The 740115-nt window shown below is 49.2% G+C and carries 699 protein-coding genes, 15 tRNA genes, 3 rRNA genes, 8 pseudogenes and 2 riboswitches (1 of these 727 running past the window's edge); of the genes and pseudogenes, 347 read left to right on the top strand and 378 right to left on the bottom strand.

What is annotated here, in order from left to right; translation table 11 throughout:
* Position 1: 1 nt before the first annotated feature.
* From UM181_17335 to UM181_17310, 6 genes are all read right to left on the bottom strand, one after another.
* The gene (locus UM181_17335) at positions 2–268 is read right to left on the bottom strand and encodes a hypothetical protein (protein WQC63034.1); all 267 of its coding nucleotides are present in this window, start codon (positions 266–268) and stop codon (positions 2–4) included.
* Between the two features lie 1284 nt (positions 269–1552).
* Complete coding sequence (locus UM181_17330) at positions 1553–1900, bottom strand: hypothetical protein (GenBank protein ID WQC63033.1); 348 nt, start codon at positions 1898–1900, stop codon at positions 1553–1555.
* A 90-nt stretch (positions 1901–1990) separates the two neighbouring features.
* The gene (locus tag UM181_17325; GenBank protein WQC63032.1) at positions 1991–2182 is read right to left on the bottom strand and encodes a hypothetical protein; all 192 of its coding nucleotides are present in this window, start codon (positions 2180–2182) and stop codon (positions 1991–1993) included.
* Positions 2183–3219: 1037 nt separating this feature from the next.
* Positions 3220–3420, bottom strand: coding sequence for a hypothetical protein (locus tag UM181_17320; protein WQC63031.1), 201 nt, complete (start codon positions 3418–3420; stop codon positions 3220–3222).
* 5 nt (positions 3421–3425) lie between these two features.
* Positions 3426–3926, bottom strand: coding sequence for a hypothetical protein (locus UM181_17315; protein ID WQC63030.1), 501 nt, complete (start codon positions 3924–3926; stop codon positions 3426–3428).
* 457 nt (positions 3927–4383) lie between these two features.
* Entirely contained in the window at positions 4384–4644 is a 261-nt protein-coding gene (locus tag UM181_17310) for a DUF4389 domain-containing protein (GenBank protein WQC63029.1), read from the bottom strand.
* 471 nt (positions 4645–5115) lie between these two features.
* Here UM181_17310 and UM181_17305 point away from each other — a divergent pair, with 471 nt between their 5' ends.
* Positions 5116–5433: a polymer-forming cytoskeletal protein gene (locus UM181_17305; GenBank protein ID WQC63028.1), complete on the top strand. Its 318-nt coding sequence runs from the start codon at positions 5116–5118 to the stop codon at positions 5431–5433.
* 695 nt (positions 5434–6128) lie between these two features.
* Here the strand turns inward: UM181_17305 and UM181_17300 are convergent.
* Positions 6129–6202 (bottom strand) — tRNA-Gly (locus UM181_17300).
* A gap of 62 nt (positions 6203–6264) precedes the next feature.
* Between UM181_17300 and UM181_17295 the strand changes: the two genes are divergently transcribed.
* The 4 genes from UM181_17295 to UM181_17280 all read left to right on the top strand — a co-directional run bounded on the left by UM181_17295 (position 6265) and on the right by UM181_17280 (position 9751).
* The gene (locus UM181_17295) at positions 6265–6441 is read left to right on the top strand and encodes a hypothetical protein (protein WQC63027.1); all 177 of its coding nucleotides are present in this window, start codon (positions 6265–6267) and stop codon (positions 6439–6441) included.
* A gap of 9 nt (positions 6442–6450) precedes the next feature.
* Complete coding sequence (locus UM181_17290) at positions 6451–7206, top strand: alpha/beta fold hydrolase (GenBank protein WQC63026.1); 756 nt, start codon at positions 6451–6453, stop codon at positions 7204–7206.
* A gap of 83 nt (positions 7207–7289) precedes the next feature.
* Positions 7290–9089 (top strand): translation elongation factor 4, encoded by a 1800-nt coding sequence (gene lepA / locus UM181_17285; protein WQC63025.1) that lies wholly within the window; start codon positions 7290–7292, stop codon positions 9087–9089.
* Positions 9090–9271: 182 nt separating this feature from the next.
* On the top strand, positions 9272–9751 hold the full coding sequence (locus UM181_17280; protein ID WQC63024.1) for a cytochrome b/b6 domain-containing protein: 480 nt from the start codon (positions 9272–9274) through the stop codon (positions 9749–9751).
* 71 nt (positions 9752–9822) lie between these two features.
* Here the strand turns inward: UM181_17280 and UM181_17275 are convergent.
* A tRNA-His gene (locus UM181_17275) sits at positions 9823–9899 on the bottom strand.
* A 147-nt stretch (positions 9900–10046) separates the two neighbouring features.
* Here UM181_17275 and UM181_17270 point away from each other — a divergent pair.
* A complete protein-coding gene (locus UM181_17270) occupies positions 10047–10244 on the top strand; it encodes a DUF6324 family protein (protein WQC63023.1) in 198 nt (65 codons plus the stop codon).
* 4 nt (positions 10245–10248) lie between these two features.
* Here the strand turns inward: UM181_17270 and UM181_17265 are convergent, their stop codons facing one another.
* The gene (locus tag UM181_17265) at positions 10249–10698 is read right to left on the bottom strand and encodes an MmcB family DNA repair protein (protein WQC63022.1); all 450 of its coding nucleotides are present in this window, start codon (positions 10696–10698) and stop codon (positions 10249–10251) included.
* A gap of 819 nt (positions 10699–11517) precedes the next feature.
* Between UM181_17265 and UM181_17260 the strand changes: the two genes are divergently transcribed.
* Together UM181_17260 and UM181_17255 are read left to right on the top strand one after the other, a co-directional pair.
* Positions 11518–11604 (top strand) — tRNA-Leu (locus tag UM181_17260).
* A gap of 332 nt (positions 11605–11936) precedes the next feature.
* Positions 11937–12437 carry a hypothetical protein gene (locus tag UM181_17255; protein WQC63021.1) on the top strand — a complete coding sequence of 167 codons (501 nt, stop codon included), beginning with the start codon at positions 11937–11939 and terminating at the stop codon, positions 12435–12437.
* Between the two features lie 84 nt (positions 12438–12521).
* On the opposite strand, the gene UM181_17250 is transcribed toward UM181_17255, so the two are convergent.
* The gene (locus UM181_17250; protein WQC63020.1) at positions 12522–13856 is read right to left on the bottom strand and encodes an adenylate/guanylate cyclase domain-containing protein; all 1335 of its coding nucleotides are present in this window, start codon (positions 13854–13856) and stop codon (positions 12522–12524) included.
* A 172-nt stretch (positions 13857–14028) separates the two neighbouring features.
* On the opposite strand from UM181_17250, the gene UM181_17245 reads away from it, so the two are divergent.
* Together UM181_17245 and UM181_17240 are read left to right on the top strand one after the other, a co-directional pair.
* On the top strand, positions 14029–14397 hold the full coding sequence (locus UM181_17245; protein WQC63019.1) for a cupin domain-containing protein: 369 nt from the start codon (positions 14029–14031) through the stop codon (positions 14395–14397).
* A gap of 94 nt (positions 14398–14491) precedes the next feature.
* Positions 14492–15292 (top strand): class I SAM-dependent methyltransferase, encoded by an 801-nt coding sequence (locus tag UM181_17240; protein WQC63018.1) that lies wholly within the window; start codon positions 14492–14494, stop codon positions 15290–15292.
* 229 nt (positions 15293–15521) lie between these two features.
* On the opposite strand, the gene UM181_17235 is transcribed toward UM181_17240, so the two are convergent.
* The gene (locus UM181_17235) at positions 15522–16652 is read right to left on the bottom strand and encodes a PQQ-dependent sugar dehydrogenase (protein ID WQC63017.1); all 1131 of its coding nucleotides are present in this window, start codon (positions 16650–16652) and stop codon (positions 15522–15524) included.
* Between the two features lie 274 nt (positions 16653–16926).
* On the opposite strand from UM181_17235, the gene UM181_17230 reads away from it, so the two are divergent.
* Entirely contained in the window at positions 16927–17556 is a 630-nt protein-coding gene (locus UM181_17230) for a hypothetical protein (GenBank protein ID WQC63016.1), read from the top strand.
* 1146 nt (positions 17557–18702) lie between these two features.
* Here UM181_17230 and UM181_17225 read toward each other — a convergent pair.
* From UM181_17225 to UM181_17195, 7 genes are all read right to left on the bottom strand, one after another.
* A tRNA-Pro gene (locus UM181_17225) sits at positions 18703–18779 on the bottom strand.
* A gap of 56 nt (positions 18780–18835) precedes the next feature.
* Positions 18836–19597, bottom strand: a complete 762-nt coding sequence (locus tag UM181_17220; protein ID WQC63015.1) for a MerR family transcriptional regulator — start codon at positions 19595–19597, stop codon at positions 18836–18838.
* A gap of 14 nt (positions 19598–19611) precedes the next feature.
* Positions 19612–19914: an integration host factor subunit alpha gene (gene ihfA, locus UM181_17215; GenBank protein ID WQC63014.1), complete on the bottom strand. Its 303-nt coding sequence runs from the start codon at positions 19912–19914 to the stop codon at positions 19612–19614.
* Between the two features lie 119 nt (positions 19915–20033).
* Positions 20034–21005: a beta-ketoacyl-ACP synthase III gene (locus UM181_17210; GenBank protein ID WQC63013.1), complete on the bottom strand. Its 972-nt coding sequence runs from the start codon at positions 21003–21005 to the stop codon at positions 20034–20036.
* A 2-nt stretch (positions 21006–21007) separates the two neighbouring features.
* Complete coding sequence (plsX, locus tag UM181_17205; protein WQC63012.1) at positions 21008–22105, bottom strand: phosphate acyltransferase PlsX; 1098 nt, start codon at positions 22103–22105, stop codon at positions 21008–21010.
* Positions 22106–22125: 20 nt separating this feature from the next.
* The gene (rpmF, locus tag UM181_17200; protein ID WQC63011.1) at positions 22126–22332 is read right to left on the bottom strand and encodes a 50S ribosomal protein L32; all 207 of its coding nucleotides are present in this window, start codon (positions 22330–22332) and stop codon (positions 22126–22128) included.
* 154 nt (positions 22333–22486) lie between these two features.
* On the bottom strand, positions 22487–23050 hold the full coding sequence (locus UM181_17195) for a DUF177 domain-containing protein (GenBank protein WQC63010.1): 564 nt from the start codon (positions 23048–23050) through the stop codon (positions 22487–22489).
* Positions 23051–23145: 95 nt separating this feature from the next.
* Between UM181_17195 and bamE the strand changes: the two genes are divergently transcribed.
* The 12 genes from bamE to recN all read left to right on the top strand — a co-directional run bounded on the left by bamE (position 23146) and on the right by recN (position 35979).
* Entirely contained in the window at positions 23146–23595 is a 450-nt protein-coding gene (gene bamE / locus UM181_17190; GenBank protein WQC63009.1) for an outer membrane protein assembly factor BamE, read from the top strand.
* Between the two features lie 108 nt (positions 23596–23703).
* Complete coding sequence (locus UM181_17185; GenBank protein ID WQC63008.1) at positions 23704–24432, top strand: GNAT family N-acyltransferase; 729 nt, start codon at positions 23704–23706, stop codon at positions 24430–24432.
* Between the two features lie 32 nt (positions 24433–24464).
* Entirely contained in the window at positions 24465–25772 is a 1308-nt protein-coding gene (locus UM181_17180; protein ID WQC63007.1) for an ABC-F family ATP-binding cassette domain-containing protein, read from the top strand.
* A complete protein-coding gene (locus UM181_17175) occupies positions 25738–26274 on the top strand; it encodes a hypothetical protein (GenBank protein ID WQC63006.1) in 537 nt (178 codons plus the stop codon). The genes UM181_17180 and UM181_17175 overlap by 35 nt, the downstream gene beginning before the upstream one ends.
* A 144-nt stretch (positions 26275–26418) precedes the next feature.
* Positions 26419–27345, top strand: a complete 927-nt coding sequence (murB, locus tag UM181_17170; protein ID WQC63005.1) for a UDP-N-acetylmuramate dehydrogenase — start codon at positions 26419–26421, stop codon at positions 27343–27345.
* A gap of 58 nt (positions 27346–27403) precedes the next feature.
* Positions 27404–28318, top strand: coding sequence for a D-alanine--D-alanine ligase (locus UM181_17165; protein WQC63004.1), 915 nt, complete (start codon positions 27404–27406; stop codon positions 28316–28318).
* Positions 28306–29184, top strand: coding sequence for a cell division protein FtsQ/DivIB (locus tag UM181_17160; GenBank protein ID WQC63003.1), 879 nt, complete (start codon positions 28306–28308; stop codon positions 29182–29184). Before UM181_17165 ends, UM181_17160 begins: the two co-directional genes overlap by 13 nt.
* 2 nt (positions 29185–29186) lie before the next feature.
* On the top strand, positions 29187–30521 hold the full coding sequence (gene ftsA / locus UM181_17155) for a cell division protein FtsA (protein ID WQC63002.1): 1335 nt from the start codon (positions 29187–29189) through the stop codon (positions 30519–30521).
* A gap of 165 nt (positions 30522–30686) precedes the next feature.
* Complete coding sequence (ftsZ, locus tag UM181_17150) at positions 30687–32255, top strand: cell division protein FtsZ (GenBank protein ID WQC64792.1); 1569 nt, start codon at positions 30687–30689, stop codon at positions 32253–32255.
* Positions 32256–32440: 185 nt separating this feature from the next.
* Positions 32441–33361, top strand: coding sequence for a UDP-3-O-acyl-N-acetylglucosamine deacetylase (lpxC, locus tag UM181_17145; protein WQC63001.1), 921 nt, complete (start codon positions 32441–32443; stop codon positions 33359–33361).
* A gap of 98 nt (positions 33362–33459) precedes the next feature.
* Positions 33460–34305, top strand: a complete 846-nt coding sequence (locus tag UM181_17140; protein WQC63000.1) for an outer membrane protein assembly factor BamD — start codon at positions 33460–33462, stop codon at positions 34303–34305.
* Between the two features lie 21 nt (positions 34306–34326).
* Positions 34327–35979 (top strand): DNA repair protein RecN, encoded by a 1653-nt coding sequence (gene recN, locus UM181_17135; GenBank protein ID WQC62999.1) that lies wholly within the window; start codon positions 34327–34329, stop codon positions 35977–35979.
* Positions 35980–36000: 21 nt separating this feature from the next.
* On the opposite strand, the gene UM181_17130 is transcribed toward recN, so the two are convergent.
* From UM181_17130 to UM181_17115, 4 genes are all read right to left on the bottom strand, one after another.
* Positions 36001–37374, bottom strand: coding sequence for an FAD-linked oxidase C-terminal domain-containing protein (locus UM181_17130; protein WQC62998.1), 1374 nt, complete (start codon positions 37372–37374; stop codon positions 36001–36003).
* A 123-nt stretch (positions 37375–37497) separates the two neighbouring features.
* Complete coding sequence (locus UM181_17125) at positions 37498–38652, bottom strand: hypothetical protein (protein WQC62997.1); 1155 nt, start codon at positions 38650–38652, stop codon at positions 37498–37500.
* Positions 38649–39434 (bottom strand): outer membrane lipoprotein-sorting protein, encoded by a 786-nt coding sequence (locus UM181_17120; protein WQC62996.1) that lies wholly within the window; start codon positions 39432–39434, stop codon positions 38649–38651. Before UM181_17120 ends, UM181_17125 begins: the two co-directional genes overlap by 4 nt.
* Positions 39435–39444: 10 nt before the next feature.
* Entirely contained in the window at positions 39445–41793 is a 2349-nt protein-coding gene (locus UM181_17115) for an MMPL family transporter (GenBank protein WQC62995.1), read from the bottom strand.
* A gap of 185 nt (positions 41794–41978) precedes the next feature.
* Here UM181_17115 and UM181_17110 point away from each other — a divergent pair, with 185 nt between their 5' ends.
* From UM181_17110 to UM181_17095, 4 genes are all read left to right on the top strand, one after another.
* The gene (locus UM181_17110; GenBank protein ID WQC62994.1) at positions 41979–42323 is read left to right on the top strand and encodes a helix-turn-helix domain-containing protein; all 345 of its coding nucleotides are present in this window, start codon (positions 41979–41981) and stop codon (positions 42321–42323) included.
* Positions 42324–42414: 91 nt separating this feature from the next.
* The gene (locus UM181_17105) at positions 42415–43086 is read left to right on the top strand and encodes a nitroreductase family protein (protein WQC62993.1); all 672 of its coding nucleotides are present in this window, start codon (positions 42415–42417) and stop codon (positions 43084–43086) included.
* A 277-nt stretch (positions 43087–43363) separates the two neighbouring features.
* The gene (locus UM181_17100; protein WQC62992.1) at positions 43364–43576 is read left to right on the top strand and encodes a hypothetical protein; all 213 of its coding nucleotides are present in this window, start codon (positions 43364–43366) and stop codon (positions 43574–43576) included.
* A 176-nt stretch (positions 43577–43752) separates the two neighbouring features.
* The gene (locus UM181_17095) at positions 43753–44391 is read left to right on the top strand and encodes a class I SAM-dependent methyltransferase (GenBank protein ID WQC62991.1); all 639 of its coding nucleotides are present in this window, start codon (positions 43753–43755) and stop codon (positions 44389–44391) included.
* Between the two features lie 202 nt (positions 44392–44593).
* On the opposite strand, the gene UM181_17090 is transcribed toward UM181_17095, so the two are convergent.
* Entirely contained in the window at positions 44594–44896 is a 303-nt protein-coding gene (locus UM181_17090; protein WQC62990.1) for a hypothetical protein, read from the bottom strand.
* A gap of 313 nt (positions 44897–45209) precedes the next feature.
* Between UM181_17090 and UM181_17085 the strand changes: the two genes are divergently transcribed.
* The 6 genes from UM181_17085 (at position 45210) to UM181_17060 (ending at position 52889) form a co-directional block, all read left to right on the top strand.
* Entirely contained in the window at positions 45210–45701 is a 492-nt protein-coding gene (locus tag UM181_17085; protein WQC62989.1) for a CoA-binding protein, read from the top strand.
* 207 nt (positions 45702–45908) lie between these two features.
* A complete protein-coding gene (gene uxaC / locus UM181_17080; GenBank protein WQC62988.1) occupies positions 45909–47312 on the top strand; it encodes a glucuronate isomerase in 1404 nt (467 codons plus the stop codon).
* Positions 47309–48754 carry a mannitol dehydrogenase family protein gene (locus tag UM181_17075; protein ID WQC62987.1) on the top strand — a complete coding sequence of 482 codons (1446 nt, stop codon included), beginning with the start codon at positions 47309–47311 and terminating at the stop codon, positions 48752–48754. The genes uxaC and UM181_17075 overlap by 4 nt, the downstream gene beginning before the upstream one ends.
* A 124-nt stretch (positions 48755–48878) precedes the next feature.
* The gene (locus tag UM181_17070) at positions 48879–50075 is read left to right on the top strand and encodes an MFS transporter (GenBank protein WQC62986.1); all 1197 of its coding nucleotides are present in this window, start codon (positions 48879–48881) and stop codon (positions 50073–50075) included.
* Between the two features lie 199 nt (positions 50076–50274).
* Entirely contained in the window at positions 50275–50940 is a 666-nt protein-coding gene (locus UM181_17065; protein WQC62985.1) for a hypothetical protein, read from the top strand.
* A gap of 11 nt (positions 50941–50951) precedes the next feature.
* Positions 50952–52889 carry a flagellin gene (locus UM181_17060; protein ID WQC62984.1) on the top strand — a complete coding sequence of 646 codons (1938 nt, stop codon included), beginning with the start codon at positions 50952–50954 and terminating at the stop codon, positions 52887–52889.
* Between the two features lie 84 nt (positions 52890–52973).
* On the opposite strand, the gene UM181_17055 is transcribed toward UM181_17060, so the two are convergent.
* On the bottom strand, positions 52974–53750 hold the full coding sequence (locus UM181_17055; GenBank protein WQC62983.1) for an FKBP-type peptidyl-prolyl cis-trans isomerase: 777 nt from the start codon (positions 53748–53750) through the stop codon (positions 52974–52976).
* Between the two features lie 197 nt (positions 53751–53947).
* On the opposite strand from UM181_17055, the gene UM181_17050 reads away from it, so the two are divergent.
* Positions 53948–54238, top strand: coding sequence for a DUF1330 domain-containing protein (locus UM181_17050; GenBank protein ID WQC62982.1), 291 nt, complete (start codon positions 53948–53950; stop codon positions 54236–54238).
* 478 nt (positions 54239–54716) lie between these two features.
* Here the strand turns inward: UM181_17050 and UM181_17045 are convergent, their stop codons facing one another.
* The 5 genes from UM181_17045 to UM181_17025 form a co-directional block, all read right to left on the bottom strand.
* Positions 54717–56522, bottom strand: coding sequence for an aminopeptidase P family protein (locus tag UM181_17045; protein ID WQC62981.1), 1806 nt, complete (start codon positions 56520–56522; stop codon positions 54717–54719).
* A 5-nt stretch (positions 56523–56527) separates the two neighbouring features.
* Positions 56528–58405 carry a cobaltochelatase subunit CobT gene (cobT, locus tag UM181_17040; protein ID WQC62980.1) on the bottom strand — a complete coding sequence of 626 codons (1878 nt, stop codon included), beginning with the start codon at positions 58403–58405 and terminating at the stop codon, positions 56528–56530.
* 127 nt (positions 58406–58532) lie between these two features.
* Positions 58533–59519, bottom strand: coding sequence for a cobaltochelatase subunit CobS (gene cobS, locus UM181_17035; protein WQC62979.1), 987 nt, complete (start codon positions 59517–59519; stop codon positions 58533–58535).
* Positions 59520–59689: 170 nt separating this feature from the next.
* Positions 59690–60433, bottom strand: a complete 744-nt coding sequence (locus tag UM181_17030) for a glutathione S-transferase (GenBank protein ID WQC62978.1) — start codon at positions 60431–60433, stop codon at positions 59690–59692.
* 74 nt (positions 60434–60507) lie between these two features.
* Positions 60508–61140, bottom strand: a complete 633-nt coding sequence (locus UM181_17025) for a J domain-containing protein (GenBank protein WQC62977.1) — start codon at positions 61138–61140, stop codon at positions 60508–60510.
* A gap of 74 nt (positions 61141–61214) precedes the next feature.
* Between UM181_17025 and UM181_17020 the strand changes: the two genes are divergently transcribed.
* The gene (locus UM181_17020) at positions 61215–61475 is read left to right on the top strand and encodes a BolA family transcriptional regulator (protein WQC62976.1); all 261 of its coding nucleotides are present in this window, start codon (positions 61215–61217) and stop codon (positions 61473–61475) included.
* 83 nt (positions 61476–61558) lie between these two features.
* Here UM181_17020 and gatB read toward each other — a convergent pair whose 3' ends face one another.
* Together gatB and pepN are read right to left on the bottom strand one after the other, a co-directional pair.
* Positions 61559–63070, bottom strand: coding sequence for an Asp-tRNA(Asn)/Glu-tRNA(Gln) amidotransferase subunit GatB (gene gatB, locus UM181_17015; GenBank protein ID WQC62975.1), 1512 nt, complete (start codon positions 63068–63070; stop codon positions 61559–61561).
* Between the two features lie 146 nt (positions 63071–63216).
* Positions 63217–65766, bottom strand: coding sequence for an aminopeptidase N (gene pepN, locus UM181_17010; protein ID WQC62974.1), 2550 nt, complete (start codon positions 65764–65766; stop codon positions 63217–63219).
* 235 nt (positions 65767–66001) lie between these two features.
* Here pepN and UM181_17005 point away from each other — a divergent pair, with 235 nt between their 5' ends.
* The 5 genes from UM181_17005 (at position 66002) to chrA (ending at position 71397) form a co-directional block, all read left to right on the top strand.
* On the top strand, positions 66002–66163 hold the full coding sequence (locus tag UM181_17005; GenBank protein ID WQC62973.1) for a DUF2256 domain-containing protein: 162 nt from the start codon (positions 66002–66004) through the stop codon (positions 66161–66163).
* A gap of 96 nt (positions 66164–66259) precedes the next feature.
* The gene (locus UM181_17000; protein WQC62972.1) at positions 66260–68434 is read left to right on the top strand and encodes a malate synthase G; all 2175 of its coding nucleotides are present in this window, start codon (positions 66260–66262) and stop codon (positions 68432–68434) included.
* Positions 68435–68476: 42 nt separating this feature from the next.
* Entirely contained in the window at positions 68477–68905 is a 429-nt protein-coding gene (locus UM181_16995; protein ID WQC62971.1) for a heme-binding protein, read from the top strand.
* Positions 68906–68967: 62 nt separating this feature from the next.
* Entirely contained in the window at positions 68968–69741 is a 774-nt protein-coding gene (locus UM181_16990) for a gamma-glutamyl-gamma-aminobutyrate hydrolase family protein (GenBank protein WQC62970.1), read from the top strand.
* A 321-nt stretch (positions 69742–70062) separates the two neighbouring features.
* Positions 70063–71397 (top strand): chromate efflux transporter, encoded by a 1335-nt coding sequence (gene chrA / locus UM181_16985; protein ID WQC62969.1) that lies wholly within the window; start codon positions 70063–70065, stop codon positions 71395–71397.
* Positions 71398–71436: 39 nt separating this feature from the next.
* Here chrA and kynU read toward each other — a convergent pair whose 3' ends face one another.
* Positions 71437–72633 carry a kynureninase gene (kynU, locus tag UM181_16980; protein WQC62968.1) on the bottom strand — a complete coding sequence of 399 codons (1197 nt, stop codon included), beginning with the start codon at positions 72631–72633 and terminating at the stop codon, positions 71437–71439.
* A 2-nt stretch (positions 72634–72635) separates the two neighbouring features.
* Positions 72636–73379 carry an SDR family NAD(P)-dependent oxidoreductase gene (locus UM181_16975; protein ID WQC62967.1) on the bottom strand — a complete coding sequence of 248 codons (744 nt, stop codon included), beginning with the start codon at positions 73377–73379 and terminating at the stop codon, positions 72636–72638.
* A 543-nt stretch (positions 73380–73922) separates the two neighbouring features.
* Here UM181_16975 and UM181_16970 point away from each other — a divergent pair.
* The 3 genes from UM181_16970 to UM181_16960 all read left to right on the top strand — a co-directional run bounded on the left by UM181_16970 (position 73923) and on the right by UM181_16960 (position 78393).
* Positions 73923–75494, top strand: coding sequence for a Re/Si-specific NAD(P)(+) transhydrogenase subunit alpha (locus UM181_16970; protein WQC62966.1), 1572 nt, complete (start codon positions 73923–73925; stop codon positions 75492–75494).
* Between the two features lie 13 nt (positions 75495–75507).
* On the top strand, positions 75508–76941 hold the full coding sequence (locus tag UM181_16965) for an NAD(P)(+) transhydrogenase (Re/Si-specific) subunit beta (GenBank protein WQC62965.1): 1434 nt from the start codon (positions 75508–75510) through the stop codon (positions 76939–76941).
* Positions 76942–77112: 171 nt separating this feature from the next.
* Entirely contained in the window at positions 77113–78393 is a 1281-nt protein-coding gene (locus tag UM181_16960) for a DUF3422 domain-containing protein (GenBank protein WQC64791.1), read from the top strand.
* Positions 78394–78457: 64 nt separating this feature from the next.
* Here the strand turns inward: UM181_16960 and UM181_16955 are convergent, their stop codons facing one another.
* From UM181_16955 to UM181_16945, 3 genes are all read right to left on the bottom strand, one after another.
* Positions 78458–79369 carry an ABC transporter permease gene (locus UM181_16955; protein WQC62964.1) on the bottom strand — a complete coding sequence of 304 codons (912 nt, stop codon included), beginning with the start codon at positions 79367–79369 and terminating at the stop codon, positions 78458–78460.
* Positions 79362–80369 (bottom strand): ABC transporter permease, encoded by a 1008-nt coding sequence (locus UM181_16950; protein ID WQC62963.1) that lies wholly within the window; start codon positions 80367–80369, stop codon positions 79362–79364. The genes UM181_16955 and UM181_16950 overlap by 8 nt, the downstream gene beginning before the upstream one ends.
* Positions 80370–80443: 74 nt before the next feature.
* Positions 80444–82144: a peptide ABC transporter substrate-binding protein gene (locus tag UM181_16945; GenBank protein ID WQC62962.1), complete on the bottom strand. Its 1701-nt coding sequence runs from the start codon at positions 82142–82144 to the stop codon at positions 80444–80446.
* 263 nt (positions 82145–82407) lie between these two features.
* Here UM181_16945 and UM181_16940 point away from each other — a divergent pair, with 263 nt between their 5' ends.
* From UM181_16940 to UM181_16925, 4 genes are all read left to right on the top strand, one after another.
* Entirely contained in the window at positions 82408–84237 is a 1830-nt protein-coding gene (locus UM181_16940; protein ID WQC62961.1) for an ABC transporter ATP-binding protein, read from the top strand.
* Between the two features lie 3 nt (positions 84238–84240).
* Positions 84241–85410, top strand: coding sequence for an acetylornithine deacetylase (gene argE, locus UM181_16935; protein ID WQC62960.1), 1170 nt, complete (start codon positions 84241–84243; stop codon positions 85408–85410).
* A gap of 3 nt (positions 85411–85413) precedes the next feature.
* Positions 85414–86577, top strand: a complete 1164-nt coding sequence (locus tag UM181_16930; protein ID WQC62959.1) for a M20 aminoacylase family protein — start codon at positions 85414–85416, stop codon at positions 86575–86577.
* Positions 86578–86645: 68 nt separating this feature from the next.
* On the top strand, positions 86646–87446 hold the full coding sequence (locus UM181_16925) for a glycosyl transferase (GenBank protein WQC62958.1): 801 nt from the start codon (positions 86646–86648) through the stop codon (positions 87444–87446).
* A 113-nt stretch (positions 87447–87559) separates the two neighbouring features.
* Here the strand turns inward: UM181_16925 and moaA are convergent, their stop codons facing one another.
* The gene (moaA, locus tag UM181_16920; protein ID WQC62957.1) at positions 87560–88567 is read right to left on the bottom strand and encodes a GTP 3',8-cyclase MoaA; all 1008 of its coding nucleotides are present in this window, start codon (positions 88565–88567) and stop codon (positions 87560–87562) included.
* Positions 88568–88702: 135 nt separating this feature from the next.
* Positions 88703–88888: a hypothetical protein gene (locus UM181_16915; GenBank protein WQC62956.1), complete on the bottom strand. Its 186-nt coding sequence runs from the start codon at positions 88886–88888 to the stop codon at positions 88703–88705.
* Positions 88889–89420: 532 nt separating this feature from the next.
* Here UM181_16915 and UM181_16910 point away from each other — a divergent pair.
* The 6 genes from UM181_16910 (at position 89421) to rrf (ending at position 96047) form a co-directional block, all read left to right on the top strand.
* Positions 89421–90218 carry a hypothetical protein gene (locus UM181_16910; protein ID WQC62955.1) on the top strand — a complete coding sequence of 266 codons (798 nt, stop codon included), beginning with the start codon at positions 89421–89423 and terminating at the stop codon, positions 90216–90218.
* A 633-nt stretch (positions 90219–90851) separates the two neighbouring features.
* Positions 90852–92313, top strand: a 16S ribosomal RNA gene (locus tag UM181_16905).
* Positions 92314–92449: 136 nt separating this feature from the next.
* Positions 92450–92526 (top strand) — tRNA-Ile (locus UM181_16900).
* A gap of 32 nt (positions 92527–92558) precedes the next feature.
* Positions 92559–92634: transfer RNA gene (locus UM181_16895), tRNA-Ala, on the top strand.
* Between the two features lie 387 nt (positions 92635–93021).
* A 23S ribosomal RNA gene (locus UM181_16890) occupies positions 93022–95853 on the top strand.
* A 79-nt stretch (positions 95854–95932) separates the two neighbouring features.
* Positions 95933–96047, top strand: a 5S ribosomal RNA gene (gene rrf, locus UM181_16885).
* Together the 16S, 23S and 5S rRNA genes with 2 tRNA genes alongside form the textbook arrangement of a ribosomal RNA operon.
* Before the next feature lie 674 nt (positions 96048–96721).
* Here the strand turns inward: rrf and UM181_16880 are convergent.
* Together UM181_16880 and UM181_16875 are read right to left on the bottom strand one after the other, a co-directional pair.
* The gene (locus UM181_16880; GenBank protein ID WQC62954.1) at positions 96722–97114 is read right to left on the bottom strand and encodes a DUF2147 domain-containing protein; all 393 of its coding nucleotides are present in this window, start codon (positions 97112–97114) and stop codon (positions 96722–96724) included.
* A 142-nt stretch (positions 97115–97256) separates the two neighbouring features.
* Positions 97257–98234, bottom strand: a complete 978-nt coding sequence (locus UM181_16875; GenBank protein ID WQC62953.1) for an NADPH:quinone oxidoreductase family protein — start codon at positions 98232–98234, stop codon at positions 97257–97259.
* Between the two features lie 191 nt (positions 98235–98425).
* Here UM181_16875 and UM181_16870 point away from each other — a divergent pair, with 191 nt between their 5' ends.
* Together UM181_16870 and UM181_16865 are read left to right on the top strand one after the other, a co-directional pair.
* Positions 98426–99544 (top strand): hypothetical protein, encoded by a 1119-nt coding sequence (locus UM181_16870; GenBank protein ID WQC62952.1) that lies wholly within the window; start codon positions 98426–98428, stop codon positions 99542–99544.
* A 795-nt stretch (positions 99545–100339) separates the two neighbouring features.
* Positions 100340–101401: a fatty acid desaturase gene (locus tag UM181_16865; GenBank protein ID WQC62951.1), complete on the top strand. Its 1062-nt coding sequence runs from the start codon at positions 100340–100342 to the stop codon at positions 101399–101401.
* 86 nt (positions 101402–101487) lie between these two features.
* On the opposite strand, the gene UM181_16860 is transcribed toward UM181_16865, so the two are convergent.
* Positions 101488–102408, bottom strand: a complete 921-nt coding sequence (locus UM181_16860) for an SMP-30/gluconolactonase/LRE family protein (protein ID WQC62950.1) — start codon at positions 102406–102408, stop codon at positions 101488–101490.
* Positions 102409–102633: 225 nt separating this feature from the next.
* On the opposite strand from UM181_16860, the gene UM181_16855 reads away from it, so the two are divergent.
* Together UM181_16855 and UM181_16850 are read left to right on the top strand one after the other, a co-directional pair.
* Entirely contained in the window at positions 102634–103620 is a 987-nt protein-coding gene (locus UM181_16855; GenBank protein ID WQC62949.1) for a TIM barrel protein, read from the top strand.
* The gene (locus UM181_16850; protein WQC62948.1) at positions 103617–104492 is read left to right on the top strand and encodes a PfkB family carbohydrate kinase; all 876 of its coding nucleotides are present in this window, start codon (positions 103617–103619) and stop codon (positions 104490–104492) included. The genes UM181_16855 and UM181_16850 overlap by 4 nt, the downstream gene beginning before the upstream one ends.
* Positions 104493–104498: 6 nt before the next feature.
* Here the strand turns inward: UM181_16850 and UM181_16845 are convergent, their stop codons facing one another.
* Both UM181_16845 and UM181_16840 read right to left on the bottom strand, forming a co-directional pair.
* Complete coding sequence (locus UM181_16845) at positions 104499–105341, bottom strand: amidohydrolase family protein (GenBank protein WQC62947.1); 843 nt, start codon at positions 105339–105341, stop codon at positions 104499–104501.
* Positions 105338–106375: an aldo/keto reductase gene (locus tag UM181_16840; protein WQC62946.1), complete on the bottom strand. Its 1038-nt coding sequence runs from the start codon at positions 106373–106375 to the stop codon at positions 105338–105340. The genes UM181_16845 and UM181_16840 overlap by 4 nt, the downstream gene beginning before the upstream one ends.
* Before the next feature lie 104 nt (positions 106376–106479).
* Here UM181_16840 and UM181_16835 point away from each other — a divergent pair, with 104 nt between their 5' ends.
* The 4 genes from UM181_16835 (at position 106480) to UM181_16820 (ending at position 110757) form a co-directional block, all read left to right on the top strand.
* On the top strand, positions 106480–107292 hold the full coding sequence (locus UM181_16835) for a BtpA/SgcQ family protein (GenBank protein WQC62945.1): 813 nt from the start codon (positions 106480–106482) through the stop codon (positions 107290–107292).
* Positions 107289–108377, top strand: coding sequence for a M20/M25/M40 family metallo-hydrolase (locus UM181_16830; GenBank protein WQC62944.1), 1089 nt, complete (start codon positions 107289–107291; stop codon positions 108375–108377). The genes UM181_16835 and UM181_16830 overlap by 4 nt, the downstream gene beginning before the upstream one ends.
* Before the next feature lie 4 nt (positions 108378–108381).
* Entirely contained in the window at positions 108382–109866 is a 1485-nt protein-coding gene (locus UM181_16825) for an FGGY-family carbohydrate kinase (GenBank protein ID WQC62943.1), read from the top strand.
* 213 nt (positions 109867–110079) lie between these two features.
* On the top strand, positions 110080–110757 hold the full coding sequence (locus UM181_16820; protein WQC62942.1) for a GntR family transcriptional regulator: 678 nt from the start codon (positions 110080–110082) through the stop codon (positions 110755–110757).
* Positions 110758–110816: 59 nt separating this feature from the next.
* Here the strand turns inward: UM181_16820 and UM181_16815 are convergent, their stop codons facing one another.
* From UM181_16815 to UM181_16805, 3 genes are all read right to left on the bottom strand, one after another.
* Entirely contained in the window at positions 110817–111734 is a 918-nt protein-coding gene (locus tag UM181_16815; protein WQC62941.1) for a carbohydrate ABC transporter permease, read from the bottom strand.
* Between the two features lie 3 nt (positions 111735–111737).
* Positions 111738–112847, bottom strand: coding sequence for a sugar ABC transporter permease (locus UM181_16810; GenBank protein ID WQC62940.1), 1110 nt, complete (start codon positions 112845–112847; stop codon positions 111738–111740).
* Positions 112848–112920: 73 nt separating this feature from the next.
* Positions 112921–114555 (bottom strand): extracellular solute-binding protein, encoded by a 1635-nt coding sequence (locus tag UM181_16805; protein ID WQC62939.1) that lies wholly within the window; start codon positions 114553–114555, stop codon positions 112921–112923.
* 240 nt (positions 114556–114795) lie between these two features.
* On the opposite strand from UM181_16805, the gene ugpC (UM181_16800) reads away from it, so the two are divergent.
* The 3 genes from ugpC (UM181_16800) to rbsK all read left to right on the top strand — a co-directional run bounded on the left by ugpC (UM181_16800) (position 114796) and on the right by rbsK (position 117419).
* Entirely contained in the window at positions 114796–115872 is a 1077-nt protein-coding gene (gene ugpC, locus UM181_16800; protein ID WQC62938.1) for a sn-glycerol-3-phosphate ABC transporter ATP-binding protein UgpC, read from the top strand.
* Between the two features lie 191 nt (positions 115873–116063).
* Positions 116064–116513: an RbsD/FucU domain-containing protein gene (locus UM181_16795; GenBank protein ID WQC62937.1), complete on the top strand. Its 450-nt coding sequence runs from the start codon at positions 116064–116066 to the stop codon at positions 116511–116513.
* A 3-nt stretch (positions 116514–116516) separates the two neighbouring features.
* Positions 116517–117419, top strand: a complete 903-nt coding sequence (gene rbsK / locus UM181_16790) for a ribokinase (GenBank protein WQC62936.1) — start codon at positions 116517–116519, stop codon at positions 117417–117419.
* A gap of 76 nt (positions 117420–117495) precedes the next feature.
* On the opposite strand, the gene UM181_16785 is transcribed toward rbsK, so the two are convergent.
* Both UM181_16785 and UM181_16780 read right to left on the bottom strand, forming a co-directional pair.
* Positions 117496–118770 (bottom strand): amidase, encoded by a 1275-nt coding sequence (locus UM181_16785; GenBank protein ID WQC62935.1) that lies wholly within the window; start codon positions 118768–118770, stop codon positions 117496–117498.
* Between the two features lie 44 nt (positions 118771–118814).
* Positions 118815–119948, bottom strand: a complete 1134-nt coding sequence (locus UM181_16780) for a hypothetical protein (protein WQC62934.1) — start codon at positions 119946–119948, stop codon at positions 118815–118817.
* A 523-nt stretch (positions 119949–120471) separates the two neighbouring features.
* Here UM181_16780 and UM181_16775 point away from each other — a divergent pair.
* The 3 genes from UM181_16775 (at position 120472) to UM181_16765 (ending at position 122775) form a co-directional block, all read left to right on the top strand.
* Positions 120472–120912, top strand: coding sequence for a hypothetical protein (locus UM181_16775; protein WQC62933.1), 441 nt, complete (start codon positions 120472–120474; stop codon positions 120910–120912).
* 520 nt (positions 120913–121432) lie between these two features.
* Positions 121433–122068, top strand: a complete 636-nt coding sequence (locus UM181_16770; protein WQC62932.1) for an SH3 domain-containing protein — start codon at positions 121433–121435, stop codon at positions 122066–122068.
* A gap of 254 nt (positions 122069–122322) precedes the next feature.
* Entirely contained in the window at positions 122323–122775 is a 453-nt protein-coding gene (locus tag UM181_16765; GenBank protein ID WQC62931.1) for a tRNA (cytidine(34)-2'-O)-methyltransferase, read from the top strand.
* 323 nt (positions 122776–123098) lie between these two features.
* Here the strand turns inward: UM181_16765 and UM181_16760 are convergent, their stop codons facing one another.
* The 5 genes from UM181_16760 to UM181_16740 all read right to left on the bottom strand — a co-directional run bounded on the left by UM181_16760 (position 123099) and on the right by UM181_16740 (position 125701).
* Complete coding sequence (locus UM181_16760) at positions 123099–123305, bottom strand: hypothetical protein (GenBank protein ID WQC62930.1); 207 nt, start codon at positions 123303–123305, stop codon at positions 123099–123101.
* 345 nt (positions 123306–123650) lie between these two features.
* Positions 123651–123923 carry a nuclear transport factor 2 family protein gene (locus UM181_16755; GenBank protein WQC62929.1) on the bottom strand — a complete coding sequence of 91 codons (273 nt, stop codon included), beginning with the start codon at positions 123921–123923 and terminating at the stop codon, positions 123651–123653.
* A gap of 126 nt (positions 123924–124049) precedes the next feature.
* Entirely contained in the window at positions 124050–124706 is a 657-nt protein-coding gene (locus UM181_16750) for a DUF938 domain-containing protein (GenBank protein ID WQC62928.1), read from the bottom strand.
* Between the two features lie 62 nt (positions 124707–124768).
* The gene (locus tag UM181_16745) at positions 124769–125140 is read right to left on the bottom strand and encodes a cupin domain-containing protein (protein ID WQC62927.1); all 372 of its coding nucleotides are present in this window, start codon (positions 125138–125140) and stop codon (positions 124769–124771) included.
* A 120-nt stretch (positions 125141–125260) separates the two neighbouring features.
* Positions 125261–125701: a DMT family transporter gene (locus UM181_16740; GenBank protein ID WQC62926.1), complete on the bottom strand. Its 441-nt coding sequence runs from the start codon at positions 125699–125701 to the stop codon at positions 125261–125263.
* Positions 125702–125852: 151 nt separating this feature from the next.
* Between UM181_16740 and UM181_16735 the strand changes: the two genes are divergently transcribed.
* Positions 125853–126059, top strand: a complete 207-nt coding sequence (locus UM181_16735) for a TIGR03643 family protein (GenBank protein ID WQC62925.1) — start codon at positions 125853–125855, stop codon at positions 126057–126059.
* Positions 126060–126210: 151 nt separating this feature from the next.
* Entirely contained in the window at positions 126211–126735 is a 525-nt protein-coding gene (locus UM181_16730) for a 2,4'-dihydroxyacetophenone dioxygenase family protein (protein ID WQC64790.1), read from the top strand.
* A 474-nt stretch (positions 126736–127209) separates the two neighbouring features.
* Here the strand turns inward: UM181_16730 and UM181_16725 are convergent.
* Positions 127210–127286 (bottom strand) — tRNA-Ile (locus tag UM181_16725).
* A 105-nt stretch (positions 127287–127391) separates the two neighbouring features.
* Between UM181_16725 and purM the strand changes: the two genes are divergently transcribed.
* From purM to UM181_16705, 4 genes are all read left to right on the top strand, one after another.
* On the top strand, positions 127392–128438 hold the full coding sequence (gene purM / locus UM181_16720) for a phosphoribosylformylglycinamidine cyclo-ligase (GenBank protein WQC62924.1): 1047 nt from the start codon (positions 127392–127394) through the stop codon (positions 128436–128438).
* A complete protein-coding gene (gene purN, locus UM181_16715) occupies positions 128435–129034 on the top strand; it encodes a phosphoribosylglycinamide formyltransferase (GenBank protein ID WQC62923.1) in 600 nt (199 codons plus the stop codon). The genes purM and purN overlap by 4 nt, the downstream gene beginning before the upstream one ends.
* Before the next feature lie 70 nt (positions 129035–129104).
* The gene (gene rnd, locus UM181_16710; protein ID WQC62922.1) at positions 129105–130268 is read left to right on the top strand and encodes a ribonuclease D; all 1164 of its coding nucleotides are present in this window, start codon (positions 129105–129107) and stop codon (positions 130266–130268) included.
* Between the two features lie 87 nt (positions 130269–130355).
* The gene (locus UM181_16705; protein ID WQC62921.1) at positions 130356–130772 is read left to right on the top strand and encodes a SufE family protein; all 417 of its coding nucleotides are present in this window, start codon (positions 130356–130358) and stop codon (positions 130770–130772) included.
* Here the strand turns inward: UM181_16705 and UM181_16700 are convergent.
* The 3 genes from UM181_16700 to bmt all read right to left on the bottom strand — a co-directional run bounded on the left by UM181_16700 (position 130763) and on the right by bmt (position 133616).
* Positions 130763–131395, bottom strand: coding sequence for a DUF1638 domain-containing protein (locus UM181_16700; GenBank protein WQC62920.1), 633 nt, complete (start codon positions 131393–131395; stop codon positions 130763–130765). The genes UM181_16705 and UM181_16700 overlap by 10 nt on opposite strands.
* An 82-nt stretch (positions 131396–131477) precedes the next feature.
* Positions 131478–132179, bottom strand: coding sequence for a B12-binding domain-containing protein (locus UM181_16695; protein WQC62919.1), 702 nt, complete (start codon positions 132177–132179; stop codon positions 131478–131480).
* Between the two features lie 423 nt (positions 132180–132602).
* Entirely contained in the window at positions 132603–133616 is a 1014-nt protein-coding gene (gene bmt / locus UM181_16690) for a betaine--homocysteine S-methyltransferase (GenBank protein WQC62918.1), read from the bottom strand.
* Between the two features lie 219 nt (positions 133617–133835).
* On the opposite strand from bmt, the gene purC reads away from it, so the two are divergent.
* Genes purC through UM181_16665 form a run of 5 tightly spaced genes read left to right on the top strand, consistent with a single transcriptional unit; the run spans position 133836 to position 138711 of the window.
* Complete coding sequence (purC, locus tag UM181_16685; GenBank protein WQC62917.1) at positions 133836–134597, top strand: phosphoribosylaminoimidazolesuccinocarboxamide synthase; 762 nt, start codon at positions 133836–133838, stop codon at positions 134595–134597.
* Positions 134598–134633: 36 nt separating this feature from the next.
* Complete coding sequence (gene purS, locus UM181_16680; GenBank protein ID WQC62916.1) at positions 134634–134876, top strand: phosphoribosylformylglycinamidine synthase subunit PurS; 243 nt, start codon at positions 134634–134636, stop codon at positions 134874–134876.
* Complete coding sequence (purQ, locus tag UM181_16675) at positions 134873–135541, top strand: phosphoribosylformylglycinamidine synthase subunit PurQ (protein ID WQC62915.1); 669 nt, start codon at positions 134873–134875, stop codon at positions 135539–135541. Before purS ends, purQ begins: the two co-directional genes overlap by 4 nt.
* A gap of 34 nt (positions 135542–135575) precedes the next feature.
* Entirely contained in the window at positions 135576–137372 is a 1797-nt protein-coding gene (locus tag UM181_16670; protein WQC62914.1) for an ATP-binding protein, read from the top strand.
* Between the two features lie 4 nt (positions 137373–137376).
* Positions 137377–138711 (top strand): sigma-54 dependent transcriptional regulator, encoded by a 1335-nt coding sequence (locus UM181_16665; GenBank protein ID WQC62913.1) that lies wholly within the window; start codon positions 137377–137379, stop codon positions 138709–138711.
* Here UM181_16665 and UM181_16660 read toward each other — a convergent pair.
* From UM181_16660 to UM181_16650, 3 genes are all read right to left on the bottom strand, one after another.
* Positions 138706–139203 (bottom strand): disulfide bond formation protein B, encoded by a 498-nt coding sequence (locus UM181_16660; protein WQC62912.1) that lies wholly within the window; start codon positions 139201–139203, stop codon positions 138706–138708. The two genes, UM181_16665 and UM181_16660, sit on opposite strands and share 6 nt — an antisense overlap.
* Complete coding sequence (locus UM181_16655) at positions 139194–139772, bottom strand: YqaA family protein (protein ID WQC62911.1); 579 nt, start codon at positions 139770–139772, stop codon at positions 139194–139196. Before UM181_16655 ends, UM181_16660 begins: the two co-directional genes overlap by 10 nt.
* 111 nt (positions 139773–139883) lie before the next feature.
* Complete coding sequence (locus tag UM181_16650) at positions 139884–140339, bottom strand: hypothetical protein (protein WQC62910.1); 456 nt, start codon at positions 140337–140339, stop codon at positions 139884–139886.
* Between the two features lie 574 nt (positions 140340–140913).
* On the opposite strand from UM181_16650, the gene UM181_16645 reads away from it, so the two are divergent.
* Positions 140914–141210: a DUF1330 domain-containing protein gene (locus UM181_16645; protein ID WQC62909.1), complete on the top strand. Its 297-nt coding sequence runs from the start codon at positions 140914–140916 to the stop codon at positions 141208–141210.
* A 116-nt stretch (positions 141211–141326) separates the two neighbouring features.
* Here the strand turns inward: UM181_16645 and UM181_16640 are convergent, their stop codons facing one another.
* The 3 genes from UM181_16640 to UM181_16630 form a co-directional block, all read right to left on the bottom strand.
* Positions 141327–141737, bottom strand: coding sequence for a cupin domain-containing protein (locus tag UM181_16640; GenBank protein ID WQC62908.1), 411 nt, complete (start codon positions 141735–141737; stop codon positions 141327–141329).
* A gap of 54 nt (positions 141738–141791) precedes the next feature.
* A complete protein-coding gene (locus UM181_16635; protein WQC62907.1) occupies positions 141792–142796 on the bottom strand; it encodes an aldo/keto reductase in 1005 nt (334 codons plus the stop codon).
* Positions 142797–143021: 225 nt separating this feature from the next.
* On the bottom strand, positions 143022–143423 hold the full coding sequence (locus tag UM181_16630) for a hypothetical protein (GenBank protein WQC62906.1): 402 nt from the start codon (positions 143421–143423) through the stop codon (positions 143022–143024).
* Between the two features lie 246 nt (positions 143424–143669).
* Here UM181_16630 and UM181_16625 point away from each other — a divergent pair.
* The 3 genes from UM181_16625 to UM181_16615 all read left to right on the top strand — a co-directional run bounded on the left by UM181_16625 (position 143670) and on the right by UM181_16615 (position 145749).
* Positions 143670–143755: transfer RNA gene (locus UM181_16625), tRNA-Leu, on the top strand.
* A 503-nt stretch (positions 143756–144258) separates the two neighbouring features.
* Positions 144259–144594: a hypothetical protein gene (locus UM181_16620; protein ID WQC62905.1), complete on the top strand. Its 336-nt coding sequence runs from the start codon at positions 144259–144261 to the stop codon at positions 144592–144594.
* A gap of 1079 nt (positions 144595–145673) precedes the next feature.
* A tRNA-Thr gene (locus tag UM181_16615) sits at positions 145674–145749 on the top strand.
* A gap of 159 nt (positions 145750–145908) precedes the next feature.
* Here the strand turns inward: UM181_16615 and UM181_16610 are convergent.
* Positions 145909–146130 carry a hypothetical protein gene (locus tag UM181_16610; GenBank protein WQC62904.1) on the bottom strand — a complete coding sequence of 74 codons (222 nt, stop codon included), beginning with the start codon at positions 146128–146130 and terminating at the stop codon, positions 145909–145911.
* Positions 146131–146536: 406 nt separating this feature from the next.
* On the opposite strand from UM181_16610, the gene UM181_16605 reads away from it, so the two are divergent.
* Together UM181_16605 and UM181_16600 are read left to right on the top strand one after the other, a co-directional pair.
* A complete protein-coding gene (locus UM181_16605; protein ID WQC62903.1) occupies positions 146537–146872 on the top strand; it encodes a hypothetical protein in 336 nt (111 codons plus the stop codon).
* Between the two features lie 839 nt (positions 146873–147711).
* Positions 147712–150942, top strand: a complete 3231-nt coding sequence (locus UM181_16600; protein WQC62902.1) for a putative Ig domain-containing protein — start codon at positions 147712–147714, stop codon at positions 150940–150942.
* Between the two features lie 147 nt (positions 150943–151089).
* On the opposite strand, the pseudogene UM181_16595 reads toward UM181_16600, so the two are convergent.
* A pseudogene (locus UM181_16595) lies at positions 151090–152222 on the bottom strand (IS3 family transposase).
* Positions 152223–152517: 295 nt separating this feature from the next.
* A pseudogene (locus UM181_16590) lies at positions 152518–152613 on the bottom strand (VOC family protein).
* 188 nt (positions 152614–152801) lie between these two features.
* On the opposite strand from UM181_16590, the gene UM181_16585 reads away from it, so the two are divergent.
* From UM181_16585 to UM181_16575, 3 genes are all read left to right on the top strand, one after another.
* Positions 152802–153095, top strand: a complete 294-nt coding sequence (locus UM181_16585; protein ID WQC62901.1) for a hypothetical protein — start codon at positions 152802–152804, stop codon at positions 153093–153095.
* A gap of 397 nt (positions 153096–153492) precedes the next feature.
* On the top strand, positions 153493–153816 hold the full coding sequence (locus UM181_16580; GenBank protein ID WQC62900.1) for a GYD domain-containing protein: 324 nt from the start codon (positions 153493–153495) through the stop codon (positions 153814–153816).
* 54 nt (positions 153817–153870) lie between these two features.
* Positions 153871–154290: a hypothetical protein gene (locus UM181_16575; protein WQC62899.1), complete on the top strand. Its 420-nt coding sequence runs from the start codon at positions 153871–153873 to the stop codon at positions 154288–154290.
* A gap of 9 nt (positions 154291–154299) precedes the next feature.
* Here UM181_16575 and UM181_16570 read toward each other — a convergent pair whose 3' ends face one another.
* Complete coding sequence (locus UM181_16570) at positions 154300–154521, bottom strand: hypothetical protein (protein WQC62898.1); 222 nt, start codon at positions 154519–154521, stop codon at positions 154300–154302.
* 76 nt (positions 154522–154597) lie between these two features.
* Here UM181_16570 and UM181_16565 point away from each other — a divergent pair, with 76 nt between their 5' ends.
* On the top strand, positions 154598–154852 hold the full coding sequence (locus UM181_16565; GenBank protein ID WQC62897.1) for a hypothetical protein: 255 nt from the start codon (positions 154598–154600) through the stop codon (positions 154850–154852).
* Between the two features lie 127 nt (positions 154853–154979).
* Positions 154980–155201, top strand: a complete 222-nt coding sequence (locus UM181_16560; GenBank protein WQC62896.1) for a hypothetical protein — start codon at positions 154980–154982, stop codon at positions 155199–155201.
* Between the two features lie 137 nt (positions 155202–155338).
* Here the strand turns inward: UM181_16560 and UM181_16555 are convergent, their stop codons facing one another.
* The 4 genes and pseudogenes from UM181_16555 to UM181_16540 form a co-directional block, all read right to left on the bottom strand.
* Positions 155339–155713: a hypothetical protein gene (locus UM181_16555; protein WQC62895.1), complete on the bottom strand. Its 375-nt coding sequence runs from the start codon at positions 155711–155713 to the stop codon at positions 155339–155341.
* A gap of 547 nt (positions 155714–156260) precedes the next feature.
* A complete protein-coding gene (locus UM181_16550; protein ID WQC62894.1) occupies positions 156261–156545 on the bottom strand; it encodes a hypothetical protein in 285 nt (94 codons plus the stop codon).
* Positions 156546–156943: 398 nt separating this feature from the next.
* Complete coding sequence (locus tag UM181_16545) at positions 156944–157288, bottom strand: hypothetical protein (protein ID WQC62893.1); 345 nt, start codon at positions 157286–157288, stop codon at positions 156944–156946.
* Between the two features lie 255 nt (positions 157289–157543).
* Positions 157544–158676 (bottom strand): annotated as a pseudogene (locus tag UM181_16540) (IS3 family transposase).
* 84 nt (positions 158677–158760) lie between these two features.
* Between UM181_16540 and UM181_16535 the strand changes: the two are divergent.
* The 3 genes and pseudogenes from UM181_16535 to UM181_16525 all read left to right on the top strand — a co-directional run bounded on the left by UM181_16535 (position 158761) and on the right by UM181_16525 (position 163065).
* Positions 158761–158856: pseudogene (locus tag UM181_16535) on the top strand (IS6 family transposase).
* Positions 158857–159306: 450 nt separating this feature from the next.
* Complete coding sequence (locus tag UM181_16530; protein ID WQC62892.1) at positions 159307–159870, top strand: LemA family protein; 564 nt, start codon at positions 159307–159309, stop codon at positions 159868–159870.
* 1839 nt (positions 159871–161709) lie between these two features.
* Positions 161710–163065, top strand: a complete 1356-nt coding sequence (locus tag UM181_16525; GenBank protein ID WQC62891.1) for an MATE family efflux transporter — start codon at positions 161710–161712, stop codon at positions 163063–163065.
* 55 nt (positions 163066–163120) lie between these two features.
* Here the strand turns inward: UM181_16525 and UM181_16520 are convergent, their stop codons facing one another.
* The 4 genes from UM181_16520 to UM181_16505 all read right to left on the bottom strand — a co-directional run bounded on the left by UM181_16520 (position 163121) and on the right by UM181_16505 (position 166245).
* Entirely contained in the window at positions 163121–163990 is an 870-nt protein-coding gene (locus tag UM181_16520; protein ID WQC62890.1) for an NAD(P)-dependent oxidoreductase, read from the bottom strand.
* A 162-nt stretch (positions 163991–164152) separates the two neighbouring features.
* Positions 164153–164944, bottom strand: a complete 792-nt coding sequence (locus tag UM181_16515; protein WQC62889.1) for an aldolase/citrate lyase family protein — start codon at positions 164942–164944, stop codon at positions 164153–164155.
* 304 nt (positions 164945–165248) lie between these two features.
* Positions 165249–165641, bottom strand: coding sequence for a dihydroneopterin aldolase (locus tag UM181_16510; GenBank protein WQC62888.1), 393 nt, complete (start codon positions 165639–165641; stop codon positions 165249–165251).
* A 247-nt stretch (positions 165642–165888) separates the two neighbouring features.
* Positions 165889–166245 (bottom strand): hypothetical protein, encoded by a 357-nt coding sequence (locus tag UM181_16505; protein ID WQC62887.1) that lies wholly within the window; start codon positions 166243–166245, stop codon positions 165889–165891.
* A gap of 150 nt (positions 166246–166395) precedes the next feature.
* On the opposite strand from UM181_16505, the gene UM181_16500 reads away from it, so the two are divergent.
* A complete protein-coding gene (locus UM181_16500; GenBank protein ID WQC62886.1) occupies positions 166396–167634 on the top strand; it encodes an FAD-binding domain-containing protein in 1239 nt (412 codons plus the stop codon).
* Positions 167635–168143: 509 nt separating this feature from the next.
* On the opposite strand, the gene UM181_16495 is transcribed toward UM181_16500, so the two are convergent.
* Complete coding sequence (locus UM181_16495) at positions 168144–169202, bottom strand: LacI family DNA-binding transcriptional regulator (protein ID WQC62885.1); 1059 nt, start codon at positions 169200–169202, stop codon at positions 168144–168146.
* Between the two features lie 182 nt (positions 169203–169384).
* Between UM181_16495 and UM181_16490 the strand changes: the two genes are divergently transcribed.
* The 8 genes from UM181_16490 (at position 169385) to UM181_16455 (ending at position 178854) form a co-directional block, all read left to right on the top strand.
* Positions 169385–170707: an extracellular solute-binding protein gene (locus UM181_16490; protein ID WQC62884.1), complete on the top strand. Its 1323-nt coding sequence runs from the start codon at positions 169385–169387 to the stop codon at positions 170705–170707.
* A 128-nt stretch (positions 170708–170835) separates the two neighbouring features.
* The gene (locus UM181_16485; GenBank protein WQC62883.1) at positions 170836–171783 is read left to right on the top strand and encodes a sugar ABC transporter permease; all 948 of its coding nucleotides are present in this window, start codon (positions 170836–170838) and stop codon (positions 171781–171783) included.
* Positions 171780–172718: a carbohydrate ABC transporter permease gene (locus UM181_16480; GenBank protein WQC62882.1), complete on the top strand. Its 939-nt coding sequence runs from the start codon at positions 171780–171782 to the stop codon at positions 172716–172718. The genes UM181_16485 and UM181_16480 overlap by 4 nt, the downstream gene beginning before the upstream one ends.
* Entirely contained in the window at positions 172715–172903 is a 189-nt protein-coding gene (locus UM181_16475; protein WQC62881.1) for a hypothetical protein, read from the top strand. The genes UM181_16480 and UM181_16475 overlap by 4 nt, the downstream gene beginning before the upstream one ends.
* Positions 172904–172907: 4 nt before the next feature.
* Positions 172908–174005, top strand: a complete 1098-nt coding sequence (locus UM181_16470) for an ABC transporter ATP-binding protein (GenBank protein WQC62880.1) — start codon at positions 172908–172910, stop codon at positions 174003–174005.
* Positions 173998–174993, top strand: coding sequence for an ABC transporter ATP-binding protein (locus UM181_16465; protein WQC64789.1), 996 nt, complete (start codon positions 173998–174000; stop codon positions 174991–174993). Before UM181_16470 ends, UM181_16465 begins: the two co-directional genes overlap by 8 nt.
* Before the next feature lie 11 nt (positions 174994–175004).
* Positions 175005–176636, top strand: a complete 1632-nt coding sequence (locus UM181_16460) for a dihydroxyacetone kinase subunit DhaK (GenBank protein ID WQC62879.1) — start codon at positions 175005–175007, stop codon at positions 176634–176636.
* 316 nt (positions 176637–176952) lie between these two features.
* Positions 176953–178854: a hypothetical protein gene (locus UM181_16455; protein WQC62878.1), complete on the top strand. Its 1902-nt coding sequence runs from the start codon at positions 176953–176955 to the stop codon at positions 178852–178854.
* Between the two features lie 112 nt (positions 178855–178966).
* On the opposite strand, the gene UM181_16450 is transcribed toward UM181_16455, so the two are convergent.
* The 5 genes from UM181_16450 to UM181_16430 all read right to left on the bottom strand — a co-directional run bounded on the left by UM181_16450 (position 178967) and on the right by UM181_16430 (position 187729).
* Positions 178967–180016, bottom strand: a complete 1050-nt coding sequence (locus tag UM181_16450; protein ID WQC62877.1) for an AAA family ATPase — start codon at positions 180014–180016, stop codon at positions 178967–178969.
* A gap of 301 nt (positions 180017–180317) precedes the next feature.
* A complete protein-coding gene (locus UM181_16445) occupies positions 180318–181646 on the bottom strand; it encodes an aspartate aminotransferase family protein (protein ID WQC64788.1) in 1329 nt (442 codons plus the stop codon).
* A gap of 1083 nt (positions 181647–182729) precedes the next feature.
* Positions 182730–182804: transfer RNA gene (locus UM181_16440), tRNA-Gly, on the bottom strand.
* A 157-nt stretch (positions 182805–182961) separates the two neighbouring features.
* Complete coding sequence (locus tag UM181_16435) at positions 182962–186414, bottom strand: pyruvate carboxylase (protein ID WQC62876.1); 3453 nt, start codon at positions 186412–186414, stop codon at positions 182962–182964.
* Between the two features lie 169 nt (positions 186415–186583).
* The gene (locus tag UM181_16430) at positions 186584–187729 is read right to left on the bottom strand and encodes an alpha-hydroxy acid oxidase (protein ID WQC62875.1); all 1146 of its coding nucleotides are present in this window, start codon (positions 187727–187729) and stop codon (positions 186584–186586) included.
* Between the two features lie 179 nt (positions 187730–187908).
* Here UM181_16430 and UM181_16425 point away from each other — a divergent pair, with 179 nt between their 5' ends.
* The 4 genes from UM181_16425 to UM181_16410 all read left to right on the top strand — a co-directional run bounded on the left by UM181_16425 (position 187909) and on the right by UM181_16410 (position 192022).
* Positions 187909–190254 carry a UvrD-helicase domain-containing protein gene (locus UM181_16425; protein WQC62874.1) on the top strand — a complete coding sequence of 782 codons (2346 nt, stop codon included), beginning with the start codon at positions 187909–187911 and terminating at the stop codon, positions 190252–190254.
* A 41-nt stretch (positions 190255–190295) separates the two neighbouring features.
* Positions 190296–191042, top strand: coding sequence for an SDR family NAD(P)-dependent oxidoreductase (locus UM181_16420; protein WQC62873.1), 747 nt, complete (start codon positions 190296–190298; stop codon positions 191040–191042).
* A 295-nt stretch (positions 191043–191337) separates the two neighbouring features.
* Complete coding sequence (locus tag UM181_16415; GenBank protein ID WQC62872.1) at positions 191338–191490, top strand: hypothetical protein; 153 nt, start codon at positions 191338–191340, stop codon at positions 191488–191490.
* A 352-nt stretch (positions 191491–191842) separates the two neighbouring features.
* Positions 191843–192022 (top strand): hypothetical protein, encoded by a 180-nt coding sequence (locus UM181_16410; GenBank protein ID WQC62871.1) that lies wholly within the window; start codon positions 191843–191845, stop codon positions 192020–192022.
* A 618-nt stretch (positions 192023–192640) separates the two neighbouring features.
* Here UM181_16410 and UM181_16405 read toward each other — a convergent pair.
* The 5 genes from UM181_16405 to UM181_16385 all read right to left on the bottom strand — a co-directional run bounded on the left by UM181_16405 (position 192641) and on the right by UM181_16385 (position 195635).
* The gene (locus UM181_16405; protein WQC62870.1) at positions 192641–192901 is read right to left on the bottom strand and encodes a hypothetical protein; all 261 of its coding nucleotides are present in this window, start codon (positions 192899–192901) and stop codon (positions 192641–192643) included.
* A 572-nt stretch (positions 192902–193473) separates the two neighbouring features.
* Positions 193474–193917 (bottom strand): DUF6691 family protein, encoded by a 444-nt coding sequence (locus UM181_16400; GenBank protein WQC62869.1) that lies wholly within the window; start codon positions 193915–193917, stop codon positions 193474–193476.
* Entirely contained in the window at positions 193917–194342 is a 426-nt protein-coding gene (locus tag UM181_16395) for a YeeE/YedE thiosulfate transporter family protein (GenBank protein WQC62868.1), read from the bottom strand. The genes UM181_16400 and UM181_16395 overlap by 1 nt, the downstream gene beginning before the upstream one ends.
* 49 nt (positions 194343–194391) lie before the next feature.
* Positions 194392–195255, bottom strand: a complete 864-nt coding sequence (locus tag UM181_16390; protein WQC62867.1) for an MBL fold metallo-hydrolase — start codon at positions 195253–195255, stop codon at positions 194392–194394.
* Positions 195256–195419: 164 nt separating this feature from the next.
* A complete protein-coding gene (locus UM181_16385) occupies positions 195420–195635 on the bottom strand; it encodes a hypothetical protein (GenBank protein WQC62866.1) in 216 nt (71 codons plus the stop codon).
* Between the two features lie 129 nt (positions 195636–195764).
* Between UM181_16385 and UM181_16380 the strand changes: the two genes are divergently transcribed.
* Positions 195765–196019 (top strand): DUF2312 domain-containing protein, encoded by a 255-nt coding sequence (locus UM181_16380; GenBank protein WQC62865.1) that lies wholly within the window; start codon positions 195765–195767, stop codon positions 196017–196019.
* A gap of 185 nt (positions 196020–196204) precedes the next feature.
* Positions 196205–197863, top strand: coding sequence for an iron ABC transporter permease (locus UM181_16375; GenBank protein ID WQC62864.1), 1659 nt, complete (start codon positions 196205–196207; stop codon positions 197861–197863).
* A gap of 950 nt (positions 197864–198813) precedes the next feature.
* On the opposite strand, the gene UM181_16370 is transcribed toward UM181_16375, so the two are convergent.
* The 6 genes from UM181_16370 to UM181_16345 all read right to left on the bottom strand — a co-directional run bounded on the left by UM181_16370 (position 198814) and on the right by UM181_16345 (position 202864).
* The gene (locus UM181_16370) at positions 198814–198939 is read right to left on the bottom strand and encodes a hypothetical protein (GenBank protein WQC62863.1); all 126 of its coding nucleotides are present in this window, start codon (positions 198937–198939) and stop codon (positions 198814–198816) included.
* 515 nt (positions 198940–199454) lie between these two features.
* The gene (locus UM181_16365; protein ID WQC62862.1) at positions 199455–199763 is read right to left on the bottom strand and encodes a DUF3764 family protein; all 309 of its coding nucleotides are present in this window, start codon (positions 199761–199763) and stop codon (positions 199455–199457) included.
* A 275-nt stretch (positions 199764–200038) separates the two neighbouring features.
* Positions 200039–200437, bottom strand: coding sequence for a hypothetical protein (locus UM181_16360; protein ID WQC62861.1), 399 nt, complete (start codon positions 200435–200437; stop codon positions 200039–200041).
* A gap of 277 nt (positions 200438–200714) precedes the next feature.
* Positions 200715–201077 carry a hypothetical protein gene (locus UM181_16355; protein ID WQC62860.1) on the bottom strand — a complete coding sequence of 121 codons (363 nt, stop codon included), beginning with the start codon at positions 201075–201077 and terminating at the stop codon, positions 200715–200717.
* Positions 201078–201361: 284 nt separating this feature from the next.
* The gene (locus UM181_16350; GenBank protein ID WQC62859.1) at positions 201362–202102 is read right to left on the bottom strand and encodes an amino acid ABC transporter permease; all 741 of its coding nucleotides are present in this window, start codon (positions 202100–202102) and stop codon (positions 201362–201364) included.
* A gap of 9 nt (positions 202103–202111) precedes the next feature.
* Positions 202112–202864: an amino acid ABC transporter ATP-binding protein gene (locus UM181_16345; GenBank protein WQC62858.1), complete on the bottom strand. Its 753-nt coding sequence runs from the start codon at positions 202862–202864 to the stop codon at positions 202112–202114.
* A gap of 171 nt (positions 202865–203035) precedes the next feature.
* Here UM181_16345 and UM181_16340 point away from each other — a divergent pair, with 171 nt between their 5' ends.
* The 6 genes from UM181_16340 (at position 203036) to UM181_16315 (ending at position 208359) form a co-directional block, all read left to right on the top strand.
* Positions 203036–203776: a transporter substrate-binding domain-containing protein gene (locus UM181_16340; protein WQC64787.1), complete on the top strand. Its 741-nt coding sequence runs from the start codon at positions 203036–203038 to the stop codon at positions 203774–203776.
* An 89-nt stretch (positions 203777–203865) separates the two neighbouring features.
* Entirely contained in the window at positions 203866–204600 is a 735-nt protein-coding gene (locus UM181_16335; GenBank protein WQC62857.1) for a creatininase family protein, read from the top strand.
* A gap of 101 nt (positions 204601–204701) precedes the next feature.
* Positions 204702–205037 (top strand): carboxymuconolactone decarboxylase family protein, encoded by a 336-nt coding sequence (locus tag UM181_16330; protein ID WQC62856.1) that lies wholly within the window; start codon positions 204702–204704, stop codon positions 205035–205037.
* 154 nt (positions 205038–205191) lie between these two features.
* Positions 205192–206301, top strand: coding sequence for a hypothetical protein (locus UM181_16325; GenBank protein WQC62855.1), 1110 nt, complete (start codon positions 205192–205194; stop codon positions 206299–206301).
* Positions 206302–206656: 355 nt separating this feature from the next.
* Positions 206657–207697, top strand: a complete 1041-nt coding sequence (locus UM181_16320; GenBank protein ID WQC62854.1) for an aromatic ring-hydroxylating dioxygenase subunit alpha — start codon at positions 206657–206659, stop codon at positions 207695–207697.
* Positions 207698–207780: 83 nt separating this feature from the next.
* Positions 207781–208359, top strand: a complete 579-nt coding sequence (locus UM181_16315) for a peroxidase-related enzyme (protein ID WQC62853.1) — start codon at positions 207781–207783, stop codon at positions 208357–208359.
* A gap of 648 nt (positions 208360–209007) precedes the next feature.
* Here the strand turns inward: UM181_16315 and UM181_16310 are convergent.
* The 3 genes from UM181_16310 to UM181_16300 all read right to left on the bottom strand — a co-directional run bounded on the left by UM181_16310 (position 209008) and on the right by UM181_16300 (position 211900).
* Complete coding sequence (locus UM181_16310) at positions 209008–209211, bottom strand: hypothetical protein (GenBank protein WQC62852.1); 204 nt, start codon at positions 209209–209211, stop codon at positions 209008–209010.
* Positions 209212–209650: 439 nt separating this feature from the next.
* Positions 209651–209839 (bottom strand): hypothetical protein, encoded by a 189-nt coding sequence (locus UM181_16305; protein WQC62851.1) that lies wholly within the window; start codon positions 209837–209839, stop codon positions 209651–209653.
* A gap of 798 nt (positions 209840–210637) precedes the next feature.
* Positions 210638–211900, bottom strand: a complete 1263-nt coding sequence (locus UM181_16300) for a cytochrome c peroxidase (protein WQC62850.1) — start codon at positions 211898–211900, stop codon at positions 210638–210640.
* A 66-nt stretch (positions 211901–211966) separates the two neighbouring features.
* Between UM181_16300 and UM181_16295 the strand changes: the two genes are divergently transcribed.
* Positions 211967–212443: a tetratricopeptide repeat protein gene (locus UM181_16295; protein ID WQC64786.1), complete on the top strand. Its 477-nt coding sequence runs from the start codon at positions 211967–211969 to the stop codon at positions 212441–212443.
* Between the two features lie 102 nt (positions 212444–212545).
* On the opposite strand, the gene dctP is transcribed toward UM181_16295, so the two are convergent.
* The 3 genes from dctP to UM181_16280 are packed head-to-tail and all read right to left on the bottom strand — an operon-like array spanning position 212546 to position 215512.
* A complete protein-coding gene (dctP, locus tag UM181_16290) occupies positions 212546–213604 on the bottom strand; it encodes a TRAP transporter substrate-binding protein DctP (GenBank protein ID WQC62849.1) in 1059 nt (352 codons plus the stop codon).
* A gap of 31 nt (positions 213605–213635) precedes the next feature.
* On the bottom strand, positions 213636–214925 hold the full coding sequence (locus UM181_16285) for a TRAP transporter large permease (GenBank protein WQC62848.1): 1290 nt from the start codon (positions 214923–214925) through the stop codon (positions 213636–213638).
* Positions 214925–215512, bottom strand: a complete 588-nt coding sequence (locus UM181_16280) for a TRAP transporter small permease (protein WQC62847.1) — start codon at positions 215510–215512, stop codon at positions 214925–214927. The genes UM181_16285 and UM181_16280 overlap by 1 nt, the downstream gene beginning before the upstream one ends.
* Before the next feature lie 711 nt (positions 215513–216223).
* Here UM181_16280 and UM181_16275 point away from each other — a divergent pair.
* A complete protein-coding gene (locus UM181_16275; protein WQC62846.1) occupies positions 216224–216817 on the top strand; it encodes a hypothetical protein in 594 nt (197 codons plus the stop codon).
* A 980-nt stretch (positions 216818–217797) separates the two neighbouring features.
* Here the strand turns inward: UM181_16275 and UM181_16270 are convergent.
* Positions 217798–218469 (bottom strand): hypothetical protein, encoded by a 672-nt coding sequence (locus UM181_16270; protein WQC62845.1) that lies wholly within the window; start codon positions 218467–218469, stop codon positions 217798–217800.
* Positions 218470–219369: 900 nt separating this feature from the next.
* On the opposite strand from UM181_16270, the gene UM181_16265 reads away from it, so the two are divergent.
* The 4 genes from UM181_16265 to UM181_16250 all read left to right on the top strand — a co-directional run bounded on the left by UM181_16265 (position 219370) and on the right by UM181_16250 (position 222144).
* A complete protein-coding gene (locus UM181_16265; protein WQC62844.1) occupies positions 219370–220008 on the top strand; it encodes a TIGR02594 family protein in 639 nt (212 codons plus the stop codon).
* A complete protein-coding gene (locus UM181_16260) occupies positions 219987–220241 on the top strand; it encodes a hypothetical protein (protein WQC62843.1) in 255 nt (84 codons plus the stop codon). The genes UM181_16265 and UM181_16260 overlap by 22 nt, the downstream gene beginning before the upstream one ends.
* A gap of 758 nt (positions 220242–220999) precedes the next feature.
* On the top strand, positions 221000–221200 hold the full coding sequence (gene rpsU, locus UM181_16255; GenBank protein ID WQC64785.1) for a 30S ribosomal protein S21: 201 nt from the start codon (positions 221000–221002) through the stop codon (positions 221198–221200).
* 809 nt (positions 221201–222009) lie between these two features.
* Positions 222010–222144, top strand: coding sequence for a hypothetical protein (locus tag UM181_16250; GenBank protein ID WQC62842.1), 135 nt, complete (start codon positions 222010–222012; stop codon positions 222142–222144).
* Between the two features lie 622 nt (positions 222145–222766).
* Here the strand turns inward: UM181_16250 and UM181_16245 are convergent.
* The 5 genes from UM181_16245 to UM181_16225 all read right to left on the bottom strand — a co-directional run bounded on the left by UM181_16245 (position 222767) and on the right by UM181_16225 (position 226506).
* Complete coding sequence (locus UM181_16245) at positions 222767–223162, bottom strand: hypothetical protein (protein ID WQC62841.1); 396 nt, start codon at positions 223160–223162, stop codon at positions 222767–222769.
* A 231-nt stretch (positions 223163–223393) separates the two neighbouring features.
* A complete protein-coding gene (locus UM181_16240; protein WQC62840.1) occupies positions 223394–223852 on the bottom strand; it encodes a tripartite tricarboxylate transporter TctB family protein in 459 nt (152 codons plus the stop codon).
* Entirely contained in the window at positions 223849–225354 is a 1506-nt protein-coding gene (locus UM181_16235) for a tripartite tricarboxylate transporter permease (protein WQC62839.1), read from the bottom strand. Before UM181_16235 ends, UM181_16240 begins: the two co-directional genes overlap by 4 nt.
* 32 nt (positions 225355–225386) lie before the next feature.
* A complete protein-coding gene (locus tag UM181_16230; GenBank protein WQC62838.1) occupies positions 225387–226340 on the bottom strand; it encodes a tripartite tricarboxylate transporter substrate binding protein in 954 nt (317 codons plus the stop codon).
* Positions 226318–226506: a hypothetical protein gene (locus UM181_16225; GenBank protein WQC62837.1), complete on the bottom strand. Its 189-nt coding sequence runs from the start codon at positions 226504–226506 to the stop codon at positions 226318–226320. Before UM181_16225 ends, UM181_16230 begins: the two co-directional genes overlap by 23 nt.
* Before the next feature lie 143 nt (positions 226507–226649).
* On the opposite strand from UM181_16225, the gene UM181_16220 reads away from it, so the two are divergent.
* The 10 genes from UM181_16220 to UM181_16175 all read left to right on the top strand — a co-directional run bounded on the left by UM181_16220 (position 226650) and on the right by UM181_16175 (position 238322).
* Complete coding sequence (locus UM181_16220; GenBank protein ID WQC62836.1) at positions 226650–227531, top strand: LysR family transcriptional regulator; 882 nt, start codon at positions 226650–226652, stop codon at positions 227529–227531.
* A 107-nt stretch (positions 227532–227638) separates the two neighbouring features.
* A complete protein-coding gene (locus tag UM181_16215; protein ID WQC62835.1) occupies positions 227639–229072 on the top strand; it encodes an FAD-binding oxidoreductase in 1434 nt (477 codons plus the stop codon).
* 769 nt (positions 229073–229841) lie between these two features.
* Complete coding sequence (locus tag UM181_16210; GenBank protein ID WQC62834.1) at positions 229842–230849, top strand: ABC transporter substrate-binding protein; 1008 nt, start codon at positions 229842–229844, stop codon at positions 230847–230849.
* A 99-nt stretch (positions 230850–230948) separates the two neighbouring features.
* Complete coding sequence (locus UM181_16205; GenBank protein WQC62833.1) at positions 230949–231755, top strand: ABC transporter ATP-binding protein; 807 nt, start codon at positions 230949–230951, stop codon at positions 231753–231755.
* 62 nt (positions 231756–231817) lie between these two features.
* Positions 231818–233089, top strand: a complete 1272-nt coding sequence (locus UM181_16200) for an ABC transporter permease subunit (protein ID WQC64784.1) — start codon at positions 231818–231820, stop codon at positions 233087–233089.
* A 1083-nt stretch (positions 233090–234172) separates the two neighbouring features.
* Complete coding sequence (locus UM181_16195; GenBank protein WQC62832.1) at positions 234173–234385, top strand: hypothetical protein; 213 nt, start codon at positions 234173–234175, stop codon at positions 234383–234385.
* Positions 234382–235854, top strand: a complete 1473-nt coding sequence (locus UM181_16190) for an aldehyde dehydrogenase (protein WQC62831.1) — start codon at positions 234382–234384, stop codon at positions 235852–235854. The genes UM181_16195 and UM181_16190 overlap by 4 nt, the downstream gene beginning before the upstream one ends.
* Before the next feature lie 16 nt (positions 235855–235870).
* The gene (locus UM181_16185) at positions 235871–236932 is read left to right on the top strand and encodes an LLM class flavin-dependent oxidoreductase (protein WQC62830.1); all 1062 of its coding nucleotides are present in this window, start codon (positions 235871–235873) and stop codon (positions 236930–236932) included.
* A complete protein-coding gene (locus UM181_16180; protein WQC62829.1) occupies positions 236922–237518 on the top strand; it encodes an amino acid synthesis family protein in 597 nt (198 codons plus the stop codon). The genes UM181_16185 and UM181_16180 overlap by 11 nt, the downstream gene beginning before the upstream one ends.
* Positions 237519–238322: an alpha/beta fold hydrolase gene (locus UM181_16175; GenBank protein WQC62828.1), complete on the top strand. Its 804-nt coding sequence runs from the start codon at positions 237519–237521 to the stop codon at positions 238320–238322.
* A gap of 576 nt (positions 238323–238898) precedes the next feature.
* Here UM181_16175 and UM181_16170 read toward each other — a convergent pair.
* The 6 genes from UM181_16170 to UM181_16145 all read right to left on the bottom strand — a co-directional run bounded on the left by UM181_16170 (position 238899) and on the right by UM181_16145 (position 244289).
* A complete protein-coding gene (locus UM181_16170; GenBank protein ID WQC62827.1) occupies positions 238899–239660 on the bottom strand; it encodes an SDR family oxidoreductase in 762 nt (253 codons plus the stop codon).
* Positions 239653–240960 carry a histidinol dehydrogenase gene (gene hisD / locus UM181_16165; GenBank protein WQC62826.1) on the bottom strand — a complete coding sequence of 436 codons (1308 nt, stop codon included), beginning with the start codon at positions 240958–240960 and terminating at the stop codon, positions 239653–239655. The genes UM181_16170 and hisD overlap by 8 nt, the downstream gene beginning before the upstream one ends.
* A 12-nt stretch (positions 240961–240972) precedes the next feature.
* Positions 240973–242301, bottom strand: a complete 1329-nt coding sequence (locus UM181_16160) for a TRAP transporter large permease (protein ID WQC62825.1) — start codon at positions 242299–242301, stop codon at positions 240973–240975.
* A gap of 11 nt (positions 242302–242312) precedes the next feature.
* Entirely contained in the window at positions 242313–242825 is a 513-nt protein-coding gene (locus tag UM181_16155; GenBank protein WQC62824.1) for a TRAP transporter small permease, read from the bottom strand.
* Positions 242826–242933: 108 nt separating this feature from the next.
* Positions 242934–244088, bottom strand: a complete 1155-nt coding sequence (locus tag UM181_16150) for a TRAP transporter substrate-binding protein (GenBank protein WQC62823.1) — start codon at positions 244086–244088, stop codon at positions 242934–242936.
* Positions 244089–244115: 27 nt separating this feature from the next.
* On the bottom strand, positions 244116–244289 hold the full coding sequence (locus tag UM181_16145; GenBank protein ID WQC62822.1) for a hypothetical protein: 174 nt from the start codon (positions 244287–244289) through the stop codon (positions 244116–244118).
* Positions 244290–244433: 144 nt separating this feature from the next.
* Between UM181_16145 and UM181_16140 the strand changes: the two genes are divergently transcribed.
* The 5 genes from UM181_16140 to UM181_16120 all read left to right on the top strand — a co-directional run bounded on the left by UM181_16140 (position 244434) and on the right by UM181_16120 (position 251951).
* Positions 244434–245456, top strand: coding sequence for a LacI family DNA-binding transcriptional regulator (locus UM181_16140; protein ID WQC62821.1), 1023 nt, complete (start codon positions 244434–244436; stop codon positions 245454–245456).
* A 493-nt stretch (positions 245457–245949) separates the two neighbouring features.
* Positions 245950–248040 (top strand): hydantoinase/oxoprolinase family protein, encoded by a 2091-nt coding sequence (locus tag UM181_16135; protein WQC62820.1) that lies wholly within the window; start codon positions 245950–245952, stop codon positions 248038–248040.
* Positions 248033–249736, top strand: a complete 1704-nt coding sequence (locus tag UM181_16130; GenBank protein ID WQC62819.1) for a hydantoinase B/oxoprolinase family protein — start codon at positions 248033–248035, stop codon at positions 249734–249736. Before UM181_16135 ends, UM181_16130 begins: the two co-directional genes overlap by 8 nt.
* Positions 249733–250947 (top strand): FAD-binding oxidoreductase, encoded by a 1215-nt coding sequence (locus tag UM181_16125; GenBank protein WQC62818.1) that lies wholly within the window; start codon positions 249733–249735, stop codon positions 250945–250947. The genes UM181_16130 and UM181_16125 overlap by 4 nt, the downstream gene beginning before the upstream one ends.
* Positions 250948–251114: 167 nt before the next feature.
* The gene (locus UM181_16120; GenBank protein WQC62817.1) at positions 251115–251951 is read left to right on the top strand and encodes an NAD(P)-dependent oxidoreductase; all 837 of its coding nucleotides are present in this window, start codon (positions 251115–251117) and stop codon (positions 251949–251951) included.
* A 177-nt stretch (positions 251952–252128) separates the two neighbouring features.
* On the opposite strand, the gene UM181_16115 is transcribed toward UM181_16120, so the two are convergent.
* Both UM181_16115 and UM181_16110 read right to left on the bottom strand, forming a co-directional pair.
* A complete protein-coding gene (locus UM181_16115) occupies positions 252129–253007 on the bottom strand; it encodes a DMT family transporter (protein WQC62816.1) in 879 nt (292 codons plus the stop codon).
* Between the two features lie 191 nt (positions 253008–253198).
* A complete protein-coding gene (locus tag UM181_16110) occupies positions 253199–253657 on the bottom strand; it encodes a thioesterase family protein (GenBank protein WQC62815.1) in 459 nt (152 codons plus the stop codon).
* A gap of 357 nt (positions 253658–254014) precedes the next feature.
* Between UM181_16110 and UM181_16105 the strand changes: the two genes are divergently transcribed.
* The 9 genes from UM181_16105 (at position 254015) to UM181_16065 (ending at position 263228) form a co-directional block, all read left to right on the top strand.
* Entirely contained in the window at positions 254015–254815 is an 801-nt protein-coding gene (locus UM181_16105) for a TIGR03084 family metal-binding protein (protein WQC62814.1), read from the top strand.
* Between the two features lie 283 nt (positions 254816–255098).
* Positions 255099–256076 carry a phosphate/phosphite/phosphonate ABC transporter substrate-binding protein gene (phnD, locus tag UM181_16100; protein WQC62813.1) on the top strand — a complete coding sequence of 326 codons (978 nt, stop codon included), beginning with the start codon at positions 255099–255101 and terminating at the stop codon, positions 256074–256076.
* Between the two features lie 70 nt (positions 256077–256146).
* Entirely contained in the window at positions 256147–256950 is an 804-nt protein-coding gene (phnC, locus tag UM181_16095; GenBank protein ID WQC62812.1) for a phosphonate ABC transporter ATP-binding protein, read from the top strand.
* Between the two features lie 2 nt (positions 256951–256952).
* Positions 256953–257768: a phosphonate ABC transporter, permease protein PhnE gene (gene phnE / locus UM181_16090; GenBank protein ID WQC62811.1), complete on the top strand. Its 816-nt coding sequence runs from the start codon at positions 256953–256955 to the stop codon at positions 257766–257768.
* Entirely contained in the window at positions 257768–258580 is an 813-nt protein-coding gene (phnE, locus tag UM181_16085; protein WQC62810.1) for a phosphonate ABC transporter, permease protein PhnE, read from the top strand. The genes phnE (UM181_16090) and phnE (UM181_16085) overlap by 1 nt, the downstream gene beginning before the upstream one ends.
* Positions 258581–259066: 486 nt before the next feature.
* Positions 259067–260035 (top strand): tripartite tricarboxylate transporter substrate binding protein, encoded by a 969-nt coding sequence (locus UM181_16080; GenBank protein ID WQC62809.1) that lies wholly within the window; start codon positions 259067–259069, stop codon positions 260033–260035.
* A 74-nt stretch (positions 260036–260109) separates the two neighbouring features.
* Positions 260110–260601, top strand: a complete 492-nt coding sequence (locus UM181_16075) for a tripartite tricarboxylate transporter TctB family protein (GenBank protein WQC62808.1) — start codon at positions 260110–260112, stop codon at positions 260599–260601.
* Positions 260602–260612: 11 nt separating this feature from the next.
* The gene (locus UM181_16070; protein ID WQC62807.1) at positions 260613–262133 is read left to right on the top strand and encodes a tripartite tricarboxylate transporter permease; all 1521 of its coding nucleotides are present in this window, start codon (positions 260613–260615) and stop codon (positions 262131–262133) included.
* A 261-nt stretch (positions 262134–262394) separates the two neighbouring features.
* Entirely contained in the window at positions 262395–263228 is an 834-nt protein-coding gene (locus UM181_16065) for a universal stress protein (protein ID WQC62806.1), read from the top strand.
* An 84-nt stretch (positions 263229–263312) separates the two neighbouring features.
* Here UM181_16065 and UM181_16060 read toward each other — a convergent pair whose 3' ends face one another.
* Positions 263313–263885 (bottom strand): heme-binding protein, encoded by a 573-nt coding sequence (locus tag UM181_16060; GenBank protein WQC62805.1) that lies wholly within the window; start codon positions 263883–263885, stop codon positions 263313–263315.
* Between the two features lie 220 nt (positions 263886–264105).
* Between UM181_16060 and UM181_16055 the strand changes: the two genes are divergently transcribed.
* From UM181_16055 to UM181_16040, 4 genes are all read left to right on the top strand, one after another.
* Entirely contained in the window at positions 264106–265110 is a 1005-nt protein-coding gene (locus UM181_16055; GenBank protein WQC62804.1) for a Fe(3+) ABC transporter substrate-binding protein, read from the top strand.
* Positions 265111–265344: 234 nt separating this feature from the next.
* A complete protein-coding gene (locus UM181_16050) occupies positions 265345–265824 on the top strand; it encodes a hypothetical protein (protein ID WQC62803.1) in 480 nt (159 codons plus the stop codon).
* A 425-nt stretch (positions 265825–266249) separates the two neighbouring features.
* Entirely contained in the window at positions 266250–268364 is a 2115-nt protein-coding gene (locus tag UM181_16045; protein WQC62802.1) for an ATP-binding cassette domain-containing protein, read from the top strand.
* Between the two features lie 13 nt (positions 268365–268377).
* The gene (locus UM181_16040) at positions 268378–269679 is read left to right on the top strand and encodes an HlyD family type I secretion periplasmic adaptor subunit (GenBank protein ID WQC64783.1); all 1302 of its coding nucleotides are present in this window, start codon (positions 268378–268380) and stop codon (positions 269677–269679) included.
* 98 nt (positions 269680–269777) lie between these two features.
* Here UM181_16040 and UM181_16035 read toward each other — a convergent pair whose 3' ends face one another.
* A complete protein-coding gene (locus UM181_16035; GenBank protein WQC62801.1) occupies positions 269778–271145 on the bottom strand; it encodes a hypothetical protein in 1368 nt (455 codons plus the stop codon).
* Positions 271146–271332: 187 nt separating this feature from the next.
* Entirely contained in the window at positions 271333–271905 is a 573-nt protein-coding gene (locus UM181_16030) for a DUF882 domain-containing protein (GenBank protein WQC62800.1), read from the bottom strand.
* Positions 271906–272250: 345 nt separating this feature from the next.
* On the opposite strand from UM181_16030, the gene UM181_16025 reads away from it, so the two are divergent.
* Genes UM181_16025 through UM181_16010 form a run of 4 tightly spaced genes read left to right on the top strand, consistent with a single transcriptional unit; the run spans position 272251 to position 276424 of the window.
* On the top strand, positions 272251–273816 hold the full coding sequence (locus tag UM181_16025; GenBank protein ID WQC62799.1) for a L,D-transpeptidase family protein: 1566 nt from the start codon (positions 272251–272253) through the stop codon (positions 273814–273816).
* Positions 273817–273827: 11 nt separating this feature from the next.
* Positions 273828–274949 carry a UDP-3-O-(3-hydroxymyristoyl)glucosamine N-acyltransferase gene (gene lpxD, locus UM181_16020; protein ID WQC62798.1) on the top strand — a complete coding sequence of 374 codons (1122 nt, stop codon included), beginning with the start codon at positions 273828–273830 and terminating at the stop codon, positions 274947–274949.
* A 12-nt stretch (positions 274950–274961) separates the two neighbouring features.
* Positions 274962–275219, top strand: coding sequence for a phosphopantetheine-binding protein (locus UM181_16015; GenBank protein ID WQC62797.1), 258 nt, complete (start codon positions 274962–274964; stop codon positions 275217–275219).
* A complete protein-coding gene (locus UM181_16010) occupies positions 275216–276424 on the top strand; it encodes a beta-ketoacyl-[acyl-carrier-protein] synthase family protein (GenBank protein ID WQC62796.1) in 1209 nt (402 codons plus the stop codon). The genes UM181_16015 and UM181_16010 overlap by 4 nt, the downstream gene beginning before the upstream one ends.
* Before the next feature lie 57 nt (positions 276425–276481).
* On the opposite strand, the gene UM181_16005 is transcribed toward UM181_16010, so the two are convergent.
* Positions 276482–276655: a hypothetical protein gene (locus UM181_16005; protein ID WQC62795.1), complete on the bottom strand. Its 174-nt coding sequence runs from the start codon at positions 276653–276655 to the stop codon at positions 276482–276484.
* Between the two features lie 45 nt (positions 276656–276700).
* Entirely contained in the window at positions 276701–277837 is a 1137-nt protein-coding gene (gene mnmA, locus UM181_16000) for a tRNA 2-thiouridine(34) synthase MnmA (protein WQC62794.1), read from the bottom strand.
* A gap of 118 nt (positions 277838–277955) precedes the next feature.
* On the opposite strand from mnmA, the gene UM181_15995 reads away from it, so the two are divergent.
* The 6 genes and pseudogenes from UM181_15995 to UM181_15970 all read left to right on the top strand — a co-directional run bounded on the left by UM181_15995 (position 277956) and on the right by UM181_15970 (position 282728).
* Positions 277956–278237 carry a DUF1153 domain-containing protein gene (locus tag UM181_15995; protein ID WQC62793.1) on the top strand — a complete coding sequence of 94 codons (282 nt, stop codon included), beginning with the start codon at positions 277956–277958 and terminating at the stop codon, positions 278235–278237.
* Between the two features lie 83 nt (positions 278238–278320).
* Positions 278321–278860: pseudogene (locus tag UM181_15990) on the top strand (DNA-binding response regulator).
* Between the two features lie 320 nt (positions 278861–279180).
* A complete protein-coding gene (locus UM181_15985; GenBank protein WQC62792.1) occupies positions 279181–280017 on the top strand; it encodes a site-specific integrase in 837 nt (278 codons plus the stop codon).
* 5 nt (positions 280018–280022) lie between these two features.
* A complete protein-coding gene (locus UM181_15980; protein WQC62791.1) occupies positions 280023–280514 on the top strand; it encodes a hypothetical protein in 492 nt (163 codons plus the stop codon).
* Positions 280515–280582: 68 nt separating this feature from the next.
* Positions 280583–280840 carry a hypothetical protein gene (locus UM181_15975; GenBank protein ID WQC62790.1) on the top strand — a complete coding sequence of 86 codons (258 nt, stop codon included), beginning with the start codon at positions 280583–280585 and terminating at the stop codon, positions 280838–280840.
* Positions 280841–280943: 103 nt separating this feature from the next.
* Complete coding sequence (locus tag UM181_15970; protein ID WQC62789.1) at positions 280944–282728, top strand: AAA family ATPase; 1785 nt, start codon at positions 280944–280946, stop codon at positions 282726–282728.
* A 262-nt stretch (positions 282729–282990) separates the two neighbouring features.
* On the opposite strand, the gene UM181_15965 is transcribed toward UM181_15970, so the two are convergent.
* On the bottom strand, positions 282991–283380 hold the full coding sequence (locus UM181_15965; protein ID WQC62788.1) for a hypothetical protein: 390 nt from the start codon (positions 283378–283380) through the stop codon (positions 282991–282993).
* 300 nt (positions 283381–283680) lie between these two features.
* Positions 283681–284325 carry an HIRAN domain-containing protein gene (locus UM181_15960; protein ID WQC62787.1) on the bottom strand — a complete coding sequence of 215 codons (645 nt, stop codon included), beginning with the start codon at positions 284323–284325 and terminating at the stop codon, positions 283681–283683.
* Between the two features lie 297 nt (positions 284326–284622).
* Between UM181_15960 and UM181_15955 the strand changes: the two genes are divergently transcribed.
* The 8 genes and pseudogenes from UM181_15955 (at position 284623) to UM181_15920 (ending at position 292594) form a co-directional block, all read left to right on the top strand.
* Positions 284623–285063 (top strand): hypothetical protein, encoded by a 441-nt coding sequence (locus tag UM181_15955; protein WQC62786.1) that lies wholly within the window; start codon positions 284623–284625, stop codon positions 285061–285063.
* Entirely contained in the window at positions 285063–285431 is a 369-nt protein-coding gene (locus UM181_15950) for a hypothetical protein (GenBank protein WQC62785.1), read from the top strand. Before UM181_15955 ends, UM181_15950 begins: the two co-directional genes overlap by 1 nt.
* Complete coding sequence (locus UM181_15945) at positions 285424–287031, top strand: phage major capsid protein (GenBank protein ID WQC62784.1); 1608 nt, start codon at positions 285424–285426, stop codon at positions 287029–287031. Before UM181_15950 ends, UM181_15945 begins: the two co-directional genes overlap by 8 nt.
* A 133-nt stretch (positions 287032–287164) precedes the next feature.
* Positions 287165–287578 carry a hypothetical protein gene (locus tag UM181_15940; protein ID WQC62783.1) on the top strand — a complete coding sequence of 138 codons (414 nt, stop codon included), beginning with the start codon at positions 287165–287167 and terminating at the stop codon, positions 287576–287578.
* Between the two features lie 314 nt (positions 287579–287892).
* Positions 287893–288081: pseudogene (locus UM181_15935) on the top strand (helix-turn-helix domain-containing protein).
* 78 nt (positions 288082–288159) lie between these two features.
* Entirely contained in the window at positions 288160–290289 is a 2130-nt protein-coding gene (ligA, locus tag UM181_15930; protein ID WQC62782.1) for an NAD-dependent DNA ligase LigA, read from the top strand.
* The gene (gene recG / locus UM181_15925) at positions 290286–292376 is read left to right on the top strand and encodes an ATP-dependent DNA helicase RecG (protein ID WQC62781.1); all 2091 of its coding nucleotides are present in this window, start codon (positions 290286–290288) and stop codon (positions 292374–292376) included. Before ligA ends, recG begins: the two co-directional genes overlap by 4 nt.
* Positions 292377–292456: 80 nt before the next feature.
* Positions 292457–292594, top strand: a complete 138-nt coding sequence (locus UM181_15920) for a hypothetical protein (GenBank protein WQC62780.1) — start codon at positions 292457–292459, stop codon at positions 292592–292594.
* Positions 292595–292820: 226 nt separating this feature from the next.
* On the opposite strand, the gene UM181_15915 is transcribed toward UM181_15920, so the two are convergent.
* From UM181_15915 to UM181_15885, 7 genes are read right to left on the bottom strand one after another with little or no spacing between them, the layout of a single operon-like run.
* Positions 292821–293966, bottom strand: a complete 1146-nt coding sequence (locus UM181_15915) for an iron-containing alcohol dehydrogenase (GenBank protein WQC62779.1) — start codon at positions 293964–293966, stop codon at positions 292821–292823.
* Between the two features lie 4 nt (positions 293967–293970).
* Complete coding sequence (locus UM181_15910) at positions 293971–295344, bottom strand: aldehyde dehydrogenase family protein (GenBank protein ID WQC62778.1); 1374 nt, start codon at positions 295342–295344, stop codon at positions 293971–293973.
* 4 nt (positions 295345–295348) lie between these two features.
* Positions 295349–296713 (bottom strand): glutamine synthetase family protein, encoded by a 1365-nt coding sequence (locus UM181_15905; protein ID WQC64782.1) that lies wholly within the window; start codon positions 296711–296713, stop codon positions 295349–295351.
* Between the two features lie 56 nt (positions 296714–296769).
* Positions 296770–297801 carry a TRAP transporter substrate-binding protein gene (locus UM181_15900; GenBank protein WQC62777.1) on the bottom strand — a complete coding sequence of 344 codons (1032 nt, stop codon included), beginning with the start codon at positions 297799–297801 and terminating at the stop codon, positions 296770–296772.
* A 45-nt stretch (positions 297802–297846) separates the two neighbouring features.
* Complete coding sequence (locus UM181_15895) at positions 297847–299175, bottom strand: TRAP transporter large permease subunit (protein ID WQC62776.1); 1329 nt, start codon at positions 299173–299175, stop codon at positions 297847–297849.
* Positions 299175–299744 (bottom strand): TRAP transporter small permease subunit, encoded by a 570-nt coding sequence (locus tag UM181_15890; GenBank protein ID WQC62775.1) that lies wholly within the window; start codon positions 299742–299744, stop codon positions 299175–299177. Before UM181_15890 ends, UM181_15895 begins: the two co-directional genes overlap by 1 nt.
* Positions 299732–300511 carry an N-formylglutamate amidohydrolase gene (locus UM181_15885; protein WQC62774.1) on the bottom strand — a complete coding sequence of 260 codons (780 nt, stop codon included), beginning with the start codon at positions 300509–300511 and terminating at the stop codon, positions 299732–299734. The genes UM181_15890 and UM181_15885 overlap by 13 nt, the downstream gene beginning before the upstream one ends.
* Before the next feature lie 120 nt (positions 300512–300631).
* On the opposite strand from UM181_15885, the gene UM181_15880 reads away from it, so the two are divergent.
* The 7 genes from UM181_15880 (at position 300632) to UM181_15850 (ending at position 308284) form a co-directional block, all read left to right on the top strand.
* Complete coding sequence (locus tag UM181_15880) at positions 300632–301504, top strand: MurR/RpiR family transcriptional regulator (GenBank protein WQC62773.1); 873 nt, start codon at positions 300632–300634, stop codon at positions 301502–301504.
* 300 nt (positions 301505–301804) lie between these two features.
* Positions 301805–302797 carry a BMP family protein gene (locus tag UM181_15875; GenBank protein WQC62772.1) on the top strand — a complete coding sequence of 331 codons (993 nt, stop codon included), beginning with the start codon at positions 301805–301807 and terminating at the stop codon, positions 302795–302797.
* 41 nt (positions 302798–302838) lie between these two features.
* A complete protein-coding gene (locus tag UM181_15870; protein ID WQC62771.1) occupies positions 302839–304356 on the top strand; it encodes an ABC transporter ATP-binding protein in 1518 nt (505 codons plus the stop codon).
* Complete coding sequence (locus UM181_15865; GenBank protein WQC62770.1) at positions 304353–305426, top strand: ABC transporter permease; 1074 nt, start codon at positions 304353–304355, stop codon at positions 305424–305426. The genes UM181_15870 and UM181_15865 overlap by 4 nt, the downstream gene beginning before the upstream one ends.
* Before the next feature lie 2 nt (positions 305427–305428).
* On the top strand, positions 305429–306370 hold the full coding sequence (locus UM181_15860) for an ABC transporter permease (GenBank protein WQC62769.1): 942 nt from the start codon (positions 305429–305431) through the stop codon (positions 306368–306370).
* A gap of 8 nt (positions 306371–306378) precedes the next feature.
* On the top strand, positions 306379–307665 hold the full coding sequence (locus tag UM181_15855; protein WQC62768.1) for an amidohydrolase family protein: 1287 nt from the start codon (positions 306379–306381) through the stop codon (positions 307663–307665).
* Between the two features lie 157 nt (positions 307666–307822).
* Positions 307823–308284: a hypothetical protein gene (locus UM181_15850; protein WQC62767.1), complete on the top strand. Its 462-nt coding sequence runs from the start codon at positions 307823–307825 to the stop codon at positions 308282–308284.
* Positions 308285–308681: 397 nt separating this feature from the next.
* Here UM181_15850 and putA read toward each other — a convergent pair whose 3' ends face one another.
* The 3 genes from putA to rocF are packed head-to-tail and all read right to left on the bottom strand — an operon-like array spanning position 308682 to position 314048.
* The gene (gene putA / locus UM181_15845) at positions 308682–312047 is read right to left on the bottom strand and encodes a bifunctional proline dehydrogenase/L-glutamate gamma-semialdehyde dehydrogenase PutA (protein ID WQC62766.1); all 3366 of its coding nucleotides are present in this window, start codon (positions 312045–312047) and stop codon (positions 308682–308684) included.
* Positions 312035–313105, bottom strand: a complete 1071-nt coding sequence (locus tag UM181_15840) for an ornithine cyclodeaminase (GenBank protein ID WQC62765.1) — start codon at positions 313103–313105, stop codon at positions 312035–312037. Before UM181_15840 ends, putA begins: the two co-directional genes overlap by 13 nt.
* Position 313106: 1 nt before the next feature.
* Positions 313107–314048, bottom strand: coding sequence for an arginase (rocF, locus tag UM181_15835; protein WQC62764.1), 942 nt, complete (start codon positions 314046–314048; stop codon positions 313107–313109).
* A gap of 106 nt (positions 314049–314154) precedes the next feature.
* Here rocF and UM181_15830 point away from each other — a divergent pair, with 106 nt between their 5' ends.
* Complete coding sequence (locus UM181_15830) at positions 314155–314583, top strand: Lrp/AsnC family transcriptional regulator (GenBank protein ID WQC62763.1); 429 nt, start codon at positions 314155–314157, stop codon at positions 314581–314583.
* Between the two features lie 326 nt (positions 314584–314909).
* On the opposite strand, the gene UM181_15825 is transcribed toward UM181_15830, so the two are convergent.
* The 6 genes from UM181_15825 to UM181_15800 all read right to left on the bottom strand — a co-directional run bounded on the left by UM181_15825 (position 314910) and on the right by UM181_15800 (position 323048).
* Complete coding sequence (locus UM181_15825; protein WQC62762.1) at positions 314910–315719, bottom strand: ATP-binding cassette domain-containing protein; 810 nt, start codon at positions 315717–315719, stop codon at positions 314910–314912.
* Complete coding sequence (locus tag UM181_15820; protein WQC62761.1) at positions 315716–316675, bottom strand: ABC transporter ATP-binding protein; 960 nt, start codon at positions 316673–316675, stop codon at positions 315716–315718. Before UM181_15820 ends, UM181_15825 begins: the two co-directional genes overlap by 4 nt.
* Positions 316675–317580 (bottom strand): ABC transporter permease, encoded by a 906-nt coding sequence (locus UM181_15815; protein WQC62760.1) that lies wholly within the window; start codon positions 317578–317580, stop codon positions 316675–316677. Before UM181_15815 ends, UM181_15820 begins: the two co-directional genes overlap by 1 nt.
* A gap of 3 nt (positions 317581–317583) precedes the next feature.
* Positions 317584–318567 (bottom strand): ABC transporter permease, encoded by a 984-nt coding sequence (locus tag UM181_15810; GenBank protein WQC62759.1) that lies wholly within the window; start codon positions 318565–318567, stop codon positions 317584–317586.
* A gap of 147 nt (positions 318568–318714) precedes the next feature.
* On the bottom strand, positions 318715–320259 hold the full coding sequence (locus UM181_15805; protein ID WQC62758.1) for an ABC transporter substrate-binding protein: 1545 nt from the start codon (positions 320257–320259) through the stop codon (positions 318715–318717).
* Positions 320260–320843: 584 nt separating this feature from the next.
* A complete protein-coding gene (locus UM181_15800; GenBank protein WQC62757.1) occupies positions 320844–323048 on the bottom strand; it encodes a methyl-accepting chemotaxis protein in 2205 nt (734 codons plus the stop codon).
* Positions 323049–323465: 417 nt separating this feature from the next.
* On the opposite strand from UM181_15800, the gene UM181_15795 reads away from it, so the two are divergent.
* Both UM181_15795 and UM181_15790 read left to right on the top strand, forming a co-directional pair.
* Positions 323466–323888, top strand: coding sequence for a hypothetical protein (locus UM181_15795; GenBank protein WQC62756.1), 423 nt, complete (start codon positions 323466–323468; stop codon positions 323886–323888).
* A gap of 147 nt (positions 323889–324035) precedes the next feature.
* Positions 324036–324992 carry an NAD(P)H-binding protein gene (locus tag UM181_15790; protein ID WQC62755.1) on the top strand — a complete coding sequence of 319 codons (957 nt, stop codon included), beginning with the start codon at positions 324036–324038 and terminating at the stop codon, positions 324990–324992.
* A 305-nt stretch (positions 324993–325297) separates the two neighbouring features.
* On the opposite strand, the pseudogene UM181_15785 reads toward UM181_15790, so the two are convergent.
* Positions 325298–326430 (bottom strand): annotated as a pseudogene (locus UM181_15785) (IS3 family transposase).
* A gap of 339 nt (positions 326431–326769) precedes the next feature.
* On the opposite strand from UM181_15785, the gene UM181_15780 reads away from it, so the two are divergent.
* The 5 genes from UM181_15780 to UM181_15760 all read left to right on the top strand — a co-directional run bounded on the left by UM181_15780 (position 326770) and on the right by UM181_15760 (position 332203).
* On the top strand, positions 326770–327324 hold the full coding sequence (locus UM181_15780) for an invasion associated locus B family protein (protein WQC62754.1): 555 nt from the start codon (positions 326770–326772) through the stop codon (positions 327322–327324).
* Between the two features lie 426 nt (positions 327325–327750).
* A complete protein-coding gene (locus UM181_15775) occupies positions 327751–328965 on the top strand; it encodes an alpha-hydroxy acid oxidase (protein ID WQC62753.1) in 1215 nt (404 codons plus the stop codon).
* A 32-nt stretch (positions 328966–328997) separates the two neighbouring features.
* On the top strand, positions 328998–330737 hold the full coding sequence (locus UM181_15770; protein ID WQC62752.1) for a thiamine pyrophosphate-binding protein: 1740 nt from the start codon (positions 328998–329000) through the stop codon (positions 330735–330737).
* Positions 330737–331087 carry a hydroxyisourate hydrolase gene (locus UM181_15765; GenBank protein WQC62751.1) on the top strand — a complete coding sequence of 117 codons (351 nt, stop codon included), beginning with the start codon at positions 330737–330739 and terminating at the stop codon, positions 331085–331087. Before UM181_15770 ends, UM181_15765 begins: the two co-directional genes overlap by 1 nt.
* A 3-nt stretch (positions 331088–331090) precedes the next feature.
* Positions 331091–332203, top strand: coding sequence for a dimethylsulfoniopropionate demethylase (locus tag UM181_15760; GenBank protein WQC62750.1), 1113 nt, complete (start codon positions 331091–331093; stop codon positions 332201–332203).
* Here UM181_15760 and UM181_15755 read toward each other — a convergent pair.
* The 8 genes from UM181_15755 to UM181_15720 form a co-directional block, all read right to left on the bottom strand.
* Positions 332200–333099, bottom strand: coding sequence for a LysR family transcriptional regulator (locus tag UM181_15755; protein WQC62749.1), 900 nt, complete (start codon positions 333097–333099; stop codon positions 332200–332202). The two genes, UM181_15760 and UM181_15755, sit on opposite strands and share 4 nt — an antisense overlap.
* Before the next feature lie 148 nt (positions 333100–333247).
* On the bottom strand, positions 333248–333808 hold the full coding sequence (locus UM181_15750; protein ID WQC62748.1) for a tetratricopeptide repeat protein: 561 nt from the start codon (positions 333806–333808) through the stop codon (positions 333248–333250).
* A gap of 51 nt (positions 333809–333859) precedes the next feature.
* Positions 333860–334177 carry a hypothetical protein gene (locus tag UM181_15745; GenBank protein ID WQC62747.1) on the bottom strand — a complete coding sequence of 106 codons (318 nt, stop codon included), beginning with the start codon at positions 334175–334177 and terminating at the stop codon, positions 333860–333862.
* Positions 334178–334830: 653 nt separating this feature from the next.
* A complete protein-coding gene (locus UM181_15740; GenBank protein WQC62746.1) occupies positions 334831–335721 on the bottom strand; it encodes a DMT family transporter in 891 nt (296 codons plus the stop codon).
* Between the two features lie 57 nt (positions 335722–335778).
* Positions 335779–336246: a TspO/MBR family protein gene (locus UM181_15735; protein ID WQC62745.1), complete on the bottom strand. Its 468-nt coding sequence runs from the start codon at positions 336244–336246 to the stop codon at positions 335779–335781.
* A 100-nt stretch (positions 336247–336346) separates the two neighbouring features.
* Positions 336347–336820, bottom strand: a complete 474-nt coding sequence (locus UM181_15730) for a tetratricopeptide repeat protein (GenBank protein WQC62744.1) — start codon at positions 336818–336820, stop codon at positions 336347–336349.
* A gap of 2263 nt (positions 336821–339083) precedes the next feature.
* On the bottom strand, positions 339084–339845 hold the full coding sequence (locus tag UM181_15725) for a hypothetical protein (GenBank protein WQC62743.1): 762 nt from the start codon (positions 339843–339845) through the stop codon (positions 339084–339086).
* A gap of 371 nt (positions 339846–340216) precedes the next feature.
* On the bottom strand, positions 340217–340696 hold the full coding sequence (locus UM181_15720) for an Lrp/AsnC family transcriptional regulator (protein ID WQC62742.1): 480 nt from the start codon (positions 340694–340696) through the stop codon (positions 340217–340219).
* A gap of 157 nt (positions 340697–340853) precedes the next feature.
* On the opposite strand from UM181_15720, the gene UM181_15715 reads away from it, so the two are divergent.
* The 6 genes from UM181_15715 to UM181_15690 all read left to right on the top strand — a co-directional run bounded on the left by UM181_15715 (position 340854) and on the right by UM181_15690 (position 345515).
* Positions 340854–341699, top strand: coding sequence for a transporter substrate-binding domain-containing protein (locus UM181_15715; protein WQC62741.1), 846 nt, complete (start codon positions 340854–340856; stop codon positions 341697–341699).
* 69 nt (positions 341700–341768) lie between these two features.
* Complete coding sequence (ehuC, locus tag UM181_15710) at positions 341769–342440, top strand: ectoine/hydroxyectoine ABC transporter permease subunit EhuC (protein WQC62740.1); 672 nt, start codon at positions 341769–341771, stop codon at positions 342438–342440.
* A 3-nt stretch (positions 342441–342443) separates the two neighbouring features.
* A complete protein-coding gene (gene ehuD, locus UM181_15705) occupies positions 342444–343121 on the top strand; it encodes an ectoine/hydroxyectoine ABC transporter permease subunit EhuD (protein ID WQC62739.1) in 678 nt (225 codons plus the stop codon).
* Positions 343122–343139: 18 nt separating this feature from the next.
* Complete coding sequence (gene ehuA, locus UM181_15700; protein ID WQC62738.1) at positions 343140–343925, top strand: ectoine/hydroxyectoine ABC transporter ATP-binding protein EhuA; 786 nt, start codon at positions 343140–343142, stop codon at positions 343923–343925.
* 189 nt (positions 343926–344114) lie between these two features.
* On the top strand, positions 344115–344861 hold the full coding sequence (locus tag UM181_15695; GenBank protein ID WQC62737.1) for a Sir2 family NAD-dependent protein deacetylase: 747 nt from the start codon (positions 344115–344117) through the stop codon (positions 344859–344861).
* A 72-nt stretch (positions 344862–344933) separates the two neighbouring features.
* Positions 344934–345515, top strand: a complete 582-nt coding sequence (locus tag UM181_15690; protein WQC62736.1) for an MOSC domain-containing protein — start codon at positions 344934–344936, stop codon at positions 345513–345515.
* Between the two features lie 532 nt (positions 345516–346047).
* Here UM181_15690 and glmS read toward each other — a convergent pair.
* Complete coding sequence (glmS, locus tag UM181_15685; GenBank protein WQC62735.1) at positions 346048–347868, bottom strand: glutamine--fructose-6-phosphate transaminase (isomerizing); 1821 nt, start codon at positions 347866–347868, stop codon at positions 346048–346050.
* A complete protein-coding gene (glmU, locus tag UM181_15680; GenBank protein ID WQC62734.1) occupies positions 347868–349223 on the bottom strand; it encodes a bifunctional UDP-N-acetylglucosamine diphosphorylase/glucosamine-1-phosphate N-acetyltransferase GlmU in 1356 nt (451 codons plus the stop codon). Before glmU ends, glmS begins: the two co-directional genes overlap by 1 nt.
* A gap of 139 nt (positions 349224–349362) precedes the next feature.
* Between glmU and UM181_15675 the strand changes: the two genes are divergently transcribed.
* Both UM181_15675 and UM181_15670 read left to right on the top strand, forming a co-directional pair.
* Positions 349363–350040 (top strand): HAD-IA family hydrolase, encoded by a 678-nt coding sequence (locus UM181_15675; protein ID WQC62733.1) that lies wholly within the window; start codon positions 349363–349365, stop codon positions 350038–350040.
* Between the two features lie 104 nt (positions 350041–350144).
* Positions 350145–351362, top strand: coding sequence for a DegT/DnrJ/EryC1/StrS family aminotransferase (locus UM181_15670; protein ID WQC62732.1), 1218 nt, complete (start codon positions 350145–350147; stop codon positions 351360–351362).
* A gap of 11 nt (positions 351363–351373) precedes the next feature.
* On the opposite strand, the gene UM181_15665 is transcribed toward UM181_15670, so the two are convergent.
* Positions 351374–352162 carry a delta-class carbonic anhydrase gene (locus UM181_15665; GenBank protein ID WQC62731.1) on the bottom strand — a complete coding sequence of 263 codons (789 nt, stop codon included), beginning with the start codon at positions 352160–352162 and terminating at the stop codon, positions 351374–351376.
* 356 nt (positions 352163–352518) lie between these two features.
* Here UM181_15665 and UM181_15660 point away from each other — a divergent pair, with 356 nt between their 5' ends.
* The 24 genes from UM181_15660 to UM181_15545 all read left to right on the top strand — a co-directional run bounded on the left by UM181_15660 (position 352519) and on the right by UM181_15545 (position 377427).
* On the top strand, positions 352519–353682 hold the full coding sequence (locus tag UM181_15660) for an acyl-CoA dehydrogenase family protein (GenBank protein WQC62730.1): 1164 nt from the start codon (positions 352519–352521) through the stop codon (positions 353680–353682).
* 46 nt (positions 353683–353728) lie between these two features.
* A complete protein-coding gene (locus tag UM181_15655) occupies positions 353729–354100 on the top strand; it encodes a hypothetical protein (GenBank protein ID WQC62729.1) in 372 nt (123 codons plus the stop codon).
* The gene (locus tag UM181_15650) at positions 354084–355688 is read left to right on the top strand and encodes a carboxyl transferase domain-containing protein (GenBank protein WQC62728.1); all 1605 of its coding nucleotides are present in this window, start codon (positions 354084–354086) and stop codon (positions 355686–355688) included. The genes UM181_15655 and UM181_15650 overlap by 17 nt, the downstream gene beginning before the upstream one ends.
* A 95-nt stretch (positions 355689–355783) precedes the next feature.
* Positions 355784–357718 carry a biotin carboxylase N-terminal domain-containing protein gene (locus UM181_15645; GenBank protein WQC62727.1) on the top strand — a complete coding sequence of 645 codons (1935 nt, stop codon included), beginning with the start codon at positions 355784–355786 and terminating at the stop codon, positions 357716–357718.
* A gap of 202 nt (positions 357719–357920) precedes the next feature.
* Entirely contained in the window at positions 357921–358286 is a 366-nt protein-coding gene (locus UM181_15640) for an NADH-quinone oxidoreductase subunit A (protein ID WQC62726.1), read from the top strand.
* A complete protein-coding gene (locus tag UM181_15635; protein ID WQC64781.1) occupies positions 358286–358810 on the top strand; it encodes an NADH-quinone oxidoreductase subunit B family protein in 525 nt (174 codons plus the stop codon). The genes UM181_15640 and UM181_15635 overlap by 1 nt, the downstream gene beginning before the upstream one ends.
* Positions 358807–359424 carry an NADH-quinone oxidoreductase subunit C gene (locus UM181_15630; protein WQC62725.1) on the top strand — a complete coding sequence of 206 codons (618 nt, stop codon included), beginning with the start codon at positions 358807–358809 and terminating at the stop codon, positions 359422–359424. Before UM181_15635 ends, UM181_15630 begins: the two co-directional genes overlap by 4 nt.
* On the top strand, positions 359424–360638 hold the full coding sequence (locus UM181_15625; protein WQC64780.1) for an NADH-quinone oxidoreductase subunit D: 1215 nt from the start codon (positions 359424–359426) through the stop codon (positions 360636–360638). Before UM181_15630 ends, UM181_15625 begins: the two co-directional genes overlap by 1 nt.
* The gene (gene nuoE, locus UM181_15620; GenBank protein WQC62724.1) at positions 360638–361684 is read left to right on the top strand and encodes an NADH-quinone oxidoreductase subunit NuoE; all 1047 of its coding nucleotides are present in this window, start codon (positions 360638–360640) and stop codon (positions 361682–361684) included. Before UM181_15625 ends, nuoE begins: the two co-directional genes overlap by 1 nt.
* 39 nt (positions 361685–361723) lie before the next feature.
* A complete protein-coding gene (locus UM181_15615) occupies positions 361724–362341 on the top strand; it encodes an NADH:ubiquinone oxidoreductase (protein ID WQC62723.1) in 618 nt (205 codons plus the stop codon).
* 48 nt (positions 362342–362389) lie between these two features.
* Positions 362390–362614, top strand: a complete 225-nt coding sequence (locus UM181_15610) for a DUF5337 domain-containing protein (protein ID WQC62722.1) — start codon at positions 362390–362392, stop codon at positions 362612–362614.
* Positions 362615–362621: 7 nt separating this feature from the next.
* A complete protein-coding gene (nuoF, locus tag UM181_15605; GenBank protein WQC62721.1) occupies positions 362622–363917 on the top strand; it encodes an NADH-quinone oxidoreductase subunit NuoF in 1296 nt (431 codons plus the stop codon).
* A complete protein-coding gene (locus tag UM181_15600; GenBank protein ID WQC62720.1) occupies positions 363898–364248 on the top strand; it encodes a hypothetical protein in 351 nt (116 codons plus the stop codon). Before nuoF ends, UM181_15600 begins: the two co-directional genes overlap by 20 nt.
* A gap of 139 nt (positions 364249–364387) precedes the next feature.
* The gene (nuoG, locus tag UM181_15595) at positions 364388–366397 is read left to right on the top strand and encodes an NADH-quinone oxidoreductase subunit NuoG (GenBank protein ID WQC62719.1); all 2010 of its coding nucleotides are present in this window, start codon (positions 364388–364390) and stop codon (positions 366395–366397) included.
* Between the two features lie 81 nt (positions 366398–366478).
* Entirely contained in the window at positions 366479–367516 is a 1038-nt protein-coding gene (nuoH, locus tag UM181_15590; protein WQC62718.1) for an NADH-quinone oxidoreductase subunit NuoH, read from the top strand.
* Position 367517: 1 nt separating this feature from the next.
* Positions 367518–368012, top strand: coding sequence for an NADH-quinone oxidoreductase subunit NuoI (gene nuoI / locus UM181_15585; protein ID WQC62717.1), 495 nt, complete (start codon positions 367518–367520; stop codon positions 368010–368012).
* Positions 368013–368133: 121 nt separating this feature from the next.
* Complete coding sequence (locus UM181_15580; protein ID WQC62716.1) at positions 368134–368742, top strand: NADH-quinone oxidoreductase subunit J; 609 nt, start codon at positions 368134–368136, stop codon at positions 368740–368742.
* 39 nt (positions 368743–368781) lie between these two features.
* On the top strand, positions 368782–369087 hold the full coding sequence (nuoK, locus tag UM181_15575; GenBank protein WQC62715.1) for an NADH-quinone oxidoreductase subunit NuoK: 306 nt from the start codon (positions 368782–368784) through the stop codon (positions 369085–369087).
* A 6-nt stretch (positions 369088–369093) separates the two neighbouring features.
* A complete protein-coding gene (gene nuoL / locus UM181_15570; protein ID WQC62714.1) occupies positions 369094–371220 on the top strand; it encodes an NADH-quinone oxidoreductase subunit L in 2127 nt (708 codons plus the stop codon).
* Position 371221: 1 nt separating this feature from the next.
* Positions 371222–372769 (top strand): NADH-quinone oxidoreductase subunit M, encoded by a 1548-nt coding sequence (locus tag UM181_15565; protein ID WQC62713.1) that lies wholly within the window; start codon positions 371222–371224, stop codon positions 372767–372769.
* A 14-nt stretch (positions 372770–372783) separates the two neighbouring features.
* Complete coding sequence (nuoN, locus tag UM181_15560; protein ID WQC62712.1) at positions 372784–374229, top strand: NADH-quinone oxidoreductase subunit NuoN; 1446 nt, start codon at positions 372784–372786, stop codon at positions 374227–374229.
* Entirely contained in the window at positions 374219–374980 is a 762-nt protein-coding gene (locus UM181_15555; GenBank protein ID WQC62711.1) for a biotin--[acetyl-CoA-carboxylase] ligase, read from the top strand. The genes nuoN and UM181_15555 overlap by 11 nt, the downstream gene beginning before the upstream one ends.
* A gap of 3 nt (positions 374981–374983) precedes the next feature.
* Entirely contained in the window at positions 374984–375754 is a 771-nt protein-coding gene (locus tag UM181_15550) for a type III pantothenate kinase (GenBank protein WQC62710.1), read from the top strand.
* A 5-nt stretch (positions 375755–375759) separates the two neighbouring features.
* A complete protein-coding gene (locus UM181_15545) occupies positions 375760–377427 on the top strand; it encodes a ribonuclease J (GenBank protein WQC62709.1) in 1668 nt (555 codons plus the stop codon).
* A 52-nt stretch (positions 377428–377479) separates the two neighbouring features.
* Here UM181_15545 and UM181_15540 read toward each other — a convergent pair whose 3' ends face one another.
* From UM181_15540 to UM181_15530, 3 genes are all read right to left on the bottom strand, one after another.
* The gene (locus UM181_15540; GenBank protein WQC62708.1) at positions 377480–378892 is read right to left on the bottom strand and encodes a DEAD/DEAH box helicase; all 1413 of its coding nucleotides are present in this window, start codon (positions 378890–378892) and stop codon (positions 377480–377482) included.
* Entirely contained in the window at positions 378876–379067 is a 192-nt protein-coding gene (locus UM181_15535) for a hypothetical protein (protein WQC62707.1), read from the bottom strand. Before UM181_15535 ends, UM181_15540 begins: the two co-directional genes overlap by 17 nt.
* Before the next feature lie 782 nt (positions 379068–379849).
* Complete coding sequence (locus tag UM181_15530; GenBank protein WQC62706.1) at positions 379850–381457, bottom strand: peptide chain release factor 3; 1608 nt, start codon at positions 381455–381457, stop codon at positions 379850–379852.
* A 118-nt stretch (positions 381458–381575) separates the two neighbouring features.
* Between UM181_15530 and UM181_15525 the strand changes: the two genes are divergently transcribed.
* The 6 genes from UM181_15525 to UM181_15500 all read left to right on the top strand — a co-directional run bounded on the left by UM181_15525 (position 381576) and on the right by UM181_15500 (position 386261).
* Positions 381576–382355: an SDR family oxidoreductase gene (locus UM181_15525; protein ID WQC62705.1), complete on the top strand. Its 780-nt coding sequence runs from the start codon at positions 381576–381578 to the stop codon at positions 382353–382355.
* 136 nt (positions 382356–382491) lie between these two features.
* Positions 382492–383580: an ABC transporter ATP-binding protein gene (locus UM181_15520; protein WQC62704.1), complete on the top strand. Its 1089-nt coding sequence runs from the start codon at positions 382492–382494 to the stop codon at positions 383578–383580.
* Between the two features lie 275 nt (positions 383581–383855).
* Positions 383856–384071, top strand: coding sequence for a twin-arginine translocase TatA/TatE family subunit (locus UM181_15515; GenBank protein WQC64779.1), 216 nt, complete (start codon positions 383856–383858; stop codon positions 384069–384071).
* A 3-nt stretch (positions 384072–384074) separates the two neighbouring features.
* The gene (gene tatB, locus UM181_15510) at positions 384075–384542 is read left to right on the top strand and encodes a Sec-independent protein translocase protein TatB (GenBank protein ID WQC62703.1); all 468 of its coding nucleotides are present in this window, start codon (positions 384075–384077) and stop codon (positions 384540–384542) included.
* Positions 384539–385426: a twin-arginine translocase subunit TatC gene (gene tatC / locus UM181_15505; GenBank protein ID WQC62702.1), complete on the top strand. Its 888-nt coding sequence runs from the start codon at positions 384539–384541 to the stop codon at positions 385424–385426. Before tatB ends, tatC begins: the two co-directional genes overlap by 4 nt.
* The gene (locus tag UM181_15500) at positions 385419–386261 is read left to right on the top strand and encodes an ATP-binding protein (GenBank protein WQC62701.1); all 843 of its coding nucleotides are present in this window, start codon (positions 385419–385421) and stop codon (positions 386259–386261) included. The genes tatC and UM181_15500 overlap by 8 nt, the downstream gene beginning before the upstream one ends.
* Positions 386262–386268: 7 nt before the next feature.
* Here the strand turns inward: UM181_15500 and UM181_15495 are convergent, their stop codons facing one another.
* The 13 genes from UM181_15495 to pyrC all read right to left on the bottom strand — a co-directional run bounded on the left by UM181_15495 (position 386269) and on the right by pyrC (position 399596).
* A complete protein-coding gene (locus UM181_15495; GenBank protein ID WQC62700.1) occupies positions 386269–387393 on the bottom strand; it encodes a peptidoglycan DD-metalloendopeptidase family protein in 1125 nt (374 codons plus the stop codon).
* Between the two features lie 74 nt (positions 387394–387467).
* Entirely contained in the window at positions 387468–388109 is a 642-nt protein-coding gene (locus UM181_15490; GenBank protein WQC62699.1) for a protein-L-isoaspartate(D-aspartate) O-methyltransferase, read from the bottom strand.
* Positions 388109–388891, bottom strand: coding sequence for a 5'/3'-nucleotidase SurE (gene surE, locus UM181_15485; protein ID WQC62698.1), 783 nt, complete (start codon positions 388889–388891; stop codon positions 388109–388111). The genes UM181_15490 and surE overlap by 1 nt, the downstream gene beginning before the upstream one ends.
* A gap of 175 nt (positions 388892–389066) precedes the next feature.
* Positions 389067–389714, bottom strand: a complete 648-nt coding sequence (locus UM181_15480; protein ID WQC62697.1) for an SDR family NAD(P)-dependent oxidoreductase — start codon at positions 389712–389714, stop codon at positions 389067–389069.
* Positions 389715–389793: 79 nt separating this feature from the next.
* Complete coding sequence (gene purF, locus UM181_15475; GenBank protein ID WQC62696.1) at positions 389794–391245, bottom strand: amidophosphoribosyltransferase; 1452 nt, start codon at positions 391243–391245, stop codon at positions 389794–389796.
* 149 nt (positions 391246–391394) lie between these two features.
* Complete coding sequence (locus UM181_15470) at positions 391395–391946, bottom strand: CvpA family protein (protein ID WQC62695.1); 552 nt, start codon at positions 391944–391946, stop codon at positions 391395–391397.
* A 26-nt stretch (positions 391947–391972) separates the two neighbouring features.
* Entirely contained in the window at positions 391973–393337 is a 1365-nt protein-coding gene (gene radA, locus UM181_15465; protein WQC62694.1) for a DNA repair protein RadA, read from the bottom strand.
* A gap of 100 nt (positions 393338–393437) precedes the next feature.
* Positions 393438–394184 (bottom strand): ATP-binding cassette domain-containing protein, encoded by a 747-nt coding sequence (locus UM181_15460; protein WQC62693.1) that lies wholly within the window; start codon positions 394182–394184, stop codon positions 393438–393440.
* Entirely contained in the window at positions 394181–394966 is a 786-nt protein-coding gene (locus UM181_15455; protein ID WQC62692.1) for an ABC transporter permease, read from the bottom strand. The genes UM181_15460 and UM181_15455 overlap by 4 nt, the downstream gene beginning before the upstream one ends.
* Positions 394963–395997 (bottom strand): alanine racemase, encoded by a 1035-nt coding sequence (gene alr / locus UM181_15450; protein WQC62691.1) that lies wholly within the window; start codon positions 395995–395997, stop codon positions 394963–394965. Before alr ends, UM181_15455 begins: the two co-directional genes overlap by 4 nt.
* A 144-nt stretch (positions 395998–396141) precedes the next feature.
* On the bottom strand, positions 396142–397632 hold the full coding sequence (locus tag UM181_15445; protein ID WQC62690.1) for a replicative DNA helicase: 1491 nt from the start codon (positions 397630–397632) through the stop codon (positions 396142–396144).
* Between the two features lie 166 nt (positions 397633–397798).
* Positions 397799–398479 carry an orotate phosphoribosyltransferase gene (locus UM181_15440; GenBank protein WQC62689.1) on the bottom strand — a complete coding sequence of 227 codons (681 nt, stop codon included), beginning with the start codon at positions 398477–398479 and terminating at the stop codon, positions 397799–397801.
* A 73-nt stretch (positions 398480–398552) separates the two neighbouring features.
* Positions 398553–399596: a dihydroorotase gene (pyrC, locus tag UM181_15435; protein ID WQC62688.1), complete on the bottom strand. Its 1044-nt coding sequence runs from the start codon at positions 399594–399596 to the stop codon at positions 398553–398555.
* A 217-nt stretch (positions 399597–399813) separates the two neighbouring features.
* Here pyrC and UM181_15430 point away from each other — a divergent pair, with 217 nt between their 5' ends.
* The 4 genes from UM181_15430 to UM181_15415 all read left to right on the top strand — a co-directional run bounded on the left by UM181_15430 (position 399814) and on the right by UM181_15415 (position 404077).
* Positions 399814–400713: a MoxR family ATPase gene (locus UM181_15430; protein WQC62687.1), complete on the top strand. Its 900-nt coding sequence runs from the start codon at positions 399814–399816 to the stop codon at positions 400711–400713.
* Between the two features lie 100 nt (positions 400714–400813).
* Positions 400814–402073: a VWA domain-containing protein gene (locus UM181_15425; GenBank protein ID WQC62686.1), complete on the top strand. Its 1260-nt coding sequence runs from the start codon at positions 400814–400816 to the stop codon at positions 402071–402073.
* A gap of 22 nt (positions 402074–402095) precedes the next feature.
* Complete coding sequence (locus tag UM181_15420) at positions 402096–403079, top strand: XdhC family protein (GenBank protein ID WQC62685.1); 984 nt, start codon at positions 402096–402098, stop codon at positions 403077–403079.
* Positions 403079–404077, top strand: a complete 999-nt coding sequence (locus tag UM181_15415) for a molybdopterin-binding protein (protein WQC62684.1) — start codon at positions 403079–403081, stop codon at positions 404075–404077. Before UM181_15420 ends, UM181_15415 begins: the two co-directional genes overlap by 1 nt.
* Before the next feature lie 95 nt (positions 404078–404172).
* On the opposite strand, the gene infC is transcribed toward UM181_15415, so the two are convergent.
* The 6 genes from infC to cysG form a co-directional block, all read right to left on the bottom strand.
* Entirely contained in the window at positions 404173–404718 is a 546-nt protein-coding gene (gene infC / locus UM181_15410; protein ID WQC64778.1) for a translation initiation factor IF-3, read from the bottom strand.
* A gap of 164 nt (positions 404719–404882) precedes the next feature.
* Positions 404883–405683 (bottom strand): ferredoxin--NADP reductase, encoded by an 801-nt coding sequence (locus UM181_15405; GenBank protein WQC62683.1) that lies wholly within the window; start codon positions 405681–405683, stop codon positions 404883–404885.
* Positions 405684–405749: 66 nt separating this feature from the next.
* On the bottom strand, positions 405750–406127 hold the full coding sequence (locus UM181_15400) for a DUF934 domain-containing protein (protein ID WQC62682.1): 378 nt from the start codon (positions 406125–406127) through the stop codon (positions 405750–405752).
* A 64-nt stretch (positions 406128–406191) separates the two neighbouring features.
* Positions 406192–407862, bottom strand: coding sequence for a nitrite/sulfite reductase (locus UM181_15395; GenBank protein ID WQC62681.1), 1671 nt, complete (start codon positions 407860–407862; stop codon positions 406192–406194).
* On the bottom strand, positions 407849–408163 hold the full coding sequence (locus UM181_15390) for a DUF2849 domain-containing protein (protein ID WQC62680.1): 315 nt from the start codon (positions 408161–408163) through the stop codon (positions 407849–407851). Before UM181_15390 ends, UM181_15395 begins: the two co-directional genes overlap by 14 nt.
* Positions 408163–409560 carry a siroheme synthase CysG gene (cysG, locus tag UM181_15385; protein ID WQC62679.1) on the bottom strand — a complete coding sequence of 466 codons (1398 nt, stop codon included), beginning with the start codon at positions 409558–409560 and terminating at the stop codon, positions 408163–408165. The genes UM181_15390 and cysG overlap by 1 nt, the downstream gene beginning before the upstream one ends.
* 141 nt (positions 409561–409701) lie before the next feature.
* Here cysG and UM181_15380 point away from each other — a divergent pair, with 141 nt between their 5' ends.
* The gene (locus UM181_15380; GenBank protein ID WQC64777.1) at positions 409702–410163 is read left to right on the top strand and encodes an Lrp/AsnC family transcriptional regulator; all 462 of its coding nucleotides are present in this window, start codon (positions 409702–409704) and stop codon (positions 410161–410163) included.
* On the opposite strand, the gene UM181_15375 is transcribed toward UM181_15380, so the two are convergent.
* Positions 410160–411347 (bottom strand): cytochrome P450, encoded by a 1188-nt coding sequence (locus UM181_15375; GenBank protein WQC62678.1) that lies wholly within the window; start codon positions 411345–411347, stop codon positions 410160–410162. The genes UM181_15380 and UM181_15375 overlap by 4 nt on opposite strands.
* A 467-nt stretch (positions 411348–411814) precedes the next feature.
* On the opposite strand from UM181_15375, the gene UM181_15370 reads away from it, so the two are divergent.
* The 3 genes from UM181_15370 (at position 411815) to UM181_15360 (ending at position 414960) form a co-directional block, all read left to right on the top strand.
* The gene (locus UM181_15370) at positions 411815–412816 is read left to right on the top strand and encodes a DctP family TRAP transporter solute-binding subunit (GenBank protein ID WQC62677.1); all 1002 of its coding nucleotides are present in this window, start codon (positions 411815–411817) and stop codon (positions 412814–412816) included.
* Positions 412817–412896: 80 nt separating this feature from the next.
* Entirely contained in the window at positions 412897–413580 is a 684-nt protein-coding gene (locus tag UM181_15365) for a TRAP transporter small permease (GenBank protein ID WQC62676.1), read from the top strand.
* Positions 413581–413583: 3 nt separating this feature from the next.
* Positions 413584–414960, top strand: a complete 1377-nt coding sequence (locus tag UM181_15360) for a TRAP transporter large permease (GenBank protein WQC62675.1) — start codon at positions 413584–413586, stop codon at positions 414958–414960.
* Between the two features lie 65 nt (positions 414961–415025).
* On the opposite strand, the gene tpiA is transcribed toward UM181_15360, so the two are convergent.
* Positions 415026–415766, bottom strand: coding sequence for a triose-phosphate isomerase (gene tpiA, locus UM181_15355; protein WQC62674.1), 741 nt, complete (start codon positions 415764–415766; stop codon positions 415026–415028).
* A gap of 149 nt (positions 415767–415915) precedes the next feature.
* On the opposite strand from tpiA, the gene UM181_15350 reads away from it, so the two are divergent.
* Complete coding sequence (locus tag UM181_15350; protein WQC62673.1) at positions 415916–416821, top strand: 2-oxoglutarate and iron-dependent oxygenase domain-containing protein; 906 nt, start codon at positions 415916–415918, stop codon at positions 416819–416821.
* Here UM181_15350 and UM181_15345 read toward each other — a convergent pair whose 3' ends face one another.
* The 3 genes from UM181_15345 to UM181_15335 all read right to left on the bottom strand — a co-directional run bounded on the left by UM181_15345 (position 416822) and on the right by UM181_15335 (position 418448).
* On the bottom strand, positions 416822–417172 hold the full coding sequence (locus UM181_15345) for an iron-sulfur cluster assembly accessory protein (GenBank protein ID WQC62672.1): 351 nt from the start codon (positions 417170–417172) through the stop codon (positions 416822–416824).
* Between the two features lie 21 nt (positions 417173–417193).
* Positions 417194–417556: an SUF system Fe-S cluster assembly protein gene (locus UM181_15340; protein ID WQC62671.1), complete on the bottom strand. Its 363-nt coding sequence runs from the start codon at positions 417554–417556 to the stop codon at positions 417194–417196.
* 76 nt (positions 417557–417632) lie between these two features.
* Entirely contained in the window at positions 417633–418448 is an 816-nt protein-coding gene (locus UM181_15335) for an arginyltransferase (protein WQC62670.1), read from the bottom strand.
* Positions 418449–418560: 112 nt separating this feature from the next.
* Here UM181_15335 and UM181_15330 point away from each other — a divergent pair, with 112 nt between their 5' ends.
* Together UM181_15330 and UM181_15325 are read left to right on the top strand one after the other, a co-directional pair.
* Complete coding sequence (locus UM181_15330; protein ID WQC62669.1) at positions 418561–421347, top strand: glutamine-synthetase adenylyltransferase; 2787 nt, start codon at positions 418561–418563, stop codon at positions 421345–421347.
* Positions 421337–421615, top strand: a complete 279-nt coding sequence (locus UM181_15325; protein WQC62668.1) for a hypothetical protein — start codon at positions 421337–421339, stop codon at positions 421613–421615. Before UM181_15330 ends, UM181_15325 begins: the two co-directional genes overlap by 11 nt.
* A gap of 76 nt (positions 421616–421691) precedes the next feature.
* Here the strand turns inward: UM181_15325 and eda are convergent, their stop codons facing one another.
* Positions 421692–422330 carry a bifunctional 4-hydroxy-2-oxoglutarate aldolase/2-dehydro-3-deoxy-phosphogluconate aldolase gene (gene eda, locus UM181_15320; GenBank protein ID WQC62667.1) on the bottom strand — a complete coding sequence of 213 codons (639 nt, stop codon included), beginning with the start codon at positions 422328–422330 and terminating at the stop codon, positions 421692–421694.
* Between the two features lie 20 nt (positions 422331–422350).
* Entirely contained in the window at positions 422351–424156 is a 1806-nt protein-coding gene (gene edd, locus UM181_15315) for a phosphogluconate dehydratase (protein ID WQC62666.1), read from the bottom strand.
* Positions 424157–424283: 127 nt separating this feature from the next.
* Between edd and UM181_15310 the strand changes: the two genes are divergently transcribed.
* Positions 424284–425480, top strand: a complete 1197-nt coding sequence (locus UM181_15310) for a class I SAM-dependent rRNA methyltransferase (protein WQC62665.1) — start codon at positions 424284–424286, stop codon at positions 425478–425480.
* Entirely contained in the window at positions 425477–426037 is a 561-nt protein-coding gene (locus UM181_15305) for a PIN domain-containing protein (protein WQC62664.1), read from the top strand. The genes UM181_15310 and UM181_15305 overlap by 4 nt, the downstream gene beginning before the upstream one ends.
* 34 nt (positions 426038–426071) lie before the next feature.
* Here the strand turns inward: UM181_15305 and eno are convergent, their stop codons facing one another.
* The 3 genes from eno to UM181_15290 form a co-directional block, all read right to left on the bottom strand.
* On the bottom strand, positions 426072–427349 hold the full coding sequence (gene eno / locus UM181_15300) for a phosphopyruvate hydratase (protein WQC62663.1): 1278 nt from the start codon (positions 427347–427349) through the stop codon (positions 426072–426074).
* Between the two features lie 155 nt (positions 427350–427504).
* On the bottom strand, positions 427505–428374 hold the full coding sequence (locus tag UM181_15295; protein WQC62662.1) for a DMT family transporter: 870 nt from the start codon (positions 428372–428374) through the stop codon (positions 427505–427507).
* Between the two features lie 95 nt (positions 428375–428469).
* A complete protein-coding gene (locus UM181_15290) occupies positions 428470–428886 on the bottom strand; it encodes a Fur family transcriptional regulator (GenBank protein ID WQC62661.1) in 417 nt (138 codons plus the stop codon).
* Positions 428887–429008: 122 nt separating this feature from the next.
* Here UM181_15290 and UM181_15285 point away from each other — a divergent pair, with 122 nt between their 5' ends.
* The 3 genes from UM181_15285 (at position 429009) to UM181_15275 (ending at position 431517) form a co-directional block, all read left to right on the top strand.
* On the top strand, positions 429009–429131 hold the full coding sequence (locus UM181_15285; protein ID WQC62660.1) for a hypothetical protein: 123 nt from the start codon (positions 429009–429011) through the stop codon (positions 429129–429131).
* 130 nt (positions 429132–429261) lie between these two features.
* Entirely contained in the window at positions 429262–430563 is a 1302-nt protein-coding gene (locus UM181_15280) for a DEAD/DEAH box helicase (protein WQC62659.1), read from the top strand.
* 75 nt (positions 430564–430638) lie between these two features.
* Complete coding sequence (locus UM181_15275; GenBank protein ID WQC62658.1) at positions 430639–431517, top strand: DMT family transporter; 879 nt, start codon at positions 430639–430641, stop codon at positions 431515–431517.
* Positions 431518–431556: 39 nt separating this feature from the next.
* On the opposite strand, the gene UM181_15270 is transcribed toward UM181_15275, so the two are convergent.
* The 3 genes from UM181_15270 to mazG form a co-directional block, all read right to left on the bottom strand.
* Positions 431557–432981 (bottom strand): YdiU family protein, encoded by a 1425-nt coding sequence (locus UM181_15270; protein ID WQC62657.1) that lies wholly within the window; start codon positions 432979–432981, stop codon positions 431557–431559.
* Positions 432982–433045: 64 nt separating this feature from the next.
* Positions 433046–433987 (bottom strand): nucleoside hydrolase, encoded by a 942-nt coding sequence (locus UM181_15265; GenBank protein ID WQC62656.1) that lies wholly within the window; start codon positions 433985–433987, stop codon positions 433046–433048.
* Positions 433988–434195: 208 nt separating this feature from the next.
* Entirely contained in the window at positions 434196–435023 is an 828-nt protein-coding gene (gene mazG, locus UM181_15260; protein ID WQC62655.1) for a nucleoside triphosphate pyrophosphohydrolase, read from the bottom strand.
* A 62-nt stretch (positions 435024–435085) separates the two neighbouring features.
* Here mazG and UM181_15255 point away from each other — a divergent pair, with 62 nt between their 5' ends.
* The 5 genes from UM181_15255 (at position 435086) to UM181_15235 (ending at position 439988) form a co-directional block, all read left to right on the top strand.
* Positions 435086–436249, top strand: a complete 1164-nt coding sequence (locus UM181_15255) for a M20 aminoacylase family protein (GenBank protein ID WQC62654.1) — start codon at positions 435086–435088, stop codon at positions 436247–436249.
* Between the two features lie 40 nt (positions 436250–436289).
* Entirely contained in the window at positions 436290–437249 is a 960-nt protein-coding gene (gene speB / locus UM181_15250; protein WQC62653.1) for an agmatinase, read from the top strand.
* Between the two features lie 74 nt (positions 437250–437323).
* Positions 437324–438379 (top strand): peptide chain release factor 1, encoded by a 1056-nt coding sequence (gene prfA, locus UM181_15245; GenBank protein ID WQC62652.1) that lies wholly within the window; start codon positions 437324–437326, stop codon positions 438377–438379.
* Positions 438376–439215, top strand: coding sequence for a peptide chain release factor N(5)-glutamine methyltransferase (gene prmC, locus UM181_15240; protein ID WQC62651.1), 840 nt, complete (start codon positions 438376–438378; stop codon positions 439213–439215). Before prfA ends, prmC begins: the two co-directional genes overlap by 4 nt.
* 203 nt (positions 439216–439418) lie before the next feature.
* A complete protein-coding gene (locus UM181_15235; protein WQC62650.1) occupies positions 439419–439988 on the top strand; it encodes a DUF4167 domain-containing protein in 570 nt (189 codons plus the stop codon).
* A gap of 23 nt (positions 439989–440011) precedes the next feature.
* Here the strand turns inward: UM181_15235 and rsmA are convergent, their stop codons facing one another.
* The 6 genes from rsmA to lptF are packed head-to-tail and all read right to left on the bottom strand — an operon-like array spanning position 440012 to position 447387.
* Complete coding sequence (rsmA, locus tag UM181_15230) at positions 440012–440881, bottom strand: 16S rRNA (adenine(1518)-N(6)/adenine(1519)-N(6))-dimethyltransferase RsmA (GenBank protein WQC62649.1); 870 nt, start codon at positions 440879–440881, stop codon at positions 440012–440014.
* Positions 440878–441846, bottom strand: coding sequence for a 4-hydroxythreonine-4-phosphate dehydrogenase PdxA (gene pdxA / locus UM181_15225; protein WQC62648.1), 969 nt, complete (start codon positions 441844–441846; stop codon positions 440878–440880). Before pdxA ends, rsmA begins: the two co-directional genes overlap by 4 nt.
* Positions 441843–443042: a peptidylprolyl isomerase gene (locus tag UM181_15220; GenBank protein ID WQC62647.1), complete on the bottom strand. Its 1200-nt coding sequence runs from the start codon at positions 443040–443042 to the stop codon at positions 441843–441845. Before UM181_15220 ends, pdxA begins: the two co-directional genes overlap by 4 nt.
* Before the next feature lie 3 nt (positions 443043–443045).
* Positions 443046–445166: an LPS assembly protein LptD gene (gene lptD / locus UM181_15215; GenBank protein WQC62646.1), complete on the bottom strand. Its 2121-nt coding sequence runs from the start codon at positions 445164–445166 to the stop codon at positions 443046–443048.
* Entirely contained in the window at positions 445163–446260 is a 1098-nt protein-coding gene (lptG, locus tag UM181_15210; protein WQC62645.1) for an LPS export ABC transporter permease LptG, read from the bottom strand. The genes lptD and lptG overlap by 4 nt, the downstream gene beginning before the upstream one ends.
* Entirely contained in the window at positions 446257–447387 is a 1131-nt protein-coding gene (lptF, locus tag UM181_15205) for an LPS export ABC transporter permease LptF (GenBank protein WQC62644.1), read from the bottom strand. The genes lptG and lptF overlap by 4 nt, the downstream gene beginning before the upstream one ends.
* A gap of 124 nt (positions 447388–447511) precedes the next feature.
* On the opposite strand from lptF, the gene UM181_15200 reads away from it, so the two are divergent.
* A complete protein-coding gene (locus UM181_15200; GenBank protein ID WQC62643.1) occupies positions 447512–448984 on the top strand; it encodes a leucyl aminopeptidase in 1473 nt (490 codons plus the stop codon).
* Between the two features lie 3 nt (positions 448985–448987).
* Positions 448988–449440, top strand: a complete 453-nt coding sequence (locus UM181_15195) for a DNA polymerase III subunit chi (GenBank protein ID WQC62642.1) — start codon at positions 448988–448990, stop codon at positions 449438–449440.
* Here the strand turns inward: UM181_15195 and UM181_15190 are convergent.
* The 3 genes from UM181_15190 to UM181_15180 form a co-directional block, all read right to left on the bottom strand.
* On the bottom strand, positions 449437–450015 hold the full coding sequence (locus UM181_15190; protein ID WQC62641.1) for a TIGR02281 family clan AA aspartic protease: 579 nt from the start codon (positions 450013–450015) through the stop codon (positions 449437–449439). The two genes, UM181_15195 and UM181_15190, sit on opposite strands and share 4 nt — an antisense overlap.
* Before the next feature lie 4 nt (positions 450016–450019).
* The gene (locus UM181_15185; protein WQC64776.1) at positions 450020–450658 is read right to left on the bottom strand and encodes a MarC family protein; all 639 of its coding nucleotides are present in this window, start codon (positions 450656–450658) and stop codon (positions 450020–450022) included.
* 125 nt (positions 450659–450783) lie between these two features.
* Positions 450784–452637 carry an ABC-F family ATP-binding cassette domain-containing protein gene (locus tag UM181_15180; GenBank protein ID WQC62640.1) on the bottom strand — a complete coding sequence of 618 codons (1854 nt, stop codon included), beginning with the start codon at positions 452635–452637 and terminating at the stop codon, positions 450784–450786.
* 205 nt (positions 452638–452842) lie between these two features.
* Between UM181_15180 and ndk the strand changes: the two genes are divergently transcribed.
* Positions 452843–453265 carry a nucleoside-diphosphate kinase gene (gene ndk / locus UM181_15175; GenBank protein WQC62639.1) on the top strand — a complete coding sequence of 141 codons (423 nt, stop codon included), beginning with the start codon at positions 452843–452845 and terminating at the stop codon, positions 453263–453265.
* 61 nt (positions 453266–453326) lie between these two features.
* On the opposite strand, the gene UM181_15170 is transcribed toward ndk, so the two are convergent.
* Both UM181_15170 and UM181_15165 read right to left on the bottom strand, forming a co-directional pair.
* A complete protein-coding gene (locus UM181_15170) occupies positions 453327–453608 on the bottom strand; it encodes a hypothetical protein (GenBank protein WQC62638.1) in 282 nt (93 codons plus the stop codon).
* A gap of 96 nt (positions 453609–453704) precedes the next feature.
* A complete protein-coding gene (locus tag UM181_15165) occupies positions 453705–454883 on the bottom strand; it encodes a pyridoxal phosphate-dependent aminotransferase (protein ID WQC62637.1) in 1179 nt (392 codons plus the stop codon).
* Positions 454884–455101: 218 nt separating this feature from the next.
* Here UM181_15165 and cysS point away from each other — a divergent pair, with 218 nt between their 5' ends.
* From cysS to UM181_15150, 3 genes are all read left to right on the top strand, one after another.
* Positions 455102–456466, top strand: a complete 1365-nt coding sequence (gene cysS / locus UM181_15160) for a cysteine--tRNA ligase (protein WQC64775.1) — start codon at positions 455102–455104, stop codon at positions 456464–456466.
* 75 nt (positions 456467–456541) lie between these two features.
* Positions 456542–458173, top strand: coding sequence for a citramalate synthase (gene cimA / locus UM181_15155; protein ID WQC62636.1), 1632 nt, complete (start codon positions 456542–456544; stop codon positions 458171–458173).
* A 4-nt stretch (positions 458174–458177) separates the two neighbouring features.
* Entirely contained in the window at positions 458178–458960 is a 783-nt protein-coding gene (locus UM181_15150; protein WQC62635.1) for a squalene/phytoene synthase family protein, read from the top strand.
* A 5-nt stretch (positions 458961–458965) separates the two neighbouring features.
* Here UM181_15150 and UM181_15145 read toward each other — a convergent pair whose 3' ends face one another.
* Complete coding sequence (locus tag UM181_15145; protein ID WQC62634.1) at positions 458966–460186, bottom strand: MFS transporter; 1221 nt, start codon at positions 460184–460186, stop codon at positions 458966–458968.
* A gap of 201 nt (positions 460187–460387) precedes the next feature.
* Here UM181_15145 and UM181_15140 point away from each other — a divergent pair, with 201 nt between their 5' ends.
* The 7 genes from UM181_15140 (at position 460388) to UM181_15110 (ending at position 465844) form a co-directional block, all read left to right on the top strand.
* Positions 460388–461014, top strand: coding sequence for a DNA-3-methyladenine glycosylase 2 family protein (locus tag UM181_15140; protein WQC62633.1), 627 nt, complete (start codon positions 460388–460390; stop codon positions 461012–461014).
* Complete coding sequence (locus tag UM181_15135; GenBank protein WQC62632.1) at positions 461011–461676, top strand: prolyl oligopeptidase family serine peptidase; 666 nt, start codon at positions 461011–461013, stop codon at positions 461674–461676. The genes UM181_15140 and UM181_15135 overlap by 4 nt, the downstream gene beginning before the upstream one ends.
* Positions 461677–461838: 162 nt before the next feature.
* Positions 461839–462423, top strand: coding sequence for an HNH endonuclease (locus UM181_15130; GenBank protein WQC62631.1), 585 nt, complete (start codon positions 461839–461841; stop codon positions 462421–462423).
* A gap of 232 nt (positions 462424–462655) precedes the next feature.
* Positions 462656–463117: a 50S ribosomal protein L13 gene (rplM, locus tag UM181_15125; GenBank protein WQC62630.1), complete on the top strand. Its 462-nt coding sequence runs from the start codon at positions 462656–462658 to the stop codon at positions 463115–463117.
* Positions 463118–463119: 2 nt separating this feature from the next.
* Positions 463120–463608 (top strand): 30S ribosomal protein S9, encoded by a 489-nt coding sequence (gene rpsI / locus UM181_15120; GenBank protein ID WQC62629.1) that lies wholly within the window; start codon positions 463120–463122, stop codon positions 463606–463608.
* 203 nt (positions 463609–463811) lie between these two features.
* Positions 463812–465251 (top strand): tyrosine-type recombinase/integrase, encoded by a 1440-nt coding sequence (locus UM181_15115; protein ID WQC62628.1) that lies wholly within the window; start codon positions 463812–463814, stop codon positions 465249–465251.
* 62 nt (positions 465252–465313) lie between these two features.
* Positions 465314–465844, top strand: coding sequence for a GNAT family N-acetyltransferase (locus UM181_15110; GenBank protein ID WQC64774.1), 531 nt, complete (start codon positions 465314–465316; stop codon positions 465842–465844).
* A gap of 3 nt (positions 465845–465847) precedes the next feature.
* Here the strand turns inward: UM181_15110 and UM181_15105 are convergent, their stop codons facing one another.
* Together UM181_15105 and UM181_15100 are read right to left on the bottom strand one after the other, a co-directional pair.
* The gene (locus UM181_15105) at positions 465848–466411 is read right to left on the bottom strand and encodes a site-specific integrase (GenBank protein WQC62627.1); all 564 of its coding nucleotides are present in this window, start codon (positions 466409–466411) and stop codon (positions 465848–465850) included.
* 297 nt (positions 466412–466708) lie between these two features.
* Entirely contained in the window at positions 466709–467260 is a 552-nt protein-coding gene (locus UM181_15100; GenBank protein ID WQC62626.1) for a hypothetical protein, read from the bottom strand.
* Positions 467261–467336: 76 nt separating this feature from the next.
* Between UM181_15100 and UM181_15095 the strand changes: the two genes are divergently transcribed.
* From UM181_15095 to UM181_15065, 7 genes are all read left to right on the top strand, one after another.
* Entirely contained in the window at positions 467337–467666 is a 330-nt protein-coding gene (locus tag UM181_15095; protein WQC62625.1) for a DUF6626 family protein, read from the top strand.
* 96 nt (positions 467667–467762) lie between these two features.
* Positions 467763–468065, top strand: coding sequence for a hypothetical protein (locus UM181_15090; GenBank protein WQC62624.1), 303 nt, complete (start codon positions 467763–467765; stop codon positions 468063–468065).
* A gap of 124 nt (positions 468066–468189) precedes the next feature.
* A complete protein-coding gene (locus UM181_15085; protein WQC62623.1) occupies positions 468190–468690 on the top strand; it encodes a hypothetical protein in 501 nt (166 codons plus the stop codon).
* A gap of 526 nt (positions 468691–469216) precedes the next feature.
* Positions 469217–469678 (top strand): winged helix-turn-helix domain-containing protein, encoded by a 462-nt coding sequence (locus tag UM181_15080; GenBank protein WQC62622.1) that lies wholly within the window; start codon positions 469217–469219, stop codon positions 469676–469678.
* A gap of 409 nt (positions 469679–470087) precedes the next feature.
* Positions 470088–470444 (top strand): hypothetical protein, encoded by a 357-nt coding sequence (locus UM181_15075; GenBank protein WQC62621.1) that lies wholly within the window; start codon positions 470088–470090, stop codon positions 470442–470444.
* On the top strand, positions 470441–470698 hold the full coding sequence (locus UM181_15070) for a hypothetical protein (GenBank protein WQC62620.1): 258 nt from the start codon (positions 470441–470443) through the stop codon (positions 470696–470698). Before UM181_15075 ends, UM181_15070 begins: the two co-directional genes overlap by 4 nt.
* Positions 470691–470996 (top strand): hypothetical protein, encoded by a 306-nt coding sequence (locus UM181_15065; GenBank protein WQC62619.1) that lies wholly within the window; start codon positions 470691–470693, stop codon positions 470994–470996. Before UM181_15070 ends, UM181_15065 begins: the two co-directional genes overlap by 8 nt.
* Positions 470997–471020: 24 nt before the next feature.
* Here the strand turns inward: UM181_15065 and UM181_15060 are convergent, their stop codons facing one another.
* From UM181_15060 to UM181_14800, 53 genes are all read right to left on the bottom strand, one after another.
* Complete coding sequence (locus UM181_15060) at positions 471021–471557, bottom strand: glycosyl hydrolase 108 family protein (protein ID WQC62618.1); 537 nt, start codon at positions 471555–471557, stop codon at positions 471021–471023.
* Between the two features lies 1 nt (position 471558).
* Positions 471559–471945, bottom strand: coding sequence for a hypothetical protein (locus UM181_15055; protein WQC62617.1), 387 nt, complete (start codon positions 471943–471945; stop codon positions 471559–471561).
* A complete protein-coding gene (locus tag UM181_15050) occupies positions 471942–472139 on the bottom strand; it encodes a hypothetical protein (GenBank protein ID WQC62616.1) in 198 nt (65 codons plus the stop codon). The genes UM181_15055 and UM181_15050 overlap by 4 nt, the downstream gene beginning before the upstream one ends.
* Before the next feature lies 1 nt (position 472140).
* Positions 472141–472395 (bottom strand): hypothetical protein, encoded by a 255-nt coding sequence (locus UM181_15045; protein ID WQC62615.1) that lies wholly within the window; start codon positions 472393–472395, stop codon positions 472141–472143.
* Positions 472388–472855 (bottom strand): hypothetical protein, encoded by a 468-nt coding sequence (locus tag UM181_15040; protein WQC62614.1) that lies wholly within the window; start codon positions 472853–472855, stop codon positions 472388–472390. Before UM181_15040 ends, UM181_15045 begins: the two co-directional genes overlap by 8 nt.
* Before the next feature lie 169 nt (positions 472856–473024).
* Positions 473025–473252: a hypothetical protein gene (locus UM181_15035; protein ID WQC62613.1), complete on the bottom strand. Its 228-nt coding sequence runs from the start codon at positions 473250–473252 to the stop codon at positions 473025–473027.
* A gap of 17 nt (positions 473253–473269) precedes the next feature.
* On the bottom strand, positions 473270–473596 hold the full coding sequence (locus UM181_15030; GenBank protein WQC62612.1) for a BppU family phage baseplate upper protein: 327 nt from the start codon (positions 473594–473596) through the stop codon (positions 473270–473272).
* Positions 473596–475461 (bottom strand): hypothetical protein, encoded by a 1866-nt coding sequence (locus UM181_15025; GenBank protein ID WQC62611.1) that lies wholly within the window; start codon positions 475459–475461, stop codon positions 473596–473598. Before UM181_15025 ends, UM181_15030 begins: the two co-directional genes overlap by 1 nt.
* Positions 475461–475643, bottom strand: coding sequence for a hypothetical protein (locus UM181_15020; GenBank protein ID WQC62610.1), 183 nt, complete (start codon positions 475641–475643; stop codon positions 475461–475463). Before UM181_15020 ends, UM181_15025 begins: the two co-directional genes overlap by 1 nt.
* Positions 475644–475645: 2 nt before the next feature.
* Positions 475646–476734 (bottom strand): hypothetical protein, encoded by a 1089-nt coding sequence (locus UM181_15015; GenBank protein ID WQC62609.1) that lies wholly within the window; start codon positions 476732–476734, stop codon positions 475646–475648.
* 1 nt (position 476735) lies between these two features.
* The gene (locus tag UM181_15010) at positions 476736–477083 is read right to left on the bottom strand and encodes a hypothetical protein (protein WQC62608.1); all 348 of its coding nucleotides are present in this window, start codon (positions 477081–477083) and stop codon (positions 476736–476738) included.
* On the bottom strand, positions 477080–477493 hold the full coding sequence (locus tag UM181_15005) for a hypothetical protein (protein WQC62607.1): 414 nt from the start codon (positions 477491–477493) through the stop codon (positions 477080–477082). Before UM181_15005 ends, UM181_15010 begins: the two co-directional genes overlap by 4 nt.
* The gene (locus tag UM181_15000) at positions 477490–477870 is read right to left on the bottom strand and encodes a hypothetical protein (protein ID WQC62606.1); all 381 of its coding nucleotides are present in this window, start codon (positions 477868–477870) and stop codon (positions 477490–477492) included. Before UM181_15000 ends, UM181_15005 begins: the two co-directional genes overlap by 4 nt.
* Entirely contained in the window at positions 477867–478235 is a 369-nt protein-coding gene (locus tag UM181_14995) for a hypothetical protein (protein WQC62605.1), read from the bottom strand. The genes UM181_15000 and UM181_14995 overlap by 4 nt, the downstream gene beginning before the upstream one ends.
* Positions 478232–478609 carry a hypothetical protein gene (locus tag UM181_14990; GenBank protein WQC62604.1) on the bottom strand — a complete coding sequence of 126 codons (378 nt, stop codon included), beginning with the start codon at positions 478607–478609 and terminating at the stop codon, positions 478232–478234. The genes UM181_14995 and UM181_14990 overlap by 4 nt, the downstream gene beginning before the upstream one ends.
* Positions 478602–479066 carry a hypothetical protein gene (locus UM181_14985; protein ID WQC62603.1) on the bottom strand — a complete coding sequence of 155 codons (465 nt, stop codon included), beginning with the start codon at positions 479064–479066 and terminating at the stop codon, positions 478602–478604. The genes UM181_14990 and UM181_14985 overlap by 8 nt, the downstream gene beginning before the upstream one ends.
* Complete coding sequence (locus UM181_14980; protein WQC62602.1) at positions 479066–480265, bottom strand: tail fiber domain-containing protein; 1200 nt, start codon at positions 480263–480265, stop codon at positions 479066–479068. Before UM181_14980 ends, UM181_14985 begins: the two co-directional genes overlap by 1 nt.
* The gene (locus UM181_14975; GenBank protein ID WQC62601.1) at positions 480265–480573 is read right to left on the bottom strand and encodes a hypothetical protein; all 309 of its coding nucleotides are present in this window, start codon (positions 480571–480573) and stop codon (positions 480265–480267) included. Before UM181_14975 ends, UM181_14980 begins: the two co-directional genes overlap by 1 nt.
* Before the next feature lie 3 nt (positions 480574–480576).
* Positions 480577–480909 carry a hypothetical protein gene (locus tag UM181_14970; GenBank protein ID WQC62600.1) on the bottom strand — a complete coding sequence of 111 codons (333 nt, stop codon included), beginning with the start codon at positions 480907–480909 and terminating at the stop codon, positions 480577–480579.
* A gap of 12 nt (positions 480910–480921) precedes the next feature.
* The gene (locus UM181_14965) at positions 480922–481359 is read right to left on the bottom strand and encodes a hypothetical protein (GenBank protein ID WQC62599.1); all 438 of its coding nucleotides are present in this window, start codon (positions 481357–481359) and stop codon (positions 480922–480924) included.
* Between the two features lie 148 nt (positions 481360–481507).
* Entirely contained in the window at positions 481508–484624 is a 3117-nt protein-coding gene (locus UM181_14960) for a phage tail protein (GenBank protein ID WQC62598.1), read from the bottom strand.
* The gene (locus UM181_14955; protein ID WQC62597.1) at positions 484614–485033 is read right to left on the bottom strand and encodes a hypothetical protein; all 420 of its coding nucleotides are present in this window, start codon (positions 485031–485033) and stop codon (positions 484614–484616) included. The genes UM181_14960 and UM181_14955 overlap by 11 nt, the downstream gene beginning before the upstream one ends.
* Positions 485012–485563 (bottom strand): hypothetical protein, encoded by a 552-nt coding sequence (locus UM181_14950; GenBank protein ID WQC62596.1) that lies wholly within the window; start codon positions 485561–485563, stop codon positions 485012–485014. The genes UM181_14955 and UM181_14950 overlap by 22 nt, the downstream gene beginning before the upstream one ends.
* Positions 485560–486186, bottom strand: a complete 627-nt coding sequence (locus UM181_14945; GenBank protein ID WQC62595.1) for a hypothetical protein — start codon at positions 486184–486186, stop codon at positions 485560–485562. Before UM181_14945 ends, UM181_14950 begins: the two co-directional genes overlap by 4 nt.
* Positions 486186–488069 carry a hypothetical protein gene (locus tag UM181_14940; GenBank protein WQC62594.1) on the bottom strand — a complete coding sequence of 628 codons (1884 nt, stop codon included), beginning with the start codon at positions 488067–488069 and terminating at the stop codon, positions 486186–486188. The genes UM181_14945 and UM181_14940 overlap by 1 nt, the downstream gene beginning before the upstream one ends.
* A complete protein-coding gene (locus UM181_14935) occupies positions 488044–488238 on the bottom strand; it encodes a hypothetical protein (protein ID WQC62593.1) in 195 nt (64 codons plus the stop codon). Before UM181_14935 ends, UM181_14940 begins: the two co-directional genes overlap by 26 nt.
* Before the next feature lie 11 nt (positions 488239–488249).
* On the bottom strand, positions 488250–488627 hold the full coding sequence (locus tag UM181_14930) for a GTA-gp10 family protein (protein WQC62592.1): 378 nt from the start codon (positions 488625–488627) through the stop codon (positions 488250–488252).
* Entirely contained in the window at positions 488627–489046 is a 420-nt protein-coding gene (locus UM181_14925; GenBank protein ID WQC62591.1) for a phage major tail protein, TP901-1 family, read from the bottom strand. Before UM181_14925 ends, UM181_14930 begins: the two co-directional genes overlap by 1 nt.
* Before the next feature lie 41 nt (positions 489047–489087).
* Positions 489088–489504 (bottom strand): DUF3168 domain-containing protein, encoded by a 417-nt coding sequence (locus UM181_14920; protein ID WQC62590.1) that lies wholly within the window; start codon positions 489502–489504, stop codon positions 489088–489090.
* Positions 489497–489889, bottom strand: a complete 393-nt coding sequence (locus UM181_14915; GenBank protein ID WQC62589.1) for an HK97 gp10 family phage protein — start codon at positions 489887–489889, stop codon at positions 489497–489499. Before UM181_14915 ends, UM181_14920 begins: the two co-directional genes overlap by 8 nt.
* Positions 489886–490224: a head-tail adaptor protein gene (locus tag UM181_14910; GenBank protein ID WQC62588.1), complete on the bottom strand. Its 339-nt coding sequence runs from the start codon at positions 490222–490224 to the stop codon at positions 489886–489888. Before UM181_14910 ends, UM181_14915 begins: the two co-directional genes overlap by 4 nt.
* Positions 490217–490822: a head-tail connector protein gene (locus UM181_14905; GenBank protein WQC62587.1), complete on the bottom strand. Its 606-nt coding sequence runs from the start codon at positions 490820–490822 to the stop codon at positions 490217–490219. The genes UM181_14910 and UM181_14905 overlap by 8 nt, the downstream gene beginning before the upstream one ends.
* A 2-nt stretch (positions 490823–490824) precedes the next feature.
* Positions 490825–491013, bottom strand: a complete 189-nt coding sequence (locus UM181_14900; GenBank protein ID WQC62586.1) for a hypothetical protein — start codon at positions 491011–491013, stop codon at positions 490825–490827.
* Between the two features lie 51 nt (positions 491014–491064).
* Entirely contained in the window at positions 491065–492306 is a 1242-nt protein-coding gene (locus tag UM181_14895) for a phage major capsid protein (GenBank protein WQC62585.1), read from the bottom strand.
* 97 nt (positions 492307–492403) lie between these two features.
* On the bottom strand, positions 492404–493426 hold the full coding sequence (locus UM181_14890) for an HK97 family phage prohead protease (protein WQC62584.1): 1023 nt from the start codon (positions 493424–493426) through the stop codon (positions 492404–492406).
* Positions 493413–494639, bottom strand: a complete 1227-nt coding sequence (locus UM181_14885; protein ID WQC62583.1) for a phage portal protein — start codon at positions 494637–494639, stop codon at positions 493413–493415. Before UM181_14885 ends, UM181_14890 begins: the two co-directional genes overlap by 14 nt.
* Before the next feature lie 12 nt (positions 494640–494651).
* Positions 494652–496163: a terminase TerL endonuclease subunit gene (locus UM181_14880; protein WQC62582.1), complete on the bottom strand. Its 1512-nt coding sequence runs from the start codon at positions 496161–496163 to the stop codon at positions 494652–494654.
* Positions 496160–496369 carry a hypothetical protein gene (locus tag UM181_14875; protein ID WQC62581.1) on the bottom strand — a complete coding sequence of 70 codons (210 nt, stop codon included), beginning with the start codon at positions 496367–496369 and terminating at the stop codon, positions 496160–496162. Before UM181_14875 ends, UM181_14880 begins: the two co-directional genes overlap by 4 nt.
* A complete protein-coding gene (locus UM181_14870) occupies positions 496354–497544 on the bottom strand; it encodes a DNA methyltransferase (GenBank protein WQC62580.1) in 1191 nt (396 codons plus the stop codon). Before UM181_14870 ends, UM181_14875 begins: the two co-directional genes overlap by 16 nt.
* A gap of 2 nt (positions 497545–497546) precedes the next feature.
* On the bottom strand, positions 497547–498020 hold the full coding sequence (locus UM181_14865) for a hypothetical protein (GenBank protein WQC62579.1): 474 nt from the start codon (positions 498018–498020) through the stop codon (positions 497547–497549).
* Positions 498021–498114: 94 nt separating this feature from the next.
* Positions 498115–498462: an HNH endonuclease signature motif containing protein gene (locus tag UM181_14860; protein WQC62578.1), complete on the bottom strand. Its 348-nt coding sequence runs from the start codon at positions 498460–498462 to the stop codon at positions 498115–498117.
* Positions 498463–498604: 142 nt separating this feature from the next.
* Positions 498605–499147: a hypothetical protein gene (locus UM181_14855; GenBank protein ID WQC62577.1), complete on the bottom strand. Its 543-nt coding sequence runs from the start codon at positions 499145–499147 to the stop codon at positions 498605–498607.
* Positions 499148–499270: 123 nt separating this feature from the next.
* Positions 499271–499558 carry a DUF6378 domain-containing protein gene (locus tag UM181_14850; protein WQC62576.1) on the bottom strand — a complete coding sequence of 96 codons (288 nt, stop codon included), beginning with the start codon at positions 499556–499558 and terminating at the stop codon, positions 499271–499273.
* 19 nt (positions 499559–499577) lie between these two features.
* Complete coding sequence (locus UM181_14845) at positions 499578–499907, bottom strand: hypothetical protein (protein WQC62575.1); 330 nt, start codon at positions 499905–499907, stop codon at positions 499578–499580.
* Positions 499908–500094: 187 nt separating this feature from the next.
* The gene (locus UM181_14840; protein ID WQC62574.1) at positions 500095–501225 is read right to left on the bottom strand and encodes an AAA family ATPase; all 1131 of its coding nucleotides are present in this window, start codon (positions 501223–501225) and stop codon (positions 500095–500097) included.
* On the bottom strand, positions 501222–501623 hold the full coding sequence (locus UM181_14835) for a hypothetical protein (protein WQC62573.1): 402 nt from the start codon (positions 501621–501623) through the stop codon (positions 501222–501224). The genes UM181_14840 and UM181_14835 overlap by 4 nt, the downstream gene beginning before the upstream one ends.
* A 3-nt stretch (positions 501624–501626) precedes the next feature.
* Positions 501627–501935 (bottom strand): hypothetical protein, encoded by a 309-nt coding sequence (locus tag UM181_14830; GenBank protein WQC62572.1) that lies wholly within the window; start codon positions 501933–501935, stop codon positions 501627–501629.
* Positions 501936–501947: 12 nt separating this feature from the next.
* Positions 501948–502571, bottom strand: coding sequence for a hypothetical protein (locus UM181_14825; GenBank protein ID WQC62571.1), 624 nt, complete (start codon positions 502569–502571; stop codon positions 501948–501950).
* A 13-nt stretch (positions 502572–502584) separates the two neighbouring features.
* Positions 502585–503379: a PD-(D/E)XK nuclease-like domain-containing protein gene (locus UM181_14820; GenBank protein ID WQC62570.1), complete on the bottom strand. Its 795-nt coding sequence runs from the start codon at positions 503377–503379 to the stop codon at positions 502585–502587.
* Positions 503380–503553: 174 nt separating this feature from the next.
* The gene (locus UM181_14815; protein ID WQC62569.1) at positions 503554–503730 is read right to left on the bottom strand and encodes a hypothetical protein; all 177 of its coding nucleotides are present in this window, start codon (positions 503728–503730) and stop codon (positions 503554–503556) included.
* The gene (locus UM181_14810; protein ID WQC62568.1) at positions 503714–503875 is read right to left on the bottom strand and encodes a hypothetical protein; all 162 of its coding nucleotides are present in this window, start codon (positions 503873–503875) and stop codon (positions 503714–503716) included. The genes UM181_14815 and UM181_14810 overlap by 17 nt, the downstream gene beginning before the upstream one ends.
* A complete protein-coding gene (locus tag UM181_14805) occupies positions 503872–504297 on the bottom strand; it encodes a hypothetical protein (protein WQC62567.1) in 426 nt (141 codons plus the stop codon). The genes UM181_14810 and UM181_14805 overlap by 4 nt, the downstream gene beginning before the upstream one ends.
* Positions 504290–504463 (bottom strand): hypothetical protein, encoded by a 174-nt coding sequence (locus UM181_14800; GenBank protein WQC62566.1) that lies wholly within the window; start codon positions 504461–504463, stop codon positions 504290–504292. The genes UM181_14805 and UM181_14800 overlap by 8 nt, the downstream gene beginning before the upstream one ends.
* A 113-nt stretch (positions 504464–504576) precedes the next feature.
* On the opposite strand from UM181_14800, the gene UM181_14795 reads away from it, so the two are divergent.
* From UM181_14795 to UM181_14780, 4 genes are all read left to right on the top strand, one after another.
* Positions 504577–505281 (top strand): recombinase family protein, encoded by a 705-nt coding sequence (locus tag UM181_14795; protein WQC62565.1) that lies wholly within the window; start codon positions 504577–504579, stop codon positions 505279–505281.
* The gene (locus UM181_14790) at positions 505274–505786 is read left to right on the top strand and encodes a winged helix-turn-helix domain-containing protein (protein WQC62564.1); all 513 of its coding nucleotides are present in this window, start codon (positions 505274–505276) and stop codon (positions 505784–505786) included. The genes UM181_14795 and UM181_14790 overlap by 8 nt, the downstream gene beginning before the upstream one ends.
* Positions 505761–506165, top strand: a complete 405-nt coding sequence (locus tag UM181_14785) for a hypothetical protein (GenBank protein ID WQC62563.1) — start codon at positions 505761–505763, stop codon at positions 506163–506165. Before UM181_14790 ends, UM181_14785 begins: the two co-directional genes overlap by 26 nt.
* A gap of 212 nt (positions 506166–506377) precedes the next feature.
* Entirely contained in the window at positions 506378–507139 is a 762-nt protein-coding gene (locus UM181_14780) for an autoinducer binding domain-containing protein (protein WQC62562.1), read from the top strand.
* 87 nt (positions 507140–507226) lie between these two features.
* Here the strand turns inward: UM181_14780 and tsf are convergent, their stop codons facing one another.
* From tsf to UM181_14765, 3 genes are all read right to left on the bottom strand, one after another.
* Positions 507227–508102 carry a translation elongation factor Ts gene (gene tsf, locus UM181_14775; GenBank protein WQC62561.1) on the bottom strand — a complete coding sequence of 292 codons (876 nt, stop codon included), beginning with the start codon at positions 508100–508102 and terminating at the stop codon, positions 507227–507229.
* A 75-nt stretch (positions 508103–508177) separates the two neighbouring features.
* The gene (gene rpsB / locus UM181_14770; GenBank protein ID WQC62560.1) at positions 508178–508996 is read right to left on the bottom strand and encodes a 30S ribosomal protein S2; all 819 of its coding nucleotides are present in this window, start codon (positions 508994–508996) and stop codon (positions 508178–508180) included.
* A 170-nt stretch (positions 508997–509166) separates the two neighbouring features.
* The gene (locus tag UM181_14765; GenBank protein WQC62559.1) at positions 509167–510312 is read right to left on the bottom strand and encodes a HupE/UreJ family protein; all 1146 of its coding nucleotides are present in this window, start codon (positions 510310–510312) and stop codon (positions 509167–509169) included.
* A gap of 46 nt (positions 510313–510358) precedes the next feature.
* On the opposite strand from UM181_14765, the gene UM181_14760 reads away from it, so the two are divergent.
* The 4 genes from UM181_14760 (at position 510359) to UM181_14745 (ending at position 513698) form a co-directional block, all read left to right on the top strand.
* Entirely contained in the window at positions 510359–511117 is a 759-nt protein-coding gene (locus tag UM181_14760) for a DUF4198 domain-containing protein (GenBank protein WQC62558.1), read from the top strand.
* A gap of 6 nt (positions 511118–511123) precedes the next feature.
* Entirely contained in the window at positions 511124–512008 is an 885-nt protein-coding gene (locus UM181_14755) for a PfkB family carbohydrate kinase (protein ID WQC62557.1), read from the top strand.
* A gap of 1 nt (position 512009) precedes the next feature.
* Positions 512010–512909 carry a pseudouridine-5'-phosphate glycosidase gene (locus UM181_14750; GenBank protein ID WQC64773.1) on the top strand — a complete coding sequence of 300 codons (900 nt, stop codon included), beginning with the start codon at positions 512010–512012 and terminating at the stop codon, positions 512907–512909.
* A gap of 90 nt (positions 512910–512999) precedes the next feature.
* The gene (locus UM181_14745; GenBank protein WQC62556.1) at positions 513000–513698 is read left to right on the top strand and encodes a DUF502 domain-containing protein; all 699 of its coding nucleotides are present in this window, start codon (positions 513000–513002) and stop codon (positions 513696–513698) included.
* A gap of 580 nt (positions 513699–514278) precedes the next feature.
* On the opposite strand, the gene UM181_14740 is transcribed toward UM181_14745, so the two are convergent.
* Positions 514279–515052: a 3-hydroxybutyrate dehydrogenase gene (locus UM181_14740; protein ID WQC62555.1), complete on the bottom strand. Its 774-nt coding sequence runs from the start codon at positions 515050–515052 to the stop codon at positions 514279–514281.
* Positions 515053–515339: 287 nt separating this feature from the next.
* Here UM181_14740 and UM181_14735 point away from each other — a divergent pair, with 287 nt between their 5' ends.
* Positions 515340–517145, top strand: coding sequence for an extracellular solute-binding protein (locus UM181_14735; GenBank protein WQC62554.1), 1806 nt, complete (start codon positions 515340–515342; stop codon positions 517143–517145).
* Positions 517146–517174: 29 nt separating this feature from the next.
* Here the strand turns inward: UM181_14735 and UM181_14730 are convergent, their stop codons facing one another.
* The gene (locus tag UM181_14730; GenBank protein WQC62553.1) at positions 517175–517798 is read right to left on the bottom strand and encodes an XRE family transcriptional regulator; all 624 of its coding nucleotides are present in this window, start codon (positions 517796–517798) and stop codon (positions 517175–517177) included.
* Between the two features lie 66 nt (positions 517799–517864).
* Between UM181_14730 and UM181_14725 the strand changes: the two genes are divergently transcribed.
* Together UM181_14725 and UM181_14720 are read left to right on the top strand one after the other, a co-directional pair.
* Positions 517865–519400 (top strand): class I adenylate-forming enzyme family protein, encoded by a 1536-nt coding sequence (locus UM181_14725; GenBank protein WQC62552.1) that lies wholly within the window; start codon positions 517865–517867, stop codon positions 519398–519400.
* Complete coding sequence (locus UM181_14720; protein WQC62551.1) at positions 519393–520037, top strand: DsbA family oxidoreductase; 645 nt, start codon at positions 519393–519395, stop codon at positions 520035–520037. Before UM181_14725 ends, UM181_14720 begins: the two co-directional genes overlap by 8 nt.
* 501 nt (positions 520038–520538) lie before the next feature.
* Here the strand turns inward: UM181_14720 and UM181_14715 are convergent.
* Positions 520539–524174 carry a vitamin B12-dependent ribonucleotide reductase gene (locus UM181_14715; protein ID WQC62550.1) on the bottom strand — a complete coding sequence of 1212 codons (3636 nt, stop codon included), beginning with the start codon at positions 524172–524174 and terminating at the stop codon, positions 520539–520541.
* 883 nt (positions 524175–525057) lie between these two features.
* Positions 525058–526647: a GMC family oxidoreductase N-terminal domain-containing protein gene (locus tag UM181_14710; GenBank protein WQC62549.1), complete on the bottom strand. Its 1590-nt coding sequence runs from the start codon at positions 526645–526647 to the stop codon at positions 525058–525060.
* A gap of 497 nt (positions 526648–527144) precedes the next feature.
* Between UM181_14710 and UM181_14705 the strand changes: the two genes are divergently transcribed.
* Together UM181_14705 and UM181_14700 are read left to right on the top strand one after the other, a co-directional pair.
* Positions 527145–528776 (top strand): FAD-dependent oxidoreductase, encoded by a 1632-nt coding sequence (locus UM181_14705; protein ID WQC62548.1) that lies wholly within the window; start codon positions 527145–527147, stop codon positions 528774–528776.
* 283 nt (positions 528777–529059) lie between these two features.
* Positions 529060–529818 (top strand): SDR family oxidoreductase, encoded by a 759-nt coding sequence (locus UM181_14700; GenBank protein WQC62547.1) that lies wholly within the window; start codon positions 529060–529062, stop codon positions 529816–529818.
* 48 nt (positions 529819–529866) lie between these two features.
* Here UM181_14700 and mltG read toward each other — a convergent pair whose 3' ends face one another.
* The 10 genes from mltG to UM181_14650 form a co-directional block, all read right to left on the bottom strand.
* The gene (mltG, locus tag UM181_14695; protein WQC62546.1) at positions 529867–531015 is read right to left on the bottom strand and encodes an endolytic transglycosylase MltG; all 1149 of its coding nucleotides are present in this window, start codon (positions 531013–531015) and stop codon (positions 529867–529869) included.
* The gene (gene fabF / locus UM181_14690; protein ID WQC62545.1) at positions 531015–532274 is read right to left on the bottom strand and encodes a beta-ketoacyl-ACP synthase II; all 1260 of its coding nucleotides are present in this window, start codon (positions 532272–532274) and stop codon (positions 531015–531017) included. Before fabF ends, mltG begins: the two co-directional genes overlap by 1 nt.
* A 158-nt stretch (positions 532275–532432) precedes the next feature.
* Entirely contained in the window at positions 532433–532666 is a 234-nt protein-coding gene (locus UM181_14685; protein WQC62544.1) for an acyl carrier protein, read from the bottom strand.
* A gap of 261 nt (positions 532667–532927) precedes the next feature.
* Entirely contained in the window at positions 532928–533665 is a 738-nt protein-coding gene (fabG, locus tag UM181_14680) for a 3-oxoacyl-[acyl-carrier-protein] reductase (protein WQC62543.1), read from the bottom strand.
* Positions 533666–533679: 14 nt separating this feature from the next.
* Entirely contained in the window at positions 533680–534612 is a 933-nt protein-coding gene (fabD, locus tag UM181_14675; protein ID WQC62542.1) for an ACP S-malonyltransferase, read from the bottom strand.
* 97 nt (positions 534613–534709) lie between these two features.
* Complete coding sequence (locus UM181_14670; GenBank protein ID WQC62541.1) at positions 534710–536119, bottom strand: amidase; 1410 nt, start codon at positions 536117–536119, stop codon at positions 534710–534712.
* Between the two features lie 150 nt (positions 536120–536269).
* The gene (prfB, locus tag UM181_14665) at positions 536270–537397 is read right to left on the bottom strand and encodes a peptide chain release factor 2 (protein ID WQC62540.1); all 1128 of its coding nucleotides are present in this window, start codon (positions 537395–537397) and stop codon (positions 536270–536272) included.
* Between the two features lie 96 nt (positions 537398–537493).
* Positions 537494–540043, bottom strand: a complete 2550-nt coding sequence (locus UM181_14660; protein WQC62539.1) for a PBP1A family penicillin-binding protein — start codon at positions 540041–540043, stop codon at positions 537494–537496.
* Positions 540044–540121: 78 nt separating this feature from the next.
* Positions 540122–541387, bottom strand: coding sequence for an N-acetylmuramoyl-L-alanine amidase (locus UM181_14655; GenBank protein WQC62538.1), 1266 nt, complete (start codon positions 541385–541387; stop codon positions 540122–540124).
* A complete protein-coding gene (locus tag UM181_14650) occupies positions 541384–542538 on the bottom strand; it encodes an aminotransferase class I/II-fold pyridoxal phosphate-dependent enzyme (protein ID WQC62537.1) in 1155 nt (384 codons plus the stop codon). Before UM181_14650 ends, UM181_14655 begins: the two co-directional genes overlap by 4 nt.
* A 57-nt stretch (positions 542539–542595) precedes the next feature.
* On the opposite strand from UM181_14650, the gene UM181_14645 reads away from it, so the two are divergent.
* Both UM181_14645 and UM181_14640 read left to right on the top strand, forming a co-directional pair.
* Positions 542596–543900: a M48 family metalloprotease gene (locus UM181_14645; protein WQC62536.1), complete on the top strand. Its 1305-nt coding sequence runs from the start codon at positions 542596–542598 to the stop codon at positions 543898–543900.
* 20 nt (positions 543901–543920) lie between these two features.
* Positions 543921–544664 carry a DsbA family protein gene (locus tag UM181_14640; protein WQC62535.1) on the top strand — a complete coding sequence of 248 codons (744 nt, stop codon included), beginning with the start codon at positions 543921–543923 and terminating at the stop codon, positions 544662–544664.
* Between the two features lie 15 nt (positions 544665–544679).
* On the opposite strand, the gene UM181_14635 is transcribed toward UM181_14640, so the two are convergent.
* Together UM181_14635 and UM181_14630 are read right to left on the bottom strand one after the other, a co-directional pair.
* Positions 544680–545567 (bottom strand): alpha/beta hydrolase, encoded by an 888-nt coding sequence (locus UM181_14635; GenBank protein ID WQC62534.1) that lies wholly within the window; start codon positions 545565–545567, stop codon positions 544680–544682.
* Positions 545567–546982 (bottom strand): M20/M25/M40 family metallo-hydrolase, encoded by a 1416-nt coding sequence (locus UM181_14630; GenBank protein ID WQC62533.1) that lies wholly within the window; start codon positions 546980–546982, stop codon positions 545567–545569. Before UM181_14630 ends, UM181_14635 begins: the two co-directional genes overlap by 1 nt.
* A gap of 160 nt (positions 546983–547142) precedes the next feature.
* Between UM181_14630 and hemA the strand changes: the two genes are divergently transcribed.
* Genes hemA through ispG form a run of 3 tightly spaced genes read left to right on the top strand, consistent with a single transcriptional unit; the run spans position 547143 to position 550918 of the window.
* On the top strand, positions 547143–548366 hold the full coding sequence (gene hemA / locus UM181_14625) for a 5-aminolevulinate synthase (protein ID WQC62532.1): 1224 nt from the start codon (positions 547143–547145) through the stop codon (positions 548364–548366).
* A gap of 51 nt (positions 548367–548417) precedes the next feature.
* A complete protein-coding gene (locus tag UM181_14620; protein ID WQC62531.1) occupies positions 548418–549731 on the top strand; it encodes a helix-turn-helix domain-containing protein in 1314 nt (437 codons plus the stop codon).
* A gap of 56 nt (positions 549732–549787) precedes the next feature.
* On the top strand, positions 549788–550918 hold the full coding sequence (gene ispG / locus UM181_14615; protein ID WQC62530.1) for a flavodoxin-dependent (E)-4-hydroxy-3-methylbut-2-enyl-diphosphate synthase: 1131 nt from the start codon (positions 549788–549790) through the stop codon (positions 550916–550918).
* 80 nt (positions 550919–550998) lie between these two features.
* On the opposite strand, the gene UM181_14610 is transcribed toward ispG, so the two are convergent.
* Together UM181_14610 and UM181_14605 are read right to left on the bottom strand one after the other, a co-directional pair.
* A tRNA-Asp gene (locus UM181_14610) sits at positions 550999–551075 on the bottom strand.
* Positions 551076–551103: 28 nt separating this feature from the next.
* A tRNA-Asp gene (locus UM181_14605) sits at positions 551104–551180 on the bottom strand.
* Between the two features lie 393 nt (positions 551181–551573).
* On the opposite strand from UM181_14605, the gene lon reads away from it, so the two are divergent.
* Both lon and UM181_14595 read left to right on the top strand, forming a co-directional pair.
* Positions 551574–553982, top strand: a complete 2409-nt coding sequence (gene lon / locus UM181_14600; GenBank protein WQC62529.1) for an endopeptidase La — start codon at positions 551574–551576, stop codon at positions 553980–553982.
* Positions 553983–554161: 179 nt separating this feature from the next.
* Positions 554162–554237, top strand: a tRNA-Val gene (locus UM181_14595).
* Between the two features lie 240 nt (positions 554238–554477).
* On the opposite strand, the gene UM181_14590 is transcribed toward UM181_14595, so the two are convergent.
* Positions 554478–554852 (bottom strand): rhodanese-like domain-containing protein, encoded by a 375-nt coding sequence (locus UM181_14590; GenBank protein WQC62528.1) that lies wholly within the window; start codon positions 554850–554852, stop codon positions 554478–554480.
* Positions 554853–555209: 357 nt separating this feature from the next.
* Between UM181_14590 and UM181_14585 the strand changes: the two genes are divergently transcribed.
* Together UM181_14585 and UM181_14580 are read left to right on the top strand one after the other, a co-directional pair.
* Complete coding sequence (locus tag UM181_14585; protein WQC62527.1) at positions 555210–555809, top strand: 2-hydroxychromene-2-carboxylate isomerase; 600 nt, start codon at positions 555210–555212, stop codon at positions 555807–555809.
* Positions 555810–556013: 204 nt separating this feature from the next.
* On the top strand, positions 556014–557180 hold the full coding sequence (locus UM181_14580) for a serine hydrolase domain-containing protein (GenBank protein WQC62526.1): 1167 nt from the start codon (positions 556014–556016) through the stop codon (positions 557178–557180).
* 12 nt (positions 557181–557192) lie between these two features.
* Here UM181_14580 and UM181_14575 read toward each other — a convergent pair whose 3' ends face one another.
* Positions 557193–558638 (bottom strand): cobyric acid synthase, encoded by a 1446-nt coding sequence (locus tag UM181_14575; protein ID WQC62525.1) that lies wholly within the window; start codon positions 558636–558638, stop codon positions 557193–557195.
* A 1-nt stretch (position 558639) separates the two neighbouring features.
* Positions 558640–559248, bottom strand: a complete 609-nt coding sequence (gene cobO / locus UM181_14570; protein ID WQC62524.1) for a cob(I)yrinic acid a,c-diamide adenosyltransferase — start codon at positions 559246–559248, stop codon at positions 558640–558642.
* 37 nt (positions 559249–559285) lie between these two features.
* Positions 559286–559509: riboswitch (cobalamin riboswitch) on the top strand.
* A gap of 97 nt (positions 559510–559606) precedes the next feature.
* Between cobO and UM181_14565 the strand changes: the two genes are divergently transcribed.
* Genes UM181_14565 through cobJ form a run of 7 tightly spaced genes read left to right on the top strand, consistent with a single transcriptional unit; the run spans position 559607 to position 567580 of the window.
* Entirely contained in the window at positions 559607–559984 is a 378-nt protein-coding gene (locus UM181_14565; GenBank protein WQC62523.1) for a DUF1636 domain-containing protein, read from the top strand.
* A complete protein-coding gene (gene cobW / locus UM181_14560) occupies positions 559981–561018 on the top strand; it encodes a cobalamin biosynthesis protein CobW (GenBank protein WQC62522.1) in 1038 nt (345 codons plus the stop codon). Before UM181_14565 ends, cobW begins: the two co-directional genes overlap by 4 nt.
* A gap of 8 nt (positions 561019–561026) precedes the next feature.
* On the top strand, positions 561027–564317 hold the full coding sequence (gene cobN, locus UM181_14555; GenBank protein WQC62521.1) for a cobaltochelatase subunit CobN: 3291 nt from the start codon (positions 561027–561029) through the stop codon (positions 564315–564317).
* The gene (locus UM181_14550) at positions 564314–565477 is read left to right on the top strand and encodes a cobalamin biosynthesis protein CobG (protein ID WQC62520.1); all 1164 of its coding nucleotides are present in this window, start codon (positions 564314–564316) and stop codon (positions 565475–565477) included. The genes cobN and UM181_14550 overlap by 4 nt, the downstream gene beginning before the upstream one ends.
* A complete protein-coding gene (locus UM181_14545; GenBank protein WQC62519.1) occupies positions 565477–566106 on the top strand; it encodes a precorrin-8X methylmutase in 630 nt (209 codons plus the stop codon). The genes UM181_14550 and UM181_14545 overlap by 1 nt, the downstream gene beginning before the upstream one ends.
* Positions 566103–566831 carry a precorrin-2 C(20)-methyltransferase gene (locus UM181_14540; GenBank protein ID WQC62518.1) on the top strand — a complete coding sequence of 243 codons (729 nt, stop codon included), beginning with the start codon at positions 566103–566105 and terminating at the stop codon, positions 566829–566831. Before UM181_14545 ends, UM181_14540 begins: the two co-directional genes overlap by 4 nt.
* Positions 566828–567580, top strand: coding sequence for a precorrin-3B C(17)-methyltransferase (gene cobJ, locus UM181_14535; GenBank protein ID WQC62517.1), 753 nt, complete (start codon positions 566828–566830; stop codon positions 567578–567580). The genes UM181_14540 and cobJ overlap by 4 nt, the downstream gene beginning before the upstream one ends.
* Here the strand turns inward: cobJ and UM181_14530 are convergent.
* Complete coding sequence (locus tag UM181_14530; GenBank protein WQC62516.1) at positions 567577–568317, bottom strand: cobalt-precorrin-6A reductase; 741 nt, start codon at positions 568315–568317, stop codon at positions 567577–567579. The two genes, cobJ and UM181_14530, sit on opposite strands and share 4 nt — an antisense overlap.
* Here UM181_14530 and UM181_14525 point away from each other — a divergent pair.
* From UM181_14525 to cobF, 7 genes are all read left to right on the top strand, one after another.
* On the top strand, positions 568316–569515 hold the full coding sequence (locus UM181_14525; GenBank protein WQC62515.1) for a bifunctional cobalt-precorrin-7 (C(5))-methyltransferase/cobalt-precorrin-6B (C(15))-methyltransferase: 1200 nt from the start codon (positions 568316–568318) through the stop codon (positions 569513–569515). The genes UM181_14530 and UM181_14525 overlap by 2 nt on opposite strands.
* Positions 569512–569892 (top strand): cobalamin biosynthesis protein, encoded by a 381-nt coding sequence (locus UM181_14520; protein ID WQC62514.1) that lies wholly within the window; start codon positions 569512–569514, stop codon positions 569890–569892. The genes UM181_14525 and UM181_14520 overlap by 4 nt, the downstream gene beginning before the upstream one ends.
* On the top strand, positions 569889–570674 hold the full coding sequence (gene cobM / locus UM181_14515; protein ID WQC62513.1) for a precorrin-4 C(11)-methyltransferase: 786 nt from the start codon (positions 569889–569891) through the stop codon (positions 570672–570674). Before UM181_14520 ends, cobM begins: the two co-directional genes overlap by 4 nt.
* Complete coding sequence (locus UM181_14510; GenBank protein WQC64772.1) at positions 570674–571981, top strand: cobyrinate a,c-diamide synthase; 1308 nt, start codon at positions 570674–570676, stop codon at positions 571979–571981. The genes cobM and UM181_14510 overlap by 1 nt, the downstream gene beginning before the upstream one ends.
* On the top strand, positions 571978–572733 hold the full coding sequence (cobA, locus tag UM181_14505) for a uroporphyrinogen-III C-methyltransferase (protein ID WQC62512.1): 756 nt from the start codon (positions 571978–571980) through the stop codon (positions 572731–572733). The genes UM181_14510 and cobA overlap by 4 nt, the downstream gene beginning before the upstream one ends.
* 28 nt (positions 572734–572761) lie before the next feature.
* Positions 572762–572982, top strand: a riboswitch (cobalamin riboswitch).
* Positions 572983–573048: 66 nt separating this feature from the next.
* A complete protein-coding gene (locus UM181_14500) occupies positions 573049–573723 on the top strand; it encodes an energy-coupling factor ABC transporter permease (protein ID WQC62511.1) in 675 nt (224 codons plus the stop codon).
* A gap of 65 nt (positions 573724–573788) precedes the next feature.
* On the top strand, positions 573789–574544 hold the full coding sequence (cobF, locus tag UM181_14495) for a precorrin-6A synthase (deacetylating) (protein WQC62510.1): 756 nt from the start codon (positions 573789–573791) through the stop codon (positions 574542–574544).
* A gap of 3 nt (positions 574545–574547) precedes the next feature.
* Here cobF and UM181_14490 read toward each other — a convergent pair whose 3' ends face one another.
* Genes UM181_14490 through UM181_14445 form a run of 10 tightly spaced genes read right to left on the bottom strand, consistent with a single transcriptional unit; the run spans position 574548 to position 585119 of the window.
* Positions 574548–575519 carry an aldose epimerase family protein gene (locus tag UM181_14490; GenBank protein WQC62509.1) on the bottom strand — a complete coding sequence of 324 codons (972 nt, stop codon included), beginning with the start codon at positions 575517–575519 and terminating at the stop codon, positions 574548–574550.
* Between the two features lie 35 nt (positions 575520–575554).
* Positions 575555–577480, bottom strand: a complete 1926-nt coding sequence (locus UM181_14485) for a beta-galactosidase (GenBank protein WQC62508.1) — start codon at positions 577478–577480, stop codon at positions 575555–575557.
* A 7-nt stretch (positions 577481–577487) separates the two neighbouring features.
* On the bottom strand, positions 577488–578330 hold the full coding sequence (locus tag UM181_14480; protein ID WQC62507.1) for an SMP-30/gluconolactonase/LRE family protein: 843 nt from the start codon (positions 578328–578330) through the stop codon (positions 577488–577490).
* Complete coding sequence (locus tag UM181_14475; GenBank protein ID WQC62506.1) at positions 578327–578935, bottom strand: 2-dehydro-3-deoxy-6-phosphogalactonate aldolase; 609 nt, start codon at positions 578933–578935, stop codon at positions 578327–578329. Before UM181_14475 ends, UM181_14480 begins: the two co-directional genes overlap by 4 nt.
* Positions 578925–579860 (bottom strand): 2-dehydro-3-deoxygalactonokinase, encoded by a 936-nt coding sequence (locus UM181_14470; GenBank protein WQC62505.1) that lies wholly within the window; start codon positions 579858–579860, stop codon positions 578925–578927. Before UM181_14470 ends, UM181_14475 begins: the two co-directional genes overlap by 11 nt.
* Complete coding sequence (locus tag UM181_14465) at positions 579857–580627, bottom strand: SDR family oxidoreductase (protein ID WQC62504.1); 771 nt, start codon at positions 580625–580627, stop codon at positions 579857–579859. The genes UM181_14470 and UM181_14465 overlap by 4 nt, the downstream gene beginning before the upstream one ends.
* A complete protein-coding gene (locus UM181_14460) occupies positions 580624–581982 on the bottom strand; it encodes an alpha-glucosidase/alpha-galactosidase (protein WQC62503.1) in 1359 nt (452 codons plus the stop codon). The genes UM181_14465 and UM181_14460 overlap by 4 nt, the downstream gene beginning before the upstream one ends.
* 15 nt (positions 581983–581997) lie before the next feature.
* Positions 581998–582846 (bottom strand): carbohydrate ABC transporter permease, encoded by an 849-nt coding sequence (locus tag UM181_14455; GenBank protein WQC62502.1) that lies wholly within the window; start codon positions 582844–582846, stop codon positions 581998–582000.
* Positions 582847–583827: a sugar ABC transporter permease gene (locus UM181_14450; protein ID WQC62501.1), complete on the bottom strand. Its 981-nt coding sequence runs from the start codon at positions 583825–583827 to the stop codon at positions 582847–582849. It lies immediately after the preceding gene.
* Between the two features lie 56 nt (positions 583828–583883).
* Entirely contained in the window at positions 583884–585119 is a 1236-nt protein-coding gene (locus tag UM181_14445) for an extracellular solute-binding protein (protein WQC62500.1), read from the bottom strand.
* 117 nt (positions 585120–585236) lie between these two features.
* On the opposite strand from UM181_14445, the gene UM181_14440 reads away from it, so the two are divergent.
* Together UM181_14440 and ugpC (UM181_14435) are read left to right on the top strand one after the other, a co-directional pair.
* The gene (locus tag UM181_14440; protein ID WQC62499.1) at positions 585237–586028 is read left to right on the top strand and encodes an IclR family transcriptional regulator; all 792 of its coding nucleotides are present in this window, start codon (positions 585237–585239) and stop codon (positions 586026–586028) included.
* Between the two features lie 10 nt (positions 586029–586038).
* The gene (gene ugpC, locus UM181_14435) at positions 586039–587100 is read left to right on the top strand and encodes a sn-glycerol-3-phosphate ABC transporter ATP-binding protein UgpC (protein ID WQC62498.1); all 1062 of its coding nucleotides are present in this window, start codon (positions 586039–586041) and stop codon (positions 587098–587100) included.
* Positions 587101–587188: 88 nt separating this feature from the next.
* Here the strand turns inward: ugpC (UM181_14435) and lipA are convergent, their stop codons facing one another.
* From lipA to UM181_14420, 3 genes are all read right to left on the bottom strand, one after another.
* Positions 587189–588145 carry a lipoyl synthase gene (lipA, locus tag UM181_14430; GenBank protein ID WQC64771.1) on the bottom strand — a complete coding sequence of 319 codons (957 nt, stop codon included), beginning with the start codon at positions 588143–588145 and terminating at the stop codon, positions 587189–587191.
* A gap of 144 nt (positions 588146–588289) precedes the next feature.
* Complete coding sequence (locus UM181_14425) at positions 588290–588874, bottom strand: DUF6456 domain-containing protein (protein ID WQC62497.1); 585 nt, start codon at positions 588872–588874, stop codon at positions 588290–588292.
* Positions 588875–589791: 917 nt separating this feature from the next.
* Complete coding sequence (locus UM181_14420) at positions 589792–591336, bottom strand: trimethylamine methyltransferase family protein (GenBank protein ID WQC62496.1); 1545 nt, start codon at positions 591334–591336, stop codon at positions 589792–589794.
* A gap of 202 nt (positions 591337–591538) precedes the next feature.
* Here UM181_14420 and guaA point away from each other — a divergent pair, with 202 nt between their 5' ends.
* Positions 591539–593101, top strand: a complete 1563-nt coding sequence (gene guaA, locus UM181_14415; protein WQC64770.1) for a glutamine-hydrolyzing GMP synthase — start codon at positions 591539–591541, stop codon at positions 593099–593101.
* Between the two features lie 756 nt (positions 593102–593857).
* Positions 593858–594352: a DUF1772 domain-containing protein gene (locus tag UM181_14410; GenBank protein ID WQC62495.1), complete on the top strand. Its 495-nt coding sequence runs from the start codon at positions 593858–593860 to the stop codon at positions 594350–594352.
* Between the two features lie 166 nt (positions 594353–594518).
* On the opposite strand, the gene UM181_14405 is transcribed toward UM181_14410, so the two are convergent.
* From UM181_14405 to UM181_14365, 9 genes are all read right to left on the bottom strand, one after another.
* A complete protein-coding gene (locus tag UM181_14405; GenBank protein ID WQC62494.1) occupies positions 594519–595265 on the bottom strand; it encodes an SDR family oxidoreductase in 747 nt (248 codons plus the stop codon).
* Positions 595266–595403: 138 nt separating this feature from the next.
* Positions 595404–596180, bottom strand: coding sequence for an enoyl-CoA hydratase-related protein (locus UM181_14400; GenBank protein ID WQC62493.1), 777 nt, complete (start codon positions 596178–596180; stop codon positions 595404–595406).
* Between the two features lie 49 nt (positions 596181–596229).
* Positions 596230–596703, bottom strand: coding sequence for a cytochrome c-type biogenesis protein (locus UM181_14395; protein ID WQC62492.1), 474 nt, complete (start codon positions 596701–596703; stop codon positions 596230–596232).
* Entirely contained in the window at positions 596700–598673 is a 1974-nt protein-coding gene (locus UM181_14390) for a heme lyase CcmF/NrfE family subunit (GenBank protein WQC62491.1), read from the bottom strand. The genes UM181_14395 and UM181_14390 overlap by 4 nt, the downstream gene beginning before the upstream one ends.
* 470 nt (positions 598674–599143) lie before the next feature.
* Entirely contained in the window at positions 599144–599587 is a 444-nt protein-coding gene (gene ccmE / locus UM181_14385; GenBank protein ID WQC62490.1) for a cytochrome c maturation protein CcmE, read from the bottom strand.
* Positions 599588–599602: 15 nt separating this feature from the next.
* Positions 599603–600631 carry an N-acetyl-gamma-glutamyl-phosphate reductase gene (gene argC / locus UM181_14380; protein WQC62489.1) on the bottom strand — a complete coding sequence of 343 codons (1029 nt, stop codon included), beginning with the start codon at positions 600629–600631 and terminating at the stop codon, positions 599603–599605.
* Positions 600632–600665: 34 nt separating this feature from the next.
* Positions 600666–601478 (bottom strand): glutamate racemase, encoded by an 813-nt coding sequence (gene murI, locus UM181_14375; GenBank protein WQC62488.1) that lies wholly within the window; start codon positions 601476–601478, stop codon positions 600666–600668.
* A 14-nt stretch (positions 601479–601492) separates the two neighbouring features.
* On the bottom strand, positions 601493–602371 hold the full coding sequence (locus UM181_14370) for a lysophospholipid acyltransferase family protein (protein WQC62487.1): 879 nt from the start codon (positions 602369–602371) through the stop codon (positions 601493–601495).
* Positions 602372–602431: 60 nt separating this feature from the next.
* Positions 602432–605839 (bottom strand): indolepyruvate ferredoxin oxidoreductase family protein, encoded by a 3408-nt coding sequence (locus tag UM181_14365; GenBank protein ID WQC62486.1) that lies wholly within the window; start codon positions 605837–605839, stop codon positions 602432–602434.
* 163 nt (positions 605840–606002) lie between these two features.
* Between UM181_14365 and UM181_14360 the strand changes: the two genes are divergently transcribed.
* Positions 606003–606905, top strand: a complete 903-nt coding sequence (locus UM181_14360) for a LysR family transcriptional regulator (GenBank protein ID WQC62485.1) — start codon at positions 606003–606005, stop codon at positions 606903–606905.
* A 253-nt stretch (positions 606906–607158) separates the two neighbouring features.
* Here UM181_14360 and UM181_14355 read toward each other — a convergent pair whose 3' ends face one another.
* From UM181_14355 to UM181_14345, 3 genes are read right to left on the bottom strand one after another with little or no spacing between them, the layout of a single operon-like run.
* Positions 607159–607908 (bottom strand): Asp/Glu racemase, encoded by a 750-nt coding sequence (locus UM181_14355; protein ID WQC62484.1) that lies wholly within the window; start codon positions 607906–607908, stop codon positions 607159–607161.
* A complete protein-coding gene (locus UM181_14350) occupies positions 607908–609068 on the bottom strand; it encodes a Xaa-Pro peptidase family protein (GenBank protein ID WQC62483.1) in 1161 nt (386 codons plus the stop codon). Before UM181_14350 ends, UM181_14355 begins: the two co-directional genes overlap by 1 nt.
* Entirely contained in the window at positions 609058–610077 is a 1020-nt protein-coding gene (locus UM181_14345; protein WQC62482.1) for a pyridoxal-phosphate dependent enzyme, read from the bottom strand. The genes UM181_14350 and UM181_14345 overlap by 11 nt, the downstream gene beginning before the upstream one ends.
* Before the next feature lie 219 nt (positions 610078–610296).
* On the opposite strand from UM181_14345, the gene purL reads away from it, so the two are divergent.
* From purL to grxD, 3 genes are all read left to right on the top strand, one after another.
* Positions 610297–612456, top strand: a complete 2160-nt coding sequence (gene purL / locus UM181_14340) for a phosphoribosylformylglycinamidine synthase subunit PurL (protein WQC62481.1) — start codon at positions 610297–610299, stop codon at positions 612454–612456.
* 102 nt (positions 612457–612558) lie between these two features.
* On the top strand, positions 612559–612810 hold the full coding sequence (locus UM181_14335; GenBank protein ID WQC62480.1) for a BolA family transcriptional regulator: 252 nt from the start codon (positions 612559–612561) through the stop codon (positions 612808–612810).
* Positions 612811–612896: 86 nt separating this feature from the next.
* On the top strand, positions 612897–613259 hold the full coding sequence (gene grxD, locus UM181_14330; protein ID WQC62479.1) for a Grx4 family monothiol glutaredoxin: 363 nt from the start codon (positions 612897–612899) through the stop codon (positions 613257–613259).
* Positions 613260–613307: 48 nt separating this feature from the next.
* Here the strand turns inward: grxD and UM181_14325 are convergent, their stop codons facing one another.
* Both UM181_14325 and UM181_14320 read right to left on the bottom strand, forming a co-directional pair.
* The gene (locus tag UM181_14325; GenBank protein ID WQC62478.1) at positions 613308–613655 is read right to left on the bottom strand and encodes a cell division protein ZapA; all 348 of its coding nucleotides are present in this window, start codon (positions 613653–613655) and stop codon (positions 613308–613310) included.
* On the bottom strand, positions 613656–614015 hold the full coding sequence (locus UM181_14320) for a hypothetical protein (GenBank protein WQC62477.1): 360 nt from the start codon (positions 614013–614015) through the stop codon (positions 613656–613658).
* Positions 614016–614234: 219 nt separating this feature from the next.
* Between UM181_14320 and tkt the strand changes: the two genes are divergently transcribed.
* The 3 genes from tkt to gap (UM181_14305) all read left to right on the top strand — a co-directional run bounded on the left by tkt (position 614235) and on the right by gap (UM181_14305) (position 618718).
* Positions 614235–616253 (top strand): transketolase, encoded by a 2019-nt coding sequence (gene tkt / locus UM181_14315; GenBank protein ID WQC62476.1) that lies wholly within the window; start codon positions 614235–614237, stop codon positions 616251–616253.
* A gap of 211 nt (positions 616254–616464) precedes the next feature.
* Positions 616465–617469, top strand: a complete 1005-nt coding sequence (gene gap, locus UM181_14310) for a type I glyceraldehyde-3-phosphate dehydrogenase (GenBank protein WQC62475.1) — start codon at positions 616465–616467, stop codon at positions 617467–617469.
* 244 nt (positions 617470–617713) lie between these two features.
* Positions 617714–618718, top strand: a complete 1005-nt coding sequence (gene gap / locus UM181_14305; GenBank protein ID WQC62474.1) for a type I glyceraldehyde-3-phosphate dehydrogenase — start codon at positions 617714–617716, stop codon at positions 618716–618718.
* Positions 618719–618733: 15 nt separating this feature from the next.
* On the opposite strand, the gene coaD is transcribed toward gap (UM181_14305), so the two are convergent.
* The 3 genes from coaD to UM181_14290 all read right to left on the bottom strand — a co-directional run bounded on the left by coaD (position 618734) and on the right by UM181_14290 (position 620688).
* Positions 618734–619228 carry a pantetheine-phosphate adenylyltransferase gene (gene coaD, locus UM181_14300; protein WQC64769.1) on the bottom strand — a complete coding sequence of 165 codons (495 nt, stop codon included), beginning with the start codon at positions 619226–619228 and terminating at the stop codon, positions 618734–618736.
* Between the two features lie 64 nt (positions 619229–619292).
* Positions 619293–619727: a CBS domain-containing protein gene (locus tag UM181_14295; protein WQC62473.1), complete on the bottom strand. Its 435-nt coding sequence runs from the start codon at positions 619725–619727 to the stop codon at positions 619293–619295.
* Between the two features lie 64 nt (positions 619728–619791).
* Positions 619792–620688 carry a LysR family transcriptional regulator gene (locus UM181_14290; protein ID WQC62472.1) on the bottom strand — a complete coding sequence of 299 codons (897 nt, stop codon included), beginning with the start codon at positions 620686–620688 and terminating at the stop codon, positions 619792–619794.
* A 102-nt stretch (positions 620689–620790) separates the two neighbouring features.
* Here UM181_14290 and UM181_14285 point away from each other — a divergent pair, with 102 nt between their 5' ends.
* From UM181_14285 to UM181_14265, 5 genes are all read left to right on the top strand, one after another.
* Positions 620791–622290 (top strand): CoA-acylating methylmalonate-semialdehyde dehydrogenase, encoded by a 1500-nt coding sequence (locus tag UM181_14285; protein ID WQC62471.1) that lies wholly within the window; start codon positions 620791–620793, stop codon positions 622288–622290.
* 191 nt (positions 622291–622481) lie between these two features.
* Positions 622482–623624 carry an acyl-CoA dehydrogenase family protein gene (locus tag UM181_14280; GenBank protein WQC62470.1) on the top strand — a complete coding sequence of 381 codons (1143 nt, stop codon included), beginning with the start codon at positions 622482–622484 and terminating at the stop codon, positions 623622–623624.
* Positions 623621–624661, top strand: a complete 1041-nt coding sequence (locus UM181_14275; GenBank protein ID WQC62469.1) for an enoyl-CoA hydratase/isomerase family protein — start codon at positions 623621–623623, stop codon at positions 624659–624661. Before UM181_14280 ends, UM181_14275 begins: the two co-directional genes overlap by 4 nt.
* Positions 624662–625534: a 3-hydroxyisobutyrate dehydrogenase gene (mmsB, locus tag UM181_14270; protein WQC62468.1), complete on the top strand. Its 873-nt coding sequence runs from the start codon at positions 624662–624664 to the stop codon at positions 625532–625534.
* Between the two features lie 314 nt (positions 625535–625848).
* Positions 625849–626430: an invasion associated locus B family protein gene (locus UM181_14265; GenBank protein WQC62467.1), complete on the top strand. Its 582-nt coding sequence runs from the start codon at positions 625849–625851 to the stop codon at positions 626428–626430.
* 2 nt (positions 626431–626432) lie between these two features.
* Here UM181_14265 and lpxB read toward each other — a convergent pair whose 3' ends face one another.
* The 12 genes from lpxB to pyrH form a co-directional block, all read right to left on the bottom strand.
* On the bottom strand, positions 626433–627590 hold the full coding sequence (gene lpxB, locus UM181_14260; GenBank protein WQC62466.1) for a lipid-A-disaccharide synthase: 1158 nt from the start codon (positions 627588–627590) through the stop codon (positions 626433–626435).
* Positions 627587–628399: a UDP-2,3-diacylglucosamine diphosphatase LpxI gene (gene lpxI, locus UM181_14255; protein ID WQC62465.1), complete on the bottom strand. Its 813-nt coding sequence runs from the start codon at positions 628397–628399 to the stop codon at positions 627587–627589. The genes lpxB and lpxI overlap by 4 nt, the downstream gene beginning before the upstream one ends.
* 1 nt (position 628400) lies before the next feature.
* Entirely contained in the window at positions 628401–629192 is a 792-nt protein-coding gene (gene lpxA, locus UM181_14250; GenBank protein WQC62464.1) for an acyl-ACP--UDP-N-acetylglucosamine O-acyltransferase, read from the bottom strand.
* Positions 629189–629662, bottom strand: a complete 474-nt coding sequence (gene fabZ, locus UM181_14245; GenBank protein ID WQC62463.1) for a 3-hydroxyacyl-ACP dehydratase FabZ — start codon at positions 629660–629662, stop codon at positions 629189–629191. Before fabZ ends, lpxA begins: the two co-directional genes overlap by 4 nt.
* A gap of 156 nt (positions 629663–629818) precedes the next feature.
* A complete protein-coding gene (locus UM181_14240; GenBank protein ID WQC62462.1) occupies positions 629819–630361 on the bottom strand; it encodes an OmpH family outer membrane protein in 543 nt (180 codons plus the stop codon).
* Positions 630361–632655 carry an outer membrane protein assembly factor BamA gene (gene bamA / locus UM181_14235; GenBank protein ID WQC62461.1) on the bottom strand — a complete coding sequence of 765 codons (2295 nt, stop codon included), beginning with the start codon at positions 632653–632655 and terminating at the stop codon, positions 630361–630363. The genes UM181_14240 and bamA overlap by 1 nt, the downstream gene beginning before the upstream one ends.
* Before the next feature lie 142 nt (positions 632656–632797).
* A complete protein-coding gene (rseP, locus tag UM181_14230) occupies positions 632798–634141 on the bottom strand; it encodes an RIP metalloprotease RseP (protein WQC62460.1) in 1344 nt (447 codons plus the stop codon).
* An 18-nt stretch (positions 634142–634159) separates the two neighbouring features.
* A complete protein-coding gene (dxr, locus tag UM181_14225; protein ID WQC62459.1) occupies positions 634160–635329 on the bottom strand; it encodes a 1-deoxy-D-xylulose-5-phosphate reductoisomerase in 1170 nt (389 codons plus the stop codon).
* A complete protein-coding gene (locus UM181_14220) occupies positions 635326–636117 on the bottom strand; it encodes a phosphatidate cytidylyltransferase (GenBank protein WQC62458.1) in 792 nt (263 codons plus the stop codon). Before UM181_14220 ends, dxr begins: the two co-directional genes overlap by 4 nt.
* A complete protein-coding gene (uppS, locus tag UM181_14215) occupies positions 636114–636839 on the bottom strand; it encodes a polyprenyl diphosphate synthase (GenBank protein WQC62457.1) in 726 nt (241 codons plus the stop codon). Before uppS ends, UM181_14220 begins: the two co-directional genes overlap by 4 nt.
* A gap of 10 nt (positions 636840–636849) precedes the next feature.
* Positions 636850–637413 (bottom strand): ribosome recycling factor, encoded by a 564-nt coding sequence (gene frr, locus UM181_14210; GenBank protein ID WQC62456.1) that lies wholly within the window; start codon positions 637411–637413, stop codon positions 636850–636852.
* 66 nt (positions 637414–637479) lie between these two features.
* Positions 637480–638211 carry a UMP kinase gene (gene pyrH / locus UM181_14205; protein ID WQC62455.1) on the bottom strand — a complete coding sequence of 244 codons (732 nt, stop codon included), beginning with the start codon at positions 638209–638211 and terminating at the stop codon, positions 637480–637482.
* 131 nt (positions 638212–638342) lie between these two features.
* Here pyrH and miaA point away from each other — a divergent pair, with 131 nt between their 5' ends.
* Both miaA and ssb read left to right on the top strand, forming a co-directional pair.
* Positions 638343–639239 carry a tRNA (adenosine(37)-N6)-dimethylallyltransferase MiaA gene (miaA, locus tag UM181_14200; GenBank protein ID WQC62454.1) on the top strand — a complete coding sequence of 299 codons (897 nt, stop codon included), beginning with the start codon at positions 638343–638345 and terminating at the stop codon, positions 639237–639239.
* Between the two features lie 163 nt (positions 639240–639402).
* The gene (gene ssb / locus UM181_14195) at positions 639403–639906 is read left to right on the top strand and encodes a single-stranded DNA-binding protein (GenBank protein WQC62453.1); all 504 of its coding nucleotides are present in this window, start codon (positions 639403–639405) and stop codon (positions 639904–639906) included.
* 24 nt (positions 639907–639930) lie between these two features.
* Here the strand turns inward: ssb and aroB are convergent, their stop codons facing one another.
* On the bottom strand, positions 639931–641046 hold the full coding sequence (gene aroB, locus UM181_14190; GenBank protein WQC62452.1) for a 3-dehydroquinate synthase: 1116 nt from the start codon (positions 641044–641046) through the stop codon (positions 639931–639933).
* Entirely contained in the window at positions 641039–641590 is a 552-nt protein-coding gene (locus tag UM181_14185; GenBank protein ID WQC62451.1) for a shikimate kinase, read from the bottom strand. The genes aroB and UM181_14185 overlap by 8 nt, the downstream gene beginning before the upstream one ends.
* 256 nt (positions 641591–641846) lie before the next feature.
* Between UM181_14185 and UM181_14180 the strand changes: the two genes are divergently transcribed.
* The 4 genes from UM181_14180 to UM181_14165 all read left to right on the top strand — a co-directional run bounded on the left by UM181_14180 (position 641847) and on the right by UM181_14165 (position 646447).
* Positions 641847–643376, top strand: a complete 1530-nt coding sequence (locus UM181_14180) for a hypothetical protein (GenBank protein WQC62450.1) — start codon at positions 641847–641849, stop codon at positions 643374–643376.
* Complete coding sequence (locus UM181_14175; GenBank protein ID WQC62449.1) at positions 643376–644320, top strand: tyrosine recombinase; 945 nt, start codon at positions 643376–643378, stop codon at positions 644318–644320. The genes UM181_14180 and UM181_14175 overlap by 1 nt, the downstream gene beginning before the upstream one ends.
* A 96-nt stretch (positions 644321–644416) precedes the next feature.
* Positions 644417–645703, top strand: a complete 1287-nt coding sequence (locus tag UM181_14170; GenBank protein ID WQC62448.1) for an HlyC/CorC family transporter — start codon at positions 644417–644419, stop codon at positions 645701–645703.
* A 141-nt stretch (positions 645704–645844) separates the two neighbouring features.
* A complete protein-coding gene (locus UM181_14165; protein ID WQC62447.1) occupies positions 645845–646447 on the top strand; it encodes a nucleotidyltransferase family protein in 603 nt (200 codons plus the stop codon).
* A gap of 47 nt (positions 646448–646494) precedes the next feature.
* Here the strand turns inward: UM181_14165 and UM181_14160 are convergent, their stop codons facing one another.
* The 6 genes and pseudogenes from UM181_14160 to UM181_14135 form a co-directional block, all read right to left on the bottom strand.
* A complete protein-coding gene (locus tag UM181_14160) occupies positions 646495–646803 on the bottom strand; it encodes a polymer-forming cytoskeletal protein (protein ID WQC62446.1) in 309 nt (102 codons plus the stop codon).
* 688 nt (positions 646804–647491) lie between these two features.
* Positions 647492–648091: a hypothetical protein gene (locus tag UM181_14155; protein WQC62445.1), complete on the bottom strand. Its 600-nt coding sequence runs from the start codon at positions 648089–648091 to the stop codon at positions 647492–647494.
* A gap of 148 nt (positions 648092–648239) precedes the next feature.
* On the bottom strand, positions 648240–648773 hold the full coding sequence (locus tag UM181_14150; protein WQC62444.1) for a YecA family protein: 534 nt from the start codon (positions 648771–648773) through the stop codon (positions 648240–648242).
* A 108-nt stretch (positions 648774–648881) separates the two neighbouring features.
* Complete coding sequence (locus UM181_14145) at positions 648882–649763, bottom strand: NAD(P)-dependent oxidoreductase (protein WQC62443.1); 882 nt, start codon at positions 649761–649763, stop codon at positions 648882–648884.
* A 226-nt stretch (positions 649764–649989) separates the two neighbouring features.
* Positions 649990–650517: a DUF3833 domain-containing protein gene (locus UM181_14140; protein ID WQC62442.1), complete on the bottom strand. Its 528-nt coding sequence runs from the start codon at positions 650515–650517 to the stop codon at positions 649990–649992.
* Between the two features lie 200 nt (positions 650518–650717).
* A pseudogene (locus UM181_14135) lies at positions 650718–651850 on the bottom strand (IS3 family transposase).
* Positions 651851–651906: 56 nt separating this feature from the next.
* On the opposite strand from UM181_14135, the gene UM181_14130 reads away from it, so the two are divergent.
* A complete protein-coding gene (locus UM181_14130) occupies positions 651907–652593 on the top strand; it encodes a glutathione S-transferase family protein (GenBank protein ID WQC62441.1) in 687 nt (228 codons plus the stop codon).
* Positions 652594–652599: 6 nt separating this feature from the next.
* Here the strand turns inward: UM181_14130 and UM181_14125 are convergent, their stop codons facing one another.
* From UM181_14125 to UM181_14100, 6 genes are all read right to left on the bottom strand, one after another.
* Positions 652600–652899 carry a nuclear transport factor 2 family protein gene (locus UM181_14125; GenBank protein WQC62440.1) on the bottom strand — a complete coding sequence of 100 codons (300 nt, stop codon included), beginning with the start codon at positions 652897–652899 and terminating at the stop codon, positions 652600–652602.
* A gap of 637 nt (positions 652900–653536) precedes the next feature.
* Positions 653537–654694 (bottom strand): tyrosine-type recombinase/integrase, encoded by a 1158-nt coding sequence (locus UM181_14120; GenBank protein ID WQC62439.1) that lies wholly within the window; start codon positions 654692–654694, stop codon positions 653537–653539.
* 77 nt (positions 654695–654771) lie between these two features.
* A tRNA-Arg gene (locus UM181_14115) sits at positions 654772–654848 on the bottom strand.
* Positions 654849–655092: 244 nt separating this feature from the next.
* Positions 655093–655839, bottom strand: coding sequence for a peroxiredoxin (locus UM181_14110; protein WQC62438.1), 747 nt, complete (start codon positions 655837–655839; stop codon positions 655093–655095).
* A gap of 995 nt (positions 655840–656834) precedes the next feature.
* Positions 656835–657143, bottom strand: a complete 309-nt coding sequence (locus UM181_14105; protein WQC62437.1) for a hypothetical protein — start codon at positions 657141–657143, stop codon at positions 656835–656837.
* A gap of 100 nt (positions 657144–657243) precedes the next feature.
* Positions 657244–657468 (bottom strand): hypothetical protein, encoded by a 225-nt coding sequence (locus UM181_14100; GenBank protein ID WQC62436.1) that lies wholly within the window; start codon positions 657466–657468, stop codon positions 657244–657246.
* Positions 657469–658128: 660 nt separating this feature from the next.
* On the opposite strand from UM181_14100, the gene UM181_14095 reads away from it, so the two are divergent.
* On the top strand, positions 658129–658407 hold the full coding sequence (locus tag UM181_14095) for a hypothetical protein (protein WQC62435.1): 279 nt from the start codon (positions 658129–658131) through the stop codon (positions 658405–658407).
* Between the two features lie 82 nt (positions 658408–658489).
* On the opposite strand, the gene UM181_14090 is transcribed toward UM181_14095, so the two are convergent.
* Together UM181_14090 and UM181_14085 are read right to left on the bottom strand one after the other, a co-directional pair.
* The gene (locus UM181_14090) at positions 658490–658831 is read right to left on the bottom strand and encodes a hypothetical protein (protein ID WQC62434.1); all 342 of its coding nucleotides are present in this window, start codon (positions 658829–658831) and stop codon (positions 658490–658492) included.
* 50 nt (positions 658832–658881) lie between these two features.
* Positions 658882–659331 (bottom strand): hypothetical protein, encoded by a 450-nt coding sequence (locus UM181_14085; GenBank protein ID WQC62433.1) that lies wholly within the window; start codon positions 659329–659331, stop codon positions 658882–658884.
* A 1232-nt stretch (positions 659332–660563) separates the two neighbouring features.
* On the opposite strand from UM181_14085, the gene UM181_14080 reads away from it, so the two are divergent.
* Positions 660564–661226: a tetratricopeptide repeat protein gene (locus tag UM181_14080; protein WQC62432.1), complete on the top strand. Its 663-nt coding sequence runs from the start codon at positions 660564–660566 to the stop codon at positions 661224–661226.
* Positions 661227–661528: 302 nt separating this feature from the next.
* Here UM181_14080 and UM181_14075 read toward each other — a convergent pair whose 3' ends face one another.
* From UM181_14075 to UM181_14060, 4 genes are all read right to left on the bottom strand, one after another.
* Positions 661529–662596, bottom strand: coding sequence for an ABC transporter ATP-binding protein (locus tag UM181_14075; protein WQC62431.1), 1068 nt, complete (start codon positions 662594–662596; stop codon positions 661529–661531).
* 3 nt (positions 662597–662599) lie between these two features.
* Positions 662600–664807, bottom strand: a complete 2208-nt coding sequence (locus UM181_14070) for an iron ABC transporter permease (GenBank protein WQC62430.1) — start codon at positions 664805–664807, stop codon at positions 662600–662602.
* Positions 664808–664810: 3 nt separating this feature from the next.
* A complete protein-coding gene (locus UM181_14065) occupies positions 664811–665833 on the bottom strand; it encodes an ABC transporter substrate-binding protein (GenBank protein WQC62429.1) in 1023 nt (340 codons plus the stop codon).
* Between the two features lie 205 nt (positions 665834–666038).
* Positions 666039–666422 carry a nuclear transport factor 2 family protein gene (locus UM181_14060; GenBank protein WQC62428.1) on the bottom strand — a complete coding sequence of 128 codons (384 nt, stop codon included), beginning with the start codon at positions 666420–666422 and terminating at the stop codon, positions 666039–666041.
* A 461-nt stretch (positions 666423–666883) separates the two neighbouring features.
* On the opposite strand from UM181_14060, the gene UM181_14055 reads away from it, so the two are divergent.
* On the top strand, positions 666884–667801 hold the full coding sequence (locus UM181_14055; GenBank protein ID WQC62427.1) for an aminotransferase class IV: 918 nt from the start codon (positions 666884–666886) through the stop codon (positions 667799–667801).
* Between the two features lie 300 nt (positions 667802–668101).
* Here the strand turns inward: UM181_14055 and UM181_14050 are convergent, their stop codons facing one another.
* Positions 668102–669064: a hydroxymethylglutaryl-CoA lyase gene (locus UM181_14050; protein ID WQC64768.1), complete on the bottom strand. Its 963-nt coding sequence runs from the start codon at positions 669062–669064 to the stop codon at positions 668102–668104.
* A gap of 233 nt (positions 669065–669297) precedes the next feature.
* Between UM181_14050 and UM181_14045 the strand changes: the two genes are divergently transcribed.
* From UM181_14045 to UM181_14030, 4 genes are all read left to right on the top strand, one after another.
* A complete protein-coding gene (locus tag UM181_14045) occupies positions 669298–670476 on the top strand; it encodes a CaiB/BaiF CoA-transferase family protein (protein ID WQC62426.1) in 1179 nt (392 codons plus the stop codon).
* Positions 670477–670842: 366 nt separating this feature from the next.
* Entirely contained in the window at positions 670843–671847 is a 1005-nt protein-coding gene (locus UM181_14040; GenBank protein WQC62425.1) for a TAXI family TRAP transporter solute-binding subunit, read from the top strand.
* Between the two features lie 115 nt (positions 671848–671962).
* Positions 671963–674005, top strand: a complete 2043-nt coding sequence (locus UM181_14035; GenBank protein WQC64767.1) for a TRAP transporter permease — start codon at positions 671963–671965, stop codon at positions 674003–674005.
* A 221-nt stretch (positions 674006–674226) separates the two neighbouring features.
* On the top strand, positions 674227–674409 hold the full coding sequence (locus UM181_14030; protein ID WQC62424.1) for a hypothetical protein: 183 nt from the start codon (positions 674227–674229) through the stop codon (positions 674407–674409).
* Positions 674410–674463: 54 nt separating this feature from the next.
* Here the strand turns inward: UM181_14030 and UM181_14025 are convergent, their stop codons facing one another.
* The 6 genes from UM181_14025 to UM181_14000 form a co-directional block, all read right to left on the bottom strand.
* Positions 674464–674784, bottom strand: a complete 321-nt coding sequence (locus UM181_14025; protein WQC62423.1) for a hypothetical protein — start codon at positions 674782–674784, stop codon at positions 674464–674466.
* 146 nt (positions 674785–674930) lie between these two features.
* A complete protein-coding gene (locus UM181_14020) occupies positions 674931–675713 on the bottom strand; it encodes an SDR family oxidoreductase (GenBank protein WQC62422.1) in 783 nt (260 codons plus the stop codon).
* A gap of 213 nt (positions 675714–675926) precedes the next feature.
* A complete protein-coding gene (locus UM181_14015) occupies positions 675927–676247 on the bottom strand; it encodes a hypothetical protein (protein WQC62421.1) in 321 nt (106 codons plus the stop codon).
* 252 nt (positions 676248–676499) lie between these two features.
* On the bottom strand, positions 676500–676838 hold the full coding sequence (locus tag UM181_14010; GenBank protein ID WQC62420.1) for a hypothetical protein: 339 nt from the start codon (positions 676836–676838) through the stop codon (positions 676500–676502).
* Between the two features lie 146 nt (positions 676839–676984).
* Positions 676985–677395, bottom strand: a complete 411-nt coding sequence (locus tag UM181_14005; GenBank protein WQC62419.1) for a DoxX family protein — start codon at positions 677393–677395, stop codon at positions 676985–676987.
* Between the two features lie 16 nt (positions 677396–677411).
* Entirely contained in the window at positions 677412–677540 is a 129-nt protein-coding gene (locus UM181_14000; protein ID WQC62418.1) for a hypothetical protein, read from the bottom strand.
* A gap of 685 nt (positions 677541–678225) precedes the next feature.
* Between UM181_14000 and UM181_13995 the strand changes: the two genes are divergently transcribed.
* Positions 678226–678453 (top strand): hypothetical protein, encoded by a 228-nt coding sequence (locus UM181_13995; protein WQC62417.1) that lies wholly within the window; start codon positions 678226–678228, stop codon positions 678451–678453.
* A gap of 180 nt (positions 678454–678633) precedes the next feature.
* Here the strand turns inward: UM181_13995 and UM181_13990 are convergent, their stop codons facing one another.
* The gene (locus tag UM181_13990) at positions 678634–679191 is read right to left on the bottom strand and encodes a VOC family protein (protein ID WQC62416.1); all 558 of its coding nucleotides are present in this window, start codon (positions 679189–679191) and stop codon (positions 678634–678636) included.
* A 384-nt stretch (positions 679192–679575) separates the two neighbouring features.
* Here UM181_13990 and UM181_13985 point away from each other — a divergent pair, with 384 nt between their 5' ends.
* Together UM181_13985 and UM181_13980 are read left to right on the top strand one after the other, a co-directional pair.
* A complete protein-coding gene (locus UM181_13985) occupies positions 679576–680007 on the top strand; it encodes a hypothetical protein (GenBank protein ID WQC62415.1) in 432 nt (143 codons plus the stop codon).
* A gap of 129 nt (positions 680008–680136) precedes the next feature.
* On the top strand, positions 680137–680523 hold the full coding sequence (locus UM181_13980) for a hypothetical protein (protein ID WQC62414.1): 387 nt from the start codon (positions 680137–680139) through the stop codon (positions 680521–680523).
* Positions 680524–680532: 9 nt separating this feature from the next.
* Here UM181_13980 and UM181_13975 read toward each other — a convergent pair whose 3' ends face one another.
* Complete coding sequence (locus UM181_13975; GenBank protein ID WQC62413.1) at positions 680533–680835, bottom strand: hypothetical protein; 303 nt, start codon at positions 680833–680835, stop codon at positions 680533–680535.
* A 311-nt stretch (positions 680836–681146) separates the two neighbouring features.
* Between UM181_13975 and UM181_13970 the strand changes: the two genes are divergently transcribed.
* On the top strand, positions 681147–681488 hold the full coding sequence (locus tag UM181_13970; GenBank protein ID WQC62412.1) for a hypothetical protein: 342 nt from the start codon (positions 681147–681149) through the stop codon (positions 681486–681488).
* Positions 681489–681974: 486 nt separating this feature from the next.
* Here the strand turns inward: UM181_13970 and UM181_13965 are convergent, their stop codons facing one another.
* The 12 genes from UM181_13965 to UM181_13910 all read right to left on the bottom strand — a co-directional run bounded on the left by UM181_13965 (position 681975) and on the right by UM181_13910 (position 697900).
* A complete protein-coding gene (locus UM181_13965; protein ID WQC62411.1) occupies positions 681975–682460 on the bottom strand; it encodes a phosphate-starvation-inducible PsiE family protein in 486 nt (161 codons plus the stop codon).
* Positions 682461–684231: 1771 nt separating this feature from the next.
* Complete coding sequence (locus UM181_13960; GenBank protein WQC62410.1) at positions 684232–684906, bottom strand: 2-oxo acid dehydrogenase subunit E2; 675 nt, start codon at positions 684904–684906, stop codon at positions 684232–684234.
* 240 nt (positions 684907–685146) lie between these two features.
* The gene (locus tag UM181_13955) at positions 685147–686574 is read right to left on the bottom strand and encodes an NAD-dependent succinate-semialdehyde dehydrogenase (GenBank protein WQC62409.1); all 1428 of its coding nucleotides are present in this window, start codon (positions 686572–686574) and stop codon (positions 685147–685149) included.
* Between the two features lie 19 nt (positions 686575–686593).
* Positions 686594–687946 (bottom strand): biotin/lipoyl-containing protein, encoded by a 1353-nt coding sequence (locus tag UM181_13950; protein ID WQC62408.1) that lies wholly within the window; start codon positions 687944–687946, stop codon positions 686594–686596.
* The gene (locus UM181_13945) at positions 687936–688931 is read right to left on the bottom strand and encodes an alpha-ketoacid dehydrogenase subunit beta (protein WQC62407.1); all 996 of its coding nucleotides are present in this window, start codon (positions 688929–688931) and stop codon (positions 687936–687938) included. Before UM181_13945 ends, UM181_13950 begins: the two co-directional genes overlap by 11 nt.
* On the bottom strand, positions 688924–689931 hold the full coding sequence (locus UM181_13940; protein ID WQC62406.1) for a thiamine pyrophosphate-dependent dehydrogenase E1 component subunit alpha: 1008 nt from the start codon (positions 689929–689931) through the stop codon (positions 688924–688926). Before UM181_13940 ends, UM181_13945 begins: the two co-directional genes overlap by 8 nt.
* Before the next feature lie 58 nt (positions 689932–689989).
* On the bottom strand, positions 689990–691294 hold the full coding sequence (locus tag UM181_13935) for a Xaa-Pro peptidase family protein (GenBank protein WQC62405.1): 1305 nt from the start codon (positions 691292–691294) through the stop codon (positions 689990–689992).
* A 42-nt stretch (positions 691295–691336) separates the two neighbouring features.
* Positions 691337–693145 carry an extracellular solute-binding protein gene (locus tag UM181_13930; GenBank protein WQC62404.1) on the bottom strand — a complete coding sequence of 603 codons (1809 nt, stop codon included), beginning with the start codon at positions 693143–693145 and terminating at the stop codon, positions 691337–691339.
* 83 nt (positions 693146–693228) lie between these two features.
* The gene (locus tag UM181_13925; protein WQC62403.1) at positions 693229–694266 is read right to left on the bottom strand and encodes an ABC transporter permease; all 1038 of its coding nucleotides are present in this window, start codon (positions 694264–694266) and stop codon (positions 693229–693231) included.
* A 9-nt stretch (positions 694267–694275) separates the two neighbouring features.
* Positions 694276–695286 (bottom strand): ABC transporter permease, encoded by a 1011-nt coding sequence (locus tag UM181_13920; GenBank protein ID WQC62402.1) that lies wholly within the window; start codon positions 695284–695286, stop codon positions 694276–694278.
* Positions 695286–696806 carry a sugar ABC transporter ATP-binding protein gene (locus tag UM181_13915; protein WQC62401.1) on the bottom strand — a complete coding sequence of 507 codons (1521 nt, stop codon included), beginning with the start codon at positions 696804–696806 and terminating at the stop codon, positions 695286–695288. The genes UM181_13920 and UM181_13915 overlap by 1 nt, the downstream gene beginning before the upstream one ends.
* Positions 696807–696874: 68 nt before the next feature.
* Positions 696875–697900, bottom strand: a complete 1026-nt coding sequence (locus UM181_13910; GenBank protein WQC62400.1) for a substrate-binding domain-containing protein — start codon at positions 697898–697900, stop codon at positions 696875–696877.
* Between the two features lie 211 nt (positions 697901–698111).
* Here UM181_13910 and UM181_13905 point away from each other — a divergent pair, with 211 nt between their 5' ends.
* The 3 genes from UM181_13905 to UM181_13895 are packed head-to-tail and all read left to right on the top strand — an operon-like array spanning position 698112 to position 700528.
* Entirely contained in the window at positions 698112–698918 is an 807-nt protein-coding gene (locus tag UM181_13905) for an SDR family oxidoreductase (GenBank protein WQC62399.1), read from the top strand.
* Between the two features lie 36 nt (positions 698919–698954).
* Positions 698955–699821, top strand: a complete 867-nt coding sequence (locus UM181_13900; GenBank protein ID WQC62398.1) for an NAD(P)-dependent oxidoreductase — start codon at positions 698955–698957, stop codon at positions 699819–699821.
* A complete protein-coding gene (locus tag UM181_13895; protein ID WQC62397.1) occupies positions 699818–700528 on the top strand; it encodes a ThuA domain-containing protein in 711 nt (236 codons plus the stop codon). Before UM181_13900 ends, UM181_13895 begins: the two co-directional genes overlap by 4 nt.
* A gap of 333 nt (positions 700529–700861) precedes the next feature.
* On the opposite strand, the gene UM181_13890 is transcribed toward UM181_13895, so the two are convergent.
* Complete coding sequence (locus UM181_13890) at positions 700862–701098, bottom strand: DUF1127 domain-containing protein (protein WQC62396.1); 237 nt, start codon at positions 701096–701098, stop codon at positions 700862–700864.
* A 1092-nt stretch (positions 701099–702190) separates the two neighbouring features.
* Here UM181_13890 and UM181_13885 point away from each other — a divergent pair.
* The 5 genes from UM181_13885 to UM181_13865 all read left to right on the top strand — a co-directional run bounded on the left by UM181_13885 (position 702191) and on the right by UM181_13865 (position 707424).
* Positions 702191–703423: an integrase arm-type DNA-binding domain-containing protein gene (locus UM181_13885; protein WQC62395.1), complete on the top strand. Its 1233-nt coding sequence runs from the start codon at positions 702191–702193 to the stop codon at positions 703421–703423.
* A gap of 234 nt (positions 703424–703657) precedes the next feature.
* The gene (locus tag UM181_13880; protein WQC62394.1) at positions 703658–703897 is read left to right on the top strand and encodes an AlpA family phage regulatory protein; all 240 of its coding nucleotides are present in this window, start codon (positions 703658–703660) and stop codon (positions 703895–703897) included.
* A 90-nt stretch (positions 703898–703987) separates the two neighbouring features.
* Positions 703988–706423: a DUF5906 domain-containing protein gene (locus tag UM181_13875; GenBank protein WQC62393.1), complete on the top strand. Its 2436-nt coding sequence runs from the start codon at positions 703988–703990 to the stop codon at positions 706421–706423.
* A gap of 277 nt (positions 706424–706700) precedes the next feature.
* A complete protein-coding gene (locus UM181_13870; protein ID WQC62392.1) occupies positions 706701–707096 on the top strand; it encodes a hypothetical protein in 396 nt (131 codons plus the stop codon).
* A gap of 34 nt (positions 707097–707130) precedes the next feature.
* Positions 707131–707424, top strand: a complete 294-nt coding sequence (locus UM181_13865) for a hypothetical protein (protein WQC62391.1) — start codon at positions 707131–707133, stop codon at positions 707422–707424.
* A 254-nt stretch (positions 707425–707678) separates the two neighbouring features.
* Here the strand turns inward: UM181_13865 and UM181_13860 are convergent, their stop codons facing one another.
* The 6 genes from UM181_13860 to UM181_13835 all read right to left on the bottom strand — a co-directional run bounded on the left by UM181_13860 (position 707679) and on the right by UM181_13835 (position 713647).
* Complete coding sequence (locus UM181_13860; GenBank protein WQC62390.1) at positions 707679–708620, bottom strand: formylglycine-generating enzyme family protein; 942 nt, start codon at positions 708618–708620, stop codon at positions 707679–707681.
* Positions 708621–708699: 79 nt separating this feature from the next.
* A complete protein-coding gene (gene ugpC / locus UM181_13855; GenBank protein ID WQC62389.1) occupies positions 708700–709779 on the bottom strand; it encodes a sn-glycerol-3-phosphate ABC transporter ATP-binding protein UgpC in 1080 nt (359 codons plus the stop codon).
* A gap of 10 nt (positions 709780–709789) precedes the next feature.
* The gene (locus UM181_13850) at positions 709790–710614 is read right to left on the bottom strand and encodes a carbohydrate ABC transporter permease (protein ID WQC62388.1); all 825 of its coding nucleotides are present in this window, start codon (positions 710612–710614) and stop codon (positions 709790–709792) included.
* A 4-nt stretch (positions 710615–710618) separates the two neighbouring features.
* Positions 710619–711512, bottom strand: coding sequence for a sugar ABC transporter permease (locus UM181_13845; GenBank protein ID WQC62387.1), 894 nt, complete (start codon positions 711510–711512; stop codon positions 710619–710621).
* 83 nt (positions 711513–711595) lie between these two features.
* On the bottom strand, positions 711596–712852 hold the full coding sequence (locus tag UM181_13840; protein WQC62386.1) for an ABC transporter substrate-binding protein: 1257 nt from the start codon (positions 712850–712852) through the stop codon (positions 711596–711598).
* Between the two features lie 27 nt (positions 712853–712879).
* Complete coding sequence (locus UM181_13835) at positions 712880–713647, bottom strand: helix-turn-helix domain-containing protein (protein WQC62385.1); 768 nt, start codon at positions 713645–713647, stop codon at positions 712880–712882.
* Positions 713648–713735: 88 nt separating this feature from the next.
* On the opposite strand from UM181_13835, the gene UM181_13830 reads away from it, so the two are divergent.
* Positions 713736–715271, top strand: a complete 1536-nt coding sequence (locus tag UM181_13830) for a sulfatase (GenBank protein ID WQC62384.1) — start codon at positions 713736–713738, stop codon at positions 715269–715271.
* A 334-nt stretch (positions 715272–715605) separates the two neighbouring features.
* A complete protein-coding gene (locus UM181_13825) occupies positions 715606–715800 on the top strand; it encodes a hypothetical protein (protein ID WQC62383.1) in 195 nt (64 codons plus the stop codon).
* 655 nt (positions 715801–716455) lie between these two features.
* On the opposite strand, the gene UM181_13820 is transcribed toward UM181_13825, so the two are convergent.
* The 8 genes from UM181_13820 to UM181_13785 form a co-directional block, all read right to left on the bottom strand.
* On the bottom strand, positions 716456–717382 hold the full coding sequence (locus UM181_13820) for a carbohydrate kinase (GenBank protein ID WQC62382.1): 927 nt from the start codon (positions 717380–717382) through the stop codon (positions 716456–716458).
* Positions 717383–717395: 13 nt separating this feature from the next.
* Positions 717396–718094: a hypothetical protein gene (locus UM181_13815; protein WQC62381.1), complete on the bottom strand. Its 699-nt coding sequence runs from the start codon at positions 718092–718094 to the stop codon at positions 717396–717398.
* Positions 718091–719356, bottom strand: a complete 1266-nt coding sequence (locus tag UM181_13810) for an AGE family epimerase/isomerase (GenBank protein WQC62380.1) — start codon at positions 719354–719356, stop codon at positions 718091–718093. Before UM181_13810 ends, UM181_13815 begins: the two co-directional genes overlap by 4 nt.
* Before the next feature lie 276 nt (positions 719357–719632).
* A complete protein-coding gene (locus UM181_13805; protein WQC62379.1) occupies positions 719633–722059 on the bottom strand; it encodes a glycoside hydrolase family 2 protein in 2427 nt (808 codons plus the stop codon).
* Entirely contained in the window at positions 722059–723141 is a 1083-nt protein-coding gene (locus tag UM181_13800; protein WQC62378.1) for an ABC transporter ATP-binding protein, read from the bottom strand. Before UM181_13800 ends, UM181_13805 begins: the two co-directional genes overlap by 1 nt.
* A gap of 5 nt (positions 723142–723146) precedes the next feature.
* Positions 723147–724106 carry a carbohydrate ABC transporter permease gene (locus UM181_13795; protein WQC62377.1) on the bottom strand — a complete coding sequence of 320 codons (960 nt, stop codon included), beginning with the start codon at positions 724104–724106 and terminating at the stop codon, positions 723147–723149.
* Positions 724099–725022, bottom strand: a complete 924-nt coding sequence (locus UM181_13790; GenBank protein WQC62376.1) for a sugar ABC transporter permease — start codon at positions 725020–725022, stop codon at positions 724099–724101. The genes UM181_13795 and UM181_13790 overlap by 8 nt, the downstream gene beginning before the upstream one ends.
* A gap of 136 nt (positions 725023–725158) precedes the next feature.
* Positions 725159–726403 carry an ABC transporter substrate-binding protein gene (locus UM181_13785; GenBank protein WQC64766.1) on the bottom strand — a complete coding sequence of 415 codons (1245 nt, stop codon included), beginning with the start codon at positions 726401–726403 and terminating at the stop codon, positions 725159–725161.
* A 161-nt stretch (positions 726404–726564) separates the two neighbouring features.
* Between UM181_13785 and UM181_13780 the strand changes: the two genes are divergently transcribed.
* Positions 726565–727557 carry a LacI family DNA-binding transcriptional regulator gene (locus UM181_13780; GenBank protein WQC62375.1) on the top strand — a complete coding sequence of 331 codons (993 nt, stop codon included), beginning with the start codon at positions 726565–726567 and terminating at the stop codon, positions 727555–727557.
* Between the two features lie 851 nt (positions 727558–728408).
* Here the strand turns inward: UM181_13780 and UM181_13775 are convergent.
* Positions 728409–728498 (bottom strand) — tRNA-Ser (locus UM181_13775).
* Between the two features lie 322 nt (positions 728499–728820).
* On the opposite strand from UM181_13775, the gene UM181_13770 reads away from it, so the two are divergent.
* The 7 genes from UM181_13770 (at position 728821) to UM181_13740 (ending at position 734811) form a co-directional block, all read left to right on the top strand.
* Entirely contained in the window at positions 728821–729960 is a 1140-nt protein-coding gene (locus UM181_13770) for a D-alanyl-D-alanine carboxypeptidase family protein (GenBank protein ID WQC62374.1), read from the top strand.
* On the top strand, positions 729957–730583 hold the full coding sequence (tmk, locus tag UM181_13765; protein WQC62373.1) for a dTMP kinase: 627 nt from the start codon (positions 729957–729959) through the stop codon (positions 730581–730583). The genes UM181_13770 and tmk overlap by 4 nt, the downstream gene beginning before the upstream one ends.
* Positions 730580–731716, top strand: a complete 1137-nt coding sequence (locus UM181_13760; GenBank protein ID WQC62372.1) for a DNA polymerase III subunit delta' — start codon at positions 730580–730582, stop codon at positions 731714–731716. The genes tmk and UM181_13760 overlap by 4 nt, the downstream gene beginning before the upstream one ends.
* 16 nt (positions 731717–731732) lie before the next feature.
* On the top strand, positions 731733–732539 hold the full coding sequence (locus tag UM181_13755; protein WQC62371.1) for a TatD family hydrolase: 807 nt from the start codon (positions 731733–731735) through the stop codon (positions 732537–732539).
* A complete protein-coding gene (locus UM181_13750) occupies positions 732536–733336 on the top strand; it encodes an MBL fold metallo-hydrolase (protein WQC62370.1) in 801 nt (266 codons plus the stop codon). The genes UM181_13755 and UM181_13750 overlap by 4 nt, the downstream gene beginning before the upstream one ends.
* Positions 733337–733354: 18 nt before the next feature.
* Positions 733355–734284, top strand: coding sequence for an AEC family transporter (locus UM181_13745; GenBank protein WQC62369.1), 930 nt, complete (start codon positions 733355–733357; stop codon positions 734282–734284).
* Positions 734285–734391: 107 nt separating this feature from the next.
* Entirely contained in the window at positions 734392–734811 is a 420-nt protein-coding gene (locus UM181_13740; GenBank protein ID WQC62368.1) for a TIGR01244 family sulfur transferase, read from the top strand.
* Positions 734812–734899: 88 nt separating this feature from the next.
* Here the strand turns inward: UM181_13740 and UM181_13735 are convergent, their stop codons facing one another.
* The 5 genes from UM181_13735 to UM181_13715 all read right to left on the bottom strand — a co-directional run.
* Entirely contained in the window at positions 734900–735886 is a 987-nt protein-coding gene (locus UM181_13735) for a hypothetical protein (protein ID WQC62367.1), read from the bottom strand.
* A 57-nt stretch (positions 735887–735943) separates the two neighbouring features.
* Positions 735944–738634: a sensor histidine kinase gene (locus UM181_13730; protein ID WQC62366.1), complete on the bottom strand. Its 2691-nt coding sequence runs from the start codon at positions 738632–738634 to the stop codon at positions 735944–735946.
* Complete coding sequence (locus tag UM181_13725) at positions 738634–738921, bottom strand: hypothetical protein (GenBank protein WQC62365.1); 288 nt, start codon at positions 738919–738921, stop codon at positions 738634–738636. Before UM181_13725 ends, UM181_13730 begins: the two co-directional genes overlap by 1 nt.
* Before the next feature lie 2 nt (positions 738922–738923).
* Entirely contained in the window at positions 738924–739292 is a 369-nt protein-coding gene (locus UM181_13720; GenBank protein ID WQC62364.1) for a response regulator, read from the bottom strand.
* Between the two features lie 72 nt (positions 739293–739364).
* Positions 739365–740115, bottom strand: partial view of a helix-turn-helix domain-containing protein gene (locus UM181_13715; protein ID WQC62363.1) — the 3' portion only. The gene runs 578 nt beyond the window's last position; 751 of the gene's 1329 nt are visible here — the last part of the coding sequence; the start codon falls outside the window, past its right edge — the gene reads right to left on this strand; the stop codon is at positions 739365–739367.

The following is a 740115-nucleotide window of genomic DNA, read 5'->3' as shown; positions in this document are numbered from 1 at the left end:
GCTAGACAGACAATAGCAGTTCCTTTCCATCGAAGTAAAATTCTTTACCGGGTTCGACAAGCAGCAGGGTTTTATCTTCCAGCTTATTGAAAAGGTAAGAGGCATAGTCAGCGTCCTCAAAGCTCGCAATAAGCTCAAGCCCATTAATATTTTGCTGCTCGTGTTCGGGCCAGAATAAACGCTTTAAGTTCACCTCTGCTAAGGCCCTAAGGGGCATCAAGGCGACGAGTGCCGCAACAACGACGAATATGGGTATTCTTATTGACATGTTGTTAAAGCTTGAGACGCTCCGTAATTTAGAATTGATTTTGACCTTATTAAAGATCTTCTTGTAATCAAACCACTTCTATAGCGCTATGCATAAACTTATCGGTTCAAATCAAGCCTTCACATAGCTGGAGGTTTCAGACAAGTTTTATTATCGTGCAAGCAGTTTCTGCGAACGTTCTTTTTCGCCAGGGTCTGACGTGAAGGTATCTGTGCTGCTGAATATCCCGGTCAAATGAATGATCACGACCGCCTAAAGTATAGAAGTAAATGAAATCAACATTTAATATATTTCAAGCAACTTTTTTCGCATGATTGAAGTATAGTATTCTCATTGAAATGCAGATGCCCGCGATGCCGATACGTTCAATTTAACGTATAAGTACCTACCTGCGGACCCGACTTCAGGGATAACCGCCAAAGATAAGCTGAATTATATATTAATGGCAGTAGATTGCTCGGATAGGGCAGTCTCACAAGAAGCTGGTTTGCTCGCAAAAGGCTTGGTAATTAGCCATGCTGATATCTCTAATACAGTTTCAGATCGCTAATTCAAAACCAACCCTAGATCGATGCAGCTTACATGAATTATTTATATAGAATGTCACTTTATCTGAAAAATTATTACATCTGCTTACCAAGAGGCGAGTGGAAGTAAGATTTAGAAACTATTGGATGATGGTGGCATAGGTTTGGCTTTAAGGGCGCTTGTAAGACTCAAAAGTGATGGGCAGGGGGCATCAAGTTTTGCAGCTTAATGGGGACCTATGATAAAGTTTTGTAAAGACAAACGGAAAAACAGTATTTCCTTTGGTCTGCATTTTATCATGAGCGCGAAGTTTAGAAAACTATGCTCGGGAGAAAAGCGAAGCGCCGGTATGGATCGCCGAATGAGATCGTTAAAGATAGGCTTTTATTTTGAGGTCCAGCAGCCAAAGAGCTAGGCTTTGCGGATAAACAAGTTGCACAGCAATGGCTGAATAACACAGCTGAGAATTCACACTTAACCTCTCGAGGATGAGAACGGGCGATGAAGCGTTTCCGGCGCATGCACAGTCTACAAAGGGGCCTAAATTCCGGCCTTATTTCAAAATAACTTCAATTTCCAAAGTTCCCTAGCAACGTGTATCAACACCAAGCTAAACTGCGAAGTTGCTCTGATCGAGTGGTACTGCCTCATTATTCCGTAAATTGGATGCTTCCGTCACTTGTGATGCTTGAGTCGTTCGGTTTCATGGCATTTTTTGCTATCGCTGGGTATGTTGATTAAAATCGAAGCATAAGGTCAGCTACGTTCATCACGAGCAGCGGCCGTTAACGTGTTTGAATTCTGCTTTTGAACGCGTTCATACTCTTCTAATCCCTGCTCCATCATTGCCTGATGCCCTTTAGCTTGCCGGATCAAAGCCAATCCTAAGATCCAACCGATCGCCAAAGAACCTATGCCAAAAAGTATCATATTGCGCACAATCCAAAAAGGCTGCCCATTGATGTGATCTGCATAGGCCCCAAAGAAAAATAGCGAAGAAGTTAGCGACAAACCAATTATAAGTAACACCCCATAACCAATCTTAAATTTTGGAAACATGGCGGCTAATGCAACTATCGATAGGCGAATTATTAGCTTAATCATTATACGTTCCTTTAAGGGGTGGCATTATCCTGCTTCTTTGGGCGCAGGGTCGTTTATTTTTAATTGATATTGTACTTATTTGGACTTTTCTTATTCAAAGGCCTCACCCTCGGCGATATAGTTTGGCGCAGGAATACATGCAAAATTTCCCGTAATTCCCACAGTTCCGACCTCTTCCATTTGAGCAGCTGCGTTTAAACATTCTTCTTTTGTATCCATTTCACCAACGGTAAGCAGGCCATTTATCGCTGTGAAAACTAATATCCAGGAATATTGAAACAATCTAATTTTCCTTCTAAGGGGTCAACGTCTTGCCGCTTTTGGCAGTCCCGACTATTGATTAGGTACAACTATGTCTTGAACCTGCGAAACCTAAGCGCAGCCAACGAGGACAGGCATATCCTACACAAACAAAGAACAATAGAAATGACAAATATATTTAATTAAATGTTGCATAGATAAACATTATTCTCCGACCGCCATATTGTGGTTATACGATAAAGCAGAGTCTCCCTGTATCAAACTGGTTCTGGTTCGGCGGTGGATCTCTTAGGTTCAACACCAGCGGCTCAAACGCTTAAGGGCCTTACCTGGAACTTTTGTTACCCTTTAAACACTCAACTTGCTCGGCCCAACATCTCCGGCTTTCTTATTAACGCCATCACCCCGTAAACCTTTGCATAACCAAGCGTATCTGAGCGGCGGTATAGCTAGGCTTTCTACCCTTGCAGCTTTCCGGTTTGTTAGCTTTAGCATGCGCAATACCTTCTAACGGGGCTTTCTTCATCGCTAACTCTTATGGCTTTGCGATTGGTGACATAAAGGTAAGCATTGCATCGCGTGAGGTTGTGGCCAGCGCATCAGATGGCTTGGTCTCAAACGCTAGAAGGTTGAAGATCGCCTTAATGGTAACGCTATAATCCAAGAATAACCGGATATTCTTTTTGGTGTCATCGTCGCTACGACCAAACTGGTCTGCTTTTTCTGGTTATAAAAGCGTCTTCCTCTCGGGGCGAATAAGAGAGATGCCATCGGTTTGGACGTTCAGCTTGGAAAGTGTAAAAAAAACTGACATTCGCGCATCTGCAATAACCTCTTTTTTTATCAAACCTGACTGTTTTTATTGAGGTGGCTAATGCTTGATGGATTGCGTTGATATGCTGGCTCTCAGATATAAAAACGTCTAACTCATCTGTTAGATCAAATTAATGAATGGGGTGTCCTGTGCGTTTTGTAGCCTTTGGTGTCCAGTCAATCCCAATTCTAGGGGGTGTTCGTGAGTTGGCTTACCATAATCGGGTATAGCTTTTAGCCACAAATTACTCGCATTCAGCGATGGCTGCAGCCATGCCCATGCCAGTTGCTACATTCACCAACGGCAAAGAAGCCGCTGCAGCCGTACACTCAACTTCACCCCGTATGAGAGGTTTATCGTCTGGCGCTTTAAAGTTGTAATACGCCATAGAGCCGCCGAGCGCTGCTATGATCACGACCAGTGTTATGATTTGGCTAGTGTTCATTAAGTTTATTTTTTCTGCTGCTTTTTCTGCTCTTTACGTTTTTTACGCTTAGAGTCCCGTAGTTTTTCTTTGGCTTCCGTACTTAGCATAATGGCTACTGCCCGCAGATCTGTTTGCTCTAAGCGTTGCGTTTGCGTGTCACTATTCGTTCGAACTTGCTGTAGTGGATCGTTTCCTGACTTCTGCTTCAGCATCAAGGCATCATTGAAGGCTTTTAGCATTTGGCCCGAGTTTTTATTCAGTTTGGCATCCATACAATAATGATAGCAGAAGAAGCCTGGTTGGTTAAGCAAAGCTTTCATTCGGGTCAGTTGACGCCTGCGCAAAAAAAACATTGATCTGATAGTCTCTGAAGGACGTATTTCTTTCATGATTAAAAACAATAACCGCCCCGCTAAAACCCCGATCAGGGCAAAGGCCGCCAAATTTGCTTTTACGGTAAGCCAATCTGATCGATTGATGTTTGGCATAACGATATACGCGGCTTTGGCGTTTTTACTGATCACGCACAGCTGATTAAGTGTTTTCCTCGCTAATCAGCCAGAGCAAGCAATGATTACAATGCCCCCTGAGCTAAAGATACTCTTGATATATTGCTTGCTGGTAATGCTGATGCTGGTGGTACAATCAATCTTGGCGGTACACCAGCATGGGCTAAGGCCATTGGTTGGTTCAAGAGATGGCATAGAATATACGGGCTTAGCTGACCGAGCCATACGAGCGTTAAACAACACGCTCATCTCGCTTGTATTGATTATTCCCCCGGTTTTCACACTTGCTCTGCTGTCTGTTTCTACCAATATAACCACAGCCGTTTTGCAGGCATTCGTTGTGGTGAGAGTAGGGCACTTTATTGTGTATCTACTTGGGATTTCTTGGATAAGAAGCTGCCTGTGGTGGACAGGTCTTATATGCACCGTTTATTTGTATGTGATCTGTTTAGGTCTTTAGCGAGACGTAAGGTTATATCTTTTGCCATGGAAACGGCTTCTCTTCACTCGCGCCAAGCAGAAATGCGAAGGCCTTATCATACCAACTCCTAAAGTTTGAGGCCAGTTCGGTGATAAAGACGTTTTTCTCCTTCGAGATAACAATCCACAGAAATTGCACGAATGCCAAAAATCCGATGATTGTTATGCCAATGTTCATCATTATGCCGATGACAAGCATCTGAAAGCCTCTCATGACAATCTGTTTACGCTCTGATGTTACAAGTTGTGACACTCTGCCCTCCTTTACCAAGGGTGTATATAAGAAGACCATGCTGCGGCTTCAACACCAAGCATCCCCCCCCCTTAGCGGGGGTCTGTGGAGGGATGCTCAATAGTGGCGTTTTTGCGCTTAAATATGCGGGGGTGTAGGCATGCAGCCTATCGCGTTTAACTTTTGGTCGTGATCTTGATTAAGATTCGCACGCGCAGTGGCTTTTCTCCAAAATCAGCGTTGAACAGCCCATCCTTGAGCCCGGAACGCATAAGATAAAACTTTCTGCAGAGAATTCTGGTGCCTTCATCGCAGCCCGCAGTATTTACTATTCTATCTGTTCTTGGGCTACTCAGGTTGCGATCTAGTCGTTGTCCTGCCTATGCCCATTGTTGTATTTACGACATAAGCAGTTGAGGGGGTAGCAGAGCCATTGAATTTTTGGCGCACTTTTTGCTCTTTAGGAAGATAAAGCAATAAAGGATCGAAAAAATGTCAGGCTCCCTAATAAGTGCAGATTTAATTATTGAAGGTGACATAAAGAGTGATGGAAACTTGACTGTCGATGGAAGAGTGGTCGGGAATGTCAGCTGCATAAATGTGACGATAAATTCGGGTGGGTTTATTCAAGGAAACATAAAAGCACATCATCTTGTCAGCCTTGGAAGTATTTCAGGGGATATTCACGCCAAAAGCGTTGATCTGAAAGAAGGCTCGACAACTAAGACCAATTTGGAAAGCGATAATCTGCAAGTCAGCTCTGGGGCAGTTCTTCAAGGACAAGTAAATATCAGCGGAGCATCGACTTAACCCTGAAGGGCATAAAATAAAATTACACCTCAAGTCAAAGCGCATATCAGGCGTGGTTTCTATCACAGAGACACCGCTTGCAGATGGTTTGGTTGCCGGGGCGGGTTTGAATTTGGCCTGATGTTTTGTGGTCCGGATCTAGCGTTTGAGAGCAAATATTTTTTAAAGGAACCTTATGGTCCACTATTGGGGGCTAAGCTGCTTACCTCTGATAAACGCCACTGGCGCGAGATAGCGGCTCACGGACCTTTACCTGCTATTATTGGTATCTGTTCTTGATCAAGCGCCTTGGCTAATCTGCCCAACAACAAAGAGCCGTCAGAATAAAACCTTTCCAATATTGGGTTTTAAGAAGTCTGGCTATTTTAAGGTGAGCCTTCTCTATGCGCTTATCTATGCGTGTCTGATTTTTTTCACCTTCTACATAGCCGATGAAGCCGCCCAATTTCACGCCGTTAGAGTTTGCAGCAGCTAATGAAGCATTCGCTCTTGAACTGATTGCTTGGGCTTCTTTTGGGCTCTAAGGGCGTGTGGTTCCACGGGCATAATCAACCCCGGCACGATGAAGGATATATGAAACTTTTGGCGCCGGTAATCTGATCAAAACTCTTCTAAGCCTGGTCTCGTGAGGGGCTATTTACAGTAACTTTATCAGTAGGTTATCTATCGGTAGGCTGCTTTAGTCTGGTGATATCTGGAGCGGGTAGCGGGAATCGAACCCGCACCTTAAGCTTGGAAGGCTCTTATGATACCATTTCACCATACCCGCACTCTGATAGCGCGTGATAGAACATGGTCCATGGGGCGTCAAGCGCGAAGATAGTCCTTTCGATGGCGAACATTACAATTCATGTGCACAGGTCTGAAATCGCGGATCGAGAAGGCAGTTTAAAGCGCCATATTCCTCGCAAAAGCTGGCTTGGGCGGTGGTTTACCCTTTGCGCCGTACCGCACCCGGGTGTTTCAACAAGCGGGCAACCTCTGGTCAATATGATCGCGCTCGGCTAGGAACCTTTTATGTTAAACTGCCTAACCTATCCTTGCGCGCAGAACGCTGCCTCGCTGCTTATCGTACATGGGTTATACGGGTCTGCGCGCAATTGGGGCGTGATCAGCAAGCGGCTTTCGGATCAATTTAATGTTTATGCCGTTGACCTGCGCAACCATGGCGATAGCCCCTGGTATGACAGCCAATCTTATCACGATATGGCGCAGGACTTGGCCCAGATCATTCAGCATATTGGCCACCCGATGCATGTTATTGGCCATTCAATGGGCGGTAAAGCGGCGATGGTTTTGGGCCTAACGGAGCCTAATCTGGTTGAGAGATTGCTGATCGCCGATATCGCCCCCGTCGCCTATGGCCATGACCAAAGCCAGTATATTGAAGCGATGCAGCGGCTGGATCTTTCGCAAATAAGCACCCGCGCCGAGGCGCTCCAAGCTTTGGCTGCCGATGTTCCCGATCTCGCTTTGCGAAATTTCTTCCTGAGATCACTGGATTTGAAAGAAAAGCGCTGGAAGCTGAACTTAAAAATTTTGCAGCAAGAGATGCCTCAAATTCTGGGCTTTCCCGAGCTTACCGAAATTTTTCAAAAGCCTTGTTTGATGTTGGCGGGCGCAGAAAGCACCTATGTTGCAAAAGAAATGCGCCCGCGCATCAAGGATCTGTTTCCAAATGCAAAATTTGCCAAAATACCCAGAGCTGGCCATTGGCTGCACGCGGATCGCCCGCGCGCTTTTGAGGCAGCAGCGCGGTTGTTTTTTGCCTGACAGTCTGCCGTTGCTATCATTGAAGAAGTCCGCGGCGGTTTCACACCTTGACCAATCTTTCATTTCAACTCATATCCTCAGTCATGACAGAGCTTAATAAAATTCGAAATTTTTCCATTGTTGCGCATATTGACCATGGAAAATCCACTTTGGCAGACCGGTTGATCCAAGAAACCGGAACCGTCAAAGACCGCGATATGAAAGAGCAACTGCTTGACGCGATGGATATCGAACGCGAACGCGGCATCACCATCAAAGCCAATACGGTGCGCATTGATTATCAGGCAAATGATGGCGAAACTTATGTGCTTAATTTGATTGACACCCCCGGCCATGTTGATTTTGCCTATGAGGTCAGCCGGTCTATGCGCGCGGTTGAAGGATCCTTGTTGGTGGTTGACAGCACGCAAGGGGTTGAAGCGCAGACCCTAGCCAATGTGTATCAAGCGCTTGATGCAGATCACGAGATTGTGCCCGTTTTGAACAAAATAGACCTGCCGGCAAGCGATTGTGATCGGGTGGCCGATCAGATCGAAGACGTGATTGGGATTGACGCCTCCGAGGCGATCCAAGTCAGCGCCAAAACGGGTGTAGGAATTAAAGAGACATTAGAGGCAATCGTAAGCCATCTACCCGCGCCGACCGGTGAGCGGGAGGCCCCTTTAAAAGCGATGCTGGTCGACAGTTGGTATGACAGCTATTTGGGCGTTGTTGTGCTTGTGCGCGTGATGGATGGCACGCTGAAAAAAGGCGAGCGGATTAAAATGTTATCCAACGGGTCAACGCATCATGTTGATCGTATTGGGGTTTTTCGGCCTCAAATGGAGCAGGTCGACGCGTTGGAGCCGGGTGAAATTGGCTTTATCACGGCATCGATCAAACAAGTGCGGGACACGCGCGTGGGTGATACGATCACGCATGAGAAAAAAGGTACAGAAGACGCGTTACCCGGCTTTAAGCCCAGCCAACCCGTGGTGTTTTGCGGGCTGTTTCCGGTCGATAGCGCAGAATTTGAAGATTTGCGCGACGCCATCGAAAAGCTTTCTTTGAATGATGCCTCTTTTAGCTCAGAAATGGAAACATCTGCGGCCTTGGGCTTCGGGTTTCGCTGCGGGTTTTTAGGCTTGCTACATCTGGAAGTAATCCGTGATCGGATCGAACGCGAATATAATATCGAGCTTATCACAACGGCACCTTCGGTGATTTATCACATATATATGCGCGATGAGACGATGGTTGAATTGCACAATCCGGCCGATATGCCCGATCTCAGCAAGGTTGATCATTTAGAAGAACCCCGTATCAAAGCCACCATTTTGGTGCCGGATGAGTATCTGGGAGATGTGCTGAAACTCTGCCAAGATCGTCGCGGCATTCAAGAAGATCTTACCTATGCTGGAAGCCGCGCAATGGTGGTCTATGACCTGCCGCTGAATGAGGTGGTGTTTGATTTTTATGATAGGCTTAAATCTGTATCTAAGGGCTATGCGAGCTTTGATTATACGCTGACGGGCTACCGCGAAGACAGCTTGGTTAAAATGTCAATTTTGGTGAATGACGAGCCCGTCGATGCGCTGTCGATTATGGTGCATCGTGACCGCGCTGAAACCCGTGGGCGGGCCATGTGCGAGAAGCTGAAAGATCTTATCCCGCGCCATATGTTCAAAATACCGATACAAGCGGCAATTGGTGGCAAGGTGATCGCGCGTGAAACGCTTGCGGCACTGCGCAAAGACGTTACGGCCAAATGCTACGGCGGAGATGCCACGCGAAAGCGCAAACTTTTGGATAAACAAAAAGCGGGTAAGAAAAAGATGCGTCAGTTTGGAAGGGTTGATATCCCTCAAGAGGCCTTTATCTCAGCGCTCAAAATGGATGGTTAAACCTGTTTAAGGCCGTCCAAATTTCACATTGCAAGCAACCTGAAATCGGGCAGATGGCTGCGCGGTGCCAAACAGCGTTTCGCAACCGAGAAAAGGTTGACACAAAATTCCACTTGCGTCGGCCTGATCCGGGCGACACTCTGTAAATTGTATATAGTTTTGCGATAAACAGGTTGGCTTGCATGGCGAAAAAATATCTTCCCGCTCAAATCCTGCTGCATTGGTTGGTTCTGGGCTTTGTGGCGCTGCAATATCTATTGCATGAGCCAATTTCAGAAAGCTTTGAGAAACGCCTCGAAGGCGCTGAGGGGGCAACTTCGGGCCTCGTAGCATTACATATTTTTGGAGGAACCTTGATTTTGGTGTTGATGATGGTGCGTTTACTGCTGCGCTTGTCAAACGAGTTGCCAGCTTATCCGAAAGAAAACGCGCCTCTTCAAAAGTTGCTATCCCAAATCGTCCATTGGTCATTTTACGGGCTTTTATTCTTATTGCCGCTGACCGGGGCCGTTGCTTGGTTTCGGCTGTCTGAGGCAGCGGGTGATCTGCACGAGGCGCTACGGGGGGGGCTTTTGCTTGTGATTGCGCTGCATGTTGGGGCCGCGCTGTTCCATGAATACCTTCAGAAGACACCGATATTACAACGCATGTGGTGGGGTTAGCAGGGCAGGCTTGCAGCTTATAGCCGGGTGCCGCCTGAGCGCCTGTGTTTAAAGCAAGGATCTGGATTGTATGGTACCGTCTCCCCGGTTTGAACGGGGGACCTCTGGATCCACAATCCAGCGCTCTAACCAACTGAGCTAAGACGGCACGTGCAGGCGATGTAACTTTGCTGATGCGCGAATGCAAGCTTTAATCCGATCTCGAAGCGGCAAAAGTCAAAAATTCCAATCGCGATCGGCTTGCATAAAATAAGGAGCGCAGGTAAAAAATGATCCGCATATAAGGAGAGGCCACATGGGCATCAACAAGCAATCCGATCTCGAAGCCAATTTGCAGATCGGGCCCACGGATCGCGGTATGGTTCGCATTTATGTTGTTGGCGACGGCATCGAGATGCCCATGGATTTTGATCCGAGCGATGCGGAAGAAATCGCTGAGGAAATTATGGTGGCGGCAAAGGCCGCGCGCGGGCTTTCTGGTTCATCAAACTGACATCTTAATATTGCGCCGCAGGATCGCGAAGAAGTGCCAGGCGCCGCGCTGCGCGCCGCGCAAACCGGTGAATGATAGATTTTCTACGCGCCGGGCTTAAGGTGCTTATGGGCGCGTCGCGCATCAGTTCAGCATCATAGCCATCTGCCCAAAACACGCCTGTCTGCTCAGGCAAAATATCCACCGGAAAATCTGTTGGAACCGCCCAAAAATATTGGTCACACCAGGGCAAGTAATTCTGCCATTTCCCGTCAGACATAAAATCTTCTCGGCTCGATTTACACTCAATAATCCAAATTTCGCTTTTGGTGCCCAAAGCCAGAAGATCCACGCGCAAGCCCTTTATTGGGGGGAATTCTTCAAGGCTTACAAAGCCGAGCCCGCTTAAATGCCGCGCCATTCCCCTTGCCAGCAATTGACCCGTTTTAAATGTTTTCGCAGGTTGTAAATCCATCTTGTGAAAGTGCGGTATCGGGTTTGACTAAGCAAGGTTTGATTGGTTTTATGGGCGAAATATTCACCAAATTTTCGGGAAGCCTTGCCATTTTAAAGCGCAAGCACTACGTGACAGTGAGGCGGGTTCTGTTCTTCGCGTCTACGGTTGCATTCCGGTGGCCTTAAGCAATTCCGAGGGAACTGGCTCTGTTTGAACCCTGGTTCATTTATCTGGTGCCCACCTGTACATACAGGTCCTCGGGAATGAGAGAACCCCACGGTTGCTACGGGCCCGCCACTTACTTTCTGTGTTGCAGCGTAAATCTGAAACCGCATCACGTCAAATAAGCACTGTCGTTATAGAGCCTTTTACAGCTTCAAACTGAGCCCGCGCGGAAAAGTAAGATGTTTGGGCGACGGCTCAAAAATGCCTGGGTTAGCTGTCCAACTAGGCCCTTATCGCAATCTGCATCTCTGGCTTAGCGTGAGCTCAAGCGCCATTAATCCAGGGCTAAAGTCAGCGTTGAGCAGATAACTGATAAAAACGCTCCATTAGGCGCTTAACCTTATGGGGTATTTAGAGTTCGGACGCGCGTTCCCTCTGATCTTTTGAGCGATTATTACTGGCCTAATAGTTTTCAGAATCCTTAATCATGCTTTGGATAGATTGTTAAGTTTTATAAGTGGCGCTGAGCAGATTATGCGCTCTATCTTTTGCATATGTCTCAATTCCTGAAAAGGAATGCGCGCTTGCGGTTCCGGCAGTAGAGAAATGAAAAACGTAGATATTTCTGCTTCACATTCGCGAAAGACTTGTCTATTGCACGTGCGTATAAGTGCGGTCGTGGCGGAATTGGTAGACGCGCAGCGTTGAGGTCGCTGTTCTTTAACCGGAGTGGAAGTTCGAGTCTTCTCGACCGCACCATATTTTCAGTATAACTTATTGTAATTCCTTCGAGTTTAATCATCGAGGGAGACCGTTGGGTTGCACATTCCGTACATAATATGCCGTTCAGGCACCTATTATTATAACCGCCATGTGCCTAAGCATGCAGTGAACGCCTATGGTTCATTCATCAGGTAAGCCTTATCCAAATGCCCTGAAGAAGCTGAAGCTTATGCAAAACGTCTGGGTAATGTATTGGAGGGATCTTGGAGTAATACGACCTCAATACAGCCTGTTGATATCCAACTATTCTTTTCAGCTTCAAACCAAGATCCTTTGTTCTGTCAGGGATAGCTGAAGAATATTTGTCATTGAGGGTTATCGATGAGAAGCCACCTCGAGTGGCTCTGTCAGGCTTTATCTCTCTTGCTGGTGATAGAGATGTCAGCCAGTACCCTCGAGAGGGTGCCAAGCTGTTTGTCCGTCATCTGGAAATCAAAGGGAATAAGACCGCCACGATTAGAAGACGTATCAACGGCCTGTCTGCTATTCTGAACTATGCCTATGCAGAGCTGGACTTGGATAAGCGCAATCCATTCTCAAGGCTCTTTATCAAAGAAGAAGGCGGAGACAGCCATAAGCGAGGCACCTTTGCCAATGATCAACTGAAGTGGGGATACGACAAGGCTTTAACTTCAGGAAGTCAGATCAAATTGCTTATGCCACTTTTAGGAGAAACAGGCTGTCGGCTGGCAGAGATCGTGGGGTTGAAGCTGGAAGACATCGATTTTGCGAATGACATAATCCATGCACGACCTAGTTCAGCAAGGCGTTTGAAGACCAGGAGCAGCCAGAGAATGAAAAGAATGTGAACGAAGGTAACGATAGGAGCGTCTTCTTCTAGAGGGTGCCACCCTACACACCCGACACCGAGGTTGCTTGCCGCACAAATGTTGTTAGTTTTTGGCCACCCAAATGTTACCTTCGTAATCTATTGCATTAAACGTATTGAGCGGTACCTGCTTCATCGACTTCATCATCTGAACGTTCTCTGGAGGCATATCCTCTGGAAGCCCATCACACCATTTTTGAACACCACCGTCCTTGGTGCAATATGACGTGCCATGGAACGGGCAGGTTATGTGGCCATTTTCGTCTATTTCCCCACCAGATAGGGGTAAATTCATATGAGTACAGGTATTTTGAACGGCCCTTACATCACCGTTGAATCTAAACAACAATACGTCATCACCGTCCAATTCGAATTCAATTTTATTTTCTTTTGACAGATCTTTGCTGGCACCTGCACGTGTCCATTTTATTCCATCCTTCACCAGTGCATCATGCTTTTTAGCGACTAGGCTTTCGCCTTTTACCGACTTAATTTCATACAAAGTAATTCTCTCACTAGTACCTTTAAGTTTCGTTCTAATGAAATCTTCTACCTCAACTCTATCTTGGATTTGGTTATAGGCGTTTTCTGTAATAAGCATTGTCGTATCTGCTTCTTTGTTGGCACTTTCTGCTCTAGCAGCCATATTCACGGTATCACCAATGACGCTTAATCTTTCCGTGCCCCTGCACCCTAGCATTCCGATTATGGCTTCTCCAAAATGAATTCCAATTCGAATTTTGAATTCTTCATCAAAGTTTTCTTCGACGGTACTGGCAAAGTTTTTCAGGTCTGACTGCAATTCTAATCCAGCTTTTACAGCCCGAAATGTTTCATCGCCTTCACCATCAAGCCCAAATATTGCCAGAAATGCATCACCAATATAATTATTAATTTCACCGCCATTTTTCATGACGATATTACCCGCAAAATCAAAATATTTGTTTAATAGATACATCACGTCAAACGACGCTAGTCTCTCACTTAGTGGCGTAAAGTCCTCAATATCCGCAAATAAAATCGCAACTTGTTTGTTAGATCCAATTGAGCCAGATGATTGCATTGCTGCCTGTGCAAACTTTATATCTGCTTGGTTCTTAAATAACTTCCGTATTTTTGCGTCCCCACTTAATAGCGTTTGGCAAGCCAGGCGTACATCATCTGGGAAATCAAGCTTGTCAGCTATAAGCTGTTCTTTCTGAGACCGCTCGGAACAATTTTCTAAGCCATTCAGGATTTGTACTCGACAGGTAGAGCATCGTCCGAGACCGCCGCAGACATGCAAGTGTTCAACTTGGTTTTCATTTGAAATTTCAAGAATGCTTTGGGCCTCTGAAAATTCAACTTCACGTTTTTCATCGGCATAAGTTAACTTTGGCATATTTTTCAAAGGCTCCATTTTTTATTATTATGGAACGCTCAGAAAGCATCGTAAAGACAAACTAACGTTTAACCTGTGCTCAACTCCGCCGAATGCTTACCGGAAATTTAATATTTTCATTAATTCTTACGATTTTCAAAAACTCATGTTAATCTTTCTGAGTTGTTAACCAGAAATAGGAGAGAGTAACATGTCGTCAATTGAGACAAAAGCATGGTCAAACCCTGATGAAGCGATGACACCCGACAAAACACATGCTGCAACTATTAAATTTGGACCAGTTAATATCACGAAAGCAAATATGCAGCCGGGATGGAAATGGTCTGAGTGCATTAAACCTCATGTTGGAACTGACTCCTGTCAGGCCGGCCATATCGGCGTGCTTATGCAGGGGAAAATTCACGTAGTTTGCGACGATGGTTCCGAAGAGACAATCTCTGCGGGTAGCGCTTATAGAATTGCACCAGGTCATGATGCATGGGTTATGGGCGATGAGCCTGCTCTCGGCATTGAATTTTCAACTACAGAAAAAGAGTTTGCAGCTTGGACAAAGGGCTGAAGCAGTAAGATGCTATTTAATCAAGTGATGCTCAGCGCTTACAAATGCTGAGCATTAATAAAATTCTATCAAAAACAAAAGGAGGGAAAATACGATGAATGATTTTGCCGAATTGAAAGAGAAAGCAAAAAAAACATGGTCTGATTTTGCCTCTATGGAGAATTTCACCGGTGTCGCTGCACCGAAGCTCGTGCGGTTTGCAGGAGTTTTATCAGATAGCCGAGTTCTAGATGTTGCCTGCGGTACCGGAGTAGTGGCTCTAACCGCAGCAAGGTCAGGCGCAAAAGTGACGGGAGCTGACTTAACGCCTGACTTGATAGCCCGAGCAAATGAAAACAACAAAACCCTAGGGCTAGATATAGATTTTCATGAGGCAGACGTAGAAGACTTACCATTCCAAAATGAAAGCTTCGATATTGTTCTTAGTCAGTTTGGGCATATGTTTGCGCCTCGACCCAATGTCGCAATAAAAGAAATGTTACGAGTGCTGAGGCCTGGCGGAACAATAGCATTTTCAAGCTGGCCTCCAGAGTTGTTCATGGGGCAATTCTTTCAGATTAATGCTAAATATGGACCGCCGTTACCCGATGGTGCTGCAGCGCCAGTACAATGGGGGTCTGTCGAAACAATCAAAGAGAGACTTCAAAATTTGGTTCATGATTTAACATTTGATCGTGATAAGCTTGAGATGCCGGGACTAAGCGTTGCACATATTCGTGCTAATTTTGAAAAGGGCGCAGGTCCTCTTAAGAGAATGGTAGAAGCTTTTGCTGAGGAACCAGAGAAGCTTTCAAGTCTACGAAATGAGATCGATGAGGCCATTTCTGAATATTTTGAAGATAACCTTTTACGCATGGACTTTCTAATGGCGAAGGGCAAAAAATTTAACCAGTAAATATTTGACGAAGAACAAATCTGGTTACACACACAGCTCCCCTCACTGTCAAAGTTTAAGTATATATAATGGCCACAAGGGCGTGGGCCATGCGGCGCCAACTACTGTTGACCAGTGAGGGCGTCACCTGCGTAGCCTGAAAACAAAGTTTTTATAAATTTTTTTGTAAAAACGTTTGGTTTTACCTGACACACCCGACACCGATTACCCAACTTCTTATATGATTCATTTACTCTTGTGCTTTGATAAACTTTATCAAGCGACCTGACCTGCCATCCTCCAAGGCCCAAATGGCACCATCGCTTCCAAGCTCCACGTCACGTACTCGTTGCGACCAACTGAATCGCTCCGCTTCAACTGGTAGATCATTTTTGAACTCTATCCTTACGAGTGCTCTGCCCTTTAATCCTCCAAGGAAAGCATTCCCGTTCCAATCCGGGAATTCATCCCCTTGATAAAAAAATAGGCCAGAAGGAGCTACTGTTGGAACCCAAAATAATTTTGGCTTTTGAAATTCTGGTCGAGTATCGTGCGTTGGGATAACTGCACCACTATAGTGGTTACCTTCCGACACTATCGGCCACCCATAGTTTGCTCCAGGAAGGATTAGATTCAGCTCATCGCCATGCTTCGGCCCCATTTCATGAGCCCAAAGTTCATTCTTATGATTAAATGCAATTCCTAACGAATTTCTGTGACCAATCGACCAAAATGTTTTTGCTAATTCTCCCTTGTCTTGGAAAGGATTATCGCCGGGTACGGATCCATCATCATTTAAACGAATAATCTTTCCTAATGCTTTATCCCAGTGTTGAGCGGGCGTTTGCTCTTGCCTATCGCCGGAAGTTATGAAGATTTTGCCTTCATGTTTACTTCCCTGTTGTCCCAAGGTGATTTTATGTGAGAAGTGACCTTTTCCAGATCTCGCCGGGGTTTGGTTCCAAACTGTTGTAATGTTTTCTAACTTTGGTGAATGTTTTATATTTAATTCTGCCCTAACCACAGTGGCGTATCGTGTATCGCCTGCGGTATCTGAGGAAATATAAGATATATAAATAAATTTATTTTGTTTGAAATTTGGGTGAGGAACAACGTCGCCTAAACCGCCTTGACCACCATAAAAGACTTTGGGAACGCTGGCGACTAAAGACTTTTCACCATTTGTATTAACCAGCCAAAGATCACCAGATTTTGTCGTAACTAGTAGTCGGTCAGGCGAAATAAAGGACATGGCCCAGGGGTTTTGAAACCGTTCAACTACACTCCCCTTTATTTTTGAGCCCTGATTTCCTTCAATAATGTTATTCGCCAGCGCATGTGTGGCTAAGCTCATCAAAGCAACATAAATTAGCAGCCGCATTTGTACTCCAATTTCAATATATCTACTTTAATTTGAAACTTAGATGCTTTTACGATCAACCCTAAATCCAAAAAGAATTAATATGAAACTCAAATGAAAATCCCTATTGATTAATATTTTTATTATGCTTCGTTTAAAAAAGGCGATTTGAAGAGTTTTGTCGGTCTCATTTATTTAACTTTGATGAAATGACTTTGAGGTCTAGCCTAGTGATGTAGAATTTTGTGACCCAAAGTGTCACAAAGTGACCATACACAAAAAGGGAGGAAACGTTATGAGTGAACCAAATTTTATTGTGATAACCGGAGCGACAAGCGACACCAACGATAGAGCAGGCTTAATGGGTGCAATGGGTGATTTCGCCCAAGAATGCAAAGACAATGGCGCCATGCGTATTACATACGGCAGCGTTCTAAGTGGCAAGCATCCAAATGCCTTAATATTTATTCAATTCTTTGAAAGCCTAGCAGGGTTTGAGAATGTTATGAAAGCCATTCCAAACTCAAAACCGTATGGGAGCATGATTAAGGATCATGCAACAAAACCCTTTGTTCGCAATGTTATGCAGAGCAAAGCAATACCTTTTGAACCTACGCTATCACCAATGCCAAATTATTTAGTTCTTACTCGGGCAAGGCCAAAGACTTTAAATGAGGCCGAGTTGATAAACTTATTATCGTCCACCACTTCAACGTTTAAAGACCATGGGGCTCAAACATTTAGGTTTGGGCATACCGTGACAGGAAACGATATTGGGACTTATCTACTGGGCGTCACATATCCTTCAATGGCTGCAATTGAAGCAACATACACTGAGCTTGCAACCAATCAGGCCTTTGCCAAACTTTCTGCAGGTATTGATGTTGATATGAGATCGATAGTGAAAATTGCCGGTATTCTTTAAAAAAACCTAGGTTAAGCACTTACTGTACAAATGGTTAACACACCCCCAGCTCACCTCACTGTCAAAGCTCAAGGATATATAACGGGCATAGAGGGGGTGTGGCGTATGCGTACCCCCTTTGTGGTAACCACTTATTGTAGCGAAACAGGCTGCTTACCATTTGGAGTGAGTTTTACGAAATCGCGACATTGAAGGGTCTTCTATCGTCCCACCTCTTGAACATCTTTTGTCACACATTTGGTCCACATTGGCATGTCATTATGGTTGGATCATGTGTTGACAGGCTGTCCTCACCGTGTGACACCATATGCAGGAATTGATTTAGGTATCTGAAATTAAATAAGTACTTCTTTAGCGTTTTTTATTGCGGCCGGTTTTTATATCTCGGCATTTGTGAAAACCTACAGACGAAATCGGCCTCCTCTTCACGAATGCCCAAAAGCTTCCAGGCTCCAGTTATCTTTTACTGCAAAAATTACGGACGACATTTTTGTAAATAACGCGGCCATAGCAATTTCCTTAACAGGCTGTTGAACAGATCAGTGACCAAAATTTGCTAAAAGGGTAAACCGGGCAGGAGATTACTCGTTCTCAGCGCGCGCCGCCGCCGATCTTTTGAACCATTATTATAATTTTGTGTTGTTCGAAGGCTTAGGTGAGGTCTACGCAGATTACTAAGATGACGCGGGTTTGATGCCATTTTAGAGCGGGTCAAGCTGATCTTTTTGGCCACAATGTGTTTGCATTGAGCACCAGCCAAAGCTCACAGAGGCTGAACCTCTGTACGCCTCACATATGCGATTTATTTTCACAGATGCGTCTTAGTAAAATGCATTTTTGATAGCGGCGCTTACAAGTTTAAGAAGTTTAGGGCTGCGACTAAGACGGCCTGCTTATGATTAAAATACATATCCTTTCACCTCGAGCTTAACCGCTGAAAAATCACAAACCGGGCCCTTTTAACAGTAAACCACATTTTGTTCTAAGGCGCGCAATGCGCCTTAACGGCATAATTTACGCTCTGGATTGAGACATGCGAAATTTTGCAAAGTTCTGACGGTTTTCGATAGGTCAGATGAAATACCTAGGCTCGCTTACTCCCGTTAAGAGCAATATGCGTTCTAAAATTGCTTTATTTTTTGAATTTGGTCGGGCTAGCAGGACTTGAACCTGCGACCTTCCGTCCCCCAGACGGACGCGCTACCAGACTGCGCCATAGCCCGCCAATACCGTTCTTCTTAGTGATTTTCTTCGGCAGGGCAAGCGAAAAAGACGAGATTTAAGGGGTGTTGTGCCTTTTACTATAGCTGCCCCATATCGCCGCCATGCGCTGCATCAATGGCGCTAAATCTGTTTTTTGCGTTTTGCTTAAAGGGGGCATCTGCCGGATGTGATGTTTTATAGCGCCAAAATTGGGTGCGATATTAAACGGCGCTGTCACTGGCTCAGATCTCGGTGGATTGTCAGCTTCTGTATCCGCCCAAAAGTTTGAGCTTGGTTCATAATCATCGAAAAGCGAAGCCTGTCTCGCATCGCCGCTGGGGAAGGGGGGCGTTTTGCGCCCCACAGATTTCTTTTGCGGTGGGGATAGCGGCGAAGGCTCGATTTCTGGCGAGGGCTCAGTTTTTGGCAAGGGCAATGGGATCACTTTTGTGCTGGTATCGATCAAACGTTCGGCAGAGACGTTCACATCTTCAATCGCGGCAATATTGGGCGCGTCATCACTTGGACGGGCAGCCGCCTGATCGTTTCGATCTTTCATAAAACTAGGGGTCTCAGATAATGCGGCAACATATTTCACCCCGCGTTTGTTCAGAATTTTTTTTGCTGCTTTGATGCTTTCGCCATCTTCATGTAGTAGTTTTTTTATGCCGCCGATCAGCAGCATATCTTTGGGGCGATAATACCGGCGCCCGCCTGCGCGTTTCACGGGTTTGATTTGACTGAACTGGCTTTCCCAAAACCGCAATACATGCGTGGGTACTTCAAGCCAATCCGCAACTTCGCTAATCGTCCTGAACGCTTCGGCGGTTTTTTCCATTGCCCAGCGCCGCCTTAACTTTTATTTCCCAATGCGACTTTTTCTTTCATCAGATGCGACGGACGGAACGTGAGCACGCGCCTTGGTGTTATCGGAACTTCCTCCCCGGTTTTCGGGTTGCGCCCAACCCGCGCGGTTTTATCGCGCACGCTGAACGTTCCAAAAGATGAGATTTTGACCTGTTCGCCTTTTGTCAAAGCGTCGGACATGTGGTTGAGCAAGCTTTCTACAAGCTCAGCGCTTTCATTTCTGGACAGGCCCACTTCTTTAAAAACAGCTTCGCTCAGATCCATTCTGGTCAATGTTTTATCGCTCATTGTCGCTCCCAGTTTTTACGTGAGTGTAAAGGCGAGTGAATTTGCGAGTCAATATCACAGCTTCAACAGATCACCGATTTACGTGGTTTTTTAACGTTTTGGGGCTCGGGTGCTCAACTCTACCACCTTAAGGCGACCGCACCCCAAGCCAGTCCACCTCCGATGGCTTCGGTGACGATCACATCATTCTTTTTGATTTGACCGCGTTCTTTGGCAACCGAGAGCGCCAGGGGAATCGATGCTGCAGAAGTATTGCCATGGTCTTGAACGGTTGTCACAACGCGCTCGGGGTCGATCCCCATTTTCTTAGCAGTCCCTTGGATAATGCGAATGTTGGCCTGATGTGGAACAACCCAGTCGATCTCATCGGCAATAAGCTGGGCTTTTTTCATGGCCGCTTCGGCGGTTTGGGCCAGCTTTTCCACAGCGTGTCGGAACACTTCTTTGCCATGCATTCTCAAATGTCCGGTCGTTTGATGCGAAACACCGCCATCAACGTACAGAATATCGCGGTAAGCGCCATCAGAGTTCAAATCAACAGCAAGCACTCCGCGATCGCCTTTATCGCCCCTGCCGTCTTCGGCCTCAAGAACCAACGCGCCTGCGCCATCGCCAAATAAGACGCATGTGCCGCGATCCGTCCAATCCATTAATTTGCTGAAACTTTCGGCGCCAATCACCAAGATGCGTTTGGCCTGCCCGGCGATGATTTGCGCATTGGCATTTGCCAATGCATAGATAAATCCGGCGCATACCGCCTGCACATCATAGGCAAAGCCGGTTTTCATTCCGAGACCTGCTTGCACCATGGTTGCCACGGAAGGAAAGGTAAGGTCTGCGGTTGAAGTTGCCACGATTACCGCGTCGATATCATTGCTTTGCAAATCGCTGTCTTTAAGGGCGGCTTTGGCGGCTGCAATCGCCATATCAGATGTGGTTTGTCCATCTGCCACGAAATGCCGCTGTTTGATCCCAGAGCGCGCTTGTATCCAGGCGTCGCTGGTGTCCAATTGCGCTTCAAATTCTGAGTTCGGCACCACTCTTTCGGGCAGGTAATGGCCAACGCCCCGCACAACGGCTCTTACTGTCATTCTTATTCCGTTTCTTGCTCTGTGGTTGGGACATCGTGGGGTATTGTGTCAACAGATGCAAGCCGCGCGGCCAGATTTTGAGAAAACTGCGATTGCGCGAGATCTACAGCCAGTTTCACAGCGGCAGATATCCCCAGCGCATCTGCGGATCCATGCGATTTTACAACCGTACCGTTCAGACCAAGAAACACGCCGCCATTTACCTGTCTTGGATCAATGCGTTTTCGCAGCCGTTGCAGTGAGGTGATGGCCAATATTTGGGCCAACCGAGATAGGGGCGAAAACTTAAACGCCTCGCGCAGCAGTAAACCGATCAGGCTGGCCGTGCCTTCGCCGGTTTTTAAGGCGACATTGCCGGTGAACCCGTCGGTTATAATCACATCCGCTTTGATGCCAGGAATATCACCGCCTTCGACAAAACCCACGAAGCTAAAATCGTGATCCTCGGCATTTCGGCTGATCAGCGCATGCGCTTCGCGCAGCTCTGGGCGGCCTTTATTATCTTCGGTACCAACGTTTAAAAGGCCAACGCGCGGGCGCGCGAGAGCCAAACCGGTGCGGGCGTAAGAGGCGCCCATAAGCGCGTATTGCAAAAGATCCCGAGCATCGGCCCGGATATCGGCGCCAACATCCAGCATAACGTTAAATCCTTGCGGGTTGTTGGACGGCCATAGGATCGCGATCGCGGGGCGGTTCACGCCTGGCAACTTGCGCAAACGGATCACGCTGAGCGCCATTAACGCACCGGTATTGCCACAGGAAACGCAGACCTCTGCTTCGCCGTTGCGCACCGAATCGATGGCAGACCACATCGAGGTATTTTTTCCCGACCTTAATACCTGGCTAGGTTTATCATCCATTGAGACAACATCGCTGGTGTCGCGTATGTCAACGCGGCCCCACAGAGCCCGGCGCTTGGCTACTTGCAGGTCCAGCACCGATTTCTTGCCGTGAATGATGAAATGCAGATGCGCATTCTGTTTTGCGGCTCGGGCAACGCCTGCCACAACCGCGGCAGGGCCTCGATCGCCCCCCATCGCATCAATGCTGAGTACAATTTTGTCGGCCGCCCCCTTCGTATTTTCAATCGAAGTGGTCATTTGCGCCCGCCTTCGGCCGTTTAGGCCGCGTCTTCGTCCAGATCGATCTCATCTACCAGAGCAATGACTTCACGCTCTGCGTAATGCCCGCATGATGCGCAGACGTGATGCGGCCGCTTGAGTTCGCCGCAATTTGGGCACTCATTTGGATTGGCCGCAGAAAGGGCGTCATGGGCGCGACGATTGTTCCGGCGCGATTTGGATACTTTATTCTGTTGGACGGCCATGCCTGAACCTCGTTTGCTCGGAACCCAGTCCCGCGTTAGTGTAAAATTATCCGCCGCGCATACATCTAATTGTGGGTGCGTTACAACCTTCTTTTTGCAACTATCGACAAAAAACCCGGCTAATTCGCAGTTTATCCGGCTTGGATATCCATAATTATTGCTCTTTGTCCATTTTCGCACGCAGGGCAGCCAGCCCCGCGAAAGGTTTAGGAGGGTCTTCTGGAAAGGCTGTTGTGCCGGCAGGGGCAGCTTTCACGCTGCCTAATTCAGCGCCCGCAGCGCGTGGGTATTCCGGAACCTCTAAAGCCAAGGCTTCTTGCAATATCTCCATCAGCTCAAAGCTTTCTGGCAGCGGCTCAAGCGAATCGTCAGGATTCGAGATCAGTTCGGCCTCTTCGCTCTCTTCCAAGGGTATAAGTTGATCTTGTGGAACAAAATGGCGCAAAACTTTTGTATCGATACGGGTCACCACAGGGGCAAGCGTCACGACACATTCCTGCTGTATGGTTGCCCCTAGAGCGCCCTGAAGCACCCATTCAAGCGCTCCGGTTGCGCTGAGCGTGCCCGTTAGCCGTAGTTTTTTGAGGCCTTTAACCGATAAGGTCGCAGCCATGAGCGCGCAATCCGTTTCATTCGGGCGTAGATCGAAAGCCTGCGGTTTTTGACCATTCAGCTCGCTTCGGCGGATTATTGCGTCTGGTGTAGTGAATTCGGGCATGTTTATAACAACATCCTTTAGAGAAACATTTACTTGCGCTAGGGTTTGGGCATAAAGATCAAATCACAGCGAAACAAGAGGCGAGATATCATTCGATGCGTAGGGCAGGGTTTCAGATCATATCCGCACTGGTTTTGGTGACGTTGAGCGCCTGCGCCGGACAAATCCGCAATCACGGTTACATGCCGGCACCCGATCAAGTGGCCGATGTTTTGGTCGGCGTCGATACGCGCGCCAGCGTAGAAGAGCAATTGGGGCTGCCCACCACAGAAGGTTTGATCGAACAAGACGCATATTTTTATGTGCGCAGTCGATTGCAAAATAAAGGCTTACGGGGCGCTGAAGAAATTGAACGGAATATTTTGGTGGTCAGCTTTGACAAAAATGATGTGGTGAAAAACATCCAACGATTCAGCTTGTCGGATGGTCAAATCGTGGCGTTGCAACCGCGCGTCACGCTTCCTCCAAGGGAAGAGAAGGGGATGTTCAGCCGTATCCTTTTATCGATAGGATCCCCGGATGCCGCTTCGGTCATCAACGAATAAACCCGATTGCAAGGAAAAGGCCAGCACTGTGGCAGAGACCGAGCGGTTTTTGCTGTGCTGCGCGCGCGCGAATGATCCACGATTTGTCAGGCATGTGGCTGGGCTATCATGTTGAAAAAAGCTAAATATGCCGCCAGACTTGCTGAAAACCTTCAAGATGTTCACTCTGCACAAGCGTTGCGGTGTTTGGCGTTTAATTTGCGATCTGAAACTGGTCTTGATCAAGACCGGTTCGATGATATTTGCGCGCATATGCTGATCGAAGAGGTTGCAACAGGTGCGCTTGTATGTTGTTTCAGGCTGCTCCATCTAAATGGCGGCAGCGATATCGAAAAAAGCTATTCTGCGCAGTTTTATGAGCTATCAGCTTTGCAAAGCTTTGACGGAAAACTGGTTGAAATGGGGCGTTTTTGCATCCATCCGCAAAATCAAGACCCCGATATCCTGCGGGTGGCTTGGGGTGCGTTAACCCAGTTTGTTGATACGCAAAAGGTAGATTTTCTGTTTGGATGCACGTCGTTTCGCGGTACTGACACGAAAGCCTATCTGGATGCGTTTGCGATGCTGCGCGACAAGCATCTGGCGCCAAAGCGGTGGTTGCCGCGGGTGAAGGCGCCCAATGTGTTTGAATTTGCGGCGCGCTTGCGGCGAAAGCCTGATGTTCGGTTGGCGATGCGTCATATGCCGCCTTTGCTGCGCAGCTATTTGTTAATGGGCGGTTGGGTCAGCGATCATGCTGTTGTAGATAAACATATGAACACGCTCCATGTATTTACCGGGGTTGAGGTCGGCCGAATCCCGCCAGCGCGCAAACGGCTTTTGCGGGCGCTCTCTTGACCTTTTAGAGTAAGCCGCATAGCTGGCGGGCTATGGCACGTACTCCGCTTTTGCAGTTAAAAGATATTTCCCTGACCTTTGGGGGCAATCCGATTTTTGACGGGATGGATCTGATCGTTCAACCGGGCGACCGTGTGGCGCTTGTGGGGCGCAATGGATCTGGAAAATCGACCTTGATGAAAGTGATGAGCGGTCTGGTCGATGCCGATCGAGGCAACCGTGTTTTGGCGCCGGCAAGCTCGGTGGGCTATATGGAACAAGATCCGCAAATGACTGGGTTTGACACTTTGGGCGATTTTGCGATGAGCGGTTTGGAGCCGGGTGATTATTATCGCGTGGAGCGCGCCGCAGAGGGGCTTAAGTTTCAACCGGACCGCCCGGTAGCGACGGCGTCAGGTGGCGAGCGTCGACGCGCAGCGCTGGCCAAGCTGATGGCAGAAGCGCCCGAATTGATGCTGCTCGATGAACCGACCAACCATTTGGATATTGAGGCGATCTCATGGCTTGAAGAAGAGCTGCGCAGCACCCGCGCGGCGTTTGTTCTGATCAGCCATGACCGGCGGTTTCTCGAGCGTCTGACGCGGGCAATCCTATGGATTGACCGTGGCGCGGTGCGCCGCAATGAAGTTGGCTTTTCTGGGTTTGAGGCCTGGCGCGATAAATTGTGGGAAGAAGAAGACATCCAGCGCCATAAATTGGATCGGAAGATTAAATCGGAAGCGCGCTGGGCTGTTGAGGGCATCAGCGCGCGGCGTAAGCGCAACCAGGGCAGGGTGCGCGCCCTACAAGATTTGCGCAGCGAGCGATCGTCAATGATCAAACGGCAGGATCGCGCGGCGATGGCACTGGAGGCGGGGCGCAAATCGGGCCGCAAAGTGATCGAAGCAGAAGCAATCGGCAAGCGTTTCGGGGATCAAGAGCTGTTCAAAGATTTTTCCATCAAAATTCAACGGGGTGATCGTGTTGCTTTTGTTGGCCCTAATGGGGTGGGAAAAACAACGCTTCTGAAAATTTTATTGGGTGAATTACCCGCCGATAAAGGCAGCGTCGTCTTGGGAACCAATCTGCTGGTCTCTGTGTTTGATCAAACCCGCGCGCAGTTAGACCCTGAGATGAGTCTTTGGGACAGTCTGACCGGCGATCCAGAGATGCGCGTCTCAGGAAAAGCCGACCAAATTCTGGTACGCGGTCAACCCAAACATGTGGTGGGATATCTCAAAGAGTTTTTATTTGATGAAGCGCGCGCGCGCGCCCGTGAAATCGCTTTCTGGGGGCGAAAAAGCCCGCTTGCTCTTGGCCAAAATCATGGCGCGGCAAAGCAATCTTTTGGTGTTGGATGAACCGACCAATGATTTGGACGTGGAAACGTTGGATTTGCTGCAGGAGCTCTTGGCGGATTATGACGGGACCGTCTTGCTGGTCAGTCACGATCGCGATTTTTTGGATCGCACGGTCAATATGACGGTTGCGCTGGAAGGGGATGGCCAGGCAACGCTTTATGCAGGGGGCTGGTCGGATTATCAATCACAGCGCAAGCCGCAAACCGAGCCTCTCGAGATCGCTGAAAAAAGAAAGATGAAAGATACAGCGCAAGACGTTGATAAAAATCATGAAAATTCTTTATCGTTTACCGAGAAACACCGCTTAAAAAGTCTTCCAGACTTGATCGCCCGCCTTGAGGCCGAGATTGTAAAGCTTGAAACGTATCTATCAGAGCCTGATCTGTACTCGGCTGCGCCGTTAAAGTTTGAAAAGGCAACGCAAGCATTGCTCGAGCGTCAAAACGCCCTTTCTGAGGCTGAAGAAGACTGGCTAATGCTCGAAGAGCGCTCACAGGGGTGACTTGCCGCGTTTGCGTTCATCTTAGAAGGCGCGCGGCGCCCAATAAGCGCGTTTGAGCTTGACCTTTATTGCTTTGCCGCTGCAGAACAAACCATCCATGCGCGGATATCACGGATGATGCGAAGAAATTGCAAGGAGCCTGCAATGGTGAATATGCCCGCCCCCAAAGGCCAGTTGACGGCCAATCGTCCTTTGGCCGATTTAACTTGGATGCGCGTTGGTGGCCCCGCCGATTACTTTTTTCTTCCAGAAAGCAAAGAAGATTTATCGCATTTTATCAAAGATTTATGCAGCCATATTGATGTTTTTCCGATGGGGGTTGGAAGCAATGTGATTGTGCGTGATGGTGGGGTGCGCGCTGTTGTCATACGGTTGGGGCGCGCGTTTAATCACATTGAAATTTCGGGCAATCAAATCAGGGTTGGCGCGGCCGTTCTGGATGCGCATCTTGCCAAACAGGCGGCACAAGCTGGGCTAGATCTGACGTTCTTGCGCACCATACCCGGTGCGGTTGGCGGCGCTGTGAAAATGAATGCGGGCTGTTATGGCACCTATGTGGCCGATGTTTTGGAAACCGTTGAGGTGGTGTTGCGCTCTGGTGCGTCCAAAACCTTACCCGCTAAAGATCTTAATTTGCGGTATCGCGCTAGCGATCTTCCCGCGGGTTGCGTTATTACGGCCGCCACGTTTCGCGCCAAGGCAGGTCATCCAAAGGATTTGGCCGCGCGCATGCAAGATCAGCTGCTCAGGCGGGATCAATCGCAACCGACAAAGCTGCGCAGCGCGGGCAGCACGTTTCGCAATCCGGCCGGGTTCTCCAGCACGGGGCAGCCTGATGATGATCACAGCTTAAAGGCATGGAAAGTGATTGATGAGGCGGGCTTGCGCGGCGCGCGCATCGGCGGCGCGCAAATCAGCCCGCAGCACGCAAATTTTATGATCAATACCGGAGATGCCAGTGCCAAAGATTTAGAAGATTTGGGCGAAATGGTGCGAAAAAAGGTTTTCCAATCCAGCGGAATACAGCTAGAGTGGGAGATTATGCGGGTTGGTGATCATCAACCGGAATGACGCCTGAAAACAGGCGCGAACAAATCGGCTCACAGGGCCGGGTAAAGGCGAAGCGGGTATGTCGAGCAGGGCAACCCAAAAAGTGGCAATGTTAATGGGGGGGCTTTCCGCCGAGCGCGAAGTCTCTCTTGTCAGCGGGCGCGAATGCGCTGCCGCTTTGCGGGGCGAAGGATTTGAGGTAATTGAGCTGGACGCTGGCGCAGATCTTGCCCAGCGGCTTGAGGATCTGCGCCCCGATGTTGCGTTCAATGCGCTGCATGGTCGCTGGGGTGAGGATGGCGCGGTTCAAGGCCTTCTTGAATGGTTGAAAATCCCCTACACGCATTCGGGTGTTTTGGCCTCTGCTTTGGGAATGGATAAGCAGCGCTCAAAAAAAGCGTTTGTTGAGGCGGGGCTGCCCGTGGTCGACAGTAAAATCGTAGCAAAATCAGATGCCGCCAGCCAGTTTTTGCTGCCCGCTCCTTACGTGATCAAGCCCAATAATGAAGGCTCGTCTGTTGGGATATATTTCGTTCAAGACGGGGCTAACGTTTTGCCGGATCTTGGCGATGACTTGCCCGATCTAGTTATGATAGAGCGGTTCGTGCCGGGGCGTGAATTAACCACCACCGTGCTAGATGATCAAGCCTTGGCTGTCACGGATATTATCACCGAAAAATGGTATGATTATGCCGCCAAATATCATCCGGGGGGGTCCCGCCATGTGGTGCCAGCGGATGTGCCGGCTGAGATCACTGCTGCCTGTTTGGAGTATGCGCTTCGCGCGCATCAAGCGTTGGGGTGCCGCGGTTTGAGCCGAACCGATTTTCGCTGGGATGAAACGAAAGGGCTAGAAGGGTTGATCTTGCTCGAAACAAATACGCAACCGGGCATGACCCCCACCTCGCTAAGCCCCGAACAAGCTGCCAGCGTTGGCATTGGCTTTGGGGCGCTGTGTCGGCGTATCGTGGAGGATGCTGGATGCGATCGCTGATTGGCAGGCCGAAGCGGCAAGAGGATCCTGCACCCTCGCGGCTGGCCTATCGTCTGCACAGGATTATGCTGCGGCCGGTCTTAAGATTTGCAGTGATTTACGGGCTGCCCGTCGGTCTAATGCTGGCCGCGCTTGGGGTTTATTTTGGCGATCAGCAGCGCCGGGATGCGGTGCGTTTGATTTACAATCAGGCGGCTACGCTGTTTGTCGAGCGACCCGAATTCATGATTGATTTAATGTCGATCAGCGGCGCCAGCGATGATGTGGCGCAAGATATTCGCGAGGTTTTGAATATTGATTTTCCGATCAGTTCTTTTGATTTGGACTCTGCGCAGATGCGCGAAACGATCTTGGGCCTCGATCCTGTAAAAGAAGCACGGGTGAATGTACACTGGGGCGAGATGGTCCAGATCGAGATAGAAGAGCGGCGTCCGGCTATTATTTGGCGCCGCCGCGAGGCGCTTGAATTGCTGGATGAAACTGGCGCCTATGTTCGCACTGCGTCTTCGCGGCTGGATTACCCGCAGCTGAATTTGATCGCGGGCGCCGGGGCGGATCAACATGTGGCCCAAGCCTTGGCACTTTACGCTGCGGCGCGCCCCTTAGCCGAGCGGTTGCGGGGTATGGTTTACGTGGGGCAGAGACGCTGGGATGTTGCCTTGGATCGCGATCAACGCTTGATGTTGCCCGAACGCGATCCTGTGCAAGCCTTAGAGCGCATCATTGGCTTGGATCAGGCGCAAGATCTTTTGGCCCGCGATATTGAAGTGGTGGATATGCGCCTTGAAAGCCGAATGACCTTGCGCCTTGGAGAAGAGGCGCTTTTGGGATCTCAGGACGTGATACAGATGAAGACTGGAGACTAAAGATGGCAGGGCTGTATGAATCTCAACGTGCTATGCGGGCGATGCGCAAAGCAGCATTGCAGCGTGGAGTGATCGCTGTTTTGGATATGGGCACTGCGAAAATTGGATGTTTTATCCTGCGCTTTGAAGGCAGCGGGGCCTCTGAGGGCTTTGATGGGGTCGGCTCGTTGGCGGGGCAATCCGAGTTTCGCGTGGTGGGCGCGGCAACCACCCAGTCTCGCGGTGTGGAATTTGGCGAGATTATATCGATGCCGCAAGCCGAGCGCGCCATTCGCACTGTTTTACAATCCGCGCAGAAAATGGCGCGGTTGCATGTGGATCACGTGATTGCCTGCTTTTCAGGCGGCGCCCCGCGGTCTTATGGCGTGACGGGCGAGGTCAACGTGGAAAGTCAAATCGTTCAAGATCAAGATGTGGCCCGCGTTTTAGCAGCGTGTGATATCCCTGAATTTGGAGAGGGGCGCGAGGTTTTGCACGCGCAGCCGGTGAATTTCGTTTTGGATCAACGCAGCGGCCTGTCAGATCCGCGCGATCAAATTGGCAACGTGTTGGGCGCGGATATGCATATGCTGACCGTTTCTGAAAAAGCCATTCATGATTTGGCCTATTGCGTGAAGCGCTGCGACCTTGAATTGGCGGGCGTCGCTTCTTCTGCTTATGTGTCTGGGGTTTCGTCTTTGGTCGAAGATGAGCAAGAGCTTGGCGGGGCCTGTATTGATATCGGCGGCGGGACGTCAAGCGTATCGATTTTTATGAAAAAGCACATGATTTACGCCGATACGGTCAGGCTAGGCGGTGACCATATTACGCGGGATATCTCGATGGGCTTGCAAGTTCCTATGGCGCTGGCAGAGCGGATTAAAACCATGCATGGAGGGCTGATTGCCACCGGTATGGATGACCGGGATATGATCGAAATGGGCGGCGATACCGGCGATTGGGAACGGGATCGACGGATGGTCAGCCGCGCCGAGTTGATCGGTATTATACGGCCAAGAATGGAAGAAATTTTTGAAGATATAAGAGCCTGCTTGGATGCTGCCGGGTTTGATCATCTGCCCGCGCAGCAAATCGTGCTGACGGGCGGTGGCAGCCAGATCCCGGGTATAGATGATTTAGCCAGCCGGTTGTTGGGCCAACAAGTGCGCTTGGGCAGACCGTTGCGCATCCACGGATTGCCGCCAGCATACGCGGGCGCCAATTGCGCCGGTTTGGTCGGATTAAGTCTTTTTGCCGCCCATCCGCAAGATGAATGGTGGGATTTTGAGATGACAACCGCGCGCTATCCGACTCGCTCTTTGAAACGAGCAATGCGCTGGTTTAAAGATAATTGGTAGAGCTTAGCGGAAGGCTGGCGCCTAGATCGGGTGTTATGGGCACAAAATCGCCCATATTTAGCGGGTAGATCGTAATTTTGCGTGACCTTTTGAATTTATTTAGCTACCATTCACGTAATAATTAAAAATGTTCCCAAAATGGGACAAATCACAGGCGGATTAACCATGACATTGAAACTTTCAGTGCCCCAATATGATGAACTAAAACCCAGAATTACCGTTTTTGGCGTTGGTGGCGCTGGCGGTAATGCGGTGAATAACATGATCAGCAAAGAGCTGGATGGCGTTGAATTTGTCGTTGCGAACACCGATGCACAGGCGCTGCAGCAAAGCCAATCAAGCACGCGTATCCAGTTGGGTGTGAAAGTGACCGAGGGTTTGGGCGCGGGCGCACGGGCGTCGGTTGGATCTGCCGCTGCCGAAGAAAGCATCGAACAAATCGTCGATAATTTGGCGGGATCGCATATGTGTTTTATCACGGCCGGAATGGGGGGCGGAACGGGCACGGGCGCGGCACCGATCATCGCGCAAGCCGCGCGCGAACTTGGGGTGCTTACAGTTGGGGTTGTTACCAAGCCGTTTCAGTTCGAAGGTGCCAAGCGGATGCGTCAGGCTGAAGAGGGCGTCGAGGCACTGCAAAAGATGGTTGATACGCTGATCATCATCCCGAACCAGAATTTATTCCGTCTGGCGAATGAAAAAACCACCTTTACAGATGCGTTCAGCATGGCGGATGACGTCTTGTATCAGGGCGTCAAAGGCGTCACCGATCTGATGGTGCGCCCCGGCTTGATCAATTTGGACTTTGCCGATGTCCGCGCCGTAATGGATGAAATGGGCAAGGCGATGATGGGCACAGGCGAAGCGGAGGGCGAAGACCGCGCTATTCAGGCGGCTGAAAAAGCAATTGCCAATCCACTGCTCGATGAAATCAGTCTGAACGGCGCACGCGGCGTTTTGATCAACATCACCGGTGGCCAAGATTTAACCTTGTTTGAGTTGGATGAGGCGGCCAATCGGGTGCGCGAGGAAGTGGATGCGGATGCCAATATCATCGTCGGTTCAACGTTGGACACGGAGATGGCGGGTAAAATGCGGGTTTCAGTCGTTGCCACTGGCATTGACGTGAGCGAAAGCAGCAATGAAATTCCCCAACCACGCCGGAGAATGGCTGAGCCCTTGGTCGCTGCTGAGCAGGCTGCCGAGCTTACTTTGGCGCAAGAGCGCGAGCCAGAGCTGACGGTGCCTGCTGCGCCCGAGGCGGATTTATTCGCGGATGCCGGAAGCGCACATGATGTGGATGAGGCGCTTGCGCCGCATGACGAGAGATTGGGGGGACAGGATGACAGCCTGCCGCCTCCTGCCTATCAAGGGCAACCGGCCGCGCCGCTTCAATTGGGCGAAGATACGGCGGTGCGCGTCTCTGCGGCCGGTGTGCCAACCGATGAAGCGATGGCGCGCCTTCGGGCTGCGGTGAAAACCACCCCCGCCTCGGCGCAACCTCAAAGTCAGGTTGAAGAAGAACCTGCGGCTTCCGAGCGTCCGCGGTTTGGAATTGGATCTCTTATCAACCGCATGTCGGGTGCAGAAAGTGATCGTTCGAGCGTGGCCACAGCCCCTGCAGCGCCGCAAGAAACACCCGTTTCGCGCGCTCCAACAGCAGAAGCGGCAGAGCCGCCTTTAGAACAAGAGCGGATCGAAGTGCCCGCCTTTTTGCGCCGTCAGGCGAACTAAATCCATCGATATGTCAAGCATTGCATCCCCTCTTTTGATGGGGATGCGCTCGCGCAATAAATAATTGGGCAAATTCGTGCTGGTTTTGAGCGACCATGTTTCAGTGCGTAACAAAGTTTGAATTGTGATTGTTGGCCCATTTAAGGTAGAAGCGTTGCAAATCATAAAAGAGTTTTGGGGTTAAATTGCAAACCACTGTTTCTAAGGTTCTGGTCTTTCGCGGCATTGGGTTGCATTCCGGTGAGGAGGTCGAGCTTAAACTTTGCCCGGCCCCCGCGAATTTCGGCCTCTGTTTTTTCCGCAGCGATGTAGAAATTGGGGATTGCGCTATTCCGGCCCGCTGGGACAGGGTTGAGCAATCTCCATTATGCACAAAGCTGGTGAATGAAGCGGGTATATCTGTTTCAACCGTAGAGCATCTGCTCTCGGCGCTGGCGGGCTGCGGTGTGCATAACGCACGGATTGAAATTAACGGCCCTGAAGTGCCCATTCTTGATGGCAGCGCGGTTCCGTTTGTGCGCCAGATATTGGCAGACCCGCTGACGCAATTGGATCAGCCTGTCGAGGCGATCCGGATTTTGAAAGACATTGAATTTAAAACCGATCAGGGTTGGGCGCGTTTGGTTCCCAGTGATGTTCCCAAGATGAGCTTTCATATCGATTTTAAAGACGCTGCGATCGGCGTGCAAAGCAAATCGATTAATATGTCAAACGGTTCTTTTGTGCGCGAGTTATGCGACAGCCGTACCTTTTGCCGCAGCGTGGATGTTGAGACGATGCGCGCGAATGGGTTGGCGCGGGGCGGCAGTTTGGAAAATGCCGTGGTGGTTGACGGCGCAAAAGTGCTAAGCCCCGGTGGTTTACGGCACGCCGATGAAGCCGTGCGGCATAAAATGCTTGATGCTTTGGGTGATTTAACCTTAAGCGGTGCTCCGATCATTGGGCATTATATCGGGCATCGTGCCGGGCATGCGATCACCAATAACCTCTTATGCGTTTTGTTCGCCACGCCTGGAAGTTTTGAACGCGTGTCTTGCAGCGATGATGTGTTGCAAATATTGCCCGGTATCGGGGCTTGTTTAGAAGAATATCGCGCAGCGTCTTAAAGATCGCTCTTTTTGATCCCCTTGTTTTTATGTTACAACAACGCCATGAGGCCAAGTAGGATGCGGCTTTGTGATTTGTACAAAAGGGATGTTCGCGAATGAAGGCATATGGGTTTCGCCACGGGATCGCCGCAGCGCTGTTGGGCGTTTTTTTATTGGCCGGATGTGAGGATGCTTTTAAAAGCCAAGAGCCTGAAAATCTTGAAAATTTCAGCCCTGAAGAGATTTTTAAGAAGGCTGAAATAGAGCTGAACAAGAAACGCTATGATCAAGGCGCGCAATATTTCAGTGAAATAGAGCGGCTCTATCCCTATTCTGAATGGGCCAAACGCGGCTTGATCATGCAAGCATTCGTTTATCATCAAGGCAAGAAATATGATGAAAGCCGCGCCGCAGCCCAGCGATATGTCGATTTTTTCCCAGCAGATGAAGATGCCGCTTATGCGCAATATCTTTTGGCGTTAAGCTATTACGATCAAATTTCGGATATTGGCCGCGATCAGGGGCTGACATTGCAGGCGCTTGAAGCGTTCCGCGTTGTGATTGAGCAATATCCCGAAAGCGATTATGCTGAACCCTCAAAATTGAAATTTGATCTGGCGTTTAGCCATTTGGCCGCCAAGGAAATGGAAGTTGGGCGCTATTATTTGAAATCTGGGCATTATGGCGCGGCGGTGAATAGGTTTAGAGTGGTCGTTGAAGATTTTCAAACCACATCGCAAACCCCCGAGGCTTTGCATCGATTGGTGGAGGCCTATCTCTCGCTTGGTTTGGTGGATGAGGCCCAATCTGCGGCGGCGATTTTAGGGCATAATTATCAGTCAAGCGAATGGTATCGCGCCAGTTTCGCGCTGCTTAAATCGAAGGGCTATTCTCCAAAAGTATCGGGTACGGGATGGCTGAGCAAAGTCTACCGACAAGTTGTAAAAGGCGAATGGCTGTGATGAAGCAGACGGGCTAAGGCGATGCTCAAAGGATTAGATATTCGCGATATTTTGATTATTGATCATCTTGAGCTTTCGTTGAGGGCTGGCTTGAACGTGCTGACTGGAGAAACCGGGGCGGGAAAGTCTATTTTGCTTGATAGTTTGGGCTTCGTACTTGGCTGGCGCGGACCATCTGATTTGGTGCGCCAAGGGGCCGAGCAAGGCGAAGTAAGCGCGTGGTTTGATTTGCCCGATGACCACCCGGTTTTGGATTTACTCGAGCAGCATGGATTGCCTGTTTCGCAAGAGTTGATATTGCGGCGTATCAACGGGCGAGAGGGGCGTAAAACTGCCTGGATCAATGACCGCCGGGTGTCAGGTGAATTGCTGCGCAAACTGTCCGAGCATTTGGTTGAACTACATGGCCAGCATGATGATCGGGGCTTGTTAAACGCCAAAGGGCACCGCAATTTATTAGACGAATATGGCCAATATGGCGCTTTGAAAACGGCGGTCGCCAAAGCTTGGGGCGAAAAAGAGCGCGCTCGCAAAGCGGTTGAACTGGAAAGCGAAGCGGTCACAGAGTTGCGCCGCGAAGAAGAGTTTCTGCGCCATGCGGTGGCTGAATTAAGCGCGCTGGATCCAAAACCTGGCGAGGCGGATGCGTTGGATGCGAAGCGGCGGTTGATGCAGGCCTCGACGCGGGTGCGCGCAGATGTGTCTAAAGCCCATCACGCACTGGGGCGCGAGGGCGCCGAAGCTTTGCTGGATGATGCCCAGCGCTGGCTGCAAGAGGCTGCTGCACAGTTAAACGATGAATTAGACGCGCCGCTCGACAGTTTGTCGCGCGTGATGAATGACTTGCAAGATACGCTGAATGAGGTTGAAGCCTGTTTAGACGCAATCGGGTTTAACCCACATGAGCTTGAAACGCTTGAAGAGCGCTTGTTTGCGATGCGCGGCTTGGCGCGTAAGCATGATGTCCATGCCGATGCATTGGCTGACTTAGCCGGCGATTTAGAAGCGCGTTTGCTGCGTTTGGACGCCGGCGCAGACAATTTGAACGCCCTGCGGGCAGCGCAAGCCGAAGCTGAAAACGTCTATGCTGCGCAGGCAGCAGAGTTGCAGCTTGCGCGCAGCGCTGCCGCCGAAAAGCTGGATCAAGCGATGGCCTTAGAATTGGCACCGCTGAAAATGGAGCGGGCAGTGTTTGAAACCAGACTGACCGCGGCCGCCGCAGGCCCTGAGGGGATTGATCAAATCGATTTTTGCGTGGCCACCAATCCAGGCGCGCCGGCGGGGCCTTTGGGGAAAATTGCCTCTGGTGGTGAATTAAGCCGATTTTTATTGGCGCTGAAAGTGTGCCTCAATGCGGGTAATTCGCACGCAACTTTGATTTTTGATGAGATTGACCGCGGGGTCGGGGGGGCCACTGCCGATGCGGTGGGCCGACGTTTGGCAGAGCTGGCGCAATCCGGGCAAGTGCTGGTGGTCACGCATTCTGCACAGGTTGCCGCATTAGGTGATGCACAATTCCAAGTCAGCAAACATCAAACAGATAGCCATACTGTCTCGCGGATCAAACAGCTTGATCGCGAAGAGCGCGTGGATGAGATTGCGCGTATGATTTCAGGAACGCAGGTTACGGATGCCGCGCGTGTGGCGGCTCAGACTCTGATCGCAGGGCGTTGATCTGTACTGCGATCCGGCGCCTTAATTCTGCCTTAACAATTTACCTGGATTTAAGATGTTCAAGGGATCCATTTGGCGTTTCAAGCCGCGCATAACCTCCCAGGCTAGACCATGCTCTTGCTCCATAAATTTCAGCTTGCCCATGCCAATCCCATGCTCGCCGGTACAGGTGCCGCCCAAGGCCAGTGCGCGTTCGGCCATACGGTCGGAAATCTGCATTGCAGCTCTGTATTCGGATGCATTGTCAGGATCGATCAGCAGAATCGCGTGGAAATTTCCATCCCCCATATGCCCTAAAATAGGCCCGCTGATCGCGCTTCGGGCAATATCTGCATGGGTTTCTTCTACCGCGTGCGCCAGAGCAGAGATTGGCACACAAATATCAGTTACGATTGCACGCGCGCCAGGGCGGCTTGCAAGAACGGCGTAATAGCCATTATGGCGCATCGTCCAAAGCGCGGTTCTTTCTTCGGGCAGCGCGGACCATTGGAACCCGGCACCGCCATATTCTTGACAGATATCACAAAATAATTCGGCATTTTCAGCAACGCTGGCATCGCTGCCATGCAGCTCAAACAACAGATGTGGTTGAATGCGCATTTCAGCGCCAGCATATTCGTTAAAGGCTTGAGCGGTTGCGCCATCAACGAATTCTATACGCGCCATGGGCAAGCCCATTTGTATTGTTGCGATCACGGCCTTTACCGCTTGCTGCATGCTGTCAAAAGCTACGATGCCGGCGCTTATGGCTTCTGGCTGTGGATGCAGCTGCAAGGTAAGCTTTGTGATCAGCCCCAGCGTGCCTTCGGATCCCACCAAAAGCGACGTGAGATCGTAGCCGGCAGAAGATTTACGCGCCCGGTTGCCCGTCTGTATCACTTGGCCATCCGCAAGAACAACTTCTAATGCTTTTACATTTTCCCGCATGCCACCATAGCGCACCGTGGTTGTACCGCTGGCGCGCGTTGCGGCCATGCCGCCCAATGAGGCATTGGCCCCTGGGTCAACGGGGAAGAACAGCCCGCTGGCCCGCAATTCGATATTCAGCGCTTCGCGGGTGAGCCCGGGCTGCACAAGAACATCCATATCTTCAGCATTAAGTTGTAATAGTTTGTTCATCCGCGAAAAATCGACGCTGATCCCACCACGTGGAGCCGAGGTATGCCCCTCGAGCGATGTGCCGGTGCCCCATCCAATCACGGGGCATTCAAATTGCGAACAAATCTTGAGCAGGTTTTGAACCTCTTGCGTGGTTTCCACATAGGCCACAGCGTCCGGCGGCATGAGATCAAAATAACTTTCTGAGCGGCCATGAAGGTTGCGATCCGACTTTGATGTGCTAAGGCGGCCGGGCAAAAGCTGCGACAGGGCTTCTAGGGTTTTGGCATGGCGCATAGCGCTGCCTCCTTACTGGGTTCGCCTTAGCTTAGCCCAAAGTTCCATTCTCCGAAAAGACTGCCAGCGATCAAAGTTAACAAAATTTCAGAACGCTGTGGTTCAGCCCCATAGCCTGCGGTTTTAGAAAAACATATTTATGGTGAGGGAAATCACATCATCATCGGCAATGCCCGAGAAAGCCAAACCGCTTTTTTTGGCGTCATAGAATTGGCTGCGCAGTTCCAAACTGGACCAATCGTTCAGCCGCCGCGATGCTTCAAAAGCAATCAAAGATTGCTCTTGCTTTTGGTCCTGTGACATCAATGCCAAGAAGCTTGTATCTTTGGCATCATTCAAAACAAGGCGTAAGCCTGCACTGTAAAAGCGTTCGGCCGCTGCTTGTGGACGGGTGTCATATTGGCCCTCAGCGATAAGTCCAAGATCCCAGACCTGCCCGAAGGCGCCATAAAGCGTATATTCCAAACCGGCAACCGCGGCGTCGAAGCCTGCCCCCGATTGTGTTCCATGCAGGCTTTCCCATTTCAAAAGCGTTGGATCGCCGGTAAATTGCGCTTCAAACCCGATTGTTTCCTGCAACATGTAGGTCGCGTTCAGCGCGCTACTGTCTTGGGTTGGTGTTATAAGTGGCTCGCGGGCTGTGCCTTGGAAACCGCTAACTGCAAAATCCCAATCGCCCGAAAAGGTAGAAAACCGCGCCGCAATATCATCTGCCTCTTTGCCTTCAGAGCGTTCATAGAGGCTTGTGGTAACATTTAAGCCACTGCTTGGATGGCCGTTGCCGTCGTTGAATGTGCGCTCACGAAAACGCGAAATATACCATAATTGCAGATCACCGAAATCGAAATAGCCATCAAGCGACAGCGATGGGGCGCCTAATTTTGCCTCGCTCCCCTGATTTGCAGCCGCGTCGCTTTGGTTGATAACATCAACAACGTTTCTGCTTTCTGCTTTGCCCCAAAAGGTTTGGCGCTGCCCGATATAAAGATCAAAATTGCTAAAGGACCGGCGCAGATAGGCTTGGCGCGCCTCAACCAATCTACGACCCTTATCATCGGCATCTGCGCGCGCGATCAATTCAAGCTCTGCGCGATAGGCGTCAAAATCATGATACGCGTCGAGCTTTAATTCAACCGATTTACCATATTCAATCGTTCCTTCAGCATGGCTTGGGAAATAGCTGACTTGGGGGGATATGGTCAGGTTGACTTCACCCGAGACGGCGGGCCCACAGGTCAGTAATATGGCTGTGGGCCAAGATAAACTAAGCGGCTTCATTTGATACGTTTAAGCGCGTTTTTCTGAAAATCTTTTTCGGTCATGCCGGTTTGAAAGGCCCAGTCCGAAAATTGTAATTGGGTTTTCTTGCCCGTCTGATGATTTTCCATACTCAGGGTATCTGCCCGCCAATATTTTCCGAGAAACTTATTATAATCTGCGTAGGAGAGTGTTTTTAATAGGCTGTTTTTCCGATCGTAAAATTCGATCTTTTGCAGCCGGTATTCTTTTTTATCGATCCATACCAATTGGCGGGAATAGCCGCTTTTCCGGTCAACCGGATCATATTCCACCAAAAAGCAATCGAGCCCATTTACCTTTTCATCGCGCAGATAATTATAGGTGTATTTCTCGATTTCTTGGCTCGAAATATCCTCATAGGCAAATTCGCTGCCCATGAAAGGCCCAGCTTTGTTCGATGAGGCAATGCGTTTCACCCGCTTTAACGCAGGCAAAAACAGCCATTGATCATCCGAGCCTGCCTTTTTTGTATGTGATAAAAAGGCGGTTCCGCGCACGTCCCCGGGCGAGTCAAATATAACCAGCGATAAATCGCCCTCGCTGGACCCTTCTAAAGTTCGGTTTCTGATCGCGCGTTGGGTGGATTGGCCATGTTGGTCAGATAGAACCATAACCATTGTAGAGGTTGAATCTTTGAAACCCGTGTCACGTTTGTCAAGTTCTGTGGCAATCTCCAATCCCTTTTCAGGAGAGGCGGCCGCGGTTGAGGGAAGGCTAAGGCCTGTTAGGCCTGCAATCAAAATCAGGGGTAAAAATTTCATCTCTTTCTCCTTAAGATGTTGGCTGCATTGCCGGTGTTTCTGGGCCATCATGGGCTGCGTGCTCTGCAGCTTCTGAAGGTGTGTCTTTATCTAAAGCAATCAACAGCGCCGGCAGCAAAGTCAAGTCTGCGATCAGCGCCATGATCAACGCGATGGCGGTGAGACTGGCCATATAGCTGTTTAAACCAAAGCTGGATTGCGCCAGAATAAAAAAGCCCGCCGCTAAAATGATGGTCGTAACCAAAAGCGCGGTTCCAACCCCCGTAAACGCAAAGATAACCGCGTCTTTAGGTGAAAGCTTTTCATCGCGCCGCGCAATTTGATATTTGCTTAAAAAATGCACGCTATCATCGACCACAACGCCCAAAGCCATTCCCGCAACCACGGCAACAGCCATGTTGACCTGCCCGACAAGTAAGCCCCAAAGGCCGAATGCAAGGCCCGCTGGCAAGAGATTTGGCACGAGGCTGATGACGCCGAGGCGCACGTTTTTAAGCGCAATCAAAATCACACCGCTGATCAGCAATACCGCAAAGAAAGTACCCGATAGCATGCTTTTGATATTGCGCTCGGCGATATAGGCAAACATCACCGTGGGACCGACCGCATAGGTGTTGATGCCCAGATCATTGGCGAGGAAATCTTCAGCGCGTTGCAACCAGGCCCTGACTTCATTCGTGGTCATATCTTCAATTGTAATCACAATCTGCGTTGACGATTTATTGATGTCCAATTGGTTGTTCAAATCCAGCCCATAGGGCAGGGACAGTTCATATAGCAGCAAATATTGCGCTGCCAATTCGCGGCTTTCGGGTATTTTGTAAAAAGCCGGATCGCCGCCGTTTAGATCACGGTTCAAACGTTTGAACGTGTCAGAGATCGATTGCACGTGGGTAACGGGTTCTTCATTCATCGCCCAATCGGTAAAGGCTGCGATTTTCTTGATGAAATCGGGCGAGCTGATCCCGTTTGGTTCACCGGAACTTAGATCAAACTGAATTTGATTGATGCCAGTTAAATTCTGTCCAATCCATTCCGAATCTTCTCGGAACTGGATTGATTCATCGAAATATTTCAAGAAGTCATCATTGATTTCATTCAAAGGGATCAAGGCTAATAATCCAAGTGACGCCGCGATGCTGAGCGTCATCACGGTTTTATAGCGAGCGGCAATGAATACGCCCAATTTGCCCATAACACCGTCGAGCTTCTCGATCGTGGCTTTGGGCTTTAATGTAACAAAACTGATCAAAATTGGCAGCAAGGTGACCGCGTAGATCCAAGCGGCAATCACGCCAACCGCTGTGATATTTCCCAAATCGTGGAAGGGGGGCGAGTCTGAAAAGTTAAGAGACAGGAACCCTAAAGCAGTGGTTACACTGGTCAGGAAAATGGGTTTTCCGTTTACTTTCAAACTGTAGATGATGCTATCGCGTTGGTTATGGCCGGCGCGCATTCGGTTCATTAATGTAACCAAAAAGTGGATCGAATCTGCCACCGCCAAGGTGGTGATGATGGTCGGCGCGCTTGCTGAGGGCGGCGTTAATCCAACCCCCATCCAGCCACCAATACCCATCGCAACCAGAATACTTGGGACGATGATCACCAAAACCATTGCCGTGGCATAGAGCGAGCGGAGCAATATGTAAGACACCGCTAGAATGACCAAATACATCGCCGGGATCAGCGAGGCCATATCATTCATCGAGGCTTCTAGAAACGCATTATTGAAGAAAATAATGCCCCCGGTACGGATTTTAACATCATGCTTTGCTTCGATTTCGGCAACTATTTCACGCGCAACAACGGCAACTTCTGCCACTTCATCGGCGTTTTTGCCGGGCAATTGGATCGTAACGTTTACGGATGTGCTGCGATGCTGTGCATCGTGAATTTTACCCGCCAGCGTTGGCTCGGTTGAGCTGATTTGATCAACGAGTTTCTGTTCATCAGCGCTCATATTCGCGGCGTCAAAATACAAATCTCTCACGATCAGATCATCGCCCTCGACTTCGGTGTGCTGATAGTTCGAAAGGCTGTCAACGCGAATGGAATAGGGAATTTGCCATGACATATCCGTCAGATCTTCAATGGCGGCCAACACTTTGGGAGAGTTCGCTTTCCCCGATTGAGGATCAATCGCGAATTGAACGTTGTCAATTTTTGTATAGGTGCGTTGGAGTTTTTCAAAGGCTTCCAATTGGGGATTGGTTTCACCAAAAAAACTGCGGTAATCATTGTCAAAATACAGGTTTTTCGCCCCAAAAGTGCCAGCAAGCGTGAGGGTCAACAAGGCAACCAGAACGATAAGCCGATTGTTTAGGAGGAACTCTCCATAGGATGTTTTTTGGGGTGCCATTTTGAATATACCTTTGAAATCGCAAGCAAGATCACTGCAGGGTTTAATGTCATATCTATTGATGCAAGCATTATCTAAACCACTTGCAAAATGCAAGCTATCTGATTATAAAGCGACCTGCAATGCTTTTAATCTCATTGTCATACAATTTTACGAAAACGTAAGTTTTCAAGCGTGTTAAGGCCATGAAGCGAAAAAACTGTTGTCCAATTGCACAAGCATTAGGCGTTTTAGGGGATAAATGGTCCTTAATCGTGTTGCGGGATGTAATCTTTGGCAAAAAGCGGCATTTTAATGACCTGCTCGCCTCTCCAGAAAAAATTTCGACCAATATATTGTCAAATCGGTTGAAAACCCTGCAACAGGAAAGCCTGCTCTGTTGTTCTGTGGATTTAGAGAATAGACGGTCAAAAATTTATACACCTACAGAAAAAGCTCAAGATTTAGTGCCGGTTCTGGTCGAATTGTATAAATGGGGCGAAAAATACAATGATAGGGCCGATACGGCAGAAAATCCGCTGCAGGAATAGCCTTTTTAAGCGTTCTGGCTGGGCTTTTGGCTTGGCAAAGACTGATATCGCGGCAACACTGATGCGGTGAAATTGCAAAAAAGATGACATTATGACCTACCGCCCAATCCCGCTTCCAGACCGAAGCCTTTTGACGGCGCAAGAAGCCGAAGAGGTGTCGGCTACATATTTAGCGCAGATGCGCCGGCGGCATTCTGTACGGCATTTTGACACCGCCCCTATCTCAGACGTTTTACTGTCTAACGCGATTTCTGTTGCCGCATCTGCGCCCTCTGGTGCCAATCAACAACCTTGGCATTTCGTGATTGTCAAAAACCCGGCCATGAAAATGAAAATCCGCTTGGCCGCCGAAGCAGAAGAACAAAAATTCTATGCCGGAATGGCAGGAGATGCTTGGATTTCTGCCTTAGAACCGATTGGCACGCATTCTGTAAAAGCTCATTTATCCGAGGCCCCTGCGCTGATTGTTGTGTTCGCGCAGCGCTATGGGCTAACCGAAGATGGCGCGCGTTTTAAGCATTATTATGTGACTGAGAGCGTTGGTATCGCAATTGGGTTTTTAATTTCAGCGCTGCACCAAAGTGGGTTGGTTTGTTTGGAGCATACTCCTAATCCAATGGCTTTTTTAAATCAGCTCTGTAATCGCCCGGCGAATGAAAAACCAATGATGATCTTACCGGTCGGCTATGCTGCAAAAAACGCTGAAATCCCTGCTGCCGCCAAGGTTAAAAAGCCCCTTGGTGAGGTGTTATCAGTTTTTTAAAATCGCAAACGCGAAATTTTACGTTAGGGCATTTTTAGCAGTGGCCAGTGTGCTCGGGCGCAGCGCCCCTTATGCTGACATTTGATTTTATTATCACGGATGGATGCTGTTTTAGGTGTTAGTCAATAAGTGCTGTCTTCGTACAGCCAGCGCAGCTTGTGCCGATTGTCTTCAAGCCTTGCGCTTAAAGGCCCCTTTTTACCAGCGCCGCTTCCTTAAACAAATTGCCAAATGCGCCGTATTCATTTGTGAAGCGATCAGCGAGCGGAGGGTTAGAATGCAGGTTACTCATCCATCTTCCACCTTTCAATGGGCGGCTTATCAAGCCGCTATTGCACGACCAGCACCGCTTAAAACGCGCCGCATTTCAAAACAAAGCCGCGATGCGCAGAAAAAAACACCCGCTCGGATGGGAAATACGGATTGCCAACGCTCGGGCAAAGATTTTTCGATATCCTTAAATCAAAAGCTAACCAGCGAAGCCTTCTAAGTTTTATAAAGCCAGATTGGGTGGCATGGCGCTGGAAAATTAGGGCTAATTGCTACTGCATCCTTATGCTAAGTTTGAGACTTAAGCGCGTGATTTCGCTGGGTGAAGCTGGATTTTTGGTGGCTGGCATTCGGCGCTTTGGCTGATATGCTGGCACTGGAGAAAGCACCCGGCGTATGAACTCAACCTTTGAAAACACACTCAGTCAGATCTATTGGAAGCGTTTTCAACAATTTGGGTCCACGCCACAAGGCAGCTTTTGGGCGACAGAGGCGCGGCAAGCCCTTCGGTTTGAAATCATTCTGTGCGAAATTGACAAGCTGTCGGGGGCAGAGGGGTTTAGCTTGGCGGATATTGGCTGCGGCTATGGCGCCTTGGTTGATCATCTTCTCAAACGGCCTGCTAGCTTTGTTACATCGTATATTGGCTATGATATTTCAGATCAATTGATTACGGCCTGTAAGCGCAGATTTGAACAAAGGTGGGCGAGCTTCATATGCAGCCCCGCGCCGCGTCAAGAACAAGACTTCTCCGTCATGTCCGGACCTTTTAATTTGGCCGCTACCCGCGATGTCGTGCTCTGGCAAAACTATGTGTTCGATGCTTTACAGGCCTGTTGGTCGCACACCCGGGTGGCAATGATTTTCAATCTTCAAGTGGCCCCGAGCGCGCGAATTTCGCCGCAGAGCCATATTTATTATGCAAATTCAGATCAGGTTTTAGAGCATTGCGTGGCGCGGTTTGGCCCGACGAAAAGGCTTGTTCACCCTGATCTGCCGCAGGATGCAACTTTCGTGGTTTTAAAGCCGCTCTGATCCGAAATCTACCGCGAGTGCTTTGGGGCTGCGCGGCCATGATGCAGAGCAAATACCTGTCTTTTATACAGCGCTACGCAAATATTTACTGGCCGGTTTGCTTTTTGTTTTCGGGGCTGGGTTGGCTAAACCGTGAAGAGATCAGCCGCAGGGTTTGTCTGATCACATTTTGCGGTAGGTTGCTGGAGACACCGCAGGGGGGTTAGGCTTGACTGTGCTGGGCAAGGATTGCCCCCGAATAGGCGCGGCAAACATTTTCTTCATCGTATCGCAGGCAGAGATGTTCAATCAATTCGATCATATTATGCGGCCCATTCACGTAATCCATAAACGCATCCAACGAGGCCCATTGATTTACAATAACCAACTCGTCGTCTCGGGTGTGGACAATGCTATAGACGTCTAAACCGGCGACGCCGTCCTTGCGACTTTCTGTGATCAGCGCTGCAATTTCATCTATGGCGTCTTCTTTGGGTGTCACCGCGACGATACTCATCATTTTCATTTTATTGGTCCTTTGGGCTTTGTTCTGGGGTTGAATAAAGGCCTAATTTTTCCAGAAAAGACAATCAAGTTAAATTTCACGCTGGTGTGATTTGGGTCTATGAAGAATTATCGAGGGCTAGTGCTTTGCGCAAGCTGCGCAGTGTTTGCGCGGTAAGATAGAGCCTGCCAGGTTTATTGCGTTACCCTTGGCCTTGGTGATGAGGCCGGTTTTTGGTTGCAATTGCATGCAAACTGGAAGATGCAACATTCATTACCCTATGCTGCATCTGCCCTGTTAGATGCTGGAAGCACGGCCACTGAGTGAGAGCATCATGAACAGCAAACACGCCTATTCTGATTCATTTCTGCGCAAGATTTTGGCGCGCAACAAGGTCATCGTTTCGGTAGGCGTCAGTCTTAACGCCATTCGCCCTAGCTATTTCGTGGCCCGTTATTTAAGCCGGCGTGGTTACACGATTATCCCGGTCAATCCTGGATATGAGGGCGAGCTGCTGTTTGGGCAACGGGTGTATGCGCGCATGGATCAAATTGAGCAACCGATCGATATGGTACAGGTTTTTCGAAAATCGGATGCGGTGCCTGCCATTTATGAAGATGCGTTGACCTGCTGGCCCGCGTTCAAAACCATTTGGATGCAAATTGGCGTGAAACATGAAGCAACTGCTTGCAAAGCGCAGGCAAGCGGCATTGACGTGGTTCAGGATCTCTGCCCAAAAATGGAGCACCAAAGGTTAAGCGGCGAATTGGGCAAATATGGCGTGAATACAGGGCTGGTGCGCGCGCGCTTGGCGGATGTGATCTAAGCCTCAAAAGAACGGATGAGCGTCGTTTAGAAAGCGATGGCACGGTTAGAATGAGAAAACCGGGTTGCGCCTATTGCAGTGCGGCATTGGCCGCTCTGATCCGCCTGCGCAGGGCGCCGGCCGAGCGGAAGTGAAAAGGCGCAACTGGGGCTTGCTCTGGTTTTGGAACAATCGCAATATAGCATTGAAACAATTGCGGTAGCTGTGATGCCTTTACATGATCCCAATATTCTGCTTCCCGCTGATCCTACGCGTCGTGCCATTGCCCGCGCGCTTTATGATGGCGTGCGTGATCTGCCGATCATTAGCCCGCACGGCCATGTTGATCCCGCCTGGTTTGCAAAGAATGAACCTTTTAAAAATCCAACTGATCTTTTTGTAAGCCCGGATCATTATGTGCTGCGGATGCTGGTCTCGCAAGGTACTTCGCTGGCGGAGTTGGGGCTTGTCGATCAGGACGGGCATCAACACGCGGATAAGCGGGCGATTTGGCGCCGGTTTTGCGCCGGCTATCACTTGTTTCGCGCGACGCCAAGCCGCGTATGGTTAGAATATGCATTCGAAAAACTGTTCGACCTGACCGAACGCCCATCGGCTGAAAATGCCGATGCGCTTTATGATGCAATTTCTCAGAAGCTGGCTGAGCCGGCGTTTTTGCCGCGGGCGTTGTTTGATCGCTTTAATATTGAGGTTTTGGCCACCACAGAGGATCCGCTGGATGATCTGTCGTATCATCAGAGCATTCATAGCAGCGGTTGGACGGGCCGCGTTATCACCACCTACCGCCCCGATAATGTGATTGATCCAGAACATAAGGGATTTGTCCAAAATGTAGAGCGTCTGGGCATTTTAACCGAATGTGACACCCGGAATTGGCAGGGATATTTGCAAGCCCATCGCCTGCGCCGCGCTTATTTCCGCGGTTTTGGGGCAACGGCAACCGATCATGGGCATCCGTCCGCGCGCACCGAAAATCTTTCTTGCCAGGATGCTGCAGATTTGTTTGATAAAGTTGTGCGGGGCCAGGCTTCATCGCAAGAGGCCGAGCGCTTCCGTGGGCAAATGCTGACGGAGATGGCGCGGATGAGCCTAGAAGATGGTATGGTGATGCAGTTGCACCCGGGATCATGGCGCAACCATTCTCCGACTGTTTTCAGCGCTTACGGGCGTGATAAAGGGTTTGATATTCCCAAACCAGCCGATTTTGTGGGGGGGCTAAAGCCTTTGCTGGATCGCTTTGGCCATGAAAAAAACTTCACGCTTATCCTTTTCACCTTGGATGAAACCACGCTGTCGCGCGAACTGGCGCCTTTGGCTGGGGCCTATCCATGCTTAAAATTGGGGCCGGCTTGGTGGTTTTATGACAGCCCGGAAGGAATGCGGCGCTATCGCGAATTGGTTACGGAAACGGCAGGGTTTTACAACACGGTTGGATTTAACGATGATACCCGGGCTTTATGCACGATCCCGGCGCGCCATGATATGGCACGTCGGATCGATTGCGGTTTCCTAGCCGGCCTGGTTGCCACGCATATGCTGGAGGAAGACGAAGCGCATCAGGTGGCCTATGACCTGGCGTATTCTTTGGCCCAGAAGGCCTATCGTTTATGAGTGATCTTACCAAGGATTTTGATCGCGTTGGCGTCGTTCATCTTGGGCTGGGCGCGTTTTTTCGCGCTTTTGGGCTGCCGCAACTGCAAAGGATGCAGGCGCAACTTGGCGCAGATCACGCGATTGGTTGGGATGTGATTGGTATCAGTTTGCGCAGCGCAGGGGTGCGCGATCTCTTGGCGCAAAACGGGTTTCGATATCACGCGGTTGAGATGGATGCAGCGCGCCGTTTGGTTGAAGAAATCACCATTTTAAAAGCTGTCTATTTTCTTGAAGATGAACGCCGCGAGGTGTTGAACGCGCTGCTGCTGCCGCATTTGAATATGGTGACGCTGACGATTACGGAAAAAGGATATTGTTATTCACCGGCGCTAAGCGGGCTTGACTGGGAGCACCCTCAAATTCGGCAGGATCTAATCACGCCTGAAACGCCGTCTTCCGTTCCTGGTTTGTTGGTTCAGGCATTGCGACACAGGCGTGCATTAGGTCTAAACGCCTTTACCTGCCTGAGCTGCGATAATCTGTCTGAAAACGGGCGCGTTTTGCAAACAGTTGTGCTGGAATTTGCACAAAAAATTGACTCGGATCTTGCGCAATGGATCAAAGAAAACGTACGATTTCCTGCCACCATGGTGGATCGTATCGTTCCGGCCGTGACGGCGCAGGATGTTGAAGATATTGCGGCATTGACTTGCTGGCCCGATCCCGCACCGGTCTTGCATGAGCCGTTTTGGCAATGGGTGATTGAAGAGGATTTTGCCGACCTGCCGCGCCCGCCCCTTGAACTGGTTGGGGTAGAGTTTACCAGTTCGGTTCGCTCTTTTGAAGAAATGAAACTGCGTTTGCTAAATGCAACCCATTCTTCCATTGCGTATCTTGGTGTTTTGACAGGGCATGAAACCGTTTTTGATGCGATGCAAAACACGGCATTGGCGGCGTTTATTAAGCGCTTATGGGAGCATGAATTGCGGCCCAGTTTTACGCCGCCCCCGGACCAAGATTTAAAAGCCTATACGCAGGCGCTCGAGCGACGGTATCGTAATTCAGCCATTGCGCATGCGACTTTACAAATTGCCATGGATGGATCCCAAAAGCTGCCGCAGCGCGTGCTGGCGCCGCTGCGCACTAATTTAGCTGCCAACCGGCGGATTGACGGGCTTTGTTTGGTTGTTGCGGCTTGGATATTGTTTTTGAACGGGCAGAGCGAGGCAGGCGTGCATTATGTGATAAACGATCCTTTGCAGCCCCGCCTGAGCAGCGCCTGCGCGCAAAAGCAGGATCCTGTCGGGGCGGTTCTTTCAATTGCTGAAATATTTGGCTCTGATTTGAAGCAAGATGCCCGATTTGAACAGGGGGTGCGTCAGGCCTATGCCCGGCTTCGCATTTCTGGTGTGCTGGCAAGCGTTGAGCTGGCCTGCCAGCACGCGGGCAAAGCCAATTGAGAGGGGCAGAGGAAGCACAAAAATACGCCGGCGCGCTCGGTGAACACGATATTAAACGCACTCTCGAAAGGCAGACGCGCCTTCTGCACTGGGCTTTTATCCCCCTAAAAACGCGCTGTGCGATATGATGGCGCGGCCTTTGAAATATTACATGCCGGTTTGCGGCTTGGGCCTCACCCAGATTATGGGTTATGGCACGTTGCTTTATTCTTATGCCGTGCTCTTGCCCATAATGGCGGATGAGCTTGGCCTTGGCCTGTCGGATGTGTTCGGGCTGCTCTCGATTGGCTTTTTTTTTGGTGGCCTGAGCGCGATACTGGCCGGGTTTGCTGTGGATCGCATCGGCGGGCGTTGGGTGATGAGCCTTGGCTCGGTGGCCTCGGCTGGCGGGCTTTGGGGGTTAAGCCAAGTGACAGGGCCGATTGGATTAACCGTTGCGATATTGCTCACCCAAATGGCGGCAATGTTTGTGCTTTACGATGTGGCTTTTGCATCAATTGCAAAACTTCGCCCCGGGCCGGCGGCGCAATCGGCAATTTCGGGGATCACGCTGTTTGGAGGTGTGGCATCAACCATTTACTGGCCACTGACTCTGGCGCTTTCAAATCTTTATGGGTGGCAAGTGACATGGCAAATCCATGCTGCCAGCGTATTGCTTATTTGCGTGCCGGCGCATTGGTTCAGCCTAAGAACGGAAAATGGAACCTGCGCGCCCCCAGAGAAGCGCAAAGAAGGGTCAGAGACTTGGCCGCCATTACAAGGCCCGGCCCGCCGTCAGGCAATGATTTGGATGGTGCTGTCTTTTACCTTTTCGGGATATATTATGGGGGCTTTGATGTCGCTTTGGGTGAGCAATGTGGAAGCATTGGGGCACAGCGCTGCCGTCGCCGTGAGCGCGGGCGCGTTGATTGGGCCAGCCAAAACGGCGGGGCGGTTTTTTGAATTGATCTTTGGCCGCGCGCTGCATCCTTTGATTACAAGTTTTATTTCTTTGGGTTTGATGATGATCGGATTTTCTATCTTATTGGGCTTTGGCGCGACCTTTGCCGGTTTGATGGTTTTTGCTGTGCTTTACGGGATGGGCGATGGAATTAAAACGATCACCATGGGCACGTTGCCTTTGGCGCTATTTGGCCCAGAAGGGTTTGGGGCAAGATTGGGGTGGATAGCGTTTATCCGTATGTCCGTGAATTCCTCAAGCCCTTTTCTATTCGCTTGGATCACTGAGGCCTATGGCGGTTGGACATCATTTTCGGCCATGGCATTGTTTATACTCATGGGGCTTGGTGCGCTGTTCTTTATAAAGCGGCATTCTCAGTAACCGGGCTTCGCGCCATCCGATTATCAGAACTTAAAGCGCAAAATTTTTTTTTACCACTTAGATATTTATTTAGAAGGTATTAGGTTTTCCTGTGGTTTGGGCCTTTTAGAAAAGTATTTGAGTGAAGCAAAATGCAATCTCATTGTGGCATATAATTTGCTGTATATCCTCCAGCACTAAGATATTTGCGAGGAAGATTATGAAGCAAGACGTCGAAATTGTACGCCCCAAAGAGTGGTTGGAAGAGGCTTTGATCACGCTTGAGAAGATCAAAGCAGGCGCAAAATCTTCGGAAGAAGCTATCACCTTCAATAAGTTTGTGTTCACACATTATGTCGTTGAGGCGTTTGAAGCTATTTTGGCTGCAAAAGCAATCACGACCGAGCAGGCTGAACTGGTCCATAAAGTTGTAACAGAGTATTTAAGCGATGAATTGCTTGCTGCCCTGAGCGATTATGATCAGGAAGTCATTCAAAACCTTCTTGTGCCGTTTTCTCAAACTGAGGCTGCGCCTCAGGAAGATCCGACAGAAGCCGTTACATTGGTCAATCCTGTTGAATGGATGCATGAGGCGATTGAAACGCTTTATCGCGTAGATCGCAGCTGTAAAGACCCCTTGAAAGCCGCGAAATTGAAGCATTTCACCTTTTCCACTTATGTTGCTGAAGCTTTTCTGGCGATTGTTTACCGCAAGGCAATTTTTGAATCTGAAGTCGTTTTGGTCAATGAGATCATGAGTAAATATTTTGATCAAAACGTATATGACCTTATGTCCGAGCAAGAGAAGCTGATTTTAGAACATTTGATGATGCCGTTCGCAACGGAGCACGGCGTCGACGAAACATTCTATAAGCTCGTCGCTTAAGGGAGTTTGAAATGGCCTTAAATATCGCAACCGATACAGCTTTTCTACTGGCGTCTAAAAGTTCTGAAAGAAATACCGTTACGCTCAATCAGTCTATGGAGCGTCTGACCTCTGGATTGCGCATCAATTCAGCCTCTGATGATGCGGCTGGCGTGGCTGTGGCAACAAGAATTAATTCTGACGTTCAAGGTATGCGTATGGCCATTCGTAACGCCACGGATGGGCAGTCGATGATCAATACGGCTGAGGGGGCTATGGTTGAGATCACCAATATCCTTCAGCGCATGCGCGAATTGGCAATTCAAGCGGCGAATGGCACCAATAGTCCAACAGACAGAGATATGATTCAGTTGGAAATTGATCAATTGACGATGGAAGTCGACCGGATTGCCCAAAGTACACAATGGGCAGGGCAAAGCATTTTCAACGGCGCCCGGGGTGCCAATGAATTGGCAACATCGCATACCGAGGCGTATACAACCAACTTTCAAATTGGCTCGACGCCAAATGATGGCGATAACATCACGGTGAATTTCTATGCGATCACCTCAGAGGCTTTGGATATTGAGGGCACTGGAACGGTGCCAACAATCGCAACCACATATGCTACAGGTGGCAGTGGCGCCGTTGCGATAAACCCAACCGATGGAAAAGTAACTTTAAGTGGTGCTTTTGCCGCGGATGATAAAATCACCATGACGATTAATGGTCAGTCGATACAAACAACGCTGACAGATACCGATATTATTGATACGGGCGCGATTGCGGTTAACGGCTCATCTGCGCTCAGCGCGGGTGAATACTATATCACGTCGATGGGTACGACTGATTTTACAACCTCAAATTCCGGTATCAGCGCGTCGGTTAACTCTCCGATCGCGGATTCTAACGATGGAGCCAATGGCCTTGGCTCGATAATCACAGTTGCATCGAATACAACATCTTTAACAGGCACGGGCCGCGTCAAGGCGATCAAAACCGATGCGGATGTTAATGCGGCTGCGGATGGTACGCAATTTAAGGTGGTCAATGACTCATCTGTTTTTTACGATGCCAGCCTTGGCTCCACTTCAGTCGCGAGCGGAGATACGACTGCTATTACAGAGGACAAAACCTATCTCGTCACTGAGGGCGCATTTGTATACGGAAGCGATACATTTACAGCGGGCCAGTCATTTTTGGCGGCTTCTACAACTACCGTTACAGCTTCTGGTTCTAGTGCTCTGGTAGAGATTACTGCAGTTTCTAATACGAATGAAACTTCGCCTACCGACAGCCGTATCAATAATATTACTAGTGGTGAAGATGTTGCGATAACAAGCGGAAAGTCATACTTAGTTACAGCGGGTTCCTTGACCTATGGATCAACCACTTTCACTGCTGGCGAGTCATTTGTAGGTTCTTCAACTGCAATGGCAACAGCTTCTGGGGCCACTGCCGTCTTCAGCACAGCTTCGGATTTTGAAGCAGGTTCGGTAATTGAAAAAGCAAATGGCTTGTACATCTCCACAAACGCTAAGCTCGTAACTTATGACTCTCCTGCTGCCGCCGCACAGCAAATAGTAGCGAAGCTACAAGCAGAAGGAATCACCGGCTTAAACTTGACTGACAATATCGATGGTACTTTTGATATTGTTTTGGGCGGCAATTTAAGCGTCGCCTCTGCAACTGATTCCCATAAAGCCATTAATTCGATCGACCTCGCCATGCAGATGGTAAGTGCAGACCGGGCTATGTTTGGTGCCTTAAGCAATCGATTTGATATGTCGATTTCGAACCTATCGAATGTGGCGGCGAATTCAGAAATGAGTCTTGGGCGCTTGCAGGATGCTGATTTTGCAGCGGAAACGTCAAGAATGACCACAAGCAGAATTTTGGAACAAGCTTCGATCGCGATGATGGCGCAGGCCAATGCGGCGAAACAAAACGTGCTGCAATTGCTCGGTTAACTCCACGTCATCAAATCCAAAAGAGCGCGCCGGCGGGTAAACCCGGCGCGCTTTTTTTAATTAAAAAACCGATTTTCGCCGGTTTTATTGCGAAGCCTTATAAGATTGCACCGGCTTTTGGGCTTTCTGCCAGCCTGTGATGCCTTTTGACAGATGGCTGACATTGGCAAAGCCCAATTGATCCACCAAAGCCTTGCCCAAATTCGTGGTCCGGTTGCCGGTGCGGCAATAGAGCATGATCGGGGTATCGCGATCGGTGATCACCGACATGAATTTCTGTTGAAACTCTGGGTGAAGCTGGCCCGATTTTGTAAATGCTGTGATCAATTCGGCCCCTTCGATAATACCCGTTTTCGCCCATTCCTCGGGGCGACGAATATCGATGATCAGCGTACCGTTTTTCTGAGCCTTTTGCATATCTTGATTGCTGGCTTGCTGTAATTTTGGCGGCCAAGCTGTTTTCAGCAGTTCCACTTCAAAGCGCAAGGTGGCGTTTGGCGGAATTTTCGCGCCAGCACCGCGCGCGCCATATCCCAATTGTGGCGGAATGGTTAATATTCGGCGCTCGCCTTCCTTCATTCCCAAAATACCCTGCTCCCACCCTTGGATGACTTGTCCGGCGCCAAGCACAAAGCGAAACGCCTGGCCGCGCGGACGCGAGGCGTCAAACACGGTGCCATCGCTCAGGCGGCCTTCATAATGCACGCTGACTTGCATGCCGTTTTGCGCGGTTGCTCCACTGCCTTTCTGCGTGATGTCTATGCCCAGTTCGGCCGCAGACAGCGGCGCGCTTACACCGAAAGCCAGAAAAAGATAAAAAAACCTGCGCATACCTGCGATGATACGGGTGATTTGGGGCATAATGATCCTTTCTATGACCAACAGGGGTAAGCCTAGAGCGGTTTTTGGATTTGTCTATTGCCAAGCGCCAGATATCACAGCGTGTTGACCTGCGCGGTGTAGCCAGGATTTTGTAATTTTCTAACGATTGGCGCTGTTCAGCCGGGCGTGATTTGATAAGCTGTGGTCAAACGCACAATTAGAAAAGGATGCTCAAGATGGCAAAGGTTTTACAGGTGGTTATTTACACCGCGATTTCAGATGACGCGAAATTGGCGGCTTATGCCAAGCTTGCCGGGCCTGCGATGCAAGCCGCCGGTGGGGTATTTTTGGCGCGCGGCGTGCCGGTTGCGGTGGCAGAAGACGGTCAGATGACGCGGACAGTGGTGGTTGAATGGGCAAGCCTTGAAGCGGCGCAAGCCGGCTATAACAGCCCCGCCTATCAAGAGGCGCTTGCCGCGTTGGGCGATGGGGCAACGCGCGAATTTAGATATGTTGAGGCGGTGTAGCGCGCATTTATTGTACAAGGTGTGAAGGGTAAGTGGCCGGAGCGTTTGCGCCCAGAAAGGCGCATAACTTGCCTTTGCTTTCAGCCAATGCGTGCCTTAGAGCAAACTTTTTATGCACCGCTCTCGGCGCTGTAAGGCAGGGCGTAAATCAGGCGTGATCTTTATTTGGATAAAACGCGTCTGGCGCTTTCATCAAAGCGGTCATTGCGGGGCTTAAAGATCATCGAATAGCCCAGTAACCCCACCAAGAAAACGAAGATAATTGCCGGAACAATAATGTTTTTACCCAATGTAATGACCTCGCTTTGTTGCGGGCCATCTGCTTTGCATGACCCAAATGAGCTGCTCAGATATTACAGCCATTTGCCATATCTGACAAGTTTGGTTGTGAGGCGCAAATTTCACGCCGCGCCCTTTAAGCTTTGAGGGGGGGATATCGCCGTTTTAGCGGCCTTAACGTGAGCTTTGGCGGCGCATGTTAGAGCGATTTTGTGGCTTGGCCCAGCCATTGCGTGGCGCTGCTGCTCAGCTGATCCTGATGCAGATCCCAACATTTTTTGTGATAGGCGTTTATCCAAGCTTTTTCTGTTGGGTCCAGCCAATCAGAGATGACCATGCGAAGATCAATCGGCACATAGGTAAGCGTTTCAAATTCCAAAAGTCGTGTTAAATTGGCAGCTTCGGGCAGATCTGCCTCGCCAACGCTGAGCAAGTTTTCAATCCGAATTCCAAACGCACCTTCTTTGTAAAAGCCGGGCTCGTTCGATAGGATCATGCCTGGTTCCAACACCACTGTAGAGGCACGCGACAATCGCTGCGGGCCTTCATGCACGTTTAAAAAATGCCCAACGCCATGGCCGGTGCCATGATTGAAATCCTGCCCCGAAGCCCAAAGTGGCGCGCGGGCAAACGCGTCCAGATCGCGCCCGGAAATGCCATAAGGAAATTTCAGGCGAGAAATCGCAATCATCCCTTGCAAAACCCGCGTGAAGGCGGCGCAAACCTCGTGCGGTTGCGCGCCAATCGCGATGGTTCGCGTAATATCGGTCGTACCATCCAGATATTGGCCACCGCTATCCACCAGCATGACCTCTCCGGCTTGAAGCTGCCGGTTTGACGCTTCATTCACCCGATAATGGGGCAGGGCAGCGTTCGGGCCGCTGGCTGAAATAGTGTCAAAGCTGATGTCCAAAAGCTCTGAATTTGCGCGCCGAAAGCTTTCGAGCGCAATGACCACATCAATTTCTGTTGTGGTGCCAATTGGCGCGTTATCAAGCCAAGCCAAAAACTCGCACATTGCGGCGCCATCGCGTTGATGCGACACGCGGGCATGTTGTAATTCTATAATGTTTTTGCAGGCTTTTGGAAGGATGACGGGGTCTGCTTCAAACGCGATTTCAACCTGTGCTTTTTGAAGAATATCGACAACGGCATAGGGAATATGCCCGGCATCAACGCGTACTCTGCCGTGTAATTGCGACAGTTGCGCGTCGAATTGATCTTGTGAGAAGAGGCGTATCCCGGCGCCAAAATGCCCCGATAGCTGTTCGGCTTTTCCAGGCGCAATGAACAGGTCCACTGAAGCATCGGCGTGCAAAAATGCAAAGCTATGAACCAAGGGCACATGGGTGACATCGCTGCCGCGCATATTTAGCAACCAAACGATGCTGTCTGGCAGCGTTAGGATCGCTGTGTCTTGCGCGTTGTCGCGCAGCATTTTGGCAAGGCGTTTGCGCTTATCACTGTGGGTTTCACCGGCATAATCATCGGGGTAGGCATAGGCCTGCGCGTTGGGGGGATCTGGTCTATCGGTCCAGATTTGATCGATAAGGTTGGTATTTGGCCGCAGCTGAATGCCGTTTTCGCCCAGCGCGGCGCGATGCGCTTTTATCTCGCCCCAACTGTGCAACCATGGGTCAAAACCGATCGTGCCCGTTTGTAAGTTTTTTTGGAGCCATGTGGGCAGGCTCGTTTCGGGCCAGTCAACGGGTGTGAAGATGGCGTTTGTTTGCACTTTCACTTGAACCCGGTAGCGCCCATCTACGAATACACCCGCAACATCAGGTAAAACGGCGCAAAACCCGGCCGAACCCGTAAAGCCGGTTAACCAAGCCAAGCGTTCATCGCGTTTCGCAACATATTCCCCTTGATGCACATCGCTGCGCGGGACCAAAAAGCCGTTTAGCTGTGCCCCAGAGATGGCCTTGCGAAGCGCGGTTAGGCGCGCGGGGCCCGCATCGGGTTCAGAGTCGTCAATAAAGCTTTGGAAATGGGCTGTTTTCATCGGGCTCAATTCACTTTTCTCATACCTGTCGAGCGTGCGCGCGCGCGCGGATCATTGTCAAATAACGCCGCCAATTGTTCGGTCATGGCGCCCGCAAGCTGTTCAATATCCGTGATCGTGACGGCGCGTTCATAATAGCGGGTGACATCATGGCCAATGCCAATTGCCAGTAATTCTACCGCTTTGCGCTTTTCAACCATCGCAATCACGTCGCGCAGATGCTTTTCAAGATAATTGGCTTGGTTCACCGATAAAGTGCTGTCATCAACCGGTGCGCCATCTGATATCACCATAAGAATTTTGCGGGCCTCGGGGCGCCCAGCCATGCGACGATGCGCCCATTCCAACGCTTCACCATCAATATTTTCTTTCAGCAAACCCTCTTTCATCATCAAGCCCAAATTGGATCTTACGCGCCGCCAAGGCGCATCGGCGCCCTTATAGATGATATGGCGTAAATCGTTCAGCCGCCCAGGCTGTTGCGGACGCCCTTCATTCAGCCAATCTTCCCGGCTTTGCCCGCCTTTCCACGCACGGGTGGTGAACCCAAGAATTTCCACTTTGACATTACACCGCTCTAAGGTACGCGCCAAAACATCCGCACAAATCGCCGCGATGGAAATGGGCCGTCCGCGCATAGAGCCGGAATTGTCAAGCAAGAGCGTGACCACGGTATCGCGAAATTCGGTGTCTTTTTCCCTTTTAAAGCTAAGCGCGGTAGTGGGGTTCGCGACGATGCGCGCCAAACGCCCTGCGTCCAAAATGCCTTCTTCTAAATCGAACAGCCAAGAACGGTTTTGCTGGGCTTGCAGGCGGCGTTGCAGCTTATTGGCCAGCCGGCTTACGGCCCCCTTTAATGGCTCTAATTGCTGATCCAAATAGGCCCGCAGACGCTCTAGTTCAACGGCATCGGCAAGCTCTTCTGCCTTGATCTCTTCATCATATTTGGTTTCATAGACGTTGTAATTCGGATCAGCATCCGAAATTGGTTGCGGAGCAGGGGGCTCCATTGGAGCATCGCCATCGGGCAGTTCAGTCTCTTCCGACATCTCATCTTCAGCGCTTTCATCGCTGCTGACTTGTGCTGCTGAAGGATCTTGCTGTTCTTCTTGGCTTTGTTCAGGCGTGCTTTCCGTATCATCTTCATTGCTGTCATCTTGGCCCGTACTGTCGGGATCTTGATCTTCTTCCGTACCTTCATCCTGATCTTCGTCAGACTGATCTTCAAGATCATCAGGATCGTCGCCCAGCTGGTCACCATAGCCTAGATCCGAAATGATTTGGCGGGCAAATTTCGCAAACGCGCTTTGATCTTTCAATTTGCTCTGAAGATCTGCCAAAGTGCCACCGGCTTGCTCTTCGATGAACCCCTGCCAAAGCTGCATAATGTTTTGCGCGGCGGGCGGCATATCGCGCCCCGTGGCCAAATGCCGGATCAGGTATCCAGCGGCGGTCGATAAAGGTGCATCAGAGCGGTCGGTGATATTAAGATAGCCAAGCCGGGCTGCATCCGCGCCAATTTTCGCATCAATATTTCCCGCCGTACCCGGCATATCTTGTGCGCCAACGGCTTCGCAGCGGGCCACTTCCATCGCCTCATAAAGTTCGCGCGCCATATTGCCCTGGGGGGCGTATTTTGTATGCGTTCCATCATCGTGATATTTGCGGTGCAGGGCCAAAGCATCCGCTGTCCCTCTTGCCACCAAAACTTCATCATGGGTCATTCTACGGCTGATTTGGGGCAAGCGCATGACATCGCCGGATACGCCAGCCGGATCCACGGAATAGGTGATCGACAGATCGGCATCATTGGCCATCACTTTGGTGGCTTCAGCCAAAGCTTTTTTAAATGGATCGGCCGGGTTATCTGAATTTGGTCCCATAACGCAAGTCTCGCTGAACGTTTGAATAATGCAAGCTCTGTTTACAATGCCGCAACCTGAGTTTTAGCGCGCGCTTTCCTGTAGGGTTGGAAAATTCAAAAATGCGCGCGCGCTGTGGCTTAAAACTTTAGCCCAAGCTGACGCTGGCAGCGCTTTCTGGCAGTTCTTCGTCAAAACAGCGCTGGTAGAATTCTGCCACGGTCTGACGCTCAAGCTCATCGCATTTGTTCAGGAAAGACAAACGAAACGCGTAGCCTATATTGCGGAAAATTTCTGCATTTTGCGCCCAATTGATCACGGTGCGCGGGCTCATTACGGTTGACAGGTCGCCATTCATAAACGCGGTACGGGTTAGATCTGCAACCGTTACCATTTGCTTTACCGTTTTGCGCCCGTTTTCCGTGTTATAATGGGGGGCTTTTGCCAAAATTATTGCGGTTTCGGCATCGATGGACAGATAATTCAAGGTAGCGACAAGCGACCAACGGTCCATTTGGGCTTGGTTTATTTGTTGGGTGCCATGATAGAGGCCGGTGGTATCGCCCAGACCGACAGTATTGGCGGTTGCAAACAGCCGGAACTGCGGATGCGGTGTGATAATTTCGTTTTGATCCATCAGGGTAAGTTTGCCATCATGTTCGAGCACGCGCTGGATCACAAACATCACATCGGCGCGCCCGGCATCATATTCGTCAAAAACAATCGCCACCGGGTTGCGCAGCGCCCATGGCAAGATGCCTTCGTGGAATTCGGTGACCTGAACGCCATCGCGCAATTTGATCGCATCTTTTCCGATTAAATCGATACGGCTGATATGGCTGTCCAGATTAACGCGCACGGCGGGCCAGTTCAGGCGGGCTGCCACTTGCTCAATATGTGTTGATTTGCCCGTTCCGTGATAGCCTTGGATCATCACCCGTCGATTATGCGAAAACCCTGCTAGAATAGCCATGGTTGTATCGGGATCAAACTTATAGGTCGTGTCAATTTCGGGAACCCGCTCAGAGCGATCTGCAAAGCCTTTCACAACCATATCTGTGTCAAGCCCGAACATTTCACGCACTGAAATATCCTCAGTCGGTTTTACATCCATTGTATTGCCGCCGTCAGCCATACTTGCGTTTCCTTTAATTGCCAATTTTAACCTCTGCTCTGGTGCAACATAAAGCGGTTAAGGGCAAGGGGAAGGGCAAAAATAGTCAAAATAGAGTTCTATCCGCTCTTTTATGGCGGCGGCGTATTTCGATCTTGAGGTCACGCAAAAAAACCGGACTTTTTGCTTTCTTAAACCAAAAACTCTGCTGGATCAGGTATATCCTTCGAGTTGAACCGATAGAGTTCTTCAAAATCGCGAAAAACTGCGTTTTCGATTGCGTCTTTACTGGATTTTTTTACCGATACGTGCTGTCTGATACGCTGCATATAAGGGGCTGTATCTTCTGAAACAGGCAGTTCGTAAGTCTGAATACGTGTGATAATGGGCGCGTAAAACGCATTTAAAGCGCTGAATTCTCCAGCCAAGAATGGACCTTTAGAAAGTGTTAGAATAATGCGCCATGCAGTCTTGAGACGGTCTATATCTTTGCGGACCAAAAGTTTGTCTCGCCAGATCAATCGGCCAATCTGGAGAAGATCTGCGTCAATATTCGTTGGGCAATGTCTGCGCAGCGCAAAAAAGCAACTCTGCATTTCAGCGCAAAGGCTGCGCGCTTGAGCGTGCAAGGCGACGTTTCGGGGCCAAATCTTAAACTGAGGGTTTTGCTCTACACGATATTCTATGATCGGCAGCGGTTCCCATATGATCAAAGGGTCAGCTTGCGGGCTGGCGCTGTTTGAGCATTGCAGAAAGGGATCCTTACCCGCTGGCGAATATTTGGCAACGGTTTGTTTGAACTGCGAGCTTTCAGAAAATCCGTCGAAGGGAATGAGCTTTTCGGTGAATCGAATGCCGAAAGCGTGCAACACCAACCACGGCCGCATTGACCAGCTTGAATATTTTTTATCGCCAATAAACAGCGTGATTGCCACAGGCTAGCCCACTTTTGTGAGTTTCACAGAGCAGCCCGCCATAACAATGTGTAGATTTTAGGGTGCAGACCTGATTATTTGAAGTTTCGGCTGTCTTTTAATTGATCCCAAGCCCAAACCACTTCTTGTAGCTGTTCTTCTTGGCTGCGATCGCCGCCATTCATATCTGGGTGTAAGACTTTGATCAACGCTTTATACGCGCCGCGCACTTCTGCTTTGCTCCAATTGTCTTTGCCTTCTAAGATTTCCAAAGCGCGGCGCTCGGTTGGCGGTAGACGTCGGCCACTGCCAGCCGAGCCTCCAGATTTGCCTGGGTTCTTGGTGGCATTTTCGCCCAAAACCTGATGCGGATCCTCAATCCCAAGCCGCGCCCAAGCACGGGCTTCTGTGTCGCGGAAATCTTTGGTTTCTCTTTCCCAGACTTTGTCTTTCGAGCGCTGGGCATTGATTTCGGCCTCTGTGGTGCCGTTAAAGAAATTCCATTTTAAATTATACTCGCGCACATGATCTTTGCAGAACCAGAAAAAATCATCCAACACATCGGGGGCTTTTGGCGCGCGGAATTTTCCAGCCTCTTGGCAGCCATCATGTTCGCACAGTCGGGTCGAGGTGTCCGAGGCTCCAGACATGCTGCGCCGCCCGCGCGGATTTTTCTTCTTCGAAGAAGACACAGACATATCAAAACCAAATGGGTCGGAGGCAGCCATAAATTCACCTTTTCTGTTCAAGGCAGATAGCATAGGCTTTCCTCAGGTAATTTGAAGAGGCGAAAACAAAAAATATGACCCGAGTGGAACAAATTCGCAAAAATCTTGAGAATTCTTTTCAATCAAGCTTTTTGGAGGTCGTAGATGAGAGCGATCAGCACCGTGGGCATGCCGGCGCGCCAGAAGGCGGGCAAAGCCATTTTCGCGTCCGCCTGAAATCTGAGCAGTTTAAAGGGCAATCGCGAATCGCGCGGCATCGTGCGGTGCATGCAGCGCTGGGGCCAGAGTTGATCGGCGCGATTCACGCTTTGGCTTTAGAACTTGATACCCCTTAAGCCTTAACCTCTAACCGCTTGAAAGGGCCCGCACCTGTTGCTGAAACCCAACTGGTGCCACGCGCTGGGCCTTGCCATCGTATTTATTGGGCCAATTTTGTGGCAACCAGTTCATTCACCACTTTTGGATTGGCTTTGCCGCCTGTGGCTTTCATCACTTGTCCGACGAACCAGCCTGCCAGCTTGGGGTTGGCCTTGGCTTTTTCAACTTGTGCTGGATTATCTGCGATCACTTGATCCACCGCCGCTTCGATCGCTCCTGTATCCGTTACTTGTTTTAAGCCGCGCGAGTCCACGATCTGCGCCGGCTCACCGCCCTCGCTATAAACAATTTCAAACACATCCTTGGCGATTTTCCCGCTGATCTCGCCTTTGGAAATCAGATCGATAATACCGCCCAGTTGCGCCGGGGTGACCGGGCTTTCACTTATATCACAATCATCTTTTTTGAGGCGTCCAAAAAGTTCGTTAATCACCCAATTTGCGGCCAATTTGCCATCTCGCCCCTTGGCCACTTCTTCAAAATAACCCGCCGAGTCAAGCTCTGCCGTTAGGACATTGGCATCATATTCCGAGAGGCTGAAATCTGTAACGAAGCGGGCTTTTTTCTGATCGGGCAGCTCTGGCAGATTGGCTGCAATCTCATCCACCCAGTCTTGTTCGATTTCTAAAGGTAAAAGATCCGGATCGGGGAAGTAGCGATAATCATGCGCCTCTTCTTTGGAGCGCATAGAGCGCGTTTCGCCTTTGTCGGGATCATAAAGCCGGGTTTCTTGATCGACGCTTCCGCCGCTTTCTACGATCGCAATTTGCCGCCGTGCTTCCACGTCAATAGCTTGCTGAATAAATCGCATTGAGTTCATATTCTTGATTTCACAGCGCGTGCCAAGATGCGAAAAATCTCCGCTTTCGAGATATTTTTCATATTGCCCTGGCTGGCAAATCGAGACGTTGACATCGGCGCGCAGATTCCCGTTTTGCATATTCCCGTCACAGGTGCCCAAATAGCGCAGGATCTGACGCAATTTCACGATATATGCGGCGGCCTCTTCTGGGCCCCGAATATCGGGGCGGCTGACGATCTCCATCAGCGCCACTCCGGTGCGGTTCAGATCAACAAATGACATATTTGGATCCATGTCATGGATCGATTTTCCGGCATCTTGTTCGATATGAATGCGTTCAATACGGACCCGGCGCGCAACGCCCGGCGCCATATCAACGATCACTTCACCCTCGCCAACGATCGGATGATAGAGCTGGCTGATCTGATATCCTTGAGGAAGGTCTGGATAAAAATAATTCTTTCGATCAAAGGCAGAGAATAAATTAATTTCGGCCTGCAAACCCAGCCCAGTTCTGACCGCCTGCTCAACGCAAAATTCATTTATTACCGGCAGCATGCCCGGCATTGCAGCATCCACGAACGCAACATTGGAATTTGGTTCATTTCCAAACTTTGTGGATGCGCCAGAAAATAACTTTGCTTTTGATGCAATTTGGGCGTGCACTTCCATACCGATCACCAATTCCCAGTCATATTTAGCACCGGCGATGGTTTTGATCTTGGGCGGTTCAAATGTCAGATCCAGCATGGTGCATGTCCTTTAAGGCGTGGTTTCTTTGCGCCGGTTTAGCCAATGCGGCTGCGGGTTTCAATCTCTTTGCGCCTCATTCGCGTTCTCGTTGCAGTGCGCTCTGCGCACCAGCAGGGCGACTGCTTGGCCGTTTGCGCGGCGCGTCAGTCGTGTACAATCCTTGAAAGCATCTCGCGCGAGTCTCGGCTGAGCCCATCCATCTCTAACATGTTTTGCAAAAGCGGCTTCAATAGGGCTTGCCGACCTTTATCAAATTGGCGCCAAGTTTTGAACGCTCCGCACATGCGGGCGGCGGTTTGCGGATTGATTTGATCAAGCCGTGAAAGCCACTGCACCATTAATTCATAGCCTTGGCCCGATAGGTGATGGAACCCTGCCATATTGCCCGCCAGTGATCCAAAAACCGCTCGAAAACGATTGGGGTTTTTCCAATTGAAATCTTCATGTTGCGTAAGAGATTTTGCAACAATTGCAGCTTTTTCCGGCGGCGCGAAAGCCACCTGCAAGGCAAACCACTTATCGATTACCAGCCGATCTTCTTTCCATTGACGATAGAATGCCTGCGCCTGTTCGGCGCCCTTTTCAACCGATAAAAGCGCGCTGAGCGCGGCTTGCTGCTGGGTCATGTTATTGGCGGTGTCGAATTGTTTTTTTGCGGCCTCGCCGGCATCAATCCGCGTTAGATAAACCAAAGCCCTATTGGCCAGCGCGCGCGCATTAGATTGCTGCGCGTTTGGTGCATAAGGCTCTTGTATCTGATGCGCGGCATGCAATTGCGGCCAGATATCTTGCAAATGCTGGGCAAGCGTTTGATGTAGGGTTTCAAGCGCGTCGAAAATGCGCTGTGGCTCGGGGGTTAGGCCATCTGCGTAGAGCGACCGGGCTATTTCATCTTGCGATGGCAGGCCAAGCACCAAGGCGCGAAACGCCGGATCAAGCGCGTCATCGCTGGCCACAGCCTGCAGCGCATCCAAAAACGCAAGCGCAGGAGCCTGATTGTGTTGCGCCAATTCTTTCAAACTTTCAACGGCCAGCGTGCGGGCGGCCTGCCATTTGTTGAAAGGATCGGAGTCATGCGCAAGCAGAAAGGCTTTGGTAGCGTCGTTCTGGGTGTGTTTGAGCAGGATGGGGGCTGAAAATTCGCGTAAAATCGAGGCGATAGGGCGTTCAGAGCTTGCAAATGTAAAGCTTTGTTGGGGTTGGTTAAGCTCGAAGATCTGCGTGGTCAAAAGCTCTTGTCCGCAAGGCGATAATAAGCCCAGGGCAATTGGTATGACTTTGGGATCTTTTTCTATTTGTCCTGGCGTTGCCGGGGTTTTTTGCGAAAAAGTAAGTTGGAATTCACCCTGTGCATAGGTTTCTGTTACGCTCACTTCGGGGGTGCCGGCTTGCGTGTACCAGTTTTTGAATTGGCTCAAATCGCGCCCGGTGCTGTCTTCAAAAACCTGTAGCCAATCTTCGATAGTGGCGGCATCGCCATCATGACGCTGAAAATAAAGCGCCAAAGCTTTGTAATAGGCCTGATCGCCGACAAGCGTTTTCAGCATGCCAATTAATTCAGCGCCTTTTTCATAAACCGTGGCCGTGTAAAAATTATTAATCTCGATAAAGCTGTCAGGGCGCACGGGATGCGCAAGCGGGCCAGCATCCTCGCTAAATTGGATCGCACGGAGCCGGATCACATCTTCGATCCGCTTTACCGCGGCGCTGCGCAGGTCTGATGTGAATTGGGCGTCGCGAAAAACGGTTAGCCCCTCTTTCAGACAAAGTTGAAACCAATCGCGGCAGGTAATGCGGTTGCCGGTCCAATTGTGAAAATACTCATGCGCGATGATCGCCTCGACGCGTTCAAAATCTTTATCTGTGCTGGTGGTTGGGCTGGCCAAGACGCAGGCACTGTTAAAGATATTTAAGCCCTTATTTTCCATTGCGCCCATGTTGAAATCATCAACGGCCACGATGTTGAAGACATCTAAATCATATTCGCGCTGATAGATATTCTGATCCCAGTGCATCGAGGCTTTTAACGCCTCCATGCCGAAGCCGCATTTGTGTTCGTCGCCAGGGCGCACCCAAATATTCAGCGCAACATGATTTCCAGATGCGGTGGTGAAAGTATCGCGATGGGCAACCAACCTGCCGGCCACCAGCGCGAATAAATAGGCAGGTTTGGGCCAAGGGTCTTGCCATTCAGCCCAGTTTTCACCCTGCGCCTTTGGATTGCCGTTTGATAGTAAAATGGGCAAATCGCCCTCAATCCGAACGTGAAACTGCGCCATCACATCGGGGCGGTCGGGATAATAGGTTATCTTTCGAAAGCCTTCCGCCTCGCATTGCGTGCAATACATGCCGTTTGACATATATAACCCCTCAAGCGATGTGTTGTTTTGTGGGTCAATCTCAACCTCACATTCCCAAACAAAGCTAGCGCTGGGAACCCGAACGGATAAGCCGCCTTTTGTTATCTGTGGAGATACAGCCGCGCCATCAATTTTTGCCCAGATAAGGCGTAGATCTTCACCATGTAGGAACAAATCACGTTGCGATGAACCTGCAATCGGCTCAAATTCAACCAAAGAAATGACTCTGGTTTTGAGGGGGTCTAATTGAAACGTCAGATGTACATTTTTGACGCGAAACGGGAAAGGCGCGTAATCCTTGAGATAAATGGTAGTTGGGCTGGCATCTTTCACGGCATATCCTCAAAGCATCGTTTCTTTTGATAAATTTAGGTCTAAACCACGGCTTGCAAAGTGCAAGGGCGCTTTGCCTTTTTGGGAGGGATAAACCGCCCATAGGTTCATGTGCGGGCTGGCGATCTGCTGCTCTGCGCCTATATCACACCCAGCGCCCGGTTGTGCTTCGTAAAAAAAGCACCACAGAGCTGCATAAGTCTGCAACCGTTCAGATCAGGGCTTGAAAATGAAAATGCGAAAAAAAATCGATTTGCCGCAAAAGCTCTGCAAAACCTGCGGACGTCCCTTTCTATGGCGTAAAAAATGGGAAAAAGACTGGGAGCATGTTCAATATTGCAGCGAGAAATGCCGACGAAATAAGAATATTGCGCAGGAACCATCTGGAAAAATCTAGCTTTGGTAAAATAGTTTTACCAAAATAATTGCATATAGGAAACTTTTTCCCTAAAGCAGATGATATCTGAGTTGGAATCAAGCGAAGGGGTGTTCTGTGTCGGAGCGGGTATCACGAGAAGGTTTAAGCGTCGCGCATCAACTGGCGGCATTCATCGAAATAGACGCCTTGCCGGGCACCGGCATAACGGCGACCCAATTTTGGGCAGGGCTCGCGGCGCTTGTTGCAGAATTAGGGCCTAAAAATCGCGATCTTTTACAGACGCGCGAGGAGATCCAGACGCAGCTAGACAATTGGTACATCTCGCATCGGGGCGTTGATTATAGCTTCGAAACCTATCAGGACTTTTTGAAAGAGACCGGCTATTTGGTGGATGAAGGGCCGGATTTTAAGATTGAAACGCAGGGCATTGATCCTGAAATCGCGCAGATTGCAGGGCCGCAGCTTGTGGTTCCGGTAATGAACGCACGCTTTGCGTTAAACGCAGCCAATGCGCGCTGGGGCAGCTTGTATGATGCATTATACGGCACCGACGCGATGGGGGATTTACCGCCAGCGGGGGCGTATGACCAAGCGCGTGGCGACCGCGTGGTTGCTTGGGGGCGGGCATTTTTGGACGACAGCCTGCCTTTGGCGAAGGGGTCTTGGTCGGACGTGTCTTGTATGTCTCAAACCAAAGACGGCTTCTGCGCGGATGATATCGGGTTGACGCATCCAGAGCAATTCATCGGGCGGGTTGGCGACGGCGATAGTTTGGGTGGATATATTTTTAAGAACAATGACTTGCACATCATTGTTGATGTCGATTCTGCCAGTGTGATTGGGGCTGCGGATCGGGCCGGAATTTCTGATATTCGGATGGAGTCGGCGATTTCAACCATTATGGATTGCGAAGACAGCGTGGCCGCGGTGGATGGCGCAGACAAGACCCTAGCCTATCGCAATTGGCTGGGGTTGATGAAGCGGGATTTGAGCGAAGCAATCGTAAAGGGCTCTGAGACCTTTACCCGCAGATTAAACGCGGACATCGCCTACACCACTGCGCAAGGTTTGCCAGCGCATTTAAAGGGGCGCAGCTTGATGCTGGTGCGCAATGTGGGGCATTTGATGACCACACCGGCAGTGCTGGATCAAGATGGCGCAGAGATAGGGGAAGGCTTACTTGACGCTCTGTGCACCACGATGATTGCGATGCATGATCTTAATTCAGACCAAGGCAACGCGATGCATGGCTCGGTCTATGTGGTGAAGCCGAAGATGCATGGCCCCGCAGAAGTGGCTTTTGCGGATGAAATCTTCAGCCGTGTAGAGGATATTCTGGGCCTGCCGCATCATACGGTGAAATTGGGCATTATGGATGAAGAACGCCGTACCTCTGCCAATCTGAAAGAATGCATTCGCGCTGCAAAAAACCGCGTGGCGTTTATAAATACGGGGTTTTTAGACCGCACGGGTGACGAAATTCATGCAAGTATGGAAATGGGTGCATTTCTTCCCAAGGGCGATATGAAAACCACGCCTTGGATAAAATCTTACGAAGATCGCAATGTTGATATTGGGCTGAAGTGTGGCTTGCAGGGAAAGGCCCAGATTGGAAAAGGCATGTGGGCTATGCCGGACCGTATGGGCGACATGCTTGCGGCGAAAATGGGCCATCCAGAGGCCGGAGCCAATTGTGCTTGGGTGCCATCTCCCACGGCGGCCACCCTGCACGCCACGCATTATCATAAGTTGAACGTGAAGCAGCGCCAAAACGAGCTCGCCGCAGCCGGCCCCCGTGGGACACTAAAGGATCTGTTGACAGTGCCGGTTCTGCGCGGCCGCAATCTCTCGGATCAAGAAATACAAACCGAGATTGAGAATAACGCACAGGGCATTTTAGGCTATGTGGTGCGCTGGGTGGATCAAGGTGTGGGGTGCTCAAAAGTGCCCGATATCAATGATGTTGGATTGATGGAAGATCGGGCAACCTGCCGGATTTCTTCGCAAGCCTTGGCCAATTGGCTGCATCATGGGGTTGTAAGCCACGCGCAGGTCATGGCCGCATTGCACAAAATGGCAGCAGTTGTGGATCGCCAGAATGCAGGGGATGCTGCCTATAGGCCGATGGCGCCCGAGTTTACGGGGTTGGCGTTTCAAGCCGCGTGCGATTTGGTGTTTAAAGGGCGGATACAGCCCTCGGGCTACACAGAGCCAGTGCTGCATACGCGCCGCCTTGAAGTGAAAGCTGCGCAAGCTGCCGCGGCGGTTGACGCAGCATCTGCCGCATAGGCGAAAAAAACCAAAGAAAATAAGACAGTTTAGGATCAAAGAATGAACGATTTAACCTTGCGTAAGGCCAAGATGATCATCCGTAAAGCCTTGGAAAAAGGCAAAGAACTTGGTTTCAAGCCTTTGAGCGTGGCAGTATTGGACGCGGGCGGGCATTTGATCGCCTTTGAGCGCAGCGATGGCGCCGCGCCAGGACGGGTCGCGATTGCGACAGGCAAGGCCTATGGTGCGGTTATGTTGGGTATGGCGGGGCGCGCGCAGATGGCGCGCGCTGAGCAGCAGGCTTATTTCATGCAGGCGGTGAATGGTGCCTTGCAAGGGCAGGTCGTGCCGGTTCCGGGTGGCGTTTTAATCCGCGATGCTAAACTAAACGTCGTTGGAGCTGTTGGTGTGACGGGCGATTTATCTGATAATGATGAAATTTGTGCCATCGCCGGTGTAGAAGCGACCAACCTGACTGCAGAAGCATAAGCGATTATTGTCAATCTTTGAGTTTCGCCCCTATACTGCGTCTATCAATCACGGGGTAAGCGATGGTACGTCCAATAGTTGGGGTGATATGTAATCACTATATGATCAATGATGAATATCCGGCGCACGCATCGGGTATCATCAATGGTGAGGCGATATCGCAAGTTGCTCAGTGCCTTCCTATGCTTATTCCAGCAGACCCGCAGCAGGTGTCGGTGCAAGACCTGCAAGCGTGCTGCGATGGGTTTTTATTCACTGGAGGCCGGCCCAATATTCACCCCGCAGAATATGGCCATGCTGAAACCCCCGCGCATGGCAGTTTTGATCGGGCGCGGGATGCATTGGTGCTGCCGCTTATTCGGGCGTGTATTGCCTCGGGTCAGCCAATTTTTGGCATTTGTCGGGGCTTTCAAGAGGTGGCGGTTGCGATGGGCAGCACGCTGCACCCCGAAATACGCGATTTGCCGGGCCGGATGAATCATAGAATGCCCCCAGAGGGATCGCTCGATGAAAAATTTGCCCATCGGCATAGCGTTAAACTGACCTCAAATGGCCCGTTCCACCGCCTTTTAGGGGCGCGCGAGGTCTCTACAAATACGCTGCACGGGCAGGGGATTGACCAAGCCGGGCCGCGCGTTGTGATCGATGGGGTTGCCAAAGATGGCACGCCCGAAGCGCTTTATATTAAGGATGCTCCGGGGTTCACTTTATCCGTGCAGTGGCATCCTGAATGGCAAGCCGCTCAAGATGATGTCTCGCGCCCTTTGTTTCAGGCTTTCGGTCAGGCGGTCTATCACTGGGCGGGTCGGTCTTTGCAGGTTGAGCGTGCAGGATGAGGCCAGCGCGATATGCAGGTCTAAACGTTCAAAGGTATTTGCCGGTTAATTGATGTCAGCGATGCTTTCGGTTGAGGCCGCGTTTCTTTGAGCAAGAGGTTGAGCTTTCGGATCGTTTTTTGGTTACCAATTGACAATCTCAGGCGTCGGTTTGATTTGCGGGCAGCTCGGCTTGCCCAGCCCTGATAATTTTTTTGATGCCCCCAGCGCTGCGCTTGCAAAGCCTTGACGTAGCATGGGCTGCCTGCGACGTAGGGATGTCACGCAACGGGTCGCAATGTTTAAGACAGATAAGGATGACTTTGAAAGGTGCCTGAGAAAATGGCTGTTTCAGCAACCGATGAGGCAAAGATATCCACCGCATCCAAGCCCGCGCGGCTAAGGGATATATTTTGGGTTTTTGTCAAAATCGGCTTGTTGTCCTTTGGGGGACCAGCTGGCCAAATTGCATTGATGCATCGCATTCTTGTTGAAGAAAAAGAATGGCTGGATGAGCAGTCGTTTCTGAATGCACTGAATTTTTGTATGTTGCTTCCTGGCCCGGAGGCGATGCAATTGGCAACCTTCGCCGGCTGGCGCCTGCGCGGCGTTTCCGGTGGCTTAATCGCTGGCAGCCTATTCGTAATACCCGGCGCCGTGGTGATGCTGGCTTTATCGATCAGTTACGTGGCCTTTTCTGGAGCGCCGGTGTTATCTGGAATTTTTTTGGGGGTAAAAGCCGCGATCTTAGTGGTGGTGGTGCATGCCTTAATAACTTTATCCCGCCGTGCTTTGACGCAGATCCAGCATTATGTGATTTCCGGAGCTGCTTTTGTCGGTTTGTTTTTTCTCAATCTGCCTTATCCGGTTATTGTGATTGCCTCTGGGGTGTATGGCGCTTTTTTCTTAAGCGCATATCACAAACGCCCGCAAATTCTATCGCCAGAAGATGCTCAGATTTCCGAGTTGTCTGCGTTTTCTTTCGGGCGATTTGCGATAACGCTTGGGGTGGGGCTTTGTCTCTGGCTGTGCCCACTGGTCATCGTGTTTTGGGGTGTTGGCGTTCCATTTCTGGCTGAGCTTGGTTGGTTTTTCAGCAAACTTGCCTTGGTCACCTTTGGCGGGGCCTATGCCGTTTTGGCGTATATGGCGCAGGATGTGGTAGGGGCGTATGGATGGCTTAATCCGGCGCAAGTTCTAGACGGTTTGGGATTAGCCGAAACCACGCCCGGGCCGCTTATTTTGGTCACGCAATTCGTGGCCTTTGTCGCCGGTTTCCAGCAAGGTGGCTATGCCTTGGCTTTGATGGCCGTCTCGCTTGGGCTTTGGGTGACCTTTGTGCCTTGCTTTTTATGGATTTTTCTCGGCGCGCCATATTTTCAACGCCTGTCAAGCCAGCCAAGGTTATGGGGCGCGCTGGGTGCGGTGACGGCGGCGGTTGTTGGGGTCATCTTGAACCTGTCGGTTTGGTTTGCGCTTCAGGTAAGCTTCGGAACGGTTTTAGAGTTGCGCATGGGGCTTTTAACGTTTTGGTTGCCGCAACTCGCCTCGGTCGATTTAAGAGTGATCGTTATCGCAACGCTTAGTGCCATTTTAATCTGGCGCTTTAAGCTTGCGCTGGGCTGGGTGCTGATGGGCGCTGCCGGGTTCGGCTTGCTGTTTGACTTACTGGTTTGAAATCCAGATCGGCCACGCTTTTAAGCTTGATTGGCCTCTTCAGGTTACGGCGGCGCGAATTTTATAGGCGTCAGCGTCCCACAGGCGGTTTTGCATTACATCGGCAATGATATCGGTGGCCGCTCTTACGTCTTGTTGATCGATGTAAAGCGGCGTGAATCCAAAGCGCATTGTGTCAGGCGCACGAAAATCCCCAATTACCCCGCGCTCGATCAGCGCTTGCATTGCGGCATAGCCTTCTTGAAAATGAAACGCCACTTGAGAGCCGCGTTTATTTGGATCCCGCGGAGAGCCCAATTTTAACATCGGGCATTTATTTTCAATTTCAGCAATGAACAATTGGCTGAGCGCAATAGACTGCGCCCGCAACTCGGCCATATCGACCATATCCCAAACATCAAGTGCGGCTTCGAGGCTGGCCAGCGCCAGAACCGGCGGCGTTCCCACCCGCATGCGGTCAATGCCGTTTCCTGGCTCATAGCCTTGCGCGAAGGCAAATGGCGCGGCATGGCCCAGCCAACCTGATAAGGTTGGTTCAATATTATCAATAAGATGCGGCGCTACATAGATAAAGCCGGGCGATCCTGGCCCGCCATTGAGGTATTTATAAGTACAGCCGACGGCAAAATCTGCTTTGGCTTTGGCAAGCTCTACTTCTATGGCGCCTGCAGAATGGGCAAGGTCCCAGATGCATAAGGCGCCGTTTTGATGCGCCGTTTCGGTAATACTGCACATATCATGCAGGCGGCCAGTACGATAATCGACTTGCGTGATCAGCGTCACAGCGACTTCTTCTGTGATGTGATTGTGCAGATCTTCGGGGGCAACAAGGCGCAACTCATGGCCTTGATTAAGCGCTTGGATCAACCCTTGCGCGATATAAAGATCGGATGGGAAATTTCCGCTATCAGACAAGATCACTTTGCGATCCGGGCGCAATTGCAGCGCAGCATCTAGCGCTTGATAGACTTTAATCGATAAGGTGTCTCCGACAACAACATGCCCGCTTTGTGCCCCAATCAGGCGCGCCAAACGGTCGCCAACCGCATTGGGTTGCGCCATCCAACCGGCTTTGTTCCAACCCGTGATCAACATCTGGCCCCATTCGGCCTTCATCACGGCCTCAACCCGCGCCGCCGCTGCTTTGGGCAGAGGCCCGAGGGAATTGCCATCAAGATAAAGAATGCCGTCGGGCAGGTCGAAGAGAGATTTGGTTTTTTGAAAAATATCGCTCACTTTTAGCCACCTGAAATTTCGATTGCCTGTCCGTTTACACTTCCTGAGGCAGAATTACAGAGCCAAATAGCCGTTTCTGCGATTTCATTAACCTCAATCAGCCGTTTATGGGGGTTGGCGCTGACCATCATTTCCAGCGCCTGCTCTTGGGTGAATCCGCGCTTTTGGATGGCTTCTAGGTTTTGATCGATAATCGGCGTTTGCACATAGCCGGGGCAGATCGCATTGAAGGTAATCGGCCCGCCCAAATGTTCAGCCGCATAAGAGCGGATCAAACCGATCACACCATGTTTGCTTGCCGCATAGGCGCCGCCCCCCTTCAAGCCGCGCAAGCCCGCGATCGAGGAAATCGCGATCACCCGCCCCCAATCTGTGCTTGTCATTGAAGACATCGCTTCGCGAATGGTGATGAAGGCGCCATCAAGATTGGTTGCCATTATTTTGCGCCACAACTCCATTTGTGTTTTTTGCAAGGTTCGTCCTTCTGCTATACCGGCATTCGCCACGCATATTTGCACGGGCCCGTGTTGTTTTACCGCGTTTGCGATCACCTCTTTTTGCGCGGCTTCATCGGTCACATCCATTTCTGCTGGAAATATGCCTTTGCCCGCAGCGGCCTGCAGCACGGCTTTGCGCCGCCCAGTGATCGTGACCTGCGCGCCCTGCGCGGCTAACTTTTGCGCGATCGCCAGCCCAATGCCGCTGCCCCCGCCGGTGATCAATGCGTGCTTTCCCTGCAAATTCATGGCGGTTATCCTTGCTCCTTCGGCCGTGCTCGTTGCCAATCTAGGCATTATTCCGGGTTAAGCCAAGCTGAGTGTGCATTTTACCTCTGCGGCAAACCGATCCTAGATCTGCTTTGTTCCGCCGCATCTGGGCCTAGGGGTTTCGGTTTGTTCTCACCGCAGAACATCGGATATGCCGCAATTATTTTTGCGCGATGAAACGGATTTTTATCGCTCGTTCCTTCGCGCTATTTTCGCCTTTTGGTTCAATTTATCGAAGGGAAGTGGCTGAAAACCTTATTTTCAGCGCTGTTACCGCTTTCAAAAGGAAGTTTTTGGACGGCTTAGCGCAGAAAAGCGCATTTTAGGGTAGACGTCAGGAAAACAGTCGGTAAACCAACGGCATCGCTTTCACGTGTTTCTGCTTCGGCTACTGGACGGTGCTTTTTGGGGCGCTACGTTTGGCTAGCCAGCCCAAATGCTTTTTGGCTTCACCGTGAAGGGCGCATCCTATGCTCGAAATATCTTCGAGCTTCAAAATAAAGAGTTAGAGGAGTGTGAGACGTGAAAATCGGAACACCCAAAGAGGTAAGCGCGGGCGAGGCCCGTGTAGCAATGACACCAGACAGCGCTTTGCAATTGCAAAAGCTTGGCTATGAATGCGTTGTTGAAAGCGGCGCCGGAGTGGCGGCGGGTTTTGCGGATGCGCTGTATCGAGAGGCCGGCGTTGAGGTGGTAAAAACGGCCGCAGCTTTATGGAAAGCCGCAGATATTATCACCAAAGTGCGCCCACCCAATGCAACCGAAGCGAAACGCTTGACCGATGAGAAGCTTTTGATTTCGTTTTTCTATCCGGCGCAAAATACCGAGCAGATGGAATTACTAGCAGGCAAAGGTGCCAGCGTAATTGCGATGGATATGGTGCCGCGTATCAGCCGGGCGCAAAAGATGGATGCGCTCAGCTCGATGGCGAATATCGCAGGATATCGCGCTGTGATCGAAGCGGGCAATAATTTTGGGCGCTTTTTTACGGGACAGATCACGGCTGCAGGCAAAGTTCCGCCGGCGAAAGTGCTGGTGGTTGGGGCCGGAGTGGCCGGACTTGCTGCCATTGGCACAGCAACATCATTGGGCGCGATAACCTACGCGTTTGACGTGCGCCCCGAAGTGGCAGAGCAGATCGAATCCATGGGTGCGGAATTTGTGTATCTTGATTTTGAAGAAGCTCAACAAGATGGTGCAGCGACGGGGGGCTATGCTGCGCCGTCAAGCCCAGAGTTTCGCGAAAAGCAGCTGGCTAAGTTTCGTGAATTGGCTCCGGATGTGGATATTGTGATCACCACCGCTTTAATTCCGGGGCGCGATGCGCCAAAATTATGGCTTGCCGATATGGTCGCTGCCATGAAACCGGGCTCTGTTGTGGTTGATCTGGCCGCTGAACGCGGTGGCAATTGTGATTTAACCGTCCCAGACGAAAAAATAGTGAGCGAGAACGGCGTAACGGTTGTGGGATATTCAGATTTCCCAAGCCGGATGGCGGCGCAATCTTCAACGCTTTATGCAACGAATATCCGCCATATGATGACGGATCTGACGCCGGAAAAAGACGGGCAGGTCAATCATAATATGGAAGATGACGTGATCCGTGGTGCCACGGTTGCGCATGAGGGCGCGGTAACGTTCCCACCGCCACCGCCAAAAGTGCAGGCGATCGCAGCAAAGCCAAAAGAAACGGTTCCGGAAAAAACACCCGAAGAACGCCGCGCCGAAGAGGCGGCTGCCTTTCAGCAGCAGACGAAGAACCAAGTCACTTTATTGGCTGTTGGTGGCGCATTGATGCTGCTTGTCGGGGCCTATGCACCGGCCAGTTTCATGCAGCATTTTATCGTGTTTGTGCTTTCAGTATTTGTGGGCTTTCAGGTAATTTGGAATGTCAGCCATTCGCTGCACACGCCGTTGATGGCGGTGACCAATGCCATTTCGTCGATTATTATTCTGGGGGCGGTGCTGCAGATTGGGTCTGGCAGTTTCTTGGTTATCCTCTTGGCTGCGATTTCGGTATTCTTTGCCGGAATTAATATCTTTGGCGGCTTTCTTGTAACACGGCGCATGCTTGCCATGTTCCAGAAATCTTAAGGAGGTCGTGATTATGGAATTGGGTTTTACGACTGCCGCTTACGTTGTTGCGGCTGTGCTTTTTATTCTGTCACTTGGCGGTCTATCTGGGCAGGAAAGCGCTAAGCGCGCCGTTTGGTATGGGATCGTGGGGATGGGCCTTGCCGTCCTCGCCACGTTGATTGGCCCAGGCGCTGGGCTTTGGTGGCTGTCTGCACTGTTGATCGCTGCGGGCGGTTTGATCGGGTATCAACTAGCGTCAAAAGTTGAAATGACGCAGATGCCCGAGCTGGTAGCTGGGATGCATGCTCTGGTTGGGCTTGCGGCCGTATTCGTGGGCTTTAACGCGCATTTCGAGCTGGTCAACGTAATGGCGATGGATGACGCTGCTAAAAAAACGCTTGATGGCTTCGCGGCGCTGCTGGCGAAGAAATCAGGCGTTGAAATCAATATCTTGCGCGTTGAAGCGTCTTTAGGGATCTGGATCGGGGCTGTGACCTTCACCGGATCGGTGATTGCTTATGGAAAATTAGCTGGCAAAGTGACCTCGGCGGCGACCAAACTTCCCGGCGGTCATGCGCTGAATGCCAGCGCTGCCTTGGCCTCGGTGATTTGTTTGATTTGGTATCTAAATTCCGGCGAGTTGCTGCCGCTTTTGATCCTAACGCTGATGGCGCTGTTTATCGGCTATCATTTGATCATGGGGATTGGCGGCGCGGATATGCCCGTGGTGGTGTCGATGCTGAATTCCTATTCGGGTTGGGCGGCTGCAGCGATCGGGTTTAGCCTTGGTAATGATTTGCTAATCGTGGTCGGGGCACTGGTCGGCTCATCCGGTGCAATCCTGTCTTATATCATGTGTAAGGCGATGAACCGTTCATTCGTTAGCGTTATTTTGGGCGGCTTTGGTGGTACATCTGGTCCCCAGATGGAAGTCGAGGGTGAGCAAGTGGCGATCGAGGCAGATGGCGTGGCCGCCGCTTTGGAAGAGGCCGATAGCGTTATTATCATTCCAGGTTACGGGATGGCTGTTGCGCAAGCCCAACAGGCGGTGAGCGAGCTGACAAAACGGTTGATTGCCAAAGGCAAAACGGTGCGGTTCGCGATTCACCCCGTTGCTGGGCGGCTTCCTGGCCATATGAATGTTTTGCTCGCCGAGGCCAAAGTGCCCTATGACATCGTTTTGGAAATGGATGAGATTAACGAAGATTTTCCGGAAACAGATGTGTCTATTGTGATTGGTTCAAATGATATTGTGAACCCAGCGGCGCAAGATGACCCGAACAGCCCGATTGCCGGTATGCCGGTGCTGGAATGTTGGAAGTCAAAGCAGGTTTTCGTGTCTAAGCGTGGCCAGGGTACGGGCTATTCGGGCATTGAAAATCCGCTTTTCTTTAAAGAAAATACGCGGATGTTTTATGGTGATGCAAAAGCGTCTCTTGATAAACTTCTTGGGATGATCGATTAACCCGTCTGGGCAGTGATTTTGGAAAAGGCCCCTGCCACAGGTGCAGGGGCCTTTTTTTTGTTCGATGCCTGCGTTCACCAAGGCGCTTTGAGGTCGCTGTAGGCTTTGCCTTCTTTGAAAACTGATATACATCCCGCCTACAGCACCGTTTCATCTATCCATGAGGGCCGCATGTCTGCTATCCAAGATCACCCGTTGCGTTATGAGCTGGCCAATGAACTGCACGCGCGTCCGTTTCCATCTTTAGACGCGCCGGGTCGTGTGGCCTATCTTGCCTTCACGCAAAATACTGAGGGCGGGGACCACAGCCGCTTAAACGCCCGCGACCAATTGATCGCGTTGTTAGACCGCTTTGGTGAAACCCATCCGCAACCCGATGCAACGCATTATTTTGGCGCTTTGGGCCGGCATCAGCTTAAATGGGAGCAACATACTGAGTTTGTCACCTATAGCTTGTTCAGCACCGGCGGTGCCGAGCGCCCGTTTGATCCGGCCGAATTTGAAGCTTTCCCCGAGGACTGGCTGCAATCGGTAACTGCCGAACGCATCACGTCGATCAATTTACGCGTTGAAACGCGGATTTCAGATGATGAGATCAGCCAATCACTAGCCGAGTGGTTTGTGCCCGAAAGCCTAACGGTCAGCGAAGTTTTGGATAAATCGGCCGTGGTGGCGGGTGATTTTCGTGTAGATGCATCGGGCCATCAGCGTTTTGCGTTATTTGTCGCAGCCGAAACGGGGCCCAGGCGCATAGGCCGCGTTATCCAGCGGATTTGCGAGATCGAAACCTATAAAAGCATGTCGATGTTGGGGTTCTCAACGGCGCGCAGCATATCGCCGCGCATGGCGCAGATTGATGCAGAGCTCAGCGAATTGATGGCTGATATGACTCAGGCACAAAAATCCCCCGAACGCACATTGGACGCGTTGTTGAAAATTTCCGCTGAATTGGAAAACTTATCAGCGCAAGTTGCGTTTCGCTTTGGCGCCACGGGCGCTTATGAGGCGATTGTCAATCAACGTATCCAAGTGTTGCGCGAAGAGCGCTTTACGGGCCGGCAGACGTTTGGCGAATTTATGATGCGGCGATATGATCCAGCGATGCGCACGGTTAAAGCCTCTGAGCGGCGACTGTCAGCGATGGCGGATCGCGCGATGCGGGCGGGGAATTTATTGCGGACCCGCGTAGATGTTGAACGGTCTGCTCAAAACCAATCGCTCTTGGAAAGTATGAATGCGCGCGCCGATCTTCAGTTGCGTTTGCAAAAAACGGTTGAGGGTTTATCGGTGGTGGCGATCAGCTATTATGCCGTGTCTTTGGCCGGATATTTGATGTCACCCTTAGCAAGCCCACTTGCGATCAGCGCAAATTCGTTGAAGGCCACCGTCACGCTGCCGGTGGTGCTGCTGGTTTGGTGGGCCATTCGGCGCATCCGCAAGCGCATTGAGTAGCTAAGCTAGTTGGCATTTTTTAACTGTGAGAGGCTTGCCCCTGTGATAAGGGGCAGGGATGCGGTTATCTTTCACGGCTTCTGGGATCTAATGCATCGCGCAAGCCATCGCCCAGGTAATTGACGCTCAAAACGGTTAGCGAGATCGCCAAGCCGGGCCATATTGCGCGGCCGGGATAAAGCTGTAGATATTCGACTCCATCGTTCAAAAGGCGGCCCCATGTGGGGAAATCGGGGGGAAACCCTAGTCCAAGAAAAGAAAGCGCGCTTTCGGTGATGATCGCGTTGGCGATGCCCAGCGTGGCAGATACCATTATTGGTGAAAAAACATTCGGTAGAATATGGCGCAGAATCAAGGCGGCATCGCCCAATCCAACCGAGCGCGCGGCCAAAATAAATTCGCGCTCTTTGATGGCCAACACATCGGCCCGGACAATGCGCGCGGTTGGCATCCAACTGGTTATACCGATCGCAAAAACGATCAAAATAAACATGCCACGTTCCGGCCCAAAGCTTTGGCTCAGCAGATCGCGAAACAGCAGCATCATAACCAGCAATAAGGGCAGCAATGGCAGCGAGAGAAACATATCGGTCATGCGCATCAATAGCCCATCAAGCCGTTTGTAAAACCCCGCCAAAACGCCAATTAAACTGCCCAAAAAAAGGGATAAAATCATGGCGGTTAAGCCCACAGAAATAGATGTCTGCCCCCCCGCAATCAGCCGCGCGAACGTATCACGGCCCAATTGGTCTGTGCCCAATGGATGCGCCCAGCTGGCACCTTGATTGCGCGCGCGAATATCGATCGTATTGGCTTCAAGATGCCAAAATAATGGCCCAAGCATAACGAGTGCAACAATTAAGATGAATAAGACGCCGCCAAACAACGCGCCTTTATGATGCCTAAACTGCGCCCAGATATCGGCCCATTTGCCATGGGATTGGGTGAAGGCTGTTTGCTCTATGGGCTCAGTCATAGCGAATCCTCGGGTCTAAAACCCCGTAAATCAAGTCTGCAAGCAGATTGAAAAAAATGATTAGAATGGTGAAAATAAACACCAGCGTCTGCACGGTTGGAAGATCATTGGCGTAAATCGCAAGAATAAGCTGTTGGCCGATTCCGTTCACTTTAAAAACCTGTTCGGTGATAATCGCACCGCCGAAAATTGAGGGCACGTTCAAAGCGATCACCGTAACGACCGGGATCATTGAATTACGCAGCACATGCACCATCACCACGGTCCATTCATTCAAGCCTTTCGCCCGTGCGGTGCGTACATAATCTTGATTTAAGTTATCCAGAACTGAGGCCCGCATAAAGCGGCTGAGCTGGGCTGTTGTTTGCAAGGCCAGCACCATAACTGGCAAGACCATTTGTTTAAGCTGAATAATAAAGCTGTCCCAACTGACCACCTCATGCAACGTGTTATAGGTAGAGGGCAACCAGCCCAATTGCACGGCGAATAAAACGATCACCGCGACGCCGCTGAAAAATGGCGGAACTGAATAACCGATCATCGCTACGAAAGTACCAACTTGATCAAAAACGGAATATTGGCGATAGGCAGAATAAATGCCGATTGGCAGCGCGATCAAAATACCCACCAGATAGGCCATACCTACCACCCAAAGCGTTTGCGGAAGCCGCTGAACCACCACATCCATTACGGGGCTGCGGGTTTGCCAGCTGATGACGCGTAGATCGTCTTTTGAAAATTGTGTGTTGAACAGATGGTCGATGAGCACTTGCGGTTCAATCCAGAAAAATTGCACCAACCACTTGAAATATTGAACATGCAGAGGTTGCCCCAAGCCAAGCGCTTCGCGCATTTTCTGTTTCACTTCTGGGGGAACCGTTAAGGGCACCTGCGCCATCGGGTCATTGGGCGCCAAGTTCAGCAACAAAAATACGATGAGCGAAATGAATAAAAGCGTCGGTATGGCGATTGCCAGCCGCCGCATCGCAAAAGTAAACATTTAAAAACCTTTTACTTCGGTAAATTATACCGTGATCTGCGCCGCGATGACCGCGGCACAGACCTGTGCTGCTATTACTTAATGCGATACCAATCGGCAATATTCCAAAGCTCGGAATCCCAGGTGTTCAGGATCACCCCACCTAAAGAATTCGCATGTGCAGACACGCGGCCACGATGGACCAAGGGCACGATCGTATAGCTGTCTTTGGTGAGCATATTGTTCAATGCGATACCGATTTCTCCGCGCCGGGCTAAATCACCGGTTTTGGTCAATTCGGCGTAAAGCGCGTCATAGGCTGGATCGCAAAAGCGGTTGATATTCTCACCTTGCCATTGCGATTCTGGGCGTGGCTCTGTGCCACACAGATATTGCGCCAGATAGGATTGTGGGTCTGTGCCGCTAAAGGTATTCGCGTACATTTCCACATCCGCATAGAATTTCTGGAACGTATCCGGTGAGCCGGGGTCGCCGCCGAAAAACACCGAGGCATTCAAATTGCGCAATTCGGTTTCCACGCCGATTTGGCCCCACCATTCTTTGATTAAGGCTTGGAAATCTTGGCGCACCGCATTGGTTGAGGTTTGATAGAGAATGGACAAACGCATGCCGTCTTTGCTGCGGATCCCGTCGCCACCTGTAACCCAACCGCTTGCATCAAGCAGCGCATTGGCGCCTGCGATATCTTGTGCCACGCAATAATCATTTTTGGCTGCATATAAATCCGGCGCGGGCACCAGATCACAGGTTACTTTGCCGGCCTTGCCATAACCGATTTCTACCAATAAGGGGCGGTCAATCGCCATGGAAAGGGCTTTGCGTACGTTGATATCTGATAAAAACGGATGTGGCGCTTTGCGGGTAGAGCGCGTATCGGCATCCAGCTCGGGCGAAGGATCGGTAAGGTTCATCTCGATCCGTTCGACCAAAGGCCCAAAACCAGCAATCGCTTTGCCTTTACCGGCGCTTTCCATATTCGCGATCACTTCGGGCGCCAGTTGCAGATTCCAAGCGTAATCAAATTCGCCGGTTTCCAGCACGGAGCGTCCGGCGGCGCTGGCATCTCCGCCACCCTTAAATGTAACGGTCGCAAAGGCTGGCTTTGCGGGATCACGATAGTGATCATTTGCCTTCATTTGAATCACATCATTGGGTCGAAAATCGGTTACAACAAAGGGCCCGGTGCCAATCGGGTAGAAATTTTGATCGGTGCATTCGGGGGCTTTGGCGCCCATACAATTTTCAAATTGGGCTTTTTGAATGATCGGGGCTGTATAGCCCATAAAAGGCCCGTAGGGGTTGGGTTTTGGCGCGTCAAAATTTACCGTGACCGTAAGGTCATCTACAATATCTACGCTGGAAACCCCCGCAAAATAGGATAACGAGGCGCAGCCCATATCTGGGTGCAAGCAATAATCAGCTGAAAACTTAACATCTTCGGAGGTCACAGCGCTGCCATCAGACCATAACAGCCCAGGTTTCAGCTTCCACGTGATCGAGGTTAGATCGGCGCTGACACCGCCATTGCCAACCGTCGGAATTTCTTCGGCGAGATAGGCCACCAAAGCGCCCGTATTGTCATAGCGGCCTAAAGGTTCAACGACCAATGAAGAGGATTCCAAATCTTTTGTGCCGCCGGTCAGGTAGGGGTTTAAAATCGAGGGGGCTTGCCAATAAATTATGCTGACATTTCCATCGCCTCCGCGATCAGCAAAGCTTGGCGAAGACAGTCCAAGCGCCGACAAGGCCAGTATTACCAGTGAATGTGTTTGCATTTTACTATTCCTTAATGGTTGGTGGGGAGCAACATTCCCCTCTCTTACTTCACATAGAAACGCAGCGGCGTTTACGCGTCGCGCATTCGCTCTACTCAAATAAAAGACCCAAATGGTATTGGTCATTGGGTTTCGTATGAGCATGGAAACATAGTTTTCGCGAAAAGCAATGTTTTTTAGAAATTTGACCGGTTTATTATGATTGATTTGACAAGCGGCAAAGGGTGCCGCTAGCGTGGACCAGCCGTAAAAGAGTGTTTTTAATGTTAGATGATGCCGTGCAGCCGATTGCTGAGTTTCAGAACTTAAGGGTGACTTTTCAGACCAAAGCTGGCGAAGTTATTGGGGTTGAGGACCTTTCTTTTCAAATCAATCCAGGCGAAACCGTCTGCGTGGTTGGAGAATCCGGCTCAGGAAAATCAGTTTCCGCGCTCTCTATGATGCGGTTGGTGGAATTTGGAGGCGGAGCGCTTGCTGGCGGCCAATTGCGGCTTAGGCCTGAAAAAGGCGGGCAGTTCGATGTGGTGAACGCTCAGCCTGCCACAATGCGCAAAGTGCGCGGCAACGATATAGGCATGATTTTTCAAGAGCCAATGACGGCGCTTAACCCTGTGTTCACGATTGAGCGGCAATTGGTGGAAGGGTTGAAGCTGCATCTTCAGTTGGGGCAGGGGGCTGCCCGCGCGCGCGCGCTCGAGTTGATGAAGCAAGTGCGTATTCCCGAACCCGAGCGGCGCTTGAAACAATATCCGCATGAACTTTCTGGCGGAATGCGCCAGCGCGTGGTGATTGCCATGGCGCTTGCCTGCAGGCCCCGCTTGTTGATTGCGGATGAACCGACAACGGCGCTGGATGTTACCATTCAAGCAGAGATTTTATCGCTGATTGATCGACTGAAGCAGGAAACCGGTGCGGCGGTTATGTTTATCACGCATGATATGGCGGTGGTTGCCCAGATGGCGGACCGGGTCGTGGTGATGTATCGTGGGCGCAAAGTGGAAGAAGGTCCGGTTGACCAAATTTTTCAAGCGCCCCAGCATGAATATACCAAAGCGCTGCTTGCAGCGGTGCCAAGATTGGGCGATATGCGCGGCACATCTTATCCGCAGCCGCTGCCGCTTTTGGGTGCGAAAGCGCAAGCGGTGGAGCCAATTATTGGCAGCGATGCACCTCTGTTAAAAGTGAAAAATTTGGTGACGCGGTTCGATGTGTCGGGTGGATTTTTTCGCCGCACGGTGGCGAGGGTTCACGCCGTAGAAGATGTTTCATTCACGCTTCAAAAGGGTCGTACCTTATCTTTGGTAGGCGAATCAGGGTGCGGCAAATCAACCGTTGGGCGTTCTTTGTTGCGCTTGGTTGAGCCGCATTCCGGGGAAGTTGAGATTGATGGTGAGATTTTAGGCGATATGAGCGCTGCCGATTTGCGCCGCGCGCGCGCCAAAATGCAAATGGTGTTTCAGGATCCCTTTGCCTCGCTCAATCCGCAAATGACGCTGATGGCGCAGGTTGCAGAGCCTTTGCGCAGTTTTGGCACGCATAAAGGGGCTGCGCTTCAAAACCGGGTGTCCGAGCTGTTCGATCAGGTTGAATTGCCCCGCAGCTTTTTAGGACGGTATCCGCATGAGCTATCCGGGGGGCAACGTCAACGCGTGGCGATTGCCCGCGCCTTAGCGTTGAATCCACAGCTGATTGTGGCGGATGAAGCCGTCAGTGCGCTGGATGTGTCTGTGCAAGCGCAGGTTTTAAACCTGATGATGGGGCTGCAGGCTAATCTGGGCCTTTCGTTTCTATTCATTAGCCATGATATGGCGGTTGTTGAACGGGTAAGCCATGATGTGGCGGTGATGTATTTGGGGCGCATTGTTGAAATCGGACCGCGCCAAAAAGTATTTGAAACCCCGCAACACCCTTACACGAAAGCCTTGATGAAAGCGGTTCCGATCGCAGATCCTGCTAAAAAACAACTGGATCGTGATTTGCAATTCAAGGCGATTCCCTCGCCTATTCATGCCTTAGACTACATCCCTGAACCCTCAGTTTACACAGAAATCACGCGCGATCATTTCGTGCTGCAAACCCATTGTGGATATTAAAAAATGACGTCTCAGAGATTATCGCCTTTTGATATTATGTGCCATTTGGTTGCCTTTCCAACAGTAAGCAAAGACAGTAATCTACCCCTGATTGACTGGGTTGAAACATATTTAAAAAGCCATCACATCACTCCCCATCGATGCTATAATGGCGAAAAGGACAAAGCTGCCCTTTTTGCGCATGTCGGGCCTGAAACCGCGGGTGGGGTTGTGTTATCAGGACATAGCGATGTGGTGCCCGTTGCGGGGCAGCTTTGGGAACAAGATCCTTGGACGGTGCTGAAGAAAGACAACCGATATTACGGGCGTGGCACCTGTGATATGAAAGGATTTGTGGCCTTGGCGATTTGGGCGCTTGTCGAGGCGCGCTATGCAGACTTGCAAAAACCTTTGCAGCTTGCGCTCAGCTATGATGAAGAAGTTGGCTGTTTGGGCGCCCCTTCAATGATTGAGGCGATGCGCGCAAGCTTACCCTTTGCCGAGCGGGTGATCGTTGGAGAACCTTCGATGATGCAAACGGTCACGGGGCATAAGGGCGGGATCGGGTTTGAAACGCATGTAAGCGGGTTTGAAGTACATTCTTCTTTGATTGATCAAGGCGTTAGCGCAATTATGTCGGGGGCGAAGCTGATCGATTGGGCAAATGATGTGAATTCTGAGAATAGGGCCAAATCTGCCAGCGAAATCGCTCTGATGTTTGATCCCCCCTATACCACAGCCCATGTGGGAATGATTTCGGGGGGAACCGCGCATAATATTACTGCGAAGGATTGTTGGTTTAGCATGGATTTTCGGGTTGTTGCAGATGAACAGGAAGCGGATTGGACGGCAAAATACAAAGCCACTGCGCGGGCGCTCGAAGCCGAAATGCAGGCAACGCGCCCCGAAGCGGCGATCAGTTTAAAGCAACGGTTTTATGTTCCGGCGCTTCGCCCCGAACCGACTGCTTTGGCTGAAACTTTGGCGCGGCAACTCACGGGCGATAATGAAACGCATGTTGTTTCCTATGGCACCGAGGCGGGGCAATTCCAACAAGCAGGGTATTCTGCGGTCATTTGCGGACCGGGCGATATTGCGCAAGCCCATCAGCCCAACGAATATATCGAGATTGCGCAATTTGACAAAGGCCATCAGTTCATGCGGGACCTTTTGAATATGCTGGAAAAAGGATAGAATATGCCCTTTAAAAATGCTGTCGCTGAGTTGCAGCCAGAAATCGCAGCTTGGCGCCAAGCGCTTCATTCTGACCCCGAATTGCTGTTTGAAACGCACCGAACAGCAGCGTTTGTCGCGCAAAAGCTGCGCGAGTTTGGGGTTGATGAGGTTGTCACAGGTTTGGGGCGCACTGGGGTGGTTGGTGTGATCCGCGGTGCCAGACAAACCTCGGGCCGGGTGATAGGGTTGCGCGCGGATATGGACGCGCTGCCCATTCAAGAAGAGACGGGCCTTGACTATGCGAGCAAAACCGCAGGCGCTATGCATGCGTGCGGGCATGATGGGCATACGGCGATGTTGCTGGGGGCTGCAAAATACCTCGCCGAGACGCGGAATTTTGACGGCACTGCAGTGGTGATTTTTCAGCCCGCAGAAGAAGGCGGCGGTGGTGGCCGAGAAATGTGCGAAGATGGGTTGATGGAGCGTTTTGGGATCCAACAGGTCTATGGCATGCATAATTGGCCGCAAATGCCGACCGGAGAATTCGCCATTCGCTCTGGTGCTTTTTTTGCAGCTACGGATATGTTCGAACTGACCATTAAGGGCCGGGGCGGGCATGCGGCCAAGCCCAATATCACGGTGGATCCCACTTTGGTGGCCAGCCATGTTGTTTTGGCGCTGCAATCCATCGTCAGCCGCAATGCGGATCCGGTTGGGCAACTGGTTGTGTCGGTCACCTCTTTTGAAACATCCTCAACGGCGTTTAACGTTATTCCACAAGACGTACGGTTGCGCGGCACTGTTCGAAGCTTGGCCGCCCCGCTCCAAGATTTGGCCGAAGAGCGGATTGGCGATATTGCAAGGGGAACCGCGGCCGCTTATGGCGCCGAGGCAGAATTGCAATATAAACGCAGCTATCCCGTGATGGCTAATCATGAGGTCGAAACCGAATTTGCAGCCGATATGGCACGCCGAGTTTCCGGGGATTGCGCTCCGGCCGATTTGGTCATGGGAGGCGAGGATTTTTCGTTCATGCTGAATGAGAGACCAGGGGCCTATATCTTGATTGGCAATGGTGACAGCGCGCCGGTGCATCATCCTGAATATAACTTCAATGATGAGGCGATTACAGCCGGATGCAGCTGGTGGGTTGAACTGATCGAGCAGGGTATGCCCGCGGTATAAGTTTAAATCAGCCTTTTCTTCAAAGACCAAAGGCGCTACCAGCACGAAAGCGCAAAAAAGGATAACGGATGGCCGTTGCAAATATCGTTTGTATTAAATGGGGTACGCTCTTCGGCCCTGAATATGTGAACCGGCTCTATTCTGGCGTCAGGCGCAATCTTGATGCGGATATTCGCTTTTTGTGCATGACAGAAAACAGCGCTGGTTTTCATCCTGATATCGAAGTGTTAGACTTGCCGAATGAGCCGTTTTTAGAGCCGATGAACGCGGCATTGGCTGTTGCCAACCGGCAAGGCGCGATGCGCAAAACCTCTTTGTTCAAGCCGGGGTTAATCCGTGATCTTGAGGGCCCCATTTTAGGTTTCGACCTTGATGTTGTTGTCACCGGGTCCTTGAATGAAATTTGGCAAATGCCGGCCGATAAAATTGCCATGCGCCATGATTGGATCGAGGCGCGCAAAGGCCGCCCAACCGGGCATGGCTCGGTTTTTCGATTTGATCCCGCCCGACATGGATATCTATACGAGGATTTGGCGAAAAATCCCTATGCAGAGGTTGAAAAAGCGCGAGGTTCTGAGCAGCGCTATACCTCTCATAAGGCGATGGATAATGATGATTTTGCCTATATCCCAAATGAGCTTGTTCTGAGCTTCAAACATGATTGTTTGGATCTGCCGCCGATGAATTACTTGCGCCAGCCCCGTTTGCCGCAAAATGCCCGCGTTGTCTGCTTTCATGGCCGCCCGAAAATGCCCGAAGTTTTGGCAGGATATCGCGGATCACTGCTGCGCTGGTCTTTGGCATGTGATTGGTTGCAAGAGCATTGGGTTGAGCGCTCTAAAAAAGATTTAGGCGCAGAGTTCGGCTGAAATTATTCTGAGCCATACGGTGAAACAGACCAGTTTCATCACGCATTAATACATCCTCTTGCGCATTGCGAACAAACGCTAAAATATTGTTTCTAATGCTTTAAGTATAATTCTTATCCGCCAGTATGGCTCATGTGGCGGGTCATCTGTCCGGTGATTTCTTGGCGTGAATAATCAAAATCATGGCCCTTTGGTTTACGCCCTATGGCAGAGTGAATGGCGCGAATTAAAGGGCCATTATCGCTAGGATCAGCGCGCAATGGCGCCCTTAGATCCGCGTTATCCTCTTGACCCAAACACATGAACAGCTCCCCTGTGCAGGTCAGTCTGACGCGGTTGCAACTTTCACAAAAATTATGCGTTAATGGTGTGATGAATCCAATTCTTTGCCCTGTCTGGCGCAATTCAACATAGCGGGCTGGTCCTCCGGTGCGCTCGGGCAAGTCGATCAAATCATAGTTTTGCGATAGCTCTTGGCGCAAATCACTCAGCGCCCAATACTGGCCAACTCTGTCGGTTTCCCCCAAATCTCCCATGGGCATCACTTCGATCCATGTCAGGTCGATATCGCGCTGCGCGCACCAATCCGTGATGCTGAATAATTCTTCCTGATTAAAGCCTTTCAGCGCCACTGCGTTGATCTTAACGCGCATTCCGACGCGCTGGGCTGCATCAATTCCGCGCAACACTTGCGGCAACCGCCCCCAACGGGTGACCTTCGCAAATTTTTCGTCGTTTAACGTATCGAGTGAAACGTTTACGCGCCTGACGCCAGCGCCGTAGAGATCTTGTGCAAAGCGCTCTAATTGCGAGCCATTGGTTGTAAGCGTCAGCTCTTTTAACGCCCCGCTGTCCAGATGGCGGGACATGGCGTTGAAGAAAGACATGATATTTCTTCGCACCAAAGGTTCCCCGCCGGTGATGCGCAATTTCTCGACGCCAAGCGCCACAAATGTTGAGCATAAGCGATCCAGCTCTTCCAAGGTAAGCAGCTTTGCCTTGGGCAGGAATTTCATATTTTCGGACATGCAATAGACGCAGCGAAAATCGCAGCGATCGGTCACCGACACCCGCAGGTAATTTATGGCGCGGGCAAAAGGGTCAATTAAAGGCTCTAACATAGACCAACGTTACGCAGTTCGTATGAAGGCCGCAAGTGCGTGAGACTGACGCAAGCTTACTATGGCGTTTGTCGCCTCTTCACTTACCAGACAACGCGCGCATCAGACTGCGCTTTGGGGCGCATAAATGTCTGGTTACGCAGCGCTCAGCCATTTCAAATTGTCGATGGATCGAACGCTGCTGACAATATGCGCGGATGAGAAGGCGCGTAATGTTTGATCTTCAGCATCCTGTGCATTCGAGGCATATACAATCTGATCTGTGGTCTCTTCAAATTGGCAATTCACAAAAGACACTAAAAAGGGGGCTTTTTGCGCCATTGATTCTTTTTCCTCCACTAAGCAGGAGGTTCAGGTAAATCTAATTGTGACTCAATCAAATTTAATTTTTTCTAACGCTGTTAAAGTTTAGCCAAACCGCAAAGCTGATTTGCTGCTAAGCGTTGCGGAACAAGATGTCTGCTTAACGTCACCTTTGGCCAATGCCACGTTTGGCATGAACAAGGCGGTTGGGCGATCAGTAATACAGTCGAAGGCGCCCTTGGTTACAACTTGCCCTTTAAGCTTGCACTTCTGAGCCATCCGCAGCCGATAGAGTGAGGGTGGCGTTATTTTGAAAGCAGAGCGGCAGGTTTTGGCATGTCTTTACCTTTTTCATGGGCAACACTGGGAATGCGCGCGCGGGCACTGCAGACGCGTTTAAACCGCACAGGGCTGCACGCGTGTTACAACGCTAATAGACGGCTAAATTGAGGCAAATTTTAAGTTTGTTTTGCTCGCCCAAGAAAAGGAAACAGTATACCCTAAGCGAGTTTTGAAAAAGTTATTTCCGAAGCTTTTTATAGGTAACATAATGGTAAGCGTTACCGCGATGACCCTCGCCTCCTGCGGCGGTGGCAGTGGCGGCGCAGCGTTGCCTACCGGCACCAGCCCGCCGGATATAGGCCCCGTTTATGATGATCCCAAGATCCTTGCGCTTGAGAGGTTTCAAGATGGCGATCAGCTGGTGTTGTTCTCATCAACAGATGGAACACAAACCTATCTGGGCTTGGTGCAGGGGGCTAAATTGGCCACCGCGCTGGGCCAGCAGCAAGGCTCTGATCTGGTGCCCTCTATGACGCCCGGGCAGCCCGGGCGTTTTAGCGACCAGATAAAATTAACCCTTCACGATGGGGCGTTATTGGAGCTGGTTCGAAGCGGGGTTCTGTTTGAAAACGGGTTTGCTGCTCAAACCTCTGCATCTCTTGGCACTGCGGGTCGTGGATATTTTGTGGCCGGGTCAACTGCAACGCGTCTTCCTTCGGGTGTGATGACCTATAAGGGCGATGTGCAGGTTTCGGCTGTTGAAGCGCGAAATCAGGTGCAAAATGGTGTGTTCGAACTGAATGTAAATTTTGATGAGCCGCGCAATGCGGGAACATTGGTTGGCCAAACTCGGGATTTTATCATTGCGGCACCGAAAATCAGTTTCGATGCAGATGGGTCTGGCTACAGAGCCGATACTGCAGCGATCGGGCGGATCGGCGATGAGCAACCGGCCGTACTTTATGGCCGCTTTTTTGGCGAGCAGGCTTTGGCAACGGGCGGCGTTGTCTTTTCGGATCAAGAAAAGCCCCAGGGTTACTTTGCGCGATTTGTCGGGAATCGGTAATCGCTAATCGTTTGGCAAACCAGGCAAGATGAAACGGATTGAAGAAAATCGGCGTTCTTATTTTATCAAATTCAAATAGTTTGAGGCGTAAATAAAAAGATTTAGTGGGTCCATAACGCAGATAAGCCATATCTAGTGGGCGTTTCGCGTCGGCTCTGGCTGTCTGGAATTGCCCATCATTCCATGAAAGTAAAAAAAGATATAAATAGTTATCGAAAGGGGGTTGCGGATGTTATCTGTTGCTTCTAAAAGCGCCTTCACCGAGGGCGTTACGGCGTTTAAGGTGGTCTTGCTGGATTGAAGATTTGGTGGGAACTTAGAGAATTCTGAGGATATATTGGGCGGGTTGCGCGATTTGAGAGGATGGCGTGATCTGTTAATTTGTCTTCGACGTTATTTGACATTGATAGAAAACTGAAGAGATATGTGGGCAGTTTGGTTCATTTCGATGGATCTGCCTATCATATCGCGCCACTAGGGTTTTTAATCCGATGATGTGGTGTCAGCTTCACTGTTTGTCGGCTTTCGGTATCTTTTGGTACCTTGAGCACAGATAAACAGAAGATGAATAATTTGAACAATTATTCGATGTGCATAGGTTCGAACGTCAAGGACAAGCTGGTAACAGCTTTTCAACTTGAGAGTTTGATCCTGGCTCAGAACGAACGCTGGCGGCAGGCCTAACACATGCAAGTCGAGCGCACCTTCGGGTGAGCGGCGGACGGGTTAGTAACGCGTGGGAACGTACCCTTTTCTACGGAATAGCCTTTGGAAACGAAGAGTAATACCGTATACGCCCTTTGGGGGAAAGATTTATCGGAGAAGGATCGGCCCGCGTTAGATTAGATAGTTGGTGGGGTAACGGCCTACCAAGTCTACGATCTATAGCTGGTTTTAGAGGATGATCAGCAACACTGGGACTGAGACACGGCCCAGACTCCTACGGGAGGCAGCAGTGGGGAATCTTAGACAATGGGCGCAAGCCTGATCTAGCCATGCCGCGTGAGTGATGAAGGCCTTAGGGTCGTAAAGCTCTTTCGCCTGTGATGATAATGACAGTAGCAGGTAAAGAAACCCCGGCTAACTCCGTGCCAGCAGCCGCGGTAATACGGAGGGGGTTAGCGTTGTTCGGAATTACTGGGCGTAAAGCGCACGTAGGCGGATTGGAAAGTTGGGGGTGAAATCCCGGGGCTCAACCCCGGAACTGCCTCCAAAACTATCAGTCTAGAGTTCGAGAGAGGTGAGTGGAATTCCAAGTGTAGAGGTGAAATTCGTAGATATTTGGAGGAACACCAGTGGCGAAGGCGGCTCACTGGCTCGATACTGACGCTGAGGTGCGAAAGTGTGGGGAGCAAACAGGATTAGATACCCTGGTAGTCCACACCGTAAACGATGAATGCCAGTCGTCGGGCAGTATACTGTTCGGTGACACACCTAACGGATTAAGCATTCCGCCTGGGGAGTACGGTCGCAAGATTAAAACTCAAAGGAATTGACGGGGGCCCGCACAAGCGGTGGAGCATGTGGTTTAATTCGAAGCAACGCGCAGAACCTTACCAACCCTTGACATACTCGTCGTCGCTCCAGAGATGGAGCTTTCAGTTCGGCTGGACGAGATACAGGTGCTGCATGGCTGTCGTCAGCTCGTGTCGTGAGATGTTCGGTTAAGTCCGGCAACGAGCGCAACCCACATCCCTAGTTGCCAGCAGTTCGGCTGGGCACTCTATGGAAACTGCCCGTGATAAGCGGGAGGAAGGTGTGGATGACGTCAAGTCCTCATGGCCCTTACGGGTTGGGCTACACACGTGCTACAATGGCAGTGACAATGGGTTAATCCCAAAAAACTGTCTCAGTTCGGATTGGGGTCTGCAACTCGACCCCATGAAGTCGGAATCGCTAGTAATCGCGTAACAGCATGACGCGGTGAATACGTTCCCGGGCCTTGTACACACCGCCCGTCACACCATGGGAGTTGGTTCTACCCGACGACGCTGCGCTAACCTTCGGGGGGCAGGCGGCCACGGTAGGATCAGCGACTGGGGTGAAGTCGTAACAAGGTAGCCCTAGGGGAACCTGGGGCTGGATCACCTCCTTTCTAAGGATGTTTCTAGCAACTTAAGCTTGCTTTTGTTCGTGAAACACTTAGCAGATTGGCAAACAAAGCCGATCATATATCGAACCGGACTGTCCTCATATCTCTTCAGTATACATCAGACCTACCGGTCTGTACTGGGTCGGTAGCTCAGGTGGTTAGAGCGCACGCCTGATAAGCGTGAGGTCGGAGGTTCAAGTCCTCCTCGACCCACCATTAACGCGTCTATTTTAGGATATGGCGTGTAGGGGGCCTTAGCTCAGATGGGAGAGCGCCTGATTTGCATTCAGGAGGTCAGCGGTTCGATCCCGCTAGGCTCCACCATATAACAAGTTTTGATCAGATCGCGAAGCACAATGGTTTGTGTTTCGCCGTCCGATTGGACGCATTGACATCGTTTAGAGAGATACAAATATCAACATTGTTTGATCGCCCGAAGTAGCGGGATGATCTCAATTTGGTGAAGCAAGTTTAGGCTTGTGGAGAGCTTTTGGATCCACCCTTTTCCTCGGGTGCCCTTAAGTATGCTGGGTTGAAACGAACATGTTGTCCAAGTCAAGTACACTAACCCGAGCAGCAGTAATGTTGCTCAACAGTTCAAACACACCGACATGTGTTTGAGCGGGAAAGTATGACTTTTGACCGGAAGATGAGATGCCTGGTGAACCAGCTTGGCATCATTCAGACGCAAGTCTGACTTTTTCTGGATCAAATCAAGCGCGAAAAGGGCGTTTGGTGGATGCCTTGGCAGTAAGAGGCGATGAAAGACGTGATACTCTGCGATAAGCCATGGGGAGCTGAGAATAAGCTTTGATCCATGGATTTCTGAATGGGGCAACCCACCTGAATGTTTGTTATTGTTACCCTTTTGGGTGTCAATAATGAGCATAAACAGGTACTTATTACCTGAATACATAGGGTTTTAAGAGCAAACCCGGGGAACTGAAACATCTAAGTACCCGGAGGAAAGGAAATCAATTAGAGACTCTGTTAGTAGCGGCGAGCGAACGCGGACCAGCCAAGCCTGATAAGTGACCAGAATGACCTGGAAAGGTCAGCCATAGTGGGTGACAGCCCCGTATGGGAAGCTTTGAAGGATGTATTAAGTAGGGCGGGACACGTGAAATCCTGTTTGAAGATCGGGGGACCACCCCCGAAGGCTAAGTACTCCTTACTGACCGATAGCGAACCAGTACCGTGAGGGAAAGGTGAAAAGCACCCCGACGAGGGGAGTGAAACAGTACCTGAAACCGAACGCCTACAATCAGTTGGAGCATCCTTGCGATGTGACAGCGTACCTTTTGTATAATGGGTCATCGACTTGGTCTATCTAGCAAGCTTAAGCCGTTAGGTGTAGGCGCAGCGAAAGCGAGTCTTAATAGGGCGCATGAGTTAGATGGATCAGACCCGAAACCGAGTGATCTAGGCATGGCCAGGTTGAAGATACGGTAACACGTATTGGAGGACCGAACCCACATCCGTTGAAAAGGATCGGGATGAGCTGTGCCTAGGGGTGAAAGGCCAATCAAACTCGGAGATAGCTGGTTCTCCGCGAAATCTATTTAGGTAGAGCGTCATCCGAATACCCCGGGGGGTAGAGCACTGGATGGGTAATGGGGCCCCACAGGCTTACTGATCCTAACCAAACTCCGAATACCCGGGAGTACTAGATGGCAGACACACGGCGGATGCTAACGTCCGTCGTGGAGAGGGAAACAACCCTGACCGACAGTTAAGGCCCCCAATTCATGGCTAAGTGGGAAAGCAGGTGGGACGACCAAAACAACCAGGAGGTTGGCTTAGAAGCAGCCATCCTTTAAAGATAGCGTAACAGCTCACTGGTCTAAATAAGTTGTCCTGCGGCGAAGATGTAACGGGGCTCAAGCCATGAGCCGAAACTTCGGATGCATTTAATGCATGGTAGCGGAGCGTAGTGTGACATAGTTTCCTGTCTCTTTTGATCCCTTTGGGGTCATGGGAGACGCGAAGCTTTCTGTGAAGCCGGGCTGTAAGGCATCCGGTGGAGAGATCACTAGTGAGAATGATGACATGAGTAGCGACAAAGAGTGTGAGAGACACTCTCGCCGAAAGTCCAAGGGTTCCTGCTTAAAGCTAATCTGAGCAGGGTAAGCCGACCCCTAAGTCGAGGCCGAAGGGCGTAGACGATGGGAACCAGGTTAATATTCCTGGGCCAGGAGATGGTGACGGATTGTGAAGGTTGTTCCTCCTTATTGGATTGGAGGGGCCGCTGATCAGTCCCTGGAAATAGCCCTCCATAAGATCGTACCCTAAACCGACACAGGTGGACTGGTAGAGAATACCAAGGCGCTTGAGAGAACTACATTGAAGGAACTCGGCAAAATACCTCCGTAAGTTCGCGAGAAGGAGGCCCAGTTTCTACGCAAGTATTGGCTGGGGGCACAAACCAGGGGGTGGCGACTGTTTACTAAAAACACAGGGCTCTGCGAAGTCGCAAGACGACGTATAGGGTCTGACGCCTGCCCGGTGCCTGAAGGTTAAAAGGAGGGGTGAGAGCTCCGAATTGAAGCCCAGGTAAACGGCGGCCGTAACTATAACGGTCCTAAGGTAGCGAAATTCCTTGTCGGGTAAGTTCCGACCTGCACGAATGGCGTAACGACTTCCCCGCTGTCTCCAATGTAGACTCAGCGAAATTGAATTGCCTGTCAAGATGCAGGCTTCCCGCGGTTAGACGGAAAGACCCCGTGCACCTTTACTACAGCTTCGCACTGGCATCAGAATTGTGATGTGCAGGATAGGTGGTGGGCTTTGAAACCGGAACGCCAGTTTCGGTGGAGCCTCCCTTGAGATACCACCCTTCGCACTTTTGATGTCTAACCGCGGTCCGTTATCCGGATCCGGGACCCTGCGTGGCGGGTAGTTTGACTGGGGCGGTCGCCTCCTAAAGAGTAACGGAGGCGCGCGAAGGTTGGCTCAGAGCGGTCGGAAATCGCTCGTTGAGTGCAATGGCAGAAGCCAGCCTGACTGCGAGACTGACAAGTCGAGCAGAGTCGAAAGACGGCCATAGTGATCCGGTGGTCCCGAGTGGAAGGGCCATCGCTCAACGGATAAAAGGTACGCCGGGGATAACAGGCTGATACTGCCCAAGAGTCCATATCGACGGCAGTGTTTGGCACCTCGATGTCGGCTCATCTCATCCTGGGGCTGGAGCAGGTCCCAAGGGTACGGCTGTTCGCCGTTTAAAGAGGTACGTGAGCTGGGTTTAGAACGTCGTGAGACAGTTCGGTCCCTATCTGCCGTGGGTGTAGGATACTTGAGAGGAGTTGCCCCTAGTACGAGAGGACCGGGGTGAACGATCCACTGGTGGACCTGTTGTTGCGCCAGCAGCAGTGCAGGGTAGCTATGATCGGACAGGATAACCGCTGAAGGCATCTAAGCGGGAAGCCCCCCTCAAAACAAGGTATCCCTGAGAGCCGTGGAAGACCACCACGTCGATAGGCCGGAGATGTAAGCGCAGTAATGCGTTCAGTTGACCGGTACTAATGGCTCGATAGGCTTGATTTGATCCAGTAATAGTCAGATATTACTCACATCAAAAAGCATACACACATACATGCTTGACTTGGATTTGGTATTTCCTCGGTTTGGTGGCCATAGCACGAGCAAAACACCCGGCTCCATTCCGAACCCGGCCGTTAAGTGCCGTTGCGCTGATGGTACTGCGTCTTAAGGCGTGGGAGAGTAAGTCACCGCCAAACCTAGAAAATACCAAATCCGCGTATCTCTCAAAACGATCACAATACTTACCCCAAATTACACCCTGCCCAACGCGTAAGATAAATCTGCATGCGCGAGTGCTAGAACAGGCGTTTAAATCGTACTCATAAGAGCGATAAACATGCATGGCCTCGCACACAGAACCCCAACGCAAACCCACAAAAAGCACCCCTATAAAACAAATAAAACCCGCCCAGCCGCCAGCTGCTCTCGTGATCCCACGCCAAAACCCCTCACAGCGCTAAAAATAAACAACCACAACGCGTGGTGAGTGTTGCCAGAGCGACCCTCCACGGCGCAGACATAATGCAAAACAGCCTTCCAGAAACGCTCTTATATAGGAATAAAGACTTCGCATCCCAGAGGCGAAATAAATACCTTTTAGACAAACCGCGCTGACAATAATACAAAATACAAAGCTTTTGGACAAGGTTAAGCCTAAAGCCAGATCGGCGTATTCTCACAAGCCGATCGAAGGGTTCTTTTATGGATAGCAGGCATAGCCAAATTTCGTGACATTCTTATTGCCTAGATATTTGAAAGGAAAACCCATTGGGATCATCCAATCAACGCCGTTCTGCGACGGTATAATCAAATTGTATTTTACGAATAAATTTAAATCATAAGTTTACACAGGTCTATGCAGAGGCTTGCTTTATTTAACGCGTGTCCATGTCCCGCCATCGCGGCAGATAAACAGCACGCATCCTGACACTTTCAACGCATCCCCTTCTAGAACGAGTTTAGAGGAATATGTTTTGTCGCGATCGGGCGAGTAAATTTTGCCATTGCCATATTTTCCGTCGCCTTGGTTTTGCATGTCCCAGATCAATGTACGGCCAATATTTTCACTGTCTCGTTTTTTCCCATCTGCTCCATAGCTTTGAACCAAAACACCGCATAGGGAAGTTTCGCAGGCCGATATTTCAACATGGCCGAAATTGCCATTGTCATCGGCGACGGTTTGCCATTTTCCAACCAGCGGATCCGCTGCGATAGAGCTGGCTAGAAATGTGGTGAGAAGGGTGGCGGTGCCGAATACGTTCATGAGGATCTCGCTTCTATATCGGATAAATTGTCAAAATTATATAACCTTATGGAAACAGTCGCAGATTGGCGTTCTAAAAGCAACGCTGCGCTGAATCCAAGATTAAGGGTTGAAATGGCCCTTTTGTAAATTTTCCCGACAATTATGTTGTTTTGAGCACAATTTTACCCACGGCTTTGCGGTTCTTTAGATCGTTTAACGCCTGTGCGGCCGCTTCTAATGCATAGATCTTCGAGGCGTAAGGTTTCAGCTTCCCATCTTCATACCATGCAAAAAGCTGTTCAAAATTGTCATTATCTTCTTTGGTGTAATTAAGCCGAAATGCACCCCAGAACACGCCAACGATCGAACAACCTTTCAAGAGCGCAAGATTGACGGGTACTTTGGGGATGTCGCCCGAGGCAAAGCCAACAACAAGAACGCGCCCGCCCCAAGCTGTTGATCTGAGCGCGGCTTCAAACATGTCTCCGCCAACGGGATCATAGACCACGTCAACGCCTTTTTTGCCGACGATCTCCTTCAGCGCGCTGCGCAGATCTTGCTGCGAATAGTCGATTAAGTGATCGGCGCCGGCGTTTTTGGCCGCGTTTAATTTTTCTGCCGAGCTGGCGGCTGCGATGACCGTGGCGTTCATTTGTTTGCCGATTTCAACGGCGGCTAACCCAACGCCGCCGCCGGCGCCCAGGACCAATAGTGTTTCGCCGGCTTGCAATTGCGCGCGCTGTTTCAGCGCGTGCATCGAGGTGCCATAGGTCATGGTAAACCCGGCTGCAACGGTGCTTGGCATAGAGCTGGGGCGTGCAATCAGATCTTCGGCTTTGCATAGCGTTTGCTCTGCAAACCCCCCCGATAAGGTCATACACATCACAGGTTGACCCAGCAGATCTTGCGAGACCCCATCGCCGACGGCATCCACAATCCCGGTGACTTCGCCGCCCGGTGCAAAAGGCAGGTCGGGCTTGAACTGATATTTATTTTCAATGATCAGCGTATCGGGGAAATTTACGCCGCAGGCCTCAGTCGCAATGCGCACCTGACCCGCTAAGGGGGTAAGGTCCGCGACCTCTTTGAGCACCAGATCTTCTGGTGGGCCAAATTTTTCGCAAAGCATGGCTTTCATTTTATTTCCTAAGTTTCTTTACAGTGGAGGAATGGGCTTTGATTTTATGTGTTATAAACCAGCTTTGGCGTGAATCATAGAAGCGGAACGATTTAGAATTCTAAAACTGTTGATTTTGGCAACGCTCATTTTCTTAATTGTAATGCAATGGCTTAACCGTTAGCGTTTCGATTAGAATGGGAGGGTTAACAATGAAAAAATTATGGGCAGTGCCTTTACTACTTGCTGCGTCACATGCAACGGCCGGAGGGTGGGAAGCCAGCACACTCGACACGTCATTTATGTACCAACAGGGCAATTATGCAGAAGTCGGAACCGCATCAATTACCTATGGTGTAAAAGCTACTACGCAAGCAAATACAGCCAAAACAAAAATGGCTAAAAATCAAACGCGAACGGCGTTCGCGTTTAAAACCGATGTTGGCGGTATAACGCTAGGTTTGGCTCGCTACATGTCTGGTGCCATTCAGCTAAGTGGAAGCGATGCAAGTTTGGCTACCTGTGCTACTATCTCAGCAACGTGTTCGGTCGTTCCGGACGCTGACGTAACTGTGAATTCTTTGGCATTGTTAGCTAAATATAAGTTAAACGATGAATTTTCCTTAATAGCTGGAGCTAACCAATATTCTATCGCGTCGGGCGCCACAGTTACGGCCTTGACAGGGCATTATGAGGTTTCAGGTGATGCTACGGTACCAACTTTTGGTGCGGCTTACGAAGTGAGTGATATAGCTTTACGCGTTGAGTTGTTGTCACAATCCAAAACCAAAGTCTCAAATTTCAAAGCCCAATCTAAAGGTGGTGCCGTTACTTCTCTGACGGATGTTACGGGCGAAACTATGAGTATTCCTCAAAGTATAAAGCTTAATTTCCAAAGTGGAATAGCGGCAAATACTCTTTTGTTTGGTTCTATCCATCAGGCTTCATGGAAAAGTGCACAAATAGAAATACCCCAATTAGGTGCTGGAACTCTACTCGGTGGAGTTGATGGAATCAGCAGTGATTTTGCCAATCGGACGACTTATTCAATTGGTGTAGGGCGAAAGTTTACTGAACAAATGTCAGGGCTGATTTCTTATGCTACTGAGGCTGGCGGTGGGAAAACCACAGCCGACCCGTTTACGTTACGAAACGGGTATCAGTCGATAAGTTTGGGTGCACGTTACACCACAGGTAATATGACGATTAGCGGAGGGTACAATTATACTATGCCCGGAGACGTTGACCTTGCTCATGTATCTGGACTTACAGCATCCTACAAAAACAATACCGTTTCGGCGGTTGGCCTTAAGGTTGGATTTTCATTCTAACGATTTTAACAATGTTGTTTCTGGTACTTGTTAAGGCAGCTAAAGCTTTTTAGCTGCCTTAATTTTTAACGGTTTTTTGCCGGGGATATGTTATCCCTATCGTGTGCGGTGGTTCTTTAATGAATATTAACGGTCGTCCAATGCGCACTTCGGACACTAAAATAAGTCTTAATATTTCGAAATACATGTATGCATTTTCTTGTACCAATTGAACTGGCCGAATGGCCGATAGCTTATATTCAAAATTTTAATTTCAAAATGGAAGTTGCAGCCTCGATATAATCCCTGTGTCAATCATGTTAAATGGTGACGCTCTAATATTTGCACACAGAGTTATCCACAGGATCGTTTGGTTTAAAATTGCCGGGCCTTTATGCAGGGGTTATCTTGTAAGGCATTGCTTTATAATGATTTAATATATTTACATGCAGCTTAATGCAATAATTTAATTTATGGCATGATTATTGCTTTCTTTTATTATACACAACATAAAATATTCCACTTAAACGTGCATCTAAATTCGTATATTAAAATTTAATCCATTTAAAATAAGTAAAAATACACGTTTTAAGTGTATATTATTTATGCCTGCGCTCGGTTTTCTTGATTGATGGTTTGCTTGAAAAGGCGTGTCTGCTTCGGCGCGCTGCCATAAAACGCCAGATCTGACTGTCTCAAAAAAGCGATGGGTTATTTTAGAGGCCGGATTGTTTTTTTGAACTGGCTCTCAACAGAATAACGCGTAAGCTACACGCTATACAATCATCTTTAGATGAAAGATTGGGGGGCGACAGGATGCAGCGTGATTATAGCCTTTTGGGAGAAAACGGGCGTAATGCGGTTGAAACGGGGTTGGCTGCAGCAGAGTGGTATCACTCGGATGTGTCTCGAAAAGACATGAAAGCCTTGATGAAGCGCTCGGATGGGCCTGCGCTGCGCGATACAGCCATTCTATATGGCTTGATGTTCTGTTTTGCGCTGGCCGGTATTGCGCTTTGGCCCAGCCTTTGGTCGCTGCCATTTTGGCTCGCCTATGGGGTTTTATACGGATCTGCTTCGGATTCGCGCTGGCATGAATGCGGGCATGGGACCGCCTTCCGAACGCCGTGGATGAACGATGTGGTCTATCATATTTCGAGCTTCATGATGGTGCGCAACCCCTATACGTGGCGGTGGAGCCACGCGCGCCATCATACCGATACGTATATTATTGGTCGCGATCCTGAATTGTTGATGATGCGCCCCCCGGCTTTGGTCAGCATTGTTATCAACTTTTTTGGGCTGATTGACGCCTATAATGGCTGGGCGCGGATGTGCCTTCACGCAAGCGGGAAGCTGCATCCTGAGGAAGCTTGCTATGTGCCTGAGGTCGAAGCCAAAAAGGTTATCCATGTTGCGCGGATTTGGGTGGTGATCTATACAGCAACCGGTGCGCTTGCACTTATTTTGTGGTCCATTCTGCCCTTGATGGTGATTGGATTGCCGCGGCTATATGGCGCGTGGCATCACGTGATGACGGGCGTGTTGCAGCATGGCGGATTGGCAGAAGATGTTTTGGATCACCGTTTAAACACGCGCACGGTCTATATGAACCGGATCAGCCGGTTTATTTATCTGGATATGAATTATCATGTAGAACATCATATGTTTCCGATGGTGCCATATTATCGCTTGGCGCAGCTGCATGCGTTGATAAAGGATGATCTGCCGGTCCCAAGCCCATCAATTTATGCCGCATTTAAAGAGATGTTGCCGGTTCTGAGGCGTCAGGTGACGGATCATAATTTCTTTTTAAAGCGTGAATTGCCGGCGTCTGCGCAACCCTATCGAGACGCGTTTCACACGGTTCTTCCATGACAGCGCGTGGCGCTCATGATCTGGCCCGCATTTCTCAAAAGAATGATTTCTATGCCTTAAATTTAGATTGACCCAAGGCAATTACGTTAGGCGCCGTTGACATTGAGATAGGCCGCATAAAGCGAGGTGGTGCCTGCGATAAACAACCGATTTCGGGCAGCGCCCCCGAAACATAGGTTGGCGACCATTTCGGGAATGAGTATTTTTCCGATCAAAGTGCCATCTGGATCATAGCAATGCACGCCATCCGCCGCAGAGCTCCAAAGCCGGCCCGCATCGTCAAATCGAAATCCATCGAACAAGCCTGCGCTGCATTCGGCGAAGACCGTACTTTCGCTCAGCGTTTGCCCGTTTTCGCCAAGGTTAAATTTGCGAATATGTTTTGGTCCGTTTTCCGCATGCGACGCCCCCGTATCAGAGATGAATAACGCGGTTTCATCTGGGTTAAACGCCAAACCATTGGGTTGCATAAAGTCGCGGGTCACTTGTTTTATATCGGATGTCTCCGGATCAATTCGATATACATGACAGCCGCTTTGTTCGGCCGGTGCCCGGCGGCCCTCATAATCGCTTAAAATGCCGTATGTCGGATCGGTAAACCATACAGATCCATCGGATTTCACCACCACATCATTGGGTGAGTTTAGCTTTTTGCCGTTAAATTCATCTGCCAAAACCCGGATCGATCCATCATGTTCGGTGCGCGTGACGCGCCGCGTGAGATGCTCACAGGTAATCAAGCGCCCCTGTTGGTCAATCGTATTGCCATTGCAATAATTTGAGGGTCTGCGAAATACGGACATGCTGTCATCCGTATCATCCCAACGCAAAAGACGGTTATTGGGAATGTCTGAGATCAAAAGATAGCGTCCAGCGGCAAACCAAACCGGGCCTTCCAGCCAGCGCGCGCCGCTCCAAAGCCGTTCAACGCGCCCATGCCCGGTTAAGCAGGCGTCAAAGCGGAGATCAATCGTTTTAAACCCCGTTCCTTGAACTTCACCATACATCACTATTTCCTTAATTACTCTGTTTTTGCGCCACGTGGTGGCAAATGGCCCGTGGCGCGAGAAAAGTCTCTAAAGATAAGCACAGATTATTTTGCGGATCAAAGCTTTTAGCGCCTGATGGGTTCAGCTAGGGCAATTCGCTGCGTCTTTGTTTGGTCACGGGTTCAGATTGCTAAGTTTCGGGGCCAGTGTTAGCCTTCGCTCAGCAGAAGAAACGGGGGATAAATGAAAACCGGCAGCGATATCAAATTTGCGGGGCGTTTGAACGCTTTTAAAATCGGGGCAGAGGCGTACTGGCCTGGAAAAAACAAAATTACTACGATTGACCTGCTGACGCGCGCGGCAACCGCAGGGCTCAACGCTGCTGATCTCAATTACCCGGATCATTTTGCCGATGTATCGATGCAAGATTTAAAGCATCTGTTTCAAGATCAACAGATCGTGTTGAACGGTTTGGCCATGCGCTATTACACTAATCCGGGTTTCAAGCTGGGCGCGTTTACCAATCCAGACCCAACGGTGCGCCGCGCTGCGATTGATGAAACGAAGGCGGGCTTGGATGCTTTGGCAGAACTTGGCGGGTCTTTGATGACGCTCTGGATGGGGCAAGATGGGTTCGATTATTCCTTTCAGGCCGATTATTCCAAAATCTGGGATGATACGGTTCAAGCGATCGCCGAGGTGGCGGATCATAATCCAGATATTGAAATTGCTTTAGAATATAAACCGAATGAGCCGCGGGCTTTCGCGCTTATGCCGGATGGTGCAACCACGCTTTTGGCGCTTAAAGAGATTGGCCGCGCGAATACCGGCGTAACGTTAGATTTTGCGCATGTGCTTTATGCGGATGAAATGCCGGCCTTTGCGGCCAGTTTGATTGCGCGGCATTCGAAGCTGCTTGGAGTTCATTTAAACGATGGCTATGGCAAATGGGATAATGGGTTGATGGTGGCGGCGGTGCATCCGATCCAAACGGTTGAGCTTTTGGTTGAACTGCAACGTTTAAACTATCACGGCGCGTTGTATTTTGACACATTCCCCGACCATTCCGGCTTGGATCCTGTTGCCGAAGCCCAGAGCAATATTGCCGCAATTCACAAATTACTGCCTATCGCCGCCCGTCTGGCCGATAATGCCGATTTGCAGCGGGCGATTGCCCAGCAAGATGCGCCCAATGCGATGCGCATCGTTCAGGGCAGCCTCTTCGCATGACGCGGCTCTGCGTGCTTGGGGCTTTGCATTGGGATGTTTTGGTGCAAGCACCCAATTTACCGCAGCGCGATGAAACGGTGCGCGGCAGTGAGGTGGCGTATGATTTTGGCGGTAAAGGGGGCAATCAGGCGGTTTCTGCCCAGCGCAATGGCGCCGAAACCTATTTCGTAGGCCGCCTTGGCCAAGATGAGTTTGGCAAGAGTTTATTGCGCGTTTTGCAAGAGTCTGGCTTGGATCTGTCGCAATTGCAGCAAGATGCCGGGGCCAGTGGGATGAGCGTAGCGATCCTGGAGACGGGCGGCGAATACGGCGCGGTGATCGTCTCTGAAGCCAATTTGCGGATTGATGCAGCGCAAGTGTCGCTTGACGCGGAGACTGGCCTGCTTTTGCTGCAAAATGAAATTCCCGAGGCGATCAATTTGGCACTTGCGCAACGCGCGCGCGCAAACGGCAGCGAGGTTTGGCTGAATGCTGCGCCAGCCCGCGAGATTGGGCCGGCGCTGATGGGACAGCTGGATGTGGTGATTATGAACCGTGTCGAAGCGCAGTTCTATCAAGCCTTTTTTTCTAACCCTGCCTATCAGAGATTAACTAAGATCATAACCAAAGGGGCGGATGGGCTTGATTTGATTTTGCCCGATGGCGCCTGCCAAAGCTTTCCTGCTTTTGAGGTGCCGTCTTTGTCTTCGCATGGGGCAGGGGATGTTTTTGTTGGCGCCTTGGCGGCGCAGCGGCTTGCGCAGATCCCTTGGGAATCTGCGCTTAGATATGCCCAAGCGGCGGCGGCGCTGCACGTCGCCACGCCGCGGCACCAGCGTTCGGAGATCACCCCTAGCGACATAAAAGCCTTAATACAGAACAGCGCGCTTTAGGCCGCGTTATCGCAAGTGATAAAAATTTCGGGCATTTTGCGCAAACACCTTCGCTTGCTCGAGCGGCGTTAAATGCGAGGTGAGGCTTTGGGCTGCGCTTAACCAAACGTCATATTCGCCTTGAAGGCGGCAGACCGGCCAGTCTGAGCCCCACATCACGCGATCGGCCCCAAAGCTTTGCAATATGTGATCGGAAAATGGCTTTAAATCGGCTTTTGTCCAGCCCTCGCCCGCTTCGGTGATTAAGCCTGATAATTTGCAATAGCTGCTGCCAATATTGGCCAGAGCGGTGATCCCTTCAGCCCATTTTGTCAACGCGTCTTGTCCGCCCATAGCATCGCGAATTTGCGGCTTCATACAATGGTCATATACCGTTCTCATTTCAGGATACCGCTTCGCCAGCGTTAAAAAATTCGGCAAATGTTGAGGGAATCCAAGCGCATCAAAGCTCAGATCGAGCTGACAGATGCTTTCGAAGGCCCATTGGATATCCGCCCTGAGCATCCAATTGACATCGGGTATATCTTGGATCATCGGGCGCACCCCTACAAACTTTGGATGCTGCGATAATCGCGCGAGCGTTTGGCGTTGGCTGGGGGTTTCAAAATCGACCCAGCCAACAACGCCTAAAATGGCATCGCAGCCATCTGCCAAGCCCAGCATATATTCGGTTTCTTCCACGCTGGGCGCCGCCTGAACAAGGATGGTGCCGCCAATATTGTGCCGCGCCAGGATCGGCAACAGGTCTTTTGGGGCATAGGCTCTGTTCAGCGTTGGATTATCTTCGGGCATCCAGCCGTAATCGCCGCGCAGGGGGTGCCAAAAATGTTGATGTGCATCGATGATCATCTGGGCGGTCCTGTTGGTGCATCTGGGTGCATCAGCCCGGCGGATTTTAAGTTGGTCCAAAGTTCGCTTGGAATGTCACATTGCAAAGCTGCAATGTTCGAGCGCGTTTGCTCTGCGCTTTGCCCGCCTGGAATGACGGCCATATGCGTGCTGTGCAAGAGCGGAAACTGGATCGCCGCAGCGATAAGAGGAACGTTAAATTGCGCGCAAATCACCTCGATTTTGGCAACTTTCTCCATAATATGGGCAGGGGCAGGATCATAGTTGTAAAATGCGCCGGGTACGGCTCCGGTTGCCAAAATACCCGAATTATAAGGCCCCCCTGTAACGATGCCGATTCCGCGCGCTTCGCAGAGCGGTAAAAAGCTTTCCAAGGCCTCCTGCTCTAACAGCGTATAGCGCCCGGCCAACAAGAAGAGATCAAAATCACCCCGCTCGGCCAAGGTTTGGCATACTTCCCATTCATTCACCCCGCCCCCAATGGCTTTAATGACGCCTTGATCGCGCAGTTCAAGCATCGCCGCATAGCCTTTTTCGTCAAAAAAACTATCGATACGTGCATCCGAGGCCTGTTTTGATCCATGGGTGAAAACGCATAAGTCATGGACATATAAAATATCAATGCGGCTAACGCCAAGCCGCTCAAGTGAAAACTCTACCGAGCGCATGACCCCATCATAAGAATAATCATATTGTTCTTGGCGCTGGGGCACGTCGAACCATTTCCCCAGCCCCGTGCGCGCTTCAGGAGCGCAGGGTTTCATGATCCGCCCGACTTTGCTTGACAAAAGATACTGATCCCGCGGTTTATCGCGTAAAAAACCATTCAATCTGGTTTCGCTTAGACCCAGCCCATAAAGGGGGGCTGTATCAAAATAGCGCATTCCGCTTTCCCAGGCTTGATCTAATGTTGCCCGCGCTTCAGCGTCAGAAATCGCTTTGTATAAATTTCCCAATGGCGCGGTGCCAAAGCCTAATTCGGTGAAATTCAGACCGCCCGTTTTATGCCGATCCCAGTGACGCGTGTTAAGCATATTGGTTCTCCTTGTTTGCAAGAAGTTTAGCGAGTTTTCTTTTGCCTGCACAGATTTTAATGGCTAAGCTTTTGGCAATTAGTTCTTTTTGGAAGGCCGCAGGCATGACACGATTTTCTACGCTGTTTCAAAAGCCCAAACCGGTAATTGCAATGGTGCATTTGGGGGCTTTGCCTGGCAGCCCTCTTTATGATGCTGCCGCTGGGCTTGAGGGGCTTTTAAGCGCCGCGCGCGCCGATTTGATGGCGCTGCAAGCGGCTGGTGTTGATGCGGTGATGTTTGGCAATGAAAATGATCGCCCCTATGAGTTTCAGGTTGACCCTGCCTCAACGGCTACGGCGGCCTATGTGATTGGGCAGTTGCGCGCCGAAATTACAGTGCCTTTTGGTGTGAATATGCTGTGGGATCCACGCGCTTCGGTGGCGCTTGGGGCGGCAACCGGCGCGGCCTTTATACGCGAGATCTTCACCGGCACCTATGCGTCTGATATGGGATTTTGGGCGCCAGATGCGGGTGATGCCATGCGTTATCGTGATCGCCTTGGGCGCTCGGATATGCTGATGTTGTTCAATATTTCGGCGGAGTTTGCGCATTCTCTCGATCAGCGGTCTTTGCCCGATCGGGCGCGCAGCGCCGTGTTTTCTTCGATTCCCGATGCGGTTTTGGTCAGCGGCCAAATCACCGGCGAGGCTGCCGCCCTGTCCGATCTTGAGGCTGTGAAAGCAATTTTGCCAGACACCCCTGTTTTGGCCAATACGGGGGTAAAACACGAGACGGTGGCTGATGTGCTTCGGGTCGCGGATGGCTGTATTGTCGGTTCTTCGTTAAAACGCGATGGCGATACTTGGAACAGCGTTGATCCTGCCCGAGCCTTAGATTTTATGGACCGCGTCCGAGTTTTAAGGGGGCGCATGTGAAAAATCGTATAAAACAGGATTTACAGGCCTTGATGCTGGTGCCGGGCTTGTCGGGCTATGAAGAGCGTGTGGCACGCTATCTGAAAAAGCAACTGCAGGGGCTAGGGCTTTCAACGCGCAGTGACCGGTTGGGAAATCTATTGGTTCAGTTTCCAGGAACCGGGCCCAAGGTGATGTTATTCACGCATATGGATCAATTGGGATTCGTGGTGCGTAAAATAGAAGACGATGGATTTTTGCGTGTTGAGCGTTTGGGCGGCGTGCCCGAGCGCGCGCTGGCAGGGCAACCGGTCTTGGTCTGCGTTGGCGAGGGACGCGATGTTGCTGGCGTTTTTGCAAATAAAAGCCATCATGCCACCTTGCCCGAAGAAAAGTATAAAGTTCTCCCATATTCCGAGATGTATATCGATTTAGGTTTTAGCTCGGCCGCTGACGTTAGGGCGGCAGGCATCAATATTGGCAGCCCGGTTGTTTATTTTCCCAAAACGCAGGCGTTAAGCGCCGACCGGGTGGCTGGAACCAGCATTGATGATCGGGCGGGCTGCGCGGTTTTGTTAGAAGTTGCGCGACATTTGGCCGAGCGCACAGCCGGACCACCCGTGGATATTGTGTTCACCGTTCAAGAAGAATTTAACCTGCGCGGGGCTTTGCCCATGGCGCAACAGCTTTGCCCTGATATTGCAATCCAGCTTGATCTTATCTTAGCGACCGACACGCCTGATATGCAGGGGCGCGGCGATGTGGCTTTGGGCGCCGGCCCGGCGATGAGCATGTTTTCCTTTCATGGGCGCGGCACCCTGAACGGGGTTATACCGCACCCAAGCTTGGTGGCGCTTTTTGATCGCGTTGCGCAGGATCTTTCGCTGCCGTTGCAGCGCAGCGCGCATATCGGCGCCTTAACTGACCTGTCTTATGTGCAGCTGGTAGGCGAAGGGGTGGCGGCTTTGGATCTGGGTTTTCCGATGCGATATTCACATTCGCCCTCTGAGCTGTGTGATCTAAATGATTTGGCAGGGTTGAGCAGGCTTTTGATCGCGGGTTTGCAGCGCATTGATCCGGCATTTTCATTGCTGCGGGGAGAATAGCGTAATGCGCTATACATTAGGGATTGATATTGGCACTTATGAAACCAAAGGTGTTTTGGTTGATGAACGCGGGAAGGTGATCGCGCAAGCGGGGCGCGCGCATAAAATGTTGGTGCCGCAACCGGGCTGGGCAGAACATGATCCCGAGCAAGATTGGTGGGGCGATTTTTGTGTCGTTAGCCAAGCCTTGTTGAAACAATCGGGAATTGATCCGGCAAATATTCTTGCGGTTGCTTGCAGCGCGATTGGGCCCTGCATGCTGCCCGTGGATGCGCAGGGAAACCCGTTGATGAACGGGGTGCTTTATGGGGTGGATGCCCGCGCTGAACGCGAGGTGCGCGAGCTGACAGAGCGCATTGGTGAAGAGGTAATCCTGAGCCGCTGCGGAAATGCGTTGACGTCGCAATCTGTGGGACCAAAAATTCTTTGGCTCAAGCGCAATCGAGCTGATCTTTATAATCAAACCGCTCGGATTTTAACTTCAACCAGCTTTTTAGTGCATCGGCTCACAGGGCGCTATGTGATCGATCATTACACCGCCGCCAATTTTTCGCCGCTTTATGATGTGTCAACGCAATCGTGGATTGAGGATCTGGCAGATGATATCGTCGATTTGGAGAAATTGCCCGAGTTGCTCTGGTCAACCGATATTGCGGGTTACGTTACCAAATCTGCCGCGCAGGCAACAGGGCTTGCCGAAGGCACACCGATCACGTCTGGCACCATAGATGCTGCGGCTGAGGCGGTTTCGGTTGGGGTAAATACGCCTGGCGATATGATGGCGATGTATGGTTCAACCATATTTATTATTTTACGTACAGCGCAGCGCGTTTGCGATCCGCGTTTGTGGTATGCGCCTTGGTTGTTTGAAGGCGAACATGCCTCGATGGCAGGGCTGGCCACCAGCGGAACGCTCACGCATTGGTTTCGCGACCAGTTTGCCAAAGATTTGGATCCCGAAGAGGCTTTTCCCTTATTGGCGCTAGAGGCACAAGAATCGCCCCCCGGCGCCAAGGGCCTGCTACTTTTGCCCTATTTCTCGGGTGAAAGGACGCCGATTCATGATGCCAATGCCAAGGGCAGTTTTTTTGGATTAAATCTTACCCATACGCGGGGGGATATGTATCGTGCCTTGATTGAGGGCATTGCCTATGGAACGCGCCATGTCACCGATACATTTTCTGAAATCGGTCACCCTCCACACCGGTTATTGGCGGTTGGCGGGGGGACCAAGAACGCGGTTTGGCTTCAGGCCACCTCTGATATTTGCGGCTTGCGTCAGGAAGTGCGCAAAAATACGGTAGGGGCGAGTTATGGTGATGCGTTTTTGGCAGCTTTGGCCATTGGCCGGGTGAAGCGCACCGATATTGAGCATTGGAACCCAATAGCAGCGGATATCCGCGCGAATGCTGACCCGCGGTATGATCATAACTTTCAAATATTTCGAGATCTTTATGACGCGACAAAAGCCATCATGAAAAGGCTTTAACGTTTCCCAAAACCCTATGCTTTCCTTCTGAATTGATGAATTGGGTTGCGTGTGCGGCCTGGGAACGGTTGTGCCGCCATAGGTGACGTGTTAGGCCCACGCCCAGCGCGATGCCGCGCGGCTGGCTTGACTCATCAGGCTATGGCGCTAACATGTTAGCATATCACATCGTGAGGGCGGGTTTCTGAATTGGCAAAGTCAGAGACGAAAAAGTTGAAAACCATAGAGCCATCGCTAGGCTCTTTAACGCAACGCACCTATTCTACGCTGCGCGATGCGATCATCAATCTGCAATTCAAACCCGGAGAGCTGATCCGTAAAAGTGAATTATGCGCCAGCTTAGGGGTGTCACGCTCACCGATTTCTGAAGCTATAAGCCGGCTTGCTCAAGAGGGGCTTGTGGAGGTGTTTCCACAAGCGGGCACGTATGTGGCGCGTTTTTCGATGGATGAAATCAGGGAAGGGGCCTTTATTCGCGAGGCGTTAGAGCTTGCCGCGATTGAACGGTTGGGGCGTCAAATTTCGCAGGAGCAGATCGTGCTATTGCGACGCAATATCCGGATCCAAGAGGCGTTCGTGGCGGATGAGGATTTTCAAGGTTTTTATGGCTTAGATCGTGAATTTCACCAAATGCTTTTGGCATTTACCGGTTTTAAGAAATTGACATGGTTCGCAGAAACCGCCTGGGTGAATGTGGATCGCGCGCGCCAGCTTGTTCTGCCCGTACCGGGTCGGGTTGCGGAAACATTGACAGAACATCAGGCAATTTTTCAGGCCTTGCAACGGCGTAATCCAGCGGCGGCTCGCGCCGCGATGCAGGAACATTTGGGCAGATTGATGTCCTTTTTGACGCCCTTAGAAAAAGAACATCCTGAATTCTTTTTAGAATAAACGGCCGCGTCTGGTGGCTGTATTTGGGGCGTAGCCCTTAAGAGTACCCGAAGAATTTCTTATTTCACCGCGCCGGCTGCCATGCCTTTAATGATAAACCGCTCAAGCAAAATACCGATCACGATCAAGGGTAAAATCGCTGCGAATGACAGCGCGGCCATTGACCACCAAGAAATGCCTTGAGATCCGGTTTGGCTGGCTACCATTACGGGCAGGGTTTTGGCATGCGAAGAGGTGAGCAATGCTGCAAAGAAATATTCATTCCAAGTCAAAACCAACGCAATGATGAACGAGGCCACCATGCCGGGCAGCGCGATTGGCAGGATAATCGTGACAAACGCGCCCCATATAGAAAGCCCATCCACCAGCGCGGCCTCTTCCAGTTCAACGGGGATTGAGCCAAACTGATCGCGCATGATCCAGATCACGATCGGTAAAACCGTAAGCGTGTAAAGCCCGATTAACCCGATACGCGTATCCAGCAAATCCAATTCTTTGTATAAAACAAGGAAGGGCAGTGCCAACACCACTGGTGGCAAAATCAATTGCGATAGAAAGAAAAACGAAATGTCGGAATTGCGCATAAAACCAAAACGATAATTAAACCGGCTGAGGCCATAGGCGGTGCAGCTGCCTAAAATCACCGCCAGGGCCGAGGATCCGGTTGCTGCGATGGTTGAATTCCAAAATCGTTTTAAGAATTCTTCACGTACAGTGCTTTCTTGGAATATAGTTTCGGGCGATAATCCCAGCGAGCGCATGCCAAGCCATTTTGGTGTGAAATCCCACCAAGGGATTAGATTGCCCTTCATCACATCGGGGGCTGCTTTGAAGCTGGTGGTCAGCGTCCAATAGATCGGAAACAAACAAATCACCGCCCACAGGATCAAAACGCCATAAATCACCGCCCGATTAACCATCCAACTGGGGCGGAAGGCCAAATCTGACTTGCTATCTTTGAAAATTTGCGCGCTCATGTTTTAATATCTCGGCCGCATCCAGCGGTCTGCCAACTTCATTAGGATGGTCATCGCAATCACAATAATCACCAAATAAAAGATCGCCAAAAATGTGCCATAGCCCACATTTGAGCGGTCTCGATATTCGCGAAAGATAAAGCTGGTGACGCTGTCTGTCGCGCCGCCGGGCCCGCCTGAAGTGACATTGATAATCACATCAGCTAGTTTCAATTTGAAAATAATCCGAATTAAAATGGCGGTGATCGACACCGGCAGCATCAGCGGGAAGGTGATTTCCCAGAAGCGTTTCCAGGCCGGCGCGCCATCCACTTCCGCTGCCTCATGCAATTCTCTTGGGATCGCTTGCAAGCCTGCAAGGATCATAATCATCATAAAGGGAATAAACGTCCAAGCGTCCATAATCATAATCATTGCCCGCGCGATTTCCCCCGAACCGAAAAAGGAGGGACTGTCCCAGCCCAATTCGCGCGCAAGCCGTGAAATAGGGCCAAAGCGGATTTCCAGCATTGACTTGCCAATCATCCAGCTGACCGCGACGGGTGACAGCATCAAAGGCAGCAAGAAGGCCACGCGAAAGAATTTTCGACCCCGTATTTCTGAATTCAGCAGCAGCGCAAGCGCGAAAGCGATAATATATTCAGGAATGATGGCCAATGTGTAATAGACCATATTTTTCAAAGCGTTCCAGTAAAATGGATCGCTCCACATCTGCCATACATTCTCAAGCCCGTTAAATTGCCGCCCATTCGGGGAGGCTAGATTCCAACTTGAGAAGGCGATACCAAGCGCAAAGATAAGCGGAAATATCACCATTGAAACCACGAATAGCACCGCGGGCAGGATGAACAAACTGCGCTTTCCTTGCTCGCCCCGTAAGATCACTTGACCCCAGCATAGGCAGGTCGCCCATAGCAAATAGGCATATAGCGTGGGCCGCCATGTTTCAAAGCCGAGGGATAAAATGGCGCGGTGATCCAGCGTTTGAAGCAAAAGAACAACGCCCATCAGCGTCGCAGATCCCCAAATGATCATGCGGCCAAAGCGTTGCCGGCTGGCCGATATTTCATCGGGCATCACAATATGTAAATAATCGCCTTCTGAGTTACTCACTGCTGCCCAAACCTGATTTTAGCTCGTTTATGCGGGAAGGGCGGGTATACCCGCCCTTCCCAATACTATGATATTATAGACCAAGCGACGCTTTATACAGCTTAATCTGGCTATCGCGCCCGATTTGATCGGTGATCTTTTCCCAAGCTGCGGCGATCGCATCAGCGGTTTCTTGCGCCGATCCGTATTGGCCCGCATAGCCTTTTGCCAACTCATCTTCTGCAACAGAGTAATATTGGAAGATGCCCGGAATACGCGGTTCGATGGCGGCGTTTGGATGGTTGTAGCTATCTGCGTTCGATCCCAGATAATCCTCGATAAAGGCGCGGTCATAGCCCGCAGCTTCCCATTCATCATATTGGAAATGCGAGTTCCGATAAGGCTGAAAGCCCGATGGATAGGCAGACATCCAAAGCGAGATATCTTTGCCGCCCAAATGCGCTGCTGCGGACCAGGCCGCTTTGCGCTTTTTCTCATCGCCAGACACCCGCTTGGTGACGTAAACGCCCCAACCAAGATAGGCCATGTTAGGCGCCTCATTATAGGTGTCTTCCCAAGCGCCGCTAATCGAGTTGTAAACGCGATCCGAGCCAGGGTTCATGCCAAAGCCCACAACATCCCCGACAACCGAGGTATCTGAGGTGCGTGCGTTCGATCCAATATCGCCCCACCACATCAACATTGAGCCGGTGCCTGCCAAGAATTGTTGGAAGCCCGTTGTGCCAGGATCTGCGTTAATCTGGTCGGTGGGATAGGCGCCATCTGTGGCGATAAGATCCATCACATCTTGAATCGCCTGCACCCAAGCCGGGTTATTGACGCGCGGCTTCATGGTGTCGGGATCAAACAGCCAAGCTGGGTCATTAGGGTGTTTGGCATAAGCTGCAGCCCGGTTTTCTAAGAAATAGAACCCAAATCCCCCCCAGCCTTTCAGCGGATCAAGATATCCATGCGCTGGTAGACCGGTTAATGGATCTTCTTTGCCGGCCACATCTTTGGAAATCTGGTTGACTTCTTGCCATGTTTTGGGCGGGTTTGCGCGCCCAGTAACAGAGCCTTCGCCAAAGTAATCTTTACGATATGAGAAGGTATGGCAATCGCCATCAATGGTGATTCTGTAGGATTTGCCATCCCATGTGCCGACCGGCGGTTGGAGATACCCCACCAAATCATCAGCTTCAATTTGATCTTTTACCCAATCGGGCATTTCATCAAGAAGGCCTTTGCCAGCTGTGTCACCTTCGAATGGTGCGCCCATTTCGATAATATCAAAGTCAACGGTTCCGGTTGCAATCGCTTGCTGCAATCTGGGATTATAATCGGCTTGCGCCAGATCGATCCAATTGATTTTTGCCCCGGTATAAGCTTCCCATGGTTTTAAGAAACCGCGGAACAAAAAGTTGTGAAGGTTCTGGTTATTCAGGCCCATAAATGTCAGCTCGACACCCTCAAACTCACCCTCTGCAACCCGTTCTTTCGTTGGGCCTAAGCACATTCCGCCAACTTTTTGCCAATCGGCATCCGTGGGAGATCCCATGCCGACGCCAGGCACTTTGAGAATCTCGGCGCGCAGCGATGAATGGCTTCCCGCGAAGGCGGGCACAGCGCCCCCCATTGCCGCCAAGGCGCCCGCGCTTGCGGCCCCTTTTAAAACATTGCGTCGGCTCATTTTGCCGCGCACCATCTGATTATATAATTCGACTTTCACGTTTTCGTCCTCCCAATTTGTTGGCGCCCAACCGAATCTTCGCAACGGTCCAGCGCTTTGCTCAGAAAATAACCTTCCAACATCTCGAGCTGTGCCTCTTACCGGACAATGCTCTTATGAAACCATCTCAATGATCTATGCGTCTGTCAAGCAGCTAACATGTTAGCATGATCAGAGATGGACAGCTGCTTTCTCATGGTCTAGGTTTTTGGAAATATAATTTTATGGGAACCCTTTGAAATGGCAGAGGTCACGATTCGCAACTTGCGAAAATCATACGGAACCACCGAGGTTATTCATGGGTTGGATGTTGATATCAAAAATGGCGAATTCGTAGTGTTGGTTGGCCCCTCTGGCTGCGGTAAATCAACTTTGCTTCGGATGATCGCCGGCCTCGAGGGGATTTCAGAAGGGCAAATTTCAATCGGTGATCGCGTGGTGAATAACCTGCCACCGGCAGAGCGCGACATTGCAATGGTGTTTCAAAATTATGCGCTTTACCCGCATAAGACCGTTGCGTCGAATATGGCGTTTTCTTTGCGCATGAAAGGGATGGACAAATCTGAAATCAAGACGCGGGTTGATCGTGCGGCCGAGGTTTTGGGTTTAACACCCTACCTTCAGCGATATCCAAGGGCGCTTTCAGGCGGGCAACGGCAACGGGTTGCGATGGGCCGCGCGATCGTGCGCGATCCGCAGGTTTTTTTGTTTGATGAGCCGCTGTCAAATTTAGACGCGAAATTGCGCGTACAGATGCGGGCGGAAATTCGCGAATTACACCAGCGCTTAAAATCCACCACGGTGTATGTGACGCATGATCAGATTGAAGCGATGACCATGGCGGATAAGATCGTGGTGATGCAAAATGGCCATATCGAACAGGTCGGCAGCCCGCTTGAGCTTTATGACAGCCCCACGAATACTTTTGTAGCAGGATTTATTGGCTCGCCAGCGATGAATATGATTAAGGCTTCCGTTTCAATTGACCCGATTGCTGGCCCACAAGCGTTGATTGGCAAGGCCTGTTTGAACTTGCCCGCGGTGGCATCGCTCAAAGCCGGTCAAGAGATATTGATCGGTATTCGACCGGAAAATCTTTTGCCGGCGGCTGATGGTCTTGCCGGCGAAATAACCGTTATTGAACCAACAGGGTCGGAAACGCATGTTGTGGTGCGATCCGATGGTCAAGATTTTGTGTCGGTGCTGCGTGAACGCCCCGAGTACCAACCGGGCCAATCGATCAAGCTGTCAGCGGCGGCCGAAGATTTACACGTGTTTGACGCTGAGAGCCTGCTGCGCCTGAATGATCCGCGTTAGCCTGCACTTACGATATGCGCCGGATCGCGCGGTAAAAATTTGCCCGCTTCAGGGCTTGCAGGTGAAATGTAAGCAGTGCCATCATGCACAGAAGAAAATGGGACAAGAACGGTGCCCGCTGAAATAAGACACGCGCCAGATCGCTCGCGCGGGGCGGCGGGTAGGCAAAAGATCAGAGAAAGGATCCTAAAATGCTAATTGGGCTGAACCCACTTTTAAATGCAGATGTGTTATACGCCTTGCGCGCGATGGGGCATGGCGACGATCTCATCATTGCGGATACGAATTTTCCATCGGATAGCGTGGCCCGCGAAACCGTTTTGGGCGAGGTGCTACGCATTGATGCTTCTGCAGCAGAGGTGGTGCGGGCTGTGCTTTCTTTATACCCAATTGACACGTTCGTAGAGGATGCTGCTGCCAGGATGGAAGTGGTTGGTGCGCCGAATGAAATTCTGCCCGTGATGCAAGAAGTGCAGACTGAAGTGAGCGCGGTGAACGGACCGGCAGCCATGATGCCGATAGAGCGGTATGCTTTTTACGCGCGGGCAAAACAAGCCTATGCCGTGATACAAACCGGTGAGCGCCGGTTTTACGGTTGTTTTGCATTGCGTAAGGGCGTTGTGCCGCCAGATCAGGAGTAGATTATGGGAAACGTGGTTGTTTTGGGCGTGTTCGTCGCAGACACAGCTTATCGGGCTGACCGGATGCCGCGCATGGGCGAAACCGTTTTGGGCAATTCCTTTTCGCTTGGCCCCGGCGGGAAGGGATCGAACCAAGCCGTGGCGGCGGGACGCCTTGGCGCGGATGTTGCGATGATTAGCCGTCTTGGCCAGGATGATTTTGCTGAAATGGCGTTGAACACCTGGAAAGCAGCCGGTGTAACCCCTTACGTGACGCAAAGCCCTGATGATTATACGGGGGCAGCGTATATTTTCATTGAACATGCCACGGGTGACAATGCGATTATTATCGCCCCCGGCGCAGCGGCAAACATATCTGCGCAAGATCTTGAGGATCACGCTGACCTTATTGCGGCGGCGGATGTTTTTGTTACTCAGCTGGAACAGCCATTGGGCGCGGCGCAGCGCGGGTTAGAATTGGCCAAGGCTGCTGGTGTGACTACAATTTTGAACCCCGCCCCAGCGGTCGAGCTGCCCGCCGAAATGCTTGCCCTTTGTGATTACGTGACGCCGAATGAAACCGAAACTGAAATTATTACAGGATTGCCGGTGACCAATGAAGCAGAGGCCGCACAAGCCGCGGCCGCTTTGCATCAAATGGGTGTTAAAACGCCGATTATCACCTTGGGTGAAAAAGGTGCGTATTTACACGGCCACGGATTGATACCCGCCTTTTCGGTTGGAGAAGTTGTCGAAACAACCGGCGCGGGTGATGCGTTTAACGGGGGATTCGCCGCGGCTTTATCGGAAGGGTTTACCCCAGTTGAGGCGGTTCGTATTGGTAGCGCGACCGCGGGAATTTCGGTAACACGCGCGGGCACGGCCCCGGCGATGCCATCGCGCGCTGAGGTGGATGCGCTGCTTTGATAGCCGCCCTTTATGCTGCATAATTTTATCGGTTCGGGCCGCTGCGGTGTTCAGAAAACGGCTGGATCTTTTGCGATCAAGCGCTCCACAGGTTCCAAATTTTTTGAGCCTGTTGCAAGAGCTCTTGATCGCGATGCAATGCGCCGATCACTTGGACGCCAATCGGCATAGAGTTGGGGCCTGTTGAAACGGGCAGATGCACCACGGGCAGGCCTAGCAATGTCCAGGGTCCGTTGAAAAGCGAATTGCCGGTGGATCCAAGCCCTTTGGGTGCTTCTCCCAATGTCGATGGCATCAAAAGGCAATCATATTCGTTTAATAAAGCTGAACAAACATCCCGCAAAGCGGTGGTTTCGTTAAGCGCGTCGAAATAGCTGCTGGTTGAGATTGCGGCGCCAGCCTTATGGGCGTTAAGGATATGAGAGCTGAGCCTCTGGGGATGATTTTGCACCAGATTGTTAAATTGATGATGGAGCTCATAATCATTGATTTTGCTGCGCACAGCCGCGCAACGCGCCAGAACATCATCCAAAGTCACATTTGTGATATGCGGTGCACAAGCCGCGCCAATATCACTGCTTAACGTCTTCATGTAGGGGGCCGCTTGCTCTGTAAATCTGCCCTCAATCATCGCGATGCTGAACGGTTTTTTAGCCGGGCGAGGGGCGGCGCTGGGCGTGCAAAATTGTATCACTTGCGCCAAATCCCCAAGCTCATTGGCCATGAACCCAATCGTATCTAAGCTGGGGGATTGGCTGAGAATACCAAAGCGATCGATCAAGCCAAAACTTGGCTTAATGGCAAAGATGCCGCAAAAGGCGGCTGGGCGAATGACCGATCCGCCGGTTTGGGTGCCAATGGCCAATGGCAATAGGTTTGCGGCCACCACTGCTGCTGATCCTGAGGAAGATCCACCGGGGGTAAAGTCAAGCCCGCGGGGGTTGCGCGTGCGGGAGGGTTGGAGAAACGCCAATTCAGTCGTAACCGTTTTGCCAATCACCAGAGCCCCCTGCGCTTTAAGCTGTTTGACAATGCTGGCATCGGTTTGTGCGTTGTAGCCGATTGGCGCGGCACAACCAAACGCGGTAGGCATACCGGCGACATCGATGATGTCTTTTACGGCAAAAGGCAGGCCCGCCAAAGGTAAGGCCTCCCTTTGCTCTTGTGGCAAAGCGTCAAGACGGGCGGCGTCGGACAGGACGGTGGCCTCGTCAATATATTCAAATAACCCCAATTCGGCATTGGCGGTTTTTATATCGGCTAAAACGGTTTTGATGAAAGCTTCAATATTTTGGCCGTTTTGAGCGATGGCGCTACGGCACTGCTGAAAGTCGCTGACAGGCTGTTTCATTGTGACCCCCTTATTTCTGGCGATCAGGCTACGTCAACATGCGGCTAGGGTAAAACGGGAATATGGCCCCGCTTCAAAAAATAGGGCCGCATCATCAGCGCGGACAGCCCCCAGATGACCGAAAGCATATACATACAAGCGGTGATAGAAATATATTCCGCCACCAAACCCACCAAAGGTGGGCCAAATAAGAACCCGGTAAAGGAGACGGTGGTGACATCTGATACAATTTTAGATGCGTTTTCCGGATTACGTCGGGCCGCAAGCCCCATCACTAAGGGAATAAAATTTGCGCTGCAAAACCCCAAAGCTGCGAAGCCAAATACGATTGCGGCCAGCGATTGGCTATAGGTCGCGGCCGCCATCGAAACACAGCCCAACAGCATGGCAGATGTGCCCATACCGCGCTCGCCAAATCGAGCGATCAATGAAGTACCAAACATGCGCGCCACAATTTCAGAGCTGTTAAACGCAAATATACCGACACCACCAAGCGCAAGGGCAAGCCCGATATCGCGGGTTAACCACAAGGCTGACCAGTCCAAAATAATACCGATTGTACCCATTGAGATAGCTGCAACAGGGCCTAAAAACAGCGTGTCGCCGGTTGGAATTCCAAAGCGAAACTTTTGTACGGGCCTTATCTGGCGCTGCGTGTTTGAAAAAAGAAGGCAGGTCAACCCGTAAAGAATGCCCAGCATCATGAGCGCAAAAAACAAAGAGAGGGGCGAAAAGGAGAGGGATGCAAAAAAGCCGCCAATCAGCACGCCAAACAGGCTTCCGATTGAAAAGCACGCGTGATGAAGCGGCAGCAAGCGTTGCCCGGTGGCTTGTTCTGTTTCCACCGTGATCACGATTGCGCAGGGGTTAATCACCCCAAAACTTAACCCCACTGGCAACGCCATCAGCGCAAAGGTGAACGCTGTTTCTGTCGACACCCATAAAAAGATTATTATGCTAAAAGCGATGACGCCAAACGGGAGTAAAAAATGCGGCCCAAGTTTTGGAATAAGAAGCTTATTTGTTGCTTGCATCGAAAAAATCGATCCAATGCCAAACAACAATAGAATATACCCGAAATTCTTTTTCGACAGCCCAATTTCTTCGATTTTCCAAGGAATGAAAACAAACCAATTTCCAATAATCAACATGCAGATGATAATGGCAAATCTAGACATGAAAATGGTTGGAATAAGCTTCTTGATAAAAGGATTTGATATCATATTTGACCTATTCGGACGGCTTAATTTGACTTTGAGAGCGCGATTTTAAAAGGCTGGGCTGTGATTCCAGAAGGAGATAAAAGTATTCATATAATACTTTAATGCAAGGGGTATATAAAATTTAACCATGCACAATAAGTATGTTTTTTATTTTGAAATGTTGAAACGTGAAAACCTGCGGAAAACGCGAGGAACGAAAAGTCAAACTGGGGTTTGGTGTCACATCTTGCGCTGTTGATTGAAATGGATTTGCCCTGTGGTGCAGCTGAATTAAACATTCGAGGTTTTTATTGCGTTTGCCAAATCTTAAATTTTGTGGGGCTGAGCTTTTATTGAAAAAAGTATAAGAAGTTTGATTTATCTAACGGATTTTGGGTGGCTCTGCTTTAATTGGAACCGTTATTTATGTGTTTTGGCCTGTCGGGGTGTTTTCAAAGCGCAGACCTAGCGGTATTCTAACCCTAAGATAGGAGTCGCTATGCGTTGGTTGTTTTTAATTTTCTTCTTATTCCCTTCGATTGCTCTTGCAGGTCAAGCGGAACAAGAAGAAGTGGATCAGGTTTTAGAAGGATTGAAACCTTGTCTGCTTGCCTTCGTGCATTTGAATAAAAGCAATAATGGGGTGATCCAGCGCGAAGCTCGGCTGCAATTGTTTCTGAAAGTTGACGAAGAGCTATTTAGCGTTGAAAATCAGCAAAAGATGGCGGCTAAATTTAAGCAGATTGTCGACCAATCCCTTTATTTATTGATTGGAAAAGCGCAACAAAACGCCAGTAAGGAAGATCAAGAATATATTTTAGATAAGATGCGGCCCATCGTGAAGGAACTTGAAAATCAGGCCACAACGCCTCCGCAAGATCTGCAATCCTGGGGAGGGGAGCTGAAAGGCTGCGTGGAAAAATACGACCTTTTGAAATAGTGTTTAGGCTATTTAGAATGCTTTGATCAGCCGTTGTTTTGGGCTTTTGCGTAATTTAAATGCATATTGCGGGGTTCTTCTGGTTAATTTTGGGTTCTGTTTTTATTGGTGATAGTTGATTTTATATCTGGACTTGTGAAAAACGATTTTGGGTACCTTCTCACCCGTATCACGGTGTGCGCAGCAGCTTATCACAAACAGCCGGTAAATATATTTCAATCGGCATTAAATTCGGAAACTAAATTTTTTGGGTAAATGTCAATAATCTAATCATTTCATCAAGCGGCAAGTAAAGGTCGGTATAGCGTCGCTTTTATTTTATAAGCGGGTTGTAGAACTGCCCCTTATTGTAGGGTTTTTTTATATCCAAATTATGACACTTTTACGGCGTATGCCCGTGCTACTGACGATCTGTTATCTAAAATAATTTATATTTTTATACGATATAAAATTTGATCCAGACGGCTGATGTAGCTATGTTGTATCGAACATCTCGCGCGAAATAAGATTGGAGAATAACATGTCCAGCAAACAATGTTTAAATGTCGTTTGGTTTGTCGTTTGTTTTATTTTAGCTCCGTTCAGCTTAGCGCATGCGAGTGGTCTTGAAGCCGGATCTTGGGGCGGCAAAGTACGCGCGGGGCCTGGCAAGAATTACGATCAAATTGGCAGCTTGCAAAACGGAGATCCAGTGGTCTTGCTGAAACGTTTCGATGTGGCGTCAAGTGAGTACCCTTGGTTTGAATTAACCTTCAAAGGAGGCCAGGTTGGATATCAGTGGGGCGGTATCCTATGCGCTTTTGAAACCGCTGTTGAGGGCGTTTATAAGCAGTGCGAAAAAGATAACCGACCGTTAGTACCCCGATTATTTGCCTGCTCGGAAGAAGCAGGTTTGCGATCAAAAAATAGCAAACGTGAAACGCAAATTAAATTTGTTGCCAACGGGCCTCGAAACACGGACCGGTTTGAGATCTATTGGCTTGATTATGATGGTCAACGCAAAAAATATAAAACTTTGACGCCCGGACAATCTTGGACGGTTAAAACCTATCCTTCACATCCTTGGTTGGTTTTAAGAGTGTCGAACTCTGGAGCAAAATCTTGCTTTGCTTTGGTGCGCGGGCGAAAGCAAAGCTCTGAATTGCAAGTACGATAAGGGTGCTTGGCTGCAAATGTTTGATCGCCCCATCAAAAAAATAGTGATAGAATATTCCATATAATATCAATACTTTACAGCCTAATTTTAAGCTAATTTTGGTGTGTTTGCCGAGATTGATTTTTGAATAGATAGACCAAGTGCGCCGCATATGAATAAAATTGTAACTGAGAATTTGGCCCGTAGCATAATAGACATTGCCCTCAGTCTATTTTTCAGGCACCAAATTTAAATTAAACCTTGTGAATGAAAAAATGAAAATAGTTTTGGTTGCTCCAGAAATTCCGCATAATACTGGCGCAATCGGGCGCACTTGCGTTGCTTTGAATTTAGAGCTTATCCTTATTAAACCCTATGGTTTTTCGCTTTCGGAGAAAACGGTGATACGCGCGGGTACGCGCTATTGGAAACATGTTCGCCTGTGCGAATATGAGGATTGGCAAAGCTTTCTTGAAGATCGGCAGCCCGCGCAAGACGATCTTTATTTGTTTGAAGAACATGGGCAGCAAAGCTTTTACGCACCAGTTTATAAAGAGGACGGGTATTTGGTATTTGGATGTGAATCTGCGGGTCTTCCACCCGAGGTGATGTTGGGCAGAGAGGATCGAATTTTTCATGTGCCTATGCGCAACCCGGTTGTTAAATCGCTTAACCTTTCCAATGTGGCGACCGCTGTGATTTACCAAGCCATGCGGCCTTTTTTATAAGGGTAACGTGATTTGATATCACTCTGACGGGACAGGGGCGGGCAGATTTTAAGGTGCATCGCGATACGGTCTAACGCTTTAATAAGCTTAAGCTGCTCACAGCATTAAAAATGCGCATCATGTTTGTTATTTAGAGGCCAAATTGGCTCAAGCGGTAAAACGATTTATAAACAATTACGCTGGTTTTTTTGACCGATTTTTTCAGTAGATATATGACTTATAAAAATGTTTGCCTTTTAGTTCGTAAGGCCGCACCGTTCTTATTTCGATCAGGTCTTGGCTTGGATGTGCCGCGCAAATAAGCAAGTGAGATATTCATTTATTTACGCCGCAATTCTATTATGTCTGACCTCATCAACCAATAAAATATGCGCCAAGTCCGAACCAGTTTGTGTAAGATGGTTTCGGCTATCAAAAAAACCGGCCGCTTTGCCATAATCTTCGGCGTTTCTATAAAGCTCCGAATTGGCGGAACTTTGACAATGCGCGAGAACGGCTTCGTATTTTTTAAAATCCGAGTATGCAGTCATGGCTCGTCTCCTTTTTTATAGGTGATACGACGTCACATGTTATTTGGATTTAAATACTACCTTAATCGAGCCCAAAAACATTTAAGTCGATGATTTTTCATAAGTGAGGCTGCGCCTGCCCTCGGCATCAACGCGGGTTGGCTTTTTATACGAACATTGCGCTTAATTTTTAACAATAGGTCATTTGTTGATCAAAAATACAGCCCCGTTCCCCCCAAAAAACGATGCGGTTAAGCCTTTTGGGCGTGATTTAAAATTGTGAAACGTGGATTTGGTTTGGGGGCGCCTGTTAGCCTTGAACGGATGTAACGCCCGTTTCAGATCTATATAAGAGCCCGTCTTTTTTTAGGAAACATGCATCGTGGCGTCTTTGGTTCCATTCGGGTAATCTGCGCGTAAATGTTGCACCAATATATCGTCATTTTCATAAATGCAGCGGCGGTTTTTGATATCAGCATTTTCCATGATCGCTTTCATTTGTTCGGCGCTCATGCTGTTTAGATTTGTGACTTTGCCAGTGGAATGCCACGTCATTTCCCAATCGGGGTGAAAGCAGGCCCAGTAAGCCTCTACGTCATGGTTTTCCCAGGCTTCTGTCAGTTTGTTATAAAGCGACAAATTTTTTTCCTTTCACATGATGCCCCCTCAGCGTTTTATCCGTCGTGTTATTTTCTATATCATAGAGAGGATGGGCTTTGTTTCAATTTTTTCAAATGACAGTTTTTTAACACATATCCACAGGCGCTAATTTTTCTGGAAAACAAACGACAAATTATTGGCAGGCATATTTTCAGTTTGCTTGTGCATAAGACCTCTCTGAGCGAATAGACCAAGGATATCCGCGTCATTTTTATATCCCAGTGCTGGATCGGCTTCGATAATGCTTTGATGAAAGTCGATATCGCCTTGGCTGCTCAATTCACCCTGGCGCTTGAAGGGACCATACAGAATGGCCATCCCATCTGGGGCAAGCGCCCTGGAAATTTCTGTGATCAAGATTTCTGCTTCTTCGCGGCTCACCAAATGCAGCAGGTTTGACACGAAAATCAGATCATATTGGTTATTTACCTTTGACCATCCCGTCTCGGTCGCATCTAGCAGGATCGGTGGTTCCACGTTATCTCGCTTTTTCTCATTGATCCAAATCTTGATACTTTTTAAACGAGATGGATCCACATCTGACGGCTGCCAAATGAGCTCTGGAACCGCTGCGGCAAGTGACACGATGTGTTGGCCAGTTCCGCTTGCGATTTCTAAAGCCCACCCGCGGTGTGGCGCAAAGCGTTTCACCAGCGATAAAATGGCCGGCATATTTCGTTCAGCCGATGGCGCGTTCAACCGCCCTTTGCCCTCATCTTGTGCGACGCTTGCCGTCTTTGGAAGGTTTTTTCGATGCACCATTTAGACCTTCGAGCCAACGGGTTTTATGCAAGCTGTGCACCTGCATAAAATACCGATTTGATTTAATGCGCGTGTTTCCAAGGGCCGAAATCTTTTCCGCCTTCAACAATCTCATACATCACGCAGGGCTCATCTCCGATAACCCAACCATCATGGCCCGGCGCGAAGTAATAGGCATCACCGGGCCCCACTTCTATTTTTGAGCCATCATCATGCGAGCAACCGAGCCGTCCAGAAATAACAATACCGATATGCCCAGCTTGGCAGCTATCGCCACCAACGGTGGGTTTGATACATTCTGACCAGACCCAACCTGGCTGTAAAACTAATTTTGAGGCGTTTACATTGCCAAGCTTCACCACCTCTACTTTGGCTTTCGGTGGGTTTTTAACTTCATCTGCATCATTAAAATTCTTTGAGAAAAGAGTTTGCATTCTACCATCCTTTAAGTTTTCTTTTGATATTTGTAACTTTTCACAGACAGATCGTACTTGTCACCAAAAAAATATTAAATTTGGATTGTGAGGTTGATACTACCTTTCTGTTGCATTGTTTTAGGCTTGTTGCGTGATCCAAACGCCCACTCCCATTATTCCAATGCCCAAGGCTCGGATCGTGGAAAGCGGTGTTGGGTTGGCGGCAAAAAATGCAAAATGGTCAATCACAGCTGCGCTTGCCAATTGCCCGATTAAAACGAAAAACACCGCGTTTCCAATTCCAAACTTGGGTGCGATTGTGGTGATGGAAAGAATATAGAAAACCATTAATAAACCTGCCAGAAAAAGATGCTTTGGCGCTGTCATGATCGAAGCGATGGCCAGCTCTGAACTGCACAAGAGCGCCGCCAAGCTTGTGAAGAAGGCAACAAAAAGCAGAGTGGTTACCGCCAATAAGGGTGATCCTAAAAACTTTCCGAGATGCGCGTTTAATGCCGCCAGCACTGGAACGCCAATTCCAGCGGCCAGCATGATGAGTGCAGATGTACTGTAGGACATGATTTTCTTCCTTCCTCTTAAAGACAGTGACGTGATAATTTTTTGTTAGGCCAACTGTGTCTGGCCTGCCCAAAGACAGCAAGAGCCTATCGCAAACCCAAACGTTGGAAGGTTTGGGTTGAATTCGAACAGGCCGTGCTAGTTTACGGCCATGTCAGAGTTGGAACAGCACGAAATCAGCGATATCATTCAGATGGCTCTGTCGGATCACGTGTCCTTTGCCGATATAGAGAGGCAATACGGTTTGAAAGAGAGCCAAGTGAAAACGCTGATGCGACAAAATTTAAAACGTGGAAGCTATCAAGCCTGGCGCAAACGTGTGGCGCGGTTTGCTAGCCGCCGCGCGCATTATAAGTAGGATCGTACGGGCAAGGCAGCGCGCCTATTGTTCAATATTATTGAGTGATTTTGAAATGAATATAGTGAGAGGTTATCCGCTTTGATATCGTTTGAATAAGCGTTAAGGTTTGGAGAGATTCTGAAAAAGACCTGAAAAGAGAGTGACTTATATGCCTATTGAGAACGATGTAGACCCCTTGACACCTTATCAGCTACCGTTTCCGAAAGAAGCTCTTGATGAGATAGTTATCCCAGATGCAATGCCTAAGGATGATCGTTTATGGGTGCCTCAGGCAGAAAATGTTTGGTTTCGGCCTCTGTGTTTAAACCGCTCTCAAGGATATTGGACAACATTACTGAAGGTACGCAAGGCGGGGGTATTGTCTCGTCACCGGCATCCACAGGGTGTTCATGGATTTGTTTTGAAAGGCCACTGGCATTATTTAGAACATGATTGGGTGGCCGAAACAGGTTCATATGTGTTCGAACCTCCTGGAGAGACGCATACATTGGTGGTGCCCGAAGGTGTGGATGAAATGATCACCTTTTTTCAAGTGAACGGCATGATGTTATATGTGGACCCTTGGGGAAAAGTTCAGGGCTATGAGGATGTGTTTTCCAAGATTGATTTGTGTAAAAAACATTTCGCGGCCGTGGGGCTGGGGGAAGATTTTGTGAACCAATTCATCCGATGATGTGACATCCTTTTCAGCGAGTGATTATCAGGGTAGGGCGTTTCGCAGATGACTTCTTCGCGTATGATATGCATGTCATGCGATTGGAATTTGCGGTTACCCCTCTTTTTGTTCACGGGCTTTGCCGATTAAAAACGCCAGTCCGCCGTTCGGGCGTAACGGTGCATTTCGCAGGTTATCGGGGGCGTAAGGGAAAAATCATAGCCTATAGTCAAAGCGCAGGACACGCATCCTAAGTAAGGCCATGGCGAAACGCAGGGCACAAGCAGGAAGGTCGCAACACTAATGAAGGTCGGTGACGTCTCACACGCAACCGCATATCGCTGAGATATAATTTAAGAGAGTCGAGATGCGATTATTGGCTTTTCAGGGGGTGCGCGCTCTTAACGATCCCGACTGATCGGTGTTCCGAGTCGGTTTTTCATGGGAAATTTTGCGTTTAAGTATATATAAATAAACGCAAAATTTATGATTTGGTAGGCCCGGAGGGACTCGAACCCCCAACCAAAGCGTTATGAGCGCTCTGCTCTAACCAGTTGAGCTACAGGCCCCACCTGACCGCCGTGCTATCATATGGAGAATGAAGGTCAAGGGTTTGAGATTGCGGTTGCGATATTTATCGGTTAACCCGCCGGTAAATTTAGGAGAGCGCGAAAATGAGCAAAGCCGCTAAGGAAATCACTTATGCAGATGCTGGCGTGGATATCGACGCAGGAAATGCCTTGGTAGATAAAATCAAGCCTTTGGCAAAGCGCACGATGCGCCCCGGTGTGATGTCGGGCCTCGGCGGCTTTGGCGGATTGTTTGATCTCAAAGCTGCGGGGTATAAAGATCCGGTTTTGGTGGCAGCCACGGATGGCGTGGGCACCAAGCTTCGCATTGCGATAGAGACAGGGCAGCTTGAAACGATTGGTGTTGATTTGGTTGCGATGTGCGTGAACGACTTGGTCTGCCAAGGCGCTGAGCCTTTATTCTTCTTGGATTACTTTGCAACTGGAAAACTTGATGTTACCGAGGCGGCGCGGGTGGTGTCTGGAATTGCAGATGGCTGCGCACAATCAGGCTGTGCATTAATCGGCGGTGAAACTGCCGAAATGCCGGGGATGTATCAAGAGAATGATTTTGATCTGGCTGGGTTTTCTGTCGGCGCGTTAGAACGCGGCAGCTCTTTGCCGGCCAATGTCGCCGAAGGGGATGTGCTGCTTGGATTGATGTCCAGCGGCGTTCATTCGAACGGGTATTCTTTGGTGCGCAAATTGGTCGAGCTGTCTGGCTTGGCTTGGGATGCGCCAAGTCCTTTTGGATCGGGAACTTTAGGGGAAGCTTTGCTGAAACCAACGCGGCTTTACGTAAAGCAGGTGCTTGCGGCTATGGCGCAGGGGGGCTTGCATGGTTTGGCGCATATCACCGGCGGTGGTCTTTCAGAAAATATTCCCCGCGTGTTGAACCCGCAGCAAGGGGTTTTGATCAATCTCGAGAACTTGGCCTTGCCAGAGTTGTTCCAGTGGCTGGCACAGCAAGGTGGCCTGTCGCAAGCGGAAATGTTAAAAACTTTCAACTGCGGTATTGGAATGGTTTTGGTGGTGGCGCCAGAGGCGCAAGCTCAAATCATCGCTCTGCTAAGCGAAATGGGAGAAGGCGTTATTGAACTTGGCCGGGTGACTGATCACCCCGGTGTGCAGTATCAAGGCACGCTTTTGTGAGCAAAAAGAAAGTTGCAATTTTTATATCGGGCGGCGGCTCAAACATGCTGCAACTGCTCGACAGCATGCAGGGGACCCAGGCCGCGTCCCCCGTTTTGGTGGTCTCAAACGATCCAAATGCCGCAGGTTTAGCGCGCGCGGCGCAGCGCGGTGTAGCGACTGGCGCGGTTGATCATAAACCCTTCGGGCAAGATCGCGCCGCGTTTGAAGCGAAAATCAGTGATCTTTTGGCACCATATCAACCAGATATTATTTGTTTGGCTGGCTTCATGCGCATCTTATCTGCCGATTTCGTGGCTGCATGGGCTGGAAAAATCTTGAACATCCATCCGTCTTTGCTCCCCAAATATAAGGGGCTTCATACGCATGCGCGTGCCATTAAGGCCGGAGATGCTGAGGCGGGATGCAGTGTGCATCAAGTGACTGCTGATTTAGATGATGGCCCTATTTTAGGGCAGGCAAAATTATCAATACAACCGGCTGATACGCCGGAAAGCCTATCGCAGCGCGTTCTAAGGCTTGAGCATAAGCTTTACCCTGCGGTGTTGGCTCGGTTTGCGCGCGATGATTTAAGGCCCGTTTTTATCACTGGTTAAGCAGCCTTTCTATTCTGCCCAGACTGGTCTAGGTTGCGCGGGGCAGAGCAGAAAATAAGATTATTAACAGATGAAAACAATTACCAAAACCGATGAATTGATAGCGTTTTGCGAAGCGGCTAAAGCCTTTGACTACGTCACAATAGATACCGAATTTTTGCGAGAGCGCACCTATTATTCCAAGCTCTGCTTGATCCAATTGGCGGTGCCTGGCAAAGGGGATGATCACGCCGTCTTGGTGGACCCTTTGGCGCATGGGCTAAAGCTTGATGCGCTGTATGCTTTGTTTGAAGATGAAACGGTTGTTAAAGTGTTTCATGCGGCACGCCAGGATCTAGAAATTTTTTGCGTTGATGCGGGCGTATTGCCAAAACCGCTTTTTGACACGCAAGTAGCTGCGATGGTCTGTGGGTTTGGCGAACAGGTTGGATATGAAACCTTGGTTCGCAAAATCACCAAAAATTCGATTGATAAGAGCTCTCGTTTTACAGATTGGTCACGCCGCCCCTTAACCGAAGCCCAAAAAAGTTATGCGCTGGCCGATGTCACCCATTTGAGGCAGGTTTACGAGTTTTTGCGCGCAAAAATCGAAAAAACCGGACGTGGCCCATGGGTCGAAGAAGAATTACAAATTCTGACCAATCCAGAAACGTATCGTGTGCGCCCCTCAGAGGCTTGGCGGCGGGTGAAAACCCGCACCAGCTCACCGCGAGTGATTGCCGTGGTGCAAGCCCTTGCCGATTTCCGTGAAGAATACGCGCAAACGCGCAATGTGCCCCGCAGCAGGGTGTTTAAAGATGATGCCCTGATCGAATTGGCCTCGACCAAGCCAACATCTATGGAAGAGTTGGGCCGCGCGCGCTTATTGCTGAGAGAGGCGCGTAAAGGCGATATTGCTTCGGGCATATTGAAGGCAATCAATGCGGCTTTGGCCTTGCCAAAAGAAGACCTGCCGGCTGCGCCCGCGCAGGATACGCAGGCACAAACCAATCCCGCGCTGGCGGATTTGCTGAGGGTTTTGTTAAAGGCGAAAGCCGAAAATATCGGTGTGGCAGCCAAACTGATCGCGGCCACCTCTGAACTGGATGCGCTGGCGATGGGGCGGCGCGATGTCGCCTCTCTTAAAGGGTGGCGGTTAGATGTGTTTGGCGATGAGGCGCTGAAGCTCTGTCAGGGCAAAATTGCATTGGTGGCGGATGGCAGTATGGTGAAGACCATTCCGGTGCTGTCCTGAGGCGTCGTGCCGCGTTGTTCTTGGCTGGTTGATTTTGTACCTCCTCAGCGCGTGCTTGTGGTGTGAAAATAGAGAATTGGACTTTTTATGGCGAACCCGTCCTTTGAGGAAATTGTTGAGGATTTCGAGTTTTTAGAAGATTGGGAAGATCGCTACCGATATGTGATCGAACAGGGAAAAGCCATGCCCCCCCTGAATGATGCTTTAAAAGTACCGGCCACAAAAGTTGATGGATGCGCCAGCCAAGTTTGGCTTCATCCAAAAATCGAAGGCAACCTTTTTTCTTTTGAGGGCGATAGTGATGCTGTGATTGTACGCGGGCTTATTGCGGTCCTGCGGCGTTTGTACAATCATCTCAGTTTAGAAGAGGTGATGGCCATCGACGCTGCGGGTCAATTGGCGCGGCTGGGCTTGGATGAGCATTTGTCTTCGCAGCGCTCAAACGGGGTAAGAGCAATGATAGACCGCATTCGTTTGGTGGCCGGGCAGGCGCGTCAAGCTTGAGCTTGTAAACCAATTTGCAAGTCACCATAGCCGGTAAAGCGGCGCTCAAAGGCCAGGCCCATGCGTTGGGCATGGGCGTGAGCAAGCTGGGTTAATTGGGCATCATCGGTCTGTGCTTGGTAGACCAAAGTTGTATAATTTCCAAAATAAGTCGTTAACAATTCGGGGTGCTGCTCAAGTCCGAGCGGCTTCCAGATGAAGGCATCGAATTGGCGCACCAAAAAATCAGTCAAATAAAATGCTGTAAATTCATCGCGCTGGGCAAACTGACGATTGCCCTCGAAAAACGAATAGCAATGTGGGCCTTCCAGCATCTCAACGCCCTGCGCGGCGCATAAGCGCTGCAAAGCGCCCCCGGTGCCGCAATCTGCATAGACCACAAAGATTTTTTCATAGCCTTGCTTATACTTGCCAATCGCGGCTTCTATGGCAGGCGTTATCTTTTCAGGATGGTTGTGAAAGATTGCGGGCAGGCATTGCAGATCAATATGCAGCCAGTTGTTGATTGTCAGAATATCCAAGATTTCGCGGGCCAACGCCCCGCAGGCCAAAAGCAGGATTTTTCCGCCTTGCTTGGCGTTCATTCCATGCAAGGCCAAGTCTTGGTCATTGGGCGTTTCCATAGCTTTTTCCACGCCGAGCTCGCTTTTGGTTCCGCTTCGTCAAACACGCGTGCCGCGTTTCGCGGCACGTTAAGGTATAAGGTTAACCGGCCAATCGGTTATGCTTGCGGGCCATGAACTCTTTCGCAGTTTCCACGGCAACCGCGGCATCTCTACAATAGGCATCTGCGCCAATCGCGCGGCCAAACTCTTCGTTTAAGGGGGCACCGCCCACTAGCACAACGTAATCGTCGCGCCGGCCCTGTTCGATTAAAGTGTCGATCACCACTTTCATGTAGGGCATTGTGGTGGTTAACAATGCTGACATACCCAGAATATCTGGCTGTTCGGTGTCGAGCGCCTCTAAGTAGTTTTCAACAGGATTGTTGATCCCAAGATCTACAACTTCAAATCCGGCCCCTTCCATCATCATCGATACAAGGTTTTTTCCAATGTCATGGATATCGCCTTTGACGGTGCCAATGACCATTTTGCCAACGCGCGGGGCACCGGTTTCCGCCAGTAAAGGTTTTAAGATGCTCATACCGCCCTTCATCGCGTTTGCCGCCAAGAGCACTTCGGGCACAAATAAGATGCCATCGCGGAAATCTTGCCCAACGATTGTCATCCCGCCCACCAAGGCTTCTGTCAGAACGCGATATGGCTCCCACTTGCGCTCAAGCAGGATATGCACAGCCTCTTCAATTTCCTCTTTCAACCCATCATACAGGTCGTCAAACATCTGTTGAACGAGTTCTTCATCATCCAATTCTGAGAGGATAATTTCATCTTCTTGATCGGTCATTCGCAACATCCTTCGTTACATGATCCAAGCAGTCGGCTGCTCTTTTTTGTCACCTTTTGCGAAAACCTGCGTTTTAGACTTTCCGGTTTACGACACCAAGCGTCGTAAAGCCGACTTAGCGAAGGATAATTCAAATAGCGATGCCCAAATTTTGCATATTTTTTATGAACCACGCCTTTCCTATGCGTCTGCGCATGTCTGTTGGCTTGAAAATACCTAGCGGTTCGGCAAGAACAGCTGGCTTTTAAAAGGGCTTCAGGTTGGTGCGTCAAAACTGATTTTTATTGCGCTTTCATGGGGGTGCCACGCAGGTGACCTGCGCCAATACCAAACCATGGTTTTCAAAATGCGGCGTTAATAACCGTTTATAGCGGCAGCTTTTCTGCCAATTTTAAAGGCTTCTGGGGTGGCGGTGCGGGGTGTTTATTTACGCCGCCCGCGCCGCACCCGTGTCGGTGGAGCGCCGCCGGGTTCTGTGCCATCCGTCTCAGAAGAAAACGCCCCCAAAGCCTTTGTGATGTCTTGATGGCTTGGCTTGTCTGCGCTGGGCCGCGTTTCAAGCGCTTTGCGCATCGCCGAGAGATGGTCTGACATGGTGCCGCAGCACCCGCCGATTATTGTCGCCCCGCTGTCACGCGCCATCACAGCATAATCGGCCATAAGTTCTGGGGTTCCGTCATAGTGAATATGACCGTCGACATATTTTGGAATTCCGGCATTGCCTTTGGCGATCAATGCTTGTGCGGGCGTATGCGCTGCCAAGCCTTGCAGCGTACGCAAAAGATCCGCCGCGCCCGTGCCGCAATTTGCCCCAAATCCAAGCGGAGGGTTGGGCAAGCCACTGGCAAGCTCAACGAAAGCCGATGAGGTGACGCCCATCATCGTGCGCCCCGCAGTGTCAAAGCTCATTGTGCCGCACCACGCCATGTCAGCGCGTGCAAAGGCCTCAGCCGCGGCACGATATTCTTCCGGCGCTGAGATCGTTTCCAGCCACAATACATCGGCACCCCCTTCTTTCAATCCCTCGGCTTGTTCGTGGAAAATTTCTACGGCATCAGAATGGCTAAGTGGTCCCACGGGTTGCATGATATCACCCGTTGGGCCAACAGACCCTGCAACAATAATGTCTCGCTCTGTTTTGTCTGCAACATCGCGTCCAATCTCTGCTGAAATTTTTGAAAGGTGAAACGCGCGATGAGCTTGGTCGTGTAATTTAAGACGGGATGCGTTGCCTCCGAAGCTGTTGGTCAGAAACAGATCGCTGCCGGCGTCAACGGCCATTTGATAGAGTTCTCTGATACGCTCAGGATGTTGTTCATTCCATAATTCTGGGGCATCTCCGGACAGAAGCCCCATATTGAAGAGATTTGTACCGGTTGCGCCATCCGCCAAAATCCAGGGCCGTTCGGATAACATTTTTTCAAGGGGAGTGTTCATTTTTAGGGCCAATGCTTGACAGGTGTATCAAAGACCGATGTCATCCGGGCGCTTTGCCTACAAGGCCATAATTTTCATGATAAACATGAAAAAATCGGCCTATCTTGAGTAAATAACCATATCAAAAGCTGATGCAGACTGCGCGACGCTTGCGGCTCTTGGCTGCATGATTTAAGGGAAGTTCAACCCTGAAGACAGATTCCTTATGAAAGAGAGCCGATGGCGCGCCGTGTGAAGATCTATGAAGGTAAAGCGAAAATTCTTTATGAAGGCCCCGAACCGGGCACTTTAGTTCAGTATTTTAAGGATGATGCGACGGCTTATAATGCAGAAAAGAAAGATGTGATCGACGGCAAAGGTGTTCTGAACAACCGCTTGTCAGAGTTTTTCATGGCTGGGCTGAACGAGATTGGGGTGCCAACCCATTTTATCAAGCGTTTGAACATGCGCGAGCAATTGGTGCGCAATTGCGAAATAATCCCGCTCGAGGTGATTGTCCGCAATTTTGCTGCGGGCAGTATTTGCAAGCGTTTGGGGCTGGAAGAAGGCTCGCGCTTGCCGCGCCCGATTGTTGAATATTGCTATAAAGATGATGCGCTGGGCGACCCTCTGGTCACAGAAGAGCATATCGCAGCTTTTGGGTGGGCCACGCAACAGGATATGGATGATATTTTATCGTTGGCGCTGCGGGTGAATGACTTTATTTCGGGGATTATGCTGGGGGCCGGGATCCGTTTGGCAGATTTTAAAATCGAGATTGGCCGCGTCTATGATGGCGATTTTCAACGGTTGGTGATTGCGGATGAAATTAGCCCGGACAGTTGCCGTTTATGGGATTTTGAAACCGGTCAAAAACTTGATAAAGACGTGTTTCGCCGCGATTTGGGCAGCCTAACCGATGCGTATACAGAGGTTGCGCGCAGGCTCGGTGTTCTGCCGAAAAACGCAACCAATATTACCAAACCAACCTTAATCAACTAGGCGCCTTTTTAAGGGTGATGAAAGAAAGAAAAAACGATGAAAGCCAGAGTACTTGTGATGTTAAAATCCGGCGTTCTTGATCCACAGGGCGATGCGGTTCAGCACGCTTTAGGGGCATTGGGGTTTAACGGGGTAGAGCAAGTGCGGCAGGGCAAAGTGATCGATCTTGAGCTTGCTGATATGGAGGAAGCTGCTGCAAAAAGCGCTGTGACCGAAATGTGTGAGAAGCTTTTGGCCAATACGGTGATCGAAAGCTACACCGTCGAGATTCTACTATGAAAGCGGCGGTTGTCGTTTTTCCTGGTTCCAATTGCGATCGTGATATGGCCGTTGCATTGCGGGCCGCAGGCTTTGAGGTCGCGATGGTCTGGCATAAAGAGGCCAGATTGCCAGAGCGGATTGACCTGGTTGCGATCCCGGGCGGCTTTTCTTTTGGCGATTATCTTCGCTGTGGTGCGATCGCGGCAAAATCACCTATTTGCCAATCAGTGATCGCGCATGCGCAGCGCGGTGGCTTTGTTTTGGGCGTGTGTAATGGGTTTCAAGTGCTTGCAGAAACCGGCCTGTTGCCGGGCGCGCTTATCCGCAACTCGAACTTGAAGTTTCTGTGTAAAGACGTGGATCTTAAGGTCCAATCAACGGCCAGCAGCTTCACCTCAGGTTATCAGCAAGATCAGGTGATTTCTTTGCCGATTGCGCATCATGATGGCAATTACAGGCTTGATGCAGAGGGCGTAAAGCGGCTGCAGGATCAGGATCGGATCGCCTTCACCTATCAAAGTAACCCCAATGGTTCGGTGGATGATATTGCCGGCGTTCTATCTGAAAACAAACGGATTCTGGGGTTGATGCCGCATCCAGAGCGCGCGGTTGAGCCGGCGCATGGTGGCATCGATGGGCAGGCTATGTTTCAAGGATGTCTTAATCAGCTTGCAAGCGCCTGACAGAGCGAAGAATTTAGTTTAAATTGCAGGCAGGATGGCGCAATTTCTAACTGATTCTTTAATATCTTCAAGAACCGCCACAACCCGTGCGCGCCGACCAAGCTGGCAAGTTCGGCTTGTGGTGTTGGCCTTATTGGCTTTTGCGGCGGCAACGTTATGGCTGACCAACCGGGTGTTGACAGACCGCTTTACGTTGTCGATGCGCAACCAGGCTGAACTTCGCTTGGCGCTTTATGGCAGCAACGTTATTAGCGAATTGCAGCGCGCTTCGATTGTGCCGCAAATTCTGGCGCAGGATCCCGAGGTGATCTGGGCGTTACGCGCCTCTGATTTTTCCGATATCACGGCGCGGTTTTCTGGTTTTGTCGAGGAAATTGGCGCCGTCTCGCTGATCTTGGCCGATTTGCAAGGCCGGGTTGTGGCCTCTACGCATGGCGAGGTCATCGGCTTGTCGCATCAGGCGCAAAGCTATTTTACCGCCGCGATGAGTTCTCCTCAAACTGGGTTTACCCTTGTGCAAGCGCCATCGGGCCAGACGCGGTTTTTTTATGCGCGGCGAATACTGTCTTATGATCAGCCGATTGGTGTTATCGCGGTAGAAGTGGACTTACAAAAATTTGAACAAGCTTGGCGGGGTATTTCCGACACCGTATTGGTTGCTGATGCGCAAGGGCAGATTTTGCTCGCGACCGAGCCGCGTTGGCGCGGGATCAATATCGCCGCCGCTTTGATGCGCGAGCCACCAAAAAACGCGATTGAGCGGGCGATGCGCGTCACCAGTGATTGGACCAGCGTGGCGGCAGATACCTATCTGCAAGGCGCGGCGGTTCTGCGCATGGAGAGTAAGATCCCTTTTCAAGATTGGCGCGTCATCTCCTTTACTGCCTATTCTGGAGTGCGCGAAAAAGTGAATGGCTGGCTGGCACTAGAAACGATGAGTTTTGCGTTATTTTTTGCGACCTTATTTTATCTAATCAATCGGCGTATGGCCGGCCGCTTAATATCGTTTCAAAAAGAATCTGATGAGCTAAAGCTGTTAAACCAGCAATTGCATTGGGAAGTGTTGGAACGCAAAAAAATTCAGGAAACGCTGGCGGTGGCCGAACAATCCTTGGCCCAGCATTCAAAGCTTGCGGCTTTGGGGGAAATGTCGGCTGCTGTGAGCCATGAGCTAAATCAACCGCTTGCCGCTATGAAAACATATCTGGCCGGAGCCTCGCTTTTATTGAAGCGCAAGCGGCCGGAGGAAGCCTTGGCGGCGCTTGGCCGTATTGACGGTTTGATCGAACGCATGGGGGCAATCACAAAACAACTTAAAAGTTATGCGCGCAAAGGCGGTGAAAAGCTGCAGCCGGTGGATATGGTTGAGGCTTTGGGCTCTGCCTTGGCCATCATGGAGCCTCAGCTGAGCCATTCTAAAGTGGCGCTTGCCAAGATATTGCCAAAAGAAAGCGCGGTTGTGATGGCGGATCGATTGCGCATCGAACAGGTGTTGATCAATCTTTTGCGCAACGCGATCGACGCGGTGAAAGCGTCAGAAAATCCTGAAATCGTAGTGTCTATTAACAGCAGCGACGATATTGTTCTGAGCGTACGGGATAATGGGATCGGCCTAAGCGATCTTGACACGTTATTTGAGCCGTTTCACACAACAAAGCCTGCCGGTGATGGGGTTGGATTGGGCTTGGCGATCTCATCTGGGATACTGGCCGAGTTGGATGGTAGGCTGACCGCGCGAAACGCCGCTGCGGGCGGGGCTGTGTTTGAAATCACTTTGCCCGCCTTCACTAAAAATACGGTTGATATTTCCGGCGCTGAAGCGGCAGAGTGATATTATGGGACAGGCAATGAAAATCGCGATTGTGGATGACGAAGTTGATATGCGCGAATCGATCGGGCAATGGCTTGCTTTGGCGGGATATGACGCGCAGATCTATGCGAGCGCGCGCGATGCATTAAAGCAGATTGATGCCAATTACCCCGGAATCGTAATCACAGACTTGAAAATGCCAGAGATTGACGGCATGCAGTTTTTAAAAAAACTGTTGGCCCAAGATAGCAGCCTGCCGGTGATTATGATCACCGGGCATGGCGATGTTCCGATGGCAGTTGAGGCCATGCGGTTGGGAGCGTTTGATTTTTTAGAAAAACCGTTTGACCCCCAAAGATTAAGCGCATTGGCGAAAAAAGCCAGTGCAAGCCGTCGTGTGACACTCGACAATCGTCAATTGCGCCGCGAGCTTTCGGATACCACGCAATTATCAAAGAAACTCATCGGTAAATCAAAGCCGATGAACAAGCTGCGTGAAGATATTTTAGATTTTGGTCTGTCGGATGGGCCTGTTTTGATTTCGGGCGAAACCGGAACGGGTAAAACGCTTGTCGCGCATGCGTTGCACGCGGTCGGCAACAGGGCTGGGAAAGCGTGTATTTTGATGTCCTGCAGCGCTTTTGATGAGGCCAGCCTTGCGCGGCGCCTTTTTGGGCCGATCTTGCCCGAGGATGATTTCTTGCCAGCGGTCGAATTGGCGCGGGGTGGCAGCTTGATTTTGGAAGATTTTCACGTTTTGGGCGCAGCGGCCCAATCCCAATTGTTGAACTTTCTTAACAAACAAGGTGATCCAGCTGATGTTAAGATTATCGCGATTAGCAATCTGCAAACCGTGGGGCAGAGCCTTCAGGATTGTTTGCGAAAAGACCTATTTTACAGATTTGATGCGCTGCAAATGACCTTGCCGCCCCTGCGACAGCGCGGGGATGATATCTTGTTGATGTTTAACCAATTTTGTTGTGATTTCGCCGATGAATATGGCAGCAAAATTCGCGGTTTGAAGCCTCAGGAAGCGGCGCAGATTTTACAAGCGCCTTGGCCAGGAAATGTCCGTCAATTGATCAATGTTGCAGAGCAGGCCGTTTTGCAATGGCGCTCTGGCGAGGGGAATATTTCGGCGCTTTTGCTAGATGAAAATGAGGATGCTTCGAGCGTGGTGACCACTGAGGGAAAGCCGTTGAAAGAATATGTTGAGGCGTTTGAAAAAATGCTGATCGACAACACGATGCGGCGGCATAGAGGCTCGGTTTCAAAAGTTATGGAAGAGCTAAGCCTGCCGCGGCGCACGTTGAATGAGAAAATGGCTAAGTATAAACTGCAACGTAGCAGCTACTTATGATCGCAACGAAGCTGAAATGTCTGTCCTGGGCCAAATGCGCCATGCATAGAACCAAAGAGCGGCTAAAAGCAGCGATGCAATTAGGTTCCAGCTGGCCATCGATAAGCCTAAAAAGCTCCAGGCAATTTCGTCGCAGCGGATGATTGGCGCGGCCATAATTTGCGCCAAAAGCTGCTCTGTGCTGAGCCCGTCAATAGAGCCCGACGTGCAGGTATCTGGTCCTGGCCACCATTTTTGTTCAACACCGCTATGATAGGCGGCAATTGCTGCTGTGCTCAGCGATGCAAAGCCGCCAAGCCAAAGCAGTAAGCGGTGTTTTGCGCGCGAAAATATCACCGCTAAAAAGATTGCCACACCATGCGGATATCTTTGCCAGAGGCACAACTTGCAGGGGGCAAGCTCGCCAATATGTTGAAACCCAAAGGCGGCCAGTAAAATGACCAATGATCCGGCGCCGGCCAAAAACGCCAAGCGGCTTGCCGTTACATCCATTTTGTTCCCCAAAATCCCAGAACCAAAAGGCCTAGAAACGCCAGAAATGTCCAGCCCAAATACCGTTCAATGAAATCGCGTATGGGCTCTCCATATACGCGCAACAGCAGCGCAACGGTAAAAAAACGAAGAGTCCGGGCCAGAATGGCCGTGCTAATAAACAGCCCCAAGGGCATTGCGCTGGCGCCTGACATGATTGTTATAACTTTGAACGGAAAAGGTGTGACGCCAGCGCCCAAAACGGCCCAAAACCCCGCATCATTGAAACGCTCGGCATAGGCGGCGATTGCGTCTGCCTTGCCCATAGACAACAAGATTGGCTGGGCGATTTGTTCAAAAGCAAATGCCCCAAGCATATACCCAAACAAACCTCCTGCCACAGAGCTAACCATCGTGACCGCGGCTAGAAAGAATGCCCGCTTGGGCGCCGCAATAATCATCGGGATCAAAATCACATCGGGAGGGATTGGAAAAACCGAGCTTTCAATAAAAGAGATAAACGCCAAAACCAAAACGGCTTTTGGATGTTTTGCTAAACCCATCGTCCAATTGTAAAGTGACCTTAGCATCTGCAGTGATCCGTTATTGCTGTTCGCATTCAGCACGTTCTAGCAGATTGGTCAAGTTGCGCAGCGAGGCTCTGCGTCAAAAACGCCGCCCTCGGAAGACGGGGGGTGGCTTTAAGGTTTGGCGGCTTTGGTCAAGCTTTTTAGGACCTCAATTAAAACTGCCATTTTATTCAGCTCATGCTTGGCAAGATGTGGTTTTAAAGCGCTTTCTACGGCTGAAGCCAGGCGCTGTTTGGCCGCTGGACGATGCCAGCCATAAAACTCAACCGCATGCAGATCTTCGTATAGGCGAAAGCTAATATAGGTGTGGTTTGCATCCAGCGTGAAAAATTGATCATCCTGCTCTGTACCCTTTAATAGCGGAAGAAATTTGCTGCGATCACTTCGCTGGGGCAGCTCAATAAAAAAATATTTACGTTGGCCTTTTGCAAAACGTGCAAATCCCCAACTATTTTCGGGTTGAAAAAACTGAACGGCGCATCCGCTGATATGGCCCAGAGCCAAAGCTGCAATATGCGCCGGTGGCTGGGTTTCGCTGCTTGCCAATTCTATAATAGGAACCAGCATAACTTGTTAACGCTCCTGTTTGTTGCTTGATATATTTTGGGATAAGGCTTTTCGACCAGTCCTGCTACTTTTTATTTTGCGCGCTGTTTTAGTTGTCTGAGCAAGCATTGCGGGCTGGCGCCAAGCCGTAACCCATACAGTTATTTTTAAATTTTAAAGAATACGATTGCTATTCATATTTTTTCATTTATGTAGTATTTTGATACTCTTAATAAAGTAAGAGGCTCACTGTTCCGAAGGTTAAGAGTGCTCTGTCTTGAAAAAATTATCATTTATTATAATATACAATTCCTGCTTTTTTATTTTCTTAAGCGGATGTTTGTCGCAAGTGCATGAAAATAAAGAAGTATCAAAAGTGTTTTTGAGTCCGAGCAAACCTTTGAAGTCTTTCATGCTTGATAAATTTCAAAAATGCCCGTTAACTTATCGCGGATCGGATTTGAGTTATGAGTCTATTGTCGCGCAAAACAAGCTATGCGGTTATAAATAGAGCGGCCTCACCTTTTATTTTATGATGGAAAGCCAGGTCGTGATGCGTGTATATGAACGCGCTCAAGCATAAGGGGTCGCTGATATGTCACAGGCTTATTTGATTGCTGATACAAAAATCCACGATCCAGAGAAATATGAATCGTATAAACGCCTTGCAAAACCAATCGTCGAAGAATTTGGCGGCGAATATATCATAAGAGGAGGGCGTCTTGACGTGGCACAGGCCGATCTATGGTCGCCATCGCGTTTGGTCGTGATACGATTTCCCAATCGAGCTACGGCCTTGACGTTTTTAAGCAGTGAGGCGTATCAACCGGTGAAGGCCATTCGGTTGCAAGCCTCTGAGGCCACCGTCACGGTTGTCGAAGGCTTTTCTTAGGCTGGATCAAAGCAGATATCGCGCGCTGTTCGCTGATCGATTTAGGCTGGGCTTTGAATGCGCTCTGGTCAATCCGCCGCGTGGCTTCAGTGCTGGCTGCGCGCTTTGATCCTAGCCTAAAGCGTGGCAACGCTTTGCTGGTATTCTTCATCTGAAAGCTTATTCAGCCAATTCGCCATCGTTCCATCCAAGCTTTCTTGAATGGCGATATGGATCATCGCATGCGCAGGCATAGCGCCGTGCCAATGTTCTTCGCCCGGTTCTATCCAAACTGTATCGCCGGCGGTTATTTTCTGCGCGGCTTGACCACGCAGTTGAACCAATCCAACGCCTGACAGGACGTGGAGCGTTTGCCCTAAAGGATGCGTGTGCCAGGCCGTTCGGGCGCTGGGTTCAAACGCAACCTTGAGCGCGTGCACCCGCGCTGGGGCAGGGGTTTCGATGATAGGATCCTGCCAGACGGTTCCTGAAAACCAATTGGATGAGGCTTTTTTACTGGGGCGATGTTCCGCGCTATAAATTTTCATATGATAATATTCCTAAATTTAGTCTATGAGCGGGGCGCATATTTGGCCACGTTATTAGCAATACCGCTCGGGGCCAATCCATTGCTGCTGGGAATATCTATCGCCATGGGCCCAGCCCACAGGCAATACGCTTTCGATTTGTGCAATAGCCTCTTTTGACAAGCTAAGGCGTGCACCCGCGCAATGTTCGAGGAAATGCGGCACAGAGCGCGTGCCGGGGATGGCAATAATATGCTCGCTTTGATGTAGCAACCAAGCAATTGATAGGGCCGCCGCCGATGTGCCCATTTCTTCGGCCAATGCGCGAAATTTTGCGGTTGCTTGGATATTCGCACTTAAATTTGGCTCGATAAAGCGCGGATTGTTCTTCAAAAACCCCATCGTTGCGATCTTCTGCGTTGTGTGAGGGCGGTCAGTCAACAAGGATCGCCCCAAAGGGGAAAATGCAACAAGCGCCGTTCCCAATTGTTTGGTGGCTTGAACCAACCCAAGTTCGGGGCTTCGGACCGCTAAGGAATATTCAGATTGAACCGCAGCAACATGATGAATTTCAGCGGCTTTTTTCAAAGAACTGGGCGCGATTTCTGAAAACCCAAAAGATCGAATTTTTCCAGCTTGAACGAAGCTGGCCAGTGTTTGCGTTACCTCTTCTATTGGGCGATTTGCATCGCGTCGATGAACGTAGAAAAGGTCGATTGTTTCGACCTTCAGCCGCTTTAAGCTGTTGTCTAATTCCTCTGCCAGATGCTCTGCGCTGTTGTCAAAAAATCTGTTGCCCGTCTCGGAATCGCGGCGGATGCCCGCTTTTGTGGCAAGCGTGAACTGGCCTGCTGCTGACGCTTTGTTTTGTGTCAAGAAGTTTCCGATTGCTGTTTCTGACACCCCCATTCCATAGACATTTGCGGTATCGATATGGTTTATACCCTGCGCGAGCGCGGCGTGAAGAATGCGATGCGACTGGGTTTCCGTGGTGGCGCCATAAAAATTACTGAATGACATCGCACCGATCCCTATTGGCGAGATGTCTGGACCAAACTTACCAAGTTTTCTTAAATTCATATTTGCCCGAACCTCGCTTAAATTGAGTTTATGCTCTACACATTATCAACGCATAGTTTGGTATTATTAAAGCGTTAGAGCAAGAGCATAAGGATGCGTTTTTTGTGCTGCATCCATCTGCTTTTCTGCGCTATTTAGCCCTGTTCCAGAATGAAAACGGGAAAACGTTTCCGACATGTCGGCGATGTGTTTCAGGTCTAGCTCTCGAAAAGACGTGGTAAAACGCTAATCACCAAGGCTTTCATTCAGGGATTTGAACGTGTCTTGCATCCGTTGGGAGTCTGAGCAGTCAAATTTCAAAACCATAGTCGGTGTTGCTTTTTGGCTTGGAAGGTCAATCCAAACTGCCTTATATTTTGAATTTAGTTGCAGCTGGATTGGGTTATCCTGTTTGGTCATAAGGCGCGCTTTTCCGTTTGAGAATGGCACGGTGCGCCCCGTGCTTAAATCACTCACTTGGAAGGCTGTATCAGGAACTGAACATGCGTTTTCTAAACTAATCATGGAAATGATATCTTGTTTTTCAGGCTCAAAAATCGCCTTGAGGCGCGCATGATTTTCATAGGCGAAATAGGCTGATAAGGGTGCGATTAGCAACGCGGTGAGAAGGGCGGTTATTAATCGCATTGGGTGTTTGTCCTAATGGAGTGCCGCAATTATGCGCATAGAGGTCAGGGTAAATGAACTTCTGGGTTTACGCTAGGCAGAAACTTCGATATCGAAATATCGAGATTCGAGCCAACTATCTACCATAGGTTTGAATTGGTTTGATCGAGCATACGCCATCTGAAGATGGAGAGTTGCAACCGAAACCTAGCGGTTTTGATTGGTGCTCCGGGGCTTTTTTAGCCCCTCGTGTGAAAGGCTGATTGGGCCCAAGTGGCGGAATGGTAGACGCAGGGGATTCAAAATCCCCCGCCTTAACGGGCGTGCCGGTTCGAGTCCGGCCTTGGGTACCACAAAACTCTACTTAATTACTGATTTTATTTAACTAAAACATCTTGAATGTTTGTTTAGTGCCGTTTTTGGTGCAAAGTGCTTTTTTCAGATGATTGAATGCTAATAATCTGGTTGTAGGCGATATCCCTACCGGCAGAGACAGTAAAACGAGGCCTTGGCAGGTTTTATGAGGTGTTTTTTATGCTCTCTTGATAAGTTGGGTTTGATTAGGGTCCAGATTCTTAGGTCTTCACTGGATTAGATATTCTTTGGCGCGAAAAAGAGCAGCTTTATTATCCTTAAATTGACCAAGCGCGTGATTACAGGCAGAGCACAATAAACCCCTTACCTTTCCCGTAGCATGATCATGAGCAATCAATAACGTTTGAACCAGCTTACCTGTTCTTTTATTTTTATGATCAGAAGACCTACAGATTGTGCATTTATTGTTCTGATCTTTTAACCGCTGGGGATATTCTTCTTAGGTTATACCATACCTTCATTTCATAAAGGCTTTAGATTTTTGGATTTCTTTACACGGCTGACATTTGCTTTGCATGGCGATACCTTTAAAGCTGCGACCATCTCGTTTGATATAAAAGTTTTTGCTCGCTTGAATTCACCGCATTCGTTGCAGGTCTGCCCATTAGAAAAAAAGGTGATCATTTGGGAAAACAAGGGGCATTTTCGGATTTGCTTTCCTCTTCTTATATTGCAGTTGATACTCTCGCTCACAATCCATGCAGTGACTAGACATATGTCGTCTATTGGTTGGTTTGATAATGCATGTCATCGAAACCCATCTCTTTTACGCACTTTTTACGTACTGGCATTGATTTTTCTCTCGAAAAAAAAGTAACCTGCCCGCTGTTATAGCGGGCTAAATTTTCTTAATTTGAGCGAAACTTCATTTTTCAGAAGTCTGGGGGTGCATCCCCTCGCCGTTCTTTAAGAACGCAATGGAATTCTGTTATCTCAGGTGTCGTATCTTTTAAGCTATTAAGCAATTTTATGAGACGTTGCTTTTCTAGATATACTTCATCAACACCGTCACCCACGAAAACCTAGTGGATGGTTATTATTGCACGCTTTTTTGTCTTTACTTCACTCACAAGTGATGTCTTTAGGTCAGGATCTGAATTAAGGAGTTGGCCAGCTTTTGAACTGCCGATGAGTTTTGTGGTGTAATTTGTCAAATAATTTAGTCTCGATCTGCGACCAGGAACTATTAGGCCCGAGATGAAATCAGTAACTTACGCTTAAATTATCTGTCATTTTTTACTCTTTTTAGAACCCTTCTATTTTAAAAAAGTTGGTTAAAAGAGGTTTTCAGTTTATTTTGCGTTTGGGCTATTTAGTCTTCAAAAGTAAGCGAATGAATTCATATAGTTTCAAAACGATTGACAGGCATGTCCGTTGTGGGACCGTTATGGGATGCTGCGAGCCGTGTCTATCGGCTACTTAAAGGGCGCTAAAACTTTGTTCGCGGCAATACTTCTGTTGCGTGAGCGACCGCTCAAACCGCTTCACTTGGTCCGGCCAATGAAAACGATCCGTTCCAAACGAAGCAAATGGAATTCCAGCAACTTAAAAAGCGCTGCTGTGGCAACCCGTTTTCGACGCGAGGATATATTTTTAACGATAACCGCGACATTACAAAATGGACTGATAGTTTAGTACGCGTAAAGTCACACAGCAGATCCTATCGGCGTTTGAGCCTAGGGGTTTAGGCCGCGCTGGGCTGTGCAAATTTTTATTTTTAGTCCTGTCGCGAAAGTGAAATTTGCCGTTGAACGTGGAAAAAAATAATTTTGCTTTAAAAAGGCACATTTTGGGGCTTGCGAAACCGTTTTCTTACTATTATCCACGCCGCAATGACGATTATATCTTGGTCTTCGCGGGATCATCCGTGATTACTGTTAAGAGCTTACATCGTTTGCCCCTATAGCTCAGCTGGTAGAGCAACTGATTTGTAATCAGTAGGTCCGCGGTTCGAGTCCGTGTGGGGGCACCATAGTTCATCATAAAAATATTACATATCAACGCGTTAGTTTTTATTGATGAAATTTGTCCCCCCTTTAGTCCCCCCTTTTGTTGACGGTATATCAAAAGTTTGGCACGCGGGCGCGCCTGTGCGTCGGCGCGTTATTTTCTGCGGTAAGGGTGGTTGTCATTACTTTCTGACGATTAAATTCATGCGGCTGAGAAAGCCCATCGTTAGATCTTTAGGCTTTGAGGGTTGTTCAGATTTTAAAGCGCCGCTCTTTATTTGAGGCTTATCGTTCAGTCCATACTGAAACTCTTGATCAAAAAGCTCACGTTCTTGTGCGGTCATTTCGGATACTTTTTTACCTGCCATTGAATTTCTGAGCGCCTGCTTTTCATTATCCGACATGCAAATAACTCTCCATCTATAAAAGTGGTGGCAATGTACCACGTCAAGCAACGAATGGGGTAGCGCAGTAATCTTTAATTCTTATTTTTGTCGGTACATCGATAAACTATCTGATAAGTATTGTTACCCTTCACGCCGCAGTTGTTGCATCTGGCTTTCTGACGTACCTGATGGGCTGTGGCGTCGCCGCCTACTACAGCAATCAGGTTTGCCACCTCTAGAAGCGTATGACGTTTACAGATGCCGCAGGTGATGTTTAGTTGGTGCTGTGGTATGGTGGATAGTTTGGTCATTGATGCGCTTTTATTATCTCGCTCACGAAGGCTTATTATTTTTCACCACCGCTTCGTTTAAGTGCATCTTGAATTTGAGATGCTTACGAATGAACTTCGTAATGCCGAACCAAATGACCTCTGATCCGCGCACGATTAATGGATCGACTAAGGTTGAAGGTGAGGCCAGAGTGGCTTTAAGCGATGTTGGAGTTGAGGGGCTGATCGCTCAGCCCGCTCATTGTCTTTATGCGTTAGGTGCTTCGACGCATCCGCCAGCATTCTCGTCCCAAGTGTACCCTGTTTGGCACGACATTGCTTCTAAGCTTGCTTTGTTATGCTCTGAACAATTCCCCGCGAACACGGAAGACGTTGATAAAATCAGAGCAAATGCTGTTGCTGTTACTGCTTTCATTTCAATTCTCCTTATCGGCTACAGGTCAAAAGTAGGGAGCAGAAAACAAAAATAAAGTTTTTAGACTGAGGTTTAGGCGAAATGACACGCGGCCAAAAGATCTGCGCATTCATTAAAGCTTTTTGCTTGATCCAAAAACTCGCACAGGTCGGTCAGTCGAACAAACTGTTTGCCAGAGTGGTAGAAACTAGATGCGCCACAACAATGAACCGGTGGAAGCGGCGCTAACAATCAGTTAAAAACTACCGTCAGGGTAGATCAAGCGTATGATTTCTTCATGAACTTCCTTGGCTGCAACCTGCGCTTCAACGATCAATTTTTTTGTCTGCCATTCTGAATGAGACAAGTCGCCCCATCCCACGCAGTTATCCGTGAGCGAACGCCCACACGTACATTGGTTTCCCATCAAACTTTTCCTAACTTGGGTGGCTAAACCCATTGTTCCCGATCTGTATCAGATAGGCTTTACAGGCAGCTAATCAATCTTTGGGGGTGCGGCTTAAGCATTAGTCTTTCCAGCCAGACATACAGCCAGACAAATGATAGTCAAACCACGTTACTTAGCGTTATCGCATACTTGTTAGCAGCGCTTTTATTCGGCACGTGCGCGCGCCTGTGCGCGTCGCTGTTAACTAGCGTGATTGGTACGTTTTGGTGTGTTGGTATGCTTTACAGCTCCAAAGTGGGTTATGCGATGCTGCCTTTCCATTAATCGCCTTTCAAGTTGCGGAAGGTTAACAGAGGAACTTTTGCGCAAGTATTACATTCTGTGACCTCCATGTTTTGTTCAGGGTTCGGTGTTTCTTTCACAAGATATTTCGCTCAATTTTATTTTACTTTGAGACCTTGAGGTTTTAGGATTTTGTCGGAATCGTTTGTCTTGGATTTTTTCTTATGTCTCGAAAAAATATAAAGTTTAAAAAACCTACCTTTGTGTTGTCGCCATTAGCTTTACTGACGCTTGCTGCTTGTGGCGGCGGCGGTGGCGGCGGTCAAAGTGGTGGGGGCGGTGGCTCCTTCTCCGTTGGTGGTCACATTGTGAAAGGTCCATTAAGCAATGCCTTGGTAGGCTTGGACTACGATGGCGACGGGATTGTAGACAGCAGTACTGTTCGCACAGGCTCTGATGGTAGCTTCACAATATCTACTAGTAATTCAAACTATACGATCATTGCTGTTACAGATGAAACAACCATTGATACTTCCTCTGGGTCAGTTTTAGCAGGTGCTACCCTTAAGGCGCCTGCGGGAGCTACTGTTGTAACCCCAACAACAACACTTATGGAAGAAGCTGGTCTAACCGCTGCCCAAGTTGCAGCCGTGTTGGAGCTTCCAGATGGGGTCGATCCGTTAAGTTTCAATCCATATGCGGCTGGCGTTGATCCAGATAAAGCGCTTGCTGTGGAACAGGCAGGCCAACAAATTATGAGCGCTGTTACTGCATTTGCCGCTGCTGCTGAGGGTGCTGGAGCAAGTAAAGCGGATGCGTTTGAAGCGGCGTTAACTGCTGTGGCTGATGTCGTGAAAGATAAAGCCACAAAAGTGAATGATCCAAATGCAAGCGCAGCAGACAAATCGCTAGATTTAACCAGCACGGCGGATCTAGCTTTGATTAAGGATAAGGTGGTTGCAGAAGTAAGTACTACTTCTGGCGTTAACACCGCAGCATTTGATGCCTTAGCAGATGACGCAGCCACAGCTGTAAAGAATGTGAATGATGAGATTGCAACCGTTACAGATCTTACGTCTGATGCAGCCAAAAATGTTTTTTCAACCGTCCAAGTTTTAACCGATCAAGTTAAAACGGCCGCAGCTGCAGAGGTAAACACTGCTGGTTCGGGCAGTATTAGCTTTACCGATGCGAACGTTGTAAGCACCGCTGCGAAAAATAAAGCTCCTACGGACATCACCTTAACGTCTAGCTCGATTAGTGAAGGTGCCTCATCTCTAGTAGTTGGAACGTTAAGTACCACCGATAGTGATCAGTCTGATGGTGTGGCGTTTACTTATGAAATTGCTGAAATCTCGGGAACTGATTACGGCGCTTTCACTATCAACCAGTCGACAGGCGAATTATCCCTCAAGGATCAACCTGATTACGAAACAAAAACGTCTTACAGCTTGACAATAATATCAACGGATGAGGGAGGAAAAACATACTCTAAATCTTTTTCAATTAGCGTGACAGATATAAACGAAGCACCAACTCTAACTGTGCCAGCAGGAGGGTCGGTCACTGAAGATGCGTCAACTTTCACCATCACGGGTAGCTTAAGCGGTACAGATCCAGAAAATGCGAGCCTTACCTATTCCGTTGTTGGCTCGTCAGCTACCAATGGCAGCTTCAGCGTTACAGGCACTTATGGCACATTAGCCTTAAACGCGGCGACCGGCGCATACACGTATTCTTTAGATAATGCTAAAACGGCTACGAATGCTCTAAAAGCATCCGACAGCAAAATTGAAAGCTTTTCTGTTCAAGTCACAGATGGTGTAAATACGACAACGGCTCAAACGCTAAGTTTTACTATTCAGGGAGCCAACGATGCTCCCACGGTGGTAAATCCGATAGTGGATACCACTGCGACTGAGGGTATAAACTACGTTTGGCAGATTGATGAGAATGTTTTTGCTGATGTAGATGCCGGTGATAGTTTGACCTACACCGCTTCGCTGGAAGATGGTAGCGACTTGCCGGCTTGGCTTACTTTTAATGCTGAAACTTTAACGGCATTTGGAACACCGCCCAACTCTGCCGTTGGTGTTCTAGTTGGAAAGCTTACCGCTAAGGATACGAGTGGAGCAACTGCGTCTGATATTGTTTCGCTTACTGTTGTCAACACGAACGATGCCCCAACTGTTGCGAATGCGATCTCCGATCAAACGATTGCCGAAGACAGTGCGCTTTCATTTCAATTCGCGTGGGATGTCTTTGTCGATGTGGATGCGGGCGATAGCCTGACCTATACTGCGGCATTATCAAATGATGCAGCCTTACCGTCTTGGCTTGCTTTCGACGCGGCGACTCGTACCTTCAGTGGCACGCCTTTGAATGCGAATGTTGGCGTTATAGCGGTTAAAGTGACGGCAACGGATAGCGGAAACGCAGCTATCACTGACACCTTTAATATTACAGTCACTAATACCAATGATGCGCCAACAGTAGTAAATCCGATGATTGACGGCACTGCGACAGAGGGTGTCAGCTATGTCTGGCAGTTCAATGAAAATATATTTTCTGACGTGGATGTTGGTGACAGCCTTACCTACACAGCTACGCTTGAGGATGGCAGTGACCTTCCTTCTTGGCTAACATTTGATGCGGACACTTTAACGGCGTCTGGAACACCGCCTAACTCTGCTGTTGGTGTGATTGTCGGAAAACTTACGGCGACGGACACTAGTGGTGCTTCTGTTTCCGACGTGGTTGCGCTGACAGTCTCAAATACCAATGACGCGCCCACTGTTGCGAATGCGATTGCGGATCAAACGATTGCAGAAGACAGCGCGCTTTCGTTCCAATTCGCGTCGGATGTCTTTGTCGATGTGGATGCGGGCGATAGCTTTACTTATACGGCTACTCTTTCTGATGGCAGTGCTTTACCGTCTTGGCTTTCCTTTAATGCAGATACGCGAACATTTAGCGGCACACCGGCCAACGCAGATGTTGGCTCAATTGATATTAAGGTAACAGCTACTGATGGCAGTGCAGCTAGTGTCTCTGATGTTTTTGCGTTAGCCGTAACGAATACTGCTTCTGTTGACTCTGAAGGTCCTACTCTGTTGTCATTTTCTACTCGAGATAACACGTTGTCTGCGGGACAAACTCTCTACATCGATTACGACGCCACCGATGTAAGTGGTATCGAAGTTACACAGGTGTTATTTTATGATAAAAATGGGAACCAACATCGGGCCGAAGATCGAAATGACGACGGTGTAGCTGAATTTCTAATTACCGACCAAATGCTGTCGGGAGCATATACGGCTCAGCTTATATCGATGGGTGACACGACTGATCTATTTAATGAGTCTATTTATTACGAGGATGGTCGTGTCTTAGGTGACATGGACTTTTCAACGCACAATTTTGACCTGTCACTTCTGGATTTCACAGTGTTGTAATATATCTTGGCGCACACATAAGAGTGAGAATCGCAAATAGCGGTTTCCGTATTGGATGCAATTAACTTTCAAGAAAACAATTATCAGTAAATTCTCACGGACGCTGCGGATGTAGCGCTAATGTAACCCCTGTCATTGTCTAGCCCCCTATACTCGCCCATTGAGTTTTGGTTTCTCTAATAAGGTTTCTGGGACGGGTGGGCGCATGTTTAATGCGTGATGAGGTCTGATCTGGTTGTATTGCCTGAGCCAAACATTGATAGCGACCTGGGCTTGCCGTGTGGTGTGGAACCATTCAGCGTTTAGCACTTCTTTTCGCAAGGTGCCGTTAAAGCGTTCGTTGTATCCATTTTCCCAAGGGCTGCCTGGATAGATTTGCATTGGTTTGATACCGATCCTCTTCAGCCAGTCCTGTAGATGCGTGGCAATGAACTCGGGTCCGTTGTCAGAGCGAATAAACTCTGGCTTACCATGTTTAATCAGCAGCGGGTGCAGTGTCTCCAAAACGTCGTTCGCATTCATTTTGGATCGCACTGCCACGTAGAGCGCTTCACGGGTATATTCATCTAGAACCGTGAGCATTTTATAGCTGCACCCATTGCTAAGCTTATCGTGCACAAAGTCGATCGCCCAAATATGGTTGGGATGTGTGGGCCGCAGCCTGATGATGGAGCTGTCTTTGTGATAAAGCCGTTTGCGCTTCTTGTGCCGGCGCGGCAGCTGTAAACCTTCTTCGTTCCATAAGCGCTCGATCCTCTTGTGGTTAACACGCCAGCCTTCCATGCGCAGCAGGGCTGTGACTTTCCTATAACCATACCACCCATACTGTTTGGCCAGCCGGATCATCGCCAAGCGTAGTTTGGTATCATCTACTTGTTTGGCTTGATAGCGCAGACTTGAGCGGGCTACATCCAGAACAGCGCAAGCACGCCGCTCAGAAATATCCAGCTTTTGACGCGTATGAATAACAGCCTGACGAAGCTGAGCCCGCGTCAGGCCCGTGGCTTTAGATGATCAAGGCTCTCCTTCAGGATCACCTTGTCTAACTGCAAGTCAGCGACGATCTTCTTCAAGCGCTCGTTTTCTTTCTTGAGCGATTTCATCTCTGAAACCTGTGAACGAGAAAGGCCTCCAAACTTCTTACGCCAGTAATAATAACTCTTATCTGAAATCCCAGCTTTGCGACACGCACTCACAACGTCCAAACCATCGTGCAAATGAACATCAATCTCGCGCAATAACTTCAACACATCTTCATCAGAATAACGCTTCCGAGCCATGTTTCCTTACTCCCTATGCCAAAATATACTGGCACAGTTCTAGGGGGCTAAGACAGCAGGGGGATATGGATAGCGGTCCAGCCAAGCAGCGCCCACAATTCACCAAAACGCCGCGTCTGGTCAGTCTTAGTTATCTTCTATTCTTAGCATACCGGCAGGGGGCTAACTTTTATGGGTTAGTAATTCTCCAAGGTCTACAAGATCAAGCGGTTCATTTTTGTGAACATCGCCATCCTTTTATGCTTGCGCTGGGCTAGATAATTCAAGCGCCATAAGCGCACCTTGTTTTCGCCAGCTCACCGTTTTCCACCCGCAGGCGGTGCGCCTCGGCAAAAACGTCGGCATGCGTTGACCCTTCTGGCGGCGCAAAGCGATAACAGGCCAGCTCAACGCATGTTCAACATTTAGCACAACGCCTGAGCTGGAATTAACATCGCTCGTTCTCGACAGCTGTAGGAAGTTATCGGTTGACACAGAAAGGTTAGGGATTTCGAGTGGCCTAATGTCTACTTTTTAAAGTTGCCAAAAAGACCCAAGCTGTGGTTTTCTAGTCTTATCTTTTACAAAGGAGAGAGCGAAATGGCGAAGTATGCAGTTCACACAAAATGGTCTTGGCCCAACGGCGTTCCAAGCGCAGAAACCATGCGAGAATGGCATCGTGGGCATCGGTCTAACACGAAAGCTCAAGACATTATCTGGTTTAAGATTGACGAAAACACTCATCAATCGGTTATCATTTATTCTTCTGAAACAGACGCTGAAGAAGAGCGCGCGAAACTGCAAGAACAGCGTAAAAAAGATACTGCATCAAATGGTGCTTCATTGGTTGAAGAAACCATGGGACCAATTCTTTCTATTATGTCTGAAGCTTAAATCGCCACCTAAAACTCTGGGTCATCCCATGGGCTCGTTGGCATTGTTATATCTCCTGCGCTCTTTGTTTCAAAAGCCATGGCCAGTGCCACCAGCCCATCCAACTTTGAGTAGATTTTAAACTTGTGCAGACCTGCCGTTCCTTCTCGCAACTGACAGAAAAGCGCGACTGGTGCCATGCGGGTTATCAAACACATCCATAATAAACTTGCGCTAGAACTTCATCAGCTTGATCGGCGGTCCAACTTGAGCGCCTTCTGGGATCAGGCAATAATACGCAAAGAATGCGCTAATCTTTTGGTCATGTGTCATTTTGGTATTAACTTTCGTGGCGTAATATTTGACAGAAACGGATCAATGCTTGTCGATGACTGAAGTCATTACTAGGGAGAGAAAAATGTCAGTCAGAGTTTATTTTATGGCCTCTTATGCCCCCGAGGGGGTAAAAGGTATCATCGGTGGTTCAGATCGAATGGCCGCTGTAGAACAAGTAGTTTCAGCAGCAGGAGGTACTTTAAACCACGTTAGTTTTGTGCGTGGTCCGTATGATATAATAGTGGATATGGAGCTTCCAGACGCTGATACAATGCAAGGTGCAATGGCTGTCGTTTACGCATCGGGCGCTTTCAGCAATTGTATATATTTAGAATGTGTAGATCATCTTACCATCGTGGCGGCTGCGCAAAAGATAGTTGGATCTTACACACCGCCTAACGCCTAAAGTTAATAAGCGGGCTGGATGCCCAGACTCTCAAACATTCAGAAAGAAAATTAAATGAACAGAATTTTAGCGACCGCAGCTGTCTTAATAACTATTGGCACAGCGTGCTTTTCCTCAGACATACCCACAACGAACTGGGGAGCTGTTCTAAAAGTTCCTCTAGATAAAGTAGAAGAGGTAGAAAACCGGTTAATCGAATGGGGTAATTGGATCAAGGAAACCCACCCCATGGGCGATGAAGAAATGGGGCTAGACAGCTTAACAATTACTAAGGGTGACGCTACGAAAACCCATGTTTATTATGTGGTCGTTGAACGATACCGCACGGTTGACGGTTTACGCAATCATCAGAAACAATTTCGTAAAGATTCAAATGGTGATTATGCAAGCTTGCTTGGGAATTTGGGATTTTTCAGTCAATATAGAGTGTACAAATCCGAACAGCGCAAAACGGTTTTTAGCATCATACCGTAAATAATTAATTTAATGAGTGGGCTGATCAATCAGCCCCTCAACACCAACATTTTTAAAAGCCACTCTAGCCTCATCCTCAACCTTAGCCGATCCATTAGTCGCGCGCGGATCAGAGGCCATTTGGTTCAGCGACATTGATCCGACCACCCGCATCGTCATCGAAAGTGATCCAAATTTTGTATGCGGTCGTATTCTATTTGTGTCGCGGCAAAATACGCGCGTGGAAGCCAAGGTCAGTTTCCTTTTCCAAATTTACTTCTCAAGCCAATTTATTGGCTGCTTTCGTTTTATGGAAAGGGATTATCGTATGAACAAAGTGAACGATCTAATGCTGTTTGAAAGCGTGATTTTACATTGCCAAATGACGCATAATATTACTGGTACGAGGGAAGCTTTAGTCGCTGCACAGAAAGACGGCTTGGTAGACTTTTACAATCAGTTAACATCTGCGGGCCGTAACGTGGGTCAAATGATGCTTTCAAATCTTGAAGACTACCAGACTTTGTTCGACGTTAAGTTTAAAAAGCCGCCGGATTTCTTTGATCAACAGGTCACCCATTAGCTCCAATAGTCGTGTCATGTCCCAACGCTTCTTGCGATTGGATTGAGCACAGTAGCAGAGCCAGTACACAATTTATTGCTATACTGAATTGCTAACTATACGGTTTTATAGATGGAGAGTTATTTGGATGACGGATGAGGAAAAGCAGGCACTCAGAAATTCAATGGCAGGTAAAAAAGTATCCGAAATGACCGCACAAGAACGTGAGCTTTTTGATCAAGAGTTTCAGTATGGATTGAACGATACGCCTCAAATAAAGCGCGCCGCTTTAAAATCTAAACCACCCTCAAAGCCTAAAGATCTAACGATGGGCTTTCTAAGCCGCATGAATTTAATCGTCAGAAAGTAATGAGATCAACCTCTACCGCAGAAAATAACCCGCCGATGCGCAGGCGCGACGTTGGTGTCACATACGCCAATTGTAGGCAATCAGGATGAGGTGTTTTGTAAGTCGGTTTTACTAAATGCGTCTTACTGTTTTGCTGTTTAACCAAACAGAATGGAAAATTGGGATGCCGCTAAAACGATTGCCAGACTAAAATTCATAAGTCGCAAAAATCCATAGGGCTGAGCAGAAATATCTGCATGTGCATATGTTTCTGCAGTTTCAGCGGATGCATCTTTGATATTGGCTAATTGGGATTTGAGGCACGCATCGCCCCAGACAATTGTAAAAAGCGCTGTAGCGATGATCGGGATGCTCAAGGCTGCCTCATGACCGTTTGTATCAGCGAATAAGAGGAAAGCATAATTCACGCTATTCGCCATAAAAGCGATTGCGATCCCCGCAATCTGAAAACCGATTGCGTGAAATAGGCCAGTCAGGCTTGGATCGTTTGCTTGCCGTTTTAAATCAGCCATTTCAATTCTCCTCGACACCTAAAACGGTACCTCTGGCATAGCAGCTTGGAAATCGGTCAAATACTGACGTTTCCACTAAAGTGGGCGCCGGTCTCAAGGATGTTGGCGTTGAGGGGCCTATCGCTCAGCCCGCTCATTAGTTTTACGCATTAGGTGCTTCGACGCATCCACCAGCATTTTCGTCCCAAGTGTACCCTGCTTGGCACGACATTGCTTCTAAGTTCGCTTTGTTATGTTCTGAACAATTCCCCGCGAATGCGGAAGATGTTGATAAAATCAGAGCAAATGCGGTTGCTGTTAACGCTTTCATGTCACTTCCCTTTTAAAGTCTACATTTTAAAAATAGGGATCAGAAAGCAAAAATAAAGTTTTTAGTTTGAGGTTGAGGCGAAATGACACGCGGTCACAAGATATGCGCAATCCTTGAGGCTTCTTGGTCGAACCAAGCAGAAACGCATATTGGGTTGTTAGGCTCACGAAGACGAGCCGTGGGTCGTACTTAAAGATGTTGATTTTGAGGGGCTGATTGCTCAGGCCCCTCATTAAATTACATACTTACGAATGCAGAACCTTTAACATCAGAGACCATCCTGATGGGCATCGTTGACGCTGCTTGCCCTCGAATTTCAGCAATCTTTGCAAGAGCGGCCGTTCCAGTAGCTTCATCTTTATATTTGGTTACAACGCACATTGTTTTGTCCCCGGTTTGGACAAAATCGACTGAACTAGCACCAACAGCCATAATCATGGGGCCAAATTTATCTTTAGCAATTGCTTCCATTTCATCTGTCCACTCATCGGCTTCCCAGTGCGAAATTGTATAATATGACATTGTGTTCTCCTCTCATTATGACAGTATGCAACATTAAAGTGCCGCTGCGTGTCAATAATTACGCTACGAAAAGAAACGTCTTATTGATATGCGGTCAAAAGATATCGGCTTTCACTGACGCTTACGCCTTCATCAAAAAAGGCGCTCAGGTTGGGCAGTCGATTAAGCGCTTGAAGCTTCGGCGAAAGCTTATTCTTCTATATGTTCGATAACCAGCTTAGCAGCGGCGGGACCGGTTGTGCAAAGCGATCCTGCGCGCAACCCGCAAGCTGCACAAACTCAAAGCTATTCAAAGATCAATGGCCTGGTGGCGCTGGCAATGGCTCTTGAGCAATGAGCGCAGAAGATATAAGAATTTGACCAAGCCCGTGGGATGGCCCTCAGTTAAAGATGGCGGTTTAATCAACAATTGGCCTTGCGTGGACGTACCACTCTGTAATCTTGCCACCCGTTTTTTTGGCAAAAAAGAAACACTTGCTTCTCCAGTCGCCATCTTCGCTAGTACCCCATGCACTGTGCGTTCCCGCGATGCAATCATTGGTATCTTGAATTATTGTGTAATCTGCACAACCAGCGCAAAAATCAGTTTCCGACCACTCTAGACACTCCTGTCGTGTCATCGTTTCATCAAGACCCGTAAAATGAATCATACAGTTATCTGCCATTATCGCATCAATGAATGATTTATCTTTGTTTACGAAAGAGTTGTTAAAAGCATCTAAACATTCTGTTGCAGTTGTCATCTCATAACTCCTTTTGCGGCCTCTCAGCATAGAAAATCATACAATGAAACTTTTTGATAGGGTTAAACATTAAGAAGTACATTCACTTTCGCGTGGCTCAATGAGCGCAGAAGAGAGAACAATGCCAACAAGCCCGTGGGATCATCCAGAGCTTTAGATGGCGGGTTAATTTAAGTCCGCTTTAAATTCAAAACCGGCTTCTTTTAAAAAGCCAATGTAGTCCCGCATATTCTCATGACCGTGTTGTCTAGCCCCCTATACTCGCCCATTGAGTTTTGGTTTCTCTAATAAGGTTTCTGGGACGGGTGGGCGCATGTTTAATGCGTGATGAGGTCTGATCTGGTTGTATTGCCTGAGCCAAACATTGATAGCGACCTGGGCTTGCCGTGTGGTGTGGAACCATTCAGCGTTTAGCACTTCTTTTCGCAAGGTGCCGTTAAAGCGTTCGTTGTATCCATTTTCCCAAGGGCTGCCCGGATAGATTTGCATTGGTTTGATACCGATCCTCTTCAGCCAGTCCTGTAGATGCGTGGCAATGAACTCGGGTCCGTTGTCAGAGCGAATAAACTCTGGCTTACCATGTTTAATCAGCAGCGGGTGCAGTGTCTCCAAAACGTCGTTCGCATTCATTTTGGATCGCACTGCCACGTAGAGCGCTTCACGGGTATATTCATCTAGAACCGTGAGCATTTTATAGCTGCACCCATTGCTAAGCTTATCGTGCACAAAGTCGATCGCCCAAATATGGTTGGGATGTGTGGGCCGCAGCCTGATGATGGAGCTGTCTTTGTGATAAAGCCGTTTGCGCTTCTTGTGCCGGCGCGGCAGCTGTAAACCTTCTTCGTTCCATAAGCGCTCGATCCTCTTGTGGTTAACACGCCAGCCTTCCATGCGCAGCAGGGCTGTGACTTTCCTATAACCATACCACCCATACTGTTTGGCCAGCCGGATCATCGCCAAGCGTAGTTTGGTATCATCTACTTGTTTGGCTTGATAGCGCAGACTTGAGCGGGCTACATCCAGAACAGCGCAAGCACGCCGCTCAGAAATATCCAGCTTTTGACGCGTATGAATAACAGCCTGACGAAGCTGAGCCCGCGTCAGGCCCGTGGCTTTAGATGATCAAGGCTCTCCTTCAGGATCACCTTGTCTAACTGCAAGTCAGCGACGATCTTCTTCAAGCGCTCGTTTTCTTTCTTGAGCGATTTCATCTCTGAAACCTGTGAACGAGAAAGGCCTCCAAACTTCTTACGCCAGTAATAATAACTCTTATCTGAAATCCCAGCTTTGCGACACGCACTCACAACGTCCAAACCATCGTGCAAATGAACATCAATCTCGCGCAATAACTTCAACACATCTTCATCAGAATAACGCTTCCGAGCCATGTTTCCTTACTCCCTATGCCAAAATATACTGGCACAGTTCTAGGGGGCTAAGACACAATGGGTTCTATAATTAGTAATTTGGCTATGCCTAATCGAATTTCATCCCGCTATTTCAAAACCAGCCCAGAGATTATTGAATTTGCATTTATGCCGTATGTGAGATTTCCACTTTCACTGCGGCTACCACTCAAAAGCGCTCTCGGTTTTTTCTTTCGTACCCCTAAGTAGATCATTACCTAGACTGGGAAGTATAAGAATAAGGTGCATGTAAGCTAGCCTACATACATTACTTAGACGTTTTCGATGAAGCCTTATAAATCAGCAAAAAAATATTGGTTAATAAACCTACATCTCACCTGACTGGCGAAACCCAAGTATATATAAAGGTCACAGAGGGCGTGGCCAAGCAGGACAAAAGACTGTTCACTGAACCTTGTGTAACCGGTGTAAAGTACTTGGGCGTTTACTTTTAACGTAATTATCTCAGTGTAATGTATTGAATTATTAGAAAGAGGCCATAAAAATTTAGAGCGCGTTTAGGAACACTTTTTACAAAGAAAGAAAAATTGTGCTACAGTGCGACGTTCTATTCGTGTAATAAATCTCGACCGCTTTGAGAGAGAATAAAAAATGTCGGACATGTATGCTCCTCTTCTTACGGGAGTTTTCATTTCTTTGCTCGTACTATTGGGGGTTTTCATGATCTCCATATATAATAGTCTGATCACAAGAAATGAAGCTATCAAAGCAAATTGGACAGTACTAGACGGGCATTTGAAGCGACGCTTAAATTTAATCACAGCATTAACGACAATACTTAAACGCTATCCGCTGGAAGAACTTGACGCGCTGACAAAACTTACAAACCTTGATAACATCGAACCGTCAGCTGCCATCGGGCAGAGATCGATACAGGAAAGTAAGGTTTCTTTAGCGCTTCGAAACGTCATTGCCGAAGCGACAAATAATGACGAAGTAAATCACGATGAGAAATTCAGTAGACTTAAACAAGAGATATCTCAAATTGAATATGGGCTCCAACGAGCTCGAAGAGCGTATAACAGCCTCGTTGTGGATCATAATACGTCTATAAAGTGTTTTCCCCAAATAATCATTGCCAGTTGGTACGATCTAAGCGAAGCCAGCCTTTTTGAAGGTGACGATGAATTTATAGAGCAAACGAATGCCGTTTAATTGGAACGTAATTTCATCCATCGAGTTTCGTAGGCCTGCTACTGATACGGCTAAAAAGACATCAAAGAAATTTAACTAGCGTTCAGGCCTCATATATTTGTTCAATAAAGCGGTTTGTAAAATAAATTTTATATATTCCATCACATCCATCTTTCGGATTTCAGCAGAAAATTTTGAAGCTAATTATTTACTTATTAGAAATTTGTGCCCACTGTGTCATTATGTTCAGTCAGGAATTGGGTTTTCAAATTTTTCAGGTCTCAAAAAATGCTACTTTGTGCAGTATAAAGCAACTTTTAAGGTAATTTTATGCGTCTTTGTTGGTTGTTTTTGGTATTGATACCTTGCGGCGTTTTAGCCCATGATAAGGACCTGAAGTGCTTTTGTAGGTGGAGCTATTCTGACGAAGAAGTCGTGATAAATTGCACAGGTTCTGGTCCCACAATCCTCGGTTCAACTCCGATTGCGAAAGTAACGATAAGCTCTGATAGGCGTAAAGATCAAACGTTTGAAACTTATCTTCCGCTGCTCGGTTTTGTAACAGATGAACCGAGTAGAAATTATGGAGCCACCTTAAAAACGGGTCACAAACAAAGAAATTGGATTAAGTATTTTAATTTATTTTCGAAAACTTCATGCGAAATAGTTAATTAAAACCAATATCAGACATACCTAAAAACCTAATCACCAAACCCTCAGCTCACCCTACTGGCCTAGCGGAAGCATATAAAATTGGTACAGAGGGTGTGGGCGAGGCGTGAACGTTGGAATACGGTATCGTGCGCTGAGATAACTGCAACACTATAATGAATGCCTTCCGACACTATTGGCGACCCATAGTGCGCTCTATAAAGGATTGAATTAAGTTCATCGCCATTCTTAGGCCCCATTTCGTGAGCCCAAATTTCACCCTTTTGATTCAGTGCAATTCCTAGCAAATTTCTTTGACTGATCGATCCAAATGATTTTGCCAATTCGCCTTTGTCTCTGAAAGGATTAGCGTCTGGTATGAAGCCATCATCACTAAGCCGAATAATCTTTTCTTAAGCCTTATTCCAATGTTGCGCCAGCGTTTGCTCTGTTCTATCGCCGGAAGTTTTAAATATCTTCTCGAATTGTTCGCTGCCTTGCTGTCACAAGGTGATTTTGTGTGAGAAGTGACCTTTGCCAACTCTTTCGAGGTTTGGTCCAAGCAGTTATAATATTTTCCAACTTTGGTGTATTGTTTATATCAAACGGAGCCCTCGCACGGATGGGGTATCGTGTTTCGCGGGCATCATCTGAAGTGATATTAAAGATATGACGTCCCATTTTATATGACGACGGACAAGGAGTTTTATTGGTTCATCAATCAGGAGAACAAGGCTTAGACTATTCCATTGTTTGGACGCTTGTTGCCTTGGTGGCTTTTTGTTTGAGGGACCTCCTCACTTGACTAACGCCACTGGGTATTACTACAGCAAGCCCTGCTACCATTACTATAGTATTTGCGCGTCCGCTTGCCTTAATTCGGGTTCTTATAATTTTTGCGCTAATATACATGAGGAGATGTATCTTCCTGCTGATTTCAATTGGTTGGTGGTTGCATGCATGGTTGGTTTCGGGTCAGTTGGTTATTTGTTGCTTATTACCTTCCTATGAATAGGGGAGATTTAAGCCATTATGCCATTAAGATATTCTCGCATTGTTATTCTTCTGATTTCAGGCATTCTGGTGACCGAAGAGCGCCCAAGCTAATCAATGTTATTCGGTTCTGCTTTGGTCACATTTTCTGGCCTTTACATAATTTGGCGCGAACAATTATTAGCTAAGCGTCCAGACCGGAAGTAATGTCACCCTATGGGAAAAGATAACCTCACTAATGGCCCAATGGCCCGGCACTTTCGCTCTCTTGCATTGCCAGCAGCCTTTGGAATGCTTTTTGCAACGCTGTATAATATCGTAGACGTTTACTATGCGGGGCTTCTTTCAACAGATGCCCAAGCCGGGCTTGCCATCGGATATCAAGCAATTTTCATTCTGATGGCGTTGGGATTTGGGCTAAGTTCAGCCCTGAGTGCGCTGGTCAGTAACGCCAAAGGCAGTGGGGATAAGCAACAAACGCAGCGCTTCATTGCACAGGGGCTTACATTCAGCGTTATAATCACGGTTACTTCCATGGTTCTCGGCTGGATTTTGGGCCCAAAGCTTATCGAATTGGTATCCGAACCGGGGTCTTACCGAAACGCCGCTTTGGGGTATTTCGAATGGCTAATTTTTGCACTGCCCGGATTTTTAATCGCGTATGGTGGCAATGGTATTTTACAAGCACACGGGGATAGCCGCAGCATGCAACGCGCGCTTATGGTGGCTTTTGTCGCCAATATAGGGCTCAATCCGCTGTTCATGTTTGGTCTACCCACCATCTGGTCAGGAATGGGCTTTAATGGCATCGCAGCTGCAACAATTGTCAGCCAAACCGGCGTCATGGTCTATATCGCACTGCGCATTTTTAAATTGAAAATCATGCAATCTGTTCAACGTTCAGCCTTTAGACCGATAAAGGATAGTTTTAAACAAATCTTAGCTTTGCTTTTACCAGCAAGTTCTGCGCTGATGATCATGTTCGTGTCAGGCTTCGTTGTCCAATTTGCGTTGAAGGCATTTGGGGGGCACGCAGTCGCGGCCTATGGCATTGCGTTGCGTATAGAACAGATTTTATTACTTCCCGTGCTCGGAATGACCGGAGCTTTGCTGCCGATTGCAGGGCAGAACTTTGGGGCCCTTAAATTTGATCGCGTACGCGCTGCTTTGAGGTATTGCTGGACTGCCGGTTTTGTAATGACGGCGGTGGCTGCCCCTCTTTTGATATTTGGTGGCCCTTTTGCGATTTCGCTCTTTAGCAGTGATCCAGACGTAATCGAGGCTGCAAGTAGCTATCTGCGCGTCGACGCCTTTTTATTCCCATTCTATATGATGCTTTTTGCAATAAACTCGTTATTGCAGGCGCTTAAACAGGCCATCTGGACATTGTGGATTAGCATTTATCGACAGGGATTTGGTGTGGCTTTTTTTATCTGGGTTTTTATTTCATACCTAGGTTACGACGTGCAGGGTGTTTGGTTTGGGATTGCATGTGCCGTTCTAACGGGTTGGATATTATCTTTAACTATAGTCACAAGGGTTGCCCGAAAAGAGATCGGTGGCTTGTTGTAAGAAGCACCATCCAGCCGATTTTATTAAAAACTTAATTCAATTACATGTCCAAGAATTATAAATCGCGAGGTTTAAGCCGACTACTTAAAAAGTGTTCGCCGTTACCTTCAGAGTTACTTTGCTGGTAGATATCAAACAACAGTTGAGCCATTTTTCCATAATCTTGCTCGGCTTCAAAAATATCGCGAATGTAAGAAAGATCTTTCAATGTGTTTGCTATGCTAAAAACATAGCTATCATACTCGCCGTTTATCGCTTTGGGAGCAATACGATCAAGGCTCATTGAATGGCCTGACCCCTGAGAGGCTAATTTGTAGAATTTTTCCCAATCCACCTCACAATCGCGGGCTGCTTTCATAGACTCGACAACAAGTGTGGCAGTTCCAAGAGCTAAAAAATTAGATATTAATTTTGCTTTTGCGCCTGACCCAATATCACCAAAACGTTCAATCGTTTGACAGCAGGGGCCCAGAACCGTTTTGATTTCCTCAAAATCTTCGCGCGCACAGCCCACGATTGCGCCCAGCGCGGCGGTTTCTGCTTGGAGCTGCCCGCCGGTTAAGGGTGCTTCTGCATATCTAATCCTACCTGAAACTGCGCGGGCCTGAAACTGGTTTACCGCCTCTACGCTGTTCGTGGTACAATCAATCAGCAAAGTATCATTTTCTAGGTCTGAAATGATTTTTGTCAGAACCACCTTGACGGTCTCTGAATTGGGTAAGCACAAAATTACGATATCCGACTGGCGTGCAATATCCTTTAGGGAATATAGTTCTTTTGCGCCGCTTGAGACCAACCGGTCAATTGGTGCTCTATTTTTATGGGCTAAAATGTTTACGTCATACTCATTTAAAAGAAGATTGTGTACCATGCCCGTTCCCATGATACCCGTTCCAATAAATCCTATTATTTGCCGTTTTTTCAATATAAAGGCCCTTATTTATTAAAAAGACTTTGAATTCCGCACGAAGATTTTTGAATTTCATCATCCATATAAAACATCAACTTTTCAAGATCATTTGCAATAATGCTCGTGTAACCCTTAACCTTTTAGCCGTGTCCGCGTGGGTTAAATACCTTGAGTAAATTAGTTTTTTTCAGCGCTCCTCAGCGCAGAAATTCCCTCAAGCAAAGCTCGTTGGTAGATGGATGTATCGGTTCCATAGCAAATGAAATCATATTCTTTGGCTAAAACCGTTTTCCCTTCTGGGATGGAATTGATGAGTTGCCCCAAAGAGCGATTGTATTTCTTCGTCGCTTCACAAATATGCGTAACGGCCTCAAGGTAAGTAGGATGCTCAAACTGGCCTGGAATACCGAGAGAAGCTGACAAATCAAAGTGCCCAATCCAAAGACAATCAACACCTGGTGTGGCAGCAATTTCTTCAACGTTGTTTAAACCTTCTGATGTCTCAATCATTGCAAAGAAAGTTGTACGATCGTTAGCTTCGTTCAATCTCTTTTCAACTGAGACAGTGCCTAAATTGAAATTATCATGCGCAGCGCCCAAGGCTACACCTCTTTTTCCAAATGGTGGATATTTCATATAGCTTACGATCTTAGCAGCCTCATCAGCACTGCTGATCATTGGCGCCATAATCCCTTCTGCCCCTGCATCACATAGGCGTGCGATACCGTCATAGTCTTTTGTGGGGGTGCGAGCGATGAGGGGTATCTTGGCTGCCTCAAAATAGCGTATCACTTGTTTGCACGTTTCAAATCCAAATCCAGAATGTTCCATATCAAAAAAGACGAAGTCGCAACCTGCAGAAGCCAGCAGATGCCCTATGCCAGGCGTTGCAAATTCACCCACATAATGGCCAAACTTTGGTTTTTTCGTACATATAAATTCTGCAAGTACATTGTTCATCTTTTCCATGCCTCCTTCCCTATTGTTAAATTAACAAAAACTTCCAAGGGCGTTTGATCTTTTGTCGTAATCGAAGCTTTTAGAAATGATATAACCAGTAAAATTAAAATCAATAATATCTAGTCATACGGTTATTAAGGCACCCGCCAGCCGGCTGCTCTGGCTTTTGGCGCTGAACAAAAGCAGCGTTCGCCCGTACCTTTATTAATCTTTGCCTTAGGGTAGCAGTTTGATCCTGCGATGTGGTATTTTTTTGCTGCCACTGATGTTTCATTTTATCAAACATCGTCCGCTCACTTCCGGTTACTTGTTTCTAGCCCTTCATCAATGAACGGACTTCTGCAAGCTCTTCAGCCTTGACATTTAATCTCACCCCAAGTTCGCCGCTGTCCCGCAGGACCGGACGTTTGCTCAGGTAGATTTCAACGGCTTCGATCACTTCATACGCCGCGCAGGCTGCAGTAATCCTTGTCATCAGCCTCTCTTGCGTATGATAATGCCCGTCGCTCGCGAGACGATCGATTTCGGCGATCAGTGGATCGTAATCGAAGACATGGTCCATGCAATCGGTATCGATAAAAACGAACTTTGGATCAATTGTAAGCTTGAGATGTAGGAGGTGAACATCTGGAACGACATCATATGGACCGTATGTTCCCAGAGATAGTTTAAGTTCCAAATTCTTGAGTTCGATTATGCTTTTCATGTTTTCACTCTCACTAATGCAAAATTAATCGTTGGGTTCGTACTCGCCGTCATAAGCCAGGCGCACGAGCTTATCCGTCATTCGTTTTTATATATCGACATTGCCGGCGGTGTGCCTTTGCCGCCGCGGCACGCCACCCCCCACGCTTGTTCTGAACCATGTCGTCGAGATCGTCTGCAGTCTCAACTCGCTTTGTATCCTGTAGCGATGTTCGTTTTGGCATTCAAACACCTTCCCAAAAGGCTGCTCAAGTTCGCATGCGGCTTTTGCCGCGCCAAATCAGAGACTGGTTATTCAGCTGTTGAAGGTCTGCGCGACCCTCGGCGATCTCACGGCACAGATCGACCGCGCGTTGCGCTTGTTCATGCGTTAGGTTTTTGTAAGCAGGACGGTCTAGATATGCGTACCACACACCGCCACAAATAGTGTCCAAAACGATGCGCTGGAAACAGTGATCCTGGCGAACGGGCCAATCCTGCCCACCACTATTAGCTAATGAGGGAAGAACTTCTTTCGTTAGTTGCAGGTATGCGTCTACCAAATTGCGCCTGTCTGTCGTTTCTGATTTCAAGCTCAAACGCGCTCCGTCATTCGTTTGGTTCATTCTTAGACCCTTATCTAGGGCAACGTATTGGAAGCTCAATCTTTCGAAAAGGTGATTGTTGGCCCCCGACCTTAGCTCAATTCATCGCCCTCCAATTGGACAGACCGGCATTTCAGTTTACTTCTCCCTTGTTACGAGGAGATGGAATCTATGCAGCTTGATCATCCCAACACAAAGCTCATGGCGCCAACACGAGCGGCTGGTGAGGCTACCCTTAGGGCATTCGCGCCGCGCATGGGCAAAGGGTATACCAACGGCCGTAATCATGATCGAGGGGCGGGCAAACACCGGGACGTGTCAATGCTCTCTCCATACTTGCGGCGGCGTCTTGTGCTGGAACAAGACGCCGTTGCCACCGCGGTGCTCGAGCATGGAGCTGAAGGCGCTGAGAAGTTCATTCAGGAGGTCATCTGGCGTGGTTACTTCAAAGGGTGGATGGAACGGCGACCAGTTGTGTGGGACCAGTACCGAGAAGGCTTGATGCGGGATCTGATGGCTCTGGATCGCGATCGCGGCCTTCGCAGGCGTGTAGAATCTGCTGAGGCTTATCAAACCGGGCTCGACTATTTTGACAACTGGGCCGAGGAACTAGTAGAGACCGGCTACCTTCATAACCATGCCCGCATGTGGTTCGCCTCGATTTGGATCTTCACGCTTGAACTGCCTTGGCGATTGGGGGCGGACTTTTTTTACAGGCATCTCCTCGACGGCGATCCTGCGTCAAACACACTCGGATGGCGCTGGGTGGCCGGCCTTCACACGCGTGGAAAACCTTATCATGCGCAAGCTTGGAATATCGCAAAGTTCACTGACAAACGCTTTAATCCACGCCCAGCGGAGCTTGCCGAAGTCGTCGAGGGTCTTGAAAGCGAAGAACCTGAAGGCCTGCCAGGCGTCACACCGATCCGGACCGTGCAGGCCCCAGATCCAAACCGTCCAACGGTCCTACTCATCTCTGAAGAAGACTGCCGGCCGGAAGACTTTGACCTCTCCTCTTTGAACTTCGTCGGATGTGCGACACTTGCCGCAAGCCACTTGCGCTCGCCAAGACCCGTTGCTCCATTGGTCGAGGAATTTGAGCGAGGTGCGTTAATCGACACCGCCTCGCGCATCGGTCTGGACGTAACAGAGCTGCGAGCAGGAGTGCCCACTGATCTAGCTCGTTGGGCCTCTCGCTTAGGCGTGACTCAAATCGCGACCTCTTATATTCCTATCGGTCCGCTGCGGGATTGGATATTTGAAGCTATGCCCTCCTTGGAGGAGGCTGGAATAGACTTGGTTGAATGGCGCCGGGATTGGGATAGCGCAATCTGGCCCCATGCCACGGCTGGGTTCTTCAAGGTCAAGAAACAGATCCCCGCCATTATGGAAGGCATCGGGCTGATCTAATCGGCGTTGTTGTTATTGGCGCAGGCATGTCAGGGATCGCCAGCGCTAGAGCTTTGCAGGCAGCAGGCCTACCCGTTCTTTTGATCGATAAGGGCGCTGGTATTTCAGGGCAAAAAGGCATCAAGGCGCGCAGCCATTGCTGGCAAGGGCATAACGTTCGATCACGATGTGCAATCCCTTGATCGACGCCAGCTCGCCGAGAGTGTAACGGCGTTGGGACAAGAAGCTTTGGATACGTGATACTTATCAGATGGAACCAGCCGTACTGTTGGCTTGCCTAGCATGGCGGCGTTGCCAAAGGCCCTAACTCATGATCCAGCTGATGGTGGTCGAAACTGTCACGCTTAGCGCAGAAGGTGCATATAGTGATTTGGCCTGTTTTCTGTCCGAAACGATCCTAACTTATTTTTATTTCAGATCCATCACGTTTTTTATATTTTGCTCCAGTAGAGGCTTCATAGGTTTGTGCAACAAACGTGTCCTATCGTTAGGTTTTCAGGAGAAGCCAATTAAAGATTTGTTCGCAGTAGTATTTCAATACGAATTCTCTCTTGCGCCCCGAACAAATGGTGTTTGTCGATAACACCTTTAAGGCGGCGAATGGCGCTGCGTACCAAATGTCCTGTATCTTGCGCAACAACTCCATTCAGCGCACCGTCACGAAGCGCTTTTTGGGTAAACGGAGTTCGCTCATGCGCGATTTTTATTGTATGAGCTGGGGGTTTAAGTGCCTTTAGAACCTCAAGCGGAATTCGCGCCTCAGAGGACATGACATAAATCGCAACCATGTCAGGATTTGCTTTGAGGCTTAGTTTTATAATGCGTTCCGCACGTTCTTCATTGCCGTAGGTTTCAAGCGAAGGAAGTACACGTAAATTTTTAAAGTTTCGTATCAGCTCTTGATCAAAACCACGGCGGCGCTCCAAGCTATCTCTTGATGACATGCTTTCAGAAATGACCATAACAGATCCGATGCGGCCCCCAACGCATTGACCAAGCAATAATCCGGCCGTTGCGCCTGCTGCACAGTTGTCGACGCCAACTGACTCCTTGTTAAGAAATGGCTGGTTGGATATGAAAGGCAAAGCTGCAATACCCCGTTCTTGAGCGCGGATAATGGCATCACGTACTTGCGGGGTCTCTGGAGCCATGATCGCCAAACCATCGATCTGATTTTGGTCGAGCGATCGTAAAAATGAGGCGATGCTATGGGGATCATTCTCGTCGATACGTTCTACTTCACACCAAACGCGGTCTGCAGCGAAAATATTTCGTGACTCCTCAATCTGTCTTAATATTTCCTGAAGAAATTGATCCCCTGATTTGGGCAGCGCAAAGATAAACCGATAGCTTTGCGATTTAGCAAGATTTGCAGCTTGAAGGTTGCGAACGAATCCCAATTTTTCGATTGCGTGGTTCACGCGTTCTACGGTTCGCTTTGCGACTCCTTCACGGCTATTTAATACGCGATCGACTGTCGCACGACTTACGCCGGCGGCTTTTGCAAGGTCTTTTGTTGTGGGCCGTTCTATTGATTCTTGCAGCGGCACTAATCTCAATTTATCCATTTTTTCAATATTTTAGCATTTTTTAGGTAATTGGTTACTTCGGTTGTTTCATGTGTATTAGCAAATTGTGAGGCACGTGTCTCAAAAAAAGCTTGCGTTGAGACACGTGCCTCATTACTTCTTAACCCCAGAGGGTCGCGGCACGAGGGCTTGGATCCTTGCTTGTTTGGGAGGAGAGAACAATGAAAACTAAATTAATGATGACCGCTGCAGCCGGTGCAATTGCCACCGCGGGGCTTCCATCTATCGCCACAGCTGAAGACCTCACGCTTTGTTGGGCCGCATGGGATCCCGCCAATGCGCTGATAGAGCTTAGTAAAGACTTTGAGCAGCAATCTGGGCACAACATGAGCTTTGAATTTGTTCCATGGACCAGCTTTGCTGACCGTATGTTAAATGAACTGAACTCAGGCGGACAGCTTTGCGATCTAATGATTGGCGATAGCCAATGGATTGGTGGCGGCGCTGAAAATGGTCACTACGTGAAGTTGAACGATTTTTTTGACGCCAATAATATTACGATGGATGATTTCATACCCGCAACCGTGACAGGCTATGCAGAGTGGCCAAAGAATACACCGAATTACTACGCATTGCCCGCGTTTGGCGATGTCGTGGGTTGGACCTACCGCAAGGATTGGTTCGACCGCCCCGAATTACAGGCTGAATTTAAAGGAAAACATGGACGCGATTTAGGGGTGCCCTCATCTCTTGAAGAGTTAAAAGATATCGCTGAATTTTTTCAGGGTCGTGATATTGACGGAACGACCGTCTACGGTGCTGCGATCTACACTGAACGTGGATCTGAAGGTATTACGATGGGGGTGACCAATGCCTTGTATAATTATGGCTTTGAGTATGAAAACCCAGCTAAACCCTATGATATTGATGGCTTTGTAAACTCTGCCGGCGCAGTTGCCGGTCTTGAATTTTACAAAGAGCTTTATGACAATGCAACGCCTCCAGGGTCTTCAAACTGGTATATGGGTGAAAACATTGATGCCTATCGTTCTGGTCAGGTCGCAATGCAGATGAATTTTGCGTTTATTTGGCCCGGGGTCGAAGCAGATGATAATGTAGGCAGCGGTCGTTCTGGTTATTTCCCAAACCCCGCAGGGCCTGCTGGCCAATTCGCTCAGCTAGGGGGGCAAGGAATTTCAGTAGTTGCATATTCTGAGAAACAAGATGCCGCTTTGGAGTATATTCAGTGGTTTTCCAAACCAGACGTGCAAGCCAAATGGTGGGAGCTTGGCGGTTACTCGGCGCTGAAGGCCGTGGTTGAAGACCCGGGTTTTGCGACCAGCCAACCCTATGCACAAACGTTTCTGGATAGTATGGCAATCGTGAAAGACTTCTGGGCAGAGCCTGCATATGCAGATCTTCTGTTGCCGATGCAGGAACGAGTGCACAACTATGTCGTTGCCGGAGAAGGTACAGCTCAAGAAGCTCTTGACGGGCTTGTAAGCGATTGGATCGAAGTTTTCGAAGACGAAGGAAAGCTTTAGAAACTTTTGTCAGGCCAGGGATCCTGGCCTGACACTCCCGATTGACTGAACGTCAAGTGAGATGATAATTTCTTCACTTTATTGATTTGCATGCTTAGCTATTTAGCTTGCGTGAAAGGTATGAACAAATGGCTACAGGCCCCATCGATATCGTTGCCAAAAAGACGCCTTCTGGGATCGTTCATAAGATCAAAGGCTTATCTGACCGCACTATCGCTTGGATTTTTGTTGCACCCACAATCTTCTTGTTGCTTGCCGTTAATATCTTTCCACTCATTTGGACGATTAGGCTGAGCTTCACTAACTATCGCGTTAATCGCCCTAACCGGGATGTAGAGTGGATTGGATTGCGCAATTATGAGCGTATTCTATCGGATTCTGATATCTGGAATACGATGCAGGCAACTGCACATTTTCTGATATGGACGATTATTATTCAAGTGCTGATAGGATTTGCCCTGGCATACCTCATCAATAAGAAATTTAAAGGCAATGATTTATGGACGACGATCATTGTTTTCCCGATGATGCTGTCACCTGCCGTGGTTGGAAACTTTTGGACTTTTCTGTACCAGCCCCAGATTGGGCTGTTCAATTACGTGGTTACTTTTTTCACTCGGGGAAACCCTGCGGACTTTTCGATGATCGGTGATGTTCACCTAGCGCCTTGGGCAATTGTAATTGCTGACACTTGGATGTGGACACCCTTTGTGATGCTGATTTGTTTGGCGGGTTTGCGCTCTATTCCTGATAGTATTTACGAGGCAGCAGAATGTGACCGTGCGAGCAAGTGGCGACAATTCTGGACTATTACAATACCAATGGTATTGCCATTTTTAATGTTGGCGGTTCTATTTCGAGGCATTGAAAACTTCAAGATGTTCGACCTAGTTGTTCAGCTTACGGGCGGTGGGCCAGGAAATACAACCACGCTGACGTCAATCGACCTCAAGCGTGAAGCTTTTGAAAAATGGCGAACCGGCTATTCTTCCGCCTATGCTGTGATCCTTTTTGTGACGGTGTTTGGACTGGCGTCAATTTATGTGAAGGCTCTCAATAAGGTTAAGGAAAGATGAGTTTCTCTGTAACTGACCCCACAAAAAATACTAAATGGTTTGCTGGAATTTTAGTTGTTGCCTATGCGATCCTTACCATAATGCCGCTTTTGTGGATCATTGCCACAGGCTTTAAATCCCCTGCAGACTCCATAGCCTATCCACCAGTCGTAGTGTTTGAGCCCACGCTAGAGGGCTATGTAAACCTGTTTACAGACCGAACCCGCGCCACTGAGAAAATGATCCAAGAGGCAGGTCCACCAAAAACTTGGTATGACATAATTGCGCGTGAGCGCGGCACAGTAATTAGCGGACCCTCTCGCTATGGCGAACGTTTTTTAAATTCGATTATCATCGGGTTTGGCTCAACCGCACTTTGTATGGTGCTTGGAACGATGGCAGCCTACGCCTTTAGCCGGTTCAAAGTCCCATTAAAGGATGATCTTTTGTTCTTCATCCTCTCCACACGCATGATGCCTCCAATTGCCGTGGCTATTCCAATTTTCCTTATGTTTCGAAATCTTGGCCTTAATGATACCCATCTGGGTATGATCCTTCTCTACACAGCGGTAAATCTGTCGCTTTCTGTTTGGTTGCTGAAAGGTTTTATTGACGAAATTCCAATAGAATACGAAGAGGCAGCTTTGATTGATGGATATACGCGCTTTCAGGCCTTCTATAAAGTGGTGCTGCCTCAAGCTGCCACAGGGATCGCATCAACCGCTATCTTTTGCTTGATATTCGCCTGGAATGAATATGCCTTTGCCGTATTGCTGACATCCGGTACCGCGCAAACAGCCCCGCCATTCATTCCAAATATTATTGGTGTAAATGGCAAGGATTGGCCTGCCGTAGCCGCAGGAGCGACAATTTTTCTGGTTCCCGTGATGGTTTTCACTGTGCTGCTGCGCAAACATCTCTTACGGGGCATAACTTTTGGAGCCGTCCGCAAATGAGATCCTTCTTCACCGGCCTGTTGCATCTAAAACGTGGTTCATGGGAGATGGTCGCCTCCATCTTAATCGCGGTGGGCGTTATCATGCTTATGCAACCCTTTTTACTTATCGTTTACACCTATTCATTCATCGTAACTTTGGTTGGCACTGTGATGTTTATCATCGTCAGCCATTTTCCGGAATAAGCCTATGGCCCAGATTAGAATTGAAAATGTGCGCAAAGATTTCGGGGATTTCACCGCGGTCCAATCTTCTTCTTTTACTGTTGAGGATGGAGAATTCTTTATGCTGCTTGGTCCATCTGGTTGTGGTAAAACGACAACCTTGCGCATGATGGCCGGACTCGAACTGCCCACCAAGGGTGAGATTTACATCGACGGCGAAGAGGTTGGTATGAAGCCTGCAAGCCAGCGGGATATTGCATTCGTCTTTCAGATGTTCGCGCTTTACCCACATATGAATGTCGGCAAGAATATCAGTTACCCGCTTAAAAGTCAGGGAATGCCACGGGCTGCCATCAAACAAAAAGTTGGGGAAATCGCTGAAATCTTGGGTATTACCGAAATATTGGATCGACCCGTTGGTGGGCTTTCTGGTGGGGACAGGCAGCGTGTGGCTTTGGGGCGAGCCATCGTTCGAGACCCAAAGGCGTTCTTTATGGATGAACCTTTAGGGGCTTTGGATGCAGAGTTTCGCGAACATATGTCTGAAGAGTTACGTGCATTGCATGACCGGATGAACGCAACCACTGTTTACGTGACCCATGACCAGCTTGAGGCTATGCAAATGGGGGACAAGATTGTTGTGATGAACCATGGCGTTGTCGAACAATTTGGCGTTCCACAAAGTATCTATGATTGGCCTGCAACTAAGTTTGTTGCAGAGTTTATCGGATCGCCGCCAATGAATTTTCTTGATTTTCAGGGCACTGCGGGAAAAGGCGCAACAAATGTAAGCTTTGGTAACGCTACCTTTGAAATCCCGCGCTTGTTGGAGGGGCAAAGCGGTGATCTGACCTTTGGCGTGCGCCCGGAACATATTCGTTTGGATGATAATGCTCATTTCCGAGGCGAAATATCAGCAGTTGAATATCTAGGAACAACCCAAATTATCACGCTGAATACTATGACTGGGATTGTTAAGGTGCGCTCCTCTTCCTCGAACAAGGTCTTAATTGGCGACAAGACCGGCCTTTCCTTTGACCCACGTACGGTAACAATATTCAACGCCCGCAATGGCCAGGCTCTTAAAAGCGAGGCGAATAACGGAGTGCTTCTTAATGGCTGAGGTCGCTTTAAAAAAGGTTTCCAAATCTTTTGGAGAAGACGTAGCGCTTGATGACTTGACGATGACCGTTCCCGACGGATCTTTTGTCGTGCTGTTAGGCCCTACGGGTGCGGGAAAAACCACAACCCTGCGTATGGTGTCTGGCTTGGATAAGCCAGATCAAGGGCAAGTCTTCATTGGCGGTCGCGATATGTCCACGCTGACGCCGGCCCAAAGAGATGTTGCAATGGTGTTCCAGCAATATTCGCTCTACCCGCATTTGACAGTTCGGGAAAATTTGGAATTTCCATTAAAATCGCCGGCATTAAAGACGCCTCAGGCAACGATTAACCTTAAGGTCGGAGAGGTGGCTGAGGTTCTTCAGATAAGCCACAAACTTGACAATAAAGCCACGGCTCTTTCGGGTGGTGAGATGCAACGCGTTTCAATAGGAAGGGCCTTGGTACGCAATCCATCAGTATATCTGATGGATGAACCTCTTAGTTCTCTTGACGCTAAATTACGGGCAGATCTTCGCATTGAGCTGAAAAGAATTCAGGCAACATCTGGGGCTACTTTGCTTTATGTCACACATGATCAGATCGAAGCGATGACGATGGCAACCCATGTAGGTGTTTTGGACAAAGGTAAATTAATCCAGTTTGGCAGCCCACGCGAGATATATGAAGATCCCGTCAATGTTTATTCGGCTGGGCGCCTTGGTTTGCCCCGCATAAATATCCTTCCTGCTGATTTATTTGCTGGCAAGCCCACTAATGCAGAACTGATTGGGTTGAGGCCAGAACATATTTTTCAAGGTGAAGGTGAAGACGCCACGGTCAAGCGTATTGAGCACTTAGGAGATCAAACTCGTTTGCATTTAGACTTCAAGAATCATCGTCTAATCACTGTAACAGAAGCTCATACTCTTCTGAAATCAGGTGACAATATTAAAATTCAACCAAAACAACCATATTATTTCGACGCTGCAGGCGCGCGCATTTTTTGATGGGGGAAGAGATGCAACAGTTTATCAATGATAAAGAAAAAATTGTCACCGACGCTATTGATGGGGCAATCGTTGCGTCCGGCGGCGCGCTGACAAGGCTTGATGGCTATCCACATATTCGCGTGGTCGTTCGAAGCGACTGGGATAAGTCCAAAGTTGCCTTGGTATCCGGTGGAGGCTCTGGGCATGAACCCGCTCATGTTGGATTTGTCGGACGCGGAATGCTCACTGCAGCGGTTTGTGGGGATGTATTTGCCTCTCCTTCGGTAGATGCCGTGCTGGCTGGAATTCTTGCGGTGACAGGTCCTGCGGGGTGCTTGTTGATAGTTAAGAATTATACGGGTGATCGGTTGAATTTTGGGTTGGCTGCTGAGCGGGCGCGGGCCTTTGGGCTAAAAGTCAGTATCGTAATTGTTGATGATGACATTGCTCTTCCTAACCTTCCACAAGCGCGTGGCTTGGCTGGAACACTTTTCGTTCACAAGATCGCTGGTGCGCTGGCCGAAAATGGTGCAACCCTTGAGGAGTGTGTCGCGAGCGCTGACAGAGTTATAAAAGCAAGCTGTAGCATCGGCATGTCGCTTGATACCTGTACAGTTCCAGGATCATTAAAAGAAGAACGCATTCCAAAAGGCATGGTGGAACTGGGGCTTGGCATTCACGGGGAAGCTGGTGTTGAACAGGTACTTTTCAAGGGGGCAAGAAATGCGATTTCCCAAGTGGTTGACCGGTTATCTAATTCAATGCCCAAAACACCTCATGTCGCGCTTATAAATAACCTTGGGGGTTCTTCTGTTCTAGAAATGTCTGTTCTGACGAACGAGCTATTATCCTCTTCTATAGGGGGGCAAATTAAAATTCTGATTGGACCCAATGCTATGATGACGGCTCTAGACATGCACGGGTTTTCTGTTTCTGTTATGGAGCTTTCCGAAGATGATGAAGCTCTTTTCGATCAAATGGTGTCGGTTCCAGGTTGGCCTGGCTGTAAATCAATTTTAGAGACAACTATTTTACCTCTGCCTGACGGGCTTTCTCCGGTACGCACACCTGCATCTCCTCATAACCCTACGAAGGCATTCTTGACCCATTGTTGCCGCGTGCTTATCTCATCGCAAGACGACCTGAATGCCCTAGATGCTAAATCAGGAGATGGTGATACCGGCTCGACGCTGGCGAGCGCCGCGACGGCGCTTATTGGAGCGATGGATACGTTGCCTCTCGCGGATCACACACAATTATTCCGCGCAATCGGGTTGGAGCTCAGTCAAACGATGGGGGGATCATCAGGCGTTTTACTTGCTATTTTCTTTGCCGCGGCTGGGGATGCATCCTCATCTGGGAAGCCTATGCGCGAGGCGCTACAGGAAGGTCTGGATCGAATGCGCGAAATTGGCGGCGCCAATCCCGGAGATCGTACTATGATCGACGCATTGTTGCCTGCGCTGGACGCATTAAAAGATGGTTTAAAACAAGCCGCGTTGGCGGCGCGTAAGGGTGCAGAGTATACAGCCACGCTTACAACCGCTAAAGCCGGGCGTGCAACATACCTAAATCCGGAACAGCTTGAGGGCCATGTTGATCCAGGCGCCGAAGCCGTTGCGCGCCTATTTGAAGCACTTGTTCAAGATTACAACGCATAAGATTGAGCTAGCAAGTGTTCGTGCCCTTGCATTGAAAAAAGCCTTGGAGAGAGGTTCCAAACGTTTAGGGAAATCACACTGCTAAAGGTATGCAATGGCGCGGTGCCTATCCAGTAACCCACCTAAGGACACGTTCGAGCTGTCGCCGGTCAGATCTCAGGGGCTATCTACGGATAATCAGAGGTGTCTCGGCATTTAAAAGCTGGATTAGCGGGAAAGGGTAATCTTTTTATCACGGTTCAATTTTTCAATCTTTAAAATTTATCATAAATTGGACGTAGTATAATTTCAAAGACATTTGAAAGGAAGAGCTTGCATGGTTATCCGCATTTTATCGATTTTATTTCTGATTACTTTTTCAACTGGCGCAGTTGCCGAGGCAGTAAATGAAAAATTCGAAACTCAAGCACTTCTTAACGCGCTTGGCTATAAGGTTGGAAAAGTAGACGGAATTTTAGGGAAAAAATCACAGGCCGCGCTGTCAAAATTCTACGAAGATCACGGTATCAATGCCCTCAAAGGTGTGAATGATTTTTCCATAAACACTTTGCGTGAAAAATATTTTAATATTTATTCTGATACCTTCGATATCGGTTGGAACGGAAATTTTATCGTTCCCACAGACGTTTTACAAAAATTTTCACAAATCGAAAAAGTTAATCTCAGAAAAATTTGTGGTGGTGATCCTAAACGGGCAAAGCAAAGGCTATCAAAAACTTTAAGCTCTGCCGTGCCTATGAAGATTGCAGGCTTTAATAGTCGCATGGACAATATCGACACTGTTCAAAATGCGAAGCTTTTAGATGAATTTATACTCGATTTCTCTCGATTAATGACGAGTTATATGTCGCAAGGCAAAAGCGATGATGGCGAAATCGCATTGCAGGCGTTGTCTTATTGGGCGTCTAACAACGCTTTCCTTGACACCGTGCAATGCACATCAAACGGCAGATTAAATTACAAAAAGTGTACTGAATGGACAGAACCGAGTGGTCAGGATCTATCACTGATTAAGGATCATTCCACGGTTCAGATGCATATTATGCATCTCGCTTACGGTTACAATATGGCCCTTAAATTCTATAAACGTGATGATAATAGGCATTCAGTTATTCAGGCATGGTTTGAAAAGTTTTTTGCGAGAAATAAAGCGCCTGCCGATGTGTATTTTGGATTGGACCACGGGTGGTATTGGCCAAAAATTTTAAAAACTCAACTTGAAGGTAAGTCGAGTGTGAAGATGATCGATAAGCTGCTTCTGCAATTGGATGAAGATATTTTAGAAGATGGGTCGATACGAAATAGGACAACGCGAGGCAATAAAGCGTTATGGTATCATCATGACGGTATGAAAGAGATTATGATCACTCTTGAATTGGCACGCCGGCATGGATTTGAGATTCCGAAAAAACTCGACCTTAAAGTTGAAAAAGCAGGCGAGCTTTTTATAAAAGCGTTTCAAGATCATTCGTACTTAAATAAATGGGCAAAAATTGCACATAATTCAGTTTACACGCCAGATAAGCAAGAATTTAGCGATCACCTTAGTTTTCCGAATGGCAACGCTTGGCTCTACATCTACGCGTACCGCTATCCAGAGAGCTATGTTACAACTGAATTATTAGATCTTTTGAAGAGCGAAGTTAAAAAAGCACCCGCGGCAGTTGACGGTATGGTCGGCTTTGGGCTGGGCTGTATTTATGCTTCACTTTCTGATTTTCCAAATAAAAGTGACCCTCAAGACATAGAAAAAGATCCTTTAAGCTTTGAAATGGCAGAATTTCGCGTTTTGCCCAGAGAAGAAAACTATCAAGGGTTCCAGGTTAGGGTGAAAAATTTAAATCTTGGAAATCAGACAATCGAGGGTCTACGTTTTGAGATAATGCTCGATTTTAAGACTGGCAATTTTGAATCAGCGATACCTGAGCTTTTTAGAATACAAGTCTCAGCTAATAAGGTTTTATTAGATCCGGCTTCAAACGATGTAGATAAATGCAATAAAATCACGTTCAAAAAATCGAACGGTAAAATAGAAAAGCTTCGCCTAGTTGTTGGGGATGGCGCGCGACATAACAAATGCATATTTAGCTCTATGCTGCCTAAGCAACGTCTTGTTGTGGAAAGTTTGATTTCAGTTTTACCGGAGCTGATTGAGAAGGGGTTTGGTCTCAACGAAAAACAAAAAATTTTCCTTCAAGCTACTTTAGAAAATGCCTAAACTTAAATCATCGAATGATAATAGTTATTAGGCTTTACAGCTTACCCCTGTCACGCCTATCATATCTGTCATGTTTAGATGTGAAATATGAAAGATATGACTCGTGTGATAGCTACTGCGCCATGAGCCTACCTTCTTTTTTGACGACCAAACCGACCTCAATGAGCCGATCTATTGCTTTTGCGACTTGGCTCTGATCCTTGCCTGTCGTGTCCACGATGTGCTTTTGCATGCAGCGCGGGCTTTCCCTGATCAGTTCAAGCACGAGTTTCTGCGTTGCGCCGAGCTGCGCCTCACGAACGTCATCGCCCATATCAAAGCTATGACCATTCCAGTTTACATACTTTTCGCACTGTTCGACGTCTTTGCCGGTCACATACTGCTTGCAGTCTTTGGTGCCAGTCTGTTGCTCCATAACAAGGATCGTTTCTGCTGTGCCGGTTATTCCAATGCTGCCGATAACCTTCTCAAGCGGCGCGTTGGACACCTCTGACGTCTTTTTGCAGTGATGCACAACGACAATCGCTATTCCGAGCTTGTGCGCAAGTTTGCGCAGGCCGTCAAATTCTTCGACGGTCTGGTCATAATTTTTATTATTAGCGCTGGGCATCATAATGCTTTGCACCATATCGATGACTATGCAGTGGGCTTTTGTTCCCTTGGCGACCAGTTCAATGTGGGAAAGAGCCGCTGCACCGCGTGATAGCTTTTCTCCTGTCGACATGACGGCATGGTAAGTGAGGTGCTGAACGTAACCGCTGAATACGGCTTGAACACGATCTTTCAGGCGCCGCACATTATCTTCGGCAGCGAGGTAATGAACGGGAATGCCATCAGCGTCTATGTGCTTTGCCAAGTTCAATACAAACCATGATTTACCAACCTTGGGCAGCGCTGCCAAAAGCGTAAGGCCTACAGCTGGTATCAGGCCATCATAGAGAAAGCGCAGAGGCTCAAAATGCATTTCGAACAGCGCGCTCGCCGGTTTGATGCCAAACTTTTCCAAATAAGCTTGTTCCTGCGGCTTTTTATTGGCTAGGTCCACCTCGGCAAGCGAGATGAACGTTTCAATCGTATTGCCCTCAAGCTCTCGCCAGTCGGATAAGCCGCCTTTGTGGGCAGGGCAATTTTTAACGCTGTCTGATGCAAAAATACTCTCCATTTTGTTAAATCAAGCCTAGCCCCAGGTGACTGGGCCATTTTGCGCAGGCCCATGGACCCAGAGCCAAGCATGAGGGGCTATGGACATAAAACCACGCAGCTTGGTCCTGCCCAACGTGTAACCTAAATGGGGCAATTGATAGTGATTTGGTAGTTTGTGGTCTTTGTTATCTTACTACACCTTGGAGTTGCCAAGTTGGCCGGACAATCCAGATGATGCGGTTCTTCAGATTTACTCTGAACAGCTTAAGTAAAAAACCAGCGCACGGCACCGCTGGCACTCTGATCGCAAATAAATTTTTCTAGGCAGTGGCTGCAATCTTCAAAACCGCGCTTTCGACCAGATCTGCCAGTTCGGTGATATTGCTATCGTCCATAATAAAGGGGGGGGCAAGCAGGAGGTGATCGCCAAATTCTCCGTCTCTGGTGCCGCGCATTGGATAACAAATTAGGCCATTTTGAAACGCATCTGCCTTCAGTTGCGCCGCAATATTGCGTTTCGGATGAAAGGGTTTTTTCAGGCCTTTATCTTCCACGATTTCAAGACCAATAAACAAGCCGCGGCCTCTGATATCGCCAATAAAAGGGTGCTGCGCGAAACGCGCGCGTAAGTCTGAAAATAAAAGCTCAGAGCTTCGTTGCACATTGACCAGCAGGTGGCGGTCTAAAATCGCGTTCAGCACGGCCAAGCCAGCCGCGCAGGCCATAGGATGCGCGTTATACGTATGGCCATGTTGAAACAATTTTGAACCCTGTTCCAGAACCGCATAGATGTTCTTGTGGCACAACATTGCTCCGATTGGCTGATAACCGGCCCCAAGGCCCTTCGCTATGCATAATATATCTGGGGTAACCCCATCTGCTTCGCAAGCAAACAGGTGGCCCGTGCGCCCCATTCCACACATTACCTCGTCAAAAATCAGCAAAACACCATAGCGATCGCAGATTTCGCGTATAAGTTTGAAATACCCTTCAACGGCTGGCACAGCGCCCATGGTTGCCCCCACAACCGGTTCGGCTATGAAGGCCATCACTGTGTCAGGGCCTAGGCGCAAGATCTCATCTTCCAATTCTTGTGCGGTGCGCTGGGCATATTGTATAGGCGTTTCAGACGGCTGCTTTTCAGCATATTCATAACAGGGTGCAATATGCGAGGCCGGCGCTAAGATTGGTTCGAATTGCGCGCGCCGCCATTGATTGCCCCCAGCAGCCAATGCACCCAACGTATTGCCGTGATAACTTTGTCGTCTGGCTATTAAGTGGCGCCGCTGCGGCTGCCCATGTTCAACATGAAATTGCCGCGCCAGTTTGATCGCGGCTTCCACTGCCTCAGAGCCGCCCGAGACGAAATAGACTTTCTCAAGGCCGGCGGGAGCATGCGTGCTGAGCAGGCTGGAAAGTTGTTCTGCGGTTGCACTGGTGAAAAACCCCGTATGCGCGAAGGCCAATGTTTCTGCTTGTGTTTTTAGCGCGTCAATAATTTCAGGATCGCCATGCCCAAGGCAGGATACCGCCGCGCCGCCAGATCCATCAAAATATTTTTTTCCGTGTTCATCATATAAATAACAGCCCTGCCCAGCAACAGCAATGGGAGGCGGACTGGCGATATTTCGCGGAAAGACATTACTCATATCGGCTCCAAGCGCACAGATGGGGTGAGATAAGCGTGTCATGCGACGCTCTTTCTCGAACAGATGCAAATTAATTGGGGCCAGAAAAGGCTAGAATAACATAAGAGGTCAAGACTTATATAAAATACCAAAAGTTATTTATTAAAGGGGTGACGAATTTGTTTTGTATCCGTCAATTTGTTTGCTCTTAGATATACAGGATAGGCAGATAACTCATCGCATCGCATCGCTCCGCGCTTTGAGGCGTAATTTTTTCGTAGCGGGCGCGTCCGAGCCGGTTGAGGGTCACCTATAGACCATTCTCATTTTCATATGTTGTGAATAAGATCCCAAAGGTCCACCGCCAAGCGATAGATTGCCGAGCACCTCGCATGTCGGCGAATTGGGTAGTGCGTTGGCAGTTGGAATTATCTTAAGGCATCAAGGTACTGCGCGGCGTTGGCGATTGTCTGATGCTGGTAGAGCCGCTCGGAGGCTGATGTTAAAGCTGGCGTCTGTTATCGCGCTTACCAACCAAATGGCGATTTGAGTATTGCCGCTGACTGTGAAGAGATCGTCTTCAATCGCCAAACCCCGTTAAAGCGTTTCACCGCAAATATCTAGCCGCCGGTGGATTGTGTTGCATGCCGACGGCATATTTTGCGCAGTAGGAACAGAGAGCCAGTTGATATCAGAGGGTGATCGGGGTTGAGCTTTTCAGATCCAACATAAGCGGTTTTTATGTTTTAGCTTATCCAGCTATGTATATCATCATTCGAATATTATCACGGGCCTCGCTCGGGGCGATGCTCGGATTAGCAACCAGATGGGCACTGCTAAATCCGTCGACCTTACGCGAAATCATGGCGCCGCGTTCATTTTAGGGTGCGCAAAATAATCAAGCTATAAAACCGAGGTGGTAACCTTAAGGCCACCTTCTTTTAAGCGTTTGTTTGCAAGGGTAAAATTTAAATTGGAGCGGACAATGAGATCGGCCCTCTGTGAAATTAGGGGCCCTTTTTGGTTAAGAATGCATAATAACCGAGTTACAGAACAGTGCGCCAATACACTCTAAGTCATTTATTTTATTGATTTAAAGAAGATTGGAGCGGGCGATGAGATTCGAACTCACGACATTTACCTTGGCAAGGTAACGCTCTACCCCTGAGCTACGCCCGCATCCTGTGGGTAGGCGCGTGATATAAACAACTTGATCCGCCCGCAAGGGGTAAAATGCACTCTGTCGTGATTTTTTCTTCCAGATACGGGGCAAGCCGAGATGTCCGACCGCCCACTTGTAAACTGGATGTTTTGGCGTGCGGCCAGGGCCACGGGTCTAAGACGCCTCATCCGGTTGAAATTCTATCAGTAAATCTTTGGCATCGATTTGCCCGCCAGCCTGCACATGTACTGCGCTAATCACGGCGTCACGTTCGGCATGTATGCCTGTTTCCATTTTCATCGCTTCCAAAGTCAAAAGCAGATCACCGGTTTTGACGTGTTGCCCTGTGCTGACCGCCAGCGAAGCTACGACGCCCGGCATTGGGGCTCCAATATGGTTTGCGTTGCCTTGCTCTGCTTTTGGACGAGACATCGCTTGTGATGTGATCAAGCGATTGGGAACGCGGATCACACGCGGCTGGCCATTCAATTCAAAGAAAACCTTTACTTCGCCTTTTTCATCGGTTTCTCCGATGGCCTGTAATCGAATTTCTAGAATTTTTCCGGGATCAATTTCCGCTGTTATTTCTTCGCCAGGTTGCATGCCATAGAAGAATGTATTGGTGGGCAAAGCGCGCACGGGGCCGTAGGTTTTATGGCGCGCCATATAATCAAGGAACACTTTTGGGTACATCAAATACCCATTTAAATCTTCGTTATCAACCTCGCGCCCGTCCAGCGCCGCGCTCAGTGCAAGGCGTTCTGCGACCAGATCCACGGGGGGCAAAACGGCCCCGGGGCGCGTGGTCATCGGGGCCTCGCCTTTTAACACTTTGTTAACAAGCGCTTCTGGAAAACCACCCGGAGGCTGGCCTAAATTGCCGCGTAGCATGTCGACAACGCTGTCTGGAAAGGCCAGATCAAGATTGGGATCTTCCACATTACTACGGGTTAAGCCTTGGCTTACCATCATCAAGGCCATATCGCCCACGACTTTAGATGACGGGGTGACTTTAACAATATCTCCGAACATTTGGTTCACATCGGCATATGTGTTGGCCACGGCGGGCCATTTTTCTTCAAGCCCGAGCGAACGTGCCTGCGCTTTCAAATTGGTAAATTGCCCTCCGGGCATTTCATGCAGATATACCTCGGATGCAGGTGCTGCCAGCCCGCTTTCAAACGCTGTATATTGGGCACGCACATGGTCCCAATAATCACTTAACGAGCGGATCGCATCGATATCTAAATGAGTGTCCCGTTCGGTATGGCGCAGTGCTTCGACAATTGATCCAAGGCAGGGTTGCGATGTGCCCCCAGAAAACGCATCCATCGCCGCGTCAACCGCGTCAACACCGGCCTCTGCCGCAGCTAATAAAGTGGCACCTGCCAAACCTGATGTATCATGCGTGTGGAAATGAATGGGCAAGCCAACTTCGGTTTTTAAAGCGGTGATCAGCTGGCGTGCAGCTGCCGGTTTGAGCAATCCGGCCATATCTTTCAGGCCCAGTATATGAGCGCCCGCATCGCGCAGCTCTTTGCCCATGGCAACGTAATACTTTATGTCATATTTTGCTCTGTCCGGATTCAAAATATCACCCGTGTAACAAATGCTTGCTTCGCATATTTTTCCAGAGTCTATCACGCCATCCATCGCAACGCGCATATTTTCAACCCAGTTCAGACTGTCAAAAATACGAAAAACATCAATGCCATTGGCAGCTTCCGTGATGAAGCTTTGCACCACATTATCGGGATAATTCGTATAGCCCACACCGTTGCTGGCCCGCAGCAACATTTGGGTCATCAGGTTTGGCATCGCGGCCCGGAGGTCGCGCAACCTTTGCCAAGGGCATTCTTGTAAAAACCGATAGGCGACATCGAATGTGGCGCCCCCCCAGCATTCGACGCTCAACAAATTAGGCAGCGTGCTGGCATAGGCCGGGGCGGCTTTGATCATATCGATCGAACGCATTCTGGTCGCCAGAAGCGATTGATGCCCATCGCGCATCGTTGTGTCAGTTAGCAGCAAAGCTTTTTGATCCAACATCCAATCCGCAACGGCTTTGGGACCTTTTTCTTCCAGCAGGTTGCGGGTTCCGGGCTGCGCAATACCCTCAGTTTTAGGAGGCTTTGGCGGCTTTATGTCGGCTGCAGGGCGCGGTCTGTCGGTTGTTTCGGGATGCCCGTTGACGCTGATATCGGCGATGTAAGTGAGCACGCGCGTGCCTCTGTCACGACGGCTTTTAAAATCGAACAGGTCTGTCGTGTCATCGATAAATTTTGTGGTATATTCATTGCTCAAAAATATTGGGTGTTTGAGCAGGTTTTCGACAAAGGCAATATTTGTGCTGACACCACGAATTCTAAATTCGCGCAGCGCTCTATCCATACGCGCAATCGCCTTTTGGGGCGTGGGTGCCCAGGCTGTGACTTTCACCAAAAGCGAGTCATAATAGCGCGTGATGACGCCGCCCGCATAGGCGGTGCCGCCGTCAAGGCGAATGCCCATGCCGGTGGCGCTGCGAAAGGCGGTTAAACGCCCATAATCGGGAATAAAGTTATTTTGTGGGTCTTCAGTGGTGATCCGTGTCTGAAGCGCGTGACCGTTCAATCTAATCTCAGTTTGCGATGGCTTTCCCGTCGCCTCGGCCAGCGTTTTGCCTTCGGCAATCAAAATTTGTGCTTGAACGATATCAATACCGGTGACCTCTTCGGTTACAGTATGCTCAACCTGTACCCGGGGGTTTACCTCGATAAAGTAAAACTTACCGCTGTCCATATCCATCAAAAATTCAACTGTACCTGCGCATTCATAATTCACATGCGCGCAAATGCGCCGCCCCAATTCGCAGAGCTCTGCGCGCTGGGCCTCGTTTAGATAGGGGGCTGGTGCCCGCTCAACGACTTTTTGGTTGCGTCGCTGGACAGAGCAATCACGCTCCCAGAGGTGATAGATCGCACCCTGTTTATCGCCCAGAATTTGCACCTCAACATGCCGGGCGCGTAGAATCATCTTCTCTAAATAGCCCTCACCATTGCCAAAGGCGGCTTCTGCTTCGCGGCGCCCCTCTAGCACTTTTTCTTCCAGCTCGCCTGGATGGGTGATGGGGCGCATGCCACGCCCGCCGCCGCCCCAAGAGGCTTTTAACATCAATGGATAGCCAACATCTTCAGCTTGCCGCGCGATATCGGCAACATCATCCCCAAGCACTTCGGTTGCGGGAATAACCGGGACACCAGCTTCAACCGCCACGCGGCGCGCCGATGCTTTATCGCCAAGCGCGCGCATGGTTTCCGCGCGAGGGCCGATAAAAGCAATATCATTCTTCACGCAAGCATCAACGAAATCAGGGTTTTCAGACAGCAACCCGTATCCTGGATGGATGGCATCTGCGCCCGATGCCAGCGCAACCCGGATAATTTCATCAATTGATAGATAGGCGGCAACGGGACCTAAGCCTTCCCCAATGCGGTAAGCTTCATCGGCCTTAAAGCGGTGCAGGCCCAGTTTATCTTCCTCGGCAAAAACGGCGACTGTTTTCTTTCCCATTTCATTCGCAGCGCGCATGATGCGGATGGCAATTTCGCCGCGGTTTGCAATAAGAATTTTTTTGAAATCAGTCATTTGATCGTCCTTGGTTGAAGTCTACGCGTGAAAATCTGAAACGATGGGGGTATCCTACGTCATGCTGCGCTGCAGAATTACTACTGTCGGCTTTCATTGTCAAAATTTATGTAAGGCGTGGTGTGTATCGGTGTTCCGCCGCCGTTTAAAGCTTGCGCCGCGCCAAAGCTTAACCAGGCTGTTTTGCGATTATTTTGCCGGCGCAGTCTTTTAGATTTTCGAGCCCCAATTGGCCCATATTGGCGATAAGATCTTTGCGTAAAATATCTGTTAAATGTGCCGGACCCAGCGGCCCTAGCGCGCCCAAAGCATAATGCCATGCTTTCCCAAGCATCACAAAATCTGCACCCAGCGCAAGCGCGCGCAGGATATCCAAACCGCTTTCAATACCGCTGTCAAAAATCAGCGGAAGTGTTGTGGCACGGCGAATACTGGGTAGCATGCTGATACTTTCGGGCGCGCCGTCAAATTGCCGGCCGGCATGGTTTGACACCCATAACGCGTCGACCCCAATGCGTTCCAACCGCTTGGTATCATCGGGGTTCAAAATACCTTTGACAATCAACGAGCCCTGCCAATTTTCTCGAAGCCAGCGTAGATAGGCCTCATCGGGCGAGGCCCGCAGCAAATAGCCGATATGGGCGGTGGGGGGCATGCCAGGTTTAACCTTTGCATATTTGTTCAAAAACGGCATGGCGGGCCGCCCAAAGGCGGCCGTTGCGAGCGCCCAATGTGGTTTTTGAGCGATTTGGGCCAGAAGGCGCGGCGTAAGCCTTGGAGGCTGAGTGATGCCGCTTCGTGTTTGGCGTTCGCGCCGGCTGGCTACGGGCAGATCAACCGTTAAGACTAAAGTATCAAAGCCCGCATTTTTAACGCGGCTCAGCATATCTGTGCGGATCTCAGGGTCGCGCGGCGGGTAAAGCTGAAACCAGCCATTTCCGTTTGCCACAGGACCAATGGTTTCCGGCGTTTGGCACGCAACCGTTGACAGGGTATAGGGTAGATTGTTGTCCTTAGCATTGCGCGCCAGCAGCGTTTCGGCATTGGGCCAGATCAGTCCCGACAGTCCCACTGGTGCAACGCCAAAAGGCAGATCGAAGGTTTTTCCTAAAAAATTGCAATTAAGATCAACCGCGAGCGGCCCATGTAAAACCGATGGCATCATGCGCACCTGATCAAAGGCGATGCGATTATTGACAAGAGTGCTTTCTGTTCCGGTGGCGCTATCAAGATACTCCCAGACAAAATGCGGTAATTTGCGCTTTGCGGCCAGTTTCAGGTCGAAGATGCCGGGATATCGTGTGTCTAAATCCATATCCGTATATGGCGAAACCAAGATGTTCTTGTCTAGAGCCGCGACGGCAATTGGATGAATAAACTTCGTTCTTTTTGGCTTTTTGATCTTTTTGCATAGACATCTGATCGAAAGAAAATAATAGAACATTTGCTGAACATTCTCTTTTCAATCAGCTTTATTGGCGCTACTTTGCCGCCATGAGCAGCTATGATAACACCCATAAACCCGCAGAGCTTTCTCTTTCTGCACAAGCGATCGCGGCGCGGCCAAGCCCTTATCTTGATCAACTGAATCCGGCGCAGCGCGCTGCTGTTGAAGCGCTTGACGGGCCGGTTTTGATGTTGGCGGGGGCAGGGACGGGAAAAACCAAAGCCTTAACCTGCCGGATTGCGCATTTGTTAACGACGGGGCGGGCGCGTCCTCATGAGATATTGTCGGTAACATTTACCAATAAAGCCGCCCGCGAGATGAAAAACCGCGTTGCAGAATTGCTAGGGCAATCTGTTGAAGGGATGCCTTGGATGGGTACGTTTCATTCGATTTGCGTCAAGCTTCTGCGGCGCCATGCAGAATTGGTTGGGCTGAAAAGCAGCTTCACGATTTTGGATACGGATGATCAGATACGGCTATTAAAGCAATTGCTCGTGGCCTCTGATGTGGATGATAAGCGGTGGCCGGCGCGGCAATTGGCTGGCATTATCGATCAGTGGAAAAACCGAGCTTGGGGGCCTGAAAATGTACCCGCGGCTGAAGCGGGTGCTTTCAATCACCGCGCCACCGAATTCTATGCGGCCTATCAAGAGCGCCTCAAGGCATTAAATGCGGTGGATTTTGGCGATCTGTTACTGCATGTCGTTAAGATTTTTCAAACGCAGCCGGATGTTCTTCAGCAATATCAGCAGTGGTTCAAATACATCCTGGTGGACGAATATCAAGATACCAATGTTGCGCAGTATTTGTGGCTTAGATTATTGGCTGGTGGTCACAAAAATATCTGCTGTGTTGGTGATGATGATCAGTCAATCTATGGCTGGCGGGGCGCCGAAGTGGGCAATATTTTGAAATTTGAAAAGGATTTTGCGGGAGCGAAAACAGTAAGGTTGGAGCAAAATTACAGATCAACGCCGCATATTCTTGCCGCCGCAAGCGCCGTTATTTCAGGCAATACAGGGCGGTTGGGCAAAGAGCTTTGGACCGATCTTGACGAAGGTGAAAAGCTGCGTTTGATCGGGCATTGGGATGCCGAAGAAGAGGCCCGCTGGATTGGCGATGAGATCGAAGCGCTTCAACAAGGCAGCCGTGGTCTTGATAAGTTTAGTCCAGATCAAATGGCGATTTTGGTCCGGGCCAGCCATCAAATGCGCGCCTTTGAAGATCGGTTTTTGACCATTGGTTTACCCTATCGCGTGATTGGGGGGCCACGGTTTTACGAGCGGATGGAAATTCGCGATGCGATGGCTTACTTTCGACTGGTTTGTAGCCCCAGTGATGATTTAGCCTTTGAACGGATCGTGAATACGCCCAAACGCGGGCTGGGAGATAAAGCCCAGCAGAAAATTCAATCTATGGCGCGCCAAGAAGGCATTGCCTTAACGGAAGGGGCGAGGCTGCTTTTGGAGGCCAAAGGCCTGTCGGGCAAAGGGGCGCTTGAGCTGGGCCGTTTGGTCGATGGGCTGGGGCGGTGGCGCAAAACGATGCAAGATCAATCAATATCCCATCAAGAATTGGCTGAGGTGATATTGGATGAATCGGGCTATACCGAGATGTGGCAGAATGACAAAACACCCGAAGCGGCGGGGCGGTTGGAAAACTTGAAAGAATTGGTAAAAGCGCTCGATCAATTTGAGAATTTACAAGGGTTTTTAGAGCATGTGTCGCTGGTGATGGATAATGAGCGCGATGAGGCTGGTGAGAAAGTCAGCATTATGACGCTGCATGCCGCCAAAGGGCTCGAGTTTCCAGCCGTTTTCCTACCAGGGTGGGAAGATGGTTTATTCCCCTCGCAGCGCAGTATGGAGGAAACTGGTCAGCGTGGTTTGGAAGAAGAGCGCCGTCTTGCCTATGTGGGGATTACGCGCGCAGAGCGTCTGTGTACGATTTGTTTTGCGGGCAACCGGCGCATTTTTGGACAATGGCAATCTTCAATGCCTTCTCGGTTTATTGATGAGCTGCCTGCTGATCACGTCGATGTTCTGACCCCCCCGGGTCTTTATGGCAGTGCCTATGGAATGCAGAGTGAGGCGTCAAATTTGGCTGTTGATATGGGAAATATCGGCGGGGGCTACGCCTCACCGGGGTGGAAGCGCTTGCAATCCCAAAGCGCTGAGCGCCCGATAAGCCAACCGCGCGAAAGCGCGCATATGACGATTGATGCGGTTGCGGTTTCAAGTTTTACAATCGGTGTGCGGGTGTTTCATCAAAAGTTTGGCTATGGTTGCGTGTCTGAGATTGAAGGCGATAAATTGACAATCGCCTTTGAAAAGGCCGGGATTAAAAAAGTGGTCTCGCGTTTTGTGGTATTGGCGGATGACGTGCCATTTTAATGTGATGTATCTGGAAGCGGCGTTTTAAAAGGGTTTTTGAGATGAATAACTATGATTTAAATGGCCGTTTGGCGGTGATCACTGGCGGCGCGCAGGGCATCGGATTTGCTGTTGCGCAACGCTTCATCGCCAGCGGCGCGGGAGTGATGATTTGGGATCAAGATGATGCGCAGGGGCAGGCCGCAGTCGCACGATTGGGGCAGGGTGCCGCCGCGATGCCTGTGGATGTGGCTGATGCGAATGCGGTGAAAGACGCAGCGGAAAAAACCAAAGCTGACTATGGGTCTATTTCAATTTTGATCACATGCGCTGGTGTTGCGGGATCAAACGCAAAGCTTGTGGCTTATGACCCAGATGAATGGAAATCGATTATCGACATTAATCTCAACGGCACCTTCAATTGTTGCCGCGCGGTGGTGCCATCCATGATGGAGCAAGGCTATGGGCGCATTGTAACCGTTGCCTCGGTGGCGGGAAAAGAAGGAAACCCAAATGCTGCGGCCTATTCTGCCTCTAAAGCTGGGGTGATCGCCTTAACCAAATCCTTGGGCAAAGAACATGCTGATATGGATATTGCGGTGAATTGTGTGACCCCGGCAGCGGCGAAAACCCGAATTTTCGATCAAATGAGCCAGAAACATATCGACTATATGTTGTCTAAGATTCCCCGTGGGCGCTTTTTGCAGGTTGAAGAAGCCGCCCAAATGATCACTTGGCTGAGCACTTCGGAAAATTCATTCACCACGGGATCTGTCTTTGACCTAAGCGGCGGTCGCGCAACTTATTAGATCGGACTTTTCAAGGCGCTTGTGTTTGATTTCCTCTGCGCATGCCGCGCAAATGTGGTCTTTCTTTTGCGTTAAAAGCTTATAAAATCTCGTGTAAACATTTTATAGGCTGGGGTTGCGGCCGCTTTGCCTGTTAGAGGAGTTTGATATGTCCGAGGCGAAGATAGTCTGAAAAATAGCAGTTATTTCATGAAAGATATTGTGGGTTTCACCAGAATGATGGCCCATAGCGAAGCTATAACGCTGCCTACGTTTAGATCTTGCCGTGAAATTATGGACAATCTGTTTCAAGAACATGGAGGGCGGATATTCAATACGAGTGGTGATCCTGTGCTGGTCGAGTTTCAACCAGTTCAACAGGTTTAGGGATGAGCGCAATATGCAGGTGATTGAGCTGTGCGATGAAGCAATTGAAAAAGATCCAGAATTGTTTGATGCCTATGTTTAAATGCGTAAATGCCTTTTTCTGTGCGCTTAGAAGCCGAGTATAAATCACGCCGAAACGTGATGGAGGCAAGCTTTCATGAACTGTCTGAGCTTGCTTGTCGGCTTGATCCTAAAGCCCAGATGCGGCTTCAAATCATAGAAATTCCTTCAATATGAAAAGAGGTTACGATCAGCGGATGAAATATGCCAAAGAAGCCTTGGAGCTCAACCCCAGCCATCCAAGATCAAACTCTCAATATGGCGGCGATTTGTAACGAGGGGCGCTTTGCCGAGGCGGAAAGGTTTTTTCTAAGGGCCATCGAGTTGGATCCTGTTCAACGCAAATCTTATGAAGGCTTTTTCGGTTTCTCTATATGGCAATGAACCAGTCGGAGCAGGCGCTGAAATTGTTATACACGCTTTATGACAGGTCGCAGCATAGCCGCTATGATGGGTTTAGGGCTGCGATTAACGTGCATTTGAATAACAAAGATGCGGCAAAAGCAGATTTGAAAACGTATAAAGCGGCGCGGCCCGAATTAAAGATGCTTTAGGATGATGAAGAAGTTGCCCCTGCCATCATCAAAGATTACTTGCTGGCTGAGCTGAAAGAGATTTGGGATCTGGTTTGATAGAAAACTTTGAAGAACCTTACCGAAATCAAGCCTTAATAAAAGATAGAGAGGCCGCCGTTCAGAGCATGTGATATTCCATCGGGAATTGATCTAACATTTCATAGTCCTAGTTTATAAACAGCGCTATAGAGCAGGTTTTTTATGTTAATATTTGCCATAAATGGTTCTCAACTTTGTCAAACAAAAGATTAAGGTCCTTTCTACAAAAGGCCAGGCCTGTGTTTTTAAATCAATTTAAAATTTTCTTCAGCATGCTAAGCCCATCTGATCAATCAAAATCTATCTACCAAAAATTTTAAGAAATTCTATGGCAAGAGCGGCGTATGATAAGTGTTTTCGCACTCTTCTCGGTGCTGATTATCAATCGCTAAAACTTACAATTTTACTCAGCTGCGTGAAAACTTTCACCAAAGGCTCAACTTAGATGGGCGGCGCCAATGAGGGTTGGCTTTATCGCGCATTGGTTTTGTCGTTTTGCAGCTGAGTGATTGATTTTATTTGTGTAGCTTGCCTTTGAGCAAGTGAGCTAAGTTGCTTTTACCACAGACCAAACGGTCCGTTGCCTTCTTCGCGCCGCACGCGTTCTTGAAACGCATCCGTTGCATTCGCTCGAAACATTGCTTGTAGATAGTATCGTTCTGCATTTGCCCCGTCGATTGTCAATCCGCCGATTGGTCGCCAGTCTGCATTGATTAAATCATTGATCGAGTTTTGTAGATCTTCAAGGCTGGTTTTGCGTATGATCTGATATTGCATCGGCCAATCCCCAAGCGTTTTTTCAGGTTCAAGATTATCCAATTATACCAAGTAAGCCAAAAGGTTTCTTTGCTATTGGCGTTTCCTCACGCTCGTTTGATAGGTTGATCATTGTGAAATAAAACAGGCGCGGGGGATTTGAAAATCGCCCGCGCCATAAAATATTGGGCATCAAACTGAAGCCTGCTTTAGTCGCTTTCCCAACGCGTCAATTCAAATTGCCCGCGATCGGCTTATACATTCCTTCGATATGTTTACGTCGCAATTAAAACCACGTCGCATGCATATTCAGGTCTCTGTCTGAATTATAGCTTGCTGCTTGAAGGCTCAGGGGTAACCATTACGGATTCTGGTGCTGCTGTGTCACAGCCTGCAAGAAAAACGGTTCCGATGAGCGCGAATGTGATAACAAAAATCTTTTTCATTAGGTTTCTCCTTATGCCCCTATAAGAGCGATCACCGCGCGTTATTCAAGGGAAAACTGATGTCATACAGGTAATTTTCGCGTGAGTATTATGTTACGCATAGCACGTGGGGGACGTCACCTTTGAAACCGATCTGACTGTTTTGATGATTGCCGTATAAAAGTGACACTTAAGCGCTGGTTCGAAACGTCACGGCAACGTTTTTGGTGTATTCTCAGTTTTACTAAAAAATGTTTGAAGGCGCCGCGTCGAAAGCATGCCAATGATCATTGCGCTTGCAAATACCACGCCGCTGCTTCCACCAAAGCTTAAGGATGCGATTGCCGGGCCTGGGCATAGGCCTGCCAACCCCCATCCGATCCCGAAAAACACCGAGCCAATAATAAGGTCGCGATTTATTCCGGCCGTGTTCGCAGCTGGAAATTTATCCGCCGTCAGGGGCGTGCGCACCCGCGTGGCCTTCCAGGCGATCACCATTGGTAGCATTGCTCCGCCCATTACAAAAGCTAAGGTGGGGTCCCATTCGCCGAATATGTCCAACCAGCCCTGCACCTTTTTGGTATCCGTCATGCCCGATATGATCAAGCCAAGGCCGAACAAAGCGCCTGACACTAAACTAATCAATATGCGCATCAAATGGCTCCTAACAAATGTTTAAACACAACCACGCTTACCGCCCCGGCTAAAATATACGCCATCGTTGCAGCTATACCCCGCAGGGAAAACCTTGAAATGCCGCAGACGCCATGGCCTGATGTGCAACCATTTGCCAGCCTTGTTCCAAAACCCACTGCCAAACCCGCAATCGCCACGACGATTACATTTTCGCTAGCATGTGTCGGACCTATGTTTAACGGTCGCACGAACAGCATTGGAGCAATGAATAACGCAGAAACGAACGCTAGGTTTTCAATCCAAATTCGCCGATCTGTGGTTTTGAACATGCCAAAAACCAATCCGCTTGCGCCCATAACTCGGCCATTTCCTAATAAAAGAAAAGCGCCAGCGCAGCCAATCAAAACACCGCCTACCAATCCATAAATCCAATCTATTGGCATATCTAGCTCTCCGACTGCGCGCGTTTGGTTTTACGTTATTTTTCTAAATTTAAAGTTTATTGATGGGCAGTTTTAAAAACACATCCCCATGCTCATCAGGCGGTGGCATATTGCCTGCCCGCATATTGATTTGCAATGAGGGCACTATCAATTTTGGCATCGCAAGTTTTGCATCTCGTTCGTCTCGAAGCTTTACAAACGCTTCAGCTTTGACATCGCCCCCAATGTGAATATTCTTTTTACGCTGTTCACCAACGGTGGTTTCCCAACTATATTCATCTCTGCCCGGCGCTTTGTAATCATGGCCTACAAAAATTTTTGTTTCATCGGGCAGCGCGAGTATCTTTTGAATCGATTCATATAGGGTTTGCGAGGACCCGCCCGGAAAATCGCAGCGTGCGGTGCCAAAATCGGGCATGAACAACGTATCTCCAACGAAAGCGGCGTCTTCGATGACATAGGTGAGGCAGGCCGGGGTATGCCCTGGTGTATGTAAAACATCAACGCGCATTTGACCAATGTGAAAAACATCCCCGTGATCGAATAATTGATCAAATTGGCTACCGTCGCGCTGAAACTCTGTGCCCTCGTTGAATACTTTTCCAAATGTATCTTGAACAAGGGTGATGTTGTTTCCGATCCCAATTCTGCCACCTAGTTGGTCTTGGATATATGGGGCCGCGGAGAGGTGATCGGCATGCACATGGCTTTCAAGCAGCCATTGAATATCCAAAGCCTGTTCCTTGACATAAGCGATGATTTTATCTGCTGAGCTGGTCTGAGTGGTTCCAGAGGCATGATCAAAATCAAGCACGCTGTCGATGATGGCAGCCGCATGTCCGTTCGGGTCGCGCACGAGATAAGAAATTGTGTTGGTTTGCGGATCAAAAAAAGCTTTTACTTTCGGTCCCATTCGGCGCTCCTAAAAACAATTGGAGGCAGAATAACAATATCCCTCTTATTGACAAGTATATCGAATAGATTGTTTTTAAGCGTTTGATCGGTGGAATTTTGTTTTTTTAACTGCGCAAACCAAAGGCTTTTGTTCTGCGCCTCTTATTTTGTGCTCCGGGCAACTTACCCAACCGCTATACCAATTGCGACTGTCATCAATCCCACGGCCGATAAAAACAAAGATCCTAAATTTATGGGCATAACGGCGGCTAATTCAGCGCGCATCTCCTCATCCGAGAGCGATCGTTTCTTTGCCTTTACAACTTTCGCGATGCAGAGCATCAAACCAATAATGCCAAGCAAAGACAGGGCGGCCCCAGTTAAAACTATTCCCGACATGACGGCATTCCTAGCTATCCAGATTGAGCCCGCCTTATAGGTTTTCTTTATGCCAAGCAACCAAAAGGCGTCTCTTGCGCAGCCAAAGCAAGCTGGTTTAAGGAGGGCAGGAATTCCAAGGAGATTGAAATGCAAGATACGCCCGAAGACACCCACCGTGTGGCTGCCGCAGAGCTTCGTCAGTTTATTGAAAGATATGAACGTTTGGAGGCTGAAAAAAAAGATATTGCGGATCAACAGAAAGAGGTGATGGCAGAAGCCAAAGGGCGGGGCTACGACACGCGCGTGATGCGTAAATTGATCGTTTTGCGCAAGCGCGATCAAAACGAGATTGCCGAAGAAGAAGCCATCTTAGATCTGTATAAGGAAGTTCTGGGGATGTAGTGCTTGGGGCAAGTTGACCAAGGTAAATTCTGCCTAAGGCATTGATTATGAGCGCTCTATAGCCTCTATTGGCCCGCGCAAGCGTGACTTTGGCTTTGCAAGTTGTTGCACCAGTTGTGCAAAGGGCGCGCATCGGGCAAGTATAAGCTGAGCATTACGCAGAAAAACCGGCAAAGGACCACAATGTGACAAGCCGTGCCATTCATAAGACGTTGGGGGCAGCCTTTCCCCAAGCGGTCAATATATGGTCGCTCGCGGCCCTGCTGATTGCAGCGGGCGTTTTATTGCCGATTATTGCGATTTTGGTTTTGGCGTTTTTCCCCTCAGATGATATTTGGAGCCATTTACTGGCAACCACCTTGCCTCGCTATCTTTCAACCACGCTCGCGCTTATGGTATGCGTGGGTTTTGGTGCTGCGTGCATAGGCGCTGGCACCGCGTGGTTGATCACGCGGTATCGGTTTTGGGGCGTGCGCTCTTTTGAATGGTTACTGCTTATGCCATTGGCGATACCCGCTTATGTGGGGGCCTATGCGTTGGTTGATTTGCTCGAATATGCGGGCCCTGTCCAGAGCGCGCTGAGGGGGGTGATGGGATGGACAAACGCGCAAGATTATTGGTTTTTTGAAATTAGGTCATTCGGCGCGGCTAGTTTTGTACTGACAATGGCGCTGTATCCTTATGTTTATTTACTCAGTCGGGCAGCATTTCGTGAACAATCTGGGGCCGTCGAAGAGGTGGCTCAATCGCTTGGGTCGCATGCATTTTTGCGGTTTTGGAAAATTGGTTTGCCTTTGGCGCGCCCGGCAATCGCTGCTGGAACGGCGATTGTGATGATGGAAACGATCAATGATTTTGGCGCGGTTGATTATTTTGCGGTTCAAACCCTAACAACTGGAATTTTCAGCGTTTGGCTGGAAGGCAGCAACGCAGGCGGGGCGGCGCAATTGGCGACTTTGGGATTGTGTTTGATTATCGTTTTGGTTCTGCTTGAAAAAAATGGGCGCCACAAAATGCGGTTTTTCAGTTTATCCACTCATCACAGGCCAATTTTAAGGCAAAAATTGCGTGGTCGCCACGCTGTTTTCGCTTCGGTATTTTGCTTTTTGCCAGTTTTATTCGGATTTATAATTCCTGCTTTGGTTCTGGCGCTGCACGCGGTGCGCAAGCTTGATTACTGGAAAGATGCGGATCTATACGCGGCGTTGTGGAACACGGTGTTTGTCGGCGCGATTGCAGCCTTTTTCACAGTGGCTGCTGGACTCGTCATGGTATATGGCGTCCGTCTTAGCCAACAAAAATTGCCGCGTCTTTTATTGCCCCTCACCACGATCGGTTACGCTGCCCCTGGTGCGGTCTTGGCTGTTGGCATTTTAATTCCTTTGGCGGCTTTTGATAACGCCTTGGCCGATTTTATTCTGGCCTTCACAGGGCGCGAGATCGGGTTGATTTTAACGGGCACGTCTTTTGCGGTCATTTTGGCGTATTTTGTGCGCTTTTTTGCGATTGCCCAAGGCGCCGCGGATACCGCGATGGAGCGCGTCTCTCCCAATTTATCGCAGGCGGCCCGCTCTTTAGGCCGCTCAAAGCGTGAAATATTGGTGCAGATTTTTTTACCCTTGATTAAAGGCAGCTTGGGGTCGGCCTTGGTGCTGGTTTTTGTCGATTGCGTGAAAGAGCTGCCTGCAACGATGCTTTTAAGGCCGTTCAATTTCAGCACGCTCGCCACTCGTACGCATGATCAGGCGAGTTTGGAAAATTTACCTCAGGCTGCGCCGGCGGCCTTATTGATAATATTGGTCGGCTTGCTCGCTGTCGGGCTCTTGGCACGCGCCAGCCGATAAATTTTGCAGCACAGGGTTGTTTCAGTCTCTTTTTATTACAGGAACTCAATCAGCTTCCAGTCGAACCCGTTACGACGCGAAAGAAGCGCTCTATGATTTTTTCCTATTAAGAGTGCTACCTATCCGGATATGAGGTTTTTTTCCAAAGAAAAACGACACGCAATATTCCGCGGGCATTTACAACTGTTTCGATCACGACCATCACATCGACTGGTCGTGCAAGGACCGCCTTCAGAGTTTAAAAGGCCGCATCTGGCTTCATTTTAGAACATTTTCGGTAAAATTTGCCCAAAAAAGGGCATTTACAATGAACGTGATGCGCTGTCTGCACAGCATGTTCATATTTTTGTGTGAGTGCCATAGACGCAGACGAAAAACGATTTGGTACAGCTGGTTAAAAGCTGATCATTCCAGAACCCTTCCAATAGAAGACAGAGGTCAACGGCCGTAGATGAAGAGGCTAGACAAGGATGAAAAGTGTCTTCCGCGGCAGTGCTTACATTTTTAGAGGGGTGAACTGAAAAATCAAGCCTGCAACGCCCAACCTGGTTGTGAAAAGGCAGTCGGAGATATTGGAACGCTTATGCAATCTCAGGGTCACGTGTTTCAGTAACCAAACGAAAAGCGTTATTCGCTCTATTTGCCACTTGCGAGATTACAATTCCTACGGTTAGAAAGCTGATTGCGTTAAATAGGCGAGGCAAGCTTTGATCATTTGATCGCCTTTTCAGATCAGTCATCTCAAATTCTTTTGTCTTTAATATCGCAGAACCGGCTCGTAAATAGAGCAATAGAGGTTATGTTGACGTTGCCACTTTGGCATAATCAAAGCAGAAAAGGCGATGGGTAGAAGGCAATTATCAATGTGTAAGGGTGGCCTGTTTATGAAAAAACCGTGCGCCTCCTTAATCAATCAAGCTCGACAGCAAGGGGCCCAGTCATACCCCCTGTTACGGACATGCCAACTGCAGAACCAGCTGCGTCTCTAATTTCAGCGATACTTGCTTCCAACATTTGGGATCACTCCAAAGCGTCATGGTTCCAATTGTATTTTTTCCGGTGACTGTGGCACGCATGTTCACTGCGCCATACTTTTTCATCTCAGGCCAGAAACCTTTGGCTGCTGCAACTGCATCGCCGACGTTCCCGTCAAATTCTTAACCGGTGAAAGATACACCCATTTTTCTCTCCATTTTTGAAAAATGTTATAACATTCTTTATTCATCTACCGATTTGCCAAAGATTACGTTGCGAAACCTAAAATCTAAATGCCGTCTGATGACAGAACATGCGCTTTCATTAAGGCTTTCTGCTTTATCCCAGATACCACTTCGGTTGAGCCGCCGATCAAGCTGATGGGCTTCTAGCCCACATGTATTGCGGATATGGTTGAAAGACCGCACGGCAGCAGCGGCTAGGGTGCGTTTAACGTGATGCTACCGCCAAATGAAAGCCACATAAATCAAACAGTTGCTCAAAGATCGCCGGGCGGATGGTAATACCATGGCTCTTAGTTGAATAAAGGCAGACGATATGATCGCACCAAAAAGCCTATGGTGCGATCCTGAATTTTGGATTGCACTGCAATACTTTAATCTAAGTCTAAAACTTTCGGATAATTAATAAAGGCGTCGTCTGTGATCGGTGTAAACGTTCCAGTTTCGACTATCGCGCCTGCTTCTGCTCTTAGCCTGGTCAGCTCTTCATCGGCACCAAAACGCTTCAAATGTTCTTCTGATTCAAAATGTATGACAGTGTGCAGCATGGTGTCATCGTCTTTTTGTGTTCCTGCAAAAACAAATGTCATGCCATGTTCTTGCATCTTGTCTTCAACAGAGTGGACCATATCTTTCCATGCCTGGAAACCTTTAGATAACCTTATTGTCGTCACCACTAGCACAACGCTCTCCTCGTTTTATAGTATCAAAGCTAAATCCAGCCAATCACAGCATGGGCCTTTTTGACAGCCTGAAAATATCTGACGTAAGGTCACTCGAGCCCTTCCCCCCTCCCCAGGGCCTGCCTCTGCCGATACCTTCTTGAACGCGATGGAGGGGTATAGTTTTAACGCGAGCCACGGTTGTGACGTAAATGTTGAAAGCGCAATGGGCGTTCTGGCCATCTGGAAAAGGGTAGAGGTTAGTCGCGGTGCTGTTACGCGTTGGCGTTTTTAGGTTATACCGCAGAAAAAGAATTGCGCGCGAGGGGGTGATAGATTGCAGTGACCAACTGCCATGTTTTATAAGATGGAAGTTGTGCGATCAATCGAGGTATTTTTCCCTCACTGCATTTGCATCCTATTTTCATAAGCTTAACGTCGCTTGTTAAATCTGATAAATCAGCAAACAGGTGATTTTGTCTTAGCTTTAGAAAATTAATTTTGCCTTCCCTGTGCCTAGAAAAAATATGTTTTCTGCTCTCACGCCGTTTCGCACGCATCTTCAAGCTACGCTGTGTCGTTTCTTCATCAGGATACGCTAAGCTGGTCAACGCTGATGTTGAGCTTGTTCTAGTGGTGATAAGTGAAACCCATTCTGAAAACTGTTTTCTTGCAGTTTTTATGTTCTTTTGCATGGGTGTCGGCGACCGTTTTATTATCAAGCTCGATCATATTCATAAAAAAGCCTGGCGTCTCGTTCTCTTTGAATTATTCAAATTCGTGATCTGCAAAAACCGTCTTAAATGACAGGTGTGAGCTCAGTCTCAAATCTTCTTTTAATATCCTAAACCTCAAACAGCAGCGGCATACCGCTCGCTTGAAATTTTGCTATTGGTTATCGAAACAGGACATGTTTGGCTTTGCTCGAATGCGCTGGAATAGAGAAATGCTTAGGCTGGTAAAATTTCTCAATCATTGATTGAGGGGATGTGCGTCCCATTGCTCTTTTGTCAGTGATGTGCAGCCATTTTGCGATCGCCAAATTAACCCGTCTTTTAGCTTGTGAGACCATAGAACCGCTTCGCAGCTGCCATCTGTGGCAACTGTATAAAAATGCTCAACTAAAATTTCTTCATTTTCATAAATACAAGTTGGATGTAGCTGTTCGGATTCCGTCATGAAATTTAAAATCCGATCAACATCATAATTTGCAATGGTGATTTTTCGGCCATTTGAATGCAGATGAAATTCGTATTCTGTGTGCAAACAAGACATGTAAGTTTCGGCATCTCTATCTAACCAAGCACCTCTAAACTTATCGTAGACAATTCCCATCCTCGAAAACCCCTTAAATTAACTTTTCAAATTATGATGTATCAAAGTTTGAAAAGTTCCACACTTCTTTTTAAATTTCCGTTTTTTGGAGCTGCCAAAGCGATACAAGACTTAAAGTGAATTTCTGCCAGATAGATCCAGATATCAAAGGGCTTAAGATATAAGATTTTACCCGGTTCATCCGCCGGAAGCAGATTATGGTGACCATATAATTATCTGATGTAAACAGATAGGCCAGTACCACCGTTTTGCCGGTTTTCGGGTCTGCCGTTGCTATACCGCCTTTAAACCCGCTCGTCTGATTTAAGGCGCCGCTCTAGCCACCGCACGCCCGCAGAAACGACCAAAATAAGCACCAAATATTCCAGTACTAAAATGGTATAAATTTCCAAAGGCCGATATTCTGTCACAACAAGCTCGTTGGCTTTTCGCGTCAGTTCTTGCATGCCAATTACAGAAACCAGTGACGACATTTTCAGCATATAAACCAGTTGATTGCCTAACGCTGGAAGAATACGACGTATGGCTTGCGGTAAGATCACAAACCGCATCGTATCTTTGTAATTTAATGAAATGGAATGTGACGCTTCATATTGGCCTCTATCGATGGATTGTATTCCTGCGCGGAATATCTCCGCTTGGAAGGCACTATCGGACAATGCCAGGGCAATTACTCCAGCCCAGAAAACGTTTATTTCCAGACCTGTCATTGGAGGCAGGCCATAATATACCCATAAAATGAGAACCAGAATAGGAACCGATCTCACAATTTCGACATAGACGCGATTAAAATTCCTAAGCCACGGATTTTTCGATAGACCGGGCAGGGCGACCAATAATCCAACAGCAATCGAAATGAAAATCGAGGTGAAGGATAGCAACAGCGTGAAATAATATCCCGACATAAGGAATTTTAAGTTTATCCAACCGGATTTGCTGTAGGGGTTGACCACATACCATCCCCAATTGTCAGAGCAACCCGACAGAAACAGCATTAAAAATAATAAAATTGCCAGCTTTTTCATCTAATTACTCTAGTGATGCAGAATTTGTTGAAGAAAGGTCTTACACCGATCGGTATCTGGAGAGTCAAAAAATTTGGCTGGAGGCGCAGTTTCAACGATCCGGCCTTGATCCATAAAAATCATTGTATCGGCCACCCGCCGGGCAAACCCCATTTCATGGGTGACACAAATCATTGTCATTCCGGTATCGGCCAGTTCAATCATCACCTCAAGCACTTCGCTGATCATTTCTGGGTCCAAAGCCGATGTTGGCTCGTCAAATAATAGAATTTTTGGCTCCATACATAAAGACCGGGCAATCGCCACCCTTTGTTGTTGCCCGCCCGACAATTGGCCCGGATATTTATGCGCTTGTTCGGGGATTTTAACCCGTTCTAAATACCCCATGGCCCGGCTATCCGCCTCTTGACGGGTCACTTTTTTGGCACGAACCGGCCCAAGCGTGATATTTTCCAAAACAGTCAAATGGGGAAAAAGATTGAATTGTTGAAAAACCATGCCAACGCGCGATCTGATCTGTTCAAGAGATTTGGTTTTATGGTTTAATATGATGCCATCAACCGTAATTGATCCCGCATCATGGATCTCTAATCCGTTGATACATCTTATTAATGTAGACTTTCCAGATCCAGAGGGGCCACAGACAACAACGCGCTCTCCTTGCTTTACGCTTAGCGAAACATCCTTTAAGGCGGCGAATTTACCAAAATTTTTTGAGATATCTTTAATCTCAATATCATTATCTCGTGGGCTTTTAGGCATGAAATCTCCAAATATTCGCCCTAACAAACACCTCAAAACCGATAAAGGCAATGATACGATGCCTAAATCTCCAAATCTTGTTGCTTTTTCTGCAGCTTTGCGTTCCTTTTGTTGAGGAAATTACAAATTATGGAGATAATCATGAAGTTAGCTAAGGTAATTGCAGCAGCAATGGTAATGGCGGTGTCATCCGTTCAAGTCCACGCGGGCGCTTTACAGGATATTTTAAGCAGCGGAACGTTGAAAGTGGGCACGACGGGAGATTGGAACCCGATGACGATGAAGGATTCGGCAACCAATTCGTATACGGGGTTTGATATCGATGTGATGACCCAGCTTGCGGCAGACCTTGGCGTTGAATTAGAGCTGGTCCCGACAGAATGGAAAACGCTGGTCGCTGGCATTGCGGCGGGCAAGTACCATATGACGGGATCTGCCTCGGTTTCGCCAGCGCGTGCAAAAGCAACAGGCTATTCTGACAGCTATTTCTCGCTTGCCACAGTTCCGCTGACGTTGAAGTCAAATGCTGATAAATATAAAGATTGGGAGGATCTCAACAATGCGGATGTGCGTGTTGCTGCAACCCTAGGTACAACGCAGGAAAAACAGGTCAAACAGTATTTCCCTGATGCGAAGCATGTGATCGTAGAAGCTCCCGCGCAGCCGTTCCAACAGGTGCTGAGCGGTCGCGCTGATGCACATATTACGTCAAACGTAGAGGCGAATAAATTGGTAGCGATTCATTCTGATTTGATGATTGTACCGGTTTCAGAGCCAAAATCACCCACGCCAATCGCGATGTTATTGCCGCAGGCAGATCAAGTTTGGATCAACTATGTGAACACTTGGATCAAACTCAAACAAGAGCGCGGCTTTTTTAAAGAATTAGATGATAAGTGGAAGCTTAATTAAAACCCTCAAAAGGTGCCTTCGGGCACCTTTTTACGTCTAGGCCCGCGAGGCTGCACAGTCTCCACTTCGTGAAATATAGTTTATTTTAAATGAGACTTATCCATTCAACTTGGCAGGAAATTGACGCATATTTGGCGATATCGGATGGTATTCTTATTCCAACCGGCTCGATCGAACAGCATGGTCCCATCGGTTTGATTGGCACTGATATGCTTTGCGCGGATGATATTGCGGTCGCGGCTGGCGAAGCGGCAAACTTTCTTGTTGCGCCGCCGCTGGGATACGCGCCTGCTGAGTTCAATATGGGCTTCGCAGGGACGATTTCGATTTCTCAAGAGACCTATCGAAATTTATGTGGCGAGATCTTTCATGCGCTAGAGCGGCATGGTTTTCGGCATATTTATATTTTGAATGGCCACGGCGCCAATTTAGAGCCTTTAGCCGAGGCTGCAGATGCAGTTTCAAAGGCAAAATTGCGGATCAAAAGCTGGTGGGAGTTTGAGGCTGTCAATCTGCTGCGTCAAGCGCTCTACGGAGATTGGGAGGGTATGCATGCCACCCCATCCGAAATCGCTATTACGCAAGTTGCGCATCGCGGCGTGGATGCCGCTTTGGCCAGTGCGCCACCTGAAAAACTTACCCAAGATTTTGTTCGAACCCATGCGGGTGACAAACATGGGTCGGCAGATGAACATCGTGCGCAATTTCCGGATGGTCGGGTCGGATCGCATTCGGCTTTGGCCACTCGGGCGCATGGTGCGCGGCTCAAAGCTGCGGCTGTGTCTGCTCTCATTAAAGACTACGAAAAATTCGTAGGGTCTTAAGGTTGATCAAGGCATCAAAGCCGAGGGTTTAATTTTAATTGTTGCGTCACGCAGTTCAAATTCTGATAAGTTTGAAAACTGCGAGCAGGGGAGAACATATTATGGATTGGCAAAAGTTTCTGGATGAAACCATTCAAAGTACGGGTGTGTATCACAAAGAGGCGTCCGAACTTTTTACGGCTTTTGCTGCTATGGGCAAGGCGGCGAAAAAAAGTGATGCTTTAGACGAAAAAACAAAAGAGTTGATTGCCCTTGGCATTGCGATTTCAACCCGCTGCGATCCCTGCATCGCGTATCATATGAAAGCGCTTGTGCGGCTGAAAACCTCTCGAGAAGAACTTTGTGAAGCGCTTGAAATGATTTCGTATATGGGAGGAGGGCCTTCTATCTCTTACAGCGCCAAAGCCCTGGAGGCATATGATCAGTTTTCTCAATAGTTGGAGCTACACGCCCAAGTGGTTTTAGAGGGCCGTGATGCATAATCCATATCACGGCTTGATCGTGGCCTTGCCAAAATCTGTGTTTTTGTCCTTATATGGCGGCGTTAATCCTTGGCGTGGGCGCGCGCCCTCAGCGGTGAAGTGAACAGGAATGAGTGAGTTGATCAAAAACGTTGAGCAGGCTGCGAAGAACATTTTGTTTAATTGCGCAAAAGGCGAGGCTGGTGATACGCTTCTGATTGTGCACGAAGCTTGTGATGAGGGGTATTATGATCCAAAGCTTCATGGGCTCGTCGCCGAAGCGGCCAAGACGCTTGGTTTTGAGGTTACGTTGTTCGAAATCGCGTTTGAACCAGATATCAAAGACCCTAGCCCTGAATTGGCGGCAAAACTGGCGGTAGCAGATCACAGTTTGTTTCTGGCAAGATTGGGCGACCAGCTCCGGTTTCAGAAGAATAAGATACCCGCGCGCTCGATCATCAGCTATGCGATTGATAGTGATATGTTTTTATCCAGCTTTGCTCGGGCAGACTATGCGGGTTTTGCAGAGCTGAAAGGGCTTATAGAGGCAGCGTTTGCGGCCGCAAAGCGCATTCAAGTCACCTGTCCTGCGGGCACCGATTTTTCAGGATCTCTGCAAAACGGTGAGTTTGAACATTCGGATATTTACTTAAAACGCTTCCCGCTTTCGATTTTTAACCCTGTTCCGATATTTGCATTCAGCGGGTGCATCGCTCAAAATGGATTTTTGACCGGAACCGGGTCGCAATATTATAAGCCTTATGCCTGCGAATTGCGCAATACGCTTTTGATTGATTTTAAAGGCGCGGACATCACCGGGTTTAGAGGCAGTCAACGCGATATTTTATCGGCCCAAACCCATTATGAAATGGTTGCTAAAAAATATAATATCGATCCCTATTTCATTCATTCTTGGCATGCAGGAATTCACCCGGCCTGCAGCTTTGATCATCCGGCGTCAGAAAATTTCGAGCGTTGGAGCGGCGCTGCATTCGGCAATCCTCGTTTGCTGCATTTTCATTCTTGCGGAAAAATTCCTCCGGGCGAAATTTCGATAAATGTTGTTGACCCAAGCATCAGGCTGGATGATGCTTTGGTGTGGGAAAAAGGTGTGTTGCATCCTGAGCGGTTGCGTGGAGGCGGTGCGCTTTTGGCACGTTTTTCCGATTTGGCGCAGGCGTTTCAAAACCCTGCCAAGGAAATCGGGCTGGGGCCTGCAGAGCGGCTGTCATTTTCGTAAACAACCTTACTGTTAAACATGTAGCGGATTTAAAGCTCAATCTTTGATGCGCTGGGGTTTGGAGCCTTTCAAAAATCTGTCGCTCATGGTGTTGCAGGAGTTTCTGAGCCGTAAATTTGAAGGAAAATTTTGCGGCTCACATGGTTTTCACAGGCGGTGCCATCACTCGGGGAAGGACCGCTTAATAAGTGCTTTTGGCGCTGTTGTTCCGGCTGTCGCAAAACGGGGATGTAACCGGTCTATTTCCAATGGACTAACCGCAGCGCGCATATTACGCTTTGCCAGATACGGGGTGCCGGCGCTGGCCGAAAAAAGCGTTGTGTGGATTGAGCACAAAGATCGAAGGGGCTAATACATGTTTTTGCAGAATTGCTGGTACGTTGCCGGTTGGAGTAAAGACTATAAGCAAGAGCTGCGCGCGCAGACTTTGTTGTCAGAAAATATCGTTTTTTACCGCCGCGCAGATGGCAGCCCTGTGGCCTTGGAAGATGCCTGTCCGCATCGCAAATTGCCGCTTTCGCATGGCCAGTTAAGCGAAGATAGGGTGATTTGTGGGTATCACGGGCTGACTTTTGATTGCAGCGGATCCTGCGTTGAAGCGCCCACCCAGCGAGCCAATATTCCCCGCCGTGCCGCGGTGAAATCTTATCCGGTTGTTGATCGATATCGGTTGCTTTGGATTTGGATGGGCGATCCAAACAAAGCCAATCCAGATGATATTTTTGAAATCAAAAACTTTGACAATCCCGATTGGGGATATACCGAGGGCGGCGTTTTGCCGATTGCCTGCAATTATTTATGGGTTGTGGATAATCTACTCGATCCCAGCCATGTGGCTTGGGTGCATGTCACGTCTTTTGGCGGCAGCGGCACCGATGATCAAACGCTTGATCTTGAGAAAACAGAAGATGGTATCATTGTCTCGCGATGGATTTATGATCAGCCACCATCGCCCTACTATAAGGATCTTCTGCGTTTTGGGGGAAATTGCGATCGTAAACAACATTATGAAATGTCTATTCCCGGCATAGCGTTAAATATGTCAATCTACACGCCGCCAGGAACGGGGGGGCCAAAATCTAGCCCGGTCGAGAAGACCTATGTCAATATTTCTTATAATTTCATGACCCCGGTTGATGAAAAAAACACGCAATATATCTGGTTTCAACATCGCAACACGGATCCGCAAAATGCCGAGATTTCCGAGAAAATGAATGCCGGTGCGCGCATGGCCTTTCTCGAGGATAAAGTTATCCTCGAAGAGGTTCAAAAAGGCATGGATAATATGATTACGCCGAATATCGATTTAGGGCTGGATGCGGGGGCCAAGCTTTTCCGGCTTAAGCTGCAGCGAATGATTGACCAAGAACAAAACCACATTGACAAAACGGCTTAACGGGCCAAAGGACTGCGCTGCATAGTTTGCGCTATTTTCAGCAAATAAGCGCCTCGTCAGCGCAGCGTACAAAGGAGAGAAATATGTCTGCTTGGATAAGGATGATTTCGGATGAAGAGGCGGATGCGCCTTTGAAAAAAGCGCTGGATTTTGCGCGAACCCCGCATGGCACCGTGGATAATGTTATGCGAGTGCATTCTCTGCGCCCCAGCACAATGAACGGACATGTGGCGCTGTATCGGGCCTGCCTGCATGATGATCAAAACACCATTCCCATGTGGTTTCAGGAGGTAATCAGCTCTTATGTTTCGACTTTAAACAATTGCCCTTATTCTTATGCCAACCATTGGGCGAATGCGCGCCATTTAATGGCGGATGATGAAAAAGCCGCAAAGGTAGAGGCCGCCTTGCGCGCCCATTCGCCGCGCGATGTCTTTGAAGGCGCTGAACTTGCGTTGTTGAATTATGCTGAGAAGTTAACTTTATCGCCTGGCCAGATCACCAAAGAAGATGTTGATTTGCTGAAATCTGCAGGGGTAGAGGATGGTGAAATTCTTGAGGCAAATCAAATTATTGGCTACTTCAATTATGTCAATAGGCTGTTAAATGGGTTGGGCGTTAGCACCGCTGGGGATGTTGTCGGGTATTATCAATCGGACTGAAAGGTTGCGAAATAAAGAAAAGTTTCCTTTTTAAGTTCACAGGGAACAGCGGGGCTGTGACGATAAAATTTGAAGCCGTCGTCACAGTTGCCAGCGTGATAGAACCCTTTATAGCCTTTGCAATGATGAAGGCATGATTTTAAAACATCAGCTTTAAATACAGCTTTATCGGCGGAAGGGGCGAAATGTCTGGTACTTGCAAAGTCTTTATAGCTCTTTGTTAATCGCATAAGCTGCGCGCATAGTAATGAGAGGCGGGTTTAGCGAAATAATTGGAACGCCCGCATGCGGATCGGCCAAACTGGTGCGCGTGGGCCGCTGAGATGAAACAGAATTTCCACGTCTCGGTTTTAAAGACCTACAGGACTGTTTTGACCGTTTGGCCTTTTGATAAGCCGCCACTACGCATCTATGCTGAAACATGCGGCGCAAGACTTTGACGATTCTTAGTTCCCAAACATTCACGCTCTAGCATGCGCGAAATAAACGTTTCTGCATCGTTTTGAGGTTCTGTTAATGCAGAGGGTCTATCTTAAATAACATTGATTTCTCGCAAACATGGCACGCTTTATAAATTTAAGTCCAAACGTTTTTAAATTTAAATCAAGGCTATGTAGAGCCGTGTTTAACTTTTTTAGGTCAATTTACTTAAGGATCCAGATCTATCAACTGTTTTGGATGCCACGCATCGCAGATCATCTGAGCGGCGTCGGAAGATTTTTGGCAGACGCGATATTCGCCCGTGATATCGTTGGTTTCTGTCCAACTGCGGGCGCCTTGTTGATGATAGCCAATAAAGCCAACGAGGCCGAGGCAAATCATAAGAACGACACCTATTTTGCTTATGCTCATGGACGATCCCCTAGCGTATCTGCGGCACCCTAGTGAGGCTTGGCTCAGAGGTCAATTGCGCCGAAATTACGCAGAAGCCCTTCGGTTGTGGTGGGCACGCCGCCGTCTTTGCTAGGGGGGAATGAGCTTTTAACTTAACAAATAAGATGGCTTAGTGGCAGGTCTTCAACATTTTTGCCAATCGCGATTATTTCTGCCTAAGCGCGTTAAAAAGGGTGTTTACGGCCAATCTGCCGAATTTATTTGCCGCTTTCGGCCTGGCGCCTGTGAGAAGCCTAGATCAAGGTGACAGCTTGCATCGGGCTTTGTTTTGATCAGTGACACCGCAAAAGCATTCAGCGTCTCTGAAAAATACCACGGCATGGGTCTGGGCAAATATCCAACCATTGGTGTTTGTTTGTTAGTTTCGCCGGATAAAACCGCAATTTGGTATTTTGTTTTAGATAAAGCTATTGCCTGCACCTGCGGCTAAAAGCGCGGCTGGCCCATGATAGATGGTCAATGTAAACAAAGTGCGATTATGCGACCAATGAAACATTTTTTTCACATTTGGATTATCTGCTAGCCTGAGCATCGCGCCATGCCCGCCGGGAATGAATAGGGCAATAAAGAAACCCTCTTGGATCATGGCTTGTCTGCAAAATGGGCAAGGCTTTTTGAGGTTTTAAACGCCGTCTCAAACGTATGGAGCAACCCTGTGACATACGGGTCTTTATCAGGCATCGCCCACATTTCGATCGCGACGCGGCGCCAGTGGGAGTGATCACATCGATTTCAAATCCTGCGCTTAAAATTTGAAGTATTGGCAAAGTCATTTCAACCAGGTGATTGCCCGTTGAAAACTTTTTACCATTGGCCATCGCCATTTAGCGCTTTTTTAAGACCATAAAAAACGGCCCTTCGTTTCTTTCGCTGAATTGGCGTATTCGCCACCGTCAAAATAAGGGTTGGGTGATGTTGCCAGTTTTAAAGCTAAAGGGGATGGTAAACAGGCCCCATCTTCCGTCGGGCTGCGCGCAAGACCAAGAATTTTAAAAAACGTAATAGATCTTCCAAGGTAAAAATGAGGGGGTTGCAAGTTGACTGTGTAAGAGCAGGATCTGTTTTTTATCCAGCGCGCAGCTCTTTGGCTGATATGTAAAATATTTTTTAGAGAACGATATATCCTGAAAGGGGAGGGTCCAAATCAGATCAGCTGGGCAGGCGCGCTGGGTGAATGTTTTTACATGTATCCAACCTCGGACGAGCAGAGCCTTGAGCAAAATACTGATTTGTATCAGTTTTGATAAATGCACCCAGTGCGCATCTGCGCCGCAAAAGCCTCAGATCACCGGCACGTTCAAGTTTCTGGCGCAGTCGCTTTGCAGGCTTAATAAGCATTAAAAACCAAGGGATGATTTTCGCCAGCCATTCGCCTGAAATCCGTTTAATCAACGGGCAGGCCGCTGGGTACAAAATCGGGGCTGCCCAACCGGCTTTTAGTGGCGGTTTTCCCCGTAAGGCTATGCAAAAACTTCACAATATCAGCGATTTGATTATCCGTTAGTGGGCGGGGCTTAATATCAATTTTTGCAGCTTGTCGCGCCATTTCATAGCGATCTGATTGGATAACAAAATCAATATCCTCCAACCAAGGCACGGAGGGTAGGGCGGCCATATCGCGCGTCCAAGCCGCACGCATACCTTGCGGGTCTAAATGATGGCGCAGGATCCCTTCTAAGGTTGGGTAGGCGCCGTTATGACCATAAGGCGCCGTTAGGGCAACATTGCGTAAGCGCGGAGTTTTGAAGCGATAGGCATCGCGCAGGTCATCGCTTTCACCCATACGTCCAACATCGCGTGCGGTTGGATCCCAGCGCCGTGCGCGGCCGGGCCCAAAGGCGGGCAGACCAAGCGCGTAGAATTTCTGATCGCTCAGTAAAGGGCCATTATGGCAATTTGCGCAGCCTGCCTTGCCAAAAAACAATTGCCGGCCCCGTTCGCTGGCCGGGTCTAGTGGCCTGCCCGAGGTTAAGAATGCGTCATAGGGGCTGTCAAAACTCTGCCACTCAAGATTGATGAAATCTCCCAGGGCTTTGGCGATTTCCACGATCGTGATTTGTTCTGGGCTGTCGATATCATCAAAGGCTTTGACGAACATATCCCCATAGGCTGGGATTACGCGCACGCGTTTTGCCAAAATCGGCCAAGCCGCATCGATTCTGTCATGCACAGCGCCGGCAATTTCATTCTCTTTGGGGTTTCCAGCCATTTCAAATTGCGCCACAAGCGGAAAAATTGCTTGCGCTGAAATAACCGTGTTTAACCCATCTGGTAACCATTCCTGAGCCGGTGAGTTAAAGCCATTTTCATAAATATCGCTGATTTCAAGTCGTCCGTCTTGAAAGACTATATTTATAGATTTATGCCCCAAATTCCACAGCGCGGTGGCATTGCGTGGAATGCGCTTTTTGATTTTATCATCGCCCGTGCCAGCGCTGCGCTTAGGGCCTATCCCCACACCGCCTTCGCCAATGCCAAGGCTAAGCCCATCACCACCGCCATGGTCCGGGTGATGGCATGTGCTGCAACTAATGTTACGATTGCCAGAGAGAATTTTATCATAAAATAAAAGCCGGCCAATGCTTGCTTTTTGTAGGTCTAATGGATGAAACTGCGCCTCGTTAAGGATCAGCGTTTCCGCCCACATGGTAGAGCTGCTCAACGCAGTAGCAAGGATAGAAATATGTATCGCACTAAACAGGTTTTTAAGAGGATGGGGCAGGTTTTGGCGTTGCAAACCGCGTTGATCAGCGCTGGGCCCGCTTTGGCCGAGCTTGAAATTGCCAGAGATCTGATGGAGGCGGGGAAATTTGAACAAGCGCGCCATGCGCTGTGGCCTGCAGCCCGTTCGGGCAATGCCGAGGCCGAAGAATTGATTGGCGTAATGTATGCGATGGGCTTGGGCGTAGAGCAGGATTTTGAGCGCGCGTTTGATTGGTATTTGCGCAGTGCAATGAAAGGCCATCCGGGCGCACAATCTGGTGTCGCGTGGTATTATGAACTGGGGCTTGGCATGCCCGCGCCTGATTTGACCCGTGCCTATATGTGGTATGTGCTCTCTGCGATTGGTAATGATCCGGATGCGATGATTAGCCAAGAGGAAGTGGTTAAAAAAATGACGAAGGAGCAGATTGAGAAGGCGCATGTTTTGATCGATGATTATCGGGTCTGGTTATATCCGTTCAGATAAGAACGGATGCAAACCAGCTTTGCAAATGTTTTCAACATTTTTGACAGAAAGATACGAAAGTGGGATCTGCGCAGCGACACATGCTGCGCAGACCCATTGTTTTTATTGAATATCCGCTGCGCGACCAGCGGAAATATCGGCCTCTGCGGCGGCAACCGCTGACGTCAGTGCATTAAACACTTCTTCGCCTCCATCTACATTGGCTTTGAACCAATCATAAACGGGCGCTGCAGCTGATTTGAACGCTGCTTTTTCTTCAGGTGTCGGCACGTAAAGGTCTCCGCCACCAGCTACAAAATCGGCATAGGCTTGAATTGATTTACGCTTTGGTGAAGCGAAGGTGGCCTGTTGCAATTGTGAGAAACCATCGGCAACGATCGTACGCATTTCTGCTGGCATTGACATGAATGTGTCATTTGACATCCACCACAAAGCGCCCATATAGGCATGGCCGTCCAAAGTCACATATTTCAGGCCTGCATCTGGGAATTTCATCCCCATGATATCGGTGATGCCGTTTTTAGACCCTTCCACCACACCGGTTTGAAACGATGTGAACAGTTCAGGCCATGGGATCGGCGTAGGAGAGGCGCCAAGCGCTTTTACGAGTTCTTGCGGAAGATCTGCAACAACGGTACGAATTTTCAAACCGGCCATGTCATCTGGGTTTTGAACGCGGCGTTTTGTATTCGCGAAGTTGCGCCATCCGCCGGTATTCCCGATTGTCATCAAACGGATTTTATCGCCAGAGTTTTCAAGCGCCATTTTGCGCACTGTGCGAGTAAAATCACCGGAAAGAACGTGCTCAGCAACGCGATCATCCGCCATCAAATAAGGCAGGTCCAGAACTTGCACATATGGGAAGATACCGGCCGCGCCGCCTGATGTCGAAATATACACATCGATTGAACCATCGGCCACACCTTGCAAGCATTCCGCGCCTTTTGAACATAGCTGCGTGCCGATGAATAATTCAACTTCGATCGCGCCGTTTGAAGCGCTTTCAACATAGTTTTTGAACACAACAAGACCATCATAGTCTTCATCGTTCTCATTCGAGTTGGCTGTGGCTCGGATTGTGTAATCTGCGGCATTGGCAGCCACCGCCCCTGTGGTTAGCATCGCTGCAAGCGTCAGCGACTTGATAGTACCTTTTAGCATGTTTTCCTCCCTAGAGATATTGCAGTTAAGGTTAGTTTACGAACCCCGTAAGACGTGGGATCGTCATGGAAATGGCTGGAATATAGGTGATTAAGAAGATCACAAATATTTCAACCAAAAGAAATGGAATGATTGCGCGGGCGATACTATCGACTCTCTCTCCTGATACAGAGGAGGCCACAAACAGCACCAAGCCCATCGGTGGCGTTGCCAGCCCAACCGTTAAATTTACGCTCATTATGATTGCAAAATGAACTGGGTCAACGCCCATACTGATGAAAATTGGCCCCAAGATTGGCCCTAAAATAATGATTGCCGGCCCAGCGTCTAAGAACATTCCAACAATGAACAGCAAGATATTGATCAGAAAAAGTAAAATCAGCGGGTTTTCCGAAAGCGACAATATAAACGCTGCAAGGGTTTCTGGAGCATGGCTCAGGCTAACGACCGTTTTAAACGCCATTGCCGCGCCAACCAGCAATAATACAACCGAAGAAGTCATCGCCGCTTTTGTAAGAACTTGAGGTAAATCCTGCAGTTTCAGTGATTTTAAAACGAATAAGCCGATAAAAGTTGCATACCCTACCGCAACAGCCGCGGCTTCTGTCGGGGTAAATATCCCGCCGAGAATACCGCCAAGGATGATCACCGGCGTCATCAAAGGAAAAAATGCTTTTAGGCTGGCTTGGCCGCGGGCGCGCCAACTGTATTTAGCGCTGGCAACTGGAAAATCATAGCGGTCGGCCATGACCTTTACCATAAGCATCAGCCCTGCACCGACCATAACCCCCGGCACAATACCCGCTAAGAACAATGCGGCGACGCTCTCGCCCATTACATAGGCGTAGATAATCATGATGCCAGAGGGGGGGATAATGGGCCCAATAACCGAACTTGCGGCGGTAATTGCGGCCGCAAAACGCCTTGTATAGCCTTGTTTTTCCATCGCGGGGATCAGCATAGAGCCAAGCGCAGAAGTGTCCGCGACGGCTGATCCGGACAGGCCGGCAAACAGCATTGAAGATAAAATATTCACATGCGCAAGGCCACCGCGCAGATGCCCCATAATTGCCTGAGCGAATTCCACCAAACGGCTTGTGATTCCACCCCGGTTCATCAATTCGCCCGCCAGCATAAAAAATGGAATGGCCATCAGCGGAAAGCTGTCCATTCCATTGTAAACGTTGCGATATAAGAGGGCGATGTCACGTTCTTGACCGTTGAGCCATAACAAAAGCCCGGGCGCCGCCAAAAGCCCGAAAAACACCGGTAGACCAATCACCAAAAACACCAGAAACAGGGGTAGGAACCACATCAGCATTATTGCGCACTTTCGCTGTCAAGAATAGGAATATCTCGTAAATGGCGATGCTCTCCCCCGAGGGTGATAATTTGGCGGATAATTAACTCGACCGTAGCAAAAATCATTAAAACGGCACCCACAAAAAGTGATAAATACATCCACGCCAATTTGAGTTTAACGGCTTTCAAACCGATCAGCTGCAGCGGCAGCTTTAAAGAGGCGCTGGCAAACAGCCATCCAGAATTAACGTGTTTCCACCCCAATTTTACGGCAACGCAAAGCACCATAAGAGACACTGTAAACAGAAACAGCGTTAATAAGGTAACGCCCCGGCGGGGCAAAAATTGCGTCAGCGTTTCAATCGCAACAAATCCACCCTGACGCAGCGCAATTGGCGCCATCAAGCCAGTGAGCCATAGCATAAGAAACCGTGCCGCTTCATCGGGCCAGGGCAGGGCATTGTTCAGCGCATAGCGGCAGAAAACCTGCAGTAAAATTATAAGGACCATAAGCGCCAAGGCGATGACTGAGATCCAACGCCCAAACCAGCCGCAGATATCATTGAAAATTTGCAATGGTTTGAGAAGGGTTAACAGCGCATGCATTACATTATTTTCCCGTCCACATTCGACCGAGGCGCGCTTTGTGAGGCTTCGCTTTTATGTCGTGACTCGGCTTTTGCCGAGATAGAACGCGTGCGTTGTGCTGCATAAGCTGCGTTTAGCGCTCCGCAGTTATTGTTGCGCTTGGATGTTAAGATAATGTTGTCGTTCATTTTCTAGCCAAAATTTCAATTTGCAACCAAGCATCTATTTTTCACCATCAAAATCAACATGCCGAACACGGTGTTCAATTTTTTTATATGCTGCAATTTGGACAGGTGAGTGTTCGCTCCGTCATCTTCTTTGCGCCTTGGCTAACATTCAAACGCGGGTAAATCAATAGTGTATCAATTATTGAAGGCATGAATTTTTCATTTGGCGCCCAGCACGTTCATTCCAGCGCGTTAGCAGTCCTGATTTAAAACTGGAAAGGAGCGCTCAAAAAAAGGGATGGCGTATCTAAGTAACGTTTTTACCTTTTGGAACTTCGGCAGAACGAGCTTGTATAATGTAACTATTATGGTCAGTTTTATTTATCTTCAGAAAAATTTTTGGTTTGATGCGATTGGCGCGTGGGTCGCCACCTTTAACCCGGATTAGCGCGTCTGGCGCGGCAATACGGTTGACTTTTTTTAACGCTTTATTGTCGAAGCTTCTTGCTTGGAAAAGAAAAACCCCAAAAAACGCGGTGAAGGCGGTTCGATCAGTTTTTGAATGGCAGGCTTTACCACGCGGTTGTATTTTGACGTAGCGCTCTGCGCAGCCTCGTATGTTTTTAATGTCAGCTCATCCAGCGTTCTCTTTTACGCTCAAATTCAATGTGTTTATGACCGGTTCAAAAACACCTCTAGCGGTTTAGCTGTCACCGCGCCTTCCCTTGCTATTGCATGGTCTAAAGTGATCAGCTTTGAAGCGATCGCTTTAGACAAGGCGTCACGCCAAGTAACAGCTGTTTGCCGCACGCCCTATCCGATTAGCTGGCAATGGTTCAACAAAATGTGGGCTGATCTTGACAATCCTGATGCCTTCGCACCTGCCGTCGCGCAAACATCCATCGCCGTCACTAATTTTTTACCAACGCGCAAGCATCTCAAAAAAGCGTGCTTCATCCTGAAAGTCGAACATATTGCTATTGCCGATGCTCCCATTGGTCCCTTCATTTTGTTTTTAACTTTCTGGAATGTTTCGCATCATTGGCGCGGGATAAAACGTGCGCTCGCACCTGTGTGTGCTTGGGTGCTGAAGCCTAACGCCTTTGTGTTGACGAAGGGGCCTTTGGGGGCAAAAACAGCGTTCGACGGTGTGTAAGTTCTGCGCAAGGGGCAATTTGGCTTAACGGTTTTTGCTTCTAAGGTTTTTACAAAACGTAAACTAATGATCACAGATGTGGAAGTTTAGTTCTGTTTTTTGTTGGTAGACATTTCTAGCTGATCCGAAATTAAAAGCGTTTATTGTAAACACGCGTCATTGCTTCAACGGAGCCAGTTTTTCTGTTCCATGAGTTTAGAATATTCCTCTGCGACTTTTTCAGCATGTGTCTCAGCTTCTAAGATAAGTTTTTTCACCTGCCACTCTGCATGGGTCAGCTTATGCCACCCAATGCAGGTGGCTGTCGGTGAACGTCCGCAGATACATTTTTTCACATCATTTCCCAACGTCTCGGGTGGCTCGCCCGCGCCTTGAATAAGCGATTAACCATGATCGCCAGGTGCGTATTTACGCATAATCCTTGTAACGATACGGTTCGTGCTACAGATTGGATCAAAATGAATGAGATATGTTTTGAAGCCTAGCTGAGCATAAGCAACAAGGATTTGCCTCTGTCTGTTGCCTGATTTTTACTGTCAACGAAATGGGATTGTTTCAACCACTCCCAAACCAGATCGTCTACATCGGTCAGCAGATACTCTCGTCCATATTGAACGAGTTCATCTATAAAATGTCGGTCCCGTATTTCATTCATAAGTCAGCTCCATAACTTGCAGTTTCAATGAGGCTGTTGGCTACGATGTTCTTAATTCTAGCGACTGGCTATATCAGAGTTTACGCTGAAAGTACGATTTTAGATCATTATTTGTTCGATCAGCTCTATTGGCGTTAATAAGCCACTGATAAAATGAACATAATCCGATTAAAAAAACCCAAAGACACATCGAAAAACCGATACTTAAAGCTCCAATGTTTTTAACCAAAGTTTGGAGGGTCTATTTATCGCCGGCACACATCTGTTGCAGGTGCGCAAACACATCATCGTTTAAGGTTTCCAGGAGGTTTTTTTATCAGCAGCTTTAGCTGGAAAACGCGATAACGCCAATTTCGTACCAACCCCGATTGAAAAATAAATTTGTGCTCACATCTGATGCTCTAATTTTTAAAACTGATCGTGGCTGCAATGTGAACTCTTCCTCATCATATGGCGCACCATTCACAAAGCTATCATATGTAGTGATTAAAAGCGCCTCTCTCATGTCATTGTTTATGGTAACGATGAAGCCAACATTTGTTGCGTCAAGACTGGCGAAAACTAAGGCGGATTCAATAGAGCTCATTGCCGCTTCTAAATTTGGGTTGCGAGCCAGATATAACCCATAATAACCATCGCCTCGATCTTCTATGCCAAGTGCCAAAGCCCCGGTCATATTATCCTGATTTTGATCGTCTACTCGCATGACGGACGCTTCAAGCTCAATATTGGCAGTGGCAAACAGCGCGCTTTCATCGCTGTTGCATGATTGTAGCTTTCCGATCATGCCATAGGTTTCTAATATGCCCAGCACCTGACCGATTTCAGAGTGACAATCATCGATGCTTGAGGCGGGGACTTGCATAAATATGGGTAAATTGATTGGATCTCGAGACGCGATGACATCTTGGATGTCCCTGACGTAAAAGGTTGGCGTTACATTAAACTGGCAGGCAGATAAAACACAAAGAAGAATGATGGCCGTAAATTTTCGCATTGGTTTTACCTTTTTGGATTGAGCTCTTTTCATATTTGCCAAATGCCGTCGCTGCATGATGTTTTTAGTTCAGTTTGATAATATATTTACGGACCTCAAAAATAAATAATTTTTTAATATTTTCGAAAGCTCATAAAACCTTACCCTAAAAAGCGGCGGCATGTTGTATCCCATCGGGGGTAAGCTCAACGAAAATATTTGTGCAAAGCGCAGCGAAGAGCCGCTTTAGGGCCAGTGCTTCCCCCCCCAGGTTTTTTAATATTGCAAAGAATATCTTTAAACACAGCGCGGCACGTGCAAGGCGCACGCTTTGAAATGTAACCTTATGCTACCTAGGGCCATTACACCTTCGGGCATGGCACGACATCTAGGGTGATGATGGAGCCACTTTAGAAGATCATAAGCTTGTTGGGGTAGCGTCATCGGGCTTTATAGTTGGCTATGGGCTATGGGCTATGGGCTATGGGCTATGGTCGTTTATTGTTAAGCTGGGCGCCGATCTGATTTTTTAATGTCGCACCCTCAGGGACGATCAAATTGGGCTAACTTGCGAAGCTAGAGCGTAAAGAGGAAGAGGCCTTGCGCTTATATTTGCCGGCATCCCAAGTTCGGTATGCACAGACCCGAAATAACCGATGGCTCGCGGCTCCACGGTTTGGCGCGCGGTGTGCATGGTTTTTAAGGTTGCGTTGCCACCAGCTTATGAATCATTCGAAAACATGTCTTTAACCCAAAAGATAAGTAACAGGCGCGGTGTTTGTGTGGCAGGTTTTGAGCCATCATGGCATATGTCAGCCCTCGGCACATGGCTGTTAATCAAGCGCGCGTAGTCTTTACGTAGATGCAGCAATTCTAACCGATCCTTCGCTCTCTTGCGGGGTGTGTCACGAGAGAGAGCCGATGGCAAATTTAAACAAAACCATAATGCAGCATGCGCAAAAACAGGTCGGGATATGGGAATGGGCGGGGTCCGAAAACAATCCTTTGGTTTTGGCAATGTTTGCCGAGGCTGGCCATTCTGACATCAAGCAAGATGCGGTGCCGTGGTGCGCGGCTTTTGTTGGCTCGGTCTTGTTGCGAGCGGGAACAAAGGGCACCGGCTCGCTGTTGGCGCGCTCTTATTTGGACTGGGGTCAAAAAATACCTCTTAGCGAGGCCAAAGAGGGCGATGTGGTGATCCTGTCGGGCAAAGCCAGCTGGCAGGGCCATGTCGGGTTTTTCAAGGGCCAAGGGGCGCAGAAACTCAATCTGCTGGGCGGCAATCAAAACGACCAGGTGAATGTCAAAGCCTATCCCGCCTCTAAGCTGCTGGGGGTGCGCCGGGCAATCGCGCCGCGTTCAAATCCAAGCGAAAGCACCACCCTTCAAGCCAGCACGGTTACAGCGCTGGCAGGGGCGTCAGCCACAGCCACGGCGGGCGTGGCGGCAATGCACCCCGCAGCGCAGGTTACGCTGATTTGTGCAGGCGTTCTGGTGATGCTGGCGGGGGTTTGTATTTTCCGTGAGCGGCTGCGCAAATGGCGGCTGGGGGACCGATGATCGCGCGGCTGAAAACATGGCTTGCGCTGGCGGGTGCCTTTGTTTTGGCCATGCTTGGCTCGTTTTTATGGGGCGCTGCCAAACAGAAATCAAACCAGAAGATCCGCGATTTAAAAGCGCGGGTATCAGTGCGTCAAAACACAAAGGAGATTGAAGATGAGGTGGATCTTTTGTCTGATGATGCTGTTTCTGATCAGCTTCGCAAGTGGCTGCGCGACCGTGATCAGCGGTGAGTGCCTTTGGGCAGAGCCTCTTCGCCCCTCGGTGCGTGATGCTCTGACGATTGGCACCCAGCGGCAAATCTTGGCGCATAATAAAAAAGGCGTCGAATTTTGCGATTGGGAATAATTTTAGCGCTTGGATTGAGCGTCGACACGGGTCTGTTACGGCATAGTACGAAATAACATCCTGAATGTGATCGATTGCAAAAAATTACACGGAGATACGACGAATGAGAAATTTTATCATCTGTCGCATCTTCGCATAAATACTGGCCGCAAATTGAAAGCTTTGATACCTTTGCTCGGGGGATTAGGTGCTAGTATTTTGAATTTCACTTACCCTGAACGCAAAATTATTCTTGGGGCAAATAAAGGCTGCATTATCTTTAGAGCCAGATAAATTCTTTTCCAGTTGCATAAGAAACTGTTTTGGCTTGAGAATTTATTTTTAAAAACGGGTATAGGGCGGCGTGATTGTATCGACCTCAATCTGAATCACTGCGGTCGTCTTACAGAGATCAAACTGCCTAATCAGATCCAGTGTGCCCTTGGTATCTAAAGCTGCTAACCTTTCCGATGCTGTCTCCGACTCATGCGGCTTGGTCAGCGGTGCTGGTGATCATAACCAAAGGGGGTGAGATGAGCCTCTCTTTGCTCTTTGTTTCAAATCTCTGTGATGTATCATTATACCGCAATTGAGATCAAACAAGGGCTTGCCCATAGCGGCAAATAAGCCTAAAGGGGAGGGCAACAACGGAGATACCCATATGCTGCAAGTAAGTGTTCGTGACAACAACGTAGACCAAGCGCTGCGTGTTATGAAAAAGAAAATGCAACGTGAAGGCATGTTTCGCGAAATGAGGGCGAAAGAATTTTATGAAAAGCCCTCTGTGAAAAAGGCAAAAGCCAAAAAAGAAGCGATCAAGCGGATCAAAAAGCTTGCTCGCAAAAAAGCTGAGCGTGAAGGGTAAAGCGCCCAAGCCCAGTGATATTAAAGCTTAAGGCTGAAGCTTGATCAAAAACATAGTTAGTGTTGCGTAACCGACTTTGTGCGGTTGCGTTTTTGTGTTTTGAAAAATAAGAAATGACGCGTGCGCCCGACAGATAGAACGAATGACAGCGCAGATCTAAAAAACGAACATCAGCCTATTAAGACCAAAATGCGGGATTAACTGTGGCGTGAAAGATAAGCAGCACGTTGATAAAATGGATCTGCCCGCAACGTTGTAGCGACCTATAATTTTCAGTATCTCTGCTCGGTATGTCAGGCTTGCAAGATTGAACCGTTCGCCTTTAGCTCTCTGTTTCTAAGTCTATTTCGCGGGCTATGGGCTGCATTTTGTTCCCGATCTCCGTGCGGTGAAAGATGTTGAGAACTTAATCATGCTGACGCGTTAGAATGGGAATTTGCTCGACCTGATTTCAAACGATGTTGAGCAATGATATCAAGCACGGAAACTGGCCGTCACTAGGTTTGGTAAAGGCTCTCAGTTTTCTTAACGATCAACCAAGTCGTTTGAATATGGGACGGTCTGCTCGAGGCTCCGGTTTGGTGATCGACACAGATATTTTTACAATGAAAAGCGGTACCACAAACCACATATATTTTCTTGGTTTTGACTTAACGTTCGCAGAGGTCGTCCAACCTTTTGACCACTTCCCAGAATTATTAATCCCCCACAGTCATATCTTCGGTGGCGTAAACAGCTGCCAAACTGGCTTAGCGCTAAAGTATGCATCTGAATGATGTAGCGAACTCCACATTCTGTACATTGTGGCGATGAACACTGATGATCTTCAAAAGATTGCTTATGAAGAAATTGGCGGAGAAGAAATTTTTGATCCAAGCCCCTTTATTATTTTTTCAAAACAGACAGATCAGGAAGAGGGTGGTTTTGTCACTAGCCGCTTTTAATCTGCTAAGATCGTCGCTGAATCGGGGAGGAGACGGGGGATTAGCCCCCTGGCCAAGATCGTGCAGTTTCATAAATCCGCCCGCATCTTTCAGCAGTGGCGTGTACTGTTTACTTAGACCTAGAATAGCCTCATTAAAGAGATCCAAGAAGATCAATGCTCTCTACCGGCTACCGTTTCTCGAATAAGCGCTTGACGATATATATTTCATTTAAATTGCGTTCAATAACACTGTGGCATTTTCAATGCATCAAGTGCCAGAATTTTTGTGTTTGCATGAGGCTGTAAAGAACAGCCAGTTTGTTCATAAAAACGTCGATCATCTGCCATTGCTGAGGCAAAACTTTTCATTTTGTAGAGTTTTCTGCACCCTCCAACAAAGCATGACTTACGCCCAACCGTCGGATCTTTTTACGAAAGCATAGGTCAATAACACCTAAAATTAACAAACTGTTGTTGCCGATGCGAACCAGTGCGAACCCAAAATCAAAATGGCCGATAAGTTTAGAGTTATCTTCGCAATGAAACGCCCAAGCGGAGCTTGCTTAAACTACGTTCAGCCCTTGTGAATGCCGCCGAAACAGCACTCAAGAAGGGTTGCGATATCAACTTCATAATGTGAATCAACACCGTGGTAAAATTTGATTTTTATCGTAATCATAACGGCGCTTAAGTGACCATTCATTGGGCGAGAAATTTGTTACACTTTGAGAAATTTCAGAGTCCGGTACATGCATATCAACGAAGAGGTGCCAATACACTCTGGTGTTTTTAAGCGGTATTTCTGCCCAGTTATCAAATACGCGCATGCCTTCTTGTTGGGTGCCGCGAATATGGCTTGGGCATTCATGACTTCCAACCGTGGCAGAGGCGCTAAGCAAACCTGATCGTAGCAGGTTCACGTTAAAATGAGCTGGATCCACAGGAGTGTCAGTTTTATCTTCGTTGTAAAGATCATTGTGGGCATCAGATTGTCCGTACAAACGGCGTGCTTTGGTTTTGAGCGTTAAACGTTTCATTTTACGTTTTGCGGCGCCTTAAAACGGTCTGGGCTGGCCGCTTTGCTTTTACAAAATCCTTGTGATTGACGATGGTTTCTGCAAAGCGACGGCTTGAAAAACGGTGTAAAATTTAAGATCGCTTCATGATCTGCTTTGTGCCCTTATACTTACAGAACCATTAAAAGGTAATATATATTGAGGCGTTGGATCTGCCCTTACGTCGCGGGTTGGTTGGTAAGTTGAGATTTTTTAAGGCAATGGCACGTATAAAACGAACTTGAATAAAACGTAAAATGCGGTGATTACCACTGCGCCGGATATCGGATATAAAATAAACGTTTTTGCGCTCCAGCGTTCATGCATCGCCGCAATCAGCCCACCGCTGAAAGCTACCACGCCTGCGGGTAAAAATCCGATCTTAGGGATCAGGAAACCCATCAGAAACATCGCGATTATCAGCAATGCCCGGCGCCACCAAATGCCGGTTCCAAAACCGCCCTCTTCGGATGGTTTTAAAAATCTGGCGATGAATGAAAATGACGCTGTCACGACCAGTATAATGGCCACGGTTTGCGGAAAAACTTGGCTGTCGCGATCAGTATAGCTGGTTGTATCATACAGCGTTATCAGCCCCGCACAGATAAAAAACAGCGAGGCAAGCAGCGATCCGATCTGTCCGCCGCTTTTCATTGCAGAAGGGGGGGTCATTGGTTGGCCTCTTCGAATCTGCGTGATTTTCGCCATTGAACGATCAGCGGTAAAATCAGCGTTATGAGCGTGAACAGCAAAATGCCTTGCGAAATCGGTCTGCCAAAAAACATTCCGAATAAGTTATTTGTCGCCGCGCCTATGGTCCAGCCTTGCACAAAGCCTTGCTCGGCGATCGGGCCCAATATCAACCCCAGAACGATCGGTGAGGCAGCGAATCCAAACCTGGCAACAACCCATCCAAAAACCCCAAGGCACAGCATGATAATCACGTCTGAGACGCTGTTGCGGATGGCAAAAGTACCGATGATGGTCATAAACCCGACCGTTGGCACCAACACTGCCTTCGGCACAGTGACGATCGATTTATACGCGTAGCGCCCTATCAGAAGGCCTGCCGGCAACATCAAAACCGTTGCGATTATCAATCCATAGATGAACGTAAAGACGATCGAGCCGCTTTGTGAAAACATCGCTGGGCCGGTGCGTACGCCTTGCACCAACAGCGCTCCTAAAACGATGGCATCGGGCGGGGTGCCTGGAATGCCTAAAACCAGCGTCGGGATGAAGCCCCCACCAACAGTGGCGCTATTTGCGGATTCGGTTGCCATAATGCCATTCGGCTCGCCCTCACCAAATTTCTGGTCTGGCTTGGCGGTACGTTTGGCCTCTGAATAGGCCACCAACCCAGCAACTGAGCCGCCTGCGCCGGGTAAAATACCCACTAAAGTACCGATAATTGAAGAGCGGATCAGATTGAATTTCGAGCGCGCCGCGAGCGCAAATGCCTCTCCGATGCGAACCGTTTTCACGCCTTCTTCCACCTTTAAATGCCTGTCAGGAACCGCGACCAGATCGATTAGGACCGGCACACAGTAAAGACCAATCAACGCCCCCACAACGCCAAAACCGCCAATCAAGGTTTGGCTGCCAAATGTCAGTCGGATATCAGCGGAAATTTCAGCCACGCCAACCGTTGATAAAATCATCCCAAAAGCCCCGCCCACCAGACCTTTCATCAAATTGCCGCTGGAGAGTGATGCAATTAAAGACAGTCCAAAAACCGACAACCAAAAATACTCAATAGGCCCAAAAGCCAGCGCGACCTGCGATAAAGGCGGAGCCAGAAAAAGCAACGCGATTGCGCCAACCAGGCCGCCAAAAACTGATGCAAAACAGGCAAGAGCGACCGCAAGATCTCCATCGCCACGTTTTGCCATGGGATAGCCGTCAAAGGTTGTGGCAATGGCCGATGGGGTGCCTGGTGTATTCAATAAAATAGCGGCATAGGCGCCGCCGTAAATTGCGCCGGTGTAAATGGCCCCAAGAAGAATAAGCGCGGAGGCAGGCTCCATACTAAAGGTGATGGGAACCAAAATAGCCAGCGCCATGGTGGCGGTTAACCCCGGGATAGATCCAATGACAGTGCCGGCCACAACGCCAAATAAAGCCAATGCAAAATTCAAAGGCGTTAAGGCAGATAAAAAGTGACTGAATTCCATCGCTACAACTTTCCGGGGTTAACCAATTTATTTTACTTGATGAGGCCAGCTTCGCGAGCATCTTTCAAATATTCCGCAACGCGGTCAGCCATAAAGGCCGGCATATCCGCCGCGCTTATATCCAACATCGCAAAGCCACCATCGAGCATTTTCTGACGAAAGGCTGGGTCGGCATTGATTTCGCCAATCATATCAGACCACATGGCGGTGGTTTCTGCGCTCGCGGTATTGGGCAACGCTATACCACGATAGGCGCCACCCACCATATCATATCCCAGTTCTTTGAAGGTTGGGACATCCGGGAAAAGGGGATGACGGTCTTCCATCGCAACGGCCAACATGCGCACGGCATCGCCTTGTTTAGCACCTACGGTTGTATAACCCCATTGTGCTTTGACCTGATTGCCCAAAAGCGCCGTCACAGATGCACCGGTGCCTTTGAACGGCACATATGTGGTGAGCGCGCCGGTCATCTTGTCAAATTTGATTTGGGCCAGGTGGTTGGCGCTGGCTTTTCCCGATCCTGACATGGTGACCTGTCCGGGGTTGGCCTTCGCATCATTCACCAAATCTGCAAGTGTTTGATAGGGGCTATTGGCCGGAACAACGATGGCATCTGGTGTGAAGTGGAACATGTAGAACGCGTTCAACGAATCTGTTGTAAAGCCTACGTCTTTTTGCGCAGGTTTGATGATGATATGGGGTAAGTTCACGCCCATAATGGTTTGGCCATCGCCGTTCAAACCGTTCAGAGAGGCCCAGCCAACTGCACCGCCACCGCCGGGTTGGTAGGAAACCACCATTTCTTGGCCAAATTTTTCGGCGAAGAAAGGCTGCTGCAATCGTGCAGAAATATCCGACTCGCCGCCGGGTCCGAAAGGAATGATGTAATTAACGGGTCCGTTCAATTCCGCGTGGGCTTGCACACCAAATGTCAGTGCAAGCGCCGCCGCAGCGGTTGTTTTAAGAAGAGTACGTCTCAGCATAATGTTTCTCCCGAATTTGCTGTAATTTTGTGATATCTTTGATAGTAGACACAGGTTTAGATGCAAGCGCCATGGTTTTTTGAACTGGCAGCTCTAAAAGTCTAGGCTTGCAAATCCGCTGACCAGCGTAAGCTAATGCATTTTTGAGCGTGTCATTGATGGTCATTTTACGCCATATACCGTGCTAACCATGCTAGGTTTCCCTAAAATTTGCGTTTCCGCCAGTCATTAATTTTTGGCTTTTTGTAAAGCGTTTCTTTATAAGCGCATTTATGAGACTATTTTGGCCTGAGAGGTGTCGTAAGACCGATGACCATTGCCCTTTTTAAAACTTTAATCGCCATTTCTGAACAGGGTAGTTTTCGCGCTGCCGCAGATGTTATTTGCGTCACGCATGCGGCGATCGGCCAACAAATGACGCGGCTTGAAGAAACATTGCAAGTCAGATTGTTCGACCGTTCTGAAAAGTCACCCAAATTGAATCAATTGGGCAAAGCGTTTGTGCCCAAGGCCAAAGCGGTCGTTTTGGCCTATGATACCATTTTAGATGATCTCACGGGTGATCCGCGCACGATCGGAGAACTTTCTGTTGGCGCGGTGCCATCCTCTTTGGCCGGCTTAATTCCCAAATCGATCAAACGGTTGATCACGCTTTATCCACAATTGCATATCCGCGTGGTGCCGGGGCTTTCACCTTCTCTATTCGAGCAGATCGAAGGCGGGACATTGGATGCGGCTGTGATGAGCGAGCCTCGGCATATACATAACGGGCTTAATTGGTTGCCATTTTATGAAGAAGAATTGGTTTTGCTGGCCTCGCCAGAGGTTGTCGAAGACGATCCTTTTCTCATCTTGGAAAGGATGCCTTATTTGCGCCATACCCGGCAGGCAGCCGTTGGGATGATGGCCGAAGACTGGCTGGCGAAAAATAACATTCGCGTGCATGATTTGATGGAGATGGGCTCTTTGGAAAATCTTGCCAGTATGGTTGCACATGGTCTTGGGGTCGCGATTGGCCCAAATATTTGTGTTCCTGATCCGTCTTTTGAGCAATTAAGAAAAATTTCATTGGGACCATCTGCGCCCCGACGTACGCTTGGTATCCTAACGAGATCAGATTGTTCAAAATTAAAACTGCTTGAGCCCTTGTTGGCGCAAATCAAACTGACGATCGCCGAGTCGGAGGGTTAAACCGACTTGTAAAATTTAATTTTATTTAAAATGAAATTTATTTGATTTGCTAAATAATATTTTGAGGGTGACAGTAAGGCAACCTGTCAGTCATCTTGGAGGCATTTATGCCAAACCTTTCTACAGCGCCATCAGATGATGTTTTGGATCAAATTAAAGCCATCCTGGGCCATGGTGGATGGAAGGCTGGAGCTGAGGCTATCAGTTATTTTGATGATCCGAGAGGGCGGTTTTGCGGGGCGGCATTTTTGGTGGTGTTGCCCGAGTCAACTCAGCAGGTATCTGAGATTGTAAGCCTCTGTAATAGAGAAAAAATTGCCCTTATTCCCTATGGCGGCGGAACGGGTGTGGTGGCGGGCCAACTTTCAATTGAAACCGAAAATATGCTTATTCTATCGCTTGAACGGATGAATAGCATCAGTGAGGTTTCTGAAGATGACTGCACTGTGACGGTGCAAGCAGGCTGTATATTGGCGCATCTGCACGCTGCGGCTAACGAGAAAGCGCTGCAATTTCCGCTCAGCATGGCTTCTAAGGGCAGCTGTAGTGTTGGCGGGAATCTTGCTACCAATGCAGGGGGGATACAGGTCGTGCGCTATGGCAACACGCGAGATCTATGTTTGGGGATAGAAGCCGTGTTGCCCTGCGGCTCTATTCTAAGCGATCTCAGCCCTTTGCATAAAGACAATACGGGGTATGATCTTAAACATCTTTTGATTGGAAGTGAGGGGACATTGGGCGTGATAACTGCGGCCACATTCAAGCTCACACCACTCGACCCTGAAACGGTGACTATGCTTTGCGCGGTATCGTCTCCTACCGCTGCCCTTGCGCTTTATAAAAAGTTACGCCTCAATTTGCGTGAAAGTATTTCAGCGCTCGAATTGTTGAGCGATTTCGGCTTAGATTTGGTGGCCAGTTGTTTTTCAGATCTAAAAAAACCCTTTAAGCAAGATTATAGCTGGTATGTGTTGATCGAGGCAGGCGGCGCCGAAGGTATTATCGAACAAGCTTTGGGCGCGGTGGCCGATTGTTTGGAGACGGGTTTGGTGCAAGACGCGGTGATTGCACAATCTGATACGCAGCGCGCCACCCTGTGGCGATTGCGCGAAAATACACCCGAGGCGAACCGGTTGTCAGGTGCGTTTGTAAGCAGTGATACATCGGTTCCTATAAGCAAAGTTGAAGCGTTCATTCACGCGACATGCGCCGCGGTAAAAGCGATTAATCCGGATCTGAGGGTCAACACATATGGGCATATCGGCGATGGGAATATACATCACAATATTTTACCACCCCAAGGCGTCACGAAAGCCGCATTTCTAAAAGCAGAACCAGACGCGGCTGAACGCATTCGCATGGTGATAAACGATGCCACGGTGGAATTTGGTGGCTCGATTAGCGCTGAGCATGGGATTGGCCGCTTGAAAACGCAAGACCTTGAAGCTTATGTCAGTCCGGTAAAGCGTCGCGCGCTTAAGGCGATAAAATCGGCACTTGATCCCAACAATATTATGAACCCCGGCGCGGTGCTTCGTTAAAACGATAATTTTTGGATTGATAGCTTGAGATACGATCCCTTTCGCGTCCAAGGCGCGGGGTATGCGCATGGCTGCAATTTGGCCGCCTGTTACTGCCGTTTTTGCCGATGCCACCGCTAAGAGTTTTGGCGCGCGGCATTTATATAGATATCGAGCAAATTAAACCGGATAAAGCGGCTTGCCGTTTACGCAGCGTGGGCTTCGCCTAAGCGGCGTTTCAATATGCAAACAGCATGATGATAAAGATGCGTTATAATCTGGGTCAGGTGGCTTGCTGTTTACACAAGATCCATGTCGCGATGAACCAGCCAGATACGTCGCTACTTTTATTCAAACAAAATTTCAATTTTAAATTAGATCGGTTCGCCAAATTAGAGGGCTTGGTTGTGGGTTTTTGATGTTTGAGTGATTCTGCGCGTAGGCGCCATTCCTCCAGTCAAGAAAGCAAAATTTTAAAAAAGCGGGAACTTTGCATGCTTTAAGATAAGTCTAGATCTCTTTAGGATTTGTGAAAACAAACAATTTTTAGGGCTCTATTCTGGAAAATTGAGTGAGAAACAGAGATTTTAAAAAATGGATTACGATAATTTTAACTTAATCCTCAAAAAGAAGATTTTTTGGTCTTCACCATCAAAATAACCGTTGATTGGAAACTGGTAATCTGTTCGATTGCGATTTAAGCTTGCGCAACGCTCGCGGGCACAATCATTCTGTTCTTTTGACAGAAGAATGAAGCTTCAATTTTGAGGCAAAAAATGGGAGAAAATAAATGTCGAATAAATCAAAACTGATCGGTGCGGTTGCCGGTGCGACTCTCGCGCTCGGTGCGCAGACAGTCTTGGCCGGTGGGCATCAGGAAATGACGGTAGCATATTTTCTAGAGTGGCCAATGCCATTTGAGTATGCAAAACAAATGGGAACTTATGACGAAGAGTTAGGTGTAAAGGTCAACTGGGTGAGCTTTGATTCTGGTGTGAAAATGTCCGCAGCTATGGCCTCGGGTGATGTTCACTTATCAGTAAGCCAGGGTGTTCCGCCTTTTGTGGTTGCAACCTCGGCTGGCCAAGACCTTCAAATCTTAGATGTAGCTGTTAGCTACGCTGACAACGATAACTGCGTCGTCAGAAGCGATCTTGAAATTGACAAAAGCAGCACTGAAGAGTTGGCCGGTAAAAAAGTGGCCGTGCCTTTGGGTACAGCAGCGCATTATGGTTTCTTGAAGCAAATGGACCATTTTGGTGTTGACGTTGGCAGCATGGAAATAGTGGACATGGATCCACCAGATGGCGCTGCTGCAATCGCGCAAGGCGCTGTGGATATGTTCTGCGGTTGGGGTGGTTCGTTACGCCGCGCGAAAGAGCACGGAAACATTCTGCTTACGGGTGCTGAAAAAACTGAACTAGGTATTTTGGTTTTTGACGTCACTTCTGGTCCAGCAGGCTGGGTAGCGGAAAACAGCGATCTAGTTGCCAAATTTCTCAAGGTGACCGCCGATGCAAACGCGATGTGGGCGGATTCTTCCAACCATGCCATGATGCTTCCTGCCATTGCGAAAGACGCTGGTATGGATGAGGCGGCAACAGCAGATACAATGGCGACATTTGTATTCCCAACTGTCGACAGCCAATTGTCTTCAACATGGCTCGGTGGTGGCGCACAGGAATTTATGAAGGGTGTTGCAGACGTCTTTGTGACAGCTGGAAGTATCGATTCAGCATTGGGTAGCTATGCTGACAACGTGAATGTTGGTCCGTTGGAAACAGCAAACGGAATGTAATTAAACAGCTGCGGGCCGGTGCGCCGGCCCGCAGAATGCAACTGATGTTGTGGTTTATTTGCAATCGTCTCCATCAAAAGTAGGAAGAGAAAAGTGGCCATGTCTGGACTGTCCATCCAAAATATTTCAATGCGCTTTGATTTGCCAAACGGTGAGTGCGTGCAAGCTTTGAAGGATGTCACCCTCGACTTGAAAGCAGGTGAATTGATGTCTGTTTTGGGGCCCTCTGGATGTGGTAAAACTACATTATTAAACATTGTTGCCGGATTTCTCGCGCCAACGCAGGGTGAAATTCTATTAAATGGCGAAAAGGTAACTGGCCCCAATGCCGAACGTGGCATGGTGTTTCAACAGGGTGCTTTGTTTGAGTGGATGAACGTAAGAGAAAACGTGGGCTTTGGTCCACGGATGAAAGGAATAAGCACCGCACAATCGCGCGAAAAAGTGGATCATTTGCTTGATGTGGTTGGGCTGCGGGATTTTAAAGATAAAGCAGTATATGAGCTTTCTGGGGGCATGCAGCAGCGTGTTGCATTAGCCCGATGCCTCGCCAATGATCCAGATGTAATTTTAATGGACGAGCCATTAGGCGCACTTGATGCGCTTACTCGCGAAAAGATGCAGTCGTTGGTTTTGAAGCTATGGAAGGAAACCGGCAAAACAATTATTTTGATTACGCATTCTGTAGAGGAAGCTTTGCTGCTGGGCGAGCGCCTTTTGGTGATGGCTCCGCGCCCGGGCCGTATTCATCGTGAATATCGTCTTCCTTTTGCTGATCTAGGCGTTGATGCCGACCTTCGTGATATTAAAAAACACGTCGAATATGCCAATCGGCGCGAAGAGATTTTGGAAATGATCTGGAATATGGAAGAAGAAATTATGGGACGTTCGGAGGCAACGGTTTGATGGAGTTATTGGTCAAGCTTTCCGAAGAATTACTTTCGATCCTGGTCATTCTAGCGTCGGCTATGCCCTATATCGCCGGTTATATTGGCTTAATCCTGTTAACCCTTTTTGTGTCGCGGCTGGTAAAGAAACTTCTTACACCCAAGCAAGATTTTGGTTCATTGAAAACCGTGACCTTTGGAGATGAAAGTGCGGTAAATTCAAATTTTGCAGCTTCTGTTGTTTCTGTTCTGTTGGTTTTGATTTTATGGGGGGCCTTCACCGGATCAAAAATTTTACCGTCGTTTCTGCATGCACCCGGCCCTTTTCGGGGAAATGCTGAATTCACTTACACGGCTGAAACCGGTGATGGTCTGCGCGATGAAGCGAGAGTGAAACTTATTGTCCATGGCATCGGTGAAGATATAATCCTCCCAAACCTAGAATTGGGTGATGGTTTCGCCAAAAATGATGTCATGGCCGTCAAAGCTTATCGCACGAAATTACTGAAATGGGATAAAAATGACGAAGAAAACCGCAAAATGGGAGCTAAGATTGTTGCAATTAATGGTAAGCCGATTGAGCAGGGCGTCGCGGTTTATTTAGAGAATCTTCGTATTGCTTTAACGCCAAAAGGCACTTTGAATGTTGAGCCTCGAAAAGGTTGGCAGATGGAGCCTATATGGTTGCCGGCGCCCGAAGCCGTCTGGGGGCGGCTGATAGAAATATCGACCCAAGGCTTCAAGAACTTTCCTTTGCTTGAACATTTGGGTTTTTCGCTATTTCGAGTTGTGGTCGGGTTTTTTATTGGCGCGATGGTGGGTATACCTTTGGGCTACGCCATGGGCTTGTCCGATTGGTTTCGTGGCTGGTTTGATCCGATTGTTGAATTTATGAGGCCGGTCCCGCCGCTTGCTCTGATCCCGTTGGTGATTATTTGGGCGGGTATTGGGGAAGTTGGCAAAGTGATTTTGTTATTCCTCGCTGCACTTTGGATTATGGCCATCGCCGCGCGTGCAGGCGTGTCTGGAGTTAAAATTTCAAAAGTGCACGCTGCTTATTCATTGGGCGCAAGCAGATGGCAGATAATGCGCTTTGTCGTATTCCCCAATAGCTTGCCAGAAATTTTTACCGGGGCGCGAGTAGCCATGGGCGTGTGTTGGGGCACGGTGGTTGCCGCTGAACTTGTGGCAGCGGAAAAAGGCGCAGGCATGATGATTATGGTTGCGTCAAAATTCCAGCAGACGGATATTGTTATCCTGGGCATTATCCTGATTGGGATCATTGGCTTTGGCATAGACATGCTTATGCGCTGGGTCGAACGGGTTATGGTGCCCTGGAAAGGGCGGGGCTAAAGTCACAAAATAAAAAAGCTTTGTTTCTTAACGGCACGTCCCAGAGTCAGGGATAATATTCTTGTTTTTGCCTTATTGTATCTAGCAGCGTGAATGGCCTTAGTTTTTCGTGCATGCGCCGCCAGTTTCTTTGAAGGTCAGTTTTTGGGGCGTGGATTAGCTTATCGGATCAAGTGCGCTACCCAGTATGAGGATGAGACTGAGTAGCGGCTTTTGTGAATTTATATGTTTTGCAACGATTTTACCCTCGCAGAAATGTTCTAGATCCTTAGGTAGAGGGCTCAGGTGTGCGATCGTCCTAAAATTCTATTTTTAACAAAATACGCTATATTTCAGCTCCGCTTTTGGCGATTTTGTGGATGTTTCCAACCAGCGCAGAGGTTGGCCTGTCGCTGAGGTGTATTCAGTCTTTCACTTTGCGGCTTTTGCGGTGAGCAGAGCGGGCGAGCTGCATTGCATAAGCTTCGTGTTTTGTCGCGGGGTTGGATAAAAACCCGCAAAAAATTTTTATGGCTCGCATAATTTGGGTAACTTGTGGAAGGTCGTATGATGGAAACACTTTCAAAGTGTCGGGTGGGGAAATCCTGATTTACGTATTCATTTTTCTACGATCTATCATTTTGACTGATCAAAGAGTTGAAACCAATTTTCTATTTTGCCGTTTTGAGAGGTGAATGTGTGTCCCATACTTGGTGGGCATTCTAACCGTTTAATCCATGACTGATCTCACAATGCCTTTATCAATGCGGGGTGATCGACTTTGTTTTTCTAGGGGCTCATACTTGGGGCAAGGTGGTGCGCTGTTGGTTTCGGAATTTAACGCCTTTCAATGCTGTTTGAGGGGCTTTTTAACGCCTTAAATTCAAATTATTTGCACTTAATTAGCAAAATATTTCATTTTTAAGAATTTAAACTTTGTGTCATGATCGCCTGCGACACTTCTTAGATTTCAGTAAGGATAGCGATTATGCGGCGTTTAGGGGCTTGGATGCAGTTTAATTTGAAACTGGGTTTGCACGTGCAATGCGGCCGGCCCGCCCCTCATATTTTGTCCGTTTCAGATATCTTTTGGGGTGCCCGCGGATGCTGCTGATCGGTGCGTTTGGCACGGTGCTTGAAGCCATCTACCAGGTTTTTTTTGGCTTCTATCAGTTCGCGATATGGCGCAAAGAGCGTTATTTTGAAGATCTATGTTTAATTCAAACGGGAGTGGGCAATAAAGCAGGCCCCGGTGTTTACGGCGCCGCGCCCTATCAAGCCTACGGGTCCCTCGCGGTGCAAAGGAGAGCAGAATGAAACCTTATAAGATGTTGATCGATGGCGCATGGGTAGAGGCCCGCGATGGCGGAACATTCACCAGTATTAATCCTGCGACAGGTGAAGAATGGGCGGAAATTCCAGAGGCCACGGCCGAAGATGTGGATTGCGCTGTGCGCGCTGCAGATAGGGCTTTTCGTGAAGGGCCGTGGGCTCAGATGAACGCAACCCAACGCGGCCATTGTTTGCGCCGCTTGGCAGATTTACTTGCCGCGCAGTCTGAGACGCTGGGAGAAATCGAAACGCGTGATACTGGGAAATTATTTGCAGAAACGCGGTGGCAGGCAAAATATATCAGCGAATTTTATCATTTTTTCGCTGGAGCGGCTGATAAAATTCATGGCGAAACGCTTCCGATTGATAAACCGGATATGTTTGTTTTTACCAATCGTGAGCCCTTGGGGGTGATTGCCGCGGTTGTGCCGTGGAACAGCCAGTTATTTTTGGCAGCGGTGAAAATTGGACCAGCACTTGCGGCGGGAAACACCGTTGTTATGAAGGCCTCGGAACATGCACCTGCGGCGCTATTAGAGTTTGGAAATTTGATTGCGCAAGCAGGCATTCCCGATGGGGTGGTCAACATCGTGACGGGGCATGGTGATCCTTGTGGGAAGGTGCTTACCTCGCATCCGATGGTGGCGCGCGTTTCATTCACCGGAGGGCCAGGCTCGGCCCGTCACGTAATCCAAAATACAACAGAAAATTTCGCCGAACTCAGTTTGGAATTGGGGGGAAAATCTCCGTTTATCGTATTTGAAGATGCGGATATTGAAAGCGCTGTAAACGGATCAGTCGCGGGTATATTTGGGGCGTCTGGGCAAAGCTGCGTGGCGGGTTCGCGGTTGCTTGTGCATGAAGATATTGCGGATGAATTTTTAAAGCGGATGGTGAAGATTGCGCAGGCCGTCACGATTGGCGATCCTATGGCTGGCGAAACCGAGATGGGGCCTTTATGTACCTATGGGCAACTCGAAAACATCGAACGCGAGGTAGCGCGCGCTGTCGAGGAAGGCGGCCAGATTCTAAGCGGTGGAAAACGGGTAAATGCCGGTTCGGATTTGTATTATGAGCCAACGATTATCGACTGCCCCTCCCCAAACCTTCACATAGTTGATACTGAATTATTTGGCCCGGTTTTAAGCGTGCTGCGGTTTAGAACAGAAAGCGAAGCCTTGGCTTTAGCCAATGATACGGTGCATGGCCTTGCAGCGGGGATTTTTACCAAAGACGGAGCGCGGGCGCTGCGGATGTCAAAATCAGTAAGGGCGGGCATCGTTTGGGTGAATACCTATCGGGCAGTCTCTCCCATTGCTGAGTTTGGTGGAATGAAAAACTCTGGCTATGGCCGCGAAAGCGGCTTTCAAGCCGTTTATGATTATACGCGCCCTAAAACTGTGTGGATGAACATGTCTTCAGAGCCGTTGGGCAGCCAGTTCGTATCTCGTTAATTTGAAAGGGACGAAAATGAAATTTCATATTGCCATAAATTTAGAACGAAGCGAACCCTCTGTGGATATGAAAGAGGTGCGTGATCACACGCTTGAAATGGTGCAAATGGCAGATGAGGCCGGTTTTGAGATTGCTTGGGCTGCCGAACACCATGCGTTGGAAATGACGATTGCGCCAAACCCGTTTCATATGATGACCTGGTGGGCAGATCACACCAAAAATATCCGCCTTGGATGCGGTGTGGCCAATGCCTCTTATTGGCATCCGATCAAACTGGCAGGCGAAGCGGCTTTGGTGGATCTGTTGAGCGATGGGCGGATGGATCTGGGGCTGGGATCGGGGGCTTATCAACGCGAATTTGATAGGCTACGCCCTGGTTTAAGCCAAAAAGACGGGTGGAAATATCTGCAAGAAATGTTGCCTTTAATTCCGAAGCTTTGGGCCGGTGATGTGGAACATAATGGAGAGTTTTGGCAATTTCCAACCGCCACATCTTGCCCGAAACCTATACAAGACAGCGTGCCCATCTGGGTGGCTGCGCGCTCTCCAACAACCTTTGATCATGCGGTAGACAACAATTGCAATATTATGAGTTGGCCTTTGACAATGCCGTTTTCCGAGGCGGAAAAATACCGCGACCTGCTTGAAGATAGTAAAGCCCGTTTGAACCCTGAATATTCAGGTAAATTTGCCATGATGCGCCACGCTGTTCTTTATGAAACGGAAAGTGATCGGCAAGCGGCGCTAGATGCTGTGCGGCAGGTTTTGGCCCGCTTTGGCAATTTAATGATGCAAGCAGGTGATGTTGTGAACGGATATCCCGATATGGTTCCGCTGGAAACATTAGAGGGCAATGCCCGCGTCGACCCCGCGATGCTGGAAGAAAACTTAATGTTCGGATCTCCAGAGATTGTTGTAGAAAAACTTAAGCAGTATCAATCTATTGGCGTTGATGCATTTATTTATTACGCCTCTCTGGGGCTGGATATGGAACGTCAGAAACGATCGCTGCGTTTGTTTATTGACCAGGTACTGCCCGCATTTGCTGAAGTAAAGGAATTTGCCCATGCCGATTGAAATCCGCCGAACGCTGCTTTGGAAACAAAAAACCTTTATCGAGGGGTGGAAAAGCGTGGACACCCCCACCCAATTGATGGCGTCTATGGCCATTATAAAAAACCCTTGGTTTGGCCGTGGGCATGTTGAAAATATGCGCCCTGAAATCCAAGCGCATGGGCCGGTTATTGGCAAATTATTGACAGAAATGCTGCTCGATGAAACGGGCGATTTGCTTGAGGGCTGCGGCAAGGCAAGCGTGGTGGGCATGGGCGGAGAAATTGAACATGCCCAAGCGATGACGCATACGCTCCATTTTGGAAATCAGTTTCGCGAAGCGATTGGTGCCAAAAGCTATCTGGCCTTTTCAAATACGCGCGGCGCGGCGAATTGCGCAATAACAATTCCTTTGATGGATAAGCATGATGCAGGCCGTAGATCGCATTATCAAACAATCCAAACCAGCGTGGTTGACGCACCGGCTGATGATGAGATTCTTATTGCCTTGGGGGCCTCGATCGGCGGGCATCCCAACCACCGCATTGGCGATAGATATCAAGATTTAAAGGATCTGGGCCGCGATTTAGATAATCCGGCAGGCGTTTAAATGGCAAGAACCAAAGATGGCACCGCCTATGAGATAACAGGTCCTCAGGGCGCAGCTTGGGTTGTGCTCATCCATGGGCTGGGTTTAACGCATGCCAGCACGTGGGGTGGCATTGCGCCAACCTTGGCGCAGGAGTTTCAAATTCTGAGCTATGATCTTTTAGGCCATGGTGAAACGGATCTGCCCTCAGGGCGCGTTGACCTAAAACGTTTGGGGCAACAAGTGGTCGATTTGATGGATGAGCTGTCTATTGATCGCGCCGCGTTGGTTGGGTTTTCACTTGGTGGGATGATCAATCGGCGCGTGGCGATTGATCATCCAAGCCGCGTCTCTGCGCTGGGAATATTAAACGCACCACATGAGCGGGGGGAAAAGCAGCAGCGTTTGGTGGAAGAGCGGGCCCGCGCCAGTTCAGCAGAGGGACCATCTGCCAATATCGATACAACGCTTGCCCGATGGTTTACGCCGGATTTTCGCGTCCATTCTTCACAGCAGGTGGCCGCTCTACGCGATATTGTGGTGGCGAATGATCCAAGAAATTATGCCATCCATCGCCAGATTTTAGCCGAGGGTGTAACCGAACTGATCCGCCCAACGCCTGCCTTAAAGCAGCCCAGTCTTATCATGACCTGCCAGAATGACAGCGGCTCAACGCCTGCAATGAGCCAGGCGATTGCGCAGGAAATCATGGACTCTGAGCTGAGTATTCTGCCCAAATTGCAGCATTTGGGCTTGCTAGAAGATCCAAACGCTTTTGCAGGTCCGCTTCTGGCCTTTTTGCGAAGCAAACTGCCCGAGGGCTAGAAAGGAATTGTCTTGGTGCTTTTTATTCTCCAGGGTTGGCATCAAAGTTAGACTTCTTTGGCGTTATCAGGTTTTTTTGATCATTAAAAAGCGCATTTTCTGGCATAGAATGGCACGATTTGATACGCATATTCTGTATATAGATCGACTATATCGCTGTATTTTTTTCTGCAGGTGGCCGCAGTTATAAAGGGGCGTTTGCATCGAAAAAGGACGGCAAGCTGATCTTCAACCAATAAAAACCGTTGTGCCGCTGTCGGGACGGCTTAAACCGTGCTATCCACCCGTTCGGCCGTCGCGTATGGCGATATGACGCCTCGGCGCGGTTATCGAGCCCTTTGTGATGAGGATGGTCTATGCCCTCTTTAAGCTCTTTGAAAGCCTCTTTTGACGCTTTTGGCCCTCTTCGGTTTGCGGCGATTAAATCCCTCAAAGCAATTTGAGCAATCCGCAGATGTAGCCGCTGGGCAGACGATCCTGCGGCGCGCGGTTTCTTCAAAGCCACATAAGGATTGAAGGTGCGGTTTTGGCGATATGGTGGAGGTTTAAACCCAGCCTAGAAGGCTGGATCACGGTTTATTTCGCGGTATAGCCGCCATCGACCATCAGAACCTGTCCCGTCACATAGGCAGAGGCCTGTGAGCATAGAAACAAAAGGGGGCCGTCTATGTCTGACACATCTCCATTACGGCCGATGCAGGTTTGGGCGGCATTGCGGGCAGAGCGCTCGGCATCCGCAAAAACCGGCCCTGTTAGCTCGGTTGGGAAGAACCCGGGCCCAATCGCATTGGTGTTAATCCCAAAGCCCGACCAAGCTTCTGCCATCGCGCGCGTCAATTGTGCAATGCCAGCTTTCGACGCGCCGTAGCTGACTCCGCCGGGAAAGGCGCGCGTGGTTTGAAGCGATGCGAAATTTACGATCCGGCCCCAGCCTTTGGCTTTCATACCCGACACAAGCGCCTGACTTAGAAAAAACGGTGCTGCAAGATTGAGGTTGAGCGTTATGTCCCAGCCTTCATCGGTTACGTTATCAGCGGTTTCGCGGGTGTTTATTCCGGCTGCATGAACCACTATGTCGGGCGCGCCGAACGGGGCGGCGATTTGAGCGGCGATCTCTTTTATCTGGCTGCGCTCAGACAGGTCGGCAGACAGGGTAGCGGCTTCTGGCCCGATACGCTCGGCCCAATCCGAAAGCGCTTCTGCGCGCCGCGCCACGCCAATGACCTGCGCACCAGCCGCGGCCAAAGCCGAGGCTGCCTGTTGCCCCAGGCCAGAACTGGCCCCAGTGACGCAAGCAACGCGCCCCGACAGATCAAAAAGCGTGTTTGGATCAGCCATTCGCGCTCAGATCAAAGTTTTCCCCGGGAAAATATTTGGCAAGCCGCACGTCAGCGGCGCGAGCGTGACCCTCCATGCCTTCCAACCGAGAAATCCGCGCGGTGGCTTGCGCAACCCGTTTCGAGCCCTCGCGCGTGGCCTGCTGCCAGGTGACGATTTTCATATATTTATGCACTGATAATCCACCAGTATACGCGGCTGCGCCCGATGTGGGCAGCACATGATTGGTGCCCGATGCTTTATCGCCATAAGAGACGGTTGTTTCTTCGCCCAAGAACAAAGATCCATAGCAGCTTAAGCGGCCGCGCCACCAATCCAGATCCTCGGCCTGTACAGTCAAATGCTCGGGGGCGTATTCATCCGATGTGGCGGCCATTTCTTCGCGGTCTGCGCACACGATGACCTCTGCGTAATCGCGCCATGCGGCAAGCGCATTATCCCGGTTCAAGTCTGGAAGATCATTGATCAGCTTTGGAATTCGATTCATTACGTCTTCGGCCAAGTCTTTGCTATCAGTCACCAGCCAGACGGGGGAATTATAGCCGTGTTCGGCTTGGCTGACCAAATCGGTCGCAACGATATGCGGGTCGGCGGATTTATCTGCCAGAACCAAACTATCGGTCGGCCCTGCGATCATATCAATGCCAACGCGGCCAAACAGAATGCGTTTTGCCTCGGCTACGAATTGATTGCCCGGCCCAACCAAAATATTGGCTTTGGGCAATCCAAACAACCCGAATGTCATTGCAGCAATGCCTTGAACGCCCCCTAATGCCATAATCGTATCGGCCCCGCAGATATGGGCGGCGTAAATAATCGCAGGCGCGACGCCAACGCCCGGCCGGGGAGGGGAGGTGGCCATAATATGATTGCAGCCCGCCACTTTCGCCGTTGTCACCGTCATAATTGCACTGGCAATATGGCTGTAACGGCCTCCGGGCACGTAACAACCCGCCGCGTCAACCGGAATGGCTTTTTGACCCGCAATCAATCCTGGAACAACCTCATGTTCAACATCGCTTACCGTGGCTTTTTGCGCCTCTGCAAACCGGCGCACATTTTCATGGGCGAATTGAATGTCTTCTTTCAGCTTTTGTGGCACCAATTCGCAAGCGGCGGCAATTTCTTCTTGCGTCAGAATAACATTGCCATCGTATTTATCGAATTTTTGCGCGTATTCGATCGCTTTCGCATCGCCGCCTTCTTCAATATCGTTCAATATCCCTCGAACAATATCATGGACATTTGATGCATCGGATTGTGCGGTAAGCGTTGCTTTTTTCAGGTAGTTTCGTGCCATAGTTATTTTGCCTTATTTATAGATATCTGGAAGCATTGTTGTTGAAATCGCAGGTACAAAAGCGATTAAAAGAACCACAACAAGCATGAAAAATACGAATGGGACTGCGCGCCAAGCGATCCGCAGGATTGACTCTCCGGTAATCCCGGAAACAACGAACAAGTTTAACCCCAAGGGCGGTGTGATGAACCCGACACCCAAGGCGGTAATCATCATGATACAGAACTGAATTTCGTTCATGCCGACATTATCGGCCAAAGGCTTCAAAATTGGCGCAAGGATCACAATGTTGGGGGTTGTTTCCATCACACATCCCGCAGCGATCAAAATGCCGATCATCATCAAAATTAATAGGGTAGGATCATCGGTAAGGGTGGTGACAGAATGAACAAACCCTTGTGGCACGCCCATGATCGCCAAAGCCTGCGCGAGGGGCAATGAAAAAGCGATAATCGGAAGAATAATTCCGTTCACTTTTGCAGAGCTGACCAGCATATTGGGAAAGTCAGATAATTTAAGCGTGCCCAAAACAAAGCCAATAATGATCGTTACGATCACGGCGGTTGCGCCCGCTTCTGTGGGCGTCAATCTTCCCGAAAAGATGCCATAAAAGATAATGCCGGGCACGATAAAGGCATACCATCCAGAGGCAAGCGCCCTGATAAGGTTTCCGAAATATTCTGCCGCCGACATATTGCCACCGCCTTCATATCCGTAAATTCTGTTGACAACGAGATTGGTGATCAGGATGGCCGTTAAGATCAGCAATCCGGGGATCAGCGCAGCTAAAAATAAGGTTGAGGCGGATATACCCAGCACCAGACCAATAATAATATAGGCAATGGAGGGTGGAATTAAGATCCCTGTGCAAGCCCCTGCGGCAACGAGAGCGCAGGCATAGGGACGCGGATAACCACTCTCGACCAACCGATCGATGGTCATCCGCCCCACGGCGGCGGCGCCGGCGGCGTCCGAGCCTGAAATCGCCGCAAACATGCCGCAAACAAGAACGGTTGCTGACCCAAATCCGCCCTTGGCAAATTGCGTAACGGCTTCGGCCACGTTCAGAAATTTACGAGATAGGCCGGTTCTCACCAAAACATCGCCGGTTAGAATGAACAGCGGCACCGCGGTTAGAGCAAAAGCATCGATGCCATCAAACAGGCTTTCGCCAACCAATGCCAAAGGTAAATCGCCCGACATGAGCAGCATGGTGATCGCAGCAACCCCGATGGACGCCCAGACCGGCACGGCCAGCGCAGCAAGGACCACGAAGATAATCACCGGTAGGTAAAAATCCCACCCCAGCTCAACGGCTTGATTAAGTGTATTGAAAAGCATCGCCCTATTCCTCAGTCAAACAGCTTATCGCCTTCGTAAACGGGTGACCCGTCGCGAAGGCTGCGCAGATCGCGCAGGAGAGATTGCGTTAATCGCAGAATTACCAGAAAAAACCCAATTGGCACTGCCATCAGGAACCAAACCATCGACACCCGAAGGCCATGGCTTACAGAGCCAAATTTCCATGAGACATGGACGGTTTCCCAGGACCAGTATAACGCGATCAAAGCAACCGCAAACATGACAAGATCACCGAAGATGTAGAGCAGGGTTTTCACCGAAGGGCTCAAATAATGCATCACCACATCAATTCTGATATGCGCGCGGTCTTTCACGGCCGCGGCCGCACCGATCCAGGCAAGATAGATAAAAGAATACCGCACAATTTCTTCGCCCCAAATCGATGAATAGGCAAAGATTTCGCGGCGAAACACTTCAACGGCCATGGTCATAACGAGCATGACGTAAAAGGCTAAAAGTGCCCATTTTTCGGCGTCTTTATTGAGCCTTTGAAGTAACAACATAACAAACCTCTCTCGTAGCGTCGCTCTGGCTGGCAAGGCGCGTTGATAAATACAAAATTATTTTGAGAGTAAAAATGGTGGGCGTTTTTGCACGCCCACCAAAGACACTTATGCGTCGTGTACGTAGTAGCGGCCTTGCGTGCCGGCTGCTTCTTCTAGCTTGGCAAATGTATCCATTGATCCAGCCAGCTCAACTTTGAAGCTATCCCATGCTGCATTCTGATAGCCGCCAACAGATTGCCACTCAGCCAGTTGATCCTCGCTTAATGAGTGGAACTGAACGCCCGATTTGCGCAGCTCAGCCATGGCGTAATTGCGCGCTGAAGGTACTTTTGACAGGTTCTGATGACGGGTGATTTCCGCCGCTTCCATAATGCCGTCTTGAACATCTGCCGGCATAGAGTTGAACCATTCGAGGTTACAAGAATACACCTGCGAATCTGGAACCGCCTGCGTGAAAGTTACATGGCTCAAAATGTCTTTGAAGCCAAATACATACAGCGCGCCAACGGATGGGTCGAGCGCGTCTGCAACGCCTTGTTTGATCGCTGAGGGCGTTTCACCCCAGGCTACAGGTGTTGGGTTTGCACCGACCATGCGGTAATATTGCTGCAACATTGCGGAGCCTGGTACGCGGAATTTTACGCCAGACAAATCACCCGGTGTCATCACAGCGCCTGCACCACCTTTGCGAACCGCAACTACACGCGGGTCGATATTGACATAGAACAATGCTTTGAAACCTGCCGCTTCGACATTCGGGTTTACCGCTTTTGCCCAAGTGTCAGAATGTACCAGGTTTGTGAAGCGCTGGTTTGAACCACAAAGATACGGCATGTTGATCAAGTCAACAGTTGACGCGAAAGGGGCAAAGTTTGACAAAGAATGCTGCGCAGCTTGGATGGTCCCTGATTGTACCTTCTGTGCCAACGCGCCACCTGCGCCCAACTGTCCGCCGGGGGCCAATTTAACATAGACTTTGCCGCTTGTTGCGTTTTGGATGTTTTCTTTAAGGTCCAATTGCATGATTGGGTAGCTGCGCGTCGCGCCCAGCACATAGGCTGTTGCGATTGTCATCACGTGATCCGCGGCTTTTTCGCGATCTCTTTCTTCGCTGGCCGTCTGAGCTGCAGCCTCAGTTGACCAAAGCGTTCCCGCTGCGCCTGCAACCATTGCGGCTGTGAAGCTGCCTGAGCCCGCTAGCTTCAGGAAATTTCGGCGAGTTGCCGATTTCAGGTTTTTGTTCTCGTTACTCAATTTCATGTACTCCCTAAGTGATATGTACCGCGGCTACTTTTTAGCCTCAGCTTCTTTCGTCAGAATCGTGATGACAAACAGGATGGCGACGCCACTTAACATGAGCATTTCGCCGACATCGCCAATAAACGAAGCGTTATAGAATGACCCAAGGGCCACATTTAAAGTGAAAATCACGAATAAGATGATCGCTCCGATAAGCGGCATTTAACCTATCCTCCCAGATGTTAAGCCGATTCTCGTACAATGTAAGCGTTTACATTACTAAAATGCAAGCCTTTACATCGAATATTTTAATTTCTTTAATAATGCCATATAGTTGCAGTTCTGATCAAAGTGGGTTGACCTTGAATGCGCATTAAAAATGGCACTCCAACGCTTCATGATGTTGCTTTTGCGGCCAATGTGTCGACGGCAACCGTCTCGCGATGTCTAAATTTTCCCGATAAAGTGTCGGCTGCAACGCGCCAAAAAGTGTCTGCCGCGATCAGCGAGTTGGGTTATTTGCCAAACTTTGGTGCCAAAGTCATGGCCACTAATCGCACCAATACGATCGGCGCGATTATTCCCACGATGGAAAACGCAATTTTCGCGCGTGGCCTCCAAGCCTTTCAAGAAGAGTTATTGTTGCACGGTTTCACGCTTTTGGTTGCCAGTACGTCATACCGGCCTGAAATAGAACAAGAGCAAATCAGAGCGCTGGTAGCCCGCGGGGCGGATGCGTTGCTTTTGATTGGGCATGAGCGTGATCCCGAAATCTATCGATTTCTAGAAAACCAAGGAGTCGCGGCGTTGACCGCTTGGGCTTATAACAGCCAAGCTGAACGACCCTCTGTGGGGTTTGATAACCGTGCTGCGATGCGTGAGATGGCGGTCAAAGTGATAGAGATGGGCCATCGAAAACTGGCGCTGATTTCTGCGCAAAGAGCAACCAATGACCGTGCACAAGCCCGTCATTCTGGTATTTTGGATGCGATGGCGGAAAACGGATTGGATCCAAATGATCTTTATTTGCTTGAAACCACCTATGGTATCGAGGAGGGCGCGCAAGCTTTCAAGCAGGTTATGGCTGCAAATACGGGGGCAACCGCTGTGTTTTGCGGTAATGATGTTTTGGCCGTGGGGGCGTTGAGAAGCGCGCGCGAGCTAAACCTAAACGTTCCCAAGGATGTATCTATCATTGGGTTTGACGATATCGAATTGGCGCAAGTTGCCTATCCGGCGCTGACCACAGTGCATGTTCCGCATCGTGAAATGGGAGTATTCGCGGCGAAAGCGCTGGCGAATTTAATCAAAGAGGGAACTGCTCTGAAATCCATACCGTTAAAGACCAAACTTGTGTTCCGAGATACGCTTGCCGCTGTGGCGCCCTAAAGCTGGTTCAGGGGGAAACAGCCAGTACGCTGTGGATAGTCCGTGGGCTTAGAAATCGGTGTTGGGATATTCCTTAAATGATTTGGGGTTTAAGATGTGGTTTCCGCTCAAACTGTGCCAGCTTTACGTGAATATTTCGGGAAATTATTTTGCCTCTCCTACTCTGCACCAGCGTCTTACGGTAGATTTGGCGATCTGTGGACCCGTCGGTACAATTGATTGTCTTCACGTTCTAAAATTCAAGTTTGCAGGAAAGGGTTCTCACAGGGCGCTGCTTACATTGAGTGATGCTTTTGGCGGCCGCGCTTTGCAGTTTTAATAGGCGCTCAAACTTTTGCGACTAAACGACTTGTGGTTAAAGAATACTTCGGATGCCTAGTGCCTTTGGTATGGGCCGACGCATTTAGCGCGGTTTTGTATGATCGATAAAACAACTTGTAAATCGGCCCCGACAACCCCTAGTTTTAACAGACTAAATTGGAGGTCTTTTTTCTTGGCGCAGCACTCAGTTCGTTTGGGCGTAGATATTGGCGGAACTTTTACAGATGTGGTGCTGGAGGTTGGCACCGCAGTTTTTTCCGCCAAGGTTTTAACCACCTACACAGCACCTGAAGAGGCAATTATCGCAGGCCTTCAGCAAGTTTGTGACAAAGCCGGCGTTGCGCCTTTCCAAATTGAGCAGGTCATTCACGGCACGACGTTGGCAACAAATGCGTTGATTGAGCGGCGGGGCGCGAAAACGGCTTTGATTACGAGCGAAGGGTTTCGAGACGTGATTGAAATGCGCACGGAATCGCGGTTTGAGCAATATGATTTAAATCTGATCTTGCCCGAGCCGCTTTTGCCGCGCCAAAGGCGCTACACGGTTCCGGGTCGGATGGATGCCAATGGGGCTGAAATTATGGCTCTCAGCCGCGCCGATATAGAACCGGTTATCGCTCAAATTGCGGCGGCAGGGTATGAAAGCGTTGCGGTGGGATTGATCCATTCTTATTTGAACGATCGCCATGAAAAAATGGTGGCTGAGCTGTTATCAGAGCGGTTGCCGCATGTGATGGTTTCACTGTCCTGTGAAGTGTCTCCACAGATGCGCGAATATGAGCGGTTCAACACTGTGGTTGCGAATGCCTATATCAAACCTTTGATGAAATCATATTTAGATCGCTTAAGGAATCGGTTGCGGTCTGAAATGGTGGAATGTGACGTTTTTCTTATGCATTCTGGGGGCGGTATTATCTCGCTTGAAAGCGCTGCTGAATTTCCTGTGCGTCTGGTGGAATCGGGCCCTGCAGGGGGCGCGGTTTTTGCGGCCCATATCGCGGCGCGCCATGGGTTAAAAAATGTTATATCTTTCGATATGGGGGGCACCACCGCCAAAATTTGTTTGATCAAAGACCAAACGCCCAAAACCAGCCGTGTTTTTGAAGTTGCGAGAAGCTACCGATTTAAAAAAGGCTCGGGCATGCCGATTTCGATACCGGTCATTGATATGGTTGAAATCGGTGCTGGGGGGGGATCGCTCGCGCATGTTGATGCGCTGCGTCAAATCCGGGTTGGGCCGCAAAGCGCCGGCTCTGAGCCGGGGCCGGCCTGTTTTGGCAAAGGGGGAGAAAAGCCGGCCGTTACCGATGCGGACCTGCTTTTGGGCAAATTGGATCCAGAACGCTTTGCTGGCGGATCTTTACCTCTTGATGGCGCAGAGGCGCAAAAGGTACTGGGTAGGGTTTTGGGGGCACCTTTAAATATGCCCGCGATCACTGCGGCGTTTGGGTTGGCCGAAGTGGTTGATGAAAATATGGCGAATGCGGCGCGGGTACACGCGGTGGAAACTGGCGAAGATCTCTCTGGTTATACGATGATCGCATTTGGCGGGGCTGCACCCTTGCACGCGGGCCGTCTGTGCGAAAAGCTTGGCATTCGTCGGACCTTGGTGCCGCCGGGTGCAGGGGTTGGCTCGGCAATTGGGTTTTTACGCGCGCCGTTCAGCTTTGAAGCAACGCGCTCTGTTTATATGAAGCTTACGCAGTTTGATCCGCAAAGAGTCAAAACGCTGTTGCATAACTTGCAAATGGAGGCGGTTGGATTTGTCGCCCGCTGCACCTCTAACAGCCCGATCGTTTTGGAGTTTAAAGCCTATATGCGCTACGCAGGCCAAGGTTGGGAAATTCCGATTGGTTTAGATGCAGATTGCGCTAAGACGCCTGACGCAGCCGTTTTTGAGAGCCGCTTTACTGATCAATATGCTAAATTATTCGGGCGCCCAGTCGCGGGGCTGGATATTGAAGTGACGGTTTGGTCGGTGAATGCCGCCACAACGCCTGATGCGGTGGCGCGGGTACCGGAAAGTGCCGCGCGCGTGCACGCGTTAGCCCCTGCAAACCGCACTCTTTTTGAACCTGCGGTGGAAGCGTTTGTGGAGGCGGCGGAAATACCGCGCGATCACTTGCGCTGCGAAGATGTGATTGCGGGGCCCGCCGCAATAACCGAGGATGAAACAACGATTATTGTGCCCTCAAGCCGCGTTGCCACATGCTTGGCAGATGGTTGTATCGATCTGCGTTTAAAAGGAGCAAGCGATGCTTAATTCTGATGTGGCCTATCAAATTATGTGGAACCGTTTGATTTCGGTCGTTGAAGAGCAAGCGCAAGCGCTTATACGCACCGCTTTTTCAACCTCTGTGCGCGAAGCGGGGGATTTGTCGGCCGGGGTCTATGATCAGCAAGGGCGTATGCTTGCCCAAGCGGTGACGGGCACGCCGGGGCATGTCAATGCAATGGCAGATGCTGTGGCGCATTTTATACGGCGTATCGGGCCGGATAATATTTTTGAAGGCGATATTTACATCACCAATGACCCATGGGAGGGCACGGGCCATCTGCATGATATAACCATGGTATCGCCTTCCTTTTTTAACGGAAATTTGGTGGGTTTTTTCGCCTGTACAGCCCATGTGGTTGATATTGGTGGGCGTGGCTTTGGCGCAGACGCCTCCAGCGTTTACGAAGAAGGCCTCTATCTGCCGATACTGAAATTTGCTGAGCGACGCGTTGTTGATCAAACGTTGATACGTATTATTCGTGGAAATGTACGGCAACCGGATCAGTTGATTGGTGATATCTATGCTTTGGCAAGCTGTAATGAGATTGGGCATCGCCGCTTGATCGATATGATGCAGGAATTTGATCTTGCGGATCTGACGGCTATCGCACAATTTATCCTTGATCACTCGCGCCGCGCAACGCTTGAGGCCATTGCGGCGCTACCGCGTCAAACGGCGCAGGGGGCCCTAACGATCGATGGCTTTGATACGCCGATAACGATCCAAGCCAAAATTACCATTCACGAAGATCGCATTGTCACCGATTTTGCGGGGAGCTCGCCGGTCGATAAAAAAGGCATCAATTGCCCCCTCGTTTATACAAAAGCCTATGCTTGTTATGCGCTGAAAGTCGCGATTGCGCCCGAGATTCCGAATAATGCAGCATCGCTTGCGCCGTTTGAAGTGCGGGCAACTGAAAACTCGATCGTGCATGCCGCGCATCCAGCGCCCGTAGCCTTGCGCCATATTATTGGTCATTTTGTGCCCGATGCTGTGTTTAATGCCTTCGACCAGATTGTGCCGGGCGTGGTGCCAGCTGAAGGGGCAGGGTGTTTGTGCAATTTTCAGATGTCATTACGCGCGCGCAGCGATCAAGACGCTGAATTCGGCAGGGCGCGGTTTGAGGTTCTGACGTTCAATTCGGGTGGCTCGGGCGCGAGGCCCGATCATGACGGATTAAATGCCACGGCCTTTCCCTCTGGTGTGATGACGATGCCCGTTGAAGCCACAGAACACGCGGGTCCGGTGATCATTTGGCGTAAAGAGCTGCGACCCGATTCCGGCGGAGCAGGTAAACACCGCGGTGGTTTGGGGCAATATATGGAGGTGGGCGCGCGCGATGGGTATGAGTTTGACCTTCAGGCCATGCTGGACCGGGTAAACCACCCTGCATTGGGCAGACGGGGGGCTGCAGCGGGTGCAAAAACCAGCATTGCTCAGGATGACGGTGCTGTGATGAAGGGAAAAGGCAAGCAATTTGTGGCCCATGACCGGCGCGTATTGATGGCATTTCCGGGCGGTGGTGGCTATGGCGACCCGAAAGACCGCCCGAGTGCTTTGGTAAAAAGGGATCTTGCGCGTGGCTATATTTCAGCGGCAAGCGCAGAAACGCTTTACGGGTTGAGCAAGGCGGACATCGCCGTTGTTAAAGCCTTGGTGCAGGAAGGCAAAGAGCCATGAGCGCGCTGCAGCCTCCCGAAAACGCAACCTATGATATTGTGATCGTGGGCGGGGCTATTATGGGCGCTTCCGCGGCCTGGTTCTTGTCGGATGATGCCGATTTTAATGGTTCGGTTTTGGTGGTCGAAAAAGATACAAGCTATGAGTTTTCGTCTACGATGAAGAGCAACTCCTGCATTCGTCAGCAATTTTCAAGCCCGCTAAACGTGCGTATTTCCCAATTCAGTGCAGATTTTATTCAAAACCTGCCCAGCTATATGAAGGGCAATCCGCGCGCTCCAAAGTTAAAGATCAACAGTTTTGGCTATCTATATTTGGCGAATAACCTTTCGGGCGCTGCTGTTTTGCGCGAAAATCAAGCTGTTCAAATTGCGTGCGGTGCGGCAACGCAGCTTATGACGCCCACGCAGATCAAAGCAGCTTATCCCTTTTACAACGTTGATGATATTGTTCTGGGGTCGATCAATCTTATCGATGAAGGCTATTGGGATGGTGTTGCGGTGTTTGATTGCTGGCGCAAATCGGCGGCCGATCGGGGCGTTGAATTTGTTCAAAACGAAGTGGTCGGGATGAGCAAAAACGCAGCAGGCACGCGCGTAGAGAGCGTAACGATGAAAACCGGTGAGGTGATATCATGCGGGCAAGTGTTGAATGCATCTGGGCCCCGCGCGATTGAAACCGCAAAAATGGCGGGGGCGCAGATTCCCGTGGAACCGCGCAAAAGATATAGTTGGATATTTTCCGCGCAAAAACCTTTGGATAAACCGCTACCGCTGACAATCGACCCCTCCGGGGTTCATATGCGCGACAATGGCGGGGGAACCTATCTATGTGGTGGACGTTCATTTAACGATCAAGCGGTGGAATATGATGATTTTGAGATGGATCATTCGCTTTGGGAGGCCGATATTTGGCCAATAATAGCGGCGCGCATTCCCCAGTTTGAGGCGATAAAAATTCAATCAGAATGGGCCGGGCATTACGCGTATAATTGCTTTGATCAAAATGCGATCATAGGGCCGCATAATGATGTGGAAAATTTCTTTTTCATAAATGGGTTTTCTGGTCACGGGTTGCAGCAATCTCCGGCGATGGGACGAGCAATTGCTGAAATTATGGTGCATGGTGCCTATCAAACGCTTGATTTGACTGCTTTTGGGTTTGACCGATTTGCCGCGAACCGCCCAATTTTGGAAAAAGCTATAATCTGATAAACCCGCTGTAAAGCGGGGTGCCAGGTTTGCCTGCCAAGTTTGCATTTTGCATTTTTAGGGAGGTTTGTTTCCTTGGCTTCTTTTGCTGTAATTGATTGTGAAAGCGGTGCGTGCCGATTACTGTTTCAAAAAACCAATCTGAATTGAAATAAAGGACGACTTAAATGAAAAAGCTAGTTTTAACGGGGGCTGCAGGTCGCCTTGGATCTTACCTGCGCGAGCCATTGTCAAAAATGTGCGATGAATTGGTATCAACTGATTTGGTGGACGATATTGGCAATCTCTACCCTGGCGAAACCTATGCAAAAGGGGATTTGGCTAGCTTAGATGATATGATGCGTATCCTGCAGGGCGCCGATATGGTGATCCATATGGGGGCATTCGTCGATGAGGGGCCCTTTGAAAAATTATTGGGCCCTAATTTTATCGGGGCTTATAATATTTGGGAGGCAGCCTATCAAAACGGGCTAAAAAGGGTGGTTTATGCCAGCTCTATTCATGCGGTCGGAATGCACCCTATTACGGAAACTCTCGATGCTGATAGCCGGCATCGCCCTGATACGTTTTATGGCTTGGCAAAGTGTTTCGCAGAAGATCTAGGCTCGATGTATTGGGATAAGCGGGGGCTTGAAAGCGTGCATATGCGCATTTTATCTTGTGCTCAGGTCACCAGCGCGCGCGCGCTTGGAACTTGGTTATCTTATGATGATCTGATTCAACTGACCAAGCGCTGCATCGATACACCTGTCACAGGTTTTACCGTTGTTTACGGTGTTTCAAACAATGACCGTGCCGCGGTTGATAATAGCAAAGCGTCCTTTATCGGCTTTCGTCCGAAAGATAATGCAGAGCAATTTGCTGAAAAGATATTGGCTGAAACCGATGTCTTGGACAGTCAAGATCCGGGTCATATGTGCCATGGTGGTCCTTTTGCTAAGGTTGATCTTGGCGAAAGCGGTTTGGCCACGATGACGATTATTGACGATAAGAAGGTTATTTAAGCGGCTGTCGAGCTGCCACTTTTTCTGTGGTCTCGATTGATAATGTAACACAGTTTTTAGGCGGCGTTGAGCATCTGTTCTGTCTTAACTATTTTAGACAAAAGCCCTGCTGCCAAATAGAGGCTGTAAGGGGCATTCAAGTGATCAATTTCGACGCCGTTTTAACGGCGTCGTCCTTCATTTCTTTTTGGTTTTAGCCTCTCGCCACATCGTGTAGAGACCGGCAGCAACCACTAAGCCAGCGCCCGTCAATGCCAAATGCGTTGGCCATTCGCCATAGATGAAAAAGCCGAAAAAGAGCGCCCATAAGAGGCCCGTATAGCGAAAGGGTGCGACAAAGGATAACTCGCCCACCCGAGCCGCTAAAACGCTAAAAAAATATGCGGCGCAAATGAGTAGAGAGCAAGCAACCAAATACCATGCCTGCACCTCTTCTACCGGCACCCATTCTATATAAAGCATTGATATTGAGGCATAGATAAACACGCTGAGCGCAGCAAAAAAGGTAATCATGAGGCTGGGAATATGGGCGCTCATAGAGCGGGTGACGAGTTCTCGTAAGGTGATAAACAAAACCGCGATCAACGCGTAGTAGGAATAATTACTAAACCCCTCAGCGCCAGGGCGGACAATCATCAGCATACCCAAAAACCCGATACCGATGGCAATCATGCGCCGCCACCCCAGCAATTCGTTTAAAAACAGCGCAGCGCCAAGGGCAACCGTGAGGGGCAGCAATTGTAAAATAGCGGTGGCATTCGCGATTGGCATATTGATCAGGGCATTTAAGAAAAAATAAGTTGCGCAAACGTCTGCGGCGCAGCGCAAAGCGATTAAGCCCCAGTCTTTTCGGGCGTATCTTATCGTCCAAGCTTGATAGAATTGGCACAATCCAGCAATCATCAAAAGCGCCACAGCACCGCGTAGCATTAGAACTTGTGACAGCGGTAGCTGGGCCCCGAGCAGTTTGACGAACAGATCATTGGTGGTGAAAGCCGCCATGCTCAACACCATCAACATGGCCCCTCGTAGATTCTCTGTTTTTCTCTCGGGCATAGTGCATTCCTATGAAGCAAACTGCTGCTCTAAATCTGTAGGATTAGTTTGTGCAATAGGCGAGCCTTAACTACACGCACAGGGTTTTTAAAATATGGCTGCAAATTGAATTTTTACGTTAATATGCTTATCAAATCTGCAGGCAAGACCGGTATCTGTTTGTTCTGGCAAAGATAAGGCGCCCATGATCATCAGCGCAGGCGCATCTTGCGCGAGCGGTGTTTTAGGCCAGATAAGGCTTGATCCTTAATCTGATAGGCGCTCAGCGCGTGGGCAATGTGCTGCGGGATGGGAACGCCATGCGGGCACGGCTTCTGTTGCACGTGCATTTCGATCAATTCACACAGCGCCACGGTTTTTTGTGCGCAGATCATTTCGGCATAGAGATGAAACAATTTATCCGTTTGGGAAATGAGGTGGATGTTTACTGCAAGCGCATCCGCGTATTTCACCTCTTTCAAAAAATATTTATGTTCTTCGACCAAATAGATCGTGCAGCCTGTTGCGTCACGATAGGCGTGATCAAAACCCACTTCATCTTGTAGTGCATCTACCCCATGGCTAAACACCAGACCGTAATACGCATCTTGCATATGCCCGTTATAGTCGATCCAATCTGAGTGAACGTTTGTATGATACGTAAAAGCCATCTGAACCTTCTGCCTTTTCTGTATCTAGATCATCATTTTGGGCGCGTTTGAACCTATTTTATGATGGGATGGTGTTGCCTAAAAGTCAGGGGCAAGGCGGTTGGCGCCGCTCTGCGTTAAAAAGGCCGCGCCTGCGCATAAATATCGCGGATCAATATTTACAGGGCATGTGCTGGCATCTGATCGTTTTGGTCTGCGCGCTTGGGGCTGCTTGCCGTGCCGGGGCTGTGCGCTCAGGGCTTTGGACTTGAAAGAATTGTAAAAATGGCTTTGGGTATACGCAGAAATTACGCGTAGTTGCTGCCGTTAATGAATGGCCAAACAAGGCGCGGTTTAAAAACTGGCATAGGGCGATATATGCAGCAAGCTGATGATTATATAAAAGAAGTTGAGGCGCTTGCCGATTTATTGAGCAGTCAGCCGGATGATGTTTTCGAATTGAAAACCTTGTTTAAATCTTGGACGGTCAATGACGTGATCGGACATCTTCATATGTTTGATCTCGCCGCGCTCGCCGCATTGGAAGGTGACGCGGCCTTTGACGCTTTTTTTGCTCCAATTCAAGCAAATTTGAGTCAAGGTTTAACGTTGTTGCAATGTCAATATCCGTTTCTAGGAGCGTTAAGCGGGATTGAGTTATTTCAAAAATGGCACGCCACGGCGCAGGTGGTCAGCGTGGCCTATCGCTCAGCAGACCCCAAGCAAAGGGTGAAATGGGCTGGGCCAGAAATGAGCGCACTATCCTGCATAACGGCGCGGCAAATGGAAACTTGGGCGCATGGACAGGCGGTTTTTGATGTGTTGGGCAGGCCCCGTCAAGCGCATGATCGGATTCGCAATATCTGCCATTTAGGCGCGGTAACGTTTGCGTGGACATTTCAAAACAGGGGGTTGCTGGTGCCAGACGAGGCCCCATATGTGTGCCTGACTGCGCCATCAGGAGCGGTTTGGACGTGGAATTCTCCAAGCGAAACCCAATATGTGAAGGGCAAGGCCGTGGACTTCGCGCAAGTCGTAACGCAAGTGCGCAACGTCAAGGATACAGATTTGCAGTTTGTCGGCGCTAACGCGATAACTTGGATGGAACTTGCCCAATGTTTTGCGGGCAAGCCAGAAACGCCACCTGCCAAGAATACGCGTTTTACGCGCAGGCTCTGACCACCATTCACGTCGCATGTATATCTATCAAGATACGCAAAGCTACATGAAAATTATCAATTTAAAATATTTATGCGTGTCGTGAAGCTCCGCGTCATGGTTTCATGATCGCGCATTTTTAAATTTTTTAGGTCCTATCATGCGCCACAGCCATCGGACATCTGTAGTTATAAGGTTGATTTTTTGGCTCAAATAAAAAAATGGAGTTTTGTGATAAAATATTGTTGTTTTGGAATTTTTGTCGACATAAGCTGATCCAATTAAACAAATACGGGAGGCTTGAATGACTATAAAAACAAAACTGTCAGCGCTTACGGTGGCAACAACGTTCCTTTTCGGAGCTGCGGTAAGCCAAGCAATGGCGGAAGATTGCCACAGAGGCACTTTGGATGCCGCTTATTGTGATAGAAATATGGATCAGGTGGCGGATTTGCCCCTAGATGAAAAAGACTGGGTTGATCCTAAAACCATTATTTTCACCTATACGCCGGTGGAAGATCCGGCGGTCTATGCCAATATCTGGACGCCATTTATTGAGCATCTTGAAGCTTATACGGATAGAAAAGTTGTATTCTTCCCCGTGGAGTCAAACGCGGCACAATTAGAGGCCATGCGTTCGGGTCGTTTGCATGTCGCCGGCTTCAATACCGGCTCTAACCCGATTGCGGTCAGCTGTGCAGGCTTTGTACCATTCGCGATGCACGCGAAAGACGATGGGTCTTACGGGTATGAGATGGAGATTATTGTGCATGCGGATAGCGAAATTCAATCGCCATCCGAAATTAAGGGTCGCACAATGGCTTTTACATCGCCAACCTCCAACTCGGGCTTCAAAGCACCTTCCGCGATCTTGAAGGGTGAATTTGATTTAATTGCCGATCGGGATTTTACACCGACATATTCGGGTAAGCATGATAACTCGATCTTGGGTGTGTATAATGGCGATTATGAAATAGCTGCGGTTGCGAACTCTGTGTTGCAACGTATGGTGCGTCGAGGCGTTATCGAAGCAGATAAAATCAGAACGGTTTATCAATCACCAACTTTTCCAACAACGGGATATGGGCATGCGCATAATTTGCACCCAGAGTTGGTTGGTAAAATCAAATCAGCATTTTTCACTTTCGATTTCGATTCAGATCCAGTTTACAAAAAAGAGTTTGCGAAAGCCGACCGTTTTGTCGGTATTCGGCATAAAAATGACTGGGCTGTTATTCGCCAAATCGATGCAGCGAATGGCGTAAGCTACGACTGTAAATAAATATTGAGCCGAGCCAGGTTAAGCTACAACCTGGCTCGCTTTTTTTGACTGATAAAGACTGAGAGATAGAATGCTTCAATTAAGTGATTTAAAGAAACGCTACGATACAGGTGATTATGCACTTAAAGGCGTTACTCTTGATGTCCCGCAAGGGCAGGTACTGGCCCTGATCGGTCCCTCTGGGGCCGGTAAATCAACGCTTATCCGCTGCGTCAATCGGTTGGTTGAACCAAGCTCGGGCAGCGTAAAGCTGAAAGACTTAGAATTAACGCGGCTTTCGTCTGCAGCGCTGCGGCGCGCACGCCGCAAAATGGGTATGATTTTTCAGGAATATGCGCTTGTTGAACGGCTCACCGTGATGGAGAATGTTCTCTCTGGCCGTCTGGGCTATGTGGGTTTTTGGCGGAGCTATTTCAGAAAATTCCCCAGCGCCGATATTCAGGAAGCGTATCGTTTGCTCGATCGCGTAGGGCTTAAACATATGGCCGATAAACGCGCGGATGAGCTTTCCGGCGGGCAAAGGCAGCGGGTGGGTATTTGCCGAGCCTTGATTCAAGATCCTGATGTGTTGCTTGTGGATGAGCCCACAGCCAGCCTTGATCCGAAAACATCGCGCCAAATTATGCGGCTGATACAAGAGCTGTGCAAAGAGCGCGGGCTGACGGCGATCATTAACATACATGACGTGTTTTTGGCGCAAATGTTCTCGCAACGTGTGGTTGGGCTCGAACTTGGCGCTGTTGTTTATGATGGCCCACCGGATGGTTTGTCGCCCGAGGTGCTGACACGCATCTACGGTGAAGAAGATTGGTCGGCCACCATCAAGGCGAGCGAAGATGAGGATGATGATGACGATACAAAAGAAGAGTTTTGAAGATGAAAAACGCTTCGCATAATACGGCCTATCCGAGTGTTTGGAAAAAAGCCCCTTTCATTGAAAATGATTTTTTAAGGTGGTTGCTTTTTCTCGGCGTTGCAATTTATTTGGCAGCGGCTCTGGGAACGATGGATATCGATATCCAACGTATCAAAGAAGGCTTGCCGCGCGCGCAACGCTTCTTAGATTCGTTCTTCCCCCCAAATTTTGCCGATAACCGGGGCGTTGTTTGGGAAGGGATTGCCGAAAGCATCTGGATGGCAATTATTTCCACGGTCGCGGGCATCGCGTTATCCATTCCTGTTGGCCTTGGCGCTGCTCGGAACTTGGCACCGGCCTGGGTGTATTTCTTCTGCCGAGGCATTATCGCGGGCTCTCGAACCTTTCCTGAAATTATCTTGGCGATTTTCGCGGTGAAGCTATTTGGCTTTGGGCCTTTTGCGGGTTTCGTTGCGCTGGCTTTGGGAACGATTGGATTTTACGCAAAACTGCTTGCCGAAGATATCGAGAATTGCAGTGCATCTCAGGCCGAGGCGGTCAAAGCCACCGGCGCGAATTGGTTCCAATGGGTAAATTATTCCATCCAGCCACAAGTGATGCCCCGAATGATTGGCCTATCGGTCTATCGGTTAGACATTAATTTTCGCGAATCCGCCGTTGTCGGGATCGTTGGAGGCGGCGGTATTGGCGCCACTTTGAACACAGCCTTCTCTCGGTATGAGTTCGACACGGCTGCCGCAATTCTCTTGATCATAATCTTGATCGTAATGGGATTGGAATATACCTCAAGCTTTATGAGAAAGTGGGTACAATAATGCCTTCATATCAAACCAGCGCTGGCGAGTCTTGGAAACACCGCACCTCTAAAGAGCAATGGATCCGGTGGTTCTTTTGGCTGGTCAGCTTGGCCATCATTGCCTATGCGTGGCAGATGATTTCAGAAAAAACCATTTGGTTTTTTGTTGCGGATGCGCCGAGCCAAGGTGCAGATATCGTCTCGCGTATGATCCCACCCAAATGGTCTTACCTCGATCAATTGTGGAAACCCGTCTGGGATACGCTTAATATTGCGACTTTGGGCACCGTCATTGCGATGGTCATTGCAGGCCCCGTCGCATTTGCTGCAGCGCGCAATACCACACCGCATATAATTGTGCGTACGATAGCGCTCTTTATCATCGTTTCTTCAAGATCAGTAAACTCGTTGATCTGGGCGCTTATCTTGGTATTCATCCTAGGGCCAGGCGTGTTGGCTGGAACGATCGCAATAGGTTTACGATCGGTAGGGTTTTGCGCCAAATTGATTTATGAATCGATTGAAGAAATTGATCACACGCAAGTTGAGGCCATCGAGGCCACTGGCGCCAATAAAGCGCAGCAGATGATCTTCGGGATTTTACCGCAAGTGCTGCCCACCATCGCAGGTGTTGCAATTTACCGTTGGGATATCAATATTCGCGAGTCAACGATTTTAGGATTGGTTGGGGCCGGTGGTATCGGCCTGCAATTAAATGGATCGCTTAACACGCTGGCTTGGACGCAAGTGTCGATGATTCTCATTGTGATTCTGATCACCGTTTTTATTTCGGAATGGGTGTCTGCAAAGGTACGCGGCGCGATTATTTAAAACGCAAAGCCTAGGCCGCTGTGTCACGGCGTTGATAATATGCCATGTGGGGTGTTTGGCGCCGGAGTGAATTGGGCGATTAGGAACCAGGCTTCGTTACGAGGCATTGCTTTCCATTAAGGTAATAAAAAGGCGTAATCCTTCACTGTGCGAAGGATTACGCCTTTTTATTAAATTATATTTTAACCATGCCTTTCTATCGACCTAGCTCGTGACACTTTTGCTTTCTGTTAGAAAATTCTGCTGCGGTAAGGTCTATTAAAGAGCTTTTTCTAAGAGTTTTTTGATGAGAGCAACATACTCGTTGTTTGAATAAAAAAAATTAAGCAAGCAATAAAAATTTATAAAAGACATATCTATTGAAATAAAATTACTTTGAAGTAATTGCTTTGGATAGAAACCGGCTTTCGGGCCGCTTTTTGAGATATGGTTAGGTTTTTTGGCTGGGTGACTGGCCCCGCTTTAAACGAATAGGAGTTTTAAAAAATGAGACTAGTATTGAAGAGCCTCTTTACACCTTTGGTGGCTGCATCTTTGACGTTGGCGACAGGTTTGCCTGCATTGGCCGGCGATTGGAAGCCGCAAAAGCCGGTTGAAATGGTTATTATGGCGGGGCAGGGCGGCGGCGCTGATCGGCTTGCGCGATTGTTTCAGAGCATCATTCAAAAGGAAAACTTAGCAGATATGCCCGTTTTGCCTGTGAATAAAGGCGGGGGATCGGGCGCTGAAGCGCTGCGGTATCTGAAGGATAAAGCCGGTGATAATCATGTGATTATGGCCACGCTAAACAGCTATTACACCACGCCATTGCGCACAGATATTGGGGTGAATATCGAAGAGTTTACGCCGATAGCACGGATGGCGCTGGACACGTTTGTGCTGTGGGTCCACGCAGATACGGGCATCACCACAATCGAAGAATATGTTGCTGCGGTGAAAGCCGAAGGTGGCGCTTGGAAAATGGGTGGCACGGGATCTGGACAAGAAGACAGCCTGGTTACAGCCATGTTGGAAGAAGAGTTTGATATCTCGGTGACGTATGTTCCCTTCAAAGGGGGCGGGGCGGTGGCAAAAAGCCTTGTTGGCGGAGTCATAAACTCATCCGTGAACAACCCGTCTGAGGCTTTGGGCTTTTACAAAGCGGGAAAACTTGTGCCGATCGCGGCCTTTACGCCAAACCGGATTGAGGTGTTCCCGGAAACACCGACCATGCGCGAATTAGGTCACGACTTGGTGTATTGGATGCAACGCTCTTTCGTAGCGCCCAAAGATATGGCCCCAGACGCTGTGGAGTATTACACAGGTATGTTTGAAAAATTGGCGGCTTCTTCTGAATGGCAGACCTACACCAAAGAAAAAGCTTTAATGGCAGATTTCCTAACGGGAGATGCTTTGCAGTCTTATTTCTTGGATGAACGTGCCAAACATGCGCAGCTGTTAAACGTTTCAAACTGATCGGTTTTAAACGGACGTTAAGAAACCAGGCGGTCGCGATTGCGCGGCCGTCATTTTGATAAAAGGGCGCTCAAATGTTGCTTGCTGATCGTATCATCGCGTGTTTCCTAATATTTTTATCGCTATATTTTATGTGGTATGCCAGCGAATTACCCATCGGGTGGAATGGCATGACGGGTGGTCCGGGCGGCGGGGCGTTTGGGTTTTGGCTCTCAGTTATCATGCTGTTGGCGTCGGTAGGTATTTTACGCCGGAGTTATCAATCAAAATCGGAAAGCGAAGGTTCGTTTTTTGATCCTGAAATGCTGCGATCAGTGCTGATCGTTACGCTGGCCTTGGTGATAACCGTGGCGCTTTTGCCTTGGCTTGGGGCCTATATCGCGCTTCCCTCCTTTACCTTGTGGTATTTGCGTTTTTTTGGTGGGCATGGATGGGGGTTAAGCCTTTTTATGAGCATCGCCACCGCTGTGTTCTTTTTCTTCTTCTTTGAGGTGACGCTCAGAATTCTTTTGCCGAAAGGCATTACCGAGCCTGTCTTTATTCCGCTTTACGCGCAGTTTTTCTAAAGGAGCCTAAGATGGATTTACTAAACCATTTGGCGAATGGCTTTGCGATTTCTTTGCAACCCTTAAACCTAATGATCGTATTCATTGGTGTTTTTGCAGGTTTATTCATTGGGGCTATGCCGGGGCTTGGATCGGTAAATGGCGTTGCGATTGTGCTTCCTTTAACGTTTATCGTGCCACCATCCTCGGCGATTATTTTGCTTGCAGCTATTTATTATGGCGCGATGTATGGCGGCGCAGTAAGCTCTATTCTGCTCGGTATTCCTGGCGCGTCAACCGCAGTGGCAACCACGTTTGACGGCCGGCCAATGGCGCAACAGGGCAAAGCCGGGCTGGCGCTGTTAACGGCGGCGGCCGCCTCGTTTATTGGCGGAACAATTTCGATTATCTTATTTACACTTTTTGCAGAACCGCTGGCAGATCTGGCGCTGGCCTTTGGGCCAGCAGAAGAATTTACCTTGGTGTTGTTGGCCTTCACCACATTTGTTGGGCTGGGTGGCGATGACGTCTATAAAACGATCATTATGATCTGTTTAGGTTTGATTTTATCGACAGTTGGTTTGGATATGATATCGGGGCAACCCCGGATGATTTTCTTTGATCAACCTGGCTTCTACTCGGGTATCAGTTTTCTGGTTTTGGCGATTGGCACCTATGGGGTGGGGGAAATTTTATATACGATTGAAACGCAGAAAACGGCCCCCTCTGTCACGTCAGCAAAGTTGTCTTTCAAAGATATTTGGTCTGGTTTGAAAGAGGTGAATAAGCTTTGGAAAACGATGAGCTTCGGTTCTTTTCTGGGGTTTTTCGTGGGTATGTTGCCTGCTGCAGGCGCCACCCCTGCTGCGCTTATGTCTTACGGCTTGGCAAAATTATCGTCAAAAACCCCTGAGAAATTTGGAAAGGGCGCGGTTGAAGGCGTGGCCGCCCCAGAAACCGCCAATAATGCGGCATCAACCGGATCACTATTGCCAATGTTGACGCTTGGAATTCCTGGCTCACCGACCACGGCTTTGCTGCTTGGCGGCATGGTGATGTGGGGGTTGGTTCCGGGGCCCATGCTGTTCATTGAACAATCTGAGTTTGTTTGGAGCTTGATATCCTCACTCTATACCGCCAATGTTATGGCCGTTATTGTCAATTTGGCGTTAATCCCAGTTTTTGTTTGGGCGTTGCGGATGCCTTTCAGCGTTTTATGCGCCATGGTGTTTTTGCTTTGCTTGGTTGGAGGCTACGCACCAAGCCAAAAAATTCATGATGTTTGGTTGATTATTGGCTTTGGTGTCTGTGGGTATATTTTGCGAAAAGCGGATTATCCCTTGGCTCCTTTGGTTTTGGCCTTGGTGCTGGGGGGGTTAATGGAAAAAAGCTTTCGGCAAACATTGATTGCCGAGCAAGGAAACATTTTCGCCTTCGTTGAGCGGCCATTATCCGCAACCTTTTTAGGTATAAGTATCATTTTGTTTCTATTGCCTTTTTTAAAGTTTTTTCTATCTCGAAAACGGGCTGCCTCGGTCAGCTCGCAATCGTAGAAAGGGGGCTTTTCTTGGTGCAAATAAACCGTCGTGTTGGCCAGATATTCAGTTGTTATATCTGCTGCTCATTTAGGCATATTTTGGGATTTCGTGCCTTATTTCAGAGTGTAATTTTTAATCTAAGTGCGGTTTTTTTAAAAACCTTTAACTTACGCTCTGCACGAGAGGTATGTCACAAAATCTTACAAGATGTATCGCAGGCAGCGTTTAAAAACGCGTTTAAGACCTTCCGGTTCGCGTTAGAAAGAGGGATGTTACATGCTTAAAAATATTCTTGTGGCCTATAATGGCTTGCCTGGATCCGATGCGGCGTTGAAAGGCGCTGTGCAGGTTCAACAGCGATTTGATACGGATCTCACCGGTTTATTTGCACATGGCAATCCATTTTTATCGCGGCAGTTGCATAAGGCGTGGATGCCTCAAAAAATGCAGGATGCAATCGTGGAAGCTGCAGATAGTCCCAGTGATGATATTCGAGAAAAATTTGATGAGATATGTCAGGTTGTTCCAGCGGAAAAGAAAACATGGATAAATAGCGGGGGATCTGTTCAAACCACCGTTACGCGGTATTCTCGTCTGTTTGATCTGACAATTTTGGGAATGCATGAAAAAAGCTTTGCGCATAATCTGTCGCATTTAGAGCTGTTTCCAGACCGAATCGCTTTGGAAAGTGGGCGGCCGGTTTTGGTGTTTCCATCCAACCCTCCGGTGGATTGTTTTGATAAAACCATCGTGATTGCGTGGGATGGCAAGCGGGCGGCGGCGCGGGCGCTGGCTGATGCTAAATTATTTTTAAAAGCCGGTCATAACGTTGATCTTGTGTCGATCGGGCGGATGCCGCTTGCCGAGGCAACCCCAGGCGTTGATATTGGGAAGCTTTTTAAAAACCATGGCTGGAACGTTACAATTAGTGAGATACCGCTGTCTAAAAAAACCATTTCGCAAACTCTTGTAGAGCATTGCCGCAACGTTGATGCCGGCCTTTTGGTGATGGGCGCTTACGAACATTCGCCGCTTCGCGAAGGGTTATTTGGGGGGGTGACACAGGATATTTCGCTTGGCGCCGAAATTCCCGTATTGATGAGCCACTAGCGTTTTTTAGACCTCCAATACGCAGTTGCCTAACCATCACATGCGTCTGGACCGCCGGGTTGGCTGCGCAACCCAGACATTCTATTAAGGTTGCCAGTCTATCGGGTAGATCGCTTCATTCCGTCTCATGAAAAACGGCGTTAACGGTCCGTTATAGGTTGCTTTAATCGATGCGCCCAGGATTTTGACGCCAGCGTCTTGCAAATGGCGCTTAAGACGCGCAGCGTGAGCTTGATAATTTTTGTTGGTAGACCTACCAGAATATTGCATCACCGCGTAATATCCGCCGGGCACCGTAACCAATTTTACGGAGCCGTGTGAAGGTGCTGGGGCCGTTTCTTTGGTAAAGGCTTGAGGCAAATAAAATTGCATTTGCGTCGCACCGTTTTGGTCGGTTTGCGTTACCGGAACGGTCATTGAAATTTTCGAAGAGGTTTCATTGGTGCCCGAAATATACGAAAATAATCGGCGAAACGCCGAATTGCTGCCGTGACCCTGAATGGTTTGAACAGCAAGCCGGTCTTTATAATGACGAATTTCATACGCTTCATTTGATTGCAAAAGTTTATATTCTGGCTCTTCATAGGCCATAGCGCCTCCGGAAAACAACGCCCAAACCACAAGGCTAATGGTCACCATACGTGAAATTACTATCATGTTAGAGATATAGCTTTTGGCTGTGTTGAATCAATTGCGTGTCTTTTAGCTATTGTTAATATTATATTTTAATTCTTTCATATGGGTTTTGAGGGTTCTTTTTTCCACGTAAAGGGTTAATTTATTTTTTTCTTACTATTTTTATCAAGATTAATTCTTTACAAAAATAGTCAACAAATATATTGATGGTTTATCAACTGAAAAAATATGGAAATATAACATGAAATCTTTTGTAAAACTGATCGCGGCTGGTCTCGTTCTCTCAAGCGCTGCTGAAGCCGAGGACGTGAACGTTTATTCTTATCGTCAACCAGAATTGATCAAGCCACTCACCGATGCGTTCACGGAAAAAACCGGTATCAAAGTGAATGCGGCTTATCTTAAAAAAGGTATGGTCGAGCGCATGAAAGCAGAAGGCAAACGCAGCCCTGTTGATGTGATGCTAACCGTCGATATTTCGCGCCTTGCGGCTTTGTTAGACGCGGGGTTAACGCAGCCGGTTGAGAGCGCATTACTGGAAGAGAACGTGCCCAGCCTGTATCGGGATCCGGGCAAGGAATGGTTTGGGTTAACCACGCGGGCTCGTATTGTTTATGCCAGCAAAGAACGTGTTGCTGCGGGTGAAGTGACAACCTATGAAGATCTTGCTGATCCAAAATGGCGCGGTAGGCTTTGCACGCGTTCGGGCACCAATGCCTATAATTTGGCGCTTATGTCGGCGGTGATTTATCACCACGGTGAGGCAGGTGCACAAACTTGGCTTGAGGGTGTTAAGGCTAATTTGGCGCGCAAACCTCAAGGCAATGATCGTGCGCAGGTTAAGGCCATCTGGGCAGGTGAATGCGATATTTCTATTGGGAACACCTATTATATGGGTAAAATGCTTGCGGATTCTGAACAAAAAGCTTGGGCAGACAGCGTCAATGTGTTGTTTCCTAGGTTTGAAAATGGCGGTACGCATGTAAATATTTCCGGTGTAGCCATGGCGAAATATGCTCCGAATAGAGAAAACGCGCTTAAGTTTATGGAGTTTTTGACATCTCCTGATGCGCAAGAGGTCTATGCGACTGCCAATTATGAATATCCAATCGCTCCGAACACTGAGCCAGCTGAATTGGTTAAGGGGTGGGGCGCGTTTCAGGCAGATGATGTGAATCTGATGGAATTGGCCGCGCGGCGCAAACTTGCCTTGAAAATCACTGAAGTTGTGGATTTTGACGGGTAAGCACATCGTGCTGGGCCCAGTATTAAAGCTGGGCCGGCCTATCACGCCGCGTTCCTGTCAAATTAAATCATGGCCGGGTAGGGGTGGTTTTGGGCCGGGGTAGATGAAGCTCCGTTAAAGAGATCTGTTTTCTTTTGCAATTCGTTGCAGCCCTTGCCCAGCTTCACGGGCGCGCGAGCAGGTAAAAGCCTTACTAAGATCCGTTGGTATTGTCTGAATGAGAAGAGGTGTCACATGACAGAAAATCTAGCGGGTATCAGAGGGGCGGCGCCGGTTGGCTTAGTCCAAGACCTAACCCCTGATGAGGCGCTTTGTATTCGGTATTTACGGCTTTGGTGGGCGGGGCCAGAGGCGCAGGCGGAAATTTGGAATGAATTTTCACGAAGTTTAGGACCAACCCGCGCAAAGCAGGCGTTTTCGGCGTTTGAAAGCGTGTTTGCAATCTGTTCTAGCCATGGCCGCAGACCCTTCGTTTTAAATTGTGTGAATTGTAAATCCCTTGGTGGAGATGAATCGGGATTTGTCAATTTTCTGGGCTACGCTTTGGAGGGGCAGCGTGAAGATGCTTTTTTAATGGCCTGCAATTTTGTACGCCCTGAGGTTGCACTAATCCTACTGAATTTTGCGATGGATCTTGCCCTTAATTTACGTCTGATTGCCATAAATATCAGGGTCGTGCAGGCGCAGCCTTCGCTTTGCAAACACTGGCATTGAGCTTATGATGCGTGTTAGCCGATCAGCTTCAAGTTAAGAGAGCTTCCCTTTTTATGAGTTATGACCTTTCCGCCAATGTTGATTTTGGGTCCCAATTCACTTGATCGGCAAAGGCAAATGGTCTGCCAGAATTGAATTGAATTCAATTGAAATGCCTAGATGTCGATAAAAATCAGTTGATTTTCAACGCGAATTTCGTGCGTTTAAGCTATTATTTGTGACCTAAAGATACGCAAAGTGATGCCCAGAATAGAAATACGATTGCAACGCATTTTAACAATAAAACTTTTCTTAAGCCTCATTGGTCTATGGATTGAGAACTAAAATTCAAAAGCTTGGGGCTAATTCTGGCTAACCGCAGACTAAAATTATGTCAGAGCTTGGCCAGCTTTTGTCCGTAACAGGAACCGCTGGGCCCAAATGCTATGCATTATACAAAATTAAGCCCTCCAAAGGGAAATGATCAGCCAGCCTCGCCGCTTTGCCTTGCGGGTGCGGTTCAACAAATTTGTCGCGTTTATAAGCACGACCAAAGCCTTGCGTCGATCCGATGTTCTGCAGGTGTGAAAGAAGGTGAGTTTGGGGTTTATGAAGCCTGCACCGCCTTGGAGAGATTTGGTTTTCGTGCCCAGCTGGCTGATTGTGCGATCGAGCATCTGCCGGATCAACTTTGCCCACTTATTGCCTTTGACAAAAGTAACAATCCCTTTGTGATATTAGGCGTAGAGCCTTATGGACGCGTTAACCTGCTGCGTTACGCCGATAGAACTGATCCAGAAAGGATTGGGCATGCGCGTTTTGAAGCTTTTTATTGCGGAGTTGTTCTCCGGGTGCAGAAATTAAGCAATGCGGAATGGCAAAAGAAAAAAGGCCATTGGTTTTTTTCGGCATTTCTAAAAAGCCAGTGGCTTTATTGGCAAGTTTTATTGGCCACAATTATGACAAATATTTTGGCGCTATCAATTTCGATCTTCACAATGACGGTTTATGATCGGGTAATCCCAAACGCTGCCATTGAAAGCTTAATCGCCCTAACCGTTGGTGTGGTGATTGCTCTGGGTTTTGATTTTTTGATCCGTTACATCCGAGCCTTGTTTATCGATCAAGCAAGCCGCATTGCCGATTATGATGTATCGGTTCGTATTTTTGATCGAATACTATCTTTATCTGCAACCGAATACACCCTTAAGAAAGGCATGCTGGCGGGTGTTGTGCGCGAATATGAAGCCCTCCGCGAGTTTTTCACATCGTCGAGTCTGGTGCTTTTGGTTGATTTGCCCTTTGCGCTATTTTTTCTCTATGTCATTTCGATAATAGCCGGGCCCTTGGCGTATATAGGGCTTATTGCGCTGCCTGTTGTGTTTGTCGCGGGGGTGGTTATGCAGCCGTTTTTATCGCGTTTCACACGGCTCTCTCAGCAACATGCGATAGCAAAGCAAGCGATTTTGGTTGAAACCCTGTCTGGTCTTGAAACTGTGGGCGTAACTGGAGCTGGTGCTTTGATGAAAACACGCTACCTAGCGGCATTGCGCGAACAGCTTGATACTGGTGCATCGTCTCGAACTTGTGGTCAGCTTCTCATAAATTTTTCAATGTCGGTGCAGCAATATGCACAAGTCTTTGCCGTGGTTTTTGGTGTTTTTCTGATAAAAAACGGTGATATTTCTCAAGGGGCACTGATTGCTGCGGTGATTTTGGGTGGGCGCGCCTTGGCACCATTGGCGCAATTGACGCATGCGCTCACTCGGGCAAATGCGGCGATCAGCGCTTATACCTCGTTGAACGATTTATTGCATGATTTCCCTCTCCAACGTTACCGCACATCTTCTATAAGCCGGTCTCAATTATCGGGAGCGATCGAGTTTCGCGATGTCAGTTTTAAATTTAAAGGCGGGTCCAAACCCTTAATTTCGAATTTATCGTTTAAAATTTATGCGGGTCAGACCGTTGTTTTGCTTGGTGAAATGGGATCCGGAAAGTCAACAATCCTAAAGTTGATTGCAGGTGTTTTGCAGCCCTGTTCAGGGCAGGTTTTGGTGGATGGGGTAAGTGTCCGGCAATTGGATCGACAGGATAGGCAACAGAATATTGGTGTGATGTTGCAAGATACATGGATGTTTTCTGGCAGCATTCAAGAAAATATTCAAACGGGCGCTCTGCGTCATACGGATGCCGATATGACGAAGCTGGCCCAGTTCTGGGGTTTGTCTGGTTTGATCTCTCGCGAGCAGTCTGAGGGTATCGCCGGTCTTTCTGATAAAACAGCCGTTCTTTCAGGAGGGCAACGACAAGCGGTTAGCCTGGCCCGCGCATTCGTGCACGACCCTTCAATTTTGCTTTTGGATGAACCGACGAGCGCAATGGATCCAGCCTCGGAGGGTCATATTGCGGATAATCTTATCCATATGAGATCGGATAAAACGATGATCATAGTCACCCATCGCAGCGCCTTGTTCAAAGCTGCCGATCGCGTGTTGGTGATTAAGCAGGGCCAGATTGTTGCTGATCAACATCCCAGCAATCTCATGGCGAAGACCTGACTGCGATGCGCGTGTGACGGATATTGGCGGTAAAGATCACCCGAAAAAGCCTTTTGGTCGTTTTGTGTTTTACTCTGCTTTGCTTTTAACGATCATTGCGCTGCTTGGTGGCCTTTTATTTTGGGCCGCAACGTTTGAAATTGACCGCGTTGTGCGCGGCAATGGAGTGCTGGTTTCCAAAAATTCAAACCAACATGTTCAGACCGCCGTTTCCGGGGTGATTTTAAAGCGTTTGGTGAAGCCGGGTGATCGGGTTCTACAGGGGCAAGCCCTATTTGAATTGGACTCAAGTGAGGCGCGCATGCGCTATCAACAGGCCGCTTTAAAGCGAGACCATTTGAAAATTCAATTGCAGCGTGTATGTGCGGAACTTACCTCTGATAAGCTAAATTTTTTTGGTTTCGATACGCATGCAAGTCAAGATTTCATTCAAAATCAAATCGCGCTTTATCATTCTGAACAGGCTGAGTTTGCTGCGAAAATATCAATATTAAAACAACGAATTCTTCAGCGCAGCAGTGAAATTAAAAGTATCGAGGCAAAGGATAAGGCACTTCAGTATATCTTAAGCCTTCAAGAGCTGCACCTTAAAAAGGTTGAAAAGCTCGTGGCTAAAGGTGTGAGGTCAAAGGTTCAACTTTTGACCTTGCTCAAAGAGCATGCCGAGACTCTTTCAAGAGCTGCTGCCCTGCCGTTTGCGCTTGAACAGGTTCGGGCACAGCGCCATGAACTTCAAGAACAAGAGAAAGAGATGCGGCAAGCCAAACGCATTTCTGCATTAACAGAGCAAGCCAAATTGAAGGCAAGCTTGAGCGAAACTTTGTTGCTATTGCCAATTCTACAAACTTCGTTGGCACGGCATTCAATTTATGCGCCTGTTGGTGGCGTAATAAATCAGATAAATTTTATGTCGGAAAATGCCTTGGTTAAAAAGGGCGAGGTTGTTGCTGAGCTGATTCCAAAAGCTGTTGAATTGATGGTTCATGCGCAGCTTGATCCAAAGGATTTACCCAATATTGCGCAAGGCGATAAAGTGAAATTGCGTTTAACTACCAAAGATTCTTACCAATTTGCCAATTTGGATGGCTATGTTCAAAGAATTTCTGCGGATGTTATAAAGACATCAAAATATGATAAGTCGTTTTATTTCACAAGAATCTCGATCAAAAGGAACTCGTCCGGGGTTGTTCAAGACCTGCCTCGCTTAAGGCCTGGGATGGAAATAGAATTCAATATATTGTCCGGAAAAAGGACCGTCCTGGATTACCTCGCGCAACCTGTTGCGCGTGTTCAAAAGCGTGCTTTTAGGGATTAAGCGTTTGGAATGGCGAAGACAGGAATAAGACCCGATATGCTTGGGCCCTCATGGTCCATTTCGAGCTAAATCCGAACCTTTTTATTTAAACGGTAAGCTCAACTTGCGGGTAAAATTCGCGTCACCACCTGTTTGGTATAAAGAGACAGTGCAAGGACTTCATATCGCAAATCAAAGAGCGCGCAAAACTCATTTAACGCCTTAAACTCATCCTGCTGCCAACCCTTGTTGATAATCAATTCATCAAAAATGATCACCGTCTGTTCATCTATGACAGATCGTGCATTTTTAAGCGCGCTCAAGGTTGATCCATAAAGATCTGCATCAAGATTTATCAATGCAGCTTTTGGGCGTTCAGTTGCAAAAAAGGTTGGTAAAGTTTTGTCAAACTCACCAACGATGAACTCACCTCCGGGAATTTCTGGCACTGTTCCAAAGCTGCTATATGACCCTTTGGGAACAGATCGCCAATCTTCGGGCAGGCCCTCAAACGTATCAAACCCAAATCCTTTTTCATAACTCTTCATCAAATACCTGAACGAGTCTCCCATCCAAACACCAAACTCATAAAAGGGGCGTGACTGGTCTGATAAAGATGTGGCAAGGTCGAAAATCGACCAGCGATTAAAATGTAAGCTGGGCTTTTCTTCCAAAGACAACACCCATTCAATACTTTTCAAGATTGGGTCGTCAGATAATTCGCTCTTCATTAACGAGTCAAAATGGCTTCGATCGCCCTTGAACGCGTTCATACCGGCTAGCGTAAAAATTGCGTCACGATACATAGGCTCTGCCTTGAGGCACATTTCCACAATTGCCTGTGCAGTTTCTGCATCGCTTACCGTAGAGTGCAGGTTCCAATAGGCGCGAAAACTATTCTCATCGATATCAATCGCTTTCAAAAAACAATCCTGCGCGCCCTTAATATCGGCGCGATCGTTCAATAGGTTACCATAATTATTATAGGCAGGAGAGAAGCGCGGGTTGATCTTAAGAGCAGCTTTTAAATGTTGCTCTGATCTATCCAGCAATCCAAGCGATTTGAGAGATACGGCCAGGTTGTTATGATAGTTGACCTTGTTGTCCCGTTGCATGTTGTGTTCTGCGGGGCAGGGTTTAATTTCGATCGCTTGTTCATAGTGAAAAATTGCTTTTACGTCATGTCCCAGTTTCGAATAGCTTTCCGCCATAACGTTATGCAGAAAGATGGACTCTGGAAACTCGCTCAAAAGCTGGCCTGCGGATGAAACAACAGATTCGTATTCGCCCTTTTGAAACAGATTGATCAACAGCTTTGACAAGATAGGATTGATCAAAGACTGAGTATCTGACGCACCGCCCGTTTCAATCTCGGCCAGCTCTGCTTTGGATGAAATGGAAGAGGTCTCTTCAAGAGAGGCTGCAACGGATGAACAGGTCATAGCTGCCGATAGATCGGATGTTCTGTTAAGTTCAAAAGCTGGCATGACGGATCTCCTTCAGGAATAGAAACGACCGCAGGCGATTTTGTTTAGCGCTTTTAGGGATTAAAATTTTAATTTTGATAGAATTTTTAATTTTAAATCCCGTTTCTTGAAAGAGATTTTATTAACAAATATTCAATACAGCTGGCACGGCTATCGCTTAACACATCTCAGGTGATTTAAACCGGGCTTATCTGCCCCAGCTGCGCAGGGGACCACAATCGACATGGACAAAATTTGACCGTGAATAACGCCCAACGCCGCCAGCCTTGCAAGAATTAGCAGCTTTGGAAAGTTGACGAACTGATCGCGATGACAGTCGAAGATCCGCAGCTTGCCCAGAAATATGCAAAGATTTCTTGGCCACCAAACGCGATTGACGGCGCAGCATCGCATTTGTCTTAGCGCTGCGATACCCAGAAAGCAGCTGATATGGCTCATCCGTGTCCAAAAGGCGGTGACTGGCTGCCATGATGTCGATCGTGCGCAAATCAATTTGTTTAATTTCGTTGCGACGCCAATCTCGCATTATGCGATTGATTTCGTCGATAGCCTCAGGAATATAATGCCCGTCGATCCAGTAGACCGTATTGACCCGCTCGCCGCTGCGCTTTGAATACATATTCAGGCTACGAATATCGCCTGATCTGCGCAGGAAACTAGCGGCTTTGGAAAAGGTAGGCGCGGCCGACACGAGCGTTGCCGCAAATGCACCAAGCAAAAAGCGTCGCGATATCGCGGTGCAGTTTTGCGTGTGATCCATTCCCGAGAGCCCTTTTTAAATATTTCGCACAGGCGATCAAAACGTGCTCACCCACAAATCGCTTCTTGCCATAAAAGAGAGCATTAGCCAAGATTTTATTTACCGATAGGTTGTGTCTGACACTTTTTAGGGCAGTTTTTGCCTCTATTCTGCGGTCTTTTTAATCTAAAATCCGTGAAATTGGGTTAGTTTTAAAAGATCCGTCACCAAAAAGTGACGTGATCTGTGCTTCCAATCAACTACATATGCTTTATAAAGGCACACGGAATACCAAGGGTGGGAAAAGCGATGGTCGGCCAGCAGGACGAGCAGATAAAAAGATCATTTTTTATTAAACTGTGTTTTTTGTGCGTCATTTTTTTTACGGTTTTCGCGCAGAGCGTGCGGGCTGAACTGACTGATTTTGCGTTTAAATTGGGCTTGCTAGAAGAAGTAGCAGGCGAAAAAGAAGTTGAAGGTTTTTACCAAAACCGGAATTTCATGCCGGTTTGGATAGGGCAGGGAACCGCCGCTACTGAGCGACGCACGGCTTTATTCACAGCGCTGGAACAGGCTGATTTGCACGCGTTGCCTATGAGGCGCTATAGGGCTGATTTAGGGCTTTTTAAAAAGCGCAGCCAAGATGGAAGGCAATTGGGTATCTTAGAAGGCCAGCTTACAATGGCTTTTTTACGATACGCAAAAGACGTTCATGCCGGTCTTTTAAAGCCCAGCAAAGTGGACGAATTGATCTTCCGAAAGTTGCCGCGCATTAATCAAGGCGAGCTTTTGCAACGGGTTGTGTCAGAACCGGCAAAAGCCGTTTTAAACAGCTTACCACCGCAAAGCGACGCCTATAAGAACCTGATGAAGGCGCGGCAAAAACTGCTTAAGGCGCGTCTGGATGCACCATGGGGGCCGGTTTTGTTAGATGAACGGCTGTCCAAAGGTGCCGAGGGAGATCAAGTTGTTCAACTTCGCAACCGATTGATATCACAGGGCTACTTGAAGCAAACGGCTTCTGCTCGGTTTGATGGTGATTTGCGGTTGGCGCTTCAACGCTTCCAAAAAGATCATGGGTTATCGCCTGACGGCATCGCCGGCAGCAATACGATTGCTGAGTTGAACGTTCCACTATCGCAGCGCTTGCAATCTATAGAAGTCGCCATGGAACGGGAACGTTGGATTAATCATCCGAAACAAAATCGCCAAATTGTGGTGAATTTAACCGATTACACGGTCAAGTTGATAGAAAACGGCGCGGTAAGATTCCAAACTCGCTCGGTGGTGGGCGCGGATATTGATGATCAGCGCAGTCCAGAGTTTTCAGATGTAATGGAATATATGGTTATAAATCCAACTTGGAATGTTCCAAAATCGATAACGCTAAATGAATATTTGCCTGAGCTGCAGGAAGATCCAAGCGCGCATAGCTATCTTACGCTTTATGATCCAGACGGGCAGGTTGTTGATCGAGACTTTGTTAATTTTTTGGCCTATGATCAAGACAGCTTCCCCTTTGATTTAAAGCAGCTGCCATCGCAAACAAATGCGCTTGGGTTGGTAAAGTTTATGCTGCCCAACCCGCATAATATTTATTTGCATGACACTCCCTCTAAAGCCTTATTCGCGAAAGAAACGCGGGCTTTCAGCCATGGTTGTATTCGCCTGCATCAGCCTTTTGATTTTGCGTTTGAGCTATTGTCAGACCAAAGCTACGATCCCGTTGGCGATTTTTACCGGCTTTTAGATGCGGGCAAAGAGGCCAGCATTATCCTTAAAAACCCAGTTCCTGTTCACATTATCTATCGCACCGCTGTTACAGAATATGATGGACGGATTGGGTTCAGACGCGATATTTACGGCCGTGACGCGCGTATTTTTGAGGCCTTACGGATGGCAGGGCTGGCGTTAGAGGCCACGCAAGGCTAAACCAGTCTGAAATGGAAAAAAAAATCGCGTATACACTTAAAGATATTGCGGCGTCTCTCGGCCTTACGCTGAAGGGGGACCCGAACTTGCGCGTGCAGAGCGTCTCAGAACCCAGTAGCGCCAAGCAAGGCCAACTGGCTCTGGCCATGTCGTCCGCCTATGAAGCCCAACTTAGCGAAGGTGCGGCTGAAATGGCGATGCTGCGTGAAGGGGCGGATTGGCAAGCGCTTGGATTACGCGCAGCGCTTTTGGCGCCGCGCCCGAAATTTGCGTTGTCGGGTCTATCCGAGATGCTTGATCCTGGACAATCTGTACCGCTGGGCATTCACCCATCTGCAGTGATTGATCCGAGCGCAAAGCTTGGGCGAAACCTTTGCATCGGTCCTTTCTGTTATATCGGTCCAAACGCTGAAATAGGCGATGACTCTTTGATAGGCCCTTATTGTCATATCGGCGCTTCTAGCGTTTTGGGTGATCATGCGCGCCTGCGAGAGGGTGTTAAAATTGGCGCGCGTGTGAGGATTGGGGATCGCTTTATCGCGCAGCCAGGGGTTGTTATTGGGGCGGATGGCTTTTCGTTCGTGACTCAAGAGATTTCAGGCGTTGAGGCTGCCCGTGCAACCTTGGGCGATCAAACCGCCTCGGTTCAGCAGCAGAGCTGGGCGCGGGTGCATTCTTTGGGCAGCGTTACCATTGGCGATGATGTCGAACTGGGGGCCAATACATGCATTGATTGCGGTACAATCCGCGATACTGTTCTCGGTGATGGTGTGAAATGCGACAATCTTGTTCAAATCGGTCATAATGTGACGATTGATCAACACAGTTTGATTTGCGCGCAGGTGGCGATCGCGGGATCAACCCGAATTGGCAAACATGTTGTGCTGGGCGGGCAAACGGGGGTGAGCGATAATTTATTTATTGGTGATCACGTGATCACAGGCGGCGCAACGAAAGTGCTTTCTAATGTTCCTGCGGGGCGCGTTATGCTGGGCTATCCAGCTATGAAGATGGACAGCCACCTTGAGGCCTATAAGGCTTTGCGCCGCTTGCCGCGCTTGATGCGCGATTTTGCAGAGTTCAAAGCCCGGTTTTTAAATCAAAAAGATGAATCTTTTAAGGATAAGAATTAGAAGGTTGAAGTCATGAATGTGGAAAAAAAAGTTATTGAAATCATAGCTGAACTTGCGGTTCTTGAAGTCGAGGACGTTTCCTTAGACAGCAGTTTAGACAGTTTGGGGATCGATAGTCTGGGGCTGGTCGAAAGTATTTTTGCAATAGAAGAAACCTTTGACATTCAAATACCCTTCAACGCGAATGATCCGCAAAATAGTGATTTTGACATCTCATCCGTGGCAACAATCATTGCTGGAATTCAAGAATTGATGGCAAAAAAGCTGTGAAAAGGGTTGTGATTACAGGCGCGGGCACAATCAACGCGCTTGGGCATACTGTCAACGAAACTTTCGAGGCGATGCGTGAGGGGCGCTGCGGCATCGCTCCGGTCACGTTTCGCGACGTAGAGCGGTTGTCAATTCAGATCGGAGGGCAGGTACGCAACTTTACCCCTGAAGGGGTGTTCAATCGCCAGCAATTGGTTCTATATGATCGGTTTACGCAATTTAGTTTATTGGCCGCGAAAGAGGCGTTAGAGCAATCTGGCTTGGTTTTTACTGGAGAACTTGCCGCGACATCGGGTGTGGTTTTGGGCACTGCTGGCGGCGGAGTGAGCACCTGGGATGACAATTATCGCGCCGTATATGAAGAAGGTAAAAACCGCGTACATCCGTTTGTTGTGCCCAAGCTGATGAATAATGCAGCGGCGAGCCATATTTCGATGGAATATAATTTGAAGGGGCCCAGCTTTACGGTGTCAACCGCTTGTGCCAGTTCCAATCACGCCATGGCGCAAGCTTTTCAATTGGTCCGCTCGGGCATGTCGCCCGCAATGGTAACGGGGGGATCTGAATCCATGCTCTGTTTTGGGGGTGTTAAAGCCTGGGAAGGTTTGCGGGTGATGAGCCGGGATGCCTGCCGCCCTTTTTCGGCCAATCGCAATGGCATGGTGCAGGGCGAGGGCGCTGCAATATTTGTGTTCGAAGAATTGGAACATGCAAAGGCCCGCAAGGCCGAAATTCTGGCTGAAGTTGTTGGCTACGCGATGTCCTCGGATGCCGCTGATATTGTGATGCCATCTAAACAGGGGGCTGAACGTGCAATCGCGGGTGCGCTAAAAAATGCAGGTCTTAATCCAGAAGATGTCGGCTATATCAATGCGCATGGCACGGGCACAGCTGCGAATGACAAAACCGAATGCGCAGCCGTGGCAACGGTGTTTGGGCGCCATGCGGATGATTTGATGATCAGTTCTACGAAATCCATGCATGGTCATGTGATCGGCGGCACGGGGGCGGTGGAACTTTTGGCCTGTATTATGGCATTGCGCGATAGCGTTGTCGCCCCGACAATCGGTTATGAAGAGGCAGATCCGGAATGCGCGCTGGACGTTGTGCCCAACATTGCGCGGGAGGCGTCTGTGAGCGTGGCGCTCAGCAATGCCTTTGCATTTGGTGGTCTAAATGCTGTTATTGCTTTGCGAAAGTTTTAGCCCAATATAGAAGCGTGATGCTTCGGCAGGCTTATGCCAGCGATTTACTTTGACAGGCTAAAACCCTTTGCCGAGCCCGTTTAACGTGTTCTTAAGGCGTGCAGGAACATAGCCTTGCTGCCCATTTTGCCAGTTTTTGGGTTTGGTGTTCATGCCCAAATAAGGCTTGGCAAAATATCCCCCGATTCCCATCGCGGATAAAAGAATAACGATCAAAAGAAACTGCTTCATTTCAGGATCCTAAAAGCTTTTCCTTTGATTGAAAAGCATCTGCGTTTACGCGCGCTTGGTGATCCAGCCACCGCCCAAGACACGGCTGCTGTCCGTATCATAAAACACGCAGGCTTGCCCCGGGGCAACGCCTTCTTCTGGGTTTAAAAGTTCGACTTCGCCCGTCGTATCGCTGAGCGGTTTTACAAGCGCCTCTTTCGGCCCTCGCGTAGACCGCAATTTAACCGAGAGATGCCATTCTGCCCTATCTTGAAAAGGAATATCTCCTAACCAATTGATGCCCATAATAGGCACTTTGCGCACCGCCAATAAGTGCTTTGGACCCACAATAACCTGCTTTTTTTCAACGTCTAAGCCGACCACATAAATAGGGTCAGCCAAGCCACCAATTCCCAGACCTCTGCGTTGCCCAATCGTATAATGGATCACGCCGTGATGCTGGCCCAATATTGTACCATCCACCCCCACTATATCCCCCGGTTCGGCGGAGCCGGGGCGCAGCTTCTCAATCACCGCGGCATAATTTCCATCGGGAACGAAGCAAATATCCTGACTGTCTGGTTTGCTGGCCACATCCAGCCCATATTTTTGGGCCAAGGCGCGTGTTTGTGCTTTCGAAGTCAAATGTCCAAGCGGAAACCGCAGAAAGTCAACTTGAGGTTGGGTGGTGGAGAATAGGAAATAGCTTTGGTCGCGCGTGGCATCGCCAGCCTGATGCAATTCGGCTTTATTTGGGCCTTGTTTGCGCTGAATATAATGGCCGGTCGCCATGCAATCTGCTTCAAGGTCCCGCGCCGTTTGCATCAGATCTTTGAATTTCACCCGTTCATTGCAGCGAATGCAGGGCACTGGCGTTGCCCCGGCCAGATAACTATCTGCAAAGTCATCGATCACAGCCTCTTGAAAGATATTTTCATAATCCAGCACGTAATGCGGAAAGCCCATATTCTCGGCCACGCGGCGCGCGTCATGAATATCAATACCTGCGCAACACGCGCCTTTCTTTGCCAAAGCGGCCCCATGATCGTAAAGTTGCAGAGTAACGCCAACCACATCATAGCCTTCACTCGCCAATTGTGCGGCTACAACGGAACTGTCGACACCGCCCGACATGGCTACGACGACGCGTGTTTCCGCAGGTGGTTTTGCAAACCCTAAGGAATTGAGGTGCGGTCCTGTCACGAGAGTTCCTTTTTGTTAACGTCTAAACAAGATCACATTTTAAACATTTTTATCGTGACGGTTCATTAGACATTAAGCCGCCTGACCGCAATCTTTTCTTTGGGAAAAGGGGGGTGCTATGCGGTTCAGCAAAGCTATGAAAACTGGCGCGGGGTTGGTGCGCCTTGCGGATGGATCACTTTTAAGCGTCGCGGATTTACCGCCTCGCGACACAAGGCGGTGGGTGGCCTCGCGCAAACTGGCAGTGGTGCGGGCTGTACTTTATCAATTACGGTCCCAAGAAGAGGTACTTGAAACCTACAGCATCAGCGAAGAAGAATTTTATGATTGGGTACGGTGCCTGGCGGCCAATGGTCCCTCTGGTTTAAAAATAACATCGCGTAGCAGTATTTCACGCTAGAGTTACGTTTATTGCGTTATGGTAACGAGTGGTTAACCTTTATGGTGAAGCCTTAGTGACGCTCGTATGTGTTGGAGAGTGAAATGCGTATTCTATTGGTTGAAGACGATGCGACAACATCGAAAAGTATCGAGATGTTGCTATCTCATGCTAGTTTGAACGTGTATACGACAGATCTTGGAGAAGAAGCGATCGACTTGGCCAAACTCTATGATTTTGACCTGATACTTCTAGATTTGAAATTGCCGGATATGAGCGGGCATGAGGTGTTGCGACAATTGCGCTTGGCGCGGATCGATACGCCGACGCTGATATTATCGGGCGATGATAATACAGATAGTAAAATTCGGGGCTTGGGCTCTGGCGCAGATGATTATTTGATCAAACCATTTCACCGTGAAGAGCTGGTTGCGCGGATCTATGCGATCATCCGGCGGTCGAAAGGGCATTCTCAATCGATCATTGAAACAGGTAAAATAGCGCTTAACTTGGATGCAAAAACCGTAGAGGTGGATGGAAAAAGCGTACATCTGACTGGAAAAGAATATCAAATGCTAGAGCTTCTTTCGTTGCGCAAGGGAACCACATTGACCAAAGAGATGTTTCTAAATCACCTATATGGTTTTATTTATAATATAAAAAATGTTTATTTACATATACTTAAATTTACTCTTGGTCGCACTATTTCAAGTATATTGCACACAAATTGCACACGTGTTACTTAGGGATTGCACAATAAGTGCATCAATAAGTTACACACGGATTGCACATGCCAAGTTTTCAGCAACTCCCATCAGGTAGATGGCGCGGCCAAGTACGGCGCAACGGATCTAGCTATTCCCGAACGTTTGATAAAAAAGCTGAGGCGCATGATTGGGCGCAAGCGACTGAAGTTGCCCTGAAGCAAAAAGCAGTAAATGGTGCAGTCGATGTGCCAGCGGCCATGACGCTCACTCAGGCGATTGAGGCATATCTTCGAAGCGTATCGCTAAAACCGGCTAACCAAGCCTCTTTAAGGGCGTTTGGGAAGGTTTTACTCACGCTTAGTTTACGTGACTTGAATGCAGCGACGATGCAACATTGGATTGATCATCGTCTAAAACAAGGCGTGACTGGCGCTACTGTTGCTCACAATATTGGTTTGATTTCTGGGTTGTTAAAGTGGCTCCGGTACAACCGTCATCTTGACGTTGATCTAACCTTAACCAAAAACGCTCGCGCTTCTCTTAGTGCCGCAAAAATAGACACGCACAGTCAAGAGCGTGATCGATACCTGACAGATCAGGAAATAGAATTGATGCGCCATACGTTTGATCATCAGGACAAGCTAAAGCTGCCAATGTCGGATTTAATGGATTTTGCAATGGCCACAGCGATGCGATTAGGTGAGATTTGTAGAATTACACACGAAGACTTTTCGCATAATGAAGGCACAGTAATTATTCGAGACCGGAAAGATCCTAAGCGCAAGTTGGGTAATCACATGCGCGTACCTTTGTCTTCTGTGGCTCGCAGAATAATTGCAGATCAAAAAACTACTGAGGGTCGAATTTTTCCATACAGAGCCGAAAGTATTTCGGTGGCTTGGATCTACGCGCGCAAAATAGCAAAGATTGAACATGCCACATTTCACGATTTAAGGCACCGAGCGATAACTGATTTGTTCGCTAAGGGTCTGAGCATTGAGCAAGTTTCATTGATTAGTGGTCATAAAACTTGGGCGCAGCTGAGGCGGTATACGCAAGTACAGCCGCAGTCAGTTGTTGAATTGCTGGGGTAGGGTCAATGGTATCAATAGGGGGTCAAGCATTAAGGGATGCTTCAAGGCGGGAAGCTAACTATTTGCGCGGCCTATCGGAAGATGAACTCAAAAAATATATAAAAAAAGAAGCAGATACTAAATTGCCAGATATACCGCTTGGGGGATTGGCTCTAAGGTTTTTAAAGGAAGATCCGAGTGAAGCTGTCAATTTGCTGCCAGCGGCAGTGACGCATAACGCAATTGCTGATTACTTGGCTGATGGTGGTGAATTACCGGCTGACGTAGTCAAGTGGTTCGCTGAAAGAGTTAAAGATCCAAAATTGCTGCAACAAAAAGCAGGTCGCAAACCGGCTTACGCTTTGCACCATACAATAAGACGTTTCATTAAAATATTAAGCGAAGAGCTAGATTTTGGCGTTGAGGAGGCAATGATCTTTGTTGCTGATGCAGTTGGGCGTGGTGAAACGTATATCAGGGATATCTGGTACAAAAAAAATAAATTGTCCGACAAATAACCCCCAGTGCTTAGAATAATGGGTTTTAAGTAGGGTCTGATCAAACGCTGCACTAAAGGAGTTTGATCATGTCACCAAGGCTACAAAATTTTCTGCTGGAGAAGCGCATTCTGTTGGACACAGATTGGGCTGAGTTAAACAACTGGAACAAAGAAACGACTAAGGCAAAATTTGCCCGTCGCGAGGTGCCAAAGTTCATCAGGGTAAAAAGCCTCAAAATCATCAAATATGACGACGCAGAAGAGTTTTTGCTTAAGCAAGATACTGCACAAGAAAAACTAGGCGCAAAAGCCGCTGCTGCTGATCTGCTGAACAACTCCAAATAAAAAACCCGCCGCACGAATGGGAAAGCGCGACGGGCCAAGGAACTTATGACAACCCGAATATACGCGATTTTTCTGCTGCGGCAAAGCCCGAAGAGGTATGTCGATGACGAAATTTTTAGATGCAGCATTGGAATATGCTGATCGTGGCTGGAAGGTGTTTCCACTGTGGCCGAATACAAAAAAACCTATCCGCGATGGTGGTTTTCATAACGGCACCACAGATGCCACGCAGATCGAGCTCTGGTGGAGTGAGCATCCAAATGCAAACATAGGGTTAAATCTAGTCGCTAGTGGTTTGGTGGCTGTTGATGTTGATAGCTATAAAAAGGAGTGCGAATGGGAGGGCTTCAAGGGCGACAGACCTTTTGAGCCTGAGTGTATCCATAGAAGCGCTAGGGGCGGCTGGCATTACATATTTAAGGCTGAAGAGGGGCAAACCTTCAGCGACCCATGCTCTGGCGTTGAGATTAAGCATAAAGGTTATATCGTGCTTGCTCCATCGACTTTCGAAGGGAAGCCTTACACTTGGGTGCAAGATGATGAGCCAACTCCCGCTCCCGATTGGCTGCCAAGCACAAAAGAAAATAAGCCATTTGAGTTTAGAGATAGCAAAGACAAGCAGTCTGACAAAGATCTGATCGACTTGATCAAGACCGATCGGTGGATTGAAAATATCATGAAGCTTGTCGCTCGCTACGTCCAGCGCGGTTTGCATGATGATCAAATACACGCTGTTACTGATCTATTAACTCTGAAAGGTTACACAGTAGACGATACCCGCAAAGACGTTCAGAAGCTCATAGATGGCGCTCGTAATAAGGGGTGGGGTGTAAGGCCTGACAAAACCGACGCCTCTGCGAAGATAAACTGGATGCGACTGTCAGATTTGGCAGAAAGGCCACTTAAGGAACGGGAATGGACAGTTGATGGCTGGATACCTAAGGGGCAAGTTACGCTTCTGTATGCAGACGGAGGTGTGGGAAAAAGCCAGATTGTCTTACAACTTTTGACCAGTGTTGCCGTGGGAGAAAACTGGTTTGGTTTAAATACTTCAAGCGGGTCTGCGCTTTACCTGGGTGCAGAGGATGACACAGATGAATTACACCGTCGCTTTCATGATGTGATCAATGCGCGTTTTAAGAGTTACGACGATTTTCCAGATGTGATTTTCTCAAGTCTGGCTGGCGAAGATGCATTATTGGCTGACTATGATCAAAAATCTAACAAGTTAAGCCCGTCTGCAGTAATGAAAGAACTGACTGCAGCGATTGTAAAGCACAAGCCTACAATTTGCGTAATTGATACGCTGGCAGATGTTTTCCCCGCTGATGAAAATAGCAGGGCATTAGCACGGCAATTTATAGGCATGCTGCGCAAGCCAGCTATTGAGCATAAATGCGCACTGGTGGTTCTTGCCCATCCCTCGCTTTCAGGCATTTCTACAGGCCGTGGAACCTCAGGCAGCACGGGTTGGAACAACAGTGTTCGCAGTCGCATTACCATGGAGCGCGATGAGCAAAACCCTGATCGGCGCATCCTGAAACTTGCGAAGTCAAACTACAGTAAAATTGGCACAGAGATCAGCATCACGTGGGAAAACGGTGTGTTCGTGCATGATCCAAAGTTATCAGGGTTAGATGCACAGGCGGCTAACAGTAAGGCGCGACGTGTATTCTTAAGCCTACTGGAGAGCCAAAATGAAAATGGAGAAAGTGTAAACGCAAACGGCGGTAGCACACATGCGCCTAAGTTTTTTGCGGAACACAAAATGTCTGAGGGTGTAACCAAAAAGGCCTTTGGGGTAGCCATGAAGTCGTTACTGGCAGAAGGCGTGATTAAGTCAGAGAAAACACAACGCGGCACCCGATTAGTTGTGATTAAGCGATGACAAACCCCTTACAAACCCGTTTTCAAACCCCGTCCAAACGTGGGTACATACCGTGCGCAAACCGCCTACATACCCCCTGCACACACATCCCCCATACCCCCTATGGGTTTGCAGCCCCCTTTGGGGCGGGCTGCCCCTTCAAGGGGATTTGAAACAGATGCAGGGCAGCATCAAAACTGAGCTTAACACCCTAGCAAAAGCTAAACCGCTAGGCAGGTGTCTTGCATCCGGCGTACCCGCGATGGATTGCGGTTGGGAGAACCTAATTACAAGGAAAAAATGCCTTTAATGCTTCTATGGCTGATATCGGGAATGAATTTGAGTAATGTATATCACGTAAATCGTTATCAGTGATGCTGTTCAAATTAGAGCTCACCAATGATACCAGTAGATCCCCTGATAAAACTTTGTCTGAAGGCATGCAAAACAAACGTTTCTTGGATTCATCATCGTCATATATAGTTGATACAACCAATGCCTCAGCCACGCCCCGCGTATAACCAGCGTATAATAATAGTAAAATGCCTTCAGCGTTAACACCTTCTAATACACTTTTCGTGTCAAACTCAGGTGCAGTTTCATCCGCCAGCAAGGATTGGGGTAGTAGAAAAAGTAAAAATATAAACACGAGGCGTCTCATAATTCCATCCATTTAGCAGTATCTATAGCGCTCTTCAGTTATTTTGATGCAGGTGTGGGGAGCTTCAGGCACCTCAGAAACGTGCACATCAAAAAAACCGAGCGGTTCCAAAACTATTACTTTAAGAGCTATCCAGATAAAAATAGCTGAGGGTATGCAGACTGCCGCAATGATCAAGCGTACAAAATTACGCCATATAAATTGATCGAAGCTATTCACAGGGAAAAGCCCCCGCCCAGCTAGGCGCGATCAGGAGCAATATGAGGGCGAGGCGTTGGATCATTTTATCTCCATTTTTTGAGCTTACTGGGATCATTTTTTTTTGGCTTTAGGTCTCTTAATCAAGGTGCGCGCTTCAATTTTGCGCCTCTGATAAATGCTTTCAAATTCTACTGGAGGCAATTGATCGCCTATTTTTGCAGAAATTTCCTTTGGCAGGTAGCCCACCATGGTAGGCGTTAAAGTATTTCCAGAAATAAGAATTTTAATTGCATTCCGGTCATGTGGATTGTTGGGCTCGCGCTCTAAAATCGCTTCAACTACCACATTCTCTCCTGCTTTCGCCAACCAATCGCAGACGAAATTCACTTCCCGTTTAAAATTGAACGATCCTTGAACTTCAAAGTATTCATCGATTTTATAACTTTTCCGTTCTTTAATGTCATTATTCAGTCTGAATGCCTCGTAATCATGGCCATCCGCGGATGTACGTTTACCTGCACCATGATACTTAGGAGAGGATAATGAGCCCTCCGAATTTAAATCTTGTTCAGTTAGCCCATGCTTGTCTATATACCGCTGTTGGACTTCCTTAGAATTGCCCTCTTTGTTGGCTTTCTCGAAGTCATGAAACATTTTCCAAGCTTCTTTGTTGCCTTCCTTTATGATTTGTTGGGCATCAAAATCATCGCTAGGACTGCTATCTTTTTTTCCAAAAAGCCAATTAAATATACTCACGCTAAAGCTCCTTTTGATATCAAAGATTACCCACAGTGGTTCCTATTGCAACAGTCTTGTCACGGGTACGTGCAGTCGCCAACGATCTGGCCATTCAGATTTTCAGATCAGACTAAAGTTCAGAACAAAAAGGTACTCTAGTGACAGCCTGTCACGGGTACGTTCATGCTGCAACTTGCAGGCAGCGTGCGATTTCCAACAAGGGGGAAGCACTCATATTTGCCCAATATTGCCGTTACCTAAAATCACTAAATGTGATATATTATCAGCATGTTAAGCATCAATATTGAGGCACATATGATATATTCTTCAAAAGAGCTGGCAATGGCCGCCCATTACCCAGATCCACGCATATTTCTTAACGAAGTTGCGCGTTATCACCTGCCAATAGAGGCAAAACGCATCATCCGAGGCTCAAATCGCTATAGTTTGACTGATATTGTGCTGGCTCTGACATTAGGTGAACTCAAAGCTTACGGTTTCCCCATGGCTGTCGCGGCTGATCTCGTTAAGCGGATCAACTTAGAAGTTTTGGGCGTCGTATTAGACGAATTTACGACAGGCGTTACTGATAAGTTGATTATCTGCGTTCCACAGCGCGCTGATTTAGATGAAGAATTCTCTACAGTGGTGACAAGCTGGCAAGACTTCGTTGCTTTTGCTGAGACAGACTGTGTGAACGCCATACCGTTAGATTTATCGGATACAGTGCGCGCAAAACTTGAGGGGATATTTTGATGTTTCTAACCCCAGATCAAATACTGCAAACAGCCAAGCGCAGCGAAGAAGCCAACCGACAGCGCATGCGTGACTGCTATTGTGAGCTTGGTAACGCATTTGCAGACGCTTTATTTGATGTTTGCATGGCTGAATGGAGAACTGGCCCAGCTACGACGTGGATGCGCCTTAATAGCTCTGCAAAAGATCACATTCTGCATGCGTGGCAATATCGCGATGATATTGAGGGCGTTTTGCTGATCCGCAAAGATCTTGATGAATATGTGCCGCTTTTCGTCCACCGGCCAAGCCTAGCGCACAAGCTGAGCAGTAAGACATCACTCTGGATTAATTTTCGAGCAATTAAGGAGGCTATGGCTGATGAATAAAACGGCACCCGTATCGCTATCTAAAGAGCGAGTAGCAGACATAATCGCTTTATCTCAGCGTGAATTTGATGATCGCGAGGCAAAGATCAAAACAACAATGGTATCTGACCCCACAGGCCCAGAGCGGCCTATGAAGCGCGGATACACGGCAGTGCGCTCACATGGGCGCTCTGCATATGAAATCGAGGCCAATGCTGATCTTGGCCACGTTATGGCGTCAGGACTGACGCTGGCAATTCTCAAAGATGGCAAAGCACGACAGCAAGTCGGCGCTTTAACGGATTATCAGGATGGCCGAGCATTGGCGCGCTTCTCTAGATCGGAGAAGGGCGCAGAGGCTGAAAACCTTTTTGCCAGCGGTGATGCTCAACTTGCGATCAGTACAACACGCACAAGAGACGGTCAGGACAGGCCGGTCGCTTTAACTATGCGTGCAAGTAAGGGGGCTTCAAAAATGGAAAATGAAGCACAACAAATCGCCCATCTCGGGCAAAAACACGGTCTACAGACTGAAGCAACTGCGGCCATTGCCGCTGGAACTTCACTGGAGGCTTTCCGGTCAACTGCATTGGATAAGATCGGCAGTGATCCACTAAATACGCCAGCGGTTCATAATACAGAGCGCCGGTTTTCATTGGGTAACGTGATTAGGGCGCAAATCTCAGGTAACTGGGATCACGCATCTTTTGAACGTGAGGTTAGTCAGGAGCTTGCCCGCAATTACCCTACGCAACCGCGTGGGATCGTTGTGCCAAACATGCTGACACGAACAACCATGACAACTTCCAACGTTGCCAACTTGGTTGACGCATTACCACGAGGCGATCTGTTCATTGACAGCTTACAGCCGCAGAGCGCGGTTATGGCTGCGGGTGCCACCGTTTTGTCTGGATTGGGTAAAGGGATCACTATTCCTAAAGCCACAGGCGATCTTACAGCCTCATTCGTTGCTGAAGGTTCCGCAATCAGTGAGAGCAATCTGACAATCGGATCACTAAGCTTGTCACCTAAGCGGGTTAGCTCAACTGCGAGCTTTACGCTGGAAGCGCTGGTTCAATCAGATCCAAGCATCGACAACTTGGTGCGTAATGATCTGACACGCCAGATTGCTCAGGCGATTGATGATGCGGCGCTAGAAGGTGACGGATCAGGAGCCAACCCAACGGGCATAGCGTCAACTTCAGGCATCAACACGCTGGCAACCACTGGATCGTCTACCATGACGCATGCAGAGGCGCTCACAGCGCTGTCTAAGCTAGAGGAAGATAACGTGAGCAGCGAAGGGGCGGTATTTATTTGTCATCCCTCAAACTACGCAACGTTGGCTTCTACAGTTGTTGATTCTGGCTCTGGTCGCTTTGTTATCGACAATGGCACCATCCTTGGCCGTCGGGTTATCCAGTCAACGCTCTGCACGGCTGGCACTGTTTATCTTGGGCAATATCGCGAATGCGTTGTGGCTCAGTTCGGTGGCTTGGATCTGGTGGTTGATAACTACAGCGAAGCACGGTCTGCGAAGGTTCTGATTACCCAGAATCAGATGACAGATATTGCTGTGCGTCACCCAGTGGCATTCTGCAAAATCACGCTGACAGCGTAAACGAATAGCTGCGGGTTTTCGGGTTCTTCTTCCGCCCATGGTTTACCGCAGCTTGCCCCACCTCAGGTAAGCCCTCAGTTGGCTCGCTACCCTCTGAGGTGAGGTGGGGCGATAAAAACAGGAGTTATGACACATGAATTTATTAGCTATCGACACAGACAGATCGCGCAGCTTCAGGTTTCTGAAAATGCAGATGTCACTTGCTTTGCCAATCATCAAAGCAGAGCTATCGCCGTTTCGCGACTATGGTTGCAAAATGGAATGCTGGCTGGAAGGCTGTTTGTTTGGGGAAGGGCTGACGATCTATATAAGTGACATCCCAGATCCAACCCAAACAAAGCCATTGCAGCTAAGCGCAAGCTTTGAGGTGATCAAGGGCAGGGTGGTTGTCCAATGTCGTGGTCAGAATTGCGCTGTGTTGCCTCTGGCAGACTTAACCGCCCACCAGATTGCTGAGGCTTTCTGTGATGCAAATCAGCATGAGCTCGTCAGAGCTTTTACAGAAATCTGTGATTTCGCTGAAGCTAGACGGGATGACGGCTGGTAGATTTACAACTGCCGTCGCGCGACGGCAAACCCACGCAAGCGATTGATATTGCTTACAAAGTTTTACCTCGCGCGAGGTAAAAGTAACTCAATCCATTGATATTGCTTGAAAAAGCTATTCGTCGCGCGACGGAAAACGCAGTCAACGCATTGAAATAGCTAAACTTTAAGTGGCCGTTTTCTCTTTCGCATATTTTGCGCGGATATCTTTTTGTATTTGGCAAAGTTTGTTTTTCAGCTGCATGGTGCCTCCCCTCATCGTGCATGTTTTGCACACGTTAATACTTAATATAATGATTTAATTGTAATAAATATCACCTATATGGCGGTATGGATGAGCCGGAACTTAAGATAATAGATGTTTTTATTTGTAAATTGCGTAAGAAATTATCGCGTGCCAGCGCGAATGAAAATTATATCGAAACCGTCTGGGGCAGGGGTTATGTTTTGAAAGATCCCAAACCCAGCCCAAACGAACCGGTTGCTATGGCTGTTGGTGCCTAAACAAATTAAAGATTCTTCTCTGGACCGCGGTTTCAAGCCACTCTATCACAGAGCCAATAGGCTTGGAGTGGACAACCGGTGGATACTGAGAGGATCGATGTTGCAAAACTGACAAGGGCGGAAGCTGAAAATGAGCTTGCACGCTTGGCATCGCTTTTAAATCAAGCAAATATTGCCTATCATGCGAACGATAATCCGCTTATCAGCGATGCAGATTTTGATAGCCTGAAACGTCGAAACGCTGAAATTGAAACGCGTTTTGCTTCGTTGAAGCGCAGTGATAGCCCTTCGGATAAAATTGGTGCTGTCGCCGAGTCTGGGTTTTCAAAAGTTGCGCATAGCCAACGCATGCTTTCGCTTGGAAATGCGTTTGATGAACAGGATGTTGATGAGTTTGATGAACGCATTCGGCGTTTTTTGGGCCTTAAGGCTGAGGCCGTTTTAACCTATACTGCAGAACCGAAGATTGACGGGCTTTCATTGACGCTGAGATATGAAGCTGGGCAGCTTGTGCAAGCGGCCACGCGGGGTGATGGCAGTGTTGGCGAAAATGTCACTCAAAATGCGCGCATGATCGCAGATATTCCGCAGGTTTTAAAAGATGCTCCGCCCGTGTTGGAAGTGCGCGGAGAGGTTTACATGGCGCGTTCTGACTTTCAACGTTTGAACGAAACCCAAGCCCAAGCCCAAGCCAAGCGATTTTCCAATCCGCGCAATGCGGCGGCGGGGTCTTTGCGGCAGTTGGATGCAGAAATTACGCGTAGCCGGCCATTGAAATTTTTTGCCTATGCTTGGGGTGAGCTTTCCCATCCGCTGGGAGCCTCGCAAAGCGAGGTTCTCAAATTCTTTTCCAAGCTGGGGTTTGAGATCAATCCATTAACGCTTACTTGCCAATCTGTTGCGCAGTTGATTGCGCAGTATCAACATATTTCAGCGCTGCGGGCTGATCTGGATTACGATATTGATGGGGTGGTTTATAAAATAGATGAGCTGGCGCTTCAGCAACGATTGGGAGAGCGCTCGACAACCCCGCGCTGGGCGATTGCGCATAAATTTGCAGCCGAAACTGCCTGGACGGATCTGGAAGCGATTGACATTCAAGTGGGGCGGACCGGCGCCCTAAGCCCGGTTGCCCGTCTTGTGCCGGTAACGGTTGGGGGCGTTGTTGTGTCAAACGCGACGCTTCATAATGAAGATTATATCTCGGGTTTGGATTCCAATGGCGCCAAAATTCGGGCTGGGCGCGATATACGCCCCGGCGATCGTGTGCAAGTGTATCGCGCGGGTGATGTTATTCCCAAAATTGCTGATGTTGATTTAACCTTTCGCGATCAAGCTCGCGCCAAATATACATTTCCGCAAAATTGCCCCGAATGTGGCAGCCCTGCGATCCGAGCAGCTGGTGATGCGGTGCGGCGCTGCGCCGGGGGGTTGATTTGCCCTGCGCAAAGCACTGAACGGCTTAAGCATTTTGTTTCGCGCAAAGCCTTCGACATTGACGGGCTCGGCTCAAAGCAAATTGAAATGTTCTTCAAAGATGAAGGTCTGCCGATCCGTGAACCGGCTGATATTTTTACGCTCCAACAGCGCGATGAAGAAAAAATCGCGCAACTGAAAAATCGCGATGGCTGGGGGCGTAAAAGCGCCGAAAATTTATTTCAAGCGATCCAGGAGCGTCGCACCATTGGCTTTGGCAGGATGCTTTTCGCGCTGGGTATTCGTCACGTTGGAGAGGTGGGTGCAAATGTATTGGCTGGCCATTATAAAAAATGGAGCACCCTGATCGAGGCGCTTGATCAAGCCCAAAATGCCCAGAGCGAGGCATGGGCCGAGTTGCTATCGATTGATGGGGTCGGCGAGGTGATGGCGCAATCGCTTGTTTCTGCGTTTCAATCGCCTAGCGAACGAGCCGCGATTGAGAGGTTATGCGGGTGGTTAGAGATTACAGATGCAGAGACCATTGCCGCGCAGGATCATGTTATTTCGGGAAAGACGGTTGTGTTCACCGGCTCTCTCGAAAAAATGTCGCGCGCTGAAGCCAAAGCGCAAGCCGAACGGCTTGGTGCAAAGGTTGCAGGGTCGGTTTCGGCCAAAACAGATTTTTTAGTTGCAGGCGCTGCAGCGGGGTCAAAAGCCAAAAAAGCCGTAGATTTGGGCATAACCGTGCTTGATGAGGAAGAATGGTTGGCTATGCTTGCGCCATTATGACAAGCCGACCAGAAATTCTTTTTCCCCTTTTCGCCGACCTTTCAACCTTAACGGGGGTTGGCAGCAAAACGGCAAAAAGCTTTTCCGGTTTACAGGTATTTCGCCCGCGCGATTTGATTTTTACCTTGCCGCAATCGCTGATCGATCGGTCTTTGGTGGCAACTGTTTATGGCCAACCAACGGGCAAAACCGTGACGGTTTCGGCTTTGGTTCTGGCGCATCGGCCCGGCGCCAGAAAATCAGCCCCCTATCGCGTTGAGATGGAAGATTCGCGCGGCGTTTTCCAATTGATTTTTTTTCAGGCCCGGGCGGATTACCTTGCTAAGGTTTTGCCGGTTGGTGCAACACGGCTGATTTCTGGCAAAGTGGAAAGTTTTGATCAGCTTATCCAGATTGCGCATCCTGATTATATTTTAGAGGTCGAACACAGCGCCTCTATTCCGGCTATTGAGCCGGTCTACCCGCTCACGGCGGGGATCACTCAGAAAACAGTCGCAAAAGCGCTGGGCTCGGCCTTGACCAAGCTGCCCGAACTGGAAGAATGGATTGATCCTGCACAAAAAGCCCGCTCTGGGTGGCCGTCTTGGCAGCACGCAGTCCAAATCGCGCATCAGCCGCGCACGATGGCTGATTTGATGGCCGTTGCACCGGCGCGGCAGCGCTTGGCGTATGATGAATTTATGGCGCATCAACTGACGTTGGGTTTGGCGCGTGCGCGCTTGAAAAAAGCTGCTGGAAGGCCTTCTATGGGCACAGGTTTGTTGCGCCGCGCGGTTTTGGCCAGCTTGCCGTATCAAGCAACAAAGGCGCAGCTTCGCTCAATCGATGAAATTGCGGCGGATATGCGTGCGACGTCACGCATGAACCGGCTGCTGCAGGGCGATGTGGGATCAGGAAAAACGCTGGTTGCCTTTATGGCCTTGCTGATTGCGGTTGAAGCTAAGGGGCAGGGTGTTTTAATGGCCCCAACCGAAATATTGGCGCGTCAGCATCTTGAAGGCTTGCAGCCGCTTGCAGAGGCGGCGGGCGTTTCCCTAGCGCTTTTGACAGGGCGTGACAAAGGCAAAGACCGCCTGGCAAAATTGCAAGCTTTGCACACCGGTCTAACCGATATTCTTATTGGCACGCATGCGGTGTTCCAATCTGATGTAGCGTTTTGCGATTTACGGTTGGTGGTGGTTGATGAGCAACACAGGTTTGGCGTACGCCAGCGTTTGGAATTGGGCCGTAAAGGGGATAGGCCAGATGTTTTGGTGATGACGGCCACTCCGATTCCACGGTCTTTGGCTTTGGCGCAATATGGCGATATGGACGTGTCGGTTTTGGATGAAAAACCTCCTGGACGGCAGCCTATAACAACCGCAATGGTCTCAACTGAGCGCATCCAAGAGGTGCTTGGTCATCTGCGTGCGGCGATCAAAACTGGACAGCAAGCCTATTGGGTGTGCCCATTGGTGGAAGAAAGCGAAGTGCTGGATTATAAATCTGCCAGCGATCGATTTGCGTCGCTGCGCGCTGCTTTGGGTGAGGGGGTGGTTGAGCTTGTGCATGGGCAAATGCCCGCCCCCGATAAAGATGCGGCAATGGCGCGCTTTCAAAGCGGTGATGCAAAAGTTCTTGTGGCAACAACCGTGATTGAGGTGGGGGTTAATGTGCCACAGGCAAGCATAATGGTTATCGAACGCGCCGAGGCGTTTGGACTGGCGCAGCTTCATCAACTTCGCGGACGCGTTGGGCGGGGCTCGCAGAAATCAACCTGCCTTTTGCTTTATCAAGCGCCCCTATCTGCAGGTGGCAAAAAACGTTTGGAAATTTTAAGGCAAACGGATGACGGGTTCGTGATCGCCGAAACGGATTTGCAAATGCGCGGGGCGGGAGATTTGATCGGCACGGTGCAATCTGGTCTGCCGCAGTTTCGTATCGCGGATCTCGAGGCGATGACGGATTTAATGGAAACCGCTCAAAGCGATGCGCGCACGTTGCTAAGCCTTGACCCAGAACTCACATCACAGCGCGGAAAGGCCGCGCGCGGTCTGCTTTGGTTGATGGAACAAGATAAAGCAATTCATTTATTGTCAGTGGGTTAGCCAAGATATACGCACTTTGTTCTCAAATGTTCTCGAAAAACCTTTACATTCCCCCAAAAAAATGGGAACAAAGCATAAACATGAGTTGGGGTGATACAATGCGCGAAATAAAAGCAATTCTGAAACAGTCTGGTGAACATGTGATCAAAGACATGTTCGGTGCGGTGTCGTTGATGTTTATACTGGGCGTTGCCTTGCATCTTCCAGGCTGGTCTTGACCCTGTATGAAAGCCTGAATTCATTTCTACATAACAAATGACGGTGCTCAGACCAACAAGCCGGGCACGTTGTTATCAGAGACGTAACACTTTAAGGCAGGGATGACGTACACCCCAGCTCGTTTACTTTAGGGTGAAATTAGTCTGCTTGTTAAAAAAAACTGCCGATGTGATCAGCTAACTGCATTTCAAACCTCATATTTGGAACGTTAGCTTCTGGGTGTTCTTAACAGCACGCGAGTAATAGCTTACGCGTATTCTCCGGCGTCATTTCCACGGGGTTTCCGCCTGTGCTGGGATCACTTAGGGCTCCCGCAACTACGCGATCAATATCAATATCTGCAATACCAAGCGCGGTCAGCGATTTTGGAATATGCAACGAGGCGTTAAGGTCATCCACAAATGCGCAAAATCCATCAAAACCGCTTTGAATGTTAAGATAGTTTGCCGCGGCGGATAACTTTTCCTCAATAGCGGCTTTATTGAATTGCAAAACAGCCGGCATACAAACCGCGTTCGTTGTGCCATGATGCGTGTGATACATGGCCCCGATCGGATGCGATAAGGCGTGAATGGCGCCCAGACCTTTTTGAAAGGCTGTCGCCCCCATCGCCGCGGCAGACATCATATGCGCCCGCGCTTCAAGGTCGCTGCCATCCGCATAAGCGCGGGGCAAAAAGGTTTTAACAAGCCGCATGCCTTCCAGGGCCATGCCCTGCGACATCGGATGGTAATGGGGCGAACAAAACGCTTCAACGCAATGCGCAAACGCATCCAAGCCAGTGCCAGCTGTGATGAACTTTGGCATTCCAACCGTTAGTTCTGGATCACAAATTACCACGCTTGGCAAAAATTTTGGGTGGAAAATGATTTTCTTTTCTTCGGTTATGGAATTGGTAATCACCGAGGCGCGGCCCACTTCTGACCCTGTTCCAGCCGTGGTTGGTACGGCCACAATTGGTGCAATTGCATCGGCATCTGCGCGTGTCCACCAATCTCCGATATCTTCGAAATCCCACAAAGGGCGCGTTTGACCCGCCAGAAACGCGACCAGCTTTCCCAGATCAAGTCCCGAGCCTCCTCCAAAAGCCACAACTCCGTCATGTCCGCCTTCCTTAAAGGCGGCAACGCCTGCGGCGGCATTTTTTTCATTCGGGTTTGGATCCACATCCGCAAAAAGGGCCCGGCCAAGGCCAGCGGCCTCAAGCAGGTCTAAAGCCCGGGTTGTGATATCCATCTTGGCCAAGCCACGATCCGTGATCAAAAGTGGTTTTTTTATTCCGGCTGCCGCGCAGGCTTCGCCGATTTCAGAAATGCGGCCCGCACCAAAGCGAATGGCGGTTGGATAAGACCAGTTTGCAACGATGCTCATGATTCTAGACCTTCTTGAAATGATACGATTTAGGACGTGTTAAATTGTGAAATCCGATAACGGATAACCCGCCACCACGGCCAGTATCTTTACATCCGGTCCAGCACAGGGCTGGGTCAAGATAATCGGCGCGGTTTAAAAAAACGGTTCCCGTTTCGATTTGATCGGCGATGATTTCGGCGCGGCCCCTGTTTTGCGTCCATAATGAGGCCGTCAATCCAAAATTGCTATCATTCATAAGCGCTATTGCCTCTGCATCGTTTTTAACAGGCATGATCCCCACCACGGGGCCAAAACTTTCTTCGCGCATGATGCGCATGTCATGGCTTACATTGGTAAGAATTTGAGGCATCAGATAGGCCCCATCATCTTCCGGGAAAGCTTCGGGTTTGATTTGGGGCGTGGCACCTGCAGCGATGGCCTCTTTGGTTTGTGCGCGGACCAGATCGGCAAAGCGGGTTTGAGCCATCGGACCGAGCGTTGTTTCTGGATCAAGCGGGTGTCCCAGCTTATAGCCATTTACGATGGCAACGGCTTTTTCAACAAAGCTCTCAAACAACGCTTCCTGCACATAAATACGTTCGATGCCGCAGCAGCATTGCCCGGAATTGAACATCGCACCATCGATCAGCGTGTCTACGGCAGCGTCTAGATGAGCGTCTTCCATCACATAGCCCGGATCCTTTCCGCCAAGCTCTAAGCCAAGACCGGTAAATGTGCCGCTAGCGGCGCTTTCCATCGCTTTGCCACCTGAAACGGAGCCGGTGAAGTTGACAAATCCAAAGGCGCGCTCCGAAATTAACGCTGATGTTGTCTCATGATCTAAAAAAAGGTTTTGAAATACATCTTTTGGCACGCCGGCACCGTGAAAGGCTTGCGCAAGACGTTCGCCCACCAAAGGGGTTTGCGAAGCGTGCTTTAAGATCACTGCATTTCCGGCAATAAGCGCGGGTGCAATGGTGTTGATTGCGGTCATGTAGGGGTAATTCCACGGCGCCACCACCAAAACCACGCCATGCGGTACGCGCTTGATAACGCGGCGAAACGCATCACTGTTTTCGATTTCTATATCCGCCAATGCGTCTTGGGCAATCTGTGCCATATAGGAGGCGCGCTCGTCAAACCCTCCAAACTCACCGCCATAGCGGATAGGGCGCCCCATTTGCCAAGCCAGTTCAGGAACGATCTCGTCATTCATCGCGCCAATGGCCGCCACACCTGCTTGGACCAGCGAAATCCGCTCGCTTAAAGAACGTTTTGCCCAGTCGCCTTGCGCTGTTTTCGCGGTATGAGCCGCGGCTTTCGCATCGGCATAGGCAAGCGTTTGACGCGAAACATAAATCGATCCGTCAATCGGTGAAATACATTGAATGGTCATTTTCTTAAGCCCTTTCAAAACCGCGCGCGATTTCCCAATCGGTGACGACGCGGTCAAATTCTTCTTGCTCCCATTCGGCGGCGCGGGTGTAGTGATCGACAACCGCCTCTCCCAAGCACTCTCGTAGGAATGTTGAATTGCGCAAGGTTTCGGTTGCGGCGCGCAGGGTTTGCGGAATATCCGCGGCCTGTGTTGCGGCATAGACATCACCGGTCGTGGCCGGGGGCAGCGACAATTCATCCTCGATCCCCTTAAGGCCAGCGGCCAACATCACAGCTTGCGCCAGATAAGGGTTCAAATCTGATCCACCGATCCGACATTCAACGCGGATGCCTTTTGTACCTTCGCCGCATAACCGAAATCCGGCTGTACGATTGTCAACCGACCAGACGGTTTTTGTCGGCGCGAAAGTGCCTTTGGCAAAGCGTTTATAGCTGTTGATGTAAGGCGCAAGAAAATAGGTGTAATCGGGTGCGTATTTGATCAAACCGGCCATATAATGGCCCATCAATTTTGACATGCCATGCGGGCCTTCGCCGTCATAAAACGCGGGTGCCCCGTCTTTCCACAATGATTGATGAACATGGCTGGATGAGCCAACTCGATCCTTGTGCCATTTGGGTAAAAAGGTTGCCGCGCGGCCATTTTGCCAGGCGATCTCTTTGATCGCATGTTTCGCGATGGAATGGTAATCGGCGCAATCCAAGGCCGGTGAATAGCGGATGTTCAACTCTTCTTGCCCAGCCTCTGCTTCCCCTTTCGAATTTTCAACCGGCAAGCCGGCCTTGTAAAGGTGGTTGCGGATTGGGCGCATAACACCCTCTTCCTTCGTGGTCTGTAAAATATGATAATCTTCGTTATAGCCGCTGATGGGCTCTAGGTTTTGAAAGCCGTCTTTGCGTATGTCATCAAAGCTTTTTTCGAACAGGAAAAATTCAAGCTCGGTTGCCATTTTGGCATCTAGCCCCATCGCATTTAGGCGTGTGATCTGCTTTTTCAGCATGGCCCGGGGGGCATGCGCTACCTCCTCATGCGTGTGGTGATCCAAAATATCGCAGAGCACAAGCGCGGTTCCCTCTAGCCAAGGAAGCAGGCGGATGGTCGAGAGGTCTGGCTTCATTACGTAATCGCCATAACCGGTTTCCCAGCTTGTTGACGCATAGCCATCCGGGGTGGCCATTTCAAGATCCGTGGCCAATAGGTAATTACAACAATGCGTTTCTTCGAAAGAGGTTTCCACAAAATTGGCGGCATGGAAGCGCTTTCCCATCAAACGCCCTTGCATATCAACAAAACAGGCCAGAACGGTATCTATCGTGCCGTCTGCGACTTGGTTTTTTAAGGCTTCAAAGGTAAATTGTCCGGGCATAAAGATATCTTTCGTTGAGGGTAGGGGGCAGCGCATTGCTGCCCCTTTGTGATCGATTAGCCGTAGCGGTAAGGACGACCCGCTTTAACCATATCGGCATTATATTTCTTAAAGATATCAACAACGCGACGTTTGGTTTCGCTTTCCGCCGCAATTTCTTCCCAAAACTCTTGGGCAGCCGTTTCAACCGTTGCCCATTCCTCATCTGGGATCGTGGTCAGCTGGAGCTTTGTTCCATTGACGCGCAGGTTGGCCTCACCGCCCCAATACCACCATTGGCGGTAATAATGCGATTGATCACAACACACGCGGAACAGCGTCTGCAGGTCTTCGGGCAATTCATTCCAGCGCTCCATATTGGCAAAGAAGGATCCTGCCCAAGCGCCTGAAATATTATTGGTTAGGAAGTAATTGGTTACATCAGCCCATCCCACGGTGTAATCTTCCGTGATACCAGACCATGCGATCCCATCAAGCTCGCCGGTTTGCACTGCAACTTCAATGTCTTCCCAAGGCAAGTTCACAGGAACAACGCCAAACTGGCTAAGGAAACGCCCCGCAGTTGGAAAGGTAAAGATCCGTTTGCCTTTCATGTCATCTAAGCTGCGGATTGGATCTTTGGTGGCAAAGTGGCAGGGATCCCAAGAGCCTGCAGAAATATGCTTTACGCCAACGGCAGAATATTCCTCATCCCAAATTTCGTTTAAGCCATATTGGTTAAACAGCACTGGCACATCAAGAGAATAGCGCGATCCGAAGGGGAAATAGCCCCCAAACACGGTTACTTCGGTGGGCGAGGCCATCGAATCATCATCGGATTGAACGGCATCAATCGTGCCGCGCTGCATGGCTTGGAACAATTCACCCGTGGGCACCAGCTGATCGGCAAAGAACAATTCGATTTGCATCCGGTCGCCAGCAATTTTGTTGAACATATCAATCGCGGGTACGATTACTTCCGCCGCGAGAGACGCACCGGCATAGGTTTGCATCCGCCATTTAATGGTGCTTTGCGCCAGTGCCGGAGTGGCAAGGGCCGCAGGTGCAGCGATCGCTGCGCCTTGAATAAACTTACGTCTGGTAGTCATGTCAGTCTCCTTGGTTGGGTTGCGACCACGTTTGACGTGGTTCTGTTAAGGTTGGTTATAAACATAATCAGGAAGCCAGGTGGCGATGCTTGGGAAAATCATGATCAATATTAGCGCACAGACCATAATCAAAACAAAGGGCGTAATAGAGGCATAGATGTCTTTTAAGGAAATTTCTGGTGGCGCCATCGCGCGCATCAGAAAAAGGTTATAGCCAAAAGGCGGCGTCATATAAGCGATCTGAGTGGTGATGGTGTAGAGAATGCCATACCAGATCAAATCAAAGCCCAAAGCGCCCACCAAAGGAACATACAGCGGTGCAACGATCACCAGCATCGCCGTGTCATCCAAAAAAGTGCCCATCAATATAAAACTGAGTTGCATCAGGATTAGAATCATTAACGGGCTTAAATTTAGACGCTCGGTGAACACGCTTTCGATTGCTTTAACGGCGCCAAGCCCGTCAAATACCGCCCCAAAGGCCAGCGCCGCCAAAATAATCCACATGAACATGCAGGTGATCCCAAGCGTGTTTCTAATTGAGTTTTCAAATACTTCTCTAGTCATGCGGCCTTTTAGGATTGCGGCAAGGAAGGCAGCCATCGCCCCTATAGCTGAACTTTCCACCAGCGATGTCCAGCCATTTACAAAGGGCACCATCATGACGGCAAAGATCATCACCGGCAGCAATCCAGCCCGCAGAAGCCGCATCTTTTCGGCCTGAGGAATATCGCGCTCGCTGGCATCCAGAACAGGGCCAAGTACGGGGTTTATACGGCACCGCACAGTAATATAGAGGATGAATAAAGCCGCCATCATCAATCCGGGTATGACACCGGCCAACCAAAGCTGTCCAACCGGTTGACGTGCAATCATCGCATAGAGCACCAGAACCACCGAGGGCGGCACCAAAATACCAAGGCTAGAGCCGGCCTGGATCACGCCGGTGACCATGCGCTTATCATAACCTCGTTTCAAAAGTTCGGGCAGCGCAATCGTCGAGCCGATCGCCATACCGGCAACGCTGAGCCCATTCATGGCTGAAATCAGCACCATTAATCCGATGGTTCCGATCGCCAAACCGCCGCGAAGGCCGCCCATCCAAACGTGGAACATTCTGTAAAGATCATCCGCAATTTTACTTTCTGACAGCACATAACCCATAAAAATAAACATAGGCAGCGTCAGCAATGGGTACCATTTCATCAATTTCATCGCGGCAGAGAAGCCTATGTCAAAACCGCCTTTATCCCCCCAAAGCAGCAATGCGGCAGCCACCGCAACAAACCCGATGGCGCCGAACACCCGCTGCCCTGTAAGCAGCATCAGCATCATGGTGGAAAACATCAGCGTGGCGATCATTTCATACGGCATCAGATGGCTTCACCCTTAACGCGCAGAATATCTTTGAACAATTCTGACAGGCATTGCAGCAGCATTAAAAACATGCCTACGATCATCAAAGCTTTGATGGGCCACATGTAAGGGCGCCAAGCCGTTGATGAGCGCTCCATCCGGCCGATTTCTTCAGCGCCGGTGAGCAATCCTGCAAAAAACGAGAACGGCTCGGTGCCCCAATATCCCAATGAATAGGCCGTGGAACTGATTGCGCCATAAAGCAGAACCCCAAGATAGAAGATCAAAAACAAAACAGTCAGCAAATCAAACCAAGCTTTTTTGCGCAAAGACCACGTGCCGTAAAATAAATCCATGCGCACGTTCGATCCCATTTGTAGGGAATAAGGCCCCCCTAAAATATAGTAGGCCACCATGGTAAATTGGGCCATTTCTAACGTCCATAAAGAGGGTAAGAAAAATGTTTTGCTGATCGAAGACCATAATAAAATGCCCATCAAAACAAAAATACCGTACATCACGATACGTCCAATCCGCAAATTGACCCCGTCAATCGACGCAATATAAAGCTGCATCAGGCGCGACATTGTACATCTCCGGGCACGCCTAAGCGGCTGCAGGCGCGATCAATCCATTTCGCGATCATTTTTGCCACGGTGTTTTGTTGATCGTCTGTTGCGATTAAATCATTGCGGATTTCTAGCATAACGTTGAGATGGCCGCGCGAAATCGCGTGTTCTTGCAGGGTATGTGTTACGCCGTCCTCAGGCCCATAAGGGGCGTTACGCTTTATATTTTTGTCACGTTCTTCGTTGGAAATATCCAGCATTGCATCCGCAAGCCGGGTATCCGAATCGTGTAAAATGCCTATTTTCAAGGCTCTTGGCTTGCCAAAATAAACGGGCGTAAAGCTATGAACCGTTACCAAAATGGGATCAGGTCGCCGCATCATGGCTTGATGCAATTGTTCGCGAAAAGGTTCATAAAACAACTTGACTCGCTGTGATTTTTCGGTGGCGGAAAGATCTTTATTTCCGGGGATATCGATCAACTCGCTGCGCGTTGGCATGGCGCTTGTCGCGCTTGGAGGGCGGTTACAGTCATATAATAAGCGCGATGCTTGGCTGGCCACCAAAACTGCGTTCAATAGGTGAGATAGCTTTTGTGCAACACCTAAAGCCCCTGGATCCCAGGCCGCATGGCTGCTCTGGTCTTCCGCGGTCAGACCCAAAGCGTTGTAGGCAGCAGGAATGTAAGAAGAGGCGTGCTCGCAGGCCAGCACAATAGAGGAAGCGCCAGATGGGTTTATCGTGGCAACGTAGTCGTTGAAATATTCAATCGGCGTGCTGGTCATGATTCCTCTTTCACAGACAAGGCTCTTGCCAAAACAAGCTTCTGTCAACACAATAGTGATAATATATTACCCAGCACTTTAATTGTGTTATTTATTTATCAAAACTGCAGGGGCGCGCCAATGACTGAAGCCAGTTTAACAATTTCGGATCGCATTCAGAACAAGCTTGATGATTTAACGCGCGCAGAGCGGCAATTGGCGCATTCTATTCTTGAGAATTACCCTGCCTCAGGTTTGGGGCCTCTCAGCGCTTTGGCGAAAGATGCGAAAGTGTCTGTTCCAACTGTTGCCCGTATGGTGCAAAAACTTGGCTTTCAAGGTTATCCTGAGTTTCAAACAGAGCTGCGCAAAGAGCTTCGGGCAAAGGTGAAAAGCCCCATTGCAAAACATGATGCTTGGTCAGAGGGGGCGCCTTCAGAACATTTGTTGAATAGGTTTACCGAGTCGGTGATTGATAATATCCGCCATACGCTTGGACAAATTGATTCTGTTGCGTTTGATGAAGCCTGCCGTATCGCGGCCGACACAAACCATCATCTTTATATTGTTGGGGGGCGAATTTCGCATATTTTGGCGGAGTATCTATTTTTACATATGCAGCTTATCCGACCCAAAATTACGCATATTCAATCGACGTCGAATACCTGGCCTCATTACTTGCTTGATGTCAAAGCGGGGGATGTCTTCATCATTTTCGATATGCGTCGTTATGAAAACAATACGCTGAAACTGGCAGAAATGGCCTATGATAAAGGCGCGAAAATTATATTATTCACCGATCAATGGCGTTCGCCGGTTCATCGGATGGCGGAGCAAAGTTTTGGCAGCCGCATCGTTGTGCCTTCGGCGTGGGATTCTGCGATCACGCCGTTGCTCTTGCTGGAAACGATGATTTCTACCGTTCAAGCCATCACTTGGGGCGATACAAAAGATAGGATGGAGGCGCTTGAAGAGATGTTTGACCAGACGAAGCTTTTTCGAAAATTTACGTGATGATATGGCAAGGTAAAATACAACCTCAATCGTAAGCTTATATTAGGAAGCCGATCTTGTGCCCTGATCAGCACAGCGCGTGCAGAGCGGGTGAACCCTTTTAAACCTTCTGGCGCAATGAAGGCTACGAAATAAATTTTCGTAATTTACATGGTTTGGTTTTCAGAAGGTTTTTTAGGGGATAAAAAATCGCTCAAAAAATTGACGGTTTTTTACATTTTAAGGCCGTTTGAGAATCTATTTATTGACCAAATGATCAAATAACGTGATGGTTGCGTATTACCTTAGAGGGAGAAATTTATGAATATTTCACAAAAAATGGGGCGGCGGTTGTTTACCACTGCAGCGCTCGCCGTGGGATTGCTGGCAAGCGCCGGGACTGTTGCCGCGGAAAAAGTTAAGGTGGCCGCGATTTATACTTTGCCCGTCGAACAGCAATGGATAAGTCGCATTCATAAGGCTTTAAACACTGCCGCCGAAAGCGGAACCATCGAATATACGTTTTCAGAAAACGTGGCCAATACGGATTATGAGCGGGTGATGCGCGAATATGCCGAACAAGGACATGATTTGATTGTTGGCGAGGTGTTTGGCCTTGAGCGGGCCGCGCGTAAAGTGGCGAAAGATTATTCGGAAACCGCGTTTTTAATGGGCTCGTCTTTCGGCCCCGTGGCACCGAACTTCTCGGTGTTTGACAATTGGATACATGAACCTTCTTATTTGACGGGCATGGTCGCCGGCTCGATGACCAAATCAAATATGATTGGCATGGTGGGTGGCTACGCTATTCCTGAGGTAAACCGCTTGATGCATGCTTTCATGGATGGCGCACGCGCAGTGAACCCGGATGTGAAGTTCCTCGTGAACTTTATTGACAGCTGGTATGATCCGCCCAAAGCCAAAGAAAGCGCGTTTGCGATGATGGATGCGGGTGCTGATATTATGTATGCAGAACGCTTTGGCGTTGCGGATGCTGCCGTAGAGCGCGGAGTAAAAGCGATTGGGAATGTGATTGACACGTCCGGTGATTATCCTGGAACGATTTTGGCATCGGCGATTTGGCATATGGAAGCAACCATAGATAAAGCCATCGCCAAGGTGGCCTCAGATGATTTTGAGGCGGCTGATTATGGACAATATAGTTTCATGGCCTTTGGCGGTGGATCTATGGTTCTAGATGAAGAACTGGTACCGGCTGATGTTGCTGCCGCGGTGAAAGCCACCGAAAAAGACATTCTCAACGGTCTGTTTCGTGTGAATGTGAATGATGCGCGACCCGCGTCTGACGGATAAAAGAGCGGGCCGGCCCGTATAGAGGGCCGGCCTTTTTTACAATGCATTCTGATAAAATATTAGCCCTAAAAGGCCTGTCCAAAACCTTTGGAACCATCGCTGCTAATTGCGATGTTGATCTTGATCTGCACCGCGGAGAGATATTGGCATTGCTGGGTGAAAATGGGGCTGGAAAAACCACTTTGATGAATATGTTGTTCGGACATTACATGCCGGATGCGGGGCAAATCGAAGTGGCCGATGCCAATCAACGGTTTTTACCGCTCACGCTCGGGCATCCTCAGGCGGCGATTGCCGCGGGGATTGGTATGGTGCATCAACATTTCACCTTGGCCGAAAATTTGGATGCGGTTGATAATATTATGTTGGGGGCTGAACGTCTCACCTTATTGCCAAGAAAACGCGCCGCCGCTGAAAAGAAGATCCGCGCGATTATGGCCGAAAGCGGTCTGACGGCGCCTTTAGATGTTGCTGTGGGTAAATTGACGGTGGGCGAACGTCAGCGCGTTGAAATTTTAAAAGCCCTATATCGCGATGTAAAAATACTCGTTTTGGACGAGCCAACCGCCGTTTTAACGCCGCAAGAAGCGGATACGCTGTTTGAAAACATTCGGGCCATGGCGCAGAACGGGCTATCGGTTATTTTTATTTCGCATAAATTGCGTGAGGTTTTGTCATTTTCGCATCGCATCACCGTTTTGCGCCATGGCAAAAATGCAGGAGAAATTAAAACCGATCAGGCAGATGAGCAACAAATTGCGCGACTGATGGTGGGGGCGGAAACGCCATCCCATACCCGTGAAACGCAAGCAAATGGACCGGCGATACTGCGGTTCAAGGGGGTTTCTGTGAAAGGGCGCGCCCGGCGCGACAGTTTGCAAAATGTTGACCTGACCGTTTTCTCTGGTGAAATCCTAGGGATCGCAGGCGTCTCGGGCAATGGCCAAACAGCCTTGGCCGGCGTGATCTCTGGCATGCTCTCGGTCGAGAGCGGAGAGGTCTTGATAGAAGACCAACCTCTGTTGGATATTACCCCCGCCGCGATGATTTCGCGCGGCGTTGGGCGCATTCCAGAAGATCGCCATCGGGATGGAATTGTGGGATCGATGAGTGTTGCTGAGAATATGGTTATAGAGCAGTTGGACGATCCGACCATACAACAAAACGGATTGCTGCGGCGCGATGCGATCCGCGATTATGCCGAGACGCTATCGTTAGAATATGACGTGCGGGGGCCAGGGGCGCAGGCTTCGGCGCGCTTGTTATCAGGCGGCAATATCCAAAAATTGATTTTGGCGCGGGTTTTTGATCGCAGTCCCAAGCTTATTCTCGCAAATCAACCCACTCGCGGTTTAGATATGGGGGCAGCCTCTGAGGTGGCGCGGCGGCTTCTTGAGGCCCGCGGCCGTGGCGCCGGTATTGTTCTGATATCCGAAGATTTAGACGAAATTCTGAAGCTGTCTGATCGCATTTTAGTGGTTCATGATGGCGCGTTTTCCACCGCAAAAACGCGTGACCGCGCGCAATTGGGTTTGATGATGGCAGGGCAGGCGGCATGATCCGAATTGAGGCCAGAGACTCTGCTTCATCTTTTATGAAACTGGGCATTCCTGTCCTGTCTGCGTGCGTGGCGTTGCTCTTGGCAGCAATTCCGTTGATGTTTGCAGGCGCCCCCGTTGGGGCTTCATACGTGCAGATGTTTATGGGCGTTTTTGGTTCAAAATTTGCGTTTTCCGAAATGCTCACGCGCGCCACGCCGTTGATATTTACGGGGCTTGCCGCCGCCTTGGCCTTTCGGGCCAAACTGTGGAATATCGGTGCGGAAGGCCAGCTTTATTTGGGTGCTTTGGCCGCAGCAGCGATTGGCACAGGGGTGCTGGATATTTCAGGGCTGCTGTTGATCCCAGTGATTATTCTATGCGGCTGTGCTGCTGGTGCCTTTGGCATGGCGGTGCCCGCGGCGCTTAAAATTCGCTTTGGGGCAGATGAGGTGGTCACCACATTGCTGCTGAATTTTATTATCTTAATTTTTCTGCAATATATGTTAGAGGGGCCGCTAAAAGATCCGATGGGTCTTGGCTGGCCGCAGACAGCGCCCATCTTGGATCAAGGCATGTTGCCGCCTTTGATGGAGCGTATGCGCATTCATTACGGGTTTGTTATCGCGCTGATCTGCGCCGCCGTGGCGCAATTTATGCTATTGCGGTCGGTTTGGGGGTTCAAATTGCGCGCGGTTGGTGAAAATCGAAATGCAGCCGGACATGCAGGCATACCGGTCAATCGAAGCTTGTTGACAGCGGCAGCTATTTCGGGCGCCCTGGCAGGATTGGCGGGTGTAAGCGAAGTAGCCGGATTAAAAGGCTATCTGACCGCAGATCTATCCCCAGGTTTTGGCTATACAGGCATTGTTGTTGCGATGCTTGCGGGGTTGTCTCCCGGCGGGGTGGTCGTGTCGGCGCTTTTTATCGCCTCAGTCTTTGTGGGGGCCGATAGCATGAGCCGCGCTATGGGAGTTTCATCCTATCTTGCCGATCTGGTTGTGGCAACGGCCTTACTTTGCGTTTTGGTTGGTGGCTTTGTGGCACGTTATAAAATTGTGTGGGTGCGCCGACAGCTGGAGCGACGTTGATCATGGATATTCTTCAAATTTTGCTCAGCGAAAGCTTTTGGTCTGCCTCGATCAGGATCGCAACTCCGCTTATCTTTGGCGTTTTGGGCGCATTGATTTGCGAAAAATCTGGTGTTTTGAATCTTGGTATCGAAGGTATTTTCGTGGCTGGTGCAATGGTCGGCTGGATGGCAGTTTGGTTGGGCGCTGGCTTATGGGGTGGGGTGTTAGCTGCCGCGCTTGCAGGGGCGTTTTTTGGGTTTTTGCATGGCATTTTAACGGTCCCGCTGGGCTTAAGCCAGCACGTATCGGGCTTGGGCATCACGCTTTTTGCCACCTCCGTCAGCTATTTCTCATACCGTACGGCGCTTCCAACCGTGTCGTCACCGCCGCGTATTACGCCCTTTCGAGCGCTGGATATTCCGATTTTGTCGGATTTGCCTTTCATTGGTCCGATTTTGTTTCAACAAACAGCGCTTACGTTCTTGGCGCTTTTTTGCGTTGCCGTGGTTTGGTACATTTTCAACAAAACCGCACTGGGTGTTGCTTTAAAGGCGGTTGGCGACAATCCAAACTCGGTGGATGCGCAAGGATTAAGCGTTTATGCGCTGCGCATTGGAGCCGTGATGGCCGGATCGGCTTTGATGGCGCTTGGCGGCGCGTTTTTAACGATGTCTGCCTTTGATGCATTCTTTTTTGGAATGGTAAATGGGCGTGGCTGGATTTGCATCGCATTGGTTATTTTCGCCAGTTGGCGGCCCGGAAAGGCCCTTTTGGGGGCGGTTTTATTTGGGGCCTTTGATGCTTTGCAGGTACGCCTTCAAACCGAGGTGGGCGCGTCTGTGCCCAGCCAAGTTTTTCTAGCGGCTCCTTACGTCTTATCAATCTTTGCGCTTGTGATCGCGGCCAGAAGCGCGGATTATCCACGGGCTTTGTTAACCCCTTGGTTTAAAGGCCAACGCTAGGAGCTGGTATGTTTGATTTATTGGTAAAGAATGCGGTTCTACCAAACGGGCGCAGTGGCGTGGATATTGGGTGCAAAGGTGATCGCATTGCGGCGGTAGAGCGCGATATCTCAGCCGAGGCTCGGCAGGTGATTGAGGCCGAAGGCTGCTTGCTTGCGCCGCCGTTTGTCGATCCGCATTTTCATATGGACGCCACGCTTTCTTTAGGCACGCCTCGGATGAATATGTCGGGTACATTGCTTGAAGGCATTGAGCTTTGGGGGGAGTTAAAGGCGGTGCAAAGCATCGATGATATCATTGAGCGGGCGCTGCGCTATTGTGATTTGGCGGTTTCAATGGGCATTGGGGCAATCCGCTCGCATGTGGATACTTGCGATCCAAACTTAACCGGTGTGCAGGCGCTTTTAGAGGTGCGCAACCGGGTAAAAGGTTATCTGGATTTGCAGCTGGTTGCCTTCCCGCAAGATGGGGTGCTGCGCGATCCCGCAGCGCTTGAACGCACCATTCGGGCTTTGGATATGGGGGTGGATATCGTGGGTGGTATCCCTCATTTTGAACGAACGATGGCCGATGGCGCGGCATCGGTGCGGATATTGTGCGAGCTTGCCGCTGAGCGCGGGTTGAGGGTGGATATGCATTGCGATGAAAGCGATGATCCGATGAGCCGACATATTGAAACTTTGGCCTTTGAAACGCAGCGCCTTGGACTGCAAGGGCGGGTTGCCGGGTCGCATCTGACATCAATGCATTCTATGGATAACTACTATGTGTCCAAGCTTATCCCACTTATTGTTGAGGCCGGCATTGGCGTCATTCCTAATCCTTTGATCAATATCATGCTGCAGGGCCGGCATGACAGTTACCCAAAGCGGCGTGGCCAAACGCGGGTACGCGAGCTGCGGGATGCGGGGGTGACGGTTGGCTTTGGTTCGGATTGCGTGATGGACCCTTGGTATTCTTTGGGCCGGGCAGATATGCTGGATGTGGCGTTTATGGGTTTGCATGCGGGTCAATTATCAAGCCGTGAGGATATGGCCTGGTGCTTCACCGCAATCACTGAAAATTCAGCACAAATAATGGGGCTTGAGGGCTATGGTATCGAAAAAGGCGCCTTCGCAGATTTCAACTTGCTGCAAGCGAAAGACAGCATTGAGGCGATTAGATTGCGAGCACATAGATTGAGGGTTGTGCGGCGTGGTAAAATTATCGCGCGCAACGCGCCGCTAAGCAGCGAAATGGATTTGCCCGGTCGCCCCACAACCATTGATCCGTCAAGCTTTGCCCCTAAATCTTGATCCAAAGGGCGACGTATTCAGAGGTTTAAAATTATAACCCTTTCTCTGCCCTATACTTGAAAAGCGGTTAACGCATTGCAAAGCGCCTTTTCTTGTTTTGTGGCTTTGAAAAAGCGTATGGTTAAGCCTTGGTGGTTTGGCACCCGAAGGGTATGAGATGAAACAAATTATTTATATGCTTTTTCTTTACGTTTTCAGCTTTACTCAAGCGGTTGCGCTCAGCTGCGTTCGGCCTGATGTTGTCGAACGTTATCTAAACAGTGTTCATAGCGAACATAGCGTGGTTATCTTAAAAGGAACTATATCCTTCAAACAACCGGTTTGGAAAAAACAGCAGACATTTGAAACCTTGACGACGCAAGGGCAGTTTGATGGTTTTATGCTTCATCATCGTGGATTTGAAATTCCGTATTCAGAACCGATCACGTTGATTTTTGAGTGTTTTGCGGAATGGTGTGGCAGTCTTGCGGCTGAGGAAGAAATTATTGCTTTTGCCGCAGTGGAAGATTTTGAACTTAGATTGCGCGTTCAACCCTGCAATTTTACTGTTTTCCCGGTAGAGTTCGGTGAAAATGCGCAACGCTTGCTTGGGTGCCACCTTCAAGGGCAATGTCATTGAAACGCGTTGCGCGGCCTCACCGACAAACACTGTCATAATTCTTGATCTACGGCCCCGTTTGAGTGGAGTCTTTTGGTTTTTAAATGCTATTCAAAAACCCTCATTGGCGGCGTATTTTTTGAAATATCTCAGTGCGTTGGCGGGTGTGTTTGGTATGTCGCGCTAAATATCCTTTTCCGGATTGCAGTACAAAAACAGATGGCAGGCCAAAAAAAGCTTCCCAAAGTCTAGGCTTTATTAGACCGCATGGTCAGAGCGGACTGATAGGCCGCAAGTTTCAAGCCGGGCTAAAGCTTTGGAGACGGGCGTTTAGGAGGATGCGTGTGCCTCGTACTTTGCCGCTGGCATCCTAGTTTTTAGCCTTTTACCATGAAATGCAAGATTTACCGGTGTGGCACTAGCTTGCCAATAAAGCTGTATTTCCGCCTGCAGCTGTAGTGTCAATGCAAACCGAACGCTCTTTCATGAGCCAGGTCTCAAAGGTTTCATCCATCAAAAGGGGTACGATTGCCCCGTCTCGGGTGCTTAAAGCCTTGCGGATATGACGCCCATCTGGGCCCGAATATACCACCGCATCCAATTGTGGCACTGCGCTTAGGTCCTGTGAACTTATATCCGCTGCAATCGCGCAGCACCCCAAGGCCAAGGCGCGCTTGGCCAGCTGCTCGGCACCAGGCCCCAAGCAAAGCACCCGTTGCCGAGGAGTAAGGTGGTATTGATTTAATTCGCCGGTAGGCCCCGGCAGGTTAATGGGTTTTGACCCTGAAAAGGCGGTTTGCTCTTGGTGTTGAAAGGCGCGCGCAACTTGTGCTGCGTTCATTTTAGGTGGTTTGCTTGTGGCCGATTTCAAAAGCGTTTGTTTTGCAAATCTCGCCACATAATGGGGGCCGCCCGCTTTGGGGCCAGTGCCGCTTAATCCGTGCCCCCCAAAAGGTTGAGAGCCGACAACCGCGCCGATCTGATTGCGGTTGATATAAAGGTTTCCAACATCGATCTGAGCGATGACGCGTTGCACGCGTTCATCAATGCGGCTGTGAAATCCGAAGGTAAGCCCAAAACCACAGCCGTTAATATCGCGTATCACGCGGTCTAAATCCTTTATATCAAAGCTTGCAAAATGCAAAACCGGGCCAAATATCTCTTCTGGAAGGTCCTGGATTCCGGCGACAGATAGAACGGTTGGCGCCACAAAACAGCCTGTTTCGGGGGCGCTTGCGGCGAACAAAACGTGGCTCTCTTGAATATATCGAGTGATCTTTTCTTGAGAGGCTTGATCTATAACCGGGCCAATATCACAGGAGGCCTCTGCCGGGTCCCCAATGCAAAGCGCGCGCATTGCTCCAAACAACATGTTTTTAAAAGCCTCGGCTATATCTTGTTGCACGTAAAGCATGCGCAAGGCAGAGCAGCGTTGGCCAGCCGATTGAAACGCGCTGATGATCACATCCCTTACAGCTTGCTCAAGCAGCGCCGTACTGTCGACGATCATCGCATTTAAACCACCGGTTTCCGCGATTAGCGGAATATGGGGGGGCAGGTGCCGCGCCATGAGGCGATTGATGGTTTGAGCGGTTTTGGTTGAGCCGGTGAAACAAACACCTGTAACTTTATCCGAACTGCATAAGCAGGCACCTAATTTGGGACCATCGCCTGCGAGCAGGTGTAACGCCGCAGCTGGAACGCCGGCTTTATGCATCAATTCGGTGGCAAAATATGCAATCATACTGGTACTTTCTGCGGGCTTAGCCAAGACTGCATTACCGGCCGCCAAAGCTGCCGCAATCTGCCCGGTGAAAATTGCCAATGGAAAATTCCAAGGGCTGATGCAGGTGAAAACGCCGGCCTCTGCATCGGAAAGCACCTCTGACTGACACGCATAATAGCGCAGAAAATCAACGGCCTCGCGTAATTCGCCAATGCAGTCGGGCAGAGTTTTGCCTGCTTCCTGCGTTAAAAGAGCAAAAAACTCTTCTGCATGGTCCTCAAAGAGATCAGCGGTCCTGCGTAAAATAGTGGCGCGTTCGCGTGATGCTACCCCCCAAGGCTGCGCAGCATTTATTTTTTCTTGAGTCTGCTCTGGCGATAAAAATCGCACTTGCCCTAGGCTTTTGCCGGTGGCCGGATTATGCACCTGCCGGATAGCGCCCTCTTGGCCGAAGGACCATCTTCCTGGCGTGGTTCTGGCGCTTTGTAATCTTTCCAGAAGGTCTGGATTTGAAAGATCATAACCGGTTGAGTTTTGTCTCTCTGGGGCAAAAAGATCTTGGGGGTGTTTCAGGGCAGGGCCAGACATGCCTAATTTGTCAAACGGATCCGCAGCTACCAATCTGGATGCAACACTGGCATCAAAAATTTGATTTACAAAAGATGAGTTCGCCCCATTCTCCAGCAATCTACGTACCAAATAGGCCAGAAGATCGCGGTGTTGCCCGACCGGCGCATAGACCCGACAGGGCGTGCCAATTGTGTTCGTAACTTGAAGATGTAAGGCTTCCCCCATGCCGTGTAAGCGTTGAAATTCAAAATCTGTCACTTGCTTTTTCTGAGCTAGATGCAAAATCGCAGCGATTGTATGCGCATTATGCGTGGCAAATTGCGGATAGATCCGGTCTGACATATCGAACAGTTTGGCGGCGCAACAAATAAAACTTATATCGGTGTGATGCTTGGCGCTGTAAACGGGAAATCCGGGAAGCCCTTCGGCTTGCGCCAGTTTTATCTCGCTATCCCAATAGGCGCCTTTGACAAGCCGTACCATGATACGCCGATTCAGATGCTTCGATAGTGCATAGAGCCAATCAATAACAAAGGCGGCGCGCTTTCCGTAGGCTTGCACCACCACGCCAAACCCATCCCAATCGGCCAAACTTGGATTTGATAAAACGCGTTCAATCACGTCTAAGGATAAATCCAGCCTGGCGGCCTCTTCTGCATCGATATTCATGCCAATATTTGCCGATTTTGCCAAGACAGCTAAAGACAGCAGGCGCGGGGCCAATTCTGATAAAACCTGCTGGCGGTGAAGCGGGTCATAATTGGGGTGAAGGGCGGATAATTTGATGGAAAGACCGGGATTTAAACGTGGGTCTGAGCTGGTTGCGGCTTTGGCGATTTGCGCAATCGCATCCGCATAGGCCATATGATAGGCTATCGCATCCTGCTCATGCATCGCAGCCTCGCCCAACATGTCATAACTGTGATAAACCGTGCTGGCGCGGGCTTTGCGGGCGCGTTTGAGCGCGCCTTGGATCGTTTCTCCAAGTACAAATTGTTGACCCATTTCGCGCATAAGATGGGCCACTGCCTGCCGGATGACAGGTTCGCCTAAGCGCTTTACCGCCACGCGTAACAAGCTTACGATACCCTGTTCCGGAACGCTCAAAACTTTTCCTGTGAAAAACAAAGCCCAAGATGAAGCATTGATAAATTTTGACGGGCTTTCCCCCAAATGTTTGCGCCATTGTGAGGGCGCAATTTTATCTTCGATTAAGGCGTCGATGGTTGTGCCATCAGGCACACGAAGAAGCGCTTCTGCCAAGCACATCAAGGCCACACCCTCTTCAGATGATAGGCCATATTCCATCAAAAATAATTCCATGACCGACGGATGGGCGCTTTTTCGTAATTGGGTGACCATCTCCGTCGCATGCCTTGCGATTTTGGTGCGATCGGTTTGGCAGGACGCAAGCGGCAGCAGATCTTTTAACGCCTCTTCATCCCTGATGAAACTTGCCGCGCGGATTTTGGCTCTTAGGTTTTGCATCGTCCATCCTCTTTAGAGCGTTGAAGCATTCCATAAAGGTCACGCGGATCATCTGGGTCGGCCAAAAGATCTAAGTTTTGGTAATACTCAGTTTTTTGGATTTGATCGTAAACATAACGCAGGGCTGAGAAATCTTCAGTGGCAAAGCCAACGCTGTCGAATAAAGTGATTTGATCAACCGCGCAGCGGCCCGCTGCATCGCCTCGGATAACTTGCCAAAGTTCAGTGGCGGGGTGATCATGTGCAAGCGTTTGAATTTCGCCTTCTATTCGGGTTTGTGGCAAATACTCGACAAAAACATCAGACCGCAGAAGGATATCGCGATGCAGTTCTGTTTTGCCCGGGCAATCACCGCCTATCGCGTTAATATGTATTCCGGCTCCAACCATATTATCGGTCAAAACTGTTGCGTTTTGTTTGTCTGCGGTGCAAGTGGTGATAATATCAACACCGGTCACAGCTTGCTCGGCACTCGCACAGATCGTGATATTGAATCCTAATTCGCCAAGGTGCTGTGCGGTTTTTTGCGTGGCCAGTGGATCAATGTCAAAGAGGCGTATTCTGGTTATGCCAAGCATTTCGTGAAAAGCGATTGCTTGAAATTCGCATTGGGCTCCTGCGCCAATCATTGCCATTATGCGTGCAGATTTGGGCGCCAAATAGCGCGCGGCAAGCGCGCTTGTTGCGGCCGTGCGCAAGGCCGTCAGGAGGGTCATTTCTGACATCAACACAGGATAGCCGTTAGACAAATTTGCCAACACGCCGAACGCCGTTACGGTTTGCAGGCCTCGAGCCGTATTTCCAGGATGACCATTAACATATTTAAATCCATATTGATGCCCATCCGTCGTCGGCATAAGCTCGACAACGCCGTCCTGCGCATGCGCTGCAACGCGCGGTGTTTTGTCAAATAATGGCCAACGGTTGAAATCCTCTTCTATGTAAGCGGCAAGGCCAATGATCATTTCATTGACGCCGACTTCATGGATCAGACGCATCATATTATGCACCGACACAAAAGGCACCATGGCCCGCGGGGAGGGGCAAGAAACGTTCATATCATTCACCCTTTTTGTGGCGTTTCAAGGTTTTTTGACCCAAAAGAGAACCTACGAGATCGCAAAGCAACGCGGCTGTCTTGCCTTCAACATCCAAATATGGATTCAACTCGGATAGCTCGAGCGAGGTTGCTAGACCGCTGTCACAGATCATATCCATGATCAGATGCGCCTCTCTGCCGCTGGCTCCACCTGGAACGGTTGTTCCAACAGCCGGCGCAATTTCTGGATCTAAGAAGTCAACATCGAGGCTAATATGCAACCGGCCCTTGGCTGCTGCGACCCGGTTTAGAAAGTTGGTGATGGGTTTCACAACGCCAAGCGCGTCTAGGCGCTGCATATCATAGACGTCTAAACCCAGCTCATTGATGACATGATGCTCCGCGTCATCCACCGATCTAAGCCCCATCATACAGATATTGGCCGGGTCAATTGGCACCGCAAGCGGCGGAAATATATCGGCGAAACTGTGCAAGCCTAATGCATAGGCCATTGGCGTGCCGTGAAGGTTACCGCTGAGACTGCTCGACAATGTGTTTAAATCAGGATGGGCATCCAACCAAAGAACAAATTGGGTTTGGTCCGCGTGCGCGGCAGCTTGCGCGATCCCACTAAGCGTGCCGGCCGCTATCGAGTGATCGCCGCCCAAAAAAATTGGAAAGCTATCCTGCATAGCGAGATCAAAAGCCAAGGCTTGTATATGCTGCGTCCAAGCCACTATTTCGGGAAGTTTTTTCAAATGCGCGGGCCCCGCTGCTGGCGCAATGGAAGAAGGCCGCGCCATGTTGCCCAAATCGTTCACCACTCGTCCGAGGTCGCTGATAACCTCGCAAAGCCCTGCGGTTCGAAGAGAATCCGGGCCCATTAAACATCCGCCACGGCCGGCTCCGGCCTCAACCGGCAATCCCAAAATTGTGAAATGCTTGGACATCAGTTGATCCATTGATTGTAAGATAGGAAGAAGATGTCAGCTTCTGGCTTGACCAATAAGCTAAATTATTGTTCAAAAAGTCGATAATTTGTAAAAAATGTTCATAGGTTTCATCAAAATGATGAGTATAGATGAAGTTGATAGAAAACTACTTGCCCGGTTAAAGATTGATGGGCGGGCCTCGGTAACCACATTATCGGGTGTATTGGGCTTGGCGCGTGGCACGGTGCAAAGTCGTTTAACGCGTCTGATTGAGGCACGGGTGATTAAGCGTTTTACGGTGGAATTAAATGCGCCAGAGGCGCATGATTTGGTCTGCGCGGTAATGATGATTGAAGTGCGGGGGAATACGGCCAATTCGGTTCAAAAAGCCTTGAAACGGATGCCTGAGATCACTTCGCTGCATCGAACCTGTGGCGTGTGGGATTTGGTGGTAGAGATCGAAACCACCAATCTGGTTGAGTTTGATGGTATATTGGCGCGTATTCGAGAGTTGCCGGGCGTTTCAAATTCCGAAACCTGTCCGTTGTTGCGCCAGATCGGTTAGGTTGCGGGGCATTGTGCTGGGCTTTAAGCTCCCTGCACCGTTATGGGTTGCCGAAAATTTGCGGAAACGTAATCTTTTGTTTTGCACGTCATTCGGATTTCCGAAGCGCGCTCTGCGCTACTTTTGCGAGGGGGGTATGCCGAGCAAGAAGTTGATCGCTGATCCTAAATGCGAAGATTTGCTTACCGTGAGGCGCATTTTTAAAGTCGAGCCGTTGGTTTGTCAGATCCTCCTCGCCACTCTTTCAAAAACGCAATGGCGTTCAAATCCAAACTCCGTCATTCAAATCTGACGTTTTAAGTTTCAAAGCCGCAACATGCATCAAGCTAAAGCATTTTTGGGGCGGCGTTTAACAGCATCCGGGTATAGTCTTGCTTCGGATTTGTGAATAACTCATTCGGGCTTGCTTCTTCGACAAGCGCGCCTTTGTTCAACACGCCTATGCGGTTTGCGACGCTCGACACCACCGCCAAATCATGCGTGATAAACAAATAAGTGAGGGAAAATTCTTTTTGAAGCGATTTAAGAAGGTTTAAAACCTGCGCCTGAACGGAAACATCCAATGCAGAGGTTGGCTCATCACAGATAATAACTTCAGGTTGCGAGGACAGGGCGCGGGCAATTGAAATACGTTGTCTTTGCCCACCGGAAAATTCATGTGGATATTTTTTAGCGTCGCTTGGTGAAAGCCCAACTTGCTCTAAAAGTTCATCCACGCGTTTGGCTTGATTTTTTGCGCCTTGGATAAGATCAAAACTTTGAATCGGTTCCGCTAAAATATCACCAACGCGCCAACGCGGATTTAGGCTGGCATAGGGGGATTGAAACACCATTTGAATGCGTCGCCGCATCGATTGTTGGCTTTGTGGGCTTAAGTTTCGATCGTTTAAATTGTGATTGTCGAGGGTGATGGTTCCTGCCGAAGGCGCAAGCAGACCCACTGCCATTTTGGCAATCGTTGATTTTCCGGAACCGCTTTCTCCGACCAAGGCGTAGGTGGTGCCTTTCTCAACGCTGAAACTGACATCATTCACCGCGGTCAGAAACCGTTTGGGCCGGAAGGTTAATTGCCGCACAATCCACGGGTCTGACAGGTCATAACGGCGGGTCAGATTTTTGGCGGTTATGAAACTCATATCCCTTGTCTCGTTTCTTCCAACAGCCAGCACGCCGCAGCATTGTTCATCATCGGAGGGCGTTCCTGGCTACATTTCAAGGTTCCTTGTGTGCAGCGGGGATGAAAGGCGCAGCCTGTCGGAATTGCGTCTAATTTAGGCATGGAGCCAGGGATTTGATAGAGGCTTTGCCCAAATGAAGAGGGGTCGATTTTGGGTGTTGAGGCCACCAAACCTTGCGTATAGGGGTGTTTTGAAGATCTTAAAACTTGGTTCGTGCTGCCAATTTCAGCAAGGCGGCCCGCATAGAGCACGCCAACCCTATCGGCGGTTTCTGAAATCACGCCCATATCATGCGTGATTAAAATAATCGAAGTGCCGCGGCCGCGACATAGCTTTTTCAACAGTTCCAAAATTTGCGCCTGAACCGACACGTCAAGAGCGGTGGTGGGTTCATCTGCAATAATGAGCGACGGCTCTGGGGCAAGGGCAAGGGCGATCACCACGCGTTGGCGCATGCCTCCTGAAAACGTATGTGGATAAGCATTCAATCGTTCTGGGTCGATCCCCACTTCGATCAGGCCTTTGCGGGCTCTGTCGATTGCCTGCGCCCGCGACATCTTCTTATGCCGCAAGATGGTTTCAACCAATTGATCGCCAATTTTCTTTAACGGGTTTAGGCTGACCAATGGATCTTGGAAGATCATTGAAATTTCGCATCCGCGCAATGTTTCCGGGTTTTGATCTATCCGTTGGCCCTTAAACCAAATTTCGCCCTTTGACAGGCGGCCCGGCGGATCGATCAAGCCTAAAATCGCCGCACCCATCATTGATTTTCCAGCGCCAGATTCCCCCACCAGCCCCAATATTTCACCCGGTTGCACGTCAATCGACAAATCATCGACTGCTTTTAAAGCACCGCGACGGGTTTTGAATTCTACGCTGATATTTTTGACCTCAAGCAATGGCTGCGTCATTATTTTAACCTCGGATTCAATTTGTCGCGCAGCCAATCGCCAAATAAGTTGACGGAAAGCGCCAAGGCCAAAAGCGTGCTGGCAGGAAACAACAAAATCCACCATTCGCCGGAAAATAGAAAATCTTGGCCAACGCGGATTAGTGTGCCAAGGCTTGGCTCTGTGCGTGGCGCGCCAACCCCTAAAAAGGACAGCGTGGCTTCGGCGATAATCGCCAAAGCCAAGGTGATCGTGGCAATCACCAAAACGGGGTTCAAAACGTTGGGTAAAATATGTCTGATCATGATTTGCCACCGGTTCAAGCCTATTAAACGTGCTGCTGCGATATATTCTTTTTCCTTTTCAACCAGAGTTGATCCGCGCACTGTGCGCGCAAATGGAACCCATTCAGACAGGCCAATAGAAACGATCAATACGGTGATGGCCATCTCATCGCGCAATTCTGGTGGTAAAATTCCACGCGCCACCCCAAAGATGAGCATCGCAATTAAAATCGAGGGGAAAGTCATTTGGATATCCGCAAAGCGCATGATCAAATTATCCAGCCAGCCCCCCATATAGCCAGCGATCAAGCCGAGCAAGACGCCCATCACGGTGGCGAGGGCAACAGCCATTGCCCCCACGAAAAGCGAGATACGCAGCCCGTAGAGAATTGCAGAAAATAAATCGCGGCCTTGATCGTCAGTGCCCATCCAAAACACATCTCCGGTGAAAAGATTTGGCTCCATCGGTGGGGTGAACCCGTTCATAAGGTTTAGGCTGGCGGCGTCGAAAGGATTGGTTGGTGCTATAACACCTGCGAAAACAGCCGAGAGGATTAGAAACAAAACGATTAAAAACGATACCAGTGCAACAGGGCTGCGCACGAAATCATAAAAAAAATCAGAAGCAAAGAAACGTTTCATAGGCTAAGCTTCTCCGCTCAGCTGAGAGTCGCGCAAGCGCGGATCAATCGCGAGATATAAAAGATCTACGGCCAGATTGATCAATACGAACAGCACACCGACCAGCAGTAAATATGCGCTCATCACAGGGATATCCACGAAATAAACCGCGTTAATGAATAATAACCCCACGCCCGGCCATTGGAACACGGTTTCCGTAATGATGGCGAATGCCACGATCGAGCCAAGCTGGAGTCCTGCAATCGTGGTTACGGGGATCAATGTATTGGGCAGGGCATGCCTGAAATTAACGCTGCGCTCAGACAGGCCTAGCGCACGGGCAAACCGTACATAATCTTGGCGTAAAACCTCCAGCATTTCCGAGCGGGTTAGCCGCATGATTAAGGTCAATTGGTAAAGGCCAAGCGTTATGCTGGGCAGGATCAGTGATTTCAGCCCCGATAGGGTCAGAAACCCGGTTGACCACCACCCAAGCTCGACAACCTCGCCGCGTCCAAACGAGGGCAGCCATTGCAGTTCAACCGCAAACACCCAAATCAACAGCACACCGATTAAAAATGTGGGCAGTGATACGCCAATAAGCGACAGAGACAATATGACATTTGCAAACAGCCCTCCGCGCCGGATTGCCGTATAAATTCCAGTAATCACGCCTAAAATCAGGGCGAATAGCGCTGATGTGAATGCCAATTCCAAAGTCGCCGGCAACCGGCTCGAGATTAATTCGGCAACAGGCAAGGCGCCGCGATAGGAATTGCCAAAGTCAAACTGCAAGGCCTTCCAGACAAATCCGAAATATTGTACATAAACTGGATCGTTCAGCCCTAAGGCTTCTTCTAAATCCGCGCGCTGTTGCACGGTGGCTTCTTGCGCCAACAGGTTATCGACGGGGCTGCCCACATATCGAAAGATGAGAAAAGAAATCAGTGCGACGATAAATAAAACCAGAACTGCCTGGCCCAAACGCCTGAGTAAGATCAATACCATTATAGCTTTTCGTTTATAAAATATGCAGCTGTGGTTTAAACAGGAACAGTCTAAGCTTTGGCCGCCTTTTGATGTGCCGTCATTATTATACGTGGGTCCACATGAAAGCCACCAGCCGCTTTGATAAGCGGCTGGTGGCCATGGCTCTTAGTTCATTTTCAAGAATTGAAAATGCGGCTGGTCTTCAGGCTGTACGGCAAATTCAATATTGCTTTTCATTCCCCAGTTCAGCACTTGGTTATGGATCGGCAGGTACATTTGTGCATCCTGAACTTTGTTCCAGATAGACGCGATCGTTGCATCACGCTTGGCCAAATCAGTCTCAGATTCAAGGCTTGCAATCATCGCATCGACGTCAGCATCCGAAAATCCGGTTGGGTTCCATGATCCGCGATCGTTAGTTTGCGTATGGACCAGATAGTTGAAGATATAATGTGAATCAAACGTTGGAACGCCCCATCCTAGCATGTAGAAATCCGCTTCGCCGCCTTTGGCGATTGGGAAATGCTGGGCTTTTGGTTTGGCGTCTAAGGTCACGTTAATACCGATCTGCCCCATCATCCCAACGGCGGCTTGACAGATGGCCTCATCGTTAATGTAGCGATCATTGGGGCAATTCAGCGTGATATCAAACCCATCCGCAAGGCCGGCTTCTGCCATCAATGCTTTTGCTGCTTCAATATCGTAGGCTGGGTAGGCATTCAGCGCCTCTGTCCAACCATTCACAAAGGGCGGCATGATCACGCCCGTTGGATCTGACTGGCCGCGCATCACAACTTGTTTGATGGCATCGCGGTTAATCGCGATATTCATCGCCTGACGCACCTTAAGATTGCTCGTTGGGCCTTCTTTCGTGTCCAAACCAAAAAAGATCACGCGGTTTTGCGCGGCTGTTCCAACGCTCAATCCGTCGGTTGCGCTGACCCGTCCAAGATCCTGAACTGGAACATCTTGGATGATATCCACTTCCCCAGATAGCAAAGCCGCAACGCGCGTTGCCGCGGATTGGATCGGCGTATAAATAAGCTCTGAAACCTGATTGGGGTAAATATCTTTGCCCCAGTAATTCGGATTGGCGGTTAAAACCGTTTTTTCATCCACCGAGCGGCTTACCAGCATGAAGGCGCCAGTCCCATTGGTATTCATCGTCGCAAAATTTGTTTCGCCTTTCGCAACGTCATGCGGGGTCATCACATCATTGGCTTCGGCCCAGCCTTTGTCCATGATGAACATATTGGTCAAATTGTTGATCAGCAGCGGGTTTGCACCATGGGTTTCGATATCCAACGTATGAGCATCAACTGCGCGCACCTCTTTCACAGATGACAGCAATTCTTTCATTTCCGAACCATCGGCCATTGCACGGTTTAAGGAAAACACCACATCTTCAGAATCAAAGGCCGCGCCGTCATGATAGGTGACGCCCTGGCGCAATTTGAAACGCCAAATATTGGGATTATCCGGCAGAGCCGCCCATTCGGTGGCCAAAACAGGAATAATAGCACCCGACATATCACGCTGAAGCAGCGGGTCATACATTTGATGCGCCAGCGCATGGGTTGGGCCTTCATTCTGTGAATGTGGATCCAAGGTGATTGAATCGCCTGCGCGCGCCCAGCGGATGGTTTCTGCCGAGGCTGACACCGCTGTCAGCGCCAGCGCCGCCGCTGTTACCAAGAGTTTGTTCATCATTATTGATTCTCCCTATTTCGTTATAAAATTCTAGCCACGATAAGTAACCAATCGCAGATCATTTTCAAAGCCAAAACCGTCTGCCGCTCTGTTTAATTTCAATTAGAGTTCATACGCAGCCTAGCTAAGCGGGTTTTGCGGCCGTTATTTCGGGCCTTCTGCGCCTTTCAGCAGGCCAGGTTGGAACTGCGTTTCAATTTTATCGCATTCTCTGCTTGTAGGCCTAATGCCCAAAATCGTCTTGGGTGGCGGCTAATCGATAGCCGTTCATCTACGGGCAAGATTTAGCTTTTGAAACAAAAGGCGCCGTCGAAAATTATGGATGTTTGCGAGGCTGGTATGGATGAATTTGTTGGGGGATACGCTTGGATCTGAGTAAGCCAAAACACCCACTAGAAAGGGTTGAACTTGCTTTAAGACTTCTCGGAAATGACCAGAGTCCTCGTTTCAGAGGATTTGCCCACTAAGCCGTTGAACCATTCAAGAACCATTGGATGCAGGCCATGGTTGCCTGAGCCGGCGGTTTATCTGTAAAACCTTCAAGCATAGCCTGTTCTAAATTCTTAATGGCAGCATACGCTGGTTTATTCACTTTTGAACTTTGAAACTTGGCTTTCAATTTTTTCCACCATTTTGTTGAATTCATCGGAGGTAGCGGCCAATTCCGTTGATGCGGCGCTGCTTTCGCTTGCCGCGCCGTCAAGTTTTTTCATCGCTTCATTTATTTCGGTAACCCCTTTTGCTTGCTCTTCTGAGGCCGAGGCAATTTCTTGAACTAATTGTGCGGTATCTTGAATATTGGGCACCACGCCTTCGACCAATTGGCCCGCTTCTTCTGCGATCTGCAGGCTATTTTCAGCGAGGTCACTGATTTCTTTAGCCGCAATCTGACTGTCTTCGGCCAAACTTCGGACCGAGTCTGCCACAACCGCAAACCCATTTCCGGCCTCTCCCACGCGGGCCGCTTCGATCATCGCATTCAAAGCCAGCAGATCCGTTTGGTAAGCAAAATCCTGAATCAAGGTCACCTTACCCGCAATTTCTTTCATTGCCAAAACGGTCTGCTTCACCGCTTCGCTGCCTTCTGTGGTTGAGGAGGCCGCCTGCGAGGCAAGCGTGTTGGTCGATTGGGCATTATCAGCGTTTTGGGTGATCGAGACGCTGATTTGCGTTAGTGCAGCGCTGGTTTCCTCAATGGAACCTGCCTGCGTTCCCGCGTTGATTTTAAAACTTTCCGCGGTGGCGTTCAATTGCAACGACGCCGTTGAAACCGATGTTACAGCGGTTTTTATATCCTGCATGATCAACTGAATGCGCTGAATAAATCCGTTTAAAGAGGCAGCTGTTTGGCCAATTTCATTGCTACCAAAATCGGGCAGTCTGAGTGTTAAATCCCCTTCACCGGCACGAAGGTTTTCGACAGCATCCAGCATTTGGTTGATGGGTTTAGAAATCACTTGCCGCGAAAATATAACGATCACAGCGGCGATGACGGCAATGATCAGTGCGACAAATATTAAAATAGTATTGCGCATGTTCTGCGTTGCCGCAAAAGCTTCGGCTTCATCAATTTCGCTTAAAATTGCCCAATCTACATCCTTAATCGCCAAGGGTTTGAACGCTGATAATACAGAAATGTTTCGATAATCTTTTATAACTAAGGATGCGGTTTGACCCTTCAAGGCCATTTGCGAGGCGGTTGTATCCACTTTTTGGCGGCCAATGACGCTCCCTGATTTTTCAATTTCACGCAGTAAATTTTGCTCCATTCCAAGATTTTTCATTTGTGCGAGGTAACCAGAGGGATCTTCAATTAAGAAGCGGGATTCATTTTTTAGCGTAAGATCCGAACCGACCATATAGGTTTCGCCGCTTTCCCCCAAACCCATATCCCGCCAATTCTGGTGGTTGGTCATAATATTGTTGATCTGATCCACCGGCATTTGAAACGCCGCAACACCCAATAATTTATCCTGCTCAAATATCGGTGAGACAATGAAGGAAGCCGGGGCGTTGTAAGAGGGCGCATATGGCGAGAAATCAATCAAATATGTAAAGCTTGGCGCTTTGGCTGTTCTGGCAATTTGAAAGGCTTTCCCCAAATTGCTGTTGGCATAGGGTCCTGTGAGCAACGAGGTGGCATAATCGGCTTCTTTAAACACAGAATACACGATATGCCCCGTATCAATATCAATTAGAAAAATGTCGTAATAGCCGAATTTTTCTAGAAAATTTCGCAAGACCGGGTGATAGCGCGCATGATGGTCACTGTACCGGCTGTTGTCGCTTGCACGAGCAAGCTTATGTTTTGACCCCAGTTGATTGGGATTATTTGCAATATATAAATCCTGTAGAATCTGAGTGCTTTCTTCGTTTGGAAAATAATCGGTGAAATGAGGCGTGATTTGTGAATTATCAGCAAGTTTTGGTAAAAAATTCCCTTGGTAATATTCCGCGACGCGGGTTTGCAGCGCTGCTTCAGCTTCCGGTGTAAGGTTGCGCTCTTCAAAAATTGTTTTAAACGCTGCTGCGAAATCCTTCATCGCTGAAATAACCATATGGTTTTCCGAAAAAGTTTCAATTTGATGCCTGATCTGGGAAAAGTAATTTTCGATCTGGGTCGCTTTTATCTCGCGCGTCGCGATGAGTTTGTTGAAGGCTTGCTCTTCAAGTTCGCGTTGAGCAATTAGGATTGATATTGATGATACTAAAGCGATGGAAAGTAAGATAAGCGGCAAAAGCGCGGTTAATACTTTCGTGCCTATATTTAAATTGCGCCATATGGTCATGATGTAAGCCTTTTTAATAAACTTTATAAAAATAATTTTGAGACTTTTATGCGCGATTTATTCAGTAAAAAAATGCGCAAATCTAAACTTTTTGAGTATTCTTAATCTTAGGTTGCAGAACGAATTATTAGTGTACAACGACGTTTATAGGCATCGGGGCGTGAATGAGTTGTCTAAAAATGGGTATTTTATGTTATTAGCACGTTAAATTATAACGCCATTATTGATATTTTTAAGATTGTTTCAAGCGTTTTTGGAAAAGTGATCAGCTTAAAAGAAGGGTTTGCGGTGTAAATCTTTGCGAACATGCGCTTTGCGTGTAAAAAATTTAGTCTCCTTAAAGGCTGCAAGAAGACTGGCATAGAACTTGCAAAATTTCTTCAAACGAAAAGCCCTATCTACCGCCGGAGCGCTGCTATGAACCTTGCTGATTTTCAACCATCCAATTCAGCCACACCAACCCCGATTGAACCGGCCAGCTGGATGCGCAGTGCGCTGCTATCTTTGGCTCTGTCTGAAAAAGGCCCATCCAAAAATAACCATGCGCTTTTGCGCAAGCAATTTGTTTTTTCAAATTGCGTGATTCAGGCATTCGAAACGATTTTAAGCGCCAATAAAATCACCACAGAAGAGGCAAGGCTGGTGGATGAACTGATTCAGACCTATCTATGCGATGACCTTCTTTTAGCTTTGGGTGAAGATTATATTTCAGTAATTCACCGCTTACTGATGCCGTTTTCCGAGGCGGTAGAAGCGCCGCAAGCGAAATCAAAACCAAGCGCGCGCATGGCCGTTTTCACCGAATTTTCAGTTACAGACGCACCGGTAAATTTTGTTTAAACCGATTGTGCTTTTGTGAATGAAGGCCAGAGCTTTCACAGTTTGATGCGTGCCTTTCAACCTAGAAATTTATTGACCTTCGGGCCAAGTTGCCGTTGTTTAAGCGAATGAAATTTCGCGTTGAAGCTGTTTTGGTAAACGTCAGATATGTGTGACATTTTGCTTGCAGGCGCCACTGGCTATATCGGCTCGGCAGTGGCAATGGCCCTTGTGGAGAAGGGGTATAAGGTGTTGTGCCCGGTGCGACAGATCCCCAAAGCACCTCTTACTGGCGTGATTTATGAAATTTGTGATTGTACCGATACTGTTGCTATAAAGCAGTTGGCGCAGCGATTTTCAGGCATTGAAGCGATTATATCCTGTATTGCCTCGCGCACGGGCGGGCGCCAAGATGCGTGGTTGGTCGACTATCGCGCCAATATGACGTTGCTGGAAACCGCGCAAGAATTGGCGATCGAGCGCTTTATTTTATTATCGGCGATTTGCGTACAAAAACCGCGCTTGGAATTTCAACATGCCAAGCGCGCATTTGAACAAAAGCTTCAAGCGTCTGGTCTTACCTATAGCATTGTGCGACCGACTGCGTTTTTCAAATCGCTCGCGGGGCAGGTGGAAAAGGTAAAGGCTGGAAAAGCCTTTGTGATGTTCGATGATGGCATGCAAACAGCGTGTAAACCAATTTCAGAAGCGGATTTGGCTGCTTATATTTGCGGGTGTTTAAGCGATATTAAACGCCACAATGCAATTTTGCCGATTGGGGGGCCTGGCCCTGCGATAACGCCGAAAGAGCAGGGGCAATTGTTGTTTCGGCTATTGCAAAAGCCTGAAAAAATTTGGCGCATTCCCAGTGCGCTTTTCAAAGTGATCGGCGGCGTCTTGACGGGGCCTGCGTTGATTTCGGCGCGTTTGGCCGACAAACGTGAATTTGTGAATATCGGTCATTATTATGCGACTGAGTCGATGTTGCTTTGGGATCCAGAGCTGTCAGTATATTCAGCTCAAAACACCCCAGAATTTGGCGGTCAGAGCTTGGAGGCGTTTTATCGTCGGGTTTTAAAGACCGGTCTGGATGGTCAGGATTTAGGGGCGCATAAATTATTTTAGAATTTGTCGTCACACTGACAGATCTTTTCAAATTAAAAGTGAAGGTAAAGCATATTTTTGCCGACTGTCTTGGGCCTTGCGGCTTTGAAGCCTTTCACTGCATTACTGTGTCTTGAGAGCGTTTTGAATGGTCAAACCCGCCGAACAGCGATCTGAAGCGGGGCGTTGAAACCATCATGTGTTGAGAAAGCTCAATGAGGTACGTTTATTGGCATTTAGCAAGCTGAGGTGAAAATGATTAAAAAGATTTATATCGCAGGTCCATTGTTTAACGCTCATGAACGGAGCTTTCTTTGTCTAGCCCCCTATACTCGCCCATTGAGTTTTGGTTTCTCTAATAAGGTTTCTGGGACGGGTGGGCGCATGTTTAATGCGTGATGAGGTCTGATCTGGTTGTATTGCCTGAGCCAAACATTGATAGCGACCTGGGCTTGCCGTGTGGTGTGGAACCATTCAGCGTTTAGCACTTCTTTTCGCAAGGTGCCGTTAAAGCGTTCGTTGTATCCATTTTCCCAAGGGCTGCCCGGATAGATTTGCATTGGTTTGATACCGATCCTCTTCAGCCAGTCCTGTAGATGCGTGGCAATGAACTCGGGTCCGTTGTCAGAGCGAATAAACTCTGGCTTACCATGTTTAATCAGCAGCGGGTGCAGTGTCTCCAAAACGTCGTTCGCATTCATTTTGGATCGCACTGCCACGTAGAGCGCTTCACGGGTATATTCATCTAGAACCGTGAGCATTTTATAGCTGCACCCATTGCTAAGCTTATCGTGCACAAAGTCGATCGCCCAAATATGGTTGGGATGTGTGGGCCGCAGCCTGATGATGGAGCTGTCTTTGTGATAAAGCCGTTTGCGCTTCTTGTGCCGGCGCGGCAGCTGTAAACCTTCTTCGTTCCATAAGCGCTCGATCCTCTTGTGGTTAACACGCCAGCCTTCCATGCGCAGCAGGGCTGTGACTTTCCTATAACCATACCACCCATACTGTTTGGCCAGCCGGATCATCGCCAAGCGTAGTTTGGTATCATCTACTTGTTTGGCTTGATAGCGCAGACTTGAGCGGGCTACATCCAGAACAGCGCAAGCACGCCGCTCAGAAATATCCAGCTTTTGACGCGTATGAATAACAGCCTGACGAAGCTGAGCCCGCGTCAGGCCCGTGGCTTTAGATGATCAAGGCTCTCCTTCAGGATCACCTTGTCTAACTGCAAGTCAGCGACGATCTTCTTCAAGCGCTCGTTTTCTTTCTTGAGCGATTTCATCTCTGAAACCTGTGAACGAGAAAGGCCTCCAAACTTCTTACGCCAGTAATAATAACTCTTATCTGAAATCCCAGCTTTGCGACACGCACTCACAACGTCCAAACCATCGTGCAAATGAACATCAATCTCGCGCAATAACTTCAACACATCTTCATCAGAATAACGCTTCCGAGCCATGTTTCCTTACTCCCTATGCCAAAATATACTGGCACAGTTCTAGGGGGCTAAGACACAGTAACGGTTTTTTGGGTCAGTTTGAACTTTATGAATCTTTAAATGCGGCCTCTGCGGCGTATCTATTTCTTGATTATGGGCAAGTGACTGAAAATGCGGGTGAAAACACGCGCCGACTCGCCGGTGTCGGGCTTGGAGTGCAATTTTCAAACAAACGTTTGAGTTTAGATTTAAGCTTGGCTCAAAGTCTAAGTATGGCAGCCTCCTCGGTGGATCCTTCTAACCGTGATCCACAGTTTTGGACTTCCGTAAACATAAATTTTTAATAAAGGTGATTTGAAAATGTCTTACATTCGACGCAGTTTTATTTTTTCGGTTTTGTCATGTAGTTTTTGGATAAGTGTGTTCGGGCTTAGCCCGGCTTCTGTTGCTTCGCAAGAACCCGAAGGAGAGGTGAATGATATCTCTATAACGCGCACACAGCATGATTTTTGGGAAAGTATTTGCACGCTTGAGCAGGAAATTGAAACTTGCATATTACAACAAACCTTACGTGAAAATACTGGAGAAAAACGGCCCTTTTCAATGATTACAATTGCGTTGAAAAAGGAACAAATGATCTTTGAGGTGCTGCTTCCGCTTCAAATAGATCTGGCATTTGGCTTGGAGATGTCATCGGAAAATATTGATCCAAAAACCTACCGTTTTGTCACCTGTGTTTCTCAGGGGTGTTTGGTCTCTTTCGAGTTGGATGAACCACTTATTGAGAGCATGAAGAAAAACCGTGAGTTTTCTTTGCGGTTTAGAATGCTAAATGCCGAAGACGCAATCTTGGCAAAAGTAAGTCTCAAAGGGTTTTCACGGGCAATAGCAAAACTTAACCCGATAAAGTCATGAGCCGGAAGCAGAGCTTGAACTGCTGCCTCCGATTAACGATAACAGGGCTATAAATAAAAAACTGCCTGTTAATTTCGACGCGGGGCCTAAATTTGACGTTGCATTTTCCAAATTTGTTTTACCATTTTGCGTCGATGGCACCGTTTGTGCGCTTGCGGCAGTGGCGCAAAAAAGTACGATGCATGTGATCGTTATGACTTTATTCATCAAATTTTCTTTTTAGTAAAACGTCAGCATGCGTAATCATTAACAGATTTATTTTAGTTTTCCATCTAAATTGACGGTGTTTGCCATTTGGCCCCCGTATTAGATGGCGAACAGAACATAACAATTGTCAGAATTTAAAATAAGTTTGTTACCTCGATAACGAATATTTGCTTCAATAAATTCATACAAAAAATGTATGAATGGCAAAATAAAAGCGAATTGTTTTTGCCTAGCGGCTTTAGTATCCCCTTTTGCAAAGGCGTTGGGGGATATGTGTCTTACGAAAGTTCAATCAAATCGGGCGCGCCCTGCGTCATTGACGCAACTCATGCGCGCTTTCTGGCCAAAAAGCGGCTTCCCAAACTTATTTTTGACTTTATTGATGGAGCGGCGGGGCGCGAAATTGGCAAGGCACGCAATGAACAGGCATTTGGTGATATTCAACTGCAATCACGTGTTTTACGCCAGGTTGACCCCAGAAACCTAACCACAAAATTTATCGATCAATCGTTTCAGCTGCCCTTTGGAATCGCGCCGATGGGAATGTGTAATCTTTCGCATCCCAAGGCGGACCAAATAATGGGGCAAGTTGCGAAAACTGCGCAGATTCCGGTGGGATTGTCATCTGCAGCGTCTAGCCGCCTCGAGGATATGCGCAAATGGGCCGGTACTTATGTATGGTTTCAGCTTTATGTAACACCGCCGCTCGATCATACGCTTTCTTTGGTGCGAAGGGCCCAAAATGCCGGATATTCAACCTTGGTATTCACGGTGGATGTTCCTCAAGTGAGCCGGCGTTTGCGCGATGTTGCGAATGGGTTTAAAATGCCCTTTCGGATGAGGTCAAAACAATTTTTTGATTTCGCAACCCATCCAAGGTGGAGTCTCGCAACTTTGGCAAACGGCGTGCCCAAACCCCTAAACTTTCCGGATAATGGAGATGGTTTTGATCGAGATGCAAGCCGCGCTTTAGCGGATTGGGAATTTTTGAAACGATTGCGTGAATTGTGGCCGGGCAAGCTGGTGGTCAAAGGAATTACCTCGGTGCCCGACGCGTTGCAGGTGCAAGAGTGCGGCGCAGATGCGATTTATATTTCCACGCATGGGGGGCGCCAGTTGGACAGCGCGCCGGCGTCAATTGCAGTGTTACCATTGATCCGGCAAGCGCTTGGTCCGGATTATCCGTTGCTTATTGATAGCGGCGTTCGCAATGGCGAAGATATCGTGAAGGCCATGGTTTGTGGCGCCAATATGGTGATGTTGGGCCGTCCGGTGCTTTACGCGTTGGCGGCTGATGGTGCGCGGGGGCTGGACGCGTTGTTCAGCGGTTTGGCCTATGATGTTTCTGCTGCGATGGCACAATTGGGTGCGCGAAACATATCCGATTTGACGCCTGCGATGATCGTAAAAAATAATCATGCCCTGCTAGATTAGGTGGGTTTTATGGGTAAGAAGGTGAAGATCCTGTGAACGAAAAGAGCAAAGAGATAAAACTGCGTGGTGGCGAGATACTCGCCCGTGCACTCAAAGAAAAAGGTGCTGAGCATGTGTTTACGCTTGCTGGTGGCTTTTGTAACCCTGCGCTCGAAGGGTTTATGAAATGTCAAATGCCTGTGATCAACTGCCCCCATGAACAGGTTGCTGGACATTTGGCTGATGGTCATACGCGTATCACGCGCAAACCGGCTGTTTGCTTGGTTGGTCCGGAAGGTTTCGCAAATGCGGTGCCGGCCATGTTGGAGGCTGGCGGCGAACGAGCGCCGGTGATATTTGTGACTGGGTCTTCGACGCTGAAGCGCCAAGGTGCAGGCGGATTTAAAGAAATTGATGATGTCGCCATCGCGGCCCCATTGGTGAAATATTCGGTTCAAATTACCGATGGTGAGCGGATCAGCGAATTTGTCGATCGGGCCTGGACAGCGGCAACCACTGGTTATCCAGGGCCTGTGCATATCAGCTTGCCGGTTGATTTAATGTTTGCGAGTTTTCCAGCGGATGCAGGTCGTCATGAGCGCCCATTTGACCGTAGCGACAGGCCTTTGCCAAAAGCTTGGCCAGAACCAGCGGTGATGGCAGATGTGATAAACCTGCTTAATATGGCAAAGCGGCCTGTTATCATCGCAGGGCACGGGGTGTGGTGGTCACACACGGAAAAAAACCTTGAAGACGCGTCGAAAGCTTTGAAAATTCCTGTATTCAACGTTCCCTATCATCAGAAACTACTGGGTGAGGAATGTGAAACCTATATGGGGTTGGCAGATTTTCACCAATATCACCCCTCTAAAGAGGCGTTGCAGGACGCGGATATAATATTGATGATTGGAGGGCGACTCGACAATCAAATGAATTTCGGAAATCCGCCTTTTATCAAAGCGGAAACGCATTTGATCTGTGTCAATGGCAGCCACGAAGAACTGAATTACAATCGCGCGGCAGATCGGTTGATACTCAGCGACCCCGCTGCATTTTTAGATCTTTTGTCAGGTGTGAAAGTTAATTTTGCCCCTTGGCTTGAGCTGCAGAAAGCGCGCCGCGCCAAATGGGTTGATGAATGGTACGCGCATTTGGATACAGAAAATACACTCGATCAAGCGCAGGGGCGCAAAATGCACCCGCTGCAATTGTCATTGGATGTGCAAAGCCAGTTACAGGATCAGGATTGGTTGGTTTTTGACGGCGGCAACACGCATTTCTGGTCGGAAATTGCTGTTAATATGGCTGGGTGGCGTGGTCAAAAACTTGGCGGTATTTTGCACCCGGGGAATTATAGCTTGCTGGGCGTAGGGGTAAGCTTTGCCCTATCAGCAAAAGCGGCGCATCCGGAACGTAATGTCGTGTTAATTTCGGGGGATGGCGCCTTTTTGTCGGGTGGCTTATCCATCGAAGCGGCGTTTCAGGAAAAGCTGCCGATCACCGTTGTAATAGATAATAATGGCGGATTGGATTGTATCAGCCAGCAGCAAGAGCGTTTATTTGCGAACGGTTCCCATTTTGCCACCGATTTTCGCGATATTCCGTTTCACACCCTTTTTGAAGGTATGGGGGGATATGGAGAATTGGTCGAGGATCGTGCCGCTTTGGGCCCTGCTTTGGCGCGGGCGATGGCCAGCGGAAAGACCGCTTGCCTCAACGTGAAATGTCGTGGTGTTATTAGCCCGATCGTAGCAGCCACCTCCGATAAACGTGATAAGGCATCGATTGAATAATGGCCGTTTTAACATCTCACACGCTGAACGGATTTGATGGCACACATGCTGGGTTTATTCCTGTCCGCCTGATCAATCTGACCAATCAAAATTGTTTATTTGACACTCAGATGGATGCTGGCGGGCGGCTTAAAGAAACCTTGGATGCGCGACTTTTGAGCCCCGAGGCGTGCTATGAACTGGTCTTTGAAACCAAAGATTACTGGCAAAACCAAGATCTCATTCGCGCAAGGCTGCACATTATGGATGAAATCATCTTTCGTTTTTCGATGCCTGATCGGGAAGGCCATTACCACATTCCGATCATTATCAACCCGAATTCTTACTCTGTTTGGTGGTCAGGAGATTAACCAATGGCTGATGGCTTAAATATGTCGCGGCGTATTCGTCGCACACCTTATACGGATCGCGTCGAGGCGTTGGGGGTTCGGGGGTTTTCCGTGGTCAACCATATGCTCTTGCCCAAAGCCTTTGAAACCAGTGTTGAAGAAGATTATTGGCATTTGCGCGCCTATGTGCAGCTTTGGGATGTGTCTTGCCAAAGGCAGGTTGAAATATCGGGCCCAGATGCTGGCGCTTTGGTGCAATTGATGACCCCGCGCAACATCAGCAAGGCACAGGTGGGGCAGTGTCTATATGTGCCGATCATTGATGACCAAGCGGGGCTGATAAATGATCCGGTTCTTTTAAAGCTGGCCGAAGATCGGTTTTGGCTGTCAATCGCCGATAGCGATTTACTGCTTTATGCCAAAGGGCTGGCCTTGGGCCGGGGGCTAAATGCCTATATTCATGAGCCTGATGTTTTTCCTTTATCCGTGCAGGGGCCGCAAGCTGAGGCTTTGCTGGCCGAGGTTTTCGGGCCAGATATACGCGATATTGGATTTTTCAAATTTGGGTGGATTGAGGTTGAGGGAACCCAGCAGCTTATCGCCCGATCCGGGTATTCGCGCCAAGGCGGGTTTGAGATTTATGTGCAGGGGGCGGCGCATGGCCCCGGTTTATGGGATTTGCTCTGGAGGGCAGGGCAAGCGTATAACATTCGCCCCGGTTGCCCCAATCTGATCGAACGGATTGAGGGCGGCCTTTTTTCATATGGCAATGAGATGACCCTTCAAAACAATCCATTTGAAATAGGGCTGGGTAAATTTTGTGATGTGAGCGGTTCTATTGATTACATCGGCCGGGATGCGGTATGCGCGATCGCTGCGCAAGGCCCTCAGCGGTTGATCCATGCAGTTGAATTTGAAGGTCCCCCCGTGCCAACCTGCGCAATCCCATGGCCTGTGATTTGTGAGGGACAAAAAATTGGTGAAATCACATCGGGAATATATTCGCCGCGTTTAGAAAACAATATAGGGTTGTCTCTTCTCGAGAAAGGCTATTGGCGCGCGGGCTTAAACGTTGAGGTGCGGGTGGAAGATCAACCGCCGCGCGCGGGCTGGATAAGAGATTTGCCGGTTGCTTAACATCGAATTCTGTCTAAGCGCTTGGCAATAATGCCCGCCAATTCTTGCCCGTGACGTGACAATGTACCAGCATTTTGCGCGACAACAGCCAGATGATATTCAAGATTTTGAACCAGTGGCAGGCTGGTCACACCACCTGTTCCGACAGCAACTCCGGCGGATAAAACGTCAACGATCGCCAGCGCGCCGGTTTCTTTTGCCAATGCCGCGGCCATCGGCATATTGGCCGCCGATAAACGCGAGCGTTGCTTTAGATGGGCGATGGTTGCCGTATCCAGACCGGCTATCTGTTCGGGAAAAATGCCACCAAAAGTAATAAAGGTTTCTGTCTGCGCTAGGTCGTTCAAATTCACCTCAGTTTGAGAACCAGCCAAAGCGTGCTCTTCGGGAACCAAGCAAACATAGGGCAGGGTGGTTTGATACAGGATTTCAACGCCATTATAGGGCGGTTGCCGGCTGATCACGCCCAGATCCAATTGCTGCAATTGAATAGCTTCGATAATGGCAGGTGTGTTACGCAGGTAGATCTGTAATTTAACGTCAGGTCGGGCCTGATATAGGCTGTTTATGGCACTTGGAATTTCTATCGTTGCCAGCGACGGGATGACCCCCAAAGAAAGGGTGCCCCCGGAACTGCTTTCCAGTGTTTTGGCCAAATCATCCAGCCGGTCAAGGCCCATAAACGTGGCCTCTACGCCTTCATAAAATTTTTGTCCCTCTGTCGTTGGTCTGATGCCACGCCCCAATTTGATAAAAAGGGCAAAGCCTATCTGAGCTTCGAGATCTTTGATCAGACGGCTCACCGTGGGTTGCGAAAGATTCAATGACGCTGCCGCACGCGTTATTGAGCCAGAACGCATTGTGGCTCGAAAGGCTTCTAATTGTCGAAAATTCATGACCCACCATTTGTTCCAAGATCGGGTGGAGTTATCTATAGATTATTTTGGGAAAAAGAACAGCAGGCACGTGTTAAAGGCCCCGCAGGCTTATTAGGGTTTGCTCTGCCCTCGTTTCACGCCAGATCCCTTGCTGGTTCAAAAACGTCTAAAGTTCAATTTCACCCAGTTTCCGCTTCAATGCGGGAAGATAGATTTTGGCATCGGGGCTGTGGGGATACACGCCTAGAAGGCTTTCATACGCGTTTATGGCCTTTTGCCATTCCCCCAATTTCATATTTATTAAACCCAAGCCTGATAAGGCTCCAAAATGGCGTGGTTGCCGGATCAAAACTTCATAAATATCGGCTTCAGAGCCTGCGTAATCGCCCTTGATAAAACGTAAAGTGGCACGCTTGTTCCACGCCTCGGTAAAATCAGGATTTATAAAAATTAACCTGCCGAAGAGCACATCTGCGTCATCGATACGGCCTTGATTCATCGCAATGATGCCACGTTGCATCAAGCTTCCTTCGGCATTAGAGCTATGCGCGCTGGTCCATTCACCCCAAAGCTTTGAAATTATCGGCTGCGCCTCTTGTTCAGAGGCGCTGAGCGCCAACTGATCTAATAGGTCTTCTGGGTTTGCCAGGCTAAGACTGGCCGTGATAATAAACAGCGTCGCAAACGCACTCCAGGGCTTAAAAATATGTCTCCACCACATCATCATCGCCAAAAGGTAGACTATATTGGCGTTTCGTCAAATTATATAGTTCGGTTTTTAAGCGGCCTCTGTGGCTTTTGCAGATAGCGTTTCTTCAAGGCGTTGGCTGTCCAAGCGTACGGTCTCCAAACGCTTATCAATCGCCGCATTGGCTATATTTGCATCGGCCTGACGCTTTTCAAGCGCGCGCGTCTCTTCAAGCATAGAGCGTGCGGCGGCGCTTATCTTAACCACGACAGAGCGCTCATCGGCATTTTTGCTTGGTTCAGATTTTACTTTTTCGGTTGAAGCGGGGGTAGGTATTTTTTCCGATTGCTTCGGCGCGTATTGCTGCGCGAGAAATGCATTTAGCCCAACATTATTGACCTCTGACATGTCTATCCTCCTATTCTTAGAGGATAGGTTTGCAATTACCGCGCCAAAAATAATGATTTTGAAAATTCACTCTTAAGACTCTAAGTGCGACTGCTGATATTGGCCATATGCGTGAGCCCTTTTACAGACGCAGCTTTCCTGCAATCAAGAGTGCAAACTTGCGTTCTGGCATTCAATCTAAAGCCTCTCCGGGAAGGACAGCACAGATCGGGCATGACAATATCGCGACATTCATGTGCTACCGCATCATTCACCACGCCAGCGTCCAATCTCACCGTCAGCTGTTCGGGCCTAGCGCGCTCAATTCGACGGATGGGTGGCATAGCGGAACGGCTGCTGGAAATCGCCCCAGCGGTGATAGATCCAAACTGCATAGCCAATACCAAACAGGCAAAGCGAAAACCTTTCAGATGGCAGAGGGGGCGGGGCTTGTTGATGTTTGTTGCGCGAACTTATTATTAAGATTGCAGGGCTTACTTATAAAGCAGTGGGGTGCCTGCAGAGCCCTTAGGGGTATATTTATACTTGGCGTCGACAGAAAATCTTTTTGGATACGCTACTCATAAGTCAAACTTCAAAAACAACCTGCCAAAGCTATTGAAAGGGGTGTAGAGTTTCGTTGAACAAATTTTATCGCAATGAAAATTCTAGTTCTAACGTTTTGCGAGGGCACTTTCGCGCCAAACAATTAACAAACCTCCAAGAATGATGAGTGCTGCGCCTGGGAATAATGTATTCCAAGGTGTTTCGTCGAAAAATGCCCATCCAAATAAAAAAGCGATAGGAATTCCAAAATAACTGAATGGCGCCAAATTGCTTTGTTCTGTCATTCGGTAACTGGTCACCAATAAAAGAACTGCAGATCCGCCAAACCCTCCCATAAGGACTAACCAGAGAACCTCTTTAAAAGAAGTAAACATAGTAAACCCACCAATGAACAAGGTTATAATCGTAGCGCAAGCGGTTGAAATGACTGAAGAGTACAGATTTACCAAAGCACTAGGTACCTCATCATCAAATAATTTAGCCGTGATTGTCAGCAGCGCATAGAATGCCGCTGCGGCTAAGGGTAAGATTGAGAAAAATGAGAACGCATCACTGCCAGGTTGCAATATAAAAACAACACCAACAAACCCGACGAGAACCGCCCCCCAGCGCATCCAACCTACGCGTTCTCCTAAAATTGGTATTGCAAACGCAGTTGTAAAAAGCGCTCCGGCATAGGTAATTGTAGACGCGGTTGCAAATGCCATCAGGCCGAGTGACATGTAAAAACAAAGCTGAGCTAGCGTGGCAATAACGCCCCTAAAAAGAGCTAGTTTCCATTGCCTAATTTTAAAAATCTGCCCTGCTTGGCGCCAAGCTCTAGACGAATAAAGTACTAAAAAAGCTGGAATTAATCCGAATAGGTTTCTCCAGGTCGAAAGCTCGGCAGCAGAAAATTTTGAAGAAAGCAGTTTTATTATCAAACCCATTGAATCGAACAATGCCAATGCAAGTAAGCTTAATATGATAGCGAGGCCGGTTCGATTAAGAGGTCGCATGATGAATAGTCAAACCTTATTTAGGGGAACCGACACGGCATTCATTTTAAGAATAGGTTAAAGCGGATTCAAAATCATATATTTATAGTTTAGAATTGTGGCGAAGGAGACCCATGCCCAATAAGGCAAAAACAGGTATCCAGCTTTTCGATCAACTGAGAAGCTAACAGCACTATACGCTCCAATTACCGCCCAAAGAACCACAATGAGAGCGAGAGCGCCGGGTAAATCAAATGCGCCAAAGAACACAGGTGTCCAAAGCGTATTCAAACACATTTGTAAGCTCCATAAACCTAAGACAACGCCTTTTAGCTTATGAGGGTCTGCATAAATCACGCGATAGGCGCTTGTTGCAATAAACAGATATAAGACAGTCCAAACGGGGCCAAAAAGCCATGCAGGCGGCGCTACATCAGGCGCAATCCAATCGTTAGCATTCAAATTACCTGCAAACCAAATAGCGCCCGAAGCTGCCACAATCGTGCAAGCGTATAATGAAAGCCAAACCGCTATTTTCAGTTTCAATTACGGCCCCTAACTTTTAAAAAAACGCTTTTTAAGCATGAAAGTAGTGTTCTGACAAAGACAATATCTAGCGCCAGAACGCTTTTGCATAGCAGCACACTTAATTGGTGAGCATTTTTTCTAAAGCACCTCTAAGCTCATATTCTTCATTGCAAGGAAGCCAGCATATCGTTTCTATTTTTGCTAAATTTCCCTGAGCCTTTTCAATATCGCCAAGTTGAATAAATAACTCGCCTTGATATTCCAGCGCGCCAATATGTTTGGGGTCAATCGTCAATGCAGTCTTATAATAGCTGGCAGCTGCTGCCAAATCGCCAGATTTTCGAGCGGTAAACCCTAAAAGGTTTTGACGCTCTGCCTCGTCTGTTTGAGGCGAGAGGTTTTTCAGTTCGGCATGTGCTTCAGCAAATTTTTCTAGCCTGATCAGAGCATTGATCTTGGAAAAGCGGTTTGTTTCTGCACTTGATGCTCCATATCGATCAGAGCTGGAAGACGAGTTGCTAGAACTGCCCGCCGCAAAGGTAAAGGTGCCAATCAAGCATGCACCTAGAAATAACACAAATGCCTTTTTCATGATGTGCGTTCCTCTGTTATCGAGCTGTTTTTTTTATTTTTGCAGCCATATGCTATAATTGTGAGGGCAGCTGTTCCGATTAAAGCTCCCGTCAATACGAGATTTGTTGCCAAGATCTTTTTTGCCAAAAACATGAATTCTTTCCTTACTGTTTTATGCCGCATCTTGATCAGCGGTGGCTTGAGCCGCGTTAACGAAAGTGGCAACTGGCGCAGATAGGAGAGGACAGATGCTCTTTTGTAATTGATGTATAAGATACGATGAAAAAAAAGATTTAGATCAATTTTGCATTCGCACAGTCGGGCAGAAAAACCTTGTCATCGATTTAAATGTCTTGTCAGTTTGCTTCGCGCGCAAGCGAAATTATTGAAAATCACATGATGGGGTTGGGCATTATGTAAGACCGATTGGCCAATCTTTTAAGTTGTCTTAGCGTTCCGGCAAGCCAAGTGCAAACATTACAACCAAAGCTAATATGAGTAACGCAGAGAAGGGGCTTTTCATTAAAAACGAGCCCGCTTACGAGAGAAATGTAGTGGCACCCCACCCACCCACGTTCTTATATTTTGAAATCAAAAGATAGCAGACTGATCTTAAAAAACAAAGCGTTTAAGCGTGACAACTCTTTGCCAAATACATATTCAACGCCTTTAGTACGGGTGATCAACAGTTTTTCTAAACCCTTTGAGGCAAACATGAAGACCATGACTGCCCCTTAGCTACATTAAGGCTTGCTTGGGGCCGTCAAGCAGGCGGCTTTATCCTTTGCCACTCCATAAACCGTGAAATTCGTATGCGACAGCGGCGGTATCTCCATTTACCCAAGCATCATGGCTTGGTTCAATTGAATAAGCACTTCCTGCATTATAGGTCAGTTCTGACCCATCATCATGCCTGCATGTCATTGAACCTTCGACAATAACGCTGACATGTTTTGCTTGGCAGCTTTCTGTACCGACCACAGGTTTGATGTCTGTAAACCATTTTCAGCCAGGTTTTGCGAAAATTTTCATCACTCTTTGACCACCAACATTCACCATTTCAACTTTTGCATTGTTAGGTGTCATCACTTCGTCAGCTTCTGTGGAAAAATCTTTACATTCCAAACTGCCCCTTATTGCTCTGCTTGTTTGTTAAATAAAAAGCTTAATCATGCTTTAAACACTCACATCTTCGAATTGATTTGTCATTAAAATATGAAAGTTTCGTTGGATAACTTGTTGATAATGTTTGTTTTACTTGTGTTACAACATATTATTAAAGCGTACATATTAATACGTTTTTTATTAAGAATTGAAATGCCCAGATAGGATCGCTCTACTCTGATGTGATCGGGCAGACGAGGACAACCGCCATAGCACCGCCATATAAGCAACGAAGAACTATGTGAACAACGGTTAAAAGCAAAATTTTATGTGCCGAAACACGGAATTGAATTTTTTTGAACATAAAATCTTTGAAGTGATCTCTGTGCCTTTATTGTCATTCTCTCTTGGTCTGCTAAGGTCTTTTTTTGAAAAGGGAACCTTGTGTCAGATAAACCTAAAATCAGCATGGCTGAAATGTTGAAAAATAAGCAGCAGTCTTTGGCAAAAAATAAATTCAAAAGCGAAGAGGCCAATAGGTCGTCTTCAAAGCGCAAAGGCCAATTGGGGGCCGGCAAAGGTAAAACTGGTGCGAAGCAAAGATAATCAGTTCAATAGCTTCTGTGTGCAGCGCAACAGATAGAACTGCGCCAGAAATTGATGTCTTGGTCGAGTTAATTCACACGGCACTGACCGACAAAACCAATGTTTTCAAAACAGGAATTTGAAAATTGTTTTCCAATAATCGGCGTGGATGACGATATCAAAGTTTTCTTAAAACTCTGCTAAAGGACCAGTGGCGAGTGTTGAAATGCGATATCGTAGCATTGAGAAAAAGCAAGACAGATCAGCTTTAAAAACCATCAAACTGCGGCGCGTTTCATGCTTATAAAGCATACATAAGATTGCGATATAAGCTGATATTTGGGATAATAGAAAACTTACTTATATGTGCGCTTTAACGTTCTTGGCAACTTTTAAGTCGTAAAGTATTGAATGATTGTCTATTTTTATTCTTTTTTGAACGATTGGCATTGCGGTTCATGCCTCTGCGAAGAAACTGGGTTTAGTTAAAAAGCCTACCATTCTGCCTTCTTGCTAGAGCTCCTTACTATGCATGAAAATAGAAAACCGCTTTTCTTGGACGGTTGGCAAAGCGCACATTTTTTTGGGTTAGGTTACTGTTCAAATATTGCTTCCACTTGATTGCTGATGTTATCGAGACAAGAATCGATTAAAATTTTATGAGGGATAAAGTCGCCATTTATCAGGCGATAACGCACTGACGAACTTTGATCTCCGTGTCCCGCCCACTTTGCATGGGTGCCAATTTCTTTCATAACTTGCCCATTATTCGATAAGTTAACTCCAAGGACATCTTTGAATGTCGCTTTCACCAAGAGAACTTCTGCTTTAATTGAGTTTTTATTGCATGAATTTATTTTTTCCAAATATCGCAGGTCAGGGATTATGATTGTTGGATTTTCCAGTTTGGCTTGACCTGCCTTTCTTTCAGCGTTTGTAAAACGATATAAAAATCCTGATGACTGGTATGCATAGAAAAGTTCAGAGTACAAAAAAAATTCTGGTTTTCCCTTCGCGTGATCAAATATGCCAACAGTTCCAAATCCAAACTCTTCAATACGAGATTTGTAATAGGCTAAGATGCAAATTTGATCGCTGGCGCAAGTGTTTCTGCGCTTAAGCCATTCACGCTGGCTGTCCACTGTTGGGTTTTCTGTATCACCTATGGGTTGTCGATCAGTTTTCCACCACACACCGATAAGGTTATCCAAGGCAGATAACTGCGGATTATCACAAATTACGATCTCAGTCTCATCAAGTGCATTATTGCAGTCAAAGCTGGCAGCCACGCTTACATGCGCGCATGCTGCAATAAAAGAAACACTTAATACCAACAACCTGATCATGTTCAACATTTTGGTCACCACAATCTTATTTACAAGGCGCGTGCTGGCTGATCTTTGGACCCATTATTGCCGGCCGTGCATCACTAAAAGTTACGTTACTTAAATCTATCAGCAACATAAGCCGATCAATTTACCTAGCGGAAAAAAAGGATATCATGTCAGTTCCAGATGCGTGTCAGCTCCATTTTAGCTGGGCTTGTTTGCCAAACACAGCTCTGATTTTCAAGGTATTCCCACTTGAAATCAAACGGGTGGAAAGTCGCGCAACGGTCCGTAGGGGCGATAAAAGGCTTCAAATCTGTTATCTAACAATTTGCTCTAGAATATTATGGTTCAAGAGAGAGGCCTAAAAGATCTTACGTGCGATTACGACATAAATGTTAAGTTATATTGGGTTCTACTGGTATTTTGAGGCTTACTTTTTTGTTTCCCATAGCGACAGACGTTCTGAAACGTCGGACGTTAGAGTTTTCAAAAAAGAGGCGTTTTGTTAAATCTTCAAAGTCAAACATACTTTTAGCGACGCAGATTAAACAAAAATCAGCTTCACCGGTTACGTAATAACATTGTTGAACCAAGGGCTCATCTTGGGCACGGCGAATAAATGCATCTATTTGATCAATGCGTTCCCGCTCCAGCTCAACCAATACGATGAAGGTCATTGGCAGACCAACTTTTACCGGATCTACAATCGCGACGTCCCCAAGGATGAGTTTTCTGGTTCTCAAAGACTTTAGACGCCTTTGAACCGATGCCACGGATAAGCCAGTTTCATAAGCCAGAACATCTAAGCCAAGTTTTGCATCTTTTTGCAGTAAATTTAAAATAATCGCATCAGCGCTCGTGATATTTTCCTTCATAAAAATCCTCTTATTTGATAAACTTTGTCGTAATTTTGTGCATTGTCGCAATTAATCTATCATAAAATTAAGTTTTACTTGCTCTGCATGTTAACAAACTATGCACGATGTTTTATTTTTGGTACAAGTCAAATTGTATTATCAGATGGGGAAAGCAATGACACGATTCTTTAAAGTAGCGACGGTCCTTTTGGCATCAGTATTTACGGTGTCTTCTGTTCAGGCAGAAACATTGACGGAACGATTGGCAAATGGAGATAAATTAAGGCTTGGGTTCGGAACAGCGGTGCCTTGGGCCTACGCGGGTGACAATGGCGAAGCTTTGGGTTTTGTGAACGCGATAGCTTTGACCGTATTGGAAGAAATGGGTATAGACGAGCATGAAACGAAAGTTTTTGAATGGTCTGGTCTGATCCCTGGGATAAATGCAAACCGCTCGGACATGATCACAGGCGGCATGTATATTTTAAAAAGTAGATGCGAAAACATAAACTTCTCAGATCCTATTGGTGTTTTCGGTGATGCAATGTTGGTCCCCAAAGGAAACCCAAAGAATATCAACAACTATCAAGATGTCATCGACACGGGTGCCAAGCTGGTTACAGGCACGGGCTTCAACACGGTTGAAGCGGCAAAGAAATATGGCGTGCCAGACAGCCAAATGCTTTTGGTTGAAGGCGAAGTGGGCATTTTAGCTGCAATGAAAGCCGGCCGAGCAGATGTTGCGGTGCAAACGTTTTTTGGCGCGAAAGAGCATGAAGAAAAAACCGGTGGCCAATTTGAAGTGACTGACCCTAAACTTATGCCGAAAGAAACTTTAAATGTCGTTGGAATTGGCTTTAGAAAATCTGATGAGGAATTCAGACAAGCGTTCAACGCCGCTTTGGCGAAGGTTTTGGCAAATCCTGACACTATGCTGGAACGCGCCGGTCAATATGGGTACGATCGTGCGCAATTGCCACCGGCCTCTATGACAACCGAATGGGCTTGCTCAACCAAATAAACCCTTTTTTACGTAAAAATCAGACGGCCTGTTTTGGGTCGTCTGCTTTAAGATCATTAAGGCTGAACATTGAATTATTTACAGTTCTTGTCCGAACACGGCGGCACCCTGTTATTTGGAACAGTCACGACCGTGAAAGTGTTCGCATGTTCCTTTTTTCTCTTTCTTATTATCTCCATGATTTTTGGATTGATGCGCCTGTCGAAAAATGCAGCCATTCAGGGAATAGCAACTGTCTATATTGAGTTTTTCAGGGGAACTTCTTTGTTGGTCCAATTGTTTTGGGCCTATTATGTCTTACCCTTCTTTGGCGTGTCTTTAGAGGCATTTTCTGCCGGTGTGCTTGCGCTGGGGCTCAATTTTGGGGCGTATGGTGCAGAAGTGGTCCGAGCCGGAATACTGGCTGTGCCTCAAGGCCAATGGGAGGCAGCGCATGCGCTTAACTTTACACCTGCGAAACGCATGAGCAGGATAATTATTCCGCAGATTTTTCCCATAATTCTGCCACCCATTTCGAATTTAACCGTGGAATTGTTGAAGGCAACGGCGCTTGTTGCTTTGGTTACCGTTGTTGATTTAACTTTTGAGGCCCGACAAATTAATTCTATCACATGGCTGTCAGCTCAAAGCTTCGGAACAGCCTTGCTGATCTATTATATCATGGCGCGGTTTGCACTTGTTCCGTTCTTGCGGTGGCTAGAAGTTGTAGCCGCAAGAAAAGTTGGACAGGGAGATCATTGAACAATGGAAATTGGGTTCAGATGGGATTTTGCCTACGAAATTTTGCCAACGCTTATCCGTGCAACGGGCAACACCATTCTTGCAGCTGGTATTGGATATTTGATTGCGGTCCTCGTGGGTTTGGTTTTTCTTTTGGGGCAAAAAACATCATCTAAAATACTGAATATGATCACCAGAGAGATTGTCGAGTTTATTCGCTCGACGCCGCTTTTGATACAATTGTTTTTCGTTTATTTTGTGTTGCCTCAATTCGGAATAACGCTGTCGGCTTGGGTCTGCGGGATGCTCACCATTGGCCTACATTTTGGAACGTATCTCTGCGAAGTTTACCGGGGGGCTTTAGAAGCCGTTCCCAAAGCTCAATGGGAAGCTTGCCGAGCGTTAAATTTCTCTAATGTCTATGCCTATAGAAGAATTATACTGCCGCAAGCATTCCCAATCGCTATTCCTGGCATGGGGAATTATCTCGTGGGTATTTTTAAAGATACACCCTTGCTGTCAACCATTGGGGTGGCCGAGCTGTTTCACGCCGCCACTGCCGTTGGAGGTTATAATTATAGATATTTAGAACCCTATACGATGGTTGGATTGATCTTTTTGACCTTATCAATTCCAGCCGCAATGTGGGTACGACGGCTTGAGAAGCGCGTGAACAAAGCTCAAGGCAAAACGACTCGGTAGTAATAGAAAAGTTGAGATATGGCAGAAAAAGATGATTGTATCGTTAAGTTTGATCAGGTGACAAAAAGGTATGGTGACCTTGTTGTCCTCGATAAACTGAACTTAGAGATTAAAAAAAATGAAATGATATCAATCATTGGTCCGTCTGGCTCAGGGAAAACAACCGTGCTCAGAGTGCTGATGACGTTAGAGAAAATCGATGGTGGTGTAATTCATTTTGATGGCGCGCCGCTTACCCATATGGCTTCTAACGGCTCGATCATTGAAGCGGATGAAAAGCATCTTAGGCAACGTCGCTCCAAAATCGGGATGGTCTTTCAACAGTTTAATTTGTTCCCGCATATGACGGCGCTACAAAATTGTATCGAAGCGCCAATGCAAGTCCTTGGCATGAATAAAGAGGCTGCCGAAGAACGGGCGCTTGAATTACTCGAATTGGTCGGCTTGAGCAGTAAGAAAGACCAGCACCCAAGCCGTTTATCCGGCGGTCAACAGCAAAGGGTGGCGATAGCACGGGCGCTTGCGATGCGTCCAAAGCTCATGCTTTTGGATGAAATCACATCTGCTCTGGATCCAGAAGTGGTGGGAGAGGTTTTGAATGTTATCCGGTCGCTGAATAAGGAATATGATCTGACAATGATCATGGTCACGCATCAAATGGGGTTTGCCAGAGAAATATCGGATCGTGTTTGTTTTTTCACGGAAGGAAAGATTTTGGAACAGGGCCCCCCAAAAGAGCTATTGGACAATCCTAAAAATGAAAGAACGAAACAGTTTCTTCACGCCGTTTTGGATGCCAATTAAGGGGGAGAGCCTGTTGCGGGCGCGGTGTTGAATTTTAGGTTTGAAGCTAAGAAAGATGGGACTGTTAATGCTTAAATAAGGGCAGAAAAACATTGCGGTTGATAAAGTCTTATCTATGTAAAGTTGTTTTGTAGATAAACATAAGCTTTACAACGCGGCGTAATTTCTGAACCACTAGAAGGAAAAAAAATGTCCATATTATACATCACCGGCGCCGGCGTCAGTGCGGAAAGTGGCATTCCAACCTTCAGAGGCAAAGATGGTTTTTGGACAATCGGGAGCGTGAATTATACACCTCAAGAAATGGCCACTCGTGCCATGTATTTGACCCATCCAGATGAATTCCTTCTATGGTACTTCCGGCGTTTTGCCTCCTATCGGCATATTCAGCCGAATAATGTGCATGATTGGTTGGCTGGCAAGAAACTTATCACCCAAAACATTGATGGATTAGACGGGAAGGCGGGCAATGCTGATTATATTCCGATCCATGGTCGGTTGGATAAGGTAACGGTGTTGCATGCTCAAGGCGATGAGGTAGATCTGATTGATGCGCCTTGGGAAAAGGTTGTCGCAACCTGTTCTAACCTTGAAAACGATGCCGAGGTTAAAGCCGCGTTATTAGAGGCCTTTAAAATTTCCAAAACCACCCTGGCCCCAGCAGTAGAGCATTCTTTGAAGCCTTTCGTACTATTATTCGATGAATATTATACAGAGCTGTACCGCATGTCTCTGGCGGAAAGCTGGATGCGTGAGGCGGAGCATTTTGTTTTTATGGGAACTTCATTCAGCGTGAATATTACCAATATCGCGCTCCGCTATGCGTTGGCCTCTGGCGCCAAAATTGAAGTGGTTGATCCTGAACCCGTTGATCTTGGATTAAAGGGCATCACGTATCACCAAATGACGGCCCAAACTTATGTTTCAAGGGAATAATTCGTTTAAAGAAGCCAGCGTAAAAATCGCTATCCCATTTTGCAGTGTCATATGTGACAGAAAGGACTTTGCATGTCTTGTCTTGTTAAAACCGATTTTAAAGGCACTATCGCTTGGTTAGGGCGGGTTTCTACGCCAGAAAATAATATCAGGTCTGAATCCCTTACAAGCGCTGAAGCCAGCTTTGAGGGTATCATTGGGGAAGCGCATTCTGGCGCAACGCGCCCATCTTGCGTGCGCGTGACGATGCTTTACCCAAAAGGTACCGAAATTCGAAATACGCGTCAGCTCTCAATCTTGTCCGCAGAGGAAAATGCCGAAATTGCAGCGCGTATTGGCGTAACGCAGCTTGATCCAAGCTGGCTTGGGGCATCGATCGTTATCGCCGGGCTCCCTGATTTCACGCATATTCCACCCGGTTCACGGCTGCAAACGCAAGCCGGCACCACCTTTACTGTTGACTTAGAAAACGCGCCTTGCAATTGGCCGGCCAAAGAAATTGAAACTGATCGCCCAGGTCATGGCAAAGCGTTTAAAAGCGCAGCCAAAGGGCGGCGGGGGATCACCGCTTGGGTCGAACGACCGGGCATGCTTTCAATCGGTGACACGGTGAGTTTATTTGTTCCGACACAACGCAATTGGCAGCCAAACTAACAGTAATTTAAAAGCGAAAATATTCTATAGATCGCTGATTAACGATCTTGAAAATCAAACAATTATAGAAATATTTTCTACCCGCCTTGTTCGGTATTTTACGTCCTGTGAGGCGCGTTGAAAGACTTTGGACGAGGCATTGGTTTCGGCGGCTGGATGTCCATCTTTTTGAAATGTGCCGCGTATGAACTTGATGTTTTTTGGTTTTATCGAAGTTCAGTTTGGGTAGGTAAATAGCGTTTTCTCAGAAAGTTAAGGATACGGCCGAAATTTAAATCCATGTTATAAAGGGTCTCAATCAAGCAAAGCTGGGCCAGATGGCCTTTTCGAGTGTCTTTTAACGTAAGAAGCTGGATGCCAGTTTTTTTGGCTAGAGACAGGATCTTTACATTTTTATTTTATATTTCGAAAGTTATTCTAGGGAGACCAAGTGTTTTTGAGAGGTGATATGGTTTATTCCGTTTTGAAAAAAAGGTCATTAGAAATAGCTTGTTTAACGGTGAACCTGAGGAATAAGTATATTCACCTCCATCTATTCCACGGTAACCGACTTGGCCAAATTGCGGGGTTGGTCAACATCCGTCCCCATCGCCACGGCAGTGTAATAGGCCAATAATTGCGCGGGAATGGCGTATAAAATAGGCGTGAGAGCTTCATGGCATGGCGGCATGGGAACTTGATGCCAAAGCGCTTCTTCAGCCGCTTCAAGCCCTGAAGGCTCAGAAAAAAGGGCTATTTTGCCTTTGCGCGCCATCACTTCTTGCATATTGGATATGGTTTTTTCGAACAATGCATCTTTAGGGGCAAACACAACCACAGGCACGGCGCTATCCACCAATGCAATCGGTCCGTGCTTCAATTCACCCGCAGCATAGGCTTCGGCATGTATGTAGCTGATTTCTTTTAGCTTTAGCGCACCTTCAAGCGCCAGTGGATACATTAAACCCCTCCCAAGAAATAAAATATCTTGGGTTTTCGCCAGATCATTGGCAACTATTTGGTAGGCTTCGCGCTGATCAAGCGCGCGGTTGATTAAGGCCGGCAGATCCAAAATTGCCTGTGATAAGGTTTCGTGTGCGCGCGCGCTCATAGCGCCGCGCGCCTCGGCTGCTTTCATTGCGATTGCGAGTAGAACCGTTAATTGGCAGGTGAAGGCTTTTGTTGATGCAACACCGATTTCAATTCCGGCGTAAATGGGTAAATTGACGCCACTTTCGCGGGCGATTGAGCTTTCCGCAACATTGGTTACCGACCAAATTTCGGCGGCTTTTCCCGCGCAATAGCGCAGGGCGGCCAGAGTATCTGCGGTTTCACCAGATTGGCTGACGAAGATTGCCAAAGTGTTTGGGGTAATGGGCGGCTCGCGATATCGAAATTCTGATGCAATATCGATTTCAGCGGGCATATCTGCCAATTGTTCCAGCCAGTATTTTGCCGTCAGGCAGGCGTAATAGCCGGTGCCGCATGCGATCAGCAAAACTCTATCAAATCGACTGAAATCAATATCTTTAAGCTGCGTTTCTTGTACCTTCTCCGGAGAGAAATATTGAGCGATTGCGGTTTTTATAACGCTGGGTTGCTCAAAAACTTCTTTTTCCATGAAATGGGTGTAACCATCCTTGTCATAGCGGCTGCTATCGCCGCGAATGGTCCGCTTTTCGCGTTGAACGGGTTGGCCGTCTTGGTCACGGATCTCCACGCTTTGCCGCGTTAAAATGGCAAAATCGCCTTCTTCAAGATAGCTGAGTTGATTGGTTAGGGGCGTTAAGGCGATTGCGTCCGACCCAACAAACATCTCCCCCTTGCCATATCCGATCGCCAGGGGCGAGCCTTTGCGTGCTGCGATCATCAAGTCATCATGCCCGGCGAATAAAAAACAAACCGCAAATGCGCCATCCAACTTTTTCAACGTGCTGCGCGCCGCGTCGGTCGGGCTTTGCCCCTTGGCAATAAAATGCCCCGTAAGCATCGCAATGGTTTCGGTGTCAGTATCGGTTTCAGCGTGGATATTGTGCTCGGATAATTCACGCCGCAATTCACGGAAATTCTCAATAATTCCGTTGTGGACTACGCTTACAGCGCCAAATTGATGCGGATGGGCGTTTGATAGCGTGGGCTTTCCATGGGTGGCCCATCTTGTATGCCCGATGCCAGCGCGGCCTCGCAACGGTTCGCGCACCAGCACATCGCTTAATTCAACCAATTTCCCAACGGCCCGTCTGCGGTCCAACTTGCCATGTTCAATCGTGGCAACCCCGGCGCTGTCATAGCCGCGATATTCAAGCCGCTTTAACGACTCGACCAGTATAGGGGCAACTTCATTTTTCCCTAAAACTCCAACAATTCCACACATCAGCTTTTTCCAGTTTCGTTTTGCTGTTTCCGTTTGGCCAAAAGTTTACGAAGTTTTCGCGCCAGTCCCGGCTTGTTGATTTGCTCGGCGCGCGCGAGGGCCAGCGCATCTTCGGGAACATTTTTGGTGATGACGGCGCCGCTTGCTGTCATTGCTCCATCGCCTATGTCAACCGGTGCAACCAGCATGGTATTTGAACCGATAAAAACGTTCTGGCCAATTTGTGTATGATGTTTCATCACTCCATCATAATTGCAGGTGATCGTTCCGGCGCCAATATTGCTGTCTGAGCCGATATCCGCATCGCCAATATAGCTTAGATGGTTGACCTTCGCGCCTTCGCCAATTTGGGCATTTTTTATTTCAACAAAATTTCCAATTTTGGCAGCATTTGCAACTTCAGCCCCGGGGCGCAAGCGGGCATAAGGGCCAATCACCGCCTCTCGCGACACATGGCAGCCCTCCAAATGGCTAAAAGCGCGGATTTTTGCGCCGGTTTCAACCGTTACACCAGCGCCGAAAACCACGTTTTGTTCAATAAGAGCGTCGCGGCCAATCACCGTATCAAAGCTTAAAAACACCGTTTCAGGCGCCAATAGGCTAACGCCTGTATCCATTAAAGCCGCGCGCGCATTGTTTTGAAAGACCTGCTCAGCTTGCGCGAGGTCACGGCGAGAGTTTACCCCAAGCGTTTCTGCTTCGGGGCATGTCACCACGCCCGCAGATTTTCCAGCAGCGCGCGCCAAAGCAATGCAATCAGTGAGGTAAAGCTCACCGGCATTGTTGGAGGTTTCGACCTGCTCGATCAGCTGGAAGATTAGTTGAGCTGGGCCGGCCAAAACGCCACTGTTACAAAGCTTAATATCTTTTTGTGCCGCGTTTGCCTCTTTATATTCAACGATTTCAAGCAAATCTGTTCCGGATGTGACCAAACGGCCGTAACGGCCGGGATCATTGGCTTGGAACCCTAAGACAACAAGATCGCTCTTTTGCCGTGCTTGCGCCAGCTTTCCTAGCGTTTCCGGCCTAATAAAAGGTGTGTCGCCATAAAGAATGATCAGATCACCTTCAAAGCCGCTTAAAATTTCGCGGCTTTGTGCAACAGCATGCGCGGTGCCCAATTGCGCGCTTTGCGTCACAATTTGGCTATCTGGGGCATAAGTTCTGGCCGTTTTTGTCACATCTTCGCTGCCGTGACCTGCCACGATGATCAAATGTTCGGGATCAATTGTTTGCGCTGTTTTCATGCAATGCACGAGTAGTGGCGCGCCCGCGACCTCGTGCAAAACCTTTGGCATCTCTGATTTCATCCGAGTGCCTTTGCCTGCTGCTAAAATCACAATGGCGGTTTGCATAAAATTTCAACCCATTACTAAAACTGCAAAGCTCTTTTATCGAGTGGGTCACAAAGCGCAAGCCCGCGCTGCACAAGTTTCATTGCACAATGTTACGGGTCGTGGCAATTACACGCCGAACAAACGATCGGCAGGGGCAATGCAGACAGTTATTTTTGATTTAGACGGGACTTTGGCAGATACCAGCGGCGATTTATTGGCGGCCGCAAATTTTTGTTTTGAACAGATGGGTCATCCCGAGCTTTTGACGTGGCCTGAGGATGCGGCGACTGCCTTGCGGGGCGGGCGGGCGATGTTGACGCTTGGGCTGACCCGATTGGGGAAATTTGACCAAGCTGTGATTGATGAGTTTTATCCGGTTCTTTTGCAAGCGTATGGTGCCTCAATTGACCGCTTCACAACGTTTTATCCTGGTGCTCTTCAAGCGGTTCAGGATTTGAAGTCTGCAGGGTGTAAAGTTGGAATTTGTACAAATAAGCCCTTCGATCTTGCCGAAGATCTGATGATCCGCATGGGGCAGCGTGCGTTGTTTGACTCGCTTATTGGCGCAGACAGTTTGCCCGTGCGAAAGCCTGATCCAGCGCCGTTTTTTGAAGCGGTTCGTCAGGCCGGTGGCCGGCCCGAAAAGGCGTTTATGATCGGTGATACGCTCACCGACCATTCTACCGCAAAGGCTGCAAATGTACCCAGCATTTTGGTTGATTTTCATCCCAAAGGTTCAGCGCTTTCGCAAGAAATCCATGCGCTGAGGCCTGAAGCGGTGATAAAGTCTTTTGAAGAGCTGCCGCCCTTGATTGCACGCTTAGCGACGCGGTGATCATGCTGAGGGCCATAGGCTTATATCAGGGTGATAATCTGATCTTAGCGCAACCGGGGGGCTTGCGCTCTTGACCTTCGCTTTTGAAGAGGCAACAACATAATATGACAGAAATTTTTACGGGTGAATTTACCCAGCAGGAACCCATCCCGGAAGCGGCAATAGAAGCTGCCGTTGCCGTGATGCGCAGCGGTCGATTGCATCGTTATAATGTTGCAGAGGGCGAGCAAAGTCATGTGGCTTTGCTTGAACAGGAATTTGCAGCCAGCGTAGAGGCGTCGTTTTGCTTGGCGGTTGCCTCCGGCGGATATGCGTTGGCGACGGCGCTGCGCGCGTTGAATGTGCAGCCGGGTGATAGGGTTTTAACTAATGCGTTTACGCTTGCGCCAGTTCCCGGCTCTATTGCCTCTGTTGGCGCGATACCGGTTTATGTTGGGGTGACCGAAGATCTAGTGATCGACTTAGAGGATTTACAGGCAAAGATCGCTCAAGCGGATGTGCTTATGCTTAGCCACATGCGTGGGCATATTTGCGATATGGATCATTTGATGAAGATCTGTGACCAAGCGGGTGTCCGGGTTATTGAGGATTGTGCGCATACGATGGGTGCAAAATGGCGTGAAACATGGTCTGGGCGTCATGGGTTGGTGGGGTGTTATTCCACGCAAACCTACAAACATATAAATTCGGGCGAGGGGGGCTTTTTGGTCACTGATGATGCGGATGTGATGGCCAAAGCGGTTATCTTGTCGGGTTCTTATATGCTTTATGATCGCCATATTGCCGCACCGGCGGCCAGCCATTATGCTGACATCCGGTATCACACGCCCAATGTTTCGGGTCGGATGGATCATTTGCGCGCCGCAATTTTGCGTCCACAATTGGCCAATCTACAGGCGCAGGCGCGGGCGTGGAACATGCGCTATCAAGCCGTTGAGGAAGCGCTCGCGCATACGCCGGGATTGACGCTTATTTCGCGCCCAAAAGAAGAAAGCTATGTTGGGTCATCCATTCAGTTTTTATTACTAGATTGGACACCTGACAGGGTTGAAAACCTGCTGGCGCGCTGTGCGTCAAGAGGGGTTGAGCTGAAGTGGTTTGGCGGGAAAGAGCCAACTGGTTTCACATCACGCTATGACAGTTGGCGCTACGCCCCATCATCTGCAATGCCAAAAAGCGACCGTGTTTTGGCTGGGGTGATTGATATGCGCTTACCCCTTACTTTCAGCCTTGAAGATTGCGCGGTGATTGGGCGCATTATTCGCGCTGAAGTGGGCGCGCTCTACCAGCTTGCAGATAGCGCGGCCCAAACCGCAATATAAGCAGATTGCGTTTAATTTATGGGCGCCAACAGCTCTGGTTCAGTGACAAGCGCGCGAACTCCATGAGAGTGACTTTCATTGAAAATATTCCCATTGGCAGCCCAATCATGCAGAGATGCGATATTTAACTTTGCGCAATTTGGGCGAACGCTCCAGGTGACTTGATAGGGCGAGCATTTTTTTGCTGTGTATTTTGGGCCGGTGGTAGAACCTGCAAAAACGATAGGCGTTCCAGTATGGGTCGGCAGGGCCTTCGCTTGATGGCGCGCATCAATCACCGTATTGTCATAGACCATGGTTTGAAAATTGAGGGCATAGGGGTCGTTGACCAATAAAAAAACTTGCGCCTCAACCCTTAGTTGGGGGTTCGCACAAGCGGCGCTGAGGCAAGAGCCCAATCCTTGACCTGGCTGAACGGCGCAAGAGGAATATACCCAATGCACTTCAATCGTATCACCCGGGGCGACGCCTTGAAAAGCGCCACTTCCATGCGTTGGATCTGTGAGTTCTTCTTGAGATAGTCCTGCAGTGTCATTGCAGCGATATCCGTCAGTTTGTCCATTATTAGCGGAAATTGAGAATCCAGGGCCTTTATGCTCAGCGAAAGTGTGGGTGTGTATGTTGCATAAGTTCATATCGCGATAGCTCGGTGCGAGATTAAAGCTACTGGTATTGGTGCCAAATTTCTGAGAGATATCACGGGGTGTTTGAGGGCCCGAGCCAAGGCAAATGTGATCGGCGGCGGTGAATGCGGGACTAAGCGTAAACAAAAGCCATGCAACAATCGAAACCTGTTTCATAATAAATTCCTTATTTAAGTAACAAATGATAAAATCCGAAATGTTTTGGTCTATAAAATCTCAATTAAATATAAAAATGGCTTTTTTGGGGCCAAATCCCTAACCAGGACGTTTTTGAGCACCGGAAGAGGCTCTCAACGACATAATTCTCGCATATAGATAAAATTCACGTGCAAATTGTCGTGAAAGCTTCACACCGTTTTAACGGTTAAATTTACTTTTCTTCGTATTTAAAGCGAGGGTCTGCTTGGGGGTTTTTTTGCGCTTTTAGGGCTGCGATTGCAGGTGTAAAACTATTGACTATTGATCCAAAGTATTCCATTTAATGAACAAGTGTTCAATAAATGGATTGCGATATGTTTTTAGCCTCTATGCGGTTTGATCTTGGCGAAGATGTGCAGGCGCTGCAGGATGCCGTGCATCGATTTTCTCAAGATCGTATCCGCCCCATGGCCGGCGAAATTGACCGGTCAAACCAATTTCCTGATGCGCTTTGGCAAGAGCTTGGGCAGATGGGATTGCTCGGCATTACCATTTCGGGCGCGCATGGTGGCGCTGAGATGGGCTATTTAGCGCATACTGTGGCGATTGAAGAAATTGCCCGCGCCAGCGCGAGCGTGGCGTTGTCCTATGGCGCGCATTCAAACCTATGCGTAAACCAAATCAGTTTAAACGGCACTGAAGAGCAAAAACAAAAATATCTTCCCAAGCTGGTGTCGGGGCACCATATTGGGGCCTTGGCGATGTCAGAACCTGCAGCGGGGTCTGATGTGGTTTCAATGCAGTTATGCGCGGAAAAACGAAACGGTTACTATCGGTTAAATGGCAGCAAATATTGGATTACCAATGGGCCTGACGCGGATACATTGGTTGTTTATGCCAAAACCGATCCGGAAGCGGGATCAAAAGGTATTACCGCCTTTTTGATCGAAAAAACGATGTCAGGCTTTTCGACCTCATCGCATTTTGACAAGTTAGGTATGCGCGGGTCCAACACGGCGGAACTTATTTTTGAAGATGTTGAAGTGCCGTTTGAAAACGTTTTAGGGGAAGAGGGCAGAGGGGCTAAGGTTCTTATGTCTGGTTTGGATTACGAGCGGGTTGTCTTATCGGGAATTGGTACTGGGATTATGGCCGCCTGTCTGGATGAGGTGATGCCCTATTTGGTTGACCGTAAACAATTTGGCCAAAGTATCGGAGATTTTCAACTGATGCAGGGCAAAATTGCTGATATGTATACGGCGATGAATTCAGCCCGCGCCTATGTTTATGAGGCGGCAAAAGCCTGCGATCGGGGCGAAATTACGCGTCAGGATGCCGCCGGTTGCGTACTTTATGCATCCGAGCAAGCGATGAAAATAGCCCACCAAGCCGTGCAGGCGATGGGCGGGGCAGGGTTTCTGGCTGACGCGCCGGTTGCGCGCCTTTTTAGAGATGCAAAATTGATGGAAATTGGTGCCGGTACGTCTGAAATTCGGCGTATGTTGATCGGTCGAGAGCTGATGTCAGCAATGCGCTGATGGGGAAGAGGCGGATCATAATGGCTGATATAAAGGCGGGCGTCAGGTGACGCTGCGAAACTTGCATCCCGCCTGGTTTGTTCTGGGCGTATTTTGCCTGCTCTTACTTTTTTTGGCGTTGCGTTTGGGGGTGAAAGCTGCCGTTTTGGATGAGACAGCAACCATCACCTTTTATGCAACGCACTATATCATCGCCTCAACCAAAGAGGGGCATAGCGGGTCTGAGAGCGATTGCTATGCAACGCCGCATCATTTGCTTTGGGTGCGCCTTGAGGTGATTTGCCAGCCAGGCGCCGCAGCACCTTATCGCTTTCTGATCGCGCCATGGGGGCAATTGATCGGCACATCGCGCGCGCCTCTTGGCTCTGATGATTTGCAGGCAGCGTTTATCGGAGGTCAAAATGCGTCTTTTCTCTAAAATTAAAACGGCATCAGAAGATTTCATGAGTAATCAATCTGCGCATCTGGAAAGCCTAGACTTGGTTCGATCGGCGGCCGAGCTTGCAGCGGCAGGCGGCGGCGAAAAGGCCCGGCAGCGTCATTTGGACCGTGGCAAAATGCTGCCGCGCGCACGGGTGGCTAATTTGTTGGATTATGGAAGCTCGTTTTTGGAAATTGGCGCGACCGCGGCGCATGGCCTGTATAATGGCGATGCGCCATCGGCTGGGCTGGTTGCGGGCATTGGTCAGGTGCACGGTTTGGACTGTATGATCATTTGCAATGATGCCACGGTTAAAGGGGGAACCTATTACCCGATGAGCGTCAAAAAGCATTTGCGCGCGCAGGAGATCGCAGAAGAATGTCATTTACCCTGCCTGTATTTGGTGGATAGTGGCGGTGCCAACTTGCCCAATCAAGATGAGGTTTTCCCCGATCGAGACCATTTTGGGCGGATTTTTTATAATCAAGCCAGAATGTCGGCAAAAGGCATCGCGCAAATTGCCGTGGTGATGGGCTCTTGCACAGCGGGTGGTGCCTATGTTCCGGCGATGTCTGATATCACAATTATCGTGCGCGGCGCGGGAACGATTTTCTTAGCTGGTCCCCCCTTGGTCAAGGCTGCAACGGGAGAAATTGTAAGCGCCGAAGATCTTGGTGGCGCGGATGTGCATACACGCTTATCCGGGGTGGCTGACTATTTGGCTGAGGATGATGATCACGCGCTGGCTTTGGCGCGCCAAGCTGTGGCCAATCTCAATCGTCCAAAATTGGATCTGCCAAATTTGCAACCTGCCGAGGATCCCCAATATGATCCAAACGAAATCTTGGGCGTTGTGCCACGAGATTTGCGCAGTCAATATGATATTCGCGAGGTGTTGGCGCGTCTGGTTGATGGTTCACGGTTTGATGAGTTTAAAGCCCGTTTCGGTACAACTTTGGTAACAGGCTTTGCGCATGTGATGGGGTGCCCTGTCGGAATTGTCGCCAATAACGGGGTCTTGCTGAGCGAAGCGGCGCAAAAAGGCGCGCATTTCATTGAACTTTGCAGCCAACGAAAAATACCATTGGTGTTTTTACAAAATATCACAGGCTTCATGGTGGGGCAGCGCTACGAGAATGAAGGTATAGCCCGCCATGGTGCAAAAATGGTGACAGCGGTTGCCACCACGGCAGTGCCTAAAGTGACGGTTCTGATCGGGGGAAGTTTTGGGGCGGGGAATTACGGCATGTCGGGGCGTGCCTATCAGCCGCGTTTTTTATGGACTTGGCCCAATAGCCGAATTTCGGTGATGGGCGGCGCGCAAGCCGCGCAAGTTTTGGCCACGTTGAAGCGTGATAATATTGAGCGCGCGGGCGGCGTTTGGTCTGCAGAGGAAGAAGCGGCCTTTCAAAAACCCACTTTGGATATGTTTGAAGAGCAATCGCATCCGCTTTACGCCTCGGCGCGACTTTGGGATGACGGGATCATCGATCCGCGAAAAACCCGTGAGACGCTTTATTGCTCATTGCGGGCCGCCTTAAACGCGCCCATAGAGGAGACCCGCTTTGGCCTATTCAGAATGTAACATAAGCGCAGGCGCAGCGCGTGTGATCAAATTTATATTTGGTCAGTTTGGCATAAAACCGCACATTGGCATGAAACCGCACATAAGAGGCTTGCATGTTTGAGGGTATTTTAATCGCAAATCGTGGTGAAATTGCCTTGCGCGTGATGCGTAGCGCGCAGCGAATGGGGGTGCGTTGCATCGCGGTGTATTCCGACGCGGATCAAAATGCACAACATGTTTTGCAGGCCGATCACGCGGTTCATATTGGTGGCGCATTGCCAGCGCAAAGCTATCTTTGCAGTGATAAAATAATTGCCGCCGCTTTAAGCTCTGGGGCGCAGGCTATTCATCCTGGTTATGGGTTTTTATCCGAAAACCCTGAGTTTGTTGAGGCGGTAGAGGCTGCGGGTTTGGTTTTTATTGGGCCCTCGGCCAGCGCCATTCGAGCCATGGGGTTAAAAGACTCGGCGAAGGCCCTTATGGCGAAGGCAGGAGTGCCCGTGGTGCCTGGGTTTTCTGGCCATCAAGATCCCGCGCGTTTGCTTAAAGAGGCTGAAAAAATTGGATTTCCGGTTTTGATTAAGGCGGTTGCGGGCGGCGGTGGGAAAGGTATGCGTTTGGTCGATACGGCTGATGCCTTTGCAGCAGCGCTATCCGAGGCGCGTTCTGAGGCGGTAAATGCCTTTGGCAATGGCGATGTTTTACTTGAAAAATTCATTTCGCAACCGCGTCATATTGAAGTGCAGGTATTTGGTGACGGGACGGATGTTCTGCATTTATTTGAACGAGATTGCTCTTTACAGCGGCGCCATCAAAAAGTTGTCGAGGAAGCGCCGGCGCCCGGGATGACCAAGCAGATGCGCGCGGTGATGGGCAAGGCTGCAGTTGCAGCGGCCAAGGCTATAGAATATCGCGGAGCAGGCACGGTTGAGTTCATTGTTGATGGATCTGATGGGCTGCGTGAAGATCGCTTTTGGTTCATGGAAATGAACACCCGTTTGCAAGTTGAGCATCCTGTGACCGAAGCCATTACCGGCGTGGATCTCGTGGAGTGGCAGTTAATTGTGGCCGCGGGCGGTAAATTGCCAATGCAGCAAAAAGATTTAAAGATCACTGGCCATGCGATCGAAGCGCGGCTTTACGCCGAAGATCCCCAGCAAGATTTTTTGCCAATGGCGGGACAGTTGACGCATTTGGCCTTTCCCAGCGCGTGCCGCATCGATTCTGGGGTAATTGCCAATGATATGATAAGCGCATTTTACGACCCGATGTTGGCGAAAGTTATCGTGTTTGGTCAAAATCGGCGCGCGGCGATTGATAAAATGGGTCAGAGCTTGGCCGCGATTGAGATTGCCGGTATTAAGACAAATCTGGGTTTTCTCGCTGCGTTAACCCAAATTAGCGATTTCACATCCTGCCGGCTCGATACAGGTTTGATTTCTAGAAATTCATCCGTGCTGACTGCGCCGGTCAAGTTGACGGCACGCGCCCTATTGGCGGGCGTGGTCTGTGCTGTTGGGAACCAGGCCACCAAGTCGCGTTTAAGCGGGTTTTGTCTTTGGAAAGGCGCGTCACAAAGGGTGCAAGTAATCTTTGAGGGGCAACAGATCGTATTGCCGGTACAGCTGATTGAAAACCAAATTATTTTAAAATGGCAGGGTGCAGATTATCCCGCGATTTACAGCGATGCGGGGTGGCAATTTGAGGGGGAGGCTTTGCCGGCGGCTCACCGGGCGGGGCGCGATATCACAGTGTTTGATCAGGGCGGTATAGCGCTGAAGCTAATTGACCCTTTAAGCCGCGCGGAAGTGGCTGCTGTTGGCACAACACAGATCGAGGCTCCGATGCCCGGGCTTGTAATTGCAGTATCTGTGAGCGCGGGGCAGGAGGTGGAAGAGGGCCAGCCTTTGATCACGTTAGAGGCAATGAAGATGCAGCAAGTGCTCTCTGCCCCTTTTTCTGCCAGGGTTGATGAGATTGCTGTTCAAGAGGGTGCTTATGTTGAGGCGCAAGCACTGCTTATTCAGCTAAAAAATGATCAAAATTAAATTTTTTATGGTTTGAAACGAGATTTTTTTGATCGAATTTTCCGAATTTTAGAGGTTTGCGATCAATATGGTTAGGTTGCGCTATTCTGGGCGGTGAATTCTTCTCTTGGCATGTTGACCCCGAGTTCCCAGAGGGGTACACCCTCGCCAAGCCAACTGGGCGTTGGGTTTGCCACCGTAACGCCAAAATATGGAGCCGTCTGTGGATGACTTGCTAAGGGAATACCTCCCGATACTTGTATTTATGGCCATCGCTATTGGCCTTGGCTTATTGCTTATTTTGGCCGCAGTAGTGGTGGCTGTTCGAAATCCAGATCCCGAAAAAGTCTCTGCCTATGAGTGCGGCTTTAATGCCTTTGACGATGCGCGAATGAAGTTCGATGTCCGATTCTATTTGGTTTCAATCCTCTTCATTATTTTTGATTTGGAAATTGCCTTTTTATTCCCTTGGGCGGTGGCCTTTAAGGATATAAGCATGGTCGGATTTTGGTCTATGATGGTGTTTTTGGGCGTTTTAACGATTGGCTTTGCCTATGAGTGGAAAAAAGGGGCTCTGGAATGGGAGTGATGGCGGGCGTAAACGCGGCGGGTGTGGATAAAGAAGTTGCCACGCAAGAGCTGAACCGAGAGCTTCAAGATAAAGGCTTTTTGCTGACCTCGACAGAAGATATTATCAATTGGGCGCGTACGGGCAGCTTACATTGGATGACGTTTGGATTGGCGTGTTGCGCCGTTGAAATGATGCATACCTCGATGCCTCGCTACGATCTTGAGCGTTTTGGAACAGCACCCCGCGCCAGCCCGCGCCAGTCGGATTTGATGATTGTGGCGGGTACTTTAACCAATAAAATGGCGCCTGCGTTACGCAAAGTTTATGATCAGATGCCCGAACCGCGTTACGTGATTTCCATGGGCTCATGCGCCAATGGTGGCGGCTATTATCATTACAGCTATTCCGTGGTGCGTGGATGCGATCGCATTGTGCCGGTTGATATTTATGTCCCCGGTTGCCCACCAACAGCTGAAGCGTTGCTGTATGGGATCATGGCTTTGCAACGTAAAATCCGCCGCACGGGAACGATTGTAAGATGACCCAGTCAAATGTTTCTGCTTTGAAGGAGTTAGGCGCTCAATTGGCCGATAAGCGTAAGGATTGCGTTTTAAGCTGGGAGATTGCGTTTGATGAGCTCACAATCTGTGTCGCTCCGTCTAATTTGCATAATTTCGTGAGTTTTTTGAAGACGGATGCGAATTGTCAGTTTTCGAGCTTGGTAGATATTACCGCAGTCGATTATCCAGAGCGCAGCGATCGTTTTGACGTCGTCTATCATTTTCTATCGATGTATCAAAACAAACGGGTTCGCCTGCGGGTGTCAATCCGCGAAGATGAAATGTTACCATCGATCTGTGATGTCCATCCTTCAGCGAATTGGTTTGAACGCGAAGTATTTGATATGTTTGGTATTTTATTTACTGGTCATCCTGATTTGAGGCGTTTACTGACAGATTATGGGTTTCGCGGGCACCCGCTGCGCAAAGACTTTCCGACAACCGGATATACCGAGGTGCGCTATGACGAAGCGCAAAAGCGTGTGGTGTATGAGCCTGTGAGTCTTGTGCAAGAATACCGGCAATTTGACTTTATGTCGCCTTGGGAAGGGGCTGAATACGTGCTTCCTGGTGATGAAAAAGAGGCTGCGAAATGATGGATGGCTCCAACGAATTTAACGATGCGCTGACGGGCGAACAGAAAATTCGAAATTTCAACATAAATTTTGGCCCTCAGCATCCGGCGGCGCATGGTGTGTTGCGGCTGGTCTTGGAGCTTGATGGCGAAATCGTAGAGCGCTGCGATCCGCATATTGGCCTGTTGCATCGTGGCACTGAGAAGTTGATGGAAAGCCGCACTTATTTGCAGAATCTGCCCTATTTTGACCGGCTGGATTATGTCGCCCCGATGAACCAAGAACATGCGTGGTGTTTGGCGATTGAAAAGCTGACCGGCGTCGAGGTGCCACGTCGTGCCTCGCTGATACGGGTTCTTTACAGTGAAATAGGCCGCGTTTTAAATCACTTGTTGAATGTGACAACGCAGGCGATGGATGTGGGCGCCTTGACGCCGCCTCTTTGGGGTTTCGAAGAGCGTGAAAAGCTGATGGTGTTTTATGAACGCGCGTGCGGCGCGCGTTTGCATGCGGCTTATTTCCGTCCCGGAGGGGTGCATCAGGATATCAGCGATGATTTGATCGATGATATAGAGGCTTGGGCCTTGGCGTTTCCAGAAGTGATGGATGACATCGATGGGCTATTAACAGAAAACCGAATTTTCAAGCAGCGCAATGCCGATATTGGTGTGATCAGCGAAGAAGATATTCTGAATTACGGCTTCTCGGGCGTGATGGTGCGTGGATCCGGTTTGGCTTGGGATCTACGGCGCGCACAGCCATATGAGTGCTATGATGAGTTTGAGTTTCAAATCCCGGTTGGAAAGAACGGGGATTGTTATGATCGCTATTTGGTGCGGATGGAAGAAATGCGCCAATCGGTTTCGATTATTCGGCAGTCCATTGCTAAGTTACGTGTCGAAAAAGGCGATGTTTTGGCGCGTGGTAAGCTGACACCGCCAAAGCGCACCGAGATGAAGCAGTCGATGGAAGCGCTTATTCATCATTTTAAACTTTACACAGAGGGTTTTCATGTTCCCGCCGGTGAAGTTTACGCTGCGGTAGAAGCCCCGAAGGGTGAGTTTGGCGTGTATTTGGTGGCGGATGGCAGCAATAAACCGTATCGGGCAAAGTTGCGTGCGCCAGGGTTCTTGCATTTGCAAGCTATGGACTACATCGCGTCCGGGCACCAACTTGCGGATGTGGCTGCAATCATTGGTACGATGGACGTTGTTTTTGGAGAGATTGACCGCTGATGCTGCGCCGCTTACACCCTGATCAACCGGATAGTTTTGAGTTTACGCCTGCAAATAAAGCTTGGGCGGAAGCGCAAATCAGCAAATACCCCGAAGGCCGTCAAGCTTCGGCAATCATCCCGCTTCTTTGGCGCGCGCAAGAACAAGTGGGTTGGTTGCCACGTCCTGCCATCGAAGCCGTAGCGGATATGCTTGGCTTGGCGTATATGCGGGCGTTGGAAGTGGCGACGTTTTACTTTATGTTTCAATTGCAACCAGTTGGATCTGTTGCGCATATTCAAGTCTGTGGAACCACATCCTGTATGATATGTGGCGCGGAAGATCTGATCTCAGTTTGTCGGGAAAAAATCGCATCCGAGGCCCATCAGCTTTCAGCTGACGGGAGGTTCAGCTGGGAAGAGGTCGAGTGTTTGGGCGCTTGTACAAACGCGCCAATGGCCCAGATCGGCAAGGATTATTACGAAAACCTAACGGCAGACGGCTTTGCCGCGATGATCGATGAGATGGCAGAGGGCAAGATACCGCTGCCGGGCCCACAAAACGGGCGTTTTTCTTGCGAACCTTTGGGGGGCGCGACGTCTCTGAAGCAATATGAAGCTAACCGCCAGGCCCATAACGCCAGTGCCGCGCTTGCGGTTGAACTCAACGATACACTCAAGCGCATCGATGGAAGCGAAGTGCCGGTGACAACGCCGTGGCTTGGCAAATCAAAGACAAACGCCAAAGGTGCTAAATCCAGTGCAACTGATAGCTCAACAGGCATTGTGCCGAAACAGCCGCGGCTTTTGAAGGTGGCGCGCAAAGCGGGCGCTGATGATTTGGGCCTAATCAAAGGTATTGGTCCAAAGTTAAAGGCGCTTTTAAACGCTGCTGGTATCTTTCACTTTGACCAAATTTCAAAATGGACCGCCGAAAATGTGGCCTGGGCTGACGCGCATTTTCCAGGCTTCAAAGGCTGTGCTAGCCGTGATGCTTGGCCAGAGCAGGCAGATGCACTTGTCGCGCAAAACAAGACGAAAACTCAAACTCGTGGTATAAAGGAATAGCGTTTTTAAGCGCGAGTTCCATTAGAGAGGAGTTTCAATATGTTAGAGCCGATTAAGAATACAAGCTGCCAGCTGGGCTGCTGGGCGATTTCGGGCGCTGCAGCTGTGTTGACCTTCATCATGTGTTTTGGTTTGGGCGAAATAGCCTTTATGGGCGCGGTATTTTTTGCCGCGACCGTTTGCGTCGCCTTGGGTTTGCTGTTGGGGTGGGTCCTTTGCACACCTTTGACCCCGCTCGGCAGCGCGCGCGCTTATCCTTTGGTTGACGCCAGCGCTGTAGATCCGTCGCTTGGCGGCGTTTTCGCTGAGCAATCTGCTGCAACGACTGGGTCTGCCTCGACGCAGCTTCCCGGAGAGATTGAACTTGCCGCGCGTAAATCTGAATGGGCTTATGCACCGGCCGAAACCGCAGCAGATGCTACCGCCCCGGGTGCGTTGGCGCAGCCGCGCAACGGGCAAGCAGACGATTTGAAAAAAATAAAAGGCGTTGGGCCAAAGCTGGAAACGATTTTGAATACGCTTGGCGTGTTTCATTTCGATCAAATCATGGCTTGGGGGCCAGATGATATCGCTTGGATGGATGAAAACTTGAACGGATTTAAGGGGCGCGTCAGCCGCGATGATTGGGTGGCGCAGGCGAAAGCCTTAACGCCTTAGAAATGGCAATTAAAGGATGCGGCGGGGCTCGCGTTCGAAGGGAAGATGATGGCGCAGGGCGCAGGGCAACATGAAAACAGACAGGGCCGTTTGGTGGCTCTGGTTATCGCGGGCGCGATGCTGCTTTGGATTGTTGTGCAATGGCTTGGTCCCAAGTTGGGTCTTGCTGGGCGGTTTGCAATATTGATAGATCTCGCTGTTTTGGCAGCGTTTATTTGGGCTATGGTGGTGTCTCTGCGCATGTGGCGGCACCGCCAGAAACAAGGGAAATGAGGCGCGTATGCTAACGGATAAAGACCGGATATTTACTAATATCTACGGCATGCATGATCGTTCGCTCGCGGGTGCGCGTGCGCGCGGCCATTGGGATGGTACGGCGGCTATTATCAAAAAGGGTCGCGACTGGGTCGTTGATACGATGAAAGCATCCGGTTTGCGTGGCCGCGGTGGTGCTGGGTTTCCGACGGGACTTAAATGGTCCTTCATGCCCAAGGAAAGCGATGGGCGTCCGGCTTATCTCGTTGTTAACGCAGATGAATCAGAGCCGGGAACGTGCAAAGACCGCGAAATCATGCGCCATGATCCGCATACATTAATCGAGGGTTGCTTGATTGCCAGTTTCGCGATGAATGCCAATGCGTGTTACATTTACATTCGCGGCGAATATATTCGCGAGCGCGAAGCATTGCAGGCGGCGATCGATGAAGCCTATGATGCTGGCTTGCTTGGTAAGAATGCAGCCAAATCGGGCTGGGATTTTGATCTTTACCTGCATCATGGGGCGGGCGCGTATATTTGCGGTGAAGAAACAGCTTTATTGGAAAGCCTTGAGGGCAAAAAAGGAATGCCGCGGATGAAGCCGCCATTTCCTGCAGGTGCCGGGCTTTACGGGTGCCCTACAACGGTGAATAACGTGGAATCGATCGCGGTTGTTCCAACCATTTTGCGCCGAGGCCCTGACTGGTTTAGCAGTTTTGGACGGCCCAATAATGCGGGAACAAAACTGTTCGCGATTTCCGGGCACGTGAACAATCCATGCGTTGTTGAAGAGGCGATGTCGATTAGTTTTGAAGAATTGATTGAAAAGCATTGCGGCGGTATTCGTGGCGGTTGGAGCAATTTAAAAGCCGTAATTCCGGGCGGTTCTTCGGTTCCTTGTATCCGCGGTGAGCACATGCGCGATGCGATCATGGATTTTGATTACTTGCGCGAACAGCGCTCGGGTTTAGGAACCGCGGCGGTGATTGTGATGGATCAATCAACCGATATTATTAAAGCGATCTGGCGTCTTTCTAAGTTTTATAAGCATGAAAGTTGCGGGCAATGTACGCCGTGCCGTGAAGGTACTGGATGGATGATGCGCGTAATGGACCGTTTGGTAACGGGCGAGGCTGGTGTTGAAGAAATTGACATGCTGTTGGATGTGACCAAACAAGTGGAAGGCCACACGATTTGTGCGCTTGGCGATGCTGCAGCCTGGCCGATTCAGGGCCTTATCCGCAACTTCAGGGACGAAATCGAGGATCGGATCGCGCATAAACGATCTGGTTCGATCGATGCGGTTGCGGCGGAATAAAACAATGCGTTGCTTGATAGCCATACTGCCAATCATGTTCTGCGTCGCTTGTGGTGAAAGCTACAAAGACAACCAACATGCGTTTGACGGTGTGAAATTTAGTGCATCCTTGAAAGCGGAAAAAAATGCTCCTGAAGCCTTCTCTCTGCGCGTAAAGAAAGCTGCCAAAAGTGTCGTGGGTGCACGCGAAGCCGGGCGTTATGAAGCAACGAAATATTGCGTTGAAAAGTTTGGAACCTCAGATATTGCTTGGATAATGGGCCCTGACAGCCCCGATTTAGAACTTGAAAATGGCAATTTCAACCTGATTGGGAGCTGCGTGATTTTATGAGATCAGCTTTTTCCGATATACGCCAAACTGGTTGCCATTCTTACATTGCCTGCCATGTCACGCTTGGCCACGCGCTGTTTAGCGCATTAAGCGCAGCCGCATCGCAGCCCCATAACGCCAGAAAAGTTGAGATCATGCTATGACCACTATGCGTACCATCGTTATCGACGACAATGAAATTGAAGTAGATAGCGCCATGACATTGATCCAAGCTTGCGAGCAAGCTGGCATCGAAGTGCCGCGCTTTTGTTATCATGAGCGGCTTACGATTGCTGGCAATTGTCGCATGTGTTTGGTCGAAGTTGTCGGGGGTCCGCCTAAACCTGCGGCCTCTTGTGCGATGCAGGTGCGCGATTTGCGCCCCGGCCCAGAAGGGCAACCGCCGGTGATTAAGACCAATTCGCCAATGGTCAAAAAGGCCCGTGAAGGCGTGATGGAGTTTTTATTGATCAATCATCCGCTGGATTGCCCGATTTGTGATCAGGGTGGTGAATGTGATCTTCAGGATCAGGCGATGGCTTATGGCGTTGATTTTTCGCGGTTCCGCGAAGCAAAACGGGCAAGTACCGATTTGGATCTTGGCCCTCTAGTTGAAACGCATATGACGCGGTGCATCAGTTGCACGCGCTGCGTGCGCTTTACAACTGAAGTTGCCGGTATCGCGCAAATGGGTCAAACAGGGCGTGGCGAAGATAGCGAAATAACCAGCTATCTTGGCGAAACGCTAAACAGCAACCTGCAGGGCAATATTATCGATCTCTGCCCTGTCGGGGCCTTGACGTCAAAGCCCTATGCTTTCACCGCGCGCCCTTGGGAGCTTACAAAAACGGAAACCATCGATGTGATGGATGCTTTGGGATCCAATATTCGCGTGGATACGAAAGGCCGTGAAGTGATGCGTATTTTGCCACGCAATCATGACGGCGTGAATGCAGAATGGATTTCAGATAAAACCCGGTTTGTTTGGGATGGGCTGCGCAGGCAAAGGCTTGACCAACCCTATTTGCGTGAAAATGGCAAATTGCGCCCTGCCACTTGGCCAGAGGCTTTGCAGGCGGCTGCGGCAGCGATTTCTGGAAAGAACTTGGTTGGTTTGATCGGGGATCTTGTGCCCGTTGAAGCTGGTTTTGCGCTGAAAAATTTGGTTGAAGGGTTGGGGGGCGCGGTTGAGTGCCGCGTTGATGGCGCGAAGCTGCCCGCTTTAAACCGCTCTGGCTATGTTGGATCTGCGAGTATTGAAGATATTGATGCAGCGGATGAAATTTATTTGATCGGCTGTAACCCCAGGCTGGAAGCGCCGGTTTTGAATGCGCGCATTCGCCAAGCCTGGACGAAAGGCGCGGATGTCAAACTTGTTGGGCAGGCCGTAGACCTCACTTATGACTATGCGCTGATTGGCGCGGATCGAGCCGCGTTGGCCAAATTGTCAAAAACCGCAAAGTCTGCGACGGCGCCGTTGTTTATCATCGGCATGGGCGCTTTGATGGAAGCCGATGGCGCGGCCGTGCTTGGGCACGCGATGGCGCTGGCCGAAGACACTGGCGGTAAACTTATGGTGTTGCACACGGCAGCCAGCCGCGTGGGCATGCTGGATATTGATGCCACCTGCGAGGGCGGCGTTAGCGCAGCGCTTGGCTCGGCTGAGGTTGTTTTCAACCTGGGCGCGGATGAGGTGGAAATTGCCGCTGGTCCAGTGGTGATTTACCAAGGTAGCCATGGCGATCGCGGCGCGCATCGCGCGGATATCATTTTTCCCAGCGCCGCTTACACTGAAGAAAATGGATTATTCGTTAATACCGAAGGGCGGCCGCAATTGGCGGTAAGGGCGGGTTTTGCACCTGGTGAGGCGAAAGAAAATTGGGCGATTTTGCGGGCGTTATCAGCCGAGTTAGCGGCAACTTTGCCCTTCAATTCGCTGGCTGAATTACGCCAAAGCCTGCTTGAAGCTCACCCGCATCTGGGCCAGGTTGATCAGATTTCGCAAAGCGTATGGGCGCCGCTGAAGGCCGGGAGTTTAGGCAAGGCCACCTTCCGCAGCGCGATTTCAGATTTCTATTTAACCAATCCGGTTGCCCGGGCGTCAAAATTGATGGCAGAGCTTTCTGCGGGCGCTGAAGCGCGCGCCCAAGCTCCGGTGGCGGCAGAATGAACCAGTGTTTAGAACAGGTCTGCGCAATGCTGATTACCCCGCGATCTACCACGTTTTCAGCGAAACTAGTTAGGAATACCGATGGCTGATTTTCTCACAACTCCAGGCGGTATTGCGCTGACCATCGTGGCGCAATGTCTCGCGGTTTTGGGCTTTGTAATGGTCAGCCTGCTGTTTCTTGTATATGGAGATAGAAAGATTTGGGCGGCCGTACAAATGCGCCGTGGCCCTAACGTGGTTGGCGTGTTTGGTCTTTTGCAAACGGTTGCGGATGCGCTGAAATATGTTGTGAAAGAAATTGTGGTGCCCGCGGGCGCGGATAAAACGGTTTTTTTCCTTGCGCCGTTGATCTCCTTTGTGTTGGCGATGGTGGCTTGGGCTGTGATCCCGTTCAATGACGGCTGGGTCTTGGCCAATATCAACGTTGCTATTCTATATGTTTTCGCGATCTCCTCGTTAGAGGTTTATGGCGTCATCATGGGGGGCTGGGCCTCGAATTCAAAATATCCGTTTTTAGGCTCATTGCGCTCAGCGGCGCAGATGATTTCTTATGAAGTGTCGATCGGGTTGATTATCATTGGGGTTATTATCTCAACGGGATCCATGAATTTTGGTGATATTGTTGCAGCGCAAGATGGCTCTTATGGGTTCTTCAGCTGGTATTGGTTGCCGCATCTGCCCATGGTATTTTTGTTTTTTATCTCTGCATTGGCAGAAACAAATCGCCCGCCTTTTGATCTGCCGGAAGCTGAATCAGAATTGGTGGCTGGCTATCAAGTTGAATATAGCTCGACGCCATTCCTGTTGTTTATGGCAGGCGAATATATTGCGATTTTCCTGATGTGCGCGCTGACCTCATTATTATTTTTCGGGGGCTGGTTGTCACCAATTCCAGGAATTCCTGATGGTGTTTTATGGATGGTCGGCAAAATGGCATTCTTCTTCTTCATGTTCGCCATGGTGAAGGCGATTACGCCGCGCTATCGCTATGATCAATTGATGCGGATCGGCTGGAAAGTCTTTTTGCCGATGTCGTTAGCCTGGGTTGTTATCGTAGCGTTTTTTGCAAAATTTGAGCTTTTTGGCGGCGCTTATGCCCGCTGGATGATAGGGGGTTAAGATGAGCCAGATAGATTATACACGCGCCGCGAAGTATTTTTTGCTTGCCGATGTGTTTACCGGCTTGAAGCTTGGCCTGAAATATTTCTTTAAGCCAAAGGCAACGCTGAACTATCCTCACGAAAAGGGGCCTTTATCGCCACGGTTTCGTGGAGAGCACGCGTTGCGCCGTTATCCCAATGGCGAAGAACGTTGCATCGCTTGTAAACTTTGCGAAGCGGTCTGTCCCGCCCAAGCAATCACTATTGATGCAGAACCGCGCGATGATGGCAGCCGACGCACCACCCGCTACGACATCGATATGACCAAGTGCATTTATTGCGGCTTTTGCCAAGAGGCATGCCCAGTTGATGCAATCGTAGAAGGGCCAAATTTTGAGTTTGCCACCGAAACCCGCGAAGAGCTTTTTTATAATAAAGATAAATTGCTTGAAAACGGCGATCGTTGGGAAGCCGAAATTGCCCGCAATCTTGAATTGGACGCGCCGTACCGATGATGGATAGTTTGAGTGGGCCTAATCTGAGCGTTGCAAAGCGAAGAGATCTGAATGCGCTTGAATGCACAGCAGTTTATGACGCTGTGTTGGATGCGTCACTGACAAAAAAGGATATTTCCGGATGAGCGTGGTTGGATTTGCATTCTATTTGTTTGCGTTATGCACGGTTACAGGCGGGTTGTTTACTGTGGTTAGCCGAAACCCAGTGCATTCTGTGTTATGGCTTATCTTAACATTTTTATCATCTGCTGGATTGTTCGTGTTGCTTGGCGCCGAGTTTGTGGCGATGCTTTTGGTCATTGTTTACGTTGGCGCTGTTGCGGTTTTGTTTCTTTTTGTCGTGATGATGTTAGATGTTGATTTTGCAGAATTAAAGGCGGAGATGGCGCAATACTTGCCGCTTGGCTTGTTAATCGGTCTGGTTTTGTTGATGCAGCTGTCGATGGCGCTTGGCGTGTGGAGCGTTGCTGACACGGCTGAGGCGGCGCGGGCGGCCGTGACCCCAGCAGAAACGCATAACACTGCGGCGCTTGGCTTGCTGATTTATGATCAGTATTTCTTGCTCTTCCAATTGGCGGGTCTGATCCTGTTGGTGGCGATGATCGGGGCGATTGTTTTGACCTTGCGCCACCGCAAGGATGTAAAGCGGCAGGATGTTTTGGCACAAATGTATCGCGATCCAGCTTTGGCGATGGAATTGAAAGACGTAAAACCGGGGCAGGGGCTTTAAGCCAGTGTCGCCTAAGAGTACAGGAACCGAGGGAATTTTATGATTGGTTTAGAACATTATCTAACAGTGGCGGCCTCGCTTTTTGTGATAGGTATTTTTGGTTTGTTTTTAAATCGAAAAAACGTGATTATTTTGTTGATGTCGATCGAGCTGATGCTGCTTGCTGTGAATATCAATCTGGTCGCCTTTTCGAGTTTTTTGGGCGATTTGGTCGGACAGGTTTTTACGCTTTTTGTGTTGACGGTCGCCGCCGCAGAGGCTGCGATTGGCCTGGCCATTTTGGTCAGTTTCTTCCGCAATCGCGGCACCATTGCCGTTGAAGACGTCAACGTGATGCAAGGATAGTCGAAAATGGTAAAGCTCATTCTTTTTGCGCCCTTAATTGGAGCCTTGATTGGCGGGTTCGGCTGGAAACTGATCGGCGAAACCGCCGCTCAATACGTAACGACGGGTCTGTTGTTTTTGGCTTGCGCTCTCAGCTGGATTGTCTTTTTGGGGTTTGATGGTGAAACGCAAATCATCCAAATATTTCGGTTTATCGAAAGCGGAAGCTTAAGCACAGATTGGGCGATCCGGCTGGATCGCTTGACGGCGATTATGTTGATCGTCGTTACTTCTGTGTCGGCTTTGGTGCATCTTTACAGCTTTGGATATATGGATCACGACCCGCAATGGAATGAGGGTGAAAGCTATAAACCCAGATTCTTTGCCTATTTGTCTTTCTTCACATTCGCGATGCTGGCGCTTGTCACATCTGATAACCTTATTCAGATGTTTTTTGGTTGGGAAGGTGTTGGTGTAGCCTCTTATCTTTTGATTGGGTTTTATTATCGCAAACCAACGGCCAATGCTGCGGCAATCAAAGCGTTTGTGGTGAACCGGGTTGGGGATTTTGGCTTTGCATTGGGCATTTTTGGCCTGTTTTATTTGACCGATAGCGTGTCTTTCACCGAGGTGTTTGCCGCTGCGCCAAACCTAGCCGAGACGCAAATTCATTTTTTATGGCGGGATTGGAACGCCGCCAATTTGCTAGCGTTCTTGCTGTTTATCGGTGCAATGGGCAAATCGGCCCAGCTATTTTTGCACACATGGCTTCCGGATGCGATGGAGGGGCCAACCCCGGTTTCTGCGCTTATTCACGCGGCCACAATGGTTACAGCGGGTGTGTTTTTGGTGTGCCGGATGTCGCCTTTGATGGAATATGCTCCTGAAGCGATGGCAGTTGTAACCTTTCTTGGCGCTTCAACAGCCTTTTTTGCCGCCACTGTTGGTCTGGTACAAAACGATATCAAGCGTGTCATCGCCTATTCAACCTGTTCGCAGCTTGGCTACATGTTCGTCGCGGCGGGCGTGGGTGTATATTCGGTCGCTATGTTTCACCTGTTCACGCATGCGTTCTTTAAAGCCATGCTGTTTTTGGGGGCGGGATCTGTGATCCACGCGATGCATCATGAACAAGATATGCGCAATTATGGCGGTTTGCGTAAAAAAATTCCCTATACATTCGCGGCTATGCTGATTGGAACTTTGGCCATTACCGGTGTTGGTATCCCTCTGACGCATATTGGTTTTGCCGGATTTTTATCGAAGGATGCTGTGATTGAAAGTGCTTGGGCAGGAACCTCGGGCGGCTATGCGTTTTGGATGCTGGTTTTCGCCGCTATGCTGACATCTTTTTACAGCTGGCGTTTGATTTTTCTAACCTTTTACGGTGAGGCGCGCGGTGATCACCATACGCATGAGCACGCGCATGAAAGCCCCAAAGTCATGTTGATACCCTTGGGTGTTCTCGCGCTTGGCGCGGTGTTCAGCGGCATGGTGTGGTATAGCAGCTTCTTTGGCGATCATGCCTCTGTGAATAGGTTTTTTGGAATTCCCGATCACCACGTGTCTGAGAAAGACCATGGGCATGATGCGGGCCATGACAAGGCCGATGAGGCGCATGCTGACAAAGCCGATACGCAGGCGAGCGGATCGCAGGCGCATGCGGAAAAATCCGATGGGCATGCGTTACAGACGCAAGCACCAATAGGCGCGATTTATATAAGCGCTGATAATCACGTCATGGATGAGGCGCATCATGCCCCGGTCTGGGTGAAAATCAGCCCGTTTATCGCGATGCTTATTGGCTTTATAACGGCGCTTTGGTTTTACATTTGGAATCCGGCGATGCCCGCGCGCGTCGCGGCAAACCAGCGGCCTCTTTACCTGTTCTTGCTCAACAAATGGTATTTTGATGAAATCTACGACGTGCTTTTTGTAAAACCAGCCAAAGCGCTTGGGCGGTTGCTCTGGAAACGGGGCGATGGCAAAATTATTGATGGCACGCTCAATGGTATCGCGCTTGGGTTTGTTCCGATGGTGACGCGTTTGGCGGGTCGGGCGCAGTCAGGGTATATCTTCACCTATGCCTTCGCCATGGTGATCGGAATTGTGGTGCTTGTCACTTGGATGAGCTTTACCGGAGGAGGTAACTGATATGGATACTTTGCTATTGTCCATTGTAACCTTTGTGCCGGCTATGGCGGCTTTGATCCTTTTGGTCGTTGCGCGCGGCGAAGATGCCGCGGCCGGTTTGGTTGCCAAGCGCTTCGCGTTGGTCGCAACAACCGCAACATTTATCATTTCGCTGTTCATTTTATGGCAGTTTGATCCGTCTGATACGAGCTTTCAAATGGTGGAAGAGGCCGATTGGCTTTTGGGTTTGAAGTATAAGCTGGGTGTGGATGGGATCAGCATTCTATTTGTCATGCTAACAACATTCATGATGCCCTTGGTGATTGCCGCATCCTGGGGTGTGAACACGCGCGTCAAAGAATATATGATCGCGTTTTTGCTGTTAGAAACGTTGATGCTGGGCGTGTTTATGGCGCTTGATCTGGTGCTGTTTTACCTGTTTTTTGAAGCTGGCTTGATCCCGATGTTCCTCATCATTGGGATCTGGGGCGGAAAAGAGCGGATCTATGCCTCGTTTAAGTTTTTCCTCTACACGTTTTTAGGATCTGTTTTGATGTTGGTTGCCATGGTGGCGATGTTTGCCGAAGCCGGTACAACAGATATTCCAACTTTGATGATCCATGAGTTCGATTTTGCGGATATGAAGATATTGGGCCTTCATATCGTGGGTGGAATGCAAACCTTGCTGTTTTTAGCGTTTTTTGCCAGCTTCGCGGTGAAAATGCCGATGTGGCCTGTGCACACTTGGTTGCCCGATGCGCATGTGCAGGCACCCACGGCGGGCTCTGTTGTATTGGCGGCTATCCTTTTGAAAATGGGGGGATATGGGTTCTTGCGCTTTAGCTTGCCGATGTTTCCCGTCGGCTCAGACGTGATGGCGCCGGTTGTGCTGTGGATGTCGGCGATCGCTATTTTTTATACGTCTTTGGTGGCGCTGATGCAGGAGGATATGAAAAAGCTTATCGCTTATTCTTCCGTTGCGCATATGGGGTATGTTACGATGGGGATCTTTGCGGCAAATCAGCAAGGGATCGACGGCGCTATTTTTCAAATGCTGAGCCATGGCTTCATATCAGGAGCGCTGTTTCTCTGCGTTGGCGTTATTTACGACCGTATGCACACACGCGAGATTGACGCCTATGGCGGTTTGGTTAACCGTATGCCCGCCTATGCGCTTATTTTCATGCTTTTCACAATGGCCAATGTTGGCCTTCCGGGCACGTCGGGTTTTGTGGGTGAATTCTTAACGCTTGTCGGCATATTCCAGGTCAATACCTGGGTGGCATTGGTTGCAACGGCCGGGGTAATTCTATCCGCCTCCTACGCGCTTTGGCTATATCGCCGCGTGGTTATGGGGGATCTGATCAAAGAGAGCCTGCGCACAATATCTGACATGAGCCGGCGCGAGCGGGCGATCTTTGCACCATTGGTGGTGATGACCATATTGCTGGGTGTGTATCCGGCATTGATATTGGATCTCATCGGCCCCTCTGTTGAGGCCTTGGTGCTTAATTATGAAATGGCTTTGGGGACCGCTGAGACCAGCACCCAATTGGCCGCATCGCATTAACAGGAGCACGGTCAATGATCCAAGCTGATCTGAACATAATTCTGCCGGAGGTTTTTCTATCGGTTTTTGCGATGCTTGCTTTGGTGGGCACTGTCTATACCAGTAAAGACCGCTTGGGCCCACTTTTGGTCTGGCTCACCGCTGGCATTATGGCTTTGGTTGCATTGGCCATTGCAAGCACTGGCTCCGGCGAAACGCAGGTTGCGTTTGGCGGTATGTTTGTAGATGACGGCTTCGCCCGTTTCGCAAAAGTGACTATTTTGTTCTCAGCGGCAGCGGTGCTGGTGATGAGCGAAGATTACATGTCTCGCAATGGGTTGTTGCGCTTTGAATATCCGCTTTTGGTTGTTTTGGCGGTTGTCGGGATGATGGTGATGGTCTCGGCGGGTGATCTTATGGCGCTTTACATGGGGCTTGAGCTACAATCTTTAGCGCTTTACGTGATCGCCTCGCTGCGCCGCGATAGTTTAAAATCGACTGAGGCCGGCCTGAAATACTTTGTGCTTGGCGCTTTGTCATCTGGGCTTTTGCTTTATGGTGCGTCGCTCTGCTATGGCTATTCGGGCACAACCTTGTTCACGGGCATTGTTGCCGCGACGGCAGAGAGCGACATTTCTGTTGGCTTGTTGCTTGGCTTAGTGATGATCAGCGCGGGTTTGGCGTTCAAAGTTTCCGCCGTGCCGTTTCATATGTGGACACCTGACGTTTATGAAGGTGCTCCTACACCGGTGACGGCGTTTTTTGCTACAGCGCCGAAAGTGGCCGCGATTGGTTTATTTGCGCGCGTGCTGCATGACGCCTTTGGAAATGTTGTCGGAGACTGGCAACAGATCATCGCTGTTTTATCTTTGCTCTCGATGTTTTTGGGTGCGTTTGCAGCGATTGGGCAAACAAATATAAAACGTTTGATGGCCTATTCTTCAATCGCTCATATGGGATATGCGCTTATGGGCTTGGCTGCTGGCACGGCTTTTGGATTGCAAGCCTTGCTCATTTACATGGCCATTTACGTCACGATGAATATTGGAACTTTCGCGTTTATTCTTTCGATGCAAAAAGATGGAAAACCGGTCACGGATATTGCGTCTTTAAACATGTTATCGCGCAGCCAGCCTGGCAAGGCCTTGGCCATGCTTGTGCTGTTGTTTAGCTTGGCCGGCGTTCCCCCTATGGTCGGATTTTTTGGAAAATTATACGTGTTACGCGCCGCTTTTGATGCGGGTTTGGCTTGGCTTGCAATCGCTGGTGTGATCGCGTCTGTGATCGGGGCCTTTTATTATCTGCGGATCGTGTTCTTTATGTATTTTGGCGAGGAACAAGAAATCGGCCTTGATGTTTCAAAATCTCCGGTTATGTCCTCGTTTTTAATGGCCTCTGCAATTATTATGGTGGTTGGCGTTGCCAACCTGTTTGGTTTGGAAGGCCTGGCAGCTGCAGCGGCCCAGACCCTTGTGCAATAATCTGCCCGAAGGGTATGAGCTTCGGGAATATGAGGAAATCTCTAGCACCAATGCTGAGGCTTTGCGCTGTGCAGGCCAGATAGAAAAACCAACTTGGTTTTTTGCGCATAAGCAAACCGCAGGTCGCGGCCGGGGTGGGAAAGCCTGGGTTGATCCGGTTGGGAACTTTGCAGCAACAGCTTTGCTATTTCCCCAAGGTGCCATTCAAGATGTCGCCTTGCGCTCTTTCGTGGCGGGCTTGGCGGTGCATGATGCTTTGGTTGAGATCAGTTTTGGCGAAAATGAGTTTTCCTTAAAATGGCCAAATGATGTGTTGTTAAAGGACAAAAAGCTGGCGGGTATTTTGCTGGAAACCAGCATTGACGAACGCGGTCGCCGCGCGCTTGCGATTGGGATTGGGGTGAATTTAAACCAAGCGCCCGTGCAAACAGATTTGCAACTTGGTGCGCTTGAAGCGATCGGCTTGTCCTCTGCGCTGAACCTGAAAATCACACCCTCTAGCTTTTTAAAGATATTGGTGCAGCGCTTTGATGATTGGGAAACGCGGTTTTTAGAACAAGGCTTTGAGCCGATACGCTTGGCATGGCTTGCACGGGCGGCGCGCCTTGGCGAGGTTATTACCGCGCGCGTGGGTGGCGAAGAGATAACCGGACGATTTGACAGGATTGATGATTCAGGGCATTTGCAGTTGCAGACACCATCCGGCGCGCGCTCTATTGCCGCCGCTGAAATCTATTTTAGAGGAACGTAGCTGATGTTACTTGCGGTGGATTGCGGCAATACCAATACGGTTTTTTCAATATGGGATGGCGAAAGCTTTATCGCAACTTGGCGCGCTTCGACAGAAACTCAAAGAACGGCCGATCAATATTTTGTGTGGTTATCAACGCTGATGTCGCTGCAGAAAATTGAAGCGGACATCACAGAGATGATTATTTCATCGACAGTGCCGCGCGTGGTGTTCAACTTGCGCGTTTTAGCCGATCGCTATTTCAACACCCGGCCATATGTGGTGGGAAAGCCTGATTGCCTATTGCCCGTGAACATTCGCGTTGATCATGGCACCGCGGTGGGGCCGGATCGGTTGGTCAATACTGTTGCGGGATTTGATTTATATGGCGGCGACCTGATCATTGTAGATTTTGGCACAGCCACCACATTTGATGTTGTGGATGGTGACGGGGCTTATATCGGCGGTGCAATTGCACCAGGGGTAAACCTGTCACTTTCGGCGCTCCACCAAGAAGCTGCAGCGCTTCCGCATGTTGATATTGCCAAGCCGCTAGCTGTGATTGGTACGAATACAGTAGCCTGTATGCAATCGGGAGTATTTTGGGGGTATATTGGTTTGGTACGAGAAATCTGCAAACGGATCAAAGCTGAGCATGCGCGCCCCATGCAGGTTATTTCCACCGGTGGTCTTGCGCCATTGTTTCAGGCGGCAGATACGCTATTTGACCATTACGAAGATGATTTAACAATGCATGGCTTACAGGTTATCCATGCCTATAATAAAAACGGATAGGGCTCATGAGCAGTGAGAGATTGATTTACCTTCCCCTCGGGGGAGCCGGTGAAATTGGCATGAATGCCTATGTTTATGGCTATGGGCCAGAAGGGGCTGAACGGCTGATCGTGGTGGATCTTGGCGTCAGCTTTCCCGATATGGATGGCACCCCTGGGGTGGATTTGATTTTGCCCGATATCAGTTGGCTTATCGCGCAGAAGCACCGGATTGAAGCAATTTTTATCACGCATGCGCATGAAGACCATGTTGGTGCTTTGGGCCATTTATGGGGGGATCTTGGTGCTCCGGTCTACGCGCGGCGCTTTACGGCCAATATCGCGCGGCGTAAAATGGCAGAAAGAGGTCATCCTGAGCGTGTTGTCTCTACCACGGAGGCTTGGCCAGAAACTGTTGAAAAGGGCCCCTTTAAGGTCGGGTTCTTGCCGATTTCACATTCTATTCCTGAAAGCAGCGGCTTGGTTATTGATACACCGCAGGGGCGGCTTCTTCATACGGGCGATTTCAAGCTAGATGAAACGCCGCTGGTTGGAGAAGCTTTTGATCCGCAACTTTGGACGGATGTCGCACGCCCCGGGGTGAAAGCGTTGATTTGTGACAGTACAAACGTGTTTTCTGGGCATGAAGGTCGGTCTGAAGCGAGCCTTGGTGCCAATATTGACGCTTTGGTGGACAGCGCTGAGCGAATGGTGGTGGCCACCACATTTGCAAGTAATATCGCGCGGGTAAAAACGCTTGCGCAGGCAGGCATGCGCGCAGGGCGTTCGATTTGTTTGATGGGCCGCGCGATGCGCCGGATGGTAGAAACTGCGCTTGAAACGGGTGTTTTAAGTGACTTTCCGACGGTGGTGAGCCCCGAGGATGCACAAAATATTCCCCGTGAAAATCTAATGCTTTTGGTGACAGGAAGCCAAGGTGAGCGCCGCGCCGCCAGCGCGCAGCTTGCACAGGGTAAGTTTCAAGGCATCAGTTTGAAGGAGGGTGATATGTTCTTGTTTTCCTCCAAAACCATTCCTGGAAATGAACGCGGCGTTATCCGCATCATCAACCAGCTCTCTGAAAAAGGCGTGGATGTTGTGGATGATAGCGATGGCCTATATCATGTTTCCGGCCACGCAAACCGCCCGGATTTACAGCGCATGCACCAGATCACGCAGCCTCAAATGGTCATTCCAATGCATGGAGAGCATCGCCATTTGCGCGCGCATAGCAAACTTGCGCAGGATAGCGGTTTGCCTGCTTTGATCTGCGTCAATGGTATGATGCTGGATTTGTCTGGGAATGCCCCAAAAGTGGCTGAGTATATTGAAACGGGCCGTCGGTATTTGGACGGTTCTATTCAAGTGGGCGCGATGGATGGTGTGGTGCGGGATCGTATTCGTTTGGCGTTAAATGGCCATGTGATCGTGAATGTTATTTTGGATGATGAAAATGATATGCTGGGGGAACCTTGGGTGGAAACCCGAGGTCTCAGTGAAATGGGACACGCGGCGGCGCCTTTGGTCGATGTGTTAGAAGAAGATCTTAGCCAGTTCATCGGCAGAGCTGGCGGAAAAACCCGCGGCGATGACGATAAAATGGAACAAGGTTTTAAGCGCGTGGTGCGCCAAACATGCCAGGCCGAGATCGGAAAATCACCAGAGGTGACCGTGATCGTAAGCCGTTTGATGTAGCCTTGATCAATCTGGCAAAAAAGGCGGATGGTTTCCGCCTTGAGCTGCCGTATTACTGGCTGCGCCGATCCTCAAAGCTAAGCGCAATAAAGCTTGGCATGTGATCCCCCAAGCCGATGATCGGTTGGCTTTCATGCTCAGACTCGTTTTTGCGCCGTCTGCGCGGAGCAGTGCTGCGATCAGCGCGAGTTTTGGGCGGGTGCGAGGCGCGTCCGGTATCCGTGCCAGCGCTGCGTTCTGCTATATTTTTATCGCCCATATCATCGCGAGATTGCGCCTTTGAGGCCGATTCAACAGCGGCCGCGGGTTCTGAGGATTTGAGCGGGTTTTCTTGACGCGGTATTTCTTTCTTTATCAAAGCCTCGATCGCATCAAAATTCTTTTGATCGCGCGGGATGCAAAGCATCATTGCCTTACCATCGCGTCCTGCGCGCCCGGTGCGGCCAATGCGATGTACATAATCTTCTGGATGCGACGGCACATCATAATTGAAAACATGACTTACAGAGGGCACATCGAGTCCGCGCGCAGCCACGTCTGAGGCGACGAGAAACCGCAATTTGCCTTCTCTAAAGGCTTCGAGCGTTCTTGTGCGTTGAGATTGATCAAGATCTCCGTGAATTGGAGCTGCGTCATAGCCATATTTCAATAGAGATTTTGCACAAATATCCACATCGGTTTTGCGATTGCAGAAAATAATCCCATTCGTGCAAGCGGCGCCTTCAGCATCGATAAGGCCGCGCAAAACCGCGCGCTTTTCACTGCCTTCGCGATCTCTGCGCGAGCCTTTGAACATTACCACGCTTTGCTCAATGGTTTCTGAAGCCGTGGCTTGCCGTGCCACTTCAATTCGCGTGGGCGCCGAAAGAAATGTATTGGTTATACGTTCTATTTCTGACGCCATTGTGGCGCTAAAGAAAAGCGTTTGGCGGGTGAATGGGGTTAGGCCAAAAATACGCTCAATATCGGGAATAAACCCCATATCAAGCATACGGTCGGCTTCATCCACCACCATAACCTGCACGCCTGTCAGCAACAATTTTCCACGTTCGAAGTGATCTAAAAGCCGCCCTGGCGTTGCGATCAACACATCAACGCCCTTGTCGATCAAAAGATCTTGTTCATTAAAGCTGACGCCGCCGATTAAAAGAGCCTTTGTCAGTTTTAAATGTTTTGTATAGGTGTCAAAATTCTCAGCAACTTGGGCTGCCAATTCGCGCGTAGGACAGAGTACTAGAGAACGCGGCATCCGTGCGCGGGCGCGGCCCCGCGCCAAAAGATGGATCATAGGCAAGGTGAAGCTGGCTGTCTTGCCGGTTCCAGTTTGTGCAATGCCCAAGACATCTTTTCCAGCTAAAGCTGCGGGGATTGCTTGGGCTTGGATGGGCGTGGGCGTTTCATAACCGGCCTCATCGATTGCTTTTAAAATTTTTGGGTTTAAGCTCAGGTCAGAGAATTTTGTCATCTAAATCCGCGTTTGGAAGGCCCTTAGCATCTATCGCATTTTGGCCGGCTTCGATCGAGTTAACGAAGCCGAAAAGGGCATAATTAAGGCGCGGTGTACTCTTATTATCTTGAATGGTCAATGCTTTCGCTACTTTAGGCAGTTTGGTCTGTAAATTAATAACCTGTTCTGCCATCGTAAGGCCAGCTTGGAACAATTGTTGAGTTTTTTGTAAGGAATACTGAAATCACGCCTTTGGCTATCCTTAAACAAGGGGCAGGTCCTTAAGCACCGCTATTCATTTAAACGCTTAATTTGTGGAACATCACCCCCAAGGTCAAAACAGCTTTTGGCATTGAGCTGTAATCCAACGACCAATAGCGTCACATAGCTGTTCAAAACCAGAACCATGCTTTAACCTAGAATTTACCTAATGATCGCGGATCTTTCGCGTTTTATGTAACAATTATCCAAGCAAATAAGCGCACAGAACTTGCCCCTCAGCCGTTTTATAATTGTTAAATATGCTTGCGCGTTCGGTAGGCTTTCAGCATTTACTGGTAAGCCATTTCGCCACTGATTGGTTCGACAAATCCGAGGTGCCAAGCCTGTTTGATTTTCATCTCGTTGAACGGGCGCTGCACCACTTTAATGAAGACGAAGGGCTGCACCGCGGGCCCTTGAAAAGGCAATTGCAGAATTTAAGCCTATCCCTATTTTGGGCGCTTTTTACAAAGGTGAAACGCGTTTGGCGCGTGAGATAAACCTATTTATAAAATGCAGGTATAGGTTTCCAGAAGCGGCTCTGGTGCGGCGTAGTTTGGTTTCGCTTGATATGATGCGGTGCGAGCGCCATGGGCTAAACCACTTTTGAACCCAGCAAAAACCAAACCCAGAAGCGGCGGCGTTGATTAGACTTTTAAAAAGCGCCAAAAGCCAAAGAATGTGAGGTTGGGGCAGGGTGCTTATGGATCGGGATTAGACCATCATTTCTTTTGTTGATGTCAGCGTGACATCGGGGTAATCACGTTCGACCCGATCGATATCCCATTGCAAGCGTGTTAGGTAGACATGATCGCCATCATGGTCAAAGGCCATATGCTGGCGGTTGGCGTTTGAAAATGTATCGACGGCTTCTTTTGCGCCGCCGACCCAGCGCGCTGATGTGAACTGGCTGGTTTCAAATCGCACGGGCAATCCGTATTCCAATTCAATTCGACTGGCCAAAACCTCAAATTGAAGCGCTCCAACTACACCTACAATAAAGCCAGATCCAAGACTGGGCTTAAACACCTTTGCCGCGCCCTCTTCGGCAAATTGCATTAGGGCTTTTTCCAAATGCTTGGCTTTCATGGGATCGCCCGCGCGGCAAGCCTGCAGCAATTCGGGGGCAAAAGAGGGGATGCCTGAAACCCGCAAGGTTTCGCCTTCGGTGAGGGTATCGCCAATGCGCAATTGCCCGTGATTTGGAATACCAATAATATCCCCAGCCCAAGCCTCTTCCGCCAATTCACGATCCGAGGCCAGAAATAAAACAGGGTTCGAAATTGCCATGGTTTTTTTGCTGCGCACATGGGTCAGTTTCATTCCACGTCGAAAATGCCCAGAAGCCAGCCGAACAAAGGCCACGCGATCGCGATGCTTGGGGTCCATATTGGCTTGAACCTTAAACACAAAACCAGCCACTTTCGTTTCTTCGGGAAGAATTTCGCGGGGCTGTGCTGTTTGTATCTGAGGCTCTGGACCATAGGCTTTGATGCCTTCCATCAATTCTTTCACGCCGAAGGAATTGATCGCAGAGCCAAACCAAATCGGCGTCATGCTGCCTTGCAAAATGGCCTGTGGATCCAAGGCAGGAAGCAGACCTCGGGCCATTTCAACATCTTCGCGCAGTTTACCTAAAAGGTGTTCTGGCACATGCTGGGCAAGTTTTGGATCCTCTAAGCCGTTAATTTCGATGCTTTCGGCGATATGGTTGCGATCCGCGCGGTCCATCAATTCTAATCGATCATTCAGCATGTCATAGCAGCCTAAGAAATCGCTGCCAGTTCCAATTGGCCAGCTGGCGGGCGTGACATCAATCGCCAGATTTTCCTGTATTTCGTCGATAATATCGAAAATTTCTCTGCTTTCGCGATCCATCTTATTACAGAATGTCAAAATTGGCAGATCGCGCAACCGACACACTTCGAATAATTTCCTAGTTTGGCTTTCAACTCCTTTGGCGCCATCAATTACCATAATCGCCGCATCTACGGCGGTTAAAGTGCGATAGGTGTCTTCAGAAAAGTCGCTGTGACCAGGGGTGTCTACAAGGTTATACCGACACTCTTTATAATCAAAAGACATCGCAGAGGCAGATACTGAGATTCCGCGATCTTTTTCCATCTGCATGTAATCCGAGCGGGTGCGGCGGGATTCGCCCTTAGCGCGCACTTGCCCGGCCATTTGAATCGCGCCCCCGAACAAAAGAAATTTCTCTGTTAGGGTAGTTTTACCTGCATCGGGATGCGAGATAATCGCAAAGGTACGACGGCGCGCAATTTCAGAGGGTAGATCGGGGCGGTTTGAATTTGTATCGAGCATAGGCGCCGTATAGTTTGGGCCTGAATGCTTGGCAAGTATGGGATTCTTTTGGGTGTTTTCTCAGTTGCAATTCAGCCTGGTTCAGCGATAGTCACGCGTTATCATATAGGAGGCAGCTATGGATTTAGGAATTGCGGGAAAATCGGCTTTGGTCTGCGCGTCGAGCAAGGGTTTGGGTTTTGGATGTGCGCAAGCTTTGGCCGAGGCAGGAGTTGATTTGGTTATGAATGCGCGTGGCGCAGAGGCGTTGGAAAATGCCGCTGATGCTATTCGCGCGCGCCATAATGTGAAGGTGCAAACCGTTGCGGCTGATATTACCAGCTTAGAGGGCCGCGATGCGGTGCTGGCCATTGCCCAAACACCTGATATTTTGATAACAAACGCTGGCGGCCCGCCCCCCGGTGTTTGGAGCGATTGGGACCGGGATGATTTTCTGGCCGCGCTTGAGGCCAATATGCTCACTCCGATTGATTTGATGAAACGGCTTTTGCCCTCGATGATGTCGCGTGGCTGGGGCCGAGTTGTCAATATCACTTCGCAATCGGTAAAAGCACCTATTGCGGTTTTGGGTTTGTCAAATTCGGCGCGCGCGGGGTTGACCGGATACGTGGCAGGAACAGCCCGACAGGTTGCGCCGCACGGGGTAACAATTAATAACTTGCTGCCCGGCGTGCATGATACGGACCGTATCAGCTCAATGGATCAAGCCGCCTCTCAGGCCCAAAATAAGAGTTTGGATCAGGTTAAGACAGAGCGCGCCAATGCCATTCCTGTTGGGCGATATGGCCTTGCCGAAGAATTTGGAAAAACCTGCGCGTTTATGTGCTCGCAACATGCGGCGTTCATGGTTGGTCAAAACGTCTTGCTGGATGGCGGGGCCGTGAACGCAACCCTGTAGCAAAGCTGTCTGGTAAAAGGCATTTGGTGAAGCGCGCCAAGCGCAGAGAAAAGTTGGGTGGTTTCCGGGCTGCTTGAATTTCGCTGCGTTTCCTGACAAGTCAGGTAGAAAATCGGTTGAACGAGGATGGATTGCGGTGGCCCCTGATATTTTGCCTCGCTTAGAAATTAGAGATATAAGCCGCAGCTTTCACGGCCAGCGGGTAGTGGATCAGGTTTCTTTGAGGATCAACCCTGGGCAAGTGACCTGTCTTTTGGGGCCGTCGGGCTGCGGCAAGTCAACCACGCTTCGGATTATCGCAGGCGTTGATCGCCAAGACCAGGGACAGATTTTGATCGATGGTCAGGTGGTGTGCGATGGCGTATCTAGCTTGCCGGCAGAACAGCGCTCAATTGGGTTGATGTTTCAAGATTTTGCGCTGTTTCCGCATCTGTCGGTGGGCGATAATGTTGGTTTTGGCGTGAACGGTGGGCGCGATGTAAAGCGGGCAGCGGCAGAAATTCTGCTGGAAAAAGTGGGCTTGCGTCATCGCATTGATCAATATCCACATGCACTTTCTGGAGGAGAACAGCAAAGGGTTGCCTTGGCGCGCGCCTTGGCGCCAAAACCACGTATCATGTTGATGGATGAACCATTTTCGGGCTTGGATAATAGGCTGCGCGACGGGGTTCGCGATGAGACCCTTGCGATCTTAAAATCCGAAGATACGGCCGTTCTTTTGGTGACACATGAGCCTGAGGAGGCGATGCGGATGGCCGATGAAATCGCGCTAATGCGCGCGGGACGGATCGTTCAATCAGGCGCGCCTTATAACATTTACAATGCGCCTGTAGATCGCGCCGCTGTCGCCGTTTTTTCAGATGCAAATGTTATAAAAAGCCGGGTTACAGGGGCTTTGGCAGAAACGCCATTTGGACAATTTTTTGCCCCGGGTTTGAGCGACGGTACAAAAGTGGATATTGTGGTGCGCCCGCAGCATGTTCGCATTGATTTTGATCGTCAGGGAAAGGGGCCAAACCCAACCCCATCGCAAGGCGTGGCTGCATTGGGGCATGTTATCCGATCGCGCTTCTTGGGCAGTGAAAGCCTGGTTGAGTTTAGAATGGCCTATGATGGATCTGTTTTAAAAGCCTCGATCCCAAGCGTTTTTTTACCCAAGCCCGAGCAACCAATGTGGCTTACAATCCCCAGAGATCGCTGCTTTATCTTTGAAGCAACCCGTTAAAATAGACCTTCTTAGTCTTTTTGCTTTTGCGGTGAATGGGTTTTAAAGCCGTTTGATTTTGAGGGTTTTTTAAAAACTGTGCGATAAACAGGTGCCGGTCGTCACTGCGGCTTTTTTGATGGGATGTGCCTATTCTTTAAAAAATTACCCAATTCAAAAGAAAATATGTCACAAAAATGCAGTTCGCGCTTTAATCGGCTGACTGAAAGCCATAGATAACAAATAAGAGAATGAAGGATCAGGCCTTGGCTTGGTTGTATAAAGGAGAAAATAGAATGCTTAATAATATAGGCCTCCCGGGTTTGTTGCTGATCGCAGTCGTTGTGTTGGTTCTGTTTGGTCGTGGTAAAATCAGCTCTTTGATGGGGGAAGTTGGAAAAGGCATCACTGCGTTTAAAAAGGGCGTGAGTGACAGCAGCAAAGAACTTGAAAAAACGATGAACGAAGACGTCAAAGATATCACTCCGGAAACAGATAAAGACAAGGTCTGATAAATGTTCGATCTGGGTTGGACCGAGCTGCTCCTGATTGGGATTGTGGCGCTTATTGTGGTAGGCCCCAAAGATTTACCAATGCTGTTTCGGAAAGTTGGACAGTTTGTGGGAAAAGCCAAGGGCATGGCGCGTGAATTCAGTCGGGCGATGGATCAGGCCGCAGATGATGCGGGCGTGAAAGATATATCCAAAACGATCAGCGCGGCAACCAATCCAGTAAAATCTGGTATCGATGGTTTGAAAACTGCAGCGCAGGATTTCACCTCAATTGACCCCGATTCCGAAACAGGGAAATTGGCCAAAGAGCGTGCCGATGCAGCTGCGAAAATAAAAAAAGCCGCCGCCGAAAAAGCAGAAGCTCGTCTTGCCAGCGAAGCCGCAGCAGAAGCGGCTGAAATCAAGCCCGAAGACGTGAGCGTTGATGCTAAAACGCAAGAGACTGTTGCAGAGGCAAAAGGCGAAGCATGAGCCCGAGTGATAAAATTGAAGAAAGCACTGCGCCTCTTATCGAGCATTTGACAGAGCTGCGCCAAAGGTTGATCTATTCGGTTCTGGCGTTTTTGGTAGGCATGATCATTTGCTTTACCATCTGGAACCCGATCTTCAACTTTCTAACCCAGCCTTTATGTTCAGCGATGGCACTCAAAGGACATGAGGATTGCGGGTTGATCCTGATCCGGCTTCAGGAAGGTTTTTTTGTCGCTATTTCTATTTCGCTTATGGGCGGATTGGTTTTGTCTTTTCCCTTTATTGGTTATCAATTATGGCGCTTTGTGGCGCCCGGCCTTTATAAATCAGAAAAGGGTGCCTTCTTACCATTTTTAATCGCCTCGCCCTTCATGTTTTTTCTTGGTGCGGCCTTTGCCTATTTCGTTGTAACGCCGCTGGCCTTTGATTTCTTCTTAGGGTTTCAGCAGGCTGGCTCTGTTCTCAGTGAAGAAATGACCGATAGCGCCACCGCGGGTATTGCGTTCCAAGGCTCGGCTCAGGAATATCTGAGCTTAACGATCAAATTTATTTTAGCCTTTGGTGTATGTTTTCAGCTGCCTGTATTGCTTACTTTGATGGGAAAAGCGGGTTTGGTCAGCGCTGAGGGCTTGGGCAGTGTACGCAAATATGCCGTGGTTGCCATTTTAGTTTTAGCCGCGCTGGTTACACCTCCCGATGTGATCACGCAGGCGATTTTATTTGTCGTGGTCTATGGGTTGTACGAAGTGTCTATCTTTCTAGTCCGACGCGTTGAACAAAAGCGTGAAGCCAAGTTTGAGGCAGAGGGCTTGGATGAGGATGAGGCAGATATAGACTTTGATTCGGATCTCGACGATGGACAGGGCTCCGACAAGAATGACTGAGCCCCTTGAACGCATTGCCGCTGCGTTAGAGCGGATGGCGCCAGCGCCGCTAACGGCCCCAGATTTAAAGCAAGCCGATGCTTTTGTTTGGCATGTTGATCCGGATTGCTTGCAGCCGGTTCAAGAGGTTTCGCGCGTTGAGCTGCGCCTTTTGGTGGGTATAAACCGCGCGCGTGATACGCTTATGCAAAACACGTTGCAATTTGCCAAAGGGCATGTGGCAAATAATGCGTTGTTATGGGGCGCGCGCGGTATGGGCAAGTCATCACTGGTAAAGGCAATTCATGGGGATGTGCTTGCCAAGGGTTTTGACGTGAAAATCGTTGAATTGCAGCGCGAAGATTTACCTAGCGTTGCCAGGCTATTGAATATTCTGCGCAGTTCGCAGCATCGGTTCATTTTGTTTTGCGACGATCTGAGCTTTAGCCATGATGATCAGCACTATAAATCTTTGAAAGCCGTGCTTGATGGAGGCATTGAGGGGCGGCCGGAAAACGTATTGTTTTATGCAACCTCAAACCGTCGCCACTTGATGCCGCGCGATATGATTGAAAATGAGCGCTCGCAAGCTATCAACCCTTCAGAAGCGGTGGAAGAAAAAGTATCGCTTTCGGATAGGTTTGGTCTGTGGCTTGGATTTCATCCGTGTACGCAGGATGAGTATCTTGAAATGATTAGCGGTTATTGCAGGGCCTATGAACTGCAGATTGATCCTGATGAATTGCGCGCGCAAGCCATTGAGTGGCAGGCGACCCGGGGCGCGCGCTCTGGCCGGGTTGCGTGGCAGTTTTTTGCTGATTTAGCGGGGCGGTCGGGGTTGAGCCTGCGCCAATAAAGCCAGTTTATTGCAAATAATCGAGCGGGTCCACGCTGTCCAAGCCCTGACGCACTTCGAAATGCAGATAGGTTGGATTGCTGGGGGGGATTTTCCCAATCGCCTGTCCACGCGAGACTTTGGCGCCTTTGGAAACAGATATATTCCCAACATTGGCATAAACGGTCAGCAGCTCATTGGCGTGTTTGATAACCACAATAGGAACCTGATCAACATCCGCCGTTATCGCGGCAACGGTGCCTGTTTCCGCCGCTACGATTGTGCTGCCCGCCGGGGCCGAGAGATCAATTCCCTCCGTTTTGCCTTTTACATATTCGCGAATAATTTTGCCGTTTACCGGGTATGTAAGCTTTCCGGTGGTTGCGACGGCCTCTTGCACTGACGCTTTTTCTTTTAGGGGTGTGACTTGCGAGGCCGTGGCGCTTTCAGCTTTGGGCAGGGGGGTGGATGAACTGGGTGGCACTGGTGTTTGGGATCCCTGTCCCGGCTTTTCGGGCCGCGTTTTGGGGGCTGTGATCGGCACTTCTAGCGTCAGAGGGATCAGCAGATATTGATCTTCTCGTATTGTAAAATTGCTGTCTAATCCGTTCCATTCCGACAGTGATCGAATGGAAACATTATAAAGGCGTGATATGGTGAAGGCTGTTTCACCGCGGCGCACCTTATGGCGGATCGGCTCATCTTTATTTGTTGCGGGTTGTGATGTTGTTGAAGCTTGAGAGGTTTCTACCTTTGCAAGCGCCCTTTGTGTCAAAGCGCTCACGTCAATCTCAGCGCTTTGCGTGGCCGCGTTTTCGGAAAATTTTGGCAATGCCAACACTTCGCCTACGCGCATCGTTTTCTCGCGAGACACACCATTGTAGCTGGCAAGAGAGTTTGGCGTGAGCCCTAAGCGATTTGCGATGGATGTTACAGTATCGCCTTCTCTGGCCACCACCACTTGATAGGTCGGGTATTCGATGATGCCAAGGTCATCCGGCTCTGCTCTTGGTGTCGCCACTCTTTGTGCAGCCGCGCTTGTGTTGTATTGGTTCTGTCTCATATCAAGATCAAAACCTGATGTGTCACATCCAGCCAAAATGATGGCAGATAAGCAAGAAAGAGAAAAAGAAACAGCAGTAGGCCTAAACATTATATTACTCCTAACCCCACACAATGATTACATGACCACAACTATTTTGTAAATTTTTAACATTAGATGAATACTTAATTTTCTTTTGCAATACCTTCCAAGAGCGGTACGAACCTCACTTCCTTTAAGTCATCATATTCAAAACCGGTCTCCGTGCGTTTTACGCGGATTAGGTTTTGAACCGCATCGGATTGTCCAACAGGCAGAACCATGATCCCTCCCACCTTTAACTGCTCCATCAAGGGCCCAGGGGGGTCTTCGGCGGCGGCGGTGACCAATATGCGGTCAAAAGGCGCTTGGTCCTTTAATCCGTGGCTGCCATCGGCACAAAGCGAAATAATATTTTGTAACCCTAAGCGGTCAAAAAGCTTCTTTGCATCCCGAACCAAGGGTTTGTGGCGCTCTGCTGTGTAAACGCGTCGAGCGAGTTGGCTCAAAATGGCTGCTTGGTAGCCTGATCCCGTTCCAAGTTCTAGAACTGTATCGCGCGCACCCACTTGCAGCGCCTGGGTCATTAAACCCACCACTGAGGGTTGTGAAATTGTTTGGCCACAGGCGATGGGCAGCGGGATGTCCTCATAGGCCCGCTCTGCGAACACGCCTGTTACAAAAAGCCCCCGATCAATTTTTTCCATGGCGGTTAAAACACGGGCATCTGTTACGCCTTGCGAGCGCAATTGAAACAAAAACTGCATAATTGTTTCGGCTTCTTGCATTATTCGATGGCTTTCAAAGCATCTAAGGCTTTGTGATCGGTGAAATCTGCACGCATAGGCGTAATGGAAATGTAATTTTCGAGATTTGCCGCAGCATCGCTTTCCGGTGCGGTTGCAACCTGCTGATCACCGCCTTTGATGAATAAAAAGTTACGGCGGTTTGCTGCCGTATAAGGCTCGGTGCTAAAATTGGAGCCGCGCCGAAAGCCCTGCGTGGCAAGTTTACGCCCTTTGACCCATTCTGCCGGGCAGGGGGGGAAGTTGATATTGTAAAATAACTGATATTCTTGTGATGCTGGAGGGTTGGCGGATAAAATCGCTTGCACAACCTCAGCTCCATAGGCTGCGCTGGCCTCAAACGGATCGTTAATGTTCACGTTGTTGGGACCCAAATATTGCGAAAGCGCAAAAGAGGGTACGCCTTGCAGCGCCCCTTCGATCGCAGCCCCCAAAGTGCCCGAGTAAAGAGCATTTTCAGCAGAGTTATTGCCACGGTTTACCCCAGATAAGATAATATCTGGAGGAGAGCCTTTCAAAATATGGTGCAGGCCTGCCAACACGCAATCGGCCGGGTATCCGTCAATGCTGAAAGAGCGCGGGCCTAGTTGCGAGATCAACACGGGGGAGGACAGGCTGATTGCATGCGCAACGCCGGATCTTTCGGTGCTGGGGGCCACCGTCCACACTTCTCCTGCCGCGCCTGCTAAGGTTTCGGCAATTTTCTGTAGGGTTTTCAGGCCCGGCGCGTTGATGCCATCATCATTGGTAATTAAAATCCGCATATTTCCACCCTATTCTCGCCTTTCACTGCTTAAAGCAGACTGTTCATGCCGGCAAGCCATCCGCGTCATAAGCTTTTAATTTGCCCCCGCGTTTTTTCAAAATGGACAATAATGAACAGGATGCATTTCCCTTTTTGAGGCTGGGGTTTGGACTATTGCCGCCGGGTCATTAAGCTTAAATAAGATTGAGCTCCGTGAGCAGGCGCTTTGCTTCGCTGAGCGGATCGGCCAGACTCTCTCGAGCTTCGCCAGGGTGAAACCGCGCTCGGGTTGCGGTCGGCATTGGATGAGGTGCAACAATATCAACGCGCGGCCCCGACGTTTTTTGTTCTTCGGCCCAACTGCGTGCCAATGTGATTTGCGCTGTTTTGGTTGCCCCATAAGCGCCGTAAAACTTCTTTCCAATATGCAGGTCGTCAAAGAATACGGCGCGCCCCTCTTGCCTCAGAAGCGGCGCAATGAAGGGGATTAAAATGCCGGTGGCGGTTAGGTTCGTAGCAATCGATTTGCTCCAATCTTTGCTGTCAAGCGTTGATGCTGGCCCCAATGGTGCCGCATGCACCGCCGTATGGCACCAAAGATCAACATGTCCCCACCGATCAAAGATCGAGCGGCAGATTTGCGCCAACGCATCTTGGTTTGTGATATCAACCGGGGCAAGAGTGGCTGATCCGCCTGCTGTTTGGATGCGATCATCAAGCGCCTCTAACGCACCTGTTGTACGCGCAATCGCCACAATGTGATGCGTTGCGCTTAAAGTTTCGGCCAGGGCTGCGCCGAGCCCGCGCGATGCGCCGGTGATCAATGCAATTTTTTCCGTCATGGGGCGCTGATGCTCATTTTTATGACCTTCGTCAAGAGGCGGTGAAAGACGCTTTTGCTTTATTGGTTTTGCACGCGCTTTATTCTGCCGCCTTCAAAACAAAGCCTTTTGTAATCATGTCTGAGGGTTCGACAGGGTATTCACCTGAGAAACAGGCGTCGCAATATTGTGGACAGCTGCTGTCGCGCCCTTTGGCTTCGCCGACCGCGCGATAAAGCCCGTTGAGTGAAATGAACTTTAAACTGTCGATTGCCAAATGTTGGCGCATTTCGTCTTCGGTCATCGTGGCCGCCAATAGTTTTTCCCGCTGAGGGGTATCTACTCCGTAAAAGCAGGGCCAAGCTGTGGGGGGGCTGGCGATGCGAAAATGCACTTCTGCAGCACCAGCATCTAGGATCATCTCTTTGATTTTGCGAGAGGTTGTGCCGCGAACAACGGAATCGTCCACCAAAATGATCCGTTTCCCTTTGATCAAAGCGCGGTTCACATTCAGTTTCAAACGTACGCCCATATTGCGGATTTGTTCTGTTGGCTCAATAAACGTGCGCCCCATATATTGATTTCGAATGATCCCCATCGCGTAGGGAATTCCCGATTGCTGCGAGAATCCAATCGCAGCAGGCGTTCCGCTATCGGGCACTGGGCAAACCAAATCTGCGTCTACAGGGCTTTCTTTGGCCAGTTCAACGCCGATTTGCCGGCGCGTCTCATAGACGGAGCGGCCTCCAATAATACTATCGGGGCGCGAGAAATATACATGTTCGAAAATGCAAAATCTTGGGTTTTGCTGCCGAAACGGAAAGTGGCTTTCTACACCTTTATCGGTTATCACGACCATCTCACCGGGGGCGATGTCCCGCACAAAATCGGCTCCAATGATATCCAAGGCGCAGGTTTCAGAGCTTAAGGCCCATCCATCCCCCAACCGACCAAGCACCAGAGGCCTTACGCCCAAAGGATCGCGCACCCCGATCAGTTTCGTGCGCGTCATCGCGACGATGGAAAAAGCGCCCTCAACGCGCCGCAAGGCATCTTCCATGCGTTCGGGAATATTCCGCTGTAAAGAGCGCGCCATCAGATGAATAATACATTCGCTATCCGAGGAGCTTTGAAAAATCGAGCCACGTTCGATCAATTCGCGCCGCAATGAGTCGGCATTGGTGATGTTTCCATTATGCGCAATGGCCGCGCCGCCCATTGCAAATTCTCCAAAAAAAGGTTGAACATCGCGGATCGCAGCGCCTTTTTTGCCCGCGGTTGAATAGCGTACATGGCCAATAGACAACGATCCCGGTAAAGTTTGCATCAAGGATTGCGATGTAAAATTATCTCGCACATAGCCAAACCGACGGGCTGAGTTAAAACCGGCTTCGGGATCATGGGCAACAATTCCTCCGGCCTCTTGCCCCCGATGTTGAAGCGCATGCAAGCCCAAAGCGACAAAATTGGCTGCGTCCTGAACGCCGGTGACGCCAAAGACGCCGCATTCCTCGCGCAGTTTATCATCATCAAATGGGTTCGCTGGCGGCATGGTCTTGGTTTGCAAAATAAGCAGCTCCGATTTAGGCGCAGGATTTACTCAAGCTCTTATCGAGTTTCAGCCAGTCTGTCACGGATGTAATGCGAAAGATCCGTCGTTTTCCCAAGGTTTTTAGCACGCGGCGTAAACCCATCTATTATTTATTCGCAGACCAGAACCAATTGCTCATATTGTAGGGTGATCCACCCCAAAGCGCGCTCTGGATTGCGTTCGGTTATTGCCGTGGCCAAATCACTGAACAATTGGGCTGAGAGGCTTGCTTCGATTATGGCGTAGCTTTCTGTATTGAAAACTGTCCGATAGGCAAAAAATGCGATCGCAATCAAAGCCACTCCACGCAACAGACCAAAGAGCAGCCCCAGCCCGCGATCAAGCCGGCCGATCGCTGTTTTATCTATTGCAGAGGATAAAAGCGGCGTGAACAAAGATAAGACGACCAAAAACACTGCGAAGATGGTTACAAAGGATACAATGATCGACAGCTCGCAACTATCAGCGAGAATTGGCCCGATTGCGGGAATTTCTTTGACCAGGGGCAAAAGTTGCGGTGCAAATATAAACCCTAACACCGCCGCGGCCACCCAACCTGCGATCGCCATTAACTCTCGCAGTAACCCGCGCGAATAGGCCAAAACGGCTGATAAGAGAATAATCGCCAGGATGCCGCCGTCAACAATGTTGAATGTGTCCATTTAATCCACTTCCTTATCGCGCGTCATTAACCTGCACCGAATATGTCACCAACAAACGAGGATAGATCCGTAAATTGAGTCAATTCAAGGTATTCTTTACTGAGCCGCTGTTCTGCGGTTGGTATGATGGCTTTGCTGAAACCAAGCTTTTGCGCTTCTTTCAACCTATTTTCTGATTGAGCAACCGGTCTTAATGCTCCGGAGAGGCTAATTTCTCCAAAGACCACCGATTCTGCGGGAAGGCTTACATCTTCGCGCGCCGAAAGAAGCGCGGCGGCAACGGCAAGATCTGCGGCAGGCTCATTGATTTTTAAACCGCCTGCCACATTTAAATAGACGTCCATGCCTGAAAATGGAATGCCACAACGGGCTTCGAGCACCGCCAAGACCATTGCCAAACGGGCATTATCCCATCCGACCACCGAGCGGCGGGCCTGCGCGTGCGGAGTCGGGGCCACGAGGGCCTGAAATTCAACCAAAACCGGGCGCGTGCCTTCCATTCCAGCAAACACCACCGCACCTGGGCTTGGGGTTCCCCGTTCCGAAAGGAATAAGGCCGATGGATTGCTTATTTCTTGCAGGCCCTTGCCGGTCATCTCAAAAACACCGATCTCATCGGCGGCGCCAAACCGGTTCTTGACCGCGCGCAGAATGCGAAATTGATGGCCGCGTTCACCCTCAAAATAAAGCACCGTATCGACCATATGTTCAACCACGCGGGGCCCTGCAATCTGCCCCTCTTTGGTAACATGGCCCACCAATACAACCGAGATGCCGCGCTTTTTTGCGAAATTGGTCAATTCATGCGCTGCGGCGCGCACTTGGCTGACGCTGCCGGGGGCGCTGTCAACGTGATCCGACCAAATCGTTTGAATCGAATCAATAATCACTAATTTGGGTTTTTCACTGTCTAATGTTGTTAGTATATTTCGCAGATTTGTTTCGGCCCCAAGTTGAATAGGGGCTTCTTTCAAGCCTAAGCGCTGCGCCCGCATCCGAACCTGTGCGCTGGCTTCTTCGCCCGAGATGTAGATGGTTTTTAATCCGTTATGTGCAAATTGCGCCGCCGCTTGCAGCAAAAGCGTTGATTTTCCGATACCTGGATCTCCCCCCACCAAAATGGCAGAGGCTGGCACGAGGCCGCCGCCCAAAACGCGGTCAAGCTCGTCTATTCCGCTCTGTGTGCGTGGATTTGGCGCTTCGTCGGTGTCAAGGTTGCTCAGTTGAACAGGGCTCCCTTTTTTCGCCCCTAATGAGGTTTTTGATGGGCCTGAGCTTAAGGCTGTGTCTTCTGAAATTGTATTCCAGGCCTCGCAAGAATCGCAGCGGCCTGACCATTTATTGGTGACGGCGCCGCAATCTGAGCAAGAATAAGATTTGGATTTAGCCATGCGCGTTATGTGCCAATTTTGCGGGCTGATGGCAAGCTTGCATTGCACGATCCAGTGATGTTGCACGCATCGCCATAAACGCCATTTTTTTGCGCAGCCTTCAACGAACCGCTTCGATAGGTCCTGTGGCGCGCCCATGAATGAATTGATCAACAAATGGGTCATTTGACTCAGTCAGGTTTTTGACGGGTCCCGTCCATTGAATTTTACCCAAATGAAGCATTGCAACTTGATCTGCAATCGCGCGAACCGAAGACATATCATGGGTGATGGTCATAGCGGTGACTCCCATTTCGGTGACAATTTCCCGGATCAGGTCATTGATCACGCCGGCCATAATGGGGTCCAAACCGGTGGTTGGTTCATCAAAAAAGATAATTTCGGGATCTGCGGCGATCGCACGGGCCAGCCCAACGCGTTTTTGCATGCCACCGGATAATTCGCTTGGGTATTTATCGGCAACATCCGGTTGCAATCCGACCCGGCGCAGCTTTTCGATTGCGATTACGCGGGCGTCAGATTTTGATTTTTTCAACGCCCCTTGGGTCAAGCGGAAGGCAATATTTTGCCAAACTGGCAAGCTGTCAAACAAGGCAGCACCTTGAAACAGCATGCCGAAGCGCGATAAAAAATGATCGCGATCAAGCGTTTGCATATCCTTTCCCTCAAGAAAAACTTGACCTTGATCGACGCGCATCAAACCCAATATGCATTTTAATATCACCGATTTGCCAGTGCCTGAGCCTCCTATCACAACCAAGGACGAGCCTTTGGCGATCTTTAAAGACACACCTTGCAAGACCTTATTTGAACCAAAGCTTTTGTGAAGGTGTTCGAGCTGTATCATGCGCTAAAAAACAATTCGGTTAAGATGTAATTGGCCGCCAGTATTAAAACGCTGGCGCTTACCACGGCAGATTTTGTCGCGCGCCCAACACCCTGCGCGCCGCGCCCAGAATTCATACCAAAATAACAGCCCATTATAGCCACGATAAATCCAAATACGGCCCCTTTTACCATCCCGCTAAGAATATCCCAAAGCTGCAAAAAATCGACGGTGTTTTTTATATAGGCTGCGGGGTTAAAATCTAACCGGGTGACGCCAACCACATAACCGCCCATAATACCAATCGCATCGCCAACGCCCACCAAAAGAGGCACTGCCAATGTTGCGGCAAGCACGCGGGGCAGGGTAAGATATTTCATCGGATTTGTTGACAGGGTCACCAACGCGTCGATCTGCTCGGTTACTTTCATTGTGCCAAGTTCCGCGGCGATTGAACTGGCCACACGTGCCGCAACCATCAAACCGCCCAGCACAGGGCCCAATTCGCGCGCCATACCGATCGCAACGATCGATGGAACCACCGCTTCAGCGCTAAAACGCGCCCCTCCGGCAAAGATTTGCAGAGCCAAAGCGCCGCCCGTGAAAAACGCGGTCAAGCCAACGACAGGCAAGGATAACCAGCCTATTTGTATCAGGGCATGTCCAAATTCGCGCAGATAAAACGGCCCCGAAAAGGCTTGGCGCAGCGTGTCGAGGATAAACAGCGTTACGCGACCAGTCGCGGCAAGCATGTTAAGCGTGGCCGAGCCGGTGGCCTGCAAAAAGGTGGTCAGACTTTTCATTCGGTATATCGCCGTTCGTAGCGCCCGCCTAAAGAGGTTAATATCTCATATCCGATCGTACCAGCGCCATCGGCCAGCGTATCAATACCCTGCGCCGCATTTAACAATTGTAAACTTTCCGGCACGTGATCAAGCAGGGTGACGTCGACGCAAATTAAATCCATTGAAATGCGCCCCACGATAGGGCATCCGATATTGTCTGAAAACAGCCGCGTATTTGGGCCCATAGCGCGCAGGATACCATCGGCATATCCGGCAGATATGGTTGCAATTTGCCTTGGGGTTGTCGCGGTCCAAGTGTTTGAGTAGCCCACGGTTTCACCGGCAGTCACGGGGCGTGTTTGGATCACGGGAATATCAATTTGTACAACTGGGTTTGCCTCTAAAAAGGGCGCGCCGCCGTAAAGCCCGATGCCCGGGCGGGTAACTTCGAAGTGATACGCTTCGCCCAACAGAATGCCACCTGTTGCCGACAGCGAACGCGGAATGTTGCAATCGGCAGTCAGCTCACGGAACAGCTGCAACTGATGTGCGTTCATAGGGTGGTTAGGATCATCTGCGCAGGCCAAATGCGACATGATCAGTTGTGGCTTTAAGCGCAACGCCAAATCACGCAGCGCTGTCCATTCGGTTGGCTCCATTCCCAGCCGGTTCATACCCGTATCAAGTTGCAATCCAAAAGGATGATCCGGAAGCGATTCAATATGGCGCAGCAATTGATCCACTGAATTAACCATCGGGATCAAATTTGCCTCTTTGATTAAAACGGTATCCTGCGCCATATGGCCTGAAAATACGCTGATACTGGGGCCGCTGCCCAACGCTTTGCGCAGCGCCGCGCCTTCTTCCGCGACGGCCACGAAAAAATGCTGCGCGCCTTCTGCCGCTAAAGCGGTTGCAACGCGCGCGCTGTCAAGCCCATAGCCATCGGCTTTGACAACCGCAGCCGTGATACCCGCGGATTTCGCGTTCAACGCCTGCCAATTGGCCCTTAGAGCGCTTAAATCAATTGTTAAAACGGCTGTGCCCATACGCTTTTCTTCACCGAGCTTTCTAGAACGTCAAGCATAAAGCGCTTTCTGCGCAACTTGTTGGAGAGGGGCGCGTAAAATCGCATTGGTTTAACGCGCTACGATGCAGGGTTCGGCAAGATCATTTTTAGCTTACAGTTTTGGCTATTCGCGTTCACTGTCTTGCTGCCAGGGTTTGACCAAATTGCCAAAACGGGTAAATCTGCCTTCAAAGCTAAGCTCAACGGTTCCAATAGGACCGTGGCGCTGCTTTCCGATAACGATTTCCGCTTTCCCATGCAGCCGCTCCATTTCATCTTGCCACAGAGCCATTTTTTCAAGATCGTGATCGCCGGGTTTTTCGCGCTCTTTGTAATACTCCTCTCGAAACACGAACATCACCACATCGGCATCCTGTTCAATTGACCCCGATTCACGCAAATCTGCCAATTGGGGGCGCTTGTCATCGCGATTTTCCACCTGTCGCGAAAGCTGCGACAGCGCGATAACGGGAATGTCCAATTCTTTGGCAATAGCTTTAAGGCCTTGGGTGATCTCTGACACTTCGTTTACGCGGCTGTCTTTTGCCGAAGCAGGGCGAACCAGTTGCAGATAATCTATAATAAGCACATCCAAACCATGCGTTCGCTTCAACCTGCGCGCACGCGCGGCCAATTGCGAAATTGGCAGGGCCGGGGTGTCATCAATGAATAAGGGGCAGCTTTCCAGCGTTTTTGCCGCGTCAACAAACCGCCGAAACTCGGTTTCTGTCATATCACCGCGCCGAATCTGCTCAGAGGGCACTTCGGAGGCCTCGGACAATATACGGGCAGCCAGCTGCTCAGCGCTCATTTCCAAGCTAAAAAAGCCAACAACACCGCCATTCAGCGTTCCCTCGCTGCCATCTGCCAATTGACCTTTTTGATAGGCTTTGGCGATGTTGAAGGCGACATTCGTGGCAAGCGAGGTTTTGCCCATCGACGGGCGCCCAGCCAGGATCAACAAGTCAGACTTATGAAGCCCGCCTAGCTTTTTATCCATATCAATCAATCCCGTAGAGATGCCAGCTAATCCACCCTCGCGCTTATAGGCATTATTGGCCACATCCACGGCGGCGGTAACGGCTCTTAGAAAGGATTGAAAGCCGCTTTCGCCCTGACCTTCTTCGCCCAGCTTATACAGCGCTTGTTCGGCCACGACGATTTGCTCCGCGGGCTCTTGGCTTTCATCCATTGTTGTGGCGCGTGCGCTAATATCTTGGCCGAGCTGGATTAAATTTCGCCGAATGGCTAAATCATAGATCATTTGGGCGTAATCGCGCGCAGCAAATCCAGCCACTGCTGAGGCAGCAAGCCGCGCCAAATATGCAGCCCCACCCAGCTCTTTTAGACCTTCATCATCTTGCAAAAACGTTGCAAGTGTAACCGGTGAGGCCAAATTATTTTTGGCAATTCGTGCGCTGGCAAGTTCGAATATCCGCGCATGTACCGGATCGTAAAAATGCTCGGGTGTTACGATGCTGGCGATCCGATCGAAAATATCATTATTGGTAAGAATCGCACCCAGAAGTTGCTGCTCGGCCTCAATCGAATGGGGCGCAATATCCAGCGACTCTTGGTCCGGCTCTTGGCTGTTTATATCAGATATCTTATTCATCACATCGCTCTCTTTGAGCTTCTTACTTGCCTGATTGCGCGGCGTGGGGCAAATTGTATGTTTCTGTGGATAAGTGTAACACTAGCACATATTGCGGTGATATCCTAGGGATGCGCCCAAATGTAGGGGGGCGTCCTTTGGTCTTTGGCATATTTTCTGCGATTGCTCACGTAGATTTGCGGCCGTTTTGCCAAGCGCGTGGGTCGGTAAGAAACTGTTCAACTTCGTGCAATGTTTTTGAGTCAAACGCAGATTGAGCCTTGGCTTCGCGCAATACATCCCACCAGGTGCACAGGTAGTGAAGGCCAACACCATGATCCGACAGCGTTTTTTCGGTTTCCTCAAATATCCCATAATAAAATATTACTGCCGTATGGGCACAGGCTGCGCCGGTATCGCGAATGGCGTCAACGAAGCTTAGTTTGCTGCCCCCATCGGTGGTTAAGTCTTCGACCAACAAAACGTTTTGTCCTTCGCTCATAAGCCCTTCGATACGCGCATTTCTGCCGTAGCCCTTTGGTTTTTTGCGAATATACGTCATGGGAAGGGCCATCCGCTCGGCCATCAGGGCCGCAAAAGGAATTCCAGCGGTTTCTCCACCTGCCACCGAATCAAAGGCTTCATATCCGACATTTCGCATCACCGTTACGGTTAGGAAATCCATTAGGCTGCTGCGAATGCGAGGAAAGCTGATCAGTTTTCGACAATCAATATAGGTTGGGCTTGGCAAGCCCGAAGCCAGAATAAATGGATTTTCACTGTTGAAGTGAACCGCTTTCACCTCAAGCAGCATGCGCGCTGTTAATCGTGCGATTTCTTCGGGGCTGGGGGAGGTGCTTGGGATCATCTTTGAACACTTTCATAGGTTTGTGCTTACGCAGGGATAGTTCAAGGCTTTTGCGCAATGCGCTAACGCGGGTTTACGCCACAACATGCCAAAAGATTGGAACGCCAGGGTCGAACAAAGTGACCGGCCCGTCGGGGGTTTGTAACTGCGGCTCTATCGGCAGCGGCTCGGACCTTTTCTGAAGCGTAAGCGTTTTTTCGTTCCTCGGTTTATTGTAAAACAGCGCCCCATTGGATGAGGTGAAATTAGCCAAGGCGTCCAGCGCGCTTTCTTCTTCGAAAACATGCGCAAGCAAAGGCATTGTTACGCTGGCGGTAAAGCATCCGGCGCATCCGCAAGCGCTTTCTTTTGCGGCATCAATATGCGGCGCGCTGTCCGTGCCAAGGAAAAACCGGCTATCACCACTGGTGGCGGCAGCGCGCAGCGCCAAACGGTGTTCCTCGCGTTTTGCGACAGGCAGGCAATAATAATGGGGTTTGATGCCGCCGGCCAGAATATGATTGCGGTTGATCATCAGATGATGCGTTGTGATGGTTGCGGCAAGGCCGCTGGCGCTAGATTTCACATAGTCTACGCCTTGCTGGGTGGTGATATGTTCCATAACCACCTTAAGATCTGGGTTTTGACGCCGAAGTGGATCCAGCACGCGATCTATAAACACCATTTCACGATCAAAAATATCAACAGCTGGATCTGTCACCTCTCCGTGAACGCAAAGCGGACATCCGATTTCAGCCATCTTTTCCAATGCGGGCTGAACCGCGTTAAAATCTGTGACACCGGAGGCTGAATTGGTTGTCGCGCCCGCCGGGTACAGTTTTACCGCGCTGATCAGCCCGGATTGAAAAGCTTTTGCCAGATCCTCGGGGTCGGTGGCTTCGGTCAGATAAAGCGTCATCAAGGGCGAAAAATCTGATGCTTTGGGTAGCTGCGCTGTAATGCGGGTCTTATAGGCTTGAGCCTCTGCGCCCGTCACCACTGGCGGTACCAAATTGGGCATGATTAACGCCCGGGCAAAGTGGTCGGCGCTTGAGGCTAAAACGGATGCCATCATCGCGCCATCGCGCAGGTGAAGGTGCCAATCATCCGGACGAGGAAGGGAGAGGACTTTTTGCATAAGGGTCTGCTAGCATAAAGCCGGCGCGGATTTCCAGAGGGCATTGGATATCGTAGACTAACTTTTTTTAACAGCCCTTATGGTCTGTCTTTTACGCAACTTTCTTTATGCATGCCCGTTTATGGGCCAATTACGAAGTTGCGCTTTCTCGCCTTGGGGCTTGACCTTCGCGCTAAGTGATGCAGCTATATGTGCTGGCGGAGGGGAAGGTTTTAGGGTGGAATCGATTGATCAAGTTCAAGAACGGTTGAACGCTGGTGGGTATGTCTGCGGGCGTGCTTTGGCGACGGTGGTGTTTTTATCATTGAAATTGGGCCGACCCTTGTTTTTAGAAGGTGAAGCTGGGGTGGGTAAAACTGAAATTGCCAAAGCGCTTGCGGCCTGCCTTGGGCGCAACCTCATTCGGTTGCAATGCTATGAAGGGTTAGACGCTTCTTCTGCCGTTTACGAATGGAACTTTGCCGCGCAGATGATCGCCATTCGCACTGCAGAAGCCACCGGCGGCGTTGAGCGGCGGGGTTTGAAGCAAGAATTGTTTTCCGAAGAGTTTTTGATCGCGCGCCCCCTTCTACAAGCCATGCAACGCGACGACCGTGGCCCCCCCATCTTGTTGATTGATGAATTGGATCGCACTGACGAGCCCTTTGAGGCTTTTTTGCTTGAGGCGCTGTCAGATTTTCAAGTCACTATTCCTGAGCTTGGCAGCATCAAAGCGCCCGAGCCGCCGATTGTGATAGTGACCTCGAACCGAACCCGCGAGGTGCATGATGCGCTTAAGCGCCGCTGCCTGTATCATTGGGTTGATTATCCTGATTTTGACCGCGAGCTGGCGATATTAAAGGCGCAGGCTCCCGAGCTTGCGGCGGATCTAAGCCGCGAAGTCGTGGCGTTTATTCAAGCCTTACGGCAAGAAGATTTGTTTAAAAAGCCTGGCGTCGCCGAAACTATTGACTGGGCCAAATGCTTATTGGCGCTGGATTGTATTGCGTTAAGCCCCGAGGTGATTGCAGATACGCTGGGCGCCATTTTGAAATACCAAGACGATATTTCAAAGCTGCAGGGATCAGAGGCCAAGCGGATTTTGGATGACGCGCGCAGAAATCTGAACCCTGCATGACACGGGCGCGTTTCTTGATTTTCGCGCCGAGCTGCCGGTATGGTTTTCTCACCATAGAAGGCGCCGCGCGGTCTATTTGCGTTTCAATGATGGCGATCTAATGGCGCGGTATCATCCTTTACACCTGCCCGATGACCCCAAATTAGCGCAGAATATCATGCATTTTGCCCGAGCCTTACGCCGCGCGGGTCTACCGATTGGAACCGGGCGGGTGATCGATGCTATTGAGGCTGTCTCTGCGGCAGGCTTTACCAAAAAGCAAGATTTTTATTGGACCTTGCATGCCTGCTTTGTGTCTCGGCCAGAGTCTCGCGCGGTGTTTGACCAAACGTTTCGTTTGTTTTGGCGCGATCCGCAATATCTTGAGCATATGATGGCGCTGATGTTGCCCTCAATCGGCGCTGCACCCGAGAAAACTGGCGCGGTTGCGGCTGAAAAGCGCGCTGCCGAAGCGCTTTTAGATGGCGAACAACCGCAAGCGCCAATCGAGACGCCGCTGCCGCAAGACGAGGCACCTATGCTTGAGCTGGATTGGGCGCTGACAGCCTCTGCGCAAGAACGATTAAAATCGATGGATTTTGAGCAGATGAACCTTGAGGAAATCGCCGAGGCCAAGGCGATGTTGGCGCGGTTAGAGCTGCCTATACCTCCGCTTATGTCACGGCGCTGGCAACGCGCGTCACGGCGCAGCGTGATAAACAGGGCTGGTAGCCTGCGGTTGGCGCAACGCTCAGGCGGCGAGTTGCATAAACTTGCGTATCAAAAGCCGCGTGTGCGATGGCCGAATTTGGTTGTTCTTTGTGATATATCAGGATCCATGAGCCGATATAGTCGAATGGTGTTGCATTTCTTACACGCGGTGAGCAATCAAAAGCAGGGTGGTTGGGCGCATGTTTACGGGTTTACATTTGGAACGCGCCTAACGAACATTTCCAGACATTTGCAGACATCTGATGTGGATACCGCGCTTGCAGCGGCGGGTGTTGAAGCGCAGGATTGGGAAGGTGGAACCCGCATCGCCAGTTGTTTGCAAGCCTTTAATCGGGATTGGGGGCGGCGCGTTTTGGGCCAAGGCGCAGTTGTGCTGCTAATTACCGATGGTTTAGAGCGCGACGTAAGCGCAGATCTTGGGGAAGAAATGCGACGCCTGCAACGAACAGCGCGGCGCTTAATCTGGTTAAACCCCTTGTTGCGGTGGGATGAATTTAGCGCAAAGGCTGCTGGCATACGCGCGATTTTGCCATATGTTGATAGCCTAAGAGCCAGCCACTCTATTGCGTCCTTGATGGAATTGGCCGAGGTTGTTTCAGCGCCAGATGATGTGGGCGCGAAAACTCGGATATTAAAAACGATGGCGTGAAACTGAAAATAGGGTATGTAAATTGACCGAAATCAATAGCGCAAAGCAAATTGAAGCAATCCCCGAGCAAGCCTTAGCCTGGCATCGAGAGGGGCGCGGGGCTGTGCTTGCCACGGTTGTTCAAACTTGGGGCTCAGCGCCGCGGCGGATCGGCGGTCAGATGGTGATTAGCGGGCAGGGGGATATGGCGGGCTCGGTTTCTGGTGGCTGCGTGGAAGGGGCCGTTGTGCTCGAGGCCTTAGAGACGCTAAGCGCTGGAGAGATCAAGGTTTTAGAATATGGCATAAGCGACGGGGATGCGTTTGCGGTGGGATTGGCCTGCGGAGGTACGATCCGCGTGTTGCTGGAACCGGTGGGCGCTGTCCTGTCAGAACCGTTGCTTGCCGAGTTGGTGGCTGCGCGCGCCGCACGTCAACCGATGGCCTATTGTGTGAATTGTGAAACGGGCGCAAATGCCTTGCACGCACACGGTTATGACGAGCGGATGCGGCTTGACCGTTCAGGGTTTGAACCCGATGGTGTTACATTCGTTTCGGTTCATAATCCAAAGTTAAGATTGATTATTGTTGGGGCCGTTCATATTGCGCAGGCGCTTGTGCCGATGGCCGAGCTGGCCGGGTTTGATGTTTATCTAATTGATCCACGGGGAAGCTTTGGGTCGATTGAGCGGTTTCCCAATCACCAAATTATTGAGGATTGGCCAGATCAGGCGCTACGTGATTTACAGCTTGAAGCGCGGAGCGCTTTGGTTCTGTTGACCCATGATCCAAAGCTTGATGACCCGGCGCTGCAGGTTGGTTTAGCCTCAAATGCTTATTATATCGGTGCTCTTGGCTCGACGCGCACGCATCATACGCGCGTTGAACGATTTTTGAGCTTGGGGTTTTCTCAGGCCCAAATTGGTCGAATTCATGGGCCAGTGGGGCTGCCAATCGGGGCGGCAACCCCGGCCGAGATTGCTGCGTCGATTTTAGCTCAAATGATAGCCACGCTGCGGTTGCCCTGATGATATTTGATGAGCTGCCTGTAAGCGCCGCAGAGGGCTGTATTCTTGCGCATTCGATTGACCTGCTGGGCAGGCGGCTGCGCAAAGGCGTGACGCTGAACAAGGATCATATCGATGAATTAACGCGCGCCGGCATAACGCATATCAGCGCGGCGCGCTTGCAAGAGCGCGATATTGCGGAAGATGCGGCGGCTGTTGCTTTGGCAAAGGCCTTGGTGCCTTATCCTGAGCAGGCCGGCTTGCGTTTGAGTGCGGCCTTCACGGGGCGGGTCAATCTGATTGCCACAGGGGCAGGCGTGGTTAGTCAAAACGTTAAAAAATTGATCGCTCTCAATTCTATAGATTCAATGATTTCTTTGGCGACCTTGCCCCAATATCAGCAGGTTTCGACCGGAAGCTTGGTGGGAACGGTAAAAATCATCAGCTATGGCGTGTCTGGTGACAAGCTACAAGCGGCCTGCAAGCTGGCGCAGGCAGCGATTAAAGTACTGCCTCCCGTTATGCGCTCTGCCAGCTTGATTGTGAGTGTTTCGAAAGGTGGCCCTGGCGAAAAGGGCGTTGAAACGATAAGGCAAAGGCTTGCTGCTTTAAATATCACGCTAGTGGAAGTGGTTACCACGCCTCATCAGACCCAAGAGATGGCGCATGCGCTGAAGGATGCCTCGGGCGATCTCATTTTAATGCTCACCAGCTCTGCCACCTCTGATTTCAATGACACCGCTCCGAAAGCTGTGCGTGCAGCGGGGGGCAACATCGAACGATTTGGAATGCCTGTTGATCCGGGAAATCTTTTGTTTTTAGGCGCGCTCACTGGCAAGCCGGTAATTGGATTTCCTGGGTGCGTAAGATCTCCGGCGCTAAACGGGGCGGATTGGGTTTTGTCTCGGATTGCCTGCGGCGTTACGCTGGATGATCACAGTTTTGCTGAAATGGCGATTGGAGGCTTGCTGAAAGAAATTCCAACCCGGCCTCAGCCTCGGCGGCGTTCCGAGGGATAACGCGCGCCTTCTTGTGCGGGCATTTATGGTTGTAAGTGCAAAAAAACCGAGGCAAAGCCTCGGTTTTGAATAAAATTTTAAGCGTAAGTTTGAGATTATTTTGCGGCAGGACCGATCATCATCGTCATTTGACGACCTTCCATTTTCGGCATATTTTCTACTTTGCCCAATTCTTTAACATCATCTGCCACCCGTTCCAGAAGTTCGCGGCCCAGATTTTGATGCGCCATCTCGCGTCCTCGAAAGCGCATGGTGATTTTAACCTTGTCACCGTTTTCCAAAAATTTATACACGCTGCGCATTTTCACTTCGTAATCGTGGATATCTGTCCCCGGTCGGAATTTGATTTCCTTGATCTCAATAATTTTTTGTTTTTTACGGGCTTCGGATTCGCGTTTTTGTTGCTCGTATTTATATTTGCCAAAATCCATAATTTTACAAACGGGTGGGCTGGCGTTGGGAGAAATCTCAACCAAATCCAAACCGACTTGATCTGCAAGTTCTTGGCCGCGTGCGGGGGTTACCACCCCTACGTTTTCACCTTCGGCCCCAATGAGCCGTATTTCCGAGCTGTCTATGCGATCATTTACGCGGGGTCCGGTTTCGCGCGATGGTGGCGCGTTGTGAGGTCTGCGAGCTATGGGATCATTCCTTATTTTGTTAAGCTTAACTGATCTCTGCGATATCGAGACTGCTCACCCATGACAAGCGTTATTTCTAAAACCAGTAATGGTTTTGTTGCTCTGTTGCTTGAAAGACAAACAATTATGCCGTTTCAGCACATAATAGACCACGCCGAGCCTAATTACCCGACAAACGCTTTTTCAACAACATATTCGGCTGGTTCCGAATTGGCGCCTTCTTTAAGCCCATAGCTTTCCAAAATAGCTTTTAAATCTGTGTTCAGGCCCAATGACCCACAGACCATTGCTCGGTCTGTCTTTGGGTTAATCGTGTCAATTCCAAGATCGCTCAGCACTTCGCCATTGTTCAACAGATCGGTGATCCGCCCCATCTTTGGGCTTTGTTCGCGCGTGGTCGTCGGATAATAGGTAAGCTTGTCGCCGATCATCTCTCCGATCAAGGGATCGTCTGATAGCGCGTTTACCAATTCGCTGCCATAGGTCAATTCTGCGCGGTCTCGGCAAGTATGCGTTAGAATGATTTGATCATAATCTTCATAAGTTTGAGGTTCGCGGACCAAGGAAGCAAACGGCGCAATTCCGGTTCCAGTGGCGAAAAACCATAGGCGTTTTCCAGGTAGCAATGCATCATGCACCAGCGTTCCAACCGGCTTCGGCCTCAGGATGATTTCATCCCCCGGTTGGATATGCTGAAGCCGCGAGGTCAGCGGGCCATCTTGTACTTTGATCGAGTAAAATTCAAGTTCCTCAGCCCAAGAGGGCGAAGCGATAGAATACGCCCGCAGAAGCGGTTTTCCATCGTCTTTCAAAAGGCCGATCATGACGAATTCGCCAGATCGAAAGCGCAGGCTTTGTGGCCGTTTTACGCGAAATGAAAACAAACGATCTGTCCAATGTTGAACATGGGTAACGGTTTGCGCATCGGGCAGCCTGGTGGGTTTTATAACAGCAGTTTGGTTCAAAATAATATACTCTGTCAGTTTGTATTTACAGTTGGGAACAGGTTTAACGGGTTTTGAAATGAATTTCTAGCCGCTTGCTTGCAATCGTGATTGATAGCTGTGGGCTGTCCAATTTGACCGAAAAACCCAATCTTTTTCAGGTTGGCGCAGGGCTTGAGCTTGCGAAATTGCAATTTCATCGAAGCCCGATCTGCGCGCCATCGCGTATTGGTCAGAAATAATGGGCCCTTTGGCTCTGAGAATGCCGGTATACCCGCGCAACCGCAGCAATCGAGCAAGCGTAAACCCGCGCCCATCGGCAAAATTAGGAAAGGTGATGACTACCCGCTGAATAGCCTTGGGTAGGGTTAGGTTTTCGGGATTGGTCTCTGAAGCGAAGCTGAACGTGGTCTCATCGCTCCAAGTGTCGGCTGAAAATCCGCTATCCGTAACAATAACATCCATTTGAGTGTTCCAGTCTTTCTTAAACGCCATTTCTGGCGCACGCTGTTATAGCTGTTTAGGGGTTTCAAGCGGCGTTTTTGCCTTCGCTGGCATCCGGATAAAGGGCCGCTTTGAAAGGTGGCGCGCCCACTCTGCGAAAGGTTTCGAGAAAGGTTTCTAGGTTGGAAAGGCGCAGATCAAGATAGGTAAACACCACCCTTTCAATCGCCGAAACGATGGTAGACGCGTCAAATCCTGGGCCGGCACGTTCTCCGATGGTAGCGGTTTCTGTGGCATCTCCGCCAAGCGTGATTTGATAGTTTTCAACGCCGGCGCGATCCAGCCCCAATATCCCGATATGCCCAACGTGATGATGTCCGCAGGCGTTTATACAGCCCGATATTTTGATTTGCAGCGGACCGATATCATGCTCTAACTTTAAAGCCTTGAACCGCAGCGCGATTTCTTGCGCCACGGGGATTGAGCGCGCGGTTGCCAAAGCGCAATAATCCATTCCTGGGCAGGCAATAATGTCTGAGATCAACCCTGCATTGGCGGTTGCCAATCCGGCCGGATAAAGGCCGTTATAAAGCGCGAAAAGATGGCTTTTATGCACGTGGGGCAGGACAATATTCTGCGCATGGCTTATCCTAAGCTCATCATGGCTATAGGTTTTGGCCAGTTGTGCCACCACGCGCATTTGCGCGCTGCTGGCATCGCCTGGCGTTTGCCCCGGAGTTTTTAGACTGACAGTTGCTATGGCGTAATCATTGTTGCGATGCGGGCTGGTATTGATATCCACCCAGGACTTAAAATTTGGATATGTTGCATAATTTTCGTGAAATGTGGTGGTTGGGGTATCAATCCAAGCGGGGGTTGCGAAGGCTTTTTTCAGAGCCTTTAGAAGCGTTTGATCCTGCCCTTTAAATTGTGGACGCAGTTCCGAAAACCGTTTTAGGACAAGGCGTTGAATTTCTTGCAGCCCCTTTTCATGTACCGTGATTTTTATGCGCGATTTATACTTGTTATCGCGGCGCCCCAAAAGGTTCCAAACGCTCACGATGGCCTCAACATAGGGTAATAGGTCACTTTTTGGTAAAAATTCGCAGAGGGTTTTGCCAATCATCGGGGTTCGACCTAACCCCCCGCCTATAATCACTTCAAAGCCAATTTCTGCGCCTCTTTTTTTGAGAAGCAAGCCAATATCATGCGCGCGCGTTACGGCTCGGTCCTTTGCGCTGCCGCTCACTGCAATCTTGAATTTGCGCGGCATAAATTGAAATTCGGGATGGTCTGTTGACCATTGCCGAAGCAGCTCTGCATAGGGGCGTGGGTCTTCAATTTCATCCGCTGCGGCGCCCGCAAAATGATCTGCCGTGACATTGCGTATGGTATTGCCGCTGGTTTGGATCGCATGCATTTCCACCTCAGCCAGTGCATCTAAGATATCGGGAACATCCTGCAATTTGGGCCAGTTAAACTGGATGTTTTGACGGGTTGTGAAATGACCGTAGCCTTTATCCCATTTTTCCGCGATTGAGGCCAAAGCAGTCATTTGCGCGCTGTTTAAAGTTCCATAGGGAATAGCCACGCGCAGCATATAGGCGTGAAGCTGCAAATAAAGCCCATTCATCAAGCGAAGTGGTTTGAATTCTTCTTCGCTAAGCGCGCCGCTGATACGCCGCCGCACTTGATCGCGAAATTGAAGATTTCTTTCTTTTAAAAAGGCGGTGTCAAACCCGTTATACTGATACATTTTTTGCCTCTGCTTGTTTGCCATGGAAATAATTCCCAGGCCCCTTGGTGCGGAATACCTCTCGGAAATGAGCCGGCTTTGGCCCCGCGTCTTCGTCTGTAAAATCGGCCAGATAGGCCCCCACGACGTGAGATGCCTGAGCGGTGGCTGTATTTAAAGCAGCTTGTGCATCCTTTTTTGCGTGAAATATTTTGGCGTTTGAATGCTGCCGCGTCCAGCCCCCCTTGGCGTTAAGATAGATCACATCTCCGTTTAATAGTGCATTTGCAGTGATCACTTTACTGTAAGATTTGCTGGGCATCAGGCGCTCACTTTTGCGTGGTGGTTTTCGATCTGCAATGCAGCTTTTCGCGCTGGCAGACCAAATAACGTAAGCGCGGGCCCCGATACGCTCTGCGCTCGTAAAGTTTCAGCCAGATTATCCAAGCGCGCTTCAATGATCCGTTGATGCGGCCGCGAGGCATATTCCACGATGCTTATAGTTGTCTTCGGATCAGCCCCATGCATCAAAAGCCGGCCTTGGATAAACCGTGCGGATTTTTTTCCCATATAAATTGCTGCAACCGTGTTCGGTTGCGCCAAAGCTTGCCATTCTTGCTCGTGAAACCCGTGCATATCGTGGCCGGTTAAAAACTTGACCGAGGCGTTGCGTTGACGGCGCGTCAGCGATTGTCCGATCGCGGCGACGGCAGCGGAGGCCGCCGTGATACCTGGCACAATGCTCCATTCGATTTCTGCCGCCTCGCAGGCGTCGATTTCTTCATCTAGGCGGCCAAAAATTGTTGCGTCACCGCCCTTTAAACGCACCACAATTTGACCGTTCTGGCTATGCTTAAGCAATAAGGCATTGATTTCTTGTTGCGGGGTTGAGGCCCCAAACCCTGTTTTCCCAACGTCAATCAACAGCGCCTCGCGTCTGGCCAATTCTAAAATTGGGTCGCCAACCAAGCGATCATAAAGCACTACATCGGCCCTATCCAAAGCTTTACAGGCTTTCAGCGTCAAAAGCTCTGGGTCACCTGGCCCAGCGCCAACAAAGATCACATGCCCCGTTGGGGTGGCTTTCTTGAGATGCGTTTTAAGTAAGTTTGACAAAGCGCTGCCTATGCCAGCTTCACCGCTTTCATCCAGGGCTCTTGGGCCGGTGTTAAAGTAAAATTCGCTCCAAAAGCTGCGCCGCGCGCGGCCCATTGGCAAGGCATTCACGTTTTTTCGAAAGGATTTTGCAATCCGGGCCAAAACTCCAATTTGCGCGGGTAATCTGTGTTCTAAATCGGCTTTGAGTGCACGCGCTAAAACAGGCGCGGCGCCTTCGGTTCCAATCGCAATCGTTACGGGATCACGATCCACGATTGCGGGCGTGATAAATTGGCTGTCCTGTAGGTTATCAACGATATTTACCAAAGCGCCCGCTTCATGGGCGAGTTTGGCCACACGCCTATCTTCTTGTGCATCTTCATTTGCCGCATAAAACAGCGCCGCACAAAGAGCATCGCCAGTTTCAAGTTTCCGCGTCACCAAAGCCAGTTTGCCGCTTTTTTCCCAATGCCAGATTTCAGGTAAAGGATCTTTGGCAAAGACGGTGATATGCGCCGTCGTTTTGAACAAGAGCCGCAACTTGGCGATCGCAGCATCGCCGCCGCCCGATAGGATGATGCGTCTTCCGGCGACAGCTAAGAAAATTGGGAAATGATCCACGATGCGTTTCCTGTTTGATTTATTTACTCTTGTATAGTAAATAATTCTAAGTTTTGGCTATATTGCCGAATAAATAAGAAAAATATTTTCATAAAGGCTAATTTTTAGAATTACCTTTTTGATAAACGGGATGGGAGTGGAATCATGGCGCGCTTGGATGAGACAGATCGAAAAATTCTTGCAGAGCTTCAATCTGATGCTGGCCAGTCTTTGGATGAAATTGCTGGAAAAGTCAGCTCGTCCAAGACGCCTGTGTGGAATCGTATCCGCAAAATGCGATCGCTTGGCTTGATTGGGCGTCAAACGGTTGAGTTAAATGCAGAAGCGCTAGGTTTTGAAGCTTGTTTTTTTGTGCTGATCCGCACCAGTGAACATGACGCAGCGTGGCAGGCAAGTTTTCTTAAAGCATTGCAGAATCACCCGGAAGTACAAGAGGCGCATCGGCTTGCGGGGGATATTGATTATATATTAAAAGTGCGGGTGAAAAACGCCCGCGCCTATGATGCTTTTTATCAACGGCTGATTTCCGAAGTGAAAGTGCATAATGTGACGGCGTTGCTGTCAATGGAGGAAATAAAATCCACCAGGATGCTGCCGCTTTAAGGTCCGGTATTCACGAACAGGTTTTGCAACCCATGGAAATGGTAAACATCAGCATAACCGGGGGATCTGGCCAGTTGCAGCTGCGGGCAGCGTTCAAAAACAATCGGCAAAGCAGTCCGCAATTCCAAACGCGCCAGCGCGGCGCCCAAGCAAAAATGGATGCCTGCCCCAAAGGCAGCGTTTGTTTTTACGTCTCGGCTAGGGTCGAAAACATCCGGATCGCGCCAGTTGGTTGGATCGCGCCCTGCGGCGCCCAGCATTAATGCGATTTGATCACCGCGCTTAAGCGCATGCCCTTGAACCGTAAGATCTTCATTTGCATATCGCGTGAACATATGTAGCGGTGGATCATACCGCAAAATCTCTTCAACAGTGCCGTCAATATGTTCTGGCGCCAAACAGCTTGCCGGCACCCCGGTTTCAAGAAGTGTTTTCACCCCATTGCCCAATGTATGTACCGTGGCCTCGTGCCCGGCGTTTAACAAAAGGATGCAAGTGGTGATCATTTCATCGGTTGTCAAACGTTGACCATTTTCTTCAGCGGCAATCAAATGGGTGATCAAATCATCCGCAGGGCGCGTACGTCGTTCTTCTATATAAGAGCGCATGAAATCTGAAAACGCCTTACTGGCAGCAACCGCACGGGCTTCCAGCGTTTTACTGCGCCGCGCTTGATACATCATCACCATATCATTTGACCAACGCAGCAATTCATCGGCCATGCTTTCAGGAACGCCAAGAAGGCGTGCGATTATGATCACCGGCAAGGGCTTTGCATAGGCCTCTAACAGATCAATTTCTGAGGTTTTAAAATCGTCGATCAAGCTATGGCATAGCTGCTTGATCTCGGGCTCTAGCGAGGCAATGCGTCGCGACGTAAAGGCGCGCAACACAAGCCCGCGTAAGCGGCTATGGCGCGGGGGTTCCAGCTCAAGCATGGAATTTGCTTCCAGCTTATAAAAAGGGGCGAGATGCTTGGGCGTGGGTTGCGCCAAATCTTTTGGGCATTCCCTGCCAAAGCGGCGATCTTTCAGCAAGGACATCACGCTTTGATGATCAAAAAAGCTGGCCATGTTGTAATCGCGCCAAAATACCGGCTGCTGCAGGCGCCGGGCGCTTTCATAAAAAGGGTAGGGGTTTTGAACAAACGTATAATCGGTGGGGGATTGTTCGAGTATATGCATAGTGATGTCCTTAAAGCACGATCAGCCTAACCGATGCGGTCGCAGATTGCGAGATGTTCGCTGGCGACAAATGCGGCTGGAGATCATAATATATCGGGTTAGACCTGCAGGTAAGGGATCGTTTCACTGTGCGGGCAGTCTTTCAAAGTGAGCGCGTGCGCGGTTGTGAAAAGCGCCTGCCTTCCTCAACCCCCAAAAAATGCGCCATCTTCTTTTGAGATCTTCGTTTACTTAACTGTAACATTAAAATGGTGGGTTTTTGTGATCTCTGCCGAAGCAGGCTCTTCATTCACAAACCACCATAATTTAAAATAGCAAGACGGGCACGGGTGTTTCGAATGACAGGAAACCGGTTGATCCGTTGATAATGCAGGGGCCGTGACAATAATGTCTCTTGCAACTGTAACCAAAATATTACTTCGTAAGCATTGCCCGCTCGGGTGTTGTCATCTTTGGGAGGAAATTAGATGAAACTTATTACCGCTGCTGTCACTGCGATGGCTTTAACTGCCTCAGCATCCGGCGCTTTTGCCGCTTGTGATGAGGGTGAAATTGTCATCAAGCTGAGCCATGTGACAAATACCGATAAACACCCGAAAGGTATTGCTGCGACGCTGCTGCAAAGCCGCGTCAATGACGAGATGAATGGCAAAGCCTGTCTGGAAGTGTTTCCAAACTCAACGTTGTATAATGACAACCAAGTTTTGGAAGCGATGTTGCAAGGTGACGTGCAAATGGCTGCGCCATCCCTTTCAAAATTTGAGCAATTTACAAAAGTGTTTCGGATTTTTGACCTGCCATTCATGTTTAAAAACGTAAATGCTGTGGATGAGTTTCAAAATAGCGCAGCAGGCCAATCTATGAAGGAAAGCATGACCCGCCGTGGTTTGCTTGGATTGGCATTTTGGCATAATGGTATGAAGCAAATGTCGGCAAATAAACCGCTGAATGATCCATCTGATGCCAATGGACTCAAATTCCGGGTTCAAAATTCAGAAGTGCTAAAGGCGCAAATGGCCGCATTGGGGGGATCCCCGCAGCCGATGGCCTTCTCTGAAGTATATGGTGCGCTACAAACCGGCGTTGTAGATGGGCAGGAAAATACCTGGTCAAACATTTACGGCAAAAAGTTTTTTGAAGTGCAGGATGGGACAACCGAAACCAATCACGGTATTATCGATTACCTCTTGGTTACCTCAACAGATTGGTGGGATGGGCTTGATGGTGAAATTCGCGATCAGTTAAGCACAATCATTGCTGAAGTGACCGAGGCGCGAAATTCAGAATCAACCGCTGTGAATGAGGCCGCAAAGCAGGAAATTATCGCCGCCGGTGGTGTTGTGCGTCAATTAAGCGCCGCCCAACGTGAAAATTGGGTTGCGACAATGAAGCCTGTGTGGGAGCAATTCCGCAGTGATGTTGGGCAAGACAATATTGAAGCAGCTCAAGCGATTAACGCCAAGCATTGATCGCAGGCGGTTTGAAAAAGATCTGGCCCACAATCAATTGGGCCAGAAATTCCGCGCCAGAATAATTAAAGAGCAGTCTCATGGCCGAACTAGAAAAGCATATTGCCCGCAGATTTATTGATGAATTAGAAGAAACGGTGATTGCGTTTCTGTTGGCTGCGATGGTGGTTGTAACGTTTATCAACGTTGTGCTGCGCTATGGGTTCAACACGGGTTTGATTTGGGGCTTAGAGCTGGTCACGTTTTTATTTGCTTGGTTGATTTTGTTCGGCGTCAGCTATGCGGTGAAAACCTCTGCGCATTTGGGCGTGGATGCGTTGCTTAACATCACCTCGGGGCGGTTGCGTAGGCTTTTTGTGTTCGCGTCAGTTGCCTTCTGCGTGATTTACGCCGCTTTGTTGTTGAAAGGCGCATGGGATTATTGGGCTAACTTTGCAAATTTACCACAAACCACGGGTCGGTGGTTTCCCACGGGGTTTGAAGATATGCGGCGCACCTCTTATCGAGCTTGGTATGAGGTGATTGATATTCCTTTCCCCGAATTTTTACGTTGGATCGAGCCGCTGATGAACGAAGGCGAGACCTATGAGAAACTTCCCCGCTTCATTCCCTATGCGATGCTGCCGGTAGGGGCGGCTTTGTTGCTATATAGGTTCGTTGAAGTTGGGCTGGCCCTGTCGCGTGGGGAATCGCGCGGCTTGATCGTCAGCCATGAGGTTGAACAAGAAGTGGAAGATCTTAAGCACGCGGCGAAAGAGGAATAGGCCATGGAAGTTGCCGCTCTCTTTTTTATGATCGTTGCGATGTTACTGATTGGCACGCCCATCGCTGTCGCGCTTGGCCTGTCCTCGATAACCTTCTTATTGGTGCTCAGTGACACCTCGCTGGCGTCAATCGCGCAAACATTTTTCCAAGCGATGGCTGGTCATTATACGCTTTTGGCAATTCCGTTCTTTATTCTTGCGTCCTCCTTTATGTCGACGGGTGGCGTTGCGAAGCGTATCATCCGGTTTTCAATCGCAATTGTCGGGCATTTCCCAGGAGGCCTCGCGATCGCGGGCGTTTTTGCCTGTATGCTCTTCGCAGCGCTCTCTGGATCTTCGCCTGCAACGGTTGTTGCGATAGGAACAATTGTGATCGCTGGGATGCGGCAGGTTGGCTATTCCAAAGATTTCGCCGCGGGCGTGATCGCGAATGCGGGGACTTTGGGAATATTGATCCCACCGTCAATCGTTATGGTTGTTTATGCCTCTGCGACCGATGTCTCGGTGGGGCGGATGTTCCTTGCAGGCGTGATCCCAGGGCTGCTGGCCGGAACCATGCTGATGGTTACGATTTATGTGATCGCTAAAATCCGAAACCTGCCAAAGGGTGAATGGCTGGGTTGGCAAGAAGTGTTCGCTTCGGGGCTTGATGCGATTTGGGGTTTATTTTTGATCGTTATTATTCTTGGCGGTATTTATGGCGGTATTTTCACGCCCACCGAGGCGGCGGCAGTGGCTGCGGTATACGCGTTTTTGGTTGCCACCTTTATCTATCGCGATATGGGGCCCTTGGCGACGCCAGAGGGGCAGCCCAATATACCTATTTGGCGCAAGCCGCAGGCGTTGCTCACCGCTTTTGTGCATCGCGATACGCGCGATGCCTTGTTTCAAGCGGGTAAGTTAACCATTACCTTAATGTTTATCATCGCCAATGCTTTGATCTTGAAACATGTGTTGACGGATGAACAAATTCCCCAACAAATTGCCAGCAGCATGCTGTCTGCAGGGTTTGGGCCGATCATGTTTCTGGTTGTGGTCAATGTGATTTTGCTGATTGGCGGCCAGTTTATGGAGCCCTCTGGCCTAATCGTGATCGTTGCGCCATTGGTTTTTCCAATCGCAATGGAATTGGGGATAGATCCAATTCATTTGGGCATCATCATGGTTGTAAATATGGAAATTGGCATGATTACACCGCCGGTGGGCTTAAACCTGTTTGTGACCTCTGGTGTCGCCGGTATGCCCATGATGCGGGTGGTGAAAGCCGCCTTGCCTTTTCTTGCGGTGTTGTTTGTCTTTTTGATTTTGGTGACTTATGTGCCGGTTTTGTCGACCTGGTTGCCAAACACCTTCATGGGCCCCGAGCTTATAACAAAATAAAGCAAAGCCGCGCCTGTTAACAAATGGCGCGGCTAGATTGTTAACAAGCCAAATATAAGTTTTGGTTAAGCCGTTTCCAAAGCTTCGATAATTGGTGAGAAATCTTCAAAGCGCAAACTGGCTCCACCTACCAAAGCACCATCTACACAATCAATCTTAAAAATCTCGGCGGCGTTTGCAGCTTTAACCGAGCCGCCATAGAGTAAACGCATGTTGGCTGCCTTCGCGCCCAGTTGTTTGGTGATTTGGGCGCGACAAAAGCGATGAGCTTCACCAATTTGCGCCGGTTCCGCCACTAGCCCAGTGCCAATCGCCCAGACAGGTTCATAAGCCACCACGGTGTTTTGCGCTGTGGCCGTTTCTGGAAGCGATTTTTCGAGCTGGTCTTTCAAAACTGGCAGCGTTTCTTCTGCCTGACGCTGCTCAAGCGTTTCTCCGATACAAATAATCGCGGTTAAACCTGCATTGAGGGCAGCGGTTGCTTTTTCTTTAATCAAAGTGCTGCTTTCAGCATGCGCCTGGCGGCGTTCTGAATGGCCAATAATTACTGCTGCAGCGCCAACGTCTTTCAATAGGCTCGCAGAAACATCGCCAGTATGCGCCCCAGAGACCTCTTGATGGCAATCTTGTCCGCCAATCAAAAGATCAGGCGCTTTCTTTCTTGCTGGCAAAAGCAGCGGAGCCGGGGGACAAATCACAATATCGATCTTGGAATTTGAATGCGCTGCCTGAAGGCGTTCAATTTCCTTTAGGCTGTCCAGCACTCCATTCATTTTCCAATTGCCCGCGGCCATTTTTTTGATCATCCGGTTCTCTTTTCAATCTTGTGACTCTGTTTCAGCTATCTTAAACAGCAACCGGCGGGCCTTCAAGGAAGCCACGCCTGTAAAGAGCGCTGCGGACATTTTTTGGTCGGGCACGCTGGCGCTAATCGTAAACTGGTTTGGAAAGGCGTATGGTTCCTCGACTGGATTTTTTGGATTTAAAGCGGCAGGACCGGGCGGCCTTGCATGCGTTAAAAGCGGCTGCGAAAGAGGTGGGGTTTTTAACCGTATATAATACGGGGATCAGCCGCGAAGATGTTTTGCGACTGCTTGACGTTTATAAAGCTTTTTTCAAAGGCCCCAATGCCGAAAAACAGGCGGTTAATATGGCGGTTACTGGCGCAAACCGTGGTTGGGGCGCGCCGGGGGCAGAGCAAGTCAGCGCTGATGCCAACCCTGATTATAAAGAAGTATTTGATTGTGGGATAGCGCTTGCTGAAAGCGATAGGTTGTGCGCGCTTGGCGTTTATGCCCCAAATCAATGGCCGAAAAACCCTGCAATGTTTGATGTTGATATTATGGCGTATTTTGAACGTGCGCGCGCTATATCCCTGATTATTTTGCAAGCTATTGCGGCGGGGAATGGGCGTGACCCTGCATTTTTTAACGATAAATTTAACAAACCTATGGCGCTGCTTCGAGGAAATTTCTATCCAAAAAGGCCTTTGGATAGCGGGGATAAAGATTTTGGAATCGCAGAGCATACCGATTATGGATGTCTGACATTTTTGGCCACTGATGGTCAGCAAGGCTTAGAGGTGCACCTGCCCGATGGCGGATGGCAAGCCGTGCAAGTGCCCCCTGGCGAATTTATTATAAACTTCGGTGAAATGCTTGAGTTTTGGACTGGGGGGGAAGTTAAAGCAACCTTGCACCGGGTGCGCGGAGGTCCGCAGGAGCGGTTATCCATTCCGCTATTTTTCAATCCCAACCATGATACAAATGTTGCGCCAGAGGGCGTATGCCAACCCATTCTAGCGGGTGAGCACTTGCAAAAACGCTTTAGCGAAACCTATCGGCATCTCAAAAAGGGTTGATTACATATCTGCGAATTTAATCGATTCGCCGCAACCGCAAGCTTCGGTGACGTTGGGGTTGTTGAACTTAAAACCAGCCTCCAATAGGGAGACTTCATAATCGATTTCAGTCCCAAACAGAAACATCTGTGCCATTGGTGCGATCAACACCCGCGCGCCGTCTTGTTCGATCACCTCGTCGTGTTGGGTCACTTCGTCAACGTAGTCTAGCGTGTATTCCATGCCCGCGCAGCCGCCCTTTTTAACGCCCAAGCGCAACCCATAATGGCCATTTTGATCCATCAAGGCGTTGATTTGCTGCACCGCCTTTTGCGTCAAAGTGACAGCTTGTTTTCCCGGCATTGAGAACATTTTTTCCGTCCTAATTACGGGTTACATAAACCCAAGTTCTAACCTGGCTTCATCGCTCATCATATCCATACCCCAAGGAGGTTCCCAGACAATTTCAACATCCACTTCTTTCACACCCGCCATAGGCTCGACCGCCTCGGCAACCCATCCAGGCATCTCACCCGCAACGGGGCATCCAGGCGCAGTTAAGGACATCTTGATTTTAACCGCATTCTCTGCGTCAATATCCACGGTGTATATCAGCCCAAGGTCGTAAATATTCACTGGTATTTCAGGGTCAAAAACGGTTTTACAGGCTTCAACAACCCCATCATATAGCGGGTGATCTGTGCTTGAAGGGGCGATCAAAGGCGTGCCTTCCATAGGGGGCGATACGTCAGTCATTAAATCTTCCGTTTATTTCCTGACTAAACATATAGGATATACATGGCTGAAGGTCTAGGCCCGCACATCTGATTTATTACGGCCCCACCGGTTTGCTATCGGGCAGCGCGATGCTGGCCACTTGTTCAGCGATTGGCTCGGAATTCAAAGGATGAAGATCGGCTGAGAAGGAGCCGGGATCCCCCAGCGGGGTCCAGGTTTTATTAAGATAAATTTCAAGGCCAGAAAAGCGCGCTTTATATCCCATTTTCGGGCTTCCGGGCACCCAATAGCCCAGATAGACATAAGGAATATCCGCCTCTTTGGCCAAGGCAATATGATCCAAAATGAGATAGGTCCCAATCGAACTTCTTGTATAGCTGGGATCATAAAACGAATAGACCATGCTCAATCCGTCATCGATCAGATCGGTGAGGGAGACGGCAATCAAATCTTGCCCCAATGTATATTCGGCAACCCGCGTACGAATGGGGGTTTCCTCGATCATTGCCGCAAATTCAAAAACATCCATATCGGCCATGCCGCCGCGGGCATGGCGCGCGCCCAGATATTTGCGGAACAATTCATATTGATCTTCTGTTGCCCAAGGCGAATTCACTTCACGTTTTAGGGTCTTGTTGCGATTAATCACGCGCTTTTGGCTTTTGCTCAGTTCAAACTTTTGAACGTCAATGCGCGCCGATAAACAGGCGGTGCATTCGGTGCAAGATGGGCGATATAGAACGTTTTGAGATCGTCGAAACCCTTGATGCGATAATTTGTCATTCAACCGCTGCGCATCATCCCCCTGCAAAGAGGTGAACAGCTTGCGTTCCTGCCGCCCTTCCAAATAGGGGCAGGGTTGCTGTGCAGTCACATAAAACTGCGGGGCAATAGGCAACGTATGGCGCATATCTTCTGTTTAGCAACTTATCCGAGCATGATCAATGATCCGCGTCTAAGCTTTTGGTTTTATGGTTAAGCTTACCATTGACCTAATCGGTAACAAGGCGCAGTTTGCTGGTATGCACTTTTCTCATTTGATGCACAACATTCCAAGGCCATTTTCTGCGGATCACGGGCATGAAGCGCGTCAGTTCTTTGCGGCGGATGGAGAAGAAATTCAAGATTTTGTGGCCGCGGTTGCAGGCTCAAGCCCCTATTTGAAGGGGTTGATTGAAAAAGAGCATCAGTGGCTGCGGGGCGCATTTGCGCAGCCCGACGCCGCGTTAAAGGTTGAGTTTTCGAATTTGAAAGCGACAGCCGGTAGCGACCTGATGAGCGCGCTGAGACGCGCCAAAAGGCGTGTCGCGCTTTGGACTGCTTTATGCGATTTGGCGGGCGTATGGGCGCTTGAAGAGGTTACCGAGGCGCTAAGCAAATTTGCCGATCTTGCCTGTCAAATTAGTTTAAACCATGCGCTTAAAGTTCAGTTGCAGCGTGGAAAGATCCCCACGCGCAAGCCCGAGACGGATCCGGCAGGCTTGGGTATGTTCGTTTTGGCTATGGGAAAGCTTGGTGCAAATGAGCTTAATTATTCCTCTGATATCGACCTGACTTGCTTTTTCGATGAAAGCTATTTTGCCTCGGTGGATGTTTTCGAGGCCCGCGCCGGCTTTATTCGCGCAACCAAGAATATGGTGGCACTTTTGAACGATATCACGGCTGAGGGCTACGTGTTTCGAACCGATTTGCGTTTGCGGCCAGACCCGTCTGTGACACCAGTTTGTATGGGGGTCGAGGCTGCTGAGCATTATTATGAAAGCCGCGGGCGCACGTGGGAGCGCAGTGCCTTCATCAAAGCGCGGGTGATCGCCGGGGATTTGAAAGCTGGTGCGCGGTTCCTCCAGAAAATGGAGCCGTTTGTATGGCGGAAATATTTAGACTTTGCGGCGATTGAAGATGCGCATAATATTCGCCTACAAATCCGACGTAAAACCGACGTAATGGGGGCGATTACGCTGCCCAAGCACAATATTAAACTTGGTCGGGGCGGAATTCGCGAAATTGAATTTTTTACGCAAACGAGGCAATTGATTGCGGGCGGACGGGATCCTGATCTGAGGTTGCGTGGAACGCAGCAAAGCCTTGCAGCGCTCTGTCAAAAAGGTTGGATTGATCCCTTAACCAAAGAACAGCTTACAGAGCATTATCAGGCGCATCGGGTGCTCGAGCATCGCTTGCAAATGATTAATGATGCTCAAACGCATAGTTTGCCCGCATCGGAAGTGGAATTTCAACGCTTAGCGGCCTTGATGTCACGAAGCGCAGACGCGTTGAAATCCGAAATATTTGCGCGGCTGACATCGGTTCATCAAATAACCGAAGATTTTTTTGGGCCTGCCTCAAGCGATGTACCAATTGAGGCGCCTGAGTTTTCAGAAATATTGGACAAATGGCCAACCTATCCGGCGCTGCGCTCGGAAAGGGCCTATACGATATTTATGCGGTTGCAGCCGGAAATTCTAAAGCGGCTTAAGCAAACGGATAAGACAAAAGAGGCTGTGCTGGCTTTTGATCGGTTTTTGAGCGGTCTTCCTGCGGGGGTGCAACTGTTTTCTTTGTTTGAAGCCAACCCTCAATTGATTGATCTGTTGGTCGATATTGTGGGTACCTCGGATCATTTGGCCGAATATTTGGCGCGTAATGCTCAAGTCTTTGATGCGGTGATCGGCGGCTCTTTTTGGGATGCTTGGCCCGGGTCTGAAACATTAACGCAAGACCTCTCGAAGCTGCTGCAAACGACAGAAGACTATGAAACCAAGTTGGATATGACGCGTAGATGGGTGAAGGAATGGCATTTTCGCATTGGCGTTCATTTACTGCGCGACCTGACATCCGTTGAGCAAACAGCCCAAGAATATGCAGATTTGGCCGAGGCAGCATTAGCTGCCTTATGGCCAGAGGTTTGTGCCGAATTTTCGCGCAAATATGGCCCCCCTCCGGGGCGTGGGGCGGCTTTGATTGCGATGGGGTCTTTGGGCGCGCAGCGGTTGCATTCAAATTCAGATCTTGATGTGATTCTTCTTTATGATGATGCAGGGCAGGAGGCCTCTATCGGGCCTAAATCTTTACAATCACGCAGTTATTATGCGCGCTTAACGCAATCTGTCATCACTGCGTTAACGGCGCCCATGGCAGAGGGTCGGCTTTATAACGTAGATATGCGATTGCGCCCTTCGGGCAATCAAGGGCCTGTTGCCACCTCATGGCCCGCGTTTAAAGCCTATCAACAAAAGCAAGCTTGGGTTTGGGAACATTTGGCTCTCACGCAAGCGCGACCGGTGACGGGATGCGACAGTTTGTGCTCTGATTTCGAGGCGTTTCGGTTGGCCACGCTGCGGCAGGCGGATCCAGATAAGTGTTTGCGCGGTCTGTCGAAAATGCGCGCGCGCTTGCTTAGTGCTTGGGCAGACAAATCGAGTTGGCATTTTAAGCGCGGCAGAGGGCGGTTGCTTGATATTGAATTGCTGTCACATCTTGGGTTGCTTTTGGAGGCCTCGATGCAGCGCGATACGCAGAGCGGACTGACCAATTTGCAGCGCCTTGGCATTGTTAATGCAGCTGATTTGGTACGCTTAATTGCAGCATATAAATTTTTGTTTCCTTGCCGTTTGGTGTCAAAATTTTTATCGGATGACATTCTGAACCCTACCGCGATGGGCAGCCGTGACTCGGCGCTTTTATTCCGCGTTTCTGGAACAAAAGATTTTGAAGATTTACAAAGCCAGATAAAACATCATAGACAAGTGGTTGATGAGATTTTAACGCAGGTTCTACCGGTTTTACAGGAGAGTGATCATGAAAGGTGATGCGCTAGACCCAAAAGCCCTGATCCGTGAGGCGTATAATATCCAAGATATAAGCGCCGCAGAATGCCGTAGCATTTTTTTGGATTGGGCGCTGACGATCCCAAGCCAAGAGGATATGCGGGATATCTTAAAGCAGCTTCTGGATAAATATGAGAGCTTCAGCCAAACACATCCAATGACGGAAACTTTAAGGCTGGGTCTTCAAACGGCGGAACCGCCGCGTCGCCGCGGCGGCTGGCGCAGGCGTGCGGCCGAAAGACCTCTATAAATATGCATTGGGCCTGTTTGATCCAAAATCTGCAAAATATTAAATGTACGCGTTTAGGATCACAGATGATGCAGCTTTATACGAGATGACAAGCCGCCCGCGCTAAGGCTTCGATATCATCCCATTTACCCGCCTCGATCAGCGCTTTCGGCGCAACCCAGCTGCCGCCAACGCAAAGCGTGTTTTTCAAACTCAGATAACTCATTGCATTTTGTGGGGTTACACCGCCAGTTGGGCAAAACATCGCTTCTGGCAAAGGCGCGCCTATTGCTTTCAGGGCGCTGGGGCCGCCATTTGCTTCAGCAGGGAAGAATTTTTGCACCGTATATCCACGTTCAAGCAAACTTAAAACTTCGCTTGCGGTGGCCGCTCCTGGCAACAGGGGTAGGTCTTCTGCTTCACAAGCCTCAAGCAACCGATCCGTTGTACCTGGGGTCACGCCAAATTTGGCCCCAGCTTGGAGGGCGGCGGTAACATCTTTCGGGCTGAGCAATGTTCCAGCTCCGACGGTGGCGCCGGGCACGTTTGCCATTTCTTTAATCACGTCAAGCGCTGCTGGGGTTCTTAACGTGACTTCGAGCACGGATAAGCCACCGGCAATTAAAGCTTCGGCTAACGGGCGCGCCACGGCAACATCTTCTACAACCAATACCGGCATAACCGGTGCCATTTTACAGATGTCTGACGTGATTTTACTGGCTGTGCTTGGGGTCAAAACCGCCTCCTAATTTTTTGTTATACTACAATGCCTGCGCCGGCGGTTGCCAAACCCACATTATTGCGGAACATGTCAAACAACTCGCGCCCTGTTCCTTGATGATTTCCTGACAAATCGGCGGTTTGAACGGGTCGGTTTCCAAAATCGGAATCCAGCACCATAAGCGCACCGCTGCTGGCATCTAGCCGGATCATATCACCATCACGCAGTTTTGAAATGGGCCCTCCAACGGCGGCTTCAGGGCTGAGATGGATTGCAGAGGGTACCTTGCCAGAGGCGCCCGACATGCGCCCATCCGTAACCAGGGCTACGCGCAATCCGCGATCTTGAAGCACGGCTAAAATTGGCGTCAACCCGTGAAGTTCTGGCATTCCATTGGCCTGCGGGCCCTGAAAACGCACAACTAAGATTGTATCACTGGTGATGCTGTTGTTTTGGAACGCCTCTTTTACTGCTGCTTGTGTTTCAAAAATACGTGCGGGGGCTTCGATAATATGCCGCTCTTGGGCTACGGCCGATATTTTAATCATCGCGCTGCCCAAATTTCCGTCTAATTTTTTTAGGCCACCACTGGGTTGAAACGGTGTTTTCACGGGGCGAAGAATTTTTTCATTCTCGCTGTTTCCTGAAACAGCGCGGAATTCGATATCTGCGCCTGATAGTTTGGGCTCTTGGCGATATTGGCTAAGGCCTTTGCCCATGATGGTGGTGACATCCTCATGGAGCAGGCCGGCATTCAATAACTCACCGATCATAAAGCTTAGCCCGCCCGCCGCGTGAAAATGGTTCACATCGGCCAAACCGTTGGGATACACCTTCGCCAGCAAAGGCGTGATCGCGGAAATCGCATCAAAATCTTCAATTGTAAGATGTATTCCTGCTGCGCGCGCCATGGCGGGAAGGTGCAGCACAAGGTTCGTAGAGCCGCCTGTGGCCATTAAGCCTACAATACCATTCACGAATGCTTTTTCGCTTAGAATGTCACAGGTGGGGGTATATGAACCGCCCAGCGCGCTGCAGCGCATCACTTGGCGGGTGCCATAGGCCGTTAACGCATCGCGCAGCGGCGTGTTGGGGTTGATGAAAGACGCGCCCGGCAAATGCAAGCCCATAAACTCCATAAGCATTTGGTTCGAGTTTGCAGTTCCGTAAAATGTGCAGGTGCCCGGCCCGTGGTAACTGGCCATTTCAGCCTTCATCAAGGCGCTGCGGTCAACCTCTCCAGTGGCAAATTGTTGTCGAATTTTTGCTTTTTCATCATTTGGAATCCCAGAAACCATGGGGCCTGCGGGTAAAAAGATGCTCGGTAAATGACCAAAAGTCGCAGCTGCTATGATCAAGCCCGGTACAATTTTATCGCAGACACCCAGATAAATCGCTGCGTCAAATGTATTATGAGACAGGCCAATGCCGGCAGCCAATGCAATGACATCGCGTGAAAACAAAGAGAGCTCCATCCCGGGCTGGCCCTGCGTTACCCCATCACACATGGCCGGTACGCCGCCAGCAACCTGCGCCGTGCCCCCATTTTCACGCGCCACGTCGCGAATGAAGCGTGGAAAGGTTTCATATGGCTGATGCGCCGAAAGCATATCATTATAGGCAGTGATAATGCCGATATTCGGACCTGCTTGAGTGGCCAAAGTGCTTTGATCTTGTTGCGCCGCGGCGTAGGCATGCGCCTGATTTCCGCAAGACAGATGTGCCCGTTGTGGTCCTTTGCCACGGGCTTCTTGCATTCTTGAAAGATAAGAATCCCGGTCCGGTTTTGACCGGTCAATAATTTTTTTGGTAACTTCGGATATAATGGGGTGCATGTGCATGGCTTTGACACTTTACTGTTAGCGCTAACAAAACTGCATTATCATGAAACGAAAAACAGACGCAAGGGCGGAAATGCCACTGCAAAAGAACTTTCTCTTTTCGCGCGCATCCCCTAGAAGCCAAAGCATGACACAGAATATTTATCCAACCGTGCGTTTGCGGCCAAACGCCGCCGCGCAAGCCATCCGCCAAGGGTTTCCTTGGATTTACAATAATGAGCTGGTGCTTGACCGGCGCAGCAAAAAGCTTCCCGCTGGCAGTGTGGTGATTGTGGAAGATTCCGAGCGCCGCCCGATAGGTTTAGGGGGAATAAACCCTGAATCTAAAATTGCTGTGCGCATTTTGGATCGCAATATTGAGGCAGAGATCGATCAAATCTGGTTCTCAAAGCGGCTCACCGCGGCTCTACAGTTACGCGAGGTGCTATTTGAGCAACCGTTTTACCGTTTGGTACATGCCGAAGCCGATGGGATGCCGGGCGTGGTTATCGATCGTTTTGGCAGTCTTGCAGTGGTGCAGCCCAACGCCGCTTGGGCCGAGATGCGGCTTACCGCTTTGAGCCAGGCTTTGCTTGAAATCGAGGGAATTACCAGCGTTCTTAAAAATGCCGGTGGTCGCAGTCGGGCGCTTGAAGGATTAGACTCGCAAAGTGATGTTTTAATCGGTGAGCGGCCCGAAACAACAGTTGACGTGCCGATGAACGGAGCGGTTTACAAGGCTGATTTGATAAGTGGTCAAAAAACCGGTCTTTATTTTGATCAACGTCCAAACCACGCGTTTGCTGCCAGTTTGGCGAAGGGGCGCAAAGTGCTGGATGTGTTCAGCCATGTTGGTGGTTTTTCATTGGCCGCGCTTGCGGCAGGCGCCCAATCATCGTTGGCGGTTGATGGGTCTGAGGCGGCGCTGGAACTTGCCATGCAAGGGGCTGTTACAAGCGGCGTGGTCGATAAATTTGAAATTCAAAAAGGCGATGCTTTTGCGCAATTATCAGCGCTGGCAGGAGCTGGCGAAAAATTTGGGTTGGTTATTTGTGATCCACCGGCTTTTGCCTCGTCCAAGCCCGCATTAGAGGCAGGGTTGCGGGCGTATGAAAAAGTGGCGCGGCTGGCGGCTCATTTGGTAGAGGAGGGGGGCTTTTTGGTTCTGTGCTCCTGCTCGCACGCGGCTGATCTGGTAAAATTCAGAACTGCCTGCAATCGCGGTATTGGCCGTGCGGGGCGCGCGGCACAATTGGTTCACACTGGATTTGCCGGTGCGGATCATCCCTTGCACCCTCAATTGGCGGAAAGCGGTTATTTGAAAGCCTTGTTTTATCGCCTATGAAAATTGTATTGGATACATGCGTCTTGTTTCCAACCGTTATGCGGGAGATGCTTTTGGGGGTTGCGGCGTCGATGGCTTGGACGCCGATCTGGTCTGAGCGTATTTTGGAAGAATGGCAGCGCGCTGCCACGAAACTTGGCCCGACTGGACCTGCCCAAGCGGCCAGCGAAATCGCGCTTCTGCGTGCTGCGTGGCCTGAGGCCTGTGTCGTATGGCCCAGCTCATTAGAGGCGCGCCTTTGGTTGCCCGATCGCGCCGATTGCCATGTTTTGGCGGCGGCTATTTCAGGATCTGCCGATTTGATCGTGACGCTGAATAAAAAAGATTTCCCGCGTCACATTTTGGGCGAAGAAGGGGTGGATCGCCGCGATCCAGATGCGCTGCTTTACGCGGCGTTTACCGCCGAGCCATCCGCCGTTGAGGCGTTAGCCGAGCGGGTTTTGAGCACTGCAAATCTGCTTTCCGGGCAAGAATGGACGATCCGTCCTTTGCTGAAAAAGGCCAGATTGCCAAAGCTTGCAAAGGCGCTCGGCTCACAGGTCAGCAAAGAAACGTGATCCGAGCGTGATCGAACGCTCGGACCTGTCCAAATCAACCGCGCAGGATAGAATGCCCGGCATATTCGGCAATATCTCCCAATTCTTCTTCGATACGGATCAATTGGTTGTATTTTGCCAAGCGGTCTGAGCGGGCCAAAGAACCGGTTTTTATCTGACCGCAATTCGTGGCAACGGCCAGATCAGCGATCGTTGTGTCTTCTGTTTCGCCTGAGCGGTGCGACATAACGTTCGTAAATCCGGCGCGATGGGCCATATCCACCGCTTTTAAGGTCTCTGACAGGCTGCCGATTTGATTGACCTTCACCAACATTGAATTGGCGCTTTTTTGACGAATACCATCAGCCAAGCGATTGGGATTGGTTACAAAAAGATCATCCCCCACCAGCTGTATACGGGCACCCAGAGCCGCTGTTAACGCATTCCACCCTGCCCAATCATCCTCAGCCATTCCGTCTTCGATCGAGATGATCGGATAGTCATTCACAAGCGCCGTTAAATACGCCACATTTTCTTCCGAGCTAAGACTTACCCCTTCCCCCTTCATGTGGTATTTGCCATCCTGAAAATATTCAGTCGCCGCGCAATCTAGCGCTAAATAAACATCCTCTCTGGCCTTATATCCTGCCTTCTCAATAGCCTGCAAGATAAAGTCCAATGCATCGCGGGTTGAGCTTAGGTTTGGGGCAAAGCCGCCCTCATCCCCGATCCCGGTGGAAAGCCCGGCTTTGGTAAGCTCTTTTTTCAATGTGTGGAAAATTTCTGAGCCCATGCGCACGGCTTCACGGATCGAAGTGGCGGCAACCGGCATAATCATGAATTCTTGAATATCAATGGGGTTATCAGCATGTTCCCCGCCATTGATTATGTTCATCATGGGCACGGGAAGAATTCGGGCGGCGGTGCCGCCAACGTAACGGTATAATGGCAGATTGCTGAAATCTGCAGCGGCTTTCGCCACCGCCAAGGACACGCCCAAAATTGCGTTTGCTCCCAAGCGTGATTTGTTGGCAGTTCCATCCAATTCGATCATCGCTGTGTCAATCGCCTGCTGGTCAAGCGCGTCAAATCCAACCAACATATCTGCGATTTCACCGTTGACAGCATCGACCGCTTGTAAAACACCCTTGCCCATATAGCGCGCTGTATCGCCATCGCGCTTTTCAACCGCTTCATGTGCGCCGGTTGAGGCGCCAGAGGGCACGGCGGCGCGCCCGCTTGATCCATCTTCTAACAGAACATCGACTTCAACTGTTGGATTGCCTCTGCTGTCAAGAATTTCGCGGGCAAATATATCTAGGATCAGGCTCATGCTTGGGTGCTTTCTTTCTTAATAGTATCGAAAGGGCGCTTAGCAGCTTCGGGTTGGAAAGTGAATGCATTAGATCTCGGTTTAAGGCGCGCTGCGCTAACTGAGCCGTAATCCGGCAATGAAATTTGTGCGGAATTTATGCTTAGATGCGCTGGTTAGCCAGTTTTGCGGTCCAAAACCCGCTCTCGCCAAAATATATATATTCCGGAGGTTAAAATGATAGCCGCACCGATGAAGGTTGTTGAATCAGGTCGTTCGCCAAGAAATCCCATCGCCAAAGCAAGCGCAAAAATAAGGCGGGAATAGCGAAATGGCGAAACCACTGAGGCATCGCCGATGCGCGTGGCTGAAATCAGCGTGAAATATGCAAAGCATCCGATCAGAACGGCGCCTGCAAATAAAAACCAGTTCACGTCCTGCAGGGGCGTGAAAGGGCCCGTGAATGGCAACGCAATCACACCTGCGCAAGCTGTGGCGACGAAAGCATAGATTGATACCGTAACTGAGGAGAGCTGTGCGCGCATGACCCGCGTTGCCAAATCTCTTGCAGATAAGCAAAGAACGCCCAGCACGGCGAAAAGCGATTCTGGTTGAAACCCCGCCATTCCTGGCCGCAAGATGAGCAAAACCCCTGCAAATCCGACCAAAGACGCAGTCCAGCGCCGCCATCCAACCCGTTCTTTCAAAAACACCGCCGCGCCCAGCGTCACCACCAACGGTGTTGCTTGTAAGATGGAAGACGCGGTTGCCAAAGGTGTAAGCGCGATGGCCGTGACAAAAAACAAAGCGCCAAAAAGATCCGCGATGCTTCGGAAAATAACTGGAAAGGTTAAAATATCCGCGCTAAAAATCGGCGCTTTAACGGCCAAGGCAATGAACGAAAATAAAACCGTTCCCAAGCAGCCGATCGTTATCAAGATCTGAGAGATAGGGGTCTCTTCTGCGATGATTTTAATGATGAAATCTTCAAGCGCAAAGCCTGCCATAGCCAAGCACATGAATATGATTGCGCGAAGGTTGTCCATTAAATGCTCGATCTATGAAATGGGCCCGGCAAGCTGAACGTGCCGCATATGACGCTAAGCAGTCATTGATGCCGAGTGAGATGTCAATGGCGGGGTTATTCTGGTTTTGAAATCGGCACGCCATACAGCTCTAATTTATGGCCCTTCAAGCGATAGCCCAGTCTCTGCGCAATTTTTTCCTGCAGGGCTTCTATTTCTGGATCTAAAAATTCGATTACTTTTCCGCTGTTTAAATCGATCAGATGATCGTGATGATCGCGCTCTGCATCTTCATAGCGTGCGCGCCCATCGCCGAATTCAACGCGCTCAAGAATGCCGGCTTCTTCAAAAAGTTTGACAGTGCGATAGACGGTTGCAATCGAAATTCCTGCATCTAAAGCCGAAGCGCGCGCGTATAATTCTTCTACGTCGGGATGATCATCAGACTCTTCCAATACGCCCGCTATAATGCGCCTCTGGCCAGTCATGCGCAGCGCTATGGCTTCACAGCGGTCCATTATACTGTCTGACATGACACGTCCTTTCTTCGTTAGGCAGGGCTTTAAATTATTTTTTTCAACCTGCAAAGCCTAGATTAATTTTGCTACTTGACCTGCTCATGGGTAAGGGTTGACTTTATGCAGAGAATAGGTGCATGCAGCGCCAGCAAACCTTCCTGTCGCGTGAGCAGATTGCCGGCCGTTATCACAAAAAGATAAATGGCGAAAAGACGAATTTGAAGATTGCACCGTTCCCAAAATCACGCGTGGGCGCATAACAAGATGAAGAACCTCTTCTCATTCTGAGCGGGGTTGCTTGTCTGTGAACAGGCCTGCAGCGTTGTGATGCGCCGCGTGGGTTTTGAGGTTAGGGCGTTGGGCAAGACCTTACGCCAGAAAAGGAACAGAGTGACGTTATTTGAAGAAATGGGTCTGCCCAAAGGTTTGGTGGCACAATTAACAGCTGCGGGTATTCACGAACCAACGCCCATCCAATCGCACGCGATACCGCATGCGCTGAACGGCAAGGATGTTTTGGGGCTGGCGCAAACGGGAACTGGGAAAACCTTCGCTTTTGGTGCGCCATTGGTGGCGCAATTATCCGAGATGACGGGGCGACCCGACTCCAAAATGGTGCGCGGGTTGATTTTAGCGCCCACGCGCGAATTGGCAAAGCAAATCAGCGATTCGATAAAGCTTTTGGTGGTTAATTCCCCCATTAAGATTGGCTTAGTGGTCGGAGGCGTATCAATTCGGCCCCAAATCGCCCGCGCGGCGCGTGGCTCGGATATTATCGTCGCCACCCCAGGCCGGTTGATTGATTTACTTGACCGGCAAGCGCTTTCCCTCAGCGATACCCGTTTTTTGGTTTTGGATGAAGCAGATCAAATGTTGGATTTAGGCTTTATTCATAGCCTGCGAAAAATCGCTGGCCTTCTCCCGAAACAGCGCCAAACGATGTTGTTTTCGGCAACGATGCCCAAGCAAATGAATGAATTGGCCGCGAGTTACCTACAATCGCCCGTAAGAGTTGAAGTATCACCGCCGGGTAAAGCGGCAGATAAAATTGATCAATCTGTGCATTATGTGGCGAAAGCCGAGAAGATGAACCTTTTGATCGAACGTTTGAAAACACATGAAGGCGACTTGGCACTGGTATTTTCGCGCACCAAGCATGGCGCGGAAAAAATGCTCAAAACGCTGCACAAGAGCGGCTTTTCGGCAGGTTCTGTGCATGGGAATAAATCTCAATCGCAACGGGATCGCGCCATTCGCGACTTTCGCGAGGGGGTTATCAAGGTCTTGGTGGCCACGGATGTTGCGGCGCGCGGGCTTGATATTCCCGATGTGCGGTTCGTTTACAATTATGATTTGCCCGACGTTCCGGAAAATTATGTGCATCGCATAGGCCGCACGGCGCGCGCCGGCGCTGAGGGGCAAGCCGTTGCGTTTTGCGCGCCGGATGAAATGGATGCATTAAAGGCAATCCAAAAGCTGATGGCGCTGCGCATTCCTATTGGCTCAGGCCGCCCCTGGGAAGACATTGAAATTCCAGCAGGAAAGAAAAATGGTGCCCGTCCAAACGGAAATCGTCGTCGCAAACCCTCAGGATCTAACCCGCAGGGGGGGCATTCTGCAAAGCCGAGCACAACGGGGGCCCAACGCGCGCGTCAACGCCGTAAATCAAAAGCTGCGCGCTCTGCAGCTTGACCCTTGCCAGCTGCAGAGATGAACGAAATTTGCGCGGCAGGCCAGCAAGGCAGAAAACGGTATTGGTGCTAAAAGATGTTGGCTAAAAAAGGCGTTGATGCACAAGGCATCGTGTTTTTGGTGGGCTTGTCGCTGCTACTTGCGTTTAATCAAATCGTCATCAAGGTAACAAATCAAGGGTTTCAGCCTGTTTTTGCAGCCGGCATTCGTTCTTTGGGCGGGTTATTGCTCGTTTGGGTATGGATGCGATGGCGCGGCATTCCCATCTGTCTGACGCGGCGCGTTCTTCTTCCGGGCCTTGGCCTGGGATTGCTGTTTTCCTTCGAATTTTTCTGCCTATTTTTGGCGTTAGATTTTACCAGCGTGGCGCGGGCCAGTATTTTATTTTATTCGATGCCCTTATGGCTTGCGATCGGCGCGCATTTTCTGTTGCCGAACGAACGCCTTACCTTGCAACGCAGCGCCGGACTGCTGGTTGCTATGGCCGGCGTAATTTGGGTTTTGGCGGATCACGAAGCCGCGACAGATACGCGTATATGGGGGGATCTTCTGGCTTTGGCCGGTGCGTTTGGCTGGGCGAGCCTGGCGCTCTGCGTGCGATTAACCGCCCTGTCAGACGAGAAGCCAGAGGCTCAATTGTTCATCCAGCTGTTAATATCGGCGCCGGTTCTTTTGATGCTTGCGCCTTTTTTCGGGCCCAGCCTGCGGCAACCTGAGCTGGTTCATGTTTTGGGCTTGAGCTTTCAGATCATTGCAATCGCGGGCTTTGCTTTTGCCTTCTGGTTTTGGCTGATTAAGGTTTATAAAGCGTCATCCGTGGCATCTTTTAGCTTTTTATCGCCGGTGTTCAGCGTGGTTTTTGGGTGGATTGTGCTGGGCGAGGCTTTGAATGCGACGGTGATTTTATCTCTTGGCTTGGTCACCATCGGTTTGGTATTGGTCAATCGCAGGTAAAATTCCCGCCACCACCATGTAAGCGGTTTATTGATTTTCCTATGTACCACAAAAAGTTGCGGTTACTTTCTCATGTGCCTCTGGTGGCTGTCTGAGGTCTTCAAACGCATCAGAGGCGGTGAAGGGGGAAGACAATGCAGCGGTCAAGCGGTGAAATTGCGTGTAATCCCCCGTAACGGCCGCAGTGATCATATGCTCTATCCTGTGGTTGCGTGGAATAAGTGTGGGATTTTTTGACTGCATCAGCAAATGCGGATCTGCCTCACTTTTCAAACGCATTTGCCATAGTCGATGCCAGTCTTCAAAGGGGTGTGGATCTGTAAATTCATTTTCAGGCTTGCCGTCGGACAGCGCATGAAAAGTGTTGGTGAAATCTGCCTGGCCCTCTGCCATAAGCGTCAATAGCGCGCTGATGAGGTCAAAATCTTTGGCTTGGGGCGTTTTTAATCCGATTTTGGCGCCAAACTCACGAAGCCAATACGTATTTATCAAATCGGGCATGGCGTGAACATTTTGCGTGAAGCGTTCGATGGCCGCCTCTGAATCGGGCATCAAGGGAATAAGAGCTGTTGCAAATTGCGCCATATTCCAAACGATGATGTTGGGCTGGTTGCTATAGGCATAGCGCCCAGTGCGATCGATAGAGGAAAACACTTGGTCGGGATGATATATATCCATAAAAGCGCAGGGGCCGTAATCAATCGTTTCCCCCGCAATCTGGCAATTATCCGTATTCATCACACCGTGTATGAAGCCCAAGCTCATCCATTTGGCTATCAAACGCGCCTGCAGATCGATCACGGCGGTCAAAAGCGCTTCTGGGCTTTGAGCCTGTGGAAAATGCCGCTCTACAGTATATTCAAACAAGGTTTGTAAGGCGGTTATGTCCCGGCGGGCTGCAAACACTTGAAAGGTTCCTACGCGCAGATGGCTTTTGGCCACGCGGGTTAAAATGCCTCCAGGATAAACGGTTTCGCGCAGAACAGGCTGGCCCGTTTCAACAGCAGCCAAGGCGCGGGTTGTTGGAACGCCCAAAGCATGCATGGCTTCTGAAACCACATATTCTCTCAAAACAGGGCCCAGCCAAGAACGCCCATCGCCATTGCGCGAATAAGGCGTTGGACCGGCGCCTTTCAATTGGATGTCAAACCGCGCCCCATCTGGACAGAGTGCTTCGCCCAGCAATAAGGCACGCCCATCGCCCAATTGGGGGTTGTATTGGCCAAATTGATGCCCAGAATAAAGCTGCGCCAGCGGCTCGGCCCCGGCTGGTGTTTGATTGCCAGAAAAAATCTCTGCCAAAGCGCTTTCTGAGCCACCTGTTATACCAAGGTCTTTGGCCAAGCCTTGATTATAAGCAATCAGCTTGGGGGCTTTTACGGGCGTTGCAGGCAGCTTTGTGTAAAATCCTGCAGGCAGCTGTGCAAAGCTGTTGTCAAATGGAATTTGAACCGGGGTGTTCATAAAATTTGGCCTTTGGGTTGTATCATAAAGTATGTCTTTAAAGACTGTTGCCGAAACCGCGCCGCTATAAGCGTCCAATACGCTCTGTAATTAACTCAAAAAAACCATCCGCGTCTAAATCACCTATAAATGTGGCGTTTGCGGGCCTTTCGCTTACCCGCCACCAATCAGCCACTGTCATCCCGCGGGTCAATTCAGATTGGGTTTCAATCATCACATTGATGTGACGGCCCGAGAACAGCTGAGGGCGCAGCAAATAGGCGGTTACGCATGGATCGTGCAACGGCGCGCCAGCGCTGCCATATTTCTCTTTGTCAAACCGTTCAAAAAAATCTGTCATATCCGCCACCGCTCTGCCGGCCGGCGTGTTTAAGTTGCGAAACGCATCATTGCGATCATTAGTAACCAATGCCTTATGCGTCACATCAAGCGGCAACACTACAATGGGCGCGCCTGATTTAAACACAATATCAGCGGCTTCTGGATCAACATAAATGTTAAATTCTGCAGTTGGTGTTATATTGCCAACCTCAAAATAGGCCCCGCCCATAAGCACAATTTCCTGCACCCTTGGAATGATATCAGGCGCCTTTTGAAACGCAGTGGCAATATTGGTTAGAGGTCCCAACGGGCAGAGGGTGATGGTATTAGACGGCGCCTCGCGCAGTGATTTGATGATAAAATCAACCGCGTGGTCATCCTGAATCGGCATTTTTGGATCGGCCAAACTTGGGCCATCCAAACCGGTTTTTCCATGGACATGCTCAGCGGTGACCAATTGCCGCCCGAGCGGGCGATCACAGCCTGCAAAGACCAGCATATCGGGTCGATTGGCCAATTCGCAAACGATCCGCGCATTTTTCTGCGTTAACTCTAACGGCACGTTGCCTGCAACCGCCGTAATACCAAGAACATCAAGCTCATCCGGGCTGCCCAAGGCCACCAAAATGGCCACTGCATCGTCTTGACCAGGATCGGTATCAATAATGATTTTACGCTTTGTCATAATTTTTCCAATTGTTGGCTTATCAAGATAGACTGGTGTTGGCTTTAAGGGCAAGGCGGAATGCTACAGGGTGTCAGAGCTTGACAGCGCGAAAGGTTAAATTACACCCGACCGGTTGCCGCGTTCACAACAGCGGCCGGACATATCCGTTTGTTGCAGTCAATTGGGTTCGGGGCGCTATCAGCGCTCATTAGGCTTAGGCTTAGGCTTAGGCTTTGTTGCTTTTTTCTTGTGCTTTCGCCTCTTCCCAAAACGCGTCCATTTCGGTCAGGCTGCTGCTTTGTGGCGTCTTTCCTAATTTGTTTAGTTCATTTTCAATATGCCTGAAACGGCGGGTGAATTTCGCGTTTGCTTGGCGCAGCGCGTCTTCGGGATCAATATTTAAATGCCGCCCTAAATTTACCATTACGAATAATAAATCGCCATATTCTTCCGCCATATGGGCCTGATCTGACGTGCTCTGTGCCTCAACCAACTCGGCCGCTTCTTCTTTTATTTTTTCCAAAACATGCCCAATTTCGGGCCAGTCAAACCCCACCCGCGCGGCGCGTTTTTGCAATTTAACCGCCCGCATTAATGCGGGCAACGCCAAGGCCACATCGTCTAAAGCGCCTGATTTGGCTTTGCTGAGCCGCTCGGCCGCTTTCAGCTTTTCCCAATCTTGCGTTTGTTCTACGCTGGATTTATCGCGGCTTTCATCAGCGAACACATGCGGATGCCTGCGTAGCATTTTATCGCTGATCCCATTAGCGATATCATCAAAGTTAAACAATTTTTCTTCTTCAGCGATTTGCGCGTGATAGACCGCCTGGAGCAATAAATCGCCCAACTCATCTCGCAAATCATCCCAATCTTTGCGGGCAATTGCATCTGCCACTTCATAGGCCTCTTCCACCGTGTAAGGGGCGATGCTTTCAAAGCTTTGCTCAATATCCCACGGGCATCCGGTTTTTGGATCGCGCAGCGCGCGCATGATTTCCAAAAGCCGCGGCATACCCCCTGTGGGATCAGAAATAATATTTTTATCAAAGCCCATTGCGTGCCTTTCATTCTTACTATCTGATGTTGTTTAAACCCTGCCTCAAAGGAGATAACAAGATGCCGGTGATTAATCGCATTGCCGCCTTTGCCGATGATATGAAAGGCTGGAGGCGGCATTTGCACCAAATGCCCGAATTGGGGCTTGAATGCCATAAAACTGCGGCATTTGTCGCCGATAAGCTTGGCGCGTTTGGAATTTCTGAAATCCATCAAGGCATTGCAAAAACTGGGATCGTTGCGATTATCGAAGGGCAGGCTCCTGGTCCAACAATTGGCTTGCGTGCGGACATGGACGCGTTGCCTCTCAGTGAAGAAACGGGCGTTGACTGGGGCTCAAAAGAGCCGGGAAAAATGCACGCTTGCGGGCATGATGGGCATACAACAATGTTGCTGGGAGCAGCAAAATATCTGGCGGAAACACGTAATTTTAAAGGCCGGGTGGCGTTGATTTTTCAACCGGATGAAGAACAAAATGGCGGCGCCGAAATTATGGTGAATGAAGGTATCTTGGATCGGTTCGAAATTGACCAGGTTTACGGGATTCACAATGCGCCTGGGCATCCTTTGGGCAGTTTTTATACGATGCCAGGCCCGATTATGGCAGGGGCTGATAATTTTGACATTCACATCTCAGGCCAGGGTGGCCACGGTGCGTATCCTCAAGATACCAAAGACCCAGTGATTGCGGCGGTGGGCATCGCCCAAGCTTTACAAATGATTGTCAGCAGAAATGCCCGGGCATTTGATCAACTTGTGGTTTCGGTCACCCAGATTCACAGCGGCACTGTTGGAAATATTATACCGCAAACCGCTTTTCTAAATGGCACGGTTCGAACGTTTGACTCTGAAGTTCAACATATGGTGAAAAGCCGTATGGCCGAGATTGTTGCAGGGCAGGCGGCTAGCTATGGCGTTGACGCGCGTCTTGTCTATGAAGAAGGCTATCCCCCCACAATCAACGATCCAGAGAAGGCTGCATTTGCGGCCAATGTGGCGCGCCAAGTGGCTGCTGATGGGAATGTTTTAGAAAATGCAGGGCAGGAAATGGGCGCGGAAGATTTTAGCTACATGCTTCAAAAGCGCCCGGGTGCCTATCTGTTTCTTGGGATCGGAGAGGCCGCTGGCTTGCACAGCCCAAATTATGATTTTAACGATGATGCGGCACCTTATGGTGCGTCGTTTTTTGCGCGTTTGGTGGAAAATGCCCAACCTTTAGGGTAATCTTGTCGCCCGTTCATGATTCACGAAAAGGAACATTATTATGGCGCTAAGCGATTCAAAAACTCAAATAGATCAAGCGTTTACCCGCCAAGACGATAAAGGGCTTAGTTTTGAGAACGCGTTTGGCGGCGCCACGTCATTTTTACGGCGGCGGTATACAAAAGATCTAAGCGGGGTTGATCTGGCTGTTACCGGAATTCCTTTTGACCAGGCCGTCACCAATCGCCCCGGCGCGAGGTTTGGCCCACGCGCCATTCGAGAGGCCAGCAGCTTACAACCCTTTGACCCGCCCTACGGATGGGACATTGATCCAATGAGCTTGTTTAGCATCGTAGATTATGGCGATTTAGCATTTGATTATGCCGATGTGGCCGCTTTTCCAAAACGTTTAAAGCAGCATATTGAAACGATCTTGAAAGCGGATGTGGCCAGTATTGCTTTAGGCGGCGATCATTACATCAGTTTTCCGATTTTGCAGGCTTACGCTGAAAAATATGGTCCGCTTTCCTTGCTACAATTTGATGCGCATTCTGATACTTGGCCAGATGATCAAATGGACCGCATTGACCACGGTACTATGTTTTACAAAGCTGTGAAGCTTGGCTTAATTGATCCTGAGACCTCGGTTCAAGTGGGCATTCGCACGCATAATGCGGATACGCTTGGCGTTCATATTATCGATGCGCGCGCGGTTGAAGAGATGGGCGCGGCAGCGGTTGCTCAAAAAATTAAAGCAATTTTAGGAAATAAGCCCACCTATCTTAGTTTTGATATTGATTGTCTTGATCCTGCATTTGCCCCGGGAACTGGCACGCCGGTTTGGGGGGGGCTATCCTCGCGGCAGGCGGCCTCAATTTTACGCGATATCGCGGGAATCAATATGGTGGGGGGCGATGTGGTGGAGGTGTCTCCGCAATATGATACCAGCGGCGCGACTGCGATTGCCGGGGCACATGTGGCTCTTGAATTGATTTGCATTTGGGCCGCAACGCGCGTTTGACTAACCCCTGCAGCTTTGATTTGCGAGGCAGAACAGCCCTTGACCTGCGGCAGGGAATATATCACATCTCAGCCATGGTACCTGTCGATAAATTACAATTGATCCAGCAACGCTTTCAGTATCTGGAAGCCAAAATGAATGATGGCGTATCCGGGGATGAAATTGCCAAACTGGGTCGCGAATATTCTGATTTAAAGCCCGTTATAGATAGTATTGAAGAATATTTTCAGACGCTTGAAGAGGTGCAAGACGCATCAGACATGCTGGAAGATCCAGATATGCGAGGCTTGGCAGAAGAAGAATTGCCGCGTTTAAAAGCGCGCTTGCCAAAACTTGAAAGTGACTTACAGCTGGCTTTGTTGCCCAAAGATGCCGCAGATGCTCGCCCTGCTATCATCGAAATCAGGCCCGGAACGGGGGGCGAAGAAGCCGCTTTATTCGCGGGTGATCTGTTGCGGATGTATCAACGGTATTGCGATACACGCGGGTGGAATTTTGAAATCATCGAAGAGCAACAAACCGAATTGGGTGGCATCAAAGAAGTTGTTGCGCATGTGAAGGGCGAAGCTGTATTTGCTCGGCTCAAATATGAAAGTGGCGTGCACCGGGTGCAACGCGTGCCAGAAACGGAAAGCGGCGGGCGCATTCACACCTCGGCTGCCACCGTTGCGGTGCTTCCCGAGGCCGAAGATGTTGATATTCAAATTTCTTCGAATGATCTTCGCATTGATACGATGCGCAGTTCAGGGGCAGGGGGGCAGCATGTCAACACCACCGATTCTGCCGTTCGGATCACGCATCTGCCGACAGGGCTGGTGGTTACCAGTTCTGAAAAATCGCAGCATCGCAATCGGGAAATCGCCATGCAGGTGTTGAAAACCCGCTTATATGACCTTGAGCGTCAGCGCGTGGATGGTGAGCGTTCGGCAGATCGCAAATCTCAGGTGGGATCAGGCGATCGCTCAGAGCGTATTCGTACCTATAATTTTCCGCAGGGGCGGATGTCGGACCACCGGATCAATTTGACGTTATACAAACTTGATCAAGTGATGCAGGGCGATCTTGATGAAATGATTGATGCGCTTGTCGCGGATGCGCAGGCCAATTTGCTGGCCGAGCTCAACGCATGATATTACGCGACCTGTTGACCCTGGGCCAGCAAAAACTCAAATTAGCACATATTGACACTGCGGGGCGGGATGCGCGCCTTTTGGCGGCAGCCGCAATGGAGATAAGCACGGCGCAAGTCACGCTGAAAGCCTTAGATTATGTATCAAAACAGCAGCAAGATCATTTTGAAAGCATGATTGAGCAACGGCGCAACTTTAAGCCTGTCTCGCGGATTTTGGGGAAACGGCAGTTTTGGAACCGTTGGTTTGAGATATCCCCCGATGTTCTGGATCCACGAGGGGATAGCGAGGTGCTTGTTAATTTGGCGCTGCAACAGAAGGCGGATCGCATTTTGGACCTTGGAACGGGCAGCGGTATCTTGGCGCTGACACTGTTATCTGAATGGCCGGACGCACTGGCCGTTGGCGTCGATATTTGTGAAAAAGCCCTTCTTATCGCGCAAAGGAACGCAGTGCAGCTTGAGGTTTCCGATCGGTTTCAAGCGCAAAAAAGCGATTGGTTTGAGGCTATAAGCGGGCAATTCGATCTTATCGTGTCCAACCCTCCTTATATTGGAGAGGATGAGATCCCTCATCTAGATCCCGATGTGCGGCTATACGATCCAATGATTGCGCTCAGCCCGGGGCGTGATGCGTTGCAAGCCTATCAAAACATTGCAAGCGATGCGATCGGTTATCTTAAACCAGGTGGGCGCTTATTGGTTGAAATTGGATTTCGGCAAGGCGAGGCGGTACGTGCATTATTTGCCTCAAACGGGCTTAAGTCGGTCGAAACAATCCAAGATCTAAATGGGCTAGATCGGGTTGTCTGCGCGATAAAGGCCAAAACCGTTTAAATTTTTAGCCAAAATTAAGAAAATTCGTGGATTTTTTGAATATTCCCTTGTCACCAACGTAGCGGTAAGGTTAAACACACACATTGTGATCAGAAACATGTGGTTTCTGTCGTATCATAGCCCGCATCGCTTTTGGCAACTGTCTCTGATAGAAAATCAACGCTGCATAACATTAAGAATGAATGAAGGCTGGAAAGCTACCTATGAGATCATCTAAACCCCGTTCGCGGTCTAAGCAAAATCGCAACCGTTCCGTTGGTAATGTCGTAAATCGCGTGTTCGATAGCTCAGGGCCGGAAGGCAAAGTGCGTGGAACACCGCAGCAAATTATTGAAAAATATAATCAATTGGCGCGTGATGCTCAATTAAGCAATGATCGGGTTGCGGCAGAAAACTTCCAACAGCATGCCGAACATTATTTACGCCTCCTGGGCGAAGCACAGCGCGAGCAAGACGCACGCCGCGAACAGCAAGAGCGTGAGAACCGTGAACGCCAGGCAGAACGGGATCGCGAACGTCAAGAACGCCAAGAAGATGCTTCGCACACCGCTATCGAGCCCAATGGCTTCAGTGCTGCGGCGCATGAAGAGGAACAACCAGACGTTTCGAGCATGCCGATCGTGGATGACGATGCGGGTTTAGCACCACCTTTTCAACCTGATCAGCCGAGTGAGGCGCAAGCGCTAAAGCCAGCGCGCAAACCCCGCGCTCCGCGTAAGCCCCGGGCGCCCAAGCCCGCCCCAACTGTAGATGCAGCGCCAGAAGTTGATTGAAACTTTTTGAGGCAAAGAGTGAATTAGGCTTGCGGTGTGCTGTGGCTGCCATAGGCGGCTTCCAACTGTCGCGCCAAAGCGCAAAACCCTTCTAACGAAACTTGTTCTGCGCGTTCCGTTGGGCTAAGCCCAGCTGCTTTTAAATGATCTTCAATTTCAGGGCTTAGCCCCTTTAAGGCAGAGCGTAGCATTTTGCGCCGTTGATTGAAGGCGGCCGCCACAAGGCTTTCTAAAACCTTCTGATTGGCCTCGTAGCGCGGCGCTGGCAATGCCTCAAGATGAATAACTGCGCTGGAAACTTTGGGGGGCGGCGTAAACGCATCGGGGGGCAAGTTGAGCACAATTTTTACCTCGCTGCGCCATTGAGCCAGAATGGCAAGCCGCCCATAGGCCTTGCTGCCGGGCTGGGCCACGATCCTTTGAGCGACCTCTTTTTGAAACATTAGGGTGAGGCTTTTCCAAAAAGGCGGCCAATTGGGAGGCGTAAGCCAGCGTATAAGCAGCTCGGTTCCTACATTATAAGGAAGGTTGGAGATTATTCTGATCGGAGCCATCAAATACTGGGCAGGATCAAGGCGAAGCGCATCTTCATTGATCACTTGCAACCGGCCTGGAAACGCTTTTTCAATTTCCTCCAGAGCTGGTAGGCAGCGATTGTCTTTTTCAATGGCTAATATCTTACGTGCACCCTCACTTAATAAGCCGCGGGTCAAACCACCGGGGCCGGGACCAATTTCCAAAATGTCACAAGCGCTTAAATCGCCGGCTTGGCGGGCAATTTTTGCGGTTAGGTTAAGGTCGAGTAGAAAATTCTGTCCGAGTGATTTTCGGGCGGTCAATTGATGGGCTGTGATGACCTCTCGCAATGGGGGTAAAGTATCGATTGTACTCATCGCTTCTGCCCCAATTCTTCAGCCAAGCGCAAAGCAGCGACGCATGAGTTTGGATTGGCGATGCCGCGGCCGGCAATATCCAAGGCCGTGCCATGATCAGGAGAGGTTCTTATGAAGGGAAGACCCAGTGTTAAATTCACGCCTTGATCAAAATCCAACGTTTTAATCGGAATGAGCGCTTGATCATGATACATTGCAATCGCCGCATCATAATTTTGTCGAGCGGCCGCATGAAAAAGCGTATCGGCCGAATGTGGCCCGGTTAGGATCGCCGGCTGACCATTCAGCCTTTCAAGAATGGGCGTTATTAAATCTAGATCTTCTCTGCCCATTTTACCCCCTTCACCGGCATGTGGGTTTAACCCCGCCACCGCAATCCGTGGCGTTTGAATTTTGAAATGTTCTTTGAGACCTTGAGCGGTAATTTGAATTGTTTTTGTTAGTAAGGCTGGCGTCAGCTGCCGGCTGACTTCGGATAATGGAATATGTATCGTTGCGGGTACAACCCTTAAAGACGGGCTGACCAGCATCATCACAACATCTTTGACATTTGCCAAATCGGCCAGAAATTCAGTATGGCCCGGATATTGAAACGCCGCGCCGTCTTGCAGATTTTTTTTATGTATTGGTGCCGTGCAAATGCCTGCCACTTGATGCGCATTTGCAAGCTGCACAGCGCGGTCAATCACGTTGATCACATCCTGTGCATTGCGAGGATCAAGCACCCCCGAACTGGCCAAAGCGGTAAACGTATGCGGCAAAACAGGCAAGCCTGTTTGCATCGCCGCCGCGGCATCGCTGGGGTTGGATATTTCAACGAAGTGGGACCCAGCCGGCAAGTGGCGCGGGTCTCCAATCCAAAAGAACACCAGCTCATTCCTGAGTATATTCCAGGCCTTGACCGCCAGTTCAGGGCCAATGCCGGCTGGGTCTCCACATGTCAGAGCGATTGGCGTGCGGGTCATTTCTTGATTATACGCGCGTCTTGGCGCAGGTTCTCTAGATATCCGGCGGCGAAACTCTCTAACCTTTTATTGCGCAGGCCAGTTCGAATAGCATCGAGATTCTGCGATGTTTGAGAGGCCATATCTGTTCGTGCGCATAACATCACCAATATGCTCTTACCGCCTTTGGAAAAGAAATATTTTTCATGTCGGTCAAGAAGGCTTAACATTTCAGCCAACTCGGTTTGGATGTTTTTTACGGGCGTGCTTTTGCGCAAAAGCACGTGCGTTGGTGATCGTTCTGCTTCTGCATAAAGGTCATCGCAATGCACAATTTTCGTTTTGAGATGCTGCAATGTGTCGAGGTCGGATTGCTCAAACTCATAGGTTAGATAATCAATTGTACCAGAGGATGAGAATGCATATCCCGTTTCTTCTATCGCCCGAAGTTGAAACAGGGCCACAGCGTTTGGCACGCGCAAAGGCTCGGTGACCTCGCCAGGTGCCAAGCCAAATATCAAGGGCTTCAAAACCGCCGGTAGGCTGTTTAAATCCTGCCATGTGACGCGGCCACCCATATCACGCGAGGGGGCGGCAGAATATCGTTTTGCTGCTTTCGAAAAGGCGTCAAACCCAGTCAGGTTTTTTATGGCCTCTGCCGTTTCAAGCGTTTGCTCCTCTTGCCCCGGCAGAAGCGGCAAAATGATTTCAGACAATAAAACGCGCACGTTTGACCCATCGCCCGCGCTTTGAACCGCCCTTTGAAGTTGTTCATCCGTAACGCGGCTGCGCGCGCCAAACTTGGCTTGTACTACGTAGCGCCACAAAAGAGAGGTTTTGATGAATTGCTCAAATGCGGTTCTATCGATACCCAGTTTGGCTAATTCTTTTACAAATCTAACAGCATTCAAGTTCGCTCGTGCCGCAAATTCCTCAATTCCAGCTTGCAGTTCCGCCTCTGTAATAACGATAGACTGCTCGGCGGCAGCCGACCGCTTGAGACTATCTTCGATAAGTTGCGTTCGCGCTACAGACTTTGGGTTGCCAGGCACGTTCAAGACCTGAAGCAGCCGCGCCCTTTGGGTTATTTGATAATGCGTAATAATCTCTCCATCGACCACAATTGCTGGCGAAAACGGATTGTTTGCTGATACTTTTTGCGGCGAAAAACTTACAGCAGCAAAAAACGTGAGAATGATTAATAGCAGGTTGTTCATATCTTAAATTCCACAATTTGACCGGTCGGAAAGGCTTCTGCCGCCTGTGCTAAACCCTTTTAATCCGATCGTCATTTCAAATCTTGTTGATGGCGGCGATGAGCCGATATCTGTGAACCGGCGATGCACCGCGAAATCAAAGCTGGCACATTCGTTATTATAGGAAAAATTGATTCCGGCAGTGGCGGTTCTTTCCGCCACTAGATCGTAACGCATCGTATTTGCAATCACCCAGTTTGAATTGGCTTTAAAGTTGGAAGACACGGTCCATTCCGAAAGGTTTTTATTGGTATCATCATCTAAAGCCTTGGGCATCATGACATATCCTGCGGCAAGCTCAAATCGTTTTGAACGCAGGCTGACCAAGCCCTCGGCATGTGATGAGCGACCATTTGGAGTTAGCAAGGTCCGGCCTAAAACCGACAACCCGCCTTGCGTTTCAATTTCGGCGCCGATCAAAAGGTCTGATGTTTGCGATTGCAATCCTGAGCTTTCTGAAAAATCAGGCTCGCTCTTCTCGCGATAGATTTGTCCAATAGCGGCAGATAATTTGGCATTATCGTGGGTTTGCGATGCAAATTTAAGACCTGTTGCCGCCCTCAAACCAACCTCCCGGCGGTCTGGTGCTGGAAAACGGGACAGTTCAAACAGATTTGCCTCATCGAATTCTGCATAAAGGCTTTCTTCATTTGGCAAAGAAAAATCTCTTTGTGAGGCATATTCAAATTGCACAACCGGCTCAATCATTATGCGCCGGTTTGAGCTATTTTTGGCCAGTAAGGGCCAAGCCAATGATATGGCGCCTGCCCCTGAAAAAGCAGATTGAGTCCGGCTATAATTCGTGTCTTGCGCAATCACAAATAGATCAGTGAAAGCCTGGGCCTTAAGGCCAATTTGTGCACCATTTGAAAACCTGTAAAGATCTCCCCATTGCAAGGTGCCATTCACACGGCTTAGATCGCGCCCGATCTCGTTGATATTAGATTGACGGTGACTGCCATGGATATCTAAGCCGATCTTAACATTTCCACCAATAAAAGGTTTTGCAAACCGATGTTCAAATTTGTTACTGGCCACGAAAGAAGGGGCGGTTCGATTGCCTCCATAAAGAGAGGTATAATGGCGTATGCTCACGTCATTATACTGACGTCGGGTTGTTTGACTCAGCCGTAGGTTGGATTCGAGAAGGTCCTTCTCTACATATTCGTAATCTCCTAAATAACTGAAATCGCTTACGGTTTCTACTTTGTATTTTAAAGTATACTGCGATGGAAGTTCAGCGCTGCCATTTGCAAACATGTATCCGCGCCATTTGTCTTGGGTTAACCCATCATTAGAAATCGTGCCTGAAGCTTGAAAATCGCCCGCAGCGTAGGCTTGACGATAATCCACTTCGATTGTTTTGGTCACAGGTGACGCATAAGGTGTTAAGGTTACATCGCGGCTTTCGCCAATAGGTATGAAATAAGGCAATTTAAGGCCGTAACCAAGCCGCGTTGTTGTTTGACTTCGCGGAACAAGAAAGCCTTGCATGCGTTTCACGCCAGGATCTGGAAGGCGTAAATATGGCGTGTAAAAGACCGGAAAATCAAAGACATGCAACGTAGCATTTTCAAAGAAGACTTGCCGTTTCACGTTGTCATGGCGCATCGTTTTCGCGCGTATTTGCCATAGGGGCGGGTTTTGGTTGCAGCTGTAACAAGAGGTTGCCCGGACCTTGTTCAGTTGCATGAAGCGCGCCTGCGAGCGTTCTAGCGACTTTGCATTAATGCGAAGCTGTTGCTTCAAAACAAGCCTTGCAGCTTGGAACAGGCCAGCCTTTAAATCGCCATCTATATTCGCCGTTTTGGCTTTTATTTCGTTGCCATCAGTATCTAGAAACTGGATCGGCCCTGTTATTTCTAATTTATTAAGTGCCTTGTCGTATATAATCTGATTGGCGGTCAATATCCTATCTTGGTGCGAAACATAAACCGACCCGCTGGCCACCAAACGCTGGTCTTCGTCAATAAACAGCTGATCAGCGATCAATGTTGCTGGCCCGCTTGCGGCAAGACATTGACTTGCTAAAAAGAGGCTAAAGCTTAAAGCTTTTAGGAGCACGTGCGCTATCGGGGTTTTCACGCAGCATCCTCCATCTGCAACATCAACCCAAAGGCAAGCGCAAGGGCTGCAATGGGCGGCGACCAGGCCGATAAAAAAATTGGCAATTGTCCATTTTCACCCAATATCTGAACAAAATTACGAATGAAATGCAGCCCAAAGCCTAGCAATATGGCGCTTAAAATTGACAATCCAGTGCCACCAAGGCGAGCAGGTCGCATTGTAAAGGCGGCGGCTACCATCGTTAGAGCCATTAAAAATAACGGGCGCGCCAATTCTGATTGGAACCAAAGCTGATGTCTGCGGGCGGAAAACCCTGCAGCCTTTAATTGGGCAACAGTTTCAGGCAATTTCCATAAAGATACGGAACCCGGCTTGCCAAATCGATCGCGAATTTGATCTTGTGTGAGAGTGGATGGAAGTTCGAGCTTTTTAGAGAACTGCGCAGTTTCCTCTGGATTGCTACCCGGCAACAGCAACCAGGTTTTTGCCTCTTTAAGCTCCCATTTGCCAATTTGTAATGAGGCTGTTTTTGCCTCTATGCGCTTATTTAAGCCGCCATCTTTAGTGTAGTTTAATAAGCTAACATCATAAAGCTTCGTGCCGTCAAAGTTAGTACGCTCGGCGTGAATAACAGTTTGCCCGGCGCTATCGCCCTGACGCAGCCATAGACCTTCTCTACCGATAGAAAATACCGATCGACCTCCGCTGTCAAATTCTTCTCTCAAATCTATATAATATTTCGACGTGGATGCCACGATTGGATTAAATAGCCCAATAATTATGAGCCCCAACAGGCCTGCTATTAAAATCGGTCCAGCGAGTGTTGTGAGGCTGGATTGGCCCGCGCCCCGAGCAATGATAAACTCGCTCGATTTGTTCAAATTTGCGAAAAGCAAAACGGCAGAAATAATCATGATTAAAGGCAGGATTTGATATATTGATTTGGGGGTATTCAGAGTGGCCAGAAGAAGAACATTTCGAAAGGAAACGCTATCATCAAGCCAGCGCATTTGATTTACCAGATCGATCAGCAACATGAATACAAAGAATACCGCAAAAACTGCGCTAAAAGACTTTAAGAATCTACTCGAGAAATAATAGTGAAGCGTCATGAGGGAACCTGATCAGTCAAATCTACGCTGCGTTTAAACGGTTTGGCTGCGAAGGCTAGTAAACCATAACTCATCATCCCTCCAACCAACGTCGGGGCATAAATAAGGGGCCAATAAGACGGATTGCTGCGCAGCAGATCTCCCAATGCGCTTTCGGTAAGCTTGATCAAAATCAACAATAAAATCGCCAGTAAAATTTGTGGGCCAGATCCAAACCGGCTAAAGCTTGCCAGAAGAAGGCTCGCGAAACCGATAAAGGCCGCAACGATGCATAAAAGCGCCTCTTGAATACGGTTGTGTACTTCTTTGTGTAAGCGCTCCAAAGGTGTTTTGGTTTCTTGCAGAATGAGGGATTGTTCAACAATCATCTCATAGCTCGAAATGGAACTTAAACCTCGTTTTAAAACTTTTTTGGTTCCGACAAGATTGCTTACATCATAGGATAAATCTGAAAATAAAGTTGTTGAAAGTGCATTCGTATCCTGCTGGTATCTCTGCGCCAGCCCGTTGACCATGATCAACATGCTGCGCTCACCCTCGCGCAGCAGATAGGCGGTCTCTGCGCTGTAAACAATATTTGTGGTCTCACTTCGGTGATCTGCAAGCAGGACATCCTTTAATTCACCAGTCGATGTTATTTCCCGGATGTAAAAGGTTATTCCCGGGCTGGGATGTAAGAAAACACCCTCTCTCAACAGCCGCGCCGAAATACTGCCCGCAATTTCTTGCTCCCGTTGTTTCAAATGCGCATTGCTAACCGGAACGATAAAATGGGTTAAAACTGACATAAAGAGCGCAACGATCAGCCCAAATGCCATAACAGGCCGCATCAAACGCCACGGGCTAAAACCAGTTGCCTGCACAACGGTTAATTCGCTTTCACTGCTGAGCCGATTGGCTACAAAAACCATCGACGCAAAGGCGGACATAGGCAGTATCATGGCAATCACTTTTGGGATTGCTAACAGCGAAAACTCTAAAAAAACCTGCGCGGAATGACCGCCGGATATCAAACGGTCAAACAGAATGACCGCCGTATTAACCCAATAAACCAGGACCAACACCAATGAGAAAAATCCGAATACGACCAAAAATTGGAAAAACAAATAACGGTCAAAGCGTGACACTTAAATCCCCAGTGGCGTTCTACGATCAAACATGGTTTACCTCAAAGTGATCACGGGGAAAACTGTTAACTATGCAGATAGGCCTGGAAAACGATTTTATCTTGTAAATTCTGAGGAGATCTTCATGCCGCCTTATGGAAATTTTAGTTTTGAAAGTACTGCCTGGGATGAAATCGCAGATTACACCGACCATTTGGTCGTAACGGTAACGCGTGAGGGAGGCCTTTCGACTATGGGGCGGCGTGTCAACGCGATGTCAAAGGGCGCCATCAAGCGCGCCGTTGAACATCAAAGCTTTCAAGGCTGCAAGGCTGCGGATGTGATTACGCTCTCGTATCCAAGCGGTTTAAAGGCAACAGCGATCCAGCTTGTTGTTTTAGAACGTGGCGAGAAACCAGAGATTGTGCGCAAAGCCGGCGTCGCATTGGCAAAACGTTTATCGGGGAAATCAGCTGTGATTTTACTCGGGGCTTTACGCCATTCTGAGCAATTTTGCTTAGGGTTGGCCCTAAGGAGTTATAAATTCCAAAATTATAAGTCTGCAGCGCAGGATAAAGGCCCAGATTATCGCGTTATGCATGATAAGTTGAGCAATTTGCGCTCCGATTTTGAAACCTCACTTTCGATTGCCGACGGGGTATGTCTGACGCGTGATCTTGTCTCCATGCCCGCGAATATTTTAACAACCGAAACATTCGCCGATCATTTGCTGTCATTAGCAGAGCATGGCTTGAAAGTTGAGATTTTGGATGAAGATCACCTGAAAGAGCTTGGGATGGGTGCCCTTTTAAGCGTTGGGCAGGGGTCAAAAAGCCCATCGAAATTGGTGATTTTGGAGTGGCAGGGGGCCGAAGACGCCGCAGCGCCGTTGGCCTTGGTTGGCAAAGGTGTCGTGTTTGACACCGGCGGCATATCTATGAAACCGGCTGCTGGCATGGAAGAAATGACCATGGATATGGGCGGTGCAGGCGTGGTTGCGGGTACGATGTTGGCCCTGGCAAAGCGCAAGGCGAAGGCCAATGTGGTTGGCTTGGTTGGTTTGGTGGAAAACATGCCTTCGGGCGAGGCAATGCGGCCTGGTGATGTTGTGACCTCCCTCAAGGGTGACACGATTGAAGTGTTGAACACGGATGCCGAAGGCCGTTTGGTGCTGTGTGACGTGATGTGGTATGCGCAGGATCGTTTCAAGCCCTGCGCGATGATTGATCTTGCCACTCTGACAGGGGCGATCATCGTCGGGTTGGGCCATGAAAATGCCGGTGTTTTTTCCAACGATGATCAGTTTTGCTCAACCTTACTGGGGGCCGCAGGGCGCGAACAAGAAGGCGCTTGGAGGATGCCGCTGTCGCCAGCCTATGATAAATTGTTAAAATCGCCCATAGCCGACATGAAAAATATTGGCGGGCGGGCCGCTGGCTCGATCACCGCTGCGCAGTTTTTGCAGCGCTTTGTAAAAGACGATTTACCTTGGGCGCATATTGATATTGCCGGAGTGGCGAAGGTTAAGTCGGACACCGCGCATTCTGGCGCTGGAGCGACCGGTTGGGGTGTCATGACGCTGAATCGTTTGGTGCAAGAGATGCTTGAAACAGGATAAACTATGGGGGCTGTATATTTTTATCATCTCACGCAGCATCCTCTTGAAACGACGCTGCCGGTTTTGCTGCAAAAGGCCGTTGCGGCGGGTTGGCGCACAGAGGTGCGGGGCACTGATGCTGCCAGAATGGCATGGTTAGATGAAAGGCTTTGGGTGCAGCAAACCGATGGGTTTTTGCCACATGCGTTGGAAGGCGAAGCGGAGGCAAGCGAAAGCCCAGTCGTGCTCAGCACCGAACCCGTTGATAATGTCCGCTGTAAAATGATCGTAGATGGCGCCTTGGTGAGCGCGGCAGAGGTGCAGGCTTGCGAGCGCGTCTGTGTCTTATTTGATGGTCATAACCCGGATGCCACTCAAGCGGCGCGAGATCTTTGGAAAACTCTGACACAATCTGGTTGTTCCGCGCAATATTGGTCGGAAGAATCCGGAAAATGGACTAAAAAGGCAGAAGCTTAACGCCAGATTGAAATGTGCTCTTGGGTGATTTCCAGGCGTGAAAATTTGCTCAGATAGCTCATGCCCAATAATGACACTGGTAGCTTTCCGGCATTGACATAAGCGGCGATGTTACGATCCACATGCCTTTCCAGCGCAACCGTGGCCAAGCGCACCGGGGCCAATTTAACTTCTCCATTGGCGGTATTCGCGCTGTCCCAAAACGCCAATTTGTTAGGATCAAACCCCAGTTTTTGTGCATCTTTTTGACTGAGAATAACGGTTGTGGCCCCGGTATCGATTAAAAAAGGGATCTCTATGCCATTGACGTTTAAAGTCACATGAAAATGGCCATCCGCCTGTTTCGGAATAAGAATCGCGCCGTCTTGCAGCAACAGTTTTTTTGCAGGTGCGCTGTTTTTGCGGATATCGCTCCAAAGCGCGGCCGCAAAAGCCACCCCGGCTATTATCAAAAGCCATGTTGCCAATTGACGGAGCGTTTTCCAAAGGCCTGTGCGAGACATCAGGACCGACCCGATCAAAACGGCCGTAAGCAACGTTAAATATGTGAGATGGGCATAATCGATATTTGGCACGGCGCTACTTTTGAAAAATTTCACTCAACACAGGCGATAACCCTTCCAAGATAAACTGAACGGCCAAGGCGGCAAGCAGCATTCCAAGCAATCTGGTGACAACTTCGGTTCCGGTGTCGCCCAAGGCTTTTTCAATCATAGGCGCGGTTAAAAAGCATAGAAACACCAAGATGATGACGGCCAGCATTACCAAGCTAAGCGTGATCGTTCCGGCAATATCGGGATGCGTTGATGAAAGTAAAATCATCGTGGTAATTGCGCCTGGCCCCGCGATTAGTGGAATGGCAAGGGGGAATACCGAAGGATCATTTTCTGCCGGTTCAGCATCGCTTTGCGCTGCGCGGCGCTTGCGTCGCCCCGTGAACAACATATCAAGCGCCGTAAGAAACAACAGCACACCGCCTGAAATCCGAAACGCCGGTAACGAAATGCCCAGAAAGGTTAACACCGACTCACCAAATAGGCAGAAAATCAACAGAATGACCGCCCCGATCACTGTTGCTCGCAACGCAATGGCTCGCCGCGCCGCAATGGTTTCGCCATTGGTCAAGCTTACAAACACCGGGGTTAATCCGATCGGATCAATGATGACGAAGAGTGTTACGAAAGATGTAATAAAAAGCGTGGTGCTGAAATCAAACAAAATTTTATATCCTTTTAAACATGCATCGTTCAAACCGGCTTTGCGATGGCTCTCTTTAAGCGCTGTAGATGCCGCAATTGCTTCTTGCAAAGGGCGATTGGCGTAAAATCGGCCAGCCTGTAAACCTAATGGTTTTCGGCTAATTCCAGTTTTTCTTGGGCCGCCAACCAAAGCGCTTCGGCGCGTTCAAGCGCCTCCATGACTTCGGCGTATTTTTTGTTCCAAGTTGCCAATTCGCCAATTCGAGTATCGTCATAAAGCGCAGAATCGGCAAGTTTTATTGCCAATTTATCGCGCATTTCATTTAACTTTTCCAGCCGCGCCTCGGATTTGCGAACATCGCTGCGCAGCGAAAGTATTTTTTCGCGGCTTGCCGGTTTAGGACGCTCGGCCTTGCTTGGGGTTTTCTTAGATGGCTTATCCGCGCTGAGCAATTGTTTGCGATAGCTTTCCAGATCTTCTTCATAGGGCGTTACGCGGCCGTTATTCACAAGCCATAACCGGTCTGCCACCAATTCCAAAAGATGCATATCATGGCTTACTAAAATCACGGCTCCAGAATAGGCGGTCAGGGCCTCAACCAAAGCTTCCCGGCTTTCGATATCCAAGTGGTTGGTCGGTTCATCAAGGATCAAAAGATGTGGGGCGTCAATCGTCGCTAACAATAAAGACAGTCGCGCCTTTTGCCCGCCGGATAATCGGCCAACAAGCGTTTCTGCTTGTTCTGCGCCAATCCCAAAGCCACCCAATATTGCGCGCAGCTGCGCTGGTGTTTTAGAGGGCCGCAGGCGTCGCACGTGATCAATCGGTGTCTCATCAACATAAAGTTCATCGACTTGATGTTGGGCGAAATAGCCGATGCGTAATTTTGAGGATTGAACCAGCTGTCCCGCCAAAGGCTTCAAGCGCCCCGAAATCAATTTGGCCAGCGTTGATTTTCCCTGACCGTTTTGGCCCAAAAGCGCAATGCGATCATCTTGATCAATACGCAAATCCAATCGGGATAAAACGGTGGTTTCGCCATATCCGGCGATACCGTTTTCAATCCTTAGGATTGGCGGCGATAGCTCTTCGGGCGTGGGAAAACTAAAGCGGCGCAACGCCGCTTCTTGCGGGCGCGTGATTGGCTCTAACCGAGCGATGGCTTTGAGGCGTGATTGTGCCTGGCGGGCTTTATCGGCCTTATAGCGAAACCGATCCACATAGGATTGCAAATGCGCACGGCGGGTTTCTTGTTTTTTGGCTTCGGATTCTGCGGCGGCCAAGCGCGCGGCTCGGGTCTTTGCGAAAGTGTCATATCCGCCGCCATAAAGTTGCAGTTTTTTGTCCTCTAAATGTAAAATCGTGCTGACTGATCGGTTTAATAGGCCGCGATCATGGCTTACGATTAAAACTGTATGGGGGTATTTTAGGAGGTAGTTTTCAAGCCAAAGCGCGCCTTCCAAATCCAGATAGTTTGTTGGTTCATCCAAAAGCAGCACGTCGGGTTGTGAAAACAAAACCGCCGCCAAGGCCACGCGCATCCGCCAGCCCCCTGAAAAAGCGCTGCACGGCATCTGCTGTTTTTCGGAACCAAAGCCCAGCCCACGCAAAATACTGCTTGCACGTGCCTCAGCCGACCATGCATCGATATCCGCCAGACGGGTTTGGATATCGCTGATCCGGGCCGCATCGGTGGCCCGCTCAGATTCTTTCAGCAAATTGGCCCGTTCAAGATCTGCGGCTAAAACCGTATCGATCAGAGAAACCTCATTTCCGGGTACTTCTTGAGCGACGCCGCCAATTTTGGCTTGGCGGGGCAAGGTGATGCTGCCCCCCTCTAATCCCAATTCGCCACGGATCAAACGAAACAACGTGGTTTTACCCGTGCCATTTCGCCCCACAACGCCCACTTTATGCCCTGCCGGAATAATTGCCGTTGCGTTTTCGAGCAAAAGCCGGCCTTCCACGGAATAGCTGATATCGTTAATTTTCAACATGCGCGTGGCTTAGCAGGCAGCTTTATGAGACACCAGTTGCAAATCGCAAGATAAAAGCAAATCGAAAGCTTTTTTAAACCAGCCGTCTTTGTTGTGATGTTTTTCCAAAAGCGGCTTTTCAAAAGCTCGACGTCATGTTAGGGCGCTAGCGTTTTCATGGCGGTGGGCAAGGGGTCTGCCGCTTTGGTAAAAAGGATAATCTAACATGGCTCTCGAGCGTACTTTCAGCATCATCAAACCCGATGCAACCCGTCGGAACTTAACCGGCAAAATCAATGCAAAATTTGAAGAGGCAGGTTTGCGTGTTGTTGCGCAAAAACGCATTCATATGACAAAAGCCCAAGCTGGTGTGTTTTATGGCGTGCATGCAGAGCGCCCGTTTTATGATGAGCTTTGTGAGTTCATGTCCTCCGAGCCCGTCATTGTACAGGTGCTGGAAGGCGAGGGCGCAATTGCAAAAAATCGCGAAGTGATGGGCGCAACCAACCCAGCCGATGCAGCTGCCGGCACGATCCGCGCAGAATTTGCAGAATCTGTGGGGGAAAACTCAGTTCATGGTTCTGACGCACCGGAAACAGCTGCAGAAGAAATCGCATATTTCTTTTCCGGTATCGAGCTGGTTGGCTAAACCACTTTAAGGCATATTGGGGTAGAGGCTGCGCTTTTGTGAGCAATATGCGTTTACCCTATCAAAAGGGTTGAGTCTTCAACCCTTTTTTTTTACGAATCTTTTGGTTTTGCGTAGATACGTTTTTAAAAATTACGTTCAAAAACAATATTTTATATGATTTAATAAAAGTAAGTGATGTTTTTGAGGAAAGCAAATTGCGTGCAAGGGTTTGTTTTTCTGCTGCAGGGCAAACGTTCTTGGGGCGGTTTCGCAACCCCATGGCCAAAGCAAATGGCCAAAGTGAAAGAACCCATGAAATACGGGAGACATCCGTTATTGAAAAGCCGGTGATACCGCTCATCTTCGCCTAAGGCGTGAATAGTTAGTTATAAATGCCAATAGCGTGCACAGCCGCTTCCATTTTGCCTCAAGTTTCTGAAAGAATAAACAGCATCATTCATTTTGATGCGAGGTTGGTTGCAAAGTCGCAGAGGCTTTCAAGCGCTTTGCTGAACAGTGCATCTTCATCGGTCATGGCAACGCGGATATGCCCTGCAGCGGCTGCGCCAAAGCTTTCTCCGGGCATAACGGCAATTTTGCGCTGTTCAAGAAGCGCGTTTGCAAAAGCTTCGCCGTTAAGGCCTGTACTGCGAATATCCAGCATAAGATACATGGCTCCTTGCGGCGGAATGACGTTTATTTGCGGAAACTCTTTCAAGATCTCAAGCGCGAGTTTTCGGCGGCGCTCAAATGGCGCTGAAACAGAGATAAATGCGCTGGACCCCAAATGTAATGCATATTCAGCGGCGTCTTGAATAAAGCCGACCACGCCGTAATTGCTGACCGTGGCCAGATCGTTGAGCTTGGCAATAATATCTTCTGGGCCGATCACCCAACCAATCCTGCTGCCCGTCATTGCATGGCTTTTTGACATTGAGCCCACGATCAAGCTGCGCTCTTTCATGCCGGGTAGTGACCTTGGCGTGATATGGCGCCCAGACCAAACTTGGGACGCATAGACTTCATCAGAAATCAGCCATAAATCATGTTCCCGACAGGTATCCGCGATTATCTCAAGCGTTTCTTGGCCGTACACAACGCCCGTTGGATTGTTTGGAGAGTTGATAAGCAAGGATGCAGCGCCTTGAGCTGCCGCGTTTAAACTGGCCCCGTTTGGTTGAAATCCGTCACTCGCCTTGGCGGCAATTGCAACGGGATTAAGGCTGGGCGCGCGCAGCATCCCTGGATAGGTGGTGTAATAAGGATCTATATAAAGCGCTTTGTCATGTGGGTCGCAGGCCGCCAGATGCGCTGCGAATAAAGCGGCCTGAGCGCCGGGGGTGATCAGAACATTTTCGGCGCTTGTTGGCACTTGAGCTTGCGTTTGATGGTGGGCCGCTACGATCTCGCGCAATCCTTGCGTTCCGGGCACCGGTGCATATCCAGTATGCCCATCGTTTGCCGAGCGCTGCATGGCTTGTAAAATATCTGGCGCGGTTTTTATATCATGTTCGCCGATCGTCAGCTCAATCACAGACTGGCCTTGGGCAATCATTTCGCGGGCTTTCATAAAAACCCCCCATCCATCTGACAGGCCTTCGGGCACGATATTGCGAATACGTTGTGATGGCAGCACAGGCCAATTCCTTATCTTTTTATGAAGTTTAATTTTTTGGGCTATTTAGGCCGCAGCCTGCAGATAAACCTCAAATTACGAACAATCCATGGGCGCAAATCATCACGTTATTCGTGCAGAAATGTCAACCACCGCCAATTTTAGAACATTTCTTATGTTTCCAAGACCGCATGAAATTGCTAAGCCGCCTCGATAAAGAACTAATTGGCCGTAAATTCATGACAACGCTTTCACTGCATAACACCCTTGCTCGTGCCAAACAGCTTTTTGTGCCTTTGGATCCCAAAAATATACGGATCTATCTCTGTGGGCCAACAGTCTATGATCGGGCGCATTTGGGGAATGCACGCAATGTGATCATGTTTGATGTATTATTCCGGGTTTTGCGCAGATTATATGGGGAGGCGCATGTTACCTATGTGCGCAACTTTACGGATATTGATGATAAAATTAATGCCAAAGCCTCAGAAACAGGACGCTCGATCGCGCAGATCACGCAAGAAACCACGGCTTGGTACCTGCAAGATATGGCCGATTTGGGGAATCTAGATCCGACGCATATGCCGCGCGCCACGGCTTATGTGCCACAAATGATCCAAATGATCGAAAATCTGATCAACGCAGAACACGCCTATGCCGCCGATGGTCACGTTTTATTTGCCGTTGACAGTTATGCAGATTATGGGCGGCTTTCGGGGCGCACGATTGATGATATGCTTGCAGGAGCGCGCGTCGAAGTGGCGCCCTATAAGCGCAACCCGATGGATTTCGTGCTTTGGAAACCCTCGAGCGGGGATCAGCCCGGATGGCAAAGCCCTTGGGGATTTGGTCGGCCGGGATGGCATATTGAATGTTCGGCCATGTCGCTTGATCTCTTGGGTGAAAGCTTTGATATCCATGGCGGCGGCAATGATTTAACCTTTCCCCACCATGAGAATGAAATTGCACAAAGCTGCTGCGCGCATCCAAAAAGCCAGTTCGCGCAGGTTTGGCTGCACAATGAAATGCTGCAGGTTGACGGTAAGAAAATGTCAAAATCCCTGGGCAATTTCTTTACGGTGCGGGATTTGATTGAGCAGGGATTTGCCGGAGAGGTGATCCGCTTTGTGTTTCTCTCAACGCATTACGGCAAGCCCATGGACTGGACCAAAGAGCGCGCGCAAGACGCCGAGAAAACGCTGCGTAAATGGCGCAAACTCACCGCGGGCGTTGCGGCGGCAAAGACTGTGCCCGCCTGCGTGTTGGATCCGCTTTGTGATGATCTTAACACGGCCGGCGCGATTGCGGGCTTGCACAGCTTGCTGGCGCAGGAAGATTTGTCTGGGTTGAAAGCAGGGGCTCAAATGTTGGGCCTTCTTGAGCCATCAATGGGCGCTTGGGCGCAAGCCGTTGATCTGTCACAATTTGAAACCTTGCTTGAGGCAACGCGTGCCCAAGCAATACAGGATAAAGACTTTGCAGAACTTGATCGGTTGAAATTAGCCCTACAAAACGCGGGGGTCGAAGTGCAGATGAGCAAAACGGGTATCGAACTCTTAGCGGGGCCGGGGTTTGACCCAAAGCGCCTAGATACGCTTTTGTAATGGCTTCCTATCCGCGTCACTTGGCTGTAGCCTAGACGCAAAGCGTATCAAGATATAAAAATTCGGGGCATCGGCTTGACGACTGAAAAACTATACATTTACGACACGACGCTGCGAGATGGGCAACAAACCCAAGGGGTTCAATTTTCCACCGATGAAAAGGTAATGATTGCGCGGGCGCTTGACGATCTGGGGGTGGATTATATTGAAGGGGGCTGGCCCGGCGCCAATCCAACCGATAATGCGTTTTTCGCCGCTTTGCCAAAGACAAAGGCCACCATAACGGCCTTTGGGATGACCAAACGGGCCGGTCGCTCTGCTGAAAACGATGATGTTTTGGCGGCGGTCTTAAATGCGGGCACTTCAAGCGTTTGCTTGGTGGGCAAAACCCATGATTTTCATGTAGAGACGGCGTTGGGTATTTCGCTTGCAGAAAATATAGATGCGATCCGCCTATCGATTGCCCATATTGTGGCGCAAGGGCGCGAAGCGATATTTGACGCTGAGCATTTTTTCGATGGCTATAAATCCAATCCAGCCTTCGCGCTGGAAAGTCTAAAAGCGGCCTTGGGGGCAGGCGCACGCTGGCTTGTTCTATGTGATACAAATGGCGGCGCTTTGCCCCGTGAGATTTATGAAATAGTATCAGAAGTGATTGCATCGGGAATACCTGGAAAAAATTTGGGTATTCACACGCATAATGACACCGAAAATGCCGTGGCGAACACTTTGATGGCTGTCGATGCGGGTGTGCGGCATATCCAAGGCACGTTAAATGGCTTGGGTGAGCGTTGCGGCAACGCAAATCTAACCTCTTTAATTCCCACGCTTCTCCTAAAAGAGCCTTATGCGGGTCGGTTTGAAACCGGTGTGTCCCCTCATTCTTTAACCGGCCTTACCCGGCTTTCCGGTTTGCTGGATGATATTTTAAATCGTGTGCCTGCGCGCCAAGCCGCCTATGTTGGTGGATCGGCTTTTGCGCATAAGGCCGGCTTGCATGCCAGTGCTATCCTGAAAGATCCCACCACCTATGAGCATGTTGATCCAAGCGTTGTGGGCAATGCGCGCCTTATTCCAATGTCCAATCAGGCTGGCCAGTCAAACCTACGCAAACGTTTGAAAGAGGCGGGGTTAAGCGTCGCGAAGGATAATCCTGCCTTGGGGAGAATTCTCGAGGTAATCAAGCAGCGAGAGGCTTTGGGCTATTCCTATGATACGGCGCAGGCCAGTTTTGAATTGCTCGCGCGAAAAGAGCTGGATCAATTGCCAAGGTTTTTTGAGGTAAAGCGCTACCGCGTTTCGGTTGAGCGCCGCAAAAACAAATATAATGAGATGGTTAGCCTGTCCGAAGCCGTGGTTGTGGTGAAGGTTGGAGATGAAAAGAAACTTTCGGTAAGTGAATCTTTGGATGAGACCGGTTCGGATCGCGGGCCAGTAAATGCCCTTGCCAAAGCTTTGGCGAAAGATTTGGGCGCCTATCAAAGCATGATTGATGATGTGCGGCTGGTTGATTTTAAAGTCAGAATTACTCAAGGGGGCACCGAAGCCGTGACGCGCGTTGTGATCGATAGCGAAGACAGCCAAGGGCGGCGTTGGGCCACGGTGGGCGTATCCGCCAATATTGTGGATGCAAGCTTTGAGGCGCTTATCGAAGCCTTTCAATGGAAATTGATCCGCGATACCGCGTTCGATCACGCAGGTGCATAAACCGGTGGCGGATATTTTAAACGATGATGTGATCGCCTGCGCGCGCCTATTGGAACGCGGTGACCCCGAGCGTTTTCGCGCTGTTATGGCAACACCTTTAGAGGTGCGTAAAACATTATTTCCAATATTCGCCTTTAACCTTGAGGTAGCACGTGCCCCTTGGGTGACCAAAGAACCGCTGATTGCCGAAATGCGTTTACAGTGGTGGCAAGACGTGTTGAGTGAAATTTCAGATGGGCGCGCGGTGCGTCGGCATGAGGTTGCAACGCCGCTGGCCATCTCTCTCACCCCTGCCGCTGCTGAGGTTTTGAAGGCTGTGGTTGAGGCGCGTCGGCATGATATTTACCCCGATCCCTTTGCAACCAACGCAGATTTTCAGGCTTATATTCTTGCAACATCCGGATGTTTGATGAGGGTTGCAGCTCAGGCTCTTGGACCAGCGGATGATCAGGTTTTGGCCGATTTCGGCTATGCTGCGGGTGTTGCAAATTACTTAAAAGCATTGCCGGAACTGACCGAGGCAGGAAAAACACATATACCCGACACCAGCGAAGACGCAGTGCAATTGTTGGCGCATGAGGCCTTGCTAAAATTGCGCTCGGCGCGCAAGGCGCGCGGTAAAATTTCAAAAAAGGCTGGCTATGCCTTGCTCACAGGGTGGCAATCCGGCGCTGTGCTCGCCGCTTATGCCAGACGGTCCCCGGCAATTGCGTATGGCGGTGATCGGCGCGGCGTTCGACTGTCGGGTGTGCGCCTGCTCGGGCGCTCGTTACTACAGCGCTGGTAAGCATATCATTTGTAGTCTTTTGGTCTATTTGCTGTTTTCGTAAGGAAAAACAGTGCTAAAGCAGCAAGAAATAACAACGGCAACATCGCAAGGTTCACTGCGGCCCAGCCCTCTAAGGCCGAATTGCCGGAACAATTCATCAATCCGCCTGAGGTTAAAGAGGCCAAGGTCACACCAGCCCCCACAAAAAAATCATTCATTCCCTGTACCCGGCCGCGCTCATGCGGCTTATGGCTTTCAGATAAAAGCGTTGTGGCGCCAATGAAGCTGAAATTCCAACCCAGCCCTACCATAATCAGCGCGGCAAAGAAGTTGCCCAAATCTATGCCCTCAAGCGCGCACAGCCCGGCAATTGCCAGCATAACAAGTCCTATCGCCAAAATTCGGCGCGCGCCAAATCTCACAATCAAATGGCCCGTAAAAAAAGAGGGTACAAACATCGCCAATACATGGGCCGAAACAATATCGGCAACATCTGAGGTGCTAAAACCGCAACCGATCACCGCCAAAGGCGTTGAGGTCATAACCAGGTTCATCATTGAATAAGCAATCATAGCGCAAAGGATGGATGCAAAAATCTGCCGGCTTTTCAGCAGGTCAAGCCTATTGCGCGGCCTTTCTTCGCCCTTTTCAGTGACCAAATAATCTGTATTGCGAAACGCAAAAAAGATAAGCGAGCCGATCAGGTTTAGGGCCACTATGACCAAATAGGACATAAGAAAGGGAACGGAAAAAAAGGTATCGGTTAACTTTACCAATTGAGGGCCGATAATCGCTGCAATCAAACCACTGGCCATCACGTAGGACACTGCTTTTGGCCGAAAACTTTCCGAAGCTGTATCGATCGCTGCAAATCTATAAAAGCCTTGGCTTGCCATGAACACACCCGTGCAAAGGCTGGCCAGTAAAAACCAACCAAAAGATTGAACATAAAGCCCATAGGCGGCAATAAGCCCCCCCAGGGCTCCAAAAAAAGTTCCTAAGAAAAACCCTTTTTTGCGGCCGACCTTTTGCATTAAATTTGACAAAGGATCAGAGGCGAGCATTGCCCCTAAGACGATACAGGATATTGGCATCGTCGCGAAACAAATATTTTTCGCCAAAGACTGCCCAGCCAAACCTGCCATAATAAACACCATCGGCAATTGGTTTCCCAAGATTGCTTGTGCAAACACCAAGACAGTTAAATTGCGCCGCGCGAGTTTATCATCTGTTACAGTGACCATTCGCGCGACGCTATGCGGGGGCAATGTAAATAACAAGGCCCAGAAAAAGCTATTTCTTCTCATAACGGGTGCGGAGCATAACGTTGGGTAGGCGCAAGTTCATTAGTGAAGTGATAACAAACACGATAACTTGCCTCAGTCCTAAAATCATGGTCGCGAAATAGCGCGCAATTCACAGAGATATGGTCTATTGCTCATTGTATGGATAGGCTTGAAACAGACGCTGATATTGATCGTGGCATAAAATTTTTATGCCGTCACGAACCGGCTTTCGCGCGCGCTGCGGCGCGGATTAATGCGCCAATTCCGCTGCGCAGGCGGGCAGGGGGGTTTGATGCGTTGCTAAAGGCCATTGTCGCGCAGCAATTAAGCGTTGCGTCTGCGGCGGCTATTTGGGCGCGTGCGGAGGCTGCAGGCTTCACACAAGCGCAAAGAATCTTAAGCACAACCGATTTAGCCTTGCGAGAGGTTGGGCTGAGCCGTCAAAAAATAAAATATGTCCGAGCATTGGCGCTTGCGGATGTAGATTTTGACGCGCTTGCCGCAGCGTCAACTGAAGAGGTGGTGGGGGTTTTAACGCAAATATCGGGCATCGGGGTTTGGACGGCAGAAATATACGCGATGTTTTCTTTGGGGCATCAAGATGTATTTCCCTCAGGCGATTTGGCGCTTCAAGAAGCGGCAAAAGATTTGTTTGGAATGACCGACAGGCCAAGCGCGAATGCCTTGAAAACCATGGCCGGTGAATGGAGCCCGTGGAGAGCAGTTGCAGCGCATGTTTTGTGGGCGTATTACTCGGCCATTAAAAAACGCGAGGGAATTGGATGACACGGGTTCTGCAAACGGAACGTAAAGAAGCTTTATCGGGCTCGACCCGCTCGGCAGTGGTGTTTTTACATGGATATGGTGCCAATGCAGCAGATTTACTGGGGTTGGCCGACCCTTTGGGCGAGCATCTGCCGGATACATTATTCATCGCGCCAAATGCGCCCGAGATATGCAATGGGATTCCAATGGGGTTTCAATGGTTTCCTATACCTTGGATTGACGAATCCAGCGAAGAGGAATCAATGCGCGGCATGCAAGCTGCGGTTGAGGATTTGAACGCGTTTTTAGATGCATTGATGGTCGATGAGGATCTGTTGCCCGAGCAAGTGGTGTTATTTGGATTTTCACAAGGCACGATGATGGGCTTGCACGTTGCCCCGCGGCGAGAGGATGCGATAGCCGGAATGGTTGGGTTTTCCGGACGCCTGATGGAGCCTGATCTGTTGGTGGATGAGGTGTTATCACGCCCGCCAATTTTGTTAATCCATGGTGATCAAGATGATGTGGTGCCTATCGCATCTTTGCCAGAAGCCGCGGATGGGCTGCAAAAAGCGGGATTTCAAGATGTGTTTGCACATGTTCAAAAAGGTACGGCGCATGGCATTGCTTCTGATGGTTTGTCGGTTGCCTTGGCATTTATGCGCGACAAGCTTGGGCTGTAACGCTGTTTTTGACGTTAAGCCCAAGCCGGGCGCGATCGCCTTATGCGTCAATTAGGCTATATATTGGGCTTGCCAGATAAAATGCGCGATATATAGTTTGCTTTGTGGAAAGAGACGCGTGCCAAAGCGTATTGTGCGGCTGAGAAAAGGGGTTGAAGGCAGATGGATGGCGAATTTAGGACAGAGTTTGTGCGTGAACCCTCTGCATTAAAGCAACATCCAGCACTGGTTTTGAATGCTGATTACCGACCATTATCGTATTACCCTTTATCCTTGTGGTGTTGGCAAGATGCCGTGAAAGCTGCCTATATGGATCGGGTTGATATCGTGGCGGAATATGATCATTATGTTCACAGTCCAACCATTCGCTTTCGAATACCCTCGGTTGTGGTTCTCAAAGATTATGTAAAACCTCAAAAGCGCGTGGCCTTCACGCGCTTTAATTTATTTTTGAGGGATCATTTTTCATGCCAATATTGTGGGTCGAAAGGTGATCTTACATTTGACCATGTTGTGCCACGCGCAAGCGGGGGCGTTACAAGTTGGCAAAACGTGGTTGCGGCTTGCAGCCCCTGTAATTTGAAAAAAGGATCAAAAAGTTTAAAGCGCGCAGGAATGTCGTTGGCGCGTAAACCACGCTGTCCAGAAGCAGAAGAGCTGCGAAATGCAGGCCGCAATTTCCAGCCCAATTATCTTCATGAAAGTTGGATGGACTTTTTATATTGGGATAGTGAGCTTGAAGCTTAGGCCCTCACGTGCCTAATGAGTTTTCGCACCAACCTTTTATTAATCCAGCTGCAGGGTGGGTTTTAGCGTCTAAAATTGGGGTATTTTAATACCTATATTTTAAGTAACTGTTTTTAAACAGAAATATAACCCTTATAGTGCTTGACCATGACAGCGCATCGCCTATAACCACATGCGATGAAGAGAAGCGGTTTGGCTTCTTTAAGTGTGACTTATGATGGGACGATCTTTTATGAAAACCTTTTCTGCTACTCCCGCAGATATTGAAAAGAAATGGATCCTGATCGACGCTGAGGGCGTTGTTCTGGGCCGTTTGGCTTCAATTGTTGCGATGCGCCTGCGCGGTAAACACAAAGCCTCTTTTACGCCTCATATGGATTGCGGCGATAATGTGATTATTATCAATGCTGAAAAAATTCAGATGACCGGTAAAAAGCGGGAAGAGAATTTTTATTGGCACACAGGGTACCCTGGTGGCATTAAATCGCGTACCAAAGCGCAAATTTTAGAAGGAGCGCATCCTGAGCGTGTGGTTGTACAAGCTGTTAAGCGGATGTTGCCCGGCAATCGTTTGAGCCGTGGATTGATGACCAATCTGCGCGTTTATGCGGGGGCAGAGCATCCCCATGAAGCGCAGGCCCCAACTGTGTTGGATGTGAAATCAATGAATCCTAAAAATACAAGGGCTGCATAATTATGACTGAAGAAATGAAATCTTTGGAAGAGCTGCAAACTGTTGGGTCAGATGCAGACGTGCAAATTGAAGTTGCCGCTCCGCGCGAGCCCATGCGCGATGCTTTGGGGCGCGCTTATGCAACCGGCAAAAGAAAAGACGCAGTTGCGCGTGTTTGGATCAAGCCAGGCTCGGGTAAAGTGGTTGTGAATGGAAAAGAAATGAACGCCTATTTTGCGCGTCCTGTGTTGCAAATGATTTTGCGTCAACCGTTTCAAGTTGCGGGCGTAGTAGATCAGTTCGACGTAAACGCGACGGTCAAAGGTGGTGGTTTATCGGGGCAGGCCGGTGCCGTGAAGCACGGTATTTCAAAGGCTTTGCAGCTTTACGAACCCGGTTTGCGTGGCGCTTTGAAATCGGCGGGCTTCTTAACGCGGGACAGCCGCGTTGTGGAACGTAAAAAATACGGTAAACGCAAAGCGCGCCGGAGCTTTCAGTTCTCTAAACGCTAAGTTTGAAACTTCGAACTTACTATATAAAACAAAGGGTTGCGTATTTCGCAGCCCTTTTTGTGCGTAGCAGAATTGTAGCAGACGCTGTGTATGTTGACGTTATGGTTTAGCGATTTTAGCATATCTGTAGCGTTTTAGGTTGCTATTGGAGTGCGCTGTTAGCGTTTTATGAGGACAAAAGGGAGCACTATGGTGGTGCGCTTGTGCTGTTTAAGCGCAACCTAACTATCGCCGTTCCCAACGCTAAAACGCACAGACGTGCAAATTGGTATATGCGTTTGAAGATTGGTGGACGCAAAGGCTACGTTACACGCAGCACCAAACTTACGATTTACGAAGATGCTTATGAGTATGCGAAGAGCGAGTTGTTGCGCTTACAGCAAGCAGCAAAGTTGGGGCATAGTTTAGACGAACACACGTTTGAACAGCATTGGCGTGATTGGTTTGAACGAAACACAAAGAACGGCACGTGGACGGCGAGCAGGCAGTATTGGCACGACAAATACGCTGAACGTTATTTTAAGCAGTATTTTAAGAACAAAGACGGCACGAGTATGCTGCTTAACGATATTACTCCAAGTGTTGCGAGTGGGTATTGGGATTGGCGTATTGGGTTTTGGGACAGTGCAGAAGGCAAAGCACTGCAGAAGCACAATCCAAAGCGACGTGGTGCTAAAACACGTGGCACTAACAATGCACGAAAAGCGCCAGCAACTAAAACGCTGCTGATGGAGCAAAGTGCATTAAACCAAATCTTTTTTGATGCTTTTGAACGTGGGCGCTTGCAGCAAGTGTTTAAGATGAAAGCGCCAGCGAAAAACAGAACGCCAGCGCGACGTGCTGGGTTTGATGCTGAAGAATATGCAACGCTTACACGTTATCTGCGCAGTTATAGGGACTGTGTGGGTGTGTTTGCAGACAAGCGTTTGAATGCTTGGCATAAGATGCAACGACAGCAGATGTATTATTTTGTGCTGTTTTTGGCGAACAGTGGACTGCGGGTAGGCGAAGCACGTGAGATGCTTTGGAGTGATATCAAGTTTGATGTGGCTGTTGAAGGCAGCGACAGTGTGATTGCAGAAGTGCGTGTGAGTAAGGCGACGAAGAAGGGTGAAGCACGTTTTGTGCAGACACAACCAAATGCAAACAGTCTGCTAAAGCGTTGGCGTGAAACTTCGCCGTATAACAAACACAAATACTTGGTTTGGTTTGGGCAAGTGGACGCTGAAGCACGTGAAGTGCGCAAGTTTGTTGATTTGAACAGAGGCTTTCAGATATTTTTGAAGCGTGTTCCGTATAACGAACGTGCGGATGGTTTGTTGTATGATAGGGACGGCGACAAGCGCAGTTTATACAGTTTGAGGCACACTTATGCGACGCTGCGTTTGGAGAAGGGTGATGTAAGTGTTTACGATTTGGCGATGAATATGGGCTGTAAAGTTGCGCAAATCGAAAACCACTATAGTCACGTGCTTACACAGCAGCGCAGACACGAGATTACCAAAACAAAGCGCAAGACAGCAGCAGTTGTTGAAGACGTTGTGGATGCAGAAGATGGCTTTGCGCTTGAGGCATTAAAGCGTTTTAGACGTGGCGAGTTGAGTGAAGCAGCACTGCTTGAGATAATGAAACTGCCGCAATAATTGCTACAGTAATTCTGTCGTTAAATGATGAAACGAAAATCTTAAAACGGTGCTTGGGAAAAATGATGATTAGGACACTTACTGAAACTGACTTAACTGACGTTAAAAATACATTTTTTAATTCTTTTTCTATAGAAGAAGCGTCAATAACGTATCCCGTAATTGAGGAGCTTATTACAAAAGATGATAAGCACAAAAATTTATGTATGGGGTATGAGGTAGATGGAAATATTATAAGTGCAATTGGTTTTTCTCCCGTATTACTTGATGGAGGGATGGAAATTTCGGCATATATTTTGGCACCGTTCGCTACTCACAAGCTGCATCAGAAAACAGGTATCGGTACGCAATTAATTGAAGCAGCAAAAGCACACTTTATTAAGAAAGATGTAGATGCTTTACTCGTTTATGGAGAACCATCCTACTATAGTAGGTACGGATTTAGCGTCGATTTAGGGAAGTATTTTATACCTCCATATCCGCTTGAGTATGAATTTGGATGGCAAGCGATGATGCTGAGTGATAGAGATTTTGCCGATGAAAAATTGATATTTACTTGCGTAAACGCTTTAGCTGACGCCGCTCTTTGGTGACAACTAAACCAACTCTACAGCATTCGCCAACTGTTCCGCATTAACGTCAATGTAGCGTTGTGTTGTCGCAATGCTGCTGTGCCCAGCAAGTTCTGCAAGCACACGCACTCCAACGCCTTTGCTTGCCAAGCGTGTAATAAACGTGCGTCTGCCACTGTGTGATGTGGCGTGTTTAAGACTGCACTGTTGGAAGATGTGGATGAGTAGTTGGCACATTGTGTTTGCACTAAAGAAACTACCCTTTTGACTGAAAAACAGTGGTGCTGTGGGTTGCTTGGGCAAGGTTGGGTAATATTGGGCAAGTTGTCGCTTGAGTGTCTTGTTGACGTATACAGTGCGTGTGCGAGCTCCTTTTGTTGCTGCTGCTGACAACACAAATGAACTGTGCACGTTGCCAACGTCGTCATACACATCGCAGATGCGCAGTGCTGCAAGTTCCTTTGCACGTAAGCCAGCGTGTAAACTAAACACGAAGATGGTTGTGTCACGCTGTGCGTGTTGTCGTGTAGCACAATAGGCAAGCACACGTTTTATCTCTGCGTCTTTTAGTGTCTTTGCCTGTCGCATTGCTGTCTCCAAATCCCATAAGTGTCAGTAAATAAGTGTAAATTCTGACATTGTGTTTGGACAACGATTATCTGTGCGCAAATGAGTTGTTCGATAACAAGCACTTACAGCAGAACCCCATACAATCCATATTGTATGACATTCTTGTTTGTTTGCAGTGCGTTGTGTCCAAACAGTGTGTTTGAACCTACTGTTTTGTTTGAGTGTGTTTGAAGCACTGTGTTGCAACCAATACGAAACACTATGCCGTCTCCAAGCAAACGGCGTGTGCTGTCGTCTAAACTGTCTGTGCTAACTTCAGTCTGCATAAACAGCAGCGTTGGGAATAAATGTGTTGTCTATGTCCCAAGTGCTTATGTCGCCTACAATCTTCTGCTTGTCATAATGTGCCTCTTTTAGAACGTAGAAATTTAAGCCTTTGCTGCTGCCTATAATTGTTTGCGTGTGCACGTCTTCGCTTTGCCTACAGTTTGTCCAAGTATGCCTAAATATGCCGTCGATTGTTTCTGCTTTCCTAAAGTGCTTGGGAATGTTGCCTAATATGATGTTGAAATGCGTTGTAAGTGTTGCTGCTTGCGCTGTATCGACGGCTTCGATGGTTATAAGTGTGAGTGGGCGATATAGATTGGGCTTGCGACGCACGAGGTTTGATTGATTTGGATGCAGCGCAGCAGCAAGCACATTGAGTGTGTGCCGTAAGTCTTGTTTTGCTGCTTGAACACGTGTGTGCAGCGTTTTGGCTGACAAACGTGCTGGGCAAATGTTTGTGTGTGCAACGACGAAAAACTGCGCCAAGTGTGCTTGTGCGTCGAAAAGTTGCTGTATGTCAGCCGCGTTGTAAGTTCTCATCTATTAATTCCACTAAATACTCGTGTGCAAACACCAACACAGTGTTGCTGTGTATTTATGCGCAGAGGAGAAATTGATGACAAAAACGGTTTTGGATGAAATTAAGCAAGCATTGATGGCTGCAAATGCAGTGCAAGGCGAACAAGAGTTTTGCGTTGCGTGGTTGGGTAAGAATGCGAGTTATATGCGTGTTCTGCGGTTCCAACAGTTGCAGCCAAGTGCAGATGCGTTGGCAGTGTGTGCAAGTAAATTGAACTACTACACGCAGAGATTGGAAGGCAGCTGCGACAGCAAGCACAAGCAGTGGGCGCAACGCTTTGCAGTGCTACACAGCAAATGCACAACGGCACTCAACGAACAAGCACGGACAAAGTGGCAAGCAGCAGAACGAATGGGCGCTGTGTGAAATGGGTTTTAAACGTAGAAAAAACGTGCTGCGGTTTTTGGTAGGGAACTACTTACAGTTTTGGGGTGGTGATTTTGCACATATGGGGGTGGCGCAGTGACTGCATTGGCTGATGTGCAGCATGCGTTAAACACGATACGAGACATAACGAACAAAGAACAAGCAGCAGTGCGTTTGGAGGTGCTGCGTTTAATGGCGACAATGATTGCTGACGAAGCGCGAGACATTGAGGGCGTGAAGGTGAAAACAACACAGACAAAGCGTAGCAAGCCGTTGCCAACGCTGCCTTTACCCAAGTCTGTCAACACACCCAAGCCAACCCAAGCAGCGCCAACTCAGCAAGTGTCACAGCAAGACTTCGAACCTATACAAGCCATCAAACCCATAGCACCCAAGTAGTGCTTACATCGTAAAACGATGTAAGCGCCGTACGTAGTAGTGGCGTAGAACACGTGTGTGCTTGCTGTATGGGGTGAGTTTGAGGGTAGGGTGCGTTGAGTGCTACACGCTGTGAGGACGCTATGTGAGCATTTTTTACTGGAAAACAGCAGATTTAGTGTGTTTTAATAATTTGAATGCTGGTTTAGGTGAGTGGCATAGTGAGACTTGGTTTAGAAGGGATTATGATATGGAAATGCCTAAATCTATGAAGCTATTCGAGCAGCTATTTTTGGGTTCGTTAGTACTTGGTGTCATAAACAGTGCACTTATGTCGAATGAAATGGGCTTAGGTGGGGGCGCGGTTTATGGCGTTGCTGGCTTCCAAGTGCTAATTATGGTTATCGTTGGTGCACTTGTTCTTTTAACAAGCCGCAAAAAGAGTGTAATCTGCAAATGGATTAACACTGTTTTTTTCGTACAGGGAATGGTTGCGTTTATTCCGAGTTTAGCAATGTTTATTGAGCAAGGCGTGATGGGAGTGATTAGTGCTGTTCAAGTGCTTATGCAAGCATATGCGATTTACCTTCTATTTAACGCTGACAGCAAAGCTTGGTTTGCCTCAAAAAAGTTAACAGATAGTTAACAGGTTCATACTGAACCTATATCTTATTGTTATCATACGCTTTATATAGATACCGAATAGCGAAACGCTGATAGCGAACCTTCAAATTTACAATACAAAACAAAGGGTTGCGTATTTCGCAGCCCTTTTTTTGTGCGTAGCAGAATTTTAGAAGAATCTGTATGTGTTGAGGTTACGGTTATGTGGTTTGTGCATATCTGTAGCGTTTCAGGTTGTTGTTTGTATGGGTTAATTGGGTATCGTATTGGTATTTGCAAATTCAGTATCGAACATTTCGTAAAACTTAGGGAGACTAAGAATTTATATCAGCGCTCACATTCACTTGATAAAACAAGCGCTCTGTTAACGTTGCGCGGCGTATATTAAGTTGAAGTTTATGGGGTAAACGATGTTGAGTGTCTGCTGTAAATAATTTCTTCCATTTCTTTCAAAAACCTTGAGAGGGTATAAAAACTTAATCATAATAAAATGCAAAAAAACGCTTCTTGCAATCAACTAAATAGCAGAAATGAGGTGGAGAAAGTCGATGGATAATATAATAAATCAGGCTTTACACGAGTTTTCATTCCACCTTGCGAAAACGGAAATAGAAATTTTTAAGGAACGAAAGCGATGGCGCTCTGAATGTGCTTTAACGAATTATTTTCAAAGCACACCAGAAAAGGCTGTCTTTAGTCGTGTGATGTATATTGCTGCTGTGGTAAGGCAGGGTTACACCGTAGGTGAGATGGCAAAGGAGCTTTCAATAAGCCGGCAGACGATCAGTAATCTATGCAAAGAAACAGTTTCTGCAGGTTGGGTGTTGTGCAAAAAAGAGAACAAAAGACAATATTATCATGCGTCTGATGAATTATGCGCTTCAATAGTGAACTATGCAGATTATAGTTCGGATATGTTCCAAAAGACCATGGTACATGAGGCAGAAGTGCTTTTGGGTCTTCTTAAAAGACGTAAGGCTGCTTTACCTATAACGAACTATGAAAAATAACGTATTTATAGACAAATGTCAGTTTCTGCAGGGTCTGATGCTATTTGATAAAGCGATTTTGGGAAACCATCGATAAGAATGTGTAAGACCGTAGAATTCTTGGCCAATGGGATTGGGCGACTTTGGAAAGATAGCGTTGGGAGTAACCTGAGTTTAGAGGTAATAGATCAATTGAATGTATTTGTTTCGTTTTACTGCGTAATTAACGGAATATATGGTTCAAAAAGGGCGTTTGAAGCGTAAGATGGGGGCGAAAGAGGGGTATAAAGAGACAAGGAGCAAAAGCTAATTCAATAGGGTTTGAATACCACAGGCCCTTGAAAAGTCGTATAATATATACATTGTTTGATGTTACTGACGCACCAGAATGTCAGAACAGCCTAGCCAGCCAGCCTAGCATTGGTAGATTATGCTGGCTGCTTTTCACAGATTTTATCGGCGCAATTTCACTGTTTATTATGCTCTTTGGTGGCCTTTGGATGCTGCCAGTAGTTTCGGAGTTAATGAAGTGAGCGTGCGTAAGGTCATTGACCTAACCGCCAGAAAAATTGACGCAGAGCTAAAGAAAGATTTGGCAATGCTTGCCAGCGATATACAGCTTGCCAAATTCCAAAAGCAAAAATGGCAAAAGATTGAGCGCGAAATAAGTGCAGCTCTTGCTGAAACTATGGAAGACAGCGCCATTGGATCTTTTCAGTTAGAAAACGCAACGCTTACTTTGCTTGAAAATGGCGAGCTAGATATTGACTGGGAAGTTGTCCAATGAGGCCCCCGCTGACAGACCGCCAGCGTGAGGTTTTTACTTTCATTTTGAAACATTGGCAGCTCAAGCATCGATGCCCTAGTTTGCGCGAAATCGCCAAGGGTGAGCTGAATGGCAAGCGCTTTATGAAGCCTCGCAGTCAAAGCTGTGGAGTTCATAAAGTCATTGAGCGCATTGTTGAGAGAGGCTGGCTTGTTACCGAGCGCTTTGGCAGCTCTACCTATTGGCGGGTGCCAGAGGATCTTGCCAATGAATGATCAAAGCAAAATCGATATGCGCCAAATTACAACGCCCGAGCAAGAAGCTGAGCTAGGCGAGCGCATGTTAAAGATGGCAAGGATCGACGCTCACAAAACGCGTGCGCGTGATGGCAGGCACGATAACCTCAAAACCAACAAGCCTGACGCCTATACTGTGACGGGCAGAAAGCTTCACCCGCGCACAATCTTAATCAGGCGCTTAAATGATTTAGGCTTGAGCAGCCAAGAGATTTCGCAAGAGGTTGGCTTGCGTGTTGGCGCAGTCAACGAAGTGCTGCGCGATTACAAAAAGTGAGAGAGGGCCAGCTTTTGCTGGCCTTTACTCCAACATATGCAGCGCCGCCTCTAACGTTTCATCGTTGCGCCGCGTCCAGCCTTTTCCATACCTCGCAAACGTCTTTAAAGAGCTGTAGAAAACTTGCCTGCTTGAGTGCATTTTCTCTATCAGCTCGCGAGCTTCATAGTTGCCAACAGCTTGCAGGGTTTTAGGCCCGATAGCACCATCTGGCTTAGCGCCAACAATCTTTTGCAGTGCTTTGCTAGATCGATTGCCAGAGTTCACCTGCCAGTCAAAAACGCTCCAATCCAAGCCAGAGGCTAAGTCATCACAGCGAGCGCGATCCCAATAGTTTTGCTTATAAATTGGTGCAATGTCATCAAACGTCAGCGCTTTCATAACCTCGATCGGCGCAGGCTGGCCAGTATAGGCGGCATAGGTTTTCGCAGTGACGCCCATATTTGTACTGCCTTGGTTGCCATAGCCATCGCCATCGTTACCGGGATCAAACTTATCTGCTGTAAAACCGCCCTCGTGAACCAGCAGCATCTGCAAGCATTTGTCGAAGTTCTTTTTCATATCATTTGCCTTTCATAAAAAACTTGGTGGCTTGCCTGCTGGCAAAGGTGGCGCTCAAGATTATGCCAAGAGCTGCCTTGTACCAGTCGGGGCAGGCATCAAGCGCGGTGAACCCGTTCTCGACCATTGTGCGACCCCAGTCGCCTGCAAACGCAAGCACCAATGGCAACGCAAAGATCACAGCATACAGCTCATCAGCCCACGAGTTGTTTTGGTTTTTCGCTTGGATTTTTTCCCACTCGGCGGCGCTTGTTGATGAGCTGACCATGATGGCAGCTTCTGCTTCTGCTCGCGCCACTTTGACTTTGGTTTCAGCAGCCTTTTGCTCGACTTTGCCATTTAGCCAAGTGCCAGCGAGGTTTGCGATAGGTGTGATGAACTGCATCATTTTTTGCCACCGTTTACATACAGCCCAAACCAAGCTGCCCCGGCACCAACAATAACGCTGACAAATCCAGCTTGCGCATTATTGGGCAGCTCTAAACTCATAAACCAACTGCACGTTTGATAGAAAACAACCATGTAGCTCAAAATCAGCAGGCGCGGCACGATGCGCCAAGCGTCTAATCTTTCTGGTGTCATGTTAAACCTCGATGTTGATGTTTGTGCCGGTTGGGCGATCGGCTGTAGTCTTTGCGCCATACCTGTCGTAAGCCTTGCCCAAATCTAGCTTTTGCTCTCTTAGCGCTTCCAAATGCGTGTGATTGGCGCGATGCTCTTTTGCTACGCGCTGCTCGACCAGGTGGGTTTCTATTCGCTCGCGCGTTTGCGTTTGTTGATGGATGTCAGAGGCAACGTTAAATGGCGCAGAGCCAACGCCAGAAACACCGTCAGCCATCGCGCTTGACTGCTATCCAAACAAAGCCAAACAAAGCGCCAACGCAGAGTAGAAACAGCAGCATGCCAGCAGCCCAAGCAATAATAGTTTCTTTGCGCTCAATCCGCTTATACTGCGCATCTTTTTGCTTCTGGCGGATTTCGTTTTCCATGCGAATAAGCTCTTGCCAAGCTGATGGGCCGAGCGTTTCGCTGATCATTTTGCGCAGATCATCGCGCATATTTTCACGCTGTTTCTTTTGCACAAAAAGCTGCATGGCTTGCTCTTCAACATTGCCAAAGCTCTGATACCACTTAGGGTTTTCAATTCGTTTAGCCGCAAAGTCAAAGTCCGAGATAGCTTTTGACCAGCGGCCAAGATCGCCCGCCATGCCTTCGAGGTCACGCCCAATCTGACAGCCTTTGCGGATAGCGTTAAACGCAGCACCCGCCGCCATAATTGCTGTTGCTGGATCGATCATGTGTTGCTTCCGACTTTTAGATAGCGAGGGCAGGGCGCGCCATAAGGCACGCGCAGCTTTGGCGGGTAATGATAATAGAAGTTTGAGCTAGGTGGGCAGCGATAAATGCACGCGTTGAAGAGGTCGCCGCCCGATAGAACGCCAACCAAGACAAACGCAATTTGGCAGATCATTTATCGCGCAGCGCCAGCTCTATGTTATCAAGTTTGAACGAGATAGATTTCAGCGCATCTTTAACATCTTTAATCTCTCGATCATGCGCCAGTTTGTTGCCGTCAGACGTTGCTTTTAGAACGGCTATGTCAGTTGTCTGCTGGCTGACTTTTACATGCAGCATCCAAACAAACGCAGCAACCGGGGCGACCGCCCATTGTATAAAAAACGCGATCGTTTCCATAGTTATTGCTTTCAATTTTAGGTAATATCGTCGGTGATTTCGACGCGAATGTAGCTGTCGTTGGGGAATGTTTCGACGGTGCCATCTGCATAAGTTATTTCAAACTCTGCCTGATAGCTGTCAACGGTGTCAGTGTCAGACCCAATCCAATTATATTGCACAACGCCACCAGCAGGCGGCGAAATAATAACGCCCGGCGCATCAACTTTGCTAGTTGTGCCGCCGATTGTGCGCATGTGAAACCTAACAGAAGCACCTGTTAAATCTACAGCAGCCGCGTCACCGTCTTTAAGATTTGCGCGGATAGATGGCGCAGTATCATTTTGCTTGATGTTGAATGTCATTATGCTGCCTCTTTGTACGCTTCTTCTATTATTATTGAGCTGTTCTCTGCCAACGTGACAGAGTTGTGAGTGTTTGTGGTTACATCTTGCGAGTAATCATCAAACTCAAACCGGCGGTTGAAGGTAAAGTAAAATGCAGCATCTTGGCCAGTGAGTGCAAAGTGGCCAACGTCTACGGCTTCACCAACAATAAAGTCAGCCTCTTGGCCCGCTAGTGCAAACGAACCGGCGTCTAGAGTGACAATAACGTCTTTATCTAAATCAGCGTCTTGCCCCGTAAGTACAAACAAGCCGACATCGGACGCCATAACTCTGTGAACCGTAAGCTCAACGTCTTGCCCTGACAGCGCAAACGAACCAGTTTCGGCGGTAAATCTAACATCTTTGACAAGGCCCGCATCTTGGCCGGTTACAATAAAGCCGCCGGGGCCAAAGAACTCGCCAACATCAAAGAATGCCTCTTGGCCAGATGCTGCAAACAAACCAGTTTCAAAGATTTCAGACAGGATAAAGTCGGCATCTTGGCCAGTCAGCGCGAATGAACCGGCGTCAGCATCAAACCTAACATCTTTAATCAGGGTTGCATCTTGGCCAGTCAGCGCGAATGAACCGGCGTCAAGATCTATAAATACATCTTTAATCAGGGTTGCGTCTTGGCCCGTAAGCGTAAAACTGCCCGCATCTAACGTGAGAGCAACATGCTTGTTTAGACTTGCTGCTTGGCCGGTAAGCGTAAATGTACCAGCCTCAAACGCCTCAGAGACAGTAAAGTCAGCATCTTGACCAGCCAGCGCAAACAAGCCAGTTCCAGCCGCAATGGACTGACCGTAGAACAAATCTACTGCTTGCCCTGTTAGCGTAAATGAACCGGCATCAAGCGCTGGTTTAACATTGCGCGCAAAGTCTACGGTTTGGCCGGTCAGCGCAAACGCGCCTGCATCGGCGGTAAACCTAACGCTTTTATCAAGGTCTGTAACTTGCCCAGAAAGCGCGAATAAGCCAGCGTCAAGCTCTATGGCCAGATCTTTTATAAAGCTTGCGTCTTGGCCGGTCAGCGCAAATGCGCCTGCATCAGCAGCAAGCCTAACGTCTTTGTTTAGATTTGCGGCCTGACCAGTTGCTGCAAATGATCCAGCATCAAGCTCAACAGCAACATCTTTATCAAGATCCGCTGCCTGTCCTGTCAGCCCAAACGAACCGGCACCAAGCGTAGCTGCAACATCTTTGTTTAGATTGGCTGCTTGGCCCGTAAGCGCAAAACTGCCTGCATCTGCTGTAAACACTTTGCCGCTTGCAAAAGTCACATTTTGGCCGGTCAGCGCAAACGTGCCAGTGCCAGCCGTAAATCTAACTGACTTGGCTAAATTAACATTTTGCCCTGATAGCAAAAAGCCGCCAGCGCCAAAGAACTCACCAACCTCAAAGTTTACGTCTTGGCCCGCCAGCGTAAACGAACCAGCCTTAAAGCCTTCTGATATTGTAAGACTTACATCTTGCCCCGTCAGCGCGAATGAACCGGCGTCAAGCGCCAATCTTACATGCTTGTTTAAATCTGCTGCTTGCCCCGTCAGCGCGAATGAACCGGCGTCAAGAGATGCTTGCACATCTTTGTCTAAATCTACCGCCTGCCCAGTGACTGCGAATGAACCAGCATTAAGCGCTAATGTAACGTCTTTGTCTAAGTCTGCTGTTTGCCCAGTCGCTGAAAAAGTGCCAGCGCCAGCAGTTAAGACTACGCTTCTATTTAGCTCTGCTGTTTGCCCGCTGAGCGCAAAAGCGCCAGCGTCAGCAACGAAAACATAATCAACTGATGTAACACCACTGTCCGCTAGTGGCGCAGATGCGAGTGGGCTAAAGCCTAACATTAGTCAGCCTCTGCAATCGTTAGTGTGCCAGCATCGACCTGCCGCATGATTTCAGCGTAGTGGCGATTGGCTGGATCAAGGGGTACTGACATTTCAGTGCCGTCTATTGTTGCTTGGATGGAGGCGGTGTTGCCATGCATGTCAGTCGTGTACTGAGCCGCTGTAATATTCATATTATCCATGTTTATAACTCCGCATCTGCATGAAGGTAGCCCGTAGCATTGGCCCAAAGAACCTGCCCAGCGTGTCCTGCTGTCATTGATGCGCTAGTTGAAGCAAAAATTCCCATTGCTTTTTTGCTTAACCCATTGATAGCGCCTCCAGTAAAGTTGTGCTGCCCTGTTGTGTAAAAGCGAAAGTCGGTTATATTACTTACTGAAACACTTGGGACAGCACGCATTTGAACCAACAGTGGTACGGCCCCTCTTACCTGAGAAGTTGTTTCCGCAATACCGTTGCTTAAAATAGTGTTACTCCCGCTGTCGGCATTAAACGCTTGAAAATACCTCTGGCACCGTGCAAGCTCGTCCCCATACGACCGATTTTCGAAGGGGGTGGCTGTGTCGCCTACTTCTAGCTGGACGCCTGTGATTTGCAAGGTAGCGTTAAGGTTGTCTTTGAGGCTAAACGATGACGGTGGGCCAATATCAAAAGCCCCATTCCATTGATTAGCTGTGCCTTCAAACGTTGATCCAATACCAAGGCTCCAGAATACATACATACCCGTTGTGTTATCAGTTGCCCAAGTTCCAGTTGTGTCACCAGAAATTGTTATTATTTTATACTCCCAAGTATTTGAAGCACTGATCGTATATTGGTAAGGGTACGACCTGTTTGCTGCACCGTTAACAAACGACCCACCATATGTCCCAGTATTGGATGCTTTGACCCAAAAAGATAATGTGATGGCTTTTGCGCTTGATGAACCAAATGCAAGATTAGCTGTGTTATGACCTTCTATTGCATGATATAGCTGCACTCTGCTTGCAGATGAGTCAGACGTTGCAGCAGAAGTGCATGTTACCTTATTGGAATTTGCAAATCCGTCTGGCGCATCTGACACCTGTTGAATGGTAATTGTTCCAGTAGTATTTGCAAAAAAAGAAAACCTGTCGGCAGCAAACTTAGCGGCTGACGCAGATCCTGTTACACTCGCACCTCCATTGCGCTGGTCAATGACCATGCCACCATTGATAATCAGGTTACGATTAGACAAAGCACCATCATCGAAGGCGTTGCCTAGGTCTGCTAATCCTCGTGCCTTGCTGCTCATTTTATTCTCCCAACAGGGTAGCCAAGTCCAATGCCTTCAGCGCATCAGGTGTAGTCGCAGCATCAATGCGAGCATCGTCTGTGATGTCACGCAGCGTTGCCTTTTGTGCAGCAATAGCATCAGCGCCAGATCCCGCCTCCAAAGCCTTCATATAGGCCACATCTAAGTCAGCCAAGCGGGGCGCACGTTCTGCTCGTAGGTTGTCCTTATGGATGGCCTTAGCCGCTGTCATGTCTACTTCGACAGCATCGCCGTTGAATGCCCAAGCGCCACGAAATGTACGATCCGCTGGTACGACCAGAGAAGATGCTTCACGAACATCTCCGTTTATATTGATGTAAGTTGTCATTGAACAATTCTCCATGCATTTCTAAATGAGCGATCCGCTGGGATCATTTCAACTGGCACAATCTTCATAATCGTGCGGTTGCCTTGGTAATCCCGCCAAACGGCTGGATCGATGTCTTTCTGCACCAGATATTCTATGGCTTCTTCTTCGCTCATAGCACCGATAGGCTCCGCATATGGATGCTCTTTAGGCTGTCCATCTGGCACCAAACGATCACGCTGGTATGTCTCAATGGGCGGCAATACGTTGCCAGCTAAAGCCGCAGCCATGAAGTTAGGATCAGGCACAAGCACCTTGGCTGGTTCATCTGGTGTGGCTGGGTCTTCAAACAGCACACGATATTTAGACTGCACAGGCTCTAGCCGTGACTTAGCTTCAGCTAGACGATCCCAGAGGTGGCCGTGGGTCATGCTAGGTCTCCCATGCACCCTGCTGAACCAGTGAACCAATCAGCCCTAGCTGTAGAGTCACTGCCGCATATCGCTTTGAAAAACGAAGCGGTGGCATAACCTCCAGATTGCACGGGGAACTCTTGTGTAGAACTATATTCCGCAGGTGAGTTCCAAGCGCTTCCAATTACTCCTGAGCCAGAAAGTCCTGACACAAGCTGGAAGGTATAGGTTCCAGTTGAAACATCTGTCATCGAGGAGACGTTAAAGCTCTGACGTGTTGAGACTGTTCCTTGGCCGTTATAAGCGGCCCAAGCCTTCGCAGACCCATTAACCACATAGCTGGTGCCGACTGTATCGGTGCCATCGCTGATGTTGGAAACGTTTAGTGTACTCATGCTAAGTCTCCATTAACCTGATACATAACATAATTTAGATCGATTTTTGAGTTGGTATCCGTGTTGAAACAGGTGAGTTCAACATCGTTAGTGTTGTCAAACATAACAGAGCAGGCCCTGTTGAACTGACCTATGCCAGCATTTCCCTCTGCTACAGCAGATGCGTTAATGCTTGCTAGATCATTAAGCAGGGAAACTTCATACCTTCCCGTTCCTGCGTCAACAATGCTCGCTGCATTGGCACTGTCTCTAATGCTAACAGTACCTACTCCATTAACATTAGCCCAAGCCGCCGCAACCCCTGACACCGCACGACTAGCTGTTTCACCCGTGGCTTTGATGTTTGTGACCTGAAGTGTACTCATGCTAGGTCTCCATTCACTGTTCCGTTAATATTATTGGAATCAGCTAAAACTGCATTCTCAACAGATATGGCTCTATATGAACTTGCTGTCCTAGATCCAAAAGCATCAAATCCATAAGTATGCGTATTAACAAACAGGTCTTGTTTAACAACCAATACACAATAATTTTCTGAATCGTCCATACTTGAGATTAAGCTAACGGTGTAAGAGCCAGCACCCAGATCGGTTACGGAAGATTGATTTAATGAATCTCTAAGAGTTAAACTTGCTCTCCCATCGAAGTTAGTCCAATGTTTAGCAGCACTCTGCTTCGTCAGCGCAATCGGCCCAGTGCCAGCCGCATCACTTATTGTTGTTGCTCTTATCTCAGACAATGCTCAAGTTCCCCCCTGATGTGACGGTGATAGTAACGCCAGATGCCACGGCCAATGGGCCAACAGCTACAGCGTTCTCAGTCGCGTCAATCGTTACGTTTGCATTCAAGGTTTGCTCAGAAACACGAAAGATGTCACCAGCCGCAGCCGCAGGGCCAAGCGTACCGCGCTCGCCCTTGTATCTGCCCCCGCCAACCGCAGTCGCAAGGTCAACCGCCGTAAACATCAGCACATCGATGATGTCGCCAGTAGCAGCGCTAGATGTCAGCACAACATCAGATCCGTTGGTGGCCGTGAAATCGGTGCCATCGACCAGCCTCACGCCGTTCATATAGACATCCACAAAGCCCGCCGTATAGCCCGCCGTGGCAAAGCTGGTCTGCCCAGAGGTGGCCACAAAAGTCTGCCTTGTTTGCGTAGCCTGTGGGACTGGAGCGTTGCCTATATAGCCTGACATTATAAAGCTCCTATGATAAACGCCAGTAGCTCGCTGTAGCGAACCCCAAGCCTAGTGCGCTCTGTAGCACCTTCTGGCGCTTCTTCTTGTGTGTCATATGCGTCTGTGCGGGTGTAGGCATCCTTGGCTTCTACCGCCTCAGTGACTACGTTGCCTTCTTCGTCAAGCACCTCTGCCACAGCTTCTACCGCTGGCACCTCAACGTCATGCTCCCACCAAGTGTTTGAGCAGAACATGGCATAACGAGAAGCGTCTAAGCCTTCAGATGCAAATGCAGCTTGTAGGTCTTGTGCAATGATACCGAAGTGAATACGGGCAGCGTCACCCTTAGCCTCTACTGCATCACGCCAGCGAAACTTACGCATCAAGCCTTTAGCAGCTACAGATACACGTTGCTCTGCGTCTGATAGCTCTGCAATGTCCTGCTTCTCGTTGCGGTCAGATGTTTGGATTGTGCCGTTGGTGGCGAAAATGTCGTCATAACGTTGACTTGATCTACCTAAATCAATTGCATTATCACTAGCAGCATTGTTTTTTCTTGGAGAAACATGTCCACTATAAAAACCTAATCCAGCTTGATTGCCACTTGTTTGAATAAATAAAGTGGTGCCAAGATTTCCAATCATCCCCACATCGGTGCCGTTTTTGCGGAAGTTAAAAAGCGTTCCATCCGTCCCAGTACGGTTGACCTGCATACCAAAGTCGTTATTGACGTTGGCAGAAATGAAACCACTTGCGCCATGGTATGAAGATGATGCGTTAGATGTGGTCGAGCCTTCGTAAGTTGTGCCACCCACGTACACGTTACCGCTATCGATGCGCATGGCTTCAGACGTATTGCCTAAATCATAAAATATTAGTGCATCAGTTGCACCCAAGCTGTTTATCAACCAGTTTGAACTTGGCGTTTTTATTTCAAAACCACTTTCTGAAGAGTTAGCTGATCCAGTTGTTTCAGCTTTAAAATAGTTTCTATTTCCAGCACTAGATAGATGCACAGGTCTATCCGGCGAAGTCGTCCCAATCCCAACATTACCGCTTGCATCCAGTGTCATCGCAGTGCTTGTGGCATTGTCATCGATGCCTTGCGAGGTAAACGCACCACCTACATCCAGCGCACCGCCAATGTCAGCATCGCCGCCAACATTCGCAGCCGTGGTGCTTAATAAAACCGCCTTGGTTCCAACATAACCCGCCATTAGGTTTGCTCCAGAACGCTTACAATTACATCCGCTGAACTGGCTGTATCTGATGTGACGACCACTGTGTCAGCCGCCTCTAAAATGATCTTACCGTCTAAGACACCCAAAGCTGAGTTCGCTGGGATTGGTGCGCCTTTGACCAAGTAGACACCGGCCACTTGTACATCTACAGCGATCTGGCTGGTTGTGCGGTTTGCTAGGTTGCAACCCATCATAATCGCGGTTGTAGAAGATGGCACCGTGTAAGTCGTTGTGGCCCCCGTTCCTACGGACGCAGAGGTGTAATTTTTAAAGGTGTTTGCCATTTTCTATCCTAGCGCAATATTGAGATCAAAAAGGTTGTCAGCGTCTTCAGCGGTAAACCCAATGAATACAGTAGCAGCGCCGCCAAGATTGATGGGATTGTTGCTATTGCTGCTCTCGATCACGCTGCGAGTGAGGCTTGTGCCGTTGGAGCCGACCACCCCAACGCCAATTTCAAAAGCGTCATCTTCTTCCAAAATATAGCGCACAGAATTCCCGTCAGCCACACCAGACGCCGCGAAAGTTTGGTAACCATCCTCCGCAGCGCCCAGCGTTATTGGCGAGCCTGTGCCAGTAGTGCTGACACTAACCTTTGCTCTGTTCTTAAGAACAACCATAAAGCCAATCCTTTAGGTTAGCTGCAAAACTCCGTTTGCCGCTGAAAAGTCAGTTGTGAAACTGTCACCATCATTCAGCGTCAAAGATGAGCCATAATCATAATAACCAATCAGCGGATCTGCTGGAGAAGTTACAGTGTCATCGTAGATGTAGATGAAGCGAAAAGGCCCAACATTACCGCCTGACGCTGTAATTGTAAGGTCTGAAAGCACCAGCTTATAGACGCCAGAACTTTGGCCTGATGATGAAGTAGACACGTTGCGTGATGAAGCGTTTGTGTAGGATATTTGGGTTACGTTGCTCAAAGTTCCATTCCCATCAGTTGTTGGGTTTGGGCTTTCTGAACTCGGCGCCGTGTTTGAAAGAGCAAGTGTAATTTGATCACTTGCCAGATCCATATTGTGAACCGCGTTTGCAACGAAGTCGTTTACTTTATTAAAGCTTGCCATTTTGTTTACTCCGAAAGTTTAAAGTTTATTGGCTATTCTATCCCATACTACCAATTTAGCCAAATAATTAGTAGTTTTGGACTGCATAAATCGACGCAAATGTTTTAAAAGCTATTCTTGCTCTAGTGTTAATCAAAACACTTAAATCTTAATCCCTAAACACTCTTACTCTAAATTGTAAAAACCGCCCTGTTCCAATAGCAGCGGCCCCAGACACATTGATTGTTGGGTTTGTGTAGTTTGAGGTTATGTTGTTTGACCCTGATACTGTAGCAATCTTGTAAGGTGAAAAATTGCCGCCAGTGCCAGTATAAGATGCAGTACCTATAGTGCCCCCGTTAAATTTCACTCTGGCTGTCCAAGACTGATCAACCCTTGACCCTACAGTTACAGTCCAAATTAAATGATCCCCAGCAAAAACAGTGAAGCCAGTTCCTATGACACCGTTACCAGCATAGGTTTCAACTTCATTTGTAGCATTGACGTTTAGAGTTGTTGACCCGTTACCCGCTGGGAAAACTTCGTAATTATCTTCAAATACTACAGGTAAAATTCCGGGCGAGCTTAAAGCGACTGCACCTTTAAACGTGATACCTGAACCGTTAAACTTAATAAATGCACCAGCATCACCAGCTACAAATCTACCTTGAGTGTCTACCTTAAAGCCACTTTGTGAACCAGTAGGGTTAGAGGTTGTAGAGGTAATAGTGCCAGTAGACATTTCATCAGCATTAATATTGACAGCATTGACTTGAGCGGCTGTAAGTGTGCCAGCGTAAACATAGTCAGAAGCTATCTCATTTGCGCTAATAGTGTTCGCAAGGATCTCATTGGCCGTTACAGCACCAGTTGCAAGTTTAGATGTGATAATACTCCCTGCCAATATCTTATCAGATATGACCGCATTAGTAGCTATTTTATCAGAAGTTATTGAATTATCTGCGGTGTCAGTAAATACCTCTGTTTCCCAAGCTGAAGCTGTAGCATCCCACCTATAAATTGTAATATCTGGCAGCAACAAAACAAGCTGCCCATCCGCATCACCGGACGTAGGCAAGGACTGAACAGGCTTAACGTTGAACCTTTCTGCCTCAGTAAATAAATCATCTACAGCAGAAGAAAAATCTCCGGGCTGAACGAATAAAGTAGTAGCATTCACACTCCCTACAAACGCAGATTTATTGTCGCTAAAGTCCACGGCTCTAACCCAATAATATCTTTGAATGCCGTTTGTTAAGTTACCTCTTATAAAACCACTGCTGGAAGAGCTTCCAATAAATGTAGCAGTTCCTAAATTATTGCTAGAGTTTTCCCAAACCTCAACGTGCCTTAAATCTCTATCTGCTGGGTTGACCCAAGTAATCTCTATAAACTTAGATGCACCATTAGCAGCCAAACTTGTAGGTGCATTTGGGGCTGTAGTATCACCCTGCGAATTAAGTGTTGCGCTTGCAAATATTGACCTAACGCCTAAAGCAGAAACGGCTCTTACTTTGACCTGATAGTTTTCGCCAACAATCACTGGGGAGATTACAAAGAAATTTGATGAACCAAATACTGATGTAAACTCGGGATCGCCGCCAGTTCCCAAGCGCTTATATTGTATCTCGTAATATTGCACAAAAGCATTTGGCGACTCATCCCACTCGACCTCAATCGCGGGAACTGTCGATCCATCTTCATTTAATATTGCAGAAGATGTGAGAGTTAAGTTTGTTGGCGTAGCAACGGAAGTAAACACTGGCAATGTTGAGTTATTGCTAATGATTGAAGTTTCGTCGGAATTCCAATCAAACGCCGCGGCTGATGTTTCGCGAAGCGTTAAGTTTATGCGCAAGTCTCCAGCATCTTGATTTGATGAAAATCTCCAGCCAACGACCTCAAACTGCTTTTCATCAAAGCCATAGCGCTCATTGGTGAAACTAATTATATCGCCAACCTCAATCTGCATAGCTTCAAGCCCAAAGTCTGCGCTCAAAGTCATCTGCTCTCTGCCTCTAAATAAAGTTAATTTAGCTAGACGTTGGGCAGTTGCTGCGCTCGTCGTAAATGGCAAAGGTAAGTCTAGCAAAGCTTCTTCGTTATCATCTTCCGCTTTAAATGCTGTGCTGGATATCTGTGGATAATCAGCCGTGATCCAAGACTGTTCAGCATCGTTAAACGTGCCACGAACAGTGTTGAAGTTGTCACGCATGTTAATGCGCGTTTCTAAGTTAATAGGCCCGCGCAAATCATCTAGCGTTAGCTCTTTGACTGGGTTTGAATAAGCGCCAGCCTTTAGCTTCCAGTAGCCAGAACCCCAGAATAAGGTGCCAGCGCAAGCCGTAACCATATCACCCAATACATCGCCAACAGATCGATCTGCCCTAATGATCCCATTTAACTCGTATCTTTTTTCCGTGCCGCCGCCATTGAGAGTGACATCTTCGCTGCATTCGTTAGTCGCAGAGGCAAATGATATATCATCGATTGCGCTATCACTTAATCCGTAAGCAGAAGTCAAAAAATCTCTAATACATCTAGCGGCATTATTGCTGTAGTTTGTTGAACCAGTCAGCGGATCGTAAACTTTTTTACCTTCAACAATTGCTGTTATTAAGGGGATGCCATTGGCGAAAACATCCTGGTCATATTCATATCTGACATATAAATATGATATGCCAAGACCTTTAAAATTTGCATCTACACTTGTCTCTGAAACTAAGTCACTATCTGCTGTGGTCTGTGAGCCGTCATATTTCTTAATACGGATCTTGCTGTCCCAATTTACTTCATCATCGCCAGATCCAGCAGTCGTGACAAAATTGCCGGAAAATGTAGCAATCTGATCGTTTATATATATATCTCCAACCGAATTTACTTCATGTCCAGCCAAACAGATTACTTGATGCAGATATATGTTTTCGTCGCCAGTGGACTCATAAAACGTTACAATGCCACCTTTTCTCACTTTACCATAGACAAAGTCTTGCGGCGCTGCGGCCTCTCTTGCGTTCACCATAATTCCAGACGAACTTATCGAGCCTATATCTGGCTTGGAAGATAGCGCAGATATTGCCCAAGAGGTAATTGCCGTTGTGACAAAATATCCTATGACTGAAGCTGTACTAAGCGTTATGCCGCCAAAAGTAATTGCAGCACTGCCAAATAAGCTTGTAGTGGATAAACCTAACGCGCCACCGACAGCAGCGGCAACTGGCCCTCTTGGTGCATTTTCCCAAGCATTCGGGTTTCTAAAAACATTATATGGAATGTTACGTTTCATGATTTACCCATGCTTGGTGAATGTTATCTAAAGGCAAATAGAGTAAGCCTTGCTTAGATAAAAAGACTGCTTTCGTTCCGGTGCAGATGCCCATTGCAACGCCAATAATCCATCTTTGCGCTTCTTTTGTTGTAACCAACGCCCCCAAGGGCGGCACATGATTAATGCGCTTCAGCTTCTGGTCTACTGCTGGCAAAAAAGAGTTAAAACCAAACTCAGCTTTTAACTCTTTAGCGCGCAACAGTTGTGCGCCTTTCATGTACCTTCCAAGCCAGTCATCAGCCCAGCCAACGTCATACATCTGGCGATAAGCGTTATTTGTAAACGTCAAGCAGTCATGCTTGCCCCACTCAAAAGGCTTGTCTTTTACCGCCTCTAAATAGGCGTTTAGGCTTTCTCGCGGCCCCATATTACATCCTTGTCTTGCAGGTCAGCAACAAATGAAAAGAATGTATCACCGGCATGGCGCGAAACGTGGTTTTCGTGCGTGTATCTGCGATTGCTTGATCTTTCTAAGCGCACTAATTTACTTTCAACCGAAACAGAAATAACGCTCGTTTCAGCGCTATCTTCTATGGTCATGGTGTTCATGATGCCGCTGAAAACTTCTATGGGAGTTGTAGTGTCTATAGTGCCAAAATAAACTTTGGCTTCACGCCTTTGATAAGGCTCGTTCAAAGCAATCGAAACTAAGCTAGAAGGCACTCCTGACAGAGTAAGCGTTATATTTTTAGCTGATAGATCATTGACCTCTTCAAGCCCACCTATTGTAAGCAAATTACCTGCACCAATGTATGTGTTTACACCTATGTCACGATCTCCGTAACCAGTCCAAAGACGAACTGGCGCAGTATCAAAATCAAGCTCAACTGCATAATAGGGCTGAACCTCTGGCTGGCTAAGCGCTGTTAGCAGCGCTGATGGTATTGTTCTGCTCATACCGCTTCAATCGCTCCAAATGTTATGCCGTAAATGCTGGCCTCATTTATGCTAAACGCTTGCTCGTTTGTAATAAGTCGAAAGATGCCTTTTGCGCTTTGCACGGTAACAGCGGAATTGTTTGCAATAGTCGTTCTAACATTTGGCCAGACATCTACTGTGGCCTGCCCAGACCCATTTGTATCTACATCTGTCAGCACTTTAAATAACTGCCTGCTGGTGCCCGCTCCAATCTGCATATAATCGCCAGCTTTGAGGTAGTCAGTCCGGCTGGCAGGGGCGCTATCGATGTTGATAGTGTCGCCAGATGATAGAGCGCCATTTACCAAAATTGTGTCAGCATCGCGCGCAGACCCCAAAGGCGTGCAAGCTCTCGGGTCGCCAAGATAAAACGTGCCGAGCTGACCCTTTAGAGAAAGCAAAAACGCTATCCACTGCTCAGCGTTTGTGCGCTTCATTGGCGGCAAGGTTATATCTGCTTGCCACGCCTTCCCGGCATATGCGTGCGCTTGCCCGGAGAATGTGAATGGCGATCGAGAATATGCGACCGCGTTAGTCGCGCGCAGCTCAACATTGCGAATTCCGGTATGCGTTGGCATTGTAAGCGGGTAACTGATAGCCATTAGGCAAACGCCCTTCCATATGAGCCGCCGCGCCGTTTGGCATCTACAACAGCAGCTTTTGCGCTGTCAGCAATTTGCGGCATAAGCTGCTTGATTTCAGTGCGCACTGTTTGCTGCACGCCAGTCGTAACGTTGATATTTTGAACAACTGTTACGCCATCACCGCCGCCGCCAGAAAGCGCGCCTCTGCTTTGCGCCGGGCTAAGTATCCGACCATTCTGCGATGGCACAAAAAGCTCGCGCCCGCTTTCGCCAACAGTATAAGGCGTGCCAGATTGAACTGTGCCACCATTTGCAACTGTTCGTGTAAAGCCACCCATTGGCGTTGGCGAAAAGCCAAGCGCGCCCATCGCAGCATTTACCATTTGCTGAACCACTAGCACGCGATAAAGCTGCCTAATCACATCAGCCGCCATTGATCTAAAAGCATCTTCCATGCTTTGCGTGCCATCAAGCGCTGCCATAAATGTATTTGTTAAACCTTGCTCAAGAGCATCTGTAGCCGCTGCCATGCCGCTGATTTCATCTTGAGTGCGTTGTAATGAAAGCCGATTTTGTTCTAATGCAAAAGTAGCTTGATCTGTTGAAAGGCCGAAAGCAGACTGCGCCTGATTGATCATTTCAACATTCGCCGCGTAATCCATCAAAGCAGCATCTGTTGGGCTTATTGTGGCTAAAAAGCTTGCATAAGCATCTCTTGCTTTTTGAGCCGCATCAGCCGCAGCCGCAAGTCTTGCAGCTCTTTGCTCATCAGTTTCAGTTGTGGTTGGCTTTGTGCCGCCAGTTACATTGCCCTCTGTCAGCTCTATAGATGTTTTAGGTGGATCAAGCGCTGCTCTGCGCTTTGCTAGTAGCAGATCAGCTTTTGCATATTCTAACCTGTCTTTGAACAAAGCGGCTTGCTTTTGATCGCCTCGATCCAATGCGGCTTGATATGCAGCTTCAGCAGAGTTTATTCTGCCCATTATTTTTGGAAATTTTTGAAACTCTGCGACACTGTCTTTTATGTCAGACGCGTCCATAAAAGTCGGTGTATAATCTGGTATTAAACTTTCTAACGCCTTTATACCCTGCGAAACTTTCGGAATTACAGTTTCAGTTAAAAAGTCGATCACAAAACCTATTTCATCCTGATGTTCCAATAGAGCCGTTGTCAGTTTGGTTTTGATTGTGTCGCTTAAAATAGCAAACTTTTCTTCTGCTTCTCTCGCACCAGCTACAGCATCGTTGCTCAATATTCTTCCGGCAGATTGCGCGTTGTCGCCAAGCAACTTCATCTGCTTGCCGCCATCTCTTAGAAGTGGAATTAAAGCTGTGCTGTCACTGGCTAAAGCTTCCATGTAAAAAGTCATTTCAGCTTGAGACACATTGGCTTTATCTAAGCTGTTTACATAAAGTTGCAGCGCGTCTGCACCGTTTAGATCTCTAAAGCTGTCTGCGGTGACGCCAACTTTTGGAGCAATGTTTTCAAAAAAATCAGCCATCGGGCCCGCGCCGGTTGCCAGAAAATCACCAATTTTATCATTCACATCTTTTATAATGTCGCTGACTTTATCTTGATTTATTCCGACTGTTCGGCTGGCGACAGAAAGCCTCTGCAACTCAACGGCGCTAATGCCCGCAATATCTGCAAGCTTACCAATTTCTGCCGTTGCTGAAATAGTGTTTGAAATGGCTCTAACTGAAAAAGCGCCTGCTAATACTGGCCCTAATAGCTTAGCAGCTCTGCCAAGCCCGTTAAATGATGTGGCGGTTTTGCTAAGTTGCCTTTGAGATTTTTTAGAGAAAAAATCTACCTGTCGCTGGCTACGCTTTAGCGCGTCATTAAACTGCTTATCTTTGGCGCTTAGAATAATATTAAGCTGCTCTGCTGTAACCGCCATCTACGCGCTCCACTAAATTGCGGTAATCATCCGCAGTCATTGCTTCCTTGCCCGCCTTTTTGGGCGAGTGAGCATCAGACCAGCCCTTGAAAACCAGCCAAGTATCTTTCGGGATCATGTCGCGAATTTCATCAGGCTTTAGCCCGGCGATAATTCCGCTTTTGATCATAGCCCTAACGTTCAAGCGGCTTTGGGGTGGGCCGCTGTCTTTTTTTTTACTTCTGCCTCATCGCCAATGTCAGGCATAAAGGCTATCCCAATAACTGCCTGCGCAATCTGATACATCCGCATCAAGTCAGACGGGCCAGCTTTGGCAATAACTTCGTCAGCTTCATGATCTTTCATGCCGCCGCCGACTAAGCCTAAAGCTAAAATGTCTCTGATTTCTTTGCTGGTAGGCTTTTTGCCTCGCTCAAAGAAACCTTCCCAAAGGTCAAAGATGCCTCTGTGCTTGTCTTCAAAACGTTCAATCTCTCGATTGCGCAGCTTGAATGTATAAGAGGTGTCGCCAAGATATTCAGCAACACCCCCGCGCGGCGCTTCAGCCGTGATCGTCATTAGGCAGCAGTAAAGGTTACTGCGCCGCTGCTTTCGAGCGACAGAGAGTAGGTTACGCCGCCTTCAGTTTCGCCACCAAACTCAACAGATGTAATGCGAAACGTGCCTGCATATGTGCCAAAGTCAGGAACAACCACCTCAAAGGTCGTGCTGTTATCAGCAGCCATTGCAACAGTATTCATGCGAGCTTCAGCAGTGCTGTCTTCAAAAAAGCCATCACCAGAAACTGACACGTTCTTTAAGCCAGCAAGCGTTTCTGTGTACAGCGCGCCTTCTGGACTTGTGCAGTCTGGCGTTGTCACATCAATGCTTGAGTTGTTAATTGTAAGCGATTTTGAGTTTAAGCCACACAGGTTGCTTTTGTTGCCACCGCCATCATCAATTTTGACAAGCAGGGCGCGTCCAAGTTGTTTAGCCATGATTGGCCTCCGTATTTAGCGCTTGCCCAGAGCGCGGGATTTTAGGCGGTATCAAGCATCGCTTGAAGGGAAATGACGGCTGTGAACCCACGACCCTCATTATCTCTGGTGGCGCTAAACGCCTCAAAAATTAGCTCTACCAACGTAAAGCCTGTGACGGTCACAGCAGCCTCTTGACGGTGCAAAGCCTCTTTGACCGCCTCGACCACTTGCATACACTCCACGCGCCCTGACGCGCTGCGAGAGTGAGCCTCTAAGCTTATATCAACCAGCGCGCCCTGTGCTGTGTCAGTGTCGAAAGCATTAGGCTGGATTGTGTTGAACATTAGGTATGGAAACGTCACATTTTGTGGCGGCTCATCGTAAATGCGCGTTGAAACAAGATCAGTGACACCAGAGTTTGCAACCAACGCAGCGCGCAAACCTTTTTGCAAAGCCAAGCCATAACCGTCAGCCATTCATCGCGTCCTTTACAGCTTTTTTCATAATACGCTTGATGCTGTTCGCAGAGCGCTTAGCGACTAGCAGCTTAGTTGTTTGAATAAATCCATAGCCAAAAGTAGTGCCTTTTTTACCCTCTGATCTGCCATAATTTATTGAGGCAACTTCATCTTCATTTGTGCCATCAGCAAAATTAATAAATCCATATATGGCATTTTTGTCTTCGTACACTTTTGAAGTTATGCCGTTACGCAGCTCGCCAGTATCAACCGGCACAAGGCTTTTTGCTTTGCGCTCCCCATACTTTGCATTGTTTTTAATCGACTTGCGCAGAGCTGCGTGCGTAACATCTGGCAAATCGCCAAGCTGCTTGATCAGCTTTTTTGAGCCAACGATTTTCATGACGCTACACCGCGCTCAAGCACAAACTCCATGAGCGTGTCTTTAGCATCAACTTGAATAACGTTTTTAATTGCCCAAGTAATGCCTCTGGCAACTACTCGATCAGCAGATGTAACAGCCTCAGTCACGCTGTCAGAGCGGCAGCGCATAGTGGCAAAATTAGTGTCAGACAGTGCGCCACCTTGTATGCTTTCCTTGCCAGTGCGCTCGCGCAGATCCGCAAAGCGTGACGCAAGATTTGACCAACCAGTATAAACGTTGCCGTAATCATCGACAGCGCTGCTGTCTAAGCGCTGAAACGTAACGCGCTCTCTAAGCGCCCCGGCACTAGCCATACCAAGACGCTCGATCTAAATTTAACAGATCGTCGAAGCCATATGGCACAGAAGTTAGCACATCTTTTTGCGCCTGCTCTCTGTTTTCATAATAATGCGCAACCAACATCATAAGCGCGTGTCTAACGTTTTGCGGCACATCAGTTGCCGCGTTTCCATAGCCGATTTCATATTCAATCTTTATCGCATCATCACGCTGCTCAGTCGTTGGCCAAGTAAACCCGGCTTTGGGCTGAATAACGCTGTGATCCGACAAGCCGACAACCTTGTAGTTTGACAAAGTGTCAGTCTGCAAAACGCCGTTGATGTCATAATATTTAACAGCCGTGACAGATTGCACTGGCGTCAAACGTAAATGGACTTGCTGCGCTGGGTTGGATGGCAACCACTGCGCCCACTTTTGGGTAATCATTGCCTTGCCCAAAACACCGCGCACATCAACATAAGCAATCGCAACAGCAATCAAGCGCTTAATGATCACATCGTCTTCAGAAAATTCTACGCGCATTTGCGCTTTGCATTCTGACAGCGAAATAGGGTCAACCGCTGGCGCGTCTATGCGCTCGATTGGATGTGTGCTGTGCAACGGTTTTGGCATTTTTAAACCTCTTTAACCGCCTTGCGGGTGCTAACTTTTTTTACCGCGCGCTGCACTTTTGGCGCAGCTACCGGCTCAGCTATTCCAGCTTCAATAAAGCGCTTACCTTCCGCTTCATTGCAATCAATCTCATCACCGGCATTATGCGAAAAATCTATTCCCGCCATGCCTACCAATAATCTGACTTTCATTTTGGAACTCCAATTGGAAAGGCGAGGGCGCTAACGCCCTCACCGTTAAGCTTAGGCTTGCACCAAGTGCTTGATCGCCGCTGTGTTGGCGAGAACGCCGTCAAAGCGGATGAAGCCCAAAATGCCAAAGTCAGGGGCAAAACGCTCGCGCGCAACATAAAGCGCAGGCGCGCCAACTTTGCGCACATAGAACTTAGACATATCACCGAACAACATAGTTTTATTGCCGGTAGTCATTGAAGCCATCGCTTGGTTGACCACTACTGGATAGCCAAGAACGGTTTGAGGCACGCCTTGCGTGTACGAACCGAGCGACCAAAGATAGTTACCGTCACCATCTTTCAGCTTACGAACTGCTGCAAGCGTGCTGTCATTCATCATGATCGCTGAGCTTGTAGACTGTCGATAGGCTGGATCAACGCTGTGGATCAAATCAATGATTTCATCAGAAGTGATCGCTGTGGCAGAGGCAGCAGTTTTACCAGCCGCTGAGTTTGTCACAATGCCCTCAACATCAGAAGAACCTGAGCCAGTTGTCAGTTTGCTGTTTGCAATCCGACCCAAGCGCTCACCAAGCAAGCTGCCAAGCAGGCTTTCCATGTTCAAGATGCTGTCTGCATTCAGTTCTGCTGACCAGCGTACCCACTCACTATCGAAAGCAAACGCGCCGACCGACTTTTGACCAAAGGTAACGTCTTTGCCGCCATCATCAGTTGGCTGAGTGCCTTCAGTATGAGCAACAGCAGTAACCGCTGTGTCATCTACAGTCGGGATGCTAAACGTGCGTCCGTCAGTTGAGTTGATGACAGTAAACAGATTTGAGGTATACATAGGGCCAGTTGCCGCCATGCTTTCTTCAACAAATGTCGCCAACTCAGTTGGCACCGTGAACCCACCAGCAGCGTTAGAGCCACCAGTTTGAACCCGATATTCTTTAAGAACGTTGCGAACTTCTGCGTCAACATAAGCATCGCCACCCGCGCTGATCATTTCAGCAAAGGCAGTGCGATAATCCATTGTCAGACCGTTATCAACTGCTGGCGCAGTGCGCGCTTCTACAGCCGGGATCTTGCTTGTGTCAGGCTGCTCAAGCTTTGACATCAGTGCAGCGGCGCGCTCTTCACGATCGATACGACCTTGCAGCTTGTCAGTTTCTGCCATCATGGCATCAAACTCACGCTCAATTTCTGAAGCGCGTGCTTCCGGGGTTTCGTCGTTTATTTCATTAAGTTTAGAACGGGCTTCAGTGGCAATGTTCGCCATTGTTTCCCGCAAGGATTTAATATCAGCCATAGTGGGCCTCCATCTAAGGGAACCGGACGCAATCACTGCGTTCGTGTTCAAGCGCTTGCCCAAGGCGCGTGAAGGGCAGAAACAGCGGGAACCGCCGTTATCTTTGCAAGCGCGCTTTCATCCGCATTCTGCGCGGCGCTTGCGTTTTTCGTTGTTCTTGTCTGAACTGCTCCAAGCTGCGCAGACCAATCTCTGTGCCTGCATAAGCCGGGGTGGTCACGATGCTGACATCGTACAAATCAGCCTCTTGAATAGTGCGGCGAGGCATGTCGCGGCTGTCATCCCACTCTTGGCGAGTTGGCACAAAAGCAAAGCTCATTTTGTCTAAGTCGCCGCGCTTCATCTTAGGCACGATCGAGCGCACGTCTGGATCTGACAGATCTAGTGACGCGCGCATCTTTAAACCGTGATCGTCTTCAGAAAGCTGCAAAGTTCCAGAGCGCGTGCGCGCCAAAGGCAAGCCCTCGTGATTGATTAAGAAAACAACATCGTCGCGACCGATCGCATCAGTAAAAGCTCCCGGCGCAATCTGCTCACGCCACTGCCCGCCAATCGTTGTTTCCTCGTTAAAGACAGCCGCATAACCCTCAACAACGATCTCGCCGCTGTCATCTGCTCTGACTTCAAAATTCTGAGAAACGCGAGCCTCGCGGCGATCCTTGTCTTTGTCTTTTTTGTAACCAGCCTCATCAATCTCTTCAGCATCTGGCGCAGAGATTTCTTCTGACTTGCCAAAGGTTATGATTACCTCTGTTTCGGTTTCCTCGATGTTCTTAATGTGGCGTGCCTCGCCAGCTTGATCTGACATCCTGTCATCCTCTTCTGCTAAGATGCCGCGCACCCATGATTGACCGGGATCACCACCCCAAAGCGCCCAAGCAATGCGGCCTGCGCTTGGATAGCCATCTTCACCGGGCGAAAACCCTTCAGCCTCTTTGTCCACTTCATGGCGCGCGAAATAGCTGCTCATCCTGCGCACTGTGTCCATCGATAGGTTTGCGCCGTTTGATATGTCGCGCGCTCTAGCCACGCCGACCTCTGTGCCACCTCGGCCATATTCTTTGCGCCACTCTAAGCCGCGCTCTGCCTCTTCACGCATTGCCTGATTAGGAACCGGCATCTGCAACACCTGTTTGCGATCCGATCGGCACTGTTGCGCCCTGAATAAGCAAGTCATCACCAGAAGCCAGCGCTTCTAAGTCCTCTAAATCGCGCACCTCATTTGGCGTGCGTATGCCGTTCTGAATGCTGGTTGCGTGCGCCTCCATACGCGTTTTCAAATCACCGCGAAGCAGGCTGTCTACGTTATATCTAACGCTCAGATCGCTAACTCGGCCAAAGAGCTTCAAATTCATTTCTTGCTCTGTCTGCTCAATCCAGCGGCGCAGCGTATGCTTTACAAAGTGCAAGTCTTGCTGCTCGGTGTTTGAATAAGTGCCTTTGGTCAAGTCCTGCAAAAACACTGGCGGCAAAGAATAGATCCGCGCAATCTGCTCAATGCAAAAACGCTGCAATTCTAAAAGCTGCATCTCATTAGGCGAAAAGCCAATTGACTTTAGTTCATGGCCAGCAGGCAGCGCCATGATGGGCCTACCTTCGCGAGCCAGCTTTGCAGTGGTCTTGGCAACGTCTTCTGACGCTCTCTGAGCCGCAGAGCCGCTTTGAAATGGCCCTTGCAATACCGCCGGGGGAATGCCGCCAGCTTGAAACGCTTTTGCACCATAGCGCGATGCAGCAATTGCCAATCCGATCACATCTCTGTGCGTTGCAAGCGGGCTGCGCACATCGAGCATATTGTGCTTAACCATGAATGTCAGATCAATGATGTCGCTCGCCGCATAAACTTGCGTGCTGGTGCGATAGCTTTTTGTTGGATAGCCATCAACAGTTGCGTTGCTAACCTGAACAGTGGTCGGATCGAGCGGCACAAGATCAGTAATTTCGCCAGAATTATTGCGCACAATTAGCGTGACTGAGCGCCCACCCGTTAGCATTTGCTCATAAGTATATTTGCGCCAGTTAAACGAACTGAGGGCAGGGTTTACAGCGCGATCAATCCAGCCACCAATGCCATTGCTGACGCGCTCAGAGCCGCCGTCTGTCTTGCGGTAAACCTCAATCGGCAAGCTCGCAAGCGTGCCAGAAATAAAGTTTACAGCAGCCCAAACCGCAGGCACGCCCATCGCTGTCTCGGTGTTTACGACAACGCCAGTAGATGACGCATAGTCACCCCAGCCCATAAGGTGCAAAAAGTTTTCAGCACTTACCGGCGCGCTTGGATCTTCAAGCGAGCTGCGTTGCTCTGGCTTTACAAATCTGTCAAAGACGCCCATTTGCGTTCACTCCTAAACAGCAAGCTTAAACTCGGGATCATCCCAAGGGCTGCTTTGCTGCACTTCCTCGTGGCTCATTGATCCCAGAGCCATCGCCAACGCGACCAGCCCATCAATCTTTGAGTAGCTTTTAGATTTATGCAGCTTGCGGTTGCCCGCCGGGTCGCTCTGCACGATTGCCCCCGCTGCGTTCATGTTTAAAATCGGGTGATTGCCATGACAAAGCTTTCGCTCTGCCACTAGCTGCTCAAGCTTATCCACCGCCGGGGCCATGTCGCGGAAGCCCTGACCAAAAGGCTGCATCGCCACATTGGCCCCGATCGCATCTAGCTCTCGTTTTAAATCGTGAATGCGCCAACGGTCGTATGCCATAAGCTGCAAATTATAAGTCTCGTTGACCTCGGCTATTGCTTGCGCAATTAGCTCTGGAATAATCACAGGCCCTTGAATTGTTTGCAAAAAACCTTGATCTGACCAGGTGTCCCAAGGCACTTTTTCTGTCTTCGCTCGATCGCGCAGCCCGTCCTCTGGAAGCCAGAAATGCGGTTGCACATGATAGACGCCATCTTTTGGAAAAACCAAAACCAGCGCCGTTAAATCTCGGCTCGCTGAAAGATCGAGGCCAGCGTAACAAGTATCGCCAGCCTCAACCTCAACAGGAGAACTGTTAGCCGCCCATTCCGCTCGTGATAAAAATGGCGACTGCGCTTCAATCCGCTGGTTGAGGTAAAGCCAGCGAAATGAATTTGCTTTGGCTGGCAAGCGATCAGCCTGCGCAGCAAAATCTTCTATATCTTGCAGCGATCGAAACTCACCGACCGCCGGGTTTGCTTTGCGCCAAGCCTTGCGATCCAAAATATCGCAGTCCTTTGGCGCGGTGTATAAGTGCGAAACAATTCGCTTGTCCTTGGCGTTGGCTGCGTCATCCAGCCAGATAGAAAACAAATCGCCATCTGTTGACGCCTGCGTACTGATTGCGATCAGCAACGGGTTATCATGCGCACCCTGCGCTGTTTCGATCGCCTCTATGAAGCTGTCTTGCGGGCCTCTAACTTGGCCGACCTCATCTAAGATCGCTAAAATCGGCGACAAGCCGTGAGCTGTGCCAGCTTCTGCGCTGATCGCTTTATACTCGACGTTCATCATCAAGCCGATCAGCATCTTTTGCGATGGCACGATCCGAATGATCTTCGCCAGCTCGGGCGAGAGCCTGACCATTTTCTCGGCCAGTTTGAAGACCAATGCGGCCTGCTCTCGCGATCGTGCGCCAGATATAATCTGGCTATTCTGTTTTGCCTCCGGGCCAACAAGGTGCGCCAAGACAATTGCGGCAATTAAAGCCGACTTGCCATTTTTACGACCCACCGAAAGATAGGCGCGCGATGTGCCTGACTTGTTATCAAAGACATCTAAAATAAACTTGCGCTGAAACTTGAGCAGCTTCATCGGCTGACCAACTTTCGCGCCTTCTGGTATTACGCAAAACTGCTCGATGAATGCGCAAATCTTTTTGCCGCGCGTCATGTAGGCAAACTATTAAACAAACGCCTTAAAAGATAACTTCGCACTAAGCTGATCAGCGTAAATATTAAACCGATCGCAAAGCCATCCAATAAAGAGACTGCGTAACCAAAAAGTGGCAGCACAACCAAGTTGGCTGCAACTGCTACAAGATAGCCGACCAAAATGTTGCAGAACGCCTCAAGCGCACTCATTAAGCGGCTTTGCATCGATCCAAAGTCAGCTCGTCATATTTTTGGCCCGTGGCCTCTAACGCCGCCTGCTTACCAGTATAGTCCTGCCAGCGCTGTATAATCACATCGCAATATTTTGGATCAAGCTCCATCATATAACAGTTGCGTCCAGTTTGCTCTGCACCAATCATTGTCGAGCCAGAACCACCAAATAAATCCAAGACGTCTAACAATTTTATATGGTTGCCAAAGGCACGCACTGAAAGCTCAACGGGCTTTTGCGTAGGATGCACATATCCATGATCTTTTTTAACAGACCAAAGATCGCTTTCGTTCTTTATTGTTTCGTCAATTTTACCGTTAAACAGACAAAATTCATGTTGATGCCTATATCCGCTGCCCATTCCAAAGACATTTTTCGCCCAAACTATGCACGTCTTATAGTCTAACTTACCTTGCAAAATTCCGTAAAAGTTCCAATTACACCAAATGTAATAAACCGCAGGGTTTACAGCTTTTATGGTGGCTATCGTACCCTCAATAAAATCTGAAAAATCTTGCTCAGACAAATTGTCATTTTTAATTACATCATGCTTTCCGCTGCGACCGTTAAAAGAAACATTATATGGCGGGTCGGTAAAAACCATATCAACAGCTTTACCATCCATTAGATTTTCCACCGCATCAATGCTTGTACTGTCGCCGCACATGAGCCTGTGGTTGCCAAGCACCCAAACATCACCCTCAACCGTTACCGGCTGCTCTGGAGCGTCTGGAACTGCGTCTTCGTCAGTTAAACCCTCAGAGGCATCTTGCTTTAAAAGGCTTACAAGCTCATCTTCGCTAAAGCCCATCAGCTCACCAAAGTCACCAGCCAGATCCTTAAGCTCAACTCGCAGCGCCGCCTCATCCCAATCTGCATTAAGCGCAAGTTTATTGTCGGCAATAACAAGCGCTCGGCGCTTTCTATCATCGAGGCCAGTAACCACAATCGCAGGCACAGTTTCCAAATTAATTTTGCGTGCCGCCAAAACTCTACCGTGACCCGCAATTAAATTATTGTCAGCATCTACCAGCACCGGGTTTGTAAAACCAAACTCGCGAATGGATGACGCAATTTGTGCAACTTGCTCGTCGCTATGTGACCGGCTGTTCAAAACATATGGGATCAGGTCAGAAACGCTGACGATTTTATGATCAAAAAAATCCATTTTTAATTTACCGGCATGGCGATCAAGCCTTGGTTTTTAAAAGTTTCCATCAAGTTCCTTGACTGACTCTCTGCTTGTGCCGCGCCGTTTATTGTTCTCGGATCGGATGCAAGCTGATTAAGTGACATTGATCTGATTACTGCGAGCTGTCGGCGCTCAAGCGTATCGACAACCGACAACAAAGGGTTGGCGACAAGCGTGCCGCGTTTGTTTTGTATCAACACCCCTGAGCGATCGAGCGTTTCTTGGTGTTGCCTTATATCCGCTTCCATTCGAACAACTTTGGCAAGCAACAGCAAATCTAAATCACGCCAATCCTCGCGTGCGCGCGCGCGGGTGAACTGGCCCCAAATTGTGTGTTCAAGGTCTGATCTAAGCTCAATCCCTTCTGGAAGGGGTACAGCATCAATTGCGCCCTTGAAGCCTTGAACCGCAGCAGTTGCGCTGTTTTTATCTGCTCTTTTCTTTTGACTCATAAAAATCCGCTGGCGTTTTCCGTAAACGCAAAAAAGTAAGGGTACGCCCGCCGGTTTGCATGTCGCAGCGTTTGTTCTGCGACCACCCCCCGGTCTATTTGACGCTAGGGTGAGCGGGATCTGTAGGCCATCCATCAGGCCCAATCGTTGTGTCGTAGCCAAGCGCTTCCTCGCTTTGGATAGCGCCAGAGTGACAAGACCAGCAAACCGATTGCAGATTGCTGGCGTCATAAAACAAATCAAGATCACCTTTGTGAGCTTTAATATGGTGTACAACTGCGCTGCTGTGATGCGAGCGCCCACCTGTCAGATGCTTACCGCAGCCCGGATGCTGGCAGCGGTAAAGGTCGCGAAGCAGCACTTGCTTGCGTAAGTGTCGCCATTGTCTCTGTGCGTACAGTCGCCGGTAGTGTGCGGCTTCTGCGCTACGATCATCACGCATGAAAAAAGCCCTGCTCAGTTATGAATGGAGAAAAACATTTAGAGCAGGGCCAGTATGTCGAAATATCTGGGAGGATATATGAAACAACCACAACACTTGCGATTGTATATATCTGAGGGGTTAAAAAACGATTAATCAAGCCCTATCTCGCAAATCGAATTATTTGGTCATAAATGTCTTCTGACGCCTCAATTCTAGCGCGCGCAAGCTGTGGCACAGTCATGCCGGTGATAGCCGATATGCGCTTTGGCCTAATGCCGCTAGCCTTCATATAGACAGCTTTTTTCATGCGTGATTTGTCACCTTTGCGAGCCAAGGCATAGTGATGCCACAAATGCAAAATCAACGCTGCTCTATCTACTTCCTCGGCTGATGGCTTTGGTGGCCTGCTTTTCATCTCAGGCAAAGAACTGAGCTGGCCTTGAAGATAAGCGCTGATCATCTGCCACTGCGTTACATCGTCAACGCTGTCAGGCATTGATGAGCTTGTCGGGTAGCCAGACGCTGGCGGCGCTGAATATGCAACGCGCGAAACCTTTGCCGCCTCTTTGAGCAGCGCCCAAGCTAAATGATAGTCCTCAAGCGTTGCGTTTAGCCTAAGATCCTCAATCGCCTGATCGTGAGCGACTAGCATAGTCTTGCGCCAATTGTGATTGCGCAGGCGCGTTAGCATCTGATCTTTCATTGGTTTGCTCCCAAGGTGGTTTAGGTAATGTGACAGGCTTGTCAGAGCCGTAAGCTTTGGCCTGCTTTAATATCTGCAATCTGACTTGGTTCTCAGACCAGCGCTTGCGAGGCTTAGAAACTCTCACTGCTCTTGCTCTGCCAGTTCTGCTGCGATGGCTAGATAACCGATTGCATCCCGGTAGCCGTCTTCATCTGGCGTGTGCATCAGCCGCGAGAGTTTAAGGTCAACTAGCATCAGCGCCGCCTCAGAGGGCGCTAGATAGCGGCCAACGCGTTGTGACCACCTATCAGCCAGTCTGCCCATATTCTCACTGGGTGGCCCGTATATCGCCTGTCTGTCGCCATTGATAAGCTCGATGGCCTCAAGCGCAATCGTGGTGCGCCTATTGTCATAATTCTTAATGCTCATGCTTTGCCTCATGGTTAATTTAGTAATCATCGATCACGCTCAGTTCTCGCGCCTTGCTGCGCTGCGCAGAAATAATCTCAGCCTTTCGCTCAAGAATGATTTTCACTTGTGCATCAGACCAGCCGCGAAGATGTTGCGCTGAGAGATAACGCTTCCTATTCGCCAAACCCTCAAGCTCGTCCAGCGAGGTAATGCTGCGAAGTGCGGCACGAAGCTGCTCAACTGAAAGATCTGCAAAATCCTTAGAAGGGCCAAGCTTGCGCTTCTGCTTTTTGCGCAGAGCTACTTTGGCAGCGAAGCCAAAGCCTCTAAGATAGGCTTCAACTTTTTCTGTTTTAACCCTTAACATTGGAAGGCCCCGCGCCCCCAGCGGGGGGCTTTCCTAACAGGGGGGTATGGGGGGTGGAGAAGAGCAGGGGTAAAGTAGGGGTTAGGTAGGGGAAACGAAGCTTTTTGGCCCTTTTTTGAGGGGGGAAAAGTAGGGGTTACGAAGGGGTTAGGTAGGGGAAACGTAGGAAAAGTAGGGGAAACGAAGGTCATGATATTGCCCTCTGAACCAGCTTTCTGCGCTTACTTGGCGGCCCATCTTCTTGCAATCTGATTGCGCCATCTGCGAGCAATCTTTCAAACGCGCGTCTAAACTGGCTCTTGGTTACGCCTTCTCTTGCAGGCATCATGCTGAAGGTTGTGTGGATATTTTTAGGGAACAGATCGCGCCCTTGGCCTATGCAATCATCGAGCAAGCTTAGGAACACGCGGTTTTCCTTGGCCTCTAGCGCCACTCTATCTAATCCTGCTTCCTCGGCTTCAGCATGAAAGTAGCCCTCTTCCCACCTCATGAAAACGCCGTCACCTGTTGCGCCATAATTTGATTTCATGACCGTAAGCTTGCGTAAGTTTTTGTCGGCTTCCTCGCCATCTTCGATCACGCGCGTCATGTATAAGCGAGAGCGCACTGAGCCGTTCCATGCAGTGCTGCCTGACAGCCCGCTGCCGCTTGCCATACCGCTTAGGCTAGGGTGGCTGAGCAGCAGCATGGTTGTCTGTTGTTTGATGCATAGCGTGCGTAATTGGGCAATGAATTGACGCACTTGTGCGCGATCGCTTTCATTCCCGCCAAAGAAGTCTGCCAGCGTATCTAGCACGACTAGCGTTGGCTGTGTTTCTTCTACGCGTTGCTTGATGTCTAAATAGAGCTGGCTTGGCGATAGCGTGTTTTGGCGTGTGTTTAGAACTGCAAGCAGGGCGTCACGTTCTGCCAGATTGGCGATCTCCAGCCCGCTTAGATCTGGCCAATCGATGCCGGGGCGAAAGCCTATGATGTCATTGATGCGGCGATGCATTTCATCTGCGTCATCTTCTGCGCCCACATAAAGCACGCGTCCTTGGTCTGGCTTTCTGCCGAGCCAATCTAGCTTATTGTCAGGTGCTGCGACTGCTATTGCGAGCTGTAGCGCGAGCAGGCTTTTGCCTGTACCGCCATCGCCGCTTAGAAGCGTGACGGTATTGCTAGGGATCATGCCATTTATTAGCCAGCCTCTATGCGGCACATCTCGATCGCCAAAGCTGGCGGCATTGATGAAGATATTTGGCTTTTCGTCGGCAAATTCGTCAGCGCTTCTGCTGTCATTGAAGAACTCGCCTAGTGTTTGAAAATCGGTTGTCATGCTGCTGCCTTAATGTAAGCGGTAAAGGCAGCTTGCCGTTCTGGCGTCATGTGGCTGTAGATGCTCATGATGTACACTTCCTTTTCCTCCCGTGTTGCTTTTGCTGCCCACCATTTTGCTTCATCCAGCAATTCAAACGCTGGTGGCATTGGCTCGCTGTTAAGCGGGCTTGGTTCAAAAGCATTCTCGCAAACCAGCTCGCGCGTTTCTTCATCGAGCGACAGCAGTGCTGCGTAAGCTAATGAAGCGCGTTCTTTTTCTGAGAGCTTGGCTTTGACTATTGCTCTAAAATCGAGCCAGCCGTCTGCCTCACCCAGAGTGAGTGCGTAGACAATGCAGCGCGCAATTTTCATATGCGTTTTGCTTGCTACTTTCTGGATGAGGTTAGGCTTGTTCATGAATTAGCTGGCTTTATTTTTTTCCCGATTTGGCTTGTGAACATTCTCATCCATCCACCAAATGAAGTATTCGTTATCGAGGAAAATCGTCCAATTATCCCGATAAATATCTTCTAGAGAACGCAGGCCACAAGTCGTTGGCTCACCCATGACCCAACTAAAATACTGCACTAAAACGTAGTCCCCTACGATTTCCAAAATTTGCATTTGGTTATGCGGCGAGCTTTCTTCTGCTGCGCCAGCCCAAGAAACTGCAAATGCGCCAACAAGCTTGTCTTTGCTTTTTATTTTTTGTTTGTCCTGATGCTTCATAGCTCCCACTCCTTAAAACGGTATTTCGTCATTCAGATCGCTCCCGGCGGCGCTTGTTTGCGCTGCTGGCGGTAAGCCAAAGGGATCTTGCTCGGCTGGCGCTTCTAGCTTTTCAAAGTCGTTATCTGCGCCGCCTTTGACCGCTTCCATGATTTGCACTGCGAGCAGATTGATGGAGATGCCCCACTTTTTTGTAGAAGGGTTTGGGGCAGGGTAGAGGCTGATTTTAGCAGTGCCGCGCGAGCCATCCCACAGATCGAGGTCATGCAGCTCGCTTTGGTAGCCATCGATGACCTTTGGTTTGCTTAGCTCGCCTTTAGCGTTCATGGCTTTGCGCGATGCTGTCACGCTCCAAGTTCCGTCATCATTCTTTTTCAGACCGTGAACTGCGCCAAAGTCAGTTTTAATCTGTTTGTTTTCGGCTTTGCGCGCGTTGAAATGCTCGATGCACTTTTGCTCAAACTCAGCGCCATCTTCTGCGCTTAATAGCCAGCTTATAGAATACTTAGCGCCAGCGGTGTTTGGCTCGACAGCAACGCTTTTGCCTTCCATGCTGTTAAACGCAAACGGCTTGTCTAAGTGTATCCACTGAAAGACGCCTCTATATTTATCTTCTTTAAAATCGGGGTTGGCCATTGCAGCTCTCCTGTTAAATATATTCCAGATTTGTTGTATGAATTGGCGGCCATCCAGTCGGGAATTCTCCCGCGTCGTGGCACGCTTTTATTCGAGGTATGAGCCCTTGAACGAAAGTGACTGCATAGCTCAAATCTTCTTGGCCGACTTCGACAAGCGAGGTGGCAAATGGCGCGCTGTTTTGAACAACAGCAAACATAAAGCGATCGATGAAAACGCCTGCTTCACGCATTGATATGACGTACCACCCCGCCTGCAATATGTAGCCTAAAGACTGCGCCTGACGCTCAAAGTCTGCTGGCTTAGCGCTGACTGCTGTTTTGACATCTATGATCATATTGCGCTCGGGAATGTAAAAGTCGGGGCGCGCTTTCATGCAGATGCCCTCAAACTCAACGAAAACAGAGCGCTCGGCCCAGCCGCCTTTATCTGTCAGCAAGTTGGCAATATGCGGGTTATTAAAGAGCGCATGGTTCATGCTCTCGACCAGCTCATAGTTGCGCTGCGTTAGCGCGATTGTGCCGAGTGCTTCAGCGGTTTCTAGCGCTTCTTTCCACTCTGTGCGCTTAACCCGGCTTTCTGGCCCGCAATGTGGCGGGATGCCCTCGAGCGCCCAAGCGTGCAATGCTGACCCGTTGCGCATAGCATCGCTATCTTTTGGCGCGCTCATATTGGCGGCATGATACGGCGATTGCTTTACAAAGGTTTTGGCAAAGCTTGAGCTAAACGCTGGCAGGCCCTGCACTTCTTTGACAGCGTGATAATCTTCGTTTTCAATGTTATCGTGAATGCCAAATTCAAGCGTCATTTGCTCACCTGTGGTCGGGGTAGGGGTTTGATTGAGTAGAGGGGCGCTAGGGTTTTGGCTGGCGCTTCATACTTGCCGCATTGATCTGCTAGCGTTTGGTAAAGCTCATATTTATGCGCAAAGCTGACGCACTCATCGAATGAGCTAAAAGATGCGACTGCTATGAAGACGGCGCTATTCATCGTTGCCGCCAGTGAGCGCGCGTTTAATGGCCTCTAGCTTGCTTTTAACAGAGCCAACCCGCTGGCGAGCTGTTGGGCGCTCTGGGAAACGCTTTAGGTCAACCATGAGCGTGTCCAGCTCGTGCATCATTAGCTTAATTTTGGCTTTTACTTCATCGCTGATCATCATCGCTTCGCCAATCAAAGTCATCTTCATCGCTGCAATGGGGGCAGGGCTCTTTGTGACCCACCCATTCGCCGTTTTGGTATTCGCCGGGATAGCGCACGAAAATATCGCGCTCGATAATGCCGTCTATGCAGCGCTCGCACATCATATGCCTGCCCTCGCTGCTAGAATTTCGCGGCTTAGGTAAAAACAGGTGTAGGGGTTCATGGTGAACAGCATGTCATCGTGATTGAGTGTGCCGCCGAGCGCAAAGCTGACATTGTTGGCCCGCATTACGATGCGCCATTCGCGATGCTTAAATTTATACCAAAGCACTGGCATGAGGTTTTGGCTATCGGCTGCTTTGCTGACTTGCGTCCACCAAGCTGCTCTATGCATAACGTTTAGGTCGCCATAGTTTTTGACCTCGATGCAAAACGGCCAATCTATGTCAGCGTCTGGTATCAAATCGCCACGATCTGATGACCTATATTGCTCTATGTCTCGCTTGAGCCTGACGTTCATGTGATCAAGGTATTCTTTGGCAACGAGATATTCGCCCGTTTGACCTTTTCTGCGCGAATTAACCATCTTGCTTCACCAGCGTAAAATGTTTGCGCAGAATGCTGTCAATGAGATGCGCAAGGCTGACTTGCTGACCTTCTTTGGCCTCATCGAGCGCTGATTTAACCTCTGGATCAATCATTGTGTGCAATGCGACCCGTTGATTTTGCTGTGTTTTATATTTTGTTACCATGCGCCTGCTTTGAATTACTACATTGGGCTTGCATAGACCTACATGAATTTATATACATGAAACAAGTACGCAGAAGGTACGCACCTCTGCTGCTGTAAAAATGGAGAGAGAAAATGAAACTTAACGGCTTTATTTACAACAGCGCTGACCAAGCGCATCAAGATCGCCAACGCAGGCAAATCAGTGCGTTGGCTGATGGCAGATCAGTCAAATGGTTTGTTGAAAAGGGCAAAGCAACGCGCGACTTTAATGATCGCGAAGAGCTGCAAGCTTGCGTCGAGCATTGCAAATTTGACAGCTCTATATTTGCGCTTGCGAGTTTGCAGGGGTTTGCATCACGCCAATGGATTGCATTAGAGTTTCTGGAGGCTTTAGCAGAGCAGGGGGTGGCAATAGAGGTCGCTGATGACCCCATTATTAGCCAAGGCAGCATTCAGGTTCTGTCTGCAAATGCGCAAGTGCAGCGCGATCGTATCGTCGCAAGAGCGCAAGCGGGCTTAGACCGAGTGCGCAAAAAGCTAGAGGCAGGCAAGCCTCATATTACGCGCTCTGGTCGTCAAATAAACATGCTTGGCACGCCTGATCAAAAAGCGCTCATAGATGCGGGTAACGCAGCGAAACAAAAGAAGGCTGATGATTTTGCATTGACAATCTGGCCTGAAATTTGCGTTTTGTATGAGCGCGGCGTGTCTCAATCTGACATAGCGCGTGAGTTAAACGCCAAAAAGGTGCTTAATCAGAAAGGTAAACCTTGGACGCAGAACGCTGTTTATCGTGTGATACAGCGCATGAAAAAAATGGGGCAGCTCAATGGATGATATTTATAACACCGCACTGAATGACTTTTCATATCATTTAGCACGCACTGAAATTCAGGTTTTTAAAGACCGCCAGCGCTGGATTGCGCAAAGTAAATTGACTGCTTGGTTTCAAAGCTCGTCTGAAAAGGCAGTGTTTGGGCGACTGCTTTATGTCGGCACAGTGGTAAAGCAAGGTTACACATTAACGCAGATTGCTAGCGAGCTTCAAATTAGCCGACAGACAATCTCAGCATATCTCAAAGAAACAGTTGCAGCAGGCTGGGTTGTTTCAAAGCAAAAAGGCAAAACCCTATATTATTATGCCTCTGACGAACTTTGTAAGAGCCTTGTAGATTATGCAAATTACAGTTCTGATTTGTTTCAGATGACAGAAGTGCATGAAGCGGAGCATCTTTTAGGGCTGCTGAAAAAAAGACAAAATGACTTACCTGTTAATGTCTTAAAACGCGACTATTATAGTTTGCGAGGAGAGAAAGATGACCCGCAGAAGAAAGCAAGTTAATCCAACCGTGACTGCGATGCGACAGGGTGGCATGACCATGACCGTTCGCATGACCATGCAGATGTGGCATCAGGATCATATTGCTAAAAATGCAGCGCATCTTGAACGCCTTGCTGGTGAGCTTAGGCGCATCGATCAAAGCAACTCAATGCGCGGCGTTGACAAAGCCATCTTGGCGCAGCGCGCAGCTAGAAACACGCATTGGGATATGCAGCACGTTCTGCCAGCAGATCCGCGCGGTCAGTTTAAAGGCCAGCGGATGGAGTATGTTGGCGGTAGAACCTACGCCGTTGATACAAACGGCCACGATGAATTGTTGGCTCGTGAAGACTTAAATGAGCCAGTGGTGCGCCCAGACTACCAGTTTGGGCAAGATTAGCAGCGGTTTTATGCCGCGTTAAAATAAAGGGTAGAGGATTAAGTAAATGAATTATACACTTGAGGCAGATTGTGGAAAGATTAGGCGCATAATATATATTATGTTAAATTTAGGATGGTGTTATGAGCGCTGCGCTGTCGTTAAAAACGTTGAATAATAAGGCCTCCTAAATCCGCCTGAACCAAGCTGACAAACGAAAGGACTTAAAGGACGTGAAAACAGAAAGATTTCTGAGCGAGATTATACAAGCAGATTTGATACGCGATGTTTGGGAACTTCACGTCTCGAAAATGCGCGAGTATAACTTTGATCGCTTGGTCTACGGCTTCACGCATTTTTCCACGGATGACGGATTGGGCGATCCCAACGATTTTACGTTTCTTACCAACCATAGCACAGATTACATAAACGGGTTCATTAATGATGGGCTTTTCAAAGATGCGCCGATGACCAATTGGGCACAGGCCAATAACGGCGCCTGTAGTTGGACGCATATTGCAAAACGGATGCAAAGTGCCACATTAAGTCCGGGTGAATTAGCCACCATCGCCTTTAACCAAAAGCACGATGTCAAAGCCGGCTATACGATCAGCTTTAAAGCGCCTTCCTTGCGTTCCAAAGGCGCGATCGGACTGACGGCACCAAAAGATATGTCGCAAAAGGAAGTCGATGAGAACTGGAAAGAATTTGGTGATGAGATTTTGCTGATCAATAACGTTGTTCACTTGAAAATTATTGCGCTGCCTTTGGAAACGCCCGCCGCTTTAAACCTTACAAAGCGCCAAATACAGGTTCTTCAATGGGTCAGTGATGGGAAAACGTTACAGGATGTTAGCATTTTGTTGAATATATCACCGGCCACAGTCGAAAAACATTTGCGGCTTGCCCGCCAAGGTTTGGGCGTTGAAACCACCGCACAGGCCATAATGAAGACTGTGCGGCAAAATCAAATCCATATTACCAAAAGATCGTAGCAATAAAAAAGGCCGCGTGCAGCGGCCTTGGAGATTACTTGAAGGCTCCGGGCGCGATCACGCGCCCGAAACCGTGAATGTCACAATTTAACCTTGCACAACCTTGGCAACTTCGGCGGCGAAATCCTCTTCTTTTTTCTCGATACCTTCGCCAACTTCCATCCGCACATAGCCCGTGATTTCAACGCCCGCTTCTTTAGCAGCTTGCTCAACGGTCAAATCAGGGTTGATCACAAAAGCTTGACCCAAAAGCGTCACCTCGGAGAGGAATTTTTTGATGCGACCCGCAATCATTTTTTCAATCACTGCTTCGGGCTTTCCAGATTCGCGCGCTTGTTCGGTTAAAACGTTTTTCTCACGTTCTAGCAAAACCGGATCTAGATCTTCAGCTCCAAGCGATTGCGGGTTTGCGGCCGCAACATGCATGGCAACCTGCTTGGCAAAGGATTCGTTTACACCTTTCGTAGCAACAAGAACGCCAATACGCCCCATACCTTCGGCGGCGCTGCTATGGACATAAGATTGCACGCTGTCGCCAGAGATTTTAGACATCCGGCGCAATGACATATTTTCGCCAATCGTCGCAATCTTATCTGTCAAAACCTCAGTTACGGTTTTTCCGCCAATATCGGCTTGCGCCAACGCATCAACATCTGCCACATCCAGCGCTTTTTGGGCGAACGAGCCAACCATTGTTTGGAATTCAGCGTTTTTACCAACAAAGTCGGTTTCAGAGTTCACTTCAACAGCAACGCCCGTACCGCTCTGAACAGAAACTGCTACCAAGCCCTCTGCGGCCACGCGGCCCGATTTTTTTGCGGCTTTGGCAAGACCTTTGGTGCGCAGCCAATCGACCGCTGCTTCAAAATCGCCATCAGTTTCTGTCAGGGCTTTCTTTGCGTCCATCATACCTGCGCCTGTTGCGTCGCGCAGCTCTTTTACCATTGATGCTGTGATGGCCATTTGGCTCTCCTCATTTAGCGTCATAAGAAAAAAGGCAGGATGTCACCCCCCTGCCCTTGGCTTTTAGATCAGCGCTTACGCGTCCGGCGTAGCTGCTTCTGTAGCCGTCTCTGCAGCGAGCGCTTCAGCAGCAGGCTCGGCTTCAACCACAACCTCTTCCTGCAACGCCTCTTCCATTTCACCAAGATCAACCCCGGCGGCACCCAATTGGGCAGACATTCCATCAAGCGCGGCCCGAGACGCTAAATCGCAATACAGAGCAATTGCGCGCGATGCATCATCATTGCCTGGAATGATGTAATCAACGCCATCGGGAGAGCAATTAGTGTCGACAATGCCAACCACCGGGATCCCCAGCTTATTAGCTTCAGCAATCGCTAAAGCTTCTTTTTTTACGTCGATCACGAACAATAAATCGGGCACACCGCCCATTTCGCGAATGCCGCCCAGTGACGCTTGCAATTTGTTTTGCTCGCGCTCAAGTCCCAGACGCTCTTTCTTGGTAAGACCGTCCATACCCGCGGTGAGCTGCTCGTCAATATTGGCAAGCCGCTTGATCGATTGTGAAACCGTTTGCCAATTTGTCAGCGTGCCGCCCAACCAACGGTGGTTCATGTAATATTGTGCACATTTCTCAGCTGCTTCGGATATCGGTGCTGCTGCCTGGCGCTTTGTGCCCACAAACAAGATACGCCCGCCGCGCGCGACGGTTTCGCGAATTGCATTTAATGCTGCGTCCAGCATCGGCACGGTTTGCGTCAAATCCATAATATGGATGCCATTGCGGGCGCCATAAATGAACTCACCCATACGTGGGTTCCAACGTTGTGTTTGGTGGCCAAAATGTACGCCAGCTTCAAGCAATTGACGCAAATTAAACTCTGGAAGAGCCATGTTCTTTCCTTTCCGGTTTTCGCCTTGACAGAGCTGTAAGAGCGGATGCTCCAACCGGTGGACTTTAAGGATGTATCCCTTAAATGCCCGAACTCCGTCTGCGGATTTCGATAAAGGCGCGTTTAAAACAGCTTATCTCTGGGCGCAAGCCTAAAATACAAGGCGTTATCTTATGCTAAGATGGTACGTTCAATCACCCAATAGGCCCCGATCAAAGCAATTAGGCAAGAGGACGGGATTGAAATATAGGCTCGATACCAAGATTTCTTACCGAACCAAACCCCCAACAACAGAAAAGCACAAGCTATTACAGTCAGTTGCCCTATTTCAACGCCAATGTTAAAGCCGATCAAAGCCGCAATGAATTGTCCATCTGGCAGTCCAAATTCTTGCAAAACGCTGGCAAAACCGAGCCCGTGTAATAATCCAAACCCAAAGATTAAAGCCGGCCGCCAACGGTTAAGCTTTTGAGAAAAAATATTCTCAACCGCCACAAAAACGATTGAGGCGGCTATCAAAGGCTCAACTATGCTACCCGGAATGGTGACCAAGCCCATCGCACCCGCGGCAAGCGTAACCGTGTGAGCCAAAGTAAAGGCTGAAATCTGCCATAAGAGCGCTGAGATCCGCAGGGTGAGAAAGAATAAACCCAAGACAAAAAGAATATGATCCAGCCCTTTGGGTATAATATGATCGAAACCGACCGGCACATAAGCGACCAGCTCGCCCCATACAGAGCGCTTTTCCAATGCGCCCTGCCCGTTCATCGCGCTGCTGCGTTGTCCATCGCTTAGGTATTCTGTAAGACCATTTTCAACGCCCTGCTGGCGTAAAACCAGATTACCCAGCTCAGAATCCCAAGCAAAGCTGACGGCGCTTGGCAAAGCCAGCGATCCGGTTATACGAAGAACACTGAACCGCGGCAGTTCCTGATTTTCTTCGCCAATCACCCTCACCTCGGCAAGCCTCAACGCTAAATCCTGACGTGTGGGCGCGGCCCAAAGATGCAGGCGGGTTTGAATAGAGGGCCAAAATAAGCGCACAGCTTCCGCCAAGGCCTGCGCCTCCAAGGCCCGAAAACGGTCATATTCCGCCACCCGCGCTGACTCATTGGTATCTGTTGTTTCAGAAAGATCTATCTCAGCCAAAACAGCTTCTGCCATAAGGCGTATTTCGATCTCAATCTGGTTGTCCGTAACGGTAATGTCAGCTATCGAAGGAGAGACTTCATGTGCAGAGGCCGAGAATATGCCCAAAAGGTTTAGCAATAATACAGCGATAAGAGTTTTGAATAGGTGCAGGGGTATCTTTGTCATTGTGCCTCTTCTTGTTTTTTTAGCTTTTTTTGCTGCTCAGCCTTCTTTGGCACATGAATTATGGATTGATGGTAAAAACTTTCAAGGTCAATCTGACGAAACCATTCGCTTAGACTTGCGCAATGGTCAGAACTTTAAAGGGTCTGCGCAGGCTTATTTTAAGGCCCGGGTCAAATCGTTTTATTGGTCTTTGAATCAAAAAACTTATCAGGTTGAAGCGCGTATGGGGGATATCCCAGCTTTTTCGGCAACTCCTGCCGAAGATGGGCTGATGGTGGTTGTGTATGAATCCACGCCCAGCAGCCTCACCTATCGTGACTGGGCGAAATTTGATGCGTTTATTCAGCATAAAGATCTTGGACCCATCGAAGAAATGCACGAAGCGCGCGGGTTGTTAAAAACCAACGTGAAAGAAGCGTATCATCGCTACAGTAAGGCTTTGATTGGCATCGGCGCGGCGCAAGGCGCTGATCAACGCTTTGGGCTGGAAACTGAGTTTGTGCTGCTAGGCAATCCCTATCGGGATGATCCGGCGCAGGGGCTTGCTGTTCAAATTCTGTATCGCGATGCACCACGCGCGGATGCTCAAATCGAAATATTTGAAAAAGCCCCTGACGGGGCTGTCAAGGTGTCTTTGATGCGCAGCAATGCCGAGGGGGTGGCGGTTATAGATATTAAGTCTGGGCACACTTATTTGTTGGATGCTGTCTTGCTAAGAGTGCCAGAACCCAATGCCGCCAACGGGTCCCTCGCCCATTGGGAAAGCCTCTGGGCAGCGGTCACCTTTGCTGTACCCGAAGGATAGAATTCGATGGAAACGCCTATTATTTGTATTGGCAGTGTCCTTTGGGATGTGATCGGACGTACGCAAACGCATTCCGGATTGGGCGGTGATGTTGCCGGGTTGATAAAAGAGCAAGCTGGGGGCGTCGCATTTAACATCGCCAAACTTTTCAGCCGCAAGGGGTGCGACACCGTTATGCTGTCGCATATAGGCCAGGATCCGGCCGGTTGCTCGTTATTGGAGGTGATGGCGGGGCTGGGCATAGAGGGACAATTTGCCTATCGCAGCGCAAATCTTCCCACGGATCGATATATGGCAATTGAAGATGCCACGGGATTAATTGCAGCGCTAGCAGATGCAAATTCTCTAGAGGCGGCTGGAGATGCAATTTTGCGCCCTTTAAGCGATGGGCGCTTGGGCTCCCCAAGCGCACCTTTCAAGGGAACAATGGTCATTGATGGCAATCTAACCGGAACCCTTTTGGCGCGCATTGCGCAGGATCCTTTACTCCAACAAGGTGACCTTAGGATATGCTCGGCCTCCCCTGGCAAAGCCACCCGATTAAGGTGCTTTTTAGGAGGCGCGCGGGCTACGATTTATTGTAATAAGCACGAGGCCGAATTTATCTGCGCTTCAGAATTTGCAACCGCTGCAGATGCCGCACAGGCGATGACGGCGGCTGGCGCCTGGCGCGCAATTGTAACGGATGGCGCCAAGGCGGCTGCGGATGTGCAGCATGGGCTGCCTTTGCTGGTTGCGCGCCCTGCCAAGGTTCCGATCAAACAAATAACCGGTGCTGGCGATGTGTTCATGGCACAGCATATTTTGGCTGAGTTAGACGGGGCGCCGCGTGAGGCGGCCCTTCAGAGCGCCACAAATGAAGCGCAGAATTTTGTTGCAGGAAAAATATGAAATGCTGAATTGTCAGATTGCACCCATCGTTGCCGAGGCCTTGGCAAAAAAGGCCCCCATCGTTGCGTTGGAAAGCACAATCATCACGCATGGGATGCCCTGGCCGCAAAATCTGGATATGGCAAAATCAGTGGAATCATGTGTGCGCGAGGCTGGGGCCACGCCCGCGACAATTGCCGTGATCGATGGTGTTTTGAAAATCGGGTTAAGCGCAGCGGATCTAACGCAATTGGCGCAAACAAAGAATGCCGCCAAATTATCACGGGCCGATTTAGCGCTTTGCATGGCGCAAAAAAAGACTGGAGCAACCACTGTTGCCGCCACGATGATTGCCGCGAATTTTGCAGGCATTTCGGTGTTTGCAACGGGTGGAATTGGCGGCGTTCATCGCGGCGCTGAAAATAGTTTTGATATATCGGCTGATCTTCGGGAATTGGCGCTTACGCCCGTAACGGTTGTCGCTGCGGGGGCAAAGGCAATATTGGACATTCCCAAAACGTTGGAGGTATTGGAAACCTATGGCGTTCCGGTCATTTGTTATCGTAGCGATGTATTCCCTGCCTTTTGGTCTGCGGGGTCGCCCTATCCTGCGCCTTTGCGCATGGATGAGGCGAAACAAATAGCCTTGGCGCATAAAATGCGCGCAGAATTAGGTCTGTCTGGCGGGCAATTGGTGGCCAATCCGATACCATTGGGCGATCAAATTCCTCAAAGCGAAATTGATCCGGTGATCGCAGAAGCGCTGACAGAGGTGGCGCAACAAAAAATCACCGCAAAAGCGGTGACACCATTTTTGCTTTCACGCGTTTTTGATATGACGCAAGGCCGATCTTTGACCGCTAATATTGCTCTGGTGCTAAACAATGCGCGCTTGGCGGCTCAAATTGCACAAAATTTATGACATATCCGGTACTGTTTGGGATTGATGGGTATGAATCTTGTACGCGCGTCTGAGTGTGATATGTGTTGGCTCAGATAAAGGGTTGTAGTCGTGAGTGATCTTGTAAAACCACCGACCTTGTTAAAAAGGTTTATCTCAGGGTTCAGAAATAGCTTTCTAACGGGGGTTGTTGTCATTGCGCCCGTAGGCTTGACCGTGTGGCTGGTTTGGACCGTGATTGGTTGGGTGGATGGCTTCGTTTTGCCTTTTGTTCCCTCGCAATATCAACCTGAAGAACTTCTAAAGGCTATTTTGGGCGAAGATGTGCGGGTCAATATCCGTGGTCTTGGCGTTGTGTTCTTTTTGGTCTTCACCACTTTCATCGGTTGGATTGCGAAAGGACTTCTTGGCCGTACCTTCATTCGATCCGCAGAAAACCTCGTGAACCGCATGCCGGTTGTCCGCTCGGTGTATTCGGGCGTGAAACAAATTGCGGAAACCGTGTTTGCGCAAGCCGATAGATCTTTCGAAAAAGCATGTTTGATCGAATATCCACGGCGCGGAATTTGGGCCATTGGATTCATTTCCACCGCAGCGAAAGGTGAGGTTTCAAAACGCGCAGGATCTGGGCAGAAAATGCAATCGATTTTTGTTCCAACAACGCCCAACCCGACTTCAGGCTTTTTGTTATTCTTTCCCGCTGAGGATGTGATCGAATTGGATATGAGCGTTGAGGACGCGGCCAAATTGGTTATTTCAGCCGGGCTTGTCTATCCTGAGGATCTGCCGGTTAAAGAAATCAAAGCCTAAAGCGAATTCAGCGCGTTGAGCGCTTTGTTATGATGTTTGAAATTCATTTTTTTTATGAAGATAATTGCATTTAGGCTGACTTGACCTGCCCAAAGCCCTGATATATCCAAAAGTATGTTTTTATATACCCGAAATAATAGAAAACAACGTGGTCGCTTTGCGGGGACCTTTGCGTTTTATTTTTGATTTATAAGAAATAAATCCAAAGCGCCCCCGCAAAATGGTGGGGCCTTGGGTAAATTAAGACCTGTCTCACTTAAAACGCCTGCGGTGGTGCGCTTCTAAGACCAGAGGAGAGCACAAAGTGAAGATTTTTTTTAAAATATTAAGACTACAAAATCTGTCGTATTACTGGCAATTGATAAAGCTTATGCAGCAAGTAAGGCGCGAACGAAACGCTTTGAAGGGCCTTTCAGATGAACAGCTTTCAGATATCGGAAAAACCAAATGCGAAGCCTTAAGGGAAATTCAGCAAGGATATCGCATTCCTGAGACCCGTCGCGTTAAGCGCGCTTGAATGTCGTGCTCTGATCATGGCGCACCATTTGAGCATTGGATGGGATGCAGGGGGTGGACAGTGTTACAACGCTGTCCAGCCACCATCAACGCTTAAGGTCGTGCCGGTGATTTGATCCGCAGCATCAGAACAAAAAAATACGCATGTACCGCCCAATTGTTCAACGCTTGCAAATTGCCGTGAAGGTTGGCGCTCCAACATCACTTTTTTAATCACCTCTTCCCGGCTCATATCGTATTTTCTCATTGTGTCAGGGATTTGTGCCTCAACCAAAGGCGTAAGGACATATCCGGGGCAAATCGCGTTGGCGGTAATATTTTCTTCGGCGGTTTCCAAAGCTGTTGTTTTTGTTAACCCAATCACCCCGTGTTTTGCCGCTATATAGGCTGATTTATACGGTGAGGCTGTCAGCCCATGCGCCGATGAAATATTTATAATTCTTCCCCAACCCGCCTTGCGCATCGCGCCAAGGGCAACAGCCGATGTGTGGAATGCCGCACTAAGATTGATTGCAATAATCTCATCCCATTTTTCAACAGGAAATGTGTCGATCGGAGCGACATGCTGGATACCGGCATTATTGATCAAAATATCACAAGATTGCAGGTTTTCGATCAACGCTCGGCAGCTTTTGGGATCGCGCATATCAGCTGAGCAATACCGGGCCTTAACTGAAAACTCGCGGGCCAAAGCATTCGCCAGCTGATGATCTTCTGGCTTGCTCGTAAACGAGTTCAGAACGATATCTGCGCCGGCCTCTGCCAGTTTACGCGCAATTCCCAACCCTATTCCCGAGGTTGATCCGGTGATTACTGCGGTTTTTCCCGATAGGTTCATGCCCTGCTCTTTCACCCTCTGCTGTCGTTAAAAAATGCCACACAGTCAGATTATGCGCAACGCGTATTTCTGCACCGCAGAAAAATTATAAAGCGCCAAAAAAAACGCCTGCATAAAGCAGGCGCTAAGTCATTGAGGCAGGTTTCATACAGGCAAGAAACCTATCGAGCAGTCCTTGCTTTATAAAGCGTTGTTGAACCCGCTCCAAGCTAAAAATTTGAAAACCACTCTCAGGCAGCATAAGCTGGACTGGCCACCTGCCTCTCGCTTGAATAGAAAGTATCGCTATGTCCTTGTTTCGCGTCTTCCTCGGCCCTTTAGTTTGTATGTTGTTGATGCCTGCACCAATCCTTTGGGCAGAGGCCAGACCTGCTATCTCTATGTATGGGCAACCGGCTCTACCACCGGATTTTGTGTCCCTACCCTACGCCAACCCAAAGGCTCCTCAGGGTGGAGAGTTGAAAATCGGAGCCGTCGGTGGGTTTGATTCCGTCAACCCGCATATCCTAAAAGGCCGCAGCCCATGGCAATTAAGATTTTGGAATTATGAGAGCTTGATGGGCCGCAGCTGGGATGAACCTTTCACTTTATACGGGCTTTTGGCCGAATCAATCGAGGTTGGTACGAATCGCGAATGGGTCAGATTTACCTTACGGCCAGAGGCAAGGTTTAGCGATGGAAGTCCGGTCACGGTTGAAGATGTGATCTGGTCATATAAGACTTTGGGCGTTGAAGGGCATTGGCGCTACCGAGGTTTATGGTCCAAAATATCCAGCGCTGTCGCCACGGGCCCGCGCTCGGTTACATTCACGTTTTCCGACCCCAATCCCGAACTGGCGCTGTTGGCCGGCATGCGGCCTATTTTGAAAAAAGCCCAATGGCAGGATCTGGATTTTTCGGCTTCTGGCCTCGATATTATTCCAATCACAACCGCACCTTATCAAATCAGCGCGCTTGAAGCTGGAAAATTCATAGAATTGACGCGCAATCCTGAGTATTGGGGCGCTCACTTGCCGTTTCGAAAAGGCACGCAGAACTTTGAACGGCTTAGAATTGATTATTTTGGCGATGCAACTGCGCTTTTTGAAGCCTTCAAGGCCGGCGAGGTGGATATTTTTCGCGAAGGTAACGCAGAAAAATGGGCTACGCAGTTTGAGTTTCCCGCCATTGCATCGGGACGCGTGGTCAAATCGGAAATTCCGCATGCGCGTCCAAGCGGCATGCGCGGTTTGGTGATGAACAGCCGCCGTGCTCTATTTGCTGATTGGCGGGTGCGCGATGCGTTTATCCACGCGTTCAATTTTGAATATATAAACGAGGCACAAAATGCGAACCGGCAAGCGCGCATCAGTTCGTATTTTTCCAATTCATCACTGGCACTGCAACCCGGGGTGGCCCCCGAAGAGGTGGCTCACATACTAGCCCCGTATTCAAAACAATTGTTGCCAGGAACACTTGAAGGCATGGTGCTTCCCAAAAGCGATGGCTCTTTGGGCAACCGCAAGAATATGCGCAAAGCGCAATTGCTGCTGGCGCAAGCGGGTTATAAAGTGCGCGATGGGGTTTTAATGAACCCTCAAGCTGCCCCAGTCAGGTTTGAAATATTGCTGCGTCAGGGCGCCCAGGAATATAAATCTATCCTTGATATTTATAGTCAAGCCTTGCAGCGGCTTGGGGTTGAAGTCGAGATTTCGCTTGTTGATGGGGCGCAATATGCAGAACGTATCCGCGCTCTAGATTTTGACATGACGCCCTATCGGCGCGATCTGTCTTTAAGCCCGGGCAATGAACAAAAACTATATTGGAGTTCAGAGATGGCCGATGTCGATGGAACGCGAAATCTTATGGGGGTGAAATCGGCAGCATTGGACAGCCTTATTGAAGGATTGGTGCATGCCAAATCGCACGATGATGTTCAAACCATCACCAGAGCAATGGATCGGGTGTTAATGGCCGGCCGCTATGTCATTCCAATTTATCATGATGGTGTCAGTCGCATTGCGCATAAAGCCAATTTGAAATACCCTGACCACCTACCCCTTTATGGCGATCGTATTGGTTTTCTTCCCGATGTTTGGTGGGTCGAGAAATGACACGCGCTAAACGCCTTTACGGGCTGTTATCAGCCCAAAGAGGTTATCCACAAAATGGTAGCATCTTCTTCGCTGGTCGAAATCACATTATGCCCCATCGTGGCATCATAATAAGCACTGTCACCTCGGCGCATTTCCAACGGTTCATAAAACTCGGTAAATAGTTTTACCACTCCGGTAAGAACATAAAGAAATTCTTCACCATCATGGCGTACCCAGCCATCAAACTCTTCAATCGAGCGCGCTCTTATCCGCGCATGATAAGGCAGCATTTTCTTTTTACTTAAGCTTTCAGCCAAGAGCTCATGCTCATAGGTGGTGGTCGGATGCGCGGTGCCCTGCCCCGATTTTGTTGAAGCCATCCGACCGTTTATTTGGTTTTTCACGGGCGGCGTAAACAATTGTGGCACAGAAATTTCCAAGCCCACCGCCAACTTGCGCAATGCCTCATAGGTGGGAGACATCTGACTATTTTCAATTTTTGACAAGGTCGAGCGGGCAAGTCCAGCTTGCTGCGCCGCTTGTTCCAGCGTCCAATTGCGGGCTTTGCGCAATTCGCGTACGCGTGCACCTAAATTCAAAGGTTCAACGGATTCGTCCCCCCCATTCGCGCGGGCGATCCGGATTATTGATTTTGGATCTGTTTCCAACATGTTCAAGCCTTCGATTATTTGCCATATACTTGCAAGTTTGAGCAGGGCCTTCTACCACATAAACCTATGGTGTCTTTATATCATAGTGAACAAGCCACGCCCTGTCCTGATTTATTTAACTTGGCGGCCTATGTCTTGAACGCAGGAGATGAAACTCCTACGAAAACAGCGCTTGAAATCATAGATACGGATGGATCTGTTGAAACATGGACGTTTCGGGCTTTAACGCAAGCGATCCGTGGAACCGCAACGGGGCTTCTATCCTTAGGGTTAAAGCCGCAGGATCGTGTTCTGATGCGCTTGGGAAACACTATCGATTTTCCGATCACCTTTTTGGCTGCGATATCTGTAGGGCTTATTCCCGTGCCCAGTCCCGCGCAATGGACGCAAAAAGAAGTTGACCATGCTGTTTCGCTGATTTTGCCGGGCGCCATTTTGCTTGATCATAAATTGGCGGGGCCCAGCCAATATGATGGACAGATCATCGCCCAAGCAACCTTGGCAACACTGCGCGACATGGCGCCTTGTGACTATGATCGAGGTGATCCGAATAGATTGGCTTATATCGTGTTTACTTCGGGCACATCAGGACAGCCCCGCGCCGTTATGCATGCGCATCGCGCGATCTGGGCCCGCCGAATGATGATGAAAGACTGGTATCATCTGAAACCATCCGATCGTCTTTTGCACGCGGGGGCCTTAAATTGGACCTTCACCTTGGGCACTGGGTTATTAGACCCCTGGAGCAAGGGGGCAACCGCCTTGGTTTTGAAAAACCCAAATCGGATCGATGGGCTTCCGGCAATATTGCGCACGCGCAACGTGACGCTGATGGCTGCGGTTCCGGGTGTTTACCGCAAAGTTTTGCAGTTTGATCAGAACCTGCAATTGCCCAACCTGCGTCATTGTTTATCGGCAGGCGAAAAGCTGCCTCCGATGATTGCTGAAAATTGGCGTAAAGCGACGAATACATTTATTTACGAAGCCTATGGAATGTCTGAATGTTCGACATTTATTTCCAATGCGCCTCAGCTAAGCTTAAAACAAGGGGCGCTTGGACGCCCTCAACGGGGGCGTAAACTTGCAATCCTGCCGCTGGACCTGGGGGGTGACCCTGTTGCTTATGGCGCAATTGGAATTATTGGTGTGCATCGCTCTGACGCGGGGTTGATGCTTGGATATTTTGGCGCGGCGCAGGCTACGCAAGCTTGTTTTCGCGGCGATTGGTTTCTAACCGGCGATCTGGCTATCATGGACAAGGATGGTACAATCACATATCGCGGACGCGCTGATGATATGATGAATGCGGGCGGTTTTCGGGTGGCGCCTTTAGAGGTTGAAACCGTCATGCAAACGTGTCCGGGGGTTGTAAATATTGCGGTGACATCGATAGAAATCAAGCCAAACAGCTTTGTCATTGCGGGGTTTTATATGGCCGAGGCAGAGCTGGATGGGAGCGTATTAGATCGTTTTGCAAAACATCATCTCGCAGCGTATAAATGCCCGAAGACTTATATCCGCTGTAACGCGTTGCCCATGGCCGCCAATGGTAAAATCCAACGTCGCGCCTTGGCCTTAAACTGGAATAACTTGAATGGTTAATTTAGACATTATTTTTGATCCGATTTGCCCATGGTGCTTTATTGGAAAAGCAAACCTTGAGAAGGCATTAGAAGGAAAAGTTAATTTAATTTTTAATATTCGTTGGCACCCGTTTCAACTCAATCCAGAGATGCCGGCGCAGGGAATGGATCGGCGTACCTATCTAGAAACGAAATTTGGTGGTAAAGAGGCAGCGGTTAAAGCCTACGCGCCCGTGGTTGAGCATGCTGAAAAGGCAGGGCTTGCATTGAATTTAGAAGCAATATCACATACACCGAATACGCTTGATGCCCATCGGTTGATCCATTGGGCTGGTGTGGAAGAGAAACAAAATTCCGTAGTGGACTTGCTATTTGAAGCCTATTTTCAACGGGGACGAAATATTGGAGATATTGAAGTGCTCGCCGATATTGCCGATAGCTGCGGCATGGATGCGGCTATGGTCTTGAAACTTTTGAACTCAGAGGCGGACAAAGAGGAAACGCACGCGCGCGATGCATCTGCGCGTGAAATGGGGGTGAACTCGGTGCCCACGTTCATCGTTGCGGGCCAACACGCGGTTCCAGGCGCACAACCCGCTGCTTTATGGACGCAAGTAATTGCCGAGCTTAAAGAGAATAAAAGTCTAAAAACATAAGTTTAGAGGGGGTTGTTTATCGGCCTTAAGAATAAGGCCTCAGTATTATGGGGTGTTATTTTAGAAATCTACTTTGTTGCGTAAAGGTATTGTTGGACAGAAAGCCAGTCTTAAAGACAAGCGCATTTATTTGGAATTACGCGTTCGGCGCAGTTAGATCGCGCTTCTGGCGATTAACTTTGTTTAAATTCAAACGTTTTACCGTTTAGCCGGGGATGGAACAAATTTGATCAAGACGCGCATGCCCTGCACAAGCAGTTTTGGCCAGCGCGGCCGCCAGATTACTGAAAACTCCAATACGCGATGTATTGGCCCGTTTTGTCAGAAAGATATTTAAAAAAAATCAGTTCACTGTCTGTGCTGTAGCCATAAAAAAAGGGAGGCATTAAGCCCCCCTTTAGTTTCGCCGTTCAAGCTCATCATTTTTACCGCTCGATATCTATATTTTTTTGCCTGTGGCCTGAACGCCGTTCGGGGGCGAGCGCACCCGCCCCTTGTCTCTTAGCTACATCCCGACGTTGCTCCGCAGGTGTTGCATTTCATGCAGGTGCCGTTACGCACCAATGTATAATTGCCGCAATCTCCGCAGGGGTCGCCTTCATAACCCTGCATTTTGGCCTTGCTGCGCAAATCCATTTCAGTCGCAACCGCGGGTGTGCTTATTTCTGTTTCAACCAATACCGCGCTGGGAGTAGCACCCAACTCGACATCAGCAACCTCTGCGGCGCCGCCTTGCAGCATGGCTAAATCTTCGGGCAGACGCTTGCGCAAATAACCAGACGAACTGATTTTTTTCAGCACTGCCAGTGACTTAGACGCTGCATCTTCTGTGACTTCTTGAACATTTTGAACCGTGTCATCTTGTCCACGCCCCAAATCATCAAAGGCTGCCCCCTCCGGTGCCACATGTGCAAGATCCGTGCGATCCAGATAGCTGACGGCCAATTCCCGGAATATATAATCAAGGATCGACGTTGCATTTTTGATGCTGTCGTTGCCCTGCACCATGCCCGCCGGCTCAAATTTCGTAAACGTAAAGGCGTCTACAAATTCTTCCAGCGGCACACCATATTGTAAGCCAACGGATACCGCGATTGCAAAATTATTCATCATAGCGCGGAAGCCGGCGCCTTCTTTATGCATATCGATGAAGATTTCGCCCAAAGCACCATCAGAATATTCGCCGGTTCTAAGGTAGACTTTGTGCCCGCCGACGATGGCTTTTTGGGTATAACCTTTGCGGCGATGCGGCATCTTTTCGCGATGTGATTTTATAATCTCTTTTACCACGACTTTCTCAACAATTTTTTCAGCAATTACCGCTGCTTTTTCTTGTTGGCTGCCCGTTTCAAGTATTTCCGCGGCCTCATCGTCGTCCTCAACCAGCGCCGCGGCTAAAGGTTGCGAAAGCTTCGATCCATCGCGATATAAAGCGTTTGCCTTTACACCCAATGACCAGCTCAACTCATAAGCCTTTTGACAATCTTCAATTGTCGCATCATTCGGCATGTTAATGGTCTTTGAGATAGCACCCGAAATAAATGACTGCGCAGCAGCCATCATGTAAATATGACTGTTCACGCTTAGAAAGCGCTTGCCTTTTTTTCCACATGGGTTGGCGCAATCAAAGATTTCATAATGCGATTCTGACAGATGTGGCGCATTCTCAAGCGTCATGGTTCCGCATACATGATCATTTGCAGCGTCAATTTCGGCCTTTGAGAAACCCAAGTGACGCAGCAGGTCAAAGCTTGGATCATTCAGCTTAGCCGCAGGAATGCCCAACACTTTCGTGCAAAAATCAGCGCCCAGCGTCCATTGATTGAACACAAAGCGGATGTCAAAAGCAGAGGCCAGCGCCGCTTCAATCTTATCCAGCTCTGTTTTTCCAAACCCATGTCCGATTAAGCTCGTATGGTTGATCGCGGGCGCGTTACCAATGCTTCCATGACCCACCGCATATGACACAATCTCTTCTATTTTCGAACTACTATAGCCAAGCTTTTCGAGCGCTCCGGGCACTGAACGGTTGATAATTTTAAAATATCCACCTCCTGCAAGCTTTTTAAACTTTACAAGCGCGAAATCGGGCTCGATGCCGGTAGTATCACAATCCATAACCAGCCCAATCGTGCCCGTGGGCGCAATTACGGTCGTTTGCGCGTTGCGATAGCCGTGCTTCTGCCCCAGATCCAACGCTTGATCCCAGCTGTTGCGGGCAAGCTCTACCAGGCTTTGATCCGGGCAATTCGCGGCATCCAGCGGCAACGGTTTTACGTCCAGTTTCTCATACCCATCCACGGCGCTTTGCGCCGCGTTCCGATGATTGCGGATCACGCGCAGCATATGCTCGGCGTTCTTTTTATACCCCGGGAACGCCCCCAATTCACCCGCTATTTCAGCGCTTGTTGCGTAGCTCACACCGGTCATTAATGCGGTTAATGCCCCGCAAAGCGCACGCCCCTCAACGCTGTCATAGCCGTAGCCCATATTCATGAGCAAACCGCCAATATTGGCATAACCCAAACCAAGCGTTCTAAAATCATAAGACCGCTGCGCAATCTCTTTTGATGGGAACTGCGCCATCATCACAGAAATTTCCAACGTCACAGTCCAAAGCCGCGTCGCGTGCATGTAATCGGCAGATTGGAATTTTCCGTCCTTTAAGAACGTTAATAAATTCATAGAGGCCAAGTTACAGGCCGTATCATCCAAGAACATATATTCTGAACACGGGTTAGAGCCGCGGATTTCACCATCTTCGGGGCATGTATGCCAAGCGTTTACCGTATCGTGATATTGAATGCCCGGATCGGCGCAGGCCCAAGCCGCATGTCCAACATCCTGCCACAGCTTCCGGGCTTTGATGGTTTTGGCGACCGATCCATCCGTACGACGTAGCAATTCCCAATCCGCATCGTTTTCCACCGCCTTCAGAAACGCATCTGTTACGCGAATCGAGTTGTTTGAGTTTTGACCCGACACAGAGGCGTAGGCCTCGCTATCCCAATCTGTATCATAGGTTGGGAATTCAATGCTATCATAGCCCTGCTTGGCGTAATCCAGAACCCGCTTCACATATGTTTCCGGGATAGCAACTTTCTTTGCCGCCCGAATTGCCGATTTCAAAGAGGTGTTCTTGCTTGGATCTACCGAATCTTCGCTGCTTCCATCCCAAGCCCGGATTGCGGCAAATATTTCATTCAGCTTGGCCTCATGCATTTTGCTGCCCGCGACGATACTGGCAACCTTTTGTTCTTCTTTCACTTTCCAATTGATGAAATTTTCAATATCGGGATGATCCGCGTCACAAATGACCATTTTGGCGGCTCTGCGCGTTGTACCGCCCGATTTTATCGCCCCAGCGGCGCGGTCACCAATTTTTAAAAAGCCCATCAGACCGGATGATTTTCCGCCCCCAGAAAGCGGCTCACCATCGCCGCGCAATGAACTAAAGTTAGTGCCGGTGCCGGATCCGTATTTGAACAGGCGCGCTTCGCGCACCCACAGATCCATAATACCACCCTCATTCACCAAATCATCTGAGACTGATTGAATGAAGCAAGCGTGTGGTTGCGGATGCTCATAAGCAGATTTTGATTTTACAAGCTTGCCGGTTTTGTAATCCACGTAATGGTGACCCTGGCTTGGACCATCAATACCATAAGCCCAATGCAGGCCTGTATTGAACCATTGTGGACTGTTGGGCGCAGCGCGCTGGGTCGCCAGCATATGGCGCATTTCGTCATAATACGCGCGCGCATCTTCTTCGGTTGAAAAATAGCCACCCTTCCAGCCCCAATACGCCCAAGCTCCCGCCAAACGGTTGAATACCTGCTTTGAAGACGTTTCGCCGGTGATCGGCGTTGAGGGTGATGCCGCGACCGAGCGCCAAAGAAACTCGGGGACGCCTGCCTCCTTAACGCGCTTCAATTCGGTCGGTACGCCCGCTTTGCGAAAATATTTCTGCGCAATCACATCGCTTGCAACCTGCGACCATGTCGCTGGCACTTCAATATTCTCAAGCGAAAAAACAACCGTACCGTCGGGATTTTTGATTTCTGAGGATGTGGTGACAAACTCAATCCCGCCATATGCATCGGCTGATTTTTTTGTAAAATTGCGTTCAATTTTCATTTTAACGTGCCTCTTTTTATACTCGCCGGTTCCCGGCTGATTGGCGCAACGGCCATCTGAGCCCCAACGCGTGTTTCCGAAGGTCAAACAACCATTTCATTTCGTCTGCCGCCCTGCCCTAACACCACATCTTGTGTCATGCGAGCCAATTTGCACAAATTGACGTATATGTGTGGGGTTGGTCAATCGGTTTTTTTAAAAATTTTCAAATAAAATTACTTGACTTCACAGTCTGGAATTTTTTCCAAATCTCAACTTGCAAGTTACGCCAGAGGCTTAAATATGTCTGGGTATGTCATCACTTGAGAAAAACTGAGTTTTTCTTAAAGGTTAGCAGAAGAACTTGAGCTTTATGCAAACACATATAGCGATAGCCCGCCGATTCATTTTGCGTGATATGTTCCGCAAAATACCAAAGCAAGATCTCAAACTTATCCAATGGCTTTTGATGCAGTTTGGTCACGGCGCTTTAGCTGTTTTCCTTTATCAATGCGCATATGCTCTTAATTTAAGCATTTTTAATGCATTAACTTTGGTCGCATGCGGCAAAGTATCAGGTCTATATATACTGATTGAAACATGTCAAAAATGTCTAAATATGCGCTTTTCTTATAACGTTTATTTGGGTGTGCACCTTTGTTCCAGGGAGTTTTTGGTAAAATAGGTGGCTCAAATAGACCTGCTTTAACCTCATGTTTCCCAGTCTGATCTGAAAGTTTTGAATATTAGACGATTGAGAGTGGCGTTGCGCAGCGACAAACGCTTTAAACGCGCAATTTTTTAATCCACGCGGCCACATAAAACCTGATTCTGACAGCGGGTTCCCAAGGAACACGTAACCTGCGATGCGCGACGAAACGAGCTATTGCGCCTAAAGCGCATATCATTGCTGGCTGTTTAAGATTAAATCTGCTGCTTTTTCTGCAATCATGATGGTTGGAGCGTTGGTGTTTCCGCTGGTAATACACGGCATTGCGCTGGCATCGGCCACTCTTAAGCCTTCTATGCCGCGAAGGTGCAGTTTTTCGGTCAAGGGCGCCGTTACATCTTGCCCCATACGCACGCTACATGTTGGATGAAAAATCGTTGTCCCAATCTCTCCCGCCGCGTGAATTAGATCGTGATCCGTTTGCGCTTGCAGCCCTGGTTTTTGCTCTTTTGGCTGATATTGCTGCAAGGCGGGCTGCGCCATAATCTTTCGCGTGAGGTTAATTGCATCGATTGCCACCAATCGATCGCCTTCGCTAGACAGAAAATTGGGAGATATTAAGGGGGCATCAAGGGGGTTTGAGCTGGAAAGCCGCACCTCTCCGCGGCTTTCAGGCCGCAAATGGCAAACAGAGGCGGTGATTGCGGGGTAATCATGAAGTGGTTCGCCAAAAGCATCTAAAGACAAAGGCTGCACATGGTATTCTAAATCTGCCGTTGCCACATCCGGGCGTGATTTTGCAAAAGCCCCCAATTGAGAGGGCGCCATCGACATGGGTCCAGACCGTTTAAGTAAATATTCACCAGCAATTTTAGCTTTCCCAAAAACCGAATTGGCCAAAGTATTCAGCGTTTTTGCCCCCGTTAAACGCCATGAACAGCGCAACTGCAGGTGATCTTGCAGATTTGCGCCAATTTCGGGACTATGGTGAAGCACTTCAACGCCATGCGCTTGTAGATGCGGCGCGGGCCCTATCCCCGATAATTGCAAAAGATGCGGAGATCCTATAGCCCCCGCGCACAGAATGACTTCCGCCCTTGCATAAGCCGTTTTTTGGGTTGCGCCTTGTTGATACTCTACCCCAACCGCACGGTTTTGTTTTACAATGACGCGCCGCGTTTGGGCATGCGTTTTTAAATATAGGTTATCTTTGTGTTTGATCGTTTTAAGAAAAGAGCCTGCCGTATTTGATCGCCAGCCGGAGCGTTGATTTACTTTGAAATATCCAACCCCTTCATTATCGCCTGTGTTGAAATCATCCACCGGCGGAATGCCTGCGCTTATCGCAGCCCGACGCCAATCATCCAACACTGGCCAATGCAGCCTTTGCCGCTCAACGCGCCATTCACCGCCCGCCCCGTGATATTCAGATGCCCCATCTACATAATCTTCGGATTTTTTAAAATAAGGCAGCACGTCATCCCACCCCCAGCCCACAAGGCCTAATTGTCGCCAGTGATCATAATCCGCGGCCTGCCCGCGCAAATAGAGCATTCCGTTTATGGAGCTGCAACCACCTAATATTTTTCCGCGTGGGTATAACAAGCTGCGATTGTTCAAACCGATCTGTGGTTGTGTTTTAAACTGCCAATCTGTGCGTGGATTATCAATGCAATATAAATAACCCATTGGTATATGCACCCAGTGATAATTATCACGCCCCCCCGCCTCTAACAGCAATGTTTTATGACCCGCCTCGACCAAACGCTTCGCCAAAACACAGCCCGCGCTGCCCGCCCCAACAATAATGTAATCAAATTCCATAAACGCTATTAAACCCTATTTTCTAATCGAGGTGTTACTTTTTTGAACGCTATTTTTATAAGTCTGCATAAAGAATCCACCTATTCAGGAAAGGCGATTGCACGCAAAATTTAAACGGTATTTCCGAGCTTGGCGTATATTTTTTCTGATCTCTGCCATCTGGCTGCAAAGCGTTGCGTACATAAAATTTATAAAAGCGCGCCATAATTTAGTTCCTAAAGTTGTTAACGCAGTGAAAGATTGAAAGGTAAGTTTTCAAAAGCCTTTTGCGTAAAACTAACCGCATTAAACCGGATCGTAATTATTACAGGTGGTTTTGTTAATTTTAACGCGGTGCAAAGAAGGTAAAACGTTTTTTCCGTTGAATTCAAAAACATTCATATTCGCAATTAAAATAGCAAACTTATGCTTTTGGATTAATTCCTCACAAAGGATATGAAAGCATGGTGGATTAAGTTAAACAGCAAATACGCGCGGCGTAAAAAGGTTTATTTGAAATGGTACATCGGGTTTTGATTTTGGGCGGGGGTTTCGCTGGATTATACGCTGCCCGCAATCTGCAACGCTTAATGGGCAAAAAAGCGGCAATCGAAGTTGTAAATCGTGAGAATTATTTTGTGTTCCAACCTCTCTTGCCCGAGGTGGCAGGCGGCGCGATTTCAGCGGTAAATGCTGTTTCGCCTTTGCGCTTTCTCACGCGGGAGATTTTTATACGAAAAGCTGAGGTTGATAGTATCAACCCAGAGGCGCAAACTGTAACCGTTTTTCAAGGTGTACAGCGCCGACCTACGGTGTTGGAGTATGATCACCTGATTATTGCGCTGGGGTCTGGAAGCGATTTAACCCGCACACCCGGCCTAAGCGAACACGCCTTCACCATGAAAACGCTCAGTGATGCGCGGCGGTTAAGGGCGCACGTGATCGAGCGGCTGGAACATGCGGATATCACCCGCCTTCCCGAGGTGAAGAAAGGCGCCCTTACCTTCACCGTGATCGGTGGGGGGTTTTCGGGAATTGAAACCGTGGGTGAGATAAAAGAATTGATCGATCGCTCGTTACGCTACTATCCAAATATAAATGCCCCAGAAATACGCGTTGTCGTGTTAGAATTTGCCGATCGTATCTTGAATGAAATGCCTGAAAGTCTCGCCGCTTATGCGCAGAACAAATTAAACGAGCGGGGCATTGAAGTGCAGCTTGGCGTCGGTGTCGCAGAAGCAACGGGGACGCAGCTTGTCACCACAACCGGAGAGGTGATTGATACGCGCACCATCGTGGCCACCATTGGCAATACGCCGGCGCCCGTGGTTGCTAAGATGCCTCTAACGCTTGAGCAGGGGCGTATTTTGGTTCGGCGTGATTTTCGGGCGGATGGGTTTGAAAACATTTGGGCGATTGGGGATTGTGCGTTAATACCAATGACTGATACGGCCTCAGCCCGCGAAGATTTTGCCCCTCCAACAGCCCAATTTGCCGTGCGAGAGGCAAAGCATTTGGCACAAAATGTTGTTGCAGCCCTTCAAAATCAGAATTTGAAGAAGTTTCATTACAGTTCAAAAGGATCGCTGGCCTCGCTTGGCGCCGGGCGCGGTGTCGCGGAAGTTTATGGTATCAAGCTGACAGGCCGTTTGGCCTGGTTGTTATGGCGGGTCTATTACATTTCGTTTTTACCCGGCATGCAAACCCGCATCTCTGTGCTTTGGAACTGGCTGATGGACGGGTTTTCTCCCCGCTCAGTGGTTCAGATTAATTCGGAAAAGCCGCAAGATGCGCGATATGTTTTATACCGCGCGGGGGATCGAATTTACGAAAATGGCGCGCGCTCAGACGGGTTTTACACGATCGCTAGCGGCAGCGTAGAAATCACGGGCATAGATCCCGAAACCGGAGAAGAGACATCCCGCGTTCTTATCGCGGGCGATCACTTTGGAGAACGTTTGCTGATAGGAGCAACGCGGCGGATTGCCACCGCGGTTGCGATCGAAGACACAAAGGTTTTGGTGTTAACGCGCGATGAGTTTTTAAAACTTGCTGAGGGCCTTCCCTTCTTTCGTACATATTTCGAAACCCATTTACAAAACTCGGGACTTGGAAGCATCGAGGCTGAAAACAGGGATAGAGCTTTGTAACTGTTGAAAATACCATATTATCTTATCGAGCATGCTTTTGCGCGGCGCGCTTGTGGGCGCGCGCTTTAATGCGATTATTATTGGCATGGCATGCCCAACTTGCTCACTCCAGTTGTAAAATACATCATCAATCAAATCCGTTATGTCGAAAATAAATTGCCTTAAACAATAAGCGCCTGCGCCAGAACCGCGCAGCGCCTAAAACCCTTAACCGGGCCGTTGACAGCAATCCCCAACTATTGCTTTCTACGCATCTCGCCACTTGCTTCAAAAAGGTATATTCATGTCTCAACAATTTGCACGCTTTCCCAGCCTATCCGGGAAAACAGTTTTTATGACAGGCGGCGCCTCCGGGATTGGCGCCGAGATTGTTAAGGCCTTTTCCGGTCAAGGCGCGAAGGTTGGGTTTTTAGATCTAGATCAGACACGCAGCGCAGAATTGGCTGAAATGCTCGGCCCAGATGTCGCGTTTGAAATTTGTGACCTGCGCGATATTACTGCGCTTAAATTAGCCTTGGATGCGTTGACTGACCGGATTGGTAGCGCCGATGTGGTGGTGAACAATGCCGCAAGAGATGACCGACATGATTGGCAGGATGTTACGGTTGAGTATTGGGACGAACGCATGGCCACAAATTTACGTCACCAATTCTTTACATTACAACATCTTGCGCCAGGAATGATTGAACGCGGTGGCGGGTCTATCATAAATATCGGCTCGAATTCATGGTGGGAAGCAGGCGGTGGGTTTCCAGCCTATGCGACCGCAAAATCGGCCGTGCATGGCCTGACCCGAACGATGGCGCGTGATTTGGGAAAACACCGCATTCGGGTCAATACCGTTGTACCAGGCTGGATTATGACCGAGCGCCAAAAAGACCTTTGGGTCACGCCGGAAGGTTTGGAAAATCAGCGTAAAAGGCAATGCCTTCCCGACTTGATCGATCCGGTCTATGTGGCGCGCATGGTTCTCTTCTTGGCCTCAGATGATGCAGCCATGTGCACGGCAAATAACTATATGGTCGAAGCGGGTTCGATCTAAGATTTGAACGTCTATTAGCCGACGTTAAATAATTTTGAACGGGTTTGGCTATTCTGATTGCACGGCTTCAATTTTTCGCCATTTGGCGACGTTTTTATTATGCTCTGCCAGCGTTTCGGCAAAGGCATGCCCGCCCGTGCCATCGGCAACAAAAAACACCAGATTTGTCGTCTCGGGGTTCAAAGCGGCTTCAATACTCGCCTTACCAGGATTGGCGATCGGCGTCGGGGGCAATCCTTTATTCGTATACGTGTTCCAAGGGGTATCTTTGCGCAATTCACTGCGCCGCAAGCCGCGCCCCAGCACAGTTTGACCTTTCGTAATGCCATAAATCACCGTTGGATCGGTTTGCAGCGGCATGCCTCTGTTTAAACGGTTGATAAACACGCTGGCCACGAGCCGTCGTTCGGCAGCCATGGCGGTTTCCTTTTCGATAATCGAGGCAAGTATCAGCGCCTCTTGGGGCGTAGAGAGAGGCAAACCCTCGGCGCGCAAGGCCCAAGCCTCACCCAAATAGCTTTCTTGGGTTTGGATCATGCGCTGCAACAGCCCGGTTCTTGTATCTCCATTTCGCAGCTCATAACTGATCGTCGCAAGGCTGCCTTCGGCCGGAATTTCAAGAATATCACCGGTTAAAATATCAATATTTGATAGGGCTTCAACCACCTGCCAAGAGGTTATGCCCTCGGCCATGGTTAAACGGAAGCGCAAGCCCGGGAGAGCAATCGCTTTTTTATAAGCCGCGGGTGGCGCTTGTGACAGTTCAAAACTATCGATTTCGATCAGTTTTTGCGTGACGGGATCCATTTCGCGTATTTGAGCTTGCGTTGTGTTAATTCCCAAGCGGAACACGATCTCAGTACCGCAGGTATTTGCCCCACCGCGGGTTACAATATCTGCAATCTCGCGCATTGAAGACCCTTGGGGAATTAAAAAACTGCCTGCCTTTAATTGCGCTGTTTTGTTTTCATACTCGCTGCCAATACGAAATATCGCAGGTTGTGACAGGGCGCCCATCTCGTCTAATTTCTGCGATAATTTGCGCATGGTTTGACCACGGTCAACCAGCAAACATTTTGCTTCAGAAAGCGGACCTGCCCCAAAATATTGCGCCTGCCCCCAAAGCGCGAACGCTCCGATCAGCAGAAACACCAAGATTAGAAAGGTCAGCGCATTGGACGCTGCGCTTCGCCACATTAGCGGGCTTTGCCCAAAACGAGTGAGGCGTTAGTGCCTCCAAAACCGAATGAGTTTGAAAGTGCAACGTCAATTTTGCGCGGACGTTTTTTATTCGCCGCCAAATCAACCGCTGTTTCCACCGCCAGATCATCAAGGTTGATTGTTGGGGGGGCCACTTGATCGCGAATTGCCAGAATGGTGAAGATGGCCTCAATGGCGCCGGCAGCCCCCAAAAGGTGGCCAGTGGCGGATTTTGTTGAGCTCATTGTTAAATTTGAAGCCGCCTCACCCATCATGCGTTCCACTGCCGCCAATTCAATCACATCCGCCATTGTCGAAGTGCCATGCGCGTTAATGTAATCAACTGCCTCTGGTTGCAATGCGGCTTTAGACAGCGCAGCGCGCATGGCGCGCTCTCCGCCTTCGCCATCCTCAGAAGGGGCGGTAATATGATAGGCATCCCCAGATAGCCCATAGCCCAAAACTTCAGCGTATATCTTGGCGCCGCGCGCAACAGCGTGCTCATATTCTTCCAGCACAACGACGCCGCTGCCTTCGCCCATCACGAAGCCGTCACGATTGCGATCATAAGGGCGCGAGGCCGCTTGGGGATTATCGGCATAATTGGTCGATAGCGCTTTACAAGCGTTAAACCCGGCTATTCCGATTTCGGAAATGGCGGCTTCGGCACCTCCGGCCACCATCACGTCTGCATCATTGGTTTGGATCAACCGCGCGGCATCGCCAATCGCATGCGCCCCCGTGGAGCAGGCGGTCACCACCGAGTGATTTGGGCCTTTAAAGCGAAAACGAATACTCACCTGTCCGGAGACAAGATTGATCAACGCTCCCGGGATAAAAAACGGCGAAACCCGACGTGGTCCGCGTTCTTTGATCAAAATGGCGGTCTCGGCAATCGAATTAAGCCCACCGATTCCCGATCCGATCATAACTCCGGTGCGCAGACGCCCCGCTTCATCTTCGGGCATCCAGCCGGAATCCTCAACTGCCTCAACAGCGGCAGAGATCCCATAAAGGATAAAATCATCTATTTTCCGCTGCTCTTTGACCGCTAGGACATCATCGGCATTAAAGCTTGCGCCGCTGCCATCGCCAAGCGGCACTTCGCAGGCATACTTCGTTGCAACCTGCTCGGCGTCAAACCGCGTGATTAAGCCTGCACCGGATTGCCCGGCCAAGATGCGTGACCACGTGGCCTCTACGCCATTCGCCAAAGGCGTTACCATTCCAAGACCTGTGACAACCACTCGACGCATCAGCCCGTCCTTCTAATGTAATTATTTTACCTATAAACTCAGGCTCTTTAAATAAGACCATTTGTTGGAAATCACAAGAATTAGCACTTCGGATTTGCAATAAAAAAAGCCTCTGCCATTTCTGACAGAGGCGTAATTCAGCATTTAAGGGTGCAAGCTTAGGACGCTTCACCGATAAATTTAACTGCATCCCCAAATGTTTGGATGTTTTCTGCGGCATCGTCAGGAATTTCAATTCCGAACTCTTCTTCAAAAGCCATGACCAATTCTACTGTGTCCAAGCTGTCGGCGCCAAGGTCATCAATGAATGATGCATTGTCGGCAACTTTATCTTCTTCAACACCAAGATGCTCCACAACAATCTTTTTTACGCGGTCTGCGATATCGCTCATATTTCATTCCTCATTTTATGCGGGCCGAGCCCAGTTAACCACTCTGCGAGCGGGTCTTACCTGTTTTGTGGTTTCCCTAAGCCACAGGCGCCAACCAGTCAAGAGCCCTTGCCAAACACGCGCTGGCACTTCTGCGCCGCCTATAGCACAGCTTATTAATTAGGCAAATGATTTCGGCAAAAATATGCCTTTTTCGGTCAAATCTAAAAACTTCTGGGTTTTTCCGTCTAGCTGAACGGTTCGCGCCCTTTTGGGCGCGCGCTAAATCATCGCCATGCCACCATTCACATGCAAAGTGCTGCCCGTCACATAGCCTGAGCCATCGCTTGCGAGAAACGCAACTGCGCTGGCAATATCTTCCGCGGCGCCCATCCGCCCCGCCGGGATTTGTGCTAAAATTGCCTCTTTGCGATCATCAGCCAATTTATCCGTCATTGCGGTCGCGATAAACCCTGGCGCGACCACATTTACCGTTATACCACGGCTGGCCACCTCATAGGCCAGTGATTTTGACATTCCAACCATTCCAGCTTTTGAGGCCGCATAATTGCCTTGACCGGGATTGCCCGTCGCGCCCACGATCGAGCTGATATTGATAATCCGCCCCCACCGGGACTTCATCATACCACGCAAAGCGCCTTTGCACAGCTTCATTGTGGCGGTGAGATTGACATCGATCACAGATTGCCATTCCTCATCTGACATCCGCATGAATAAATTATCTCGGGTGATACCTGCGTTGTTCACTAAGATATCAAGGCTACCAAGGGTTTCGATGGCTTGCTTGGGCAAGACCTCAACCGCGGCCATATCGCTTAAATTGCAGGGCAATATATAGGCTCGTTCACCCAGTTCTTCAGCAAGCCTCTCAAGCGGTTCCTGCCGCGTTCCACTTAACGCCACCTTGGCACCCGCAGCGTGCAGCTTACGGGCAATCGCGCTGCCAATCCCACCTGATGCTCCGGTTACTAGTGCGCTTTTGTCATTTAAATCATACATTTAAAACTCCACCCTTATGTGCTTATCGCTGCGGATATGTCATCAGGCGTTGCGATGTTTTTACAAGCGACAGCCCGATCAATACGCCGCACCATCCCCGAAAGCGCTTTACCCGCGCCTATTTCCCAAATCTCTGATACCTGCTGCTCAACCATCCACTGCACCGATTCACGCCAGCGCACCGAGGCCGTAATTTGTTGGAATAACAACTCGCGGATTTGTTCGGGTGCGCTGACGGCTTCAGCTTTGACATTGCAGACCAACGGCACTGTTGGGGCCGTGATAGCGACCGTTGATAAGGCTTGCGCCATTTCTGCCGCCGCTGGGGCCATCAAATCGCAGTGAAATGGAGCGCTTACAGGCAACAGCAAGGCGCGTTTTGCACCGGCCCCTTTGGCCAAAGCAATAGCTCTTTCCACGGCTCCGACATGCCCCGATACGACAACCTGCCCTGGATCATTATCATTTGCGGCTTGACAGATTTCGCCCTGGGCAGCCTCAGCTGCAAGCTTTGCAACAGCTGAAAAGTCAAGGCCAAGGATCGCGGCCATTGCCCCCATGCCAACCGGCACCGCCGTTTGCATTGCCTGCCCGCGTTTGCGCAAAAGGCGCGCGGTATCTGCCACTGACAAAGCGCCTGCAATCGCCAAGGCCGAATATTCCCCTAAAGAATGGCCGGCCACATAATCCACACCGTCTAAGCCCAAACCCTCTGATTGCAACGCGCGAAACGCCGCCAAAGAGGTGGCCATCAGCGCCGGTTGTGCGTTTTCGGTTAGGGTTAACGCGCTCAGGTCCCCTTCCCAGATCAACCCGCTCAGATTCTCGTTCAACGCGTCATCAACTTCCTGAAAAACGGCTTTTGCCTCGGGATAGGCCTCAGATAACGCCCGCCCCATTCCGATTGTTTGTGCACCCTGTCCCGGGCAAACATATGCGCGTGCCAATGCTCTTTTCCTTTTTTATTGCTTTTAATGGGGATATCCAACCCAAGCGGGCGGTGCAATGCTTTTCACCAAAACCAGCAGAGACTGGGCGGGTGCGTTAAAGGCGGGGCGGTCTCAGCGAGGGCCAATCACAATGCCTGTGCCACGCCTCACCCATGCATAATAGCTGTAAATCATCGCCCCTTGCCGCCATAAGCTGCAGCCCAAAGGGCAATCCTGCGGCGCCAAACCCAGCAGGAAGATTGATCACTGGCACCCCCAATAGGCTGGCAGGCGTTACGACCTGCATCCAGCGGTGATAACTGTCCATGGGGTGAGCGTTGATATGGGTTGGATAGGGTCTGTTAGCATCAAAAGGCCAAATCTGCGTCGAGGGCAAAATAATTGCATCATAGGTTTCAAGAAGTTTCGTATATTTTCTAAACCAGCTTGTGCGCAAAACGCTGGCTGCGTGCAGCTCTTGGCCGGTAAAGCTTAAACCGCGCTCTATTTCCCAAATCGCCTCGGGTTTTAACAGTTTTCGGTGATCGGGCGTGTGATAATGCGTGGCTTCTGAACAGGCAATTGCCCAAGATCTAAGGATGATCCAACTTTGCCAGATATCATCTAGGGAAAACGGAGCCTCAAGACTGTCCACTTCCGCCCCCAGCTCTGTAAACGCATGAACCGCCGCGTCTGATGCGCCAATTAGCTCGTGTTCGATTGGCAATTGCCCCGACCAATCACCCAGCCATGCCAAACGCTTTCCGTTTAAATCCGGCTGCATCAGCTTTAAGTAATCTTGCGCTTTTAAACCTTGAGGTTGCCGCATGTCAGGCCCTGCTTGCACGCTTAAAAACGCCGCCAAATCGCGGGGCGATCGGGCCATCGGGCCCTGCGTGGTGTTTTGTTGCAAAAACATCTCAGCGCCAGGCTCAGAGGGCACCAATCCAAAGCTTGGTCGAAACCCGTAGACATTGTTCCAAGCTGCTGGATTGCGCAAAGAACCCATCATATCAGAGCCATCTGCCAAAGGCAGCATGCGGGTAGAAAGCGCCGCCGCAGCCCCACCAGAGGATCCCCCGGCGCTTTTGCTCAGATCATAGGGGTTATAGGTTGTGCCATGAACCGGGTTGTATGTATGGCTGCCTAGACCAAACTCGGGCGTATTTGTTTTTCCAATGATGATAGCCCCTGCGGCGCGCACGCGTGCAACCGCAATATCATCTTTTTCTGCGATGTAATCTGCAAAGATCGCAGAGCCCATAGAGCTCGGCATATCTTTGACATCATGCAGATCTTTAATCGCAATCGGCAGTCCATGCATCCAACCTGTGCGGCTTGATTTATCCGCCTGCGCCGCTTGGACTAGCAGATCCGCCTCCTCGCGCAGGGATATTATCGCATTAACCTGCGGATTTATCGTTTTGATGCGGGCCAAGGTGTCTTGCATCAGTTCAACCGCGCTGATTTGGCGCCTATTTAACAACTCTGCCTGCGCAAGCGCGCTTTTGAACAGAGCGCTCATTCTCGAACGCTATTTTGGCTATATACGCAGCCGTGAAGCGGCCAAAACATAGTTAATATGTTCAGGCTGCGATGCCTTGTCATTTTGGTATTGCAGCGCAGATAATTGGCGTTCCAAGGTTGAAAGAAGATACACCTGATAGCGCGCTGCTCAGTCAAGATCACTGGCCTCTGCCCTTGATTTTCCTGATACATCCTGCGCCAAAGTGGCCGCCATGAACGCATCTAAATCCCCATCCAAAACCCCTTTTGTGTCAGAGGTTTCATGTCCCGTGCGCAGATCTTTCACCATCTGATACGGTTGCAAAACGTAAGATCGAATTTGATTGCCCCAACCGGCATCGCCTTTATTCTCATGAGCTTCGTTAATGGCAGAATTACGGCGGTCTAACTCCATTTGATAAAGCCGAGACTTCAAGGCTTTCATCGCAATATCACGGTTTTGATGTTGCGATTTTTCTGAGCTGGTGACCACAATGCCTGTTGGATGATGGGTGATCCGTACCGCAGAATCGGTGGTGTTCACATGCTGCCCCCCGGCCCCGGACGAGCGATATGTATCGATCCGTATATCTGCAGGGTTGACCTCTATATCAATATTATCATCCACCACGGGATAGACCCACACCGAGCAAAAGGATGTGTGCCGTTTTGCGGCAGAGTCAAAAGGAGAAATACGCACCAAACGGTGCACCCCGCTTTCAGATTTCAGCCAGCCATAAGCGTTTTGACCACTAATTTTATAGGTCACCGATTTAATGCCAGCCTCTTCCCCGGGCGTTTCGGATTGCATTTCGATTTTATAACCAGCTTTCTCAGACCATCGCAGATACATCCGCGCCAGCATCGAGGCCCAATCGCAGCTTTCAGTGCCACCCGCGCCCGAATGCACTTCGAGAAACGTATCATTGCTGTCGGCCTCACCGTTCAATAAGGCTTCCAGTTCTTTTGCAGCGGCTTTCTTGGCCAGTTCGTTCAAAGCGCTTTGTGCATCAGAAATTACTTCTTGATCGTCTTCCATTTCGCCCAGTTCGATCATTTCAACATTGTCATTCAGATCTTGCGCGATACTGTCATGCACCGCCACCGCATCCACAAGAGTCTGGCGTTCGCGCATCAATTTCTGCGCGCTGTCTGGATTGTTCCAGAGGTCAGGATCTTCTACCCGCGCGTTGAATTCTTCCAGCCGATGCGAGACGGTGTCCCAATTTAAACGTTGCCGAAGCAAGGCCAATGATTTGTTGATTTCAGATACAGTCGTTACGATGTCAGCGCGCATAGGCTTCCCAGTTTTAAAGCGTTGCGCTAGGGTTTACAGAAGCCAGCCCGAACTGACAAGACGAGCGCTTTTGCTTTGCCAGCACTGTTTCAAATTTTAATACAACCCCCCAGAGCTGAGCGTGCCAATACTGGCTTTGGGCCCAACCGTGACGCTTTTTCCTGAAGAGGTCTGGATTTCGCGGCTGATTTGTTCTTCGGTATCTACACGCTCAAAATTGCTGCCCATCGCAAACCCTCCGTCAAAAGCCACCCCAAATACCGGCTCTTCGCCGTCGCGAAAATATTCAGCCACAACATTGTCGCCTTCTGCCTCATCTGGAAGGCGCGCGCCCGTGAAACGATCTATATTTATAAATTGGCCTCCCTCTGGCACTGTGAAGGGCCCGCCGCCGAATTTTTCTGTGGCAGCTTGCATATATTCGTTGAAAACCGGACCGCACATGCCGCCGCCATAAGCGCGTTTCCCAAGCGGCTTGGGAAAATCATGTCCAATGTAGCAACCGGCAACAAAATTACTGGTAAATCCAACAAACCAAACATCTTTTGACTGGTTGGTCGTGCCGGTTTTGCCTGCTGCCGGCACCTCTAAGTTGATGCTGTTGCGGGCTGTCCCCCGGTCTACGACGCCTTGCATCATCGAGGTGAGTTGATAAGCGGTTGTCGCATCCATTATGCGCTCGCGATTCGAAACGATCAACGGCGCGCGATTTGCAGGGATTGTTTCAAACCCACATTCAAAGCATTCGCGTTCATCATGACTGTAAATGGTTTTTCCGTACCGATCTTGAATCCGATCCACTAAGGTGGGTTGTACGCGTTCTCCGCCATTGGCAAACATCGCATAAGCTGCAACAATCCTGAATAATGTGGTTTCTTGCGCGCCCAAGGAATTCGCCAAAAACGGGTTCATACGATCATAAACGCCAAAGCGTTCGGCATAATCTCCAATCACATCCATCCCAACTTCCTGGGCCAACCGAATGGTCATTAAATTACGAGACTGTTCGATGCCGGTGCGTAATGGCGTTGGGCCATAGAACTTATCGGATGAGTTTCGCGGCGTCCACAACCCTTGCGGAGTATCAATTTCAATCGGTGCATCAATCACGATTGTTGCGGGTGAATAGCCGCTATCAAGCGCCGCTGCGTAAACAAAAGGTTTAAAACTAGATCCTGGCTGCCGGTCTGCTTGTGTGGCGCGGTTATAAACAGACGCTTCATAAGAAAATCCACCCTGCATCGAAATAACTCGGCCCGTATTAACATCCATGGCCATAAACGCCCCCTGCACTTCCGACACTTGGCGCAAAGACCATCTTTCAAACGCGCCCGCCTCATCCAGAAGGGCCCGCACCAACACCACATCGCCCAGCGACAAAAGATCAGGCGCACGTTTGGCTTTTGGGCCAAGGCTGCCATCGGCTTTTTGTTTGCTGGCCCAAATAACATCGCGCGAGGGGATCCAATGCCCATCCTCATCCTCTTCAACGCCTTCAATACCGATTTGTGCCGATTTTTTGCCAAGTTTGAGAACAACAGCTGGATACCATTGCCCATCCAGCTTTATTCCGCGCGGCATCTCAATATCGCTTAGCGCTGCGCGCCACGCGTCTTCGCTGGTTAGCCGCTCAGGATCAATTGAAAGGCCGGTTCCGCGCCAAATGCCCTGCGCCCGGTCATAGGTTTCGAGCGCGCGTTGAAGCGCAATTTCCGCAACCGCTTGCAATTCAGGATCAAAGGTGGCGCGGACCGTCATACCCCCTGAGAAAAAAGCGTCTTCGCCAAAATCAGCGCTTAATTGACGACGAATTTCATCGCTGAAATACCCTCGGCGCGGCAGAGCTGATCGAAAGCTTTTAAAATCTCCATTTTGAACCGACAGCAAAGGTTGCGCAGCTTCTGCGCGATAGGCCGCCTCTTCCAAAAAGCCATTTTGCCACATTTCCTTTAACACGTAATTGCGACGATCTAGCAATCTCTGCTTGCGCCGGACGGGATGAAAATCAGACGGAGCTTTGGGCAGAGAGGCTAAAAACGCCGCTTCATGAGGGGCCAACTCATCCAAGGTTTTGTTGAAATAGGTTTGCGCCGCCGCCGTCACGCCATATGAGTTTTGGCCCAAGAAAATCTCGTTTAAATAGAGCTCTAAAATACGCTCCTTATCCAAGGTGTTTTCAATCCGTGTGGCAAGAATAATTTCTTTGATTTTACGCTCGGCGCGGCGCGAACCATCCAATAAAAAGTTCTTCATCACCTGCTGCGTGATGGTTGAGGCCCCCCTGACCCGGCGCCCACCAGAGCGCGCCGCGTCAACCGCCGCAGAAAGAATACCCCGCAAATCATATCCCGGATGGGAATAAAAATTTTTATCTTCAGCGGAAATAAAGGCCTGTTTAATCAGAATCGGCACATCCTTGGCCCCGGTAAACAACCGCCGTTCGCGCGCAAATTCATCGACAATACGGCCTTCACCAGAATAAATCCGGCTAATGGTGGGCGGTTTATATTGCGCCAATGATTCATGTGAAGGAAGATCACGGCCATAGATCCAAAACACAGCGCCGATTGTTAACGCAAAAGCAACAACCGACATCGTCAAGAACGTAAAAACACCCCCAAAAAAAGATAAAATAATACGCAGCATCGCCCGTCCTAAATCATTGCATGTCTTATAAGCAGGCTTTGGCGTCGGGTCAAAAGGCTTCGATCAAACTCTTTCAATTCACTGCCGGCGCAAAGGCGCCATTTGTTTTTCTTGCGCATACCAAATCATCACGCCAAGCCGTACGCCCTCTGCAAATCTCGCCCGCCATTCAGCATTTTGCAGATTTGCCAGATCCGTTTCTGTGGACATAAACCCCGCTTCAATCAAAATCGCTGGAATATCAGCGCCTTTTAGAACTGAAAACCCCGCTTTGCGTAAAGGTTTTGCATTGAGCCCTCCCAAGACGCGGGACAGCCCTTTCACGACAGATTCTGCCAAAATTTCCGAACTCTGCATATTTTCCAAGCGGCTCAAATCTAAAAGCGCCATCGCAACATCTTCATCAATCGCGTTTAAATCTACGCCCTGCAGCACAGAATCAGGTTCATGGCGCAACACCAAAGATTGCGAGGCGCTTTCAGACGCGCGTGCTGGCAAAGTGTAGACCGTGGTTCCATAGGCCGTTCCTTCGACCAAAGCATCCGCATGCAAAGAAATAATCAAATCCGCTTTTACAGCTTGCGCCAAAGAAACGCGCGCTTCAAGCGGCACAAATTTATCCTCGATACGCGACAAAACGACATTAACGCCTTCAACGCGTAGCAAACTTTCTTTCAACTCTTTTGCCAGGCTTAGCATCAAGCCAGCTTCATTCACATCGCCAACTATGGCCCCTGGATCGATACCGCCATGGCCAGGGTCAATCAGAACCGTCAACCGATTTTCTATTAAAGCCGGCGTTGGCCCCGCAGATTTCACGGAAAGCTCTGGCTCTGAATTTGCACCCCCTCGCAGCGCAAAAAGCGCAAATTCAGCCATCGTTACCGGCGTTAAAACCAAGCTCAGCGCGGCAGAACCATCAAAGGCGTTTACGCTCAAATCGGCCGTTTCAAGGCGCATCGGCGATGTCAGCTCGAACCGCAGGGTTGATTGCTGCGAAGGGGTTTCAAAATAGGTGGTCTGCTTGATTTCTTTACTTTTGTTAAAGTCATAACCGCTTATATCAACCGGATGTAGCGCGTTAAATTCAACCTCCATCCGCGGTGGGTCTTGCAGAAAATACACCCGATAAGGCACGCCTTGGCTTAATTCTAAATTTATCCGCACGCCATCCCATAACAAATCCTCGACGCTGCTGCCGCTGACGCGTAAGCGGGCCAAGCCTTGGATGGTCGGCGCGCTTTTATCCAGGGTCTCTTTGGCTTGCGTTATGCCCATGCAGGGACCAAAAACAGGAGCCAGCAACGCGATAAAAGCCAGCAGGTTGCGAAAAGAGTAAATCATCCAGCAAAGCCCTTCTTCTGCATAAATTGCGTCAATCTATGCAATCCTTCCTGAATATCTTCGCTGCTGCCTGCGTAAGAAAACCGCAAGCTTCCCGCCCCGCGCTGGGTGTCGAAATCCAAACCCGGCGTAACGGCAACGCCTGCCTCCTGCAAAATCTCGCGGGCAAATGACAGGCTGTCGGATGTCAAATGCGAGATATCTGCATAAATATAAAAAGCACCATCCGGAGGGGCGATGCGATCGAACCCGGCCTTTGGCAATCCTTCAATCATTAGGCGGCGGTTTTTCTGGTAGACGGCTTGATACGCGGCCAACTCTTCGCGGCACTCCATCGCAGCAAGCGCCACAACTTGGCTGGCATGTGGCGCACAGATAAACATATTTTGCGCCAAGCGTTCAACCTGACGAATATGGTTTTCGGGCACCACCATCCAACCAACGCGCCATCCTGTCATCGAAAAATATTTCGAAAATGAATTTATCACATAGCAATTATTTGTTATCTCTAACGCGCTGACCGCCTTGGTTTCATATTCAATTCCATGATAGATTTCATCGCTGATAAAGGCGGCTTCACTGCGCTCAGTGGCCTCAATCAACGCGCCCAATTCCCGCCGCGTTAGCATTGTTCCGGTCGGGTTGGACGGTGAGGCAACCAGCAAACCGTTTAAGCTTAAATCTTCAAAATCGCTAGGGTGCGGTTGAAACTTATTTGTAGAGCTTGTTGGAATATCCACCGCGGTTAAATCAAGTGCTTTTAAAATTTGCCGGTAGCTGGGGTAGCCCGGCGCACCAATGCCCACCCGATCTCCAGTATCAAACAAGGATGTAAAGGATAATAAAAACCCAGCCGACGAACCCGACGTTACAATCACCCGGTTTGGATCTAAATCAACATCATACCATTCGCCATAGAGCTCAGAGATCTTACCGCGCAGCTCGGGCAAACCAAGCGCAACCGTATACCCCATCGCGGTTGCATTTAAACTATCGCGCAGCGCATTTCTGGCCCCCAGGGGCGCGGGAGTTGCGGGTTGCCCAACCTCCATATGAATTATGTGGCGCCCCGCCGCCTCTGCCTGACGCGCAGCTTCCATCACATCCATCACAATAAAGGGATCTACGGCGCCACGGGTTGAGTTTTTCATCGTATCAATCCAAACTCTAAATTAATGAGTGAACTTCTTGATCTATAGGCGGCTTCGATGCGAATAATCAACAGTTTCATTGTGTTAATAGCCCTCTTTTTAACACCTGCCGCCGCCACAGCAATATCCTTGTTGCGAGATTCTGATGTTGAACATGCGCTTCAGGAATTGGCGCGCCCCATTTTGCAAGCCGCAAGTCTGTCCAGCGAACGGGTGAAGATACTTGTGGTCGACGATCTTCAATTGAATGCTTTTGTTATCGACAACCATCATATCTTTCTAAATGCGGGCATGGTTTTGAAAACAAATTCGGCCAGTATGCTGCAATCCATCATCGCGCATGAAGCAGCCCATATTGCAAATGGTCATATTGCACGACGAGCAAAGACTATCAAAACGGCCCGCAGCGCCGCGGGTTTTGGCATGGCGTTGGGCATAGCGGCGGGCGCGGCGGGCGGGAATGTTGCGCTTGGAACCGGTTTGGCCATCGGTTTAAACAGCTCGGCAGAGCGAAATTTTCTAGCCTATAATCGCAGCGAAGAAAGCTCGGCCGATCAATCCGCAATGCAATATATGCGCCGCGCAGGCGTCAGCCTACAGGGGATGGCGGATGTTTTAGAGATCTTTTCTGGTCAGGAAAGCTTATTACCAGCCCGCCAAGACACCTATCTGCGCTCGCATCCGCTCAGCCGCGAACGGCTTCGCCAAGCGCGCTCAAATGCTGCAACGCAATCCTCCAGCAAGCCTGATTTATCCGCAGAATATTGGCACGCAAGAGCCAAAGCCAAATTGGCGGCGTTTTTGAGGCCACCCTCCACGATTTTGGCGCGAGAGCAACGAAAACTTCCCAAGGATCTCAAGGCGATAAGCAAGGCGATTGCGCTGTCGCGGCAGGGCAAATTATCAAAAGCCCTTGACCAGTTAAGGATTGCGCAGAGTGTAAGGCCGAAAGATCCCTATTATCAGGATCTTTACGCAGAGCTTTTAATGCGAAATCAAAAATTTTCAGCCGCTGTAACAGCCTATGAAAAAGCGGTGGCAATGGCCCCGAAGGATTCGTTGATTTTGGCAGGTTATGGACGCGCTTTGCTGGCCAATAACCAAATATCAGCGGCTTTAAAGACGCTGGAAAACGCTCGCTCTCGCGACTTTAGAAGCACCAAATTATTGCGCGATTTGGCGGTTGCCTATGCGCGATCAGACAAACCAGAAATGGCGGCCTTGGTGACTGCAGAACGCTTTGCGTTGCAGGGGCGGTTAAAAGATGCAAACATTCACGCTAAGCGTGCTGTTTTGGGTTTGCCAACCGGCTCTCCTGCATGGCAAAAAGCGCAAGACATACTTAGTATCAGCACTAAGTAGTCAGATCACAAGGATTTATAATGCTCGTCAAAGTTTTAAGAATATGTGTCACTCTCTGGGCGCTTTTTGCGGCCTCGATCGCGTCTGCTGCGGATCTGTCTGAAGCAGAGCGGAAAGCGTTTGGTGAAGAAGTGAAACGCTATTTAATGGAAAACCCAGAAGTGATTTTTGAAGCGGTGGATGCATTCAAAGCCCAACAAGCGGCCAGCGAAGCCCAAAACGATTTTGCATTGGTGCAACAATATAGCGCGGCGTTGTTTGACGATGGCTTTTCTTATCAAGGTGGAAATTTAGAAGGCGATATCACCTTGGTCGAATTCATCGATTATCGCTGTGGTTATTGTAAAAAAGCCTTTCAAGATGTGAAAGAGCTTCTTAAAGCCGACGGAAATATCCGATTGATCCTGAAAGAGTTGCCGATTTTAGGCGAAGCCTCGGTTGCTGCCGCGCGATATGCGGTTGCTGTGAAACAGCTTTACGGCGCCGATGCATATAAACGGGTGCATGACGCATTGTTCGGTTTACGGGGCCAACCAACCCCTGCCGCGCTCAATAAAATATCGCGCAAGCTTGATTTGGATGCAGATAAGATTTTGGAGCACATGGCGTCTAATGACGTCGCAGAGGAACTTTCAAAAACCGCGGCATTGGCGCAAAGAATGAAAATCAGCGGCACTCCAACTTTCGTGATGCAAGATGAAATGTTACGCGGGTACCTGCCCTTGGAATCGATGCAAGCGATGCTGCGAGACAAAAGGGGCTAAGCGGCGCCTACGCTTTTAATAATCGCTTAACGGCTTCAAAAAACAAAGCAGCGCCGCCGCCGTATCTTTTGGATGGATGTCTGGAAAAAAATGCCCGCCGGCAATCGTGCTGCATTCAAACCGCTTCAGCCTTGCGCGCCAGGTTTCTGGCAGGTCAAAGGATTTATCCATTGCGCCACCCGCGCCCCACATCACCAAGGCGGGCAGATCAAGCTGGCGGGGTAAATCGCGCTGATCCAGATCAAAATCATAATCCAGCGCAGCGCGGTAATCATTGCACATCGCTTCAATCGTTGCGGGATCCCTCCAAGTTTTGCGATAGGCGTCGAGCGCGCGTTGATCGAATTGCTCTAATGTGCTGCCGCCCCAGCCAAGCAAGCAGCTTTCAAAGTAATAATCGGCATCGGCGGCGATCAAAGTTTCGGGAAACGGGCTGGGTTGCGCCAAAAAGAACCAATGATAATACGCCCGCGCAACCTCTGACTTAAGCGCATCCAACAAAAAATGGGTGGGCGTTATATCCATAACCGTTAAAGACTTAATCCGATCGCTGGCATCAAGAGCCATCCGATATGCGGTGCGCGCGCCTCGGTCATGCCCAATCAAATGGAAGTGGTCAAACCCTAAAGATGTCATAAGCTCCAGTTGATCCTGGCCCATTTTTCGAAAGCTGTATTCGGCAACGCCTTTTGGCTTGGACGAGCCACCATAGCCCCGTAAATCAGCGCAAATCACATGAAAGTGTTCGGCTAAAATCGGCGCAATTCGGCTCCACATAAACCGATTTTGCGGAAACCCATGCAGCAAAAGAAGTGGCGCTTTTCCCTTGCTTTCTTCACGTTCGGAATAGGCAATTTTTACTCCGTTCAAATCGCAGATTTTATGCTGAAACCCGTCCAACATCAATTTTTTGCCATTTGTTGAGATCGCTTATCAACCGAGAGCGCCTCTAAAATCCGCGCCCAACTGCGAATACCTTTGTGAAAGCTTTGCAAATCATATTTTTCATTTGGAGAGTGAATTTGATCATTGTCTTTTGCAAAACCAATCAGCATGGGGCTGACGCCTATAATATCTTGAAAATGGCTGGCAACCGGTATCGATCCTCCGCAGCCGGTAAAGGCCGCCTCTTGCTCCCATTCGGCGCTCAGCGCGGCGCGGGCGATTTCAAATAGCGGCGTGTCACTTTGCATAACAACCGCGGGTGAGGCCCCATAAGAAATAAATTCAACCGTACAATCAGCCGGCAAATAGGACGAGACATGCGCATGCAAAGCTGCACGGATTTTTTCTGGATTCTGCCCCTCGACCAAACGGCAACTGATTTTAGCAGAGGCTTGGCTTGGCAAAACCGTTTTGAACCCCTCGCCTGTGTAGCCGCCGCAGATCCCGTTGATTTCGCAGGTCGGACGCGCCCAAATATGTTCAAGCGGGCTGTAAGCTGTTTCGCCCGCCGGCAGCCGCAAGCCGACCTCGCCAAGAAAGCTGTGATGCGAAAAGTTGAGGCTCTGCCACTGCGCTGACAAATGGGGCGGTATATCGCGCACCCCATCGTAAAATCTCGGCAGCTGCACGCGGCCAGTTTCATCATGCAAGCTGGCTAAAATTTCACTGAGCACATGCAGTGGATTGCGCGCCATCCCCCCATAAAGACCTGAATGCAAATCGCGGTTGGCAGCGCGCACCACCACTTCTTCACTAACCATACCGCGCAACATCGTAACGATTGCTGGAACCCGATCATCAAATAAACCAGTATCGCAAATTAGAACCACGTCAGCCTTCAGCGCTTCTTTATGCGTTTCCATAAAAGGAACCAAACTCGGAGACCCGCTTTCCTCTTCGCCTTCAAAGAAAAAACTTATTTTACACGGCATTTGCCCATGTTCGTTGTTCCACGCGCGGCAGGCTTCGACAAAGGTCATCAATTGGCCTTTATCGTCTGAACTCCCCCTGCCTCGAATGACCTGTCCATGCGCTGTCTGTTCTACGGCTGGTTCAAATGGATCGTGATGCCATAATTCGAGCGGGTCGGCGGGCTGCACATCATAATGGCCATAAAACAAAATATGCGGCGCATCCGGATTTGAAGATCCTTTAAAACTGCCCATAACCATCGGTTTTCCCGGCGTTTGATGTTTTTGCGCTTCTGCCCCTATGGCGCGCAATTGATCCACAAGCCAATCAGCGGCAGTATCACATGCCTTATCAAAGGCGGGATCTGTCGAAATAGAAGGGATCCGTAACAAGTCCAACAACCGCTTCGTTGCATTTTCAAGATCTGCGTCAATCCGCGCAAGAACTGGGGCTAGCGACATTTTCAAACCACCCTATATGTGTGCATGAGTATTAAGCCTAGCATGTGTTCCCGCGCTGTCCAGTCACCCTTGACTTTAGGTGCATTCATGTCGATGAGGTTTATAGAGTAGTGATTGGAAAAGCCCTTGGTGCTTTTGGTAAAAGATGGAAGGCCGTAGATTGACTTATAATGATTTCTTAGATCAATCTTTAAACCGTTTACATGATGAGGGGCGGTATCGCACGTTTATAGATATCGTGCGCGACAAAGGCAATTTTCCTCACGCGACATGGCACCGCCCCGATGGAACCGACGCACCGGTAACGGTTTGGTGTGGCAATGATTATTTGGGAATGGGGCAGCATCCGGCAGTTTTGAACGCGATGCATGAAGCGTTAGACGCCACGGGTGCAGGATCTGGCGGTACGCGGAATATTTCTGGGACAACCGTGTATCATAAGAGGCTTGAGGATGAGCTTGCCAACCTGCATGGTAAAGAAAGCACGTTGCTTTTTACCAGCGCCTATATTGCCAATGATGCAACTCTGTCTACTTTGCCAAAGCTTTTTCCGGATTTAATCATTTATTCGGATGCGCTAAATCACGCCTCGATGATCGAAGGCATTCGTCGAAATGGCGGAAGTAAACGCATTTTTCGCCATAATGACCTTGCCCATTTGCGCGAATTGCTGGAAGCCGATGATCCGAAGGTCCCGAAACTCATCGCGTTTGAGTCAATCTATTCGATGGATGGGGATTTTGCGCCGATTGCTGAAATTTGCGATCTAGCAGATGAGTTCAACGCCCTGACCTATCTTGATGAGGTGCATGCGGTGGGTATGTATGGCGCACGTGGTGCTGGCGTGGCCGAACGTGATCGGTTGATGCATCGCATCGATATCATCAACGGCACCCTTGCAAAGGCCTACGGGGTTATGGGCGGATATATTGCTGCTAGCGCAAAACTGTGTGACGCGATCCGCTCATACGCGCCCGGGTTTATTTTCACGACCTCGCTGCCTCCAGCGGTCGCAGCGGGGGCCGCAGCCTCCGTCGCGCATTTGAAATCTGACAAAGATTTGCGCGCGCAACATCAAACGCAATCTAAGATTTTAAAGTACCGTTTAAAGGGGATCGGATTGCCGATTATCGACCATGGCTCTCATATCGTTCCCGTGATTGTCGGCAACCCGGTTCATACGCAAAAACTCTCTGACATGTTGCTTCAAGATTTTGGTATTTATGTGCAACCTATCAATTTCCCAACGGTGCCGCGTGGAACCGAGAGGTTGCGTTTCACGCCATCCCCTGTTCACGGGCCGGCGGAAATTGACGCATTGGTCAGGGCAATGGATACGCTCTGGGCGCATTGCGCGCTGAATCGTGCCGAAAACTCGGCGTAAAGTAACCCTAAAGTGTAATTCTTACTCAATTATGCTATCAGATCACGAGTTATGTGGATAAGAACGATTCGGTCTCGAGTATTGGGAGCTGGAGCGCTGAGGCGAAAGAGCAAAAAAAACAAAGCGGCACCCGAGCTAGAGGGTGCACAAACGGCAAGACCGAAAGGGTTTGACGATTTCGAGCTGCGGCTTGGTGACACCATGCGCGGCGAACGCGCGACCATTGGCAAATCGTTGCTTGATGTACAACGCGACCTTAAGATTAAAGCATCCTACATATCTGCGATTGAAAACTGTGACCCCGGCGCGTTTGACACGCCAGGTTTTGTTGCAGGTTATGTACGATCTTACGCAAAATACCTGGGCATGGACAGCGAAGAGGTTCTTCAACAATTTTGTGCAGAAAGCGGCTTTCAAACCTTAAGCGCGCTGGCACAAGGGTCAAGCGCCAAAAAGCCGCAATCCTTAGCGCCCCTTTTACCCAAGCAAAACAATGCGGGTTCAACTGATATATTCAAAACATCGCCCTTGGCGATGGAGCCGCCCGATGCCGGGTTCTTGGAAACCTTAGAAATGCGTGCCATTGCCTCCGTGGCTGTGTTGGCATCGCTCATCGGTGTTATCGGATTTGGGGCCTGGTCTTTGTTGCAAGAAGTGCAGCAAGTAAAACTGACACCAGCGGAAAACACGCCGATCGTTTTATCGGATTTAGATCCATTGGGTTCGGTGCAGTTTCCACAAACTGAGGCTACAAAAAACGCTTTAGACCAACGCCTAAACATTGAGAAACTTGATCGACTTTATCGTCCACAGGCGCTCGATTTTCCCATACTTACAGCCCGGGATGCTCCTATATCATCCTTAAATCCGTCAGATTTCGGCAATTTCATTCCTCAACCAGACCCCGCCGCGGATCCCGGCGGCGAGATACTGGCAGATGTTGAGAAAAACCTGCCAAGCGAAGCAGAGCTGCTTGCTCAAATCGCTACGCCGCAAGTGCTCGAAACCGCTCCGCCGACGCTGGCGCTATTTGCTATTAGAGATGCTTGGGTGCGGGTGACAGCGCCTGATGGAAGCCGAATTTTTGAAAACACGATGAAAGCGGGCGAAGAATTTATCCTACCTCAAACTGAAATGGCCCCTATGTTGCGGGCGGGTATGTCGGGCTCAGTTTATTTTGCCGTTGAGGGAAAATTATATGGCCCGGCCGGCACTGGAGGCAAAGTGGTCAAAAACGTCGAGCTGTCAGCCAGGTCTTTGATGGCCAATTATCAACCAGCCAATCTGGATCTTGATCCGGTCTTAGAGCGGGTTGTAGCAGAAGCGACGGTGTCAAGCTTTACAACCGACAGAATGTCAGAGTAAGTTGACAGTAATGGCTTTTTCTTGAGGCCTTTTTTTAATAACCACTGAGACCAGATATGTCCTTGAATTCCGTACGCCCTTGGCGAAATATTTACCGCCGAAAATCGCGAAAAATTCATGTTGGTAATATCGCGGTTGGCGGAGACGCGCCGATTTCGGTTCAAACGATGACCAACACCTTAACAACTGATGTAAAAGCCACCCTCGCGCAAATAACTGCCGCAGCAGATGCAGGAGCTGACATTGTGCGTGTTTCGGTGCCCGACCAGGACAGCAGCAAGGCCTTCAAGGAAATTGCCAAGGAAAGTTCGGTTCCCTTGGTTGCAGATATCCACTTTCATTATAAACGCGGTATTGAGGCGGCGGAGGCAGGCGCGGCGTGTTTGCGTATCAATCCAGGCAATATTGGCGCACCAGATCGCGTTAAAGAAGTCATAAAAGCCGCCAAAGACAATAATTGTTCCATTCGTATTGGCGTTAATGCCGGATCGCTTGAAAAACATTTGTTAGAAAAATACGGCGAACCCTGCCCAGATGCCATGCTTGAAAGTGGTTTGGATCACATCAAAATCTTACAAGATAATGATTTTCATGAGTTTAAGATCAGCTGTAAAGCCTCAGATGTTTTTATGGCAGCCGCTGCCTATCAAGCTCTGGCAGAAGCTACGGATGCCCCGATCCATTTGGGAATTACAGAAGCCGGCGGATTGACCAGCGGAACGATTAAGTCTGCGATCGGCTTGGGCAATTTATTGTGGATGGGAATTGGCGATACGATCCGCGTCTCGCTTTCTGCTGATCCGGTTGAGGAAGTCAAAGTCGGATATGAAATTCTGAAATCATTGGGATTGCGCCATCGTGGCGTAAATATCATTTCTTGCCCTAGCTGCGCGCGGCAAGGGTTTGATGTAATCAAAACGGTTGAAGCCTTGGAAAATCGGCTTGAACATATCAAAACACCGATGAGCCTATCGATCATTGGTTGTGTTGTTAATGGTCCCGGCGAAGCTTTGATGACTGATGTTGGGTTTACCGGCGGCGGCGCGGGCAGCGGCATGGTCTATTGGGCCGGAAAGCAAGACCACAAAATCGGCAATGAAAATATGGTGGATCACATTGTTGAGCTTGTTGAAAAACGCGCGGCTGAAATCGAGGCGGACGAAAAACTTATATCTGCGGCCGAGTAACTAACCCTCTTCCTTGGGGCGGGCGAACCTGACCGCCAACGCAGAAAGCTTTTCAAATTTTCACTTTTACGAAACAGAAATGGCGCGGTTGACGGGACTCGAACCCGCGACCCCCGGCGTGACAGGCCGGTACTCTAACCAACTGAGCTACAACCGCGCAATCTTTTAAACTGTTTGGCATTCAGTGGCGCGGTTGACGGGACTCGAACCCGCGACCCCCGGCGTGACAGGCCGGTACTCTAACCAACTGAGCTACAACCGCTATCTGAAACCAAACAAGCTTATACCGCCTCTCTTACGGTTCACGTAAGCCCGCGTCAAGAAGGCCGGAACCAAAATCTCACTCTTTCCTTAAAACTAAAATTTCAATTTTCTCTGCCAGCGCTTGCACGGGCTGCCTAAAAACAAAAAAATCTTCTAGAGCTATCTGTTTTGCTTTTAATCGATGGGCAATCTTTGCGTTTGAATGAGAGTTGATTCTCCAAAACGCTTTCGCGAGGCATGCCCGCTCAAACCAAAAGATCCTGCTTTAATAAACGCCGCATATGGTTGAAACCAACGGCATCGACTATTATGTATACGTTAGAAGAAACGCAAAAGGGCCGCCTTCCCCTAAAAGGGAATCGCGCTACCTTGCCGTCATTGAGGATGAAACATGACAAAAACCACCGCGCCAACATATCCCGTTTTGCCGTTAAGAGATATCGTGGTCTTTCCGCATATGATCGTACCACTCTTTGTGGGGCGTGAAAAATCCGTACGGGCGCTGGAAGAGGTTATGGATGATAACAAACAGATACTCCTCTCAAGCCAAGTCGACGCATCAGAAGATGAGCCAACAGCGGATAGTATTTTCAAAACCGGGGTATTAGCGAATGTTTTGCAATTGCTCAAACTGCCCGATGGCTGCGTTAAAGTTCTTGTCGAAGGCAAAAGTCGGGTCCACATTTCTGAATTCGTTGAAAATGAAAACTTTTTTGAAGCCAGCGCTGAAGGTTTATCCGAAACCATGGGCGATGTTGATGCATTAGAAGCCCTCGTGCGCACGGTCAGCGATGAATTTGAACGTTATGCCAAGATTAAAAAGAACATTCCCGAAGAAGCCTTAGGGGCAGTTGCGGAAGCGAGTGATCCGGCCAAGCTCGCCGATTTGGTTGCGGGCCATTTGGGAATTGAAGTTGAGCAAAAGCAAGCATTGCTTGAAATTTTATCGGTCAGTGAGCGTTTAGAAAAAATATACGGTCATATGCAGGGCGAAATGAGCGTTCTGCGGGTTGAGAAGAAAATCAAAACCCGCGTGAAATCGCAAATGGAAAGAACCCAGCGTGAATATTATTTAAATGAGCAAATGAAGGCCATTCAAAAAGAATTGGGGGACGGCGAAGAAGGCCAAAACGAAGTGGCCGAACTGGAAAGCCGGATTGCGGCAACCAAGCTAAGCAAAGAAGCCAAAGAAAAAGTTGATGCGGAATTGAAGAAGCTCAAAAATATGAGCCCAATGTCTGCCGAAGCCACGGTTGTGCGCAATTATCTTGATTGGATTTTAGGCATTCCATGGGGAGTAAAATCTCGCGTCAAGAAGGATCTTGGGCGCGCACAAGAGACGTTGGACCGTGATCATTACAGTCTTGAAAAGGTGAAAGAACGCATCGTTGAATTTCTTGCTGTTCAGCAAAGGAGCACCAAGCTGAAGGGTCCGATCATGTGTTTGGTTGGCCCTCCCGGTGTCGGAAAAACCTCGCTTGGCAAATCTGTCGCCAAGGCAACGGGGCGGGAATTTATTCGCATATCGTTAGGTGGGGTGCGCGATGAATCTGAAATTCGAGGTCATCGTAGAACCTATATTGGCTCAATGCCGGGTAAAATCATTCAAGCGCTAAAAAAAGCCAAAACAACCAATCCATTGATCCTCTTGGATGAGATCGACAAGATGGGGCAAGATTTTCGGGGCGATCCGGCATCGGCGATGCTTGAAGTGCTTGACCCGGAACAAAACGCCACCTTCTCGGATCATTATTTAGAGGTTGAATATGATCTCTCCAACGTGATGTTCTTGACCACCGCAAATAGTTACAACATGCCCGGGCCCTTGCTAGACCGGATGGAAATCATACCGCTCTCTGGCTATACCGAAGATGAAAAATGCGAAATCGCGAAACGGCACCTGCTTTCCAAGCAGTTAAAGAATCACGGTTTAAAAGACGGTGAGCTGGCGCTGAAAGAGGATGCATTAAGCAGTATTATACAGCGCTACACCCGCGAGGCCGGCGTCCGAAATCTTGAGCGTGAAATCGCAAAGATTGCCCGAAAAGCTGTTACTAAAATTGTTAAGAAAGAGGTCGAAACGCTGGAGGTTACGGCGGATAATATCAGCGACTTCTTGGGCGTTGAGAAATTCCGCTACGGTTTGGCTGAAAAGGAAGATCAAGTCGGCGTGGTAACAGGTTTGGCTTGGACTTCGGTTGGGGGTGATTTGCTTTCAATCGAGGCCTTAAAGCTGCCTGGCAAAGGACGCATGAAAACAACCGGTAAGCTGGGTGATGTGATGAAAGAAAGCATCGATGCGGCAAGTTCGTATGTGCGCTCAATCAGCCCCAAAATTGGTGTGAAGCCAACCCTATTTGATCGGTTGGACATTCACGTACACGTTCCCGAAGGGGCAACCCCAAAAGATGGACCAAGCGCTGGCTTAGCGATGGTAACCTCCATCGTGTCGGTTTTAACCGGGATTCCTGTACGCAAAGACATCGCAATGACGGGCGAAGTAACATTGCGCGGCAATGCTTTGGCCATTGGTGGATTAAAGGAAAAACTGCTCGCGGCGCTGCGCGGCGGCATCACAACGGTTTTAATTCCGCAAGAAAATGAAAAAGATTTGGCTGAAATTCCTGATAATGTGAAGGAGGGGTTGACCATCATTCCCGTCAGTCATGTTTCAGAAGTTATTGCGAATGCTTTAACCGCAACGCCCGATGCAATAGAATGGGATGAGGCTGCAGAGGAAGCTGCAGCAGCGGCCGCAGCGCTTAACGCTCCGTCTACGGCACCTGCGACAACGCATTAACGTTTTTTCTGGCCGAGGCTCATCAAGCCTTGGCCAGAGTTTCGTTTTTAAAGCCCGTCGCAGCGTAGTCAAACTTTTTTAAAAATCTTAAAAAAACGCCACAGCAAACCCGAAGAATGGCACTATTTTTCCCCTAGCCTCTTGCGTCTGCTTGAAGCTTTGTTTAGACGGTTTTTTGCGGGTGATTAGCTCAGTTGGTAGAGCGCTTCGTTTACACCGAAGATGTCAGGAGTTCGAGTCTCTTATCACCCACCATACTCCCTTTGAATTGTTCGAATAATAATTTTGGTCTTTAAGGCGAGAACAAATCTTGTATATGTATTCGAGCCGATCACCGAACATAAATGAAACCGCTCTGTCGTAGGGCTTTGTCGTTCTTTCTGTTTTCTTATCAACGCCTCACAGCGTGGCTTTGATAGATGATATCAAAGGCCCGCAGGCCTTTGACTAGTGTTTTAGAAAATACCAAGTGCGACCCTGGCGCACCGTGCCGATTTAAGCCTCTGTTGCGCCCCCTGCAGCCTGCCAATCGCCAAAGCCTCCAATATTGATTATATTGCTATAGCCCATCTCAACCAATGTTTTGCCCGCCAAAGCGGCTTGTCCACCCGCTGCGCATAAAACACAAATCCGGGCCTCTTTTTGCAAACGCGGATTGTGAAATTTTGTGGCGTCATCCGCAGCAAATTCAAGGAACCCGCGGTTGATCCGAACGGCGCCCGCAACCGTACCTGAGGCCGTTATATCAGAACTGTCGCGTACGTCCAAAAATACGGTTTCGCCATCATCAAAAAAGGCCAACGCCTCTGTCGCTTGAATACGCGGCACCACCGCATTGGCATCTTGTAGATAATCGCTTGATGTTTTCATCTTTTAGTCCTGTGCAAGTTCGGGCGAATAATCCGCCTTTGATTAAGTTTATATTCTGCCGCTAACATAGGACACTGCCGGCAGAAAGCAAAGCACGCAGAGGCCAACAGCCCAATGCTGTTTTTAAGATCGGCGCCGGCGCCTTCTTGAACTTAAAAACTTATTTTTGCCGCGCGTTATCGAAAAACAGACATCAAAACGTTATATTTTTACTTTTTACCGCTGAGTTTTAGGCTTTAAGCAATCTTTAAAAAAAACCCATAGGTAAATATTATGCCTGATATTGACAGCAATCCAAACACCTCGCAGGTTAATCCATAAGATAGGCATCATGTTTTTCTCTGCGAGCGATACGGCATGAAGATAGAATTTTACTATGATTTTGGCAGCCCGAATGCCTATTTGGTGCATAAAACGCTGCCAGAGATTGCAAAGACGTATGGAGTTCCAATTATATCTCGGCCGATCTTGCTGGGCGGTGTGTTCAAAGCAACCAATAATAAAAGCCCAATGGAAGCCTTCGCGAATGTGGCTGGGAAACTCGCCTATGAAGCCCGTGAGACCGAACGTTTTGTAGAAAACCGCAAGATCATTTTTCAGCTAAACCCCCATTTTCCTGTTAATACCATCGCGCTGATGCGCGGGGCGATATTTGCGCTCGGGAAACCTTGGGAACAGAGCTATCGCGATACAATGTTCCACGCCATGTGGGTTGATCAAGAAAAAATGGATGATCCGGTCACCGCCCTAAGGGTTATGGAAAAAGCTGGCTTGCCCGCGGAGGAGATTCTTTCTGCAACTCAAGATCCCGCAATAAAAGCCGCTTTGATCCAGACTACGTCTCAAGCGGTGGCCCGTGGTGTTTTTGGCGCCCCGACGCTCATCGCCAATGAGGATATGTTTTTTGGCAAGCACAGCCTGATAGATCTTGAAACCATGCTGGAATCATTGCCCTAAACCCACGGCACGGCCCATTTATTGTGCAACGCCGTGCAAAATGCCAGGCAGCGCCATACCTTACCCGCGCATAGCGCAATCCACGTGATCCAAACCGCCTTTCGTAGTTTTGAAGATGATTGCCTCTAAGGATTTAAATGAATAGTCTTTACAGACCTCAGGCTATGCCTGTGTTGTGCAAGCGGCAAAGCCAAGGGCAAGATTATGTCGAATGAAGTTAAAAATTGTGCAGATGATTATATCAAAAAACAATTGTTTAGCGGCATTGAGTGGCGCATTGAGCAAGCGGGCGAACTGCGGTTAGAAGGGCGTTCGGGCTATGCAAATTATGCCTGTAAAACGCCCATTCCCGATCGTGCTATTTACCGCATATACTCCATGACTAAGCCGATCATTGCAGCTCTTGCCGTGTTGCTGGTTCAAAAAAGGCTGATGCGGCTTTCTGATCCAATCGCTAAATACGATCCACAGTTTTCAAAGATGCGCGTTTTGACGCCAAATGGATCACTAGAGCCTGCTTGTAAATTGATAACGCTTGAAGATTTACTGACCCATCGGGCTGGGTTCAGTTATGAATTTAACCTTGGCTGCCATATTGCCCCCTATTATCGCAAGGCAGAGATTCTTGCTGATGGCGCGCGAGACCTTCGCGAAATGATACGCACCTTGGCGCAACTGCCATTGGCCTTTCATCCAAAAGAACGCTGGCTTTACAGTATGTCGATCGATGTACTGGCGCATCTTGTCGAATGCGTAACCGGCAGACGGATTGATGCTTTGCTACAAGAGTATATTTTTGATCCCCTTAACATGAGCGATACAGGGTTTCGTTTGTCCGACGCGCAATTGCCCCGTTTAATGACAAATTACGGGCGCTACAAATTGGAAGCCATTGCGCCTTTAAATAAAATTGAACACGTGCTCGAGGAAAATGACGTCGCCCGCATGTATCCAGAGCAATCCTCAGAGTTTCGTCGCGGCGGCATTGGTCTTTATGCAACGGCGCAGGATTACAGCGCCTTTGCAAGGTTTTTACTGACGGGAAATTCAGATACCGGCGAAAAAATGATTTCCAATGACATGGTTGGCCTTATGCGCGCCAATCGCCTGCCGCTTTCTGCCGTGCCTCTCAGCATTTCTGGGCAAGCGTTTCCCGGCTATGGGTGGAACTTGCTTGGCCGGGTTATGACTGATGTGGGTCAGGCCGTTGTGCCTACAACCCTTGGCGAGTTTGGCTGGTCTGGCGCCGCGCAAAGCTATTTTTGGGTAGACCCGCAACGACAGATCACGGGCGTGATTATGACCCAATTCATGGGCAGCAATCATCCGTTACATGAAGATATGCTCAACGCAGTCTATGCCACGCTATAAAAACCGTTGTTTTTAGCGTGCAGAGGCAAGTAAAGCGGAAATATCCAAATGCTTTTCAAGGTGATCGGCCAAAGCGTTTAACGTTTGATCGACAGTTTGCGAATAGGCCTGCGCACTGCTTTGAATATGCAAACCCTTTAAAAACGCATGGCGAAACCCATCGCTCGAAAACATACCGTGTAAATAGCTGCCCATGACCAGACCATCCGCGCTTATGGCGCCTTCGTTGCGCCCATTAAGCTGAGCAAAAGGGCGCAGCGTATCTGGGCCCTGCGTTTGGCCGATATGAATTTCATATCCGCTAAACTCTTGCTGTGTTGGCGGGTGTATTGCATTCACTTGGCCCAATTGCTTTTTGGGATACATGATTGTGTTTACCTTCAACAAGCCAAGGCCTTCTGTTTTGCCGAATACGCCCTCAATTCCCTCAGGGTCATCGATGACGTTTCCTAGCATTTGATACCCACCACAAATCCCCAAAATATGCCCACCGCGCCGGCGATGCGCTTTAAGGTCAATATCCCAGCCTTGCGCGCGCAGATAGGTCAAATCGGCCGATGTCGATTTGCTGCCAGGCACGATCACCAAACGCGCATCAGCGGGGATGGCTTGGCCAGGACGTAAAACCGTTACTTGTAACTCTGGATCATTGCTCAGCGGATCCAGATCATCAAAATTTGCGACACGTGACAATCCCAAGCACACGATATGCGGCTTACCAGGCCGCTGTGGGGTTGCGATGTCCAACGCATCTTCGGCAGGTAGCTTCCATGCTTGATCAAAATAAGGCGCAATCCCAAAGCCCCGCCAATTGGTTTTCGCGCAAATCATTTCATAACCTGCAGAAAACAAGTTAGGATCACCTCGAAACTTATTGATAATAAATCCAAATATCTTCTTATTATCTTCTGGATCTAAAACGCTATTCGTGCCCACCATTTGCGCAATAACGCCGCCGCGATCAATATCACCAACCAAAAGAACCGGCACATCCGCCGCGCAAGCAAAGCCCATATTGGCGATATCGCCAGGCCGCAAATTCACCTCTGCGGGGCTACCAGCCCCTTCCACTATTACCAAATCAAACGTGGATTTTAGGCGTTGAAAACTTTCCAAAACGAAGGGCATCAGCTTTGGTTTTAACGCTGAATAATCTTTTGCACGCGCCGTGGCATAGCGTTTACCCTGAACTATGATTTGCGAACCCGTTTCACTTTCTGGCTTTAACAAAACCGGATTCATGTCGCAGACTGCAGCGCAGCCCGCCGCCAAGGCTTGTAACGCCTGCGCGCGGCCTATTTCGCCTCCATCTGACGTGACGGCTGCATTATTTGACATATTTTGTGGCTTGAATGGCGCAACGCTCAGCCCTCGCCGTTTGGCCGCGCGGCACAACCCGGCCACTAGCAAAGACTTGCCTACATTTGACCCGGTGCCCTGAACCATTAAGGCTGGCATGTTAGAACTCAACGCCAAATTGTGCTTTGATACCTTGTTTGAAGGGATGTTTGACTTGCGCCATCTCGGTCACCAAATCCGCAAGATCAATTAAATCATCCTTTGCATTGCGTCCGGTCAAACATACATGCGTCATCTCCGGTTTTTCTGTTTTCAAAAAGGCAATCACATCATCGATATCGATATAATCATAGCGCAGCGCGATATTGATTTCATCAAGCAAAACGAATTGAATTTCGGGATCAAGGATAAGCTCTTTTGCCCGATGCCAGCCGGCTTGAGCCGCAGCAATATCGCGTTCACGGTCTTGCGTTTCCCAGGTAAACCCTTCACCCGAAACTACAAACTTGCATTGCTCGGCAAAATTTTCTGTCAAAAACTTGCGTTCGCCGGTCACCCAAGTGCCTTTAATAAACTGCACCACCGCGCAGGGCATCTCATGCGCGATACACCGCATGATCATTCCAAAGCCAGAAGAAGATTTCCCCTTGCCCGCGCCCGTGTGAACAATAATAAGGCCTTTTTCATCCGTTTTGCTCTGCATCATCTTATCGCGCGCCGTTTTGATTTTGCGCATCTTTTGATTGTGTCGTTGATTTTCATCGACCATAGGAATTCCTTTTTCTTGACACGCCACGTTGCATGGCCCATTGCAAATGGATGTTGGTTCTTGTTCTAGGACAGGCGAAGAGGGAATGCACTCAGTTTTTCGACGGAGTACGTCGGAATATCGAAACGCAGCCGCCCCCGCGACCGTGAGCAGCGAAGACGCGTGTATACCACTGGCAAATGCTGGGAAGGATACGCATCTGTGAAGGCAACGCCTTCAAAGCTGTAAGCCGGGAGACCTGCCAACATAAAAACAACCGGATCCGGACGGGGTGTGTCGGAGGCGGAGCATGTTCTTGCATGCCCTGCTGGCCTCTGTCTGGTTTTCTTGCGTTCCGACGCGCTGCCAGAGGAAGATAATGTCAAAAACGGATTCAATTGAGTTGCTGGTTTGTACGTCTTGTCGCGCGGGGCGCGCGGAGCCAGATAATGAAAAGCGCCAAGGCACTGTACTTTTCGAGGCAATCAAGCAAGAAGCGCTGCCCGAAAATATAAAACTGACGGCTGTTTCCTGTTTGGCAAATTGTGATCATGGCTGCTCCATCGTGTTGCGCGGCGAAAACCGTTGGACTTACGTCTATGGCAATCTTGATCCAGCGCAGGATGTTGAAACCATATTGAATGGCGCATCTCGATATCTGGATGCCGCTGATGGACGCGTTCCCTGGCGCGAAAGGCCCGAACATTTCCGAAAAAACTGCATCGCGCGTATTCCCCCAATTGAGGCTGCTTCATGAACGATCTAACAAAACTTCCCGTCACCGTTGTTACCGGATTTCTTGGCTCTGGAAAAACCACGTTAATCCGCCATTTGATGCAAAATCCAGGCGGCAAACGGCTGGCCATTATTGTCAACGAATTTGGCGATGTGGGGGTCGACGGTGAAATCCTTAAATCCTGCGCGATCCCCAATTGCCCAGAGGAGAACATTCTTGAATTGGCCAATGGATGCATTTGCTGCACGGTCGCGGATGATTTCATCCCGACCCTGGAACGCCTGATGAAACTTGAACCACGTCCGGAACATATTTTAATTGAAACCTCCGGCCTGGCGCTGCCAAAACCACTTTTAAAGGCTTTTGACTGGCCAGATATTCGCTCAAAAATCACAGTCGACGGGGTGATTGCTTTGGCCGATGCCGAAGCAGTAGCCGCAGGCCAATTTGCGCCTGATTTGGCTGCCGTTGCCGCGCAGCGAGACGCTGATGAAAGCTTAGATCACGAAACCCCCTTATCCGAAGTGTTTGAAGATCAGATTTCTTGCGCCGATTTGATTTTGCTCACAAAGCCTGATTTGGCTGGCGCCGAGGGCATTGCCAAAGCCAAAGCGGTGATCGCCGCAGAAGCGCCGCGCAGTTTGCCCGTGATCGAAGTGGCCGATGGGCATATTGATCCGCGCGTCGTATTGGGGCTAGAAGCAGCGGCCGAAGATGATCTGCACGCGCGTCCTTCGCATCATGATGGGGTGCCCGAACATGATCATGAAGATTTTGACAGCGTGGTGATCGGACTGGACGAGCTTGAAAGCCCAGAAAGCCTTATCAAGCGTATTGAAATCTTAGCTGAGAGGCAAAATATATTGCGCGTGAAAGGCTATGCCGCGGTAAAAGGCAAACCAATGCGTTTGCTCGTTCAGGCTGTCGGCGCGCGCGTGCGCGCACAATATGATCGGCCATGGGCCCCAGATGAAATGCGTATGGGCCGCGTGGTTGTGATTGCCGAACATGATCACATCGACAGAAACGCAATCGAAAGCACACTGAAAGGATAGCATCAAAGATGCATGTGATCTTTCGCGAGAGTCATGGTTTGGAAGAGACCGCTCAGCCGGTTGATCTGCAGCAAACGCCTGCAGATATGGTGGTTTTGTCCTTTTCCGACAGTGATCTTGGGGCCTTCTCGGTTGGATGGCATAACGCGAAAGAGGATCTGCCAAGCCTTCGTTTGGCAAATTTGGCTGCGCTGCAACACCCGCTTTCAGTTGATACCTACATTGAGCAAACGCTCCGTGACGCAAAAGCTGTATTGGTGCGGCTGATTGGGGGAATGCCTTATTGGTCTTATGGTCTGCAACAACTTCGCGCGGTTGCTGAAGAAAACGGGATCGCTTTGGCTGTATTGGCCGCTGATGGGCGGGCCGATAGCCAGCTGGATGATATCTCCACCCTGCCCGTGTCAACATTGCGCAGGTTGCGCCAGCTTTGTGACGCAGGTGGCCCCGATGCTGCAAGCGCAGCTTTGGCACAATTGGCCTTATCTGCAGGGTTATTTGCGCGCCCGAAAATAGGCCAAAAGAATCCGCCGCGCGTAGGCGGTTGGTCGCTGCAAAATCGCCTGTCCTGCCCTGCCGCGTTTGCGCTGCGCGTAATACCCAAACCGGCGGTTGTGATAAGTTTTTACCTGTCTTATCTCACGGCGGCTGATTTGGCGCCGATCGAGGCTGCTGCCCAAGCGCTTGAAGCCCGCGGGTTTGATGTGTTTGGGGTGTTTGTTCCCTCGTTGAAAGAGCCTGAATCAGCGGCGTGGTTGCAACGTCAAATGCGTTTGATCGCGCCGGTTGCGATTTTGAATGCAACGGCATTTTCAGGAAAAGGCCCTGATGGCGCTTCGCCACTGGATATCGCTGAGGTTCCGGTGTTTCAAATGGCTTTGGCAACCTCAACGCGTGCGGCTTGGGCGGATACTGAGCGCGGCCTTTCGCCCGCCGAGCTTGCGATGCATGTTGTTTTGCCCGAGGTCGATGGCCGTCTATTTGTGGGGGTTGGTTCGTTTAAAGACCCCGCAGCGCGGGATCCACAACTTCAGTTCTCACGCTTTATCCATAAAGCCGACGCGCCCCGGATCGCAGCAATCGCCGATCGCATCCGCGCGCATGTCGATCTCTCGCGCGTTGAGAATGCGCAAAAGCGCCCAGTATTGGTGTTGTCAACTTACCCTGGCAAACCTTGGCAAATGGCACATGCGGTCGGCCTTGATGCGTTGGCTTCAGCAGAAGCCATTCTGAGCGATCTACAAACCAGAGAATATGATGTTGTACCAGATGGCCCGCTTCACAAGGATCTTCAAAACCAACGGATAAAATGGCCCCTCAGCGCCTATAAAACCGCGTTAAAGGATTTGCCCGAATGCCTTCAAACCGAGCTGTTTCACGCATGGGGAGATCCAGAAACCGATCCGCAGGCGCGCAACGGAGCGCTCGAATTCGCGGCAACACGGCGCGGCAAGGCGCTTATCGCCCTGCAACCAGAACGCGGCAGTCTTCAAGCGCGCGAATCTGAATATCATGATACCAGCCGTACGCCGCGCCACAGCTACGTGGCGTTTTATCTTTGGCTTAGAACCGTTGAGGCCGCCAGCGCTTTAATCCATATTGGCGCGCATGGAACGCTCGAATGGCTGCCTGGAAAATCGGTTGCTTTATCAGAGGTTTGTTGGCCAGAAGCGCTGATTAAGGATCTGCCAGTAATATATCCCTTTATTGTTAATGATCCAGGCGAAGCGGCTCAGGCCAAGCGCCGGATTTGCGCGATCACGCTGGGGCATATACCGCCGGCTATGAAAGCCAGCGCAACGCCCGACCGGCTGGCCTTTCTAGAAAACCTTCTTGATGAGTTTTCAAACGCTGATGGGTTGGATCCGCGCCGCCGCACCCGACTGCAGGATGACATACGCGCCGAAGCAAAGCAGCTTGGTGTTGAGCAAGATCTGGGGCTTGACGCGGCAAGTTCAAACGCAGAAGCGATCAGCTGCATCGACCGCTTTGTGTGCGACATTAAAGAAAGCCAGTTTGGTGATGGGTTGCATATTTTTGGGCGCGCACCCGAAATTGCCGCAGAATTTGACAGCCACCCCTCGATCAAAGCCGAAAGCGCGGCGCTTCTCACTGCGCTCAACGGCAAGCGGGTGGCCGCCGGTCCATCCGGATCGCCGTATCGGGGCCGAAAAGATGTTTTGCCAACGGGGCGAAACCTGTTCACAACGGATCCACGCGTGGTTCCAACCCGATCGGCCTACGCGCAGGGTTTGGTCTTGGCCGAAGAATTGATGCGCCGGCATTTACAAGACCATGGTGATTATCCGAAAAACCTAATCGTTGATCTCTGGGGCTCAGCCACCATGCGCACGGCGGGTGAAGAATTTGCCATGGCGCTTGCGCTGATCGGCGTAAAGCCCGAATGGGATCCGGGCTCGGAACGTGTCAGCGGTATCGAAATCACCCCAATTGCAGAGCTTGAAAGGCCCCGCATTGATGTGACATTGCGCGTCTCGGGCCTGTTTCGCGATATTTTTCCAACCTTATCTGCGTTGTTTTCACAAGCCGTTCAAAGCTTACGGGCGCGCAGTGAAAGCCCGGATTGGAACCCATATGTCACCAAGCAGGAGCTGTCGCGCGTGTTTGGCCCGGCACCGGGAGATTACGGCTTGGCGATGGGCGCCTTTGGCGACACCTATACAGATGAGGCGCGCGAAGCGGCGGGCAAAGCTTGGCTGGCCGCAAGCGCCTATGCGCTGAACGGTCCAGACAGCACATACAGACCCGATGCGATTAAAGAACAAGTCGCAAAAGCAGATGGATTTGTTCATATTCAAGATCTGCCCGAAACGGATCTCCTGCTGGCGGCCGATTACGCCTTTCACGAAGCCGGTTTTGCCGCAGCGCAAGGGGTAACGGGTGGATCGGCCGCGCTTTACCATGTGGACAATACCAACCCGGAAGCGGTGCGCGCGCGCAGTCTTTCCGAAGAAATCGCCCGCGTTGTTCATGCCCGGGCAAGCAATTCAGATTGGGTTGCTGGCATGCGCCGACATGGTTATCGCGGGGCTGCGGAAATCGCTGCAACATTAGATCACATGGGCAGTTTCGCGCATTTGGCAAATGTGGTGGGGCCGCATTTATTCGATATGTTTTTCGATGCCACTTTGGGAAATTCGGATATTTCCACCTTTATGGAAGACGCCAACCCCGAGGCATTCGCGGCTTTGAAAAAACGCTTTGAAGCCTTGGATAAAGCCGGGCTTTGGGTCACGCGGCGCAATTCGATCCGCGCCTCTCTTGAGGCCGCGCAATGAGCAGACCTGAGGCCCAAGGCTGGTGCCCCACAGCGTTTCACCCCATGATGTCGGGTGATGGCATGCTGCTGCGCGTGCGTCCGCAATTCAATCGTTTAAGCCTTGAACAAGCGTTGGGCCTCTGCGGAATCGCCGAACAATTTGGAAATGGGTTAATAGATTTTACCAGCCGCGCCGCAGTGCAAATACGCGGTTTAACCCCGGCTTCATTCACCAAGGCGTTGTCGGCGTTGCAATCTTTATCGCTGGTTTCCCAAACCGCGTCACATGAGGCTTTGCGCGGCGTGTTGCTAAGCCCAGAATGGCAAGAAAACGATTTAACCTACCGGTTAACGCAGGCGCTTTATGACCGCCTTGATGAGCTGCCAGAGCTGCCCGCAAAATTTGGCTTTGCGATGGATACGGGGCGGCGGCCAGTTTTGCAGGGCTGTTCGGCAGATATACGCCTTGAAACATCAAAAGATGGCCGCCTTTTATTGATCGAAGATGGCGCCGATTTTGGTCATAGCGTTTCACAAGACACCGCGATATCTGCCCTGATTGCCTTGGCCCATATGTTTTCACAGGCTGTCCGTGGCGGTAACCCCAATACTCGGATGCGGAATCTACCATCGCCGCTGCAAAGCGCACAAGATGAATATGCTTATAAAAGACAGCTGTCTTTCGCGGCCCTTCCGCTTGGGAAAACGGCGCTTGGCTTTCATTTAGCACCTGCTTTTGGGCAAACTACATCGCAAGATTTTACAGAGCTGTTGATACAATCTGACTGTGCATTTTTGCGCTTAACACCCTGGCGCGGGCTTTTATTAGAACGGGCGTCAAACCTAACAATACCGCCTGGTTTCATTAGCGATGAGCAGGACCCTAAGCGGCGTATTCAGGTTTGCCCTGGCGCACCAGCCTGTCAGAGCGCCAAAGGGAACACGCGCGGTTTTGCGGCGCGGATGGCACCGCGTCTTGGCGCCAATCCTGCGTTAAATTCGAAAGACCTGCATATTTCAGGATGCGCAAAAGGTTGCGCAAAACCCCAAAAGGCAGATCTAACCTTCGTGGCTCAAAACTGTGGCTTTGACGTGATTGTAAAGGGCCATGCATGGGATAAGCCAATCATAACGGGCTTAGACCCAGATATTATTTTACAAAACTTGGATGGCTTTTAATGCCCTATGAATATGAAACTAACGGCGCTGCGATTTACGAACAATCTTTTCGGATGATCCGCGCTGAATCAGACTTAACGAATTTTAATGCTTTGGAAGAACAAGTGGCTGTGCGCATGATCCATGCCGCCGGTTTGGTCGATCTGGCAAAATATATCAAATTTTCGAATGGTTTTGTTACCAAGGCGCGCGCCGCATTAAACGCGGGTGCGCCTATTTTTTGCGATGCGCGCATGGTCTCTGAGGGGATCACCCGCGCCCGTTTGCCTGATGCAAACGAAATCATATGCACGCTGCATGATCCAAATATTTACGAATTAGCGGCCGATATGAACACCACCCGATCCGCGGCCGCTTTAGAATTTTGGCGCCCCCGATTGGCCGGATCAGTGGTGGCAATTGGCAACGCGCCAACTGCGTTATTTCACCTTTTGAATATGCTCGAAGATCCCACTTGCCCGCGCCCTGCGGCAATTATCGGGTGCCCTGTAGGCTTTGTAGGAGCGGTGGAGAGTAAGGACGCCCTATGGCAAGCGCAACCCGCGCCCTGTTCGATTGTAGAGGGCCGCTTGGGGGGAAGCGCCATCACCGTTGCCGCTGTGAACGCAATCGCGAGCCGTAAAGAATGAGCAGAGCAACGATCTACGGGATCGGGCTTGGCCCCGGCGATCCGGATTTAATGAGTGTCAAAGCCGATAGATTGGTGCGGCGCATAAAAAACGTTGCGTTTTTTCGAAAAGCCGGGCGCAAAGGACACGCAAGAACGATCGTTGAGGGGCTATTGCCGATGGGCGCGATTGAGTTGCCGATGGAATATCCCGTGACCACAGAAATCTCTGTAACAGATCCACAATACAATGCGCTTCTGTCCCAGTTTTATGAAGATTGCACATCGAAAATAGCCTCATTATCCGAGCAAGGGCACGAGGTTGCAATCCTCTGCGAAGGAGATCCCTTTTTCTATGGATCCTTCATGCATTTATACACTCGGCTGAAAGACACGCACCCTGTCGCGGTTATACCAGCCATCACAGGAATGTCGGGCGCTTGGACGGCCAGCGGAGCGCCGATCACCTGGGGTGATGATGTTTTAACCGTTTTATTGGGCACTTTATCACTGGACGAGTTGCAAAAGCGCATGGCCAATAGCGATGCTTTGGTCATAATGAAGATCGGTCGTAATATCGAAAAAATTCGCCAAGCCCTGAAAGCGAGCGACCTCTACCAAAAGGCGTGGTTGGTCGAATTCGCCACGATGCCCCAGCAAACCGTTTATAAACTTTCTGAATGCGAGGGCAGAATTACCCCTTATTTTTCGATTATTGTGGTCCATGGTCAGGGACGGCGGCCATGAGTGGAACATTGAAAATTATCGGATTGGGCCCTGGCAGCGCCGGCCTGATCACCCCCGATGTCAAAGACGCATTGGAAACCGCCACGGATGCAATCGGCTATTACCCCTATGTTGCCCGCGTGATCGAGCGGTCCGGATTAACCATTCATGGATCCGATAATCGCGTGGAATTACAACGCGCAAAGCAAGCGCTTGAATTGGCCGGCGAAGGCAGGCATGTCGTGGTTGTCTCGTCTGGCGATCCGGGCGTGTTTGCAATGGCCTCTGCGGTGTTTGAGGCCGTTGAAACCGGACCTTTAAGCTGGCGTGAGCTGGACATATCCGTATTGCCTGGAATCACCGCAATGCTGGCGGCCGCTGCGCGGCTGGGGGCGCCTTTGGGACATGATTTCTGCGTCATAAACCTGAGTGACAACCTAAAGCCGTGGTCAATCATCGAAACGCGTTTGCGGTTAGCGGTGGAGGCGGATTTCGCCATGGCCTTTTACAATCCGCGGTCAAAAGCGCGCCCTGAAGGGTTTGAAAAAGCATTGGATTTGCTTAAGAGCGCTTGTGAAAAGGAGCGGTTGATCATGTTTGCGCGGGCGGTTAGCACGCCAGAGGAAAGCCTGCTCACCGTTGCGCTTAGCGACACTACGCCCGATATGGCCGATATGCGAACGATGGTTTTGGTCGGTTCGCGCCAGACGCGTTTGATCCCGCGAGAAAACGCCGCGCCGATTGTCTATACGCCCCGGAGCATGCGCTAATGCCCCGCAATCCAATCCATCGCTTCGGTGACCAAGAACGCCTCATCGCGGGGGAGCGACAAAATTGGGCGTTCAATCATAATTACCGGCAAGAAAAGCTGCCGCGCCGCTTCAATTTTAGCATAGGCGCCGCGCCCACCCGCATTTTTAGAAACAACCATCTCAACCTCATGCTCGCGCATCAACGCAATATCCTGTTCTTTGCTAAAGGGTCCACGAGATACAATAATCGTGCTATCTGGCAGCGCCAAAGTCTGCGCGGGCGGGTCGACAAGTCGCAACACATAGTGATGCTGCGATTGCGCGGCAAACAGATCAAGATGCATCCGCCCAATGGCAAGCATAATATTCTGCTTCTGAGCGGGCAAGGCGGACGCGGCCGCCGAAATATCGGGCACGCTATGCCAGCGGTCAGTTGTTTCGGGGCGCCAAGGAGGGCGCGTCAAAGCCAGCAGGGGAACCCCTGCTTTGGCGCAAGCAAGCACAGCGTTTTCGCTCATCTGCGTCGCAAAAGGATGTGTGGCATCGATCACATGCGTAATCTGTTCTTCCCGAAGATAGGCGAACAAGCCTTGGACGCCGCCAAACCCACCAATCCGCTTTTCAATTGGTTGGGCTTTGGGCCGCTCAACGCGCCCAGCGTAAGACAGGCACGCGCGATACCCTTTGGTTGCTACGGCTTGCGCGAGCTGACTGGCCTCAATCGTACCGGCCAAAATCAAAAGGTTTACGGTCATGGATAACGCTCCTTGGCTCACCATACTCGGTTGGGGCGAAGATGGTCCAGATGGGCTAACCGCCACAAGTGCAAAAATTTTGCAAGACGCAGAGATTATCGCTGGTGCCACTCGGCATTTAGACCTTTTACCGCCAGACTATAACGCTATGCGTTTCTGCTGGCCGGTGCCCTTCGCCGCGGGGCTAGCACCTTTCTTGGCTTTGCGGGGCAAAAAGGTTGTGCTTTTGGCGTCGGGCCATCCCTTTTGGTTTGGCGCAGGCACAAGTATCACGCAACATTTACAGCCCGAGGAATGGCGCGCCCTGCCCGGCCTGTCTTCATTTTCATTGGCGGCCGCAGCCTTGGGCTGGCCGCTTGAAACCACGCATTGCATGGGGTTGCACGCAGCGCCCCTTGAACGTTTACGCCCGCATTTGGGGGTTAATAAGCGCCTTCTGATCACGCTTAAAGATGGGGCGATGGCCCAAACGGTTGCGCAATATCTTTGCGCTGTTGGGTTTGATAGATCCGAGCTAACTGTGCTTGAGCGCCTGGGTGGACCGCATCAAAAAATCCGCTCGACCCGCGCAGATCGCTTTAACCTTGAAAAAATTGAACACCCTGCTCTGCTGGCGATCACGCCAAGCGATGGGCCGGCGCTTCCATTGGCAAATGGATGGCCAGATAGCGTCTTTTCCCATGATGGCCAAATCACCAAACGCCCGATACGCGCCTTAACGCTGTCTGCGCTTTGCCCAAAACCCGGCGATGTGCTGTGGGATCTCGGCGGTGGGTCCGGCTCCATTTCTTTGGAATGGCTGGCCAGTGATACAACGCTGACAGCCTTTTGTATTGAACAAAACCCCGACCGCGTGAGCCGCATTAAAAAGAATGCGCAAGAATTGGGGCTAGACCGGTTGCACGTAATACAAGCACAAGCGCCAGAAACACTCCATGATTTACCGCTTCCCAATGCGGTTTTTATTGGCGGCGGTATCAGCGATGCCTTGTTACATACGCTGTGGCATATATTGCCTGCGGATACGCGTCTGGTGTGCAATGGCGTAACCTTAGAGGCAGAAGCCTTACTGATAAACTGGCAGTCAGAAAAAGGGGGTGAGCTTCTGCGGATCGAACTGTCCCATATGGCCCCGCTTGGTTCAAAACGCGGATGGAAAGCCAACTTTCCAATCTTGCAATGGAGCTGCACGTTATGATCTTTGTTGGCCTTGGGTTTCGCAAAGCCGTAACTACGAAAAGCTTTGAAAACCTGTTCCGTCAGGTTTTTAACCTGACGGAATTGCCGGGCCCAATAAAGGCGCTTGCCACGCTTGATACAAAAGCTTTAAATCCTGCATTGCAAGAATTTGCAGCGGCAAAAAAGGTCACACTCATTCCTGTGTCTTTGGAAAATCTACAGCGGCAAATAACGCCAACGCAATCACCCGCCGCACAAGCCGCTTATGGCCTGGGTAGCATCGCCGAAGCCGCCGCGTTGGCCGCCGCAGGAGATGGATCATCATTAACCTTCAGGCGCTTGGTATCAAATGATAAAATGGCAACATGCGCCTTTGCGAAAGGATCTTTTAAATGACAGTGCACTTTATTGGCGCCGGTCCGGGAGCGGCAGATCTTTTAACGCTCCGCGGACGCGATTTGATCGCCAATTCACCGGTCTGCCTTTACGCGGGCTCGTTGGTGCCCGCCGAAATATTAGCGCATTGCGCCAGCACAGCGCGGATTGTGAACACAGCACCAATGGATCTTGATGCGATTATCGCCGAATGCCAGCGTGCTGAGGATGCTGGGCTTGATGTGGCGCGCCTGCATTCGGGCGATTTATCGATTTGGTCTGCTATGGGCGAACAAATCCGCCGTTTAAAAGCAGCCGATATTCCCTTTACAATCACCCCTGGTGTTCCATCCTTCGCCGCTGCTGCCGCGGCTTTAGAAGCCGAATTAACATTGCCTGAGATTAGTCAGTCAGTGGTACTGACCCGCACTTCGGGCCGCGCATCAACCATGCCCTCAGGGGAGAGTTTGGAAAACTTTGCGCGCAGTGGGGCCACTTTGGCGATACATTTATCAATCCACCAGCTTACTAAAGTGGTGACAGAGCTCACACCTTTTTACGGCGAGCATTGCCCGGTGGCGATCGTCTATCGCGCAAGCTGGCCTGATCAGGAAATCACGCGTTCAACCTTGTGCCGCGTGGCTGAAACGCTGTCAGAAGATATAAAACGGACCGCTCTCATTCTTGTTGGGCCAGCTTTGGCCGCCGAGGATTTTGCGGAAAGCAGCCTTTATGCAAAGGATTATGATCGCCGCTTTCGCCCGCAAAGCGCGGAATCGCCTTTTTATGGAAGCGCTGATTGATGCGCCCAAATGGTCTTTTAATTTCTGCACCCAGCTCAGGCACCGGCAAAACAACCGTTATGCTGGGGTTGCTCCGGGCATTTTCTGATCGCGGCCTTGCCGTTCAACCGTTTAAAAGTGGCCCCGATTATATCGATCCAGCTTTCCATTTTGCCGCTGCGCGCCGGGCATCGTTCAACATTGACAGCTGGTCTATGAGCGCAGAGCTGATCGATGCGATCAGCCACCAGGCGTCTGGCGCGGAATTGATCATTGCAGAAGGCTCAATGGGGTTGTTTGACGGTGTGGCAACGCGGGGCGCTGAGGGGTATGGAAGCAGCGCCGAAACGGCCCAAAGATTGGGCTGGCCGGTTGTGTTGGTGATCGATGTTTCTGGGCAGGCCCAATCCGCTGCGGCAACCGCTTTGGGCTTTAAAACCTATGCGCCTGATCTCAATATTGCAGGGGTTATCTTAAACCGGGTTGCCAGCCCGCGCCATGAACGTTTGGCAAGATTGGGTATGCAAAAAGCGGGAATTGAGGTGTTTGGATCGTTGCCAAGGCGCGGTGATCTTGCGCTTCCCGAGCGGCATCTGGGGCTTATTCAGGCCGTAGAGCATCCTGATTTGGAAACCGCGGTTGCTGGTTATGCGCAATTTTTAAAAGATCACGTGGATCTGGATGCGTTGTTTGCGGCCGCATCCGGATCCGCTGTTGCGCGGCCGGGGCGCTGGGCATCCCCGCCGGCCCAGAAAATTGCCATCGCGCGCGATGCTGCTTTTTCTTTCACCTATCCGCATCTATTGGAAAGCTGGCGCGCGGCAGGTGCAAGCATTCTGCCGTTTTCGCCTTTGTCTGATGAGCCTGTTCCACCCTCTGACTTGGTCATCTTACCCGGGGGGTATCCAGAGCTGCACGCGGGCAAGCTGGCTTCGGCACATAATTTTTGGAACAGTTTGCGGGCGCATGCGGCACAAAACCCCGTTCATGGCGAATGCGGCGGCTATATGGCGCTAGGAGAAGCCCTGATTGATAAGCAGGGTGTCTCGCATAAAATGGCAGGGTTGCTTGGTTTGGTAACCAGTTATGAAAAACGCAAATTTCATTTGGGCTATCGCCAAGCCCATCTATGCGCCCCCGCTTTGGGCTTTGCGAAAGGCACAAAATTGCGCGGTCATGAATTTCATTATTCAAGCATTCTCAACCAACCCGACGCAGCATTGGCTGATGTGTTCGATGCCGATGGCAATTCAGTCGCCGAAACCGGCTCTTTTCGCGGATATGTCAGCGGAACCTTTTTCCATTTGATTGATGAGGCGCAAAAGTGACCGGATTTGTAAGCTTTGTTGGCTCTGGCCCTGGCGACCCCGCGCTTTTAACCTTGAAAGCCGTTGAGTGCCTAAAAACGGCGCAGGTTGTCTTATTCGACGATTTATCCTCTGGGCCAATTCTGAAATATGCCGGCGCAAAAACAGAATTGATTGGGGTGGGCAAACGCGCCGGCCGTCGTTCGCCTAAGCAGGATCACGTAAGTCGTTTATTGGTCGATTATGCTGGCCAAGGCTATCAAGTTGTACGTCTTAAATCAGGGGATCCAGGCGTTTTTGGCAGATTAGAGGAAGAAATTGAGGCTTTGCGCGCGGCGAATCTTCCGTTTGAAATTGTGCCAGGGGTAACCGCTGCAAGCGCGGCAGCCGCGGCGGCGGGCATTCCCCTCAGTCGACGTTTAACCGCCAGGCGCATTCAATTTGTGACGGGGCATGACGTTGCGGGCGCGCTGCCAGACGATCTGAATATCCCCGCCCTTACCGATCCGAATGCCACAACGGTGATTTATATGCCAAAGCGCACCTTTGCTTCTTTAGCTGAACTCTTGATCCAAAATGGCTTGCCGAAAACCACTCCGGCTTTACTGGCGGAAAGCATTTCCACACCTGAGCAATATCTGCAGCGAACAACCGTGCTCACCTTGGCGCAGCAACTCTCAAAGGATATCTCAAGCGCGCCCGGGCTCATTTTGTATGGCGCCTTGGCTGAAACTTCGCTTCAAGATGTCGGGGTTGGTTGTGATCTGTCGTGATTTGTCTTGACCCAAGGGGTCAGCCTGCTTAACTGGCTGAGCAAAAGGTGCCAAAGCATACGCGATGGTGAAACGGGAAGCCAGTTCAACGCAAGTTTGCCCCGGCAAGCTTAAGCCAATCTGGCGCTGCCCCCGCAACGGTAGGCAAAGAGGCTGTATCATAAGCCATTATGGCAATAAGCCATGAGAAGGCGATACAACCGGCGGTCTTTGCAAGCCCGGAGACCGGCCTAATGCGTTAACGCAGATCCCTGCAATGGGGGATCTTTTATATTGGTTGATCACGGGGAAGTGATCTTTAACAAAGGAAAAGACATGCATATTGAACCAGGCCTTGTGAATGGGGTAAAAATTGCCCTGAGCTATGCAACCGCGGCCGGCGCAGCAACTTATGGTATTAAATTAACGCTAGAGGCATTGCGCCAGTCTGGCGCCTTCAATTTGGCAGCGCGTGCTATTTTGGCAACGATTGCGACATTCGTCTTTTTCGAGATTTTGCCGCATTTTCCTGTCGGTGTATCAGAAGTTCACTTCATTCTGGGCTCGACATTGTTCCTCATTTTTGGTGTGGCTCCTGCCGCATTTGGCTTGGCCGCTGGATTGCTGATCCAAGGGCTCTTTTTCGCCCCGATTGATTTACCACAATATTTTATGAATCTCACGTCGCTGTTGGTTCCTTTATTCGCCTTATCGGTGATTGCAAAAGCGGTGATTGCGCCAAATACGGCCTATGCCGACTTGAGCTACCGCCAAGCGCTTATGCTCTCGACCAGTTATCAAGCCGGCGTTGTTGGCTGGGTCGCTTTTTGGGTGTTTTACGGCCAGGGGTTTGGCGCTGAAACCTTCGCAAGCGTTGGGCTGTTCGGCATGGCGTATATGAGCGTGATTATTTTGGAACCGGTTGTTGATCTCGCGGTATTGGCGCTGGCAAAAATGATGCGCGATACTCCAGCGTCGGGTCTAATGCAGCCGCGCGTGTATTCTGCTTAAACTTTGAAACGAGACTTAAAGCGGCCTCATTTTTTTATGGGGCCGTTTTATATTGGGGCTACAAAATGATTGATCTGTATTTCATCGGCATCGGGATGGGCAATCCAGATCATTTAACCAGACAGGCGATTGCCGAACTTCAAACCGCTGATGTTATTCTAATCCCGCATAAAGGCGCCCAAAAATCTGATCTTGCCGATTTGCGCAAAACTATTTGTGAAAAATGTCTCGAGCCAATCCCGCCTTTGGTTTATTTTGATCTTCCCAAACGCGATTCCAAAACCAAAACCTATCTAGAGGGGGTTGTTGATTGGCACAGCGCGATCGCCAAAACTTGGCAGGATACGCTGCACAGAACGCTTCCAAATGGTGGCAAAGCGGCGCTTATGATCTGGGGTGACCCCTCTCTTTATGACAGCAGCTTGCGCATTGCCCAAAGGTTAAACCCGCGCAAAGCAGCAATCCGCATCACTGTGGTTCCGGGATTGACATCAGTTCAACTGCTAACCGCGGCGCATGCCATTCCCCTTAATGCTTTAGGAGCAGCCGTCACCTATACAACGGGGCGCAATTTGGCAGATCACGGTTGGCCTGATAAATGTGAAAGCTTGGTTGTAATGCTGGATGGTCAAACCGCGTTTGATCGATTGGATCCAGACGCGTTTGAAATATGGTGGGGTGCATTTTTGGGCATGCCAGAGCAGATTTTAATCAGCGGCCGGCTTTCTTCGTGTTGCGAAGAGATAAAAACCACGCGCCAGCGCGCCCGTGAAACTCATGGCTGGATTATGGACACGTATCTATTAAGACCTGTTCCGTAATTTTTAAGAGCTGCGCGCCTGCCTGCGTGCAAAATGATAAACGGTTGCGTGGTGATAAACATCGCCGGGCAAAAGCCAGGGGCTTGGATATTCGGGTCTATTGGGTGCGTCAGGCCAGGTTTGGGCCTCTAGGGCGATGCCAGCAAAGGCGCGATAAGGGTACCCAGCATGGCCCTTCGCAGAAAAATCAGACAATCCGCTGCCCGTGTAAATATGCACCCCTGGCTCCGTGCTTGCCATTTCCATATCAAGCGCATCGGTACTTAAGCGCGCTACGGTGGTTATCGGACGGCGCCGGTCATTCAGGCAATAATTGTGATCAATTTTAGCAAATGTTCCATTTTCGCACAGCGCTGAAAAATTCGAAAAATCATATTTTGAGCCCGCAACAGGGGTGGGCGCTTGGCTGGGAATGCCAGTCTCATCCACTGGAAGGTAACGCTTCGATAAAACCTGTAAGCGGTGCAGATCAATCTGCGGGCGGCCGTCGAGATTGAAATAGCTATGATTGGTAAAATTGCATAAGCTCGCGGCATCGGAAGTGGCGGTAATATCGATCTTCAAATTTGACTGCGCCAACTGATACCGCACGTTCACCCGAAGCGTGCCAACAAACCCCATATGCCCATCCGGGATAATATCTTCCAATGTTACAAAATCGGACCCCGAGTCGATGATGGCCCATAATCGGCTCGAAGAGCCATCTGATCCGCCGTGCAGGCAATGCAACCCATCTTGATTGGCATCCAAATGCTGATGATCCGTCGCGCCGTCTATTCTTGCCTTGGCAATCCGGTTTGCATACCGCCCGACAATGGCCCCGAGATAGGGCGGGTTGGTTAAGTAAGGTTGGAGGTTGGGAAAGCCCAGAACCAAAGAATGCGGAAGATCGTTACACCTCAAATCTTGTAAAACAGCACCATATGTTGAGATATTCGCCCGTAAATCATCCGAAACAAGAGAGATCAGGTGCACCACCCTGCCCTTCAGATCCGATCCCCAAGCCCTAATCATTCAGACGGGCTGAGCCGAAGAAAATCAGCAGGCTTTATCTGACCATGAATGGTCTCAACGGCCCTCGCGTTATGATTAAACCAAAACTCTTCAGCCCCCATAACGCGGCGGCGCACGCCCTCTGGCATTTTAATCGTTTTTATTCCTGCTTTTTGACATAGCGGTTCTAAAAACTCTATAAAACCGTCCTGATCTAACCAAGACCCTAGGTAAACCAAATTGCCATCTTCCATCGCCACTGTATCGCCTGCTTTGCTCAAGAGAATGGGCGTAGCATGCCCTTCCAAAAGCTCTCTATAGCCTTTGATCGCGCCTGCGCCTGAAAGCGCGATGAGCATATCTGGACGGAGGGATTCGACAGCGCTCACCGTCACATCAAGGTGAGGGATATCAGGGGGCAAAGGCTGGGGGATTGTCATATGTGCATCGCGCGCAGCTGATCGAGGCCCAATCAGACTTACTCCGCTGTTTGACGCCAAAGCTTGCTTTAAATCTGACGGCATATGTATCATTCCGGGCGCACAAACCATTTTATAATCTGAAAAATTTTGCACTTTACTGGAAATCAAATCGACCGAGACTCCCAGCTTGCGCAGCGCACAATACAGATCGAAAACCAAGCCGAAATAACTAAGCGTTGCCCCATGCGGTTGAATGCTCCAAGCCGCATCTGCATCATAATCAAAAATAATCGCAAGCTCGGCCGATGCATGCGCAACATCTGGCGCATCCGCCAGCTCTGCTGCCACTCGCGCGGCTTCTTTTAAGGCCGGTGCAGCTTCCCCGTCGGGGCGCAACAGGCCGGCATGCATTTGCTCTTGGGCAAAGGGCACTTGCCGCCACCGAAAGAAACTGACCGCCTCGGCGCCATGGGCAAAAGCTTCCCATGTCCAAAACCGCACCATACCAGGCAACGGAACAGGGTTATATGGCGCCCAATTCACCGGCCCGGGCTGTTGTTCCATTACCCACCATCGGCCCTGCCCGACCGCTCGATATAGATCATGATGAAAGGCTTGAAAATCTGGATGGCCTTGTCGTGCAAAAGCTTTTTGCTCATCTACCGACGCACCCACACGATCTTCCAAAAACCCAAGCGGATAGCTATCCCAAGTCGCTATATCAAGATCCTCGCCGACTTTGAAATGATCAAAATCGGTTATCCGGCCCATAAAATTATGCGAAATAGGCGCTGATGAATGCTGCCGTATAATCTCGACCTGTTCTTTATTAAAGGCAACGACCTGCTCTGAACTATAGCGCCTAAACGCTAAAGAATGTGCCGGATTCGGCTCTGTAACCGTTAAGTTTGGCAGCTCTATCTCATCAAAATCAGCATAAGACATCGACCAGAATACGTTGCCCCAAGCCGCGTTCAACGCGTCTATATCCCCTGCATTAGAACCATCTGAGAAAATAGCGCGCAGCCAGTTGCGAAATCCGTCTTCCGCATTTTTTGAATAAGACAATGTGGTATCGTGGCAGCCATATTCATTATCGGTTTGCCACGCCGCCACGACAGGGTTATTGCCATAGCGCTTGGCAAGCCGCCCCACGATATCGCGGCATTGCAGGCGATAGCCCAAATGGCTGAAACAATAATGCCTGCGAGAGCCAAACCTGCGCGGCTGCCCCTGCGCGTCTATAGCCAGCATATCCGGATATTTTTGAACCACCCATTTGGGCGGCGTAGCGGTTGGCGTGCCCAACACAACTTTCAACCCCGCCTGCCCTAAACATGCAATCGCTTCATCGAGCCAGTCAAATTCAAAACACCCCTCGCGCGGCTCTAGATTGTGCCAGGCGAATTCGCCAATGCGCACCCAGGTTAGCCCCGTTTCAACCATTTTTTTTGCATCGATTGGCCACCGGCTTTGCGGCCAATGTTCAGGATAGTAACACGTTCCGAGGCTGCGCTTCATATTGCCCTCACAATAACACCTGATGTTCAGCTTGCCCTTTGACATCTACATCTTTTACGAAAAATGTTTGGCCCGCCTGTGGCTCATTCACTCCAACCGCTGCCGAGGTTACGAACAAGCTTGTTAAGGTTTCACCGCCAAAGGCAGGGCAGCTGCTTTGCGAAGCAGGGCATTGAATATGATCCAAGTAAACCCCCTCGGGGCTATAGCGCGCCACGCGACCACTGCCCCATTGGGCATTCCACAAACATCCAGATTGGTCAACAACCGCGCCGTCCGGGTGTATATTATCCGCGCGCAAATCAATGAAAGGTTCAGGATCTCCGATCGGCCACCCGTCTTTCGCTGACAAACGCCAACGATGGATGATTTGCTGGCTGGTATCGGCAAAATAAGCCGCATCGCCATTAGGTGAAAAACAAATCGCATTGGAAATTGTTATGTTAGAGATCAGTTTTCGCAGTTCACCTTTAAAATAGCGATAGATCGCCCCAGCGCCTGTCTGCGCGGCTTTTCCCATCGTACCAATCCAAAACCCTCCAAAGGGGTCAGCGCGGCCATCATTAGAACGGGTTTCCAGCTTTTCTTTTTCCAACGCAACAACAGTGTCCGTTTTACCCGTCGTTATATCCAAGATAAAAAGTTCGATTTCAGAGGCTATTAAGATTTGATCAGCAGAGACCCAACCCGCGGCCGATACGCAGGTCTCAAAATTCCAATCGCGCGATTGATTGTCCTCTTTCATCAGCACGCGTTTGGACAAAATATCAAACCAAAACAAAGACTGACGCTCAGGATGCCACAGAGGCCCTTCCCCCAAGATGCAGTTGGTCGTGTCGAACACGTTCATTGATCAAACACTGCATCATAAGCCGCCGTGATATCTTGGGCCTTGGCGCGCACATCCGCCACGGACATACCCGGTTTATAAAGCGATGATCCGATCCCAAACCCGGTTGCACCTGCGCCAACCCAATCTGAAAAATTATCGGGCCCCACGCCGCCAACCGCGTAAATAGGGGTGGTTTTGGGCAAGACCGCACGCAACGCCTCAAGCCCTTTTGGCCCTAATAGAAATGAAGGAAACAGTTTTAAACCATCCGCCCCATGCCGCAGCGCGGTGAAACATTCGGTCGATGTAAAGCACCCAGGATAAGATAGCATATCGGCCTGTTTTGTAGCCTTAATCACGTCTGAATTGCAATCTGGAGACACAACCATTGAAGCGTTAATCGCCGCCAAATGGTCAACTTGTTCCACCTGTAAAACCGTTCCAGCGCCGATCACGGCCACATCGCAAAACGCATCGATAAGCCGTTCAATGCTTTCAAAAGGCGACGGTGAGTTGAGCGGAACCTCAATTTTATCGATCCCCGCCTCAATAAGAACCTCTGCAATTGCGGGGGCTTCTTTGCTGGTGATCCCACGTAAAATCGCTATAATTTCACGTTGCATTTATAGATCCTTGTATCTGTTGGTAGGCTTTGGTTAAGCCTGCAAGAGTCATATCAACCGAGCGATGGCTTTGAGGCTGCACACCTTGGCTGATCAAGCCATCAATATAGGCCATAGATAACTCTTCAGCGCCGATAATCGCGATATCTTGGCCCAACCAATAGGGGCGTGCTGCCGACAGTTCGAGGCCAATTAAAAACCCAGATAAGCGCGATCTCGCAACCGCGCCCGATAGATTATTTAACAAAGTCTCTGCCCTTAGCCCAAATAATTTCGAGGCAATTGAGGCCGGTGCGCTGATCGCCGCATCCAGCGCCTCTAGAAATGCGCTTTTGTGCCAGCCTGAAGATGCGATTGAATGTTTCAAAACAGATGTCTGGCCAAGCAGTGAAAACATCTCACCTGTCATAAAGGTCTGGAAACTGACAATTTCTTCCGCGCTGATCCTCACCCATTTGGTATGCGTGCCCGGCAAGCACAGAACGCCATCAAAGCTTGGGTTTTGGTTGAGAAATCCGGCTATTTGCGTTTCTTCACCGCGCATCACATCGGCAGGACGCGCCTGTTTCACGCCTGGGAGTATGTAGAGAGAAAACCGTTCATCGCGGGTTTCTATTTTTTGGGCGTCTTCTAATCCCGGCGCCGAACACGGCGCGGCAATATAAGGTGCCTCATGCCAGCCTTGTTTTGCCCCGATCATTCCGCAGGCCACAACCGGAATTACCTTATCTGGCGATAGGAAAGGCGCTGCCAAACGCGTGAAGCGCGCATAAAATTGATCCGAAGACAGTGCGGCCATTCCGCTATCATCGCAGGCCTCGGCCAAAATATGGCCCTGAGCATTCAGCAACCAGATCCTCAAATGGCTGGTTCCCCAATCCACGGCCAGCCAATCTGGCCCAATTGCCCGCTTATTTATATTCATCCTGTTACAACCACGCCGCCATCCACGACAACGGCTTGCCCCGTGAGCATCCGACTGCTTTGCGACGCCAAAAATAAAGTTGCATCAACGATATCTTTAGGTTGTAGTAAGTCGGGCAGGCATTGGCGCGCTAAATGCGCTTTCAACCCGTCATCCGTGACCCATAAATCCTTTTGCCGATCGGTCATAACCCAGCCAGGCATCACAGCATTTACGCGAATTCTATCAGGTCCTAACTCGCGTGCTAGCGATCTGGTTAACCCGGTAATCGCCGCTTTTGTTGCGGCATAAACAGGATAACCAGCATTCCCCATCAAATAAGAAATTGACGAGAAATTGATGATTGACCCACCGCCATTCGCGCGCATGGCCGGTGCAACTTCTTGCGCTGTGAAAAATTGCGGCCGTAAATTTACCGCAATATTTTGATCAAACTCATCCTGCGTGTAGCCATCAAGCGTATGACGCGTATCGTTGGCCGCATTATTAACCAAAATTGAAATAGGCCCGTGTTGCGCGGCAGCTTTTACAATCGCCGCCTTTAAGGATGTTAGATCCTTGATATCACAGGGTAAAAATAAAGGGGCGTTGTCATATTTTTTGGCAAGCTCTGCGGCAAAATGATCTGCATTTGATCTTTGAACAAAAGCAACTTTGGCACCTTGGGCCAAAAAGCCTTCGGTCAACGCAGCGCCAATTCCCGCCCCACCGCCGGTGATAAAGACCGAAGCACCCTGTAAATCGTGAAATGTAACGGTTTGTGTCATGCTGCCTCTTCTTTCTGAAGCCATTTTGGCATCCAATCGCCATGCGCTGCCAATAAGGCATCCACAAGGGCTTTTATCTGGTCAAGGTCCAATTCTGCCGCGGCGCGCGGATCAAGCATTGCGGCATGATAAATATGATCTCGATTTTCTTCTAACAATGCTTGAACGGTCAAGTCTTGTACATTTAAATTTGTGCGCATCAAGGCAATGAATTGTGGTGGAATATCGGGCACGGAGCTTGGGTGAATGCCGTTCGCATCTACCAGGCAAGGCACTTCCACTGCAGCACCATCGGGCAATTGCGGAATAAACCCGTTATTGGCCAGATTGCCATAGATGATTGCCGCGTCACCGGTGCTAAGCGCGTTCATGATTTGGGCTGCATATTCGTGGCTTTGCTTAACCTCGATATGCGCAGCCTCACGAAATGCCACAACTTGATCCTTCCATGCGTCAATTTGCTCTTCGCAGCGTTTGGGGTATTCATCGATCGGGATTTGAAATTTTTTCACTAAATCTGGTCGATGCGATTTTAAAAACCATGGCACATATTCTGCAAAATGTTCAGAGCTTTCGGTCACGAATAATCCAAAATGCTTCATCACCTCATAGCGAATAAAATTTGGACAGCGGGGATTGGCACCCGTGTGCGTTGGGAACCGGCCTTCCAAATAACCATCGCGTAAATCGGGGTAAAGATCAGCCCAAGATCCGTCGCTTTGCCGGCCTTCAAAGCTTAAGAAAAAAGCCATGTGATTAATGCCGCCAGCGCGGTAGCGAATATCAGCAATATCGCGCCCCAAATCACGCGCCAGCTCTTCTGCTGTGCCTTGCACCGAATGACACAGCCCCACCTGCTTAATCATCGGATAACGCGCGCTGATCGCCCAAGTGTTGATCGCCATAGGGTTTACATATTGCAACATCACCGCGTCGGGGCATAGCGCCAGCATGTCTTCGCAAATTGACCAAAGATGCGGCACTGTTCGTAACCCGCGCATGATCCCGCCTATTCCCAGTGTATCACCGATGGTTTGATCAAGTCCGAAGGATTTTGGGATTTCAAAATCGGTTACAGTACAGGGTTCAAAGCCTCCGATCTGAAAACAAACAACCACAAAATCCGCCCCATCCAACGCCTCGCGTTGTGACAAATGAGTGGTGATTTTAGAATCTGCCTTCAAGCTTAGGATTAATTTTTGCGCCACCAACTGACTTTCCAATAGACGCGTCTCATCAATATCCATAAGCGCAATATGCGCATTTTTCAGCGCCGGGTAATGCAAAATATCCCCCAGAATATTTTTCATAAAAATCGTAGACCCTGCACCAATAAAACATATTTTCTTAGCCATTTCCCGCGCTCTTTCCTATTTTACCGCCCCAAGTGTTAACCCCGCAATAAAATGCTTTTGCATGAAAAAAAACATTGCAACAGGTGGAACTGCCGCCAACAAAGACGCGGCTGAGACAAGCTGCCAATTGCTGACAAATTGACCATTGAGCGCGCGCACCCCTGCGGTGATTGGCTTGACTTGTTCCCCTTGTGACAGAACATTTGCCCAGAAGAAATCATTCCAAACAAAGGTAAAAATCAAAACTGCCAATGCTGCAATAGCCGGGCGCACCAAGGGCACGATGATATACCAAAAAATACGCCATTCTGCGACGCCTTCCACGCGCGCGCTTTCAATCAAATCAAAAGGCAATGCCTTAATAAAATTGCGCATGAACAAAGTGCAAAACCCAGTTTGGAACGCCGCGTGAAAAAGGAATTGGCCGGCAATCGTATTATAAAGCCCCGTTTGCACCGACATGTCGCGCACAGGAACCATTAAAATCTGAAACGGCACAAAGTTTCCGGCCACAAAAAGGAAAAATAGCGGCAATGCCAGACGAAATCGATAAATAGCCAACGCATAACCAGCCAAACAGGCCAGAGCGATCGAGATCGCGACGGCTGGTAACGTGATCAGAAAGCTGTTAAAAAAATATTTCACAGCCTCCGTTTGCATAAAGACTGCGGTATAATTTTCGACGAATTTGAATTCGCTTGGCCATCCAAACACATTGCCCGTATTGATGTCTTTTGCACCTCGAACCGAGGTTAAAAACACGGCTAGAAGTGGCAAAATCCAGATAAACAACGCAATTGGAAGAAAGAGAGAATAGGCAACCTGTTTTGGCTTGCTTGCCTGCTGTATCGCACGAGGAAACATTTAACCGCCCCGTCTTTCATCTTGATACATACGCCACAGAAAGTAGCTGATAAATACCATCATGATCGCAAATAAAACGGTTGCAACCGCGGAGCCATAGCCATAGCGCTCACCATATTCGCTGATCGCCACTTCATACATATAATGCGATAGCACATTGGTCATGCCATAGGGGCCACCCTGTGTCATAATAGCGATCATATCAAACGAGCGCAAAGCCCCAATCACCGTGACGGCAACCGCGATAAACGTTGCCGGGCGTAATTGTGGCAGAACTACATACCATAGCATACGCCAGCCTTTCGCACCATCTAAACGACCCGCCTCAATTTGATCTGCGGCCACATTGTTCAGACCCGTTAGGTATAAAATCACGCAATAGGCGATTTGCGGCCACAGACCAGCAAAAATAATCCCATAGGTTGCCCAATCTGGGCTTGATAAAATATCAGGAACGGGGCGTGCACATTTTACCGTTTTATTGCCAATAAAATTGACCGTTTCTTCGCAGAAGATAAATTGCCATATCTTCGCAACAACCCCAAAATCAGGGTTGTAAAACCACCCAAAAATCAAACCAACCACGACTTGACTGATGACAAATGGAAAGAAGAACATTGATTTGTAAAATCGAATGCCCGTCACGGTCTGGTTTAAAAATATTGCGATAAACAGCCCAAGCGGCACCGCCAGCATATACAGGAACAGCCAAAGAAAATTATTTTTAATGGAGATCCAAAAATTTGGGTCTACCCAAAGCTTACGATAATTTTCCAAGCCGATATATTGAGCTGTCGACTTGCCTTCCGCGTTATAGAGCCCATTCCATTCAAAAAGTGAAAGCTGCAGCGATTGGAAAATTGGAATAATCACGTAGACGGAAAAAAACATAAACGCCGGAATTAAGAAAACAAGCGGCGCAAGGCTAAGCTTGTTGATGCGAAACCATCCTGCTGTTTTGTTTCGATATTCTGTCTGCATATCCCGCCTAACTTGCGCGCGGGGCGCTAATCAGCACGCCCCGCACAATTTTATTTTTACTTATAAACGTCAGCTTGAACAGCATCCAAACGCTCTAGGATCGCGTCAAGCTTACTGGGATCGAGCATGAATTCCTGAAAGCCTTTCATCCCTTCAGAGGCCATAGCCGCAGGTGCATCCCGATCATAAAACTGCGCTAAACCAGCTGCATTTGAAACAACGGCAAACCCTTCTTGGATAAATTTGTCATCTCCAACCTCAGACTTTGAGTTGGGTGGCAATTGACCCAAGGTTTGGTTCCATTGCGTTTGAACTTCTGGCTGTGCAACAAATGCCAGAAACTTCTTTGCATTGTCTTTATTCTTAGCACCGGAGGGAATGAAAAATGCATCCGCAGGGGCTTCTTCTGCCATCGGAAGACCCGCTGTGATTTCCGGAAATTGGAAAAAGTCAATTTGCTCTTCCGTCAAACCAGCATCTTTATACGCTCCCACGGAGAAATTACCCATAACATACATCGCAGCATCGCCTTTTGCGAAGGCCGCAACGCCACCCTGCCAATCCATCGAAGCGTGGTTATCGATGAACGAGCAACGCTGTAACATCTCTTCCCAATTGGCAAATGTGGCACGAATGCGCGCATCCGTGTATTTGATTTCTCCGGCAGTCAACGCATTATGCACGTCATAGCCGTTTGTGCGCAGATTTAAATAATCAAAGACGCCCGCAGCGGTCCAAAGATATTTGGTGCCGATGGTGAACGGCGTTACTCCGACACCCTTCAAAGCATCGCAGTTTGACAAAAGCTCGTTCCACGTTTTTGGCTCTGAAAGGCCGAGCTTATCATAAATATCTTTACGGTAATAAATGCCCCACTGATAATACGTGTAGGGAACACCCCAAATTTTTCCATTTCGCGTCATGGTTGGCTGTACTGCCGCCATATCCTGATCCAAATTGTTCGCCGCCCAAAGATCATCAATTGGCTCAAATAAGCCGGCATCTACAAATGGTCCCATGCGATTTCCAGGATACCATGAGGTAACGTCTGGCGGGTTCGCCGATAAAAAGTTTCGAATGGCAGATTTATGGGCTTCCCGATCATTATTATTTACAGTCACGTTGATATCGGGATTGGCCGCTTTAAACGCCGCAACCACATCGTCAAAGGCTTTCTTGGGGTTGGGGTTCAAATCATCATAAGTGATCACCAATTCTCCAGCAAACGCGGCTGTCGCCAGCGCGCCTGTCGCGGCGACGGTCGTCGCCAGTTTTTTTAGGTTTTTTAACATTTACTTCTCCCAGTTGATAGTTGACCAGCAGTCTCATATAGTGAAACCAAATTCCAACTATTGAAACAGTGAAAGGAATCACCTAATTTGTCAACTGTCGTTAAGGAGCTCTGTCGCATGGAAAATTCAACCATCCAAATCAACGCCTCCGATGGAACGGTCGGCAAAGCGTTGGTGATGCTTGATCTTGTTGCAAGCTTTGAACGGCCAGTTCGGTTTTCTGAAATCCTTTCCAAAAGCGCCTATCCCAAAGCAACCGTATATCGGTTATTACAAACGCTCTCAAACCAATCAATGCTGGATTATAATGCGCAAACTGCGACTTATATTCCTGGAATTCGTTTGGTGCGCCTCGCCCATTCGGCATGGCGGCAAAGCGCCCTTGCGCCCATTGCACGCCCGATTTTAGACGATTTGGCAGATGCCTTGGGTGAAACCCTGCATCTTGCGCAAATGGATGATGGACACGTGCTTTATGTTGATAAGCGCAACGCGGAAAAACCGGTTGAGATGTTCAGCTCAGCGGGCAAAACAGGCCCTGGCTATTGTACAGGTGTTGGCAAGGCCCTATTGGCGTTTATGCCCGAAAAAGAACAAGCAAGAGCATTAATGCGCCAATCTTTCCACAAGTATACAGCCGCCACTTTAGCCGATTTGCCGGCCCTTAAAGCGGAACTCTTAGAGATCGCATCTATCGGAATGGCCTTTGATCGCGAAGAGCATGAGCCTGGAATCATTTGCGTGGCAGTGCCGATTTTGAACGGTCTTAACCACGCAATAGGAGCCCTGTCGCTCACATCAACCACTACGCATCATTCTCTTTCAAGCATCGAACGTTTCGCGCCAAAACTTCAAGAGGCTGCCAGAAAAATTTCTGACGCCGCTAAAAATTGGCAATTCCCAACTTAAAGGAAATCTTATGTCTCGGGTAGCTTTAACCAATGTCAAAAAACAATACGGTGATTTAGAGGTTATTCATGGCATAGATTTATCAATCGATGAGGGGGAGTTTTGCGTTTTCGTTGGCCCCTCAGGTTGTGGGAAATCGACTTTGCTGCGAATGATTGCGGGGCTTGAAGAAACCACAGCTGGTCAGATTGCTATCGGAGATCGCGATGTCACCAAAAGCGATCCAGCCGCGCGCGGCGTTGCTATGGTATTTCAAAGTTACGCGCTTTACCCTCATATGACAGTCGCTGAAAATATGGGGTTTGGGTTAAAGATGACCGGTCACCCAAAGGCGGAAATCACGGCAAAAGTCGCCGAAGCCAGCAGAATTCTAAAGCTGAATGATTACTTGGATCGAAAACCCAAAGCATTGTCGGGCGGTCAGCGGCAACGCGTGGCGATTGGGCGGGCCATCGTGCGCGGCCCTGAAGTGTTTTTATTTGACGAACCTTTGTCAAATCTAGACGCCGAATTGCGCGTTGATATGCGCGTGGAAATCGCGCGATTACATAAAGAAATTGGGGCCACGATGATCTATGTGACGCATGATCAAGTCGAGGCTATGACCTTAGCGGATAAAATCGTTGTGTTGCGTGCGGGTGTTATCGAACAAGTGGGCGCCCCCATGGCGCTTTACCACGATCCAGCGAATAAATTTGTTGCTGGCTTTATCGGCTCTCCGGCAATGAATTTTTTAAAAGGCCGCGTCGAAAACAACAAAATTTTTCTATCCGCCATCTCGTCAGCCCCGATTGAGCCCGACGTGGCTTTGCCATCTAATTTGCGCGAAATTCTTGTTGGCATCCGCCCGCAAAATCTATCTATTGACGAAGCCGGAAATGGCCTTTCTGTCAACGTGCATGAGCGGCTAGGAGGTGTGAATTACAGCTATTTAATGGCACCAACGGGCGAGCGTATTATTGTAGAAAGCAAGGGGGATGTTGCCCTGCCCATGGGCAGCGATGTTGCCGTTCACTTTGACCCCAATCAGCTTTTGTTCTTTGATCCAAAAACTGAGCAACGGCTAAAGTAACATTTAACGCTTACCCCAAAACTCACCAATGTGCCGTATTTAGCTTTTTAATCGCTCTTGTCGGAATACAACCCCCAAAAGGTTGCTTTCACTTGGCCAAACGCGCCAAACGCGCGGCGCGTAAGCGTTGAAAATCATCTCCTGCATGATAGGAAGAGCGGGTTAAAGGGGTTGCTGAAACCATTAAAAACCCTTTGCCATAAGCCGCTTTTTCATAGGCTGCAAATTCATCCGGGTGCACAAATCGATCCACCGCATGATGTTTTGGCGTGGGTTGCAGATATTGCCCAATGGTCAAAAAATCCACATCCGCGGCGCGCAAATCATCCATCACTTGCGAAACAGATTGTCGATTTTCTCCAAGCCCAACCATGATGCCGGATTTTGTAAACATCGAAGGATCAAGTTCTTTGACCCGTTGCAAAAGCCTCAAAGAATGAAAATAGCGTGCGCCGGGGCGTACTTCTGGGTACAATCCGGGCACGGTTTCCAAATTGTGATTAAACACATCCGGGCGTGCAGCCACCACCAGCTCAAGCACGGCCGGGTCACATTTTAAAAAGTCGGGCGTCAGAATTTCAATCGTGGTTTCAGGGCTTTTGCGCCGGATCGCGCGAATGGTTTGCGCAAAATGTTCCGCCCCGCCATCTTCCACATCATCGCGATCAACCGATGTAATCACCACATGGTTCAACCCCAATTTAAAGACGGCATCCGCAACTCTGCCTGGCTCAAACACATCTAAAGCTTCCGGAGGCTTTCCCGTCGCAATATTGCAAAAGCTGCAGGCGCGCGTGCACACTTCGCCCATAATCATCATGGTAGCGTGGCCTTGGCTCCAACATTCGCCAACATTTGGGCAGCCTGCTTCTTCGCATACCGTTACCAAATTATGCTCGCGCATAATATCGCGCGTAGCCTTATAGCCTTTGGAGACCGGTGCCTTCACCCTAATCCAATCGGGTTTTTTGGGCTGCCGGTTGTCTGGCTTATGAGCTTTTTCTGGATGCCGGTCTTGAGGCAGTTTTAGATCACGCACTGGTATTCACCCTCTTGTTTTATGCAACATAGCAGAACTGGCGCAAGCTCCAAGGGGCGCTTACGCATTTCCGCTATGATCTGGATGAAACACTTTGCCACAGCTCAAACTGGACGCGCGCTGCATTTTTAAAACAGAAACAGGTAAATATTAACCTATGCGACCATTCTCAACGCCAATATGGCTTTCATAATAACGCTTTAGCCGCTGCAAAGCGATGCGCAAGACGACTTTACCCGAACGCGCCGACCAGCCTAAAGATTGCTCACTCAGCTCAAGACCGTCTAGATAACAACAGCAGCGTAGCGAAATGTCTGATAATTCGGGCCCGAGGTCGCGCAAGGTGGCCGCCACCCGTTCAATCAGCAGTTGTTGCCTTTCATTGCCCCCTGAAAGCACAGTGCCGGATGCGCAGCGCAACCAATCCTCACGGGTAAAACCGTCGGGGCGCACGGTCTGTGCAATTTCAAAATCATCATGAAACCGGTTGCCTGCATCCACCAATGCGCGCGTTAAAAAATATGAACCATCTTTATTGCGGCGTCTAGCCAACGTCATCAACGGAGTTTCCGGTGATCCTTTGAAAACGGGTTCTGTTTCGAGCGCGGGATTGGGGCGCGGCTGAAAGGCATGAGGCGCTTCGGCGCATTCGGTTTGAGCCTGCAGATTTGATGCTAAAACATAACGCGATAAGCGACCTGCGGAAACACAATGCAGCGTTCCGTTTGCGATCATTGACTGCGCGCGCGCGCGGCACAAGCCCTAATTTCTGAGGTGCGTATTCTGATGAAATCAAGAATATACCAGCCATTTCAACGTTTTCGGACATCACTAAAACCGCGTTTTTGGGTTCTAAAAGGTGCATTACATCCTTATTAAGACTTTGACCCGGCTGGCAGGAAGGCGCAGGATCAGCCCCCTCGCCCCGCGATGATTTTAACTGAGCCAGTGCGGCTTTTACTTGCGGATCACTCTGCAAGGCTTCGATACGCCTTATCTGCCTTAAAATTGTAGAAGCATGACCAGCAGATTTCCGCGCCAGCGCGCGAATGGACAAATCCAGGTGAACATGTGCATCATAATGAAACGCGGCTTTGTCCAGCCAAATTTGGCTTAATTTACCCCCGCTCGCAGGATGTTTATTGGACATTTTTCACAATCCGAAAAATTTAATTAAAATCCTAAGTAACAAAAATATCACTTTAAAGTTGCACTTGTTAAAGACTTCTTAAAAGCGTCAACGAGCCGAGTTTGTGGCAAAATAATAAAGGCTTTCCCCATACAGAGAACGGGGAAGCAGGGTTTAATTAAGACATTACCGCCAGCTTTCTGATCTTAATTAAGATTAAAATCTAGGCAGCAGCGGATATGACATTCCACTTACACAGCGTCAAACGGCCAAAAATACTAATCAATGCAGCAAAGCTGGGCCTTGAAACCTACAACCGGGCCACATGCTTGAGCTCATTTTTTGCGCTAAGCATGCACCAACATCCAGCACAGATTTTAAGATCCTTGATCGATAAAGAGGGCCAGTTAAACAAGATGCGCCTGCAGCAGCATGTTCAGTATAACATAGCCTTGCACGTTACTGTTCTAACGGCCTTGATTGCCGAAACAAAAGAAATTGAAAGGGCCGACAAGCAACCTATTTAAACGAAACTGTCCGGCATTTCTGATTTACGCTTCACTACAAACGCCTCCAAAGCTTGCTTTACCGCGATGTCCATTTCGGGTTCTCGGTAATTGTTCAACAGGGTCGCCACACGCGTTGAGGCCAGCTGCATCGTATCTTTGGCACCTTCTTCTTCCCATGTTTCGAAAGGCTTATAGTCAAAGGCTTCGCTGCGCCAGAAAGATTCCTTAAAGTTTCGCTGCGTATGCGCGCATCCAAGGTAATGACCACCAGGGCCCACTTCCCGGATTGCGTCTAACGCTTGCGCGTCTTCGTCAATTTGCACGCCCCGCGCCAAATGATGCAACACGCCCAATTGATCTGCATCCATTACAAATTTCTCAAAAGACGATACCAGCCCCCCTTCTAACCAGCCGCAGGAATGGAGCATAAAATTCACCCCACCCATCAAGGCCGCGTTTAACGTATTTGAGGTTTCATAAGCCGCTTGAGCATCGGGCAGTTTAGACCCGCAGAGCCCCCCGCCGGAGCGGAAAGGCAAGCCAAGGCGTCGCGCCAATTGCCCTGCCCCGTAAAGGATATGGCTGGCCTCTGGGGTTCCAAAGGTGGGAGCGCCAGAATTCATGTCAATTGAGGCCACAAAAGCGCCAAAAATCACCGGAGCGCCGGGCTTAAGCAGCTGAGAATACGCAATACCCGCCAAGACTTCAGCCAAGACCTGCGTCAAGGTTCCCGCCACCGAAACCGGTGCCATCGCGCCGCCAACAATAAAGGGCGAAATAATGCAGGCTTGATTGTTGCGCGCATAAACCTCTAACGCACCCATCATTACATCATCAAATGTCATCGGAGAATTGATGTTGATCAAGGATGTCATCACCGTATTGTTCTGCACAAACTCATCGCCAAAAAGGATGCTGCACATATCCACGCTATCTTGCGCGCGGCTGGGCTCGGTGACCGACCCCATGAACGGTTTATCCGATAGCGTCATATGCGCCAGAAGCATATCTAAATGGCGTTTGTTCACGGGAATATCGGTCGGCTCGCACAGCGTTCCCCCCGAGTGATGCAACCATTTGGACATATAGCCAAGCTTTACAAATTTCTTAAAGTCATCAATCGTTGCATAGCGGCGCCCACCTTCTAAGTCGCGCACAAAAGGCGGCCCGTAAACTGGCGCGCAGACCAAAGACTTACCGCCAATCTCAACATTGCGTTCAGAATTCCGAGCATGTTGGGTGAACCGGTTTGGAGCCGTGGCGCATAGTTTTTTTGCCAAACCACGCGGGATCCGCACCCGCTCTTCTTCTACGCTCGCCCCCGCCGCTCGCCAGCGCTCTAGGGCGGCAGGATTGTTAACAAAGTTTACCCCTACCTCTTCCAGCATAAGCTCGGCATTGGCTTCAATAATTTCCAAAGCCTCTTCGCTCAACAGGTCGAAATTCGGGATATTGCGTTCAATATATTTTGCAGTCTCGATCTTGATGGAGGTGCGCTCTGCGCGGCGGGCTGCTCCCCCGCCTCCTCGCGAACGCCGACCTGTAGAGAGTTCCGCCATGCTTTGACCTTTCTTGAAACTGCAAACACTAAGTATTTCTGCGTATGATCTATGTTGCATCCCAATTCTGCCTTCGCCAAATAACGGCTCTTAAGCATTAAAAGCGACATGGGGATTGCTTTCTTCCTTCAAACCGACATTTGACCTGTTTTCAGCACCGCGACCACTTGCACCTGACGGCGTGGCGTTTTACCAGTCACAAATGGAACACCAGCATCACGAACGCCTGTTAATCATCGACTTTGGCAGTCAGGTAACGCAATTGATTGCCCGCCGCTTGCGCGAGTTAAACGTCTATTGTGAAATTCACCCATATCAAAATATCTCAGACGCCTTTTTAAGTGCCTTTGCACCGCGTGCCGTGATATTTTCTGGGGGGCCAGCCTCGGTCTTTGATGCGGGGGCTCCGCGTCCACCACTTTCTGTCTATGAGCTTGGAGTGCCCATTTTGGGAATATGTTATGGCCAGCAGGTTATGATGGATATGTTGGGTGGTAGGGTCGAGCGCGGTCATAAAACGGCAGAATTTGGCCGCGCCTATGTGTCTCAAACAGGCGATGAGCTGGATCTATTACAGGGATGGTTTGCGCAAGAGCGCGAGCAAGTCTGGATGTCGCATGGGGATCATGTCAGCGCGATCGCTCCGGGGTTTAGCGTCTATGGAACCTCGCCAAACGCGCCATTTGCGATCACCGCAAATCTCGAGAAACAATTTTATGCGGTCCAGTTTCACCCAGAGGTACACCATACGCCAAACGGCGCTATGCTTTATGAAAATTTTGTAAAAATTGCTGGGTTTTCAGGCGATTGGACGATGGGCGCATATCGCGAACAAGCCTTGGAGGCGATCAGAAAGCAAGTTGGCGACAAAAAAGTGATTTGCGGATTATCTGGGGGTGTCGACAGTTCGGTGGCTGCCGTTTTGATCCATGAGGCGATTGGCGATCAGCTCACCTGCGTGTTCGTAGACCACGGCTTGCTGCGAAAAGAGGAAGCCACGGAGGTGGTTGCGATGTTTCGGGATCACTACAACATGCCCTTCATCCACGCCCAAGAATCCGAGCTGTTTCTTGGCGCGTTAGACGGGCAATCCGACCCTGAAACCAAGCGTAAAATCATTGGCGGCTTGTTTATCGACGTGTTTCAAAAATATGCAGATCAAATTGAGGGCGCAGAATTTTTAGCACAGGGCACGCTTTATCCGGATGTGATCGAATCTGTATCCTTTAGCGGTGGCCCATCGGTGACGATAAAATCACATCATAATGTTGGCGGACTTCCCGAGAAAATGGGCTTGAAACTTGTGGAACCGCTGAGAGAGCTATTTAAGGATGAGGTGCGCGCCCTGGGCCGCGAACTTGGATTGCCCGACAGCTTTATCGGGCGGCATCCCTTCCCAGGGCCCGGCCTGGCCATTCGCTGCCCTGGTGAGATCACCCGCGCTAAACTGGATATTCTAAGGGAAGCTGACGCGGTCTATATTGATCAAATTCGCAAACACGGCCTATATGATCACATCTGGCAGGCCTTCGTGGCGATTTTGCCAGTGCGCACGGTTGGTGTGATGGGGGATGGACGCACCTATGATTATGCCTGCGCGCTGCGTGCTGTCACCTCGGTGGATGGTATGACGGCTGATTATTATCCATTTTCTCATGAGTTTCTGGGCGAAACCGCAACGCGAATTATCAATGAGGTCGAAGGCATCAATCGGGTGACCTATGATATCACATCAAAGCCACCAGGAACGATTGAGTGGGAATGAGCGCGGCGGTGGTCAACACCGATACGGCTGAATATTATGTCTGGCGCGATGGCTTTTATGGTTGGCAACTTGTCAGGTTTGAACAACTAAGCGTCATTTAGGAGCGCATATCCCCCAGCACCGCTGAAAGGCGACATCACCATGCGGGTGCGGAACAGTTCTTTTACGTTGCGTCTGGTGTTCCGTCGATGGAACTTGATGGGGAGATCTCCGCTCTTCATGTGCAGCAAGGCATCCATGTGAGCGCGAGCGCCTCACACCAGATCACCAACCGGCCTCGGTCTGATCTGCTGTTCACCGTCACCTCGACCCCGCCACGTCACGTCACGGCACGTTGACAGGGTGATGATGTAAAATACAAGTCCCTTAAGCCTGCTGGGTTAAAAAATTATAAGAGAGAAACCAGGTAAATATTAGGCTTATTTTAAGAAACCAGTTATCCCTCACCGGCAACTGGGTTTTGAGGAAATGTCCTGTGATGGCCATTTGCATAATCGGGACGAACTTGGGGCTTGGGGCTTAGGTTGCATTTAACCAGACAGTATCTGATTGTAACCATGCTTCGCTGGCGTCCCGGTAACGGACGCATTGCCACAAGCACAAATGCATGGCAATGCTGATTGGCTCTTAGTCACTCTAAAGCGCTTATAATCAATATCTTGTAGTTCAGTTTATGGCAGGGAATGACTATTCGCTGACAATATGCTTTGACTACTGCTGTTACCTAAATACAGAAACCTCAGAGGTAAAAATAAAATGGACTTGTTGGATGTAGCGTTAATCTTTTCTATCTTATCCTGCAGTTTAGTAGGCGGATTCATTTTCACATATGCAATTGTTGTGATGCCTGGTTTATCCAGCCTTAGTGACAAAGATTTTTTAAGAGCGTTTCAGGTGACGGACGCTATAATACAAGACAACCAGCCGCTATTCATGTTCACTTGGGTAGGGTCTATGGTGGCAATGTTTATGATGATTGTCGTTTCATCTGTACGTGTTGAACTAGCAGAAGCATGGCCAATTGTTCTAATCAGTGTTGCATATCTGGTGGGGGTGCAAGGCATAACTGCGGCATTCCATATTCCCTTAAACAACCATATACAAAACCTTATAATCGAAGATTTGAATGATGAAACCTTGGCTGATGAACGCTTGAAATTTGAAGCAAAGTGGAATTTCTTTAATTACATCCGAACAGGAATAGCCCTTTCTGTCAGCTTTTTACTGCTCATAATATTAAGTTTGCGCTAACCAAATTTCTGTTAAGTTTATGATATTTATAAAAATATAAGATCTAAGCGAAGGGATTTTAGCAGTTTCAGACTGATCAGAACGTACGATTTCACAGACGTTCCATTCGCCTATCCCAAAGCCAATAGATTTTGCGAAAGCATCATGCTTGAGCACGCAAGGGGGGCTAGGCGGTGGTGCCACCATCAATGATAAACGATTGCCCTGTCGCGTAAGCACCATCATCAGATAATAGATAGAGAATTAACTTTGCGATCTCATCAGGTTGACCCAATCGTTTCATGGGTTGGCGGTCCACGAACCAAGCCCGGGCCTTACTTTCATCGCCCAACTCTTCGGCCAAACTGGCTATTCTTTTTTTCAATGAGGCGCTTTCGATCGTTCCGGGACAAATCGCATTTGCCCGCACATTATCGGCCATATAATCCACGGCAACGGATTTTGTCAGCCCGATCACCGCGGCCTTTGACGCGCTATAGGCAGCGCGATAGGCAAACCCTTTCACGGATGAGGCCAAAGACGCCATATTCACAACGGACCCTCCGCCTGCCAAAATCATTTTTGGCAGGGCGGCGCGCAACACATAAAACATACTATCAACGTTGATTTGAAAAGATCTTTGCCAATCTTCATCGCTTAAATCGGTCAGACGTCCATGATGCACCCAGCCTGCCATATTAACAATCCCGTCAAATGGCTGTTGAGATGCAAAAAAACGAGTTACCGAATCTTGATCCGTCACATCAAGAACAGCGACGGCGCAGCCTGTTTTATTTAAAGGCAAAAGCCCTTCGTCAGATTTATCAGTAGCAAGAACCTGAGCTCCCGCGCGCGCCGAAAGCAAAGCAACGGCGGCGCCCATACCCGCGCCTGCACCGCTTACAAAAATCCTTTTACCCACCAAATCTATCATGATTCCCTCGCATTGCCGCCAGTTTCCAGCCCCGCCAATACCACAGCCAAAAAGGCGTCTTCAGCCCGAACAGCTAGCGGCCCAAGAAGACTGGGAAAACCTCAGTCAAAAGGCGCGAAAAGGCGGTTTCACGCCGCATTATCTTCCTTCAAAACGCGCGGTTCGTTTTTCCAGAAAGGCCACAACGCCTTCTTTGAAATCACGGCTATTTCCGCATTCTTTTTGAAGCTTTGCCTCTAAAGCCAGTTGCGCCTCTAAATTATTCTCGGATGAGGCACGCAGCGCAGTTTTCAAATGAGAATAAGCCAAAGTTGGCCCTTTGGCCAAATATTCCGCCCGCGCGCGCCAGGTGGCTTCAAACGCGTCATCTGCAACCGATTCCCAGATCAAACCCCATTCATCCGCCTGCTCTGCAGATATTTTTTCGGCAAACAACGCCGCTCCCATGGCTTTGGCAAGACCCATTGTGCGCGGCATTAGGTAGGTTCCGCCCGCGTCAGGAATGAGACCAATTTTTGTAAAGGCCTGCATGAAATAGGAAGATTTCGAGGCAATCACCACGTCCGACGCCAAGGCAAGATTTGCACCTGCGCCCGCCGCGGCCCCGTTCAAGGCAGTTATTGTGGGAATCCTACATTCGATTATTGCGCGCAGCATCGGTTCGTATTCATCCCTAAGCGTGCGCTCTAAGTCCAGTTGCGCGGCGTTCGCCCGATCACCCAAATCTTGCCCCGAACAAAACGCTTTTCCGCGCCCAGTCAATACGATCACCCGCGCCTGTGGGGCCAAACGCTTATACGCATCGGTGATTTCGGCGCGCATTTGGGTGTTCAGCGCGTTCATCACCTCGGGACGGTTCATAGAAACACAAGCAACCTCAGAGGACAGATGAACCTCAATCGTGTCATAATTCATAAAAATGCCCCCTCTCTGGGTAAGTGAAAATTACCACCGCCATTTTAGTTCACTCCAAATTGGTTCGTTCTAAAATTTTATCTAAACGCTCTTTTTCATCCACGCTTAATGCGTTGGACGCCGCGCCGTTCACTTGTGCTTGGCGGCTCCTAATATAGGCAAAAGCGATCAACAAGGCGAGCAAAAGCATTACCGGGCCCGCAACCCATAAAATCACGTTAAAGCCTTTGGTTTGGGGGCGCAGCAAAGCAAATTCCCCATAACGCGTAACCACAAAATCCAGCACTTCTTCGTTACTTTCGCCCAAAACCAAGCGTTCCCGCACCAACAGCCGCAAATCGCGCGCCAAAGACGCGTTGCTTTCATCAATGCTTTCATTCTGGCACACCAAACACCTTAAATCTTTCGAAATAACTCGCGCGCGCGCCTCTAGGGTCGGGTCGGCCAAAATTTCATCAGGCTCAACCGCATAGGCGTATCCGATCCAAAGCGAAAACGCCAAAAGCATATAAAGCAGCTTCATTCGGCCGGAGCATTTACGGTTGAAACTGGCGTTTTACGGCGCGCCCCGGCGGCCACGCGAAAACGGCGATCCGTTAAGCTAAGCCCGCCGCCAAGGGCCATCAATAAAGCACCGGCCCAGATCCAATTGGTCAGGGGCTTGATATAAGTGCGCAGCGTCCACGCCCCATTTTCTTGCTGGTCTCCAAGCACCAAATACACATCGCGCAAGAAGCGATAGTCAATCGCGGCTTCGGTTGTTGGCATATTGGCAACCGGGTAAAAGCGCTTTTCAGGATGCATCTTGGTGATAAACCGCCCCTTATGTTCCAGCGCCACATCTCCCCTAACGGCGCGATAATTCGGCCCATTCACATTGCTGACATCTTGTAATGTAAACGTATAGGCTCCAACCGACCATGTTTCACCTGGCGCCACGATGCGGATGTCTTCTTGCTGCCAAACCATAAGCCCAGCCACAGCAAACATCGTTACCCCCAGCCCGCTATGGGCGACCGATTTGCCCCAATCCGAGCGCGGTAAACGCAACAGCCGGCTGTAATCGCGGTCTTTTCCAAGGCGGGATAAAAGATCAGTGATTGCGCCCCCGACCATCCACGCCCCCAGAAACAACCCAATTGGCCCCTGCAATGACTTGCCGGTTTGCAACGCCCAAATCAAACCTGCAGCGGCCAGGGCCAAACCAAATACGGGCAAAAGCCGTTTGACAGGGCGCATTACAACGCCCCGCTTCCAAGGAATCATTGCACCAATCGGCATCGCGATGCCCAAAGCGATCATGAAAGGAGTGAACGCCAAGTTGAAAAACGGGGGTCCAACACTGAGTTTTCGATCAAACATCATCTCTGCCAAGAGCGGCCAGATCGTGCCGACAAACACAACCAAAGCCGAAACGGCCAATAATATATTGTTCAATACCAAGGCGGTTTCACGGCTGACCATGGAAAATGCACCCCGCGCTTGCATGGCCGATGCGCGCGCGGCAAATAAGGTTAAAGCCCCGCCGATGAAAATCGCCAAAATAATCAGGATAAACACACCCCGCTCGGGGTCATTTGCAAAAGCATGCACCGATGTCAAAACGCCAGAGCGGACAATAAACGTACCAATTAGAGAAAATCCGAACGCGAGAATGGCCAAAAGAATGGTCCAGCTTTTCAAACTTTCACGCTTTTCCACCACAATCGCAGAATGCAATAAGGCAGCGGCCAGAAGCCATGGCATAAAAGAGGCATTTTCAACTGGATCCCAAAACCAAAAGCCTCCCCAGCCCAATTCATAATAGGCCCACCAACTGCCCAAAGCGATGCCAATGGTCAGGAAAATCCAAGCGGCCAATGTCCACGGGCGCACCCAACGCGCCCAAGCGGCATCCACGCGCCCCTCAAGCAACGCCGCAACTGCGAAAGAAAACGCCATACTCAAACCGACATAGCCCAAATATAAAAACGGCGGATGAAACGCTAATCCGGGATCTTGCAGCAATGGGTTCAAATCTTGCCCATCAAACGGCGGCACCACCAAACGCAAAAATGGATTTGACGTGAGCAAAATAAACGCAAGAAATGCCACGCTAATCGCGCCCTGAACGGCCAAGACCCGCGCCCGAAAGCTTTGTGTGAGATTGTTTCCAAACCAGCCCGCGCAAGCACCAAACAAGGCAAGAATAAGCACCCATAACAGCATTGAGCCTTCGTGGTTCCCCCAGACACCGCTAATCTTGTAGATCATCGGCTTCAACGAATGGGAATTCAGCGCCACCAAGCGCACCGTGAAATCAGAGGTGATGAATGCGTGCATCAGAGCCAAAAAGGATCCTAGAATAAGAAAAAAATGGGCCGAAGCAGCGGGGGCGGCCAGCGCCATCAAGGCAGCGCGGCCCGTCATTGCGCCGATTAAAGGCACAACGCACTGAATACACGCGACAAAAAATGCCAAGGTCAGTGCAAAATGTCCAAGCTCACTTATCATAGTGCCTCTTATAAACCTGTCTCATCGGACTGACCATCTAAAAATCCAGCATCCTTATTCATGGCCAATCATCATTTTTCAAAAGATACCGACGTCACTTCACTTTGTTCTAAATCTTAAAACAGACGCTTAACTGTCCGAAAAATAGAGCAAACCTTTTGTAAAGCAATCTGTTTCTATGCAGTATAAAAAAGCTTTTTGGGAAAGATTATCTTTTGTTGCTTAAAGGCAGGTCTAAATAAATTGTAGCCCAAGATAATGCCGCCTGGTATCAGCCAATGCGGAAATTCACCAAACCGACGGTCAAATTCCAAGATCCAAATAGTTCAGCAGATGCAGCGGTTGAAGCTTTCGTTTTTAACCGGTTCACACCAGCCCCGCTTGTCTTTATCGGGAACTGTTTTTAATATGAAACTTCTGTGCAACAAAGTTTCTGAAAAAACCAGAAACAGCGCCGACCTATCACAAGATCAATCCGAAGTTTCTTGATAGACACCCTGCTCTTTCAAGGCATCTACAACTTCTTTTGGCATGTAGTTTTCGTCATGTTTAGCCAAAATTTCAGCGGCTTGAAAGACATTGTCAATGTATTTTCCTGTGCCGATCATTCCCTGGTTTTCATCAAATAAATCCGGTAAAACGCCTTCATAGGTAACGGGCACGATAGCGGCGCCATCAGTTACGTTAAAACTAATCACAGAGCCGACCCCGCGTTGCAATGATCCTTCCTCAACCAAGCCACCGATGCGGAAGGTTTCGCTGGCATCTGGCGGATCCGCCAAAACTTCACTGGGGGATTTGAAGAAATTGATACCATCGCGCATGGCATAGCCGATCAAAGCTGTTGCAAGCGCAAGCGCCAAAAAAGAAATAATAATAATCTGAATACGCCGCGTCTTCTTCAAGCTTTTCATAAATTTAACCTGTATCTAGGGAAACAGCGGTACGTGCATCAAGCCGGCTGTTTCTTCCAAACCCAACATCAGATTGGCATTTTGAACGGCCTGCCCGCTGCTGCCTTTGGTAAGATTGTCTAACGCCGCAATAACAATGCTGCGGCCTTCAACCCGATCCCCTGACACGCCAATATGCACGAAATTTGATCCACGCACATCATGCGTGCTGGGCGTTTGCCCAAAGTCTAACATCTGAATGAAGGGTTCATTTTCATAACTTGCCTTTAAACTTTGGAACACATTTTCAGCAGAGCCTTTTACATAGGCCGTGGCAAGAATACCCCGATTTACAGGCATCAAATGCGGGGTGAATTGAATGTGTACGGGCCGACCAGCCAATTCCGAAAACTCCTGATCAAACTCCCCCAGATGACGGTGCGTGCCGCCAACCGCATAAGCATTATACCCCTCTGACAACTCAGCATGCAGCAGGTTTTGTTTTAGCGCGCGCCCAGCCCCCGAAACGGCGCATTTCATATCCAAAATTATATCATCAAGATCGATCACGCGGTCTTTAATCAGAGGCCGTAAAATATATTGCCCCGTCGCCGCGTTGCATCCGGTTCCAGCCACCAAGCGCGCGGTGCGTATATCTGCGCGATAAAACTCAGTCAAACCATACACCGCATCTGGCTGTAAATCAGGTGCAAGATGTTTACTATTATACCATTGCTCATACGCCTGCGGATCGCGCAATCTAAAATCTGCGCTAAGATCAATCACTTTCAAAAAGGCTGGCAGCTTTGCGATCACATCTTGCGAGGTCTGGTGCGGCAAAGCGCAAAAGCATAAATCGATCCCTTGAAAATCAACTTTGTCGATTGTCACCAAGTTAGGTAAATCAAGATGGCGCAGATGCGGAAAGACCTGACGCATTGATTGCCCGGCCTTGCTATTGGCCACAAGGGCTTTAATCTCAAGATTAGGATGCGAGGCGATCAATCTGATCAGCTCTGCTCCGGTGTAGCCTGAAGCCCCGATTATGGCGATTTTATATATCATATCCGCTCCTCATTAGCGCCAACGCTTGGTCAGCTCAAGCGGCTTCAAAAATTATTTTCCGCCTTAAAAACTGCGTCGCTCGATCTGAAACAAGGCCAGGTTCACCCGTGGTTAAAAATTTTGTTTCCGATCCATGGCCCAATTTATCGGGATGACGATACAGATAATCCTGCAGGCTCTCCGCCACCAGCTCAGCTTGTGAATATACTGTCACATTTTCGCCGAGTGCATTTTGGAAAATTGTATCCATCAAAGGATAATGCGTGCAGCCCAAAATCGCGGCATCCGGGGTGGGCATTTTGCGCATCAAGGCTTGAACATGGCTGCGCACCAGCGCCTCGGCAAGGATCAGATCGCCATCTTCAATCGCATCAACAACGCCGCCACAAGATTGCGCCTCTACGTCGACACCAATCGCTCGAAAGGCCAATTCGCGCTGGAAGGCCCGGCTTGCGACCGTGGCCGGCGTTGCAAACAGCGCGACATTTTTAACCGTAACCTGTCGAGGAGGCGAATTATCCCCCCATTGACGCTCAGTCAAAGCCTCAATCAAAGGCACAAAAACCCCTAAAACGCGCTTATGTTCGGGCAACCCGGCCTCTTGTATACGCCTAAGCGCCGCGGCTGAGGCCGTATTGCAGGCCAAGATGACCAAATCACAGCCCTCTTGCCAGAGCCTTTCAACCGCGCGCGTTGTCAAATTGTAAACATCCTCGGCATCGCGCACCCCGTAAGGCGCCATCGCATTATCACCCATATAGACCAAGGGAAGCGCGGGAAGTTTCTTGCGGATTGCATCCAACACGGTAAGACCACCCAGACCGGAATCAAATATGCCTATTGCCATCCTTTTCGCTCCCCTTAGGCTTTATGCCGCGTTTCAAATTCAAAGCCATAGTCATAAGATCGAAGCGGCGTTGGAGAAAGCTCATAGGTTTTTTTACGCAAAAAATCCATCATCGCCCGCGAATCTGTAGAAAATTCTGTTAAATCCTCTTGGGTGATTGGATCGCCCACCACAACGCGCACCGGCGTATCGATGCGTTTTTTAAACTCTTTTATCAAAAGGCCCATTCGAAGCGTGTTGTGTAAATGGCTTGCAAGCTGAAACATCCTGCTGGTTTGGCCTTCGAAATATACAGGTAGCACAGTCGCATTAGACTTGCTGATCATGCGCGCTGTAAACGATCTCCAGCCCGGATCCATGGGCTGCGCGAAAGGCGTTGCGGCTGTCGAAACCGTACCACCGGGAAAAACACCAATTGCGCCCCCGTCTGCAAGATACGCTAAAGCGTTTTTTCGAGTGGCCAGATTTTCACGAACAGCATCCTTTGTTTCATCAAAGGAAATGGGCAAAACAACGCGTTGCAAATCTGCCGACTTTCGAAATACCGTATTCGCCAAAATACGAAAATCTCCCCGGACCGACGATAAAATATGCCCCATCATCAAACCGTCTAAAATCCCGTAAGGATGATTTGCGATCATAATCAGTGGGCCGGATGTCGGGATTTTCGATAAATCTCCGGCGACAATATCCAAACTCAAACCATATCGTTCGACCATCACCTGCCAAAAATCACGCCCATTCGCGACTTCCTGTTCATATCCGCGCGCGCGCTTTATCAAGCGAAGTCGTCCGGTGGTATTTTCCATCAATTTAATAACAGTTTTACCGGCTTTTGTTTGCGCGGAATACGAATAACTGATGTCGCGGGCGATGCGCGGAAGCTTTAGCAAAGAAAACACCTTCCATTTACAGGCATGGATCAACGTTAAAACAAAGCGAAGCAGACCTGCTTATTCTGCCGCCTGCGTGAACGTGGGCGGAGAATTGCGCAAAACGTCAAGCAATTCAAGGCGCCGCTTTTCGGCTTTTTCATAATTTGAGAACTTTACCGGGCCAAAGCCACGAATTTGCAAAGGCAATTCAGCCAGTTCTTGAAGGGCCACCGTATCAACCGGCCCACCCGAAAAGGCGAACGCGGCCAAATCAGCTTCATATTGTTTTATCAACTCTCGCTCCATCCTGCGCTCATCACTATAGCCAAACACATCAAAAGGGGTTCCCCGTAAAAATTTAAAGCGGGCCAAAACGTCAAAGGCTTTTTCAATCCAAGCGCCAAATTTCCGCTTCAACGGACGCCCATCAGGGCCTAATTTGCTGAGCAAGGGCGGCGCGAGATGATAGGTAATCTGGTCAATATTTTCAAATTGCTCTGCGGCCTTGGCGCGGGTCAGCCGGTGCAGGCGCGCAACTTCATATTCATCCTTATAAGCCAAAAGCTTGTGATAGGCTTTGGCGACCAGTTCTTTCAATTCAGGGTTTTCGATTTTCGAGACCAATGCCAAATAGCGCTTTCGCAACCGGCGGCCTTGATAGGCTTTCAAATGATCCGCGCGGATGGCGATTTTTTCATCCAATGTTTGCGGCAATTTGATCAAACTCGGGGCCAAGAGTTTCTGCGCTTCGCTCAAGTGTAACACCGCCCATCTGCCCAGCTCAAATGCATACAGGTTTTTTTCCACAGCAGCCCCGTTGAGCTCGATCGCAGCTTTAAGTGCATCATGACTGAGGGGTAAATATCCACGCTGCCAGGCGCCGCCAAGCACCATCATATTCGAGAATATAGAATCCCCCATCAGTGTCTTGGCTAAGGCTGAGGCATCAAACAAATCCAATCTTTCTTGCAAGCGCGCTTCTAATGAAAGGCTCAAACGGTCATGGGGGATCTGAAATTCGGTGTCGCGGGTAAATTCACCACTCACGGCCTCATGCGAATTCACCACTGCTCCGGTACGCCCGCTCTGCGTTAACCCCAATGTTTTAGCGCCGGCGCTGACCACTAAATCGCCACCGATCAAAACATCACATTCGCCCGTGGCCACGCGTATCGCGCTGATATCCGCAGGTTTTTCTGCCAAGCGGCAATGGATATGCACCGCGCCGCCTTTTTGCGCCAAGCCGGCCATCTCCATCATGCCGGCGCCTTTGCCGTCAAGCTGGGCGGCCTGCGCAATCACCGCACCCAAAGTCACAACGCCAGTACCGCCAATGCCCGTCACCACCACATTCCAAGTTCCCTCAATCGGTGCAAGTGGGGGAAGCGGCATCTCGGGCAAATCCAAAGCGGTTGTGGCCGCTTTTCTGGGTGTCGCCCCCTCTAATGTTACAAAGGATGGGCAAAAGCCGCTCACACAGCTGAAATCTTTATTGCAGGCGGATTGATCGATCATCCGTTTGCGGCCAAACGCGGTTTCCAAAGGCGCGATTGCCACGCAATTGGATTGAACACCGCAATCACCGCAACCTTCACAGACGTCTGAATTGATAAAAATCCGCTTATTAGGATCAGGGAATTTTCCACGCTTGCGCCGCCGTCGCTTTTCTGCTGCGCAGGTTTGAACATAAATAAGGACAGAAACGCCCTCGGTTTCAGACAGCCTCTTTTGAACCGATAACAGCTGCGTTCTGTCGTCTTTGCTGATGTCTTTGGGAAACGCACTCAGGTCAAGCTCTTCCTTATCATCATAGACCAGGGCAACCGTTTCAATCCCCATCGCCAGAACTTCGCGGGCTATCCGAGCGGCGGAAAGTCCGCCGTCATTTCCTTGACCTCCGGTCATCGCGACCGCGTCATTAAACAGGATTTTGTAGGTTATGTTGGTGCCGGCCGCCACAGCCGCGCGGATCGCTTGAATTCCCGAATGGTTATAAGTGCCATCACCAATATTCTGAAATACGTGTTTGCGGGTTGAAAAGGCCGACTCGCCAATCCAATTGGCGCCTTCGCCTCCCATATGGGTATAGCCGAGCGTTTCCCGATCCATCCATTGCGCCATGTAATGACAGCCTATGCCAGCATAAGCACGGGCACCCTCGGGCAACTTGGTGGAGCTATTATGCGGGCATCCTGCACAGAAATAAGGAATACGCGCTGCAGTCTCGCTGGCATTATCGGCACGCTTGGCTGCCTCTAACTGCGCCATACCTGCCAAAACCTCTGAACTGGCGGCGCCCTCTTCGCGCAAAATTTGCCCCAGTTTTTCAGCAATTTCCACCGGATCTAATGCGCCCACTCCCGTAAAAAGTTGCGCCCCCGTCAGCCCATGGCGCGCGCCATAAACGCGGCGCCCTTGCAAATCATCAAACAAAGCCTCTTTGATTTGGGGCTCGATCAGTTTGCGCTTTTCTTCCACAACAATGATCACATCGAGCCCATCGGCCCATTCGCGAAGCGAGCGTTGATCAAGCGGCCATGTTTGCCCCACTTTATACGCTGTAATACCGCGCCGCTCGGCCTCTGCCTCATCGATATTCAACAGTGAAAAAGCATGGATCAAATCCAACCAGTTTTTACCCGCGGCAACAAAACCAATTTTGGCGCCGGTTTGCCCCAAAAGGCGCTTATCCATCTTATTCGCGCGCGAAAACGCCTCGGCTGCGGCGACCTTATAGGTCAATAAGCGTTCTTCTTGTTCGGTAGGCGTGTCAATCAAGCGGATATTCAGCCCCTCGTCGGGCATCTCAACTGAGGGTGTTATGAAGGCCAAACGATGCGGATTGCCATCCACCACCGAGGTAACTTCAACCGTATCTTTCATCGTTTTCAACCCGACCCAAAGCCCGCTAAAACGAGAAAGCTCATAGCCGTAATGGCCGTAATCTAAAATTTCCTGAACGCCGGCCGGGCTGACGATGGGCATATGGGCATCCATCATCGCCCATTCAGACTGATGCAGCGTGGTCGAACTTTCCCCTGTGTGATCATCGCCCATCGCCATAATCACACCGCCTTTTGCGCTGGTACCGGCCATATTAACGTGGCGCATCACATCCCCTGATCGGTCAACCCCGGGGCCCTTGCCATACCAAAGCCCGAATACACCGTCATAAAGACCTTCGCCGCGTAATTCCGCTTGTTGCGCGCCCCAAAGCGCTGTTGCAGCAAGATCCTCGTTCAGGCCTTCCTGAAACGTAATATTGGCCGCGTCCAAAGCCTGAGCAGCCCGTTTCATTTGAAAATCAACAGCGCCCAGCGGAGAGCCACGATACCCCGTCACATAGCCCGCAGTGTTCCAGCCCTTCGTCTCATCACGCGCGCGCTGCGCGATCATCAAGCGAACCAGAGCCTGCGTGCCGTTCAAAAGCACCTGATGTTTGGAAATATCAAATTTATCGTCCAAAGAAACGTCAAGTCTTCCCATAGCGTTCCCTCCCAGGCTTGCTTTTGGCGGCGCAATTCTATTTACTGATAATAGGTCATGCACACTGACTTAGCTAGAAATAAATTGAGCCGTAACGTCACACCACGCGGCTTTGTTAAAGCGATGAAGACAGCGCAGACGCGCAGCAAAGCAGGTAGCTTTTATGGATTGGGACAAACTTAGAATTTTTCACGCCGTTGCGGATGCGGGCAGTTTAACGCATGCAGGTGATACGTTGCGGTTGTCACAAAGCGCTGTGAGTCGTCAAATTCGTGCGCTCGAAGAAAGTCTAAATACCACGCTGTTTCACCGCCACGCACGGGGCCTAATTCTGACCGAACAAGGCGAATTATTGTTTGACGCGACAATTTCCATGAACAAGCGCTTAGAGGCAGCTGCGGCACGCATCCGAGACAGCGAAGAAGAGGTTTTTGGAGAACTTAGAGTTACAACCACAACCGGCTTTGGGTCCTTGTGGTTGGCACCACGGCTGCCAAAACTTTACGAGATCTATCCGGATTTGAAAATTGATCTTATGCTCGAAGAACGGGTTCTTGATCTGCCAATGCGCGAAGCCGATGTTGCCATTCGCATGAAAGAACCAAGCCAGGCTGATTTAATCAGAAAGCGGTTGATGAGCGTACGTATGCGGCTTTACGCTTCGCCAGAATATTTGGCCACGCATGGCGAACCAGCCCAGATTGAGGATGTGCGGCATCATCGGTTGATTTGTCAAAACACAAAATCAGCGCAGGTGGGTGCAGGGCTGCAGCTCGTTCAAAAGCTGATGACCTATGATTTGCCTTCAATGTTAACCGTCAACAACTATTTCGGCGTTTTGCAAGCCGTTATACACAATCTGGGCATAGGCGTTTTGCCCGATTATGTTACCCAAGATTTTGAGGGTGTTAAAAGAGTTTTGCCAGAACTTGAAAGCGTAGAAGTGCCGGTTTATCTGGCCTATCCCGAAGAATTACGGCATTCAAAACGTATAGATGCTTTTCGAGATTTTGTTCTTTCTGAAATTATTGAGCATCGCCGAAAACTGCGAGACGCTACGCAGTAAATCAACGACCTTGCTATGCATTTTTTGCATGGCGGACATGCAATCTATTGGGGTCAATGCTTATTGATTACCCAAACCGCACAGATTATGTGCAAATTCGAAAACGATTTGATTGTTTTTATACTCCCTGTTGGACCTGGCCGAGCCTTTATTGTCTCGGCCTTTTTTTCTTAAAACTATCAAAATGGAAATTTCCAACGGAACCGTCTTACCTGTGCATTCTGACCGATGCAAATTACCGGTGCCACCAAGCTCAGCGTGCAAACAGCCGCCCTGGCCCGTGATGCAAACCCAACAATCCAGATAAAGATTGCATGTGCCATGCCAGCACTTGATTAGAAGATAAAACGGGCGCGTTTATAACAGCTTCAATCGCCGGAATAGCCTCAAATGTTTGAAGGTTGGTACAGGATAGGAACAGTGCATCCACTCTTTGATCTGACCAAAGCGCGCAGGCCGCTTCAACCACTGAATTATGAGAGATACGCGCCACATTGGTTTCCAACGGCTCTTCAAACGATCCAAAAAGCGGCGTTTCAATATGCGCCTCTAGCAATCGGCGACGCAATGTTTTTGAGACATCCTCAATGTAGGGTGACAAAACAGCAAGGCGTTTGATCTGCATCGCGTGACAGGCTACAATCAATGCCGTCAATGGATCGCTGACTTGTTTTGTACGACAATTGCGACTGACCAATTCAGCAATGCGCTCTGGCCCGATCACCGATGTTCCCGACGTGCACCCATAGCCGACAACATCAAAATCTATCGGATCAGGCAGCAATCCTGCCGCCGCCGGCAAATCTTGTTCCATTTGAGCCAAAGTTTCCGACGTCACATCTGGCGCGCTGCGTATACGCGAAACGTATAAGCCCACGTCCTGTTGTGGCATCAAGCGCCGCATATCATATTCAATGGTTTCGTCGGCTTGTAACGTAATTAGGCCCATATTTGCCCGCGCGCCAACCGGTTGGCCTAACGCGTAGGGAAACGGCCCAGCCATCAATCCAGCCGGGGAAGGCTAAGCGAGGCCAAGGGCGACAATTGTTCGGGGCCAGTCTCGCGGATGACAAAATCATCCTCATGCACCAGCAAACCTCCACCGGGTAAGGCAATACCCGGCTCTAATGTCAGCACCATACCCGCTTGTAAAACGGTCTGATCCGATGCGATTAATGAAGGCCATTCGGTCAATTGCATACCAAGCCCATGACCTAAACGCCCCGCATCGCCGGTTCCCTTGCCGCCGGTCACAATTTTATCCATCGCGTGAAACACATCTGCAGCGGTTTTGCCGGGCATCGCCGCTTCTTTGCCCGCCTCAACAGCCTCTAACAACCTCTCCCAAGCTGCGCTGAGCTCGGGCGCCGGCTTGCCCGCCACAAAATTCCGATCAAAATCGCAGAAATACCCATCATGAACCAAGCCCGTGTCAAGCATCAACGCATCCCCCGGTTGCAATAGCTCTGGTCCAGCGGGCGAGATCACATCCTCATATCCCAAGGGGCCATGGCCCCCTGCCAGATAGGGCACCCAATCAGCCCCCTCTTGCAAACAAAGGCTTTGGAAACCCCGAAAAACTGCGTCTAACGGCCTGCCTTGCTGAGCGATCTCGGGCACCCTATCAAAGGCGCGGCCGGCAATCTCGCAGGCCGTTTTGATTTTAGCAATCTCAGCCTCTGACTTCACCATCCGCAGGGAACGCATAATCCCATGATCAGAGGTAAACTCGCATAAAGGCAAGGCAGCTTTCAAACGCTCAAAATCGCTTAAAGGCATGCGCAAATGCGTTTCATGCCCCGATGGCACCGCAATGCGACCAGCTTTTGAAACCCGGTCTTTGATCGTAGAGGCCAGCAAACTTAACCCGTCATCCTCTAGATCTGGGGAAGACCAGGTTCTGATATCCGTAATCCACGTCTTTGACATCAAAGCCGCGCCAATCGATGGAATGACCGCCACTGGCTTGCCAGATTGAGGCAGGACCAAAAACCAAGGCCGCGATGGGCTTTCCCAAAAACGGGTTAAATAGCCCGTAAAATAACGTATTTCAGGTTCGGTTGTGAAAAACATCGCATCCAACCCCGCCGACCGCATCGCGGCTTGAGCGCGCAAAACGCGGCCTTCGAATTCGGCAGTTTCAAACCCGCGATCAGGCGTCACTGGCTTCGCTAAGCACGCATAAAACGCGCGACTCATCACCAATACCTTCGATATTTTGAAACAACGCCGCCAAACCGGCCCCGCCAGAGGGCGTAGTTTCAAGATCAAGCGCGTCGAGATGCGGCAAAACTTCTACTGCCTCTGTATCCGAAATCAAACAAAACAGATCTGCATCTTCTGCCAACCCTTGAAGCGCGATCAATGAGGGCTCTTTGCAATCCAATCGGCCCATATTAGACGCTGGCCCCAAGGTGATTTCAGATCTACCCGCTTTGATGCTGTTATACAGCGCCGGCGCGGCGTCGGGTTCAACAACAATAATTTGCGGCGCGTTCCCCCACATTTTTCTAAAATAACCTGCTGCGGCAGAGGCCAAGCCCCCAACGCCGGCCTGCAAAAGAATATGTGTTGGCGGGGTTTGCATTTGCTCAACCGCCTCCGCCGCCATAACCAAATAGCCTTCCATCAGCTGATGAGGTGTATCTAAATATTCGGCCCAAGACGTATCCGATAATAAAACCCATCCATTATCAGATGCCGCCATGAGCGCGGCCTGCATACTGGCTTCATAATTATCGCCGGCCCGCACAACTTCTGCGTCATGACCGCGCAATTTTTCCGCAAAGCTTTCAGGCACCGTGTCTGAAAGAAACACCACCGCCTTTGCGCCAAAAACCTTGGCTCCTGCGGCCACAGAAAGACCATGATTTCCCGCGCTAGCGGTAACAAAGGTTTCACCTGTCAGATCACGTTTTTGAGCCGCTTGCGCTATTACATAAGCCGCACCCAGTGCTTTAAAACTGCCCAACCCCATGCGCCCGCGCTCATCTTTTACGAAAACCTCCCCGGCACCGCCAAACCCTTGCAAATGTTTCATCGGCGTAGGTGCGGCAACGGGGCATCGCGCCAAAAGCGCCTGCGGGGTTGCCGCATCATCGCTAGGACGGGGAATTTCCGGCATATTCAACCCATCACTCATGCCAACATAAGGGTTTGCTAAAAGCTGCATCAAAGCCTCATCATTAAGTTTAAAATCCGACGCTCACAAGAGAAGGAGTTGCGTTGACAGTCAAGTGATTATTTTATCCTTTGAGAATTTGAGACGCAAAATTTAAGCGTTACGCCTGCCCTGCCCGGCCAACCCGCGGGCGTTTTTGCCATGGCCGATTGCTTGCTCTTAAGAAAAGCTTCCCGTATGAGGTGCAGAAAATTGACATTAGGGGCGAGAATGCGCGAACCAGAGATTTCAGACGAGCTTATTTCGGCCCATGGACTTGCCGCGGATGAATATCAGAAAATCCTAGAGATCATCGGCCGCGTCCCGACTTTCACCGAATTGGGTATCTTCTCGGCCATGTGGAATGAGCATTGCTCGTATAAATCTTCGAAGAAATGGCTGCGCAGTTTGCCCACAAGCGGCCCACAAGTGATTTGTGGCCCCGGAGAAAATGCTGGCGTAGTTGATATTGGCGACGGACAGGCGGTTGTGTTTAAAATGGAAAGCCACAACCATCCCTCGTATATCGAGCCTTATCAAGGTGCAGCAACTGGGGTTGGTGGAATTTTACGCGATGTGTTTACGATGGGCGCGCGGCCGATCGCGGCGATGAATGCACTTAGCTTTGGCGCAGTAGATCACCCCAAAACGCGGCAGTTGGTGCATGGCGTTGTGGCCGGAATTGGTGGCTATGGAAACTGTTTTGGTGTGCCGACGGTTGGCGGTGAATTGCGCTTTGATCCTGCTTATAATGGCAATTGCTTGGTCAATGCCTTTGCCGCCGGTTTGGCCGATGCGGATAAAATTTTCTACTCGGCAGCCTCCGGTGTTGGCATGCCTGTCGTTTATTTAGGCGCAAAAACCGGCCGCGACGGTGTGGGCGGCGCCACAATGGCGTCGGCTGAATTTGACGATACGATCGAAGAAAAACGCCCCACCGTTCAAGTTGGTGACCCGTTTACCGAAAAACGTTTGATGGAAGCCTGTTTGGAACTGATGCAGACTGGGGCGGTGATTTCTATTCAAGATATGGGTGCGGCTGGTTTAACCTGCTCGGCGGTAGAAATGGGGGATAAGGGAGATTTAGGGGTGCGGCTCGACCTTGAAAAAGTGCCGACGCGTGAATTGAACATGACTGCGTATGAAATGATGCTATCGGAATCTCAAGAACGGATGCTAATGGTGTTACAGCCCGAAAAAGAGGGAGAAGCGCGGGCTGTGTTTGAAAAATGGGACCTTGATTTTGCGATTGTTGGGGAAACGATTGCAGAAGACCGGTTCCATATTTGTCTAAACGGAGAAACCAAGGCTGATTTACCGCTCAAAGCCCTTTCTGGTACAGCGCCCGAATATGATCGACCATGGGTTGAAACGCCCCCTGCGGGGGCCTTGGCAGATATTCCCGAACTTGCCCCGATCGACGCGCTAAAGGCTTTGATTTGCGATCCGAACTACGCAAGCAAACGGTGGGCATATGAACAATATGACAGTCAGGTTATGGCCGATACGATACAGGGCCCCGGCTTGGGCGCAGGGCTTATTCGGGTGCATGGTACCGAAAAACAATTGGCCTTCACCAGCGATGTGACACCACGCTATGTACAGGCCAACCCGGTTGAAGGTGGCAAGCAGGCCGTTGCAGAGGCCTATCGCAACTTGTGCTCCATGGGGGCAACGCCTTTGGCTACCACCGATAATATGAATTTTGGCAATCCAGAAAAACCAGAAATCATGGGCCAGTTTGTGGGCGCAATTAAAGGTATCAGCGCGGCAGTTTCTGCTCTGAATATGCCGATTGTTTCGGGAAATGTGAGTTTGTATAATGAAACCGACGGCGCTGCGATCTTACCAACGCCGACGATTGGCGCGGTTGGTCTGGTGGGCGCGCAGGACGAGCCGATTATCGGCGTTGCGCGCGCCGGCCATGAAGCATTGCTGTTGGGCTCGCCTGGTACGCATTTGGGCTGTTCAGCGCTGTTGAGCAGCGTGTTCAACCGCTCAGATGGCGATGCGCCCAGCGTTGATCTCGATGAAGAGCGCCGCAATGGTCAATTTATTTTAGAGAACCGAGAGCTGATCAAAGCTTGCAGCGATTTATCCGATGGCGGTTTGGCCTTGGCAGCATTTGAAATGGCGCATGCCGCCGACACCGGGCTTTATATTCAAAGCGAAGATATGGCCTATTTGTTCGGTGAAGACCAAGCCCGTTATCTCATCGCTTGCAATTTTGATCAGGCCGAAGCCCTGATGATTGCAGCCGGTCAAGCCGGCGTGACGCTTTCATCAATCGGTCGATTTGAGGGCGATCAGTTGCGCTTTGGATCCGCGCATGCAGATCTAAGCGCGCTGTCAGAGCTTTATAATTCGAGCTTTGGAACCTTGTTTGATTAGGCAAGATTGACAGAACGCGCCCGCGCGCGTTTTCTTTTCGGATCGGCTCTTGCACAGCCACTGGCCGCATCCTACATTTGATCTGAAAGTGAGGCTTGCATCATGGCAATGACGGCGCAGGAAATTGAAGATCTTATTCGGGCTGAATTCCCCGATGCTGATATCACCATCAAAGATTTGAGGGGCGATGGAAATCATTATGCCGCAGAGGTTGTTGATGCAAGTTTTCAAGGTAAAAATAGGGTTCAACAGCAAAGATCCGTTTACGCCGCGCTCAAAGGTAAAATGGATGGCGCGCATGGCGAATTGCACGCGCTCGCCCTAACCACAAAGGCACCCGACGCTAAGATCTAAAGCACGCACACCCGAATTAAAAACAAAAAACCACCAATGGCGACGTAAAGAAACAAACCGTTGACCTATAAGTAAGAGAGATCCAGATGAGCGACACAAAAGTACAAATAGAAGAGACCATTAAATCAAATTCTGTCGTGCTGTACATGAAGGGCACAAAAGAGATGCCGCAATGCGGGTTTTCAAGCCGTATCGCTGGCGTGCTAAATTACATGGATGTTGATTACAAAGATATCAATGTTTTGGCCGATGATGCGATCCGTCAGGGCATCAAAGACTTTGCAGATTGGCCAACGATTCCCCAGCTTTATGTGAATGGTGAATTTGTGGGCGGATGCGATATCATTACCGAGATGACCCTATCAGGTGAATTGGATGCGCTGTTTTCAGAGAGCAACGTTGCCTTCGACAAGGATGCCGCAGATAAAATTCGCGAAGCCAACGGATAAGCGCCCCATTCTGGGCGTGTTTGTTCCCATCAAACAGAAATCATACCGTCAACGGCCGAGTGCGGCCAAGTCTTCGCCGCGCTCAACAAGCCGGTTGAGAATAGACAGGCTTTCGGCATCTAAACCCGCCGCGTCATGTCCCGCTGTAGGTTGCGGCTGCTGGGCAAGTTTTTCTTCCGCTTGTGCAAGCTGAAGTTTCAAGCTCGCCATCTTATCCGCCAACATCAACCCCGCCATTAACAGCATACGTTGCTCTGGAAGGCGCCCTATTTGGGCCGAAAGCTCGGTGGCTTCTGCGTCAAGCAATGCCGCAGCAGCCGTCAAAAACCCCTCTTGCCCGGGCTCGCAGGCCACGTCAAAGGGGCGGTTGCCGATTTCAACATTTACGCGTGCCATTTATGCTTCTCCATTCTCTGAGATATCCGTTCGGCCAAGGAGCTTTGCCAAATCTTCATAGAGTTGTTGAACTTCAAACGCCTGCTCTTTGCGCGCTTGCTCTGACGCTTCAAGGCGCTGCGCCAAATCTGCCTTCTCAGCACTAAGCCTGTTTACGATTTCCTGATTATCGTTTGCAATTTTTGGCTCGGCCAGCGCGTCAAGCTCGGATTTCAGAGCGGTATTTTCAGCTTTTAACAGGTCAAGTTCAGCGACAGCGTGATCTTTTTTTTCGCCGGCTTGCGGTGACGATTTCAAATGCACCGCGATATGATCAAGAGCAGCGTCCATACGCTTTTCGAATTCTTTAATTTGCTCCATCGCCTAACCTTTTGCTTCTTCACGCGTTTTACAAATCAACCATAACTTCTGATGCGGCGCAAATCCAGATGAAACTTTCGGCAAAGCGCGTTCAAAACCATCACCAAAATATATCAGTGATGGCAAATCTCCGTTTCCGGCTGCGGGTTATGCTTGAACTTCGCGGCAGGGCTGTTATGCAACGCTCGTTCTCTGCTTTTTATAGGAAATGATGCCAATATGGATATTCAAACGCTACGTTCTTTGCATTCAGACCATTGGCAGAACGCCTGTGCCATTCGTACCCTTACATTGGATGCAATCGCCGCTGCAAATTCGGGCCATTCCGGCATGCCAATGGGAATGGCTGATGTCGCCACCGTGCTCTATGAAAAGCATCTTAAGTTTGATCCAAAAAACCCCACTTGGCCCGATCGTGATCGATTCATTCTATCGGCCGGCCATGGGTCAATGCTGCTTTACAGCTTGCTCCATTTGACGGGCTACAGCGATTTTCCGATCGAAGAGCTTAAAAATTTCCGCCAATTGGGCGCTAAAACTGCAGGCCATCCGGAAAATTTTCTATCTGATGCTATTGAGACCACAACCGGACCACTCGGCCAAGGCATCGCCAACGCGGTGGGATTCGCAATGGCAGAAGAAATTCAACGCGCGCGCTATGGTCAAAAAATTGTGGATCATTTCACCTATGTTATCGCGGGCGATGGTTGTCTGATGGAAGGTGTGAGCCAAGAGGCGATTGGGCTCGCTGGGCGCCATGCTTTAAGCAAACTGGTGGTGTTCTGGGATGATAACAACATCACGATTGATGGGAGCGTCGATTTGGCCGACCGCACGGATCAATTGGCCCGTTTCACGGCGTCCGGCTGGCATGTGCAAGAAATTGACGGCCATGATCCCGCAGCGATTGATCGCGCGATCACAGTAGCCAAAAAATCCAAACAGCCCTCAATGATTGCTTGTAAAACCCATATTGCGCTTGGATCAAGCGCCCAAGACACCTCAAAAGGCCACGGCGCCCTTACCGACCCACAATTGATCGCAGACACTAAAGAGGCATATGGCTGGACATCCGACGCGTTCGACATTCCCAAAAATATCAAATCTGCATGGGAAGGCTTTGGCGCCCGTGGCCACTCCGAGCATGCGCTATGGGAGGCGCGTTTCAAGGCTTTATCCGCCAGCAAGCAAGCCGATTTTACGCGCGCCTACGCGAATGAAGCGCCCAACAAACTTGCATCCGCGATCCGCAAGTTCAAAAAAGAAATCTCAGAAACAGCTCCAAAGCAAGCCACCCGTAAATCGAGCGAATTGGCCCTAAACGTGATCAACCCGATCCTGCAAGAAACAGTTGGCGGATCGGCCGATTTATCTGGATCAAACAACACGCGCTCCAAAGATATGAGCGCCTTTGATATCGATAACCGCGCGGGCCGCTATGTGTATTGGGGCATTCGCGAACATGGTATGGCCTCGGCGATGAACGGAATGGCGTTGCATGGGGGCATGCGCCCCTATGGTGGTACTTTTATGTGCTTTACCGATTACGCACGCCCCGCGATGCGGTTGGCGGCCCTGATGAAGGTTCCAACCGTATTTGTTATGACGCATGACAGTATTGGTTTGGGCGAAGACGGCCCAACTCATCAGCCCGTCGAACATTTGGCGATCAGTCGCGCCACGCCCAATACGTATGTCTTCCGCCCTGCGGATGCCGTTGAAACGGCTGAAGCCTGGGAATTGGCCTTCACCAGCCCCAAAACACCTTCTGTCTTGGCGCTGTCGCGGCAAAATCTGCCAACCGTCCGTTTGAGCCATAAATCGGCCAATCTCTCGGCACGCGGCGCCTATGTTTTGGCAGAAGCCACGGGCAAGCGCGAGGTAATTTTGATCGCGACCGGTTCGGAGGTTAGCCTTGCCATTGAAGCACGCGATATGTTGCAAGAAAAAGGCATTGGCACGCGCGTTGTATCAATGCCCTGCATGGAATTATTCGCGGCGCAAGATGAGCGTTATCGTAGATCGGTTTTGCCCGCGGGCAGCGCAGTGCGTGTTGGTATTGAAGCAGGGATTCGCCAAGGATGGGATCAGTGGCTGTTGGGCGAGCGCGCACGGGCAAACCGGTCTGCATTTATCGGTATGTCAGGTTTCGGAGCCTCTGCGCCAGCTGGCACATTATTCGAACATTTTGGAATCACGGCAAAGGCTGTTGCGTCTTGCGCCGAAGAGCTTCGGTAACCAAATATCTCTACGATAGGCCATCGGGTGAGTCGCAAATTTAGGCGCGCAAAGCTCGTTGGCCCATCCAACTTATTTTTGAAAACATATTGTTAGCGCAAGCATTTTTTAAACCGCACAAGTTATCGCTAACATATTGGAAAATAGACGATAAATAGTGTTCAACACTATTTAAACATTCTATAGATGCTTCATGAAAATGAGGTAAGCGATGACAGTCACAGTGGGAATAAACGGCTTCGGGCGGATTGGCCGCTCAACATTGGCTCATATTGCGGAAAGCGCAAGAAATGATGTGCAGGTCGTTAAGATCAACGCCACCGGCCCCGTGGAAACCAATGCGCATTTGTTGCGCTATGACAGCGTTCATGGCCGCTTTCTAGGCACGGTAACGGTCGCCGGGAACACGATTGACCTGGGCCGCGGACCGATGGATGTGATGTCGTCTTATGACCCGGCCGCGCTAGACTGGTCTGGCTGTGATGTTGTATTAGAATGCACTGGTCAGTTTAATGATGGCTTAAAATCCTCGATCCATTTGGAGCGAGGGGCAAAATCAGTTTTGATTTCGGCCCCCGCCAAAAACGTGGATAAAACGATCGTTTATGGCGTGAACCATCGCGAGCTTTGCACCGAACATCGCCTGGTTTCAAATGGCTCTTGCACAACCAATTGCCTCGCACCGCTCGCGAAAACGTTAAATGATGCAATCGGTATTGAACGCGGAATTATGACCACGATCCACTCTTACACGGGCGATCAACCAATGCTGGACCGCCGGCATAATGATCTTTACCGCGCCCGCGCAGCCGCGATGGCCATGATCCCCACTTCGACCGGCGCAGCCAAAGCCCTAGGAGAGGTTCTGCCTGAGCTTGCTGGTAAGTTGGACGGCACCGCAATGCGCGTGCCAACACCAAATGTATCGGCCGTTGACCTAACATTTGAGGCTGCAAAAAATGTAACGGTCGAAGAGGTGAATGCCGTTATTGAAGAGGCCGCTGCGGGGCATATGGGACATGTACTTTCCTACGATCCAGAACCAAAAGTTTCGATCGATTTCAACCACACGCCCTATTCGACCATTTTTGCGCCGGATCAAACCAAAGTCATTGGAGGGCGCACCGTTCGCGTCTTGGCATGGTATGATAATGAGTGGGGGTTTTCATGCCGTATGGCAGATGTTGCCGCGACCATGGGGCAATTGCTGCACTGACATTGCCGCGCTGGCTATGTCAGCGCCCAACCAGCCTGTAGACGCCGCATAGCTTTGGCAGCTTTCACTGCATTTGGCATAAAGAGCGGTATCTGTGGGTGGTTAATTTGCGTGCCTTGCTCTGTAAGCTCGAAAAACTTCTATAAAACTGACCGCCATGCGCTGCATTCGGGCTATTTGCAGTTGACTTTCTGAGCTAATTGTCAATGTTAGCGCTAACTTATTAAAATCAATAGAGGCCGAGATGACTACAAAAATCGCTATTAATGGCTTTGGCCGCATTGGTCGCAATATTTTGCGGGCTTTTTCAGAAAATCCACGCAATGATCTAGAAGTTATAGCAATCAATGATCTTGGTCCTGTTCAAACAAATGCGCATCTTTTGAAATATGACAGCGTCCATGGTCGGTTCGGCAGTGAAATTGAAATCACAGATAATTCTATTGATATTGGTCATGGACCAATCGCGGTGACAGCGATCCGCAACCCTGCCGAGCTGCCTTGGAAGGATGTCGATATTGTATTGGAATGCACTGGATTTTTTACAGAGCGCGCAACGGCCGCCCAGCATCTTGAAAATGGAACCGCCAGGGTGATTGTCTCGGCCCCCTGTAAGGACGCTGATAAAACCATCGTCTATGGCGTCAATCACGGCGCGTTAAGCGACCAAGACATCGTAATCTCGAACGCCTCTTGCACAACAAATTGCCTTGCTCCGGTGGCACAAGTGCTGAATGACAGTATCGGCTTAAAACGGGGCTTTATGACAACGATCCATAGCTATACTGGCGACCAGCCTACCTTAGACACGATGCATAAAGATCTCTATCGTGCCCGCTCTGCTGCGCTGAACATGATCCCAACCACCACTGGCGCGGCCCGCGCGGTTGGATTGGTGATGCCAGATTTGTTTGGCAAATTAGACGGGGTTTCCATCCGGGTGCCAACGCCGAACGTATCTTGCGTCGATCTGACATTTGAAGCCAGCCGTGACACCACTATTAACGAAATCAATGCCGCGTTTGAAGCGGCCGCGGCTGAAGGGACGTTAAAGGGCGTTTTGGGCACCACCAATGAACCTCTTGTCTCAATGGATTTCAATCACGACAGCCGCTCAAGCATCGTGGCGTTGGATCAAACAAAGGTTATGGAAGGCACGATGTGCCGCATCCTGTCTTGGTATGACAATGAATGGGGCTTTTCCAACCGTATGCTGGACACAGCTACGCAAATGGCTAAGTTTCTGTAAACAGACGCGCGGTGATCACTTGGGAAGTTTGGCCTGCAGGCTTTCCAAAACGGTTGGCGTAACAAATTTGGACGCATCTCCGCCCAATCGGGCAATTTCCTTCACCAATTTTGACGCAATCGCTTGATGCTTGGCTTCGGCCATTAGAAACACGGTTTCGATCGATGAATCCATCGCCCGATTCATACCCACCATTTGAAATTCATATTCAAAATCGGCAACCGCCCGCAACCCGCGCACGATCACCTGCGCTTTTACATCACGGGCGCAATCGATCAAAAGGTTTTCAAACGGATGCGCCACGATCTCTGTACCGGTTTTCACCGATAAAACGGCACATTCCGCCTCGATCAAGGCAACGCGCTCTTCTAATGTGAACAAAGGCCCTTTATCGCGATTTATGGCCACACCGATCACCAATCGATCCACCAACATCGCCGCCCTTTGAATAATATCGATATGACCGAGCGTTATCGGGTCAAACGTACCAGGATAAAGACCAATGCGCATCTTATCACTCATTCGCTACTGTTTTAAGCCGCACAAATATTATTCCACGGTCAAATGCAAGGGGCTAATGCCCCATAATCATGCCTTGTAGCGCGTCTTTCTCCATCGAAATCTCTTGCAGACGCGCGAAAACCACATCGCCCTGCGAGATCAAACCGATCAACGCACCCTCTTCCAAGACCGGCATGTGACGAAACCGGTTTTCCGTCATCAGCGCCAAAACATCATCCGCGCTTGTTTGCGGGCTGCAGGTCACAACGTCGCGTGACATAAATTGTTCAACCGGCGCTGATAGAGCATTCGTTCCGGCTTCGGATAATGCACGAATAATATCCCTCTCAGATAGAATTCCGAGCGCGTTTTTGCCCGTTTCTGAAACGATGACCACACCGATCTTACGCGCAGCAAGAATTGAGATGGCCCCAGACAGATCCGTCTTCAACGGCACCGTGATCAAATTCGCGTTATTTTTTGTATTAAGAATGTGCTGAACAAACATACCACCACCTCTTATTTTATAAATCAATCACACACTGTTAGGCTGAAGCCTTAACAGGCAGCTGTCAAGCTAAGGCTTCCAATCGGCTGATTTCAGCCCGAATCCCGGCGACAAGCGCCTGCGCGAGGCGGTTCATACGCTCAAGCCTTTGATCTTCTTTATAGCGTAAAAGATAGAAACTTCGCGTTAAAGACAGCTGATCAGGCATCACACGTTTCAGGTTACCTGCAGATGGCAACGCAAAATCATGCGCAATCCCTATCCCTGCCCCTGCCCGCAGCCAATGATATTGCACAGAAACTGAATTTGATCCCAGCACCACCCGATCTTGTCCAAGATAATTTTGATAATCTAATTCCTTGTCAAAAATCATATCGGCGATATAGCCTATAATTTTATGCGTTTTTAAATCTAACAACGTGTCGGGCGTAGCGAATTTTTCCAAGTATTCTTCAGAAGCGGCCAAGTGCAACTTGTAATCGGTTATTTTTTGTACGCTTAAACGGGCTGAATTTGGCGGGCTCACCGCGATCGCCATATCGGCTTCACGTTTGGTCAAATTGACAACCCGTGGCATGGAAACAATCTGAATATCTAGATCAGGATTGGCGCGCGAGATATCAGCGCAGACTTTCGGCAGCACAAAATTTGCGCAGCCATCCGGCGCACCTATCCGAATTTGGCCGCTCAACGTTCCGTCACGGCCTTGCAAGTCGCGCGATAGATCTGCCATCGCGCCCTCCATCGACAAAGCGTGCCGCAAAAACTGATCTCCCGATCCCGTTAACACATAACCAACCGAAGACCGCGCAAATAAAACAACCCCTGCACGCTCTTCTAGCCGTGTCACTCGGCGCCCAACCGTGGCCGGATCGATCCGCAGCGAACGTGCAGCCGCAGATAAGGTTTCATGACGCGCCACCGCCAAAAACACTCTGATATCATCCCAATTTTGTTGCATACCATCATACCCTGCATTTATGCATTACCTATTTGTGATATTGCCCCTGTTCATAGCATTTTTGCAAGACTATGCTTATGTAAAATTGACAGGAGAAAAAACATGACTGAATTAACGCATTATATTGGCGGGGCCCATGTAAAGGGAACCTCCGGGCGCTTTGCGGATGTGTACAATCCCGCCACCGGGGAAGTGCAAGCAAAAGTGCCTCTGGCGTCAGCCGCCGAAATGTCTCAGGCTGTAGAAATTGCCGAGACGGCGCAGCGTGCCTGGGGGGCCGTGAACCCACAGCGCCGCGCCCGTGTCATGATGAAATTTGTCGATTTGCTCAACCGTGATATGGAACAGCTTGCCGAAGCGCTTAGCCGGGAACATGGCAAAACTCTGCCAGATGCCAAAGGCGATGTGCAGCGCGGGTTAGAAGTGGTGGAATATTGCATTGGTGCACCGCAAATGCTCAAGGGTGAATTCACCGATAGCGCCGGCCCTGGCATTGATATGTATTCGATGCGTCAGGCCCTAGGGGTTACGGCTGGAATAACGCCGTTCAACTTTCCCGCAATGATCCCGATGTGGATGTTCGCGCCGGCGATTGTCTGCGGCAACGCCTTCATTCTCAAACCATCCGAAAGGGATCCTTCCGTGCCTTTAATGCTTGCAGAGCTGATGGAGGAGGCAGGGTTGCCAAAAGGCGTTTTACAAGTGGTCAATGGCGATAAAGAAGCGGTTGATGCGATTTTAGACAATCCTGTGATCCAATCGATCGGATTTGTCGGATCGACGCCGATCGCCGAATATATATACGGCCGCGGTTGCAGCAATGGCAAACGCGTTCAGTGTTTTGGTGGTGCCAAAAACCATATGATCATCATGCCAGATGCGGATATGGATCAGGCAGCCGATGCGTTGATCGGCGCCGGATATGGGGCTGCAGGCGAGCGCTGTATGGCGATTTCTGTTGCGGTGCCCGTGGGCGATGAAACCGCCGACCGCCTGATTGAAAAATTAGTGCCGCGCATTGAAAAGCTAAAAGTTGGCCCTTACACGGCGGGCGATGAGGTTGATTATGGCCCGGTTGTCACCAAAGCTGCGCAACAAAATATTCTGGGGTTGGTGGAAAGCGGTATAAAGCAAGGCGCAGAACTTGTTGTGGATGGGCGCGATTTCAGTTTGCAAGGCTATGAAGATGGTTTTTTTGTTGGCCCGCATCTTTTTGACCGGGTCACTCCAGAAATGGACATTTATAAAAAAGAAATTTTTGGCCCAGTTCTCAGCACAGTACGCGCCGGAAGCTATGAAGAAGCCATCTCATTGGCGATGGATCATGAATATGGCAATGGCACGGCAATTTTCACGCGCGATGGAGATGCGGCGCGCGATTTTGCCAATCGGATCAATATTGGCATGGTCGGTATTAACGTTCCAATCCCAGTGCCCCTTGCCTATCACACCTTTGGTGGTTGGAAAAAATCCGTGTTTGGCGATTTGAACCAACACGGACCCGACGCGTTTAAATTCTACACAAGAACCAAAACCATCACGTCTAGATGGCCCTCTGGTATCAAAGAAGGCGGCGAGTTTAATTTCAAAGCGATGGATTAACACATCTAGGTAAGCCGCACCAATTTAGCGGCTTACCTTTCCTACATCTGAGCCAGTCAATTGGTCATGTGAGCAAACCCGCAAAACGGCCTTATCTGCAAGCTCACCCGCTATCTTGGGACTTGCATAGCGGTCAAGAAAGCGCCAATCATTCTATCTCACCCCAACGACACACATGCAGGAGGACTTCTTTGGATTTTTCGTTAAGCAGCGAACAAACCGCAATCTTTGATATGGCTTATGAGTTTGGCCAAGAGCATATTGCCCCCTTCGCGCGCGATTGGGAAAAGCAAGGCACCATTCCAAAAGAGCTGTGGCCCAAAATTGCGCAGCTGGGTTTGGGCGGTATTTATGTCTCTGACGAGATGGGGGGATCCGGATTAAGTCGGCTTGATGCGACCTTGGTGTTTGAAGCTTTAGCAATGGCCTGCCCCTCAGTCTCAGCTTTTTTATCAATTCACAATATGTGTGGCGGCATGATCGATCGTTACGGCGATCCAGAAACCCGCGCAAGATGGTTGCCGCGCTTATGCCAAATGGATTTGATTTTCAGCTATTGTCTGACCGAACCTGGCTCGGGATCAGACGCGGCAGCGCTGCGCAGTCAAGCCACGCGGACCAATGAAGGGTATCAGCTTAACGGAACCAAGGCCTTTATCTCAGGTGGTGGGTATTCAGATGCATATATTGTAATGGCCCGAACCGGGGCTGAGGGCCCAAAAGGCATCTCGGCTTTCATTCTGGAAGCTGGCAGCGATGGGCTAAGCTATGGCGCTCTCGAGGATAAAATGGGCTGGCGCGCGCAGCCCACGGCGCAAGTTCAGTTTGACGCCTGCCCAATTCCTGCTCAAAATCTGCTGGGTGAAGAAGGCAAAGGGTTTCAATATGCGATGGCTGGGCTGGATGGCGGCCGCTTGAATATTGCGGCAAGCGCCTTAGGCGGCGCAGAGCAGGCCTTACAATCCACGCTGGCCTATATGGGGGAGCGCAAGGCCTTCGGCAAAACGATTGATCAATTTCAAGCCCTACAATTCAAATTGGCGGATATGGAAGTAAAGATGCAAGCCGCACGCAGCTTCCTGCGCCAAGCCGCGTGGAAATTAGACATGCAGGCTTCAGATGCCACAAAATTCTGCGCTATGGCAAAACTTTTGGTAACCGACAATGCCTTTGAGACCGCCAATCAATGCCTGCAATTGCACGGTGGCTATGGATATCTTGCCGATTACGGCATTGAAAAAATCGTTCGTGATTTGCGCGTTCATCAGATTTTGGAAGGCACCAACGAAATCATGCGGATGATTATCTCGCGCCAAATGCTGGCAGATAGATGAACGATATCTCTATTCGCCAGATTGGTCACGCCGGGCGTATCACCTTACAACGGCCTGAGGCGCTAAATGCCATGACTGCTGAGATGTGCAGCGCGATTGAGCAGGCGCTGCTGACCTGGCGCGATAAAAGCGATATCCAGCTGGTAATTATTGATGCAGAGGGCGATCGGGCGTTTTGTTCTGGGGGAGATATTTCTGAATTATACAAGACCGGCAGCCAAGGGGATTATGCTTATGGGCAGGCGTTTTGGGCGGCTGAATATCGCCTGAACGCATTAATCTATAATTACCCCAAACCCTATATTGCTTTCATGCAGGGGTTTACGATGGGCGGGGGCGTTGGAATTTCTTGCCATGGCAGCCACCGTATTGTGGGAGAAACCAGCCAAATTGCTATGCCAGAATGTGGCATCGGGTTGATCCCCGATGTGGGCGGATCCTATATTTTGGCCTGCGCTCCAGGCTATTTGGGTGAATATTTGGGTTTGACGGCGGCAAGAATGGCCGCTGCAGATGCGATATATGCCGGTTTTGCGGATCACTTCATTCCACAAAGCCACTGGAAAACCTTGATCGAAACTTTGGAAAAAACGGGAAATACCGCGCATATCGTCAACGCGGCCCAGCCTGCTCCGAGCAGCGATTTGAAAGCCCTTCAAACCCAAATAGATCGGCATTTCTCGAATGAAACGCTGGCGGGCCTGATCTCGTCCCTTACCGCGAGCGATGATGCCCTTAGCCAAAAAAGCCTTAAAATGATAAGCAGAAACGCGCCTTTATCGATGGCCAGTACGATTTTGCTGCTGCGCCAATTGCGCGATGAAGGCCCCGATATCTATCGCGCTTTGAGGTATGAATACAGGTTTACCGCGCGCGCTATGGAGTTTGGTGATTTTTTAGAAGGCGTTCGCGCGGCGATTATCGACAAAGACAGAAACCCGAACTGGCAATTTAATCTGACAGAGGTGCCTCAAAAGGCCAGCCGAAGCATGTTGACCCCATTGGGCGCTTTGGAATTGAACGTGAAGGAGAGTTAAATGCAAATTGGATTTATTGGCCTTGGAAATATGGGGCGCCCAATGGCGGAAAACCTTGTACGTGCGGGCCATATGGTGCGCGGTTTTGATACAATGACCGTGCATGCCGAGGGGGTTGAGATCATGGATTCGGCCGCCGCCACCGCCGCTGACGCCGATATCGTGATTACCATGCTACCGAACGGCGCAATTCTAAAATCTGTTGCGGCCCAGATCATACCGGATATGCGCGCTGAAAGCATTTTTCTGGATTGCTCGACAGTCGATGTTCAAAGCGCACGCGAAATAAGCGAAATGGCCAATGCCGCCAATGTCGCGACCTTGGATGCACCAGTCTCTGGCGGTATCGGCGGCGCGTCAGCAGGTACGCTTACCTTCATGGTCGGCGGGCCTGAAAAGGCGTTTCTTACCGCAAAACCACTATTTGACATTATGGGTCAAAAATCTGTTCACTGTGGTGAAAGCGGCAATGGGCAAGCGGCTAAAATCTGCAATAATATGATCCTTGGCGCAACCATGATTGTCACCTGCGAAGCCTTCGCGCTTGCCGATAAATTGGGCCTAGACCGTCAATCAATGTTTGATGTGGTCAGCACCTCCTCAGGATATAGCTGGTCGATGAATGCCTATTGCCCTGCGCCAGGTATTGGGCCGAATTCTCCCGCAGATAATGGCTATCGGCCCGGGTTTTCAGCAGAATTGATGCTAAAGGATCTGCGTCTCAGCCAACAAGCCGCGCAAACCGTGGCCGCTGACACGCCGCTCGGGCAAGCGGCAACGCAGCTATATCAAACCTTCGTGGAAGATGAAGATGGCCTTGGAAAAGATTTTTCTGCGATGCTGCCACGCTTTGAACAGCGTAAACGCTGCTAAAGACTTTAAAACGACGAGGTGGAATTGAAACTCAGGGCGCATGACAAGTAAAAAATTTCGTATAGTCGACAGTCAGCTGCGCCTAAAATAGCGCAAAATTCAAAACCTTTTTGACGTAACGGATCGGTGCACATCAAGCTCCTGTTTGCGAGCACGTCAATCGAAAACTTTTCAATAACCGGCGTTACGATGCTGTTTATCTCGCAGCATGATACTTAAATTTAGAATAAAGCTTGCGTCATACGCCTCTCATGAACATATAAGAGGGTCAGAAACGGGTCGAACAATGGCCTAGTAAACATTGGAAACAAAATATGAATTTTCGCTTTTCGATCCGCAGCGCTCTAAGTGCCATAACTCTTTGTATGGCGTCGTTCGTGAATGCTCAACAATCTGAGCAGAATGCGGCAGACTCATTGTCACTTGGTTTGAATATTGAAGTTCCAAATATCGGCCAACCCTATATTGCTGAGCGCATAGGCGATTGGAGCATGCGCTGCATACGCAGCGAGAACGGACAAGATCCCTGCGAATTGTTTCAATTATTAGTCAATAATGAAGGTAATCCCTTAAGCGAGATTATGGTCTTTCCGCTTCCACAAGGCCAAGCCGCAATTGCCGGCGCTACGATTATCGTGCCGCTTAAAACGCTTTTAACAGCACGCATGACGATTGGCTTTGATGCCGAAATAACCAAAAGCTACCCCTATTCATTCTGTACAGAAATCGGATGCATCGCACGCATCGGTTTAACCGAAGACGATATCGCATTGATGAAAGCGGGCGACCAATCTGTTATTACGATCCGCCATATGGATGCGCCGAACAAAGCCTTAAATTTAAACTTATCGCTCAGCGGGTTTACAGCCGGATTCAATAAAATTTTAAATCAATAAAATTATTGGGCCGCTAGAAATTTAATTACCGATTGCGCCGCCCGTTCACCAGGTGGGTGACCGTTTTGTCCAAGTGCCTGCATTGTGCTTTGCATAGCTTGGATCTGGCCCGTTGGATCGTCAAGCACCTTTAAAACGCTTGGCGTGATCAACTCTTCCCGACAATTTTCGGCGATGAATTCGGGGATAGATTTGCTATCTGTAATCAAATTGACCAAACTCACCGTTTCAACTTTTAACATGCGTCCAATGATTTGCCGCGACAAAAACCCCATATCATAGGCAACCACCATAGGCGTTTGCGTGGCGGCAAGCTCTAAAGCTACGGTCCCTGAGGCCGCAAGGGCGACATCTGCCGCTTGAAACGCCGCGCGTTTTTGGCTGTAGGCGTGCACATCTGAGCGTGGTTCAATTAGAAACGGCTTAACCGGCCAGGTTGCAATCTGATCTTTTACCAACGTTACAACCGACGCCGCCATGGGCAATACAAACTTCAAATCAGGGCGTGCTGCGTGCAGTTTTTCGACCACCTTTGCGAACACAGGCGCCAGACGTTTTATCTCTGAACCGCGTGATCCGGGCAAACAAAGGATCATTGGCGCGTCATCAATACCCGTTTCTGCGCGAAACCGTTGGGCTTCACCGCGCGTGGCACACGGATCGTTTACCACGGGATGCCCCACAAAGTCACAACTCATACCCGCGGCCTGCATATAGGGCGGCTCAAATGGAAAAAGCGCCAAAACATGATCCACGAAAGGCGCCATTTTCTGCGCGCGCCCTGGCCGCCAGGCCCAAACCGTTGGCGCAACATAATGAACACTCGGAACCTGCTTCCTGCGTCGAACAGCTTTGGCAAGACGCAGCGAAAACTCAGGCAGGTCAATTGTAATCAACACATCCGCCTCGCCTGCGATCACCGCATCCGCCGCTTCTGCAATGCGCCTTTTCAAAAACCTGTATTTTGACAAGATCTCTGAAATTCCCATCAAAGAGATATCAGACATTGGAAATAAAGTTTTTAGGCCCGCCTGTTCCATCAACGGTCCGCCGACCCCGTAGAACTCGGGCCTATTCGGCATGTGTTTGAGAAGACCAGCCATCAACGCAGCCCCAAGTTTATCGCCAGAGGCCTCGCCCGCGAGCAAAAAGACCTTCATTGCGTGTTCTCACGGGCATGAAGAAAAATAGTCAACTCAGAACAGCGTTGTGCCAATTTCTCACGTTCAAGCAGAAGAACTTTTCCCGGCGTAATGACAATACCAGCAAGCCCTGCAGCAGCAACATGTGACAGGGTATCCACCCCGATCGCGGGCATATCCGCGCGTAAATCTTGGCCGTCTTTTGGCCGCTTAACAAAAACCCCACGTTCCCTATTACGCAACGCAGCCGCTGTGTTTGCGACCGTGTTCAACATAAAGTCCGTCCCTTGCAGCGTCTCTATTGCCAATAACTGCCCTGCTTCCACCACGACCCCTTGGCCCACATCTACAGCAGCGAGTGATTTCAATACATGATCTGCTTTTTGGACCTCATCCGTATAATCCCTGTTCATTTTCCCCAATATCAGGCCCGGCTCTGCGGTAATTTCTGGTATAAGTTGATCCACGCCAACAACATCAAAACCTTGGTTTTCAAACAAGCCAATCACAAAGCGTAATAAGAAATCATCCCCTTGCCGCATGGCTTTTGACAGATCAGGAATTATGGTGCGCGTGAACACATCAAACAGCTCAGGATCAAACGCGGGTCGTTGCATTGCACCGGCCAAAACAACCCTAGTAACGCCAGCGGCGCGCAGGCTGTCAAACAGCGCCCCCAAACGTTCCAAGGAAAAGAGATCAATCGCATGTGCGGGCCGATCATAGCTAAGGTGTTGAAAACCACAAAACATGGCCTGCGGGTGCGCCTGAGCCACCAGCGTTGGCAACACGCCCGAACCTGCTAGGATCGCCAAGCGCCCCGACATATCACTCACCCGGGGTGAGAAAAGAACGATCCGAAGAGGCCGTTACGAAATCAACAATATGCTGGACGTAATCGCTATCGGTTTCATCGCCCAACCGTTTCGCACGGTCTTGAAAGGTTCCATCGCCCTGCGCCAACATTTGAAACGCGGCTCGTAACGCGGTTATATCCCCGCGCGAGACGCCGCGGCGCTTAAGGCCAACAAGGTTCAGCCCGTCTAACTGCCCCCGCGGCGCTTGCACCAGGCCATAGGGAATAACATCATTGGTCACCATGGTTAGGGCGCCAATAATTGCCCCTCGACCAATACGCACAAATTGATGAATACCCGCCAAGCCCCCCACCAAAACATCATCTTCTATTATGCAATGCCCACCGATCGCTGCATTGTTTACAACGATAACCCGATCCGCAAGCAGTGCATCATGCGCAACATGACAGCCCGCCAAAAATAATCCATCACTGCCAACCTGAGTGATCCCACCGCCGCCTTCGGTGCCCGTATTCATCGTTACATGCTCGCGGATACAATTGCGGGCCCCGATAAGCAGCCGCGTTTGCTCGCCCTTGAATTTTTTATCCTGCGGAATTTCTCCCAACACTGCGAAAGGAAAAACAGTAGTGTCATCGCCTATATCTGTGCGCCCTGTCACAACCACATGGCTTTTCAAAACCACGCGATCACCTAAAGAAACATCCTTTCCAACATGACAGAACGGCCCGATATGGCAGCCTAAGCCCAGCTCAACCCCATCCTCAACAACGGCGCTGGGGTGAATAAATGTATCGCTCACGACGGCACCGCATTAGAAAGGTCCATCATGGCTGTGAACTCTGCCTCCGCGGCCATTTCGCCATTCACGCTAGCGCGGCCTGAAAACTTCCAAACTTTTGCACCTGCTTTTCCGCGCAACGTTGTGATTTGCATCTCCAGATGATCCCCAGGCCCAACCTTACGACGGAATTTACAATTATCGATCGACATAAAATAAATCAGCATATTCTTATCTGCCAATCCCAGCGTGCTGCCCACCATAACCGCCGCCGTTTGTGCCATCGCCTCAACCATCAGAACCCCGGGCATAATCGGCGTACCTGGAAAATGGCCTTGAAACTGCGGTTCATTCATCGTGACGTTTTTATGCCCAAGCGCGGAGGCGGTTCCAACGATATCAGTGACGCGATCCACCAGTAAAAACGGATAGCGATGCGGCAAAATACGTTGGATTAATTGGATATCCGCCTCAGTTCCAGAATCTGCCATGTTTCGCCCCTATCTTGTTCTTTTTATCAAAATCTAGCTAGCAACCCTTCAAGCCCAACACAAGTACCCTGCGATTTTCTTTCCCAACACACGAGCTCTTAACAAAAAGGAAACACCAACAACCTAAAAGGATTTATGGACTTAGCGTAACGTGGCTTATCGGCCATCTCCAAGCTCTTGATCTATCCGGCGGATAGCTTCTTTGGTGATATCTGCAGAGGCAATAACCAACACCACTTGCTTCTTTTCCAACAAGATAGTCGCGTTGCGCTCTTGCATGATTTGTACAAAAATCGGCCCAAATTGTTGTAGCACATCGGATTGCGCCGCATCGCCAGCAAGTTTCAGCTCAACCCGTTTGTCTTCCTGCTCTTGGCGCAATCTAGTCGATTTTTGATCAAAGGCCAGCGCCATTTCTTTAAAAGCAGAAGGCTCAGTGCTCCCGCGCAGGTCACTTAGATTCTTTTCTTCGGCGACCAATTCTTCTGCGATGCGTTCAAATTCATCGCTCAGAACTTGGTTTGCTTGCTGAAATTCTGCGATAATACGGCGGCCATATAGCGTGGTTCGAAACACTTCGTCGAAATCAACCACCACCACCTGTTGGCCAGCAGGCGCGCCAGCCTGACCCAATACGGGGCCTGCGAGCAGCAGCAAAAGAAAAAACTTCTTGAAAAAGCCTATTCTAAACCTGTTCATCAGAACCGCGTTGATAATGTGAACTCAAAATTATTCGCTTCATCAAATTCTTCTTTTTGGATCGCGCGCGTCCAATTAAACCGCAAAGGTCCGATCGGCGTGGCCCAAAACACAGTCGCGCCGGCAACTTGGCGCAGTATCGCAGCATTGTAATAGACTGTGTTTGCGCTGTCCGGGCTTGTCTCAACTGGTAAGCCCCAAAGACTGCCAGCATCGTAAAACACCCCGCCCGTAATCCCGTATTCTTCTGGAATTCCTATGGGAAACTCGGCTTCAAACCGCGCAACGGCAAATTGTTCACCGCCTAAAGCATCATTGATGGTCCCAGAACCATCGCTGCTACGTTCGCGCGGACCGACCCCACCTGGATTAAACCCACGCATAACCCGGCTGCCAAGCGCAAAACGATCGCTCACGCGGCTTTGGCCCGTTGAATAACGTAAGTCCCCCGCTTCAAACGTGGCCGATAACGTAACCTCTTCACCGAATGTTTTTTGTTCGCCCTGCAATTTCAAATTTGATTTAACGCTTGTTGTATCCCCTCCAAGCCCCGTGAAATCCTGGCTCAGCTGAAGCAACACTCCCGCTGTAGGGTTGAGACCAACGCGCCGCGTATCGTAACCGAATGTATACCCCACGCCTGAGGTATTGACCCTGCCCTGCTCAAATTCATCTCCGATGATTGAGGTCACGGTATCGCCTGACACTTCATCACTGGTGTACGTATAGCGAAGTCCAAAGCGAGAGAAATCACTTATCGGATAGCTTATGCCAGGTTGGAAATTTACAGATTTTGTATCATAGGTTGAATTTTGTTGATTGGTTTCTTCATAGGCCAAATTCAACGAGAATTGCAGCTCATTGCCCAAAAAGGCGGGCTCGATAAAACCAAAAGAATACGTTGTGTTGTCAGAGCCACCTTGAATTTTAAAATTAAGCCCTTGACCACGGCCGATAAAGTTACGTTCACGATATTCGATAATACCGCCCAGACCCAAAGCTGTAGAATACCCCGCCCCGAGAGACAGACTGCCTGTTGGTTTCTCACCCACCGCAAGGTCAATGATCACCGTTTCAGGCTTATTCCCTGCGCGTGTTGACACGTTCACGGGATCAAAAAATCCCAAACGGCGAATGCGATCTACAGCTGCCCTGAGCGCGCGCGGATTAAAAGGATCTCCTTCCACAGCGCGAAATTGTCGACGGATGACGTTATCCAAAGTAGACGTATTTCCAGACACATTGATGCGTTCGATAAAGATCCGCTTGCCACGGTCCAAAACAAAGGTCACATCCAGTGTGCGCGTTGTATCATTACGCTTCAAGCGCGGCGTCACGCGTAAAAAATCTACGCCCTCCATCACCGCCAAACGCTCCAAACGCGCAATATCATCCTCGACAGCCAATGGCGAATATATCACAGACGGTTTAAGCGTTAACGCCTCTGAAAAAACCGTTTCATCAACATCCGAACGCTCGGAGACAAGAGCCACCGCGCCAACGTTAAACTGTTGGCCTTCTTGTATGTTGAAGGTGATGAAATATCCGTCGCGCTCTTCAGAGAACTCTGCATTCACCCCATTGATCACAAAGTCGACAAACCCTCGCGATTGATAAAAATCGGTCAATACCTGCTTATCAAATTCAATCCGATCTTCGATAAACGTATCTCTTTGCACCAACAATCGAAGCAATCCAGCCTGTTTGGTATTCAAAACATTGCGCAGCTTGCGATCGCTATAGGATTTATTGCCAACAAAGCCGATGCGTTCTATCTCAACAACGCCACCTTCAAAAATCTCAAAGACCAGGTTCACACGATTGTCTGGCAAGCGAATGATTTTGGGCGTTACCCGCGACGCCAAGCGCCCCATATCCGCATAAGCTTGAGCGATGCGCTCTTTGTCTTCTTCAACCTTCATCGGGTTGAACACCCGCCGTGATTTTGCGCTGACAATTTGCGCAAGCACATCGTCTTTCAGCTTATCATTGCCCTCAAAAGCCACCTTGCTGATCGTCGGATATTCCTGCACCTTAATGACCAATCGGCGCCCCTGCGGAATGAATTCGATATCTTCAAACAAACCAGAGTCCGCCACCTCTTGATAAGCCGCGCTTATTTCAGAGGCCGAAACAGTTTTCCCAATCGGAAGATTGGCATAGCTGATAATCGTTGACGTTTCTATCCTGCGATTACCATCCACTTCGATTGAAAAAAAGTTAAACTCTTGAGCCCAGACAGTCGATCCGATGCTAATGATTGCCGCAATAAAAATTCCAAAAAATCGCTTCATCTTCATTCCTTACTGTGACCTCAAAGTTAAACCCGCGGGTTGTCTTAGTGGTACCAAACATTCACACCAACTTCATCTTGAATTTGTGTAACGTGTATTTTTAAAAAACACCACATTTCTGCTCCCTTTTTTCGCGGATATTTTAGGGGCAAAGCAGATCATTTCCGAGGGCAAACACCATAAAGCCCAGCACCAAAGCCAAACCAATCGTCATCAATACATTTAAGGCATAGGCACTTGGAGGGCGGCCGATAACCGCCTCAAAAGCAAAAAACACCAGATGCCCACCATCCAAAACTGGAACAGGAAACAAGTTGATCAATCCCACCGCAGCAGAGAGTACAGCGATAAACCAAATGAAACTATCGCCTCCCTGCCGCGCCATCTGACCCGAGGTTTCAGCGATCCCGATCGGTCCTGAAAGGTTACAGCTGCTTATTGCCCCTGTCACAACATGATAAAAACCAGAAAGCGAGCCTTTCATTACGCGCCAAGTTGCGTCTGCCCCTGATGTTACGGCGGATGCGAAAGGAAGCGTGCTGGTTTGTGGTTCAAAAAAGAACCCTCCTCCCATCACGCCGATGCGCCATTGCGCGCTAAAGCCTTCGTCGGTTTGTTCATCTACCCGCCGTGGGGTTAGAGATAGTTGGCGCGTCGCGCCTGCGCGCCACACTTCAACGGCCAAAGTTTCTCCAGCAGATCCTTCCACCGCTTGCTTTAAACTATCAAACGTTAAAATTGAGGCGCCATCAATGCGAGTGATGACATCGCCCGATCGCAAGTCGGCCTGCGCTGCCGCCGAGCGTGGCACCACCGCAGACACGCGCGCAATATTTATGTTTGGGCCTGGCAAAGCCAGCTCTTGTTCATTTCGCCGAATGATAAATTCATAGGTTTCCGCATCTGATAGGTTTGACCAAAAACTAGACAGAGCCGTTTCATCTGCAAAATCGGGAACGGTTTGTCCATCGATTGCCAACACGATATCCCCGACTTGCATTTGATGCGCATACGGGATCTCATACAGTGACCCGATGCTCAGCGGTGATCGAACTTGCCCCTGCCAAAGCGCAATTGCAGAAAACAAAATAAGCGATAATGCAAAATTGAACACAGGGCCCGCTGCGACCGTTGCGGTACGCGCCCAGAGCGGCGCTCCATGCATCGTTTGGCGACGTTGCTTTTCATCCAAACGGCTCAAACGATCGCTGTCTGCCCCGCTGGCAGCGTCTTTATCGCCTTTAAATTTGACATAACCGCCAAACGGAATCAGCGCAAATTGCCAACGCGTACCGCGTCTGTCGACCCGAGACACAATAACCGGACCAAACCCAAGCGAAAAGACATCGGCCTCGATCCCACTCCAGCGGCCGACAATGTAATGACCATATTCATGCACTGCCACAATGACTGACAACGCGACAAAAAACGCCGACAAAGTGACAATTAAACCACCAAAGGCGGGAACCAATGAAAATACGTCCAAACTTCTATCCTGTCAGATTTACATTAAATGTTGAATTTTTGTGTTAGCTTCCATGCGCCCGATTTGATCCATCTGAAGAATATTTTCCAGCGACGGCTCTGAAAGCGGTGTATTGGATCCGCCAAACACCGCATCCAACACGCTTCGAACCACATCAGCCATCACCAGAAATCCAATTTTTCGATCAATGAACGCATCCAATGCAACCTCTTTAGCCGCGTTATACACCGCCCCCGACAACCCCCCAATATCCAGCACCTCATAGGCCAGTGCCAAAGCAGGGTATTTCTTAAAATCAGGCGCTGAAAATTCCAAGCTGCCAATTTCCGCAAGGTTCAAGCGCTCAATCGGCAGGGCTTTGCGATGCGGGTGATAGAGTGCATAGCCTATCGCGTGCCGCATATCAGCCGGCCCGACATGCGCCATCAACCCGCCATCATGAAAGCCAACCAAAGCATGCACCAATGACTGCGGATGGATCAGCACTTCAATTTGGCCCGAGTTCAAATCAAAAAGTTCTTTTGCTTCAATTATTTCCAGGGACTTATTGAACATGGAGGCGCTGTCAATCGTAATCCTTTGCCCCATATTCCAATTCGGATGGGTTGCGGCTTGCTCTGGTGTCGCCCGCGCCAAATCGTCATAGCTCCAATCTCGAAATGCTCCGCCAGATGCGGTCAATATCACCCGCTCAACAGTATCGCGGCCTTCCCCCATCAAAGCCTGAAACACCGCAGAATGCTCGCTGTCTACAGGCAACAAAGCCACGTTATTCTGAGCCGATGTTTTGTGCATTAAGGCACCAGCTGCCACCATACTTTCTTTATTGGCCAAAGCCAGATCCGCCCCCGCCTGCATAGCCCGCAACCCCGGTTCAAGGCCTGCCGCGCCAACAATTGCCGACATCACCCAATCTGCGCTCTGATCGGCGGCCTCTAATAAGGCATTATGTCCAGCCGCTGCTTGTACTTTTGTTCCGGCCAGAGCCTCTTTCAGAGCAAGATATTCCTCATCAAAGGCTGTTACCGCAACCTGAGCTCCGGTGGAAATTGCATCTTGCGCAAGTTGCGCAATATTCCGCCCGCCAGATAACGCAAGAACGTCAAAATTTTCACGGTCACGTTTCACGAGATCAAGCGTGCTTTGCCCAATTGAACCCGTTGCGCCAAATACGCTAATTCGTTTCATCCGAAACTCATGAACATATTGGCCGCGGCAAATACGATTGTAGCGCCTACCAAACCGTCAAAACGGTCCAAAAAGCCGCCATGCCCGGGCAAGAGGCTTGAGCTGTCTTTTTGATCTGCCCCGCGCTTTAAGGCGCTTTCTCCAATATCCCCGATTTGCGATGCAAAGGCCAAAGCCACCGAGAAAAAAATTGCAAACCCTGCAGATAGCGGCAAAAATCCGTAAGACACCCAAAACCATCCACAAATGCCAGAAGCAAGCCAGCCCGCCAAAATACCAGACCATGTTTTTTTGGGGCTAACGCTCGGCCAAAATTTGGGGCCCTTAATGACACGCCCAGCAAAATAACCCAAAACATCCGTCAAAACCACGATCGAGATCAACCATAATATCATCTCCAAGCCCGATGATGCGCGCAGCGCAACCAGATAAAAGACGGTCATGAATATGCAAACAGACGCCAACGCGCCCTGCCATTTTAGGCGAAAATACAAACCAGCCTGACAGGCTGCCCCTAAGCCCAAATAAATTATTCCTTTTACGCTATCGGGATTGCGCAAAACCAATATCAGCGTCAGCACCGCGATGGTTCCGCTGACGGCTCCTACCTGCTTTGACATAGGCGTCAACATATGCGCCAATTCCCAATGCATAACGAATAAGATCACAGTCAGAAGCAGAGTGAACACAAAGTCTCCGCTCCACAGCGCAAAGCCACAAACAAGGAGTAAAATAACCGCAGAAGCCAGCCGCAGAGGCAAATCAGCCCAAGCAGTGCTGGAAGTCATGTTGAAACGCCCCCATATCGCCGAGAGCGGCCCACGTAGTTATCCAACGTTTGCTTAAACGTTTCTTTGTTGAAATCTGGCCAAAGAGTATCAATAAACTCATATTCGGCATAGGCCGATTGCCACAGCAAAAAGTTAGAAATACGCGCCTCGCCCGACGTTCTGATGACCAAATCGGGATCAGGCAAAACATAGGTATCCAAATATTTTGGCAGCGTTTCCTCATCAATGGTTTTTGGGTCAAGGCTGCCATTTTGCACATCATATGCTAATCGCTTAGTGGCACGAGCCACCTCATCACGGCCGCCGTAATTGAGCGCAATGGTCAAATGAACAAGATCATTTTCACTTGTCAACAGCTCTAATTCATCCATTAGATCGACGAGTTTGTTGTCGAGGCGGCGCCTGTCACCTATAAAACGAACCCGCACCATCTCTTTTTTCAAATTCTGTGCTTCGCGTTGGATATAGCGCCGAAACAAACTCATCAAACCTGACACTTCGGATTGCGTACGTTTCCAATTTTCTGTTGAAAATGCAAAAATCGTTAAATACTTAACGCCCACACTAGGACAGCTTTCTACGATTTCGCGAACCCGGCGTGCGCCGGCGTAGTGCCCAAGTAAACGCGGTCTTTTACGCAGCTCGGCCCAGCGGCCATTCCCATCCATGATGATCGCGACATGGGCAGGGCCTTGGTTTTGCAAGAAATCCTTAGACATCTTTGCTCAATCACACCTGCATTATTTCGGTTTGCTTTTTTTCAAGAGACGTATCGACGGCTTTAATCATCGTGTCTGTTAGGCTTTGAACCTCATCTTCCCAAAACTTTTGATCATCCTCAGACAGACCATCGGATTTGGCTTTTTTCACCTGATCCATACCATCTCTGCGGATATTGCGCACCGCAACCCGTGCATGCTCGGCGTATTGCGCCGCGACACGGGTCAATTCTTTACGCCGCTCTTCATTCAATTCCGGGATTGGCAACATGATAATCGTGCCATTTAACTGCGGATTTATACCAAGACCACTTTCACGGATGGATTTTTCAACGGCATTCACCATCGATTTATCCCATACGTTGATCGTTACCATGCGCGGTTCGGGCACATTCACGGTGCCAACCTGATTGATCGGCGTTCTTTGCCCGTAGGCTTCAACTGTAATTGGCTCAAGCATCGAAGCCGAGGCTCGGCCCGTACGCAGCGACGCAAATTCTGTGCGCAGAGCCCCCAGAGCCCCATCCATACGACGCTGTAAATCATCTGTATCTAAAATAAAATCGTCTGCCATGCCCTAAACTCGTTATTTATGTTACACCGCAAGCTGGCGGTTCCGCATCTTAAAAGTCTTGTAACCCTAATCAGACACTTTTGTATAGAGACCTTCTCCGGCGAGTATTCCCTTGAAACCACCGGGTTCATCTAAGGAAAACACAATAATCGGCAGATTATTATCCCGAGCAAGCGCGATTGCACTTGCATCCATCACCGCCAAATGCTTCGCCAAAACATCATCATATGTGATATCTGTGTAGCGTTTTGCATCGGAAAATTTAACAGGGTCTTTATCATACACACCGTCCACTTTTGTGCCTTTTAAAATAACCTCACAGGCCATTTCGGTTGCGCGCAAAGTCGCAGCTGTATCCGTGGTGAAATAGGGGTTGCCCGTTCCGGCGGCAAAGATACAAACGCGCGATTTCTCAAGGTGGCGAACCGCGCGGCGGCGGATATAGGGCTCACACACTTGGTCCATTGGTATTGCACTCACCACGCGCGTAAACACCCCCAGCCCCTCGAGCGCGCTTTGCATCGCCAAGGCGTTCATCACGGTGGCAAGCATGCCCATATAATCGGCGGTCGTCCGCTCCATACCCTGCGCGCTGCCCTGAAGGCCGCGAAAGATATTTCCACCACCAATCACCATGCAAATTTCAACCCCCATATCATGCACTGATTTGACTTCTTGCGCGATGCGTTCAACGGTGGGCGGATGCAAACCAAACCCGGTTTCTCCCATCAATGCTTCACCTGAAATTTTTAACATGACACGTGAATAGGTTGTTTGGGACGGTGTGGCCTCGGTCATGTAACGGCTCCTTTGACAAGCGCAGATGAACATCAAATTGTATTAAGTGTATTTTTTTCTTCAATCACACATTCACTCGAGGAACAATAGCCGGTAAACCTGTGCCCAGACGTAAAAGTGAAGCGATCCGGATGAATAAGTTTACTCTGTCAGATATTGCCCAGCAAGCGGACACGTGCCCGATCTTGATTGCCGGCCCCACGGCCAGCGGCAAATCTGCCCTCGCGATGGAAATAGCCGAGCGGTTTGGCGGCGCGATCCTCAACGCCGATGCATTTCAAATCTACAGCAACTGGCGAGTATTAACCGCTCGGCCTTCCAACGTTGATGAAGATAAAGCGCCACATTTTTTATACGGCCATATTGCACCCGACGCAGCCTATTCCGTGGGTCATTGGCTGGCAGAAATCACACCCTTGCTAAACGCGCCGCGGCGCCCAATCATAACCGGCGGCACAGGGCTTTATTTTCAAGCTTTGACAAAAGGTTTGGCAAATATTCCGGCCATTCCCCCAGAAATTCGCGAAGCTGCGGAAGAAGAAATAAGTAAGAATGGCTTTGGCTCGCTTCTCAGCGGGATTGATACCGCAACCAAAAACCAAATTGACTGCAAAAACCCAATGCGCGTTCAAAGGGCTTGGGAAGTGCAGAAAGCCACCGGACAATCGATTGCCGTCTGGCAAGCCTCTACCCCCAAGCCGCTCTTGCCAGAAAGGCGATGTATCACGCTTCTATGCGATGTTGATAGAGATTGGTTAAACCAGCGCATTCAAAACCGTTTTCACAAAATGATCGAGGAAGGCGCCTTGGAGGAAGCAGTGGCAAATCTTCCCAGCTGGAGCGCTGATTTGCCTGCCTCGCGCGCCATTGGAGCACGCCAATTAATCGCGCATCTGCGCGGAGAAATGTCGTTAAGCAAAGCGATCGAAGAGGCCACAATCGCGACCCGTCAATATGCCAAACGACAACGCACGTGGTTTCGCAGCAAAATGGATCACTGGAGCAGATGCGACCCAAGACAGCTTTGAGCCGTATCGCCTTCGGCAAAGCGTCGCTTTCATCGCAGAAACCCGTTTATGGGCTTCTAAAACAGCCATTCACGACACGCGACGCGCAATTAATCTTTCCTTCACTGGTTTTGAATGTTCTAACCTGAATAAGATTGGTTTTAGATTCGACAGGAGAAACATCATGGCGGGCTCGGTAAATAAGGTTATTTTAATCGGAAATTTAGGCCGCGACCCCGAGGTGCGAAATTTCCCAAATGGAGGCAAAGTTTGCAACCTTCGCATCGCCACATCTGAAAATTGGAAAGATCGAAACACCGGCGAGCGCCGCGAGAAAACGGAATGGCACAGCGTTGCGATCTTTTCAGAACCACTGGTGCGCGTGGCTGAGCAATATCTACGCAAAGGCTCTAAAATTTACATTGAAGGTCAATTGGAAACCCGAAAATGGCAGGATCAATCCGGCGCCGATCGTTATTCCACCGAGGTTGTGCTGCGCCCTTACCGCTCAGAGCTTACCATGCTTGACGGTCGCAGCGATAATGCTGGCGCCTCCGCTGGTTATGGCAGCATCGGCAATGACGATATGGGAAGTTATGACAGTGGCACGCCCGCGAGCGGCGGCTATGCTTCGCCGCAAGGGCAACCCAGCCCGTCACGCGACCTGGATGATGAAATTCCCTTTTAAGATAGATATATGCGCAGCCTTAAATTAGGCTGCACGATCAGCCAGCGCATCTTTCAAAAGCCCAAGCAGCGCCGATTGTGGTACGTCAGACGTAAGGAAAGCCTGACCAATGCCTTTGGCAAGTATCAAGCGTAATGTGCCATCGAGCACCTTCTTATCTTGCAACATAAGATCCAAAAGCGCCTCTGCTGTGGGCAAATCGCCAGGAATATCTTTAAGATCACATTTCATCCCCATCTGGCGGAGATGCGCCCGAACGCGGCTGGGATCTTCCTGAGAGCAAAGCTGCAATCGGCTTGACAGTTCAAATGCCAGCGCCGTGCCAATGGCAACTCCCTCACCATGCAGCAGACGCTGTGAATAGCCGGTTGCATTTTCCAAAGCATGACAGAACGTGTGCCCAAGATTGAGCAAAGCGCGATCACCCTGCTCGGTTTCATCTCGCATCACGATATCGGCTTTCATTTGACACGATGTTCTAACGGCTTCCTCGCGCGCAACCTTATCGCCTGCAGCAATCAAAGGGCCGTTCACCTCGAGCCATTCGAAAAAATCAGCATTTCCAAGCAGCCCGTATTTTACAACCTCGCCATATCCGGCGATAAGATCACGCTGCGGCAGGCTGTCGAGAATGCCGATATCTGCCAGAACCAAGCTGGGCTGATGAAATGCCCCGATTAGATTTTTGCCATGGCGGCTATTCACGCCGGTTTTACCACCCACCGAGCTGTCAACTTGGGCCAATAAGGACGTTGGAATTTGAACGAAGCGGACACCTCTTCGTAAAATTGCGGCCGCGAAACCAACAAGATCGCCGATAACGCCCCCGCCCAACGCGATAACCACGTCTTGACGCTCAATTTTTTGCGCAAGCAGCCAATCTACAGTGTCGCCCAGTTTAGCCCATGATTTGGTCGCCTCGCCTGCGGGCAGGTTCAGGCTCACGCAGTCGATGCCGGCGCCTGTTAACGTTCCTACCAAAGCATCAAGATGCAATGCACCGACCTGATCATCCGTGACAATTGCCACTTTCATGCGATGCAATAAAGGGCGCAGCAGCGTTGCACAATCGTCTATAATGGCGGTGCCAATGACAATATCATAAGAGCGCGCGCCCAGATCCACATGCACTTTACGCATCGTTTTTTTCCTCAATAAGCTCTGGTTTCGTACGCAACGCCGCGATCACTTTCAACGCCATTTCATCAATTGAATTAAAAGCGTTTGATCGAAGCTCGATATCGGCCAAAGCATAAAAACTCTGGCGCTTGTCATAATAGGACTTCAACGTGGCAAAAGGATCAGATGTTTTCAAAAGCGGACGGTTGCCTTTGTGACGGACGCGATTCCACAAAACATCCAAATCCACGTTTAACCAAACCGAAACGGCCTGCGCAGAGATCGCTGCTCGGTTTTGCTCAGAAATAAACGCCCCCCCGGTTGAAAGAACGCATAATTGGCTGCCAAGCAAGCGAGTGATGACTTGCGTTTCTTTCTTGCGGAAAAAAGCCTCTCCATGGCGGTCAAAAATTTCTGGAATGGTAAGGTTGGCAGCCTTTTCAAGCTCTGAGTCTGAATCGAGAAAGGGCACATTCAGCACCTGTGAAACGGCTTTACCAACCGCTGTTTTACCCGCCCCCATCATGCCAACAAAGACCAGAGGTTTTTTTAATATCAGCGCCATGCTGTTCCTTATTGGCAAACAAATCAAAAACGTCAATTGTGACTAGGAAATGGCGTGATATTGGAAGAAAGGCTAGGTATAAATTAAGTTAATTGCGTTTTCACCAAGGTCTCGTGCATGTTCCGTCTTATAAAATGGCTTTTCCTACTAGCAATATTAAGCTTTATGTCTTTGATTTTATTTGCTTATTTGGGTCCTTTTTTTGGCGTGTCCTTCGCGCCTACGCGAAGTTTAACAACGGTGCCGGTGATTCTGAATGAAGGGTAGGTTTTGGCTTTTCTGTTTGATGCTGCCCTTGGGCGTACATGCAGAAACGCCGTTATCGGCAATTGATTGGCTGGCAGAGCACAGCATAAAAGGCAGCCCTAAACTATCTTCAACGCCGAATCTACGCGAAAACCCCGCCCTCAGCGCAACCGTTTCAACCGATATTGAAGTAACGGTTTTAAGAGACATCCAACGCGACGCTGTGGGCTTACTGCCCCCGGAAGTCACAGGTTTGCCCGTGACGCTATGGCGCAACAGCACAACGCAGGATTTGCTCAGCCTTTTAGAAGCCAGCCAAGTTAGTCAAAACCCTTCGATTCAAAGTCTTACTATGCGGGTCATGCTGGCAGAGGGCGATGCGCCTTATGACAGCAACGGAAAATTTAACTTCCTTCGGGCGAAGCTTGAAAAATTGATACAATATGGTGCCATCGACCCTGCACTTGCAATGTTAGAACGCGCCGCCCCCCTGCCCGCACCTTTGGTGCCCATTCTATTCGATCTTTCTATGTATAGTGAAGCTCTGGAACCCGCCTGCGAACAGGTTCTCCAATTAGGGGCCGCATTTGAAAACGACAGCGCCCGCATTTATTGCCTTGCGCGCCGGGGGGAATGGCAAAGCGCGAATATTATGTTGACCACCGCAGAGGCGTTGCAAAGCCTAACACCACGCGAAACCGCCATGTTGCATTTTTTTCTGGAAACGGGCTCAGAAAAAATAAGCGATCTTTATTTTTCAGCCGATAGCGTCCCAACACCGCTTGAATATCGTCTATATGAAGCTTTTGGTGAGCCTGTGCCCGCCAATAACTTACCCCTGGCCTTTTCGGTCGCCGAACTCTCTGGCGATAAGGGCTGGAAAGCACAATTAGAGGCTGCAGAACGCTTAAGCAAAAGCGGCGTTTTCAGCGATAATCAATTATTGGGTTTATTAACAAAAAAACCAGCTCCTGCCTCAGGTGGAATATGGGACCGAGTCACCATGATCCAAGACTTGGAACAGGCTCTAGAGGCCAACGCGCCTGCGCGGATATCAGTTGCGCTACGCACTGTCTGGAGCGCTTTGGGCACTTCGGCGCTTGCAACGCCGATCGCGCGGCTTTTTTACAAACGCCTCGTCGCGGCCAACCTATTAAAACAAGATCTTGTTTTGGTGCATGAAATGGGGTTGTTGACCGATCATTACCAAGATGCGGCAAAAGCTCTTATCACCCGATCGCGCAAACATCGCTTAGAGGTCGCGGTTGCGTTAAACCGATTTACCTTTTTTTCCCCTCGGAATGAATTTGAACAGGCTATTTTAAAAGCCTATAAAACGCCGCGTATTCCATATTCAGTGAGCAATTTATTGGCGCAAGGCAAGCTGGGCGAAGTTATTCTGAACGCAACTTTACAATTCGAAAAGGGCAGCGACGGTGACCTCCAAGATTTAATCGAAGCGCTGTCCACCTTACGTCACATTGGGCTTGACGACACCGCACGACGCGCAACGCTCTCATTAATTAAGTTGGGCTATTAATGACAACAGATCAGGGGCTTATTCATAGTTTTTTAGAAATAAAAATTGCCGAAACGGGCGCCTCAAAAAATACAATCGCGGCTTATGAACGTGACTTAAGAGATTTCGCGACTTGGCTTCAGGAAAACCGGAACAAACTGCTTAAGGTCACCCAAAAGCACATTGAATCTTATCTAGTTGACCAAGAACAAAAGGGTTTTGCCCCCGCAACCCGAGCACGCCGTTTATCGGTAATAAAACAGTTTTTTCTTCTGTCCTTTACCGAAGAATGGCGAAACGACAATCCCGCTGCTCAAATCACCGGCCTAGGGCGAAGCCAAAAGCTTCCCAAAACGCTGAGCATAAGCGATGTTGATAGATTACTTGCAACCGCCGAAAGCGCTGGCAAAGATCTGCGGGAACAGAGCCGCAGCGCGTGTTTGATGCACCTGCTTTATGCAACTGGAATGCGGGTGAGCGAGCTACTCTTTTTGCAATTGGCAGAGGTTCGAGGGACGCCTCAGATGCTGCTGGTACGCGGCAAAGGCGGTAAAGAGCGGCTGGTGCCCCTAACCTCAGCAGCCCAACGCCATTTGGCGGCTTGGATTGCGCTGCGCGACATGGAAGACAAACAGGCGCGCAAAGATGGCAAGCCGCTGTCGCGCTTCTTATTTCCCTCGCGCGACGCCAATACGCCGATGTCACGGATTTGGTTTTATCAAAAAATTAAATCTTGGGCGCTTGTCGCGGGTTTAGATGTTTCCCAAGTCACACCCCATACGATCCGGCATGCATTTGCCAGCCATTTACTGGCGAATGGGGCAGATTTGCGGGTTATACAAACGCTTTTGGGGCATGCAGATATTGCCACTACTGAGATTTATACCCATGTTCTGGAAGATCAGCTTCAACAATTGGTATTAGACCACCACCCGCTTTCCAGCACATCAAAAAAAGCCAAATAGACCGGCTACCCAGCAAACCGACTTGAACGCACAGAGCATAAGCTGCATAGATTATAAAAGTTTAACCTAGCGAATAAAGGCACATCGGAAACCGATATGGATACCGCGTTCTGGATCACGATCAGCACCATCATGGGCTTGATAATTCTTTCTGCCTTTTTTTCGGGCAGCGAAACGGCTTTAACCGCTGCCTCGCGCGGAAAATTGCGGGCGCAGGCGGATAAGGGTTCCCGCGCTGCGAAACGCGCCCTTAACATCACCGAAGATAATGAGCGCCTGATCGGCTCGGTCCTATTGGGCAATAATTTGGTTAATATTCTGGCAACATCTTTGGCAACGGCTGTTTTCACGCGATCTTTTGGCGAAAGTGGCGTGGCACTGGCAACTTTGGTGATGACGGTTCTCATTTTAGTCTTCGCAGAAGTTTTGCCAAAAACTTACGCCATTACAAATGCGGAGGCCGCAGCGGCCCGCGTCAGCCGCCCCATCCAAATATGTATTGTTTTATTCTCGCCTTTCGCCAGCGCCGTGCGCTGGCTGGTTGGGGGTGTGCTCAGATTGTTTGGCGTGCGCAGCGATACACATATGCTTGATCAGGCGATGCGCGAAGAAATCGCCGGGGCCTTGAGCCTTGGGCATTCTGAGGGGATCGTTGAAAAGGAAGACCGAGATCGTATTCTTGGGGCGCTTGACCTGTCTGAGCGGGCGGTTGAAGAAATTATGCTGCATCGTTCAAAAATTGAAATGATCAATGCAGACCAACCGCCGATGGATATCTTAAATCAATGCCTTGATAGCAGCTATACGCGGCTTCCTGTTTATAAGGATGACCCCGAAAACATAATTGGTGTGATCCATGCCAAAGATCTTGCGCGTACAGTGTACCGAATTATGAGCAATCCAGAAACGGCGACGCGCAACTTTGACTCGTTTGATATTAGAGATGTGGCGATGGAGCCGTATTTTGTGCCCAACACAACGCCATTGGATGATCAAATGCGGCAGTTTTTGCTCCGACATGCGCATTTTGCGTTGATCGTTGATGAATATGGCAGTTTGCAAGGCCTCTTGACGTTAGAAGATATACTTGAGGAAATCGTAGGCGAGATCACAGATGAATTTGACGAAAATGTCACCAGCTCGATTGCACAGACCGAGGATGGACAATTTGTAATTGACGGCACGATGACCATTCGAGACCTAAATCGCGCTAATGATTGGGCCTTGCCCGATACCGAAGCCAACACAATCGCCGGGTTGGTCATTCACGAGGCGCAAACGATACCCATTATAGGTCAGGTTTTTAGCTTTCACGGGTTTCGCTTTGAAGTTTCGGATCGTATTGCGAACCGCATCACAGAATTGAAAATCAGGCCACTCTAAACCTTGCCCGAGCCAATATTTTGGCGCCTGTTTGGAAGGGTAAATGTAAGGGTTAAGCGATCACTTTGCAGCCAAATAGCCCGCGCTCAGAATTCTAGGGTCTACATTTTGCGTTAAATGCCGTATAAAACCTAAATGGAAATGGCGATTATCATTTTGGCAGCTGGGCAATCCAAGCGGATGCGAGGATTAGACAAACTGACGCAGAAAATCTCTGGCCTGCCCCAAATTCAGCGCATAACCCTGCTTGCTTGCCAAGTCTCAGCAAAGGTGATCGTAGCCTTGCCAGATGCGGCCCATCCCAGATCAATTTGTTTGCTTGGCCTGCCAATTGAGCGACGCTTCATTTTAAATTCACAAAGCGGCATGGGCTATTCGCTGGCCAGCGCCGCAAGCATGTTGAAAAAGAGCATTCATTCTGGTGTGATGATCATTCCAGCAGATATGCCAGACTTAACGCGCGAGGATATTGAGCTCTTAGTGGCTGCGCATCAGAAAAACCCCGAGGTAATTGCTCAAGCAATTTCTACCGATGGGAGGCTGGGCCATCCGGTGGTGTTTCCCAATCGCTGCTTTAAATCCTTAACTACCTTAAAGGGCGATCAAGGCGCCCGTGCCTTGATCGCACAAGACAGAAACGCTATAAAACATATTGCGCTGCCCGGCTCGCATGCAACAAACGATCTTGATACGCCAGAAGATTGGATGGCCTGGCGGCTTGGATCTGAACTGCGTAAAAATTAAAAGACTGTCTTTATCAGAAAATAAAGCATACCCCAAAGCACAGTTGCTTACGCCCCGATTTTGAATTTCCCCAAAAGCGCAGCCCCTGTTTCTACCACAAGCGTATTGCTTACCATTTGCGTATCGGTGGATGAGGTCAGCTTTAGGTTTACGGATGTGGCTTTAATTTTACCTTTAATTTTACCTTCGGTCAGCACTTCTTCTGATGTGATATTGCCCGCGATCATTCCGCTATCTTTCACATCAACGGCTTTTGCGGCAACATTGCCTTTAATGGACCCAGAAATCACAACCTCTCCTTGGCTTTGGATATTTCCATAAATTTCAAGATCGCTTTGTATCGTCGATACAGCCATTCATCCTATCTCCCAGAATTTGACTTAGCCTTCAATAAATGGAGTTATTACATCGATAGCAAGTTTTTTATTTGAAAGATCATCAATTTAACTACAAAAATGATATAAAGATGTTAGCAGTAATTCGGTGCTATCGTAACAAGTGAAATTACCCCTTGGGCGCGCCATTTTCTATTTAATATAACGATGTAATATACTGAATTAAAATTGGATTTTCATTTATGGCGGTATGTTTAACACGACCCTCTGCTTTGTCTTAGCCTTCGAAGAATCGCTCGAGCACTTGACCATGTGCATCCAAAATTACTGCGTTCAACGACGTGGTTTCGACGTCAACTCCAATGAGCCTGTTTGCTAGCATGATATTATTTTCTTTTCGAAGTCAGATCAGATGTCGACTTATGAGGCTTACCGAGGCCTACACAACTATACTATCCTCATTGCAGGGTAGCTGAGATGATTTTGTGTTTGTTTTCATAAGTGTTATTAATTGTTTATGTTTAAATATTAAGAGTTAGTCTTCTTTAACTTAGAGGCTTCTGCACGTCATAAGCTCTAGAGCTAAAAAGTAACAAACTTAAGGGGTAGTACTTAAGCTCATATGAATAATAATCTTTCTTCCTCATAATCAGGACCCCTCATTCTATATGTGGAGCCTTTTGGGGTCACTACGCTTGCAGTGAGCCAGTCATTCCACAAACTTTAACTTTAACTTCGCCAAACCCCAGCCAGCCGCATAAAATCCAAGGCCAGTGATTATAGTTGTCGCGTAAAAGTTCACTCGCTCGCTAAACGTCATGTTGTTTAGAAAAGGATACGGTAAACCGGTGGTCACAGTACCCTTTGGCGTAATATTTTGCGGTCCTGTTACAACTTCTGACCAAAAGATATAAAGCAAACATATACCCAAGATCGCCACGGTACCCTTCTTAACTTGCGTAAAAGAATTGTTAAACAGCAATGCGTCCAGAATTATTAAAGCAGGGCCAAGTATATGCAGGTAGTACTCCTGAAACCAAACTATTGATCCTGAATAATTTACCAAGCTGGGATCAATGAAGTATAGCTTCCAATAAAGAAAAACAACCATAGCGTTCAATACAGCCGTTGCAGAAACAAACGGCAAGTAACTTTCGGGAAGATCGTGGCGGTTACGTTTATACAAAAGCAATGTTGCCACCATAGCGCAAGTCAGACCCCAAATAGTCAGATACCGAAACTGAATACCAAAGTTATCATAGTTAGCTTGAGTGAACTGATATAAGAAATACCCTACTGAAAGTATCAAACAGAGTAGTCTGTATTTAAGAATATAACTGTGACGCAACTTAAGCATCGTTTATCCAATCGCTAAACAAGATGAAATCGCTACCAAACCCAAAAGGTAAGATCTATCCTTAATTTAAAGTACGTCTGTTCACCTTAGAAAAGGCTGTTCATTGCCAGTATAAGTAGATTCTAGCCACACTATCTGGGATGACCTCAGAAGCCTGAAACAAAGCCTTGTCCAACTGGTCTTGCGTTATCCCCATCATTGAGTTGCCCTGTTCATCAATCATGTGAAGCAAGATAGGGGTCATTAAATGGCCATCCTTACCGCTCTCACTTAGTCTAAGCCACTCTTTTGGGTTTAGGCTGACAGCTTTCATAAAGCCTTCGCACCAATCCATCGCAATCACATGCCCTTCTTTGGCTTGCCAGAATATTGGTTCTACAACCATCGGATCATGAGCAAGCCCTTGAGCAATCTCCATATAGCGATCAGTCAGAGTATTAACGACCCACTCAGGTAGTTCTTTCAGCTCTGCCCCAAGCCCTGCTGCCATCCACACATCAGATGAGACAGGAGAGGGAGAGCAAATCACACCGTGTAAAAGGCCGTCTAAATCCGATAGCATCATACAGTTCTCTGGGCTTTCGTCAGAAGACAAGAACTGTTCTAGCTCATCTAAGTTTACACTTTTCGTCATCGGGTAAGTCTAATACAAATGTGTGACGCAGAGCTAGACGTTTCGTTTGAAAGTATCATGTACTTTCGTCACATCCGGCTGGCAAAGATTCCTTAAAGATAATTAAAGTTAAATATAATCTCGCCAACTATGTTCAGGCTTAAATCCTAACAAACGTTTTGCCTTTTCATTTGAATAAAAGCTTTTGGGAACCTCATCAGGTTTAACAGGAACCTGTTGATAGTAGATATTGATCAATTCTTCTGATGTTAAACCGACTGAGTGATTATCATTTGATACATTGAAAACTTGATACCCTAAACCATCCGTTTGTAAGCACTTTTGAACCATTTGCCCAAGATCACGAGCATCGATGTAAGAAAAGATATTTCGCCGTCTTAAATCCGGATTTTTCATAAAAGCGGGAAAGTTTTCAATATATTCGTGCGGTTCAATAACATTGTTTATTCGCAAACCGTAAATATCGATGCCAGTTCTGCGTTGAAAGCTTTGAGCAGTCGCTTCGTTCACGACTTTTGACATTGCATAACTGTCTTCTGGAATAGTCGGATGCGCCTCATCAATGGGCAAGTAATCCGGTTTCACCTCACCATCGGCAAAGCAAATTCCGTAAGTTGTCTCAGAAGATGCGAATATCACCTTGCGCACACCCATTTTCACAGCGGCATCTATGACATTGTAGGTTCCAAGAGTATTAACTCTGTAACATTCGTTATCACTCGTCATAAGCAAGCGCGGGATTGCGGCAAAGTGGACAACTGCATCGAACTTAGGAACGCCTGTGCCATGGGCAAGTTCATCGTAATTTGCATAGCTACCCATTACATCAAACACTTGCCCCGCATCCGTGATATCAGCAAAACGGGTCAAAACCTTTGGATGGTCAAGATTGACCTGATCGAGGTTAAGAATTGAATGACCTTGTTCGAATAAGTAGTTTACGCTGTGCTTTCCAGCTTTACCTGATCCACCAGTAAATAATATTCTCATGTTTAGTTCCTCAATCTCATACGCGTACTAGTCCAATCACAGATAACAAATTGCGCTGACAATAAGCTTTATAATATCAATACTATTGTAAATGATGAGTGTGTGATTGGTTCGGAAATCTCGCTTTAGGTCCAGCACTTCTTGAAAGAAAACCCAACACGCTTACGTAAAATAAATCAACATTGGCATTGGACAACTGTTTTGGTGGCCAACACATCTAATAGAATTACAGTTTCTCAAACATGATGGTGACTTGTCCTAAAGGAACCCCCCACTTCGACATATAGGCGATATTGAGAACCCTATCATCGTCTAGCAGCCACATATAATCATCAAAAGAAACTCTCATCTCGCCATCGGGAAGTGGCAAGTCTATTTTATACGCCCAGTAAAACGTATCACCCTCAATTTTACCTTTCGCCTCACCAATTACTCCTTTGGCATCCCCAGTCCAAGTATCGCCTTCCCCCTTTGCCAAAGTCCAAATTCGCTGTTCTGTACTGTCGTCCGAATAAGTAAAATCTTCTACTAGAGTAAGTGCTTCACCGTCCCATGATCCCTCTAAATCAACAACAAAACGTCTACTAACATTTCCCAACACGTCTTGAAATTGGCCGTATGCTTTGACTTTACCATCGAAAAACTGCTCTAGTTGAAAGGTTTTGTCCGATAACTTAGCGTCATCTATTGATGGTTTAAGGGCACACCCTGCAAGAATGATCGACGCAATAATTATCTGGAAGAATTTAAACATGTACTACCCTTTAAATGGTTTTCACTCTTCGATGAGGTAGATCGTAATCCTACATATTCCACATAAGTCTTAGTGGCTTCAAAACGGCGGGAAACCCACATCGCCAGCTGCAGTAATATTCAAAAGGCTTTTTTCGCTGGCTTTGTAGAAAGTGATGGACATTTAAGTCAACAAATCGAAAAGCCTGAATGTCTAGCCCCCTATACTCGCCCATTGAGTTTTGGTTTCTCTAATAAGGTTTCTGGGACGGGTGGGCGCATGTTTAATGCGTGATGAGGTCTGATCTGGTTGTATTGCCTGAGCCAAACATTGATAGCGACCTGGGCTTGCCGTGTGGTGTGGAACCATTCAGCGTTTAGCACTTCTTTTCGCAAGGTGCCGTTAAAGCGTTCGTTGTATCCATTTTCCCAAGGGCTGCCCGGATAGATTTGCATTGGTTTGATACCGATCCTCTTCAGCCAGTCCTGTAGATGCGTGGCAATGAACTCGGGTCCGTTGTCAGAGCGAATAAACTCTGGCTTACCATGTTTAATCAGCAGCGGGTGCAGTGTCTCCAAAACGTCGTTCGCATTCATTTTGGATCGCACTGCCACGTAGAGCGCTTCACGGGTATATTCATCTAGAACCGTGAGCATTTTATAGCTGCACCCATTGCTAAGCTTATCGTGCACAAAGTCGATCGCCCAAATATGGTTGGGATGTGTGGGCCGCAGCCTGATGATGGAGCTGTCTTTGTGATAAAGCCGTTTGCGCTTCTTGTGCCGGCGCGGCAGCTGTAAACCTTCTTCGTTCCATAAGCGCTCGATCCTCTTGTGGTTAACACGCCAGCCTTCCATGCGCAGCAGGGCTGTGACTTTCCTATAACCATACCACCCATACTGTTTGGCCAGCCGGATCATCGCCAAGCGTAGTTTGGTATCATCTACTTGTTTGGCTTGATAGCGCAGACTTGAGCGGGCTACATCCAGAACAGCGCAAGCACGCCGCTCAGAAATATCCAGCTTTTGACGCGTATGAATAACAGCCTGACGAGGCTGAGCCCGCGTCAGGCCCGTGGCTTTAGATGATCAAGGCTCTCCTTCAGGATCACCTTGTCTAACTGCAAGTCAGCGACGATCTTCTTCAAGCGCTCGTTTTCTTTCTTGAGCGATTTCATCTCTGAAACCTGTGAACGAGAAAGGCCTCCAAACTTCTTACGCCAGTAATAATAACTCTTATCTGAAATCCCAGCTTTGCGACACGCACTCACAACGTCCAAACCATCGTGCAAATGAACATCAATCTCGCGCAATAACTTCAACACATCTTCATCAGAATAACGCTTCCGAGCCATGTTTCCTTACTCCCTATGCCAAAATATACTGGCACAGTTCTAGGGGGCTAAGACACATGGACTTTAAAAAAGTTGATTTAGTTTATTTCAATATCTTGGCTTACGCTGAGCCTATCAAAATGCTTCTTATGCATGGCGGAATCCCATTCAAATTTTGGATGCCTTGGGATTACTTTGGCAAAGACTGGAATGAAGCCAAAAGGGAAGTTCCCTTTGGCAGATTGCCTGTTTTGATAATTAATGAAGAGCACGTTTTATGGGAAAGTGGATCCATAATGCGTTTTTTAGCAAAACACACTAACACATTACCTAAGGGAGATTTATTGCAGGCAAAAGCTCACGCAATTTTTGACTCAACCAAAGAGCTTGTTATGCCTATAGATGCCACAATTAATGTGCGTAGCGGCAAAAGGTTTATTGAAGAGAAGGCTAGCCTGCTTAACGCCCTTGATGAACTCCTTGAACCATTTGAACAAACTTTATCAGAAAATGGGCCATTTTTACTTGGGGCAAAAGTCACTTATTGCGATTTTCCGTTGTATCATCATCTGAGCATTTTATCTCTTCTGACAGTTGAATTTCTTGAGAGATATCCTTTGCTGAAAAACTTCATGCAGAATTTTGAAAAAATTAGAGCTGTTGAGACTTACCTTAACACAAGACCAACACTAAGTGGGATTGGCATAGAGCCGCTTCTGGAGCTAAATGGAGTTCCTACAAGCACTAGCTTTGGCAGAGATTAGTTCAGATCAATTTACAGCAACTCTATTCACAGTTGCTCTCCATACTTTACCTTGTTGGAGTAGCATAACGTTCGTTACACGAAGGCGAGAGCCTTTTTCATCAGTAACAAAGTGTTGATAAGCACAAATGTCTTCGTTTTCAAAAAGACAAGTTCTTTCATTAAACGTAAAGTCCTTTTTAAATTCTTCCCTCAAGCCCTCCAGCCACTCATCTAGTGTTTTCATCTCATAGCCATTCATCCAAATAAAATCTTCGTGCATTAACCCTTCAATCGCTTGATAATCTTTTGTGTCTAATGCGTTCATGGCGGTGATGTAAAAAGACAAGTTGTAGCCCCCCTTTTTTAAAGGCATGTTTAATGTAGGTTAGAGCTTTTATTACCAAAAACACAAATGACATTTGGACCCCCATCTGTGTAACACCCCATATACATATAACGTACTACCCCCTATGGCCCCTGCATGCCCCATGTAACTGCATGAACATGATCACTTGCGGGTAGGGTCACTTACAGTGAGTCACCTAAATACACACAGCCTATGCACTGCACGTACTGTGCTTTCTGACATATCATTATGATTAGAGGTAATAGGCACACTCCATGCCCTACTAATTGGTGTTAGCATGTACTGTGATTTACACAGGGTGTGATAAGAAACATACTGTGTGGCATAGGCTATGACCCTACCCAACACTCTCCCTGTACTAGTAACGATAAGGAATACTGTCAGATAGACACGTACAGTGACTACAGAAGCTGTGGTATATCCTGTGGTATCACCTAAGCAGCACTTGATTGTGAACCACAAATACGTAAGCTATTGATATTGCTTACACCAGTTTGTGCATGGTGCTGTAGTCAGGATATGAACCACCTCTCGGGTGCGCCACTTTCTATTTAACAGCATGATGTAACGCACTGATCTGTAAGCAGTAATCTGTTTATGGCGATGTGTTTAATACTATCCTCCGCATCGCATTATACTTCTGCTTCAATGTGTGCCCTGAACCATAGCTCTGCCCAATGCTTGAGCTTGCCCAGCCACCAAGCTGATCAGTTAACTCTACGTCCACCTCTGCTTCTCTGAGTCTATCCCTGAAGCTATGCCTGAAAGAGTGTACAACACCCTGCTCTGTGTATTGCTTCAGCCACTTGTTTAAAGCTGCTGATGCTGAGTTGCCATTACACTTGGTTGCACTTGTATACGAAGGGAACAGAAACTGGGTGCTAAACCCTTGCTGATGCATGACTTTTACTGCCTCCAGAGATACTCCCACCAGTGGCACAAGTCGTTTACTGCCAGAGGTCTTTAGCTGTCTCCATGGATGCTCAACCAGATTGATATGTGGGTACTCGTGATCTAGTCGTACATCACCCCATACAAGCCCTAGAGCCTCAGATAAGCGCATCCCTGTATCACTTATGAGGGCTATCACTAGCCTTCTCTCATCAGCCAAATCCAAACATGTTTTTTGTATTTGAATGATCTCATGCTTGGGTATTGGTTTACGCTTCTCTTCAGCCTTTTTGGGAAGATAGATGTTCGCAAAGGCATTACGACAATCTAATCCATGTTCTTGGATGGTCAGATTGATGACAGCACGTATTGTTCCAAAGATACGAGAGATTGACGATGTAGTGAGGCCACGATCTATCAACCAATCCCTGAAGGATGCAGCATCTGCTGAACTGTACGTATCAATGGGTCGATCACCCAAGTGTTCCAGCACATAGCCAACATTCCTCTTAGCTGCAGTAAAGAACAAAGCAGTGCGATCTGCCCCTTTCAAACTGCAATACGTGGCTAGAGCATCAGACAGTGAAGAAGCATATGATATGAAGGCATCCTTTGGCTTGCCCTTCACCAGTAAATGGGAAGCAGGTACATCCATGTCTGAAATACGCATCTGAAGCCAGAAATCATCAAGTTTACTGGCTATTGATCTACTTGCCTTTATTGCTGCTGATTTACTCTTCGTCTTCAAACAAATCACTATTTGAGGACGTTCATAATGCTGCTGCACATCATTTGGCACCTTACGTCTGAAGTAATACACGCCACGTTTTTGCCATAAGTATTCACATTGATTTGATACCACAGGATATACCCCCACATCGCCATAAACAGATTACTGCTTACAGATCAGTGCGTTACATCATGCTGTTAAATAGAAAGTGGCGCACCCGAGAGGATTCGAACCTCTGACCTCTGCCTTCGGAGGGCAGCGCTCTATCCAGCTGAGCTACGGGTGCAACAATAAACGACGGATTGGTCTACCAATGCCTAGAAGCTCGGGTACAATACATCGCAAAGATAATCAAACATAAAGTGAAAATCATTCTCAGTGATTAACAGACACCTCCCAAACAGCCCGAAACCACTAACGCTTAGACCAACATCAATTATTTGAAACCCTTCAAATTTTCTTAAATGGCGCCGTAAAACACGTTCGTGAATTAGAACGCGATACATTGCGCGTAACAGACCAAGGCAAGCTCAATTTGCTTTTTCAAGGATATCTACAACAAAGGACACAACATCATCAGAATGCGTTTCGACATCGATATCATTCCATTTGCCCAGAATTCTCCTGTTGTGATCAATTAAAAACGTAACGCGCAAAGGATATTGTTCATCTGGCGGTGGGCGTTTTAGGAGGTTCAGCTTGCCGCATAATGCTGCGCCTTCATCGTAGAGCAAATGGAACGGAATATTCTCATCCAATCTAAACTTATCATGCGCGGAAATCGTATCGGGTGAGACACCAACAATGTCCAAACCTAAATCTGCCAAAGTTTCATAAACGATAGAAAATCCCTTTGCTTGAATCGTACAACCTTCAGTGCCGTCGGCTGGATAAAAATAAAGGATGGTATTTCTAGACAAATTGCTTGTTGAATAAAGCTCACCTGAAGTTGATTGAAGTTCAAATTCGGGGATTTTGTCACCAATATCGAAACCGTTTTGAACCGCTTCCACTTGCAATCCAGCAATAGTCTTGGACCGCGTTTCCTGTGGCTTTTCCTGCGCCTTCGACATGGCATCCTGATCCGGTTTTGACAGATCATCCATGCTTGATGTTGCCTCTAAGGTTTTCCAAAAAAACACAAACTTCCCTCCATATTGAGGGGGAACAACTGACAGCAATTCCCAGCCATCCTGCCCCATTTGGTTCATATGATCATTCAAACGAGTTTCTTTAACATCAAAATTTTGAGAGGTTGTTTTATAAAGCCAACGCATCCTTCTGTCCTTCACTCAAATTAACAGTCACTGCCCCAAATTATAGGAATGCCCAATAGGCCGTCAAAACCTACGGGAACACGGGAACACGGGAACACGGGAACACGGGAACACGGGAAGTGAATTTCAAATTGTCTCATCCGTCAAGTGTTGAAAATTTTAAACCAAAAACAAAGGCGTTAGATGTGATCTGGTGACGAATTAATGGGAACACACACCAATCGGTTATTATTTTTGCCTCAGAACAAAATGCTAAAGACGAGGCCGCGCTTAGAAATGAACATTGCAAAAAAACTGCCGAAGCCTTGGGCTATAAAATGGAAGATGGAACCATGGGGTCAATAATCTCTATTATGTCGGGCCTTTTACCAGCCATCCAAAATTTGGCTTCCAAATTAATCAGATCGCGCGCTTTTATCCCCAGCGTTCACTGAACCGATAGTCGAGGTAAATTTTCCAATAGAAAACAACGTTAACCAACCTTTGATGGGAACCGTATAATTTGCAAAAAATTTTTTCCTTCATACATGTGGATATAAAATTTCCGCTACGAGAAACAACATTTGGCCCCCATTTTTGTAATAATTGTCGTTGCAATCTTCTGAAGGATCAGTTTCTTACAGGCTCTTCGCAGTGCGTGCTCGTTTTCTGCATAGGGCCGCCACGTCTAGAATAGTATGAACAAACAGGTGTTGCAGAACCCGAAATACACATGCATCTATCTGCATAGTTTTGAAAACGGATCACAAGCTAAAGCTGGAATTTGAAACTTGATCTCCAATTATAGCGCCAAACGCCCCCCATCGATCTGCAGCATCGTGGCACCCATTGAGGCATAAGCCCTCAAAACAAACCCTGTAGGAATAACAGGCTGATGTGACGCCAGAATTTTGCCAAATAAGATTATAAACGGGTCGATAAATCAGCACCAGCGATTGCGCCTGAACAAAAATCCCCCTGCGCCGTCTCGGTCTTACAGAAGACGTTGGGAGTGATTATTCCAGCTGAAATTTGGCCTCGACAACACCATTATACGTTTGCGTTTTCGGCGACAAACTATCTCTAAAAGGAATAATTGTTTCCTCTGCCCAATCTGAAATTAAAATAAAATCATCAAGGTGTTCAAAGGTTAAGCTTGCACTCATGCAGCGGGGATCATTGGTATCCTTTACAATTTCCACAGTACATCTTCCCTTTAAGTCACCATCAAATTCAGGCCATTTTTGTTTCAGCACCATGATAAACATGTCGCAACACGTTTCATCTGCAAACTCATTCATAATCGTACGGCGAATTTCATCCATAAAAGCCTCCCAAATTTGGCTGTTGAATAGCGGCGATCACAATAGACCCGAGCCCTTATTTGGCATCATCCTCACCACTATGGGTATGGTTTCAATGCGATTAAAGATATTCATCATAGTTCACAACCGGACCCGAAAAAGAATGAAAACTTTCCCCGTCCTCATAAGGCTCAACATAAAGCCTCATTAAGTCGCTTACACGATTTTCTCTATTCACAATTTCAATAAGGCTTTCAACGCTTTGATGCACGCCTACCCGAGCATATTCACCTGTGCCCAAATCAAAAATATAATGCATAATATCTTCAAAAGGATAATCTTTCATATATTCTGCAAAGGCTTAAAAAGCGCCTGCTCTTGGCCCGCCTTGGCCTGGAAGGGCATACAATTGATCATGCCAGCGATATGTTTCTCGATTGGTTGCCATAGGATAACGCCCCACATAAATATGTGAAGTCTAATTAATGGCAGGTTCGATAAGCACTTAGGCAGCGCTTTGTGATGCGGCGTTCCAAAAACTTTACCCCTTTATCTTAACATATCATCAAACCTAAGGGATGTTGCCCTGCAACCCATTTAGGGCCTTACAAATTTATTTTCTAAGAACCCGCAGCTAAATTCAAATTATCAATGAGCCTACTCAAATCAGAGTCTATGGAGAGCATCTTTTGCAAAGCAGGTGATTGCCGGTTCAGAGCACTGGTATTGGGCGCATTGACCGAACCGACAAGGCATCTATGGGAACCTTAGACTTTCCTTAATTCTTCTGCCTTAAACCCAAGAAAAGATTGTAACTTAGCCCATTTTAGACCAAAAATTCGACCCATACCCCCCTTATTTTTCATCATTTGCAAGGTTTTGCTGTAGTGATTTTCGACAGCTTTGGTTTGCTACACATTTCTAGAACCCACATAAATCACAGAAAAGTCTGGGATTGTCTTAAAGCAAGCGGCTCTTTAAAATCTATCCACGCAGGGAGGGTCACATGAAATACGCTAGAATTGTAAATGCGGAATATAATTCAGAAGATGACTTGATTACATTTATCGCCAAATGGGAAAAATGGTGCCCAGATAATATGCCGCCTGCTGCGAGCCGTCATATCGTGAGAACGGGCCCTACCTCCACTTTATTGATGGCGGTTTATGAAACAGAAGAAATCGCGCAAACGGCCGGTGGGCTTGTACAATCATTTTTCAAAGATGTTGCTCACCATGTGCAAGACATGATCGCGTTTGATGGTGAAGTGTTGGTTCATGAATAGGCTGTGACAAGAACAGAAAAAGAGGGCTTTCTTCGCCGGTCTGCATAAATGAGCTGTTGCACAGCGGCGCAAAGCCTAAAATTTAATCCGCCGTAAAAGGATCAAACTGGTCTGCACGAAACACTGTGTGAATTACCGAGCCATCAAACATTTCAAACAGTTTCTTCGAAGTTTCTTTGCTTTCCCAACGCGTGGGAGACGCAAGTGCCTCTTCTATATGGTTGCGAGTCTCAAATCGCATCGCCATCACAAGCGGGAAGCGGCTTTCTGCGCAATCGCTCTCTATATCGCGAAGAACGCGTAGCTCAAGTAAATGTGGAAATGCACTCCAAAGCGGAACCAAGTTGTCACGCCAGTGGTTGTGAAAGTCTTCTTCCATTCCTGACTTAATCGTTCCTTTGAAGAAGGCACATCTAATAAACATTTTTATTCCAGTTCATAACTTTTATTCACCCGTTGCCTGCGGTTACAGCTTTACTTGTCCATAAGCAACTTAGCTATTTCATCACCAACTTCTGGATGATCGAAGAACGGCAATTCCCGGCAAATCACAGCCAAGTGCTTGGGATCTTTTAACGCTTGGTATTTATGCCACTGCTCCGCCACCAATGCTTTGCGCTGATCGTATTTACTAAGCGGTTCAACGATCGCCGTTTCTATTTTTGGTTTCCCAAAAATTTTATCCCAGCCAGAACGATACTCGGGGGTTGAAACGCTTGAAAAATGGCTCGTAGATGTTTGTGATGCAGATTGAGGCGCATCGGTTTTCTTCGGGCTTTCTCCAGAAATATCGGTGGTTTCTTTTGATTTTTTTTCGGCAGTTGCGGTTGAAGCGGCGTTCGAAGCCGTGGATGGCTTTGAAGCTTCATTTTTTGCGATAACCGGTTTGGGCTCGGCTTTTCCACTGGTAGTTTTTTCGCTCATAAAGAACCTTCACCTAAACATTTATGATCTTTTATACCCCAGTGCCAAATTGTGATCCGTAACACAAGTGTCCCCCGTGCAGCATTCCATGATGTTAGATTTACAATGCGCGCAAGCTTCATGACCATGCACAACGATAGTTTGCAACGGAGCCGCGCAGCGTGGGCAGCGTTGAATATGGGCGTTGGCGGGATGTGCGTGGTTATCCACAATTAGCTTTACGAATTGGAAAAGCGCTGGTGAAGCGTCTCTGGTAAGGACCAAACCCATATCGCAGATTTTAAGATCTTGGATTTACTTTTCCATAAGAAGACTGAGGTCTCATAAAGCCCCCATACGACAAGGGTAATAACCAGTGCAAAAACGATAATCCCAGACAATCCCATTGTCGTACTGCACATCTGAAACGCTCCTAATTTAACTTTTTGCCTTAGGGCCATGTGACCTATGTCCACCGCCATAGTCAATGGCTAAGCCTTAACAAACGCATTTGCTTATTGGCGCGAGCTACACTCATATACCGCTGTTGCTGAGTGCTAGGATTTGTGGTCACGTGATATTGATTGGTGGATCATCTATCTACTGCGCCTGCCCTAATGGGTTGGTCGTAACTTAGGTAATTTACGTCTTGAGCCCGCTATATATTCCTTGCTCAAACTTGGATTGTACTGTCTGAACCCGCCTAAATATGGAGGTTGCAATAAATTACGCTTTTCAAATTGTTTTCGGGGATATGGCCTATGAAACTTGGCAAATGATGTGCACAGAACCGGAAAGCGCTGAGAAGCAGGCTGGTTAGTGGGGGCCAAAGCATATAGGTCAAAACGGCTCAAATAGTGCAGTGATTTTAGCTCAAATAAGCAATGAAGAAAAATTAACCGCACATATGGTGTTTGCAAGAAAAATGGCCGGTTAAATGGGTATGCATCATGAAAATTATAAACTCATACCCGATGATAGGTAAGATATAGCATCGAAGTAGTACAACCTCCCCGTACGAAGCCGCTTCCTCCACCCCTCTAATATAAATCACATATGCGAGCCCTTACGCGGAAAAGATCGAACAGCACAGCTTTTCGCCCCTAAGGCTTTTGGAAACATGCACCAAAAAGGAGAGAACATTATTCAAGGCCATAATCTGTAATTCGTCAAAAATCCATGAAGCAGAATAAATCGAAGAATTTGAACGCTTATGGTAGTGCTTAGATACGAGATAAATCAAACTACACCCTTTGATTTTCGTTTTTACACGTTCTGTTGCTTTGCAAATTACAAATCTGGTGTATCATTATGTTATGCGAAAGTTATTTATACATTTATCTCTTACGATGTGCTTTGCCTTAGGAACCCACGGGCCGGGATGGAGCGTGGAAACTCAAACAGGTTTTGCGGCACACCGAAAAGATAAGAACAGCCCTGCCCTTGAAGAACAAAACACTTTAGCCGAGCAAGGAAACTTAGAGGCTCAGATCTATCTCGCCAGCTTATATCGGCATGGAAATGGTGTTCCCCAAGATTATAAGACTGCGGTTAAATGGTTTACGCGCGCCGCCGAGCAAGGTCATGCTGTAGCGCAATATAATCTTGGGATAATGCATAGCTTTGGTCTGGGCGTTGTTCCAGACTATAAGGCATCGGTCAAATGGTACACACGCGCTGCTGAGCAAGGCAATCCGATTGCACAATACAATTTGGCCAGGCTTTATTATCTAGGTCAAGGCGTCAAAGAAAACTTGGCTTACGCCCATATGTGGGCAAATCACGCGTCCTCTAATGGCTTTGAGATGGGCGAAGAGTTAAAGGGCCTCTTAACAGAACTTATGAGCGCGTCCCAAATAAAGGAAGCGCGAAGTCTCGCAAGCGAATGTTTGAAAAAAACCTATAAAGATTGCTGAAATCCAGCACTGCAAATTTCTCTCGCCCTGTCAGGGAACCGTTAGGTGATCATCGGCTTGAAAAAATTACTGGTTTAGTGTCGTTCTAATGTTCGTTCATTCGAAGCCCTCTTTTGCTTGATAATTGCATTTTTCTATCTTTAACAAATGGTTATAGATCGCTGTTTAAGTGCGTGTGCGAAAGAAGAATCTCATCATATTTAGCTAAAAATATTCTTGCTAATTTTGAATTTGGTTATTCGTTTAGTTTAAACGCCATAGCTCAAACACGATACCGCACTGCGACTGAGGCTGAAAAGAAATTATAGTGCAGGCAATAAAACCGGCCCCGTCTCGAACAACCCGAGATGGATTTCTTCATCGATCGATAACGGGTTATTCACATCGTCATGCACCGCAAAAACATCTAAACCGCCAATATGTAAGCTGTATTCCATGCGATTGCCCACATAGGTGGCTTTGCGCACCGTGGCCTTTATGCCGGCCTTAGCTTTAATATCTAAACGCGATGGCCGTACCGCAAGCGTCGCGGGGCCCGCGCTACGCCCATTGGCTGGCAATTTATGCACAAACCCTCGGACATCAATTTTAGCCATCTCGTTTGAAACATCTATCACCTCGCAGGGGATTAAATTGGCCTCGCCAATAAAATCTGCAACAAAATGATTTGCTGGTGCATCATATAGCTGCCTTGGAGATCCTATTTGTGCAATTGAGGCGTTTCGCATAACCACGATCTCATCCGAGACGGCCAGCGCCTCTTCTTGATCATGGGTGACATAAATCACCGTTAAGCCAAGGTTTTGCTGAATTTCGCGTATTTCTTCGCGCACTTGCCGCCGCAATTTTGCATCTAAATTTGACAAAGGTTCGTCGAATAAAAGCACTTGCGGTTCCAGCACCAAGGCACGCGCAACCGCAACGCGCTGTTGTTGCCCGCCCGATAATTCGCTTGGCAATCTATCGCCATAGCCTGAAAGCCCAACCAACTCGAGCCCTGCGCTGGCCCTCTCAAGCGCTTCAGGTTTCTTAAATCCAGAAAAATTCAACCCATAAGAGACATTTTCCAACACGCTCATATGAGGGAATAGAGCATAGGATTGAAATACCATCGACACATCACGATCGGTGGCTGGCAATTTTGTGACATCAAGCCCTCCAATCATAATTTTGCCTTTGCTGGCCATTTCCAAACCCGCAATCATCCGCAAAGTCGTTGTCTTACCGCATCCAGATGGCCCCAAAAGCGTGACCAGTTTACCCGCCTCAATATTGAGATTGATCGAATCCACAGCGACCACATCTTTTCCATAAATTTTGGTAACGTCATGAAAGGAAACAGGTGCTGCATTGCTCTTAATTCCGACCATGTTTTATTCTCCTGAATTGGCCCGCCGGCCAATTTTTGTTTTACCGACAAGAAGCTGCAAAAGACCAACCGCGCTTAGCATTACAAAAATCAACGTTGTCGAATACGCTATCGCAAGTCCGTAATCATTGTTTTCAACCCGCCCAATAATATAACTGGTGGCCATGTCATATTCGGCTGAAACTAGAAAAATCACCGCAGAAATAGCGGTCATGGCGCGCACAAAGCTGTAGACAAGCGCGGCTAAAATCGCAGGCCTCAGCAGTGGCACGATGATTTTACGAAATGTTTGCCAAGAATTTGCCCCCAAGGTGAGCGAGCTTTCATCCAAAGATTTGTCCAATTGGCTCATCGATGCGATGCCAGCGCGCACGCCCACAGGCATGTTGCGAAACACGAAGCTGACAATCAGAATAATTCCAGTGCCGGTGATTTCGATCGGCGGCACGTTAAAGGCCAGAATATAACTGACGCCAATCACGGTGCCTGGAATTGCAAAGCTGAGCATCGTGCCGAATTCAAAGCTATTTTTTCCCGCAAAGTTCTGGCGCGTTAAAAGATACGCAGTGATAATGCCAACGATTGCGGTTAAGGGCGCTGCGATCGCGGCGATTTGAAGGGTGGTGAAAAAACTATCCCACGCAGCGCCCGTCCAACGGATTCCGCTTTCAGACAAACGAACCGAAAAGGCTGTGATATAATGTTTAAAGGTAAGGGCATTACGAACCCCCCATAATTCGACAAAACTGCCATATAGGATCATCACGTAGATCAAAGCGCTAAACCCGGCCCAGAGGCAAGCCATACCAGTAACGGGCAGAGAGACGGCGCGGGGCATTAAGGGATGAACACCGGTATCCCCTTTACCGGTGACAGTGGTGTAACTTTTTTTGCCAAGCCATCTGCGTTGCGCGTAAAAGGCCGATAACGTAAAGAACAACAAGATGATCGCCAGAACAGCGGCGCGTCCTTGATCATATTGCGCGCCCACGATGGTAAAAAATATCTCAGTTGAAAGCACATCATAATTCCCCCCCAACACCAACGGATTTCCAAAATCGGCCATGCTTTCGATAAAGCCCAGTAAAAACGCATTGGCGAGTCCGGGCCGCATCAAGGGCAGCGAAACTGTTTTAAAAACCTGCCACTTGGAGGCGCGAAGCGTTTGTGCAGCTTCCTCCATCGAGGGCGACACACCTTCGACAACCCCAATCAGAACGAGAAAGGCGATAGGTGTGAAGGCCAGAATTTGCGCAATTAAAATGCCCGGCAGGCCATAAAGCCAACGCGTCGGGGCCACGCCGAAAAGATCTGCAAAAAACACCGTTACAGACCCAGACAGGCCGAATAGTAAAATTAAGGCCAGACCAATAACGAAGGGCGGCGTTACGATTGGCAGAACGGTTAAAGCTCTCAAGAGCTTTTTGTATCTAAAGCCAGACCTGGTAACCACAAGGGCAAAAATCAACCCCAGAACGGTGGTGATCACCCCCACCAATATGGCAAGAAAAAGTGAATTCCAAGCTACGCCGCACCGAGTCCCATAAAAACAGCCCAAGCCCCAAATGCGATCATCAAATAATTTTGAGAAGAATATAACGATGGAATAGCTTTGATCCTCTGCGATAAAGGCGGTGATCAGCATGGTTGCAATTGGGAAAAAAACGAATGTTGCAACGATTGCAATCACGCCTCCGATCGCGGAAACGACAAAAATATCACCATTCACCGCTCCCCTCGCGGCAATCCCCTGCGTTAAAAGAAAAAGGAAGGCAGATGCCACCATCAATCCGCCATAGCCCATCCCATATTGGCGGTCTCCTAACTCTCCGAAGACCTGGGATAAAATGGGATAGTTAAAGCCGCGTATTCCAATGCCAAAGCCTTGAGCAGTCAGATAAGCAAGTCCGCCTGCTCCAGACAGGATCAATAACCGGGAATACCAAAGGTCGTTCCTATGGGACTTCAAAATCAAAAGGGGAAATGCCAAAAACAGAAGCAGTGGCGCGAGCCAAAGTTTTTCAGCTTGCAAAATTAAGATCGCGGCAGGTGCGTAATCCGCGTCAAAAGGATAACCATCAACCAGCCATAAAAAAGAAAAGAACCCGTCTTCCACACCATACCAGGGAAGAATAAAAAAGCCGATCCACCCGATGGCTATCCAGAGGATAAGGGTCGGGTGGATCTGTTGTTTAGCAGTGGACTTTTGCATTATTTATTGGGGAAGAACGGATACGTCATCATCCCATTTTTTCAAAAGCCGCTTTCTTTCGCTTGAAGATCCATATTTCTTGAAGTTGTAGTCAATCAGTTTGATCGACGACATATCCGGTGCGCTTGGAGAGGTTTTTGCCCCTGTATTCGACGGCACTTGGAACGCGTTCACTTCTAACGCCAGGTTTTGCGCTTCGGCAGTCAGAGCCCAATCGTAAAAGGCTTTGGCTTCATCCATATTGCGCGCGCCATCAACAATCGACATTGACCCGATTTCATAACCTGTACCTTCGCAGGGAGCGACAACTTTCACAGGAAAGCCCGACACCGCTTGTTTCACCGCATCATGCATGAAGACGATACCAATGGTGTTTTCACCACGACCCGCTGCCTTGATCGGTGCAGAGCCTGATTTTGTATATTGGTTTATATTAGAATGCAGCCCTTTCATGAATTCAAAACCCTCATCTTCACCAAAGATCTGAACCATAGACGCCAGTGTTGTATAAGCGGTTCCCGATGAGTTCGGGTTCGCCATTTGCACATGGCCTTTATATTCAGGTTTCAAAAGGTCTTTCCAGCAGCCTGGTTCTGGCAAATTATTGGCTGCCAAAAGCTCGGTGTTGTAACCATAGCCCAAGGCCCCCGAATAGATTCCGATCGTTTTGTTGCCAGCGCTTTCCGCCTGGCTGATCGCCCAAGGGTGTAATTGATCGCGCATGGGTGACATATATTCAGCGGTGAGGCCTTCTTCTGCAGCTTGAAGATGAGGATCGCCAGTACCACCCCACCAGACATCGCCCTTAGGGTTCGAGGCTTCCGCGCGGATCTGGGCAAATGTTTCACCGGATGATTTTCGGGTCATATTTACATTTATTCCGGTGGCATCTTCAAAACTGCGCGCCATCAATTGGCACCAATCTTCTTGTGCACTGCAGTAAAATGTAAGTTTTGCAGCACTTGCAGCGCTTGCTGAAATGGAGAGGCCCATAACGCCCGCAACAATAAGTGTATTAAATTTCATATTATTCCCTCCCAGTGAATTTTGATTTTTTTTGTGAGCTTAAAGGCCCATGAGAACCCAAACAACCATGGTTAAATTTACATTGCAACAGAATATTTAACAAAACAACATTTCAGAATTGGCCTCTGATTTAACACCGTTTAAAAGATAAAATTATCGTAAGGGCTATGTATTAGCAGTGCGTCCAGCGACGAGGCATTAAGCATTAAGAGGGCAACTTAAGCTCCCACACCTTATCGATGTGGCTTATTTTCTCACCATCAAAATGAATTGCATACACATAATCTGTCTTCATAAACATCGGCTCAGGACCGATGATCACATTGCCCCGTATTTCAGCATAAATGAGCACAATATCCTTATCGCGATCATAGGCTTCGGCTTTCACTTCAACTTCAACATTGTCATCAAACATTGCTGACGCCTCAGTCATCCAATCGCAATAGATATCTAGACTATCTACGCCATCAAGGGTTTCAGAATCGGTCTCAAAGGACGCATCCTTATGACAATATGCCTGGCAGTCTTTCCAACCTTTGCCATAGTCACATGCTTCAAAAAATGCTCGCGCCGTGCTCAGCCTAGTCATAAGCAACCTCTCTATTAAACCAGCATAGCGCAACGCAGACAGATGTGAAGTCTTTACTTATAGTAGAAAAAGCCTCCCTATCTTAGGGTTTAAGTGGGCCAAATAGTGGCTGAACCCATCCCAAAAAAATGACATATATTTTGCCCCGACAGGACATTCAAAGGACAAGGCTTGAAAATTTGGACATAATTTTGACATGTTCAAAGCTGAATTGGCATCAGCGCCCAAAGCAATGGCGATCATAAGCGATAATCAAGCGTATCACATTTAACGGATCTCGCATTGGCCCCCATTTGCGCGTCAGACCTGCATTTAGCCAAGTAAGTCAGATAAAGAATAAACACAATATTTGACGCTTATGCAGCTGATAAATTCAATTTTTATCTCGTTTTCAGTTGTGTATATCTATCAACAGCCAAGTGATCTCTTTACTTGGTATCGACATATGAAAAAGGTGTGACATGGATTTTTCGGCAGGAGCGGCATGGATGAACGGGCAGATTATACCTGTTTCAGAAGCCAAAATTTCTGTTTTTGATTGGGGCTTAACGCGCTCTGACATCACCTATGACGTGGTTCACGTATGGGAAGGCGCGTTTTTTCGGATAGAAGATTATTTAGATCGTTTTGAAGTTTCAATGAAAAAAATGCGTCTTGATGTGGGTATGGACAGAAGCGCCATTCGAAATGCTTTGATTGAGTTGGTCGCAACCTCCGGATTACAATCCGCCTATGTGTCTATGGTGGCCTCACGCGGAACGCCCCTAATTCCCGGCACGCGTGACCCAAGGGGCTGCAGAAACCATTTTTATGCTTGGGCGGTTCCATTTATTTGGGTGATACCAGAGGCTGTCGCAAAACGCGGCGCGCATATTTCCGTTGCGCGGGATTCGCGACGAATTCCATCAAATTCGGTTGATCCCACGGTAAAGAATTATCATTGGGGCGATATGACAGCGGCGTTATTTCAAGCCTTAGATGCTGGATATGACACCACGGTTTTACTGGATCATAATAATCTGGTGACCGAAGGACCGGGGTTCAACATATTTGCAGTGATTAACGGAAAGGTTGTCACACCAAAATCAGGAATGCTTGAAGGAATTTCCCGCAAAACTGTGTTAGAAATCTGCGCCGCATTGGATATCCCCTGCGCGGCAACAGATATCAGCGACGAGGCGTTTATGAATGCCGAAGAAGTTTTCACAGCCACCACCGCCGGGGGGCCGGTTCCGGTTACGCGCGTAAATGGGCGCATTTTTGGAAATGACGCAATTGGCCCCCTCACAGCAAAGATCTTACACACTTATTGGGACTGGCATAAACGTGAAGATTTGGCGTTAAAGATCCGCTACACTCCTTCGAGCGAATTGACTTGAAATGCGATTGGAACGCGAAGCGGCTTCAAGGCAGAAAAGGCCGGCTGCATGGCTAAACCCGCCTTTAAAATATCGCAAGAATACTAGGAAAAAACCAGTTTTTCAAACGATCATAATATGCCTGTCGGTTTCATCTAACCCATAGATTTTCATTTCTTAAGGCATGCAACCTAAAACATTACCCAAACGACTCTTTATCATGGATAGCAGCTTTGGTGATTTGAATTTATGACTAGAAGCTAGGGCAAACCGAACGCTCATGATACTATGAATAAAAAGCTATCTGATGAGATGCTTAAATTAGTGCGAAATATTACAGCGGAAGGCATTTAAGCTGCCAGCATGGATCAATTCACTGGGAAGCTGATGTCCAACAATATCTTCTGCCAATCGCCCAACTTCTATCAGCGCCTCTAAATTTACTCCGGTTTCAATTCCTAATTCTTCACAAAGTAAAACGAGTTCTTCAGTGCAAATATTACCAGCCGCTTTTGGCTGCCCAGCAAATGGACACCCGCCTAAGCCCGCAACCGTAGAGTCAAATCGGCGAATTCCCATTTTTAACGCAGCATATGCATTTGCAACGGCTAAACCCCGAGTATCATGAAGGTGAAGGGATATCTGCATCTCAGGCCACTCATTGCGCACTTCGCCTAAGACACTTTCAACTTTGTGAGGGGATGCCCAACCCATTGTATCTGCCAAAGAGAAATCTGTGATCTTAGCACCTGTCTCTTCCGCTATTCGCATTCCATCCTTCAAAGTATCCACAACGCAATTTGGCGTAATATCACCTTGATAATTGCATCCAAAAGCTGCCATCACTCCTATATTATTCACTCTGATCTTATGATCAAAATGGGCTGCGGCATGCCGTTTCATGGCCGCCAAATTCTCAATGTGGGATCTATTTAAATTTTTCTGGGTAAACCCTTCCGAAGCCGTTAGCGAAATTGAACCAGATAGCGTTAACTTATTTTTATATTCGAGCGCTCGGTCCAAACCCTTCCTATTAAAATAGAGCCCCGTGTAATTCACACCTTCGATTGCAGTAAACCCATCAACCACATCTTCTGCGTCTGCCCAACCCGGCACCAACCGCGGATTTACGAACGAGCAAACTTGAATATTTTTCAAACCAGTATGCGATAAAGCATCGACAAGCTTTATTTTCTCGGCGGTCGATATCGGACCAGGTTCAATTTGAAACCCTTCTCGCGGTCCCTCTTCATAAATTTCGACAAAATTTGGTAAATCAGAAATAAGCCAACCTCCTTAAATTGCGCATGGCTTGAAATTATTAAACGGCACCGAAGCGAGTATATCAGCTGTTCTATAATGCGTCATTCAAATAACAAAATTATCGAATGTAAGGAGCGTTTAAAAAGAAAGGAAATCATGCTAGATCAATCTCAAATGACAAATATCGAATAATCAGAGGAAAACATGGGCCCTGCATTAGTCCGAGAGTATCAAATCTTTGCTGGCACTTCAAAATGGCCTTGAAAGGCATCCGTGTAATAGAATTCTGTCATATGGTCATGGGGCCAACCTGTGGTATGATCTTAGGTGATCTTGGAGCCAACGTTATAAAAGTAGAGCCTTTAAGTGGGGATACAACCCGCCGGCTAGAACATGGCGGCGCCGGTTTCTTCGCCTCATATAACCGCAATAAGCGCTCTATTGCGCTTGATTTAAAATCGCCGCAAGGGCTTGAGATTGCTAAAAAACTGGCAAGCGGCGCCGATGTTGTAATTGAAAATTACAGGCCCGGTGCCCTTGAAAAACTTGGGCTTGGCTACACAGAACTGAGTGAGAATAATGCGGGCCTAATTTATTGTTCGTTAAAAGGCTTTCTAGAGGGACCATACGCAAATCGAACAGCACTTGACGAGGTGGTGCAGATGATGGCGGGTCTTGCTTATATGACAGGACCAGAGGGTAGGCCTTTACGCGCTGGAGCATCTGTTATTGATATTATGGGCGGGATGTTCGGAGTGATCGGCATCCAAGCGGCGTTGATACAGCGCGCCCTCACTGGAAAAGGGCAGGAAGTAAAAGCTGCTCTTTACGAAACAACCGTCCATGTGGTTGCACAACATATGTTACAATTTGCAACAACGGGTGTGCCATCTGCACCGATGCCCGAGAGCGCGAGAGCGTGGGCTGTGTACGATACTTTTGTAACGAAAGACGCTAAGCAAGTGTTCATTGGAATTGTCAGCGATAAACAATGGAAACTTTTCTGTGAGGCATTTCGGCGCAAAGATTTGCTAAATGATCCCTCCCTTACGACAAACAATCAGCGATTAGTTGCGCGCGATCGAATTCAACCGCTGTTGCAGAAATTGTTTAGCGCAATGACCCAGGCCGATTTAATGGCTATCTGTGAACGCATAGGGCTCCCATTCGCGCCGATCACCAAACCACATGAGTTATTTGAGGACCCTCACCTTAATCAATCGGGTAATCTGCTGAACATCACCCTACCCCATGGCCGCGGGAAAGCCCAAGTCCCCGGTCTCCCTTTAACCTTGGATGGACTTCGAACAGAAATCCGCCACGACTTGCCTGAGGTGAACGAACACGGTCGCGAGATTCTTGAAGAGTTGGGATACTCAAAGCTTCAAATACATGAAATCATCTCAGAAATGGGCAAAATGGAGCACGATTAGCACTTCTGAGGCGCCAATTTGAAAACGTTAAAAACTCCGCATAGCTGATCTCTTTAAATTGCGCAGCACATGGTTGCTTCGAGCCGAACCTGAAAAACACTGCAAGGCGCATAAATATCTGCCATGCAACCTACCTATTGTTCTTCTTGGCGAACGCTCTTCAACAGCGTTTCCATTGCAAAACGGCCAAGGGTGTTCGAAGCCATGAGGCTGGCGCGCGCGATGAGATTTTGAGATTACTGGCGCTTAACCGTGCTGCTCATGCAAATAAGTCTGTTAGATAGGTTGAAGTCAGAGATTAGAACTGGCTTATTAGGGCAGCCCTGAATCGGGCAAAGAACTGATATGCTTTCTGGGAGGAAACTCATGAATAAATACCTTCGCACAGCGGCCTTGGCCGCCACATCCACGCTGTTGTTGGCACTGCCAATGAAAGCGCAAGAATTAAACTTTTTCACAATTGGAACGGGCGGTACGGCATATACATACTACCCTGTTGGTGGTGTTATAGCGAACGCAATATCTAAACCTCCGGGATCACGCGAATGCGGCAAAGGTGGCTCTTGTGGGGTCGATGGACTGATCGCCTCGGCTGTTTCCTCACGTGGTTCTGTAGACAATGTGAACGCGATTATCTCCGGATTGCGCAACTCTGGTTTCGCACAATCCGATGTGGCCTATTGGGCTTTCACAGGGACCGGCACGATGGAAGGCAAAGAACCTGCCAAGGACCTGCGCACTATCGCCGCTCTTTTTGAAGAACATATCCATCTAGTAGCTATGGCTGATAGTGGCATAAACTCTGTCGCTGATCTCAAAGGCAAGCGCGTGTCACTTGATGAACCCGGTTCTGGCACATATGTCGACGCAAACCTGATCCTGGAAGCCAATGGCCTGTCATCTGATATGATTACTGCAGAAGCCTTAAAAGGCGGTGCAGCGTCGGAGGCACTGCGCAATGGAAAAATTGATGCGTTCTTTGTTGTCGCTGGATACCCAACGGGTTCTTTAGTTGAACTGGCCTCTGCAGCGTCTATCAAATTGGTTCCAATCGACGGTGCTGGTGCTGATGCTTTGACTTCCAAATATGGCTTTTTTGCATCTTCTGACATTCCTGAGGGTGCGTATGAGGGGGTAAAGACAACCACAACCGTAGCGGTTGGCGCGCAGTGGTTCACCTCGGCCAATGAAGACGAAGAACTAATCTACAATATCACCAAAGCGCTTTGGAACGATGAGAGCCGCAAGCTGCTGGACGTAGGACATGCCAAAGGCAAGACCATTACACCCGCTACCGCGCTGAATGGCGTTGGTGTCCCGCTGCACGCAGGTGCTGAACGCTTCTATAAAGAAGCCGGTCTTCTCAAGTAAGATTAGCTTTCAAACACTGGGCTCAAGTGGTGATAACCTCTTGGGCCTTTTTTGATCTTTAAGTTGGACAAAAATCATGACAGTCGACCAAAAGACCGATGACAAGATTGAAGATATGTCCGGCTCATCACCGGCCCTCAGCCCCGAGTTAACCGCCGAAGAATTGGCGGAAATAGAACGCAAATTTGATCCTGAGACTGCCTTTAGAGCAACGGGAACCACGCTTGGTTTTTTCATTGCAGCCGTTCTTGTGGCCATGTCCGTTTATCATTTCTATGCTTCTGGTTTTGGTCTGATCCGCGAACTTTTGCATCGCGGGATCCATTTGTCTTTTGTCCTGGGGCTTGTCTTCCTTCTATTTGGATGGCGTCGCGAAACCGGTCGAATTCCTGTGACTGGGATGTTTCAGCTCCAAGGCGTGCCGATCCTTGATCTGCTATTCTCGGCTTTGGCAGTTGCGGCTGCGATCTATCTGCCTTTACTTCCGCCCGAGATCGTCTCCGAGCGGGTCGGCAATCCGTCACAATCTGATGTTTTGATGGGTACCGCGCTTTTATTGCTTACGCTTGAAGCAACCCGCAGATCCGTAGGGCCAACACTGCCAATCATCGGTATTCTGTTCATTGCCTTCGCTTATTTTGGACCCTGGATGCCTGGCGCATTGAAGCATGGTGGTTCAAGTTGGCTTGGCATCATCAACCACCTTTATATGACCAATCAAGGTCTTTACGGCGTCGCTATTGGCGTTATGGCGCAATATGTATTTCTGTTTATCCTTTTTGGCGTGCTAGCAACCCGCATTGGGCTTGGCCAGCTGTTCATTGATTTAGCGATGGTTGTGGCTGGCCGCTATTCTGGCGGCCCTGCGAAAGTAGCGATATTTTCATCTGCTTTCATGGGAACAATTTCTGGATCGTCAATTGCCAATACTGTAACAACTGGCGCGTTAACAATCCCGGCGATGAAGCGTATAGGCTACCCCGCGCACTTCGCCGGCGCGACAGAGGCCACAGCCTCAACAGGGGGGCAAATAACGCCGCCAATTCTGGGGGCTGCAGCCTTTATTATGGTTGAATACCTTGAAATTCCCTTGCGAGATGTATTGGCAGCGGCTTTGTTTCCGGCTTTGCTGCATTATTTCGGTATTTTTATCATGGTCCATCTGGAAGCAAAAAAATTGGGCCTGCGCGGCTTAAGGGCAGAAGAGCTTCCTAAAATAGGTGTAGTGCTTAAGGATCATTGGCTATCAATAATCCCTCTGATTATTTTAGTTTATTTGATCTTATCTGGAAAAACACCCGACTATGCTGCGGTTTACGGGATCATTGCCTGTGTCATGGTTGGGATTTTAAACCCAAATCATCGCTTGTCACTGTCTGATTTATGGAACGCGCTAGGCTCCGGAGCGAAAAGCACACTTGCAGTGGGCGCAGCCGCCGCGACAGTTGGTATCGTTGTGGGGGTAGTTACCCTGACAGGGGTCGGCTTTCGTTTGGGCTATGTGGTGGTGCAAACTGCCACTGATATTGGCGAGGTCGTTGGGGGCATCTGGCCGCTCAATCACTTTAGCGTCGCTCAGTGGGCTTTGTTCTTCTCACTCGTTCTAATCGCGGTTGCGTGCATCATAATGGGCGCAGGCATCCCAACAACTGCGACATACATCATCCTCGTTGCTGTGGCGGCACCTGCACTGGCGCAATTGCAAGTTGAACCAATCGTATCGCATTTCTTCGTTTTTTATTATGGCGTTTTAGCTGACATCACTCCGCCCGTCGCACTCGCAGCCTATGCCGCGGCAGGTATCGCGGGGTCTAACCCGTTCAAAACAGGCAACACTGCGTTCCGGTTGGGTATTGCAAAAGCACTTGTTCCATTCGTGTTTGTCTATTCGCCAGCTTTACTTCTCGTTGCAGGTGGATTCACCTGGTGGGCTTTTACCTATACACTTGTCGGGGCAATGCTAGGCATCGGATCTCTTGGAGTAGCATTTTCCGGTTATCTAAGCGCCCCTCTCAAAAACTGGGAGCGTTGGTATGTCGGTATCACCGCGTTCTTGTTTATTGCGCCTGGTGTCTCGACAATGTTGGTGGGACTTGTCGCATTAGTTCCCATTGCCTTGATTCAACAAAAGCGAAGGAAGACAGGGCCCAGCGGTTGAACTTTAATGTCTCAATTGACCTTGATAACTTAGTGTAACAAACCCAATAGCAGCCATCCACGACAAAAGCTCGAAAGGCAGCTTTGACCGAATAACCAACTTCTAAGAAAAGTGCCGAAACCGGCAGCATATCGGCCACTAGTTTCATTCGAGCCCTACTTTGTTTTATTTATTCCTTCGCCTTTAAATCCTACAGAATGGACCGGGCATGGGGTCCACAAATGAATGGTGCTATCAGACGAATAAGAGCTCACATCAGATTGCTGAAAAAGCCTGAAACCATACGCTCAAAAATTGGTGCCAATCAGCGGGAGCAGCACCAAAATTCCGCTTTGCTGAATTATAAAGAGACCCTGCCAATTTGGGCAGGTGAAAAAATTTCGTTTGATAAGGGCGTTGCTTAAGTTTTTTATTCAAGTGATGGCAGTAGCAATTGGATAGAATTTGCCCGCGTAGAATTAATCTTTTATCAAAGTTCTATGCGTAGAGAGGCGCCACGTCTGCCCATCTTTTAAGAAATTTACCGCGGTCACTCGAAATTTTTGGCCATCATCCAACACAATATGATTAAAAACTAAGACGTCCTCATTTTCTGCCACAAGGTTTGGCTCTTCAAATTGCCAGTCACCCTCAACCAATTCTCTAATTTCTGATAGCCATTCACCACGATCTTGCATTCCATATTCTTTGAAAAACAAAAACTCTTCATGGACAACGCTTTCCATTCTTTCAATTGGCCCATTGTTCATAACATCAACAATAAAATTAAACTTTTCCAATAGGACAGCCTCCCGATTTGACCTAAAACAACTCGACGCACAAATATATGGTGTCGTTTATTTATGCTTTATTAGCAAAGCCCTGACCACGCTGCGAATGGACAACATCAATTAAATGAAAATTCAATCACTACAAATGCTTTCATTTAAACACCTAGCTTAGCTTTAAGACCACCATCAATCAGAAAGTCGCCACCAATACAAAAGCCGGCATCGGGCCCTACAAGATAGGCAACAAGCGCACCAATTTCTTCTACCGTTCCAATCCTTTTAATGGGATGAGATTCACCAAAACCAGAGAGCGTTTCTTCTACATCGCTACCCGGCTCTGTCAGTTCTGTTGCCGAAAACTCCAGCAGTGGGGTACGGATCGATCCTGGTGAAATCGAGTTCACGCGTATATTATCTTTAGCACAATCGACCGCCAACGCGCGAGTGAAGGCATGAATTGCACCTTTGCTGGTAGCATAACCCAAAACATTATTCTGGTTCAAATGCCCCTGAACGGAAGCGATGTTAACTATCGATGCCGTTCGCCGCGATTTTAACAGTGGATAGAGAAAATGGGCCATTAAAAAATAGCCAGTAAGATTGATGTCAATCACATTTCGCCATGCTTTTGGGGTCGTGGTTTCAATATTTCCGTACGTCTGAACACCAGCACAATTGATCAAAGCATCCAATCCGTCGATAACGCCATTAAGCTTGGTTGCAAAACTTTGAACAGCTGTTTCGTCTGATACATCCAAATCGATAACTTGAATTGGTTTTCCTTTGGTCGCATTTCTAGCCTTTGCATTATCGACTTCACTGTTGCCACATAAAACTACGCCAAAGCCCTCTGATATTAATTTTTGAGCAACTCCAAAGCCTATACCTGCACTGCCTGTCACAACCGCAATTTTGTCTGTATTCTTCCAGTTCATCATACAACCTCACTTCATTGATCTAGTGATGGTATCTTAAACTTGCAGGACGCAACAATTCACAATGATTTTAAACATCCTTCGTTAGAAAATTTGTTTTAACACCTAGAACGACACTAATCCGGAGTGAGGTTGCGAACAACGCGTTTCAGGATTTTGCAAATTCTATTACTTAGACTTTTTTAAAAACAACTTCGAGTATGATGCGCATAGGCTTTAGTCTTTAACTTGAAAAGAATGCGGTGCGTCCATTTCCAAGCCAGAATAAGCCTGCGTCCGGCTGCCGTCTTCATCCTTTTCTAAAAGATGGTCTACGCTATCAAGCCACTCAAGCCCGGCAATTTGACCCTCAACTATAGCATCGATACTTGGTATTCGACTGATTTGAACAATTTCACCAGTGTCTAGCTCTATTAAACTCCAAGTAAGGTCTGGCTTGTTCATAATTTCAGCCAAACGCTCAAGAGCCATTTTAAATTCATCTGAGCAACCATGCTTAGGTGTATATTTTATCACTGACCAAACTGCATTTTCCATTATTCATCCTAACTATTTTCTTATGACTAATGCGTTACAAAAATATGCAGAGGTTCTACAAACATTTTTCGAACAGCCTTGTCAATTTTGTAGGCTTTAATAGAGGTTATTTGACCAAAGAAGCTGCTTAGAAATGCTTAAACTGACATATCTAACCAATCCAAGGTTCCTAAATTCTTAAAGAATTGAAAATAATCCTCTATTTCTTCAATGCCAAAGTCTGTGAGGATTGTGCGCATAGGGTTAAATTTGTCAAACTTTCACGTCCGCCCAAACTTGATAGGGATCGCGACCGGAACACTCATTTTTATTAATGTGCATGATAATCGGGTATGCCACCGTTATTAAATTTTCATCTAAGCCATTTTCCGTAAGCGTAGTCATGATATCTTCTTCTGTTTCCGCCTCCCAATGACAAAAGAAAAAATCATCTGTTCCCACCCAGGTTGCAATACATTGAGCTTTAGGAAAATTCCATCGGTCTGCCCATTCGTAATCTGTACGAACCGTATTTTTCAAACTTTCAAAAGTATTTTTCTTGGCCAGTTCGCTTTTATAAGTGTGTATTGCCAGAAATGTTTTGCGCGCCATGAGCATTCTCCATTAATTTTTTTTCAGAATAACGCAGCGCAGAAATTTGTAGAGCGATTATTTAAGGTGTTTTTATTAATTCAGCGTAAAGTAAATCAAATACGGCCACGCAAGGTGCCTGCATAGCCGTATTAATGTTCCAATGTTTAAACTTGAGGCTGCTTTTCAACAGACACGTCTTTTTTTTCGTCTAAAGACCAAGCACCTGCGCCGTTTGCGAATAAAAATAAGAAACCTCCAGCAATCGCAATATTTTTCATAAAACTTGCCATTTCATTTTGATCAGCAAAATTATTATGAAAAATTAGAGCAGATAAAATGCTGAAACCAGCTAATCCCAAAGCAATCCAACGGGTTTGCCAGCCTATGATTATAGCTATACCGCCGAATACCTCTAAGATTATAACAAAAGGCAGAAGAAAGCTTGGGACGCCCATCGCCTCCATCAAACCCGCTGTAGCGCCGTAGTTAAACAACTTATTTAATCCAAACATTATGAAGATAAGCGAGATGAGTACCCTGCTCACTGGCGCGGCAAATGTAGCTGTTTTTTCCATTTCGAGATCCTTTATGTTATGCCTCACGGCGCTTTTTTGCCTCATAGGCAGATTTTTCGGCTAAGTACTCTTCTTCGCTCAACAGATGCCAACCGATGCAATTACCATTTGGTGATCGTCCGCAGGCACATTTTTTTCCATCCATGATATGCTCCTTTTCAAATTCAAAATCATAAGTTGGATATAAAATTTTTTGAGCTCTAGATAAGGCGTAAAAAACTGGTCAAAAGGTTCTATTTATCAGCACAGGAATTCGTAGCGCATCAAACAAGCAACATCGCCGCAACCCTCTCATAAAAACCGAACCGACTATTCAATGCTGATTTTTTCAAACCCTTAACAAAAGTGATTTTAGGATTGTGAAATGCCGTTTTTGCCTTTGATAAATCTGAGACGCTTGTCAAAAGCTTGGCATCACCGCGAGGGTAGATCATGATTTACAGGTTCAAGAGTTGGCGCTTCTTACGCTTAAAAAAAGACAAGCAATAAATTTTGCGGCGGCTACAGTTAAAAGCCTCGAAGGGCAGCGAGATTATAGATACCAATCATAAATGGGCTTAGTGGGCCGCAATAGCGGCTATGCCTTCCAGCGCAATGTTCTGGAGAAGGAAGCCGCACAGGCGCATGCTTGCCCCTAATGGGTACTTCATGCGCCAGTAGCGTCGCATAATCACGCTTCAGCATCACTTTATAGATTTTTCCAGTCACGAGGCCCTGTAAGGCCGCTAAGTAATTCTTTTATTTTAGAAGCCTTTGGCTACGGTTTTAACAATCTAAAAAGAAGAGATAACAATGATATTCAAGCACAAGAACCGCGCTATCCTAGACAATTGGAACAAAGAAGAATTTTAAAAAAATATCCGGATTACATGTTCATTCGCGAAACTGAGCTTGTTAGATTGGATGACTGGGCGGATAAAATGGAAAAACGGGTCGTCAGCGGCGAGTTCCTGAAAGATACGAAAGACCGAAGAAAGACATCTTTGGTGCGTGAAAATGAACATCTATCTGAATTGCGGTTGGAAGAAGGCGGCGATCGAATTACTCTCGTTGTTTAAAAAAAGAAGGGTCTGGTACAGTAAAAGCCGCTCGCACTTGGGAAAGCTTCAATCTCACCGACGAAGTTGTTTTTCAGCGCCACAATTTAAATCTGCGTCTTACTTCTCAGGCCCCAGCCAAAAGGCAAATGCACCGCTCATCGTTCCTTTGACAGTCGCAGATAAAGTCATTGCTCCTGTTTAATCTAGCATCCGCGGCTGGCGTTTCGCAGTGATATTTTCAATAGCATCGGCAAGATGAATATCCGCGATTGCCGTGTCACCATTCGCAACGCGCAGGCGGTGCGCCTCGGCCAAAACGTCAGCATGCGTTGACCCTTCTGGCGGTTCAAACCGGTAACATGCCAGCTCAACACGCAACCCAAGCGGGTCGTGAAAATATATACTGTTCATAAACCCGCGATCTTTAACCGGCGTGTGCTTAATGCCGCGCTCCTTTAATCGTTCGCTGACTTGGGTCAGGACCACGCGTGACACAGAGAAGGCCAGATGGTGCACGGCCCCTATCTGATCTTTTAGAAAGCTTCCGGAAGGTTTTCTGCTTTCATCGGTAAAAACTGTGATGGTTTGGCCATTACCCGCAGCAAAATATAGGTGGCCTTGAGACTGGTCATCTAAATTAGGCTGATCAAATATTAAGGAAAAACCCAATAAACCTTCCCAAAAATCAATCGAGGTTTGGCGGTCTGCACCAGTCAGAGTGATATGATGTATGCCTTGAGCTTGTATCTTGCGCATTATTAAAGTTGGTCCTCGATAAAATTTACAGGCTTCATCTAACGACTGGCAGTTGATCTAGTCCTTGTCATTCATAATCTAGAGCGCTTTCTGTCACACGCCAGAAATTGCAATGTCTATTCTTCCTAACGCCTGACCGTTAAACGCGGCTGCAACCGTGCAGCCTATCAAATACGTCCAAATAACTTACGCTGGTACTTTTTCAGCGTGATAGGCTGACCAACCTGAGCGCCTGCTGAGATAAACCAGTAATGCTAAAAATTTGCTTATCTTTTGAGCATATTACATTATTTTTTACCCTCCAAAAAAAATAAATTGAAAAAAGGCCTTTATAGCGGTCTGATCAACTCAGTTATTTAAACCATAAATGGACATACTGAAATCATGAAAAAAATAGTTATGTTATTGCTTGCCGGTTTAGTCTTCGCAGTAAACGCCCACGCTGAGGATAATGCATTGGCGTCCAAGAGTGTGCATTGGTACATCAAAGCAAAGGTAATCACTGAAGATATTGATGCTTTGAAAGCAGTTATCTCTGAACTTGTTGAAATAACAAAAACTGAAACTGGTGTAACAAATTATGAGTTTTATCTCAGTGAAAATAACATGCTCTACGTCTTTGAACGTTACTTAAACTCTGACGCGGGTGCGGTGCACGGCGCTAATGTTGGAGAAACTGAGGCAATGAAAAATATCTTCTCAATGCTGGAACCAAAAGAATTCGTTTTATTTGGTGGCCCCTATGAAGGGCCGTGGGGGGATTATATTAAATCACAAGGTATTTCGCCAAAATTAATAGGTGGTTTTAATCGCTAGCTTAAACTTAAATGAGTGGGCTGAGCGATCAGCTCCTCAATCGCAACATCCTTTAAAGCCGCTCTAGTCTCTCTTTGCACCACGGATCATTTATGTTCTAAATTCACGAAAGAAAAAAGGAAGCAAGTAATGGCTGAACTAAACGCACACTCTAACCGCATGGTCTTAGTATTTAATTGCAAGGTTAAAAACGCCAGTGATTTCAAGGCTTGGTCTAAAGATCGAGCGGCAAAATATGTCTACGGCTGTAAAGAAGAAAACACTATTAGTTACGAATGGCACATTTCTGATGACGGATCTGAAGCCACTCTTATAGAAACATTTGTAGACAGTGACAGCATGATGGTACGCCTTGGAAACCACGGGGCCAGCCCAATTGCGGCTGAAGTTTTGGAGCTAGTCGACATAACTGGCGTTCTATGTTTAGGTAATGCCAAGCAAGATGCCATAGATGCTTTGTCCGCTTGGGGTGCGATCTTTCACGCGCACCATGCTGGCTTTCACAAAAGCAATTAGGCAGCGTATTTAATGAGCGGGCTGAGCGATCAGCTCCTCAACACTTGTATGCCTGAAAGCCGCTCTAGCCTCTCCATCTACCTTGGCCGTGCCATTCGCCGTGGGTGGAGCAAAGTCCGTTTGATTTAACGACATTAAACGGATGGTAAGCCGCTGACGCCGCTCAAGCGTATCGATCACCAATAGAAACGGGTTTGTAATTGGCGCCCCGCGTTTATTCTTAATCATCATCCCCATGGCATCCAGCTCAATCTGAGCAGCGCGGATGTCAGCATCCATCTGTACAGTTTTCTCTAATAAGATGACGTCCATATCACGCCAGTGTGACCTCGCGAGAGCGCGGGAGAACTGATGCCAGATTGTTAGCTCAGCCTCTCTGCGTAGCTGCATACCAGCAGGCAATAGGATGAAATTATTGATAGTATCAAAAATCCTACGACTGCAGAGGTCGACCTGTTTGGTCTGGTTATTTTTTCATTTCCGAACCTGTTTAGAGATTGCCATACATGTGTCAATATGATATTATAATTCCATTATGTACCTTTGTTTTATAAAACTCCTGAACGATGGTCTCTAATGCCCTCACTTAATTTTAGTGGGGGTTTTTTTCTTAGACGAGAAGATTGTTTGATGTGGATTCAGGTTTCTTGCTTTTGGCTTTAAGCGATTGGACTACCGCCCGCCTTTATTTTAAAAGAATCCAAAATTTTAAGGCATCCATGACATATTTACAGACTTTCATCTTAGTTTTCACAGCGCTTATAATTGCAATGGGAAACCTCTTTATCCCTCGCTACTTTGATCGGCAGCAAGAGTTGCGAGATCGCAGCGCAGACTGCGTAACCTATCGCCACTATGCTCAGTCTTACGAAGTTGATGTGGCTAAAACTGGTGAGTTCTATATGGCCAAAGGTGATTGTACTAGAATATTCCCGGGTACTTTGGGTCGTTTGGCTAACCCTTAGCGTTAAAGAGATCAGTGTTTTTTAAAGCAATTTCCATTTGAAATGAGGCAGATTGACTAGGATAGAGCACAATCCATTTCTATGCTGATATACCAGCTATACGATTTTGTTGATGGAGAGTTCTTTGGATGACGGAGAATGAAAAGTAGGCGCTCAGGAATTCAATGGCGGGTAAAAAAGTTTCCGAAATGACCACATAAGAGCGCAAGCTTTTTGTTCAAGAGTTCCAATATAGATTTGCGCAAAAGCCTTAGAAAAAGGATACAACTATAAAACCTGCCCAGCTTTCTACGCCTAAAGATCTAACTATTGGGTATCGTAGCCGCATAAATTTAATCAAAGACGGTAACTTTAATGGATATATTTGTAAGCAAAGAGTTCAAATAAATTTAACGCTTTTCGATTCAAACAGATAGGGTGTTAATCATGAGTGACGATTACTTCTAGCCAGTGTTTAGACCTTCGGTTTGCAAAAGCACGGCTCGCCTAATCGCGGTCTTTTTCATCAGTAGCAGAGCCTGGGCGGATCAAGTTCACCAAATTCCACCGGATCACCAAAGCTGACACTGCCAGCAGCAAGATGGCGCTACTTTCATAAAGTAAATCAATGGTGTTTATGCCCTTGCCTTGCAATATAATCAAACGGCAAAGTGCCGTTATTGCTATAAAAATTGGTACCGTTATCGGAATTTTTCGATATTTATAAAATGCTGCGACCATTCCCAAAACCTCAGCATAAATAAACAATAACAAAAGATCGGTCAGCTTCACTGCACGGATAGAAACCACTGATATAATCTCAACTAAAACGGCGTAGGCGGTTAAAAATGCGATTACGACAAGCAGCGATTTTTCCATCAAAGTGATGAAACTATACCAGTCAAATTTCAGTTTTTTTATCTTTTCCATGACGGAAATGTAAACCGTAGACGTATCATGTCCACTATGATGGCCTATTTTTGTAACTTTCAACGCTCGTGGGATCGTAGAACAACTGCTTAAAAAAGTAACTTTGTGTTTAGAGGACCTACGGCAAACGATACCTTGTTTGGCTGAAGATTTGACAAACGCAAATTAATAAAATTGAGCTAAATTAAATACTATTAAAGAGAGAAGATATGACAACTGAAGATTTGGTGACCTCCGCACATCGCGCATTTGGCGCGGAAAATATGGAAGCATTATCTTACCTTAATTACCCCGATTGCACCTAAAACATCCATGTCCAACATGCTTTATCTGGAACCTACCATGGCTTTACTGCCTTTCTTGAGGGCTCTCTAAGCAAGCTAAATGATGCATGGCCCGGATTTATGCCATATATCGATAAAGTCGTCGCGAAGGGCACCAGCGTTTTTGTACCGCCAACATGTTCAGTCGATGGCGGCTTAAGCGGCAAGGCTATCCATCATTTCGTGGTCATAGACGGTCTATAATTTAGCTGTGATATTTATTGGGGCGGGTGAATATTGAGCGGAGCATTGTAAGATTTGAAATGAATTTAATGAGCGAGCTGAACAATCAGCCCCTCAAAAGCAACATTCTTGAATACGTTTCGTGTCTTATCCCTCTAAAGCTGCGCCAGTATTTAACTGCCATAAAATGGTTTTAGGATGGCCTCGAAGCCTTATTTTGATGAAAATATGTGAAGCAGTTGCGCCAGATTGATGTTCATTTGCACGATGGTTTGGAGGTTGTAAGTGCGTGTGGCAAAGCTGGGATTTCTGATAAGAGTTGTTATTTCTGGCGCAAGACGTTTTGAGGTCTTTCGCGTTCGCAGGTTTCTAAGATGAAATCGTTCAAGAACGAATACGAGTGCTTGAAAAAGATCGTTGCTGACTTGCATTGAGGCCAGGTGTTTCTCAAGGAAAGCCTTGATCATCCGAAGCCGCGGGCGGGACGCGGGTTCAGCTTCGTCAGGCTGCGAGCCACATACCTCCAACCACATTTGGACCATCGACTTTGTTCACGATGAGCTTCGCACTGGGCGCAGCTCAAAAATGCTGACGGTTCTAGATGAATGTACCCGTAATGCGCGCTGCGTAGCAATGCGGCTCAAAATGAATGCGAACGATGTTTAAACGCACTGCAACAACTGTTTATAAAACACGGCAGGCCGCCAGAGTTCATTCGCTCTGAAAAGGGCTGAGTTCATCGCCACGGCTCTACAGGACTGACTGAAGAGAGTGGAGATCAAACCGATGTAAACCTCTCCGGGCTCACCTTGGGAATGTAGAGGGATCTTTCACCACAGATCGAGGGACAGAAATTCCGCGCGCGGCTCGCAGCGTGAGTTGTTTAAATTTGGGGTGGATGGTGACGTAATTTTTTTGGCAAACCGGATGAAATTGCACATCTATCAATCTTATTTATCAAAATTTATCCAAATAGTGAGGTAAATGTTGATTGATTAGGGTGGTTTTTACTACTGCGCATTTTGCGTAAATCTATCTGCTCACTGCTTTATACTTATTTTTTTGAAAGCTAGCGAAGCAATGTTGATTTTCTGGCGGTGCTATCAGGCAAACCGGTTCACGCCGCAAAAGGGTGCTCTCAACTTGACATGCCTAATTATCAGCAGCGCTTAATGGGTAACTATGTTTTATTTGTTTGTTTCGTACCAGCTGAAGGATCTGTCAACTGGTTTTGAAACAGCCTTATTAAAGATGTCAGTCAAGACCTGATGGATAATTTCAAGACATCGCATAAGCAAGAAAGTTTGTTCTGAAAGTATCTAAGCTAGTCATGAAAACATGAGTTCTGGCATACTTATAAATTTACGATACGCATTCATAAACCTTGCGGCATCAGCTCCATTTATGATGCGATGATCATAGCTTAAATCCAATGGAATTGTCGGAATAGCCTGCCAAGTAGAACCATCCCAATATGGTCTAAATTCGCTACGCGATAGCCCAAGAATTGCCACTTGAGGCGGGTTTACAATAGGTGTGAAAGCCGTTCCGCCTAACCGCCCAAGATTGGAGATTGTGATCGAGCCACCTGCCATTTCCTCAGGTCGCAATTTGCGCGACTGTGCTTTCTCTACTAAATCTGAGACTTCACTAGAGATGTCCCATAACCCTTTTTCAGTCACATCTCTCAGAACGGGAACAACCAATCCGTAGGGTGTATCAACCGCAAGTGCGATATGCACATATTGCTTCAATATAAGATGTTTTTTATCCGCGGAGATAGATGCATTGAAGCGCGGGAATTTGAGCAAACATTCGGCGAGCGCTCTGAGATGAAAGGCCAATGCGGTTAACTTAACACCGCGCTGTTGAGCTTCAGATTTCACTCTTTCGCGAAATGCTTCAATGGCGCTGATCTCGGCATAATCATGGTGCGTGACTTGAGGAATCATCGCATTTGCAGCTGAAAGATTCGCTTCTGCGACCTGCTCAATGCGGGTCAAGGGTTCTACGCTTATGGGTCCGAATTGCGCGTGGTCAATCGCCCAATATTCTGCCGTATTTGCCACGGCTGACGCAACACCGGTGCCTGGATTTGTGTTTAGAGTTGCGCAAAAGCGGTCAATATCCTCTTTACCCAGCACGCTCCGTTTAAACGAGGTTGCAACGTCACCTAACGTCACATTTTTTTCAGCCGCATAAGCCCGCACGCTTGGTGATGCCTGAATCTCCATTGAATTACTCTACCAACTGGCTGATATATATTGGGTTTCCATAAACTCATGCATGCCTTCATGCCCCCCCTCGCGGCCGAGACCAGATTGCTTTGTGCCGCCAAAAGGCGCAGCTGGGTCAGATACCAACCCGCGGTTCAAGCCGACCATTCCATAATCCAGCCGTTCACAAACTTGCAAAGCCCGCTTCATATCTTCCGAGAACACATAGGCCACCAGTCCATATTCGGTATCATTGGCGCGGCGAATTACATCCTCTTGATCGTTGAAAACTTGAAGCGCAGCAACAGGCCCAAAAATTTCATCCCCCACGCAATCTGCAGTTTCTGGAACGCCCGACAATACGGTGGGCGGGTAGAAAAATCCTTTTCCCGTGGGTAACACGCCCCCAAGTTCCACTTTGGCGCCTTTTGCAACCGCGTCCTGCACGAATGCATCCACCTTATTGCGGGTATCTGAATTGACCAACGGGCCTACATCTATGCCTGCCTCTAAACCATTGCCGATTTTCAACTTCGCCATGGCAGATGTGAACTTTTCGGTAAAGGCTTGCGCAATACTTGAATGCACATAAATTCGATTTGCCGCGGTACAGGCCTCGCCCAAATTGCGCATTTTTGCCAGCATCACGCCTTCCACTGCCCCATCAAGATTAGCATCCTCAAAAACAATCGCAGGAGCATTCCCCCCCAATTCCATAGCCGGTTTCAAGACTTGGTCAGCGGCAGAATGAAGCAACTTACGCCCCACTTCAGTCGACCCTGTAAAACTGACTACCCGCACGCGCGGATCGTGTAACATGTGATCAACCAGCACGCCGGTGTTGCGGGATGGAAGAACGTTGACCACCCCTTTGGGCACCCCAGCTTCTTCTAAAAGCGGCATAAGCGCCAGCATTGTTAAAGGCGTTTCCGATGCCGGCTTTATAATGACCGCGCAACCGGCCGCCAAAGCAGGGGCAATTTTACGCGTTCCCATAGCCGCAGGGTAATTCCAAGGAGTCACCAAAACCGCAAGCCCGGCTGGCTTATGCTGCACAATGATCCGCGCCCCTGAAGCGGGTGCATGGGCAATCAGACCGTCTACGCGCACCGCCTCTTCGGCAAACCAGCGAAAAAACTCGGCAGCATAGGTGGCTTCTCCCATCGCATCGGCGTTTGCCTTGCCATTTTCTAGCGTAATTAAACGCGCAAATTCTGGCAATCGCGCCGTCATTAATTCCCAAGCTTTGCGCAAAACTTCCGAACGATCCCGCGGCGATCGTGCAGCCCATTCTTGCATGGCGGTGGAAGCCGCATTTAATGCCAAATCGGCATCAAAAACATCCGCAGAGGCAACCGATGCAATCACATCCTCTGTTGCAGGGTTCATCACATCAAAGCGCTGGGCGGATTGGCTTGGCACCCAATTCCCATCAATATAAAGGTCAGTTTGCATGACGATAGTCTCCATTTCCTTAAAGAAGCTGTCTCAAAGGATCCTCTAAACGCGCTGCAAAATCTGATATAAACGCCACAGCTGCGAAGTCAGACATGGCATTGGCAGAAAATTCAAAGGATATGAGATAATCCGTGGTTGTTTTATGGACGGTGATGCTGGGACAGCTCTGATCCAAGTGCAGAGCAGTAATAAAACTTTTACTCAGGGTTCGAATTATAAAATTGGGCGGATTTTGGGTATTGCATTGCACCGCGTGCGACAGGCGCTGCGTGTCTAAGTTTTCATAAACTCCAAGTGGCGTTAAAAGCTCTGCGACTTCAACGATCACCGCTGCATGCGGTTGATTTTGATTGCGCCAAGCAGCGGACGCAAAACTGGCCCAGACCAAATAGTCAGATATCTCAATATCCGCCTGCTCTTTTAACTTTGCTAGAAAGCTTTCTACACCAATGACGGGAATAGCCGCATTGATGCGCTTATTATTTCTTAAGATAGATTTTTCTGTGTTTCCTTGAGGCAAGTCATCAAAGCGTTCAAGATCAACGACGTGATACGGCTGGGCATATCCAGCCTTTGCCAAAAGGCTTAAATCTAAGTCATTTTCTAAGGCCAAACGCCGCGCTTTTGGTGAGGCCAAAATTTTCCCTGAACCTGCCACTACATCCGTTATTTGGCCTCCCGGTTGTTTAGGGCTGGGCTTTAAGACAGATGGCATTGCAACCGAGGTCGGTGTCTCGGCTGGAACTGTCATGGGCTTTGGAAGCGGCTGCTGAGGCGCTGCAACGCCCGAAGGTTTAACATTCGAGAGGGTCGCAATAATAGAACCTACCGGAACCTCTTGACCCGCGCCCACCAATAAATTGGCTACAAAGCCAGCTTTTCCCGCAGGCACTTCCATAGTGGCTTTATCCGTTTCTACTTCAAGCAGAATATCATCAACATCAATTTCCTCACCAACCTTTTTATGCCAGGCGATCACACGCCCGGTTTCCTGTGCCATACCAAGGGCTGGCATAACTATCTGCGATGTCACATCTATATTTGCAGAGATTGCCTCTGTTGATGTCGCACCATGCGGGGCAACCCCACTGGGCTTTTCTGTTGGGCTTATCTGCGTGCTTAACACCTCTTCAGGATCCAAAATCACAGCAACCACCTGCCCTACCGGCACACTCTCTCCGGCAGCTGCTTTTACATCGCTCAAGACGCCCTCGGCAGCTGCCTCAACTTCCATAACAGCTTTATCTGTTTCCACTTCCATCAAGGCATCACCCAGCGAAACCTGATCCCCTGGTTTTTTCAACCAAGATAGGATTACACCGGTTTCTTGTGCCATCCCCAAGGCGGGCATGATCACGTCATGCGGCATGGATCAACTCGCCTGAGCATAGTTTTCTTGCCATTTCAGCCACGCCGGCAGGGGTTGGAACCGTCAAATCTTCAAGCACTGGGGAAAACGGCACCGGCACATCCATTGCCCCCATCCGCATGACTGGAGCATCTAAATGATAGAATGCCTTTTCGGTCAGTCGGCTGGCAATTTCCCCGGTAATTCCATAGCTCTGATGGCCTTCATCTATCACGATTGCTCGGCTGTTTTTTTTCACTGAATTGATCAAGGTTTCTTCATCAAGCGGTACGATCGTGCGCGGATCAATCACCTCGGCGCTGATGCCCTGTTCTGCCAATATATCAGCGGCTTGTTCGGCGACTTGAACCATCGATGAGGTTGCGATCAGGGTGATATCATTGCCCGCTCGCTTTATATTTGCCACCCCAAACGGAATAAGAAACTCTTCCTCTGGCACCGGCGCCTTATCATTATACATGAGCTTATCTTCAAAGATCACCACCGGATTATTGTCGCGGATAGCGGTTTTCAAAAGCCCCTTCGCCTCATAGGCCGATGACGGAAGAGCCACTTTTAAGCCAGGAATGTGCGCCACCAAAGCATGTAAAGATTGACTATGCTGCGCAGCAGACCGACGGGTGGCGCCCAAATTGGTGCGTAGCACCAATGGTACATTGAGCTTGCCCCCCGACATATAATGGGTTTTTGCCGCTTGGTTGCATAATTGATCCATGATTAAAAATAGAAAATCGCCAAACATCAAATCTACGATTGGCCTGCTGCCCGTCATCGCAGCACCGACAGCTATGCCCATAAACCCGGGCTCAGCAATCGGAGTATCAACAATACGATCCGTCCCAAATTCTTCGACAAGACCAGAAAGTATTTTGAACGGAGTGCCCGCTTCAGCAACGTCTTCCCCAAGCAAAAAAATCGTTTCATCACGCCGCATCTCTTCGGCAATCGCCTCATTAACAGCCTTAGAAAGGGTGATTTCACGCATGCTCTTCTCCCATCTGCGGCGTGGCTGCAAAAACATGCAAACCCACCTCTGTTTCGCTGGGATAGGCGGCGTTCAAAGCATATTCCACCGCGTCTGAAGCCTCAGTTTTAATCTCCGATTGCAAGGCGTTTAACTCGTCTTCAGAAGCAATTCCTTGCGACGTTAACCAGGCCCCAAAATTTTTGATCGGGTCACGGTTGTTTTTCCACTCAGCTTCTTCTTCCTTTGAACGGTAATATTCTCGGTTAATATCGCCAACATGATGCCCATGATAGCGATAGGTCAACAGTTCCATAAAAAATGGGCCCTCGCCTTTCCGGCAGCGTTCAGCCAGGCGCTGCGTGCACTCATTCACCGCCAATACGTCTTGGCCATCCACCTGCAAGGCCTCAATTCCGAAAGCCTCTGCGCGCGCTGTGATATCGCCAGCCAGCGTTTCTTCAACCTTGGTGTATTCGCCATAGAGATTGTTTTCGCAGGCATAAATCACCGGAAGCTTCCACAGCGCAGCCATATTCATAACCTCATACATCAAGCCTTGCGCTGTAGCCCCATCACCAAAAAAACACACAACAATATCAGAAGTTCCTAAGCGCTTAGCCGACAAAGCAGCCCCCGTCGCGATGCCCATTGAGCCCCCCACAATGGCATTTGCTCCTAAATTGCCATTTGATTGGTCGGCAATATGCATCGATCCGCCCTTGCCACGGCAATAGCCCTCTTCTTTGCCCAAAAGTTCACAAAACATCAGCTTCAGATCCGCGCCTTTGGCCAGACAATGGCCGTGCCCACGATGGGTTGACGTGATCTTATCGCTGGTCGTTAATGCTTCACAGATCCCAACAGCTACCGCTTCTTGCCCTGAATACATATGCGTAAGACCTGGCATTTTGGCAGATAGATATAATTGATTTGCGTTATCTTCGAAGGCCCGAATACGCATCATCTGCATATACATTCGCATATATTCGGCAGAATTTGTTTGGTTTTTTTTAGACATTATATTCCATACTCATGATTTGAACTGCATGCGCAAACTACGCTACACCCCAAATTGTTTAATAGCGGTTGGCAATCGGCAGCTCTTCGGCAGGAAATAAACTAATCACTTCGCAGCCCGTATCCGTCACCACGACCTCTTCTTCGATACGTGCGGCTGAATAGCCGTCAGTGGCAGGACAATAGGTTTCAAGCGCAAACACCATGCCCGTTTTTATTTCCATTGGATGATCCATACTGACCGCCCTGCTGATAATAGGGCGCTCATGCAAGGCCAGACCAAGACCATGCCCAAATTGCAACCCAAAAGCCGCGTCTTCATTTGGAAAGCCCAAGCTTTCGGCCGTTGGCCAAACCTCGGCCACTTTATCTGTGCTCACGCCCGGCTTGATCATTTGAATCGACGCCTCGAGCCATTCACGCGCCTTGATATAGGCATCGTTTTGAGACGGCGTTGCTCGTCCAACATTGAAGGTTCTGTAATAACAGGTGCGATATCCCTGATAGCTTTGCAAAATATCGAAAAATGCCTGATCGCCAGGACGGATCAGTCGGTCTGTGAAATTATGAGGATGCGGATTACACCGTTCTCCTGAGATGGCATTGATCGCCTCGACATCATCAGAGCCCATTTCGTACAGCATTTTATTTGACAAGGCGACGATGTCATTTTCACGAACACCTGGTTTCAGTTCCTCATAGATCATATGGTAAACACCATCCACCATGCTCGCCGCTTGCGTGAGAAGTTGAATTTCATCCCAATTCTTGATCTCGCGCGCGGCCAGCATGATCTGTTGGCCATCAATCACATTAATGCCTTCTTCTTGAAGCGCGTGAAACATAGCCGTTTCCGCATAATCGACCCCAACGGGCATATCTGCCATACCTGCATCTTTGATCAATCCAGCGATTTGCTTGGCGTATTTCTTCATCAACCCAAACTCGGGCGGAATCGTCCCCCTCATACCAACCACACCGGCCAGACAATGATCTGGCTCCAACCAGTCAGAATATTTTTGGTGATGCACTGCAGCGGACCCAAAATCCCACACATAGGGGCTATCATCACCTGTTAAGAGGCAAAAACGGCACATTTTATCGCGTTCCCATTCGCCGATTTTAGTCGCCGAAACATAGCGGATATTGTTCACGTCAAAAAGTAATAGCGTGCCCGCATTCGAGGCTTTCAAAGCTTGGCGCGTGCGACTTAGGCGGTAGCGACGCAACCGATCATGATCAACGCGCCGTTCAAAATCAACCGATGTGTGCCCCCAGGCTGGTAAACGACCCTCCCAACGCCAATTTGGTTCAAGATCAGCTGGCGTTAACACGTTAGGATGTAAGGCATTGGGCGTGGTCATTTAATATCTCCTCGAGCAGCTCGAATTTGGATTTTCATGGGATCAGTAATGCCCGTTTTCGCGCATGAGGCGATCGGCACGGTTTTGTGAATTTTGTAGCGCTGTCGCAAGCGTTTTGTCTCCCAGCAAAGCATCATGCATTTCTTCTCCTATCATCGCAATTAAGCGCGTAATTTCAGGCACTGGCGGGCGTGGCCACATTTGCAAAACCCCAGTTCGCGCCATCTCATCCACAATCGAAATCAACGGTGAGATCTTTTGAACTTCAGGGTCCTGACTGACGCTAAACCGCGGGCTTACCAAGCTTCCGTTCTCTATATAAAGTTTGACGGTTTGTGCTGATGTAAGCGATGTCAAAGCTGTCCAAATTGGATCAAACCGCGCTGGGTCAACATTTGCAGGAATGGCCAGCGCGTATCCTCCGATTGGCGCAATAGACCGTCCCTTTGGGCCTGCCGGCAGCGGTAGATATTCTGTTTTTTCAAACGCTGGCGATGCTGTATCAAGTTCAAATAATGGTGCGAGCAACGTCGCGCAATGCGCCATGGCGCAATTGCCTTCAGCATATGAAACCGCGCGGTCAAACCAAGACATGTTTAAAATGCCACGCGGCGAATAATCGATGAGTTCTTTGAAATACTCCGCCGCCTCCCACGCCGCGTCGGAATCAAACATGGGCCGGAAATTCTCTCCTTCCACATGCTCTCCGTCAAACCCATCTGCAGAAGGAGATAAATTTAAAACAGGTTGTCCAAAGGCGGCCATGACGAATAAAAAGGAATGTCCCAAAGGTGTGCCGCGTCCGGCATTCCAGGCCATTCCCGTCATCCCCTTGAATGGCGAATGGATTTTTTTGGCCGCAGAAAGCGTATCGGCAATTGTTAGAGGCGGGGTTAAGCCAAACTCCGCAAACACATCGCTGCGATAGACCAAGAGTTCAGGCGTTGTTTGAACCGGCAAACCATATTGCACCCCCTTATAGCGGGCGCTGGCCAAAGCTTTGGGATGAAAATCATGGGTGTCAAATCGCTCGGCCTTAATAAATGAATCCAACGGAAGAAAATGGCCCGCTTGAGCCATTTCACCAAACCAAGGCAAATCGCAGGCAACAATATCATATCTTGATTTGGCAAGGCTGGCATTTTCTAATATTTCCTCGCGCAAGCGATCAATCGACAAGGCGCGGCTTTTGATAGACAAACCGAAGATTTTTTCAAATTGTCGCTTTAAGGCCTGCATCGCCATGAAGGTCGGATCGGCATGTTCCAATAACCTGAGGTTACCGCTGAGCGGCAGCTTGACGCTCATTATCGAAGGCGGGGGTAAAACTTTTCCAGTGGAATAAGAGGATCCAAAATAATAATCAGACGCATCTTTTGAGCCCGTGAGTCCCCAGGTACTTTGCAACGCCGCCCGCGCCCGTCTGGCAAATTCTTGCCATTCACTCAACAGTTTTTCAGTCGGATGCAACGAAAATGACTTACCGCTGGATGTGCGCGGCCGGCGCAGCAAAAGCCCCCGTTTCTCAATTGCCTCAACCGCGCGAATGGCCGTGCCATAACTCATTCCAGAGGCACCGATTAAAGACGAGGTCGTAGATGTTTTACCCGAGAGATGATCCCGTAGAAGCGTTCCCAGAATGCGTGTTTCGCTATAGCCTTTCTTGATAGACAATGAGCGTTCCATTTCCATGTCAAATTGCTCAACAAAATCAAGAAAGCTTTCCAATTCTGCGTTTGCCACGCCAGATCTTGGCCGGATATCTGTTGTTTCATACGGCCCTTCCGGCGCGTCGCGATGCCGGCTGCGCGGATATGTTATGCGGCGAATAGTCGATTTTGATGACGGCATGGCGCACCCTCAGATTCCCGTTTACAGCTAGTCTGCAGGATACCATGTATAATTACCAAATTGGATTAATCCAATTTGGATATTTATGTCGGAGGCTTAAATGCGTTTTTGCGCGCGAGCAAATCCAATCGACGAATATCAACGTCAGAGAGTAATTGCTTGCGCCTCTCATGTCCTTCAAACAAACGGCTACCAGTTTGGAACATGATCACAACCATCAATAAAATACCTAAATAAAGCTGGATCATAAAGGCCGGCGTCACGTTGAAAACCAATCCTGTATTTAAGAAATTAACCGTTAACGTTCCAATCGCTGCCCCGACAACGCCGCCTTTGCCGCCAAGAATCGACACGCCGCCAATGAAAGCAGCCACTGTGCCGGCCAGTAAAAGATATTGTAAACCCAATGCCTGAGCCGTGCCCGAGCGCAAACCAATGATGCACCCTCCCAAGCCAGCGCATAACCCTGAAATAGCAAACACAATGATCATTGGGCGTTTCAAATCAATACCCGCAGCGATGGCTTCTTTGCGCGCCCCGCCGATCGCATAAATCTCGCGGCCATAGCGGGTAAAGGTCATAAACAAACCGACAACGATAAACATCGCAATCACCAAAAGACTGGCAGGTGAAAAATAAAGGAACATTTTGGTGGAGATAAAGTCGGGCACGCGGAAATCAGTCAACATCACTGTCTTCTCTTGCGCCGCAAATAATGCCACCCCGCGCAATAACATTAAGGTTCCAACCGTCAGAACGATCGCCCTTACCCGCAAATATGCAATAAAATAGCCCTGTATAGCGCCCACAAGCGTAGAGATAAGAATGGCAATCAACAAAGCGGTAACCGCCCCTAAACTATCTGTAAAACGCACGACAATAACCGCAGCCAAGGCCGCGTTAGAGCCAATCGACAAATCAATTTCACCGGCGATAATGCACAATGTCAGTGCCAGCCCCACAAGGCCTAACACTGCGAACCGTTCCATAATAGCATAGCCGGTTCGGTGCGTGGCGAAGAATTCATTCGTCAGCGCGAAATAAGAATAGACACAAATCGCCAATAAGACTGCAAACGCCAAATCAGGATTTTTAACGATCCAATATTTAATATTTTTCATAAGCCTATCCTATTCTTGCGACCGGCTGCCACGGCGCACAAGCGCAAACACCATAATTGAAAAAACAATCATCAAGCCAACGGCCAAAACCCTTGGGCCGGAATTAAACCCGTGCAGCACCATCATATTATCCACAGAAGAAATGAAAACTGCGCCCAAACTCGACCGAATGGTTGATCCATACCCCCCCATAATGGAATTGCCCCCCACCATGACCGTCGCGATCACCATAATCGTCATATCCCCGCTCGACCCAAATTCAGATGAAAAGTAATTCACTTGAGCGCTTGAGACTTGCGCCGAAAATGCGATGGCCACAAAAGCCGCGCAGACTGATGCAATGGTACAAGTCTTAATAGCCATACCAAAATTTTCATGCCCCGTAGCACGTCCCGCCGCGCGGTTGGCACCAATCAAATACACCTGCCGACCAAAATTTGTGAACCTTAGAGTTAACTCGGCTACAATCGCTATGAGAATAAAGGCAATGGTTATATTGGGAAGGCCCAAGAAAGATCCTGTACCAAGCCATTCTGCCCCGTGCGGTCGACGAAAAGACACAACCAGATTGTCGCTCCAATAGGCACCAAGACCATATAGCAATCCAGCGGCTCCAAGCGTCACAACAATCGGATTTCCGCCAAGACCGATTAGCACGCCCTGCGCGCTGCCCGTCAGAATCGCAATAACCATTGTAAACAAAAAGGAAATTTCAAACCCGTAGCCTGCCGACATCGAAGTTGCAAAAGCAATGATGCTAAGCGCAGCGGTTTCTTTGAGCGACAACAGGAAAAAATTCCCCGATAGAGTTACAAAGGTCAACCCAATCGCCATGATGCCCACCAAAGCGGCATCTCTCACGATTGTTTTAAGGTTAAAAACAGTCAAAAAGTTTGGCGCTGTTGCCATGCCAACAACGAAGATAACAAGAAAAAGTGCCACTAGAGCGACCACCAACCCAGAATAATTCTGAACCAAACCCTCAAACTTTGCGGTCATACCACGAGAAGCGCTGCGCATTAGGACACCACCTTTATCTGCTTGTCTTCATCCCTAAAAGGATGGGTTATTTGTTGCAAAACATTGGTGGGTGTGATGTCGTTTAACGCCAATTCACCCACCTGCATCCCGCGATAAAAACTAATCACTCGATCTGCCAGACCGGTAACCTCTTGAATATCCGTAGATGCGAAAACAACCGCAGCGCCATCATTTGCCAAATCGCGCAGCTTTGCATAAATCTCGGCGCGGGCACCCACATCCACGCCGCGTGTCGGCTCATTCACCAAGATAATTTTAGGCTCGATCGCCAGCCATTTCCCCAATGCGACTTTTTGCTGATTTCCCCCGGATAGAACGCCTGCTTCATTATCAAGCCGGGTCACATCTACGGTAAATTTTGTACCATTTGATAGGGCGAGATCGCGTTCGGCTTTCAAATCAATTATGCCGCGCTTTGAAATCGCCCCCAAAGCGGGCGAGGTCAGGTTTTCTATTATCGGACGTCCAAGAAACAAACCATCCAGTTTTCGATCATCCGAGCAATATGCGATGCCGCGGGCGATTGCCTCTTTTGGCGATTTGGCCAGAAAGCTTTCGCCATTATAAATAATGCGCCCGCTGCGCGATTGTCGCGCGCCTGAGATCGCAGCTAGAACATCGCCTGACCCAGATCCAAGCTGCCCCGCCAAGCCCAAGATTTCTCCAGGATATACGGCGAAGGTAAACGGCTCTAAAGTCCCATCGGGCCAAACATCGCGAACCTCCAACAGGGGCTTTGTGCGCAGAATTTCGGGGTGGGCAGGAAACATGTTTGCAAGCTCGCGGCCCAACATCAATTCCACCAAGGAGGGCACATCAAGCTCTTTTGCCGTGCGCGCTTCTTGGCTTTGACCGTCGCGCAAGACGGTAATCCGATCACAAATTTTGAAGATTTCATCCATGCGGTGGCTGACGTAGATAATCGACTTACCGCGTTGGGCCAACCGCTGAACCATCGCAAGAATACGAATGGAATCGCTTTCTCCCAACGCCGCCGTTGGTTCATCTAAGATTAAAATCTGCGGCTGTTGCGCAAGCAATCGCGCCACTTCAACCAATTGCTGTTCCCCAACAGACAAGCGTTCAACGGGTATATAAGGATCTACATCTTCAAGCCCAACCTCTTTAAGAAACGGGCTTGCTTTGCGCGCCAAACTGCTTTTGGTGGCAAAAATCGGAGCGTGCTCTCCAGAAATAAAAACGTTTTCAGCCACGCTCATTGCCGGTATCAAGCTCAGCTCTTGTTGTGCGATGGCGACCCCTGCCCGCTCAGCTTTAAGGGGGCTTGAAAACCGTTGGCTTTCCCCGTTCAGGCTAAAATCACCAGTATATCCATCGTCAAATCCACTGATGATTTTTACCAAAGTTGATTTGCCGGCCCCGTTTTCGCCAACCAAACCCATTATTTCGCCGGCGCCGATTTCGAAATCAACAGCCTTTAAGGCCTGAATTGCGCCAAATGAGCGTGAAACACCGGATAATTTCAATAATGCGGTCATTTATTTATTCCGTTTAAAATGGATATCTCTGCCGGATTTTTGCCGGCAGAGATACAGTTTTGGGGCTGTTAGTCTGCCCAAGCGCCCGAGCATAGCTCTTCGATTGTATAGAGCTTACCATCATAACCACGCAGCGCCGTCGTTTCGATAGTATCTTTGGTCACTGAGGGGTTTGGCGTGAAATTAATGTAATTGGCCAATTTACCTGTGTTCAGGTATTCTTCTACCATTTTGATCGCCAATTGCCCTTCATGAAGCGGAGATTGCAGCGTTGTTCCAAACTGCTTGCCTTCTTCGATCAGCTGTTTGTCACCATTACAGACCGTTCCAACAGCAATCACATCTTTGCCCATGACCATGCCAGCTTCTTCCAAAGCCTTGATACCGCCTGTCAAGATCGCATCATCCATTCCATAAACGAAATCAATACTTTGCCCTTGCAACGCCGCGATCATTTTCGCCGCGCCTTTATAGCCATTTGCTTGACCAAAGCCTTCATCCACATCGCCGATGATTTTCAAATCTGAGCCAGCGATGGCTTCTTTGAAGGCATTGATAGACAGGCCATAGCCGCCATAAGAATGGGGGTATGACAAGGCAAGAACATTGAAGCCTGTCCCACCCGCTGCTTTTTTCGCTGCCGCTGCTTCACGCATCATATAACCGGCATTGCGCGCGCGCAAACGATCATCTGGACCTGCATATCCAAAAATATACTGTTTGTCCTGCTCGTTTGGCAGCTGGTTTATTTTCAAAACAGGTATGCCGGTTTTGGCCAAAGCGCGTAGCGAACCCAAACCTGCTACTGCATCAGAAGGCCACCAGATGAACACATCAGGCAATTGGCCCGTTGCCAAAACCTGTTGCACTTGTTGATCCTGTTCAGCTTGGTTGTATTGGTTTTCATATACTTTAATATCGAAGCCTTTTAGAGCTGCGGTTTCTTTAATCCCTTTAATGAAACGGCCAACATAAGCCTCCCCTGCGGGTCCGTTAAAAGAAACAATGGATGCAGCCAGCACTGATGTGGCCATGCCGCCCAGTGCGACGCTTGCCGCAACTGCAACCCCGGCCACCTTATTCAAATAAGACATGTTCGTCCTCCCTAAATGTTTTGCTACTTTCGCAGCTCTTTCAAACCAACAGCCAAAAGCCAAAATTCAGAACCATTAATTAGTCCAGTATGGATCAATTAAATTCATTTTGGATGCATTCGAATTTTGCACCGTGAAATCTTTTGACAATGATGGATCGGTAATTGGAACCGATTAGTAAATAATAAAAGTGCACTGGGAGGCTTTTACCATGGACCCGCAAAGATTAGCAGGAAAAAACATATTAATTACCGGCGCAGCACGCGGCATGGGCGCAACCAACGCGGAACATTTTGCGCAACAGGGCGCAAATGTTTGCCTCGGAGATTTAGACATCGATTTAGCCAATAAAATGGCAGAAACCATCAATGCGCGCGGCAATGGAAAAGCGATTGCAGTTCAAATGGATGTTACCAAACGCGAAGACAACGCGGCTGCCGTGGCCGCCACTGTGGATGCTTTTGGCATGATCAATATCGGCCTGTTCAACGCAGGTCTTAATAAGCCACGGTTTTTTATGGATATTGATGAAGACAATTGGGATATGATCATGTCGGTCAACACAAAGGCGATGTGGCTTGGCATGCAAGAAACAGCGCGCCAAATGATTAAACAGGGTCCGCAAGAACACGTATATAAACTGATCAATGTTGGCAGCATTGCCTCCCGTAAGCCTTTGGTGGATGTGACCGTCTATTGCACTTCAAAATACGGATGTTTGGCGTTAACGCATTGCGGTGCCGTCGCGTTGGCGGAACATAATATTACCGTGAACGGGTATGCTCCCGGCGTGGTTGTTACGCCGCTTTGGGAACAGCTTGACAAAGATTTAGTTGAAATTGGCTTCAAAGAGCGGGCGGGGCAAGCTTACGAAGATATCACCAATAATGAGCTTGTGATCAAACGCGTCTCCTACCCCGATGATGTAAAAGGCACAGCGGCATTTTTGGCCAGCCATGACAGCGATTATATGACCGGTCAAATGCTGCATATCGATGGCGGTTGGTGCATCCAATAAAAATGCAGTTGAGCCGATAATTGAAAGTGGCAGACTATGAAATTAGGGATGGCGGGCCTGGGCCGCATGGGCGTTCCCATGGCCAAAAATCTGATCAATGCTGGTTTCGATATTCAAGTCTGGAACCGCAACCCTGAGCGCAGCGCATCTTTTGCGACTGAAATGCAGTGCCAGATCGCTCAAACACCAGAAGCCTTAGCCTCTACCTGCGATATCGTTATTACAATGCTTGCCGATGATGCCGCCTCTCAAGACGTCTATCTGGGCGAGGCGGGCTTATTAAAAGGCAAAAAAGCCATGGTGTTCATTGAGATGAGCACTGTCAGCCCGAATTGGATCAACCGATTACAAAGCCAATCAAGCCGTGCTGCTATCATAGACGCGCCGGTTTCCGGCGCCACCCATGCCGCTCAAGCGGGCAAATTGATGATTATGGTGGGTGGGTCAGAGGAAATAGCGCAGCCTTTGTTGCCAATTTTTGACGCTTTGGGCGAAAAAACGATCATCCTTGGCAAGCAATCTGCAGGTGCGACGATGAAGCTTGCGATCAATTCGGTGATACACAGCTTGAATCAGGCCGCCGCAGAATCGCTTAACCTCGCCCAAGCCGCAGGTATTGAGCTTCCCTTGGCTTATGAAGCGTTGGAATCTTCGGCTGCTTGCGCGCCCATGTTACGCTATCGCAAACCACTTTATTTGGATGAGCGGGCGCATCAAGTTACGTTCACCGTTGGCTTAGCAGCCAAGGATGTCGATCTTGCCACACGCTTGGCGCGGAGCTTGGATGTTCAAATGCCGCAAGCAGAATTGAACTTAGGTATTTTGAATCAGGCCAGCCAAAACGGCTATGCCAACCGCGATATGGCCTCAGTAATCAGCTATCTGAAAAAGGAACACACATGAAGGCGGTTTTATTCGTAGGGGGCTGGCAAGGCCATAAGCCAACTGATTTTGCACAATGGTGCTCTGACTTGTTGATGGCGGACGGATATGTCGTTGAAATCTACGATACGCTCGTGCCTCTAGAGCAGCCCGAAACCTTATCTGATGTGAATGTCATCATACCCATTTGGTCAAGCGCGCGATCTTCTCATCAGCCCGAATTTGGGAATATGACAAAAAAACAGGAGGATGGACTACTAAAATTGGTTGCCTCGGGCTGCGGCTTAGCCGGATGGCATGGTCATATGGGGGATGCCTTCCGCGATCGCCCAACCTATCACTTTTTGATCGGGGGGCAATTTGTCGCCCATCCTCCAGGTTGGCCCGATAATCCTATTCCATCGGATGATTTCGTTTCTTATGACGTGACCATAACCCGGCCCAATGACCCGATCGTAAAAGGTATCAAAAGTTTCGAGCTCGTTTCCGAACAGTATTTTATGTTAACCGATGCCTCAAATGAAGTGTTGGCGACCACGACTTTTTCAGGCGTTCATTTATGGTGGATCGAAGGCACTGTCGTGCCAGTAATTTGGAAACGCAGATGGGATAAGGGACGCATTTTCTATTGTTCAATCGGGCACCGCCTTGAGGATTTGAAAGTGCCAGATGTGACAGAAATCGTAAAACGTGGAATTTCTTGGGCTGCTCGAAAACTTGATGATTGATGCTTTATGGAAACAGGAAAACTATAAGGTCGCCGTTAAAACAGTTTCTAATACCATAGAGAACGCGTGTTATCGTCTGATCTTCTCTTCGGCCAAAACACATCATTTGGAGAAATAGCGGATTTATGATACAATATCTTGGGGCGGCACACCTCCCATGCAAGCCCCAACAAACTGCCCGGGCATCAAAGTTTCCTCATGGCTTCGATGCACGGGCTTTTTCTTTAATTTTAAATTGAGTTTTTGCCGCAAACAGCCAGACGGATCAATAAAGTTTGGATACGCAAGAATGCTAGGCTGTAGTATGTCGGCGTAACTAAATTTCAGAGGTAATTAAACTGCGCCAACCAAGTTGGGATTTACTGGCGCTGAAGAAGATACTTTTCTTTCTTGGACAACTTCATCGTAGTACGCCTTTGCAACGTCACGAATGTCGCCACGGGCCAACCCAATATCTGACAACTCATAATCACTCAGCTTACTCAATTCGTTGAAAGTGACTTTGCTTACCTTGTTAGCAACATGCCGTGTTTGCCAGCCACCGAATACGTCTACAAATAATCCAAACATCTCAATCTCCATCGTTTGACTTGAGCGTCAGATAGTCCCCTTCCTTATCACTCACATCCCCCAAAGTTAGAATTGCCGCTATGCAGCATTTGCAACTCTAGGAACTCCCAAAAATGAACAAACAAAATGACAAACGTCTTAAGGGCGTTGGTGGTGCTATAGGTAATAGCCCCAAGAAAAGAACGAGAAAGCACCCTTGGCATATTCCTTGGCGAACAAACTGCCTGATGTGTCAAAGTCCAGTCTATCACGATGGTCAGATTTACTGGTCACTATGCTTAAGCCACCTGCAAGAGACAGACCTGGGGCTATTCCGCAAGCGACCTGAACCTGTAGCTATGGATTATAGCTGATGGGTGTTTGTTTTCACTGTGAGAGGCCATATGAAGCCCATAGAAGCACTCAGAAGTTCTGTAGCGACACATGCAGAGTCCAAATAGATGTACTCAGAATGCCTCTGAAAGCCCATACGAGCGTCGAGAGAATCTAGAACACTGGGATAGGGTAAATTACGCTTATGAACTTCACCTTAAGCACCCTGTTCTAGAGAGAGATAATTGGCTTCAGGAGTACATAGACAACCCAACAACCAAGAAAATTACCTGTAACCCTGACCTTCTTAGAAGCCCTAACCCCATTATTGCAAAGATCTGTAACAGATATACTCAGTACAAGGTTGGGGTGAATATCAGGGATTATTATGAACTCTCACGTAGCTGATTCTTCCTACCAAGCAGTTAACAACCGCTCTAACTGAATAGGTGAAAGGCTATCGTGGGTTATTTTCCATGTAGAAAACAAATAAATATGTGTCGCTATCGTGTGTGGTTAACATGTGTGGTGAGAAACAAATATCACCCAACCAAACACATGTAATTAAACGATTTTATTATTAATTAAGATGATGGCGGAGGAGGTGTCCCCCTGCATCTAACTTATTTGAGTATATATAAGCTCATATGTAGTCATATGAACACCTTGTTTAGCCTTTAAGTATCTGTTATTAAGTGTTATATTTCAGGTAATCTGACACATACCGTATCACGGCGTCTCAGCCAATCTCAATTTTTATGATGGGTAGGATATTGGGTAATGCCAAAGATCGCAAAAGAACTGTCTGCGCTTGAAGTTTCGCGCCTTAACAAAACTGGATTTAACGCTGTCGGCGTCGTTCCAGGACTTGGATTACAAATCCGAGGGCAAGCGCGCTCTTGGATATTGCGGGTTAAGATCGCTGATAAGGTTAGAGATATTGGCTTAGGTGGTTATCCAGGAGTTACGCTGGCAATGGCACGCGAAGCTGCTCGGCGACTACGAAGCAAGATTGCAGCTGGGATCGATCCGATCCAGGAGCGCAAAGTTCGTAACGATGAGTTGAGAGCAGCGCAGCGAAAGCGTTTGCTATTTGTAGATGCCTTTCGTCGATTTCTGGAAGACAAGCAAACTGAATGGGGCAATGCCAAACATCGCCAACAGTGGGAAAATACTCTTCGAGTACATGCTCTGCCAGTCTTGGGTAATCTCGCAGTGGACGACATCGAATTGGCCCATGTCTTGGAGGTTCTTAAGCCTATTTGGCACAAAACGCCCGAGACGGCTAAACGCACACGTGGCAGGATAGAAAAGGTTTTAGACTGGGCTAAGGTGCATGGACACCGAGATGGCGAAAACCCTGCACGATGGCAGGGTAATTTGGAAAACGCGCTACCTTCCATTTCAAAAATCCGCGTCGTGAAACACCACCCAGCGCTGCCCTACCCTGAGATAGCTGGCTTTATTAAGCGACTGCGAGCGCGCAAAGGCACGGCAGCAATTGCTTTAGAGTTCCTCATCCTGACATCAGCACGCTCAGGAGAAGTTCGTGGTGCGAGGTGGCAAGAATTTGATCTGAAAAAGCGCGAGTGGGTAATTCCCGCGGAACGAATGAAAGCGCGAAAAGAGCATCGCGTCCCGCTCTCAGATCGTGCAGTCGAAATTCTTACGAAAATCCCAAAGGGCCAAAGTGATGAAATCGTGTTTAAAGCAGCGCAAGGTGGGGTTTTGTCTGACATGACACTTGGTGCAGTTCTGAAGCGCATGGAAGTGCCAGTCACGACTCATGGTTTCAGAAGCACTTTCCGAGACTGGGCTGGCGAAACGACAGCATTCCCGAGAGAGGTCATTGAGCACGCGCTTGCGCATCAACTCAAGGATAAGGCGGAAGCCGCATATGCAAGAGGAACGCTGATGGAAAAACGCCGAAAGTTAATGGCTGCTTGGGCAGAATATTGCGAACGAGCCATCGATGCTCCGGGCGCTGTCATCCAGATACGTTCATCGCATTAAGGGATTGAAGATTTTTTCGAAAACTTCCGTTAAGCACAATATTTAGTCAACCCAAAAATACTGAATACTTCATATTGACATTTTCTGGGTCTATCTGGCACAATACAGATAGGCAAATAAATGGGCGCTTTGCTGCACACCCATTCCTACCGCATCGCGGAATTAGCCAAGCTGACCAGATAATGCTGGAGCTTAGCAAGCTTGCCTTCCCACAGTTGAACTAAATTGGAGGCCATGAAAATGGACCAAAACCTAAATAAATTGGGTGTGCAATTGGATTGTATTCGAACTTTTGATGCACTTCCAAATGACGCTCTGGTTGACCTAAAAATGGTAAGCTCGCTCGCATCACGAAGTCGATCTTCAATCTACCGCGACATACAACTGGGCTACTTCGTGAAGCCCCTGCGTATAGGCAAGAGCTCAAGCCGGTGGCGCGTTGAAGATGTTCGCGCCTACCTTAACGGCAACTAAGCCCTAATAGTAACCACTACATTCGGACACAGAAGCTGAACGTCACTTTAGTGGCCTCAATTTGTGTTGCCTACCAAAAGGAACAGATGAATGGACCAGCATGTCAAAAACTCGCCAATGGCCCCAGACTTAGAGATGGCCAAGCGCTTTCTCCAACTCTTGGACCCAAAGGCTACCGCATTCACCTTTCAAACGTTGGATGATAATCACGATCGTAAGTCTGCTAAATTGAAAAAAGTGCTTCATGGAAGCCTTGAAAAGCATTGGCAAACTCTAACATCACTTTCCAAACAGGGTGCTGGGGTCTTTGTCACAATAAACGAAACTGATTTTAGTGGACGTAAAGAGGCCAATATAAAACGCGTCCGAGCGATTTTTGTTGATACGGATGGGGCTCCTCAAGAGCCAATTGATGAATATTCGCCACACATTGTCGTAGAGACAAGTCCTGGCCGCTATCACAACTATTGGCTTGTCAAAGATTGTCCGCTCGCTGAGTTTAAAGAAGCGCAAATTCAGATGATTGAAGCTTGGGATACTGACAAATCAATCAATGACTTAACCCGCATCATGCGTTTACCTGGCTTCCCCCACCAAAAGGTGAATAAGAAAAAGGGGCTAATCGGTACGCCATTTTTAGTGACTATAGTGAATTCACCAGGGCTACAGATTACTCCTGATCAATGGATCGATCGTAAACCAATTATTCAACAAATTGCGCAATCAAATTGTGCATTGGGAGCGTCACCGGCGAAACCACTAAACGTGACCATTAGAGACAAAGATTGGCAACTAGGACCACGCCCGCCCCATGTTCATTCGCCCCTAGATATCAACATATTTACAGCAGACAAAATGCTGCGCGTCCAAGAATGCCTTCCATACATTGACCCGCGAACTCGCCACAATTGGTTCGATGTGACCAGTATTCTTGCCACAGAATTGGGTGAAGGAGGTCGCCAAATTGCACATCAATGGGCTTCGGGTGAACTCTATGCAGCATGTAATCAAACTAGCATGTCACTGACGCCTGAAATCTGTAGTTATTGCTTCGACGACACCGAGCAACGTTACCATGAAGCGCTTAAACGCGACGCATCGCGAGACCAAAATAGTAAAAAAACACTCGGCTCTCTGTTCTACATGGCTCGTGAGGGGGGAATGTCCGTTGCGGATGAAAATAGCGCACAGAAAGCGCGCTCAATTCAAGGCGAGGCTGTACAACTCAAGGAAACAGAACCGGACGGTAAAAAGACCGTAGGAGCCCTAAACACAAAATCCTGGCTGACCGAGTTAAACAGCAAATATGCGTGGGTTGAAAAGCAACAAAGCATCTACCGCTTTGAGTTTGAAGACTTCATTGAGCCGAGCAAACTGCACCTTCAATACCAAAATGATCTTGTAAGCGTTGGCTCCGAAGACAAGCCAAAGGTTATACCTAAATCAAAAGCTTGGATGGGTCACCGTGACCGCCGTTCACATCGTGACATTGTGTTTGATCCAACGGAAGGTGAAATTACTTCTCGTAATGCAATTAACTTGTGGACCGGCCTTGAGAAAAAACCGGCAAAAGGAGATATCAGTCCTTTCCTAAAGCTTTCAGAGCACATGTTTCCCAACGCCTCAGAGCGAGATTATGTAATGCGGTGGCTTGCGTTCAAGCTTAAATATCCAGGTAACAAAATGAACACCGCTTTACTGGTCTGGAGCCGTAACCAAGGTGTCGGTAAGAACCTACTCTTTGAATGTATCAGGGATATTATTGGATCTAATCACTCCCAAACGATCACGCAAAGCGATTTGAAGCGCGACTTTAATGGTTGGCTAAAGAACAAGGTACTCGTCATTGGCGATGAAGTTTTGACATCTGACCGGCGTGTTGAAACTGATCAGCTTAAGGTCTTAATCACTGGTACGAGCGTAACCATTAACGAAAAGCACCAACCTGAATATTCAGTCGAAAACTTTGCAAGCTTTGTCTTTTTGTCAAACCATGATGATGCAATTCACATCGATAAAGAGGACCGTCGTTTTTTCGTTCATGAGGTCACCGCACAGCCCCTTGAGCAAAGCTTTTATCGAAGTTTTGTTGAATGGCGAGACAATGGCGGCCTTGAAGCCTTGCTTTATCATCTGCTCAATAATGTCGACCTCGATGAGTTTCTGCCAACTGCCCAAGCGCCGCTTACAAGCTCTAAAGTGCAAATGATTGGAGAAAGCCTAAGCGCGTTGGAAGAATGGATGACGGACGTTATCTCAAATCCAGGCGATCTCGTTGGTTCCGAGGTTGCATCCAGTCAGCAACTTCTCGGTTTATACGTCGATCTGTATCCGACACAGAATCCATCACCGACCGCAGTTCGAAGGGCAGCTATCCGACTTGGTGCAAAATCTCTCAAACAAATCAGGACTACAAAGGGTAACAAAATCCGCGTCCTATCACTTAGCAACCACGATAAATGGGCCAGTTCTTCGGAAACCGAACTGGCAAAGGAAAATGCAAAATTAAGCCGAAAATATCGCTGATGTGCAAGCGGGATGTGTTTTGCCTCATTGCCTCACTTGCCTCAGTAAATCAAGAAAATCTACACATTGTTTGCTGCAGTGGTGCTTTAGCTTTGTTTTTTTCGAGTTGTTTGATTTTTACTGAGGCATCTGAGGCAAAGGCATATAAGCACCATCTTTTATTGCACAATTAGCTGCCTCACCTTGTTTGTAATGGTTCCATAAGTTGAGGCATTAACCTTAAATAAAACGTACACTTGGGATTCAAATTGCTCACATTTTGTTATATTATAACACTATGATGTGGGTGCGCGTTGCGCTCGATAAAAAATCACAACAGGAGGCAAAAATGGACGACTCATCACGAGACACTAAAAACTTCACCGACAGCCTTTTGTCAGCTCTGCTTTCGTACCAGCAAAGCCCAAACCGCCAAATTTTGCTCGATCGTGAGGAAGTTACAAAGCTTTCTCCACTACATGCGCGCTTACAAAAAGTGTTGGATACGATCTCTCTTAAAACGCAAGCTAATGGGCTGAGCCTGCTGGAGCTGCAAGTACGCATGAAAGGACGAAAAGGTGGCATGCCTCACGTGGGAGAACTTGCTGCCGCTTTCCGAAAACTCGGATGGATAAGGCGACGGCAGTGGTCGGCTAGTGAAGACGGATTTCGCGCTAAGTGGTATCCGAATTGAACAAACGCAACACACAAACATTGGGGACAAGAAAATGGCCAAATTACAACTTTCAGTGCACAGTGACTTGCGCGAAGAAGCTCAACCGCTAGTCGACGCATTGCAAAATGTGGCGGATTCTATCGAAGGCTATTACGGCTACATAATGGGCTGTCAGGACAAAATGGACGCGAACTATCAGGCAATGCTCTGGGGTGTTAATCATTTAGCAGGACTTGTTTCAAAACAACGCCCCAGCTATGGCTTTTGGTATAGCGATGAAAACGATGTTAAACTCAAAAAGTTTCTTTATGGAATACCGTTCCCGCCTGATACTCCATATAAATGAGCGACTGTAACATCGAAATTTGAATTCGTTCTCCTACGCGCACCTAGCTTGTCTGTTTTTAAAGTACACCATAACTGCAAGTTGGACGATCTGACGATCTAAGGGCTGGTTTTGAAATAACGGAAAGATAAAGGTTTAGGCATGGCCCAGACGCTAATATTCAGCACGCTGTCGGGCAAGGCGGTTTATTCTGACAGTGCCAACAATTGGAATGGTAAGGTCGGAAAATTCAGTCATTCGTTCAGGCGGCTGATCTATTCCATATCCCAAACGATCCGAAATCCATGATGGGGGGTTGCGCTATCCGGCGAGGTGCCGGAGCGCGCGGCGATCCGATAGCGATAGCAATAGGACTTGTGACACAAGAATGATCCTCCCTTTGACAGGCGATAGCCTTTCATGTCGGCAAGCCGTTGTTTCACGGCCTTTTTCAGGGATCTGATTGTGAAAGGATCGCCTGTCCATTCCCAGACATTCCCCACCATATTGTAAAGCCCGTACCCATTGGGGGCAAAAGATCTGGCCGGGCAAGTGTGGGCAAAACCATCGGCACCGGTGTTGTGCTTGGGAAACACACCTTGCCAGATATTGCAGGGCATGGTCTTTACGTCATCGGGCTCTGCGTCGCCCCAGGGGAATCTGACGTCGCCCAACCCGCCCCGCGCCGCGTGTTCCCACTCTGCCTCGGTTGGCAACCGGCCGCCGGCCCATTGGGCATAGGCCTGAGCGTCATGCCAGGACACCTGTGTCACCGGATGATCCGGATGCCAGGCCCCGGGATCGGCCCCGGGTCCATGAATGTTGCGCCAATTTGCCTCATCCACGGCGCGCCACCATTCGAGACCGGGGATGGGTTTGGGATCTGGCGTCCCGGCGGGCACATCGCTCCAGAACACAAAGGACCAGCCGAAACGCTCGGCTTCGGTCACATAGCCCGTTTCCGTGACAAAAACCTCAAACTGGGCGTTGGTGACTGTTGTTACACCCATCGCAAAGGCTTTGACTGTGACGCGGCGCAAGGGGCCTTCGCCGTCATCTTTGATCTGAGGCTGCGCGGTGCCAATCAATGCCCGGGCCGGCGGGATCTGAACCGTATTAAAGGCCTTGGGGCCCTTGGCGCGGAGAATGTATTGGGGCTGGCATGGCATTCCGGTGGAATGACGGCTGACCTGGCAACAGGGTTTGGGATCACTCATACTGTGTGGCTCCTCAGAATTTCGAATAACAGTCCAGGCCAAAAGCGTATCGGGACGGCGGAGGTGCGCATTATCGGGGTTATCGGATGGCTTGCCCCGTTTCATAATCAAACACATTCAACTGTGATAGGTTGAAACGAACTCGGAGGTTGTCTCCTTTGACTGGATGATCCAGCCCCCCGACACGGGCCAAAAGCCGGGCTTCGCCAATGCCAAGTCGCAGCAGCGCATCCGCGCCCAACAACTCGTCCAGCAGAACCCGCGCGTCATAGGCACCCGGCGCCCCGGCCTTACTGCCTGGCAGGACATCAATATGTTCCGGGCGCACACCAAGCCGGACACGGGCACGCGCACCCGTATCGACCGGCAGTTCCGGCAAAGCCAGACTGCCACAGGCGCTCCGCCAGCCCCCGGTATCGTCACGGGTCAAGTCAAGAAAGTTCATCGCCGGGCTGCCGATAAAGCCCGCCACAAATTCGTCGGCCGGTGTGTCATAGACCTCGCGCGGGGTGCCGACCTGGGCGACGACACCGCCATTCATAATCACGATCCGATCTGCAAGGGTCATGGCTTCAACCTGATCGTGCGTTACATAGACCGACGTGGCATTGAGCCGATCATGGAGTTCCTGCAACTCCATCCGCATTTTGACCCGCAGCTTTGCGTCAAGATTTGAGAGCGGTTCGTCAAACAGAAAGACTTTGGGGGTGCGCACGATGGCCCGCCCGATGGCAACGCGCTGACGCTGTCCGCCTGACAAGGCCGCCGGTTTGCGATCCATATATTCGGTCAAACCAAGCATCTCGGCCGTTTTCCCGACGCGCTCCCGAATTTCCGCGCCCGGAACCTTTTGCAGCTTCAAAGCCATGGCCATATTGTCAAACACGCTTTTATGCGGATAAAGCGCGTAATTCTGGAACACCATTGCAACGCCACGATCTTTGGGATCCACATCATTCATCCGATCCCCGCCAATCATGAGATCCCCGCTGGTGATGCTTTCTAACCCCGCGATCATGCGCAGCGTCGTGGATTTGCCACAGCCTGACGGTCCGAGCAGCACTAGGAACTCCCCCTCTTGAATGGTCAAATCGAATTGCTGAACCGCTTCGACGGCCCCATATTTTTTGCCAATTCTGTCGAGTTTCACTTCGGTCATTATCTGGGTCTCACTTACCTGCGCCTGCGGTCAGCCCGCCGACGATTTGTTTCTGGAAGATGGCTGTGATGATGAGGATGGGAATGATTGCGATCACTGTGGCGGTTGAAATCGTCTCCCATGGGAAGGCGTATTCACCCGGATAAAGCGATATCCCGACCGGTGCCGTGCGCATCGCATTCTGTGTCATGAGCACCAACGCAAGCGGGAATTCGTTCCAGGAAAAGATGAACACGATCAGGCCGGTAGCCACAAACCCGGGCCAAGACAGGGGGATGACAATGGACCAAAAGATGCGAAAGAACCCCATCCCATCCATGCGTGCGGCTTCTTCGATTTCTGGTGGGAGTGTTGCGAAATAGCTGGCCAGCATCCAGACCGTAAAGGGCAGAAACAGCCCGGTATGTGCAATGATCAACCCGGTATAGGTGTTCAAGAGCCCAAGCTTCAGGAAGTTCTGAAACAGCGATGGCAGCAAGGAAACAGGCGGAAACATCGACACGGCCAGGATGAAAACCATCAAAACGCCCGCCCGCTTCATCCCAAGGCGCGACAGGGCGTAGCCGGCCAGCCCTCCGAAGCTGAGGGCAACAACGGTACAGCCCACACCCACGATGAACGAGTTCAAAACATAAAGCAGCAATTCAGGCGAATTGGTGAAGATGTTGATGTAGTTCTTTAGCGTAAAGGGCGTCGGGATATATTGCGGTGGCCAGGCATAAATGCCTTCGCTTGTTTTGAGCGATGTCAGCACCAGCCAGATGATCGGCAGGAAAGAAATGACTACCGAGAGGATGACCAACGCGTAAAGGCCGAAACGGGGACGGGTCTTCATAGGATCAATCCTTGTTCCGCAGGGTGAGAATATAGAGCAGGCTCATGGCAAAGATCACCAGGAACTGAACCACAACAATTGCCGCCCCGTAGTTGAATTCGATGAAATCGAAGATCACCTTATAGGCATAAAGCGACAGGCTTTCGGTGGCTGTCACCGGCCCCCCATCTGTGAGGTTGAAGGGCAATTCAAAGGTGCGCAGCGCGTCCATGGACCGGACAATCAGCGCCACCAGGATCGGACCTTTGAGCAGTGGCAAGGTGATCTCGCGGAATTCCTGCCACCGGGTCATGCCATCCATGCGACCCGCCTCATAAAGATCGCGCGGGATAGACTGCAAACCGGCAAGGATGATCAAGGCCATAAAGGACGAGGTCTTCCAAACCGCAACAACCACCATGGATCCCATCGCCAGGGTCTCATCCCCAAGCCAGTTGATCGGGCGATCCACCAACCCGCTTTGCAGCGCCGCGGCGTTAAACAACCCGTAGTCAGTATTATACATCCAGCGCCACATGAGCGTGTTCAGCGCCGTAGGCAGTGCCCAGGGAAACAACACCGCGAGCCGTGCAATGCCTTTGAACCGGAAATGTTCATTCATCAACACCGCCAGCCCAATCCCCATGGCAAGCTCCAGCGGGATGGACAGACCGGTAAAAACCAACGTGACCCAAAGCGCGTTCCAGAACCGCTCTGATCCGGCCAGCGCGGCATAGTGTTTTAACCCCACGAATTGATAGGGTTCGGACCCGTCTATGCTGGATTGCCCAAAGCTCAGAACGATGGATTGCAAGATCGGATAGACAAGGATCGCAATGATCACAAGCATCGTCGGGGTGACAAAGACCGCGCCGGTGAGGTGCCTGCGTCGATCCAGGGGAGAAGAAATGGGGGTCATGAACGTGCCATCTGGGTGTCAGAGCTCATCCCGGCGGCAATAGAGCGCCGCCGGGAAGCCAAGTTTACATCAGGGAAGAATGGTTATTCGGCGAACAGAGCTTCGATCTGCGATTGCGCGTCGTTCAGCGCCTCTTCTACCGTTTTCTGCTGGTGCAGGGCGTTGGTGATTTCAAGCTGCATGATTTCGGACACACGCGGATATTTCGCGCCGGCGATTGCCGATGGACGAACCACACCAAACGCATAGTTCGCACCGAACTGAGCCAGGATCGGAGCCTCAGACATAGCAGCGTCCTCATAAACGGCGCCAATGGTTGGGGCGCGGTTATCCTCAATTGCTGCGGTCAATTGCTGGTCATATGCCGTAAAGTGCTCAAGGAACGCGGCAGCCACCTCTTTGTTTTCCGAGTTCGGGTTGATCCCCAGGAACCAGCCACCCATTGTGGTCGAATTCGCATCCGCATGGCCTTCGAAATAAGGAACGCGGGTAAAGTCAAACTTTCCGGCGACCGGGCTGTCTTGAGTCGAGAGCGGCGCGTGCACGAAATCCTGCACCATCAGGAATGCCGCACGTCCCTGTTGGAACAATGTCCGTGCATCATCAGGCCGCATATTCAGGATCGAATCCGGCGCAAGCTGATGTTCATGCAGCAGGTCGACCATAAATTGGGTAGCCTCGATATTGGCCTGCGAATTCACAGCAATATTGCCATCGCCATCCAGGAACCCCCCGCCATTGCCGTTGGTAAAGGCCAGCCAGTTCATAAACAGCCCCTCGATCTTGGCCCACATGGAGACAAACCCATAAAATTGCGGGTTACTTTCGCCAGCCGAGATCACCTCTGAAGCGGCTTGGACCTGCTCCCAGGTGGTCGGAACGTCAAGGCCGTATTTCTCAAGAAGATCAGAGCGATAGAAGAAGTGGATTCCATCTGTGTAAAGCGGTAGCGCATAGACCTCACCGTCCAATGTCGACGCGGTCAGGAGAGAAGGATTGAAGCTACCAATAGTCTCGTCAGAAAGCAATCCGTTGAGCGGTTCCAGCCAGCCGCGCTGTGCGAACTCACCCGCCCAGATCACGTCGACCGCAAAAATGTCCGGGGTCGGGCTCGCCGCGGTCAGGCTGGTGACATAAAGCTTGCGGGTCTCGCCGGGCACGTCCGAAACCTTGTTCCACTCGATGCTCACATCAGGATTTTCTGCCGCGTAGCGTTCAATGTTGCGCTCAACCGCAGGGCCATAACCCCGCGTGCCGATGGACAAGACCAGATCCTCCGCAAAGCTGGGCAATGCGGTAAATGCCGCCGCGGCGGCCAAGGCCGAAATTGAGTATTTCATGGTTTCCTCCCGTTGGTTTTGAATGTCTCACCCGGTTTTGACCGGGTCAGAGAATGCGCTTTCTATTTTTGCTTTCTGTGTCATGAGATGGCTGCGGATATTGGCGACATGCTGGGCCTCGTCCCGCAAAGGCGTGGCTGCCTCAGCGACGGTCAGCAGGCAGGTCATGGCGCCATCCGGGCCATAAATCGCAACGCAATAACGGCGAATGCCCTTTGCGTTGCCCATCATGTCATATTGCATATCTGCCGGGTCGACCGTCTCGATCATCTTGCGTGCTTCGGGCCAATCCAGCGGCTGCCGATCTACCCCGGCTGTATAAAACGCGCCGGTATCCCAGGACTTTTCCAGTGTCTCGAACGGGCGATGGGCCAGGGCCAGCCGCGAAATAGAATCAAGCTCGTAGGCGCCACGTATAAATCCCGAAAACGCTCGCAGACGAATGGCCTGTTCAGGGTGTTGCTGCACGATATGCCAAAGCATGTTATGGCCGCTCAACACCACGATTTCCGCGGCGGCCGTCAGCCGGTCGCTGAGCGTTGCGCAGGCATCCGCCAGCAATTCAGGATCAAGTCCCGGGCAATGCAAACGCCGTTGAAAGCTGAAATTTGCCATGATTTTACGCGCAGCCGTGCGATGCACCAGCCCCATCTCCTGCAATTCAGCGAGGATCCGATACCCTGTTGAGGCGGGCAAACCCGCACGTTCAACGATTTCTTGCGCGCTGAACCCATCCGCGTCACGACCGGTCAGGGCCTCTAGGATCGCGACAACTCTGGTGGATGCATTGGACATTGTTGATTCCTATATTTAGTTTTATTATTACCATAAATGAGAATTTGGTCAACTGTTGGCCGGAACACATATCGAAACGGAGCCCCATGTGAGACCGAATATCCTTTTTATTATGTCTGATGATCACGCCTCAAAGGCCATCTCTGCTTATGGTCATGGCATCAATTCCACGCCGGGGATTGATCGAATCGCCAATGAGGGCATGCGCCTGGATCATTGTTATGTGACCAATTCGATCTGCACGCCGTCGCGGGCCGCGATCCTGACAGGCACGTATAATCACGTGAATGGCGTGACGACGCTGGACACCCATATCGACAATCGGTGGCCCAATGTCGCCAAGCATCTCGGCCAGTCAGGCTATCAGACGGCGATGATCGGCAAGTGGCATCTGGGCGAAGGAAAGCCCCATGAACCGACCGGGTTTGACTATTGGTCCGTCCTGCCCGGCCAGGGGGATTATTTCGACCCGATCATGATCGAAATGGGCGAAGAGCGCACCGAACCCGGCTATGTCACGGATATCATCACCGATAAGAGTCTGAATTGGCTCAAGAACCGGGATGAGGACCGACCCTTTTTCCTGATGTGCCATCACAAAGCGCCGCACCGGAATTTTGAACCCCATCCGCGCGACCGCGACATGTTTGACGGCAAGGACATCAAGGTCCCCGAAACCTATAATGACGATTACGCCAATCGCGCCCGTGCCGCCGAGGCCGCTCGAATGCGGGTGCGGATGGATCTGAAATACGCCGATCTGGGTCTAATTCAGCCCGAGGGCGGCGCTGAAATTGGTGAAAGATGCACCCCCGGGGATTCTGACCGGCGTGTGCCCCATCCCGACGATCCGCGCGGTCTGGTCTTAATCGATCGACATACAGGCGAGAACTTTACCTTTGAAACCGAAGAAGAACTCGCGCTGTTCAAATATCAACGCTACATGAAGCGCTATCTGGCGACGATCCACGCGGTGGATGAAAATGTTGCTCGGATGCTGGAATGGCTCGACGAAGAAGGGCTCACCGAGAACACCATTGTCATTTACACGTCTGATCAAGGTTTCTTCCTTGGCGAACATGGATGGTTTGACAAGCGTTTCATGTACGAGGAATCCCTGCAGATGCCATTCCTGATCCGGTACCCGGCGGCGATTGCCCCCGGTACCGTCGCCAGCGAGATCGCAACCAATGTGGATTTTGCGCCGACCTTCCTGGATTACGCGGGCCTGCCTGTCCCAAGCTATATGCAAGGCCGTTCAATGCGCCCCCTTTTGGAAAACGACGCGCCTGCGGATTGGCCCCAAAGCGCCTATCACCGCTATTGGATGCACAAGGATGAACACCATTATGCCTGGTCGCATTATGGGCTGCGCAGCCATCGCTATAAGCTGATCTACTGGTACAATTCCGATCTTGGTCAACTAGGGGCACATGGGCCCAACGAGCCGCCGGAATGGGAGCTTTTTGATTGTGAAAAAGACCCTCTGGAATTAATGAACGTGGCTGAAGACCCCGCTTATGCGGCTGTCTTTAACGACATGCTCGCCCAGCTTGATACCCGGATGGCGGATATTGGCGACATCCCGGAACACGACAGTACGGCAGCGCGCCAGCTGACCTAGCCCGTAAAGCACGCGCGCTGCTTGGACTACGAGCGGCGCGGCACGAAAGAAACCAGCTTCCCTGGGGATTGTCTACCCTGTTAATAATTGCCAGGACGCCCTAGGTTGATATTGGCCAGATCATCGCCAAACGCAGAAACGCCGGGATTTGCGACCCAGAAGACTCGCTCTCAAACGTCTCTCCGCTCGGATGGGCCCACATTTTGATCACGGGTGAGTACCGATGGCCCAAAATCATCCCGAAAATCCCTAAGACCAGATGAGCGTTTTGCGGCGGGCGCAGTGCCCGTGATCTTCTCGGCGAACATTGGATTGTTCGACAGAGGAGGTGGTAATGAACAAGACGCTTTATGTGGGCCTGGATGTCCACAAGGATACAATCGCGATGGCAGTTGCAGGAGAAGGTTGCTTCGGTGAGATCCGATTGCACGGCGTAATTGTGAACTCCGCGGATGCGGTGCTTCGGTTGACAAAGACGCTTACGAAGAACGGGACTGGCGTCGAACCTTCTCTACCTCTAACCAATTGAAATTACGCACCTTAGAGATCTCCTCCCTGTCCTCCAAGCCACCGACTGCATTTTCAGAACGCACGTGGTTTCCTCAAAAGCGAACAGATTCTGTCTGGCCAGTTTTCTTTAGTGGACGGCGCGAAATTGGAAAATGGCATTGCCGTCTTTGGACATTCGCTCCACCTCGTCTCAAGGACAACGATGCGGGACTTTCTCGACCTTCACTTGAAAGGACGCGCCAACGCTTTCATTCGTGGGGAAATCTGGCCTTTCGGTGGTCTCAAGGGTGCGTAATTATCGTTACCGCCCGGCCAACTTTGAGAAAGATGATGATACAGACTGACACATACACGAAGGTTGTTCCTACCATAATCGCATTCTGTCTCGTAATTATTTCAGGCAACGAGATTGCGGGCATTTCAACCGCAAATTCAAGTGCACGAAATGTTCAGCAAGGGAAAGCTACCGGACCGTCATGACGAACTAATAGATTTTCCTAATGTGCAGCGCAATGGCCAAAGGTCGATCCAAACGAATCGAGAGATCATCAACTTGGCACCTAAGATGCCAAAGTAGAAGCGCAGCATTGCCGCGGAGTTTGCGGTTTTCATCGAAGTGGTCTCTCTGTATTTTGCAACCTGAAATCAACTGTTCCGCCCGTTATGCTGCTTGATCAAAGCTCATCACGCCAAGGTGGATTTGCACCTGCCCGGCCGACATTGATTGCAGCAACTCGCGCTCCGAACCTAATTGCCTCTGCGACGTCGTTTTCTGACACCATCTGAATTGCGGTTTTCGTAAGCAGACCAGCTTCGGACAGGCCTGAAAGGACACCGGCATTGAACGTATCACCCGCACCGACGGTGTCGATTACCTCCACTTTTTGAATGGCGACAAAGATAGATCGTCCGTCCGGCAACCATGCTTGAGCTCCTGAGCTACCGCGTGTCAAGATGACAATGGAAGGCCCAAGTTCCTGTAATAGAGCAACTTTCGATTCCAACGAGTCAGCATTTTTTATTATCCAATTTAAGTCTTCATCTGAGACCTTCACAATATCTGCCAAACCGAACAGACGCTCAAGCCGGTCCCGAAATACCTGTTCATTTTTGATGAAACTGGGCCGAATGTTGGGATCAATCATAACGACACAATTAGGCGCAAGTGCTTCTGCGAGTAGCGCGTAGGTCTCGGCACCCGGATCACAGGCCAGACTGATGCCACCGAAACAAAGGGCGGATACATCGTCGACTTTTTCAGGCAGATCATGTGGTGCAATCATCCGACCAGCGGAGTTTTCATCAAAAAATGAGTACGACGCATGACCATCGGATAGCTTCACAAACGCTAGTGTAGAGGGGCGATCTGACCGAATGACATATCGGGTGTCGACGTTGCTAGCCCTCAGATCGGCCACAAGCTGATGGCCAAACATATCTGTCGAAATTCCGCTTAAGAGACCCGTGCGACACCCAAGGCGACCCAAACCAATGGCCGTATTGAATATCGCACCGCCTGATCGCGGCACGTAGCCATCCGGGCCCAGAACCGTTTGCTCTGGAATCATATCGATAAGGGCTTCACCACAGCAAAGAATCATAGGGCTTCCTTTTTTAATCAGACATCGACTGGCAGGCGCGAGTGAGGCCATCGAACGCACTTGCCGTGGATCGGCATTCAAATTCGATTTCCCATTGTTGTTCTGCGGGGCTTGCGGAGTCGTTCCCCAAAGATCCATAACGTGTGACGAGGTAGCGGAGCTCACCGTTTAGAAGGACTGGTGTCCGAAGATTAAATCCTTCTCCCCGTCCCTCTGACCTTCCTCCAATTTTCATCGTCAAGCCATCTTCGAGCAATATACCTTGGACCTGCATGCAAGGGGCGTATTCTTCCTTCGGCTGCAACTCGGTATTGCAATATCCTTCTCCACCCAGAACCCAGCTATGCTTGACCCACCACGCACCCTTGCCATCAGCCACATCGAGTTCCCGCCCGCTTCCGTTCAGATAGACCGCATCGGGGTGAAAACAGTGCCTATCCCCATTGATTGCCTTGGCGCATTCTCCGGGGTCGACCTGTGGTGGCGACAAAACCCGGCCAAGAACACGGGATTGCGCATAAACGGTGATGCGCATGGTATCAGCGTCAACATGCATGTCGTTTATCACTGTCACGCGTGGCCCCAAGCCAGGTGGATTCACCTTCGCCACCCAATAGCCATCATGAAGCGAAAGTCGGGCTTTTTCTTCGGCACCAGCCGTAAGTGGTAGGAAAAGTGCAATTGCGAAAAGATGTGCAAAATTGCGGATCATTTGAGAGGAACCTTTCTTGATTTTTCGTTTAAGCATTTAACGTCAGACAGAATTCCATCTAAGTCATCGTATACGTTTGCCACAGAGGGCGTAAGCGGCAGCAAAGCGGCTTGAAGAGAATGATACAGATCCGGCTTTCCAGCAAATTGAAGGGGCGAGGCGGCTCCGGGGCTATCGACCTCTGGATACCAGCCTCCTCGTTCATGATCGATAAAATGTCGGGCAGCTGTGTCCCAAAGTAGACGATACCAGTCCAGATAATCTTGATTTGGTTGTACTTTGAGAAATGCCGCGATGACACCAATTGCTTCGGTGACCGGCCACCAATACCGATTTCGAATTGCGGGCAAGCCATCAAAGTTCAAAGTGTAGTACACCCCCCCAGACGTCTTATCCCACGCGTCGCATAGGGCGGTTTGAACAAGCTTTTGCGCACTTTCGAGCAAATTAATTTTTGGTGTAGCATTGAGCTCGCTGAACTGAAGCAATAGCCGGCCTAATTCAAATGAGTGTCCTGGTGTTGTGCCCCACGGACGGAACATTTGGTTTCCTTCATAAGCACGGTCTATTTGCCAGCTCTCGTCGTAGTGCTCGGGAATACGCCAGTGCTCTGAAGGCGCAATGATACCTACAAAAAAATCTATTATTCGCTCGGCGCGCTCCAGATATTTTGTGCGTCCAGTCGCTTCGTAGGCTGCAAGCAATGCCTCTACACCATGCATGTTGGCGTTCATGCCGCGATATTTAGAGATGGGATGCCAATCTTGACTCCATTCTTCTTTAAAAAGACCGCGATCTTCATCCCAAAAATACTGATCCAAAATATGATCGATTTCGTCGAGCAATTTCGACGCATCCGGGTGACCGGCGGCGGTGGCGCTCGCTGCAGCGAGAAGAACAAAGACATGACCGTAGGCAAGCTTTCTATTGTCTAGTGCTGAAGCGCCTTGAGTAGACCAAAAGAAACCTCCGTTGGTGGGGTCTCTGTGTCGATCCATGAGATATTGAAACCCATGGTCCACCAATGACGCTCCCTCTGCCCAGCCGGCAATTGAGGAAAGCGAAAAGCAGTGGATCATGCGCGTTGTCTCGTGCAATTCGCGTTTTGCGTTTTCTATGGGCGAGCCATCGTCGTCGAGTGAGTAGAATCCTCCGGTAGGGCAAAGTGCCGATTTGAAAAAATTAAGTTGTTTAAGAGCTTCTTTTCTCAAGAAATCGCGATGTTCTTCGGACTCAATGAAGTTGGCGGGGTTCTTCGTCATTTTGCAATCCCTTTCTGAAGAGGCATTTTTTGGCGATACGGAGGCTGGTTCAATACATGCAGATAGGCGGCGATCCGTCGGCGCCGTCGCTCGGCCAAGTAAGGGGCAACGATTGATGGGCCTTCAATAATGAATTCAGTGGCTTGGTGAACCCTACCGGGTAAACAGAAATGGTTGGCAATGTAGTCTATCGTGAGACCGTCGAGACCGACTGTTAGATAGTCCGCGTTTGCCAAGGTATCATTCACATGAGACAGCTTCATACCATATTTCAGCCTATTGACAGGGCTTTGAGCCCTGCGGGTATGTCGATTGCCAAAGATCTTTTGCGCTGAAACGCGGCTTCCCAAGCGCTGCGTCTGCAGGTGTGAAAAAAATCTCTGCTGGAGCATCGGGCCAAATCACGGTCATGTTGTCCGAGAATGTGCCCGGCAGATCTGCTTCAAGCGTCGTAAAAACAGAAAGCGCGTTGGACGATACAGTAATCGGGTATCGACCATCAATTCCAACACTGTCGACGCTGATAGTAATTTCTGGATCCACCAAATCCGCGTTGACGAACTCTTCGGGCGTGATCACTTCGCGAGCATCCTGTCCGTCAGCCGTGCGCGTTCGCATCACAAGAAAGCCTTGGCTAGGAAGATCAACGCCTTTCAAGAAGCACTTGACACTAAGGGGCGCTAGATCGCAGTTCTCGCAAAAGACCTTCGTTGCGCTTCCGTCTGGCAGGACATTGAAAAGCTCCACGATTATTCCTTCGCTTGTCGCTAGGTCATTAATTCCAAAGATCGAAATCGCACCTGTTTCTTCTGGATAGGCCACGCAGGTAACAGACGCATAGAACCGCCGCGCGGCATAATGCATCAGTTTCCAGCTTCCATCGTGATTGAGAGAAGCCCAACTGGCCACCGGCCATGTGTCATTCAGCTGCCAGATTAGCGATCCCATGCAAGTGGGTTTCGTTGAGCGCCAGTAAGAAACGCCCATTCGGATCGCAAGTGCCTGCTGCACCTGGCTGAGCCAAACAAAGTCTTCAAACTCGTTAGGAAATCGGAAGTAATCGAACAAAGTTCGAGTTATCCGTGAGTTGCCGCCAGGATCTTTTTGATGGGCGCCCATGACCGCGGATCCGATATTTCGATCAACTTCGCTCGTGAAACTTTCAATGACCGGCATTGACGGGTAAGACTGAAATCCAAATTCAGACATGAACCTTGGATTGATTTTACGATAATGCGAGAATTCGCGCCCTTCATGCCAAACGGCCCAGAAGTGCATGTCACCAGCACCATCCTCATGAAAAGCATCGGAGAAATCCAATGGGCCCTTCGATGGGCTCGACGGCCACCAATCAGCATCAGGCTGCAGCGCCTTCATAGTTTCCTCGATAGTTCGGTTCAATCGGTCGTAGGCAACAAGATATCTTCGCGGGTCAGCCTTGGATTCTTTGAACCAGTCAATGGCTCCAACAAGTTCGTTGTCGCCGCACCACACAGTCACGCGGTGGTTTAAACGACGTGTCTGAAAGTCGACTTCCTTTCGCACATTATCCAAGAACACATTGTCACAAGGATAGAGGTTGCATGCGAACATGAAGTCCTGCCAAACCATCAAACCAAGCGCATCGCAAGATCGATAGAAACTGTCAGGTTCGTATCGCCCACCGCCCCAAACTCGGATCATGTTCATGTTTGCCGCGGCCGCGGATTCTAGCAGGGCATGGGTCTTTTCGGGCGTAATTCGCCCCGGCAGCGCATCCGCAGGTACCCAGCACGATCCTTTGGCCCATATATCCACACCATTTACGCGGACACTGAAAGACATCCCATTGTCATCTTTTTCATTTATTAGATCGACCGTACGTAGTGCGATTTTGTCGGTATGAACGTGTGGCCCGACCGTCAGGATCATGTCATAGGTTGTTTGATTGCCGTGATCCTTGGGCCACCATAAATCAGGGTTTATGATCTCGACCGATGCAATGGCTACGTCTTGTGCAACTGTACCCGCGGCAATTGTACCCCCCACTTCTATAGAAACTGGAAAATCCGCTCCCTCGACTCCAAGCACTGGAACCTCAACACAAACTTTCACTGCGCTTCCGGAGTGTATTTGTCTGACCATGACAGGACCAATCGCGCCGCTATCGCCCACAATTTTGCAAGAGCCGTAGATACCCATCGGAGCCAGAGCTATATTCCAATCCCAACCAAAGTCGCATTGCGGTTTGCGCAGCATATTCCCGTGGCGAATGGGGCAAATCCATTCAACGCAGGGGATCGGATAGCTCAGCTCTGCGTTCCGCTGGCTGGCTGCATTTACCGGAGATTTTAGCGTCAGCTCAATCGAATTGGAGCCAATCCGCAGATGCTCGATTACATCCGCGTGCCACAACCGGAACGCGTTGTCGGTCGATATAACTTTCACTCCATTAACCCGAATTTCGGCAACTGTATCCACCTGATCCAGTATCAAAGTCGCGCGGGTAGGAAGCTTGGCTAATTCAAAATTGCGCGACAAAATCCAGTCACGCTCACTCACCCAACGTACATCATACTCGTTGCTTCCAAAGTATGGATCCTCAATGATTCCGGCCTTTTCGAGAGCAGTGTGAACATCGCCCGGCAAGGACATCGTTAATTCGAATTGTTCGTCTGCATCGCGCAACAACCATGTGCCATCGAACTCAAAAATACTCCCCATTAGATACGAGCCTCGTCTTTCTTGTCAAAGAGCGAAGCCTTTGCCGGATCAATCCCGATAGACAGGGTTTGCCCAACGCCGACCGACGCCAGCCCGTCCATCCGAACGCGGAACGTTGCACCGTCCAGCGTTGCGTAAACGAGCGTGTCAGATCCCATCGGTTCGACCAGATCCACTGTGACTTCGGATTGCACTGGTGCCTTGGCCACCAGTTCCCCGGTGACCACGTGTTCCGGGCGTATCCCAATTGTCACGGGCCGGTCGGTGACCTGCAGTGGGTTGACATATTGGTAACCTGTCATGGGCAGCACGACCCCGCCTTTCTTGAAGGTTCCGCCTTCCAATTGCCCTTCAAGGAAGTTCATCGAAGGTGAGCCAATGAAGTCCGCGACGTAGAGATTTTTGGGTTTGTTGTAGATTTCGTCCGGGGAGCCGAGCTGCATGATTTTACCGCTCTTCATGACCGCAATCCGATCCGCCAATGTCATGGCTTCGACTTGATCGTGGGTGACGTAGATCATCGTATTATTCAGCTGGTTGTGTAGCCGTTTGAGCTCAACCCTGAGATCCACCCGCAGCTTTGCATCAAGGTTAGACAAAGGTTCGTCGAACAGGAATACATCTACTTCGCGGACCAATGCGCGACCGATCGCTACACGCTGACGCTGACCACCGGACAATGCGCCCGGTTTCCGGCTCAACAATGGCTCAATCTGAAGGATCTCAGCAGCACGGGCAACGCGCTCTTCAATCTCTGCCTTTGGCACCTTGGCGTTTTTCAAACCGAAGCTGAGGTTCCCCTTTACGGTCATCTGCGGGTAAAGCGCGTACGATTGGAACACCATTCCAATGCCACGTTCTGACGGTTCTGCCCAAGTGACATTTTTTCCTTTGATGAATATTTGTCCATCGGTCACTTCCAGCAAGCCAGCAATACAATTCAAGAGCGTAGATTTACCACAACCCGATGATCCGAGCAGGACGAGGAACTCACCCTCTGCGATATCAAGGTTTAGGTCTTTTAGAACTTCGACAGAGCCAAAGCTGAGGTCGAAGTTTCTGATTTCAACTGAATTTACCATGTCTATTAGCCTTTCACAGCACCGGCAGCGATGCCGCGGACGAAGAGTTTACCGGAAGCGAAGTAGATGATGAGTGGAACAAGACCTGTCAGAAGGGTCGCCGCCATATTGACGTTGTATTCCTTCACACCTTGCACCGAGTTCACAATATTATTGAGCTGAACGGTCATCGGGTATGTTTCCGGTTTGGTATAAATCACTCCAAAGAGGAAGTCGTTCCAGATACCTGTCACCTGCAAAATCATCGCAACAACAAAGATCGGAAGCGACATCGGCAGCATGATCTGAAAATAGATTCCCCAGAACCCCGCCCCATCAACGCGGGCCGCTTTGAACAGTTCTTCAGGAACAGACGTAAAGTAGTTGCGGAACAACAAGGTAAGGATCGGCATGCCAAAGATCGTGTGCACGATCACCAGCCCCCAGACCGACCCCATCAGGCGGAAGTTGGGCGCATCGCTGTTGAAGAGCCGGATGAACGACGTGATACCATCGCCGCTTTCCCTGAGCAGGATCACGATGGGATAGATCATCACCTGATAGGGGATGAAGGCGCCAAAGATCAGGATAGTGAAAAAGACCTCGGACCCTTTGAATTTCCAATTGGCCAGCGCGTATCCGTTCACAGACGCAATCGCGATGGACAGGATCACCGAGGGGATCAGGATCGCGATCGAGTTCCAGAATCCGCGGCTTAGCCCGTCGCAATTCACACCAGTGCAGGCCTCAGACCAGGCTTTGGTCCAGGGGGCAGTGGTTACTTCTATCGGCGGGGCAAAGATGTTGCCAACCCGGATTTCGGGCATCCCTTTCAACGAGGTGACGATCATCACATAAAGAGGCAGAAGGTAGTACAGGCAGACGACGAGAAGCGTGCCGTAGATGATGATATTGGTGGATGAAAAAACCCGTTTGGGCTTCGGTCCACTCGGGCCCGTCATGGCATTTACGCTTGCATCAACCATTTTTCTTGCCTCCAAATTCGAGATAGGCCCAAGGAATTAGAACAACCAAAACGCTGAGAAGCATCATGGTGGACGCAGCAAAACCCAGCCCCAAGTTTTGCGATCCGAACATTTTGTCGATCACGTATTTCGCAGGAACCTCGGACGCGATGCCCGGGCCGCCGCTGGTTTGCGCCACGACAAGGTCATAGACCTTGATGATGCCCGCCGAGATGATGACAAGTGCGGTTACAAAAACCGGGCGCATCATCGGAATTACGATGAAGATATAGGTCTTCCAAGTTGGGATGCCCTCGACGCGCGACGCCTTCCAGACATCTTCGTCGATGCCGCGCAGACCCGCGAGCATCAGCACCATCACAAAACCGGAGCCCTGCCAGACACCCGCAATCAGAATGCCGTAGATTACGATATTGGCGTTGTTGAGCGGGTCAAAGGCAAAGCTGGTCCAACCAAGTTCGCGAATGACATTCTGAATGCCAAGATCAGGGTTCAACAACCACTGCCAGACCAATCCGGTCACAACGAATGACAAAGCGAATGGGTAGAGGATGATCGTACGGATCGTGTTTTCGAACCGGATTTTCCGGTCCAGCAATGCAGCAAGGATAAAACCGATGACCAGCGATAAGACCAAGGAACACACGCCATAAATGGCCAAGTTTTCGATTGAAATCAGCCAGCGGCTTTCGCTCCAAAGTCTGTCATAGTTGTCAAGACCAACCCATTTTTTGGGTGCGGGCAGAAGACGCGATTTCGTGAATGAATGATAGATCGTCCAAGCGGTGCACCCGACAAAAACAACCAAGGCTGTCAAGATCATAGGTACAGCCGCGATCTTTGCTGTCATATTCTTGAACAAGCGTACTGGTTTCTTTGCGCCTGCCTTCACTTGTCCAGTGTCTGTCACCGCCATCTTGTCCCCCTATTCTTCTGGCTATCAGGTACATCAAAACACCCCACATTCCGGAGATGTTTGGAACGACCATACTTGTGGATTGGTGCGGCGGGGCCCGTGGCAACGTGCGCCACGGACCCACCGGGAGGATCGCTTAGTCAGCGCTCGCAATAATGTCGACGTAACGCGCTTGAGCGTCTTCGACGGTTATGCTGGTGTCATTCCAGAATTCTACCATCAGGTCAAACATCTGGCCGGTGGTGTCGGCGCTGAACGCGTTTACGGCGTCTGGCAGAACATTGCCTGCAGCTAGGATCGCGAGACCCTTCTGCATACAGTCGTTGGCAGCGGACAGGTCGATGTCGCCACGGATCGGCAGAGAGCCCTTCTTGAGATTGAAGGCCACCTGAACTTCCCGAGAGATCATCAGCGATGCCAGCTCTTTCTGGGCCGCTTCGATTTCAGGATCATCCTGTACAGGGAAGTAGAACGCGTCACCGCCGGTTGCGATGATTTCGTTCACACCCAGACCCGGCAAGCAGGTGTAGTCTTCGCCAGCGACTTGCTTAGCCACCTGGAATTCACCCTGTGCCCAGTCACCGTGGATCTGACCACCTGCCTGACCTGTGATAACGAGGTTCGTGGCCTGGTTCCAGTCCTGAACGTTTGACCCTTCGGAGAGCAGGCGGGCTGCTGCGTAGGCTTCAAAGACTTTGGTCATCTCAGGCGAAGCGGCGGCTTCGGTGCTCTTGTTGGTCAGAACGTCGAGGTACAGATCGGTACCACCGACAGCCACCATGATGGCGCCAAAGGCCAAATCGGTTTGCCAGGGCTGCTGGCCCATCGCAAGCGGGATCACACCGGCTTCGCGCAATGCGGGCGCAGCACCGACGAATTCGAACCAGTCGGAAGGCACTTCCAGGCCAGCCTTTTTAAAGGCATCGTGGGAAAGCCACAGCCACTGGGGCGAGTGGATGTTCACCGGCACACAGTAGACGCGACCATCCAGTGTGCAGGCGTCCAGAAGACGTGGCGGGTTCACAAGATCAGCCCAGCCTTCAGCTTCGGCGATGTCAGTGAGGTCCAGCATCAGGTCAGCTTCGACCAGTTCTTCAGCCTGACGACCGTGGTTCAACTGTGTTGCATGCATTGGGTCACCGCCCAAGATGCGTGAAATGATGATTGGACGTGCAGTCCCGCCAGAACCGGCGATCGCTCCGTCAACCCACGTGTGCTCAGTCGCGTTGAACGCCTTTGCAAACTCAGCCACGGCCGCAGCTTCGCCGCCAGACGTCCACCAGTGTGTGACTTCGAGTTCGACGCCTTCGGCATTTCCCATTGACGCGGACGCCGCGGTAAGTGCGGTTCCTGCTACAAGAGACTTCAAGATCTTTCCCATATTTTCCTCCTTTTGAAACGTTTCAAAAAGAATACGCAGCATTACCGTTGCTGCAAGTATCTTTTACGTTTTAAAATCAATGTGTTGAAAATATTCAAATCTCTTTGTAATATTGAAACGATTCAGTTTATAAGTGATTCTTGAGCAAGGCGGCAGCGACTATGGCGATTCAGGCGAAACCAACTCTAAAAACGATTGCGCAGATCACCGGATTGGGTGTTAGTACAGTGTCGCGTTCGTTGGTAAACGCCCCCGAAATCAAGCAATCAACGAAAGATCGTGTCCGTAAAGTGGCCGATGAGATTGGCTACCGTCGGAATCGCGCTGGCGTCCGCTTGCGTACAGGCAAGACCTATGTGATCAGCCTCGTGCTTCCCACTGAGTCGAAAGCGCTCGGGAATTCATCCAATTTTGCTAGCGGCTTGTCCGAAGCATTGATCGGGTCTCCCTACCACCTAATTGTGACGCCGCACCTGACGAGCGAGGATCCCATGGACGCCATAAGATATGTGGTTGAGAACGAAACTGCAGATGCAATCGTGTTCACGAATACACAGCCTATGGACAACAGGGCCAGATACCTTCTGGATCGCGGGTTACCATTTGCAACGCACGGTCAAACTGGCTTCAAGGACACGCATTGTTTCTACGACTTCGACAACCGCGCATTTTGCAAAGATGGTGTGACATGGCTTGCCAACGCAGGTGTCGACTCGGTGATTCTAATCCCGCCCCCACGTCACATGGCATACGCGCAAGATTGCTTGCAAGGCTGGGCAGAAGGAATTGGCCAGAGTTCTTGCAGCGGTGAAATTCTCAAAGACGTAACGCTGGACTCTTCGCAGGAAGAAATAGCGGCCGCAATGACCTCACGCTTGAAAAATGGAAAAGAAACGATCGGCTTCATAGCAACTAGCGCAGATGTCGGAATCTCTTGCTTTGAAGCCGCCCGACGCGCTGGGATAAAGATTGGCAAAGAAATTCACGTTGTGAGCAAAGAAAGCCATGGGCTGGTACAACGCATTTGTCCCGCAATCAAGTCGGTGGAAGAAGACTTCCAGGCAGCCGGAAAAGGCCTTGGCAATATGATGCTCAAACAACTTGCGGACCCCTCAGCCCTGCCGCAGTCATGGATTGAAACACCTCGCTTTTAGCAGAGGTGCTGATGTTGCCAGAACAATGCCCTAAAGCATCGACAAACAAATGAACCCATAGCCTCAAAGCGCCCATAACTCCGCAACAATCTTTAACCCACCCCTTTTTTGTACCTGATTTATGTGCTATTCTGTCCCTAGTTTTAGCATTCAGCTAAGCCGCGCTTATAGATGTAAGCGGATTACATAGCTTCAAGAGTGAAGCCCCATATCAACGAATGGAGGTGACCATGAAAATGGTACTGAAAACGTTGAGTGTTGGGGAGCTTCGCTCGCCAAACTCAACAGCAAGACAACATAACAGACACCAGCGAAAGAAAGCTCGCGCGCTGGTGCTGTCAGACAAACGGGCCAAAGCATCAGTATTCATTTGACGAGTATGTCTACGAGATCACTAAAGAACGCCACTCGGTGAGAGCAGCGTCACGGTATAGTTTGAATGTGCTACGTTTTGAGAGTGACCTTTGCGAGTTGAATAGATTGTGAAACGAGGCATGGATTGGAGCGAATTTCTGTAACCCGTGCACGCGCCTAAGCCTCTGCATCGTAGGCTGTTATGGTCTTCATAATTTATGTATTACACTCAAAACAACCTTAGGTTGTTTTTCTAAAATTGGTGCTTGAAATGAACGGGATACCTATTTGCATGGTTATGCCCCACCCCATCGGTCCCTCTACCCCCTAGTTCAAATATACCTCGCAACGAACGACAACATTGCCATTTGGTTAATTTAAAAGTCTGAAGCGGGCACTCGGTTCAACTTCAGAAAACGAAGCAATCATATTATTAATGGGTAAGAGAATGGGTAGCACTCAATTTCAAGGCTAACACATTGAAAATGTCTGCCTTATGGCGGAGGAGGTGGGATTCGAACCCACGGTAGACTTTCACCTACGTCGGTTTTCAAGACCGGTGCATTCAACCACTCTGCCACTCCTCCGACGAACCCCGCATAGCTGCAGAAGATTGATTCTAAAAGAGCCAATCTTAAATAAAACAGACTTTCGTAGCCAAATTGGCTTAAAATCAATATCATGGCGCGACCTCGCACCAAAAACCTCCATTCCCATTCGCTGTTTATGTTTGCGCGGCTGAAAAACAATCAGCTCTTCTAAAAGATTAACCCCATGAGCCAGCAACCGGCATTGAAACTTCATCATTAACCGATAAACTGTGTTTACGGCATATCAGGTATAGGTAGAGCAATGTTTTGGCGGTTTTCACCACTTCAAATTAAAAAAGCAGGGGCAATCACATTTTTTATGTTTTGCATCTGCGCCTTTTTGGGGCAGGTTGCCTGGTCGTTTGACACCAAAGCCAAAGCCGCCTACGCGATTGATCTGACCAGTGGTTCCGTGCTGCTGTCAAAAAACTCAGAAACGCCCTTGCCGCCAGCTTCTATGTCAAAACTGATGACGCTTTATATGGCGTTCGAGTTTATCCGAGCGGGCCGTTTAAACCTGGATGAAAAGCTGCCTGTTTCTGATCATGCAGCCAGCTATGGTGGCTCAACAATGTTTCTGGATACATCCGATCGCGTCACGGTCGAAGATCTCTTGCGCGGGATTATTGTACTATCTGGAAATGATGCCTGCGCGGTCATCGCCGAAGCCCTATCGCCCGATGGAACCGAAGCCGGCTTTGCCACTATGATGACGCAGCGCGCGAAACAACTTGGCATGACACAGTCAACTTTTACAAATTCAAATGGCTGGCCACAGATCGGACACGCGATGAGCGCGCATGATCTAGGTCTTTTAGCATCCGCTCTGATCAAAGACTTTCCAGAATTTTACCCGCTTTTCGCCGAACAACGCTTTGAATTTGATGGAAGAGCCCCTGCGAATACACAAAACCGTAACCCTTTGTTGAAATTGCAGATCGGAGCCGACGGGTTAAAAACGGGTCATACAAAAGAGGCCGGATATGGGCTTGTAGGATCGGCCGTACAGGGCGAGCGCCGTATTGTGTTTGTGCTTTCAGGCTTGGGTTCGGCGCGCGAGCGCGCGGAGGAAGCAGAAGCGATGGTGAATTGGGCCTTCCGACAATTCTCGCTGCGCCCCCTCAGATCAAAAGGTACCCCGCTGGCATTGGCGCCGGTTTGGAATGGTAGCGAAAAATCAGTTGCTTTGTCCTTGAACCAAGACCTACAAATTCTGGTACCCGTAATGAGCAAAGACAGTTTGACCTTGCGGATTGAATATAAGGGGCCGATCCCCGCCCCTATCAAACAAGGTGATAAAATAGCGGATTTGATCGTTTCATCTGATGGTTTACCCGACAGCCGCTACGATCTTTTCGCGGCAACCTCAATTTCAGTTGGTGGGTTTTCTGCGCGGCTGAGAACCGCGGCGATCACCTTGAAAAACATGCTGATCGACGGTCCGGAGGCGGCATTTTGACTTATCCCGGGCGTTTCATCACGTTTGAGGGCATAGATGGGTCTGGCAAATCAACGCAAACCAAGCTTTTGGCGGCGCGCTTGCAAGACGAAGGCTATGATATTATTTTGACGCGAGAGCCCGGTGGCTCAGAAGGTGCAGAAGAAATTCGCGATCTTGTTCTACAAGGCGCAACCGATAGATGGTCTGCTGAAACCGAAATACTATTATTCACTGCGGCCCGGCGTGATCACATCGAACGCACGATTTTACCCGCGCTCATTCAAGGCAAAATCGTCATCTGCGATCGCTTTGCGGATTCAACCCGCATGTATCAAGGTATAAGTCGGGGCGATCTGCGGGCGCTTGTGGATCAGTTGCACCGCCTTATGATCCCATATGATCCCGATATTACGATTTTAATCGATATGGATCCAGAAATCGGATTGAAACGGGCGAAAGCGCGCGCAACAGCAGAGGAACGTTTTGAAGATTTTGGCCTCGATCTGCAACAACGCATGCGCAGCGGATTTTTAGAGCTGGCGCGTGAATTCGAAACGCGTATCGCGGTTGTGGACGGCAATCGTGATATCGTAGAACTGGCCGAAACCATATATCAACGCGTTAAACTGGCGCTCTCATGAAAGATCTTGAGCCGCTGCCAGTGTCCGATAAAATTTTCGGGGCGCCGCATCCCTCTGAAGCCACCACAATTTTTGGTCAAGATAGCGCTCAACAACAATTTTTAAACGCTTTTGACAGGGGCAGGTTGCATCACGCATGGTTGCTGAGCGGCCCGCGCGGCGTTGGCAAAGCAACGCTTGTTTGGAAAATTGCCAAATTCTTGCTCACAACGCCAAATGCGCCGGCCCAAGACGGCCTGTTTGGCGCGATGAGTCAACACGTATCGAATTTGGAAACACCACCAGACCACCCCGCCCTGCCCCGTATACTGGCCGGTTCAGAGCCCGCGCTTTGCGTGCTTAGGCGCAGCTATGATGAAAAACGCAAACGCTTTAAGCAAAATATTACGGTTGATGATGTGCGCAGCCTAAAAAGCTTTTTCGGCCTGTCAGCGGCCGATGGCGGCGCACGCGTGGTGATAATTGATGCCGCCGATGATATGACGGGTAGCGCCGCCAATGCGCTGTTGAAAATGCTGGAAGAGCCGCCCAAAAACGCCTTTTTGTTTTTGATCAGCCATCAACCGGCCGCCCTTTTGCCAACGCTACGGTCGCGCTGCCGAGAGCTGCGCCTCTCAGCCTTATCGCATGATATGATGCAGCAAGCTTTGACTCAGGCAAAAATCCACCTTTCTGAAGAACAAAGCTCACTCTTCACGCGCCTCTCTGCAGGGTCAGCCGGTCAAGCGATCCGTTTGGCTCAGCTTGACGGAGATGCGCTTTACAGCGCGCTAATTTCAACCCTGCAAACGTTGCCCAGCCTGAACCAAAGCGCCGCTTTAAAACTGGCTGAAAGCTTTGCAGGGCAAGCGAATTCAGAGCGTTTTGATTTGTTGATAGACCTTATCGATTATATTTTAGGGCAAGCTGCGAAAACATCGCTTATCCCACTGGATCCGGATTCGGATCCTACAACGCTTGACCAAAAGCTGTTCACAACACTTCATAAAGGGCCAATAGGCGCCCGTAAATGGGCCCTCTTGCAGCAAGATATTTCACAACGAATGCGTCATGGGCGGGCGGTCAACCTTGACCCGGTGACATTGATCCTAGATATGTTCTTCAAGATAGAAAAATGCGCTGCAGCATTGTAAGAGCCAAGGGCCGTGAATGAACATATCCCCCGCGATCACTGATAGCCATTGCCATCTGGATTTCCCAGATTTTGCCGATGAGCTTGACTCTATAATAAGCCGAGCGCAGGCCGCGGGCGTTCATCGCATGGTAACGATTTGTACAAAATTACAGAATGAACCCTCTGTACGCGCCATCGCCGCGCGATATGCACCTGTTTTTTACGCGGCTGGCACCCATCCGATGAGCGCAGCAGATGAGCCTTTGGTCACCCTTGATGAGCTACTGGCGCTTTGTAAACACAAAAAAATGGTGGGGATTGGGGAAACCGGTCTTGATTATCATTATTCAAGCGACAGCGCCGAGATTCAAAAAACCTCGCTTTTGGTGCATATACGCGCAGCGCAACAAAGTGGGTTGCCCCTGATTATTCATGCCCGCGCAGCGGATGAAGACATCGCAGACATTTTGAGCGCTGAGTATAAAAATGCGCCCTATTCTTGCGTCATGCATTGTTTTTCCTCTGGCGAAACCTTGGCGCGCAGATGTTTGGATTTGGGGTTTTACCTATCGCTCTCTGGAATCACAGCCTTCCCCAAAAGCGATCAGCTAAGGGCAATTTTCAAATTCGCGCCGCAAGAGCGGCTTTTGGTCGAAACCGACAGCCCTTATTTGGCGCCGCCACCCCATCGTGGCAGGCGTAATGAACCTGCTTATGTCGCGCTCACCGCCCGCGCAGCGGCGACTTTCTTTGGGCAAGACTATGCTGCGTTCGCAGCGCAGGTTGAGAAAAATTTTAACCGACTTTTTGTAAAAGCTGCCGCCTATGAGACCATGCAATGACAGACCAGTTACGGTTTCGAATTTTGGGATGTGGGTCCTCGGGTGGGGTGCCGCGGCTTGGCGGAAATTGGGGGGCTTGCGATCCCAATAATCCCAAAAATGCCCGAACGCGCTGCTCGCTTTTGGTTGAGCGCCAAAGTGAAAATGGCCGAACACAAGTGCTGATTGACACCTCACCGGATATGCGCGCGCAGCTTTTACAGGCGCAAGTGGGCCGTTTGGATGCGGTGCTCTACACGCATGACCACGCCGATCATGTGCACGGGCTGGATGATTTACGCATGATTGTGTTCAACCGGCGTAGCCGCCTGCCCGTTTGGGCCAACCAAATTACAAGCGCCGGCCTGCTTAGCCGCTTTTCTTATGCGTTCAAACAACCTGAGGGCTCTGCCTACCCCCCCATCTTGCAGCTCAATCACATCGAAGGGCCAGTGAAGATTGATGGCGCAGGCGGCCAGATTGAATTTACACCGTTTGAAGTTGCGCATGGGCAAATCACTGCATTGGGGTTCCGGATCGGTCCCGTGGCTTACTTACCCGATGTTTCAGCCATGCCCCCTGCTGCATGGGAGGCTCTGGCTGGCATTGACTGCTGGATACTGGACGCGTTGCGCCGTGATCCGCACCCCTCACATTCCCATCTGGCCCAAAGCATTGAGTGGATTGATCAATCAAACGTTGCGCGCGCCGTTTTAACAAATATGCATAATGATTTAGATTATGCCACCTTGCAGGTGGAGCTTCCCAAACATATTCTGCCCGCTTTTGACGGGATGGTTCTCTCCTATGATCTTTGATCTTTTTAAGCCCCGGCCATGCACGCGTTAATTGAAGTTATTTTTCCAGTTTTTTTGGTCATCGGGTTCGGCTATGCTGCGGTCTGGGCAGGCTTTTTTTCAACAGATTCTGTTGATGGATTGATGCGTTTCACACAAAACTTTGCTATCCCATGCCTTTTATTTGGTGCGATCGCCTCGCTTGATTTGAGCCAAGTTTTTGATTTTGCGCTTCTGTTTAGTTTTTACAGTGGAGCAACCGTCTGTTTTCTGGCCGGATTATTTGGATCAAGGCTTTTGTTCCAGCGGCCTTGGGAAGATTGCGTTGCGATTGGCTTTTGCTGTCTGTTTTCCAATTCACTCATGCTCGGTTTGGCGATTACCGAACGCGCCTATGGCGCGGCCGCATTGACCTCAAATTACGCGATCGTCGCCTTGCATGCCCCTTTTTGCTACTGCCTTGGCATCTTAACCATGGAAATTGTACGCAACCGGCAGAAATCGGTGATGCCCGTTGTAAAAAGCGTCTTTATCGCCATGTTCAAAAATGCTCTCTTTCTAGGCATTCTGGTCGGCTTTGCCGTCAATTTTCTAAAAGTCCCGCTGCCCAGCCCTGTCACCGAAGCCGTTGACATGTTGATCCAAGCCGCCTTACCGGCAGCTCTGTTCGGGATGGGGGGCGTTTTGTACCAATACCGGCCTGAAGGCGATACAGGGCCAATTTTATGGGTTATGGCGGTGGCCCTGCTGCTGCATCCCTCTTTGGTCTGGATAAGCGGGCAAGCACTGTCACTTGAGCAAGCGGGGCTGCGCTCGGCTGTGTTAACCAGCGCGATGGCCCCTGGCATCAACAGCTATGTCTTTGCCAATATGTATGGGGCTGCGCGACGCGTTGCAGCGTCGGCAGTCTTATTCAGCACCTCAGCCTCGATCATAACCGTCTGGTGCTGGTTATATATTTTACCCTAAAAGTATCTGATCATTATGCATATTTTTCAATATGCTATGATTGAAATCCGGCTTAGGCTGTGGTGCATAAATTTGACAATATCAACCACAAAAGTTATCGGATCTTCATGACTGCACAACATATATATGGCCGTTATCACGTTTCTCCGCAAATCGATGTAGCGGATGTTGATGGTTTAAAAAAAGCCGGCTTCACGACTATAATCTGTAACCGACCAGATTTTGAAGTTCCTTTAGAACTGCAATCCGAGGTTATAAAAGTCGCAGTTGAAGCGGCTGGAATGCGGTTCGAAGTGTTGCCACTGAGCAGCCACAGCATGGACCGAGACACCATTGCCCATCAATTTGAACTGGTAGAGCAATCACAAGGGCCCGTTCTGGCCTATTGTGCCTCTGGAACACGATGCACGATAATCTGGGCCTTATCACAAGCGGGTCTGCGTGACGCAGAGGAAATTTTATCCTTAACCGCACAAGCGGGCTATCCATTGGACGGGTTGCGGCCTTATCTTACCAAAAATTCATAGCTTGAAAGCCACGCCGGGCTTTACTTCAACAGCAGGTTAGATTGCCATTTGCTTGGAGTTCAAACCGAAGGCAAACGCAAAAGTCCGCTCAAACCTCGCCTTCATGGCCCTCGGCCGGCGTTTCATTGCCCCTCGGCTGCGCTCCCCCCTGCGACTCACCCTGCTCAGGAATCGACACAGGCTCAGTAAGCTCAGTTTCAAGAGCGTTTAAAACGACCGCGCGCCGCAGCCCTATTTTCCCTAACCTCACCGGCAAAGGCGCAGCGCCCCCTTCGGGCCTAAGCAACGCGTTGTCAAAAACCGTTTGAGGAAGGGGTAAGATCGTGCCTTTCCGCCATTTTTCAAGCGCGTTCCAAGGTATTGAAAAGCGATGCAGCTCTGCGCGTAAATTCGCCTGGAGTGACATCAAATCGGTTTGTGCGCCCAATTTTAAACCTTCGCCGTTTTGCATCACCGCGCCCAAACTCATTATTTCGCAAGGAACTCCAACCATAATCACTAAATTATCCGCGACCTCCTCAACGGAAAAACTGGTTTGAAATATCGTGAAATGAGAACTGCTTAACCACAAACTCAAAGCGTCCGGATCCTTTGCGGGAAACACCAAGCGCAATCCTTTCAAAGATTCTTGCAAGCGCGCAGAAAGCCCCTTCAGCGGCATTGATCGCAAAACATCATCTATGAAGGGGGCGACCAACGCAAAATCAGTGCGCGTTGAGGCGCGTCCGCGGGCCAAAGCGCGCCCCGAAACGCGCCCCAATGTTTGGATTTCGATCAAACACCTGAGCGCAGTCCAGTTCAAGGCTGCAAAACCTAATGCCTCATCTTCGCCCTTTAGGGCACCAATCAGAACAAAATCTTTCAAAGCTATAGCGATATCCTGCGCTAAAAGCAGCTGCGAGTCGTGATGCGCTGGACGCAACGCTAAGTTCATCTGCCCGAGTGCTGATTTGGCAACAGCGATTTGCAAACCTTCACTGATGATCCGGTGGACCTGCTTTCCTTGTGGGCGCGCCAAGCTGGCTTTTTGGCGCAATATATTGACGGCTCTTTCGATCGCGCTTTTCCTTAGCAAGATGACGTTTCCGACCCTGTGAGAAAAGCTTTAGCCTTGAGATGCTTAAAATTTCCTTTAAACGCGTTTTGCGGAGCCGTCATCATCCAAGGGCAATAAAACCCGAAACCCTGCGCCACCTTGGCCCGGCAAATACGAAATATCTCCGCCCAAGCGCTGCATTATTTCTTTGCAGATCGCCAATCCCAATCCCGCACCGCCAGCTTTTTGATCCCCAGCCCGTGAAAATTTCTCAAAAATCAGATCTTGCTGATCCTTTGGGATACCGCGGCCATTATCCACGAAGTCCAAAACCAACTGACGACCTCTTTGAAATCCTGTTACGGTAAGGGATGGCGCCGCCGCTTCACAATATTTAACCGCGTTGGCGATTAAATTGATGAACACTTGGCCAAGCCGCATATCGTCGGTTTTTATCTCAGGGCAGTTTTCGGGCAGCTTTACCCGCAACGCTAATTTATCTAGCTCGGCTCCACCACCGACTGTCAACGCTGCGCGTTGCAACAAGGGCTCAATCGCGGTGCTGCTAATCTTTAACGTGACTTGCCCATTCTCTAGCACGCTCAAATCAAGCAGGTCGTCCAAAAGCTGGGTTAGCCTGAGCGATTCTTCGTGAATAATCCCCGCATATTTGTTTAAATCACCCGTGGATAAATCGGGGCCATCGCGCAAAATTTCGGCAAAAGCCAATATAGAAGTCATTGGGGTGCGCAGTTCATGGCTGATCTGGGATAGAAAGGCATCTTTTTGCACGGATAGCCTGGTCAGTTTATCGTTTGCGCGCCGCAATTGGCCCGCCGTGCGCACCAATTCATCCGATTTCATTTCTAGCCGACTTGAATATTCAAGCATTTGGGCCGTTTCATCGGCCACCGCCATCAGATCCTGAACAGAGACGGCAAGACCACCCATTATTTTTCCCATCATCGCATGCGCCGTCGCCGCCCCAACCGATCCTGCAAGCGCCCGCTCTAGTTTTTGTAAAAACTCTGGTGTGGGTTCAGGAAGATATCCAGCCCCACCTTGCTTCACAACTTCACTTTGAAACAAAGCCTGCGCTTCGAGGGATCCCAAGATCCGTTGCGCCATAACCATCAGCTCTTCGCTTTGCCCAACCCGGCCATTCCAACTATGCGGGCTGGGAGCGTAATCAAAGGTATTCACGAATTGTACCGCCTGCAGCCGTTCCAGGGGTGATGGAAAACTGATCAATGACACAAAAACAAATACCAAGCTGTTCAAAGAGATGCTCCAGAACACCGCATGCACCAAGGGATCTAAACCTGAAATTCCAAATAAAGCCTGTGGGCGCAACCAAGAAATTTCAAACGGACCCAGCTGCATAAGCTGCAGCAAAAATCCAAGATCCAAACCCAAACTTGGAATAAAAAGAGTATAAAGCCAAATACCAAAGCCCGTGCCAACCCCCCATAAAGCCCCAAGACGAGTTGCCCCGCGCCAGAAGATACCACCAATCAAGGCCGGCAATACTTGTACAACACCGGTAAATGACACCAAGCCAATAGCGGCCAGCGCAGCGCCCCCGCCCGACAACGAATAATACAGATACCCCAAGAGCAAAATCACCGCGATTGACAAACGCCGCGCCATTAAAACCACTTTACGTACATCGCCCGACATGCTCAGCATATTGCCACTGACCCGCAGAAAAAGTGGCATCACCACATGGTTGGAAACCATCGTTGATAAGGCGATTGAGGCCACAATCACCATTGAGGTGGCCGATGAGAACCCGCCTAAAAAGGCTAGAATGGCCAGACTGTCTTGCCCCTGAGACAACGGCAAGGTCAAAACGAACAGATCCGGATTGGCGTCCGATGGCAAGATATCAAGCCCCACAACCGCGATTGGCACCACGAAAAGCGACATCAACAGCAAATAGAGCGGAAAGGCCCATGAGGCGGTTTCCAAAAATGCCTCATCTTCATTTTCAACCACCAAAACCTGAAACATCCGAGGCAAGCATAAAAATGCCGCCGCTGACAAGAATGTCAGGCTGGCCCAGCGGCTGTTATCAACGCTCCAATGCGCCAAAGACGACTGATCAATTTTTGCAAATGTCTGGCCGATTCCTCCCATAACCCCCCAGACAACGAAGACACCAACCGCCAAAAGCGCAAACAGCTTCACAATCGCCTCAACCGCAATCGCAATCACCACGCCGTGATGTCGTTCATTCACATCCAAGTTTCGGGTTCCAAAAACGATGGTGAATAAAGCCAAGCCAACGGCAACCCAAAACGCCGTATTGCCCCCCAATGTTGCGCTTTGTCCAACCTCTCCCGATGCTGCGAACACTTCAAAGGATAGGGTGACAGATTGCAGTTGCAGCGCGATATAGGGGGTTGTGCCGACCACAGCCAAAAATGTGATCAAAGCCGCCAAACTGTTTGATTTTCCAAATCGAGACGATAATAAATCCGCTATCGAGGTGACCCTTTGGCTGCGACCGATGCGCACCAGCTTGCGCAAAACCCACCACCAGCCAAACATGACCAATGACGGTCCGATGTAAATTGTCAGAAATTCTAACCCTGAGCGCGCAGCATAGCCAACGGCGCCATAAAAGGTCCAGGCAGTGCAATATATTGAAATGGATAAAGTATAAATCCAGGCGCTGCGCAACCATCGCCCGCGGCCGCGCATCGCGGCTTTTTCCGCAATAAACGCTACTGCGAACAACAACCCGACATAAAGTAAGCACACGAAAATGAGCAGATTCAACATTAGAGTTCGGCCTTATCGGAACCCGATACATCTATCGAGCGCTGAACATCCTCGGGCAAATGCCGCAATTTCCAAGACAAAACAAACTGACTTACGATCAAAAGGAGCCAGACGCCAAACACATAAAGACCCGCGCTGGAAATTAAGATCGACGGCTTTTCGATAGACTGCCACAGGAATGGCACGCTCCATAAAAAAATGCCCAACAGTGGCAGAATATGCGCCGCGTCAATCACTCTGCGCGCCTTGTAATTGCGCCGTTCTAAAAAAACGGGTCCTTGTGGCATGCTTATGCCCCAGCCAATTCGCGGACAGCGTCTAACATCTCTTGATTGGAAAACGGCTTTGTCATGAACCGGCTTGCGCCTAGAGCTTCGGCCATTTGACGGTCTTTCGTCTGGCCTCGCGCCGTCAACATCAATACTGGAATCTCCAAACATTCAGGGGTAAGCCGAATTTCTCTTAAAATATCATAACCGCTTTTACCTGGAAGCATCACATCCAAAATAATCAAATCGGGCAGGCTGGTTTTAATGACAGCATTGGCATCATGCCCATTCGCATGCGTCTTGACCTGCCATCCATCGCGCGACAGAATATATTGCACCGCCTCAATGATGTTTGGCTCATCCTCGATAAGCAGAACCGTCTTCGCCATCGTTCCTCCCAAAACTGACTGCTGTGACCAGCACGGCTTAAGCGATACTTAACAATATTTCTTCAACGGATGTCAAAACTCTTCGGCGAACACAGAAATTTCGCGGCGCGCAAAACAATCTGCGCGCGTGCAAAGCCGGCAGGTTAAGCCAACTTCACGCGGCATCTGCGCGTGTGGCATTTCTGCAGATGGCACCTGAGATACGCTTTCGTGGGGCTGAAGCAGCATATAGCCCACGGGCAACACAGGATCAGCGCGCGCTGGAATTTCCGGAAGCTGGGCGAAGGAAAAGCTTTGAAACAGCCCTCCTTCACGCCCATTTTGTTGAAGCTTGAGGCGGATCGGACGCATTGGAAGTTGCAGCGCTTCAAAAACTGGCCAAATAGCACAAAACCCAGCCGATATGGGCAATTTAAACCCTGGAACGGGTTTGTTGAACAGCACGCTTCCTGAGGCATCACAAATCAATAGGCCCACCTCAACGTTTAAAATCTGGGCGCCCAGAGATGCCATGCGCCGCATAACCACGGGTAAGGCTTGGCCTGAGCGGCGGGCAGCCTCAACAGGATCGCTGCCAAACTCATTCAAAATACGCGACAACGTGGTTTGCGGCAACGCAAGAGCATCTTTTTGATACTGCGCAAGGTAATCCTGCAATAATTTTTGCGCTTGGACCGACAATTGAGGATTCGCCTCGACGCGACGTGTCACATCGCCCCCGCTTTCTTCAAATTCTTCAAAGTAATACCGCCGCGTGGCCAAAAGCCCATCAAGTTCTTCGCGCGGCGATAAGATATTGTTTTGGTCTGCATCCTCGGGATCT

It is taken from the genome of Alphaproteobacteria bacterium US3C007, assembly GCA_034423775.1.
GTDB classification, from domain to species: Bacteria; Pseudomonadota; Alphaproteobacteria; order Rhodobacterales; family Rhodobacteraceae; genus Thalassovivens; species Thalassovivens spotae.
The sequence above is the reverse complement of the archived record's forward strand: the minus strand, read 5'-3'. Positions and strand labels throughout refer to the sequence as shown.

Excerpts from the sequence above, each read along its gene's own strand:
- UM181_15135 (WQC62632.1), top strand. The coding sequence starts at position 461,011 with ATGACACGGGTTCTGCAAACGGAACGTAAAGAAGCTTTATCGGGCTCG.
- UM181_14800 (WQC62566.1), bottom strand. The coding sequence starts at position 504,463 with ATGGTAACAAAATATAAAACACAGCAAAATCAACGGGTCGCATTGCAC.
- UM181_16545 (WQC62893.1), bottom strand. The coding sequence starts at position 157,288 with ATGACAACTGCAACAGAATGTTTAGATGCTTTTAACAACTCTTTCGTA.
- cobO (WQC62524.1), bottom strand. The coding sequence starts at position 559,248 with ATGGTCGATGAAAATCAACGACACAATCAAAAGATGCGCAAAATCAAA.
- UM181_16485 (WQC62883.1), top strand. The coding sequence starts at position 170,836 with ATGGCTACAGGCCCCATCGATATCGTTGCCAAAAAGACGCCTTCTGGG.
- UM181_15860 (WQC62769.1), top strand. The coding sequence starts at position 305,429 with ATGGATATTCTTCAAATTTTGCTCAGCGAAAGCTTTTGGTCTGCCTCG.
- UM181_15365 (WQC62676.1), top strand. The coding sequence starts at position 412,897 with ATGGCCGAACTAGAAAAGCATATTGCCCGCAGATTTATTGATGAATTA.
- UM181_14885 (WQC62583.1), bottom strand. The coding sequence starts at position 494,639 with ATGGGCGTCTTTGACAGATTTGTAAAGCCAGAGCAACGCAGCTCGCTT.
- UM181_14870 (WQC62580.1), bottom strand. The coding sequence starts at position 497,544 with ATGGATTTTTTTGATCATAAAATCGTCAGCGTTTCTGACCTGATCCCA.
- UM181_15480 (WQC62697.1), bottom strand. The coding sequence starts at position 389,714 with ATGACGGAAAAAATTGCATTGATCACCGGCGCATCGCGCGGGCTCGGC.
- bamE (WQC63009.1), top strand. The coding sequence starts at position 23,146 with ATGCGTAGGGCAGGGTTTCAGATCATATCCGCACTGGTTTTGGTGACG.
- UM181_13750 (WQC62370.1), top strand. The coding sequence starts at position 732,536 with ATGACAGACCAGTTACGGTTTCGAATTTTGGGATGTGGGTCCTCGGGT.
- UM181_14140 (WQC62442.1), bottom strand. The coding sequence starts at position 650,517 with ATGTTTAAATTCTTCCAGATAATTATTGCGTCGATCATTCTTGCAGGG.
- UM181_14420 (WQC62496.1), bottom strand. The coding sequence starts at position 591,336 with ATGGCGGAACTCTCTACAGGTCGGCGTTCGCGAGGAGGCGGGGGAGCA.
- UM181_15755 (WQC62749.1), bottom strand. The coding sequence starts at position 333,099 with ATGAATTTTCGACAATTAGAAGCCTTTCGAGCCACAATGCGTTCTGGC.
- UM181_15795 (WQC62756.1), top strand. The coding sequence starts at position 323,466 with ATGAACCTTGCTGATTTTCAACCATCCAATTCAGCCACACCAACCCCG.
- tatC (WQC62702.1), top strand. The coding sequence starts at position 384,539 with ATGAGCCCGAGTGATAAAATTGAAGAAAGCACTGCGCCTCTTATCGAG.
- UM181_16360 (WQC62861.1), bottom strand. The coding sequence starts at position 200,437 with ATGCAAAAGAACATAAAAACTGCAAGAAAACAGTTTTCAGAATGGGTT.
- UM181_16775 (WQC62933.1), top strand. The coding sequence starts at position 120,472 with ATGCGTTGGTTGTTTTTAATTTTCTTCTTATTCCCTTCGATTGCTCTT.
- UM181_15545 (WQC62709.1), top strand. The coding sequence starts at position 375,760 with ATGAGCAGTGAGAGATTGATTTACCTTCCCCTCGGGGGAGCCGGTGAA.
- UM181_16435 (WQC62876.1), bottom strand. The coding sequence starts at position 186,414 with ATGACTGATTTCAAAAAAATTCTTATTGCAAACCGCGGCGAAATTGCC.
- UM181_15625 (WQC64780.1), top strand. The coding sequence starts at position 359,424 with ATGGATGGCTCCAACGAATTTAACGATGCGCTGACGGGCGAACAGAAA.
- UM181_14835 (WQC62573.1), bottom strand. The coding sequence starts at position 501,623 with ATGAACAAGCCTAACCTCATCCAGAAAGTAGCAAGCAAAACGCATATG.
- UM181_16115 (WQC62816.1), bottom strand. The coding sequence starts at position 253,007 with ATGCCCGAGAGAAAAACAGAGAATCTACGAGGGGCCATGTTGATGGTG.
- UM181_14240 (WQC62462.1), bottom strand. The coding sequence starts at position 630,361 with ATGAACAGGTTTAGAATAGGCTTTTTCAAGAAGTTTTTTCTTTTGCTG.
- UM181_16285 (WQC62848.1), bottom strand. The coding sequence starts at position 214,925 with ATGCTGATGTGGTTCCTACCCCTGTTTCTGGTGTTTTTGGTGATTGGT.
- ccmE (WQC62490.1), bottom strand. The coding sequence starts at position 599,587 with ATGAAAAGCTTGAAGAAGACGCGGCGTATTCAGATTATTATTATTTCT.
- UM181_14795 (WQC62565.1), top strand. The coding sequence starts at position 504,577 with ATGAAACTTAACGGCTTTATTTACAACAGCGCTGACCAAGCGCATCAA.
- UM181_16355 (WQC62860.1), bottom strand. The coding sequence starts at position 201,077 with ATGGGAATTGTCTACGATAAGTTTAGAGGTGCTTGGTTAGATAGAGAT.
- UM181_13745 (WQC62369.1), top strand. The coding sequence starts at position 733,355 with ATGCACGCGTTAATTGAAGTTATTTTTCCAGTTTTTTTGGTCATCGGG.
- UM181_17320 (WQC63031.1), bottom strand. The coding sequence starts at position 3,420 with ATGAACACTAGCCAAATCATAACACTGGTCGTGATCATAGCAGCGCTC.
- lepA (WQC63025.1), top strand. The coding sequence starts at position 7,290 with ATGACAGAGCTTAATAAAATTCGAAATTTTTCCATTGTTGCGCATATT.
- UM181_14320 (WQC62477.1), bottom strand. The coding sequence starts at position 614,015 with ATGGAGCAAATTAAAGAATTCGAAAAGCGTATGGACGCTGCTCTTGAT.
- UM181_14125 (WQC62440.1), bottom strand. The coding sequence starts at position 652,899 with ATGAACGCATTAGACACAAAAGATTATCAAGCGATTGAAGGGTTAATG.
- phnC (WQC62812.1), top strand. The coding sequence starts at position 256,147 with ATGCTTCAATTAAGTGATTTAAAGAAACGCTACGATACAGGTGATTAT.
- UM181_14000 (WQC62418.1), bottom strand. The coding sequence starts at position 677,540 with ATGGATGGAAAAAAATGTGCCTGCGGACGATCACCAAATGGTAATTGC.
- UM181_13975 (WQC62413.1), bottom strand. The coding sequence starts at position 680,835 with ATGGACGTCATCTTATTAGAGAAAACTGTACAGATGGATGCTGACATC.
- UM181_16530 (WQC62892.1), top strand. The coding sequence starts at position 159,307 with ATGTCGGACATGTATGCTCCTCTTCTTACGGGAGTTTTCATTTCTTTG.
- UM181_14720 (WQC62551.1), top strand. The coding sequence starts at position 519,393 with ATGGTTAATTTAGACATTATTTTTGATCCGATTTGCCCATGGTGCTTT.
- UM181_14185 (WQC62451.1), bottom strand. The coding sequence starts at position 641,590 with ATGGCGCTGATATTAAAAAAACCTCTGGTCTTTGTTGGCATGATGGGG.
- UM181_15725 (WQC62743.1), bottom strand. The coding sequence starts at position 339,845 with ATGTTGAACATGATCAGGTTGTTGGTATTAAGTGTTTCTTTTATTGCA.
- UM181_15630 (WQC62725.1), top strand. The coding sequence starts at position 358,807 with ATGACCCAGTCAAATGTTTCTGCTTTGAAGGAGTTAGGCGCTCAATTG.
- cysS (WQC64775.1), top strand. The coding sequence starts at position 455,102 with ATGACAACGCTTTCACTGCATAACACCCTTGCTCGTGCCAAACAGCTT.
- UM181_15975 (WQC62790.1), top strand. The coding sequence starts at position 280,583 with ATGTCACCAAGGCTACAAAATTTTCTGCTGGAGAAGCGCATTCTGTTG.
- purQ (WQC62915.1), top strand. The coding sequence starts at position 134,873 with ATGAAAGCGGCGGTTGTCGTTTTTCCTGGTTCCAATTGCGATCGTGAT.
- UM181_16420 (WQC62873.1), top strand. The coding sequence starts at position 190,296 with ATGAATAACTATGATTTAAATGGCCGTTTGGCGGTGATCACTGGCGGC.
- UM181_15010 (WQC62608.1), bottom strand. The coding sequence starts at position 477,083 with ATGACAACTTACATCAATATAAACGGAGATGTTCGTGAAGCATCTTCT.
- UM181_17065 (WQC62985.1), top strand. The coding sequence starts at position 50,275 with ATGAAGCAAGACGTCGAAATTGTACGCCCCAAAGAGTGGTTGGAAGAG.
- UM181_16475 (WQC62881.1), top strand. The coding sequence starts at position 172,715 with ATGAGATCCTTCTTCACCGGCCTGTTGCATCTAAAACGTGGTTCATGG.
- cobN (WQC62521.1), top strand. The coding sequence starts at position 561,027 with ATGCATGTGATCTTTCGCGAGAGTCATGGTTTGGAAGAGACCGCTCAG.
- UM181_14815 (WQC62569.1), bottom strand. The coding sequence starts at position 503,730 with ATGATGATCAGCGATGAAGTAAAAGCCAAAATTAAGCTAATGATGCAC.
- UM181_14015 (WQC62421.1), bottom strand. The coding sequence starts at position 676,247 with ATGGAAAATGCAGTTTGGTCAGTGATAAAATATACACCTAAGCATGGT.
- nuoN (WQC62712.1), top strand. The coding sequence starts at position 372,784 with ATGATCCAAGCTGATCTGAACATAATTCTGCCGGAGGTTTTTCTATCG.
- UM181_15855 (WQC62768.1), top strand. The coding sequence starts at position 306,379 with ATGTTTGATTTATTGGTAAAGAATGCGGTTCTACCAAACGGGCGCAGT.
- UM181_15055 (WQC62617.1), bottom strand. The coding sequence starts at position 471,945 with ATGATGCAGTTCATCACACCTATCGCAAACCTCGCTGGCACTTGGCTA.
- UM181_16125 (WQC62818.1), top strand. The coding sequence starts at position 249,733 with ATGAGCGCGCTGCAGCCTCCCGAAAACGCAACCTATGATATTGTGATC.
- UM181_14710 (WQC62549.1), bottom strand. The coding sequence starts at position 526,647 with ATGGAATTTGATTACATTATTGTTGGGGCGGGCAGCGCGGGCTGTGTT.
- UM181_17130 (WQC62998.1), bottom strand. The coding sequence starts at position 37,374 with ATGCGCCATGCCAAAACCCTAGAAGCCCTGTCGCAGCTTTTGCCCGGC.
- UM181_17165 (WQC63004.1), top strand. The coding sequence starts at position 27,404 with ATGTCGAGCAGGGCAACCCAAAAAGTGGCAATGTTAATGGGGGGGCTT.
- UM181_15270 (WQC62657.1), bottom strand. The coding sequence starts at position 432,981 with ATGAACACCCCGGTTCAAATTCCATTTGACAACAGCTTTGCACAGCTG.
- UM181_15360 (WQC62675.1), top strand. The coding sequence starts at position 413,584 with ATGGAAGTTGCCGCTCTCTTTTTTATGATCGTTGCGATGTTACTGATT.
- UM181_16490 (WQC62884.1), top strand. The coding sequence starts at position 169,385 with ATGAAAACTAAATTAATGATGACCGCTGCAGCCGGTGCAATTGCCACC.
- UM181_14965 (WQC62599.1), bottom strand. The coding sequence starts at position 481,359 with ATGGCAAGCTTTAATAAAGTAAACGACTTCGTTGCAAACGCGGTTCAC.
- UM181_16380 (WQC62865.1), top strand. The coding sequence starts at position 195,765 with ATGCAAGATACGCCCGAAGACACCCACCGTGTGGCTGCCGCAGAGCTT.
- UM181_13790 (WQC62376.1), bottom strand. The coding sequence starts at position 725,022 with ATGGCGGTGACAGACACTGGACAAGTGAAGGCAGGCGCAAAGAAACCA.
- UM181_14100 (WQC62436.1), bottom strand. The coding sequence starts at position 657,468 with ATGAAAGATTATCCTTTTGAAGATATTATGCATTATATTTTTGATTTG.
- UM181_16655 (WQC62911.1), bottom strand. The coding sequence starts at position 139,772 with ATGCTAAGGTCACTTTACAATTGGACGATGGGTTTAGCAAAACATCCA.
- UM181_15345 (WQC62672.1), bottom strand. The coding sequence starts at position 417,172 with ATGTTCTCAATGCCGGGAAAACAAGCTGTCACTTTGACGCAAAAGGCG.
- UM181_14475 (WQC62506.1), bottom strand. The coding sequence starts at position 578,935 with ATGCAACGTGAAATTATAGCGATTTTACGTGGGATCACCAGCAAAGAA.
- UM181_14010 (WQC62420.1), bottom strand. The coding sequence starts at position 676,838 with ATGGCGCGCAAAACATTTCTGGCAATACACACTTATAAAAGCGAACTG.
- UM181_15425 (WQC62686.1), top strand. The coding sequence starts at position 400,814 with ATGGCGCGGTATCATCCTTTACACCTGCCCGATGACCCCAAATTAGCG.
- UM181_14145 (WQC62443.1), bottom strand. The coding sequence starts at position 649,763 with ATGAGAATATTATTTACTGGTGGATCAGGTAAAGCTGGAAAGCACAGC.
- UM181_16845 (WQC62947.1), bottom strand. The coding sequence starts at position 105,341 with ATGATCATCGATGCACATCAACATTTTTGGCACCCCCTGCGCGGCGAT.
- UM181_15495 (WQC62700.1), bottom strand. The coding sequence starts at position 387,393 with ATGTTTAGGCCTACTGCTGTTTCTTTTTCTCTTTCTTGCTTATCTGCC.
- UM181_16860 (WQC62950.1), bottom strand. The coding sequence starts at position 102,408 with ATGTATGGTGAAGTTCAAGGAACGGGGTTTAAAACGATTGATCTCCGC.
- UM181_14295 (WQC62473.1), bottom strand. The coding sequence starts at position 619,727 with ATGTTTGTTCAGCACATTCTTAATACAAAAAATAACGCGAATTTGATC.
- UM181_14090 (WQC62434.1), bottom strand. The coding sequence starts at position 658,831 with ATGTTTATTAGATGTGCCTTCTTCAAAGGAACGATTAAGTCAGGAATG.
- UM181_15340 (WQC62671.1), bottom strand. The coding sequence starts at position 417,556 with ATGACTGACGTATCGCCCCCTATGGAAGGCACGCCTTTGATCGCCCCT.
- UM181_13850 (WQC62388.1), bottom strand. The coding sequence starts at position 710,614 with ATGAAGACCCGTCCCCGTTTCGGCCTTTACGCGTTGGTCATCCTCTCG.
- UM181_15515 (WQC64779.1), top strand. The coding sequence starts at position 383,856 with ATGCTTAATAATATAGGCCTCCCGGGTTTGTTGCTGATCGCAGTCGTT.
- UM181_14805 (WQC62567.1), bottom strand. The coding sequence starts at position 504,297 with ATGGTTAATTCGCGCAGAAAAGGTCAAACGGGCGAATATCTCGTTGCC.
- UM181_14730 (WQC62553.1), bottom strand. The coding sequence starts at position 517,798 with ATGTTGGAAACAGATCCAAAATCAATAATCCGGATCGCCCGCGCGAAT.
- UM181_13725 (WQC62365.1), bottom strand. The coding sequence starts at position 738,921 with ATGCCACAAGGACCCGTTTTTTTAGAACGGCGCAATTACAAGGCGCGC.
- UM181_14170 (WQC62448.1), top strand. The coding sequence starts at position 644,417 with ATGGATACCGCGTTCTGGATCACGATCAGCACCATCATGGGCTTGATA.
- UM181_16990 (WQC62970.1), top strand. The coding sequence starts at position 68,968 with ATGGTACGTCCAATAGTTGGGGTGATATGTAATCACTATATGATCAAT.
- uppS (WQC62457.1), bottom strand. The coding sequence starts at position 636,839 with ATGTCTAAGGATTTCTTGCAAAACCAAGGCCCTGCCCATGTCGCGATC.
- UM181_15255 (WQC62654.1), top strand. The coding sequence starts at position 435,086 with ATGCCGGTGATTAATCGCATTGCCGCCTTTGCCGATGATATGAAAGGC.
- UM181_14275 (WQC62469.1), top strand. The coding sequence starts at position 623,621 with ATGAACGATATCTCTATTCGCCAGATTGGTCACGCCGGGCGTATCACC.
- rplM (WQC62630.1), top strand. The coding sequence starts at position 462,656 with ATGAAAACCTTTTCTGCTACTCCCGCAGATATTGAAAAGAAATGGATC.
- UM181_16945 (WQC62962.1), bottom strand. The coding sequence starts at position 82,144 with ATGCAAACACATTCACTGGTAATACTGGCCTTGTCGGCGCTTGGACTG.
- UM181_13795 (WQC62377.1), bottom strand. The coding sequence starts at position 724,106 with ATGGTTGATGCAAGCGTAAATGCCATGACGGGCCCGAGTGGACCGAAG.
- UM181_16665 (WQC62913.1), top strand. The coding sequence starts at position 137,377 with ATGGGACAGGCAATGAAAATCGCGATTGTGGATGACGAAGTTGATATG.
- UM181_16005 (WQC62795.1), bottom strand. The coding sequence starts at position 276,655 with ATGAAGCAGTTTCTTTTGATCGTTATTCTTTTATCCGCGATGGGAATC.
- guaA (WQC64770.1), top strand. The coding sequence starts at position 591,539 with ATGGAACACCAGCATCACGAACGCCTGTTAATCATCGACTTTGGCAGT.
- UM181_15895 (WQC62776.1), bottom strand. The coding sequence starts at position 299,175 with ATGCCGTATGAAATGATCGCCACGCTGATGTTTTCCACCATGATGCTG.
- cobT (WQC62980.1), bottom strand. The coding sequence starts at position 58,405 with ATGGGACCAAATTCAGATAACCCGGCCGATCCATTTAAAAAAGCTTTG.
- UM181_13985 (WQC62415.1), top strand. The coding sequence starts at position 679,576 with ATGAAAAAAATAGTTATGTTATTGCTTGCCGGTTTAGTCTTCGCAGTA.
- UM181_15325 (WQC62668.1), top strand. The coding sequence starts at position 421,337 with ATGAAAGGTGATGCGCTAGACCCAAAAGCCCTGATCCGTGAGGCGTAT.
- UM181_17005 (WQC62973.1), top strand. The coding sequence starts at position 66,002 with ATGCGAAAAAAAATCGATTTGCCGCAAAAGCTCTGCAAAACCTGCGGA.
- UM181_16015 (WQC62797.1), top strand. The coding sequence starts at position 274,962 with ATGAATGTGGAAAAAAAAGTTATTGAAATCATAGCTGAACTTGCGGTT.
- UM181_16955 (WQC62964.1), bottom strand. The coding sequence starts at position 79,369 with ATGACTGAGCCCATAGAGCAAACAGCCTTCACCCAATCCCATGGCAAA.
- UM181_15940 (WQC62783.1), top strand. The coding sequence starts at position 287,165 with ATGAATTTATTAGCTATCGACACAGACAGATCGCGCAGCTTCAGGTTT.
- UM181_17125 (WQC62997.1), bottom strand. The coding sequence starts at position 38,652 with ATGAAGCCGCTTAGTTTATCTTGGCCCACAGCCATATTACTGACCTGT.
- UM181_14705 (WQC62548.1), top strand. The coding sequence starts at position 527,145 with ATGGTACATCGGGTTTTGATTTTGGGCGGGGGTTTCGCTGGATTATAC.
- UM181_15950 (WQC62785.1), top strand. The coding sequence starts at position 285,063 with ATGTTTCTAACCCCAGATCAAATACTGCAAACAGCCAAGCGCAGCGAA.
- UM181_14465 (WQC62504.1), bottom strand. The coding sequence starts at position 580,627 with ATGACACAAACCGTTACATTTCACGATTTACAGGGTGCTTCGGTCTTT.
- UM181_16225 (WQC62837.1), bottom strand. The coding sequence starts at position 226,506 with ATGACCATCAATGACACGCTCAAAAATGCATTAGCTTACGCTGGTCAG.
- UM181_14995 (WQC62605.1), bottom strand. The coding sequence starts at position 478,235 with ATGAGTACACTTCAGGTCACAAACATCAAAGCCACGGGTGAAACAGCT.
- UM181_14895 (WQC62585.1), bottom strand. The coding sequence starts at position 492,306 with ATGGCTGATATTAAATCCTTGCGGGAAACAATGGCGAACATTGCCACT.
- UM181_16460 (WQC62879.1), top strand. The coding sequence starts at position 175,005 with ATGCAACAGTTTATCAATGATAAAGAAAAAATTGTCACCGACGCTATT.
- UM181_14830 (WQC62572.1), bottom strand. The coding sequence starts at position 501,935 with ATGAAGCATCAGGACAAACAAAAAATAAAAAGCAAAGACAAGCTTGTT.
- UM181_15810 (WQC62759.1), bottom strand. The coding sequence starts at position 318,567 with ATGGTATTGATCTTACTCAGGCGTTTGGGCCAGGCAGTTCTGGTTTTA.
- UM181_14360 (WQC62485.1), top strand. The coding sequence starts at position 606,003 with ATGGATTGGGACAAACTTAGAATTTTTCACGCCGTTGCGGATGCGGGC.
- UM181_17090 (WQC62990.1), bottom strand. The coding sequence starts at position 44,896 with ATGAAAATGATGAGTATCGTCGCGGTGACACCCAAAGAAGACGCCATA.
- UM181_15100 (WQC62626.1), bottom strand. The coding sequence starts at position 467,260 with ATGAGAACTTACAACGCGGCTGACATACAGCAACTTTTCGACGCACAA.
- UM181_16270 (WQC62845.1), bottom strand. The coding sequence starts at position 218,469 with ATGCGAAAATTTACGGCCATCATTCTTCTTTGTGTTTTATCTGCCTGC.
- UM181_16075 (WQC62808.1), top strand. The coding sequence starts at position 260,110 with ATGTTGCTTGCTGATCGTATCATCGCGTGTTTCCTAATATTTTTATCG.
- UM181_14915 (WQC62589.1), bottom strand. The coding sequence starts at position 489,889 with ATGAAAATCGTTGGCTCAAAAAAGCTGATCAAGCAGCTTGGCGATTTG.
- UM181_14180 (WQC62450.1), top strand. The coding sequence starts at position 641,847 with ATGAAGGGTAGGTTTTGGCTTTTCTGTTTGATGCTGCCCTTGGGCGTA.
- UM181_14335 (WQC62480.1), top strand. The coding sequence starts at position 612,559 with ATGGCAATGACGGCGCAGGAAATTGAAGATCTTATTCGGGCTGAATTC.
- UM181_16645 (WQC62909.1), top strand. The coding sequence starts at position 140,914 with ATGTCACAGGCTTATTTGATTGCTGATACAAAAATCCACGATCCAGAG.
- dxr (WQC62459.1), bottom strand. The coding sequence starts at position 635,329 with ATGAAACGAATTAGCGTATTTGGCGCAACGGGTTCAATTGGGCAAAGC.
- UM181_14165 (WQC62447.1), top strand. The coding sequence starts at position 645,845 with ATGGCGATTATCATTTTGGCAGCTGGGCAATCCAAGCGGATGCGAGGA.
- UM181_16865 (WQC62951.1), top strand. The coding sequence starts at position 100,340 with ATGCAGCGTGATTATAGCCTTTTGGGAGAAAACGGGCGTAATGCGGTT.
- UM181_16425 (WQC62874.1), top strand. The coding sequence starts at position 187,909 with ATGAGCAGCTATGATAACACCCATAAACCCGCAGAGCTTTCTCTTTCT.
- ihfA (WQC63014.1), bottom strand. The coding sequence starts at position 19,914 with ATGAGCGATAAAACATTGACCAGAATGGATCTGAGCGAAGCTGTTTTT.
- UM181_17290 (WQC63026.1), top strand. The coding sequence starts at position 6,451 with ATGTTAAACTGCCTAACCTATCCTTGCGCGCAGAACGCTGCCTCGCTG.
- UM181_14095 (WQC62435.1), top strand. The coding sequence starts at position 658,129 with ATGAAATACGCTAGAATTGTAAATGCGGAATATAATTCAGAAGATGAC.
- UM181_16455 (WQC62878.1), top strand. The coding sequence starts at position 176,953 with ATGGTTATCCGCATTTTATCGATTTTATTTCTGATTACTTTTTCAACT.
- UM181_16670 (WQC62914.1), top strand. The coding sequence starts at position 135,576 with ATGGCGCAATTTCTAACTGATTCTTTAATATCTTCAAGAACCGCCACA.
- UM181_15980 (WQC62791.1), top strand. The coding sequence starts at position 280,023 with ATGGTATCAATAGGGGGTCAAGCATTAAGGGATGCTTCAAGGCGGGAA.
- UM181_16550 (WQC62894.1), bottom strand. The coding sequence starts at position 156,545 with ATGTCATATTATACAATTTCGCACTGGGAAGCCGATGAGTGGACAGAT.
- UM181_15530 (WQC62706.1), bottom strand. The coding sequence starts at position 381,457 with ATGCTCGATACAAATTCAAACCGCCCCGATCTACCCTCTGAAATTGCG.
- UM181_13785 (WQC64766.1), bottom strand. The coding sequence starts at position 726,403 with ATGGGAAAGATCTTGAAGTCTCTTGTAGCAGGAACCGCACTTACCGCG.
- UM181_15965 (WQC62788.1), bottom strand. The coding sequence starts at position 283,380 with ATGGATGGAATTATGAGACGCCTCGTGTTTATATTTTTACTTTTTCTA.
- lpxI (WQC62465.1), bottom strand. The coding sequence starts at position 628,399 with ATGTCGGGGCGCTTGGCGATCCTAGCAGGTTCGGGCGTGTTGCCAACG.
- UM181_13820 (WQC62382.1), bottom strand. The coding sequence starts at position 717,382 with ATGATTCTTTGCTGTGGTGAAGCCCTTATCGATATGATTCCAGAGCAA.
- UM181_15500 (WQC62701.1), top strand. The coding sequence starts at position 385,419 with ATGACTGAGCCCCTTGAACGCATTGCCGCTGCGTTAGAGCGGATGGCG.
- UM181_15805 (WQC62758.1), bottom strand. The coding sequence starts at position 320,259 with ATGATGAACAAACTCTTGGTAACAGCGGCGGCGCTGGCGCTGACAGCG.
- UM181_16260 (WQC62843.1), top strand. The coding sequence starts at position 219,987 with ATGGCGGCTGGGGGACCGATGATCGCGCGGCTGAAAACATGGCTTGCG.
- purC (WQC62917.1), top strand. The coding sequence starts at position 133,836 with ATGGCGCGCCGTGTGAAGATCTATGAAGGTAAAGCGAAAATTCTTTAT.
- UM181_16105 (WQC62814.1), top strand. The coding sequence starts at position 254,015 with ATGCAGCAAGCTGATGATTATATAAAAGAAGTTGAGGCGCTTGCCGAT.
- fabZ (WQC62463.1), bottom strand. The coding sequence starts at position 629,662 with ATGGCAGATTCTGGAACTGAGGCGGATATCCAATTAATCCAACGTATT.
- UM181_16155 (WQC62824.1), bottom strand. The coding sequence starts at position 242,825 with ATGTTGTTACTTCAAAGGCTCAATAAAGACGCCGAAAAATGGGCACTT.
- UM181_14445 (WQC62500.1), bottom strand. The coding sequence starts at position 585,119 with ATGTTAAAAAACCTAAAAAAACTGGCGACGACCGTCGCCGCGACAGGC.
- cobJ (WQC62517.1), top strand. The coding sequence starts at position 566,828 with ATGAGTGGAACATTGAAAATTATCGGATTGGGCCCTGGCAGCGCCGGC.
- UM181_16950 (WQC62963.1), bottom strand. The coding sequence starts at position 80,369 with ATGTTTACTTTTGCGATGCGGCGGCTGGCAATCGCCATACCGACGCTT.
- UM181_16195 (WQC62832.1), top strand. The coding sequence starts at position 234,173 with ATGCTGCTGATCGGTGCGTTTGGCACGGTGCTTGAAGCCATCTACCAG.
- UM181_16130 (WQC62819.1), top strand. The coding sequence starts at position 248,033 with ATGCTTAATTCTGATGTGGCCTATCAAATTATGTGGAACCGTTTGATT.
- UM181_16975 (WQC62967.1), bottom strand. The coding sequence starts at position 73,379 with ATGAATTTGCAGGGAAAGCACGCATTGATCACCGGCGGGGGCAGCGGC.
- UM181_14755 (WQC62557.1), top strand. The coding sequence starts at position 511,124 with ATGGAAACGCCTATTATTTGTATTGGCAGTGTCCTTTGGGATGTGATC.
- UM181_13990 (WQC62416.1), bottom strand. The coding sequence starts at position 679,191 with ATGCGCAAGATACAAGCTCAAGGCATACATCATATCACTCTGACTGGT.
- UM181_15015 (WQC62609.1), bottom strand. The coding sequence starts at position 476,734 with ATGAGCAGCAAGGCACGAGGATTAGCAGACCTAGGCAACGCCTTCGAT.
- UM181_15375 (WQC62678.1), bottom strand. The coding sequence starts at position 411,347 with ATGCATATACTCGAACAATCCCCCACCGATTATACGTTTGTTCAAAAC.
- UM181_15840 (WQC62765.1), bottom strand. The coding sequence starts at position 313,105 with ATGAACGTTTCTTGCCCCTCCCCGCGGGCCATGGTGCCTTTTGTGTCG.
- fabF (WQC62545.1), bottom strand. The coding sequence starts at position 532,274 with ATGCGTCGAGTGGTTGTCACAGGTCTTGGAATGGTAACGCCTTTGGCG.
- UM181_15140 (WQC62633.1), top strand. The coding sequence starts at position 460,388 with ATGGATAGGCTTGAAACAGACGCTGATATTGATCGTGGCATAAAATTT.
- frr (WQC62456.1), bottom strand. The coding sequence starts at position 637,413 with ATGGCAGACGATTTTATTTTAGATACAGATGATTTACAGCGTCGTATG.
- UM181_16465 (WQC64789.1), top strand. The coding sequence starts at position 173,998 with ATGGCTGAGGTCGCTTTAAAAAAGGTTTCCAAATCTTTTGGAGAAGAC.
- UM181_16660 (WQC62912.1), bottom strand. The coding sequence starts at position 139,203 with ATGGATGTAACGGCAAGCCGCTTGGCGTTTTTGGCCGGCGCCGGATCA.
- UM181_14640 (WQC62535.1), top strand. The coding sequence starts at position 543,921 with ATGCTCGTCAAAGTTTTAAGAATATGTGTCACTCTCTGGGCGCTTTTT.
- UM181_16965 (WQC62965.1), top strand. The coding sequence starts at position 75,508 with ATGGAATTGGGTTTTACGACTGCCGCTTACGTTGTTGCGGCTGTGCTT.
- pyrH (WQC62455.1), bottom strand. The coding sequence starts at position 638,211 with ATGACCGAGGCCACACCGTCCCAAACAACCTATTCACGTGTCATGTTA.
- UM181_16635 (WQC62907.1), bottom strand. The coding sequence starts at position 142,796 with ATGAATTTAAGAAAACTTGGTAAGTTTGGTCCAGACATCTCGCCAATA.
- UM181_16580 (WQC62900.1), top strand. The coding sequence starts at position 153,493 with ATGTCAGTCAGAGTTTATTTTATGGCCTCTTATGCCCCCGAGGGGGTA.
- UM181_15535 (WQC62707.1), bottom strand. The coding sequence starts at position 379,067 with ATGGCAGAACAGGTTATTAATTTACAGACCAAACTGCCTAAAGTAGCG.
- UM181_16770 (WQC62932.1), top strand. The coding sequence starts at position 121,433 with ATGTCCAGCAAACAATGTTTAAATGTCGTTTGGTTTGTCGTTTGTTTT.
- UM181_15720 (WQC62742.1), bottom strand. The coding sequence starts at position 340,696 with ATGAAGGAAAATATCACGAGCGCTGATGCGATTATTTTAAATTTACTG.
- ssb (WQC62453.1), top strand. The coding sequence starts at position 639,403 with ATGGCGGGCTCGGTAAATAAGGTTATTTTAATCGGAAATTTAGGCCGC.
- UM181_14530 (WQC62516.1), bottom strand. The coding sequence starts at position 568,317 with ATGACCGTAAACCTTTTGATTTTGGCCGGTACGATTGAGGCCAGTCAG.
- UM181_15550 (WQC62710.1), top strand. The coding sequence starts at position 374,984 with ATGTTACTTGCGGTGGATTGCGGCAATACCAATACGGTTTTTTCAATA.
- UM181_15615 (WQC62723.1), top strand. The coding sequence starts at position 361,724 with ATGTTAGAGCCGATTAAGAATACAAGCTGCCAGCTGGGCTGCTGGGCG.
- ugpC (WQC62498.1), top strand. The coding sequence starts at position 586,039 with ATGTCTCGGGTAGCTTTAACCAATGTCAAAAAACAATACGGTGATTTA.
- UM181_13930 (WQC62404.1), bottom strand. The coding sequence starts at position 693,145 with ATGCCGTCATCAAAATCGACTATTCGCCGCATAACATATCCGCGCAGC.
- UM181_14580 (WQC62526.1), top strand. The coding sequence starts at position 556,014 with ATGTCGAATGAAGTTAAAAATTGTGCAGATGATTATATCAAAAAACAA.
- UM181_15660 (WQC62730.1), top strand. The coding sequence starts at position 352,519 with ATGTTTTTAGCCTCTATGCGGTTTGATCTTGGCGAAGATGTGCAGGCG.
- UM181_14070 (WQC62430.1), bottom strand. The coding sequence starts at position 664,807 with ATGCAAAAGTCCACTGCTAAACAACAGATCCACCCGACCCTTATCCTC.
- UM181_15105 (WQC62627.1), bottom strand. The coding sequence starts at position 466,411 with ATGCGACAGGCAAAGACACTAAAAGACGCAGAGATAAAACGTGTGCTT.
- UM181_15285 (WQC62660.1), top strand. The coding sequence starts at position 429,009 with ATGCAGCGCCAGCAAACCTTCCTGTCGCGTGAGCAGATTGCCGGCCGT.
- UM181_16035 (WQC62801.1), bottom strand. The coding sequence starts at position 271,145 with ATGCCAGCTTTTGAACTTAACAGAACATCCGATCTATCGGCAGCTATG.
- UM181_15440 (WQC62689.1), bottom strand. The coding sequence starts at position 398,479 with ATGATCCCAAGCACCTCCCCCAGCCCCGAAGAAATCGCACGATTAACA.
- UM181_17160 (WQC63003.1), top strand. The coding sequence starts at position 28,306 with ATGCGATCGCTGATTGGCAGGCCGAAGCGGCAAGAGGATCCTGCACCC.
- UM181_17110 (WQC62994.1), top strand. The coding sequence starts at position 41,979 with ATGAAGCGAAAAAACTGTTGTCCAATTGCACAAGCATTAGGCGTTTTA.
- UM181_17295 (WQC63027.1), top strand. The coding sequence starts at position 6,265 with ATGGCGAACATTACAATTCATGTGCACAGGTCTGAAATCGCGGATCGA.
- UM181_16060 (WQC62805.1), bottom strand. The coding sequence starts at position 263,885 with ATGATAGTAATTTCACGTATGGTGACCATTAGCCTTGTGGTTTGGGCG.
- UM181_14160 (WQC62446.1), bottom strand. The coding sequence starts at position 646,803 with ATGGCTGTATCGACGATACAAAGCGATCTTGAAATTTATGGAAATATC.
- UM181_16855 (WQC62949.1), top strand. The coding sequence starts at position 102,634 with ATGAAAACCGGCAGCGATATCAAATTTGCGGGGCGTTTGAACGCTTTT.
- UM181_13955 (WQC62409.1), bottom strand. The coding sequence starts at position 686,574 with ATGCAAACTGACCTTTATATTGATGGGAATTGGGTGCCAAGCCAATCC.
- UM181_15305 (WQC62664.1), top strand. The coding sequence starts at position 425,477 with ATGAAAATTGTATTGGATACATGCGTCTTGTTTCCAACCGTTATGCGG.
- UM181_16160 (WQC62825.1), bottom strand. The coding sequence starts at position 242,301 with ATGCTTTTCAATACACTTAATCAAGCCGTTGAGCTGGGGTGGGATTTT.
- putA (WQC62766.1), bottom strand. The coding sequence starts at position 312,047 with ATGCAAAACCTAAGAGCCAAAATCCGCGCGGCAAGTTTCATCAGGGAT.
- UM181_17070 (WQC62986.1), top strand. The coding sequence starts at position 48,879 with ATGATGGCGCGGCCTTTGAAATATTACATGCCGGTTTGCGGCTTGGGC.
- lpxB (WQC62466.1), bottom strand. The coding sequence starts at position 627,590 with ATGAAGGTCTTTTTGCTCGCGGGCGAGGCCTCTGGCGATAAACTTGGG.
- mazG (WQC62655.1), bottom strand. The coding sequence starts at position 435,023 with ATGGGCTTTGATAAAAATATTATTTCTGATCCCACAGGGGGTATGCCG.
- UM181_15745 (WQC62747.1), bottom strand. The coding sequence starts at position 334,177 with ATGTCAGAGGTCAATAATGTTGGGCTAAATGCATTTCTCGCGCAGCAA.
- UM181_17330 (WQC63033.1), bottom strand. The coding sequence starts at position 1,900 with ATGATTAAGCTAATAATTCGCCTATCGATAGTTGCATTAGCCGCCATG.
- nuoI (WQC62717.1), top strand. The coding sequence starts at position 367,518 with ATGAGCCAGATAGATTATACACGCGCCGCGAAGTATTTTTTGCTTGCC.
- eno (WQC62663.1), bottom strand. The coding sequence starts at position 427,349 with ATGAGCCTGATCCTAGATATATTTGCCCGCGAAATTCTTGACAGCAGA.
- UM181_13870 (WQC62392.1), top strand. The coding sequence starts at position 706,701 with ATGATGTGGGTGCGCGTTGCGCTCGATAAAAAATCACAACAGGAGGCA.
- UM181_14040 (WQC62425.1), top strand. The coding sequence starts at position 670,843 with ATGAATAAATACCTTCGCACAGCGGCCTTGGCCGCCACATCCACGCTG.
- ugpC (WQC62389.1), bottom strand. The coding sequence starts at position 709,779 with ATGACCGAAGTGAAACTCGACAGAATTGGCAAAAAATATGGGGCCGTC.
- UM181_17140 (WQC63000.1), top strand. The coding sequence starts at position 33,460 with ATGAAGGCATATGGGTTTCGCCACGGGATCGCCGCAGCGCTGTTGGGC.
- UM181_15030 (WQC62612.1), bottom strand. The coding sequence starts at position 473,596 with ATGACATTCAACATCAAGCAAAATGATACTGCGCCATCTATCCGCGCA.
- UM181_16785 (WQC62935.1), bottom strand. The coding sequence starts at position 118,770 with ATGAAACAGCCTGTCAGCGACTTTCAGCAGTGCCGTAGCGCCATCGCT.
- UM181_17195 (WQC63010.1), bottom strand. The coding sequence starts at position 23,050 with ATGCCCGAATTCACTACACCAGACGCAATAATCCGCCGAAGCGAGCTG.
- alr (WQC62691.1), bottom strand. The coding sequence starts at position 395,997 with ATGGGCACAGCCGTTTTAACAATTGATTTAAGCGCTCTAAGGGCCAAT.
- UM181_15275 (WQC62658.1), top strand. The coding sequence starts at position 430,639 with ATGTTGGCTAAAAAAGGCGTTGATGCACAAGGCATCGTGTTTTTGGTG.
- purL (WQC62481.1), top strand. The coding sequence starts at position 610,297 with ATGCGCGAACCAGAGATTTCAGACGAGCTTATTTCGGCCCATGGACTT.
- UM181_14840 (WQC62574.1), bottom strand. The coding sequence starts at position 501,225 with ATGACAACCGATTTTCAAACACTAGGCGAGTTCTTCAATGACAGCAGA.
- UM181_17180 (WQC63007.1), top strand. The coding sequence starts at position 24,465 with ATGGCACGTACTCCGCTTTTGCAGTTAAAAGATATTTCCCTGACCTTT.
- UM181_17185 (WQC63008.1), top strand. The coding sequence starts at position 23,704 with ATGTTGAAAAAAGCTAAATATGCCGCCAGACTTGCTGAAAACCTTCAA.
- UM181_16795 (WQC62937.1), top strand. The coding sequence starts at position 116,064 with ATGCTAATTGGGCTGAACCCACTTTTAAATGCAGATGTGTTATACGCC.
- UM181_14855 (WQC62577.1), bottom strand. The coding sequence starts at position 499,147 with ATGAAAGATCAGATGCTAACGCGCCTGCGCAATCACAATTGGCGCAAG.
- UM181_14325 (WQC62478.1), bottom strand. The coding sequence starts at position 613,655 with ATGGCACGCGTAAATGTTGAAATCGGCAACCGCCCCTTTGACGTGGCC.
- UM181_15690 (WQC62736.1), top strand. The coding sequence starts at position 344,934 with ATGTCTTGTCTTGTTAAAACCGATTTTAAAGGCACTATCGCTTGGTTA.
- UM181_13980 (WQC62414.1), top strand. The coding sequence starts at position 680,137 with ATGGCTGAACTAAACGCACACTCTAACCGCATGGTCTTAGTATTTAAT.
- UM181_15740 (WQC62746.1), bottom strand. The coding sequence starts at position 335,721 with ATGCGACCTCTTAATCGAACCGGCCTCGCTATCATATTAAGCTTACTT.
- UM181_15350 (WQC62673.1), top strand. The coding sequence starts at position 415,916 with ATGGTTCCTCGACTGGATTTTTTGGATTTAAAGCGGCAGGACCGGGCG.
- UM181_16450 (WQC62877.1), bottom strand. The coding sequence starts at position 180,016 with ATGGAGAGTATTTTTGCATCAGACAGCGTTAAAAATTGCCCTGCCCAC.
- phnD (WQC62813.1), top strand. The coding sequence starts at position 255,099 with ATGACTATAAAAACAAAACTGTCAGCGCTTACGGTGGCAACAACGTTC.
- purM (WQC62924.1), top strand. The coding sequence starts at position 127,392 with ATGAGCAAAGCCGCTAAGGAAATCACTTATGCAGATGCTGGCGTGGAT.
- UM181_15865 (WQC62770.1), top strand. The coding sequence starts at position 304,353 with ATGATCCGAATTGAGGCCAGAGACTCTGCTTCATCTTTTATGAAACTG.
- UM181_13760 (WQC62372.1), top strand. The coding sequence starts at position 730,580 with ATGAAAGATCTTGAGCCGCTGCCAGTGTCCGATAAAATTTTCGGGGCG.
- UM181_15650 (WQC62728.1), top strand. The coding sequence starts at position 354,084 with ATGCGTCTTTTCTCTAAAATTAAAACGGCATCAGAAGATTTCATGAGT.
- UM181_15180 (WQC62640.1), bottom strand. The coding sequence starts at position 452,637 with ATGTTGAAAATTAACGATATCAGCTATTCCGTGGAAGGCCGGCTTTTG.
- ispG (WQC62530.1), top strand. The coding sequence starts at position 549,788 with ATGTCCTTGAATTCCGTACGCCCTTGGCGAAATATTTACCGCCGAAAA.
- UM181_14985 (WQC62603.1), bottom strand. The coding sequence starts at position 479,066 with ATGTCAGGCTATATAGGCAACGCTCCAGTCCCACAGGCTACGCAAACA.
- UM181_16335 (WQC62857.1), top strand. The coding sequence starts at position 203,866 with ATGAGACTTATCCATTCAACTTGGCAGGAAATTGACGCATATTTGGCG.
- tpiA (WQC62674.1), bottom strand. The coding sequence starts at position 415,766 with ATGATCAAAAAAATGGCCGCGGGCAATTGGAAAATGAATGGAGTGCTG.
- bamA (WQC62461.1), bottom strand. The coding sequence starts at position 632,655 with ATGAAGCGATTTTTTGGAATTTTTATTGCGGCAATCATTAGCATCGGA.
- UM181_13940 (WQC62406.1), bottom strand. The coding sequence starts at position 689,931 with ATGTCTAAAAAAAACCAAACAAATTCTGCCGAATATATGCGAATGTAT.
- UM181_16350 (WQC62859.1), bottom strand. The coding sequence starts at position 202,102 with ATGAAAAAGCTGGCAATTTTATTATTTTTAATGCTGTTTCTGTCGGGT.
- UM181_14715 (WQC62550.1), bottom strand. The coding sequence starts at position 524,174 with ATGAAAATTGAACGCAATTTTACAAAAAAATCAGCCGATGCATATGGC.
- UM181_16735 (WQC62925.1), top strand. The coding sequence starts at position 125,853 with ATGTCAGAGTTGGAACAGCACGAAATCAGCGATATCATTCAGATGGCT.
- UM181_13845 (WQC62387.1), bottom strand. The coding sequence starts at position 711,512 with ATGACCCCCATTTCTTCTCCCCTGGATCGACGCAGGCACCTCACCGGC.
- UM181_16575 (WQC62899.1), top strand. The coding sequence starts at position 153,871 with ATGAACAGAATTTTAGCGACCGCAGCTGTCTTAATAACTATTGGCACA.
- nuoH (WQC62718.1), top strand. The coding sequence starts at position 366,479 with ATGGCTGATTTTCTCACAACTCCAGGCGGTATTGCGCTGACCATCGTG.
- hisD (WQC62826.1), bottom strand. The coding sequence starts at position 240,960 with ATGGCACGAAACTACCTGAAAAAAGCAACGCTTACCGCACAATCCGAT.
- UM181_16245 (WQC62841.1), bottom strand. The coding sequence starts at position 223,162 with ATGAAACGTTTAACGCTCAAAACCAAAGCACGCCGTTTGTACGGACAA.
- UM181_15825 (WQC62762.1), bottom strand. The coding sequence starts at position 315,719 with ATGAGTTTCATAACCGCCAAAAATCTGACCCGCCGTTATGACCTGTCA.
- UM181_13880 (WQC62394.1), top strand. The coding sequence starts at position 703,658 with ATGAAAATGGACCAAAACCTAAATAAATTGGGTGTGCAATTGGATTGT.
- UM181_15330 (WQC62669.1), top strand. The coding sequence starts at position 418,561 with ATGCACTTTTCTCATTTGATGCACAACATTCCAAGGCCATTTTCTGCG.
- UM181_15370 (WQC62677.1), top strand. The coding sequence starts at position 411,815 with ATGAAACTTATTACCGCTGCTGTCACTGCGATGGCTTTAACTGCCTCA.
- lptG (WQC62645.1), bottom strand. The coding sequence starts at position 446,260 with ATGACGCTTCACTATTATTTCTCGAGTAGATTCTTAAAGTCTTTTAGC.
- UM181_16055 (WQC62804.1), top strand. The coding sequence starts at position 264,106 with ATGAAATCTTTTGTAAAACTGATCGCGGCTGGTCTCGTTCTCTCAAGC.
- UM181_15885 (WQC62774.1), bottom strand. The coding sequence starts at position 300,511 with ATGACCAGCACGCCGATTGAATATTTCAACGACTACGTTGCCACGATA.
- gatB (WQC62975.1), bottom strand. The coding sequence starts at position 63,070 with ATGCTGGATCTGACATTTGAACCGCCCAAGATCAAAACCATCGCCGGT.
- UM181_15910 (WQC62778.1), bottom strand. The coding sequence starts at position 295,344 with ATGACCATTCAATGTATTTCACCGATTGACGGATCGATTTATGTTTCG.
- UM181_16510 (WQC62888.1), bottom strand. The coding sequence starts at position 165,641 with ATGAAAAGCATAATCGAACTCAAGAATTTGGAACTTAAACTATCTCTG.
- ugpC (WQC62938.1), top strand. The coding sequence starts at position 114,796 with ATGGCAGAGGTCACGATTCGCAACTTGCGAAAATCATACGGAACCACC.
- mltG (WQC62546.1), bottom strand. The coding sequence starts at position 531,015 with ATGTGGCGAAGCGCAGCGTCCAATGCGCTGACCTTTCTAATCTTGGTG.
- UM181_16995 (WQC62971.1), top strand. The coding sequence starts at position 68,477 with ATGAACGATTTAACCTTGCGTAAGGCCAAGATGATCATCCGTAAAGCC.
- UM181_14400 (WQC62493.1), bottom strand. The coding sequence starts at position 596,180 with ATGAATTATGACACGATTGAGGTTCATCTGTCCTCTGAGGTTGCTTGT.
- UM181_14470 (WQC62505.1), bottom strand. The coding sequence starts at position 579,860 with ATGAATATAAATAAGCGGGCAATTGGGCCAGATTGGCTGGCCGTGGAT.
- UM181_15075 (WQC62621.1), top strand. The coding sequence starts at position 470,088 with ATGCTGGCTGCTTTTCACAGATTTTATCGGCGCAATTTCACTGTTTAT.
- UM181_13770 (WQC62374.1), top strand. The coding sequence starts at position 728,821 with ATGTTTTGCATCTGCGCCTTTTTGGGGCAGGTTGCCTGGTCGTTTGAC.
- pyrC (WQC62688.1), bottom strand. The coding sequence starts at position 399,596 with ATGCAAAAAGTCCTCTCCCTTCCTCGTCCGGATGATTGGCACCTTCAC.
- fabG (WQC62543.1), bottom strand. The coding sequence starts at position 533,665 with ATGTATGATTTAAATGACAAAAGCGCACTAGTAACCGGAGCATCAGGT.
- ehuA (WQC62738.1), top strand. The coding sequence starts at position 343,140 with ATGGCAGAAAAAGATGATTGTATCGTTAAGTTTGATCAGGTGACAAAA.
- UM181_16605 (WQC62903.1), top strand. The coding sequence starts at position 146,537 with ATGACCTCTGATCCGCGCACGATTAATGGATCGACTAAGGTTGAAGGT.
- UM181_16430 (WQC62875.1), bottom strand. The coding sequence starts at position 187,729 with ATGGATTTAGACACACGATATCCCGGCATCTTCGACCTGAAACTGGCC.
- UM181_16250 (WQC62842.1), top strand. The coding sequence starts at position 222,010 with ATGAACACTGATGATCTTCAAAAGATTGCTTATGAAGAAATTGGCGGA.
- prfB (WQC62540.1), bottom strand. The coding sequence starts at position 537,397 with ATGCGCGCTGACATCGTAACGACTGTATCTGAAATCAACAAATCATTG.
- UM181_15905 (WQC64782.1), bottom strand. The coding sequence starts at position 296,713 with ATGCCCGGACAATTTACCTTTGAAGCCTTAAAAAACCAAGTCGCAGAC.
- UM181_16415 (WQC62872.1), top strand. The coding sequence starts at position 191,338 with ATGGAGGGCGGATATTCAATACGAGTGGTGATCCTGTGCTGGTCGAGT.
- UM181_13895 (WQC62397.1), top strand. The coding sequence starts at position 699,818 with ATGAAGGCGGTTTTATTCGTAGGGGGCTGGCAAGGCCATAAGCCAACT.
- UM181_16565 (WQC62897.1), top strand. The coding sequence starts at position 154,598 with ATGAACAAAGTGAACGATCTAATGCTGTTTGAAAGCGTGATTTTACAT.
- UM181_14655 (WQC62538.1), bottom strand. The coding sequence starts at position 541,387 with ATGATTTACTCTTTTCGCAACCTGCTGGCTTTTATCGCGTTGCTGGCT.
- UM181_16310 (WQC62852.1), bottom strand. The coding sequence starts at position 209,211 with ATGAGCATAAGCAAAATAGGTGTCGTTCTTATGATTTGCCTCGGCCTC.
- ndk (WQC62639.1), top strand. The coding sequence starts at position 452,843 with ATGGCTCTCGAGCGTACTTTCAGCATCATCAAACCCGATGCAACCCGT.
- UM181_16840 (WQC62946.1), bottom strand. The coding sequence starts at position 106,375 with ATGCTTAACACGCGTCACTGGGATCGGCATAAAACGGGCGGTCTGAAT.
- UM181_14405 (WQC62494.1), bottom strand. The coding sequence starts at position 595,265 with ATGATAGATTTGGTGGGTAAAAGGATTTTTGTAAGCGGTGCAGGCGCG.
- UM181_17025 (WQC62977.1), bottom strand. The coding sequence starts at position 61,140 with ATGGCTGCCTCCGACCCATTTGGTTTTGATATGTCTGTGTCTTCTTCG.
- UM181_13860 (WQC62390.1), bottom strand. The coding sequence starts at position 708,620 with ATGAGTGATCCCAAACCCTGTTGCCAGGTCAGCCGTCATTCCACCGGA.
- UM181_13910 (WQC62400.1), bottom strand. The coding sequence starts at position 697,900 with ATGTCTTATTTGAATAAGGTGGCCGGGGTTGCAGTTGCGGCAAGCGTC.
- UM181_14975 (WQC62601.1), bottom strand. The coding sequence starts at position 480,573 with ATGGCAAACACCTTTAAAAATTACACCTCTGCGTCCGTAGGAACGGGG.
- purF (WQC62696.1), bottom strand. The coding sequence starts at position 391,245 with ATGCCGCCAGCGAACCCATTTGATGATGATAAACTGCGCGAGGAATGC.
- UM181_15025 (WQC62611.1), bottom strand. The coding sequence starts at position 475,461 with ATGTTAGGCTTTAGCCCACTCGCATCTGCGCCACTAGCGGACAGTGGT.
- UM181_15900 (WQC62777.1), bottom strand. The coding sequence starts at position 297,801 with ATGACTACCAGACGTAAGTTTATTCAAGGCGCAGCGATCGCTGCACCT.
- UM181_15445 (WQC62690.1), bottom strand. The coding sequence starts at position 397,632 with ATGAATAAGATATCTGATATAAACAGCCAAGAGCCGGACCAAGAGTCG.
- UM181_14980 (WQC62602.1), bottom strand. The coding sequence starts at position 480,265 with ATGGCGGGTTATGTTGGAACCAAGGCGGTTTTATTAAGCACCACGGCT.
- UM181_14065 (WQC62429.1), bottom strand. The coding sequence starts at position 665,833 with ATGAAATTTAATACACTTATTGTTGCGGGCGTTATGGGCCTCTCCATT.
- nuoG (WQC62719.1), top strand. The coding sequence starts at position 364,388 with ATGACCACTATGCGTACCATCGTTATCGACGACAATGAAATTGAAGTA.
- UM181_14520 (WQC62514.1), top strand. The coding sequence starts at position 569,512 with ATGATCTTTGTTGGCCTTGGGTTTCGCAAAGCCGTAACTACGAAAAGC.
- UM181_14590 (WQC62528.1), bottom strand. The coding sequence starts at position 554,852 with ATGAAAACATCAAGCGATTATCTACAAGATGCCAATGCGGTGGTGCCG.
- miaA (WQC62454.1), top strand. The coding sequence starts at position 638,343 with ATGAATAAGTTTACTCTGTCAGATATTGCCCAGCAAGCGGACACGTGC.
- UM181_15610 (WQC62722.1), top strand. The coding sequence starts at position 362,390 with ATGGCGCAGGGCGCAGGGCAACATGAAAACAGACAGGGCCGTTTGGTG.
- UM181_15110 (WQC64774.1), top strand. The coding sequence starts at position 465,314 with ATGATGATTAGGACACTTACTGAAACTGACTTAACTGACGTTAAAAAT.
- UM181_15890 (WQC62775.1), bottom strand. The coding sequence starts at position 299,744 with ATGTCGCGCCTGATGCAGCTTTATATTGCGTCGATTGACGGGGTCAAT.
- UM181_14935 (WQC62593.1), bottom strand. The coding sequence starts at position 488,238 with ATGATCAAAAGCGGAATTATCGCCGGGCTAAAGCCTGATGAAATTCGC.
- murB (WQC63005.1), top strand. The coding sequence starts at position 26,419 with ATGGTGAATATGCCCGCCCCCAAAGGCCAGTTGACGGCCAATCGTCCT.
- UM181_13840 (WQC62386.1), bottom strand. The coding sequence starts at position 712,852 with ATGAAATACTCAATTTCGGCCTTGGCCGCCGCGGCGGCATTTACCGCA.
- UM181_15970 (WQC62789.1), top strand. The coding sequence starts at position 280,944 with ATGACGAAATTTTTAGATGCAGCATTGGAATATGCTGATCGTGGCTGG.
- UM181_13920 (WQC62402.1), bottom strand. The coding sequence starts at position 695,286 with ATGCGCAGCGCTTCTCGTGGTATGACCGCAAAGTTTGAGGGTTTGGTT.
- UM181_14460 (WQC62503.1), bottom strand. The coding sequence starts at position 581,982 with ATGGCTAAGAAAATATGTTTTATTGGTGCAGGGTCTACGATTTTTATG.
- UM181_16210 (WQC62834.1), top strand. The coding sequence starts at position 229,842 with ATGTCGAATAAATCAAAACTGATCGGTGCGGTTGCCGGTGCGACTCTC.
- chrA (WQC62969.1), top strand. The coding sequence starts at position 70,063 with ATGGCTGTTTCAGCAACCGATGAGGCAAAGATATCCACCGCATCCAAG.
- UM181_17210 (WQC63013.1), bottom strand. The coding sequence starts at position 21,005 with ATGACAGTAAGAGCCGTTGTGCGGGGCGTTGGCCATTACCTGCCCGAA.
- UM181_14700 (WQC62547.1), top strand. The coding sequence starts at position 529,060 with ATGTCTCAACAATTTGCACGCTTTCCCAGCCTATCCGGGAAAACAGTT.
- speB (WQC62653.1), top strand. The coding sequence starts at position 436,290 with ATGGCGCTAAGCGATTCAAAAACTCAAATAGATCAAGCGTTTACCCGC.
- UM181_14785 (WQC62563.1), top strand. The coding sequence starts at position 505,761 with ATGACCCGCAGAAGAAAGCAAGTTAATCCAACCGTGACTGCGATGCGA.
- UM181_14925 (WQC62591.1), bottom strand. The coding sequence starts at position 489,046 with ATGGCTAAACAACTTGGACGCGCCCTGCTTGTCAAAATTGATGATGGC.
- UM181_14355 (WQC62484.1), bottom strand. The coding sequence starts at position 607,908 with ATGGCTGGGCCGTTTCCCTACGCGTTAGGCCAACCGGTTGGCGCGCGG.
- UM181_15020 (WQC62610.1), bottom strand. The coding sequence starts at position 475,643 with ATGGATAATATGAATATTACAGCGGCTCAGTACACGACTGACATGCAT.
- UM181_16065 (WQC62806.1), top strand. The coding sequence starts at position 262,395 with ATGCTTAAAAATATTCTTGTGGCCTATAATGGCTTGCCTGGATCCGAT.
- UM181_14485 (WQC62508.1), bottom strand. The coding sequence starts at position 577,480 with ATGAAGCGCAGCCTCGGAACGTGTTACTATCCTGAACATTGGCCGCAA.
- cobM (WQC62513.1), top strand. The coding sequence starts at position 569,889 with ATGACAGTGCACTTTATTGGCGCCGGTCCGGGAGCGGCAGATCTTTTA.
- UM181_16640 (WQC62908.1), bottom strand. The coding sequence starts at position 141,737 with ATGAAAATTTATAGCGCGGAACATCGCCCCAGTAAAAAAGCCTCATCC.
- UM181_15830 (WQC62763.1), top strand. The coding sequence starts at position 314,155 with ATGATGAGTATAGATGAAGTTGATAGAAAACTACTTGCCCGGTTAAAG.
- UM181_14365 (WQC62486.1), bottom strand. The coding sequence starts at position 605,839 with ATGGGAAGACTTGACGTTTCTTTGGACGATAAATTTGATATTTCCAAA.
- UM181_14725 (WQC62552.1), top strand. The coding sequence starts at position 517,865 with ATGGTGTCTTTATATCATAGTGAACAAGCCACGCCCTGTCCTGATTTA.
- UM181_16410 (WQC62871.1), top strand. The coding sequence starts at position 191,843 with ATGGCAATGAACCAGTCGGAGCAGGCGCTGAAATTGTTATACACGCTT.
- UM181_15525 (WQC62705.1), top strand. The coding sequence starts at position 381,576 with ATGGATTTAGGAATTGCGGGAAAATCGGCTTTGGTCTGCGCGTCGAGC.
- UM181_15035 (WQC62613.1), bottom strand. The coding sequence starts at position 473,252 with ATGGAAACGATCGCGTTTTTTATACAATGGGCGGTCGCCCCGGTTGCT.
- UM181_17100 (WQC62992.1), top strand. The coding sequence starts at position 43,364 with ATGCAGGTTACTCATCCATCTTCCACCTTTCAATGGGCGGCTTATCAA.
- UM181_14585 (WQC62527.1), top strand. The coding sequence starts at position 555,210 with ATGAAGATAGAATTTTACTATGATTTTGGCAGCCCGAATGCCTATTTG.
- UM181_16215 (WQC62835.1), top strand. The coding sequence starts at position 227,639 with ATGCCAAACCTTTCTACAGCGCCATCAGATGATGTTTTGGATCAAATT.
- tkt (WQC62476.1), top strand. The coding sequence starts at position 614,235 with ATGGATATTCAAACGCTACGTTCTTTGCATTCAGACCATTGGCAGAAC.
- argC (WQC62489.1), bottom strand. The coding sequence starts at position 600,631 with ATGATATATAAAATCGCCATAATCGGGGCTTCAGGCTACACCGGAGCA.
- rpmF (WQC63011.1), bottom strand. The coding sequence starts at position 22,332 with ATGGCCGTCCAACAGAATAAAGTATCCAAATCGCGCCGGAACAATCGT.
- UM181_14105 (WQC62437.1), bottom strand. The coding sequence starts at position 657,143 with ATGGATGAAATTCGCCGTACGATTATGAATGAGTTTGCAGATGAAACG.
- UM181_15820 (WQC62761.1), bottom strand. The coding sequence starts at position 316,675 with ATGACGCAGCCATTGCTTGAGGTCAAAAATATCAGCGTAGAATTCAAA.
- UM181_15875 (WQC62772.1), top strand. The coding sequence starts at position 301,805 with ATGAATATTTCACAAAAAATGGGGCGGCGGTTGTTTACCACTGCAGCG.
- ftsZ (WQC64792.1), top strand. The coding sequence starts at position 30,687 with ATGACATTGAAACTTTCAGTGCCCCAATATGATGAACTAAAACCCAGA.
- UM181_14545 (WQC62519.1), top strand. The coding sequence starts at position 565,477 with ATGCCCTATGAATATGAAACTAACGGCGCTGCGATTTACGAACAATCT.
- UM181_16765 (WQC62931.1), top strand. The coding sequence starts at position 122,323 with ATGAAAATAGTTTTGGTTGCTCCAGAAATTCCGCATAATACTGGCGCA.
- UM181_16390 (WQC62867.1), bottom strand. The coding sequence starts at position 195,255 with ATGGGACCGAAAGTAAAAGCTTTTTTTGATCCGCAAACCAACACAATT.
- UM181_15415 (WQC62684.1), top strand. The coding sequence starts at position 403,079 with ATGATATTTGATGAGCTGCCTGTAAGCGCCGCAGAGGGCTGTATTCTT.
- UM181_16705 (WQC62921.1), top strand. The coding sequence starts at position 130,356 with ATGGCGAACCCGTCCTTTGAGGAAATTGTTGAGGATTTCGAGTTTTTA.
- UM181_15765 (WQC62751.1), top strand. The coding sequence starts at position 330,737 with ATGGCCGTTTTAACATCTCACACGCTGAACGGATTTGATGGCACACAT.
- UM181_17280 (WQC63024.1), top strand. The coding sequence starts at position 9,272 with ATGGCGAAAAAATATCTTCCCGCTCAAATCCTGCTGCATTGGTTGGTT.
- UM181_15915 (WQC62779.1), bottom strand. The coding sequence starts at position 293,966 with ATGAGCATCGTTGCAAACTGGTCTTATCCAACCGCCATTCGCTTTGGT.
- UM181_13740 (WQC62368.1), top strand. The coding sequence starts at position 734,392 with ATGACTGCACAACATATATATGGCCGTTATCACGTTTCTCCGCAAATC.
- lon (WQC62529.1), top strand. The coding sequence starts at position 551,574 with ATGACAAAAACCACCGCGCCAACATATCCCGTTTTGCCGTTAAGAGAT.
- pdxA (WQC62648.1), bottom strand. The coding sequence starts at position 441,846 with ATGACCCGCACGCCAATCGCTCTGACATGTGGAGACCCAGCCGGCATT.
- nuoF (WQC62721.1), top strand. The coding sequence starts at position 362,622 with ATGCTAACGGATAAAGACCGGATATTTACTAATATCTACGGCATGCAT.
- UM181_17115 (WQC62995.1), bottom strand. The coding sequence starts at position 41,793 with ATGGCACCCCAAAAAACATCCTATGGAGAGTTCCTCCTAAACAATCGG.
- UM181_15235 (WQC62650.1), top strand. The coding sequence starts at position 439,419 with ATGAGATCATCTAAACCCCGTTCGCGGTCTAAGCAAAATCGCAACCGT.
- surE (WQC62698.1), bottom strand. The coding sequence starts at position 388,891 with ATGCGGATTTTAATTACCAATGATGATGGCATCAACGCGCCGGGCCTG.
- dctP (WQC62849.1), bottom strand. The coding sequence starts at position 213,604 with ATGCTAAAAGGTACTATCAAGTCGCTGACGCTTGCAGCGATGCTAACC.
- UM181_17105 (WQC62993.1), top strand. The coding sequence starts at position 42,415 with ATGACCTACCGCCCAATCCCGCTTCCAGACCGAAGCCTTTTGACGGCG.
- rsmA (WQC62649.1), bottom strand. The coding sequence starts at position 440,881 with ATGAGTACAATCGATACTTTACCCCCATTGCGAGAGGTCATCACAGCC.
- UM181_14930 (WQC62592.1), bottom strand. The coding sequence starts at position 488,627 with ATGACGATCACGGCTGAAGCGCCGCGCGGGGGTGTTGCTGAATATCTT.
- UM181_16340 (WQC64787.1), top strand. The coding sequence starts at position 203,036 with ATGGTAATGGCGGTGTCATCCGTTCAAGTCCACGCGGGCGCTTTACAG.
- glmS (WQC62735.1), bottom strand. The coding sequence starts at position 347,868 with ATGTGTGGAATTGTTGGAGTTTTAGGGAAAAATGAAGTTGCCCCTATA.
- UM181_16760 (WQC62930.1), bottom strand. The coding sequence starts at position 123,305 with ATGACTGCATACTCGGATTTTAAAAAATACGAAGCCGTTCTCGCGCAT.
- UM181_13925 (WQC62403.1), bottom strand. The coding sequence starts at position 694,266 with ATGAAAAATATTAAATATTGGATCGTTAAAAATCCTGATTTGGCGTTT.
- UM181_14290 (WQC62472.1), bottom strand. The coding sequence starts at position 620,688 with ATGCAACAAAATTGGGATGATATCAGAGTGTTTTTGGCGGTGGCGCGT.
- ftsA (WQC63002.1), top strand. The coding sequence starts at position 29,187 with ATGGCAGGGCTGTATGAATCTCAACGTGCTATGCGGGCGATGCGCAAA.
- UM181_14825 (WQC62571.1), bottom strand. The coding sequence starts at position 502,571 with ATGGCCAACCCCGATTTTAAAGAAGATAAATATAGAGGCGTCTTTCAG.
- UM181_13915 (WQC62401.1), bottom strand. The coding sequence starts at position 696,806 with ATGACCGCATTATTGAAATTATCCGGTGTTTCACGCTCATTTGGCGCA.
- UM181_15955 (WQC62786.1), top strand. The coding sequence starts at position 284,623 with ATGATATATTCTTCAAAAGAGCTGGCAATGGCCGCCCATTACCCAGAT.
- UM181_14905 (WQC62587.1), bottom strand. The coding sequence starts at position 490,822 with ATGCCAAAACCGTTGCACAGCACACATCCAATCGAGCGCATAGACGCG.
- UM181_14110 (WQC62438.1), bottom strand. The coding sequence starts at position 655,839 with ATGCGTTGGCTTTATAAAACAACCTCTCAAAATTTTGATGTTAAAGAA.
- UM181_14630 (WQC62533.1), bottom strand. The coding sequence starts at position 546,982 with ATGTCGCTAGCCCCAGTTCTTGCGCGGATTGACGCAGATCTTGAAAAT.
- UM181_14910 (WQC62588.1), bottom strand. The coding sequence starts at position 490,224 with ATGGCTAGTGCCGGGGCGCTTAGAGAGCGCGTTACGTTTCAGCGCTTA.
- phnE (WQC62810.1), top strand. The coding sequence starts at position 257,768 with ATGCCTTCATATCAAACCAGCGCTGGCGAGTCTTGGAAACACCGCACC.
- gap (WQC62474.1), top strand. The coding sequence starts at position 617,714 with ATGACTACAAAAATCGCTATTAATGGCTTTGGCCGCATTGGTCGCAAT.
- UM181_16205 (WQC62833.1), top strand. The coding sequence starts at position 230,949 with ATGTCTGGACTGTCCATCCAAAATATTTCAATGCGCTTTGATTTGCCA.
- UM181_15675 (WQC62733.1), top strand. The coding sequence starts at position 349,363 with ATGCAGACAGTTATTTTTGATTTAGACGGGACTTTGGCAGATACCAGC.
- UM181_16470 (WQC62880.1), top strand. The coding sequence starts at position 172,908 with ATGGCCCAGATTAGAATTGAAAATGTGCGCAAAGATTTCGGGGATTTC.
- UM181_16180 (WQC62829.1), top strand. The coding sequence starts at position 236,922 with ATGCCGATTGAAATCCGCCGAACGCTGCTTTGGAAACAAAAAACCTTT.
- UM181_15985 (WQC62792.1), top strand. The coding sequence starts at position 279,181 with ATGACGCTCACTCAGGCGATTGAGGCATATCTTCGAAGCGTATCGCTA.
- UM181_14750 (WQC64773.1), top strand. The coding sequence starts at position 512,010 with ATGCTGAATTGTCAGATTGCACCCATCGTTGCCGAGGCCTTGGCAAAA.
- UM181_15715 (WQC62741.1), top strand. The coding sequence starts at position 340,854 with ATGACACGATTCTTTAAAGTAGCGACGGTCCTTTTGGCATCAGTATTT.
- UM181_14510 (WQC64772.1), top strand. The coding sequence starts at position 570,674 with ATGCGCCCAAATGGTCTTTTAATTTCTGCACCCAGCTCAGGCACCGGC.
- UM181_16930 (WQC62959.1), top strand. The coding sequence starts at position 85,414 with ATGCCCTTTAAAAATGCTGTCGCTGAGTTGCAGCCAGAAATCGCAGCT.
- UM181_14685 (WQC62544.1), bottom strand. The coding sequence starts at position 532,666 with ATGAGCGATATCGCAGACCGCGTAAAAAAGATTGTTGTGGAGCATCTT.
- UM181_16325 (WQC62855.1), top strand. The coding sequence starts at position 205,192 with ATGAGTGAGTTGATCAAAAACGTTGAGCAGGCTGCGAAGAACATTTTG.
- rbsK (WQC62936.1), top strand. The coding sequence starts at position 116,517 with ATGGGAAACGTGGTTGTTTTGGGCGTGTTCGTCGCAGACACAGCTTAT.
- UM181_14810 (WQC62568.1), bottom strand. The coding sequence starts at position 503,875 with ATGATGTGCGAGCGCTGCATAGACGGCATTATCGAGCGCGATATTTTC.
- UM181_14540 (WQC62518.1), top strand. The coding sequence starts at position 566,103 with ATGAGCAGAGCAACGATCTACGGGATCGGGCTTGGCCCCGGCGATCCG.
- UM181_17095 (WQC62991.1), top strand. The coding sequence starts at position 43,753 with ATGAACTCAACCTTTGAAAACACACTCAGTCAGATCTATTGGAAGCGT.
- prmC (WQC62651.1), top strand. The coding sequence starts at position 438,376 with ATGATATTACGCGACCTGTTGACCCTGGGCCAGCAAAAACTCAAATTA.
- UM181_14550 (WQC62520.1), top strand. The coding sequence starts at position 564,314 with ATGAGCAGACCTGAGGCCCAAGGCTGGTGCCCCACAGCGTTTCACCCC.
- UM181_16915 (WQC62956.1), bottom strand. The coding sequence starts at position 88,888 with ATGGCGCAAAAAGCCCCCTTTTTAGTGTCTTTTGTGAATTGCCAATTT.
- UM181_16045 (WQC62802.1), top strand. The coding sequence starts at position 266,250 with ATGCATTATACAAAATTAAGCCCTCCAAAGGGAAATGATCAGCCAGCC.
- UM181_16070 (WQC62807.1), top strand. The coding sequence starts at position 260,613 with ATGGATTTACTAAACCATTTGGCGAATGGCTTTGCGATTTCTTTGCAA.
- UM181_16110 (WQC62815.1), bottom strand. The coding sequence starts at position 253,657 with ATGGCTTTTACGTATCATACAAACGTTCACTCAGATTGGATCGACTAT.
- lpxD (WQC62798.1), top strand. The coding sequence starts at position 273,828 with ATGGAAAAAAAAATCGCGTATACACTTAAAGATATTGCGGCGTCTCTC.
- UM181_15540 (WQC62708.1), bottom strand. The coding sequence starts at position 378,892 with ATGACAAAATTCTCTGACCTGAGCTTAAACCCAAAAATTTTAAAAGCA.
- UM181_16120 (WQC62817.1), top strand. The coding sequence starts at position 251,115 with ATGAAAAAGCTAGTTTTAACGGGGGCTGCAGGTCGCCTTGGATCTTAC.
- UM181_17250 (WQC63020.1), bottom strand. The coding sequence starts at position 13,856 with ATGGAGCCTTTGAAAAATATGCCAAAGTTAACTTATGCCGATGAAAAA.
- prfA (WQC62652.1), top strand. The coding sequence starts at position 437,324 with ATGGTACCTGTCGATAAATTACAATTGATCCAGCAACGCTTTCAGTAT.
- UM181_14220 (WQC62458.1), bottom strand. The coding sequence starts at position 636,117 with ATGACTTCCAGCACTGCTTGGGCTGATTTGCCTCTGCGGCTGGCTTCT.
- UM181_17175 (WQC63006.1), top strand. The coding sequence starts at position 25,738 with ATGGCGCGGCAAAGCAATCTTTTGGTGTTGGATGAACCGACCAATGAT.
- rpsI (WQC62629.1), top strand. The coding sequence starts at position 463,120 with ATGACTGAAGAAATGAAATCTTTGGAAGAGCTGCAAACTGTTGGGTCA.
- UM181_15455 (WQC62692.1), bottom strand. The coding sequence starts at position 394,966 with ATGAAAAGTCTGACCACCTTTTTGCAGGCCACCGGCTCGGCCACGCTT.
- UM181_16295 (WQC64786.1), top strand. The coding sequence starts at position 211,967 with ATGGGGCAGGTTTTGGCGTTGCAAACCGCGTTGATCAGCGCTGGGCCC.
- UM181_16875 (WQC62953.1), bottom strand. The coding sequence starts at position 98,234 with ATGAAAGCCATGCTTTGCGAAAAATTTGGCCCACCAGAAGATCTGGTG.
- UM181_16560 (WQC62896.1), top strand. The coding sequence starts at position 154,980 with ATGACGGATGAGGAAAAGCAGGCACTCAGAAATTCAATGGCAGGTAAA.
- plsX (WQC63012.1), bottom strand. The coding sequence starts at position 22,105 with ATGACCACTTCGATTGAAAATACGAAGGGGGCGGCCGACAAAATTGTA.
- bmt (WQC62918.1), bottom strand. The coding sequence starts at position 133,616 with ATGAACACTCCCCTTGAAAAAATGTTATCCGAACGGCCCTGGATTTTG.
- UM181_15335 (WQC62670.1), bottom strand. The coding sequence starts at position 418,448 with ATGCGCCATACGTTGCCTATTGCCCCGCAGTTTTATGTGACTGCACAG.
- UM181_16585 (WQC62901.1), top strand. The coding sequence starts at position 152,802 with ATGGCGAAGTATGCAGTTCACACAAAATGGTCTTGGCCCAACGGCGTT.
- UM181_16505 (WQC62887.1), bottom strand. The coding sequence starts at position 166,245 with ATGAACCAAACGAATGACGGAGCGCGTTTGAGCTTGAAATCAGAAACG.
- cobS (WQC62979.1), bottom strand. The coding sequence starts at position 59,519 with ATGGCTGACGGCGGCAATACAATGGATGTAAAACCGACTGAGGATATT.
- UM181_17230 (WQC63016.1), top strand. The coding sequence starts at position 16,927 with ATGAGTGAACCAAATTTTATTGTGATAACCGGAGCGACAAGCGACACC.
- UM181_13890 (WQC62396.1), bottom strand. The coding sequence starts at position 701,098 with ATGTTTGGATTATTTGTAGACGTATTCGGTGGCTGGCAAACACGGCAT.
- nuoL (WQC62714.1), top strand. The coding sequence starts at position 369,094 with ATGGTAAAGCTCATTCTTTTTGCGCCCTTAATTGGAGCCTTGATTGGC.
- UM181_13950 (WQC62408.1), bottom strand. The coding sequence starts at position 687,946 with ATGCCGCATGACGTGATCATGCCCGCCTTGGGGATGGCACAAGAAACC.
- UM181_16050 (WQC62803.1), top strand. The coding sequence starts at position 265,345 with ATGACAGAAAATCTAGCGGGTATCAGAGGGGCGGCGCCGGTTGGCTTA.
- UM181_14945 (WQC62595.1), bottom strand. The coding sequence starts at position 486,186 with ATGGCTATCAGTTACCCGCTTACAATGCCAACGCATACCGGAATTCGC.
- moaA (WQC62957.1), bottom strand. The coding sequence starts at position 88,567 with ATGTTAGAGCCTTTAATTGACCCTTTTGCCCGCGCCATAAATTACCTG.
- UM181_16870 (WQC62952.1), top strand. The coding sequence starts at position 98,426 with ATGAAAAAATTATGGGCAGTGCCTTTACTACTTGCTGCGTCACATGCA.
- radA (WQC62694.1), bottom strand. The coding sequence starts at position 393,337 with ATGGCTAAATCCAAATCTTATTCTTGCTCAGATTGCGGCGCCGTCACC.
- rocF (WQC62764.1), bottom strand. The coding sequence starts at position 314,048 with ATGGATCAACTGATGTCCAAGCATTTCACAATTTTGGGATTGCCGGTT.
- UM181_16305 (WQC62851.1), bottom strand. The coding sequence starts at position 209,839 with ATGATCCAAGAGGGTTTCTTTATTGCCCTATTCATTCCCGGCGGGCAT.
- UM181_14865 (WQC62579.1), bottom strand. The coding sequence starts at position 498,020 with ATGAGTCAAAAGAAAAGAGCAGATAAAAACAGCGCAACTGCTGCGGTT.
- UM181_16925 (WQC62958.1), top strand. The coding sequence starts at position 86,646 with ATGGCCGTTGCAAATATCGTTTGTATTAAATGGGGTACGCTCTTCGGC.
- UM181_14035 (WQC64767.1), top strand. The coding sequence starts at position 671,963 with ATGTCCGGCTCATCACCGGCCCTCAGCCCCGAGTTAACCGCCGAAGAA.
- UM181_14900 (WQC62586.1), bottom strand. The coding sequence starts at position 491,013 with ATGAAAGTCAGATTATTGGTAGGCATGGCGGGAATAGATTTTTCGCAT.
- UM181_15400 (WQC62682.1), bottom strand. The coding sequence starts at position 406,127 with ATGGATGTTATTGTTACGGATAGCGGATTTTCAGCCGACACTTGGAGC.
- UM181_15310 (WQC62665.1), top strand. The coding sequence starts at position 424,284 with ATGACACAGAATATTTATCCAACCGTGCGTTTGCGGCCAAACGCCGCC.
- UM181_15295 (WQC62662.1), bottom strand. The coding sequence starts at position 428,374 with ATGGACAACCTTCGCGCAATCATATTCATGTGCTTGGCTATGGCAGGC.
- UM181_15390 (WQC62680.1), bottom strand. The coding sequence starts at position 408,163 with ATGCCCAGCAAATCTTACAGTAAAGTGATCACTGCAAATGCACTATTA.
- UM181_14440 (WQC62499.1), top strand. The coding sequence starts at position 585,237 with ATGGAAAATTCAACCATCCAAATCAACGCCTCCGATGGAACGGTCGGC.
- UM181_16275 (WQC62846.1), top strand. The coding sequence starts at position 216,224 with ATGGCAGGCTTTACCACGCGGTTGTATTTTGACGTAGCGCTCTGCGCA.
- UM181_13720 (WQC62364.1), bottom strand. The coding sequence starts at position 739,292 with ATGGCGAAGACGGTTCTGCTTATCGAGGATGAGCCAAACATCATTGAG.
- UM181_16300 (WQC62850.1), bottom strand. The coding sequence starts at position 211,900 with ATGTGGGCGGAAACGCTGATCCTTAACGAGGCGCAGTTTCATCCATTA.
- UM181_15780 (WQC62754.1), top strand. The coding sequence starts at position 326,770 with ATGTCTTACATTCGACGCAGTTTTATTTTTTCGGTTTTGTCATGTAGT.
- UM181_14425 (WQC62497.1), bottom strand. The coding sequence starts at position 588,874 with ATGATCGCAAACGGAACGCTGCATTGTGTTTCCGCAGGTCGCTTATCG.
- UM181_13810 (WQC62380.1), bottom strand. The coding sequence starts at position 719,356 with ATGACGAAGAACCCCGCCAACTTCATTGAGTCCGAAGAACATCGCGAT.
- UM181_15850 (WQC62767.1), top strand. The coding sequence starts at position 307,823 with ATGAAACAAATTATTTATATGCTTTTTCTTTACGTTTTCAGCTTTACT.
- UM181_13885 (WQC62395.1), top strand. The coding sequence starts at position 702,191 with ATGCCAAAGATCGCAAAAGAACTGTCTGCGCTTGAAGTTTCGCGCCTT.
- UM181_14820 (WQC62570.1), bottom strand. The coding sequence starts at position 503,379 with ATGACGCTTGAATTTGGCATTCACGATAACATTGAAAACGAAGATTAT.
- UM181_15005 (WQC62607.1), bottom strand. The coding sequence starts at position 477,493 with ATGACCCACGGCCACCTCTGGGATCGTCTAGCTGAAGCTAAGTCACGG.
- UM181_15460 (WQC62693.1), bottom strand. The coding sequence starts at position 394,184 with ATGATACAGCTCGAACACCTTCACAAAAGCTTTGGTTCAAATAAGGTC.
- UM181_16175 (WQC62828.1), top strand. The coding sequence starts at position 237,519 with ATGGCAAGAACCAAAGATGGCACCGCCTATGAGATAACAGGTCCTCAG.
- UM181_14955 (WQC62597.1), bottom strand. The coding sequence starts at position 485,033 with ATGGGGCCGCGAGAAAGCCTAAACGCCTATTTAGAGGCGGTAAAAGAC.
- UM181_14575 (WQC62525.1), bottom strand. The coding sequence starts at position 558,638 with ATGCCAGCCTTAATGGTTCAGGGCACCGGGTCAAATGTAGGCAAGTCT.
- UM181_16370 (WQC62863.1), bottom strand. The coding sequence starts at position 198,939 with ATGCGTGCCACAGTCACCGGAAAAAATACAATTGGAACCATGACGCTT.
- UM181_17235 (WQC63017.1), bottom strand. The coding sequence starts at position 16,652 with ATGCGGCTGCTAATTTATGTTGCTTTGATGAGCTTAGCCACACATGCG.
- UM181_16495 (WQC62885.1), bottom strand. The coding sequence starts at position 169,202 with ATGGATAAATTGAGATTAGTGCCGCTGCAAGAATCAATAGAACGGCCC.
- UM181_16385 (WQC62866.1), bottom strand. The coding sequence starts at position 195,635 with ATGTCGGGAATAGTTTTAACTGGGGCCGCCCTGTCTTTGCTTGGCATT.
- UM181_14860 (WQC62578.1), bottom strand. The coding sequence starts at position 498,462 with ATGCGTGATGATCGTAGCGCAGAAGCCGCACACTACCGGCGACTGTAC.
- UM181_14030 (WQC62424.1), top strand. The coding sequence starts at position 674,227 with ATGAATGGTGCTATCAGACGAATAAGAGCTCACATCAGATTGCTGAAA.
- UM181_15265 (WQC62656.1), bottom strand. The coding sequence starts at position 433,987 with ATGACAAAGCGTAAAATCATTATTGATACCGATCCTGGTCAAGACGAT.
- UM181_13755 (WQC62371.1), top strand. The coding sequence starts at position 731,733 with ATGAACATATCCCCCGCGATCACTGATAGCCATTGCCATCTGGATTTC.
- UM181_14045 (WQC62426.1), top strand. The coding sequence starts at position 669,298 with ATGGCCTTGAAAGGCATCCGTGTAATAGAATTCTGTCATATGGTCATG.
- grxD (WQC62479.1), top strand. The coding sequence starts at position 612,897 with ATGAGCGACACAAAAGTACAAATAGAAGAGACCATTAAATCAAATTCT.
- UM181_15635 (WQC64781.1), top strand. The coding sequence starts at position 358,286 with ATGGCGGGCGTAAACGCGGCGGGTGTGGATAAAGAAGTTGCCACGCAA.
- UM181_15920 (WQC62780.1), top strand. The coding sequence starts at position 292,457 with ATGAGTTGGGGTGATACAATGCGCGAAATAAAAGCAATTCTGAAACAG.
- UM181_16170 (WQC62827.1), bottom strand. The coding sequence starts at position 239,660 with ATGGCTGATCCAAACACGCTTTTTGATCTGTCGGGGCGCGTTGCTTGC.
- recN (WQC62999.1), top strand. The coding sequence starts at position 34,327 with ATGCTCAAAGGATTAGATATTCGCGATATTTTGATTATTGATCATCTT.
- UM181_14645 (WQC62536.1), top strand. The coding sequence starts at position 542,596 with ATGCGAATAATCAACAGTTTCATTGTGTTAATAGCCCTCTTTTTAACA.
- UM181_16330 (WQC62856.1), top strand. The coding sequence starts at position 204,702 with ATGGATTGGCAAAAGTTTCTGGATGAAACCATTCAAAGTACGGGTGTG.
- glmU (WQC62734.1), bottom strand. The coding sequence starts at position 349,223 with ATGCAAACCGCCATTGTGATTTTAGCAGCAGGCAAAGGCACTCGGATG.
- UM181_13865 (WQC62391.1), top strand. The coding sequence starts at position 707,131 with ATGGCCAAATTACAACTTTCAGTGCACAGTGACTTGCGCGAAGAAGCT.
- UM181_16815 (WQC62941.1), bottom strand. The coding sequence starts at position 111,734 with ATGAGCGCGCAAATTTTCAAAGATAGCAAGTCAGATTTGGCCTTCCGC.
- UM181_16555 (WQC62895.1), bottom strand. The coding sequence starts at position 155,713 with ATGGCTGATTTAAAACGGCAAGCAAACGATCCAAGCCTGACTGGCCTA.
- UM181_16700 (WQC62920.1), bottom strand. The coding sequence starts at position 131,395 with ATGGAAACGCCCAATGACCAAGACTTGGCCTTGCATGGAATGAACGCC.
- UM181_15580 (WQC62716.1), top strand. The coding sequence starts at position 368,134 with ATGAGCGTGGTTGGATTTGCATTCTATTTGTTTGCGTTATGCACGGTT.
- UM181_16185 (WQC62830.1), top strand. The coding sequence starts at position 235,871 with ATGAAATTTCATATTGCCATAAATTTAGAACGAAGCGAACCCTCTGTG.
- UM181_14765 (WQC62559.1), bottom strand. The coding sequence starts at position 510,312 with ATGACAAAGATACCCCTGCACCTATTCAAAACTCTTATCGCTGTATTA.
- UM181_15065 (WQC62619.1), top strand. The coding sequence starts at position 470,691 with ATGAATGATCAAAGCAAAATCGATATGCGCCAAATTACAACGCCCGAG.
- UM181_14635 (WQC62534.1), bottom strand. The coding sequence starts at position 545,567 with ATGTTGGACGGGTTTCAGCATAAAATCTGCGATTTGAACGGAGTAAAA.
- UM181_14650 (WQC62537.1), bottom strand. The coding sequence starts at position 542,538 with ATGAAAAACTCAACCCGTGGCGCCGTAGATCCCTTTATTGTGATGGAT.
- UM181_17075 (WQC62987.1), top strand. The coding sequence starts at position 47,309 with ATGAGTGATCTTACCAAGGATTTTGATCGCGTTGGCGTCGTTCATCTT.
- UM181_14660 (WQC62539.1), bottom strand. The coding sequence starts at position 540,043 with ATGCTGCGTATTATTTTATCTTTTTTTGGGGGTGTTTTTACGTTCTTG.
- UM181_16695 (WQC62919.1), bottom strand. The coding sequence starts at position 132,179 with ATGACCGATCAAGAAGATGAAATTATCCTCTCAGAATTGGATGATGAA.
- mmsB (WQC62468.1), top strand. The coding sequence starts at position 624,662 with ATGCAAATTGGATTTATTGGCCTTGGAAATATGGGGCGCCCAATGGCG.
- UM181_14845 (WQC62575.1), bottom strand. The coding sequence starts at position 499,907 with ATGTTAAGGGTTAAAACAGAAAAAGTTGAAGCCTATCTTAGAGGCTTT.
- UM181_16825 (WQC62943.1), top strand. The coding sequence starts at position 108,382 with ATGCGCTATACATTAGGGATTGATATTGGCACTTATGAAACCAAAGGT.
- UM181_13730 (WQC62366.1), bottom strand. The coding sequence starts at position 738,634 with ATGTTGAATCTGCTCATTTTCGTGTGCTTACTTTATGTCGGGTTGTTG.
- UM181_15060 (WQC62618.1), bottom strand. The coding sequence starts at position 471,557 with ATGAAAAAGAACTTCGACAAATGCTTGCAGATGCTGCTGGTTCACGAG.
- UM181_14060 (WQC62428.1), bottom strand. The coding sequence starts at position 666,422 with ATGACTAGGCTGAGCACGGCGCGAGCATTTTTTGAAGCATGTGACTAT.
- UM181_14620 (WQC62531.1), top strand. The coding sequence starts at position 548,418 with ATGTGGATAAGAACGATTCGGTCTCGAGTATTGGGAGCTGGAGCGCTG.
- rnd (WQC62922.1), top strand. The coding sequence starts at position 129,105 with ATGAAAACAATTACCAAAACCGATGAATTGATAGCGTTTTGCGAAGCG.
- UM181_16500 (WQC62886.1), top strand. The coding sequence starts at position 166,396 with ATGCAGCTTGATCATCCCAACACAAAGCTCATGGCGCCAACACGAGCG.
- UM181_15070 (WQC62620.1), top strand. The coding sequence starts at position 470,441 with ATGAGGCCCCCGCTGACAGACCGCCAGCGTGAGGTTTTTACTTTCATT.
- UM181_13875 (WQC62393.1), top strand. The coding sequence starts at position 703,988 with ATGGACCAGCATGTCAAAAACTCGCCAATGGCCCCAGACTTAGAGATG.
- UM181_16750 (WQC62928.1), bottom strand. The coding sequence starts at position 124,706 with ATGGTGCATCGAAAAAACCTTCCAAAGACGGCAAGCGTCGCACAAGAT.
- UM181_14565 (WQC62523.1), top strand. The coding sequence starts at position 559,607 with ATGTCAAAAACGGATTCAATTGAGTTGCTGGTTTGTACGTCTTGTCGC.
- UM181_15645 (WQC62727.1), top strand. The coding sequence starts at position 355,784 with ATGTTTGAGGGTATTTTAATCGCAAATCGTGGTGAAATTGCCTTGCGC.
- UM181_15490 (WQC62699.1), bottom strand. The coding sequence starts at position 388,109 with ATGCAAGAAGCCGAAACAATTATGCAGTTTTTGTTTCAATTGCGCTCG.
- UM181_16445 (WQC64788.1), bottom strand. The coding sequence starts at position 181,646 with ATGAGTAATGTCTTTCCGCGAAATATCGCCAGTCCGCCTCCCATTGCT.
- UM181_17060 (WQC62984.1), top strand. The coding sequence starts at position 50,952 with ATGGCCTTAAATATCGCAACCGATACAGCTTTTCTACTGGCGTCTAAA.
- UM181_16315 (WQC62853.1), top strand. The coding sequence starts at position 207,781 with ATGTCTGCTTGGATAAGGATGATTTCGGATGAAGAGGCGGATGCGCCT.
- UM181_14970 (WQC62600.1), bottom strand. The coding sequence starts at position 480,909 with ATGGTTGTTCTTAAGAACAGAGCAAAGGTTAGTGTCAGCACTACTGGC.
- UM181_16395 (WQC62868.1), bottom strand. The coding sequence starts at position 194,342 with ATGCCAATAGATTGGATTTATGGATTGGTAGGCGGTGTTTTGATTGGC.
- UM181_16525 (WQC62891.1), top strand. The coding sequence starts at position 161,710 with ATGGGAAAAGATAACCTCACTAATGGCCCAATGGCCCGGCACTTTCGC.
- UM181_14880 (WQC62582.1), bottom strand. The coding sequence starts at position 496,163 with ATGACGCGCGGCAAAAAGATTTGCGCATTCATCGAGCAGTTTTGCGTA.
- phnE (WQC62811.1), top strand. The coding sequence starts at position 256,953 with ATGAAAAACGCTTCGCATAATACGGCCTATCCGAGTGTTTGGAAAAAA.
- UM181_14920 (WQC62590.1), bottom strand. The coding sequence starts at position 489,504 with ATGGCTGACGGTTATGGCTTGGCTTTGCAAAAAGGTTTGCGCGCTGCG.
- UM181_16220 (WQC62836.1), top strand. The coding sequence starts at position 226,650 with ATGACCATTGCCCTTTTTAAAACTTTAATCGCCATTTCTGAACAGGGT.
- UM181_15000 (WQC62606.1), bottom strand. The coding sequence starts at position 477,870 with ATGAGTACACTAAACGTTTCCAACATCAGCGATGGCACCGATACAGTC.
- UM181_15600 (WQC62720.1), top strand. The coding sequence starts at position 363,898 with ATGCGGTTGCGGCGGAATAAAACAATGCGTTGCTTGATAGCCATACTG.
- UM181_16835 (WQC62945.1), top strand. The coding sequence starts at position 106,480 with ATGACACGATTTTCTACGCTGTTTCAAAAGCCCAAACCGGTAATTGCA.
- UM181_14455 (WQC62502.1), bottom strand. The coding sequence starts at position 582,846 with ATGTTTCCTCGTGCGATACAGCAGGCAAGCAAGCCAAAACAGGTTGCC.
- cobW (WQC62522.1), top strand. The coding sequence starts at position 559,981 with ATGAACGATCTAACAAAACTTCCCGTCACCGTTGTTACCGGATTTCTT.
- UM181_16140 (WQC62821.1), top strand. The coding sequence starts at position 244,434 with ATGCGCATTAAAAATGGCACTCCAACGCTTCATGATGTTGCTTTTGCG.
- UM181_14265 (WQC62467.1), top strand. The coding sequence starts at position 625,849 with ATGAATTTTCGCTTTTCGATCCGCAGCGCTCTAAGTGCCATAACTCTT.
- UM181_16230 (WQC62838.1), bottom strand. The coding sequence starts at position 226,340 with ATGCTGAGACGTACTCTTCTTAAAACAACCGCTGCGGCGGCGCTTGCA.
- UM181_15665 (WQC62731.1), bottom strand. The coding sequence starts at position 352,162 with ATGAAACAGGTTTCGATTGTTGCATGGCTTTTGTTTACGCTTAGTCCC.
- UM181_15050 (WQC62616.1), bottom strand. The coding sequence starts at position 472,139 with ATGACACCAGAAAGATTAGACGCTTGGCGCATCGTGCCGCGCCTGCTG.
- UM181_16730 (WQC64790.1), top strand. The coding sequence starts at position 126,211 with ATGCCTATTGAGAACGATGTAGACCCCTTGACACCTTATCAGCTACCG.
- UM181_15815 (WQC62760.1), bottom strand. The coding sequence starts at position 317,580 with ATGAAACGTTTCTTTGCTTCTGATTTTTTTTATGATTTCGTGCGCAGC.
- nuoK (WQC62715.1), top strand. The coding sequence starts at position 368,782 with ATGATTGGTTTAGAACATTATCTAACAGTGGCGGCCTCGCTTTTTGTG.
- UM181_16150 (WQC62823.1), bottom strand. The coding sequence starts at position 244,088 with ATGAAATTGAGTAACGAGAACAAAAACCTGAAATCGGCAACTCGCCGA.
- UM181_15040 (WQC62614.1), bottom strand. The coding sequence starts at position 472,855 with ATGATCGATCCAGCAACAGCAATTATGGCGGCGGGTGCTGCGTTTAAC.
- UM181_14790 (WQC62564.1), top strand. The coding sequence starts at position 505,274 with ATGGATGATATTTATAACACCGCACTGAATGACTTTTCATATCATTTA.
- UM181_14150 (WQC62444.1), bottom strand. The coding sequence starts at position 648,773 with ATGACGAAAAGTGTAAACTTAGATGAGCTAGAACAGTTCTTGTCTTCT.
- UM181_14075 (WQC62431.1), bottom strand. The coding sequence starts at position 662,596 with ATGGTCGGAATTAAGAGCAATGCAGCACCTGTTTCCTTTCATGACGTT.
- UM181_16080 (WQC62809.1), top strand. The coding sequence starts at position 259,067 with ATGAGACTAGTATTGAAGAGCCTCTTTACACCTTTGGTGGCTGCATCT.
- ehuD (WQC62739.1), top strand. The coding sequence starts at position 342,444 with ATGGAAATTGGGTTCAGATGGGATTTTGCCTACGAAATTTTGCCAACG.
- gap (WQC62475.1), top strand. The coding sequence starts at position 616,465 with ATGACAGTCACAGTGGGAATAAACGGCTTCGGGCGGATTGGCCGCTCA.
- UM181_14130 (WQC62441.1), top strand. The coding sequence starts at position 651,907 with ATGGACTTTAAAAAAGTTGATTTAGTTTATTTCAATATCTTGGCTTAC.
- UM181_14390 (WQC62491.1), bottom strand. The coding sequence starts at position 598,673 with ATGATAAGTGAGCTTGGACATTTTGCACTGACCTTGGCATTTTTTGTC.
- UM181_14500 (WQC62511.1), top strand. The coding sequence starts at position 573,049 with ATGCATATTGAACCAGGCCTTGTGAATGGGGTAAAAATTGCCCTGAGC.
- UM181_15670 (WQC62732.1), top strand. The coding sequence starts at position 350,145 with ATGACAGAAATTTTTACGGGTGAATTTACCCAGCAGGAACCCATCCCG.
- UM181_14890 (WQC62584.1), bottom strand. The coding sequence starts at position 493,426 with ATGCCGGTTCCTAATCAGGCAATGCGTGAAGAGGCAGAGCGCGGCTTA.
- UM181_15800 (WQC62757.1), bottom strand. The coding sequence starts at position 323,048 with ATGACCATATGGCGCAATTTAAATATAGGCACGAAAGTATTAACCGCG.
- UM181_14005 (WQC62419.1), bottom strand. The coding sequence starts at position 677,395 with ATGGAAAAAACAGCTACATTTGCCGCGCCAGTGAGCAGGGTACTCATC.
- UM181_14670 (WQC62541.1), bottom strand. The coding sequence starts at position 536,119 with ATGAGCGCTCTGTTCAAAAGCGCGCTTGCGCAGGCAGAGTTGTTAAAT.
- UM181_17245 (WQC63019.1), top strand. The coding sequence starts at position 14,029 with ATGTCGTCAATTGAGACAAAAGCATGGTCAAACCCTGATGAAGCGATG.
- UM181_14960 (WQC62598.1), bottom strand. The coding sequence starts at position 484,624 with ATGAAACGTAACATTCCATATAATGTTTTTAGAAACCCGAATGCTTGG.
- UM181_14285 (WQC62471.1), top strand. The coding sequence starts at position 620,791 with ATGACTGAATTAACGCATTATATTGGCGGGGCCCATGTAAAGGGAACC.
- UM181_14940 (WQC62594.1), bottom strand. The coding sequence starts at position 488,069 with ATGGCGGTTACAGCAGAGCAGCTTAATATTATTCTAAGCGCCAAAGAT.
- UM181_16240 (WQC62840.1), bottom strand. The coding sequence starts at position 223,852 with ATGACCCCCCCTTCTGCAATGAAAAGCGGCGGACAGATCGGATCGCTG.
- UM181_15695 (WQC62737.1), top strand. The coding sequence starts at position 344,115 with ATGTCCATATTATACATCACCGGCGCCGGCGTCAGTGCGGAAAGTGGC.
- UM181_13805 (WQC62379.1), bottom strand. The coding sequence starts at position 722,059 with ATGGGGAGTATTTTTGAGTTCGATGGCACATGGTTGTTGCGCGATGCA.
- recG (WQC62781.1), top strand. The coding sequence starts at position 290,286 with ATGACAAGCCGACCAGAAATTCTTTTTCCCCTTTTCGCCGACCTTTCA.
- UM181_17220 (WQC63015.1), bottom strand. The coding sequence starts at position 19,597 with ATGGAAAAAACCGCCGAAGCGTTCAGGACGATTAGCGAAGTTGCGGAT.
- UM181_14020 (WQC62422.1), bottom strand. The coding sequence starts at position 675,713 with ATGATGAACTGGAAGAATACAGACAAAATTGCGGTTGTGACAGGCAGT.
- UM181_13835 (WQC62385.1), bottom strand. The coding sequence starts at position 713,647 with ATGTCCAATGCATCCACCAGAGTTGTCGCGATCCTAGAGGCCCTGACC.
- UM181_15760 (WQC62750.1), top strand. The coding sequence starts at position 331,091 with ATGGCTGATGGCTTAAATATGTCGCGGCGTATTCGTCGCACACCTTAT.
- purS (WQC62916.1), top strand. The coding sequence starts at position 134,634 with ATGAAAGCCAGAGTACTTGTGATGTTAAAATCCGGCGTTCTTGATCCA.
- UM181_16630 (WQC62906.1), bottom strand. The coding sequence starts at position 143,423 with ATGCGATTAATAACCGCCCTTCTCACCGCGTTGCTAATCGCACCCTTA.
- UM181_15880 (WQC62773.1), top strand. The coding sequence starts at position 300,632 with ATGACTGAAGCCAGTTTAACAATTTCGGATCGCATTCAGAACAAGCTT.
- tsf (WQC62561.1), bottom strand. The coding sequence starts at position 508,102 with ATGGCCATCACAGCATCAATGGTAAAAGAGCTGCGCGACGCAACAGGC.
- UM181_15470 (WQC62695.1), bottom strand. The coding sequence starts at position 391,946 with ATGGACACATTCAACATTGTTGACGGCGGCATCCTGGCGATTATTCTC.
- UM181_13825 (WQC62383.1), top strand. The coding sequence starts at position 715,606 with ATGAACAAGACGCTTTATGTGGGCCTGGATGTCCACAAGGATACAATC.
- UM181_16745 (WQC62927.1), bottom strand. The coding sequence starts at position 125,140 with ATGCAAACTCTTTTCTCAAAGAATTTTAATGATGCAGATGAAGTTAAA.
- UM181_17240 (WQC63018.1), top strand. The coding sequence starts at position 14,492 with ATGAATGATTTTGCCGAATTGAAAGAGAAAGCAAAAAAAACATGGTCT.
- UM181_15730 (WQC62744.1), bottom strand. The coding sequence starts at position 336,820 with ATGAAAAAGGCATTTGTGTTATTTCTAGGTGCATGCTTGATTGGCACC.
- UM181_15095 (WQC62625.1), top strand. The coding sequence starts at position 467,337 with ATGACAAAAACGGTTTTGGATGAAATTAAGCAAGCATTGATGGCTGCA.
- UM181_16740 (WQC62926.1), bottom strand. The coding sequence starts at position 125,701 with ATGTCCTACAGTACATCTGCACTCATCATGCTGGCCGCTGGAATTGGC.
- edd (WQC62666.1), bottom strand. The coding sequence starts at position 424,156 with ATGCACATGCACCCCATTATATCCGAAGTTACCAAAAAAATTATTGAC.
- UM181_17055 (WQC62983.1), bottom strand. The coding sequence starts at position 53,750 with ATGCCCCAAATCACCCGTATCATCGCAGGTATGCGCAGGTTTTTTTAT.
- UM181_17020 (WQC62976.1), top strand. The coding sequence starts at position 61,215 with ATGACCCGAGTGGAACAAATTCGCAAAAATCTTGAGAATTCTTTTCAA.
- UM181_14395 (WQC62492.1), bottom strand. The coding sequence starts at position 596,703 with ATGAAGCTGCTTTATATGCTTTTGGCGTTTTCGCTTTGGATCGGATAC.
- UM181_17120 (WQC62996.1), bottom strand. The coding sequence starts at position 39,434 with ATGAAATTTTTACCCCTGATTTTGATTGCAGGCCTAACAGGCCTTAGC.
- UM181_16030 (WQC62800.1), bottom strand. The coding sequence starts at position 271,905 with ATGGATCACACGCAAAACTGCACCGCGATATCGCGACGCTTTTTGCTT.
- UM181_14850 (WQC62576.1), bottom strand. The coding sequence starts at position 499,558 with ATGAGCATTAAGAATTATGACAATAGGCGCACCACGATTGCGCTTGAG.
- UM181_15790 (WQC62755.1), top strand. The coding sequence starts at position 324,036 with ATGTGTGACATTTTGCTTGCAGGCGCCACTGGCTATATCGGCTCGGCA.
- UM181_16650 (WQC62910.1), bottom strand. The coding sequence starts at position 140,339 with ATGCTGGTTCCTATTATAGAATTGGCAAGCAGCGAAACCCAGCCACCG.
- UM181_14345 (WQC62482.1), bottom strand. The coding sequence starts at position 610,077 with ATGCAGCTTTTAGCAAACCCTTATGTTGGCATGAGTGATGGGTTGAAT.
- UM181_13935 (WQC62405.1), bottom strand. The coding sequence starts at position 691,294 with ATGACCACGCCCAATGCCTTACATCCTAACGTGTTAACGCCAGCTGAT.
- coaD (WQC64769.1), bottom strand. The coding sequence starts at position 619,228 with ATGCGCATTGGTCTTTATCCTGGTACGTTTGACCCGATAACGCTCGGT.
- UM181_15565 (WQC62713.1), top strand. The coding sequence starts at position 371,222 with ATGGATACTTTGCTATTGTCCATTGTAACCTTTGTGCCGGCTATGGCG.
- UM181_16910 (WQC62955.1), top strand. The coding sequence starts at position 89,421 with ATGGTAAGCGTTACCGCGATGACCCTCGCCTCCTGCGGCGGTGGCAGT.
- UM181_16145 (WQC62822.1), bottom strand. The coding sequence starts at position 244,289 with ATGCCGCTTATCGGAGCGATCATCTTATTCGTGATTTTCACTTTAAAT.
- UM181_17270 (WQC63023.1), top strand. The coding sequence starts at position 10,047 with ATGGGCATCAACAAGCAATCCGATCTCGAAGCCAATTTGCAGATCGGG.
- UM181_14055 (WQC62427.1), top strand. The coding sequence starts at position 666,884 with ATGGATTTTTCGGCAGGAGCGGCATGGATGAACGGGCAGATTATACCT.
- UM181_16320 (WQC62854.1), top strand. The coding sequence starts at position 206,657 with ATGTTTTTGCAGAATTGCTGGTACGTTGCCGGTTGGAGTAAAGACTAT.
- UM181_16610 (WQC62904.1), bottom strand. The coding sequence starts at position 146,130 with ATGTCGGATAATGAAAAGCAGGCGCTCAGAAATTCAATGGCAGGTAAA.
- UM181_15080 (WQC62622.1), top strand. The coding sequence starts at position 469,217 with ATGGATAATATAATAAATCAGGCTTTACACGAGTTTTCATTCCACCTT.
- UM181_14175 (WQC62449.1), top strand. The coding sequence starts at position 643,376 with ATGACAACAGATCAGGGGCTTATTCATAGTTTTTTAGAAATAAAAATT.
- UM181_17335 (WQC63034.1), bottom strand. The coding sequence starts at position 268 with ATGTCAATAAGAATACCCATATTCGTCGTTGTTGCGGCACTCGTCGCC.
- UM181_15750 (WQC62748.1), bottom strand. The coding sequence starts at position 333,808 with ATGATGATGTGGTGGAGACATATTTTTAAGCCCTGGAGTGCGTTTGCG.
- UM181_16480 (WQC62882.1), top strand. The coding sequence starts at position 171,780 with ATGAGTTTCTCTGTAACTGACCCCACAAAAAATACTAAATGGTTTGCT.
- tatB (WQC62703.1), top strand. The coding sequence starts at position 384,075 with ATGTTCGATCTGGGTTGGACCGAGCTGCTCCTGATTGGGATTGTGGCG.
- UM181_15145 (WQC62634.1), bottom strand. The coding sequence starts at position 460,186 with ATGGTCACTGTAACAGATGATAAACTCGCGCGGCGCAATTTAACTGTC.
- UM181_14085 (WQC62433.1), bottom strand. The coding sequence starts at position 659,331 with ATGAGCGAAAAAACTACCAGTGGAAAAGCCGAGCCCAAACCGGTTATC.
- UM181_14480 (WQC62507.1), bottom strand. The coding sequence starts at position 578,330 with ATGAACGTGTTCGACACGACCAACTGCATCTTGGGGGAAGGGCCTCTG.
- UM181_15200 (WQC62643.1), top strand. The coding sequence starts at position 447,512 with ATGCCGCCTTATGGAAATTTTAGTTTTGAAAGTACTGCCTGGGATGAA.
- UM181_16200 (WQC64784.1), top strand. The coding sequence starts at position 231,818 with ATGCCCTATATCGCCGGTTATATTGGCTTAATCCTGTTAACCCTTTTT.
- UM181_16280 (WQC62847.1), bottom strand. The coding sequence starts at position 215,512 with ATGCATGCGCTGTTAACCCTTCTCAAACCATTGCAAATTTTCAATGAT.
- nuoE (WQC62724.1), top strand. The coding sequence starts at position 360,638 with ATGCTGCGCCGCTTACACCCTGATCAACCGGATAGTTTTGAGTTTACG.
- UM181_17305 (WQC63028.1), top strand. The coding sequence starts at position 5,116 with ATGTCAGGCTCCCTAATAAGTGCAGATTTAATTATTGAAGGTGACATA.
- UM181_16235 (WQC62839.1), bottom strand. The coding sequence starts at position 225,354 with ATGGAATTCAGTCACTTTTTATCTGCCTTAACGCCTTTGAATTTTGCA.
- UM181_14740 (WQC62555.1), bottom strand. The coding sequence starts at position 515,052 with ATGAACCTATCGGGAAAAACCGCAGTAATCACCGGATCAACCTCGGGA.
- UM181_16940 (WQC62961.1), top strand. The coding sequence starts at position 82,408 with ATGTTAGATGATGCCGTGCAGCCGATTGCTGAGTTTCAGAACTTAAGG.
- UM181_16960 (WQC64791.1), top strand. The coding sequence starts at position 77,113 with ATGTCTGCTATCCAAGATCACCCGTTGCGTTATGAGCTGGCCAATGAA.
- UM181_17045 (WQC62981.1), bottom strand. The coding sequence starts at position 56,522 with ATGAAAACAGCCCATTTCCAAAGCTTTATTGACGACTCTGAACCCGAT.
- UM181_13815 (WQC62381.1), bottom strand. The coding sequence starts at position 718,094 with ATGATCCGCAATTTTGCACATCTTTTCGCAATTGCACTTTTCCTACCA.
- UM181_14410 (WQC62495.1), top strand. The coding sequence starts at position 593,858 with ATGGACTTGTTGGATGTAGCGTTAATCTTTTCTATCTTATCCTGCAGT.
- argE (WQC62960.1), top strand. The coding sequence starts at position 84,241 with ATGACGTCTCAGAGATTATCGCCTTTTGATATTATGTGCCATTTGGTT.
- UM181_16515 (WQC62889.1), bottom strand. The coding sequence starts at position 164,944 with ATGGAAAAGATGAACAATGTACTTGCAGAATTTATATGTACGAAAAAA.
- UM181_15290 (WQC62661.1), bottom strand. The coding sequence starts at position 428,886 with ATGTCAGACAGTATAATGGACCGCTGTGAAGCCATAGCGCTGCGCATG.
- UM181_15045 (WQC62615.1), bottom strand. The coding sequence starts at position 472,395 with ATGGCTGACGGTGTTTCTGGCGTTGGCTCTGCGCCATTTAACGTTGCC.
- UM181_15220 (WQC62647.1), bottom strand. The coding sequence starts at position 443,042 with ATGAACAACCTGCTATTAATCATTCTCACGTTTTTTGCTGCTGTAAGT.
- UM181_17085 (WQC62989.1), top strand. The coding sequence starts at position 45,210 with ATGAACAGCAAACACGCCTATTCTGATTCATTTCTGCGCAAGATTTTG.
- UM181_16345 (WQC62858.1), bottom strand. The coding sequence starts at position 202,864 with ATGCCTAAAAGCCCACGAGATAATGATATTGAGATTAAAGATATCTCA.
- UM181_15195 (WQC62642.1), top strand. The coding sequence starts at position 448,988 with ATGGGGGCTGTATATTTTTATCATCTCACGCAGCATCCTCTTGAAACG.
- UM181_14950 (WQC62596.1), bottom strand. The coding sequence starts at position 485,563 with ATGAGCAGAACAATACCATCAGCGCTGCTAACAGCGCTTAGCCAGCCA.
- UM181_14735 (WQC62554.1), top strand. The coding sequence starts at position 515,340 with ATGTCCTTGTTTCGCGTCTTCCTCGGCCCTTTAGTTTGTATGTTGTTG.
- UM181_13900 (WQC62398.1), top strand. The coding sequence starts at position 698,955 with ATGAAATTAGGGATGGCGGGCCTGGGCCGCATGGGCGTTCCCATGGCC.
- UM181_13905 (WQC62399.1), top strand. The coding sequence starts at position 698,112 with ATGGACCCGCAAAGATTAGCAGGAAAAAACATATTAATTACCGGCGCA.
- UM181_16400 (WQC62869.1), bottom strand. The coding sequence starts at position 193,917 with ATGCGCATATTGATTAGTTTAGTGTCAGGCGCTTTGTTCGGCCTTGGC.
- UM181_16600 (WQC62902.1), top strand. The coding sequence starts at position 147,712 with ATGTCTCGAAAAAATATAAAGTTTAAAAAACCTACCTTTGTGTTGTCG.
- UM181_15395 (WQC62681.1), bottom strand. The coding sequence starts at position 407,862 with ATGTATCAGTATAACGGGTTTGACACCGCCTTTTTAAAAGAAAGAAAT.
- UM181_13945 (WQC62407.1), bottom strand. The coding sequence starts at position 688,931 with ATGCGTGAAATCACCCTTTCTAAGGCTGTTAATGAGGCGATTGCCGAA.
- UM181_16850 (WQC62948.1), top strand. The coding sequence starts at position 103,617 with ATGACGCGGCTCTGCGTGCTTGGGGCTTTGCATTGGGATGTTTTGGTG.
- uxaC (WQC62988.1), top strand. The coding sequence starts at position 45,909 with ATGCCTTTACATGATCCCAATATTCTGCTTCCCGCTGATCCTACGCGT.
- UM181_13800 (WQC62378.1), bottom strand. The coding sequence starts at position 723,141 with ATGGTAAATTCAGTTGAAATCAGAAACTTCGACCTCAGCTTTGGCTCT.
- UM181_17265 (WQC63022.1), bottom strand. The coding sequence starts at position 10,698 with ATGGATTTACAACCTGCGAAAACATTTAAAACGGGTCAATTGCTGGCA.
- aroB (WQC62452.1), bottom strand. The coding sequence starts at position 641,046 with ATGCGTAAAGTGCATGTGGATCTGGGCGCGCGCTCTTATGATATTGTC.
- UM181_16265 (WQC62844.1), top strand. The coding sequence starts at position 219,370 with ATGGCAAATTTAAACAAAACCATAATGCAGCATGCGCAAAAACAGGTC.
- UM181_14875 (WQC62581.1), bottom strand. The coding sequence starts at position 496,369 with ATGCAAAGCCGCTTAATGAGTGCGCTTGAGGCGTTCTGCAACATTTTG.
- UM181_15130 (WQC62631.1), top strand. The coding sequence starts at position 461,839 with ATGGATGGCGAATTTAGGACAGAGTTTGTGCGTGAACCCTCTGCATTA.
- UM181_14525 (WQC62515.1), top strand. The coding sequence starts at position 568,316 with ATGGATAACGCTCCTTGGCTCACCATACTCGGTTGGGGCGAAGATGGT.
- UM181_14450 (WQC62501.1), bottom strand. The coding sequence starts at position 583,827 with ATGCAGACAGAATATCGAAACAAAACAGCAGGATGGTTTCGCATCAAC.
- UM181_16880 (WQC62954.1), bottom strand. The coding sequence starts at position 97,114 with ATGAACGTATTCGGCACCGCCACCCTTCTCACCACATTTCTAGCCAGC.
- murI (WQC62488.1), bottom strand. The coding sequence starts at position 601,478 with ATGGCAATAGGCATATTTGATTCCGGTCTGGGTGGTCTTACCGTGTTG.
- UM181_15945 (WQC62784.1), top strand. The coding sequence starts at position 285,424 with ATGAATAAAACGGCACCCGTATCGCTATCTAAAGAGCGAGTAGCAGAC.
- rpsB (WQC62560.1), bottom strand. The coding sequence starts at position 508,996 with ATGGCTCTTCCAGAGTTTAATTTGCGTCAATTGCTTGAAGCTGGCGTA.
- UM181_15995 (WQC62793.1), top strand. The coding sequence starts at position 277,956 with ATGCGGTTCAGCAAAGCTATGAAAACTGGCGCGGGGTTGGTGCGCCTT.
- UM181_13780 (WQC62375.1), top strand. The coding sequence starts at position 726,565 with ATGGCGATTCAGGCGAAACCAACTCTAAAAACGATTGCGCAGATCACC.
- UM181_15170 (WQC62638.1), bottom strand. The coding sequence starts at position 453,608 with ATGAGCGGTATCACCGGCTTTTCAATAACGGATGTCTCCCGTATTTCA.
- cobF (WQC62510.1), top strand. The coding sequence starts at position 573,789 with ATGATTGATCTGTATTTCATCGGCATCGGGATGGGCAATCCAGATCAT.
- UM181_16190 (WQC62831.1), top strand. The coding sequence starts at position 234,382 with ATGAAACCTTATAAGATGTTGATCGATGGCGCATGGGTAGAGGCCCGC.
- UM181_17050 (WQC62982.1), top strand. The coding sequence starts at position 53,948 with ATGGCAAAGGTTTTACAGGTGGTTATTTACACCGCGATTTCAGATGAC.
- UM181_16780 (WQC62934.1), bottom strand. The coding sequence starts at position 119,948 with ATGTCTAGATTTGCCATTATCATCTGCATGTTGATTATTGGAAATTGG.
- UM181_15870 (WQC62771.1), top strand. The coding sequence starts at position 302,839 with ATGCATTCTGATAAAATATTAGCCCTAAAAGGCCTGTCCAAAACCTTT.